The organism is Pseudomonas sp. SJZ077 (assembly GCF_007993905.1).
GTDB classification, from domain to species: Bacteria; Pseudomonadota; Gammaproteobacteria; order Pseudomonadales; family Pseudomonadaceae; genus Aquipseudomonas; species Aquipseudomonas mandelii.
The window spans coordinates 1-693,007 of the sequence record NZ_VIUJ01000002.1 but is presented as its reverse complement, the minus strand read 5'-3'; the positions used below and the strand labels follow the sequence as shown (position 1 = coordinate 693,007).

Sequence of the window (693,007 nt, the reverse complement as noted above, 5' to 3'; positions counted from 1 at the left end):
ATCTTGTTGACTATCAGTCTGACTCCACAAGCACCCACACGAATTGCTTGATTCAGTTGTTAAAGAGCGGTTGGTTAAGATCTTTCGTCTCAACCGAGGCGCGCATTCTACAGCAGCCTCTGTTGCTGTCAAGCGGTTATTTTCAGAAGTTTTCAAAGTTTCCTTTGCAACTTCAACCACTTGCGCTTCCGATCTCTCGTTAGCGGGAGGCGAATTCTACAGCGTTACTCGCTGCTGTCAACACCTCTTTTTCTCCGCTTTCGACCGAGAAGATCGAACCGTCAATCAAGCCAAACAACCCCGCCTGATCAACTCCTTCTGGGCTTCGATGACCTGAAGCAACTCGCTGTCGAAAACTGCGTAACTCTTTGTTTACCAAGGAGTTTTCCGTTTCGACTGCGCCGGAAGTGGGGCGAATTATAGACTTCCAGAATCTGCCGTCAACCCCTGATTTGGCTTTTCTATCAATAACTTGCAGAAAGCCGGAAAACAGACCGCTTCTTTCTATATAGGAGAGCAAAACCACCCCCTCTATATAGAAGGAATCTTCAGAGGACCCCCGCCACTTTGAAAGCGGCGACCGTTTCTGCATCCAGACCCAACACCCGCTGCAGAACCTCCAGCGTGTGCTCGCCCAATAACGGAGGCGCATTACGATACTCCACCGGCGTTTCCGACAGGCGAATGGGGCTAGCTACCTGCGGCACCATGCCTGCTAGCACATGGGGTAGCTCGATCGCCAAACCACGCGCCTTGACCTGAGGATCAGCAAACATCTGAGCCAAGTCATTAATAGGTCCGCATGGCACACCCGCCTGCTCCAGCTGTAACACCCACTCAGCGGTGGTCTTGAAGACAGTCGCCTGACGGATCAGCGGGATCAACACCGCGCGATTCGCCACCCGCAGCTTGTTGGTCGCGAAGCGTGGGTCATCCGCCCACTGAGGCTGCCCAGCCACCTCCGCAAACTTGCGGAACTGCCCGTCATTACCCACGGTGAGAATGAAGTCTCCATCCGCCGTAGGAAAATCCTGATAGGGCACGATGTTCGGATGTGCATTACCCAGGCGCTTGGGCGCATTACCCGTAGTCAGATAGTTCATCGCCTGGTTCGCCAGGCACGCAACCTGAACATCCAGCAACGCCATATCGATATGCTGACCACCACCGTCATGTTCCCTATGGGCCAACGCGGCAAGGATCGCTACCGTCGAATAGAGCCCCGTCAGGATGTCTGTCAGCGCCACACCGACTTTCACCGGCCCTGCACCCTCATCTCCCTCAGGTCGACCGGTCAGGCTCATCAGCCCGCCCAGCCCCTGGATCATGAAGTCATAACCCGCACGCTTGGCGTAAGGCCCGGTTTGGCCAAACCCGGTAATCGAGCAATAAATCAGATTCGGATTGATGGCTTTAAGCGACTCATAGTCCAACCCATAAGCCGCCAGGCCACCGACCTTGAAGTTCTCGATCAGGATGTCCGACTTGGCCGCCAGCTCACGCACCAGCTTTTGCCCTTCTGGACGCGTGAAATCGATGGTCACCGATTGCTTGTTGCGATTGGCCGACAAGTAATAGGCGGCCTCGCTGGTGTTCTCGCCATAGGCGTCTTTCAGGAAGGGCGGTCCCCAGGCACGCGTATCGTCGCCATTGCCCGGACGCTCAACCTTAATCACTTCGGCGCCAAGGTCGGCAAGGATCTGCCCGGCCCAAGGCCCGGCCAGCACCCGCGATAAATCCAGTACCCGTAGATGCGAAAGCGCGCCCATGGACGTTCTCCTATTAATAGAACGCCTGGATGCCGGTTTGCGCGCGACCAAGGATCAGTGCGTGGACGTCGTGCGTACCTTCATAGGTATTCACCACTTCCAGGTTGACCAGGTGGCGAGCAACACCGAATTCATCGGAAATGCCGTTACCGCCCAACATGTCACGCGCCATACGCGCGATGTCCAGGGACTTGCCGCAGGAGTTGCGCTTCATCATCGAGGTGATCTCGACTGCCGCCGTGCCTTCATCCTTCATACGACCCAGACGCAGGCAGCCTTGCAGTGCCAGGGTGATCTCGGTCTGCATGTCGGCAAGCTTCTTCTGGATCAGCTGAGTGGCGGCCAACGGGCGACCGAACTGCTGACGATCCAGGGTGTACTGGCGAGCGGTGTGCCAGCAGAACTCCGCAGCGCCCAAAGCGCCCCAGGAAATGCCGTAGCGCGCGGAGTTGAGGCAAGTAAAAGGGCCTTTCAAACCGCGGACGTCAGGAAAAATGTTCTCTTCAGGAACAAACACGTTGTCCATGACGATCTCGCCGGTGATTGATGCACGCAGGCCAACCTTGCCATGGATCGCTGGAGCACTCAGGCCTTTCCAGCCTTTTTCCAGAACAAAGCCACGGATGTCGCCCGCATCATCCTTACCCCAAACCACGAACACATCGGCAATCGGACTGTTGGTGATCCACATCTTGCTGCCAGTCAGGCTGTAGCCGCCTTCCACTTTGCGTGCACGAGTAATCATCGCGCCTGGATCGGAACCATGGTTAGGCTCTGTCAGACCGAAGCAGCCAATCCACTCGCCCGAGGCCAGTTTCGGCAGGTACTTCTGCTTTTGGGCTTCAGTGCCGAATTCATTGATCGGCACCATGACCAACGAGGACTGCACACTCATCATCGAGCGGTAGCCGGAGTCGACACGCTCAACCTCACGAGCAATCAGCCCGTAGCTGACGTAGTTCAGACCGCTGCCACCGTACTGCTCGGGAATGGTCGCACCCAACAGGCCCACTTCGCCCATCTCGCGGAAGATCGCCGGATCGGTCTTTTCATGACGGAAAGCTTCAAGCACGCGCGGTGCGAGCTTCTGCTGAGCGAATTGCTCGGCAGTGTCGCGGATCATGCGCTCTTCTTCGGTGAGCTGTTGATCCAGCAGCAGGGGATCGATCCAGTTGAAGCTAGCTTTACCGCCCATGAGTGTGTCCTCTCGAATCGGGTCAAATAACGTGGACTGATCCTAGGCCTGGTCCGGCATTACGGCAAACGAGGATTTTGCATACTGTTGTGCTAATTTCTCACTCCGTAACGTCGCGAAATAGCCTTTATGCGATGTATTAGTGAGGTTGGAGTACATGCGCCGGAAAATCCCTAGCACCACCGCCCTGATCAGCTTTGAAGCGGCAGCGCGCCACGAGAGCTTTACCAAAGCGGCGCAGGAGCTTTCGCTCACTCAAGGCGCCATTTGCCGACAGATCGCCAGCCTCGAGGAGTTCCTCAGCGTAGAACTTTTCCGACGCTCGCGGCGCGGAGTGAAGCTGACGGAAGCCGGACTTTCCTACAGCCGCCGCGTAGCAACCCAGCTTGACGCGGTCGAGCGGGACACCTTGTCCGTGATGGGGCAACAGGGCGCCAATGTGATCGAGCTGGCCGTCGTACCGACTTTTGGCACCCAATGGCTGCTGCCACGGCTCAAAGACTTCCAGCACAAACACCCGGAAGTGACGGTCAACCTCACCAACCGCACACGCCCCTTCCTGTTCGCCGATACCGACTTCGATGCCGCAATTTACTTTGGTGATGCGGATTGGTCGGGTACCGAATCCCACAGGCTAATGGGCGAAAATCCGATGCCGGTGTGCAGCCCTACGCTACTGGGCAAAAAAGCCAATCTGACACCCGATGAAATCGCCGAAATGCCCCTGCTGCAACAGACCACGCGCCCTTATGCCTGGCGTCAGTGGTTCAACTCTCAGCACCTGAATGTGCCACGGGACATGACAGGACCGCGCTACGAGCTATTCTCCATGCTTGCCCAAGCGGCGATGCACGACATGGGGATCGCGCTGATTCCGCCATTCCTGATTCAACGCGAACTGACGGAGAAGCGCCTGGTGATAGCCAACACTCAGGCGCTGTCGAGCATCAAGGCCTATTACCTGATGATTCCGGAGCGAAAGGTCGAATCGGCGTCTCTACGGGCATTTCGCGATTGGCTGGTCACCCAAGCACAGAGCTACAGCCTAGAAGGGTAAAGGCTTACCGGTTTTAGCTGACCCCGTAGTCAGCAAAACCAAAGCCCTACAGATATACGTTTTTGTCGCATATTCGCAGACTGTACCGACAAGCAGTACAAACGTCCCACAAGTGCCTGCCGACGTGGCTTTGAGCCTCCATTCACCAGCAATGACGCCTCATTCACCGTGCCGATGTGTAAATTCTTGAAATTCGGCCAAAATCCTTACAAGGCACGGCCTGCAAGGGATTGAGGCGGTCGGTTGCGACATTCGGTCACGGGGTGACTTGTAGTTAATTTTCCGTCACCCGTCATAATCCCTTGAAGGGCACAAAGTTCGCCTGCAAAATGCCGCGCCCCGCCCAGATTTGGCGGGATCGTGCTGATCGGCCGCCCCAGCCGCACCATCCGAAGTGCCTGGGTTTACTCAATAAGATCACGCAGGAGATTTGACGTGCACATTGGTGTTCCTCTCGAAACCCAGACGGGTGAAACGCGGGTTGCTGCAACCCCGGAAACCATCAAGAAGCTGATCGGCCAGGGTCATAAGGTCACTGTGCAAAGCGGCGCCGGCATTAACGCCAGCGTTGTCGACAGTGCTTATGAAGCGGCAGGCGCAACAATTGGCAGCGCCAACGACGCGTTTGGTGCCGAGCTGATTCTCAAGGTGGTCGCCCCCAGCGACAGCGAGCTGACGCTGATTAAAAGCGGCACCGTTGTGGTCGGCATGCTCAACCCGTTCAGCAATGAAACCATTGCCAAGCTGGCCGAGTGCGGCATTACCGCGTTCGCGCTGGAAGCGGCTCCGCGCACCTCCCGCGCTCAAAGCCTGGATGTGTTGTCCTCCCAAGCGAACATCGCCGGCTATAAAGCCGTGTTGCTGGCCGCTCACCACTACCCGCGCTTCATGCCGATGCTGATGACGGCTGCGGGCACCGTGAAAGCGGCGCGCGTGCTGATTCTGGGCGCCGGCGTTGCAGGTTTGCAGGCGATCGCCACGGCGAAACGCCTGGGGGCAGTGATCGAAGCGTCCGACGTGCGCCCTGCAGTTAAAGAGCAGATCGAATCCCTCGGCGCCAAGTTCGTCGACGTACCGTATGAAACCGATGAAGAGCGCGAATGCGCTGTCGGTGTCGGCGGTTACGCCCGGCCAATGCCCGCCAGCTGGATGCAGCGTCAGGCCCTGGCCGTGCACGAACGCGCCAAACAGGCTGACATCGTCATTACCACCGCACTGATCCCGGGCCGCAAGGCGCCGACGCTGTTGAGCGCGGAAACCGTGGCGCAGATGAAGCCAGGCTCGGTGGTCATCGACCTCGCCGCAGCCCAGGGCGGCAACTGCCCGCTCACCGTGGCCGACCAGGTCGTGGTCGAGAATGGCGTGACCATTTGCGGCCCGACCAATCTGGCGGGCGCGGTCGCGGCAGACGCTTCGGCCCTGTACGCACGCAACCTGCTGGACTTCCTGAAGCTGGTCTTCAACAAAGAAGGCCAGTTCGAGATCAACCTCGAAGACGACATCGTCGCCGCGTGCCTGATGTGCCGCGACGGCCAAGTCATCCGCAAAAACGCCTAAGCAGGGATTCAGACGATGGAAGAGCTTATCTCCCCCGGTATCTACAACCTGATCATCTTCGTGCTGGCGATTTATGTCGGTTATCACGTGGTCTGGAACGTTACACCTGCACTGCACACGCCATTGATGGCGGTGACCAACGCGATCTCGGCGATTGTCATCGTCGGCGCCATGCTGGCCGCCGCGTTGACCGTGACGCCACTGGGCAAAACCATGGGCACCCTCGCCGTGGCGCTGGCCGCGGTAAACGTGTTCGGTGGTTTCCTGGTCACCCGCAGAATGCTTGAGATGTTCAAGAAAAAAGCCCCGAAAGTAAAAGAAGAGGCGCCCAAGTAATGAGCATGAACCTCGTAACGACGCTGTACTTGATTGCGTCCATCTGCTTCATCCAGGCGCTCAAAGGCCTGTCGCACCCGACCACGTCGCGCCGTGGCAACCTGTTCGGCATGCTCGGCATGGGCCTGGCGATTCTCACTACCGTAGGCCTCATCTATAAGCTGGGCGCTGAGCTGGCCACCGCCGGTATCGGTTACGTCATCGTCGGATTGCTGGTCGGCGGCACTGCCGGCTCGATCATGGCCAAGCGCGTTGAAATGACCAAGATGCCGGAACTGGTCGCTTTCATGCACAGCATGATCGGTATGGCTGCGGTGTTTATTGCGATCGCGGCGGTCGTTGAGCCGCAATCGTTGGGCATCGTCAAACAGCTCGGTGATGCGATTCCGGCGGGCAACCGTCTGGAACTGTTCCTGGGCGCCGCCATCGGTGCAATCACCTTCTCCGGCTCTGTGATCGCTTTCGGAAAGCTGTCGGGCAAGTACAAGTTTCGCCTGTTTCAGGGCGCACCGGTACAGTTCGGTGGCCAGCACAAGCTGAACCTGTTGCTGGGCCTGGCCACTCTGGCGCTGGGCATCACCTTCATGCTGACCGGCAACCTCAGTGCCTTCGCGTTGATGCTGGCCCTGGCCTTCGTCCTGGGTGTGCTGATCATCATCCCGATCGGCGGGGCCGACATGCCGGTAGTGGTGTCGATGCTTAACAGCTACTCCGGCTGGGCAGCCGCGGGGATCGGCTTCTCGCTGAACAACTCGATGCTGATCATCGCCGGTTCGCTGGTGGGTTCGTCCGGTGCGATCCTCTCGTACATCATGTGCAAGGCGATGAACCGCTCCTTCTTTAATGTACTGCTCGGTGGTTTCGGCAATACGGCAGACGCGGCTGGCCCGGCCGGTTCGAAAGAAGCCCGCCCGGTTAAATCCGGTTCGGCTGACGACGCGACCTTCCTGCTGACCAACGCCGACACCGTGATCATCGTTCCGGGTTACGGCCTGGCGGTCGCTCGGGCGCAACATGCGCTTAAAGAGTTGACCGAGAAGCTGACCCATCGCGGTGTGACCGTGAAGTACGCGATCCACCCGGTTGCCGGTCGCATGCCTGGCCACATGAACGTGCTGCTGGCCGAGGCCGAAGTGCCTTACGACCAGGTGTTCGAGATGGAAGACATCAACTCCGAGTTCGGTCAGGCCGACGTGGTGCTGGTGCTCGGCGCCAACGACGTGGTCAACCCGGCCGCGAAGAACGACCCGAAATCGCCGATTGCCGGTATGCCGATTCTCGAGGCGTTCAAGGCCAAGACCATCATCGTCAACAAACGCTCGATGGCCAGCGGTTATGCCGGCCTGGACAACGAACTGTTCTACCTCGACAAAACCATGATGGTCTTCGGCGACGCCAAGAAAGTCATCGAAGACATGGTCAAAGCTGTCGAGTAAAACCTGCTCCAACACAATACCCAAAACCTCAGCCTTTAGTAGGCTGGGGTTTTTTTATTCCCCGTGAAACCCGACCAAAGGCTCTAAATCAGGCCTCTGCATTCGACCATGGTAGCGGGACGGATTTTTTTCAAATCACTAGACTGCACACCTTGCTTCCGTTGCCCGAGATAACCATCCATGTACCGTGATCGTATTCGCTTGCCTTCGTTGTTGGAAAAGGTGATGAGCGCCGCTGACGCTGCCGCTCTGATTCAGGACGGCATGACCGTCGGCATGAGTGGTTTCACTCGCGCTGGCGAAGCCAAAGCCGTCCCCCACGCATTGGCCGAGCGCGCCAAAATCACCCCGCTGAAAATCACGTTGATGACCGGCGCCAGTCTGGGCAATGACCTCGATAAACAGCTCACCGAAGCCGGCGTCCTGTCGCGACGCATGCCATTCCAGGTTGATAGCACTTTGCGCAAGGCGATTAACGCCGGCGAAGTGATGTTCATTGACCAGCATCTCTCGGAAACCGTGGAGCAATTGCGCAACCAGCAACTCACGCTGCCGGACATCGCCGTGATTGAGGCCGTGGCGATCACCGAGCAGGGCCATATCGTGCCGACCACCTCGGTTGGCAACTCGGCCAGCTTCGCGATTTTCGCCAAACAGGTGATCGTCGAGATCAACCTCGCGCACAACCCGAATCTCGAAGGTCTACACGACATCTATATCCCGACCTATCGCCCGACTCGCACGCCGATTCCGCTGGTAAAGGTTGACGATCGCATTGGCAGCACCGCCATCCCCATCCCGCCGGAAAAGATTGTCGCGATCGTGATCACCAACCAGTCCGACTCGCCCTCCACTGTCCTGCCGCCGGACGTCGACACCCAAGCCATTGCCGATCACCTGATCGACTTCTTCAAGCAAGAAGTGGCTGCCGGGCGCATGACCAACAAGCTCGGTCCGTTGCAGGCCGGGATCGGCACCATCGCCAACTCGGTAATGTGCGGCCTGATCGACTCGCCATTCGAAGACCTGACCATGTATTCCGAGGTGCTGCAGGACTCGACCTTCGACCTGATCGACGCCGGCAAGCTGAGTTTTGCGTCAGGCAGTTCGATCACCCTGTCAAGCCGGCGCAACGCCGACGTCTTTGGCAACCTCGAACGCTATAAGGACAAACTGGTCCTGCGGCCACAGGAAATCTCGAACCACCCGGAAGTCGTGCGGCGCCTGGGCATCATCGGCATCAACACCGCTCTGGAGTTCGACCTGTACGGCAACGTCAACTCTACCCATGTCTGCGGCACACGCATGATGAATGGCATCGGCGGTTCCGGGGACTTTGCGCGCAACGCGCACCTGGCAATCTTCGTGACCAAATCCATCGCCAAGGGTGGCGCGATCTCCAGCGTGGTGCCGATGGTCAGCCACGTCGACCATACCGAGCATGACGTCGACATCCTGGTGACGGAGATTGGCCTGGCCGACCTGCGTGGCCTGGCACCACGGGAGCGAGCACGGGTGATCATCGACAACTGTGTGCACCCGGACTATCGCCAGGTGCTGGATGACTACTTTACGTCGGCCTGCGCATTGGGCGGGCACACCCCACATATCCTGCGCGATGCCCTGCGCTGGCACATCAACCTGGAAGAAACCGGGCGAATGCTGGCGGTCTGATTCAGCAAAAAAACAGCTGACGCAAACACAGTTGCGTCAGCCGGCCTTGGCCACACTAGATTCTGTTTAAAACTGTACTGCTGTACTGGTCATTTCCTACCGTATTTGCCTACCCATTCAAGCGAAAACATCAAAATCGCACCAATATAGTGCTGATAGGTACAGTTGCCTCAATTTCGACCAGTACACCCCCTATTAACAGTTAACTGGTCCCTCACAATACAGGTGAACTGTATCTACAGAGACTAGCCAAACGAGAGGATCATTGGCATCAGTTAAACCACTACCTAATCCCGCCACAAGCGGAAGGATGTCAACCATGGAACGTACACTCAGTTCCGAACTGTTCTTCGAAGATACCGCTGCAAAAACCCAGGCTTCCATGCCTCTTCGCGTTATTGCCAACCTGATGCTGTGGCAGCGCCGCATCTCCAGCCGCCATCAACTGGCTCGTCTGGATTCGCGCCTGCTTGCTGATGCCGGGATTAGCGAAGCACAACGCTACGAAGAGCTGAGCAAGCCGTTCTGGCGCTAAGTTAGCGTCGCTGGCTCTGACCCACCGGGTCCACCGCCAGCACTCCAAATTGAAAAAACAAAGCCCGTCGTGGGAAACCACGACGGGCTTTGTCGTTTTCGGCCCTGGTCGGCGGCCGTACAAAAGGGTTAGCCGACAATGAGTACAGTTTTAATATTTATTATATTGCACCAGTACAATTTTACGACAGGTATCTGTAGGCCCAGTGTCGCTGCGCTCAACATGAAGTCCTGACTCTCCGGCAAAAGGACTTCGCGCCATGGATAACTTACTGAATGTTTCTGCCCCCGCCCTTCTAAAGAAGCCTCGACTCCACAGACTTAACGATTGCTGAAGTCGCTCGCCGCCGCCCTTGAGAGAGCCAGAACCCGGCGTTTGCTGGGCCAGCTCAATGATCAGCAACTCTCGGACCTGGGCATCAGCCACGCGGATCGGCTCAACGAATTGGATAAACCGTTCTGGCGCTAGGCCGCTGCTTTAACAGAAGGGACTGTTCGAACCGATAAAAGCAGGCCTAATATCAAGCCAGAACGTGGCGAGCGCTGTTCGACAGGCGTCTGACTCAACAGCTACCTCAACACCTCTCAATCGGTTATCCAAAGGAGTTACACCATGTCCCGTCTTCGTCTGCTCAGCGCTGCAGCCCTGCTTGCCGTGGCTGCCAATTCCCACGCGACCAGCTTTATCGTGACCACGGATGCCGTCGTAGGCGCACTTAAGTCCAGTTCCGATGCAACCTCCGATGTCACTTCCTCCTTTCGCGATGACAAGATCGTGCGCGCTGCCCGTGACGACGCCGCCAGCTTCGTCGCCAGCGAAGGCGCCATTCGTGGCGTGAAACTGGAAAGCGCACTTGACCACATCCGCCACCAGGCTCCTCAGCTGAACGCCACTGATGCACAGCTGGCACAGGCCATCCTGACGATCTAAGCAACGCTGTCACATGGGGCACGCCTGTCGTGTCCCAATGTTTCGGCACTGGCTCTAGCCCGGGGATTGCGCTAGCCTTTGGACTCGCTTTCGACAATCGAGTCTCATGCGTCTTCTTTCAAAGCAGCTTTTCATTTCAGTATTTCTCGCGGCCTGCTGGTCGGCCCCGACCTATGCCTTCGACGCGTTCAACTTGTCGACCCAAGGCATCGTCGTCACGGGTTACGCCACCAGCATGGTGACCGCCGCCCCCTTCGACCGTAAGCTGCTGATCGCGGCACACGATGACGCTGCGGCGTTCATTGCCAGTGACGGCCAACTACGCGGAGCGCAACTGGAATCCGCGTTGATTTACCTGCGCCGCAGCCAGCCAAAACTTCATGCAAGCGACCTTGAACTGGCGCAGGCAATTCTCGTCCAATAGTTATCCTTTGTCCTTGCGGAGTCGTTCCATGCGTAGCCCTCTGATTGCTGTTGCCCTTGGCCTGCTTTTATTGGCCGATGTGACCCAGGCGCACACCTTGGTTGCCACCAGCAACATCCTCATCAATGCCACCCAACGCACACTTGATTTCACTTCCGATACCACGACGTCCATTCGCGACTCGAAAATTATTCGCGAAGCCCACGATGATGCCGCGAGTTTCGTCGCCAGCGATGGTGATATTCGTGGTGCGCATCTGGAGGCCGCCTTCAGTACTTTGCGCACCCGTGTGCCGGAAGCCCGGGACGCCAGTGATCAGGTGCTCGCCGAAGCCATCCTCGCACTGTGAGGTCGCCAAACGCCTGGCTGCTGGCCGGGCTGATGTTGCTGCTGTGCAACACGGCCCAGGCTGGCTTGCAATTACGACTCAAGACCGAGGGTCTGAGCGCCGAACAACAGCAAGCCAGTCAGGCGTTGCTCGATGAAGCCATGCAGGCCTTGCCGCCACGTTTTATCGAAAAACTGGACCGGCGCATTGATGTTGGCTGGACCGACGACATGCCGAGCAATGCCTATGGCCAGGCTTCGCTGGTGTCCGAACTCGACCTGAACCGCAACCTGCTCGCCAGCCTCACGGACGGCAGCGCTGCCACCAAGAAAACCTATCGCCCCCACGGCACCGTCCGCCGCGAAATGCTCGCAACGGTGTTGCATGAACTCACCCATATTTACGACCGTTCGCGTCTGTGGCCGGACGCGGAACGCACGCTGATCCAGCGCTGTACCCGGCGCAACAACAGTTCCGGCCTGATCGGCATCCCGGATGAATGCCGTGGTCAATCCGACCGCCGCTTTACCCTGAGCGATGATCCGCGCTTGCTCGACCTGGCCGGCTGGCCGCAATACGTCGGTCGCCGTGGCGAGCGCGAGCAGCACAACCGGCAGATCGCCCGCAGCCCGGACATCTACGAAACGAGCAGTCCCAAAGAGTTTGTCGCGGTCAACATGGAGTATTTCCTCCTCGACCCGAGCTATGCCTGCCGTCGCCCCGCGCTGTATCGCTACTACAAAGAACATTTCGGCTGGGCTCCCGCCGCCAAGGACGCGTGCAGCAAATCCTTTGCCTTCCTCAATGCCGGCAACGACTTTGCTAAACAACCGCTGGGCCAAGTCGATCCGGAACGGGTGTACGCCGTCGACTATCTGCTGGCCGAAGCCAACCAGAACTGGGTCAGTCGCTGGGGGCACAGCATGTTGCGCCTGGTGATCTGCGCGCCGGGTCGGCCTCGCGGGCCAGATTGCCGACTGGATCTCGACCAGCACCTGGTCTTGTCCTACCGCGCCTTCGTCGGCGACGTGCAGCTTTCGAGCTGGGATGGGCTGGTGGGTAAATACCCCTCGCGCCTGTTTGTACTGCCGTTGGCCCAAGTGATCGACGAATACACCAAGACTGAACTGCGCAGCCTGGCCTCGGTACCGCTGAACTTGTCGCGCAACGAAATTGAAGACGTGGTGGAACACGCCGCCGAGATGCATTGGAGTTACGACGGCAATTATTATTTCCTCTCCAACAACTGCGCGGTGGAAGGCTTGAAGTTGCTGCGCAGCGGCAGCAACAACGCGAAACTGGTCGGGCTCGACAGCATCATGCCCAACGGCTTGCTGGAGGTGATGAAGGGCCGCGGACTGGCGAATACCAGCGTGCTGGATGACCCACGCGAAGCGTTGCGCCTGGGTTACCGCTTCGACTCCTTCCGTGATCGTTACCAAGCGATGTTCGAAGTGCTGAAAAAGCACTTGCCGATCAAGCAGGAAAAAGTCGAAGACTGGCTGGCATTAAAAGCTGACGAGCGCCGGCAATGGTTTGAGCAGGCTGACTTGCGCACCAGTGCGGCATTGCTGTTGCTGGAGCAGGCAAGCTTCCGTCAACAACTGGTGCTGGCCCAGGATGAAGTGAAGCAGCGTTATCTGGGCGCACGGGAATTGAAGAACGGCGGTATGGACAAGGCAAACGCGACCTTGCAGCAAATTCTCGCTAATAGCGGCTTCCTCAGTCGTCCCGCAGAGCTGCTCGGCACCGGCGGTTACGGATTGCCTCAACCGAATGAATGGCAGCGCCTGGAATCGGAAAGCAACCTGCGGCAGAAGCAGCTTCAGCTACTGACCGGCGATCTGGACAAGGAAGTCAGAGCGCTGCTCGAACCAGGCCGGGCAGCGGAGATGGCCGCCAATGAAGCCAACCTGAAACTGGTTGGCGAACATTTGCGCAAATTGCATAAAGCAGCAGGCGGGCTGGAGTTGCCATAAGCAAGAAGGCGTCGTGGATGATCCATGACGCCTTCTTTTTGCCTGCACGTTAAATCAAAGCACCCCTTCCAGAATTTCATAGACGATCCCGGTGCCCACGGCGATAAGCACAATGTCGCCCCCTGCACGGCGCCATTCGTAGCCCGGGTAATGCGGCAGCCGCCCCAAGGCACGATTATCCAGACGCTCACCGTAATAGCCGTGAGGCAATGGTCGACCACGCACCAGATGAACACCTGGAGGAGGGGGTGCCCCGCGTACAAAATAGCCGTGGTTATCGTGAATAGTCTGGCGCACCGGGCCGAAGTCCCGTGGCGGAGGGCCGCCGCGATGATTGTCCTGCGGGCCACGGTGGTCATCGCCATGGTTGTCACCACGGTTATCGTAATGGCCCTGCGGCGGGCCGCCGCGGTCGTGATCGTCGCGCTGATCGGCGCTCGCATGCAGCAGCGGCGTGGCACTGAGCATCAGCACGCCCAGGCCGGCAATCAGACGTTTCGGCATTTTCATCAGGTCTTTCCTCACTGCACACACAGCAAAAAGGGCTTCAGAACGTAGTCCTGAAGCCCTCGGTCTTGCTGTTTAGTCTGTGCCGCGAGGCTCTAATTCCTCTGTATCAGGAACTTTACCTTCAGCTGACGCGGGCCTTACGCACGCCTTCAGCCAACGCCGAGCAAAGGCTCAGCACGCCATCAACCGCCTGCGCCGGCGTTGAGGCGTTGGCGATGTGATCGATCAATGCCGAACCCACCACCACACCATCGGCCAGACGCGCGATGGACGCCGCTTGCTCCGGTGTACGAATGCCGAAACCGATACTGATCGGCAGGTCGGTGTGGCGACGCAGACGAGCAACCGCTTCTTCAACGTGTTCCAGCGTCGCCGCGCCCGCCCCGGTCACACCGGCAACCGACACGTAGTAGACGAAGCCAGAGCTGCCGTTCAGAACGGTCGGCAGGCGCACATCGTCGGTTGTCGGCGTGGTCAGGCGGATGAAATCCAGTCCGGCGGCCTGCGCCGGCTCGCACAGCTCACCGTTATGCTCCGGCGGCAGGTCGACCACGATCAAACCATCAACACCGGCCTCCTTGGCGTCGGCGATGAAGCGCGGCACGCCGTACATGTGGATCGGGTTGAAATACCCCATCAGCACCAGCGGCGTCTCGGTATTGCCTTCACGGAACTCGCGAACCATTTGCAGGGTTTTCGCCAGGTTCTGCTTGGCGCCAAGGGCGCGGATGTTGGCCAACTGGATGGCCGGGCCATCGGCCATTGGATCGGTGAAGGGCATGCCCAACTCGATCACATCGGCACCCGCACCGGGCAAGCCTTTGAGGATCGCCAGGGACGTGTCATAGCTCGGGTCGCCAGCGGTGACGAAGGTCACCAGGGCGGCGCGATTCTGTTCCTTGAGTTCGGCAAAGCGCGTTTGCAGGCGGCTCATCAGTGTTTCTCCTGCTTCGATTGTTCCATGTGGTGCATCACGGTTTGCATGTCTTTGTCGCCACGACCGGACAGGTTGACCACCATCAGGTGATCTTTGGGCAGGGTCGGTGCGCGCTTGAACACTTCGGCCAAGGCGTGGGCGCTTTCCAGTGCCGGAATAATCCCTTCCAGGCGGCAGCATTTGTGGAACGCATCGAGGGCTTCGTCGTCGGTCACCGAGGTGTACTGAACGCGGCCGATGTCATGCAACCAAGCGTGTTCCGGGCCGATGCCTGGATAGTCGAGGCCGGCCGAGATCGAGTGGGCGTCGATGATCTGGCCATCGTCGTCCTGCAACAGGAAAGTACGGTTGCCGTGCAGCACACCCGGAACACCGCCGTTCAGGCTGGCGGCATGCTTACCGGTTTCAATGCCGTAACCGGCGGCTTCCACGCCAATGATTTCGACGCTTTTGTCATCGAGGAACGGGTGAAACAGGCCCATGGCGTTGGAACCGCCACCGATGCACGCCACCAGGCTGTCCGGCAGACGACCTTCCTGGGCTTGCAGTTGAGTACGGGTTTCTTTGCCGATAACAGACTGGAAGTCGCGAACCATCGCTGGATAAGGGTGCGGGCCGGCCACGGTGCCGATGAGGTAGAAGGTGCTGTCGACATTGGTCACCCAGTCACGCAACGCTTCGTTCATCGCGTCTTTCAGGGTGCCAGTCCCGGCGACCACCGGGATCACTTCGGCACCCAGCAGCTTCATGCGGAACACGTTGGCCTGCTGACGCTCGATGTCGGTGGTGCCCATGTAGATCACGCAATCCAGGCCGAAACGTGCAGCCACGGTCGCCGTCGCCACGCCGTGCATGCCGGCGCCGGTCTCGGCAATGATGCGTTTCTTGCCCATGCGCCGAGCCAGCAGGATCTGGCCGATGCAGTTGTTGATCTTGTGCGCGCCGGTGTGGTTCAGCTCTTCGCGTTTCAGATAAATCTTTGCGCCGCCGCAGAATTCGGTCAGGCGTTCGGCGTAGTACAGCGGGCTTGGACGTCCGACGTAGTCCCGTTGGAAGTAGGCCAATTCTTCTTTGAATGCTGGATCTTCCTTGGCCAATTCGTATTCACGGGCCAGGTCGAGCACCAACGGCATCAAGGTTTCGGCGACGTAACGGCCGCCGAACGAGCCAAACAGGCCGTTGGCGTCGGGGCCGTTGCGCAGATTAGTCTGGGTCATGGGTCGCTCCAGTGGGATTCGTGAGATGACAATGACGGTCACTCTACCCCTGACGTCCCAGCCTGAAAACCGATAAGATCGCCACAACCTGTCAGGAAAACTCACAGATCCCATGAGCCACGACCTTCCCCCGCTCAACGCCCTTCGCGCCTTTGAAGCCACGGCACGGCTGAACAGCGTCAGTCAGGCTGCCGAACAGCTGCACGTCACTCATGGTGCGGTCAGCCGACAACTCAAGGTGCTCGAAGAACACCTCGGTGTGAGCCTGTTCATCAAGGATGGACGCGGCTTGAAACTCACAGATGCCGGCGTGCGTTTGCGCGATGCCAGCGGTGAGGCCTTTGAACGTCTACGCACCGTTTGCGCAGAGCTGACCCAAAGCACCGCTGACGCTCCATTTGTTTTGGGTTGCTCGGGCAGTTTGTTGGCGCGCTGGTTTATTCCACGCCTGGGACGACTGAATGCGGACTTGCCCGACCTGCGCCTGCACCTGTCGGCCGGGGAAGGCGATCTCGATCCGCGACGGCCGGGGCTCGATGCCTTGCTGGTGTTTGCCGAGCCGCCATGGCCGGCGGATATGCAAGTCTATGAGTTGGCCAGCGAACGAATCGGCCCGGTGATGAGCCCGCGTTTCGCGGGTTATGAAAGGCTGCAAGCTGCGCAGGTCACAGCGTTATTGAACGAACCCTTGCTGCACACCACCTCGCGGCCACAGGCTTGGCCGAGCTGGGCACAGCAAAGTGGCCTCGACGCCAAGGCGTTGAAGTACGGTCAAAGTTTCGAGCATTTGTATTATTTGCTGGAAGCAGCCGTAGCGGGGCTGGGGGTGGCGATTGCGCCTGAGCCACTGGTGGCTGAGGACTTGAAGGCCGGTCGCCTGGTTGCGCCTTGGGGATTCAGTGAAACCCCGGCGCAACTGGCCTTGTGGCTACCCAAGCGCGCCGCGGACGGGCGCGCTCGACAGTTGGCGCAGTGGCTCAAGGCCGAGCTGCACCAAACCGATCAGTCGCCGCGCTTGAACAGCAAATAAGCCGCAAGCAGACCCAGTGCGCCGACAGCGACGCCCGCAGTAGTCCAAGGGTGTTCCTGGGCGTAGTCCCGAGTGGCAATCCCGGTTTCGCGGGTTTTGACTTTGACTTCCTCATACGCATCGCTGAGCAGATGGCGCGAATGTTTCAGCGCGTTCTCGGCGTTGCCTTTCAGCGCTTTGAGGGTTTTACGCGACTCGTCCGAGGCGTCGTCTTTCAGATTTTCCAAAGATTTCAGCAGACTCTCGATCTCGGCTTCCATGCTTTGCAATGAGGCTTTACGTAAAGAGGTGTTGGCCATGGTGGCTCTCCTTCATTGATGATGAGTAGCGTGTGTTGGTTGGGACTTCAAGGGTTCGAGAAAGTGCAGTAAATCTGAACTTCTGCATGGTATTAGCCGACAGAAGTAATACGAAAAATCACTGCTAGGCTGTATTTCACACCCAAGGAGAACGCCATGACTGACCATCACACCTACAAGAAAGTCGAATTGGTTGGCTCGTCCACCAGCAGCATTGAGGACGCCATCAATAACGCGCTGGCCGAAGCCAATAAGAGCATCAAGCACCTGGAATGGTTTGAAGTGACCGAAACCCGCGGGCACATCAAGGATGGCAAGGCCGCTCACTTTCAGGTGACGCTCAAAGTCGGGTTCCGGATTGCCAGCAGCTGAGTTTGAGCTAGTCTCCTGAACTTGCGCGCTGGCCGAATGCCATAGGGAAATGGCAAAGCGCTACATGAGTGCCTCCGGCTGATGGCTGGATGCTCCCTTTGATCCGACCAGGGAATGCGACAGATGAAGTATTTTATTTTAGCGGTAGGTTTGTTGAGCCTTGCAGGAACAGCCTTTGCTGACGGCAAATCGTGCGAAGAGCTGAAAGCCGAAATCGCAGCAAAACTGGATGTCAAGGGCGTTGCCGGCTATTCACTGGAAATCGTCGATAAAGGCGCTGAGGCCGGCGGAACAGTCGTCGGTACCTGTGAAAAGGGCACCAAGGCAATCGTCTACAAGAAAGACTGATGTCCCTTACAAATCAAAAAGCCGACGCAATGCGTCGGCTTTTTTGTGTGGCGGCGTCGGCGCCTCAGCCCTTCATGACCTGCGCCAGCAGCTCGTAGGAATGCACCCGATCCGCATGTTCGTAAAGGTCGCAGGTGAAAATCAGCTCGTCCGCCTGAGTCTGCTCGATCAGCACTTCAAGCTTGGCGCGGATCTTCTGCGGGCTGCCCACCATCGCCAGCCCGAGGAAATCGCCGACGGCTTCTTTCTCATGGGGCAGCCACAGGCCATCCATGGTTTTCACCGGCGGACGCTGCACCAGGCTTTGGCCACGCATCAACGCCAGGATGCGCTGATAGACCGATGTCGCCAGGTAATCCGCCTGCTCGTCAGTGTCAGCGGCGACCAGCGGCACACCGAGCATCACATACGGCTTATCCAGCACCGCCGAAGGCTTGAAGTGATTACGGTAGACGCGAATCGCCTCGTGCATGAAGCGCGGTGCGAAATGCGAGGCGAAGGCGTAGGGCAAACCGCGCTCACCGGCCAATTGTGCACTGAACAGGCTGGAGCCCAGCAACCAGACAGGGACATTGGTGCCGGTGCCCGGCATGGCGATGATTCGCTGGTCAGGCGTGCGTGGGCCGAGATATCGCATCAGCTCCGTAACATCTTCCGGAAACTCGTCGGCGCTGCCGGAACGTTCGCGACGCAGGGCGCGTGCGGTCATTTGATCGGAACCGGGGGCGCGCCCCAAACCCAGATCTATCCGGCCTGGATACAGGCTTTCGAGTGTGCCGAATTGCTCCGCGATCACCAGCGGCGCGTGGTTGGGCAGCATCACGCCGCCGGAGCCAACACGAATGGTCGACGTGCCACCGGCGAGGTACCCGAGCAGTACCGAGGTCGCGGAACTGGCGATGCCGTCCATGTTGTGGTGTTCGGCGACCCAGAAGCGGGTATAGCCTAATTTTTCGACATGCTGCGCCAGGTCCAGGGAATTACGCAGCGACTGGGCCGCGCTGCCGTTCTCGCGCACGGGCACCAGATCAAGGGTCGAAAACTTGATATCGGACAGTCGTTTCATAAGCCTGCTTCTCCAATGGTGGGCGCAGGTTTTTCTTGCGAACGAAAACCTGCCGAATCTATAAGCGTGCTTCATGCAATGAGGGCATATACCCGAGATTCAATAGCCAGGCCAAAAAATCCTACGAAAGCAGTAGGACTTTATGAGATGAGGTGAACTTTGCACAACCGTCTACCCTCAGAACCCTAGCAACCGAAAACCACGAAGGTGCGACGCTCGCACCGGATCTTGAGGAGGCAGACATGGCTATTACGAAGAAAGCATCGGCTCATTGGGAAGGCGATCTGAAAACCGGCATCGGCTCGATCTCTACTGAAACCGGTGTACTCAGAGAAGCGCCCTACGGCTTCAAGGCTCGTTTCGAAGGCGGCAAAGGCACCAATCCGGAAGAGCTGATCGGCGCGGCGCATGCGGGATGTTTCTCGATGGCGTTTTCGATGATCCTGGGTGATGCCGGGCTCAAGGCTGACAGCATCGATACCAATGCTGAAGTGACCCTGGATCAAGTCGAGGGTGGTTTTGCGATCACTGCGGTGAAATTGATCCTCAAGGCGAAAATCCCCGGGGCGACTCAGGCGCAGTTCGAGGAGCTGAGCAATAAGGCCAAAGAAGGCTGCCCGGTGTCCAAAGTGCTGAATGCGAAAATCAGCCTGGATGCGACGTTGGTCAGCTGATGATCAGGCGCTGAATGTACTGACGCCTTCGCGACCCGACCCGCTCGCGAAGGCGAACTTGTAAACAACACAATTCCAACGATAAAGCTGCGCTTTGTGAGCGGTGTCAGAACTCGCTTTGCAAAACTGTGGTCGAATAAATGACAGCCGCTCAAGCGCAAAAACTGCGCGCGGCCTCAAGGGAGCTTCAACCATGAAACGTTTTGCCTTGGCGATTATCGGTTGCACGCTGGCCACTTCGGCCCTGGCGGCACCGAAATCCTGTGAAGAACTCAAGGCCGAGATCGAGGCCAAGATCCAGGCCAATAACGTCTCGTCCTACACCCTGGAAATCGTCACCAATGACGAAGTCCACGATCAGAACATGGTCGTCGGCAGCTGCGAAAACGGCACAAAGAAAATCATCTACCAGAAAAACGACCGCTGATTCACCTCACGGGACGCAATAGGTCTGCCGATCTTCAGCGACGATCTCCCGCTTTGCATTGAACAATCGGGCGCTTGGGGTGAAGGCGATCGAACGGCCTTCCAGCACATAACGCTGGCCGGCTTCGAAATGATCGTAGTTGACGGTCAGGTAGCACAGCCGTTCCGTAGGGGTGTTCATCATGTTCATGCCCCCACCACCGGGCACCTCAAAGTCGAACCTGACGACCAACTCATGGCTGCCGGGCGTCACCTGGAAAAAACGCCCGTCACGCAATCGCTGTTTGTCCAGTCGCTCTGCCATCAGCAACCTGTCGTTGGGGAATGGCGTCGAGAAGTCGATCCAGGCCATCTGCGGATTTACCGCCGGTAACGGACTCTGGCAGCCGGCAACCACGCCTGCCGCGAGCAACAGCATCAATCTGCGCATGATGAATGTCCCAAAGGATGGTCATTCAGCATAGCGCCGATCAGCTGCTTTGGCAGCCAGCCGGCGTGCCTTGGCCAATCACTTTTCGTTGCTGGTCATAGAGCTTTGCCCACGGCCGGAAGCCGATATTCCCCGCTTGCAGCTGATATCGCTCACCGGCATTGAAGTCGTTGAATTTCACGTTTAACTGGCAGTCACGCCACAGCGGCTCGGCGTCGGGGCCGATGTTGGTGGGCTGGACCGCAAACTGGTAGCGCACCGTCAGCTCATGACGGCCCGGATGCACCTCGAAATATCGCTTGTCGGTAGAGGCTTTGTCATCGACTTCCAGCGCTTGCAGGGCGGTGTCTTCTTGCTGTGAGTCCAGTTCGATCCATGCTTGCGACGGATCATGGTGAGGTAAACCGAAACCAGCACAGCCGGTCAGCATCAACAAGCCTCCCGTCAGCATCAATTTGCGCATAGCGGAGCTCCAGTCGGGCGGGATAGTCTTGCGGGCAGACTCTCCAGGGATGATTTTATTTTGATCAGGCCGCTTCCAAGCCTTGGGTTACTTGATCGCGTTTTGCGGATTTTGTTTCCGGGTATGTTGCTTTTATTCCTCAGCGGCTGCGCCAGCGTCAGCTATTACAGCCAGTTGGCCAGCGGTCAGCTGCAATTGCTGCGGGCCAGGGAGCCGGTGGCCCAGGTGCTTGCCGATCCGTCTCGCGATCCGATGCTGCGTGCGCACCTGACCCAGTCGCAAAAGGCCCGGACATTCGCCAGCCAACAGCTGCATCTGCCGGATAACCAGAGCTACCGTCTGTACGCCGACATTGGCCGGCCGTTCGTGGTCTGGAACGTCTTTGCCACGCCGGAATTTTCCCTGACAGCACAAAACCATTGCTTCCCTATCGCCGGTTGCGTCGCCTATCGCGGTTACTACAGCCAGAGTGCTGCCCGCGGCGAAGCGGCCTTGCAACGCCTGAAAGGTATGGACGTGTCCATTGGCGGCGTCGAGGCCTATTCGACGCTCGGCTGGTTCAACGATCCGATTCTCAGCTCAATGATGGGTTGGGGCGACGAGCGGCTGGCAACGCTGATCTTCCACGAGCTCGCGCACCAGCGCTTTTATGTGAAGGACGACACCGAGTTCAACGAGTCCTTCGCCACCTTCGTCGAGCAGGAAGGCACCCGGCAATGGCGGGCATCACGCGGTCTGGCAGCGGACAATGGCGCGCAGGCGCAGCATCGAGACCAATTTATTCAATTGGTACTGGATACGCGCAGGCGGCTTGAAAAGCTCTACGCCCTGCCACTGCCCGCCGACCAGATGCGCCAACGCAAAGCGGCGGAATTCGAACGTCTGCGCCATGACTATCGACAGCTGCGCGACAGCCAATGGGCCGGGGATAAACGCTATGACGCGTGGATCAAAGCGCCAATGAACAACGCCCGGTTGTTGCCGTTTGGGTTGTATGACCAATGGGTGCCGGCGTTTGCGGCGCTGTTCATGCAGGAGGGTGGGGACTGGCTGAAGTTTTATGCCGCCGTCGAGCAGCTTGGTGCGTTGCCAGTGGTTGAGCGCAAGGTAGCGCTGAAGGCATTGACGGGGTCATAAAATCTGGTGGCTGGGCGGGCCTCTTCGCGGGCAAGCCTCGCTCCTACAGGGGCTACGTTACTTTTGTAGGCGCGAGGCTTGCCCGCGAAGGCGTTTTCAACCTCACAACCAGATCGCGTCCCACAGCGGATAATCCCCTACCCTCTCGACCAAGCCAGCTCGCAACGGATTGGCGACGATGTAGCGAGCAACTGCCTGTAGATCTTCTTCCTTACGAATGGTGCGATCGTGATAACCATGTTGCCAAACCGGACCTTGGCGTCCTGCCGAGCGATTAAGCGTTACTGCGATGCGTGATTTGGTTCGAGCCATCAAACTGGGTAACTGAATATTCTGTAACTCGATCAGCCAATGGAAATGATCGGGCATGACGACCCAGGCCAGTGACGTCGCAAACCCTTCCTGCTCAGCAGTTTTCAGGGCATCGACTACCAGTCGCCCACTCTTGAAGTCATGGAATAACGGTTGCCGGTTCAAAACGACGGCTGTCAGGAGGTAAATCTGTCCGGGCTCCGAATATCGGCCGGTGCGCAATCGATGAGTATGTTTTAGCTCTGTCATTAATGATCCTCCTTGATCGTGACCTCAGACTTTGAGCCTAGGACGATTAGAAGGGACTTGGATGGTAACTGTTGCACAGGATGTATCTGGGCGGGCCTCTTCGCGGGCAAGCCTCGCTCCTACGGGGTCTATGTTGCTTTTGTAGGAGCGAGGCTTGCCCGCGAAGGCGTACTGATCAACGCCGCAAAAACGCCTGATGCATCTCTTCCAGCGTCTCAAAGTGATAGGCCGGTGCTTCTGCGCTCAATTCTTCCCGGCTGCCAAACCCATAACCGACCGCCACCGCATCCAGCCCGTTGCTGCGCGCGCCGATCAGGTCGTGTTTGCGGTCGCCGATCATCAGAGTGTTGGCCGGGTCCAGGCCTTCTTCGGCCATCAGGTGGGCAATCAACTCGACTTTGTTGGTGCGTGTCCCGTCCAGTTCGCTACCGTAAATCACCTTGAAGTGCCTGGCGAAGTCAAAGTGCCGGGCGATTTCCCGGGCGAACACCCACGGCTTTGAGGTTGCGATGAACAACTGTCGCCCTTGCCCGCCGAGGGTTTCCAGCAGCGGTGTGACGCCGTCGAACACACGGTTCTCGTACAGGCCTGTGACCTTGAAGCGTTCGCGGTAGAAATTCACCGCTTCCCAGGCCTTGGGCTCGTCGAAGTCGTAGAACTGCATGAACGCCTGCAACAACGGCGGGCCGATGAAGTGTTCGAGCTTGGTCAGGTCGGGTTCATCGATCCCCAGTTTGCTCAGGGCGAACTGGATCGAACGGGTGATGCCCTCGCGCGGGTCGGTCAGGGTCCCATCGAGATCAAACAAAACGGTTTGGTAATGCATGTTGAATCCTGAATAAGGGCGCGGGGTCAGAGCTGGTCGTAGCCTTCAGCCAGATGCAAATTCTTGAGCTTCACGTAGTTCGCCGCGCTGTAGGTGAAAAAGGCATTTTCCTTGTCCGTCAGCGGGCGGATTTGTTTCACCGGGCTGCCCACATACAGGAAGCCGCTTTCCAGACGCTTGCCCGGCGGCACCAGACTGCCAGCGCCGACAATCACATCGTCCTCGATCACCGCACCATCCATTACGATGCTGCCCATGCCGATCAGAATCCGGTTGCCGACACTGCAGCCATGCAGCATGACCTTATGGGCAATGGTCACGTCGTCTCCGATCAAGCAGGGAAAGCCATCGGGATTGAACGGCCCGGCATGCGTGATGTGCAGCACGCAGCCATCCTGAACGCTGGTGCGCGCACCGATACGGATGCGGTGCATGTCGCCACGGATCACCGTCAGCGGCCAGACAGAGCTGTCTTCGCCGATTTCAACGTCGCCGATCACCACCGCCGAGCCGTCGACAAAAGCGCCTTTACCCAGTAGCGGCGTGTGGTTCTGATACTTGCGAAGGGTCACGATAGGCTCTCTCTCTTTTGCTGATAGCTGCGGTGAGCGTCGATTGTAATTAAGATGGCCCCATGTTTCTTCCAGCCAAGGTGCCAACCGTGAGCGTGAACAACCCTCTTTTGCAGTCCTACGACCTGCCGCCCTTCTCGGCGATCCGGGCCGAACACGTACAACCGGCCATTGAACAGATCCTGGCTGACAACCGTGCCGCCATTATCGAGATCCTCAACAGCCAGGGCAAACAACCGACCTGGGCCGGCCTGGTGCTGGCGATGGACGAACTCAATGATCGTCTGGGCGCCGCCTGGAGCCCGGTCAGCCACCTCAATGCCGTGTGCAACAGCGCCGAATTGCGCGAAGCCTACGAGTCCTGCCTGCCGGCCTTGAGCGCCTACTCCACCGAGCTGGGCCAGAACCGTGAGCTGTTCGAGGCCTTCGAAGCCTTGGCCAACAGCCCGGAAGCCGCCGGTTTCGACGTGGCGCAGAAAACCATCCTGGAACACGCCCTGCGAGACTTCCGTCTGTCGGGTATCGATCTGCCGGACGCCGAGCAGAAGCGCTACGCCGAAGTGCAAAGCAAATTGTCGGAGCTGGGCAGCCGCTTCTCCAACCAGCTGCTCGACGCGACTCAAGCCTGGACCAAGCACGTGACCGATGAAGCCGCCCTCGCCGGCCTCACCGATTCGGCCAAGGCGCAAATGGCCGCCGCAGCCCAGGCCAAAGATCTGGATGGCTTTCTCATCACCCTGGAATTCCCGAGCTATTACGCGGTGATGACCTACGCCCAGGACCGTGCCTTGCGCGAAGAAGTCTACGCCGCCTATTGCACCCGTGCGTCGGACCAAGGCCCGAACGCCGGTCAGAACGATAACGGCCCGGTCATGGAAGAAATCCTCGACCTGCGTCAGGAACTGGCCAAGCTGCTCGGCTTCGCCAGCTTCTCGGAACTGAGCCTGGCCACCAAAATGGCTGAATCCAGCGATCAGGTCCTCAGCTTCCTGCGCGATCTGGCCAAACGCAGCAAACCGTTCGCCGCCCAGGACCTGGAACAGCTCAAGGCCTACGCCGCCGAACAAGGCTGCCCGGACCTGCAAAGCTGGGACAGCGGTTTCTACGGCGAAAAGCTTCGCGAACAACGTTACAGCGTTGCCCAGGAAGCACTGCGCGCCTACTTCCCGATCGACAAAGTACTGGGCGGCCTGTTCGCTATCGTCCAGCGCCTGTACGGCATCGAGATCGCCGAACTGAAAGGCTTCGACGCCTGGCACCCGGATGTTCGCCTGTTCGAAATCAAGGAAAACGGCCAGCACGTCGGCCGCTTCTTCTTCGACCTCTATGCCCGCGCCAACAAACGCGGCGGTGCCTGGATGGACGGCGCCCGTGACCGTCGCCGCACCATCAGCGGCGTGCTGCAAAGCCCGGTGGCCAATCTGGTGTGCAACTTCACCCCAGCCGACAGCGGCAAACCGGCCCTGCTGACCCACGATGAAGTGACCACCCTGTTCCACGAATTCGGTCACGGCCTGCATCACCTGCTGACCCGCGTAGAACACGCCGGCGTGTCCGGCATCAACGGCGTGGCCTGGGATGCGGTGGAGCTGCCAAGTCAGTTCATGGAAAACTGGTGCTGGGAGCCGGAAGGCCTGGCGCTGATCTCCGGTCACTACGAAACCGGCGAGCCGCTGCCTCAGGATCTTCTGGAGAAAATGCTCGCGGCGAAGAACTTCCAGTCCGGCCTGATGATGGTGCGCCAACTCGAGTTCTCGCTGTTCGACTTCGAACTGCACGCCACCCACGGCGACGGTCGCAGCGTGCTGCAAGTACTCGAAGGTGTGCGTGACGAGGTCTCGGTCATGCGTCCACCGGCCTACAACCGCTTCCCGAACAGCTTCGCCCACATCTTCGCCGGCGGTTACGCAGCGGGTTACTACAGCTACAAGTGGGCTGAAGTGCTGTCGGCCGACGCCTTCTCGAAGTTCGAAGAAGACGGCGTGCTCAATGCCGAAACAGGTCGTGCGTTCCGCGAAGCGATTCTGGCGCGTGGCGGTTCGCAGGAACCCATGGTGCTGTTCGTCGACTTCCGTGGCCGTGCGCCATCGATTGACGCACTCTTGCGCCATAGCGGCCTGAGTGAGGACGCGGCAGCATGAGCGAGGGGCCTGTGATCACGAAGAAACGCTTTATCGCCGGGGCGGTCTGCCCGGCCTGTAGCGAGCCGGACAAATTGATGATGTGGAACGAAGACGAGGTCCCGCATCGCGAATGCGTGGCCTGCGGTTATTCGGATACGCTCAATGAACAAGGTCTGTCGGTGCCCAAGGAATTGGGCACGCGGGTCAACACTTCGGCGCTCAAGGTGCCGGACGCCAAGGTTCAGGCGGTGCAGTTCTTCCCGAACCCGAAGCTGAAGAAGAAGCCTGACGAGCACCATTGAGTCAACATCACCTTCCACCCTTTGACCGGGTGGAAGGTGGTATCTATTTACCACCCTTCCCCCGCGCTTCCTCCTTAGGCTGAATCCTTCAGCCCTACTCAAGGAAGACGCCATGCCTGATAACAATCCGCTGCTACAACACTGGGACCTGCCGCCCTGGCCGGACATCCGCGCCGAGCACCTGGTGCATGCCATCGACACCCTTGTTGCCGACAACCGCAAGGCCATTGCCGGGATTATCGCGAGCCAATCCACGATCCCGAACTGGGATGATCTGGTATTGGCCGTTGATGAAACCGATGCGCGCCTGGATGAGGCCATGGGCGTCATCGAAACCCTTTCAATGGTGAAACATGAGGGTAAGGCCTGGGACGCAGCCAGCGGGACTTGCCGTGATGCCGCTGCGCAGTACAAATCTGAAAAGATGGGTAATCACGCACTGTTCCGGGCTTATCAGCGGCTGGCGCAAAGTCCCGCTGCGGCGAATTACGATGAACCGCGCAAAGCGGTTTTGAACAAAATTCTGCGCCGGTTTCGCTTGTCCGGCATCGACTTGCCCATCGAACAACAGCAGACGCTGGCCCGGCTGAATCGTGACATCGGGGTGCTGCAAAGCCTGTTCCTGACCAACCTGGAAGGCGCCAGCGCAGCCTGGAGCAAGCGCATCGATGACGTCTCGCAGTTGCGCGGTTTGTCTGCGGCGACACTGGAGCGTCTGGCAGTCAACGCGCAACAGGCAGGGCACGACGGCTGGCTGATGCGTCTGGACCAGGACACCTACACTCGTGTCATGGCCTATGCCGAAGACCGATCCCTGCGCGAAGAATACTTTGTCGCTTACTCCACCCGGGCTTCCGATCAAGGCCCCCACGACCGGCAATTCGATAATGGTCCGGTGCTGGAGCTGCTGTTGTCCATGCGTCATCAGAAAGCCAGGTTGCTGGGGTATGAGAACTTTGCGCAACTCAGCCTCGTAACGGAAATGGCCGAGTCCACCGAGCAAGTCACCGGTTTCCTGCGGCGGCAAATCGTGCAGGCAACACCGGAACTCGAGAAGGACGCACAAGAACTCAAGACGATTGCGCTTGAGCGCGGCATGACTGAAGTTGCCCCTTGGGACCACGAGTTTCTCGCCGAACAATTGCGCCAGCAACGTCTCGGCGGGGCGCTGAAAAACCTGCGAACGTACTTTCCACTGGACGGGACTTTGCAGCGGCTCTGCCTGTTCAGCGAGCGCATGTTTGGCATCCGGATCGTCGAACAGAAAGAGTGCAGTCGCTGGCATGACAACGTGCGTCTGTTTGAAATCAGCGAGCATGGCCAGGTCGTCGGGTACATTTACCTCGACCCTTTTCATCGGGACGAAGCGCCGGACTTTGCCTGGACCGCCACGCCACGTAATCGACGGGTGAACGCCGAAGGTCGATTGACGCTGCCGATCGCCGTGCTTCATGGCAACTTCACGCCCGGAATTGCCGAGCATCCTTGCCTTCTCGCTCATAAGGACCTGCGGGTTTTGTTCCATGAGTTCGGCCATTGCCTGCAGCACGTTCTGACCCGCTCGCCTCACCATCGCCTGTCCGGTATCACCCAGCTGGGACGCGACTCGGCAGAGTTCACCGGGCAATTGTTCGAGCTTTGGTGCCTGTCAGGGGAGTTTCTGCTGTGGCTGGCTGCTCACCACCAGACCGGCGAGCGCCTGGCCGAAGCGCGAGTCGACGCCGCATTGGCAGCCATCCAGACCCAGACCAGCCGGCAAACCGCAGAGCTGTTAATGTCCGCGTTGTTTGACTTCGAATTGCACCGCAGCCAAGGCGATGGCCGAAGCGTTGAACAGATCTTCGACGACGTGCAGCGCGAGATCCCTCACCTGCAACTGCCGCCTTACTGTCGGTTCGCCAACAGCTTCGATTACCTGGTGACCGGGTACGCAGCGTCGGTTTACGCCTACAAATGGTCGGGTGTACTGGCGACCGAGGTGTTCAAACGGTTTCAACGCGAGTGGGTATTCAACCCGCAAACCGGCAAGGCCTTTCGCGAAGCCTTTTTTTCGCCGGGGGATTCGCGATCGCTATTGGTCGCCCTGGAAGAATTCCTCGGACAACCGATCGCCGACAGCTTTTTCGCAACGCCGTCCAGCAGCCGCTGCCCACTGAACTGATGCTTATTCGACGTGGGCGGACTGGAACCAACTCTTCATGGAACAGGCCGCAAACGGACTGGTGCTGCAATCGCCGTTGGCGAGCGCGGTCCGAAGCTTGTCGGCATCGGCCTGCATCATGTAACGCACACCGTCCTTGAAATGGGTGCTGTCACCAAAGCCGCCTTGGGTCATCTCGTTCAGGGCGTCTTCCTTGCTCCAGCCTTGCACCACCACCCGATACATCGCCGCCATCAGGCCGGTGCGGTCCGAACCGTGTTTGCAATGCATGAGCACCGGGCCGTGGGATTCGGCGGTCTGGATGGCACGCAGGGCCTTGAGTACGTCCGCGTCATCCACGTGATTGGTGCGGTAGGGCAACTGCACCTGGGCAATGCCCGGCGTGGACAGCCAGCTTGAATCCGACTCGGGCAAAAAATTGATGACGGTCGCGACGTTGAGTTTCTTCAACAACGGTACGGCACCGCTGTCGGGCAAGGCGCTGCGGTAAAGCGTCGGGGTCATTTGGTAGAGGTTGTATTGCACCTCGACCGATTGAGCCCATTCCGCCGGGCGGGGTGGGGCGGTTTCATCTGCGCAGGCCAGTGTCAGATTAAAAAGGGTGGCCAGCGACAACAGGAATGTCGCAGGTAAAAGGCGCAATCGTGACATGCTCGGACGACCGTGTGGGGAAAGGTGGTTAGATGCCGCATAGTTTCGACACTGGGCAGTCAAAGTCCTGTGAGTCAGCTGTCAAAGAATCGTGAATTGAACCGTTCGCACCTGGCTTAGTCAGGGTAAGTAACGAGCAACAAAAAAGCGATACAGATTTCCGTATCGCTTTATTCAACCCTGGTTAACGTACACTCACACCCCAACTTATAAGTTGCAGGTACTCGATAGTAATCAAGGATTGATGATTTTCGAATACGCTTTCGCCAGCGCAATCAGAACAGCCTTGTCCTGCGCGTCGAAATCACCATCACCGTCCACATCAGGTGTGTTTCCCATGGTGAAGGTCACGCCGCCATCATTCGACACAGCCTCGCGGGAGGTCGAATCCAGCAGGGAGTATGTGGCGCTACGGTTTTCCGGGTCGTAACCTTCTTCTTTCAAAGCAAACTGCATGGACACCCGAACTTCTTTCGGACTAGAAGTGGACGGGGTCAGCAGTTGAAGAAAAACACCACGCTGATTGTAATTCGACATCAAACCAAATCCTTTTAATAGTGATAACACGACAACTTCGTGCGAAGCGCAATAATACCGACCGCTTTTAACTAAGCCACTTTCTATCTGTTTCTCATAATTACAAGAAACTCACTAATAAGAGACAACTAGTCAATTGAAAAATGTTCAGGCGCCGAACGGCACTGGCCTATTCGGCTGCGGTCATTTACTGTATGAATATACAGCTTAAGGATCATGTCGATGGCTACTCCTCTGCCACCTCGCGGTCGCGGCACCGCAACCAACCCGCACAACCGCTTCGCGCCGAATCGCTCGGTGGCCGAGGATGACGGCTGGTATCAGGAAGCGCCGATCACCCAGGGCACGGAAGTGCGCATCGAAACGGCGAAAACCATCATCACCCGCAACACTTCCCCGGACCTGCCTTTTGATCGCTCGATCAATCCCTATCGTGGCTGCGAGCACGGTTGCATCTACTGCTACGCGCGCCCCAGCCATGCCTATTGGGACATGTCACCCGGGCTCGATTTCGAAACCAAACTGATCGCCAAGACCAACGCCGCCGATGTGCTGGAAGAACAGCTGTCCAAGCGCGGCTATCAATGCGCGCCGATCAATCTGGGCTCCAACACCGATCCCTACCAGCCGATCGAGCGCGAACACAAAATCACCCGCAAGACCCTTGAAGTGCTACTGCGTTATCGGCATCCGGTGACCATCATTACAAAGGGCTCGCTGATTCTTCGGGACCTGGATCTGCTGGCCGAACTCGCCGAGCAACGGCTGGTGGCGGTGATGATCAGCCTCACCACCCTCGACGATGAACTCAAACGCATCCTCGAACCGCGCGCGGCTGCGCCCAAGGCCCGGCTACGTGCCATCCGGGTCATGCGCGAAGCCGGGATACCGGTGGGCGTGCTGTGTTCGCCGATGATTCCGATGATCAACGACAGCGAACTCGAAAGCCTGCTCAACGAAGCCCATGCTGCCGGTGCCCAGAGCGCCGCCTATATGATGTTGCGGCTGCCGCTGGAAGTGGCGCCGCTGTTCGAAGAATGGCTGGCCGCCCACTATCCGCAGCGTGCCGCTCATGTGTTGAGCCTGATCCGCCAGAGCCGTGGCGGGGAGCTCTACGACAGTCGGTTCGGAGCCCGAATGCGCGGAGAGGGGCCGTTTGCCGATCTGTTGGCGCAACGCTTTGCCAAATCGATCAAACGGTTGGGGCTCAATCATCGCGAAGGTTTTAACCTGGACTGCGACGCCTTCTGTCCGCCAGGTCGCCAGATGTCGTTGATTTGAGGACAATTGGCCTATGGTTGAGTAGGAGGAAAAGCACTTGGCCATTAGGCTGGTCACGTTTTTTGTGACCTGGAACACACGTTCTAGAGCGCTTGATTCAGTTTGAGTTAAGTTTCGACAGATACCTTGTTCATCGAGTGACTGACGGGTCGAGATCTTCGGCCTGGATGTTTTTTAAACAGCCACTGGCTTCACACCGGACAAAACGGGAAAATTCCCTGACTCCGCCAAAGAGGATGAATCATGAGTGACAAGGATAAACAGCCGTTGGCTGCGTCGGCTTCAGCCCAACCCGAGGCGGAAACCGCCGATGCAGCGCTGAAGCATATCGTTGACGGCTTTTTGCATTTTCATCACGAAGTTTTTCCCCAGCAGGAAGAACTCTTCAAAAAACTCGCCACGGCTCAGAGCCCTCGAGCGATGTTTATCGCCTGCGCCGATTCGCGCATCGTTCCTGAACTGATCACCCAAAGCGCCCCCGGCGACCTGTTCGTGACCCGTAACGTCGGCAACGTTGTGCCGCCTTATGGGCAGATGAACGGCGGTGTTTCCACGGCCATCGAATACGCGGTCCTGGCCCTCGGCGTACAGCACATCATCATTTGCGGGCACTCCGACTGTGGCGCGATGCGCGCCGTGCTCAACCCGCAAAGCCTGGAAAAAATGCCCACGGTCAAAGCCTGGCTGCGTCATGCCGAAGTGGCGAAATCGATGGTCCAGGAAAACTGCCATTGCGCTGACGAAAGCGAAAGCATGCATGTCCTCACCGAAGAAAACGTGATCGCCCAGCTTCAGCATTTGCGCACGCACCCTTCGGTCGCCTCGCGCATGGCTAACGGTCAGCTGTTTATCCATGGCTGGATCTACAACATCGAAACCAGCGAAATCAGAGCTTACGACGCGGACAAAGGGTGTTTCCTGCCGCTTGATGGCAGCCATCCGATCCCCGTGGCGACGCCCAAAGCGCGCTTCTAAATCCTCCCAGGTGTGGTTTAGCCGAGGTTGCTGATCAAGCAGCCTGGCTTTGCCACGCCTGAAGAAAACTTCGGGAGAGTCACCATGCGTGCTGCTCAACTCAAAGCTGTTCTGCCACGGGAGCTGCTGGCGTCCGTGGTTGTGTTTCTGGTCGCCCTGCCCTTGTGCATGGGCATCGCCATCGCCTCGGGCCTGCCGCCGGCCAAGGGTTTGATCACCGGGATCATCGGTGGACTGGTCGTCGGTTGGCTTGCAGGTTCGCCTCTGCAAGTCAGCGGCCCGGCGGCGGGTCTGGCGGTGCTGGTTTTTGAACTGGTGCGCCAGCATGGTGTTGCCATGCTCGGTCCCATCCTGCTGTTGGCGGGTTTTCTGCAACTGATGGCCGGGCGCTTCAAGCTGGGTTGCTGGTTTCGGGTTACGGCGCCAGCGGTGGTGTACGGCATGCTCGCCGGGATTGGCGTGCTGATCGTGTTGTCGCAAGTGCATGTGATGCTGGACGCCGTGCCCAAGCCTTCGGGGCTGGATAACCTCGCAGCCTTCCCGGCGGCCGTGATCCAGGCCTTGCCTTCCCTTGGCTGGCAGGCTGGGTTGCTTGGCCTGTCGACGATTGCGGTGATGTGGCTGTGGGAAAAATTCCGTCCGCACTCCCTTCGCTTCATACCCGGCGCGCTGCTTGGCGTAGGTCTGGCGACGGTGGCCAGCCTGATGCTCGCCTTGCAGGTCAAACGCGTGGAAGTCCCGGCCAACCTGGCAGAAGCCATCGACTGGCTGAAGCCTGCCGACTTGCTCAATCTGGCCGACCCGACGTTATTGATCGCCGCTTTCGCCGTGGCCTTCATCGCCAGCGCCGAGACCCTGCTCTCCGCAGCGGCGGTGGATCGCATGCACAGCGGCCAGCGCTCCGATTTCGATCGGGAGTTGTCGGCACAGGGCGTCGGCAACATGCTCTGCGGCCTGCTTGGCGCGCTGCCCATGACCGGCGTGATCGTGCGTAGCTCGGCCAACGTCCAGGCTGGCGCCACCACGCGAATGTCGGCGATCTTCCACGGTCTGTGGTTGCTGGCTTTCGTGTTGTTGCTGTCCAGCGTGCTGCAAAGCATTCCGGTGGCAAGCCTGGCGGGTGTGCTGGTGTACACCGGTTTCAAACTGGTCGACCTCAAGGCCTTTCGCGGTCTGGGCCGTTATGGCCGGATGCCGATGTTCACCTACGCGGCGACAGCGCTGGCAATCATCTTCACCGACCTGTTGACCGGCGTGCTGATCGGCTTCGGGTTGACCCTGGCCAAACTGGCCTGGAAGGCCTCGCGGTTGAAAATCAGCCTGATCGACCTGCCGGCCGACGGTGAGATGGAGTTACGACTGACGGGGGCCGCAACCTTTCTCAAGGTGCCGGCGTTGACCCAGGTGCTGGGGACCATTCCCCCAGGCGCGACGGTGCATGTGCCGCTCAATAACCTGAGCTACATCGATCACTCGTGTCTGGAGTTGCTTGAGGAATGGGGTCGGGCCAATGCGGCCAAGGGGTCGAAGCTGATTATTGAAGCGCGGGGGTTGAAGCGTCGGTTGGAGGGGCGTTTACGAACCACCTCCGGAGTGGGCTCTACGGCGTAGAAGTAACCAATGTGTGCGAGCCTGCTCGCGAAGGCGGTGTATCAATCGACATAAATGTTGAATGACATATCGCAATCGCGAGCAGGCTCGTTCCCACAGGGGACGGTGCTGATTCTAAAGAATCAAGCCGCCGGCTGATCCAGCTCCAGCCCTACGCCCAGCTGGCGCGACAGGCACGGCCAGCGCTTCCAGGCGGCGCCGGTGTCCGGGCTGTTGAGTTTTTCGCGGTAGGCCTCCACGGACTCCAGCGCGAAACTGTCTTCATTGAGCATCTCATCCACAGCGTGATGCACCGCCTCATCCAGTTGGTTGGCAAAATCCTCGCCGATCAGTTGGTGAGCAATCAGGTTGGCGACCGTCATGTCCAAGGGGATCAGTGGCTGGCCAAAATGCTTGATGTACAGGTCATTGACCTCTTCCACCAACCGATGCGCCAGATAGGCTTCATCCAGCAGGCTGTCCAGGCCGACATGACCGGCCATGATTGCCGGTGGCTGGAGGAAGAACTGCTCGGCGATCGTCAGCACCGGCTTGATCTGTGATTCGATACCCGCTTCCCTGGCGACTTCATTGGCTGCGTCCAGCAGGTCTGGCACTTGCTCTATATACGCGGCCACAAAACGCGTCATCACGCCGTTGGCGTCGGCATCCGGCAATTGGATGGCGGAGTGAAGGTGTGGCAATTGAGTTTCAAGCTGACGAGTCAGCAGGCCGGTCTCGGCCTCGTGTTGTTGGGCTTTTTGGATCTGCTCGCGCAATGCGGCGGTGTTCATGAAAACTCCAGGAAACAAAGGCAATGAAATAGGGAAGACATAACTTAGCTGGCTTATGAAAAATGCTAAGACGCATTTGTCATAATTGTTTCATCCTTGAGACGCCTCCGTTATATCGATTTGCCACCACTCGTCTGCATCCTTCTCCATTCGTGACCTTGAACGCAAGTCCCAGCTGTTTCAGATCATTTACGCCATCACGTTGCGAGGTAGCAGTCGCTGTCTATACTCGGGTGGGAATGGAGTTAGCTGATGACGCCCGACTGCACACGCAGCAAGGCTCGGCGATTCAAGTTTCGTAGTCTGAAAAAGCCGCTCCCTTGCCGCAGGTGAAAGCCGGCGGGATAACAAGAACGATAAGGGGAACCCGCAATGATGCGACATCCACACGTCTGGATGGGCCTCCTGTTGTGGTCGATTTTCAGCCAGGCGCAAGCCGCCTGGACTGTGAATATGGCGCCGGGAGCGACTGAAATCAGTCACGCAGTATTTGACCTGCACATGACCATTTTCTGGATCTGTGTAGTGATCGGCATCATCGTCTTCGGCGCCATGTTCTGGTCGATGATGGTCCACCGCCGCTCCACCGGGCAGGTGGCCGCAAAATTTCATGAAAGCACCACCGTCGAAATCCTCTGGACCATCGTGCCCTTCCTGATTCTGGTGGCCATGGCGGTTCCTGCGACGGCAACCCTGATCAAGATGTACGACGCCAGTGAGCCGGATATCGATATCCAGGTCACCGGCTATCAGTGGAAGTGGCACTACAAATACCTGGGCCAGGACGTCGAATTCTTCAGCAACCTGACGACCCCTGCCGACCAGATCCACAACAAGGAAACCAAGGGCGAGCATTACTTGCTTGAGGTCGACAAGCCTTTAGTGCTGCCGATTGGCGCCAAGGTGCGTTTCCTCGTGACGTCCGCCGATGTTATTCACTCCTGGTGGGTGCCGGCCTTTGCGGTCAAGCGCGATGCGATTCCCGGGTTCGTCAACGAAGCCTGGACCCGCGTCGACAAACCCGGCATCTACCGTGGCCAGTGCGCCGAACTGTGCGGCAAGGACCATGGCTTCATGCCGATCGTGGTCGAGGTCAAGGAAAAGGCCGATTACGAAAAATGGCTGGCCGAACGCAAGGCCGAATCCCTGCAGCTTAAAGAACTGACCAGCAAGGAATGGACCCTCGACGAGCTCAAGGAGCGCGGCGACAAGGTCTATCACACCGCCTGCGTCGCCTGTCACCAGGCCGAAGGTCAGGGCTTGCCGCCGATGTTCCCGGCGCTCAAAGGCTCGAAAATCGCCACCGGACCGAAGGAAGGTCACCTGAGCATTGTCTACCACGGCAAGCCGGGGACCGCGATGGCGGCGTTCGGCAAGCAGCTCTCGGAAGTCGATATCGCGGCGGTGGTGACCTACGAACGTAACGCCTGGGGCAACAACAAAGGCGACATGGTCACTCCTAAAGAAGTGCTGGAGCTGAAACAGGCGGAAAGCAAATGACCCGCTCTATTGCGCAACCAAGGAACCGGTCGGGGCAGCGCGCCCCGGCCTGCCCAGCCCATCTGTTTGCAGGAGACACGCCATGAGCGCCGTCATCGATGACCATGGTCATGCCGATCACGCCCACGGTCCCGCCAAAGGCCTGATGCGTTGGGTGCTGACCACCAACCACAAGGACATCGGCACGCTGTACCTGTGGTTTGCGTTTTCCATGTTCCTGTTGGGTGGCTCGTTCGCGATGGTGATTCGCGCCGAGCTGTTCCAGCCGGGACTGCAAATCGTCCAGCCGGAATTCTTCAACCAGATGACGACCATGCATGGTCTGGTCATGGTGTTCGGCGCGGTGATGCCGGCGTTCGTCGGCCTCGCCAACTGGATGATCCCGTTGATGATCGGCGCACCCGACATGGCCCTGCCACGGATGAACAACTTCAGCTTCTGGCTGTTGCCGGCGGCGTTCATCCTGCTGGTGTCGACCCTGTTCACCCCCGGTGGCGGACCGAACTTCGGCTGGACGTTCTACGCCCCGCTGTCGACGACCTATGCACCGGAAAGCGTGACGTTCTTCATCTTCGCCATCCACTTGATGGGGATCAGTTCGATCATGGGTGCGATCAACGTGATTGCCACCATCCTCAACCTGCGCGCCCCCGGCATGACGTTGATGAAGATGCCGCTGTTCGTCTGGACGTGGCTGATCACCGCTTTCCTGCTGATCGCGGTGATGCCGGTGCTGGCCGGGTGCGTGACGATGATGCTGATGGACATCCACTTCGGCACCAGCTTCTTCAGTGCCGCCGGTGGCGGGGACCCGGTGTTGTTCCAGCATGTGTTCTGGTTCTTCGGTCACCCCGAGGTGTACATCATGATCCTGCCGGCCTTCGGTGCCGTCAGCTCGATCATCCCGACCTTCTCGCGCAAGCCGCTGTTTGGCTACACCTCGATGGTCTACGCCACGGCGAGCATCGCGTTCCTGTCGTTCATCGTCTGGGCGCACCACATGTTCGTGGTCGGCATTCCGCTGGTGGGCGAGTTGTTCTTCATGTACGCCACACTGCTGATCGCGGTGCCAACCGGGGTGAAAGTGTTCAACTGGGCCAGCACCATGTGGCAAGGCTCGCTGACCTTCGAGACACCGATGCTGTTCGCGGTGGCGTTCGTGATCCTGTTCTCCATCGGCGGCTTCTCCGGGCTGATGCTTGCCATTGCCCCGGCGGACTTCCAGTACCAGGACACCTACTTCGTGGTCGCGCATTTCCACTATGTATTGGTGCCGGGGGCGATCTTCGGGATCTTCGCGTCGGCCTACTATTGGTTGCCGAAATGGACCGGCCACATGTACGACGAAACCCTCGGCAAGCTGCATTTCTGGCTCTCGTTCATCGGCATGAACATGGCGTTCTTCCCGATGCACTTCGTGGGCCTGGCGGGCATGCCGCGGCGGATTCCGGACTACAACCTGCAATTCGCCGACTTCAACATGGTGTCGTCGATTGGTGCGTTCATGTTCGGCGCCACGCAGATCTTCTTCCTGTTCATCGTAATCAAGACCATCCGCGGCGGCCCGCCAGCACCCGCCAAACCGTGGGATGGCGCGGAAGGCCTGGAGTGGAGCATTCCGTCACCAGCGCCGTATCACACCTTCACTACGCCGCCGGAAGTGAAATGAACACACAAACCTATGTGGGAGCGAGCCTGCTCGCGAAGAACGATGACGCGGTCTGCCTGTTAAACCGCGGTGTTTGCTTCGCGAGCAGGCTCGCTCCCACAGGGTTCGGCGAAGAGGTTGGAAACCATGGCTGACTCGATTTCGATGAAGAAGCTGGTCACTCGCCTGCTGCTGGTGGTGGTGGCGATGTTTATCTTCGGGTTTGCCCTGGTGCCGATCTATGACGTGATGTGCAAGGCGTTCGGCATCAATGGCAAGACCGCCGGGCAGTACGAGGGCGAGCAGACGGTCGACACTTCGCGGCAGGTGCGCGTGCAGTTCCTGTCGACCAATTCCGCCGACATGTCCTGGGATTTCTATCCCAAAAGTGACGAACTGACGGCCAACCCGGGGGCAGTGAACGAGATGATTTTTATCGCGCACAACCCGACCGACAAACCGATGAGCGCCCAGGCAGTGCCGAGCATCGCACCCAGCAACGCGGCAGCGTACTTCCACAAGACCGAATGTTTCTGCTTTACCCAGCAAGTGCTGCAGCCCGGTCAACGGATCGAGATGCCGGTACGTTTCATCGTTGACCGCGACATGCCCAAGGAAGTGAAGCACCTGACGCTGTCCTACACGCTGTTCGATATCACCGCCCGACATCCACCGGTAGCTGTAAACACTGGCGGCTGAGCGTGCCCGATAAGGAGAACAATAAATGGCAACTCATGAACACTATTACGTACCGGCCCAGAGCAAATGGCCGATCATCGCCACCGTCGGCATGTTCGTCACCGTGTTCGGCCTGGCCACCTGGTTCAACGACCTGAAGGCTGCGCGGCCGGAATCCCACGGCCCGCTGATCTTTTTCGTCGGCGGCCTGCTGTTGGCTTACATGCTGTTCGGCTGGTTCGGCACGGTAATCAAGGAAAGTCGCAGCGGGTTGTACAGCGCCCAGATGGATCGCTCGTTCCGCTGGGGCATGAGCTGGTTCATCTTTTCGGAGGTGATGTTCTTCATCGCCTTCTTCGGTGCACTGTTTTATGTGCGGCATGTGTCCGGTCCGGCGCTCGGCGGTGAAGGCGCGAAAGGCCTGGCGCACATGCTGTGGCCGAACTTCGAGTTCGTCTGGCCGTTGTTGAACAACCCGGATCCGAAACTCTTCCCGGCACCCAAGGACGTTATCAGCCCCTGGGGCCTGCCGCTGCTCAATACCGTGTTGCTCGTGAGCTCCAGCGTCACCGTGACCATCGCCCACCACGCTTTGAAAAAGGGCCATCGCGGTGCGCTGAAAATCTGGCTGGCGATCACTGTCTTGCTCGGCTGTGCGTTCCTCGGTTTTCAGGCCGAAGAATATATCCACGCCTATCGCGAACTGGGCCTGACCCTGGGTTCCGGCATCTACGGCGCGACGTTCTTCATGCTCACCGGGTTCCACGGCGCCCACGTGACCATCGGCACCATCATTCTGTTTGTGATGCTGATGCGGATCATGCGCGGGCACTTCGATAACGAGCACCAGTTCGCGTTTGAAGCGGCGAGTTGGTATTGGCACTTCGTGGACGTGGTGTGGATCGGGCTGTTCGTTTTCGTCTACGTGCTCTGAGGCTTTACCAAGGCGCACTAGAAACCAACTGGCCGCTGAAAAAACCCCAGGCAATCAAGCCGACGGTGATAGCGGCCAGGGCAACACGAACACTCAAGGCAATGACGAGGCGGTTCGAGCTGCTGTCGTCCTTGACCAGAAAAAACAGGCCGCTGAACAGGCTGACAACCGTGGCAATCAGCATCAGGACGATGGCTGCTTTGAGCATGGTGGGACTCCGGGGGAAAGGCGATGCACTTGAGTATAGCTATCGCAACCAGCGACTTTCTGGCGACGCCATGAAGCGCTTCCGGCCGGGCATCGTGCCGACCCTGGTGGTCGCACTTCTATTGCCCATGCTGGTGTCACTGGGGTTCTGGCAATTGAGCCGGGGCGCGGAGAAAAGCGCGCTGCTGCAAAGCTACGCCGAGCGCCGCACGGCTGAACCGATGGCCAGCACCGAGCTGCTACACACCGACGATCCAGCCTTTCGCCGGGTTCAAATTCACGGCCAGTTCGATGCCGCACACAGCCTGCTGCTGGATAACCGCCAGCGCGACGGCAAGGTCGGCGTCGAACTGCTGCAACCGTTTCAGGACCAGGCGACCGGGCTCTGGTTGCTGGTCAATCGCGGCTGGCTGCCGTGGCCGGATCGGCGAACCCCGCCGCAGTTCACGACACCGACTCAGGCCCTGAGCCTGGATGCCTGGGTCTACGTCTCCCCCGGCGCCACCTTCCAATTGCACGCCGACCCGAGCACCGCCACCTGGCCACAACTGATCACTGCCGTCGAACCCGCCAAGCTGTGGACGGCGCTCGACCGTGACGGTTTTGCCTATGAATTACGCGCAGAAGCCGGCCCCGCGTCCTACCAGGCCGATTGGCCGGTAGTGGCCATGGGGCCGGAAAAACATATCGCTTATGCCGTGCAGTGGTTCGCCATGTCGATCGCCCTGTTCGGCCTTTATCTCTATCTCGGCTGGCACAACGCAAAGGAGAAACACCATGGGAGCGGCCATGAATCCACCCAGCATGTCTGAGGCGAAAACGCCGGCGAGTCGGCGCAAGGGCCGGTTGCAGTTATTGCTGATCCTGCTGGGGGTGATCGGTCCGATGATCCTCGCCACGGGTATGTACAAGTTGCAGTTCTGGGTGCCGGAAGGCCGCAGTTATCACGGCGAGCTGATCGGCAACGGCCAGACTCGCGCCGACCTTGGCGTGCAAGCGCAGGAGGACCGTTGGCAATTGCTGGTCACGGCGCCCAAGGAGTGTTCGGTGGACTGCCAGCAGCTGGTTTATCTGGCGCGGCAGATCCAGATCGGCCTCGGTCGCGATGCCGGGCGTGCCAGTCACGCCCTGGCCGCGGCCCAACCGTTGGCGGCCGATTACGACGCCAAGCTGACCCGCGAATACCCGCAACTGCAACGCTACCCAATGGACCTGACCACTTTCACCAAAACAGCGGGAGGCAAAACCGCACCGCAACTGTGGATCATCGACCCGCACGGCAATCTGGTGCTGCGCTACGACCCGACGGTGAAGGGTAAGGACCTGCTCAACGACCTGCGTCATTTGCTGAAACTGTCGAACATCGGATAAGGGCATCGTCATGGCCAAACCTGGATTTCGCCTCGCGCTGTTTGCCACCTTGCTGGCACTGATTGTGGTGTTGCTCGGCGCCTACACCCGCCTGACCCACGCCGGCCTCGGCTGCCCGGACTGGCCGGGTTGCTACGGCTTTATCAGCGTGCCGAAAAGCGAAGCCCAACTGGCCCATGCCGAATTGCATTTTCCCGATGCACCCGTCGAAGCCCACAAAGGCTGGAACGAGATGATCCACCGCTATTTCGCCGGCACCCTCGGGTTGTTGATTTCAGTGCTGGCCGGTCGCGCCTGGGTGCATCGTCGTCATCCGGGGCAACCGGTGAAGCTGCCGCTGTTTCTGCTGGTGGTTGTCATCGCCCAAGCGGCGTTCGGCATGTGGACGGTGACGCTCAAGCTCTGGCCGCAGGTGGTGACCGGGCATTTGCTCGGCGGTTTTGCGACCTTGAGCCTGCTGTTTTTGCTGACCTTGCGCCTGTCCGGCGTACTGCCGGCGCTGACCGTGCCACGGCGTTTGCAGCATTGGGCGACGGCCGGGTTGCTGCTGGTAATCCTGCAAATCGCCCTCGGGGGCTGGGTCAGTTCCAACTATGCAGCCGTGGCTTGCATCGACTTCCCGACCTGCCATGGGCAATGGCTGCCACCGGCTGATTTCGCCAATGGTTTTCACCTGACCCAACACATCGGCCCCAATTACCTGGGCGGGCAACTGGACAGTGATGCCCGCACAGCGATCCATCTGACTCACCGCATCGGCGCGTTGCTGGTGACGCTCGTGCTGCTGGGGCTGGCCTGGCAACTGAAAGTGGTTGGCATGACGCGCTTGGCCGGAATGGTGCTGATCGCCCTTGCGGCCCAAATCACCCTCGGCATCAGCAACGTCTTGTTCCACCTGCCGCTGCCTGTTGCGGTCGCGCACAACGCGGGGGGCGCAGCGCTGTTGCTCACGATGGTGCTGGTCAATTATCACGCGCGAACCAGCCTGGTTCGGGTCAAACAGCAAAACCTTGCACGCTGGCGGTTCAGCCCGCGTAAACACTCAGCCGGGCCCATAACAATAAAAGGAGAGATGCCATGGCGACTCTGATCGGCGAACGTCACAGTCAGGCGATCTGGCGTGACTACCTGGAGCTGACCAAGCCGAAAGTGGTGGTGCTGATGCTCATCACCTCGCTGGTCGGCATGTTCCTCGCGACCCGCGCCGGGGTGCCGTGGACGGTGCTGGTGTTCGGCAACCTGGGGATCGCGTTGTGTGCCGGGGGTGCGGCGGCGGTGAATCATGTGGTGGACCGGCGTATCGATGCAGTGATGGCGCGTACCCACAAACGTCCCTTGGCTGAAGGGCGGGTTTCACCTGCGGCGGCGCTGACATTTGCCCTGGTATTGGCGGTGCTTGGGCAAGCCGTACTGCTGGCCTTCACCAATGCGCTGACGGCCTGGCTGACCCTCGCGTCCTTGCTCGGTTATGCGGTGATCTATACCGGTTTCCTGAAGCGCGCTACGCCGCAGAACATCGTTATCGGTGGCCTGGCCGGCGCTGCCCCGCCGTTGCTCGGCTGGACCGCGGCCACCGGTCATGTCAGCGCCGAACCCTTGTTGCTGGTGTTGATCATTTTCGCCTGGACTCCGCCTCACTTCTGGGCCCTGGCCATTCACCGCAAAGAGGAATATGCCAAGGCCAACATCCCGATGTTGCCGGTGACCCATGGCGAGCATTACACCAAGGTCCACATCCTGCTTTATACCTTCGCGCTGCTGGCGGTCAGCCTGATGCCCTACGTGATCCACATGAGCGGCATGCTTTACCTGATTTGCGCCCTGGGACTGGGCGCAAGGTTTCTGCAATGGGCCGTGGTGCTGTACCGTGGCACTCGGCCGCACGCGGCGATCAACACCTTCAAGTACTCTATCTACTACTTGTTCCTGCTGTTTATCGCGCTGCTCGTAGACCACTACTTACTGTTGAACCTATGACTCGAACTCAGAAAACCGTCTTTATCCTCGTCGCCCTGATCGCGCTGGTTCTGGGCCTGACCATCAACAAAGTGCTGTCCGGAAAAGGCCAGGGCGATCCGACGGCATTGATCGATGCCGGGATCATTTTGCTGCCGCAAAGCCGCAATCTGCCAAACGTGACGATGACCGATCAGGACGGCAAGCCGGTGATGGTCAACGAGCTGAAAGACAAATGGTCACTGTTGTTCTTCGGCTACACCTTCTGCCCCGACATCTGCCCGACCACCCTCGCCCAGCTGCGCCAGATCAAAAGTGAACTGCCGCCAGAGGCTGTGGCGAAGTTGCAGATCATCCTGGTCAGCGTCGACCCGAACCGCGACACGCCCAAGCAGCTCAAGCAGTACCTGGGCTACTTCGATCCGCAGTTCACAGGCCTGACGCCTTCGTCGATTGAAGACATTCAGAAACTGGCCAATGCGGTGAGCATTCCGTTCATTCCGGCAGACACCAGCAAGCCGAATTACACGGTTGATCACAGCGGCAACCTCGCGGTGATCGGGCCGGACGGGACACAGCGTGGCTTCATTCGTGCACCGCTGAATAACGCCAAGTTGGTGGCGCAGTTGCCGGTGATGCTCAACCGCAAATAAACACCACGCCCCCTGTAGGAGCCAGGCTTGCCGGCGAAAGCGCCCGTGAGATCGCCGTCGCCGGCAAGCCTGGCTCCTACAGGGGACGGTGTTTCAGGCATAAAAAAATGGGGCGCATTCGATGCGCCCCATTTTTTGTTAACGACTCAGATCAGAACGCCGGCAATACCGCGCCTTTGTACTTCTCGAGGATAAAGGCCTTCACTTCCGGGCTGTGCAGGGCAGCAATCAGTTTCTTCATGTCTTCGCTGTCCTTGTCGTCCGGGCGGGCTACGAGGATGTTCACGTAAGGCGAGTCGTTGCCTTCGATGACCAGTGCATCCTTGGACGGATCGAGCTTGGCTTCCAGCGCGTAGTTGGTGTTGATCAGCGCCAGGTCGACCTGGGTCAGCACGCGCGGGATGGTCGCGGCTTCCAGCTCACGGAATTTCAGGTCCTTGGTGTTCTCGGTGATGTCCTTGACCGTCGAGAGGATGTTGTTGGAATCCTTCAACTTGATCAGGCCGGCCTTGGCCAGCAGCAACAGTGCACGGCCGCCATTGGTGGCGTCGTTCGGGATCACCACGTTGGCGCCGCCTGGCAGTTCGGTCAGGGCCTTGTACTTGCTGGAGTAAGCGCCCAGCGGTTCCAGGTGTACGCCAGCAACGGCGACCAGGTTGGTGCCCTTGGCCTTGTTGAACTCATCGAGGTACGGCTGGTGCTGGAAGAAGTTGGCGTCCAGGCGTTTTTCGGCAACCTGCACGTTTGGCTGGATGTAGTCAGTGAACACTTTGACCTTCAGGTCCACGCCGTCTTTGGCCAGGGCCGGTTTGACGAATTCGAGGATTTCCGCGTGCGGCACCGGGGTGGCTGCAACGGTCAGAGTGTCAGCGTGAGCGGAAAACGCTGCAACGGCTGCGAACGCGACGAGTAGTTTTTTCATTCAGCTAACTCCTTGTGGGTACCCGCTTGCGGCGCCTGGATTTGGCGCCTGCCAGCGAATGGCCGGCTCATGTCTTGTTTACGAGAACTGTTTATTTTCTGGAGAAATGGACGACCAGTTTGTCACCAACCATTTGCAGAACCTGCACCAGCACCAGCAACAGCACCACGGTGACGATCATCACATCGGTCTGGAAACGCTGATAACCAAAACGGATCGCCAGGTCGCCCAACCCACCGGCACCGACCACACCGGCCATCGCCGTGTAGGACACCAGTGTAATAGCCGTCACCGTAATCGCCGCGTAAATGCCCGGGCGGGCTTCTGGCAGTAGGGCGTTGATGATGATCTGCCGGGTCGTCGCACCCATGGCCTGGGTGGCTTCGATGATGCCGCGATCCACTTCACGCAGGGCGGTTTCCACCAGTCGCCCGAAGAACGGCGTGGCACCCACTACCAGCGGCGGGATCGCACCGGCGACGCCGAGCGAGGTGCCGGTGATCAGCACGGTGAACGGGATCATCACGATCAGCAAAATGATGAACGGCAGCGAACGCAGGATGTTCACCACCAGCGACAGCACGGCGTATAGCGTTCTGGATTCCAGCAACTGACGCGGACTGCACAGGAACAACAACACGCCCAGCGGGAGGCCGAGCAACACGGTGAACAACAACGAACCGAAGAGCATCAGCAGGGTATCGCCGGTAGCCAGCCAGATTTCGAACCAGTCGATGTTGACGAAGAAACTTGTCAGGACTTCCATCAGCGCAGGACCTCCATGTGGACGTCAGCCGCGGTGAAGTGGGCGAACGCCGCCTCCATGTCGCCACCGGTAACAGCCAGGGTCAATTGCCCGTAAGGGACGTCTTTGATGCGGTCGATACGACCGGCCAGGATGCTGTAGTCCACGCCCGTTTCCCGAGCGACGGTCCCCAACAGTGGTGCGTAGGTCGCTTCGCCCTGGAAGGTCAGACGCACGATGCGGCCCGGCACATGGGAGAAGTCGTCACGCTGTTCGCTTTCATCGATCTGCTCGTCTTCTTGCACGAAACGTTTGGTGGTCGGGTGTTTCGGATGCAGGAACACCTGGGCCACCGAACCTTGCTCGACGATCACACCCGCGTCCATTACGGCGACCTGGTCGCAGACCCGGCGGATCACGTCCATCTCGTGGGTAATCAGGACGATGGTCAGTTTCAGCTCGCGATTGATCTCAGCCAGCAATTGCAGGACCGACGCCGTGGTCTGCGGGTCCAGGGCGCTGGTGGCTTCGTCGCACAGCAGGATTTTTGGCTTGGTCGCCAGGGCGCGGGCAATGCCGACGCGCTGCTTCTGGCCGCCGGACAGCTGCGCCGGGTACTTTTTGGCGTGGTCGGACAGACCGACCCGCGCCAGCAACTCGGCGACACGCTGGTCAATCTCGCTGCGCGACAGTTCACCGGCCAGGGTCAGCGGCAGCGCGACGTTGTCGGCCACGGTCTTGGACGCCAGCAGGTTGAAGTGCTGGAAAATCATCCCGACCTGCTGGCGGAAGCGGCGCAGGCTGTTGGCGTCGAGCGCGGTGACTTCTTCGCCGTCGACGAAGATCTTGCCGCCGCTGGACTCTTCCAGGCGATTGATCAGACGCAGCAGGGTACTTTTTCCCGCGCCGGAGTGACCGATCAGGCCGAAGACCTGACCGTTCTCAATCGTCAGACTGGTCGGGTGCAGGGCGGGAATATCCTTACCGGCGACGCGGTAGGTTTTGTGGACGTTTTGAAACTCGATCACGTAGCGAACCTTGTGGGGCGCGTTGGAAAAGGGTCAGCGGTTAGCCGGGCGCGCATTTTAGCCTGTCCGTATAGAGGTTATTAGCATTTATTCCGCATTCAACCTTCCATTTGGCAATAACGCGATCGAAGGTTAGAAAAAAGGAACGGCTAAAAAGCTCGCCAGTCACTAATAAGGCAACTCGAAAACGCCCCCGGTGCCGTGCCTGGGGAATGCACATAAGTCCTGGCTACGGGATCGCAACGAGGAGTTTACGACTGATGAGTACTAAAAAGCCTGCCGCACCTAAAAGCGCACTGGCCGGGACCGATACCCTGGACCGCGGCAACACCAATGCCAAGCTCGAGAGCCTGGAAAAGTTTCGCTCCGACGCCACCGAACAAGCCCTGCGCACCAATCAGGGCGTGAAGGTTTCGGACAACCAGAACACGTTGAAGGTCGGCGCGCGCGGGCCGTCGTTGCTGGAAGACTTCATCATGCGTGAAAAAATCACGCATTTTGACCATGAGCGCATTCCAGAGCGCATCGTCCATGCACGGGGCACTGGCGCTCATGGTTTTTTCCAGACCTATGAAAACCATTCCGTACTGACCAAAGCCGGTTTCCTACAAGATCCCGGCAAGAAAACCCCGGTCTTCGTGCGCTTTTCCACGGTGCAGGGCCCGCGTGGGTCAGGCGATACCGTGCGGGACGTGCGAGGTTTCGCCGTGAAGTTCTTCACCGACGAGGGCAACTTCGACCTGGTGGGCAATAACATGCCGGTGTTTTTCATTCAGGATGCAATCAAGTTCCCTGACTTCGTGCACGCGGTGAAACCGGAGCCACACAACGAGATCCCTACCGGCGGCTCGGCTCACGACACCTTCTGGGATTTCGTCTCGCTGGTGCCAGAGTCGGCGCACATGGTGATCTGGGCCATGTCCGACCGGGCGATCCCGAAAAGCCTGCGCAGCATGCAGGGCTTTGGCGTACACACGTTCCGCTTGATCAATGCCGAAGGAAAATCACGCTTCGTCAAATTCCACTGGCGCCCTACCGCCGGTACTTGCTCACTGGTGTGGGATGAAGCGCAGAAGCTCGCCGGTAAAGACACCGATTACCACCGCCGCGATCTGTGGGAGTCGATCGAGATGGGCGACTACCCGGAGTGGGAGTTGGGCGTGCAGGTCATCGAAGAAGAAAACGAACATAACTTCGACTTCGACATCCTCGACCCGACCAAACTGATCCCGGAAGAACTGGTGCCCATTACCCCGCTGGGCAAGATGGTGCTCAACCGCAACCCGGATAATTTCTTCGCCGAAACCGAGCAGGTTGCGTTCTGCCCGGGCCATATCGTGCCGGGCATCGACTTCTCCAATGATCCGCTGCTGCAAGGGCGGCTGTTTTCCTACACCGATACGCAGATCAGCCGACTCGGTGGGCCGAATTTTCACGAGATCCCGATCAACCGTCCCGTAGCACCCTTCCATAACGGCCAGCGGGATGCGCTGCATCGCACCACCATCGACAAGGGGCGCGCCTCCTACGAGCCGAATTCCATCGATGGCGGTTGGCCGAAAGAAACGCCGCCTGCCGCGCAGGACGGTGGATTCGAGACCTATCCAGAGCGCATCGACGCCAACAAGATTCGCCAGCGCAGCGAGTCGTTCGGCGATCATTTCTCCCAGGCGCGCCTGTTTTTCCACAGCATGAGCAAGCACGAGCAGGAACACATCATCTCGGCGTACAGCTTTGAGCTGGGCAAGGTTGAGCGTGAATTCATCCGTGCACGTCAGGTGAACGAGATCCTGGCCAATATCGATCTGGAACTGGCCAAACGTGTGGCGCAGAACCTTGGTTTGCCGGCGCCGAAGGCTGGCACCGTCGAAGTGCGTAAAACTTCACTCGATCGCTCACCGGCCTTGAGCCAGGCCAACCTGCTGCCGGGGGATATCAAAACGCGGAAAGTGGCGATTCTGGCGGCCAACGGTGTCGATGGTGCTGCGATTGATGCGATGAAGAAGGCGCTGAAGGCAGAAGGTGCGCACGCCAAGCTGCTTGGCCCGACTTCCGCGCCAGTGACCACCGTCGATGGCAAGACACTGCCGGTGGACGCTTCGATGGAAGGCTTGCCTTCGGTGGCATTCGATGCGGTGTTCGTACCCGGTGGCGCGGCGTCGATCAAGGCGTTGAGTGGCGATGGCGTAGCGCTGCATTACCTGTTGGAAGCATACAAACACTTGAAAGCGATTGCGCTGCATGGCGAGGCGAAGCAGTTGCTGGACGTGTTGAAGCTTGAGGTGGATGCGGGGCTGGTCGTGGGTGCGGATGCCCAGTTGATCAAACCGTTCTTTGCCGCCATCGGGCAGCATCGGGTTTGGGATCGGGAGCCGAAGGCCAAGGCGATTCCGGCTTAAGGTTTTGTATTGTTAGGGAGGGCGCCTTCGCGAGCAGGCTCGCTCCCACAGGGTTTGGGTTTGATCATAGAAAGTGTAATCAACCCCAATTCACTGTGAGAGCGAGCCTGCTCGCGACGCTTTCAGGGTTTACGCGGACTCAAGACGATCTGCGCCGGAACGTTGCGCAGGATCTGCTTCTGCAGATTCAGATCGAACTCCGAATCCAGCTTCTTCACCCGTTTAGTCAGCAACGTCGCCAACCATGGGTAATCCTGGGTACGCGGCGCCTGAATGCTGACATCGCACTGGTAATTCACCACATCGGCGGCAATCGCATCCAATTGACGGCGAAGTTTGCTCATATCCGTGAGGTTCAAGGCAATTGTGGTGCTCTCAGCCGTAGGATCAATGACTTTGGCCGGTGGCTTGGCCTCGGCTGCCATGAGCGCCGCTTCAGCCCTGTCCAGTTCAGCTTTACGGGCATTGACGATGGCGTTGTTGACCCCACCCGTCAGCGCCGGAGCCTTTGGCATTAATGCCCGGGCCCGGGCCAGCGCCGTAGCGGCCGCATTCACATCGCCTTTTTGCAGCACGATCTGGCTGCGACGCAGATAGGCTTCGGCCAATTGCCGCTGATAGTGCACGAGGGACGGATCGTCTGGCGACTGGGCCTGCAAGGTCGCCAACTGGTCTTCGGCGGTGGCCAGCTCGCTGCTGGCCAGGTTTTGTTCCAGCTGCGCGATGGCCGTGGCCCGGGCATCGGTCGCCGCAGTGGTGGCCGATGGCGTGCTTTGGCAAGCGCCCAGTAGCAGCGAAAATGCGACAAGGAGCAGATAACGGGAGGCTGACAGCTTCATTCCTGCGACTCTCTATTTGCGCAAAAAACGAGCAAGTCTACACCCCTCGACGGGGCAGGACAAAACTCAGCAGAAACAGTGCGGCGGCCGTCACAACAATCGACGGGCCCGCCGGGGTGTCTTTGAACCACGACAACGCCAGCCCGCCACAGACCGCGAGCATGCCCAGCAGGCTCGCGCCCAGCGCCATCTGTTCCGGCGAGCGAGCGTGACGTTGTGCCGCAGCCGCCGGGATGATCAACAGCGAAGTAATCAGCAACACACCGACGATTTTCATCGCCACAGCGATCACCACCGCGATCAGCAACATCAATGCCAGGCGCAGCGCCGGCACGGGCAAACCTTCCACCCGGGCCAGTTCTTCATGCACCGTGATCGCCAACAATGGCCGCCACAACGTCACCAGCAACGCAAGAACACCGGCGCTGCCACCGAGTATCCAGGCCAAGTCGGTCGGGCTGATCGCCAGCAAGTCGCCGAACAGATACGCCATCAGGTCGATCCGCACTTCGTGCATGAAGCTTAGTACGACCAGGCCCAGAGAGAGCGTGCTTGGTGCGAGAATTCCCAAAAGCGTGTCGGACGCCAGCGGCTGACGCTGTTGCAACGTCACCAGCAGCACCGCCAACAGCAAGCAACCGACGGTGACGGCAACGGTAGGGCTGACATCCAGCAGAAAGCCCAATGCCACGCCGAGCAAGGCCGCGTGGGACAAGGTGTCGCCGAAATAGGCCATGCGCCGCCAGACCACGAACGAACCCAGCGGTCCTGCGACCAGCGCCAAAGCCAGACCTGCAAGCAGGGCGTAGAGCAGAAAATCAGCCATGCTTGCAGCTATCTCCATGGACATGGGGTTGGGCCGTCGGGGCCGCGTTGACCACCGAACCATGCAGGTCATGGGCGTGGTCGTGGTGGTGGTGATAAATCGCCAGGCTTTGTGCGTTCTTGCCGAACAGCTCGACGAAAGCCGGATCGCCGCTGACTTGTTCCGGGTGCCCGGAGCAGCAGACATGACGATTCAGACAGACCACCTGGTCGGTGGTGCTCATGACCAGGTGCAAATCGTGGGAGACCATCAATACCCCGCAGCCGTGACGGTCGCGCAGCCGCGTGATCAGGCTGTAGAGCTCGGCTTGGCCGGCCACATCGACGCCTTGCACCGGTTCGTCGAGCACCAGCAGTTCCGGCTCACGCAGCAGGGCTCGAGCCAGCAGCACACGCTGCATTTCGCCACCGGAAACACTTTGCACCGGGCTGTCGATCACCTGCTCGGCGCCGACTTCCTTGAGTGCCGCCAAGGCCCTGGCACGGTCCACGCCAGGCACCAGACGCAAAAAGCGCAGTACCGACAACGGCAGCGTCGGATCGACGTGAAGTTTTTGCGGCATGTAACCGACCCGCAGTTTCGGCTTGCGCCAGACGCTGCCGCTGTCCGGCTTCAACAGACCGAGCACCGCGCGCACTAGCGTGGTCTTGCCCGCGCCGTTCGGGCCGATCAGCGTGACGATCTGCCCCGGCTCGACGCTCAGCTCGATGTTATCCAGCACGTTTTGCCCGGCAAAGGTGACGACAACCTGCTCGAGGCGAATCAGCGCATTGCTCATCAAGCCCCCTGGCAACCCGAGCAGAGGCCGACCACTTCAACGGTCTGGCCTTCGACGACGAAACCGACATCCTTGGCGCTGCTGATGATCGCGTCGCTGATGGATTTCTGTTCGAGCTCAATGGCGGCGTGACATTCGCGGCAGATCAGGAATTGACCCTGGTGGGCATGCTCCGGGTGATTGCAGCCGACGAAGGCGTTGAGCGAGGAGATGCGGTGGACGAGGCCGTTTTCCAACAGGAAATCCAGCGCACGGTACACGGTAGGCGGCGCAGCGCGGCGGCCATCCTGCTCACTGAGTACCGCAAGAATGTCGTAGGCACCCAACGGCTTGTGACTTTGCCACACCAGCTCCAGCACCCGCCGACGCAAGGCGGTCAGGCGCAGGCCTTGACGTGCGCACAAGGCATCGGCCTCAGTCAGTGCGCTATGTACGCAATGAGAGTGGTCGTGGGGACGGCTGGCAATCGGTGTTTTAGGCATGAGCGGCGACGAGTTTTGTGAGAGACGTTATTATGTTACCCGTTCTCGCCTCTTCGAGTGGTCATCGTGTCCCGACTTTTTTCTATCTTTGTCACATTTGCCGCAAGTTTTCTGTTCATTGGCTCAGCTCAAGCCGACGTCAAAGTCCTCACCAGCATCAAGCCGCTACAGCTGATTGCCGCTGCGGTGCAGGACGGCGTGGCAATCCCGGAAGTGCTGCTACCACCGGGCGCTTCACCGCATAACTATGCCTTGCGTCCTTCCGACGTACGGAAGGTGCAATCGGTGGATCTGGTTTACTGGATCGGTCCGGACATGGAAGGGTTCCTGCCTCGCGTGCTGAACGGTCGAACGCTGCCGAGCGTCGCTGTGCAGGATCTGCCGGGACTGAAACTTCGCCACTTCGGCGAAGACAACCATTCGCACGCGGAAGAAGCCGACGAGCATGACCACGATCATCGCCCCGGCAGTCTGGATGCGCATTTGTGGTTGTCTCCGGTAAACGCTCGCGTGATCGCCACAAAAATGGCTGCTGACTTGAGTGCAACCGATCCGGCCAACGCCACGCGTTATCAGAGCAACCTCAAGGCGTTCGATGAGCGTCTGGATGCAATGGATCTTCGCTTGAAAGCGCGTCTGGCCGGCATCGCAGGCAAACCGTACTTCGTATTCCACGAGGCCTTCGACTACTTTGAAGACGCCTACGGCCTCAAGCACGCCGGCGTATTCAGCGTCGCCGCCGAAGTCCAGCCGGGCGCCCAGCACGTCGCAGCGATGCGCACGCGGTTGCAGGAAGTCGGCAAGACCTGTGTGTTCAGTGAGCCGCCGTTGCGTCCGCGCCTGGCGGAAACCCTGGTGGCAGGCCTGCCGGTGAAATTGGCGGAGCTGGATGCGCTGGGCGGGTACACGCCGGCGACTGCGCAGGGGTATGAGCAGGTGCTGGAGAAGTTGGGGAATGATTTGGCGGGGTGTCTGGAGTCGTTGTAACAGCGGGATCTGCGACGCCCCATCCGCGGGCAAGCCTCGCTCCTACGGAATTTGTGCCGTTCACAGATAATGTGCACGACACAAACCTGTAGGAGCGAGGCTTGCCGCGAAGCTGTTAAAGGGCGAACGGTAGCGGCGTACTGACCTTCTGCCGCTGCGCCAACCGCTGCTGAAACTCCATCGGATCGTGAATCAACACGTCCTGCCCGGCAAACGACTCCGCGGCAATCAACCGTGACAACCAGAACCGCACACACGCCACGCGCAACATGGTCGGCCACAGTTCAGCCTCTGCGGCAGTGAACGGACGCAACGCAGCATAGGCCCCGAGCAACGCCCGCGCCCGCGGCCCGTCGATCAGCCCTTCGTCATCCGAACACCAGTCATTCAAGGCAATTGCAACGTCGTAGAGCATCGGCCCCGAGCACGCGTTGTAGAAGTCGATCAACCCGGTCAGGTGCGTGCCTTCGAACATCGCGTTGTCGCGGAACAGATCCGCGTGGATGTTGGCCCGTGGCAACGCCAGAATTTTCGTCTTCTGCTGAGTGATTTCGTCCAGCGCCCGCTGCAACAAATCACTCTGCTCGGCATTCAGGTGGGAGAGCAACTGCGTGCCCTCCTCCAGCATCCAGTCCAGGCCACGATCGGTTTTGCGCTTGATCATGTTGGCCTGGGTCGCCAGATGCAGATGGCCCAGCAACTCGCCGACTTGGGCGCAATGCTGCGCGTTGGCTTCCTTGATGTGCTTGCCGGCCAGGCGTGGTTGCAACAGCGCAGGCTTGCCGGCCAGTTCGCGCAAGGCCACGCCGTCAGTGGTGCGCAGTGCGTAAGGCACCGGCAAGTCGGCTTCGTGCAGCACATCGAGCAGTTCGATGAAGAACGGCATCTCCTGAACCGGACCGCGCTCGACCAGGGTCAGGACAAACTCGCCCTGCTCCAGGCTGATGAAGAAATTGGTGTTTTCACTACCGGCGGCAATTCCCTGGAAATCAAGCAGGCGGCCGAGCCCGTATGGGGCGAGAAAGGTTTCCAGCTCGGGCCGAGCCAGCGGGGTGAACACAGACATGTTTAAACTGCCAGTACGGGCGCCGCTGCATGAGCCAGCGCCGATTGAAATTAAGAAACTACTTCCATTCAAAAATCTTCCACGACGGAATCAGCATATCCGGCTGATCCGAGCGGATGAAGTTTGCATCTGTCCCATCCGCACGCACCAGGAAATACGGTGGTCCGACCTTCGGCGTGACCTTGATCGCGTACAGGAAACCGTTTTGGCGGTACTCCTGAATCGTTTTGTCCCCTTCCGTGCGGATCGTGACTTCCGGCTCCGGTGTCGGCGCATCATCCGCCGCCATGACGGCCAGGGGAACGGTTGCAAACAAGCCAGCCAGCAACAGGCGATTTAGTGTGCGCATGATAACCTTGTCCCTTTGTCGTCAACGGTCCCGCTATTCTAGCGCCGGACCCGCCGAAAAGGTTGATCCTGCTCATGAGCCAAGCCCCCCTCGTCCTGGTGGACGGTTCTTCTTACCTGTACCGCGCCTTTCACGCCCTGCCGCCGCTGACCACTTCCAAGGGTTTGCCGACTGGAGCGGTCAAAGGCGTGTTGAACATGCTCAAGAGTCTGCGCAAGCAGTACCCGGACAGTCCGTTCGCCGTGGTGTTCGACGCCAAGGGCGGGACATTCCGTGACGAAATGTTCGCCGAGTACAAAGCTAACCGTCCGAGCATGCCCGACGACATGCGCGTACAGATTGAGCCACTGCATCAGAGCGTGATCGCGCTGGGCTTCCCGTTATTGTGCGTCGAAGGCGTCGAGGCCGATGACGTGATCGGCACTTTGGCCCGCAGCAGCGCAGCAGCTGACCGACCAGTGGTGATCTCCACCGGCGACAAGGACATGGCGCAACTGGTCGACGGCCACATTACCTTGGTCAACACCATGACCGGTAGCGCGCTGGACGTGGAGGGCGTGAAGGAGAAATTCGGCGTCGCTCCCGAGCAGATCATCGATTATCTGGCACTGATGGGCGATTCTTCCGACAACATTCCGGGCGTTCCAGGCATTGGTCCTAAAACCGCTTCCGGCCTGTTGGTGGGCGTGAACGGCGGTCTGACCGAGCTGTACGCACAGCTCGACATCGTGCCGACCCTGCCGATTCGCGGCGCCAAGACCCTGCCGGCCAAGCTCGAAGAGCATAAGGAGATGGCATTCCTCTCCTATCAATTGGCAACCATCAAGATCGACGTGCCGCTGGACATCGGGCTCGACGACCTGCAAATGGGCGGGCCGGATCACGACAAACTCGCTGAGCTCTACACCCTGCTCGAATTCAAGAGCTGGTTCGAAGAGAACCAGCGCGATGCCAAGCGTTCCGGCCAGGAAGTTACCGTGCCGGTGGCTGAAGAAGCCGCTGTCGAGACCGAGCTCAAGTACACCACGATCCTCACCCAGGCCGATTTCGACCTGTGGCTGAAGAAGCTCAACGACGCCAAATTGATCGCCTTTGATACCGAAACCACCGGCATCGATGCGCAGCAGGCGCAGCTTGTCGGCCTGTCGTTTGCTGTACAGGCCAACGAAGCAGCCTACATCCCGCTGACCCATTCCTACATGGGTGTGCCGGATCAGCTTGATCGCGACACCGTGCTGCGCGCGCTGAAACCGATTCTGGAAGATCCGGACAAACTCAAGGTCGGCCAGCACGCCAAGTTCGACATGAACATCCTCGCCAACTGCGCCATCGGTGGCGACCAGAATTGCGGTATCACCGTGCAAGGCATCGCGTTCGACACCATGCTCGAATCTTACGTGCTGGATTCCACCGCGACCCGCCACGACATGGACAGCCTGGCGCTCAAGTACCTGAACCACACCACTACGAGCTTTCAGGACATCGCCGGCAAGGGTGCCAAGCAGCTGACGTTTGACCAGATCTCGCTGGAACTGGCCGGGCCTTACGCCGCCGAAGACGCCGACGTGACGCTGCGCCTGCACCAGACCTTGCAGGAAAAGCTCAATGCCATTCCGAGCCTGAGCAAAGTCCTGAGCGAAATCGAAATGCCGTTGGTGCCGGTACTGGCGCGAATCGAACGCCAGGGCGCGTTGGTCGATGCCAACCTGCTCGGCATCCAAAGCGTCGAGCTCGGCGACAAAATGGTCGCGCTGGAGCGTGAGGCATTCGCCATCGCCGGTGAAGAATTCAACTTGGGCTCGCCGAAGCAATTGGGCGTGATCCTGTACGAAAAGCTCGGGTTGCCGATCCTCAGCAAAACCGCCAAGGGCCAGGCGTCCACCGCCGAAGCCGTCCTGGCGGAACTGGCCGAGCAGGATTACCCGTTGCCCAAAGTGCTGATGCAGTACCGCTCGATGAGCAAGCTGAAAAGCACTTACACCGATCGCCTGCCGGAACAGATCAACCCGCGCACCGGGCGGATTCACACGTCCTATCATCAAGCTGTCGCGGCGACCGGGCGCTTGTCGTCCAGCGATCCGAACTTGCAGAACATTCCAATCCGCACGGCCGAAGGGCGGCGGATTCGTCAGGCGTTCGTCGCGCCAAAGGGCTACAAGCTGCTGGCGGCGGACTATTCGCAAATCGAGCTGCGGATCATGGCGCACCTGGCCAAGGACGAAGGTTTGCTGCACGCCTTCCGCAATGACCTGGACGTGCACAAGGCCACCGCCGCCGAAGTGTTCGGCGTGGAACTGGCCGACGTCACCACCGATCAACGTCGCAGCGCCAAGGCGATCAACTTCGGTTTGATCTACGGCATGAGCGCGTTTGGCCTGGCCAAGCAGATCGGCGTTGATCGCAAGCAATCCCAGGCATACATCGACCGTTATTTCGCCCGCTATCCGGGTGTTCTGGCGTACATGGAACGCACCCGCACCCAGGCGGCCGAGCAAGGTTTTGTCGAAACGATCTTCGGCCGACGCCTGTACCTGCCGGAAATCAACGCGAAAAACCCGGCCCTGCGCAAAGGCGCAGAACGCACGGCGATCAACGCCCCGATGCAGGGTACGGCGGCGGACATCATCAAAAAAGCCATGGTGGCGGTGGATAACTGGCTGACCTCCTCGGGCCTCGACGCCAAAGTCATCCTGCAGGTGCACGATGAATTGGTGCTTGAGGTGCGTGAAGATCTGGTCGACCAGGTCCGCGATGAAATTCGCGTGCACATGAGCGACGCCGTGAAGCTGGATGTACCGCTTCTGGTCGAGGTTGGCGTAGGCAATAACTGGGATGAGGCTCACTGAGCCGTCTGAAAGGGCGTTTTCTGCTGCGGCATAGTGCCGCGGCAGATGGGTCAAGAGCCCTTATTTCGGAAAGAAATCACACTTATTACAAATGGTTTCTGAAGCTCCGGAACTAAACCTGTGAACTGCCACTCAGAGTTACTGAATGGCTGGTGAAGCCCTTCGATGCTCCTATGTTGTGTTAAGTGTTGGCAGATATCTGGACCCCGCCCTAGCGGTCCGGAACTTGAACCCCGGAACTTCCCCCTCCCCATAAGAAGTCCGGGGTTTTTTTTGCCTGCGATTTATTGCTCCGCAACCTCGGAGCCTTTGTCCGCCAGCTCCATCCAGCCTGCCAATACAGTGTAGGCGTCTTCCAGACCCATGCGCTTTGGCGCCGAGAACAGCTGGATGCTAATCGCATCGCCCCATCCTTTGCGGATGTCTGCCTGAACCTTGAGCAGCACGTTTTTCGCCGCGCCATAGGTCAGCTTGTCAGCTTTAGTCAGCAAAATGTGCATCGGCATGCCACTGGCGACGGCCCAGTCAAGCATCAACAGGTCGAAATCGGTCATTGGATGACGGATGTCCATCATCAAAATCAGGCCTTTCAGACTTTCGCGACCACCCAGATAAGCTTCCAGGTGACGCTGCCAATGCAGCTTCAACGGGATAGGTACTTTCGCGTAACCGTAACCCGGAAGGTCGACCAGACGACGATCATCGTCTAGCTTGAAGAAGTTCAAGAGCTGCGTGCGACCCGGAGTTTTCGAGGTTCGCGCCAGGCTGGCGTGCGTCAGGGTGTTCAGCGCGCTGGATTTGCCGGCGTTGGAACGCCCGGCGAAGGCCACTTCAAAGCCTTCGTCGTCGGGACATTGATCGACTTTGGCAGCGCTGAGCATGAAGGTGGACTGTTGGCACAGGCCGAGGATGGGGTTCTTGAGTTGCATGGGATTTCCGATGTGGGCGGCGCCGGGAATGGACGCGGCAAGCGGTGTCGTTTCCGTTTCAGTGACGCCAGTATATAATGCCGCAGATTTTGTGTGCGCTTTGTCCCAGCGTAGGATGAAGTTCACGAGAGCGATTGACCTTGATTGCGCATTAGAACGCAGAACGCTCTCAACCCTGAAAAGGTCGTTTTATGACGAAATGGCTGCTAGCTGCCGGTGTCTTGATGCCGCTTTACAGCGCTCAGGCTACACAGGATCCGGAAGCTGTGTACAACCGTGTTTGTGGTGCCTGTCATTCCGGCCAACTACCCATGGCGCCCAAAAAGGGCGACCAGGAAGCTTGGACGCCGAGGTTGGCGAAAGGTATGGGGACGCTGGTGCAACACGTGACCCAGGGTTTCAAGGCGATGCCGCCGCGTGGTTTGTGCATGGACTGCAGTGCCGAGGATTACCAGGCAATCATCCAGTGGATGAGCGAGTGATCCCGGTCCATAACTCTTTAACCCTTAGCCGTAGTTGGATTAGCTGATGAACAAATTGATCGTGAGTCTGCTGTTGACCGTGGGGATCTCCGGCGTAGCCCATGCTGCAGGTGATGCAACTGCTGGTCAGGCGAAAGCCGCAGTATGTGGCGCCTGTCATGGCCCGGATGGCAACAGCATGGCGCCTAACTTTCCGAAACTGGCAGGCCAGGGCGAGCGTTATCTGAACAAGCAGCTGCACGACATCAAGTCCGGCAAACGCACCGTTCTGGAAATGACCGGCCTGCTGACCAACCTGAGCGATCAGGACCTGGCTGATATCGCCGCTTACTTCGCCAGCCAGAAAGGCAGCGTTGGCGCCGCCGACCCGAAAGTCGTGGCTCGCGGTGAGGCCTTGTTCCGCGGTGGCGACCTGGCCAAGGGCCTGCCAGCCTGCACCGGCTGCCACTCTCCGGATGGCAAGGGCAACGCGGCTGCCGGCTTCCCGCATCTGGGTGGTCAGCACGCTCAATACGTTGCCAAGCAATTGACCGACTTCCGCAAGGAAGAAGGCGGTCGTGCCAACGATGGCGATACCAAACCAATGCAAAGCATTGCCAAAAAGCTCAGCGACGAAGATATCGCTGCGGTGTCCAGCTACATTCAAGGCCTGCACTAAGACCGGCGAACAGGGCGTGCCGCGGGAAGTACATCTCCTGCAACGTTAACGCTCTATTAATCCGTCGCAGCAAGTATAAAAAGGGTGGCTCAGGCCGCCCTTTTTTGTGGCCGCTGCCGTTACACTACAGAACTCAAGCCCGCCAGGACCTGTCTGAAAACAGGTCGCGCGAGGCGACCCAAATTGTCCAGGAGTAAAGCATGCGTAATCTGATCATCAGCGCCGCACTCGTCGCTGCCAGCCTGTTCGGCATGACTGCCCAAGCCGCCGAAGCACCCGCCGCCCCTTATGTCGAACTGACCAATCCGGTTCCGGTCGCCGTGCCTGGCAAGATCGAAGTCGTGGAGCTGTTCTGGTACGGCTGCCCGCATTGCTACGCTTTTGAACCGGTGATCAACCCGTGGGTCGAGAAACTGCCTTCCGACGTGAACTTCGTCCGTATCCCTGCCATGTTCGGCGGCCCATGGGACGCACACGGCCAGATGTTCCTGACCCTTGAAGCGATGGGCGTAGAGAACAAGGTTCACGCTGCGGTATTCAACGCAATCCAGAAAGAACACAAGAAACTGACCGACAAAGACGACATGGCCGACTTCCTGGCCACTCAAGGCGTAGACAAGGACAAGTTCCTGGCCACCTTCGACTCCTTCGCCATCAAGGGCCAGATCAACAAAGCCAAAGAACTGGCCAAGAAATATGAAATCACCGGCGTGCCTACCATGATCGTCAACGGCAAGTATCGCTTTGACATCGGTTCTGCCGGCGGCGCCGAACAAGCGCTGAAACTGGCCGACCAACTGGTAGCCAAAGAGCGAGCGGCTAACAAGGCTGCTGCCAACTAAGCGCGGGGCCCGCCATGCGCCGCTGGGGAACTGAACGTGTCGTTGGCCTGCATGATCCGCGGGTCAACGAGCATCACCTGGAATCGACGGGATTGCCCGCAGACAGCCGTCTGCGCTTGCTCAGTTTCAATATCCAGGTCGGCATCAGTACCGAGCGCTATCGGCACTACCTGACCCGAGGCTGGCAGCATCTGCTGCCGCACACCGGGCGTGCCGACAATCTGCAAAAGATCGGCAATCTGCTGGGCGACTTCGATCTGGTCGCCTTGCAGGAAGCCGATGGCGGCAGCCTGCGATCAGGCTACGTCAATCAGGTTGAGCACCTGGCGCAGCTCGGCGCCTTTCCCTACTGGTATCAACAACTCAATCGCAATCTCGGTCGCCTCGGCCAGCACAGCAATGGCGTGCTCAGCCGCCTGCGCCCGTGGGCAATCGAAGATCATCCGCTGCCGGGGCCCAAGGGCCGCGGGGCGATTCTGGTGCGTTTCGGCGAAGGTCCGGAGGCGCTGGTGGTGGTGATGATGCACCTGGCGCTGGGCGCTCGGGCTCGCAGCATGCAACTGGCTTACATCCGCGAGTTGATCGGCGGTTACAAACACCAGGTGCTGATGGGCGACATGAACACCCACGCCAGTGATTTGCTGCAGAACTCCCCGTTGCGTGACCTCGGTCTGCTAGCACCGCAACTGGAAGCGACCTTCCCCAGCTGGCGCCCGCAGCGCTGCCTCGACCATATTCTGCTCAGCCCCACACTGACCCTTGAAAAGGTCGAAGTGCTGGCACAACCGATTTCAGATCACCTGCCCGTCGCGGTAGAGATTCGTCTGCCGGGTTCGCTCACGGCCGACGCTTTCCCCGCGTTGAGTCCTGCCCCTTCGCGGATCCCATGAATGAGCGACGAAACACAGCGCTGGAAAGAGAAATACCTTAAAAGCATCGAACAACAGGAAAAGCTCGAACGCCGATGGGATGCCCGGCTCGACTTGCTGCGCCGTGGGCTGGTGCGCAGCACCCTGGCCGCAGAAGGCACCGATCGCGCCGTTGACCAGTGCATGAAGGAAATGCGCGAAGTCGTGCGCACCGATGACATGGACGCCGGCCTGGCCGCCCTGCTTCCACGCCTGGAAAAAGCCGTACTCGACTCCGAGCAGCGCCGGGAAACCCGGGTCAATCAGACCAGCGCCGCATTGACTGCGCTGGTGACTCAGCTGCAAACACTGCCACTGCCTCGAGAAGTCAGCCGGACGCTGAAGAACTTTGCCAAACAACTGGATGGTCGAGTCAGTCAGGCCCGTGAGATTCCGTTGCTGCTCAGCGAACTGAGTGGCCTGCAAGGCAAAGCCTTACGTCAACTGGATAACCCGGCAGAACCTGATCGCCCCGGTTTTCTGCAGCGCCTTTTTGGTAACCGGGAAGCGGATGAGGCCACCCCGCAGGCCACCGTTCCTGCGGTGCAAGCGGCGCCCCTGCAAACTGTCGAACCGATTGCCGAGACCCCGCCGGCAACGGTTGATCTCGCCCCCGCGGTGGAGCATCCGCCAGTCGAACAGCCAACGGTCATCGACGTCCAACCTGCCGCTGCGATCCCTGAATCACTGGAAGTACAGGCAACGGAACCTGCTCCGGAATTGGTGGTGTTTGTCCCGCCTGTGCTTCAGTCAGAGACTGCATCTGCGCAAGCGGTAGAGCCACAGACCCAGCCGAACATCGAGCAACCGATAGATCCAACGCCAGCCGAGCAAGAGCCACAGGCAGTCAACCCGGATGAACTGACCCCGGTGACCATCGAGGCGGAGCACCTGGCGCCAGAGGAAGTTCTCTACGCCCTGCCCGACTCACCCGAGCCGTCCTATAGTTCAGTCGCCAAGCATATCGAAGACACGCTCCTTGGCCTGCTCGACGACCTGACGCTGCCCGAACGCCATCGACCACAAGCCGAAGCGATGCGTGATCGTCTGCAAAACGGGTTGAACTGGTACGAACTGATCCCGATCCTCGATGATCTGGCGACGTTGATGCTGGCGATCACCGACAGCGGCCAGCACGAATTCGAAGCGTACCTGCAACAACTCAACGAACGTCTCGAATCGTTCCAGAGCAACTTGCAAGCTGCCAGCGACGGCCACGCCGACAACCGCTCGGCTGCACGCGAGATGGATACGCAGATTCGCGAGCAAGTCGACGGCCTGCAGAGCAGCGTGCAAGAAGCGGCGGACCTGGAAGACCTCAAGCACGTCTTGGAGAACCGCCTCGAAGGCCTGCTCGGCACCATGGATCAACACCAGAAACAGCGCGACGAACGTGAGCAGGAAGTCGCGGCTCGGTTGCAAAGCCTGGCCGAACGCGTGGCGCACATGGAACAGGAAGCGCTGGGCTACCGCGAACACCTTGAAGAACAACGGCAGAAAGCGCTGCTCGATCCCCTCACCGGCCTGCCCAATCGCGCGGCCTGGAGTGAGCGGCTGGAACACGAAGTCCGCGAATGGCAGCAACACGGCAACATCCTGTTGCTGGCGATGCTCGACCTCGACCACTTCAAACGCATCAACGATAACTACGGTCACCTGGCAGGTGACAAAGTGCTGAAAATCATTGCCAGCGTGTTGCGCAAACGCCTGCGCGGGACGGATTTCATTGCGCGGTTCGGGGGTGAGGAGTTTGTCTTGCTGATGCCCGACACGTCACCGATAAATGGCGCACAACTGCTGGATACTTTGCGCGCATCGATTGAAGCCTGCCCTTTTCACTTCAAGGGCGAGCGGGTAACCATCACCATTTCCATAGGTTTTACGGCATTCAAACCCGGAGAACACAGCGACCTGGTGCTTAAAAGAGCCGATCAGGCGCTATACCGTGCGAAAAATGCTGGTCGCAATCGCGTCGAGGCTGGTTGACAGCCAATTGTTCCATTTTATTTAAAACAGCGCTTTTGCCCTCTGCGCGCAAGTCAGTACGTTACACTGTTGCATTACTGACTTGCGTGTACTGCCTACTGCCATGAAATGTCTTGCCCTCTTTACGTCGCTGCTCCTGTTGGCCGGTTGTGCCAGCGGCCCGCGGATCGACACCAGCCACCCTTCAGCCAATCACGACAGTCGTATTCAGTTCGTGGTGGTGCATTACACCTCCGCCTCCCTCGAGCGCTCCCTGCAATTGCTGACCCACGGCGAGGTCAGCAGTCACTACCTGATCGGTGACGACAAAGGCGCCACCATCTATAAGCTGATGGATGAAAATCTTCGATCCTGGCACGCAGGCGAAAGCGAATGGCAAGGCCGGACCTGGCTGAACTCCAGCTCCATCGGCATCGAGATCGTCAATCCTGGCTTCAAAGACACTCCGACGGGCCGCCTTTGGTATCCCTACAGTGAAGATCAGGTTCAGTCGCTGATCTTCCTGCTCAAAGACATCAGCAAGCGTTACAACATCAACCCTCGTTCCATCATCGGGCACAGCGACATCGCGCCGCTGCGCAAGCTCGATCCCGGCCCGCTGTTCCCCTGGAAGCGCCTGGCCGGCGAAGGCATAGGCGTCTGGCCAAACGAGCAGGCCGTCGCACGCCAGCAAACCCAGTTCGCAGCAGAACTGCCGAGCATCAGCTGGTATCAGGGACAGCTGGCCCGACTGGGTTATGCCACGCCACAAACGGGCGAGCTTGATGTCGCCACGCGCCATGTACTGGCGGCCTTTCAAATGCATTTCCGCCCCGCTCGATTCGATGGCACTCCTGACGCTCAGACGGCGGCGCTTCTACAAGTTTTGAATCAGACAAAATAATGACGGCCGCCCGACGGTAAGGGCTTTTTCTCAATCAGCAGCTATAACTCATTGGTAATTCTTCGGATATCCATAATGGCTGTAGCTCGAGAGACGCTCCGTAGCTGGTTCTATCGCCCTTGGTTTTTGGCGACGCTGGCTGCTGCCTTGAGTGCAACGCTATTGATGACCGCCAGCCTGTTTCTAGCGATGCATCAAGTTGAGCAGCGGGAAAGCCAGGAAATGAATGCCCAGGGCGAGCGTTTCCTCGCCCGGCTTGAACAGCTATTCGGGCAGCTACGCGAAAGCCTCGACGATCTGGAAGCCCAGCCCCTGCGTAGCTGCGATGATGAAATGATCGCAACCTTGCAACAGGTCAGCTTCAACTACCGATTTGTTTACGAAGCGGCCTACATGGACGCCTCGCGGATTTGCTCGAATCGACCTCGCCAGGTAGGGCTGTCATTAAGTCGACCACCGGACATCAAAGGCCCCACCTACAGCTACTGGCTGAACACCACCACCGAACCCGATGAAAACCGGGCTGCGCTGATGCTGGGACGCGGCAACTTTCGGGTCGCTACCTCTCGCGGCCATTTAACCGACATGGTCGATCTATCCCCGGGCAGTAGCCTGCTGGTGGTGCTCTCCCATGGCACTCGTGCGATTCCTGTCCTCGGTGCCGCACAGGCCTGGCCGCCCGCGGAATTCTGGCCACTGGAAAGCCGCGATGCGCTGCAGGTGACACAAACCCGCTTGATTTACCGCATGCCCACCAACAACCCCGAATACCAATTGGTGCTGATCACCCCACGCACGAACATGCATGTGCCAGCCGTGTGGTGGTGGCTGCTGCCGGCCAGTCTGGCGCTGAGCGCCTTGGTCGGTTTCATGGTGTTTCTGCTGGTGCGCCAGCGTCAGTCACTGGACGCTGAACTGAACGGCGCCATTCGACGGGGCGAATTGCAGGTGTTGTATCAGCCGATCTTCGATCTCGACAGCCGCAACTGTGTCGGGGCCGAAGCCTTGCTGCGCTGGCGAAGGCCGGACGGCACGCTGACCAGCCCCGACCTGTTTATCCCGATGGCGGAAAACACCGGCCAGATCCGCCAGATGACCGACTTCGTATTGCAGCGACTTCTCGAACAACTGGGGCAGCTGCTACGCGCCAATCCGCAGTTGTACATCTCCGTCAACCTTGCAGCTTGCGACGTCATGGTGCCGCGTATCGGCCAGGTGATGGCGCGCCTGCTGACCTTGCATCGTGTCGCGGCAAAGCAGATTGCCTTTGAGGTGACTGAGCGGGGCTTGATCGATGTAGTGGTGGCCAGGGAAAACCTGCAAGCCTTGCGCGATGTCGGGCATCAGGTCCTGATCGATGATTTCGGCACGGGCTATTGCAGCCTCGCCTACCTGCAAACCCTGCCGGTGGACTGCCTGAAAATCGACAAGGCGTTCATTGATGCGCTGGGCCATGATGCCGCCAGCAGCGGCGTGGCACCGCACATCATTCATATGGCCCAAGCCCTGCAACTCAGGGTGATTGCCGAGGGCATAGAACACGAAGCCCAAGCGGCGTTTCTGAGCAGCGAAGGCGTCAAGTATGGTCAGGGCTGGCTGTTCGCCCACGCACTGAGCGCCGTGCAGTTCATCGAACTGATTACCCGTGGGCGCCGATTGAGCAATCGACGCCTGGATGATGAAGCCTGAGCAGACTGCTGGGTCTACACCGCCAGCGCCATGTAGAACTGCGTGCCCTGTCCCGGCCGCGAATAAACGCCCATTCGCCCGCCATGCAACTGTACGATTTCCTTGCACAACGCCAAACCAAGCCCGGCACCGCCCTTCTTGCGTCCGACCTGGACGAAGGGCTCGAAGATCCGCCCCTGCTGACCGTAGGCAATGCCTTCACCGTTGTCTTCAACGCTGATAATCACTCGCTCACCATGGCGCCGCGCCTGCAAACGTATCAGTCCATCCTGGGCGGTATGACGCAAAGCGTTATCGATCAGGTTATCGAGCACCCGGTCCAATTGCGCCTGGTCGGCCTGCAATCGGGGTAACGGCCCCTGCACTTCCACCCGCAGCTCAATACCCTTCTGCGCCGCAGCCCCGGCAAAGCGTGCCTGAGCCTGTTCCAGTAACTCTTCAATGGAACAAGGCGCCAGCGTGAGTTTCTGCAACCCGTTTTGGTAGCGCGAGAAATTCAGCAGGTCGTTGATCAGCTGCATCAAGCGCTGCATTTCTTCGTTCACGGTGTCCAGTAAATCGGCTTCGCGAGAGTCTTCAGGAAATTTCGCCCGTTCGCGGAACAGCCCGAAGGCCATGTGCATCCCGGTCACCGGGGTGCGCAACTCATGGGAGGCGCGCAAGACGAACTCGCTGCGCACCCGTTCGAATGCACGCTGTTCTGTGACGTCATGCAGCACCATCACGGCGCCAAGAATGTGGCCCTGCGTATGGCTGACAGGGGTCAGGCTGTACGTCAGTAACCTCGACTCACCGTCGACCTCAATACTCAGGTCTTCCGGCGCCCGCTCCAAGGTCCCGCCGCGCAGCACCAATTGCAGCTGCTCATCCAGTTCTGGACGATCGAGCGCTGTGCCCAGCCCTTGACCGAGTCGGTCGGTGTCCCACCCCAACTGACGCTGGGCCACGGGGTTGAGGTGTTCCAGATGCCCTTCGCGGTCGATCATCAACAACCCATCGTCGATGCTGTCGAGTACCGCTTGCAAACGCTGCTGACCGGCGAGCAGCTCGTCGATGTTCATCGCCTGATGCTCACGCAGCGCCTCTGCCATGATGCCGAAGCGCTTGGTCAGCTGGTTCATTTCCTCGGCGGAGGAAACCGGCAGTGTCACCTCGAAATTACCCTGGCCGATGTCGTCGGCAGCCTGGACCAACGCTTCAATCGGAGCGCCAAACCGCCGGGCGATTGCATGGGCGGTCACGAACCCGATGATCAGCACGGCCAGCCCTATCAAACCGAGCAGCCCGGCAATCAGCAACGCGCGTTCCCGGGCCTGGCGTTCGATGTCATTGATGTTATCCAGGGAACGCTTTTGTTCGGAGACGAGACCGCTGCGCAGGGTATTGAATTTTTCCAACAGCGCCTCGTTGCCGGTCAATACGGGCACCGAGGCTTGTGTTTGATCGTAGGCCTGAAGAAAGTCGAGGTAGTCAGCCTTCGCCTGTGTGAAACCGTAGCCGCCATTGCCGGATTGCTGAAGGGAAGTGCCTTCGTCAAGCAGCTCGAGGTAGTGCTGCCTGGATGCCTGGAACGCTGCGGGATCGGGATTTTCGTCGATCATGATCATCAGTTGATCGCCCAAGGCCTGACGCAATTTCAAGCCCAGGTCCAGCGTGACAAAGTTTTTGCGAACCAGCACTTCCTGGGTACCAGCCATCTGCATCACGCTGACCAGCCCGAGCAAGAGCCCGAGCAGCGCCACGGTAATCAGCGCCGAAATACTCAGGAACAGCCGAGTACGCAGCTTCATCGCCAGTTTCATTGCCGGCTCACAGGTTGTACTGCTTGCGTTTGCGATACAGGGTCGAGGCATCGATGCCAAGTGTCTTGGCCGCCTGATCGAGGGTATCGGCGGTGGCGAGGACGGCACCGATGTGAGCTTTCTCCAATTCATCCAGGCTCAACGCCGCACCGATTCGAGGGGCGTTGTTGGTCGGGGTCTCGGCCATGCCCAAGTGGCTGATCTCGACACGTTCCTGAGGGCAGATAATGCTCGCCCGCTCCACCACGTTACGCAGTTCGCGGATGTTGCCGGGCCAGCGGTAACCCAGCAACGCTTCGCGAGCCTCGTCGCTAAAGCCACGTGCCGGACGTGCGTACTCCTTGACGAAACGCGCCAGGAAACGGTCGGCCAGGTTCAGAATGTCCTCCCGACGCTCGCGCAGTGGCGGCAAGTGCAAGGTAATGACGTTCAGGCGATAGAGCAGGTCTTCACGGAAACGACCGTCGCGCACCATGTCTTCGAGGTTCAGGTTGGTCGCGGCGAGGATGCGCACATCGGCGCGGCGGGTCACGGGGTCCCCCACGCGCTCGTATTCCTTGTCCTGAATGAATCGCAGCAACTTGGGTTGCAACGTCAGGGGAAAGTCGCCGATCTCGTCGAGAAACAAGGTACCGCCGTCCGCTTGATTGACCCGGCCCAAGGTGCTTTCGCTGGCACCGGTGAAGGCGCCGCGGCTGTGGCCGAAGAGTTCACTTTCCATCAATTCCGCCGTCAGCGACGGGCAGTTGATGGTGACGCAGGATTTCTTCTGGCGTTTGCTCCAACCATGGATGGCTTGGGACAGTTCACCTTTACCGGTACCGGACTCGCCGAGAATCAGAATGTTGGCGTCAGTGCTGGCGACCTGCCGTGCGGTTTCGAGAACCACTTTCATGGCCGGGCTATGGGAATCCAGTCCGTCCTTGGGTTTACGCACTTCGCCTTCAAGGGCTTCCAGCCGTGCCGAGAGCTGCCGAACTTCCAGCTGTTTGGCGGTGGCCAGACGCAACTGGTCGGGGCTGCAAGGTTTGACGAGGTAGTCGGCGGCACCGGCCTGGATCGCATCCACGGCGGTGTCGACAGCCGAGTGAGCGGTGACGATCACCACCCGCATCCAGGGTGCCTGAATGCGCATCTGGGCCAGCACATCCAGGCCATTGTCTTCACCCAGGCGCAGATCGAGGAAGCACAGATCAAAAACCTGACGTTGCAGCAACGCATCGGCCTGCGCTGCACTGTTCGCGGTGGCGACGCTATAGCCTTCATCTTCAAGGCAATAGCGGAAGGTTCGCAGAATGGCGGATTCGTCATCCACCAGCAGAATGCGGCCTTGATGCTCAGTGGCTGATTCCATGTTCCTGCGCTCCTTTAATGAATGATCTTGAGTTAGTCCCGGAAAAATCGGGCAAGTTGCATGGTTGATTCTGATCCATTCCAGCCATGGCAGGGTAGCTCTCTACTCATCCATTAGCTAATGGACTGATTTCTCTGGTTTTTTACACAAAAATCGCCGTTGAGGCGATTACCTGCGTTCCTTTCTGACATCCGCGCCCTCCTCTCAATTCAAAAATAATCAAAGTTGCCGGGATTCGATCGTGCAATACGCACGACCCTGCACGGCCCATCGTGCAGGATGCGTCCGTCGTGATTTATACGTAAGATCTAACATATTGATTTAAAACGATTTTTTTCTTTGAAAAAGCTGGCATGCAGGCTGCAATAGTCTAGATAACCAGGGCCATTTTGAATCGACGCCCACTAAACAAGATCACCACCAGAGTGGGAGGAGTTTCAGGATGAATCGCCAACGTGTCGCCCAATTGCGTATCTCGCCGTTGCATATCCAACAAGGACTGTTTGGCATTCTGGCGCTGCTGATCACGCTGATCGCAGGTCAGCAGTTTGTGCTTTGGGAACAGAGCCAGCAACCAGAGGCTCCGCACCTGTCGATTCAACGCGCTACCCAGACCCATTTCAGCGCCGTCAGCAGCAGCCAGGCTGACCTCGCACCGATGCGAATGATGGACGTCGACCAGGCGCAGCCTGTGGATGAGATGCCCCGTCAGGAACGTTGGGTGTTCTGAGCAACCGGACTTGGCGCGCTCAATGCGCCGGGAAAAGCAACACAAGCTGCACCTCTAATATAGAAGCGTAAGGAGAATCACCATGTTGAGCTGGGCAATTACATTCTTGATCATTGCCATCATTGCTGCAGTACTGGGCTTCGGTGGTATCGCGGGCACCGCCACGGGTATCGCCAAGATTCTCTTTGTCGTGTTCCTGGTGATGTTTATTGCTTCCTTCTTCTTTGGCCGTCGCGGTCGAGGCTGAACATGAGCGTTTTGTTAAAGACACTGGCAGCCGCCCTGCTTCTGGGCGGTAGTGCCATGGCGATGGCGGCCAATGACGGCCAGACGCGGGCCAGCGAATTATTGAATTCGGACCCGCAGTACCGTGAAACGTGGACTAAAGTCGTTAAAAAGGAAGAACGACTGCCGGAATGGGTGATGAACCTGTCTGGCGATGCCGAGCAAATGAATGCTGTTGAAGAGGATGGCGACAAGTACCTGGTCGGGCCGCTTTGCGAAACGCAACCGACGTGCCTGAACAAGCGCTTGATCGTGGCTTTCAGCTTCGACAAACAGGACGCCTACGCCATGCTGGTCGAAGTACCTGCAGGATTGCCGGCCGACAAGTCGCCAACGCGACATGCCGACTACCGCTTCCTCGGGAAACCGAACCAAGGCATGCAGGACATGTTGATGGAACAGCTCAAGAAAGATCCGAACTGGTACTGAGTTTGAAACACGAAAGGAGCAGCATCGCTTCTTTCCAGTGCGCTACCCGAGGAAGGTAGACGCATGACCAAGGGGTCGGGACGTTCTGACTGTTTCAGGGTCGGAGTGACCTACGGGCACATGGAGTGTCTGCGCAAGGGCCGGGTCAGGTAATAAAGCTGCGACGCAAGTTCGCCAGCCCAGAGTGGCTGGACGGACTTGCGAAGAGCTTCAACGTGCAAAGCGTTGATCTAGAGCACTGCACCCTATTCCCCCTGCTGCATATTCCCCACAAAACCGTTTCGCGGTGTTTCTTCACGACCGTATATCGAGAAACCTTCGACTTTCGGCAGAAGAGTTTTCGCTGCCAAACGTAGGCTTTTTCCGAAATTTCGTCATGAATTCAACTGTTTAAAAAACAACCAACCTCCTCTGAAATGGCCGGTTCACGGCACTTATGCCTGCCGAAATGTCGTATTCGAACCGGTTGGGACGCGAGTTTCAATTAAAAAAGCTCATGCCGATTCGGCATAGGGTAGGCGTTTACGGCATTAGACGTCGCATCCTTGCATCGGAATAGTTGCGCCTTTTTTCGCCTGCCAGAGAGCCGAAACAAAGCGCTCCGGGGCACCTTATACGGGGGCAGATGCGCAGACTTTTTCGCCACGAGCGTTCCAGTTCTTGCATTCGCCTGAGTCAAACGCAAGTAAGGGTAAAGATATGAAGAAGGCAAAGCTCAGCCTCGCCTGGCAGATCCTCATCGGTCTGGTTCTGGGGATAGCAATCGGTGCGCTGCTCAACCATTTCAGTGCCGAAAAAGCCTGGTGGATCAGCAACGTCCTGCAACCGGCAGGCGATATCTTTATCCGTCTGATCAAGATGATCGTGATCCCGATCGTCATCTCCTCGTTGATCGTCGGCATCGCTGGCGTAGGCGATGCGAAGAAACTCGGGCGTATCGGCCTCAAGACCATCATTTACTTCGAGATCGTCACCACCATCGCCATCGTGGTCGGTCTGGTGCTGGCCAACGTGTTCCATCCGGGCACCGGCATCGACATGAGCACCCTGGGTACGGTGGATATTTCCAAGTACCAGGCCACAGCTGCCGAGGTTCAGCATGAACACGCGTTCATCGAAACCATCCTCAACCTGATCCCGTCGAACATCTTCGCGGCCATGGCCCGCGGCGAAATGCTGCCGATCATCTTCTTCTCCGTATTGTTCGGCCTCGGTCTGTCGAGCCTGCAATCGGACCTGCGCGAGCCGCTGGTGAAGATGTTCCAGGGCGTATCCGAGAGCATGTTCAAAGTCACCCACATGATCATGAACTATGCCCCGATCGGCGTGTTCGCACTGATCGCGGTGACCGTGGCCAACTTCGGTTTCGCTTCTCTGATACCGCTGGCCAAACTGGTGATCCTGGTTTACGTCGCCATCGCCTTCTTCGCCTTTGTCATTCTCGGCCTGATTGCCAGGATGTTTGGCTTCTCGGTGATCAAGCTGATGCGCATCTTCAAGGATGAGCTGGTGCTGGCCTACTCCACCGCCAGTTCCGAAACCGTGCTGCCGCGCGTGATCGAGAAGATGGAAGCCTACGGCGCGCCGAAAGCCATTTGCAGCTTCGTGGTGCCGACCGGTTACTCGTTCAACCTCGACGGCTCGACCCTGTACCAGAGCATCGCGGCGATCTTCATTGCCCAGCTGTACGGCATCGACCTGTCGATCAGCCAGCAATTGCTGCTGGTGCTGACCCTGATGGTGACGTCCAAAGGCATCGCCGGCGTACCGGGCGTGTCCTTCGTAGTGCTGCTGGCCACCTTGGGCAGCGTGGGTATTCCGCTGGAAGGCCTGGCCTTCATCGCCGGTGTAGACCGCATCATGGACATGGCGCGTACTGCCTTGAACGTGATCGGCAATGCCTTGGCCGTGCTGGTCATCTCCCGCTGGGAAGGCATGTACGACGACGCCAAGGGCCAACGCTACTGGAACTCGCTGCCGCACTGGCGCAGCAAGGAAAAGCTGCCAGTTGGCGAGGTTTCCAAGAACTAACGCAAAACCTTGCAGGAGTGAGCCTGCTCGCGATAGCGGTGCATCAAACAACAGAGATGTTGGATGTGCCGCCCCCATCGCGAGCAGGCTCACTCCTACAAAGGTCCGGTGTAAGCCGAACAAACAAACCCCGGAGAAATCCGGGGTTTGTCGTTTCTGCACACCCCGCTATCATTCGCGGCATTCTTCGGGGGATTTAACTGTGCTCAATGGCCTGTGGCTTGGCTTTTTCATCGTGGCTGCCGTTTCGGCACTGGCGCAATGGCTGATCGGCGGTAACGCCGGGATCTTCGCGGCGATGGTGGAAAGCATTTTCGCCATGGCCAAGTTATCGGTCGAAGTCATGGTTCTGCTGTTCGGCACCCTGACCCTCTGGCTGGGCTTTCTGCGAATTGCCGAGAAGGCCGGGATCGTCGAATGGCTGGCCAAGGCGCTGGGCCCCTTGTTTTTGCGCCTGATGCCGGAAGTGCCGGCCGGTCACCCGGCCATCGGCCTGATCACGCTGAACTTTGCCGCCAACGGCCTGGGCCTGGACAACGCCGCCACGCCAATCGGCCTCAAAGCCATGAAGGCGCTGCAAGAACTCAACCCCAGCGCCACCATCGCCAGCAATGCGCAGATCCTGTTCCTGGTCCTCAACGCCTCCTCCCTGACCCTGCTGCCGGTGACGATCTTCATGTACCGCGCCCAGCAAGGTGCGCCCGATCCGACGCTGGTGTTCTTGCCGATTTTGCTGGCAACCAGCTGCTCGACACTGGTGGGCCTGCTGTCGGTGGCGTTCATGCAACGTCTGCGACTGTGGGACCCCGTGGTGCTCGCGTACCTGATTCCCGGTGCCTTGGCCCTCGGTGGCTTCATGGCGCTGCTGGCGACGCTCTCGGCGACCGCTCTGGCCGGCCTGTCATCGATCCTCGGCAACCTGACGCTGTTCGGGTTGATCATGCTGTTTCTGGTGGTTGGCGCATTGCGCAAAGTGAAGGTCTACGAAGCGTTCGTCGAAGGCGCCAAGGAGGGCTTCGACGTGGCCAAGAACCTGCTGCCGTATCTGGTGGCGATGCTTTGCGCCGTTGGCGTACTGCGGGCGTCCGGGGCGCTGGATTTTGGTCTGGACGGGATTCGGCATCTGGTGGAGTGGGCAGGTTGGGACACGCGCTTCGTCGACGCACTGCCGACAGCGATGGTCAAACCGTTCTCCGGCAGCGCCGCGCGGGCGATGCTGATCGAAACGATGAAGACCTCTGGCGTGGACAGCTTCCCGGCGCTGGTGGCGGCGACGGTCCAGGGCAGTACGGAAACGACATTCTATGTGCTGGCGGTGTACTTCGGCGCGGTGGGCATCCAGCGGGCGCGGCACGCGGTGGGGTGTGCGTTGCTGGCGGAGTTTGCTGGCGTACTGGGCGCCATCGGCGTTTGCTACTGGTTCTTCGGTTAACCAACGATCCCCTGTGGGATCAGCCTGCTCGCGATAGCGGTGTGACAGTCAACATTAGTGGTGACTGATTTACCGCTATCGCGAGCAGGCTCACGCCTACATGGGGCCCGTGTTGGCTTTAAGGGCGACTTTCTGGCCTTGCTCTACCGTCCAAGCCACCACCTGCGCCGTCAACTGATCACTCGCCTGGCCAAATCCGGCCACCACCGCCGGCACTTTCACATCGCTCAATGGCTGACGCACTTCAAAGCGGTGGCTGGCGAGGATGCGCTGGTCATACCCGCGCACCAGCAAGGCATCCAGCCGCACGACCACGCTCGCAGCGGTGCCTTGGTACTCAGTCTGAAATGCTTGCAGGCTCCCGCCCAACTCCAGATCTGCCTGGAAGTTGCTGTCATCCGTGCTCAGCAGCGGCACTCGACCGTCCCGCTGGAAACCATCCAGCAACCGATTACGCAGCAACACCGGCGCCGGATCACTCCAGCGCGAGGCGGTGTAGCTGCTGATCAGATCACCTTGCGGGATCACGGCGATTTTCGGGCTGTTCAACGCTTCGCTGGCCTGCGGCTTGGTCAGGCGCAGCGACCATCCTTGCGGCGTGCCGTGGCTGGCCGAAACGCTGCTCTGGGCCGACGGCAAGCGATAGACATCGGAGGGCTCGGACTTGGGCAGGATCGAGCAGGCGCTGACCAACGTGAAGCTGGCGAGGAGGGCGAAGGTCGCAAGCTTCATGGCGTGAACTCCTTGTTCTTGTCATTGCCCAGCAAATAACCGCTGGGGTTGGCTTCCAGGCGCTGGGAGATGGCTCGCAACGACGTCAGGGTGTCGCGCAGCTCGCGCACCGCTGGCGCCAGGCCATTGAGGCCCTGCAAGCCGCTGTTCAGGGAATCCTGGTTGGTCGTGAGCAACTTGTTGATGGTCGCGCTGCTTTGTTCCAGTGATTTCATCGCCTGCTCGGCGCTGCCGAACATCTGCTTGCCCTGATCGTTGAGCAAGCCGTTGGCGTTGCGCATCAGCGTCGACGTCTGTTCCAGCATGGCGCCTGCCTGCTTGCCGACGGAGGCCAGTTGCTGCATCGCCTGACGAATATCACCGCGCTGGTCGGCGATGGTCCCGGTGGTTTGTTCCAGATGTTCCAGCGTCTTGCTGATGCGCTCGACGTTCTCCGTGGAAAACATCAGGTTGGCGTTATGCATCAGTGTGTTCACACCGGCCATCAGGTCGCCGCTGTCATTGAGCAAGCGAGCGATAGGCGAGGGTGAAGCGACAATCACCGGGAGATGGCCGTCCTTGCCTTTGAGGGTCGGGCTTTGCGGCGTACCGCCACTGAGTTGAATGATCGATGTGCCGGTGATCCCGGTCAGCGCCAGGATGGCCCGGGTGTCTTCTTTGATCGGCGTATCGCCGCCCAGGCGAATCCGCGCCAGCACCCGGCGCGGGTCTTTCGGGTCCAGGCGCAACGTCACCACATCACCGACCTTGATCCCGCTGTACTGCACGGCGCTGCCCTTGGACAGACCGCTGACCGCCTCGTTGAAGACGACTTCGTAATCCTTGAACTCGGTGTCGACACTGGACTTGGCCAGCCACAGGCCGAAGAGCAGGGCGCCTGCCACCACAATCACGGTGAACAGGCCGATCAATACATGATGGGCTCGGGTTTCCATGTCAGACCTCTTTCAACTGTTGAGCGGCGGTCAGCGCCGCGCGGCCGCGAGGGCCATGGAAGTATTCGTGAATCCACGGGTCGTCGGTTTCCGAGACCTTGTCGATGGCGTCCGCCACCAGCACCTTTTTCTGCGCCAGCACCGCCACCCGGTCGGTAATGGTGTAGAGCGTGTCGAGGTCATGGGTCACCAGAAACACACTCAGGCCCAACGCATCGCGCAACGTCAGGATCAATTGATCAAAGGCTGCGGCGCCAATCGGGTCGAGGCCGGCGGTGGGTTCGTCGAGAAACAGAATGTCCGGGTCCAGCGCCAAAGCCCGGGCCAGCGCCGCGCGCTTGATCATGCCGCCAGACAGCGAGGCAGGGTATTTGTCCGCCGCGGACAGCGGCAACCCGGCCAACGCCAGTTTCACCGCCGCCAGATGCTCGGCGTCTTCACGGCTCAGGCCGGCGTGTTCGATCAGGGGCAGGGCGACGTTCTCGGTCACGGTCAGCGAAGAAAACAGGGCGCCTTTCTGGAACAGCACGCCGAAACGCCGTTCGACCATCGAGCGTTCATGTTCGGGCAGCGTCGGCAGGTTCTTGCCAAAGACCTTCACCACACCCTCGCTGGGCTGGCGCAAGCCGACGATGCTGCGCAGCAGCACCGATTTCCCACTGCCGGAACCGCCGACCACGGCAAGGATTTCACCTTTGTACAAATCGAGGTCAAGGTTTTCGTGCACGCTCTGGCTGCCGAAGCGATTGCACAGCCCACGGACTTCGATCACCGCCTCGGAGGGCGCTCGGGGTAAACGACTCACCAGCCCATCTCCATGAAAAACAGCGCGGCCACGGCATCGAGCACGATCACCACGAAAATCGACTGCACCACGCTCGACGTGGTGTGCGCGCCCACGGACTCAGCGCTGCCACTGACCTTGAAGCCTTCGAGGCAACCGATTGCAGCGATCAGGAACGCGAAGATCGGCGCTTTGACGATCCCCACCAGAAAGTGCTGAACGCCAATATCGGTTTGCAGCAGCGACAGGAACATCGCCGGCGAGATACCCAGCGATACGGCGCAGACCACGCCACCGCCGATGATCCCCGAGAGCATGGCTAGGAAGGTCAGCATCGGCAACGCCACCAGCAGCGCCAGCACCCGTGGCACCACGAGCAATTCCATCGGGTCGAGGCCCAGTGTGCGGATCGCGTCGATTTCTTCGTTAGCCTTCATCGAACCGATTTGCGCGGTGAACGCACTGGCGGTGCGGCCGGCCATCAGAATCGCGGTCAGCAACACACCGAACTCTCGCAGGAAGGAGAACGCCACCAGGTCCACGGTAAAAATACTCGCACCGAAGCTGGCCAGCACCGTCGCCCCGAGAAATGCCACCACCGCACCGACCAGAAAGGTCAGCAGGGCGACGATGGGCGCGGCGTCGAGGCCAGTCTGTTCGATGTGCGCGACCATGGGCGTGATGCGCCAGCGCTTGGGACGAAACAGATTGCGGGCAATGGTTTCGAGGATCAGGCCGACGAAGCCCAACAATTGCAGCGTGTCCTGCCAGACGGTGTCGACTGCGCGGCCAATGCGGGTCAGCAGTTGAATGCCGACACTGATCTCCGGTTCCTTGACCGGTACGCAGAAGTCGCTGAGCGAGCAATAAACCGTCTGCAACAAGGCACGGTCTGCAGAAGAGAGGGTGCAATCAGGGTGTTCGGCGGATCGGCCCAAGCGCTCGGACCCGAGCAATTCCACCAACAACGAAGCCCCGGCGGTATCGAGCGCACCGAGGCCATTGAGGTCGATGTGCGTGCTGTCGTCGTATTGGCCGCGGAGCTTTTCGCTCAGGTGCTTGAGATCGGCGTAGTGGGCGAGCGTCCAGTCGCCCGTGACCCGCAGTTGAGCAGGGGAGTGAGAGACATCTAGCTGGGCATTGCCGGCCATTGTGCTGCTGGTCATAAGCTCCGTGCTTGTTCGGCTATTAGCGCAGCGCTACTAATAGCACGAACCGGATTACTTTTCTTTGATCGGTGTGCTGTCCGTGATCTTGAAGCGCAGCACGCCGATGACCTGGCCATCCTCGGTCAGCACTCGCACCTGCCATTTACCGGCAGGATTGCCCGGGAAATTCTGCTTGTGGGTCCAGGCACGGTAGCCTTCCTTGCGTCCGCCGTGGATGTCCAGCGGGATACGGTCGACCTCTTTACCGTTGAACTGCCACACGTGATAAATCCGCTCATCGAGGCCGCGCGGGGCGTTGATGGCGGTGTAGGCGTACAACCCGTCCCCACGGATCTGCTCGGCGCTGACTTCGTCCAGACTCTTGCCGGGTGTGCGGTCCTGCATTTGCGTGCTGATCGCCACGTCGGTCATCCATAAAGTGGCCGGCGGCACCCACGAACGCAGCACCCAGCCGAGGGCACCGATGCCCAGCGTGATACTCAGGATCGCCAACGCGTTGCGCACCGTGCGGATCGGGAAGATCGAGGCCAGGCTCGGGAACGACAGTAAAACAGCGGTGCCCAGCGCCAGTTTGAAGCTTTGCGAAGTGGTCAGGTGCAAGATGACGGGCAGCGCGGTGAGCAGCGCGGCAAACAGCGTCAGCGTGTGCAACGCCAGGAACGCCCAGCGCCGGGGTGCCAGCCATTTGTAGTAGAGCGGGTCGATGATGGAAATCAACGCCGCCATGCTCAGCAAACCGGTGAAGAAAAACTGGCCACTGTTCCAGGTTGTGGTGATGAAAAAGAACGGCAGGACGAAGAACAGGCTTTCCTGGTGGATCATCTGCGTGGCGTAACGCAGCAAAGGCTGGGGGATTTCGCGCTTGAAGAGTTTGGTGAACAACTTGGTCAGGCTGTTTTCCAGCATCAGCCAGATCCAGCTGAGCACCATGATGATGGTGATCCAGGTCGCCAGGCCCTGTTGCCGATCCACCAGGATGAAGCTGCCGACTCCCGAGATAAAACCACCGAGCGCAATGACCCCTGGATAGCGCTTCATCAATTCCAGGATGCGCTGGACGTACAGGGTCAGAGTAGGCATTCGGCGGTTCGCAATAGTCGTGGGAAAAATCCTCGACAGAGTACCGCCCGGGCGGGGGCGTGGCGAGGGGATACGTCCGTTTTCCCTATACAACATTGTGGCGAGGGAGCTTGCTCCCGCTGGGGTGCAAAGCGCCCCCAAACCCGCACACTGCGTGTCATCAGGTAGAGCGCAAGCACCGGTTTTACGACTGCTGCGCAGCCGAGCGGGAGCAAGCTCCCTCGCCACAAAAGCCCTGCTGCCAGGGCGGCCAGTTACCGGCGGCGATGGACTCGCCAAGCCAATACCCCGAGGACAAGCAATCCAAACACCCCGGCCATCGCCCACATCAACTGGTCATAACTCATCAGCGGCTTCTCGATCCGTACATACCCCGGTTGCATGAGCAACTCGCGCATGGCCTTGTTCGCTTCTTCCAGCGTCACGCCTTGCAGTTCCCTGGCCGGGGCGGCGAAACGCCCGTCCTGGTAGTCGCCCAGCGCGCTCCAGTAGTAATCGGCCAGCGCGCTGTTGCCTTGCACGGCCCAAGCCTGGCGGGCGATGGCGGCCTGTTTGAGGCGGTTGAAGGTGTTTGCGTCGAGACCGTCCTTGAGCAAATCGGCCTTCAAATCCTCCAGCACCTGCTGGGCCTTAGGCACGTCATCGCGCTCAAGGTCGGCGTTCAGGCTCATGAAGCCCACCCCGCCAAACACCTCGCGCTCGGCCGAGGGGCCGTAGGACAAACCGTGGGACAGGCGCAATTGGCGGTAGAGCGCCCAGTCCAGATAGTCCTTGAGCAGGTCGAAGGTTTCGTCGTGCTGATCCTGCAGCACCGGTTCCGGCACCAGCCAATGCAACTTGGCGCCGCCGCCGACGAAACCATCGCTCAGCGTTCGTTCGTGGGCGGCACTGGCCTGGATTTCCGGCAAGGGCAGGTGATCGGTAGGCTCGACCGCTTCAAGTTCACCATAGGAGCGTTCCAGATACGCCGGCAACAACTTGTCGAGCTCGCCAACCACGATCAGCGTCATGTTATTGGGCGCGTACCAGGCCTTGCGTACCGTCTCCAGTTGCTCGCGAGTCAGGTTGTCGACTTCCGGGCGCTCGGGGCATTTAAGGCCCAGCTCCACTGCCAGCTGATTGCTCGCGGTGTGGCCCAGGTCCTGACGATCCAGCCAGCGCTGCAAGTGCGAGTAATGGCCGCCGTCCTCACGCTCGACCACTTGTTTGGCGGCGTTGATGGCGTTGTCGTCGATTCGGGTCTGCGTCAGCAGCGCCAGCAGCAGGTCGAGCACCTTGCGCTGGTTTTTCGCCGGGGCTTCAATGACGAACGTCGTGTCAGCGTTGCTGGTGAACGCGTTCCACTCACCGCCCAACGACTGCATGCGCTCTTCCAGGCCGCCTTCGCCGGTTGCATCGATGCCGCTGAACAACAAGTGTTCGAGCAGATGCGGCAGCTCCTTGTCGGCGCAGCTGAAATCATCCAGACCTACGCCGACCACCAGGCGAATCGCCACGTGCCCGCGCTCGGTGCCGGGTTTGAGCAGTAATTGCAAACCGTTGGGCAGCGTATAGCCCTCGACCTGGAAACGATCCAGGGCAAACGAAGGAAATGAGCCAAGCAACAGACAGGCGAACAGCAGACAACGCATAGCAAGCTTCCATACGGCTGATTGGAGATCCGTGTCGCTTTCCAGGCAGCCATCGCGAGCAGGCTCGCTCCCACATTGGTTTTGTGAACACCACAATTCAAATGTGGAAGCGAGCCTGCTCGCGATGATCTTGAACCGGAACCACTGTTACTGACTGACCACACCGCCAGACGTTCAAGGCGAATGCGTGATGTCAGCCATATCGTCGACCGCCAGTGCACCGGTGTCCGATGTTTCCAGCACCACATAAGCGCTGCTGCAGAACAGCGAGTTCAAGCGCTTCATGTCGGCGATCAGCTCCAGGTGCAGTGAACTGGTCTCGATACTTTGCACGATCTTACGTTGCAGACGGCTGACGTGAGCATGGGCCAGGCGGCGTTCCTGTGCGCGAAAGCGACGTTTCTCACGCAGAAGCTGGCGGGCACTTTCCTTGTCGGCACTGAGAAATACCGACAAGCCCAAACGCAGGTTGGAGATCAACTGGCTGTGCAACCCGGCCAGTTCTTCCAGACCAACCTCGGAAAAAGACCGGCGCTGCGAGGTTTTCTGCTGCTGCACCTTGCGCAGCATGCGTTCGATCAAATCGCTGGCCAGCTTGAGGTTGATCGCCAGTTCGATGATTTCCGCCCAACGCCGGCTGTCTTGGTCGCTCAAATCTTCTCGGGGCATTTGCGCCAGGTAAAGCTTGATGGCGCTGTAGAGCGCTTCGACATCATCCGTCAGTTTGCGCATTTCCTGGGTGATGGCGGATTGTTTACCACGCAGCACGTCGAGCATTGCTTCGAGCATGTTGTCGATCAGATCGCCCATGCGCAGGGTTTCTCGCGCGGCGTTGGCCAATGCCAGGCTGGGGGTGACCAGCGCGGTCGGATCAAGGTGGCGGGGTTTCGCCGTGCCGTTGAGCTCCGGCCGCTCCGGCAGCAGCCACGCGCAAAGCCTGGCCATCGGGCCGACGCTGGGCAACAGGATCAGGCAGCGCGCGGTGTTGTAGAGCAGGTGGAAGCCAATGACCATTTCCTGGGAGCTGAAGTCGAGGCTGTCGATCCAGTGCACCAGCGGGTCCAGCACCGGAATGATCAGCAGCAGCCCGATCAGTTTGTACAGCAGGCTGCCGAGCGCCACCTGACGGCCAGCGGCGTTTTGCATGCTGGTGCTGAGAAACGCGAGGATACCGCTGCCGATGTTGGCACCGATCACCAGGCCGATCGCCACCGGCAGGCTGATGACGCCGGCGCCAGCCAGGGTTGCGGTCAGCAGCACGGCGGCCAGGCTGGAATAGGAAACCATCGCGAACAACGCGCCGACCAGGGCATCCAGCAGGATATCGCCAGTCAACGAGGCGAAAATCACTTTCACGCCCTGCGCCTGGGTAATCGGCGCGGCGGATTCGACGATCAGTTGCAGCGCCAGGATGATCAGCCCGAGGCCGATGCTGACGCGACCCATCTGGCCCAGGCGAGTCTGCTTGCGGGACAGGAAGAAAATCACCCCGAGAAAAATCAGCAGCGGCGACAGCCACGACAAATCAAACGTCAGCACCCGCGCCATCAGCGCCGTACCGACATCCGCGCCGAGCATCGTTGCCAGGGCGGGCGTCAGCGCCATCAGGCCCTGACCGACGAAGGATGTGACGAGCATGGCCGTGGCGTTGCTGCTCTGGACCATCGCGGTAACGACGATCCCCGAGATGAACGCGAGCCAGCGTTTGGACATGTTCTGGCCGATCACATGGCGCAGATTGGAACCGTAGACCCGCAAGATGCCGGTTCGGACGATGTGCGTGCCCCAGATCAACAAGGCCACGGCCGATAACAAATTGAGCAGGGTGAGCATGCAGGCCCCCTGTGGTGGTAGCGCCCCAGAGGGGCAAGTTGACGGTGCCGCGCGACGTTCTACGTTCTGTACTTAAGCTGTAGTTGGCTAACGGTCTGGGCGCCAGCATCGCATAGCTAAAGAAGTGATTGAAACAAAACTGTCATGAAAACAGGTTGATGCAGAGAGTAAAAAAGGGACCCGAAGGTCTCAGCCGGACAGTTGAAAAGGTGCGCGACACAACCCCTGTGGCGAGGGAGCTTGCTCCCGCTGGGCTGCGCAGCTGCCCTAAGATCATTGGTAGTTCAATCGCTAAAGAAATCGTCGCCTAGCCCTACGTCGATCAAATATTTGGGAATGTCGAGTCTCGTGCGACTTCTCTGTATGACTTCCCGATATGAACGTTCAAAAAATCAACTGGGTGGTGAAAAGAAGTCAGACAAATGAACAGGGTAAAAAACGCTGCTCTTTGCAAACACCAACGCCGCCTTCTGAAGCGGCTCTTCATTCGCTGTAGTAATCCGAACCGACACTGACATCAATCAGATACTTCGCCGTTTTCGGGTCGCGCTCATCACAGCGGGCGTAGCATTTGACGTTTAGCGCAAGACTGTATTTGTGAGGTATAAGGAGCATCACGATGACTACCTGATCGAACAACTGCCTTTGCAAAGCGTTTTTTTCTACTTCGCTGCCGACGGCTAACCAAGAGTTATCTTGTGGGTTGCGCGGTACCCAGCCCGAGTCTTTTAGCTTCCCCTGCAACTGAGTGAGTAAGGGAATCAGCTGATTGAAAGGCAAGGTCTCCAACATTGGAGAAGTTGTCATGGTCGAGACTTTACCTTCATCAAAACCAACGGCGCCAAACTTGGTTGCTGGTAGCGTAAAACCATGCTCAGGATCATCAAAATGGATGATGACTGGCTCTGATATCCATGTAGAACTAGGATGCGGTGGCGTGCTTGGATAAAAAGCGGTATTCGCAGGCACCGAAAACGTTGAGTCCTCAACGGTATCCTTGTAAGACTTCCCTATGTGCGCACTCAAAACTTCCGTATTCCAATTGAAGTAGGCAATACACAGCCCAATAACAATTGCACTCATGCTTATCAGAGATAGCCTGGTGAGTGGTTTCATCAGCGGATCCCTCCACCTTGAGATATTTCTGTAATGGATTGCTTTAGTTGGGCTTTTGAAGTGGGGTTTTTTAATAAGGCATCGAATTGTGTTGCAGCACGAAGTACGAATTCCATTCGTTGATCCTTGTTTGCCAGATTGGCCAATGGATTACTGCCGAAGGCAACCTTTCGCCCGTCTGCCGCTTTGCATTGACTTGCCAGAGTCAACTGGATTTCTTCTGCGGCTCCGGACAGCATCCCTGTGACTACTGATACGACATCTCCAGCATGGGTGCCGCGCATTAGGTAAGCGAAGTGGGAATCGTCATACATCGCAGGTTGCAAAATGTTCAGCTGTTCATGACCGGCCATGAATTCGACGCTTTTGGTAATTCTTCCTTCATCTATGGCTTTGAAAGTATCGGTCACTTCTGCACGCGCTGCACCGAACTCTACTTTGTCAGCGATGGGCCACAGAACTTCATTTTTTAGTTGGTTGCGTTTGGAAAGACAGGCTTCCATTTCTTTGAAGCCCCGCACCATAAAAAACCGATGCAGCGGATAAACATCCAGAAACAGCGAGGTGTTACCAAGGGCCAGCATTTCATACACATAGTCCAACTGCTGCTGAACAGCGGAACGGGAGTTGTCGCCAAAGGTAATATCCTCAGTGGGAAGAGGATTGGCCGCTTTGGCGTTCGCTAATTCTTTCTCGATTTCCGGATCAGTCTTGCTGAGCTTGAACCCAAATCCTTCGAAAAGGGTTTCCGACTTCCCCGTCCTCAATTTCTCCTGCGCCGCCTTCTGCGCCGCAATAGCCGTTTGTAACTTGGTCGCATGGATCAACCCACACCCCACCTGCTTCGAAGCAAACGCCGCCAACCCCGCCCACTGAAACCGGTTATCCGCCAGCCACAATTGTGCATAGGCCGCGTTGATCTTGCGGTTACGGGCTTGCGGGTCGGCAATCAACACGCCGCCCGGTGCGACCCAATCTTCGGCTTCTTTTTGAAACCTGCGCCACAGGCAATTACAGGTCAGTAATGGCACTTCAACGCGGGTTTTCGGGTTAGGGCCGCCCTTAGTGGTTTAGCGTTTGCAAACGGGGAGTTCGCAGGTGCTGTCCCAGAGTTTCTTCATGTCCAGGTCGTCTGGGGCCATGCATTGTCCAGTCATTTCATTCTTCCTTGAGGCGTCAGACAGTCCAGCGGACGACGGCGAGGTCGGGCTGCAGGGTAGCGACGCTTTGGGTCATGCCCTCCGCGTTGGTCTGGCCTTTGACGATCCGGCCTTCAGCGGTTTCGATTTCGTAGTCCTGTTGGGCAATCGGTTCGCCATTGCCAGCGCTGACGGCTTTGAATTCGACCAAAGGCTGGCCAATGATCGGCAAGGGCGGGATGAAGGGCGCAGGGGAATGAGAGTTGCCGATGATGACGTTGCCGGAGCCGCCAATCACCACACCGCCATGGCTGGTGGTGCTATCGAGCGTATGGCATTCAGGCCGTTGATGAACACGGTTGAAGAGAATCCACCGTTCAGGGCCTGGCCGCAGGTGCATGTGTCGCTGACCCGAGCGGCCGCAAGACCGTTGAAAAAGACATCGGGTGAGCCGCTGGCAATCGGATTGGTGCCGTGGCCGGGAAGGGGACAGGTGGTCGGGTCCGTGAGGCGTGCAGCCGGTTTTCCAGACATATGCATTCCTTGTCATTGTCAGTTGAAGCGAGCGAGGGACGCTAACCACCAGAGCTCGGTGCGTCAACCTTTGAACACGCCATCGTGAAGTATCCGCAATCGAGTGTTGAATAACCTCGATCCGCCAGGCTAATCACAGAGCAAAAAAAGTGGGAGTGAGCCTGCTCGCGATGAGCCTTCACATTCAACGTCGATGTTGAATGACAGGCCGCTATCGCGAGCAGGCTCGCTCCCACAGGTTTTGTGCACTGACTGGCAGCAGCCAGTGCACAGGTTCGGGTTATTGCCCCGGAATGTCCTTGCGCAGTTTCACCGGATCCTGCTGTTTGCGCTTTTTAGCAATCGCGGTGCGCATCTTGATGTTGATCGCTTCCACCGCCAGCGAGAACGCCATGGCGAAGTAGACGTAGCCTTTTGGCACGTGAACGTCGAAGGATTCGGCAATCAGCACCGTACCGACGATCAGCAGGAACGACAGCGCCAGCATCTTCAGCGACGGGTGCTTGTCGATGAACTCGCTGATGGTGCCGGAAGCCAGCATCATCACCAGTACGGCAACGATGATCGCCGCGACCATGACCGGTACATGAGAGACCATGCCGACGGCGGTAATCACCGAGTCCAACGAGAACACGATGTCGATGATCGCGATCTGGATGATGGTGTAGAGGAAGTTGCCGCCCTTGCCACCCGGCTCTTCGTTCGTTTCGTCTTCACCTTCCAGCGCGTGGTACATCTCTTGCGAGCTCTTCCACAGCAGGAACAGGCCACCGAAGAACAGAATCAGGTCTCGCCCGGAAATGCCTTGGCCGAACACTTCGAACAAGTCGGCGGTGAGGCGCATGACCCAAGTGATCGACAGCAGCAACAGGATCCGCGTGACCATGGCCAGCGCCAGGCCGAAGATCCGGGTGCGCTGCTGCATGTGTTTGGGCATGCGGCTGACCAGGATCGAAATCATGATGATGTTATCGATACCCAGGACGATTTCCAGGGCGGTCAGGGTAAAGAAGGCAACCCAGATTTCAGGGTTGGTCAGCCATTCCATGTGTATTCCTTTGAGCGAGTGTTAAACCACAAAAGGCCCGGCTTCAAACAGCGAAGCCTGGACCCTTTGTGGTGAGTCTTGGGCTTATAGAGTGCTGAACAGCGGAAAAATCCCCATCAGCAATGCGGCTACCAGTATGCACATGCACACCAGCACTGCCCATTTCAGGGTAAAGCGCTGATGGTCACCAAAATCGATACCGGCCAGGGCCACCAACAAGTAGGTCGAGGGTACCAGCGGGCTCAACAGGTGGACGGGCTGACCGACGATCGAGGCACGTGCCATTTCAACCGCGGTTATACCGTAATGACTGGCGGCTTCGGCAAGTACTGGTAACACGCCGTAATAAAATGCGTCGTTCGACATAAAGAACGTGAACGGCATGCTCACCAGCGCGGTAATCACGGCCAGGTACGGGCCGAGGAAATCAGGAATCACCGCCAGCAGGCTTTTCGACATCGCATCGACCATGCCGGTGCCCGACAGGATACCGGTGAAAATGCCCGCCGCGAAGATCAAACCGACCACCGCAAGTACGCTGCCAGCGTGAGCCGCGACGCGATCCTTCTGCTGTTGCAGGCAAGGATAGTTGACGATCATGGCAATACTGAACGCCACCATGAACAACACCGGCATCGGCAACAGACCGGCAATCAGGGTGCACATCAGGCCCAGGGTCAGGGCGCCGTTGAACCAGATCAACTTCGGACGACGGGCATCCGGGAATTGCGAAACGCTGATTTCACTGTGGTCGACTTCATCGCCCACCAGGTGCAATTCACCCAGACGCGCACGCTCGCGTTTGCCGTAGAAGTAGGCAATCGCCAGGATTGCCACCACGCCGAACGCCATCGCTGGAATCATCGGAACGAAAATGTCGGACGGGTCCACATGCAGCGCACTGGCCGCACGGGCAGTCGGGCCGCCCCATGGCGTCATGTTCATCACGCCACCGGCGAGGATGATCAGGCCGGCCATGATCCGCGGGCTCATGCCGATGCGACTGTAGAGCGGCAGCATGGCGGCCACGCAGATCATATAAGTGGTTGCGCCGTCACCGTCGAGGGAAACGACGAGCGCCAGTACGGCGGTGCCGACCGACACTTTCAGCGGGTCGCCCTTGACCAGTTTGAGGATCTTGCGCACGGCCGGGTCGAACAGGCCGGAGTCGATCATCAGGGCGAAATACAGAATGGCAAACATCAGCATCACGCCGGTCGGCGCCAGCTTGGTGATGCCTTCGAGCATCATCGGGCCGATCTTCGGCGCGAAACCACCGAACAGGGCGAAGACGATAGGAATGATGATCAGGGCGATCAGCGCGGACAGGCGCTTGGTCATGATCAGGAACATGAACGTGATGACCATGGCGAAGCCAAGGAAAGTCAGCATGGGAATACTCCAGGCGTAGCGCGGCTAGGGAATGGGCGAACCGGGTGGGTCAGCGCAGAACGGGAAGCACGAGGCGTACGGGCGGAGTTGCAGCGAAGCGGCGGGTAGCAGAGGACATCAGAATCACCATTGTTGTTGTTAAATGGGCTGTGCGAGCGATAAAACACTGGCATTGGCCGACCGGTCTTTTGCCGGCAGTGGGGGCGATCCTAATCGGGGAAGCTTTCACCCAGCTTTCGCTGCTGAAAGCATTGACCGGATGTGCAACCGGTCGTCGGACTGGGGCAGAGAGGGCGACCGAGTTGCGGGCATCGCGAGCAGGCTCGCTCCCACACTGGATCTGTGTCGTATACAAAACCATGTGGGAGCGAGCCTGCTCGCGAAAGCGTCAGGAAATACGCATCAGGAGGTAAGGTCATGAGCGAATTTCACACCGGCGGCTGCCACTGCGGACAGCTGCGCTATCAATTCAGCGGACCTTTGCACGACATCGCCCACTGCCATTGTTCGATCTGCCGGCGCGTCAGCGGCGGGATCGTGACAACTTGGATCACGGTTCCCGTATCGGCCTTTAAATGGCTGAAAGGGACGCCGGCGCAGTACGAATCTTCAACTACCTGCGTGCGCTATTTCTGTCCGAACTGTGGGGCGCAAGTGGCGTTGATCACACATCTGAGCCCCGAGAGTATCGACGTGACCATCGCCACCCTCGATCACCCGGAGCAAGCCCCGGCCGAGCGTCACATCTGGACCCGCAGCCACTTACCCTGGCTGCACTTGGACGAACATTTGCCCGGCGAAGCCGAAGAAAACCTCTGATCAAAAAATAGACAGGTCCAGCGGTCGGATTGCGCCCATCCAGATCGCGTGCTCGGTGTGGTCCAGCAGATCGTCGCCGGTGTCCGGGTGCAGAAACACCACCAAACCCTTGCGGTTGAGCGCCAGCCACGGCAGCACTTCGCCGATCAGCTCCGGCCCGAACGCCAATTGGCAACTCCAGTCCGGGTGCGGACCCACGGGACGTTCATGCACGCGGCCCATTTTCAGCGGGAACACCTGCGCGGCGTGCTCACACAGCGCTCGCGCCTGATCAATGCTCGTGGCGTCGAAATAGACATGGGCGTGGTAACCCTTGATCTGTTGCATCTGAAACCCTCTGAAACCCAGTCGAACCCTCACCTATTCCCACAGGTCACACGCCATATACGTTGTGAACAAGGAACCTCAGCCATGAAAAATGCCGAAACCCCGGTGGTCAAAGTGGTGCTTTATGGTGCCATGAGTAGCCTGGGCAGTGCGCTGATGGCTGAAATGCTAAGGCGTCAACATGAAGTGATCGCGATTCTGGATGACCTGACGGCGCTCCCACCGCGCCCGGGATTGCGCACCAAGACCGGCGATCTGTTCGAGGCTGAGCGGGTCAAGCAAAGCGTGGCGGGCAGTTCGGTGGTTATTTGCCTGCTGGATGCCCCCGGATTGCCATTCAATAGCGAGACCGTTGAAAAAACCATCGTTCCAGGCCCGGTCGAACAGGTGTTGGCCGTGGACGCGCTGATCGAGGGCATGCAGGCGGCCGGTATTGCCCGGCTGTTCCTGGTGGGGGATTTTGCCGAACTCGACGACACAGAGGCTGAAGCGCTGGACCCCCTTCAGCGGCATGCCGCCGAGGAAATCCTTGATGCCCTGCAAAGCAGTGCCTTGCACTGGACCCTGGTCAATGCGCCTCGCGGAGTGCCGGGGCTGACGATTGAACATTTCAGCCACGTCAGCAGCAGCCTTGAACCGGGCCTGGCCGAACCGCTTGAACGGTTGAACCGCGTGGCCGTAGGGATTGCCGATGAGCTGCGGCTGAATCTTCACGTTCGCGAGCATGTGAACTTCGTTTCGACCGACCCTACACGGCGATAGACGGCAGCGGTAAACCATTCAGCGATTGGGCGCTGCTGGCCTGCTCCGCCATCAACCAGTCCACAAATTGTTGGATCAATACCCCACGCCGTTTTCGCTGGGGCAAAACCACGTAATAGCCGAGCCTGGAAATCACCGTGTCGGCTATCGGTCGACACAACAAACCTTGCGCCAGCAAGTTATCCACAAGGTGCCGCCAGCCGATTGCAACACCCTGACCACCAATCGCCGCTTGAATCAGCAACGTGTAATTGTCGAAGCGCAATTGCCCGGGGGCCGGGGCCGATGTAATCCCTAACTCGCGAAAGACGCCGCTCCAGTCAAACCAGTTGCTGCTGTTTTCGCCGCGCAGGTGCAGCAGTGGAAATTCCAGCAATGACTGGGCCGGCAAGGGCAGGGGACGATCCTTCAACAGCAGCGGGCTGCAGACCGGAAACACTTCTTCACTGAACAGCCAATGGCTTTCGCCCTGCTTGAAGCGGCCATCCCCAAACAACACCGCCACATCGATATCAGTGCGCAGCATGTTGTGATTGCGCTCGCTGGTGACCAGGCTGACGTCGACGTGGGGATTGGCTTTATGAAAGCGGTGCAATCGGGGCATCAGCCAATACGCGGCAAAAGCGAAATCCGTGGCTACCTGCAAGACTTCATGTTGATGCTGTGTGCTGATCGCGCTTAATCCGGCATCGATATTCTGCAAACCGAGCTGAACCTGCTCGAAAAGAATGGTCCCGGCCTCAGTCAACTCAATGCCACGGTAAATGCGATCAAACAACCGCGCGGTGAGTTGTTCTTCCAGGCGTTTGATCTGCTGGCTCACGGCGGGCTGCGTAGTGCCCAGCTCTACCGCTGCGGCGGTAAAACTGCGATGGCGGGCCGCCGCTTCAAACGCTCGCAGCAGGTCCAGCGACAAACTTCCAAGGGCGTCATACATAAGCGGTGCTTATCCTAGTCATTGCCGTGCATGGGCTTTACCACAAAGTGCATGGACTCCATGCTCGATCGCAGCACTCTCGCATAAATATTCACTATGGAATGCCGCGATCACATGAAGCGCAAGAATATTCTTTTCATCATGGCCGATCAGATGGCCGCGCCAATGTTGCCGTTCTACGGTTCCTCGCCCATCAAATTGCCCAATCTCAGCCGCCTCGCCGCCGAAGGCGTGGTGTTCGACGCCGCTTATTGCAACAGCCCACTATGCGCGCCGTCGCGTTTCACCCTGGTCAGCGGTCAATTGCCGAGCAAGATCGGCGCCTACGACAACGCGGCCGATTTCCCCGCCGATGTACCGACTTATGCCCACTACCTGCGTCGTCTCGGCTACCGCACCGCGCTGTCGGGCAAGATGCATTTCTGTGGCCCGGATCAACTCCACGGCTATGAAGAGCGCCTGACCAGCGACATCTACCCGGCCGACTACGGCTGGTCGGTGAACTGGGATGAACCGGACGTGCGTCCGACCTGGTACCACAACATGTCTTCGGTGCTGCAGGCCGGGCCGTGCGTGCGCACCAATCAGCTGGATTTCGACGAAGAGGTGGTATTCAAGGCCCAGCAATACCTGTTCGATCACATTCGCGAAGATGGCGACCAGCCGTTTTGCCTGACCGTGTCGATGACGCACCCACATGATCCGTACACCATTCCCAAGGCTTTTTGGGACATGTACGACGATGACGACATCCCGCTGCCGGAAACCCCGACGCAAACCGAACTTGACCCGCATTCACAGCGTTTGCTCAAGGTGTATGACCTGTGGGACAAGCCGCTGCCTGTGGATAAGATTCGCGATGCGCGTCGTGCTTATTTCGGAGCTTGCAGCTATATCGACAGCAACGTCGGCAAACTCCTGCAAACGCTGGAAGATACCGGGCTGATCGATGACACCATCATCGTCTTCTCCGGCGACCACGGCGATATGCTCGGCGAGCGCGGCCTCTGGTACAAAATGCATTGGTTCGAAATGGCCGCCCGCGTACCGCTGTTGATCAGCGCACCGGGACAATTCGGCGCCGGGCGCGTCAGTGCTGCGGTTTCCACCGCTGATTTGCTGCCAACCTTTGTAGAACTGGCCGGCGGTTCGCTGGAGCCGGGTTTGCCACTGGACGGTCGTTCGCTGGTCTCGCACCTGCAAGGGCAGGGCGGTCACGACGAAGTCTTCGGCGAATACATGGCCGAAGGCACCATCAGCCCTTTGATGATGATCCGCCGTGGCGCTTACAAATTCATCTACAGCGAAGATGACCCTTGCCTACTCTTCGACGTACACAACGACCCGCGCGAACAGGAAGAACTCAGCCAATCGCCGCAACATCGGCCGCTGTTCGAGGCGTTTCTGTCTGAAGCACGGGCCAAATGGGACATTCCGGCGATCCACCAACAGGTGCTCGCGAGCCAGCGTCGCCGGCGATTCGTCGCCGAGGCGCTGACCATCGGCAAGCTGAAGAGCTGGGATCACCAGCCGCTGGTAGACGCCAGTCAGCAATACATGCGCAACCACATCGACCTCGACGATCTGGAACGTAAAGCACGTTATCCACAACCCTGCCAAAACCAATAATGTTAAGGGGAAGTCCATGCAAAAGTTATCCACAGTACTGACGGTCGGGCTACTGGCTCTGGGCAGTGCATCGGCCTTTGCCGATCAGAGCTGCGACACGGTGAAAATGGCTGATCCGGGCTGGAGCGACATCGCTGCGACCAACGCCATCACCGGGTTTCTGCTGGACGGCATGGGCTACAAGGCCAAGGTCGACACCCTCGCGGTGCCGATCACCTTTGGCGGGCTGAAAGATGGCCAGGTCGACGTGTTCCTGGGGAACTGGATGCCGGCGCAGCAGGGCTTCTACGACAAATTCGTCGCCACGGGTGATGTCACCCAACTGGCGAAGAACCTCGACGGCACCGAATTCACCTTGGCCGTCCCGGATTACGTGTGGGACGCGGGTGTGCATAACTTTTCCGACCTGAATAAATACGCCGACAAGTTCGACAAGAAGATCTACGGCATCGGTTCCGGCGCCCCGGCGAACATCTCGCTGCAAGAGATCATCAAGAAGAACGACTTCGACATGGGCCAGTGGAAACTGGTCGAGTCCAGCGAGCAGGCCATGCTGGCCGAAGTGTCCCGCGCGGTGAAGAAACAGAAGTTCGTGACCTTCCTCGGCTGGACGCCGCACCCGATGAACGTGCAGTTGAAAATGCATTACCTGAAAGGCGGGGAGAAGTATTTCGGCGACACCGGCAGCGTTTATACGCTGACCCGTAAAGGTTATGCACAGGCCTGTCCGAACGTCGGCAAGCTGCTCACCAACCTGAGTTTCACCCAGGAGATGGAGAACAGCATCATGGCCGAGGTGGTGAACAAGAAAATCAGCAATGCCGAGGCGGCCAAGGCATGGATCAAGGCCAATCCTGCCGTGCTGGATAAATGGCTGGATGGCGTGAAGACCGTGGATGGGAAAGATGCGTTGCCGGCGGTAAAAGCGAAGTTGTAAGGGATACCTGTGACGAGGGAGCTTGCTCCCGCTGGGCAGCGAAGCAGCCCTAAAAATCTGCGGGCGCTTCGCTCCCGAGCGGGAACAAGCTCCCTCGCCACAATGTTCACCCCGTACTGATACCCTTGCGCAAAACTCCACCCGAGAGGACCCATGGCCTTCCCCAGCCGCCATTCACTCTTTCCCTTCCTTTCCTGGTTGCCCCGGCAAACCCGCGCCAGCGTCGGGCGTGACCTGATCGTTGGCCTCAGCGGCGCCATTCTTGCGCTGCCGCAATCCATTGCTTACGCCCTGATCGCCGGTCTCCCGCCGGAATACGGCCTGTACGCCGCGATCATTCCGGTGCTGATCGCTTGCCTCTGGGGTTCGTCGTGGCATTTGATCTGTGGTCCTACAGCGGCGATATCCATCGTCCTGTATGCCAGCGTCAGTCCTCTGGCCGTTCCCGCGTCAGAAGACTACGTCACCCTGATCCTGCTTCTGACACTGCTCGCCGGCATTTTCCAGTGGCTGCTCGGATTGTTGCGCTTTGGCGCCCTGGTGAATTTCGTTTCTCACTCGGTGGTGCTGGGCTTCACCCTCGGCGCGGCGGTGGTGATTGCCATCGGCCAGTTGCCGAACCTGCTGGGGCTGGACCTGCCCAATCAGTCCACGGCGCTGGACAGCTTTTTGATGGTGTTCAAACACCTCGGCGATGTGGATAAACCTTCGCTGGTGCTGGGGCTGGCCACCGTCGGGGTGGGCGTGATCCTGAAATTACTGCTGCCACGCTGGCCGACGCTTTTGATCACCTTGGCGCTGAGCGGACTGCTGGTGTGGTTCTGGCCATCGATGTTTGGCCATGTGAAGTTGGTCAGTGCGTTTGTCGGGCGGCTGCCGCCCTTCAGTCCGCTGCCGCTGGACCTGGATCTGATCCTGCGCCTGCTGCCCAGCGCCGTGGCGGTGGGGATGCTCGGGCTGGTGACAAGCCTGTCGATTGCCCGTTCCTTGTCGGCACGCTCCCAGCAATTGCTCGACGCCAATCAGGAAGTACGCGCCCAGGGTTTTTCGAACATGGTCGGTGCGTTTTTTTCCGGCTCGCTGTCAGCCGGTTCCTTCACCCGCTCGGGCCTGAGTTACGAGGCGGGTGCCTGCTCACCGCTGGCCGGGGTATTTTCAGCACTGTGGGTGGCGCTGTTCGCCATCTTCGGCGCGGCGTTGATCTCGCACATTCCGATCCCGGCCATGGCCGGGAGCATCCTGTTGATCGCCTGGGGATTGGTCGATCATCGCGGCATCCGCGCGCTGTTGCGGGTCAGCCGCGCCGAGTTCCTGGTTATGGCGCTGACCTGCGTGGCCACGCTACTGCTGGAGTTGCAGACCGCGATCTATGCCGGGGTGCTGGCTTCGCTGTTCTTTTACCTCAAGCGGACTTCACAACCGCGAGTCCAGCATTGGCGCGAAGGCGATGAAGATATTCTGCAGGTCGGCGGGTCGATCTTTTTCGGCGCCAGCCATTACCTGCAAGTGCGTTTGCAACGGATGCACGGCGCACGTGTGGTGATCGAGGCGCAGCAGATCAACTTCATCGACTATTCAGGGGTGGAAATGCTGCACCAGGAAGCGCGGCGGCTGCTCAAGCAGAATCGCAGCCTGACGCTGCGCAGCGCGCGGCCGCAGGTGGTGGAGGAGTTGAGGAAGCTTGAAGGGGCGGAGAAATGCCCGATCCGGTTTGAGGACTAACACACCACTCTGATGACGAACGCATAACTTGTGGCGAGGGCGCTTGCTCCCTCGCCACAAAGAACTACAGCGCCAGTTGGCGGCGTAGTTCGGCCAGCACTGGCGCTGTATCCGGTCGCACACCGCGCCACAGGAAAAACGCTTCTGCCGCTTGCTCAGCGAGCATCCCTAATCCATCCATCGACACCGCCGCACCGTGTTCAGTGGCCCAGCGGCAGAACGAGGTCGGCTCCTTGCCGTACATCATGTCGTAGCACACCGTCTTGCCCGGTTCGATCAGGCTGCTGGCAATCGGCGGTACATCGCCTGACAGACTCGCCGACGTCGCGTTGATGATCAGGTCCACCGACTCTTGCAGCCAGTCAAAACCGCTGGCCGACACCGGCCCCAGGTCCGCGAACAATTCCGCCAGCAACTCGGCTTTCTCGACGGTGCGGTTGGCGATAATTACCGAAGCGGGTTGCTCGGCCAGCAACGGCTCCAGCGCACCGCGCACCGCGCCGCCAGCGCCGAGCAGCAGGATGCGTTTGCCCTTGAGACTGAAACCGGCGTTGACCGTCAGGTCCCGCACCAGTCCGGCGCCGTCGGTGTTGTCACCCAACAACGTGCCATCGGCGAGTTTGCTCAGGGTGTTCACCGCGCCTGCCCGCTGCGCCCGTGCCGTCAGACTGTTGGCCAGGCGATAAGCCTCTTCCTTGAACGGCACCGTCACATTCGCCCCGCGACCTTCGAGGAAAAACGTCTTGGCGAAGTCGGAAAAGTCGTCGAGTGGCGCCAGCGAGGTGCTGTAGTCCAGTTGCTGAGCGGTCTGCTCGGCAAACAAGCGGTGGATCAGCGGCGACTTGCTGTGACCAATCGGGTTACCGAATACGACGTAACGGTCCATCAGAACTCCTCGTTCAGGCCTTGGCCAACCAATCGCGGTCTTGCAGGAAATAGTCGGTCAGGCGAGCTTCTTCGCTGCCCGGCTCGGCTTTCCAGTCGTAGCCCCAGCGGACTTGCGGGGGCAGGGACATGAGGATCGACTCGGTGCGCCCGCCCGATTGCAGGCCGAACAGCGTGCCACGGTCGTAGACCAGGTTGAACTCGACGTAGCGGCCACGGCGAAACTCCTGGAATTCACGCTGTTTGGCGGTGAACGCATCGTTCTTGCGGCGCTGCACAATCGGCAGGTAGGCCTCGATGAAGGCGTCACCGATGGCGCGCATGAAGGCGAAGCTGGTGTCGAAGTCCCACTCGTTCAAGTCATCAAAAAACAGACCGCCGATGCCCCGTGGCTCGTGGCGATGCTTGATGTGGAAATAGCTGTCGCACCAGGCCTTGTAGCGCGGATAGACGTCCGGGCCGAACGGCGCACAGGCCTGCTCGGCGACGCGGTGCCAGTGCACGCAGTCTTCTTCGTTACCGTAATAAGGGGTCAGGTCGAAACCGCCGCCGAACCACCAGACCGGTTCTTCACCTTCTTTTTCAGCAATGAAAAAGCGCACGTTGGCGTGGGAAGTCGGCACCTGCGGGTTGTGCGGGTGAATCACCAGCGACACGCCCAGGGCTTCGAAACCACGGCCGGCCAGTTCCGGGCGATGGGCGCTGGCGGAGGGTGGGAGCCCGCTGCCAAAGACGTGGGAAAAGTTGACGCCACCCTTTTCGATGACCGCGCCGTTTTCGATCACACGCGTGCGACCGCCACCGCCGGCAGGCCGGGTCCAGGCGTCTTCGACGAATGCCGTGCCGCCGTCTTCGGCTTCAAGGGCTGCGCAAATCCGGTCTTGCAGGTCGAGCAGGTAGGCTTTTACGGCCTCGGTGCGGGTCGTCATGTCATCACCTTGAATCGGGCAAAACTACGCGGCGCTCCATCGGAGCAGGGGCCGGCGCAAATGGGCGCGTAGCATAACATCGCAGATGGGCCTGCCGCAGTTGACGAAGGTCAAGCTTAGGAGTCCGATAGGGAGCTTCGCAAATGACCTAAGGAGAGTTCTGATGGCAAAGCGTATCCAGTTCCGCGCCCATGGCGGCCCCGAAGTGCTCGAGTATGTCGACTATCAACCCGCCGAGCCCGGCCCGCAGCAGGTTCGCGTGGTCAACAAGGCCATCGGCCTGAACTTCATCGACACTTACTACCGCAGTGGTCTCTATCCGCTGCCCGCCCTGCCATCGGGCCTGGGCTCGGAAGGTGCGGGCGTGGTCGAGGCGGTAGGCAGCGAAGTGACCCGGTTCAAGGTCGGCGATCGTGTGGCTTACGGCAGCGGCCCGTTGGGCGCCTACAGCGAGGTTCACGTTTTGCCGGAGGCCAACCTGGTGCACTTGCCGGACGCCATCAGTTTTGAACAGGCCGCCGGTGTGATGCTCAAGGGCCTGACCGTGCAATACCTGCTGCGTCAGACGTATGAACTCAAGGGTGGCGAAACCATCCTGTTCCATGCCGCCGCGGGCGGTGTCGGATCCCTGGCCTGCCAATGGGCGAGGGCCTTGGGAGTGAAGTTGATCGGCACGGTCAGCTCGCCGGAGAAAGCCGCACTGGCCAAAGCCAACGGCGCATGGGCGACTATCGATTACAGCCACGAAAACGTCGCACAACGAGTGCTGGAATTGACTGACGGCAAAAAAGTCCCGGTGGTGTACGACGGCGTCGGCAAGGACACCTGGCTAACGTCGCTCGATAGCGTGTCACCACGGGGCCTGGTGGTGAGCTTCGGCAATGCGTCCGGCGCAGTGGACGGGGTGAACCTGGGGATTTTGGCGGCGAAGGGCTCGTTGTACGTGACCCGGCCGACGCTGGCGACCTACGCCAATAACGCAGAAAACCTGCAGCGCATGGCCGATGAGCTGTTTGAGATGATCATCAGCGGCAAACTTAAGGTGGACGTCAGCCAGAAGTATCCGTTGGCTGAGGCGGCGAAGGCGCAGACCGAGTTGTCGGCGCGGCGGACGACTGGCTCGACTGTTCTGCTGCCTTAACATCAAACTGTGGCGAGGGAGCTTGCTCCCGCTGGGCCGCGAAGCGGCCCCTCATATCTTTAAAAGAACGGGACTGCTGCGCAGTCCAGCGGGAGCAAGCTCCCTCGCCACAGGTGTTACTGCGGGATTAATCCGGGCGAATGACGTTCCCGGTCGCGACATCGCGAATCACGCTCGGATTCTTGCGCCCACCCAGATTCCCGCCCAACACGTAGTCCACTTGCCCGCGGAAATACTGCTCGACGCGAATTCGCGTCCGCGCCGCTGGCCGGCCCTGAGGGTTAGCCGAGGTCGACACCAGCGGCCCGACCACCGCGCACAGATCCCGCACCAGCGGGTGGTCGCTGACGCGCAGCGCTACGGTTTCATGCACGCCGGTAATCCACTGCGGCAACAGATTCTGATGCGGCACCAGCCAGGTATTCGGCCCCGGCCAAGTGCTGGCCATGCGGTCCATCCACAGTTCCGGGAAGTCTTCGAACAGGAAGTCGAACTGACGAATATTGTCGGCTACCAGAATCAGGCCCTTTTCCACAGACCGGCCCTTGATCATCAACAGACGATAGACCGCTTCTTCATCCCACGGATCGCAACCCAGGCCCCAGACCGCTTCGGTTGGATAGGCAATTACTGCCCCTGCACGAACGGCTTGTGCGGCTTGTTGCACGCGCCAACTGTTGACCATGAAAAACTCTCCGGAATAAGGCTCTGCGCAGTTTACCGATCTTCCTTATAAAACCTAGCTCACCCGCGCAAACCAGCGCCCGCTTTCGCAAACCGCCCGACCGTCCATTTCCAGCTCCGTCAGCGCTGCCAGCACTTTGGACAAGGCCCAGCCACTGCTGACCGACAACGCTTCGCTGGTGTGGGGCGCGGCGTGAAGCAACAGGAGCAGTGGATGAGTGGGTGCTTGCAGCGTCTCTGTGGACAACGGCAACCGTTGCCAGCCGCGCAAGGCTTCGAGGATATGCTCGGTGGTTTCCACCAATACCGCACCGTCACGGATCAGCTGATGACAACCCTTGGCGCCAGGGTGGTGGATCGACCCCGGGATCGCGTACACCTCGCGTCCTTGCTCCGCCGCCAGCCTCGCCGTTATCAATGAACCGCTGGCGACACTCGCTTCGACCACCAGCACCCCGAGGGATAAACCGCTGATGATCCGGTTGCGCCGGGGGAAGTTTCCGGCGCTGGGGCCGGCATCCAGCGGGAACTCGGAAAGCACTGCGCTGCCCGAGGCGATCATGGCGTCCGCCAGCCGCCGATTGCGCTGTGGATAAAACTTTTCAAGTCCCGTGCCAAGGACCCCGACCGTTCGCCCGCCCACGTCCAGCGCGGCTTGATGCGCGGCGGCATCGATGCCTAGCGCCAGACCGCTGGTGATGACGAAACCGGCGCCGGCCAGGCTGCGCGAAAACGCCGCCGCAGTGTCCATGCCCGGTCGCGAGGCGCGCCGACTGCCGACCATCGCCAATTGCGGTTTTTCCAGAATGTCGGGATCGCCTGCCACAAATAACAGCGGCGGCGCATCGCTGATTTCCGCCAGCAGCGCCGGGTACTCAGGCTGGTCCCACATCAACAAATGCTGGCCCGAGCGCTCTAGCCAGGCCAATGCGTGGGCCGCGCCATCGCGTACTTCATTGACGCGCCGTGCCTCGGCGCACGCCAGCGGCAAGCCCAGCGAACGCCAGGCGCTGGCGGGCGCGCTGATGGCTTTGGACGCCGAGCCGAAGGCTTCGAGCAATTTCTTGAAACGCGCCGGGCCGAGTTCTGGCAATCGGTGCAGACGTAAACGAGCTTCCAGTTCCGCAGGGGAAACCGGTGTGACGGCAGACAGCGACATGGATCATCCTTGATCGTTATGAGCCCCGTTCAAACGGGAATAAGCTGTGGATAACTCTGTTGGTAACTTGTGGAGCCTGCTTACGGATTTCGCACCTTATCCATCACCGCCAGCGAGCGCGATGCGTTGAGTACCAGCCCGTAACTGAGCTTGTCGTAAGTGCGGAACACCATCAGCAAACCGGCACGCTCATCGGGGATTTTCAGTGGCTGGCCAGTGATCCGGTCGCGTACGGTTTCACCGGTTTTCATCACCACCAGCACGTTGCCTTCGGCCAGGCCATCACGCTGACCTTTGTTCAGGGTAACCACATCCAGCGCGCCAATCTGGGTAACCCCGCGCGGCACATCGATGATCAAGCCATTGATCTCGGTTTTTGGCGCACTGGGCATGAAGGTCGAGTTGATGGACCGTTCTTCGCCGCTGAACAAACGGTCGCCGAGACGCACTTCCTGAGTCGTGCGTTGCAGTGCCAGGGTGGCGACGTCGCCCTCGGTGGCCACAATCTCGCCACCGCCGATGTCATCAGCATTGATCCCCAAAAACTCTTTGCTATCGGGATCGGTGTAGACCTTGCCCTGGCGGAAGATGCCGTAGACCGGCTGGTTCGGGTCGAAATGGCCACGGGCGAAAATGCGGTCACCGGTGCCACTGAGCACGCGTTCGGCATCGCCGGCGACGATATAAGGCGCCTTGTCGAAGTCCTCGACCTTGTCGACGATGCGGTTGCTCAGCAAAAAGCTGTTGATCGATTGCAGCGGAATGCTCGGGATCGCATCGGCCACCGGCGAGCTGCGCACCCGAGGCGAGAGCTTGATGGTGCCGCGCGAAGCCCCGCGATTGAGGGTCAGGCGGGGCTGGCCGTTGACATAGACCAGCGACAGCGAGTCGCCGGGATAGATGAGATTAGGGTTTTCGATCTGAGGATTGGCTTGCCACAGTTCCGGCCACTTCCACGGCTCCCGGAGGAATTTTCCGGAAATGTCCCAGAGAGTGTCACCCGTCACCACGGTGTATTGCTGTGGAAAACCTTCCTTGAGTTGCACTTGCCCGTGCGCCAAACCGGCCGAGGCCAGAAGGAGCAAGGCGAGTAGTGATTTCCTCATGCGGTGAATCCCTTTATTATGTGCGTTCGCGTGAAACGCCAGAGCCCTCGTGGCTCGCTCCTGACTCTTTGATAAAAGAAAAGGAGCTACGCTTCACAACGGTAGCCTGCATCTTCGGACCTGCCAGGCCATCGACCCGACTTTACCTCACACGTGCAGCAATTAAGCTTATGGCCATTTTAGACATCCTCGAATTTCCCGACTCGCGCCTGCGCACTATCGCCAAACCTGTGGCCGTAGTGGACGACGAAGTGCGTCAGTTGGTCGATGACATGTTTGAAACAATGTATGAAGCGCCAGGCATCGGCCTCGCCGCGACCCAGGTCAACGTGCACAAACGTATCGTCGTGATGGACCTCTCCGAAGACCGCAGCGAACCACGGGTGTTCATCAACCCCGAGTTCGAACCGCTGACCGACGAGATGGAGCAATACCAGGAAGGCTGCCTCTCGGTTCCGGGCTTCTACGAAAACGTCGATCGCCCGCAGAAGGTCAAGGTCAAGGCCCTGGACCGCGACGGCAAGCCTTACGAACTGATTGCCGAAGGCCTGCTCGCCGTGTGCATCCAGCACGAATGCGACCACCTCAACGGCAAATTGTTCGTCGACTACCTGTCGAACCTCAAACGCGACCGAATCAAGAAGAAACTGGAAAAGCTCCATCGCCAGAACGCTTGATGCCCTTCTTTCAAAGGCTTGCTGCGGCAAGCCTTTTTCTTTTCAGAGATTGCTCCCATGACTGAGCCACTACGCATCGTCTTTGCCGGCACCCCGGAATTCGCCGCCGAACACCTCAAGGCCCTGCTCGCCAGTCCTTACGAAGTCGTCGCGGTTTACACCCAGCCGGACCGTCCGGCGGGCCGTGGGCAAAAGCTGATGCCAAGCCCGGTCAAGCAACTCGCGTTGGAAAACAACATCCCGGTGTTGCAACCGCCAACGCTGCGCAACGAAGACGCCCAGGCTGAACTGGCCGCACTCAAGCCGGACTTGCTGGTGGTGGTCGCCTATGGCTTGATCCTGCCGCAAGCGGTGCTGGATATTCCGCGCCTGGGTTGCATCAACAGCCACGCTTCATTGCTGCCACGCTGGCGCGGGGCGGCGCCGATCCAGCGTGCGGTCGAAGCAGGCGACAGTGAAAGCGGCGTGACCGTGATGCGCATGGAACTGGGCCTCGACACCGGGCCGATGCTGCTGAAAGTCACCACGCCGATCACCGCCGAAGACACGGGCGGCAGCCTCCACGACCGTCTCGCCGAAATGGGCCCACCGGCCGTGATCCAGGCGATTGCCGGCCTCGCCGCCGGAACGCTGGAAGGCGAAGTGCAGGATGACAGTCATGCAACGTATGCTCACAAATTGAACAAAGACGAAGCACGCATCGACTGGAGCCGTCCGGCGGTTGAGCTGGAACGCCTGGTCCGCGCGTTCAACCCGTGGCCGATCACCCACAGCACGCTGAACGGCGAAGCGTTGAAAGTGCTGGCCGCGAGCCTCGCCGAGGGGCAGGGCGCACCGGGGCAAATCCTCAGCGCCAGCAAGGACGGCTTGATCGTCGCCTGCGGTGAGCAAGCGCTGTGTCTGACCCGTCTGCAATTGCCCGGGGGCAAGGCGCTGAACTTCAGCGACTTGTTCAACAGCCGTCGTGAGAAATTCGCCGTCGGCACCGTGCTCGGTCAAGCGGCGGACGCTCAATGAATCCACGTCTGGCCGCCGCCAAGGCACTTGCCGCTGTTCTTAACGGAAAAGCCTCACTCAACAGTTCGCTGCCGACACAAATGGACAAGGTTGAAGACCGTGATCGCGGCTTCACCCAGGACCTGGCCTTCGGCACGGCGCGCTGGCAACCACGTTTGTCGGCGCTGGCGGCCAAGCTGCTGCAGAAGCCGTTCAAGGCAGCGGACGCCGATGTCGAAGCGCTGCTGCTGGTCGGCCTCTATCAGCTGCTCTACACCCGCGTCCCGGCCCACGCCGCCATCGGCGAAACCGTCGGTTGCGCCGACAAGCTGAAAAAGCCTTGGGCCAAGGCCTTGCTCAACGCCGTGTTGCGCCGCGCCCAGCGTGAAAGCGAAGCGTTGCTGGCCGAGCTGGAACACGACCCGGTGGTGCGCACCGCCCACCCGCGCTGGCTGCAAAAATCCCTCAAGGCATTCTGGCCTGAGCAATGGGAAGCCATTTGCGCGGCGAACAATGCGCATCCACCGATGATTCTGCGGGTCAACCGCCGCCATCACGCCCGCGATGCTTACCTTGCGCTGCTGACTGAGGCCGGCATCGCCGCTACGCCGTGCGTCTACAGTCAGGACGGCATCATTCTCGAAGCCGCCGCCGACGTGCGCAGCCTGCCAGGCTTCGCCGAAGGCTGGATCAGCGTGCAGGACGAAGCGGCGCAATTGGCCGCCGATCTGCTCGACCTCGCGCCGGGCCAACGGGTACTGGATGCCTGCTGCGCACCGGGCGGCAAGACCTGCCACATCCTCGAAGCCGAGCCAAAACTGGCGGGCGTCGTGGCCGTGGATCTGGAAGCCAAGCGTCTGGTGCGCGTGCGCGAGAACCTCGCACGCCTGGGCCTGAGCGCCGAGCTGATCGCCGCCGACGGCCGCGACACGGCGACCTGGTGGGACGGCAAACCCTTCCAGCGCATTTTGCTGGATGCGCCATGCTCGGCGACTGGCGTGATCCGACGTCACCCCGACATCAAGCTGACTCGCCAACCGGATGACATCGCTGCACTCGCGGTGCTTCAGGGCGAGCTGCTGGACGCCATGTGGATAACTCTGGAAGTCGGCGGGATTCTGCTTTACGCCACCTGCTCCACGCTGCCGACCGAGAACACTGAAGTCATCGAAGCCTTCCTCGCTCGCACGCCGGGTGCGCGTGAACTGGACCTCGCCACGGCGGCCGGTATCAAGCAACCTCACGGTCGCCAGTTGCTGGCCCAGGAAGGCGGCCACGACGGGTTCTACTACGCCAAGCTGATCAAGATCGCCGCCGCGCGCGGTTAACCGGTTTATAAGGGAGTGACTGGATGAAAATCATCATCCTCGGCGCAGGCCAGGTCGGCGGTTCGCTGGCAGAACATCTGGCCAGCGAGGCCAACGACATTACCGTGGTCGACACCGACGGCGAACGCCTGCGCGACCTCGGCGATCGGCTGGACATCCGTACCGTGCAGGGCCGCGGCTCGTTGCCGACGGTGCTGCGTCAGGCCGGCGCGGACGATGCCGACATGCTGGTGGCAGTAACCAACAGCGACGAAACCAACATGGTGGCCTGTCAGGTCGCCCACACCCTGTTCCATACCCCGACCAAGATCGCCCGGGTCCGCGAAGCCGCGTACCTGACGCGCTCCGAGCTGTTCGATAACGAAGCGATTCCGGTGGACGTGCTGATCAGCCCGGAACAGGTTGTCACCAATTACATCAAGCGCCTGATCCAGCATCCGGGCGCGTTGCAGGTGATCGACTTCGCCGAAGGCAAAGCGCAACTGGTGGCGGTGAAGGCCTACTACGGCGGACCGTTGGTGGGCCAGCAACTGCGCCAGTTGCGGGAACACATGCCCAATGTTGAAACCCGGGTTGCAGCGATTTTCCGCCGCGATCGGCCGATCCTGCCCCAGGGCGATACGGTGATCGAGGCGGATGACGAAGTGTTTTTCATTGCCGCCAAGGCAAATATCCGCGCGGTGATGAGTGAAATGCGCCGTCTGGATGAAACCTACAAGCGCATCGTCATTGCCGGTGGCGGGCAGATCGGTGAACGCCTGGCCGAGGCGATCGAAAGCCGCTACCAAGTGAAGATCATCGAGATGAACCCGGCCCGCTGCCGCCATCTCTCGGACACCCTCGACAGCACCGTGGTGTTGCAGGGCAGTGCTTCCGACCGCGACTTGCTGATGGAAGAGAACATTGCCGACGCAGACATCTTCCTGGCCCTGACCAACGATGACGAAGCCAACATCATGTCCTCGCTGCTGGCCAAGCGCCTCGGTGCGAAGAAGGTGATGACGATCATCAACAATCCGGCTTACGTGGACTTGATCCAGGGCGGCGATATCGACATCGCCATCAGCCCGCAACTGGCAACCATCGGCACGCTGCTGGCCCACGTGCGACGCGGCGATATCGTCAGCGTGCACTCATTGCGCCGCGGCGCGGCGGAGGCCATCGAGGCGATTGCCCATGGTGATGAAAAGTCGAGCAAGGTGATTGGCAAGGCGATCGAGAACATCGGTTTGCCGCCGGGGACGACGATTGGCGCGATCATTCGTGATGAGGAAGTGATCATTGCGCATGACAACACGGTGATCGCGGCGGGCGACCATGTGATTTTGTTCCTTGTGGATAAAAAACATATTCGGGATGTGGAGAAGCTGTTCCATGTGGGGCTCAGCTTCTTCTGATCAAGCATTTTTGGTGTCTGCGCGGGCCTCTTCGCGAGCAGGCTCGCTCCCACAGTGGGGTTTTCGCCGCACACCAAATTCGTGTTCACTGAAGATCAATTATGGGAGCGAGCCTGCTCGCGAAGGCGGCCTCACTAAAACAGATCAACTCCTGACACACCTCAACAAGGAACCCCCCATGCTCGAATCCCTGGAAAAAATGCTCGCCAAGGGTGTGGATAACTCATTGCTGCGCTTCGGCCTGGGCAAGGGTTATCTGGATCTTGGGGAAAACGCCAAGGCCGCCGAGCATTTTCAGCGTTGCGTCGAGTTCGATCCGAAATATTCGGCGGCCTGGAAGTTGTTAGGCAAGGCCCATCTGGCACTGGCCAACTTTCCAGCTGCACGTCAGGCGTGGGAGCAGGGCCTGGAAGCCGCCCGTGCGCATGGCGACAAGCAGGCAGAGAAGGAGATGACGGTGTTTCTGAAAAAGCTTGAGCGTCAGGCGCACTGATCAGAGGTAACGCAGGCCGATGCCATCGGCGTCGACCAGCACCACTTCCATGCGCACGCGTGGCGCACCGGTGGGCAAGCCCTGCACCTGTCCAAAAACCACCGCGCCTTTAGGCAACGACGACAAGCCGGGATGCTTGACGTAGACACCCGTGGCCGACAGGTTACGTGTCTGACCGAGGCATTCGCCGAAGCTTTCGTGAGTGATCTTGATGCGAAACGATTTGCGGTGCTCGGACATCTTTTGCGCCCTTGTATGAACCGTTGTGGATAACCTGCCCCCTGTGGGAGCGAGGCTTGCCCGCGAAGAGGTCATTACATTCAACATTGATGCTGGATGCTATATCGCTTTCGCGGGCAAGCCTTGCTCCTACAAGTTATCCACAGATCATGCCAATCAACTCAATACCAACGCTCTTCACCGGGTGGCCGCTTCTTGAAGCGCTTCATGCTCCACATGTACTGGCTCGGATAGGCCCGCACATACCGCTCGACCACCTGGCTCATGGCTGCGCACGACGTTTCGGTATCGGTGCTGTACATGGCTTCGGGCGCGGCTTCCAGGATCACTTTGTAACCTGAACCGTCCGGCAGGCGCAGGGCATGCAAGAACACGCCGACCGCTTTACCGCCGGCGAGCATGTTCGGTACGAACTTGCTGGTCAGCGCCTGGGTGGCGAAAAAAGGTACGAATATCCCAGCGGATTCGGCTGGTTCCGGGTCAGCGGGAATACCCACTGCACCACCTTTGCGCACTTCCTTGATGACGCTGAGGATGCCTTCCTTGGTGGAAGCGGCCACGCGGTTACCCAATTGCACCCGCTGTTTGCGCAGCAGATCATCCACCGCTTTCAGTTTCGGCGGTCGGTAGAAAATGATCGGTTTGCACTGGTTGCAATAGAAGTGGTTCAACACTTCCCAATTACCCAGGTGGCTGGTGATGCCGACCACGCCCTTGCCGGAGGCGAGGGCGTCCTTCAACACATCGAGCCCTTCGACTTCACGCACCAGGTCGATGGAACGCTGGGCCGGCCAGATCCAGGCGCAGGCGCTTTCGGTCAGTGACTTGCCGATGTCTTTCAGGCTCTGGCCCACCAAACGCTCGCGTTCAGCCGGGTCCATTTCGGGGAAACACTTGGCGAGGTTGATCCGCACCACATCGCGGGAACGGTTGGGGGTTTTCCACATGACCCAGCCAATGGCCGAGCCCACGGCTTGCACTGCCCGCCACGGGAGCAGTGCAAACAGCCGCAGAGCGCCTACCAGCAAGGCGCCTTTAAACTTATCCACAGGTCACTCCTGATCTTGTGCGGTGCGCGAGGCGGCTATTCTAACCGCCGTTGGCAAGCTGAGCGTAGCGGTCGCAGTCTTGCGTGTGGTCCATGACCATGCCCGAGGCCTGCATCAGTGCGTAGCAAATGGTCGGACCGACGAACGTGAAGCCGGCCTTTTTCAAGCCTTTGCTCATCTCCACCGCCGTCGGCGTGACCGCCGGCACTTCGGTGCGATCCTTGAAATGATTGATCACAGGCGTGCCGCCGACGAAGGACCAGAGAAACGTTACCGGGTCCTCCAGCGCCAGCCAGGCCTGGGCGTTGCGTCGGGCGGCGTTGAGTTTGAGGCGATTGCGAATAATGCCCGGATCGAGCATCAATTCATCGATTTCCGCGTCGCTCATCTGCGCCACCCGTTGTACGTCGAAGCCGAACAATACCTCGCGATATCGCTCACGTTTTCGCAGCACGGTGATCCAGGAAAGGCCGGCCTGGAACCCTTCGAGCAAAAGCAACTCGAACAAACCCTGCGCATCGCGTAGCGGCGTGCCCCACTCCTGATCGTGATAAGCCATGTACAGCGGATCTTCGGAACACCAAAAGCAGCGTGGCATAAGGCTCCAGGGGGCGTGCGCAGGACCGAATCGGGTATACTCCCGCTCTTTAAATCGCAGCCCAAGAAACAGGTGAATTTCGTGAGCCAGCCTACGCCAGCCGTGCGTACCTTCCAAGACTTGATCCTCGCCCTCCAGCAATACTGGGCCGAGCAAGGTTGTGTGGTACTTCAGCCCTACGATATGGAAGTAGGCGCCGGCACTTTCCACACCGCTACATTCCTGCGCGCCATTGGCCCGGAAACCTGGAACGCCGCTTATGTGCAGCCCAGTCGTCGCCCGACTGACGGCCGCTACGGCGAAAACCCGAATCGTCTGCAGCACTACTACCAGTTCCAGGTAGTCCTGAAGCCGAACCCGGACAACTTCCAGGAACTGTACCTGGGCTCCCTCAAGCACGTCGGCCTGGACCCGTTGGTCCACGACATCCGCTTCGTCGAAGACAACTGGGAATCGCCGACACTGGGCGCCTGGGGTCTGGGCTGGGAAGTCTGGCTCAACGGCATGGAAGTGACGCAATTCACTTACTTCCAGCAAGCGGGCGGCATCGAGTGCTACCCGGTGACCGGCGAGATCACTTACGGTCTGGAACGTCTGGCCATGTACCTGCAAGGCGTGGACTCGGTCTACGACCTGGTCTGGGCTGACGGTCCGTTCGGTAAAGTGACTTACGGCGACGTGTTCCACCAGAACGAAGTCGAGCAGTCGACCTACAACTTCGAACACGCCAACGTCGAGAAGCTGTTCGAACTGTTCGACTTCTACGAAAGCGAAGCCAAGCGCCTGATCGAACTCGACCAGCCGCTGCCATTGCCGAGCTACGAAATGGTGTTGAAGGCCTCCCATACCTTCAACCTGCTGGATGCGCGCCGGGCGATCTCGGTGACCGCGCGTCAGCAATACATCCTGCGTGTGCGCACCCTGGCGCGTTCCGTTGCGCAAGCCTACCTGCTGGCTCGCGCCAAGCTGGGCTTCCCGATGGCGACCCCGGACCTGCGTGACGAAGTACTGGCCAAGCTGGAGGCTGCACAATGAGTGCTCAAGATTTTCTGGTTGAACTGGGCACCGAAGAACTGCCACCCAAAGCCCTGAACACCCTGGCCGACGCGTTCCTGGCCGGTATCGACAAGGGCTTGCAAGCCGCGGGCCTGAACTACGAGACCAAAACCGTCTACGCCGCACCACGTCGTCTGGCTGTGCTGATCACCTCGCTGGCGACTCAGCAGCCGGATCGCAGCATCAACCTCGACGGCCCGCCACGTCAGGCCGCGTTCGATGCCGAAGGCAACCCGACTCAAGCAGCACTGGGCTTCGCCAAGAAATGCGGCGTCGACCTGAGCGAAATCGATCAAAGCGGCCCGAAACTGCGTTACAGCCAAAGCATCGCCGGCAAGCCGACTGCGAGCCTGCTGCCGACCATCGTTGAAGATTCGCTGAACGACCTGCCGATCCCCAAGCGCATGCGCTGGGGTGCTCGCAAGGAAGAATTCGTTCGTCCGACCCAATGGCTGGTGATGCTGCTCGGTGACCAGGTCATCGATTGCACGATCCTCGCCCAGAAGTCCGGTCGTGATTCCCGTGGTCACCGCTTCCATCACCCGGAAAGCGTGCGTATCACTTCGCCGGCCAATTACCTGAGCGACCTGCGTGCCGCCTACGTACTGGCCGATGCCAACGAGCGTCGCGAGCTGATCAGCAAACGCACCGAAGAGCTGGCGACGATGCAGGAAGGTACTGCCATCGTTCCTCCAGCCTTGCTCGACGAAGTGACCGCGCTGGTCGAATGGCCGGTGCCGCTGGTGTGCTCGTTCGAGGAACGTTTCCTCGACGTGCCACAAGAAGCCCTGATCACCACCATGCAGGACAACCAGAAGTACTTCTGCCTGCTGGATGCCGACGGCAAGCTGCTGCCACGTTTCATCACCGTGGCCAACATCGAAAGCAAAGACCCGCAGCAGATCATCGCCGGTAACGAGAAAGTGGTTCGTCCACGCCTGACCGACGCCGAGTTCTTCTTCAAGCAAGACAAGAAGCAGAAACTCGAAGACTTCAACTTGCGCCTGCAGAACGTGGTGTTCCAGGAAAAACTCGGCAGCGTCTACGACAAGGCCGAGCGCGTTTCCAAACTGGCCGCGTTCATCGCGCAACGCATTGGCGGCAACGCAGCCTGGGCTTCCCGTGCCGGCCTGCTGTCCAAGTGCGACCTGGCGACCGAGATGGTCGGTGAGTTCCCGGAGATGCAAGGCGTCGCCGGTTACTACTACGCCCTCAACGATGGCGAGCCGGAAGAAGTCGCACTGGCCCTGAATGAGCAGTACATGCCGCGCGGTGCCGGTGCTGAACTGCCGACCACCCTGACCGGTGCGGCCGTGGCCATCGCCGACAAGCTCGATACCCTGGTGGGTATCTTCGGCATCGGCATGCTGCCAACCGGCAGCAAAGACCCGTATGCCCTGCGTCGTGCTGCACTCGGCGTGTTGCGCATCCTGATCGACAAGAAGCTCGACCTCGACCTGAACGACGCCGTGGCATTCGCCGTGAATGCGTTCGGTACCAAGGTCAAGGCTGCCGGCCTGAACGATTCGGTGCTGGAGTTCATCTTCGACCGTCTGCGTGCCCGTTACGAAGACGAAGGCGTGGATGTCGGGACTTACCTGTCGGTCCGTGCCCTGAAACCGGGTTCTGCCCTGGACTTCGATCAGCGCGTACAAGCCGTGGAAGCGTTCCGCAAATTGCCGGAAGCCGCAGCCCTGGCCGCAGTGAACAAACGCGTTTCGAACTTGCTGAGCAAGGTCGAAGGCTCCATTCCTTCGGTCGTGGAAGCCAAGTACTTCGACAATGCCAACGAGTTCTCCCTGTACTCGGCGATCCAGCAGGCTGACCAGGCTGTACAGCCGATGGCCGCTGCCCGTCAGTACAGCGAATCGCTGGCCCGTCTGGCTGCCTTGCGCGAGCCGGTGGATGCGTTCTTCGAGGCCGTGATGGTCAACGCTGAAGACGCCAAGGTCCGCGCCAACCGTTACGCATTGCTGGCGCGTCTGCGTGGACTGTTCCTCGGCGTTGCCGACATTTCGATGCTGGGCTGAGGGACTGCTGTTGAAACTGCTGATTCTCGATCGGGACGGGGTGATCAATTACGACTCCGACGCTTACATCAAGTCGGTGGAGGAGTGGATTCCGCTCCCCGGTTCGATCGAAGCCATCGCGCAGTTGAGCAAGGCCGGCTGGACGGTGGCGGTGGCTACCAACCAGTCGGGCATCGCTCGCGGCTATTACGACATCGCAACCCTGGACGCTATGCACGAGCGCTTGCGCTCGTTGGTGGCGGAGCAGGGCGGCGAGGTCGGGCTGATTGTCTACTGCCCGCACGGGCCGGACGACGGCTGCGATTGCCGCAAGCCAAAACCCGGGATGTTGAAAACCATCGCCGCTCATTACAACGTATCGCTGACTCATCTATGGTTCGTCGGCGATACCCTTGGTGACCTGGAAGCCGCCAAAGCCGTCGACTCTCAGCCAGTTTTGGTAAAGACCGGGAAAGGCGAAAAGACTCTGGGCAAGACCCTGCCGGTGGGCACCTTGATTTTTGACGATCTTGCGGCGATTGCCGCAGAACTTATCCACAATTAGAGTGCTTCGATTGTTCCTGACCAAGGATTGATCGGGAGTGCGCTTGAATAGGCGGGCAGTGCCCGCAACGGTAAATGTCGCCATGTCGATACTGCAGGCCATCAGAACCTTCCTCTTTTACCTGCTGCTGGGCACCAGCTCCTTGCTTTGGTGCAGCCTGAGCTTTTTAATCGCGCCGTTTCTGCCGTTCAAGGCGCGGTATCGCTTCATCAATGTGTACTGGTGCCGTTGCGCCTTGTGGCTGAGCAAAGTCTTTCTGGGCATCAGCTACGAAGTAAGGGGCGCCGAGAACGTGCCTGACCAGCCCTGCGTGATTCAGTCGAACCACCAGAGCACCTGGGAGACCTTCTTTCTCTCTGCCTACTTCGAGCCATTGAGCCAAGTGCTCAAGCGCTCATTGCTGTTCGTGCCATTCTTCGGCTGGGCCATGGCCATGTTGCGACCGATCGCTATCGACCGCGACAATCCGAAAGCTGCGCTCAAGCATGTGGCGAAGAAGGGACATGAATTGCTGAAGGATGGCGTCTGGGTGCTGATCTTCCCCGAAGGGACTCGCGTTCCTTATGGCACCATCGGCAAGTTCTCACGCGGTGGCACCGCATTGGCGGTCAATGCCGCACTTCCAGTCCTGCCGATTGCGCACAATGCCGGCAAGTTCTGGCCGAAAACCGGTTGGGCGAAGAAGCAGGGCGTCATCACCGTGATCATTGGCGAGCCGATGTACGCCGTGGGCAGTGGGCCGCGCGCCATTGCCGATCTGAATGACCGTGTGCAGAGCTGGAACGAACAGATGCAGCGGGAAATGGGTTCGCTGCCAGCCGCCCCAGCTGCCCCCTCGGCCAACGATCAAGTGGCTGTCTGAGATTCTGTGGATAACCTGTGTACCGTTTTACCGAAAATTAACGTTTTGTGATCGTATCTTTATGATTTATATATATATTTCTTAAACTCATAAAACTCCGGAAATGGTGCATAAGTTTTTTTCGGGCGCAAAAAAACCGGCTGATATAGCCGGTTTTTTATGCCTGCGATTTGCGATGTGTTTGGCTCTGCGATCATCTTTGAAGGTATAAAAAAAGGCCAACGCTGAGCGTTGGCCTTTTTCAATTAGCAGTCAGCTGCCGGATTAGAAATCCAGGTTAGACACCGCCAAGGCGTTGCTTTCGATGAAGTCACGACGAGGTTCGACCGCATCACCCATCAGGGTGTTGAAGATCTGGTCTGCGCCAATGGCGTCTTCGATGGTCACTTTGAGCATCCGGCGCTGGCTTGGGTCCATGGTGGTTTCCCACAGCTGATCCGGGTTCATTTCGCCCAGACCTTTGTATCGCTGGATGGTGTGACGCTTGGTGCTTTCAGCCATCAGCCATTCAAGGGCTTCCTTGAACTCGGTGACCGGCTTTTTGCGCTCGCCACGCTGGATGTACGCACCGTCGTCCAGCAAGGTGCTCAGTTGAGCGCCCAGGGATACAACGGTTTTGTAATCGTTGCTGCCGAAGAAGTCGCGGTTGAAGGTGACGTAGTTCGACAGGCCGTGGGAGATCAGTTCGACCTCTGGCAGCCAGACGTTACGTTCACGGTCTTCACGCAGGCTGGCTTTGTAGACCAGGCCAGACTTCTCGACAGTGCGCAGACGGACTTCGTACTGGGCCATCCAATTCTGCATCGCTGCGTGATCAGACAATTGCTCCAGACTGACAGCCGGCAGATAGATGAAGTGCTCGGTCAGTTCCTGTGGGTACAGTCGCGACAGACGCTTGAGAGTCTTCATTACCAGACGGAAGTCGTTCACCAGACGCTCAAGGGCAGGTCCGGAAATACCCGGAGCATCCTCGTTCAGGTGCAGGCTCGCGTCTTCCAGGGCCGACTGCGTCATGTACTCTTCCATGGCGTCGTCGTCTTTGATGTATTGCTCTTGCTTGCCTTTCTTGACCTTGTACAGCGGCGGCTGAGCGATATAGATGTAGCCGCGCTCGATCAGTTCCGGCAACTGACGGAAGAAGAAGGTCAGCAGCAGGGTACGGATGTGCGAACCGTCGACGTCAGCATCGGTCATGATGATGATGTTGTGGTAACGCAGCTTGGCGATGTTGTACTCGTCGCGGCCGATGCCGCAGCCCAGCGCGGTGATCAAGGTGCCCACTTCTTGCGAAGATATCATCTTGTCGAAGCGCGCCTTCTCGACGTTCAGGATCTTGCCTTTCAACGGCAGGATGGCCTGGGTCCGGCGGTTGCGACCCTGCTTGGCGGAGCCGCCAGCAGAGTCACCTTCCACGAGGTACAGTTCTGACAGGGCAGGGTCTTTTTCCTGGCAGTCAGCCAGTTTGCCCGGCAGGCCGGCGATATCCAGCGCGCCTTTGCGACGGGTCATCTCGCGGGCTTTACGCGCCGCTTCACGAGCGCGAGCCGCGTCGATCATCTTGCCGACGACCAGTTTGGCCTCGTTCGGGTTTTCCAGCAGGAAGTCGGAGAAGTACTTGCCCATTTCCTGTTCGACCGCGGTCTTCACTTCGGAAGACACCAGCTTGTCTTTGGTCTGAGAGCTGAACTTCGGATCCGGGACTTTCACCGAAATGATTGCGGTCAGGCCTTCACGGGCATCGTCACCGGTGGTCGCGACCTTGTGCTTCTTCGCCAGGCCTTCCGCTTCGATGTAGGTGTTCAAGTTACGCGTCAGTGCGGAGCGGAAACCCACCAAGTGAGTACCGCCATCGCGCTGTGGAATGTTGTTGGTGAAGCACAACAGGTTCTCGTTGAAGCTGTCGTTCCACTGCAGGGCGATTTCCACGCCGATGCCGTCTTCGCGCTGGATGTTGAAGTGGAACACCTGGTTGACCGGAGTCTTGTTGGTGTTCAGGTATTCAACGAACGCACGCAGGCCACCTTCATACTTGAACAGCTCTTCCTTGCCGCTGCGCTCATCCTTGAGGACGATACCGACACCGGAGTTGAGGAAGGACAGTTCGCGAATCCGCTTGGCCAGGATGTCCCAGCTGAAGTGGATATTCTTGAAGGTCAGATCGGACGGTTTGAAGTGGATCTGGGTGCCGGTGGTTTCGCTCTCACCAACAATTTTCATCGGCTCTTTCGGAACGCCGTGAATGTACGTCTGTTCCCAGATCTTGCCGCTGCGGCGAACGGTCAGGACCAGCTCTTCGGACAGGGCGTTGACCACCGAAACACCTACACCGTGCAGACCGCCGGATACTTTGTAGGAGTTGTCGTCGAACTTCCCGCCGGCGTGCAGCACGGTCATGATGACCTCGGCTGCCGAAACGCCTTCTTCTTTGTGCACGTCTACCGGGATGCCACGACCGTTGTCGCGAACGGTGATGGATTCATCCGGGTGGATAATGATGCTGATGTCGTCACAGTGGCCAGCGAGCGCTTCATCGATGGAGTTGTCGACTACCTCGAAGACCATGTGGTGCAGACCGCTGCCATCGTCGGTGTCACCAATGTACATACCAGGACGTTTACGGACGGCATCCAGGCCTTTCAGCACCTTAATGCTCGTTGAGTCGTAGGTATTCGTATTTTCTTCGCTCAATGCCTTCACTCCCGATGGTCGTGGGTCTGGGTGATACGGCCCTGTTCCACGTGGAACAGAGCGACTGGCGTTTCCGTCTGCCAGCCGTCCCTCAATAATTCGTGATCTACACAGGTGATAAACACCTGGCAGCGTAAGTCTTCCAGCAAGCGGCAAAGCGCGCGACGGTGGTGCTCGTCCAGTTCGGACGGCAGGTCATCCACCAGATAAATACACTGGCCGCGTCGGGCCTGGCTTACCAGGTGCCCTTGGGCAATCCGCAATGCACAGACCACCAACTTCTGCTGACCACGGGACAAGATGTCCGCGGCGTTATGTGCACCCAACCTAAGGCGCAAATCAGCACGTTGTGGTCCGGCTTGGGTATGACCCATTTGCTGATCCCGCTGAAGGGACCCGGCGAGCACAGCACTCAACTCCCGGTCCTTGTCCCAACCGCGGTAATAGCTGAGCGTCAAACCCTCGAGCTCAACCAGTTCGCTCAAGGTCTGTTCAAAGACTGGTTTCAAGGCTTTGATGTAAGCGCGGCGGTATTCATCTATTTCAGCGCTGGCCTGGCACAGTTCCCTGTCCCAAACCGCTTGCGAAACGGCGTCAAGTGTACCATGCCGCAGCCAAGAGTTTCTCTGGCGCAGGGCCTTCTGCAAGCGCTGCCAGGTGGACATGAATCGCGGTTCCACGTGGAACACACCCCAGTCGAGAAACTGCCGACGAATCTTCGGTGCGCCTTCCAGCAAGCGGAAGCTGTCCGGGTTAATCAACTGAAGCGGCAGGATCTCCGCCAGTTGCGCCGCACTGCGAGCGTTCTGGCCGTCGATGCGAATCTGAAACTCGCCCTGCCTGTCTCGAGATATCCCCAACGCGCTATGGCCACCCTCGGCCAATTCAACCTGCCCAAATACCGTGCATGCCAATTGCTCGTACTGAATGACGGGCAACAATCGGGTGCTACGAAACGAACGGGCAAGCCCCAGCAGGTGAATGGCTTCCAGAACACTGGTTTTGCCGCTGCCGTTGGCGCCGTAAAGAATATTGATTCGGGGGGAGGGGGAGAAGGTCACCGGGTGCAGATTACGCACCGCGGTGACCGAGACGCGACTTAAAGACATCTAGCTTCTGCTGAGCATGATTACAGACGCATCGGCATGACAACGTAGGCCGAGTCATCGTTGTCGGACTCTTGCACCAGCGCACTGCTGTTCGAGTCGGACAGGATCAGGCGAACCTGCTCGGTGGTCATCACGCCCAGCACGTCGAGCAGGTAGCTCACGTTGAAGCCGATTTCCAGATTGCCGCCGTTGTACTCGACACCGACTTCTTCTTCAGCTTCTTCCTGCTCCGGGTTGTTCGCCTGAATTTTCAGCTGGCCGTTGGCCAATTGCAGTCGGATACCGCGGTACTTCTCGTTGGACAGGATCGCAGTGCGGCTGAATGCTTCACGCAGGGCTTGGCGATCACCGAGTACCAGCTTGTCGCCGCCTTTTGGCAGAACGCGCTCGTAATCAGGGAATTTACCGTCGACCAGTTTCGAAGTGAAGGTGAACTCGCCGGTGGTCGCGCGGATGTGGTGTTGACCCAGCACGATGCTGACGATGCCGTCCGGCTCGGTCAGCAAGCGCGCGAGTTCGAGGATACCTTTGCGCGGCACGATGACCTGATGGCGATCCGGCTGACCGATATCGGCCTTCATCGAGCACATCGCCAGACGGTGACCGTCGGTGGCCACGGCGCGGATGATGCCTTCGGACACTTCCAGCAGCATGCCGTTCAGGTAATAACGCACGTCCTGCTGGGCCATGGCGAAGCTGGTGCGTTCGATCAAACGACGCAGCTTGCTCTGCTCCAGGCTGCAAGTCAGCGAGCCAGGGCCTTCTTCGACCGTAGGGAAATCGTTGGCCGGCAGGGTCGACAGGGTGAAGCGGCTACGACCGGCCTTCACGACGAGCTTCTGCTCATCGACCTTAATGTCGATCAGCGCATCGTTCGGCAAGCTCTTGCAGATGTCCATCAGCTTGCGCGCAGGCACAGTGATGGAACCCGGGTCCGCAGGCTCTTCGAGTTGCACACGACCGACCAGCTCGACTTCCAGGTCGGTACCGGTCAGCGACAGTTGCTGGCCTTCGACAACCAGCAGCACGTTGGAGAGCACCGGCAAGGTCTGTCGGCGCTCGACGACGCCTGCGACCAGTTGCAGGGGTTTCAACAGGGCTTCGCGTTGAATGGTGAAATGCATGGTCTAGTCCCTTGCCTTAATAAGCTGCGCTGGTGTTCATCAAGTAGTCAGTGTACGCAGCAGGTTCTTGTAGTCCTCGCGGATGTCCGCGTCGGATTCCTTAAGTTCGTTGATCTTGCGGCAGGCGTGCAAAACGGTCGTATGGTCGCGGCCACCAAACACATCGCCGATTTCGGGCAGGCTGTGGTTAGTCAACTCTTTGGACAACGCCATTGCAACCTGACGCGGACGTGCGACCGAGCGAGAACGACGCTTGGACAGCAGATCGGAAATCTTGATCTTGTAGTACTCGGCGACCGTGCGCTGAATGTTATCCACAGAGACCAGTTTGTCTTGCAGCGCCAACAGGTCTTTCAGGGATTCGCGAATCAACTCGATGGTGATGTCGCGGCCCATGAAGTGCGAGTGTGCAATCACGCGTTTAAGCGCGCCTTCCAGCTCACGGACGTTGGAGCGGATACGCTGGGCAATAAAGAACGCCGCATCGTGTGGCAGATCGACTTTGGCCTGGTCAGCCTTTTTCATCAGGATCGCGACGCGGGTTTCCAGCTCCGGCGGCTCGACGGCAACCGTCAGGCCCCAGCCGAAGCGGGATTTAAGGCGCTCTTCAAGGCCTTCGATTTCTTTCGGATAGCGGTCACTGGTAAGAATGACCTGCTGACCACCTTCAAGCAGGGCGTTGAAGGTGTGGAAAAACTCTTCCTGGGACCGCTCTTTGCGAGCGAAGAACTGAATGTCATCGATCAGCAGCGCATCCACCGAACGGTAGAAGCGTTTGAACTCGTTGATCGCGTTCAGCTGCAGGGCCTTGACCATGTCGGCGACGAATCGCTCCGAGTGCAGGTACACGACCTTGGCATTCGGGTTCTTCTTTAATAGATGGTTACCCACAGCATGCATCAAGTGAGTCTTACCCAAGCCGACGCCGCCATAAAGGAAGAGCGGGTTGTAACCGTGCTTGGGGTTATCCGCGACCTGCCAGGCCGCAGCCCGGGCCAGCTGGTTGGACTTACCCTCGACGAAGTTTTCGAAGGTGAACGTGCGGTTCAGGTAACTGGTGTGCTTGAGCGCGCCTTCGACTTGCACCGTGCGCTGCTCGGACCGAATAGGAGCCTGTTGCGAGCTGGCGCCGGCCATCGGGTCGAAGCTGTCGCGAGACGGCTCTTCACTGACCTCCGCCACTTTTTGCGTCGCACGCTTGGTCGGTGCGGTCGCCGGGGCTGGCGCTGGAGCACTGACAGGCGCTTGAGCGGCCTGAGCCTGGGAAGCAGCGGCGGCCAACGGTGCATTTGGTGCCGCACGCGGTGTCGAACTGCGTTTGCTGCCTATTAATAAGGAGAGCGCGGGCGCGATGCCATTGCCATGCTCATCCAGCAGTTCAAGGACGCGGCCCAGGTACTTTTCGTTGACCCAGTCGAGAACAAAACGATTCGGTGCGTAGACACGCAACTCGTCGCCTTCGGCTTCGACCTGTAGTGGACGGATCCAAGTGTTGAATTGTTGGGCAGGCAGCTCATCGCGCAAAAGCTCCACGCACTGCTGCCAAAGTTCCACTGACACGGATATCCCCTAAGTTGAAAGCCGGTGAGGCAAAAACAAGCGGCCATTGTAGCGGCCAGACGCCCACTTATCCACATGCAGGTTGCGCACAGGCCATGAATTATCAACGCGTTAACCGCCAAAAAGGCGACCAATGGTATGTGCATAAGCTCTGTGGATAACCGCCCATGAGGGCACTGGACAAGTGGGGGTGAAACTCGGTGGATAACCCGCCTGTGGATAACTGGCCATTCCACCCACAGCTTATCCGACAGTGCAGCACAGGCTGCCCCCTGTTTTCCACCGTAGTTGTCATTCTCTGTACAGCACGGGATAGAAGGTCTGAAGGTAGTTATCCACAGATGATCGCCTCCTTAGCTTTTATAAGCTTTACAAAAAAGCTTTAAATAACTTCCTTCTTTATTTCTATATCTAGCGAAGGCGTGCGGACGAGAAAAGGCCAGGAGATCTATTTATAAGGAAACGCTGGTTGGAAATTGACCTAGAGGCTTGCTTTCTCTAGAATCCCCGGTCTCTTAAAACGGGGGCCATTCCGGCCCGTTGTGGACGAACCAGGTAACACGACAATGAAACGTACTTTCCAACCAAGCACTATCAAACGCGCTCGTACCCACGGTTTCCGTGCTCGCATGGCTACCAAGAACGGTCGTGCCGTCCTGTCGCGTCGTCGCGCCAAAGGTCGTGCGCGTCTGGCAGTTTGATAATCCGGCACTGGAGGTGAGTCAGGACTTCAGTCGGGAAAAGCGTCTGCTTACTCCCCGGCATTTCAAGGCAGTCTTTGACTCCCCTACCGGCAAGGTTCCGGGGAAAAATCTCCTGCTCCTTGCGCGCAACAACGATCTTGATCACCCCCGTCTCGGGTTGGTTATCGGGAAAAAGAGCGTAAAGCTCTCCGTCGAGCGCAATCGCCTCAAACGTCTGATGCGCGAATCGTTTCGCCTGAACCAGGATTCACTGGTCGGTTGGGACATCGTTATCGTCGCGCGCAAAGGTTTGGGTGACGTAGAAAACCCCGAATTGATTCAGCATTTCGGCAAGCTCTGGAAGCGTCTGGCACGTAGCAAGCCGGTACCAGCAGTCAAAACCGAAACTGTAGGGGTAGACAGTCCCGATGCGTAAACTGGCACTCGTTCCGATCCAGTTTTATCGCTATGCCATTAGTCCTCTGATGGCCAGTCACTGTCGTTTCTACCCCAGTTGTTCCTGCTACGCGTATGAAGCCATAGAAAATCATGGCCTTCTGCGCGGTGGCTGGCTGACCTTTCGTCGTTTAGGTCGCTGTCATCCGTGGAATCCCGGTGGTTATGACCCGGTTCCACCTATCCCTACCTCCCGTTCTTCTTCGATGGCCGAGTAATCATGGATATCAAACGCACGATCCTGATCGTCGCCCTGGCAATCGTGTCCTACGTTATGGTTCTTAAATGGAACCAGGACTATGGCCAGGCTGCCCTGCCGACTCAGAATGTTGCTTCCAGTACTACCGCACCGGGCCTACCGGACACGGCGACTGGCAATAATGCTTCTGTCAGTGACGACATTCCACGCGCACCAAGTGATACCAGTGCAACTGCACCTACTGAAACACCAGTGGCTGTAAGCAAAGACCTCATCCAGATCAAAACGGATGTGCTCAACCTGGCTATCGATCCACAAGGTGGTGATGTTGCCCAACTGACGTTGCCGCTGTATCCACGTCGCCAGGACCATCCGGAAATTCCATTCCAGTTGTTCGATAACGGCAACGAGCGGACTTATCTGGCCCAGAGCGGTCTGATCGGCACCGACGGTCCGGACGCAAGTCCAGCCGGTCGCCCGGTTTACTCCTCCGAGAAGAAGATCTACCAACTGGCTGACGGTCAGGACCAAATGGTCGTGGACCTCAAGTTCAGCAAGGACGGCGTCAACTACATCAAGCGTTTCACCGTAAAACGTGGCTTGTATGACGTAACCGTTTCCTACCTGATCGACAACGAAAGCGCCAAGCCTTGGTCGGGTGCGATGTTCGCCCAGCTGAAGCGTGACGCCAGCTCCGATCCTTCTTCCAGCACTGCCACCGGCACCGCGACTTACCTGGGCGCCGCCCTGTGGACAAGTAACGAGCCGTACAAGAAAGTGTCGATGAAGGACATGGACAAGGCTCAGCTGAAAGAAACCGTTAACGGTGGTTGGGTTGCCTGGTTGCAACACTACTTCGTGACCGCGTGGATTCCGGCGAAGGGCGAAAACAACCTCGTCCAGACCCGTAAAGACAGCAAAGGCAACTACATCATCGGCTACACCGCTCCGGCAGTGACCGTTGCACCAGGTGCAAAAGCCGAAGTCAGCGCTGTTCTGTACGCCGGTCCAAAAAGCCAGGCTGTGCTGAAAGAGTTGTCCCCAGGTCTGGAATTGACCGTCGATTACGGCATTCTGTGGTTCATTGCCCAGCCTATCTTCTGGCTGCTGCAACACATCCACGCGCTGATCGGTAACTGGGGCTGGTCGATCATCTTCCTGACCATGCTGATCAAGGGGATTTTCTTCCCGCTGTCGGCTGCCAGCTACAAATCCATGGCGCGCATGCGTGCAGTGGCACCGAAACTGGCTGCGCTGAAAGAGCAACATGGCGATGATCGGCAGAAAATGTCGCAAGCCATGATGGAGCTGTACAAGAAAGAGAAGATCAATCCGCTGGGTGGTTGCTTGCCAATCCTCGTGCAGATGCCGGTTTTCCTTTCGCTGTACTGGGTTCTGCTGGAAAGCGTTGAAATGCGCCAAGCGCCGTTCATGCTGTGGATTACTGACCTGTCGATCAAGGATCCGTTCTTCATTCTGCCGATCATCATGGGTGCAACCATGTTTATCCAGCAGCAGTTGAACCCGACTCCTCCGGATCCGATGCAGGCGAAGGTCATGAAGCTGATGCCAATCATCTTCACCTTCTTCTTCCTGTGGTTCCCGGCTGGTCTGGTGCTGTACTGGGTTGTGAACAACTGCCTGTCCATCGCCCAACAGTGGTACATCACTCGTAAAGTCGAAGCAGCTACCAAAGCAGCTGCCTGATTTACACTGTGGATAACCACTCAAAACGCCCCCTAGTGGGGCGTTTTGCTATCTGTCACTTTTGTCTGGGTACTGGTTTATGAGCGTTCCTCGGGAAACCATCGCAGCTGTCGCCACCGCTCAAGGTCGCGGTGGTGTGGGCATCGTCCGTATTTCCGGGCCGTTGGCGAGCATTGCTGCCAGGGCGATCAGCGGTCGGGAATTGAAACCTCGATTTGCCCACTACGGCCCGTTTCTCAACGAAAACGAAGAGGTGCTGGACGAAGGCATCGCGCTGTATTTCCCCGGACCGAACTCCTTCACCGGCGAAGATGTGCTTGAACTGCAGGGGCACGGCGGGCCGATTGTTCTCGATATGCTGCTCAAACGTTGTCTGGAACTGGGCTGTCGTCTGGCTCGGCCAGGAGAATTCAGTGAACGCGCCTTCCTCAACGACAAGCTCGACCTGGCCCAGGCGGAAGCCATCGCCGACCTGATCGAGGCCAGTTCTGCACAGGCTGCGCGAAATGCACTGCGTTCGTTGCAAGGCGCATTCTCCCTGCGTGTGCATAACCTCACCGAGCAGTTAATCGGCCTGCGCATCTACGTCGAGGCTGCGATCGATTTCCCGGAGGAAGAAATCGACTTCCTGGCCGACGGCCACGTACTGGCCAAGCTCGACAAAGTGCGCGATGAATTATCCACAGTGCTTCGTGAAGCCGGGCAAGGTGCTTTGCTTCGCGACGGGATGACCGTGGTCATTGCCGGCCGGCCCAATGCCGGCAAGTCCAGCCTGCTGAATGCCTTGGCCGGTCGAGAAGCCGCGATCGTGACCGAGATTGCCGGCACCACCCGGGATATTCTTCGCGAACATATCCACATCGATGGCATGCCGTTGCACGTGGTCGACACCGCCGGTCTGCGGGATACCGATGACCAGGTGGAAAAAATCGGCGTCGAGCGGGCGTTGAAAGCCATCGGCGAAGCAGATCGGGTGTTGCTGGTGGTCGATGCGACCGCTCCTGAGGCACTTGATCCGTTTGCGTTATGGCCGGAGTTCCTTGAAATCCGCCCGGATCCGACCAAAGTTACGCTGATCCGTAATAAGGCTGACCTGACGGGAGAAGCGATTGCCCTGGAAGTCAGTGACGATGGCCACGTCACCATCAGCCTTAGTGCCAAATCTGGCGGTATGGGGCTGGAATTGCTACGCGAACATCTCAAGGCCTGCATGGGTTACGAGCAGACTTCGGAAAGCAGCTTCAGTGCACGCAGGCGTCACCTTGATGCGTTGCGACACGCCAGCGCATCCCTTGAGCATGGCCGTGCGCAGTTGACTCTGGCGGGTGCTGGTGAGCTGCTGGCGGAAGATTTGCGCCAGGCTCAGCACTCTTTGGGTGAGATCACCGGCGCATTCAGCTCGGATGATCTGCTGGGACGTATTTTTTCCAGCTTCTGCATCGGTAAATAGTCCTTCCAATATTCACAGACAGGCCGTTCGCGCCTGTCTGTTCCCTCCCTTGCCTTAAATTTCCTCCAGTGCCGAGCAGATTCTTTCTGCTTGAGCGGATTTTCCGTGTCCGGAATTTGCTCGATCAGCATTTATCTGTGGATTAAGCCCTGTGAGTAAGTGCCACTAAGGGCAGTTGATAACAGGGCGTGAAAACTGAAGATAACCGCCCCTGTGGATAACCACCCCTTTCATCCACAGGCTTAAACCGGTTATCCAAGGGCCTCCTTGGCACATGACCACAGGGTTTTGAATCGCTGTACATATTGAATATAAAGGATTGTAGCGATCTATCCACAGAAATGTGGCTCAGTAGAAATAAACATAAAAACAAAGATTTAATAAATTTCTCTCTTTTTAATTTCTATAACCCCGACTTCTCCACAGCTGGTTAAATTTTGTGCAAAGGGTTCTTTAGGAAGGGCGAAGTCCCTATACTTGTCGACCAGGTCTAGAAACCTGAGCTCAAACTATTCCTGATTACCTAACTGAAGCAGGCACGAGGTGCGTGGTGGATTTCCCTTCCCGTTTTGAAGTGATCGTCATCGGCGGCGGTCATGCCGGTACCGAGGCAGCACTGGCCTCAGCACGTATGGGTGCAAAAACCCTGTTGTTGACGCATAACGTGGAAACCCTCGGTGCCATGAGTTGCAACCCCGCTATCGGTGGGATCGGTAAAAGCCATCTGGTGAAAGAAATCGATGCCCTCGGCGGCGCGATGGCCATGGCTACCGACAAAGGTGGTATTCAATTTCGCGTGTTGAACAGCCGCAAAGGCCCGGCCGTACGAGCGACTCGCGCTCAGGCAGACCGGGTTCTGTACAAGGCCGCTGTCCGCGAAGCTTTGGAAAACCAGCCGAACCTGTGGATATTTCAACAAGCTGCTGATGACCTGATCGTCGAGCAGGAACAAGTGCGCGGTGTTGTCACCCAGATGGGTCTGCGTTTCTTCGCCGATTCCGTGGTGTTGACCACTGGCACCTTCCTCGGTGGACTTATCCACATCGGCTTGCAGAATTACTCCGGTGGCCGTGCCGGCGATCCGCCATCGATCGCCCTGGCTCATCGTCTGCGTGAATTGCCGCTGCGAGTCGGTCGCCTGAAAACCGGTACGCCACCGCGGATCGACGGTCGTTCTGTGGATTTCTCGGTGATGACCGAGCAAGCAGGCGATACACCGATCCCGGTGATGTCGTTCATGGGTTCCAAAGAGCAACATCCGAAACAGGTGAGCTGCTGGATTACCCACACCAACGCTCGCACCCACGAAATCATTGCCGCCAACCTCGATCGTTCTCCGATGTATTCCGATGCAGGGCTTATCGAAGGCATTGGCCCGCGGTATTGCCCGTCGATCGAAGACAAGATCCACCGCTTTGCCGACAAGGAAAGCCACCAGGTCTTCATCGAGCCGGAAGGTTTGACTACGCACGAGCTGTACCCGAACGGGATATCCACATCCTTGCCGTTCGACGTGCAACTGCAGATCGTGCAATCGATCCGCGGCATGGAAAACGCGCACATTGTTCGTCCTGGCTATGCCATCGAGTACGACTACTTCGACCCGCGTGACCTGAAGTACAGCCTCGAAACCAAAGTCATCGGCGGTCTGTTTTTCGCCGGGCAAATCAACGGCACCACTGGTTACGAAGAAGCCGGCGCCCAGGGTTTGCTGGCTGGCGCCAACGCGGCTCTGCGTGCGCAGGGCAAAGATGCCTGGTGCCCGCGTCGCGACGAGGCGTACATCGGGGTGTTGGTCGACGACCTGATTACTCTCGGTACTCAAGAGCCGTACCGGATGTTCACGTCCCGTGCCGAGTACCGCCTGATCCTGCGCGAAGACAACGCCGACCTGCGTCTGACCGAAAAAGGTCGCGAGCTGGGTCTGGTGGATGACGCGCGTTGGGCGGCCTTCTGCAAGAAACGCGAAAGCATCGACCTTGAAGAACAGCGCCTGAAAAGTACCTGGGTCCGCCCGGGCACTGAGCAGGGCGATGCGATTTCCGAGAAGTTCGGTACGCCGCTGACTCACGAATACAATTTGCTCAACCTGCTGAGCCGTCCGGAAATCGACTACGCTGGTCTGATCGCCGTGACCGGTGGTGGCGCGGAAGATCCACAAGTCGCCGAGCAGGTCGAAATCAAGACCAAGTACGCCGGCTACATCGATCGCCAGCAGGATGAAATCGCTCGTCTGCGGGCCAGCGAAGATACAAAACTGCCTGTGGATATCGATTACACAAACATTTCCGGTCTCTCCAAAGAGATCCAGAGCAAGCTCGGCGCGACCCGTCCAGAGACTTTGGGCCAGGCGTCACGTATCCCGGGTGTCACGCCGGCAGCGATTTCGCTGTTGATGATTCATTTGAAAAAACGCGGCGCGGGCCGTCAGTTGGAGCAAAGCGCTTGAGTTCGTTGGTCACCTCGCAACATGCCGAAGAGTTATCCACAGGCGCTCGCCAGCTCGGTGTCACGCTGACAGAAGCCCAGCATGCGCAGCTGCTGGGCTACCTGGCCCTGTTGATCAAATGGAACAAGGCTTACAACCTGACTGCCGTGCGCGATCCGGACGAAATGGTCTCCCGTCATCTGCTCGATAGTTTGAGCGTGATGTCGTTTGTCGAGAATGGTCGCTGGCTGGACGTTGGCAGCGGCGGCGGCATGCCGGGTATTCCGTTGGCCATCCTGTTTCCAGAGTCGCAAGTGACCTGTTTGGACAGCAACGGCAAGAAAACCCGCTTCCTGACCCAGGTCAAACTCGAACTCAAACTGGATAACCTGCAAGTTATCCACAGTCGTGTCGAAGCTTTCCAGCCTGCCCAGCCATTCAACGGGATCATCTCCCGGGCGTTCAGCAGCATGGAAAACTTCAGCAACTGGACTCGCCACTTGGGCGATGCCGATACACGCTGGCTGGCAATGAAGGGCGTTCATCCGGCTGATGAGCTGGTAGCATTGCCGGCAGACTTCCACCTCGATAGCGAACACGCCCTGGCCGTACCTGGTTGCCAAGGCCAACGCCATCTGCTGATACTGCGCCGCACGGCATGATTGGGAACACAAGCAAGAATGGCTAAGGTATTCGCGATAGCGAACCAGAAAGGTGGTGTGGGTAAAACCACCACCTGCATCAACCTCGCAGCATCCCTGGTCGCTACCAAGCGCCGGGTGCTGTTGATCGATCTCGATCCACAGGGCAACGCCACCATGGGTAGCGGTGTGGATAAACACGGGCTGGAAAACTCGGTCTACGACCTGCTGATCGGCGAGTGCGACCTGGCTGAGGCCATGCACTACTCCGAGCACGGCGGATACCAGCTGTTGCCGGCCAACCGTGACCTGACTGCAGCCGAAGTGGTTCTGCTGGAAATGCAGATGAAGGAAAGTCGCCTGCGCAGTGCGTTGGCGCCGATCCGTGAAAACTACGATTACATTTTGATCGACTGCCCGCCGTCGTTGTCGATGCTGACGCTGAACGCGTTGGTTGCAGCTGACGGGGTAATTATCCCCATGCAGTGCGAGTACTTCGCGCTCGAAGGTTTGAGCGACCTTGTGGATAACATCAAGCGCATCGCTGAATTGCTCAACCCGAATCTGAAAGTCGAAGGCCTGTTGCGGACCATGTATGACCCGCGCCTGAGCCTGATGAACGATGTATCGGCGCAGCTCAAGGAGCACTTCGGCGAGCAGCTGTACGACACCGTCATCCCGCGCAACATCCGTCTGGCCGAAGCACCTAGCTATGGCATGCCGGCGCTGGCCTACGACAAAGCATCGCGTGGCGCTATCGCCTATCTGGCATTGGCCGGCGAGCTTGTTCGTCGTCAACGCAAAAACTCACGCACCGCCGCCGCTCAGGCAACTTAAGGAATCCCCATGGCCGTCAAGAAACGAGGTCTCGGACGTGGACTGGATGCACTGCTGAGTGGTCCGACTGTCAGCTCGCTGGAAGAACAAGCGGTCCAGGCCGATCAGCGTGAGCTGCAGCACCTGCCCCTGGACCTGATCCAGCGCGGCAAGTACCAGCCGCGACGGGACATGGATCCTCAGGCGCTGGAAGAACTGGCGCAGTCGATCAAGGCCCAGGGAGTGATGCAGCCGATTGTGGTGCGTCCGATTGGCAGCGGTCGCTTTGAAATCATCGCCGGTGAACGCCGCTGGCGCGCCAGCCAGCAGGCTGGCCAGGAAACCATCCCGGCGATGGTTCGCGATGTGCCGGATGAAACCGCGATCGCCATGGCGCTGATCGAGAACATCCAGCGCGAAGACCTCAATCCCATCGAAGAAGCCGTGGCCTTGCAGCGTTTGCAGCAGGAATTCCAGCTGACTCAGCAGCAAGTCGCCGAAGCTGTGGGCAAATCCCGCGTGACCGTGGCCAACCTGCTACGCTTGATCGCGTTGCCGGAAGTTATCAAAACCATGCTGTCGCACGGCGACCTGGAAATGGGTCATGCGCGTGCTTTGCTCGGTTTACCGGAGAATCAACAGGTTGAAGGGGCGCGACATGTTGTCGCACGAGGGCTGACGGTGCGCCAAACCGAGGCACTGGTTCGCCAGTGGTTGAGTGGCAAACAGGAGCCTGCTGAACCGGTTAAACAGGACCCTGATATCGCCCGACTCGAGCAGCGCCTGGCTGAACGCCTAGGCTCTGCGGTGCAGATCCGCCACGGAAAGAAGGGGAAAGGGCAGTTGGTTATTGGTTACAACTCCCTCGATGAGCTTCAAGGTGTGCTCGCGCACATTCGTTGAAACATTTCCTCATGTAGCGTGCAGTCGGAAATCACTACCTGACGGTTGAATAGGGGCAGAACCGCCCCTATACTCTGCGCGCATTTTGTCGGCACAAATTATGCCAAGTTATTGAATTCTGGCAGCCGACCATTGGGGAGTAATTGTGATGGAAAGCCGCACGCCAAACCGCTTGCCGTTCCATCGCCTGGCAGTTTTTCCGGTGTTAATGGCTCAGTTTGTCGTTTTGCTGATCGCCGCTTTGGCGCTCTGGCAATGGCACGGAGTCGTTGCCGGGTACTCAGGACTCTGCGGAGGCCTGATAGCTTTGCTGCCCAATGTTTATTTCGCTCACAGGGCATTTCGGTTTTCCGGCGCCCGAGCAGCCCAAGCCATCGTCCGGTCTTTTTATGCCGGTGAGGCGGGCAAACTGATTTTGACGGCAGTGCTTTTTGCATTGACGTTCGCAGGTGTGAAGCCATTGGCGCCGCTAGCTGTATTCGGCGTCTTCGTGTTGACCCAACTGGTCAGCTGGTTCGCGCCCCTGCTGATGAGAACAAGACTTTCGAGACCTTAGGGCGTTTGAGGCAACCATGGCAGAAACAACCGCTTCGGGCTATATCCAGCACCACTTGCAGAACCTGACCTTCGGTCAGCACCCAACTGGCGGGTGGGGTTTTGCCCACACCGCAGCAGAAGCCAAAGAAATGGGCTTCTGGGCTTTCCACGTCGATACTCTCGGCTGGTCGGTCGCGTTGGGTCTGATCTTCGTTCTTCTTTTCCGCATGGCGGCGAAGAAGGCGACTTCCGGTCAGCCTGGTGCTTTGCAGAACTTCGTTGAAGTATTGGTCGAATTCGTCGATGGCAGCGTGAAAGACAGCTTCCATGGCCGTAGCCCGGTGATTGCACCGTTGGCACTGACCATCTTCGTCTGGGTCTTCCTGATGAACGCCGTCGACCTGATTCCGGTCGACTGGATTCCTCAGTTGGCCATCCTGATCACTGGTGATGCGCACATTCCATTCCGTGCCGTATCCACCACTGACCCGAACGCTACCCTGGGCATGGCCCTGTCGGTGTTCGCGTTGATCATTTTCTACAGCATCAAGGTCAAGGGCATCGGCGGCTTTATCGGCGAACTGACCCTGCACCCGTTCGGCAGCAAGAACATCTTCGTTCAAGCCCTGCTGATTCCGGTGAACTTCCTGCTGGAGTTCGTGACACTGATCGCCAAGCCAATCTCGTTGGCACTGCGTCTGTTCGGCAACATGTACGCCGGCGAACTGGTCTTCATTCTGATTGCTGTGATGTTCGGCAGCGGTCTGCTCTGGCTTAGCGGCCTGGGCGTAGTTCTGCAGTGGGCGTGGGCTGTGTTCCACATCCTGATCATCACCCTGCAGGCGTTTATCTTCATGATGCTGACCATCGTCTACCTGTCGATGGCACACGAAGAGAACCATTAAGACCAGTCTCGACTAGTCTGATGTCCCATCCGGTCAAACGGGTGGGGGCCCGAACAGGGCTATGAAACGATTTGTTTTACCGCTTTAAAATCTAAAAAACCTAAACCATACGACGTAAAAGTCGGGAGGAAAGATGGAAACTGTAGTTGGTCTAACCGCTATCGCTGTTGCACTGTTGATCGGCCTGGGCGCACTGGGTACCGCAATTGGTTTCGGCCTGTTGGGCGGCAAGTTCCTGGAAGGCGCAGCGCGTCAGCCAGAAATGGTTCCAATGCTGCAAGTTAAAATGTTCATCGTTGCCGGTCTGCTCGACGCCGTAACCATGATCGGTGTTGGTATCGCTCTGTTCTTCACTTTCGCGAACCCATTCGTTGGTCAACTCGCTGGCTAATTACTCGAACCTTCGAGTAATTGGTGTGATGTGCAACGAACGAGCGAGGTGTTGGCGTGAACATTAATGCAACCCTGATTGGCCAGTCCGTTGCGTTCTTCATTTTTGTACTGTTTTGCATGAAGTTCGTGTGGCCTCCGGTCATCGCGGCTTTGCACGAACGTCAGAAGAAGATCGCGGATGGACTGGACGCTGCCGCCCGAGCAGCTCGCGACCTGGAGCTGGCCCAAGATAAAGCGGGTCAGCAACTGCGCGAAGCAAAAGCTCAGGCAGCCGAAATCATTGAGCAAGCCAAGAAACGCGGTAACCAGATCGTTGAAGAGGCTGTTGAAAAAGCCCGTATCGACGCTGACCGTGTGAAGGTTCAGGCTCAGGCCGAGATCGAGCAGGAACTGAACAGTGTCAAAGACGCGCTGCGTGCCCAATTGGGTAGCCTGGCAGTCTCTGGCGCCGAGAAGATCCTGGGTTCCACAATCGATCAAAACGCGCACGCGGAGCTGGTAAACAAACTGGCTGCTGAAATTTAAGCGAGGGCGATCATGGCAGAATTGACCACGTTGGCCCGACCTTACGCTAAGGCAGCCTTCGAGCACGCCCAGGCCCACCAGCAACTGGCCTCTTGGTCAGCCATGCTCGGCCTGGCTGCAGCAGTGTCGCAAGACGGCACTATGCAGCGCGTGCTCAAGGCCCCGCGACTGACGAGCGCAAACAAGGCCGCCACGTTTATTGACGTGTGCGGCGACAAGTTTGATGCCAAGGCACAGAACTTCATTCACGTCGTTGCCGAAAACGACCGTCTCCCGCTTTTGCCGGAGATATCCGCTCTGTTCGACCTGTACAAGGCTGAACAAGAGAAGTCGGTAGACGTTGAAGTGACCAGTGCTTTTGCATTGAACCAAGAACAGCAAGACAAACTCGCCAAGGTTCTCAGTGCACGACTCAACCGGGAAGTGCGCCTGCAAGTCGAGGAAGACAAATCCCTTATTGGGGGCATTGTCATCCGCGCCGGCGACCTGGTTATCGATGGCTCGGTTCGCGGCAAACTCGCGAGCCTTGCCGAAGCATTGAAATCTTGAGTTTGAAGGGGCAGCAGAGCAATGCAGCAACTCAATCCTTCCGAAATAAGTGAAATTATCAAGGGCCGCATCGACAAGCTCGATGTGACCTCCCAAGCCCGTAACGAAGGCACTGTCGTCAGCGTATCTGACGGTATCGTGCGGATTCACGGTCTGGCCGACGTCATGTACGGCGAGATGATCGAGTTTCCGGGCGGCGTCTTCGGTATGGCTCTCAACCTGGAGCAAGACTCCGTAGGTGCCGTTGTATTGGGCTCCTATCAGTCTCTGGCTGAAGGCATGAGCGCCAAGTGCACCGGCCGCATCCTCGAAGTTCCGGTTGGTAAGGAACTGCTGGGTCGCGTAGTCGACGCACTGGGTAACCCAGTTGACGGCAAAGGTCCGCTGAACAACACCGAGACCGATGCGGTCGAGAAAGTTGCTCCAGGCGTGATCTGGCGTAAGTCGGTAGACCAGCCTGTACAGACTGGCTACAAGGCTGTCGATGCCATGATTCCTGTCGGCCGTGGCCAGCGTGAGCTGATCATCGGTGACCGTCAGATCGGTAAAACCGCTCTGGCGATCGACGCGATCATCAACCAGAAAGACAGCGGCATTTTCTGCGTCTACGTCGCGATCGGTCAGAAGCAATCGACCATCGCCAACGTGGTTCGCAAGCTGGAAGAAAACGGCGCACTGGCTAACACCATCGTCGTGGCAGCGAGCGCTTCGGAATCTGCAGCACTGCAATTCCTGGCACCGTACTCCGGTTGCACCATGGGTGAATTCTTCCGCGACCGCGGTGAAGACGCGCTGATCGTTTATGACGATCTGTCCAAGCAAGCAGTGGCTTATCGCCAGATTTCCCTGCTGCTGCGCCGTCCACCAGGCCGTGAAGCTTACCCAGGCGACGTGTTCTATCTCCACTCCCGTCTGCTGGAGCGCGCATCCCGCGTTTCGGAAGAGTACGTAGAGAAGTTCACCAACGGCGCAGTGACCGGCAAAACCGGTTCCCTGACCGCACTGCCGATCATCGAAACCCAGGCTGGCGACGTTTCCGCGTTCGTTCCGACCAACGTGATTTCCATCACCGACGGTCAGATCTTCCTGGAATCGGCCATGTTCAACTCCGGGATCCGTCCTGCTGTGAACGCCGGTGTTTCGGTATCCCGTGTGGGTGGTGCCGCTCAGACCAAGATCATCAAGAAGCTCTCCGGTGGTATCCGTACCGCTCTGGCTCAGTACCGTGAGCTGGCGGCATTCGCCCAGTTCGCTTCTGACCTGGACGAAGCGACCCGTAAGCAACTTGAGCATGGTCAGCGCGTTACCGAGCTGATGAAGCAGAAGCAATACGCACCAATGTCGATCGCTGACATGGCGCTGTCGCTGTATGCCGCTGAGCGTGGGTTCCTGACTGACGTCGAAATCGCCAAGGTCGGCAGCTTTGAACAAGCGCTGATTGCTTTCTTCAACCGCGATCACGCCGATTTGATGGCGAAGATCAACGTGAAGGGTGACTTCAATGACGAAATCGACGCTGGCATGAAAGCCGGTATCGAGAAGTTCAAGGCCACCCAAACCTGGTAAGCCGCAGCGGGAGCCGCAAGGCTCCCGCTTGCTAACCTGATAGGTGTTACATGGCAGGCGCAAAAGAGATTCGCAGTAAGATTGCGAGCATCAAAAGCACGCAAAAGATTACCAGCGCCATGGAAAAAGTGGCGGTCAGTAAAATGCGCAAGGCACAAATGCGCATGGCTGCTAGCCGTCCTTATGCGGAGCGCATCCGCCAGGTTATTGGCCATCTGGCCAACGCCAACCCGGAATATCGCCACCCATTCATGCTCGACCGTGAAGTAAAGCGCGTCGGTTATGTCGTGGTGAGCAGTGACCGTGGTCTGTGTGGTGGCTTGAACACCAACCTGTTCAAGGCTTTGGTCAAGGACATGGCGGTAAACCGCGAAAACGGCGTCGAGATTGATCTGTGTGTTGTTGGTAGCAAGGGTGCGGCTTTCTTCCGCAACTTCGGCGGTAACGTCGTAGCAGCTATCAGCCACCTGGGTGAAGAGCCGTCGATCAATGACCTGATCGGCAGCGTCAAGGTGATGCTGGATGCCTACCTGGACGGCCGTATTGACCGCCTGTCCGTGGTGTCCAACAAATTCGTTAACACCATGACGCAATCGCCTACCGTGGAGCAGTTGATTCCGCTGGTGGCAACCCCGGATCAGGAACTCAAGCACCACTGGGATTATCTGTACGAACCGGACGCCAAAGAGCTGCTTGACGGCTTGATGGTCCGTTACGTGGAGTCGCAGGTCTACCAGGCGGTGGTCGAGAACAACGCGGCTGAACAAGCTGCGCGGATGATCGCGATGAAGAACGCTACCGACAACGCCGGTGATTTGATCAGCGATTTGCAGCTGGTCTACAACAAGGCGCGTCAGGCTGCGATCACCCAAGAGATCTCGGAAATCGTCGGCGGCGCTGCCGCGGTTTAACGGTTCAAATATTCAGAGGATCCAGCTATGAGTAGCGGACGTATCGTTCAAATCATCGGCGCCGTTATCGACGTGGAATTTCCACGCGACAGCGTACCGAGCATCTACAACGCGCTGAAAGTAGTGAGCGCGGCTGAAACCACCCTCGAAGTTCAGCAACAGCTGGGCGACGGCGTGGTTCGTACCATTGCGATGGGTTCCACCGAAGGCTTGAAGCGCGGTCTGGAAGTCACCGACTCTGGCGCAGCCATCTCCGTACCAGTCGGTAAAGCGACCCTGGGCCGGATCATGGACGTCCTCGGTAACCCGATCGACGAAGCTGGCCCGATCGACACCGAAGAGCGCTGGGGCATTCACCGTCCTGCGCCAACCTTCGCTGAACAAGCGGGCGGCAACGACCTGCTGGAAACCGGCATCAAGGTTATCGACCTGGTTTGCCCGTTCGCCAAGGGTGGTAAAGTCGGTCTGTTCGGTGGTGCCGGTGTAGGCAAAACCGTAAACATGATGGAACTGATCCGTAACATCGCCATCGAGCACAGCGGTTATTCCGTGTTCGCCGGTGTGGGTGAGCGTACTCGTGAGGGTAACGACTTCTACCACGAGATGAAGGATTCCAACGTTCTGGACAAAGTGGCACTGGTTTACGGTCAGATGAACGAGCCGCCGGGTAACCGTCTGCGCGTAGCACTGACCGGCCTGACCATGGCCGAGAAGTTCCGTGACGAAGGTAACGACGTTCTGCTGTTCGTCGACAACATCTATCGTTACACCCTGGCCGGTACTGAAGTATCCGCACTGCTGGGCCGTATGCCTTCCGCAGTAGGTTACCAGCCGACCCTGGCCGAAGAGATGGGTACTCTGCAAGAGCGTATCACTTCGACCAAGAACGGTTCGATCACCTCGATCCAAGCGGTATACGTACCTGCGGATGACTTGACTGACCCGTCGCCAGCGACCACCTTCGCCCACTTGGACGCCACCGTCGTTCTGTCCCGTGACATCGCTTCCCTGGGTATCTACCCAGCGGTCGATCCACTCGACTCGACTTCGCGCCAGCTGGACCCGAACGTAATCGGCCAGGACCACTACGACACCGCTCGCGGCGTACAGTATGTTCTGCAACGTTACAAAGAACTGAAGGACATCATTGCGATCCTGGGTATGGACGAGCTGTCGGAAGCCGACAAGCAGTTGGTAAACCGTGCTCGTAAGATCCAGCGTTTCTTGTCGCAGCCGTTCTTCGTGGCTGAAGTCTTCACCGGTGCTTCGGGTAAATACGTTTCCCTGAAAGACACCATTGCTGGCTTCAAAGGCATCCTCAACGGTGACTACGACCACCTGCCAGAACAAGCGTTCTACATGGTCGGCGGCATCGAAGAAGCGATCGAGAAAGCCAAGAAACTGTAATCCCGGCGCCCGGCAACGGGCGCTAATTTAGGTTGAGGCAATCAGATGGCTATGACAGTCCATTGCGATATCGTCAGCGCGGAAGGGGAAATCTTTTCCGGCCTGGTCGAGATGGTGGTTGCGCACGGTGCACTGGGTGATCTTGGTATCGCCTTGGGTCACGCGCCGCTGATCACTAATCTCAAGCCGGGTCCGATCCGCCTGATCAAGCAGGGCGGGGAAGAGGAGGTGTATTACATCTCCGGTGGTTTCCTCGAGGTTCAGCCGAACATGGTCAAGGTTCTTGCCGACACCGTGCAACGTGCTGCCGACCTGGACGAAGCCTCCGCTCAGGAAGCCGTTAAGGCTGCCGAGAAGGCCTTGCATGAGCGGGGCGCGGAATTCGATTACGGTTCTGCTGCCGCACGTCTGGCCGAGGCCGCAGCTCAGCTGCGCACCGTCCAGCAGATCCGCAAGAAGTTTGGCCACTAATAGGCCATTGCTTGTTGCGCGATTGATTAAAAAGGGTAGCCTCGGCTACCCTTTTTTCTTTTCCGATTTTCATAACCTGGTCGCAGCCGCTGACCACCCAGGATTGGTAGCCAGTCATGTCTCTTGAAATCGTTATTCTCGCTGCCGGCCAAGGCACTCGCATGCGTTCGGCGTTGCCTAAAGTTCTGCACCCGATCGCCGGCAACTCGATGCTTGGTCATGTTATCCACAGCGCCCGGCAACTTGATCCACAGCGCATCCACGTGGTGATTGGCCATGGCGCCGAAGCGGTGCGCGAGCGTCTGGCGGCGGATGATCTGAATTTCGTCCTGCAGGACCAACAGCTGGGTACCGGCCATGCGGTGGCTCAGGCCGTGCCGTTCATCGAGTCCGACACCGTACTGATCCTGTACGGTGACGTTCCGCTGATCGAGGTTGAAACCTTGCAACGTTTGCTCAAGAAAGTGGCCCCGCAGCAACTGGGCTTGCTCACCGTCGAGCTGGATGACCCGACCGGTTACGGCCGCATCGTCCGCGATGCCGCCGGCAAGGTCACAGCCATCGTTGAGCAGAAAGACGCCAACGAGTCCGAGCGCGCAATCACCGAAGGCAACACCGGCATTCTGGCCCTGCCTTTCGCACAGCTGGGTGGATGGATGAGCCGTCTCTCCAACAACAATGCCCAAGGCGAGTATTACCTGACGGACGTGATCGCAATGGCAGTCAGCGATGGTCTGGTGGTGGCCACTGAGCATCCCCATGACGCCATGGAAGTGCAGGGCGCCAACGACCGCAAGCAGCTCGCCGAACTCGAGCGTCATTATCAGTTGCGCGCCGGTCGCCGCTTGATGGCTCAAGGCGTGACCCTGCGTGACCCGGCCCGTTTCGATGTACGCGGTGAAGTCACCGTCGGCCGAGACGTGCTGATCGATATCAACGTGATCCTTGAAGGCAAGGTCGTCATTGAAGATGACGTGGTGATCGGCCCGAACTGTGTGATCAAGGACAGCACCCTGCGCAAAGGCGTGGTGATCAAAGCCAACAGCCATATCGAAGGTGCGATCCTGGGCGAAGGCAGCGATGCCGGTCCATTCGCACGTCTGCGTCCGGGTACGGTGCTTGAAGCTCGCGCGCATGTGGGTAACTTTGTCGAACTGAAAAACGCCCACCTGGGTGAAGGCGCCAAGGCCGGTCATTTGACCTACCTGGGCGATGCTGAGATCGGTGCGCGCACCAACATTGGCGCGGGCACCATCACGTGCAACTACGATGGCGCCAACAAGTGGAAAACCGTCTTGGGTGAAGACGTGTTCATCGGTTCCAACAACTCGTTGGTGGCGCCTGTGGATATCTCTTCCGGTGCGACGACGGCGGCCGGTTCAACCATCACGCAGAATGTGGATAACGCGCAGTTGGCGGTGGGTCGGGCACGTCAGAAAAACATCGATGGCTGGAAACGGCCGGTGAAGATCAAAAAGAGCTGAGTTATCCACAGCGCGTTGCGGCGGTTTTGAGATTGCCTTCGCGGGCAAGTCGGATCGCCGCCCACTCGCTCCTGAAGGATCCATGTCGTTAACAAATTTTGTGAATGACTCCGGCCCATAGGAGCGAGCGGGTGGCGATCCGACTTGCCCGCGAAGCTTTTATCCACAGATAATTTTTGTAGAGCAGACTTGACGAAGTTTCGCCAATAGGTTTTGATTGCTTCCGTTATCTTTCGAATCGAAACTTACTCGCTCATGTCGAAACGCAATACACCCCAACGCCGCCACAACATTCTCGCCTTGCTCAATGAACAGGGCGAAGTCAGTGTGGACGAGCTGGCCAAGCGCTTCGAAACTTCCGAAGTTACGGTTCGCAAGGATTTGGCCGCACTTGAAAGTAATGGTCTGCTGCTACGCCGTTACGGCGGAGCGATCACCATGCCTCAGGAGCTGGTAGCCGACATCGGTCAACCGGTTTCCAAATACAAGCAAGCCATCGCCCGCGCTGCTGTTACGCGGATTCGTGAGCATGCTCGGATCATCATCGACAGCGGCAGCACCACCGCCGCGATGATCCCGGAACTCGGCCAACAGCCGGGCCTGGTGGTGATGACCAACTCCTTGCACGTTGCCAATGCGTTGAGCGAACTCGAACACGAGCCGGTGCTGTTGATGACCGGTGGCACTTGGGACCCGCATTCCGAGTCCTTTCAAGGCCAGGTCGCCGAGCAAGTACTACGCTCTTACGACTTCGACCAGTTGTTCATCGGTGCCGATGGCATCGACCTGGTTCGCGGTACCACCACCTTCAATGAATTGCTGGGTCTGAGCCGGGTCATGGCTGACGTCGCCCGTGAAGTGATCGTGATGGTGGAGGCCGACAAGATCGGCCGCAAGATTCCTAATCTGGAGCTGCCCTGGAGCAGCGTCCATACCCTCATTACCGATGAACGCCTGCCACTAGCGGCACGCGATCAGATTCAGGCCCGCGGCATCAATTTGATTTGCGCGGCTGTCAGTCAGGAGAAATAGCATGTGTGGAATTGTCGGCGCAGTCGCAGAACGTAACATCACCGCCATCCTGCTCGAGGGCCTCAAGCGCCTGGAGTACCGTGGCTATGACAGCGCCGGTGTGGCGGTCTTCACCAACGACGAAAAGCTCGAGCGCATGCGTCGTCCGGGCAAGGTCAGCGAACTGGAAAACGCGTTGGAAGCCGAACCTCTGATCGGTCGCCTCGGCATCGCCCACACCCGCTGGGCCACTCACGGTGCGCCGTGCGAGCGCAACGCGCACCCGCATTTCTCCGGCGACCTGGCCGTGGTGCACAACGGCATCATCGAGAACCACGAAGCCCTGCGCGAACAGCTGAAAGCCTTGGGTTACGTGTTCACCTCGGACACCGACACCGAAGTCATCGCACACCTGCTGAACCACAAACTCAAGGACCTGCGCGATCTGACCGTGGCCCTCAAAGCCACCGTTAAAGAACTGCACGGTGCTTATGGTCTGGCCGTTATCAGCGCCGATCAACCAGATCGCCTGGTGGCAGCGCGCAGTGGCAGTCCGCTGGTGATCGGTCTGGGCCTGGGTGAAAACTTCCTCGCTTCCGACCAGTTGGCCCTGCGTCAGGTCACCGACCGTTTCATGTACCTGGAAGAAGGCGATATCGCCGAAATTCGCCGCGACAGCGTGCATATCTGGGACGTGAACGGCCAAACCGTCGAGCGCGAAAGCGTGCAGTACCGCGACGGCGCCGAAGCAGCCGACAAGGGCGAATTCCGCCACTTCATGCTCAAGGAAATCCACGAGCAACCGGCCGTGGTTCAACGTACACTCGAAGGTCGTCTGAGCCCGAACGGTGTCTTGGTGCAGGCGTTCGGTCCACAGGCTGCCGAGCTGTTCGCCAAAGTGCGCAACGTACAGATCGTCGCCTGCGGCACCAGCTACCACGCCGGTATGGTTGCCCGGTACTGGCTCGAAGAGCTGGCCGGTATCCCGTGCCAGGTCGAAGTCGCCAGTGAATTCCGCTACCGCAAAGTCGTGGTGCAACCGGATACCCTGTTTGTCACCATTTCTCAGTCCGGCGAAACCGCCGACACCCTGGCCGCCCTGCGCAACGCCAAGGAACTGGGCTTCCTCGCCAGCCTGGCGATCTGCAACGTCGGCATCAGCTCGCTGGTGCGTGAGTCCGACCTGACCCTGCTGACCCAGGCCGGTCGCGAAATCGGCGTGGCCTCCACCAAAGCCTTCACCACCCAATTGGTCGGCCTGCTGTTGCTGACCCTGTCCCTGGGTCAGGTTCGCGGCACCTTGGCCAAAGGCGTCGAAGCCACTCTGGTCGAAGAACTGCGTCGTCTGCCAACCCGTCTGGGCGAAGCCTTGGCCATGGACAGCACCGTAGAGAAAATCGCCGAGCTGTTCGCCGAGAAGAACCACACCCTGTTCCTCGGTCGTGGCGCGCAATTCCCGGTCGCAATGGAAGGGGCCCTGAAACTCAAGGAAATCTCCTACATCCACGCTGAAGCCTACCCGGCCGGCGAACTGAAGCACGGTCCGTTGGCGCTTGTGGATAACGACATGCCCGTGGTCACCGTGGCACCGAACAACGAACTGCTGGAGAAGTTGAAATCCAACCTCCAGGAAGTCCGCGCCCGTGGCGGCCAGTTGATCGTCTTCGCAGACGAGAAGGCTGGCATGACCAATGGCGAAGGCACCCACGTTGTCCACATGCCGCACATCCACGACATCCTGTCGCCAATCCTCTACACCATCCCGCTGCAGTTGCTGTCGTACTACGTGGCCGTGTTGAAAGGCACTGACGTTGACCAGCCGCGGAATCTGGCGAAGTCGGTGACGGTGGAATAAGTTATCCACAGCTGACTGAACACTAAAAATCGCAGCCTATGGTTGCGATTTTTTTTATCCGAATGAAGGACATTGCCCCATGGACAGATTCCAGGAAATGCAGGTCTTCGCCGCCGTCGCCCAGGACCAGGGCTTTTCTGCAGCGGCGCGTCGGTTGGGGATGTCGGCGGCCAGTGTCACCCGGGCGGTGGCGGCGCTGGAGACGCGCATTGGCACGCAGTTGCTCACCCGTACCACCCGCAGCGTGCATTTGAGCGAGGCGGGGCAGCGTTATCTGGAGGATTGTCGGAGGATTCTCACCGAGGTGCAGGAAGCGGAGGATTCGGCGGCGGGCAGTCACGCACAACCCCGTGGGCAATTGACGATTACCGCGCCGGTATTGTTCGGAGAGTTATTTGTCACGCCAGTGATGGTTGATTATCTGGCGCAGTTTCCTGAGGTCAGTATCAATGCGCTGTTGCTTGATCGAGTGGTCAGTGTTGTCGAAGAGGGAATCGATGTGGCGGTGCGCATCGGCGATTTGCCTGACAGTAATCAGCATGCGATTCGTGTCGGCGAAGTGCGGCGGGTGATTTGCGGTTCGCCAGCGCTGATCGCAGCCCATGGCCGGCCTTCTCATCCGCAGGATCTGGTGCAGGCGCCGATCATTGCGACATCGGCCACGGGCCAGTTACGAAATTGGCCATTCCTTGAAAATGGCGATCCGCTGACGGTGCGCACGGAGGCTCGGCTGGTGGTCACCGCCAATCAGGCTGCCATCACGGCCGCCTGCCTGGGTCTGGGATTCACCCGTGTGTTGTCTTATCAAGTCGCGAGAAAAGTCGCGGCGGGTGAGTTGCAAATCGTCCTGGCTGAATTCGAACTGGCGCCGTTGCCGATTCATGTGATTTATCAGGGCGGGCGCAAGGCGCCAGCGCGAGTACGCAGTTTTGTCGACTTCACGGTGAATGCCCTGCGCGAGCATCCCGCTTTGAAGAACGAGGCATTATTGCTCTAGTTGAAATAATGGATTGCGTTTGCTGGTTATTCTGTTGTTTCGGTAGCAGGTGGAAGATGACAACCCATCGGCGCCGACACTTTCCAATTGGCGCCTCCACCCAGCGGAGTCGACCATGCAAGCCATCAAACTCTACAACTTCCCACGCTCTGGCCATGCTCATCGTGTGGAGCTGATGCTGTCCCTGCTGCAACTGCCAACTGAACTGATCTTTGTCGATCTGGCCAAGGGCGCACACAAGCAGCCGGATTACCTGGCGCTCAATCGCTTTGGTCAGGTACCGGTGATTGATGATCAAGGCGTGGTGCTGGCCGACTCCAACGCGATCCTGGTCTATCTGGCGCAGAAATATGGCAACGGTCGTTGGCTGCCCACCGATCCCGTCGGTGCGGCCAAGGTGCAGCGCTGGTTATCGGTCGCCGCCGGGCCGATTGCCTTTGGCCCGGCAAGAGCAAGGCTGATCACCGTGTTTGGTGCGCCTTACAACGCTGAAGAGGTGATCGCTTACGCCCACACCGTGCTCAAAGTGATCGATCAGGAACTGGCCGTCAGCCCATACCTTGTCGGCAATGAGCCGACCATCGCCGACGTCGCGGCCTACAGCTACATCGCCCATGCGCCGGAAGGCAATGTGTCGCTGGACGATTACGCCAACATCCGCGCCTGGCTGGCGCGCGTCGAAGCCTTGCCAGGGTTTGTCGGCATGCCGCGCACCGTCGCCGGCCTGCAAAAAACAGCCTGATGCTCACGGCCCGATTCAGTCGGGCCGTTCTTGTTGCGCGATAAGCGCAGGGGAGAAGCCGTTATGGACCGTTCACCTTGGCACGCTGGCGAGAAACAGTTGCAGGCTCACGTAGGTGTAGCCGAGCGAATGGATACATTAGGTCGTAGGGTGATTCGCGGCGAGATGCCCGATCAGCACCGCCAGTTCTATCAGCAACTGCCGTTCATGCTGTACGGCGCGGTGGATGCTGACGGCAACCCTTGGGCCAGTGTTCTTGAAGGGCCGCCGGGTTTTGCTCATTCTCCAGCGCCTGCGCTGTTACAGTTCGACAGCCTGCCCGGCAGCGACGACCCCGCGCAATTGCAAGACGGCGCGGCGATCGGCCTGCTCGGTATCGAGCTGCACACCCGGCGTCGCAACCGTATGAATGGCCGGGTCGGTGCTGTGACTTCGAGCGGCTTCGGGGTGACGGTGGACCAATCGTTCGGCAATTGCCCGCAATACATTCAATTGCGCCAGTTTCGCTCGGTGCCCCTGGCGGACCCGTCGACCCGTGTCGCGCAGCATCTCAACGCGCTGGATGACGCGGCCCAAGCCATGATCGCCGGGGCCGATACCTTCTTTGTCGCCAGTTATGTGGACGTCGACGGCCAACGTTCGGTGGATGTTTCTCATCGCGGTGGTCAGGCCGGTTTCGTACAGGTGGAAGGTAATCGCCTGACCATCCCGGACTTCGCCGGCAACCTGTTCTTCAACACCTTGGGCAACCTGCTGATCAATCCTCGAGCCGGTTTGCTGTTCATCGATTTCAATACGGGCGATCTGCTGCACCTCAGCGGCCGCGCGGACGTCATCCTCGAAGGCCCGCAGGTCGAGGCTTTTCAGGGGGCCGAGCGGCTCTGGACCTTTGAGGTAGAGCGCGTGGTGCGCCGGCCTGCGGCGCTGGCCTTGCGCTGGCGCTTTGACGGCGTGTCGCCCACCAGTTTGCTGACTGGCACCTGGGCGCAGGCAAATGCACGCCTGCAAGCCAAGGCCCTGGGCGATCACTGGCGGCCGTTGCGGGTGGCGCGCATCGAACAGGAAAGCCACAACATCCGTTCGATCTATCTGGAGCCCGCTGATGACGCCGGGTTGCCGGTGTTCCAGGCCGGGCAGCATTTGCCGCTGCGCTTCAATATTGCCGGCGATGTGCACATCCGCACGTACAGCCTGTCGAGCGCGCCGTCCGATGATTTTTTCCGCATCAGCGTGAAGCGTGAAGGCCTGGTGTCGTCGCACCTGCATGAGCAGATCCGGGTCGGCGATGTGCTGGAAGCCCGCGCGCCCCAAGGGCATTTCACCGTGGCGCCCCATGAGCGTCGGCCGCTGGTGCTGTTGGCCGCAGGCGTCGGCATCACGCCGCTGCTGTCGATGGTGCGCGAGGTGGTGTATCAAGGCCTGCGCACGCGGCGTATTCGTCCTACATGGTTTTTCCAGAGTTCGCGGACCCTGGCCGATCAGCCGTTTCGCCCGGAACTGGACCGTTTGCTGGATGGCCTCGGTGACGCGGTGCGCGTGCAGCGGTTGCTCAGTCAGCCTGAGGCGGAGGCTCGCGAGGGTGAAGATTTCGACCTGACCGGGCGGATTGACGGCGACTTGCTCAAGACGATGCTTGAGGCGGAGGACTACGACCAAGTGGACTTTGTCCTCTGCGGCCCGGGCAGTTTTACCCAGGGGCTGTACGACACGCTGCGGGAACTGGACATTCGCGATTCGAGGATTCATGCCGAAACCTTTGGCCCGTCGACACTGCGTCGCACGCCAGACCCGGATGCGGTGGTCATCGAACAACCACCGGCCGCCACGGTTTCAGTGCCCGTTGTGTTCGAGCGCTCGGCCAAAGAAGCGCGCTGGCAGCCGGATGGCGGCAGTTTGCTGGAGTTGGCGGAAAGCCGCGGATTGCGCCCGGAATTCAGTTGCCGTGGGGGTTCCTGCGGGACCTGCAAGACGCGTCTGATCAGTGGCGCGGTGAATTATCCACAGCCTCCGGCGGAAGTGCCCGATGCGGGAGAGGTGCTGATTTGTTGCGCGGTGCCGGCGCAGGGGTCGCAGCCGTTGGTGCTGGACCTGTGACCCTTCGGGCTAACACAGAAAACCCCTGTGGGAGCGGGCCTGCTCGCGAGAGCGGTGTATCAGCCAGCTTCAATGTTGAATGTTAAACAGCCTTCGCGAGCAGGCTCGCTCCCACATTGGGCCGGGGTTGGCCTGAAAAATACTTCGAACGTCCTACAGACTTGAGTGTTCGGGAGGACGATTCCGACACGTTCTAGCGGTTGTCGTGTCGGAAGTCGGGGGGATAGGCTTTGGAGGTCGCTGCACATCAGCGATCGGGTCTGGAAAACCCGAAGATAATAGGCTTGTCCCCCGTGGCATACTGTGGCGCTTTTTTCTGGCTTCAGTTTGAGTTATGGCGGCTGTGCGTGGGAGACCTTCGGGTCTGCCGGGTTTTGACCTTTTATCTCGGTTTTTCCAGTCCGCGTACAGCTGCCACCTTTTCGTCTGGAAAACGAAACGTGGCGGTTCAACTTCCATAGCTCAAAAGGTCTTTTGCCATGATTAAAGAAACACCAAATCCCCCGGAAACCGACGACGTTTCCCCCTACGAATCCATCGATTCCAAAAAGCTCAACGAAGCCGCCGAGCGGGCGCTGGATCACTACCTCAACCCCTCCGCCCTCAAATCCCCCGCGACCCGCAAGCCCAGCACGATGTTCATGATCGCGCCGGACATCAAAGACGAAGACCTGCTGGCCCACACCTGTGAATCCTTGGCCCAGGCCAATGTGATGGCGAGTGATTTTGCGGGGTATCTGGAAGGACCGCACCGGCACACGGCGATGGCGATTCAGCAGATCGTCATGCTGGCGGAGCTGGCGGTGAACCGGATGCTGGATAACGTGGCCGTACCAAACGCTGCGCCACACCGCTAAACCCCTGTAGGAGCGAGGCTTGCCCGCGAAGGCGGCGTGTCATTCAACATTGATGTCGACTGACACACCGCCTTCGCGGGCAAGCCTCGCTCCTACAGATTTCAGGCGTAGGACAGGGATTTCTCTTCCAGCAGTTCTTCGTACAACGCCGTCCACTTGCGGCCCATTTCATCAGCGGTGAATAACTGCCGATAACGCGCCTCAGCCTTCACGCCCATTGCCGCTGCACGCACCGGGTCTTCCCACAACGTGCGCATTGCTTCTCGGAACGCCTGTGGATTACTCGGCGGCACCACCAGCCCGGTTTCGTTGTGGATGTTGATGTAGCTGGTGCCAGTGCCGATTTCACTGGAGATCATCGGCTTGCCGTACATCGCGCCTTCGAGCAGCGAGATGCCGAACGCTTCCGAGCGTAGGTGCGACGGAAACACCACTGCGTAACTCAGCTCCAGCAAAGCAACTTTGTCCTCGTCACCCAACCGCCCCAGAAAGTGCAGATTCTGTAACCCCAATACCTTCGCTTGGGCATGCAGTTCGGCCTCCAGCGGTCCGGCCCCGACGATCACCACCGGATAATTCAGCCCTTGCATCGCGTCGAGCAGAATATGCAGGCCCTTGTAGTAGCGCATCACGCCGACGAACAGGAAGAACCGGTCGCCGACTTGTTTGCGCCAGCGTTCGGTGCGTGCGGCGTCAGGCTGTGGATAACCTGACTTGTCCAGCCCGTAGGTGATGACTCGGGTTTTCTCGCGGTAGTCCTGAAGCACATCGCTGGTGTGAAAGTAGTTGGGGGAGGCCGCGACGATTCGGTCGGCGCTGTCCAGAAAACGACGCATCAATGGACGGTAGAGCTTGAGCAAATGGCGCTGGCGAATGATGTCCGAGTGGTAACTCACCACGCAGGGTTTTTTAGTGGCGCTGAAAAAATGCACCAGGTCCATGAAGGGCCAGGGGAAGTGGTAATTGACCACGTCCGCCTCAGCCGCCAGCTCACGAAATTGCTTGAAGACGCTATAGGAAAAACCGGTGGAGGCCATCTGAAAATCCATCCGGGCCTGATGAACCTGATGATGACGGATCTGTATCGCGCCAGGTGCCGGGTTGTTGCTCAACGTCAGTACCGTACTGTCGACCGAGTGGCGCGCACCGCTTTCGCAGAGTTGAAAAATGACTTGTTCGATGCCACCCATCGAGTCCGGCAGGTAGGTCTTGTAAAAGTGCAGTACGCGCATATCAGTCTCCCATAGCCTGGCGGTAAGCGCGGGCCGTGGCCTTCGCGCAACGCTCCCAGGAAAAAAGCTTCGCTTGTTGCAAACCGGCTTCGCGACAGACCTGCCAATGCAGCGGGTCGTCGATGAGTCGGATCATGGCATCGCGCAAGGTGTCTGGATCGTCCGGTGCTATGTAGTTGCCGGCGTCGCCCGCGACTTCCGGCATGGCCGAATGCTGGGTCAGAATCACCGGGGTGCCGCTGGCCATGGCTTCCAGGACGGGCAGGCCGAACCCTTCGTACAACGAGGGAAAGATCAATGCCCGGGCGCCGGCCAGCAGCTGTGCCAGTGCTTCATCGGGCAGATACCCGAGCAGGCACACATCCCCGGTGGCCAGGGCTGCGCGCAATTCATCACTGAATTGTTCGCCTTGCCAACCGGCCATGCCGGCGATCAGCAGTGGAAAACCCTGGCGCACGGCTTCCGGTAACAGGGCATGGGCGCGCAGGGCCAGCGTCAGGTTCTTGCGCGGCTCGAGGGTGCCAACACACAGGAAGTATTCCCGCGCCTCGACGCCGTGAGTCTTGAGCACCGCGTTAATGTCTTCAGGCTCCCGTGGGTGGAAACGTGCGGCCACGCCCAGCGGTGCGACGACAAAACGCTCGGCCGGCAGTGCGAAATACGCCTGGGCTTCGTCGGCAATGTACTGCGAGTCGGTAAGAATCAGACTCGCTCGCTGCACGCCGTCGGCCAGGCGCCGCTCGATTTCCCGCAGGCGCGAGGGGGGTTGCGTGTCGGGGTAGTGCAGGTGCGTCAGGTCATGCAGGGTGATTACTGTCGGGCCGTCGAACGACAGCGGCCACAGGCTCGGTTCGTGATAGAGGTCGATGGTTTTCGAGCGCCCTTGATCGAAGCGTTTCTGCTCCAGCCAGCGCCGGGCTTGATAAGCCCCCGGAATTTGTCGCAGCAACGGCGTCAGTCGCGAATAGCCGGGCATGGCGGCTTCTGGCAAGTCCGAACTCCAGCCCCAACCGTGGAACAGTGCGAGTTCGACATCGGGCTCATCAGCAAGCGCGTTCGCCAGTTCGGCGACGTAATGGCCGATGCCGGTGCGCGGGGCTTGAAGGATCCGGGCGTTAAGGGCAATTCGCATGTTGCCTCTCTTGCACGACCGGCGCGTCTACCAGATTGCGCAGGGTGCGTTCAGCCAGTTGCGCACTGGCTTCACGCCAGCCGATCCACTGCCAGTCCGCCACGCTGCGAGCGGCCGGGAATTTCCCGGAGCGTTCGAAACCGGTGACCAGGTCCGCCAGGCTTTGCGGTTCGGCGAGGTCAAAGTACGCCATGAACTCGCCACCGATTTCGCGAAAGATCGGAATGTCGCTGCCCATGGCCGGCAAACCGCGCTGCATGGCTTCCACCAGTGGCAAGCCGAAGCCTTCAACCCACGACGGAAACACCAGCGCGCTAGCGTGGGAATAGGCGTGTTCGAGGCTGGTGTCGCTCAGGTCGTTGAACATGAACAGGCGTTGGTTCAACTGTGGGTGGTTGCGCACGCGGGCGAGCAGGGCGTCGCACTTCCAGCCGATGCGCCCGGCGATGCACAGCCGGGCGTGCGAACCTGAGGCCCAGGCACGTTCGAACGCGTCGAGCAGGTAATCGTGGTTTTTACGCGGCTCGATGGTGCTGACCATCAAAAACACCGGCTCCGGTGTTTTGAATACGTGCGTCAGTCTCGGCTCGACGGCGGCGCAGTCTTCGCTCAGGTCCAGTTCGGAGCCGAGGTGAAAATAATCGAACCACAACGTATCGGCTTTGGCCGGGCCCAGCCGACGCTGCAATTCCTCGCGCACCTGATCGCGCACCGTGGCGGAGATCGCCACGTAGCCGTCGGCGGTCTGGGTGATCCAGTTGAACCACTCGTTGAAAATCTGCACCAGCCGCGTGTCGTAGAACTGTGGGTGAGTCAGCGGGATGAGGTCGTAGATCACCGAAACGATGCCCACGCCTTCACGCTTGAGCTGTTCGGCAAACGGGAAGAAATCGCTGTGCCAGGAAGAATCCAGCAACACCAGTTGATCACCCGGCTGATGCTGCAATGGCGAGCACCGTTTGGGCAGTTGATATTGGTTGATGGCGTCGATCAGGCGCAAAGGAATGCTGAAGCAGGTGATCGCCGTGAGGCGGTAGGCCACGTGCAGCAGGCGCTTGACCACTCGCGAGTGACTGCGATTGTGCAAGCGTTGATGCAACTGCCAGAAACGATGAGCCAGCCGCTCCAGTCGCCCACCGAATGTCATCAGCCCATCAAAAAACGGGATGTTCAACGCACCGAGTTTGAGCACCCGATAGAGTTTGCCCTTGAGCATCACCACTGGAATGCACTCAACACCGTCGACGCTAGCCGGCAATTGATTGATGACGTTACGCACCACCCGCTGAATGCCCGAATTGACTTTGGGGTGCAGGAACACGTGGGTGCATTCCACCAGAAGGCGCGTCATGGCGTGCGCTCCGAAACAATCGAGTCGGAGCGGGTAATGGTGGTTTGCGCCGCCAGCCACGAGCAGCCGACGAAGTCTTCATGCCGGTTGTTGATCACATGGAACACCAGCCCGTAATCGCGCCATTCGTAGTTGCGATCCAGATGCGAGTCCAGCCGCGACAAGCTCAGGGACACGGAATAGTTGCCCTTGCCCAGGCCCATGACAAAGGAAAAACGGTACGTGTAGCGCTCCCCGGCGTGCAGATCGGTCAGGGCCTTGTCCTGGCGATGGGTGTTGATGCCATACATCATCTGACCCAGGCGGTCCTTGAGGATGAAACCGAGCACCAATCGCTCGATGTCCTGGCGGACTTCGACCTGGACTTCCAGCACCACGCTCTGACCGACCTCGGCGGCGTCGATGGAACGTTCATTCTCGTCCAGCATCCGCACACTGAGGATGGCCGCTTCACCGGTGCCGGACACGGTCTGGACTTCGCCGCCGGCGAGCATTTCCTGACGGACCACCTGGCCTTCACGCTCGGCCATCAGGGCGTTGTAGTAATCCAGGACCGCTTCGGGTTTGCCGTACATGGCCATGCGGCCGTCTTTGAGCAGGATCGCCGAATCGCAAATCGACTGGATGGCCGAGCGATCATGGGAAACGATCAGCAGGGTGGTGCCGGCCTTGCGGAAGCTGCGGATGCGTTCGAAGCTCTTGTGCTGGAAGTAGGCGTCGCCCACGGAGAGGGCTTCGTCGACGATCAGGATGTCCGGACGCTGTGCGGTGGCCACGCTGAACGCCAGGCGCATCTGCATGCCGCTGGAATAGGTTCGCACCGGATGGTCGATGGCTTCGCCGATTTCCGCGAAACTTTCGATCTGTGGCATCAGCGCTTCGATGTCATCGACCTGCATGCCCAGCAATTGCCCGGCCATGATTGCATTCTGTCGGCCGGTAAAGTCCGGGTGAAAGCCCATGCCCAGTTCCAGCAGGGCCGCCACCCGGCCTTCGAGCTCGATCTTGCCGCACGTCGGTTGGGTGGTGCCGGTGATCATCTTCAGCAAGGTGCTTTTGCCTGCGCCGTTGACCCCGACGATGCCCACCGCCTCACCGGGGGCAATCTCGAATTCGACGTCTTGCAGCACCCAGTGCTGGTGGTGGCGCAGGGGCGAAAAAGGAATCAGCCACTCGGCCAGTCGGCTCCAGCGGGTCGGGTATTGCTTGTAGGCCTTGCCCAGGCCGGTGACGCGAATATGCCCCATCAGAGTTCATCCACCATTTCACCGACGCGCTGGCGAAACAGACGCAGCCCGATCAGACAGAACACTAAGCCCGTGACAAAAATCGGCAGCAGCGAACTCCAGACCGGCCATTGCCCATAAAGAAACATGTTTTGATAGCTGACGATCAGGTTGGTCAGGGGGTTGAGTTGCAGCAGGCGCTGCACCCAGTCCGGCAGGATGCTCATCGGGTAGACAATGGGCGTCAGCCAGAACCAGAATTGCAGGCAGATGCCGAAGAGTTGCCCGACATCCCGGAAGAAGACATTCAACACGCCGAGTATCATTCCCAGCCCGGCACAGAACATCATTTGCAACGCCATCAGCGGTATCAAGGCGAACAACGCCATACCCGGCCAACGCCCGGTGATCAGCAGGAAGCCCAGGAACAGGGCCATGATGATTGCGAAGTTGATGCCCGCGTTAAACAGCACAATCACCGGCAGGCAGATCCGTGGGAAGCTGATTTTCTTCAGCAGGTTGGCGTTTTCCAGAAACATGTTCTGGCTGCGCAGGGTGATTTCCGCAAAGAGTCCCCAGGCGAGCAGGCCGGCACAGAGGTAAACGCTGTAGGCCATGCTGTCATCCACGCCCGGCAGGCGCGCGCGCATGATGTGGGAAAAAATCACGGTGTAGACGATGATCATCGACAGGGGGTTAAGCACCGGCCACAGAGCACCAAACAGCGAATTGCGATAACGCGCCTGAAACTCACGCTGGACGCTACCGAAGATAAACCCTCGATAACTACGCAGCGTGCGGTATAGGGAAAGCAGCATTCAAACCGTCCTGCCGTATTGGTCTTCGAAGCGAACGATATCGTCCTCTCCCAGGTATTCGCCGCTTTGCACTTCGATGATCACCAGGTCGATCACGCCCGGGTTTTCCAGGCGATGCTTGTGACCGGCGGCAATGAAGGTTGATTCGTTCTTGGCCACCAGATGGGTGCCGGCGCCGTTGTTGGTGACCTTGGCCATGCCTTCGACGACCACCCAGTGTTCGTTGCGGTGGTGGTGCATTTGCAGCGATAGCTTGGCGCCTGGTTTGACCACGATGCGCTTGATCTTGAAGCGAGGGCCTTCCTCGAGCACGGTGTAGGTGCCCCAGGGCCGGCTGACCGTGCGGTGCAGGCGATAGGCCTCGTGCTTTTTGTCCTTGAGCTGCTTGGCCACCCGGCGCACATCCTGCGCGCGATCGGCGTGGGCCACCAACACCGCGTCGGCGGTGTCGATGATGATCAAGTTATCCACACCCACCGCGGCTACCAGCCGGTCTTCGCTCTGGACGAAGTTGTTGTGGCTGTCGACGAACACCGCGTCACCGCTGGCGCGGTTGTTTTGCGCATCCGCCGGCACCAGCGCGGCCACCGCGCCCCAGGAGCCGATGTCGCTCCAGTCAAAACCGGCGGGCACCACCACCACTTTGTCGGAGCGTTCCATCAAGGCGTAGTCGATGGAAATGTCAGTGATCTCGGCAAACAACGCCGGGGATAATTCCTGCTGCAGGCACCCGGCCGTTTCCACGGGGGCGCTTTGCGCCATGCAGATTTGCGTCTGCTCCAGCAGCTCGGGGGCATGGATCTGCAATTCGGCCAGCACGGTCGTCACGGAGAAACAGAACATCCCCGAGTTCCACAGGAACTTGCCGCTTTCCAGGTAATGGGTGGCGGTTTGCAGATCCGGTTTTTCGACGAAACGCTGCACTTTGGCGGCGCCTTTTTCGTCCAGTGCCGCGCCGGTCTCGATGTAGCCGAAACCGGTCTCCGGGGCCGTCGGCACCACGCCGAACGTCACCAGGAAACCATCCTTGGCCAGTGCCACGGCGTGTTCGACCGCAGACTTCAAGGCGTTTTCGTTGAGGATCAAATGGTCGGCGGGCATCACCACCATGATCGCGTCATCGCCATGCAGGGCTTGCAGTGACAGGGCGGCGGCGGCGATGGCCGGGGCCGTGTTGCGGCCTGTCGGCTCCAGCAGAAAGTGCCCGCGATGGCGACTGAGCTGCGCCTCCTGATAGTGATCCTTGCTCTGGAAGTAGTAGTCGCGGTTGGTCACTGTGACGATATCGCCCCAGCCATCAAGCAGACCGGCCGCTCGCCGATAGGTTTTGCCCAGCAGCGACTGACCGTCGGGCAGGGTCATGAACGGCTTGGGATGGCCCTCGCGGGACACCGGCCACAAGCGAGTACCGGCACCGCCGGAGAGAATCACAGGAATCAGCATGGCCTACTCCTTGGCGACGCGTTTCATGTCCGCATCCATCATCATGCGGATCAAGGTATCCAGGTCTGTTTTTGGCTTCCATCCCAATACGCGCTGAGCTTTGGCCGGGTTGCCGAGCAGCACTTCGACCTCGGCCGGGCGGAAGAACGCCGGGTCGATCTTCACGAAGTCGCGGTAGTTCAGGTCCACGTGCTCGAAGGCGATGCGGCACATCTCGCGCACGGTGGTGGTCACGCCGGTAGCGACCACAAAATCGTCAGGCTTGTCCTGTTGCAGCATCAGCCACATGGCTTCGACGTAATCACCGGCAAACCCCCAGTCGCGTTTGGCGTCGATGTTGCCCAGCAGCAGTTCCTGCTGTTTGCCCTGTTTGATGCGGGCGGCGGCGTCGGTCACTTTGCGGGTCACGAACTCGATGCCGCGCAGGGGCGATTCATGGTTGAACAGGATCCCGCTGCTGGCGTGCAGGTTGAAACTTTCGCGATAGTTCACGGTGATCCAGTGGCCATACAGCTTGGCCACGCCGTAAGGGCTGCGCGGGTAGAACGGCGTGTTCTCGTCCTGCTGCTCGGCCTGGATCAGGCCAAACATTTCGCTGGTAGACGCCTGGTAAAAACGCGTGTGCGGACTGAACTGGCGGATCGCTTCGAGCAGGTGAGTCACGCCCAGCCCGTCAACGATGCCGGTGGTGACCGGTTGATCCCAGGAGGCTGCGACAAAGCTTTGCGCCGCCAGGTTGTAGATTTCGTCTGGAGCGGATTTGATCACCGCGCGCTGCACCGAGCAGGCATCGGCCATGTCACCGTCCAGGTAAACGATGTCCCCCTCGACTCCCATTTCACGCAAACGCCAGCGTGCATCGCTGCTGCGACGCGCCACCAGGCCGTGGACTTTATAACCCTTGTCGAGCAGCAGTTTGGCAAGATAGGCGCCGTCCTGGCCCGTGATCCCTGTGATCAGTGCACTTTTAGTCATTCTTGTCGTACTCGCATCTCCCAGTCGGACAGGATCGCCCGCAGGGATTGTTGTGTTGTGATTTCAGGCGTCCATCCTGTGGTCTGGGCGAGCTTGGCAGAGCTGCCACAAACGCGACGCTGATCCGCGCGGCGAAAACGCGCAGGATCCTGAATCAATTGCATGTCGACCTGGGCGAGGTCCCCCAGTTGTTCGATCAGGCTGCGGATGCTCTGCTCGCGCCCCGAGCAAATGTTGTAGACCTGTCCCGGCGTACCCTTTTCCAGCAGCGCCAGATAGGCGGACACCACATCGCCCACGTCCAGGAAGTCGCGTGTGACGTCAATGTCCCCGACTTCCAGTTGCGGGGCTTGCAGGCCTTGTTTGATACGGTTGATCTGGCGGGCGGCGCTGGCGATGACGAAGCTGTCTTTCTGGCCGGTGCCGATATGGTTGAACGGGCGGGCGACCACGACCGGCCAGCCTTCGCTCAGGCCCCATTGCAGGCTGAGGAACTCGGCCGACAGTTTGCTGACGGCATAGGGATTGCGCGGGCAGGGTGGCTGGTGTTCGGTAATGGGCAGGTCTGACTCGGTCACTTGCCCGTAAACGTCGCCGGAGCTGACGTACAGGAAGGTCCCGTTGAAGCCACGGGCCTTGAGTGCCTGAAGCAGGTTCAAGGTGCCGAGCAGGTTGATCGTCAGCGTGCGTGCCGGATCGCGGAAGGCTTCGGGAACGAAGGTTTGGCCGGCCAGGTGAATGACCGCGTCGGGCATTTCCGGCCAGAGGCCGTCGAGGGAGCCTGGCTCGCCGAGATCGTAGCGGGCGGCGACAGGCAGAAGCTCCCATTCCGAGGCATCAGCCTTCAGGCGGGTTTGGATGTGTTGTCCTACGAATCCACTGAGACCCGTAACGAACAGACGCTTTTTCAAACAGCGGCCCCTTGGTCGTGCATTTCGTCCATTCCCCACAGGCTTTATGGAGATGTCTGACAGACCGGGTGGATTCCTTGGTCGAAAGACAGGCGAAACGTTTGTTGTAGTTGTTTGGTAGCCAATCTGTGCCAATTGCGCGGCAATTTCAACAGGTCCCACCGTGACCGGTCAGTTCTCGTCAGCGAAGCCCGATTTATTCTCGCCGGGCGGTTCACGAATCCTCAGCGGATGTGTTTAGAATGCCCCTCGTCACGATTACCCAGGGTTCGGCCGGGTGGTATTCACACCCCGCGAAGCTGACAATTAAAACAAGAACGTAGACGGGCAAGAAGGCGCTGGACGACGACTGGCAAACGCCGGGTCGATCCGTGGCTTTGCCGTCATAGAGTGGGGCTGCCGGGATGGCGGTTTCATCGTGGGATGCCATGAACTTCATTCTTTACTCGGACGTCAACGACAGCTCCATCAGTCAGAGCCTCGGTCGTCCCGAATACAGTTATTACTTCGTGCTCAAGGCTTATCGCCCGGTGCTCGAAAGCCTCGGGCGGGTGCATGTGGTGTCCTCCACCGCCGAGGTCGATCCTCTCTATCGACAATTGCTGGCCACCGGCGAAGACAGCCTGTTCCTGTCGTTCACCCCGCCGCAGAAAACCCCGAACGATCTTGAATGCCCGACGATCTGCGTGGTGGCCTGGGAGTTCGACTCCATTCCCGATGAGCAATGGGATAACGACCCACGTCAGGACTGGACGCAGATGCTGGCGCGCCAGGGCCGGGTCATCACGCTTTCCAGCCACACGGCCCGGGCGATTCGGCGGGCCATGGGCGAAGATTTCCCCGTGCTGGTGTTGCCCACGCCCTTGTGGGAGAACTTCGCGGCCATTCGCAGCCACCACGCCAGCGCGCCGGTGAATACCGGTTCGACACTGGAGATCAAGGGCTGCATCTTCGATACGCGCACGCTTGGGCTGTCTGCCGACGCGCTGATTCCCGTACCGCCGAGCGCCGAGGAACTGGCGGCGCTGGAGGCATTGAAGCCGCCGCCGTTGACGCTAAAACGTCGCTTCGTTATCGCTCGCCATTACCTGCACATGTGGCGTCGGGACATGGGCAAAACGCTGCCCGTCCCGGTGCATCGCACGCACTTTCTGAGCCAGTGGTATTGGGAAGGCATCCGCGATCTTCTTTCAGATACCGTTCATGCACGGCTTGCCGAGTATCTACCGGCTATCGCTGGCCCGCAGACGATGGCCGTGCCCGAGCCTGCACCGCGGGATTGGCCGGACACCACTTCCCGGGTTGAAACCCAGGTGGACGGCGTGGTGTACGTCACGGTGTTCAATCCCCGTGACGGTCGCAAGAACTGGCATCAATTGATCACCGCATTCTGCTGGGCCTTTCGCGAAACGGATGATGCCACGCTGGTGCTGAAGATTACCCAGAGCGACCTGTCGTCCTACTACGACGAGCTGATGACCTTGCTCGCGCAACTCTCGCCGTTCGCCTGTCGGGTGGTGGTGATGCACGGTTACCTGGATGATCCGCAATACGCCCGGTTGTACGAAGCCGCCAGTTATTACGTCAACGCGTCGCGCTGCGAGGGGTTGTGCCTGCCGCTGATGGAATTCATGGCCAGCGGTAAGCCGGTGATCGCCCCGGACCACACCGCCATGGAGGATTACATCGATGAGCGTGTGGCGTTTGTGGTCAAGTCCAGCGAAGAGCTGACCATCTGGCCACAAGACACCCGGATCATTTACCGGACCCTGCGTTATCGCCCGGACTGGGGCTCGCTGAAAACCGCCTACGAAAACAGCTACCGGACGGCCAAGGAGCAACCGCTGGAGTACCGGCGCATGTCGGGCGATGCGGTCGAGCGCATGCACGACTACTGCGCCTTCGCCCCGGTGCAGAAGCGCCTGGCGGATTTTTTCGGGCTGACGCCGCAGGCTTTGCCGGCAGCGGCCGTGACGGATAACGCCTCATGCTGATCATCATTCATTCGGAAACCAACCAGCACACCATCGCCCAGAACCTTGGCCGTTCGGAGTACAGCTATTACTTCGTGCTCAAGGAATACCGGCCGGTGCTGGAACGTCTGGGGCGTGTGGTGGAAGTCAGAGACCCGCAGACCGAAGTCGATGCCTTGTACCGCGACGCGCTGTCCCGAGGTGAAGACTGCGTGTTCCTGTCGTTCTCGCCGCCGCATTGCACGCCGGTGCACTTCGCCTGTCCGACCTTGCCGGTGTTTGCGTGGGAATTCAGCACCATTCCCAACGAACCCTTCGCGGGTGAACCGCGCAATGATTGGCGCACGGTATTGCGTGCTTCAGGCGCGGCGATTACCCATTCCAGCTACACGGTAAACGCCGTGCGCGAGGCGATGGGCGCCGACTATTCGATCGTCGCGGTGCCGGCGCCGGTGTGGGATCGATTCTCGGCACGCGGCGCCCAGTTGCAACGTCAGCCACTGGCGAGTCAGGTGCGCCTGAAGATCAAAGGCCTGGTGGCCGACAGCCGCACCCTGGACTTGCGAGCCTTTGGGCCGGCGTCGTTACGCGAAGGCGAAGGTATCGATTTCGAAGCACCGCCCCGTGAACAGGAACTGGTGCTCGACGGCGTGATTTACACCTCGGTGTTCAACCCGGGTGATGGGCGCAAGAATTGGGAAGACATGCTCAGTGCCTTCTGCGTGACGTTCCGCGAGGTGGATGACGCGACACTGGTGCTCAAACTGACCCACCACGATGCCGAAGAAGCGCTGACCGACATCCTTCACCATTTGTACAAAAACCAGTCCTATCGCTGCCGCATCGTGCTGATTTATGGCTACCTCGCGGATTCGGACTACGAGCACCTGGTGCAGGCAACCCGCTTTGTGGTCAACACCTCCTACGGCGAAGGCCAGTGCCTGCCGCTGATGGAGTTCATGTCCTGCGGCAAACCGGCGGTCGCGCCACGCACCACGGCGATGATCGATTACCTGGATGCCGATAATGCGTTTCTGATCGACTCCACCGACGAGCTGACGGCCTGGCCCCACGACCCGCGCAGGGCGTTCCGAACCCTGCGTTACGTGACGAACTGGGAATCGTTGTGCCGCGCTTATCGGGCCAGCTATGACGTCGCCAAAAACGACGCCAAGCGTTACGCGCAGATGTCCGCGCATTCGGTGGCCAGCCTCGAAAAATTCTGCAGCCAGGCCACCGCCGAGCAACGACTCAAAGCCTTCTTCGCGCAGCTCCTTGAAACCCGCGTCGCTCCGGATACCCGCGAAGCATGATCCGCGCAGTGTTGAATGGGGTGGAAAACAGGGCAACGTCCAGGAGGACGGCATGAATAACGACAGACGGATCATGGACATCGAGTTGTTGCGCGGCATTGCGGTGCTCGGTGTGTTGTTTCATCACCTGCAAGACAGCCTGTTTGCGGCCCCGGTGCCGCTGTTGCAATCCATCACCGCGTGGGGGCAGCCGTGGTGGGGCGTGGATCTGTTTTTCGCCATCTCCGGGTTTGTCATTGCGCGCAGCCTGATCCCGGCGTTGCAGGGTTGCAACACCCGTCAGGAGTACTGGCAGCAGACGCGTAACTTCTGGCTGCGCCGGGCCTTTCGATTGCTGCCGTCGGCGTGGTTGTGGCTGGCGCTGATGTTGCTGGGCTGCATTTTTCTCAATCGCTCCGGAGCGTTCGGCACGCTGCACGCCAACCTTCAGGCGACCCTGGCCGGGGTCGCGCAGTACGCGAACTTCCGCTTCGCCGACAGCTTCTATAACTATGAGTACGGCACCAGTTTCGTGTACTGGAGCCTGTCGCTGGAGGAGCAGTTCTACCTGTTGTTTCCGCTGCTGATTCTGATCTGTCGCAAGCACCTGGTCTGGGCCTTGCTGGCGCTGGTCGCGGTGCAGTTGTTCACGTTGCGCACACCGATCTTGATGGTGGTTCGCACCGATGCGCTGGCACTCGGCATCCTGTTGGCGATGTGGAGTGCGCAACCCTCGTATCTGCGCTGGGAGCCGACGTTCCTGCGCCGTCCATGGGCCGGGGTGACAGCATTGGTCGCGCTGTCGCTGGTGCTCAGTTTCATGGCGACGGATCGCTTCACGTTCACTCATTACCGCATCGGCACGATCGCGTTGTTGTGCGCGGTGCTGGTCTGGATCGCTTCCTACAATCGCGACTACCTGCTGCCACGGGGCGTGTTGAAGAACCTGATGACGTGGGTCGGCAGTCGCTCCTACGGGATCTATCTGATCCACATACCGGCTTATTTGCTGGTGCGCGAATTCACGTTCCGCTTGCAGGGCGCCGGTCTGCCCAATCCCGGCGGCCATCCGATCCTGACACTGATGATTGCTGGCGGTTTGATCGCTTTGTTGAGCGAACTCAACTACCGCTTCATCGAAATGCCCATGCGTAACCGCGGTGCCTCGCTGGTCAAACGCCTGGGCACGTCCCGAACAGCCGCCCAAACCTCTGGAGCTACCTCATGCTGAGCCTTTTGAAGAAACTCACGGCGGGTACGCCCGTTCCCGTGGCGCCTGTGGCGGACACGGTCGAGAAGGTCGATCCGTACATGCTCGGCCTGCACGACGCGATGCTCAGCGGCTGGTTCAATCAGCAAACCGGCGAGCTGTTCACCGGGTTCCCGGTGACCGCCGAAGACACGCTACTGGACGTCGGCTGCGGTGACGGCGGTAACGTGCATTTCTGCGGCATGCGCGGGGCGAAGATCATCATCGCCGACATCGACGCGGCCAAGGTCGAAGCCACCCGACAGCGCCTGAGCGACACACCGGCGCGTGACGTCGAATGCCACGTCACCGATTGCAACCCGCTGCCGATTGCCGATGCGACGGCCACTCGCGTGGTGTCCACCGAAGTCATCGAACACGTGGACGATCCGGCGCAGTTCCTTGCTGAACTGGTGCGTGTCGGCAAACCGGGCGCGTTGTATTTGCTCAGCGTCCCGCACCCAAGCTCCGAAGACCTGCAAAAAGACATCGCCGCGCCCGAGTATTTCCAGAAGCCCAACCACATTCGCATCATCAGCGAAGAGCAGTTCAAGGCGATGGTCAGCGACGCCGGCCTGGAAGTGCTCAGCCACAGCCAGTACGGGTTTTACTGGTCGATGTGGATGCTGTTGTTCTGGGAAGCCAAGGTCGATTTCAGCAATCCTGACCACCCGCTGCTCAACCACTGGGCCGACACGTGGCAGGCCATTCTGGCGTCGCCCCGTGGCGCGCAGATCAAACAGGCGCTGGACGCGGTCGTGGCGAAAAGTCAGGTGATCATTGCCCGCAAGCCCTTGGTGTAGCCACTCTCTGTAGCCGCTGCCTTGTGGTGAGAGGATAAATCCCCTCATCACAAAGGCTCGCTCCCACAGGTTTTGTGTACCCTGTAGCCCTGTGTTTCCAGGATCAGGGATTTCATGTTGTTAGTTCGTCTTTCTGTCCTCCTTGTTGCTCTGGCACTGCTCAACGGTTGCGAGCAAACAGACGCGCCGCCGCTCGATCAGCAACTCTACGTCTGGCAACGGCAATGGACGTCAGCCCATGACGCCGCCCTGCAAGACAGTCGCGCGGACTTTTCGACCTTGCGGGTGCTGGCCTTGCAGGCGTTTCCTCAGGCGGGCTGGAGCCGGGCGCGAGTCGATCCGGCGTTGCTCAAGCGCGATGGCCGACCGCTGATTGCGGTGATTCGCCTCGACGGCCAGCTCAAGTCGCTGGATCAGGACGACGTCACGACGCACATCCAGCAAGTGCTCAGCGAGTGGCAAGGGCAGGGGCTGACGCTCTCTGGCGTGGAAATCGACCACGACGCCGGTAGCGCCCGGCTACCGGCTTACCGCGAATTTCTTACTCACCTGCGCGCGGTTTTACCCGCCGCTTTGCCGTTAAGCATCACCGCATTGCCGGCCTGGCTCGACAACCCTGAATTGCCGGCACTCTTGGCGACCGTCGACAGCAGCGTGTTGCAGGTGCATGCGGTGAGTGATCCGCGTCGTGGTCTGTTTGATCCGGAACAAGCCAGGAAATGGGTAAACGCCTGGAGCCTCATCACCTCAAAACCCTTTTACCTGGCGCTGCCCGCCTATGGCGTGGCCCTGTTGCCGGGCGCCAGCGGTGCGCCGGTCGTGGAAAGCGAAGTGCCTGTCGGGCGAGCCGGCCAACGCCGGGAATTGCTGGCGGATCCCTTGCAACTGAGCGCACTCGCCGCCGAGTTGCGCGCCGATCCACCGGCGCATCTGGCCGGTCTGATCTGGTTTCGTCTGCCGCTGGCGGGTGATCGTCGGGCCTGGAGCCTGACCACGCTGAGGGCCGTTGCTCGCGGAGATTCGCTCGATAGTCGGTTAAGTTTGAAACTCATCGCGCAAGACGACCTCTATGACATCAGCGTCAGCAATCAAGGCAACCTCGACAACGCCTGGCCCGAACGCGTCACGCTGGCGGTTCGCGGCTGCGACGGTGCCGATGCGCTGGCCGGTTACGCATTGCAACAAAGCCCGGATCTGCTTACCTTCACCCGCCTGCGCGACGGCCGGATACCGGCCGGCGAGCAGCGCGCCATCGGTTGGGCTCGCTGCGCACACATTGATCAAGGAGGTTCGAATGTTCACCCGTAACTGGCCCCGCCATGTGCTTTGCCTGAGCCTCAGCCTGCCGCTGGGTTCGGCGTTGGCCTGCGGGCCGGACTTCCCGATGCGCTTGCTGGACAACCGCGCCCAATCGCTGGCGGAGCTGCCGGAAGGCAACTTCCAGTTCGAGATCAATCGCCTGGGGCATGTGATCGCAGGGCTCAAGAACGTCGAGTCGTCCCCTTACGGCCTGGAGGCAACCGACTACGCCGAGCAGCGGGACAAGGCCGAACAGGCCGGGTTGACGGCGGAGCAGCAAGCCCTGGTCAAACAGTTGCGCGCGCTGACCGAGGCCCGTCAAGTCGAGACCCAGGGCGCGAGCCTGCCGGCCGAGCTTCGTTTCTATCTGGCGGGTGCGGTGGCGTTTAACGCCGGTGATCATGCGCTGGCCGCCGAGTACTTCCAGAAAGTGCTGGCGCTGCCGGCGGATCAACGCGCCTTGCGCAGCACCTGGGCCGCTTATTCATTGGGCCGGACGCTGTTTGCCCAGAGCGCCGAAGCAGACGCAGCGCCTGACCTGTTGGCACAGTCGCGCAAAGCCTTCGAGCAGGCCCGTCAGCTGAGCATCGACGGCTTCAGCGATCCGCTGGAACTCGGTGTCGCCAGCCTCGGCGAGGAGGCCCGCGTGGCGCGCACCGCTGGCGACTGGAACAGCGCCATCAATCTGTACGCCACGCAAAATCGCCACGGTTCGGCGGTGGGTTACACCTCGCTGAAGCTGTTGATGGCGGATCTGCTGGCGATGCCTGAAGATCAGTTGACCGAGTTGCTCAAGGGCAAACCGGTGCAACAACTGGTGACGGCGTCGCTGATCAGTCGCCTGGGCTGGTCATTCGGTGATCAACCGCCGAATGAACTGAAGCTGATCAAACTCCTGCAAAGCAGCACCCGGGGCAGTCTGGACAACGCGGACCGACTGGCGGCGATGAATTATCAACAGGGCGATTACACCAGCGCCAAAGCGTTCCTTGAGCATGCCGGGGACGGCGGTCTGGCGTGGTGGTTGCGGGCGAAACTGGCGTTGCGTGAGGGTGACAAAAGCGCAGCGGCTGCGGCGTATGCCAAGGCGGCCCAGGCCTTCCCGCAGAACGAATCGTGGGGCGAGCGACGCACGCCTGACTATGATTTCGAAAGCCTGCAACCCAAGTGCCGGGTCGAGGGTGAAAGCGCGATCCTGGCGCTGCAACGCGGGGATTACCTGCAAGCGTTCGATCAGCTTTATCGCAGCCAAAGTATCTATTGGTTCGATGCCGCGACCGTTGCCGAGCGCGTGCTGACCGTCGATGAGCTCAAGCATTACGTTGACACCCAGGTGCCGGCGCCGCCAGCGCTCAGCCAGCAGGATCGCGACAACTACGTGCCGTTGCCGGTGGCGGCGCAACTGCGCAATCTGCTCGGGCGTCGATTACTGCGTGAAGAGCGCTACGACGAGGCGCTGGTGTATTTCGACAACCCCGATCTACAGAAAAAGGCCCGGTTGTATGCGCAACAGCGTCAGCTCGCTGATTCAGCGTGGTGGCCGACCAAGCGTGCGTCTGCGCTGTTCAACGCAGCCTGGACGGCACGCGAGTGGGGCATGGACATTCTGGGTTATGAAATGGCCCCGGACTACGCCACGTTTGGCGGCAATTACAGCCTGGAGACGACTGAACTGAAGGTCGGCCCCTTGGTGGCCGAAAGTGAAGTCCAACGCCAGCAAGCCAGTGCCGCGAAGCCCGACGAGCGCTACCACTATCGATTCGTCGCCACGGCCTTGGCCAACCGCGCCGCCGATAACCTGCCTCACACCAGCCAGGCTTTTGCTGCTGTGTTGTGCTCGGCGGCGGGGTGGAACAGCAGCCTTCAAGACCAAAGTGCGCTGTACCAGCGCTATGTCAAAGAAGGGCCCTATGTGGCTTGGGCGGTGGATTTCGGCCACCAGTGCCCGTATCCCGACTTCGAGAATGCCAGCAAACGATATGTAACCCAGGCGACTGACGCCGCCCGTTCGGCGCTGCGGCCGTACAAGTGGTCATTGCAGATCGGTGGTGTTATCGCGGTGACGGCCGCGGCGCTGGTATTGATCAACCGGCGGCGCCGTAAAGCGCAGTAAGGCTCATGCCTGTTGAACAAAGGTCAGCCGCACCGCGAAGCCGATCAACAGGCTGCCGAACACCCATTGTTGCAGGCGCTGGGCCGAGGGGCTGCGTTGCAGCCAGCGGCCCAGCGCGGCGCCGGTCAAGGCATAGGCGCTGTCGAACAGCAAACCGACGCCGACCAGCAGCATGCCCAATACCGCAAATTGCGCGAGCACCGGTCCGGCGTGAGGGTTGATGAACTGGGGCAATAACACTGAGCAGAACAGCAACGCCTTGGGGTTGAGCAGGTTGGTCAGCAAGCCGCGCTGGATGGAGGCCCGCCAGCATGGTTTTTCGCCGGTTGCGTCTGCGCCATTCAGGTTCGGCAACATCGTGGTTCGCAGGCACTGAATGCCGATCCACAACAGGTAGGCGGCTCCCGCCAGGCGCACCACGTCGAAGGTCCACGGCGCAGCCTTGAACAGCGCCGCCAGCCCCAGCGCGGCCAGCGCCACATGACATCCACGAGCAATGCCCAGACCCACCGCCGTTGCCAACGCCGCGCTTTTGCCCTGACGGGCGCCGGTTTGCAGCAGCAGAATCATGTCCGGGCCGGGCAACAGATACACCACTGCCAGCGCCATGAAAAACAGCCAGAGTCCTTCCACGTTGCACCCCATTCGTTGTTGATTCGGTAGCGCCAGTCTAGGGTTGAAGGGTGGGGCAGGTGCTTGCGAAGTCAGCTTCTAAATGCTGGGTAATTGGCATAACCTGCCACTTTGTGACGATAAAACCATCAGGATCTGCCAAGCCATGAAGCTGGATGCCTACGACCGCAAGATTCTCGCCGCCCTGCAACGGGACGGGCGCCTGAGCAATGTGCAATTGGCCGACGAGATCGGTTTGTCCGCTTCCCCCTGTTTGCGTCGGGTGCGGATGCTGGAGGAGGCCGGCGTGATTCGCGGCTATCAGGCCAACCTTGATCGTGACGAAGTGGGACTTGGGCTGACGGTGTTTGTCGGGGTCAAGGTTGAGCGCCACAACGATGAACAGGCCGAAGCCTTTCGCTTGGCCGTCACCGCACTGCCGGAGGTGATTTCGGCATTCCTGGTGTCAGGGGAATCGGATTTTCTGCTGCAAGTGGTGGTGCCGGATCTACGCGGGTATGACCGCTTTCTCACCGAGCGCCTGCTGAAATTGCCGGGTGTAAGTGATATCCGCAGCAACTTTGCGATTCACACGGTGAAGACGCCGGGGGCGTTGCCGTTGGGGCATTTGCCGCTTTAGACCGAGCAGGATCGATCCCACGCGGACGGTTCGACGCCTCGACGTGGGAACGATCATCTCGCAGGCGGGCTCACATCTGCGTCGCCATCCCCTCCACATTCATCGCCGCCTGACGCAACGCCTCGGACCGCGTCGGATGCGGATGGCACGTCAACGCGATGTCCTCCGCCGAAGCGCTGAACTCCATCGCCACGCAATACTCACCAATCATTTCGCTGACGCTCGGTCCGACCAGGTGCACGCCGAGAATTTCGTCGGTGCGCTCATCGGCCAGCACTTTGGCGAAGCCTTCGGTTTCGTGGTTGATCTTCGCCCGGCTGTTGGCGGTGAAGGGGAATTTGCCGACTTTGTACGCGCGACCTTCTGCCTTGAGCTGCTCTTCAGTCTTGCCGACGCTGGCCAGTTCAGGCTTGGTGTAAATGACATTGGGGATCAAGTCATAGTTGACCTCGCCCGCCTTGCCGACGATTTGCTCGATGCACACCATGCCTTCATCTTCGGCCTTGTGGGCGAGCATCGGCCCGGACGTGACATCGCCGATCACCCACACGCCCGCAGCGTCGGTGCGATGGCCCTTGTTCGCGAGCATGCCGCGTTTGTCGGTGGTGAGGCCGACGTTTTCCAGACCCAAACCCTCGGTGTAAGGCCGACGGCCGATGGACACCAGCACGTAATCGGCCTCAATCGTCTCGGCAGTGCCGCCCGCCGCCGGCTCCACGCTGAGCTGAACGCCGTTTGCGGACGGGGTGGCGCTGGTCACTTTCGAGCTCAACTTGAAGCTGATGCCCTGTTTGCTCAGCGAGCGCTGCAGGGTTTTGCCCGCCTCAGCATCCACACCGGGACAGATCCGGTCGAGAAATTCGATCACGGTCACCTGGGCGCCCAGGCGGCGCCACACTGAACCCAATTCCAGGCCGATCACGCCGGCGCCGATCACTACCAAGTGCTTCGGCACTTCGGCCAGCGACAGCGCGCCAGTGGAATCGAGGATGCGTTTGTTATCGATCTGGACGCCGGGCAGGGGAGTGGGCTCGGAGCCGGTGGCGATGACGATGTCCTTGGCACTCAGTTCGGTCTTGCCACCTTGGTTGTCGGTCACCGTCACTTTGCCCGGCCCGTCGATGTGGCCCCAACCTTTGATCCAATCGACTTTGTTTTTGCGAAACAGAAATTCGATGCCCTTGGTCAACCCGGTCACGCTTTCATCTTTCTGCTTCATCATCTGGGCGAGGTTGAGAGTGGGTTTGACCTCGATCCCCAGGTTGGCGAATTCCGTTCCCATGGCGGCGTCGTAGAGTTCCGAGGCATGCAGGAGTGCCTTGGAGGGCATGCAGCCGACATTCAGGCAGGTGCCGCCGAGGGTCGCCCGACCTTCCACGCACGCTACTTTCAGGCCCAGTTGGCCTGCGCGGATCGCTGCGTTGTAACCGCCGGGGCCACCGCCCAGTATCACGACGTCATAAGTGCTCATGGATGTACTCCTGGACTGAAAGGGAAATGGGCTGGGTAAACGTAGTCTTTGAATAAAATTATGAGCGTAATATGTGCGTTTGCGGCTATTTCGGTCAAGGCTTCAGCGTAGCGACAGGTTGGGCATCTTTAGATAGAGCGATTTAGTACAAAAATTTCACCACTTTCGTTATATCGTAACGAATTGCGATGTGGCCAATGATAAGCACTGGGGTGGTATGCAAGTCGATCTCGAAGTCGATGGAACGCAGGTAGCCGGGCTGCCGCGCTTTCAGCAGGCGGTTTTTCAAGGGCGGCGATTGCGTCAGTTCGCCATCGGCCTGAGCGCCTTGGCGGCGGTCGGGTTGGTGTTGGCGTTTTTTGTCGGGCTGTTTGCGCCGTTGTCGCTGTGGGCCCCGTTGCTGGTGAATCAGAGCGCAGGTTTGCTGGTGCTGATTGCCGGCCTGCAATCGGCATGGTGGGAGACTCAGTGGCGCGCGCAAGCGATGAATCCGCCGCTGCCAGAGGTTGTTTCGGATGAAACCGTTGCCCCCGATGGCTGGTATGAGCGACTGCTGGAGCGGCTCGGTCAGCGCTGGGTGCGCTTGCTCGGGCAGATCGGCGCACCGACCCTATGGCTCGCCGGTTGGGCACTGTTGGCGATCTACAGCATCAGCCAATTCTGGAACCTCGCGTTGGCGCCCGCAGCGTTGGGATTATCGGCAAGCGTCGGTGCCGTGCTGTCGTTGTTGCTGGCCTTCGGTTTGCTGGTGCTTGAGCGTCAGCTCGCCCAGGAAAACGTCGCCCAATGGCCAGAAGCGGGGCAGTTGGCGCAACTGAGCCGGGTGGCGATCATTTGCCTGGTGCTCAGCGCGTTGTGTTTGTTGTTTGGCAGCGAAACTTCGGTCTGGCCAGTACGCCTTGCCGTGTTGATCGGGTTGCTGCCGGGACTGGTCGCGGCCGAGTTGCTGCTACGCGCCATGTTGTCGTTGTTCAGTCCTCGCCGTGAACACTTTGAACCGACGTTGCTGGCACGAAGTGTTGTCGCCGACATGCTGCGCTGGCCGCCACAACCGTTCCTGGCGTTGCAGCACGAACTGCATAACCGCTTCGGTATCGACTTGCGGCAGATCTGGGCCTTCACCTATATGCGTCGGGCGTTTTTACCGGTGATGGCGGTGGTGGCGATTGTCGGGTGGTCGCTCACCGGTGTTCACGAAATACCCCTGCAAGGGCGGGGCATCTACGAACGTTTCGGCAAACCGGTGGAAGTGTTCGGTCCGGGTTTGCACGCCGGTTTGCCGTGGCCATTGGGCCGGGTACTGAGCGTTGAAAACGGCGTGGTTCACGAGTTGGCAACAAGCGTTGGCGAAACATCGGTGCCGGTCGTCCTGGAACCTGCAGAAGGCCCGGCGCCGGCGATTGCCAATCGCTTGTGGGACGCCAGCCATGTGAACGATAAATCCCAGGTGATCGCCAGCAGCCGTGCCGACAAGCAGAGCTTTCAGATCGTTAACATGGACGTGCGTTTTGTGTACCGCATCGGTCTGACCGATCAAGCGGCGTTGGCTGCGACGTACAACAGCGCCGATGTACCAACGCTGATTCGCAGCACTGCCAGCCGGATTCTGGTTCACGACTTTGCCTCGCGGACCCTCGACGGTTTGCTTGGCGAGGACAGGGTAGGGCTGGCCGAGGAGATCGGCCGCGCCGTGCAATCTGATCTGCAGAAGCTCGACAGCGGTGTGGAAATTCTCGCCACCGTGGTGGAGGCGATCCATCCGCCGGCCGGTGCAGCCAACGCTTATCACGGCGTTCAGGCGGCGCAGATTGGTGCCCAGGCATTGATCTCGCGTGAGCGCGGGGCAGCAGCGCAAGCGACCAATCAAGCGCAGTTGCAGGCCAGCATCGCTCGCGATCAGGCGAGCGCCAGCGCACATGAAATCAACTCCGCCGCGCAGGCGGCTGATCTGAAATTCACCGCCGAACAAAAAGCCTATGCCAGTGCCGGCCAAGCGTTCTTGCTGGAGCAGTATTTCAGCCAACTGACCCAGGGTCTGGCCAACGCCAAATTGCTGGTGCTCGATCATCGTCTGGGCGGCACCAGCAATGCACCGACCATCGACCTACGTACCTTCACGCTGCCGGCCGATCCTGCGTCGCCGCGCAACAGCGCTCAGCCAGGAGCTGCCCATTGAGCCAGTCGCACTCTCACGATCATGATGACCACGCCGGCCACGATCACGGACATGGCGGACATCACCATGGTCACCACCATCATCACGGTGATTCACAGGAAGCCGGTCCATTCCCGTGGCGGCGCATGGGGTGGGCGGCGTTGCTCGTGGCATTCGCCATCGCGGCAGCGAGTCTGGTGCAGGTTCGCTCGGGGGAGGCCACGGTGATTACTCGCTTCGGTAATCCGTCGCGGGTGTTGCTGGAGCCGGGTCTCGGCTGGCGCTGGCCGGCACCGTTTGAAGCGGCCATTCCGGTCGACTTACGGCTGCGCACCACCTCCAGCGGTTTGCAGGATGTGGGCACGCGCGACGGATTGCGCATCATTGTTCAGGCCTACGTGGCGTGGCAGGTTCAGGGCGACCCGGACAATGTGCAGCGCTTTATGCGCGCCGTTCAGAATCAGCCGGACGAAGCGGCGCGGCAGATTCGCACGTTTGTGGGGTCGGCACTGGAAACCACCGCGAGCAGTTTCGACCTGGCCAACCTGGTCAACACCGACGCCAATCAGGTGCACATTGCCGACTTCGAAGCGCAGTTGCGTAAACAGATCGATCAGCAGTTGCTGACCACGTATGGCGTTCGCGTGCTGCAAGTGGGCATCGAGCGTTTGACCCTGCCGTCGGTGACGCTCACCGCCACCGTCGATCGCATGCGCGCCGAGCGTGAAACAATTGCCACCGAGCGCACCGCCATCGGCAAGCGTGAAGCCGCGCAAATCCGGTCCGCGGCTGAACGAGATGCGCGCATCGTGCAAGCTGATGCGACGGTGAAAGCTGCCGATATCGAAGCCCAATCCCGCGTCGAAGCCGCGCAGATTTACGGCCGTGCCTACGCCGGTTCGCCACAGCTTTACAACTTGCTGCGATCCCTCGATACATTGGGCACGATCGTCACCCCGGACACCAAGCTGATATTGCGCACTGATGCTGCACCTTTCCGAGTGCTGGTTGACGGTCCACCGACCCTCGATAACAAGTCCGGGTCACAGCCATGAATTTAGTTCCACGTGGAACACATGAGTTAAGCAGCCCCTGGATTCAGGCTGGGCGATTGGCTTTTTTGGCGCTTTACGGCGTGACCGTTCTGGCTGCGTTAGCGTGGGCATTCTCCAATGTGCGGCAGATTGATCCTCAGAATCGGGCGGTGGTCCTGCACTTCGGCGCGCTGGATCGCATCCAGAATGCCGGTTTGCTATTGGCCTGGCCACGCCCCTTTGAGCAAGTGATTTTGTTGCCGGCAGCTGATCGGGTGATCGAACGTCGGGTGGAGAATCTGCTTCGTAGTGATGCTGCTTTGCAGGCCGATCGGGTGGCGTCTTTCGCGACACCGCTGAGCGATACGCTCGCTGGATCGGGCTATTTGCTGACCGGTGACGCGGGCGTGGTGCAGCTGGATGTGCGGGTTTTCTACAAGGTCACCGAACCTTATGCCTTCGTGCTTCAAGGTGAACATGTGTTGCCGGCACTCGATCGGCTGGTCACCCGCAGCGCCGTTGCCCTGATGGCCGCGCGAGACCTGGACACCATTTTGGTGGCGCGGCCGGAACTGATCGGTAGCGACAATCAGGCGGCAGAACGTCGCGAACGTCTGCGCGGTGATTTGGTGCAGGGCATCAATCAGCGTCTGGCCGAGCTGACCGCGACGGGACAGGGCCTGGGTATCGAAGTGGCGCGAGTCGACGTGCAATCGAGTCTGCCCGGCCCAGCGGTGAACGCTTTTAATGCGGTGCTGACCGCCAGCCAGCAAGCGGACAAAACCGTCGCCAATGCGCGCACCGAGGCCGAGAAACTGACACAGACCGCCAATGAACAAGGCGACCGGACACTGCAAGTCGCCCACGCCCAGGCGAGCGAACGGCTGGCCAAAGCTTCGGCTGATACGGCCACGGTGTTGAGCCTGGCCCAAGCGCAACAACAGGGCACTGACCCGCAAATGTTGCTGCGTATCTACCGCGAGCGGATGCCGAAGATTCTCGGCCAGGCCGGCTCAGTAACGACGGTCAATCCGAAAGATGATTCCCGCCTGATCATTCAGGGAGCAGTGCAATGACCACCCCAACCGCCGCCGCACCCAGCCTGTTGTCCTCGGCTGAACAACGCAGCGCTGCACGCCAATTGACCTTGGCCATGCTTGCCCTTGACTTGCTCAGCCTCGGGTTGATCTGGCGCTGGCTGTCACCGGAGCAGACGGGCGTCAGTCAATTGCTGTTGGGTTTTGCATCGTTGCTGGTGGCCGTGCCAGTGATGCGTTCGGCGTGGTACAGCCTGCGATATCCGAGCTTGCACGGGATCACCGATCAGCTGATTGCCCTCGCCATGCTCGGTGCCTGGGCGACGGGTGATCTGCTGACTGCTGCGTTGCTGCCGATCATCATGATCTTCGGCCACGTGCTGGAAGAGCGCAGCGTGATCGGTTCCCAGGAAGCGATTCGTGCGCTCGGCAAACTGACCCGCAGTCACGCTCGCAAGGTTCAGGCTGACGGAGCCATCGTCGAAGTCGACAACGGCACCCTTAAAACCGGCGACATTGTCGAGGTACGTGCGGGCGACCGAGTGCCGGCCGATGGTCGGGTGTTGTCCGGTCAGGCAAGCCTCGACACGGCATCGATCACCGGTGAGTCGGTGCCGATCGAGGCAGGTGTCGGCATGCAGGTCTTTGGCGGCGCGATCAATCTCGACGGTTTGCTGCGCCTCGAAGTGACGCGCACCGGCAACGAATCGACCCTCGGTAAAGTCATCGCCCTGATGCAAAGCGCCGAGCGTTCGAAGCCGCCGATCACCCGTTTGCTTGAACGTTACGCCGGCAGTTACATGGTGTTGGTATTGCTGTTGGCCGCAGTGACCTGGTTTGTCACCAATGATGCCCAGGCGATGCTCGCGGTGCTGGTGGCGGCGTGTCCTTGCGCGTTGGTGTTATCGGCGCCAGCCACGGCGATTGCCGGCGTGGCGGTGGCGGCGCGGCACGGGATTCTGATTCGCAGCTCGGCGTTCCTGGAAGAGTTGGCGGACCTCACGTCGCTGGTGGTCGACAAGACAGGAACCCTGACGTTTGGCACCTTGCGCTTGCAGTCCATCGACAGCCCGCTGGAGGACCGCAGTCACGTGCTTAAACTCGCTGCGAGCCTCGGCTCGGCCAGCAGTCATCCGGTGAGCCGTGCGCTCGCCGGGTTGGTCACTCAGGAACATTTTCTGCTGCTGTCGGACATCCACGAGCGCCAGGGCCTGGGCGTGGTCGCGATGACGGAGCAGGGCGAAGCAGCGCTCGGCCGTCCAGAGCTATTCGCGCAACTGGGCATCGCCACTTCGGCGGTTCCCGAACACGATGGCCCGATTGCCGGGCTGGCACTCAACGGTGAATTCCTGGCCTGGCTGTTGCTGGCAGACAGCGTCAAACCTGAGGCGCGTTTTGCCTTGAGTGAATTACGTGAACTGGGTTTGGGTCGCCAGTTGTTACTTACGGGCGATCGGCACAGCGTCGCGCACACGCTGGCACGGGATGTCGGCATCACCGATGTTGAAGCGCAGGCACTGCCTGAGGACAAACTCAACCGGGTGCTGACGGAAATCGGCAACGGCTTCCGGCCGATGGTGGTGGGAGATGGCATCAACGATTCGCTGGCACTCAAGGCCGGCGTCGTGGGGGTGGCCATGGGCGCGGGTGGCGCGGACATCGCGCTGGCGTCGGCGGACATTGTGTTGATCGGCAGCGACCTGCGCCGTCTCGGCACCTGTGTCCGGTTGAGTCGCCAATGTCGGCAGACCTTGCAGGTCAACGTGATCATCGGTCTGGGCTGGACCCTGGCGATTGTCGCGTTTGCGGCATTCGGCTGGCTCGGTGCTGCGGGGGCGATGATTGCAGCGTTGCTGCATAACCTCAGTACGTTGTTGGTGCTCGGTAATGCGGGGCGTCTGCTGCGCTTTCAGGAGCCTTTGCTGAAAATTAAAGACGAGGCTTGAACGCTTCTAAACCAGGGCTATGAGGGCAAAACCGAGTTTTTAGAACTGTGCATCAAATTTGTAGTCATCTAGGGTAAGGACCATCTGCTTTTGTGGACGCACGACGGCTGGTTTAAGCGCCGCGAGTTATAGAAAAACGCTATTAAATCGATAGCCAGCTATTTTTCTAGGATGGTCTACCCTCACATCAGACGTCTGAAACAAGGGGGACTTTCCATGCTCGCGCAACTTCCACCGGCCTTACAGAATCTGCAGTTACCGCTACGCCTGCGACTCTGGGACGGCCATGAATTCAATCTGGGGCCGACGCCCAGCGTCACTATTGTGGTCAAGGACCCACAAATGGTTACCCAGTTCACTCACCCCAGCCTGGACGCGCTCGGAGCGGCGTTTGTCGAAGGCAAGCTGGAACTCGAAGGCTCCATCAGCGACGTGATCCGCGTTTGTGATGAATGGAGTCAGGCGTTGTTGAGCGAGGACGACGACAGTCAGCCTGTGCGCACGTTCCACGACAAGGAAACCGACGCGAAGGCGATTTCCTACCACTACGACCTTTCCAATGCGTTTTATCAGCTGTGGCTCGACAGCGACATGGCGTATTCCTGCGCCTATTTCGAGACCGGCAGCGAAACGCTGGAGCAAGCCCAGCAAGCCAAGTTCCGCCACCTGTGCCGCAAGCTACGTCTGCAACCGGGTGAATACCTGCTGGATGTCGGTTGCGGTTGGGGAGGGCTGGCCCGTTTCGCGGCCCGCGAGTTTGGCGCGAAAGTGTTCGGGATTACCCTGAGTAAAGAGCAACTGGCCCTGGCCCGTGAAAGAGTGACCGCCGAAGGCCTGGACGATCTGGTTGAACTGCAACTGCTCGACTACCGCGATCTGCCTCAGGACGGGCGCTTCGATAAGGTGGTCAGCGTCGGCATGTTCGAACACGTCGGCCACGCCAACCTGGCCGAGTACTGCAAGACCTTGTTCGGCGCAGTGAAAGAGGGCGGCCTGGTAATGAACCACGGGATCACCGCCAAGCACACGGATGGCCGACCTGTGGGGCGCGGTGCCGGGGATTTCATCGAGAAATATGTGTTCCCCAACGGCGAGTTGCCGCACCTGTCGATGATCTCCGCCGAGATCAGCGAAGCGGGGCTGGAAATCGTCGATGTCGAGAGCCTGCGCCTGCACTACGCGCGCACCCTGGACCATTGGAGCGAACGCCTGGAGGACAATCTGGAAGCGGCTTCAAAACTGGTTCCGGAACAGGCGCTGCGGATCTGGCGGTTGTACCTGGCGGGATGCGCTTACGCGTTCGCCAGAGGCTGGATCAACCTGCACCAGATCCTCGCGGTGAAAGCCCACGCCGATGGCAGCCATGAACTGCCTTGGACGCGAGACGACATCTACCTTTAGAGAATCGGTGAAATAAGCCGGGCGATCCGCATGCCGACCTGTTGCAGGCGGCGGGTCTCCCGGCTTTCTTCTTTGGCGATCTCGTGGGCCTGGGCGAAGTCATCATTGAGCATCTGTTCCACCTCGGCGGCAAACGCGCTGTCGACGGTCAGTAACATCACTTCGAAATTGAGCCGGAATGAGCGGTTATCCAGGTTGGCGCTGCCTATGGCGCTGATTTCACTGTCGATCAACACCACCTTCTGATGCAGGAAACCCGGCGCGTACCGAAACACGCGCACGCCTGCGCGCACGGCTTCGAAAGCATAAAGGCTTGAGGCCGCGTAAACGATTCGGTGGTCCGGTCGTGAGGGCAGAAGCAGCCGCACATCCACGCCTCGAAGAGCGGCCAGTCTCAACGCAGCGAACACGGCTTCGTCGGGGATGAAGTAGGGGCTGGTGATCCACACCCTTTCTGTTGCCGCATGGATGGCTTCGACGAAGAACAATGAACAGGTTTCGTAGGAATCGGCCGGGCCGCTGGCGAGTAATTGGCAGAGCACACCGTCGTCCGGATACACGTCCGGCAGGATCAGTGGTGGCAATGATCGCGCCGCCCAGAACCAGTCTTCGGCAAACGATTCCTGCATGCAGGCCACCACCGGCCCGCATACCCGCACGTGGGTATCGCGCCAGGGCGCCAGCGGCGGTTTCTCGCCCATGTATTCGTCGCCAACGTTATGCCCGCCGACGAAGCCAAGAATCCCGTCGACCACGACGATCTTGCGGTGATTGCGGAAGTTGACCTGGAAGCGGTTAAGCCAGCCGCTGCGGGTGGCGAAGGCTTTGACCTCTACGCCGGCATCGCGCAACGGCTGCACGTAACTGTGGGGCAGGGAATGGCTGCCGATGCGGTCGTACAGCAAGTGTATGGCCACGCCTTCTGCGGCTTTCTTGAGCAGAAGGGTTTGCAGGCGCCGGCCGAGGCGGTCGTCGTGGATGATGAAGAATTGAATCAGCACCGCTTCCTTCGCGTTGTCGATGGCTTCGAAAATTGCGTCAAAGGTGGCTTGGCCGTTGATCAGCAAGCGCACTTCGTTGTTCGCCAGGCACGGCATGCGCCCCAGTTTCGGCATCGCCCGCAGGGACGCGTAGGCGTTGGAGGCGCGTGCGGTCAGCGCCTCTTCTACCCAGGGGCGCCAGTTGAGCTCTGAGATCGCCTTGCGCATTTCCTCGTTGGCCTGGCGCCGCGCCTTGATGTAGCCATCGAAGGTGCTGCGGCCAAAGACCAAGTACGGAATAAGCGTGAGGTAAGGCATGAAGATCAACGACAGGGCCCAGGCGATAGCGCCCTGGGCGGTCCGGACGGTGAGTACGGCGTGGATGGCTGCGATCAGGCCCAGCGTATGAAGCAGTGCAATCATGTAGCCGAAAATGTGCGGTCCAAAGTAATCCATGGGGCAGCCTTGCTCCTGAAGATTCAATGCTTAACAGACCATGTTCCGTGCAGAATGTCGCTATTTAATTGGCCCATGAACTGAAGCCTGTGGCTGACGTCTAACGGCCACTACTGATCAGGAGTTACTCGATGAACGTTCGTCTGCTGGGTTTGGCCGTGGCTTTAGGTTTAGCAGTTCCCCTGGCCGCTCAGGCGCAGATGCTGCAGCCAGGTTTGTGGGAGTTGACCACGAGCAACATGAAGGTCGATGACCAGAACCTGCCGGACTTGCAGCTGATCCTCGGCCAGTTGCAGGGCCAGATGACCCCGCAACAGCGTGCGCAGCTGGAGAAGCAGGGCATCACCATGGGCGGAAAGGGGATTCGGGCGTGCCTGACGCCGGAGCAAGTGAAGTCAGACAATATCCCGCTGACGGACCCGCAATCGGGCTGCAAACAGGAAATCACTGACCGCAGCGGTAATCAGTGGAAATTCCGTTTCAGCTGTCCGAAAGCGCAGGGCGCGGGGGTCGCCACTTTCCTCAGTGATCGTGAGTTCACCACCAAGGTCAACGGCACGTTTAATGCGACCGGCCTTCAACAGAAGGGTAGCCTCGATACTCGCGCCGTGTGGTTGGGTCAGGATTGCGGGACGGTCAAGCCGAGGGCTTAAAAGCTTCGCGGGCAAGCCTCGCTCCTACAGGGTCGATGCAGATCCTGTGGGAGCGAGGCTTGCCCGCGAAGGGGCCGGCTCAGACTCTCGCAATGCCAATTGACCTCAACCACTCACACACCGCATCAACCGCCATCCTGCCGAAATCCTCTCCGGTGCGGCTGCGCACACTGACAAACCCGCCGGCTTTTTCTTTCTCACCGATCACCACCAGATACGGCACTTGCTGACTGTGCTCGCGGATCTTGTGGCGGACTTTCTCGTTGCGCAGATCAGCACGAGCGCGCACGCCACCCCGGCGCAACGCCTCGGTCACCGACTGTGCGTAATCCGCCTGACGCTCGTCCATGCTGACAATGATCACGTGCGGCGGTGACCGCCAGTTATCCAGTTCCTGTTGGCTGGGCCAGCACGTTCCATAAACCCGTTGTGGCGCGGTGCCGCTGATGTGATCGAGCGCGAATGCCTGCAACACCCGGGTTGCGGGAACATGCGGCCCCACTGACAGACACTCGAAGTCCCCAAGGAGATAGGGCAATGACTTTTCCGGGGGCGTCGATCCGGGTGGCGGCTTTCTGCGCCGGATCGAGTGGTTGGTTGCAGCCAGGGTCCTCATGCGCGCTTCGATACCGGCAAGGTCGACCAGGTGTAACAGACGCTCAAACGCAAACTCGTAGAAGAAGCCATCACCCATCGCCGATCCGATCTGTAATTGCGCTTTTGGATAGAGTTGCTTGATGGCCACCGCCAGCATCAATGCGCAGGAGCGTCGCAAGATCTCCAACCCATCGGGCTCCTGAGGCGTGACGATGCCGACCCGGGCATCGGCCTCGATCATGAACTCACAGTCCACCAGAACACCGTCCACCCGACCAGCCACGGCCGCTCTGGCCAGCCCGGCACCGATGCTCGCGGCGAATTCATACACCGACAACGGCTGGTCGTATTCACGCAATGAACCATCGCTCAGGGTGATGTGAATCATGTCGGTGCTCTCGAGTGCAATTAACGCGCGTTAGCGCATAAACCGTAGGGGTAAACCCTGGCAGTTGTCATTAAGACGTTTGTCGTGCCAGGCGATTTGCCCCGATACGATCGTGGTGCTGACGCTGTGGCGAAAACGCTGGCGAGCGAAGGGTGTCCAGCCGCATTGCGACAAGATCGGCTGCCTGGAAACGGCCACGCCCTCTGGCTCGGCTTTGATCAGAACGAGGTCGGCCCAGTAGCCTTCGCGCAGATAGCCACGGTCGGGAATGGCAAACAGATCAGCCACGCGATGACTGGTCTTGGCCACGAGGGCAGTTATCGGCAGTACTTCGTCGATCACCAGTTCCATTAACGCGGGCAGGGCGTGTTGCACCAATGGCAATCCGGACGGGGCCTGGTGGTAGGGCCGTTGTTTTTCCGCCCAGGTGTGCGGCGCGTGATCGCTGCCGATGACGTCCAGCCGATTGCTCATCAGGGCTTGGCGCAGGGCATCACGATCGGCCTGAGTCTTGATCGCCGGATTGCATTTGATCAGGTTGCCGAGACTCGGGTAGTCGCGATCATCGAACAGCAAATGATGCAGGCAGACTTCGGCGCTAATGCGCTTATGTGTCAGCGGTTTGTCTTCGAACAATGCCAGTTCACGCGCGGTGGTCAAATGCAAAACGTGCAGGCGGGTGCCGTGTCGCCTGGCCAGGTCCACGGCCATTGAGGACGAACGAAAGCACGCTTCGGCATCGCGAATCTGCGGGTGTACCGCGGCGGGAATGTGCTCCCCAAAACGCTCGAGCACTTTTGCAGCATTGGCTTCGATGCTGGGTGTGTGTTCGCAATGGGCCAGCAGAAGGGTCGGCACCTCGGCGAACAATCGTTCGAGCGTCTGCGGATCGTCCACCAGCATGTTGCCGGTAGAGGCGCCCATGAACACTTTCACACCGGCTACTTCACAGGGATTGAGCGCCGCCACGGTGTCGAGGTTGTCGTTGCTCACGCCGAAGTGAAAGCCGTAGTTGGCGACGGAGTTGATCGCTGCTCGACGCTTCTTGTCATCGAGTGCCGCGAGGGTCAGGGTTGCCGGATTTGTATTGGGCATGTCCATGAAACTGGTGATGCCGCCCGCCACGGCCGCCCGCGATTCGGTGTAAAAGCTACCCTTGTCCGGTGCCCCGGGATCTCGGAAATGCACCTGGTCATCGATCATTCCAGGTACTAGCCACTGTCCTTGTGCATCGATTTCGACGTGGGCATTTTCTCCGTGGATACTGCCCGCGATCTTCACGATCCTGCCGTTGCTCACCAGCAGGTCGCCATCGAATTCACGACCTTCGTTCACCAATCTGGCATTGCGAATCAGCACGCTGCTCATGGTTAAAACTCGTTCTGCAGGGCTTTGTAGCCGCGCACCAGGTCGACGTTGGTGCGCGCCACGTCCTCGGAAAATTCCGAGGCACTGACGCTCACCGGTGGGAACTGCGACAGGTCGGTGTTGGGGCCGATTCGGGTGGTGGAGGGCACGTAGAAGTCTTCGGGCAAGTCACGACCGTCGACCACCGAGTTGTGCCGCACCACGCAGCCATCGCCGACCGCGCAGTTGAACAGTACGCTGTTGAAACCGATGAACACTCGATCGCCAACCGTGCAAGGGCCATGAACGATGGAGCGGTGAGCGATTGAACTGAACTCGCCAATGGTCACCGCCGCGCCGGACTTGGAGTGGATCACCACACCATCCTGAATGTTCGAGTTGGCGCCGATAGTGATGGGCTCCATCTCGCCTGACGCGTCCACTTCGTCAGCCCGAATGACGGCGTAGGGGCCGACGAAGACGTTTTCGCCAATCACCACCTTGCCGCAGATGATCGCAGTTTTATCCACATAGGCGGATTCCGCAATCAGTGGCAAATCGCCTGAGGGGTTCTTGCGGATCATGGCTTGCTCAACGCGTCGTAGAGGGTGTTGAGGTTGTATTCGAACAGGCCGGCAAAGGTACTCGCCGGACCGCTTGCGGCGAGCGCATCGGAGTACAACGTGCCACCGATGTGCGCGCCGCTTTCATCGGCAATCTGCTTGAGCAGACGGGCATCCTTGATGTTTTCCATGAACACCGCTTTGACCTTGGCCTGACGAATCTGGGTGATCAGTGCAGCGACTTCCGCGGCTGAAGGTTCGCGTTCCGTCGACAGGCCTTGCGGCGCCATGAAGTCGATGCCGTAGGCCTGACCCAGATAACCGAACGCATCGTGAGAAGTGACGATCTTGCGATTGCCCGGTGGTAGCGAACCGAGCTTGGCCTTGGCTTGGGCGAGCAGTGCGTAGATCTGTTTCAGGTAGGCCTGGCTGTTGCGTTGGTAGTCGGCTGTGTTCGCCGGGTCGGCGGCGATCAGCGCCTTGGTGATGTTGCTGATGTACAGCTCGGTGTTGGCCAGGTTGTGCCAGGCGTGAGGGTCGGGCACGGTCTCGCCGTCCTCATCCAGGGAGCGCGGGATGACGCCGTGGCTCGCACTGATGACGGGGGCCTTGGTCTCGGTGCTGGTCACCAGGCGGTCCAGCCATGGCTCGAAACCCAAACCGTTTTTGATGATGAGTCTGGCCTTGAGCAAGGCTTTGGCATCGTCCGGAGTCGGCTCGTAGGTGTGGGCATCGGCGTCAGGACCGACCATGTTGGTGATCTGGATATGGTCGCCGCCGACCTGATGGGTCATGTCGGCAAGGATGCTGAAACTGGTGACCACCTGAAGTTTTTCCGCCGCAGACAACGACATCGACAGCATCAGACTGAACAGCACGAGTAAAGCGCGCATCGGAAAGAACCTCATTGGGATGTGAGCAAAGGTGGGCGGCGCAACAAACCGTGCACCGGACCGAACACCACGGACAGCGCATACAAACCGCCCGCTACCAGCACGATCGCCGGGCCGCTGGGCAGCGAGTAATAGAACGACAGCAATAAGCCGAGCCATACCGAGAGGCAGCCGAGCAGGGCGGCAATCGCAATCAATATGGGTAAACGGCGACTCCAGAACCGCGACGCGGCGGCCGGCAACATCATTAAACCGACCACCATCAAGGCACCGATGGCCTGGAAGCCGATCACCAGGTTCAGCACCACCAGGGTCAGGAATACGCCGTGAGCCAGCGGGCCAAGACGGCTGACGGTTTGCAGGAAAAGCGGGTCGAGGGTGTCCAGCAGCAAGGGGCGGTAGATCAGCGCCATGGCGATCAGGCTGAACCCGGAGACCCACAGCATGCCGGTCAGCGTCGGCCCATCGACCGCCAGCGCGGAGCCGAACAGCAGGTGAAGCAGGTCCAGGCGTTTGCCGGCAATGCCGAGGATCAGCACGCCGCTGGCAAGGGAAATCGGATAGATCGCAGCGAGGCTCGCGTCTTCGCGCAACCCCGTTCGGCGGGTGATCCATGCGGCGAGTCCGGCCATGCTCAGGCCTGCACCAAGTCCGCCAATGGTCAGTGCCGGGAGGCTCAAACCGGCGAACCAGAAACCGAGCGCTGCACCCGGCAGGATGCCGTGAGCTACCGCGTCGCCGATCAGGCTCATCCGGCGAAGGATCAGAAACACACCCAACGGCGCGGTGCTGCAAGCCAAGACCAATCCGCCCAAGAGTGCACGGCGCATGAATACAAACTCGTGGAACGGTTGCCAAAGCTGAGCGGCAGCGAGCATCAGGCCACCTGCACTTGCTGTGGTTGGCGGATCAGTTCGGTACTGGGGCCGAGGATGCAGCCGCTGCTTTTGATCAGCAGGCTTTGAGGAATGTGTTGGCGAACGGCGGCGAGGTCATGACACACGACCACCAGGGTTCGACCTTCGGCGTGCCAGTTATGAAGGTGTTTCCAAAGCAGCGACTGGCCCAGCTCATCGAGCGCGGCGTGGGGTTCATCGAGTAACAGCAAAGGCGCTTCGGCAAGACTCAAGCGAGCGAGCAGGGCGCGCTGCAATTCGCCTCCGGAAAGGGCCATCAACGGGCGCTGTTCCAATCCCGTCAGGCACCAGTCTTCCAGCACGGCTTTGATACGTTGGTGGCGTATCTCTGGCGATTGCTTGCTGCCCCAGAAACCAGCGGCTACCAACTCCTGAAGGCTGATGGGGAATTGCCTGTCCAGGTGTTGCTGTTGAGGGAGGAAGGAAAGCGAGCCCTTGCGTGGAATAGCGAGGCTGACTTTTCCGGCCAAGGGTTTTTGCAGCCCCGCGATGACTTTCAGCAGACTGCTTTTACCCGAGCCATTGGCGCCGATCACGGCAGTCAGACTGCCTTCGGGCAATTCAAAATCCACAGGGGGCGTAAGCGGTTGACCGGGCGCCCCCCAGCGCAATGCCTGACAACGGATCATGCGGTTACCCAGTTCCATCGGCTTTCGGCAACGGCATCGTGGGCATGAAGGCTTTCGGCGTGGACGACGCGTATGTGGAAAGCGTTGATACAGGGAGAGCGTTTCAAGGCCAGATTCAGTCGGCGAGCGGCGTCCTCGCAGAACATCAGGTTTTGCCCATTGGCCAGGGCGAAGGCTTGTTCATCGGCACGCTTCACGGCGGTTTGTACGGCAGTGCCGAGTGCCGCTTCGGCGTCATTGATGAGTGCAATCAGCGGCAGGTCATCCAGGTAGTCGTCCAGCCGCAGCTGTAAACGTGCGTTGCTGCGTTGGCTGTGCGGTGTCGCAACGATGCCTTTGGTAGAACCAAGCCACGCCAATACATCAGCGTGTTGCAGCGACTTGTTGGCGAAGTCGTCGACGAATTGTTGCTGAATCAACTGCCGGGCAAGTGCGGCTGAACACGGACAGGTCGAGGAGTATGGAACATCGATTTTTAGTTCCACGTGGAACATCGCGTTTTTCAAACGCGCTTCGATGCTCACTGGATAGGTTTTCCAGCCGGCTAGCGGACTGATCAACGCCGGCCTTTTGAGCAGTAAATCCGCATCAATTTTTAAGTAAGCGCCGTGGGACAGCCCTTCATGACTGTCGAGAAAACGTTGAAGAACTCGCCGCAATAGGGCGGGCGTCAGGTTTTCCTGCTCAAGTGCTTCCAGCGCTAAATACAGCCGGGACATGTGAATACCGCGCGCTTCTCCATCATCGAGGCTCACGCCGGCGTCCACCTTTGCGCTAAGCCGTTGGCCATCGAACAACACAGGAAGAGCAATGCCGCACATGCCCACCCAGTCGAGTGGCAGGGCTTGGCGGGAAGCCTGCGCGGCGATATCCGGCAGAGTCAGCGCATTCATGAGCAGGTCCGTCGTAGGAGTGGGGTTTCATATGTTATGTTATTACATTGAAATCGACCATGCCTTTTTCACGAGCGGCTTCCAACATGCACCGACGTCACTTGCTCAACTGGATGCTGGCCTGCGCGGCCTTCGCGTTGCCCTTTGGTGTTTCGGCTACGCAGATTCGCAACGCGCGGCTTTGGCGATCGGATGACAAGCTGCGTCTGGTGTTCGATTTGAGCGGGCCGGTGCAGTACAAAACCTTCTCGCTAAGCACTCCCGAGCGGCTGATTGTTGACCTGCGTGGTGCCAGCCTCAGCGGTGACTTCAGCCAACTGGCGCTTGGCAATACGGTCATTCGTTCGATCCGGTCCGGGCGTTTTGGTCAGGGCGATACGCGGATCGTCCTCGACCTCAGCGGCCCGGTTCAGCTCAACAGCTTTCTGCTGCCGCCGCAGGATGGCCAAGGCGACCGGCTGGTCCTCGATCTGAAGCCATCAGCGCCGCTCAACATCGCCCAGGCGACCGAGGCGAGGGTCGACAAGGCTCACCCCAGGCGCGACATCATCGTGGTGGTCGACCCCGGTCACGGCGGCAAAGACCCCGGTGCAGTGGGCGCCAAAGGGGAGCGAGAGAAAGACGTCGTCCTGTCCATCGCCCAGCTATTGGCCAAGCGGTTGAAACGCGAGAAGGGCTTCGACGTGAAGTTGGTGCGCAACGACGACTTCTTCGTTCCGCTGCGTAAACGTGTCGAGATTGCCCGCAAGCACAACGCCGATATCTTCATCTCGGTGCATGCGGACGCGGCGCCGCGTCTCACCGCTTTAGGCGCGTCGGTGTATTGCTTGTCGGAGGGCGGCGCCACCTCGGCCACGGCGCGTTTCATGGCGCAGCGGGAGAACGGCGCGGACTTGTTGGGCGCCACCAGTCTGCTCAATCTCAAGGACAAGGACCCAATGCTCGCCGGGGTGATTCTCGACATGTCGATGAATGCCACTATCGCCGCGAGCTTGCAGCTGGGCAGCACCGTGCTCGGCAGTCTGGCGGCCATCACCTCGCTGCATCAGAAGCGTGTGGAACAAGCGGGATTCGCGGTGCTGAAGTCGCCGGACGTGCCATCGATCCTGGTGGAAACCGGCTTCATTTCCAACGCCCGCGACAGTCAGCGACTGGTAACCGCCCGCCATCAGCAGGCTGTGGCTGATGGATTATTCGAAGGATTGCAGCGCTATTTTCAGAAGAACCCGCCGCTCGACAGCTACATCGCCTGGCAACAGCAACAGAAAAAAGCGCAGGCCTAGCAGCCGCTGATCCTGCTACAGGTGAACCTGGCGCTACTGCCGCCTGAGCTGGAGAAACGGTTGATCGTAGTCCAGCCGACTCGCCGGTTGTAACCGACCCAGGCTTCGCCGTCGGAGGCGATGCCGGTGAAAAACGTGAGCTGACCGTAACGGCTGTTGGTCTGCGCCCAATAGCGTTTGCCTACCCTTTCGAAACCGCGCAAGTAGATCGTGCTGCCAACGGTGTTGACGCTATAGGTATTGCCATCGGCATCCACGCAGGCGAGCAGATTGGCGCTTCGGGTGCATGTGGCCAGGTTCGGGATCTGAGCCCGGGCGTCTATGGCGAGCAGCAGCGAAAAGGTAACCAGCGCTGATTTCAGGGCAATGCGCATGGGAATTCTCACGGCGTGGGCGGGTTTCAGCATCGTACCCTTTATCGTGAAGGGCAAGAGCAGACTGGCTTGATTGCATTGTTATACTATAACATTGAAATCAGCCCGACACTGCGATCGGGCATCTCTGTGAGGAAATCCTGATGCCCAATCGTCTCCCCGTGACCGTCCTGTCCGGCTTTCTCGGCGCCGGTAAAAGCACGCTGCTCAATTACGTGTTGCGTAATCGTGAGAACCTGCGAGTCGCGGTAATCGTCAACGATATGAGCGAGATCAACATCGATGGCAGCGAAGTCCAGCGCGATGTCAGCCTGAACCGCGCCGAAGAAAAACTCGTGGAGATGAGCAATGGCTGCATTTGCTGCACCTTGCGCGAAGACCTGCTCGAAGAAGTCAGCAAGCTCGCCAAGGAGGGGCGTTTCGATTACCTGTTGATCGAATCCACCGGTATCTCCGAGCCATTGCCCGTGGCCGAAACGTTCACTTTCCGTGATGAAGAGGGGCAGAGCCTGGCCGACATCGCGCGGCTCGACACCATGGTCACGGTGGTCGATGGCATGAACTTCCTGCTCGACTATCAGGCGGCCGAAAGCCTCGCTTCCCGTGGTGAAACATTGGGCGAGGAGGACGAGCGCTCGATCACCGACCTGCTGATCGAGCAGATCGAATTCGCCGACGTGATCCTCATCAGCAAGATCGATTTGATCAGCCGCCACGAACGTGAGGAGCTGATCGCGATTCTTGAACGCCTCAACGCTCAGGCGCACATCATCCCGATGGTCATGGGTGAAGTCCCCCTGAAGGAAATCCTCAACACCGGGCGTTTCGACTTTGAAAAGGCGGCTCAAGCGCCAGGCTGGCTGCAGGAGTTACGCGGCGAACACGTGCCGGAAACCGAGGAGTACGGCATCGCCTCGACGGCTTACCGAGCTCGCCGACCGTTTCATCCGCAACGTTTTTTCAGCTTCATCGATCGACCGTGGGTGAACGGCAAACTGTTGCGCTCCAAAGGCTTTTTCTGGCTGGCCAGCAAGCATATGGACGCGGGTAGCTGGTCCCAGGCCGGCGGCTTGATGCGCCATGGTTTCGCCGGGCGCTGGTGGCGCTTCGTGCCGAAAACCCAGTGGCCGCAGGACGAAGAAAGCACGGCCGGGATCATGGAAAACTGGACGGCAGCCACCGGCGATTGCCGTCAGGAGTTGGTGTTTATCGGTCAGAACATCGACTTTGCGCAACTCACCGCCGAACTCGACAATTGCCTGCTGAGCGATGATGAAATGTCCTTGGGTATCGAAGGCTGGCGTTTGCTGTCAGATCCGTTCGGCCCTTGGGACGAAGAGGTTGCCGCCTGATGCTGGCGCCCAGTCTGAAGCTGCGGCCGGTCGTTCATCAGGTTCAAGGGGAAACGCCGCAAACCCTGACCCGAATTCTTGAAGACGGGGTAAATCTGGCGATCTGGCAGCGCCAGCTCCCGGCGCACATCAGTGATTTCGGGTGCTTGTTGCTGTCCCTGAACGAGCCACTGGCCGAGTCGCTGGTCCTGGAGTTACCCAACGAAGACACCGAGCCCGATCTGCATGAATTGGCATCCGGTTTCCGCGATCTCGAAGGCTATGCCGGTTTCATTGCCGACGTGTCCTGGCTGGTCAGCGCATTCGCTTGTCTGTTGGGCGCCAAGCGCATCGGCCTGCGCGTGCGCGTTCTGGACAAGGCCATGTGCCCTCGTTTTCACGTCGATCATGTGCCGGTGCGGTTAATCACGACGTATTCCGGAGCGGGCAGTCAGTGGCTGAAAGAAGGGGTGATGGATCGCCGGCAACTGGGCCAGCCTGGTGCCGAGCCCACGAAGCATTCGCTGATCGAGCAGATCGTCAGCGGTGAAGTGGCACTGCTGAAAGGCGAGAAATGGCACGGCAACGAAGGATTCGGTCTGATCCACCGTTCGCCGCAACTCGCATCGGGCGAACGCCGTTTGATCCTGACCCTGGATTGGCTGGCCTAAGGCTTGAGCCAGTTGCCCTGGCTCTGGCCTTCGCAAAACGGCTTCAGATACGCCGCATCGGCGGCTACGCCGTAATAGTGAATATCCTGTCGGTAAGGCATATTGGCGACTTGGGCGTTGCTGCACACGCCGAACGCGCCCGTGGGACATTGGTCGACGTATTGCACGTCGACGTTCTGCCCGGGAAGGTTCGGCTGGCAGAATCCGTCGGCGAAAAGCTTTTGCGGGATGTTGCGGTTCTGCTGGCAGACTTTCACGTCAAGTCGCTCGGCTGTGCTATGTACCACGCAAGCCTGGGCCAGCGCCTCACCGGAACAGAGCGTCAACAGCAACGACAATTCCATCAACCGCATCCATTACCTCCTCAGAAAACATCGACCATGTTGCAGAACATTCCCACTCACGTCATTGCCGGCCCATTGGGCGCGGGCAAGACCAGTTTGATCAAGCACCTGCTGGCGCAGCGGCCAGCGAGCGAGCGCTGGGCGGTGCTGATCAATGAGTTCGGCCAGATCGGCCTCGATGCCGCGCTGCTGACCCGGGACGCCGATGGTATCGCACTGGGGGAAGTGGCCGGGGGCTGTTTGTGTTGCGTGAACGGTGCGCCGTTTCAGATCTGCCTCGGGCGGTTGCTGCGCAAGGCGCGGCCGGATCGGCTGTTCATCGAGCCATCAGGGTTGGGCCACCCGGCGCAGTTGCTCAAGCAATTGAGTGAAGCGCCGTGGCAAGGCGTACTGGCGGTACAACCTTGTGTACTGGTTTTGGATGCCCAGGCGCTCGCCGCTGGCAAACCATTGCCCGAGGCGCAACAGGAGGCGTTGAGCAGTGCCGGTTTGTTGGTGCTGAACAAGGCGGAAGGTCTCGACGTCAATGATCGCCAGCGAATCGCCGCGCAGCTGCCTGCTCGTCCTTTGTACTGGACGCAGCAAGCGCGCCTGCCGTTGAACGAATTACCGGGCCTTGGCGTTCAGGCGGAGGCGGGTGTGGATAACTTTATCGTGCCCAAGGGGTTGGCGCAGATGCCGGCCATCTGGACCGATCCTGCGCTGCCGATTTGCTTGAGTCAGGCGCAGGACGGGAGCTGGAGCGTCGGTTGGCGGTGGCATCCGACTCAGACCTTCGATGCGGCTCGCGTTGGCCAGTGGCTTGAAAGCTTTGCCTGGCGGCGGGCGAAGCTGGTCATCCACAGCGTCGACGGTTGGGTATCAGCGAATGCGCTGGATAACTCGCCGTTGGAATGGCAGCCGAGCGAATGGCGCCAGGATTCGAGGGTCGAATTGATTTTCGGTGAGCCGCAGGAAGTGGCTTCACTGCAAAAAGCGTTGGCCGACTGTCGGACCGGTTAAGGACGCCACTTGGTGTGTTCTTGCCGCCACTGGCTCAGCTCGATCACTTCCGCGCGAGGCTTCTCCACGTCGACCACAGCAGGCGTGTCGTCGAACGGCATTGGGTAAGGCGCCAGTTCGATCTGCGCGCTGTGGGCGCCGAACTGGGTGATGGTGCCGTTGTGGCGGGTTTCGCCGGTCACGGTGAACTCGAAGTTATACACACGAGCCAGGCGCCGCCGGTCGTTGGCGTCTTTGATGAACGCGATCTTTTTCAGCGCCACGTTACCGTCCAGCAACTCGATCCCGAGCTTGGTGCAATGCAGCTTGACCCTATCCAGCGCGCGCTCGCGCAAGCCGTGGTTGTGCCACAGCCATGCGCCGCCGGTGGCGAGCAGCATCAGCACGAAGATATTTCCGAGGGTCAGCATCAGCAAATTGCTCCAACAAGATAGTGCCAGCTTAACTGCGTCGCCGGTCTGTCGTACAGGCCGTGTTTCGTCGCATACTGCGCGGCTCGAATTTCAATCGTTTTACGGAACTCACCGCATGAAACGTACGCCCCATCTGCTCGCCATCCAGTCCCACGTGGTGTTCGGCCACGCTGGCAACAGCGCCGCGGTTTTCCCGATGCAGCGGGTCGGGGTGAATGTCTGGCCACTCAACACCGTGCAGTTCTCCAACCACACCCAATACGGCCAGTGGACCGGTGAGGTGCTGGCACCGCACCAGATCCCCGATCTGGTTGAAGGGATCGCGGCGATTGGCGAGCTGGGCAATTGCGATGCGGTGCTGTCCGGGTATCTCGGCAGTGCGGCTCAGGGCCGGGCGATCCTGACGGGTGTGGCGCGGATCAAGTCGATGAACCCCAAGGCGCTGTATTTGTGCGACCCGGTAATGGGCCATCCGGAGAAGGGCTGCAGCGTGCCGGCCGAAGTCAGCGATTTCCTGCTGGAAGAGGCGGCTTCGGTGGCGGACTTCATGTGCCCGAACCAATTGGAGCTGGACAGCTTCTCGGGGCGCAAGCCGCAGTCGCTGTTCGATTGCCTGGCGATGGCACGCGCCCTGTTGGCGCGCGGACCGAAGGCGGTGTTGGTCAAGCATCTGGACTATCCCGGCAAGCCGGCGGATGGCTTCGAGATGTTGTTGGTAACGGCGGAAGGCAGCTGGCACCTGCGTCGTCCGCTGCTGGCGTTTCCGCGTCAGCCGGTGGGTGTTGGTGACTTGACGTCGGGGCTGTTCCTGGCGCGTGTGCTGTTAGGCGACAGCCTGTTGGCGGCCTTCGAGTTCACGGCGGCGGCGGTGCATGAAGTGCTGCTGGAAACCCAGGCGTGTGCCAGCTATGAGCTGGAACTGGTGCGGGCGCAGGACCGGATTGCGCATCCGCGGGTGAAGTTCGAAGCAACCGCGATCAGCCTTTAAAAGCTTCGCGGGCAAGACTTGCCCGCGAAAGCGATCTAAAGCCTGAACACGTCAGGCATCGCCCTTGATTTCCTGATACCGCTTTTCCAGTTCCTGACGAATCTGCCGACGTTGCTGAGCCTGCATGAAGCGGCGCTTGTCTTCGCTGTTCTGCGGTTGCAGCGGCGGTACGGCAGCCGGTTTGCGGTCGTCATCCACTGCCACCATGGTGAAGAAGCAGCTGTTGGTGTGGCGAACCGAGCGCTCACGGATGTTTTCGGTCACCACCTTGATGCCCACTTCCATGGAAGTGTTGCCGGTGTAATTGACCGAGGCCAGGAAGGTCACCAGTTCACCGACATGAATCGGCTCGCGGAAAATCACCTGGTCCACCGACAAGGTCACCACGTAGCGGCCGGCGTAACGGCTGGCGCAGGCGTAGGCCACTTCGTCGAGGTATTTGAGCAGGGTACCGCCGTGAACATTGCCAGAGAAGTTGGCCATGTCAGGGGTCATCAATACCGTCATCGACAGCTGGGCGTTTCCGGGTTCCATAGCGTTCTCACGGGTCAAGGCAGAATGGCGGAAGGGCGGCACCTCTGCGGGTGCCTGGTCGGTTTTTTTCAAACCACAGTTATCGGGACGCCGGGCGGCTGCTCGCCGTCACGCCGGATCGATCTGTTTCCATATATTGCACCGCCTTTCTGGCGGAAGTCGCGGTGTTAACCTCCGGACGTCCACCTCAAGGAGCCCGACACCATGCATGCCATCAGTTTTATTCAGGATCTGGCAGTGATCATGTTGGTCGCAGGGGTGGTGACGGTGCTGTTCCACCGCTTCAAACAGCCGGTGGTGCTGGGTTATATCGTCGCCGGCTTCATCATCGGTCCGCACACGCCGCCGTTCGGCCTGATCCATGACGAAGAAACCATCAAGACCCTCGCGGAACTCGGGGTGATTTTCCTGATGTTCTGCCTGGGCCTGGAGTTCAGCCTGCGCAAGCTGTTCAAGGTCGGTGCCACGGCATTCATCGCGGCGTTCCTCGAAATCGTGCTGATGATCTGGATCGGCTACGAAATCGGCCAATGGTTTGACTGGAACACCATGGATTCGCTGTTCCTCGGCGCGATCCTGGCGATTTCCTCAACCACCATCATCGTCAAGGCGCTCAACGACCTGAAGATGAAGAACGAGCGCTTTGCCCAGCTGATCTTCGGTGTGCTGATTGTCGAGGACATCCTCGGTATCGGCATCATTGCCTTGCTGTCGAGCATCGCGGTCAGCGGCACGGTCAGTTCTGGCGAAGTGTTTTCCACGGTGGGCAAGCTCTCGCTGTTCATGATCGTGGCACTGGTCATTGGCATCTTGCTGGTGCCGCGATTACTGGCCTATGTGGCGAAGTTCGAAAGCAATGAAATGCTGCTGATCACTGTGCTGGGCCTGTGTTTCGGCTTCTGCCTGCTGGTGGTCAAGCTTGAATACAGCATGGTCCTGGGCGCGTTCCTGATTGGGGCGATCATGGCCGAGTCACGGCAGTTGCTGAAGATCGAGCGCTTGATCGAGCCGGTTCGCGACCTGTTCAGTGCAATCTTCTTTGTGGCGATCGGGTTGATGCTCGATCCGATGATCCTGCTGCAATACGCCTGGCCAATTGCAGTGATTACCGTGGCCGTTGTGCTCGGCAAAATGCTTTCCTGCGGCCTCGGGGCCTTTATCGCCGGCAATGACGGACGCACCTCACTGCGCGTGGGGATGGGGCTTTCGCAGATTGGCGAATTCTCCTTCATCATCGCTGCGCTGGGCATGACGCTGCAGGTCACCAGCAACTTCCTCTACCCGGTCGCCGTGGCAGTCTCGGTGATTACCACGTTGCTGACGCCGTATCTGATCCGCGCGGCTGATCCGCTGTCGATCAAGCTTGCCGCGGTGATGCCGCAGCGGCTGGCGCGAGTGTTGGGGATGTACGGCGAGTGGCTGCGCAGCATTCAGCCTCAGGGCGAGGGCGCGCTGCTGGCGTCGATGATCCGGCGGATTCTGTTGCAGGTCGGGGTCAATCTGGCGCTGGTGATTGCGATCTTTTTTTCCGGCGCGTATTTCGCCGAACGCATGTCCGTGTACCTGCAAGCGTGGATCAGCGATCCGAGCTGGCAGAAAGCGTTGATCTGGGGCGGGGCGTTGCTGTTGTCGCTGCCGTTTCTGATCGCCGCTTATCGTAAGCTCAAGGCGCTGTCGATGCTGTTGGCGGAGATGGGCGTGAAGCCGGGGATGGCAGGGCGCCACACGCAGCGAGTGCGCCGGGTAATCGCCGAAGTGATCCCGATCCTCTCGCTGCTGGTGATCTTCCTGCTGCTGGCAGCCTTGTCGGCCAGTATTTTGCCGACCAACAAGTTGCTGGTACTGATCGTCGTGGTGGCCGCCGGGGTGGCAGCACTGCTCTGGCGCTGGTTCATCCGCGTGCACACGCGGATGCAGGTGGCGTTGCTCGAAACACTGGACAACCACAAGGAGTCGTCCGGGCATTGACCACGCGGCGCGTCAGACGACTCAGCTTTCCAGCCAGACGTCCCGCGCCCAGTGCCAAACCGATTCCCAGGTTTCTTCGGCGACCAGCTCTTCTTCGGCCAACCACAGCACCACGGTGCCGTCTTCTTCGACCAAGTAGTAATTGTCGCCGTCCTGGCAGATCGGGATCATGCTGCGATCAACACCCGCATCCCAGGCGTTGGCAGCAACGTCTGGCAGGTAGGTGTGGGATTGCGGGTCGGTGACGGTCACCGGCTCCAGGCTGCCGTAGACAACGTCGCTGACAGTCAGCAAAAACTCTCTGAAGACGAAGGGAATGTCGATGAACAGTTGTTCCTCGATTTCCACGATCTGGTCTTCGTCAGGCAATTCCAAGGGGACCGGTACCGGTTCGTTGGCTTCACGCAGTTGTTCGATGATTTCTTCCACGTCCGGGATCCTCTTGCTTGATGGCGCGGTTTAGTTGGGGCGGTTTATACAGTAGCTCGCTACAGATGCAACTGCGAAATAGAAAACCCCGGCCGAGGCCGGGGTTTCTATTACAGCATGCGTAACGCGGAGGGGATCAGCCGTTCTGGCGGATACCGGCCACCAGCCAAGGCTGGTTTTCGCCCTGCGGACGTTCCATGTTCCAGCTTTCGCTGAACACTTCGCCCTGGTCGAAACGCGAAGTCTTCGACACACCGGTAAAGGTCAGGGTGGCGATGGTCTTGTCGGCACGATCATCCACGCCGTCCAGTTGAACATTGAGGTTATCAATGTAGGTGGACTGGAAACCTTCGCCGAGGTCGGCACGTTCACGCTTGAGGAACTCCAGCAATTGCGGGGTCACGAACTCGGCGATCTTGTCCATTTCGTTGGAGTCCCAGTGTTGCTGCAGGGACTGGAAGTGGTTGCGGGCCGCTTCAATGAAGTTCTGTTCATTGAACCAGGCTGGCGCGTTGATTACCGGACGAGCGGCAGCAGGTGCCGCCGAGCCGCCGAAGATCGAACCCATGCCGGCTGGCTTCTGCTCGAACACTTCACGTTGCATCGGCGCGCCAGCTGGAGCCAGATGCTCCTGTTGCTTGCGACGACGAGCGGCGATGAAGCGGAAGATCAGGAACGCAATGACAGCCATGATCAGGATGTCGAAGATCTGCATGCCCTGAAAGCCGTCGCCCATGAACATGGAGGCCAGCAGGCCACCGGCAGCGATGCCGGCCAGAGGGCCGAGCCAGCGCGAAGCTCCGCCGGCCTTGGCGGCAGCGCCAGCGGCACCGGCCGCGCCCGCAGTGGCAGCAGCACCACCGGCGGCAGAAGAAGGAGCCATTTGGCTGGTCTGGTGAGTCGGCGCAGCGCCGGAGCTCTTGCCGCCACCAAAGCGCTTGGCGTTGGCGTCGAGGCTCATCGTCAGGCCGATGCACAACGCCATGGCGATGCTAAGAAAACGTTTCATAAAGGGAATTCCCATTTGTGGATGGCACGCGCGCCATGTTGCACAGCTGAAGTGTTACTGGCTAGCGGCAGAGTGTTTCGGGCTTTTGCCTGACAGGTTGCGTTCAGCTTCGGTCAGCGCAATCGGGCCTGTTAACCTTGGTCTGTAGGACGAGGAGATAAGTTCTGTAGGAATGCCCGTAGCGGGTGCGGCGCAGATAGATCGTTCCCACGCTCTGGGTGGTAATGCCGCCATGGACGCTCTGCGTCCACTGTGACGCGGAGCGTCACGGGATGCATTCCCACGCCGAGCGTGGGAACGATCATGGGCGCCTAAATAGCTTCCAGCTTGGCGTAACCGAGCATCAGCCACTTGCTGCCTTCGCTGAAGTTCACCTGCACCCGGGCCTGGGCTCCGGCGCCCTCGAAGTTCAGGATCACGCCGTCGCCAAACACCGAATGCCGCACGGCCTGACCGAGGCTGAACCCGGTGTCCGGAATCTCGCTGCCGCCAAACAGGCTGCTGGAGCTCTGTTGCTGACCACCGCCGAACGGACGGCTGACGCTGTTGGACAGCCGCACCTCCTGGATCAGGCCTTTTGGCACTTCGCGCACGAAACGCGACACCTTGTTGTAGGTCTCGCTGCCGTACAGGCGTCGGGTTTCCGCGTAGGTCATCACCAGGTTCTGCATCGCCCGTGTAATGCCGACGTAAGCCAGACGGCGCTCCTCTTCAAGACGCCCCGGCTCTTCCAGGCTCATCTTGTGCGGGAACAGGCCTTCTTCCATGCCCACGAGGAACACGTAAGGGAATTCCAGGCCCTTGGCGCTGTGCAAGGTCATCAGCTGAATGCTGTCTTCGTGCTCGTCGGCCTGGGTATCACCGGCCTCCAGCGACGCGTGGCCGAGGAACGCCGCCAATGGCGTCAGGTCTTCATCTTCTTCAGCGTTTTCGAAGTTGCGCGCGGCGCTGACCAGTTCCTCAAGGTTCTCTACCCGGGCCTGGCCTTTCTCGCCTTTTTCCGCTTCGTGGTAGGCAATCAGCCCCGACTGTTCGATAACCGTCTGGGTCATCAGGTGCAGCGGCATTTCCATGCACTTGGCGGCAAGGTTCTCGATCAGCTCGATAAATGCGCCGAGCGCGCCAGCGGCACGCCCGGTCAGGCCTTTATTGGCGACCAGCAAGCGCATGGCTTCCCACATCGATACGTCACTGTGGCGCGCATGGTCGCGAATCGCTTCAACGGTTTTCTCGCCGATGCCACGGGCCGGAACGTTGATGACCCGCTCCAGCGCCGCATCGTTGCCGCGACCTTCCAGCAAACGCAGGTAGGCCATGGCGTTCTTGATTTCGGCGCGCTCGAAGAAGCGCTGCCCACCATAGATGCGGTACGGAATGCGCTCGCGCAGTAACGCTTCTTCCAAAACGCGCGATTGGGCGTTGGAGCGGTACAAAATCGCGATATCGCTACGGGCCAAGCCGGTTTTCAGCGCGCTTTCGATGGTTTCCACCACGTAGCGTGCTTCGTCGTGCTCGTTGAACGCGGCGTACAGATTGATCGCTTCGCCTTCGCCGCCATCGGTCCACAGTTCTTTACCCATGCGCCCGGTGTTGTTGGCGATCAGGGCGTTGGCAGCCTTGAGAATCCCGGCGGTGGAGCGGTAGTTTTGCTCCAGACGAATGGTCTCGGCATCCGGGAAATCGTCGGAATACTGATAAATGTTCTCGATTTTCGCGCCGCGCCAGCCGTAGATCGACTGATCGTCGTCGCCCACCACCATCAAACTGTCGCCGCCCTTGGCCAGCAGACGCAACCAGGCGTACTGAACGGCGTTGGTGTCCTGGAACTCGTCCACCAGAATGTGCCGGAAGCGCTTCTGGTAATGGGCCAGCAGGCCCGGGTGATCGCGCCACAGGTCGAGGGCACGCAGCAGCAATTCGGAGAAGTCGATAACACCGGCGCGCAGGCAAGCGGCCTCGTAGGCCTCATAAATGCTGCGCATGGTCGCCAGGAACAGGTCGCCGCTGGCTTGAATGTGTTGTGGGCGCAGACCTTCGTCTTTCTGCCCGTTGATAAACCACTGAGCCTGGCGGGCCGGCCAGCGTTGCTCGTCCAGCCCCAGCTCGCGGATCACCCGCTTGACCAGCCGTTGCTGGTCGTCGCTGTCGAGAATCTGGAAGGTCTGGCTCAGGCCGGCTTCCTGCCAGTGCGCCCGCAGCAAGCGGTGCGCCAGGCCGTGGAAGGTGCCGACCCACATGCCGGCCGGGTTGATACCCATCAGCTGCTCGATGCGATGACGCATCTCGGCAGCGGCCTTATTGGTGAAGGTCACCGACAGGATCGAGTGGGGCGAGGCGTTCTCGACCTGGATCAACCAGGCGATACGGTGCACTAGCACTCGGGTTTTACCGGAACCAGCACCGGCCAGGACCAACTGACGACCCACGGAGGCAGCTACGGCCTGGCGTTGGGCATCGTTGAGGGAGTTCAGCAGAAGGGAGAGATCATCGCGCATCGGGGCATTCTAGGGTGCGCCGTCACACCGGGCAAACCGAGCTTTGCATTAGCCGATGAAAGAAGCACGAATGACGACCGGTCAGTCACTGGCTGCAAGCGTTGGCGGGGCTCGCTCCAAGGGTTTTCAGGCGGCGGCGGGGGGCTGAAATTTTGTCGATTTTATGATCCGGGGCAGTTTGGTAAGGGCATCGGCTTGTGTATGCTCCGTCCACGTTTCGGGCTCATGCTCACCATTATAAGAACAAGAACATTGCCTATGACCCTCAGCTCCGACCTGTCGGGCCCTTCTGTGGAGCCCCGGGTTATCCGCAAACAGTACGCCATGGAAATGGCGGTCGAGCGCACGCGCCTGCTCTACCAGGGCTCGCTGCTGCCTACGCTGTTCATGCTGATCAACGGGCTGGTCTGTGCCGCACTGCTCTGGAGTCCGCAGCGCTACTTCATCGTCAGCGTCTGGCTGATCTGGCTTCTATCGCTGGTGGCCCTGCGGGTGATTCAAGTCGCGGCCTTCGATTCGGCCATTCCCAATCGCCAGGCTCATCCGGTCTGGCGTCGCATGTTCCTGCTGGGCTCCGCCATGACAGGCCTGACCCTGGCCGGTGCCGGCATCGCTCTGGTTCCCGCTGATAATTTCATGCAGCAAGCCTGGGTATTCGGCCTGATCGGCGCCGCCGCCCTGTCGGCCAGCGTTGCGTATGCGGTCAGCCTGCCGGCATTCCTGTCCTTTACCTTGCCCTGCCTGTTGCCGGCCATCGCCTATCTCTTCTGGGGGGGAGATGAACAAGGCCAGGGTTGGGGCTGGTTCGGGCTGATTTTATTGGGCGCGTTGAGCGTGGTGGCCTGGCAGGTCAACAGGTTGATCGACAGCGGCTTGCTACGGCGCTTTCAGAATCAGGCCCTGATCGAGCATCTGCAGCAGGCGCAGAGCTGCGGCGACCAGCTCAATCACGAGTTGGCCAAAGAGATTGATCATCGCCGGTGCGCCGAAGACAAGTTGCGCGAAGCCCAGGTCGAGCTGGAAAACCGGGTCGCCCAGCGCAGCCTCGAACTGGACGCGGCCAACCAGGCCCTGAGCAAGAGCGAAGCGCGACTGGCGCTGGCGTTGAAGGCCAGTGAACTCGGGCTGTGGGACTGGAACCTGCAAACTGACGAAGTCCATCACACCCAACTTCAAGAGTTGTTCGGCCTGGAACCGGAATTCGTCACCGCGATGCTCAGCCACCTCAAGCCTCGCCTTCATCCCGAAGACTTGCCGTCGCTGCGTCGTGCGCTGGTCGAGCATTTGAAAGGCCGCAGCGAGGATTACCAGATCGAATACCGGGTGCGGCACGGCGACGGTCACTGGGTCTGGATCGAGGACCGTGGACGAGCGGTCGAGCGCAGCGAAAATGGTCGGGTGATCCGCATGGTCGGCACCCGCCGCGACATCAGCGCGAGCAAGGGCCAGGAAGAACAGCGCCAACTGGCGGCGACGGTGTTTGAGGCGGCCAGCGAAGGCATCGTGATTTTCGACCCCAATTACGCGCTGATCGCGGTCAATCAGGCTTTCAGCCGGGTCACCGGCTACGACATCGACGACATGATCGGGCGCAACGTCGTCGAGTTGCCGTGCAGCCGCGATGCGCGCAGGCACTACGGCGCGATCCATCATGCGCTGGAACAGCACGGCACGTGGCAGGGCGAGCTGGTGGAAACCCGCAAAAACGGCGAGCTCTATCCACAGTGGCTGCAACTCAACGCTGTTCGGGATGCTCGGGGAAAGGTGAGCCATATTGTCGGCTTCTTCGCCGATCTATCCGCTCGACGGGAATCCGAAGAGCGCATGCGCTATCTGACCCATTACGATGAACTCACGGGCCTGGCCAACCGTTCGCTGTTCCGCGAACGGCTGCGCGAGGCTCATCAGCGGGTGCGTCAGGGTGGGCGTCGCAGCCTGGCACTGCTGCATATCAACCTGGATCGTTTCAAGCTGCTCAATGACAGCCTTGGCCATGAAGTCGCTGACCAGTTGCTGCAGAAAATGGCCCGACGGCTGGTCAACGCATTGCCCGAGGCGGACACCATCGCGCGGCTTTCCGGTGACGAATTTGCGGTGATATTCGATGCCTACGGCAACCTGTCGAGCCTGGCGCGCGTGGCGACCCGGTTGTCGACCAAACTGCGTTTGCCGATCACCGTCGATGGCCATGAACTGGTGGTCAGCGCCTCGATGGGCATCAGCATGTTGCCGGACACCGCCAGGGAAATTTCCGCGCTGGTCAGCCAGTCGAACATTGCCATGCAGCACGCCAAACACTTGGGCGGCAACAACTTCCAGTTCTACACCGAGAGCTTGCAGGCCAGCACCCTTGAGCGATTGCAGCTTGAAAATCAGCTGCGCAAAGCGATCGAAGAGAAGCAGCTGCAAGTCTATTACCAGCCGAAACTATGCCTCGCCACCGGGCGCCTGAACGCTGCCGAAGCGTTGGTGCGCTGGGATCATCCGACCATGGGGCGTGTGCCACCCGCTGAATTTATCGGTCTGGCGGAGGAAACCGGGCTGATCGGTCCGATCGGCGAGTTCGTGTTGCGCCAAGCCTGTTGGCAGGCCTGCGAATGGCAACGGCAGGGGCTTGAGCCGATTCGCGTGTCGGTCAATTTGTCGGTGCATCAATTGCGCCAGGGCAAGTTGGTCAGCCTGGTGCGGCAGGTACTGGAAGAAACCGGCCTGGCGCCGCACTACCTGGAGCTCGAACTCACCGAAAGCCAGTTGCTGGACAGCGTCGAGCACATCATCGCGACGTTCCAGCAGCTGCGGGATCTGGGCGTGAAACTGGCGATCGACGATTTCGGCACGGGCTATTCGTCTCTGAGTTATCTCAAGCGCATTCCCGTGGATTACGTGAAGATCGATCAGGCGTTTATCCGCGGTCTGGGGCAGGGCAGCGAGGACGCAGCGATCACCCGGGCGATCATCGCCATGGCGCATGGCTTGTCGCTGAAAGTGGTGGCTGAAGGTGTGGAGCGCGCAGAGCAGCTGGAATTCTTGAAAGCCGAGCGCTGCGATGAAGTGCAGGGTTACCTGATCAGCCGTCCAGTCGAGGCCGATGACCTGGCGGCGCTTTTAGGTGAGGACGCAAAACCCTTGTAAGTGCTACATCAAGCGTATGTGGCGTGGAATGGGGACATCGAGTTACGCATTGAGCAGGCAAAAAGCCGATTCATGTAGTATAACTACAAGCTTGCTACATCCCCGGCCCCTGCCAATAACAAAGAGTCCAGACCTTTGAATCTGCTGCAACACATCGCCCAGTCACGCCACCTCTTACGCAAGTCGGAGCTCAAGGTCGCCGACCACGTGCTGCTTGATCCGGCGGCGGTGATGCACAGCTCCATGGCCGACCTGGCCCATAGCGTGGGCATCAGTGAGCCGACCATCGTGCGCTTCTGCCGCGCCATCGGTTGTTCCGGTTTCCAGGACTTGAAACTCAAGCTCGCGCAGAGCCTTGCGGCAGGTGCGAGTTTTGGTCAGTTTGCGATCCATGAAGACGATTCGGTCGCGGACTACAGCCTGAAAATCTTCGACACCACCCTGCACACCTTGATGGAGGTTCGCGAGAAGCTCGATCCGGTGGAATTGCAGAGGGCTGTGTCGCTGATGTCCCAGGCCCAACGCGTCGAGTTCTACGGCTTTGGCGCGTCGGGCGCGGTGGCGGCGGATGCCCAGCACAAATTCTTCCGTTTGCTGCTGACTGCGGCGGCGTATTCCGATCCGCACATGCAGGCGATGTCTGCGGTCACCTTGAAACCGACCGATGTGGCGATCTGTATTTCCCAGTCCGGGCGTTCCAAGGATTTGTTGATCACCGCTAACCTGGTGCGCGAGAGCGGCGCCTCGTTGATCACGTTGTGCCCGAGCCAGACGCCGTTGGCCGAGCTGTCGACCGTCAACCTGGCGATTGATGTGCATGAAGACACTGAAATCTACACGCCGCTGACCTCGCGTATCGCTCACCTGGTGGTGATCGACGTATTGGCGATGGGCGTGGCCATGGCGCGCGGGCCGAGCCTGGTCAACCACCTCAAAAGCGTCAAACGCAGTCTGCGCAGCTTGCGGCTGTCGCCCAAATCAGTGAAAGCCCTCGACGACTGATAATGGCTGGAATTGTGGCGAGGGAGCTTGCTCCCGCTGGGCTGCGGAGCGGCCCGAAACCATTCACAGCGATGTTCTGACCAATCGCATCAGGCTCATTACGACGGCTGTGCAGCCGGGCGGTAGCAAGCTCCCTCGCCACCGGTTCGCGGTCAGTCTGCGAGTTTCATCGTTCTGTAACCCACCCGCCGCCAAACCGTCATCCCTCGCGCCTATCTTGAAACTCCCGTAATCGCCTTGGGAGACTCGAAATGGCCCAGCCCTACGAAGAACGCAACAGCGCCGTCAAAACCCGTCGCCAGCAAGAAGACCAGCGCCGCATGGAATTTCGCCGCGCCATCGAAGATCGCTGCGAGCGCCGCCAGTTGCTGGCCGAGATCGGCGATTTTTCTGATCTGGAACTCAACTACTGGCAGGCAGCTCCCGCAACTTCCCGTCGAAACGCTCAACCAGGGCGCTAATCTGCACCCGTTCGCTGCGGATAAACGCAAGGAATGCGTGGGCCACCGGCGACAGCCGTTTGGCCTTGGCCTGCACCAGGCACCAGCTGCGGTACAGCGGCAGTTCTTCGACCGGTAACTCGATCAATCCGCCGGTCGCCAACTCAAGGTTCAGGGCGTGGCGCGTCAACAGCGCGACGCCCAGACCCGCCAGCACACATTCACGCTGGGCTTCGGCCGATGAGACCTCCTGCGTCTGGTTGAAGTGCACGCGCTTCTCTTTGAAATACTCTTCGCACGCCATACGCGTTCCAGAGCCGGGCTCGCGCAGCAGCAGGGTGTAAGGCTCGAGGTCTTGCAAGCGCAGCGGCCCCATGTGGCACAGCGGATGGTCCGGCGGCGCGACGGCAACGATCGGGTTGTTGAGGAACGGCAGAAACTCCAGCCCCATGTCCTGCGGCACCATGGACATGATCACCAGGTCGTCGCGGTTATCAGACAGTCGACGGATCACCTGCCCTCGGTTGACCACCGTCAGTTGCAGATTCACTTCCGGATGCTGACGCTTGAACGCAGCAAACAAGTGCGGGACGAAATACTTGGCGCTGGATTCCACCGCCAGTTTCAGCTGTCCCTGCAACGATCCCTGCATGTCCGACAGCTGCATATCGAGGTTTTCCAGGCGCCCGAAAATGTCTCGACTGGCACGCTGTAGTGCTTCGGCGGCTTCCGTCATGTAGAGTTTTTTGCCGACGTAATCGAACAAAGGCTGACCAATCAGCTCCTCAAGCTGACGAATCTGCAAGCTGACGGCCGGTTGGGTGAGGGACATTTCATCGGCTGCCCGGCTGTACGACCTCAAATCACAGACCTCATTGAAGATCTGCAATTGACGCAATGTCATACGCATCAATGACTTACGCATTTTATAAGCACTCTCGCCACAAGCTGATGGATCAACTATAAGTCTTTACTTATGGCTAACCCAATTATTAATCATTTTTGTTAATCCCTTGTGGGGGCTAGTGTGGGGCTGCGACTAAGTCGAAACATTTAGTCACGCGTCGACCTGGTCTAGCAGGTCGTGGGTACCACCGGCTCAAGGGAACCTCCAAGTGATAAAAAAGATCCTGATCGCCAACCGTGGTGAGATTGCCGTACGAATCGTGCGTGCCTGCGCCGAGATGGGCATTCGCTCGGTCGCGATCTATTCCGACGCCGACCGCCATGCCTTGCATGTGAAGCGTGCGGATGAGGCCCACAGCATCGGTGCCGAGCCATTGGCCGGTTACCTGAATGCGCGCAAGCTGGTGAATCTGGCGGTCGAAACCGGTTGTGATGCCCTGCATCCCGGCTACGGTTTCCTGTCGGAAAACGCTGAACTGGCGGACATTTGCGCCGAGCGCGGCATCAAGTTCATCGGCCCATCGGCTGAAGTGATTCGCCGCATGGGCGACAAGACTGAAGCCCGTCGCAGCATGATCAAGGCAGGCGTACCCGTCACCCCGGGGACCGAAGGCAACGTCGCGGACATCGCCGAAGCCCTGGTCGAAGGCGACCGCATCGGTTATCCGGTCATGCTCAAGGCCACGTCCGGTGGTGGTGGCCGGGGTATTCGTCGTTGCGACAGCCGTGAAGAACTCGAACAAGCCTTCCCGCGCGTCATTTCCGAAGCCACCAAGGCCTTCGGTTCGGCGGAAGTGTTCCTGGAAAAATGCATCGTCAACCCGAAACACATCGAAGCGCAGATCCTCGGCGACAGCTTTGGCAACGTGGTGCACCTGTTCGAGCGTGATTGCTCGATCCAGCGCCGTAACCAGAAGCTCATCGAAATCGCGCCAAGCCCGCAATTGACCCCGGAACAGCGCGCCTACATCGGCGACCTGTCTGTGCGCGCAGCCAAGGCCGTGGGCTACGAGAACGCTGGCACCGTGGAGTTCCTGCTCGCCGAGGGCGAGGTGTACTTCATGGAGATGAACACCCGGGTGCAGGTGGAACACACCATCACCGAAGAAATCACCGGGATCGACATCGTCCGTGAGCAGATCCGCATTGCGTCCGGCCTGCCGCTGTCGGTGAAACAGGAAGACATCCAGCACCGCGGTTTCGCGCTGCAATTCCGGATCAACGCCGAAGACCCGAAAAACAACTTCCTGCCGAGCTTCGGCAAGATCACCCGTTACTACGCGCCCGGCGGCCCCGGCGTGCGCACCGACACGGCCATCTACACCGGCTACACCATTCCGCCGTTCTACGACTCCATGTGCCTGAAACTGGTGGTGTGGGCGTTGACTTGGGAAGAAGCAATGGACCGTGGCTTGCGCGCCCTCGACGACATGCGTCTGCAAGGGGTCAAGACCACCGCCGCGTACTACCAGGAAATCCTGCGTAACCCTGAATTCCGTAGCGGCCAGTTCAATACCAGCTTCGTTGATAGCCACCCTGAACTGACCAACTACTCGATCAAGCGCAAACCCGAAGAGCTGGCCCTGGCCATCGCCGCCGCCATCGCCGCCCACGCAGGCCTGTGAGGAATATAAGAATGAGCAAGAAGATCTTTGTAACCGACACCATCCTGCGCGACGCCCACCAATCGCTGCTCGCCACCCGCATGCGCACCGAAGACATGCTGCCGATCTGCGACAAGCTCGACAAAGTCGGCTACTGGTCGCTGGAATGCTGGGGCGGCGCGACTTTCGACGCTTGCGTACGCTTCCTCAAAGAAGACCCGTGGGAGCGTCTGCGCCAACTGCGCGCCGCGCTGCCTAACACGCGCCTGCAAATGCTCCTGCGTGGCCAGAACCTGCTGGGCTACCGCCATTACAGCGACGATGTGGTCCGGGCTTTCGTCGCCAAGGCTGCGGTCAACGGCATCGACGTATTCCGCATCTTCGATGCCATGAATGATGTGCGTAACCTGCGCGTCGCCATCGAAGCCGTAAAAGCGGCCGGCAAACATGCCCAAGGCACCATCGCGTACACCACCAGCCCGGTGCACACCATTGACGCGTTCGTGGCTCAAGCCAAGCAAATGGAAGCCATGGGTTGCGACTCGGTGGCGATCAAGGACATGGCCGGTTTGCTGACGCCATACGCCACCGGCGAACTGGTCAAGGCGTTGAAATCCGAGCAATCGCTGCCGGTGTTCATCCACTCCCACGACACCGCTGGCCTCGCCACGATGTGCCAACTCAAGGCCATCGAAAACGGTGCCGACCACATCGACACCGCGATCTCCAGCTTCGCTTCGGGCACCAGCCACCCAGGCACCGAGTCGATGGTCGCCGCCCTTAAAGGCAGCGAGTTCGACACCGGTTTGAACCTGGAGCTGCTGCAAGAGATCGGTCTGTATTTCTACGCCGTGCGCAAGAAATACCACCAGTTCGAAAGCGAGTTCACCGCAGTCGATACCCGTGTGCAAGTCAACCAGGTACCGGGCGGGATGATCTCCAACCTGGCCAACCAGCTGAAAGAGCAGGGGGCCCTGAACCGCATGGCCGAGGTGCTGGCCGAAATCCCGCGAGTTCGTGAAGACCTTGGTTTCCCGCCGCTGGTGACCCCGACCTCGCAAATCGTTGGCACCCAGGCGTTCTTCAACGTGCTGGCCGGCGAGCGCTACAAGACCATCACCAACGAAGTGAAGCTCTACCTGCAAGGCGGCTACGGCAAGGCGCCGGGCACTGTGAACGAGAAACTGCGTCGTCAGGCGATTGGTAGCGAAGACGTGATCGACGTGCGTCCGGCCGATTTGCTGAAGCCGGAAATGACCAAGCTGCGTGCCGAGATCGGTGCCGTGGCCAAGTCTGAAGAAGACGTGCTGACTTACGCCATGTTCCCGGACATCGGCCGCAAATTCCTCGAAGAACGCGCGGCCGGCACCCTGACGCCAGAAGTGCTGCTGCCGATTCCTGAAGCCGGCGGTGTGACCTCGGCCGGTGGTGAAGGCGTGCCGACCGAGTTCGTCATCGACGTCCACGGCGAAACCTACCGCGTCGACATTACCGGTGTTGGCGTCAAGGCTGAAGGCAAGCGTCATTTCTATCTGTCGATCGACGGCATGCCGGAAGAAGTGGTGTTCGAACCGCTCAACGAATTCGTCAGCGGCGGCAACAGCAAGCGCAAGCAAGCCACAGCTCCGGGCCACGTCAGCACCACCATGCCGGGCAACATCGTCGACGTGCTGGTCAAGGAAGGCGATACCGTGAAGGCCGGCCAGGCCGTGCTGATCACCGAAGCGATGAAGATGGAAACCGAAGTCCAGGCGGCCATCGCCGGTAAAGTCACCGCCATCCATGTGGCGAAGGGCGACCGGGTGAACCCGGGCGAAATCCTGATCGAGATCGAAGGCTGAGATAACAGCCTCGATACACCGTTTTAAACCTCGGGGGGGCATGTGCTCCCCTTTTTTTTGCCCGCAGTTTCGCGTTTGAACATGTGGGAGCGAGCCAGCTCGCTCCCACTGGGACTGGGTGAATCAATGGTTGATCAGAACGCCATCCGCCACTGGCCCATTACGCCGTGATTGCGGCTGTCAGTGCCGATCTCGCCGTTAAGGCCGACCCCCAACGTATGTTTCGCTGACAAGCCAAGGTCCAGACCTGTATCAACCAGCAAGCTGTCACGGTCCAGCGGCGCACCGGAAACGGTGAAGTTCTTTCCGCCCGTTGCCAGTCGCTGACGGGTGTCGATATCCCCGTAGGTGTGTTTCCAGCCGGCACTGAACCTCGGGGTCAGTTGCATGCCGTTATCCAGGGTGTTGATCTTCGCCAGTCGCAGGCCGAACGTGCTGTTGAGGTTGTTCTGGGTCTGGCCGTGGACTTTCAACGCTGCCGCGCCACCTTTTTCCGTGTAACCGTCGCGCTGATAGCGTTGGTAGCCAAGGCTGGCAAAGGGTTCGATGCTGACATTGGCTCGACCCAGGTTGTAACCCACTTCCGCGAAGGCCTGCTGGGTGCTGGCAGCATAACGGCCTTCGGGGCGGTCGCTGAAACCGTTGAAGGCAACCCGACGTTTAGTGCTGGCGTCGTGATTGCTGTAGGTCGCGCCCAGACGCAGCGACATGGGGCCGCTCTGGCGCAGGGCATAGGCGCCCAAGTGCCAGCTGTCGAGATCGCCGTCTAGTTCGCGGCTGTCCAGGCGAGTCTCAGACTTGCCGCCCATCACACCGACACGCCATTCCTCATCGACACCCCAATCTGCGCCCAGAACGAGGCCTTTGGTCGACGTTTGCAGAGCGTAGTGGTCGCGATCCAGCGTTCCACCGTGTCCCAAGGCTTGCAGCCAGACCCTGCCGTTTTCCGGGCTGCCGGCGGCGAGTCGTGGCGAGTTGGAACGGTTGCCGCGTGGGTTGTACGCGCTGGCGCGGTCCAGTTGGCGCATGGTCGAGAGCAAGGAGGCGCTGACAGGGCTGTCGCTGTTGAGGGTTGCCTTGGCGAGGTTGGCATTGCTGTCACCGGCCAGTTGCTCAAGAGCGTAGGTGGCAGTGGATTTGTCGGTGGTGAGCAGGGCGGTGACGGCCGCATTGGACGCGCTTGTTTTAGCCGTCGGCTCGGCCACGCTTTGGCCAAACGCTCGAGCATTGTCGTCTGCGGCGAAATCCTCTATCGGTACTTCATTGCGAGCGTAGTTGAGCACCACATCAGTCTTGGAGTAAGACAGCTTCGGCGTCATGTACGCCAGATTGCTCGTGACGCTACCGAATTTGCCTTCCACCAGGCCGGCTTTCAGCACTGTGTAATCACTGCTGTCGGGATAGTTGCCCGGCAGTGCAGCAACCTCCAGTGAGGCATTTTCAAGCGCTGCAATACCTTCGACGATGATGGTGGGAGGCTTGCCGGTAGCCGTTACGCCGTAGGAGAGCGTGGCACCCTCTGTGAATATCAGGTCTCCTTTGATGCGTGGAGCGCCAAGCCGCTCGCTGACCTGCAATGTACCGTCTACATAAAGATTGCGTACTTCACCTTGGCCACCGTAGCGCCCCCCTTCGCGAACAATGGCATCACCCGCGATGCTGCCCATGTTGAACAGCGTTGCGCCGTCCAATACCTCGGCTCCGCGGTCGAAGTCGTCTTTACCCGTCAAAGACCAAGCGCCTTGCGCGACTCGCAACCCGGAAAAGTTACTGGTTTTGTCGAGTACGCCGCCCTCGGGGGAGTCGAGCAGTATTGCGTTTTTCCCACCACCGCCCTGAATTTCTCCTGCAAAGCTGACACCGCTACCGATGATAAGAAGGTCATCTCCCATCCCCAGTGTCAGTGAGACGCCGTCGATGCTTTCGTACCGCCCTGCTGCAGTGGTGCGCTTGACGCCATCGGCATTTGAGAATTCGTCGAACGTCATCGGTAAATCGTTATCTACCGTTTCGAGCGGGACATCATTGTTCCCGGGTAACTCGTAAAGAGGCTCTGCTGGATCGATGGGTTCCGTGGTAGCGGCTACAGGTGGAGCAGGATTCGCTGGCACCTCAGCCGAAACCGGGCCGGGTTCGCCTTCCAGTGTTGCGGGCGATGGCGGTGGGAGCGAATCGTCGGCAGTTTCGGGAAAGTCGTAAAGGTGCGCTGCGAGATCTACAGGTTCCGGGGCAGCCGAATCAGTTGGCGGCTGAATTACCGGTTCTTGGGGCTTTAGTGAAGCGGGTTTGACGGCATGCTGCATCGGACCAATGAAGTTCCTGATCGCCAAAAGATCATCACTTTTTCGCCAAGCGGTTGTTCGAGCTTTTTTGTCGGGCGCTTCGACAGCCGCATCAATCTCTGGTTGCTGAGCCATCGATACATCGATGCAGCCAAGGGAGAGGGCGATCGCCAGGGCGAGTCGATGCGGGCGATAAGTGGACGGCGTGGGCATTGAATTTGACCTTGTTTTTGAGAAGGTCAAACTCTAGGAGGGAGCGCTGGTCCTTGAATGCCGGGCGTTTCCGGCATTTTTGAAGGGCCATGGAAATTCGGTTGTAGCAAAAATCCTACTCCGCAGATTACGTGTGCATTGGCCTTCACACGGCGGAGTATTTGCCTACAACCTTTCCGGACTGGTCTGTTTTTTACGGATCAGAAACTCATCTGCCACTGCCCAATCACCCCATGATTGCGGCTGTTGCTCCCCATCTCTCCGCTGTACCCAATCCCCACCGAATGCCGCGCCGAAATGCCCAGGTCCAGCCCGGCTTCCAGCACCAGACTGTCACGGTCCAGTGAACTGCCATCAACGCTGAACGCCGTTCCCCCGACCACAAAAGCCTGACGCGTCGAGTTACTGACATCGCCATAGGTGTGCTTCCAGCCTGCGGTCATACGGGGCGTCAGGCTCATGCCGTTCTCCAGCGAACTCAGGTGCGCCAGGCGCAGGCCGAAGGTGCTGCTGAAGTTGTCCTGGGTTTGTTTGTCGACTTGAAGTGCGGCGGCGCCGCCTTTTTCCTGGTAGCGGTCGCGGTGATAACGCTGGTAGCCGAGGTTGGCAAACGGCTCGGCACTGAGTCGACCGCTGCCCATTGCGTAGCCCAGTTCGGCGAAGGCCTGCTGGCTGTCGGCGTCGTAATCGCCTTTTGGGCGGTCGCTGAAGCCGTTGAAGGCCACCGTGCGTTTGCTTTCACCCTGATGACCGCTGTACGCGGCGCCGAGGCGCAAAGCGAAGGGACCGCTTTGGCGCAAGGCATAGACGCCGGCGTGCCAGCTCTCGACACTGCCATCGACTCCCGTGGCATCCAGATCTGTTTTCGAATAACCGCCCAGAACACCCAATCGCCATTGTGGATTGAGCGCCCAGTCGGCCCCGAGCACGCTGCCTTTGGTGCGCTGCTCCAGGCCGCTGCTGCCATGCTCGCCATCGAGCTTGCCGTAGCCGCCGATGGCTTGCAGCCATAGTCGGCCTTGGGCGTTCGGGTCATTGAGGTTGCGGGCTTCAGAGGGAACGCCAGCGGCGGCGAGTACTGGGGTGTCGCGCTGATCCAGGCCGACCAGCAATCCTGGCCCACCGCCCATTTGCTGCATCGCCGACAGCATGCTGCTGCCGATCTGGCTGCTGGCGCTGAGGGTGGCGCTGGTCAGGTTGGCATTGCTGGCGCCGGCGAGTTGCTCGATCGCCGCGCCGGCCGTGGCGCTGGTGGTGTTCAGCAGTGCGTTGTAGAGCGCGTTGTTTTTGCCCATCGAGGCCAGGCTGTTGGCGGCGTTGCTGCCGTTACCCGTGACCGCGAACTGGTTGAAGGCGACATCGTTGCGCGTGTAGGTCAGGTCGACTTGTGTCGGGGTGTAAGCGAGGGTCGGCGTGATGAACGCATAGTCGCTGGTGACCTTGCCGAAGGTGCCGTTGATGCTCGCGGCTTGCAGGACGGTGTAGTGGCTCTGCCACGGATAAGTGCCGCTGCCAGGGTTCACCGCCAGGGTTGAGCCGTTCAGGTTGGCTAAGCCTCCGACCTGGATCGACGCGCTGCTGCCATCGGCATTGACGCCGTAGGCAAGGGTCGCGCCGCTGCCCATGGTCAAGTCGTGGCTGATGGTTGCTGTGCCGAGTTGAGTGTTGGTCCGTAACGTCCCGTTGACCAGCAAGTTGCCGACCGAACCACCACCTGCATATACACCGCCCGCATCGACGGTCAAAGTGCCAGCGATGCCGCCTTGGTTGATCAGCGTTGCACCATTGCGCACCGCGCCGCCGTCGCTGAAATCACCGCTGCCGGTCAGCGTCCAGGCCCCGTGCTTGACCTCCAGCCATTCGAAGTTGCGACTCGCACCGAAATGGCCGCCCGCCGCGTCGTCCATCACCACGTGGTCGTCACCGCTGCCGCCGTCGACCATGCCGACGAAGCGGCTGCCATTGCGCACTGTCAGGTTGTCGTTGCCGCCACCCAAATCCAGCGCCAGGCCATTGCTGCCGCTGATCGTGCCGCCGTTGATCACGCTGTCATCGAACCCGCCGACGAACTTCACGCCGAATCCGTCGAGGCCCTGAATGGTGCCGAAGTTTTCCAGCGTGGTCGCGGCCACGCCCGAACCGCCGCTGCCGTCGTCCACCAAAATGGCGCTGTTGGCGCCGCTGATCAGCGCCCCGCTGGCGTTCAACACATAGCCGCCACCCAACGCGATGCCTTCGCTGCCGTTGGCGAACCCCCCCTTGTCGACACCGCCGGCACCGACACCTTGAATGGTGCCGTAGTTTTCGATGTGGGCGAGCTTGTCGATGTCCACGCCATCACCGTCGCCATTGGGTTGCAGGCCCGAATAAGCACCGGTAATCGTGCCGTGGTTGATGACGGTGCCGTCGCCATCGGAGCCGAAGCCCGAGCCATTGCGGCCGGTGATTTGACCGTAGTTGGTGAGTGTCGCGCCCAGGTCAGTGGTGATGCCATGGCGGCCACCGGAAATGCTGCCGTAGTTGGTCACCGTCACGCCGGTCGCGGTGTCGATGTCGATACCGTCGAATTTGTTGTCAGCGATTCGAGCGTCGCCGGTAGAGATCTCGCCATAGTTGGTGATTATCGCGTTGGCGCCGGTCTTCATGCCATCGCTGGCGTCCCCGCGAATCAACCCGCCTGCGCGGTTGATGATCGTCGTTTTGACCCCGGCACTGCGCAGCGCATCCAGGTCCAGCCCTTGGCCGGTGGTCGAGCGGATAATGCCGCTGTTGTCGATCAGCAAGCTGCCGCTGGCGAAGTTGCTGTCGATGCGCAACGCGTCGTTGAAACCGAGAATCTGCCCACCCGCGCGGTTATAAATGCTGTAGTTGCGTGCCTGGGTCAGGTCACCGCTGCTGTCGATCGCCCGGCCGCCGGTCGAGATGATCCTGCCCGAGTTATCGATCACCACACCCACGCCGCTGGTGCTGTCTTTCAGGCTCACTGCCTTGCCAGCGTTGGTGATGCTGCCCGGCGCTAAAATCGTCAGCGTGTCTGCGCCGCCCAGGGTTTGTGCAGCGGTGGTCGGCGTGTCGATCTGCACATTCTTGAAGGGTGCGGCGTGGGCGCCGGTGCTGATCAACAACGCGATGCTGAGTGCCAGGCGCTGGGGGGAGAAGGGCATGTGAGACGGCCTTTTTGTTATAAGCGGGCCGTCTTGTATAGCGGAGGGTTTTTACAGAATGATGTCTGCGCGCCCCCCTGTATCTGCATTATTTTGCGTTCTAAAACGGCTAATCGTGATCTATCTGCATTTTAATGCGTTTAAGCGTAGACCTGGGGCTTCACAAACGCACTATAGTGCACTCAAGGCTTAAGAAATCCTCAAGAAATGCATTTATGCAGGTGCTGATGGCATGTACGACCTGACTTTACAGATTTTCATTACAGGGAAATGGCACGACGCCATGGTCTTGAGCTTCGACAGCCCTGAAAAAGGATTCGAAAGTCGATGTAACTTCGGCTACGCAACACCTTATCTCATCGAAAATATTGAGGACATCGGAGCTCCATTTGCCAAGGCGGTGAGTGCCAGGTTTCCCCTTGAATGGGAGGGCAAGCGATCCAGTGCACCAGCATTTCTGCACGATATTGCACCTTCCGGTGCAGCCAAGAGATTTCTTCTGGCGCGCATAGGTCGCGACAAGCCTGCTGATATCAGTACTGATCTTTATTTAGTGGCCAGAAGCACTCCGGCACCGATTGGCAATATGCGCATAAAGGAATCCGTCGAGGCGGTAGATCAGCGTGAGGCTATAGGGTTTAAACGCCAAGAGGTCATTAGTCGTGATAACCGGTTTCTCGAATATGCCTATGAGCAAGGCGCCCCTATTGGTGGAGCAACGGGGGCGGGTGGCGAGGCGCCCAAACTTTTGTTAGTTCAGGGTAAGGATGGAAATTTATACCCGGACGCAGTATTGGACGACGCAGACGTTACCCAGCACTGGTTCGTGAAGTTCTCTCGCAACAAAGGAAACAGGAACGATCAAGATATCCTCAGAAGCGAATACCACTACTACAAAGCACTACAGAAACTAGACATCGAGACGGTGGCAGAACAGGGCTTGGCGTTGGAAGAGGCGACCAAACCTAGTTTGTGGATGCAGCGTTTTGACCGACAAGTAACCCCTCAGGGGGTCGAGCGTTTTGCCGTGGAGTCGATCTATTCTTTGGCGCAAATAACCACGCCCGGTAGCGCAATGGACCACATGGAGGTTATCCGGCTACTTGCGAGACTCTGGCGTGAAGCGGGGCAGACGGACCAAATCCCGAATCTTGTTGCTGACTACCTGCGTCGGGATCTGATCAATAAAATCCTCGGCAACTCAGATAACCATGGCCGCAACACCGCAATCCTTCGGGACACAGCTTCGTTTCGTTTAGCACCGATCTATGATCTGGCGCCTATGGTGATGGACGACGAAGGTGTGACACGCACTACCAAATGGCCAAAAGAGCTGGAGAGAGCGGGTGACGTTGATTGGCGTGGCGTATGTCGAGCATTGGCTGACATTGCCGATCCTAATGATCCATTAGCTGCGGTGAGTGACGCGTCGAATTCTTTCGAACGATTGCGCGAGGATGCCAAACATCTGGCAGCACTCCCCGACATTTTGACCGCCAGTGGCTTGCCCGACGCAACAATGAATCACCCGCGAATTGCCTTGAAAAATCTGGAGCAGCGTTTGAAAGAGTGGGACCTGAAATGAGCATGACCGTGGCCGAGCGTACTGTACTCATTGAAAGTATCCAGGAAGGGCTGGCTCAAGGCACTCTTGAGATAGGCGAGGCAGTTCGTCGATTACGAGTAGAGGCCACAGGGCTGCACCAGACCCAATTCGCAAAAATGTGCAAAATTTCGGTGCGCACGCTGGTACATATCGAGCATGGGGAAGGGAATCAAACGTTGAAATCGCTGAATGCCGTGTTCAAGCCGTTTGGACTGAAGATGGGTGTAGTGCGGATTCGGCGAGACTTGAACTAAGAAAACTCAAGCTCCGCTTTTGCTTAATGGGTGTAGCAACGGACTGAAGTTGCGGGTATGGGCATTTATTCATAAATGCGCCTGCATTTCGCCAATGTTGATTGAGGACGGTTGTGATACTTCAGGTTCGCTGGGCTGGAGGCGGGATTTAGCGAGGCGTTAATGAACATCAAAAACTTCGCGGGCGATCCGGCTCGCCCGCGAAGCCGTACGTCCAGACTCTGAAAGCTACCCGCGGCACTCGACCAGTGTTTTCACCTGCCCGGACTCCGTCTGGTTTTCATCGGATAGCCACTGCTCAAACCCCGCGCCAATCGCCGGCCATTCTGAATCCAGAATCGAATACCACGCCGTATCCCGGTTCTGTCCCTTGACCACCATGTGCTGACGGAACACGCCTTCAAAGCTGAACCCCAGCCGCTCGGCCGCGTACTTGGAGCGGGCGTTGCCGTTATTGCATTTCCACTCCAGGCGCCGGTAGCCCAGTGCAAAGGATTCCTTGGCCAGCAAGTAAACGGCCTCGGTGCTTTTCGGCGAACGCTGCATCGGCGCGCCGAAGGTGACGTGGCCGATTTCGATGCGACCTTGGGCCGGGACGATCGACATCAGACTCAGGAGGCCCTGTACATCACCGCTGGCACGGTCGATCACGCTGAAGAAATACGGGTCGCTGTTGGCCGCATGGTTGTTCAGCCAATCATTGAAAGCGCTGCGCTCCGGGAAAGGACCGTAAGGCAGATAGTCCCAGAGCTTCGGGTCTGATCCCGGGCCTTGCAGGGCTTTCCATAAACCCTCGGCGTGACGCGACGGGTCGAGTTTTTCCAGGCGGATGAAACGCCCTTCGATGGTTTGAACCGACGGCGCCGGGGCGCCTTTCCAGTCTGCGAGTGAAGTCGACATAGTGTTCTCCTTGAACCTTAAAGGGCTTTGCGAAACTGGATGAAACCGGGGCGTTCGGCGATGCGCTCGTAGAGCTGGATCGCGGTGGCGTTGGTTTCGTGGGTCAGCCAGTGGACCTTGCAGCAACCATCCGCTTTGGCGGTGGCGTACACAAATTCGATGAGCTTGCGGCCGATGCCGGTGCCCCGGGTTTGCGGCGTTACCAACAAGTCTTGAAGGTAGCAGGAGTTTTCGATACTCCAGTTCGAGCGATGGTAGATGAAGTTCACCATGCCGACCGCCTTGCCATCGACCCAGGCCAACGCCGAGTGAGTCGGTTCATTCGGGTCGAGCATGCGCTGCCAGGTGCTGTCCGTGACCGCCTCGGGCAATTCGGTGTTGTAGAAGCGCAGGTAGGCTTGCCACAGCGGCAGCCAGGCGGCGTGATCGTCTGCGCTGACCGGGCGAATTTCAATCTGACTCATGATCATTCCTTAACGCATCAAGTGGGCGAGGGCCTGGTCATGCACATCAGGGCTGGCGGCGAGCCCCTCGCGCACACCGGCGATGTCTGCAGCGCTGCGGTTCTGACTGAGCTTGCGCTTGCCTTCCAGGCGCTGGATCGGCAGGGCAAACCCGACGATGGCTTTGAGCATGCCGTCGATGTAGTCGGCGGGCGCGTCGGTGACTTTCCACGACTGCTGGCGACTTGCTTCGTGACGATCGGTCAGCGCACTCACCAGGTTGAGCAGGCGATCGGCCTCGGTGAACACGTCCGCGGTTCCGTAAGCGTGCACGGCGACGTAGTTCCAGGTCGGCACGACTTTGCCGTGCTCGGCTTTGCTCGGGTAAAACCCCGGGCTGACATAAGCGTCGGCACCGGCAAAAATCACCAGGGCTTCGGCGCCGTTCTGCAGTTCCTTCCACTGAGGATTGCCCCGGGCGAAGTGGCCGTAGAGGGTGCCATTCGGGCCCTGCTCAGGATTGAATAACAGCGGCAGATGACTGGCTTGCAAACCTTGCTCGCCGTGGGTGACCACCATGGCGAGACGCGTGTCGATTATCTGCTGCTGCAGTTCATGCAAATCTTTGATGGCAAAGCCGCTGGGGTTGTACATGGAAATATTCCTTGGCGAATGCATCCATCCTAGGCAGGCTATTGGTCTGTTGTAAGAGCCATTAATGACCAATTTCATAGGTCCATTGTCATGAGCGAGACGTCGCTTTCGTTGTCCTTCAACCCCGCGGGTATCGAACTCGACCGTCGCCAAGGTCTGAGTCGCCAGCTCTATCAGGCCTTGCGCCTGCGGGTGCTCGACGGACGACTGGCCAGTGGCACGCGATTGCCGGCCACCCGGGATCTGGCGGCGGCGTTGGCAATTTCCCGCAACAGTGTGGTGCGGGCCTACGACCAGCTCTATGCCGAGGGGTTTATTGAGGGGCGGGTGGGTGACGGGACTTACGTCGCGCAATTGCCTCAAACCGCGGCATCCGGGAAAAAATTATCCACAAAAGTATCCACAGGGTTGTCAACAGGGTTACCCACAGCCTTATCCACAAATTGGCTGGATTTACCTGTGATTTCATCCAGTAAAGTTATCCACAGTGGCGCGTTGGGGCGCGTAGAAAAGAACCATTTGGCCCTGCCGCCGAGCGGTCCGCCGCGGGCTTTTCGGGTGGGTGTTCCGGCGTTCGATCTGTTTCCTTTCGAGGTCTGGGCCAAGCTGAATGCCGCTTTCTGGCGTAAACCGGATTTACAGCAACTGTGTTATGGCGATCCGGCGGGGGACGAGCGTTTGCGCGGCATGATCGCCGCGTATTTGCGCAGTTCGCGAGGAATGCAGTGTTCGGCTGAACAAATAGTGATCACCAGCGGCGCGCAGCAGGGGATTAGCCTTTGTGCACAGCTGCTGGTGGAACCGGGCGATGGGGTGGCGATCGAGAATCCGGGGTATCGGGCGGCAGGTCATGCCTTCGCCGTGGCCGGTGCGCGATTGCATGGCGTGGCGGTGGACAGTGAGGGCATCGACTGCCACGAATTGAATGGCCTCAGCGATTGTCGACTGGCGTATGTCACGCCGTCGCATCAATACCCCACCGGGGTGGTAATGAGCCTGGCGCGACGTCTTGAGTTACTGGCCTGGGCCGAACGTACCCAAGGCTGGATCGTCGAGGACGACTACGATGGCGAATACCGCTACAGCGGCGCGCCACTGGCCCCGTTGGCCGCACTCGATCGGCAGGGCCGGGTTTTGTACGTCGGGACGTTTGGCAAAGTTGCCTTCCCGGCGCTGCGCCTGGGCTACCTGGTGTTGCCGCCAACGCTGGTGCAGGCGTTTTCGCAACGGCGAGCGGTGGACGTCCGGCACTCCGAGGTCAGTACCCAAGCGGTCATGGCCGAGTTCATGGCTGCCGGGCATTTCCAGCGGCATATCCGCCGCATGCGTCGCGCGGCCCTGAGCCGGCGCAATACCTTGCTGGCCGGTTGGCCGCGGAATATTCCCGGCGTCGGCAGCCTGCCGAGTGTCGCGGCAGGGCTGCATCTGACCGTGGCGGTCGACTCACAGGCCCGCGAGCGCGAGCTGGTGGAGCAGGCGGCGAGTGTCGACGTCGAGATCAATGCCCTGAGCGGTTATTGGTTGCCGGATTCGACAACACCTATGGACCAGCGCGCGGGGCTGGTCCTGGGTTTCGCGGCGGTGCCCGAGGTGGCCATCAGCGCCGCGCTCGGGCGACTGGAAAAGGTCTGGCGTCCTTAGGTGGCTGCTGCAGTGTTTGCCTGGGGCTCCAGGTCCAGGAAGAGTTTTCGCAGCGCAGGATCCTCTAACTTTCTGAACACCCCATCAATGGGTTCGAAGGTGGTCAACGCTTGTTGCTGGTCCAGCGGCAGTGTTTTCAGGTAGTCATCTGAAATTTTCAGATGGGCCGCGGTGGGCGCATTGGCCGGACTCGACAGCGTCTCGTAATGGAAATGTGCAACCCACAACGGCTGATTGCGGGTCTTGTCGACAATCCGGTACTCCTGGAAATAATCGCCGAGCCCTCGGGTCTGGATACGCCCTCGTCTGTCGCGGCCGAGGTCGAGCTGGCCGTTTTCATGCATCCATTTGAACGTGCTCTGGGTCGGTTTGCGCCGGGTGTAAAGATCGGCGCGAACGCTGACACCTTCTTTGCGCAGACGACTGGCCCCATCACGTAACTCGCGGCTCAGCGTGGCAACCGGAAAAGAGAATGTGTGGTCTTTCCTGCTCTTGATCACAGCTTGATCGACGCTGCTGGCCGCTTGCTCCAGTTTCAAGGCCTGTTGCTCGAACACATCCTGAAGATCGGCCGGCATGCGTCTCGGGCGCAACGCGTCCTTGCGGGTGCGTTCGATGAATTTGGCCGTGTCCAGGTTCAGCTCGATGCCGGCCTCGACTTTTCCAGCATCATCCAGCACTGGAGCGGGTTGCTGATAAACGGCGGGGGTAAACGACCTGATCGGATCTTCCGTGGTTTTTTCCGGTTCGGTTTTGTCGGGATCACGCGGTCGGGTCTTGCGTACCTTGATCAGTTGTCGGGAAGAAACCGCATGACTTCGTTCTACCGCAGCCTGCACGGGCAAGGGTTCCGGTTCTGGCAGCACCGCCTGTAACCGGCTTTGTGCGAGCTGCGCGAACTCGTCGATAAGCGATTGCACATGATCGAGCCTGGATTGCTTGACCAGGTCAGGGTAGGTGCCCGGCAACTCCTGAATGCGCTGGTCAGCGTCGGCAAAGGTCTCGACCAGGCTGTTCAATGCCTCGACATGCGCCTGCACATCGGAAACCGCGCCTTCACTTTTCATCAGGTCCGCCATTTGAATCGCAGCCTTCGCGGCGCTCACTGCAATATGCCCCACAGCGTCTCGAGCCTGCTGCATCAGGGGGCTGGCCTGTTCATTGAGGCACAGTTCCTGCGACATGCCGATCTCATTGGCCTTGATATCCAGCACAGTAAAGGCAGGCGCCAGTTTTCTGATTTGCATGGCGCGCTCAATGCCAGGGCGTCCGGCTACATGCATGTCCTCAAGTGTCGACGAAAACAGAGTCAGCTTTTCAATCAGCTCCTCACCGATGTCCGATGCCTTCTGCACATTGTCGACGAGCAATTGCCAGGCAACGGGTTCGTTTTCGTTGCCTTGGGTCAGGACACGGGTGGCCTGACTGTATTCGGATCGTTTCAGGACAAACCACAAAGACAGATTCTTCTCCAGCACCACGCTCATGCGAAGCAAGTCTTCCTGGTAGTTTTCCGTCCCGCCGAGGGTGCGCCATTCGCGTAGTTGTTCGAGCGCCTGGCGATATTCGTCGATCGTTTTATCCAGTTTTTCAATGTACACCGCCGTCCGCTGATCGTAGTTTCCAGCGTTGGCCTGCGCGATGCTGTCATGTAACGTTTTCAGCTCGGTTTCCTTGGTTTTTTCCTGGCTTTTGAAGGCGCTCAGGATCTCCCTCAACGTGTCTTTGCGCTGTTCGTCAGCCGCTTCCTGATGGCGGCTGACCGCATTTCCGGCCCCGCCTCGCAACCGCAGACGCAGGTCGAGCACCCATTGCCCGTGGCCGTCATCCCTGAGCATCGGACCGTTTCGCTCAGGCTGATCCGGGTAAACGATATGGATTTCATCGTCGCCTTTGACGTCGACGTAAAACCACCGATCACCCACCTGTGCGTAGTTTCGGAAGTTATGTTGGTAAAAATGCGGAGGGGCTTCTTTAACCTTCGTCACGTTGGCGCTGGCAATATCCGGAGCCGCGACTTTGAGCGAGTCCAGGTAAGCGCCCAGAGCGGTCGGTGTTCGGCGTGGAACCGAGCCGGCCATCTCCAGGAAGGAAAGGTGAGTGGGTGGAAGGTCCGGTGCCAGCGGAACGGGATTGAGCGTGACGGCCACCGCCTCTTGGGATTGTGGCGATTTTCGTTTCGGCACCTGTTCGATCCGGGGCTTGCTCGAAAGCCTTCTGCGTCGCATCACGGCGTGGTGGCTGAGGATAATGCCGATTGCCAGCAGAATGTCCGACACCGATGTCCATTCGATGAAGCGGTCATCCTGCTCATGAGCATCGAGTGCCTGTTGGATCTGATTGATGGTTTGCCAGACCCAGACGGCTGTGCCGACCGCGCCGCTGAGGACATTCGAGGCGACGTTGAACAGCGCCCAGCCACTGTCCCTCAACACACTCCAGCGCCGCTCGGCATTGGATCGCGACTGACGGTCGGCGAGGTCGACCAGCATCCACGCGTTGCTTTTGAACAGCGCAGACAGAATGTCGCCGGTGATCTCGACGCTTTCGAAAACCACGCGTCCGAACTTGTCTGCGTGCTGCAAGGGATTGACGATTTGTTCCGCGATCAGCCATGGAGAGGGCAGGCCGGTGGGAAAAACAGAATGGGCATATTCAACACTCAGGTTTTCGTCGGGCAACCAGGCCAGCACCGTGTCCCTGAGGTCGCCGGGCTGGTGCAGCGCATACAACAGGTTTTGTCTTGAGGGGTATTGAATAAGGGGCTCATCGAGCATCGGCCGGTAAAGCAGGCATGGCCCGCTGTGCGCGTCTCGAGGACTGATGATGAACATGTTGTCGACGGTATCGCTGCTGCTGATCAAGCGATGTTGCGGGGTCATGGTCAGCGGGTAGAGGGCTACCGTTTTGGGGCTGACATCGGGATCGAGCAGCTCGCAGATGTATCGGTATCCGCGTTCGTCCACACCGGTTTCAGGCTTGAATCTGGCTTCTAATGCCTGCAGTGGCAGCAAAAAACGCAATTGATCGCGATAGAAGTTTTCCTGACGGCGAGAGGCGATCGGGTCCTCCAGCAACTTGGGTTTAATCAGTTCGGGGTAAGCCTTGCCGACGTCCACTCGCGCTGACACGGCGGTGAGAAATTCAACGGTCAGCCAATCCGGAACGGTTTCCCCGCCCTTGAAAAATACGGTCGCCATGTAGGGCGCCTGGTTCTCCAGAGCGAAGTCGGCCAGCGTTTCAATGCGTTGGTCGAGGGGGTTGGGGAGGGTGAAATTGTCGGCGGTAAAACTGTGGATGATGTTGATCCGCAGATCGTCCAGCGCAAGGTTCGCGGCGCCGACCGCCCAAGGGTCCGCAATGATCGCTTCACGCATCCGCCGCTGGGCATAGTCGGTGACGGACGGGATCTCGGTGTTGGCCAATTGACTGTCCGGTTGACGGTACAACTTGCCCAGTGCGCTGATGTAGCGGCCGTAGTCTTGAATGTCCTGATAGGCGGCGTTGCGCAGCCAATCGGGAATTGCGTTGTTCAGTTGCAGGAATCGCGCTTTTTCGTCGGGGTCTAGTCCGGTTTCGGGTTCGGCCTCATCTGCCGGGGCTTCAATAAACTGCAATGAGCTGATGGCATCCAATTGTGACGAGACCAGCGCCCACGCCATGTGATCGAAGATGTTGCCTTCCGGCTCATAAAGCCGCCAGGACAGATCGCGTCCGAAGGGCTGTTCTGCCAGGCGTGGGGGAAGGGAGTCGCCCAGCTCTTCCATCGAACCGAACGACTCGTACCCGCGCTCGATGGTGTACATCACCAGCAATGGGCGCGTGCGAAATGTGGCCTTGAGCACCAGCGCACCGCCAATCAACAGATGTTGGGTGATGTCATTCTCGACGGTGTCGATATCGAGCAGGCACGCCTGAATGGCGGAAAACTCGCGATTTACATTTTTACGGGTGGTTTTGTCCGGGGCGCTGAACACTTCACGCGCCATCGCACATTCAGCGGCGTCCCAGCCTGTGACCTTCTGCACGTTCAACGCCTTTCGCAGCGTGTCGGACAGCTCATGCCAGCGGGGGATCGCATGCCCCTTGGCATTCCAGAACGCCAGTTGCCGAGCTTGAGCCTCAATGAACAGGATCGATGCCGAGTCGTTGAGTATCTTTGCAATGTCCTCGATGCAGACCGCGAGATGAACCGGGTTTTTGCTGCCCGGCTCAAGGGTGAGGAAATGTTCGCCTTCGAGGTAGTTGGCCGTCGTTCCATACAGGCCCTGGCGCATCAGTGCCACGGTCAGAGATTCGAACCCGGTCTGGCCCGCCTCGATGTGGTTGTCCACGATGAGCCATCGAGGGGTGCCGACGAAGGCGTTATCCGGGTCGATCTGCAAGTCTGGCGAGAGTTTTTTCAACGCCTGGTGCAGCAGCTGCGACGCCACTTCGCTGAGCGTCGGGCCGTGGCTGGTCAGGCTCACCAGGTCGCAGGTGTCCAGCAAGGGTGTCGAGTCATTCTGGGGCGGCGGGGTGTTGTTGCTCATGGCGGATACCTGGGGGCAATGACGAGGCCGGGAAAGCCTCTTGGTGCATCGACGGTAATCAGGCGTCGGCCACTGGAGGTGGTAGATAGATATCGCGGGTAAAAAAAGACCCGCGAATGCAGGTCTCGGGTTCAGCACGGTTTATGACCCTGAGGCCGAGGCCGGTACTTTTGCGAAGAACAGGGACGTCGCCAGTTGCGGGCTGATCTCGCTGCGGTAGATCGAGATCGCCTGGAGGTCGTCGTTGGCGTGGCGGGACTCGGATGCGCCACCCAGCAGTCGTTGTTGCACGGTTTTCAGGTGTGCCGCGGTGAAGGTTTGTGCAGGTGAAGCGGGCTCCGCATAGTGGAAGTGGGCATACCACAGAACACTTTGGTTGCTGTGATCGCGGACCTCATATTCCTCGAGATAGTCTCGTTTACGGCTTTTGAGCAAGCGTCGGCCTGGATTCTTGACGATGTCGACCTGACCTTCGCTTTGCAGCCAGCGGACGCGCTCCGCTGTCGGCGGCTGTAGTTTGGTCATGCTGATTCGCGTGACGCGTCCCTGGTTATACAGCTTGGTCGCCGCGTCGTTTAGCTGCTTGACCAAAACGACGACGGATCCCGGACCGCCCTCGGTGGCATTGGTCGCGACCAACGCTGCGTCGATTGCGCTGGCGGCGTCCTGCAGCCGGTGAGCCTGCTGATGAAACATCTCCTCGATTTCCACGGGGATTCGACGCATCCCTTTTGAATGGGCTTGCGTTCGACGGATGAACGCTTCCAATCCTTCCAGCAACGCCTGCCCTTGAGCGGTGCTTGCACTCAAGTCGGGTTGGAGAACGACGGCGGAAACCGGTGGCGGGGCCACTCTTTCAACCCAGACCCCCGGGGTTTTCTCATGAAAAGTCGAGATGACTTTACCGGTCAACGCCGAGGTCACGTCGATCAGTTCTGAACCGTGTGTCATGGAGTCGGCACGAGGCTGACCCACCACAGTACCTTTGTAGCGGGTCTTGATGATTCGCTTGGCGGGCGCGGTCGGTGGACGGGAAGGGCCGGGTAGCGGCTCGAGTGCCTTGCGCTCCCGCAGCAAGCTCGCCAGGTGTTTCACGGTGCGCTGTTGAAAACCGTCGAGACGTTGGCGCATCACGTCGAGGGGTGGTTGCAGGAACTGACCGGGAAACTCCGTGGGCAGATCGACGATGCGCTGGTCGGTGATCGTCAGTTGCTCCACCAGATCGCTGAGCCCGTCGATCCGATCCGGCAAGTGCAGCACTTCTTCGTCAGCGATCAGGTCCAGTGAGGCCTGAATCGCAAGGCCTGCATTTTCGACAACGCTCTCCAGTGCCTGGCGCGCTTCAGGTGCGGGCTCAACGCTGTTGTCGAGGCACAACTCCTGGCCGAGTGTGATCTGAAAAAGTTTGAGGTCCTTTAAATCGAACGACGGCATGTTGGCTTTAACGTCGCGGATCACTTCGATGGCTTCTTTGCCGAGCAGGTTCAGTTGCTCGAAGCACGCCTGTGCCGACTCGATTTTATTGATGTAGCTGGCGGTCAACTCGCCGGTGAGTTGATGGATTTGCCGGGTGGTCTGTGTATTTTCCGTTGACGGGTTGTCGAGAAGATCGAGGGAAAAGCGCATTTGATTGCCGAAAACCGACTGCTGTTGAACGAACCATCTTTGCAGCAGCGACAGCTGGAAATCCAGGCGACTGATCATTGCTTTTCGGTAATTGGGAATCGCCTCGCGAGCATTGAAGGCTTTCATCTGTTCCATGTTGGTGCTGAGGAGTGACATCTGCGCGTCGAGCATTTCAAGGTACACGCGGCGATGGGTGTCGGTGGCGGTCGTCGCCTGGGCGTTTTTTTGAGCTTCCTTGAGCTCTGTTTCGCGGCTTTGGGTCTGGCTTTCGAACGCGATCATTTGCTGTTTCAGTTCAGCCTGGCGTTGCCGGTTTTGTTGCTCCAGCCGTTGTTTCTCCTTGCCTCCGGCCTTGAGCCTCAGCCGCGTATCGATAAACCATTCACCCCTGGCGTTCTTGATCAGCAACGGCCCCGTGCGTGCGGGAGACCGGCGTGAATCAATGATCTGCACATCGTCATTGTCGTTGAGGGTGACCTCGAACCATCGCTGGCCAACCTTCGCATACCATTTTCCCTTGAGCGAACCGAGGTGTTGGCGAAGGCCGGGCTCGCTGGAGGCGGCGGCCATCCCTTTGGGTTCGGCGACGGCCAGTTCATCAAGCAAGACGCCCAGGGATGAAGGCGGCAGCGTGGCGATGGCGTGCATCGCTACCTCATGGGAGGGTGGAGGCTGATTGAGGTCGGGCAGATGACTCACCGTGATGGTGTGCGCTGGCTTGCTTTCGGGTATGACGCGTGGCGGCTCGACCTTCTCGGGCAACCGCGAGACGGGCTTGTTGCGAGTGGCGGCGCGATGAGCCAGCACCATGCCGAGGGTCAACAGCAGATCGGTCAGGGCGGACCAGGCGAGTGAGCTGTCATCGTTCTCAGCGGCCTCGGTAATGTCCTGCAAGTCGTCCATGATCTGCCAGATCCACGCAGCCACCCCGGCGGTGCGACCAAGAAAGGGCAGCGCGACATTGAACAGCATCCATGTGCCTTGCTTGAGTGTTGCCCAGCGGGCTTGCGCATTGGACACCGATTGTTGGTCCGCCAAGGTAATCATGGCGTTGGCGTTGGCCTTGAACAGGGCGGCCAGCGGCGTGTCATCAAGGGCTGCTGCACTGAGCGTCACCGTGCCCATCTTGCCCAGGGCTGACGTGGGATCGACCAGCAATTGGGTCAACGTCCAGACCGAAGGCAACTCACCCGAGAACACATACTGGGAATAGTTGAACCGAACATCGTCGGACAGCCAGGCCAGGATCGATTGGCGAAGTGATTTTTCGTGTTTGATGGCATACAGCAGATTGGCCTCGCTCGGGTATTGCATCAACGAGGGGGTGAGCAATGGTCGGTAGAGCAGGCACGGCCCTTGATCGGTGAGCCTGGGGCCGATGAGGAACATGTTGGCGACTTCATCGCTTTGGCTGCCGGCGCGATCACCGGTCATAAAGGCCAGCGGTCGAATGACAATCTCCTGCCCGTTTACCCTGCGGTCGGCAGCGTTTTCCAGCATGACGGCGTTAACGTACTGGTAACCACGTTCATCAATACCCGCCTCGCCGCGCATCTTCTGTTGCAGCGCCTGCAAGGGCAGCTGGATACGCAGATGGCGGGTGTAGAGCGTCTGTCGTCGTAACGTTTCTGCCGGGTCGTCAAGCAACTTGCGCTTGATCAGCGCCGGGTAAACCCCACCGATATTGACCTGTGTGACGAGCTTTTCAAGATAGGCAGGGGTCATCCAGATGGGCACTGCGTCGCCGTTTTTGCAGTTCACCGTCTTGTTTCCCAGCGGAACGGCAATCAGGTTTTGCAGCGCCAGCTCGATCAGCGACAGCGTGGTGGTCTGCGTCTTGCCGGGTATCACGACAGCGCCGAGCACCACGACGCTGGTGATGCTGATTTCAATGTCTTGCAGGTCCAGGTCCGCTGCTGCGGGATGATCCTTGATCATCTGCTCTCGCAGGGTCTGCAGCGCAAACGCCGGCAGTGACGCGATGTCCTCGTCGAAGGTTTTTCCAGCGTCCTGTTCCCGCAGCTGTGCCAGGTCCATCAAGTGTCGGCTGTAGCGGGAGAGGTCCGCCGACGAAGCGTTTTTCAGCCAGTCGGTCAGCAACCCCTGAACCCTGTTGAAGCGTGACGACGGCAGGGCTTCAAATTCAGTGAAGCTTTTTGCCGCCGCACTGATTTGTGGCGAAAGAGGTGTGGCAGACGTGCGCTGGACCGCACCGAATGCACCGATGGCTTCGACCTCGAGCGCAATCAGCGCGCAGGCCTGGTGGTGAAAAAAGTTGCCCTCGGGCTCATACAGACGCCATTGCAGGGTCTGCTCAAGGCTTGACGTTCCAGGGTGTTTGAACACGGCTTCACCCAGCGCGGCAACCGAGTCGTAACGCTTGAACCCTTCGGCTATCGAGTGCGTCAGCACCAAGGTGCGCGTGCCCGATGTGCCCACGAACACGGCGATATCCAGAACGCGCAGGTGTTCGCTGACGGCGTTCTCAAGCCGATCGGTGTCGATCAGGCAGGCCTTGGTCAGGTACTTGTCCTGTGTCCGAGTTGCGCGATCCGGATGATCGAAGATGGCCTGGGCCATGGCTTTTTCATCCGCATCCCAGTCCAAGGCGGGATCGGGGCTCCAGATGTCCTGCAGCGATTTCGCGAGCGAATGCCAGCGCGGCGTCGAAGGGCTTGTCTCCTGGTTCCAGTAATCAAGCTGCTGTTGCTGATAGGCGATAAACAACTGCGGTGCGAGCGCATTGAGCAGGCTGCCGATGGCATCGATTTTCACCGGCAGTTGAGCCTGCGGTTCCGCGCCCGGTTGCAGGGTCAGGAAGTGTTCTCCATCAATGAGCGTCACCGTCGATCCTGACAAACCGAGTCGTACCAACACATCGGTGAGCGATTCAAACACGTTAGGGCCGGGCACTACCTCGGTGCCGGTATCGACCCAGGTCGGGGTGACGACCGTGGCGAGTGTCGGGTCAATCCTCAACTGCGGATACAGCGCGTTGAGCGCAGGACTCAGCGCGGCCGCTGCGACTTCTCTGATCGAGGGGCCGGTGACCAGTTGGGTCAGTAGCTCTTCTGCACTCGGGGCAACGGTTTCGGACATGGTCGTCTCCTGACTGAGAGCGCGCCGCTGCTGATTGCGCAGCGCGGAATCGGGAGAAGGTATCGGGCGGCCACCCGTGTCGGGTGGTACATAAATATCGCAGGCAAAAAAAACCCGCGTCGCCGCGGGTCTTCGGTTTTCAGGCGGGTATCAGGTCCCGGACTTGATCTTGGTCCAGGCCCGGGTCCGCGCGCGTTCGGCATCGCGCGGCAACGGTTGCAGGGTGTACAGCGTCCCCATCGCGGTTTCGGTCGGGTACAGGTTCGGGTTGTTGCGGATCGCCGGGTCGACCAGTTCCGTGGCGTCCTTGTTCGGGTTCGGGTAGCCGACGAAATCGCTGACGGGTGCAATCACCTGGGGTTGCAGCAGATAGTTGATGAAGGTGTAGGCGTCTTCCGGGTTCTTCGCGCCTTTGGGGATTGCGAGCATGTCGAACCAGATCGGCGCGCCTTCCTTGGGCAGGCGCATGTCGACGACCACACCATTCTTGGCTTCCTTGGCGCGGTTGGCAGCCTGGGAGAAGCTGCCGGAATAACCGACCGCGACGCAGATGTCACCGTTGGCAATGTCCGCCATGTATTTGGAGGAGTGGAAGTAGGTGATGTACGGACGGATTTTCATCAACAGCGCTTCAGCCTTTTCGTAGTCCGCCGGCTTCTTGCTGTTAGGGTCCAGGCCGAGGTGTTGCAGGGCCAGGGGCAGGATTTCCGACGGCGAGTCGAGCAGGGCGACGCCGCACTGCTTGAGCTTGCTGATGTTCTCTTCCTTGAAGATCAGGTCCCAGCTGTCCACCGGCGCCTTGTCGCCCAGCGCGGCTTTGACTTTGTCCGGGTTGAAGCCGATCAGGATGGTCCCGTACATGTACGGCACGGCGAATTTGTTGCCCGGGTCGTTGCCTTCGAGCAGCTTCATCAGCTTCGGATCGAGGTGGTTCCAGTTCGGCAATTTGCTACGGTCCAGGGGCTGGAACACGCCGGCTTCGATCTGCTTGGCGAGGAACACGTTGGAGGGCACCACCACGTCGTAGCCGGAGTTACCGGTCAGCAGCTTGGCTTCGAGTGCTTCGTTGGTGTCGAAGATGTCGTAGACCAGTTTGGTCTGGGTGTTCTGCGCCTTGAAGTCTTCCAGCGCCTTGGGAGTGATGTAGTCGAACCAGTTGTAGACGCGCAACGTTCGCTCTTCAGCGTGGGCGGCGCCACCGAGTACCGTGGCGCACAGTACCGGTGCGATAAAACGCGTGAGTCTGTTCATTGTTCTAATTCCTCATTGGGCGCTTTCAAAACCTTCGAGAACGTTCACGGCATTGATGCCGATTTCTTCTACCGCGTAGCCGCCTTCCATCACGAACAGCGTCGGCTTGCCGAGTTTCGCGATGCGTGCGCCCATGGCCAGGTAATCGGGGCTGTCGAGCTTGAACTGGGAGATGGGATCGTCCTTGAACGTATCGACGCCCAGGGACACGACGACGATGTCGGCGCCGTATGTTTCGATCTCGTTGCAGGCTTGCTCCAGCGCTGCACTCCAACGGTCCCAGCCGCTGCCAGCCGGCAAAGGGTAGTTGAAGTTGAAGCCTTCACCGGCCCCTTCGCCGAGCTCGTCTTCATAGCCGAGGAAGAACGGGAACTCGGCTTCCGGATGGCCGTGGATCGAGGTGAACAGCACATCGCTGCGTTCGTAGAAAATCGATTGAGTGCCGTTGCCGTGGTGGTAGTCGACGTCGAGGATCGCGATCTTTTTGTGGCCTTGATCGAGGAACGCTTGAGCGGCGATGGCGGCGTTGTTGAGGTAGCAATAACCGCCCATCAAGTCGCTGGCGGCGTGGTGTCCCGGTGGACGGCACAGGGCAAAGGCACTGCGAGCGCCGCGCTGGATGGCGGCTTGCGCGGTGAGGGCCACTTGCGCTGCGCTGTATGCCGCTTGCCAAGTGCCGGCGGTGATCGGCGCACCGCCGTCGAAGCTGTAATAGCCGAGCTGGCCGTGCAGGCTGGTGGGGATGATCCGGCGCAAGGTGCGGGCTGGCCAGGTGTAGGGCAGCAAGTCGCCGTCGGTTTTGAATTCGGTCCAGCGTGCCCAGGCACCTTTGAAGAAGTCGAGGTAGTCGCGGCTGTGGATGCGCGCGATCGGGTCGAGGCCGAAATCCTTCGGCGCTTCGACAGGGCCGAGGTTCTGCGTTTGCACGCGTTGCAGCACATGGTCGGCACGCGAGGGCATTTCGAAGCAGGGCATCAGTTGCCCGTCCATCAATTCACAACGGCCGTGGTGCAGGTGGTGATCGTCCGAGTAGATCGTCAGCATTTCTTGTTCTCCGCAGGCTGATTCGGTTGAACACAGTCTTGCGGCGCAGCGCGATTCGGAGAACGGCAGGAAAGGCCAAAAGGGGATCGATATGGCCAAAAGATCTGACCGGAATTCGCCCTTTATTGGCGCGCAAGTGCCCCGGTGTTGGGCACCCACCTGTAGGCGCGAGACTTGCCCGCGAAGCGTTTGGCGTACTTGAAGACGCCTTCGCGGGCAAGCCTCGCTCCTACAGAGAGTTGTGGGTCAAGGGCGGAACTGACTCGGTGCCACACCACTCCAGCGCACAAACGCATGGCGGAAACTCGCGGTTTCGCTGAAGCCCAGCGCCTCGGCGATCCGGTAGATCGGCAGCTGATCCTCACAGAGCATCTGCTTGGCCTGCTCGAAGCGCAGTTCATCGAGCAATTCCTGATAGCTGCACCCCAGGTCCTTGAGATGCCGACGCAACGTTCGCGCCGAGCAATTCATCTGCAACGCCAAACCTTCCAGCCCCGGGGCTGCATTCAGTTGCGCACGAAGCAACTGCCGAATCCGCCCCAACCACGCCTGCCGCCCGGTGAATTCGGTGTTCTGCTTGCGGCAGCGGTCGACCATGGCCTGATGGGTGATGACATCGGCCAGCGGCAAGGGCTGGTCGAGCCAGCGCTTGTCGAATGCGAAGGCGTTATCTCGCGCGTCGAAGTGCAGCGGGCAGTCGAAGTGTTCGGCGTAGCTCGCCCGATAATCCGGCGCCATATGTTCCAGGCGAGCGGCGAGCAATGGCAGCGGGTGCCCGAGCAGGTCATCGCAAATGACTTTTAACGACACCAGGCAGAACTCGGCGTTGAACACGGCCAGCGCCGGATTTTCTCGATAATCGGCAGCGACGAACCACACACGCTCGCCGTCGACTTCCAGGCTCAACTCGAAAAGTGTTCCCAGCAGCGCCGGATAACGCATCGCCAGGCGCAAAGCGTCACCGAAGGTGGCAGAGGTGAGTAGCGCATAACCGAGTATGCCGTAGGACGAAACGTGCATCCGCCGCCCCAGTTCCAGGCCGATATCACGCTTGAGCGCGACGGCGTTGGCACACACCTGCATCTCCTGGTTGGTGGTGATTCGCGTGTCCGCCCGGCTCAGATCCGCCGCGCTGATGCCACTTCCCGCCAGCAGTGCTTCGCTGGACAAGCCTTCGGCCTTGAAGGTGTTGAGCACCAGGGAGACGGCGTTGAGGGTGGTGAGGTGGGAGTGGAGCATGGGAAGTTCCAGCGATTGGATGCTGGAATCGAGCAAGTTGTATGCCGCGAATGAATACTTGCAGGAGCGAGGCTTGCCCGCGAAGCTTTTGGCGCCTTCAAGGACGTCTTCGCGGGCTAGCCTCGCTCCTACAGGTCCTGCGGTGTATCAGACCAGTTCACCGCAAAGGTCGAGCTCGACCAGACGCCGGACTTCAGAGGTGTCCAGCCCGGCACCCAGCAACCCATGCAACTTGCCCAACGCCGCCTCACGGGTCATGCCGCCGCCCGAAAGCACACCCACGCCTCGCAACCGGCTACCGGCCTCGTAGACATCCAGCTCAACGCCACCTTCATGGCATTGGGTGACGGCGACGATAACCACACCATTGTCCCGTGCCCGCTCCAGAGCGGCGAGAAACTCAGGGTTATCGCTCGGCCCGGTGCCACTGCCGTAGCATTCCAGCACCAAGCCTTGGATGCCGCTGTTCAGCACGCCATCAAGCTGCTCGGCGCCGATTCCTGGGAACAACGGCAGCACCGCGACTTTCGCCAGTTGCTTGCTCTGGTTGTAATTCAATTGAGCCGGCAGCGACGTGGCCTTCACACCACCGCCCTGACGCTCCAGGCGCTTGAACGGATGGCGACCGAAACTACGAACCTTCGCGCAATGAGTCGGGTCCAGCAGTTCGCCGTGGAAATACAGATGAACGCCCGGCGCCAGGCCATGGCCCAGGGCAACCAGCGCACCGCTGAGGTTTTCCCAGGCATCGCTGTCGGTCACGCCGGCCGGCAGCATCGAGCCGGTGAACACCACGGGGGCATTCAGGCCGAGCAACTGAAAACTCATCGCGGCGGCGCTGTAGGCGAGGGTGTCGGTGCCGTGCAGGATCAGCACGCTGTCGCAGCCTTGGACATCAACGGCGTCGACCACCGCTTCACGCAGTTGCTGCCAGTACGTCGGGCTCATGTTGGCGCTGTCGATCAGCGGCGACATTTCGCGAAAGCGCCACTGCGGCACGACCACGTCGGGCTGGCTGTGCAGATATTCACGCATCCGCGCTTCGAAACCGGACGCCGGGGCCAGGCCATTGGCGCTGGCTTGCATGCCGATGGTGCCACCGGTGTAGAGCACCATGACGTGCTGGGCGGCTGGGTAGGAGTTGGGAACCATGGGAAAGTCTCCGCAAGAGATGACATGTGGGAGCGAGCCTGCCCGCTCCCACAAGTTGTGCACTTTAACTGACGGGCGCAGAGGATGCGCCCGTCGTTTACCCATCAGCGTTGCGCTGCGGGTACGCCTTGCAGTTCGGCTTCAGCCTTTGGAGCCGCGGCCGGCGGATTGGCTGGCCAGGCGTTCAAGTCCAGGTCCAGATCCGGGAATTTGCTCGAATCGAATACCGGCGTCTTGATCCCGGCGGCACGCTGGTCATCGTAGTCACGCAGGATGCGCATGCCGACCTTGAACAGCAGGAACAGCGCGATCAGGTTCACGAACGCGAGCATGGTCATGGTGATGTCGGCGAAGGCGAACACCGTGCCGAGGTTTTCGATGGCGCCCCAGAAAATCAACACCAGCACCAGCGCGCGGTAGCCAATCAGCGCCTTGCGGTTTTCACCGATCAGGAAGCGCAGGTTGCTCTCGCCCAGGTAGTAGTTGTAGAGGATCGAGGTGAACACGAACAACGACAACGCCACGGAAATGAAGCTACGGCCCCAGTCACCGACCACGGCGGCCAGCGAGTTCTGGGTCAGGGCAATGCCGTCGCCTTCGAAGCCTGGGGTGTAGAAACCCGAGAGCAGGATCAGCAATGCGGTGCAGGTGCAGATCACGAAAGTATCGAGGAACACGCTGAACGCCTGAACCACGCCTTGTGCCACCGGGTGCTCGACGGAAGCCACGGCCGCCACGTTCGGCGCACTGCCCAGGCCCGCTTCGTTGGCGAACACGCCACGTTTCACGCCCATGACGATTGCGCTGCCGATCAGGCCGCCGAAGGCCTGGTCCAGACCGAAAGCACTTTTGACGATGGTCATCAGCATGCCCGGAACCTGGTCGAACTGCAGCACGATCACATAGATGGTCACGCCGATGTACACCAGGGTTTTCACCGGCACCAGCAGGTCAGCGACCTTGGCGATGCGCTTGATCCCACCGATGAACACCAGGCCGAGCAGCACCGCCAGGGCCAGGCCTGTGTAGGTGGTGTCGAGGCCGAACGCGTTGTTCAGCGAGTGAGTCACGGCGTGGGATTGCAGGCCGTTGAAGGCAAACCCGAAGGTCACCAGCAACAGGAACGCCATGATCATGCCCAGCCAGCGTTTCTGCAGACCGTGCTGGATGTAATAGGACGGGCCGCCACGGTAGGTGCCGTCGGCATCGCAGCGCTTGTAGAGCTGGCCGAGGGAACATTCGAAGAAGCTGCTGGACATGCCGACCAGTGCGGTCACCCACATCCAGAACACCGCCCCCGGGCCACCCAGGGTAACGGCGATGCCGACACCGGCGATGTTACCCGCGCCGACACGGCCGGCGAGGCTGAGCATCAAGGCCTGGAACGAACTGAGTTGGCCGGCGCTGCTTTTCAGGCTGTCGCGGAACACCGCGAACATGTGGAAGAAATGGCGCAATTGAACGAAACGCGAGCGGATCGTGAAGTAGCTACCGAGCCCGACAATGAGCACGATCAGTACTTTCCCTGAGAGGAAGTCGTTAATGACTTCGAGCATGGATTATTCCTCGCTGTTTTTTGTGTAGGCAAATGTTGGGCAGGCAGAAACATCGCGTTACACCGGTGTGCACGTGGCACAACAGTGAGGCGAGTGTTCGTCCCGGGCCCATATCGCAGGTTTGTTATTAGTTCGGGTTTCGCATGGGTTTGGGCCTCGTTACCGACGACCGCTCACGCGAAGAGGGGCGGCACTATACCTAGGAGAGTGCCGTCCGTCTGCACGGTTGTGGTGCAAGCGACGAAACGAAGCCTTTGAAACACCTGACTTTTTGAGCCAGGCCTTTGTAGGAGTGAGCCTGCTCGCGATGCAGGCACCGCGGTATTTCAGTTACACCGCGTTATCGTTCATCGCGAGCAGGCTCACTCCTACAGAAGACGGTTTTCCTTACAAAAGTTAAAAAAAAGGGCTTGGGGAATAAATCCCCAAGCCCTCAAAAGGTGAGAGGTGTCTAGTCCCTCGACCTGGTGAGCGTGTGGCTCCTGGTGCTCTTCGTTAAAAGAGCAAGAGTCTGCGTTCGGTCAAGCCTTCAAAGGCACCAGACGCGGAGCAATCATGTTTTCCGGGCGCAGGATGTCGGCGAGCATTTCGTCGTCGAGCAAGCCTTCTTCGCGCACCAGTTCCAGCACGCCGCGGCCGCTTTCGAGGGCGATACGGGCGATGCGGGTGGCGTTTTCATAGCCGATGTACGGGTTCAGCGCGGTGACCAGGCCGATCGAGTGCTCGACCAGCTCACGGCAACGCTCTTCGTTGGCGGTGATGCCGACGATGCAGTGCTCGCGCAGCATGTCCATGGCGCGTTGCAGCAGGCGGATCGAGTCGAAAATCTTGAAGGCGATCAGCGGCTCCATCACGTTCAGTTGCAACTGGCCGCCTTCGGCGGCGATGGTCAGGGCCAGGTCGTTGCCGATGATCTGGAACGCTACCTGGTTAACCGCTTCCGGGATTACCGGGTTGACCTTGCCGGGCATGATCGAACTGCCTGGCTGACGCGCCGGCAGGTTGATTTCGTTGATGCCGGTGCGTGGGCCGCTGGACAGCAGGCGCAGGTCGTTGCAGATCTTCGACAGCTTGACCGCGGTGCGCTTGAGCATGCCGGAGAACAGCACGAAGGCGCCCATGTCGGAAGTGGCTTCGATCAGGTCGGCCGCCGGAACCAGCGGTTGACCGCTGATCAGGGCCAGGCGCTGAACGGCCAGGTGCTGGTAACGCGGGTCGGCGTTGATACCGGTACCGATCGCGGTGCCGCCCAGGTTCACTTCGGTCAGCAGTTCAGGGGCCAGTGTTTTCAGGCGTGCCAGGTCTTCGCTCAACGTGGTGGCGAAGGCGCGGAATTCTTGACCCAGGGTCATCGGCACGGCGTCTTGCAACTGGGTACGGCCCATCTTCAAGACGTGGCTGAACTCAACACCCTTGGCAGCGAACGCCTGGATCAGGCTGTCGAGGCTGGCCAGCAGCGCGTCGTGACCCAGCAGCAGACCCAGGCGGATCGCGGTCGGGTAGGCGTCGTTGGTCGACTGCGCCATGTTCACGTCGTTGTTCGGGTGCAGGTATTGGTATTCGCCCTTCTGGTGACCCATGGCCTCCAGCGCGATGTTGGCGATGACTTCGTTGGCATTCATGTTGGTCGAAGTGCCAGCGCCGCCTTGAATCATGTCCACCACGAACTCTTCGTGGAAATCGCCGCGGATCAGACGGGCACAGGCTTCGCTGATGGCCGCGTGCTTGGCTTCGCTCAGGTGACCCAGCTCGCGGTTGGCGTCAGCGGCGGCCTGTTTGACCATCGCCAGGCCGACAACCAGCTTCGGGTAATGCGAAATCGGAACGCCGGAGAGACGGAAGTTGTTCACCGCTCGCAGGGTCTGGATGCCGTAATACGCTTGAGCAGGTACTTCGAGTACGCCAAGCAGGTCTTTTTCTGTGCGGAAAGATGCAGCGGAGGACATGATAGAAATCATCTCGATAAGGACCCGGTCTGTGCCGGAACGCTGCAAATGCTAGGCTTGTAGAGAATTTTCGGCCAATGCTGTTAAACACTGGCCTATGCACATTCGGCATAATGCCGGTGTGACGCCGTGTGTGCGGCGAGCGTGTGACCTAAATTGGTGCGTGTCCGGGAGGACGTGATGAATCTGGAAAGTAAATGGCTCGAGGACTTCAGCGCCTTGGCCGCCACCCGCAGCTTCTCCCAGGCTGCGGAACGCCGCTTCGTGACGCAGCCTGCGTTCAGTCGCCGAATCCGCAGCCTGGAAGCCGCGCTGGGGCTGACGTTGGTCAACCGCTCACGCACGCCGGTCGAACTGACGGCGGCGGGACAGTTGTTTTTGGTGACCGCGCGGACCGTGGTTGAACAGCTCGGCGAAGTGCTGCGCCACCTTCATCACCTGGAAGGCGGACAGGGCGAAGTGATGCAAGTGGCTGCCGCTCACTCATTGGCCTTGGGTTTCTTTCCGCGCTGGATCGCGCAGTTGCGCAATGAAGGCCTGAACATTGCCACGCGGTTGGTGGCGACCAACGTCGGCGACGCGGTGCATGCGCTGCGCGAGGGCGGTTGCGACTTGATGCTGGCGTTCTATGACCCGGACGCGGCCTTGCAGATGGACCCGGAAATCTTCCCGTCGCTGCACCTTGGCCACACCGAGATGTTGCCGGTGTGCGCGGCGGATGCCGACGGCAAACCCTTGTTCGATCTGGAAGGCGAGGCCAGTGTGCCGCTGCTCGCTTACAGCGCCGGTGCGTTTCTCGGGCGTTCGGTCAATATGCTGCTGCGCCAGCGTGCGCTGCGCTTCACCACCATCTATGAGACCGCCATGGCCGACAGCCTGAAAAGCATGGCGCTCGAGGGGTTGGGGATTGCCTGGGTGCCGCAATTGAGCGTGCGTGCCGAACTGGCGCGCGGTGAACTGGTGGTCTGCGGCGGCCCGCAATGGCATGTGCCGCTGGAGATCCGACTGTATCGCTGCGCGCTGGTGCGCAAGGCGAACGTTCGTTTGCTGTGGCGCAAACTGGAAGGCGGCGCCGCCCAAGGCACGACGGGATCCTGAAACCACTGAAGATCAAAGGTGGGAGCGGAGCGGGCCTGCTCGCGAATGCGGTGGTTCAGTCAACAGTGTCGGCGACTGACACATTGCATTCGCGAGCAGGCTCGCTCCCACAGGGGATTTGTGGTGTTCTTTCGCTGACCTTCAAGTCAATAAAACCGGCACTTTGCGCCGTATGACAGATGGTCGTTTCAGGGGCTGTTTATCTGCTTCATTGAGGTATACTGCGCGGCCTTCGGCCGGCTTGACTGGCCATAATTCGTACAATCAAGCCACGCATTTTGCGTGGCTTGTTGTTTTTTGACGCGCCTGCGGGCGCCCAGAGAGAAGAGGCACGACGATGAGTGCACTGGTTGGCGTGATCATGGGCTCCAAGTCCGATTGGTCCACCCTTAGCCACACCGCCGATATGCTGGAAAAGCTCGGCATCCCTTACGAGGTGAAAGTGGTCTCTGCCCACCGCACCCCGGACCTGCTGTTCCAGTACGCCGAAGAGGCGGAGGCGCGTGGCATCGAGGTGATCATCGCCGGTGCCGGCGGCGCGGCCCACTTGCCTGGCATGTGTGCGGCCAAGACCCACCTGCCGGTGCTGGGCGTGCCGGTGCAGTCGTCGATGCTCTCGGGCGTCGATTCGCTGCTCTCGATCGTGCAGATGCCAGCGGGCATTCCGGTTGCCACCCTGGCCATCGGCAAGGCCGGCGCGATCAACGCAGCCCTGCTGTCGGCGAGTATCCTCGGCGCCAAGCACCCGCAGTTCCACGCGGTGCTGAAAAAATTCCGCGCTGAGCAGACAGACAGCGTCCTGGAAAATCCAGACCCACGCATCGCCTGAGGTTGTTGACGATGAAGATCGGTGTAATCGGTGGCGGCCAGTTGGGCCGCATGTTGGCGTTGGCGGGCACCCCGCTGGGCATGAACTTCGCTTTCCTGGACCCGGCACCGGATGCTTGCGCAGCCGCGTTGGGCGAACACCTGCGGGCCGATTATGGCGATCAGGACCACCTGCGTCAGCTGGCTGATGAAGTCGATCTGGTGACCTTCGAGTTCGAAAGTGTCCCGGCTGAAACCGTGGCTTTCCTGTCGCAATTCGTCCCGGTCTACCCGAGCGCCGAAGCCCTGCGCATTGCCCGCGATCGCTGGTTCGAGAAGAGCATGTTCAAGGACCTGGGGATTCCCACCCCTGCGTTCGCCGACATTCAATCGCAAGCCGATCTGGACGCTGCCGTGGCGTCGATCGGTCTGCCGGCCGTGCTGAAAACCCGCACCCTGGGTTACGACGGCAAGGGCCAGAAAGTCCTGCGCAAACCGGAAGACGTGGTCGGCACCTTCGCCGAACTGGGCAGCGTGGCCTGCCTGCTGGAAGGCTTCGTGCCGTTCACCGGCGAGGTCTCGCTGATCGCTGTGCGTGCTCGCGATGGGGAAACCAGATTCTATCCGCTGGTTCACAACACCCACGACAGCGGCATCCTCAAGCTGTCCGTGGCCAGCACCGACCATCCGCTGCAAGCCTTGGCGGAAGACTATTCCAGCCGCGTGCTCAAGCAGCTGAATTACGTCGGCGTGATGGCGTTCGAGTTCTTTGAAGTCGACGGTGGCCTCAAGGCCAACGAAATCGCCCCGCGCGTGCATAACTCGGGTCACTGGACCACTGAAGGCGCCGAGTGCAGCCAGTTCGAAAACCACCTGCGGGCTGTTGCTGGCCTGCCGCTGGGTTCGACGGCGAAGGTCGGCGAGAGCGCGATGCTCAACTTCATCGGCAAAGTCCCGGAGACTGAAAAGGTCCTGGCCATCGCCGATTGCCATCTGCATCACTATGGCAAAGCGTTCAAGGCTGGCCGCAAGGTTGGTCACGCCAACCTGCGTTGTGCAAACCGCGAAACACTGGCCGCGCAGATCCTCCAGGTCGAAGCGCTCATCGCCGAATAAACAGTTTCATGTGGCAGCGGCGGAACCATTCTAGGTCCGCCGTTCTCTCATGGCAGGATGCGAAAGTCTGACTAGGCTTCTGCATTGCCATTCAATCAGAGGGAAGTGCCATGGGAATTATCGGAACCATCTTTATAGGCTTGGTCGTCGGCCTGCTGGCTCGGTTCCTGAAACCGGGTGATGACAGCATGGGCTGGATCATGACCATCCTGCTCGGTATCGGCGGTTCGCTGGCGGCCACTTATGGCGGCCAGGCTCTGGGCATCTATCACGCAGGCGAAGGTGCAGGCTTCATCGGTGCGCTGGTCGGCGCGGTGGTGCTGCTGGTGATCTACGGTTTGATCAGAAAGAACTGATTCAAGCGACGAAGTCCTCTCCGCGCCGCACGCGGGGAGGGCTAGAATGCTCGGCGTTGCACAGACCTCTCCTTATGCCGAGCACCTTCATGCGCCGTTTTCTGCTGACTTTTCTTTTACTGGGTACGGGCCTTGCCCATGCCGGCGAACTGCCGGAAACCGACTGGCTCGAACTGATGCCCAAGTCGGACCAGAAAGCCCTCGAGGCCATGCCCGAAATCGACCACAACTCCCCCGAAGGCGATGGCACCTTTACTGAAAAAGGTGGCATGAAGCAGAGCAAGGGCTTGCCGGCGGTGATGTACTCGACCAAAACCGTGCCGTCGATGAACGACAAGAACATCCGCATCGGCGGTTATCCGGTACCGCTGGAGTCCGACGCCAAGGGACGCAGCACGCTGTTCTTCCTTGTCCCGTACCCGGGCGCCTGCATCCACGTGCCGCCACCGCCACCTAACCAATTGGTGTTGGTGCGTTATCCGAAGGGTTTGAAGCTGGACGATATCTACACACCGCTGTGGGTGACCGGCACGCTGAAGGTCGAGAAGGTCAACAATGATTTGGCTGACGCGGCGTATGCGCTGGATGCGGCGAAGGTGCGGGTGGTGCAGGAGTCGGATTTGTAACAGCGCCAACCAGACTGGCAAAGATCCACTGTGTGCGAGCCTGCTCGCGATAGCGGTGTAACAGCCAATATTGATGTTGGATGTTATGACGTCATCGCGAGCAGCCTCGCTCCCACATTGGTTTTGTGGTGTTGCTTATAAAGGGTTGCTGGCGATGCTGACTTCGAGAGTGTGGGTGGCGCCGGGTTTCAGCGTCACCACATCATCCATCACATTCGCCGTCTCGATGCACAGCATCTTCTGCCAGCCATCGTCGGCCATGTCGCTGAACGCCGTCGCGCGTTCGATCCACGGGTTCCAGATCACCGCCGAGCGCGAACCACTGCTGGTCAGCTCAATGCGCCGTTTCCAGGCCGGGTCGACAATGCTCAGCTTCGCCGGGGTATTGAGGTAGATACGGTCGGTTTCGCCGGTAAAGCGCAGATCGCCGGTCTGGGTCACGGTTTTCCAGTCGTCCAGCGTTTCGATATAGCTCAAGCCATTCAGCCCTTCGACATGCACCGTGCGCACATCGCTGACAGCGAAGTAACTGTGCAACGCCTGGCTGATGGTGACGGTATCGGTGCCCTGATTGTGGCTGGTCAAGCTGATGTGCAGTTGCTCATCCAGACGGATGCTCAACTTCAGATCCACCTGATGTGGCCAGCCAGGAAAGCCGCCTTCGGGGTAGGGCAGGACGAATTCCACCTTCAGGCTCTCGCCCTCGGTTTCTATGCCGCCCAATTCCCAATCCATCGCCCGGACAAAACCGTGGGCAGTCGGCGGTTCGTTGCTGACGCGCATCGCCTGGACGCTTTGCGGGTTGCGCTTGAAATTGCCGAACCACGGCCAGCACACCGGCACGCCGGCGCGGATGCTCTTGCCGGTCTTGAACACGGCCTCATCGTTAAGCCAGATCAGCGGCGGTTGGCCGGCCAATTGATAACTGAGGATGTGCGCGCCTTGCTGGGCAACCAGCAATTCGGCCTGACCGTGGCGGATGCGCCAGCAGTTCAGTTCATCCAGTTTCACGGCTTCAACGTTGGGCGTGCTCATGGGGCAACTCTCGATCAGGAACAATGACTGCAATGGACCGCAGAAAGGTCGCCGTGTTTAACGCGCGCGTGGAGGAACCGAACGAGTACGGCCGCTGCCATCGATCGCGACAAACACAAACACGGCTTCAGTCACTTTACGCCACTCGCTGGACAGCGGATCGTCGCTCCAGACTTCGACCATCATCTGAATCGAGCTGCGGCCGATTTCCAGCGCCTGGGTATAGAAGGAAAGCTGAGCGCCCACCGCCACCGGGACCAGGAACGCCATGCGATCAATCGCCACGGTTGCTACGCGCCCACCCGCAACTTTGCTGGCCATTGCGGTGCCGGCCAAATCCATCTGTGCCACCAGCCAGCCGCCGAAAATATCGCCAAAGCCGTTGGTTTCACGCGGAAGCGCGGTGATTTGCAGGGCAAGGTCGCCTTGCGGAATTGGATCTTCTTGTTCGAGCTCTATCATGCCGGGGGTGCCTCTGACCCGTGACTCTTCATTGGTACTTCAGGTGAATAGCCGTCTCAAGAAAAAACGATTCAGCCCCGAACATACTACGTTCGTCACGTTTTTCGAAAGGCGCCTAAAGGGAAACTCTGCGAAACCGACTGAGCCACGCAATGACCTTGCCAGTCATCCAGCGCGTTTTCGCACAGCAACCCCTTACAAATGCTGCAACGCAGCGAGTATATCGATCGGTAGACTCCGAGACGACCGTCCGGTTCTCATTTTGACCGTCAAATACGCACCTCTATGTGCTTTTTCGAACAATTTGCTATCGTGCCGGACCTGCCCAAGCCCTCGCCAGCGTTGTTGGGGTTGCAGATCCGACTATAAGAGAAGCCCTTGCCATGACCACAGCGCCCTCTAGCATCGCGCAGCCGACCCAGCCCGCACGCCCGTTAACCCGTAGCGACTACAAGACGTTATCGCTGTCTGCCCTGGGCGGCGCACTGGAGTTTTACGACTTCATCATCTTCGTGTTCTTCGCCACGGTGGTGGGCAAACTGTTCTTCCCGGCGGACATGCCCGAGTGGCTGCGCCTGATGCAGACGTTCGGCATTTTCGCCGCCGGCTACCTCGCTCGTCCGTTGGGCGGCATTGTGATGGCCCATTTCGGCGACCTGCTTGGCCGCAAAAAGATGTTCACCCTGAGCATTTTCATGATGGCGGTGCCGACCCTGATCATGGGTCTGCTGCCGACTTATGCGCAGATCGGCATGTGGGCGCCGATCCTGTTGCTGTTGATGCGGGTGATTCAAGGCGCGGCGATTGGCGGTGAAGTGCCGGGCGCGTGGGTATTCGTTTCCGAACACGTGCCGCAGCGACATATCGGTTATGCCTGCGGCACCCTGACGAGCGGTCTGACGGCTGGCATCCTCCTGGGTTCATTGGTCGCCACGGCGATCAACAGCATTTACACCCCACTGGAAGTGTCCGATTACGCCTGGCGGATCCCGTTCCTGCTGGGTGGCGTGTTCGGTCTGTTCTCGGTCTACCTGCGCCGCTGGTTGCACGAGACCCCGGTGTTTGCCGAACTGCAACTGCGCAAGGCCCTGGCCGAAGAAGTGCCGCTGCGCGCGGTGCTGCGTGACCATCGCGGTGCGATCCTGATTTCCATGTTGCTGACCTGGCTGCTGTCCGCCGGCATCATCGTGGTCATTCTGATGACGCCGACCGTGCTGCAGACCGTTTACCACTTCTCGCCAACTACCGCGTTGCAGGCCAACAGCCTGGCGATCGTGTTTCTGAGTGTAGGTTGCGTGGCTTCCGGTGCCCTGGCTGACCGTTTCGGCGCTGGCCGAGTGTTTGTGTTTGGCAGCGCCGCGCTGTTGATCAGCTCGTGGACGTTCTATCACAGCCTGTTCAACCACCCGGACTGGCTGTTCCCGATGTACGCCTTGACCGGTTTCCTGGTCGGGACCATCGGTGCAGTGCCCTACGTGATGGTCAAAGCCTTTCCAGCGGTGGTGCGCTTCAGCGGGTTGTCGTTCTCCTACAACCTGGCCTATGCGATTTTCGGTGGTTTGACGCCGATGGTGGTGACGCTGCTGCTCAAGGAAAGCCCGATGGGGCCTGCCTACTACGTGGCGATCATTTGCGGGGTCGGGATTCTGGTGGGTGCGTATCTTTGGAAGAAGGGTCGCTGATCCCCGAAACTGTCTGTAGCTGTACCGGCCCTATCGCTAGCAGGCTAGCGCCCACATTGAATTGCATTCCAATGTGGGGCTAGCCTGCTAGCGATTTGGGGCGCATGAATTATCCGGCAAAAAACTCGAATGCTGGCCTTTCATCCAATTGTCATATTTCAGCCATAGAGTGTTCACACGGCCTGCTGATACTTGGCCCCGACTAACACACCCTATCTGCTAGGAGTAAGGCATGAAACTGAAGCGTTTGATGGCGGCAATGACTTTTGTCGCTGCTGGCGTTGCGACTGCCAACGCGGTTGCCGCTGTTGACCCTGCTATCCCGAGCTACACCAAGACCACTGGTGTGTCGGGCAACCTGTCCAGCGTCGGCTCCGATACCCTGGCCAACCTCATGACCCTGTGGGCTGAGAACTACAAAAAAGAATACCCGAACGTCAACATCCAGATTCAGGCTGCCGGTTCTTCTACCGCGCCACCTGCGCTGACTGAAGGCACCGCTAACCTGGGCCCGATGAGCCGCAAGATGAAGGACAACGAGCTGCAAGCGTTCGAAACCAAATACGGCTACAAGCCAACCGCTATCCCGGTTGCCGTGGACGCCCTGGCTGTCTTCGTGCACAAAGACAACCCGATCCAGCACATGACCATGGAGCAAGTCGACGCGATCTTCTCCTCGACTCGTCTGTGCGGTGCTAAAACCGACGTGAAAACCTGGGGTGATCTGGGCGTGACGGGCGACCTGGCCAACAAGCCGGTTCAACTGTTCGGTCGTAACTCGGTATCCGGCACCTACGGCTACTTCAAAGAAGAAGCCCTGTGCAAAGGCGACTACAAGCCAAACGTCAACGAACAACCAGGTTCGGCTTCGGTTGTGCAGTCGATCAGCTCCTCGCTGAACGGCGTGGGTTACTCGGGCATCGGCTACAAGACCGCTAGCGTGAAGACAGTGGCTCTTGCCAAGAAAGGCAGCACTGAGTTCATCGAAGACACCGAAGAAAACACCCTGAACGGCAAGTACCCGCTGTCGCGTTTCCTCTACGTTTACGTCAACAAGGCCCCGAACAAGCCTCTGGCTCCGCTGGAAGCTGAGTTCGTGAAACTGGTTCTGTCCAAACAGGGTCAGGAAGTTGTAGTGAAAGACGGTTACATCCCACTGCCAGCCAAGGTTGCTGCAAAAGCACTGGCTGACCTGGGTCTGCAAGAAGGCGGCAACGTAGCAAAAAAGTAAAACCCTGAGCCCGGGGTAGTCCCGGGCTCTGCAGGAGCGAGGCTTGCCCGCGAAAGCGGTGGTTCAGTCAACGTGACGTTGAATGTAATGACGCCTTCGCGAGCAAGCTTCGATCCTGCAAATGCCGGTACGCCGGCCCCCAAATTTCCGGTCCACTGCCAGTTCCCGCTGGCGGCGGATTTGCTGCGTCACTGCATTGTCATCTTTCTGTCATACAGGATCGCTAGGGTGTGCGCATGAATGATCTGGCCAATTCCACCATGACTACAAATCCCCCCAAGCGAATTGATTTCAATACGCCTGAATTGCAACGCAAGCGCCGCATCCGCGCGCTCAAAGATCGCCTGACCCGCTGGTACGTCCTCGTGGGCGGCCTTGCCGTTCTCGGCGCGATCACGTTGATCTTCTTCTTCCTCGCCTACGTTGTCTTCCCCCTGTTTCAGGGTGCCGACCTGACCGCCAAGGAATCCATCACGCCTGCCTGGATGCAAGACGCCGGCAAGCCGCTGATGATCTCCCTGGAAGAGCAGAACCAGGTCGCCATGCGGGTTTCCGACAAAGGGCAGGCACTGTTCTTCGATATCGACAGTGGCGCCGAACTCAAGCGCGTCGATCTGCCGATCCCGGCCGGCACCACCGTGACTTCCATCGGCGAAGACCAACCGGGCCATCCCTTGGTGGCTGTAGGTTTGTCCAATGGCCAGGCGCTGGTGTTCCGCCACACGTATAAGGTCAGCTACCCGGACGGCAAGAAAACCATCTCGCCGGCGATCGAATACCCGTACGGCGAAACTCCGATTGCGCTGAACGAAGCGGGCGGTGCACTGGAGCACGTCAGCCTCAACGCCACGGATTCGACCCTGATGCTGGTCGGTTCCACCGGCTCACAACTCAATGTGCTCTCGCTGACCAGCGAAGAAAACATGATGACCGGCGAAGTGACCAACGAGCAGAAGCGTATCGAGCTGCCGCAGATGACCGAGCCGGTGAAGAACATCTTTGTCGACCCGCGTCAGCAGTGGCTGTATGTGATTAACGGTCGTGCGCAAGCCGACGTGTTCAGCCTGCGCGACAAGAGCCTCAACGGTCGCTACAAATTGCTGGAAAACGGTGACGCCGAAATCACTGCCAGTACTCAACTGGTGGGCGGTATCTCGCTGATCCTCGGCGACTCCAAAGGCGGCCTGGCCCAGTGGTTCATGGCCCGTGACCCGGATGGCGAGTTGCGCCTGAAGCAGATCCGCACTTTCCAGATGGGCACTACGCCGATCGTTGAAATCACCGCTGAAGAACGTCGCAAAGGCTTCGTGGCCCTCGACGCCTCCGGCAAGCTTGGCGTGTTCCACAGCACCGCCCACCGCACCTTGCTGGTGGACCAGGTGGTCGACGGCCAAGGCGTCTTCGGCCTGTCGCCACGGGCCAACCGTGTGATCGTCGAAGCGGGCGGCAAGATTCAGCCGCTGCTGCTCGACAACCCGCACCCGGAAGTGTCGTGGAGCGCGTTGTGGAGCAAGGTCTGGTACGAGAACTACGACGAGCCTAAATACGTCTGGCAATCGACCGCCGCCAACACCGACTTCGAACCCAAGCTCAGCCTGTCGCCGCTGACCTTCGGCACCCTGAAAGCCGCGTTCTACGCCATGCTGCTGGCCGCTCCTCTGGCCGTCGCTGCCGCGATCTACACCGCGTATTTCATGGCCCCGGGCATGCGTCGCAAGGTCAAGCCGGTGATCGAGCTGATGGAAGCGATGCCGACGGTGATCCTCGGCTTCTTCGCCGGCCTGTTCCTCGCGCCTTATGTGGAAGGGCATTTGCCGGGCATCTTCAGCCTGCTGATGCTCCTGCCGATCGGCATCCTGGTCGCCGGTTTCGTCTTCAGCCGCCTGCCTGAGTCCATCCGCCTGAAAGTGCCGGACGGCTGGGAAAGCGCGATCCTGATCCCGGTGATTCTGTTTGTGGGCTGGTTGTCGCTGTACATGAGCCCGTACATGGAAACCTGGTTCTTCGGCGGCGACATGCGCATGTGGATCTCCCACGACCTGGGTATTACCTACGACCAGCGCAATGCTCTGGTAGTCGGTCTGGCCATGGGCTTCGCGGTGATCCCGAACATTTACTCCATCGCCGAAGACGCCGTGTTCAGCGTGCCCCGCGGCCTGACCCTCGGTTCCCTGGCCCTCGGTGCCACGCCATGGCAGACCATGACCCGTGTGGTGATCCTCACCGCCAGCCCGGGCATCTTCTCGGCACTGATGATCGGCATGGGCCGTGCGGTCGGTGAAACCATGATCGTGCTGATGGCCACCGGTAACACCCCGGTCATGGAAATGAACCTGTTCGAAGGTCTGCGAACGCTGGCCGCCAACGTCGCGGTGGAAATGCCCGAGTCGGAAGTCGGCGGCAGTCACTATCGCGTGCTGTTCCTCTCGGCACTGGTGCTGCTGTTGTTCACCTTCGTCATGAACACCCTCGCGGAACTGATTCGTCAGCGTCTGCGCAAGAAATACTCGTCGCTTTAAGAAAGGTAGAAGTCTGTGAAACAGAACTCCCTGAAAGGATGGTTCAAGAGCGGCGCCCCAGGCGTCTGGATCAGCGGTGGCGCGGTGTCCATCGCGGTCATCATGACCATTGGCTTGCTGGCGGTGATTGCCGTGCGCGGTCTGGGCCACTTCTGGCCGGCAGACCTGGTGCACGCCAGTTATGACGTGCCGGGCCAGGCCAACCACCTCGTCATCGGCGAAGTGGTGCAGAAAGAAGAAGTGCCGCGCGAGCGCTTGAAAAGCGCTGGTCTGCCGGTGCCCGATCAGGGCCCGGAGTTCATGACCCGTGAGCTGATCAAGGTCGGCAACCGCGACCTGAACGGCAACGACTTCACCTGGATCGTCGGCGAGTGGCTGACCAACCAGAAGACGCCGCCGGAGCTGATGGCCGTCGAGCGTCGCGAGTGGGGCAACTTCTACGGCTACCTGGTCAACGTCAAGCAGGACGGCAAAGTCATTGCTGAGGGCGAAGCCGCATGGCCCGAGTTGCAGGCCCGTGTCGATCGCGTGAACAAGCTTGCAGCACAGCTCAAGACCCTGGAAAAAGCCGACATTGGCGCGATCAACGCCGGTCTGGAACGTGTGCGTCTGCACGGTCGCAAACTGGAACTGGCCGGCCAGCTCGACGCCGCCGCGCAAGCGGACATGGAATCCGAGCGCGCTGAGCTCAATGCTCGTTATCAGGACATCGAAGCCCGCCTGAATGACCTGCACGCCCAGTTCAACCGCGACAGCCTGACCGCCCGCGATGCCAACGGCAAAGAGATCGAGATCGGCATCGGCAAAGTGGTCCGCGCCTATCAGCCGAACGCCATGGGCACCTTCACCAAGATCGGCTTCTACGTCAGCAAGGTCTGGGAATTCCTCAGCGATGACCCGCGTGAAGCGAACACCGAGGGCGGGATCTTCCCGGCCATTTTCGGCACCGTCATGATGACCTTGATCATGGCGATGATCGTGACGCCGTTCGGCGTGTTGGCGGCGGTTTACCTGCGTGAATACGCCAAGCAGAACGCGTTGACCCGGATTATCCGCATCGCGGTGAACAACCTGGCGGGCGTTCCGGCAATTGTCTACGGCGTGTTCGGCCTGGGCTTCTTCGTCTACGTACTTGGCGGTTCGGTTGACCGGTTGTTCTTCCCGGAAGCGTTGCCGGCGCCGACCTTCGGTACACCGGGTTTGCTTTGGGCGTCCCTGACCCTGGCGCTGCTGGCGGTGCCGGTGGTGATCGTGGCCACGGAAGAAGGCCTGGCGCGGATTCCTCGCACCGTGCGTGAAGGCTCGTTGGCCCTCGGCGCGACCAAGGCTGAAACCTTGTGGAAGATCGTGCTGCCAATGGCCAGCCCGGCAATGATGACCGGCATGATCCTCGCCGTGGCGCGCGCCGCCGGTGAAGTGGCGCCGCTGATGCTGGTGGGTGTGGTGAAACTGGCACCGTCGCTGCCACTGGACGGCAACTACCCGTACCTCCACCTGGACCAGAAGATCATGCACTTGGGCTTCCATATCTATGACGTCGGCTTCCAAAGCCCGAACGTCGAGGCCGCGCGGCCGCTGGTGTACGCCACGGCGCTGCTGCTGGTGCTGGTGATCGCCACGTTGAACCTGTCTGCCGTTTATATCCGTAACCATCTGCGCGAAAAATACAAAGCTCTAGACAGCTAAAGCCATTAGCCACAAGCGGCAAGTTATAAGCCGCTTTTGCTCAAAACTTGCAGCTTGCAGCTAGAAGCTTGCAGCTACGAACGGAGTGAGACCCCATGCAGCACGAAGCACATACCCACGGCATCAACATGTCTGCCTTGGGCCGCGACAAACAGAGCTTGAGCCTTGAACAGGAAACCGTGGCCATCGAAGTGCCGGGCCTGAACCTGTTCTACGGCGACAAACAAGCGCTGTACGACGTCAGCCTGAACATTCCGAAACAGCGTGTGACCGCCTTCATCGGCCCGTCCGGCTGCGGCAAGTCCACGCTACTGCGTACCTTCAACCGCATGAACGACCTGGTCGACGGTTGCCGCGTAGAAGGTGAAATCAACCTGTACGGCCACAACATCTACCGTAAGGGCGAAGACGTGGCCGAACTGCGTCGTCGCGTCGGCATGGTGTTCCAGAAGCCGAACCCGTTCCCGAAAACCATCTACGAAAACGTGGTGTACGGCCTGCGCATCCAGGGCATCAACAAAAAGCGCGTTCTCGACGAAGCGGTCGAGTGGGCGTTGAAAGGCGCGGCGCTGTGGGACGAAGTCAAAGACCGTCTGCATGAATCGGCACTCGGCCTGTCCGGTGGTCAGCAGCAACGTCTGGTCATCGCGCGCACCATCGCTGTAGAGCCGGAAGTGCTGCTGCTCGACGAACCATGCTCGGCACTCGACCCGATCTCCACGCTGAAAGTCGAAGAACTGATCTACGAATTGAAATCGAAATTCACCATTGTCATCGTGACCCACAACATGCAACAGGCCGCGCGGGTTTCCGACTACACGGCGTTCATGTACATGGGCAAACTGGTGGAATTCGGCGACACCGATACGCTGTTCACCAATCCGGCGAAGAAGCAGACCGAAGACTACATCACTGGTCGCTACGGCTAGCCGTACAGCTGCAAGCCGCAAGTTTCAAGCGGCAAGTAGGAAGCGGTGCGATATCAGGACTTATACATAACTGCTTGAAGCTTGCAGCTTGAAGCTGGCAACTTTCGCGGAGCGAACCGAATGATTAGTAAAGAAGGCCTTACCCATCACATCTCCGCGCAGTTCAACGCTGAGCTGGAGGAAGTTCGCAGCCACCTCCTGGCCATGGGCGGTCTGGTGGAAAAGCAGGTCAATGACGCGGTGACCGCGCTGATCGAGGCCGACTCCGGCCTGGCCCAGCAGGTTCGCGAGATCGACGACCAGATCAACCAGATGGAACGCAACATCGACGAAGAATGCCTGCGCATTCTGGCCCGTCGTCAGCCGGCAGCATCCGACTTGCGTCTGATCATCAGCATCTCCAAATCGGTGATCGACCTGGAGCGCATCGGTGACGAAGCGACCAAGATCGCCCGCCGCGCCATTCAGTTGTGCGAAGAAGGCGAGGCCCCGCGCGGCTACGTCGAGGTTCGCCACATCGGCGACCAGGTGCGCAACATGGTGCGTGACGCGCTGGACGCCTTTGCCCGCTTCGACGCCGACCTGGCGTTGTCGGTGGCCCAGTACGACAAGATCATCGACCGCGAATACAAGACCGCACTGCGTGAGCTGGCGACCTACATGATGGAAGACCCGCGCTCTATCTCGCGGGTCTTGAGCATTATCTGGGTGCTGCGTTCGCTGGAGCGGATCGGCGACCACGCGCGCAATATCTCGGAACTGGTGATTTACCTGGTGCGCGGCACGGACGTGCGTCACCTGGGCCTCAAGCGCATGAAAGAAGAAGTTGAAGGCACAAGTGGCGAAACCGCTAATGTTCCGGGCAAAGCTGACGATAAGTAAGACTGCCCAAGAAAAACGCCCGGTCCTTTGGCCGGGCGTTTTTGTGTGTGGCTTTCGACTTCAAAAGCAGCACCCGCGAACGAAAAGTCCCGGCGTGACTGAAGGTTTTTGGCAATGTGCCATCAGCAAAACGGTATGCTTGCCGGGATTTTTTCGAGGGGTGATGGATGAGCAAGATCAGTGTGTTGGTGGTGGACGATGCAGCGTTCATTCGTGACCTGGTAAAGAAGTGCCTGCGTAACTACTTCCCGGGTATCCGGACCGAAGATGCCATCAACGGCAAAAAGGCTCAGGCCATGCTGGCCAAGGAAGCGTTCGACCTGGTGCTGTGCGACTGGGAAATGCCGGAAATGTCTGGCCTGGAACTGCTGACCTGGTGCCGCGAGCAGGACAATCTCAAGACCATGCCCTTCGTGATGGTGACCAGCCGTGGCGATAAAGAGAACGTGGTCCAGGCGATTCAGGCCGGCGTTTCCGGCTACGTCAGCAAGCCCTTCACCAACGAACAACTGCTGACCAAGGTCAAGCAAGCGCTGAACAAGGTCGGCAAGCTCGACGCCTTGATGAACGGTGCGCCGACCAAAATGAACTCGGCTTTCGGCAACGATTCCCTGAGCGCATTGACCGGCGGCAAGGCGGCCGTGGTCGCACCTGCAGCGGCGCCGGTCAACCCGTTCGCCAAACCTGCTGCCGCCGCGCCGACCCCTGCCCCGGCGGCGTCTCGCGGTTTGCTCAATAGCCCGCCGGTCAAGGCACCGGGCGCTGCTTCCGCTCCCGCCAGCGGTCGGGGTCAAGGCCAGCTGCGTTTGCCAAGCGGCATTCAGCAGTGCGTGATCAAAGCCTTGAGCATCAAGGAAGCGCTGCTGGTGGTAAAGCGCACCGACACGCTGCCGCAAGTCCTCGACAGCGCCGTGCTGGACCTGGAGCAGGGCGACAACGCTGAAGTCGCCCGCCTCAATGGCTACTTGCACGCCATTGTCGCGTTTGAGCCGAAACCTGACAGCGACTGGCTGCAACTGACCTTCCGCTTTGTGGATCAGGATGCGCAGAAGCTCGACTACATCTCCCGATTGATCGCACGTGGCACGGCGCAGAAGCATTTCGTACCTGGCGCGTAAACTTCACGTATGAAAGGTCGCCCCCGAGGTTGTTCCTGAACAACGCGGGAGGTGACTTTTCTCTCTTTATCGCACTCCCGGTCCGTCTCTTGATCTCACCGCGCTTCTGCGAGCCTCATTTGGTTTGGGCATGAAAATGCTCGAGTGCCGTTCGTCGAAACTGTCATTTATTACAGGTCAAGGATTCGCAGAGTCTCTGTAGCGTATGCCGGAATCACCACAAATCGTGGCGACTCTATGGAGCGGAATGCAAATGAGCAAGATCGTTACACTGCAAGAGCGAAACAAGGCCGTCGAGGCTATTGGAGCGCGTCAGGAACCTCTGCTCCCGGCTTCAATCGACGAAGCAGTGGATGGAAAAATCAGCTACTCCAGCATTGAAAATGGCATGACCGTTCGGTTTCCATTTGTTGATGGCATGAACAAGGGGAGTAGATATCTCCTCAATTTTAGTTCGAGTGACGGGCGCGCCCTTGCATTGTCGGGAACTATCCAAGAAGACAATCAGGATATTGTTGTTTCTCTTTCGGCTGAGCAAGCGCGGCTTTTTAGTGGAAAACTTGTCCTGCAGTACATTTATTTTGATTATCCACCCGACGACCTATTGTCACCCAGTACCTGTTATTGGGTGGAAGGGTGGTTGTATCAGCCAGTTGTCGATGAGGCGGTAGATGGGGTAATTCCCATTTCGGTAGTATCGCAAGGCGTAAACCTGCGAATAAAGTCTGCAATGTCATTGGAGGAAAATGCAGTTGTTTCCGTCTACTGGATCGGCTCCCACAGCAACGCATGTTTCGTGAAGTACCTGATTGTTCAACCAGGTCAAAGCGATGAAGATATTGTCATTTTCGTCGGCCGGGAGTTCCTGGAGCCTAACAAAAACGGGCATGTTCATTTTATTTACACGGTCCATTCTGATCGAGGCACTTGGACGTCACGGCTCATGAAGCTTGATGTGGCAGGCGATCTTGTAATGCCTACGGCACTCTATTGGGCACCGGAGGAAGTAATTTATGGCTCCCCCGCGACCTTATTGAAAATTGATGAAAGCGGCAAGATCCCGATGCGGGTTCCGACACTAGGGATGAGTCAAGGTGATTTAACTTCTTTCATTTTTGTTGGCGCGGAACTTGGGCGCGAATTTGTCTTTCGCCTTCCGGTAACAAGTGCAGATATTGCGCAAGGGTATCAATCGTTCAATCTGCCGATCCCGTTTTCAGTGTTGGCCGGAAACTTTGTAACATTCATGGCTGTTGTTGAGCGGCAGTCGGGTGACACCGTCGGCTCGCCGGTAAACAAACTGTATGTAGAGGAGGACTGGTGATATTGGCGTTCTTGCGCTCAGAGTCCCCGCGATTGCCTGTCGCGGGGACGATTCGCGAAATTGAGTTGGAATGTGGCGCTTGCTGATTTGAAACATCTGCCGACTACCCGGGTCCATTGCAGCTGCTAGGCTCCTTCCCAGGCCTTACTCGACAGACTCTTGCCCATGCTCGCGCGCCTGCTGTTTTTCTGTGGTCTTTTCATGGCCTCCACCTCGGCTGTGGCCATGACGATCTACAAGTCCAAAGACGCCAATGGCGTGGTCTCCTACAGCGACCGCCCCACGAAAGGCTCCCAGGTGTTCGTTTTTCGTGATCGCATGGTCGAGCACCTTGAGCGCCAGGTGTACCTGGAGATCAAGAAGCAGAAGGGCGTGGACAACGTGTACGTGCGCAACGACCTGTATGCGCCGGTCGAGATCGAGCTGAGTTTTGCCGGGTTGAGCAATGTCAGCGGCGCGCCGAGCCGACCGATCCGCCGGGTGATGCCGGCCCGCAGCAACATCCGTCTGGCGCTGCTCACGGCGACGAAGGCCGGAAGGCCGCTGGCGTACACCCCAAGGTTCGAATATTCCCTGGGCGACCCTTCAGGGGCTGCCATGGCCTATCGGTATCCGCTGCCCTGGCGTGGTGGGCCGTTTCGCTTGAGTCAGGGTGCCAACGGCCAATACAGCCATTTCGGCGCCAAAAACCGTTACGCCATGGACATCGCCATGCCCGAAGGCACGCCGATCATTGCGGCGCGGGGCGGGGTGGTGGTGAAAACTGAAAATGCCCAGACCGGACGTGGCACCGATCCTTCAGGCAATTTCGTGCGGGTGCTGCACGATGACGGGACGATGGGCGTGTACCTGCACCTCAAGCAAGGTTCGGTGGGCGTTCGCGAGGGGCAACGGGTAGCGGTGGGGAGTGCGCTGGCCCTGTCGGGCAACACCGGCAACAGCAGCGGGCCGCATTTGCACTTCGTGGTGCAGCGCAATACGGGGCTTGGGTTGGTGTCGATTCCGTATCAGTTCAATCAGCCGGTGGGCGCGTTGCCCAACTTTGCGTTGGGCAAGCAATAGCCGGATCAGCACGATTACTGTGGCGAGGGAGCTTGCTCCCGCTGGGCTGCGAAGCGGCCCCAACGCCTGCAACCGCACACCGCATTCATCGGTTTACGACTGCTACGCCCTGGCGCGGATCGGCCGGCGCGAGCAAGCTCTCTCGCCACAAGAGCTCGCTCGCCGCCGGTGTCGCGCTTAATCGAGCATCAACACCTTGGCCAGAATGATCTTCGGCCCTTTCATTTTCTTGATGATGATCCGCAAGCCTTCGACTTCCAGCACTTCTTCCTCTTCCGGCACCCGCTTCAGGGTTTCGTAAATCAGCCCGGCGAGGGTTTCGGCTTCGATGTGGTCCAGGTCGATGCCCAGCAGGCGTTCGACCTTGAACAACGGCGTATCACCGCGCACCAGCAGCTTGCCCGGCTGGTACGCGAGAATGCCGCGCTCAGCCTTGCGGTGTTCGTCCTGAATGTCGCCGACCAGCACCTCAAGCACGTCTTCCATGGTCAGGTAGCCGATGATGTTGCCATCGGCTTCTTCGACCAGGGCGAAGTGCGAGCCACCCTTGCGGAACTGCTCCAGCAACTGCGACAGCGGCATGTGCCGCGACACGCGTTCCAGCGGCCGGGTCAGTTCGGCGAGGTTGAATGACTCGGGAATGTGGTCCAGGGCCGCCAGTTCCAGCAGCAGATCCTTGATGTGCAGCAAGCCGACGAACTCTTGGCGATCGCTGTCGTACACCGGATAGCGGCTGAACTTGTGGCGACGGAACATCGCCAGGATTTCCTTGAGCGGCGCGTTGAACTCCAACGTCACCAGGTCTTCACGGGAGTTAGCCCAGTCGACCACCTCCAGCTCGCCCATTTCCACGGCGGAAGCCAACACACGCATGCCTTGGTCGCTCGGGTCCTGGCCACGGCTGGAGTGCAGGATCAGTTTCAGTTCTTCACGGCTGTAATGGTGTTCGTGATGCGGGCCGGGTTCACCCTGGCCGGCGATCCGCAGGATGGTGTTGGCGCTGGCGTTGAGCAGGTAGATCGCCGGGTACATGGCCCAGTAGAACAGGTACAGCGGCACTGCGGTCCAGAGCGACAGCAACTCGGGTTTGCGAATGGCCCAGGATTTCGGGGCCAGCTCACCGACCACAATGTGCAGGTACGAGATGACGAAGAACGCAGCGAAGAACGATACGCCTTTGACCACTTCGGGCGACTGCACGCCGACGGCTTCAAGCAGCGGCTCCAGAATGTGCGCGAACGCCGGTTCACCGACCCAGCCCAGGCCCAGGGAGGCGAGGGTGATACCCAATTGGCACGCTGAGAGGTACGCATCGAGCTGACTGTGAACGGTGCGCAGGATGTGTCCGCGCCAGCCGTTTTTCTCAGCGATGGCCTCGACCCGGGTCGAGCGCAATTTGACCATGGCGAATTCCGCCGCAACGAAAAAGCCGTTGAGCAAAACCAGGATCAGAGCAAAAAGAATCATGCCGAAATCGGCGAAGAGTGTCGCGAGGGTCAAGCCAGGGGAAGGGTCCATGATGGAGTTTTGCGGGTTCCGTGTATTCGAATAGGGGGTCAATGCGGTGCCTGAAGGGCAGGCACAAGTCAGCCAATGTAGCGGCTGACCGGGCGATTGCCTAGTGGCGAGTGCTGGCCGGTATCAGTCGGCGGTGCTGATGACCCGGGTTTTTGTGACCTGAGCGGGCGCGAAATGGCAGGTAAAGGTGCTGCCGTGGCCCGGCACGCTGCTGATTTCCATCCGTGCGCGGTGGCGCAGCAGCACGTGTTTGACGATTGCCAGGCCGAGGCCGGTGCCGCCGGTGTTGGAATTGCGGCTGGAGTCGACGCGGTAGAAACGTTCAGTCAGGCGCGGCAGGTGTTTGCTGTCGATGCCGATCCCGGAATCCTGCACGCTCAGGTGCGCGCCTTGCTCATCGCCCCACCAGCGAATGCGGATATTGCCTTCGGCCGGGGTGTATTTCACTGCGTTGAACACCAGGTTGGAAAACGCGCTACGCAACTCGGCTTCGCTGCCCTTGAGCAGGATCGTCGGATCAGCTTCCAGAGTGATGTGCTGGTTTTTCTGGCCGGACAACTGCCGGGCGTCGCTCGTGATCGATTGCAGCAAGCCGTCGATGGCCACGGGCTGGTTGTCCGAGGGGTAATCGGTGGCTTCCAGTTTGGCCAGCAGCAACAAGTCGTTGAGCAAGGTCTGCATGCGCCCGCCTTGCTGCTGCATTTGCTGCAAGGCACGGGTCCAGCGCGGGTTCACTTCCTCGGCGTTATCCAGCAAGGTTTCCAGGTAACCGCAGATGACCGTCAACGGTGTGCGCAGTTCATGGGAGACGTTGGCGATGAAGTCTTTGCGCATCTGTTCCAGCTGATGGATACGCGTCACATCGCGCACCAGCATCAAGTGTTCGTTGTTGCCGTAGCGGGTGATGTACAGCTGAATGCGCAGACGATCGTTGATCGGCGAAGGGATTTCCAGCGGTTCGGCGTAGCTGTCCTGCTCGAAATATTCCTTGAAGCGCGGATGGCGCACCAGGTTGGTGACCGGCTGGCCGCTGTCTTGCGGCGTCTTGAGGCCAAGCAGTGTTTCGGCGGCGCGGTTCCACCACTCAAGGTTGCCCTCGCTGTCGAGCATGATGACGGCGTCTTTCAGCGCGGCAGTGGATTCCTGGACCCGATCGATCACCGCTTGCAGGCGTCCGCGCACGCGTTGGTCGCGACGTTGCAAGTGGTAGATGCTGTCGAACACTTCGCCCCACAGGCCATAGCCGTCGGGTGGTGCCTCGTCGGGTTTGTGCAGCCGCAGCCATTCGTGCAGCCGCAGCAATTGCTTGAGGGTCCAGGCCAGGTAAAGGCCCAGGCCCGCGGCGAGGCTCCAGCCGTAGTAGCCGGTAATCAGGCCGATCACCAGACACCCGGTCACCAGCAACAGCATGTGGCGGATCAGGGTGCCATGCCAGTTTTGGTTCAATTGAACACGCGTCCTTGTCAGCTTGTCGGGCGGGAAAGCTCTTGGTCAGGCTTTGGTAGAAAAGCGGTAACCGGTGCCGCGCACGGTTTGTACCAGATTCTCATAGGCATCACCGAGGGCTTTGCGCAGACGGCGGATGTGCACGTCGACGGTGCGCTCTTCGACATACACGTTGCCGCCCCAGACCTGATCCAGCAACTGGCCACGGGTGTAGGCCCGTTCCTGGTGAGTCATGAAAAACTGCAGCAGACGATATTCGGTCGGGCCCATCTCGGCGGGTTTGCCGTCGATGGTCACACGGTGGCTGATCGGGTCCAGCAGCAGGCCGCCGACTTCGATCGGTGTCTCGCCATCGGTAGGACCGGCACGGCGCAGCACGGCTTTGAGGCGCGCCACCAGTTCACGGGGGGAAAACGGTTTGGTGATGTAATCATCAGCGCCGACTTCCAGCCCCTGGATCTTGTTGTCCTCTTCGCCCTTGGCGGTGAGCATGATGATCGGGATGTCCCCGGTCAGCTCATCGCGCTTGAGACGGCGAGCCAGCTCGATACCGGACGTGCCGGGTAGCATCCAGTCGAGCAGGATCAGGTCCGGTTTGCGGTCGACGATGATGGCATGGGCCTGTTGGGAGTTCTCGGCCTCCAGGCAGTCATAGCCGGCCATTTCCAACGCAACGGCGATCATTTCGCGAATGGGCGCTTCGTCGTCGACGATCAGAATGCTCCTGCCAACCATGCCTTAATCCTCTTGTCATTTAACTGTCTTGCGCCGCATTAGATAACGGAATTATTGCAGTCGTGTGACAGCAATTTAGCAGGTCGGCGGTGGTCATGATCCTGAACTAAGCTCTAAGTCCGAATCCTGACAACCACAAAAGGAAGGTTTCCATGAATCACATTGCTCAATCCTGGAAGGCATTGTTAGTGACTGCAGCTCTAACGCTGCCGACCATGGCCTTCGCCGCCGACCCGGCGATGATGAAGGACGGGATGATGGTCGACCACAAGGGCATGACCTTGTACACGTTTGACAAGGACAGCGGCGGCAAGTCGATGTGTAATGACGATTGCGCCAAAAACTGGCCACCCATGATGGCTCCGGCGGGTGCCACGGCCGCTGGCAAGTGGAGCGTCATCAAGCGCGATGACGGCACGAGCCAATATGCCTACGACGGTAAACCTCTTTACACGTTCGTGAAGGACAAAAAACCTGGCGACATGGTGGGCGACAAAATGAAAGACGTCTGGCACGTTGTTCACGAGTCGCAAAAGTAGACGACTCAACGCCTGTAGCCGTTGCCGACACATAGCGTCGGCAACGGCTTGGGCGGTCAGCGAGTGGCGTAATCCAGCACAATCCCGACAAAAATCGCCAACCCGGCCCAGTGGTTGTGCAAAAACGCCTTGAAGCAACGCATCCGGTCCTTGCCGCGGGTGTACCAGAATTCCCATGCGAAACAGCCCGCCGCCGCCAGCAATCCCAAGTGGAACCAGCCCCCGAGCTCGAATGTCGATCCTGCCAGCAACAGACACCCCAGCGCCAAGCCTTGCAACGTCAGAATGATCACCCGATCCGCATCGCCAAACAGAATGGCGGTGGATTTCACGCCAATCTTCAAGTCGTCGTCGCGGTCGGTCATCGCGTAGTAAGTGTCGTAGCCCACGGTCCACAGCAGGTTGGCGATCCACAGCAACCATGCCGCTGCCGGCAGCTCGCCGGTTTCGGCGGTGAACGCCATCGGCATGCCCCAAGAGAACGCCGCGCCCAGTACCACTTGCGGATAATAGGTGTAGCGCTTCATGAACGGGTAGCTGAAGGCCAGCGCCAAACCGCCGAACGACAACCAGACCGTGGCCGCATTGGTGCACAGCACCAGCAGGAAACTCACGCCCATCAGCACCGCGAAGAACACCAGGGCTTCTTTGGAGCTGATCTTGCCGCTGACCAAAGGGCGCTGCTCGGTGCGCTTCACGTGGCCGTCGACCTTGCGATCCGCCCAGTCGTTGATCACGCAACCGCCCGCACGGGTCAGGACCACGCCGAGGACGAAAATCACAATGTTGGCCAGGGATGGCGAGCCTTTGCCGGCAATCCACAGCGCCCACAGGGTCGGCCACAGCAGCAGATAGATGCCGATCGGCTTGTCCATGCGCGTCAGCTGAATGAAGTCCCAGGCCCGAGGGTTCAAGCGGTTCAGGGACTTGAGCAGGCTCTGGTACATCAGCAGTTCTCCGGGTGGGCGCGGGCGGCGAGCCACAAGGTCGGCAGGAAAATTTCAGCCACCAGCACGCTCAAGGCGCCACGGTCGAACCGCGAACGACGGCCCCACAGTTCGGGGGCCCGGGACGCCAGCGGCAGCCATTCCTGAGGATAGTGACAAACCTCGATGGCGCGACGCTGGAACGCCTGATCGCAAAACAGCAACTCACCCAACGAGCGGCTACCCAGTTCATCCATGTGCAAGCCGTCGCCCTGCAAGGCGCTGCGCGCCGCCACGCTACGGGCAAACACCCAGGCTTCGCCGTGCCCCCGCAAATACACCTCGCGCACCCAGCCTTCACTGCCTTCCTCCAACTCCAGCGCAGCACATTCGTCGGCGCGCAGCGTTTGCCAGCCTTCAAACAACGGCGTGACGCTGAAGCCGTCATTCGACAAGCGGATCAGGCGTCGGGTCAGGGAGCCTTCGTCGAACAGCCAGTCGAGGGTAGACGTGTCGGGGAGGGGCGTCAGTTGGCTTTGAGGGAGCCACAGCGGGGTAGCGGAGGGGAATTTTGAGTGCGGCACAGTGAGTCATTATTGGCAGCAAATGAGGCGGCGAGCTTAACATGTCAGCCAGCGATTTTGATTGATCGGGGCCGCCGTTGCGCGGAACGCGCTTGCATCTGCCGGGCCCGATCAGTACAAAACGCCCCTGAGCCGGACGGCAGCGCTCCAACCATCGACCGTTCGCGCCGGCAATAAGCCTGAATCCTGAGGAAGTACCTGAATGAAAAAGTGGCAATGTGTGGTCTGCGGCCTGATCTATAACGAGGCCGAGGGCTGGCCGGACGACGGCATTGCGGCGGGCACGCTGTGGCAGGACGTGCCGGAAGACTGGCTGTGCCCGGACTGCGGCGTCGGCAAGATGGATTTCGAAATGATCGAAATCAACTAACAAAACACCAGAGGAGTAAGGAATGAACGCACCTGTCGTGATCGTCGGCACCGGGCTGGCTGGTTACAACCTGGCCCGGGAGTTTCGCAAACTCGATAGCGAAACCCCGTTGCTGCTGATTACCGCCGATGACGGACGCTCCTACTCCAAACCGATGCTCTCCACCGGTTTTGGCAAAAACAAAGACGCTGACGGCCTGAGCATGGCCGAGCCGGGTGCCATGGCCGAGCAATTGAGGGCCGAAGTGCGCACCCACACGCGCATCAGCGGCATCGATCCGGGCCACAAGCGCCTGTGGATCGGTGAGGAAGCGGTCATTTATCGCGACTTGATCCTGGCCTGGGGCGCGGAAACCGTGCGGGTGCCCATCGAAGGCGATGCGGCGGATGTGGTGTTCCCGATCAACGACCTGGAAGATTACGCCCGCTTTCGCGCCGCAGCGGCAGGCAAACACCGGGTGTTGCTGCTAGGCGTCGGCCTGATCGGTTGCGAGTTTGCCAATGACCTGATCCTCGGCGGCTACGAGGTGCAACTGGTTGCACCGTGCGAGCAAGTCATGCCGACCCTGCTGCACCCGGCGGCGGCTGCTGCGGTGCAGGCCGGGCTGGAAAGCCTGGGGGCGCGTTTCCACCTGGGGCCGGTGCTCAACCGCTTGCAGCACGTCGCAGACGGCGTGGAAGCGCATCTGTCCGATGGTCAGGTGATTGCTTGCGACGTGGTGGTCTCGGCCATCGGCCTGCGTCCGCGTATCGATCTGGCGGCTGCGGCCGGTGTGCAGGTCAATCGCGGCGTGATGGTCGATCGCCACCTGAAAACCTCCCACGCCAATATCTACGCCTTGGGCGACTGCGCCGAGGTCGATGGGCTGAATCTGTTGTACGTCATGCCCCTGATGAGCTGTGCGAGAGCGCTGGCGCAAACCCTCGCCGGCAACCCCACCGCCGTGAGTTATGGCCCGATGCCAATCACCGTGAAAACCCCGGTCTGTCCGTTGGTGGTTTCGCCACCACCACGGGGCGCCGAGGGTGTCTGGACCGTTGAAGGGCAGGGCGCGGACATTAAAGCTTTATGCCGCGATGCCAGCGGAAAACTGCTCGGTTATGCCCTGACAGGCGCGGCGGTGATGGAAAAACTGGCCCTGAACAAAGAGCTTCCGGCACTGCTGGCGTAAATACCGGTCGTTCTGTCGGAATCACCCCGCTTTTGCCCCTACAAAGGTCGCGCCGAGACTGGCGCGGCTCTTCCGTGCGTGCCATTCTCACTCCCGTCTGCCGCAGAGTAGAGCATCTGCGGCGCTTTGGGCGCTGTTCCAACGAGAACAGCACGGACATAACAACAAAAAACCGTCAAAGGGGCTTCACTAATGCGTAAACCAGAACTCGCCGCTGCAATCGCTGAAAAAGCAGATCTCACCAAAGAGCAGGCCAACCGCGTTCTCAACGCCGTTCTCGAAGAAATCACCGGCGCTCTGCACCGCAAAGACAGCGTCACGCTGGTGGGCTTCGGTACCTTCCTGCAACGCCACCGCGGTGCCCGCACCGGCAAAAACCCGCAAACCGGTGAACCTGTCAAAATCAAGGCCAGCAATACTGTCGCGTTCAAGCCAGGCAAATCGTTGAAAGACAGCGTTAATCCGTAATTGCGGCGAACTCCCTGAATAATGGGGAGAACCGTATTGAAAAATGGGCATACCGATTAATTCGGATGCCCATTTTTTATAGGCGCTGTTCCAATGTGTATATATGCCGGGATGGACTGATTAATACACTCTGGAAAACTAATGCTCACTTGTTCGCTGTTTCAAGTCCTTCACTGATATCCCCCGATATATTAAGTGCCATCATGGCGATGGCACTTTTCTGCGTCTCCGTTGTCGCGCCTCATTCTTTTCCATGATGACCACAACCTTTCGGACGATTCCTACATTCATTGTCTTTTATTGTTGGCATGCTCTACGTCTATGAGGGGAAAATGTTGCCAACAAATCGGCGCATCCCTCTCGGGGCGCTCTGGCTCAGTGCTTTCAGGGGTTGCCGTAAGAGCGTGAATATTAAATCGGCATCGGGGAATCCCCTGTCTCATATAGGGAAACCTCTTACACGCAATAAAGCGCACTTCGTCTTGTTGTTTAATCGGATGCTTGCTAGTGGCCATCATCGTGAGTACGATGCGCGCACTTGAAAGAGCACGAACTCAATTGGATGAGACTCATCGCAGCTCTTTGATACTGTCCCGCGCCGCTGCAACTGCAATTGGCGTTCGACCGTAATCCTAATTAAAGGCCATGGATGTCCTACTCAAGCAAACTTTCCGCTCATTACCTCGAACTCGCAAAAGCCTCTGTTTCCAAAGAGAATTTCGCGGGCGAGGACGTTCGCTTTTCGAGCGAATATGAGGCACTGGAAAGCGAGCTGGCGAAAGCCTCGTCCATGCACGAAAGCGGTCAGATCGACTGGCTGAAAATCCGCGAAAACAGCGAAAACCTGCTGCGCACCCAGTCCAAGGATTTGCGGGTCGGCGCCTGGCTGACGTGGGCCTTGTACCAGCGCGAATCGTTCCAGGGCTTGCTGGCTGGCCTCGGGTTGCTGCACCACCTGTGCGAGAACCACTGGGCTGACCTTCACCCGAACAAGGCCCGCACTCGCTCCGCCGCAATCAGTTGGCTGGTGCCGCGCCTTGAGCAGGTGCTGACCGAGAACGTCGCGATCAAAGAGCAGTTGCCGATGTTCCGGCGGCTGGTCGAACATCTGGAAGGCCTCGATGCCGCCTGCACCGAGCATTTGGGTGACGATGCGCCGCTGCTGCTGCCGATCTCCCGCCGTCTGAAAAACATGGTGCAACGCGCCGCCGACAACCAGCCGGAACCCGGCGTGGTTGGCGCCGCAGTGGCCCAAGTCAAACAGGCCGCGACGCAGCTGTTCACCCCCGGCGCACCGATCGACAACGAAAAAGAAGCCCACAAGGCCCTGCGCGCCCAGCAGGAAAGTGCCCGTCCGTTGTGTGCCTGGTGGCTCAAGCAGAAAGCCACTGATCTGCGCGCCCTGCGCCTCAATCGCACGCTGCTGTGGCTGCCCATCGACGCAGTGCCCGAGCGTAACGCCGAGCAAATCACCGTGTTGCGCGGCTTGCCCGCCGACAAGCTCAAGGCCTATCAGGACCGCTACGATCAAGCCAAATACGCAGACTTGCTGGTGGAACTGGAGGCGAGCCTGGCGAAGGCGCCGTTCTGGTTCGATGGCCAGCGAATGGTCTGGGAGTGCCTCCAGGGCCTGAACGCCGAGATGGCAATGCGCGAAGTGGAAATCCACTTCGCGCTTTTGATTCAGCGCCTGCCCGGCATCATCGAATTGCGTTTCCACGACGGCGCGCCGTTCGCCGATCCGGCCACCCGCGCCTGGATCAGCGCCAACGTCATGCCGCACCTGCAAAGCGCCAGTGCGCCGCGCAAGGTTGAAGTCGCCGACAGCCAGCCAGCCTGGGAAGTGGCCCTCGAAGAAGTCCTGCCGATCCTGCGCAAGGACGGCCTCAAGGCCGCCGTGCAGATCCTCAAGCAGGGGCTGCAAAGCGCCCAGGGCGGACGCGTCCGGTTTTTCTGGCAGTTCGCCCTCGCGCGGCTGTGCTTCATGGCCAAGAAATACGAACTGGCCAAGACCCAACTCGAAACACTCGACCAAACATTACAGGACTCAGGCCTGAACGCCTGGGAGCCCGATCTTGCGCTGGAAGTGCTGCATTTACTGCATAGCTGCTGCGAGTTGTTGCCGCAGAACCATGCCGTACGTGAACGCAAGGAAGAGATTTATCGCAGGCTGTGCCACCTCGATCTCGAAGTGGTACTCGAATAGGCCCCAGGGCCACAACCGCAAGGAGAAAAGCCATGGCCAAAGAAGGCTCGGTAGCCCCCAAGGAACGCATCAACGTCACCTTCAAACCTGCCACCGGTGGTGCACAGGAAGAGATCGAACTGCCGTTGAAACTACTGGCAATCGGTGACTACACCCACCGCAAGGACGAACGCAAAGTCGAAGATCGCAAGCCGATCAGCATCGACAAGATGACGTTTGACGAAGTGCTGGCCAAGCAAGAGCTGAGCCTGACACTGAGCGTACCGAACCGTCTTCAGGAAGAAGGTGACACTGAAGAACTGGCCGTGAAACTGCGCGTCAATTCGATGAAGGACTTCAACCCGGCCTCGCTGGTCGAGCAAGTGCCTGAGCTGAAAAAACTGATGGAACTGCGCGACGCGCTGGTGGCCCTCAAAGGCCCACTGGGTAACGCGCCTGCGTTCCGCAAAGCCATCGAAGGCGTTCTCGCCGACGACGAATCCCGCGGTCGCGTACTGGGTGAGCTGGGCCTGAACGCCGCAGCCCAGGACGCCTGAGTCTCCATCAGCCTAAGGAAGCCAACACCATGAGCACTAGCGCAGCACAGCAAAAGAACAAAGAGAGTGGCGAATACAGCATTCTCGACAGCATCATCGCCGAAACCCGCCTGACGCCGGACGACGAAGCCTACGACATCGCCAAGCGCGGTGTGTCGGCCTTCATCGAAGAGCTGCTCAAGCCGCAGAACAACGGTGAGCCGGTCAAGAAAGCCATGGTTGACCGCATGATCGCCGAGATCGATGCCAAGCTCAGCCGTCAGATGGACGAAATCCTGCACCACCCTGACTTCCAGTCCCTGGAATCGTCGTGGCGTGGCCTGCAGTTGCTGGTCGACCGCACCAACTTCCGCGAAAACATCAAGATTGAAATCCTCAACGTCTCCAAAGAAGACCTGCTGGACGATTTCGACGATTCGCCGGAAGTGATGCAATCGGGCCTGTACAAGCACATCTACACCGCTGAATACGGTCAGTTCGGTGGTCAGCCTGTGGGCGCGATAATCGCCAACTACTTCATGTCCCCAAGCTCGCCGGACGTGAAACTGATGCAGTACGTTTCCAGCGTTGCCTGCATGTCCCACGCGCCGTTCATTGCGGCTGCCGGCCCGAAATTCTTCGGCCTGGAAAGCTTCACCGGCCTGCCGGACCTCAAGGATCTGAAAGATCACTTCGAAGGCCCGCAATTCGCCAAATGGCAGAGTTTCCGCCAGTCGGAAGACTCCCGTTACGTTGGCCTGACCGTGCCGCGTTTCCTGTTGCGTAACCCGTACGACCCGGAAGAAAACCCGGTTAAATCGTTCGTGTACAAAGAAACCGTCGCCAACAGCCACGAGCACTACCTGTGGGGCAACACCGCCTACGCGTTCGGCACCAAGCTGACCGACAGCTTCGCCAAATTCCGCTGGTGCCCGAACATCATCGGCCCACAGAGCGGTGGCGCGGTTGAAGACCTGCCGTTGCACCATTTCGAAAGCATGGGCGAAATCGAAACCAAGATTCCTACGGAAGTTCTGGTTAGCGACCGTCGTGAATACGAACTGGCCGAGGAAGGCTTCATTTCCCTGACCATGCGCAAAGGCTCCGACAACGCGGCGTTCTTCTCCGCGAGCTCGGTGCAGAAGCCGAAGTTCTTCGGCATCAGCGCAGAAGGCAAGGCCGCAGAGCTGAACTACAAGCTCGGCACCCAACTGCCGTACATGATGATCGTCAACCGCCTGGCTCACTACTTGAAAGTGCTGCAGCGCGAGCAACTCGGTTCGTGGAAAGAACGTACCGATCTCGAGCTGGAACTGAACAAGTGGATCCGCCAGTACGTGGCCGACCAGGAAAACCCAAGCGCCGAAGTCCGTGGCCGTCGTCCACTGCGCGCTGCCCAGATCATCGTCAGCGATGTCGAAGGCGAGCCTGGCTGGTACCGCGTCAGCCTGAACGTGCGTCCGCACTTCAAGTACATGGGTGCCGATTTCACCCTGTCGCTGGTTGGCAAGCTGGACAAAGAGTAAGAGGAGCCTGAGTCATGACTGGATACGGCAGCCTTTTCGAACGCCTGGGTGGCGACGCGGACAAACGCGTCGGCTGGAGCCGCGAGGTCTCCGCCATGGCGTCCGTGGCTGCCCATCTGGCCAAGATGCTCAGCACCCGTGCGGGCAGCGTGCAAACGCTGTCCGATTACGGGCTACCCGATCTCAATGACATGCGTCTGAGCCTGCACGACTCCCTGAGTCAGGCCCGTCTGGCCATCGAAAATTTCATCGAAGCCTACGAGCCACGCCTGAGCAATGTGCGTGTCATCTCCCTGCCGCGTGATCACGATCAGCTTCGCCTGTCCTTCAGCATCGAAGGCCTGCTGGAAGTTGATGGTTTCAAGCGCCAGGTCAGTTTCGCCGCGCGCCTGGATGGCAGCGGTCAAGTCAAGGTCAACTAAGGAGATTCGTATGTCCGGCAAACCCGCAGCACGTGTCACCGACCCCACCGCTTGCCCGCTCCCCGGCCACGGCACCAACCCGATCGCCGCCGGTTCCGGCGACGTCTTCTTCGACGGCCTCGCGGCCGCCCGCCAAGGCGATGCCTCGGCGTGTGGTGGTGCGATGTCGGGCGGATTGGCGACGACGGTTTTGATCAACGGCAAACCGGCTGCGACGGTGGATTCCGTCGGGACCCATGGCAACAAGGTTACAGCTGGGTCCGGGACGGTGATTATCGGGAATTCGCATTCGCCGGTGCCGTTTGTGGCGCCGTTGCCTTTGATTCTGCCTGGTTTTGATGAGCAATTTGTCCTGACTGACAAAAGCGGAGCGCCTATGGCAAACCGTCGATATCTCTTGGTCCGAGAAAATGGTCTTCAAGAAGAAGGCGTTACTAGTGATACAGGTTTGACTCATCGAGTGACGCGGCACGCGAGTGCGGAAAAAGTCGATATCTACGTTGCATCAGAGGATTGATGCAAATGACGACAGACGTGTTGGAAACATCAACAGGGATATTTAAAAAGGTTGCTTCGACCAGCAGTACTGCTACTGCGGACAGGACACCGAAACATATCGTTCTGGAAGAAGGTCTGACTGTTTATCTCGGTGGTGCTGGGATGGCCGGTGGGTATATTGATGACCAGATTAAGTCACTGCGTATGGTGGGTATTAGTGGCGCAGTAGTAGGGCGTAATACTGAGGGTCAATATGCTGATGCTGTTGCTGGCGTCAATAAGCACCGTTACAGGCTTAAGAAAATTAACGGCATGTCGGACACTGGACCGTATAGCGTTGAGGCGGACTGGAGTCTGAAGTCGTTAGGCGTTAGCCGATCTTTTCCAACCGGAGGGCAATTTAATCTTATTGGTTATTCCTTTGGATCGCTGGTAGCCGCCCAATCTGCTCTTTATTACGCAGATAAAGGGCAGGCCGTTGATTATCTTGTACTGATAGGTTCTCCAATTTCTGAAGAAATGCTTGGGGAAGTTAGGCAGCAATCCCTGATCGAGCATGTAGTCATTCTTGACTTGAAGGAGCATGGCGACCCTATTCATGCAGGCATGTCATTTTTTGACTTGGCTGAGCATGCTCCTTTGCTCGGCTCGCAGATGACCGAGTCCAGCGAGCGTAAAGAAGGTGTGGGACATTTTTACTACGGTATTGACGGTCCTTCAGGTGAGCAGCGCCGACTAGAGCTGGCAAAGTTCCTCTATGCACAGGGCTTGCGTTGATGGGTAGCGCAAAAACAGTCAGAGCAATGATCATCATCGCAAACGCTTTGATCGCACCGTTTGCATTGTTCGAAATTTATGCGGTTATCCGGTTCGGGTTTGCGGAGCCTTATAGTTATTTGCTTTCCGTTCCGCTGGGAATTATCTCGTTCTTGCTATTACAGTTCGCTATTGGTTATGGAGTGGTTAAAGGGTGGATGGCCTGCAGAATGCCCGGTAACTATTATTTGCTCGTGCTTTGGATAATCGGTTTGCTGGTGTTGTTCGTGCTTCCGAAGTTTTTTTCAGGTGGGCCGATGTCGTGATTAGTTATGAAACTAACCCCATTCCAAAGATTGCGCTTGAGCTGCTGCATTCGAAAGATTTGGTCGTGTCGAAAATTCTTAAAATGATCAACTATTTTTATTTTTTGACCTCCGCGGTTTTTCTGTTGATGTCGTGCACTGATCCGAAAACTAAGTGGTCAATAGCTGGGGTTGATGTCTACGGAGGCTTATTTGTTTTTTGTATGTTTTTTTATATTCCGATGATGGCGTTTTCTTTTTACTATTTTGTAAGAGCGCTAATGAGTTTCTTCAAATATAAACGCTCGCACGATGGCTTTTCGTTCTTGGTTTCCTCCGTTGTAGGTGTTGTTGCTCTTTACAGTTTCAATCACTGGGTGTTCAGTGAAATTTACTAACGATTCGGCGCAGAACATTCGAAAAAGCGAATGCTGCGCTAATCCAAATTTTTTCAGAGTAGCGCTCTGGTCTCCGCTCCTGGTGATGTTGGCTTTGACACTGGTCGAGCAGGGCGACGAATACGCGGCGGTTCTGGACTGGCAACAAATGCTGTTGATCTACGTTCTCTCATTCGGAATCCCGGCCTACATCGCATTTGCCCTGTGGGCAATGCGAGCACTGAACGGAAAAACCGAACAGCAGATTTTGAAAAGCGTGTGGCGCGCACCACTGACCTTCATCCCTTTTTACGCTGTCCCGTGGGTGATTTATGGGTTGGCCCATGTGCTTTTGGGGAGCCTTGCCGGGTTCCCGATGATGTTTGGCTGGCTGGCTGGCTTTTTTACCGTACCTCCTCATTGCGGGCTACGTGGTTTCCGGTCTGACAGTCGCGCTCTACAGGACAGTTTTTTCATGAGATCCACCACCAGGAAGGTACCCCGTGTCCTTTAACCACTACTACCAAAGCGAACTCACCGCACTTCGCCAGTTAGGTCGTCGATTCGCCGAGCGTAGCCCGGCGTTGGCGCCTTTCCTTGGCCAGGCCGGGCGAGATCCGGACGTGGAGCGGTTGCTTGAGGGCTTCGCTTTCCTGACCGGTCGCCTGCGGCAGAAGCTCGATGACGAGTTGCCGGAGCTGAGCCATTCGCTGATGCACTTGCTGTGGCCGAACTACATGCGGCCGTTGCCGGCGTTCAGCATTTTGCAGTTCGATCCGTTGAAGCGTTCGGGTCCTGCGTTGATGGTCGAGCGCGACACGCCAGTCGAGAGTGTGCCAATCGACGACGTGCGTTGCCGTTTCCGCACGTGCTACCCGACCGAAGTCTTGCCGCTGGATCTGGCTGCGCTGAATTACTCGGTGAAGGGCGACGGCTCGCTGTTGAGCCTGCGTCTGGAGATGAGCGCTGACGGTCATCTCGGTGAATTGGAGCTGAGCCGCCTGCGCCTGCACTTCGCCGGCGAGCGTTACATCAGCCAGATGCTCTACCTCAGCCTGCTGCGCAATCTGGAAGGCATCGAGCTGATTCCGCTGGACGGCGCCGGTAAACCCATCAATGGCGTCAACGGCCTGCCGATGGCATTCAAGATGCCTGGCGACCGTGTGCAGCCGGTGGGGTTTGCCGAAGAAGAAGCGTTGATCCCGTACCCGCTGAACACCTTCCGCGGCTATCGCTATCTGCAGGAATACTTCGCCTTCCAGGACAAATTCCTGTTCGTCGACGTCAACGGTCTCGACATGCTCAAGGCATTGCCGGAAGACACGCTCAAGCAAATGCGCGGCCTCGAATTGCGCTTCGACATTCGCAAGAGCGGCATCATGCGCATGCGTCCGACGCTGGACAACGTGAAGCTCTACTGCACGCCGATTGTGAATCTGTTCAAGCACGACGCCTTGCCGATTCGCCTCGACGGCAAGCAAGACGAATACCTGCTGCTGCCCGCCGAATTCGATTTGCAAAACTGCGGCGTGTTCTCGGTGGAAACGGTCACGGGATGGAAGCCCGGTGGCCTCGGGTATCAGGAATACGTGCCGTTCGAATCGTTCGAGCACGACCCGAGCTTCGACGTGCCCAACAGCCGTCCGCATTACAGCATCCGCCAGCGTTCGTCGCTGTTGCACGACGGCCTCGACACTTATTTGAGCTTCGGTATCCGCCACACCGAAGCCCACGAAACCCTGTCGATCGAGCTGATGTGCACCAACCAGAACCTGCCCAAAAAGCTCAAGCTCGGCGACATCAGCATGGCCTGCGAAGACACGCCGGAGTTCCTGAGCTTCCGCAACATCACCCCGGCCACACCCAGTTACGCGCCGCCGCTGAACCGCGACTTTCTCTGGAAGCTGATCAGCAACATGTCGCTCAACTATCTGTCGCTGGCCGACGTCAACGCGTTGAAGGTGATTCTGGAAACCTACGACCTGCCGCGCTACTACGACCAACACGCTGAAAAAGTCAGCAAACGCCTGCTCGGCGGGCTCAAGTCGATCAAGCACAAACACGTCGACCGGTTGCACCGAGGGTTACCGGTTCGCGGGTTGCGCACCGAACTGACCATCGACCCGGAAGGGTATATCGGCGAGGGCGACCTGTTCGTTTTCGCCTCGGTTCTTAACGAGTTTTTCGCGCTTTACGCCAGTCTCAATTCGTACCACGAGCTGCGAGTAAAAAGCACACAGGGAGAGGTGTACCAATGGACACCACGTATGGGCCTTCAGCCGCTTCTTTAAGCGGGCTGACCCGAGGAATACGCGAGTACTCGCTGTTTCAGGCCGTCCTGCTGGTGGTTGACCGGCTGCGCGAGGCCCACCCGCACCTGAGCCAGGACGATCTGTACGATCAGCTCGAATTCCAGGCCAACCCGAGCCTGGGTTTCCCTGGCAGCGACGTCGATCGCGTGGAGTTTTTCCACGAGCACGGGCAGATGCGCGCGCGCCTGCGTTTCAACCTGATCGGCCTGGTCGGTTCCGGCTCGCCACTGCCGGCGTTCTACGGTGAACAGGCCCTGGGCGACAGCGAAGACGGCAACCCGACCCGCAACTTCCTCGACCTGTTCCACCATCGCCTGCAACGGCTGATGCTGCCGATCTGGCGCAAGTACCGCTACCGCGCCAGTTTCGAGAGCGGCGCACTCGATCCGTTTTCCTCCCAGCTTTTTGCCCTGATCGGCCTTGGCGGCGAAGAGATCCGCAAGGCCCAGGAACTGAACTGGAAGCGTCTGCTGCCGTACCTCGGCCTGCTCAGTTTGCGGGCGCACTCGGCGGCGTTGATCGAGGCGGTGCTGCGTTACTACTTCAAGCACGCTGAACTGACCATCGAGCAGTGCATCGAGCGTCGCGTGGAGATTCTCGACGAGCAGCGCAATCGTCTGGGCCGCGCCAACAGCCTGCTTGGCGAAGACCTGGTGCTGGGCGAGCACGTGCGCGACCGCAGCGGAAAATTCCGCATCCACATCCGCGAGCTCGACTGGCAGCGCTTCCACGAATTCCTGCCGATCGGTTTCGGCTACCAGCCGCTGTGCGCGCTGGTGCGGTTCACCCTGCGTGACCCGCTCGATTACGACATTCGCCTGGTGCTGCGCCAGGAAGAAATCCGCGAACTGCGCATCGGTGAGCAAAACGCCTGTCGCCTGGGATGGACCAGTTGGCTGGGCCGCGAAAAAGCGGACGGCGTGGTTACCCTGGGCAGCAAAATTCATTAAGGACAGATGACCCATGATCAACGTAGACCTGCAACAACTTATCCAGGCGCTGGACGCCGAAACCCGTCGTGACCTGGAAAGTTCGGCCGAACGTTGCGTCGCCCGTGGCGGCAGCAAAATCCTCGTCGAAGACTTGCTGCTCGGCCTGCTGGAGCGCCCGCAAGGCCTGCTCGCACGCGCGCTGCAAGACGCCGAAGTGGATGCCGGCGAACTGAGCGCCGCGTTGCAATCGCGGGTCGAGCACAGCGCCTCGCGCAACCCGGTGTTCGCCCCTGAACTGGTGCAGTGGCTGCAAGACGCGTTGCTGGTGGCCAACCTTGAATTGGGTCAGAGCCAGGTCGAGCAAGCCGCATTGATCCTCGCGCTGCTGCGCAACCCGATGCGCTACGCCGGCAGCCGCTACCAGTCGTTGCTGGCCAAGCTGAACATCGAACGCCTGAAAGAATTCGCCCTGTCGCAGAAAGAACAACCGGCCACCGGCAAGCCTGCCGTGCCGGGCGAATCGCTGCTGGAGCGCTTCACGCACAACCTCACTCAACAAGCCCGCGACGGCAAACTCGACCCGGTGCTGTGCCGCGATGGCGCGATTCGCCAAATGGTCGACATCCTCGCCCGCCGCCGCAAAAACAACCCGATCGTGGTCGGTGAAGCCGGTGTCGGTAAAACCGCCATTGTCGAAGGCCTGGCCTCGCGCATCGCGGCTGGTGAAGTGCCGCAAGTGTTGAAAGGCGTGGAGTTGCTGTCGTTGGACATGGGCCTGTTGCAGGCCGGCGCCAGCGTCAAAGGTGAATTTGAACGTCGCCTCAAAGGCGTGATCGACGAAGTCAAAGCCTCGCCGAAACCGATCATTCTGTTCATCGACGAAGCGCACACGCTGATCGGCGCGGGCGGCAATGCCGGCGGTTCCGACGCAGCCAACCTGCTCAAGCCAGCCCTGGCCCGAGGCGAGTTGCGCACCATCGCCGCCACCACCTGGGCGGAGTACAAAAAATACTTCGAAAAAGACCCGGCCCTGGCCCGTCGCTTCCAGCCGGTGCAACTGCACGAACCGACCGTCAGCGAAGCGGTGACCATCCTCCGTGGCCTGGCTCAGGTGTACGAGAAGAGCCACGGCATCTACCTGCGCGATGACGCGGTGGTGGCGGCGGCGGAGTTGTCGGCACGTTACCTCGCGGGCCGTCAGCTGCCGGATAAAGCCGTCGACGTCCTCGACACCGCTTGCGCCCGTGTGCGCATCAGCCTCGCCGCCGCCCCGGAAAGCCTCGAACGCCTGCGTGGTGAACTGGCTGAAGGTGGCCGTCAGCGTCAGGCCCTGCGCCGTGATGCCGAGGCCGGTTTGCTGATCGATCACGAAGCGCTGGACGCGTTGGAAGATCGCCTGGCCGCCGCCGAAGAGGAAATGGTCGCACTGGAAACCCTGTGGACCGAACAGAAAGAATTGGCCGAACGCTTGCTGGATCTGCGTCAGCAACTGGCCAAGGCCCGCGAAGCAGCGGCCGTCGAACCGACCGTCACGGTTGAAGAAGACGCCGAAGGCACCGTGATCGAAACACTGCCGGTGGACGAAGCGCACAGCGTCGAAACCCTGGAAGCCGCGCTCAACGACACTCACAAAGCCCTGACCGAGCTGCAGGTCAAAGAACGTCTGGTGAGCTTCGAAGTGTGCCCGCGTCTGGTCGCCGAAGTGATCAGCGCCTGGACCGGCGTGCCATTGGCTCAACTGGCCCGCGAGCACAACGCCAAAGTCGCGAGCTTCGCCACCGATTTGCGCACCCGCATTCGTGGTCAGGAACAAGCCGTTCACGCGCTGGACCGCTCGATGCGCGCCACCGCTGCCGGCCTGAACAAACCGGATGCGCCGGTTGGCGTGTTCCTGCTGGTCGGCCCGAGCGGCGTCGGCAAGACCGAAACCGCGCTGGCCCTGGCCGACTTGCTGTACGGCGGTGATCGTTTCATCACCACCATCAACATGTCCGAGTTCCAGGAGAAACACACGGTCTCGCGCCTGATCGGCGCACCGCCGGGCTACGTCGGTTATGGCGAGGGCGGCATGCTCACCGAAGCCGTGCGCCAGAAACCGTACTCGGTCGTGTTGCTCGATGAAGTCGAGAAGGCCGACCCGGACGTGCTGAACCTGTTCTACCAAATCTTCGACAAAGGCGTGGCCAACGACGGCGAAGGGCGCGAGATCGACTTCCGCAACACGTTGATCCTGATGACCTCGAACCTGGGCAGCGACCGCATCAGCGAACTCTGCGAAAACGGCGCACGGCCGAGTGCCGAAGTGCTTGAAGAAACCATCCGCCCGGTGCTCAGCAAACACTTCAAGCCGGCGCTGCTGGCGCGGATGCGCGTGGTGCCTTACTACCCGGTCGGTGGCCCGGTGCTGCGCGAGCTGATCGAGATCAAACTCGATCGTCTGGGCGAGCGCCTGAACCGTCGCCAGCTGGATTTCACCTACTCGCAAGACCTCGTCGATCACTTGGCCGAACGTTGCACCCAAAGCGACAGCGGTGCGCGTTTGATCGACCACTTGCTCGACCTGCACGTGCTGCCGCTGGTGGCCGACCGTTTGCTTGATGCGATGGCCACCGGTGAAAGCCTCAAGCGTGTCCACGCGACGCTCGACGGTGGCGCCAGCGTGACGTGCGAGTTCGCCTGAGGTGGGTGTGATGTTCACTCAAGTGCCGCAACCGCTGGTGTATGCCGAAGCCTTGCTGGCGCAATTCGCCAGCCTGTCGCGCGCAGCGGACGGTGCTGCGCTGCTGGGTGACTTCGTGCGCGGGCTGGCCGAGCTCAGTGGTTGCGAATTGACGCAGCTGTACTTGCTGGACGCGACTCACACGTGCCTGGGGATGAACGCCGAGTGCCTCAACGGCATCCTGCAACCCCGGGAAGCGGCGAGCCTGCCGGCGGATTACAACGGTGAACAACTGCTGCAATTCGCCCTGTGCCAGAACCGCGTAGTGAGCCTCAGCGAGTTGAGCGGCAGCCTGCACGAAACCAGCTTTTTGCCGCCACAGGCCACGCCTTGGCAGTCGCTGTTGTGCGTGCCGCTGGTCAATCAGCAGAAAGCTGTCGAAGGCTTGCTGCTGTGCGCCAGTCGCCGGCACGTCGACCTGCAAGGCTTTGCCGATTCCCTCGCTCAACTGGGTTCGTTCGTGCTGGGCCAACTGCATCTGTTGCAGCGTTTGCGCCAGCCGGCGGGTGAGGCGAGACCGTTGAAGGCCAGCATTCCGAGCGCCAGCGGTTATGGCCTGATCGGCAAGAGCAAGGCCATGCGCGAGACGTATTCGCTGATCAGCAAAGTCCTGCACAGCCCGTACACCGTGCTGCTGCGCGGCGAAACCGGTACTGGCAAGGAAGTGGTCGCACGCGCCATCCACGACTGTGGCCCGCGCCGTTCCCAGGCGTTCATCGTGCAGAACTGCGCGGCGTTCCCCGAGAACCTGCTGGAAAGCGAACTGTTCGGCTACCGCAAAGGCGCGTTCACCGGCGCGGACCGCGACCGTGCCGGGCTGTTCGACGCGGCCAATGGCGGCACCTTGCTGCTCGATGAAATCGGCGACATGCCGTTGTCCCTGCAAGCCAAGCTGTTGCGGGTTTTGCAGGAAGGCGAGATTCGTCCGCTGGGTTCCAACGACACCCACAAGATCGACGTGCGCATCATTGCCGCGACGCACCGGGATTTGTCGGTGCTGGTCAGCGAAGGCAAATTCCGCGAGGACTTGTACTACCGCCTCGCGCAATTCCCGATCGAGCTCCCGGCCCTGCGCCAGCGCGAAGGCGACATCCTCGACCTGGCCCGGCATTTCGCCGACAAGGCGTGCTCGTTCTTGCAGCGCGATGCGGTGCGTTGGTCCGATGCGGCGCTGGATCACCTGTCCGGCTATGCGTTCCCCGGCAACGTGCGCGAACTCAAAGGCCTGGTCGAACGCGCGGTGTTGCTGTGCGAGGGCGGTGAGTTGCTGGCCGAGCATTTCTCCCTGCGCATGGAGGCCATGCCCGAAGACAACAGCCTGAACCTGCGCGAACGCCTGGAGCAGGTCGAACGCAGCCTGTTGCTCGATTGCCTGCGCAAAAACGACGGCAACCAGACCCTCGCCGCCCGCGAACTCGGCCTGCCACGCCGCACGCTGCTTTATCGCCTTGGGCGCCTGAATATCAACCTGGGGGATTTCGATGGTTAACGTATTTCGCGGCCAACAATTACCTGTGGCGAGGGAGCTTGCTCCCGCTGGGCTGCGCAGCAGCCCCAAAACCATGCGCCGCGGTGTCTCAGTCGAACCGCATTCGTTGATTTACGACTGCTGCGCAGCCGAGCGGGAGCAAGCTCCCTCGCCACAGGGGATCGGCTCTAACCACCGGATTAGAGCCCCACAACCCATTTCATTTGCTTTCGATAGCGCCGCCCACCCGGGTCGGCGCTTTGTGCTTTGTCTACCCATGGAGACCCTCTGATGCCTGTTCGTCACTGGCAAGCCGTCCTGCTGACCCTCGTCGTTCTATGCGGCCTCGGCGGCTGTAGCGGCAATTACAAATACAACGACAACACCTATCGCCCATTGGGTGATCCGCAGGCGGTCAATCGCGGCAAGTGACCGCAAGGAGTATCACCATGGAACTGGTTTTCGAAATGCTGAACACCAAGCAATTCGTGCCCACGGATTTGTGCCAGAAGACCTTCAAACAGGCTGGTGGCGTGATTGGCCGGGGCGAGGACTGCGACTGGATCATCCCTGACCGCAAGCGTCACCTGTCCAACCACCACGCGTTGATCAGCTACCGCGAAGGCACGTTTTTCCTGACCGATACCAGCAGCAACGGTATCCAGGACAGCGAGAGCGGCGCGCGCCTGCGCAAGGGCGAAGCGATGCGCATCGAGCATGGCAGCGTGTACGTGCTGGGTGATTTCGAGATCCGTGCGCGACTGGTCCGCGATCCGGCGACCTTCGACGTCGAAGTCGGCCGTCCGCAAGCGGCCGGCAGCATCATTCCGGACGATGCGTTCCTCGACCTCGACCCGCTGAACGCTCTCGATCAGCAAGAGCGCGTGTATTCGGAAATCGACGAACTGATCTCCCCGAGCACGACCATTGAGGACACCCGTCAGCGCGCCGACTACGCCCGCATCGACATGGAAAGCCTGATGGTCCCGGAGCTGATCAACGCCCCGGCAGAGCCAGCCCCTGCTCCACCGCCCAAAGCGGTCGAGCGTCAGAGCGAAGGTTTCTGGGAGCACTTCGGCGCGGCGCTGGGCGTGGACCTCAAAGGCCTCGACCACGACGCCCGCGAAGCCCTGGCGCTGAACGCTGCCCGCTTGCTCAAGCAGAGCGTCGGCGGGTTGCAGCAGAGCCTGCGCACCCGCAGCGAACTGAAAAACGAACTGCGCCTGGCCCAGACCACGGTGCAAGGCACTCACAAGAACCCGCTGAAATTCGCCGTCGATGCCGGCGAAGCGCTGGGCATTTTGTTGCAGCCGAACAAGCCGGGCCAGATGCCGCCCGAGCAAGCGATCTCCCGTGCGTTCCGTGATTTGCAGGCGCATCAGGTGGCATTGCTGACCGCCAGCCGCGCCGCCGTTCGCGGCACGCTGGAACACTTCTCGCCGCAGCAACTGACCCTGCGTTTCGAGCGCGACAACAAGCCGTTGCTGGCCACGTCCGGCAGCCGCTGGAGAGCCTACGGTCGTTATCACCAGGCCCTGCGCCAGGACGATGACTGGAGCGAGCGACTGTTGGCCCGAGATTTTGCCCAGGCCTACGAAGAACAGATCCGTCTGATTTCCACCCTTCACACCGACCACCAAGGATGATGCGCATGTCTCGCTGCTCGACCGCTTTTTTCAAGACGCTGACGGCGTTCGCGGCCCTGGTGCTGCTGGCTGGCTGCTCGTCGCTGTCGCCGTATTCCCACGTCACCAAGCTCAACTTGAAGCTCACCGCCAGCGATCAGTTGAACCCGGACCTCAACGGGCGTCCGTCGCCGATCGTCGTGCGCCTGTTCGAGCTCAAGCACCCGGTGACCTTCGAGAACGCTGACTTCTTCAGCCTGTACGAGCGCGCCAAGGAATCCCTGGCCCCGGACCTGGTGGCCAGCGAAGAACTCGAACTGCGCCCGGGCGAAACCGTCGAACTCAAGCTCAGCGTGGAGGAGGGCAGCCGCTACGTCGGCATCCTCGCAGCCTACCGCGACCTGCCGGAAACCAAATGGCGCTATACGGTGCAAATCACCCCGGTGGAAGTCACCGACACAGACCTGACCCTCGATCAGGCCGGTATTCGCAACAGCAACGAAACGCTCGCCAAGGCGGATGACTGAACATGAATTCCCATAAAGTCATTTGGCAGGAAGGCATGCTGCTGCGTCCGCAGCACTTCCAGCATAACGACCGTTATTACGAGCACCAGATGAAGACCCGCACCCAGTTGCTGGGCAGCTACACCTGGGGCTTCCTCAATCTGGAAATCGATTTGCAGTTCCTCAACATGGGCAAACTGGTGATCAGCCAGGCCTCGGGGATTCTGCCGGACGGCAGTCTGTTCGAGCTCGGCGGCAACACCGAGCCGTTGGCCCTCGACGTGCCGCCGAACACCGGCAACACGCCGATCTACCTGGCACTGCCGTTGGTCACCGGCAATCACATCGAGTCCCGCCGCCCGGAGCAATCCGACGTGCTGGCGCGCTATACCGCGTATGAAGCGGAAGTGGCGGACTCCAACGCCGGCGATGACTCCGCCAGCCAGGTCAGCTGTGGCCGCCCGGACTTCAAACTGTTGCTCGGTGAGCAACAGAGCGACCAGGCTTACGTGAAGCTGAAAATCTGCGACGTGCTCGACACCACGCCCGACGGCGTAATCAGCCTCGACCCGGATTTCGTGCCGACCTACATTCAGGCGCATGCCTCCAGCTACTTGCTGTCGTGCCTGAAAGAAGTGATCAGCATGCTCGGTCACCGTGGCGACACCATCGCCGAGCGCATCCGTTCCAACGGCAAGGTCGGTGGCGCGGAAGTCGGTGACTTCATGATGCTGCAACTGATCAACCGCACCGAACTGCTGCTGCGTCACTACCTAGGCCTGGAGCAGGTTCACCCGGAAGAGTTGTACCGCACGCTGCTGACCATGCTCGGCGACTTGGCAACCTTCTCCAGCGACAGCAAACGCCCGCGTCTGGACAGCCGTTACCAGCACAGCGACCAGGGCGCGAGCTTCCGCAAACTGATGGAAGCGATTCGTCAGGTGCTGTCGATGGTGCTCGAACAGCACGCCATCGAATTGGTGCTGCAAGCGCGTCAGTACGGGATCATTGTCTCGCCGTTGCACGACCATAAACTGCTGGGCTCGGCCTCGTTCGTGCTCGCCGCCAGTGCCAACTGCGACTCTGAAGAATTGCGCCACCGCTTGCCGGCGCACCTCAAGGTCGGCCCGGTGGAGCGCATCCGCCAACTGGTCAACCTGCACCTGCCGGGGATCAAGGTCAAACCGTTGCCGGTGGCACCACGGCAGATCGCGTTCCACTCCAACAAAACCTATTTCATTCTCGAACTCAGTTCCGAAGACCTGGCACAACTCGAGCGCTCCGGCGGCTTCGCGTTCCACGTGTCCGGCGAATTTGCCGAGCTTGAACTGAAATTCTGGGCCATCAGGAACTGACCGACATGATCAAGGACATGGAACATAACCAGGACGATAAAACCGTCCTGCTCGACCGCCAGGGCCACGGCCCTGCTTCGAGTCCGCTGACAGACTTCGCTGCACCGCCGCGCTTCGAACAGCTTGAAGAACGGATGATTTATGCCGCGCGCCTGCGCCCGGCGGAATCCTTCAACATCAGCCTCAATTCGCTGGTGGCCGCGGCGTCCGATCTGTTGTCGGAAGTGGTGCGCCTCAAGCACAGCGATACCCGCGAAGACATGTACGCGCTCAACGAGCGCCTGACTGCCGGGCTGAAACTGTTTGAAGTGCGCGCCCTGCACAACGGCGCCGAAAGCAGCCAGGTGATGGCCGCGCGTTACGTGCTCTGCACCGTGGTCGACGAAGCCGTCGTGACCACGCCGTGGGGCAACGAAAGCGAGTGGTCGCAGATGAGCCTGCTCAGCAGCTTCCACAACGAAACCTTCGGTGGCGAGAAGTTCTTCCAGCTGCTCGATCGCCTGTCGAAAAACCCGGTCAAGCACCTGCCGATGCTGGAGCTGATGTACCTGTGCCTGTCCCTCGGTTTCGAAGGCAAATACCGGGTGCAAGCCCGCGGCATGCTCGAGCTCGAAGGCATCCGCGACGCCTTGTATCGCCAGATCCGTCAGTTGCGCGGCGACGTGCCTCGTGAGTTGTCGCCGCATTGGGAAGGCTTGAACGATCAGCGCCGCAGCCTGGTGCGCATCGTGCCGGCGTGGATGGTGGTGCTGTTCACCGTGGTCTGCCTGGTGGTGATGTATTCGGGTTTCGCCTGGGTATTGGGCGAGCAACGCGAAACCGTTCTGCAACCTTTTCAGCAGCTAGATCCGGCCGCGGTCCAGCCGCAGTCGCAGCCGTAAACAGGGACGTGTGATGAAAAAGTTTTTCAAGAAAGTCGGCGCATTCTTGCGCAAGACCTGGGTCTGGACCTTGCTGGTGGTGCTGTTTGTCGCGCTGCTGGTGTGGTTTGTCGGGCCGCTGCTGGCCGTTGATGACTACAAGTTCTGGGAAGGTTCGACCTCCCGCCTGCTGACCATCAGTGTGCTGTTCCTGATCTGGGGCCTGACCATGGTCTTCGTCAGCTGGCGCGCTGGCGTACGCAAAAAGGCTATCGAAGACACCGAAGACGGCCAGGATCGTATCCGCCGTGAAGAGCTGATCGACGAAGAGCAGAAAGAACTTCGCGTGCGCTTCAAGGATGCGTTGAAAACCCTGAAGACCTCGAGTCTGTATCGCGGTCGCAGCGAACGCTGGCGCAGTGACTTGCCGTGGTACTTGCTGATCGGCCCGCAGGGCAGTGGCAAGACCAGCCTGCTGGACTTCTCGGGCCTTGAGTTTCCGATCAACAAGATCGACCGCAAGCTGACCCGCGACACCCTCGGCACCCGTCATTGCGACTGGTACTTCGCCGACCACGGTGTGCTGATCGACACCGCCGGGCGTTACCTGACCCAGCCGGATGCCGAAGTCGATGGCAGTGCCTGGAGCACCTTGCTCGACCTGCTGCGCAAGCGTCGCCGCAACCGTCCGTTGAACGGCGTGCTGGTGACCATCCCGGTTGAATTGCTGCTGGGCAACACCGAACAGGACCTCGACACCCTGGCTCGCCAGGTGCGTGCGCGTCTGCAAGACGTGCATCAAAAACTGCATGTCGATGTGCCGGTTTATCTGGTGCTGAGCAAGGCGGACAAGCTGCTCGGTTTCGACGAGTTCTTCGATCAACTGACCCGTGAAGAAAGCGATCAGGTGCTCGGCACCAGCTTCCGCAAAGAGCAGAGCGGCACCGACGTCGCCGTCCTGCGCGCCGAGTTCGAAGAGCTGCTGCGTCGCCTCAACAGCCAAGTGATCATGCGCATGCACCAGGAGCGCGACACCCAGCGCCGTGGCCGCATCCTCGACTTCCCGCATCAACTGGGGCAGATCGGCGAGCGCCTGTGCCTGTTCGTCGACATGGCGTTCACCGGCAACCGCTACCAGCGTGTCAGCCAGTTGCGTGGTTTCTACCTGACCAGCGCCCCGCACCTGACTCAAGAGATGGACCAGACCACGGCCGGCATCGGCGCCAGTCTGGGCATGAGCGCCGGCATGCTGCCGACCTTGCGCAGTGGCCGTTCGCGGTTCATTCACCATTTGCTCAGCCGGGTGATTTTCCCCGAGGCCGATCTGGCCGGTCTGGACAAGCGCGAACGCAGCCGCATCCATTGGGGGCAACGTGCCCTGTACGTGGGCGCACTGGCGGCACTGGCGCTGTTCGGTATGCTTTGGGCCGGCGGTTTCTCCGCTAACTACGAGCGTCTGGAAAACCTGCGCAACCTGGCCACCAACTGGACTCAGCAGCGCTCGGCCCTGACCGCGCGTGATGATTCCATGGCCGTGCTCAAGACCCTCGACACCAGCTATGCGGCGACCCAGGTCTTCCCGAAAAAAGGTGACGTGTCGTACCACGAGCGTGGCGGCCTGTACCAAGGTGAAGAGGTCAACCCGGTGGTCAAGGACGCCTACGAGCGTGAGCTCGAAGCGCAGTTGCTGCCGAAGGTTGCGACGCTGCTGGAAGGGCAGATCCGCGCCAACATGAAGGACCGCGAACGCTTGCTCAACAGCCTGCGCGCGTACCTGATGCTGAACATGAAGGATCGTCGCGATGCGGCATGGCTCAAGGATTGGGTCGCCACTGACTGGTCCCAGCGTTACGCCGGCAACACCGCGGTGCAGAACGGTTTGAACACGCACTTCGAGCGTCTGCTCAAGCAGCCGTTTATCTACCCGCTGAACGATCAACTGGTGGCCCAAGCGCGTCAGGTATTGCGCAGCGAGTCGCTGGCCAACGTGGTTTACCGGATGCTGCGCGAGCAGGCCCGCAACCTGCCGGAATACCGTCTGAGCCAACACATCGGTCCGCAGGCTTCGCTGTTTGTCGGCACCGATTACGTGATCCCGGGGTTCTACACCCAGCAGGGTTATCAGCAGTATTTCTCGGTTCAGGGCAGCGCGCTGGTCACCGATATCCTGCGTGACAACTGGGTACTGGGCGAAGGCGCGGGCATCAGCGGCATGGACTTGCGCCGCCTGATGGTTGAACTGGAGCAATTGTACTTCCGCGACTACGCCAACTTCTGGAGTGAAGCGGTCGGCCAGGTTGCCCTGCCACCGATCAATGATGCGGGCGAGGGCGCCGAGCAACTGGCGGGCCTGACGTCGGCCAATTCCCCGGTGCTGCAACTGCTGGTGGAAGTGCGCGAGAACACCCGGTTCCCGGCAGAAGCCGAACCGGCTGAGCAAGCGGCTGATGCCGCTGGAGCACTGGCCGATCAGAAAGGCAAATTGGGCAAGCTGGGCAAACTGGCGTCTGCCGCAGCGGACCAGGCTTCGGAGATGGCGGCGATCAAAAACCTGCCGGATACCGCGAAGAAATCCCTGCAACGCCGCTTCGAACCGTTGCACCGTCTGCTGGATGACAACAACGGCCCGGCCGCTGATTTGACCCCGGCACTGACGGCGCTCAACGACCTGCAACTGCAACTGGCGAGCCTGGCGCGTGCCAGTTCCCCGGATCAGGCCGCGTTCGAAATGGCCAAGACTCGCATGAGCGGCCAGCGTGATGCGCTGAGCAACTTGCGCAATGCCTCGAACCGTCTGCCGCGTCCCGTCAGCGTCTGGTTCAACGTGCTGGCCGAAGACACCTGGCGTCTGGTGCTGAACGATTCCTACCAGTACCTGAACCAGCGTTATCAGAGCGAGCTGTACAGCTTCTACGGCAAGGCGATCAACAAGCGTTACCCGTTCAGCGCCCACAGCACCAGCGACGTCGCGATCAGCGATTTCCGCGAGTTCTTCAAGGCGCAGGGCATCAACGATCGCTTCTTCGAGACCTACATGCGTCCGTTCGTCAGTGGCGATCCAGGCAATTACCGTCTGCGTTCCATCGACGGTCACAGCATGCCGATCTCCAAGGTCTACCTCGACCAGATGGCCGCGGCCCAAGTGATCCGCCAGAGCTTCTTCTCGGTCAACCCGGCCGAGCCGCAAGTGCAGTTCAAACTGGAGCCGTACACCCTCGACCCGGCCGTCAGCCGTTCCGAGTTCAAGTTTGGCGACAAGACCATCGAATACCGTCACGGCCCGATCGTGCCGGTGTCCTTCAAATGGCCGACCGACGCTGAAGACGGTCGCACCAGCCTGGTCCTCGACAAAATGGCTGGCCGCCCGATCGGCATCGAGAAGAACACCGGCCCGTGGTCGCTGTTCCGTCTGTTCGACCTGATGCAGACCGAGTACCTGAACGGTCGCGACGTGATGGTCCTGAAAGCTGACGTGGGTGGCCTGCGCGCCAATTACCTGCTCAGCAGCCAGCGCACGCCGAACCCGTTCGACATGGGCGTGCTGCGCACCTTCCGTATGCCGGTGCAGCTCTGATGCTGGTTGCCAGTCCCTGGCGCAGCGCTGCGCGTACCGATCCGGGCAAGGTTCGGGCGCGCAACGAAGATGCTTTCCTCGACTGTCCACAGCAGGGGCTGTGGGTGGTCGCGGACGGCATGGGCGGTCATCAGGGTGGCGACATCGCCAGCCAGTTGATCGTCGCCAGCCTGGCGGAATTGCCGGTGCAGGACGACTTCGACGAACGACTCAAAGGTATTCGCCAGTGCCTGCACTGGTTGAATCGCCGCTTGGGTCAGGAGTTGACCGTCACCGCCGGGCGCCATGACAGCATCATGGGCAGCACCGTGGTGGCGCTGCTGGTGGAAGGCAATCGAGCGGCCTGTATCTGGGCCGGCGACAGCCGTTGCTACCTGTGGCGCGGCCAGCGTTTGTATCAGCTGTCCAAGGACCATTCGCTGCAACAGCAACTGATCGACGAGCAAAACATGAGCGTCGAGGACGCCCGTGCGCATCCATCGGCCCATGCCCTGACCCGTGCGGTCGGGGCGGCTGATGTGCTGACGCTGGACGTGCTCGAACTCGAGGTCTACCCCGGCGATACGTTTCTGTTGTGCAGCGACGGTTTGTACCAAGGACTCAGCAGCGATGCCTTGGGCAACGCCCTGAGCCTGACCGCGCCGCACGTTGCGCTGGAGCGTCTGTTCGACGGCGCCTTGCGTGGCTCGGCCCGGGACAACCTGACTGCCGTGGTGATCCGACAATGACCCAACTCATGCCGCCGCTCGACGACCTGCTGGTGACCGACGAGGAAGCCAATAACCTGACTTACTTCGCGTTCGCCAAGTCGCATAAAGCCGAGCCCGCGCTGGCGCCAACCAAGGCCAGCATCGGCGAAATGCCCGACGTGCTCGCAGGCCGTTACCGCATCGAGCGTCTGCTCGGTGCCGGCGGCATGGGCGCGGTTTACCGCGCACGGGACTTGCTGAGCGAACAGTTCGGCGATCCCGACCCTTACATAGCGCTGAAGATCCTCAGCGAAGAATTTGCCGAATCGCCGGACGCCAGCGCCTTGCTCTACAGCGAGTTCGCCCTGATCCGACGCCTGCGCCACGACAACGTGCTGCGCTTGCACAGCTTTGAAGTGGACACCGATTGCCAGCGCGCCTTCATCACCATGGAACTCATGCGTGGGCTGACCCTGGATAAATTACTCTGCGAGCGCCCCTTGGGCCTGCCGTGGAAAGAACTGCGCGACATCGCGCTGCCGCTGCTCGACGCGCTGGCCTACGCCCACGCTCGCGGCGTGCTGCACGGTGACATGAAACCGAGCAACGTGATGCTCAGCGAAGAAGGCGTGCGCCTGTTCGACTTCGGCCTCGGCCAGGCTGAAGAGGGCATCCTGCCTGGCTTGCCACACCTGAGCCGCGACCGCTTCAACGCCTGGACCCCGGGCTACGCAGCCCCCGAACTGCTTGAAGGCCAACCGCTGTCGGCCAGTGCAGATGTCTACGGCGTGGCCTGCGTGCTCTACGAACTGGCGGGCGGCAAACACCCGTTCCGCCGCTTGCCGTCGACCGAAGCCCGCGACGGCCACCTCGAACGCGAACTGCACGCTCCACGGAATCTACCGAAACACTGCTGGCCAGCCCTGCGAACGGCGCTGGCTTTCGATGCGGCCAAGCGCACCATCACCGCCGCCCAACTGCGTGACGCCCTGGGCGCCACTTCGTCTTTGCTGCAACGCCTGCGACTGCGGGCGTAACGGATGACTACCGAACAGGGAGCAAGCAATGTTCAACTCAGCTAACGAAACCCACTTCAGCCTCACTGTTGAAGACTACGTGGGCGACCTGCAAGTGCTGTCGTTCACCGGCACTGAAGGCATCAGCCAGCCGTATCGCTTCGACCTGGAACTGGTCAGCGAAAACCCCGATCTGGACCTGGAAAAACTCCTGCACAAACAGGCGTTCCTGGCGTTCGATCCGCAGGGTTCCGGCATCCACGGCCAGATCTACCGCGTCGCCCAAGGCGATGCCGGCAAGCGCCTGACCCGCTACAAAATCTCCCTGGTGCCGCAACTGCAATACCTGCATCACCGCACCAACCAGCGCATCTACCAGCAGATGTCCGCGCCGAAAATCATCGCGCTGATCCTCGACGAGCACGGCATCAAGGGCAACGCCTACCGCTTCCAGCTCAGCCAGCCATTCCCGGACCGCGACTACTGCGTGCAGTACGACGAAACCGACCTGCACTTCGTCCAGCGCCTGTGCGAAGAGGAAGGCATTCACTACCACTTCCAGCACAGCGACAAAGGCCATCTGCTGGTGTTCGGCGACGACCAGACCGTATTTCCGAAGCTCGGCCAGCCAACCGCGTATGTGCAAGGCAGCGGCATGGTCGCCGACGAGCCCGTCATCAAAGGCTTCAAACTGCGCCTCGAAACCCGCACCGGCCGCGTCACGCGCCGCGACTACGATTTTGAAAAACCGCGCCTGCAACTCGAAGCCGCCTACAAACCCGACGGCGAAAGCACCGAACCGGATCTGGAAGATTACGACTACCCTGGCCGCTTCCTCGATCGCGCGCGCGGCAAATTTCTCAGCCAACGCGCCCTCGAACGCCACCGCGCCGACTACCAACAAGCCGAAGGTCACGGCGACCAGACCAGGCTGATCAGCGGCCACTTCCTGGAAATGTCCGACCACCCGCGCACCGAGTGGAACGACCTCTGGCTGCTCACCGAAATCGTCCACGAAGGCAAACAACCGCAAGTGCTCGAAGAGTCCGTGACCAGCGACACCACCGACAACAAAGATGACTTCCACCAGGGCTACCGCAACCGCTTCCTCGCCACCCCGTGGGCCGTGTTCTACCGCCCAGCCCTGGAACACCCGAAACCCCGCGTGCTCGGCAGCCAGACCGCCATGGTCACCGGCCCCAAAGGCGAAGAAATCCACTGCGACCAATACGGCCGCATCAAAGTGCAATTCCACTGGGACCGCGAAGGCCTGGCCGACGACAAAACCAGCTGCTGGATGCGCGTCTCTTCGAGTTGGGCCGGCGACCGTTATGGCGCCATCGCCATCCCGCGCATCGGCATGGAAGTGCTCGTCACGTTCCTTGAAGGGGATCCTGACCAACCGCTGGTGACCGGTTGCCTGTACCACAAGGAAAACCTCGTTCCCTACGACCTGCCGGCGAACAAGACTCGCACCGTGTTCAAAACCCTCAGCTCACCGGGGGGCGGTGGGTTCAATGAACTGCGGATTGAAGACAAGAAAGGGGCCGAGCAGATCTTCATCCATGCGCAGCGGGATTGGGATGAAAACATTGAGCATGATCAGAAGATTCGCGTGGGTAACGAACGCCACGACACGGTGGTGAAGAACACCTACACCGAACTGAAAGCCGAAGAACACCGCACCACCATCGCCGACCGCAAGGTTGAAGCGCGGCTGGATGATCACCTGACGATTGGGCAGAACCAGCACGTGAAGCTCGGGACTGCGCAGCTGACGAGTGTCGGGAAAGAGATTCATCTGAAGGCTGGGGCGAAGATTGTTATTGAAGCTGGCAGCGAACTCACCATTTTGGGGGGAGGGAGCTTTATCAAGCTGGATGCCGGTGGTGTGACCGTTGTTGGGCCGGTGGTGAAGATTAATGCGGGTGGTTCGGCAGGGAGCGGGACAGGGATTGGAATTAAGCCGCCGGTGTTGCCGGGGGCTGCGGATAAGGATAAGGCGGGGAGTTTGATGGATCAGGCGTTGGGGAATGCTGTGCCTGAGAAGGTTAAACCGAAGGCTTTTTTTGTGTTTTCTGAGTAAGAAAAAAAGGGTTAAGAAATGAAAGCTCAGCAACGTTTCTGTTTTTTTATGTTGGCCACGATGCTTGGTTTGTTCTCCATCAGTGTTCAGGCTGCCAGCAGTAGTGCAACTTTATGCCCCTCGAAGGAATTCACAAAGTTTTTAGTTGCATTTACTGAAAGCTCTTCTGTTCAGGAGGAGTTTACTAATTTGCCGCTTAAGAAAATTATCACAGTAGATGCGGAGCCAGAGCCCAAACAAGAAGCCATACTAATTGAAAAGATGAAAATTGTATTTCCTGTAATACCTGACAAGAAACGTCGGGAGGAGACAGGTCTTAAGTTGCAAGTTCTAGATAGTACAAGTGAAGAGGCCGCAGTAAAATTAGAAAAGCCTGATACAGACTACCAAGTTATTTACGTATTTAAGTTTAGCTCGTGTTGGTTTTTAGACGAAGTCAAAGATTATTCACTTTGATTGCCATTTGAAAAGGAAGTTTTATGTCTTTCGCTGAAGTGATGCTTCGTGTTTTACCGCCCGTGAATGGTCAGCAACCACATATTACGGGTCATTATGGCGAACAACGACCTAGTGGTCCCCATGGTGGTACAGACTTTAATTATATCGGCGGGCAGAACGGTATAAATTTGCAATACCCAAAGGTATATGCGCCGATAGCCGGTGTAGTCACATTTACAGGCGGATCATACGGCACGATTAAGATCAAAGATGCGGAGGGTAATAGCCACGAAATTCTGCATACAAGCAGCCACATCGTAAGCGTGGGCGCGACTGTTGCAGCGGGTGATGAAATTGGTGCGATGGGTGGGCAAGGGCCAAATGGCGCTGCACAGTATCCTCGTCACGTGCATTATCAAATGAAGGGACCCACTGGCACTTTAATCAGCCCCGAGACATGGTGGAACCAGCAGACGACGGCTCCCGCTAGTGCTCCGCCGGTGTCAGAGCCTGGAGTGGCTAGTACATCAGCTTTCCAATTCCCGATTCGCAAGACAGGCGGGACTCAGTTTAAAGACGCCGATGAACTGTTCGCTGCTCTTGAGCTAGAAACTTCAGGTCACTATCTCTTGGGGAACCACAAGTTTTGGCACGGCGGAATTCACATTAGCAATAAGAGTGCTCCACAATGCGTACGTGATGAACCTGTCCGTTGCATAGGCGATGGGGTAGTGGTGGCGTATAGGTTGAATAAGGATTATCTGACGTCGACATTCGAAGGCGCGAGCGACTCAGAAGCCCTGAAATACTCCAATTCCTTTTGCCTTGTTCGCCATGAATACAAGTCTCCAGCAAATACCGAAGTAACGCCAAATACGCACAATGAGCTGACGCTCTATAGTCTTTATATGCATCTGTTACCGTTTGACCGATACCCGGCACCGCCAGAGGAAATACCTACACCGAGAATTAAGATGGTTGCAGGTGGCTTCAAAGCGCGTAGCGATATAAAAGATGCAGTTGGCTGTATTGAGTACGGCGGGATTTCTTCGGGAACCGAGATAGAGATCCTTGAAGAACACGTGGACGGCATACACGCTAAAGGCAAACTTCTTAAAGGTACTGTTGTCGGCCGGGTTGATGGCCAGGAGTTTTGGTTTGCCTATAAAAAAGATGGCGTCGCTTACCCCAAAACAGGCGGAGGTGCCAGTTGGATTACTGTCCTGCTTCCTGAGCGTACGAAACCTGGTTACTGGCAAGGCAAAGTCAAAGCAGTGGTGACAGGAACGGGGTTAACACTTCGTAAGCCACCAGCGACTCTTGCTCACGGCGCCCCAGCCGGTGACCCAATGGGGACGGGGTTAGTTCTTTGCACTAACAGCACAATCGAGTTCGATAGTGGAAAAGTATTCAATCTGAAAGTGGGCAGTCAAACACTGCGGATGGCAGAATGCACATTCATTCCGAGCACTTCGGGTCCAGCCACTGGGCTTAAAAATCAAACGCTCTCAGTACCACCAAATTTCTGGGCTTGTGTCGAGGATATCGCTCCAAACCGCTTCGTCGATTGGCGTGAATTGACGCCGACCGCTTTTGATAAGGTCGTGCCTTTGGGTACGGCCATCAAGGCTGGCGACCCAATTGGATATTTGGGTATGAATGAAACGCTTCAAAGTCCAACTGGCGGGGTTGCGGGTAAATATCAGGTTCATTTGGAGGTTTTTTCTGCCGATCCGAGGATTGAAGATTTTCTAAAGAATACGGCAGGGATTAAGCAAGGCAAGCAGTACATTCACTTACCCGCTGCAACTGTACTAAGCAAAAAACCTCCTGAGATCGGAACTTTTGAGCTGGTCAAAGAGCATGTTGTTGAACTTGGTAAAGCTGTTCCATTTACGGACACTTTTGAGTGGTATGAGCTAACAGTCGTAGACAACGGTGAAACCAAGAATGGTTTACTCAAAAAAAGTGAAGTTACGCTACTCACGCAACATGATTGGGAAAAACTAGGCTTCCGCGTCATCAAAGAGTCTAATCCGAGCTCCGACGGCTTTTTAGATCCCGAAGACATGCCAGATTTTTTCAAGGATTTATACAGTGAGCTCGATGAATTAGGTGATGGTGACGGAAAAGTGACACCTCAAGACTTTCCTAAAGCGCTGAAAAATGTAGAACTCAGAGATCACTGGTCAAAACTCATCGCCTATCACCCAACTGAATGGAAAGATAAAGCTGATACACCGAAGTGGGCTCGTTTGGCACAGCTGCTCGAAGGAAGCCCAGAGGTACTTGAACATGAACAGGCTAGAATCAATAGTTTGGTTTTTTGGGACGATCCCGCTTTGCAGACGAAACAGCTTGGCAGCGGACTTATTTGGCATTTTCATCCAGTCGCATTTGTAGGTAATGCAATTAGTTCACGTGGGAAAATAAAGATAACCGTTGCGATGCTGAAAAAAGTTTTTGAAGGTTTAAAAAATACTGCTGAGAAGGATGATTTATTAGCTGAGGTTGCATCTCAAATAAATGAGAATAGTGAAAAGTACAAACTAGATACTGTTCTGAGGTTGAGTCACTTTTTCGCTCAAGTCAGGCAGGAAATCGGATCGAAATGTACGGTTGAAGAAGATTTCACGTATGGTGTGGAAGGGCTTAAGTCTACTTTTGGTTACTTCGCGAGCCACCCCGGCGAGGCTACAACCTATGGCTATCCAGGCCCTACGAAATATGTGTCCCCTCAAAATCAGATCGCTATTGCGAATCGAGCTTATGCCAGTAGGCTTGGTAATGGAAATGTCGCCTCTGGTATGGGATGGAAGTACCGCGGTAGAGGTCTAAAGCATCTAACAGGCAAGGCTAACTATGAAGCTTTCAAAACATATCACAAAACGTTTTGGGGGGAAGAGGTTGATTTTGTTGGAAGCCCGGACTTACTACATACAAAATATCAGTATTCGGTAAGATCTGGCGTCTACTTTTGGCTTAAAAACAGTATCTTTGCAGAAGCAGACAAAGGAGATACTAGAGAAAATGTCGATGCTGTAACTAAAATCATCAATAGAGATACCGACAGTTATCTTAAACGATGGAACAATTTTGAAAGGATATACAAAGTTGAAAAAATATTCGAAGGTATTTAAAACGTTCAAAACTTGTGCATTTGCTGTCGGCTTTATGATTTCAAATGCTTGGGCCGCTGAAGCGCCGTCTATTGGGGAGTTGCATCCTCCAGTTGTCGCTGCTGTAGGTCAACAAAAAATTGTAGTGTATTTTCTGAAGAATAATTTAAAGAATAAAATTAAAGACGTGCATGTGGCAGACGCGGAAATATTCTATTCTTCGATAAATTCCGATAAAGCTACCTTAAATTATGTCTGGAAGATCGAGGGTGAACAAATTACATCCGTATTTTTCTACGAATGGAAGTCGCCAGATAGATCGGGAAAAACAATGTATGTTTTGACAAAAAGCAAACTGTCCAATAGCGAATTCGACGGTGTTACGTATTCAACTTTGGAGTTGCCTCTAATAAAGGATGGTGACAGGTTATCCGTTTCCTTTTTTCCAGGCGATTCATCTGATTCCATACTGCAGAATTGCAGGGAAGGGCGTGAGTTAGCGACAGGAAAAAATGCAGTCTGCGCTTATAAAGATGCTGGCAGTATAAAAAAATATCTGACTGCACAGGATAAGTGAGGGAAGGGGGGCGGATTTATTTGATTGAACTTGCCATTTTGCGGGTTGGTCGTCGACAAATAAATCTGTCAGCTCTATATGGAAATTTCGATACGACGCTTTCGCATTTCTGAATCAAAACAAGGGAACGGTATTGAGGAAGTTATTTTTATCGGTGATGCTCTTGTGTCCTTTGGCAGTAGCCGCTGAACCGATCTTTCAGTCTCTGCAGTTATGCAAGCAAGACAGTGCCACGAGTAATTGCTCGGTGGTCATGGACAGTAATAGCTATTTGGTGGATGCCCATTCCGGCAAGAAGCTATCCGACACAGCTGAGTCGACTGGAGCGTTGAATTCGTTTCAGCTCTACCGGGATGGCGATCGATACATACTGGCCAATGAAAACTTCTCAAGGGCTCAGTCGCACCGCTGGGTGGTGTTTGGCTATGACGGTGGGAGGATTGTTCTGGAGAGGATTTATATTTTCTCGTTAGACACATCTGAACATTCAGGGCCTCACTGGCATGGTTACGACTGCCGGCCCGGCTCCAAACCATTCAGTCCTCCAAGCGGTGATTCTTTCAGCGAGTCAGCAATGCAGTCGCTGTGCGGCGACGTCGAAGGTGTGGTGATGTTGGTGCCGGAAGATTCATCTATATCCAAACCCTCAAAATCCTTGGCCGTCAGTGTTCCGGTGTATAGCGCCCGAACTCGTGTCGGTGCTGCTACATATGCTTTTGCTAAAAGCGAGGAGCCGGATCTGTCGACGATGGTTTGTCTGTCCAATTGCTTACCCATCGGGCCGGAAAAAACTGAGACATCGGTGAAAAGTGTTTCAGCTGCATCCCTTAACGCTAAGGAAACCTGCAACCCTGACAGCTTTACCAATCCCGATTTGATCATTTGCGGCCAGCAAAGCTTCGAAAAAGTCGACGCTGTGTTGAATGAGCAATACAAGAAAACCCTGGCCAGCTTGTCTCCCGCAGACAGGAAGCAACTCACCGATGTGCAAAGAAGATGGGTGCGCTTCAAGGAAGCGTATTGCGAGGATCTGTATCAAGCGGTTTTGCCGGGAGCGGAGGCGCCCATCGATAAGATTACGTGCTTGGCGCAGACAACCACCGCCCGGTTGGGCGAGCTCATTTATCTACAGACAGGTATGCCTAATGATGGTTTTTACAAAGCTGCTTCGTTGATGGCAGGGCAGGATCGCGAAAGCGGTCTGAAGGCCTCGATCAATCTGCTCGGAGGGGGAGACTTCGACGATCCGGTTTGGAAGCAATATGCGGATGGGCAGTGCGAGATGAGTTTCCGTCTGTTTCGTGAAGACCTCGCTTATTGCGCTGTGCGAATGCGCTTTCAGTTACCTATGAACCGCTAAAGGAATGATCGGTTTGAAATATTTTTCTTCGGTTTTTTTGGCCCTGCTACTCCTCTGTCCGATGACGGCTCACAGCGAAGTCACGACGGAGGTCTCTTGCTTCCGCTCGCAGGAAGGCAAGGACATCAATTTTGAGTTCAGAAGCTATTACGACTCGGTTTCCAAATGGAGCGGTGCAAGCGTTCAGTACAGTAAATCCAAGGAGGCCATTTCTCTCGTCTTTAAGGATTCGGAGGAAGAGGTACTCGATCCGAATCGGCCCTCTCAATTCACGACAAGATGGATTGAAGTGTCCGAAGGTCTGGTGACGGGAGATTATGCAATGGTCAGTCAAGGTGCTCTGATTTACGCAATGATCTATACGAACTACATATCCGGAAAAAGGTACGTATTCGAGAGCGATAGCGATATGAACCCACCTCCCCAGACAGGCTGTCAGTGGTGAGTCAGGGATAATCAAGAAAGGGGACTTAAGTCCCCTTTTTCTATCCGTGGTTCTGCTACAGCTTCGCCCGATGCTCCGCCGGATTGGGCGAATCAATATGATCCAGTGCTCGCTCCACCAACAACCGGACCCCATCCGCCAATCTGCTTAGCGCCAAGGCTAAGGAGCGCCGTGCTCCGTCCACGTCGTCGGCCAGGTTGGCGGCGATGGCGCTGATGGATAGCAGGTCTTCCGAGGCGTTGGCCAGGAGGGCTTCGGTGTCGATGTCGGGGGAGACGGTGAAGAGGTTGCCTTTGCGAGGCTTGGGTTTATCGCCGGGTGGTGGGGCGAAATGGTGGTTGAGCGCGCGTTCGGCGGCTTCGTGGAGTTTCTTCGAATCGAGGGATTCGTAGGGGGAGGTGGCTTCGTTTTGTGGTGGATTGGGTGTTGGCTTGATCATATGAGTAGTACCGATATTAGGAGCTAAACACCTTTTCGCTTGCGCTTCGAATGAGGTGGCAGCTGTGTATAGGTGTGCAAGACCGGAATCGGCAAACCGGCAGACCCGAAGGCCTCCCACACACAGCCGCCATAACAATTCGCGAGCATAAGAAAACGCTCGGTGAATAGCCATAACCGATTGTGTGCCGATCACGGACTTGCACGTCCGTGTCACCGATTTTGCGGCGACGAACAAAGCCTATCGACGAAGCCCAAGACTGCCTAGTTCACGAACAACACCACGTGTTGAAGGAAATATCCGAGGGAGTCGAGCGTAGAAAGCTCAAAATTTCCACGCTTTTAAACACCCTCGTTTCGTCAATGACTTGGTAGTCATCAGCGTCAAAAACCACGGCATCTTCTTCTATCGCTGCACAACAGTGGCGTTCTCGCTTGAAGCCGCTACACTGCGCCGGCCGTTCACTTTTCTCTTGAGGCTGTGCGCATGAAATTTCGTTTTCTACTGTGGATGCTGGGTTTGTTGATGGGTAAGGCCAGTCGGACTAATCCTGCTTTTCAGCAGCAGTTGGGTGACAAGGAATTGGTGTTTCAGCTACAGACCCAGGACGGGAAGGTGGCGCGGCATTTCTTTGTGAAGGATCAGCGCATTACCAGCAAGTCGGGCGTGTATGCCGAGCCGGCGTTTGCGATTGCCTTTAAAGACGCAACGTATGGCTTTGCCACGATGCAGGCGAAGAACAAGCAGTTGGCGTTTATGACGGGGATTCAGGACAAGTCGATTCAGATCAAGGGCAATCCGGCGTTGGTGATCTGGTTTCAGGGGTTGACCAAGTATTTGAAGCCGAAGAAGAAGCCTGCTGCTGTTCGTTGATAAATCCAGTGCTGGCTCACGCTGTCATCATTTAGGCTCAAGAGGACAATAGAACTGTCAGTTTTTACAGGCGCGATAGGGTGACTGTGAATGCTCTACTCGGGGAGGGAGGTCCATAGCGGACTCCACTCACCTTGATGGAGCAAGATCATGATCCAGCTGAAACCAGCCAACTCAGGAAGCCTCGATCCGACATTTAACGGTTCTGGTGTTTTGGACTTTCCGCTCTCTGAAGTGTACGGATTCCCCGATGCGGTTCTCCCATTGGATGACAACAAAACGCTTGTTGTCATGAGGCCTACAGCGTTCAACGTTCCGGTCATAGTTGCGCGGCTGAATGAAGACGGGACGCTGGATCGCTCATTTGGCACTGCGCAGCGTGGCTTTGTTGAAGTGCCTTTCGAAGATAGTGACATCTATGTATTCGGGCTCACGCCTCTGGCTAATGGTGGGTGGCTGATCGTTGGCCAATACATATCGTTCAGCGGTGGCGGTTTGCTCATCGTGCGGCAGTTTCAGGATGGCCGACTGGATACGTCCTTGAATGGCGATGGAAAACTCTTCATTCCTTATGATGATTTGGGTAGTCCCCAGCACAGTGGGGTGACGCTGGAGGTTGCTGGCCGCCATGGCGAAAAGACGTCGGCAGGACGCTCCCGGGTCTCTGGCCACAGCGGAGTCTCTGTGGTTGAGCAGTCGGATGGCAAGATCGTGCTGGTCAGTTCCGTTATCAACACTTCCGGAAAACCGAAGGGAATTGTGCTGCGGCGTAATTCAGACGGCTCGCCCGATCTGACGTTTGCCGGGACTGGCTTCGCGATTGTCGAACTCCCAGGTGTCGAGCATGAATGGAGCGGTGCCGAAGGTGTTGCGGTTCAGGCGGACGGCCAGATATTGGTGACTGGCATGTACGTGAAACAGGACGAATCCATGGGAGCCTTCGTAACTTGCTTCAACTCACTGGGACAAGTAGACCGCACGTTTAATGGCGGCCTTGCGGTGACCATTCCGAGTCCTCGCTGGATGATGTTGAGCGCCATCACGGTTAGAGAAAGTGACGGCAGGATTGTTGCGGTGGGGAATTCGCGAGAGAAGGACGTTCAAAACGGGGTGATCGTCGTTTTAAACAAGAGTGGGTCCTACAATCTTCCTTTTAACAACGGACGGGCCCTTTTTTCTGAGTTGGTGCCGCAGGGGCAGGATTGGGCGCGCTGTGCGTTGCACGCTAATGGATCAATCAGTGTCACCGGAAGCACCGGGCAAGGCTTCGTCTCTGAGGAGATGGCAGTGGTGACGGCGCGTTATCTTTCTGACGGCTCATTGGACATGACATTCAATGCCGGTAAAGGCTTTGCTGTTTTTGACGGTGAGAAAGGGTTTGAGCACGCTTTGGACATGGCATTAATGGCTGATGGACGCATTGTTATTTGCGGAAGCTTGTGGGGAGACGGTGAACCTTTGCCGACCTTCAAGGGCGGATGGATGTTGCGCTATCTGGCTTGATTCACTCAGATAGACCGAGTTGGATTCTTCGCGGGCAAGCCTCGCTCCTACAGGGATTGCGTGAATCCTGTGGGAGTGGGCTTGCCCGCGATGCTTTTAGGCTTGGCTGAATTGCGAAACATTGGCTCCGTGCGTCATAAGAGTGTCTCTCAAAGACAGCAATACTGTTATTTATGACAGGTGTTTGAGGGTGCCACTGACTGCTCTACTGATGTGAGAAGTCCATTAAGGACCTTCACTCAAATATTGGTAGGGCAAAATCATGAATCAGCGACAAGTAAAGAAAAGCGCGGGGAGTCTAGACCCGGAGTTTGGTGATCAAGGTTCAATAACTGTGCCGATTGGCACTACCGGGGCCATTTCGTCGGCCATTCTCGCACTACCTGAGGGCAAGTTGCTTATTGCCGTCGAACCATACATGGGAGAGCGCTCGTTTACAGTAGCGCGTCTAAATGAGAATGGAGCGCTTGACACTACATTTGGCGTTGAACAAAACGGCGTGGTGCGCGTGATCTTCGAGGATACCTATGTGTATCCCATATTCGGGCTCATTCCTTTATCTGATGGGGGATGGGTGACTTACGGCCAATACACCTCAAAAAATTCTGACGGATTGGCGTTTGTACGGCAGCGCCAGGATGGCACTCTGGAAGAGTCGTTCGGTGTTCGCGGTGGGCGTTTCATTCCCTACAATGAAATTGGCAATCCCGAGCAGTTGAGGGTGAAGGCGGATATTTTGCATCGGGATGGCGAGAAGGGGGCCGAAGTGGAACCTGAGCGGGCGGGCAATTCCGGCTACTCCGCAGTTGCACAGTCAAACGGTAAAATCTTCTTTACTGCTAGCATTTCGCCTGGCCCCGGTATTTCGAAAGGGCTTGTACTAAGACTTAATTCAGACGGCACTACCGATAAAACTTTTAATGGTGTTGGCTCTGCAATCGTTGAGCTTCCAGGCGTGGTGCATAATCGGAATCAGGTCGACGCTATTGCCGTGCAGGTAGATGGAAAAGTATTGGTCTCTGGTTATTACACCAATGATTCGGATAACTCCAGAGGCGGGTATGTCATGCGGTTCGACGCCGAGGGTCAGGTGGATGCCAGCTTTAATGAAGGTGTTCCGGTAACCATTTCTGATCCCGCTTATCGATTGTTTTTTATGAATGCAATCTCTGTTAGAGAAAGTGATGGCGGGATCGTTGCGGTTGGTGATGTGCGGCGTGGCAGTTTGCGATACGGGATGATCGTCGTCCTGAACTCCAGCGGATCTTTCAATCGGGTCTTTAACAGGGGAATGCCGTTATATTCGGACATGCTGCCTGAAGGTCTGGCTTGGAAGCGATGTTCCTGGCAGGCAAACGGAGCGATTGTAGTCGCCGGCAGCCGCGGTGATGGCTTTGTCGGGGAGCAATTGGTAGGGGTGACTGCGCGGTATCTCTCTGACGGCACCCTGGATCCGACGTTTAATCTTCGGGGCTGGGTCGTTTTCGACCTTGAGTATGTTTATGAATCCGTAAAGGACATGGCGATCATGGCGGATGGCCGAATCGTACTGTGTGGCCACCTCTGGCGCGACTCCACCCCATGGCATAAGCGTTTTGGCGGGTTTGTTGCGCGCTACTTGGTTTGAGAAGCTCAGATAGACCGAGTTGGATTCCTCGCGGGCAAGCCTCGCTCCTACAGGGATTGCGTGAATCCTGTGGGAGTGGGCTTGCCCGTGGTGCTTTTAGGCTTGGCTGAATTGCGAAGCGAGTTCGCGCAGCAGGACTTCGGCTTCGAGGACTTTGCTGACGACGTCGTTGGCTTTGTCGCGAGTCAGGCCTACGCGTTCCAGCAATGCGTCGGGGATGTCTTCGTCCGGACCGGAGCCGATGCCGCGGCTGCGCAGCAGGCGTACGGCCAGGCAGACGAGGTTCGGGTATTCAGCGTAGGCACCGTCGTAGCTTGGGTCGTGCTGGAAGCGCAACGCAGTGGCCAGTTCGTCGGGCATGTCCCAGTAGCGCATCAGCCACGAACCAATTTGTTCGCGGCTGATGCCGAGCAGGTGTTGCTCGACGTAGCTGTGGCACAGGTGCGGGTTAACTTCCAGGTGACGGCAGATCAGCGAGAAGTGCGGCGGGAAGACGTGGGCCAGCAGCAGGTAGCCGAAGTTGTGCAGCAGGCCGGCGAGGTAGGTCAGGCCGGCTTCCGGGCGCTGGGCGCGGGGCATGGCGCGGGTCAGGCCTTCGATGACGGCGGCGGTGTAGATCGATTGCTGCCAGTACGGCGTGGTGTGTTGCGGGTGGTCTTTGGGCAGGCTCAGGGTTTTGCCCAGGGCCAGGCCCAGCGCCAGGTTGATCACCAGGTCGAAACCCAGGACGCGCACGATCGCGTCTTCCACTGAACGAATTTTGCCCGGCGAGGCGTAGTACGGCGACGCGGCCCAGCTGACGACTTGGGCGGCCAGCGCCGGGTCGGTTTCGACCACGCCGGTGATGTCGTCGATGGTGGCGTTGGGGTCGACGCGCAGCTTGATGATTTTCTGCGCGGTCTCGGCCAGCGGCGGAATTTCGATGGTGGCTTCCAGGCGTTGCTGGATGCGTCGTGCGGTGAACGCCTGGACGGCCTGGGTGATTTCCTCGCGGTCATCGTCGGGGCGGTCGAGGTTGGGGCGGATGCTGGTCAGGTTCTCGCCGAAGTTGGCGGCGCTGGCCTTGGTCAGCATGCTTTTGAAATCTTCGCTGGTGATTTCCAGCAGCAGGCCCGGCTCGCCCGAGTTGATCAGCAACTTCGGTTCGCGCAGCAGGCTTTCTTCGTACAGGCACGGCGAACTGGTCAGCGCCGGCAGGCCAGGCAGCAGGCTCAGGTTGTGCTTGCCGAGCATTTTCACCAGGCGTTCGGTGGGCACGGCGGTGAGGCGGCGACCGGTCAATTCGGCGAGGCGATTGAGGTCAAGCAACTGGCTTTGCGGGAACAGCACCATCAAGGCACCGACGGCGTCGTCCACCAATACCGCCTGCACTTTGCGCGAGGCGTTGAGGCCGTGGTGATCGAGGACTTCTTCGTAGGCAATGCCCAATTTGCCCAGCAGCAACCGAATAACAGACGGAGCGTGCAGGGGTTCCGGGGCGAGGGCAGCTTCAGTCATGGTCTGTATCCGTATTCAAACAATTGCAGGAGTATAACCAGCTTGTTTAAAAGCATCGTCCACAAACTGCGACGGTGCTCACACTTGGCCGTATTGCTGCCCATGGCGCAGCCAGCGGTCGAGCAGCGGGCTGACGTGATCCGGCCAGCGCTCCAGCAATGCCTGGGCGGCGTCGCGCACGGCGGGCAATAGATCGGCGTCGCGCATCAGGTCGGCGACCTTGAATTGCAGCAGGCCGGTCTGACGAGTGCCGAGCATTTCGCCGGGGCCGCGCAGTTCGAGGTCCTTTTCGGCGATGACAAAACCGTCGTTGGTTTCACGCATGATGCCCAGGCGCTGACGGCCGATCTGCGACAGCGGCGGATGGTAGAGCAGCACGCAATGGCTGGCGGCGCTGCCTCGACCGACGCGGCCGCGCAATTGGTGCAACTGCGCGAGGCCGAGGCGCTCGGGGTTTTCAATGATCATCAGGCTGGCGTTCGGCACATCGACGCCGACTTCGATCACGGTGGTCGCAACCAGCAGCTGCAAATTGCCGGCCTTGAATTCGGCCATGACGGCGGCTTTTTCCGCGGGCTTCATGCGGCCGTGGATCAGGCCGACCTTCAGCTCGCCGAGCGCGGCGGTGAGGTCTTCGTAAGTGGTTTCGGCGGCCTGGCAGGTCAGCTCTTCGGATTCTTCAATCAGCGTGCACACCCAATAGGCCTGACGCCCTTCGGCGCAGGCGCCGCGCACGCGCTCAATGACTTCGACACGCCGGGTATCGGTGACCAATACCGTGTTGACCGGGGTTCGGCCGGGCGGCAGTTCGTCGAGGATCGAGGTGTCGAGGTCGGCGTAGGCGCTCATGGCCAGCGTTCGTGGAATCGGCGTGGCGGTCATGATCAGCTGATGCGGACACATCCGCCCGCCGACGCCTTTCTGCCGCAATGCCAGGCGCTGCTGCACGCCAAAGCGGTGCTGTTCGTCGATGATTGCCAGTGCAAGGTTCTTGAACTGCACTTCCTCCTGGAACAACGCGTGAGTGCCGACCACCATAGGTGCGCCATTGGCGATCTGCTCCAGCGCGGCCACGCGGTTTTTGCCCTTGAGCTTGCCGGCCAGCCACGCGACTTCAATGCCCAGCGGTTCGAGCCAGCGCTTGAAGGTGATGAAGTGCTGCTCGGCGAGGATTTCGGTGGGCGCCATCAAGGCGACCTGGTAACCGGCCTCCAACGCCTGAAGCGCGGCGAGGGCCGCGACCACGGTTTTACCCGCGCCGACGTCGCCCTGAATCAGCCGAAGCATCGGTTCGTGCTGGCTCAGGTCGTAGGCGATTTCGTTGCCGACTCGTTGCTGTGCGCCGGTTGGCGTAAAACCCAGATTGGCCAGGTATTGCGCCGGCAGTTTGGTGGCTTTCGGCATCGCCGGCGCGCGCAGGGAGCGCATGCTTTCGCGCAGACGTTGCTGGGATAGCTGATGGGTCAGCAGTTCTTCAAAGGCCAGACGGTGCTGAGCCCAGTGATGGCCGAGGGCAAGTTCGTCGACATCGGCATCGGCGGGCGGGTGATGCAGGTAGCGGATCGCATCGGCCAGCGGCGCGAGTTGATAGTCCCGGGCCAGTTCGGTCGGCAGCCAGTCGGGCAGGCTGGTCGGGCCGAGCATGGTCAGGGTTTGCATGCACAGTTGGCGCAAGCGCTGCTGGGTCAGGCCTTCGGTGAGCGGGTAGACCGGGGTCAGGGTTTCATCCACCGGCGGTGGCTCGTCGCCGGTGATGGCGCGGTATTCCGGGTGGTAGATTTCCAACCCCGACGCACCGGGCCGGGCTTCGCCGTAGCAGCGAATCCGCGTGCCGCGTTTGAGGCCTTCTTTCTGGGCGTTGCTGAAATGGTAGAAGCGCAGACTGAGCCCGCCGGTGCCGTCCTGCAGACGCACGACGAGGCTGCGGCGACGGCCCATGACCACGTCGGCGCCGCTGACGGTGCCTTCGATCACGGCGTCCTGGCCCGGTCGCAAATGGCTGATCGGGACCACGCGAGTGCGGTCCTGATAACGCAGCGGCAGGTGGAACAGCACGTCCTGGAGATTCTCCAGGCCGACCTTGGCCAGTTTCTCGGCCATGGCCTCGCCGACACCCTTGAGTGCCGTGACCGACACTTGCGACAACTCGGTCATGGCAGCGACTTAGGCCGCAACCACCGGTGCTTGCGGCTTGGCCACCGAGCACAGGCGAATGGAGTCAGCGAGGATCTCGATGGCTTTCGGACGCGGGAAGCTGGCGCGCCACGCAATGGCCACGGTGCGGAACGGTACCGGAGGCGTCAGTGGGCGCACTTCGATCACGCCGGGGGCGTAGTGATGGCTGTCGACGGCCGACAGCGGCAGGATCGAAATACCCAGGCCGGACGCGACCATGTGGCGGATGGTTTCCAGCGAGCTGGATTCCACCGTGGTGTGCTTGGCACCGTCGTTGCCTTTGGCCAGGGTCGGGCAGGCTTCCAGCACTTGATCGCGGAAGCAGTGGCCTTCGCCGAGCAGCAGCAGGCTCTTGTCGTTGAGCAGGCTGGCGTCGATGGATTCTTTTTGCGTCCACGGGTGCTGGGCCGGCATCAGCACGTAGAACGGCTCGTCGTAGAGCTGCAGGGTCAGCACGTCGGCTTCGTTGAACGGCAGGGCGATGATGATTGCGTCGAGCTCGCCGTTGCGCAGTTTGTCGCGCAGTACGTGGGTGAAGTTTTCTTCGATGTACAACGGCATCTGCGGGGCAACCCGGTGCAGTTGTGGAATCAGGTGCGGAAACAGGTACGGGCCGACGGTGTAGATCGCGCCGACTTTCAGCGGAGCGGTCAGCTGGTTTTTGCCTGCCTGGGCCAGTTCGCGAATGCCTTGGGCCTGTTCCAGGACTTTCTGCGCCTGGGCAACGATGCCTTCACCGACCGGAGTCAGGCGCACGGCACTCTTGCTGCGCTCGAAAATCAGCACACCGAGTTCGTCTTCAAGCTTTTTCACGCCCACCGACAGGGTCGGCTGGCTGACATGGCAACGCTCGGCCGCGTGGCCGAAATGCTGCTCTTGGGCGAGGGTAACGATGTAGCGTAATTCTGTGAGAGTCATAGCAAGCGTCCATGAAGTTGCGCGCCAAGCATAACGGCTGCAATCGATAGACGCACGTTATCAGAGTGAGTGTGCAGAGTGACACTGGGTAATGCCGGTTTGCCGCTGGCAGATACACAAAAGGCACCTTTGGGTGCCTTCTCTGCATGATCATGGACTTTCCTGCTGGAGGAGACCCCTGTAGGACTGAGCCTGCTCGCGATAGCGGTATTACATTCACCGAAAAGGTTGAATGTGGTGGCCTGATCGCGAGCGGGCTCACTCCTGCAATGGTTTTGTGTTGCGTTTAGCGGCGGCGTTTTTCCAGTGAGTAGAGGAACGGCGCCGTGATTTCGATGGTGCCATTGGTCAGCATGTCCGCCGGTGGCTTGGGCAGCGGTTGGGCGAGGCGGATCATTTCCAGGGTAGCGCGGTCCAGATCGGCGGTGCCTGAGCGGCTCACCAGTTCGTACGACAACACATTACCTTCGCCATCAACGATGAAGCGCAGACGGTTGGTGCCTTGCTTGCCCCGATTCTGTGCACTCACCGGGTACTTTTTGTACTTGCCCAAGTGCGCGAGCAAAGTGCCTTCCCAGCTGGCCTTGGCAGCCTGTTGTGCAGGCGATGGGCCCGGTGCTGGTTGCGCGGATTTCTCCGTCGGTGCCTGGGTCGGTTGTGCGTCGCTAGGCTTCTCCTCGGACGGTTTCTCCTTCGGCGGCTCCGGCTTTTTCTCCACAGGCTTGGGTGGTTGCGGCTTCGGCTTCGGCTTGGGTTTGACCGGCTTCGGCACAACGATCTCGGCCTTCGGCACTTCAGCCAGTTTCGGGATCGGCAGTTCTTCCACCGGGGCCGGTGGCTGTGGCGGCGTTATCACCTTCGGCGGTGCCGGCGGTGGTGGGGCCGGAACCGGCGCCAACTCGACCATCATCGCCTGCGGAGGCAGCTCGATGGGTGGGCGCGACGTCCAGTTCAGCGCCAGCGCAATAGCCAGTGCATGGACGCCCAGCACCACGGCCAGGCTCGCGCTGTAACGCGTCAGCTTATGGCGCGTCGTGATCATTTCTTGACTGCCGTCTCGAGCCCGACCAGACCTACCTTCAGGTAACCGGCGGAGCGCAGGTTGTCCATCACGCTCATCAGGTCGCCGTAATCCACGCCTTTATCGGCCTGGAAGAAGATCGTCGTGTCTTTCTTGCCCTGGGTCCTGGCGTCGAGGGTGGCGCCAAGTGCTTCGGCCTTCACTTCGTCTTCACCGAGGAACAGGCGCTGGTCAGCCTTGACGCTGAGGAACACCGGCTTCTCTGGCCGCGGCGCCGGTTTGGCGCTGGAGGCGGGCAGGTCGACCTTGATGTCCACGGTGGCCAACGGAGCGGCCACCATGAAGATGATCAACAGCACCAGCATCACGTCGATGAACGGCGTGACGTTGATTTCATGGTTCTCGGCCAGATCGTCGTCTGCGCCTTCTTTCAAATGCAAGCCCATGGCTGATTACCCTACTTTGACCATGTGGGGTTGCGCGGAGCGCTCGGCGGTCGGCAGGTGATCGAGGTCGCGGCTGACCAGCAGCAGGACTTCAGCCGAGGCATCGGACACTTGCGCCTTGTAGCCAGCGATGGAGCGGGCGAAGACGTTGTAGATCACAACAGCAGGAATCGCCGCAACCAGACCCAGCGCGGTGGCCAGCAGGGCTTCGGCGATGCCGGGGGCGACGACGGCGAGGTTGGTGGTCTGGGTTTTGGCGATGCCGATGAAGCTGTTCATGATGCCCCACACGGTGCCGAACAGGCCCACGAACGGCGCGGTGGAACCGATGGTGGCGAGCACGCCGGTGCCGCTGCTCATGTTGCGACCGCAGGCTGCAACCAGACGCTCGAGACGGAAGGCAACACGTTCCTTGATGCCTTCTTTCTCGCGGCTGTTGACAGACAATCGCATCTCTTCCAAGGCGTCATGCACCAGCAGGTTGGCGAGGGTGCCTTGCTTCGTGGCGGTGGCGCTGGCTTCTTTAAGGGTGGTGGCTTTTTTCAGGTGGACGATTTCAGTGCGCAGACGCCGCTTGGCGCCCATCAGCTCGAAGCCCTTGGCGATCCAGATGGTCCAGGTGATGATCGAGGCGATGGCCAGACCGATCATCACGATTTTTACGATAATGTCGGCGTTCTGGTACATGCCCCAAGGCGACAGGTCGTGGGCCATGCCCAGGGTGTTGTCGGCTTCGAGAACTTCAGGGACGTCTTCGGCATCTACTGCCTGAGCCGGGTCGGTTGCGGCGGGTGCAACGGCGGGGGCGGCATGATCAGCCGGGGCTGGAGCAGCGGCGGCGGCCGTAGTGGCCGGAGCTTGTACGTCAGCGAAAGCGGCGGTCGGTGCCAGCATCAGGCTGAGCAGCAGGGCGGCCACTGCGCTCCAGGCGCGAGGTCGTTTGGTTGGCGAAGCGGGGAATTGATTGCGTGTCATGCTGGCCGGACCTGAAATAGAAAAACGGTAAATGCTCTTCCAGGCCTCGTAAGGCCGAGAACAAAAGTGGCGTGCATTATTGCAAGTAATTCTTGTTAACAAAAGTAATAGAGTATCTTTTTTTCCTTCATTGCTAGCCGCTCGTCCATTGTCGGCGCTAGTCTTTGCCTTTCTGATGGGAGTTTTCTGATGTCTGCGCCTTCTGTGTTGATCGCCGGCTGTGGTGATGTCGGCGGTCGTTTGGCCACGCAATTGATGGCTTCCGGGTGGGAGGTTCATGGCCTGAGGCGGGACGTCTCGCGCCTGCCCGAGGGGGTCATTGGCGTTGCCGGCGACTTGTTCGATAAGGACTGTCCTGAGACGTGGCCAATCGGTGCCGTGGATTACCTCGTTTATTGTGCGGCCGCGACCAATCACGATGAAGCCGGTTATCGCGCCGCGTATGTCGAGGGGTTGGAGCATGTGCTGGAGTGGCTCGACGACTACGGGCAGGTACCGAATCGCCTGCTGTTTGTTTCCAGCAGCAGTGTGTATGGGCAGCAGGAGGGCGAGTGGGTCGACGAGACTTCGCCGACCCTTGTATCAGGCTACTCGGGTCGATTGATGCTGGAGGCCGAGAAAGTGGCGCTCCAGAGCGGCATCCCGGCAAGCATCGTGCGCTTGACTGGCATCTACGGCCCGGGCCGCGAATGGCTGCTGACTCAAGTGCGTCGTGGCTATCGCGTGGCGGTTGACCCGCCGCTGTATGGCAACCGCATCCACGCCGATGACGCGGCGGGCTTGATGGCGTTTCTGCTTGAAGCGGATCGACGCGGGATGGCGTTGGATGACGTCTACATCGGTGTCGACGACGCGCCAGCGCCGCTGGCCGAAGTGGTGGGCTGGTTGCGTGAATATCTGGGCGTGACCGAGTGGGCTGACGACGCGAGCGTACGGCGCACGGGCAGCAAGCAATGCAGCAATGCCAGGGCGAAGGCCCTAGGCTGGACGCCGAAGTACCCAAGCTATCGAGAAGGCTACGCCGCCATTCTCGAAGACCGCTGCTGACTTCCCATCACCACAAACCAAATGTGGGAGCGAGCCTGCTCGCGATGGTGGCATAACATTCAACATCATCGTTGGCTGTTATGGCCTCATCGCGAGCAGGCTCGCTCCCACATTGGTTTTGCGTTGGCTTCAGGGCCGGGTTACTGCTTTTCCAGCAACCACTTGCGATCACCCGGCGTGAACTGAGGCATTTCATCCGCCTGAGCCGTGTTCACTGCCTGCAGAATCTCCAGTTCCTTGCCCTTGCGCGCAAAGATCCAGGTATTGCCCTGGCCGTTCACTTGCAGCCACATGTTGTCATTGCCGCCGCTCATCGACGCGCAATCGCCCGCCAGGCAAAGGGCATATCGATCGGCACCCGGCAGTCCGGCAACCTGGCCATCGGCCTGGAATTGCACGGTATTGCCTTCGCCCGGACCGTTGACGATTTTCCAGCTGCCGCCCATGTAGGCGGTGTACAGCGCGCGTTCGAAGCTCGCGCCAATCGGTGCGCCATCCGGGACCGGAATCAACGCGCGGTCAAAGACCTGCTCCGGCTCGTTTTCGCTGGCGGCCTGGCTCAGTTGCTTGCCGTCACGCTTCAGTTCGCTGGCGGAGCTGCCATAAAAGTCGACTTTCCAGGCGCCGGACTCTTCGCCCAGCAGCTTGCCGTCGACGTTTTCAAAACCATTGGTGTAGCGGGCTTGAGCGGCCTTGGTGTTGACGTCCCATTCCAGGTTCGGGCCATAAGCCTGGAGCGCTTCACGCAGGGGGCCACCTTTGGACGCAGCGTCGATCGCCACCTGATTGATCCAGGTGCCGCTGATGTCACGATCGGCAGGGTTGCTGGCACAACCGCCCAAGAGTAGGGCGACCAGCGAGAGAGCTAGCGCATGGCGCATGGTGGAATCCTTTCAGAAACGAAGTCGACGCAACCTTGAAAAGGCTGCGCCGGATGTATTACTCGATGACCAGAATGGCATCCATTTCAACCTGCGAACCCTTTGGCAGGGCGGCTACGCCGATGGCGGCGCGGGCAGGGTATGGCTGGTCAAAGTACTTGCCCATGATCTCGTTGACCTTGGCGAAGTGGCTCAGGTCGGTGAGGAAGATGTTCAGTTTGACGATGTCCTTGAACGAACCGCCAGCGGCTTCGGCCACGGCTTTGAGGTTCTCGAACACCTGGACGGTCTGGGCTTCGAAGCCTTCAACCAGTTCCATGGTTTTTGGGTCCAGAGGAATCTGGCCCGACATGTAGACGGTGTTGCCAGCCTTGATCGCCTGGGAGTAAGTACCGATGGCGGCCGGGGCCTTGTCGCTGGTGATAACAGTCTTGGTCATGAATGACTCCTTGTAATAGTGGGCTTAGGCGCGCATGCGGGTGATGCGGATCACCCCGGTCAACGCACGCAGTTTCTTGATCACGCGGGCCAGGTGTACGCGGTCGTGCACGCTGACCACCAGTTGGACCACGCTGATGCGACCATCGCGTTCGTCCATGCTGATTTTCTCGATATTGCCGTCGGCCGCGTTGACGCTGCTGGCCAGCAGGGCGATCAGGCCGCGCTGATGTTCCAGTTCGACGCGCAGCTCGACGTTGAATTCGCCGGTGACATCCTTGGCCCACGAGAGCTGGATGCATTTTTCCGGGTTGTGACGGATTTCGCTGATGTTGCGGCAGTTGTCCAGGTGCACGACCATGCCTTTGCCGGCGGACAAGTGACCAACAATCGGGTCGCCCGGGATTGGTGTGCAGCACTTGGCGTAGCTGAGCACCAGGCCTTCGGTGCCGCGAATCGCCAGCGGGCCTTCCGGACTTGGCAGCTGTTCGCCTTCGCCAAGCAGGCGGCGGGCGACTACATAGGCCATTCGATTGCCCAGGCCGATGTCTTCCAGCAAGTCTTCGATCAGTTCGAGACGGTATTCGGCGAGCATCGCCTTGACGCGGTCGGCCGGTACTTTTTCCAGCGAGCTGTCGAAACCATTGAGCACTTTGTTCAGCAGGCGCTCGCCCAGGCTGATGGACTCGGAACGGCGTTGCAGTTTCAGCGCATGGCGGATGTGGGTCCGTGCCTTGCCCGTGACCACGAAGTTGAGCCACGCCGGGTTCGGCCGGGCACCGGGAGCACTGACGATCTCGACCGTGGAGCCGCTTTGCAGCGGTTCGGACAGCGGTGCGAGACGACGATTGATCCGGCAGGCGATGCAGCTGTTGCCCACGTCGGTGTGCACCGCGTAAGCGAAGTCGACCGCCGTGGAGCCTTTGGGCAGCTCCATGATCCGGCCTTTGGGCGTGAAGACGTAGACCTCGTCCGGGAACAGGTCGATCTTCACGCTCTCGATGAATTCCAGCGAGTTGCCGGCCCGTTGCTGCATTTCCAGCACGCCTTTGACCCACTGGCGAGCGCGGGCGTGAGTGCCTTTTGGCTGCTCGTCGCCGCTGGATTTGTACAGCCAATGGGCGGCGATGCCGTTGTTGGCCATCTCTTCCATTTCACGGGTGCGGATCTGGATCTCGATCGGAACACCGTGCATGCCGAACAGCGTGGTGTGCAGCGACTGGTAGCCGTTGGCCTTGGGGATCGCGATGTAATCCTTGAAGCGTCCCGGCAACGGTTTGTACAAATTATGCACAGCGCCTAGCACGCGGTAGCAGGTGTCGACCTTGTCGACGATGATCCGGAACGCATAGACGTCCATGATCTCGTTGAAGGCCCGACGCTTGCCGCGCATTTTCTTGTAGATGCCGTAGAGGTGTTTCTGACGACCGCTGACCTCGCCCTGGATGCCATCGATGGCCAGGCAGTGGCTGAGGGATTCTTCGATCTTGTTGACGATTTCCTTGCGGTTGCCCCGGGCGCGTTTGACGGCCTGGTTGATCCGTGCGGAACGCATCGGGTGCATGGCCTTGAAGCCGAGGTCTTCGAATTCTATGCGGATGGCGTGCATGCCCAGCCGGTTGGCGATGGGCGCATAGATTTCCAGGGTTTCCTTGGCGATCCGCCGACGCTTTTCACCGGACAGGACTTCCAGCGTGCGCATGTTGTGCAGGCGGTCGGCGAGCTTGACCAGGATCACGCGAATGTCGCGCGCCATGGCCATGGCCATTTTCTGGAAGTTTTCGGCTTGTGCTTCGGCCTTGGTCTCGAAGTTCATCTGGGTCAGTTTGCTGACCCCGTCTACCAGTTCGGCCACGGTTTCGCCGAACTGCGCTTGCAGCGCTTCCTTGGCAATACCGGTGTCTTCGATCACGTCATGCAGCATCGCCGCCATCAGGCTCTGATGGTCCATGTGCATGTCGGCAAGAATATTCGCCACCGCAAGAGGATGCGTGACGTACGCCTCACCGCTGCGGCGGCGTTGGCCGTCGTGGGCTTGTTCGGCGTAGAAGTACGCTCGGCGGACCAGGTTGACCTGGTCCTTGCCGAGGTAGGTCGATAAGCGATCGGCGAGGGCGTCTATGCTCGGCATGATGACTCCTGCCGTTCGCTGTGACCCCGCGCCGTGCTACGTCGACCAGGCATAGGCTTAGACGGCCTCGTTGGACTCGTCCTCGAACGCTGCGAACAGCGGTTCGTCTTCGACGATTTCAGCATTGGCGATGAACTCGTAGCTCATCAGGCCTTCGGCGATTTCACGCAAGGCTACAACGGTAGGCTTGTCGTTTTCCCACTGTACCAGTGGCTCTTTGCCGCCGGTGGCCAGTTGACGGGCACGCTTGGTGGACAGCATGACCAGTTCAAAACGGTTTTCCACGTGGTTCAGGCAGTCTTCAACGGTTACGCGGGCCATGGTATTCCTCGGAGCGAATGCAATATGCGCGCTGCCCGGGTGGGCGAGCGGACTGAACAGTTTAAAAAATCACCAGCGATTAGGGAAGCGCTGATTTTTTGACCAAGCCCTTCAACGCGCTGCAAGTGCCAATGTAAAGCCCTTGCAGCGGTTTTGGGAAGGGCTGTTTAGCCGAGCAATTCAGCCAAAAGTTTTCCGTTGCGCTGCTGCTGACGCTTCTGATGCAGCTGATTGGCACGGAAAATCGCCTGTAAATCGCGCAGCGCGTGGGCGAAATCGTCGTTGATGATCAGGTAGTCGTAGTCGACGTAGTGGCTCATTTCGCTGACGGCTTCGCGCATCCGGCCTTCAATGACCTCGTCACTGTCCTGGCCGCGATTGTTCAGGCGCTGATGCAAGGCCTGGAGAGAGGGCGGCAGAATGAAGATCGAGCGGGCCTGCGGCATCAACTTGCGCACTTGCTCGGCACCTTGCCAGTCGATTTCCAGAATCAGGTCGTGGCCTTCGTCCAGGGTCTGTTGCAGGTGGCTTTGCGAAGTGCCGTAGAGGTTGCCGAACACTTCGGCGCGCTCGAGGAAATCCCCGTGCTCGATCATCTTCACGAACTCGCCGCGTTCGACGAAGTGATAGTTCACGCCATTCACTTCACCGGGGCGCATGGCGCGGGTGGTGTGGGAGACCGAGACGCGGATCTCCTGGTCAGCGTCGGTCAGGGCCTTGACCAGGCTGCTCTTGCCCGCGCCCGAAGGGGCGGAAATGATGTACAGGGTGCCGGTGCTGTGGGTCATGTCGGGGTTGCCTTACTCAATATTCTGCACTTGTTCGCGCATCTGCTCGATCAACACTTTGAGGTTGACCGCCGCTTGGGTGCTGCGCGGGTCGAAGGCTTTGGAGCCCAGTGTATTGGCTTCGCGGTTGAGCTCCTGCATCAGGAAGTCCAGGCGCCGACCGGCAGCGCCGCCGGATTTGAGTACCCGGCGAACTTCAATGATGTGAGTGCTCAAGCGATCCAGTTCTTCGGCGACGTCGCTCTTTTGCGCGAGCATGACCATTTCCTGCTCGAGTCGCTGCGGGTCCATCTCGGCTTTCATGTCGGCAAAGCGGTCGAGGACTTTCTGGCGTTGGGTGGCGAGCATCTGCGGGACCAGTTCGCGCAGGGTCACCACATCTTCTTCGATGGAGGTCAGGCGATCGTTGATCAACCGGGCCAGCTCCGCGCCTTCGCGCTCGCGGCCGGCCTTGAGTTCTTTCAGACCTTCATTGAACAGCGCCAGTGCTTCGGCATTCAACGCTTGCGGGTCAGCGGCGTCGCCCACCAGAACGCCAGGCCAGGCCAGGACTTCCAGCGGATTCAATGCGGCGGGATTCTTGATCAGGCCGGCGATGGTCTCGGCGGCAGCGACCAATTGCGCGGCGCGCTCGCGGTCCACTTGCAGGGGTTTGTCGGTGTTTTCTTCGGTGAAGCGCAGAGTGCATTCGAGCTTGCCCCGGGATATCCCCTGGCGCAGCGCTTCGCGGACCGCACCTTCGAGGTCGCGAAACGACTCCGGCAGGCGCAAATGGGGTTCCAGGTAGCGGCTGTTGACCGAGCGCAATTCCCAGCTCAGGGTGCCTTGGGCGCCGGCTTTTTCAACGCGGGCGAAGGCGGTCATGCTGTGCACCATGGAGGTACCTCGCAATTCAGGTTTGCGTTACCAAAGGTTTCGCGAGACCCGATATCTGTGAATTAAAGCCGACAGGCAGCAAAGGCGCAGGATTGTAGCGCAGTGGGGCGGATGCGCCCAAACACACGGTGTGACAAAGGGCTGCAGGCCGTCGGTAAAGCGCTGTTCTAAGCTCTAGTCAGCGCCTTCAATCGTCGGACGGATTTTTTAGAAGTGCCCAGTCTTGGCGCGCGGCTCTATAATGCTCGGCAGTTTTCCGTCCTCCGTACAGGTATTCCCTATGAAACGTCCAAGTGGTCGCGCTGCCGATCAGCTCCGCTCGATCCGCATTACCCGCAACTACACCAAACACGCCGAGGGATCTGTACTGGTCGAATTCGGTGATACCAAAGTCATCTGCACGGTCAGCGTCGAGAACGGCGTACCGCGTTTCCTCAAGGGCCAGGGCCAAGGCTGGTTGACCGCGGAATACGGCATGCTGCCGCGCGCCACTGGCGAGCGTAACCAGCGTGAAGCGAGCCGTGGCAAGCAAGGCGGCCGCACCCTGGAAATCCAGCGTCTGATCGGTCGCTCGCTGCGTGCTTCGCTGGACATGTCCAAGCTGGGCGACGTCACCCTGTACGTCGACTGCGACGTGATCCAGGCCGACGGTGGCACCCGCACCGCATCCATCACCGGCGCCATGGTTGCGCTGGTCGATGCCTTGAAAGTGATCAAGAAGCGCGGCGGCCTGAAAGGTGGCGACCCGCTCAAGCAAATGATCGCGGCCGTTTCGGTGGGCATGTACCAGGGCGAGCCTGTGCTCGACCTCGACTACCTGGAAGACTCGGCTGCCGAGACTGACCTGAACGTGGTGATGACCAGCACTGGCGGCTTCATCGAAGTCCAGGGCACTGCCGAAGGCGCGCCGTTCCAGCCGGAAGAGCTGAACGCTATGCTTGAACTGGCGAAGAAAGGCATGACCGAGATCTTCGAACTGCAAAAGGCCGCACTGGCCGACTGATCGGATGTTCCACGCAAGGAGGACACCATGAGTGACGAGCAGCAACTACTTCCCATCCCGAGCAAAGAGGTTCGGCAGTGGGCGATGTTTTGTCACTTGTCCGCGTTGCTGGGGATCTGGATTCCGTTCGGTACGTTGATCGGCCCGCTGATCCTCTGGCAGATGAAGCGCGAGATGGACCCGTTTGTCGATGCCCAGGGCAAGGAGGCGCTGAACTTTCAGATCACCGTCGCCATTGCCTCTGCCATCTGCTTCCTGCTGATGGTGGTGATCATCGGGTTCTTCCTGTTCGGCCTGGTGGCGATTGGTGCGTTGGTACTGACGATCATCGGTGGTGTGAAAGCCAATGAAGGGGTGCCGTATCGGTATCCGTTCACCTGGCGGTTGATCAAGTAGCCACCGCTGTCCCGTAGGAGCGAGGCTTGCCCGCGAATTGAGGCGCCTCGGTCTGTCAGGAACAACGCGTTATCGTTCTTCGCGGGCAAGCCTCGCTCCTACAGGAATGAGGCGCGCACAAAAAAGCCGACGGCGATGTCGGCTTTTTTGCGTCTGCGAAAAGACGCTTAAATGGTCAGCGTCCAGTCGTAGTCCACGATCAGTGGTGCGTGTTGCGAGAACCGTGGCTGGCGTGGCAGGCGTGCGCTGCGAACAAAACGGCGCAGGCCAGGGGTCAGCAACTGGTAGTCGAAACGCCAACCGAGGTTGAGCATTTCCGCCTGTTCGTTGTCCGGCCACCAGCTGTACTGGTCGCCTTCACGGCTGACTTCACGCAGGGCATCAACATAGCCCATGTTGCCGACAATCTCGTCCATCCAGGCACGTTCAGGTGCCAGGAAGCCTGGGGATTGCTGGCTGTCGCGCCAGTTCTTGATATCCAGCTTCTGTTGCGCCACGTACAGCGAGCCACAATAAATGTACTCGCGACGTTTGCGTCGCTGTTTATCCAGATAACGGGCGAAATCGTCCATTAGCTTGAACTTCTGGTTCAAGTCTTCATCGCCGTTCTGCCCCGAAGGGAGCAGCAAGGTCGCGATGCTGACCTTGTCGAAATCGGCTTGCAGGTAGCGCCCGTAGCGGTCGGCTGTCTCGAAACCGAGACCGCTGATGACTGCCTTCGGTTGCAACCGCGAATACAAAGCCACGCCACCCTGGGCGGGAACTTCGGCTTCGCAGGCATAAAGGAAGTAGCCATCCAGTTGGAAGGCTGGATCGTCCAGTTCAAAGGCGGAGGCGCGGGTGTCCTGCAGGCAGATGACGTCGGCATTCTGTGCTTGCAGCCAACTGAGCAACCCTCGCTCCACTGCAGCCTGAATACCATTGACGTTCACACTGATGATCCGCATAAATGGCCCCAAAAATCGCGTGCGTGTATGATACACGGCGTCAACCTAATTAGCTAAATCCGTGGTATTTGGGGTTTTTTTCATGCAAGCGTATCAGCGCGATTTCATTCGTTTTGCCATCGATCGCGGCGTTTTGCGCTTCGGCGAGTTCACCCTGAAGTCCGGGCGCACCAGTCCTTACTTCTTCAATGCCGGCCTGTTCAATACCGGTTCGGCCCTTGCGCAGCTGGGTCGTTTCTACGCGGCAGCCATCGTCGAGAGCGGTATTTCGTTCGATGTATTGTTTGGCCCGGCGTACAAAGGCATCCCGCTGGCGGCGACCACTGCGGTGGCGCTGGCCGAACATCATGGCCGTGATTTGCCGTGGTGCTTCAACCGCAAAGAGGCCAAGGCCCACGGTGAAGGCGGCAGTCTCGTTGGCGCGCCGTTGACCGGTGACGTGCTGATCATCGACGACGTGATCACCGCCGGCACCGCGATCCGTGAAGTGATGCAAATCATCGCTTCCCAGGACGGCGCCAAGGCCAAGGGCGTGCTCATCGCCCTGAACCGTCAGGAGCGTGGCAACGGCGAGTTGTCGGCGATCCAGGAAGTGGAGCGTGATTTCGGCATTCCGGTGATCAGCATTGTGTCGCTGAACCAGGTGCTGGAGTTCCTGGCGGATGATCCGCAGCTCAAGCAGCACCTGCCAGCCGTAGAAGCGTACCGCGCCCAGTACGGCGTCTAACGCTGACCTGTAGGAGCGAGGCTTGCCCGCGAAGGCGTCGTCACATTCAGCAATGATGGGACTGTCAGATCGCTTTCGCGGGCAAGCCTCGCTCCTACAAGGGAGTGCGCAGGAAAAAAAGACCCCGCTCAGCCAAGCTGAGCGGGGTCTTTTTGTTTGTGTTGCTTAGTGACGCTTGCGATTGCTGATCAACGTACCCACACCGGTATCGGTGAAGATCTCAAGCAGAATCGCATTCGGCACCCGGCCATCGATGATCAGTGAGCTGCCCACGCCGCCCTGAACCGCTTCCAGCGCGCAACGGATCTTCGGCAGCATGCCGCCGTAGATCGTGCCGTCGGCGATCAGCTCGTCGACTTGCTGGGTGGTCAGGCCGGTGAGGACCGTGCCCGACTTGTCCATCAAGCCGGCGATGTTGGTCAGCAGCATCAGCTTTTCAGCTTTCAGCGCTTCGGCGACTTTGCCGGCCACCAGGTCAGCGTTGATGTTGTACGACTCGCCGTTGGCACCGACGCCGATTGGCGCGATGACCGGGATGAAATCACCTTTGACCAGCAGGTTCAGCAAGTCGGTGTTGATCCCGACCACTTCACCTACCTGGCCGATGTCGATGATTTCCGGCTGGGTCATCTCCGGCGTCTGGCGGGTCACGGTGAGCTTCTTCGCACGAATCAGCTCGGCGTCTTTACCGGTCAGGCCGATGGCGCTGCCGCCATGACGGTTGATCAGGTTGACGATGTCCTTGTTGACCTGGCCGCCGAGGACCATTTCCACCACGTCCATGGTCTGCGCGTCAGTCACGCGCATGCCATCGATGAAGTGGCTCTCGATCGACAGGCGCTTGAGCAGGTCGCCGATTTGCGGGCCGCCGCCGTGAACCACCACCGGGTTGATACCGACGGCTTTCATCAACACGATGTCGCGGGCGAAGCCGGTTTTCAGCTCCTCGCTTTCCATCGCGTTGCCGCCGTATTTGATCACCAGCGTCTTGCCGACATAGCGGCGAATGTAAGGCAACGCTTCGGACAGGACCTTGGCGGTGTTGGCGGCGGCTTCGCGTTCGAGGGTCATTCAGGGCTCCGGGTGCTTCAGAAGATCAAAACGGTAATTGGAGATCAGGTGCAACACGCTTCAGCTGGACTTTGAACACGTCCTTGATGCGCTGCAATTCAGCCTCGTCATCGGCCTCGAAGCGCAGCACCAGCACCGGTGTGGTGTTGGACGCGCGCACCAGGCCCCAGCCTTTGGCGTAGTCGACTCGCACGCCGTCAATGGTGGTCAGGTCGGCGCCTTCGCCCCACTTCGCGTCGTGCAATGCATCAATGATGCTGAATTTGCTCTCTTCGGTCACATGGATATTGATTTCCGGCGTAGAAATATCGTTCGGGAAGGTCGCAAACAGCTCTTCCGCGGTGGATTTTTCCTTGCTGAGGATCTCCAGCAGACGCGCGGCGCTGTAAATGCCGTCGTCAAAACCGAACCAGCGCTCCTTGAAGAAGATATGCCCGCTCATCTCGCCGGCCAACAGGGCGCCGGTTTGTTTCATTTTCTTTTTGATCAACGAGTGACCGGTCTTCCACATGAGCGGACGGCCACCGTATTCCTTGATCAGCGGTGTCAGGCGGCGGGTGCATTTGACGTCGAAGATGATCTCCGCGTCCGCGTTGCGCGCCAGTACGTCGCGGGCGAACAGCATCAGCAGGCGGTCCGGGTAAACGATACTGCCGGTGTTGGTCACCACACCGACGCGGTCGCCATCGCCGTCGAATGCCAGGCCGATATCGGCGTTGGTTTCCTTGACCTTGGCGATCAGGTCGACGAGGTTTTCAGGCTTGCCCGGGTCCGGGTGGTGGTTCGGGAAGTTACCGTCGACCTCGCAGAACAGCGGGATGACTTCGCAGTTCAACGCTTCGATCAATTGCGGAGCGATCACGCCGGCCGCGCCGTTGCCGCAGTCGACCACGACTTTCAGGCGACGAGCCAGTTTGATGTCCTGGACGATTTCGGTGTTGTAGCGGTCGAGGATCTCGACCTGGGTGACGCTGCCCTTGCCGCTGCTCAAGTTGTTGGTCTTGAGGCGGTCGTGCAGGGCCTGGATCTGTTCGTTGGCCAGGGTGTCGCCCGCGATCACGATCTTGAACCCGTTGTAGTTCGACGGGTTGTGGCTGCCGGTGAGCATGACGCCGGATTTGCCGGCCAGTACGTTGGCGGCGTAGTACAGCGCCGGGGTTGGCACCAGGCCCACGTCGCTGACGTGGCAACCGCTGTCGGCCAGGCCTTTGATCAATTGTTCGACCAGTTCCGGGCCGGACAGGCGGCCGTCGCGGCCAACGGAAACGTTCGGTTCGTCCTGGGCCAGGCTCTGGGCACCGATGGCGCGGCCGAGCCAGTAAGCGGTCTCAGCGTTCAGGAATTCCGGGACCGTGCCGCGAATGTCGTAGGCGCGGAAGATGCTGTCCGGGAACTTGGGTGCGACTGTGGCTGGGGTGCTCATCTGTGGGAATGCTCCATCTCGAAAGTGACTGGACCTGTCCGCGAAGATCTCGTCGGCGGGCTCAAACTGAAGGGTATGACGGCGTTTTCCACTGAGAGTTCGTGGTGCGAAAAGGCCATGCCACCTGCGTTTGCGGGGTAATGATCGGTCAATGCCTTGATTTTGGGCGGTAAACCTTCCAGATGAACGTTGTGCGAATTTTGGCGAGGAGGCTTGCTTGCGCTTGGGTGCGCGGCACTCACAAAATCTTGGGGCCGCTTCGCAGCCCAGCGGGAGCAAGCGCCCTCGCCACAGGATGCTTTATCGGATCAATGGCTGCCGGAGTGCCCGAAACCACCGGCACCACGCTCGGTTTCAACAAACTCTTCGACCATCTCGAAGTGCGCTTGAACCACCGGCACCAGAACCAGTTGAGCCAGGCGCTCACCGACCACCATGTTGAAGTCGGTCTGGCCACGGTTCCAGCACGAAACCATCAGCGGGCCCTGGTAATCGGAGTCGATCAAACCGACCAGATTGCCCAGCACGATGCCATGTTTATGGCCCAGGCCGGAGCGCGGCAGAATCAGCGCGGCCAAACCCGGATCGCCAATGTAGACGGACAGGCCGGTCGGGATCAGCAGGGTTTCGCCCGGCTTGATGACGGTGTCTTTTTCCAGCATGGCGCGCAGGTCGAGGCCGGCGGAGCCAGGCGTGGCGTACTGCGGCAGCGGGAATTCGGTACCGATGCGGGGGTCGAGGATCTTGGCTTGCAAAGCGTGCATGTAAATTAAACCTGGTTCAGACGTTCGGCGATAAAAGTGATCAGCTGGCGAGCAATTTTGCTCTTGCTGGTCTGGGCGAAAAGTGTGGCGTGCAGTTCACGATCGATCACGCTGCAGGCGTTTTCTTCGCTGTTGAAGCCAATGCTCGGGTTGGCGACGTCGTTGGCGACGATCAGATCGAGGTTCTTGTCTTTCAACTTGCGCGCAGCGTAATCGAGCAGGTGTTCGGTTTCGGCAGCGAAGCCGACACTGAACGGACGGTCGGGGCGAGTGGCGATGGTGGCCAGGATGTCCGGGTTGCGCACCATCTGTAGCAACAAGCCGTCGCCGTTCGTAGGGTCTTTCTTGAGTTTCTGTGGGGCGACGACTTCAGGACGGTAGTCCGCGACCGCTGCCGAGGCGATAAACAGGTCGCAAGGGATCGCGGCTTCGCAGGCGGCGAGCATGTCGCGAGCGCTGACCACGTCGATGCGGGTGACACGATCCGGAGTCGGCAGGTGCACCGGGCCGGTGATCAGCGTGACGCGGGCGCCGGCTTCCACCGCGGCTTCGGCCAGGGCAAAGCCCATTTTTCCGGAGCTGTGGTTGGTGATGTAGCGCACCGGATCGATGTTTTCCTGAGTCGGGCCGGCGGTGATCAGCACGTGTTTGCCGGTCAATGCCTGACGCTTGAAGCAGTCCGCCGCGCATTGGGCGAGTTCGACGGCTTCGAGCATGCGGCCCAGGCCGACGTCGCCGCAGGCCTGGCTACCGGAGGCCGGCCCGAAGGCTTTGATGTCGCGGCTTTCGAGGGTTTGCAGGTTGGCCTGGGTTGCCGGGTCGCGCCACATGGCCTGGTTCATCGCCGGGGCGATGGCGACCACCGCATCGGTGGCCAGCACCAGCGTGGTCAGCAGATCGTCAGCAATGCCTTGGGCCAGACGGGCAATCAGGTCCGCCGTAGCAGGGGCGATCAGCACCATATCGGCCCACTTGGCCAGCTCGATGTGGCCCATGGCAGCTTCTGCCGCGGGGTCCAGCAAGTCGAGATGAACCGGGTGCCCGGACAAGGCCTGCATGGTCAGCGGAGTGATGAACTCGCTGCCGCCACGGGTCATGACCACGCGCACTTCGGCACCCTGGTCGATCAGGCGGCGAACCAGGTCGGCGCTCTTGTAGGCAGCAATACCGCCGCCGACGCCCAGAACGATGCGTTTCCGATACAGCCGCTGCATAGGTCTGCCTTTCATTTCGTTGATGACAGCATGGCGAAACCCCCTCCCCAGGGATGAAATCGCCAGCAAAAAAGATGGGCTACGATATCACAGCGACCGCTATGGAACAGCGGCGCCCACAGACAGGGAAGGTGCTATGAGTATTCGTGATTGGCCGGCGGCGGAGCGGCCGCGGGAGAAGTTACTGGAGCAGGGATCGGCGAGTCTCTCGGACGCAGAGCTGCTGGCGATTTTTTTACGGACCGGTGTGTCCGGCAAAAGCGCGGTGGATTTGGCGCGACACCTGTTGCAGCAATTTGGCAGCCTGCGCACTTTGCTCGAAGCCGACCTTCGGACCTTCAGTGGTGAGCTCGGCCTTGGGCCGGCAAAGTTTGCGCAGTTGCAGGCGGTGCTGGAAATGGCCCGCCGGCATCTGGCAGAGCGGTTACGACGTGATTCAGTGATGGAAAGCCCCCTGGCGGTGCGCGACTACCTCAAGTCGATGCTGCGCCACGAGCCGCATGAGGTCTTCGGTAGCCTGTTCCTGGATTCAAAACACCGGGTGCTGGCGTTTGAGGTGCTGTTTCGCGGCTCCATCGACAACACCAGCGTGTACCCGCGACAGGTGGTCAAGCGCGCATTGGCTCATAACGCCGCCGCATTGATCCTTTGCCACAACCATCCGTCGGGCAATTCCGATCCCAGCCAGGCCGACCGCACGCTGACCAAACGCTTGCAAGAGGCGCTGGAATTGATTGATGTGCGAGTGCTTGACCATTTCATCATTGGTGACGGCGAGCCGCTTTCAATGGCCGAGTATGGGTGGATGTAGGGCTTGGGGACGGGCTTCTGTGGCGAGGGAGCTTGCTCCCGCTTGAGTGCGCAGCGCTCACAGGATCTTCAGGGCCGCTGCGCAGCCCGGCGGGAGCAAGCTCCCTCGCCACAGAGAAGCATTCGCGCAGCGTTTCCGAGCGTTACTTGAGGTTGACCTTGGAGTAATCCTGGCGACCAAACGGGCTGACCGAGTAACCCTCGACGTTCTTGCGCGTCAACGCGAATGCCGTCGGGTGGGCCAACGGCAGCCAAAGCGCCTGCTGCTGGATCTGCGCCTGGGCCTGTTCGTAAAGCTTGGTACGCACACCTTGCTCGCCGGTGGTCTTGCCGGCGCTGATCAGTTTGTCCAGGTCCTGGTTGCAGTAGCGGGCGAAGTTAGTGCCGGATTTGACCGCGGCGCAGGAAAACTGCGGCGTGAGGAAGTTGTCCGGGTCACCGTTGTCGCCAGCCCAACCCATGAACAGCAGGTCGTGCTCGCCGGCTTTGGCGCGGCGAATCAGCTCGCCCCATTCGATCACGCGGATTTCGGCCTGGATGCCGATTTCCGCGAGGTCCGATTGCAGCATTTGAGCGCTCAGGCTCGGGTTCGGGTTCAGCAGACTGCCGGAAGGTCGGGTCCAGATGGTGGTCTGGAAGCCGTCCTTGAGTCCGGCCTTGGCCATCAATGCCTTGGCCTTCTCGACGTCATGCGGATAACCGGGCAGGCCTTTGGCGTAGCTCCAGGTGTTCGGCGGGTACGGGCCGTTGGCAGGCTCGGCAGTGTCTTCGAACACGGCTTTGACATAGTTGGCCTTGTCGAAGGCGAGGTTGATCGCCTGGCGCACTTCAGGTTTGTCCAGCGGCGGATGTTGGCTGTTGATGCCGACGAACGCAGTCATGAAGGCGTCAGTCTTTTCCACTTTCAGGGTCGGTTCTTTCAGCGCGGCCTGTACGTCCAGAGGCTTGGGCGACAGGGCGATCTGGCACTCGTTGCGACGCAATTTCTGCAAGCGCACATTGGCGTCCGGGGTGATGGCGAAGATCAGCGGGTCCACCGAAGGCTTGCCACGAAAGTAATCCGGGTTGGCCTTGTAGCGAATCGAGGCATCTTTCTGGAAGCGCGTGAACACGAACGGACCGCTGCCGATCGGCTGGCTGTTGAGCTTCTCGGGCGTGCCGGCCTTCAGCAGTTTGTCGGCGTATTCCGCGGAATAGATCGAGGCGAAGCCCATACTCAGGGTCGCGAGGAAGGTTGAGTCCGGGTGATCAAGGGTGAAGCGCACAGTCAGCGGGTCGAGCGCGTCGATCTTCTTGATCAGCGCCGGTAGCTGCATCGATTGCGCGTGCGGGAAGCCGCTCTGTGCCACTTTGTGCCAAGGGTTGGCCGGGTCGAGCATGCGGTCGAAGCTGAATTTGACGTCTTCGGCGGTCAGGTCGCGCGTCGGGCTGAAGTATTCGGTGCGGTGGAATTTCACCTGTGGGTGCAACTTGAACACGTAGGTCAGGCCGTCGGGGCTGACTTCCCAGCTGTCCGCGAGGCTGGCGACCACTTTACCGCTGGCGGTGTCGAAGTCCACCAGACGGTTCATCAGCACATCGGCGGACGCGTTGGTGGTGGTCAGCGAGTTGTATTGCACCACGTCGAACCCTTCCGGACTCGCCTCGGTGCAGACGCTCAGGGCGGCGGCATGGGCCAGCGGGCTCAGCAGGAGCGGGGCGAACAACAGCGGTAGGGCAGCGAGGCGCATGGTCGGATTCCTTTACAGATCGAAGGCCCATCTGCAAGTGCAGTCTGGAAAAGGCTTACCCTAGTGGGCTCTTTTGCAAATGACTATCTCCTTTTTCATTTTAAGGAGAGTATGTGCGCTTGTTTTCGGTGATGCGGGCCGAGGAAAACCCGAAATCGGTCGGTTGACCGATTCTCTGCGACGAGCGGTCTTAATCGGCCACAGCCTTTATCCAAGGCGCTCGGCGCCCGAAAAATGGGGAATTTATAAAGTCCGCGCACACGGAATGTTGTTGCTCTCCAGTCTTTCTGGTATAAAGCAGCGCTCTTTTCTAGGGGCCCGGTTCCTTCACTGTAGGTGTAGCCGGTAAGACCTCTAAAGAAACGCGGCGCCTGGCGCCAAATGACTGAGAGATTAAGCGGCCAACCCATGCCGGGTTGGGCATGTGGTTTTAGAGGGCTGAGGCATGTCGAGAGTATGTCAAGTTACCGGTAAGGGTCCGGTGACTGGGAATAACATTTCCCACGCAAACAACAAAACCCGTCGTCGTTTCCTGCCGAACCTGCAGCATCACCGCTTCTGGGTTGAAGAAGAGAAACGTTTCGTGCGTCTGCGCGTATCTGCCAAAGGCATGCGTATTATCGACAAGCGTGGCATCACTGTCGTGCTGGCCGAAATCCGCAAAGCTGGCAAGATCTAAGGGAGCTAATCATGCGTGAATTGATTCGAATGATTTCTAGCGCCGGTACTGGTCACTTCTACACTACCGACAAGAACAAGCGTACTACTCCGGACAAGCTCGAAAAGCGCATGTTCGATCCGCGCGTTCGCAAGCACGTGATGTACAAAGAAGGCAAAATCAAGTAATTGATTTTTCCCTCTTACAAAAAAGGCCCGTATCGCGAGATACGGGCCTTTTTTGTTGCCTGCAGGTTATGGGTTGCCTGCGAAGAGGCCGGCCCAGCTAATACAAATCCTCAGGCCTTCTGTTCAAACGCCACATAAATCTTGCGGCACGGCTCCAGCACTTCCCAGGTGCCCCTGAACCCGGCCGGGATCACGAAGCGATCACCCGCACGCACGGTCTTGCTGTTGCCGTCGTTGTCACGCAGCACTGAAACGCCCTGAATGATTTCGCAGTACTCATGCTCGGTGAAGTTCACATGCCACTGGCCAACAGCGCCTTCCCACACGCCCGCATTCAACTGGCCGCAAGGGCTGTTGTAGTGGTTGTAGACCGCTTGCTCGGGGTCGCCCTTGAGGACTTTTGCCGGGTCCGGCCGATAGCGATCGGGTTGGGTGGTGGCCTGGCTGAAGTCGACGATGTCCTGGATGCTCATTGTTGTTATCCCCCGTGATTGCGGCGCGGTTGGTTGGAAAGCCCAAAGTCTATGTTTATTAAAATGAACATCGCAAGGCCGTTTGCCGGCCTTATGTCAAATATATTGAAACTTCACCTGTCGCTGGTTTAGGGTGGCGGTTGCCTTGGGCCGAAAAATCAGGCTGGCTGGGCAGAATTCCTGACAGCGTCCGCGACGATCGTTGGGCGCTCGTATTCAACAAGAGGAGGACACTCGTATGACCACCCTGACTCGTGCCGATTGGGAACAACGGGCTCGCGATCTGAAGATCGAAGGCCGTGCCTACATCAATGGCGAATACACCGATGCCGTCTCCAGCGAGACCTTCGAGTGCATCAGCCCGGTCGATGGCCGTCTGCTGGGCAAGATTGCCAGCTGTGACGCCGCCGACGCCCAGCGCGCCGTTGAAAATGCCCGCGCCACCTTCAATTCCGGCGTCTGGTCGCGCCTGGCACCGACCAAGCGCAAAGCCACCATGATCCGTTTCGCCGGCCTGCTCAAACAGCACGCCGAAGAGCTGGCGCTGCTTGAAACCCTGGACATGGGCAAGCCGATCAGCGATTCCCTGTACATCGACGTTCCCGGCGCGGCGCAAGCCCTGAGCTGGAGCGGTGAAGCCATCGACAAGATCTACGACGAAGTCGCCGCCACCCCGCACGATCAGCTGGGTCTGGTGACTCGCGAACCGGTCGGCGTGGTTGGCGCCATCGTGCCGTGGAACTTCCCGTTGATGATGGCCTGCTGGAAACTCGGGCCGGCGCTGTCCACCGGTAACTCGGTGATCCTCAAGCCATCGGAAAAATCCCCGCTGACCGCCATTCGCATTGCTGCGCTGGCCGTCGAAGCCGGTATTCCGAAAGGCGTGCTTAACGTTTTGCCAGGTTACGGTCACACCGTCGGCAAGGCCTTGGCCCTGCACAACGACGTCGATACGCTGGTGTTCACCGGATCGACCAAGATCGCCAAGCAATTGCTGATCTACTCCGGCGAATCGAACATGAAGCGCGTCTGGCTCGAAGCGGGCGGCAAGAGCCCGAACATCGTGTTTGCCGATGCCCCGGACCTGCAAGCCGCAGCTGAAGCGGCGGCCGGTGCCATTGCCTTCAACCAGGGCGAAGTCTGCACTGCTGGTTCGCGTCTGCTGGTCGAACGCTCGATCAAGGACACCTTCCTGCCGCTGGTGATCGAAGCACTGAAAACCTGGAAGCCGGGCAACCCACTGGACCCGGCGACCAACGTCGGCGCGCTGGTGGACACCCAGCAGATGAATACCGTGCTGTCCTACATCGAATCCGGCCACGCCGACGGCGCCAAACTGGTGGCTGGCGGCAAGCGTACGCTTCAGGAAAGCGGTGGCACTTACGTTGAGCCGACGATTTTCGACGGCGTAAACAATGCGATGAAAATCGCTCAGGAAGAAATCTTTGGCCCGGTATTGTCGGTGATCGCGTTCGACACCGCCGAGGAAGCCATCGCGATTGCCAACGACACGCCTTACGGCCTGGCTGCTGCGGTGTGGACCAAGGACATTTCCAAGGCGCACCTGACCGCTCGTGCGCTGCGTGCCGGTAGCGTGTGGGTCAACCAATACGACGGCGGCGACATGACCGCACCGTTTGGCGGCTTCAAGCAATCGGGCAATGGCCGCGACAAGTCGCTGCACGCGTTCGACAAATACACCGAGCTGAAGGCGACCTGGATCAAGTTGTAAGCACCACGCAACGAAGATCCCCTGTGGGGGCGAGCCTGCTCGCGATGGCGGTGTGACAGTCAACATCCAATGTTGAATGTTGTTCCGTTATCGCGAGCAGGCTCGCTCCCACATTGTTTTGTGCGGTGCCAAAACTATCCACAGGAGCGTGGAACATGCGTTGGGCGACTTATTTCGCCGTGTTGGCGTCTGTCTTGAGTGTTGGCCTGGCCCTGGGGGTCAGCATGCCGCTGGTGTCGTTTCGCCTGGAAAGCTGGGGCTACGGCTCGTTCGCCATTGGTGTGATGGCAGCGATGCCGGCCATTGGCGTGCTGCTGGGGGCGAAGATTTCCAGCCATCTGGCCTCGCGTCTGGGCACGGCCAACCTCATGCGCCTTTGCCTGTGGGCCGGGGCAGTGTCCATCGGCTTGCTGGCGCTGTTGCCGAGCTATCCGGTCTGGCTGGTGATGCGCCTGATGATCGGGGTGATCCTGACCCTGGTCTTCATCCTCGGCGAAAGCTGGATCAACCAACTGGTGATCGAACAATGGCGCGGACGATTGGTGGCGCTGTACGGCAGCAGTTACGCGCTGAGTCAGCTGGCCGGGCCGTTGCTGCTGGGCGTTCTGGGCACCGAACACGATTACGGCTTCTGGGTCGGCGTCGGCTTGCTCATAGCGGCGCCGCTCCTGTTGCTGGGCCGCAGCGGCGCACCGTCCAGTGAGGCTGCCAGCGTGACGTTTGGCGACTTGTGGGGCTTCTGCCGTGGCTTGCCGGCGATTGCCTGGGCGGTGTCGCTGTTCGCGGCGTTTGAAGCGATGATCCTGACCTTGTTGCCGGTGTATTGCCTGCGTCAGGGTTTCACCACGGAAATCGCCTTGGCGATGGTTAGCACCGTGGTGGTGGGTGATGCCCTGCTGCAACTGCCGATCGGCGCGCTGGCGGATCGCTTGTCACGCCGCACTTTGTTCACCGGGTGTGCGGTGGTGTTGCTGCTTTCGAGTCTGGCGATCCCGTTGCTCATCGATACGTTGTTGATCTGGCCGTTGTGGGTGCTGTTTGGCGCCAGCGCCGGAGGATTGTTCACCTTGTCGCTGATCCTGATCGGCGAACGCTATCGCGACGATGCACTGGTGCGAGCCAACGCGCACATTGCGCAGCTGTGGGGCATCGGTTGCCTGATCGGGCCTTTGGCGGCCGGTGCCGGCAGCCAATGGATCAGCGGGCATGCGTTGCCGCTGTTCATGGCCGCGGGGGCGTTCGGGTTGGTGATCTTACTGTCACGCCAAGGCGCGTTCGGTGGAGTTGCCGAACCGGCCTGAAACCCTGCACAAGCGTGTGGCGAGGGAGCTTGCTCCCGCTCGACTGCGCAGCAGTCGCCTATCGGAGCCCTCGTTCAGTCTGAATGAACGGGGGCTTCTGGTTTAGGGCCGCTTCGCGACCCAGTGGGAGCAAGCTCCCTCGCCACATTTGATTGATGGAAGCAACGCTACAACATCCGCTCAAGGCCGACCGCCGTGCTGAACCAGGAATTGAAGCGGCGCCATAGACTCCCTGGCTCCTTGGTCAGCGTGTGCATTTTGCCGTCATCCTCCGTCACCCAGACGATCCGGTCATTCTCCAGTTTCACCTGATAACTCAAGGGCGGCGCCATACCCTCCATGGCCGCTCTACGCACATGCGCGGCGAGTTCGGGGCTGTCCACCAGCACGCCGACTTCGGTGTTCCACAGCACCGAGCGTGGATCGAAGTTGAATGAGCCGATGAAGGATTTCTGCTGGTCGAAGATCATCGCCTTGCTGTGCAGGCTGGAATCGGAACCCCGGAAGGACTTGCTGTAGAAAATATGCGGCCCGCTGCCGCCGCCTTCGCCGGGCTGGCGGCGCAGCTCGTACAGCTTCACGCCATGTTCCAGCAGCGCCCGGCGATAAGGCGCGTAACCGCCGTGCACGGCCGGCACGTCCGTGGCTTCAAGCGAGTTGGTCAACAAACTCACCGACACCCCGGCGTCGGCCCGGCCGGTGAGGTAGACCAACCCCGGCTGCCCCGGTACGAAGTAAGCCGAGATCATGATCAGTTCTTTGCTGACGCCCGTAAGCTCCGGCGCCAGTTGCGTGGTCAGCAACAAATGGGGGTCAGGCTCGCCGTCCGACAAGACCTTGCTCGGTGCATCCCACAGCGCCTGGTTCCAGGCCCAGATCAGCTCCCGGCGCCAGATGTCCATGCGTGGCTTTGTGGTGTAAGTCATCAACTGCTGATACAGCGCATGATTCTGCTTGCGGGTCTCTTCCAGGGATTCTTCCAGGCGCGTGCGGGTATTTTGCAGGTCCTTTTGCGTCGGTCTGCTCGACAGGAACTCGTCGATCGGTTTGCTCAGCGCGCTGTTCCAGTACTGGTCGAAGCTGTGGCCAAGCTGTTCCGCCACCGGTCCGACGCCGAGCATGTCGATGTCGGTGAAATTCAGGTTGGGCTCGGCATCGAAGTATTCGTCTCCCAGGTTACGGCCGCCGACGATGGCCGCACTGTTGTCCGCCAGCCACAACTTGTTGTGCATGCGCCGATGTTGCAGCGACAGGTTGAACAAGCGGCCCATGGTGCGCGTCACGCCCGTGGCGCGGCCCAGGTGCAGCGGGTTGAACAGGCGGATCTGGATCTGCGGGTGTGCAGCGAGAGTCGCGATGATCCAGTCCAGGCCGTCGCTGGTGGTGTCATCGAGCAGGATTCTCACCCGCACGCCGCGATCCGCAGCCTTGAGTAATTCGTCCGCCAGCATCCGCGTGCTGATGCCGTCATGCACGATGTAGTACTGCAAGTCGAGGCTGCTTTGGGCATTGCGGATCAGCTCGGCACGGGCCATGAAGGCTTCGCTGCTGTTGGACAGCAAGCGAAAGCCGGACCTGCCCTCGTGGGGCGCGGCCTGGGCCTGGATCGAGCGACCGAACGCCGAATCGCTGGCGGGTAAAGCCTGGCTCGGTTCGCGTTGAACGTCGAAGCTGGCGCAACCGCCCAGAAACGAGGCGAGTAGCAGAAGAGCAAGTAGGGGCTGTCTGACTCTCACGTAGGAACGTTCCGATTGGCGGCAAAGGTCGGTATATGGACGCTGGATTCCTAAGAAAGGTCAGTCGGTGATGTGGTCCGTTTCTGCCAGCAGTTTGATCGCTGCGGCGCCGACCTTGCGCACGGCTTCTTCGATCAGCGGTGTTGGCTTGGCAGCGTAGTTCATCCGCAGGCAGTTGCGGTACTTGCCCGAGGCGGAAAAGATGCTGCCGACGGCAATCTGTACGCCTTGATCGTGCAGGGCGCGATTCAGTTTCAGGGTGTCAAAGCCGTCCGGCAGCTCAACCCACAACATGAAGCTGCCTTGCGGGCGACTGGCGCGGGTGCCGGCGGGGAAATAGCGCGTGACCCAGTCGATCATCAGGTCGCGACTGCGTTGGTATTGCGTGCGCATCCGCCGCAAATGCGGTTCGAAATGCCCGGCCTTGAGAAATTCGGCAATCGCAATCTGCGGTTGCGGCGCGGTAGAGCCGGTGCTGATGTATTTCATGTGCAGCACCCGTTCCAGATAGCGTCCGGGCGCGACCCAGCCAATGCGCAGCCCGGGTGCCAGGGTTTTGGAAAAGGAACTGCACAGCAACACGCGGCCGTCTTCGTCGAAGGATTTGATCGTGCGTGGGCGCGGGTAGCTGTAGGAGAGTTCGCCATACACATCGTCTTCGATAATCGCTACGTCGAAACGCTGTGCGAGCGTCAACAAGGCGCGTTTGCGCGATTCCGGCATGATGTAGCCCAGCGGGTTGTTGCAGTTGGGCGTCAACTGTATGGCCTTGATCGGCCATTGCTCCAACGCCAGTTCGAGCGCATCGAGGCTGATCCCGGTGATCGGGTCGGTGGGGATTTCCAGGGCTTTCATGCCCAGGCCCTTGAGGGTCTGCATGGCGCCGTGAAAGCTGGGCGAGTCCACCGCCACAATGTCCCCCGGCTCGCAAATCGCACGAATGCTGGTGGACAGCGCTTCATGGCAGCCGGTGGTCACCACCAGGTCGTGGGCGGTCAATTGGCACCCGGAATCGAGCATCAGGCGTGCGATCTGCTCGCGCAGTTCGAGGGTGCCGTAGATGTTGTCGTAATACAGACCGGGCATGTCCTGGCGACGGCTGATGCGCGCCAGGTTGCGCAGCAACGGTTTCATGGTCGGCGTGGTGATGTCCGGCATGCCGCGGCCCAGTTGCACGACGTCCTTGCGCGGGACGGCGCGGATCAATTCCAGCACCTGATCCCACTGCGAAATATCCACCGGACGCTGGGCCGGACGGCCGATGGCCGGCAGCTCCGGCAATTCGCGGCCCACCGGTACGAAATAGCCGGACTTGGGTTTGGGTGTCGCCAGCCCGCTGTCTTCCAGCACGCGATAGGCCTGCTGCACCGTGCTCAGGCTGACCCCGTGCTCGACACTCAACGCCCGCACCGACGGCAGCCGGTCACCGGGGCGATAGAAGCCCTGTTCGATACGGGTGCCGAGCAATTCGGCGAGGTTGACGTAAAGGGTCATGGCGCAGTCTCGATGCGGGTGATTCGGTTAACCAGTACAGATGGGGCTAAATTATCGGATTCAGACGCTGAATCGAAGAATCTGTATGGGGTTAATACAGTCTCGTTGAATCTGTAATGCTTTTTGCCGTCCGCGCATCATGAAAGCTCTGGCTACCCAAGTAAACAGGAGCAATCAAAATGAACGGCTTGAGCGATGTGCGGCTGACGTTACACAGTCAGGAACTGGCGGCAGGGCAGAAAAACGGTGCGCGCGAGGCAGTCATGCGCAATGCGCCGTCCGGCCTGAGTCGCTGGGGACTGTTCTGGCATCGTCTGCACACGCGCAAGGCGTTGCTGACGCTCACGCCCGAGCAACTCAGGGATGTGGGGTTGAGTCGGGAGCAGGCGCGGGAGGAGGGGCTTAAGCCTTTCTGGCGGATCTGAGTTTTGCGGTGTTCTGGAGGGCCTCTTCGCGGGCAAGCCTCGCTCCTACAGGTTATGCGTCGGTCGGAAGATCGACACTAACTCTGTAGGAGCGAGGCTTGCCCGCGAAGGCGTCCGCAAGAACGCTACAACTTCCTCAGACCAACTCTTTAAGCCGATGCCACAACATCCCCAGCGCCAACAGCGGCGAGCGTAAATGCTTCCCGCCGGGGAAGGTGATATGCGGGACGCGAGCGAACAGATCAAACCCGCCCCCTTGCTGCCCACTGATCGCCTCGGCCAACAACTTGCCCGCCAGGTGCGTGGCATTCACCCCATGTCCGGAATACGCCTGGGCGTAATACACATTTGGCTGATCCTTGAGCTGGCCAATCTGCGGCAGTCGGTTGGCGCCGATGCCGATCATCCCGCCCCATTGATAGTCGATCTTCACCCCGCCCAGTTGCGGGAAGACTTCCAGCATCTTCGGCCGCATGTACGCGCCAATGTCCTTCGGGTCGCGGCCCGAATAATGGCAGGCACCGCCAAACAGCAAGCGTCGATCCGCCGAAAGCCGGTAGTAATCCAGCGCCACCCGTTGATCGCAGACCGCCATGTTCTGCGGCAGGAGCGAGTGCGCCAGCTCTTCACTCAACGGCTCGGTGGCAATGATGTAGCTGCCAGCGGGCAGCACCTTACCGCTGAGCTGCGGGTTGAGTTGGTTGAGGTAGGCGTTGCAGCCCAGCACCAGCGTCTTGGCGCGAACCGAGCCTTGGGCGGTATGGACCTTTACTTCGGGGCCGTAATCGATGCGGGTCGCCGCCGAGTGTTCGAACAGCTTTGCGCCCAGCTGCTGTGCGGCGGCCGCTTCGCCCAGTGCCAGGTTAAGCGGGTGAAGATGGCCCGAACCCATGTCGATCAAGCCGCCGACGTAGCGGTCCGAACCCACCACCGAGTGCATTTCATTGGCTTGCAGCAGCCGGGTTTCATAGCGGTAGCCGAGGCTGCGCAGCTCTTCGGCATCTTCGGCGAAACCCTCGAGGTCGCGGGGTTTGTTCGCCAGGTCGCAGTAACCCCAGGTCAGGTCGCACGGAATCTGGAAACGCTCGACACGCTGGCGGACGATTTCCACCGCTTCCAGGCCCATGAGTTTCATCTGGCGCACGCCTTGCGCACCGATCACGTCGGTGAACTGATCGAGGCCATGACCGACGCCGCGAATCAATTGCCCGCCATTGCGTCCGCTGGCACCCCAGCCGATCTTGTGCGCTTCCAGCAAGATCACGCTGAGGCCGCGTTCGGCCAGCTCAAGCGCCGTGTTCAGCCCGGAAAACCCGCCGCCAACCACGCACACGTCCGCCACCAGATCGCCTTGCAGCACCGGATGATCGGGCTGCGGCAGGCTGCTGGCGGCGTAGTAAGAGGCAGTGTGCTGGGCACGGGCATTCATGTGAGCGTCCCTGATTCGTGTGTCTATAAAATTTGACGGAGCATAAGCCGGACGTTCCGGCGCGGGCAACATTGGTCGGTTCGTGCTGTCTGGATCGCGGCTTTTGCGTCAGAATCCCGGTCTATTCCGCTTTGGGTCACCGCTTCGATGAGCTGCAACAGCCAGAAAATCCGCACGCTTCGCCAGCAGATCCCCTCGTTCGAGTGCGTGCCCGGCTGCCATGACTGCTGTGGACCGGTGACTACCTCGCCGGAAGAAATGTCCCGCCTGCCGCGCAAGACCCGGGCCGAGCAGGATGCGGCGATGGATGAGCTCAACTGCGTGCACCTGGGCCCCAATGGCTGCACGGTGTATGACGAGCGGCCGCTGATCTGCCGGTTGTTTGGGACCACCAAGACCTTGCCGTGCCCGAATGGGCGGGGGCCCGTGGAGCTGATTCATCCGCGGGTGGAGAAGCAGATTCATGAGTACATGGCGTCGACCCGCCAAGTGCTCGTGTGATCGTTCCCACGCTTCGCGTGGGAACGCCTCAACGGACGCTCCGCGTTCGGCTCTGGATGGGACGCAGAGCGTCCCGGGCTGCATTCCCACGCAGAGCGTGGGAACGATCGGCAACAGACACCACAAAGTCTCAATCCGGAATCGGCAGGCACAAACTCTCTTTCACCTCTTCCATCACGATATAGCTCTTGGATTCGCGCACATGCGGCAGCTTGAGCAGGATGTCGCCCAGCAGCTTGCGGTAGGAAGCCATCTCGGAAATCCGCGCCTTCACCAGGTAGTCGAAATCCCCCGACACCAAATGGCATTCCAGCACATGGGGCAGTTTCAGCACCGCACGTCGGAACTCTTCGAAAGTGTCGCCGGATTTGTAGTCGAGGCTGATCTCGACGAACACCAGAAGACTACCCTTGAGGTGCTGCGGATTGAGCCGGGCGTTGTAGCCCATGATGATCCCTTCGCGCTCCAGGCGCCGGACCCGCTCGGTACACGGTGTGGTCGAGAGCCCGACCTTTTCCCCAAGCTCGGTGAAGGAGATGCGTCCGTCCGCTTGCAGGATCCGCAGGATGTTGCGGTCGATCTTGTCCAGCTCACGTTTGGTCTGAGTGTTGGTACGCATAGGGGATGCGCCTCCGTGAAAAGGGTTTTTGCCGAGAATTCTCGCCAAATATAGGCAGTTATATAGTGAAAAGCACTGCCTAATCTTTTTTACACTGCGCACATCAATGCTCTACAACTACGAACGTCAGCGGCAAGCCGCGATGAGGGATATGAAAATGCGCGTTATGGTCTTGGGTAGCGGCGTCATCGGTACCACCAGTGCTTATTATCTGGCGCGTGCCGGGTTCGAAGTGGTGGTGGTGGACCGTCAGCCGGCCGCTGCCATGGAGACCAGTTTCGCCAACGCCGGGCAGGTATCGCCGGGTTATGCCTCGCCGTGGGCAGCGCCGGGCGTGCCGCTCAAGGCCATCAAGTGGCTGTTGCAGCGCCACGCACCGCTGGCGATCAAGGCCACCGCCGACATCGACCAATACCTGTGGATGGCGCAGATGCTGCGCAACTGCACCGCCAGCCGTTATGCGGTGAACAAGGAACGCATGGTGCGTCTGTCCGAGTACAGCCGTGACTGCCTCGACGAACTGCGCGCTGAAACCGGCATTGCCTACGAAGGCCGCAGCCTCGGGACGACCCAACTGTTCCGCACCCAGGCTCAACTGGACGGCGCGGCGAAAGACATCGCTGTTCTGAAAGAGTCCGGCGTGCCGTTCGAACTGCTCGACCGCGCTGGCATTGCCCGCGTTGAGCCGGCCCTGGCCAGCGTCACTGATATCCTCGCCGGAGCCTTGCGCCTGCCGAACGACCAGACTGGCGACTGCCAGATGTTCACCACCCGTCTGGCCGAAATGGCCGTCAAATTGGGCGTGGAATTCCGTTTCGGCCAGGACATTCAGAAGCTCGACTTCGCCGGTGATCGCATCAACGGCGTATGGATCGACGGCAAGCTGGAAACCGCGGATCGCTACGTGCTGGCACTCGGCAGCTACTCGCCGCAACTGCTCAAGCCACTGGGCATCAAGGCCCCGGTGTATCCGCTCAAGGGTTACTCCCTGACCGTGCCGATCACCAACCCGGCGATGGCTCCGACCTCGACCATTCTCGACGAGACCTACAAGGTCGCGATCACCCGTTTCGACAACCGCATCCGCGTCGGCGGCATGGCTGAAATAGCCGGTTTTGACCTGTCGCTGAACCCGCGTCGGCGCGAAACCCTGGAGATGATCGTCAACGACCTTTATCCTCAGGGCGGCGATCTGGCCCAGGCGAGTTTCTGGACCGGTCTGCGTCCGACCACCCCGGACGGCACGCCAATCGTTGGTGCCACTCCGTTCAGCAACCTGTTCCTGAACACCGGTCACGGCACGCTCGGCTGGACCATGGCGTGCGGCTCCGGCCGTTTGCTGGCTGACCTGATGGCGAAGAAAACGCCGCAGATCAGCGCCGAAGGCCTCGATATTTCCCGTTACGGCACAAAACTTCAGGAGTCCGCAAAACATGTCAATCCAGCGCCAGCTCACCAATGAGCGCATGAGCCAGATCGTTGTCCACAGCGGCACCGTCTATCTGGCAGGGCAGGTCGGCGACGACATGAATGCCGGGATTGAACAGCAGACCCGTGAAACCCTCGCCAATATCGAGCGTTTGCTCGATCTGGCAGGCACCGACAAGAGCCGTTTGCTCTCGGTCACGATTTACCTGAAAGATATCGACGCGCATTTCGAAGGCATGAACGCGGTGTGGGACAAGTGGCTGCCAAAAGGCGTCGCCCCGGCCCGTGCGACCGTTGAGTCGAAGCTGTGCGAACCGCAAATCCTGATCGAGCTGTCGGTCGTCGCCGCTCTGCCGTAAGCCTGTCAGGACGTTAGAAAGATCCCTCTTCCGGTGCTGTTGGCGGTTCACGCCGTCAGCCAGCGCCGGTTTTTATTCCCATGACCGCCTAGAAGTCTGCCGCCATGCGTCCAGCCCGTGCCCTGATCGACCTTCAAGCCCTGCGTCACAACTACCGGATCGCCCGTGAAACCACGGGGGCCAAGGCCCTCGCCGTGATCAAGGCGGATGCCTACGGCCATGGCGCGGTGCGTTGCGCCCAGGCGCTGGAAGCCGAGGCGGACGGATTTGCCGTGGCTTGTATCGAAGAAGCGTTGGAGCTGCGCGCGGCTGGCATTCGGGCGCCGGTGTTGTTGCTGGAAGGTTTTTTCGAAGCCGATGAGCTGTCGCTGATCGTCGAGCATGATTTCTGGTGCGTGGTGCATTCGTTGTGGCAGCTCGAAGCCATCGAGAATGCCGTGTTGAGCAAACCCATCACGGTCTGGCTCAAGCTCGATTCCGGTATGCACCGGGTTGGCTTGCATCCAAAGGATTATCACGCGGCGTATCAACGGCTGCTGGCCAGCGGCAAGGTGGCGAAGATTGTCTTGATGAGCCACTTCGCCCGCGCCGATGAGCTGCACGAGCAGGCCAGCGCCGAGCAGGTCGCTGTGTTTGAAGCGGCACGTAAAGGTTTGTCGGCCGAGATCAGCTTGCGCAACTCGCCGGCGGTACTCGGTTGGCCGCAGATTCCGAGCGATTGGGTTCGCCCGGGCATCATGCTCTACGGCGCCACGCCGTTTGAAGAAGCCAACGCCGTGGCCTCCCGTTTGCAGCCGGTGATGACCCTGGAATCGAAAGTGATCTGCGTGCGTGAACTGCCGGCCGGCGAGCCGATCGGTTATGGCGCCAAATTCATCACCCCCAAGCCCATGCGCGTCGGGGTGGTGGCCATGGGTTATGCCGATGGTTACCCGCGTCAGGCACCGACCGGCACGCCAGTGTTGGTCGCCGGGCAGCGCAGCCAGTTGATTGGCCGGGTGTCGATGGACATGCTCTGCATCGATCTGACCGATGTGCCGCAGGCCGGCCTGGGTTCGACCGTTGAGTTGTGGGGTAAAAACATCCTCGCCAGCGACGTGGCCGCCGCCGCTGACACGATTCCCTATCAGATCTTCTGCAACCTGCGCCGGGTGCCAAAGCTCTATTCCGAGGGTTAGCGGTCAGCAGTCCGTACCGGAAGTCGCTTCGCTGAACAGGATTCAGGCCAAAGTGTTGTAAATACTGAACGCTGTCGCCATGATAACGCTCAATATTTCTACAACCTGAATCTTGGAGGCGCAAGCTTGGACGTCGGTGAACGACTGCAATCCATCCGTAAGCTCAAAGGTCTTTCCCAGCGTGAGCTCGCCAAGCGCGCGGGCGTCACCAACAGCACGATTTCCATGATCGAGAAGAACAGCGTCAGCCCCTCGATCAGTTCGCTGAGGAAGGTACTGGGCGGGATTCCCATGTCCATGGTCGAGTTCTTTTCCGAAGAAATCCTGCAGGAAAAACCGACGCAGATCGTCTACAAGGCCAACGAGCTGATCGATATTTCCGATGGTGCAGTGACCATGAAACTGGTCGGTCGGGCGCATCCGAGCCGGGCTATCGCCTTCCTCAATGAAATCTACCCGCCTGGCGCCGACACCGGTGACGAGATGCTCACCCATGAGGGCGAGGAAACCGGCATTCTGGTGGAAGGCCGACTGGAACTGGTGGTAGGGCTTGAAACTTTTGTGCTCGAAGCGGGGGATAGCTACTACTTTGAAAGTACCAAGCCACACCGTTTCCGTAATCCGTTCGATGCGCCGGCGCGACTAATCAGCGCAGCCACGCCCGCGAATTTCTAAGAGAAGAGGCGTCCTGCCAGCATGGCGGAGGCACCCGAACCGTTTTTCCATTGCGCAACAAGACCCCTTCGACTTTGGGGTTGTTTCAGTGTGACGGGGTTACCGTTATACTTGCGCCCGCCTGCGAACCGTGGCCGTAGGCGTGACTAGCCACCATTGAGGGTGAACGCGTGAATCTAATTATGAAAATGCTGGCCGTACCAGCAACCGTATTGGCCCTATGGGCAGTCAGCGCACAAGCAGCGACCAACGACGATATTGCTAAACGCCTTGAGCCAGTCGGCCAGGTTTGCGTCCAGGGTCAAGAGTGCAAGGGGATGGAAGTTGCTGCTGCTACTGGCGGTGGCGGTGCCAAGACGCCTAAAGATGTGATTGCAAAACATTGCAATGCTTGCCACGGAACCGGCCTGCTGGGTGCGCCGAAAATCGGCGACAAGGCTGCCTGGAAAGAGCGCGCCGATCACCAGGGCGGCCTAGACGGCATCCTGGCCAAAGCCATTACCGGTATCAATGCGATGCCGCCTAAAGGCACCTGCGCCGACTGCTCCGACGACGAGCTGAAGGGCGCCATCAAAGAAATGTCCGGCCTGTAACACGCCAGCATCTTCAGCGAAAAAGCCGCTTACGAGCGGCTTTTTTGTGCCTGCGATTTTCCTTGGGGACTATTCTTTGCAGTAAAGGCCCGGCAAGCTCGGTCCAACCCCAATTCACGGAATGTAAGGGAGGATCAGATGGTGCAGCTGTGTTCTATCGAGCAGGCGGTCGATGACGTATTGGCGCGGTTGCCAGCGCATATCCACATGGGCCTGCCCCTGGGCCTGGGCAAACCCAACCACTTCGTCAACGCGTTGTTCCAGCGCGTCGCGCAACTGCCCGACCGGCAGCTGACGATCTACACTGCCCTGTGCCTGGGCCGCCCGGCCTTGGGCGACGGTTTGCAAAAGCGCTTCCTCGAACCCTTCATCGAGCGGGTGTTTGGCGATTATCCGGAGCTGGATTTTCTCGCCGGACTGCACAAAGACAGCCTGCCGGCGAACATTCACGTCCATCAATTCTTTATGCAGCCCGGCAGCCTGCTGCATAGCGAATCGGCCCAGCAGGATTACGTCAGCAGCAACTACAGCCACGCCGCGCGGGACATCAACGCCGCCGGTTTGAACCTCGTGGCGCAACTGGTGGCCAGCCACGCCGAACACCCGGATCGTCTGAGCCTGAGCTGCAACCCTGACATCACCCTCGACCTGTTTCCGATGATCGCCAAACGCCGGGCGGCGGGAGAGACGATCCTGCTGGTGGGCCAGGTGCACAACGATTTGCCCTACATGCCCGGTGACGCCGAAATAGGTATCGACACCTTCGACCTGCTGATCGACGAGAAGGACAACACCACACTGTTCTCCACGCCGAACATGCCCGTGGGTTTCCAGGATCACTTCATCGGCTTGCACGCCAGTACGCTGGTGCGCGATGGCGGCACCTTGCAGATCGGCATCGGTGCCATGGGCGATGCCCTGACCGCAGCGTTGCTGGCGCGTCAGGCCGACAATGCCGGTTACAAGGCGTTGCTGGCGGATATCAATCTCAGCCAGTGGGCGCAGTTGATCGACCGCGAAGGCGGCGTCGATCCGTTCGCGAAGGGCCTTTACGGTTGCAGCGAAATGTTCGTCAACGGCTTGCTGGTGCTGGCCGATGCCGGAATCGTGCGGCGCAAGGTCTACCCGGACGTGCCGACCCAGCAACAAGCCAATGCCGGCACTCTCGACGAAGCCGCGCAAACCGATGGCATCTCGGTGCATGGCGGGTTCTTCCTCGGGCCGCGCAGTTTCTACGAGCGCCTGCGCGAGCTTCCGCAAAGCAAGCGACTCGAATTCAACATGACCCGCATCAGCTACATCAACGAGCTCTACGGTCAGGAAGAACTCAAACGCTTGCAGCGCCTGGACGCGCGCTTCATCAACACCGTGTTCACCATGACCCTGCTCGGCGCGGGCGTGGCCGATCAGCTCGAAAGCGGGCGAGTGCTGAGCGGCGTTGGCGGGCAATACAACTTTGTTGCTCAGGGCCATGCGCTGGAGGGCGCGCGGTCCGTGCTGCTGTTGCGCAGCTGGCGCGAGGCGGGCGGTGAGGTCAGTTCGAACATCGTCTGGGAATACGGCCACTGCACGATCCCACGGCATCTGCGGGACATCGTGGTCACCGAGTACGGCATCGCCGATCTGCGCGGCAAGACCGATGCGGCGGTGATCGAGGCATTGCTGAATATCAGCGACTCTCGCTTCCAGCCGGGGTTGATCGAGCAGGCGCAGAACGTTGGCAAATTGCCGAAGAATTTCCGCATCGATCCGCGTTTTGCCGACAACAGCCCGGAGCGTTTGCAGGCGATTCAGGCGTTGCATCCGAATTTGTTTCCGGAGTATCCGCTGGGGTGTGATTTCACTGCGGTGGAGAGGGATTTGTTGCGGTCGCTGAACTGGTTGAAGAGCAAGTTCAAGCTCTCGGAGATTCTGGAGTTGGGCAAGGCTGCGCTGGATGCGCCGGAGCCTGCGGCGTTTCCCGAGCATCTGGAGCGGATGCAGCTGACCAACCCGGAAGGGCTGAAAGAGGACCTGTTTCAGCGGCTGCTACTCGCCGGCCTCAAGGCCACCGCGCCATAACAGCCACTCCAAAACCACTGTGGGAGCGAGCCTGCTCGCGAATGCTGAGTATCAGTCGACATCATCGTTGACTGATCCAGCGCTTTCGCGAGCAGGCTCGCTCCCACAAGGGATATGCGCGGTGTGGCTTTATTCGATGAAGGTCACGACGCCGCCAGCCAGCGACTGCACACGAGCCAGCGACTCAACGCGATAACCTTGGGCATCCAGTTCCGCACGCCCACCCTGGAACGACTTCTCGATCACGATCCCCAAACCCGCCACGGTGGCGCCGGCCTGTTTGATGATCGAGATCAGCGCCTGGGACGCCTTACCGTTGGCCAGGAAGTCATCGATGATCAGCACGCGGTCGCTGCTGGTCAGGTGGCGCGGGGAGATGGCCACGGTGCTTTCGGTCTGCTTGGTGAACGAGTAAACGGTCGCCGACAGAAGGTTTTCAGTCAGGGTCAGTGACTGATGCTTGCGGGCAAAAATCACCGGCACGCCGAGGTTCAGGCCGGTCATGATCGCCGGGGCGATGCCCGAAGCTTCGATCGTGACGATCTTGGTGATGCCCGAGTCCTTGAACAGCGCAGCGAATTCATCGCCGATCAGCTTCATCAGGGCCGGGTCGATCTGGTGGTTCAAAAAGGCATCGACCTTCAAGACCTGATCGGAAAGCACGATGCCTTGTTCGCGGATTTTCTGGTGCAGTGCTTCCATGAAGCGTTCCTCTACTGGCGCCATGTGCGCCTAGCTTGTCAAAAATGCCTGGTTAAAAAGTGTTCGGTTAAAAAGTGCTCAATTCTAGCGCTTTAACATCGCCCGTATATCCGCCAATGCGGTATTGCCGCGAACGGCTTTGACTTCAACAGGTGTGTCGTCGTTGCCTTCCCACGCTAGGTCGTCTGGCGGCAGCTCATCCAGGAAGCGGCTCGGCGCGCAGTCGATGATCTCGCCGTATTGCTTGCGCTTGGCGGCGAAGGTGAAGGCCAGGGTCTGACGCGCGCGGGTAATGCCAACGTAGGCCAGGCGGCGTTCTTCTTCGATGGTGTCGGCTTCAATGCTGGAGCGGTGCGGGAGGATTTCCTCTTCCATGCCCATGATGAACACGTAAGGGAATTCCAGGCCCTTGGAAGCGTGCAAGGTCATCATCTGCACACCTTCAGCGCCGTCTTCCTCTTCCTGCTGACGTTCCAGCATGTCGCGCAGGACGAGTTTGCCGATGGCGTCTTCGACGGTCATCTCGCCTTCTTCGTCTTTCTCCAAGGTGTTTTTCAACGCCTCGATCAGGAACCAGACGTTACCCATGCGGTAATCGGCGGCCTTGTCGCTGGAGCTGTTGGTGCGCAGCCAGTTCTCGTAGTCGATGTCCATGACCATGCTGCGCAGCGCCGAGATCGGGTCTTCGCCGGCGCATTGCTCGCGGACCTTGTCCATGAAGCGCTTAAAGCGTGACAGACGATCAGTGAAACGCGCATCCAGGTGCTCGCCCAGGCCGATTTCGTCGGTGGCGGCATACATCGAGATTTTGCGCTCGGTGGCGTAGTTGCCCAGCTTCTCCAGCGTGGTCGAACCGATCTCCCGGCGCGGGACGTTGATCACCCGCAGGAAGGCGTTGTCGTCGTCCGGGTTCACGATCAGGCGGAAGTAGGCCATCAGGTCTTTCACTTCCTGGCGACCGAAGAAGCTGTTGCCGCCGGACAAACGATACGGAATCTGGTGGTGCTGCAGCTTCAGTTCGATCAGCTTGGCCTGGTAGTTACCGCGATACAGGATCGCGAAATCGCTGTAAGGCCGGTCCGTGCGCAAGTGCAGGGTCAGCAGTTCCACGGCCACGCGCTCGGCTTCGGCGTCTTCGTTGCGGCAGCGGATCACGCGGATCTCGTCGCCGTGGCCCATCTCGCTCCACAGCTGCTTTTCGAATTCGTGCGGGTTGTTCGAGATCAGCACGTTGGCGCAGCGCAGGATGCGGCTGGTGGAGCGGTAGTTTTGCTCGAGCATGACGACTTTCAGGGACGGGTAATCGTCCTTGAGCAGCATCAGGTTTTCCGGACGGGCGCCGCGCCAGGCGTAGATCGACTGGTCATCGTCGCCGACCACGGTGAACTGGTTGCGCGTGCCGATCAGCAGTTTCACCAGCAAATACTGGCTGGCGTTGGTGTCCTGGTATTCGTCCACCAGCAGGTAGCGGACTTTGTTCTGCCATTTTTCGAGGATGTCGGCGTGTTCCTGGAACAGCTTCACCGGCAGCAGGATCAAGTCGTCGAAGTCCACCGCGTTGAACGCCTTGAGCGTGCGCTGATAGTGGGTGTAGACGATGGCGGCGGTCTGTTCCTTGGGATTGCGCGCGTTTTCCAGGGCTTCGGGCGGCAGGATCAGGTCGTTTTTCCACGAGCCGATCATGTTCTTGATCTCGTCGACGCCGTCGTCGCCCGAGTATTCCTTCTGCATGATGTCGGTCATCAAGGCTTTGACGTCGGTTTCGTCAAAGATCGAGAAGCCCGGCTTGTAGCCCAGGCGAACATGTTCCTTGCGGATGATGTTCAAGCCCAGGTTGTGGAAGGTGCACACCGTCAGGCCACGGCCTTCGCCGCCCTTGAGCAGGGTGCCGACCCGTTCCTTCATCTCGCGCGCGGCCTTGTTGGTGAAGGTCATGGCGACGATGTACTGGGCGCGGATGCCGCAGTTCTGGATCAGATGCGCAATTTTGCGGGTGATCACGCTGGTCTTGCCGGAGCCGGCGCCGGCGAGCACCAAAAGAGGGCCGCCGACGTAGCTCACGGCTTCTTGCTGCCGGGGATTGAGTCGGGACATACGAAATCAGGGAGTCGTTAGTGAAATGGGCCGGCATTTTAACAGGCTCAGCGAATTGTGCTGCTCTCTCCGACTTGTGACGCACCACGCTATCTCTATTTGCCGGTTTTGATACTTTCAAGCAGGATGCGCGGTGAATTAGCGGCTAATGTTCGTATTCCAGACACAAACTCACGTTTGATAACTGATGTCATTTGGTCATTGGTTACAGGCGCGGCATAATGCCCGTCGCCTACATCTTTGCAGAGTCTAGGGAGCTAGCTTGTCTACGCCTGTCGAACCCTTGCGTTTGCTGCTACTGGCCGAAGAGCCGGTGTGGGCAGCGTTGTTGCGCGAGTGTCTGGCTCCGATGGGGAGCTCGGCCGTGCTTATCAGCGCGCCGAGCTGGGAGTCGGTCAGCAGTCTGTTCGATGACAACCGCAACGCGGTGTTGTTGACCATTCCAGCACTTCAGCCTCTGCCAGGCCGATGCAGCTTGCCGACAGTGTTGCTGCTCGAGCATGAGCCCCTGACGTCGCCCGATGGTGTGAGCGACTGGCTGGTGCGCGACCATCTCGATGCCGGCATGCTGCGCCGGTGCCTGCGGCATGTGCGCGAACGTGGCTTGCTGGAAAACACCCTGCAACGCCTGGCCGAGCAAGACCCGCTGACTGGCATCGCCAACCGTCAGGGCTTCCAGACCTTACTGGCCGCGCGTCTGGCGGAAAACGACGGCCGTGGCCTGGCCCTCGGTCACCTTGATCTCGACAACTTCCGTCACGCCAACGATGCCCTCGGCCACCAGGCCGGCGACCGGTTGATCCTGCAGGTGGTTGCGCGGCTGAAAAGCCAGCTTGAGGCCGGCGATCAACTGGCGCGGCTTGGCAGCGATGAATTCGCCTTGCTGATCGACACCCGCCGCGCGCCTCAGCGCGCCGAATGGATGGCCGAACGCATCACCGAAGCCCTGGCCGAACCTTACTGGGTCGACGGCGAAAGCCTGTTGATCGGTTCCAGTCTGGGCATCGCCCACGCCCGGGCCCAGGCCGGCGCCGACCCGCTGATGTGGCACGCGCACATCGCCATGCAGCAAGCCAAGAGCACTCAGGGCTGCACCTTTCATATCTTCAACGAACGCATCAACCGCAATGCCCGCAGCATGGCCGACCTCGAAAGCGAGCTGCGTAGGGCGTTGCGCCGTGACGAACTGGAGTTGCATTACCAGCCGCGCCTGAACCTTGAGGACGGCCAGATCGTCGGCCTCGAAGCCCTGGTGCGCTGGCGGCATGCCGAGCGCGGTTTGCTGGCGCCCAGCGAGTTCGTGCCGCTGGCGGAGCAAAGCGGTCTGATCGTACCGCTCGGTTACTGGGTGATTTCCCGGGCCCTGCGGGACATGCAGGCATTGCGCGAGCGTGGTTTGCCGGCGCTGCACATGGCGATCAACCTGTCGTTCCGGCAGTTTCAGGACAGCCAGTTGTTGTCGACCCTGAGCCGGCTGATCGCCGAGCGCGGCGTCGAGGCGCAATGGCTGGAATTCGAACTGACCGAAACTGCGGTCATGCGCCGCAGCGATCTTGTGAAACAGACCATGGACGCCCTCGGGCGCCTGGGCGTGCGCTTCTCGCTGGATGATTTCGGCACCGGGTTCTCGTCCTTCGTGCACCTCAACAGCCTGCCGATTGCCTTGCTCAAGGTCGACAAGAGCTTTGTCGGCGGCATGGAAGAGCGGGAAGAGAATCGCAAACTGGTCCACGCGATGATCAACCTGGCGCACAACCTCAACCTTGAAGTGGTGGCCGAAGGCGTGGAGACGGCGGAGCAGCTGGAGTTGTTGCGTGGGTTTGGTTGCGATCAGGTGCAGGGGTATCTGATCAGCAAGCCGCTGCCGTTGGCGGAGTTGGTTGAGTATCTGACGTTTGGCAGCAGCCAGCAGCCTGCCCTCGAAATCGTGAGCTAACCCCGAACCTGTAGGAGCGAGGCTTGCCCGCGAAGGCGTCGTGTCAGTTAACAAAGATGTCGACTGATGTGACGCCTTCGCGGGCAAGCCTCGCTCCTACAGGGGGTCTCAGTCTGTCTGAGGGACTTCGAAACGCTGTAATGACGGCTCGCGCCGAATCATCCCTTTCATCTTCCACTCAAACGCCAGCGTCAGGCTCACCGCCGCGCAAGCCAGGCCCAGCGCCAATCCCCACCAGACGCCTGTCGGCCCCCAGTTCAAGTTGAACGCCATCCACCACGCCGCCGGCGCACCGATCAGCCAATAGCAACCCAGTCCGACCAGGAACGTGGTCTTGGCATCCTTGAGCCCGCGGATGCAGCCCATGGCGATGGTTTGGGTGCCGTCGAACAGCTCGAACCATGCCGCCACCGCCAGCAGGCTCACAGCCAGGTTGAAGACGTCTCGAAAGGCCGGGTCGTTGTGGTCCAGGAACAAGCCGATCAACTGATTCGGCAGGAACCAGAAAACCATGGCAAAACCCAGCATCGCCGCCGCGCCAAAGGCGATCCCCACCCGGCCGGCCAGCCGCGCGTCCAGCAACTGCCCGGCACCGTAGTGCTGGCCGATGCGCATGGTGATCGCGTAAGAAAGCCCCGCCGGAATCATGAACGCCACCGAAACAATCTGCAGGGCGATCTGGTGCGCCGCCAGTTGCGTACTGCCCATGGTGCCCATGCACAGCGCAGCGAATGCAAACAACCCGACTTCCACGGCGTAGGTGCCGCCGATGGGCAGGCCGAGACGCCACAGCTCTTTCAGGTACTGGCGGTTAGGCCGCGACAGACCCTGGCGCAGCGGATACGCGTCGTAAGCCGGATGCCGACGGATGTGCAGCGCCAGCGCCACGGCCATCAGGTTGGCGACGATCGCCGTGACCAGCCCGATGCCCACCAGGCCCATTTTCGGCAAGCCGAACATCCCGGTGATCAACGCGTAGTTGAGCAGGAAGTTGGCCACGGTGCCGCCGAGGCTGATGACCATCACCGGGGTCGCCCGGCCGATGGCGCTGGTGAAACCGCGCAGGGCCATGAAGCTCAGGTAGCCGGGCAGGGCGAACGGCAGGATCAGCAGGAACTGCCCGGCAGCCTGGACGTTGGTTTCGGTCTGGCCAAACAGCAGCAGCACCGGTTTAAGATTCCACAGCAGCAGGCCGGCCACCAGCGCCATCAACCACGCCAGCCACAAGCCGGCCTGGGTCAGGCGCGCGGCACCGACGATATCGCCTGCGCCCTGACGGATCGCTACCAGGGTGCCGACCGCTGCGATCACGCCGATGCAGAAGATCGACACGAACGAATACGTTGCCGCGCCCAGGCCGCCACCGGCCAGCGCTTCGGGACTCAGGCGCGCCATCATCAAGGTGTCGGTGAGGACCATCAGCATGTGCGCCAACTGCGAGGCAATCAACGGCCCCGCCAGCCGCAGGATGGCCCGGAGTTCGGTACGTGCTGGATGCTGCATGGTCATCACGCCTCGGTTATCGGAGTAAACAGGAGAGAGCCGATTCTCGGCGCTCTGCGGGGTTTCCACAAAGGGATAAAAAGGATGGGTGGCATGAGTCAGACTCATGCTGGCAAGTTTCTGCTAACGTGGCGCAACCGCGCTATAGGAGCTTTCCCAATGTCCCGTCGTCTTCCTCCCTTGTATGCCCTGCGCGCATTCGAAGCGGCGGCGCGGCATAGCTCGTTTACCCGCGCCGCTGAAGAATTGTCGATCACCCAAAGTGCCGTCAGTCGACACATTCGTACCCTCGAAGATCATTTCGCCTGCCGGCTGTTTCACCGCAGCGGGCGCAACCTGCAACTGACCGAGTCGGCGCGGTTGATCCTGCCTGGCATCCGTGAAGGTTTCACCGCGCTCGAACGCGCCTGCAATACCTTGCGCGCCGAAGACGACATCTTGCGCATGAAAGCCCCGTCGACGTTGACCATGCGTTGGCTGCTGGCGCGCCTGAGTCGCTTCCGGCACCTGCAACCGGGCAACGAAGTGCAATTGACCAGTGCCTGGATGGACATCGACACCGTGGACTTCAACCACGAACCCTTCGACTGCGCCGTCATCCTCAGTAACGGGCGTTTCCCTCCGGACTGGGAGGCGACGTTGCTGTTCCCGGAAGAACTGATCCCGGTCGGCGCGCCGAACCTGCTGAAGGACCAGCCGTGGGACGTCGCACGCCTGGCCAGCGCAGAGTTGCTGCACCCAACGCCAGATCGTCGCGACTGGCGCAGTTGGCTGGAGCGCATGGGGCTGTCGGATCAGGTCTCGCTCAAGGGCGGGCAAGTTTTCGACACGCTGGAGTTGGGCATGATCGCGGCGGCCCGAGGCTATGGCGTGTCCATGGGGGATTTGCTGATGGTGGCGGAAGATGTCGCGCAGGGTCGTCTGAGTTTGCCGTGGCCGACGGCTGTCGCCAGCGGTGAGCATTATTACCTCGTCTGGCCGAAAACCCGTCCGGGAGGTGAACGTTTGCGCCGTCTCAGCGACTTTCTGCAAGGCGAGGTCAGGGCCATGGATTTACCGGATGTCGAGCGCTTGAGCTGAATCGATGAAGCCCCAGCAATAGAGGCCTTGAGCCATATCCCGGCTATTTACTCAAGTATTCAGGTTTGCCGCCGAAAATCTGCAGGTGGGACCTTCGTGCAGGTCCCCTGTAATTCCTCTAATTAGAATTTTGCTGAGTGTGCATCGTGATCAGGATGATCCGGTCACTTGGCCAGGAGCTGTCATGTCTCAACCTCGTGCTCGGATCGCCTCACAGCTTGGTCTTGCGCTTGCCGTGATACTGGCGATCGTCATCACTGGCAGTACCGTGTTCGCCCTGCGTTCGCTGGACTCCGCCAACCTCGCCACCCGCGAAGAGCACCTGGCCAGTGAAGCCCGGTTGCTGGCCGATCAGTTGAGTACCTTTCACGGCACGTTGCGTGAAAGCACTCAGCGTCTGGCCGGTCTGTTCGAGAAGCGCTTCAGCGCCGGCGTGAGCGTGCACCCGGACGAACCGGTGGCCGTGGCGGGTACGCAGACCCCGGGCCTGCACCTGGGCAGCGAAGTGTTGAACAACAACTTCAAGGAAGTCGACGAGTTCAAGCAGATGACCGCGGGCGTTGCGACGGTGTTTGTGCGCAGCGGTGAAGATTTCATCCGCGTCAGCACGTCCTTGACCAAGCAGGACGGCAACCGGGCCATCGGCACCCTGCTGGACCACGCTCACCCGGCCTATGCACGCTTGATGGCGGGGCAGAGTTATGTCGGCCGCGCCTTGCTGTTTGACCGTTCCTACATGACGCAGTACACGCCTGTACGCGACAGCAGCGGTAAAGTGATTGCCGTGCTGTTCGTAGGATTCGATTACACCGACGCGCAGAACGCACAGTTTGAGAACCTCAAACGCTTCCGCATCGGCCAGACCGGCTCGCTGGCGCTGCTCGATGAGCAGAAGAAGTGGTTGGTGCCGATTGCGGGTGTGCAAGCGCTGGATCAAGCAGTCCCGGCCATCGTCGATCTGGCGAAAACCCCGGGCAAGGGTGATTTCTGGAGCGACAAGTCCGAAGACTTCTACAGCGTGGCCGTGCCGTTTGAAGGCGGCCCATGGTCGGTGGTGGCAAGCATGCCGAAAGCCGAAATCAGCGCCGTGACCTGGAGCGTCGGCATTCAACTGGCGATCGGCAGTCTGCTGGCGACGTTAATCGCCGTCGGCTCGGCGGTCTGGCTGCTGCGCAGCAAACTCGCGCCGCTGGGTGATCTGGTGCGTCAGGCAGAAGCCTTGGGCGCCGGTGATTTGAGCGTGCGCCTGAGCGTGTCGAGCAACGACGAAATCGGTCAGCTGGCCCGTGCCTTCAACCAGATGAGCCAGGCCTTGTCGACCATGGTCGAGCACATTCGCAAGGCCTCGGTCGAGGTCAACAGCCGTGCCCAGGCGTTGTCCGGTCTGTCCGGCGGTGCCTATGAAGGGATGGAGCAGCAGTCGGGCGAAATCACCAGCATGGCCGGTGCCGTGGAAGAGTTCAGCGCAACCTCGCTGAACATTGCCGACAACATGGGCAGCACCCAGCGTCTGGCGCAGGAAAACGCACAGCAAACCCAGATCGGTCGTACCTCGATGGACGAGGCGTCCTCGTCGCTGGAGCAAATCGCTGGCGCGTTGAACAGCACCGCCATCGTGATCAATACCTTGGGGCAGCGCTCCCAGGAAATCGGCGGCATCGTCGGGGTGATTACCTCAATCGCCGATCAAACCAACCTGCTGGCGCTGAACGCGGCCATCGAAGCGGCCCGCGCCGGTGAGCAAGGTCGTGGTTTTGCGGTGGTGGCCGATGAGGTGCGCAACCTGGCTTCGCGTACACGTCAGGCCACTGACGAAATTTCCGGGATGATTCAAAGCATCCAGCAGGAAACCGGCAATGCGATCAGCACCATGGAACAAGGCAATGTGCTGATGCAGGAAGGTTTGTCACGCAACGCCAACGTGGCCTCGGCCCTGGCGCGGATCGATGAGCAAAGCCGCTCGGCTGGCCAGCAATTTGCGGCGATCACCACCGCGACCCAGGAGCAGAGCAGCACCGCGACCTTGCTCAGCAGCAACCTGCAAAGCATTGCGTTGGCAAACAGCGAGCAGAGGGAAGTGGTGTCGAACCTGGCCGTGACCGCCAAAGAGCTGGAGAAGCTGGCGGCGGACTTGCGCCAAGAGGTTGACCGGTTTCGTTGAGTCGTCGCTGAAATAGTCTTCGCGGGCAAGCCTCGCTCCTACAGGGGCATGTGGCGTTCCACTCTTGTGTGAACGGCATATCACCTGTGGGAGCGAGGCTTGCCCGCGAAGGGCTCACCTCAATGTTCAGATCAGACGATCAATCACACTTGGCATTGCTCGACACTTCCTTGCTCGCCAGTTTCAACTGCTTGCCCAGCTCCGCCGCATTGGTGCTGCTGTAAACCCGGCCGCCGGTGTTTTCAGCGATGCAACGTGACGGGCCGCCGGCACCGATTTTCACTACGTTGACCCGCAGCCGCGGTTGATCCCTGGCGATTTGGCGGGACACGGCGCACACGTCTTTCTGGCAACCGTCCTCACCGTCGACGAACATCACGATCACGGCGTCGTTATTGCGCCCGTCGACGGTGCTTGCCGCGTGGGCCAGGCTGTCGGCCAGCGGTGTGCCGTCGTTGGGCACCAGGCCTCGAATCCCGTTGATCAGCCGCTGACGGTCGCCGAACTTGAACACGCCCTGGTCCGGCGTTCTTTCGCAGCCGGCGAAGGTGATCAGGCGCGTGTCGATCTTCGGGTCCAGCCCGTTGATCATGCCGGCCAGCGAGTCCTTGGCGACGTCCATGCGGCTCGGTTTGGCGAAGATCTGCGTGGTGCGGTTCACATCCAGGTACTTGTTGAGCTCGTTGCCGAAGAACCAGTCCTCGTCGGCTTTCACAGACTTGATGTTCAAATCCATCGACCCCGAAGTGTCGAGCACCACCACAAATTGCGGGATCTCTGCGTTGGGCGCTTTTTTGCGGCAGGCGAAGTTGTCCAGCGTCGGGGCCGGTGGCGGGGCGGCCACGACCGGTTTTGGTGGCGGGACGGGCTTGGGTTCCGGCACCGGCACCGGCACAGGTTCTGGCACGGGTTCCGGTTCTGGAACCGGCTCGGGTTCCACGACAGGCTCGGGAACAGGCTCAACCGGTTTCTCGACCGGCGTCACCACTGGCGCTACAGGTGGAACCACGACAACGGGTTCACGGTGCAAGAACCACCAAAGCCACAGCGCCAGAAGCAGCAACAGCAGCGCCAGCAAGGCCGCCGCGATCCACCAGCCGCGACGCGACGGCGGCACTACCGGCACCACTGGAACAACCGGCGGCACGATCGGTTTGGGCGGGCGCTGGTTCCAGCGCACCACCAGCGGCTCGCCGTTGAGGCTGTAGAGTTTATCCAGCTCGGGCGTGCCGAGCAGGCTGCGCAGGTCATCCGCTACGGTGGGCTGACCGCGTTTTTGCAGTTCGTCCGCCAACTGTCCAAGGGACGTCTGACGCACTTCATAGGTTTCCAGCAAACGTCGTTGCGCGTCCTCGTTGAGGTCGGCATAGGGCGTGGGTTGGCCACCCAGTTCAGTCCACCATTCCAGCACGTCACCGCTGCCCATTCGCGGGATGGCGAAGAGGCTGGCGACGGTCGGCGGAAAGTGTTTCTGGATGAGGGCGACTTTGGCTTGCAGCGCACTCATCCCCTCTGGTGTGGCTTGCGCATCCCTGATGACCCGCTGCATGACGACGATTCCTGAAAAGGGTGCAGGCCGCCATCGGCAGGCCTGCGGGGTGAAAAGTTACTCTTCGTAACCGAGGCTGAATTGCAGCTGATTCACTTTCTTCTGCAAGGCCTTCAGTTGTTCCTGCTTGGCAGCCAGCGTCGCGGGTGAGGTCTTGGTCACGGGCGCTGCCTGGGAGGCCTTGAGCTGCTGCTCGAGCCCGGCAATCTGCTTCTGCACCTGGCTTTGGTTGCCATGCCGGGCCTTGAGCGAGGTCAGCAACTGGCCCAGCGACTGGTTCAGCGCCGCCTGGGACTTCTGCTGGCTGGCCAGGTCGGTCTTGGTGCTGAGCTGCTGGGCCTGAATGTTCTCGTACACCTGGCGGAACATCGCGTTTTCCTGGCGGGACGCGGTCAGGGCCAGTTCCTTCTGTTTGACCTGGTCGCTATAACCACCAGAGTAGTCGCAGTTCATCTTGGTCAGCATGCTGCTGTCGCGATTGGTCGCATCGCATTCGCCCGGCTTCGTCGCGCAACCGCTCAGGGCCAGGACGGCGGTGAGGACCGCCAGCTGTCGTAGAGTCATGTGCTTAGCCCAGGGTGATCGCGGAACGCTGGTTGTACAGACCGTCGACTTCCTTTTGCAGGGCGGCGACTTTCTGGTTCATTTTCAAAATGTTCATGTCCACCTGCTTGATCTCGGCACCGGCGCCTTGTGCACGCTCGGCATCCGCCACTTTGGTGTACTCGGTGACCTTGGTGCGCATGTTGCCGAGGTCTTTACGCAGGCGCGCGATGTTCGAATCGATCTCGGCGATTTGCACTTGGGCCTTGGCCTTGTCGACTTTCTTGTTGGCGATGTCTTTTTTGATCTGGGCGATTTGCGCCTGGTCATCATTGATGACTTGCTGAGCGGTCGCGGTACGGGCGATCACGTTCTGGGTGTCTTGCTCGACGTCGCTGTTCATCTTCGCCAGGCGGGTGGTGGTGTCGGAGTATTCGCTGCGACGTTGATCCAGGTAATAGTTCGCGCCCATGGCCACGCCACACGCGGTAATACCGGCGGCGATGGCGCAGACCGCCTTGTTGCTGCTATTGGACAGTGCGCAACCGAGGATGCCGACACCGGCGCCGACCGCACAGGCCTGGTAACCGGATTTGCTGAAAAACTCTGCGTCATTGCCTTGGGTCAGACGCGGGTCGGCCCCCTCGCTGCCACCGAGCATCGAGCTGCCGGTGTTGGCACAACCTGTCAGCAACAGGCTGCCAGTGATGACAAAAGCGATCTGTAGCTTGAAGCGAGTCCAGAGGCTGCGCGACATGGTGAAACTCCTTGGTGACGGTGTTGGCTGTTGTTGTTGAGTAAGTTATTGAGTGACGGTTTTGCAACTGGTCAGCCAGGCATCGGTGTCGATCTTCTGCTTTTGCAGGAAGGTCTTCTGATTGGCCCAGTGGGTGCGCAAATAGGGTTTGAGTTCTTGCAGCTGCTTGTTGCGGGTGATGATTTCTTCCATCACCGGCACCTGCGCTTCCAGCAGCGGCTGGCCATACAAGGTTGCCGATTCCACCAGGCTGCTGGCGTAGTAACGGCTGAGTTTGTGCAGGCGATCCTTCTGCTCGTCGAGCTTGCCTTTGCGCATGTCGCAACTGGCGTCTTTATCGGCAGATTCGCAGTTCAGCTTGTAGTTCTTCTGCAAGAAGTCCACGTACTGGCCGTCGTCGAGCATCTTGGTGCACAGGAACGCACCGAGGTTGAGGCTGGCGCGGATCGCCTGGTCGCGGGTTTCTTCTTGCTGCTGGTTGCTGGCGCGCAATTGGTTTTCCAGCGCCTGAAGCTTTTCCTTGAGCGCCTTGTCTTCGACGCCCGAGGCCAGGGTGTTCAGTGACTGAACGGTGCCTTTATCAGCCGACTCGGTTTCCTTGCTGCCGGTGCCGAGTTTCTTCCAGCTGCTTTCAATGCTGGCGACACGCTCGCGGGACGTCAGGGTCGGCGAGACCAGCACCAGTCGCATACCGGTGGTTTTGTTTTTCACCTGGCCTTCGGCGTTGTAGTACGGCTCTTCCTTGCGCAAGCCGGTGCGCAGGTCGGCCTGGGCGGTCAGGTAGTTGCCGCCACGAACCACATAGCCACCGGCCTGGCCGTGCTGGCGGTCGAGTTTGTTCAGGCGGAACGGCTCGAACATCATCTCGTCGACGTTGCCGAGCATGTCGTGCAAGCCCAATGGATTAGGCTTTTGCAGGCCGGACAATTGCAGTTTGCCGTTAGACGATTGCGCCCCGGCGAACCACTCGTAGGCGTTGATACCGTCGGGCATCGGGTAGCGCGTATCGCGAAATTCCGCTGCGCCGACTTCCAGGCCACCGCGCGCCGCGAACTCCCACTCGACTTCCGTCGGCAGGCGCAGGAAGCCCAGTGCGCCGTCTTCTTTCGGCAATTTGCCGGCCGCGTTTTTGCGCAGCCACAGGTTGTATTTGTCGGCCGCTTCGACCGCCTGCACCCAGCTCACGGACACTTGCGGCAGGCGCATTTTGGTGGCGGCGGTGGGGCAGGTTTCTTCGGTCAGCGCGGCGTATTGGAGCTGACTCATCTCGTACTTGGCCATCAGGTAGTAGCGGGATTTGTCATTCTTGGCGCCGGTGAAACTGCCGGCGATGAAGGTCGGCCGAGTCTGTTCGACGTAGCCGTATTCCGCGCCGTCCTGACCGATGTTGATCGGGTAGTCGTCAAGCGGTCCGGCGACCGGAATGAACACCTTGCGAAACACCATCGAGCCTTCGCACGGCATCGGCAGCACGACGTCGCTGGCCTCGGGCATCGGGTTGTAATACTTCTCTTCCCAGCCCGCCGCCGAAGCGTCAAGCAGGTAGCCGAGGCTCAGGGGCAACAGCAAGCCAAAACGTTTATAGCTCACGCAGACTCTCCGCAGGTTGGATGTTGATCGCTCGCACGGCGCCGATCACGGCCACCAGTGCAGCGACCAGAAAGGTCAGGAGCAGGGCGGCGAGGCCGTGCCAGAGTGTGATGTGGCAAACAAAAGTGCCGGTGGCCTGGCTGCTGCCGAGCAGGTAGTCGAACAAATGGCTGCCGACAGCGTAAAAGCCCAATCCACCGAGGTAGCCGGCCAGGCTCAGCACCAGCGCTTGCAAGACCACGAAACCGGCGACCGCCGTGCGTTTGAAACCCAGCAGGCGCAGCACCGCGAGGCTTTTGCGCTTGCGGTCGATGTTGGCCAGGAACGCCCCGACCATCGACGCCACACAGCCGATCAGCGCGGCGAGGGCGATAACCCCGAAGATCAGCCCCAGCACATGGTTGATGGCTTTGACGTTGTCGATGTCGGCCAGTCGGCTTGAAGTTTCGATGTGTTGTTCGTTGAGCCAGCGTTCCAGCGGCGCCACTTGATCGATGTCGCGGGCATAAAGGCGGGCGCGGGCATACAGCGGTTGCAGATCACCCAACGGCTTGCCGGTTTCGATGCCGAATGCGCTGACCTGATAACCGTCGCGAAAGCGCTCCAGGTCCAGCAACAACGGCGGGGCAACAAACCCGGCTGCGCGGCCGAAACGAGCGCCGTCGAGCACTGCCAGCACAGTCAGCGTCATCTCGCCGCGCTCGTTGACGCCTTCCAGTCGGCGCAACACGCGCAGTTGCACGCGGTCGCCGACCTTGGCCTGCAAGCGTTGCGCGGCGCGGGCGCTGAGGATCACTTGGTCGCCGGTCGGGTTGAGGTGTGGCAGGTTCAACTGCGGGTCGCCGGGTTCGGTGGCGATGATTTCCGCGCCTTCGACAAACCGTTGCATGCCCATCAGCAAGTCTGCCTGGGTGTTGAGCGAGCGGGTCTGGCCGAGGGCAAATCCGGTCTCGGGACGCTGGCGCACACGTTCGATCCAGGCGCTGTCGTAGTTGCCGTTGCTGAGCATCTTTACTTCAAGGTTGCGCGGGTCGCGCAGCAGTTCGTCCTGCAACTGGCTGACCACGCCGTGCTTGAGGCCGAACAGCAGCAACAGCGGCGCGATCACCGCCACCAGCGAGGCGGCGATGCACAACGACACCTTGCGGTCGTGCCAGAGGTCTTGCAGGGCCAGCGTTGCGAGCAGGCGCAAGCGGTCAGTCCATCGGTTCAAACAGAGTCTCTCCCTGACGGCTGATAGCGCCGAGTCGCGGCAAGCCGAAATCCTTCAGCAAGGCCCAGTCATGGGACACAACGAGCGCACTCAGGCCCATGCTCGACACCAGGCTCATCAACAATTCAAACAAGCGCCGGGCGCTGTGCGGATCGAGTGCCGCTGTCGGCTCGTCGGCCAACAGCAGCAGCGGCTCATGGGCAATCGCCCGCACGCAGGCCACGCGTTGGCGTTCACCGATCGACAACGCTTGAGGGTGTTTATCCAGCAAGCCTTGCAGGCGCAGCACCTCAACCGCGTGATCGATGTGCGCGCTCTTGACCGGCATGCCGAGCAAACGACGGGGCAGGCTGATGTTGTCGCGCACGCTCAAAAACGGCAGCAAACCGCCGCTCTGCAAAATGAATCCCAAGTGCCGCGAACGCACCGCCGCCAGGGCCGGCTGGTCATCGCTGGCCAGCAATTGTGCGATGTCTTGATCCTGCGTTGCGCCCAGCCGAAAACGCTCGAGCTCTATCGGCGCCAGCAACAGGCCGATGGCTTCGAGCAACGTGCTTTTGCCGCTGCCGCTCTCGCCGGTGATGGCGAGTATTTCCCCGGCACCGACGTGCAGGTGCGGCAGGCGCACATGATGAGCCAGCGCACCTTCTCCTCGGCGCACCAGCAGGTTCTTGATATCGAGCATCGGCGTCTCGTTAAGGCATCATTTCCAGTGGCACGGGGTACACGTTGTCCCGTGCATCGCTGTCCTTGGCTAAAGCCACCCAACGGTCGACGTCAGCGTTGTAACGCTGGTAGTGCCGCAGTTTGGTATTGAGCGTGCGAATGAATTTCTCCTGCGCCAGGCCATCCCAGCTCTTCCAGGTTTCTTCGTCCAGGTTCAGCACTTCGCTCTGATACGGCAGGTCTTCGAGGTACTCGCCGAGCACGCCCATGTCCGCCAGTTTGGTGTTGCCGTTCTGCTTGAGCTGATTGGGATCGGCGCCCATGGTGGCGGCCACCGAGCGCAGGCGCTCGAACATTTCCGTCGGCGAGATCAGGCCTTCGTTGGCCGCATCGAGGATCTGCTTCATCACGTCGCTCAAGTCGCTGAGCTGGGATTTGGTCAGCAGCACCCGCACGTCGGTGGTCGGGACGTTCTGCTTGATCAGGTCACGGTCAGTGATCCACGCCTTGAACACTGGCGGTGCCTTGCTGTTGGTCTTCTCGCCCAGATAGGCAAGTTGCATGGCGTGGCCGATCAGCGCCGCGTCTTCGAGCATTTTCTTCTCGGCCGGGTCCTGCTTGGCGTTCACCGCGCTGCCAATGGCGTCTTCGCCCATGTAGGCGGCTTTCACTTGCGAGGTGATCGCGGTGGCCAGCGAATCCACCTTGCGCCCGAACTCCTGAATATCGCCCGCGTTCACCGGGTAATACAGCGAGGTGTTGGTGCCCGGGTAGGTCGACAGATTCTGATACTGCGCCTCGGCCTTGGCGTGGTCCTTGATTCCGGCCGGGGTTTTCAGGTGCAGGGTGTAAATCGCCACGCCCGGGTTGGCGGCTTCGAGGCGAACCTGCGAGGCGCTCAAACCGGTTTTCGACAGCTTGTCGTCGCCTTCGATGGCGCCCGCGTCGGTGATCAACACCACGTAGCGCGCACCGAACTGGCTCCAGTCGACCTTGTCGATGCTCTCCATGACACCGGCAAAGGCGTCTTCGTCGAAACTGCTGCTCGATACTTTGGCTTGTTTGAGGTCGGCGACCTTGGCGAGGAAGTCGGAACTGTCCTTCACTTGAGTCGGGTCGGCATACATTTTGGTGGTGTATTCCAGGCCTGGCACCGCCTGGGTGTTGGAGCGGAACGCCACCAGGCCGAACTTGACCTGCTTGCCGAGGTTCTGCGATTCGATCTGCTGATAGACCTTGCGGATCGCCTCGCGGGTGCGGTCGATGTACGGGTCCATCGAGATCGTCGAGTCGATGACAAACACCACCGCTGCAGTGAATTCCTTCAGTTGGTTGGCCGCCTTGTCCTCGGCTTCCTTGCCACCGGCCGCGCTGTTGGCCGCACCACCCTTGGTGTTCTGGTCATCGGGCTTGCTGACCGATGCGACGTTCAACAACCGCGTGCGGAAACCGCCCTCGGTCATCACTTCTTCGCCGCTGAGGACCGGCAGCAGGTAGAACTGCTTTTGCAGGTCGACGAAATATTCAGGTTCTTCGGCGAGCACGCCCGGTGCTTGCTTGCCCTTTTTCAGCGTGGCCCGCAGCGGGGCGACTTTGCTCACCGGGTCCGGTGCATCAAGGATGCCCTCGACAGTGGCGCGGTCCTTGAAGAACAGCAGCCGGTCGCGGTTGGCCGGGTTGGTGAACGCCAGTGTCAGCTGCATTTTCCAGTCGGTGGTGCAGCTGGCGGGCAACCAGCCAATGGTTTTGCCGTAACTGTCGGGGCCGACTTTGAGCCACTCGGCGTTGGCCGCTTGAGCACGCTCATAAACGTAGAAGCGGCTGAACACTGGTTGCGCATCGCCTGCCGCGCCGCCTGCCGTCGGGCTGAGTTTGCAGCCCGGGGTGGTCAGTACGCGCTGGAACAAGGTCTTTTTACCGGCCTGGATCAGCGGTTTGTCTTCGGCCTGGGACAACGGGCTGATGCACAGTGCCAACAGCGCGGCGCCGCTCAGCAGGAAACGACTCAGGGGAGAACGCATCACTTCTGCAACTCCTCGAAACGCTGCTTGGCTTCGGCGTTGTTCGGGTCCTGGGTCAGGATCGTTTCATACCAGTAGGCGGCGGTGGCGTTGTCCGCGGCCGGGAAGCACTCGCTGGCTTTCAGGTATTTAGGGTCGTACTCGCGTGCATAGGCGTTGGCGATCAGCGCGTCACCGGCCTGGGCACGGTTGGCGTACAGACGCTGGGCAACACCGCAGTGTTTGCCGGCCTTGGCTTCGTTGATGATCTCCAGCAACTTGGCACTGTCGGGCGCGGCCTTGATGCAGGTCTGGACGAAGGTCAGCTCGGGCAGGCTGTTCATGCTGTCGAGGGTGCAGGCTTGCGCATCGGCACCGGCTGGTACGGCGGCAGCGATGGCCGGGGCGGGGACCGGAGTACGTTTGTAGAACCAGAACCCGGCCGCTGCGGCCACCAGCAACAGCACGACGAGCGCGAGGCCGATGAGGCCTTTTTTGCTTTTCTTTACCGGGGGTGGAGGCGGGGAGTAAGCGGGTTCGTTGGGCACCGATTCCAGTTCGATTTCTGGCTCGGCGGTGTTCAGGACCAATTCCGGCAGCTCTGGAATTTCGGGTTCCGGTGCAGCAGGTGCGCTCAAGTCTGCACCACCGTAAGTCGAACGCGTCTGGCCACCGGCCGTGGACGGCAGCAACCCGACGCCTGGACGGACCACGCCTTTGTCGGTGTGCCCCTGGCTCTGTTCGCGCAGCTCAATCATGAATTGCGAGTTGGTGCCGCCTTCGAGCAGCGGGTCGACTACTTCCGGGCCGACCTGGGCTTCAAGGGCTTCACCACTGGTCGCAACGCTGAAGCGCGAGACCTTGAACCAGAACGGATTGCTGCTCCAGGCTTTCTGATCCTGGAGGTAGAACCCGTCCTGATTACGCTGAATGGAGAACTCCAGCTGTTCTTCGCCACCCTGCCATTTCTTCACAGTGAGGCACGCCTGGCCAGGCACGTTGGGTTCTAAGGCGAGCAGGTCGACACGAATTGGCATTGCTTATCTCGCTGTGAAGGCTGTGAGCACATGGCCCAGCCGTTCATTCTGTTCAGGGGTGATTTCGCGACCGGCACCATGGCCGGCATTGTCCTGCGTGATGTAGGCCAGGCCCGAGAGCCAGTCACCCAGATACCGCTGCGCCTGGTTCGCCGGTTGCGGCGGCAACACCGGCACTTGTCCCGGACCGATGTCGGTATAGAACGAGAACAACGGCGCCTTGGCACCGGCACGGCTGTTCGGGCGCTCGTTGACCGGTTTCTGCAGGTAGCCGAACCAGGACACGAAATCGCGCAGCACGCGTTGCACTTCCAGCACTTGGCGTTCGACCAGTTGATCGCGCCGAGCGCCGCTTTGTGCACGCTTGAGCACCGCACGGCTCAGTTGGCCGGGCAAGTCCTGGCGGTAACCGGCGGTGATCAATTCGTCGACCACGGCTTCGATCAACGCCTTTTCCAGCCCTAGCAGGGTGAGCAGGCTTTGCCGGGTGGTCAGTTCGCGCAGGTGTGCAATCCAGGCCTTGAACGCGGCTTTGGCGAAGCGGTGTTCGTTGCTTTGCAGTTCCGGCGTCGGGGTGTTGGATTTACTGGCGGCCGGTGTGTCGTGACTCAGGTCGTCGCCGAAATCAAAATCGAACCCGGCGTCGTTGCCGTACAGGCTCTGGCTCGGTGTCGGCGCGGCCGGCTCATCGCTGGTGGCGGGCGCGTCATCGGTTTCGTATACACCGCTGAGGTACAGGTCGCGCACCGACTCGCTGGGCATGTCGAGTTCATCGATGAACTCGCCGAGCACGGCCGGACGACGGCCCAGGCCCGTCAGTATCATCTGCGCCTGGGCTTTTTTGGCGGCTGCGGCGCCGTCACCGTCGGCGTGATACCAGGTGCTCAGGCCGTGAGTGGTCAGGCCTTCGAGGCATTCGCTGAGCTGCTCGCGGATGCGCTGCAGTTTGAATTCAATGTTGGCCACGCCCTTGAAACTGCCGCTGAAATGGCTGATGCCACCGTCATCGTTGCGCAGCATTTCTTTCCAGGCGTTGGCGGGATTGTTGATGTGTTTGCACACCAGTTCGTTGCCGGCAAAGCTTGTGCCCAGGGCGTCGACGCGCTCCAGGTAGCTGGGATTGAGGCCGGTTTCGGCGCCGCTGGCGTCTTGCACGATGAATGCGGCATCCATGCGCGGTTTACGCACCAGGAAGGTGTTCTGGAACGGCGTGCCGGCCCAGTCGTTCATCCAGCTCAGGCTGCCGAAGCGTTCGAGCATGGTCAGCTTGACCATGCCGTTCCAACTCTCGTCGTACTGATCAGGCGTCAGGCTCAGGGAGTTGGTGATGCGCAGGTCGAGCATGGTCAGGGCCCAGATCAGACCGGTGTCGCGTTTACTGCGGGCGGCCGCGTCGGCGCCTTGAGTCTTTTCGATCCAGCGCGTCAGCACCGGGCCGACGTCGTTGACGTCGCTCTGTTTGGTCGAGCCGGTGCAGACCACCAGGGCGTTCATTTCCTGGTTGTCGGTGTAGCGTTCGAACAGGTAAGCGACCTTGCCACGCAGAATCAGCTGCGAGACGGAGTTGTCCTTGGTGGCGGATTCCGGGTCGTTGGAGTCGGCTATCTCGTGCAGCTTCTTGCGCCCGCGATAACCGGGGAAATCCAGCAAGTCGACCTGGTTGACGATGTCGTCCGCCGGGGCTTCGATCAACCCGAAAGTCATCTCGGCGGTCAGTGCAGCCAGTTGCGCGACCGGGATGCCCTGGCTGTTTTGCAGGCGTCCGCCGACCCGGGGCCGCACGTCGATCGGCAAGTCCCGCGGGCTGCCGAAGCGCTCGAGGATGTCGACGTTCATGATGCTGTCGCGCTGGCTGTAGGTGTCGTTTTCGAAACTTACCAAAGCCTTCAATGGCGCGAAGACGGTCTCGGGCAGGCCCAGCTTGTGCAGCGCGCCGGCCAATTGCTGGTACACGCGCGTCAGCTCGCTCTGCTCACCCCAGAGGATGGAGAACAACTCGGCACGTTCCTGGAAATTCAGCCGGGGTGCCAGTTGCAGCGCCGTCGGCCAATACAGGTGCTCAAGCTTCTTCACCGAATTGCGGAAGTTATCGCGCAGGTAATCCCACAGCGACACCAGATCGTCAGCGCTGACGCCCGGTTGCAGCGGCCCGGTCTCGCGCCCTTCAAACGGCTTCAGCACGCGCTGGATGCGCGCTTCGTCGATCTCGTAGGAGATCCGCTCAAGGTCGAAGTCCTTGAACCACGAGTTGGCGAGAATCTTCGCCAGCTCGATTTCCTTGAACAGCGTCAGTTCGACTGGGAACTGCGGATCCTGGCTCGGCGTGGCGCGGCGGCTGAAGCGCGTCACCAGGCCGGTGGCTTCCTTGCCGCCACCCACCGGGTTGATGTGCTTGATGAAGTCCAGGCGCTGGCCACCGAAATCGGTTTCCAGTTTGCCGTTCTGACCGGCCGCGAGGGCCGAAATCAAGTAGGACTTGCCGGCTTGGGACAAGCCGAAAAAGCCAATGGTCATCGGCGTGCAGGCCACGCGACCGAGGCTGTGGGCCAGGTTGCGGGCGCGGTGCAGGCGGATGTTCAGGTTGTCGGCTTCGCTGTCCAGCCGTGGTGCGTTGCCGCGTGTCTGGCCAATCCATTCCAGCGCCTGACCGGCACCTTCATAAACAGCGGCCCAGCGGGCTGAAAGCTGAGTTTGTTCGGGGGTCAGGTCATTCATTTGCGTTTCACACTTCCACTGTCGAGCCAGTACTTGGTCTCGCTCAGGCCGGCGTCGAGCATGGTGTTGAGTTCCAGCTCGAGGTCGCTGCGCGGGTTGAAGTTGACGTTGTTACTGTTGGATTCGATGTCGCGAACCGAAAGGCGATCGCTGACCAGATCCTGCTTGCGCGTGTACTTGTCGGCCGCCTTGACCTCGAAGCGCACTTTGAGCAGCGGTGCACTGCCGTTTTCTCCAATCGCCCGGGAGAACTTTTCCCGGCCGGCCTTGGTGAACCGCAGGGTGTACAGCGGCGAAGCCGCCCAGCGATCAGCGGCCAACTGCCGGAAACCGAGACGCAGGTCGCCGCGCATTTCCAGCTGCGGCGTGTCGGCGTCATCGCCCGTGCCGATTTCCGGCAACTTGATTTTGTAGTCTTCGGACTGGATGTCGCGGTACAGCACGTCGGCATCCTTGATCACGTTGTTCAGGTCGATGACGCCGATGTGCTTGACCGTCGAATACGGTTTGAGCGCCGAAGAGCGGAAGTAGAAGTTCGGCACGCTGTGGTTGGCGCACAACAGGCACAACATCGCGCCCACCGAAGCGGTGCTTTTCGGGTCGTCAATGCGGCCGTTCTTGTGGAACGGGTACCAGCCGCCGGTGCGATAGTTTTGCAGCGCCAGAATGCGCCCGGGTGGCAGCGGCAGAACCTTGCGAATGAACGCCTGGATGCCCGGCAGACGCGAAGGGCGGCCAGTCAGCAGCAGCACATCGCACGGATAGTGCGCGACCACTTCACAGAGTGCGCCGAGGATCTTGGTGATGTTGATCTGATCGTTGAGAAACGCGGCGTGGAGCTTTTGCAGGTCGAAGCCGATCAGCGATTCGTATAGGTCGAAACCGCTCTGACCCCCGACATCACGGCGCACGGCGGCGTTGACGTAGTCAAGGACGGTCTGGCTGATCGCGTTGTCGCCCAGCAACTGGCGGTAGCTTTGCGGGCTGACTTCCTGCGGGACTTGCGGGTCGTAATGCTCGTAGGCCTTAAGCAACGCAAGGCCCAGCGGTGCGAACACCTGCAGGTTCAGTTGCTGGCGCAGAATCATGTCCTGGGCGCTGACCGATTCGTCGCCGCACAACCGCGACATCAGCGAATCCGGGGCTTTCACGCCCGCGTTCTGCAAGGCTTTCTCGAAGCTCGGCAGGATGAAGTCCTGAATCACGTCCAGCAGGATGTCGTCGCCGGCCACTTTGAAGCCATCGCGAAAACGCTGCTCGGGCACGATGTGCACATTGCTGCCGCTGCCGGTGTTGCCGGCGCGGTCGAGGCGATAGTCGGTGATGACCAGGTCGGTGGTGCCACCGCCGATGTCGATGGTCGCCAGGGTGATGCGTTCACGGTCGGTCTTGTCTGGCCGGGCGATGGTGTCGAAAAACTCTTCCGGGTGACCGGCGAAGTTCTCGTTGACCTCGGTGTACAGGTACACCAACTGGCCGCAGGAGGCTTCGTCCCATTCCACACGGATGCTCGGGATCGGCGTGCGCGGGCTGACGGCCTGATCCTGATGCGGATCTTCCTCGCCGGCGTGCCAGCCAAGGCTTTTCCACACCAGGCCGATGGCCTGCTGCATGCGTTCATTGAGGATGCTGCGCTCGGCCTGGGGCATGCCCGGTGGCACGGTCAGGGTGATGCTGTTGAGCTGGCGCGGCACGCGGGTGTGACCCTGGCGCGAGCGTTGGGCCGGGCTGTTGATTTGCGACAGCGCCTGGGCCAGCACCTCGGCGAGCATGAAGGTCATCAGCGAGCTGCGCGAGTAGCGCGGCATGAACACCGGCAGACGATCGTCTTCTTCGAGGCTGTAAAGCGCCTCGCCGGTTTCGTTGATCAGGTGCGAGAACGGCGCGGCGGTGGCGTAGGGCTCGTTGTCGGTCTTGATGTACGAGCAGTTGAAACGCCAGCCGTGGCCGTAGGCGTTTTCATCCCACAGGTAACGTTTCGGGCTGGACAGGCCCGTCGAGCCTTCGGTGCCGCGACGGCGGCTGGCCAGACGGCTGGCCTCGTTGCCGACCCGGGCGATCGTCGCCCACTGGAACGCATCGTGACGGCCGCTCTTGACCGAGCAGTGGTCCTTGCCGAAATACGCCTGGGCAAACTCCACACGGCTTTCAAACGGCAGGTTGTAGGTGTGTTCGGGGGTGATCAGGTCGCGCAGTTCCAACACGTAATTCTGCTTCAGCCCGGAGCCGGCCTGACCGTGGTTCTCGATCAGGATGCCGCAGGTGCGTGAGTTGCCGACGTCCAGCACCAGGTCCACCGGAATCGGTTTGACCAGGCCATTGCTGTCGTTGGCCACCACTTTCAGCTCAGGGATTTCCACCTTCGGCCTGGCGGTCGACTGCGCTGCCGCAGACGGCGTGCTCAACAGGCTCAGCAGGTTGAGGTAGTGCGCCAGGTGATGGTTGGCGCGGATGTCGATGTCCAGCTCTTCGCGGGAACGATGGGCATTGCCTTCGTTGAACACTTCGAGCAGCCATTCGTTGACCCATGGCTGGGCCAGGAACCAACGGGTTTCGCTGGCCTTGGTCGCCAGTTTGAAGGACACGCCGGAGCTGATGTCTTCTTCGTTCGGCGCCAGGTAGGCGGTGCCGTCACGCTTGGGCATGACGCGGCTGTCGAACGCCATCGTCAGGCGATGGGTGTTGCCGTCGATGTCTGGCGTGGCCAGTTTCACCAGGCGCATCCGCGACCAGTTGGTCGGGCCTTCGTCAAAGCGGTGCGGCGGCATGAAACGGAAAAACGGCGTCGGCAGCCAGACACCGTCCAGCAGCTCGAGGCTGCTTTTCATGTCGACGCTGAACGCCGGCTTGGCCTTCTCGACCTTTTCCGGTTCGGGCTCGTAGAAGTAGAAGTCTTTCTCTTCGTTGTACATCAGCCGGCAGATCAGCCCGCTGATCATCGGCGCGAACTCGCCCGCCGGTTCCTTGCGAGGATCCAGGCGCAGGGCGAAATCCATGAACTGGATACCGGTGTCACTGACGAGCGTGACGGTGTCTTCGAATTGGGTGACTTCAGGCAACATGTCGGGTTATTCCAGTCTTATTCGCCCATTTGCCGCATGGACATGGGGAATTGATCTTTTCCGTAACCGCCGGTGCAGTCCGCGACCGTGGTCGCCCCTTTGCGGCAGTTGACCTTGGGCATGTCGTAAGTGCTGCCATCGCCACACACGGCCTGGCCCTGGCTGTCGATGGCGAGGCTGCCGCCTTTCATGGTAGCGCTCACCGGCCCGCTGCATTTCGTGCCGTCGGCCTGGTGTACGGTGACTTCGCCCTTACCGTCCTTGAGCTGGTATTCCAGGCGCAGCGGCTTGCCGGTCCGGCGATCCTGAATGCCGGCACCGGCGCGGTACTGACCGTCGAGGAACTTGGCGGCACCGTCGGCTGCGTCAGGCGGAATGCTCAAGGCCGGGCCCGGTTTTGTGGTTGCGGCTGCGGCGGCGGATTTTTGTGCGTCGGGCGGTGTGGTGACAGGTGCCTCGGTTTTGGCTTCGGCTTCCGGTGGCGCGGGTGGCGCGGGTGGCGCGGTTGGGGATTCGGCGGCCGGGTCTTGCGTGATGCCGGCAGTCGCGGCGTCAGCTTCGTTGCCTGCGAGCGCCGGGGCTTCCGCGCCTTGGGTGCCGGTCACGGCGGTGCCTGTGGTGGAACCGGCGACCGTGCCGGTCACGGGAACGCCATTCAGCGTTGTGACATTGCCGGTCAGTTGTGGCTCTTCCAGCTGATTTTCCACCGGCCCGATGCCCTCGGGCAGCAAGTCCACCGCCACCAATGGAATCGGTACGCAACCGCGCAGGCCGAGCAACAGCCACAACAGCAGCAACAGGAGCGGCAGCAGCAACAGCCACCACCAGCGACGCCACCACGGACGAGCTACCACGGGCACGACGGGCGCCACCACCGGTTCTTCAACCACGGGTGGCAGCGTGAAGACGGGCGGAACCTGATAAAGGCAGTGCAGGGGATCGCGATTACCGGTACCGGCGTGCTCGAAACCCCAGAAGGTCAGCACCGGCTTGCCTTGCACCAGGTAGACGAAGTTTTCGTCAGGGAAATGAATGACGCGCTTGAGCAGCTTGCCGAACACGGCTTTGTCGCCTTGCTGCTGTTCGGCCGGGTCCGTGCCCAGGAAACGCTGGCTCAACTCATCGAGCGCAGCCTTCAGGGCTTCAAGTTGGCGACGGGCCGGAGCGCGTTCTTCTTCGGTCGCACTGCTCCACGGGATCACATCGCCTTCGATACCGCTGTACCAATCGATCTGGTTGCCGAGTTCATCGCTTTGAGGAATGGCCAGGTGGTCGACCATGTCGGGGTTCTTGCGGCGAATGGCTTCGCGCAATTGCAGGGCAGCCCGATAGACCGGTTGACCTGTTTCGCCCAGGGCTGTGAATGACCCGCTCTTACCGCTGCGTAATAATGCCCCGCGCATTCAAACTCCATATGTTCCGTTGCGCAAAAATGACAGACAAAAGTGTCTGTTCCTGCTCCTGCATTTAGCTGGCGACCTTAATGTCATAATGATGTCGCCGTCAATCAGCAGAGGTCCAAAACCGTATGAGACTAGCGTAAGCGTGCGGAGGTTGCATGGGGGCAATGTGAATTGATTTGGGAAGACTCCGACGTCCGCTTTTTTAAGCTTGCTGAATCGTTTCATTAGCGCTATAAAAAATGCACAACTCCAAGAAAGGCTTCCCCATGACCCCTCTCAAATTAGTCGTTGCCCTTGGCGCGCTGTCCGCCTCCCACGCCATGGCTTGGGACTACGTCCTGCTCGACAGCGACAAGGCTGCCCAGAACTGGCAGATCACCAGCCAGCAACTCGGTGTCAAAACCGACAAACCCTTCTCCGTGACCCTGCGCACCTTGCACGGCGGCCGGCAAGAGGGCGTCAGCATCGTCGACATCGATAACGGCACAATGAAACTCTCGGTGGTGCCCACTCGCGGCATGAACGTGTTGCAAGCAACGGTCGGCGATGTACGCATGGGCTGGGACTCTCCGGTCAAGGACGTGGTCAATCCGTCCTTCATCGAACTCAACGGCCGCGGCGGACTGGGCTGGCTCGAAGGTTTCAACGAACTGGTGGCTCGCTGTGGCTACGAATGGGTCGGCCATCCCGGCATCGACAACGGCGAACTGCTGACCCTGCATGGCCGCGCCGCCAACATCCCGGCCAGCAAAGTCACCCTGCACATCGACGAAAAACCGCCTTATGCCATCAGCCTGCGCGGCGAGCTGAAAGAGCAGGCGTTCAAAAAAGTCGATTTCTCGGTGGTAACTGAGTTGGTCACTGAGCCCGGCAGCGTAGCGTTCGCCCTGAACGACACGTTGACCAACAACGGCGACTACCCGAAGGAATACCAGGCGCTGTACCACAGCAACTTCAGCACGCCATTCCTGGAGCAGGGCGCGCGTTTTGCAGCGCCGGTTAAACAGGTGTCGCCGTTCAACGAAAAGGCCAAAGGGGATTTGCCGGATTGGCAGACTTACCGTGCACCGACCAAGGATTACGACGAGACGGTTTACAACGTCGTGCCTTATGGCGATGCCAAGGGCGACACGCTGACCGTGTTGCATAACAAAGCCGGGAGCCTTGGGGTGTCGGTGGGGTTCAATACGCAGCAGTTGCCGGTGTTTTCGTTGTGGAAGAACACGGATACGCAAGGGCAGGGGTATGTGACCGGGTTGGAGCCGGGGACGAGTTTTTCTTACAACCGTCGGTATCAGCGGCCGATTGGTTTGGTGCCGATGATAGGGGTTAAAGAGCAGAGGCAGTTTCAGATCCATTACAGCTTGTTGGCGGATAAGGGGGCTGTGGATAAGGCGTTGAAGCGTGTGAGTGAGATTCAAGGTGGGCGGGAGACTGAGGTAAGGCAGACGCCGCTGGTGGATTTGACCAAAGAGTAAGCGGCCTTGCGAGATGAGCAGTGGAGGTCTGTGTTCACCGCTCATCAAAAGGCTAAAAAGGAAGTCTCATTTCTGACGCTTGTGCCGCATCAAACAGACGCCGGATGAAATCGAAGTCGTTCCAGGTTTGGTTGGTATAAAACCGATGCTCCTTATTTCCGATCTCATCGATGTAATAGATAACGTACTCCGCATATTTCTCGTCGGCGTTGAAGCTGTAACGCAATGAAAGAGAAAAGTCATTTTCCTTGAGTTTCACAAACGAGTTGTTGTCGTCATAACTCCAGGAGAATTCGCCTCTCTCCGTTCTCGCGGTGAGTGCTTTGATGAAATCGAGAAATCTAGGCGGTAGCATATTGACGCCCTCTGGCCGGGTTAACCTTTTCGAGGTTTTCTTTGATGTTTTCAAGATTGTGGTGAAGAAGGATTCTGATCGGCTTTTCGAGCGGAGCGTTTGCCGTCGCGAAAACCCCTTTTCTGATGGTGATTTCAGTTTCTCCAAGGATATTGTCAATCCTTTCGAACTCCTGACCTGTACCGGGTATTTTGGCAAACAGAATCCTGAAATGCTGATAGCACTTCAGCGCCAATGGATAGTTTTCGGTGTCCACATAACCTGCTGCTTCATTGAGCGTCGCAATGCATTCACTGATGGCCGAGGCGCCCTCTACAGCTTTTGCGTCCTTGAGTATTCTGTTGGCTTCTGCACTGATGCTGCGTGAGTAACGAACACTGTGCAGAACTTCGGATATTGAAATGATTAGCGCGACGATCGTAATGACTGTGCCAATGTAGGAAAAGTTGTTCAGGGTTGTCGGAGAGCCAACAACAATTTCCTGCTGCAATAGCGCCGCCCATACGATAGCAATGCTTATCAGGCAATAGACGAATCTCATCCAATGACTTCTTAGTAACTTCATGTATTACTGACGCTCTCTCTGAATAGTGATCTGAATGATTTGCTGGAATAGCCATCGGTTACGCTGAGGCTGGTCGGTATTGCAACGCTTCTGCCAAATGCTCGCGTGTAATTGCATTTACCTGTTCAAGGTCTGCCAGCGTGCGTGCGACCTTGAGCAGTCGATGAGCTGACCTGAGTGACAAGGTCAAACGCTCGCAAGCAGTTTCCAGCCAGGCTTCATCGGTTGCGGTTAACTTGCAGTGTCGACGCAGCCCTGGCAGATCAAGGAATGCGTTGGCACAGCCTTGGCGCTTGTTTTGACGCTCCCGGGCGTCGGCGACCAGTACCGCAGCAGTGGCGGTGTCATCACCGGGTTTGAGCGCAGGATTTAACGCCGTGGCTTCGCGCGCGACGGTCAGGTGCAGGTCGATCCGATCCAGCAGCGGCCCCGACAGTTTGTTGCGGTAGCGCTGGACCATGTCCGGTGTGCAACTGCATTTGCCGCTGGGTTCGCCAAGATATCCACAGGGGCACGGGTTCATCGCGGCGACTAACTGAAAGCGCGCCGGAAACCTCACGCGATCCTTGGCGCGGGAAATCACGATGTGGCCCGATTCCAGTGGCTCCCTTAAAACCTCCAACACCTTGCGATCGAATTCCGGAAGTTCATCGAGGAACAGTACGCCGTGGTGGGCGAGGGTGATTTCGCCGGGTTGCGGTTTCGAACCACCACCCACCAGCGCTGGGCCGGAGGCCGAGTGATGGGGCTGGCGGAAGGGTCTTTGCGGCCAGTGGCTCAGGGGCACGCAACTGGTGACGGATTGAATGGCTGCGACTTCCAGCGCCTCGTTTTCGGCGAGCGGTGGAAGCAAACCCGGCAACCGACTCGCCAGCAACGTTTTCCCGGTCCCCGGCGGTCCGCTGAACAGCAGGTTATGAGCCCCAGCCGCCGCAATCAGCAATGCGCGCTTGGCCGAGATTTGCCCCTGCACCTCATTCAAGTCCGGATAGGGTTTGCTGGCATAGAGCAAGCCATTGGAAACGTAGGGTTCGACCGGCGTATGTCCATTGAAGTGCGCAACGGCTTCCAGCAGGTGATCCACGGCAAACACCTTCAATCCCGACGCCAGGCAGGCTTCCTCGGCATTCGCCCGCGGCACCATCAGCGAGCGTCCGGCCTTGCGCGCAGCCAGCGCAGCCGGCAGCACGCCCCTCACGGCACGTACCGCGCCTGACAGCGCCAATTCTCCCAGGCATTCAATGTCATCCAGCGTCAACGTCGGCACCTGCACACTGGCGGACAGAATTCCCAGGGCAATCGCTAAGTCGAACCGTCCGCCGTCCTTCGGTAAGTCAGCGGGAGCGAGATTCAAGGTGATACGCCGTGCAGGAAATTGCAGCCCCGAGTTGATGATCGCGCTACGCACCCGGTCCTTGCTTTCCTTCACTGCCGCTTCGGGCAAACCGACCATCGTCAGGGACGGCAAGCCATTGGCCAGATGGACTTCGACGGTGACGGCGGGCGCATCCACGCCAATCTGGGCGCGGCTGTGGACGATGGAGAGGGACATGGTCGTTCCTTGAGCTTTACGGGAACCGCTTCCTGCGGTTTTTTGAAGGGTAGTCGGGGTGTTGTTCTTCGGCGTTACGAATGAGGCGACAAACTTTCACTGGATGTTGCGAGTGTCTTTCTGGTGATGAAGCGTAAGCGAGCGTGGGGTGCCGACGTAATGGGTCTCGGGATGAGGTTTTTGTAGGACCTTGCCTAGAACATTGACGGACGCCGGTGAAAGTGGGTGAGCGCTCTTGTCTGTCTGGCTGGGCTGCTTATGATCATTAATTGATCGCTGACTTCGGAGAGGATAATGAACAGTAATGGAATGCGGCCCGTTCATCCTGGCGAAATTCTTCAGGAGGAGTTTCTTGAACCGTTGGGCATTTCAGAGTCAGCTTTCGCCCATTCGTTGAACGAACCGTTAAATGTGGTCAACGATATCGTGATGCAACAGCGTTGTGTCAGTGCTGATCTAGCGGGGAAGCTATCTGACCACCTGAACACCACGCCCGAGTTCTGGCTGAACCTGCAAGCGACTTACGATTTGCGGGAAGCTGGAATCGAACGTGGTAGGGCTTTAAATACTTAAAGCGATTGCAAGATCCGCGAAGCACGCTTCCACCAAGGCGCATTGACCGTCCGTTGCGCCCGTTCACCCTCCGCAAGCATCTGCGGAACATCCTGCAACCGAATCCACGGCTGGTTATTCCAGTGCAGCAAACTCAGCGACATCTCCGGCCAGTTCAACAGACTCAGGACCGGGCGTTCGCTTGACGTCGGTTGTTGGGCGTCTCTGAGGGCTGGCACTACGTTGTGGGTCAGCCATTCGCGCAGGCCTCGGTATTCGGGGCAGTAGTGGTAGATAAGCAGGGCGTAGACGCCGGATTCGCTGATTAGCAGGGTGTTTTCGAGGGTGCCGTGGATGACGACTCGCGCGGATTGATGTTGATCGGGATCGAGTTTTCGGACGGCGCGTTCGTCGAGGAAAAGGCGAAGCAGACGGCCCAGGTCTCGGGCGCTGAACCAAGGCTGGTTTTCGATCAAAAGCGCGTGGAGGTGGAGTTTGTGGCGGGTGAAGACGTGAGGGACTAGATAAGCGTTATCGCAACTCATTAATACAGCTCCTTTTGCTAAAGAGGCTGCCGTCAATCGTCGCCAAACAATTGGGTGGCAGCTGTACGCGGGTTGGCGAACCGGAGCAAAAGGAACCCGGCAGACCCGAAGGTCTCCCACGCACAGCCGCCATGACTCGAGAGATGGTCGTCGTACGCCTTAAGCTTCCAGGTCGCCAAACCCAGTGCTGAATATTCAGCTGAGAATGAGCTTAGGAGCCTGGGCTTCACGGCGCTATCGGACGGCGGTGGTGATCTTTGTAGGACGTTGCCGAGAGGGTGGCGGGGCGGCAGATCAGGAGATTGCAGCCTTTGGCAGGTCCTACAGGGTTGGTCGGTCCAGTGTGGGAAGGCTGGTAGACCGAGGTGACTCTATTCGCGAGCAGGCTCGCTCCCACAGGGGGCTGCGTTGTCAGCAGGGTTATTCGGCAGGCGGACTCAGCTTCGCTTCCAGCTCCGCAACCTTCGCTTCGAGGCTTTCCAGCCGTGCCCGGGTCCGTGCCAGCACAACCATCTGGCTATCAAACTCTTCCCGGCTCACCAGGTCCAGCTTGCTGAAGCCGCTCTGCAACAACGCCTTGAACTGGCTTTCGATTTCGCTTTTCGGCAATGGGGTTTCGCCGCTGAAGAGGCGGGAGGCGGTGCCGCTCAGGGCGTCGAGGAAATCTTTGGGTGCGAGCATGGGAAATGTCCTGTCAACAATGGCGGGCAGTGTATCACGCAGTGTCTATAGTCAATTCCGTCAGCAGGAATGCACGCTTTTCGCGCATGTGGACAGACGGCTGCGCACTGTTGTTGTGCGTATCCGTGGGGCCGATTGAGGAAAGGGGCTGTTGGCAGCGGTCAAGGGGTTGAATTCAGTGGGTTTTGGCGAGATGGCAAGCTTTCTGCTTAGTCAGTCGTAACCCATGCACTGATGCAGTCGCTGTGACGAATGCAGTGCGCCAAGCGAAACGGGGAGTTGTTTCGTGAGGAGCGGTTAGCTGGCGTCGGACGGGCAGGTAAGGTCGACGATGCGTTACAAAGCCAGGCACTGCGCTTAGACTTGAGTCGGGTTTGTTTTCCTGGGGCAAGTCCACCAATTCGGGAGAGAGTTTTCATGAAGCTAGTCACTGCCATCATCAAGCCGTTCAAACTGGACGACGTGCGCGAGTCGCTGTCCGAGATCGGCGTGCAGGGCATTACCGTTACTGAAGTCAAAGGCTTCGGTCGGCAGAAGGGTCACACCGAGCTGTATCGCGGCGCGGAATACGTGGTCGATTTCCTGCCTAAGGTAAAGATCGATGTCGCCATTGACGACAAGGATCTGGACCGGGTTATCGAGGCGATAACCAAGGCCGCCAACACCGGCAAGATCGGTGACGGCAAGATCTTCGTGGTCAATCTGGAACAGGCGATTCGCATCCGTACCGGCGAAACCGATACCGACGCGATTTAAACGCCGCCACAAACCCAACGCCCCAGGAGAAAACAATATGACTCTGCGTAAATTCGCAGGGCTAGGAGCCCTGTTGTCCCTCGTAATGCCCAGCCTGGCTATGGCGGCAGACGAAGTGGCGGCCCCAGTCCTCAACTCCGGCGATACCGCCTGGATGATGACCTCGACAGCCCTCGTGCTGTTCATGACCATTCCCGGCCTCGCCCTGTTCTACGGCGGCATGGTTCGCTCCAAAAACATTCTTTCCGTGATGATGCAGTGCTTCGCCATTACCGGTCTGATCAGCATTCTGTGGGTCATTTATGGCTACAGCATCGCGTTCGACACCACCGGCATGGAGCAGGGCGTCGTCAACTTCAACTCGTTCTTCGGTGGCATGGGCAAGGCATTCCTCGCCGGTGTCACGCCGTCGAGCCTGACCGGTCCTGCGGCGCTGTTCCCTGAGGCGGTGTTCATCACCTTCCAGATGACCTTCGCCATCATCACCCCTGCGCTGATCGTCGGTGCCTTCGCCGAGCGGATGAAGTTCTCCGCCATGCTGATCTTCATGGGCGTGTGGTTCACCCTGGTTTATGCACCGATTGCGCACATGGTCTGGTCCGGCAACGGCGGCCTGATGTGGGATTGGGGTGTGCTCGACTTCGCGGGCGGCACCGTGGTGCACATCAACGCCGGTGTGGCCGGTCTGGTTGCGTGCATCGTGCTCGGCAAGCGCAAAGGCTTCCCGACCACCCCGATGGCACCGCACAACCTCGGTTACACCCTGATGGGCGCCGCGATGCTGTGGGTCGGCTGGTTCGGTTTCAACGCCGGTTCCGCCGCTGCGGCCAACGGCACGGCCGGTATGGCAATGCTGGTGACCCAGATCGCAACCGCCGCCGCTGCACTGGGCTGGATGTTCGCCGAGTGGATCACTCACGGCAAACCAAGTGCATTGGGTATCGCTTCGGGTGTTGTGGCCGGTCTGGTCGCCATCACCCCGGCCGCTGGCACCGTGGGCCCGATGGGCGCGCTGGTCATCGGCCTGGCAGCGGGCGTGGTGTGCTTCTTCTGCGCCACCACCCTGAAACGCAAACTCGGTTATGACGATTCCCTGGACGCCTTCGGTGTGCACGGCATCGGCGGTATCCTCGGCGCGATCCTGACCGGTGTGTTCGCCGCACCGTCCCTGGGTGGCTTCGGCACCGTCACCGACATCGCCGCTCAAGTCTGGATTCAGTGCAAAGGCGTGGGCTTCACGGTGATCTACACCGCGATCGTCACCTACATCATTCTCAAGGTACTGGACGCTGTCATGGGTCTGCGTATCACGGAAGAAGAAGAGGCCGTCGGCATCGACCTGGCACTCCACAACGAACGCGGCTACAACTTGTAAGCACGCGCATAAAAAACTTGCCCGGCTTGCCGGGCATTTTTTTGTCTGGCGTTTGTCAGTGAAGAGACTGCTGAAAGGTTTTTTCGTACACGTTTAGTGGCGTTTACGACGGGCGTTTTTCTGCGGCCAATGGCTTACATGATTGAAGGAATATTAGGGCCTTTGTTTTTTCCCAGAGCGCGCTAGAATGCGCCCCGAACGTGCGGAGAACTGTATGTGGCAACAGACTCTGATTACCCTGCGGGCACGGCCCCGGGGCTTTCATCTGGTAACGGACGAGTTACTCGCCGGCCTGCCTGAACTCAAGGCGTGCCGGGTCGGTCTGTTGCATTTGTGGCTGCAGCATACCTCGGCGTCGTTGACCATCAACGAGAACGCCGATCCGGCGGTACGTCGCGACTTCGAACGATTTTTCAATCGTCTGATCCCACAAGGAACAGACGGCTATGAGCATAACGACGAAGGCCTGGACGACCTCCCGGCGCACTTCAAGGCCAGCGTGCTTGGCTGTCAGCTCAGTTTGCCGATTTCGGCAGGCCGACTGGCGCTGGGGACCTGGCAAGGTGTTTATCTGGGCGAGCACCGTGATTTTGGCGGTGCCCGTAAAGTCCTCGCCACCGTGCACGGTGAAGAGGCATGAACCGCTGGTCACCAGCGGTTATTGAATTTTTCCGGCGGCTGTCGACAGACGGTGAAGCTGGGCTATAACTAATCTGCTTTTCGCAAGTCATGAGGTAGAACATGAGCGACGATGATCTGGAAAACGACGACCTCGAAGTAGGCGACGACGACGAAACCGAAGAAGGTCTGGAAGCAGCGGCCGAAGACGTCGCTGAAGACGACGGCGGTGAAACGCCCGTTCCGACCGCCAAAGGCAAAGCCAAGGCTGCGGTATCGGTTGACGAGCTGCCGAGCGTCGAAGCCAAGAACAAGGAACGCGACGCCCTGGCCAAGGCCATGGAAGAGTTTCTGGCACGGGGCGGCAAGGTGCAGGAAGTGGAGGCCAATGTGGTCGCCGATCCGCCCAAGAAGCCTGACAACAAGTACGGCAGCCGGCCTATCTAAGCGTCTGCTATTGGCTTGCTGAAAAGGCCCGCCGTCGCTGCGGGCTTTTTCATGGGCGGTAAAAAGCTCTGGGCCTGCGGCGATCCCCTGTAGGAGTGAGCCTGCTCGCGATTGCGGTGTGTCAGGCAACATAAATGCTGAATGTCACACCGCAATCGCGAGCAGGCTCACTCCTACAAGGGAATATCGGTGATCTCAGGATTGGTGCTGGGAATTCCACCGAGCCAGCAACGCCGGCAATTCGGTCAAACTGCGAATCTCGGCATCCGGTGCCTTCTCGGCTTCCCAGTCCTTGCGCGCCGGGTTAAACCAGATCGCCCGCAACCCCGCCTGCTGCGCCCCGGCAATGTCATCCCCCGGATGATCGCCGATATGCACCGCCGTCTCCGCCGTCGCACCGCCCCGTTGCAATGCCTCATGAAACAGGCGCGCATCGGGCTTGGCGATGCCGATGTCTTCGGCGCACAACGCAAACTTGAAGTAATCGGCCAGCCCCAGCCGGCGCACATCGGCGTTGCCATTTGTGACCACGCCCAGGGCGTAATGCTTGGCCAGGGTTTCCAGCGTCGGCTCGACGTCGGGAAACACTTCGATCTGGTGCCGGGCATGCAGGAACACTTCAAAACTCTTGTCGGCCAGGTCCGACGCCTCGCCGTGGTCGTATCCGGCCTCCTCCAGCGCATGGAACAACACCCGGCGCCGCAGCGCGCTGATACGGTGTTTGAGGCTCGGTTCGAGGGTCAGGACCCGTTCCCGAATAGCCCACAAATGGTCCACCGGCAGCGCGCTCAGGTTCGGTGCGTGCTCGGTCAGCCATTCACGCAGTATGGCTTCGGCGCTGACGATCACCGGGGCGGTGTCCCACAGGGTGTCGTCGAGGTCGAAGGTGATCAATTGGATGGTCATGAATCATCGCCTTTAATGCGTTTGGCCCGTGGATGGGCGCTGTCGTAGACCGTGGCCAGGTGCTGGAAGTCCAGGTGGGTGTAGATCTGGGTGGTCTTGATGTCCGAGTGGCCGAGCAATTCCTGTACGGCGCGCAGGTCCTGCGAGGATTCCAGCAAATGGCTGGCAAAGGAATGTCGCAACATGTGCGGGTGCAGGTTCTGCCCCAGCTCGCGCTCACCAGCAGCTTTGACCCGCAACTGAATCGCCCGGGGGCCAAGGCGCCGACCTTGCTGGCTGACGAACACCGCATCGTCTGCCGGGTTAGTCATGGCCCGCAACGGCAGCCACAGTTCCAGGGCTTCACGCGCTTTTTTGCCGACCGGCAGCAGGCGAGTCTTGCTGCCTTTGCCGAGCACCTGAACCATGCCGTCGGCCAGATCCAGCTGATCCATATTAAGCCCGGTCAGCTCCGAAAGGCGCAAACCCGAGGAATAGAACAGCTCCAGAATCGCCTGATCCCGACGTGCCAGGAAGTCATCCTCCACCGCGCCTTCAAGCAGTTGCAGCGCGCGGTCGGTATCGAGGGTTTTCGGCAGCCGTCTTTCGCCCTTGGGCGGTGCCAGGCCGTTGGCCGGGTCGTGATCGCAAAGACCTTCGCGGTTCAAATAATGATAGAGCCCACGGACGGCAGACAGCAGTCGCGCCAGGCTGCGCGAAGATTGACCCTGGGAATGCAGGCGCGCGATCAGGCTGCGCAGACGCTGAATGTCTAGCGCGGCCCAGCTGCTGATGTTCTGTTTGACGCACCAGCCCAGCACTTTGTCGAGATCGCGGCGGTAGGCGTGCAGCGTGTGGGGCGACACCTGCCGCTCACTGCGCAGGTGTTCGCAGTAAGCGTCCAGTTGCCGTTCCATGGTCAGCGTACCGAGCGCAGGGAACTGTTGACCCGAGGCAGCACGCGACCCATGACTTCGGCGATGTAGCTCAGGAACAGCGTACCGACCGAGCTTTTGTAGTGTTGCGGGTCGCGACTGGCGATGGCCAGGACGCCGTGGATGCCTTGATGGCTGATGGCGACAACGGCGGTGGAGCCGATCTGTTTGCGCTGTTCTTCGCCGAACAGGAAGTCCAGTTCGTGATCGCGCAGGCTGCCGCTGACGCTTTTGTCTTCCGAGAGCAAGCCGCCAATGGCCGTTTGCGCGTCGGCATGGGTGACCCAGCGGCCCACCGGCATCGGGTTGTCACCCAGCAGGATCAGGCTGACAAAAGGCACCTGGAAGTCCTGGCGCAGACTGTCTTCGACGCTGATCACCACGTCTTCCAGGCTGCTGGCATCCATCAGCGCCAGAATCAGGCGGCGGGTTTTGTCGAAGAGGCGGTCGTTGTCGCGGGCCACGTCCATCAAATGCGAGAGGCGATGACGCAACTCAATGTTGCGGTCGCGCAGGATCTTCATCTGGCGTTCGACCAGCGAGACGGTATCGCCGCGCTGGTGCGGAATGCGCAAGGCCGGGAGTAGTTCTTCGTGCTCGACGAAGAAATCCGGATGAGCCTCCAGGTACGCGGCAATCGCCGCCGCCTCAAGGCTTTCGGAAGGGGATTCGTCGGGCTGTGGGGCGGGAACCTGGGGCTTATCTTTCATGGATTCGACTCTCTCAAAGACGCACTTGTCCTTCATAAACGCGGACTGCCGGGCCGGTCATCATGACCGGATGGCCAGGGCCTGCCCATTCAATGGACAGACGCCCGCCGGGCAGGTCGATCAATAGCGGCGAATCCATCCACCCCTGGCTGATCGCGGCCACTGCAGCAGCGCAGGCGCCGGTGCCGCAGGCCTGGGTTTCCCCGGCGCCACGTTCCCAGACGCGCAACTGCGCACGGTTCCGGTCGATGACCTGGAGAAAACCGACGTTGACCCGCGCCGGGAAGCGCGGGTGGTGTTCGATTTTCGGTCCCAGTTCATGCACCGGTGCGTTGTTGATGTCGCTGACCCGCAACACGGCATGGGGGTTTCCCATGGACACGGCGGCCAGTTCGACGGTCGTACCCTCGACATCGAGCTTATAACTCAAGGCCTGTTCTGGCGCGTCGAATGGAATCTCGGTCGGTACCAGACGCGGTGCGCCCATGTTGACACCAATCTGGCCGTCGCTGCGGATATCCAGTTCGATGATGCCGCTTTTGGTCTCGACGCGAATCTGCCGCTTGGCGGTCAGGCGTTTGTCGAGCACGAAGCGGGCGAAACAGCGCGCACCGTTGCCGCACTGTTCCACTTCGGAACCATCGGAGTTGAAGATCCGGTAGCGGAAGTCCACGTCCGGGTTGCTCGGCGCTTCGACGATCAGCAACTGGTCGAAACCGATGCCGGTGTGCCGATCGCCCCATTGCTTGGCGTGCTTGGGCAGGATGTGCGCGTGCTGGCTGACCAGGTCGAGGACCATGAAGTCGTTGCCCAGGCCGTGCATCTTGGTAAAACGCAGCAGCATGGGATTACTCCGGCAGCAGGCTTTCGCCAGCAAACAACTCGGCTACCGTCTCACGGCGACGCACTTCAAATGCCTGATCACCGTCCACCAACACTTCAGCGGCGCGGCCGCGGGTGTTGTAGTTGGAGCTCATGACAAACCCATAGGCGCCGGCCGAATGCACGGCCAACAGATCGCCTTCTTCCAGGGCCAGTTCACGATCCTTGGCCAGGAAGTCGCCGGTCTCGCAGATCGGGCCGACGATGTCGTAGGCGCGCGCCGCTGCAGTGCGCGGGCGCACGGCGGTGACATCCATCCAGGCCTGGTACAGCGCCGGACGGATCAGGTCGTTCATGGCCGCGTCGACGATGGCGAAGTCTTTGTGTTCGGTGTGCTTGAGGTACTCGACCTGGGTCAGCAGCACGCCGGCGTTGGCGACGATGAAACGGCCCGGCTCGAACACCAGCGCCAGGTCGCGACCGTCGAGACGCTCGCGCACGGCTTTGATGTAGTCGGCAGCCAATGGCGGCTCTTCATCGCGATAACGCACGCCCAAACCGCCACCGAGATCGATGTGGCGCAGGTAGATGCCGCAATCGCCGAGGCGGTCGACCAGGCCCAGCAGGCGGTCGAGGGCGTCGATGAACGGCGGCAGGGTGGTCAGTTGCGAACCGATGTGGCAATCGACGCCGACCACTTCCAGGTTGGGCAACTGGGCGGCGCGGATGTACACGTCTTCGGCGTCGGCGATGGCGATGCCGAACTTGTTCTCTTTGAGACCGGTGGAAATGTACGGGTGCGTGCCGGCATCGACGTCCGGGTTCACACGTAGCGAGATCGGTGCGCGAACACCCAGCTCGGCGGCGACCACTTGCAGACGCTCCAGCTCATCGGTGGATTCGACGTTGAAGCAATGGACGCCAACTTCCAGGGCGCGACGCATGTCGTCACGGGTCTTGCCGACACCGGAGAAAACGATCTTGTCGGCGCTGCCGCCGGCGGCCAGTACGCGTTCCAGCTCGCCACGGGAGACGATGTCAAAACCGGCGCCAAGACGGGCCAGGACATTCAGTACACCCAGGTTGGAGTTGGCCTTGACCGCAAAGCAGACCAGGTGCGGCATGCCGACCAGCGCATCGGCGTATGCCAGGTACTGGGCTTCGATGTGCGCGCGGGAGTAGACGTAGGTCGGTGTGCCGAAACGTTCGGCGATGGCCGACAGGGCCACACCTTCGGCAAACAGCTCCCCGCCACGGTAATTAAAAGCGTCCATGGCGTTCCCTTATTGGTAGACGTCGTGCTTGTGTGCTTTGGACGGCTGCTTTTGCGAGGACTGAGCCTGCTCGGCGGGATCCTGGGAATCGTCGGGCAGATACAGCGGGCCTTTTTGACCACAGGCCGACACAAGGCAGGCAACCGCGACGAGCGCAGCAAGGGAAGAGATCAGGCGCTTCATGGCGAAATCCTTGAAAATGCATTAATTGCGCCGGAGTATACCGGCCACCCGTCAGCTTGCCTATGCGACGGGGCTCCCGTCCGGCGGGGCTTGGCACGATGCTGGTCAGCCGGGCGCAATCCCTGTGGGAGCGAGCCTGCTTGCGAAGGCGTAGTGTCAGTCAACATTGATGTTGAATATGATGGGCCCTTCTCGAGCAGGCTCGCTCCCACAGGTTTCGTGATCACCGTGGGTCGTTATCCTTTGCAATCACCGGGGCTCGCCCGTATCTTGCGGCGCTTGAGCGTGAACAGACACTTTTTGAGGTTGCCGTAATGAGTTTGACCGAAGCCCGTTTCCATGACCTGGTCGATGCCACCCAGCAGACGCTGGAGGATATTTTTGACGATAGTGGCCTGGATATCGATCTGGAGAGCTCGGCCGGTGTGCTCACCGTCAAGTTCGAAAACGGCAGCCAGTTGATCTTCAGCCGCCAGGAACCCCTGCGTCAGCTGTGGCTCGCGGCCGTGTCCGGTGGTTTCCACTTCGATTACGACGAAGAGAGCGAGCGCTGGATGTGCGACAAGAGTGAAGAACAGTTGGGCGAGATGCTTGAGCGCATCGTCAAGCAGCAAGCTGACGTCGAGCTCGATTTCGAAGGCCTGTGAGACCGTGACCCAGCCTGCGCCCGTTCGTCCGCCCAAACCGCTCTACAGCAATGTCAGCCCGGCCGTGCCTTCGCCGTGCAGCGGTGTGTGTCGGCTGGACGAACAGAAGGTCTGCCTCGGCTGTTTTCGCCATGTCGAAGACATCCGCGAATGGCGCTCGGCGGATGATGATCGTCGGCGTGTGATCTGCGCCCAGGCAGTCCAGCGCAAAGCCTTGGCATAAGAGCTTTTGTGGCGAGGGAGCTTGCTCCCGCTGGGCTGCGAAGCGGCCCCAAAAAGCTTACGACTGCTGCGCAGCCGAACGGGAGCAAGCTCCCTCGCCACAGGCAAGCCTCTCTCAAAAATGTCAGCGCAGGTGCGTGGTCGCCGCTCACTTGTATATTTATTGAGCTGTGATAGTGTCCAGAAACGCCTCAACCCATCGAGGCTCGTGAAAACCCCGCCTTTTTCTGGCGGGGTTTTGCTTTTTTTGTGCAGAAGAAAGGAGTCTGCCTCAATCATGACCACACCTTCCATCACCCTTACTCGTCTGGACGTGCAACGTCTGGAGCGCCTGATCGACAGCCTGGATGACACGCTGCCGGGCGTCATTGCGCTGCAAACCGAACTGGATCGCGCCGATACCGTGGTCGGTCACGAAGAAGTGCCCGCCGATGTCGTCACCATGAATTCCCGTGTGCATTGCCGCGAAGAAGGCAGTGGCAAGGACTATCACCTGACCCTGGTTTATCCCAAGGACGCCAACGCCGACGAAGGCAAGATTTCCATTCTGGCGCCGGTCGGCAGCGCGCTGCTCGGCCTTAAAGTTGGCCAGCACATCGACTGGCCAGCACCAGGCGGCAAAACCCTCAAACTGACCCTGCTGGAAGTTGAATCCCAGCCGGCCGAGGGCGGTCATTTTCCGGAATAAACCGCTTAGACCTGCTCGAGCGCCTCATTCAACGCGCGCTCCAGGTCGGCCTTGTAGCGCAAGTACAAATTGCTTGAGCCCTGACCATCACCGAGCAGGCCCGACAAGTCCAGGTCGGTGATGTAGCAGCGATAGCGCTCGATTTCCCGGCGCTGCTCGACGATCTCCTGGGCGACCACGCTAAACAAATGGTCGCCATACTCCAGCTCTGAAAATTCCCGCTGATTGCAATACAACGTGACCTGCACCTGTCCCGGCGCGGCTTTGCCGATGATCGCCTGCACGTCGTAGAACGGTTTATTGATCGGGGTTTGCGGCGCCGGCCGGGCTTCGACGCGACGCGCCCGGCCAGGACCTGACGGCAATAGCTGGTAATACAACGTGTCGAGGTTCAGGGGCTGGGCGGCGTTCATCGGCAGCAACGCGTCGCGTCGGTACTGGATTGATTGCAGGAACCGTTGCAGTGGCACCAGCAGGCTTTGTTCGTCGTGATAGGGCAAGCGCTGCTGCCACAGGGCATTGAATTCATCCAGTACGTACAGCTCCGCCTGCTGTTCGGTGATTCGGTAGAACACTTGAATGCATTCGGGCTGGCCCATGGGCAGGATCAGCGCCAGGTCGTGGTCTTCCAGTGCCATCGGGTCCAGGTGCAGCGGGCTGTAGCTCGCCAGTTCTTCGCCCAGGTAATCGAACAGCGCCGGCAGCGTGGCGAGGGCGACGTGATTGACCTGGCCGGGCACCAACTCCAGCACGTGGTAATGCTGCTGGACCTGTAGCAGGTAGCGATGATTGAGCTGGCTCAGCAGCAGGTTCTGCGCCGTATCGAGGACCTCTTCGACCCGCCGAGCAATGAATTGCGCCCGGTTGTGGCAGAAACAACGCACCCTCAAACGGGGTTGTTGTGGACCGTTCGGCAAGTTGTTGAGGTAATCGCGCAGGCAGTCGAGCAGGGCGTGGGGGCCGTCGTAGCGGTTGACCAGCACTTCGTTCCAGCTGTTGAGCGTGACCTGGTCCAGGGTCAGCACCAGGTTTTCCCGGACACCGGCGTAGCTCAGGGAGTCGGTGCGCTCGGTGGTCATCAGGATATTCAGGTCGCGATGGTGCTTGAGCGGATCGACGCCGACGTTTACCAGAATAAGCACTTCACTCGGCACACTGGCGCGCAGCAAGGGCTCTTCGGCAACCGTCGCCAACGGCAGGGCGATGCTTTGTTGCAGGCTGCCGAGCAGGTTGAACAGTTCGAACTCGCTCAAATCGCTGGTGCCTGGGTGCAAGGCGAGGCGGGTGCTGCTGTCGATCACACCGTTGCGGTGGCACCAGGTCAGCAGCTCCAGCAATAGGCGGCTGCGCTTGATCGGCGCGAAATGTTCCCACTCGTGGGCTGCCAGGCTGCCGTTGTACAAGCCCCACTGGGTTTGCCCGGGTTCTTTCTTGTTGGGCGCCTGCACCAGGGTCAGGGTGTCTTCGGCCAGGTCCGGGGCGATGCCGGGGTTGATGAACTCGACTTTGCCCGCTTTGCGCTCAAAGGCTGCATACAGCCGCCGACCCAGCACGTTGAGGTCGCGTTTGTTGATCAGGCTGGCGGTTTGCTCGTTGCGGGCGAACTGGGTCAGGAAGCGGTAGCTGTAGTTCAGTTCATTGACCAGGGCTCGGCGTTCGGTGCTGACCTGGCGGACTTTCCATTGGCTGCGGCTGTCGAGCAGCGCCAGCTGCCGCTGATCCCAGTGCCATTCGTGAGCCAGGCGCTCAAGCAGCGAACGTTGCCAGCTCTGGGTGCGACTGCTGCCGGTGAGCTTGCGGTTGACCTTCAGGTACAACGCGCGGCGTACCAGCTCCAGGCGCTCCGGCTCGCCCCGCGCGGTGAGGTATTCCTCGATGCGTCGGTAGACCACGATGTAGGGGTCGAGCTCGTCGAGGTCCAGTTGATTGGCGAATACCGCCTGCTTGAAGCGCAGGCTCAAGCAATGGACCTTGGGGTGTTCGCTGGCATACACCTCGATCAGCAGAAGTTTGAGCACGGATTTGTAGGGCGACTCGATGCCCTTGAATAACTGCCAGAGCCCGGCGCCGATGAATTCCCCCGGCGGGATATAGGCCAGATGCCCCAAATCCAGCGACTCGTCCGCACGGATGAAGCGCTTGGACAGCAGCGTGTGGGTGTAACGGTCGTAGGCGGCTTCTTCGTAGACCGGCACCAGCCACCAGATTGGCGTGCGGCCGGCCAGCCAGATTGCGGTGCGGTAGAACTCATCCAGCAGCAGGTAGTGCTGGGTCGTGCCGCAGTCTTCCGAACTCAATTGCGTATCGCGCTCGCCGAGCACGAAGCGGGCCGGATCGATCAGGAAGAAATGCGCCTCGGCGCCCTGGCTGGCGGCCCAGGCCTCGAGCAACTGGCACTTTTTGCGCAGCTCGGCGAGTTCGTTCTCGTTCAAGTCCGGGCTGTGACAGACCCACACGTCCATGTCGCTTTGATCGGCCTGGGCCAGGGTGCCCAGACTGCCCATCAGGAATAGTCCGTGGATCGGTCGCGGTGGATTGCTGCCGTGGCGTGGCTTATAGGAAAACGATCGGGTCAGGCGCTGGGCTTCGGCGAGGGCGTTGGCGTCAGGCTCGAAATTCGACAGCCCGGCCGGCGTGCTGCCCGACACATATCCTGGCAACAGCGGGTGATTCACGTGGAAAAACAGCGGCAGCAGCGTCAGCACCGTTTGTTGGCGGGGCGACAGCCCTTCCATGGCACGGGCCATGCGGCCTTCGTTGAGCTTCAGAAAGCGAGCGCGCAGCTGGCTGAGAACCTTGCGGTCGATTCCCTCGTCCAGATCGGGGCGGATTTCATGGGTGCGGGTCATGTCAGCTCAAACCGGCTCGCGAAGCTCGGACGTGGGGTCTGCGGATGGGGGCAGTTTAGCGCCTCGGACGCGGGACTTTTAAGCTGAATTTGTATTTTTGACGCCAGATTTCTACCGCGAGGCGACGGCAAGTCACAAAGTGTGCCCGCGGAAATCCCGTAGCAGGGGTTTCCGTGGGCGCTACGGTAATGCTCAGGCTGTTTCCTGGACGTTGAGAATGGTCAGAACGGTTTGCACATTTTGCGCGGCGTCACGACCCAGACTGGTCAGATAACCACCATCTGGCTGGGTGATCAGTTCTTTGTCGAACAGTCTTTGGGCGGCAGCAATGGCTTTCGGGGCAGCGGTCTGATGAATTTTCAAACCTTCCTGGGAACTGTCCAGGTTGAAGAGTGCGAGGATTTCCAGTTCGGCAACCAACTCAGGGGTAAGCGACATAAGGACTCCAGACTTTCTAGGAATTGGACGACAGCGCCCCTAAGGTGAGCCCACTCGTGCGGCATGTCCAGTGCTCGCGACAGGGTTTTTTCGCCTCGGGATGCATTCCCCGCAGGGTGGTGCGCCAGCGGGGTGCGTAGGAGCGAGGCTTGCCCGCCAAGAGCGATGACACGGTTTGTCTGGAAAAACTTCAGCGCACCCTTCGCGGGCTAGCCTCGCTCCTACGGAATCGGGGTTACTTCTTTTCCGGCGGCAACTCTGGCAATGCACGCAGGGCGGTTTCATACCATTCGGTGTTGAACGCGCGGTCTTCTTCGAGGATTGCGTCGATTTCTACCGCGAGCACATGGGCCATCAGGTTGAGGATTTCCTCGCGCTCGTAACCCACCAGGGTCAGCTTGTTGAACGTGGCCTTGGCCGCAGGCGGGTTGTCGCTTTCGATCTGGTTTTCGATGGCTTCGATCAGGGTGGTTTCGGTGAATTCTTCTTCGTCGCTATCGATATCAGTTGGCTCGCTCATGGCAGGCTCCTCAAGTTTAAGGCGGCCAGTTTACCTGCATTCAGCGCTGTGATGCTGCTGGCAGGAATCGCTTCGGCGTTCTATAAACAGGCACTGCCAACCCCGCACGGCCTGGAGGCTTTGTGATGCTCAAGCTTTATGGATTTTCCGTCAGTAACTACTACAACATGGTCAAGCTGGCGCTGCTGGAGAAGGGCGTGCCGTTTGAAGAAGTACCGTTTTATGCCGGCACAAGCCCGGACTCGCTGGCCATCAGTCCGCGCGGCAAGGTGCCGGTTTTGCGCACCGAGCAGGGTTTCATCAACGAAACCGCGGTAATCCTCGAGTTCATCGAGCAAAGTCAGAACGGTCTATCGCTCCTGCCGAGCGACCCGTTCGAGCGGGCGCAGGTGCTGGCAGTGGCCAAGGAAATCGAGTTGTACATCGAGTTGCCGGCTCGCGCCTGTTATCCCCAGGCATTTTTCGGCATGCAGGTGCCGGACGCGATCAAGGACAAGACCAAGACCGAGCTGCTGGCAGGCTTTGCCGCGTTGGGCAGGCACGGCAAGTTCGCCCCTTATGTGGCGGGGGACAGTCTGAGCATTGCGGATTTGTACTTCCTGTACAGCGTGCCACTGGCCTGTGCGGTGGCGCATAAGCTGTTCGATATCGATGTGCTGGCCGAGATGCCGGCGGCCAGGGCGCTGTTGGAGCGACTGGAGCAGAACCCGAACGTGCAGCGGATTGCGGCGGACAAGGAAGCGGCGATGCCGGCGTTTATGGCGATGGTCGCTTCCAAGAAGTAGGGTTTTGTAGCGTTCTTGAGTCAGTCTTCGCGGGCAAGCCTCGCTCCTGCGGGATCGGTGTCGTTCGCGCAATTGCGGGGCGACACAGATCCCGTAGGAGCGAGGCTTGCCCGCGAAGCTTTTAGCGGCTGGCGAGCAATGCCTGACCGCGCGCCACGGCCTTCTTCACCTGCGCCGGCGCAGTCCCGCCGATATGGTCGCGGGCGTTCACCGAGCCTTCCAGGGTCAGCACGGCGAATACGTCCTGATCGATCTGGTCGCTGAACTTGCGCAGCTCCTCCAGGCTCATTTCCGCCAGGTCCTTGCCGCTTTCCACGCCGTACTTCACGGCATGGCCAACGATTTCGTGGCAATCACGGAACGGCAGGCCGCGGCGTACCAGGTAGTCAGCCAGGTCAGTCGCAGTAGAGAAACCACGCAGCGCCGCTTCGCGCATCATCGCGTGCTTGGGCTTGATCGCCGGGATCATGTCGGCAAAGGCTCGCAGCGAATCGCGCAGCGTATCGGCCGCGTCGAACAGCGGTTCCTTGTCTTCCTGATTGTCTTTGTTGTAGGCCAGTGGCTGGCCCTTCATCAAGGTCAGCAGGCCCATCAGCGCGCCGAAGACACGGCCGGTCTTGCCACGCACCAGCTCTGGCACGTCCGGGTTTTTCTTTTGCGGCATGATCGAGCTGCCGGTGCAGAAACGGTCCGGCAGATCGATGAATTGGAACTGGGCGCTGGTCCACAGCACCAGCTCTTCGGAGAACCGCGACAAGTGCATCATCGCGATGCTCGCGGCCGAGCAGAACTCGATGGCGAAGTCGCGATCAGACACGTTGTCCAGCGAGTTGCCGCCCACGGCATCGAAGCCCAGCAACTGAGCCGTGAACTCGCGGTCGATCGGGTAAGTGGTGCCGGCCAGCGCGGCGCTGCCCAGCGGCATGCGGTTGGTGCGCTTGCGGCAGTCGACCAGGCGCTCATAGTCGCGGCTGAGCATTTCGAACCAGGCCAGCATGTGGTGCCCGAAAGTCACCGGCTGCGCGGTTTGCAGGTGGGTGAAGCCCGGCATGATGCTGCCGGCTTCGCGCTCGGCCTGCTCCAGCAAGCCTTTTTGCAGGCGGGTGATTTCGCTGAGGATCAGGTCGATCTCGTCACGCAGCCACAGGCGGATGTCGGTGGCGACCTGGTCGTTGCGGCTGCGCCCGGTGTGCAGTTTTTTACCCGTGACGCCGATGCGGTCGGTCAGGCGCGCCTCGATGTTCATGTGCACGTCTTCGAGGTCGATGCGCCAGTCGAACTGACCGGCCTCGATTTCACCCTGGATGGTCTTCAGGCCATCGGTGATGCTGTCGCGCTCGGCGTCTGTCAGCACGCCGACCTTGGCCAGCATGGTGGCGTGGGCGATCGAGCCCATGATGTCGTGGCGATACAGGCGCTGGTCGAAAGTGACGGAGGCGGTGAAGCGGGCGACGAAGGCGTCGACGGGTTCACTGAAGCGGCCGCCCCAGGACTGATTGGTCTTGTCAGTGCTCATGAATTCGCTCGTGTCGGCTGAAGAAAAAATGACGGTGGAAGCTGCCGCGGATAATAACAGGGTTGCCAATCCTGTCGCTGACGCTGGTCGACAGGTTTTTTTCACAAGGCGGGGTCCATACTCGGGACATGCCTTGTGGGAAATTGCGCAACGATATTTTCCGATTGAGCAATATCGTCCCTGCAACCGTCTACAGTTGGACAATAGGAACAGCGCACTTCTCGGCGCTGCGGCTGACTATAAGAAGAGGGGGTGTTCATATTGTGTATCGGCAAACCCTACGGCGATACCTCGCTTATGCGGGCCAGAGCCTCCAATCAATTGGCAGATAAAAATTTAGCCGCCGGTCTCGCGGCACTTTTTGGCCCTCGCGCTAGTCTTAGCGTGGATCGCGGTGACGGACGTCACTTCACCTGTCTACGCTATCCTTGTGCGAGACTCACGCAGGAATCCAGCGCAATATGAATGTCCTGATCGTTGATGACGAACCCCTAGCCCGCGAGCGCCTGAGCCGAATGGTTGGCGAACTCGAGGGATACACTGTCCTGGAGCCCAGCGCCACGAACGGCGAAGAGGCGTTAGCGCTGATCGACAGTCACAAGCCGGATATCGTGTTGCTCGATATCGGCATGCCAGGCCTTGATGGCCTGCAAGTGGCTGCCCGGTTGTGCGAACGCGAAACCCCGCCCGCCGTGGTGTTTTGCACCGGGCCCGATGAATTTGCCGTGGAAGCCCTGCAGGCCAGCGCCGTGGGCTATCTGGTGAAGCCTGTGCGAACCGAACATTTACATGATGCATTGAAAAAAGCCGAGCGGCCCAATCGCGTCCAGCTCGCCGCCCTGACCCGTCCAGCCGCCGAAAGCGGCAGCGGCCCCCGCAGCCACATCAGTGCCCGAACACGTAAAGGCATTGAGCTGATCCCGTTGGGTCAGGTGGTCTACTTCATTGCCGATCACAAATACGTGACCTTGCGCCATGAAGGCGGCGAAGTGCTGCTGGATGAACCGCTCAAGGCCCTGGAAGATGAATTCGGCGACCGTTTCGTGCGCATTCACCGCAACGCTCTGGTCGCCCGCGAACGCATCGAACGCTTGCAGCGCACGCCGCTGGGGCATTTTCAGCTGTTCCTCAAAGGCCTCAATGGCGATGCCCTGATCGTCAGCCGTCGCCACGTGGCCGGCGTGCGAAAAATGATGCAACAGCTTTGATTCGCTGATCAGAAGCGAACTTCACACCCGTTTGTTGGACGTCCGGGGCCAGGGAGGCCACGTAGTTTCTGATACAAGTCAAAGTGGATTTGGCTGAGCTGTTATTATCCGCCGTATCTATTCAGTACGGATTGATCCATGTCCTCTCGCGAAATCCGCATCGCCACCCGCAAAAGTGCTCTTGCCCTGTGGCAAGCCGAATACGTCAAGACACGTCTGGAACAGGCTCATCCGGGCTTGCTTGTGACGCTGGTGCCCATGGTCAGTCGTGGCGACAAGCTGCTCGACTCGCCCCTGTCGAAAATCGGTGGCAAGGGCCTGTTCGTCAAGGAGCTCGAAACCGCGTTGTTGGAAAACGAAGCCGACATCGCCGTGCACTCGATGAAAGACGTGCCGATGGATTTCCCCGAAGGCCTCGGTCTGTTCTGCATCTGCGAGCGTGAAGACCCGCGCGATGCGTTCGTTTCCAATACCTACGCCAGCCTGGATGAGTTGCCGCAAGGCAGCATCGTCGGCACCTCCAGCCTGCGCCGTCAGGCTCAGCTGCTGACTCGCCGCCCGGACCTTGAAATCCGCTTCCTGCGCGGCAACGTCAACACGCGCCTGGCCAAGCTTGATGCCGGCGAATACGACGCCATCATCCTCGCGGCTGCCGGCCTGATTCGTCTCGGCTTCGAAGATCGCATCACCTCGGCAATCAGTGTCGACGACAGCTTGCCGGCTGGTGGCCAAGGCGCGGTCGGCATCGAATGCCGTAGCGCCGACAGCGTAATTCACGCCCTGCTGGCGCCGTTGCATCACCAGGACACCGCCACCCGCGTGACCGCGGAACGTTCCCTCAACAAACATCTGAATGGCGGCTGCCAAGTGCCAATCGCCTGCTACGCCGTGCTTGAAGGCGAGCAGATCTGGTTGCGCGGTCTGGTGGGCGATCCGAGCGGCGGCCTGCTGCTCAACGCCGAGGCTCGTGCGCCACGGGCCGATGCAGAAGCCTTGGGTGTGCAAGTCGCTGAAGACTTGCTGAGCCAGGGCGCCGCTGACATTCTGAAAGCGGTCTATGGCGAGGCAGGTCACGAGTGACGGGCTGGCGCCTGCTGCTGACGCGCCCCGCAGACGAGTCGGCGGCGCTGGCCAGCGTTTTGTCGCAAGCGGGGATTTTCAGCAGCAGTTTGCCGCTTCTGGAGATCGAGCCGATTGCTGTCTCTGACACAATGCGCGAGGTGATTCAGGGGCTGGATCGTTACTGTGCGGTGATCGTGGTCAGTAAACCGGCCGCGAGAATGGGCGTTGACCTGCTCAATCAGTATTGGCCACAGCCACCGTCCCCGCGCTGGTTCAGCGTGGGCGCTGCGACTGCGCAGATCCTGGCGGATAACGGGCTGGACGTGAGTTTCCCCGCCGAGGGCGATGACAGCGAAGCCTTGCTTGAGTTGCCCTCGTTGCGCGAGGCGATTGCCCGACCCGATCCGCGGGTGCTGATCTTGCGCGGGGAGGGCGGGCGCGAGTTGCTGGCTGAGCGTTTGCGCGAGCTTGGTGCTAGTGTCGAGTATCTGGAGTTATACCGTCGTGGACTGCCTCACTACCCGTCGACGGTGCTGCCTGACCGGATCGAAGCGGAACGCTTGAACGGGCTGGTGGTCAGCAGTGGACAGGGTTTTGAGCACCTGCGCCAATTGGCAGGCAATGCCTGGACTGAAATGGCGCAGTTGCCGTTGTTTGTTCCAAGCCCCAGGGTCGCCGAGCTGGCACGTGCCGCCGGGGCCCAAACAGTTGTGGATTGTCGTGGCGCCAGTGCCACGGCTTTGCTGACGGCGTTACGGGAGCATCCCGAACCCGTTCTCTAATGCAAAGGATGGATACGTGAGCGAAACAGCCTTGCCTAAAGATGACGTGCTGCCGGTGCTTGAAGCGCCGGTTGAAACTCCACCACCTGCCACAGCGCAGCGCCGGGGCAATGGGCTGGCAATTGTCGCGCTGCTGTTGGGCGCCGCCGGTGTTGCCGTGGGCGGTTGGGGTGTCTGGCAGGTGCGTCACCTGCAAGCCAACACTCAGCAGCAGTTGAGCCAGGTCCAGGCGTTGAGCGATCAGGCGCAGAGCCTGAAACTCAATGAACAGCGTTTGAGCGCGCGCCTTGAACAAATGCCTGCAGCCGAAGAACTGGACGCTCGCAGCCGTTTGGTGGCGCAGTTGCAAGGCGATCAGCAACGCTTGAATCAGCGTCTGGAGACGGTCCTCGGTGCGAGTCGCAAGGATTGGCGTCTGGCCGAAGCCGAGCACTTGTTGCGTCTGGCCAGCCTGCGCCTTTCTGCGCTGCAGGACATCAGCAGCGCCCAGGCCCTGGTGCAGGGTGCCGATGAAATTCTGCGTGAACAGAACGATCCCGGTGCCTTCGCAGCTCGCGAGCAAGTGGCCAAAACCCTGGTGGCGCTGCGCAGCACAGAACAGCCGGATCGCACCGGGTTGTTCCTGCGATTGGGCGCACTGCGCGATCAGGTCATCAACCTCACCGAGCTGGCCCCCGAGTACAAGGATCGTGGCGAATCGCTGTTGGGCCTGACGGCCGATGGCGACGGAGCCAGTCGTTGGGCGCAGTGGTGGGATCAGATTTCGCGCTACATCCGCATCGACTTCAATGCTGACAAAAATGTTCGCCCATTGCTGGCAGGGCAGAGCCTGAGTCAGGTGCGTCTGGCGCTGAGCCTGGCGCTGGAGCAGGCGCAATGGGCCGCGCTCAATGGCCAGGCAGCGGTCTACACCCAGGCGCTGGCTGAGGCGCGTGATGTATTGACGGGCAACTTCAACCCGGACAACCCTCAAAGCAAAGTCATGCTTGAGCAGGTGGGCGAGTTGAGCAAGCAGCCGGTCACTGTGGTCACGCCGGACCTGACCGGGACATTGAGTGCGGTTCAGGGGTATCTGGAGCGGCGTAACGTCAACGCCGAAGACTCGATCAAACCGATGGCAAAACCGGCCGCGAACACTGCGCAGGAGGCCACGCCATGAAACGCCTCTATGTGATCGTGTTTCTGGTCATCGCCGCAGCCGCCGCACTGGGCCTGGCGATCGCCGAGCATTCCGGTTACGTGCTGATTGCCTACAAGACCTTCCGTTATGAAGCGAGTCTGTGGGCCACCCTGGCGTTGGTCGCGGTGCTCTGGCTGGTGTTCTGGGGCATCAAGGCGTTGGTTGAGCTGGTGATGACGTCCAGCGGCGTGGTCAATCCGTGGTCGCGGCGCAATCGCAGCCGTCGGGTGCAAGTGGCGATCGAACACGGTCAGCTGGACCTGGCGGAAGGTCGCTGGGCCAGTGCGCAGCGTCATTTGCATCGCGCCGCCGAAGCCGAGCGCCAGCCGCTGCTCTACTACCTTGGCGCCGCACGCGCCGCCAATGAACAAGGTCACTACGAGGAATGCGACAACTTGCTGGAGCGCGCCCTCGAACGCCAGCCCCAGGCGGAGTTGGCGATTGCCTTGAGTCATGCCCAGTTGCAGAACGACCGTGGCGACACCGAAGGCGCTCTGGTGACCCTGCAAGCCATGCACGAGCGTCATCCTCATAACGTCCAGACCTTGCGCCAGTTGCAGCGTCTGCATCAGCAGCGCGGCGACTGGTCGGCAGTGATTCGCCTGCTGCCGGAGCTGCGCAAGGATAAAGTCTTGCCTCCCGCCGAGCTGGCCGATCTGGAGCGACGGGCATGGGGTGAAAACCTTTCCCTGGCGGCGCATAAGGAAGCGGACGGCACGGTGGGTTTGCAATCGCTCAATCGCGCCTGGCAGCAACTCACCTCGGCTCAGCGCCAGGAGCCTCAGTTGGTGCTGGCCTATGCCGAGCAACTGCGGCAACTGGGAGCACAGGTCGAAGCGGAGGAGGTTCTGCGCACAGCGCTGAAGCGCAAGTACGACAGTCATCTGGCGCGTCTCTACGGTCTGGTGCGTGGTAGCGATCCGGCTCGTCAACTGCAAACGGCCGAGGGTTGGCTCAAGGATCATCCGGCCGACCCAAGCCTTCTGCTGACACTCGGCCGCCTGTGCCTGCAAAGCAGTCTGTGGGGCAAGGCGCGGGACTATCTGGAAAGCAGTTTGCGGGTCCAGCGCAACCCGGAAGCCTGTGCGGAACTGGCGCGGTTGCTCGCTCAGCTCGGCGACACAGAGCGCAGCAATCAGCTGTTTCAGGAAGGTCTGGGCCTGCTGGATGAGCGCCTGCTGGCGGCACCACTCCCAGCGCCCGTTTACGCCTGACGTATTCCTTCTGTAGCAGCTGGCGCAGCCTGCGTCCGGCTGCGAAGCAGTTGTAAAGCGAGCACCACGGTTTCATCAGGCCAATCGCGTTTAAATGTATGACGACTGCTCAGCAGCCGGATGCAGGCTGCGCCAGGGGCGGGAGTCGTTCCTGGGCGCGATCCGGCCGCTCGAATTTCGCTGAATGTTTAGCTTTGTAATCCCTGATCGGCTTTGTCCTACACGGGACTTCATCAAGTCCTCCCGACGCTGTCGGGAATTCCCTACACTTCTGGTGAAGTGTCCGTGCCGGCCTGCCTTGAAAGGCTGGCGCGCTTTCCTCTACCGTAACCGCCTGTCTCTACTGTTACGGATAAGCCATGTTTTTGGCCTGCTCACGCTCCTTGTTTTTCATGGCTTTTATTGCAGGTGCCTTGGCCTTGGGCGTTTCCTATTACCTGGAATACGCAATCGGCCTCAAGCCTTGCGGGTTATGCCTTTTGCAGCGAGTCTGCCTGGCGTTGTTCACCGGTGTCTGCCTGACAGCTTCGGTGCATGGCCCCGGCCGCTTCGGGACTTTTCTTTATTGGCTGCTCGGTTTGTCATGCAGTCTCGCCGGTATGGTCGCGGCGTGGCGGCAAGTCTTGTTGCAAAGCGATCCGGCGCATCAGCTATCGACCTGCTCTACCAATCCGCAGGCCTTATACGAGAACGTGCCCTGGCTGTGCAAAGTGACGCGGATGTTCAAAGGGGACGAAGATTGCGCAGAAATCTCCTGGACGCTGTTCGACCTGAGCATCCCGGAATGGAGTCTGCTGCTCTTCATGGCGGTGACAATTCTGAGTGTTTATCTGCTGCTGCGCGTTGTCTGGCTTGCCTGCAAGCGACCGCTCAGCGGCGTGTCGTCGCACCGGGGGCTGGCGGGTGATTAAACACTTGTATGAACTTTATCTCCTGCGTACCTTGAAGCCATTGTCGCGCGGGCATAATCTGGCCCGCACGTGTCATTGGAATTATGTTGCTCGATGGCGCTCTGCCTGGCCGATTCTTGATGATCAAGACTGCGACAGGTGTAGGGCAGCATGACCCACAAGGGAAGAGAGATCACCATGCTCGAAAGTTGTCAGAATGCTCAGGAACGTTGGGGTGGAGTGCATCTGCTGATCGATCGCTGGTTGCAGGAGCGTCACGAACTGGTTCGAGCCTACGATGCTCTCGGTGCCAAGCCAGAGGCTTTGGGCGAAAACCGAAAGCCGTTGCAGGAATTCTGCGGCGTGCTGGTCGACTACGTGTCTGCCGGGCACTTCGAAATCTACGAACAGCTGACCGGCGAAGCCAAGGCTTTTGGCGATACTCGCGGGCTGGAGCTGGCCGAGACGATTTACCCGCGCATCGACGTCATCACCGAGAAGCTGCTGGCGTTCAACGACCTGTGTGATGCAGGCAAGTGCGTGGCAGAGAAATTCAAGGAGCTGGGCGGGCTGTTGCACGAACGCTTCGAACTGGAAGATTGCCTGATCGAAGTGCTGCACACTGCTCACAAGGAAGAGGACTCGGTTCAGGCCTGAACCTCTCCTGCAAGACTAAAAAACGGTGCGCTATGCGCGCCGTTTTTCGTTCTCGGTTTTCAGCTTGTGGCACCGCGCAATTCGACTTCGAACACCAGCGGCGTAAACGGAGCGATCAGGTCGCCGGCACCGTCCGCGCCATAGGCTTGCGACGACGGAATCACCAGGCGCCATTTCGCACCGACCGGCATGTTTTGCAATGCGCTGCGCCAGCCGCTGATTACGCTATCCAGACTGAACCACTGCGGCTTGCTGTTCTGATCGAACACGGTCCCGTCGGGAAGGCGTCCGACATATAAAACTTCGACCTTGCCATCAGGGCCTGCCTTGGCCCCCGTGCCCGGTGCCAACTCGGTCAGCAAAATGCCATCCGCCAATTCACGAACACCCGGTTTGGCTTTTTCCTCGGTGAGAAAGCGCTGCTCTTTTTCCAGCGCGACTTCACTTTGTGGCAGGGCGGGTTGCTCGGCGACCTGGGCTTCGTGCTCGGCCAGAATCTGTTCGATCTGCTCGTCTTTCAATGCCAGTGGCTTGCCTTGATAGGCTTGTTGCAGACCGTCGAGCAATGCCTGGAGTTGCAGATCCGGCACCTCTTGGCGCAAGCGTTCACCCAGGCTCGCACCCAGGCTGTAAGCAAGATCGTGAGCCTCGTTCGGGGTGGTTTTTTCGGCGGCCTGGGCCACGGAAAAACACACACACAACGATAAAAAAAAGTAGCGCGACATGGGCACACTCCGATCTGAGATGCGGTGGATTATGCCAGTGTGAGTGCGCTCAAAGGTGAACTGGTTTTGCACCCGCGCAGAAGAATTTCAATCTGTTGCAACGCAGCGCTTTCGATACTGTCAACATGCCCTAGCGGCGGTGTCATCAGAGGTCTAGTATGAGCCGCACCCACGTCAGCCAGGAGGTAAACCATGTCGGCCACCAAGAAGCCTGTAAATACCCCGTTGCACTTACTCCAACAACTCTCGGGCAGCCTGCTCGAACATTTGGAAAACGCTTGTTCCCAAGCCTTGGCTGATGCTGAAAAACTGCTCGCCAAACTGGAAAAGCAGCGCGGAAAAGCGCAGGAGAAATTGCACAAATCCCGTACCAAGTTGCAGGACGCCGCAACTGCCGGTAAAGCCAAGGCACAAACCAAAGCGAAGGGTGCGGTGAAAGAACTTGAGGACTTGCTCGATGCCCTCAAGGATCGTCAATCCGAAACGCGCAGCTACATTCTGCAACTCAAGCGCGATGCTCAAGAAAGCCTGAAACTGGCCCAGGGTATCGGTCGTGTACAAGAGGCTGTCGGCAAGGCGTTGTCCCTGCGTTCGGCCAAGCCTGCTGCGGCACCTGCCAAGAAAGCTGCTGCCAAACCGGCGGCTGCAAAAGCACCGGCCAAGCCTGCTGCCAAACCTGTCGCCAAAGCGCCGGTGAAAGCCGCAGCAAAACCTGCGGCGAAAAAACCGGTTGCTGCCAGCGCTGCAAAACCAGCGGCTAAATCGACGGCTGCCAAAACTGCCGCCAAGCCAGCTGCTGCCAAAACGGCCGCTGCTAAACCTGCTGCAAGAACCGCTGCTGCGAAACCGGCTGTGGCGAAAACCGCAGCGGCAAAACCAGCTGCAAAATCGGCTGCTGCGAAGCCTGCTGCAAAACCTGCCGCTGCAAGAACTGCTACCGCCAAGCCAGCCGCAAAACCTGCCGCGGCTAAAACCGTTGCCGCAAAACCGGCTGCAAAAGCTGCGGCCAAACCCGCTGCTAAACCCGCTGCCAAAGCTGCCGCCGCGAAACCCGCTGCCGCCGCCAAGCCAGCTGCTGCAGCGAAACCAGCAGCCAAACCAGCTGCAGCAAAACCTGCTGCCGCGAAGCCAGCTGCAAAACCTGCCGCCAAACCGGCCGTGAAAAAGCCTGCCGCTGCTGCCAAGCCAGCTACTGCGCCAGTTACCAAACCAGCGACTCCAGCTGCATCGGCTTCGCCAGCGGCAGCAGCCACTCCCTCGACCCCATCGACTGCGCCAACGCCAGCCGCACCGTCGAGCACCAGCATCACCCCAGCCAGCGCTTCTTAAGTGCCGGTTGCCGCGACGCGCAGCTGATGCAGCGCGTCGCGGTTCAGGTGGGCGGCGCCTGCCGCCACACCTTCCAGCCAGGCCGTTGAATCGGTCACCTCATACTGCGGCCAACTCTGCGCCACACGTTCCAGTCGCAACAGCAGATGCCGTTCGGCTTCCATCTCCAGTGCTTTCACTTGTTCGCGCAGATCATCCAGTCCGGCATCCTCGCTGGCGGCGGCTTTCCATTGCATTCGCAAGGCGCGCAACGGTTGCACGACATCTGCGTCCCAAGGTCCGGCTATATCGCGAAGCAACTGCAAGCGTTGTTCGTTACAGGTGACGCCCCGTTCTCCCAGCCACAACGCGCATAGCAGCAAGCACACGTTCACACCCGCCGACTGCAACGTCAGGCACGCGTCTTCAATGCCGGGACGCGCGTAGGTGGTAAGGGAAAAGCTCCACAGGTCAGAGGACATAGTGCTACTCGCGCCAGTTGCGAGCGAAGCTGGTAGACTCCGCCGCCATTATGATTCGACTTCAGAACCTGACTTTACAGCGTGGCCCTCAACGTCTGCTAGAAGACGCTGAGCTGACCCTGCACGCCGGCCACAAAGCCGGCCTCATCGGTGCCAACGGCGCCGGCAAATCGAGCCTGTTCGCCTTGATTCGGGGCGAGCTGCACCCGGACTCGGGTGACTGCTTCCTGCCGGCCGACTGGCGCATCGCCCACATGCGTCAGGAAATCGAGACCCTCGAACGCCTGGCGGTCGACTACGTGCTCGATGGTGACCTGCGCCTGCGTGAGGTGCAACGCGACCTCGCCGCTGCCGAAGCATCGCATGACGGCGCCGCTCAGGCCCGTCTGCACGCGGAACTCGACAGTGCCGACGGTTACACCGCCGACGCCCGGGCTCGCAAGCTGCTGGCCGGTCTTGGGTTCACTAACGAGCAAATGGATCGTCCGGTAGGAGATTTCTCTGGTGGCTGGAGGATGCGTCTGAACCTGGCGCAGGCTTTGATGTGCCCCTCGGACCTGTTGCTGCTCGACGAACCGACCAACCACTTGGACCTCGACGCCATCATCTGGCTCGAAGAATGGCTGAAAAGCTATCCCGGCACCTTATTGCTGATTTCCCACGACCGGGATTTCCTCGATGCCGTGGTCGATCACGTCGCCCACGTCGATCAGCGCAAGATCACCTTGTACCGTGGTGGTTATAGCGCTTTCGAACGTGCCCGAGCCGAACGCCTGGCCCAGCAACAGCAGGCCTACGAGAAGCAGCAGGCGCAACGTGCGCACATGGAAAGCTACATCGCCCGCTTCAAGGCCCAGGCCACCAAGGCCCGTCAGGCCCAGAGCCGGATCAAGGCACTGGAGCGAATGGAAGAGCTGTCCGCCGCCCACGTCGATTCGCCGTTCGACTTCGTCTTCCGTGAATCGCAGAAAATCTCCAGCCCGTTGATCGATCTGTCGGACGCTCGCCTGGGTTATGGCGACAAAGCCGTGCTGGAGAAGGTCAAGCTGCAACTGACCCCCGGTGCGCGGATCGGTTTGCTTGGCCCGAACGGTGCCGGTAAGTCGACCCTGATCAAGAACCTCGCCGGTGAACTCTCGCCGTTGGCCGGGCGCCTGACCCGTGGTGAGAACACCGTCGTCGGCTACTTCGCCCAGCATCAGCTCGATTCCCTCGATTCCAAGGCCAGCCCGTTGCTGCACTTGCAGCGTCTGGCACCGACCGAACGCGAGCAGACCCTGCGCGACTTCCTCGGCGGTTTCGACTTCCGTGGCGCGCGTATCGACGAGCCGGTGCTGAATTTCTCCGGTGGCGAAAAGGCCCGTCTGGCCCTGGCATTGATTGCCTGGGATCGGCCGAACCTGTTGCTGCTCGACGAACCGACCAACCACCTGGACCTCGAAATGCGCCTGGCGCTGACCATGGCCCTGCAGGAATTCAGTGGCGCGGTGCTGGTGGTCTCTCACGATCGTCATCTGCTCAAAAGCACCACCGATAATTTCTATCTGGTGGCCGACGGCAAGGTCGAGGAGTTCGACGGCGATCTGGAAGACTACGCCCGCTGGCTGGTCGACTACCGTCAGCGCAATGCGCCGGTCAGCAACACCCCGGTCAACCCGGACAAGACCGACAAGAAGGCCCAGCGCCAGGCCGCTGCTGCGTTGCGTCAGCAACTGGCACCGCACAAGCGTGAGGCTGACAAGCTCGAAACCGAGTTGGGCAAGCTGCACGAGAAACTGGCGAAGATCGATACCAGCCTCGGCGACAGTGATATTTACGAACCGGCGCGCAAGAACGATTTGCGCGATCTGCTGGCTGAACAGGCCAAGTTGAAGGTGCGTGAAGCCGAACTCGAAGAAGCCTGGATGGAAGCCCTGGAACTGCTCGAAAGTATGCAGGCGGAGCTGGAGGCGCTGTCTTGATGGAAGCCTTCAAGCTGCCGCTGCCGGCGGGGTGGGGCGAGCCGATCTGGTTCGCTGCGCAAATCCTGCTGATTCTGTTGGCGGGTTACTTTGCCCAGCGCTTCGTTGCTAAATGCCTGACGCGCCTGGGCGAGCGCTACCCGTTTCCACCGCAACTGCTGATGCCGCTGCGCGGAGGTTTGCGCTGGCTGATCATGGGCAGTGCGCTGATTTTCGTACTCGAACGCCTCGGAGTCTCGGCCACCGTGCTCTGGACCGCGTTGTCCGGGTTTGTTGCGGTCGCGGCAGTGGCGTTCTTCGCCATGTGGAGCGTGCTGTCCAACCTGCTGTGCGCGATCCTGATCTTCACCGTCGGCCCGTTCCGCATCGGTGACGTCGTCGAGTTGGTGGACACCACCGACAAGCCCGGCGTCAAAGGCCGGGTGGTGGCGATCAATCTGCTTTACACCACGCTGATTGAAGCGGAAGAGCTCGGTACCGGTAGCGCCATGGTGCAAGTGCCCAACAGCCTGTTCTTCCAGCGTTCGGTTCGGCGCTGGCGCGGGAGTGATGTGTTTCCGTTGAGCGGGATCGAAAAGTAAACCTTCTGTTGCCGGACACACCGCTATCGCGAGCAGGCTCCTCCCACAGGGGAACGTATTTCAACTGTGGGCGTGAGCCGGCTCGCGATGGGGCAAAAAGTCATAAAACGTTGGTCGGCAGTCGCTCTATCCTTCAAAAAATCGGTAGTCATCAGCCCAAAGCCGCATTAGCTTAGACGTCTGTCACAAGTCTGAGTCGAGGTGTGCAATGGAGCTTCAAACATGGCTGGCGTTTTTTGCCGCCTGTTGGGTGATCAGTCTGTCTCCCGGTGCCGGCGCCATTGCGTCGATGTCCAGCGGTCTGCAATACGGTTTCTGGCGCGGTTACTGGAACGCCCTGGGCCTGCAATTGGGCCTGGCGGTACAGATCGCGATTGTCGGCGCCGGTGTGGGCGCGATTCTCACGGCATCAGCCACCGCTTTCTATGCGATCAAATGGTTCGGTGTGGCCTACCTCGTTTATCTCGCGGTCAAGCAATGGCGCGCGCTGCCCAGCGACATGAGTGACGACGCGGCCGTGCGTCAGATCGGCAAGCCGCTGGCCCTGGTGTTCCGCGGTTTCCTGGTCAATATCAGCAACCCCAAGGCCCTCGTGTTCATGCTGGCGGTGTTGCCGCAGTTCATTGATCCTCACGCACCGCTGCTCGCTCAGTACCTGATCATTGGTGTGACCATGGTCTGCGTCGACCTGATCGTCATGGCCGGGTACACCGGGTTGGCGTCGAAGGTGCTGCGCCTGTTGCGCACGCCCAAGCAGCAAAAACGCATGAACCGGACCTTTGCCGGGCTGTTCATCGGTGCGGCGGCGTTCATGGCGACATTGCGCAAAGCTGCGGTTTAAAGCACCAAGGAACACAAAAGGCGACCTCCGAGGTCGCCTTTTTCATGTCCGGAGCCCGTGCAGAAACGCCGGTACTTGCTAACAAAGCTTGAGTGAAAGTCATTGGAAGTGAACAATGTGTTACTTCGTATTTCCAATTGAGATTCATTCATGACTGCCCCGTCCCGTTTCCTGGCCTGGCTGGTGTTGCCGCTGTTTGCCTTGTGCAGTTTCAATCTGCTGGCGGACACCGTGGAAGGCGCGCCGCAAGCTCTGCATTTGCTCGATTACATCGGCGCGGATTACCCGCAGACGGTGCAAGCGGGCAAGGTCATCGACGAGTCCGAATACCGCGAGCAGCTGGAATTCATCAAGGTGCTGCAAGGCTTGATCGCGGCGATGCCGGCCAAGCCGGAAAAAGCCGGGCTGGAGCAGAACGTCAGCACGCTACGCAGCGCCATTACTGCCCGTCAGGACGGTGCGGACGTGGCCCGTCAGGCTCGGCAACTCGGCGCGAAACTGGCCGTGGCCTATGAAGTCAGTCAGGCGCCGATCATTACCCCGGATCCGACCCGTGGTGCACCGCTTTACGCCCAGCATTGCTCGGTCTGCCACGGCGATACGGGGGCCGGCGACGGCCCGGCCGGTGTCGGTCTGACGCCGCCGCCGGCCAATCTGCGTGACACGGCGCGCCTGGATCACCTGAGTCTGTACGCGATCTACACAACAGTGGGCCTGGGCGTCGAAGGCACGGACATGCCGGCCTTCGCCGATCAACTGGACGATCGCCAGCGTTGGGACCTGGCGACCTACATCGCCGGTTTCAGCGCCGATCCGGCCGCCGCCACATCCGAAAAGACCTACAACATCGCCGACCTCGCTCGTCAGACGCCAGCCGAAGTGCAGGCCGCCGATGGCCCGCAAGCCGCCGCGACGTTCCGTGCGCAGCGGGCGCAACCGCCGCAGGTCAAGCGTGGCCCGGCGCAGTTGCTCGACTACACCGCCGCCACCCTGGACAAGAGCCTCGCGGCCTACCGTGCCGGTGATCATGATCAAGCCTATGACTTGTCGGTAGCGGCGTATCTGGAAGGCTTCGAACTGGTCGAGAGCTCGCTGGACAACGTCGACGCCAACGTGCGCAAGGACACCGAAAAGTCCCTGATGGCGTACCGTCAATCGTTGCAGGACGGTTTGCCGGTGGCCCAGGCCCAGCAGCGTCTGGACGCGGCCAAGGCCAAGTTGAAGGAGTCCGCCGGGCTGCTGGGCAGCGACGGCTTGAGCTGGTCACTGAGCTACATCTCCGGTTTGCTGATTTTGCTGCGTGAAGGCCTCGAAGCGATTCTGGTGCTGGCGGCGATCCTGGCGTTCCTGCGCAATACCGGCCAGCAATCGGCGGTTCGCAGCGTCAACGTCGGTTGGGGCCTGGCGTTGTTGGCGGGTCTGGCGACCTGGGCACTGGCGGCCTATGTGATTGATGTCAGCGGTTCGCAGCGTGAATTGCTGGAAGGTGCGACGGCGTTGTTTGCCGCCGTCATGGTGCTCTGGCTGGGCGTGTGGATGCACGACCGTCGTCACGCGGCAGCCTGGCAGGATTACATCAAGAGCAGCCTGGTGGGCGGCGGCGGACGCTTCGGCTTTGCGACGCTGGCGTTTTTCTCGGTGTATCGCGAGCTGTTTGAAGTGATTCTGTTCTACGAAACCCTGTGGCTGCAGGCGGGGCCTGCGGGGCATAACGCAGTGTTGGCCGGTGGTGCAACGGCGCTGGTGTTGCTGGTCGGGCTGGCGTGGGTGATCCTGCGTGGCTCGCAGAAACTGCCGCTGTCGTTGTTCTTCAGCATCAACGCCGGTCTGCTGTGCGCGCTGTCGGTGGTGTTCGCAGGGCATGGCGTGAAGGCGTTGCAGGAAGCCGGAATCTTCGGCACCCGGCCGGTGCCATTCTTTGACTTCGACTGGCTGGGGATCCACGCGGATGCGTATTCGCTGAGTGCCCAGTGCGTGGCGATCGTTGCAATTGTGGTGCTGTATGGCCGTAGCTGGATGGCGGAGAAGCGGCGGGTGCAGGTTTCTTAAGAGCATTCGCTGCGCTCATATTCGGGGGCAAGCCTCGCTCCTACAGGTTGTACGCGGCCCCAAATAACGCGCGAATCCTGTAGGAGCGAGGCTTGCCCGCGAAGCTTTTAACGGAGGGAAACACAATGCGCGTATGGATCGATGCCGACGCCTGCCCACGGGCGGCGAAGGATCTGGTGGTGAAGTTCGCTCTCAAGCGCCAGTTCGAAGTGGTGCTGGTGGCGGGGCAGCCACAGATCAAACCTGGCCTGGCTCTGGTGAAGCTGATCGTGGTGCCCAGCGGCCCGGATGCCGCCGATGACTATCTGGTGGAACACGCGGTGCCAGGAGAGCTGGTGATTTGCAGCGATGTGCCGCTGGCCGATCGGCTGGTGAAAAACGGCGTTTCAGCGCTGGACCCACGGGGCAAGGAATTCGATGCGCAGAACATGGGCGATCGGTTGGCAGTGCGTAACCTGTTCACCGATCTGCGTGAACAAGGCCAGATGAGTGGCGGGCCGGCGCCGTTTGGTGAGCGCGAGAAGCAGGCGTTCGCCAATGCGCTTGACCGGATACTCACTCGGCTGACCCGTAAAGCCTGAGCCTTACTCAAATCAAAGGTGGGCGCGAGCAGGCTCACTCCCACAATTTGACCGCGTTAAACGTCGTTTTCGTGGGTCAGTTCGAGGACACGGTCGACCAGTTTGTTGATCCCCGAGGCGGCTTCGCTGATGCTCTGGGCCAGCATATAAGCCGGGGTGCAGACCAGTTTGCGCGCCTTGTCTTCGACGATGTCGCTCACTGCGCAATCCTGGTGAGTGGCGCCCATCTTGTTCATGGCGGCAGCGGTATCGGCGTCGCTGCCAATGGTGCAAGTCACGCCCGGCCCATAGATTTTCGCCGCCAGCGCCGGCGAAATGCACATCAACCCAACCGGTTTGCCCGCTTCGGCAAACGCTTCGGTCAGCGCCAGGACGTCCGGTTGGACGGTGCAACCGGCGCCTTCGATGGCGAAGTTCGACAGGTTCTTGGCCGCGCCAAACCCACCCGGCACGATCAGCGCGTCGAAGTCTTCGACGCTGGCCTCACGAATGTCCTTGATGTTGCCCCGGGCGATCCGCGCCGATTCCACCAGCACGTTGCGTGACTCGGGCATTTCGTCGCCGGTCAGGTGATTGATCACATGCAATTGCGAGATATTGGGGGCAAAGCACTGCACCTCGGCGCCACGCTGGTCCAGGCGCAGCAAGGTAATCACGCTTTCGTGGATCTCGGCGCCGTCGTACACGCCACAGCCGGAAAGGATCACTGCAATTTTTTTGCTCATGGGTTTTTCTCCAGATTCATGGCGTTAAATGTCCACTAATTTGTCACTCGTTGCCATAGGGTTAATTCGCGGCTACACCTAGCATCTGTCCTCAAGATTCCGATCAGGGCGCGTCAATGGACTTCATTCTGTATGCGGTGCCGTTTTTCTTTGTGCTGATTGCCGTCGAGCTGCTGGCGGACCGCTGGCGCGGGTTGAGCAATTATCGGCTGGCGGACGCGATCAACAGCATCAGCACCGGGGTGTTGTCGACCACTACCGGCCTGTTGACCAAAGGCGTCGGCCTGGTGACCTATGCGTTTGCCCTCAAGCACCTGGCGCTGTTCGAACTGTCGGCCGACAGCGTCTGGGTCTGGGTGTTTGCCTTCGTCCTCTATGACTTCTGCTACTACTGGCTGCACCGTATGGGCCATGAGCGCAACATCCTCTGGGCCGCGCACTCGGTGCATCACCAGAGTGAGGACTACAACCTCTCCACGGCCCTGCGCCAGACCAGTACCGGCTTTCTGCTGAGCTGGATTTTCTACCTGCCGATGGCGGTGCTCGGCGTGCCGTTGCTGGTGTTCATCAGCGTTGCCGCGCTCAACTTGCTCTATCAGTTCTGGGTGCATACCAAACACATTCCCAAGCTCGGCTGGTTCGAGTGGTTCTTTGTCACGCCGTCCAATCATCGGGCTCACCATGCACAGAACGCTCTCTACATGGATCGCAACTACGGCGGGGTGTTCATTATTTGGGACCGTCTATTTGGCTCGTTCCAGGAAGAGGACGACAACGAGCCGGTGATTTTCGGCGTGACCACGCCGTTGGCAAGCTGGAATCCGTTGTGGGCGAACGTGCAGTTTTACGCACAGCTTTGGGATGACGCGCGACGGGCTGAAAGCACGTGGGACAAGCTGCGGATCTGGTTCATGCGCACCGGCTGGCGGCCGGCGGATGTGGCGGCCAAGTACCCGATGAACAAACCGGACCTGAGTCAGTTCCGCAAATTCGATGTGCCGCTGGACGGGCGTCAGCAGGTGTATGTGGCGTTGCAGTTCTGCGTTTACATCGCGCTGGGCAGCTATTTGATGAACCTTGAGCCACGTTTGCCGACTGCCGCGCTGGTGTTGGGCTGGGGCGCAGTGGCGTTCGGCTTGTTTACGTTGGGCATGGCCCTGGAGAATCGCCCGCAGGCGTTGAAACTGGAGCTGTTGCGCCTGGCATCGAATGTGCCGCTGGTGTGGCTGGCGCCGGTAGTTGGGCTGTGGCCGGCCAGCGCGGTGGGCTGGATCGGCCTGTTCAGCTACAGCCTGCTCAGCGGCATCGGTCTCTACTGTTGCAGGGACCGCTTCACTCGGTTGGCGTCTTAGTCTCGGCGGCCTTGGCCAGCTCGGCTTGCTCGTCGGCGTAGATCTTCTTCGCCAGACGGGCATTCTTGAAACGCCGGCGCAGCCACAAGCCCAGGCCCAGTACCAGCAGGGCACCAAGCACCCACAGCTCGTACTTCTTGACGCTGCCCAGCATGCCCTCAAGCACCGCGCCGAAGTGATACGCCGCTGCGGCCAGTGCGGTCGCCCAGATCGCAGCACCAATCCCGTTGAGCAGCAGATAACGCCCCGGCGGATATCCCGACAGGCCGATCGCCACCGGCATGACCGTGCGCAATCCATAGACGAAGCGGAAACTCAGCACCCAGATGTCCGGGTGTTTGCGGATATGTTCCAGCGCCCGGTCACCCATCAGTTGCCAGCGTGGTTTGCGCGCCAGCAATTTGCGACCGTGTTTTCGCCCGAGGAAATACCACAGCTGATCGCCGGCATAACTGCCACAGAACGCCACGATCGTGACGATCTTGATGTCCATGTATCCGCGGAACGCGAGGAAGCCTGCGAGCACCAGAATGGTTTCGCCTTCGAAGAACGTGCCGAGAAAGAGGGCGAAGTAGCCGAATTCCTGAAGAAATTGTTGGAGCATTGTCTGGATGCTGGCGAAATGAACGCGCAGCCTAACCCTTCGTGCACATTCATGAAAGTGTCCAAATGTGTCTCGACGTGAACATTTCCTACAAGGACAATGGAATGCGACTACCTGCCGCAGGGGTGCACATAACTGTAATACCACGGTCATAATGGCCGCTTATAACTGTCACGCTCGCACGCCAGCGGGCTCAGGAGTCTGCCGTGAGCTTTACCCCCGCCAACCGTTTGTTTCCTGCAACCCGCCTGCGTCGCAATCGCCGTGATGATTTTTCGCGTCGACTGGTCCGTGAAAACGTTCTGACCGTCGACGATCTGATCCTGCCGGTGTTCGTGCTGGACGGTGAAAACCGTCGCGAAGCAGTCGCGTCGATGCCGGGGGTTGAGCGTCTGACCATCGATCTGTTGCTCGAAGAGGCGGCCAAGTGGGTCGAACTGGGGATTCCGGCAGTGGCGTTGTTCCCGGTCACGCCCCCGGAGCTCAAGTCCCTGGACGCCGCCGAAGCCTGGAACCCTAACGGCATCGCCCAACGCGCCACCCGCGCCTTGCGTGCGCAGTTCCCGGAACTGGGTGTGATCACTGACGTCGCTCTGGACCCGTTCACCACCCACGGCCAGGACGGCATTCTCGACGAAGAGGGCTACGTGCAGAACGACATTACCGTCGATGCCCTGGTCAAGCAGGCGCTATCCCACGCCGAGGCCGGCGCACAGGTAGTGGCCCCGTCGGACATGATGGACGGTCGCATCCAGGCCATCCGCGAAGCGCTGGAGCTGGCCGATCACGTCAACGTGCGGATCATGGCTTACTCTGCCAAGTACGCGAGCGCCTATTACGGCCCGTTCCGCGATGCGGTAGGTTCGGCGCTGAACCTGGGCAAGGCCAACAAGGCCTCCTATCAGATGGACCCGGCCAACAGCAACGAAGCCCTGCACGAAGTGGCGGCGGACTTGTCAGAAGGCGCGGACATGGTCATGGTCAAGCCAGGCATGCCGTATCTGGACATCCTTTACCGGGTCAAAGAAGAATTTAAAGTGCCGACCTTTGTTTATCAGGTCAGCGGTGAATACGCCATGCACATGGCGGCCATCCAGAATGGCTGGTTGAGCGAAGGGGTTATCCTCGAATCCCTGACCGCTTTCAAACGTGCAGGAGCTGATGGCATCCTGACTTACTTTGCCGTGCGCGCCGCTCAATTGTTACGAGAGCAGAAATAGCCCTCCCAGGAACATTCCATGAATACCGAAGGACTCACTGAAGTTGCCGTAAAAGAAGCTCAACCCGTGGTCGAGCAAATCGCCGAGACGCCGCCGGAGCTGGAACCCGCTCCACCCGCGGCGGTGACCGAAACCGCAACAGCGGCGCCAGCGATTGCGATTCCCGGTCTGGATGACAGCAGCCTGTATATCCATCGCGAGCTCTCGCAACTGCAGTTCAACATCCGCGTGCTGGAACAGGCGCTGGATGAGTCCTACCCGTTGCTGGAGCGGCTGAAGTTCCTGCTGATCTTCTCCAGCAACCTGGACGAGTTCTTCGAGATTCGCGTGGCTGGCCTGAAGAAGCAGATCACCTTCGCCCGTGAGCAGGCCGGTGCCGATGGTCTGCAACCGCATCAGGCCCTGGCCCGCATCAGCGAGCTGGTACACGGTCACGTCGACCGTCAGTACGCGATCCTCAATGACATTTTGTTGCCGGAACTGGAAAAACATCAGGTCCGCTTCATCCGTCGGCGTCACTGGACCACCAAGATCAAGACCTGGGTGCGCCGCTATTTCCGCGACGAGATCGCGCCGATCATCACCCCGATCGGCCTCGACCCGACGCACCCGTTCCCGTTGCTGGTGAACAAAAGCCTGAACTTCATCGTCGAGCTCGAAGGCATCGACGCCTTCGGTCGCGATTCCGGTCTGGCGATCATCCCCGCGCCACGATTGCTGCCGCGCGTGATCAAGTTGCCGGAAGAAGTGGGCGGCTCGGGCGACAACTATGTGTTCCTGTCGTCGATGATCCACGCGCACGCCGATGACCTGTTCCAGGGCATGAAGGTCAAGGGCTGCTACCAGTTCCGCCTGACCCGAAACGCTGACCTCGCGGTCGATACCGAAGACGTGGAAGACCTGGCCCGCGCCCTGCGCGGCGAGCTGTTCTCCCGTCGCTACGGTGACGCGGTGCGCCTGGAAGTGGCCGACACGTGCCCGAAACACCTGTCCGACTACTTGCTCAAGCAATTCAACCTGCACGAGACCGAGCTGTATCAGGTCAACGGTCCGGTCAACCTGACCCGCCTGTTCAGCATCACCGGCCTGGACAGTCAGCGAGCGCTGCAATACACGCCGTTCACCCCGCAGATCCCGAAACTGCTGCAGAACAGCGAGAACATCTTCAGCGTGATCAGCAAGCAGGACATCCTGCTGCTGCACCCGTTCGAGTCCTTTACTCCCGTGGTCGACCTGCTGCGCCAGGCCGCGAAGGACCCGCATGTATTGGCGGTCCGCCAGACTCTGTACCGCTCCGGCGCCAACTCGGAAATCGTCGATGCGCTGGTGGATGCCGCGCGTAACGGCAAGGAAGTCACCGCGGTGATCGAGTTGCGTGCGCGCTTCGACGAAGAGTCCAACCTGCAACTGGCCAGCCGTCTGCAAGCGGCCGGTGCGGTGGTGATTTACGGCGTGGTGGGCTTCAAGACCCACGCCAAGATGATGCTGATTCTGCGTCGCGAAGCCGGCGAGATCGTGCGTTACGCCCACTTGGGTACCGGCAACTACCATGCGGCCAACGCCCGTCTGTACACCGACTACAGCTTGCTGACCTCGGACGACGCCTTGTGCGAAGACGTCGGCAAACTGTTCAGCCAGCTCATCGGCATGGGGAAAACCCTGCGCATGAAGAAGCTGCTGCACGCGCCATTCACGTTGAAGAAGGGCATGCTCGACATGATTGCCCGGGAAACCCAGTTCGCCCTCGATGGCAAACCGGCGCACATCATCGCCAAATTCAACTCGCTGACCGATCCGAAGATCATCCGCGCGCTGTACAAGGCCAGTCAGTCCGGGGTGCGTATCGATCTGGTGGTGCGCGGCATGTGCTGCCTGCGTCCGGGTATCGCCGGGGTGTCGCACAACATCCATGTGCGCTCGATCATCGGGCGTTTCCTGGAACACACCCGGGTGTTCTACTTCCTCAATGGCGGTGAAGAGCAGATGTTCCTGTCCAGCGCCGACTGGATGGAGCGCAACCTCGACAAGCGCGTAGAGACTTGCTTCCCGGTCGAGGGCAAGAAGCTGATCATGAGGGTCAAGAAAGAGCTGGAGCTTTATCTGACCGACAACACCCACAGCTGGAGCCTGCAGGCGGACGGTCGCTACATCCGCAACACGCCGACCGGCAACCAGAACCCGCGCAGCGCGCAGGCGACCTTGCTGGAGCGGCTGGGCAGCCCGATTCTCGCCGTTCGCTGACGCAGATTCGGTTGGGCAAAAAAAGGGCGATCCACATGGATCGCCCTTTTTGGTTTCAGCTTCCTACCTGTGGCGAGGGAGCTTGCTCCCGCTGGATTGCGTAGCAGTCCCCTTCTTTTCAGGGATAGACGGGGGCGCTTCGCACCCCAGCGGGAGCAAGCTCCCTCGCCACAGGGAATGTGTTCGCTGCGGTTTTTAGCGCACGTTCAGCGTGAAGCTGACCCGCGTCAGCCATTCAGCCTCAAGGGCGAAGTCGGCCTGGGTCAGTTGGTTTTCGTCCAGCCAGTTTTCAGGGAACAACACATCGAGGCTGTCGCGTTTGGCGTGCAAGACGACCTGCGGCATTTCCTGGGTGCCACGGATGTGATGGAACAGGATCGCAAAGCGCAGCAGCACGCACAGACGAATCAGCTTGATCCCGTCCTCGCCGAAATCGGCAAACCGGTCCCGGGGAATGTTGCGTCGGTGACCGCGCACCAACAACGCGAGCATCAGTTGGTCTTCACGGGAGAACCCGGCCAGGTCCGAGTGCTCGATCAGGTAGGCGCCGTGCTTGTGGTATTGATAGTGAGCGATGTCCAGGCCCACTTCATGGACCTTGGCCGCCCAGCCGAGCAGTTCGCGCCAGACGCCGTCATCCAGTTCCCAATCCTTGGCCACCTGATCGAAGGCATGCAGGGCTTTGCGCTCGACCCGCGCCGCTTGTTCCAGATCGACGTGATAACGCTCCATCAGCGAGCTGAGCGTGCGCTCACGCACGTCTTCATGATGATGACGGCCCAGCAGGTCATAGAGCACGCCTTCGCGCAGGGCGCCTTCACAGTGGTCCATGCGTTGCAGTTCTAGGGCGTCGAAGATCGCTTCGAGAATCGCCAGGCCGGCGGGGAAAATCGCGCGGCGGTCAGGCTTGATGCCTTCGAAGTCGATTTTCTCGACATCGCCCAGCTTCATCAGTTTGCGCTTGAGCCAGGCCAGGCCTTCGGCGTTGACCTCGCCCGTGCCATGACCGCCCGCCTTCAGCGCCAGGCCAATGGCGCGGATGGTGCCCGAGGAGCCGATGGCTTCATCCCAGGTCAGGCGATGCAGCGCGTGCTCGATGCTCATGATCTCCAGCCGCGCTGCGGTGTACGCCTGGGCGTAGCGGGCCGGGGTGATCTTGCCATCCTTGAAATAACGCTGGGTATAACTGACGCAGCCCATCTGCAGGCTTTCGCGCAGCAGCGGTTCGAAGCGCTGGCCGATAATGAATTCGGTACTGCCGCCGCCAATGTCGGCCACCAGGCGTTTGCCCGGGGTGTCGGCGAGGGTGTGGGACACGCCGAGGTAGATCAGGCGGGCCTCTTCACGGCCGGAGATGACTTCCACCGAGTGGCCGAGGATTTCTTCGGCGCGGCGGATGAATTCACCGCGGTTGCGGGCTTCACGCAGGGCGTTGGTGCCGACGATCCGCACGGCACCGGGCGGCATACCGTTGATCAGTTGGGCAAAACGCTTCAGGCAATCGAGCCCGCGCTGCATGGATTCTTCGTTGAGCTGACGCTCTTCGTCGATGCCGGCGGCCAGCTGAACTTTCTCCCCGAGGCGCTCGAGAATACGGATTTCGCCGTTCTGGGCCTTGGCCACGACCATGTGAAAGCTGTTGGAGCCCAGGTCGATTGCGGCGATCAGGGACAGATTCTTGGCTTGGGATTGCGGCATGGTCATGGGGTCTCGGTCGATAACCTCGACATCCTGCCACGATCAAACGCTGCCGCCAACGCGCAGCGTTCAAAGCCTTGATCCAGAGCACGGACGGCATGAGTTCCTGTGGCGAGGGAGCTTGCTCCCGCTCGACTGCGCAGCAGTCGCAAAACCTGCACATGCGATCCAGTGAAAACGAGGTGATAATTTTTAGGGCCGCTGCGCAGCCCAGCGGGAGCAAGCTCCCTCGCCACAAAAGGGTTAGCCTGCTGCTTCAACTGTGCCGATGAAGTTCGCCAGCTCCGCCGTCTGCGGGTTCGCAAACAGAATCTTCGGATCCCCCACCTCATGCACCTTGCCCTGATGCATGAACACCAACTTATCCCCCACCTCCCGGGCAAAGCGCATTTCATGGGTGACCATGATCAGTGTCATGCCTTCCTTGGCCAGTTGCCGGACCACGCTCAGCACTTCATTGACCAATTCCGGGTCCAGCGCTGACGTGATTTCGTCGCACAGCAAGACTTTGGGAGACATTGCCAACGCCCGGGCAATCGCTACGCGCTGCTGCTGCCCGCCCGACAGCCGGTCCGGGAAGGCATCAAACTTCTCGCCCAGCCCGACCCGCTCCAGCATCTCCCGCGCCAGCTCGACCGCTTTGGCCTTCGGCACTTTTTGCACCACTTGCGGCGCGAGCATCACGTTCTCGCCCACGGTCAGGTGCGGGAACAGGTTGAACTGCTGGAACACCATCCCGACTTTCTGCCGCAAGGTGCGCAAATCGGCGCGAGCGGCATCGAGGTATTCGCCGTCGACCTCAATTACGCCGTCGTTGATCGACTCCAGGCCGTTGAGGGTGCGCAGCAAGGTGGATTTGCCCGAGCCGCTGCGGCCGATGATCGCCACCACCTGGCCTTCCTCGACGCTCAGGTCGATGCCCTTGAGCACATGGTGGTCGCCGTAATATTTATGCAGGGCGGAAATTCTAAGCAGAGGCATGCAGTCTCCTTTCCAGGTAGCGCGCACTGAGGGACAAGGGGTAGCAAAGCAGGAAGTAGCCGAGGGCGACGAGGCCGTAGACCATGAAGGGTTCGAATGTCGCGTTGGCGAGCATGCCGCCGGTCTTGGTCAGTTCGGTGAAACCGATGATCGAGGTCACGGCGGTGCCTTTGACCACTTGCACCGAGAAGCCCACGGTGGGTGCCACGGCGATCCGCAGCGCTTGCGGCAGAATCACGTAGCGCAGTTGCTCCAGCGGGTTGAGCGCCAGGCTTGACGAGGCTTCCCACTGACCATTGGGAATCGAATCGACGCAGCCGCGCCAGATCTCCGCCAGATAGGCGCTGGTAAACAGCGTCAGGGCGAGCGCCGCCGCCATCCACGGCGAAATCTCCACACCGGCCAGCGCCACGCCGAAAAACACCAGAAACAGCTGCATCAACAGCGGCGTACCCTGGAACAGCTCGATGTAAGTGCGGGCAATGTTACGCGGCAGAGGCTTTTTCGAGATGCGCATGACCATGATCAGCAAGCCGATCAGCCCGCCGCCGATAAACGCCACCAGCGATAACGCCAGGGTCCACTGCAGGCCGGTGAGCAGGTTGCGCACGACGTCCCAGAAGGTGAAATCGCTCATTGGCTGCTCCTTGATATGTAGCGACGGCCGATCCAGTTCAGCAGTTGGCGGATCAGCAGCGCCATGCACAGGTACAGCAGCGTGGTCAGGGCATAGGTTTCAAAGGCGCGGAAGTTGCGCGACTGAATGAAGTTGGCGGCAAAGCTCAATTCTTCGGTGGCGATTTGCGAACAGACCGCCGAGCCGAGCATGACGATGATGATCTGGCTGCTCAGGGCCGGCCAGACCTTGCCCAGCGCTGGCAGCAGCACCACGTGGCGGAACGCTTCGAATCGACTCATCGCCAAGGCCGCAGCGGCTTCCAGCTGTCCTCGGGGGATCGCCTGGATACCGGCGCGAATGATTTCGGTCGAATAGGCACCGAGGTTGATCACCATCGCCAGCACCGCCGCCTGCCATTCGGAAATCTGTACTCCCAGCGACGGCAAGCCGAAGAAAATGAAAAACAGCTGCACCAGAAACGGCGTATTGCGGATCAACTCGACGTAGACCCCGAAGATCCCCGAGAACGGGCGAATGTTCCACGCCCGCACCAGCGCCCCGACGATGCCAAACCCCACACCCAGCACCGCGCCGATGGCCGTCAGTTCAAGGGTGAACAAGGCGCCGCGCAGTAGCAGATCGGTGTTTTGCACCACCGGCAGAAAGTCGAACTGATAGGCCATATCAAATCTCCCGAGCGACGATCAGAGGTCGGCCGGCAATGGCTCTTTCAGCCAGGTCTGGGAGTTTTTCTCCAGTGCGCCGTCGGTTTTGGCGGTGGCGAGGATCTGATTGACCTTGCCCAACAGCGCCGGCTCGTTCTTGTTCACGCCGACATAGACCGGCGAGTCCTTGAGCTTCACTTTCAACGCTGGAATGCGTTTAGGGTTCTTCTCGCTGATCGCGACCATCACCACGTTGCCGCTGGCGATGAGGTCGACTTGCCCGGCGATGTAGGCGGCAATGGTCGAGTTGTTGTCTTCGAAGCGTTTGATGGTCACACCTTCGGGAGCGACTTTGGTCAGTTCGATGTCTTCGATGGCGCCCCGGGTGACGCTGACGGTTTTACCCTTGAGGTCGTCCAGGTCTTTGATGTCGGCATCTGGCGGACCGAACACGGCGAGATAGAACGGCGCATAGGCGCTGGAGAAGTCGATGACTTTCTCGCGCTCGGGGTTCTTGCCCAGGCTGGAGATCACCAGGTCGACCTTGCCGGTGGTCAGGAATGGAATGCGGTTGGTGCTGTTGACCGGGGTCAGTTCAAGTTTGACCTTGAGTTGCTCGGCCAGCAGTTTGGCGGTGTCGATGTCGAGGCCTCGGGGTTTCATGTCCGGGCCGACCGAGCCGAACGGCGGAAAGTCCTGAGGCACGGCGACCTTGAGGACGCCGCGTTTGACTACATCCTCCAGGCCGTCGGCGTGAGCGGGTGCCTGGCTCAACATCAGGCTGGCAAACAGGGCAGTGAGAAGGGCGCTGTAACGCAGGGTCATGGCGAATCTCCGAATCGACGAGGAATGAATTCTGCGGATCGACAGAGCACGGGCCATGCCAAGAAGCGGATTTGGGGGCCGCAGGCCACGGTTTTACTGGATTCTTTCGGTCTTACTGGTCTGAACAGTGGATAGGCGTTTCGCACCCTCATGGCGCATCCGTGAAACGTGCCGAACCCCCATGGGGCACGACTTGCCGAGGGCTGCGAATAGCTTTACAACTAGCCGCTCATTGTCCTGGTTCGTCTGAAAAAACCATGAATTCGATTTCCAGAGCCGTACCTGAAGTGGCGCTGCAAGCCATCCGTAAACTGATCACCGAACAGGGTTTCGCGCCGGGCGATGCCTTGCCTTCGCAGCGAGATCTGGCGGTGCAATTGGGGGTGAGTCGGGCGTCCCTGCGTGAGGCGCTGTCGTCGTTGAGTGCGTTGGGCGTGATCAGCATCCAGCCGGGCAAGGGCGTATTCGTGCAGTCGCCGGTGGATTTGCCGCGCGGCGATGCGGCACTGAGCTGGCCCTTCGCAGCGCAGGCGTCGCCGTTGGATATTTTCCAGTTGCGTTATGCCCTGGAAGGTTTTGCCGCCGGTTTGGCTGCGGTGACCCTGAGCACTCACGAGCTCGATACGCTGGAAGACAACGTGGCCGCCATGCGCAACGAATTGAAGGCAGGCGACTTCGAGGCGGCGGCACGACTGGATTTCGATTTTCACCGACGCATCCTGCTGGCCAGCGGTAATCAGGCGATGCTGAGCATCCTCACGGCCAGCGCCGACATCTTTCTGGAGAGCCAGAAGCTACCGTTCATCCGGGCCGAACGCGCCATGGAAACCTGGCAGGAACACCGCAAAATCCTCCGTGCGCTAGCCCGGCGTTCGTCCGGCGCGGCGCAGAAAGCCATGCAGGAACATGTACGCAATGCAGCCCTGCGTACCGGAATTGCCTTCGTCGCTCCCGCCACCCCGTGACTTGAGCTATACCCAAAGTCATGCGCCACCATAGCGAGACTCAATCAACTGCACCTTCCTGAACGAGGGAAGGGCGGCTATGATGGGCCACGTTTTTTTGCTTACAACCTGGAGACTTCCATGAGCAGCGATCTTATCAAACACGTCACCGACGCTAGCTTCGACGTCGACGTCCTCAAGGCCGAAGGCGCTGTACTGGTCGACTACTGGGCTGAATGGTGCGGCCCTTGCAAAATGATCGCTCCTGTCCTGGACGAAATTGCTGAAACCTACAAAGGCAAACTGACCGTTGCCAAGCTGAACATCGACGAGAACCAGGAAACCCCGGCCAAGCATGGCGTGCGTGGTATCCCGACTCTGATGCTGTTCAAGAACGGCAACGTTGAAGCGACCAAGGTCGGCGCACTGTCGAAGTCGCAACTGGCGGCCTTCCTCGACGCCAACATTTAAGCGTTGTTATAAAGCGTCAGGAAAAGGCCCCGCATATTGCGGGGCCTTTTCGTTATTGAGGGCTAGACGCTCCGAAACTCAGGTGGTACATTCGGCCCCGCACTGGTTTCTCCATTGCCCCCTGCTAGCCGTCGCCGACGCACTCCTTTTCGAATAAGTACGCGATCCTGTCGCCTTCTCTGCGGCGCGGCCTCATTAAGCCAAAAGCTTAATTTCCCCCCCTCCATAAATGATTACGTCATTCCTATATGAATCTGACTGAACTCAAGCAAAAGCCGATTACCGAACTGCTCGAATTGGCCGAACAGATGGGCATAGAAAATATGGCCCGTTCGCGCAAGCAGGACGTGATTTTCTCCCTGCTCAAAAAGCACGCGAAAAGCGGCGAGGAAATCTCCGGTGATGGCGTGCTGGAGATTCTCCAGGACGGCTTCGGCTTCCTGCGCTCCGCTGACGCTTCCTATCTCGCCGGCCCAGACGATATCTACGTCTCGCCGAGCCAGATCCGTCGCTTCAACTTGCGCACCGGTGACACCATCGTTGGCAAGATCCGCCCTCCGAAGGAAGGCGAGCGTTATTTCGCGCTGCTCAAGGTCGACACGATCAACTACGATCGTCCCGAGAACGCGAAAAACAAGATTCTCTTCGAGAACCTGACCCCGCTGTTCCCGACCGTGCGCATGAAGATGGAAGCCGGCAACGGTTCCACCGAAGACTTGACCGGTCGTGTCATCGACCTGTGCGCCCCGATCGGCAAAGGCCAGCGCGGTCTGATCGTTGCACCGCCGAAAGCCGGTAAAACGATCATGCTGCAGAACATCGCCGCCAACATCGCCCGTAACAACCCTGAAGTTCACCTGATCGTATTGCTGATCGATGAACGTCCGGAAGAAGTGACCGAAATGCAGCGCACCGTGCGCGGCGAAGTGGTTGCCTCGACGTTCGATGAGCCGCCAACCCGCCACGTGCAGGTTGCAGAAATGGTGATCGAGAAGGCCAAGCGCCTGGTCGAACACAAGAAAGACGTGGTGATCCTGCTCGATTCCATCACCCGTCTGGCTCGTGCCTACAACACCGTGATCCCGAGCTCCGGCAAAGTACTCACCGGTGGTGTCGATGCCCACGCACTGGAGAAACCGAAACGTTTCTTCGGCGCCGCGCGGAACATCGAGGAAGGCGGTTCGCTGACCATCATCGCCACCGCGCTGGTTGAAACCGGCTCGAAGATGGACGAAGTGATCTACGAAGAATTCAAAGGCACCGGCAACATGGAACTGCCTCTGGACCGTCGTATCGCTGAAAAACGCGTCTTCCCGGCCATCAATATCAACCGTTCCGGCACCCGCCGCGAAGAGTTGCTGACGGCCGACGACGAGTTGCAGCGCATGTGGATTCTGCGCAAGCTGCTGCACCCGATGGACGAAATTGCGGCCATCGAGTTCCTGGTCGACAAGCTGAAAACGACCAAGACCAACGACGAGTTCTTCTTGTCGATGAAGCGTAAGTAAGGCGGTTTTTACATCCGCTTAAAATGGCGTCCTTCGGGGCGCCATTTTTTTTGCCAGAAAAATGGGAGGTTTGTGATTAACTCCGGTCAGTTAGAAAACAAAAAAACGATCGTAAAAACAATCAACTGACTGGCCTTACTGTTTATGAGCACGCTTGCTTATCGAAGGGATATCGACGGTTTACGCGCAATCGCCGTGATTGCCGTGGTGCTGTTCCATTTTGGCGTTCCAGGGTTTACCGGCGGGTTCGTCGGCGTGGACATCTTCTTTGTGATTTCCGGCTACCTGATCACCTCGATCATCTGGAACCAGCGTCAGGCCGGGCGTTTCAGCTTTGTCGACTTCTGGGCCCGCCGTGCCCGGCGAATCCTCCCCGCGCTGTTTGCCATGATCATTGCCGTGCTGGCGGTGGGCTGGTTTCTGTTAGCGCCCAAGGACTATGAAGAACTGGGGCGCTCGGTGCGTTACCAGGTGATGTTTGTCTCCAACATCCTGTTCATGCGTCAGGACGGCTACTTTGACGTTGCTTCCGACCTCAAGCCGTTGCTGCATACCTGGTCGCTGGCGGTTGAAGAGCAGTTCTATATCGTTTTCCCGCTGTTGCTGACGCTGTTGTCGAGTCGCCTGAAAGCCTGGCGTCTGGCGCTGTTCGCCGTATTGCTGGTGTCTTTCGGGCTCAGTGTCTGGGCCGTTGCGCATCACCCTGAGAAAGCGTTTTTCCTGTTGCCGATGCGCGCCTGGGAGTTGTTGGCCGGCGCCATGCTGGCCGTGGCGCCCAGAAGCCAATGGCGCCTGACCACCGCCGGGGCTCAAGTGGTCAGCCTGGCCGGGTTCGGGTTGATTCTGCTGGCGATAGTGGGTTACGACAAAAGCACGCCATTTCCCGGTGTCGCGGCGTTGTTGCCGACCCTGGGCGTGGTTGCACTGATCTGGGCCAATGGACACCGGCAGACCCTGGTGGGTGGGCTGCTGGCCAGTCGCGTACTGGTCGGCGTCGGGCTGATTTCCTATTCCTGGTACCTGTGGCATTGGCCGGTGTTTGTCTTCGCCAGTTACGCCAGTGTCGAGGAGCCCGGCCCGTTTGATATTGCCGGCTTGATTCTGCTCACCCTGGTGCTGGGCTACTTGTCGTGGAAATTTGTCGAGACGCCGTTCCGTGAACGACGGCTGCTGGCGGGGCGTCGGCAGATGCTGCTGGCGGCGGGCGTCGGTGTACTGGTGCTGGGGCTGGCCGGGCAAACGTTGCGCTGGACCCATGGCTTGCCTTCGCGCCTGTCCGATCAAGCGTTGCAGTACGCCAAGGCGAAGGAATGGCGTCCGGAACTGATGCGCTGTTTGGCCGACGACAAAACCCCTGACGACAAGCTCTTCTGTCACTACGGGGCGCCGGCGTTGTCGTCACGGGTGCTGGTCTGGGGCGACAGTCACGCCACCGCGCTGATTCCGGTATTCGATGAGGGGGCGCAGAAGCATGGCGTCAGCGTGATTCTCGCCAGCTCCACGGGCTGCCTCCCGGTGGAAGGGCTTGAGCACGATCAACGGTGCGCCCGTTTCAATCGCCGGGTCGAGCAGGAGTTGAAGCCGCAGTCGGTGGGCGATGTGGTCCTTGTCGCGCGCTGGAGCCTGTATCTCTATGGTGATGCGAAAGGCGATCTCGGGCATGCACTGAAAGATGCCCATGGTCGTTACGAAAGGGCCAATGCCGAGCAGCAACTGGCGGAAGGGTTGCAGGCGACCATCCGGCAATTGCGCAATGGCGGGCATCGCGTCTGGCTGATCAAGGAAGCGCCGTTGCAACCCTTCAGCCCGCCTTACCGCCTCAGCCGCCTGGCCATGCTGCATCGTCCGACCGATGACGTCGGTTTAGCAGTGGCTGAGCACTTCAAGCGCCAGGCGTTCATCAGTCAACTGTTCGCGCAGATAGCGGCGGCGAACCCCGGCGTGACCGTGGTTGATCCGGCGCCATTGCTGTGCGATCACGCGGGCCTGTGCCGCGCCGAACTCGACGGTCATTCGCTGTATACCGACGACAATCACCTGTCGGAAGTCGGTGCGCGCTTTATCGCGCCGGTGCTTGAGCCGCTGTTCAAGCGCTTGCAAGCCCGCACGACACTGGGCAATGGCAACGCAAATGCGGCCAAGTAAGCAGCGATAAGCTGCCAGCGGGCGGCAGAGCAGGTAGGATGTACGCCTATTTTAGGGGTGCCATCGTCAATGAAATTCAAGGATCTTCGGGATTTCGTGCAGCAGCTTGAGCAGCGCGGAGAGTTGAAACGCATCCAGATCCCCGTCTCTCCAGTGCTGGAGATGACCGAAGTCTGTGATCGCACGCTTCGGGCAAAAGGCCCGGCGCTGCTGTTCGAAAACCCGACCGGCTACGACATTCCGGTGCTCGGCAACCTGTTCGGCACCCCCGAGCGGGTGGCGATGGGCATGGGCGCCGAGGCGGTCAGCGAGCTGCGCGAGATCGGCAAGCTGCTGGCCTTCCTCAAAGAGCCCGAACCGCCGAAGGGCTTGAAAGACGCCTGGTCCAAGCTGCCGATCTTCCGCAAGATCATTGCGATGGCGCCGAAAGTCGTGAAAGACGCGGTGTGCCAGGAAGTGGTCATCGAAGGCGACGACGTCGATCTGGCGATGCTGCCGGTGCAGACCTGCTGGCCCGGCGACGTCGGCCCGCTGATCACCTGGGGCCTGACCGTCACCAAAGGTCCGAACAAAGACCGCCAGAACCTCGGCATCTACCGTCAGCAAGTGATTGGCCGCAACAAGGTCATCATGCGCTGGCTGAGCCACCGGGGCGGCGCGCTGGATTACCGTGAGTGGTGCGAAAAGCATCCCGGCCAGCCGTTCCCGGTCTCCGTGGCCCTGGGCGCTGACCCGGCGACCATCCTTGGCGCCGTGACGCCGGTACCGGACAGCCTCTCCGAATACGCCTTCGCCGGTCTGCTGCGCGGCAACCGCACCGAACTGGTGAAGTGCCGCGGCAACGACCTGCAAGTGCCGGCCACCGCCGAGATCATCCTTGAAGGCGTGATCCATCCGGGCGAGATGGCCGACGAGGGCCCTTACGGCGATCACACTGGCTACTACAACGAAGTCGACAGCTTTCCGGTGTTCACCGTCGAGCGCATTACCCATCGGATCAAACCGATCTACCACAGCACCTACACCGGCCGTCCGCCGGATGAGCCGGCGATTCTCGGCGTGGCGCTGAACGAAGTGTTCGTGCCGATCCTGCAGAAGCAGTTCCCGGAAATCACCGACTTCTACTTGCCGCCGGAAGGTTGCTCGTACCGCATGGCCATCGTGACCATGAAGAAGTCGTATCCGGGCCACGCCAAGCGGGTAATGCTCGGTGTCTGGTCGTTTTTGCGACAGTTCATGTACACCAAGTTCGTTATCGTCACAGACGACGATATCAATGCGCGAGACTGGAACGACGTGATCTGGGCCATCACCACGCGCATGGACCCCAAGCGCGACACGGTGATGATCGACAACACGCCGATCGACTACCTCGACTTCGCCTCGCCGGTCTCCGGGCTGGGTTCGAAGATGGGGCTCGATGCCACGCATAAATGGCCGGGCGAAACCACTCGCGAGTGGGGCCGGGTGATCGTCAAGGACGACGCCGTGACCCAACGGATCGATGCCATCTGGAATCAGTTAGGAATAGATTGATGCGTGTAACCTTGCAGCCTTCCGGAGCAGTGCTAGAGATTCTGCCCGGCGAGCGTATTCTCGATGGCGCGCGGCGCCTGGGCTATGAATGCCCGCAAAGCTGTCGTAACGGCAATTGCCACGTGTGCGCGGCGTTGCTGGTGGAAGGCCGGGTCGAACAGGACGGCGGTGTGCGTGACCATGGCGAGTTCTACACTTGCATAGCAGAGCCGCTGGAAGACTGCATCGTGCTGTGGGATGGCGTGCTCGCGCTGGGAGAACTGCCTGTGCGCAGCTTTTCGTGTCAGGTCATTGAATGCAGGGACGTCGGCGGCGATACCTTTCGCGTGCATCTGCGGGCGCCAGCCGGCAAGCCACCGCGTTATCACGCGGGTCAGTATTTGATGATCGAACGTGAAAACGGCGAGAAATCCGCCTTCTCCCTGGCCTCGGCACCGCATTCCGGCCGCGACCTGGAAATTCATGTGTTGGCGCGCGAAAGCAGTGCGCAGAAGCTGATCGAACAACTGCAACGCAACCCGATGGTGCGGATCGAGATGCCGTTCGGCGATACCCATCTGGCGGAACTGCCGGACGGTCCGCTGGTGCTGATTGCCGCTGGCACCGGCATGGGCCAGATCCACAGCCTGATCGAACATTGCCGGGCCGCGGGTTTTAAACATCCGGTGCATCTGTATTGGGGTGTGCGTCGGCCTGAAGACTTTTATGAAATCGAACATTGGGATGAGTGGCTGAAACTGCCCAATCTGTTCGTGCATAAAGTCGTCAGCGATCAATGCGGCTGGCAGGGGCGTTGCGGCATGTTGCATGAGGCAGTGTGTGAGGACTTTCCTGATCTGAAAGCGCTGCACGTATATGCCAGCGGCTCACCGGCCATGGTCTACGGCACGCTGGATGCGTTGGTTGAAGCGGGGATGGATGCCCATCAAATGCGTGCCGACGTGTTTGCCTACGCGCCACGATCTTGATCCACGGTCTTGATCCGCGATTTTAATCGTTATAACTCCCCATATAGCCGATCGGTATTTATAGTTTTATATAAATGCCGGTAGGTTATATCCAAGCAAGGCAATTATTTAAGAACTGTGCCATGGCACTTAAATTGCCTGAAAACATATGTGCCTTATTGTTACAGCGGTGCGTTCTATTTAGTAATTCTTTATCTGCGGGGAGCTGAACGCTATTCGCCATGAGCGCCATTGAATCTTCATTTTTGAATCTGGCGTACCCTCCGCGGCTCGATCTGGGGCCTCAGCTTACGCACGAACAATTACTCAGCTCGATGCAGTCGACCATGGCTCGACACAAGGGCGGGCCCGTCTGGTTATTCGCTTATGGTTCGCTGATCTGGCGCCCTGAATGTGCGGCGGTGGAGCGAGTGCGCGGCCGAGTGCATGGCTACCATCGCGGGTTATACCTGTGGTCCCACGAACATCGCGGCACGCCGGAAGTCCCTGGTCTGGTCTTTGGCCTGGATCGCGGCGGTTCTTGCAGCGGCTTCGCTTACCGTTTGCCCGAAGAACAACTGGAAGCCTCGCTTTATGCGCTTTGGCAGCGCGAAATGCCGTTCCCGTCTTATCGGCCACACTGGCTCAACTGCCGTCTCGAAGACGGAAGCCAGGTTCAGGCCTTGGGATTTGTGTTGGAGCGGCACTTGCCCAGCTATGCCGGCAACTTGCCGGATCATGTGCTGAGCCATGTGTTCGAGAACGCTTGCGGGCGTTACGGCACCACTCGCGATTATGTCGAGCAGACCGCCAACGCCCTGCGTAGCCACGCCATGCCAGACCGGAATCTGGAGGCGCGGCTCAAGCGCTGCCAATCAAAAACCGATCAGGCGATCGCTTCTTCGCGGGTCTGACTGGCGATTTGCTTGTGCCCCAGCGTTGGCGCCAGGAACGCCATTGCCAGCAAGCAGGCGGCGACCAACAGGATGAAGCCGCCATCCCAGCCGAAGTAGTCCACGGTGTAGCCCATCAGCGCACTGGCCGCGACTGACCCGCCCAAGTAACCGAACAGACCGGTAAAGCCCGCGGCGGTACCGGCGGCCTTTTTCGGTACCAGTTCCAGCGCTTGCAAGCCCACCAGCATCACCGGGCCGTAGATCAGGAAGCCGATCGCGAACAGCGAGATCATGTCGACCATCGGGTTACCCGGCGGATTCAGCCAGTACACGATCGTCGCAACGGTCACCAACGCCATGAACACCATGCCGGTCAGGCCACGGTTGCCACGGAAAACCTTGTCCGACATCCAGCCGCACAGCAACGTGCCCGGAATGCCTGCCCACTCATAGAGGAAATACGCCCACGAACTCTTGTCGAAGTCGAAGTGCTTGACCTCTTTGAGGTAAGTCGGTGCCCAGTCCAGGATGCCGTAGCGCAGCAGGTAGACGAAGACGTTAGCCAGGGCAATGAACCAGAGCATTTTGTTGCGCAGCACGTATTTGACGAAGATTTCCTTGGCGCTGAATTCTTCTTCGTGGCTGGCGTCGTAGCCTTCCGGGTAATCGTTCTTGTACTTCTCGATCGGCGGCAGGCCTGTCGATTGCGGCGTGTCGCGCATCACAATGAACGCAAACACCGCAACCAGCAGCGCCACGGCGGCCGGGACGTAGAACTTGCTGTGCCAGTCGTTGAACCAGCCCATGCCGAGAATCGCCAGCGGGCCGATCAAGCCACCGCCGACGTTATGCGCGGTGTTCCAGATCGACACCACTTGGCCACGTTCTTTCTGCGACCACCAGTGCACCATGGTGCGGCCACTTGGCGGCCAGCCCATGCCTTGCGCCCAGCCGTTGATGAACAACAGGATGAACATCATGGTCACGCTGGACGTCGCCCACGGTGCGAAACCGAAAACGAACATCACCCCGGCGGAGACCACCAGGCCGAAGGGCAGGAAGTAACGCGGGTTGGAGCGGTCGGACACGATGCCCATCAAAAACTTGGACAGGCCGTAGGCGATGGCAATCGCCGACATGGCCACACCCAGTTGACCCTTCGTATAGCCTTGGGCGATCAGATCGGGGAACGCCAGGGTGAAGTTCTTGCGCAGCAGGTAGTAACCCGCATACCCGATGAAAATCCCGGCGAAGATCTGCCAGCGGAGGCGTTTATAGGTGTCGTCTATTTTTTCTTCAGGCAATGGAGCCTGATGTGCGGCAGGACGAAAGAAAGCAAACATTCAAGAGCTCCAGATTTCTTGTTTTGACTGCGGATGCGAATGTTACAGTTTCGTTACCGAAAATAGCACCGGTTCGCATCGACCAAACAGCGGAAATGTGGGCAGTTGCGTGTTCCTTTATGAACATGTCGCACAGGTATAAGTGAAGGGCGTTATGGGAATGGTCCTGGGCGGCGGTTGATGAGGCATTTCAAGCGTCCTGAAAAAGCGGCCCGGACAATCCGGCCCGCTTTTTAAGGTTCAGCGAACCTGTACCACCACTTTCCCGACCGCCTTGCGCTGGCCAAGATCATTGATCGCCTGCGCCGCATTGCTCAGCGGATACACCTGCGAAACCAACGGCCTCAGTTTGCCCTCGGCAAACCAGCCAAATAACTGCTGGAAGTTCGCCGCGTTGTCCTGCGGCTGGCGTTGGGCAAACGAACCCCAGAACACGCCGACTACGGCCGCGCCCTTGAGCAGCGCCAGGTTCACCGGTAGTTCTGGAATGCGTCCGCTGGCGAAACCGACCACCAGCAAGCGGCCATTCCAGGCGATGGCGCGGATGGCCTGGTCGAACAGATCGCCGCCGACCGGGTCGTAAATCACGTCGGCACCCTGGCCGTCGGTCAGGCGTTTGATTTCGTCCTTGAGGCTGGTTTCGCTGTAGTTGATCAGTTCATCGGCGCCGGCTGCCTTGGCCACCGCAAGTTTTTCGGCGCTGCTGGCGGCGGCAATCACGCGGGCGCCCATGGCTTTGCCGATTTCCACGGCGGCCAGGCCAACACCGCCGGAAGCGCCGAGCACCAGCAGGGTTTCACCCGGTTGCAGGTTGGCCCGTTGCTTGAGTGCGTGCACCGAGGTGCCGTAAGTCATGCTGAACGCGGCGGCGGTGTTGAACTCCATCGAGGGCGGGATCGGCAGCACGTTGTAGCCCGGCACGGCGACCTGCTCGGCGAAACTGCCCCAGCCGGTCAGGGCCATGACCCGGTCACCGACCTTGAGGTGGCTGATTTTTTCGCCCACTGCACTGACCACACCGGCCGCTTCGCCACCCGGGGAAAACGGGAAGGGCGGCTTGAACTGGTATTTGCCCTCGATGATCAGCGTGTCCGGGAAATTCACCCCGGCGGCATGCACGTCCAGCAGGATTTCATTCTTCTTCGCGACAGGGCTGGCGACGTCTTCCAGCACCAGCGATTCGGCAGGGCCGAAGGCTTTGCACAGCACGGCTTTCATCAGGGCTATTCCTTTGGGAGTGATGGCCGATAAGTGTAGGTGTGTGAGTCGATGGGTCAACGAGCATGCCCGACCCTGATAGTCAGCCATAAGCTTGTGCTTGAGCGGCGGGTCGTTATGCTAGGCCGCAAACCGGATAAGGAGCGAATTGTGAAAGCGTGGATCATGTTGTTGCTGGCCCTGTCTCTGCCTGTGGCAGCGATGGCCGAAGAAGCCAAAGAAGGTGAAGCTCCGAAGGTCAATTACATCACCCTGAGCCCGCCGTTCGTGGGCAACTATGGGCTGGACGGTACGCCGAAGCTCAAGGTCTACAAGGCCGATGTGGCATTGCGCGTGACCGGTGAGGAGGCGACCAAGGCAGTGAAGGCCAACGAGCCGTTGATCCGCAATCAGTTGGTGGCGTTGTTTGCCCAGCAGACGACCGAAGCGATGAGCAACGTTGAAGCCAAGGAAAAGCTGCGTCAGGAAGCCTTGAAGCAGACTCAGCAAGTGATGAACGATGAGACCGGCAAGCCGATGGTTGAGGATTTGTTGTTCAACAACCTCATCATTCAGTAAGTCTCTCGCTGCCCGGCCCGGCCCGGCCTCTTCGCGAGCAATCCCGCTCCCACAGGACCTGAGCAGAACCCTGTGGGCGCCGGCTTGCCCGCGATTCAGGACGCCAGGCTCTTGCGAAACCGCATCAGCGCCACGCTAAAAAACAGCAGGCCAATGGCGCTCAATGCCAGCAAGTCCGGCCACACCACATTGATCCCCGCGTCGCGAAACAGTATCGCGGCGCTGAGGCTGACGAAGTGGGTCGATGGCGAGCCCTGCATGACCCATTGCAGCCATTGCGGCATGCTGTCGAGCGGCGTACTGCCGCCGGAGAGCAGCAACATCGGGATGATCACCGGAATCGCCAGCAGGCCGAATTGCGGCGTCGAGCGGGCGAGGGTCGCAAGGAATATCCCCAGCGCTGTGCTGGCGAACAGATAAACGGCCGTCACCATCAGGAACAGGGTCATTGAACCGGCCAGCGGCACGCCGAGTGCACCTTTGACGATCACCTCCAGCGAGATCCAGGTGCACAGCACCACCACCAGCATGTTGCTCCAGATTTTCGCCAACATGATTTCAAGCGCCGTGAGGGGCAGCACCAGCAAATGGTCGAGGGTGCCGTGTTCGCGCTCACGCAACAACGCTGTGCCGGTCAGGATGATGGCGAGGATGGTGATGTTGTTGACGATTTGAATCACCGCCAGGAACCAGCCGCCCTCCAGATTGGTATTGAACAGCGCTCGGGTGGTCAGCAGCACGGGGGCTTTGCTCGCTGCATCGCCTTGTTCACTGTAGGTCTGCAGTTCGCGCTGGAAAATCCGTCCGATGTAGCCCGCCCCCATGAAAGCCTGGCTCATGGCCGTGGCGTCGACGTTGACCTGCACGGCTGGCTGGCGGCCAGCCAACAGATCTGCCTGGAAATTGGCCGGAATATTGATGACGAAGGTGAATCGACCGCTGTCCAGCACATCGTCCAGTTGTTCATAGGGCAGCGACACCGACGCCTGGAATTCCGGCGGCTGCAGGGCTTGCGCCAATTGTCGTGACAGGTGGCTGTGATCTTCATCGACCATGGCCACGCTGGCGTTGTGCACGCCAATCACCGAGCCCGCGGCCGGCATGTAGATCGCGACGGTGAAGGCATAGAACAGGAACAGCAGCAACACGCTGTCGTGTCGCAGGCTGGTGAGTTCCTTGAGGCCAAGTCGCAGGATGTGCGCAAGCTTGTGCATCAGGCCTCCTGCTTTTTCAGCATGGCCAGGCTAAGGCCGGTAAACCCCAGGAAGAACCCGAACAGTGCCAGGCATTGCGGCCACAACTGCCGGATATCCAGGGCCTTGGTAAACGTGCCAACGGCAATATCGAGGAAGTAACCCGCCGGGAACAGCATCCCCATGACAGCGGCCGCGCCATCGAGTGACGAGCGCGGCACGATCAAGCCGGAAAACTGAATGGTCGGCAGACTGGTAATGATCATGGTGCCGAGAATGGCGGCAATCTGGGTTCGGGTGAACGCCGAAATCAACAGGCCCATGCTGGTGGTCGCCAGCACGTAGAGCAGCCCGCCGAAGGCCAGGGTCAGGCCGCTGCCCTTGAAAGGCACGCCGAACAGCCAGCGATTCATGGCCGTCAGGACGGCGAGGTTGATCAAGCTGATGGCCAGATATGGCGCTTGTTTACCTAGCAGGAACTCCAGTCGCGTCAGCGGTGTGGCGTAGAAGTTGGTGATCGAACCCAGTTCTTTCTCCCGCACGATGCCCAGCGCCGTCAGCATGGCCGGGATGAACGCCAGGATCAGCGCCATCACCCCGGGACCGATGGCGTTGACGCTGACGACATCCTGGTTGTAGCGGAAGCGGGTTTCCAGTTGGGCTGCCGCTTGCCGGTTCAGAGCGGGGCTGGACTGCTCGGCCAATTGCACCAGGTTGCCCTGGTGTACCGCTTCCACGTAATTGCGGCTGGTTTCGGCGCGAAACGGCATGCCGCCATCGAGCCAGGCCGCGACAGCGGGTTGGCGACCGGCGAACAAGTCCCGGCCGAATCCCGGCGGGATTTCCAGCGCCAGTTTGATTTCCGAGCGCTGTAATCGTCGATGCAATTGCGCCGGATCGCTGATGGGCGGTTGTTCGTCGAAGTAACGGGAGCTGCGGAAAGCCTCCAGATACGCCCGGCTTTGTGGCGTCTGGTCCTGGTCGTAAACCGCGAAGGCGAGTTTTTCCACATCCAGGGAAATGCCGTAGCCGAAAATCACCATCATGAACATCGCCCCGAGCAGGGCAAAGGCCATGCGCACTTTATCGCGCAGCAACTCCTTGCTTTCACGACTCGCCAGTGCCCGCAACCGTCCAAAACTGAAGCGGCTGTCTTGCATCGGGGCGACGGGGGCGAGCGTCGTGTCGATGGGCGTTGGTGGCGCCGCCGTTACGATCGGGCCCTGGGCCTGCTCCAGGCAGGTGACGAACGCCGCCTCCAGTGTCTGGCCCTTGAACTGCAATTGCAGGGCTGCCGGGGTGTCGCAGGCCAGGACCTTGCCGGCGTGCATCAGCGAGATGCGGTCACAGCGCTGGGCTTCGTTCATGAAATGCGTGGAGAGGAAAATCGTCACGCCCTGTTCGCGGGACAATTCGATCAGCAGCCGCCAGAAATCATCCCGTGCGGCCGGGTCGACGCCGGACGTCGGTTCGTCGAGGATCAGCACTTCGGGGCGATGCAGCACTGCCACCGCCAGGGATAAGCGTTGGCGCAGGCCCAGTGGCAGTGCTCCGGACGGCTGATGAGCGACGCTGCCCAGGTTGAAGCGCTGGATCAGCTCATCGATGCGCTGTGCGCTCTCGGCCTTGGGCAAATCGAACAGCCGGGCGTGCAAGTCCAGATTCTGTCGCACGCTGAGCTCGCCATAGAGCGAGAAACTCTGGGACATGAAGCCGACGCGCTTGCGGGTAGCCAAATCCTTGGCATTCACTGGATTGCCCAGCAGCGTGGCGCGGCCTTCGCTGGCCGGGATCAGCCCGGTGAGGACTTTCATGGTGGTGGTTTTGCCGCAGCCATTGGAGCCCAGAAACCCGAAGATCTCGCCGCGGCCGATGGCGAAGCTGACCTTGTCCACCGCCGTGAAATCGCCGAAGCGCAGGGTCAGGTCATGGGCTTCGATGGCGATGTCGGCCGTGGCGTTGGTTCGGGCAGGGATCACCAGCGGCTGGTTGTCACGGCCGCTGTCGCCCTGAAAGTGAGTAAAGGCCTCATCGAGCTTGCCGCTGGGGGTCGCTGCCCCGAGTTCGCTGGTCAAGCCGGCGGCAATCAGTTTGCCGCCATCGAGCATCAGGCAGTGTTCGAATTGCTCGGCCTCTTCCATGTACGCGGTGGCAACCAACAGCGTCAATTGCGGACGTTGACGCCGGACGTCATCAATCAATTCCCAGAAGCGCCGCCGGGACAGCGGATCGACGCCGGTGGTCGGTTCATCGAGGATCAACAGGTCGGGTTCATGAATCAGCGCACAACAGAGGCCGAGCTTCTGTTTCATGCCGCCCGATAACTTGCCCGCCGGGCGCTCGGCAAACCGCTGCAGATCGGTGGCCAGCAACAGACTTTGCATGCGCTGATCGCATTCGGCTCCGGACAGGCCGAACAAAGTGGCGAAGAAGTGAATGTTTTCGCTGATCGACAGCTCGGGATACAGGTTGCCGCCCAGGCCTTGAGGCATGAACGCAATTCGCGAATAGAGGCTGATACGGTGACGCCGGTCCTGGATCGAGCCGCTGAGCACGTCCAGTTGGCCGTCTTGCAGCGTCTTCACACCGGCGATTAATCCCAACAGGCTGGATTTCCCGGCGCCATCCGGACCGATCAAGCCGCACCGGGTGCCGGCGGGCAGGCTGAACGTGATGTCGCTCAGCACCTGCTGTTGGCCGTATCGGTGCTGAAGGCCGGTGGCTTGCAGCGCCAGGCCGGTCATTGAAGATTGGCCGGCCAGCCAATGGGCGCGGTGCGCACGTAGCCGTTACCGGGCATCCCCGGTTTGGCCTGGGGCACGCTGCTGGGTTGGGTCAGGCGCAGCTTGACCCGAAACACCAGTTTCTGACGTTCGTCGCGGGTCTCGACTTCTTTGGGAGTGAATTGCGATTTGGCTGCCACGAAGCTGATTTTCGCCGGCAACGGCTGGCCGGGCAGGGCGTCCAGCAGGATCCGCGCTTCATCACCGACCGCCAGGCGTCCCACTACGGATGTGGCGAGATAGAGGTTCATGTACTGATCGTTCGGATCAATCAGCAACAACACTCGCCCACCGGCACCGAGGACTTCACCGGGTTCGGCCATGCGCAGCTGAATCACCCCGTCAATGGGCGCCCGCAGGCTGCTGTCGTCAATCTCGCTGGTCAGCTGAGCGACTTGTGCCTGCGCCGCGCCAATGGCGGCGCCGACGGCGGACACCTGCGCACGGGCCGCGGTGACGGCCGCGTTGCTCGTTTCGAAGCGAGATTGTTGCTGATCGATGGTCTGGCCACTGGAGAAGCCGCGCTTGAACAATTCCTGAGAACGGCTGAGCTCTTGGTGGGCAAGCCGTTGCTCGCTCTGGCGCAGTTGCACATTGGCCTGGGCGGCATTGAGGTTTTCCCGGGCGCGTATCACTTCGGCTTCGGCCTGGTTGCGCTGGGCTTCGAGGGTCCGGGTGTCCATGCGTGCCAGCAGTTGACCCTTGGTCACCTTGTCGCCTTCATCGACCAGGACTTCGGCCAGCCGGCCGGCTGTTTTGCTGGCGATCTGTACTTCAGTGGCTTCAAGTCGGCCATTACCGACATACAACCCTTCGGGCAGTCGGCTAAGGGTCGACTTCCAATAACCAAAACCCCCAGCGGCCAGTAACACTGCCCCCAGTAAAAAGGCGAAAAAAAGTGAAGAGCGGCGGTGAATCGACATGTCGGCATCCTGCGTCTGTAGCGTCGTAGTCTGACAGGCAAGCGGCGGGGCGACTTGATATCCGTCAACGGGGTGTCACGTCTGACCGATCCAGGCCAGAGCGTCGGGCGGTTCAGCTTGTTTAGCGCAGGCCGAGCACCGCTGTCCATTGCTCGGCGGTAACCGGCATCACCGACAACCTTGAGCCTTTCTGCACCAATGGCATCTCGGCCAACGCCGTCTGCTGCTTCAAGTAATCCAGCTTCAACACCTTGGAAAACGTCTCGACATGCGCAACATCAATCGCGCTCCAGGCGTTTTTCTCTGGCGTGGCCTTTGGATCGTAGTAATGACTGTCCGGCTCCAGCGCCGTTGGGTCCGGATACGCCGCTTGAATAATCTTTCCGATCCCGGCAATCCCGGGCTCCGGGCAGCTGGAGTGATAGAAGAAAAACTCGTCGCCCACCGCCATCGTCCGCAAAAAGTTACGCGCCTGATAGTTGCGAACCCCATCCCAGCGCGCTTTGCCAAGCTTCGCCAGGTCTTTGATCGAGAGTTCATCGGGCTCGGATTTCATCAGCCAATAGGCCATGGTTTTTGCTCCTTGCGAGGTGATTGGGCAAGTTGTCGGGCAATTTTATGACAAACCGACAGTCGGTTGACGCCAGCGTTTGCGTGTCAGTTCACGTTGCCGCAAAATGCCGGCCTTCTAAGCTTGACGCTGCTGCACGGCCTACACCTACAACGGAAACCGCTGCTGTCATCGTGTTGATGTGCCTTTGGGGGGCAATCGATGAAACGCAAACCGGATTTACTATGGATTTTGGTTATTTTGTTCGGCCTCGGCGTCGTGACCACCGGCTATGCCCAAAGCCTGTGGAACAACAAGACTGACGCGCCAATCGAAATCGCACAGCAACAACAGCCGTCGGCCTTCAAGCGCTGAGCCTGTTTTTCGGGCGCCGCTGATTCCAGTGGCGTCTAGCCTGCGAAATACCACGCCTTGTCGGTAACCGTTCCTTGCAACGGCACATCCCAGCTCGCCTGAGCCAATCGTTCTACCTTCTGACATTCATGGGCCAGGCCCAGCAGCGTCGGCTTGCGCCAGTTTTTTCGCCGCGCCAGGTAGGCGAGGCTTCGATCGTAGAAACCGCCGCCCATTCCCAGGCGGCCGCCGACGTCGTCAAATCCCACCAATGGCAACAGCACCAGGTCCAGGGCCCAGACTTTGCGCTGGCGGGCGAGGTTGTGCCGGGGTTCGAGAATACGAAAGCGGTTGGGTTTGAGTTTTTCACCGGGACGAATCCGCTGGAACACCATTTTGGTCCGCGGCCAGGCACTGAGTACCGGTAGATAAGTCGCCTTGCCCCGACGTTGCGCCGCGCGCAGCAACAGGCGCGGGTCGATTTCACCGTCGGTGGGCAGGTAGAGGGAGATGTGTTTGGCCCGGCGAAACAACGGCTGCTGAGCCAATTGCTTGTACAGCCCGCGAGCAGCCTGGCGTTGCTGACTGGGGGTCAGTGCGCGGCGGGCCTTGCGCAGCATGCGTCGAAGTTGCGGGCGGGGCAGCAGCGCAGGTTCGGTCATGGATTCAGGCTTCGACAGGACGGATACGTAAAGCGTACCCGTAAAAAAGCCGATGCCGGTATTTAAACCGGCATCGGACTGGAATCAGGCTCCCCGGATGAACCGCTGCTGACTTAGCCCTTGAACCCGAAAGTTCAAGGTGGAAGATGCAGTAGGCTTTAAGGCTTTCCGTCTAGCGGACATGCACACCAGCCCAACGTGCAGCCTCCAGGGTAGTGCGAATCGGCTCAGGGACGTGGTCAACTGGCAAGCACCCCAGGGAGTGATGCGAGTATACCCCAAGCGGTTTCGTGTTTCAGCCCTTGGTGACGTCCGGATCGGTGGCAAGCACCAGATCGACGCGATCCAGCAGGTCGCGAACCTGCTCGCGAGTCGAGCCACTGGCCTGCACATCCGGGCGTTCTTCCTTGTGCAGAAGATCGTGCGTGATGTTCAGCGCGGCCATCACGGCAATGCGGTCGGCGCCGATGACTTTGCCGCTGCTGCGGATTTCACGCATCTTCCCGTCCAGGTAACGGGCGGCGCTCACCAGGTTGCTGCGCTCTTCCTGGGGGCAGATGATCGAATATTCTTTATCGAGGATCTGCACGGTAACGCTATTGCTTGAACTCATGAGTCTTGCTCCAGGGCCTTGAGGCGCGAAATCATTGATTCGACCTTACGCCGGGCGATTTCGTTCTTTTCAATGAGGTGAGCGCGTTCCTCGCGCCAGGTTTTTTCCTGAGCTAATAGGAGTCCGTTTTGACTCTTAAGTTGCTCGACCCGATTAATTAGCAGTTCGAGTCTGGCCATCAGCGCTTGCAGGTCGGTGTCTTCCATTGTGTCCACTGAATAGTCTGATGGGGGTAACGGGCGGACAGCCTTTAATAGTCTTGGCGAGTCTGTCGATGTAGGATACAAGGCCTTCATTCTAGACATAGCGCCGTCTGGCGCCTAGCTGCCCATGCCCATTCAGAATTCCCCGTACCAAGCCTTCGCCACCCTGCTGACTTCCAGCGGTCATAACGTCTCGCCTGCCGAACTGCACGGCCTGCTGCTCGGCCGCAGCTGCGCCGGTGCCGGTTTCGATGCCGAAGGCTGGCTGGTCGATGCCGCCGAATTGCTCGAAACTGAGCCCCAGGATAATGTCCGCAATGCCTTGATCGGCTTGCAGGAGATGGTCAAGGGCGAGCTCACCGGCGACGACGTCACTGTAGTTCTGCTGCTGCCGACCGATGACGCGCCACTGGCTGACCGTGCCGCGGCACTGGGCCAATGGTGCCAGGGCTTTCTCAGCGGTTTCGGCCTGAACTGCCGTGACAGCAGCATGCTGAGCACCGAAGCCACCGAAGTGTTGCAGGATCTGGCGGCTATTTCCCAGGTGCAAGACGCCCTGGAAGAGTCCGAAGACGGCGAAAGCGACTACATGGAAGTGATGGAATACCTGCGCGTTGCGCCGCTGCTGCTGTTCTCCGAAACCAAAAAAGCGGAAGAGCCGGCTGCGGCCAAGCCGTCGCTGCATTAATTGTTGCCAGGGAACGCCATCTGCCCATGATTCATATCCCGAAATCGGAATACAGCCGTCGCCGCAAGGCCCTGATGGCGCAGATGGAACCCAACAGCATCGCCATCCTGCCCGCCGCCGCAGTAGCCATACGCAACCGCGACGTCGAGCACGTCTACCGGCAGGACAGCGACTTCCAGTACCTCAGCGGCTTCCCCGAGCCTCAGGCCGTCATCGTACTGATGCCCGGTCGCGAACATGGCGAGTACATTCTGTTCTGCCGTGAACGCAACGCCGAGCGAGAACTGTGGGACGGCCTGCGCGCCGGCCAGGAAGGCGCGATCCGCGACTTCGGCGCCGACGATGCGTTTCCCATCACCGACATCGACGACATCCTGCCGGGCCTGATCGAAGGGCGCGACCGGGTGTATTCGGCCATGGGCAGCAACCCGGAATTCGACCGGCACCTGATGGAGTGGATCAACGTGATCCGCTCTAAAGCGCACCTCGGCGCCCAGCCGCCGAACGAATACGTTGCCCTGGATCATCTGCTGCACGACATGCGCCTGTATAAATCGGCGGCAGAAGTGAAGGTGATGCGCGAAGCTGCACGGATTTCCGCCCAGGCGCATATCCGGGCGATGCAGGCCAGCCGGGCCGGGCTGCACGAGTTCAGCCTCGAAGCCGAACTCGATTACGAATTCCGCAAGGGCGGGGCGAAGATGCCGGCCTACGGTTCGATCGTCGCCGCCGGGCGCAACAGCTGCATCCTGCATTACCAGCAGAATGACGCCGTGCTCAAGGATGGCGACCTGGTGTTGATCGACGCCGGTTGCGAGATCGACTGCTACGCCAGCGACATCACCCGCACCTGGCCAGTCAACGGCAAATATTCAGCGGAGCAGAAAGCGATTTACGAGTTGGTGCTGGCGTCGCAAGAAGCCGCATTCGCCGAAATCGCCCCGAACAAACACTGGAATCAGGCGCACGAAGCCACGGTCCGGGTGATTACCTCCGGTCTGGTGAAGTTGGGCCTGTTGCAGGGCGACGTCGACGAGTTGATCGCCAGCGAAGCCTATAAAGCTTTTTACATGCATCGTGCCGGCCATTGGTTGGGCATGGATGTGCATGACGTCGGCGAATACAAGGTCGGCGGCGAATGGCGGGTGCTGGAAGTCGGCATGGCGCTCACTGTGGAACCGGGCATCTACATTGCCCCGGACAACCAGAACGTAGCGAAGAAATGGCGCGGCATTGGCGTGCGCATCGAGGACGACGTGGTGGTCACCAAAAACGGTTGTGAAATCCTGACCCAAGGCGTGCCGAAAACGGTCGCCGAGATCGAGGCCTTGATGGCTGCTGCGCGGACACAAGCGGCATGAGTCGAGTCAATCTGGCAATTATCGGTGGCGGCCTGGTGGGCGCCAGCCTTGCATTGGCGTTGCAGGCCGGAGCCAAGGCCCGCGGCTGGAAGATCGTGCTGATCGAGCCATTCGCCCCGGGCGACACCTATCAACCGAGCTATGACGCCCGTTCTTCGGCGCTGTCCTACGGGGCCAAACAGATTTATCAACGGTTGGGCGTGTGGCAGGAAATCTCCCGCCGCGCCGAGCCGATCAAGCAGATTCATGTCTCCGACCGTGGACGTTTTTCCACCGCCCGTTTGTCGGCGATGGAAGAGGGCGTGCCGGCGCTGGGTTATGTGGTGGAAAACGCCTGGCTCGGCCAATGCCTCTGGCAGGGCCTGGACAAGGATGTGGTCACTTGGCGTTGCCCGGCGGAAGTCACGCGCATGGAACCGCTGACCGATGGCTATCGCCTGACCCTCAACGATGAAACCACCCTGGAATGCGACCTTGCGGTGCTCGCTGATGGCGGCCGTTCGGGCCTGCGCGAGCAATTGGGCATCGGCATCAAAAAGCGTCCGTACAACCAGAGCGCACTGATTGCCAACGTCACCCCGAGCGAAGCGCATAACGGCGTGGCCTTCGAGCGCTTCACCGATGACGGCCCGATGGCGTTGTTGCCGCTGCCGGACAACCGCTGCGCCCTGGTCTGGACCCGCTTGGGGATGGACGCGCAACGACTGGCGGCGCTGGATGAGCGCAGTTTCCTCAGCGAGTTGCAGGGCGTGTTCGGTTATCGCCTTGGCACCCTGAAGCAGGTGGGCGCGCGGCATCTATACCCATTGACGCTGATCGAAGCCGAAGAGCAAGTGCGTCCGCATCTGGCCATCCTCGGCAACGCCGCCCACAGCCTGCACCCGATTGCCGGCCAGGGCTTCAACCTGTCCTTGCGTGATGCTCAAGCCCTGGCCGATGCGCTGCTGGCGAGCGACACGTCGCCCGGCGACTTCGCGACCTTGCAGGCTTATCGCGAGCGTCAGCGCATGGATCAGAACCTGACTGTGGGGTTCTCCGATCAGGTGACCCGTTTGTTCGGCAGCACCCAGCCACTGGTTTCGCTGGGCCGCAACATCGGCTTGCTCGGTCTCGATCTGCTGCCGCCGGCCAAGCGCTGGTTCGCCCGGCAAGCCATGGGCCTGGGTACGCGTCCCGATGCTTAAGTGGCTGACTGATACGTTGGGTAAAGCGCGGTTGATGCGGTGGTTCATGACCTTCTACCCGCCGTACCTCGGTGCCGGGGTGCGGGTGCAGCACATCAGCGATGACTTCCGGGACATTCAAGTGTCCATGGGACTGAGTTGGTACAACCGCAATTACGTCGGTACCCAGTTTGGCGGCAGCCTGTATTCGATGGTCGACCCGTTCTACATGCTGATGCTGATGGAAAACCTCGGTCGTCAGTTCATTGTCTGGGACAAGGCTGCCGACATCGATTTCATCGCGCCGGGCAAAGGCCCGGTGTTCGCCCGCTTCAGCATCGACGAGACCTTGCTCGACGAGATCCGTCGACAGACAGCGAACGGCGAAAAGTACCTGCCGCAGTTGCAGGTCGATATTCATGACGGTGCCGGCGCCCTGGTGGCGCGGGTGCAGAAAACCCTTTACGTGCGGCTCAAACCGCAAGCGAGACAGGCTTAAAGCATGGAAATGCGCGCAGATCTGCTGATTGTCGGGGCCGGAATGGTCGGCAGCGCCCTGGCGCTGGCGTTGCAGGACAGCGGGCTGGAAGTCCTGTTGCTGGACGGCAGCCCGATGAGCGTCAAGCCCTTTGATGCCCAGGCGCCGTTCGAACCGAGGGTGAGTGCCTTGTCGGCGGCCAGCCAGCGCATTCTCGAGCGCCTGGGCGTGTGGGACGGCATCGCCAATCGCCGCAGCAGCCCTTACACCGACATGCAGGTCTGGGATGGCAGCGGCACCGGGCAGATTCATTTCTCGGCCGCCAGTGTGCATGCCGACGTGCTGGGCCATATCGTCGAGAATCGCGTGGTTCAGGATGCCTTGCTGGATCGTCTGCACGACTGCGACCTCGGGATGCTGGCCAATGCGCGTCTGGAGCAGATGCGCCGCTCCGGCGATGACTGGCTGCTGACCCTGGCCGATGGTCGCACCTTGCGCGCGCCCCTGGTGATAGCGGCGGATGGCGCCAATTCGGCGGTGCGGCGCCTGACCGGCGTGGCCACGCGCGAGTGGGACTATCTGCACCATGCGATCGTCACCAGCGTGCGCAGCTCCAAACCTCATCAAATGACCGCGTGGCAGCGCTTCACCGATAACGGTCCATTGGCGTTTCTGCCGTTGGAGCGGGACGGTCAGCAGGATTGGTGTTCGATCGTCTGGTCGACCACGCCGAGCGAAGCCGAACGCCTGATGGCGCTGGACGACGGCGCTTTCTGTCTCGAATTGGAACGCGCCTTTGAAGGCCGGCTCGGCACGGTGCTCAGCGCCGACCCGCGTTTGTGCGTGCCGCTGCGTCAGCGGCATGCCAAGCGATATGTGGCTGAAGGTTTGGCGTTGATCGGTGATGCGGCGCATACCATTCACCCACTGGCCGGGCAGGGCGTCAACCTCGGTTTCCTCGACGCCGCTGTGCTGGCCGAAGTGCTGCTGCAAGCGGCAGGGCGCGGCGAGCGATTGGCGGATGTGAAGGTGCTCAGTCGTTACGAGCGTCGGCGCATGCCGCACAACCTGGCGTTGATGGCGGCGATGGAAGGCTTTGAACGCTTGTTCCAGGCGGATCCGTTGCCGGTTCGCTGGTTGCGTAATGCCGGGTTGAAGATGGTTGACCAGATGCCGGAAGCCAAGGCGTTGTTCGTGCGCGAAGCGCTGGGGTTGATCGGGGATTTGCCGGCGCTGGCCAAGGCCTGACATCTTCATTGCGGCAGACGGCCTCATCGGGAGCAGGCTCGCTCCCACAATTGAAATGCATTCCCCTGTGGGAGCGAGCCTGCTTGCGATGGCGTTGGTACATCACTCCCCATGTCGACCATGCAACATTTGGTAACGCCTCCGCGAACTGTTCGATTGAGAAGCTAAATGTGAGTCCTTATCATTTGCCCTCCATTTTCCAATCGAGAGATCGCTCCCATGTTGGCACCGAAGCGTCTACTGACTGCACTCGCCCTGACCCTGATCGGTAGCACCACTGCCCAGGCCGCCGACGAGGTGGTGGTTTACTCCTCGCGTATCGACGAGCTGATCAAGCCGGTCTTCGATGCCTACACCGCGAAAACCGGTGTGCAGGTGAAGTTCATCACCGACAAGGAAGCGCCGTTGATGCAGAGGATCAAGGCCGAGGGCGAGAACGCCACCGCCGACCTGCTGCTGACCGTCGATGCCGGCAACCTCTGGCAGGCGGAGCAGATGGGCATCCTGCAACCGTTCACCTCCAAGGTGATCGACGCCAACATCCCGCTGCAATACCGCTCCTCGGCTCACGCCTGGACTGGCTTGAGCCTGCGGGCCCGGACCATCGCCTACTCCACCGCGCGGGTGAAACCGGGCGAGCTGACCACTTACGAAGCGCTGGCCGATAAAAACTGGGAAGGTCGCCTGTGCCTGCGCACGGCGAAGAAGGTCTACAACCAGTCCTTGACCGCTACTATGATCGAAGTGCACGGCGCCGAAAAAACCGAGAAGATCCTCAAAGGTTGGGTCAACAACCTGTCCACGGATGTGTTCTCCGATGACATCGCGGTGCTGGAAGCGATCAACGCTGGCCAATGCGACGTCGGCATCGTCAACACTTATTACTATGGCCGCCTGCACAAACAGAAGCCTGACCTGGCCGTGAAGCTGTTCTGGCCGAACCAGGGCGATCGCGGCGTACACGTGAACCTGTCGGGCATCGGCCTGACCAAGCATGCACCGCATCCAGAAGCCGCCAAAGCCCTGGTTGAATGGATGACCACCCCTGAAGCGCAGAAGATCTTCGCTGACGTGAACCAGGAATTCCCGGCTAACCCTGCGGTTCAACCGTCTGCGGAAGTGGCGAGCTGGGGCAAGTTTGTGGCGGATACGCTACCGGTGGAAATTGCCGGCAAGCGTCAGGCTGAAGCGATTCGCATGATGGATCGGGCTGGCTGGAACTGACTTCACCGTTATTGTGGCGAGCGGCTACCTGTGGCGAGGGAGCTTGCTCCCGCTAAGCTGCGAAACGGCCCCGTTGGCGTCGACAGGTCAGGATCGAGATGATCTGATAACCTCCTGCGGCTGCTTCGCACCCGAGCGGGAGCAAGCTCCCTCGCCACAAAATGGAGCCGACTTCAGGTTAGAGTCGGCCCATATTTTCTAGAGAATCCCCTTGGCCCACCCCGCCCAACGCCGCTGGTATCCCCTGGTCTTCGCCATCGCCGCGCTGGTCCTGCTGCCCCTGAGCGTCCTGTTCTTCTCCTGGCAAACCATCGATCAGCAAATCTGGTCCCACCTCTGGGACACCCAGATGCCGCGCCTGCTGGGCAATACCCTGACCCTGGTGTTCGGCGTCGGTATCGGCGTCACGCTCCTGGGTGTGAGCCTCGCCTGGCTCACCAGCCTCTGCGAATTTCCCGGCCGGCGTTGGCTGGACTGGGCGCTGATGCTGCCATTTGCCATTCCTGCTTACGTGCTGGCCTTCGTCTTCGTCGGCCTGCTGGATTTCGCCGGCCCCGTGCAAACCTTGCTGCGCGAATGGTTCGGCACCGAGCTGCGATTGCCGAGAGTGCGTTCCACCGGCGGCGTCATCCTTGTTCTGGTGCTGGTTTTCTATCCCTATGTCTACCTGCTGGCGCGCACTGCGTTCCTGGCCCAAGGCAAAGGCCTGATGGAAGCGGCGCGGGTGCTGGGGCAATCACCGTGGCAGGCGTTCTGGCGAGTGGCCTTGCCCATGGCGCGGCCGGCGATTGGTGCCGGTGTGGCCTTGGCGCTGATGGAAACCCTGGCGGACTTCGGTGCGGTGTCGGTGTTCAACTTCGACACGTTCACCACGGCCATCTACAAAACCTGGTACGGATTTTTCAGCCTCTCCACCGCCGCGCAACTGGCCAGCCTGTTACTGCTGGTGGTGATGGTCGTGTTGTACGGCGAACGGCGTGCTCGCGGGGCCAACCGCACCAGCAATGAACGACCTCGCATCAAGGCGCTGTATCACCTGCGGGGTTTCAAGGCGTTGGCGGCCATGACTTGGTGTGGCCTGGTGTTCGCCTGTGCCTTCGTCATTCCGATGCTGCAACTGGTGGTGTGGTTCTGGCAGCGTGGACGCTTCGACCTGGATGAGCGTTACGCCGGTCTGATCGTCCACACCTTGTACCTGGGCGGCATGGCCGCGCTGATCACCGTCAGCGTTGCCCTGGTGCTGGCATTTGCCCGGCGCCTGGCACCGACCCGGGCGATCCGCTCCGGTATCAGCCTGGCCAACCTCGGCTACGCCCTGCCGGGTTCGGTGCTGGCGGTGTCGATCATGCTGGCGTTCAGTTATCTGGATCGCGAGCTGGTCATCCCGCTGTCGGGCTGGCTCGGTGGCGCGGGCAAGCCATTGCTGCTGGGCAGTCTGTCGGCGTTGTTGCTGGCCTATCTGGTGCGTTTCATCGCCGTGGCCTACGGACCGCTGGAAAGCAGCCTGGCGCGAATACGGCCATCTTTGCCCGAAGCGGCACGTAGCCTTGGGGTCAGTGGGCCACGACTGTTTTTCAAAGTGTATCTGCCGTTATTGCTGCCCGGCACGTTGAGCGCTGCGTTGCTGGTGTTCGTCGATGTGCTCAAGGAAATGCCCGCGACCCTGCTGATGCGCCCGTTTGGCTGGGACACGCTGGCGGTACGGATCTTTGAAATGACCAGCGAAGGGGAGTGGGCGAGAGCTTCGTTGCCGGCCTTGACTCTGGTTTTGGTCGGGCTGTTACCGGTCATCGGATTGATTCGACGTTCGGCGCATCGAAACGCCTAGGTGTCAGTCCTACACCTTGAGGCTACAATGCGCGGCATTCGGTGCGGTCCGTCCTACGGACCTGGTAGCTGACATCGGCTCAAAGCCTTCTATTTCAAGGCTTTCGCCCGTAAAGCACCGGCCCGCACCTTCGCCACGCCCGGAAGGAGAAACCCATGGGACAGCGCACGCCTCTGTATGACCTTCATCTCGCCCTTGGCGCGAAGATGGTCGATTTTGGCGGTTGGGATATGCCTCTGCATTACGGATCGCAGGTCGAGGAACACCATCAGGTGCGCCGCGATTGCGGGGTTTTCGATGTATCCCACATGACCGTGATTGATGTCACCGGCCCCCAGGCCAAGGCCTGGCTCCAGCATTTGCTGGCCAATGACGTCGAGCGCCTGCACAGCCCTGGCCGTGCCTTGTACAGCACCATGCTCAACGAGCGCGGCGGCATCGTCGACGACATGATCGTCTACCGTCTCGAGGACGGTTATCGGCTGGTGGTCAACGCCTCCACCCGCAATCAGGACCTCGCCTGGATGCAGGCCCACCTCGATGGTTTCGATGTGCAGCTCAACGAGCGCTCCGAACTGGCGATGCTGGCGATTCAAGGCCCCCATGCCCGGCACAAGATTTCCGAACTGGTCACCCAGTCCCGCGGCAACCTGATCCAGATGCTCAAGCCTTTTGAAGGTCAGCCTGACGGCGACTGGTTCATCGCGCGCACCGGATATACCGGTGAAGATGGCCTGGAGATCGTTCTACCCGCCAATCAGGCACCAGGGTTTTTCAACGACCTGGTGGGCGCGGGCATTTCTCCTATCGGCCTGGGTGCCCGGGATACCTTGCGTGTCGAAGCCGGCATGAACCTGTACGGCCAGGACATTCATCAAGACGTTTCACCGCTGGCCTCGAACATGGCCTGGAGCATTGCCTGGGAACCGGCCACTCGCCAGTTCATTGGTCGCAGCGCCCTGGAAGCCGAGCGGGCGGGTGGTGTGCAGCACAAACTGGTCGGTCTGGTCCTTGAGGAACGTGGGGTTTTGCGCGCTCATCAAGTGGTCCGTATCGCCAATGTTGGCGAAGGAGAGATCACCAGTGGTAGTTTCTCTCCTACGCTTAGCAAGTCGATAGCACTGGCGCGCGTGCCGATGGCAACTGCCGACCGCGCAGAAGTGGAAATCCGTGGCAAGTGGTACCCGGTCCGGGTGGTCAAACCGACCTTCGTCCGCCATGGCAAAACCTTGATCTAACCTTTTTGGCGGGCAACGACCGCTGACAATTCTCTTGAGGACACAGAACATGAGCGATATCCCTGCCGACCTGCGTTTTGCCGAAAGTCACGAATGGGCCCGTCTGGAAACCGATGGCACCGTTACCGTGGGCATCAGCGATCACGCTCAGGAAGCCTTGGGCGATGTGGTGTTCGTTGAGCTGACTGAAGTTGGAAAAGTTTTCGCTGCCGGCGATCAATCCGGTGTCGTTGAGTCGGTTAAAGCTGCGTCCGACATCTACTCCCCGGTATCTGGTGAAGTGATCGCGATCAACGAAGAATTGAGTGCTAACCCAGAACTGCTCAACTCCGAACCTTACAATGCCTGGATCTTCAAACTGAAGCCAAGCGACAAGGCTGAGCTGGACAAGCTGCTCGATGCAGCCGGCTACAAGGCCGCCATCGGCGACTAAGCCTTCAGCGTCATCCCAAAGCCCCGACGTGTCGGGGCTTTTTTTCGCCTGACGGATTTCCCTGTGGGAGCGGGCAAGCCTCGCTCCTGCACGGGTTCGCTGTTGGCAGCGGCTGCTATGCTGGTTTGACCGTGTTGCATCGACGTTGAGCGCCAGCCTAGAGAGAGCCCGTCATGTCCCAGTTGCCGTCCTTGAGCCAGTTACGCGATCCCAATGCCTTCCTTCGCCGCCACCTTGGCCCCGATGCTGCCGAGCAACAGGCGATGCTCGACAGCCTCGGCCTCGGCAGCCGGGTCGAACTGATCGAACAGACGGTACCGCCGGGAATCCGCCTGAACCGCGAGCTCGATTTGCCGCCGGCCCTCGACGAAGAGGCTGCGCTGGCCAAGCTGCGCGGGTACGCCGAGCAAAACCAGGTCTGGACCAGCCTGATCGGCATGGGTTACCACGGCACCCTCACGCCGGCCGTCATTCTGCGCAACGTGTTGGAAAATCCCGGTTGGTACACCGCCTACACCCCTTATCAGCCGGAGATTGCCCAGGGGCGGCTCGAAGCGCTGCTGAATTTCCAGCAATTGACCATCGACCTCACGGGCCTCGAACTGGCCAACGCTTCGCTGCTCGATGAAGCCACGGCGGCGGCGGAAGCCATGGCGCTGGCCAAGCGGGTCGCCAAGTCCCGGAGCAATCTGTTCTTCGTCGATGAGAACTGCCATCCGCAAACCATTTCCGTGGTGCAGACCCGGGCCGAAGGGTTCGGTTTCGAGCTGATCATCGACGCTGTGGATAACTTGAAACAGCACGAGGTGTTTGGCGCGTTGCTGCAATATCCCGACACCCACGGCGAGATCCGCGACCTGCGTCCGTTGATCGATCATCTGCATGCCCAACAGGCGCTGGCCTGTGTCGCGACGGATCTGCTGAGCCTGCTGTTGCTGACCCCGCCTGGGGAGTTGGGCGCCGACGTGGTGTTCGGCTCGTCCCAGCGCTTCGGTGTGCCGATGGGGTACGGCGGGCCGCACGCGGCGTTTTTTGCCAGTCGCGATGAGTACAAACGGGCGATTCCCGGGCGGATCATCGGCGTGTCGAAAGATGCTCGCGGCAATGTCGCGCTGCGCATGGCCCTGCAAACCCGTGAGCAACATATCCGCCGGGAGAAGGCCAACTCGAACATCTGCACCGCTCAGGTGCTGCTGGCCAACATCGCCAGTTTCTATGCGGTCTACCATGGTCCGGAAGGACTCAAACGCATTGCCCAGCGCGTCCATCGGCTGACTTGCATCCTCGCCGCAGGCCTGGAGCGTCACGGCATCACTCGCCTCAACACTCACTTTTTCGACACGCTGACGCTGGAGGTTGGTGGTACTCAGACCGCAATTATCGAAAGCGCCCAGGCTGCACAGATCAACTTGCGCATTCTCGGGCGCGGGCAGTTGGGGCTGAGCCTCGACGAAACCTCTGACGAATCCACGGTAGCGAAACTGTTTGATGTGTTCCTCGGTTCCGATCATGGGCTCAACGTCGACGAACTGGACGCTCAAACCCTTGCTTCCGGTATTCCGGCAGGTCTGCTGCGCACCTCGCCTTATCTGCGTCATCCGGTATTCAGCGCCCATCACAGCGAAACCGAGATGCTGCGTTACCTCAAGCAACTGGAAAACAAAGACCTGGCGCTCAACCAATCAATGATCCCGCTGGGCTCCTGCACCATGAAACTCAATGCCACCAGCGAGATGATCCCCATCACCTGGCCGCAATTCGCCAACCTGCATCCGTTTGTACCGAAAGAGCAGGCGGTGGGTTATTCGCTGATGATCGAAGAGCTGGAACGCTGGCTCTGCGCAATCACCGGTTTCGACGCGATCTGCATGCAACCCAATTCCGGCGCTCAAGGCGAGTACGCCGGGCTGCTGGCGATCCGCAAATATCACGAGAGCCGTCATCAGGGGGCGCGAGAGATTTGCCTGATTCCGTCCTCGGCCCACGGCACCAACCCCGCCTCGGCGCAGATGGCCGGGATGCGCGTGGTGATCGTCGAGTGCGACGAGGCCGGCAACGTCGATCTGGATGACCTGAAAGGCAAGGCCGCGGACGCAGGCGACAAACTCGCCTGCCTGATGGCGACGTATCCGTCGACCCATGGCGTGTACGAGGAAGGCATCAGCGAAATCTGTGAAGTTATCCACAGCCACGGCGGCCAGGTGTACATGGACGGCGCCAACCTCAACGCACAGGTGGGATTGGCGCGGCCGGCGGACATTGGCGCCGATGTCTCCCACATGAACTTGCACAAGACGTTCTGCATTCCCCATGGCGGCGGCGGGCCGGGCATGGGGCCGATAGGCGTGCGCGCGCATTTGGCGCCGTTCGTCGCCAATCACCCGGTGGTGCCGATTGAGGGACCGTTGGCGCAGAACGGTGCGGTCAGCGCAGCGCCCTGGGGCAGTGCGAGCATTTTGCCGATCAGCTGGATGTACATCGCCATGATGGGCCCGCAATTGGCGGATGCCAGCGAGGTGGCGATCCTCGCTGCGAATTACCTGGCGCAACATTTGTCCGGGGCGTTTCCAGTGCTCTTCACCGGGCGCAACGAACGGGTGGCGCACGAATGCATCCTCGATTTGCGTCCATTGAAGGCGCTGACCGGGATCAGTGAAGAGGACGTGGCCAAGCGTCTAATGGATTACGGCTTCCATGCGCCGACCATGTCGTTTCCGGTGCCAGGGACACTGATGGTCGAGCCGACCGAGAGCGAATCAAAGGCCGAACTGGATCGGTTTATCGGGGCGATGCTGAGCATTCGCGCGGAAATCACCGAGGTGCAGAACGGTAACTGGCCCGCCGAAGACAATCCGCTGAAGCGAGCGCCGCACACCCTGGCCGATATCACCGGGGTCTGGGAGCGGCCTTACAGCATTGAGCAAGCGGTGACGCCGGATGCGCACACCAAGGCGCACAAGTATTGGCCGGTGGTGAATCGGGTGGACAACGTCTATGGCGACAGGAATCTGTTCTGTGCCTGCGTGCCCGTCGATGATTACCGCTGATCTCCCGGACTACGCAAATCCAATGTAGGAGTGAACCTGCTCGCGATAGCGGTGCAACAGTCGCTGAAATGTTGACTGATCCACCGCTATCGCGAGCAGGCTCGCTCCTACAGGGTTTTGTGTTGGACATAAAAAATGCCGCTCACGGGAGCGGCATTTTTATTCAGCTGAACAGCTTATTCCGAAGCGACGGCATTCTTTGCCAGGATCGCGTTCGCCAGTTCCATATCCGTCGCCTGCAGGCCCGGATTGTCGGAGCGTACTTTCTGCATCGCGGCTTCCAGATAAGGACCGCGGATGCCGCCATCACTGGCGACGAAGCTGCCGGCATCGTCCTGCGCTGCAACGATCAGCTTGTGATCCTTGAAGGTCAGATAGGTCGAACCGGTGGTGGCACCGGACGAAATGACGTTACGCCAAAAGCTATCGGCCATCGCCGAACCGACTGGAAGGGACAACAACGCGATGGTAGCGACAGCAAGTTTGAGACGCATGATGGGGTGACTCCACTGGTTAACTACGGCGTTGGATGCCTTTCCCCCCATCCAGTTCCGTGACGGCCGTGCCTACTTTTGTTCGCTCTGCGGCGTCACGCGCAAGACTTCCTCGATGGTCGTCAGGCCGGCCGCCACTTTCTGCGCCCCCGACAGCCGCAGGCTGCGCATGCCTTCCTTGAACGCCTGGCGCCGTACCGCCAGCAGATCGGTGTCGGGATTGATCAGCGCCTTAACACCATCCGTCAGTTGCATGATTTCGTAGACCCCGGCGCGGCCGCGATAGCCGGTGTCGCGGCATTCCAGGCAGCCGATGGCGCGCTGGGCATTGGTGGGCAGTGGCGCTTGCCAGGGTTTGGTCAGGGTTTGCCAGTCTTCTTCACCCAACGTCAGCGGTGCCTTGCAGTGCGGGCACAAGGTTCGCACCAGGCGCTGTGCCATGACGCCGAGCACCGTGGCTTTGATCAGGTAATGCGGCACACCGAGTTCCAGCAGGCGGCTGATCGCGCTGGGCGCATCGTTAGTGTGCAGCGTCGACAATACCAAGTGACCCGTGAGCGCGGCCTGGATCGCCATTTCTGCGGTTTCGAGGTCGCGAATCTCGCCGATCATGATGATGTCCGGGTCTTGCCGCATCAGCGCGCGAACACCGGCGGCGAAGGTCAGGTCGATGTTGTGCTGGACCTGCATCTGATTGAAGGCCGGCTCGACCATTTCGATCGGGTCTTCGATGGTGCAGAGGTTGACCTCCGGCGTCGCCAGTTTCTTCAGTGTGGTGTAAAGCGTGGTGGTTTTGCCCGAACCCGTCGGCCCGGTCACCAGAATGATGCCGTTGGGCTGGCGGGTCATGTCCTGCCAGCGGCGCAGGTCTTCGGCGGAGAAGCCCAACTGATCGAAGTCCTTGAGCAGCACCTCCGGGTCGAAGATCCGCATGACCATTTTTTCGCCGAATGCCGTCGGCAAGGTCGACAGCCGCAGCTCGACCTCACCGCCGTCCGGGGTCTTGGTCTTCACCCGGCCGTCCTGGGGTTTGCGCTTTTCCGCCACGTTCATCCGCCCGAGGCTTTTCAGGCGGCTGACGATGGCCATGGTCACTTGCGGGGGGAATTGATAGACGTTGTGCAGCACGCCGTCGATGCGAAAGCGCACTGTGCCTTGCTCGCGTCGAGGTTCGATGTGGATATCACTGGCGCGCTGCTGGAAGGCGTACTGGAACAGCCAGTCGACGATGTTGACGATGTGCGCGTCGTTGGCGTCCGGTTCCTGGTCGCTGGCGCCGAGGTTGAGCAATTGTTCGAAATTGCCCAGGTTGCTGGCCTGCTGATCGTTGTTGGTCGCACCGCTGACCGATTTGGCCAGCCGGAAAAACTCGACGCTGAAGCGCTGGATGTCCACCGGGTTGGCCACTACGCGTTTGATCGGCAGTTTCAGCACATGAGTCAGGTCAGCTTCCCAGCCGTTGACGTAAGGCTGGGCGCTGGCCACGGTCACCGCGTCGCGGTCGATGGACACCGCCAGAATCTTGTGACGCTGGGCGAAGGCGTAGGACATCAGCGGCGTAATCGCCGCCACGTTGATTTTCAGCGGATCGATGCGCAAGTAAGGCTGGCCCGCCTGCTGCGACAGCCACAGGGTCAGGCTTTCCAGGTCGAGGTGTTTACCGGGACGGCTAAGGTCATCCAGGTGCTGGCTGGCAATGAATTCCAGGGGATGCATCTGGCCATGGGTGGCGTGGCGGCGGCGGGCATTGAGCGCGTGTTCGGCCGAGTCCTGGCTGATAAAGCCCTGGGCGACCAGTTCACGCAGCAAATCATTGAGATCCAGCCAGCGGTCCTGAATGGCAAGTTGAACGGACATGCGGGCTCCTCATGAACAACAGTTCGCAAAGGATAGTCGCGGACCCGCCGACCGTTGGGCCACTACCCGACGAAGCCGTGTCGAGGTTTGTCAGCCCGCCGCCTGAACAGGCGCTTCCCGCAGGGAATCAGCCGCTTGCAGCTCCACCGAACACACGTTGATCAGGTTACGTAATTTTTCCGCAATCACTTCGGCGCGATGCCAGCTCAACCCGTCCATGACGATGTCGATCGACATCAGATCGTCCATCCGCTGCGCGCTGACCTGTTGCGGCGTCAGAAACTGCAAAGCGAACAGGTTGAGCGCCCGGCACAGCAGGTCCGGCTCGGCTTCGGCCAGCAGTTGGTAATGAACGCGGCAGTGCGCGTTGCCGGCGTGCCAGACATCGGCGCGGATAGGCGAGGTGTTCACAGCTTCCAGGTGCGGCATGGTCGGTCTCCAAATCAATGGAGGAATTTTTACATTCGGTGCCGGGCATTTCTTATCTATGATGGAGCTTATTGGCTATTTTTCGAATTGTTTGATTCGGTCAGCTATCAATTACGGGTTTATTTATGCACAGCGAGCTGGATGGCTACGACCGCAAGATTCTCGCGTTGCTGCAAGAAGACGCTTCGCTCTCCAGCGCGCAGATTGCCGAGCAGGTGGGACTTTCTCAGTCGCCGTGCTGGCGGCGGATTCAGCGGATGAAGGAGGAGGGGATCATTCGCGGGCAGGTGACCTTGCTCGACCGGAAGAAGATCGGGCTTAACACGCAGATCTTTGCCGAGATCAAACTCAACGCGCATGGGCGTTCGAACTTCACTGAGTTTACCGAGGCGATTCGCGGCTTTCCCGAGGTGCTGGAGTGTTATGTGCTGATGGGGTCGGTGGATTTCTTGCTGCGGATCGTCACGGCGGACATCGAGGCGTATGAGCGGTTTTTCTTTGAAAAGCTGTCGATGGTGCCGGGGATTCAGGAAGTGAACTCGATTGTGGCGTTGTCGGAGATCAAGTCCACCACCAGTTTGCCTGTCTAGGGTATGCGGTGAATGTGCTGGCCTCTTCGCGGGCAAGCCTCGCTCCTACAGGTTTGAGTCGGCCGCCGAATTGGGGTCAACGAAAATACTGTAGGAGCGAGGCTTGCCCGCGAAGGCGGTGTTACATACGCAGCAGCATTTTCCAGGCACGATTCTGATAAACCGCAATGGCCTGCTGCTTGCGCGCATCCAGCGATTCATCGGTGATCGGCTCGTTCGCCAATTGGGCAAGCTGCTTCAGCTCGCCGTACAGGCGGTCCATTTCCGGAATGTCCAGCACGCCACGGGCATGGTGCAGCCAGGCCTGGATGCGCTCGATGCGCGGCAGTTGCTCGGCCAGGTCTTCCGGCTGTTGCTGATAACGCTGCAATTGCAGGGAGGTCGCTTCTTCACCCAGCAAACGCGGCAACCAGCTACCCAACTGCGCAGCACCCTGGCGATTGCCACGGACGTTGCGATCAGCTGCCCAGGTGCGGGCCAGCAACCAACGCGACGTGTTCAGCGAGAACAAGCCCCAGCGCGGGTCTTCCAGTTCTTCGAGGAATTGCTCCGGCGCGGCTTTGCGCACGTCTTCGTCGTCGATACCGGCTTGCACCAGCGGGCGCCAGTCTTCGAGCAAGGCATCCAGAGCAACGCGCAGATCGTGAGTCGACTGACGCGGTGCGGCCTGGCCCAGGCTGCTCAGCAAGGCACGCAATTCGGCCAGGTTCTCGACCCAGTCCTGCAACAAGCGCCAGTGGCCATTGAAGCGATACTGCTCGGCCAGACGCTGGCTGCTGCTCAGCAAATGCCAGCTCAGCGCGGCGAATGCATCGTCCAGCGGCGTTTCAGCGGTGATTTGCGGTGCCGGCAGGCTCAACGAATAGCTGTTGGCGTCGTACAAGCGATAACCGCGCTCGGCCTTGCTGATGTCACACGGCATCAGGGCCAGGGTCGCAGCCAGTTCGGCGGCCAGTTCCAGCAGGGCAGCCGGCTCGCCTTCGCGCAGTTCCAGTTCCAACTCGCAGATTTCTTCTTTCTGCTTGCCGACCACCACGTGGCCCAGGTCCAGTGCGGCTTCGATGACCACTTTGGTCTTGCCGCGGCCCCAAGCGATTTCAGCGCGTTCGCGAACGAAATCGGTGGTGAAGATCGGTTTCAGGGTTTTCTTGTCCAGTTCGGCAAGCTCTTCGGGCCAGCATTCACCGTCGAGTTTCTTGACGTCGAGTTTGGCTTTGGGCAGGTTCCAGTCGTATTCGTTACGCTCGGACAGACCGGCGACGCTCTGGCCTCGGGTCTTGAGCGTTTGAATCACTTCTTCGCCGTCCTTGCGCAGGCGCAGGGCAACCTTGGCGCGGGCCAGGTCGCGCTCAGGCGTGTCGAAGTATTGGTTCATCAACTCACGGCGTTCCCAGCCACTTTTGTTGCGTTTTTTCAGGAGCGGGTGCTCGCGCAGGGCTGCGAGGGTTTCGCGGCTGACGCGGAGTTTGATTTCGGTTTCTTTCTGCATGGCCGGAAAATCCAGGATCGGGAGCGCAGCCGGGGGAAATGTGTGGCTGCCAAGGCCGTGCAGTGTACAGGACTCCTCAGTCCTACGTGCCGCGGCGGTTTATTCCTGTCGCCAGATGGTTCTATGATGGTCTTCAATTCGCGAGTTGGAGTCAGCGATGCCTTTGCCGTCCATGAAAGATCAGTTCGCTGCGCTGATTGCTGCGCCGACGGTCAGCTGTACCCAGCCCAGCCTTGATCAATCCAACCGTCCGGTCATCGACTTGCTGGCGACGTGGCTCGGTGACCTGGGGTTCGCCTGCGACATCCAGCAGGTCAGCCCCGGCAAGTTCAACTTGCTGGCCAGTTTCGGCTCCGGCCCCGGTGGCCTGGTGCTGGCCGGGCATAGCGATACGGTGCCGTTCGATGGCGCACTGTGGCAGACCGATCCGCTGAAACTGACCGAAGTCGATGGCCGCTGGGTGGGCCTTGGCAGTTGCGACATGAAAGGCTTTTTCGCCCTGGCCATCGAGGCGGTGATTCCGCTGCTCGATCAGCCTTTCAAGCAACCGCTGCTGATTCTCGCCACGTGCGATGAAGAAAGCTCGATGTCCGGCGCTCGTGCCCTGGCCGAAGCCGGCCGTCCGCTGGGGCGTGCGGCGGTGATTGGCGAGCCGACCGGACTGAAGCCGATCCGCATGCACAAAGGCATCATGATGGAGCGCATCGACATCCTCGGGCAGAGCGGCCATTCCTCGGACCCGCGCCTGGGACATAGCGCCCTTGAGGCCATGCACGATGCCATCGGCGAGCTGCGTGGCCTGCGCCTGTTGTGGCAGCGTGAATTCCGCAATCCGCAATTCGGCGTGCCGACACCGACCATGAACTTCGGCTGTATCCATGGCGGCGACAATCCCAACCGCATCTGCGGCCAGTGTTCACTGGAATTCGACTTGCGGCCGTTGCCGGGCATGGACCCCAAAGCCCTGCGCGCGGCCATTCTGCAGCGGCTCAACCCGATTGCCGAACGCCATCAGGTGAAGATCAATTACGCGCCGCTGTTCCCCGAAGTGCCGCCGTTCGAGCAGGCCGAGGACGCCGAATTGGTCCGGGTCGCCGAAAAGCTCACCGGCCATCGCGCCGAAGCAGTGGCGTTCGGCACCGAAGCGCCTTATCTTCAGCGTCTTGGCTGCGAAACGCTGGTACTCGGCCCGGGTGATATCGCCTGTGCGCACCAACCGGGTGAATACCTCGAAATGTCACGTTTGCAGCCTACCGTGCATCTATTACGTCAATTGATTGAACATTACTGCCTGACACCGGCCCAAACGCCAATGTCAGGTGGTTGAACCTGTAGGAGCCGGCTTGCTGGCGATGAACGATGACGCGGTTCTCCTGATGAACCACGGCGCCTGCATCGCCAGCAATCCCGCTCCTACAGGTGTAAATTGCCAGTGTCCCAACCCGTATTCATGAGGAGAGCGCGCGTGTCGCCAAGCCTGTTCCGACGATAACCATCAGCCCGCTGTGCGTTTTCAGTTTCGCCCATTTTTTGGCTGCTATTTATTACAGGCCCAGGTTCATGCCCGAATACGTTAATTGGCTTCGTCACGCTTCGCCTTACATCAACGCTCACCGCGATTGCACCTTCGTCGTCATGCTGCCCGGCGACGGCGTTGAGCATCCGAATTTCGGCAACATCGTCCACGACCTGGTGCTGCTGCATAGCCTCGGCGTGCGCCTGGTGCTGGTTCACGGTTCCCGTCCGCAAATCGAAACCCGCCTCGCCGCACGCGGCCTGACCCCGCATTACCACCACGGGATGCGCATCACCGATGCCGCGACCCTGGAGTGTGTGATCGATGCGGTCGGCCAGTTGCGCATCGCCATCGAAGCGCGGCTGTCGATGGACATGGCCTCGTCGCCGATGCAGGGCTCGCGCCTGCGGGTGGCCAGCGGCAACCTGGTGACGGCACGGCCGATCGGCGTGCTGGAAGGCGTCGACTATCACCACACCGGCGAAGTGCGCCGGGTTGACCGCAAGGGCATCAATCGCCTGCTGGACGAGCGCTCCATCGTGCTGCTGTCGCCATTGGGCTACTCGCCGACCGGGGAGATTTTCAACCTCGCCTGCGAAGACGTTGCCACGCGCGCGGCCATCGACCTGGGTGCAGACAAACTGCTGCTGTTTGGTGCTGACCTTGGCTTGATCGATGAAAACGGTCGGCTGGTGCGTGAGCTGCGTCCGCAACAAGTCCCGGCGCATTTGCAGCGTCTGGGCAGCAACTATCAGGCGGAACTGCTGGATGCCGCGGCTGAAGCGTGCCGGGGCGGCGTTGCCCGCAGCCATATCGTCAGCTATGCCGAAGACGGTGCGCTGCTGACCGAGCTGTTCACCCGCGACGGTGGCGGCACGCTGGTAGCCCAGGAGCAATTCGAGATCGTGCGCGAAGCGGCCATCGAAGATGTCGGTGGTTTGCTGGACCTGATCAGCCCGCTGGAAGAGCAAGGGATTCTGGTGCGTCGTTCCCGCGAGGTGCTGGAGCGCGAGATTGAGCAGTTCAGCGTGGTTGAGCGCGAAGGCATGATCATCGCTTGTGCGGCGTTGTATCAGATTGCCGATTCGGACGCTGGCGAGTTGGCGTGTCTGGCGGTCAACCCGGAATACCGCCACGGCGGTCGCGGTGATGAGCTGTTGGAGCGCATCGAGACCCGCGCCCGGGCCCAGGGCTTGAAAACCCTGTTCGTGCTGACGACCCGGACCGCTCACTGGTTCCGCGAACGCGGGTTCGTGCCGAGCAGCGTCGAACGCCTGCCGTCGGCGCGAGCGTCGCTGTACAACTATCAGCGTAATTCGAAGATCTTCGAAAAATCCCTGTAACTGCGGGCTTTTGTGGCGAGGGAGCTTGCTCCCGCCGGAGGCCGAAGGACTCCCAAACCCGGCAACTCGGTCTATCAGACATAACGCGTTTACCGGGTTTGGGGGCGCTCCGCAGCCCAGCGGGAGCAAGCTCCCTCGCCACAGGGTTTGTGTTACTCCTGCACGAACTTCGCGCTGACATACGCCGAATAATCCGGCAGCACCGTCTCGACCCTTCCCTTGCTCCTTCAAGAACTTCGCCGTCTCGCCAATGGCCTTGGCCGTGCCGCCGTCCAGCAGCGCCACGCTTGCAGGCGGCAGCGATTTCCGCCGGTTGCCGTTCACCACTTTGACCTTCGAGGCATCCAGGCCCTGAAACGGCGCCAGTCGATTTTCCACCCATGGTCTTTTCGTAAACACCGTCCGCTTGGGGGGCTTTGCTGGGGTCGATACCGGTTTGATAACCGACCGTGAGGTTCGCCGTTTGAACGCTGAGTGAAAAATAATAGCGATACACAAACTGTAACAATTGGTCTGGATAGTGCGCGTTTGGTCGTCATGGCGTGGCCTTTCGGGAGGGGATTGTTTCCGAATGGCGTCAAAGCTGATCGATCTAAAAAACCGCTAAAAAATACCTTTTAGGAATTAATTTTCGAGCCAGCCGCTCTGGCCCGGGACGAGGAATGGAGCGGAGCTTCATTCCTAAAAGGTATTAAAAAGAACAGACCAATTCTTTTTGGGTTTGTGACGAACGCACGACCCTGCAAGGACCAAAAAAAACGGGGATTAGACCATGGTCGTAGACACACATAGTTACGATTGACTTGTGAGTCACGGTCTGGCGCTAATCGCGCATCTTAGGATCCCGGGCATTCGACTCAGGGCCAGGAATACAAGAATTAGAAACGAGAGGAGCTAAAACAATGAACAAGTCCACCTTGGCCTTGGCCGTGGCCGTAGGGGTTTTGGCGCAGCAGGCAGGCGCCGCGGGTTTTATCGAAGACAGCAAGGCATCCGTCAGTTCCCGCACCATGTATTACAACGCGGACACCCGCGAAGGGACTGCGAACGATCAAAGAGAGACCGCTGAAGGTCTCAAGTTCGATTACCAGTCTGGTTTCACTCAGGGTGTTGTTGGATTCGGTATCGATGCCCAGGCGGTCGTTGGCATTCATTTGGACGGTGGCCGTGGTCACCACCCGGATAACAACTCCTTCTTCCCAAGCGATTCCGACGGTTCGGCGTCGGACCCATGGAGTCGCGCAGCCGCCAACGTCAAGGCGCGTTTCTCGAAGACCGAGGCTCACCTGGGCGGCGCTCTGCAACCGAACATGCCGATTCTGGTCGCGAACGACAGTCGTCTGCTGCCACAGAGCTTTGAAGGTGGCACCATCACCTCGAAGGAAATCGACAACTTCACCTTTAACGTCGGCCAGTTTGAGCACGCAGCGGGTCGCGCCTCGTCGAACACCACCGGCCTGGCCGTGGCAGGCGGTACCGAGGAAAGCAACAAGTTCCGGTATGCCGGTGCGGACTGGAAGGTCACCAAAGACCTCACCCTGCAGTACTACTACGCGAACCTGGAAGACTACTACAAGCAGAACTTCCTCGGTCTGGTGCACGTCTACACGATCGCACCCAACCAGTCGTTCAAGACAGACCTGCGCTATTTCGACAGCAGCTCCGACGGCAAGAACGGCGATGCGGGCTATCGGTTCAATAACAACGGTGGTTTCGCCAAGAACCCGGGCGAGGTCGATAACAAGACCTGGAGCGCCATGTTCACCTACACCCTGGGTGCCAACGCCTTCCTGCTCGGCCATCAGCGTGTCAGCGATGACGGTGGCTTCGTTTACCTGAACCAGGGCAACGTGGTCGACAGCAACGGTCGCAACGAAGGCGCGGGAGGAACGAGCTTCTACCTGTTCACCGACGCCATGGTTAACGGCTTCGTCCGTGCTGGTGAGAACACCACTTTCGGTCAGTACACCTACGACTTCGCTTCTCTGGGTGTTCCTGGCCTGAAAGCCTCGGCCGCCTACCTGCGTGGCGATAACATCAAGGCTACCAACGGCGTGGGTAAAGACCAGACCGAGTGGGAACGCGACCTGCGTGTGGATTACGTGATCCAGACAGGCGCGCTTAAAGGCTTCGGCACGACGTTGCGTCACGGTACCTACCGCGGCGATACCAACATCTCTGCGCAAGACCAGACCCGTCTGATCTTCAACTACACCTACAGCTTCCTGTAACACCCACCAGAAATAGCCTCGCCTCAGGGCGGGGCTTTTTTTCGCGTTTTATTTGATATTCCAAATAGACCTTAAATAGTAATTTATTATTCTTTTTGGGTTTTTATCCGGGCGCCTAAAGTGGCAAGCCAAGGAGCCGATACCCTGTGTTCGGCGCGCATAGCTATATTCCGAAATGGCATTAAAAATAATGAAATAAATGTTTTTCGGTTTTACCATGCGCCCCCCAAAAAATCACAGCGGGTAGGCCGCGACCGTAGATGCGCGTTGTCACGATGACATGCGGTCTGGCGCTAACCGCGCTTTTCAGGATTCAGGGCATCCGACCCAGGGCCAGAAGCATAAAAAATTAGAAACGATAGGAGCGAAACAAATGAACAAGTCCACCTTGGCCCTGGCCGTGGCCGTAGGGGTTTTGGCGCAGCAGGCAAGCGCCGCCGGTTTCATCGAAGACAGCAAGGCCACTCTGGGTCTGCGTAACTTCTACATCAACACCGATAACCGTGATGGTTCGGGCGCGAACAAAAACGAAGAGTGGGGCCAAGGCTTCGACCTGCGTTTCATCTCCGGTTACACCCAAGGCACTGTCGGCTTCGGTATCGATGCGATCGGCCTGTTGGGCGTGCGTCTGGATTCGGGCGGTGGTACCAACGGTGCCAGCAATAACTCGTACGGCGGCACGGTATTCCCAAGCGAGTCCAACGGCGAAGCAGTTGATAACTTCTCCAGCCTGGGCCTGACTGCAAAAGCCAAGATCTCCCAGACCGAACTGAAGCTGGGCACGTTGCAGCCAAAGAACCCGGTTATCGTGACCAACGACGGTCGTCTGCTGCCACAAACCTGGCAGGGTGGTCAGATCACTTCCGGCGAGATCAAGGACCTGACGCTGGTTGGCGGTCAGATCGAAGCCGTGAAGGGACGTAACTCCAGCAACAATGAGCAGCTGAGCATCGGCGGCGCCAACGCTCGTACCGCCAGCGGCCGCGACAGCAACAAGTTCATCTATGCCGGTGGTGATTACAAAATCACCAAAGACCTGACTGCCCAGTACTACTACGGCAATCTGGAAGACTTCTACAAGCAGCACTTCCTGGGTCTGGTACACAACTGGGCTATCGGCCCTGGCGTGTTGAAGTCTGACTTGCGCTACTTCAACAGCTCGGATGACGGCGCAAACGGTCACGACCCGCTGTACTACAGCTCCGGCAACTACAGCAGCACCTCCAATGGCAAAGGCAAGGTCGACAACAATCTGTACAGCGGCTTGTTCCTGTACACCGTTGCCGGTCACACCTTCGGTGGTGGCTATCAGGTCAGCAACGGCAGCAGCGACTTCCCTTGGCTGAACCAGGGCGACGGTTCGTCGAACTACACCATCACCGACATGCAAATCCAGAAGTTCGGCCGTGCCGGCGAGCGCACCTGGCAAGCTCGCTACTCGTTTGACTTCGCCAAAGTCGGCGTGCCTGGCTTGACCGCTGGTATGGTTTATCTGCGTGGCGACGATATCGACACCAATCGCACCTCTACTGCTGCAGCCGGTAATAACAGCACCGAGTGGGAACGCGACCTGACTGTCGGTTACGTCGTACCGGAAGGCCCGTTGAAGAACGTTGGCTTGATGTGGAAAAACGCCACCTGGCGCACCAACATCCCGGGCGTTCGCTCCCAGGACGAAAACCGTCTGATCGTCAGCTACTCGATCCCGCTGTTGTAACAGCGCTCGCGTAACCGCTGAAAAAAAAGCCCCGCCCGGCATCTCGCCGGGCGGGGCTTTTGCGTTTTCAAGGCGGGGTCACCCCCGTAATCCCGCCGTGAAAACTCCCTCTTTGCAGCAACTCAAGGCCTTCTCGAACCTTGTCGGCGATGTTCGTCCTGATGTTCGTGGAGGTCCAGTGAATAGATATTTAATATTCATTTATGATCTAAATTCATCGATATTTATTCTTTTTAATCCATGAGGAACACAGGCAGAGTTGAGCCCGACAAGCACTCACCAGGAGCAGCACCATGAGCCTCAGACTGGGCGATATCGCCCCCGACTTCGAACAGGATTCCAGCGCCGGCACCCTCCGTTTCCACGAATGGCTGGGCGATAGCTGGGGCGTGCTGTTTTCCCATCCAGCGGACTTCACGCCGGTGTGCACCACCGAACTGGGCTTCACTGCCAAGCTCAAGGATGAGTTTTCCAATCGCGGCGTCAAAGCCATCGCCCTGTCCGTGGACCCGGTGGACTCGCATCACAAGTGGATCGAGGACATCAATGAAACCCAGAACACGGTCGTCAATTTCCCGATCCTGGCCGACGCGGACCGCAAGGTCTCCGACCTCTATGATCTGATCCACCCGAACGCCAATGACACCCTGACCGTGCGCTCGCTATTCGTGATCGACCCGAACAAAAAGATTCGGCTGACCATCACCTACCCGGCGAGTACCGGGCGCAATTTTCACGAGATCCTGCGGGTGATCGACTCGCTGCAACTTACCGACAACTACAAGGTGGCCACCCCGGCCAACTGGCAGGACGGTGATGAAGTGGTGATCGTGCCGTCGCTCAAGGACGAAGACGAAATCAAGAAGCGCTTTCCCAAGGGTTACCGCGCGGTAAAGCCGTACCTGCGTCTGACGCCGCAGCCCAACAGGTAAGCCATCAGCATTTTCGGTGTGGCTGGTATCGCCATCACGAGCAGGTAGAACGCTATCCACTGTGGGAGCGAGCCTGCTCGCGATGACGGAATTGCAGGCACCGCAGAAAGATTGAACCGTATCCATAAAGCAGGGGATTTCAGGCCGTTTCGACGGCCTTTTTTTCGCCCGCAGGAAGTGTCTTTTTATATATCCAATGTGTATAACCAAATGAATAAATATGATTTATAGATATAACAATCACCTGTTAAGGTCATCTCCATGACAGCGAGATCGCAAACCGCGAATCGCCAACACCGTGCAAGGAATCATTTGAATGCTGGTCGTCTCACTCGGTGGCAGTCCCAGCCAACGTTCCCGCTCCGGGGTGCTGCTGGAGCGCTCCCAACGCTGGTTGCAGGAGCAGGGTGTGGAAGTGGTGAGTTACCAGGTGCGGGACTTCCCGGCCGAAGACTTGCTTCATGCACGCTTCGACAGCCCTAAGGTGATCGACCTGCTGCAACAGATTGAAAATGCCGATGGCCTGTTGATCGCCACTCCGGTCTACAAGGCGTCGTTCTCCGGTGCACTGAAAACCGTGCTGGATTTGCTGCCCGAGCGCGCGTTGGACCACAAAGTGGTTTTGCCCATGGCGACCGGCGGCAGTATCGCCCACATGCTGGCGGTGGATTACGCGCTCAAGCCGGTGCTGTCGGCGTTGAAAGCCCAGGAAATGCTCCATGGGGTTTTCGCGGTAGACAGCCAGATCGCTTACGGCGAAGGCAGCGCCCAGGCGCAGTTGGCGCCAGAGCTGGAACAACGACTGAAGGAATCGCTGGAGTTGTTTTTCAGCGCCATGGCCCGACGGCCCAAGCCGATCGATCCGAAGCTGTTGAATGAACGTTTGTTGAGTGCTCGCTGGAGCATTTAAGTCAGCACTAAAGCCACACCTGAAATTGATGTACTGGCCTTACTCGCCCGCTAACGGGCAAGCAGGTGCAGCCAAAACCCAACTGCAAAAAGGAGAGCGCCATGCGCACTGTCATTTTGCGTCGTGGTCTGGTCGCTCTGTTTGCAGCGGCTGTCACCTTCGGCGCCATTACTCAAGCTCAAGCCGAGACGTTGCGAATCGGTTATCAAAAGTACGGCACCCTGGTGCTGCTCAAAGCCAAAGGCACGTTGGAAAAACGCCTCGCCGCCCAAGGCGTGGACGTGCAATGGACTGAATTCCCCGGCGGCCCGCAATTGCTTGAAGGCCTGAACGTCGGCTCGATCGACTTCGGCGTCACCGGCGAAACCCCACCAGTCTTTGCTCAAGCCGCCGGCGCCGATCTGCTCTACGTCGCCTACGAACCGCCAGCGCCACACAGCGAAGCGATCCTGGTGCCGAAGGATTCACCGATCAAATCGGTGCAGGACCTCAAGGGCAAGAAAGTCGTCCTGAACAAAGGCTCCAACGTCCACTACTTGCTGGTCCGCGCACTGGAAGACGCCGGCCTCAAATACACCGACATCCAGACCGTATTCCTGCCGCCGGCCGATGCCCGCGCTGCGTTCGAGCGTGGCAGCGTCGATGCGTGGGTGATCTGGGACCCGTACCAGGCTGCCGCCGAACAGCAACTGCAAGCGCGCACCCTGCGCGATGGCCAGGGCATCGTCGACAACCACCAGTTCTATCTGGCGACCAGGCCTTACGCACAGAAAAACCCTGAGGTGATCAAGACCCTCGTGGAAGAAGTGCGCGCCGTCGGCGAGTGGTCCAAGGCCAATCCAGTCGAGGTGACCCAACAGGTTTCGCCACTGCTCGGCTTGCCGGCGGACATCACCCTGACCTCGATGAAACGTCAGGGTTACGGCGCGTTGTTCCTCACGCCTGAAGTGGTCGCCGCCCAACAGAAAATCGCCGACAGCTTCTACCAGCTCAAGCTGATCCCGAAACCGTTGAGCATCAAAGACGTGATCTGGACGCCACCGGCAGCCGTTGCCAAAACGCAGTAATTCGATTCCCCAAGGAGACCACTCCATGAGCCTCAATATTTTCTGGTTCCTGCCTACCCACGGCGATGGCCATTACCTTGGCACCGCCGAAGGCGCCCGCGCCGTCGACCACGGTTACCTGCAACAAATCGCCCAGGCGGCGGATCGCCTGGGCTTCGGCGGGGTGTTGATTCCCACCGGTCGCTCCTGCGAAGACTCGTGGCTGGTGGCGGCGTCGCTGATTCCAGTGACTCAGCGTTTGAAATTCCTTGTCGCGCTGCGCCCCGGGATCATTTCCCCGACGGTGGCCGCGCGTCAGGCGGCGACCCTGGATCGCCTGTCCGGCGGCCGTGCGTTGTTCAACCTGGTCACCGGCGGTGATCCGGAAGAATTGGCCGGCGACGGTTTGTTCCTGACTCACGAAGAGCGCTATCAAGCCTCGGTGGAATTCACCCGCATCTGGCGTCGCGTACTGGAAGGCGAAACCGTTGATTACGACGGTCAGCACATCAGCGTGAAAGGCGCCAAGTTGCTCTATCCACCGATCCAGCAACCGCGTCCGCCGCTGTACTTCGGCGGTTCGTCGGAAGCGGCGCAAGACCTCGCGGCCGAGCAGGTGGAAATGGTCCTGACCTGGGGCGAGCCACCGGCCGCCGTCGCCGAGAAGATTGAACAAGTGCGAGCCAAAGCCGCGAAGCTGGGTCGCACCGTGCGTTTCGGCATTCGCTTGCACGTGATCGTCCGAGAAACCAATGCCGAAGCCTGGCAAGCGGCGGATCGGCTGATCTCCCATCTCGACGATGAAACCATCGCCCGAGCCCAGGCTTCTCTGGCCCGGTTCGATTCGGTCGGCCAGCAACGCATGGCCGCGCTGCATGGCGGCAGCCGCGACAACCTGGAAGTCAGCCCCAACCTGTGGGCCGGTGTCGGCCTGGTACGTGGCGGCGCCGGTACGGCGTTGGTGGGCGATGGTCCGACCGTGGCTGCCCGCGTGAAGGAATACGCGGACCTGGGCATCGATACCTTTATCTTCTCCGGTTATCCACATCTGGAAGAGTCGTACCGGGTTGCGGAATTGCTGTTCCCGCACCTCGACATCGAACGTCCGGAGCTGCCCCAAGGCGCCAATTACGTCAGCCCGTTCGGTGAGATGGTCGCCAACGACATTCTTCCCAAAGCCGCGTCCCAGAGCTGAGGCGCGCATGAAGAGACTTATCCACAACCTCGCACCCTGGGCGTTGCCGGTGTTGCTGCTCGCGGTGTGGCAGTTGTCAGTGTCGGCGGGCTGGTTGTCGACGCGGATTCTGCCAGCGCCGATCGCGGTCATCGAGGCCGGCGTGAGCCTGGTGCGCAGCGGCGAAATCTGGACGCACCTGGCGATCAGCGGCTGGCGTGCTGCGCTGGGCTTCACCATTGGCGGCGGCATCGGCCTGGCCTTGGGTTTCATCACCGGTCTGTCGAAGTGGGGCGAACGCCTGCTCGACAGTTCGGTGCAGATGATCCGCAACGTGCCGCACTTGGCGCTGATTCCGTTGGTGATTCTGTGGTTCGGCATCGACGAGTCGGCGAAGATTTTCCTGGTGGCGTTGGGCACGTTGTTCCCGATTTACCTCAACACCTATCACGGTATCCGCAACGTCGATCCGGCGTTGGTGGAAATGTCGCGTAGTTATGGCTTGTCCGGTTTCAGCCTGTTTCGCCAGGTGATTCTGCCGGGGGCGCTGCCTTCGATTCTGGTGGGTGTGCGCTTCGCGCTGGGCTTCATGTGGTTGACGCTGATCGTCGCGGAAACCATTTCCGCGAGCGCCGGCATTGGCTACCTGGCGATGAATGCCCGGGAGTTTTTGCAGACCGACGTGGTGGTGCTGGCGATTCTTCTGTACGCCGTGCTCGGCAAACTCGCCGACCTCGCGGCCCGCGGGCTTGAGCGCGTGTGGTTGCGCTGGCACCCAGCCTATCAAGTTGTTAAAGGAGGTGCGGCATGACGGCTCAACAACCTCCACGGTTGCAGCGCGGAATCCCGCTGGTGGTGCGTAAGCTGCAAAAGGCCTTTGGTTCTCGGCAGGTTTTGCGTGAGATTGACCTGCACATTCCGGCCGGTCAGTTCGTTGCCGTGGTGGGTCGTAGCGGTTGTGGCAAAAGTACCTTGCTACGGTTGCTCGCCGGTCTCGACAAACCCACCGGGGGTGAATTGCTCGCCGGCTCCGCGCCGCTGAACGATGCCCGGGAAGACACCCGATTGATGTTCCAGGAAGCGCGTCTGCTGCCGTGGAAAAAGGTTATCGACAACGTCGGCCTCGGGCTCAAGGGCAACTGGCGGCCACAAGCACTGGAAGCCTTGGAATCGGTCGGCCTGGCGGATCGCGCCAATGAATGGCCCGCCGCATTGTCCGGTGGCCAGAAACAACGGGTGGCCCTGGCCCGCGCGCTGATCCATCAACCGCGCTTGCTGTTGCTCGACGAACCCCTGGGTGCGCTGGACGCCCTGACCCGAATTGAAATGCAGCAGTTGATCGAACGGCTCTGGCAGACGCACGGCTTCACCGTGTTGCTGGTAACCCACGACGTCAGCGAAGCCGTGGCGATTGCCGATCGGGTGATCCTGATCGAAGAGGGCGAAGTCGGCCTCGACCTGCCCGTTGAATTGCCCCGCCCACGCGTGCGCGGCTCCCATCGGCTGGCGGCGCTGGAAACCGAAGTGCTCAATCGCGTGCTGGCGCTGCCCGGCCAACCGCCGGAACCGGAACCTGTTTCACCCTTGCCCACGCAATTGCGCTGGGCGCAATAGACGCAGCGGCGAGTTGCAAGCTTCAAGCTGCAAGAAGAAGCAGGGCGCTTTTACTTGCCACTTGTAGCTTGCCACCTGCAGCTCATTTCGACCTCAGGAGAAATCGTATGACTATCAAAGCCATCAACGTTCGCAACCAGTTCAAAGGCTCGATCAAGGAAATCGTATTGGGCGACGTGCTGTCGGAAATCGACGTACAGACCGCTTCCGGCATCGTCACTTCGGTGATCACCACGCGTTCAGTGAAGGAGCTGGAACTGGTGGTCGGCAGTGAAGTGATCGCGTTTGTGAAATCCACCGAGGTGTCGATCGCCAAGTTGTAAGGGCGTGCCGTGCGGACAACCCCGGAGGGTGTGAACCCTTCGGGGTTTTTTATGTGTTTGAATCAGTGAGTTTCGCGGTGCGGCCTTCGCGAGCAGGCTCGCTCCCACAGGGAGTTGTGCAGTACACAGACGCTATACCCGCTGAAGATCCAATGTGGGAGCGAGCCTGCTCGCGAAGAAGCCATCGCAGGCACCGCAGAAATCAGGCGTAAATAGGGCGCTTCGGCAGGTACGGCGGCAGATAAAGCCCCAGGTACGCATCAAACACCCGCATCCCTTCCTCTGCCATGCGCGGCGTGATCTGCCCATGCTGCTGCACTGAACGGGCGTAGACGCGGTCGCCGAGCTCCATCGCCAGGGCAAACACATCAACATCGGTCGGCAATCTCGGCAACTCGAAGTGATGATCGAACAGCTTGTGCATCAGGTCGCCGAGTTCGATGTCGTGCTGACGGTCGGCCTGGGTGACTTCGGTGAGTCCGTGCTGGGCGAGGATCAGTTGCCGGGCGGCAGCGTCTTCGTCGTAGATGTCGAGCATGCGCTGCTCGACGATTCGCGACAGGTCGCGCCAGCCGTTGAGGGCTTCGTGGTCGATGGGCGCTTGCAGGCAGGCGCGGAAGGCGGCGTGGACGTCAGCCGTCAAGGCTTCAAGCAGCGCCGGGACGCTGGCGAAGAAATGGTAGACGGAGGAGGGCGGGATCTCCGCGCGTTCGGCGACGCTGTAGATCGACAGACTGGCCACGCCTTCGGCTGCCAGCAGCGTGCGGGCGGCATCGAGTATCGAATCGATCCGGGCCTGGCTGCGGGCGCGGGGTTTGCGAACGGTGGCGGTGCGCGTCATTGGAGTCCTCCTGCGGGGCAGCGGGCATTGTACGCAGAGCGGGCACATGTTCCATATCCCCTGTGGCGAGGGAGCTTGCTCCCGTTGGAGGCCGAAGGACTCCCTGTAACAGCGATACGGTTCTGTCAGACACACCTCATTGACTGTTTTGGGGCCGCTTCGCAACCCAGCGGGAGCAAGCTCCCTCGCCACAGGTTTGATGTTGGCCATAAAAAAACGCCGCAGGCTTCAATAGCCGGCGGCGTTGTTTTTACTGTAACCGCTTACACGGTATGCAGGTACCAGTTGTACTCAAGGTCGGAGATGGAGTGTTCAAACTCCTCCAGCTCGCTCTCTTTGCACGCGACGAAGATATCGATGTATTTCGGATCGATGTACTTGGCCATGACTTCGCTGTCGTCCAGCTCGCGCAATGCATCGCGCAGGTTGTTCGGCAGGCTCTGCTCGTTCTGCTCGTAGGAGTTGCCTTCCACGGGGGCGCCCGGCTCGATCTTGTTGGTCAGGCCGTGATGCACGCCTGCCAGGACCGAAGCCATCAACAGATACGGGTTGGCGTCGGCACCGGCCACACGGTGTTCGATGCGCACGGCATCGGAGGAACCGGTCGGTACGCGGATCGCCACAGTACGGTTGTCCAGGCCCCAGCACGGCGAGTTCGGCACGTAGAACTGTGCGCCGAAACGACGGTAGGAGTTGACGTTCGGGCAGAGGAAAGCCATCTGCGCCGGTAGGGTCTCGAGCACACCGCCGATCGCGTGACGCAGTGCGGCGTTCTGCTCGGGATCCTCGCTGGCAAAAATGTTTTTGCCATCTTTATCAAGAATCGAGATGTGGACGTGCAGACCGTTACCCGCCTGGCCTGGATAAGGCTTGGCCATGAAGGTGGTGTCCATCTCATGGTCGTAGGCGATGTTCTTGATCAGACGCTTGAGCAGGACCGCATAGTCGCAGGCCTTGATCGGGTCAGCCACGTGGTGCAGGTTCACTTCGAACTGCGCCGGAGCACTTTCCTTGACGATCGCGTCGGCAGGGATGCCTTGCTCTTTCGCACCTTCCAGAATGTCCTGGAGGCAGTCGACGTATTCGTCGAGGTCGTCGATCAGGTAAACCTGGGTCGAATGCGGGCGTTTGCCGGAAATCGGCGAGCGCGGAGGTTGTGGACGACCGTTCACGTTCTCCTGGTCGATCAGGTAGAACTCAAGTTCGAAGGCGGCGCAGATGGTCAAACCCATCTCGTCAAACTTGGTAACAACTTGACGCAAGACTTCACGGGGATCCGCGAAGAAAGGTTCACCTTCGAGTTCGTGCATGGTCATTAACAGTTGCGCAGTAGGGCGCTTCTGCCAAGGTTCATTGCACAGGGTGTCGGGGATTGGATAGCAGATTCGGTCAGCATCACCGATGTCCAGGCCCAGGCCGGTGCTTTCCACCGTCGAGCCATTGATATCCAGAGCAAATAGAGAGGCCGGCAGGTTGATGCCTTTCTCGTAAACCTTGTGGAGACTGGTGCGTTCAATGCGCTTGCCGCGCACCACACCATTCATATCCGCAATCAGAAGGTCAACGTACAGAACCTCAGGATGTTCCTTAAGGAACGCGTTCGCTTCGTTAAGCTGAACGGCACGCGGGGGTACCGACATGATGCAACACCTTTGTTGTTAAAAATATCAATCATTGATCTCTTCGGGTTTCAGTCAACCCGAACGGCATGCCGAAGTCAAGCGAGGCCTTTTTTGCCCTAAAAAAGCGCTCGTAGGGCTTTTTTGAGGCAGTTTGGGGCGTTTTTATGCCTTTGAGCGCTTTAGCGCCCGCGAGCTTGAGCGGGCCGTGTTGTATTTTTTACGGGGGTGTTGTGTAAAAAAATGAACAAGGCTAAGCTCGATTCAAACCCATAACAGCAATAATACCGGGGTGCTTCATGTCTCGCCTGCCGTTAATCGGCGTCGCCATCTGCTCAAGGCAGATCGGTCTGTATGCTTATCACATCAGTGGCGATCGTAGCGTCCACGCCAAGGCAAGCGTTGCCCAAGGCGTGCCGTCGACTCTTACTTCCCCGGCGAACCTGCTGGCACCGTCCGATATTCTGGACGGTCTGCACGACATTCTCTTGACTGCCTCTCTATCCAATATAGTTCCGTTTCGTCCTGGCAGCCCGACCAACGCGTCGGCTTCTGCTCATGATTCTGCACGCTCCACTACGCTCTCACTGACCCACGCCATTACCCGTGTGGGTACTTGTGCGCGGCTATTGCAGTGGCAATCTGTATCACGCGACGCCCGTGCGTCAAACAACGCCTGACTTATAAGAGTCAGGAAACTCAGCCTAAGAGGCATTTATGAGTAACAACCTCGACCAGCTCACCGATTGGTTGAAAGACCACAAGATCACAGAAGTCGAATGCATGATCGCCGACTTGACCGGGATCACCCGGGGCAAGATTTCGCCGACCAACAAGTTCATTGCTGAAAAAGGCATGCGCCTGCCCGAGAGCGTTCTGCTGCAGACCGTGACGGGCGACTATGTCGAAGACGACATCTATTACGAACTGCTCGACCCGGCCGACATCGACATGATCTGCCGCCCCGATCAGAATGCGGTGTTCCTGGTGCCTTGGGCCGTCGAGCCCACCGCGCAGGTGATCCATGACACCTATGACAAGCAAGGCAACCCGATTGAGCTGTCGCCTCGTAACGTACTCAAGAAAGTGCTCAAACTCTATTCCGAGAAGGGCTGGCAGCCGATCGTTGCGCCAGAAATGGAGTTTTACCTGACCAAGCGCAGTGACGATCCGGACTACCCGTTGCAACCGCCTATCGGCCGTTCCGGGCGCCCGGAAATCGGTCGTCAGTCGTTCTCCATTGAAGCCGCGAACGAATTCGATCCGCTGTTCGAGGACGTCTACGACTGGTGCGAATTGCAGGAGCTGGACCTCGACACGCTGATCCACGAGGACGGCACGGCGCAGATGGAAATCAATTTCCGTCACGGCGATGCCCTGTCCCTGGCCGACCAGATCCTGGTGTTCAAACGCACCATGCGCGAAGCCGCGCTCAAGCACGACGTGGCGGCCACCTTCATGGCCAAACCCATGACCGGCGAGCCCGGCAGTGCCATGCACTTGCACCAAAGCATCATCGACCTCGAAACCGGCAAGAACGTCTTCTCTAATGAAGACGGGACCATGAGTCAGCTGTTCCTGCACCACATCGGTGGCTTGCAGAAGCTGATCCCCGAGCTGTTGCCGCTGTTCGCACCCAACGTCAATTCGTTCCGCCGCTTCCTGCCGGACACCTCGGCACCGGTGAACGTGGAGTGGGGCGAAGAGAACCGTACCGTGGGCCTGCGGGTTCCGGATGCCGGGCCGCAAAACCGTCGGGTGGAAAACCGCCTGCCGGGCGCCGACGCCAACCCGTACCTGGCGATTGCCGCGAGCCTGCTCTGCGGCTACATCGGCATGGTCGAAGGCTTGAACCCGAGTGCGCCGGTGGTGGGTCGTGGCTATGAACGCCGCAACCTGCGCCTGCCACTGACCATCGAAGACGCGCTGGAACGCATGGAAAACAGCGCGACTATCGAGAAATACCTGGGCAAGAAATTCATCACTGGCTACGTCGCGGTCAAGCGGGCCGAGCATGAAAACTTCAAGCGCGTGATCAGCTCATGGGAGCGGGAATTCCTGCTCTTCGCCGTCTGATACGCCGGGCGCCGTCGTTGTCGGGCGGCGCTTTCACCTGATTTTTTTTTGGAGATTGGTATGACTAGCAACAATCCGCAAACCCGTGAATGGCAAACCCTGAGCAACGATCACCACCTGGCCCCGTTCAGCGACTTCAAGCAGCTGAAAGAGAAAGGCCCGCGGATCATCACCAGCGCCAAAGGCGTTTACCTCTGGGACAGCGAAGGCAACAAGATCCTCGACGGCATGGCCGGCCTGTGGTGCGTTGCGATTGGCTACGGTCGCGATGAACTGGCCGATGCCGCCAGCAAACAGATGCGCGAACTGCCTTATTACAACCTGTTCTTCCAGACGGCCCACCCGCCGGTGCTGGAACTGGCCAAGGCCATCGCCGACATCGCACCGGAAGGCATGAACCACGTGTTCTTCACCGGTTCCGGGTCCGAAGGCAACGACACCATGCTGCGGATGGTCCGCCACTATTGGGCGATCAAGGGCCAGCCGAAGAAGAAAGTCATCATCAGCCGCAAGAATGGCTATCACGGTTCCACCGTGGCCGGCGCGAGCCTGGGCGGCATGACCTACATGCACGAACAAGGCGACTTGCCGATCCCGGGCATCGTCCACATCGCCCAGCCGTACTGGTTCGGCGAAGGAGGCGACATGACACCGGAAGAGTTCGGTGTGTGGGCGGCCAATCAGCTGGAAGAAAAGATTCTGGAACTCGGCGTGGACAATGTCGGCGCCTTTATTGCCGAGCCGATCCAGGGCGCTGGCGGCGTGATCATTCCGCCAGACACCTACTGGCCGCGTATCAAGGAAATCCTCGCCAAGTACGACATCCTGTTCGTGGCGGACGAAGTGATCTGTGGTTTCGGCCGCACCGGTGAGTGGTTCGGTACCGATTTCTACGACCTCAAGCCCGACATGATGACCATCGCCAAGGGCCTGACCTCCGGCTACATTCCGATGGGTGGCCTGATCGTGCGTGACGAAGTGGTCGCCGTGCTCAACGAAGGTGGCGATTTCAACCACGGTTTCACTTATTCCGGACACCCGGTGGCCGCGGCGGTGGCACTGGAAAACATCCGCATCCTGCGCGAAGAAAAAATTATCGAACGCGTTCATGCCGAAACGGCACCCTATTTGCAAAAGCGTCTACGGGAACTGAACGATCACCCGTTGGTGGGGGAAGTGCGTGGGGTCGGTCTGCTGGGGGCAATCGAGCTGGTGCAGGACAAGGCCACTCGCAAGCGTTACGAAGGCAAGGGCGTCGGCATGATCTGCCGCCAGTTCTGCTTCGACAACGGCCTGATCATGCGCGCCGTGGGGGACACCATGATCATTGCTCCGCCGCTGGTGATTACCAAGGCTGAAATCGATGAGCTGGTAACCAAGGCACGCAAGTGCCTGGACCTGACCCTGAGTGCGTTGCAGGGCTAAGTGCTAGGCTCTGGGCGGGAGTCATGAAACTTTCGCTCAGAGCAGTTCTAAGGGAGGCCTTTCCTTGAAAGACCGCCTCGGATCTTGCCAGACTAGCCGCGGTTCCAGTTGTCCGGGTTCGGCCGCTGAACAAAGTGGTTCAAAAAAGAAAAAATTTGGAGCATTACGCATGAAGGCATTAGGAAAAAAGCTTGCTGGCAAGACACTTCTCGCCATGTCCCTGATGGGCATAATGGCGGGTGCGGTTCAGGCGGACGACAAGGTGTTGCACGTCTATAACTGGTCCGACTACATCGCGCCGGACACCATCAAGAAGTTCGAAACCGAGTCCGGCATCAAGGTTGTCTACGACGTATTCGACAGTAACGAAACCCTGGAAGCCAAGTTGCTGGCAGGCAAGTCCGGTTACGACATTGTCGTACCGTCGAACAACTTCCTGGCCAAGCAGATCAAGGCCGGCGTTTACCAGAAGCTGGACAAGTCCAAGCTGCCTAACTGGAAAAACCTGAACACTGACCTGCTCAAGGCTGTGTCGGTGAGCGACCCGGGCAACGAACACGCGTTCCCGTACATGTGGGGTTCGATCGGCATTGGCTTCAACGCCGAGAAGGTCAAGGCTGCACTGGGTGCCGATGCACCAACCAATTCCTGGGACCTGTTGTTCAAACCTGAAAACGCCGCGAAGTTGAAGTCGTGCGGTATCAGTTTCCTCGATTCGCCAACCGAGATGATTCCGGTGGCGTTGCACTACCTGGGCTATCCAACCGACAGCCAGGACAAAAAACAACTGGCCGAAGCCGAAGCGCTGTTCCTGAAGATTCGTCCTTCGGTGGGCTACTTCCACTCGTCCAAGTACATCTCCGACCTGGCCAACGGCAACATCTGCGTGGCTGTGGGTTACTCGGGTGACATCTACCAGGCCAAGTCCCGCGCGGCTGAAGCCGGTGACAAGGTGAAAGTCAGCTACAACATTCCGAAAGAAGGTGCCGGCAGCTTCTACGACATGGTCGCCATCCCTAAAGATGCCGAAAACGTCGAAGGCGCCTACAAGTTCATGACCTTCCTGCAGAAGCCGGAAATCATGGCTGAAATCACCAACGCCGTGCGCTTCCCGAACGGTAACGCGGCCGCCACTGCCTTGGTTGATAAAGAAATCACCGCCGACCCGGGCATCTACCCGCCGGCAGAAGTGCTGGCCAAGTTGTACGCGATTGCCGACTTGCCGGCCGCGACCCAGCGGATCATGACGCGCAGCTGGACCAAGATCAAATCGGGTAAATAAGCCGTTTTGAGGCAACAACCTGTTGCCGTCGCCTGCGCGGTGACGGCAACAGGTGTAATTAAATGACAGAAAGTTTTGCTGGAACGGTTTTTCGAGGGTAAGTTGCGCGCCGGTTTTGTTGCTGGGCAGCCATGCCTGTCATGTAACGCGGGGCAACTTGGGCCCAACTAATTTTAGAGGACCTCCACTTGCCTATTTTTTCTTTGTTGCGCAATGCCATGCTGGTCGGCGCCGGGCTGACACTCGCTGTCAGTGTCCAGGCCGCCGGCACTGTGCATATTTATAACTGGTCGGACTACATCGGCCCGACGACGCTGGCCGACTTCCAGAAAGAGACCGGCATCAAACCGGTTTATGACGTCTTCGACTCCAACGAAACCCTGGAAGGCAAGTTGTTGGCAGGGCGCACCGGTTACGACGTGGTCGTACCGTCCAACCACTTCCTGGGCAAACAGATCAAGGCGGGCGCCTTCCAGAAGCTCGACAAGTCGAAGCTGCCTAACTATGCCAACCTCGATCCGGTACTGCTCAAGCGTCTTGAGCAAAACGATCCGGGCAACTTGTACGCCGTGCCTTACCTGTGGGGCACCAACGGCATCGGTTACAACGTCGACAAGATCAAGGCGGTACTGGGCGTCGACAAGATCGACTCCTGGAGCGCGGTATTCGAACCGCAGAACATCAAGAAGCTGCACGCTTGCGGCGTCGCGTTCCTCGATTCCGCCGATGAAATGATGCCCACCGTCCTCAACTACATGGGCCTCAACGCTAACAGCACCAACCCCGAAGACTACAAAAAGGCCGAAGCCAAGTTGCTGGCGGTGCGCCCTTACGTGACGTACTTCCACTCCTCCAAATACATCGCGGACCTCGCCAACGGCGACATCTGCATCGCCATCGGTTTCTCCGGTGACATGTTCCAGGCCAAGGCCCGCGCGGAAGAAGCCGGCAAGGGCATGAACATCGCCTACTCGATTCCGAAAGAGGGCGGCGCACTCTGGTTCGACATGCTGGCAATCCCCAAGGATGCGGCCAACGTCAAAGAAGCCCACGCCTTCATCAACTATTTGTTGAAACCCGAGGTGATCGCACAGGTCAGTGATTCTGTTGGCTATGCGAACCCCAACCCTGGCTCGGACAAGTTGATGGAACAGTCCATCCGCACCGACGAGTCGGTCTATCCACCGCAAGCCGTTCTCGACAAGACCTATGTGTCCGTCGAGTTACCACCAAACATTCAACGTTTGATGACCCGCAGCTGGACCAAGGTCAAGTCGGGTAAATAGCGACAAGGCTCAAACTATCCAAGGTTGGCTCACCTTGAGCGAACTGCACTCTTTTTTTCTGGGAGTTTCGTAAATGGCAGTTGCCTCCGGCGCCTATAAGAAAGCCCTCGAGGGCGACCAGACACCTAAACAGGTGCTGGTCAAAATCGACCGGGTCACGAAGAAGTTCGACGAGACGATTGCCGTGGACGATGTGTCCCTGGAAATCAAGAAAGGCGAGATTTTCGCCTTGCTCGGCGGTTCTGGATCGGGCAAATCCACGTTGCTGCGTATGCTCGCAGGCTTCGAACGGCCCACGGAGGGGCGCATTTACCTCGATGGTGTAGACATCACTGACATGCCGCCATACGAGCGGCCGATCAACATGATGTTCCAGTCCTACGCGTTGTTCCCGCACATGACCGTGGCGCAGAACATCGCCTTCGGCCTCAAACAGGACAAGCTGCCCTCCTCTGAAGTCGATGCCCGTGTCGCAGACATGCTCAAGCTGGTTCAGATGACCCAGTACGCCAAACGCAAGCCGCATCAGTTGTCCGGTGGTCAGCGTCAGCGTGTGGCCCTGGCGCGCTCGTTGGCCAAGCGGCCGAAGCTGTTGCTGCTCGACGAGCCGATGGGTGCGCTGGACAAGAAGCTACGTTCGCAAATGCAGCTGGAACTGGTCGAGATCATCGAGCGCGTCGGCGTGACCTGCGTCATGGTGACCCACGATCAGGAAGAGGCCATGACCATGGCCGAGCGCATTGCGATCATGCACCTGGGCTGGATCGCTCAGATCGGCAGCCCGATCGACATCTACGAAACCCCGACCAGCCGCCTGGTCTGCGAGTTCATCGGCAACGTCAACATCTTCGACGGCGAAGTGATCGATGACGCCGAGGGTCATGCGATCATCACCTGCAAGGACCTCGACCGGAAGATCTACGTGGGCCACGGCATCAGCACCTCGGTGCAGGACAAATCCGTGACCTACGCGATCCGTCCGGAAAAACTGCTGGTGACCCCGACCATGCCGACCTGCGAATACAACTGGTCCAGCGGCAAGGTGCACGACATCGCCTACCTCGGCGGTCACTCGGTGTTCTACGTCGAGCTGCCGAGCGGCAAGATCGTCCAGTCGTTCGTCGCCAACGCCGAGCGCCGTGGCCAGCGCCCAACCTGGGGTGACCAGGTCTACGTGTACTGGGAAGACGATAGCGGCGTGGTACTTCGCTCATGAACATGCGCAAATTCAAACGCCGCCTCAATCGAATAATTCCCGGTGGCCGCCAGCTGGTCATCGGGGTTCCGTTCATCTGGCTGTTCCTGTTCTTCATGCTGCCGTTCTTGATCGTCCTGAAGATCAGCTTCGCTGAAGCCGACGTAGCCATTCCTCCGTACACCGAGATCTACAGCTACATAGACCAGAAGGTGCAGTTGCTGCTTAACCTGAGCAACTACGCGATGCTGGCCGGCGACGAGTTGTACATCGCTGCTTACCTTGGCTCGCTGAAGATGGCGCTGATCAGCACCGTCCTCTGCCTGCTGATTGGCTACCCGATGGCCTATGCCATCGCCAGTGCCCGTAAAGAGCTGCAAACGGTGCTGGTGCTGCTGATCATGATGCCGACCTGGACGGCGATCCTGATCCGCGTGTATGCGTGGATGGGCATCCTCAGCAACAACGGCCTGCTCAACGGTTTCCTGATGACCATGGGCTGGATCAACGAACCGCTGCAGATCCTCAACACCAACCTCGCCGTGTACATCGGCATTGTCTATTCGTACCTGCCGTTCATGATCCTGCCGCTTTACGCCAACCTGGTGAAGCACGACAACAGTCTGCTGGAAGCCGCGTCGGACCTGGGTTCGAGCACGTTCAACAGCTTCTGGAAGATCACTATTCCGCTGTCGAAGAACGGCATCGTCGCCGGCTGCATGCTGGTGTTCATTCCGGTGGTGGGCGAGTTTGTGATCCCGGAACTGCTGGGCGGTCCGGAAACCCTGATGATCGGTAAAGTGCTCTGGCAAGAATTCTTCAACAACCGCGACTGGCCGGTGGCGTCTGCCCTGGCGGTGGTGATGCTGGCGATCCTGATTGTGCCGATTATTCTGTTCAACCGCAGTCAGGCCAAGGAAATGGAGGGTAAAGAATGAAGCGCTTCCGTTTCTCGAGTTTCATGCTGATCGCGGGCTTGCTGTTCATCTACGCGCCGATGCTGATCCTGGTGATCTACTCGTTCAACGCCTCGAAACTGGTGACGGTGTGGGGCGGCTGGTCGATCAAGTGGTACGTCGGTTTGATGGACAACACTCAATTGATGGGCTCGGTGGTGCGCTCGCTGGAAATCGCCTGCTACACGGCGGTGGCGGCGGTGGCACTGGGTACGTTGGCGGCATTTGTGCTGACCCGTATCACCCACTTCAAGGGTCGCACGCTGTTCGGTGGCCTGGTCACCGCGCCGCTGGTGATGCCCGAAGTGATCACCGGTCTGTCGCTGTTGCTGCTGTTTGTGGCCATGGCGCAGATGATCGGTTGGCCACAAGAACGCGGCATCGTCACCATCTGGATCGCTCACACCACGTTCTGTGCGGCGTATGTGGCGGTGGTGGTGTCGGCGCGCTTGCGTGAGCTGGACCTGTCCATCGAAGAGGCGGCCATGGACCTCGGTGCGCGGCCATGGAAGGTGTTCTTCTTGATCACCATCCCGATGATCGCGCCATCCCTGGGTGCCGGCGGCATGATGTCGTTCGCCCTGTCCCTGGATGACCTGGTGTTGGCGAGCTTCGTGTCGGGCCCGGGCTCCACGACCCTGCCGATGGAAGTGTTCTCGGCGGTGCGCCTTGGGGTTAAACCCGAGATCAACGCCGTGGCCAGCCTGATTCTGCTGGCGGTTTCGCTGATGACCTTCCTGGTCTGGTTCTTCAGCCGCCGTGCCGAAGAAGCGCGCAAGCGTGCGATCCAGCAGGCAATCGAAGAAAGCGCGGCCGACTCCTGGAAACAACCGGACGTGCGTCGCGCCCAGCAGGCGCCGGAAGCGGCTTGAAGGTTGGCCACGATTATGTGGCCAACCCCGATCCAGTGTGGGAGCGAGCGTGCTCGCGATGAGGTCGTGTCAGTTGATGGAGATGTCGACTGACACACCGCATTCGCGAGCAGGCTCGCTCCCACAGTTGTTTTAGGAAACCCAGGGAGACTTGCGGATGATCTCGACGAAGTTCATCGGCTTGAACCCCGGCTCGCTGTCCACCAGCACATCTGCGTTCACCGTGCCGAACGTGGTATCCGGCTTGTGTTTGAAGCCATTGGCGAACGCACACAGGATGCATTCCTTGAACCCCTCGCCCCGTGGGTGCGCATGCACCACTTCCTCACGCTGCACGGTGGGAAACGCGGCGTAATCGATACCCAGTACATCCATTTCCACACCGGCCGTGACCAATGCCACGTTAGGCCGCAAGTGTTGCGGTACGCCCGGCGTGGTGTGCAGGGCAATCGAAAGCCACACCTGCTCGATATCGCCATCCGACAACCCATACGGCTTGAGGAACGCTTTGGCGGCGTTGGCGCTATCGACTTCGAAGCGCTCGTTGTCCGTGCGATGACCGTCCACCAGGCCCAGGTCATGGAACATGGCGCCGACGTAGAGCATCTCTGGATCGTAGGCCAACTGCTTGCGCTCACCGCTCAAGGCGCCGAACAGAAACACCCGGCGCGAATGGTGGTAAAGCAAATCGGACTCGGCGTCGCGAATGTATTCGGTGGTGGCCTTGGCCAACGCGCTGTCGGGGATTTTGATACCGGCAATGATGCTGCTCATGGTGCTTTCCTCGTGGGGAACGCCGTGGCGGCGCTGATGGAACAAGTCTGTTCCGGCCTCCAAAACCGGACAATCGATCCATGGCTGCGATCCCGGCCAATGAGCATGCAAATCGCGCCAACCTCGCTTGTTGCGCCCGGGTTGGCTAAGTTTGGTACCGGCGAATACGCTTTTGTGGCGAGGGAGCTTGCTCCCGCTGGGCTGCGAAGCGGCCCAAAAACCTGCAACTCAATTACACCAGGCAAACAGTAGTGACAGGAATGGGAGTGCTGCGCATTCCAGCGCGAGCAAGCTCCCTCGCCACAGGTAAGTGTGACCCGTAGAGGCAGTTCAACCATGAGTAAAACCGTTGCCATCGTAGTGTTCGCTGGCGTCCAGTCGTTGGACGTCACCGGTCCCATGGATGTGTTTTGCGAAGCCAATCGCTTCCTCGAACCGCATGACCATTACCGGTTAGAGGTCATCGGCGTCGAACGCGGGATGATGGCGTGCTCCAACGGTTTGTCGCTCAATGCCCATCGGCATTTCAGCGAAGCGCTGGAGGCTTATGACTTGCTGCTGGTGGCCGGCGGGCCGCAATTGCCGTTCCTGGATTTTGGCCCGTCCTTCGATGGCTGGTTGCGCGATGCCTGTGCGCGGGCGATACGATTTGGTTCGATCTGCAACGGCGCGTTCATGCTGGCCCGGGCCGGATTGCTCGAAGGACGGACCGTCACCACCCATTGGGATGATGCCGCGGCGTTGGCGACAGCGTGCCCATCGACTCAGGTCGATGCCGATCGCCTCTACGTTCAGGACGGTGAGCTCTTCACCTCGGCCGGCGTCACGGCGGGGATTGATTTGTCGTTGTACCTGTTGGCCCGGGACCACGGACCGGAAGTGGCGTTGAGCGTGGCCAAGCGGCTGGTGGTGTTCACCCAACGCTCGGGCGGGCAATCACAGTTCAGCCCGTTCCTCACACCCCACGCCGAACCGACGTCGGCGGTGGCACTGGTGCAACTCTACGTCCTGGCCAACCTGACCGGCGACCTGACCATTGCCGATCTGGCGAACGCGGCCAACATGAGCGCCCGCAACTTTTCCCGGGTGTTCGCCAAGGAGGCGAAAATCACCCCGGCGGAATTCGTCGAGCGGGCGAGGGTGGACGCGGCGCGGGTGCTGCTTGAAAGCACCCATTCACCGCTCAAAACGGTGGCGTATCAATGCGGGTTTCGCGATGCCCAGCACATGCGCACGGTGTTCAGTCGCCGATTGGGAGTGACGCCGCAGCAGTTCAGGTTGAATTTTGCGGCGATGGTTTGAGCCATGAACAGGCGTTGTTCTTGCGGGCCTCATCGCCAGCAGGCTGGCTCCCACAATGGATCCGCGTGCACAGGATCACTGTGGGAGCCAGCCTGCTGGCGATGTGGCCAGTCCAGCCAATACAAAACTATTGAGCACTTCGCGCCGGCAACAGCTTCAACGTACTGCGCGTATTGGCCGTGACTTCTTCGTTATTGAAGTGCGCCTCGTAGTAAATCCCTTCGACATACGCTTCGGCCTGGTCTTCGTAGTGGCTGTCGAACGGCACGCCGCTCTGGCCGACCGGGTTGATGGTCAGGCTGTGGGACGGGTCGGCAAAGTCCACCAGGCGCCGCGTCGATGGGCCATACGTCACCGGCCACGGCGCCGGGCCGATCTTGGCCGAGAGGTTGTTCGGCACTTCATGGGTGCCGGGCGCCGCGAACGGGCCGACGTTGAAGATTCGGTCCAGCGGCTTCTGCACGCCCAAGGGGTGATCGTGGGTCAGGGTGTGCGCCTTGCCCCACTGCCAGTGCGCGACGTCAGGGCCAAGGGTGGTCTTGAGGTGGGCGATGCTCGCTTGCCAGGCCACTTTCACTGTATCGGCGCGGGTTTCCTTGCCGAGGGTGTTGCGGTTGTCCCACCACGGCGAATCGGCCGTCGCGGCCAGGCGGGGTAGCGCAGCGTCGATCACGCGAGTCGAGAGCAGGGTCTCGAAAAAATCATTCCCCAGCTCATCGTGCATCGTCGCGTCGGCCAGGTTGAACAGGAACTGGTTGAACAGCGTGGCGCTGGTGGAATCCAGCGGGTAATCGCCTTTCCATTGCGCCAGTTGCTCGACCAGTTTCAGTTCGGCGGGATCGCTCACCCCTTCACGCAGTACCGGCAACAGCGGCGCCAACAGACGCGGGCCGTAGGCGGTGGTGGTGCCCAGTTGCAGCTTCTGGTTGGCCTCGTTGTCCCATTTCACGCTCTTGTCGCTGAGCTGATGATTGAGTTGCTGGCCGCGATCGGCGAGGTTGTAGTAACCGGGAATCTCCATGCCGGTCGGCGAAACGGGCTGAAAGTTCGCCGAGACGATGTAGCCGCGCGCCGGATTTTCTTCCTGCGGGTTGGCGCTGAACGGGTAGAAACCCTCCTTGTCCGCCTGATTGGTGCTGCCGTCGAGGATAAAACCGGGCTTCACCCCGGCCGCACGCTTGGGCAGCAGCGCCGAGGCCCACCAACCGATGTCGCCCTTGGCGTTGGCGTAGACAATGTTCAATCCCGGTGCCTGAACCTTGGCCGCTGCGGCGCGGGCCTTGGCCAGGGTGTCGGCGCGGTTGAGCTGGTAGAAACCTTCGAGGATCGGGTTCGGCGTTTCAAGGAACGCCCACCACATGGACACCGGTGTCTTGCCGGCGGCGCTGCCCAGCACATCGTTGATGATCGGGCCGTGGGGCGACTGGCGCAGCCTCAGGGTGACCGGCGCCTGGCCTTTCACCGCGATCTGTTGCTCGGTGTTGACCATGTCGACCCATTTGCCGCGATACCAGACCTGGTTCGGGTTGTCCGGGTTGATCTTCTCGGCGATCAGGTCGAGGTCGTCGTTCTGGAACATCGTCAGGCTCCAGCCGAAGTCCAGGTTGTGGCCGAGAAAGGCAAACGGCACCAGCGCCTGATGATGACCGTAGAGCTCGAAGCCCGGCGCCGACAATTGCGCCTCGTACCATACCGACGGCACCGAGAAGCGAATGTGCGGGTCACCGGCCAGCAGCGGCTTGCCGCTTTTGCTGCGGTTGCCGGCAATCACCCAGGCGTTGCTGCCTTCGAACTGCGGCAGGCCGTTCTCGGCCAAGGCCTGTTCGCTCAGGCGGGCGAGGGCGTTCAGGTCTTTCCAGTCACCGGCAGCGAGGGCGGGGCCGGGTGTTGAGCGCGTCTTGGCCAATACGCCTTTGGGCTGCCAGTCGAGTTCGAAAACACTCAGGTACTCGACACCCAGTTGGTCGCGCACAAACGTCAGTAAAGGTTCGGTGCGAAACGCGGCGGCAAAACTGTACGCCATGTAACCGGCGACGCTGATGCTGTCTTCGGCGGTGAACGGGCGCTTGTGGATGCCCAGCACGTCGAACTCCATGGGCGCCGCGTGAGTGTCCTGATACTGGTTGATGCCATCCAGATAGGCTTCCAGCGCCTTCCATGCCGGTGACTGACGATCCAGTGCGGCCACATAACTCTCGGCGCGCTCCCGGATACGCAAGCTGCGGAACAGTTTGTCGGTGTCGATCAGTTTCGGTCCGAGGATTTCGGCCAGCTCACCCCGGGCGAGGCGGCGCATGGCTTCCATCTGGAACAACCGATCCTGAGCCTGCACGTAGCCGAGGGTGCGGTAGAGGTCGGTTTCGTTTTCGGCGCGGATATGCGGCACGCCGCGCTCGTCGTAACGCACGGTCACCGAGCCCTGAAGATGCTGCAACTCCACCTGGCCCTGGCGCGTCGGCTGCTTGATGTACACGTACCCGCCGACCCCGATGACGAGCGTGACGATCAGCAATACAAGTACGGTCAGGACGCGTTTCATGGTGACTCCTTGTTCTTCGGGATTGCCGCCCGTGCGGGCTGCAAACATGTAGCACAGACCTTCTGTGCCGGGCATCACGGTCCTGGAAAAGTCAGGATTGCCTTACTTCGCTTCCTCCGGCCAAGGGCAGTAGCAACCGACCGCCAGCGTATGGGTGGCGCCCACCGCACGACCTTCGCTGAGTGCTTGCAGGATGGGCTCGATAAAGCTGTTGTTCGAATTGCAGGTCAGGCCTTCGCTGTACGGGCCGAAGTAGGCCAGTTTGCCGCTGCGGTCCCAGATCGCCACCGCCGGGCTGGCGGGGATCTGTTCGGAACCCGGGAGAACGGTGATGGTTTTCAGGCGGCTCAAGGTGCTGGGCAACTGACCGTGGCTGCCGGGTTTTTGGACCGCGTAAAACTCCACGCCCTGCGGTACGTATTGATCGACCAGTTCAGTCAGGTGTTGCTGGTTGCCGACATTGCACGGGCAGGCCGGGTCCCAGAAGTGCACCAGGCGTATGGCGCCGGGGCCGGCGAGGTCGGCGGGCAGGCGCAGCGGATCACCGGAAAATAACGCGGTGTGTGAACTGAAGGCGCGCAGGTAGCGCCCCTGAAACCAGTCATAGGCCGCCCACAAGACGCCGGCACACACGAGGGCGAGCAGGCTGGCAAGCAGTGTGGTGCGGTAGGCCGGGCGCATGGGTTTCAATCCTCGAAGGTCGGCTAGCTTGCCATGCTTGCCGCGACAGATGAATATCGCAGGCCCATAAAGTCTGTTTAACGCTCTGGAAATAGCTCATGTCTGCCACTTTCGACCCCGATCATTTACGCGCCAGCCTGCGGCCATTGGCCGAATGGCAGCCGCTTTCGGTGGAGGCGCTGGCCTATCAGCGGTTTTACGGGCTGGATTTTCCGGGGCGAATGCTGCGCCGCGGATTGGGGCGTTTCGAGGTCGATGGCTATGAAGTGGTCAGCCAGGTCTGGTGGCCTGACCAGGCGAAGGCGACGCTGTTTATGTTCCATGGCTTCTACGACCACACCGGGCTCTACCGGCATGTGATCGAGTGGGCGCTGGATCAGGGCTTCGCAGTGATTGCCTGCGACTTGCCGGGGCATGGCCTGTCCAGTGGCGAGCGGGCGAGCATCAAGGATTTCGCCGAGTATCAGCACACCCTGGAAGGGTTGCTTGCCGAGGCGCAGTCGCTCGACCTCCCACAGCCGTGGCACCTGTGCGGGCAAAGTACTGGCGGGGCGATCGTGATCGATCATGTACTTAACCACGGTGCAGACAGTCCGGCCCAGGGTCAGGTGATTCTGCTGTCACCGCTGGTTCGGCCGCGCGCCTGGGGCTGGTCGCAGCTCAGTTATTACCTGCTCAAGCCTTTCGTGAACGGCATTGCCCGGCGCTTCAGCGAGAATTCCAACGACCCTGAGTTCCTGTCGTTCCTGCAAGCCGATCCGTTGCAAGCGCTGCGACTGCCAACGGCGTGGGTCGGTGCGTTGGCGCGGTGGATCAAGCGAATCGAGGCGGCACCGAACAGTCCACGGCGACCGCTGATTGTGCAGGGGCAGTCGGACATGACGGTGGATTGGGAGCATAACCTTGAGGTGTTGAAGGCCAAGTTTGATCGGCCGCAGGTATTGATGCTGCCGGAGGCGCGGCATCATCTGGCGAATGAGACGGTTGGGTTGCGGCAGGAGTATTTCGGGTTTTTGACCAAGCGGATCAAGGGTCGGAATCTTTAGCGCAAGTGAGGGCCTCATCGCGGGCAAGTCGGTGTATCAGGCGCTAAAGATTACTGACTGAGATTCGCCGGATCCTGCCCCACCGCCAACCCCGCCCGAATGGCTGCCAGCGCTGCCTGGTAATACGCCTTGCCCTCGGTGGACTCGGCAAACGTGGCGAACTCTTCCAGTTCTTCATCCGACAGATCGCGATACACATACAACAGCGTGTTGTTCAGATCAGCACCAATCTGTTCCATCAAACGCTGGCGCTGTCCGTTCAACACCCCTTGCGCCTGACCGCCACCGAGCAACCCCGGGATCATCGAACTCAGGCTGTCAGCCGCGACACCGGCGATCGCCAGGCTGACTTCCGCACCAGCCTCGCGAGCGGGCAGGGCCTGGGCCAGGTGGCCGATGATCAGCAGACGGCTGTCACTGGCCTGAATCTTCGGCAAACCCTTGGCGTTTTTCGCCAGTTGATCGCGACGGGTCGCCAGCAATTCGGCGGCGACGATTTTCTTGCCCAGCGGGGATTGAAAGAAGGTCAGCGCAGGTTGCGGATCGGCGAGGCTTTTGCGCAATTGAGCTTCGGCGCGCTGGTCCACGGCCTGGGAGGCGAAACGTTGATTGCTGTTGTTCACCAAGGCTTGAAACACCGCCGGTGGCAGGCTGTTCTGGTAGCGCTGCTGAGCGGCAGAGAGGGCGTCGTTAAAATGCGCGCGCTGATCTGGCCAACCGGCGACCTTGTACAACTGGTCGTGGCCGTCTGCCCAAGCGGGCAACACACAGAGCATCAGCAATGAAAAAAACAAACGGCGCATAGGGACTCCTGTCAGCAGGCGACTATTCTCCGTGCGGCTTTCGTACTTGTCGAGAATTCGTATCAGTAATCCGACAAATCCTCCGCCGCGCGGCTCTGTCGGATTTGCAGGCACAGGAATACTATGCGCGCCATGCAAATATCCTCTGATCACCCGCTGCTGTTACGTATCGTCGACGACCTGGCCGAGCGCGGCTGGTCGCAGCAGAATATTTTCCTGCCTCTGGGTCTGACCCGGGAACTGGCGGCTGAGTGCCGTAAACGTGCAGCCGAGGGCGAATTGGCCCCGGCGGCCGTGGGGCGAGGGCCGACGTCGGAGATTCGCGAGGGGATCCGCGGCGACCACATCCAGTGGATCGAGCCCGGCCAGGCGTTGGCGTGCGACAGTTACCTGAGCTTGATGGACAGCCTGCGCGAGGCGATGAATCGCGGGTTGTACCTGGGCCTGGAAGATTTCGAAAGCCATTTCGCCCTGTACCCGCCCGGTGCGTTTTACCTCAAGCATGTCGATCGTTTTCGGGATGACGACCGGCGCATGGTTTCGGCGGTGATCTACCTCAATGACGGCTGGCTGCCCGAGCACGGAGGCCAGTTGCGCATGTACCTGGAGGACGGCGTCGAACACGACGTTGTGCCCACTGGCGGATGCCTGGTGGTGTTTCTGTCAGGCGAGGTGCCTCACGAAGTCCTGCCCGCGACCCGGGATCGCCTGTCATTGACAGGCTGGTTCCGGCGCCGCGGTAACGAGCCGTTCTGATCATGCAGAAGATTCTGGTAAGCCGCTGCCTGCTGGGCCATCGCGTGCGTTACGACGGCGGGGCGAGCGGGCCGTTCGATCAGCTTCAACAGTGGCTCGATGAAGGTCGCGTGGTGCCGTTGTGCCCGGAGGTTGCCGGTGGTTTGCCAACACCCAGGGCTGCAGCGGAAATTCCGGGCGGGCAGGGCGGTGAAGTGCTGGATGGCCACGCCTCCGTCATCACTACCGAGGGTGAGGACGTCAGCGCCGAGTTTCTCTCGGGGGCTTACCAGGCGCTGGAGTTGGTGCGAAAGCACGACATCCGCATCGCCGTGCTCAAGGCCAACAGCCCGTCGTGCGGGAATTTGTTGACGTATGACGGGAGCTTCAGCGGTGTGAAGGTCAGCGGCGAGGGGGTGACGGCGGCGTTGCTCAAGCGCCATGGTGTGCAAGTCTTCAGTGAGTTGGAGCTGGCCGAAGCGTCCGCTGCATTGACCGCGCAAGACTAACCACGAGTGAGCCTGCTCGCGATGAGGCCATACCAGTCAACGGTGATGTTGAATGTTAGGCCGGCTATCGCGAGCAGGCTCACTCCTACAGGGTTGGTCGTCAGTCCGGGATCAGGGTTTGGGCGCCACACTCGCATCCGCCCCAAACCACTTCTGCTCCAGCGCCCCCAGTCGACCATCCGCCTTGATCCGCTTCAACGCAGCTTCCAGGCTGGCGTGAAACGCCGGGTTACCCTTCTGAAACGGAATCGCCAAATCCACAGCCGGGGCGGTTTTCGGCTTTTCTTCCGTCAGCGACTGCACCAACAGGATCGAACGCGGCTCTTCTTTCTGCGCGATCAATTGCGCATTGGTTTGAATGTAAGGCTCGGTGAAGTCGAAACGATCCTTGAGATCCGGGGTCATTGCTATGTGGTTGATGGCGATGTCGTACTTGCCGGTTTCAACGCCGGACAACAGGTCGCTGGAATCGGTCACGACGAAGTCGGCCCGCACGTCCAGTTCTTTGGCCAGCTGTTGGCCCAATTCCACTTCGAAGCCGGTGAGTTTGCCCTCGTCCTTGAAATTGAAGGGGGGTGTATTAGCCTCAAGGGCAATACGCAGTTCGCCCCGATCGTTTACATCGTCAATCAGTTCGGCATGGGCCAAAGGGCTCAAAAGGGGTAGCAGGCAGATCAGGCCAGGCAAAAAGCGCATGGTCACTCCTTTGAATACATTTATCGCGATGCTCTGATTCAGGCTCGCTTTGCTATGGTTGTCGAGGTCCTTCGACAACAAATGGCCGTGAAGTTGTCTCGGCCACGCGGATTTTACGGAAAAACTGGAGAAGAGAATGAAAACGTTTATGTCACGAGCAGCATTCGCTGGGCTGCTGCTGAGTGCTTCGATGCTGGCAACGGCTGCGACTCCGGCGCCCAAGGGTGCAGAAGTGTTTATCGTATCTCCCGCAGACGGCGCCACTGTCCCGGAAACCTTCACCGTCAAATTCGGCGTCAAGGACATCGCCCTGGCACCGGCCGGGGATGTCACCAAGAACACCGGTCACCACCACTTGCTGATCGATGTCGACAAACTGCCGGCCGCCGGCGCACCGATTCCGCTGGATGCTAACCACATGCACTTCGGCAAGGCGCAGACCCAGGCCGAAATCAAACTGGCCCCGGGCAAACACACCTTGCAGCTTGAGCTGGGCGACAGCGGACACATGCCGTTCGATCCGCCCATCGTGTCGAAGAAGATCACCGTCAACGTCAAATGACACGGTAGCGCATGAAAAAGGAGCCCCGAAGGGCTCCTTTTTTTGTCGCTCAAGTCACTGTCAGAACAACACGCGGCAACGAATAGTGCCGTTGATGTGCTGCAGTTTCTCCTGGGCGATTTCCGAGTAATCGGCGTCTACGTCGATGACCACGTAGCCGACTTTCTCGTTGGTCTGCAGGAACTGACCGGAGATGTTGATGCCGTTTTCGGCGAAGACCTTGTTGATCTCGCTCATCACACCCGGAATGTTCTGGTGGATGTGCAGCAGGCGGTGCTTGCCAGGGTGAGCCGGCAGGGCCACTTCCGGGAAGTTCACGGACGAAACCGAGGTGCCATTGTCGCTGTACTTGACCAGCTTTTCTGCCACTTCCAGGCCGATGTTGGCCTGCGCCTCGGCGGTGGAACCACCGATGTGCGGGGTCAGGATCACGTTGTCCAGGCCACGCAGCGGGCTTTCGAACTCTTCGTCGTTGGAGCGTGGCTCCACCGGGAACACGTCGATGGCCGCGCCGATCAGGTGCTTGTCCTTGATCGCGTCCGCCAGGGCGTCCAGTTCGACCACGGTGCCGCGTGCGGCGTTGATCAGAATTCCGCCCTTCTTGATGGCGCGGATTTCCTTCTCGCCGATCATCCACTGGGTCGCCGCGGTTTCCGGAACGTGCAGGGTAACGATGTCGGACATGCCCAGCAGCTCGGTCAGGTTACCGACCTGGGTTGCATTGCCCAATGGCAGCTTGGTCACGGTATCGTAGAAGTACACCTGCATGCCCAGGCCTTCCGCCAGGACCGACAATTGCGTGCCGATCGAGCCGTAACCGACGATGCCCAGCTTCTTGCCGCGGATCTCGAAGGAGTTGGCCGCGCTCTTGATCCAGCCGCCACGGTGGCAGGATGCGTTTTTCTCAGGAATGCCGCGCAGCAACAGGATCGCTTCGGCCAGCACCAGCTCGGCAACGGAGCGAGTGTTGGAGTACGGCGCGTTGAACACCGCGATGCCGCGTTCGCGCGCCGCGTTCAGGTCGACCTGGTTGGTGCCGATGCAGAAACACCCCACAGCCACGAGCTTCTTCGCGTGATCGAAGATCTCTTCGGTCAGTTGAGTGCGAGAGCGAATGCCGATGAAGTGCGCATCAGCGATCTTTTCCTTCAGCTGGGCTTCCGGCAGAGAACCAGTGAGGTACTCGATGCTGGTGTAGCCCGCCGACTTGAGGACGTCGACAGCCGATTGGTGGACGCCTTCGAGAAGAAGGAACTTGATCTTGCTCTTATCGAGAGAAGTCTTGCTCATCTGCGTAAACCTGTATCCCGGAGAAAAATGGCAGGAAATAGTCAGGGTGCCCTGTCTTATACGTACTGATCCTTTTTGACGGCGTCTGTTGCCGTCATGCTGCGTTGCCGCTCCTCGCCATAGCGGGCCATGACTCGTCGCGGCGCCTTGCCTGACGACAACAGCCACTCGCCAAAAGAGGATCGTACGTATAAAACAGGGCACATAACGCTGACCCGGACGGCAAGAATGCCGTCACCGCAGAATAGCCGTTGGGCACTACCCTGCGGGGTCGGTATGCTAGCATACGCACCCCGCTAAACACTCATTCCTGCGACGTGAAGCGTTCTCAGGATGACCATGAATTGTTCGAGAGTTCTGTCGATGACCAATCCTGCCCTGATTGATGAGCTGAAGACCCTGGTTGAGCCTGGCAAGGTGTTGACCGACGCCGACTCCCTGAATACTTATGGCAAGGATTGGACCAAGCATTTCGCCCCGGCCCCGACCGCCATCGTGTTCCCCAAGACCATCGAGCAGGTCCAGGCCATTGTCCGTTGGGCCAACACGCACAAGGTGGCGCTGGTGCCGTCCGGCGGTCGTACCGGTCTTTCCGCCGCTGCGGTGGCGGCCAATGGTGAAGTGGTCGTGTCGTTCGACTACATGAACCAGATTCTCGACGTGAACCTGACCGACCGCACGGCGGTGTGCCAGCCAGGCGTGGTCACCGAGCATCTGCAGAACGTGGCTGAAGAAAAAGGCCTGTATTACCCGGTGGATTTCGCGTCGGCGGGTTCGAGCCAGATTGGCGGCAATATCGGCACCAATGCCGGCGGAATCAAAGTGATTCGCTACGGCATGACCCGCAACTGGGTAGCCGGCATGAAAGTCGTCACCGGCAAGGGCGATCTGCTGGAACTGAACCGCGACCTGATCAAGAACGCCACCGGCTACGACCTGCGTCAGCTGTTCATCGGCGCCGAAGGCACCCTCGGTTTTGTCGTCGAAGCGACCATGCGCCTGGACCGTGCGCCGAAAAACCTCACCGCGATGGTCCTCGGCACCGCCGATTTCGACTCGATCATGCCGGTGCTGCACGCGTTCCAGAGCAAACTCGACCTGACCGCCTTCGAGTTCTTCTCCGACAAGGCCCTGGCCAAGGTCATGGCCCGCGGCGACGTGCCGGCGGCGTTTGAAACCGATTGCCCGTTCTACGCGCTGCTGGAATTCGAAGCGACCACCGAAGAAGTGGCCAACCACGCCCTGGAAACCTTTGAGCACTGCGTCGAGCAGGGCTGGGTGCTGGACGGCGTTATGAGCCAGAGCGAAACCCAGCTGCAGAACCTGTGGAAACTACGCGAATACATTTCCGAAACCATTTCCCACTGGACGCCATACAAGAACGACATTTCGGTCACCGTGTCGAAAGTCCCGGCATTCCTGAAGGAAATCGACGCGATTGTCGGCGAACACTACCCGGATTTCGAAATCGTCTGGTTCGGCCACATCGGCGACGGCAACCTGCACTTGAACATCCTCAAGCCGGAAAACCTGAGCAAGGACGAGTTCTTCGCCAAGTGCGCCACCGTCAACAAGCGGGTGTTCGAAACCGTCGAGAAGTACAACGGCTCGATTTCCGCCGAACACGGCGTGGGCATGACCAAGCGTGATTACTTGACCTACAGCCGCTCGCCGGTCGAGATCGAATACATGAAAGCCGTCAAGGCGGTGTTCGACCCGAACGGCATCATGAACCCGGGCAAAATCTTCGCTGTTTGAATCAACGGAACAGGAGTCGGTAATGAGCTATCAGCACCAGTATGTCGACGGTACGCGTATTCACTTCCCGCTGGGGAAAGTGGTGTGCATTGGCCGCAACTACGCCGAACACGCCAAGGAACTGGACAATCCGGTGCCTACCGAGCCGCTGCTGTTCATCAAGCCAGGCAGTTGCGTGGTGCCGCTGGAAGGCGGTTTCAGCATTCCGACCGAGCGCGGTTCGGTGCATTACGAAGCGGAAATCGCGGTGTTGATCGGCAAGCCGTTGTCGACCAAGCCAAGCCGTGAAGAAGTGCTGGATGCGATTTCCGGTTTCGCCCCGGCCCTGGACCTGACGTTGCGCGACAAGCAGGCCGAGCTGAAATCCAAGGGCCTGCCGTGGGAAATCGCCAAGTCCTTCGACGGCGCGGCGGTGATTGCGCCGTTCGTGTCCGGCAGCACCTTTGCCGACCTGACTGACATCGGCATCCGCCTGACCATCAATGGCGAAGTGCGCCAGGATGGCAACAGCAGCGCCATGCTCAACCCGATCGTGCCGATGATCCAGCACATGGCCGGTTGCTTCTCGCTGCAGGCCGGGGACGTGATCCTGACCGGCACGCCAGTGGGCGTTGGCCCGCTGAATGTCGGTGATGAACTGGTGATCGAACTGTCCGGCGCGAGCAGTTTCACCAGCAGCGTCCGTTAACCCAAACACCGCAAAACCCGGTAGGCGTGAGCCTGCTCGCGATACCGGCCTGTCATTCGATATCTCTGTTGACTGACACGCCCTCATCGCGAGCAGGCTCGCTCCGACATCGGTTTGTAGTGGCCCGCAGAAGGGCAATCCCGCCATTTCCCGTTTTTTTCACATCTTGTCTGGATAATTCCGCGGATTCCGGCGTCTGAGCCGGTCCCAATTGTGCTATTACCCGTAGCCTGAATTTCTGGAACGCATCCTGAATGGCCACCCGACCGCTGCCCACTGTCAAAACTGCCCGCCGCTCGCGCTTTGTCATGCGTTGGTATTCCTGGCTTTTGCTGGTGGCCGTCGCCGTTTATGGCCTCGCCTTTGCGATGCATTGGGACGATCGCGGTGTGCTCTGGCTGCATGAGCGTTTTGAAAGCCCGGCCGAGCGTCTGGAAAGTATCTGGCTACCGGATTACCGCGCAGTGATCGACGCCAAGCTGCTGCCGGGCATGGAGAAGGACGAAGCGTCGGACCTGGCCTACAACCCGCACACCAAAACCCTGTTTTCGGTCATGGGCAAAAACCCGTTCCTCGTTGAGCTGACCTTGCAAGGCGATGTCCTGCGCAAGATGCCGCTGGTGGGCTGGAGCAACCCTGAAGGCCTGACCATGATGGGCAATGGTCTGCTGGCCATCGTCGATGAGCGTGAGCATATGCTCTCCATCGTCAAGGTCGATGCCGACACGCGTGAACTGAACATCGCCAACTTCCCTAAATACGACCTCGGCCCTTCGAAAGACCAGAACAAGGCCTTCGAAGCCATCGTCTATGACCCGCGCAATCAGCAAATCCTCCTGGGTGAGGAGCGTCCGCCGGCGCTGTTCAGCTGGAAAAGCGACGGCAGCCAGACCCTCAAGGGCGACAAGCAGAAACTCGCCAATGACGAACTGGACATCCGCAACCTCTCGGGACTGGCCATCGACCCGCGCACAGGCCACACCCTGGTGCTGTCCGCCGATTCCCACTTGTTGCTGGAACTGGACGAGAAGGGCGAGCAGGTCAGCTTCATGACCTTGCTGGGCGGCTTCAACGGCTTGAAGAAGACCATTCCGCGCGCCGAAGGCGTGACCATGGACGAGGCGGGCACGCTGTACATGGTGAGTGAGCCGAACTTGTTCTACCGTTTCGAAAAGCAGAAATAGGCGCTCAGAATCCAGGCGTTGTGGTCAAAGGCAACTGGCCATTAAGCTTGAATTCATACAGGCGTGATATTTCATCCGCCTGTTTCTGTTTCCGAGCCCGCCTGAATGCGCCGACTTGCCCGTCCCAAACCCCTTATTTTGATCCTGACAGTCATTGCACTGGTCGCGCTGATTGCGGTTGGCCAATACATGCGTCTGTTCGAGCGCGCCTGGTTCAACCTGCACACCCTCTGGCAACCTTTAAGCAGCGAGTCCATCGGCCTGGATCAATACCGGGTGGAGATCGAAGCCCGGGTCATTGACGGGCTGAACGACGACGTGTCGGCGCTGACCTTCGATCCGGTGCGCAAAAGCCTGTTTACCGTCACCAACAAAAACGCCGAGCTGATCGAGCTGTCGCTGGACGGGCGGATCGTCCGACGCATTTCGCTGGTCGGCTTCGGTGATCCGGAGGCGGTGGAGTTCATCAGCGCCGACACATACGTGATCACCGATGAACGCCAGCAGCGGCTGATCAAGATTCATCTGGATAAGGACACGACGTTCCTCGACGCGGCGGACGCCGAGCAGATGACCCTCGGCGTGCACATGAGCGGCAACAAGGGTTTCGAAGGCCTGGCTTACGATTCGGTGGGCAAGCGCCTGTTCGTCGCCAAAGAGCGCGACCCGATGCTGATCTACGAAGTGCAGGGCTTCCCGCATTACAACCCGGAGAAATCCTACGCGGTGCACGTGGTCAACAACCCCAAGCGCGATGCCGGGATGTTCGTGCGAGACCTGTCGAGCCTGCAATACGACGAGCGCAGCGGCCATTTGCTGGCGCTGTCCGACGAGTCGCGGCTGATTCTGGAACTGGATGTGGACGGGCGACCGCTGAGCACCATGTCGCTGAGCAAGGGGCGACAGGGGTTGCAGAAGACCGTGCCGCAAGCGGAAGGCATCGCCATGGATGACGATGGCACGATGTACCTGGTGAGCGAGCCGAACCTGTTCTACGTCTTCAAAAAACCAGCGCAGAACTAACAAACACCGCAAACCAATTGTAGGAGCGAAGCTTGCTCGCGAAGAGGCCGTCACATTCAACATCGCTGTCGATTGTTACGGCCTCTTCGCGAGCAAGCTTCGCTCCTGCGGGGGAGTGCGGGGTCAGGCCTTGAGGGTTTTCACGCCTTCGCTAGTGCCCAGCAGCAGCAAATCCGCCGGACGCGCCGCGAACAAACCATTGGTGACCACGCCCACAATGGCGTTGATCTGCGCCTCCAGCTCCACCGGGTTGGTGATCTGCATGTTGAACACGTCGAGGATGATGTTGCCGTTGTCGGTCAACACGCCTTCACGGTAGACCGGGTCGCCGCCGAGCTTCACCAGCTCGCGGGCCACATGGCTGCGGGCCATCGGGATCACTTCGACCGGCAGCGGGAACGCGCCGAGCACCGGCACCAGTTTGCTGGCGTCGGCGATGCAGATGAAGGTCTTGGCCACGGCCGCGACAATTTTCTCGCGAGTCAGGGCCGCGCCGCCGCCCTTGATCAAGTTCAGGTGCTCGTCGCTTTCATCGGCGCCGTCGACATAAAACTCCAGGTCGCTGACGGTGTTCAGCTCATACACCGGAATGCCGTGGCCCTTGAGACGAGCGGCGGTGGCTTCGGAGCTGGCGACCGCGCCGTCAAACGCGCCTTTGTGCTTGGCCAGGGCGTCGATGAAGCAGTTGGCGGTGGAGCCGGTGCCGACCCCGACAATGCTCTTGTCGTCGAGTTTCGGGAGGATGAAGTCGACGGCGGCCTGAGCCACTGCCTGTTTGAGTTGATCCTGGGTCATGCGGGCTCCGAGGTGCCGAAGGAGGGAACGAAAGGCCAGCATTATAGGCTTCGGGGCAGGGAAGGTCATTGCCCGATTGGCGGGCCCCGACCTTTACCTGTAGGAGCGAGGCTTGCCCGCGAAAGCGATCGTACCGCCAACATTTATGTTGGATGTGACGGCCTCTTCGCGGGCAAGCCTCGCTCCCACAGGTTCATGATCCCTTCCATGGACGGTAAAACCACCTGTTTAGTGTGGTCGTCCGGCCGAAAGCCGGGTTAGACTCCTTGGCCCTGCCCAACCCGCTCAGTGATGCTTTCCGATGCTCGAACAGTACGTCAAAAAGATCCTCACCTCGCGCGTTTATGACGTTGCCGTAGAAACCCCGTTGCAGACTGCTCGCCAGCTCTCCGAGCGGCTGGGCAATTCCATTTGGCTCAAGCGTGAAGACTTGCAGCCGGTGTTCTCGTTCAAGATTCGCGGCGCCTACAACAAGTTGACGCAGTTGAGCGATGAAGAGCGCGCTCGCGGTGTGGTCACCGCCTCGGCGGGCAACCACGCGCAGGGCCTGGCCCTGGCGGCAAAAGTGCTGGGCGTGAAAGCCACCATCGTCATGCCCAAGACCACCCCGGAAATCAAGGTCGAAGGCGTGCGCTCCCGTGGCGGCAAAGTCGTGCTGCACGGCGATTCGTTCCCGGAAGCCCTGGCCTACTCGCTCAAACTGGTCGACGAAAAAGGCTACGTCTACATTCATCCTTACGACGATCCCCACACTATTGCCGGGCAGGGCACCGTGGCGATGGAGATTCTGCGCCAGCACCCCGGGCGTCTGGATGCGATCTTCGTTCCGGTGGGCGGCGGCGGGTTGATCGCCGGGATCGCGGCGTATGTGAAATACCTGCGCCCTGAAATCAAAATCATCGGCGTCGAACCGGACGATTCCAACTGCCTGCAAGCGGCCATGGCGGCCGGCGAGCGCGTGGTGCTGCCGACCGTGGGCCTGTTCGCCGATGGTGTCGCGGTGGCGCAGATCGGTCAGCACACCTTCGATATCTGCAAAGACTACGTCGATGAAGTGATCACCGTCAGCACCGACGAAATCTGCGCGGCGATCAAGGACATCTACGACGATACCCGCTCGATCACCGAACCTGCCGGCGCCCTGGGCGTGGCCGGGATCAAGAAGTACGTCGAGCAACGCGGTGTCACCGGGCACACCTTTGTCGCCATCGATTCCGGCGCCAACGTCAACTTCGACCGCTTGCGCCACGTTGCCGAGCGCGCCGAGCTGGGCGAGGGTCGCGAGGCGATCATCGCCGTGACCATCCCCGAGAAACCGGGCAGCTTCAAGGCGTTCTGCGAAGCCATCGGCAAGCGCCAGATCACCGAATTCAACTACCGCTACAACACTGGCAGCGAAGCGCATATCTTCGTCGGCGTGCAGACGCACCCGGAAACCGACCCGCGCAGTGCGCTGATCGCCAGCCTCAGCGAGCAGGGTTTCCCGGTGCTGGACCTGACCGATAACGAACTGGCCAAGTTGCACATACGTCACATGGTCGGTGGCCGCGCGGCCCAGGTCGTCGATGAAGTGGTGCTGCGCTTTGAATTCCCGGAACGTCCGGGTGCGCTGTTCAACTTCCTCAACAAGCTCGGCGGGCGCTGGAACATCTCGATGTTCCACTACCGCAACCACGGCGCGGCGGATGGCCGTGTGGTCGCGGGCTTGCAAGTGCCTCACGACGAACGTCATCTGGTTCCTGCGGCGCTTGAGGAAATCGGTTACCCGTACTGGGATGAAAGCGACAATCCGGCCTATCAGTTGTTTCTCGGCTGAGCGGCTACGCTGATGGGCAGTCTCTAAGGAAGTCGAACAATGGAAACGTTAACCGCCCTGAAAATGGCGCACACCGCGGCGACGGCAATATTGTTGGGCTGTGCGCTGGGCTTGGGGATATGGTTTTGGCAAACGCGGCGTCGTGGTGATGCGACTGCTGCAGCGCGCACGTTGCAACGGCCTCGGGTGTTCGTTTGGCTGTTGATGGGCCTGGCGCTGCTGAGCATGCCATTCACCGGCTGGTGGATGGTGCATCTGGTGGGCTGGCCGTTGGGGCAGACGTGGTTGCTCGCGTCGAGTGTGCTTTACACCCTGGCAGCGTTGGGGTGGTTCTGGTTGTTGGTGCGGCTGAACAAGCTGCGTACTGCGCCGGGCGGCAGCGGCAAGTTCACCGTTGCTCTCGCGCTGTTCAGCTTTGTCTGCTTTATCGCCATTGCGGGGTTGATGGGCGCCAAGCCGGTTTAAGGCTTGAAACCGAGGCGATCCCTTCGCGGGCAAGCCTCGCTCCTACAGGTGATGTGTCGAGTCTGTAGTCGGCTACCACCACAAATCCTGTAGGCGCGAGGCTTGCCCGCGAAAGCAATTTCAGTCGCGCAACGAAATTACCGGCCAGCCACGCTGCTCGGCCTCGGCGCGCAAATTCGGATCAGGATCGACCGCCACCGGATTCGCCACTTGCTCCAGCAACGCAAAATCATTCATCGAGTCGCTGTAGAAATAGCTGTCTTCCAGCGAATGCCCGGTCTCTTCCAGCCAACGATTCAACCGCGTGACCTTGCCTTCGCGGAAGCACGGAACATCGGTGCTGCGCCCGGTATAACGGCCATCAACCATCTCGCATTCCGTGGCGATCAGGGTTTCAACCCCCAGACGTTGGGCAATCGGCCCGGTGACGAAGCGGTTGGTCGCGGTGATGATCACCAATTTGTCGCCAGCCTCGCGGTGCTTGGCCAGCAAATCGATAGCCTTGGGCAGCACAATCGGCTCAATGCAATCGCGCATGTAATCCAGGTGCCATTGATCCAATGTGGCCATCTCGGTGCGGCCGAGGACTTCCAGGCAAAAGTTCAGATAAGCATCGTTATCCAGCTTGCCGGCCAGGTAATCCTGATAGAACTCGTCGTTGCGTGCCTTGTAGGCGACGGCATCGAGGAAGCCGCGCTCGCACAGGTAATCGCCCCAGGCGTGGTCACTGTCGCCGCCCAAAAGCGTGTTGTCCAAGTCGAATAAAGCCAGCCGCATTGCAGTTACTCGCTGAAAAGTCTGTAGAAAGGCGTCCAGAATACGGACTTTTCACAAGAGTGCACATAAGGTAGGTCGGCTCGTTGCTGCCTTCACAACCTTTGTGGAACAATGCGGCGACATGCGTTTGCGAGGTTGTTGCCGTGATCGACCCCGATGGTTTCCGCCCCAATGTCGGGATCATTCTCACGAATGATGCCGGACAGGTGCTATGGGCTCGCCGTATCAATCAAGATGCCTGGCAGTTTCCACAGGGCGGGATCAACCCCCAGGAGACGCCGGAAGACGCCTTGTACCGCGAGTTGAACGAAGAAGTGGGTCTTGAGCGCGAAGATGTTGAAATTCTCGCCTGCACCCGGGGCTGGTTGCGCTATCGTTTGCCGCAACGTCTGGTCAGAACACACAGCCAACCGCTGTGCATCGGCCAGAAACAGAAATGGTTTCTCCTGCGCCTGATCTCCAACGAGCAGCGGGTGCGGATGGATTTGACCGGTAAACCGGAGTTCGATGGCTGGCGCTGGGTCAGTTATTGGTATCCGTTGGGCCAGGTGGTGACATTCAAGCGCGAGGTGTATCGACGCGCTCTCAAAGAGCTTGCCCCGCGCCTTTTAACGCGCGACTGACGACGGAGTTCGACCCCGAGCCATGCTCAATACGCTGCGCAAGATCGTCCAGGAAGTTAACTCCGCCAAGGATCTCAAGGCGGCGTTGGGGATTATTGTGTTGCGCGTCAAAGAGGCCATGGGCAGCCAGGTCTGCTCGGTCTACCTGCTTGACCCCGAGACCAACCGCTTCGTGCTGATGGCGACCGAGGGCTTGAACAAGCGCTCGATCGGCAAAGTCAGCATGGCACCCAACGAAGGTCTGGTTGGCCTGGTCGGCACGCGTGAAGAACCCCTGAACCTCGAAAACGCCGCGGATCACCCGCGCTACCGCTACTTCGCCGAGACGGGCGAGGAGCGCTACGCCTCCTTCCTCGGGGCGCCGATCATTCACCACCGCCGCGTCGTCGGCGTGTTGGTCATTCAGCAAAAAGAACGCCGCCAGTTCGATGAAGGTGAAGAAGCCTTCCTCGTGACCATGAGCGCGCAGCTCGCCGGCGTTATCGCCCACGCCGAAGCCACCGGTTCGATCCGTGGCCTGGGCCGTCAGGGCAAAGGCATTCAGGAAGCCAAGTTCGTCGGTGTACCGGGTTCGCCGGGTGCGGCGGTCGGGACCGCGGTGGTCATGCTGCCGCCGGCCGACCTGGACGTGGTGCCCGACAAGACCATCTCCGATATCGCCGCCGAACTCGGGCTGTTCAAGACCGCCATCGAAGGCGTTCGCGCCGACATGCGTGCCTTGTCCGCCAAATTGGCCTCGCAGCTGCGCCCCGAAGAGCGGGCCTTGTTCGACGTCTACCTGATGATGCTCGCCGACGAAGCGCTGGGTAACGAAGTGACCACGGTGATCAAGACCGGTCAGTGGGCCCAGGGTGCGTTGCGTCAGGTGGTCACCGAGCACGTCAACCGTTTCGAATTGATGGACGACGCGTACCTGCGTGAGCGCGCCTCGGACGTCAAGGACCTTGGCCGCCGTTTGCTCGCCTACTTGCAGGAAGAGCGTCAGCAGAATCTGGTCTATCCGGAAAAAACCATTCTGGTCAGCGAAGAACTGACGCCGGCCATGCTCGGCGAGGTGCCGGAAGGCACGCTGGTCGGTCTGGTCTCGGTCCTCGGTTCGGGTAACTCCCACGTCGCGATCCTCGCCCGGGCGATGGGCATCCCGACGGTGATGGGCCTGGTCGACCTGCCCTATGCCAAGGTCGACGGCATCGAATTGATCGTCGATGGTAATCGCGGCGAGGTCTACACCAACCCCAGCGACGTGCTGCGCAAGCAGTTCGCCGAAGTGGTGGAAGAAGAGAAACAACTGGCGCTGGGTCTGGACTCTTTGCGCGACTTGCCGTGCGTGACCCTCGATGGCCACCGCATGCCGCTGTGGGTAAACACCGGTCTGCTGGCGGACGTGGCGCGAGCGCAGAAGCGTGGTGCCGAAGGGGTCGGTCTGTACCGCACCGAAGTGCCGTTCATGATCAACCAAAGGTTCCCGAGCGAAAAGGAGCAACTGGCGATCTACCGCGAGCAACTCGCCGCGTTCCATCCGCAACCGGTCACCATGCGTAGCCTGGACATCGGCGGCGACAAGTCGCTGTCGTACTTCCCGATCAAGGAAGACAACCCGTTCCTCGGCTGGCGCGGCATTCGCGTTACCCTCGACCACCCGGAAATCTTCCTGGTGCAGACCCGCGCCATGCTCAAGGCCAGCGAAGGCTTGAACAACCTGCGGATTCTGCTGCCGATGATCTCCGGCACCCATGAACTCGAAGAAGCCCTGCACCTGATTCACCGGGCATGGGGCGAAGTCCGCGACGAAGGCACCGACGTGCCAATGCCGCCGATTGGCGTGATGATCGAGATTCCGGCGGCGGTGTATCAGACCAAGGAACTGGCGCGGCAGGTGGACTTCCTGTCGGTCGGCTCCAACGACCTGACTCAATATCTGCTCGCGGTGGACCGGAACAACCCGCGTGTAGCCGACCTTTACGACTATCTGCACCCGGCGGTGCTGCAAGCGTTGCAGAACGTGGTGCGTGATGCCCACGCCGAAGGCAAGCCTGTGAGCATTTGCGGCGAGATGGCCGGTGACCCGGCGGCGGCGGTGCTGTTGATGGCGATGGGCTTCGACAGCCTGTCGATGAACGCCACCAACCTGCCGAAAGTGAAGTGGATGCTGCGTCAGATCAACCTGAGCAAGGCCCAGGAATTGCTGGCCGAACTGATGACCATCGACAACCCGCAAGTGATCCACAGCTCGCTGCAATTGGCGCTGAAAAACCTTGGGTTGGCGCGGATGGTCAATCCGGCTGTGGTCAAGGCTCTCTAAAAGGCTGATGGCCCCTTCGCGGGCAAGCCTCGCTCCTACAGGGATTACCTGACCCTTGTAGGAGCGAGGCTTGCCCGCGAAGACGTCCTCGAACACTCCAAAAATCTAAACCCAGATCTCCACTTCCCCCAAATGCCCCCCATACGGCCCGAAACTCCGTTCGACCATCCGCCGCGCCCCATCCGCCTGAACAATCAACGCCGTACTCGCACGCGTCCCATAAGTCGGACTGGCAATAAACACACTCGACAGCAACGTCTCAGTCGCCAACCCCACCCCGGTATCCGGCAACTCGGCGAAGGGTGCGGTCTGCGGATCTTTCAGCAACGCCAGTAACGCCTCTGGCTGCGGATCCTCCAGCACTTCCTCCAGTGCCGCCCGTGCCTTGAGCAATTTAGGCCACGGCGTATCCAGCCCGGCATTCGACAGCCCATAAATCCCAGGCGCCAGCATCACCGCCTCAGACTCCCGCACATTGAAGTGCCACAGCTCGTTGGCATTGCCGATCAGCAGATTAAATCCGGCATATTCCAGCGAACGTCCGACAACGTCGCTTAAGTAATCATCAATTGGCATATTGCCCAAGAGAAAACCCGCCACCAGCTCACCTCGGGATTTTCGCGATGGCGACTGATTCGGATCACGGATATTGGTCAGCGCAGCAAAGCGCCCATTGGCACCAATACCGAGCCAGGTGCCGCCGGCTTCGAGGTCGAGACCCGCGTAGACATGCGGTGCGTGCGGCCATTGCGCCAGGGGCTGGCTGGGCCGGGCATAGAACTCATCGCGGTTGGCCGCCACGATCAGCGGCTGGGCGTGACCCGGTCGCCAGGCAAAAACAATCAGGCACATAAGGTGGTCCTTGTGTGTTTTTTGCCCACTCTACGCAGTCGTCGCCTGTCGTTCCATTGCCATCCGCAGTGGAGCCCGAGGCCACGCATCCGTTACCATGCCGCTCCGGTTTTGCCTAAGCATTGAGATCGTCCATGGAATTTCTGCTCTATCTGGCGCTGGGCGCCTGCGCAGGCGTGCTGGCCGGGCTGTTCGGGGTAGGTGGCGGGATCATCATCGTCCCGGTGCTGGTGTTCAGTTTCACCTTGCAGGGCTTCGACGCGTCGATCCTGACCCACCTGGCGGTCGGCACGTCCCTGGCAACGATCATCTTTACGTCGGTCAATGCCGTCCGCGAACATCATCGTCGTGGCGCCGTGCGTTGGCCGATATTCGTGTGGATGACCGTCGGAATTCTGATGGGGGCCGGTTTCGGGGCGCTGACGGCCGAAGCGATCTCCGGCCCGAATCTGCAGAAAATCATCGGTGTGTTTGCGCTGATCATCGCCGCGCAACTGGCGCTGGACGTCAAACCCAAGGCCAGTCGAACGGTGCCCGGCAAACTCGGTCTCACCGTGGCCGGCAGTGTGATTGGCTGGGCCTCGGCGATTTTCGGCATTGGCGGCGGCTCGTTGACCGTGCCGTTCCTGACCTGGCGCAGCGTCCCGATGCAGCAAGCCGTGGCGACTTCGTCGGCTTGCGGCCTGCCCATCGCCTTGGCCAGTGCATCAAGTTTCATGATTCTGGGCTGGCACGATCCCTTGCTGCCGGCCCATAGTCTCGGTTTTATCTATTTGCCGGCGCTGCTGGGGATTGCCCTGACCAGCATGGTGTTCGCCCGTCTCGGTGCGCGACTGGCCCACAGGCTGTCGCCAAAGTTGCTGAAAAGGCTGTTCGCAGCTTTGCTGTTCTGCGTAGGCCTGAGCTTCCTGCTCTAGCTCGCAATGCTGGCTTAATCCTGAGGTGGCAGCGTCGCCCGGGAATTCTGGTTTCAACTTTCAACAAGGAGTCGCAATGCTGCCTTACCCGCAGATCGACCCGGTGGCCCTGGCCATCGGTCCGCTGAAAATCCACTGGTACGGTCTGATGTACCTGATCGGCATCGGCGGCGCCTGGCTGCTGGCATCGCGCCGGCTCAACCGTTTCGACCCGACCTGGACCAAGGAAAAGCTTTCCGACATGGTCTTCTGGATGTCGATGGGCGTTATCGTCGGCGGCCGCCTGGGCTATGTGCTGTTCTACGATCTGAACGCTTATCTGGCCAACCCGACACTGATTTTCGAAGTGTGGAAGGGCGGCATGTCGTTCCATGGCGGCTTCATCGGCGTGATGCTGGCGGCGTTGTGGTTCGGCAAGAAGAACAACAAGTCGTTCTTCCAGCTGATGGATTTCGTCGCGCCGATGGTGCCGATCGGCCTGGGTGCCGGGCGCATCGGTAACTTCATCAACGCCGAGTTGTGGGGTAAGGCGACCGACGTGCCGTGGGCGATGATCTTCCCGACCGATCCGGCGCAACTGGCGCGTCACCCGTCGCAGCTGTACCAGTTCGCGCTCGAAGGCGTGGCCCTGTTTGCCATTCTCTGGCTGTTCTCGCGCAAGCCGCGGCCGACCATGGCGGTGTCCGGGATGTTTGCCCTGTTCTACGGCATCTTCCGTTTCATCGTGGAGTTTGTCCGCGTACCGGACGCGCAACTGGGCTATCTGGCCTGGAACTGGCTGACTATGGGCCAAGTGCTCTGCGTACCGATGATCGTTGGCGGGCTGTTCCTGATCTGGCTGGCGTATCACCGCGCCCCGGCGACTCCAGCGGCTGCCGTATAAATTCGAATCCCGGGGTGACGGCCCCGGGTTCAAGGACACAGGTAATTCATGAAGCAATATCTCGAACTGGTCGCCCACGTCATCAAGAACGGCACCAAGCAAGCCAACCGCACCGGCGTGAACACCATCAGCTTTCCGGGCGCGATGCTGCGTTATGACCTGAAAGAAGGTTTCCCGGCGATCACCACGCGCAAGATGGCCTTCAAATCGGCCATCGGCGAGATGTGTGGTTTCCTGCGTGGCGTGAACAACGCCGCCGAATTCCGCGCGCTGGGCTGCAAGGTCTGGGATCAGAACGCCAACGAAAACGCGCAGTGGCTGGCCAATCCGTTCCGTCAGGGTGAAGACGACCTTGGCGAAATCTACGGCGTGCAATGGCGCAAATGGCCGGCGTACAAGCAGATTCCGGTCAGCAATCAGGCCGCTATCGAACAGACCCTGAGCCAGGGTTATCGTCAGATCGCCGAAGGCGAGGAAGACGGTCAGGCCTATGTCGTTCTGTACAAGGCGATCGACCAGATCCGCCAGTGCGTCGACACCATCATCAAGGACCCGGGCAGCCGCCGCATTCTGTTCCACGGCTGGAATGTCGCCCAGCTCGATGAAATGGCTTTGCCGCCGTGCCACCTGCTGTACCAGTTCCACCCGAATGTCGAGACCAGGGAAATCTCCCTGACGCTCTACATCCGCTCCAACGACCTGGGCCTGGGCACGCCGTTCAACCTCACTGAAGGCGCCGCGTTGCTGAGCCTGATCGGCCGACTGACCGGCTACACACCGCGCTGGTTCACCTATTTCATCGGTGATGCCCACGTTTACGAAAACCATTTGGACATGCTCAACGAACAGCTCAAGCGCGAGCCGTTCCCGATGCCGAAACTGGTGATCAGTGACCGTGTGCCGGAGTTTGCCAAGACCGGCTTGTATCAGCCGGAGTGGCTTGAGTTGATCGAGCCGAGCGATTTCTCGCTTGAGGGGTATCAGCATCACGCGCCGATGACGGCACCGATGGCCGTCTGATTGTTTGACGGGCAGGGCTGTTTTATTAGAAAAGGTTCTACCTGACTGTCATTTCTGCCAGTAGGCGAATAAATGAGAGGGTGTTTGACTGATCACGAGGCCATCAGGCCGTGGTCAGCAACACCCTCTTTTTATTTCAGGAGCCTTGTCATGAATAACACTGCGGCCGGTGGAACGGACGGCTTTTCGGAGCGACATTTCGGCACAAATCCTCTAAGGACCGGATTGACAGGAGCGCCGTTCATTGGCTGTGAAAGCCAGTCGGGGCTCTTTCATTTCATTCCGGGCCTCGATCCATGGGGATGCGTGGTGCCCATGGAGGTTTTCACCGGCGCACCGATCTTCGTCGATTCACTTCGAGTGGTCGTGGCGGTAAACGATAGAGAATTTCAGATCGGCGATCAGGTTCGAGTGCAATGGGCGGCGTTTGGCGGTTCGGGGGGCAATTATCAGTCGCAGCCGCAGTCCGTACAGAGTTTTATGCCGTTGCATTTTGTTGTGCCCGACGACACGGCAAGGCAGTTTGAAGGAGACCGGGTCGAGGTCATTTTTGTCATCGAAAGAGGCGGGGGCGCTATACCTTCTGCATCGTTGCTCATGACCTTCGCCCCGGCACTGATTCAAACCGGCCCGGTTTCTATTGAGGGCGTCTCTGAGGGCTTACTGGAGATTGACCCACATCCCGATGGCGTCGTTCTGACCATTCCGCGGATTGAAAACCTGCGAACAAACAACGCCATTGAAATGCTCTGGGTAAGTAGCGCGAATGGCGGGCAGGGCGGAGCCTGGAGAGACTATCAGCGCAAGTTGACGGTCAATCCCGATTCACCCCTCAAGTTTCGGATTGAGCCCTCTGTCTATCAAAAGCATCGCGGTGAGACCGTTCACCTGCGCTGCAGCCTTTTTCTGGGCTCGGGCATGGTCCCGGGCATCGGTTACGGCATGGGGCATCGAGGCATATTGGAATTCAAGTTGATCTAGTCGCTGATGTGGCGATGGGGCTAATGCCCATGACTCCTGCCGACATGGGAATGCTCAACTTCCGTCGCCACCACCCCGCCACTCACTTCAAGCCGCTGCAAAATCCCGCACTGATCAATGTCCGGGCCCTCGCCACAGCGTTGGCGCAGGTCGAGCAGTTGCGTCTGTAACGCCATCAATCCGTCGATCCGCGCTTTCACGTGATGAATGTGCTCGTCGATCAACGCGTTCACGCTTTCGCACTGATCCTGCGGACTGTCGCGCAGGGCCAGCAGGCTGCGGATCTCCTCCAGGGTCATGTCGAGCGTGCGGCAGTTGCGGATGAAGGTCAGGCGTTCGGCGTGGGCCTGAGTGTAGACGCGGTAGTTGCCGTCGCTGCGGGCGGGCTCCGGCAGCAGGTTTTCGCGCTCGTAGTAGCGGATGGTTTCGACGGCGCAGTCGGTGAGTTTCGCCAGTTCTCCAATCTTCATGACAGCAATCTCCAAAAGGGTGCTTGACCCTATAGTGGCTACAGGGTCTTTACTTGGCAACAGGCACCTTCATGGACGCAACCAATGAGCGATTCCCTTCACACCCACAAACCCGAGGCTGATCACGATCACGATCACAGCCACAAGCTGCAGCCTGTGCAGAAGCATGACCATGGCGGGCACGGCGATTCCTGCTGTTCCTCCAAGGCGGCAGCGCCTTCGCTGATCAAGTTGAGCGACACGCCGACCGACGGCGCGCGGCTGAGCAGCTTCCGCATCGACGCCATGGACTGCCCGACCGAGCAGACGCTGATCCAGAACAAACTGGGCAAGCTTGCGGGGGTCCAGCAACTGGAATTCAACCTGATCAATCGGGTCCTGGGCGTGACCCATGACCTGCCGAGCACTGCGCCGATCATCGAGGCGATCAAGTCGCTGGGCATGGTGGCTGAACCGATGGAACAGGGCACTGATGCGCCAGCGCCGACCCCCGAGAAAAAGCACTGGTGGCCTCTGGCACTGTCCGGCGTGGGTGCGCTGGCGGCAGAAGTGATCCACTTCACTAGCGCCGCGCCGGACTGGGTGGTGGCGATCATCGCGCTGATTTCGATCCTCAGTGGCGGCCTCACCACTTACAAGAAGGGCTGGATCGCGCTCAAGAACCTCAACCTGAACATCAACGCGTTGATGAGCATCGCAGTCACCGGCGCGATCCTGATCGGGCAATGGCCGGAAGCGGCGATGGTGATGTTCCTGTTCACCGTGGCCGAGTTGATCGAAGCCAAGTCGCTGGACCGGGCGCGTAACGCCATTGGCGGCTTGATGCAGATGACCCCGGAACAGGCGACGGTGCAGCAAGCCGACGGCAGCTGGGTCACACAAGAGGTCAAAACCATCGAACTCGGTGCGCGAGTGCGGGTGCGTCCCGGCGAGCGGATTGGCCTGGACGGCGAAGTCGTGTCGGGCAGTTCGACCATCGATCAGGCGCCGATCACCGGCGAAAGTCTGCCGATCGAGAAGACGGTGGGCGATAAGGTCTTCGCCGGCACCATCAACCAGGCAGGCTCGCTGGAGTATTCCGTCACTGCAGCGGCGAACAATTCCACACTGGCGCGGATCATCCACGCCGTGGAACAGGCCCAGGGCGCACGGGCGCCGACCCAGCGCTTCGTCGATCAGTTCTCGAAAATCTATACCCCGGCGGTGTTCCTGCTGGCCTTGGCCGTGGCGGTGATTCCGCCGCTGTTTATGGGCGCCGTCTGGTTCGACTGGATCTACCGCGCGTTGGTCTTGCTGGTGGTCGCTTGCCCATGCGCGTTGGTGATTTCCACTCCGGTGACCATCGTCAGTGGCCTCGCCGCGGCGGCACGCAAAGGCATCCTGGTGAAGGGCGGCGTTTATCTGGAAGGTGGCCACAAACTCGATTACCTGGCCCTGGACAAGACCGGCACCCTGACCCACGGCAAACCGGTGCAGACCGATTATGTGTCGCTTGATCCCACCGCAGACGCCACTGCCCCGGCGATTGCCGCAGCGCTGGCCGGTCGTTCGGACCACCCGGTGTCTTTGGCCATCGCCAATGCGGCTGTGGATAAACAATTCGCGCCGCTCGTTGTGGATAACTTCGAAGCCCTGGGCGGTCGCGGTGTACGCGGGGAAATCAACGGTCAGGTCTACCACTTGGGTAACCATCGCCTGGTGGAAGATTTGGGCCTGTGTTCACCTGCGCTGGAAGAGAAGCTGTTTGCCCTGGAAAAACAGGGCAAATCGGTGGTGCTGTTGCTCGACAAGTCCGGCCCGTTGGCGCTGTTTGCCGTGGCCGACACGGTGAAAGAGTCCAGCCGCGAAGCGATCCAGCAACTGCACGATCTGGGCATCAAAACCCTGATGCTGACCGGCGACAATGTCCACACCGCCCAGGCGATTGCCGTGCAAGTCGGCATCGACGAGGCCAAGGGCGATCTGCTGCCCAACGACAAGCTGCAAGCCATCGAGGCACTTTATGCACAGGGCCATCGTGTTGGCATGGTCGGCGACGGCATCAACGATGCGCCGGCGCTGGCCCGCGCACAGATTGGTTTCGCGATGGCCGCCGCCGGTACCGATACCGCCATCGAGACCGCCGATGTCGCCCTGATGGACGACGATCTGCGCAAGATCCCTGCGTTCATCCGCCTGTCGCGTCGAACCTCGACCATTCTCAAACAGAACATCGCCCTCGCTTTGGTCATCAAGGTGATCTTTCTTGGGGTAACCTTCGCCGGGATCGCCACCATGTGGATGGCGGTGTTCGCCGACATGGGCGTCAGCCTGTTGGTGGTGTTCAACGGTTTGCGCCTGCTGCGCAAGTAAGCGATGAGGGACGGGTGTGCTGAGTGCCGAGCTGAAGGCGTTTTACATGGTTGCCCGCCTGGGCAGCATTACCCTGGCGGCGAAAAAGCTCGGCCTGAGCCAACCCACGGTGACCACGCAGATCCGCCATCTGGAAAGCCAGTATTCGGTTGAGCTGTTCTACCGTGGCGGCCGCCGCCTCAGCGTCAGCGATGAAGGCGCGCGGCTGTTGCCGATGGTCAAGGCGCTGTTGCAGCAGGAAGCCGACATCGAGTTTTTCCTGCGCAACAGTGGCCAGGTCCAGGGCACATTGCGCATTGCTGCTACTGCGCCGTATTACATCCTCGACCTGGTGAAGACTTTCCGCGAGCGCTTGCCGCAAGTGGAAGTGTCGGTGGAAATCGGCAATTCCCAGCAGGTGCTGGAAGCGCTGGAGGATTACCGGGTGGATGTCGCGGCGTCGTCACAATTGCTCGACGATGCGCGGCTGATTCGGCGGGTGCTCGGCAGCGATCCGCTGGTGTTGGCGGTGCATCGCAACCATCCGCTGGCGGCGCACGATCATGTGCCGCTCAGCGCGTTGGCCGGGCATACCTTGTTGATGCGCGAATCAGGCTCGACCACTCGACGCCTGACCGAAGAATTACTGGCCAGCGCGGGGGTGAGTTTCGGGCCGTTGCTGGAAATTGGCAGCCGTGAATCGATTCGCGAGGCGGTGCTGCGCAACATCGGCATCAGCATCATTGCCCGACAGGAAGTGCCGCATGACCCGCAATTGCGCGTGCTGACGATTGAGAATGCGCCGCAGATTCCGGAGTATCTGTACTGCCTCAAGGAGCGCAAAGGCGCGCGGTTGCCGGCGGCGTTCCTGGGTTTGGCGCAGGAAATGGCCCCCGCGTGAGATTTGTGTTGAATGTGAGGGCCCCTTCGCGGGCAAGCCTCGCTCCTACAGGTGGTCGCATTCCCCTGTAGGAGCGAGGCTTGCCCGCGAAGGCGTCCGTCAGTGCACCAACGTATCCAACCCAAATTCTTGAATACCACTATCAGCCGTTTTTGCCTCACTGCCACATGACGGACGCATTACAAACCTAGGATGGGCTTCATCTGCTTGATGAGGCCTGTCCATGAACCACTCGATCGCAACTGCCCTGACCAACCCCGGCGCCCCGATGAAAGTGCGCGGTGTGCAGAAACGCTTTGGCGCCTTCACCGCGCTGGACAATGTTTCCCTCGACGTGGCGGCCGGTGAACTGGTGTGCCTGCTGGGCCCGTCCGGCTGTGGCAAAACCACGTTGCTGCGTTGCATCGCCGGCCTGGAGAAACAGGACAGCGGCGAGTTGTACCTCGGCGATCGCGACGTTTCCCACCTGGCACCCCAGGCCCGGGACTACGGCATTCTCTTTCAGTCCTACGCGCTGTTTCCCAACCTCACCGTCGAAGCGAACATTGCCTACGGCCTCGCCGGCAGTGGCCGTGATGAAGTGTGCAAACGTGTCGGCCAGATGCTGGAACTGGTCGGCCTGACCGGCAGCGAGAAAAAGTACCCCGGCCAGTTGTCCGGCGGCCAACAGCAACGTGTCGCGCTGGCTCGGGCATTGGCGCCGGCGCCATCGTTGTTGCTGCTGGACGAACCGATGTCGGCCCTCGACGCCCGGGTTCGCGAGCATTTGTGCACAGAACTGCGCCAACTGCAGCGCAACCTCGGCGTCACCACCCTGATGGTCACGCACAATCAGGACGAGGCCATGCTGATGGCCGACCGCATCGCCGTGATGAACAACGGCAAGGTCGAGCAGTACGCCACGCCGCAGGACATCTACGACCGCCCGGCCACGCCGTTTGTGGCGGAGTTTGTCGGCCAGGGCAACTGGCTGCCATTCAGCCGCAGCAGCGACAGCCATGCCCAGGTCGGCGGGATGAGCATGCGCCTGGCGGATGGCAGCGCTAAAACCACGTCGGGCCGTCTGTTTTGCCGACCGGAAGCGATCAACGTCAACCCGCCGGTGCATGAAGAAAACCTGTTCCCGGCCAAGGTTCGCGAGATCACCTTCCTCGGCAACCGCTGCCGCATGAGCTTCGAACTCGATCAACTGCCGGGCCACGCATTGTTGGCCGAACTGGCACCGGAAGCCATGCCGCGCCTCGGTGCGCAGCAGATCATGGTCGCCTTGCCCCCGCGCAGCCTGCAGGTGTTTGCCTGATGAGCGCGAACATCGCGCTGCCGATACCGCACAAGCAGGTTCGGCAGACCTCCCGTGCCGAGATCGGCGACCGGGTGTTCGTGGTCGGCGGCAAACTCCTTTTATTGGTGTTGCTCGGCCTCGCGGTGTTGATGCCGTTGTTGGCGATCTTCTGGCGCGGTTTCAGTTCGGAGGCCGGGCAGGGCGGTGGCCTGGTGGCTGCGCGCGAATTGGTGACCAGTGCGAACTTCCACTGGTTGCTCGGCAATAGCCTGAAAGTTTCCCTCAGCGTGGCGGCGATTGTCGTACCGCTGGCCTACCTGTTTGCCTACGCATTGCAACGCACGTTGATTCCCGGCAAAGGCATCTGGCGCGCAATTTCGTTGTTGCCGCTGATGGCGCCGTCGATGCTGCCGGGGATTGCGCTGGTTTATCTGTTCGGCAATCAGGGCATGTTGCGCGGCTTGCTCTCGGACAATATCTACGGTTTCTGGGGCATTGTTCTGGGCGAGGTCATTTACACCTTCCCACACGCGCTGATGATTCTTCTGTCGGCGCTTTCCCTGGCGGATGCGCGACTCTTCGATGCCGCCTCCAGCATGGGCGCCAGTCCGGCCAAAGCCTTTCGCAGCATCACCTGGCCAGCGACCCGTCAGGCCGTGTTCGCGGCGTTCTGCCTGGTGTTCACCTTGACCATCACTGACTTCGGCGTGCCCGTAGTGGTCGGTGGCGACTATCAAGTGCTGGCGCTGGAAGCCTACAAGGCCGTGGTCGGCCAGCAGCAATTCGGTCGCGGCGCGTTGATCGGCATGGTCCTGCTGCTGCCGGCACTCTTCAGTTTTGCAGTCGATGCCTGGTTGCGTCGACGTCACGGCGACGCCATGAGCGGCCGCGCCCAAGTCTTCAAACCCGCGCCGTCGAAGCGGCGGGACGGTTGTTATCTGGCCATCGTGCTGCTGATCTGCGCGGTGTTGCTGCTGGTGTTCGGCATGGCGGTGTTCTCCTCGCTGGTGAAATTCTGGCCGTACAACCTGTCGCTGTCGCTCAACCATTACCAGTTCAGCGACACCGCGGGCGGCGGCTGGCTGGCCTACGGCAACAGCGTAAAAATGGCTTTGAGCACGGCGTTGATCGGCAGCGTGCTGATCTTCACCGGCGCCTACCTGATGGAGAAAACCAAAGGCCAGCGCGGACTGAACCTGACCTTGCGCATGCTTAGTTTCGTGCCGATGGCGGTGCCGGGTCTGGTGCTGGGCCTGGGTTACGTTTTCTTCTTCAACCTCAGCGGCAACCCGCTGCATGTGCTCTACGGGACCATGACGCTGCTGGTGGTCTGCACCATTGCTCACTATTTGACCACCGCACAAATGACCGCGACCACGGCGCTACGCCAACTCGACGCCGAGTTCGAGGCCGCCGCGTTGTCACTCAAGGCGCCGCTGTATCGGCACTACCTGCGAGTCACCGTGCCGATCTGCCTGCCGGCGCTGCTGGACATCGTGCGCTACCTGTTCGTCTCGGCCATGACCACCGTTTCAGCCGCGATCTTCCTCTACAGCCCCGACACCATCCTCGCGGCGGTGGCGGTGCTGAACATGGACGACGCCGGCAACGTCGGCGGCGCGGCGGCGATGTCGACCCTGATTCTGTTCACTTCGGCAGGCGTGTCCCTGCTGCTGGCCTGGGCCTCGCGCGGCTTGCTGCGCCGTTCCCAGGCCTGGCGGCAGACCGCTCCTGGTAAATAAATCTGTCCCCATAAAAGACGTCCCCATAAAAGACCAACCCTCAACTCAAACAGGAAAAGATCATGTTCAAGCCTATGGCCCTGGCCGCTGCTGTCCTCACCGCTTTCAGCCTGAACGCCTTCGCGGCGCCAACCGAGTTGACGGTGTACACCGCCCTCGAAGCCGAGCAACTGAAGACTTACAAAGAAGCCTTCGAAAAGGCTAACCCGGACGTCGAGATCAAATGGGTACGCGATTCCACCGGGATTATCACTGCCAAACTGCTGGCCGAAAAAGCCCGCCCACAGGCTGATGCGGTCTGGGGCCTGGCGGCGTCGAGCCTGGCGATCCTCGATCAGCAAGGCATGCTGCAAAGCTACGCGCCGAAGGACCTGGGCAAGATCGGCGGCAACTACCGCGATGCCGCCAATCCACCCGCGTGGGTCGGCATGGACGTCTGGGCGGCGACCATTTGCTTCAACACCGTCGAAGCCGAAAAGCAGGGTTTGACCAAACCGGTTAGCTGGCAGGACCTGACCAAGCCTGAGTACAAAGGCAAGATCGTGATGCCCAACCCGGCCTCGTCCGGCACCGGTTTCCTCGACGTCAGCGCCTGGCTGCAAACCTTCGGCGAGAAGCAGGGCTGGCAGTACATGGACGACCTGCACCAGAACATCGGCCAGTACGTTCACTCCGGTTCCAAGCCTTGTAAGCTGGCGGCTTCGGGTGAATTCCCGATCGGCATTTCCTTTGAATACCCGGCGGTTCAGCTGAAGCGTCAGGGCGCACCGCTGGACATCATCCTGCCGAAGGAAGGCCTGGGCTGGGAGATCGAAGCGACCGCTGTGATCAAGGGCACACCACACGAAGAGGCGGCGAAGAAACTGGCTGACTTCTCGGCCAGCCCGGCGGCGATGGAGCTTTATAAAGAGAACTTCGCGGTGCTCGCGCAACCGGGGATTGCCAAGCCGCAGACCGAATTGCCGGCGGATTATGAGCAGCGTTTGATCAAGAACGACTTTGCCTGGGCGTCGAAGAATCGCGACGAAATCCTGACCGAGTGGCGCAAGCGGTATGACGGCAAGTCCGAGAAAGTGGCTGCCAAGTAAGATCTCTATCGGCTGAAGGGCCTCTTCGCGGGCAAGCCTCGCTCCTACAGGGTTGGTGTCGTTTGTGATAACGCGCAACCCTGCAGGAGCGAGGCTTGCCCGCGAAGGCGGCTTCAAATTCAGGACATCACTTGATGACACACCACAACGACATGCTGATCGTCGGCGCCGGCATTCTCGGCCTGTCCCACGCCTACGCCGCCGCCAGACGCGGTCTGAAGGTCACGGTTTTCGAACGCAGCGAAACCCCCTTGGGCGCCTCGGTCCGCAACTTCGGCCAGGCCCTCGTCACCGGCCAACCCCCGGGCCCGATGCTCGAACTGGCCAGGGCCAGCCGCGAGATCTGGGGCCAATGGGCACAACTGGCCGGGTTGCAACTCAAGCGCAACGGCTCGTATTTGTTCGCTCGCAGCGAAGCCGAAGAACACCTGCTCGAAGCCTTCTGCACCGGCCGCGCCGTGGAATACGGTTACCGCGTCGACCTGCTGCGCGGTGCTGCCTTGCGCGATCTCTACGGCGGTCAGTTCCGCCATCACCGCGCGGCGTTGCACGGCCTGGACGATCAGCAACTGTATTCCCGTGAAGCGATTCCGGCGTTGATCGACTACTTGCGCCGCGAGCTCGGCGTCGCGTTTCACTTCTCTACCCTGGTGCGCGATATCGAGCCGGGTCGCCTGCGCAGCACGGCCGGCACGTTCAGCGCCGATCAGATCATCGTCTGCTCCGGCCACGATTATCAGACCTTGCTGGCCGAGCCGATCGCCGCGCTCAACCCGCAAATCTGCCGCCTGCAAATGCTCCGCGCCCGGCCGCAGATCAACCTCAACCTGCAACACGCATTGCTCACCGGTTTGAGTTGCGTGCATTACGGCGCCTTCGCCGATCTGCCGGAAGCGGCAGCGGTGCAGGCGCAGATTCTGCGCGAGGAGCCACACTTGCATGAAAACGGCATCCACCTGCTGATCAGCCCGACGCCTTACGGTGAGTTGATCATCGGCGACTCCCACCATTACGGCCGCGATCCATCGCCGTTCAATGCCGAGCAGGTCGATGACTGGATGATCGGACTCGCTGAACAAACCCTGGGGTGCAAGGTGCAGGTGGTCGAGCGCTGGCAGGGCGTCTATGGTTCACGGGGGCCGGGGCCGTTCTCGTTCCTGCTCCCGATGCCGGGTGTGAGCGTGGCGCTGATGCACACCGGTGTCGGCATGAGCGTCGGCCCGGCGCTGGCCGAACGTAACGTCGCCACCTTATTGGGAGAGCATTGATGGACAGCAATGAGCAAGTGATCGCCGAGGTGTTTGGGCTGTACGAACGCTTTGGCGACAGCGATTACATCGGCGAGCCGGTGTCGCAGATCGAACACATGTCCCAGGCCGCCGAACTGGCCATGGCCGAGGGCTTTGATGACGAAGTGGTGCTGGCCGCGTTCTTCCATGACATCGGGCATATCTGTGGCGGGAGCGCCGAGAACATGGGTGGTTTTGGTGTGGTCAGCCACGAACGTCTGGGCGCCGATTACTTGCGTCGGGCCGGTTTCAGCGAGCGCCTGGCGCGGCTGGTGGAATACCACGTTCAGGCCAAGCGTTATCTGACGCTTAAAGAGCCCGGGTACTACGAGCGATTGAGCGAAGCCAGCCGCCGGACTCTGGAATACCAGGGTGGGGTGATGACCGCGGAAGAGGCGGAAGCCTTCGAGAAGGATCCGTTATGCAAGGCCAGTTTGCGGATGCGCCAGTGGGATGAACAGGCCAAGGACATGGGCGTGCCGGTGATGGATCTGGGGGTGTTGAAGGATAAGGCGTTGCGGCTGTTGGCTGCGTAATAGCTCGAAACCGGGTCGCTGCCATCGCGAGCAGGCTCGCTCCCACAGGGGAACGCATTCCAATGCGGGAGCGAGCCTGCTCGCGAAGGGTCAGCCCGGACACCGCAATTACCAAGGTTTACAACTGCTGCGCCAACACCTCAACCTGCTCTTGCCGCTCCGCCTGACTCAACTTCGCCTGCGGATTCAGCGACGACCACTGCGGATGCGCCCGGGCCTTGTTCAGGGCTTCGGGCAGTTTGCCTTCGCGCCAGGTCTTGTCCTGTGGCGTGGCCACCTGGATGCTGTCCATCGCCGCATGCCCACGGGCATTCAGCGCTTGCAGCAATTGGCGCTGACGCAAGGCCAACAGCCTCAACACGCTGTCGTCGACCGTCAATTCTCGCTGACCTCTGATCTTGCCCATTAACCGGCTGCCATAACTGCGGGCGGTTTGCAGGGCGCCGCCGGCAATGGCGCCGGCCAGTGCCGCCGCGCCGAGGGTCAGGCCGCCCACCAGTAAATCAACCCCGGCACCGGCCGCCGCGCCGGCCGCGATGCCACCGCCGACCCGCACGCCCAATTGCTTGAGGGTTTCCGGGTTGAACAAATCATCGCCCCAGCGGCCATCGAGCAGCGGCAGTTCACTGGCCGCCGCGTCCTGTGGGCGGAAGGCATAGAGTTTGAGCAAACCTTCGACGCAGCGCTGTTCCCGTTGGCGAACGGCTTTGCGCAGTTCGCTGATCGCCTGTTGTTCCTGCTCCGCGTCGCTGACCACGCTGCGCCGGCACGCGGCGCAATCGATCAGCAACTCGGCAATCAATCGCGCCGCACTCTGTTGGCGAGCCAGGCGTTGAGCCTGTTGATCGGCGATCAGGCGCTCCAATTGTTCGCGGGAGTTTTCCAGCAGCAAGGCGAGGCTTTCATAGAGTCGACGTTCGCCATCTTCGGGCGGTGCAACGCTGTCGAAACGCACCAGGGCATGCAGGCCCAAGCGTGCCAGGGCTTCACGCCAATCCGGCTCGCGATGGTTGGCGCTGCTGACGAAATTCAGCACCGGCAGCAGCGGTTTGCCGCAACTGGCCAACACTTCCAGTTCGTCGCGGTACTTGGCCAGGACCGGCTCCCGGGCGTCGATCACATAGAGGCCGGCGTCCGAGGCGAGCAATTGGCGCAGTACTTTGGCTTCCTGTTCAAAGCGCTGCCGGGCTTCGCTGCCCTCCAGGAATCGGGCCAACCGTGCCGGGCCGTCGAGGCGTTCGCCGGGACGTTCCAGGCGCTCGAGGTAGTCGAGCAGGGCGATGGCGTCTTCGAGGCCGGGCGTGTCGTAGAGATCGAGCAACGGCTCGCCGTCCACCGACAACCGCGCGCCTTCGACATGGCGGGTGGTGCTGGGGCGATGGGACACGTCACCGAAACCGACGTCCCGGGTGAGCGTGCGCAGCAACGAGGTTTTGCCGACATTGGTGTGGCCGACCACGGCCAGCTTCAAGGGCGCTTTCCAGGCATTAGTCATAGCCGGTCTCCAGCCAGTTCACGGGCGCGCAATCGGCGAACGGCAGGTCCAGCTGTTGCAGCGCTACGTGCCAGTCGCCGAGACGTTCGGCATCCAGTGCTTCGCCGGGCGGCGCTTGCAGCAGCCAGACACGGGTGGCAGCGGCATTGCGCGCCAGTTCGGCGATCAGGGCCAGGCTGCCACGGTCGGGCGAACGTCGCGGATCGCAGGCAATCGCCAGGCGTGCCGGAGGGAAACGACTCAACTGTTCGAGCAGTTTGTTGCGCGATTCGCGACTGTCGAGGATGCCGGCGTTGTTCACGGTTTTCGGCAGTTGCGGCGGCCACGGGCGTTGATCGTCCAGCTCGATGGCCACCAGCAACGCGCCGTCGCTTTGCTGCTCACTGACGCCGCTTTCGACACGATGCAGTTGCGCAGGCGCGGCATCACTGATGCCGAGGCGTTCGCTGGTGGGCATCAGCCGTTCGCGCAATTGGGCGTAACCGGGCAGGTTCAAATCCAGGCGCAAAGCGGCTTGGCCGGAGGTCCAGCGCCAGCGGCAGAACAGCATCAGCAACAAACGCGGCAACACCCCGTAGACCAGCAACACGCCCACCAGCCAAGCGGCCCAGGCCTGACGAGCGCTTTCGATGTTCAGCGCGGCATCGCCACTGGCGCGGATCATCTCCACGCTGGGCACGCTGAAACCGAGCAAGGCCGGCAGGGCGCCGAGAGCCTGGGTCATGGCGACGAAGGTGTCACCGCGCAAAATGGTGGTTTCCCAGACAAAGCCGTAGCGCCGGGTCGCCATCAGCATCAGCACGATCACCAGCGCACTGAGCAACGCCAGCAACCACAAGCCGTTGACCAGCACGCCGATCGCCCAGCGATTGAGTTTGCGTCGCTGCAATAACAGCAGCAGGGCGGGTGCCAGTTGCGCGGCTTTGGCATCACGAGCGAGTTTTTCGCTGAGCCACAGCCATAAACGTCCAAGGCTGGCACCGTGCTCACCGGCAAACACCAGGCCCAACGCCCAGCTCAGCAGCAGAATCAGATTGAGCCCAAGCAGACTGCCCAGGGCCCAGAACACATTTACCGGGGTCTGGCCATCACCCAGTGCGGCAAACGCCAGGCCAGCACCGCTGACGATGGCCAGCACCGCCATGACGATCAGCGCCAGTCGCGCGCCTTGCAGCCAATGCTTGAGGGCGTCGGACAAACCGTCGCGCTCGGCCAGCCACACGGCACGGCGCTGAATTCGCGTCGGCAAGTCGCCGCCGGCGCTGCGGGCCAGTCGGTTGGCTTCCAGATCCTCCAGGGGGCCGGCGTGTTCTTCACGCAGGCGCACCGTCTCGGTCAGCCAGAGGTTTTGCAGTGGAGTCAGTTCAGTCACGCGGCATCCCGTCGCTCAAATGAGCTGTGAGCATAACCGCTGTGGCGCTTATCGGGGTACGGGAGGCTCTGGTATCCTCGCCGGCATGACTAAATCACTCCCCCTCAGCCTGATCGCAGCCCTCGGTGAAAACCGTGTGATCGGCGTCGACAACAGCATGCCCTGGCACTTGCCGGGGGACTTCAAATACTTCAAGGCCACCACCCTCGGCAAACCGATCATCATGGGTCGCAAGACCTGGGATTCCCTCGGCCGGCCGCTGCCGGGCCGATTGAACATCGTGGTCAGCCGTCAGGCGGATCTGGTGTTGGAAGGCGCGGAGGTTTATCCGTCGCTGGAGGCGGCCGTGGTTCGCGCGCAGGAATGGGCGAACGAGCAGGGCGTCGATGAGGTGATGCTGATTGGCGGCGCGCAATTGTATGCGCAGGGGATGGCGCAGGCGGATCGGTTGTATCTGACCCGAGTGGCGTTGAGCCCGGAAGGGGATGCGTGGTTTCCGGAGTTTGATTTGGGGCAGTGGACATTGGTGTCCAACACCCAGAATCCGGCTGAAGGCGACAAACCAGCGTACGACTTTGAAGTCTGGGAGAAAGTCTAAAAACTTCGCGGGCAAGCCTCGCTCCTACAGGGTTTGTGTCGATCGCGAAAATTGCGTACGACACAAATCCTGGTAGGAGCGAGGCTTGCCCGCGAAGAGGCCAGCTCAGACGCTAAAAAACTTAAGCGTGCGCCAACTCCGCATGCTCATCGGCATCCAGCAGTGCTTTATCCGTCTGCTGCATGATCTGGCTGGTAATCGCCCCGGCCGTGATCGAACCACTCACGTTCAACGCCGTGCGGCCCATATCGATCAGCGGCTCAACCGAAATCAGCAACGCCACCAATGACACCGGCAAACCCATCGCCGGCAGCACGATCAGCGCGGCAAACGTCGCACCGCCGCCCACGCCCGCCACACCGGCCGAACTCAAGGTCACAATCGCCACCAGCGTCGCGATCCACAGCGGGTCCAGCGGGTTGATGCCGACCGTGGGCGCGACCATCACCGCCAACATCGCCGGGTACAGACCGGCACAGCCATTCTGGCCAATGGTCGCGCCGAACGACGCGGCGAAACTGGCGATGGATTGCGGGATGCCCAGGCGGCTGGTCTGCGCTTCGATGCTCAGTGGAATCGTCGCGGCGCTGGAGCGGCTAGTGAACGCGAACGTCAGCACCGGCCAGATCTTGCGGAAGAACCGCAGCGGGTTGATCCCGGCCGCCGACACCAACAGGCCATGGACCACAAACATCAGGCCCAGGCCGATGTAGGAAACCACCACGAAACTGCCGAGCTTGATGATGTCTTGCAGGTTGGAACCGGCGACCACTTTGGTCATCAGCGCCAATACGCCGTAGGGGGTCAGCTTCATCACCAGACGCACCAGACGCATCACCCAGGCTTGCAGGGTGTCGATGGCGTTGATCACTTTCTGACCTTTCTCGACGTCATCCTTGAGCAGTTGCAGCGCCGCGACACCGAGGAACGCGGCGAAGATCACCACGCTGATGATCGACGTCGGCTTGGCGCGAGCGAGGTCGGCGAACGGGTTTTGCGGAATGAACGACAGCAGCAGCTGCGGCACATTCAGGTCGGCAACCTTGCCGGCATAGTCGGTCTGGATGGTTTGCAGGCGAGCCATTTCCTGGGTGCCGGCGACCAGGCCTTCGGCGGTCAGGCCGAACAGGTTGGTCAAACCGATACCGATCAGCGCCGCAATGGCCGTGGTGAACAGCAGCGTGCCGATGGTCAGGAAGCTGATCTTGCCCAGCGACGAGGCGTTGTGCAGACGGGCCACGGCGCTGAGGATCGAGGCGAACACCAGCGGGATGACGATCATTTGCAGCAACTGCACGTACCCGTTGCCCACCAGATCGAACCAGCCGATCGAGGCTTTCAGCACCGGGTTGCCGGCACCGTAAATCGTGTGCAACGCGACACCGAACACCACGCCCAATACCAACGCGAGCAGGACTTTTTTCGCCAGGCTCCAGGTGGTGTGGCGGGTTTGCGCGAGGCCAAACAGTAACGCGAGGAACACCAGCAGATTGAGGATCAGCGGCAGATTCATGAGAACTCCGAAAGTGACTTGTGCCAGCCACCTTCCGGGGCAGCTGCGAACCGGCAAGCCTAACAGCTTGATTTACAAAGAATTAATATCAAAAAAGTCTGATAACTGTCGTTTTTGGAATAAGCCGGTGTCGCTGTCGGGGATGCACTTGACGCGAAAGGGACGTGTGCGGTCGCTAGTGGACGAGAGTTGTCACACTTATTTGTTAGCGTCGATATCTTTGGATCAGGGAGAAACCGCCGATGAAGCTCGCACCAAAATTTCTCGCAGCAGTACTCTGTCTTGGCCTCGCCGGCCAGGTCTTCGCCACGGATTTGAAGCACTGGCCAGCCGATCAGGCCAAGGCGCTGGACGCGATGATTGCAGCCAACGCGAACAAAGGTAACTACGCGGTGTTCGACATGGACAACACCAGTTACCGCTACGATCTCGAAGAGTCGTTGCTGCCGTACATGGAAAGCAAAGGCCTGATCACCCGCGAGAAACTCGACCCCTCCCTGAAACTGATCCCGTTCAAGGACACCGCCGACCATAAGGAAAGCCTGTTCAGCTACTACTATCGCCTCTGCGAACTCGACGACATGGTGTGCTATCCATGGGTCGCGCAAGTGTTCTCCGGTTTCACCCTCCAGGAACTCAAAGGCTACGTCGATGAGCTGATGGCCTTGGACAAGCCAGTGCCGGCGACCTATTACGAAGGCGATGTGGTCAAGAACCTCGACGTCAACCCGCCGAAAATCTTCACCGGTCAGAAAGAGCTCTACAACAAGCTGATGGAGAACGGCATCGAGGTCTACGTGATGACCGCCGCCTCGGAAGAGCTGGTGCGCATGGTCGCTTCCGATCCGAAGTACGGCTACAACGTCAAACCGCAAAACGTCATTGGCGTGAGCCTGCTGCTCAAGGACCCGAAGTCCGGCGAATTGACCACGGCGCGCAAGCAAATCACTGCGGGCAAGTATGACGAGAAGGCCAACCTTGGCCTCGAACTGACCCCGTACCTGTGGACCCCGGCGACCTGGATGGCGGGTAAGCAAGCGGCGATCCTGACTTACATCGATGAATGGAAAAAACCGGTGCTCGTCGGCGGCGACACCCCGACCAGCGACGGTTTCATGCTGTTCCACAGCGTCGACGTGGCCAAGGGCGGCATTCACTTGTGGATCAACCGCAAGGACAAATACATGACCCAGATTAACGGCATGATGGCCAAGCACGCGGCAGCACAGGCCAAGGAAGGGTTGCCGGTGACGGCGGACAAGAACTGGGTGATCGTGAAACCGGAGGAAATCCAGTAAGCACCAAAAATCCAATGTAGGAGTGAGCCTGTTCGCGATAGCGCAGTGTCAGACGACATCAATGGTGACAGACATACCGCTATCGCGAGCAGGCTCACTCCTACAGTTGATCTCCAGTGTTTGGGGGATCGTGGTTAAAAAAATGCCCCGCACTTGGCGGGGCATTTTTTGTTCGACGGTTAAGCCTTACAGCCCGTCGAGCATCGCCTTGTTACGCACGGCACCCTTGTCGGCGCTGGTCGCCAGCAGGGCGTAGGCCTTCAGTGCAGTGGTCACCTTGCGTGGACGTAATTCCACAGGCTTCCAGCCTTTCTGATCCTGCTCGGCACGACGGCCGGCCATTTCTTCGTCGCTGATCAACAGATTGATCGAGCGGTTCGGAATGTCGATCAGCACCTTGTCACCGTCCTGCACCAGACCAATCGCGCCGCCTGCAGCGGCTTCCGGCGAAGCATGACCGATGGACAGGCCCGATGTGCCGCCGGAGAAGCGGCCGTCGGTGAGCAGGGCGCAGGCTTTGCCCAGGCCTTTGGATTTCAGGTACGACGTCGGATAGAGCATTTCCTGCATGCCCGGGCCGCCTTTCGGACCTTCGTAACGGATGATCACGATGTCGCCGGCCTTCACTTCGTCGGCGAGGATGCCGCGAACGGCGCTGTCCTGGCTTTCGAAGATCTTCGCGTTGCCTTCGAAGACGTGGATCGATTCGTCGACGCCAGCGGTTTTCACCACACAGCCGTCCAGTGCGATGTTGCCGTAGAGAACGGCCAGGCCGCCTTCTTTCGAGTAGGCGTGCTCGACACTGCGGATGCAGCCGTTCTCGCGGTCATCGTCCAGGGTTTCCCAACGGGTCGACTGGCTGAATGCGGTTTGCGTCGGGATGCCCGCAGGACCGGCTTTGAAGAAGTGATGCACGGCTTCATCGTCGGTCTGGGTGATGTCCCACTTGGCGATGCCTTCGGCCAGGGTCTTGCTGTGCACGGTCGGCAGGTCGGTGTGCAGCAGGCCGCCACGGGCCAGCGAGCCGAGGATGCTGAAGATCCCGCCAGCGCGGTGCACGTCTTCCATATGGTATTTCTGGATATTCGGAGCGACTTTGCACAGTTGCGGCACGAATCGGGACAGGCGGTCGATGTCGCGCAGGTCGAACTCCATCTCGGCTTCCTGGGCGGCGGCCAGCAAGTGCAGGATGGTGTTGGTAGAGCCGCCCATGGCGATGTCCAAGGTCATGGCGTTTTCGAACGCCTTGAAGTTGGCGATGTTGCGCGGCAATACCGACTCATCGTTCTCGCCGTAGTAACGCTTGCACAGCTCGACGATGGTGCGGCCGGCCTGCAGGAACAGCTGTTCGCGATCGCTGTGGGTCGCCAGGGTCGAACCGTTGCCCGGCAATGCCAGGCCCAGGGCTTCGACCAGGCAGTTCATCGAGTTGGCGGTGAACATGCCGGAGCACGAGCCGCAGGTCGGGCAGGCGCTGCGCTCGTACTCGGCGACTTTCTCGTCAGAAGCGCTGGAGTCGGCGGCGATCACCATGGCGTCTACCAGGTCGAGGCCGTGGGAGGCGAGTTTGGTCTTGCCGGCTTCCATCGGGCCGCCGGAAACGAAGATCACCGGGATGTTCAGGCGCAGGGCGGCCATCAGCATGCCAGGGGTGATCTTGTCGCAGTTGGAGATGCAGACGATGGCGTCGGCGCAGTGGGCGTTGACCATGTATTCGACGGAGTCGGCGATGATCTCGCGGCTCGGCAGCGAATAGAGCATGCCGTCGTGGCCCATGGCGATGCCGTCATCCACGGCGATGGTGTTGAATTCTTTTGCCACACCGCCAGCGCGTTCGATTTCGCGGGCGACCAGCTGGCCCAGGTCCTTGAGGTGGACGTGGCCCGGTACGAACTGGGTGAACGAGTTGGCAATGGCGATGATCGGCTTTTTGAAGTCGTCATCTTTCATCCCCGTGGCGCGCCACAGTGCGCGGGCGCCGGCCATGTTGCGGCCGTGGGTGGATGTTTTCGAGCGGTAATCAGGCATGAAGCACTCCGGGCGGCTAATCAGGTATCAAAAGGGAAGTGAGCTTCTATTGACGTCTGGAACACCCAGAAATGGCCGTGTGTCCGGAAGTTGCCGATAACTTTGCGGGATCGCCGCGCGCTTCAGCTTGAGCTCATAAACCCGCCGGGGGATGACTGGCGATGAATGTCGCGATTCTACACGGCTGGCGTCAGGAGGGAATGCCGGGAAGCGTTGATCCGGCGCTGACACAACGTGCGGGATGACGACTGGCAGGTTTCAGCCCGCCTTCAGCGCCAGATGCCGTCGTGAAATCAAGACATTCAGGCCAAGGCCCGTAGCACTCAAGCTCAGAAAACACAGGGCTAGTGCTGTGGTCAGGTCTTCGGAGGCAAGGTTGATCACTACGCTGATCACACCGCCGCACATGAAAATCAGCACGCCGCCTACCGAGGTCGAGGTTCCGGCATTCCGGGGGTAGAGACTCATGGCTTTGGAGTTGGCGATGGGCCGGGCAATGGTGGTGCCTGCCGTACAAATCAACATGGGTATCAGCACCGCTGCCGCAGAGAGCCCGAACTGTTCCGCCAACCACAGCATGACCAGCCCTGACAAAGCGATCAGCCCCAGGCCAATGACTATTTGTGTGTTGGCCTGCAGGTACCGATGCAGCGCGCTGGCGACAATCCCGCCAAACACATAAGCCACGCCATACAGCAGCAACGCCCAGGCAAATGCGTAAGGCGACAGCGCCAGCCGCTCCATGAAAATGATCGGTGAAATGACGATGAACGAGAAATGGCAGGCAAAAGCCAAGGCTGAAATCAACCAATACCCCATGAAGCGCAAATCCGAACACAGCCGCCAATAGGCGCTGAAAAAACGTTCAGGTGCCGTGGTATGAAGGTGAGGGTTTTCCCTGAGCAGAAAGAAGGCTTTAAGCCAGACAATGACGGCCAGGCTGATAAACACATAAAAGCTGCCCTGCCAGCCTAGCTGCAATTGCAACCACGTCCCCAGCAGCGGCGAAATCGAAATGAATACCCCGCCGCCGGTCACCATCCAGATTCTGATTCGCTCCTGTTCCTTGCCGACGAACAGATCCTGAACCAACGCCTGTGACAGGACGAATGACCCGCTACCAACGGCCTGGATCACCCGGAAGAACAAAAACCAGCTGTATTCGCTGGACACCACACACCCTGTCGCTCCGACCACCGCAATTGCGATACCGGCCAGCAGTAGTTTCTTGCGTCCCCACAAATCCGACAATGGTCCGACCAGCACCACGGACAACGCCAGGCCAATGGCGAACACGCTCACCGACAGGGCGATGTCGGACGGTGAGGTCCGAAAGTAGTCAGAAAGATCGGGAAAGGAGGGGAGCACCACATCCAGGGGAAAGACGCCGAGCAGCGTCATGGTCATCAACAGAATGACCATGGCACGTTGTTCGCCCCGGGCTACCTGTTTTCCTTCATTCATCGAACAGCCCTGCCCTGGAGAAAAGTTGGCGATTGGCAGGTAGATCGAAGAACCCGGCTTTTTTCATTGCATTGAGCGTTGCACCAGCACTCGATCGGACGCGCAGGCGCTGTGCTTGCGAGCCGGTCAGATCCCCAAGGATCTGCGCGACAGACGCTTCACTCAGGCCGGCACTACGCAGGCTTTCCCCAAGCCAGCGTTCATCTATCTCAAAGAAAATCAGCAGGATTTCCGCGAGCGACCTGGCGGTGAACGTGCGTTGGCCGCAGTTCAATTGCACCCACAGATGGTGGAATACTTCGCAAAAGTAGCGACTGTGACGCGCTTCGTCGGCCAGGTGATCCCTGAGTATTTCCTGAACGCTGCTCACCAGCGTGTCACGGCAAACGTCGAGCAGTTCCTTGGCGATAATCGTTTCCGAGACGAAGCCGACGAGAAACCACGCCAGTGCCTTGTGCTTGTCCGGTGTGCGATCGAGCAGGGCGTTCAGCCGGGCTATCCGGTGGGGCACGACCGGGCGATCTGTCATGTCGTAAATATCGGCAATCTGCTCGGCGAGGCTGTTGGAAAACAGTGCGTGATAAGCCTCATCCGTATAGAGCTGCAGCGCGGCGGTTTTCATCCGTGGGGGGATGGATACCCCCAGTTCGTTGTGGACGATGGTTTCCACGGAACGGTTGACGATGCGGTGTTCCAGCAGGGTGGTGTAGTCGAGGAAATACACCAGATGGTTGGCGGACAGGCGATGAGTGATTGCTCTGCCTGCTGCTTTGATTGCCGGATGATTCAGGTAGGGCAGAAAGTCCGGCGCAAACCAGTGGCGGGTTTCCAGTTGCCGTTTCAGGTCCGGCGGCAATTGGTAGGTGTGTTCGCTGATCCGCACCGAGGCTCGGGTGTTCCAGTCTCCAAGGGTGAAGCGATGGGCCCATGAGGCAGAGGCTGACGCGGGGTCGATGAGGGGCTCGGTCATTGTTCCGCCCCCCGACTGCTCAGCAGTGCTTTCAATTCCTTGCACATCACTTGCCCGTCGCTCTGGCCGCAGCCGACAAAGAACAGCGGTTGCTCTGCGCTGTTCTCAAGTCCCAGCAGCGCTTCGACCTGGTCGTCCGTCAATGCACCGGTCAGCCAGGTGTTCAATCCCAGCGCGGTGGCCGCCAGTTGAAAGGTCTGGGAAATATGACCGGCCTCGACGTAGGCCATTCGGTAGGCCCGCGAGTGTTCATATTTCCACCACAGCTTGTCGAATCGGCTGGTGATGAACAGGCCTGCGGGCAGGTTATTGATGAAGTGTTGTCCGCACATCAGTTGCCCTAAAGGCTGGGGAGGCAGCGGATTAACCAGACTCAGCGCGTGCCCGGTGGGGTGATAGGCGTAGACACCGGGTGGCAGGCCGCTGACGTTTTGCACCAGCAGAAAGCCTTCGCAGGCATTCAGTCCGCCTCCGGACGGGCTGCTGCGCCGGGCGCCGAGACCTTCGACGATGCTTTCGTCGACGTCGTTTTCGCGCTCATGCAGATAGCCGAGGGACAGGTACAGCAATGTACTGACGGCTTCGAGGGAAACGGCTTCACCCGTGAAGGTGCGGCAGGTTTTCCGATTGACCAGGGCGTTTGCCAGGGAACCTTCCGGCAGGCAGGAAGGTTTTGGCAGGGTAATCAGCTCGCATCCCAGGCGTTCCGAGCGCCTGGCTTTCGGCGAGGGCGTGCTCAGGACGTCGCTGCAATGATCAAGGTATTGTTTTGACCATTCATTGATATTTTGCGGAACGTGTTCGCACGGAATGTTCTTGGTGCCGATATGGAATATCTTCGACAGTTCGTCCCAGCCCCAATCTGTAGTATCTGTTATTGCAGTTGTCAGTATTCCAGCGTCAAGTAGCTGGGTGTCAATTGTATTGCGTTCGTTGAACTTTTCGGGGTTGTCGATAAGCTCTGCCAGTCGGGTTGAATACTTCAGGTTCAGTTCAAACTGTTTGTGATTCTTGTAATCCCAGACTATTTGACCGGGCGTGCGTGGAAGTATGAATAAATGAGGACTGATCTGCATGATGGGCGGTTCGCTCTGGGCAATGCCATAGAAAACGCTGGGTAGCCGGCACTCCCCAGCGTCTCATTTACTTAGCGGGCTTTAGGGGCGACCAGGAAAGCCAGGTTGGCGATGCTGTTAGCTTCCAGAGTAATTGCTTTCATTTGGAACTCCTTGTAATTGAAAGTAAGAGTCACTTCATGGTGACGCTCTCAATCATAGAGTGTAATGAGCGCTTATCAAGGCGATATTGGGTAGGAAACTTCCAGTAATTTCGTCGGATCGATCTTGGGCATGAACAAGTTTTGTCAGTTGAATGCTGAATAGTGAAAGGCGCAGGGAAACGTCCTGCAAGTCCGTAGGATCGCAAGTGTAGGAAGTTTGAACGGAATTCAATAACAGATAATAAAACGGGGAGCCCTCTGGCTCCCCGTCAAACCGGTGTCATCAGCTGTTTGGCAGCAACCGGCAGGTGATGCTCTTGATGTAGCGGGTTTCGGCGATGGCCGGGTGGACCGGGTGGTCCGGGCCCTGACCGCCGCGCTCAAGCATCTGGATGTTGCGGTCCAGGTGGCGGGCGCTGGTCAGCAGGATGTTCTGCAGATCGTCTTCCGGCAGGTGCATCGAGCACGACGCGCTGACCAGGATGCCGTCCTTGCTGAGCAGGCGCATGGCTTGCTCGTTCAGGCGGCGGTAGGCGCCTTCACCGTTCTTCATGTCTTTCTTGCGCTTGATGAAGGCGGGTGGATCGGCAACGATCACGTCGAAGCGTTCTTCGCTGGCTTTCAGCTCTTTCAGGGCTTCGAACACGTCGCCTTCGATGCAGGTCATTTTTTCGGCGAAACCGTTCAGCGCGGCGTTGCGCTCGACGCCGTCGAGGGCGAAGGCCGACGCGTCGACGCAGAACACTTCACTGGCGCCGAACGCGGCCGCTTGCACACCCCAGCCGCCGATGTAGCTGTACAGGTCCAGCACGCGTTTGCCTTTGGCATAAGGAGCCAGGCGTGCGCGGTTCATGCGGTGGTCGTAGAACCAGCCGGTTTTCTGGCCCTGGATGACCGGTGCTTCGAACTTCACGCCGTTTTCTTCCAGCGCGACCCACTCCGGCACCAGGCCGAACACGGTTTCGACATAACGGTTGAGGCCTTCGGCGTCACGGGCAGCGGAGTCATTCTTGAACAGAATGCCGCTTGGCTTGAGCACTTGGGTCAGCGCCGCGATCACGTCTTCTTTATGGGCTTCCATGGTCGCCGAAGCGATCTGCACCACCAGGATGTCGCCGAAGCGGTCGACCACCAGGCCTGGCAGCAAATCGGAGTCGCCGTAGACCAGGCGATAGAACGGCTTGTCGAACAGGCGATCACGCAGGGACAAGGCAACGTTCAGGCGATGGACCAGTAGCGACTTGTCCAGCGGCAACTTGATGTCGCGCGACAGCAGACGGGCGCAGATCAGGTTGTTCGGGCTCATGGCCACGATGCCCAGCGTCTTGCCGCCGGCGGCTTCGAGGATCGCCTGGTCGCCGGCTTGAAAACCGTGCAAAGGGGTCGCCGCTACATCGATTTCGTTGCTATAGACCCACAAGTGGCCGTTTCGCAGGCGACGGTCGGCGTTGGCTTTGAGGCGCAGGCTAGGCAGGGACATGACGTCGCTCCGGAAAAAAGAGCGGGAGTATAGCGTGTTGAGGCTTGCGGCGGGCCGGGCGGGCGATGAAACGCTGATGGACTCCTCGCGGGCAAGCCTCGCTCCTGCTGGATCGTGTGAATCTGCAGGCGCGAGGCTTGCCGCGAAAGCGATTTCGATGGCTATGCAGAAATGAAACATTTCGCCAATGTGTCGGCCGGTGTGTCGGATCCAACTTTATAAAGGTTAGAATCGCCCCCTGGCCCAGAGTGTGTACTTATGTCCCAAGAGCTGACTTCCGAACAGATTCAACAGTCCCTGCAAGGCATCAGTGTGCCTGCCCAGCCGCAAATCATGGTGGACTTGCAGATGGAGCAGTACATGCCCGACCCGGACCTGGAAGTGATCGCGAAGCTGATCTCCCAGGACCCAGGGCTCTCTGGTGCCTTGCTGAAGATCGTCAACTCGCCGTATTACGGCTTGAGCAACAAGATCGCCTCGATCCAGCGTGCGGTGAACCTGCTGGGCAGCCGCTCGATCATCAACCTGATCAACGCGCAGTCGATCAAGGGCGAGATGAACGACGACACCATCGTCACCCTGAACCGGTTCTGGGATACGGCTCAGGACGTGGCGATGACCTGTCTGACGTTGGCCAAGCGCATCGGCGCCCAGGCCGGTGACGAAGCGTACGCGTTGGGTCTGTTCCACGACTGCGGCGTGCCGCTGATGCTGCAACGGTTCCCCAACTACATGACCGTTCTGGAAGAGGCCTACGCCAACGCCAGTGCCGAATGCCGGGTGGTCGACACCGAGAACCGGGTGTTCAACACCAACCACGCGGTGGTCGGTTATTACACGGCCAAGTCCTGGCGCCTGCCGGAGCATGTGACCGCCGCGATCGCCAATCACCACAACGCCCTGGCGATCTTCAGCGACGAATCTTCGCGCAACGCTCAGCTCAAGAACCTGCTGGCGATCCTGAAAATGGCCGAGCACATTTGTGCGTCCTACCGGGTGCTGGGTAATCAGACCGAAGACCATGAGTGGAACAGTATCGGGCATCTGGTGCTCGATTATGTCGGCCTCTCGGACTACGACTTCGAAACCCTCAAGCAAACGATTCGTGACCTCGGCGCCCACCGCTGAACATCGGCTGCTGCATTTATTCGAGCGCCCTGATTCGAGAACACCATGCCTGAACTGCCGGAAGTCGAAACCACCCGCCGCGGGATTGCGCCGCACCTGGAAGGCCAGCGCGTCAGCCGGGTGATCGTGCGTGACCGCCGATTGCGCTGGCCGATTCCTGAAGACCTCGATGTGCGCCTGTCCGGCCAGCGCATCGTGCTGGTGGAGCGCCGCGCCAAGTACCTGCTGATCAATGCTGAAGTGGGCACGCTGATCAGTCACTTGGGTATGTCGGGCAACCTGCGATTGGTTGAAGTCGGGATGCCGGCGGCGAAGCATGAGCATGTGGACATCGAACTCGAGTCCGGCCTGGCCCTGCGCTATACCGACCCGCGTCGGTTTGGTGCGATGCTCTGGAGTCTCGATCCGCTCAACCACGAACTGTTGATTCGCCTGGGGCCGGAGCCGTTGACCGACCTGTTTGATGGCGATCGCTTGTTTCAGCAGTCCCGCGGACGATCCATGGCGGTCAAGCCGTTCATCATGGATAACGCGGTGGTGGTCGGCGTCGGCAACATCTACGCGACCGAAGCCCTGTTCGCCGCCGGCGTCGACCCGCGTCGCGAGGCCAAGAGCATTTCCCGGGCGCGCTATTTGAAGCTGGCGATCGAGATCAAACGCATTCTGGCCGCAGCCATCGAACGGGGTGGTACCACGCTGCGGGACTTTATCGGCGGCGACGGTCAGCCGGGGTATTTCCAGCAGGAATTGTTTGTCTACGGCCGGGGCAGTGAGCCCTGCAAAGTCTGTGGCACTGAACTGCGCGAGGTGAAACTGGGGCAGCGCGCCAGCGTCTTTTGCCCACGCTGCCAGAGCTGATACGTGCGACGGTCTATAGTCAGTGCTCTCACTGCCTAGCCGAAGGACCGTGCCATGAATTCGTTTCGAACCCTTGTTGTTGCGCTGCTGCTGAGCGTCGGTGCGCCCGCGCTGGCGGCTAGCAGCGGCAGCGGTGATCCGCGTTACACCATCCAGAATCCCCCGGCCTACGCCATGCTCGGCGACTTGCTGATCGCCAGACCGTTGCTGGTGGTGGCGACGGTGATCGGTGCCGGGGCGTTTGTGGTGTCGTTGCCGTTCACGGCCTTGGGCGGCGGCATCGGCGATGCGGGACGGGCGCTGGTGGTTGATCCGGCGAAAGCCGCATTTGTGCGGTGCCTGGGGTGTATCGGGGAGGGGTTTGAGCAGCGGGAGTGAATCAGTTACATGTTCGGTGTACCTGATGGCTTCATCGCGAGCAGGCTCACTCCCACAGTTGATTTGTGTTGTGAATCAAATGATGTGAGCACCACAAACCCACTGTGGGAGCGGGCCTGCTCGCGATGAGGCCGGCACAGGCACTACAAAAATGCCTGCCTCAAGCCTTGCCGGTAAGCTGGCGATATTTCGCCATCAACTGCTCTTCAGTCTCCGGATGCGCTTCATCCAGCGGAATGCAATCCACCGGGCACACTTGCTGGCACTGAGGTTCGTCGTAGTGGCCGACGCACTGCGTGCACAGGTTCGGGTCGATCACGTAGATCTCTTCGCCTTGGGAAATAGCGGCGTTCGGGCACTCGGGTTCGCAGACGTCGCAGTTGATGCAATCGTCGGTGATGATCAGGGACATGCTAACTCCAGCCAGGGCGGACGGCCCGGGCGCAATAAACCAATGCGCGCAATTGTGCCGCATTGGCGCCCGCAGTGCACGCGGGCGCCGCTTGAGCGGTCGTTACTTCTTGAAGCGTTCGGTGAGGGCATCCGCCACCGCAGGGTGGACGAACTTGGTGATATCGCCGCCCAACGCTGCGATTTCACGGACCAGCGTCGAGGAAATGAACGAATAACGCTCGGACGGTGTGAGAAACAGACTTTCCACATCCGGCGCCAGTTGGCGGTTCATGTTGGCCAGCTGGAATTCGTATTCGAAGTCCGACACCGCGCGCAAACCACGCAGGAACACATTGGCGTTCTTCTCTTTGGCGAAATGCGCCAACAGCGTCGAGAAGCCGACGACTTCAACGTTGGGCAGATGTTTAGTGACCTCGCGGGCCAGCTCCACACGTTGTTCCAGGGGAAACAACGGGTTTTTCTTCGGGCTGGCAGCGACGGCGATGATCACATGATCGAACAGGCGCGCGGCGCGTTCGACCAAGTCGCCATGGCCCTTGGTAATAGGGTCGAAGGTACCTGGGTACAACACTCGGTTCATCGCGTCGTCCTGGCGGGAGTCCGTTGGGGAGTCGGATGGTATCGCAGCCTTCCCGGTCGGCCAAGTCGCCTGTTGGGTAAGAAAGCACTATAGACGATTGGAATATTCTCCGTTTTCATGGGTTTTTCAAACGTTCAGCCAGAGAAGTCGCCAGTTGCGCCGTCAATCCGTAGACCGACAATTGCGGGTTTGCGCCAATGCTGGTGGGGAACAGCGAGCCATCGTGGATCGACAGATTGCTGATCTGGTGATGCCGGCCAAGGCTGTCGGTCACGGCGTTTTTCGGGTCTTCACCCATGGCACAACCGCCCATCACATGAGCGCTGCCCAGGCGGGTGCGATACAACTCAAGGCTCAAACCGTCGATCAACGTGCGCGCTTCGGCCAGGGTTTTCACGTAGCGCGCGTCGGCGTGCATCGGCATGACCGCGTTGGCGCCGCCGGCGAACTGGATCTCGGCCATGCTGTGAAAGGCCCGGCGCAAGCCGTCCCAGGCGTAGGGTGAAACTTGATAGTCGAGCACCGGCGTGTTGTCGCCGCGCAATTCGACACTGCCGCCGGGGCTGTCCGGGTGGAAACCATCGCGCAACAGCGCCAGCATCGCGTGGGTGTGGGGCAGATTTTCCATATGCCCGGCGTTTTCCTTGCCAAAACCGCCGAGCAGGGTGGAGGCCAGCGCTGGGTGCAGTGGCGGCACCTCCAGTTTGTAGGACATCTTGCCGGTGGTGCCGTCCTGCCATTGGAAGTGGTCGGAATAGATCGACTGCGGCGCACCGTAGAACGGGTTGATCACCTCATCGAACAGCCCGGCGGACATGTTCACCAGGTGCAGGAATGTGCGTTTGCCCAACCGCTGGTGCGGATCGGGCGCCTCCGAGCGCAGGAGCAGCGCCGGGCTGTTGATCCCGCCGCCCGCCAGCACGTAATGCCGCGCCTTGACCGTGATTGTGCGTCCGGTAGGTGCGACGCAATGGTCGTCCATCGCCACACATTGCAGGCCCGTGACCTTGCTGTCCTTGATCGAGAGCGTTTCGGCGCGGGCCAGATACAGCAGCTCGCCGCCTTTTTCCAGGGTCGCGGGGATGGTCGTGACCATCATCGACTGCTTGGCGTTGGTCGGGCAGCCCATGCCGCAATAGCCAAGGTTCCAGCACCCGCGCACGTTGCGCGGGATCACATGCCAGGTGTAGCCGAGCTGCTCACAGCCTTTGCGGATCACGTCGTTGTTGGCGTTGGGCGGCACCATCCAGGGCGCAACGCCCAGGCGCTGTTCCATTTTCTCGAACCAGGGCGCCATCTCGGCCGGGCTGTGGCCTTTGACGTTGTGTTCCCTGGCCCAATGCTCAAGCGTCGGGTCGGGCGTGCGAAAGCTCGATGTCCAGTTGATCAGGGTGGTGCCGCCCACCGCTCGGCCCTGGAGGATGGTGATCGCGCCGTCTTTGCTCATGCGACCGATGCCCTCCTGATAGAGGCTGGTGTAGGCCTGGTCTTCGAGCATCTTGAAGTCGCTGCTGGTCTTGAGCGGGCCTTCTTCGATCAGCAACACCTTGTAGCCGGCGGCGCTGAGAATTTCCGCGGTGGTCCCGCCGCCCGCGCCGCTGCCGATGATCGCCACGTCCGCGTCCAAGGTCAGGTCCTGGGTCAGTTGCGAGCCGTTGTAGGTTTTCCAGCCACGGGCCATGCCTTCGCGGAACGGGTCGGGTACGGGCATCTTCGGGTTCTCTAGTTGTTATGGTTTTGGATGCAGTGGTGTTCATGAGGATGCCTTCGCGGGCAAGCCTCGCTCCTACAGAACCGCGTAAGCCCTTGTAGGAGCGAGGCTTGCCCGCGAAGGGGTCGACCCGGTCTTAAACGGCAGGCGGCCCCGGATACCCGCAATGCACCCACGATTCCGCGCGGCTGTACCACGCCATCATCACCAGTTGCAGCAACGAGCTGTGCCCCATGCGCAACAGGTTCAACGAGCTGTTTTCCCAGCGATCGAGAAAGTGCCGGATCTCATCGGCACTGGCGTTTTCCCAGCTGCCCCAGATCCCGGTCAGCGGCCCGCGGGTCACCGCCATCCCCAGCACGTCGAACAATTGCCGAGTGAGCTTGAGCATTTCCGGCGACAGGTGATTCAGGCCGTTATCCAGGGTTTTCAGGGTGCCATCGACGGCGGCCGGCATTTTTTCGGCGGCCACGGCGCCTTCGAGCATTACCGGGACCAGTGCCCGCAGAAACAACAGATCGCCGCTGCGCAGGGTCGCGAAACCGCTGGCCGGAATGCTCGATGAGCAGCCGCTGAGGCTCGCGCCCAATCCGGCCGTGGCCAGGAAAGCACTCGCGCCGAGGCTGAATTTAAGCAGGCCGCGCCGCGACAGCGCGGGTGTATCGGACAGGCTTGGGCTCATTATTGTTATTACCCGAGGGTGCGATTGTTAGCGGATAAACAGCTTCTGAATCAGTTTCTGAATGGATTTTCCATAAGGCGGGTAAATCAGTTTCGCCGCGTTGAAGCGCTGCTTGATCAGTACGCCTTTGGCCTTGCTGAAGGTCAGGAAACCTTCGTGGCCGTGGTAATGGCCCATGCCCGAGGCGCCGATACCACCGAACGGCATATCGTCCTGCGCCACGTGCAGCAAGGTGTCGTTGAGGCAAACACCGCCGGAATGGGTTTCGTGGAGTACACGATTTTGTTCGTGCTTGTCGTAGCCGAAGTAATACAGCGCCAGCGGACGAGGTCGTTGATTGATGTAGGCAAACGCCTGATCAAGCGTCTTGTACGGCACGATCGGCAGCAGCGGGCCGAAGATTTCATCCTGCATCACGGTCATGTCGTCGCTGACGTTGAGCAGCACGCTATGACCCATGCGCCGGCCCTGGCCCTGATCAAACAGCGGAATCAGCAGCGCGCCCTTGCTGGTGGCGTCGCTGACGTAGTTATTGAGTCGCGCCAGTTGCCGGTCATTGATGATTGCCGTGTAGTCCGGGTTGTCGGCCAGTGTCGGATAAAACCCGCGAACCGCGTGGCGATAGGCTTCGACGAAAGCGCCGATACGATCTTCCGGCACCAGCACGTAGTCCGGGGCCACGCAGGTTTGCCCGGCATTGAGCGTCTTGCCGAATGCGATGCGTTCGGCGGCGTCCTTGAGCGGCACGTCGAGGGAAACAATGGCCGGGGACTTGCCACCCAGCTCAAGGGTCACCGGCGTCAGGTTCTCGGCTGCCGCGCGCATCACGTGCTTGCCGATGCTGGTGGCGCCGGTAAACAGCAGGTGATCGAAACGCAGTCGGGAGAACGCGACACCGATATCAGCTTCGCCCAGCACCACGCAGACCAGGTCTTGCGGGAAGATCCGGCCCAGCAGTTCCTTGAGCAGCAAGCCGGTGGCGGGGGTCGACTCACTGAGTTTGAGCATCACCCGATTGCCCGCCGACAACGCGCCCACCAGCGGCCCGATAGCCAGATAAAGCGGGTAGTTCCACGGCACGATCACGCCGATCACGCCCAGCGGCTGGTAAACCACTTTCGCCGAAGCCGGCTGAAACGCGATACCGACCTTGCGCCGCGAGTGCTTCATCCAGCCTTTGAGGTGCTGACTGGCGTAGTGAATGCCGTGCAGGCTCGGCATCAGTTCGGCGAGCAGGGTTTCATCGGCGCTGCGGTGGCTGAAATCCTGGCTGATCGCATCGATCAAGGACTGGCGTTCGTTGCTCAGCAGATCACGCAGGGCTTTGAGCCATTGCTGGCGCTGGGCGGCCGGTGGCATCGGGTTGGCCGCATACGCCGCACGCTGCGCATCGAACAGCGCCTGAAGCTCGTCCAGCGGCTGTTGCAGGTTCTGCAGATAAGCGATGTCGGCGGTCATGATCGGCTCCGGTTTTTGTTGTAATGAGGCACTTTTTAGAGTCTAAGCTCTATAAAGTCAAATGGCATCCTGGCGCAGCATTGTTTTATCCACTCGCCGATAGGTCGTAAGATGCCTGCCAACGCACTCTGAATTAAAGCTCAAGCCATGGCCCCTCGGATCAAAACCAGCGAGCGCATCGTGCAGAACAGCCTGGAGCTGTTTAATCAACAGGGCGAGCGCAGCATCAGCACCAACCACATTGCTGCCCACATGGAGATTTCTCCGGGCAACCTGTACTACCACTTCCCCAACAAGCAGGCGATCATCGCCGTGCTGTTCAGTGAGTACGAAAGCCTGGTGGACAGCTTCCTGCGCCCGCCCCAGGGCCGAGCGTCCACGGTGGAAGACAAGCGCTTCTACCTTCAGGAACTGCTGGCGGCGATGTGGCGCTACCGGTTTTTGCATCGCGATCTTGAGCATTTGCTCGACAGCGATCCCGAACTGGCTGCCCGTTATCGGCGTTTCTCCCAGCGCTGCCTGATCCATGGCACCCACATCTACGCTGCCTTCGTCGACGCCGGCATCCTCAAAATGGATAAAGTCCAGATCGAATCCCTGACGCTCAATGCCTGGATCATCCTGACGTCCTGGGTGCGTTTTCTGTGCACCACGCGGGAAAACTCCAATCACTTGAGTGAGCAGGCGATTAAACGTGGGGTGTATCAGGTGCTGGTGCTTGAGGCCGGTTTCGTCACGGAACAGTCTCGCGACGCAGTCAACGCGCTGTACGAAGAGTTTTACGTGCCACTGGCCCAGGCGCTGGAAGAAGTGCAGTAGGATTCAAGACCGACTTAATCACAGGAGCCCGTTATGCCCATTGCGCAACTGATCAGCCCGCAAGCGTTGGACCTGAAAAAGGATGCACCTGGGCTGGTGATTCTGGATTGTCGTTTTGCCCTTGAAGACCCGGATTACGGCCAGCGTAGTTATGCCGAAGGGCATATCGCCGGGTCGAGTTTTGCCGATCTTGAGCGTGATTTGAGCGGGACAGTGGTCAAGGGTGTGACCGGGCGCCATCCGTTGCCTGAACCTGAAGAGTTGATCGAGCGTCTGCAAGCCTGGGGCATCAACGCCGACAGCGAAGTGGTTTTGTACGATGACGGCCCCGGTGCCTACGCGGCGCGGGCCTGGTGGTTGCTGGTCTGGCTGGGCAAGCGTGACGGCGTGTTTATTCTCGATGGCGGGCTCAAGGCCTGGCACGCCGCCGGGTTGCCGCTGAGCCTGGATGCGTGCGACACCCCGCGCGGCACCTTTACCGGGACGCCGGACGACGCGCTGATCTTGAGTGCCGAACAGCTTCAAAAACGTCTCGGCCAACCCGCGCTGACCTTGCTCGATGCTCGCGCCTTGCCGCGCTTCAAGGGCGAAGTCGAACCGATCGACCCGGTTGCCGGGCACATCCCCGGTGCGCAATGCGCAGCCTTCACCGAGAACCTGGGCAGTGACGGACGTTTCCTGCCGGCCGATCAGCTCAAGCAGCGCTTTGCCGCGAAACTCGGCGATCGTGCGCCGACCGATCTGGTGGCGTATTGCGGATCCGGCGTGACGGCGTGCCATAACCTGTTCGCGCTGTGCCTGGCGGGTTATCCGTTGGGCTCGTTGTATGCCGGGTCGTGGAGCGAGTGGATCAACGATCCTGCGCACGGCATCGCCATCGGCGAATAAACGCTGCTCCCCTGTAGGAGTGAGCCTGCTCGCGATGGCGGCGGGTCAGTCAACATCATTGCTGACTGACCCGCCGCCATCGCGAGCAGGCTCGCTCCCACTTTTGGACCTGTGTCGAGCTCAACTTCCTGATAATTGCCGGGCGCTGCGATACGCCCCCGGCCCAACCCCGTAAACCTGCTTGAACTGCCGACTCAGATGACTCTGGTCGGCAAACCCCAATTGCATCGCGACCTCCAGCGGCAAACATCCGTTCTGTAACAGCGCCCTTGCCTGCGCGATGCGTTGCTGCATCAGCCAGGTATGCGGCGGCATGCCCGTGGCGCGGCGAAAGACCCGGGCGAAGTGGAACGGTGAAAGGTTGACCAGTGCCGCCAGTTCTTCCAGCGAAGGCGGCGCCGCCAATTGTGCATGCAGCACATCCTTGGCCAGCGTCACCGCCCGGTGCTCCTTGCCGGGTTTGCCGGCGATCGGCACGGCGGCGTGACGTTGTAGTAGCAACAGCATCATCTCGCGCCAGACCATTTGCTGTTGCAAGGCGGTGGACGGACTTTCCAGCAAGCGATGCAGTTGGCAGAAACCCTTCACCAGGTCCGGGTCGCGATACAACGTCGCGCCAAACCCCGGCAGGTTGTTGGTCGGCAGCTCCAGTTCGTCCAGCAGCGAGAGAATCTGCCCGCTGTCCGGATAAAACGCCCGGTACAACCAGCCATCCTCCGTCCCTTTGTGGCCGGTGTGCAGTTCATCAGGATTGATCAACACCAGCGTGCCGCTGCCGGCCAGGTGCTCGGCGCCGCGATAACGGTAGCGCTGGGCGCCGGCCATGATCATGCCGATCACATAACCGTCATGCACGTGGGGCGCGAAGCGATGTTCGATGTAGCGCGCGGACAATAACTCGACGCCGGCCAATGGCGCCGTTTGCCAGAATCGGATCGACTCGCCTTGGTCGGCATCCATGGCTTACCCGCGACCCACGGCGCTCAGCCATTGCGGAATGCGGCGTTCCAGGTAATAACCTGGCTGGCGGAACGAGCCATCGACAAAACCGACATGCCCGCCCTTGGCTTGCAACTCGAATTGAGTGGAGGCGGACAGCTCCATCGCCTGCGGCAGACTATGGGGGAACACGAAGGGGTCGTCGGCCGCCTGAATGATCAGGGTCGGTGTGCGAATTTCTCCAAGGAAATACCGGCTCGAAGCGCGGCGATAGTAATCCTCGGCATCGACGAAACCGTTCAGCGGCGCCGTGACCCGGCCGTCGAAATCCCAGAAGGTGCGCATGTTCTCCAGCGAGCCCAGTGCCGCCAACGCCGCCAGTCCATCCTCGCGCCCGTCATGTTGAAACTGGCGCTGCTTGTTTTTGATGTAGGCCACCATCTCGCGCATGAAATGCGCCTGATAGACCTTCGAGAAACCTTGCCCGATGCGATCAGCGCATTGATCGAGACGAAACGGCACCGACACCGCCACCGCGCCTGACACGCCGCTGTCACTGCCGGTCTCGCCCAAATGCTTGAGCAAGACATTGCCGCCCAGGGAATAGCCGACCGCATACAGCGGTGCGAGAGGGCGCTTGGCCCGCAGGTGCCTGATGGCTTCGGCCAGGTCTTCACTGGCACCGGAATGGTAGCTGCGTGGCAACAGATTCGGCTCGCCGGAGCAACCGCGCCAGTTCAGCGCGACGCTGGCCCAACCCTGGGCAGCGAACGCCTTTTGCACACCGGCCACGTAGGGCGAATTCGAAGAGCCGGTCAGTCCGTGCAGCACCAGCACCAGCGGCGCATCGGCAGTGTGCGGGCCGTGCCAGTCCATATCGAGAAAGTCGCCATCCTCAAGCCACAAGCGTTCGCGCTCGCGTTCGATGTGCGTGGTTTTGCGCCACAGCGGTCCCCACAAGGTTTGCAGGTGCGGGTTGCCGAGGCCGAAGGCGGGGGTGAAGCGTTCTGACGGAAAGGACACGATTGCTCTCGATGCAGCGGTGCGCAACCGGTGCGCACCTTTTTCAGGCCGGTCGGTTAACCGGCGATCTCTGCCATACGTTGCCACAACGCGTAATACACCTGCCCGGATTTCTGCTTTCCGATGCGGTGCAGGTTTCCTGACAGTTTGAGCGATTACCTGGAAGGTTTGCCAGTAGGCTCCGGCAATGGCTTTTGCGGGACGGTCGGTCCTGTGCTGATGATGACTAATTTGTCCATGCTCAGGTGTTTGTTCAATGCGCTTTTGACTTGCTCTACGGTTAGACGCTGGGACTGCTGCATGAAGTCGTCCAAGTGATTCAACGGCAGGTTATAAAAGCCGATGGACGCCAGTTTCGAGACGATTTGTGCGTTGCTGGCAGTGGACTGCGGGAAGCTGCCAGCCAACTCGCGCTTGGCATCATCAAGTTCTTTTTCGGTCGGGCCGGTTTTAAGGTAGTCGGCGAGCACGTCCTGTACCAGTTTCAGAGTGCCTTCGCTCATTTCGGAGCGGGTCTGCAACTTGATCATGAACGGACCGCGCGCCTGCATCGGGGTGAAGGTCGAAACCACGCCGTAAGTCAGGCCACGTTTCTCGCGCACTTCGCTCATCAGTCGAGTGCCAAAGCCGCCGCCAAGGATCTGATTGCCCATGGACAGTGCCGCGTAGTCTGGATTGTCACGGTCGATGCCCAGTTGCGCGAGCATCAGAATGGTCTGTTTCGATGGGAATTCGATGTGGCTGATGCTGGCGTTGGGTTCGATCGGTTGCGGGATTTTCGCCAGGGCCGGGCCTTGGGGCAGGGTAGCGGATACCTGCGCGGCAATGGCTTCAGCTTCGGCACGGGACAAGTCGCCCACCAACGCGATCACCACGTTGCCGGCCGCGTAGGCTTTTTCGTGGAACGCGCGCAGTTGTGTCGGGGTGACGGACTGAATGGCTTGCGCCATGCCATCGCTGGCGTGCGCGTAAGGATGATCGCCATACAGACGGTTCATCAACTCAAGGCTCGCCAGTTTGCTCGGGTCATGCTGCTTATCTACGAAAGCGGCGAGGGTCTGATTGCGAAGGCGGGCATACGAATCGCCAGGGAAGGTCGGCTTGCCTGCGACTTCGGCGAAGAGTGTCAATGCCGGATCGCGTTTATCCTTGGCGCTGAGGCAGCGCAGGGAGACCTGCGCCGTATCCAGACCAGTGCTGGGGGCATACTGTGCGCCCAGGCTTTCGAAATCTTGGGCAATAGCGTTGGTATCCCTGCCGGCAACACCTTCGTTGAGCATCAAGTTTGTCAGCATGGCCAGACCCGGAGTGCCTCCATCCTGGCTGCTGCCGGCTGCGAAGGTCAGGCGCATGTCGAACATCGGTAACCCTCGGGCTTCGGCGAACAACACTTTGGCGCCTTCGGCAGTATTCCAAGCCTGAATATCAAGCGTGCGGGGACTTGGCGCCTGACCGTCGAGCTCAGCCAGCGATTGCAGCCCTTGGTCGGAGTTTTCCTTGTCTGGTACTTTGCCGGCGCCGGACTCATCCCAATCCTCTTTATTCACCTCCACCGGCAGTACATGGGCGACGCTGAGCCGCTCGCGGGTGAAATACAGCTTGGCGGCTTTCTGAATGTCTTCTGGCGTTACGCTTTCCAGTTCGGCCAGTTCGGTGTCCATCAGTTTCCACGACAGGCCGAAGGTTTCCAGTCGACCGATAGCGGTGGCCTGGCGGGTGATTGAGTCGCGCTCGTAAACCAGCCCGGCGATGACCTGCGCGCGTACGCGTCCCAGTTCTTCAGTGGACGGCGCAGTGATTTTCAGCTGTTCGAGCAGCCTCCACAAACCGGCTTCGGCCTGGGCGATGGTTTTGTTTTTACGGCTGTTGGGTGTTGCCGACAGGAGGAACAGGCTGTCACCCCGGGTGTAAGCGCTATAACTCGACGAACCGTCGGACACCAGCTCTTCAACGCGTTGCAGTTGCATTGGGATGCGTGAGCTATGGCCGTTGCCGAGCAGGGCCGAAATCATACGCAAGGCATTCACTGAGCGTTTATCTTCGGCGGTGGCGATGCTCGGCACGTTGAAGGCCAGCATCAAGCTGGGCAGTGGGGTCTTCACGTGCAGAGTGATTTGGCGTTGGCCGGGCTTGGCCAGTTCCAGCGGTCTTTTCGCGGCCGGCACATCGCGTCTGGCGATCGCGCCGAAGTAGCGCTGGGCCTGGGCTTTGACTTCGTGCGGGGTCACGTCGCCGACCACCACCAGCGTGGCGTTGTTCGGCGCATACCAGGATTGATACCAGTGGCGCAGCTCTTCGATCTTCATCCGGTCGAGGTCCGCCATCCAGCCGATGGTCGGCGTGTGATAACCGCTGGACGGGTAGGCCATCGCTTTGAAGCGTTCGTAGGCATTGTCCATTGGTTTGTCATCAGTGGTCAGGCGACGTTCTTCTTTAATGACTTCAATCTCCCGGACGAACTCGTCGACCGGCAGGAGCAGATTGGCCATGCGGTCCGCTTCCAGTTCGAAGGCCACGCTCAGACGATCTCGAGCCAGCGTCTGGTAGTACGCGGTGGAGTCGCTGCTGGTGAAGGCGTTGAATTGGATACCGAGCTGGCGCAGGAGCGGCAAGATTTTGCCTGGGCCGACTTTTTTGCTGCCCATGAACATCATGTGTTCCAGAGCGTGGGACAAGCCGGTCTGACCCGGAGGCTCGTAGCTGGCGCCGACCTTGTACCAGACCTGGGAAGCTACCACCGGTGCCCGATGATCCTCGCGCACGATGACCTTGAGGCCATTGTCGAGTGTGAACTCGGTAGTTGAACTGGAAGTTGTCTCGTTAGCTGATGCTTTCATTCCGTTAACAGTCCTTTGCGTCCATGCGAGTTGTTTCGCAGGTTCACAGTGAACGAAAGGAAAAGAGCTAAGCAAACTGGTTATGTTGCTGTTTGAAAAAACGGGAGGGCACCCTGGACAGGCGGTTCACCTGTCCAGGTTACTCTTTTAAGAAGATATTTCAGTGCTTCGCTGCCACAACGAATAGTAGACGCGCCCGGATTTCTGCTCACGGTGCAGGCGCCAGTTGGCCGGCAGGCCGAGCGTCGAGGGTGCTGTTTCGCTTTCGGTGTACACCCACGCATCGTCCGCCAGCCATTGGCGCTCTTCCAGCAGCGTGCAAACGGCCGGCAACAGGTTCTGATTGAACGGTGGGTCGAGGAACACCACGTCGTAGGCGGTCGCGGTCTGGGTCTCCAGATAGCGCAAGGCATCGGCCGTCTGAATCTGGCCGGTGGTGCAGCGCAGGGTGCCCAGATGTTCCTTGATGCTTGAGACCGCGATGTTGCTGGCGTCCAGTGCCTGGCCCATCGCCGCGCCACGGGACAGCGCCTCAAGGAACAACGCGCCGCTGCCGGCGAATGGATCAAGTACCTTGGCGCCCGCGATGTAAGGCGCGAGCCAGTTGAACAGGGTTTCACGCACCCGGTCCGGGGTTGGGCGCAGGCCCGGGGCGTCGGGGAAGCTCAGCTTCCGGCTGCCCCATTCGCCGCCGATAATGCGCAATTGGTTCACGCCGTTGTGGACGTTGTGAACAGGTTTCTTAGGACGAGTGGCCATCAATGCTCCGGAACCCCGAGCGGCTGCTCGGCAGGTTTATCAGTAGGGGCCGGTAACGGCTTTTGCGGCACGGTCGGGCCAGCGCTGACGATGACCATTTTGTCCGTGCTCAAGTGTTTGTTCAGTGCGGCTTTGACCTGTTCGACAGTCAGGCTCTGCGACTCACGCATGAAGTCATTCAGATAACTCAGCGGCAGGTTGTAGAAACCCATGGCGCCGAGCTGGCCGACGATGTCGGCGTTGCTGGCCGTGGACAGCGGGAAGCTGCCGGCCAGTTCACGCTTGGCGTCGTCGAGTTCTTTCTGGGTCGGGCCGGTTTTAAGGTAGTCGGCGAGTACGTCCTGCACCAGTTTCAACGTGCCTTCACTCATCTCGGCGCGGGTTTGCAAGTTGATCATGAACGGGCCGCGTGCCTGCATCGGGGTGAAGCCCGAATAGACGCCGTAGGCCAGGCCACGTTTCTCGCGCACTTCACTCATCAATCGGGTGCCGAAACCACCGCCGCCGAGGATCTGGTTGCCCAGGGACAGTGCGGCGTAGTCCGGATCGTCACGGTCGATGCCCAGTTGCGCAAGCATCAGGTTGGTCTGCTTGGACGGGAACTCGATGTGGCCGATGCTGGCTTTCGGTTCTTCAGGCTGCGCAATTTTCGCCAGTGCCGGGCCTTTCGGCAACGCGCTGGAGACTTGCGCGGCAATCGCCTCGGCTTCGGCGCGGGACAAATCACCCACCAGCGCAATCACCACGTTGCCGGCCGCGTAGGCTTTCTCGTGGAACGCCTTGACTTGCGCCACGGTAATCGCCGGGACGGTTGTCGCCGTGCCATCGCTGGAATGCGCGTAGGGGTGATCGCCGTACAAGCGGTTCATCAGCTCCAGGCTCGCCAGTTTGCCCGGGTTCTGCTTCTGGTATTCGAAACCGGCAAGCATCTGGTTCTTGATGCGCGCAAAGGAGTCGGCAGGGAAGGTTGGTTTGCCGACGACGTCGGAGAACAGTTTCAGCGCCGGTTCGCGCTTGTCTGCGGCGCTGAGGCTGCGCAGGGAAGCCAGTGCCATGTCTTTAAAGGCGCCGTTGCCAAAGTCTGCGCCCAGGCCTTCGAAGCCTTGAGCGATGGCGCCGACATCTTTTCCGGCCACACCTTCGTTGAGCATCGCGTTGGTCAGCAGTGCCAGACCGGGCGCGTTGCCGTCCTGGCTGCTGCCGGCGGCGAAAATCAGGCGCAGGTCGAACATCGGCAGCTCGCGGGCTTCGACGAACATCACCTTGGCGCCCTCGGCGGTGTTCCAGGTCTGTACGTCGAGCGAACGGTGGCTCGGCGCCTTGCCGTCGAGTTCACTCAGCGATTGCAGCTTCTGGCTGGACTTGGCCTTGTCGAGGGCTTCGCTGGCCGTGGAGTCTTCGCTTTTCGACAAATAGAACGCAGCAGAGCCGATCAGGGCGACAGCGATCAGGCCGATCAGGACCAGACGGGATTTTTTACGCTCACTCATGAGTCGTCTCCAGTGGCAGTACATGGGCGACGCTGAGACGTTCGCGGGTGAAATACAGCTTGGCGGCTTTCTGGATGTCTTGCGGTGTCACGCTTTCCAGGTCGGCGAGTTCGGTGTCCATGAGTTTCCAGGACAGGCCGACGGTTTCCAATTGGCCGATGGAGGTGGCCTGACTGGTGATCGAATCACGCTCGTAGACCAGGCCGGCGATGACCTGGGCGCGGACGCGTTCCAGTTCTTCGGCGGACGGCGCAGTGGTTTTCAGCTGATCGAGCAGCTTCCACAGGCCCGCTTCGACCTGGGCCATGGTTTTCTTTTTCTGGGTGTTCGGCGTTGCCGACAGGGTAAACAGACTGTCGCCGCGAGTGTAAGCGTCGTAACTCGACGAGCCACCGGACACCAGTTCTTCGCCGCGCTCCAGTTGCGTCGGGATGCGTCCGCTGTAGCCGCCGTCGAGCAGGGCCGAGATCAGGCGCAAGGCATTCACCGAGCGCTTGTCTTCGGCGGTGGCGATGCTCGGCACGTTGAAGCCCAGCATCAGGCTCGGCAACTGGGTCTGTACGTGAAGGGTGATCTGGCGTTCGCCAGGCTCGGCCAGTTCCAGCGGGATTTTCGCCGCTGGCACATCGCGTTTGGCGATCGGGCCGAAATAGCGCTGGGCCAGGGTTTTGACTTCGTCCGGGGTCACGTCGCCGACCACCACCAGCGTGGCGTTGTTCGGCACGTACCAGGATTGGTACCAGTGGCGCAGCTCTTCGACTTTCATGCGGTCCAGGTCAGCCATCCAGCCGATGGTCGGCGTGTGGTAACCGCTGGCCGGGAAAGCCATGGCCTTGAAGCGTTCGTAGGCCTTGGACATCGGTTTATCGTCGGTGCGCAGGCGACGTTCTTCCTTGATGACTTCGATCTCGCGGGCGAACTCGTCGGCCGGCAGGCGCAGGGTGGCCATGCGGTCGGCTTCCAGTTCGAAGGCCACGCCCAGGCGGTCGCGGGCCAGCACTTGGTAATACGCGGTGAAGTCATCGCTGGTGAACGCGTTCTCTTCGGCACCGAGGTCGCGCAGGATCAGCGACGCTTCGCCGGGGCCGACTTTCTCGCTGCCCTTGAACATCATGTGCTCGAGGGCGTGGGACAAACCGGTCTGGCCCGGCGTCTCGTAACTCGAGCCGACCTTGTACCAGACTTGGGAAACCACCACTGGCGCACGATGGTCTTCGCGCACAACGACCTTCAGGCCGTTATCCAGAGTGAATTCGTGGGTGGGTTGTGGATCGGCAGCCAGGGCCGAGAGGGGCAGACAAACTGTGCTGAGCAGCAGGCCTGCAGCGCGGCGGGCTAAAGCATTCATTCGTTTTTAAACCTGTTGAGCTGCCCGCTTGGCTTAGCGTCGGCGGGCGAGAGGGTGCTAGGATACTGGTCCGTTTTACTGGCGGCCACGTCTATCAGGCCTTTGATCGGCCGGACGGTTGCATGGGTTACCTGCGGAACCTTGGTTTTGTCAGCTAAACTCTGCGTTTTCGCAGAAGATGCCGTACCAGTCCTTCGTATTAGTCAACCTTTGAGGTGCTGTTTGCACCTCGACAAAATGTTGCGCGTGAACAAGCTGGGTCAATCGCAGTCTGTTCTGCATCGAATATTTATTTGCCGGGGCGCCCTTTGGCGCGTCGCTACCGTGAGATAGCCGTCCTCCATGTTTGGTTCCAACGACGACAAGAAGACCCCAGCTGCGGCTGGCGAGAAGAAAAGCCTGTTCGGATGGCTGCGCAAAAAGCCGCAGGAACCCGTCGTCGAACAGCCACAGCCAATTCCTGAGCCAACACCCGCGCCGGTAATAGAAGAAGCACCGGCGCCGGTTGTCTTGCCGATGGCCGAGCCGGTGCTGCAGCCGGTCGCCGAGGCTGAACCCGAAGTCATTGCCGAGCATCCGCTGGCACCCGCTCCAGAGCCGTGGCTGACGTTGCCAGTGGCGGAAGAGCCGGTGGCCTTGGTCGAAGATGAGCTGGCGCCGCATGTGACGCCGACGATTCCTGCACCGACTGCTTTTGCACCTGAGCCTGTTCAAACGCCGGTCATTGAGCCTGTCGTTGCGCCGGTTATCGTGACTGAGCCTGAGCCGGTTGTTCCGGAGCCTGTGATTCCTGCGTTCGTCGCTCCTGTGGTTGAAGCACCTGCGCCTGCGCCTGCTCCTGTCATTGCTCCGGTAGTCGCCGCGCCCGCAGTTCCCGCCGAAGTCCCGGCCGAGCCGCCGCGTAGCGAAGAAACCAAAGCCGGTTTCTTCGCCCGCCTCAAGCAAGGCCTGTCCAAGACCAGCGCCAGCATTGGCGAAGGCATGGCCAGCCTGTTCCTGGGCAAGAAAATCATCGATGACGAACTGCTCGAAGACATCGAAACCCGTCTGCTGACCGCCGACGTCGGGGTCGAGGCGACCTCGGTCATCATCCAGCGCCTGACCCAAAAGGTTGCGCGCAAGGAGCTGGCCGATGCCGACGCGCTGTACAAATCCCTGCAGGCTGAACTCGCCGCGATGCTCAAGCCTGTCGAGCAGCCGCTGAAAATCACCTCGCAGAACAAGCCTTTCGTGATTCTGGTGGTCGGCGTCAACGGTGCCGGCAAAACCACCACCATTGGCAAACTCGCGAAGAAGCTGCAACTCGAAGGCAAGAAAGTCATGCTCGCGGCCGGTGACACCTTCCGCGCCGCCGCCGTTGAGCAATTGCAGGTCTGGGGCGAGCGCAACAAGATCCCGGTCATCGCCCAGCACACCGGTGCCGACTCCGCTTCGGTTATCTTCGACGCCGTACAGGCCGCCAAGGCCCGTGGCATTGATGTGCTGATCGCCGACACCGCCGGTCGCCTGCACACCAAAGACAATTTGATGGAAGAGCTGAAAAAGGTTCGCCGGGTTATCAGCAAACTCGACGCCGACGCGCCGCACGAAGTGCTCCTGGTGCTCGACGCCGGTACTGGCCAGAACGCAATCAGCCAAGCCAAGCAATTCAACCAGACCGTCGAACTGACCGGCCTGGCGCTGACCAAGCTCGACGGCACCGCCAAGGGCGGGGTGATTTTCGCCCTGGCCAAGCAATTTGGTTTGCCGATTCGCTACATCGGCGTCGGTGAAGGCATCGATGACTTGCGTACTTTTGAAGCAGAACCCTTTGTCCAGGCACTGTTTGCCGAGCGGGAGCGTTCATGATTCGTTTCGAACAGGTCGGTAAACGCTACCCGAACGGTCACGTCGGCTTGCATGAGCTGAGCTTTCGAGTCCGTCGGGGCGAATTCTTGTTTGTAACCGGCCATTCCGGCGCCGGTAAAAGCACCTTGTTGCGGCTGCTGCTGGCGATGGAGCGTCCGACCACCGGCAAATTGCTGCTGGCCGGCCAGGACCTCGCCACCATCAGCAATGCGCAGATTCCGTACTTGCGCCGGCAGATTGGCGTGGTGTTCCAGAACCACCAACTGCTATTTGATCGCACGGTGTTCAACAACGTCGCTCTGCCGTTACAGATTCTTGGGCTGTCCAAGGCCGAGATCGTCAAGCGCGTGGATTCGGCGCTTGAGCGTGTCGCGCTGTCGGATAAAACCGATCTGTACCCCGGCGACCTGTCCACCGGGCAGCAACAGCGCGTCGGCATCGCTCGCGCCATCGTCCACCGTCCGGCCTTGCTGCTGGCGGACGAACCCACCGGTAACCTCGATCCGCGTCTGGCGGCCGAGATCATGGGCGTGTTCGAAGACATCAACCGCCTGGGCACCAGCGTGCTGATCGCCAGTCACGACCTGGCCTTGATCGCCCGCATGCGTCATCGGATGCTGACCCTGCAACGCGGCCGATTGATCGGCGACGGGGAGGCGGGCGTATGAGTGCGACACGCAGCCCCAAGGTTTCCGAGCGCGTGGCGCCGAAAGCCGCCGATCCGCAACCGCAGAAGAAAAAGCGCAACGATGACGACGGCCCGGATTTCGCCACGTTGTTTCGTGCCTGGGTTGAAAGCCATCGCGCCAGTCTGCTGGACAGCTTGCGTCGGTTGGGTAAACAGCCAATCGGGAGCTTTTTCACCTGCATGGTGATGGCGGTCGCCCTGAGCTTGCCGATGGGCCTGTCACTTTTGCTGAGTAACGTCGAGCGTCTCGGCGGTTCCTGGCAGCGAGCGGCGCAGATTTCCCTGTACCTGCAACTCGAGGCCGGCCCGGCTGAAGGCGAGTCGTTGCGCGAGCAGATCAAAGGCATGCCTGGCGTAGCTGATGCTGAATATATCGGCCGAGATCAGGCGCTGGAAGAGTTCCAGCAGCAGTCCGGACTGGGCGAGGCGCTTAAGGAACTGCCGGAAAACCCGCTGCCAGGCGTGGTGCTGGTGACCCCGAACGAAGTCGACAAGCCCGCTCTTGAAGCATTACGACAAAAACTTTCCGAGCTGCCCAAGGTACAACAGGCTCAACTTGATCTAGTCTGGGTCGAGCGTCTGGCAGCGATCCTCAAGCTGGGTGACCGTTTTGTCTTCGGTCTGACCGTGCTTCTGGTTTCTGCATTACTTTTGGTGATAGGCAATACCATTCGTCTTCATATTGAAAACCGCCGCACAGAGATAGAAGTGATTAAACTCGTCGGCGGCACGGACAGCTATGTGCGCAGGCCCTTTCTGTACATGGGGGCGCTTTATGGCTTCGGTGCGGGGATTCTTTCCTGGGGTGTATTGGCGTTTGGCCTTGATTGGCTGAACGACGCAGTTGTCGGGCTGGCCGGTTTGTATGGCAGTGATTTTGCGCTGGCCGGAGTGCCAGTTGCCGACGGTCTGTCTCTCTTGCTTGGCGCGGTGCTGTTGGGGTATATCGGTGCATGGATTGCAGTCGCACGCCACCTGAGGGAGCTTGCGCCTAAGTAGTATCATTTTGCTCGTATTGACCTTTCAGCGTTTATGGGAACTTGTCTTTCGGTTTCCGGTCAATTTTCGCAGTGCTGAACTGCACGAGTTATGTAAGTCGGAGGTTTTTTCGTATGACCAATTCTTTGCAACCTGCATATGCTCTGGTCCCGGGTGCGAACCTGGAGGCCTATGTGCACACCGTGAACAGCATTCCATTGCTGACTCCGGAGCAGGAGCGTGAACTGGCCGAGAGTCTCTATTATGAGCAGGATTTGGGGGCGGCTCGGCAGATGGTGCTCGCCCACCTGCGTTTTGTTGTACATATCGCCCGTAGCTATTCCGGCTACGGCCTGGCTCAGGCTGACCTGATCCAGGAAGGTAACGTCGGTCTGATGAAGGCGGTGAAGCGCTTCAACCCGGAAATGGGTGTGCGTCTGGTTTCGTTCGCAGTGCACTGGATCAAGGCGGAAATTCACGAGTTCATCCTGCGCAACTGGCGCATTGTGAAAGTCGCGACCACCAAGGCCCAGCGCAAGCTGTTCTTCAACCTGCGCAGCCAGAAGAAACGTCTGGCGTGGCTGAACAACGAGGAAGTCCACCGTGTGGCGGAAAGCCTCGGCGTAGAGCCGCGGGAAGTGCGCGAGATGGAAAGTCGCCTGACCGGCCATGACATGGCCTTCGACCCGGCCGCGGAAGCGGACGACGACAGCGCTTTCCAGTCGCCGGCCAACTACCTGGAAGACCACCGGTACGACCCGGCGCGTCAACTGGAAGATGCCGACTGGAGCGACAACTCCAACCACAACCTGCACGAAGCGCTCGAAGTGCTGGACGACCGCAGCCGTGACATCCTCTACCAGCGCTGGCTGGCGGAAGAAAAAGCTACGCTGCACGACCTGGCGCAGAAGTACAACGTGTCGGCCGAGCGTATTCGTCAGCTTGAAAAGAGCGCGATGAACAAGCTCAAGTTGTCGATCGCCGCCTGACCTGCGAAGCGGCAATAAAAAACGCCCCGATCAGTGATGATCGGGGCGTTTTTGTGTGTGCCTACTAGTCACAAGCCGCCTCCTGTAGGAGCGAGCCTTGCTCGCGAAGGCGGTGTATCAGTCGATGAAGGGGTTGGCTGACATACCGCCTTCGCGGGCAAGCCTCGCTCCTACGGGTTATTTGCGTCGTCTCGGACTCGTTATTGGGACCAAGGTGCCCGGCGTGAATCATTAATGCCAACCAGATAGCTATCGCCACCCAACTGGCTCATCTGCTGCCGAATCCACCCGGCCCGACGCGCAACATAGTTGGTCGGATGGCTTGCACTCCACACCCGCGGGTTTGGCAGCACCGCCGCGAGCAAGCTCGATTGCTGGCGACTAAGACCTTTAGCGCTCACACCAAAGTGATGCCGGGCTGCCGCTTCCGCGCCAAACACCCCGTCATCCCACTCGACGCTGTTCAGGTATACCTCAAGAATCCGCTGCTTGGGCCAGAGCACCTCGATCAAGCCGGTGAACCACGCCTCCAGGCCTTTACGCAGCCAACTGCGGCCGGACCACAAAAACAGATTCTTCGAGACTTGCTGGCTCAGGGTGCTGGCACCGCGAATCGAACCGCCGAGCTCGTTATGGGCCAGGGCTTTCTGGATCGCCCCAAAGTCAAAACCCCAATGCTCCGGGAATTTCTGATCCTCGCCCGCGATCACGGCGACTTTCAGGTCGTCAGAGATTTCATCCCAGGGCTTCCAGGTGCGTTGCAAGTCAATGGGCTCGCCGTCGAACCAGGATTCGACCTTGCGCTCGACCATCAATGCCGTTCCCGGTGGCGGGACTACGCGAAAGATCAGCACCAGCAGCACGCTGCCGCCCGCGAACCAGAGCACGGCCTTGGTAAATCGTCTTAAAAATAAACGCAGCATAGAGATGACTTGGCCGAACCCGTTGAGCGGGCCATTATACAGACCCTGTGGATCGAGTCTGACTGGAGTTCTTCATGCTGCGTGGCTTTCTGATGCTGGCCGCTTTCTTCGGCTTCACCGGCGTTGCCCTTGGCGCGTTCGCCGCCCACGGCCTGAAAAACCGTCTGACTCCCGAGTACCTGGCGATTTTCCATACCGGCGTCACCTACCAACTGGTGCACACCCTGGCGTTGCTGGGTGTGGCGCTGCTGGCCACGCAGATTCCGGGACGCTTGATCACTTGGGCCGGCGCCTCGTTTGCCATCGGCATCCTGCTGTTTTCCGGCAGCCTGTACTTGCTGACCCTGACCGGCGTCAGCAAGCTGGGGATCGTCACCCCCTTCGGCGGCCTGGCATTCCTGGTCGGCTGGTTCTGCCTGGGGCTTGCCGCCTGGCGGTTGAGCTGACCGGGCAGTCCATTTCATGACGAATGGCTTGGGTCGCCAAGACTGATCGGGCTAGAATGCCAGCCCCTAAAAATGATGGCGGCATTCGGTATGCGCATTCAGTTGAACGGCGAATCCCTTGAACTGCCCGACGGTGAAACCGTTGCGGCCCTGCTGACCCGTCTGGAACTGACCGGACGCCGGGTGGCGGTCGAACTCAATCTGGATATCGTCCCGCGCAGCCAACATGCAGAAACCACGCTCAACGATGGCGATTCCGTCGAAGTGGTCCACGCCATCGGCGGCGGCTAGTCGCCCGGCCCGCAAGGGCACAGAATTCTGCAAGAACCTCACCCCTACAGAGGATTTCCCATGAGCATCGTTCGTAGCGACAAGCCCTTCGTCCTGGCCGGTCGTACTTACCAGTCGCGTTTGCTGGTAGGCACCGGCAAGTACCGCGACATGGAAGAAACCCGCCTGGCCATCGAAGCTTCGGGTGCCGAGATCGTCACCTTCGCCGTGCGCCGTACCAATCTGGGCCAGATCGAAGGCGAGCCGAACCTGCTCGAAGTGCTGTCGCCGGATCGCTACACCTTCCTGCCGAACACCGCGGGCTGCTACGACGCCATTGAAGCCGTGCGCACCTGCCGCCTGGCCCGTGAGCTGCTCGATGGGCACAATCTGGTGAAGCTGGAAGTGCTGGCCGACCAGAAAACCCTGTTCCCCAACGTGATCGAAACCCTCAAGGCCGCCGAAACGCTGGTCAAGGAAGGCTTCGACGTGATGGTCTATACCAGCGATGACCCGATCATCGCCCGTCAATTGGCGGAAATCGGCTGCATCGCGGTCATGCCGCTCGCCGGTCTGATCGGTTCGGGCCTGGGGATCTGCAACCCGTACAACCTGCAGATCATCCTCGAAGAAGCCAAGATTCCCGTGCTGGTGGATGCCGGTGTCGGTACCGCTTCCGACGCCACCATCGCCATGGAACTGGGTTGCGAAGCCGTGCTGATGAACTCGGCCATCGCCCACGCCCAGCAGCCGATCATGATGGCTGAAGCCATGAAACACGCCATCGTCGCGGGCCGCCTGGCCTACCTCGCCGGTCGCATGCCGAAAAAACTCTATGCCAGCGCCTCCTCGCCGCTGGATGGTCTGATCAAGTAAGAGCCATTGATGACTGAATCAAACGACACGCCAATCCAGACGGAAGAAGGCGACGAGCGCCAACACCGCCGCATCAAGAGTTTCGTGATGCGCGCCGGGCGCATGACCGAAGGCCAGCAACGCGGTCTGGACCAGGGCACGCCGCTGTTCGTGCTGCCATTGGCCGACGCACCGGTAGACTTCGACCAAGTGTTCGGTCGCTCGGCGCCGCGCTCGCTGGAAATCGGTTTCGGCATGGGCCATTCGCTGCTGGAAATGGCCGCGGCCTCGCCAGAACAGGATTTCATTGGCGTGGAAGTGCACCGTCCGGGTGTCGGCGCGCTGCTCAATGGCGTTCTGACGCAGGGCTTGACCAACCTGCGGGTCTACGATTGCGATGCAATCGAAGTGCTCAACCGTTGCGTGGCCGACAACAGCCTCGATCGCCTGATGCTGTTTTTCCCGGATCCATGGCACAAGAGTCGTCACCACAAGCGTCGTATCGTTCAGGCGTCGTTCGCTGAGCTGGTGCGCAGCAAGTTGAAGGTCGGTGGCATTCTGCACATGGCCACCGACTGGGAACCCTACGCCGAGTACATGCTGGAAGTGATGAACGTCGCGCCGGGTTATCGCAACCTGGCCGAAGACGGCAAATGCGTACCGCGCCCGACCGAACGCCCGATCACCAAGTTCGAACGCCGCGGCGAGCGACTTGGGCATGGCGTTTGGGACCTGAAGTTCGAAAAACAGTCCTGAGCCGTAACGCTGTAAAAACGGTGGGAGCGAGCCTGCTCGCGATGGCGGTCTGACAGTCAACGAAGATGTTGAATGTTATGACGCCATCGCGAGCAGGCTCGCTCCCACATTTGCTTTATGCCGTGTTCAAGATCGGCGTCTGGCCGCCGAAAGCTCTATGCCCCCAATTGTAAAGGAAGACAAGGTTTTGAAATTCATCCTCGTCTGCATCCTGTTGTTCATCGCCCTGCCTTCAATGGCTCACGGACAGACGCTGACGATCGACGACTACTTTCAACGTGCCCAGGATGCAGCTGATCAAATCAAACGTAACGCGGATGAGTTGGTCAGGCTGGAAGCAAGCGGGGAGCTGGATTTCAAGAACAAGCCCGAGCAAATAGGCAACATGGAAGGTGATCTGGAGGCCTTCAAATACAATTTGAAGATGGCGTCTGACGGTGGGCATCCCATCGCGAGCTATTTGCTGGCTAATACCCTGAGCAAACCGGGCCCTACCGAACAACAGCGCAGGGAAACCTGTGAGCTTTATGAAAAAGCCATGGATCAAGGCTTTTTGGCGGCAGCCGTCGCCTACTTCCATCGGTGCGATCAGGACTCGATGAAGTCTGACCGACGCGATGCCGGTCACTTGAAATATCTGCAGACGCTTGAGGAGCTGCTTCAGGAGCCAGATATTTTTGCTGATTTTTATCCGATGCCGGCCAAGCGCGCCCTGTGCTTTCAGGACTTGCAGCCAGGCTTGTCAAAAGAACGAGTGATAGGGTCCTTGCAGGCGCGTGCTGTCGCATTGATGCTGGCCGAAGATCAGTACCGGGCCGAGGCCAATTACATTCTGGCAATGAGCCGAGTCAATGAGAGTGGCAGGCTCGACCGTCAGAATGTTGTGTATCTGGACAAGGCCGAAGCGCTGGGCTGCCACGACTTTATGGGGATCAGTGCCAGGATCCGAAGCGAAGCCAAGTCCGTGGGCAAGCCATAAAGGGCATTCGCAATACAAAAAATGTGGGAGCGGGTTTGCCAGCGATGGCGGTCTGACAGTCAACGAAGATGTTGAATGTTATGACGTCATCGCGAGCAGGCTCGCTCCCACAGTTGTTTTGGGTGTAGTCAAAGGTCAGCGGCGGTCGGCGACGACGCCGATCAGCACCAGCACCACCAACAACACCGGCGCCAGGCTGTAGTTGTTGAACTGGCTCAGGCCTTTGATGATCCACGGGGTGGCGTAGATCAACGCGACGCCGCTGCCGACCATGCACACCAATGCCATCAGCGGGACGCGCAAGGCGCCGGCGATGCTGCCCAGGCGCTGGTCGACCCAGACTTTGATATCGGCGCCAAACAACACCAGCAGACAGCCCACCAGCGCCAGAGAGATTTCCGACAGGTTGCTGCGGCTCCAGCGGGAGACGGTGGCGAGCAGGTCGAGTATCAAATCCATTCGTTTTCCCCTAAGGCTGAAATCAGCTCAGAAATGTTTGCAGCAAGTCATTGAGAAACAGCTGTCCGCGATCAGTCGCCGCCAGACGTGACGGTTCGACCCGCAACAGGCCGCTTTGTTCGGCTTCCCGCCGGCCTTCGGCGAGGCTTTCCAGCGGCAGTCCGGTGCGCTCCGGATACAGGCGCGATTCCACGCCTTCCGTCAGGCGCAGGGCGTTCATCAGGAAGTCGAACGGCAGCTCGTCGTTGGTCAGCGCTTTCTCTCCGGCCTTGAAGCTTTTCGCCGGGTTCAGGTAATCCTTCGGCAGGCGCGTTTTCCAGGTGCGCACGATGCGCCCGTCCGGATGGCTGAGCTTGCCGTGGGCACCGGCACCGATGCCGATGAAGTCGCCGAAACTCCAGTAATTGAGGTTATGCCGCGCCGGGCGACCAGGCTGAGCATAAGCCGAGACTTCGTATTGCGCGTAACCGTGTTCGGCAAGCAGCGCCTGACCGGCTTCCTGAATGTCCCACAGCGTGTCGTCTTCCGGCAGCGTCGGCGGCTGGTTCCAGAACACCGTGTTCGGCTCCAGCGTCAGTTGATACCAGGACAAATGCGTCGGCTTCAGGGCGATGGCCTGGCGCAGGTCGTTTAACGCATCGTCCAGCGACTGATCCGGCAAGCCGTGCATCAAGTCCAGGTTGAAGTTATCGAACCCGGCCTGACGCGCCATGCCGGCAGCACGCACCGCTTCGTCGCCGTTGTGAATCCGCCCCAGGGCCTTGAGCTTCTCTTCCTGAAAACTCTGGATGCCGATCGACAGGCGATTGATGCCCAGCGCGCGGTAGGCGACGAATTTCTCTTGCTCGAACGTTCCCGGATTGGCTTCCAGGGTGATTTCGATGTCGCTGGCGAACGCAATCCGCTGCTCGACGCCTTTGAGCAAACGACCCAGGGCTTCGGCGCTGAACAGGCTCGGCGTGCCGCCACCGAAGAAAATCGAGCTCAGCTCACGACCGTAAACCGCATGCAGGTCCTGATCGAGGTCGGCCAGCAACGCGTCGACGTACTCTTCTTCCGGCAGCACCGGGCTGGCAGTGTGGGAGTTGAAGTCGCAATAAGGGCATTTGCGCACACACCACGGAATGTGGATGTACAACGCAAGGGGCGGCAGCACGGGGAGCGCGGCCCGAGGCGAGGGGGCGGCACCGCCGAAAATCAGCGGTGACGCGGATGAGTCGTGGGTCATATCAGGCCTAGACGCTGGCGCAGCAGATCCATTGCACGGGCGCGGTGGCTGATGAGGTTCTTCTCGCTCGGGCTCAGTTCGGCGCTGGAGCAATCGCGCGACGGCACCCAGAACAGCGGGTCGTAGCCAAACCCGTGTTCACCGCTGGCCGCCGTCAAGATGCGCCCGTGCCACAGGCCTTCGCAGAGGATCGGCAGCGGATCGTCGGCATGTCGCACCAGCGCCAGCACGCAGACGAACTGTGCGCCGCGCTCAGATTCCGGCACATCCTTCAACGCATCGAGCAGTTTGGCGTTGTTCGCCGCATCACCCTGGCCATCCGCGTAACGAGCCGAATAGATACCCGGCGCACCGCCAAGGAAATCCACCGCTAGCCCGGAATCGTCGGCCAGCGCCGGCAAACCGGAGATGCGCGCGGCGTTGCGGGCCTTGAGGATGGCATTCTCGACGAACGACAGTCCGGTTTCTTCAGGCTCGACGCTGCTGAACTCGCCGATCGAGCGCAGTTGCACCGACTCGCCGAGCATGGCCTGGAGTTCCTTGAGTTTGCCGGCGTTATGGCTGGCCAGTACGAGTTGCGTGAAGTTCATCATTCGCCGGGGAAAAGCTCTTGGTTGAAATTGATGGTGTTGATTTTATCGCCGTTCTGCACCTTGATCTCGAAGGTGCGGACTTCCTGCTGATCCACCGGGAACTGGGCGATGTAGTAGATCGCGCCCTGTTCGGTGATCTGTTTGAATTTCAGCGGCACACTTTGGCTGGTCAGGTCTTTGACCGTCCCGCTGACCTGAGCCATCTGGGGTTTGCCTTCCTTGATTACCGAAACGTTGATCACGCCTTGATTCTTGCTACGGGTGAGCTCCGCGGCTTTAGCGATATCAGGGGTCAGAAAGGTCGAGTTGAAGGTGTTGTAATGCACCGTCACATCACCAAACTTCTCCTGACGATCACCTTTGATGACGTCGGCGGCCATGGCCGTGACGCTCAGGCAGGCAGTAAGTACAAACAGCGCTAGACGACCCATGATCGTTCTCCTTGGAATGTCGTGGTTCAGACCGCGATTTTGTGATCCTGCAACCCTGGGCTGCTGACGCGGTAAATACCGATTTCACCTAATAGATTAGGCCATAGCTTACTGGCCCACCCGTGGCGGTGTTGTTGATCCACGGCCAGCCGATCAATGACCTTGGCTTCACGTTCGCGACACAACGCTTCAAAGTCTTCGAAGGTGCAGAAGTGGATGTTCGGCGTGTTGTACCAGGTGTATGGCAGAAACTCCGACACCGGCATCCGGCCCTTGCTCGCCAGGTACCAGCGGCAGCGCCAGTGACCGAAGTTGGGGAAGGTGATGATGCACTGGCGGCCGACCCGCAGCATTTCGTCGAGGATCCTGTCCGGGTAATGCACGGCTTGCAGCGCCTGGGTCATGACCACGACGTCGAAGCTGTTGCTGGCGAAGTTGCCGAGGCCCTTGTCCAGGTCCTGCTCGATCACGTTGATGCCCTTGGCCACGCATTCGGCGATGTTGTCCGGATCGTTTTCCAGGCCATAGCCCGTCACTTGTTTGTTATCGCGCAGCCAGGTCAGCAGTTCGCCGTCACCGCAACCGAGGTCGAGCACGCGGCTGCCAGCGGGGATCCATTCCTGGATGATTTCCAGATCAGCTCTCATGGCTTTCTCACAACGTAATGCGGTTCATGTAATTGCTGAAGGCCTGCAAGTATCGCGGGATCGGAATCAGGAAGGCGTCGTGGCCTTGCGGAGCGTCGATCTCGAGGTAGCAAACGTCCTTCTTGGCCGCCATTAGCGCATTCACCAGTTCCCGCGAGCGGGCAGGGGAGAAGCGCCAGTCGGTGGTGAAAGACATCACGCAGAACTTGGCCTGGGCATTGGCGAAGGTTTTCGCCAGGTCATCGTCGAAGTTGGCTGCCGGGTCGAAGTAGTCCAGCGCCTTGGTCATCAGCAGGTACGTGTTGGCGTCGAAACGCCCGGAGAACTCTTCGCCCTGATAACGCAGGTAGCTTTCAACCTGGAATTCGACGCTGTGGAAGTCGTAGTTGAGCTTTTCGCTCTTGAGGCCACGACCGAATTTCTCACCCATCGAGTCATCCGACAGGTAGGTGATGTGCCCGACCATCCGCGCCAGCATCAAACCGCGCTTGGGGATCACGCCCGCCTCTTGGAACGAGCCGCCGTGGAAATCGGGGTCGGTGAGGATCGCCTGGCGCGCCACTTCGTTGAAGGCGATGTTCTGCGCCGACAACTTGGGGGCCGAGGCGATGGCCAGACAATGACGAATGCGGTCGGGGTAGGTGATGCTCCACTGCATCGCCTGCATGCCGCCGAGGCTGCCGCCGATTACGGCGGCCCATTGGCGAATGCCGAGCAGGTCGGCCAGGCGCGCCTGGCTGTGCACCCAGTCTTCCACGGTCAGGACCGGGAAGTCAGCGCCAAACGGCTTGCCGGTCTCCGGATTGATGCTGCTGGGGCCGGTGGAGCCGTTGCAGCCGCCGAGGTTGTTCAGGCTGACCACGAAGAATTTGTTGGTGTCGATCGGCTTGCCGGGGCCGATGCAACTGTCCCACCAACCGGGTTTGCGGTCGTCGGGGCTGTGGAAGCCGGCAGCGTGATGGTGACCCGACAAGGCGTGGCAGATCAGCACGGCGTTGCTCGCCGTGGCGTTCAGCGTGCCGTAGGTTTCGTAAATGAGGTCATAAGCTGGGAGCGAACGGCCACAGGCCAGGGCCAGGGGTTCACTGAAGTGCGCCACTTGCGGCGTCACCAGACCAACAGAATCGGCGGGAAAGGCAGTTGGCATCGACCCTGCTCTCGTTGAAATGAGGCGTAAGTCTAAAGACCGGTGGGGTCAGCGGCAAGCAAAGGGCGGGCCTGATTTTATTCAGCTGGACCGAGACGCGGCATTCGCGGGCAAGCCTCGCTCCTACAGGGATTGCGTCATCTTGCAGGCGCGAGGCTTGCCCGCGAAGAACGATGACGCGGTTAACCTGGCGGACGCAGCAGATCCGGCAAATCCGGCAGCTTCTTCGGCGAACAGATCCGCACCCGCTTCTGCCGGTTCAACTCCCCGCTGATCAAACTGACCTGACTCTTGGACACCCCAAACGCCTTGGCCAGAAACGCCATCAGATACGCGTTGGCCTTGCCTTCGACCGGCGGTGCGGTCAGGCGAATCTTCAGCCGATCCCCGTGCAGCCCGCAGAAGTCATCGCTGCGGGCTGCCGGTTGCAGGTGACATTCCAGAATCAGATCATCACCGTCCCAGCGAAAGTAGCTCATCAGATCAGGCCGAGCAGCCCCATCGGCATCAGGGCGAAGTTCGCAAGGCGCGGGATCAGCCAGCTTTGCAGCAACTGGATCACGATAAACGCGAAGATCGGCGAGATGTCGAGGCCACCCAGGTTGGGAATGATCCGACGAAACGGGGCGAGTACCGGTTCAGTGATCTGCGCGACCAGTTCTGCACCTGGGTTGTGGCTGCCTGGGGCGACCCAGGACAGAATCACGCTGATGATCATCGCCCAGAAAATAATGTTCAAGAACAGAGAGAAGAGGGCGATCAGGGCCCATGGCACCAGGAACAGCCAGTCGACCATGAAGCCTTTGAGCAGCAGGATCACCGCGATCAGCAGCATTTGAATGATCAGCGCCAATACCAGTGACGACATGTCCAGCCCGAACATGCTCGGGATGACCCGGCGCAGCGGCTTGAGCAGCGGTTGGGTGGCCTTAACGATGAACTGGCAGAGCGGGTTGTAGAAGTTCGCCCGAACCAGTTGCAGGATGAAGCGCATCAGTACGATCAGCAGGTACAGGCTGCCCAGGGTTTTAATTATGAAAATGGCAGCGTCATTGAGTCCAAGCATCATTAATTCCTTTGTAAGAGCTGATTAGCGGCCAAGTTGCTCAGCCATCTCGGCCGAACGGTGAGCAGCGGCGCCGAGTGCTTTTTCGACCAGCGCTTCAAAGCCGCCGGCCTGGAACGATTTGATTGCTGCTTCCGTGGTGCCCGCAGGGGACGTCACGCGACGGCGTAATTCAGCAGCGTCGACATCACTGGCAACCGCCATGTGTGCGGCACCCAACGCGGTTTGTACCGTCAATTGTGCGGCGATGTCCGCTGGCAGGCCGAGTTTCACGCCAGCGGCGGTCATGGCTTCAATCAGCAGGAAGAAGTACGCCGGACCCGAGCCGGAAACGGCGGTGACCGCGTCCAGTTGCTGCTCTTCGTTCAGCCACAGGGCAATGCCGACGGCCGACAACAGCTCTTCGGCTTGCTGACGTTGCTCAGCGTTTACTTCGGCGGTGGCAAACAAACCGCTTACGCCCTGACGCAGCAGCGCCGGGGTGTTGGGCATGCAGCGCACGATCGGCTGGGCGCCGAGCCAGTTGTTCATGCTGGCGCAGGTGATGCCGGCCGCAATCGAAACCACCAGTTGATTCGGTTTCAGGCTTGGGCGAATCGCTTCGCACACGGCTTTCATGGCCTGCGGCTTGACCGCCAGCACTACCACGTCAGCGTCTTGAATGGCATCGGCATTGTCGGCGAATACTTCAACGCCATGTTCAGCCTGCACCTTGGCGCGGGTTTCGGCGCCCGGATCGCTGGCGCGGATCTGTGCGGCGTCCAGGCCTTTGGCGCGAAGACCGCCGATGAGGCTGGCGGCCATGTTTCCGGCACCGATAAAGGCAATACGAGTCTTGCTCATGTCAGGTCCTTATCAAGAGAGGCGTCAGCCATTGTCATGGTTGACCGTAGTCGCGGGCGCCAAACAGGGCCGTACCGATGCGGACCCAAGTGGCACCCTGGGCGATGGCCGACTCGAGGTCGTGGCTCATGCCCATGGAAAGTGTGTCGAGCGGCAGATTCAGGCTGGTTTGCAGGCTTTGCACGGCAGCAAAAGCGGCATCCTGGGCGGCGCGATCTTCAGTCGGCTCAGGGATCGCCATCAACCCTCGCAACTTGATGCGCGGCAATTCGCTGATGGACTTGGCCAGGGCCGGCAGGTCGGCCGGGGTGCAGCCGGATTTGCTGGCTTCACCGCTGACATTGACCTGTATACAGATGTTCAAGGGCGGCAGATCGGCAGGGCGTTGTTCGGACAGGCGTTGTGCGATTTTCAAGCGATCCACGGAATGCACCCAGGCGAAGTGCTCGGCGATAGCGCGAGTCTTGTTCGATTGAATGGGGCCGATGAAGTGCCAGATCAAGGGCAGGTCGGCCAATTCGAGCTGTTTGCCCAAGGCTTCCTGCAAGTAATTCTCGCCAAAATCGCTCACGCCTGCGGCATACGCCTCGCGCACGGCCTCGGCAGGCTTGGTCTTGCTCACCGCCAGCAGTTGAACGCTGTGCTCGTCGCGGTGGGCGGCAAGGGCGGCGGCGCGGATGCGCGAACTAACCTGAAGAATGTTGTCTGCTATCGTGGACATCAAAGAGGCGCCGGCGGTTTGAAGGTTGGCGGCATTCTACTGGAATTGAGGAGCGCTATGGATATCACTGAGCTGCTGGCCTTCAGCGCTAAACAGGGCGCGTCCGACCTGCACCTGTCTGCCGGCCTGCCACCGATGATTCGCGTCGACGGCGACGTGCGGCGCATCAACCTGCCGGCCCTGGACCACAAACAGGTGCATGAGCTGATCTACGACATCATGAACGACACCCAGCGGGTGGACTTCGAGAAACACCTGGAGACTGATTTTTCCTTCGAAGTGCCCGGCGTGGCGCGTTTCCGGGTCAACGCCTTCAACCAGAACCGGGGGGCGGGTGCGGTATTCCGGACCATCCCGTCGAAAGTCCTGAGCATGGACGACCTCGGCATGGGCGAGGTGTTTCGCAAGATCACCGAGGCCCCGCGGGGCCTGGTGCTGGTGACCGGCCCCACCGGTTCCGGCAAGTCCACCACCCTGGCGGCGATGATCGATTACCTGAACAACCATCGCCATCACCACATCCTCACCATCGAAGACCCCATCGAATTCGTCCATGAATCGCGTAAATGTCTGATCAACCAGCGCGAAGTCCACCGTGATACCCGTAGCTTCGCCACGGCCCTGCGCTCGGCGCTGCGGGAAGACCCCGACGTGATTCTGGTGGGGGAGATGCGTGACCTGGAGACCATTCGCCTGGCATTGACCGCCGCCGAGACCGGTCACCTGGTGTTCGGCACGCTGCACACCACGTCAGCGGCGAAGACCATCGACCGGGTGGTGGACGTGTTTCCGGGGGACGAGAAATCGATGGTGCGGTCGATGCTGTCCGAGTCGTTACTGGCGGTGGTGTCGCAGACCCTGATCAAGAAGATCGGCGGTGGGCGCATTGCGGCGCACGAAATCATGCTCGGCACGTCGGCGATCCGTAACCTGATCCGCGAAGACAAGGTGGCGCAGATGTACTCGTCGATTCAGACCGGGGGTAGCCTGGGGATGCAGACGCTGGACATGTGTTTAAAGGACTTGGTGACCAAGGGCTTGATCAGCCGGGAGCATGCCCGGGAGAAGGCGCGGACGCCGGATAACTTCTGAGGAGGCCAGAAACGCCTTCGCGGGCAAGCCTCGCTCCTACAGGTCAGGCATGTGCCGCAAAAAATGGCACGTAACCTGTAGGAGCGAGGCTTGCCCGCGAAGAGGGCGTCATGACCGAAGCAAGTGCCGGGTCTGACCCCGGGACTTCAGATCAGCGCTGAACAACCTGAAGTGTGTTCTTCTCTTTCGGCAAAACCCGCTTGGCAACCACGTAGTGGCTTTCCCAGTACGGTTTCTTCAAGGTGTCGATGGTCACCGACTTGCCACGGCGCGGTGCGTGGATAAAACGGTCGTTGCCCAGGTAGATGGCAACGTGATTGACCCGACGGCTCTTGATGTTGAAGAAAATCAGGTCGCCCGGCTTCAGATCCTTGCGATCGACTTTCTCGCCATGACCGCTGGCCATGGCATTGGACGTGCGTGGCAGGTCGAACGTGGCGTCGTTGAACGCGTATTTCACCAGGCCGCTGCAATCGAACCCTTTACTTGGGCTGCTGCCGCCCCAACGGTAAGGTGTACCGAGGACGTTGACGGCGCGACTCAGCACGTTGCTGCTTTCCTTGGTCGCCATCGGCGGAACAAGGCTGCTTTTACTAGCCAGCTGTGGAGCACGTTTTTCGGTTTTCTTGTTTTTGCTCGAAGGAGCAGAAACATGGGATTTTTGGGTGTAACCATTAACGTTTGGAAGACGTTGCTCACGATTGGTGGCGTGGGCGGCCAGTGGCATCAAAAGGCAAATGGTTAGCCATGTCTTGAAAAATGGACGCATTAGGCAAGGCTCATATAGGTTAGCGCGCAACTTTATAACAGCTTTTTTTGCCCTTCCGAGGCCGTTGGTCGATTCAACTTGTGGTCAATGGAACCAAATAAGCGGCAAATGGACGCAATTGTCGGACAGAAGTCAGGTGGTATAAGGCTTTGACGCAACCGAAGGTAGCATGTGCCATACGTCGGCAACCTGTAAAAAAGTCACAAAGAATTCAAGAATATTTATCTATCGTGTGAATCGAGGTCCTTCATGAACACCTATCAACAGGCTGGCCAGCAGCAAGATACACACAGCAAAGTGATCGGCTACCTGCTGTGGATTTTTGGTTTTACCGGGGCTCACCGCTTCTATTACGGCAAGCCGGTGACCGGGACGATCTGGTTTTTCACCTTCGGTTTGCTGGGTATTGGCTGGCTGATCGACATCTTCCTGATCCCGGCCATGGACCGTGAAGCGGACCTGCGTTTTACCGCCGGACCCATCGAGTACAACGTGGCGTGGATTCTGCTGACGTTTCTCGGTGTCTTCGGCGTACACCGGATGTATCAGGGGAAGTGGATCAGCGGATTGCTGTACCTGGTGACGGGCGGGTTGTTCTTTCTGGGGGTGCTGTATGACTTCTGGACGCTGAATGACCAGGTGTCCGTGCGTAACGCGCAGAATCGCGGCACTTTCCAGTAAGCCATCGCCAGCAGGCTAGCTCCCACAGGGGATTTGTGTTGTTCACAGATCCTGCGTGGGAGCTAGCCCTGCTAGCGATTGGGACAGCTCAGTCTCAAGACTGGTGGCTGATCCGCCCATCCACCAGGGTGTAGCGCACGACGCCGGGCAGGCTATGCCCAATGAACGGGCAGTTCTCACCCTTGGACAGCCAGGTCTCACCGGCCACGGTCGAAGCCGCCGGATCAAACAGCACGATGTCCGCCGGCCCGCCTACGGCTAACTTGCCCGCCGGCAAGCGCAACGCCTCGGCAGGCCCGGTGCTGAGGCGCGCCAACAACGTTGGCAGATCCAGCAACCCATCCTCCACCAGCGTCATCGCCAGCGGCAGCAGCAGTTCAACGCTGCTGATGCCCGGCTCGGTCGCGCCAAACGGTGCCAGTTTGGCATCCCGTTCGTGGGGCTGGTGATGGCTGGAGATGGCCGAAACCACGCCCGACTTCACCGCTGCACGCAAGCCATCGCGGTCGGCGCGGGTGCGCAGCGGCGGCTGGACGTGATAGAGGCTGCTGAAGTCGATCAGCGCTTCGTCGGTCAGGATCAGTTGATACAACGCCACATCGGCGGTCACCGGCAGGCCACGGGCCTGGGCCTGAGCGATCAGCGCCACGCCGCGAGCGCTGGTGAGCTGGCTGAAGTGCGCACGCACGCCGCTTTGCTCGACCAGCAGCAGGTCCCGGGCCAGGGCGACGGTCTCGGCGGTTTCCGGAATGCCCGGCAAGCCGAGGAAACTGGCGGTCGGGCCTTCGTGGGCCAAACCACCTTCGGCCAGATCATGATCCTGAGAGTTGAAAATCACCGTCAGGTCGAAGGTCGCCGCGTATTCCAGCGCCCGGCACAACGTGCGGGTGTTGCGGAAGCTCTCCAGACCGTTGCCGAAGGCCACGCAGCCGGCATCGCGCAAGGCGACCAGTTCGGCCAGCTGTTCGCCGTCCAGGCCTTTGCTCAGGGCGCCGATAGGGAAGACTTTGGTGTTGCCGGCCTCGCGGGCGCGGTCGAGGATCAGTTCGGCCACGGCCGAAGTATCGAGCACCGGTTTGGTTTTCGGCGGGCAGCACAGGCTGGTGACGCCACCGGCCGCGGCGGCGCGGGTTTCGCTGATGATCGAGCCTTTGCGGCTGTAGCCCGGCTCGCGCAGGGCGACGTTCAGGTCAACCAGGCCAGGGGCGGCCACCAGGCCTTTGGCGTCAATGGTGTCGACGGGCACAAAACCGGCGGGTACGGCGCCCAGGGCAACGACTTTGCAGGCTTCAATATGAATATCGGTAACTTGATCCAGGCCTGTGGCCGGATCGATGACACGTGCGCCGAGAATGCTGAGCTTCACTGGGCGTTCTCCTGCTCGAATTGACGTTGCGCAGTCTGCCCGCTCATGGCCATGGACAACACGGCCATACGAATCGCGATGCCGTAGGTGACCTGGTTGAGGATCACCGAGTGCGGACCGTCGGCCACCGCCGACTCAATCTCCACCCCACGGTTGATCGGCCCCGGGTGCATGACGATGCAGTCCGGCTTGGCCCCGGCCAGGCGCGCGGTGGTCAGGCCGAACAGGCGGTAGAACTCGCCCTCGCTCGGTAGCAGGCCGCCGGTCATGCGTTCGCGTTGCAGGCGCAGCATGATCACTACATCGACGTCTTTCAGGCCTTCGGTCATGTCGGTGTACACCTTCACGCCGTATTGCTCGATGCCGATCGGCAGCAGGGTTTTCGGCGCGATCACACGGATGTCCGGGCAGCCGAGGGTTTTCAGCGCCAGCATGTTCGAGCGCGCCACCCGCGAGTGCAGGATGTCGCCGACGATGGCCACGGAGAGGTTTTCGAAGCCGCCCTTGTGCCGGCGGATCGTCAGCATGTCGAGCATGCCCTGGGTCGGGTGCGCATGACGGCCGTCGCCGCCGTTGATGATCGCCACTTGCGGGCAGACATGTTCGGCAATGAAGTGCGCCGCACCGGAATCACCGTGACGCACGACGAACATGTCGGCGGCCATGGCTTCCAGGTTGCGCAGGGTGTCGAGCAGGGTTTCGCCCTTGCTCGCCGACGAGGTCGACACGTTCAGCGTGATGACGTCGGCCGATAGCCGTTGGGCCGCCAGCTCGAAGGTGGTGCGGGTGCGGGTGGAGTTCTCGAAGAACACGTTGCACACGGTCTTGCCGCGCAGCAACGGGACTTTCTTCACCGCCCGGGCGCCGACTTCGAGGAACGAGTCGGCGGTGTCGAGGATTTCCGTCAGCAACTCGCGGCGCAAACCGTCGAGCGAGAGGAAGTGGCGCAGCTGGCCCTGATCATTGAGCTGCAGCGGGCGCTTGGTTTCTAGAGGCGTCATCGCGAGGGGGACTCTCAATAGGGCGGATTAAAGGGCGAGGTCTTGCAGTTCGAGCTTGAGCTCCGGGCCGGACAGCTTCACCCGCTCGTGGGCCGCAAGCGTCAGCGTCGCACCGACCACGTTCGGGCGGATCGGCAACTCGCCGGCGTCCAGGTCCAGCAGGCACACCAGCGTCACGCTGGCCGGGCGGCCGTAGTCGAACAGTTCATTCATGGCGGCGCGGATGGTTCGACCGCTCATCAACACGTCGTCGATCAGCACCAGATGCTGGCCTTCGATTTCGAACGGCAGGGCGGACGGGCGCACTTGCGGGTGCAGGCCGTTCTGGCTGAAATCGTCGCGGTAGAAGGACACGTCCAGGGTGCCGAGGGGCGCATCACTGCCCAGTTCATCGAGCAACGCCTGGGCGACCCAGACGCCGCCGGTACGAATGCCGATGTAACGCGGTTCGCTGATGCCACGGTGTTCCAGATGTGCCTTGAGACGGATCGCCATCTGGCTGATCAGTTCGGCGGGATTGGGCAGGCTCATGGTTGCTCCTTCTTGGGCCCGAGCCGGTGCGTGCGGGGTTTGGCTCGGGTTCTAGCTAAGAGAGACGCTGTGACGGCGCTTCAGGATTCGAACAGTGCGGTGTTTTCGTCGAGCCAGCCTTGCAACAGCAGGGCGGCGGCGATGGCGTCGACCGGGTTGTCGCGGTAACTGCCTTTTTGCCCGCCGCGATCACGCCGCTCGCCTTTGGCTTCGAAGGTGGTCAGGCGTTCGTCGTGCGTATAGAAGGGCAGGTTGTAGCGGCCATTGAGGCGCCGGGCGAATTTCTCCGCGCGCAGGCACATGTCGCTCGGCGTGCCGTCCATGTTCAGGGGCAGGCCGACGACCACGGCGTCGGGCTTCCACTCTTTAATGAGGGCTTCGACCTGGTTCCAGTCGGGAATACCGTTTTGCGCCTTCAAGGTGCACAGCTCGCGGGCCTGACCGGTAATCACCTGGCCGACCGCAACGCCGATCTGTTTGGTGCCGTAGTCAAAACCCAGAATCAGTCGCAGGGCCATCAGGCGTGGCCCGCCTGGCTGGTCAGCAGGCTGAGATTGACCCCGAGGTGCTTGGCCGCTGCATCCAGGCGCAGTTCGCTGCTGGTGTTGAACAGGATGTTGGCGTCAAACGGACAGGTCAGCCAGGCGTTCTGCGCCAGTTCGGCTTCAAGCTGTCCGGCTTCCCAGCCAGCGTAACCGAGGGCAATGACGCTTTTGGCCGGGCCGACGCCGTCAGCGATGGCGAACAGCACGTCCTGGGAGGTGGACAAGGAAAGGTCGCCTTCCAGATCAACGGTCGCCTGAAAGGTCTTGCCCGAAGGGTGCAAGACAAAACCACGGTCGGTCTGCACCGGGCCGCCGATGAAGATCGGCACATGCTGGCAGAGCACCGGCGGTTCGATGTCGGGGCGCAATTGCTCGAGGATATCGGCCAGATTCAGGTCTTGCGGGCGGTTGACCACCAGCCCCATGGCACCATTGGCCGTGTGCTCGACGATGTAGGTCAAGGTGTGCGCAAAGTTCGGGTCGGCCATGTGAGGCATGGCGATCAGGAAGTGATGCTTGAGGTAGCTGGGGCTGACGTTCTTCATGAGCGCTAGTGTGGCGTTGGAGGGGCGAACTGACAAGCTGGGGATGCACAGGAAATGCTTGGGCGGGCGTCTTTTGATCCGGGTTTTGCTTGAGGGCCTCTTCGCGGGCAAGCCTCGCTCCTACAGGTTCGGTATGTACCGCAAAAGTGGCGCATGACCTGTAGACGCGAGGCTTGCACGCGAAGGCGCCGGCTCAATCACCCAAATCAATTGATCAATTACTGGACAACCGGTCCCCACGGGCGAATTTCCACGTGCGGATGATCTCCAGCCGATCAATGTCCGACAAATCCCCGGTAAACGGTGAAAACGGTGCCGCCAGCCGCACAATCCGCTGCGCCGCCTGATCCAGCAGCGGTTGCCCGGAGGATTCCAGCACCAGCACTTCATACAGCGAGCCATCGCGGTTGATCGAGACCATCAGGCGCAAATTGCCGTAGATCTGCTTGCGTCGCGCTTCGTCGGGGTAATTCAAGTTGCCGATGCGCTCGACCTTCTTGCGCCATTCGTCCTTATACCAGGCGCCCTTGTCTTTCATGGTCGAAGCAGCGCTCAGGCGGTGGATTCGCGGGCGCTTGGCGTACAGCTGTTGTTCGTTGGCCAGTTCCGCTTCCAGGCTGGCGATGTCGCTGGACAGCTGTTCAGTGTCGAACGTCGGCGCCGCCACCGCAGGCTTGGTTATCGGCTTGATCTCTTCGTTCTTGGCCGGGGCTTTTTTCGGCTTCGGCGCGACCGTGGTCACGGCAGCCTTGGGCGCGGCTTCCGGCACTGGCGGCTTGGCGGCCGGCGGTGGCGTGACTTTCTGCACCTTGTTGTCCTGGAAGGGCGCGACCTCGGTGGTCTTGGGAATCGCCTTTTTATCCAGGGTGCCGCTGCCTTCCTGATTTTCCTGGGCAAGGAAATCAGCTTTCGCAGGCTTCTTTTCGCTTTTGAAGGTGGCGAGGGTGATTTCCAGGGTTTTACTGATCTGCTTGGGTTCGACCATCGTGAACCCGACGCCCAACAGCAAGGCCAGGTGAATCAGCGCCGCTAGAAACAGGGTAAATCCGAGGCGATCGGCCGGGCGCACGCCACGATGGGCGAGTTCAGGGGGCAGATCGGACGGAAGTGTCATGACAAAAAAACCAACATCGCGTTTTTACGGGCTCGGCATGATAACGCAATGTTGGTTTTTAGCTTCAAGCTACAAGTATCAAGCGACAAGCTGTAGGGCGTCAGCTTCAAGCTTGCAGCTTGCGGCTTGAAGCTTGCAGCTGCTTCTCTATGGCATCCATCAGCATGCCGCCGATGTCGGTGCCAAACGCATTATCAATCTCGCGAATGCAGGTCGGGCTGGTGACGTTGATTTCGGTGAGGTGCTCACCAATCACGTCCAGACCCACGAACAGCAGGCCTTTCTCACGCAGGGTCGGGCCGACCTGAGCAGCGATCCAGCGATCCTTGTCGGTCAACGGGCGGGCTTCGCCACGACCGCCGGCCGCCAGGTTGCCACGGGTTTCACCGGCGGCCGGGATCCGTGCCAGGCAGTAATCCACGGGTTCGCCGTCGATCATCAGGATGCGTTTGTCGCCATCGATGATTGCCGGCAAGTAACCCTGGATCATGATCTGCTGCTTGCCATGCAAGGTCAGGGTTTCGAGGATCACCGACAGGTTCGGGTGGCCGACGGTGTGACGGAAGATCGACGAGCCGCCCATGCCGTCCAGCGGCTTGAGGATCACATCGCCGTGGTGATCGGCGAACTCGCGCAGCACGTCCGGGCGACGGCTGACGATGGTCGGCGGCGTGCACTGCGGGAACAGCGTGGCGAACAGCTTTTCGTTGCAATCGCGCAGGCTTTGCGGCTTGTTGACCACCAGCACGCCAGCGCGCTCGGCTTGCTCCAGCAGGTACGTGGAGTAGACGAACTCCATGTCGAATGGCGGATCCTTGCGCATCAGGATCACGTCAAGATCGCTCAGCAGCGCGTCGGTCTCGGCTTCCAGTTCGAACCATTTTTCCGGGTTGGCGAAGACTTTCAGCGGACGCATCCGCGCTCGGGCTTCACCTTCTGCCTGGTATAAATCGCTCTGTTCCATATAGAACAGTTCCCAGCCGCGCTTCTGTGCGGCCAGCAGCATGGCCAGCGAGCTATCCTTTTTATAGGAGATGCTGGCAATAGGGTCCATGACAATCCCGACGCGAACGCTCATGGGTTTTTCCTCGAATTGGGGTGGTCCGGATGGACACGAAAAAGTGGCGTCAGATTGGCGCCCAGTGTGTTCCCGGTCAAGGAAAAACCACCGTGTCAGTCGCCCGATAGATTGGTGTTGGAGACTGTGCTAAAAAGGCTGCCATGTCGTGCTGGCCCTTGAACATCAAGGGTTTCGAGCCACCGAAGGTCCGTAAACGGACAATTTGATTCGCAAAGGCGACGGTAGAGCATTTATGGAACAGCATTCCAGCGCCTTGAAGGTCATGGTGATCGACGATTCGAAGACGATTCGTCGTACCGCCGAAACGCTGTTGAAAAACGTGGGTTGTGAAGTCATCACGGCCATCGATGGTTTCGATGCCCTGGCCAAGATTGCCGATAACCATCCCGGCATCATCTTTGTCGACATCATGATGCCGCGCCTGGATGGCTATCAGACCTGCGCGTTGATCAAGAACCACAGTGCGTTCAAGTCCACGCCAGTGATTATGCTGTCGTCCAAGGACGGGCTGTTCGACAAGGCCAAGGGGCGCATCGTCGGCTCCGACCAGTTTTTGACCAAGCCTTTCAGCAAGGAAGAACTGCTGAACGCGATCCAGGCCCATGTACCGGGCTTCGCCGCCGTTTTGCCGCAGTAGGACACGCACAGTGACGCTCGGCCAGCGGGCCCGGCGTTGACAAGAATGGGGAAGACCATGGCACGTATTCTGATCGTCGATGATTCGCCGACCGAAATGTACAAACTGACCGGCATGCTGGAAAAGCACGGTCATGAAGTGTTGAAAGCCGAAAACGGCGCCGACGGCGTGGCCCTGGCCCGTCAGGAAAAACCCGACGCGGTGCTCATGGACATCGTCATGCCCGGCCTCAACGGTTTCCAGGCGACCCGCCAGTTGACCAAAGACCCGGAAACCGGGCGCATCCCGGTGATCATCATCACCACCAAGGATCAGGAAACCGACAAAGTCTGGGGCACACGCCAGGGCGCCAAGGATTACCTGACCAAACCGGTCGACGAAGAGACCCTGATCAAAACCCTGAACAACGTGCTGGCCGGTTGATCGTCCGGCCATGACCGAGTCGCTGACGGCTTTCGAACTGCTGCTGCAGATTGACCAGCGCTGTCGTCTGCTGGCGGCGGATCTGCCATCCCAGCCAACCCGACAGGACCGCTGGAGCGGCATCGGCTTTCGCTTGGGCGAAAACTGGTACGTCGCGCCCATGGGCGAAGTCAGCGAGGTCCTGCACGAACCGCGTTTCACCCAATTGCCGGGCGTCAAACCCTGGGTCAAGGGTGTGGCCAACTTGCGCGGACGATTGCTGCCGATCATGGATTTGTGCAGCTTCTTCGGACATGAGCAGTCGACCCTGCGCAAACAGCGGCGGGTGTTAGTGGTGGAACACGGTGAAGTGTTTGCCGGGTTGATGGTCGACGAAGTCTTCGGCTTGCAGCACTTTGCCCAGGACAGTCTGGAACCGGTGTCGATGGCCGATCTGCACGGGCCGATTGCCGCGTTCGTCCAGGGCCGGTTTCAGCGTGAGCAGACGTGGCAAATATTCAGTCCGTTTACGCTGGCGCAGTCGCAAAGCTTTATGCATGTAGCGCTGTAATCAAGGCGACGCCCCAATCCTGCAGGAGCGAGGCTTGCCCGCGAAGAACGAAAACGCGGTGTTCCCGTAAGACCGTAGCGCCTGCTTCGCGGGCAAGCCTCGCTCTTGCAAGGGCGTCGTTGAATCAGGCAGTACAGGCGAGGACCGATGATAAAAACAAAAACAGGCAAGCCAGAAGGATCGCGCAGCCGCTCGCAGATCATCGTGCTGTTCATCGCGCTGATCATCTTCATCATGCTGCTGTTTGCCAACTTCGCTTACCTCAACACGCAAGCCACGTATGACAAACAGTACATCGGCCACGCCGGCGAACTGCGCGTGCTGTCCCAACGCATCGCCAAAAACGCCACCGAAGCCGCTGCCGGCAAGGCGGCGGCGTTCAAGCTGCTGAGCGATGCACGCAACGACTTCGCCCAACGCTGGGGTTACTTGAAGAAGGGCGACCCGGCCACCGGCCTGCCGCCAGCGCCGTCCGCCGTGCGCCCGGAAATGCGCGCCGTTCAGCTGGACTGGGAACGGCTGCTGAAAAACACTGACGCCATCCTCTCCAGCGAGCAGACCGTACTCTCGCTGCATCAGGTCGCCGCGACGCTGGCCGAAACCGTGCCGCAGTTGCAGGTCGAATACGAAAAAGTCGTCGAAATCCTCTTGCAGCGCGGCGCGCCGGCCGCTCAGGTGGCCATGGCCCAGCGTCAGTCGCTGCTGGCCGAACGCATCCTGGGCGCGGTGAACACCGTGCTGTCCGGCGATGAAAATTCACAACAGGCCGCCGACGCGTTCGGTCGCGACGCTGCCCGATTCGGCCAGGTACTCAATGGCATGCTCCAGGGCAATACGTCGCTGCGGGTCAGCCAGGTCGAAGACCGCGATGCGCGGGCCCGCTTGACCGAGATTTCCGAGCTGTTCGAATTCGTTTCCGGCTCTGTGGATGAAATCCTCGAAACCTCGCCGGAGCTGTTCAAGGTTCGCGAATCGGCGACCAACATCTTCACCTTGTCGCAGACCCTGCTCGACGAAGCCTCGCACCTGGCCAGCGGGTTCGAAAACCTTGCCGGCGGGCGCGACACCGACACCATTGGCGGCTACGTGTTGGGCCTGTTGGCGCTGATGTCGATCATCCTTATCGGCCTGGTGATGGTGCGCGAAACCAACCGCCAGCTGCGCGAAACCGCCGAGAAGAACGAGCGCAACCAGACCGCGATCATGCGCCTGCTCGACGAGATCGAAGACCTCGCCGACGGCGACCTCACCGTGACGGCCTCGGTGACCGAAGACTTCACCGGCACCATCGCCGACTCGATCAACTATTCCGTCGATCAACTGCGCGACCTGGTGGCGACCATCAACCTCACCGCCGGCCAGGTCGCCGCCGCCGTGCAGGAAACCCAGGCCACCGCCATGCACCTGGCCCAGGCGTCGGAACATCAGGCGCAACAGATCAGCGAAGCCTCCACCGCGATCAACGACATGGCCCAGTCCATCGACCAGGTCTCCGCCAACGCTGCCGAGTCCTCGGCGGTGGCGGAACGTTCGGTGGAAATCGCCAACAAGGGCAACGAGGTGGTGCACAACACCATCCACGGCATGGACAACATTCGCGAGCAGATCCAGGACACTGCCAAGCGCATCAAGCGTCTGGGCGAGTCCTCTCAGGAAATCGGCGACATTGTCAGCCTGATCGATGACATTGCCGATCAGACCAACATCCTTGCGCTCAACGCGGCGATCCAGGCCTCGATGGCCGGTGATGCCGGGCGCGGTTTTGCAGTGGTAGCCGACGAAGTGCAGCGTCTGGCCGAGCGTTCGTCCGCCGCTACCCGGCAGATCGAAACCCTGGTGCGAGCGATCCAGACCGACACCAACGAAGCCGTGATTTCCATGGAACAGACCACCACCGAAGTGGTGCGCGGCGCGCGTCTGGCGCAGGATGCCGGTGTGGCCCTGGAAGAAATCGAAGGCGTGTCGAAGACCCTGGCGGCGTTGATCCAGAGTATTTCCAACGCTGCGCAGCAGCAGACGTCTTCAGCCGGTCAGATTTCCCTGACCATGAACGTGATCCAGCAGATCACCACGCAGACTTCGTCGGGCTCGACCGCCACCGCCGAAAGCATTGGCAACCTGGCGAAAATGGCCAGTCAGCTGCGGCGCTCGGTGTCCGGTTTTACCTTGCCGGCGGCCAAGGCGCAGGCGGCGGATAGAGTGTGAAGCGCCCGCAGGCGTTCGGGTTTTTTTGAGTAGAGCAGTGATTTGGAGTGGTTATGGGTGATCGGCACGACTATGTGGCCCTCGAGTGGGTCAAAGGCGAGATTGCCGAAACGCTGAAAGTGGCTCATCAAGCGATCGAAACCCTGCTTGATGATCCCCAGGCGACGCACGCCCTGAGCGATTGCCTGGCGTGCATCCATCAGGTCCACGGCAGTTTGCAGATGGTCGAATTCTACGGCGCGGCCCTGCTCGCCGAAGAAATGGAACACCTGGCCACCGCCTTGCAGCAAGACCGCATCAACCATCGCGACGAGGCGCTTCATCTGCTGTTGCAAGCCCTCGGGCAACTGCCGATCTACCTCGACCGGGTGCAAGGCGCGCGCCGTGACCTGCCCTTGGTGGTGCTGCCGCTGATCAACGATTTACGCAGTGCCCGGGGCGAAAGCCTGTTGTCGGAAACCAGCCTGTTCAGCCCGCAATTGCTCGACCTGCCGGTGTTGGACGAAGAATCGCTGGCCCTGCTGGAACCGGCGGATTTTGCCAATGTGCTGCGCAAGTTGCGGCAGATGCTGCAAATGGCGTTGGTCGGGTTGCTGCGCGAGCAGGATGACGAGACTAACCTTGGTTATCTGACCAAGGTTTTTTCACGCCTGGAAGGACTGTGCGGCAACGCGCCTTTGAGCCCGTTGTGGCAAGTCGCCTCGGCGCTGGTCGAAGGCATGCGCGGCGGCTCGATTGCCAACAGCCCGGCGCTGCGCAGCCTGTTCAAGGACGCCGACAAAGAACTCAAGCGCTTGCTCGAACAGGGCATACGCGGCATCAATCAGCCGGCGCCGCCGGAGTTGCTCAAGAGTTTGCTGTTCTACATTGCCAAGGCCGAACATCCCACCGGGCAGATGCTGACCATGAAAGATCGTTACTCACTGGACGACGCGCTGCCTGACAGCGCAATGGTCGACGAAGAACGCGCCCGCCTGGCCGGACCGGACCGTGACGCCATGCGCTCGGTGCTGGCCGCGCTGTGTGAAGAGCTGGTGCGGGTCAAGGAACGCCTGGACCTGTTTGTGCGCAGCGACCGCCAGCACACCTCGGACCTCGAAACCCTGCTGGCGCCGTTGCGGCAAATCGCCGACACCCTGGCGGTGTTGGGTTTCGGCCAGCCGCGCAAAGTCATCATCGATCAACTGGCGGTGGTGCTGAGCCTCGCCCAAGGCCAGCGCGAACCCAACGACGCCATTCTCATGGACGTTGCCGGGGCCTTGCTCTACGTCGAAGCGACGCTGGCCGGCATGGTCGGCACCGTAGAGCCGGAGAGCCGGGAAGAAAGCCACCTGCCGACCACCGATCTGACGCAGATCCACCAGATCGTGATCAAGGAAGCGCGCATCTGCCTGCAACAGGCCAAGGACATGATCGTCGACTACATCGACGCCGACTGGGATCGCCAGCATTTGCAGGCCTTGCCGGCGTTGCTGACCCAGGTACGCGGTGCGCTGTCGATGATTCCGTTGGGTCGTGCGGCGAGCCTGATCGAAGCCTGCAACCACTTCATTCGCGAGCATCTGCTGCTGGACCCGGGCCAGCCCGGCTGGCAGGAACTGGACAGCCTGGCCGACGTCATCACCAGCATCGAGTATTACCTGGAGCGTCTCAGCGACGACCCCGAGGCACCCGGTGAACAACTGCTCGACGTGGCGGAAAAGAGCCTGGCGTCCCTTGGGTTTTTCCCCAGTGAACAACAGGTGCCGATGCTTGAGGATGTGCTGAGCCCGAGTGAAGCCCAGGTGATGCAGGACCTGCAAGAACTCGATGACCCCGATACCGTGCAGTCGCTGGCCGATGTCCTGGCCAGCCCGGTGTCTTCGGTCAATCCGCCGGCGCTGACCATTCCGGGCAGCCTGCTGCCACCGCCCGCCGGCGAAGAACCGGTGGATGAAGAGCTGCGGGAAGTCTTCCTCGAAGAAACCGATGAAGTCCTGGAAATCCTCCGAGAGTACTTGCCGCGCTGGACGGCCAACCCGGACGATAACGCCGCGTTGAGTGAATTGCGCCGGGCTTTCCACACCTTGAAAGGCAGTGGCCGGATGGTCCGTGCGCTGGTGCTGGGCGAGCTGGCGTGGGCGGTGGAAAACCTGCTCAACCGCGTGCTGGAGCGCAGCGTTGCGCCTGGGGCGGCAGTGCAACAATTGCTCCTCGATGCACTGGAACTGCTGCCGCAACTGGTGGCCGAGTTTGCCGCCAATGCCCAGCGCCAGTGCAACCAGGTCGACCAACTGGCCGCTCGCGCCCATGCCCTCGCCAAGGGCGATACGCCCGCCAGCGATGAGGACACCCAGGACGTCGCGGCCCTCGATCCGCTGTTGCTGGAGATCTTCCGCAAGGAAGCCGAGACCCATCTCGCCAGCCTCAACCGTTTCCTTGATCAAGCCGCCGAGCACGTGCCGCTGCAAGCCAGCGACGAGTTGCAGCGGGCGTTGCATACCTTGAAGGGCAGCGCCTCGATGGCCGGCGTATTGCCGATCGCCGAGCTGGCGACGCCGCTGGATCAACTGGCCCGCGAATACAAAGCGCACCTGATCGCCCTCGACCTCGACGAAGTCGAACTGCTGCTGGAAGCCGAAGGTCTGTTCCGTCTCGGGCTGCGGCAACTCAAGACTGATCCGCTGGCCGAAATACCGGATGCCGATTTACTGATCGAGCGCACCAAGGCGCTGCTCGCTGAGCGTCTGGATGCGCTGTTGAAAGCGCCGAACACCGCGCTGCGAATCAAACGTGATCCGCAACTGATCAACAACTTCCTGGCCCAGGGCATGGACATCCTGCTGGACGCCGAAAGCCTGTTGCAGCGCTGGCAGCAGCACCCCGGCGAGCGCCAGGAACTCAGCGCGTTGCTGGACGAATTGACCACCTTGGGCGAAGGCGCGCACCTCGCCGATCTGCACCCGGTGGATGAATTGTGCGAAGCGTTGCTCGACCTGTACGGCGCGGTGGAAGAGAGCAGCCTGGCAGTCAGCGACCGGTTTTTCCACGAGGCGCAAAGTGCCCACGAAGCGCTGATCAATATGCTCGACGAACTGGCCGCCGGCCAGGAAGTCAGCCCGCAACCGGAACGCATCCGGGCCTTGCGCGGCCTGCTCGATGAAAGCCTTGATCCATCGTCCATGGGCCTGATCCGCAGCGATGGCAGCCGCACCCTGAGCATCCGCGAACTGGGCAGCGCCACCGCAGAACTGGAACAGACTGCGACTCAGGTCGAGCTGGACGATGAGATCGTTTCGATCTTTCTCGAAGAAGCGGTGGATATTCTCGAGAGTGCTGGCCAGGCCTTGCAGCGCTGGCTGAACGACCCGGATAACGCCGCGCCGCTGTCGTCCTTGCAGCGGGACTTGCATACTCTCAAGGGCGGCGCGCGGATGGCCGAGGTCGAGCCGGTCGGCGACCTGGCCCATGAATTGGAAAGTCTTTACGAAGGCCTGGTGGACCACCGTTACAGCTACAGCGAAACCCTTGCGCAGTTGCTGCAACAGAGCCATGACCGGCTCGCGGTGTTGCTCGAACAGCTGAAAAACCAGCATACCCTGGGTGCCCCGAGCGAGCTGATCGAGGCGATTCGCGAGTTCCGTCAAGGCAATGCCAACACCGCCGAAGTGGCGGAACCTGCGCCGGCCAATGACTCGCCGGGGCATGACCCCGAGCTGCTGGAGATCTTCCTTGAGGAAGGTTTCGACATCATCGAAAACTCCGGCACGGCGCTGGTGCGCTGGCAAGCCGAACCGTCGAACCGTCAGGAAGTGGAAACCCTGCTGCGCGACCTGCACACGCTCAAGGGTGGTGCGCGGATGGTGGAAATTGCCCCCATCGGCGACCTCGCCCATGAGCTGGAATTTCTCTACGAAGGTCTGTCCGCTGGCGTGCTGCAACCGACCCCGGCGCTGTTCGCCCTGCTGCAAAGCAGTCATGACCGACTGGCGCAAATGCTCGACGCCGCCCGCGCCGGCCAGCCCTTGCCGCCGGCTGATCGGTTGATCGACGCGATCAAGAACTTCAGCCATCCCGCTGTTCTTGATACGCCGGTGATCGTGCCCGCCACGCCGAAACCCGACGCCCCGGTGGCGCAAGCCGAAGTGGGCGTCGACATGGTCAAGGTCTCGGCAGAACTGCTCGACGATCTGGTCAACCTGGCCGGTGAAACCTCGATCTTCCGTGGCCGTATCGAGCAACAGGTCAACGATGCGCGGGTGGCCCTGAGCGAGATGGAAACCACCATCGAGCGGATGCGCGATCAGTTGCGACGGCTCGACACCGAAACCCAGGGACGGATTCTCAGCCGCCAGCAAGTCGAAGCGGAACGTCTGGGCTACGAGGAGTTTGATCCGCTGGAAATGGACCGTCACTCGCAGTTGCAGCAGTTGTCGCGGGCGCTGTTCGAATCCGCCTCCGACCTGCTCGACCTCAAGGAAACCCTCGATCGACGCAATCAGGATGCGGAAAACCTGCTGCAACAGCAGGGCCGCATCAACACCGAATTGCAGGAAGGACTGATGCGCACGCGCATGGTGCCGTTCGAGCGCATGCTGCCGCGCTTGAGGCGCATCGTCCGCCAGGTCTCCAGTGAACTGGGCAAAGACGTCGAGTTCGTGGTCGGCAACGCCGAAGGCGAGATGGATCGCAACGTGCTTGAGCGCATGGCGGCGCCGCTGGAACACATGCTGCGCAACGCCGTGGACCACGGCCTGGAATCGGCCGAGGTGCGTATTGCGGCCGGCAAACCGGCCCAGGGACGAATCACTCTCGACCTGTCCCGCGAGGGCGGCGACATGATTTTCGACATCCGCGACGACGGCGCAGGCGTGCCGCTGGACGCGGTGCGGCGCAAGGCGATCAAGCGCGGCTTGCTGGCCCCGGACGCCGAGGTCAGCGACCGCGATGTGCTGCAATTCATCCTGCAACCGGGGTTCTCCACCGCCGAGAAAATCACTCAGATTTCCGGGCGTGGCGTGGGCATGGACGTGGTTCACGAAGAAGTCCGGCAGCTCGGTGGCACCATGGTCATCGACTCGACACCGGGGCAGGGCGTGCACTTTCGGATTCGCCTCCCGTTCACCGTGTCGGTCAACCGCGCGCTGATGGTGCAGTGTCTGGAGGATCAATACGCGATCCCGCTGAACACCATCGACGGCATCGTTCGCGTGCTGCCCAACGAGCTCGAAGGGCATTACCGGCTCGATCCGCCGACTTATGAATACGCCGGGCAGCGTTATGAACTGTGTTATCTGGGCGAGCTGCTGAAAACCAGCACCCGCCCGAAACTGTTGGGCCAGAGCCTGCCGCTGCCAGTGTTGCTGGTGCAATGCAACGAGCGGCACATCGCCGTGCAGGTGGATTCCACGGCCGGCACGCGGGAGATCGTGGTCAAAAGCCTCGGCCCGCAATTTGCGTCGGTGCAGGGGTTATCCGGGGCGACGATTCTGGGCGATGGCCGGGTGGTGCTGATTCTCGATTTGCTGGCGCCGATCCGCGCCATGCAGGCCCGAGTGCCGCAACAGTCGGCGACACAGGACGTTGAGGTCGAGCCGCATAAACCGCTGCTGGTGCTGGTGGTCGACGATTCGGTCACCGTGCGCAAGGTCACCAGCCGCCTGCTCGAACGTCACGGCATGAACGTGCTGACTGCCAAGGATGGGGTCGACGCCATGCTGCTGCTCGAAGAACATATGCCCGACGTTATGCTGCTCGACATCGAGATGCCGCGCATGGACGGCTTCGAAGTGGCGACCCAGGTGCGCAGCGACGAACGTTTGCAGCATTTACCGATCATCATGATCACCTCCCGCACCGGCCAGAAACACCGCGACCGCGCCATGGCCATCGGCGTCAACGACTACCTCGGCAAGCCGTACCAGGAATCGGTGCTGCTCGACAGCATCGCGTTGTGGAGCAAAACCCATGCTTGAACATCGCACCAGCAATCTCACCGGCCTGCTGCTGCCCCTGGCTGACCGCAACCTGATTCTGCCCAACGTGGCGGTGGCGGAGTTGATTGACTATCAACCGGGGGCGTTCGATCTGGACACACCGCCGTGGTACCTGGGGTTGGTGACGTGGCGGGACCGGCAGATTCCGTTGCTGAGTTTCGAGTCGGCGTGCGGCAATAAAACCGTCATCGGCGAGCGCGCGCGCATCGTGATTCTCAATGCCCTCGGTGGGCGGCCGGAGCTGAAGTTCATTGCGCTGTTGGTTCAGGGGATTCCGCGGTCGTACAAACTGGACAGTCAGTTGAGTTACGTCGATGTGCCGTTGTGTCCGCTGGAGCAGGCGGCGGTGCAGGTGGGGGAGCAAGTGGCCAAGGTGCCTGATTTGCTGGCGCTGGAGGAGTTGTTGGTGAGTGTCGGGCTAGTCTGACGGGCCCCTTCGCGGGCAAGCCTCGCTCCTACAAGGACTGCGCCAAACCTGTAGGAGCGAGGCTTGCCCGCGAAGGCGGCCTTCACCTTACGGAATACTTCACGGCTAAACCCCGGCCCGAGCCTTCCACATCGTCTGCCAGATCGGCCGCAATGGCGCTGATGGACAGCAAGTCTTCGGAGGCATTGGCCAGCAAGGCTTCGATGTCGGGGCATACAGTGAAGAGCCGGGACTTATTACGGCGCCTCGACGTTTTTTCGTGAGCAGGGGAAAAGTAATAGGAGAAGACGCGGTCGGCAGCTTCTTTAAGTTTCTCGGCTTCAAGGGACGCTTGGGAATCGATGTCAGTGTTATCTGCTGGGTTGGTCTTTACCTTGGACATAATGAGTTTCCGATTACAGATTGGCGTTGGTCCATTCGAAATGAATGGCGCTTTTTCTCCGTCTTTTCGGGGGTTCCAGACCCGATCGCTGATTGGCAGCGACCCATAAACAATAACGATCAGCGCAAAACCCCACCAGTCATCGGCTTCCGGCATTGCTGTAGGCGGCGACGCCAGACTGTGTAGCCTCGCACCGTTCCTGCGGACAAATGTTTAAACACAAATCCCTATTCGGCTCGCGACAGGTTGAAGATTCCCAAAAAGGGACCTATCGTTCCCTTTTTGGGACTCATCGGTTGCCACTGTGAAAAACCTTTCCCTCAGCGAAGCCTTGTTCACCACCACCCAGCAAAAAGTGCTGGGCTTGTTGTTCGGCAAACCCGATCGAAGTTTTTACGCCAACGAAATCGCCCGCTGGGCTCAAGTGGGTAAAGGCAGCCTCATGCGAGAGCTGGATCGGTTGCAACAGGCAGGCGTGTTGACCTTGAGCCGCCAAGGCAACCAGACCCACTATCAGGCCAATCCGCAGTGCCCGATTTATGCTGAGCTGTTGGGCATCGCCCGCAAGACTTTTGGCATTGCCGAGCCTCTGCGTCAGGCGCTTCAACCCTTTGCCGAACAGATCACCTGGGCATTTGTGTACGGTTCAATCGCCAAGGACTCGGCAAACGCATCCAGTGACATTGATCTCATGCTGATCGGTGAAGGCCTGCACTACAGTGAAGTGATGGAGCGGCTTATGCCTCTGGAGGAGCAATTAGGCCGCGTCCTTAATCCGACGCTCTACACCCCCGAAGACTGGGCCGCAAAACTGGCGGCTGAAAACAGCTTCGTCGTGCGGGTAGCGCAGCAGGACAAGATCAACCTGATGGGGGAAAACCCTTTGGAGTCCAAGGATGGGCAGCAACGAGAATCTGGAAAACCTGTTACGTAGCGGTGGGCTGAAAGCCATTCGTGTGCAGCAGCAGATGGCTGGGCTGTAATTATTACTCGTTGAAAACTGCGGTGATCGTTCTGGCCTCTTCGCGAACAGGCTCGCTCCCACATTGAAATGCGCTCTCCTGTGGGAGCGAGCCTGCTCGCGATGGCGTCGGCATGGTCAACCATTACCCTGACCGTAACGATCCGTCTCTGTGCTTGATTGATGCTCCCCACCCAAGCCTCCTAAGGTGACTCCCACGACAGCGAACCCGTGGAGTGGTCATGACAACAACAATATCCCCCGACTCGCGATGGACGCGGCGGCGCAGCGAAAAGCAGCGGCGTCTCGAACTGGTGCGGGGTCTGGCCGACGGTGTGGTCCTGCCCACCGACAACATCGTCGCGGCACTGGAAGCTCTGATCCTGCCCGGCGACCGCGTGGTGCTGGAAGGCAATAACCAGAAGCAGGCGGATTTCCTGTCTCGCTCCCTGGCCAAGGCCAATCCCGCCAAGCTGCATGATTTGCACATGATCATGCCCAGCGTCGGCCGCTCCGAGCACCTGGACCTGTTTGAACGCGGCATCGCCCGCAAGCTCGACTTCTCCTTCGCCGGCACCCAGAGCCTGCGCATCAGCCAATTGCTGGAAGACGGCCTGCTGGAAATCGGTGCGATCCACACCTACATCGAGCTCTATGCGCGGCTGGTGGTCGACCTGATTCCCAACGTCGTGCTCTCGGCCGGTTTCATGGCCGACCGCGCCGGCAACATCTACACCGGCCCAAGCACCGAAGACACCCCCGCCTTGATCGAGCCGGCCGCCTTCAGCGATGGCATTGTCATCGTCCAGGTCAACCAACTGGTGGACGATGTCAGCGACCTGCCACGCGTCGACATTCCCGCGTCGTGGGTCGATTTCGTGGTGGTGGCGGACAAGCCGTTCTATATCGAACCGCTGTTCACCCGCGACCCACGGCACATCAAGCCTGTGCACGTGCTGATGGCGATGATGGCGATCCGTGGGATCTACGAAAAACACAACGTTCAGTCGCTGAACCACGGCATCGGTTTCAACACCGCCGCTATCGAATTGATCCTGCCGACCTACGGCGAATCCCTAGGCCTGAAGGGCAAGATCTGCCGCAACTGGACGCTCAATCCGCACCCGACGCTGATCCCGGCGATTGAAAGCGGCTGGGTCGAAAGTGTGCATTGCTTCGGCACTGAATTGGGCATGGAAAACTACATCGCTGCGCGGCCGGACGTGTTCTTCACCGGGCGCGACGGCTCTCTGCGCTCCAACCGGATGTTCTGCCAGCTCGCCGGGCAATACGCGGTGGACCTGTTCATCGGTGCAACCCTGCAAGTCGATGGCGACGGCCATTCTTCCACCGTGACCCGTGGGCGCCTGGCCGGTTTCGGCGGCGCGCCGAACATGGGCCACGACCCGCGCGGTCGCCGTCATAGCACGCCGGCCTGGCTCGACATGCGCCATGACGACGCGCCCGAAGCGTTGCTCGAACGCGGTAAAAAACTTGTGGTGCAAATGGTCGAGACCTTCCAGGAGGGCGGCAAACCGACCTTCGTCGAAACCCTCGATGCAATAGAAGTGGCGAAGAAAAGCGGCATGCCGCTGGCGCCGATCATGGTCTACGGCGACGACGTCACCCACCTGCTGACCGAAGAAGGCATCGCCTATTTGTACAAGGCCCGTTCCCTTGAAGAGCGCCAGGCGATGATCGCCGCCGTCGCCGGAGTGACCGCCATCGGCCTGCGCCACAACCCGAAAGACACCGCACGCATGCGCCGTGAAGGCTTGATCGCCTTGCCCGAAGACCTCGGCATCCGCCGCACCGACGCCACCCGCGAATTGCTCGCGGCCAAGAGCGTGGCTGATCTGGTCGAGTGGTCCGGTGGCCTCTACAACCCGCCCGCCAAGTTCAGGAGCTGGTAATGCACGCATTCAACCTGCAACCGAAAACGCTTTCCCTGGCTGAACGGCTGGCGGACCTGGCGGTGGACGCATTGATCGACGAAGCGGACCTGTCGCCGAAACCGGCGTTGGTCGACCGTCGTGGCAATGGCGCTCATACCGATTTGCACCTCGGGCTGATGCACGCCTCGGCGCTGTCGCTGTGGCCTGCATTCAAGGAAATGGCGCAAGCGGCCATTGAATCTGGCGAAGTCGGTGTGCCGCTGCGTGAAGCCGTTGGACGGATCGGTCGGGAAGGGGAGCAAGCGATGCTCGCCACGACGGCTGGCGTGAACACCCATCGCGGGGCGATCTGGGCCTTGGGTCTTTTGGTCACCGCCTGCGCGCTTGAGCCTGAATCCAGTGCCGCAGGCCCGATTGCTTTGCGTGCTGCCCGACTCGCGTTAATCGACGACCGTTACGCACCACGTCCACTCAGCCATGGCGCCCAGGTTGCCCAACGCTACGGCGCTCGCGGTGCCCGTGAAGAAGCCCAACTCGGCTTTCCTTCGGTTCTGCAACGCGCACTGCCACAACTCAAACGCAGCCGCGCCTTGGGCCATGGCGAGCAGAACGCCCGGCTCGACGCCTTGCTCGCAATCATGACGAACCTGGCCGACACCTGCGTGCTCTACCGCGCCGGCGAACACGGCCTGCAAACCATGCAGCTTGGTGCCCAAGCGGTACTCGATGCGGGCGGCAGCGCCAGCCTCGCCGGTCGCCGCCGTCTGCACGAATTGGACGAACAATTAATCGCATTGAATGCGTCGCCCGGCGGTGCCGCGGATTTGCTCGCCGCCTGCCTGTTTATCGACCGCATCGAGTCGGGAGCTTTCTGATGGAAACCTTATCCTTTGAATTCCCCGCCGGGCAGCCGCCACGGGGCCGCACGCTGGTGGGCTGTGTCGGTTCGGGCGATCTGGAAGTGCTGATCGAACCGGGTCAGGCCGGCAAATTGACGATCAAGGTGCAGACCTCGGTCAATGGCGCCGAACAACGCTGGCAGCACCTGTTTGCACGGATGTTCGACGGCCAGACACCGCCAGCGATGGCCATTGATATCCACGATTTCGGCGCTACCCCCGGCGTGGTGCGCTTGCGTCTGGAACAAGGCTTTGAGGAGATCGGTCATGACTGACAGTAAAGAACTCCTACACAAGCACAGCTTCGTCGAACTCGGCGCCCGGCAACGGGCGAAAGCCTTGCTCGACCCTGGCACCTTCCGCGAATTGCTCGACCCGTTTCAGCGCGTCATGTCGCCATGGCTGTCGTGCCAGGGCGTGGTGCCGCAAGCCGATGACGGCGTGGTGATCGCCAAGGGCAGCATCGGTGGATTGCCGGTGGTGATCGCCGCCATCGAAGGTGCATTTCAGGGCGGCAGCCTCGGTGAGGTCGGCGGGGCGAAGATTGCCGGTGCGCTGGAACTCGCCGCCGAAGACAACCGCAATGGCATTCCCACTCGCGCCGTGTTGCTGCTGGAAACCGGCGGCGTGCGTTTGCAGGAAGCCAATCTTGGGCTGGCGGCGATTGCCGATATTCATGCGGCGATTGTCGACCTGCGCCAGTACCAGCCGGTTATCGGTGTGGTCGCCGGCAGCGTGGGTTGCTTTGGCGGGATGTCGATTGCCGCCGGGTTGTGCAGCTATTTGCTGGTGACTCAGGAAGCGCGGCTTGGCCTCAACGGTCCGCAAGTGATCGAACAGGAAGCCGGGCTTGAGGAATACGACTCCCGCGACCGTCCTTTCATCTGGAGCCTGACCGGTGGCGAGCAGCGTTTTGCCAGCGGTTTGGTGGACCGTTATGTCGCCGACGACGTGGCGCAGATTCAGCAGCAGGTCGGTGAGTTACTCAAGCAAGGTTTGCCGGCACAACAACGCAGCCGTCAGGCCGATCTGTTCCTGCAGCGGCTGGCCCGTCTGGACGCCGAACCGCAAATCGAGCCGTCAGTGGTTCGCGATCTGTATCAAGGAGAGCGCTCATGAGTTCGTATTCCCTGAGAGGTTTGAACTGGTTCAACGCCTTGAGTGCGGGCGCGAAACCGGTCGAAGGTTTGCCCGCTTCGTTGAGGGTCGCCGACGGTGTATTGGGTGATCAGTCTGTACGGTTTATCGCGGTGGTGGCTGATCCCGACAACCGTTTCGTCCGCGCCCGCAATGGCGAGGTCGGTCTGCTGGAAGGTTGGGGCCTGGCCAAGGCGGTGGATGACGTCATCGCCGAAGACACGGATAAACCGCACAAACGCGCCTTGGTCGCCATCGTCGATGTGCCGAGCCAGGCTTACGGTCGGCGCGAAGAAGCGCTCGGCATTCATCAGGCCCTGGCGGGTGCGGCAGACAGTTATGCCCGCGCCCGGTTGGCCGGTCATGCGGTGATTGGCTTGCTGGTGGGCAAGGCGATGTCCGGGGCGTTTCTGGCCCATGGGTATCAGGCCAATCGCTTGATTGCCTTGCGTGATCCGGGCGTGATGGTCCATGCGATGGGCAAGGCATCGGCAGCGCGGGTGACGTTGCGCAGCGTCGAAGAACTCGAAGCCCTGGCTTCCAGCGTGCCGCCGATGGCTTATGACATCGACAGCTATGCGAGTCTGGGATTGCTTTGGGAAACCTTGTCGGTAGAGCAGATCGAGCAGCCGACAGCGGCGGATCTGGCGCGGGTGACTGAATGCCTGAACCTTGCCATTGGCGATGTCGCCACCAGCGGACGTGATCTGAGCAGCCGCTTGGGCGCGACCAACCGTGCGGCATCAAGCACCGTTCGCCAATTGCTGAGAGCGCAGTGGTGAATACGTTTCTGGCCCACGACCTGCTTTGGGGGATGACCCCGGAGCAGCTGCCGGTGGACGCGCCTGCATGGGCGATCGAGTCGGTCAGCGCAGGTCAGCCGGTGGTGGTTCGGCGTGCGTTGAGTGCGCCGGATCACGTCGCGGTCGGGGTGCGTGGGCGGTTGCGTGAGCAGCGGTTTGCAGCGGTGATGTCGATCGCTGCGATTGCTCGTCGCGTCAGACCGGAAGAGCTTTGTCATGCCTTGATCGAGCGGGATTTGCCAGCAGTACGCGCCCTCAATGATTTGCGGCCGATGCTCGATGACTTCGGTTGGGCGTGGGGCGTCAGCGGCAGCGCCGGGTTTGAATTGGCCAGCGGTGTTCAGGCGTTGCACGAGGGCAGTGATCTCGACTTGATCCTGCGCACCCCGCAACCGTTGGATCGATTGAAAGCGCAGGCGCTGGTGAAGATTCTGGACACGGCTGCGTGCCAGGTAGACATGCAGTTGCAGACGCCTTTCGGCGCCGTCGCCCTGCGCGAATGGGCCAGTCCTGCCCGCCGGGTTTTGCTGAAAAACGCCCGTGAAGCCTGCCTGGTGATTGATCCGTGGGAGCAAGCAGCGTGAGCAGTTTGCTGGTGTTCCCAGGCCAGGGCGCGCAGCAACCGGGCATGCTCCACCGTTTGCCTCTCGAAACGGTGAATGAGGCCAGTGAAGTGCTGGGCGAAGACGTGTTGCGGCTGGATTGCGCCGAGGCGTTGAAATCGACAAGGGCCGTTCAACTTTGCCTGTTGATTGCCGGCGTCGCGGCTTCACGCCAGTTATCAATGGCAGCGGATTACGTGGCGGGATTGTCCATCGGCGCCTACCCGGCAGCGGTGGTGGCGGGCGCCCTGAGCTTCAGCGATGCGCTGCATCTGGTCAGCCTGCGTGGTGAGCTGATGCAGCAGGCTTATCCTCAGGGCTACGGCATGACCGCGATCATCGGTCTGGATCTGGCGACAGTGGAAGAGTTGCTCGCGCAGGTTCACCGCGTCGATATGCCGGTTTACCTGGCCAATATCAATGCCGATAACCAAGTGGTCATTGCCGGCAGCGATGCGGCGATGAAAGCTGTCGCCGAACTGGCCCGAGGTCGCGGTGCAGGTCTGGCAAAACGACTGGCCGTCAGCGTGCCTTCCCATTGCCCGCTGCTGGAAGCTCCGGCGAAAACCCTGGCCGAAGCCTTCGCCAATGTGCAACTGAAAACACCGACATTGAGTTACCTGAGCGGCAGTCGCGCCCGGCCCGTCATCAACACCGAAGCCTTGCGCGATGACCTGGCTTTCAACATGTGCCGCGTGGTGGATTGGCGCGGCACGGTGCAAAGCGCTTACGAGCGTGGCGTACGTCTACAGATCGAACTGCCGCCCGGTGCGGTGCTGACCGGGCTGGCGCGCCGGGTGTTCGAGCAGGGCACCGTCATTGCCTTCGACGGTGCTCGCCTCGATACCTTGCAGGCGCTGTTGCGTGAGGAGGGAAGCCGCCAACCCTAGACCACCGACTCAAGCCTTCGAACAACAAAAACAACATTCGACGATGCACTTTGAGGACAACAACAATGATTATTTATGGTGTGGCGTTTCTCGCCTTTTGTACCCTGGTGGGTATTTTTGTCGGTGAACTGCTCGGCAAGCTGATTGGCGTACCGGCCAACGTTGGCGGTGTAGGTATTGCGATGCTTCTGTTGATCGGCCTCGGCAGTTACCTGAATAAAAGTGGTTGGTTCAAAGGCAAGACAGAGCAGGGCGTGGAGTTCTGGAGCGCAATTTATATCCCGATCGTCGTCGCCATGGCGGCGCAACAAAACGTCTATGGCGCACTCAAGGGTGGGCCGATGGCGATTCTGGCGGGGACGGCAGCGGTGGTTATCGCCTTTGCCTTGGTGCCGGTGCTGGTACGCATCGGCAACAAGGAACCCGCCTCTGTCATTCCTCCGAAGACGGTAGGGTGATCGCCATGTACGAATCGATGATGAAGGTAATTACCGGTTACAGCCTGATCAGTGGCTTTCTGATTGTCGGCGTGACCATGTGGGTGTCCTACTGGATTTCCAATACGTTCACTAAAGGCCGCTTGCACGGCTCGGCCATCGCCATTTTGCTCGGCCTGTTGTTGTCGTATGTCGGTGGTGCGTTGACCGGTGGCCAGAAAGGCGTGGTGGACATCCCGTTGCTGTCCGGGATCGGCCTGCTGGGCGGTGCCATGTTGCGCGATTTCGCCATTGTGGCCACGGCGTTTGGCGTCAGTGTCGATGAGCTCAAACGTGCCGGTTTTGTCGGAGTACTGGCGTTGTTCGTCGGCGTCGGGACGTCGTTTATTGCCGGTGTCGCCGTGGCCATGGCCTTCGGATACACCGATGCGGTCAGCCTGACCACCATTGGTGCCGGGGCTGTGACGTATATCGTCGGTCCGGTGACCGGGGCTGCCATCGGTGCCAGTTCCGAGGTCATGGCGCTGTCGATTGCCGCAGGGTTGATCAAAGCCATTCTGGTGATGGTCATGACGCCGTTCGTGGCGCCGATGATTGGTCTGAACAACCCACGCAGTGCGGTGATCTTCGGGGGCTTGATGGGGACATCCAGCGGTGTGGCGGGCGGGTTGGCGGCCACGGATCCGAAACTGCTGCCTTATGGTTGCCTGACCGCCGCGTTCTACACGGCATTGGGCTGTTTACTCGGGCCTTCGTTACTGTTTCTGATCATGCGCGGATTAATGGGCTGATGCGCTAGAGGGTAAGCCACGCGCCCACAGGATCTGCGCAATGCCTGTAGGAGCGAGGCTTGCCCGCGAAGGGCGCGACAGGGTCTCAGGCCTGGCGATTGGCATACATCCGACACTCTGCCAACAACGCCAGCAGATTCGGATCGCGCTCCTTGGCTTTCAAAAACACCACGCCAATGTGCTGCTGCAACCGATACTTTTCCTGCAACGGAATCAGCTTCACACGGTTCTCATACACCGCCGCAATCCGCCCCGGCAGCAACGCATAACCCACCCCCGAGCTGACCATGCTCAGCAGGGTGAAGATGTCGTTGACCTGCATCGCCACCTTCGGCTCGAACCCCGCCTGCTTGAACACCCGGTTGCCGTCCTGATGCGTGGCAAACCCCTGAGTGAGTGTGATGAAAGTTTCGTCGCGCACTTCGGCCAGGTCGACTTCCGCCCGTTGGGCAAACTTCGAATCCGCTGGCGTGGCCAGGAAGATGTCATCGGAGAACAGTGGAATCTGCTCGCAGTCCGGGTCGTTGACGCTGTCGTCGAGGGACACCAGGATCGCGTCGACTTCCATGTTCTTGAGCTTGTACAGCAGGTCGAAATTCGAGCCGAGGATCAAATCGATGTTGAGCTCGCTGCGACGGATTTTCAGGCCCATGATCAGCTGCGGCACCGTCTTCACCGTCAGCGAATACAACGAGCCGAGCTTGAAGCGTTCGGCGGAGAACCCGGCCGCTTCGCGGGTCAGGCGCACGGTTTCGACCACGTCCTGAATCAGCTTCTGGGCGCGTTCTTCCAGCACATAAGCGCTTTCCAGCGGTGTCAGGTTGCGGCCTTCGTGTTTGAACAGCGGGCAGCGCAAGGCGCTTTCCAGCGAGTGAATGGCGCGGTGCACGCTGACGTTGCTGGTCTGCAACTCGGCCGCGGCCCGGGCCAGGTTGCCGGTGCGCATGAAGGCGAGGAACACCTCGAGTTTTTTCAGGGTCAACTCTTCGTCGATCAGCATGGGCGTGACTCTTGGTCGAATGGCTCGATTGTGCACGTATGCGCGGATTTGTGATCTGAAACATTGCGCTTTTAGGCTCAAGGGCTGAGCCTTGCGCCATGTTGTAACGAATGTTGAGGTGGGCGACACATGTATCACGGGGAACGATTGAACGCCTGGACGCATTTGGTCGGTGCGGTGGCAGCGATGGTCGGGGTGGTGTGGATGCTGGTGATTGCCAGCATGGACGGCAGCCCGTGGAAGATTGTCAGCGTGGCGATTTACGGATTTACCTTGATGGTGCTTTACAGCGCATCGACCGTTTACCACAGCGTGCGCGGGCGCAAGAAAGCGATCATGCAGAAGGTCGATCACTTTTCGATCTACCTGCTGATTGCGGGCAGTTACACGCCATTCTGTCTTGTGACGCTACGCGGGCCGTGGGGCTGGACCTTGTTCGGAATTGTCTGGGGATTGGCGCTGATCGGCATCCTGCAAGAGATCAAACCGCGTTCGGAAGCGCGGATTCTGTCGATCGTGATCTACGCGGTGATGGGCTGGATCGTGCTGGTGGCGGTCAAGCCGCTACTGGCGGCGCTGGGCAGCACAGGTTTTGCCTGGCTGGCATCGGGCGGCGTGTTGTACACCGTGGGCATTGTCTTTTTTGCGCTGGACAGTCGTTTGCGTCATGCCCACGGGATCTGGCATCTGTTCGTGATCGCCGGGAGTCTGCTGCACTTCGTGGCGATTATGTTTTATGTCTTGTAGATCGCACCGCAGCTATATGAAAAACCTGTGGGAGCGAGCCTGCTCGCGAAAGCGCCAGGTCAGTCGACATCATCGCTGACTGATCCACCGCATTCGCGAGCAGGCATGCTCCCTCAGGAACACAGGCGATCCAGTTGTGCCTGCGCCCGTCGGCTGAACACCTGCAACAAGTCGCTCAAGGTATGGGGCGGCGGTTCGTCGGCGCGGGTGACCGCATACAACGTGATCGGTAACGCTGGCGCCAGAGGTCGAATCGCCGTGGTGGCGGGGGATGCGCCAAGCGCAGTAAACGGGTCGATCACCGCCAGCCCGGCACCGGATTCAACCATCGCCCGCGCCAGCGAATAGGTCTGCACGGCGATGCGAACCCGTGGTGGCGGCTCGACCGCCTCAAGGTAGCTGTCGAGCCTGGCCGCCAGCGGATCGGCGCTGGACAGGCCGATCAGCGGCGCGCCGGCCAGTTCGATCAAGGGTAATGGCTGGCCCAAGGCGTCGTCGGTCCAATAGCCCAACGGCGCCAGCGCCACCAACACCCCGCAGGCCAGGGGCTGCGCCTTCAGGCCCGGATGATCCGGCGGTTGCAAGGTCAGCGCGACATCCACTTCGCGCATCAACAAATTCTGCATCAACTCACGGCTGTGGGCGCTGGACAGCTCGCAGACAATGTCCGGGTAGCGTTGCGTCCACTCGTTGATGGCCGGCGGCAGCAGCGACAAGGCCAGCGCCGGGATCGCGCCGATCCTTACGCTGTGACCCGGCTCGCGGCGCAGGCTCTGAGCCAGACGTCGCACGCCTTGCAGGCTTTCGGTGACCTTGTCGACTTCGCGCTCAAGCTCCAGCGCTTCGGGCGTGGCCTGCAATTTACCGCGCACCCGCAGAAATAACGGGAAGCCCAGTTGCTGCTCGGCGTGTTGCAGCACTTTGCTCACCGCCGGCTGCGACACGTGCAGCAACTGCGCGGCGCCACTGACCGAACCGGTCTGGCGGATGGCCTGGAAAATCTCGATGTGTCGCAGTCGCATGGCAAGTCCATAACCTTTGTTTATGGGTCAGGCATCTTTATGCATTGTTCAAGGTCTGTCACCTGGTCCTAACCTGAAGCCTGTTTCAACAACGGTTAAGGACAGACATGGCTCAGCGGGTTTGCATCATCGGTGGCGGCGTCATCGGCCTGACGACGGCTTACGCACTGGTTCGCGACGGCATCGACGTGACGCTGATCGAGGCCCGGGATTCGCTGGGTAGCGAGACCAGTTTCGCCAACGGCGGCCAGTTGTCCTACCGTTACGTCGCGCCTCTGGCCGATGCCGGCGTGCCGTTGCAGGCGCTTGGCTGGATGCTGCGCGGTGACTCTCCGCTGAAGTTGCGTCCGCGCCTGGACCCGGCGCAATGGCGCTGGATGGGGTCCTTCCTGGCGGCGTGCCGTCGTTCTGTGAATCAGCGCAACGGCGCGCACCTGCTGCGTCTGGCGCTGCTGAGCCAGTCCACGCTGCAAGGCTGGCGGGACGAAGACCGTCTCGACGGCTTCGCTTGGCGGCGCAACGGCAAACTGGTGACGTTTCGTGAAGCCGCAAGTTTTGAGCATGCGCGCCATGGCCTGGCCGATCCGCAACAGCAGCACGTGCTGTCGCGTGCCGAATGCGCACAGTTGGAGCCTGCGCTTGCCGAGGCGCCGTTTGTGGGCGCGATTTATACGCCTGATGAAGAAGTCGCCGATTGCCATGCTTTCTGCCAGCAACTGCTGGCTCGGCTCCAGGCGTCGGGGCGTTGCGAGTTTTTGCTGGGACGCAAGGTCACCGGCATTCGCCACGCGGATGGCGCGGTGCAGGCTGTAGAAATGGGTTCGCACGTGCTGCCGGTCGAGCAACTGGTGATCGCCGCCGGTCATCGCAGTCCGGCGCTGGCGCTGCCCGGCATGCACCTGCCGCTGTATCCGCTCAAGGGCTACAGCCTGACCTTGCCCGTGCGCACCGAACATCGCGCGCCGGAGCTGAGCATCACCGATTACAACCGCAAGATCGTTTATGCCCGCATCGGTGATCAACTGCGCGTGGCGGCGATGGTCGACATCGTCGGTTTCGACCCGGCACTCGACCCCAAACGTCTGGCGCTGATCAAGCGCCAGGCGCAGGAAACCTTACCCAATGCCGGCGATTACACCGCCGCCATCGAATGGGCCGGCATGCGCCCGGCCACCCCCAGCGGCGTGCCGTTGATCGGGGCCACGGCGTACCGCAACCTGTGGCTCAACCTGGGCCATGGCGCCCTGGGTTTTACCCTGGCTTGCGGCAGCGCCCGGTTGCTCAGCGAGTTGATCGCCCGGCGCGCACCCTCGATTGAAATGCAGGGCCTCGCCCCCCGCGTCGCCTGACTTGAAAAGGAAAAACCGATGAGCATCAACCGTATCAACAGCAACAGCCGGCTCTCTGGCGCGGTGACCTTTGGCGATCTGGTGTTTCTCTCGGGACAGGTTCCGGGTGACAGCCTCGACGTCACCGGCCAAACCGCCGAGGTGCTGGCGAAGATCGATGCGTTGCTGGCCGAAGCTGACAGCGACAAGGATCATCTGCTCAACGCGACCATTTACCTGAACGACATTGGCCGCGATTTTGCCGCCATGAATGAGGTCTGGTCGCAGTGGCTGTCACCGGGCAAAGCGCCAACCCGCACTACTTTGCAGGCGCAACTGGCCCGTCCCGAGGTCCTGGTGGAAATCACCGTGATCGCAGCGCGCCGCTAATCGCTCAACCCACAACGGAGAATAACAATGCAAAAAATCACGTTGATCGGCTGCACCCTCGGTCTGCTGCTCGCCAGTCAGGTCCAGGCCAACGAAACGCCACTGACCGGTACGCTGAACAAGGTTGCCAATGCCAAGAGCATCACGCTGGGCTATCGCGACGCGTCGGTGCCGTTCTCCTACGTGGGTGATCACACGGGGCAGCCGATGGGGTATTCGGTGGACCTGGCGAGCAAGATTGTCGAGCGCATCAAGCAAAAGCTTGAACTGCCGGATCTGCAGGTGAAGTACAACCTGGTGACCTCGCAAACGCGCATTCCGCTAGTGCAGAACGGCACGGTCGACCTTGAGTGCGGCTCCACCGGCGTGACCGCCGAGCGCATGCAGCAAGTGGCGTTTTCCTACGGGTTTATCTACGTGAAGGGTCAGTTGCTCACGGCGAAGGACAGCGGCATCAAGAGTTTCGCTGACCTGCGCGGCAAGAACGTCGTGACCACCGCGGGCACAACGAATGAACGGTTTCTGAAGAGTTACAACGTCGATCACAAGATCGATATGTTCGTGATCAGCGCCAAGGACCATGGCGAGGCTTTCCAGATGCTGCAGTCGGGTCGGGCGGCGGCGTTCTATATGGACGACGCGCTGCTCTATGGTGAACGAGCGAAGGCCCGCGATCCGCATAAGTGGGTGGTGGTGGGTGAGGAGCAGTCGCGGGAAATCTACAGCTGCATGGTGCGCAAGGATGATCCGCAGTTCCTGGCACTGGTCAACTCCACGCTGGCCGACCTGTACAGCTCGGGAGAAATCAACGGCATCTATAACCGCTGGTTCCAACAGCCGATCCCGCCCAAAGGCTTGAACCTGGAATTCCCGATGACCAGCGAGCTGAAAGCCATCATCGCCAAACCGGTGAGTGATCCGGTGCAGTAGTTGCGGACAGATCGTTCCCACGCTCTGCGTGGGAATGCCTCTAGGGACGCTCTGCGTCCAGTGACGCGGAGCGTCACGGGCTGCATTCCCACGCGGAGCGTGGGAACGATCAGAACCTAGAAGTCGCCCCACAGTTGTTGCGCCACCGCTAATGCCACGACGGGTGCGGTTTCGGTGCGCAATACGCGAGGACCGAGGCGGGCGGCATGAAAACCGCCAGCCTTGGCCTGCTCGACTTCAGCATCGGACAACCCGCCCTCAGGCCCGATCAGAAACGCCAAGGTTGTCGGTTTGGCATGACTCACCAACGGCTCAGCCACCGGATGCAGCACCAGTTTCAACTCAGCCTCGGTCTGCTTCAACCAGTCCGCCAGCAACAGCGGCGGATGAATCACCGGCACCCGTGAACGCCCGCATTGCTCGCACGCGCTGATCGCCACCTGGCGCCAGTGCATCAGGCGTTTGTCGGCGCGTTCATCCTTCAGGCGGACTTCACAGCGGTCGCTGAAGATCGGGGTGATTTCGGTGACGCCCAGTTCAGTGGCTTTCTGAATCGCCCAATCCATGCGCTCGCCTCGGGACAAGCCCTGGCCGAGGTGGATCTGCAAGGGCGACTCGATTTGCCCGGCGAAGCTTTCATCGATCTGCACGACGACGCGCTTCTTGCCGACCTCCACCAGCGTGGCCCGAAACTCATGGCCTGAGCCGTCGAACAATTGCAGCGCATCACCCTCGGCCATCCGCAGCACGCGGCTGATGTAATGGGCCTGGGCCTCGGGCAATTCGTGTTCGCCGGTGCTCAAGGGGGCGTCGATAAAGAAGCGGGACAGTCTCATCTTGGATCTCTGTAAAAGTCGAATATAGCAGCGTGCTCAATCAGCTTTTGTGGCGAGGGAGCTTGCTCCCGCTGGGTTGCGAAGCCGCCCCAAACCCGGCGACCGCGATTTGTCAGTTAAAACGCGCAAGCCGGAGTACGACTGCTTCGCAGCCGAGCGTGAGCAAGCTCCCTCGCCACAGGGTTTTTCGGTGACTCAGCCCGGATCGCGGAAGCCGGGGTGGAAGTCCTTCGGCACCGACACGCTGATGCCTTCACGGGTCGCGATGTCGATCCCTTCACTGGCCACTTCGGCCAGAAAATCGATCTGCTCCGGTGTAATCACATACGGCGGCAGGAAATACACCACGCTGCCCAACGGTCGAAGTAAAGCACCGCGCTCCAGCGCGTGCTGGAACACCTTCAAACCGCGACGCTCTTGCCACGGATAAGCTTCTTTTGTTGCCTTGTCCTTGACCATCTCGATGGCCAGCACCATGCCGGTCTGGCGCACTTCCGAAACGTTCGGGTGATCGGCCAGGTGCGCGGTCGCGCTGGCCATGCGCTGCGCCAATGCCTTGTTGTTCTCGATGACGTTGTCTTCTTCGAAGATATCCAGCGTCGCCAAAGCCGCCGCGCACGCCAGCGGGTTGCCGGTGTAGCTGTGCGAATGCAGGAAGGCGCGCAGGGTCGGGTAGTCGTCGTAGAACGCGCTGTAGACATCCTCGGTCGTCACGCAGGCCGCCAGCGGCAGGTAGCCGCCGGTCAGGGCCTTGGACAGGCAGAGGAAGTCCGGGCGGATGCCGGCCTGTTCACAGGCGAACATCGTCCCGGTGCGGCCGAAGCCGACGGCGATTTCGTCGTGGATCAGGTGTACGCCATAGCGATCACAGGCTTCGCGCAGCAGTTTGAGGTACACCGGGTGATACATGCGCATGCCGCCGGCGCCCTGGATCAACGGCTCGACAATCACCGCCGCGACAGTGTCGTGGTTCTCGGCCAACGTCTGTTCCATGGCCGCGAACATGTTCCGCGAGTGTTCTTCCCAGCTCATGCCTTCGGGGCGCAAGTAGCAATCGGGGCTCGGCACCTTGATGGTGTCCAGCAGCAACGCCTTGTAGGTTTCGGTGAACAGCGGTACATCGCCCACCGACATCGCCGCCATGGTTTCGCCGTGGTAGCTGTTGGTCAGGGTGACAAAGCGCTTCTTGTTCGGCTGGCCGCGGTTGAGCCAGTAGTGAAAGCTCATTTTCAGCGCGACTTCGATGCAGGACGAACCGTTATCGGCGTAGAAGCACCGCGTCAGGCCTTCCGGCGTCATCTTCACCAGACGCTCCGACAGCTCGATCACCGGCTGATGGCTGAAACCGGCCAGAATCACGTGCTCCAGCTGATCGACCTGATCCTTGATGCGCTGGTTGATGCGCGGGTTGGCGTGGCCAAACACGTTGACCCACCAGGAGCTGACGGCGTCGAGGTAGCGTTTGCCTTCGAAGTCTTCCAGCCATACGCCTTCACCGCGCTTGATCGGGATCAGTGGCAGCTGTTCGTGGTCTTTCATCTGGGTGCAGGGATGCCACAACACCGCAAGATCGCGTTGCATCCACTGATTATTCAGGCCCATGTTCAGTCTCCTCGAGGCGGCTCGCTGGTTTCGCGGGCAAACAATCGCGCAAGCCTATGCAATGCATCGCACGGGGACAACCCATTGTGTCGATTGAGCTACTTTGTATAGGTCGATAGACGTCGCTGGCGGCCTTTTGATGGCTGACGTATTCTTCGCGGTTCTTTGAGTCGTCTGACTCGTAAAACCGCTATTTCCTCGTGTATTTCCGGAGTTCGCTGAATGTCTGCTGGTTGGCTGCGCGCCTGTGCGCTGGTGATGTTGGGGCTGTTCAGCGTGTCTGCGCTGGCCAAGGATAAAACGGCGATCGTGATCGGCGGCGGGCTCTCGGGCCTTACTGCCGCTTATGAACTGCAGAACAAAGGCTGGCAGGTGACCCTGCTGGAAGCCAAGCCGAGCCTGGGCGGTCGCTCCGGTATGGCCACCAGTGAGTGGATCGGCAACGACAAGACCCAACCGGTGCTGAACAAATACGTATCGACCTTCAAGCTGAGCACCACGCCAGCCCCTGAATTCGTGCGGACCCCGAGCTACCTGATCGATGGCGTGTATTACACCGCCGCCGACCTGGCCACCAAGGAACCGGCCACCGCCGAAGCCCTCAAGCGCTACGAAAAGACCTTGGACGATCTGGCGCGTTCGATCGAAGATCCACAGAACCCGGCGGCCAACAGTACGCTGCACGCTCTGGATCAGATCAACGTTTCCAACTGGCTCGACCGTCTGAGCCTGCCAGCCACGGCACGTCAGTTGGTGAACCAGCAGATTCGTACCCGTTACGACGAACCTTCGCGCCTGTCGTTGCTGTATTTCGCACAGCAGAGCCGTGTTTACCGTGGCGTCTCCGACCGTGACCTGCGCGCTTCGCGCCTGCTCGGCGGCAGCCCGGTACTGGCCCAGGCCTTCGTCAAACAGCTGAAAACCATCAAGACCAGCTCTCCGGTGTCGTCCATCAACCAGGACAAGGACGGTGTGACCGTCAAAGTCGGCAGCGTCGGCTATCAGGCTGACTATGTGGTGGTGGCCGTGCCGTTGCGCGCCCTGAACAAGATTCAGATGATCCCGGCGCTGGACGCCCAGCACCTTGGTGCCATCAAGGGCACCAACTACGGCTGGCGTGACCAGATCATGCTGAAGTTCAAGACGCCAGTGTGGGAAAGCAAGGCGCGCATGTCCGGCGAGATCTACAGCAACACCGGCCTGGGCATGTTGTGGGTCGAGCCGGCGCTGAAGGGTGGCGCCAACGTGGTGATCAACCTGTCCGGCGACAACGCACGGGTGATGCAGGCGTTCGGCGACAAGCAGATGGTCGACCAGGTGCTGATTCGTCTGCACGCGTTTTATCCACAGGCACGCGGTTCTTTCACCGGTTATGAAATCCGCCGCTACAGCACCGACCCGTCGATGGGCGGCGCTTACCTGGCCTTCGGCCCGGGCCAGATCAGCAAATACTGGCGCCTGTGGGAACGTCCGCTGCAACGCGTAGCGTTCGCTGGCGAACACACCGACACCTTGTACCCAGGCACGCTGGAAGGCGCATTGCGCACCGGTCAACGTGCAGCCAGTCAGGTTGAAGACCTGGCGGCGGGCAAGTCGTTTGAGCCTGCGAAGGTTGTGCCGGCAGCGACCGCTGTAGCGGCCGGCGCGGTGGCGGCGAAGAAAGGCAACTTCTTCACTAACCTGTTCGGTGGTTCGTCCGATGACGACAAGAAGCCGGAACCGGTCAAGGCACCAGAGCCAGTGGCGCCGACACCTGCTCCAACGCCGGCACCGACTCCAGCACCTGCACCGGTTGAAGCGCCGAAGCCTGTGGCCCCGGTGAAAGCCGAGCCGGCCAAGAAAGCCCCGGTGAAAAAGCCTGCTGCCAAGACCGAAGCCAAAAAAGCGCCGGCCAAAGCCCCGGCGAAGAAGGCTGAAACCGCGAAGAAACCAGCGGCAAAAACTTCTACGACCCCGGCGACGGAAACCAAAGCGCAGTAAGCTTTTGGCACTCAAAGAAACGCGGCAGACATGCCGCGTTTTTTTATGCCTGAAAGAAACCAATCACAAGAATCGAATAAATCTTGTGGCGCAGGTGTTCCATGGCTGGACTTCATTTTTTATTACACATTGGTCTTTAATCTTTCCTTAACGACTCTATTTCAGACTCTTGATCGTATTTCTCGATATTTCAAAGCGAAATTTTCCGCTTTAATTCGATAGATAACTCGATAGTCTTGGTCGCAGTTCTCACAGGATTTGGGCAATGCAGCTACGTAACTCTTCTTCCCGCTACGGTTGGGTCAGCGTCTTTATGCACTGGGGCGTGGCGCTGGCGGTCTTCGGTTTGTTCGCGCTGGGCTTGTGGATGGTCGGTCTCGACTACTACAGCACCTGGCGCAAAGACGCGCCGGAATTGCACAAGAGCATTGGCCTGGTGTTGTTGGCTGTCATGGTCCTGCGGGTGTTGTGGCGCTTTATCAGCCCGCCACCGCCGACACTGGAGACATATAGCCGCATGACGCGTCTCGGCGCCAAGTTCGGTCATTCGTTCCTGTACTTCAGCCTGTTTGCTGTGATGATTGCCGGATACCTGATTTCCACCGCAGACGGTGTCGGGATTTCGGTGTTTGGCCTGTTTGAAATTCCTGCGCTGGTTTCCGGACTACCGGACCAGGCAGACACCGCCGGTGTGATTCATCTGTATCTGGCGTGGGCGCTGGTAATTTTTTCCGGTCTCCACGCGTTGGCAGCATTGAAGCACCACTTTATCGATCGTGATGCGACCCTCAATCGAATGCTGGGCCGCAAAGCCTGAAGTTCAACCTCGACTCCAAAGGAATAGAAAGCATGTTGAAAAAAACACTCGCTGCTCTGGCAATCGGTTCGGCTCTGCTGTCCGCTAACGTGATGGCGGCTGACTACGTCGTCGACAAAGAAGGCCAGCACGCCTTCGTTGACTTCAAGATCAGCCACTTGGGATACAGCTACATCACCGGTACCTTCAAGGACATCGACGGCAAGTTCAGCTTCGATGCGGCCAAGCCGGAAGCGAGCAAGATCGAGTTCAACGTCAACACCGCCAGTGTGTTCACCAACCATGCCGAGCGCGACAAGCACATCGCCAGCAAAGACTTCCTGGACGGGTCTAAAGCCAAGTTCGTCTCCACCAGCGTTAAATCCACCGGCAAAAACGCCGCTGGCAAAGACACTGCCGACGTGACCGGCGACCTGACCATCCTTGGCGTGACCAAGCCAGTCGTGGTCAAGGCTACCTTCCTGGGCGAAGGCAAGGATCCATGGGGCGGCTACCGTGCCGGCTTCGAAGGCACCACTAGCATCAAGCGTTCCGACTTCGGCAAGCAGAAAGACCTGGGCCCAGCGTCCGATGCCGTCGAGTTGTACGTTTCGTTTGAAGGTGTGAAGGCGAAGTAATTTTCGCCCCTGACACGAAAACGCCCCCGATCTCGCGATCGGGGGCGTTTTTTATGGCCGAACATAATCTGCGTCGCACCCAAAATCCTGTAGGAGCGAGGCTTGCCCGCGAAAGCGCCAGCGGCCTCTCCACAGAAATCCGGTTGACCCCTTCGCGGGCAAGCCTCGCTCCTACAGGGGGTTGCGTCAGGCCAAAAAAATGCCCCGGGTCGTGAGAGCCGGGGCATTTTTTATGGCAGTGCTAAATCAGCGATTGCGGGTCAGCAACGCTGGCTTCTCACCGCGTGGACGGCCTGGGAGTTGATCAAGTTGCTCTGGAGTCGGGAAACGATCGGTTTTCGACTCCTTGTGAATGATCTTCGGTGCCGGGCCGCGCGGGTTTTGCACGGCCGGTTCCGAACGCGGCTGGTCGTCGGTGCGAGCCGGACGACGGTTGCGCGACTCTTCACGACGGGCCTGGCCGTCACGTGGAGCACCGTTACGTGGGCCACTGCGCTTGGCCGGCGGCGTGCCGGTGGTGGCGCCGTCGCTGCTGCGCGGACCGCTTTGGCGACCCTGAGGCTTGCCGCCGGTGCGTGGAGCACCTGCGCCGGCTGCCGCGCCTGGTGCCGGAGCACCCGGACGGCGGCCACGGCCCTGAGCCGGTTTGGCTTGAGGCACGTAGTCAACGCGGTTACCGAAGTTATCCACATCGTCGTCCAGGAACTCATCCGGAGCACGATCAACGGCGGCACGAGGAGCCGGACGCTGTTGCTCGCGAGCCGGGGTGCCTTCGCGTGGCTTGTGTTCACGGGCCGGGCGATCGCCACGGCCAGTGGCAGGCGCTTTTTCTTTGCCGCCCTTGTCCTTGCCCTTGTCTTTACGACCGCCGCCACCGCCGGTGCCGTTCGGGCCGTCGCCGCGCGGGCCACGTGGGTTGCGTGGGTTACGCACATCCGGACGCTCGCGAACTTCCGGTTTCTCGGCTTCTACAGCGCTGGAGTCGAAGCCCATCAGGTTGCCATCGGCAATCTTCTGCTTGGTCATGCGCTCGATGCTTTTCAGCAACTTTTCTTCGTCCGGGGCGACCAGCGAGATCGCCTCGCCCGAACGACCGGCACGGCCGGTACGGCCGATACGGTGAACGTAATCTTCGTCGACGTTCGGCAGCTCGAAGTTGACCACGTGTGGCAACTGGTCGATGTCGAGGCCGCGAGCGGCGATGTCGGTGGCGACCAGAATGCGCACTTCACCGGCCTTGAAGTCGGCCAGGGCTTTGGTGCGGGCGTTCTGGCTCTTGTTGCCGTGGATCGCGACGGCGCTGAGGCCGTGTTTGTCCAGGTACTCGGCCAGACGGTTGGCGCCGTGCTTGGTGCGGGTGAACACCAGGACCTGTTCCCAGGCGCCAGCGGTGATCAGGTGCGCCAACAGCGAACGCTTGTGGTTGGCTGGCAGGCGGAAGACGCGTTGCTCGATACGCTCGACCGTGGTGTTCGGCGGCGTAACTTCGATGCGTTCCGGGTTGTGCAGCAGCTTGCCGGCAAGGTCGGTGATGTCTTTGGAGAAGGTCGCCGAGAACAGCAGGTTCTGACGTTTGCTCGGCAGGCGAGCCAGGACCTTCTTCACGTCATGGACAAAGCCCATGTCGAGCATGCGGTCGGCTTCGTCCAGCACGAGGATTTCCACGTGGGACAGATCGACGCTGCCTTGGCCGGCGAGGTCGAGCAGGCGGCCAGGGCAGGCCACCAGCACGTCGACACCACGGGACATGGCCTGAACCTGCGGGTTCATGCCGACGCCGCCGAAGATGCAGGCGCTGACGAACTTCAGGTCACGGGCATACACCTTGAAGCTCTCGTGGACTTGAGCCGCGAGTTCGCGGGTAGGGGTCAGGACCAGTACGCGCGGTTGGCGCGGGCCGTGACGCTGGGATTTGTCCGGGTGACCGTTGGGGAACAACCGCTCCAGAATCGGAAGGGCGAAGCCGCCGGTTTTACCAGTACCTGTCTGAGCCGCGACCATCAGGTCGCGACCTTGCAACACGGCGGGGATAGCCCGCTGTTGCACCGGAGTAGGCTCGGTATAGCCCGCTGCCTCGATGGCGCGGACTAAAGCCTCGGAGAGACCGAGGGAAGCAAAGGACATGAGTAATCCTGTTTTAGTTAGGGCTTGGCCCAATGGGAGTCTTGCCTGGCGCGAATGGCGTTTAAGAGGAACGCAATCCCGTCCGGTCCTGCTGGGTCTTGAAAGCTCGTCTGGAGCGCTCGCGCGGGCTGAAAAGCTGCGCTGTAGCGGATCGAGATGCCTTGAACAAGTCCGAGCGTCCGGGCGTGAGCCTGGCGGGAAGGCCGGAGTATAACAGAGCAATCACTGCGCGCCGCTTTCCTGCTGCTCAACGGTTTTTTCGGTGGTGGTGGCGGCGGCTTGCACCCCCGGGCCTGCACCATAACGGGCGCTGAGCTCAGCGTAGGCGGGCTCGCGCTTGAAGCGCTTGAGTTCGGCACCGAAACGCTGCACCAGCAAATCCATGCCGGCGTTACGGCGTACCGCCAAAAACTGGCTCTGGCGGCTGATGACGGTGGGGTTTTCGGTGATCTTGTCGCGGATGCCCAATTCGTCGAGCAAGTGCTGCCCGACCCGGCGATCAGTGATCAGCAGGTCGATCCGCCCGCGCACCAGTTTGCCGAAGTTGGCTTCATGGGTTGGCGCCGGCTCCCGGGTGAACAAAGTCGACTCGCTGAAATCCTTGCTATAGAGGTAGCCCGGCGAGGTGCCGACGGTCAGGCCTTTCAGGTCGTCGAGGGTGCGGAACGGATGGGGCCGCTCATTAGCGTAGAACATCACGAACTCGACTTCCGACAGCGGTTCGCTGGGGTAGAGCAAGGTAGCGTCGCGTTCATCGCTGTGAAAAATGTCCAGCGCTCCATCCGCCTGGCCTGTTTCAAGCATCGACAGGCAGCGTTTCCATGGCAGGAACTGCCAGTCCACTTCGATCCCCAGGCGTTTGAACACGATCGCCGTGGTTTCGTAATCCAGGCCCAGGGATTTGCCGTTTTCCTCATAGACATAAGGCGCCCACGGCTCGGTGACAATGCGCAACTTCTCGCCCCGGGCGGCAAAGCTCAGGCAAGAGAATAGAAACACGGTGAGTAACTGTGCGATCAGAGGCATGGCTTGAGATTACGACGAGAAGTCATAAAGAGCCAGAAATCGGATCCAGAAGCTCTGGCCCGAGGCGCAATCCATAAAAAAGGCCCTGGATTGCGCCAGAGCCTTCATTGGAGTGCTGCACTGTTTCAGCGCGGCAGCTTCAGGTTGTTCCACACCGCCAGGCTCGCTTCAGCCTGGTTCAGTGTGTAGAAGTGCAGCCCCGGTGCGCCACCTTGCAGCAGGCGTTCGCACATTTCGGTGATGACTTGCTCACCAAAGCCTTGAATGCTCTGGGTGTCGTCGCCGTAGGCTTCCAGCTGTTTGCGGATCCAGCGCGGGATTTCCGCACCGCAAGCGTCGGAGAAACGCGCGAGCTTGCTGTAGTTGGTGATCGGCATGATCCCCGGCACGATCGGGATGTTCACGCCCATCGCCCGTACACGCTCGACGAAGTAGAAGTAGCTGTCGGCGTTGAAGAAGTACTGGGTGATCGCACTGTCGGCGCCAGCGTTAGCCTTGCGCACGAAGTTGTTCAGATCGTCTTCGAAATTGCGCGCTTGCGGATGCATCTCCGGGTAGGCGGCGACTTCGATGTGGAAGTGATCGCCGGTTTCTTCACGAATGAACTCAACCAGGTCGTTGGCGTGGCGCATTTCGCCGCTGGCCATGCCCATGCCGGATGGCAGGTCACCGCGCAGGGCAACGATACGCTTGATGCCGGCTGCCTTGTATTGAGCCAGCAGGCCGCGCAGGTCGTCCTTGCTGTCGCCAACGCAAGACAGATGCGGCGCGGCCGGGACTTTGACTTCGCTTTCGAGCTGCAATACGGTGTTGAGCGTGCGATCACGGGTCGAACCGCCAGCGCCATAAGTGCAGGAGAAGAAATCGGGGTTGTACGTGGCCAGCTGACGGGCAGTGGCGAGTAGCTTTTCATGCCCAGCGTCGGTCTTCGTAGGGAAGAACTCGAAGCTGTAGCGACGGTCTTGGGACATGGAGGGAACCTCCAGCTACAAGCTGCAAGCTGCGAGCTGCAAGAGAAGCGGAGGTGCGCTGATCTCTTGTGCCTGGAGCCTGCTGCCTGAAACTGTTTTGGAATAGGGGCAGAGCTCTCGAGCTTCGCGCGGCAAGTTCGGCTTTTGACCTTGCTTGCCGCTTGAAGCTTAAAGCTCGCAGCTGCTTTGTCTTAGTAGCGGTAAGCGTGCGGCTTGAACGGACCTTCGACGGTCACGCCGATGTAGTCGGCCTGGGTCTTGGTCAGTTGAGTCACAACGCCGCCGAAACCTCGGACCATTTCCAGGGCCACTTCTTCGTCGAGTTTCTTCGGCAGTACTTCAACGGTCAGGCGCTCGGCTTTCTGGGCTGGCGACAGGTCGGCGTACTTCTGGCCGAACAGGAAGATCTGCGCCAGAACCTGGTTGGCGAACGAACCGTCCATGATGCGGCTTGGGTGACCGGTAGCGTTACCCAGGTTAACCAGACGGCCTTCGGCCAGCAGGATCAGGTAGTCGTCGTTCTGGGCATCGAATGCGCCAGGGCCGGTACGGTGAATTTTGTGAACCTGCGGCTTCACTTCTTCCCATGCCCAGTTCTTGCGCATGAAAGCGGTGTCGATTTCGTTGTCGAAGTGGCCGATGTTGCAGACAACAGCGCGCTTCTTCAGGGCTTTGAGCATGTTTGCATCGCAAACATTGACGTTGCCGGTGGTGGTCACGATCAGGTCGATCTTGCCCAGCAGGGCTTTGTCGATGCTGGCTTCAGTACCGTTGTTGATACCGTCGATGAACGGCGAAACCAGCTCGTAGCCGTCCATGCAGGCTTGCATGGCGCAGATCGGGTCGACTTCGGAGACCTTGACGATCATGCCTTCCTGACGCAGGGACTGAGCCGAGCCCTTGCCCACGTCACCGTAACCGATGACCAGCGCTTGCTTGCCGGACAGCAGGTGGTCAGTACCACGCTTGATCGCATCGTTCAGGCTGTGACGGCAGCCGTACTTGTTGTCGTTCTTGCTCTTGGTCACCGAGTCGTTGACGTTGATGGCCGGGATTTTCAGCTCGCCCTTGGCCAGCATGTCCAGCAGGCGGTGAACGCCAGTGGTGGTTTCTTCGGTGACGCCGTGGACGCGGTCCAGGATCGCCGGGTATTTCTTGTGCAGCAGCTCGGTCAGGTCGCCGCCGTCGTCGAGGATCATGTTGGCATCCCAAGGCGCGCCATCTTTGAGGATGGTTTGCTCCAGGCACCACTCGTACTCTTCTTCGGTTTCGCCTTTCCAGGCATAAACCGCGATACCGGCAGCTGCGATAGCGGCAGCGGCCTGGTCTTGAGTCGAGAAAATGTTGCAGGACGACCAACGCACTTCGGCACCCAGGGCAACCAGGGTTTCGATCAGCACGGCAGTCTGAATGGTCATGTGGATGCAGCCAAGGATCTTGGCGCCTTTGAGTGGCTGCTCACCGGCGTACTTGCGGCGCAGACCCATCAGGGCTGGCATTTCGGATTCGGCGATGATGGTTTCGCGACGGCCCCAGGCAGCCAGGGACATGTCGGCCACTTTGTAATCGTTAAAATCTGCAGGCGTGATAACAGCGCTCATGATGAGCCTCCATTCGTAATGTATGCGAATGGGCGCCGTTGTGCGTTTAGTGTCCGGCCGATCATGGCCAGTCAACGCCCCATCCGAGCCTGACAGGTCGAACCTGCTGCAGCGCCCCTCGGACAGGTGGCGGGAAAACGGTAGTAGCCGTTTTAAATCGGTGGCGATTATAGCTTCCTTTGTCCGGCTAGTGGCAAGTGACAAGCTACAAGCGGCAAGCAACAGCGAATCTGCATTTACTTGCAGCTTGGCGCTTAAAACTTGAAGCTGGGGGCAGAACCCTATCGCTCAAACGTCTCAATCCTGGAGCCCCCTATGAATTTCCACACCCGCAAATGGGTAAAACCCGAAGACCTCAACCCCAACGGCACACTGTTCGGCGGTAGCCTGTTGCGCTGGCTCGACGAAGAAGCGGCGATCTACGCCATCGTCCAGCTGGGCAATCAGCGAGTGGTCACCAAGTACATTTCCGAGATCAACTTCGTCAGCGCCTCGCGCCAGGGCGACATCATCGAACTGGGCATCACTGCCACCGAGTTCGGTCGTACCTCGATAACCCTGAAATGCGAAGTACGCAACAAGATCACCCGCAAAAGCATCCTGACGGTGGATAAGATTGTCTTCGTCAACCTGGGTGAAGACGGCTTGCCCGCGCCGCACGGCCAGACCGAGATCAAGTACGTCAAAGACCAGTTCAAGGACGACGTCGCCAGCGAGTAATGCGAGCCCCGTAGGAGCGAAGCTTGCTCGCGAAGGCGTCATTTGTGTCACCAGCAATACCGAGGTGAACCCTTCGCTGGAAAGCCTCGCTCCTACAGAGCCAGTTTCGTTGGACGGTCAGTGAACAGCTCCGGGCCGCGCGTGTCGTACCTACATGACACATCACCTGTTCCGGAGCGCTATGGACATCAAGCAAGACGGCAAGACCCCAAACCTGTCGCCGGAAGAACAGCACGACGTCGACAAAAACCAGCCACCGCGGGCTGCGGTGCTGCATGAAATCATCCGCACCCAGGGCGATCAGGAGCTCGAACGCAGCGTCGCCGCCTTGTGGTGGTCGGCACTCGCCGCCGGCCTGACCATGGGCCTGTCGCTGATGGCCATGGGACTGCTCAATTCTCGACTGCCGGACGGTGAAGGCTTCAAGGTGATCGCCAGTTTCGGCTATTGCGCTGGCTTTCTTGCGGTAATCCTCGCCCGTCAGCAGTTGTTCACCGAGAACACCCTGACGGCCGTGCTGCCGATCATGACCAAACCCACACTGAACAATTTCGGGCGATTGCTACGCCTGTGGTCGGTGGTGCTGGTCGGCAACCTTTGCGGCACGCTGCTCGTGGCCTACGTGATGCTCCATCTGCCGATTTTCGACAGCAAGACCGACCTGGCCTTCCTCGATATCGGGCGCAAGATCATGGAAAACGACGCCAGCCAGATGTTCGCCAAAGGCATCGTGTCGGGCTGGATGATTGCCACCATGGTCTGGATGATCCCGTCCATGGAGAGCGCCAAGATGTGGATCATCATCCTCATCACTTACCTGATGGCGCTGGGGGATTTCACCCATATCGTGGTCGGTTCGGCCGAGGTCTCGTACCTGGTGTTTGCCGGCGAGTTGCCGTGGAAGGATTTCTGGCTGGTGTTCGCCGGGCCGACGCTGGCTGGGAACATCATCGGCGGCAGCTTCATCTTCGCGCTGATCAGCCACGCGCAGATCCGTAGCGAGAGCGGTCCGCCGAAGAAGACGGCGGATCAGGCGTCGGAGCCTGATCCGCAGAAGAGCAAAAAGTAATCAGTGATGCTCGGCCTGTGCCGCTGGCGCAGGCTCATCCCGGGTCACGTGCTTGACCAGTTTGCCGATGCTCAAACCCTGCAGCAGGATCGACGACAGCACCACGATGTAGGTGATGCTCAGCAGCAAGTCGCGCTCCGGGCCCAGCGGCAGGGCCAGGGCCAGGGCCACCGAAACACCGCCGCGCAAACCACCCCAGGTCAGAATCCGGATTGTCCCGCGCGGCACGGTGCGCCAGCGCCGCAGCAGCACGATGGCCGGCGCGACCGTCAGCAGGCGCGAAAGCAGAATCGCCAGTGCCAGCAAACTCGCCGCCAGCACGTGCAGCCAATTGAACGGTAGCAGCAACAGCTCCATGCCGATCAGAGCGAACAGCAGGGCGTTGAGCATGTCATCGAGCAATTCCCAGAAGCCGTCCAGGTACTTGCGCGTCATGTCGTTCATCGCCAGGTTGCGGCCCAGGTTACCGATGATCAGACCCGCGACGACCATCGCGATGGGGGCGGACACATGCAGCTCCGACGCCATGGCCGAGCCGCCGATCACCAGCGCCAGGGTCAGCATGACCTCGATCTGATGCTGCTCGATGCTCTTGATCATCAGGTACACCAGATAACCGATCAGCCCACCGAACAGCACGCCGCCAATCGCCTCATGGGCGAACAGCATCGCTGTGGCGCCGACGGTCGGGGTTTCACCGAGTTGTGCGATGCCCAGCAACACGGTGAACACCACCACGGCCGTGCCGTCGTTGAACAGCGACTCGCCGACGATGGTGGTTTTCAGAGGCTTGGACGCATTGGCAGTCCGTAGCACGCCGAGGACCGCGATCGGGTCGGTGGGGGAAATCAGCGCGCCGAACAGCAGGCAATAAAGGAAGCTCACGTGCCAGCCGAACAGGGCAAAAATGTAATAGGCGAGGCTGCCGATCACCGCCGTGGCGATCAATACGCCGAAGGTCGCCAGCAGCCCGATAGGCCAGCGGTAGCTGCGCAGGTCATTGAGGTTGACGTGCAGGGCGCCGGCGAACAGCAGGAAGGAAAGCATCCAGTTCATCAGCAGATCGCCAAAATCGATCTGGCTGATCAGCTGCTGAATGCGCTCTTCGAGGCCGGGGTAGCCGAGCAAGCTCAGGCCTTGCAGCAGCAGGGAAAACATCAGCGCGGTGACCATGACCCCGATGGTCGGAGGCAGGCCGATGAAGCGGAAATTCACGTAGGTGAGGAGTATGGTCAGGCAGATAAAGGCAGCGACAAGTTCGAGCATCCGGGGTCCTTGGATGGGGGGGTGGGGTTTAAGGCAGTTGCACCGAGTCAGTTTCTTCGCGAGCAGGCTCGCTCCCACATGGAGTTCGGTCGTACACAGAATCTGAGTGCACTGGAGATCCACTGTGGGAGCGAGCCTGCTCGCGATAGCGGTGTCAGCAGCGACGCAATGATTCAGCCGGACACATTGACCGCAGTCGCACCGCGGCGTTGCAGATAGATGTAGAACAGCGCGGTCAGCACCGTCAGGCCACTGACCAGCGCACCGGTCCACGGCAGATCCGCCAGATCCGCACCGCTGGCAACCACCAGCCCGCCGATCCACGCACCGGCCGCATTACCGAGATTGAAGGCGCTCTGGTTCAGCGTCGAGCCAAGATTCGGCGCTTCATGCGCCTGATCGATGATCAGCAGTTGCAGAATCGGGCACAGGGCAAACGCGAAAATCCCCCACAGCACCAGTGTGATCGCCGCCGGAATCACCGAGTGACTGGTCTGGCTAAAGGCAGCCAATACGACCGCCACGGCCAGCGCCATGCCCACCAATGAAGGCAGCAATCGGCTGTCCGCCAGGCGACCGCCCAGCATGCTGCCCGCCGTCAGGCCGACGCCAAACAACAACAGCATGATTGTCACGCCATGGGGGCTGACACCGGTGATGTCCTGCAGAATCGGCGCGATGTAGGTGAACACGCTGAACAGACTGGTCGACGCCAGCACGCTCATGCCCAATGCCAACAACACATTGACCTTGCCCAGCACTTTGAACTCGCTGGCGAGGTTGGCTTTGTCCATCGCGATGTCCTTCGGCAGCCAGAGCCACTGCGCGAGCGCTGCAATCACCCCGATCACCGAGACCGCCCAGAACGTCGAACGCCAACCGGCGTATTGCCCAAGCGCGGTGCCCAACGGCACGCCGAGCACGTTGGCCAGCGTCAGGCCGGTGAACATCATGGCAATGGCCTGCGCCCTTTTGTTCGGTGCAACCAGGCCCGCCGCGACTACCGAGCCAATGCCGAAGAACGCACCGTGGCACAGCGCGGTGACCACTCGCGCGGCCATCAACGTGGCATAGTTCGGTGCCAATGCGCACAGCACGTTGCCGAGGATGAACATCAGCGTCATGCCCAGCAGCGTGGCTTTGCGCGGCATGTTGGCGGTGCCGATCGCAAGAATCGGCGCGCCGAACACCACGCCCAGGGCGTAGCCGGTGATCAGCAGGCCGGCGTGGGGAATGCTCACGGCGAGGTCGCGGGCGACGTCGGGCAGCAAACCCATGATGACGAATTCAGTGGTGCCGATGCCGAACGCGGCAACAGCGAGGGCGAGCAAGGCGAGTGGCATGCGCAAGGTCTCTGTCGGTAGTCTTGACGCTTTGATCAGGCATACGCATGCCGATGACCGTTCTCGAAGAGAGCGGGCAGGGGCAGAAATTATTGGAATTAGTCTGTGCGCAACTGAGTGCGGCGTGGTCGCTTGCAGTATAAACAGCTGCTGACATATGGCGAATCAATTATCCACGCGCGTCCTGTAGGAGCCAGGCTTGCCGGCGAAGGCGTCCTTGAGATTGCCTTCGCCGGCAAGCCTGGCTCCTACAGGGGGGCGCGGCGGTCAATAAAAGGAGCGTGCCGTGCTTGCGACGGCTTTGGTGTTGGTGGCGGCGCTGTTGCACGCGGCGTGGAATACCCTGATCAAATTCAGTGCCGAACGGCTGCTGGTGGTGGCCTGCATGGATAGCGTCGCGATGCTGTTTGTCGCTCTGATGCTGCCGTTCGTGGCGCTGCCACCGATTGAAATCTGGCCATGGATTCTGGCGTCGGCGGCGTTCGAACTGCTCTATCGCTATCTGCTGATCCAGGCGTATCGGGTCGGCGACCTCGGGTTGGTCTATCCGTTGATGCGTGGGCTGTCGCCGCTGGTGGTGCTGGCACTGACGCTGATCTTCGCTGGCGAAGTCCTGACAAATCAGCAGATTTTCGGAATCCTGTTGATTCCGTTTGGCATGCTGTGCCTGCTCTGGCAGGGCGGTGGTGGTGCGCGTCTGCCGTGGTCGATGTTGCCGGTGGTGGCGCTGATCGGCCTGTGCATCGGCTGCTACACCTTCATCGATGGCCAGGCGTTACGGCGCTGGTCGCACCCTCTGGACTATCTGGTCTGGGTCACGTTGCTCAGCGCTTGGCCGTTCCCGTTGCTGGCGCTGGTAAGCAAGCGCACGGCGTTCATGCTGTTCTGGCGTGAACAGTGGCGACTGGGGCTGGCGGTCGGGTTCTGCGTGTTGTTCAGCTACGCTTTGGTGCTGTGGGCAATGCAACTGGGGTCGATTGCCGAAGCGGCGGCGTTGCGCGAGATCAGCGTGATTCTGGTGGTGCTGTTCGGCATGCGTTACCTGAAAGAACCTTTCGGCAGGCCAAGGCTCTTAGCCTGTGGGCTCGTACTGATCGGTATTTTGGTCATGAAGTTCTAACGGGCACTCAACATTCCAAAACTGAAGAAAGGACTGCTTTATGACGGTTGCTCTGTGGTGCGTTTTGATCGCGATTTTCCTGCCCTATCTCTGCACGGTCATCGCCAAGGTCAGTGGCAGGTTCAGGCTGCAAGACAACCATGACCCCCGGGACTTTCTCGAGTCGCTCAATGGTCTGGGCAGGCGCGCGCATGCGGCGCAACTGAACAGCTTTGAAGTGACCCCGGCGTTTGCGATCGCGGTGATTGTTGCGCATCTGGTGGGCACGGCGCAGTTGGTGACGGTTAACGTGCTGGCGGTGCTGTTTATCACCAGTCGGCTGCTGTACATCATTTGCTACCTGGCGGACTGGGCGATATTGCGGTCGCTGGTGTGGTTTGTGGGGATGGGGTTGATTGCCAGTTTCTTTGTGGTGTCGGTCTGAAAGTATTGCGGTGATTTGTCTGGCCTCATCGCGAGCAGGCTCGCTTCCACAGTTGATCTTCAGTGAACACAAACGCTGTGTACAACCGAGATCCACCGTGGGAACGAGCCTGCTCGCGATGACTATCTAACTGCAAATACAAGGCTTACGGGTTGGCCTTCGCCGCATCGGCAACCTGCGGCACTTGCGGCAACGCCGCGCCTTTAGGCCAGAGCATCCAGATCTGCCCTTGCTGTTTCATGTCCCCGGCCAATTGCCCGGCCGCCTCGCCAGTGCCCCAGAACAGATCCGCACGCACTTCGCCGGCAATCGCGCCGCCAGTGTCTTGCGCCGCCACGGGCCGTACCAGTGCCGTACCGTCCGGTTTTGTCGTGGATAACCACAACAGGCTGCCCAGCGGAATGACTTTGCGGTCCACTGCCGCGCTGTAACCGGCCGTCAGCGGAACGTTCAGCGAGCCGCGTGGCCCTTCGTTGCTGTCCGGGTTGCGAGTGAAGAACACGTAACTGGGGTTGCTGCCCAGCAGTTCCGGAATGCGCGACGGATTGGCTTTTGCCCACGTGCTGATGGCGCCCATGGTCACGTCTTCTTTCTTCAGCTCGCCTTGCTCCACCAGCCAGCGCCCGATGGGGCGATAGGGATGGCCGTTCTGGTCAGCATAGGCAATGCGCAGTTGGCGGCCGTCGTCGAGCTGGATGCGACCCGAACCCTGGATTTGCAGGAATTGCAGGTTCATCGGGTCGGTCAGCCACGCAACCACTGGCGCCTTTACTCCATTGGTCTCAATCGTTGCCGCATCGTCGTAAGGCTTGAGCACGCGACCTTCGAGGCGTCCGCGCAGGCGTTTGCCTTTGAGTTCCGGGTAGATGCTGTCCAGCGAGACAATGATCATGTCCTCGGGCACGCCGTACACCGGAATGTTCGCCACTTCGCTCTGGGTCAGGCTGCCCGGGTAGACCGGCTCGTAATAGCCGGTGATCAAACCGTTGGGATTGTCATTGGCGGCGCGCAGGCCGTAGACGTCGAGGTTCTGCTTGAGGAAGCCGCGAATGTCGCTGGCGGTCTGCGGCACATTGGCGGAAGCCGCGCAGGTCGATCCCCAGACCGGGTCGGCCTTGAGTCGGGTGCAGGCGCTGCGCCACGAGCCGAAGCCGGCGACCAGGTCATTGTCGGACACCGCCGGCAATGCTTCCCAGCTGGTACTGGAGTAGGTCGCCAGGGCGTGGGTTTTAGGGGTGTCTTTATCGCCGCCGGTGCAGCCGGCGAGCACGGCCACCATTGGAAGAGTCCACACGAGGTGGTGACGCCATGCCTTGAAACGGCTGTTCATGGAGTAATTCCTTTGTCGGTTGCCTGAGTGCTCCATGCGCTCAAACAACCCGTATTGATAATAGGGCTATTGGTCTTTGCCGATGACACGAGGATACTGGCCGCCGTTTCCCGTGACCTGAAGCCACCATGACTCTTAAAAGACTTTCTGTTGTATTGCTGGCCTGCCTGACCTTGTCTGCCTGCGGTGGCGTTGATCCGAATTCGCCGCTGGGACAACGCAAGGCGATCTTCAAACAGATGCTCAAGACCGGTGAAGACCTGGGCGGTATGTTGCGTGGTCGTATCCCGTTCGACGGTCCGAAATTTGCCGAAGGCGCCGTGAAACTTGACACCTTGTCCCGTGAGCCTTGGAAACATTTCCCGCAAGTGCGTGAAGAAGATCACAGCAGCGCCAAGGACAATGTGTGGCAGCAGCAGGCACGCTTCCAGGACATGGCCCGCACCCTTGAAGCCGCCACCGGTGAATTGGTGATTGCCAGCAAGGTTCAGCCTTACAAGGCCAGTAACCTGGGCCCGGCGGTGCAGAAAGTCGAAGATGCCTGTAGTGCCTGCCATAAAGAGTTTCGGGATCATTGATAGGCAATGCATTCCTGTCGCGAGGGGGCGTTCCGACAAGCCCCTCGTCACAAAAGCGCCCTCGCTCAATTCGGGGGTTACTTGTCCAACTCGTCGAGCGCGTTCTGCAATTCCTTTCGGGACTCGGCAAGTTTGTCTTTGCGCTTGTTGATCTTGTCCGGATCGCCTTTCTTCATGGCCTTGTCCAGATCGGCCTGGCGCTGGCTGACTTCATGCTTGGCATCGAGCACCTTGTTTTCCCGTTCTTTCTTCAGCGAGGCGTCGGTGCAATGGGTGGTGACTTCGCTCAGGGCCGTTTCGAGGCCAGCCTGCTGTTCAGCATTGCCGTGGGATTTGGCCAGTTCGATCTGATTGATGATCCCCTGTTTCTTGGCGGCGCAGCCGGTCAGCCCCGGGGCTTCTTCGGCGGCCATCAGGGGAGCGGCCATCACGCTGCAAAGGGTCAGCAAGGCGAGTGGTGAAAGAAATTTCATAAAAGCTCCAAGTGCGAAGACAATCGGGTCGATGTGGCGATGGGCGTTTGAGCCCGTCGGCCCCTTTGGGTTCCCGGGCTGCCGGGGGCTCGGTGTTTAAAAGCCGTCAATCCCGGCCATACGTAATGTTTGACTCAGTGCCAGGACGTGCGGGTCGCGGAAAAAGGCGCTCAATTGCGCTGCGCGTCCCGGGCCGATACCTGCTTCTGCCTGCCATTGTTCGGTGTTTCTATTCGCCAGTTCCTGCCATGAATCGGCAAGCCGTGCCTGGCCGGTCGGCGGCAACCCCAAGGCTTTGAGCCAGCGAGCGAAAGGGCGTTGCCGGGCACTGTTGAAGCTGTTTAGAAGACGAGCCGCGCTGCGTTCGCCGAAGCCATCAATGTTAGCAAGCTCTTGAGCATCGAGGGTCAACCAATCCAACAGGCTGTCGAGGCGGCCTGTTTCGAAAAGTTTCTCCCAGGTGCCAGGGCCGAGATGGGGCAAAGCCAGTCCTTGCTTGCCGCTGAGCCAGGTCAGGCGCGCTAGGAATTGGCTCTCGCAGCCTGATGTCGGTTGCCAGCAACTCAAATGGTGAAAGTCTGCTGCCGATGGCGCGTTTAATTCAGTGCGTTCGGTACTGCGCAGCACGACGCCATCGAGCCTTGGAATGGTCAGTCCCGCCAGGCTGATGGACACCTGATCCCCAGGGCGGACATCCAGCTCTTCCCAGCGTCGCAGGGAGCTGACGCTTACCCGTTTGATCTGTCGGTCATCCAGCTTCACCGGCGTCAGGTCCAGCACCGGAGTAATCCGCCCCGTGCGACCAATCTTGAAGTGGACCTTGCGCACTTCGGCCAGTGCCTGGGCGAACGGATATTTCCAGGCAACGCTCCAGAAGGAGGGGCGCGCCTGCCAGCGTTCTGCCGGTGGTCGCTGGCTCTGACGCAAAACGACGCCGTCACTGGCGAAGGGCAGTGGCGTGCGATACCAGTGATCGCGCCATCGTTCAGCGTCGGCGAACACCTTGATCGGCTGACTGTAGGGCGCCGTGCCCGGAAAACCCATTTCATCGAGAGCCGCCACGCGCGCCGGCAGGCTTGCCGGACCTTGCGGCCAATCCCAGACAAACAACCCGATACCACCTGCCTGCTCGGCGGTCAGCTCTTTGCGGGCCATCAACCCGGCCACCGTGGAGCGGGCGTTGAGGCTGCCTGCCTTGGCTTGCACATGGTCGTTCAGGCGCCAGTAGAGTTCGCCTTGCACCAGCACATCCAATGGTTGCGGCAGATGCCGGGGAATGGCCGCAATCTGTCGGGCCGAGGCGGTCCAGTCCTGGCCATTGACGCCGTTACCGCGGCTGATCGCCTGATGCAGCGAGCCGTTGCGATAGATCAGCGTCACGGCCACGCCGTCGACCTTGGGTTGTATCCAGATGTCATTGCGCTCGCGTAGCCAATGCTCGACTGCTCCGCCATCACGCAGTTTTTCCAGGCCGGTGTGAGCGATGGGGTGGGCCATCTTGCCGCCCGCCGTGCGCAAGGGGTCGGGCGCCAGACTCAAATCAAAGCACTCACGCCATTCGCTCAATCGCGCGCGGGATTGATCATAGATTTCATCGGCGACCAGCGAGCGTCCGTGGCGGTGATAGTTGTCGTCCCAGAAATCGATCTGTTTTTGCAGGGCAGTGATTTCGTCCAGGGCGCGGGCGGGTGACCAGTCGGGGCAGTCGGCAGCTTTCGAACTCAGGCAAAGCAGGGTCAGGAACAAAGCGGAAAACAGGCGCAGAAGCATCGTGAGCGTCCTTGCTCAGGGGGGATGCTTGAAGGTTAGTCAGTATTTTTTTTAGGAAGGAGTGGGTGTTTTGCCTGGTGTTTCCGGGCTGGATCTTCAGTGAGGGCAAAGCTGGCGCATGACAGGACTAATGTGGGAGCGAGCCTGCTCGCGATGGGGGCGATCCGGTGTAAAGCGAAACCAATAAAAAGCCCCGCACGGCGAACCGTGCGGGGCTTTTGGTACCGCCAGGAAAGTCTTACAGGCCGGCTGCAGTACGCAGGTCGTCGGCGCGGTCGGTCTTTTCCCAGGTGAACGTGGTGAAGGTGTCTTCGCCCACAGTCTTGGTTGCCGGGGTGCGACCGAAGTGGCCGTACGCAGCGGTTTCCTGGTACATCGGGTGCAGCAGGTCGAGCATGGTGGTGATCGCGTATGGACGCAGGTCGAAGATTTCGCGAACCAGTTTGACGATCTTGTCGTCGCTGATCTTGCCGGTGCCGAAGGTGTTCAACGAGATCGAAGTCGGCTGGGCAACACCGATCGCGTAGGAAACCTGAATCTCGCAACGCTCGGCCAGGCCGGCCGCAACGATGTTCTTGGCCACGTAACGACCGGCGTAGGCTGCCGAACGGTCAACCTTCGATGGATCCTTGCCGGAGAACGCGCCGCCGCCGTGACGGGCCATGCCGCCGTAGCTGTCGACGATGATTTTGCGACCGGTCAGGCCGCAGTCACCCACCGGGCCGCCAATGATGAACTGGCCAGTCGGGTTGATGTGGAACTGGGTGTCTTTGGTCAGCAGTTCGGCAGGCAACACATGCTTGACGATCAGCTCCATCACGCCTTCGCGCAGGTCTTTGTACGACACTTCAGGGTTGTGCTGGGTCGACAGTACAACGGCGTCGATACCGACGACCTTGCCGCCTTCGTAACGGCAAGTCACTTGCGACTTGGCGTCCGGGCGCAGCCAAGGCAGCAGGCCGGATTTACGGGCTTCGGCCTGGCGCTGCACAAGCTGGTGCGAGAAGGTGATCGGTGCTGGCATCAGCACGTCGGTTTCGTTGCTGGCGTAGCCGAACATCAGGCCCTGGTCGCCAGCGCCCTGATCTTCAGGCTTGGCGCGGTCGACACCCTGGTTGATGTCAGGGGACTGCTTGCCGATGATGTTCATCACGCCGCAAGTGGCACCGTCGAAGCCGACATCGGAGCTGTTGTAGCCGATGTCCAGAATGACGTTACGCACGATCTCTTCCAGGTCGACCCAGGCCGACGTGGTGACTTCACCTGCGATGATTGCCACGCCGGTTTTAACCAGGGTTTCGCACGCTACGCGGGCGAACTTGTCTTCAGCAATGATGGCGTCCAGCACCGCATCGGAAATCTGGTCGGCGATTTTGTCCGGGTGCCCTTCGGACACGGACTCGGAGGTGAAGAGGGAGTATTCGCTCATCTCGATTTTTTCCTGAATTTACCGATGGTGAGTGTCGCCAGCCGGTCGCTGAAAATGGCGGACCTGGATCTGGAAACCATTACGTAAGCCTACATAGAGGCTTTCCCCGGGAACGAGTCCCGCAGCGGTGGCCCAACGGGCCAAATCGTCCTGTTCAAACCCCAACCACAGATCACCGCAGGCCTCCCTGGCCCAACTCTGGTTGTGGCTACATAACTCTGTCACGAGCAGGCTACCGCCCGGTTGCAGCAAGTCGGCCATGTGCTTGAGCGCTTCGGCCGGCGCGGCGAAATGGTGCAGCACCATGTTCAGTACAACGCAATCGGCCTTGAGGCTCACGCCATTCAATGCATCGGCCAGTTGCAGGCTGACGTTAGCCAGCGTTTCACGTTCGCAGACCTGGCGCGCCAGTTCGAGCATCGCCGGGCTGTTGTCCAGCGCCGTGACCTCGGTGAAGCGGCGCGCCAGTTCCGGCAAAAATTCACCGTCGCCGGGGCCGACTTCAATGGCCGTCGCTCCGTCTCTGAAACTCAGCTTGTCGAGCAGCGCCACCACGCTTTCGCGGTATTGCGGCAGGCCGGCGATCAAGTCTTGCTGGGCACGAAACTTCTCCGCCACCCGTGAGAAAAAGTCCTGGCTGGCCGCCGCTCGTTGTCCATGGACCTGAGCGATCCGCGACTGCACATCGGCGGGCAACGTCAGGTTGTCCACTTCTTCGAGCAAGGCGGCGTGCAGCTTGCCGCCCAGCAGGTCGGTGTGGGGCAGGGCGCGACGGTAGAAAATCGCGTTGCCTTCACGGCGAGTCGCCACCAGGTCGGCTTGGGCCAGGACCTTGAGGTGGTGGCTCATGCCGGACTGACCGATACCGAAGATCTGCGCCAGTTCCAGTACGCCAAACGAATCGTTGGCCAGCGCACGCAATACATTCAGCCGCAGAGGATCACCGCCGGCCTTGCACAGGGCCGCCAGCTCATCGCAATCGTCATGTTGAATGGAAGGCACGCGTAAATTCATAAGGCCAGCAGTCTAGTGACGCTCAGAAATCACCGCAAGGGCAATATCAAAAAGTTTTGATATTGGTCGATAGATGGCACTTCCAGACGTTAGGTTCAGTCAACAAACGAACTGCAGAAAGGTTTCATCAGTCGAAACCGCTGTTAACAATTGGAAAAACGCCTCCAGATGACTATCTGTCATTGCCCCGAGGCGGGTGGGTGAGGGAAAATGCTCGCCTTTTTTCCGTTTCGTTTTATTCACTCTCGATACAGAACCCGCAGGAGAACAGCGATGCCCAGCCGTCGTGAGCGTGCCAACGCCATTCGTGCCCTCAGCATGGATGCCGTGCAAAAAGCCAACAGCGGCCATCCCGGTGCCCCGATGGGTATGGCGGATATCGCCGAAGTACTTTGGCGTGACTACCTGAAGCACAACCCGAGCAATCCATCGTTCGCCGACCGTGACCGCTTCGTGCTGTCCAACGGTCACGGCTCGATGTTGATCTACTCGCTGCTGCACCTGACCGGCTACGACCTGTCGATCGATGACCTGAAAAATTTCCGCCAACTGCACAGCCGCACCCCGGGTCACCCGGAATTCGGCTACACCCCGGGCGTTGAAACCACCACCGGTCCTCTGGGCCAAGGCCTGGCCAACGCCGTCGGTTTCGCCCTGGCTGAAAAAGTCCTGGCGGCGCAGTTCAACCGTCCTGGCCACAATGTTGTCGATCACCACACCTACGTTTTCCTGGGTGATGGTTGCATGATGGAAGGCATTTCCCACGAAGTTGGCTCCCTGGCCGGTACATTGGGCCTGGGCAAGCTGATCGCTTTCTACGACGACAACGGCATCTCCATCGATGGCGAAGTCGAAGGCTGGTTCACCGACGACACGCCTAAGCGTTTCGAAGCCTACAACTGGCAGGTGATCCGCAACGTCGACGGTCATGATCCGGAAGAGATCAAGACCGCGATCGAAACCGCGCGTAAAAGCGATCAGCCAACCCTGATCTGCTGCAAGACCACCATCGGTTTCGGTTCGCCGAACAAACAAGGTAAAGAAGACTGCCACGGCGCCCCATTGGGTGACGCGGAAATCGCCTTGACCCGTGCCGCGCTGAAATGGAGCCACGGTCCGTTCGAAATCCCGGCTGACATCTATGCCGAGTGGGACGCCAAGGAAGCTGGCCGCGCGGCCGAAGCCGAGTGGGATCAGCGTTTCGCTGCCTACTCTGCGGCTTTCCCTGAGCTGGCCAACGAACTGGTCCGTCGCCTGGGCGGCGATCTGCCAGAAGACTTCGCGGAAAAAGCCTCGGCTTACATCGCTGAAGTTGCGGCCAAGGGCGAGACCATCGCCAGCCGTAAAGCCAGCCAGAACGCACTGAATGCCTACGGCCCGCTGTTGCCTGAACTGCTCGGCGGCTCCGCTGACCTGGCCGGTTCCAACCTGACCCTGTGGAAAGGTTGCAAAGGTGTTTCGGCTGAAGACGCCAGCGGTAACTACATGTACTACGGCGTTCGCGAATTCGGCATGAGCGCGATCATGAACGGCGTGGCCCTGCACGGCGGTCTGGTGCCTTACGGCGCCACCTTCCTGATGTTCATGGAATACGCCCGCAACGCCGTGCGCATGGCTTCGCTGATGAAGAAGCGCGTGGTGTTCGTCTACACCCACGACTCCATCGGCCTGGGCGAAGACGGCCCGACTCACCAGCCGATCGAGCAACTGACCAGCCTGCGCAGCACACCGAACCTCGACACCTGGCGTCCAGCCGATGCCGTTGAATCGGCCGTTTGCTGGAAACAGGCCATCGAGCGCAAGGACGGCCCTTCGGCGCTGATCTTCTCGCGTCAGAACCTGCAGCATCAGGAACGCAGCGCGCTGCAGATCGCTGATATCGCCCGTGGCGGTTACGTGTTGAAGGACTGTGCAGGCGAGCCTGAGCTGATCCTGATCTCCACCGGTTCGGAAGTCGGTCTGGCGGTTCAGGCTTACGACAAGCTGACCGAGCAAGGTCGCAAGGTGCGTGTTGTTTCGATGCCGTGCACCAGCGTGTTCGATGCCCAGGACGCCGGCTACAAGCAAGCGGTTCTGCCGTTGCAAGTCAGCGCCCGAATCGCCATCGAAGCCGCGCACGCGGACTACTGGTACAAGTACGTGGGCCTGGAAGGCCGCGTGATCGGCATGACCACCTACGGCGAGTCGGCGCCTGCGCCTGCCTTGTTCGAAGAGTTCGGCTTTACCCTGGAAAACATCCTGGGTCAGGCTGAAGAGCTGCTGGAAGACTGATCCAGAAGTAGCGTTATCGGGGCTGAAGTCTTCGCGGGCAAGCCTCGCTCCTACAAGGGGTCGCGTTGTTTTCAAGACAACTGAAGACCTGTAGGAGCGGGCTTGCCCGCGAAGGCGGCAGTCCTGGCAACCTCATTCCCAAGCGTCATCGAGAACCCCATGCCTCAACCGCGTCCTTACAAAGTTGCACTCAACGGCTACGGCCGGATTGGTCGTTGCGTCTTGCGTGCGTTGTTTGAGCGAGGCTCGGCGGCCGGGTTTGAAATTGTTGCGATCAACGATCTGGCTGACATGGCCAGCATCGAATACCTGACACGCTTCGACTCCACTCACGGGCGCTTTCCCGGCGAAGTGCGAGTAGAGGGCGATTGTCTGCATATTAATGGTGACTGCGTGAAAGTCCTGCGCAGTGCCACCCCCGAAGGCATCGATTGGGCGTCCCTGGGCGTCGATCTGGTGCTGGAGTGCTCCGGCGCTTACCACACGCGTGCCGATGGCCAGCGTTTCCTCGACGCCGGCGCACCCCGCGTACTGTTTTCCCAGCCGATGGCCAGTGAGGCGGATGTCGACGCCACCATCGTCTACGGCGTAAACCAGGATTGCCTGACCGGCGATGAGCTGCTGGTGTCCAACGCGTCCTGCACCACCAACTGCGGCGTTCCGCTGTTGCGCCTGCTGGATCAGGCCATTGGTCTGGAATACGTGTCGATCACCACCATTCACTCGGCAATGAACGATCAGCCGGTCATCGACGCCTATCATCACGAAGACCTGCGCCGCACGCGTTCGGCGTTCCAGTCGGTGATTCCGGTGTCCACTGGTCTGGCACGTGGCATCGAACGCCTGCTGCCGGAACTTGCCGGGCGAATTCAGGCCAAAGCCGTGCGGGTGCCGACGGTTAACGTGTCTTGCCTCGACATAACGATGCAGACCGTCAGCGACACAGACGCCACCGAGGTCAACCGGATTCTGCGCGAGGCTGCCACCAGCGGCCCGCTCAAAGGCCTTCTGGCCTACACCGAGCTTCCCCATGCAAGCTGTGATTTCAACCATGACCCACATTCGGCCATCGTCGATGCCAGTCAGACCCGAGTTTCCGGCCCACGGCTGGTGAACATCCTGGCCTGGTTCGACAACGAATGGGGTTTTGCCAACCGAATGCTGGACGTTGCAGAACACTATCTGCAAACAGCTATTTCCAAAAAACAGTAACCCAGGAATTGCGACCCATGACCGTGTTGAAGATGACCGACCTCGATCTGCAAGGTAAGCGCGTACTGATCCGCGAAGACCTCAACGTCCCAGTCAAGGACGGTGTTGTCACCAGCGATGCGCGAATCCTGGCTTCGCTGCCGACCATCAAGCTGGCCCTGGAAAAAGGCGCGGCCGTGATGGTCTGCTCGCACCTTGGTCGTCCGACCGAAGGCGAATTCTCAGCCGAGAACAGCCTCAAGCCAGTCGCTGACTACCTGAGCAAGGCCCTGGGCCGCGAAGTGCCGCTGGTCGCCGATTACCTGGGCGGCGTTGACGTGAAAGCGGGCGACATCGTGCTGTTCGAAAACGTGCGCTTCAACAAAGGCGAGAAAAAGAACGCTGACGAACTGGCCCAGCAATACGCCGCCCTGTGCGATGTGTTCGTGATGGACGCCTTCGGCACCGCTCACCGCGCCGAGGGTTCGACCCACGGCGTAGCCAAGTTCGCCAAAGTCGCGGCCGCTGGCCCTCTGCTGGCTGCTGAGCTGGACGCACTGGGCAAAGCCCTTGGCGCCCCGGCCCAGCCGATGGCTGCCATCGTTGCCGGTTCCAAGGTCTCGACCAAACTCGACGTCCTGAACAGCCTGAGCCAGATCTGCAACCAGCTGATTGTCGGCGGCGGTATCGCCAACACCTTCCTGGCCGCTGCCGGTCACCCGGTCGGCAAGTCGCTGTACGAGCCGGACCTGCTGGACACCGCTCGCGCCATCGCCGCCAAGGTCAGCGTGCCGCTGCCGGTCGATGTCGTGGTGGCCAAGGAATTCGCTGAAAGCGCGACCGCCACCGTCAAGCTGATTGCTGACGTAGCCGCCGACGACATGATCCTGGACATCGGCCCGCAGACCGCGGCGAATTTCGCCGAGCTGCTGAAGTCGTCCAAGACCATCCTGTGGAACGGCCCGGTGGGCGTGTTCGAATTTGACCAGTTCGGTAACGGCACCAAAGTGCTGGCCCAGGCCATCGCAGAAAGCTCGGCATTCTCCATCGCTGGCGGCGGCGACACCCTGGCTGCCATCGATAAATATGGCGTTGCCGACCAGATCTCCTACATTTCTACCGGCGGCGGCGCGTTCCTCGAGTTCGTGGAAGGCAAGGTCTTGCCTGCCGTTGAAGTCCTGGAAAGCCGGGCCAAGGGCTGAGGTCATTCATTTGGCCACGCAAAGGAGTGTTCTCATGGTCAAGCCATTAGCGCTGTTGATCGCCGCGGGTATGCTGGTGGCTTGCGGGAGTAACCCGAAAGCCAAGCCGGAACCTGCGCCGCAGTCAGTGGAAAAAGGTTGCTACCAGGCCGACTGGCAAGCGGAAACCAACCCGGTGATCAACAAGCGTTCCGGGCCTGATGGCCTGGAGAAATACGAGACCCAGACCCCGGCCAAGGAACATGGTTGCCCTTGACGGGTCAGACACTTTACTCAGGGCTGGCGGCGTGCGCCATCAGTCGAGGAACATGGATGAAAGGTTTTATCGCCGTTACGGCGTTGGCATTGCTGGCCGGTTGCTCGAATTTCAACCTGTTCAAGCCTGCCGAATCGACGGACAACTGGACCACCTGGACCTGCGACAGCCAGGCCAAAGTGCTCTGGCGCTACACCGACGACAGCCGCAAGGAAGTCGACGCGCGCCTCGGCGGGGCCGATCAGGTCTACCGCTTGAAGCTTGAACCGGGCGCCGAAGGTTCGCTGTACAGCAACGACATGCTGGCGTTTCACGTAAAAGGTGAGGAAGGCCTGGTGTACTGGGTCGCCACCAATGATTTGATTGGCCGCGGTTGTAAAGCGCAGTAATTGAAGGCCTGTGAGAAACCTGTAGGAGCGAAGCTTGCTCGCGAAGACGTCATCACATTCAACACATGGGGTGCCAGTTAAACTGCTTTCGCGAGCAAGCTTCGCTCCTACGGGAATTCGATGGCTTGTAGAGATTCAGGCAACACCGAATTCGCAGCCCGGGCCAACCCCCGATCTGCAATAACTTGAATAGCCGCCGCCGCTCCGGCAGGCTGGCACGATTAACGACCCAAACCGGGAGAGACACACACAATGGCACTTATCAGCATGCGCCAGATGCTGGACCACGCAGCCGAGTTCGGCTACGGCGTTCCAGCCTTCAACGTCAACAACCTTGAGCAGATGCGCGCCATCATGGAAGCCGCTGACAAGACTGACTCCCCGGTGATCGTCCAGGCCTCGGCCGGTGCTCGCAAATACGCCGGCGCACCGTTCCTGCGTCACCTGATCCTGGCCGCCATCGAAGAATTCCCGCACATCCCGGTGTGCATGCACCAGGACCACGGCACCAGCCCTGACGTCTGCCAGCGCTCCATCCAGCTGGGCTTCAGCTCGGTCATGATGGACGGTTCCCTGGGCGAAGACGGCAAAACCCCGACCGACTACGACTACAACGTCCGTGTCACCCAACAAACCGTGGCCATGGCTCACGCCTGCGGCGTCTCGGTAGAAGGCGAGCTGGGCTGCCTGGGTTCGCTGGAAACCGGCATGGCCGGTGAAGAAGACGGCATCGGCGCTGAAGGCGTTCTGGATCACAGCCAGATGCTGACCGACCCGGAAGAAGCCGCTGACTTCGTCAAGCGCACCCAGGTCGACGCCCTGGCCATCGCCATCGGCACCAGCCACGGCGCGTACAAATTCACCAAGCCACCTACCGGCGACGTGCTGGCCATCGACCGCATCAAAGAGATCCACAAGCGCATCCCGAACACCCACTTGGTGATGCACGGTTCTTCTTCGGTTCCGCAAGAGTGGCTGGCGATCATCAACCAGTACGGCGGCGACATCAAAGAAACCTACGGCGTGCCGGTTGAAGAGATCGTTGAAGGCATCAAGCACGGCGTGCGTAAGGTCAATATCGATACTGACCTGCGTCTGGCTTCGACCGGTGCGATGCGTCGGTTGATGGCGACCAACCCGAGCGAGTTCGATCCGCGCAAGTTCTTCGGCGCGACTGTGACTGCCATGCGTGATGTGTGTATCGCTCGTTACGAAGCATTCGGTACCGCTGGCAACGCTTCGAAGATCAAGCCGATCTCGCTGGAAGCGATGTACCAGCGTTATTTGAAGGGTGAGTTGAACGCTAAGGTTAACTAAGTTTTTAGCGTTTGAGTCGCATAAGAAACCCGCCGAGAGGCGGGTTTTTTGCTTGTAAGGAAGTCGTAGTTGATTCGATTTTTCTGTCTCGATAATGTTTATCTTGTACGACCTTGATTTTTGGAATAGTTCCTAAGTGGTCGCGTTGTCTTGGTATTGTTGCGATAGCATGTGTTTCGCGCTTTTTGTTATTTCGAAATTGTATAAATAACTGTAATTTGTTACAGGTGATCCGCAAGTTATTTTGACATATCGTTCATATGCCGTATCCAAGGGGCAAGCGATGTGAATGAACTCATTTCGCTAGCTCTGTTGATTTGCAATTATGGAGATTAATATAATGTTGAATGGAGCATATGAAGGCGGAGATGGTGACAGCAAAGCTATTCTGAAGATCACAGACTCAGATGCTAGTCGCGATATTATAAATGGCGGAACATATGAGTATGCGGGGAAGGTCTATGATGTAAGGGGTAATTTTTATTATATGAGTCAGCCCAATACAAAGGTTGTTATTAATCTGGTATTGGCATCTCGTGACGACTCTCCGAGTTATGAGATGAAATTAATGTCGCCTGATAAAACTTATTCACTGCTGCAAGGTACTGTTTCGTATTTTGGCGGCGGTGCCACGGTGTTTAGTGCAAGTCTTGGAAAGACAGCATAAATGAAGATCTGAAAAAAAGGGGGCGGATCTATTTGACCGTCCCTTTGTTTGCTCTCTGAAAGTCGTTTTCTTTAACTTAAAGGGGACAGATTTATTTAGTAATCGTCCCCGGCGTTCTTCTGTTCGAGTCGTTTTGCAGGTCTGCCTTGAACTCGATGTGAGATTCGCAAACCGGTGATTTTTTCAATCTCATCTGTGAATCGGGGATTGCCCGTCAGCTGTCCGCGCTGAAGGGCGCCTCTGATCAACTGCAACTCTGTGGAAGGAATCGTTTGTTCCATAAATGAGGTATAGCGGGCAAGGCGCTCGGCGTGAGTGTTGCCCGGTTCGGTAAAGCAAAGATCTTCATCAAGCCAATGATTTCCGGCTGCTTCGTTGAGGCGAAGGTGCAGACTCGACCAAGGGTAATCCTGTGCACGCTGTACCATTTGCGCTCGCACCGGATTTAGCTCGATGTATCGACTACAAGCCAGCAAATAGGTGTCGGTCTGAACCACGCTGGATTTGTATCGGCTCTCCCACAAGGTTCCGGAGCGTCCTTCCAGCTTGTTGCGATAGCGCGTCATGCGGCCTGCCAGGCCTTTCATCAATTGTCCGAGACTCGCAACGGAGTTACCTGGTGCGAGTAGTAGATGGACATGATTGGTCATCAAGCAGAAGGCATAGACTTTAACGTCGTATAGCGTTTTGAGCTCTCGCAGATCTTCGAGGTAGCGCTGGAAGTCGCCTGGCTCGGCGAACACGACCTGCCTATTGTGGCCTCGTTGCACGACATGATGCGGATAATTGGGTAAAACAACTCGTCCCATTCTGGGCATATAGCCTCCTACGTCCTTGTAGTGATGGGTGAAGCATAGCAGCAAATAATCGATTAAATAAATCTGTCCCCTTTGTTTGCTTCGAGTTGTCGCTTGCTTTTTAGTTAACTCCGTTATCGCAAAAATGTATAAAAAACTGTCATTTATTACAGGTGATTTAATGCTGGCTGCCGCCTATTGTTTAATGCGTAACCGAGAGAAAAGGAAGGGAAGTGTTAAATAAATCTGCCCCCTTTCTTTGAAACATAAGGCTGGTCGGTTTCTTTTTACTATTATTGAAGGAGAGCAGGGTCATGGAAAATAGTAAATTTGGCGGGAGTAATACTCAACTTTCTATTCCGGCTCGATTGAGTTTGCTGAATGGCGGGGAGCGGATTGATGTAACTCTGAAAGATGGCACCACATTGTCAGGTCTTTTTGTTTCGTATGAAGATAATAAGCTGAAGTTGACGTTGGTTGGCACTGGTCATGATAAAGAGATCTTAGGAGGAACTATAAAGGACCTGCGTGTTCCGCAGATAACAGCAAAAGCAAGATGAAAGTCAGGGCGCGCTGCGGGTCGGCTGTGAGTATTTCGGTCCGCCATGATTTTTATCTTGATTTAAGTAAAAACCCGCAGTGGTGCGGGTTTTTATTGCCTGATTTTTACTGCTGCTTAGGTGTATCAAATCCGCGCTGTTCAATGACCCCAAAAACGTCGGCGACGTCCTGAACCATGATCCGGGCAATGTTGGTGACGGTGTTGATGTTGTTCTCGGCGTAGTCCGGCAGGCTGGTGCACGCCATCAGATTCAAATATTTGAGGACGGCGTTGAGGCGTTCGCTGACGCAGTTGTGGAGTTCGCGTAATGGGGCGTCGTTGTCGATGAGCAGCACGGGGTAGTCGGGTTCGCAGACCGAGGATACGAGGAACCCGGCAGACCCGAAGGTCTCCCACACAAAGCCACCATAACAAAGGAGGGCGAGCGTTTACGTGCCCCTTTTTTCGAGGCGCTAGGTTACTACACGTATCGTCAGGGCTGCGAAACCCTATCGCTAACAATGTCAGCGACAGGCCAACTTTAGAAGACAGCGATTCGGGTAGCCGCAACCGGGCTGTAGGACGTGTATGCGGTCATTGTGGCAAGGGCACTCGTTCCCATTCGGCGACGCGGGCGCCGTGAATCGGTGGCGTGGTGTGTCTGTGGGAATCAGGTGGCAGGATTTGGGGCTACTTCGTAGCCCAGCGGGAGCAAGCTCCCTCGCCACAGTCAGAGGCGTCCTACGCGTTTTTCGGACGATGTAGCAGCTGTCGAGATTGAGAGGACTTCATCCTCGAACGCAGCCTCGCGTTGCTCGACAACTGCTACAGGGGCAGAGGTGTTCTTACTTATCGTGATCAATATCCAACTTGCTGAACGTCACTTTCCCGCCCTCGCTGGTGTACCCGGTGTGGTCCTGCACATAGACCCCGGCCTTGAAATACAGCGGCTTGTCGCGCCAGGTCTTGCTGATGTCGGTGTCCCACTGATACCCCGCCGCACTGATGCCCAGCGCGCCGCCCGGGCTCAGGTGGATGAGGTAGGAGAACTCCCGGTCAAGTTTCACCCCGGTGGCGATGGTGATGATCCGGCCTTCGTCGTCATCCGGGCGCATGCGCACCTTGGCGACGATGTTGCCCGATTGCGTGCTGGTCTTGTACTGATACTCGAGCTTCACCATGGGTTTCTGGCTTTCATAGGCGTGGATCTGGCCGATGACGATTTTGCCCGTGCTCGGTACCTGGTTGACTGCGAGGGTGGCGCGCAGGGAGTTGTCGGCGTCCGGGTAGAGCCAGTTTTTCAGGGTGCCGTTGCTGTAGGTTTCGCGCAGTTCGGTGCGGGGGTATTTTGCATTTGCGGTTTTGGAGCCGGTGACCGGGGACCAGAAAAACAGGGTGCCGGTGTCGGAGTGGAAGTATTGATCCTTGAAGCCGTTCACCAGTTTGGGGGTGTCAACGGTGTACGGCGGACTGCCGACAGGAACACTAAGGTTCCAGGTTGCGAGATCGATCATAGTCAAAAGCTTCCACGATTTTTTTTGCTGCACGCCCGTGCCAGAAGCTCTGGCGCGCGCCTTGGGGGCCATCCTTATAAGCGTAGAAGTTCAATTTGTTAATGCGAAAATGACAGATGGATGGCGTCAAAATCCTGTCAAAAGGCCATCTTCCCCGGTTTCAGGGGGCTGTAGAAGCGACCGTTAGTCGGCAAATGTACGTGATGGTTAAATGATGGCGCACTGGCAGCTTCTGCTTTTGCGGATCCCGGTCTAGAGTGAAGGCTCAGTATTTGGCCGGTTTTCACGAGAGACTGGCCTGACGCCCCGAAATAAGAGAAGCAGCATGGAATGCGCGCACCCCACGCCAGCTGAAGGCAGCTCGATCCTTTTAATCGTCGATGATTACCCTGAAAACCTGATCAGCTTGCGCGCGTTGCTCCAGCGCCAGGATTGGCAGGTCATTACCGCAGCTTCCGGTTTCGAAGCGCTCAGTCTGCTGCTCGAACACGATGTCGACCTGGTGCTGCTGGATGTGCAGATGCCGGGCATGGATGGTTTTGAAGTGGCGCGCCTGATGCGCGGCAGTCAGCGAACCCGTCTCACACCGATTATTTTCCTGACCGCTAACGAACAGTCCCAGGACGCCGTGATCAAGGGCTATGCCAGTGGTGCGGTGGATTACCTGTTCAAGCCGTTCGACCCGCAAATTCTCAAGCCCAAAGTTCAGGCGTTGCTCGAGCATCAACGCAATCGCCGTGCCTTGCAGCGCCTGAGCCACGATCTGGAGGTCGCTCGCGCGTTTAATGCCTCGGTGCTGGACAACGCCGCCGAAGGCATCCTGGTGGTGGGTGAGGACGGTGTGATCCGCTTTGCCAACCCGGCGATGTCCCGGTTGCTCAATGCCACGGTGCAAGACCTGCAAGGCAAAGAGTTTCTGGATTTCCTGCAAAAGCCGCACATCCCGGTCTGGGCGGACTCTGACTTTTATACCGGTTACCGGCGCGGCGAAACCCTGCGCCTGCACGACGCGTTGCTGCGAACGGCGCCCGGCCAGCAAGTGCCGGTGGCGCTGTCTTGTGCGCCATTGCCTAGCGAACAACATGCGATGGTGGTGACGGTGCTGGATATGTCGGTGGTGCGCCATCTGCATCAGCAACTGGAATTCCAGGCGGTGACGGATCCGCTGACCGGGCTGCTCAATCGTCGCGGTTTCTACCAGACGGTGGAGAATCTGCTGTTGCGCGGTGAACGGTCCGACAGCGCCTGGGTACTGCTGTACCTGGATCTCGACGGCTTCAAGCGCGTCAACGATTCCCTCGGACACGATGCCGGCGACCGGGTGCTGCGCTGGGTGTCCGAGCAATTGAAAGCCTGTCTGCGGCCCTTTGACATTCTGGCGCGCATGGGCGGCGATGAGTTCACGGCGCTGCTGGATCTGGAGTTCCCGGAGCAAGCGGCGAAGATCGCCGAGAAGCTCATTGAGCGGGTGTCGATCTGTCAGCAGATTGATGGTCTGGATATCGCCTTGGGCGCCAGCATCGGCATCGCCACGTACCCGGATTGCGGTTCGAACCTCGACGGCTTGCTGCGTGCGTCGGACATTGCCATGTACGAAGCCAAACGGGCCGGCCGTCAGCAATACCGTTTCTACGATCACGACATGAATGGCCGGGCGCGCTCGCGGCTGATGCTCGAAGATAGCGTGCGCACCGCCATTGAGAACCGTGATTTCAACCTCGTGTATCAGCCGCAGGTGGCGATAGACAGCGGGCAGATTCGTGGTTTCGAAGCGCTGCTGCGTTGGCAGCACCCGAGCGTCGGTGACGTGCCGCCGGGGCTGTTTTTGCCGTTGCTGGAAGAGGCGCGGCTGATCAGTCGTCTGGGCAGCTGGATTTACCATCGCGGGGCCGGCCAGCGCAAAGCGTGGGAAACCTTGTTTGCCGAAGACCTGGTGCTGGGCGTCAGTTTGAGCAGCACCCAGTTCGGCATGCCCAACCTGGTCACTGAATTGCGCCAGGTGCTGGAGCGTCACGGCTTGCAGCCGCGTTATCTGGAAGTCGAAGTGACGGAAGAAGCGTTGATGCAAAACCCCGAAGAAACCCGCAAGACCCTGCGCTTGCTGCGCAATCTTGGAGTGCGGGTGGCGCTGGATGACTTCGGCTCCGGACCGTGCTCGCTGGCGCATCTGCGCGATCTGGAACTGGACACGCTCAAGTTTGACCGGCATTTGATCGCCCGATTGCCGGCGTCAGAACGGGATGCGGCGCTGGTGCGCAATGTGATCGACCTGTGCAAGCAATACGGGATGCTGGTGATTGCCGAAGGGGTGGAAACCATCGCGCAATATGAATGGCTGCAAGCCAACGGCTGCCAGTACGTGCAAGGTTTTCTGGTGGGGCGGCCGATGATGGCCGAGGATGCCGGCGACTTTGTGACGCCGTTTGACTGGAGCGCGCTGATCCGCTGAATTCGCTACACTGGCGACCTTTTCGTGATTCGTGTTGCCGACCCTGATGACCGCGTTGAAATACCTCCAGGCCTATCCCGCTGCGTTGCAGGACCAGGTGCGCCAGCTGATCACCGAAGGTCGGCTGGGCGACTACCTGAGCAAGCGCTACCCGGAAAAACACGCGGTGCAGAGCGACAAGGCGCTGTACACCTTCGCGCTGGACCTCAAGCAGGAATACCTGCGCAACGCGCCGGCCATCGACAAGGTGCTGTTCGACAACCGCCTCGACCTGACCCATCGCGCCCTTGGCCTGCACACGACAATCTCGCGGGTGCAGGGCGGCAAGCTCAAGTCCAAGAAGGAAATCCGGGTGGCCTCGTTGTTCAAGGAAGCACCCTCCGAGTTTCTGAAAATGATCGTCGTGCATGAGCTGGCGCACTTTAAAGAGTCGGATCACAACAAGGCGTTCTACAAGCTCTGCGAACACATGTTGCCGGGGTATCACCAGGTGGAATTTGATCTGCGGGTGTACCTGACGTGGCGGGATATGCAGTAAAGGGAGTGTTTGAATGGATGTAAGCAAGACCAAGAGCAGCTTTTATCGCCGGTTGTACGTGGCCTACCTGATCGACAGCGGGTTGGCCAGCAGCGTCCCGGCGCTGACCGAAGCAACCGGCATGCCCCGGCGCACGGCGCAGGACACAATTGCCGCATTGGCGGACCTGGACATCATTTGCGAGTTCGAGCAGGAAGAGGGCGCGCGCAACCATGCGGGGCGCTATCGGATTCGCGAGTGGGGGGCGATTGATCGGGGGTGGATCGAGCGGAATCTGCGGCAGATTAAAGCGGTGCTGGAATACCCGTGATTTGTGGCGTTGCCAATGACGCCTTCGCGGGCAAGCCTCGCTCCTGCAGGTGCGGTGAAATCCCTGCAGGAGCGAGGCTTGCCCGCGAAGAGCCCCTCAGGGGCGACGCATCCCGATATGCGGAATGTCATCCTCCAGAAACTCCTCACCCGACACCACAAACCCGTACCGCCCGTAATACCCCTGCAAATGCGCTTGGGCCGAAAGATAGATCGGCACCTCAGGCCAGCGTTTCGCGGCCTGCTTCAACGCCTGGGCCATCAACTCGTGCCCCAGCCCGGTGCCACGGGCGCCAGGCGCGATAATCACCCGCCCGATCACCACGTCGCCGCCCTGCGTTTCCGGGTCGAGCAAGCGCAGATAGGCCACCAGCCGATCCCCATCCCACGCCATCAAATGGCAGGTGTCCCCTTCCAGATCCTGGCCATCGACATCCTGATAAGCGCATTTCTGTTCGACGACGAACACTTCTGCGCGCAACTGGAGAATGGCGTACAGCTGCTCTTTCCCCAGATCGCTGTGGTGTTTGCAGACCCAATCGATTGTCATCTTCACTTTCCTTGAGCAACGTCCTTCGGATACTAAGCGTCCCGGCGAGATATGTCTTTATGACGGAGCAATCTGTGACGAAGGCCAAAATGCCATCATTCATTTCTCGCGGCACTGTCTTCTTTGTGTAATCTGCGATTGAGCGCAGTGCAGTGGCTTCAATGAGCTAATGTTGAGTACTTGGGTGCTGATACATGTGTCTTGGAGTTTTGGCAGAAAAATGCGTCGGGCAGCCCGCCCGCTAAGGATTTTCTAGCATGCCGCGATTGCATCGAGCGTTTGCTTTGATCGTTCTGCTGTTGCTGACACAGAGCGCGGCAGCGGAGAAGCTGCGTCTGGTCGCCGACGCCTGGCCACCGTTTACCGACGCCACGCTGGTCAACGGTGGCTTGGCCACTGACATTGTCAGCACTGCGCTGGCACGGGCCGGTTACGCCAGTGATTTCGAGCAGGTGCCCTGGGCGCGAGCGTTGCTCGGCGTCGGTGAAGGCCGTTACGACGTGCTGGTCAACGCCTGGTACACCGACGAGCGCACCAAGCTGGGCCAATTTTCCGGCGAATACCTGCTCAACCGCGTGCGTTTTCTCAAGCGCAAAGACGCGCCCATCGAATACAACAACTTGCAGCAATTGCACACTTACCCGATTGCAGTGGTGCGCGGTTATGCCTATTCACCGGAATTCGATGAGGACGTGTCGTTGCAGAAAGTCCCCGTGCATAACTTCGCCATGGCCGTGCGCATGGTCGCGGCAGACCGGGTCAAGTTGACGCTGGAAGACGAATACGTCGCCCGTTATTACCTGGCTCGGGAATCATCCAAGGTGCGCAATGCCGTGGAGTTCCTGCCCAAGGCATTGAGCGAGAACAGCTTGCACATATTGGTCAGCCTGAAAAATCCGCAGCATGAACAGATCGTCGCCGGTTTCGATCGCGAGATTGCGGAGATGAAGGCTGATGGCAGTTATGAGCGGTTGATGAAGCAGCATGGGATGTAAGCTTCGGTGTGGCTGATGGCCCTATTGCGAGCAGGCTCGCTCCCACAGGATTTGCACCGAATCTGTGGGAGCGAGCCTGCTCGCGATGGGCCCCGGCCTGTCACTACAGATCTCAGGCTTCACTGGTGTCCTTGATCAGATGCGCCGCCAACGTCCGCAACGGCCCCAACTGCCGGCAGATCAACGCCAACTGCGTCTGTACCAGCCGCTGCCCTTCATCGATCTCGTCCGGCATTTGCTCCAACTCATTGGCCAGCGCCTCTTCGGCATCGCTCTGAATCGCAATTGGCTGTTTGCTCGCCAACCCTTGGGCGATCTCGTCGATGCTGGCCGCCAGGCTCACGCCCGCGCCGTCGATCAAATGCTCGCGAACATCCGCCGGTAACTGGGTTTCACGGTGCGCACCCAATCCCGACAAGTAGCTGAGCAACGTGTGCGACAGCACCAGGAAGCGAAACCCGACATCCGCTTCCTTACGGAAATGCCCTGGCTCCATGAGCATGTTGGCCAGTGTCGTCGACAATGCCGCATCAGCGTTGTGCGCATTGCGTCGGGCCAGGCGATAGGCCAGGTCGTCGCTTTTGCCGGCGGCGTATTGCTGCATGATCTGGCGCAGGTAAATGCTGTTGCAGGTCAGGGTATTGGCCAGCACTTTGTTCAGGCGTCGGCCCTGCCAGTCCGGCAGGAACAGGAACACCGCGAGCCCGGCGATCAAGCTGCCGAGCAAGGTGTCGAACAGCCGCGGCAGGAACAGCCCGTAACCATCACCGACCTGATTGAAGCAGAACAGCACCATCAACGTAATCGCGGCGGTTGCCAACGTGTAGCGCGTGGTGCGGTTGATAAAGAACACCACTCCGGCTGCGATCGCGAAGCACGACTGGACCAGCGGATTGGGGAACAGATCGAACAGCGCCCAGGCCACCGTCAGGCCAATCGCGGTGCCGATGATCCGTTGGCCCAGTTTGCGTCGAGTGGCGCCGTAGTTTGGCTGGCAGACAAACAGCGTGGTGAGGATGATCCAGTAACCTTGCGAGGGGTGAATCAAGTGCACCATGCCGTAGCCGATGCTCAAGGCCAGGGGCAGGCGCAGTGCATGGCGGAACAGCAGCGAGGTCGGCGTCAGCTGCGTGCGCAAGCGAATCCATACATCCTTGAGGTTGCGCGGCGAGCGGTCGAGCAGGCTGCTGTCGGTGGCGTCGGCCAGGGCGTCGGGGTTGCTGGCATCGCTGAGCAAACGGTCGAGGGTGCCGAGGTTGGCGGCCAATGCCCGCAAAGAGCGCAACAGACCGCGCCAGGCCGGGTTGCTCTGGATGCGCAGGTGTTCGATGGAGGCGTGCAGGTCGCTCAACGCTTCGGCGAAGCTGGCGTCATAGATGAACGGCTGGCGCATCTGGATCGATTCCGCCAGCGCCCGGCAGGCTTTGCCTTGCTGGCGTAGCAGACGCTGGCAACGGAACAGCACGTCGCTGTGAAAGAACGCCTCGGCCAGCGCGTTGTAAGGGTAGTGCGAAGAACTGGCGCGCTCGTGGATGTCCTGAGCGAGGAAGTACAGCTTGAGGTAGCGGCTGACTTTCGAACCCGGTCGTCCATTGCCGACCCGGTGCAGGATAATTTCCTTGGCAGCGTTGAGTGCCGCGACAACTCGACCGTTTTGCTGCGCCAGTTCCAGTCGGCGTGCTTCCACGTCCATCTGCCGAATCGGCTCGAACAGCGACGATTTCAGCTTCAAGTAAAAACCCAGTTCACGGAACAACCGAGCCAGGCTCTGCTGCGCCGGCTGGTTGGAAAACATCGCCTGCCACAGCACCGAGAGCAAGCCGTACCAAGCGGCGCCGGCCACCAGCAGCACCGGTTCGTGCCAGAAATCGGTGACCGCGCCGCCGCGCTGATCCACGCCGATCATGGTGTAGACCGATAGAATCAACGTCGCCGAGGCAATCGCGCCATAGCGTTCGCCGAGGGCGCCGAGCATGGTCAGGCCGAAACTGGCGAGGGCCAGGGCGATGACAAAAACGATGGGGTAGGGGAACAGCAATTCGACGGAGAGGGCGGCGACGCTGAAGCACACCAGCGTCACGGCCAGCGCGTTGAGGCGGCCCTGCCAACTGTCGTCGGTCTCGGCCAGGGCGCTGGCGATGATCCCCAGGAACAACGGGATCAGCAGCCCCATTTCATCCTGATACCAACAGACGGCCATGCTGCCGGTCAGGGCGATGAACACCCGCACGCTGTAGCTGAATTTATCCAGCGCCCAGAGACGGCGCAGCGACTGACGAAATGAGGTCGATGACATGAAGTGCGAAGGCCTTCCGAGGCAATGCCGCTAAATTGAGCCAGTAATGACGCCGACGCAATGGCGCCGATCACATCTGACAGCAAAATCTGTTCCTTGATTGTTCAGTGTTGTCTGTTCGGACGCCTTCGCGATCCGACTTGCCCGCGAAGAACGATGACGCGGTATATCAGACGTACTGCGCAGCGGCATAACCCGAGGCCCAGGCCCATTGGAAGTTGAAGCCGCCCAGGTGTCCGGTGACGTCGAGCACTTCACCGATGAAATACAGGCCAGGGCTTTTCAGCGATTCCATGGTCTTGGATGACACTTCATGAGTGTCGACACCGCCCAAAGTCACTTCCGCAGTGCGATAGCCCTCGGTGCCGGCAGGAACCACTTTCCAGCTCGCCAGTTTTTCGGCGATGTCGGCGATTTCCGCGTGGGTGTATTGCTTCATCGGTTTGGAGACGAACCAGTTGTCCGCCAGCAAGTTGGCCATCTTCTTGGTGAAGATTTCACCGAGAAGGGTTTTCAGTTCGCTGTTCGGGCGTTCGGCTTGCTGCTGTTGCAGCCAGCTCGGCACGTCGTGGTCCGGCATCAAGTTGATCTCGACCGTGTCGCCGGATTCCCAGAACGAGGAAATCTGCAAAATCGCCGGGCCACTGAGGCCGCGATGGGTGAACAGGATGTTCTCGCGAAAGCTCTGGTCGTTGCAGCTCACCAGGCAATCCACCGATGTGCCGGACAGCTCGGTGCACAGTTCCTTGAGCTGATCGGTGATGGTGAACGGCACCAGGCCGGCACGGGTCGGAAGCAGTTCGTGACCGAACTGCTTGGCGACCTGATAACCGAAACCGGTGGCGCCCAGGGTCGGAATCGACAGACCACCCGTGGCGATGACCAGGGATTCACAGGTCAGTTGACCGAGCGTCGTGTCCAGCAAGTAACCGCTTTCGAGCTTCTCGATGGTCTGGATCGAGGTGTCCAGGTGCAGGCTGACGCCGACCTGATCGCATTCGGTGAGCAGCATCTCAAGGATGTCGCTGGATTTGTTATCGCAGAACAGTTGGCCGAGTTTCTTCTCGTGATACGGCACGCCGTGCTTGGCGACCATACCGATGAAATCCCACTGGGTGTAGCGCGCCAATGCGGATTTGCAGAAGTGTTCGTTTTGCGAGAGGAAATTGCCCGGTTCGGTGTACATGTTGGTGAAATTGCAGCGGCCACCGCCCGACATCAGGATTTTCTTGCCGGCCTTGTTCGCATGGTCGAGCAACATCACCTTGCGCCCACGCCCGGCGGCGGTCAGCGCACACATCAACCCTGCGGCGCCAGCGCCAATGATCACGACTTCGGTAGAGCGCAAAACGGTGTCCTCACACAGGAGCTTATATTGATCGTTCCCACGCTCTGCGTGGGAATGCCGCCATGGACGCTCTGCGTCCGCTCTGTGACGCGGAGCGTCACGGGATGCATTCCCACGCGGAGCGTGGGAACGATCAGGCAGGGGGGGAGTTGCGGCGTTCTTAGAGGATACGAACGCGCAACGAACGGCCTTTGATCTTGCCGTCGTTCAGACGCTGCAAGGCTTGCTTGGCGATCCCGCGTTCAACAGCCACATATGCCTGGAAGTCGAAAATCGCGATCTTGCCGACCTGAGCGCCCGGAATACCGGCATCGCCCGTCAGTGCACCCAGAATGTCGCCCGGACGCACTTTGTCTTTACGGCCTGCGCCGATGACCAGCGTGCTCATCACTGGCAGCAGCGGTGCGCCGCCCTGGGATTTGAGGTTGTCCAGCTGATCCCAGCTCAACGGCGACTTCTGCAGGAGCTCGATGGCCTGGGCGCGGTGCGCTTCGGACGGCGCGACCAGGCTGATCGCAATGCCTTTCTCGCCAGCACGACCGGTACGGCCGACACGGTGAATGTGGATTTCCGAGTCACGGGCCAGCTCGACGTTGATCACCATGTCCAGCGCATCGATGTCCAGGCCACGAGCGGCAACGTCGGTGGCGACCAGTACCGAAGTACTGCGGTTGGCGAACATGGCCAGCACCTGGTCACGGTCACGCTGTTCCAGATCGCCGTGCAGGCCGACGGCGGAAATGCCTTTGGAGGTCAGGTGATCGACGGTTTCCTGAACCTGCTGCTTGGTGAAGCAGAAGGCGACGCAGGACGCCGGACGGTGATGCGCGAGGACTTTGACCACCGCGTCCATGCGCTCTTCCGGGGAGATTTCGTAGAAACGCTGCTCAATCTGCGTGTCGTCGTGGAACGCTTCGGCCTTCACGATCTGCGGGTTACGCATGAATTTCGCCGCCAATTGCTTGATGCCCGTCGGATAGGTGGCGGAGAACAGCAGGGTCTGGCGACGTTCAGGGCTCTGGGCGATGATTTCTTCGATGGAATCGTAGAAACCCATGTCGAGCATGCGGTCGGCTTCATCGAGGATCAGCGTGTTCAGGCCATGGAGAATCAGCGAACCCTTGCGCAGGTGCTGCTGAATCCGACCAGGAGTGCCGACGATGATGTGCGCACCGTGCTCCAGCGAGCCGATCTGTGGGCCGAAAGCCACGCCGCCGCACAGGGTCAGGACCTTGATGTTGTCTTCGGCGCGGGCCAGGCGACGGATTTCCTTGGCGACCTGGTCGGCCAACTCGCGAGTCGGGCAGATGACCAGCGCCTGGCAACCGAAGAAGCGCGGATTGATCGGGTTCAGCAGGCCGACACCGAAGGCGGCGGTCTTGCCGCTACCGGTCTTGGCCTGGGCGATCAGGTCCATCCCCTTGAGGATCACCGGCAAGCTTTGCGCCTGGATCGGCGTCATCTCGGCATAACCCAAAGAGTCGAGGTTAGCCAGCATGGCGGCGGATAGCGGCAAAGTATTAAAAGCGGTGGCAATGGTGGTCACGGGACTGGCCTGCAAAACAAAATGTCGCGCAGTGTATCAGTCCCATGGCCATTCGCCCGTAGTTTCCAGACGAGAAGTCGCCGAGCGCAGGCACTTATCGTCTGGAAACTAAGGCTCTATGTGTTCTTCCGGGCTTCTGACGCGCCGTCCGTCTTCCTTTGAGAGCTGGGAGAAGATCGTCGCGGCCAGCATCGCCATGATTCCGACCGTCACAAACGTCAGCTGGAACGCACCCAGCACCGTGTCCACGCCATCGTTACCGATCTCTGCGGTAAAGCCGCCGAGCAACGCGCCGGCACAGGCAACGCCAAGGCTCAGGGACAATTGCGCGACCACCGACAGCAGGCTGTTGCCGCTGCTGGCGCTGGCGTCGTCGAGGTCGATCAGGGTCACGGTGTTCATGGCGGTGAACTGCAAGGAGTTGATCGCGCCGAGAATCGCCAGCATCCCCAGCAGCAGCCAGTACGGCGTCTGCTCGCTGACCAGGCCCATGCTCGCCAGCATCAGCCCCAGCGCCAGGGTGTTGCCGGTGAGCACGATGCGATAGCCCAGGCGCTCAATCAGCGGACGCGCCACCGATTTGGCGACCATCGCCGCAGCGGCCAGCGGCAACATGCTCATCCCGGCTTGTGACGGCGAATAACCCAGCGCCACTTGCAGCAACAACGGCACGAGGAACGGCAGGGCGCCGCTGCCCAGGCGGGCGAACAGGTTGCCGAGGATGCCCACGGCAAACGTCCGGGTCTTGAACAGCGACGGCGCGAACAGCGGATTATCGATGTGCCCGGCGCGCAGCCAATACGCCGCCAGACACGCCATGCCGCCGAACAGCAGCAACATCACCCGCAAGTGCGGCAGGTGCAGTTCACCGAGGCCTTCCATGGCGATGGTGATCAGAATCATCGCCGCGCCGAACAGCAAAAAGCCCAGGCTGTCGAAGCGCGTGCGTTCAGTGCCGCGCAGGTCGGGAATGAACTTCCACACGGCGTAGCAGCCGATGGCGCCCACCGGCAGGTTGATCAGGAAGATCCAGTGCCAGGTCAGGTATTCGACCATCCAGCCGCCCATGGTCGGGCCGATCAACGGGCCGAGCAGGCCGGGAATGGTGATGAAGCCCATGATCCGCACCAGCTCCGAGCGCGGATAGGCGCGCAGCACCACCAGCCGCCCGACCGGCAGCATCAACGCACCGCCCAGGCCTTGTATCACTCGGGCACCGATCAGCATGCTCAGGGTGCTCGACAAGGCGCAGAGCAATGAGCCGAGGCTGAACAGCAGGATTGCGCCGAAGAAGATTTTCTTGGTGCCGAAGCGGTCGGCGATCCAGCCTGAGGCAGGAATCAGCAGCGCGACGGTGAGCATGTAGGCAATGATCACGCCCTGCATGCGCAGCGGATCTTCGGCCAGATCCCGGGCCATGGCAGGCAGGGCGGTGTTGAGGATGGTCCCGTCGAGGGACTGCATGAAGAAGGCGATGGCGACGACCCACGGCACCCAGCGGGCGGTGACAGCGTCGAGAGGCGGGCGGTTGGGCATGGGACCTCGTGTGAGTCGGAGTTAATGATCGTTCCCACGCTCCGCGTGGGAATGCAGCCCGGGACGGTCCGCGTCCCTGCCGAAGCGGACGCGGAGCGTCCATTGAGGCATTCCCACGCAGAGCGTGGGCACGATCGGTGTCAGAGGGTCAAGGTCAGCTTGCTGATCAGCGCCCCCGGCAACAACGCCGAGGCTGTGGCCCGCTGGCTGTAGGTGCTGGCCGACAACATAAGCTCACGCTCCTCGGTCAACGCTTCCAGTTGGGAACCAAGCAGACTGTAAGCACTGTCATCAAAGCGCATGGTGCTCACCGGCGCCTGAATCTCGCCGTTCTCGACCCAGAACGTCGCGAATCGCGTCATGCCGGTCAGGCGTGCCGCCGGTTGGTCCGAGTAGTTCAGGTACCAGAGGTTGCTGATGTACAGACCGGTGCCCAGTTGCTTGAGAATCTCTGCATCGGGCAGCGTACCGGCGGCCATGTTCACAGCACTCGGCATTTCACCGCCGCTGGCGCCATTGGCGGTCAGGCCGTATTCGGCGGCACTGCGTGAACTGACCATCTGCGCGCCCGCCTTGCCTTCGACGATCAAGCCAAGATCGCTGCGCGGATAACCTTCGCCCGAGAACGCCGGGCTCAACGAACCGCTGACCTTTTCATCAACCGACACCAACGGGCTGAACGCACTGTCGCCCGCATACAGCTTCTGCAACGGGCTGCTTTTGGTGGCAATCGACTGTGCCGAGAAACCGCCCCAGCCCAGCATGTCCATTATTTCTCCCAGGGCTGCCGGTGCCAGATAGGCGCGGTACTGACCGGGCGCCAGGGTGCGTTGCGGTCTGCCGAGGAATGCCAACTGCTCACGCGCCTGCGCAAAGCGCTTGGCAAAACCCTCGCTGTTCCAGTCGTGCCCGGCGTAACTGGCTTTCACCGCTTGGCCGTTTTCATGGACCAGACTGAAATCAAAGTTGAAGCTGTTGGCCTGATGCCAGCCAAGCGCCCCCGAAGAACTGGCGAAACCACGACTGATCGGGCCGGCGGCGTAGAAGCCGACCAGATCCAGCCCCTCGGCGGCCTGGGTGATTTCGGCCACGACCTGCTCGGTGTCCGGCAGCGGATGCTCCTGCACGTTCTTGCTCTGCCAACCGTTGTGGTTGAGCAGCAGGTAGGGATCCTGCGGCAGCAGCGGCAAGGTTTCGCGCAACTGTTGCAGACCTTCGGCCAGGCGCTGAAGGTCGACTTCCTGATCGCCGGCCAGCGTGATGTTGAGGTCAGCATGCCGACCCTCGTTGATCAGCTTGAAACCGACGCTCGCCTGCTGCACCTGGCCGGCCTGACGCACCTTGGCGTGGTTGAAGCGCACGAAGGCCGAGGATTCGGCGGCGTAACTTAGAGTGAACTGTTCCGGCTCGCGAATCGCATCACGCAGCCAATTGACCAAGGCCTTGAACGCATCGGCCTGACTTTTTGAAGTACTCATCAGGCATCCCCCCCAAACACATCAACGTTGCTGAACACACAGGCCGGCGAGGCATGGCCGACGCGGATCACCTGGTTCGGTTCGCCCTTGCCGCAGTTCGGCGTGCCCAGGACCTTGACGGAGTTGGCATCGCCAACGGCGCTGAGGTTTTTCCAGAACTGCGCGGAAATCGCCCGGTAGTTCGGGTTCTTGACCACGCCTTTGAGTTCGCCGTTTTCGATCAGTTGGCCCCATTCACAGCCGAACTGGAATTTGTTGCGGGCATCGTCGATGGACCAGGACCGGTTGGTGCTCATCAAGATGCCGTGCTCGATGTTGCCGATCATTTGCTCCAGCGGTTGATCGCCGGCCTCGATGTTCAGGTTGGCCATGCGATCGATCGGCGGACGGTTCCAGCTGCAGGCGCGGCTGTTGGCCACGCCATCCATGCCCGCGCGAAACTGCGACAGCGCGCCGCCCAATGGGCGCAGCAGCAAGCCTTCTTTAATCAGGAATTGTTTGCTGGCAGCAGTGCCGTCGTCGTCATGGCCATAGCTGGCGAGCTGTTCGGGAATCTCCGGGTCGAAGGTCACGTTCAGCAGTTTCGAGCCGTACTGCAGGCTGCCGAAGTCTTCTGCCTTGACGAAACTGGTGCCGGCGTAATTGCGCTCGTCACCGAGGATGCGGTCCAGTTCCAATGGGTGGCCAATCGATTCGTGGATTTGCAGCATCATCTGGTCCGGCATCAGCAGCAGGTCACGCGGGCCTTTCGGGGTGTTAGGCGCCAGCAGCAATTGCAGCGACTGATCGGCGATTTTCGGACCGGCACCGACCAGGCCGCAGCGGCTGATCACATCAAAACCGCCCTGTTGACCGAAGTTCTCGCGGCCCAGGGTTCGGGTCTGGCTGTCGTTGCCGTCGTAGGCCGTGACTTCCAGGCTCGGGTAGACGAACCGCTGGGCCTGGCGCAGTTCGGCACCGGCGTTGCTGAGGTAGATCTGTTCGACATGGGTGATGCCGATGCTCACTTCCCAGTTCACCAGTCGCTCGTCCTTGGGTACGGATGCGGATTCGGCGCCGAGCAGTTGGTAGCAATCGCTCAGGGAAGGGAAGGGCTGGTCGAGGTTCGGCGAAAAGTAGTCGGCGCGGTCGCTGGAGACCACCTGTGCGCTCAGGTCGAGCAGGGCGTGGGGCTTGAGTCGGCGCGCTTGTTGCTCGGCCTTCTCCAGTGCGGCTTGCAGGCCTTGTTGCGACAGGTCGTTGGTCGCGGCGTAGGCTTCGACGCCGTTGACACGCACGGTCAGCATCGCGCCTTCGTCACGGCTCAGGCTCGGAGGTTCGGCGACATTCTTGCGCACCGACAGGTACTGGCCGGACTCGCGTACATAACGCAGCGAAAAGAATTCAGCGCCCGTGCGCAAGGCAGCGAAGCGCTGCTTGAGCTGGGGGTGGAAATCGAACATTCGGGAACCTCCTTGGTCTGGAGTGGCGGTGCAGCGGTGTTGCGAAGGGGGGGTGAAACGTTTGCGTGGCGCTAGATTAGGCCTGGGCGGGGGGTAGGATCAAGGGTGGAGCGGTGTAGGAAGGGATTACCGGTATGTGTCAGTTAGAGATGTGTTGCTTGGTCGGGCGCCTTCGCGGGCAAGCCTCGCTCCTACAAGTAATCGCGTTCCCTTGTAGGAGCGAGCGGTGCGACGACTCGATTTGCCCGCGAAGGGCGCACCTCGGTATTAAGTCTTACTGAGCGGTAAGGCTCACTTCCCGCAACGGCTTGCCACGCACCGGCGCATCGCCGGCCACGTAGTAATCGGCCTTGCTGCGCGGCAACGGCTGGCGACCACGGATCTTGTCGGCGATTTTCTCGGCGATCATGATCGTTGGTGCGTTCAGGTTGCCGGTGGTGATGATCGGCATGATCGAGGCATCGACCACACGCAGGGCTTGCAGACCATGCACTCGACCTTCGCCATCGACCACGGCCATCTCGTCGGTGCCCATCTTGCACGAGCAGGAAGGATGGAACGCGGTTTCGGCGTGTTCGCGGATGAACTTGTCGAGCTGCTCATCGGTTTGCACGTCGATGCCCGGGCTGATTTCGCGACCACGGAAAGCGTCCAGTGCGGGCTGTTGCATGATTTCACGGGTCAGGCGAATGCCGTCGCGGAATTCCTGCCAGTCCTGCTCGGTGGCCATGTAGTTGAACAGGATGCTCGGGTACTCGCGCGGATCCTTGGACTTGGCCTGGATGCGACCACGACTCGGCGAACGCATGGAACCCATGTGCGCCTGGAAACCGTGCTCTTTCACACCGTTGCTGCCGTTGTAGTTAATCGCGACCGGCAGGAAGTGGTACTGGATGTTCGGCCAATCGAATTCTTCGCGGGTACGGATGAAACCGCCCGCTTCGAACTGGTTGCTGGCGCCGATGCCGGTGCCGTTGAACAGCCATTCGGCACCGATGGCCGGCTGGTTGTACCAGAGCAGCGACGGGTACAGCGAGACCGGTTGGGTGCAGGCGTATTGCAGGTACAACTCGAGGTGATCCTGCAGGTTTTCGCCGACGCCGGGCAGGTCATGGACCACAGGGATGTCGAGCTTGTTCAGCAGTTCAGCCGGGCCGACGCCGGAGCGTTGCAGAATCTGCGGCGACGCGATGGCGCCGGAGCACAGCAGCACTTCTTTGCGGGCACGGGCTTCAACGCGCTCTTCAGCGGCACCGATCAGGTAACGCACGCCAACGGCACGCTTGCCTTCGAACAGGATCTTGTCGGTCAGGGCGTGGGTGACGATGGTCAGGGTCGAACGCTTCTTGGCGATGTCCAGGTAACCGCGAGCGGTGCTGGCGCGGCGGCCGTTCGGCGTCACGGTGCGGTCCATCGGGCCGAAGCCTTCTTGCTGGTAACCGTTGAGATCTTCGGTGCGCGGGTAACCGGCCTGTACGCCTGCTTCAACCATCGCGTGGAACAGCGGGTTGTTGCCGGCTTTCGGCGTGGTCACGCTGACCGGACCGTCGCCACCGTGGTAGTCGTTCGGGCCGATGTCGCGGGTTTCAGCCTTGCGGAAGTACGGCAGGCAGTTCAGGTAGTCCCAGTCTTCAAGACCTGGAAGCTTGGCCCAGTTGTCGTAGTCCATCGCGTTGCCGCGGATGTAGCACATGCCGTTGATCAGCGAGGAACCGCCGAGGCCCTTGCCGCGACCGCATTCCATCTTGCGACCGTCCATGTGTGGCTCTGGATCGGTTTCGTAGGCCCAGTTGTAGCGACGGCCTTGCAGCGGGAACGCCAGGGCGGCCGGCATTTGCGTGCGGAAGTCCAGACGGTAGTCCGGGCCGCCTGCTTCGAGCAGCAGGACGGTGACGCCTTCGTCTTCAGTCAGACGGGTCGCCAGGGTGTTACCGGCCGAGCCGGCACCGATGATGATGTAATCGAATTCTTGGGACATAGGCCCTCCGGGAGTTTCAAGCTTCAAGCTTCAAGCTGCAAGAGAGCAGCGAGCGGTGTTGAGATGGAGCGGCAAACCAAACTGCTTTTACTTGCAGCTTGAAGCTTGCCGCTGGATCAGCTAATCAAAATACCGAAACGTACTCACCCAGTTCGACCTGCACGGACTTGATGCGCGTGAAGTTATTGAGAGAGCTGATCCCGTTTTCACGACCAACACCGGACTGCTTGTAGCCGCCGACCGGCATCTTCGCGTCGGACTCGCCCCAGGCGTTGATCCAGCAGATACCGGCTTCCAGTTGATGAATCACGCGGTGAGCGCGGTTCAGGTCCTTGGTGACGATGCCGGCGGCCAGGCCGAAGTCGGTGTCGTTGGCACGACGGATCACTTCTTCTTCGGTGTCGTAGGTCAGGATCGCCATCACCGGGCCGAAGATTTCTTCGCGAACGATGGTCATCTCGTCGGTGCAGTCGGTGAACACGGTCGGGGCCACGAACGCGCCTTTGGCGAATTCGCCTTCGGTCAGACGATTGCCGCCGCACAGCACGCGAGCACCTTCTTCCTTACCTTTGGCGATGTAACCCAGCACGCTTTCCATGTGGGCGAAGCTGACCAGCGGGCCGAAGTTGGTGTTCTCGTCTTCCGGGTTGCCGATGCGGATGCGCGCAACGCGCTCAGCGATCTTGGCTTCGAAAGCGGCTTTCAGCTGAGTCGGCACGAACACGCGAGTGCCGTTGGTGCAGACCTGACCGGAGCTGTAGAAGTTGGCCATCATCGCGGTGTCGGCGGCGCGATCGAGGTCGGCGTCGTCGAAGATGATCAGCGGGGATTTGCCGCCCAGTTCCATGGTCACGTCTTTCAGCGACGAAGCGGAAGCGCTGGCCATGACCTTCTTGCCGGTGTCGGTGCCGCCGGTGAAGGAGATTTTTTCGATGCGTGGGTGCTCGGTCAACCAGGTGCCGACTTCACGGCCGCTGCCGGTCAACACGTTGAACACGCCGGCTGGCAGGCCTGCCTCGGTGTAGATCTCGGCCAGTTTCAGCGTGGTCAGGGAAGTGACTTCGCTTGGCTTGAAGATCATCGCGTTACCGGCCGCCAGGGCTGGCGCGGATTTCCACAGGGCGATCTGGATCGGGTAGTTCCACGCGCCGATACCGGCCACGACGCCCAGCGGCTCGCGACGGGTGTAGACGAACGACGTGGTACGCAGCGGGATCTGCTCGCCTTCGATGGCGGGCACCAGGCCTGCGTAGTACTCCAGCACGTCGGCACCGGTGACGATGTCGACATACTTGGTTTCGGAGAACGACTTGCCGGTGTCCAGGGTTTCCAGGGCGGCCAGCTCATCGTTGCGCTCGCGCAGGATGTCAACGGCACGACGCAGGATGCGCGAACGCTCCATGGCGGTCATTGCGGCCCAGATTTTCTGGCCCTTTTCGGCGCTGACTACCGCGCGCTCAACGTCTTCCTTGGTCGCACGCTGTACGGTTGCGAGGACTTCACCGTTAGCCGGGTTGATGGCTTCGAAGGTGGCGTCGCTGCTGGCGTCGGAGTAACCGCCATCGATGTAAAGTTTTTGCAGTTCGAAACGGGCCATAGTGTCCTCGCAAATGCATAAGTGGTTGGCGTAGGCCACTGGAGTGAAGCCATAGGGTTGTGGCAACACCGATCAGCAGCAGTTCAGGGGTTGAGCGATTTATGTGTGCTCTAACTCACCTGCTTGGCCAGTTGAAAGTCCATGTATTCGTAAGCGATCCGGTGCGCCTGCTCGGTGTCGAAAGCATCTCCCGACAGCGCGCCGCGCAACCACAAACCGTCAATGAGGGCTGCCAGGCCCCGGGCTGCACTGCGCGCGTCATCGAGCGGCAATACGCGGCGGAACTGGCAGCACAGGTTGGAATACAGGCGGTGATCGTTGATCCGCTGCAACCTGTGCAAAGACGGGTGGTGCATGCTGGTGGCCCAGAAGGCCAGCCAGGTTTTCATTGCCGGGCCATTGACCTGGCTGGCGTCGAAGTTGCCTTCGATGATCACCTGGAGGTGCGCCCGCGGGCTGCTGTCCTCCAGCGCCTGACGGCGCGCGGTGACGTTCTCGCTCAGGACACTCATCAGGTACTGCGCCGTGGCAGCAATCAGGCCGTTCTTGTCCTGAAAATAGTGACTGATGATGCCATTCGAGACACCGGCCAAACGGGCGATCAGCGCAATGCTGGCGTCCCCCATTCCGACCTGATCAACCGCCTGCAATGTGGCTTCGATCAATTGCTGGCGGCGGATGGGTTGCATACCGACCTTGGGCATCTTGCACATCTCCTTAGGCCTTCCGGCGGACGTAAAACGTCTATCGGATTGAGGGCCAGTCTATTTTGTTTTGATTGAACGTTCAATCAACAAAGAATAAGATCTGCGACAATTCGTCGCTGCTTACAGATTTTTCCTACGTGTAAATGACGATAAACCGACATCCAAAACGGCTCGAAACCCCTACGCACTGGCGTTCCGGGCTTCGGGCTTTTTTCGGGGTGTCTTTATATCACCCGTCGGTCGGCTGCCAACTAACCGATTGGTCGGGTACCGCGTTGCCTTGTGTTCTTCTCTCGCACTGCCTGGAGCATCTGTGCCATGAGTTCTGCCTCTCTAATAAAGACCCCGCCCGAGAAGGTGACGGTCAACGGTTGGGTGTTCTACACCTCTACCGCGCTGATTCTGTTGTTGACCGCCATTCTGATCATCGCCCCGCAAGAGGCCGGCAGATTGCTCGGCATCGCCCAGGCCTGGTTGTCCCGCAGCTTCGGCTGGTACTACATGGTGGTGATCGCCGCCTACCTGGTATTTGTCGTCGGCCTGGCGTTTTCGTCCTACGGCAAGCTCAAGTTGGGCAGCAAGGATGACACCCCGGACTTCAGCTACGGCGCGTGGGCGGGGATGCTGTTCTCGTCGGGTATCGGCATTTCGCTGCTGTACTTCGGTGCTTCCGAGCCGCTGGACCATTACTTCAACCCGCCGGAAGGCGTGGCTGCCAGCAACATGGCCGCCCGTCAGGCTGTGCAGCTGACATTCCTGCATTGGGGCCTGCATGGCTGGGCGATCTACGCCTTGGTCGGCCTGGCCGTGGCGTACTTTGCCTACCGTCATAACCAGCCGCTGGCGTTGCGTTCGGCGTTGTATCCGCTGGTGGGCGAGCGTTGGGTCAAAGGCGCGGCCGGCCATGCGGTGGATGGTTTCGGCATGTTCGTGACCCTGCTGGGGCTGGTGACGAACCTGGGGATTGGTTCGCTGCAAGTGTCGTCGGGCCTTGAAAACCTGTTCGGCATGGAACACAGCAACACCAACCTGCTGATCGTGATCATCGTGATGAGCACCGTGGCGACCATCGCGGCTGTGTCGGGTGTGGAAAACGGCATTCGCCGTCTGTCGAACCTGAACATCGTACTGTTCAGCGGTCTGCTGATTTTCGTGCTGCTGTTCGGCCCGACCTTGCACCTGTTGAACGGCTTCGTGCAGAACGTCGGCGACTACCTGAACGGCGTGGTCCTGAAGACTTTCGACCTCTACGTTTACGAAGGCGACAGTGAGAAGTCCGACCGCTGGCTGGGCCTGTGGACCCTGTTCTACTGGGCCTGGTGGATTTCCTGGGCCCCATTCGTCGGCATGTTCATCGCGCGTATTTCCCGCGGTCGCACGGTGCGTGAACTGGTGGCCGGCGTGCTGCTGATCCCGTTGGGGTTCACCCTGGCGTGGCTGTCGATCTTCGGTAACTCGGCCCTGGACCTGGTGATGAACCATGGGGCGGTGGAGCTCGGAAAGACGGCGCTCGAACAGCCGTCGATGGCGATCTACCAATTGCTTGAGCATTACCCGGCATCGAAGATTGTGATCGGCGTGTCGATCTTCGTCGGTTTCGTGCTGTTCCTGACCCCGGCGGATTCCGGCGCGGTGATGATGGCCAACCTTTCCTGCAAGGGCGGCAACGTCGATGAAGATGCGCCGCACTGGTTGCGGATCTTCTGGTCGGCGGTGATCACCCTGGTGACCATCGGCCTGCTGTTCGCCGGTAACTTCGAAGCGATGCAAACCATGGTGGTGTTGGCCGGTCTGCCGTTCTCGGTGGTGCTGGTGTTCTTCATGTTTGGCCTGCACAAGGCGATGCGCCAGGACGTGCAGATCGAACAGGAGCAAGCGGAGCTCGCAGCACGCGGTCGCCGTGGTTTCAGCGAGCGTTTGACGCAGCTGGACCTGCAACCGAATCAGTCGATCGTTCAGCGTTTCATGGACAAGCAAGTCAGCCCGGCGCTGGAAGATGCGGCCGTGCAATTGCGTGCCCAGGGTCTGGACGTGCAAACGTTGCTGGGCAAGTCCAAGCGTTGCATGGGTGTGCGCATCGAGATGGAAGAGGGCAACCCTTTTGTCTACGAAGTGAGCCTGGATGGCTATCTGGCGGCGGCGAGTGAAACGGTGTCGGCCGAAAGCGCTGACGAACCGCGTGCGCGCTATTACCGCGCCGAGGTTTACTTGCACAACGGCAGCCAGGATTACGACTTGATGGGCTTCACTCAGGATCAGATCACCCGTGACGTGCTCGATCAGTTCGAAAGCCATCGGCAGCTCCTTGGCCGTGTCTATAGCTGAAACTTGAGGTCATGCGGTGCAAGTTGCTGCACCGCAGATCCATTGTGGCGAGGGAGCTTGCTCCCGCTCGACTGCGTAGCAGTCGCATTTAACGATAACGCGGTCTTTCTGAATGACCGTGGTGTCTGGTTTTGGGGTTGCTGCGCAACCCAGCGGGAGCAAGCTCCCTCGCCACAGTTATCAGCATTCCAAGCCAAATATCTGCACTAACAAAAACGCCGCGATCCTCTCGCGGCGTTTTTGTGTCTGTTGCCTTAACCCAGGTTCTTGCCGAGCAGTGCGTGATACAGCTCGCTGTCGCCCAGAATCCCGACCACTTTGTTGTTGTCGTGCAGCACCAGTTTGTTGCCGGTCTGATAACGAATCTGCAGCGCATCGCGCATGCCGATGTTCGAGTCCACCAGCGTTGGCCGACGACCCAGGCCTTCAACCGCTTGCCCTGGAATCCAGTTCTGCAGATCCAGGCTCGCGCCGTTCTGGCGGGCGCCTTTGATGGTGTTGCCTTCGGCCAGGTCCAGCCATGAATCGCCGCCCGGATCGAGGCACACCGAACCGTTGATGCGTTTGCAGTTGTCCAGGGTGCGCATCAGGCTGCGACCGCACAGCACGTTCAGCGGGTTAGTGTGCGCGACGAAGGTCCGCACGTAGTCGTCCGCCGGGTTGAGCACGATCTCTTCCGGCACGCTGTACTGGATGATTCGGCCGTCTTTCATGATTGCGATACGGCTGCCGAGCTTCAGGGCTTCATCGAGGTCGTGGCTCACGAACACAATGGTTTTGCTCAGCTTGCTTTGCAGTTCCAGCAATTCGTCCTGCAGGCCTTGGCGGATCAGCGGGTCGAGCGCTGAGAACGGTTCGTCCATCAGCAGAATGTCCGCATCCATCGCCAGCGCACGGGCCAGGCCCACGCGTTGCTGCATACCGCCGGAGAGTTCGTCAGGCTTCTTGTTGCGCCACTGGGTCAGGCCCACCAGCTCAAGCTTGTCGTCCACCAGTTTGCGGCGTTCTTTCTCCGGGCGACCCTGCATTTCCAGACCGAAACTGATGTTCTCGCGCACCGTCAGCCACGGCATCAGCGCGAATTTCTGGAACACCATCGCGATGCGCTTGGTGCGCATCATTTTCAGTTCTGCCGGGGTACAGGAAGCGATATCGATCTGCTTGCCTTCGTGCTCGACGAACAACTTGCCACGGCTCACGGTGTTGAGGCCGTTGATGCAACGCAGCAGGCTGGATTTGCCGGAGCCCGACAGGCCCATCAGCACGCAGATTTCGCCTTTTTCCACGTCCAGGCTGGCTTTTTCAACGCCGACGATCTGCCCGGTTTTTTTCAGGATCTGGTCGCGGGTCATGCCTTGGTCGAGGAGCTTGAGCGCCTCGCGTGGATCTTTGGAGAAGATTACGTCGACGTCTTCGAAGCGAATAATGCTCATGCGTCACCCCCTGCTTTAGCGTCGGGTTGTTTGCAGATACGGTCGAGCATGATCGCCAGCAGTACGATCGCCAGGCCGGCTTCGAAGCCCAGGGCGATATCAGCAGTGTTCAGTGCGTTGACCACAGGTTTGCCCAAGCCGTCGGCGCCCACCAGAGCCGCAATCACCACCATCGACAATGACAGCATGATGCACTGGGTGATACCGGCCGCGATGCTTGGCATGGCGTAAGGCAGTTCGATGCGTGCGAGTAACTGGCGGCGCGAGCAGCCGAAGGCTTTGCCGGCGTCCATCAGTTCTGCGGGAACATCACGGATGCCCAGGTAGGTCAGGCGGATAGGCGCGGCAATCGCGAACACTACCGTGGAGATCAGACCCGGGACCACGCCCAGCCCGAAGAGGGTCAGGGTAGGAATGAGGTACACAAACGTCGGTACGGTCTGCATCAGATCGAGCACCGGCCGCATCAGTGTGTAGAACATCGGTTTGTGCGCGGCGACGATACCCAACGGTACGCCGATGACCACGCAGACCAGGGTCGCGAAGAGCACCTGGGCGAGGGTTTCCATGGTTTCCTGCCAGTACCCCAGGTTGAGGATCAGCAGAAAGGAGGCAATGACGAAAACGGTCAGCCCCCACTTTCGTTGAATGAAATGAGCCAGTAGTGCGATGAGGCCGATCAATGCCAGCGGGTTGAACCAGGTCAGCGCGAAAGTCACGCCGTGGATCATCGTTTCCAGTGACACGGCGATGGCGTCGAAGGTGTTGGCGCCGTGTTGCGTCAACCATTCAACGAAGCCCGCGATGTACTGGCCTAGAGGTATTTTCTGATCAATCAGCATGGTAGTGAACGTCCGCATGCAAGGAAATAAACAGCCCGGGCGAGCGAACCCGCCCGGCGTAAGCGATGCTTCCTAAATCAAGGCTGCGCGAGCTTGGCTTTCACGGCTTCCAGGCCAGGTTTACCGTCAATGGTGGTTACGCCAGCGAGCCAGGTATCGAGCACCTGTGGATTCTTTTTCAGCCAGGCCTTGGCGGCCGCGTCAGGCTTCATTTTGTCGTCCAGGACGTTGCCCATCAGCGTGCTTTCCATGTCGAGGGTGAACACCAGGTTTTTCAGCAACTGACCGACGTTGCTGCATTCCTGCGCGTAGCCCTTGCGGGTGTTGGTGAAGATGGTCGCCTGACCGAAGTTCGGGCCGAAGAAGTCGTCGCCGCCGGTCAGGTACTTCATCTTGAAACGTGTGTTCATCGGGTGTGGTTCCCAGCCCAGGAACACCACGGCGGTGTTGCGGCGCTGGGCGCGATCGACTTGCGAGAGCATGCCTGCCTCGCTGGACTCGACCACCTTGAAGCCGGCGTCTTTCAGGCCGAAGGCGTTCTTGTCGATCATGCTCTGAATCAGGCGGTTGCCGTCGTTGCCCGGTTCGATGCCGTAGATCTTGCCGTCGAGTTCTTTCTTGAACTTGGCGATGTCGGCAAAATCTTTCAGACCCTTGTTATACAACTCTTCGGGCACGGCGAGGGTGTATTTTGCGTTCTCGAGGTTGGCGCGCAGGGTCTCCACGGTACCGGCATCACGGTAAGCCTTGATGTCGTTTTCCATGGTCGGCATCCAGTTGCCCAGGAACACGTCCATGTTCTTGCCGTCGGCCAGGGACTTGTAGGTCACCGGAACGGAAATCATCGTGGTTTTGGTCTTGTAGCCCAGGGCATCGAGAACGACGCTGGTGGTGGCGGTGGTGACGGTAATGTCAGTCCAGCCGACATCGGAGAAGTTTACGGTGCTGCACTGAGCGGGTTCTGCAGCTTGAGCCAGTAACGGCAGACTCAGCATGGCGGCCAACAACAACGACGGGGAACCTTTCATGGATGGACTCCTTGGTGTTTTTTTTGGCAGTGTTCCGACTGGACCACCGCACTTATAGGTTGCGGTTGGATGGCGTTTTGGAGACAGCTCTACCACGGCGCCTTGCAATCGAGTCGATACGATCATGTACCAGTGAAAATCTGACGCCTACAGGGTGCGTCGTAACCAGTACAGGGATGGTCGCATCCAGTGTCGGTGACGTCGTTTACAGCTTTTTTCAGCCCCCTTTGCCTCCCTGATCCGCAAAAAAACGGCGAAAACGAAGCGTAAAACGCCTGCGGCGTTAGTGAGCATGAGTGCGTCGGTGTGAGACGTCGAACGACACGGAAAAAGCCTGATGATGCGGCCAATCTCGGCGGATTGCAGCTTGAGCGTAGCAGCTCCGTCACTGGGCGCTTTTGCGTCTGGAGTTGGCACATCCAGGAGTTCGGCAGTAATGGCTATCAGTGTTTTCGACCTGTTCAAAATCGGCATCGGCCCTTCCAGTTCGCACACCGTGGGACCTATGCGGGCCGCCGCGCTGTTCGTGCAAGGTTTGCGTGAGCAGGGTCTTTTGGAACAAGTGCGGCGCGTTGAAGTTCAGCTTTATGGTTCGTTATCGGCCACCGGAATCGGTCACGGCAGCGACAATGCTGTGATCATGGGCCTGATGGGCGAGTGGCCGGACGCGATTGATCCGTCGCAAATCGGCATCCGTATCGAAACCTTGCGCGAGACCCACACTCTGTTGCTCGACGGTCGCTTGTCGGTGCCGTTTATCTGGGCCCGCGACATGCGCCTGATCGACGAAAACCTGCCGTTCCACCCTAACGCCATGACCCTGATCGTCGAAGGCGAACACGGTGAGTTGCATCGCGACACCTACTATTCCATCGGCGGTGGTTTTGTCGTGGATGAAGCGCAGGCTTCCAGCGGCGTGGTCGATCTGGATCGCACCGTGTTGCCCTACGATTTCTCCAGCGCTGTCGAACTGCTCAGCCTGTGCCAGAAGCACAACCTGCGCGTCGCCGAATTGATGATGGCTAACGAGAAGGTCTGGCGCAGCGAGGAAGAGATTCGCAGCGGTCTGATGAAGCTCTGGCGCGCCATGCAGGATTGCGTCGATCAGGGCCTCAAGCACGAAGGCATCTTGCCTGGCGGCCTGAATGTGCGCCGTCGTGCGGCCAAGTTGCATCGCAGCCTGCAAGAGCTGGGCAAACCCAACGTCATCGGCTCGACCTTGAGCGCCATGGAATGGGTCAACCTGTTCGCCCTGGCGGTCAACGAAGAGAACGCTGCCGGTGGGCGCATGGTGACGGCACCGACTAACGGTGCGGCGGGAATCATTCCGGCGGTGTTGCACTACTTTATGAAGTTCAGCGAGGCGGTGACGGACGCCAACGTGGTCGACTATTTCCTCAGTGCTGCGGCAGTGGGAATTCTGTGCAAGAAGAACGCTTCGATATCCGGCGCCGAGGTCGGTTGTCAGGGCGAAGTCGGTTCAGCCTGCGCGATGGCTGCGGCCGGGTTGGCAGAGATCCTTGGCGCGACCCCGGAGCAGTTGTGCAACGCGGCGGAAATCGGCCTGGAACACAACCTCGGCCTGACCTGCGACCCGGTGGGCGGGCTGGTTCAAGTGCCGTGCATCGAGCGCAATGCGATTGCCGCGGTGAAAGCCATCAACGCGGCGCAGATGGCGCTGCGCGGGGATGGTCAGCACTTTATCTCGCTGGATCGGGTGATCCGCACCATGCGTGATACCGGCGCCGATATGCATGACAAATACAAAGAGACTTCGCGGGGAGGGTTGGCGGTGAGCGCGGTTGAGTGCTGATAACGCTTAACTCTCTGGTGAAATGAGTATCTGTGGCGAGGGAGCGTGCTCCCGCTCGGCTGCGCAGCAGCCGAATAGCCCGCGACCGGGTATATCTGAAAGTTCGCGTTTGCAGTTTTCAGGGCCGCTTCGCGCCCCAGCGGGAGCAAGCTCCCTCTCCACAGAAAAGTCATCTGCGAGAGAAGACCAGTCAAAACTGCGCGCTAAGTGAACACCGGAATTAAAACGCGCCACGTTTTGGCGCGTCGCTTACAGATAAGCGGCTTCACCCAGGACAGGGATCCAACCTGGCCATTACCGCCTGTCACCTGTGCTTGTGGTGACACTCTCCAATAAGTCGCCGTAGCCCTGTTCCCACAAGTGCTACCGATTTGCTCAAGCCCAACGGGGCAGAGCGCCTCCCGCCGATAATGGCACTTATAACCCCCACTCGCGGCAAGGCTTATTTAGACACACCGCGACGTCGTTTTCAGGAGTTATTGAATGACCATTCAACTTTAGGCATGGCAATTGCTCTGTCATTACAAAGCCCGTCTCCCACGCGAGAACGATGGCAATAACAAGAGCCTCCGCCTGAGGCCATCACCCGCTTTGTGTGAGGAGATACCGCGATGACGACGTTCAACTCCGGGGCTCAACCCCAGAACCGTGCGCCTCAATCCATCGGCTTTCTGCTGCTGGACAATTTCACGCTTATTTCTCTGGCCTCCGCAGTAGAACCTCTGCGCATGGCCAACCAATTGTCCGGCCGCGAGCTGTATCGCTGGACCACGCTCACCGTCGACGGTGGTCAGGTCTGGGCCAGTGACGGTCTGCAGATCACCCCCGACTGCTCCATGCACAAAGCGCCCCCACTGGACACCATCATTGTCTGCGGCGGCATCGGCATCCAGCGCACCGTTACCCGCGAGCACGTGTCGTGGCTGCAAAGCCAGGCGCGTCAGTCCCGCCGTCTCGGTGCGGTCTGCACCGGCAGCTGGGCCTTGGCGTGCGCCGGCCTGCTGGACGGTTTTGATTGCAGCGTGCACTGGGAATGCCTGGCCGCGATGCAGGAAGCGTTCCCCCGTGTAGCCATGAGCACACGCCTGTTCACCCTCGACCGTAACCGTTTCACCAGCTCCGGCGGCACCGCGCCGCTGGACATGATGCTGCACCTGATCAGCCGCGATCACGGTCGTGAACTGTCGGCCGCGATCTCGGAAATGTTCGTCTACGAACGCATCCGCAACGAGCAGGATCACCAGCGCGTGCCGCTCAAGCACATGCTCGGCACCAACCAGCCGAAGTTGCAGGAAATCGTCGCGCTGATGGAAGCCAACCTGGAAGAGCCGATCGACCTCGACGAACTGGCGGTGTATGTCGCTGTTTCCCGTCGTCAGCTGGAGCGCCTGTTCCAGAAATACCTGCACTGCTCGCCGTCGCGTTACTACCTCAAACTGCGCCTGATCCGTGCCCGGCAGCTGCTCAAGCAAACGCCGATGTCGATCATCGAAGTGGCGTCGGTCTGCGGCTTCGTGTCCACGCCGCACTTCTCCAAGTGCTACCGCGAATACTTCGGCATTCCGCCGCGTGACGAACGCGTAGGTTCCAACACCACGCAACAGGTGGCGATGATGCCGTTGCCGCAAGCACTGGTGCTGTCACCGCTGTCCGGGCCGTTGTCGGCGCTGAGTCAGGCGCGTAATGAGTCGACGTTTGCCAGCGTAAGGCTCTAATGCTCTGATCGTTCCCATGTGCTGCGTGGGAATGCCTCAATGGACGCTCTGCGTCCGCTTCGGCAGGGACGCGGAGCGTCCCGGGCTGCATTCCCACGCGGAGCGTGGGAACGATCATGGTGAGGCGCTACTCAGGCGCTACGGCTTTGTTGATACTCCGCCAGCGCCGGCAGCAATTGCTTGTCGATCGCCTGGCGCACGGCCGGCAGGATGGTCGCACTGCTGGTGTACATCTGCTTGACCATAGTTCGCAGATCCGTTGCCCGTTCGTTGTTCAAACCCCGTACCGCGCACTCGCAGGCCTGCTCGGCGTTAGCGCCAGGGGGCACTGCAAATCCTAACGCCTTGAGCTGGCCCAACAGGTCTTCCTGGTCAATCAAATCGGCGTACATCATGACGCAATCCTTCTTCAGGGAACGGTGTCGTGATTCGATTCTCATCGGGGCAAGAGGTGGCGGCAAGGACGTTTTGTCGCAATGGCCGCGATACCTATGAACAGGTCGTTTTCGGCTAACTTGCGAAAGGGGAGAGTGGGCACACTGGATTCAGCTGGCAACACGAAGGTTTGGTCACCCTCGCGCGAAGGCTCCTCAACAGTACCCTCCTCAGCTCCGATCCTGTCACGGCTTGATCGGGGTTTTTTTTGCCTGTGAATCAGGGCGGGATGGGGTGTCCGGGCTGACGACATCGCGAGCAGGCTCACTCCCACGGGGATATGCGATCCCCTGTAGGAGCGAGGCTTGCCCGCGAAGAACGATGACGCGGTCTAGCGTTGCAACACAAGGATCCGCGACAACAATTCATCCCGATCAACATAGCACCCTTGAAAATGACGGGCGCCACTGGCGGGATCAAACGCATTGCGGGCATGAAGGGTGCGGCGGTTGTCGAAGCACCACAGCTCACCGGGATTGAGCCGCGTCATCACCCGGAATCGCGCTTCGCGGGTCATCGCAATAAACCGCCGATAAGCGCGGTACAGCTTGGGCATGTCCTCGATCGAGGCATCAAACGGTCCGCGTAGAAAGTTCGCCATGCGGATTTCCGACACCTGCCCAAAGGCATCCAGCGCGATGATCGGCGCGAGACGGCGGTAGTCGCTGTGGCGATCTTTGTTGCGGAACTCCACCGGGATTTCGCAGAGGCTTTTAAACGACTCGGGATCTTCCTCGCGCAACGCTTGGGCTATGGCAAAGCCGTCGACAAAAATACTCTCGCCACCGTCCGCGTCATTCACCAGGCAATGCAGAAATTGCAGCCCCGGTTGCAACTCTCGAGTCGGCAAATCGCTATGCAGCGGCAGGTTGAAGGCGGTGTAGGCGTTGCTATCGGCATCGGCCTTGGATTGCACGTTGAACAGCACGCCGAAATTGCTCTCGCGGATGAAGGAAATCCGCTGGGCGATCAGTTTAAGTGAGCCGGGTTCGGTGGGTACGCCGCGCACTTGAGTCAGGCCGATATCGCGCACCGCCAGCAGCCATTGCAGCAAGGCGTCGTTGTCGTTCATCAGCGCCTGGTATTCGAACGCCGGCAGCTGCAAGTCGCTTTTCCACAGCCTGGATTTTGGTTTGCCGGCACGGCGTTCGGCACGGGACGCGTCGTCATAGGCGTGAGCGCGCAGCCAGCCCGGGTCGAAGCGGCTTAGGTGGCCGTCCTGCCATTCGACGCTGAGGCAACCTTCGGCGTCGACGTTTGCCGCTGTCGGCACCAGGTCCTCTGCGACGTCGACGATTTCCAGCACTTGCTCGCGGGTCACGGTGTAGACGCACTGCGGGCACGGGCAGTTATCTCGAAGCCATTGATGATGAAAGGGGCTGACCCGGCCGTCAGCCCACTGCACTTGAATTCGATCCGCCAGGGTTTGCACGGCGGACAACGCGCTGATCAACGGGTAGGTACGGAAGTCGGCAAAAGCGGCGGTGTTCAATGGCGATCTCCTTGTTATTTTTTAGGGGGTAATGCGATCACTCGGCCAATGTAGGCGGGGGTTGGCAGGTCGGTTTGCTCGGCGACGATGGCTTGCAGCTTGCTCAGGGTGTCTTCGCTGAACGGTGCGGAGCGAGGTCCGGCGAGGTCCACGTGCAGCAGCATTTGTTCGTTGCCCGCCAGTTCCTTGTCGTCGCCGACCAGATGCAGGCTGTGATAGAGGTGCAGGCGTTTGCTGTCGTGGCCGATGATTTGGGTACGCACTTCGACGTCAGCGTCGAGCTTTACTTCATGCAGGTAATTGAGGTGCAGTTCGAGGGTGAACAGCGAATTGCCGCTGGCTTCGCGGTTGTTGCTGTCCATGCCCAGGCGATCCATCAGGGCGTCGGTGGCGTAGCTGAAAATCAGCAGGTAGAAGGCATCGCGCAGGTGGCCGTTGTAGTCGACCCAGTCGGGGATGATTTTGGTTTGGTAGGTGGTGAGTGCGGGCATGTCGTCACATCCGAAATGGTTGAGGCCTGCAGGAGCGAGGCTTGCCCGCGAAGAGGCCGGTACATTCGACGGATCTCTTGCGGCAGGGAAATTGCCTTCGCGGGCAAGCCTCGCTCCTACAGGTGGGGTGTTTAGTCAGCGAACGCCATCCCATGCTTCTCTTTGGTGGTCTTCACCGCTTCCAGCACCGCCAGCAAGCAATCATCACGATAGCGCTCCAGCGCGGAAATGCTGTGCGTGCCCAACTGATCGCTGGTGCCATCCACCACATCATCAATCAACTTGTCGGTCAGTTCCGGTGCTGGCAGATACGTCCACGGTAACTGCAACGCCGGTCCGAATTGCGCCATGAAGTGCCTCATACCCGCATCGCCACCCGCCAGGGTGTACGTCAAGAACGTGCCCATGAATGACCAGCGCAGACCCGCGCCAAAGCGAATCGCATCATCGATTTCTCCGGTGGTCGCCACACCGTCGTTGACCAGGTGCAGCGCCTCCCGCCACAGCGCTTCGAGCAAGCGGTCGGCGATGAACCCCGGCACTTCCTTGCGCACGTGCAGCGGACGCATGCCCAGGGATTCGTAGACTTTCATCGCCGCTTGAACGGCTTGCGGTGCGGTGTTTTTGCCGCCGACCACTTCCACCAGCGGCAGCAGGTAAACCGGGTTGAAGGGGTGCCCGACCACGCAGCGTTCCGGGTGCGTCGAACTCTCGTAGAACTCGCTCGGCAACAGGCCGGAAGTACTGGAACCGATCAAGGCATTGGGCTTGGCCGCCGCGCTGATTTTACTGTGCAGTTCCAGTTTCAGATCGAGGCGCTCAGGGGCACTTTCCTGAATGAAGTCCGCGTCGCGAACGCATTCCTCAATGGTTGCGACAAAGCGCAGCCGATCCTGTGAAGCACCCGGTGCCAAGCCTTGTTTCTCCAGCGCACCCCAGGCATTGGCGACGCGTTTGCGCAACGCGGCTTCGGCGCCAGGCGCCGGGTCCCAGGCGACAACGTCGAGGCCGTGGGCGAGGGCGCGGGATACCCAACCGCTGCCGATGACACCGCTGCCCAGGGCTGCGAAGGTTTTGATTTCGGTGATAAAGCTCATGGCGTCGTCCTAAAAGAATTCGGTGATCTCTGTAGGAGAGAGGCTTGCCCGCGAAGAGGCCGGTACATCCGACGGATCTCTTCCGGCAGGAATGCCGCCTTCGCGGGCAAGCCTCGCTCCTACAGGTTATGTGCGTGGGGGATTAGCCGCGCTTGGTCAGGCCCATTTTTGCCCGTCCTTCCGCCGGAGTCAGGACGCGGGCACCGAGGCGGCTGAGGATTTCCGAGGCGCGTTCGACCAGTTGGCCGTTGGTCGCCAGCACACCCTTGTCCAGCCAGATGTTGTCTTCCAGGCCAACCCGCACGTTGCCGCCGAGCAGCACCGCTTGCGCCGCCATCGGCATTTGCATGCGACCGATGCCGAAGCCGGCCCACACCGCGTTCGCGGGCAGGTTGTCGACCATGGCTTTCATAGTGGTGGTGTCGGCCGGCGCGCCCCACGGAATGCCCAGGCACAGCTGGAACAGCGGATCGTCGAGCAGGCCTTCCTTGATCAACTGCTTGGCGAACCACAGGTGACCGGTGTCGAAAATTTCCAGCTCGGCCTTCACGCCCAGCTCTTGAATGCGTTTGGCGCCTGCGCGCAGTTGCGCCGGGGTGGACACGTAAATGGTGTCACCGTCGCCGAAGTTCAGGGTGCCGCAGTCGAGGGTGCAGATTTCCGGCAACAGTGCTTCAACGTGGGCCAGACGGGTCAACGGGCCCACCAGGTCGGTGTTCGGACCGAACTCCATCGGGGTCTCGCCCGCGCCGATTTCCAGGTCGCCGCCCATGCCGGCGGTGAGGTTGACGATGATGTCGACGTCCGCCTCGCGGATACGCTCCATCACTTCGCGGTACAAGGCCACGTCACGGCTGAATTTGCCGGTTTCGGGGTTGCGCACGTGGCAGTGAACGACCGTGGCACCGGCCTTGGCGGCTTCCACGGCGGCAGCGGCGATTTGTTTCGGGGTGACCGGCACGTGTGGGCTCTTGCTGGTCGTGTCGCCAGCACCGGTGAGTGCGCAGGTGATGATGACGTCGTGGTTCATGAGGCGGGTTCCTTGCAGGCGTGATGATTCCGTTCGCAGCCCCGCAGGGCTGCGATCCGGTGGTTCAATCGGGGTTTATTTGCTGGTCAGTTTCAAATTGTCAGCGGCCGGTTTGCCATCGAAGGTGGTCACGCCTTCGAGCCAGCGTTGCTTGTCTTGCGGGTGATCTTTCAGCCATTGTTTGGCCGATTCGAAGGCGTCCTTGTGATCCAGCAGCGGCTGCATCATCCGGCTCTCGTCTTCGGCGGTGTAGGTCAGGTTGCTCAGCAATTTGCCGATGTTCGGGCACTGCTGCGCATAGTTCGGCGAAGTGACGGTCCAGACCGTGGCCATGCCTTCGTTCGGGCCGAGAGCGTCTTCGCTGCCGGTGAGGTAAGTCATCTGCACGTTGACGTTCATCGGGTGCGGCGCCCAGCCGAAGAACACCACGGCTTCTTTGCGGCGCACGGCGCGATCCACCGCCGCGAGCATGCCGGCTTCGCTGGACTCGACGAGCTGGAATTTGCCGAGGCCAAACCGGTTCTTGGCGATCATTGCCTTGATCTGAGTGTTAGCGCCCGAGCCAGGCTCGATGCCGTAGATCTTGCCGCCCAGTTCTTTTTCGAACTTGGCGATGTCGGCGAAGGTTTTCAGACCCTTGTCGGCGAGGTAAGTCGGAACGGCGAGGGTGGCGCGGGCGTCTTTCAGGCTAGGCGCTTCAAGCACCTTGACCTGATTGGCGTCGACGAACGGCGTGATGGTCTGGGTCATCAGCGGGTTCCAGTAACCCAGGAACAGGTCCAGGCGCTGGTCGCGGATCCCGGCGAAGATGATTTGCTGGGAGGCGCTGGTTTGTTTGGTGTTGTAGCCGAGGCCATCGAGCAGGACCTGGGTCATGGCACTGGTGGCGATCACGTCGGTCCAGTTCACGACGCCCATGCGCACGTTCTGGCATGAAGCAGGTTCGGCCGCCATGACGCTGGCGCTCAAGAAGGCGGTACCGCTGAGTGCAAGAACACAGCTGCTGATCAGTCGTTTCATGTCGGGGTTCCTCGGCAGACGTTATTGTGGGTTCCGGCATCTTTGTGCGCCGGTGATGCCAAGTTACGCAGCTAAGGCCCCGTGAAAGCGCACTGCGGCGACCAGCTCTTGCACTGCAGCGACCTGCGCTCTTGAAAGCCTGTTGCAAGTGGCGTATCAACGTCCACACGCTACCCGCCCTCTCGTTACCTGCCAGTCGAGTGCGCTCCATGTCCCAGGACTTCTACTTCATGTTGATGCCGGGTTTCTCGGCCATCGGTTTTATCTCGGCCATCGAGCCGCTGCGGGTCGCCAATCGCTTTCGCGGCGAGTTGTATCGCTGGCACGTGCTGAGTGCCGATGGCGGGGCGGTATTGGCCAGCAATGGCATGTCGGTCAACGCCGATGCGGCGCTGGAGCCGCTGAAGAAAGGTGCAACCCTGTTGGTGGTCGCCGGCTTCGAACCGCTGAAATTCGCCACGCCCGTGCTGGAGCACTGGCTGCGCCGTCTGGACAACGAGGGCGTGACCCTCGGCGCCATCGACACCGGCAGCTTCGTCCTCGCCGAAGCCGGCCTGCTCGACGGCCATCGCCTGACCCTGCACTGGGAAGCCATCGACGCGTTCAAGGAGTCTTATCCACAGCTCAGCGTCACCCAGGAGCTGTTCGAGATCGATCGCCGCCGTATCACCTCTGCCGGCGGTACAGCCTCCATCGACCTGATGCTCGACCTGATCGCCCAGGCCCACGGCCCGGAACTGGCGATCCAGGTCAGCGAACAATTCGTGCTCGGGCGCATCCGCCCGCGCAAAGACCACCAGCGCATGGAAGTCGCCACGCGCTATGGCATCAGCAACAAGAAGCTCGTTCACGTTATTGGTGAGATGGAGCAGCACAGTGAACCACCGCTGAGTACGCTTGAGTTAGCCGAATCGATCAAGGTGACGCGGCGCCAGTTGGAGCGCCTGTTTCGGTTGCACCTGAACGACACGCCGAGCAATTTCTACCTGCGCTTGCGGCTGGAGAAGGCCCGGCAGTTGCTGCGACAGACGGACATGAGTGTGCTGGAGGTGAGCATTGCGTGCGGTTTTGAATCGCCGTCGTATTTCACCCGCAGCTATCGGGCGAAGTTTGCGCGGTGCCCGCGCGAGGATCGCCGACGGCTAGGTGATGGGCGAGAGCTGGTCTGAGCACAGATTCCAACAACACCCAAAAACCCTGTGGGAGCGAGGCTGCTCGCGAATGCAATCTGTCAGCCGCCATTGATGTCGACTGACCCACCGCTTTCGCGAGCAGGCTCGCTCCCACAGTTATGATTTGGTGTGGATCTTATTTCTTCATTAAGGCCGAGCAGGCTGCTTTGTAGGCTTCATGCTGATACTTGTTCAGCGTCGCTGGCAGTTCCACGTTGTGCTTCTTGCTCTGCGCATTGATCGTTTGCGGCGACAGCAGCGTCACCTCGCAATTTTCCAGCAGCTGAAACACACCCTCGATCTTGAACGTGGTCGGTCCACCGGCGAACTCGCCTTTCTTGCTGCGCTTCTTGATCGCGATCCGGTCGATGGAGTTCTCGCGTACAAACGACGCCACCTGAGCGGCGAAGACTTTGACGTTCGCGGCTTCGTCGTCATCGTCGAGGGCGATTTTCTTGGTGGGCAGGGCTGCGTGACTCAGCGTCTGACCGTCCAGGGACGCGACGGCAATGATCGCTTCGCTGCCTTTGATTTCGATGCCGCAGATTTTCATTTCGATCCCTTTCACAAATGGTTGTGTGCAGCCTACAGCTCAAGTTGATTAGCCGTGATGCCAAACGCCGCGGCAATTTTCTCGCGGGTGGCCTTGCGAGGCTTCGCTACAGTCTCTTGCTGGGCAAAAGCAGGTTGAGAAATGCCCATGCGTTTGGCCACCTCATCCTGTGTAAGGTTCAGGTGTTCGCGCCAGGCCCTGACCGGTAACGCGCCATCAACGATAAGGCTGACTACTTCGTGAGGGATCAAATCATTCTCCATATTTATGTTTTCACTCCTGCCCAATCGACTCCAAAAACTCCGACCGCTCATCACTCATCCGCGCCACGCAATCGTTCTGCGCAATGGTGAACGCCTTGCTGCCACTGGTCGCCGGAAACGCTTCCACCGCGCAATCCGCATCCCGGGTTTTCAGCCACTGCTGCTGCGCGGCCTTGAGCTTGGCGGTGATGTCGCTCAGTTGCGCCGGGTTCTTGCCGTAGGCCGTTTGCATGCGCTCGGTCAGGCTTTGGTAATTGTCCTTGAGCAGGTCTTCGGCGGTGGTTCTGCTGAAGGCGGAGCATTCCAGGGTCTGGACGTCGTTTTCGACCTTGTCGCAGGGGTTGTCGTCGGCCTCTTCAGCTGCGTGTACGCCGGTCGCTATCAGTGCCAAAGCCAGGAAGATCGTTCTCATTGCGACGCAGCCCCTATTTTTCAGTGCCTATTCAGTAATGCAGCGGATTCTGGCCCAAGCAGCGGCCCTTGAACAGGTGGGCGATTGCGTCGATCAACGACCCTTTGTCGCGGATTGACGCTTTCGGCAAACCCCCTGTCGTTTTTGCACCCGGCTGCCCCGGTCCTCAGGCATATGCTGGCCCCAAAGCGCCGGCACACGATTCGGCGCATGAATCGCTAATAGGGGACAGCCTGATGAGCCCAGCCGAATTGCACGCCGACAGCATCGTTATCGACGGGCTGATTATTGCCAAGTGGAACCGTGAGCTGTTCGAAGACATGCGCAAGGGCGGTCTGACCGCGGCTAACTGCACCGTGTCGGTGTGGGAGGGCTTCCAGGCCACCGTCAACAACATCGCCGCCAGCCAGAAGCTGATCCGCGAGAACAGCGACCTGGTGATTCCGGTTCGCACTACCGCCGACATCCGTAAAGCGAAGGAGCAGGGCAAGACCGGCATCCTGTTCGGCTTCCAGAATGCTCACGCGTTTGAAGACCAGATCGGCTACGTCGAGGTCTTCAAGCAGCTCGGCGTCGGTATCGTGCAGATGTGCTACAACACCCAGAACCTGGTAGGGACTGGCTGCTACGAGCGCGATGGCGGCCTGTCGGGATTCGGTCGTGAAATCGTTGCCGAGATGAACCGCGTCGGGGTCATGTGCGACCTGTCCCACGTCGGCTCCAAGACGTCTGAAGAAGTCATTCTCGAATCGAAGAAACCGGTGTGCTACTCCCACTGCCTGCCGTCGGGCCTGAAAGTCCATCCGCGCAACAAGTCCGATGAAGAACTGAAGTTCATCGCCGATCACGGCGGTTTTGTCGGCGTGACCATGTTCGCGCCGTTCCTGGCCAAGGGCATCGATTCGACCATCGACGACTACGCCGAGGCCATCGAATACACCATGAACATCGTTGGTGAAGACGCCATCGGTATCGGCACCGACTTCACCCAGGGCCATGGCCAGGACTTCTTTGAATACCTGACCCATGACAAGGGCTACGCCCGCCGCCTGACCAGCTTCGGCAAGATCATCAACCCGCTGGGCATCCGCACCGTCGGCGAGTTCCCGAACCTGACCGAAACCCTGCTCAAGCGCGGCCACTCCGAGCGTGTGGTGCGCAAGATCATGGGCGAGAACTGGGTCAACGTCTTGAAAGACGTTTGGGGCGAATAAGCCGCCGCATCTGAAGAATTCTTTCCCCCGGCCGTCCGCGCCGGGGGCAACACCCAAAATTTTCTGGAGTTAAGTTTCCATGGCCAAGATCGCCCCGCAATTGCCAATCGAAGTCGACAGCGAAACCGGTGTCTGGACCTCCGACGCCCTGCCAATGCTGTATGTACCGCGTCACTTCTTCGTCAACAACCACATGGGCATCGAGGAAGTGCTGGGCGCCGACGCCTACGCCGAAATCCTCTACAAGGCCGGCTACAAATCCGCCTGGCACTGGTGTGAAAAAGAAGCCGAATGCCACGGCCTGGAAGGCGTCGCGGTGTTCGAGCACTACATGAAGCGCCTGTCGCAACGCGGCTGGGGCCTGTTCAAGATCCAGGACATCGACCTCGACAAGGGCACCGCCAGCGTCAAGCTCGAACACTCGGCGTTCGTCTACGTGTACGGCAAGGTCGGGCGCAAGGTCGACTACATGTTCACCGGTTGGTTTGCCGGGGCCATGGACCAGATTCTGCAAGCCCGTGGCAGCAAGATCCGCACTGTTGCCGAACAGGTTTACGGTGGCTCCGAAGAAGGTCACGACGACGGTTTGTTCACCGTCAAGCCGTTGTAAGTCGAGGAACCCGCCATGGCTTTCGAAGCAATGTTCCAGCCGATCCAGATCGGCAAACTGACCATCCGCAACCGCGTGCTCAGTACCGCGCACGCCGAGGTCTACGCGACCGACGGCGGCATGACCACCGACCGGTACGTCAAGTATTACGAAGAGAAAGCCAAGGGCGGGATCGGCCTGGCGATTTGCGGCGGTTCCTCCAGCGTGGCCATCGACAGCCCGCAAGGCTGGTGGAAGTCGGTCAACCTGGCCGACGACCGGATCATTCCGCACTTCCAGAACCTGGCCGATGCCATGCACAAGCATGGCGCCAAGATCATGATCCAGATTACCCACATGGGCCGTCGATCCCGCTGGGATGGCGAGCATTGGCCAACTCTGCTGTCGCCGTCGGGCATCCGCGAGCCGGTGCACCGTGCGACTTGCAAAACCATCGAGCCGGAAGAAATCTGGCGGGTGATCGGCAACTACGCCAGCGCTGCGGCACGGGCCAAGGCCGGTGGCCTGGATGGCGTCGAGCTGTCCGCCGTGCACCAGCACATGATCGACCAGTTCTGGAGCCCGCGGGTCAACAAGCGTACCGACGAATGGGGCGGCAGCTTCGAGAACCGCATGCGTTTCGGCCTGGAAGTGATCAAGGCTGTGCGGGCTGAAGTCGGCCCGGATTTCTGCGTCGGCATCCGTCTGTGCGGTGATGAGTTCCACCCGGACGGCTTGTCCCACGAGGACATGAAGCAGATCGCCAAGTACTACGACGACACCGGCATGATCGACTTCATCGGCGTGGTGGGTTCGGGTTGCGACACCCACAACACCCTGGCCAACGTTATCCCGAACATGAGTTATCCACCGGAGCCGTTCCTGCATTTGGCGGCCGGTATCAAGGAAGTGGTCAAGGCCCCGGTCCTGCATGCGCAGAACATCAAGGACCCGAACCAGGCGACCCGTATTCTGGAAGGTGGCTACGTGGACATGGTCGGCATGACCCGCGCCCACATCGCCGACCCGCACCTGATCGCCAAGATCAAAATGGGTCAGGTTGACCAGATCAAGCAATGCGTCGGCGCCAACTACTGCATCGACCGTCAGTATCAGGGCCTGGACGTGTTGTGCATCCAGAACGCCGCGACTTCCCGTGAATACATGGGCGTGCCGCACATCATCGAGAAATCGACCGGTGTGAAGCGCAAGGTTGTGGTGGTCGGTGCCGGTCCTGCCGGGATGGAAGCGGCGCGTGTGTCGGCCGAACGTGGCCACGACGTGACCCTGTTCGAGAAGAAAGAATTCATTGGCGGGCAGATCACTACCGCTTCGAAAGCCCCGCAACGGGACCAGATCGCCGGTATCACTCGCTGGTTCCAGCTGGAATTGGCGCGTCTGAAAGTCGACCTGCGCCTGGGCGTGGCGGCCGATGCGGCAACCATTCTCGACCTGCGTCCGGACGTGGTGGTGCTCGCCGTTGGCGGTCATCCGTTCCTGGAACAAAACGAACACTGGGGCGCGGCTGAAGGCTTGGTGGTCAGCAGCTGGGACATCCTCGACGGCAAGGTCGCGCCGGGCAAGAACGTGTTGGTCTACGACACCATTTGCGAATTCACCGGCATGTCGACCGCCGACTTCCTCGCTGACAAAGGCAGCCAGGTCGAGATCGTTACTGACGACATCAAGCCGGGCGTGGCGATTGGCGGTACGTCGTTCCCGACGTACTACCGCAGCATGTACCCCAAAGAAGTGATCATGACCGGCGACATGATGCTGGAAAAGGTCTACCGCGAAGGCGACAAGCTGGTGGCGGTGCTGGAAAACGAATACACCGGCGCCAAAGAGGAGCGAGTGGTGGACCAGGTCGTCGTTGAAAACGGCGTGCGTCCGGACGAAGAGATCTACTACGCCATGAAGGAAGGCTCGCGCAACAAAGGCCAGATGGACATCGAAGCCCTGTTCGCGATCAAGCCGCAACCTTCGCTGAGCCAGGCGGGCGACGGCTACTTGCTGTTCCGCATCGGCGACTGCGTGGCGCAGCGCAATACACACGCCGCCATTTATGACGCACTCCGGCTCTGTAAGGATTTTTGACGGCTTAGCTGCAAGCCTTAAGCTGCAAGCTACAAGTAAAAGCTCATCCTCACCGCCGCTTTTTCTTGCAGCTTGTAGCTTGTAGCTTGCACCTCGCCAGAGGTGACTCTGATGTTGAACACCCTTCTTCCAATCCTGTTGTTCGCTGCCCTGGGCCTTGCCGTCCTCGGCGCGTTGCGGCGGGTGGCTATGTGGCGCCGGGGCCGTGCCTCCAAGGTCGACCTGATCGGCGGCCTGTTCGCCATGCCCAAGCGCTACATGGTCGATTTGCACCACGTCGTGGCGCGGGACAAATACATCGCCAACACCCACGTGGCCACGGCCGGTGGTGCGGTGGCGTCCATCGTGCTGGCGATTCTGGTGCACGGTTTCGGCCTGCATAACCGCATCCTCGGTTACGCGCTGCTGTTGATGACGGTAGTGATGTTCGTCGGTGCGATCTTCGTGTACCTGCGTCGTCGCAACCCACCGGCGCGCCTGTCCAAAGGGCCATGGATGCGCCTGCCGAAAAGCCTGTTGGCGTTCTCGGCGAGCTTCTTCCTGTTGACCCTGCCGGTGGCCGGCATTCTTCCGGAAAACTTCGGCGGTTGGGTGGTGGCAGCGATCCTCGGCCTCGGTGTTTTGTGGGGTGTGAGTGAACTGTTCTTCGGCATGACCTGGGGCGGGCCGATGAAGCACGCCTTTGCCGGGGCCCTGCACCTGGCTTGGCACCGTCGCGCCGAACGCTTTGGCGGCGGCCGTTCCACCGGTTTGAAACCGCTGGACCTGAACGACCCGAGCGCACCGTTGGGCGTGGAAAAACCCAAGGATTTCACCTGGAACCAACTACTCGGCTTCGACGCCTGCGTGCAGTGCGGTAAATGCGAGGCCGCGTGCCCCGCATTCGCCGCCGGCCAGCCGCTGAACCCGAAAAAACTGATACAGGACATGGTCGTCGGCCTGGCCGGTGGCACCGACGCCAAGTTCGCTGGCAGCCCGTATCCGGGCAAGGCCATCGGCGAGCACGCCGGCAACCCGCATCAACCGATCGTCAACGGTTTGGTGGACGCCGAGACCCTGTGGTCCTGCACCACGTGCCGGGCTTGTGTCGAGGAATGTCCGATGATGATCGAGCACGTCGACGCCATCGTCGACATGCGCCGCCATCTGACCCTGGAAAAAGGCGCCACTCCGAACAAGGGCGCCGAAGTCCTGGAAAACCTGATCGCCACCGATAACCCGGGCGGTTTCACGCCGGGCGGGCGGATGAACTGGGCGGCGGATTTGAACCTCAACCTGATGAGCGAGAAGAAGTCCGTCGACGTGCTGTTCTGGGTTGGCGACGGCGCCTTCGACATGCGCAACCAGCGCACCCTGCGCGCTTTCGTCAAAGTGTTGAAAGCAGCCAAGGTCGACTTCGCGGTGCTGGGGCTCGAAGAGCGCGACAGCGGTGACGTGGCCCGACGCCTGGGCGACGAAGCGACGTTCCAGTTGTTGGCCAAACGCAACATCCAGACCCTGGCCAAGTACAGCTTCAACCGCATCGTCACCTGCGATCCACACAGCTTCCACGTGCTGAAAAACGAGTACGGCGCCTTCGACGGCAACTACCTGGTGCAGCACCACAGCACCTACATGGCCGAAATCATCGGCGCTGGCGCCTTGAACCTTGGCCAGCACAAAGGCAGCAGCGTGACGTATCACGACCCGTGCTACCTCGGCCGCTACAACGGCGAATACGAGGCGCCGCGTGAAGTGCTGCGCGCCCTCGGCATTGAAGTCAAAGAGATGCAACGCTCCGGTTTCCGCTCGCGCTGCTGCGGCGGCGGTGGCGGGGCGCCGATCACCGACATTCCGGGCAAGCAACGGATCCCTGACATGCGCATGGACGACATCCGCGAAACCGGCGCCGAACTGGTGGCCGTGGGTTGCCCGCAATGCACCGCGATGCTCGAAGGCGTGGTCGAACCGCGTCCGCTGATCAAGGACATCGCCGAATTGGTGGCGGACGCGCTGCTCGAAGACGCGGCGCCGAGCAAGCCGACCAAACCGGCCCAACGTGAACCTGCGGAGGCCCACTGATGAGCGACATTATCCGCCGCGACCCCCGCGCCGAATGGATTGCCCGTAACCGCCTGCACCCGCTGCACGCGGCCATGCAACCGGCGCAACACAGCTGGATGGGCCCTAACGGCGTCATCCGCAAGAACCTGCACGGCATCGGTTTTATCGGTCCCAACGGCATCAAGCGCATTGACCGCAGCGGCGCTCAGCAGGGCGGCGCGACCAAACGCTCGGCGGCCGTGGAAGTGCAATTGCCACTGCATCAAGTGCCTGCACCTGCGTTTTACATCAGCGTGGTGCCGGACATGGTCGGCGGCCGCTTGAGCAGCCACGACCGCGACTTGCTCGGTCTGGCTCATCAACTGGCCGGCAAGGAAGGCGCGGTGTTGGCCGTGGTTTTCGGCGAACACAAAGAAAACGCTTTCACTACCGCAGGCGTCGATCGCTTGCTGGTATTGGACGGCGATGAATTCAGCGGTTATGCACCGGAGCAACGGGTCCAGGGCCTGCGGGCTGTGGATAACCAGTTCAGTCCGCGTCACTGGCTGCTGCCGGACAGCCGCAGCGGTGGCGGTGAACTCGGTCGGCGCTTTGCCGCCGCACTGGGCGAACGCCCGGCCACGCGGGTCTGGCAGGTCAAGGATCAGGAATGCATCGGCCGCGCCGGTGCCGGTTTACAGGACCTTGCGCGTCCGGTCGCACGCTTGATTCTGGCCGCTGTCGAGTGCGCAGAACCGGTCAGCGAAACCCGTCACGAAGCGTTGCCCGTGGAGTTATCCACAGCCGTCGCACGCAGCTTGTCGCGCATTGAAGATTTGGGCGCGGTGGCGGTGGATCCGGCGGCGATTCCGATGGCCGAAGCCGAATTCATCTTCTCCGGCGGCAACGGAGTCAAGGACTGGGGACTTTTCCACAGGACCGCTGAAGCCCTTGGCGCCACCGAAGGCGCGTCGCGGGTGGCGGTGGACGATGGCTTCATGGCGCGCGATCGCCAAGTCGGCGCGTCCGGTACCTGGGTCACCGCGCGGGTTTACGTGGCGGTGGGGATATCCGGGGCGATCCAGCACCTGCAAGGCATTGGTGCCTGCGACAAGGTGGTGGCAATCAACCTCGACCCTGGCTGCGACATGATCAAACGAGCCGACCTGTCGGTGATCGGTGAGAGCGCCGAAATTCTTCAAGCCTTGATCGCGGCGGTAGAGGCTTACCGCAACGAAGCCAAGCGCGATGCGGCTTAAGGAAAGGAAAGGGTTATGAGCACGAAAATCATCAGCCTGGTGTCCATCGGCGCCCACCCGACCTCCGGCCGGCCACGTCGCGCGGAGCAGGATGCGCGGGCGGTGGAACTGGGTCTGCAACTGGCTGGGGATAACTTGCACGTGCTGCATGCCGGCGATGTCGCAGAGCCGGCGTTGCGCGCTTATCTGGGCATGGGCCTGGAACAACTGCATGTGCTCGAACAACCGCAAGGCGCCGATGCACTGCCGGCATTGACTGCGTACCTGCGCGACGCCGGGGCGCAAGTGGTGCTGACCGGCAGTCAGGCGGAAACCGGCGAAGGCTCGGGCATGCTCCCGTTCCTGCTGGCGGAAAGCCTCGGCTGGCCGCTGGTGGTGGGGCTGGCTCAGGTGGAATCCATCGACGGTAATTCAGCGCTGGTGCTGCAAGCCTTGCCTCGCGGTCAACGCCGTCGGTTGAAAGTGCGGCTGCCGTTTCTCGCAACTGTGGATAACGCTGCACCGAAACCTCGGCAGAGCGCCTACGGTCCGGCGCGGCGTGGTGTGCTGCAGGCCGATGAAGTCGAAGTGATCGACGATGAATTGTTGGCCGTCGCCACGCTGCAACCGGCCAAGCCACGCCCAAAACGTTTGAAGGTGATCAAGGCCAAGAGCGGCGCGGACCGGATGAAAGCTGCGACGGCCAAGGCCAGTGGCGGCGGTGGGCAAGTGCTCAAAGGCGTGACCGCACAGGCCGGGGCTGAGGCGATTCTCAAGTTGCTGATCGAAGAAGGCGTCGTCCGCTAACCGAAAATCAGCACAGAACCCATGTGGGAGCGAGCCTGCTCGCGAAAGCGGTGGGTCATTCAACATCCCTGCGACTGATCAACCGCTTCGCGAGCAGGCTCGCTCCTACAGGGTGTCCGTGTCACCGACATTATGGGAAAACAATGGCAGTAGAATTTCGTTCGGCAGTGCGCGCCGATGCGCGTGAGATTGCGCGTCTGTTTCAAATCACATCGGAGGGGGCTGCCGATTACATTTGGAGCCAACTCGCCCGGCCCGGTCAGGATCTGCTGGACGTCGGCGCCATTCGTTACGCCCGCGACGACGTGGATTTCTCCTGGCAGAACTGCCTTATCGCAGAGTCGGAGGGCCAGGTCATCGGCATGCTGCACAGTTACGTGATGCGTCACGATCCGCTGGCAGAGCCGACGACCGATCCGGTCCTGGCGCCCTACGCGAAGATGGAAATCCCCGACACCCTCTACATCTCCAGCCTGGCGTTGCATGAAGGCTGGCGCAACCTGGGCCTGGGCAAGCAATTCCTTGCCTACGCCTACGACCGTGCCAACCGGCTCGGGCTCAACGGCTTGAGCCTGATCGACTACGCCGCCAACACTGGCGCGCGTCGGTTCTATGAGCGTCATGGCTTCCGCATCGTCGACAGCTGCCAGATCACGCCCCATCCAATGATTCGGGTCACGGGGGAGGCCTACCTGATGTATCGGCCATGAACATTCACCCGATGTTGCGCCAGATTCAGGCTGGCGTTTCCATCCCATAGGAAACCCATGGTTACCCACAATCCCTGTTAGCGCTTCTGTGGATAACATGTTCGCCCTTCGCTACACACCATACAAAACAAGCCCTGCAAACCTTCGTACAAAAAACAACCAGGCTAACTTGCGGTTTTTACAGGCTTTTTCCAGAGGATAAGTTTGTCCGCTAGCCAATACTTGCCCCCAATCTCTGTTAGCGCATCTGTGGATAAGATGTTCGCTGTCCGCTACAGGCCTTATAAAACGGGCTTGTCAGGTAGATGGTTAAAAAACGATCAAATCAGCGGTTTTGCGCGACTAATCACCCGCAAAGCCCGATATATTGCGGTTTTCAGAGGTTTTCCACAGATCGGCGGAAGTTGCCCCCAAAGTCTGTTGGCGCTTCTGTGGATAAGGTGTTCGCCATCCGCCGCAAGCCACGTATAACGTGCCCTGCAAGCTTTAGATCAAAAAACAACCAATCGCTGTGGAAAACCGGGCTTCTGGATAAGTCACGGTTTTTCTTCGGTTTCTATGGAGAAAGTTTCCCGCCTATCCACACTTGTCCCCATTAGCTGTGGGTGGAGGTGTGGATAACTTGTTCGCCAAACCCTGAAAGCCACGTCCCGTATAGGCTTGAATGGAATAGATCAGATTTCATACAGTTCTAAGCCGCTGGCTTGACTTCGATCGGTCGCCTGTCTTCACTCACAGGTCACAAGGACCGCCGTCATTTATCCACATCTGGTTCAGGGAGAACGCGTGATGGATAGCCAGCCCGCCCCCATTTTCTTCGCAACGTGCGTGCCCCTCCCGGCGGTCTTGTTGCGCAAACGCATTCACCGCCGCGCCGCCAATCAGCGCGCTCGCCTATAGCGCCCGACCTTTCGTAGTGACACCCGCGTGCTGCCGTTGAGTTCACTCAGTGGCCAGGTACTCGTTCGCCCATCGATTGCAGGCAACCGCAGAGTTGCCCTATCTGCCTGATAGAGGAAAGTCCCATGACACGGATCGCAACGCCCATCAGCGACATCAAGGAACATTACGACGTGATCGTCATCGGCTCGGGTTACGGCGGCGGGATCGCGGCGTCGCGCCTGTCCCGCGCCGGCAAGCGGGTCTGCCTGCTGGAACGGGGCCGGGAGATACAACCCGGCGAATACCCGAACACGATGCTGGCAGCCACCGAGGAATTGCAGGTGCACGACCCGGACGGCCACATCGGTTCGCGCACCGGGTTGTTCGATCTGCACGTCAACGCCCAGCAGAACGTGGTGGTCGGTTGCGGCCTGGGCGGTACGTCGCTGATCAACGCCAACGTCGCCCTCGAACCGGAGCCCGGTGTCTTCGACGATCCGCGCTGGCCATTGGCGGTGCGCGAACATCGCGACACCTTGCTCAAGGACGGTTACGCCCGGGCGCGGGAAATGCTCAAGCCCAATCCGTATCCCAGCACTTCACCGGTGTTGCCGAAACTCGAAGCCAACAAGAAGTCGGCGGACTACCTCAAGCAAGGCGCGCATTTTTACCGGCCGCCGATCAACGTGACCTTCGACAAACTGCCGAACAACCTCAACCATGTCGGTGTTGAACAACTGCCTTGCAACCATTGCGGCGACTGCGTCTCGGGCTGTAACAACAAGGCCAAGAACACCACGCTGATGAATTATCTGCCGGACGCCTGGAACCACGGCGCGGAGATTTTCTGCCAGGCGCAAGTGCGGCATCTGGAACGCGACGGCGATGGCTGGATCGTGCACTTCCAGTACCTGGACAGTGGCCGCGAGAAGTTCTCGGCGCCGACGCTGTTCGTCAAAGCCGACATCGTCGTGGTGTCTGCCGGCACCCTCGGCTCCACCGAAATCCTCCTGCGCTCCCGGGACAAAGGCCTGTCGATGTCCGGCCAGCTCGGCGAGAACATGAGTGGCAACGGCGACATTCTCGGCTTCGGTCACAATTGCGCACAACCGATCAATGGCATCGGTTTCGGCGCGCATCCGGCGAAGGAATTGCAGCCGGTCGGCCCGTGCATCACCTCGGTCATCGACATGCGCACCGAAGGCGACTGGCGTAGCCGCATGGTCATCGAAGAAGGATCGATCCCCGGTGCCCTCGGTCGGCCGATGGTGCCGAGCATGGCCGGGTTCGCCGAGCTGATCGGTCAGCCCACCGACGACAGTTTTACCGGCAAGTTGAAGTACAAGGAACGCGAAGCCGAAAGCTTCCTCCGTGGCCCGTATTACGGCGCGCTGCACAACATGCAGACGTACCTGATCATGAGCCACGACGACGGCAAGGGCCGGATGGTGCTGGACAGCAAGGATCAGCTGCGCATCGATTGGCCGGGCGTTGGCGAGCAGGAAAACGTCAAGATCGGCAATGAACGGCTGCACCTGAGCACCAAGGCACTGGGCGGCATCTGGGTCGAGAACCCGATCTGGACCAAATTGCTCAAACACAGCATCGTCTCGGTACACCCCCTGGGCGGTTGCGTCATGGGCGAGGACGCGGGGCAGGGCGTGGTCAACCACAAGGGCCAGGTGTTCAGCGGCGCCAGCGGGACTGACGTGTATGTCGGTTTGTACGTGACCGACGGCGCGGTAATTCCGACGTCCCTGGCGGTCAATCCGCTGCTGACGATTTCGGCGGTGAGCGAGCGCAACATGGGCCTGCTGGCTGCCGATCGCGGCTGGCAGATCGACTACACGCTGCCTTCGGCACCACGCAAACAAGTGGCGCCGCCAACGCTCGGCGTGCAATTCACCGAAACCATGAAAGGCTACTTTTCCCGGGCCTTCACCGCAGCCCAAAGTACTGACCTGAAGGTCTACGAAGCGGCGGCCAAACGCGGCGAGGCAGATAACTCGCCCATCGATTTCACCCTGACCATCACCGCCAACGACCTCAATCGCATGATCAAGGAGCCGGAGCACGCCGCGACGCTGGTCGGTACGGTCAACGCCCCGAGCCTGTCGCCGCAGCCGCTGACCGCCAGCAACGGCGTGTTCAACCTGTTCGAGCAGTATCAGCAGCAGGTCGGCGTGCGCCACATGAAGTACGACATGAAACTGACCGCCGAGGACGGCAGCGACTTTTACTTCAGCGCCTTCAAAACCGTGCCCGAGGACAACGGCGTGCTGAACATCTGGCACGACACCAGCACCCTCTACGTGACGCTGTATCGCGGGCCGGACAAGACCGGCGAGGTGATCGGCAGCGGGGTGATGCACATCCATCCGACCGACTTTGCCAAGCAAATGACCACCATGAAGGTGCTCAACGCCCGCAACGAACGCGAACGCATCGAAGGCCTGGCGCGGTTCGGCAAGTTCTTCGCCGGGATTCTCTGGGAGAGCTATGGCGGCGTGTTCGCCGGCGACATCTACTTCAATCCCGACGCACCGCCACGGCTCAAACGACCCCTGGATGCGCCGTCGCCGGTGGTGCATTTCTTCCAGACCGAAGACAACGTCGAATTGCGCCTGACCCGTTATCAGGGCGGCAGCAAAGGGCCGGTGATGCTGGTTCATGGGTTGGGAGTAGGCTCGAATATTTTCTCCACCGACACCATCCAGACCAACCTGCTGGAGTACATGTGCAAGCACGAGTACGACGTCTGGCTCCTGGATTTGCGGGTGAGCATCCTGCTGCCGGCGAGCAAGAAGGAATGGAACGGCGACCAGATCGCCCAGTACGACTTCAAGGCGGCCATCGCGCAGATCCGCCAGGCAACCGAGGCGGCGGACGTGCAGTGCGTGGTGCATTGCTACGGCGCGACGACCTTCTTCATGTCGTTGCTGGCCGGGCTGCAGGGCGTGCGCTCGGTGGTCTGCTCGCAGATCGCGGCGGATACGGTGGTCGCCACGGCAACCGGGCTCAAGGCCGGTTTGCACCTGCCGGGCATGCTCGACGCCATCGGCATCAAATCCCTCACGGCGTATGCCGACAACAAGGAGAACTGGTTCAACAAGCTCTACGACAAGGCGCTCAACGGCTACGCCCGGATCGAGGCCCAAGGCTACTGCACCAACCCGGTGTGCCATCGCATCACCTTCATGTACGCGTCGTTGTATCGCCACGACACCCTCAACGAAACCTTGCACGACAACCTGCACGAATTGTTTGGCGAGTCGAACATGCACACCTTCGAGCACCTGGCGCTGATCGTGCGTAAAGGCCATCTGGTGGACTTCAAGGGTGACGACGTCTACATGCCGCACTTCGACCGGCTGAGCATGCCGATCTGCTTTATCAGCGGCGCGGACAACCAGTGCTACCTGCCGGAAAGCACGCTCAAGACTTATGACCGCGTGTGCAAGGTCCATGGGCCGGAGCGTTACAGCCGGCATGTGGTGCCGGGGTACGGTCATATCGATTGCATGTTCGGCAAGGACGCGGTGGTCGATGTGTACCCGATCATCCTGCAACACCTCGAGAAAACCGCCCTCGGCTAATACCGCCGGTGGCTGGAGATTTGTCGCACAACCTGTGGGAGCGAGCCTGCTCGCGAAAGCGGCGGCACAGTCAACATTGACGTTGCCTGATACACCGCTTTCGCGAGCAGGCTCGCTCCCACAGTGGACGGTGTTCAGGATTAGAAGGAAATGGATGATATGGACAGTTACATCCGCTGGTTCCAACGCTTCATCTGGCTAGGCATCGTGATGAACATGGTCTTCGCGATCCCGGCGCTTTTCGCTCCGGCGCTGCTGACCTCGATGCTCGGCATGCCACCGCAACTCTCCGATCCATGGCTGGAAAACGCCGGCATGCTGCTGGTGGGTATCAGCGTGTTCTACATGCCGTCGGGCTTCAATGCACCGCGATTTGTGGTGCATTCCTGGTTATGTGTGTTGTCGCGACTGATCGCCGTGGCGTTCTGGATCTACCTGATCAACACCAGCAGCCAGGCATCAGTGTTCGTGCCGATGCTGATGGGCGATCTGAGCATGTTCCTGATCCTCGGCATCCTGCTGTACCTGGGCAGCACGCCGGCCAATCGTCCGTTGGCGTTGCTCTGTGACGGCTGGCGGGAATGGCGTGCCGGCTGGGCGCTGCGCTGGCAGCGGCACAGTTTCAAGGTCGGCACGCTGATCGTGGTCCTGGTGCTGGGATTTATCGGTTACGAGACTTGGTACCAGATGCTGCGGGTGGTGCCAGCTGAGAAGTACGCCTCCGACGAAGACCACTACAAGTACGCCGCCATCGGCCTCGGCATCGAAGCACGCATCCCGTATTACCTGTTCGCCGTGCTGCCGCAGATGTGCCCCGAGAAACTGCCGAAACCCGGCGGCTATGAAGTCTTCGGTTTCCTCTTTGAGAACGGCAAGGACCTGCCCATCGGCATGGCCAAGCGGCAAATCGGCTACCCGACCGTGGAGCCGAACTGCGCCCTGTGTCACACCGGTTCCTACCGGGCCAATGCCAGCGACGTTGCCACCCCGGTGGCCACCGCCCCGGCCAATACCCTTCAACTGCAAGCCTTTCAGTGGTTCGCCTACGATTGCGCCAGCGATCCGACATTCACCACCGACGCGGTGATGACTGCGATCAACGGCAAGTTCCAACTCGGGTTTTTCGAGCGCTTGTACAACCGCTACCTGATCATTCCGATGGCCAAGAGCGCGTTGCTCAAACAGAAACAGGCCTACGCCTGGCAGAAGCTGCGCCCGCAACAGGGGCCGGGGCGCACCGACACCTTTAACCCGACGAAAATGGTGGTGTTCGGCTTCCCGGATGACTCGACCATCGGCACCGTCGACCTGCCGCAAGTGTGGAACCAGAAACCCCGGGAGTCGCTGTACTTGCACTGGGACGGCAACAACAACGATATCCATGAGCGCAACTACGCAGCGGCGATGGCCGTGGGCGCGACGCCGGAATCGGTGCTGCCGGAAAGCTTCAACCGCGTGACCAACTGGCTGCTCGGCACCAAGCCACCCGCCTGGCCGTTCGCGCTGGACCAGGCCAAGGTCGCCCAGGGCAAACCGCTCTGGGATCAGAACTGCGCCGGTTGTCACGACTTCGGTCGCACCGACACCGGCCAGGTCACCACCCACATCGACGAACTGGGCACCGATCCCCATCGCCTGAACTCGTTCACCACGGGGTTGGTGGAGGCCTTCCACACCTTCAAGAAACCGCCATTCGACTTCAACGCCTATCGCAAGACCCAGAGCTACAGCAACACGCCGACCGATGGTGTCTGGCTGCGGGCGCCCTACCTGCATAACGGTTCGGTGCCCACGTTGTGGGATTTGCTGCAGACGCCGGAACAGCGGCCGTCGGTGTTCTACACCGGCTCCGATGTGTACGACCAGGAAAAGGTCGGCTTCGTCACGAGCGGGGCGCAGGCCAAGGCCTCGGCGGACTTCAAATACGACACGCGCCTGGAGGGTAACCACAACAGCGGCCACCTGTACGGCACGCAACTGTCGGACATCGATAAACGGGCGCTCATCGAGTTCATGAAAACCCTGTGATCCCACTACGGATGGAGGAATGCCAACATGTCATTAGTTACTCATTGGGAACATGAATACGACAAGGTCAAAGTTCGCGTGCATGGGCTGTTCACGCGATTGGAAATGTCCTGGAAAAAGCTCATCAGCGAGCTTGAGCCCGAGGAGTTCCAGGCCATCGTCGCCCTGTTGCAGCGTGGCCACGATCAGGCGCAATACGTGCTCAAACACGGCGATCTGCCGGTCGATCAGCCAAGCGTGCCGTGGGAGTTGTCCCACGGTTTGTCGATCCTGCACATCGGCAACGCCACGCCTTTACCGCAATCGGTCGACCAGTTGCAGACCCGGGTGCTCAAGGACGGCAGTCTGCTGGGCTGTCGCAAGTGGGAACTGCTGGATCTGTTGTGGAGCGAAGCGCTGCTCAAGTGGATCGAAAACCTGCGCCATCACGCGCCGTTCGCCACTAACCCGGCATTGATGAAGATGGACAGTGACGTGGTGCTGGCGATCGCCGGCGACTGGGGCACCGGTCCGTTCGACAGCCACGCCCCGGCAGTGGCGGTGGCCAACCAGATGCAACTGGCTCAGGCCGATTTCACTATTCACCTGGGGGATGTGTATTACGCCGGTACCCATTCCCAGGAAGACGTCGACATGGTCGGCTGGCCCATGGGCAAGCACGGCTCGTTCACCCTCAATTCCAATCACGAGATGTACAGCGGCGCCCACGGTTATTTCAAGGAGCTGGCCAAGCGTTTTCCGGCGCAGCAGGGCACCAGTTATTTCGCGTTGTACAACGACGACTGGCTGGTGGTCGGGCTCGACACGGCCTATGCGTCAGACGCCATCAATCTGTACATGGACGGCACGCTGAACAAGGAGCAGATCGCCTGGATGAAAGAACTGCCCCAGCGCAAGAAGATCATGGTGCTCAGCCACCATCAGGGGTTCGATATTTCCGGGCACAACAAGACGGCGTTGTATCAGCCGGTCTGTGATGCGTTGGGTCGGGAGCCTGATTACTGGTATTGGGGGCATTTGCACAATGGCATTTGCTATGCGGCCCAGGGTGGACTGCATGCGCGTTGCGCCGGGCATGGGGCGATTCCGTATGGCAATGCCAGCGAGCTGGACGGGCATACACGGGTGTTGTGGTCGGAAACCGAGAATGCGCGGGATGAGGCGTACCCGGATCGGGTGTTGAATGGGTATGTGAAGGTGCGGTTGGTGGGGGAGCACATCGAAGAGACGTTTTTCGGGGAGGATGGCAGCGTGCGGTGGTCTTCAAGTTGATCGGGTGAATGTGAGGCCGTCATCGCGAGCAGGCTCGCTCCCACATTCGATCTTCAGCGCACCAAAGATCCCCTGTGGGAGCGAGCCTGCTCGCGATGCTTTTGCTGTTAGCCCTGAACCGGAACGCCCTTGAGGTAAGGCGCAGGCTCGGCCCCGAGGTTGCTCAACAGACGCTCGCTGTACCAGTCCACAAAGTTCACCACACCAAACTCATAGGTCTTGGAGTAAGGCCCTGGCTGGTACGCCGTGGAGTTGATCCCGCGCTGGTTCTCTTCGGCCAGGCGGCGGTCCTGGTCGTTGGTGGCGTCCCAGACCTGGCGCATGCGCTCCACGTCGTAGTCCACGCCTTCAACCGCGTCCTTGTGGACGATCCACTTGGTGGTGACCATGGTTTCCTGAGCGCTGATCGGCCACACGGTGAAGACGATGATGTGATCGCCCATGCAGTGGTTCCACGAGTGCGGCAGGTGCAGGATGCGCATCGAGCCCAGGTCCGGGTTCTTGATGCGGCCCATGAGTTTGGCGCAGCCCTGTTTGCCGTCCAGGGTCATCGACACGGTGCCCTTGAGCAGCGGCATGCGCACGATGCGGTTACGCAGGCCGAAACTGGCGTGGGCGTAAGGGATCTTCTCGGCTTCCCAGGCAGCGGCGGAGGCCGCGACGTGGTCCTTGAAGGCCTGGTCGGCACGCGGGTCGGTGACGTCGTCCCATTCCAGCAGGGTTTTCAGCAGTTCCGGGTGCGACGCGTTGCAGTGGTAGCACTCGCGGTTGTTTTCCAGCACCAGCTTCCAGTTGGCCTTTTCCATCAAGGTGGTGGTAATCGCCACCTTGGTGTTTTCCATGTCATACGGTTCCATGTAATGGTTCAGCGTCGACAGGAAGTCATCAATGGCTGGCGGGTTCTCCGACAGGCTGATGAAGATGTAGCCGCCGGCGGTCTTCACGTTCACCGGTTTGAGGCCGTACTGCTTCATGTCGAAGTCGGCGCCCATTTCGGTGCCGGCGAACAGCAGGCGACCGTCCAGTTCGTAAGTCCACTGGTGGTAATGGCAGACCAGTTTGGCAACCTTGCCCTTTTCACTGGTGCACAGACGCGAGCCGCGGTGACGACAGACGTTGTGGAACGCATGGATCACGCCTTCGGCGCCGCGAATCACGATGATCGGATTCTTGCCGACTTGCAGGGTCAGGTAGTTGCCCTTGGTCGGGATTTCGCAAGCCATGCCGGCGATCAACCACTCTTTCTGGAAGATTTCCTGCATGTCGATATCAAACAGCCGCTCGTCAGAGTAAAACGGCTGCGGCAGCGAGAAAGTGCGCTCGCGCTCTTGCAGCATCTGCGCGGTGGCCTTGCGTGCGGGTTCCAGCGGATCGCCCAGGCTGATTTTTGCGGTGACGTCCATCGATTTGATCCTCAAGGCCATTCTGTGTGGCCGGCGAAAGTGGCTATGTGGCCTGTGTAACGGGGTTGGGCGGGCAGGTCCGGCGCATGAAGTTCTGATCCTGCGTTGCCGCTCCTCCCCATAGCGCGCTATGAGTCGTCGCGGCGCCTTGGCTCAGAATTTCATGCATCCGGACCTGCTCCACCCAACCCCGTTACACCGGCCACCGGTTTGCTACGCAAGGTGTAAAGCAAGGTGTAAAGATTGTGTCTTGGTATGGAGCGAGTGTGGGGCCGGCGCTGGGCAGAACCTTATCCATGGGCGACATGGCCCAATCTGTTCCCGACGCGCAACCCCCGGTAGTTGGGGGCTGGTCGCGATAAGTATGTGAATGTCGCAGATAGGTAAATGGGTGGCTCGCGCTATACGCAGAATCGCCAACATAAGGCCGACCATCGGCGGTGGAGAACAGCATGTCCAACAGCTTCCTGAATCCGGTAACCACCCAGACCTGGGCCAACGGTCGACACATCGTCCGTTGCGTCAAAGTCATCCAGGAAACCTGGGATGTGCGCACCTTCTGCTTTATGGCCGACCAGCCGATCCTGTTCTTCTTCAAGCCGGGGCAGTTCGTCACCCTGGAGCTGGAAATCGAAGGCGTGCCGATCATGCGCTCCTACACCATTTCCAGCTCGCCATCGGTGCCGTACAGCTTTTCGGTGACGATCAAGCGCGTACCGGGCGGCAAAGTCTCGAACTGGTTGCACGACACGCTGCATGAAGGTCAGGAGCTGGCGGTGCACGGGCCGGTCGGGCTGTTCAACGCCATGGACTTCACCGCGCCGAAGGTGTTGTACCTCAGCGGCGGCGTCGGCATCACGCCGGTCATGTCGATGGCGCGCTGGTTCTACGACACCAACGGCAACGTCGACATGGTGTTTATCCACAGCGCCCGCTCGCCCAAAGACATCATTTATCACCGCGAGCTGGAACACATGGCGTCGCGGATCGATAACTTCAGCCTTCACCTGATCTGCGAGAAGCATGGTCTGGGTGAGCCGTGGGCGGGTTATCGCGGTTACCTGAACCACAAGATGCTCGAACTGATGGCCCCGGACTTCATGGAGCGCGAAGTGTTCTGCTGCGGCCCGACGCCGTACATGAACGCGGTCAAGCGCATGCTCGAGACCGCCGGTTTCGACATGTCGCGTTACCACGAGGAATCCTTCGGTGCCACGCCGCCGGAAGCCCGTGCCGATGCGGTGGAACAGGCCGAAATTGCTGCCGACGCGCCGGAAGTTGATCTGGCGGACCTGCATCAAGTCGAATTTATCTCCTCCGGCAAGAGCATTCGCGTGGCGCCGGGTGAAACCGTGCATGCGGCGGCGGCCAAGCTGGGCTTGCTGATTCCGAAGGCCTGCGGCATGGGCATTTGCGGCACGTGCAAGGTATTGAAGCTGGGCGGCGAGGTCGAAATGGATCACAACGGCGGGATTACCGAGGAAGACGAAGCCGAAGGCTACATCCTGTCGTGCTGCAGCGTGCCGAAGGGTGACGTGCGCATCGAGTTCTAAGCAACGCCAATCCCTTGTGGGAGCGAGCCTGCTCGCGAAGGCATACGGACATTCAACATCGTTGTTGACTGATCCGGCGCTTTCGCGAGCAGGCTCGCTCCCACAGGTTTTGTATCTTTTCTGACCGGTTGTTTTCTTCAGTCGACAAACAGGTCCGGCATCAGCGGGTCAGTGGTGTCGGGCGCGAACCGATACCGTTCAAAATCCGTCACCCCGTGCTCACTCAGAATCTCTTCATCAATCAGCAACCGCCCGGTAATGCTGCGACTGCTGCTGTCCAGAATTGCGTAAGCAGCATCGGCCATGATCGCCGGCGTTCGTGCGTGTTTGAAGGATTCCCTCGAGCCAAGCTGAAACTCGATGGCCGCCGTCGCAATCATCGTCTGCGGCCACAACGAATTGACGCTGATGCCATAACTGGCAAATTCCTCACTCATGCCCAGGGTCAGCATGCTCATGCCGTATTTGGTCACCGTGTAGGGGCTGTATTGGGCGAACCATTTCGTCGCCAGGTTCAACGGTGGCGACAGGTTAAGAATGTGACCCTTGGTTTTTTTCAGATAGGGCAGGGCAGCCTGGCTGCACAGCAACACGGCGCGGGTGTTGATCTGGTGCATCAGGTCGAAGCGCTTGAGCTCGATGTGTTGAACGCCGGTCAGCTTGATCGCCCCGGCATTGTTGATCAGCGCATCAATGCCGCCGAAATGTTCGTGGGCCTGGGCCAGCGCCTCGCGTACCGCGAGTTCATCGCGAACATCCACCTGCAAGGCCAGCGCCTTGCCGCCCGCGTCTTCAACTTCCTTGGCCACGCTGAAAATCGTGCCGGGCAGTTTGGGGTGGGGGTCGGCGCTTTTGGCGGCAATCACAATGTTGGCCCCATCCCGCGCAGCTCGCAGCGCGATCTCACGACCAATCCCACGGCTGGCACCGGTAATGAACAGGGTTTTGCCTTGTAAGGACATGCGTACGCTCCTGATTATTATTGTCTGAGCGGATAGAAGCGGCTCGCCAATCAATGTAGACCAAGAGTTTCAGGGTGAGTGATCAGGGGAGGGGGAAAGGGGTTTTGTGGCGAGGGAGCTTGCTCCCGCTGGGCTGCGAAGCGGCCCCGAATACTGAGAATGCGGTCTGTCTGGCAGACCGCATTGGCTGGTTCTACGACGGCTGCGCCGCCGAGCGGGAGCAAGCTCCCTCGCCACAGGGGATCGGGTTGCTGTTTGAAGGAATCAGTGGGACATGACTTCGCGAATATCCGCCGCCAATTCACGTACGCGTTCTTCTTCGGTATCCCACGAGCACATGAAGCGTGCGCCGCCGTTGCCGATGAAGGTGTAGAAACGCCAGCCCTTGGCCGTCAGTGCAGCGATGGCCGGCTCCGACAGTTGCAGGAACACGCCGTTGGCCTGTACCGGGAACATCAGTTCCACGCCGGGAATATCGCTGACCAGTTCTGCCAGGAGCTGCGCACAATGGTTGGCGTGGCGGGCGTATTTGAGCCAGGCGTCGTTTTCCAGAATCCCGACCCACGGTGCCGACAGGAAACGCATTTTCGAGGCCAGTTGCCCCGCCTGTTTGCAGCGGTAGTCGAAGTCTTCGGCCAGTTTGTGGTTGAAGAACAGAATCGCTTCACCCACCGCCATGCCGTTTTTCGTGCCGCCGAAGCACAACACATCGACGCCGGCTTTCCAGGTCAGGTCGGCCGGGGAGCAGCCGAGGAATGCGCAGGCGTTGGAGAAGCGCGCGCCGTCCATGTGCAGGTTCAGGCCCAGCTCTTTGCAGGTGGCGCTGATGGCACGGATTTCTTCCGGGGTGTAGACGCTGCCGACTTCGGTGGCCTGGGTCAGGGTCACGACGCGGGGTTTCGGGTAGTGGATGTCCTGGCGCTTGAGGGCGACTTCGCGGATCGATTCCGGGGTCAGCTTGCCGTTTTCGGTGCGGGCAATGAGCAACTTGGAACCGTTGGAGAAGAATTCCGGCGCGCCGCACTCGTCGGTTTCGACGTGGGCGGTTTCCGAGCAGATCACGCTGTGGTAACTCTGGCACAGCGACGACAGGGCCAGCGAGTTGGCCGCGGTGCCGTTGAAGGCGAAAAACACTTCGCAGTCGGTTTCGAACAGTTTGCGGAAATCATCGGACGCGCGTGCGGTCCATTCATCGTCGCCGTAAGCGCGTTGGTGGCCGTGGTTGGCCTGTTCCATGGCAGCCCAGGCTTCAGGGCAGATACCGGAATAGTTGTCGCTGGCGAATTGTTGGCTCTTATCGGTCATGGCCCTGCTTTCCGTGGTCGAGACGCTTATGGTGAAGCGCCTCGTGGTCAATGATGGTGCGCACTTTACCGAAGATCATCCGGCGAGCACACGGGATGCGTCTGACAGAACACTACAAAGACGACGGGCAATTATGCACATGACGCAAAGGGATGGGGCACTGGATCTGCTCAAGTGGCTGGCGCTATTGAGCATGGTGCTCGATCACCTGCGATATGTCGGTTACTCCGTCGATCTGCTGTATGTGCCGGGACGGCTGGCGTTTCCGTGGTTCTGCCTGGCGATGGCGGCCAACCTTGCGCGCACTGGTGCCACGACGACCGACGGCCAGTGGCGTTACCTGGGCTGGTTGCTGTTGTTCAGCGCCCTGAGCGAAATTCCCTACCGGATGTACATTCCCGATCCCGACACCTTGAACGTGTTGCCTACGCTGGCGCTGGGATTGCTGGTGGCCCGCGGCTGGCAGGATCAACGCCTGCAATCACGACTGCTCGCGGTGGTCGCGCTGGCGCTGGCGGCGCTGTTCCCGCAGTGGCTGATGTTTGGATTCTTCGGTGTGCTGCTGCCGCTGGCGACGTTGCTGGTGATCCGCCGGCCCTGGTATTTCAGCCTGTTGCCGGGGTTGGTGTGCCTGGCGGCGAATCAATGGGAGGTGCTGTTTTACTCCGCGCGGATCGGCAACCGAGCAGCCTTCCTCGGCATTGCCGCTTGTCTGATTGCGCCATTGCTCGGGTTGTTCCTGTTGCGACATACCCGGCATTTCCAGCCGCCGCCAATGCGGCGTTGGGCGTATGCCTTGTATCCGCTGCATTTTCTGCTGTTGCTCGCAATGCGCCAGGCAATCGCCTGACCCCTGTAGGAGTGAGCCTGCTCACGATGAGGCCGTCACCGCCAGCATTGATGTTGCCTGACCCACCGCTATCGCGAGCAGGCTCACTCCTACAGGGGTTCCTTGGTGATTTGAGGAGTGTGTTCGGCATGCCATTTCCCGCCATGTCGTAAACGCACCTTTGCGTGGCGTCCGTAGGCATTTGGCCTGTCTGCGCCGGTCATACCATCGCATCAAAGGGCACTGTCGAAACACCGGTGCCTTACCGAGACGAATGGCGCATAGATGCCGCTGGGAGAGACGCGATGTTCAGCAAGCAAGACCAGATCCAGGGTTACGACGATGCACTGCTGGCGGCGATGAATGCCGAGGAGCAACGCCAGGAAGATCACATCGAGCTGATCGCGTCAGAGAACTACACCAGCAAACGCGTCATGGAAGCGCAAGGCAGCGGCCTGACCAACAAATACGCCGAAGGCTATCCGGGCAAGCGCTACTACGGTGGCTGCGAGCACGTCGATAAAGTTGAAGCGCTGGCCATCGAACGCGCCAAGCAACTGTTCGGTGCCGACTACGCCAACGTCCAGCCGCACTCCGGCTCTTCGGCCAACAGTGCTGTGTACCTGGCCCTGATCCAGCCGGGCGACACCATCCTCGGCATGAGCCTGGCCCACGGTGGTCACCTGACCCACGGCGCCAAAGTGTCGTCCTCGGGCAAGCTGTACAACGCCGTGCAGTACGGCATCGACACCAAAACCGGGCTGATCGATTACGACGAAGTCGAGCGCCTGGCGGTCGAATGCCAGCCGAAGATGATCGTTGCCGGCTTCTCGGCTTACTCCAAGACCCTCGACTTCCCACGTTTCCGTCAGATCGCCGACAAGGTCGGTGCGCTGCTGTTCGTCGACATGGCCCACGTGGCCGGTCTGGTCGCCGCTGGCCTGTATCCGAACCCGCTGCCGTACGCCGACGTGGTCACCACCACCACCCACAAGACCCTGCGCGGTCCGCGTGGCGGCCTGATCCTGTGCAAGTCCAACGAAGAAATCGAGAAAAAGCTCAACGCTGCGGTATTCCCCGGCGCACAGGGCGGCCCGCTGATGCACGTCATCGCCGGTAAAGCCGTGTGCTTCAAGGAAGCGCTGGAGCCTGGTTTCAAGGTTTACCAGCAACAAGTGATCGACAACGCCCAGGCCATGGCCGGCGTGTTTATCAAACGCGGCTACGATGTAGTGTCCGGCGGCACCGATAACCACCTGTTCCTGGTCAGCCTGATCCGTCAGGGCCTCACCGGCAAAGAGGCGGATGCAGCACTCGGTCGCGCCCACATCACCGTCAACAAGAACGCTGTCCCGAACGATCCACAGTCGCCGTTCGTGACCTCCGGCCTGCGCATCGGCACCCCGGCGGTGACCACGCGCGGCTTCAAGGTGACCCAGTGCGTGGAACTGGCCGGCTGGATCTGCGACATCCTCGACAACCTCGGCGACGCCGACGTGGAAGCGAATGTTGCCCAGCAAGTGTCGGCCCTGTGCGCGGACTTCCCGGTTTATCGCTGAGCGCGGTTTTGGAGTAAATGACTATGCAACGCTACTCGGGCTTCGGCCTCTTCAAACACTCCCTCAGCCATCACGAAAACTGGCAGAAAATGTGGCGCACGCCGACCCCTAAAAAGGTCTACGACGTGGTCATCGTCGGCGGTGGCGGGCATGGTCTCGCCACGGCTTACTACCTGGCCAAAGAGCACGGCATCACCAACGTGGCCGTGGTCGAGAAAGGCTGGCTGGGCGGCGGTAACACCGCGCGCAACACCACCATCGTTCGCTCCAACTACCTGTGGGACGAGTCGGCGCACCTGTACGAACACGCGATGAAATTGTGGGAAGGTTTGTCCCAGGATCTGAACTACAACGTCATGTTCTCCCAGCGCGGCGTTTACAACCTGTGCCACACCCTGCAAGACATCCGTGATTCCGAGCGTCGGGTCAGCGCCAACCGCCTCAACGGCGTCGACGGCGAACTGCTCGATGCCAAGCAAGTGGCCGACGAAATTCCGTACCTCGACTGCTCGAAGAACACCCGCTACCCGGTGATGGGCGCAACCGTTCAGCGCCGCGGCGGCGTGGCCCGTCACGATGCCGTGGCGTGGGGCTTTGCCCGTGCCGCCGACGCCCTGGGCGTGGACCTGATCCAGCAGACCGAAGTGATCGGCTTCCGCAAGGAAAACGGCGTGTGCATCGGCGTTGAAACCAACAAAGGCTTCATCGGCGCCAAGCGCGTCGGCGTGGTGACCGCCGGTAACTCCGGGCACATGGCCAAGCTGGCCGGTTTCCGCCTGCCGATCGAATCCCACCCGCTGCAAGCGCTGGTGTCCGAGCCGATCAAACCGATTATCGACAGTGTGATCATGTCCAACGCCGTACACGGTTATATCAGCCAGTCCGACAAGGGCGACCTGGTGATCGGCGCCGGTATCGACGGCTACAACGGCTACGGCCAGCGTGGTTCGTACCCGGTGATCGAACACACCATCCAGGCCATCGTCGAGATGTTCCCGGTGTTGTCCCGCGTGCGCATGAACCGGCAGTGGGGCGGCATCGTCGACACCACACCGGATGCGTGCCCGATCATTTCGAAAACCCCGGTCCCGAACATGTTCTTCAACTGCGGTTGGGGCACCGGCGGCTTCAAGGCCACACCTGGCTCGGGCAACGTGTTTGCCGCGAGTCTGGCCAAGGGTGAAATGCACCCATTGGCCGCACCTTTCTCCATCGACCGTTTCCACAACGGTGCGTTGATCGATGAACACGGCGCTGCTGCGGTTGCCCACTAACAGGAGAAATCCCCATGTTGCATATCTTCTGTCCTCACTGCGGCGAGTTGCGCTCCGAAGAGGAATTCCACGCATCCGGCCAGGCGCACATTCCGCGCCCACTGGATCCGAACACCTGCACCGACGAGGAGTGGGGCGACTACATGTTCTTCCGCGATAACCCTCGCGGTCTGCACCACGAGCTGTGGGATCACGTCGCCGGTTGCCGTCAGTATTTCAACGCGACCCGCGACACCGTGACCTACGAGATTCTCGAGACCTACAAGATCGGCGCCAAGCCGCAGTTCACCGACAAGACCGATAGCCCGAAAGCGGCCACGACGGCTCTGGGAGAGAAGGTATGAGCCAGATCAATCGCCTGTCCAACGGCGGACGGATCGACCGCAACAAAGTGCTGAGCTTCACCTTCAACGGTCAGGTCTACAAAGGCTTTGAAGGCGATTCGCTGGCCGCTGCCCTGCTGGCCAATGGTGTCGACATCATCGGTCGCAGCTTCAAGTATTCCCGTCCGCGCGGCATCTTCGCTGCCGGCGCTGAAGAGCCGAACGCCGTGCTGCAGATCGGCGCGACCGAAGCCACGCAGATCCCGAACGTACGTGCCACGCAACAAGCGCTGTATCAAGGTCTGGTCGCCACCAGCACCAACGGCTGGCCAAGCGTGAACAACGACATGATGGGGATTCTCGGCAAGGTCGGCGGCAAGCTGATGCCGCCGGGCTTCTACTACAAAACTTTCATGTACCCGCAATCGTTCTGGATGACTTACGAGAAGTACATCCGTAAGGCCGCCGGCCTTGGCCGCTCGCCGACCGAGAACGATCCGGACACCTACGACTACATGAACCAGCACTGCGACGTGCTGATCGTCGGCGGTGGCCCCGCAGGTCTGGCCGCTGCACTGGCGGCTGCGCGCAGCGGTGCTCGTGTCATCCTCGCCGATGAACAGGAAGAGTTCGGCGGCAGCCTGCTCGACTCCCGCGAAAGCCTCGACGGCAAGCCAGCGGCCGAGTGGGTCGCCAGCGTCATCGCCGAACTGAAAGACACCCCGGACGTGCTGCTGTTGCCGCGCGCCACGGTCAACGGTTACCACGACCATAACTTCCTGACCATTCACGAGCGCCTGACCGATCACCTCGGCGACCGCGCTCCGATTGGCCAGGTGCGCCAGCGCATCCATCGGGTTCGAGCTAAACGTGTGGTGCTGGCAACCGGCGCTCACGAGCGCCCACTGGTCTACGGCAACAACGACGTGCCGGGCAACATGCTCGCCGGCGCTGTCTCGACTTACGTTCGCCGTTACGGCGTGGCACCGGGCAAGAAACTGGTGCTGTCGACCAACAACGATCACGCCTACCGCGTTGCCCTGGATTGGCTCGATGCCAGCCTGCAAGTGGTGGCCATCGCCGACGCCCGCAGCAATCCGCGCGGTGCACTGGTTGAAGAGGCGCGCGCCAAAGGCATTCGCATCCTGACCGGCAGCGCCGTGATCGAGGCCCGTGGCAGCAAGCATGTGACCGCCGCTCGCGTTGCCGCGATCGATGTCAAAGCACACGCGGTGACCAGCCCTGGCGAGTGGCTTGATTGCGATTTGATCGCCAGTTCCGGCGGTTACAGCCCGGTGGTTCACTTGGCTTCGCACTTGGGTGGCAAACCGATCTGGCGTGAAGACATCCTCGGTTTCGTACCGGGCGAAGCACCGCAGAAACGCGTGTGCGTCGGTGGCATCAACGGCGTCTATGGCCTCGGCGATTCGTTGGCCGATGGTTTTGAAGGCGGCGCTCGCGCAGCCAGCGAAGCCGGTTTCAGTGTGGTCGAAGGCACGTTGCCGAAAGCCCTGAGCCGTCTCGAAGAGCCCACCCTGGCGCTGTTCCAGGTGCCGCACGAAAAAGGCACCTCACGCGGACCGAAGCAATTCGTCGACCTGCAAAACGACGTCACCGCCGCCGCCATCGAACTGGCGACCCGCGAAGGCTTCGAGTCGGTCGAGCACGTCAAACGCTACACCGCACTGGGCTTCGGCACTGACCAGGGCAAGCTCGGCAACGTCAACGGCCTGGCCATCGCCGCCCGTTCGCTGAACGTGACCATCCCGCAGATGGGCACCACCATGTTCCGCCCGAACTACACGCCGGTAACCTTCGGCGCCGTGGCCGGTCGTCACTGTGGGCACATCTTCGAACCGGTGCGTCACACCGCGCTGCATCACTGGCACGTGAAAAACGGCGCCGAGTTTGAAGACGTCGGTCAGTGGAAGCGTCCTTGGTACTTCCCGAAAAACGGTGAAGACATTCACGCTGCCGTTAAACGCGAATGCAAAGCCGTGCGCGACAGCGTCGGCCTGCTGGACGCTTCGACCCTGGGCAAGATCGACATCCAGGGCCCGGACACCCGCGAGTTCCTGAACCGCATCTACACCAACGCCTGGACCAAGCTCGACGTGGGCAAGGCCCGCTACGGCCTGATGTGCAAAGAAGACGGCATGGTGTTCGACGACGGCGTGACCGCCTGCCTGGCCGATAACCACTTCGTGATGACCACCACCACCGGCGGCGCTGCACGCGTGCTGCAATGGCTGGAAATCTACCACCAGACCGAATGGCCAGACCTGAAGGTGTACTTCACGTCCGTGACGGATCACTGGGCAACCATGACCCTGTCCGGGCCGAACAGCCGCAAGCTGCTCAGCGAAGTGACCGACGCCGACCTGAGCAACGAAGCCTTCCCGTTCATGACCTGGAAAGAAGCGTTGGTCGGCGGTGTGCCGGCGCGGATTTTCCGGATTTCGTTTACCGGTGAGCTGTCGTACGAAGTCAACGTGCAAGCCGACTATGCGATGGGCGTGCTCGAGAAAATCGTCGAGGCTGGCAAGCAGTACAACCTGACCCCGTATGGCACCGAAACCATGCACATCCTGCGGGCCGAGAAAGGCTTCATCATCGTGGGTCAGGACACCGACGGCTCGATGACCCCGGACGACCTGAACATGGGCTGGTGTGTCGGTCGCACCAAACCGTTCTCGTGGATTGGCCAGCGTGGCATGAACCGCGAAGACTGCGTGCGTGATCAACGCAAACAGCTGGTGGGCCTGAAACCGATCGACCCGACCAAATGGCTGCCGGAAGGTGCGCAACTGGTGTTCAACACCAAGCAGACGATCCCGATGACGATGGTCGGTCACGTCACTTCCAGCTACCTGCACAACTCCCTGGGCTATTCGTTTGCCATGGGCGTGGTGAAGGGCGGTTTGAAGCGCATCGGTGAGCGCGTGTTCGCACCGCTGGCCGATGGCAGCGTGATCGAGGCGGAAATCGTTTCTTCGGTGTTCTTCGATCCAAAGGGTGATCGCCAGAACATCTAATGGCTTCGGGTCCTGTGGGGTGCCTGCGACCGCCTTCGCGAGCAGGCTCGCTCCCACAGGAGATCGCGGTCAAATGTGGGAGCTAGCCTGCTGGCGATGACGGCAGTGCAGCCACCACAGGAACCAACAGAATTCAGGAAAGGTGCTTTATGACCGCAGCCAATGTTTACCAACAACGCCCAACCACCGGGGCCAAGGCCGAGTCGTCGCTGCATCATGCCGACCTCGCCAGTCTGGTGGGCAAGGGCCGTAAAAGCGCCGGCGTGATCGTGCGTGAGAAAAAACTCCTCGGCCACCTGACTATTCGTGGTGATGGCCACGATGCGGCGTTCGCCGCTGGCGTGCACAAGGCCCTCGGGATCGAACTGCCGGCCGCGCTGACCGTCGTCGTCAAAGGCGAAACCAGCCTGCAATGGATGGGGCCGGATGAATGGCTGCTGATCGTGCCGACCGGTGAAGAATTCGCCGCCGAGCAAAAACTGCGTGAAGCGCTGGGCGACCTGCACATCGCGATCACCAACGTCAGCGGCGGCCAGCAGATCCTCGAACTGAGCGGCCCGAACGTGCGCCAGGTGCTGATGAAATCCACCAGCTACGACGTGCACCCCAACAGCTTCCCGGTGGGCAAGGCTGTCGGCACCGTGTTTGCCAAGTCGCAACTGGTGATCCGCCACACCGCCGAAGACACCTGGGAACTGCTGATCCGTCGCAGCTTCTCGGATTACTGGTGGTTGTGGTTGCAGGATGCGGCGGCGGAATACGGCCTGAGCGTCCAGGCTTAATGATCGTTCCCCTGTGGCGAGGGAGCTTGCTCCCGCTCGGCTGCGCAGCAGTCGTAAAACCTGAGCCCGCATTCCTCCTGAGTGAATGCGGTCGCTGATTTTGGGGTCGCTTCGCAACCCAGCGGGAGCAAGCTCCCTCGCCACAGAGTTATCTCTGATCACAGTTGTAGCAGCAGGAGTCACCGCACTATGAGCCGCGCCCCAGACACATGGATTCTGACCGCCGACTGCCCAAGCGTCCTCGGCACCGTGGACGCGGTGACCCGCTTTCTGTTCGAGCAGGGCTGCTACGTCACCGAGCACCATTCCTTCGATGATCGGCTCTCGGGCCGTTTCTTCATTCGCGTGGAATTCCGCCAGCCCGATGGCTTCGACGAGCAAGCCTTCCGCGCCGGACTGGAAGAGCGTGGCAAAGCCTTCGGCATGGTCTTCGAGCTGACACCGCCGAACTACCGGCCAAAAGTGGTGATCATGGTCTCCAAGGCCGATCACTGCCTCAACGATTTGCTCTACCGCCAACGCATTGGCCAATTGTCGATGGACGTGGCCGCCGTGGTGTCCAACCACCCGGACCTCAAACCGTTGGCCGACTGGCATCAGATTCCGTATTACCACTTCCCGCTGGACCCGAACGACAAGCCGTCGCAAGAGCGTCAGGTGTGGCAGGTGATCGAAGAGTCCGGCGCTGAACTGGTGATCCTTGCCCGCTACATGCAAGTCCTGTCGCCAGAGTTGTGCCGCAAACTCGACGGCAAGGCGATCAACATCCATCACTCGTTGCTGCCGGGTTTCAAGGGCGCCAAGCCTTATCACCAAGCCTACAACAAGGGCGTGAAACTGGTCGGCGCCACAGCGCACTACATCAACAACGACCTGGACGAAGGCCCGATCATCGCCCAGGGCGTGGAGGCGGTGGACCACAGTCATTACCCGGAAGACTTGATCGCCAAAGGTCGGGATATCGAAGGGCTGACCCTGGCGCGGGCCGTCGGGTATCACATTGAACGACGAGTGTTTCTCAACGCCAATCGCACGGTCGTTCTCTAATTCGCTTTCGCGAGCAGGCTCGCTCCCACAGGTTTTGTGTTGGTCACAGACGTGTGTACACCCCCGATCAAATGTGGGAGCGAGCCTGCTCGCGAAGAGGCCCTATCAGGCAACACAAGACACACAGGCAACAACCAGAGCAATCAACGCGCCGCCGCTTCATGGCGACGCGACCGCTACATAAAAACAACAGCGAGGTGAAAGCATGTCTGGCAATCGTGGTGTGGTGTATCTCGGCAATGGCAAGGTCGAGGTGCAAAAAATCGACTATCCGAAAATGCAGGACCCGCGCGGCAGGAAGATTAACCACGCCGTCATCCTGCGTGTGGTTTCCACCAACATCTGTGGTTCCGATCAGCACATGGTGCGCGGCCGCACCACTGCTCAGACCGGTCTGGTGCTGGGCCACGAAATCACTGGCGAAGTGATCGAGAAGGGCAGCGACGTCGAAAACCTGCAGATCGGCGATTTGGTCTCCGTGCCGTTCAACGTGGCTTGCGGGCGCTGCCGTTCCTGCAAGGAAATGCATACCGGTGTTTGCCTGAGCGTTAACCCGGCGCGTCCGGGCGGTGCTTACGGTTATGTCGACATGGGCGACTGGACCGGCGGCCAGGCTGAATACGCGATGGTGCCGTATGCCGACTTCAACCTGCTGAAACTGCCTGATCGTGATCGCGCGATGGAAAAAATCCGCGACCTGACCTGCCTCTCCGACATCCTGCCGACCGGTTACCACGGCGCAGTCACCGCTGGCGTTGGCCCAGGCAGCACCGTGTACATCGCCGGCGCCGGCCCTGTCGGTCTGGCCGCTGCCGCGTCCGCCCGCCTGCTGGGCGCGGCGGTGGTGATTGTTGGTGACGTCAACACCGTCCGCCTGGCACACGCCAAGGCCCAGGGTTTCGAAATCGCCGACCTGTCCCTGGACACCCCGCTGCATGAACAAATCGCTGCGCTGCTGGGCGAACCAGAAGTGGATTGCGCCGTCGACGCCGTAGGCTTCGAAGCGCGCGGCCACGGCCATGACGGCGTGAAACACGAGGCCCCGGCCACCGTGCTCAACTCGCTGATGGGCGTGGTACGGGTTGCCGGCAAAATCGGTATCCCGGGCCTGTACGTGACCGAAGATCCAGGTGCCGTCGATGCCGCCGCAAAAATGGGCAGCCTCAGCATCCGCTTCGGCCTGGGCTGGGCCAAATCCCACAGCTTCCACACCGGCCAGACGCCCGTGATGAAGTACAACCGCCAGCTGATGCAGGCGATCATGTGGGACCGCATTCACATTGCCGACATCGTTGGCGTGGAAGTCATCAGCCTTGATGACGCGCCACGCGGTTATGGCGAGTTCGATGCGGGCGTGCCGAAGAAGTTTGTGATTGATCCGCATAAGTTGTTCAGTGCGGCGTAAGCGTTACGCAAGACGGGAGAAGGGCGACAGTGATGTCGCCCTTTTTTATGGCTGTCCGGTGACACCTAATTGCTCAAAGAGAATGAGCAGTCATTGTTGGGTTTAGAATAACAGCGATTCGATTCGTCCCAATTCGCAGGCGCCCCGGCTTTCCAGTTGACTACATTGTCTAGAAACAAGGCCAGATTTTGGTAGCGGCAACTCAACTGACTGACTTTCACTGGCCCGTTTTCGGTTTCGTCTTCAGTGATATACGCCGCATCTTCAAAAACCAGAGTCTTAATATCGACCGGTTGTCCCGGATCTTCTCCTTTCCAGATATGGCCGGATCTGTCCTTGGCTTCAAAGCCACTCATTGTTTTGTAAATAGATGAGGGTTCAGGGCAAGTATCTGCGTAGGTATAGTTACTCACGGTCAGGATTGCTAAAACGCTGGCAATAATCTTTGTCTGCATGGTGTCTAACCCCCGTTTGTTTGTCCGTAATAAACACTCGCGTTGATACCTATTGCCAGCTAATTGCCGTAAGTGAAGAAAAACAATAGCTTCAGTTGGTATGTACGCACAAGAGAAGCTGGACTTACGGTCAAAGCCAAATAGATTTAATGAGGCTTTTTGTCGCTTCCCACTATGATGTTCTTTGCGTACCACTGTCCGTTATCGCCTTGGACTAGGTCATACGTCACCTTATCGCCGACCTTTGGATGACGGTCGCCCGGGTTGATGCAAAAGATAATTGGTTGAGTCTCCAGTTCTATATGTTCCAAACTTTTCGATGGCGACGAAGTAGGTTCGTTAATGACTGTAGTATCGAACTTTTCTGTTTTTCGCCTCATCGCCGTGTCTCCGATAAGAATGGCCTGCCCTAACCACTAGGTGGAAGCAGGCCTGGTCGAGTCTTCAACGACTTTGGTCATTGTTTATTTATTCGGTGCGAACCTGCGCAGCCTGTTGACCTTTTTGCCCTTTTTCTGAAACGTAAGATACTGCTTGTCCCTCTTTCAAACTTTTAAAGCCGTCTGATTCAATTGCTTTGAAGTGTACGAAAAGTTCCGCTCCTCCACTATCTGGAGTGATAAATCCAAAGCCCTTTTCATCGTTAAACCATTTAACTATACCTGTTTCTCTGCCAGCCATATTAATGCTTCCTACCAGATCGAAAACGAAGAGGTGCGAGCTGCTATTTAATAACTCACTCCCGATTGCTGTTGTTACAAACTCAGCTTAGTTTGTGCTGCGAAACGGTCGCAACTGTCAGATATGACAGATTTTTATACCAGTTTGATGTAGTCAGGTTGTTTCTTATAGCAGTCAATTAACTGGTCTATCTCATGCTATGCACTTCCAAAGGCAAAAAATGCCTGCGCCAGCAAGGAACAACACCCCCCAAACCCCGGTCAAATCGGCAGTTTTCCCGCCCACACACGGGTGGCTCTCACGGCGCAAGAGGATGTCTGGATGAAGATTTCACGCGGTTTAGCACTGGCTTCGCTGATGACCCTCGCGGCCAGCCCGGTCTTCGCCGGTTTCAGCCTGGACGATGTGACCAAAGCGGCTTCGAGCATGCAGGGGGGTAATGCTGCCGCAGCGGCTGCGCCAACGTCAGAAACGGCCGGATTGTTGAGCGCGCTCAGCGAATTGAACGTGACACCTCAACAGGCCGTCGGCGGGACTGGGGCGATGCTGGGGCTGGCGAAGAATCAGTTGAGCTCGACCGATTACTCGGAACTGGCCAAAAGCGTTCCGGGCATCGACAAGTTGTCCGGCGGCGGTGAGCTGGGTGCGCTGGCCGGCCTGCTTGGGTCTTCCGGCAAGGCGGCCGGTCTGGACAATGCCTTGGGTGCCGTGAAGAACACCAACGATCTGAACAACGCGTTTAGCGCGTTGGGCATGGACAGCGGCATGATCGGCCAGTTTGCCCCGGTGCTGTTGCAATACCTCGGTCAGCAGGGCGTTGGTGGCTCGTTGCTGGAAAGCCTGGACGGGATCTGGGGCGCCGGCACCGGCAGTTGATTCAACGGCGCTCGGCGCGCAACGCGTCGATGCGTTGATCCTTCTCTATCCAGAGCTGGTTGACCCAATTCTGGACCGTTTCGCGAAACACCGGATCGTTTTCGTAATCGCCTTGCCACAATGCCGGGTCGAGCTCTCGGGTCTTGATGTCGATGATGACCCTCGGCACGTTGCCGCTGAGCAAGTCCCAAAACCCCGGAATCTGCTGCTGCGGATACACCACCGTCACATCAAGCACGGCATCCAGCTGTTCGCCCATTGCCGCCAGGACAAACGCCACTCCGCCGGCCTTGGGCTTGAGCAGGTGAGTGAAGGGTGACTGCTGCTGAGTGCTTTTCGCTGCGGTGTATCGGGTGCCTTCCAGGTAATTGACCACGGTCACCGGCTGACGCTTGTACAACTCGCACGCCGCTTTAGTGATCTCCAGATCCTTGCCGGCCAACTCAGGGTGCTTGGCCAGGAATGCCTTGGTGTAGCGCTTCATGAACGGATAATCCAGGGCCCACCACGCCAGCCCCAGGAACGGCACCCAGATCAGTTCCTTCTTGAGGAAGAACTTGAAGAATGGCGTGCGGCGGTTCAGGGCCTGGATCAACGCCGGGATATCGACCCAGGATTGATGGTTGCTGATCACCAGGTATGAGGTATCGACGCGCAGACCCTCGCCACCACGAATGTCCCACTGGGTCGGGATGCACCACTTGAAGATCAGCTTGTCGATCTCGGCCCAGGTTTCGGCGATCCACATCACCGCCCATGAGGCGTAGTCGCGATGGCGACCAGGCAAGACCAGTTTGAGCAGCGCAAACACCATCAGCGGCCCGATCAGGACCAGGGTGTTGAGCAACAGCAGCAGGGTAACGAAACAGCCGGTGAGCAGGCGGCGCATAAGTAACTCTTGAAAGCGTTTGGGCGCGTCATGATATTCAGCTTCGGGCCGCAGGCCAAATCGGCGGTGACGAATGTTTCACCTTTACATCGTTATGCTTGCCGCCTGATGAGATCACCTGTGGCGAGGGAGCTTGCTCCCGCCGGGCTGCGAAGCGGCCCCAAAAACTAATGTGACGCAGCGTGTCAGGAACACCGAGTTGAATGGATTTACGGCGGCTTCGCCGCCCAACGGGAGCAAGCTCCCTCGCCACAAAGCTAGGTGGCCGTCCAACTATCTTTGTTGTTTGCGGTCTAGAATTTGGCCACTGCGCCCCCATTCCCAAAGGATGCCCATTACGTGAAATCCCTCCTTGCACTGCTTTCTCTCGTGGCCCTGCCGGTCCTGGCCGCCGAGCCGACGCTGTACGGGCGTTACGAATACATTGCGCTGCCGGAAATCGGCGGCGAAGTCCTCAAGGCCAAAATGGACACCGGCGCCCTGACGGCCTCGCTGTCGGCCAAGGACATCGAAACCTTCACCCGCGACGGCGACGAGTGGGTCCGTTTCCGCCTCGCCACCAAAGATGCGAGCAACAAGGTCTACGAGCACAAGGTTGCGCGGATCAGCAAGATCAAGACCCGCTCCGAAGAGGATGACGATGACAAGGAAGCTGTCGAGCCGACCAAGCGCCCGGTAGTCGATCTGGAACTGTGCCTGGGCAACGTCAAGCGCACCGTCGAGGTCAACCTTACCGACCGCAGCAGCTTCAACTATCCGCTGTTGATCGGTGCCAAGGCCTTGCGTGAATTCGGTGCGGCGGTGAACCCGGCGCGGCGTTTCACGGCCGACAAACCCGACTGCTGATTGACGGAACGAGAGGCTTGGGGCACCGTTCGCCCACTTAACTGCCGGGCTCGGACGCCATGCCTCATATCCTGATTGTCGAAGACGAAGCGGCGATTGCCGACACCCTGATATTCGCGTTGCAGGGAGAGGGGTTCACCACGACCTGGTTGAGCCTCGGCGCGGCGGCGCTGGAGCATCAGCGCCAGACCCCGGCCGACCTGATCATTCTCGACATCGGCCTGCCGGACATCAGCGGCTTTGAGACCTGCAAGCAACTGCGGCGTTTCAGCGAAGTGCCGGTAATCTTCCTCAGCGCCCGTGACGCGGAAATCGACCGCGTCGTGGGCCTGGAAATCGGCGCCGACGACTACGTGGTCAAGCCGTTCAGTCCCCGGGAAGTCGCGGCGCGGGTCCGGGCGATTCTCAAGCGCATGGCGCCGCGACCGGTGGCCGAAGTCTCATCGGCGTTGTTTCGGGTCGACTGCCAACGCGTGCAGATCAGCTATCGCAATCAACCATTGAATCTCACCCGGCACGAATTCCGTCTGCTGCAATGCCTGCTGGAACAACCCGAACGCGTCTTCAGTCGCGAGCAATTGCTCGATGCGCTGGGCGTGGCCGCCGATGCCGGTTACGAGCGCAGCATCGACAGCCATATCAAAAGCGTGCGCGCCAAATTGCGTCTGGTGAAGGCTGACGCCGAACCGATCCAGACCCATCGCGGCCTCGGTTACAGCTACAGCCCGGGGCACAGCTGATGCCGTTGGGGATCCGGATTTTCCTGGTCTACGTGCTGTTTATCGGCCTGACCGGTTACTTCGTGCTCAACACCGTGATGGAAGAAATCCGCCCAGGGGTGCGCCAGTCCACGGAAGAAACCCTGGTCGACACCGCCAATCTGATGGCCGAGATCCTGCGCGACGATTTCAAGGCCGGCACCCTCAACCAGAACCGCTGGCCCGAGCTGCTCAGGGCCTATGGCGAACGGCAGCCGAAGGCAAGCATCTGGGGCTTGCCGAAGAACCAGGTCAACCACCGGATTTACGTCACCGACGCCAAAGGCCTCGTGGTGCTGGACTCCAGTGGCGCAGCGGTGGGGCAGGACTATTCACGATGGAACGACGTCTACCTGACGTTGCGCGGTGAATACGGCGCACGTTCCACCCGCAGCGATCCGAACGATGCGACCTCTTCGGTGATGCACGTCGGCGCGCCGATTCGCGACAACGGCCAGATCATCGGCGTGGTCACTGTGGCCAAGCCCAACAGTTCGTTGCAGCCTTACGTGGATCGCACCGAACGTCGATTGCTTGCTTATGGTGCCGGGTTGATCGGCCTGGGCCTGCTGTTCGGCGCGCTGTTGTCATGGTGGCTGAGCGCGGCGCTGCGGCGGTTGACCGCCTATGCCCAAGCGGTGAGTGAGGGCCGGCGCGTCGAGGTGCCGCATTATCGCGGCGGGGAGTTGGAGCAACTGGCGACGGCGGTGGAACAGATGCGAACCCAGCTGGAAGGCAAAGCCTACGTCGAGCGTTATGTGCACACCCTGACCCATGAATTGAAAAGCCCATTGGCGGCGATTCGCGGTGCAGCTGAGTTGCTGCAAGGTGAAATGCCGTTGGCTCAGCAGCAGCGTTTCGTCAGCAACATCGACAGTGAAAGTGTGCGGATGCAGCAGTTGATTGAGCGGTTGCTGAACCTGGCCCAGGTCGAACAGCGTCAAGGGCTGGAAGAGCGGGTGGCGGTGCCGTTGGCGGGTTTGGTGGATGAGTTGCTCAACGCCCAGGCCGCGCGGATCGAAGGGAAAAAGTTGCGCGTGGAACAGAGGATCGCGCCGGATATGACCCTGCATGGCGAGCCGTTTCTGTTGCGGCAGGCGCTGGGGAATCTGCTGGAGAATGCTTTGGATTTCACCCCGCCTCAGGGGCTGCTGCGGTTCAGCGCCGAGAGGGTCGGCGAGCAGATCGAGTTCAGGTTGTTCAATCAGGCCGAGGCGATTCCCGACTATGCGTTACCGCGTTTGAGCGAGCGTTTCTACTCGCTGCCGCGCCCGGACAGTGGGCGCAAGAGCACCGGGTTGGGGCTTAACTTTGTGGAAGAAGTGGTGAAGCTGCATGGTGGGGCATTGAGCATCGGCAATGTCGAGGGTGGGGTGGAAGTCCTATTGCACCTGGCCTAGGACCGAGTCGCGGCCAATCGCGAGCAGGCTCACTCCCACAGTTGATGTGTGGGGGACTCAGAATTTGTGTCCAGCGCAGAACCCATGTAGGAGCGAGCCTGCTCGCGAAGAGGCCAGTCCGTTCTCCACATAATCTCCATATTCCCCCCACAAAGCCTCCACACACCCATCCCAGACTCTCCCCATCCAAACAGGGAGAGTCCCATGAACCGCAGCCTGACCCTAAAACTCGGGGCAATCGCCCTTCTGATTCTGCTATTGCTGATCCCGTTGCTGATGATCAACGGCGTCATCCAGGACCGCCAGCAATTGCGCGACGGTGTGCTTGAAGACATTGCCCGCAGCTCCAGCTACAGCCAGCAACTGAACGGGCCGCTGATGGTGGTGCCGTATCGCAAAGTGGTGCGCACCTGGAAGCTCAACGAAAAAACCAACCAGCGTTATCAGGAAGTCGGTGAGGAGCGCGGTCGTCTGTATTTCCTCCCGGAACGCTTCGAACTCGATGGCCAGGTGCAGACCGAACTGCGCTCCCGAGGCATTTACGAGGCGCGACTGTTCCACGCCGACAACCGCATCAGCGGGCATTTCTCGGTCCCGGCGCAACTGGGCATCAAGGAAGATTTTGCCGATTACCAGTTCGACCAGCCGTTTCTGGCGGTCGGGATCAGCGACATTCGCGGCATCGAAAACGCCCTGAAACTCGAACTCAATGACCAGCGGCTGGACTTTGTTCCGGGGACCCAGGTGGGCTGGTTAGGCGAAGGTGTACACGTGACATTGCCAGCGCTGGATACCAGGCAAGCCACGGAATTGACCTTCGGTTTCGACCTGCGGCTGCAAGGCACCGGTCAGTTGCAGATCCTTCCTGTGGGCAAGACCAGCAAGGTGTCGCTGAGCGCCAACTGGCCGCACCCAAGCTTCATCGGCAACTACCTGCCGGCCCAGCGTGAAGTCACCGATCAGGGGTTTACCGCCAACTGGCAGACCTCGTTTTTCTCCACGAACCTGCAGGAAGCGCTGAGCAGTTGTGTGTCCGGCGGTGGGTGCGAGGCGTACAGCGGCCGCAGCTTTGGCGTGAGTTTCATTGATCCGGTGGACCAATACCTCAAGAGCGATCGGGCGATCAAATACGCACTGCTGTTCATCGTGCTGACCTTCGCCGGATTCTTCCTCTTCGAAGTGCTGAAAAGCCTGGCGGTGCACCCGGTGCAATATGCATTGGTGGGCGTGGCGCTGGCGTTCTTCTACCTGTTGCTGCTGTCGTTGTCGGAGCACATCGGCTTTGCCCTGGCCTATCTGTTGTCGGCCGGCGGCTGCGTGTTGCTGATCGGGTTCTATGTCTGCCATGTGCTGCGCAGCGTGCGTCACGGCTTGAGCTTTTCGGCGGGGTTGGCGGCGTTGTATGGCTTGCTCTACGGCTTGTTGAGTGCCGAGGATTACGCTCTGTTGATGGGCTCGTTGTTACTGTTCGGCTTGCTCGGCGTGTTCATGGTGTTGACCCGCAAGCTGGATTGGTACGGGATCGGGCAGAAGCCTGCCAAGCCGTTGGCGTTTGATCTGGGGGCGGTGGAATGAGCCGGTCGGTGGGGTTGCGCGAGGATCAGCGGGAGGGGGAAGAGTTAGCGAAGCAGATATTCGGTTTGTTTCCTGTTGACCCGATGTGGTGCCATCGTGAGCAGGCTCGGTCCCACAAGGGATCTGCAGTGAACACAAGGTTCGTGCATACCACCGATCAACTGTGGGAGATTCTATGTTTGGGGGGAACACCCAAACATAGAATTTGGCTTGTATTCGGTTTGGTTTTTCATCAGGGCAAACATCACTCTGGCCAGCTTGCGTGCCAGGATAACCAAGGCCTGAGTGCCTTTTAGACCTCTGGCCAGATAGCGTTCGTAGTACGGCTTCCAGGTCGGCGAACGGCTGGCAGCCATAGCGCTATTGTGAAACAAGCGCCGGAACTCCGAGTCCCCTCG

Annotated in this window: 623 protein-coding genes, 1 other RNA gene, 8 pseudogenes and 1 riboswitch; of the genes and pseudogenes, 355 read left to right on the top strand and 277 right to left on the bottom strand. The window is 59.8% G+C overall.

Features of this window, described 5'->3' with window-relative positions:
• Positions 1–199: 199 nt before the first annotated feature.
• The 3 genes from FBY01_RS31515 to FBY01_RS06915 are packed head-to-tail and all read right to left on the bottom strand — an operon-like array spanning position 200 to position 2,964.
• Positions 200–520, bottom strand: coding sequence for a hypothetical protein (locus FBY01_RS31515; RefSeq protein ID WP_178113210.1), 321 nt, complete (start codon positions 518–520; stop codon positions 200–202).
• A 28-nt stretch (positions 521–548) separates the two neighbouring features.
• Entirely contained in the window at positions 549–1,769 is a 1,221-nt protein-coding gene (locus FBY01_RS06920) for a CaiB/BaiF CoA-transferase family protein (RefSeq protein WP_010465742.1), read from the bottom strand.
• A 13-nt stretch (positions 1,770–1,782) separates the two neighbouring features.
• Positions 1,783–2,964, bottom strand: coding sequence for an acyl-CoA dehydrogenase (locus tag FBY01_RS06915; RefSeq protein WP_010465741.1), 1,182 nt, complete (start codon positions 2,962–2,964; stop codon positions 1,783–1,785).
• Between the two features lie 157 nt (positions 2,965–3,121).
• On the opposite strand from FBY01_RS06915, the gene FBY01_RS06910 reads away from it, so the two are divergent.
• The 11 genes and pseudogenes from FBY01_RS06910 to FBY01_RS06860 all read left to right on the top strand — a co-directional run bounded on the left by FBY01_RS06910 (position 3,122) and on the right by FBY01_RS06860 (position 13,220).
• Positions 3,122–4,021: a LysR family transcriptional regulator gene (locus FBY01_RS06910; RefSeq protein ID WP_010465740.1), complete on the top strand. Its 900-nt coding sequence runs from the start codon at positions 3,122–3,124 to the stop codon at positions 4,019–4,021.
• A gap of 435 nt (positions 4,022–4,456) precedes the next feature.
• The gene (locus FBY01_RS06905; RefSeq protein ID WP_010465739.1) at positions 4,457–5,578 is read left to right on the top strand and encodes a Re/Si-specific NAD(P)(+) transhydrogenase subunit alpha; all 1,122 of its coding nucleotides are present in this window, start codon (positions 4,457–4,459) and stop codon (positions 5,576–5,578) included.
• 15 nt (positions 5,579–5,593) lie between these two features.
• Positions 5,594–5,914, top strand: coding sequence for an NAD(P) transhydrogenase subunit alpha (locus tag FBY01_RS06900; protein WP_003187417.1), 321 nt, complete (start codon positions 5,594–5,596; stop codon positions 5,912–5,914).
• Positions 5,914–7,350 carry an NAD(P)(+) transhydrogenase (Re/Si-specific) subunit beta gene (locus FBY01_RS06895; RefSeq protein WP_010465736.1) on the top strand — a complete coding sequence of 479 codons (1,437 nt, stop codon included), beginning with the start codon at positions 5,914–5,916 and terminating at the stop codon, positions 7,348–7,350. Before FBY01_RS06900 ends, FBY01_RS06895 begins: the two co-directional genes overlap by 1 nt.
• 180 nt (positions 7,351–7,530) lie before the next feature.
• Positions 7,531–9,024: an acetyl-CoA hydrolase/transferase family protein gene (locus tag FBY01_RS06890; RefSeq protein WP_145306369.1), complete on the top strand. Its 1,494-nt coding sequence runs from the start codon at positions 7,531–7,533 to the stop codon at positions 9,022–9,024.
• Positions 9,025–9,343: 319 nt separating this feature from the next.
• Positions 9,344–9,559: a DUF1127 domain-containing protein gene (locus FBY01_RS06885; protein ID WP_007902752.1), complete on the top strand. Its 216-nt coding sequence runs from the start codon at positions 9,344–9,346 to the stop codon at positions 9,557–9,559.
• A gap of 259 nt (positions 9,560–9,818) precedes the next feature.
• A pseudogene (locus FBY01_RS06880) lies at positions 9,819–10,027 on the top strand (DUF1127 domain-containing protein).
• 144 nt (positions 10,028–10,171) lie between these two features.
• Positions 10,172–10,489: a DUF2388 domain-containing protein gene (locus FBY01_RS06875; RefSeq protein ID WP_010465729.1), complete on the top strand. Its 318-nt coding sequence runs from the start codon at positions 10,172–10,174 to the stop codon at positions 10,487–10,489.
• 106 nt (positions 10,490–10,595) lie between these two features.
• The gene (locus FBY01_RS06870; protein ID WP_010465727.1) at positions 10,596–10,913 is read left to right on the top strand and encodes a DUF2388 domain-containing protein; all 318 of its coding nucleotides are present in this window, start codon (positions 10,596–10,598) and stop codon (positions 10,911–10,913) included.
• Positions 10,914–10,941: 28 nt separating this feature from the next.
• Positions 10,942–11,262: a DUF2388 domain-containing protein gene (locus FBY01_RS06865; RefSeq protein ID WP_010465724.1), complete on the top strand. Its 321-nt coding sequence runs from the start codon at positions 10,942–10,944 to the stop codon at positions 11,260–11,262.
• On the top strand, positions 11,259–13,220 hold the full coding sequence (locus FBY01_RS06860; RefSeq protein WP_145306374.1) for a DUF4105 domain-containing protein: 1,962 nt from the start codon (positions 11,259–11,261) through the stop codon (positions 13,218–13,220). Before FBY01_RS06865 ends, FBY01_RS06860 begins: the two co-directional genes overlap by 4 nt.
• A 54-nt stretch (positions 13,221–13,274) precedes the next feature.
• On the opposite strand, the gene FBY01_RS06855 is transcribed toward FBY01_RS06860, so the two are convergent.
• From FBY01_RS06855 to trpB, 3 genes are all read right to left on the bottom strand, one after another.
• Positions 13,275–13,730, bottom strand: a complete 456-nt coding sequence (locus tag FBY01_RS06855) for an anti-virulence regulator CigR family protein (RefSeq protein ID WP_077748816.1) — start codon at positions 13,728–13,730, stop codon at positions 13,275–13,277.
• A gap of 121 nt (positions 13,731–13,851) precedes the next feature.
• A complete protein-coding gene (gene trpA / locus FBY01_RS06850) occupies positions 13,852–14,664 on the bottom strand; it encodes a tryptophan synthase subunit alpha (protein ID WP_010465718.1) in 813 nt (270 codons plus the stop codon).
• On the bottom strand, positions 14,664–15,884 hold the full coding sequence (gene trpB / locus FBY01_RS06845) for a tryptophan synthase subunit beta (RefSeq protein ID WP_010465716.1): 1,221 nt from the start codon (positions 15,882–15,884) through the stop codon (positions 14,664–14,666). The genes trpA and trpB overlap by 1 nt, the downstream gene beginning before the upstream one ends.
• Before the next feature lie 112 nt (positions 15,885–15,996).
• On the opposite strand from trpB, the gene FBY01_RS06840 reads away from it, so the two are divergent.
• Complete coding sequence (locus FBY01_RS06840) at positions 15,997–16,914, top strand: LysR family transcriptional regulator (protein ID WP_145306376.1); 918 nt, start codon at positions 15,997–15,999, stop codon at positions 16,912–16,914.
• Here the strand turns inward: FBY01_RS06840 and FBY01_RS06835 are convergent.
• Complete coding sequence (locus tag FBY01_RS06835; RefSeq protein WP_010465712.1) at positions 16,887–17,213, bottom strand: YqjD family protein; 327 nt, start codon at positions 17,211–17,213, stop codon at positions 16,887–16,889. The genes FBY01_RS06840 and FBY01_RS06835 overlap by 28 nt on opposite strands.
• A 156-nt stretch (positions 17,214–17,369) precedes the next feature.
• Here FBY01_RS06835 and FBY01_RS06830 point away from each other — a divergent pair, with 156 nt between their 5' ends.
• Both FBY01_RS06830 and FBY01_RS06825 read left to right on the top strand, forming a co-directional pair.
• Positions 17,370–17,585: a dodecin gene (locus FBY01_RS06830; RefSeq protein ID WP_010465710.1), complete on the top strand. Its 216-nt coding sequence runs from the start codon at positions 17,370–17,372 to the stop codon at positions 17,583–17,585.
• Between the two features lie 123 nt (positions 17,586–17,708).
• The gene (locus tag FBY01_RS06825; protein WP_010465708.1) at positions 17,709–17,933 is read left to right on the top strand and encodes a DUF1161 domain-containing protein; all 225 of its coding nucleotides are present in this window, start codon (positions 17,709–17,711) and stop codon (positions 17,931–17,933) included.
• Positions 17,934–17,997: 64 nt separating this feature from the next.
• Here FBY01_RS06825 and FBY01_RS06820 read toward each other — a convergent pair whose 3' ends face one another.
• Positions 17,998–18,999, bottom strand: coding sequence for an LLM class flavin-dependent oxidoreductase (locus FBY01_RS06820; protein ID WP_010465706.1), 1,002 nt, complete (start codon positions 18,997–18,999; stop codon positions 17,998–18,000).
• A 242-nt stretch (positions 19,000–19,241) separates the two neighbouring features.
• On the opposite strand from FBY01_RS06820, the gene FBY01_RS06815 reads away from it, so the two are divergent.
• Both FBY01_RS06815 and FBY01_RS06810 read left to right on the top strand, forming a co-directional pair.
• Positions 19,242–19,673, top strand: a complete 432-nt coding sequence (locus tag FBY01_RS06815) for an OsmC family protein (protein WP_064675278.1) — start codon at positions 19,242–19,244, stop codon at positions 19,671–19,673.
• 193 nt (positions 19,674–19,866) lie between these two features.
• Positions 19,867–20,100 (top strand): DUF1161 domain-containing protein, encoded by a 234-nt coding sequence (locus FBY01_RS06810; RefSeq protein ID WP_010465702.1) that lies wholly within the window; start codon positions 19,867–19,869, stop codon positions 20,098–20,100.
• A gap of 6 nt (positions 20,101–20,106) precedes the next feature.
• Here the strand turns inward: FBY01_RS06810 and FBY01_RS06805 are convergent, their stop codons facing one another.
• Together FBY01_RS06805 and FBY01_RS06800 are read right to left on the bottom strand one after the other, a co-directional pair.
• Positions 20,107–20,529 (bottom strand): hypothetical protein, encoded by a 423-nt coding sequence (locus FBY01_RS06805; protein ID WP_145306378.1) that lies wholly within the window; start codon positions 20,527–20,529, stop codon positions 20,107–20,109.
• 40 nt (positions 20,530–20,569) lie between these two features.
• Positions 20,570–20,992, bottom strand: a complete 423-nt coding sequence (locus tag FBY01_RS06800; protein WP_077748817.1) for a hypothetical protein — start codon at positions 20,990–20,992, stop codon at positions 20,570–20,572.
• A gap of 60 nt (positions 20,993–21,052) precedes the next feature.
• On the opposite strand from FBY01_RS06800, the gene FBY01_RS06795 reads away from it, so the two are divergent.
• Positions 21,053–22,129: an aminopeptidase gene (locus FBY01_RS06795; RefSeq protein ID WP_145306380.1), complete on the top strand. Its 1,077-nt coding sequence runs from the start codon at positions 21,053–21,055 to the stop codon at positions 22,127–22,129.
• A 102-nt stretch (positions 22,130–22,231) separates the two neighbouring features.
• Here the strand turns inward: FBY01_RS06795 and FBY01_RS06790 are convergent, their stop codons facing one another.
• From FBY01_RS06790 to FBY01_RS06780, 3 genes are all read right to left on the bottom strand, one after another.
• Positions 22,232–22,690 (bottom strand): transposase, encoded by a 459-nt coding sequence (locus FBY01_RS06790; protein WP_145306382.1) that lies wholly within the window; start codon positions 22,688–22,690, stop codon positions 22,232–22,234.
• A 175-nt stretch (positions 22,691–22,865) separates the two neighbouring features.
• Complete coding sequence (locus tag FBY01_RS06785) at positions 22,866–23,516, bottom strand: HAD family hydrolase (RefSeq protein ID WP_145306384.1); 651 nt, start codon at positions 23,514–23,516, stop codon at positions 22,866–22,868.
• 26 nt (positions 23,517–23,542) lie between these two features.
• Entirely contained in the window at positions 23,543–24,088 is a 546-nt protein-coding gene (locus FBY01_RS06780; protein WP_010465689.1) for a gamma carbonic anhydrase family protein, read from the bottom strand.
• 62 nt (positions 24,089–24,150) lie between these two features.
• Here FBY01_RS06780 and prlC point away from each other — a divergent pair, with 62 nt between their 5' ends.
• From prlC to FBY01_RS06765, 3 genes are all read left to right on the top strand, one after another.
• Positions 24,151–26,229 (top strand): oligopeptidase A, encoded by a 2,079-nt coding sequence (gene prlC, locus FBY01_RS06775; RefSeq protein WP_172962171.1) that lies wholly within the window; start codon positions 24,151–24,153, stop codon positions 26,227–26,229.
• The gene (locus tag FBY01_RS06770) at positions 26,226–26,513 is read left to right on the top strand and encodes a YheV family putative zinc ribbon protein (protein WP_010465685.1); all 288 of its coding nucleotides are present in this window, start codon (positions 26,226–26,228) and stop codon (positions 26,511–26,513) included. Before prlC ends, FBY01_RS06770 begins: the two co-directional genes overlap by 4 nt.
• Positions 26,514–26,625: 112 nt before the next feature.
• Entirely contained in the window at positions 26,626–28,674 is a 2,049-nt protein-coding gene (locus FBY01_RS06765) for a M3 family metallopeptidase (protein ID WP_145306386.1), read from the top strand.
• Between the two features lie 3 nt (positions 28,675–28,677).
• Here FBY01_RS06765 and FBY01_RS06760 read toward each other — a convergent pair whose 3' ends face one another.
• Together FBY01_RS06760 and FBY01_RS06755 are read right to left on the bottom strand one after the other, a co-directional pair.
• On the bottom strand, positions 28,678–29,325 hold the full coding sequence (locus tag FBY01_RS06760) for a dual specificity protein phosphatase family protein (RefSeq protein ID WP_145306388.1): 648 nt from the start codon (positions 29,323–29,325) through the stop codon (positions 28,678–28,680).
• A 234-nt stretch (positions 29,326–29,559) separates the two neighbouring features.
• The gene (locus tag FBY01_RS06755; RefSeq protein WP_145306390.1) at positions 29,560–29,862 is read right to left on the bottom strand and encodes a hypothetical protein; all 303 of its coding nucleotides are present in this window, start codon (positions 29,860–29,862) and stop codon (positions 29,560–29,562) included.
• 222 nt (positions 29,863–30,084) lie between these two features.
• Here FBY01_RS06755 and FBY01_RS06750 point away from each other — a divergent pair, with 222 nt between their 5' ends.
• The 3 genes from FBY01_RS06750 (at position 30,085) to FBY01_RS06740 (ending at position 33,729) form a co-directional block, all read left to right on the top strand.
• Positions 30,085–31,143, top strand: a complete 1,059-nt coding sequence (locus FBY01_RS06750; RefSeq protein WP_145306392.1) for a PA0069 family radical SAM protein — start codon at positions 30,085–30,087, stop codon at positions 31,141–31,143.
• 243 nt (positions 31,144–31,386) lie between these two features.
• Complete coding sequence (locus FBY01_RS06745; protein WP_010465672.1) at positions 31,387–32,118, top strand: carbonic anhydrase; 732 nt, start codon at positions 31,387–31,389, stop codon at positions 32,116–32,118.
• Between the two features lie 84 nt (positions 32,119–32,202).
• Positions 32,203–33,729, top strand: coding sequence for a SulP family inorganic anion transporter (locus tag FBY01_RS06740; RefSeq protein WP_010465670.1), 1,527 nt, complete (start codon positions 32,203–32,205; stop codon positions 33,727–33,729).
• 122 nt (positions 33,730–33,851) lie between these two features.
• Here the strand turns inward: FBY01_RS06740 and FBY01_RS06735 are convergent, their stop codons facing one another.
• The gene (locus tag FBY01_RS06735; protein WP_010465667.1) at positions 33,852–34,502 is read right to left on the bottom strand and encodes a hypothetical protein; all 651 of its coding nucleotides are present in this window, start codon (positions 34,500–34,502) and stop codon (positions 33,852–33,854) included.
• A 372-nt stretch (positions 34,503–34,874) separates the two neighbouring features.
• On the opposite strand from FBY01_RS06735, the gene coxB reads away from it, so the two are divergent.
• The 4 genes from coxB (at position 34,875) to FBY01_RS06715 (ending at position 39,262) form a co-directional block, all read left to right on the top strand.
• The gene (gene coxB / locus FBY01_RS06730) at positions 34,875–36,002 is read left to right on the top strand and encodes a cytochrome c oxidase subunit II (protein ID WP_010465665.1); all 1,128 of its coding nucleotides are present in this window, start codon (positions 34,875–34,877) and stop codon (positions 36,000–36,002) included.
• A gap of 82 nt (positions 36,003–36,084) precedes the next feature.
• The gene (ctaD, locus tag FBY01_RS06725) at positions 36,085–37,671 is read left to right on the top strand and encodes a cytochrome c oxidase subunit I (protein WP_010465663.1); all 1,587 of its coding nucleotides are present in this window, start codon (positions 36,085–36,087) and stop codon (positions 37,669–37,671) included.
• A 126-nt stretch (positions 37,672–37,797) separates the two neighbouring features.
• Positions 37,798–38,349 (top strand): cytochrome c oxidase assembly protein, encoded by a 552-nt coding sequence (locus tag FBY01_RS06720; RefSeq protein ID WP_010465661.1) that lies wholly within the window; start codon positions 37,798–37,800, stop codon positions 38,347–38,349.
• 25 nt (positions 38,350–38,374) lie between these two features.
• Positions 38,375–39,262, top strand: coding sequence for a cytochrome c oxidase subunit 3 (locus FBY01_RS06715; RefSeq protein WP_010465659.1), 888 nt, complete (start codon positions 38,375–38,377; stop codon positions 39,260–39,262).
• 4 nt (positions 39,263–39,266) lie between these two features.
• On the opposite strand, the gene FBY01_RS06710 is transcribed toward FBY01_RS06715, so the two are convergent.
• Positions 39,267–39,470, bottom strand: a complete 204-nt coding sequence (locus FBY01_RS06710) for a twin transmembrane helix small protein (RefSeq protein WP_010465658.1) — start codon at positions 39,468–39,470, stop codon at positions 39,267–39,269.
• Between the two features lie 70 nt (positions 39,471–39,540).
• Between FBY01_RS06710 and FBY01_RS06705 the strand changes: the two genes are divergently transcribed.
• From FBY01_RS06705 to FBY01_RS06685, 5 genes are read left to right on the top strand one after another with little or no spacing between them, the layout of a single operon-like run.
• The gene (locus tag FBY01_RS06705) at positions 39,541–40,281 is read left to right on the top strand and encodes an SURF1 family protein (RefSeq protein WP_077748826.1); all 741 of its coding nucleotides are present in this window, start codon (positions 39,541–39,543) and stop codon (positions 40,279–40,281) included.
• Complete coding sequence (locus FBY01_RS06700; RefSeq protein WP_042932974.1) at positions 40,247–40,840, top strand: hypothetical protein; 594 nt, start codon at positions 40,247–40,249, stop codon at positions 40,838–40,840. The genes FBY01_RS06705 and FBY01_RS06700 overlap by 35 nt, the downstream gene beginning before the upstream one ends.
• A 10-nt stretch (positions 40,841–40,850) precedes the next feature.
• Entirely contained in the window at positions 40,851–41,930 is a 1,080-nt protein-coding gene (locus tag FBY01_RS06695; RefSeq protein ID WP_145306394.1) for a heme A synthase, read from the top strand.
• Positions 41,918–42,817 (top strand): heme o synthase, encoded by a 900-nt coding sequence (cyoE, locus tag FBY01_RS06690; protein WP_083375341.1) that lies wholly within the window; start codon positions 41,918–41,920, stop codon positions 42,815–42,817. Before FBY01_RS06695 ends, cyoE begins: the two co-directional genes overlap by 13 nt.
• The gene (locus FBY01_RS06685) at positions 42,814–43,449 is read left to right on the top strand and encodes an SCO family protein (protein ID WP_010465646.1); all 636 of its coding nucleotides are present in this window, start codon (positions 42,814–42,816) and stop codon (positions 43,447–43,449) included. The genes cyoE and FBY01_RS06685 overlap by 4 nt, the downstream gene beginning before the upstream one ends.
• 151 nt (positions 43,450–43,600) lie before the next feature.
• On the opposite strand, the gene FBY01_RS06680 is transcribed toward FBY01_RS06685, so the two are convergent.
• The 3 genes from FBY01_RS06680 to FBY01_RS06670 all read right to left on the bottom strand — a co-directional run bounded on the left by FBY01_RS06680 (position 43,601) and on the right by FBY01_RS06670 (position 46,144).
• On the bottom strand, positions 43,601–44,371 hold the full coding sequence (locus tag FBY01_RS06680) for a MetQ/NlpA family ABC transporter substrate-binding protein (protein WP_145306396.1): 771 nt from the start codon (positions 44,369–44,371) through the stop codon (positions 43,601–43,603).
• 91 nt (positions 44,372–44,462) lie between these two features.
• Complete coding sequence (locus FBY01_RS06675; RefSeq protein ID WP_010465643.1) at positions 44,463–45,137, bottom strand: methionine ABC transporter permease; 675 nt, start codon at positions 45,135–45,137, stop codon at positions 44,463–44,465.
• Positions 45,137–46,144, bottom strand: coding sequence for a methionine ABC transporter ATP-binding protein (locus FBY01_RS06670; protein WP_010465641.1), 1,008 nt, complete (start codon positions 46,142–46,144; stop codon positions 45,137–45,139). Before FBY01_RS06670 ends, FBY01_RS06675 begins: the two co-directional genes overlap by 1 nt.
• Before the next feature lie 260 nt (positions 46,145–46,404).
• On the opposite strand from FBY01_RS06670, the gene katE reads away from it, so the two are divergent.
• Positions 46,405–48,543, top strand: coding sequence for a catalase HPII (gene katE, locus FBY01_RS06665; protein ID WP_145306398.1), 2,139 nt, complete (start codon positions 46,405–46,407; stop codon positions 48,541–48,543).
• 122 nt (positions 48,544–48,665) lie between these two features.
• On the opposite strand, the gene FBY01_RS06660 is transcribed toward katE, so the two are convergent.
• From FBY01_RS06660 to zur, 4 genes are read right to left on the bottom strand one after another with little or no spacing between them, the layout of a single operon-like run.
• The gene (locus FBY01_RS06660) at positions 48,666–49,382 is read right to left on the bottom strand and encodes a PA5502 family lipoprotein (protein ID WP_102594700.1); all 717 of its coding nucleotides are present in this window, start codon (positions 49,380–49,382) and stop codon (positions 48,666–48,668) included.
• 37 nt (positions 49,383–49,419) lie between these two features.
• Positions 49,420–50,208 carry a zinc ABC transporter permease subunit ZnuB gene (znuB, locus tag FBY01_RS06655; protein ID WP_010465635.1) on the bottom strand — a complete coding sequence of 263 codons (789 nt, stop codon included), beginning with the start codon at positions 50,206–50,208 and terminating at the stop codon, positions 49,420–49,422.
• Positions 50,201–50,986 carry a zinc ABC transporter ATP-binding protein ZnuC gene (gene znuC, locus FBY01_RS06650; protein ID WP_010465634.1) on the bottom strand — a complete coding sequence of 262 codons (786 nt, stop codon included), beginning with the start codon at positions 50,984–50,986 and terminating at the stop codon, positions 50,201–50,203. Before znuC ends, znuB begins: the two co-directional genes overlap by 8 nt.
• Entirely contained in the window at positions 50,986–51,468 is a 483-nt protein-coding gene (gene zur, locus FBY01_RS06645) for a zinc uptake transcriptional repressor Zur (protein WP_010465632.1), read from the bottom strand. The genes znuC and zur overlap by 1 nt, the downstream gene beginning before the upstream one ends.
• A 66-nt stretch (positions 51,469–51,534) precedes the next feature.
• On the opposite strand from zur, the gene FBY01_RS06640 reads away from it, so the two are divergent.
• On the top strand, positions 51,535–52,455 hold the full coding sequence (locus FBY01_RS06640) for a zinc ABC transporter substrate-binding protein ZnuA (protein WP_010465630.1): 921 nt from the start codon (positions 51,535–51,537) through the stop codon (positions 52,453–52,455).
• Positions 52,456–52,570: 115 nt separating this feature from the next.
• Here the strand turns inward: FBY01_RS06640 and FBY01_RS06635 are convergent, their stop codons facing one another.
• Both FBY01_RS06635 and FBY01_RS06630 read right to left on the bottom strand, forming a co-directional pair.
• The gene (locus FBY01_RS06635) at positions 52,571–53,521 is read right to left on the bottom strand and encodes a homoserine kinase (protein WP_145306400.1); all 951 of its coding nucleotides are present in this window, start codon (positions 53,519–53,521) and stop codon (positions 52,571–52,573) included.
• 58 nt (positions 53,522–53,579) lie between these two features.
• On the bottom strand, positions 53,580–53,870 hold the full coding sequence (locus tag FBY01_RS06630) for a DUF2782 domain-containing protein (protein ID WP_010465626.1): 291 nt from the start codon (positions 53,868–53,870) through the stop codon (positions 53,580–53,582).
• Positions 53,871–53,944: 74 nt separating this feature from the next.
• Between FBY01_RS06630 and polA the strand changes: the two genes are divergently transcribed.
• Positions 53,945–56,716, top strand: coding sequence for a DNA polymerase I (gene polA, locus FBY01_RS06625; RefSeq protein ID WP_145306402.1), 2,772 nt, complete (start codon positions 53,945–53,947; stop codon positions 56,714–56,716).
• A gap of 284 nt (positions 56,717–57,000) precedes the next feature.
• Here the strand turns inward: polA and yihA are convergent, their stop codons facing one another.
• Positions 57,001–57,645 (bottom strand): ribosome biogenesis GTP-binding protein YihA/YsxC, encoded by a 645-nt coding sequence (gene yihA, locus FBY01_RS06620; protein WP_010465622.1) that lies wholly within the window; start codon positions 57,643–57,645, stop codon positions 57,001–57,003.
• Positions 57,646–57,836: 191 nt separating this feature from the next.
• Here yihA and FBY01_RS06615 point away from each other — a divergent pair, with 191 nt between their 5' ends.
• From FBY01_RS06615 to FBY01_RS06585, 7 genes are all read left to right on the top strand, one after another.
• Positions 57,837–58,127, top strand: coding sequence for a cytochrome c5 family protein (locus FBY01_RS06615; protein WP_010465620.1), 291 nt, complete (start codon positions 57,837–57,839; stop codon positions 58,125–58,127).
• Between the two features lie 46 nt (positions 58,128–58,173).
• Complete coding sequence (locus FBY01_RS06610) at positions 58,174–58,785, top strand: cytochrome c4 (protein WP_010465618.1); 612 nt, start codon at positions 58,174–58,176, stop codon at positions 58,783–58,785.
• Between the two features lie 200 nt (positions 58,786–58,985).
• Positions 58,986–59,627 carry a thiol:disulfide interchange protein DsbA/DsbL gene (locus FBY01_RS06605; RefSeq protein ID WP_145306404.1) on the top strand — a complete coding sequence of 214 codons (642 nt, stop codon included), beginning with the start codon at positions 58,986–58,988 and terminating at the stop codon, positions 59,625–59,627.
• Positions 59,628–59,641: 14 nt separating this feature from the next.
• Positions 59,642–60,517: an endonuclease/exonuclease/phosphatase family protein gene (locus tag FBY01_RS06600; protein WP_010465613.1), complete on the top strand. Its 876-nt coding sequence runs from the start codon at positions 59,642–59,644 to the stop codon at positions 60,515–60,517.
• A complete protein-coding gene (locus FBY01_RS06595) occupies positions 60,518–62,521 on the top strand; it encodes a GGDEF domain-containing protein (RefSeq protein ID WP_145306406.1) in 2,004 nt (667 codons plus the stop codon).
• A gap of 103 nt (positions 62,522–62,624) precedes the next feature.
• Positions 62,625–63,404 carry an N-acetylmuramoyl-L-alanine amidase gene (locus tag FBY01_RS06590; protein ID WP_077748832.1) on the top strand — a complete coding sequence of 260 codons (780 nt, stop codon included), beginning with the start codon at positions 62,625–62,627 and terminating at the stop codon, positions 63,402–63,404.
• 75 nt (positions 63,405–63,479) lie between these two features.
• Entirely contained in the window at positions 63,480–65,093 is a 1,614-nt protein-coding gene (locus FBY01_RS06585; protein WP_145306408.1) for an EAL domain-containing protein, read from the top strand.
• 14 nt (positions 65,094–65,107) lie between these two features.
• Here the strand turns inward: FBY01_RS06585 and FBY01_RS06580 are convergent, their stop codons facing one another.
• Both FBY01_RS06580 and algB read right to left on the bottom strand, forming a co-directional pair.
• The gene (locus FBY01_RS06580) at positions 65,108–66,895 is read right to left on the bottom strand and encodes an ATP-binding protein (protein WP_145306410.1); all 1,788 of its coding nucleotides are present in this window, start codon (positions 66,893–66,895) and stop codon (positions 65,108–65,110) included.
• Between the two features lie 7 nt (positions 66,896–66,902).
• On the bottom strand, positions 66,903–68,249 hold the full coding sequence (algB, locus tag FBY01_RS06575; RefSeq protein WP_010465602.1) for a sigma-54-dependent response regulator transcription factor AlgB: 1,347 nt from the start codon (positions 68,247–68,249) through the stop codon (positions 66,903–66,905).
• 442 nt (positions 68,250–68,691) lie between these two features.
• Between algB and FBY01_RS06570 the strand changes: the two genes are divergently transcribed.
• The 5 genes from FBY01_RS06570 (at position 68,692) to FBY01_RS06550 (ending at position 73,156) form a co-directional block, all read left to right on the top strand.
• On the top strand, positions 68,692–68,979 hold the full coding sequence (locus FBY01_RS06570) for a hypothetical protein (RefSeq protein WP_145306412.1): 288 nt from the start codon (positions 68,692–68,694) through the stop codon (positions 68,977–68,979).
• Positions 68,980–69,061: 82 nt separating this feature from the next.
• Positions 69,062–69,226, top strand: a complete 165-nt coding sequence (locus FBY01_RS06565) for a DUF1328 domain-containing protein (RefSeq protein ID WP_003177151.1) — start codon at positions 69,062–69,064, stop codon at positions 69,224–69,226.
• A gap of 2 nt (positions 69,227–69,228) precedes the next feature.
• Entirely contained in the window at positions 69,229–69,693 is a 465-nt protein-coding gene (locus tag FBY01_RS06560; protein WP_010465576.1) for an inhibitor of vertebrate lysozyme family protein, read from the top strand.
• A 699-nt stretch (positions 69,694–70,392) separates the two neighbouring features.
• Positions 70,393–71,724, top strand: coding sequence for a glutamate/aspartate:proton symporter GltP (gltP, locus tag FBY01_RS06555; RefSeq protein ID WP_010465575.1), 1,332 nt, complete (start codon positions 70,393–70,395; stop codon positions 71,722–71,724).
• Between the two features lie 202 nt (positions 71,725–71,926).
• Positions 71,927–73,156, top strand: a complete 1,230-nt coding sequence (locus FBY01_RS06550; RefSeq protein ID WP_010465573.1) for a nucleoside recognition domain-containing protein — start codon at positions 71,927–71,929, stop codon at positions 73,154–73,156.
• A gap of 96 nt (positions 73,157–73,252) precedes the next feature.
• On the opposite strand, the gene FBY01_RS06545 is transcribed toward FBY01_RS06550, so the two are convergent.
• The 12 genes and pseudogenes from FBY01_RS06545 to FBY01_RS06490 form a co-directional block, all read right to left on the bottom strand.
• Positions 73,253–73,888, bottom strand: a complete 636-nt coding sequence (locus tag FBY01_RS06545) for an ABC-type transport auxiliary lipoprotein family protein (RefSeq protein ID WP_145306414.1) — start codon at positions 73,886–73,888, stop codon at positions 73,253–73,255.
• Positions 73,885–74,823, bottom strand: a complete 939-nt coding sequence (locus FBY01_RS06540; protein WP_010465569.1) for an MlaD family protein — start codon at positions 74,821–74,823, stop codon at positions 73,885–73,887. Before FBY01_RS06540 ends, FBY01_RS06545 begins: the two co-directional genes overlap by 4 nt.
• A 1-nt stretch (position 74,824) precedes the next feature.
• Positions 74,825–75,628: an ABC transporter ATP-binding protein gene (locus tag FBY01_RS06535; RefSeq protein ID WP_010465567.1), complete on the bottom strand. Its 804-nt coding sequence runs from the start codon at positions 75,626–75,628 to the stop codon at positions 74,825–74,827.
• Complete coding sequence (locus FBY01_RS06530) at positions 75,625–76,773, bottom strand: ABC transporter permease (RefSeq protein ID WP_010465565.1); 1,149 nt, start codon at positions 76,771–76,773, stop codon at positions 75,625–75,627. The genes FBY01_RS06535 and FBY01_RS06530 overlap by 4 nt, the downstream gene beginning before the upstream one ends.
• 54 nt (positions 76,774–76,827) lie before the next feature.
• Positions 76,828–77,856 carry a DUF5924 family protein gene (locus FBY01_RS06525; protein ID WP_010465563.1) on the bottom strand — a complete coding sequence of 343 codons (1,029 nt, stop codon included), beginning with the start codon at positions 77,854–77,856 and terminating at the stop codon, positions 76,828–76,830.
• A gap of 254 nt (positions 77,857–78,110) precedes the next feature.
• The gene (locus FBY01_RS06520; protein ID WP_145306416.1) at positions 78,111–79,487 is read right to left on the bottom strand and encodes a pitrilysin family protein; all 1,377 of its coding nucleotides are present in this window, start codon (positions 79,485–79,487) and stop codon (positions 78,111–78,113) included.
• A 174-nt stretch (positions 79,488–79,661) separates the two neighbouring features.
• A complete protein-coding gene (locus FBY01_RS06515) occupies positions 79,662–81,320 on the bottom strand; it encodes a Na/Pi cotransporter family protein (RefSeq protein ID WP_145306418.1) in 1,659 nt (552 codons plus the stop codon).
• Positions 81,321–81,803: 483 nt separating this feature from the next.
• A complete protein-coding gene (locus FBY01_RS06510; RefSeq protein WP_083375355.1) occupies positions 81,804–82,436 on the bottom strand; it encodes a hypothetical protein in 633 nt (210 codons plus the stop codon).
• The gene (locus FBY01_RS06505) at positions 82,436–83,467 is read right to left on the bottom strand and encodes a DUF2515 family protein (RefSeq protein ID WP_306092897.1); all 1,032 of its coding nucleotides are present in this window, start codon (positions 83,465–83,467) and stop codon (positions 82,436–82,438) included. The genes FBY01_RS06510 and FBY01_RS06505 overlap by 1 nt, the downstream gene beginning before the upstream one ends.
• 145 nt (positions 83,468–83,612) lie before the next feature.
• Positions 83,613–84,109: pseudogene (locus FBY01_RS06500) on the bottom strand (PAAR domain-containing protein).
• Positions 84,110–84,389: 280 nt separating this feature from the next.
• Positions 84,390–85,157, bottom strand: a complete 768-nt coding sequence (locus tag FBY01_RS06495) for a TerC family protein (protein ID WP_145306420.1) — start codon at positions 85,155–85,157, stop codon at positions 84,390–84,392.
• Positions 85,158–85,241: 84 nt separating this feature from the next.
• Positions 85,242–86,549, bottom strand: coding sequence for a CitMHS family transporter (locus tag FBY01_RS06490; protein ID WP_010465548.1), 1,308 nt, complete (start codon positions 86,547–86,549; stop codon positions 85,242–85,244).
• Positions 86,550–86,966: 417 nt separating this feature from the next.
• Here FBY01_RS06490 and FBY01_RS06485 point away from each other — a divergent pair, with 417 nt between their 5' ends.
• A complete protein-coding gene (locus FBY01_RS06485) occupies positions 86,967–87,368 on the top strand; it encodes a GFA family protein (protein ID WP_145306422.1) in 402 nt (133 codons plus the stop codon).
• Here the strand turns inward: FBY01_RS06485 and FBY01_RS06480 are convergent, their stop codons facing one another.
• Positions 87,369–87,695, bottom strand: a complete 327-nt coding sequence (locus FBY01_RS06480) for a DOPA 4,5-dioxygenase family protein (RefSeq protein WP_010465544.1) — start codon at positions 87,693–87,695, stop codon at positions 87,369–87,371.
• A gap of 84 nt (positions 87,696–87,779) precedes the next feature.
• Here FBY01_RS06480 and FBY01_RS06475 point away from each other — a divergent pair, with 84 nt between their 5' ends.
• Entirely contained in the window at positions 87,780–88,457 is a 678-nt protein-coding gene (locus tag FBY01_RS06475; RefSeq protein WP_010465542.1) for an NAD(P)-dependent oxidoreductase, read from the top strand.
• On the opposite strand, the gene FBY01_RS06470 is transcribed toward FBY01_RS06475, so the two are convergent.
• Positions 88,444–89,394, bottom strand: coding sequence for a LysR family transcriptional regulator (locus tag FBY01_RS06470; protein WP_077748841.1), 951 nt, complete (start codon positions 89,392–89,394; stop codon positions 88,444–88,446). The genes FBY01_RS06475 and FBY01_RS06470 overlap by 14 nt on opposite strands.
• A gap of 114 nt (positions 89,395–89,508) precedes the next feature.
• Between FBY01_RS06470 and betC the strand changes: the two genes are divergently transcribed.
• The 3 genes from betC (at position 89,509) to FBY01_RS06455 (ending at position 93,682) form a co-directional block, all read left to right on the top strand.
• Positions 89,509–91,023, top strand: coding sequence for a choline-sulfatase (betC, locus tag FBY01_RS06465; protein ID WP_145306424.1), 1,515 nt, complete (start codon positions 89,509–89,511; stop codon positions 91,021–91,023).
• Positions 91,024–91,039: 16 nt separating this feature from the next.
• Positions 91,040–91,960, top strand: coding sequence for a choline ABC transporter substrate-binding protein (gene choX, locus FBY01_RS06460; protein ID WP_010465535.1), 921 nt, complete (start codon positions 91,040–91,042; stop codon positions 91,958–91,960).
• A 153-nt stretch (positions 91,961–92,113) separates the two neighbouring features.
• A complete protein-coding gene (locus FBY01_RS06455) occupies positions 92,114–93,682 on the top strand; it encodes a SulP family inorganic anion transporter (protein ID WP_010465533.1) in 1,569 nt (522 codons plus the stop codon).
• A 64-nt stretch (positions 93,683–93,746) separates the two neighbouring features.
• Here FBY01_RS06455 and aroE read toward each other — a convergent pair whose 3' ends face one another.
• Complete coding sequence (gene aroE / locus FBY01_RS06450) at positions 93,747–94,568, bottom strand: shikimate dehydrogenase (RefSeq protein ID WP_010465531.1); 822 nt, start codon at positions 94,566–94,568, stop codon at positions 93,747–93,749.
• A 13-nt stretch (positions 94,569–94,581) separates the two neighbouring features.
• Positions 94,582–95,496: an oxygen-dependent coproporphyrinogen oxidase gene (hemF, locus tag FBY01_RS06445; RefSeq protein WP_010465529.1), complete on the bottom strand. Its 915-nt coding sequence runs from the start codon at positions 95,494–95,496 to the stop codon at positions 94,582–94,584.
• 163 nt (positions 95,497–95,659) lie between these two features.
• On the opposite strand from hemF, the gene FBY01_RS06440 reads away from it, so the two are divergent.
• Positions 95,660–96,637 carry an NADPH:quinone reductase gene (locus FBY01_RS06440; protein WP_145306426.1) on the top strand — a complete coding sequence of 326 codons (978 nt, stop codon included), beginning with the start codon at positions 95,660–95,662 and terminating at the stop codon, positions 96,635–96,637.
• 127 nt (positions 96,638–96,764) lie between these two features.
• Here the strand turns inward: FBY01_RS06440 and FBY01_RS06435 are convergent, their stop codons facing one another.
• The 3 genes from FBY01_RS06435 to FBY01_RS06425 form a co-directional block, all read right to left on the bottom strand.
• Positions 96,765–97,322 carry an L-threonylcarbamoyladenylate synthase gene (locus tag FBY01_RS06435; RefSeq protein WP_010465525.1) on the bottom strand — a complete coding sequence of 186 codons (558 nt, stop codon included), beginning with the start codon at positions 97,320–97,322 and terminating at the stop codon, positions 96,765–96,767.
• Between the two features lie 54 nt (positions 97,323–97,376).
• Entirely contained in the window at positions 97,377–98,480 is a 1,104-nt protein-coding gene (gene dprA / locus FBY01_RS06430) for a DNA-processing protein DprA (protein WP_010465523.1), read from the bottom strand.
• Positions 98,481–98,560: 80 nt separating this feature from the next.
• Positions 98,561–99,586: a LysM peptidoglycan-binding domain-containing protein gene (locus FBY01_RS06425; protein ID WP_010465521.1), complete on the bottom strand. Its 1,026-nt coding sequence runs from the start codon at positions 99,584–99,586 to the stop codon at positions 98,561–98,563.
• Positions 99,587–99,756: 170 nt separating this feature from the next.
• Between FBY01_RS06425 and def the strand changes: the two genes are divergently transcribed.
• From def to FBY01_RS06400, 5 genes are all read left to right on the top strand, one after another.
• Positions 99,757–100,263 carry a peptide deformylase gene (gene def, locus FBY01_RS06420; protein ID WP_010465519.1) on the top strand — a complete coding sequence of 169 codons (507 nt, stop codon included), beginning with the start codon at positions 99,757–99,759 and terminating at the stop codon, positions 100,261–100,263.
• A 57-nt stretch (positions 100,264–100,320) separates the two neighbouring features.
• Positions 100,321–101,280 carry a methionyl-tRNA formyltransferase gene (gene fmt, locus FBY01_RS06415; RefSeq protein ID WP_083375361.1) on the top strand — a complete coding sequence of 320 codons (960 nt, stop codon included), beginning with the start codon at positions 100,321–100,323 and terminating at the stop codon, positions 101,278–101,280.
• On the top strand, positions 101,277–102,587 hold the full coding sequence (gene rsmB / locus FBY01_RS06410; RefSeq protein WP_145306428.1) for a 16S rRNA (cytosine(967)-C(5))-methyltransferase RsmB: 1,311 nt from the start codon (positions 101,277–101,279) through the stop codon (positions 102,585–102,587). Before fmt ends, rsmB begins: the two co-directional genes overlap by 4 nt.
• Before the next feature lie 23 nt (positions 102,588–102,610).
• Positions 102,611–103,984 carry a Trk system potassium transporter TrkA gene (gene trkA / locus FBY01_RS06405; protein ID WP_028620343.1) on the top strand — a complete coding sequence of 458 codons (1,374 nt, stop codon included), beginning with the start codon at positions 102,611–102,613 and terminating at the stop codon, positions 103,982–103,984.
• A 178-nt stretch (positions 103,985–104,162) separates the two neighbouring features.
• Positions 104,163–104,477: a tetratricopeptide repeat protein gene (locus tag FBY01_RS06400; RefSeq protein WP_145306430.1), complete on the top strand. Its 315-nt coding sequence runs from the start codon at positions 104,163–104,165 to the stop codon at positions 104,475–104,477.
• On the opposite strand, the gene FBY01_RS06395 is transcribed toward FBY01_RS06400, so the two are convergent.
• The 3 genes from FBY01_RS06395 to tag form a co-directional block, all read right to left on the bottom strand.
• Positions 104,478–104,717: a PilZ domain-containing protein gene (locus tag FBY01_RS06395; RefSeq protein ID WP_010465510.1), complete on the bottom strand. Its 240-nt coding sequence runs from the start codon at positions 104,715–104,717 to the stop codon at positions 104,478–104,480. It lies immediately after the preceding gene.
• 161 nt (positions 104,718–104,878) lie between these two features.
• Positions 104,879–105,766, bottom strand: coding sequence for a lysophospholipid acyltransferase (locus FBY01_RS06390; RefSeq protein ID WP_010465508.1), 888 nt, complete (start codon positions 105,764–105,766; stop codon positions 104,879–104,881).
• 40 nt (positions 105,767–105,806) lie between these two features.
• On the bottom strand, positions 105,807–106,364 hold the full coding sequence (gene tag / locus FBY01_RS06385) for a DNA-3-methyladenine glycosylase I (protein WP_010465505.1): 558 nt from the start codon (positions 106,362–106,364) through the stop codon (positions 105,807–105,809).
• An 81-nt stretch (positions 106,365–106,445) separates the two neighbouring features.
• On the opposite strand from tag, the gene glyQ reads away from it, so the two are divergent.
• From glyQ to FBY01_RS06365, 4 genes are all read left to right on the top strand, one after another.
• Positions 106,446–107,399 (top strand): glycine--tRNA ligase subunit alpha, encoded by a 954-nt coding sequence (glyQ, locus tag FBY01_RS06380; RefSeq protein ID WP_003213601.1) that lies wholly within the window; start codon positions 106,446–106,448, stop codon positions 107,397–107,399.
• A complete protein-coding gene (gene glyS, locus FBY01_RS06375) occupies positions 107,396–109,450 on the top strand; it encodes a glycine--tRNA ligase subunit beta (RefSeq protein ID WP_010465502.1) in 2,055 nt (684 codons plus the stop codon). The genes glyQ and glyS overlap by 4 nt, the downstream gene beginning before the upstream one ends.
• Positions 109,451–109,454: 4 nt before the next feature.
• Positions 109,455–109,994: a D-glycero-beta-D-manno-heptose 1,7-bisphosphate 7-phosphatase gene (gmhB, locus tag FBY01_RS06370; protein WP_167362290.1), complete on the top strand. Its 540-nt coding sequence runs from the start codon at positions 109,455–109,457 to the stop codon at positions 109,992–109,994.
• A gap of 82 nt (positions 109,995–110,076) precedes the next feature.
• A complete protein-coding gene (locus FBY01_RS06365) occupies positions 110,077–110,856 on the top strand; it encodes a 1-acyl-sn-glycerol-3-phosphate acyltransferase (RefSeq protein WP_010465499.1) in 780 nt (259 codons plus the stop codon).
• Positions 110,857–111,120: 264 nt separating this feature from the next.
• Here FBY01_RS06365 and gyrB read toward each other — a convergent pair whose 3' ends face one another.
• From gyrB to dnaA, 4 genes are read right to left on the bottom strand one after another with little or no spacing between them, the layout of a single operon-like run.
• The gene (gyrB, locus tag FBY01_RS06360) at positions 111,121–113,544 is read right to left on the bottom strand and encodes a DNA topoisomerase (ATP-hydrolyzing) subunit B (protein ID WP_010465497.1); all 2,424 of its coding nucleotides are present in this window, start codon (positions 113,542–113,544) and stop codon (positions 111,121–111,123) included.
• 5 nt (positions 113,545–113,549) lie between these two features.
• On the bottom strand, positions 113,550–114,653 hold the full coding sequence (gene recF / locus FBY01_RS06355) for a DNA replication/repair protein RecF (protein ID WP_010465495.1): 1,104 nt from the start codon (positions 114,651–114,653) through the stop codon (positions 113,550–113,552).
• Between the two features lie 20 nt (positions 114,654–114,673).
• Positions 114,674–115,777, bottom strand: coding sequence for a DNA polymerase III subunit beta (gene dnaN, locus FBY01_RS06350; RefSeq protein WP_008155702.1), 1,104 nt, complete (start codon positions 115,775–115,777; stop codon positions 114,674–114,676).
• A 39-nt stretch (positions 115,778–115,816) separates the two neighbouring features.
• Positions 115,817–117,337, bottom strand: a complete 1,521-nt coding sequence (dnaA, locus tag FBY01_RS06345; protein WP_145306432.1) for a chromosomal replication initiator protein DnaA — start codon at positions 117,335–117,337, stop codon at positions 115,817–115,819.
• Positions 117,338–117,903: 566 nt separating this feature from the next.
• On the opposite strand from dnaA, the gene rpmH reads away from it, so the two are divergent.
• From rpmH to FBY01_RS06215, 25 genes are all read left to right on the top strand, one after another.
• Positions 117,904–118,038, top strand: a complete 135-nt coding sequence (gene rpmH, locus FBY01_RS06340; RefSeq protein ID WP_003213577.1) for a 50S ribosomal protein L34 — start codon at positions 117,904–117,906, stop codon at positions 118,036–118,038.
• A gap of 16 nt (positions 118,039–118,054) precedes the next feature.
• Positions 118,055–118,456: a ribonuclease P protein component gene (gene rnpA, locus FBY01_RS06335; protein WP_010465490.1), complete on the top strand. Its 402-nt coding sequence runs from the start codon at positions 118,055–118,057 to the stop codon at positions 118,454–118,456.
• The gene (gene yidD, locus FBY01_RS06330) at positions 118,449–118,694 is read left to right on the top strand and encodes a membrane protein insertion efficiency factor YidD (RefSeq protein WP_010465488.1); all 246 of its coding nucleotides are present in this window, start codon (positions 118,449–118,451) and stop codon (positions 118,692–118,694) included. Before rnpA ends, yidD begins: the two co-directional genes overlap by 8 nt.
• 2 nt (positions 118,695–118,696) lie before the next feature.
• A complete protein-coding gene (gene yidC, locus FBY01_RS06325) occupies positions 118,697–120,382 on the top strand; it encodes a membrane protein insertase YidC (protein WP_042932461.1) in 1,686 nt (561 codons plus the stop codon).
• A gap of 79 nt (positions 120,383–120,461) precedes the next feature.
• On the top strand, positions 120,462–121,832 hold the full coding sequence (mnmE, locus tag FBY01_RS06320) for a tRNA uridine-5-carboxymethylaminomethyl(34) synthesis GTPase MnmE (RefSeq protein ID WP_145306434.1): 1,371 nt from the start codon (positions 120,462–120,464) through the stop codon (positions 121,830–121,832).
• 550 nt (positions 121,833–122,382) lie between these two features.
• Positions 122,383–124,281 (top strand): tRNA uridine-5-carboxymethylaminomethyl(34) synthesis enzyme MnmG, encoded by a 1,899-nt coding sequence (mnmG, locus tag FBY01_RS06310; protein ID WP_077748851.1) that lies wholly within the window; start codon positions 122,383–122,385, stop codon positions 124,279–124,281.
• Positions 124,278–124,922, top strand: a complete 645-nt coding sequence (gene rsmG, locus FBY01_RS06305) for a 16S rRNA (guanine(527)-N(7))-methyltransferase RsmG (protein ID WP_102594524.1) — start codon at positions 124,278–124,280, stop codon at positions 124,920–124,922. The genes mnmG and rsmG overlap by 4 nt, the downstream gene beginning before the upstream one ends.
• Before the next feature lie 18 nt (positions 124,923–124,940).
• Positions 124,941–125,738 carry a ParA family protein gene (locus tag FBY01_RS06300; protein WP_010465477.1) on the top strand — a complete coding sequence of 266 codons (798 nt, stop codon included), beginning with the start codon at positions 124,941–124,943 and terminating at the stop codon, positions 125,736–125,738.
• Between the two features lie 9 nt (positions 125,739–125,747).
• On the top strand, positions 125,748–126,620 hold the full coding sequence (locus FBY01_RS06295) for a ParB/RepB/Spo0J family partition protein (RefSeq protein ID WP_077748853.1): 873 nt from the start codon (positions 125,748–125,750) through the stop codon (positions 126,618–126,620).
• A gap of 148 nt (positions 126,621–126,768) precedes the next feature.
• On the top strand, positions 126,769–127,176 hold the full coding sequence (locus FBY01_RS06290; RefSeq protein WP_010465473.1) for a F0F1 ATP synthase subunit I: 408 nt from the start codon (positions 126,769–126,771) through the stop codon (positions 127,174–127,176).
• A 16-nt stretch (positions 127,177–127,192) separates the two neighbouring features.
• Positions 127,193–128,062, top strand: a complete 870-nt coding sequence (gene atpB, locus FBY01_RS06285) for a F0F1 ATP synthase subunit A (protein ID WP_010465471.1) — start codon at positions 127,193–127,195, stop codon at positions 128,060–128,062.
• A 133-nt stretch (positions 128,063–128,195) separates the two neighbouring features.
• Complete coding sequence (gene atpE / locus FBY01_RS06280) at positions 128,196–128,453, top strand: F0F1 ATP synthase subunit C (RefSeq protein WP_002555987.1); 258 nt, start codon at positions 128,196–128,198, stop codon at positions 128,451–128,453.
• Between the two features lie 56 nt (positions 128,454–128,509).
• On the top strand, positions 128,510–128,980 hold the full coding sequence (locus FBY01_RS06275; protein ID WP_007948090.1) for a F0F1 ATP synthase subunit B: 471 nt from the start codon (positions 128,510–128,512) through the stop codon (positions 128,978–128,980).
• Between the two features lie 12 nt (positions 128,981–128,992).
• Positions 128,993–129,529 (top strand): F0F1 ATP synthase subunit delta, encoded by a 537-nt coding sequence (locus FBY01_RS06270; protein WP_010465467.1) that lies wholly within the window; start codon positions 128,993–128,995, stop codon positions 129,527–129,529.
• 21 nt (positions 129,530–129,550) lie between these two features.
• Positions 129,551–131,095, top strand: coding sequence for a F0F1 ATP synthase subunit alpha (gene atpA, locus FBY01_RS06265; RefSeq protein ID WP_010465465.1), 1,545 nt, complete (start codon positions 129,551–129,553; stop codon positions 131,093–131,095).
• Between the two features lie 50 nt (positions 131,096–131,145).
• Positions 131,146–132,006, top strand: a complete 861-nt coding sequence (gene atpG / locus FBY01_RS06260) for a F0F1 ATP synthase subunit gamma (protein WP_010465463.1) — start codon at positions 131,146–131,148, stop codon at positions 132,004–132,006.
• Positions 132,007–132,033: 27 nt separating this feature from the next.
• Positions 132,034–133,413: a F0F1 ATP synthase subunit beta gene (gene atpD / locus FBY01_RS06255; protein WP_008155715.1), complete on the top strand. Its 1,380-nt coding sequence runs from the start codon at positions 132,034–132,036 to the stop codon at positions 133,411–133,413.
• A 45-nt stretch (positions 133,414–133,458) separates the two neighbouring features.
• Positions 133,459–133,884 carry a F0F1 ATP synthase subunit epsilon gene (locus FBY01_RS06250; RefSeq protein WP_010465460.1) on the top strand — a complete coding sequence of 142 codons (426 nt, stop codon included), beginning with the start codon at positions 133,459–133,461 and terminating at the stop codon, positions 133,882–133,884.
• Between the two features lie 116 nt (positions 133,885–134,000).
• A complete protein-coding gene (gene glmU, locus FBY01_RS06245) occupies positions 134,001–135,368 on the top strand; it encodes a bifunctional UDP-N-acetylglucosamine diphosphorylase/glucosamine-1-phosphate N-acetyltransferase GlmU (RefSeq protein WP_010465458.1) in 1,368 nt (455 codons plus the stop codon).
• Between the two features lie 255 nt (positions 135,369–135,623).
• Positions 135,624–136,400, top strand: coding sequence for a DeoR/GlpR family DNA-binding transcription regulator (locus FBY01_RS06240; RefSeq protein ID WP_010465456.1), 777 nt, complete (start codon positions 135,624–135,626; stop codon positions 136,398–136,400).
• Between the two features lies 1 nt (position 136,401).
• Positions 136,402–138,234: a glutamine--fructose-6-phosphate transaminase (isomerizing) gene (glmS, locus tag FBY01_RS06235; protein WP_010465454.1), complete on the top strand. Its 1,833-nt coding sequence runs from the start codon at positions 136,402–136,404 to the stop codon at positions 138,232–138,234.
• Between the two features lie 79 nt (positions 138,235–138,313).
• Positions 138,314–139,231 (top strand): LysR family transcriptional regulator, encoded by a 918-nt coding sequence (locus FBY01_RS06230; RefSeq protein WP_010465452.1) that lies wholly within the window; start codon positions 138,314–138,316, stop codon positions 139,229–139,231.
• Positions 139,232–139,346: 115 nt separating this feature from the next.
• Entirely contained in the window at positions 139,347–139,973 is a 627-nt protein-coding gene (locus tag FBY01_RS06225) for a glutathione S-transferase family protein (RefSeq protein WP_145306436.1), read from the top strand.
• Positions 139,974–140,036: 63 nt separating this feature from the next.
• Positions 140,037–142,067 carry a pyridoxamine 5'-phosphate oxidase family protein gene (locus tag FBY01_RS06220; RefSeq protein ID WP_145306438.1) on the top strand — a complete coding sequence of 677 codons (2,031 nt, stop codon included), beginning with the start codon at positions 140,037–140,039 and terminating at the stop codon, positions 142,065–142,067.
• A gap of 479 nt (positions 142,068–142,546) precedes the next feature.
• Entirely contained in the window at positions 142,547–142,924 is a 378-nt protein-coding gene (locus FBY01_RS06215; RefSeq protein ID WP_145306440.1) for a DUF6124 family protein, read from the top strand.
• A gap of 101 nt (positions 142,925–143,025) precedes the next feature.
• Here the strand turns inward: FBY01_RS06215 and FBY01_RS06210 are convergent, their stop codons facing one another.
• The 8 genes from FBY01_RS06210 to FBY01_RS06175 are packed head-to-tail and all read right to left on the bottom strand — an operon-like array spanning position 143,026 to position 152,012.
• Complete coding sequence (locus FBY01_RS06210) at positions 143,026–144,156, bottom strand: glycosyltransferase family 4 protein (protein WP_145306442.1); 1,131 nt, start codon at positions 144,154–144,156, stop codon at positions 143,026–143,028.
• A 1-nt stretch (position 144,157) separates the two neighbouring features.
• Positions 144,158–145,288, bottom strand: coding sequence for a glycosyltransferase family 1 protein (locus FBY01_RS06205; protein WP_145306444.1), 1,131 nt, complete (start codon positions 145,286–145,288; stop codon positions 144,158–144,160).
• Positions 145,272–146,639, bottom strand: a complete 1,368-nt coding sequence (locus FBY01_RS06200) for a glycosyltransferase family 1 protein (protein ID WP_145306446.1) — start codon at positions 146,637–146,639, stop codon at positions 145,272–145,274. The genes FBY01_RS06205 and FBY01_RS06200 overlap by 17 nt, the downstream gene beginning before the upstream one ends.
• Positions 146,636–147,886 (bottom strand): ABC transporter ATP-binding protein, encoded by a 1,251-nt coding sequence (locus FBY01_RS06195; protein WP_010465439.1) that lies wholly within the window; start codon positions 147,884–147,886, stop codon positions 146,636–146,638. Before FBY01_RS06195 ends, FBY01_RS06200 begins: the two co-directional genes overlap by 4 nt.
• The gene (locus tag FBY01_RS06190) at positions 147,886–148,683 is read right to left on the bottom strand and encodes an ABC transporter permease (protein WP_083375406.1); all 798 of its coding nucleotides are present in this window, start codon (positions 148,681–148,683) and stop codon (positions 147,886–147,888) included. The genes FBY01_RS06195 and FBY01_RS06190 overlap by 1 nt, the downstream gene beginning before the upstream one ends.
• Positions 148,684–150,126 (bottom strand): mannose-1-phosphate guanylyltransferase/mannose-6-phosphate isomerase, encoded by a 1,443-nt coding sequence (locus FBY01_RS06185; RefSeq protein WP_145306448.1) that lies wholly within the window; start codon positions 150,124–150,126, stop codon positions 148,684–148,686.
• A 3-nt stretch (positions 150,127–150,129) separates the two neighbouring features.
• A complete protein-coding gene (gmd, locus tag FBY01_RS06180; protein ID WP_145306450.1) occupies positions 150,130–151,101 on the bottom strand; it encodes a GDP-mannose 4,6-dehydratase in 972 nt (323 codons plus the stop codon).
• The gene (locus FBY01_RS06175; protein ID WP_145306452.1) at positions 151,098–152,012 is read right to left on the bottom strand and encodes a GDP-mannose 4,6-dehydratase; all 915 of its coding nucleotides are present in this window, start codon (positions 152,010–152,012) and stop codon (positions 151,098–151,100) included. Before FBY01_RS06175 ends, gmd begins: the two co-directional genes overlap by 4 nt.
• 428 nt (positions 152,013–152,440) lie before the next feature.
• On the opposite strand from FBY01_RS06175, the gene FBY01_RS06170 reads away from it, so the two are divergent.
• From FBY01_RS06170 to FBY01_RS06145, 6 genes are all read left to right on the top strand, one after another.
• Positions 152,441–154,006, top strand: a complete 1,566-nt coding sequence (locus FBY01_RS06170; protein WP_229801711.1) for a glycosyltransferase — start codon at positions 152,441–152,443, stop codon at positions 154,004–154,006.
• Positions 154,000–155,298: a glycosyltransferase gene (locus FBY01_RS06165; protein WP_145306456.1), complete on the top strand. Its 1,299-nt coding sequence runs from the start codon at positions 154,000–154,002 to the stop codon at positions 155,296–155,298. The genes FBY01_RS06170 and FBY01_RS06165 overlap by 7 nt, the downstream gene beginning before the upstream one ends.
• A gap of 52 nt (positions 155,299–155,350) precedes the next feature.
• Positions 155,351–156,508, top strand: coding sequence for an acyltransferase (locus FBY01_RS06160; RefSeq protein WP_145306458.1), 1,158 nt, complete (start codon positions 155,351–155,353; stop codon positions 156,506–156,508).
• Positions 156,502–157,329: a class I SAM-dependent methyltransferase gene (locus FBY01_RS06155; protein WP_010465420.1), complete on the top strand. Its 828-nt coding sequence runs from the start codon at positions 156,502–156,504 to the stop codon at positions 157,327–157,329. The genes FBY01_RS06160 and FBY01_RS06155 overlap by 7 nt, the downstream gene beginning before the upstream one ends.
• 114 nt (positions 157,330–157,443) lie before the next feature.
• The gene (locus FBY01_RS06150) at positions 157,444–158,637 is read left to right on the top strand and encodes a DUF3142 domain-containing protein (RefSeq protein WP_145306460.1); all 1,194 of its coding nucleotides are present in this window, start codon (positions 157,444–157,446) and stop codon (positions 158,635–158,637) included.
• The gene (locus FBY01_RS06145; RefSeq protein ID WP_145306462.1) at positions 158,624–160,741 is read left to right on the top strand and encodes a hypothetical protein; all 2,118 of its coding nucleotides are present in this window, start codon (positions 158,624–158,626) and stop codon (positions 160,739–160,741) included. The genes FBY01_RS06150 and FBY01_RS06145 overlap by 14 nt, the downstream gene beginning before the upstream one ends.
• Before the next feature lie 3 nt (positions 160,742–160,744).
• Here FBY01_RS06145 and FBY01_RS06140 read toward each other — a convergent pair whose 3' ends face one another.
• Complete coding sequence (locus FBY01_RS06140; RefSeq protein WP_145306464.1) at positions 160,745–161,374, bottom strand: LysE family translocator; 630 nt, start codon at positions 161,372–161,374, stop codon at positions 160,745–160,747.
• A gap of 145 nt (positions 161,375–161,519) precedes the next feature.
• Between FBY01_RS06140 and FBY01_RS06135 the strand changes: the two genes are divergently transcribed.
• Positions 161,520–161,993 carry an Lrp/AsnC family transcriptional regulator gene (locus tag FBY01_RS06135; RefSeq protein WP_010465412.1) on the top strand — a complete coding sequence of 158 codons (474 nt, stop codon included), beginning with the start codon at positions 161,520–161,522 and terminating at the stop codon, positions 161,991–161,993.
• Between the two features lie 70 nt (positions 161,994–162,063).
• On the opposite strand, the gene lpdA is transcribed toward FBY01_RS06135, so the two are convergent.
• Positions 162,064–163,464, bottom strand: coding sequence for a dihydrolipoyl dehydrogenase (gene lpdA / locus FBY01_RS06130; protein WP_083375413.1), 1,401 nt, complete (start codon positions 163,462–163,464; stop codon positions 162,064–162,066).
• A gap of 217 nt (positions 163,465–163,681) precedes the next feature.
• On the opposite strand from lpdA, the gene hflK (FBY01_RS06125) reads away from it, so the two are divergent.
• From hflK (FBY01_RS06125) to cfaB, 5 genes are all read left to right on the top strand, one after another.
• The gene (hflK, locus tag FBY01_RS06125; RefSeq protein ID WP_145306466.1) at positions 163,682–165,640 is read left to right on the top strand and encodes a protease modulator HflK; all 1,959 of its coding nucleotides are present in this window, start codon (positions 163,682–163,684) and stop codon (positions 165,638–165,640) included.
• A complete protein-coding gene (hflC, locus tag FBY01_RS06120) occupies positions 165,637–166,674 on the top strand; it encodes a protease modulator HflC (RefSeq protein ID WP_010465405.1) in 1,038 nt (345 codons plus the stop codon). Before hflK (FBY01_RS06125) ends, hflC begins: the two co-directional genes overlap by 4 nt.
• Complete coding sequence (hflK, locus tag FBY01_RS06115; RefSeq protein ID WP_145306468.1) at positions 166,671–167,729, top strand: protease modulator HflK; 1,059 nt, start codon at positions 166,671–166,673, stop codon at positions 167,727–167,729. The genes hflC and hflK (FBY01_RS06115) overlap by 4 nt, the downstream gene beginning before the upstream one ends.
• The gene (locus FBY01_RS06110) at positions 167,726–169,636 is read left to right on the top strand and encodes a cation-translocating P-type ATPase (protein WP_145306470.1); all 1,911 of its coding nucleotides are present in this window, start codon (positions 167,726–167,728) and stop codon (positions 169,634–169,636) included. The genes hflK (FBY01_RS06115) and FBY01_RS06110 overlap by 4 nt, the downstream gene beginning before the upstream one ends.
• A gap of 216 nt (positions 169,637–169,852) precedes the next feature.
• Positions 169,853–171,037: a C17 cyclopropane fatty acid synthase CfaB gene (gene cfaB / locus FBY01_RS06105; RefSeq protein WP_010465400.1), complete on the top strand. Its 1,185-nt coding sequence runs from the start codon at positions 169,853–169,855 to the stop codon at positions 171,035–171,037.
• Here the strand turns inward: cfaB and cls are convergent.
• Entirely contained in the window at positions 171,034–172,473 is a 1,440-nt protein-coding gene (gene cls, locus FBY01_RS06100; RefSeq protein WP_145306471.1) for a cardiolipin synthase, read from the bottom strand. The genes cfaB and cls overlap by 4 nt on opposite strands.
• Before the next feature lie 131 nt (positions 172,474–172,604).
• Between cls and FBY01_RS06095 the strand changes: the two genes are divergently transcribed.
• On the top strand, positions 172,605–173,126 hold the full coding sequence (locus tag FBY01_RS06095) for a DUF3617 domain-containing protein (RefSeq protein ID WP_010465397.1): 522 nt from the start codon (positions 172,605–172,607) through the stop codon (positions 173,124–173,126).
• 79 nt (positions 173,127–173,205) lie between these two features.
• Here FBY01_RS06095 and FBY01_RS06085 read toward each other — a convergent pair whose 3' ends face one another.
• Genes FBY01_RS06085 through folE2 form a run of 7 tightly spaced genes read right to left on the bottom strand, consistent with a single transcriptional unit; the run spans position 173,206 to position 179,353 of the window.
• On the bottom strand, positions 173,206–174,111 hold the full coding sequence (locus tag FBY01_RS06085; RefSeq protein WP_010465396.1) for a His/Gly/Thr/Pro-type tRNA ligase C-terminal domain-containing protein: 906 nt from the start codon (positions 174,109–174,111) through the stop codon (positions 173,206–173,208).
• 30 nt (positions 174,112–174,141) lie between these two features.
• Positions 174,142–175,479, bottom strand: coding sequence for a dihydroorotase (locus FBY01_RS06080; protein WP_145306475.1), 1,338 nt, complete (start codon positions 175,477–175,479; stop codon positions 174,142–174,144).
• A gap of 2 nt (positions 175,480–175,481) precedes the next feature.
• Positions 175,482–176,042 carry a DapH/DapD/GlmU-related protein gene (locus tag FBY01_RS06075; RefSeq protein WP_077748526.1) on the bottom strand — a complete coding sequence of 187 codons (561 nt, stop codon included), beginning with the start codon at positions 176,040–176,042 and terminating at the stop codon, positions 175,482–175,484.
• Positions 176,039–176,914 carry a metal ABC transporter substrate-binding protein gene (locus FBY01_RS06070; RefSeq protein WP_010465393.1) on the bottom strand — a complete coding sequence of 292 codons (876 nt, stop codon included), beginning with the start codon at positions 176,912–176,914 and terminating at the stop codon, positions 176,039–176,041. Before FBY01_RS06070 ends, FBY01_RS06075 begins: the two co-directional genes overlap by 4 nt.
• A gap of 11 nt (positions 176,915–176,925) precedes the next feature.
• Entirely contained in the window at positions 176,926–177,792 is an 867-nt protein-coding gene (locus FBY01_RS06065) for a metal ABC transporter permease (protein ID WP_145306477.1), read from the bottom strand.
• On the bottom strand, positions 177,792–178,460 hold the full coding sequence (locus FBY01_RS06060) for a metal ABC transporter ATP-binding protein (protein WP_083375422.1): 669 nt from the start codon (positions 178,458–178,460) through the stop codon (positions 177,792–177,794). Before FBY01_RS06060 ends, FBY01_RS06065 begins: the two co-directional genes overlap by 1 nt.
• Entirely contained in the window at positions 178,457–179,353 is an 897-nt protein-coding gene (gene folE2, locus FBY01_RS06055; protein ID WP_145306479.1) for a GTP cyclohydrolase FolE2, read from the bottom strand. The genes FBY01_RS06060 and folE2 overlap by 4 nt, the downstream gene beginning before the upstream one ends.
• Positions 179,354–179,439: 86 nt before the next feature.
• Between folE2 and FBY01_RS06050 the strand changes: the two genes are divergently transcribed.
• A complete protein-coding gene (locus FBY01_RS06050; protein ID WP_145306481.1) occupies positions 179,440–180,636 on the top strand; it encodes an N-acetylmuramoyl-L-alanine amidase in 1,197 nt (398 codons plus the stop codon).
• Here FBY01_RS06050 and FBY01_RS06045 read toward each other — a convergent pair.
• Positions 180,633–181,010 (bottom strand): glutamine synthetase, encoded by a 378-nt coding sequence (locus FBY01_RS06045; RefSeq protein ID WP_077748530.1) that lies wholly within the window; start codon positions 181,008–181,010, stop codon positions 180,633–180,635. The two genes, FBY01_RS06050 and FBY01_RS06045, sit on opposite strands and share 4 nt — an antisense overlap.
• Positions 181,011–181,153: 143 nt before the next feature.
• Here FBY01_RS06045 and zigA point away from each other — a divergent pair, with 143 nt between their 5' ends.
• Positions 181,154–182,362, top strand: coding sequence for a zinc metallochaperone GTPase ZigA (gene zigA, locus FBY01_RS06040; RefSeq protein WP_145306483.1), 1,209 nt, complete (start codon positions 181,154–181,156; stop codon positions 182,360–182,362).
• The gene (locus tag FBY01_RS06035; RefSeq protein ID WP_145306485.1) at positions 182,362–183,012 is read left to right on the top strand and encodes a DUF1826 domain-containing protein; all 651 of its coding nucleotides are present in this window, start codon (positions 182,362–182,364) and stop codon (positions 183,010–183,012) included. The genes zigA and FBY01_RS06035 overlap by 1 nt, the downstream gene beginning before the upstream one ends.
• Here FBY01_RS06035 and FBY01_RS06030 read toward each other — a convergent pair.
• Positions 183,009–183,365, bottom strand: coding sequence for an NADH:ubiquinone oxidoreductase (locus tag FBY01_RS06030; RefSeq protein WP_145306487.1), 357 nt, complete (start codon positions 183,363–183,365; stop codon positions 183,009–183,011). The two genes, FBY01_RS06035 and FBY01_RS06030, sit on opposite strands and share 4 nt — an antisense overlap.
• 27 nt (positions 183,366–183,392) lie before the next feature.
• Between FBY01_RS06030 and FBY01_RS06025 the strand changes: the two genes are divergently transcribed.
• Positions 183,393–184,358: a GTP-binding protein gene (locus FBY01_RS06025; RefSeq protein WP_145306490.1), complete on the top strand. Its 966-nt coding sequence runs from the start codon at positions 183,393–183,395 to the stop codon at positions 184,356–184,358.
• Here the strand turns inward: FBY01_RS06025 and FBY01_RS06020 are convergent.
• Positions 184,355–184,768, bottom strand: a complete 414-nt coding sequence (locus tag FBY01_RS06020) for a DUF3301 domain-containing protein (protein ID WP_145306492.1) — start codon at positions 184,766–184,768, stop codon at positions 184,355–184,357. The two genes, FBY01_RS06025 and FBY01_RS06020, sit on opposite strands and share 4 nt — an antisense overlap.
• A gap of 118 nt (positions 184,769–184,886) precedes the next feature.
• Between FBY01_RS06020 and pdxY the strand changes: the two genes are divergently transcribed.
• Entirely contained in the window at positions 184,887–185,759 is an 873-nt protein-coding gene (gene pdxY / locus FBY01_RS06015) for a pyridoxal kinase PdxY (RefSeq protein ID WP_010465382.1), read from the top strand.
• A 51-nt stretch (positions 185,760–185,810) separates the two neighbouring features.
• On the opposite strand, the gene FBY01_RS06010 is transcribed toward pdxY, so the two are convergent.
• Complete coding sequence (locus FBY01_RS06010; RefSeq protein ID WP_010465381.1) at positions 185,811–186,293, bottom strand: acyl-CoA thioesterase; 483 nt, start codon at positions 186,291–186,293, stop codon at positions 185,811–185,813.
• 204 nt (positions 186,294–186,497) lie between these two features.
• Here FBY01_RS06010 and FBY01_RS06005 point away from each other — a divergent pair, with 204 nt between their 5' ends.
• On the top strand, positions 186,498–188,261 hold the full coding sequence (locus tag FBY01_RS06005; protein ID WP_145306494.1) for a cation:proton antiporter: 1,764 nt from the start codon (positions 186,498–186,500) through the stop codon (positions 188,259–188,261).
• Between the two features lie 21 nt (positions 188,262–188,282).
• Here the strand turns inward: FBY01_RS06005 and FBY01_RS06000 are convergent, their stop codons facing one another.
• From FBY01_RS06000 to uvrD, 3 genes are all read right to left on the bottom strand, one after another.
• Entirely contained in the window at positions 188,283–188,690 is a 408-nt protein-coding gene (locus FBY01_RS06000; protein WP_010465379.1) for an SMI1/KNR4 family protein, read from the bottom strand.
• A 136-nt stretch (positions 188,691–188,826) separates the two neighbouring features.
• Positions 188,827–189,699: a Tim44 domain-containing protein gene (locus tag FBY01_RS05995; protein ID WP_010465378.1), complete on the bottom strand. Its 873-nt coding sequence runs from the start codon at positions 189,697–189,699 to the stop codon at positions 188,827–188,829.
• A gap of 311 nt (positions 189,700–190,010) precedes the next feature.
• Positions 190,011–192,194 (bottom strand): DNA helicase II, encoded by a 2,184-nt coding sequence (gene uvrD / locus FBY01_RS05990; RefSeq protein ID WP_010465377.1) that lies wholly within the window; start codon positions 192,192–192,194, stop codon positions 190,011–190,013.
• A gap of 258 nt (positions 192,195–192,452) precedes the next feature.
• Between uvrD and FBY01_RS05985 the strand changes: the two genes are divergently transcribed.
• The 3 genes from FBY01_RS05985 to FBY01_RS05975 all read left to right on the top strand — a co-directional run bounded on the left by FBY01_RS05985 (position 192,453) and on the right by FBY01_RS05975 (position 196,789).
• Entirely contained in the window at positions 192,453–195,326 is a 2,874-nt protein-coding gene (locus FBY01_RS05985) for an EAL domain-containing protein (protein WP_010465376.1), read from the top strand.
• 135 nt (positions 195,327–195,461) lie between these two features.
• Positions 195,462–196,328 (top strand): transcriptional regulator HexR, encoded by an 867-nt coding sequence (hexR, locus tag FBY01_RS05980; RefSeq protein WP_008027445.1) that lies wholly within the window; start codon positions 195,462–195,464, stop codon positions 196,326–196,328.
• Positions 196,329–196,579: 251 nt separating this feature from the next.
• A complete protein-coding gene (locus tag FBY01_RS05975; RefSeq protein ID WP_010465375.1) occupies positions 196,580–196,789 on the top strand; it encodes a PA3496 family putative envelope integrity protein in 210 nt (69 codons plus the stop codon).
• Here FBY01_RS05975 and FBY01_RS05970 read toward each other — a convergent pair.
• Positions 196,731–197,693 carry a LysR family transcriptional regulator gene (locus tag FBY01_RS05970; protein WP_010465374.1) on the bottom strand — a complete coding sequence of 321 codons (963 nt, stop codon included), beginning with the start codon at positions 197,691–197,693 and terminating at the stop codon, positions 196,731–196,733. The genes FBY01_RS05975 and FBY01_RS05970 overlap by 59 nt on opposite strands.
• 190 nt (positions 197,694–197,883) lie before the next feature.
• Here FBY01_RS05970 and FBY01_RS05965 point away from each other — a divergent pair, with 190 nt between their 5' ends.
• Both FBY01_RS05965 and oadA read left to right on the top strand, forming a co-directional pair.
• Positions 197,884–199,299, top strand: a complete 1,416-nt coding sequence (locus tag FBY01_RS05965; RefSeq protein WP_010465373.1) for an acetyl-CoA carboxylase biotin carboxylase subunit — start codon at positions 197,884–197,886, stop codon at positions 199,297–199,299.
• A gap of 11 nt (positions 199,300–199,310) precedes the next feature.
• A complete protein-coding gene (oadA, locus tag FBY01_RS05960; protein WP_010465372.1) occupies positions 199,311–201,119 on the top strand; it encodes a sodium-extruding oxaloacetate decarboxylase subunit alpha in 1,809 nt (602 codons plus the stop codon).
• 134 nt (positions 201,120–201,253) lie between these two features.
• Here the strand turns inward: oadA and FBY01_RS05955 are convergent, their stop codons facing one another.
• Positions 201,254–203,614 carry an autotransporter domain-containing protein gene (locus FBY01_RS05955; protein WP_372241862.1) on the bottom strand — a complete coding sequence of 787 codons (2,361 nt, stop codon included), beginning with the start codon at positions 203,612–203,614 and terminating at the stop codon, positions 201,254–201,256.
• Positions 203,615–203,814: 200 nt separating this feature from the next.
• Entirely contained in the window at positions 203,815–206,778 is a 2,964-nt protein-coding gene (locus FBY01_RS05950; RefSeq protein WP_145306498.1) for an autotransporter domain-containing protein, read from the bottom strand.
• A 232-nt stretch (positions 206,779–207,010) separates the two neighbouring features.
• On the opposite strand from FBY01_RS05950, the gene FBY01_RS05945 reads away from it, so the two are divergent.
• The gene (locus FBY01_RS05945; protein WP_145306500.1) at positions 207,011–208,363 is read left to right on the top strand and encodes a HipA domain-containing protein; all 1,353 of its coding nucleotides are present in this window, start codon (positions 207,011–207,013) and stop codon (positions 208,361–208,363) included.
• Positions 208,360–208,638, top strand: coding sequence for a helix-turn-helix domain-containing protein (locus FBY01_RS05940; protein ID WP_083375432.1), 279 nt, complete (start codon positions 208,360–208,362; stop codon positions 208,636–208,638). Before FBY01_RS05945 ends, FBY01_RS05940 begins: the two co-directional genes overlap by 4 nt.
• 228 nt (positions 208,639–208,866) lie before the next feature.
• Here FBY01_RS05940 and FBY01_RS05935 read toward each other — a convergent pair whose 3' ends face one another.
• From FBY01_RS05935 to FBY01_RS05925, 3 genes are read right to left on the bottom strand one after another with little or no spacing between them, the layout of a single operon-like run.
• A complete protein-coding gene (locus FBY01_RS05935) occupies positions 208,867–209,538 on the bottom strand; it encodes a GNAT family N-acetyltransferase (RefSeq protein ID WP_083375433.1) in 672 nt (223 codons plus the stop codon).
• 17 nt (positions 209,539–209,555) lie between these two features.
• Positions 209,556–210,002 carry a GNAT family N-acetyltransferase gene (locus FBY01_RS05930; RefSeq protein ID WP_083375434.1) on the bottom strand — a complete coding sequence of 149 codons (447 nt, stop codon included), beginning with the start codon at positions 210,000–210,002 and terminating at the stop codon, positions 209,556–209,558.
• A gap of 9 nt (positions 210,003–210,011) precedes the next feature.
• Positions 210,012–210,635 (bottom strand): FMN-binding negative transcriptional regulator, encoded by a 624-nt coding sequence (locus FBY01_RS05925; protein ID WP_102594424.1) that lies wholly within the window; start codon positions 210,633–210,635, stop codon positions 210,012–210,014.
• Between the two features lie 90 nt (positions 210,636–210,725).
• On the opposite strand from FBY01_RS05925, the gene FBY01_RS05920 reads away from it, so the two are divergent.
• Positions 210,726–212,276 (top strand): PLP-dependent aminotransferase family protein, encoded by a 1,551-nt coding sequence (locus FBY01_RS05920; protein ID WP_145306502.1) that lies wholly within the window; start codon positions 210,726–210,728, stop codon positions 212,274–212,276.
• Here FBY01_RS05920 and FBY01_RS05915 read toward each other — a convergent pair.
• The 8 genes from FBY01_RS05915 to aspA all read right to left on the bottom strand — a co-directional run bounded on the left by FBY01_RS05915 (position 212,273) and on the right by aspA (position 229,721).
• Positions 212,273–216,808 (bottom strand): dermonecrotic toxin domain-containing protein, encoded by a 4,536-nt coding sequence (locus tag FBY01_RS05915; RefSeq protein ID WP_145306504.1) that lies wholly within the window; start codon positions 216,806–216,808, stop codon positions 212,273–212,275. The genes FBY01_RS05920 and FBY01_RS05915 overlap by 4 nt on opposite strands.
• A gap of 141 nt (positions 216,809–216,949) precedes the next feature.
• Entirely contained in the window at positions 216,950–221,533 is a 4,584-nt protein-coding gene (locus tag FBY01_RS05910) for a dermonecrotic toxin domain-containing protein (protein WP_145306506.1), read from the bottom strand.
• 150 nt (positions 221,534–221,683) lie between these two features.
• Entirely contained in the window at positions 221,684–222,784 is a 1,101-nt protein-coding gene (locus tag FBY01_RS05905) for a polyamine ABC transporter substrate-binding protein (protein ID WP_010465352.1), read from the bottom strand.
• Positions 222,785–222,796: 12 nt separating this feature from the next.
• Positions 222,797–223,828: a histone deacetylase family protein gene (locus FBY01_RS05900; RefSeq protein ID WP_083375438.1), complete on the bottom strand. Its 1,032-nt coding sequence runs from the start codon at positions 223,826–223,828 to the stop codon at positions 222,797–222,799.
• A 246-nt stretch (positions 223,829–224,074) separates the two neighbouring features.
• A complete protein-coding gene (locus FBY01_RS05895) occupies positions 224,075–225,067 on the bottom strand; it encodes an AraC family transcriptional regulator (RefSeq protein ID WP_010465347.1) in 993 nt (330 codons plus the stop codon).
• Between the two features lie 147 nt (positions 225,068–225,214).
• Positions 225,215–226,219 carry an asparaginase gene (locus FBY01_RS05890; RefSeq protein WP_010465345.1) on the bottom strand — a complete coding sequence of 335 codons (1,005 nt, stop codon included), beginning with the start codon at positions 226,217–226,219 and terminating at the stop codon, positions 225,215–225,217.
• Positions 226,220–226,323: 104 nt separating this feature from the next.
• Positions 226,324–227,775, bottom strand: coding sequence for a sodium:alanine symporter family protein (locus FBY01_RS05885; RefSeq protein ID WP_010465343.1), 1,452 nt, complete (start codon positions 227,773–227,775; stop codon positions 226,324–226,326).
• A 521-nt stretch (positions 227,776–228,296) separates the two neighbouring features.
• Positions 228,297–229,721: an aspartate ammonia-lyase gene (gene aspA / locus FBY01_RS05880; RefSeq protein WP_010465341.1), complete on the bottom strand. Its 1,425-nt coding sequence runs from the start codon at positions 229,719–229,721 to the stop codon at positions 228,297–228,299.
• Between the two features lie 180 nt (positions 229,722–229,901).
• Between aspA and FBY01_RS05875 the strand changes: the two genes are divergently transcribed.
• From FBY01_RS05875 to FBY01_RS05855, 5 genes are all read left to right on the top strand, one after another.
• Entirely contained in the window at positions 229,902–230,819 is a 918-nt protein-coding gene (locus tag FBY01_RS05875) for a LysR substrate-binding domain-containing protein (RefSeq protein ID WP_145306508.1), read from the top strand.
• Positions 230,820–231,156: 337 nt separating this feature from the next.
• Positions 231,157–231,648 (top strand): 5-(carboxyamino)imidazole ribonucleotide mutase, encoded by a 492-nt coding sequence (gene purE, locus FBY01_RS05870; RefSeq protein WP_008150032.1) that lies wholly within the window; start codon positions 231,157–231,159, stop codon positions 231,646–231,648.
• Positions 231,649–231,659: 11 nt separating this feature from the next.
• Entirely contained in the window at positions 231,660–232,742 is a 1,083-nt protein-coding gene (locus FBY01_RS05865; RefSeq protein ID WP_145306510.1) for a 5-(carboxyamino)imidazole ribonucleotide synthase, read from the top strand.
• A gap of 110 nt (positions 232,743–232,852) precedes the next feature.
• Positions 232,853–233,098, top strand: coding sequence for a GlsB/YeaQ/YmgE family stress response membrane protein (locus FBY01_RS05860; RefSeq protein ID WP_145306512.1), 246 nt, complete (start codon positions 232,853–232,855; stop codon positions 233,096–233,098).
• Positions 233,099–233,187: 89 nt separating this feature from the next.
• A complete protein-coding gene (locus tag FBY01_RS05855; RefSeq protein WP_102594569.1) occupies positions 233,188–233,724 on the top strand; it encodes a DUF3299 domain-containing protein in 537 nt (178 codons plus the stop codon).
• A gap of 135 nt (positions 233,725–233,859) precedes the next feature.
• On the opposite strand, the gene FBY01_RS05850 is transcribed toward FBY01_RS05855, so the two are convergent.
• Together FBY01_RS05850 and FBY01_RS05845 are read right to left on the bottom strand one after the other, a co-directional pair.
• Positions 233,860–234,759 carry a D-hexose-6-phosphate mutarotase gene (locus FBY01_RS05850; RefSeq protein WP_145306514.1) on the bottom strand — a complete coding sequence of 300 codons (900 nt, stop codon included), beginning with the start codon at positions 234,757–234,759 and terminating at the stop codon, positions 233,860–233,862.
• A 57-nt stretch (positions 234,760–234,816) separates the two neighbouring features.
• The gene (locus tag FBY01_RS05845; RefSeq protein ID WP_007896491.1) at positions 234,817–235,221 is read right to left on the bottom strand and encodes an acyl-CoA thioesterase; all 405 of its coding nucleotides are present in this window, start codon (positions 235,219–235,221) and stop codon (positions 234,817–234,819) included.
• 383 nt (positions 235,222–235,604) lie between these two features.
• Here FBY01_RS05845 and FBY01_RS05840 point away from each other — a divergent pair, with 383 nt between their 5' ends.
• The 9 genes from FBY01_RS05840 to FBY01_RS05800 all read left to right on the top strand — a co-directional run bounded on the left by FBY01_RS05840 (position 235,605) and on the right by FBY01_RS05800 (position 247,654).
• Positions 235,605–236,903: an MFS transporter gene (locus tag FBY01_RS05840; protein WP_010465323.1), complete on the top strand. Its 1,299-nt coding sequence runs from the start codon at positions 235,605–235,607 to the stop codon at positions 236,901–236,903.
• A 232-nt stretch (positions 236,904–237,135) separates the two neighbouring features.
• Entirely contained in the window at positions 237,136–238,134 is a 999-nt protein-coding gene (locus FBY01_RS05835; RefSeq protein WP_145306516.1) for a phosphate ABC transporter substrate-binding protein PstS family protein, read from the top strand.
• Positions 238,135–238,619: 485 nt separating this feature from the next.
• A complete protein-coding gene (locus FBY01_RS05830; RefSeq protein ID WP_178113216.1) occupies positions 238,620–240,653 on the top strand; it encodes an ABC transporter permease subunit in 2,034 nt (677 codons plus the stop codon).
• 15 nt (positions 240,654–240,668) lie between these two features.
• The gene (gene pstA / locus FBY01_RS05825; RefSeq protein WP_077748552.1) at positions 240,669–242,339 is read left to right on the top strand and encodes a phosphate ABC transporter permease PstA; all 1,671 of its coding nucleotides are present in this window, start codon (positions 240,669–240,671) and stop codon (positions 242,337–242,339) included.
• Between the two features lie 95 nt (positions 242,340–242,434).
• Positions 242,435–243,268: a phosphate ABC transporter ATP-binding protein PstB gene (pstB, locus tag FBY01_RS05820; protein ID WP_010465315.1), complete on the top strand. Its 834-nt coding sequence runs from the start codon at positions 242,435–242,437 to the stop codon at positions 243,266–243,268.
• Positions 243,269–243,388: 120 nt separating this feature from the next.
• On the top strand, positions 243,389–244,150 hold the full coding sequence (gene phoU / locus FBY01_RS05815; protein ID WP_008150055.1) for a phosphate signaling complex protein PhoU: 762 nt from the start codon (positions 243,389–243,391) through the stop codon (positions 244,148–244,150).
• Positions 244,151–244,317: 167 nt separating this feature from the next.
• Positions 244,318–245,268 carry a response regulator gene (locus FBY01_RS05810; protein ID WP_010465313.1) on the top strand — a complete coding sequence of 317 codons (951 nt, stop codon included), beginning with the start codon at positions 244,318–244,320 and terminating at the stop codon, positions 245,266–245,268.
• Positions 245,269–245,521: 253 nt separating this feature from the next.
• Positions 245,522–246,592 carry a hypothetical protein gene (locus FBY01_RS05805; protein WP_145306520.1) on the top strand — a complete coding sequence of 357 codons (1,071 nt, stop codon included), beginning with the start codon at positions 245,522–245,524 and terminating at the stop codon, positions 246,590–246,592.
• A 165-nt stretch (positions 246,593–246,757) separates the two neighbouring features.
• A complete protein-coding gene (locus tag FBY01_RS05800; RefSeq protein WP_077748554.1) occupies positions 246,758–247,654 on the top strand; it encodes a peptidoglycan DD-metalloendopeptidase family protein in 897 nt (298 codons plus the stop codon).
• 177 nt (positions 247,655–247,831) lie between these two features.
• Here FBY01_RS05800 and FBY01_RS05790 read toward each other — a convergent pair whose 3' ends face one another.
• The 3 genes from FBY01_RS05790 to phoB all read right to left on the bottom strand — a co-directional run bounded on the left by FBY01_RS05790 (position 247,832) and on the right by phoB (position 251,353).
• Entirely contained in the window at positions 247,832–249,172 is a 1,341-nt protein-coding gene (locus FBY01_RS05790) for a hemolysin family protein (protein WP_010465310.1), read from the bottom strand.
• Positions 249,173–249,295: 123 nt separating this feature from the next.
• Positions 249,296–250,582, bottom strand: coding sequence for a phosphate regulon sensor histidine kinase PhoR (gene phoR, locus FBY01_RS05785; RefSeq protein ID WP_256664398.1), 1,287 nt, complete (start codon positions 250,580–250,582; stop codon positions 249,296–249,298).
• A gap of 81 nt (positions 250,583–250,663) precedes the next feature.
• Positions 250,664–251,353, bottom strand: coding sequence for a phosphate regulon transcriptional regulator PhoB (gene phoB, locus FBY01_RS05780; RefSeq protein WP_008150066.1), 690 nt, complete (start codon positions 251,351–251,353; stop codon positions 250,664–250,666).
• A 152-nt stretch (positions 251,354–251,505) separates the two neighbouring features.
• Between phoB and FBY01_RS05775 the strand changes: the two genes are divergently transcribed.
• Complete coding sequence (locus tag FBY01_RS05775; RefSeq protein ID WP_145306524.1) at positions 251,506–251,892, top strand: hypothetical protein; 387 nt, start codon at positions 251,506–251,508, stop codon at positions 251,890–251,892.
• 56 nt (positions 251,893–251,948) lie between these two features.
• On the opposite strand, the gene ubiA is transcribed toward FBY01_RS05775, so the two are convergent.
• Positions 251,949–252,839, bottom strand: a complete 891-nt coding sequence (ubiA, locus tag FBY01_RS05770) for a 4-hydroxybenzoate octaprenyltransferase (protein ID WP_145306526.1) — start codon at positions 252,837–252,839, stop codon at positions 251,949–251,951.
• Positions 252,839–253,402 carry a chorismate lyase gene (locus FBY01_RS05765; protein WP_145306528.1) on the bottom strand — a complete coding sequence of 188 codons (564 nt, stop codon included), beginning with the start codon at positions 253,400–253,402 and terminating at the stop codon, positions 252,839–252,841. Before FBY01_RS05765 ends, ubiA begins: the two co-directional genes overlap by 1 nt.
• A 202-nt stretch (positions 253,403–253,604) precedes the next feature.
• On the opposite strand from FBY01_RS05765, the gene FBY01_RS05760 reads away from it, so the two are divergent.
• From FBY01_RS05760 to FBY01_RS05620, 29 genes are all read left to right on the top strand, one after another.
• Entirely contained in the window at positions 253,605–253,772 is a 168-nt protein-coding gene (locus FBY01_RS05760) for a rubredoxin (protein WP_010465298.1), read from the top strand.
• A gap of 22 nt (positions 253,773–253,794) precedes the next feature.
• Positions 253,795–254,943, top strand: coding sequence for an NAD(P)/FAD-dependent oxidoreductase (locus FBY01_RS05755; protein ID WP_010465297.1), 1,149 nt, complete (start codon positions 253,795–253,797; stop codon positions 254,941–254,943).
• A 192-nt stretch (positions 254,944–255,135) separates the two neighbouring features.
• On the top strand, positions 255,136–255,411 hold the full coding sequence (locus tag FBY01_RS05750) for an HU family DNA-binding protein (protein WP_003213368.1): 276 nt from the start codon (positions 255,136–255,138) through the stop codon (positions 255,409–255,411).
• A gap of 649 nt (positions 255,412–256,060) precedes the next feature.
• Complete coding sequence (gene tssA / locus FBY01_RS05745) at positions 256,061–257,617, top strand: type VI secretion system protein TssA (protein WP_102594561.1); 1,557 nt, start codon at positions 256,061–256,063, stop codon at positions 257,615–257,617.
• A gap of 32 nt (positions 257,618–257,649) precedes the next feature.
• The gene (gene tssB / locus FBY01_RS05740; RefSeq protein WP_010465292.1) at positions 257,650–258,153 is read left to right on the top strand and encodes a type VI secretion system contractile sheath small subunit; all 504 of its coding nucleotides are present in this window, start codon (positions 257,650–257,652) and stop codon (positions 258,151–258,153) included.
• 29 nt (positions 258,154–258,182) lie between these two features.
• Complete coding sequence (gene tssC, locus FBY01_RS05735) at positions 258,183–259,658, top strand: type VI secretion system contractile sheath large subunit (protein ID WP_010465290.1); 1,476 nt, start codon at positions 258,183–258,185, stop codon at positions 259,656–259,658.
• Between the two features lie 14 nt (positions 259,659–259,672).
• Positions 259,673–260,080 (top strand): type VI secretion system baseplate subunit TssE, encoded by a 408-nt coding sequence (gene tssE, locus FBY01_RS05730; protein ID WP_008150080.1) that lies wholly within the window; start codon positions 259,673–259,675, stop codon positions 260,078–260,080.
• A gap of 10 nt (positions 260,081–260,090) precedes the next feature.
• Positions 260,091–260,597, top strand: a complete 507-nt coding sequence (locus FBY01_RS05725; protein ID WP_077748559.1) for a PAAR domain-containing protein — start codon at positions 260,091–260,093, stop codon at positions 260,595–260,597.
• Between the two features lie 5 nt (positions 260,598–260,602).
• Positions 260,603–261,355: an alpha/beta hydrolase gene (locus FBY01_RS05720; protein ID WP_145306530.1), complete on the top strand. Its 753-nt coding sequence runs from the start codon at positions 260,603–260,605 to the stop codon at positions 261,353–261,355.
• Positions 261,356–261,381: 26 nt separating this feature from the next.
• A complete protein-coding gene (locus FBY01_RS05715; protein WP_256664396.1) occupies positions 261,382–261,660 on the top strand; it encodes a hypothetical protein in 279 nt (92 codons plus the stop codon).
• A gap of 363 nt (positions 261,661–262,023) precedes the next feature.
• Positions 262,024–262,530, top strand: coding sequence for a hypothetical protein (locus FBY01_RS05710; RefSeq protein ID WP_256664397.1), 507 nt, complete (start codon positions 262,024–262,026; stop codon positions 262,528–262,530).
• Positions 262,520–264,307 (top strand): type VI secretion system baseplate subunit TssF, encoded by a 1,788-nt coding sequence (gene tssF / locus FBY01_RS05705; protein ID WP_145306534.1) that lies wholly within the window; start codon positions 262,520–262,522, stop codon positions 264,305–264,307. Before FBY01_RS05710 ends, tssF begins: the two co-directional genes overlap by 11 nt.
• Positions 264,271–265,278, top strand: coding sequence for a type VI secretion system baseplate subunit TssG (gene tssG / locus FBY01_RS05700; RefSeq protein ID WP_010465275.1), 1,008 nt, complete (start codon positions 264,271–264,273; stop codon positions 265,276–265,278). Before tssF ends, tssG begins: the two co-directional genes overlap by 37 nt.
• Positions 265,279–265,291: 13 nt before the next feature.
• Positions 265,292–267,940, top strand: coding sequence for a type VI secretion system ATPase TssH (gene tssH, locus FBY01_RS05695; protein WP_010465273.1), 2,649 nt, complete (start codon positions 265,292–265,294; stop codon positions 267,938–267,940).
• Between the two features lie 10 nt (positions 267,941–267,950).
• On the top strand, positions 267,951–269,468 hold the full coding sequence (locus tag FBY01_RS05690; RefSeq protein ID WP_010465271.1) for a sigma-54-dependent Fis family transcriptional regulator: 1,518 nt from the start codon (positions 267,951–267,953) through the stop codon (positions 269,466–269,468).
• A 270-nt stretch (positions 269,469–269,738) separates the two neighbouring features.
• Positions 269,739–269,879, top strand: coding sequence for a hypothetical protein (locus FBY01_RS05685; RefSeq protein ID WP_007894589.1), 141 nt, complete (start codon positions 269,739–269,741; stop codon positions 269,877–269,879).
• Positions 269,880–269,896: 17 nt separating this feature from the next.
• Positions 269,897–271,093 carry a type VI secretion system-associated FHA domain protein TagH gene (tagH, locus tag FBY01_RS05680; RefSeq protein ID WP_010465268.1) on the top strand — a complete coding sequence of 399 codons (1,197 nt, stop codon included), beginning with the start codon at positions 269,897–269,899 and terminating at the stop codon, positions 271,091–271,093.
• 5 nt (positions 271,094–271,098) lie between these two features.
• Entirely contained in the window at positions 271,099–271,599 is a 501-nt protein-coding gene (gene tssJ / locus FBY01_RS05675) for a type VI secretion system lipoprotein TssJ (RefSeq protein ID WP_145306536.1), read from the top strand.
• 2 nt (positions 271,600–271,601) lie between these two features.
• Complete coding sequence (tssK, locus tag FBY01_RS05670; RefSeq protein WP_077748563.1) at positions 271,602–272,933, top strand: type VI secretion system baseplate subunit TssK; 1,332 nt, start codon at positions 271,602–271,604, stop codon at positions 272,931–272,933.
• Between the two features lie 5 nt (positions 272,934–272,938).
• Positions 272,939–273,814, top strand: a complete 876-nt coding sequence (icmH, locus tag FBY01_RS05665; protein ID WP_010465262.1) for a type IVB secretion system protein IcmH/DotU — start codon at positions 272,939–272,941, stop codon at positions 273,812–273,814.
• Positions 273,815–273,827: 13 nt separating this feature from the next.
• Positions 273,828–277,367: a type VI secretion system membrane subunit TssM gene (tssM, locus tag FBY01_RS05660; RefSeq protein ID WP_145306538.1), complete on the top strand. Its 3,540-nt coding sequence runs from the start codon at positions 273,828–273,830 to the stop codon at positions 277,365–277,367.
• A complete protein-coding gene (locus FBY01_RS05655) occupies positions 277,367–278,095 on the top strand; it encodes a PP2C family serine/threonine-protein phosphatase (RefSeq protein WP_010465258.1) in 729 nt (242 codons plus the stop codon). The genes tssM and FBY01_RS05655 overlap by 1 nt, the downstream gene beginning before the upstream one ends.
• Positions 278,092–279,093 carry a serine/threonine-protein kinase gene (locus FBY01_RS05650; protein WP_077748566.1) on the top strand — a complete coding sequence of 334 codons (1,002 nt, stop codon included), beginning with the start codon at positions 278,092–278,094 and terminating at the stop codon, positions 279,091–279,093. Before FBY01_RS05655 ends, FBY01_RS05650 begins: the two co-directional genes overlap by 4 nt.
• Positions 279,094–279,121: 28 nt before the next feature.
• Positions 279,122–281,158 (top strand): type VI secretion system tip protein VgrG, encoded by a 2,037-nt coding sequence (locus FBY01_RS05645; RefSeq protein WP_145306540.1) that lies wholly within the window; start codon positions 279,122–279,124, stop codon positions 281,156–281,158.
• An 18-nt stretch (positions 281,159–281,176) separates the two neighbouring features.
• A complete protein-coding gene (locus tag FBY01_RS05640; protein ID WP_145306542.1) occupies positions 281,177–281,614 on the top strand; it encodes a hypothetical protein in 438 nt (145 codons plus the stop codon).
• 23 nt (positions 281,615–281,637) lie between these two features.
• A complete protein-coding gene (locus FBY01_RS05635; RefSeq protein WP_145306544.1) occupies positions 281,638–284,736 on the top strand; it encodes a peptidoglycan DD-metalloendopeptidase family protein in 3,099 nt (1,032 codons plus the stop codon).
• The gene (locus FBY01_RS05630) at positions 284,711–285,292 is read left to right on the top strand and encodes a hypothetical protein (protein ID WP_145306546.1); all 582 of its coding nucleotides are present in this window, start codon (positions 284,711–284,713) and stop codon (positions 285,290–285,292) included. Before FBY01_RS05635 ends, FBY01_RS05630 begins: the two co-directional genes overlap by 26 nt.
• Positions 285,293–285,545: 253 nt before the next feature.
• On the top strand, positions 285,546–286,652 hold the full coding sequence (locus FBY01_RS31795; protein ID WP_229801709.1) for a lysozyme inhibitor LprI family protein: 1,107 nt from the start codon (positions 285,546–285,548) through the stop codon (positions 286,650–286,652).
• A 13-nt stretch (positions 286,653–286,665) separates the two neighbouring features.
• The gene (locus FBY01_RS05620; RefSeq protein ID WP_256672286.1) at positions 286,666–287,097 is read left to right on the top strand and encodes a hypothetical protein; all 432 of its coding nucleotides are present in this window, start codon (positions 286,666–286,668) and stop codon (positions 287,095–287,097) included.
• Positions 287,098–287,152: 55 nt separating this feature from the next.
• On the opposite strand, the gene FBY01_RS05615 is transcribed toward FBY01_RS05620, so the two are convergent.
• On the bottom strand, positions 287,153–287,536 hold the full coding sequence (locus FBY01_RS05615; RefSeq protein ID WP_145306550.1) for a DUF6124 family protein: 384 nt from the start codon (positions 287,534–287,536) through the stop codon (positions 287,153–287,155).
• 486 nt (positions 287,537–288,022) lie between these two features.
• On the opposite strand from FBY01_RS05615, the gene FBY01_RS05610 reads away from it, so the two are divergent.
• The 3 genes from FBY01_RS05610 to FBY01_RS05600 all read left to right on the top strand — a co-directional run bounded on the left by FBY01_RS05610 (position 288,023) and on the right by FBY01_RS05600 (position 291,539).
• Complete coding sequence (locus tag FBY01_RS05610) at positions 288,023–288,409, top strand: helicase (protein WP_145306552.1); 387 nt, start codon at positions 288,023–288,025, stop codon at positions 288,407–288,409.
• A 150-nt stretch (positions 288,410–288,559) separates the two neighbouring features.
• The gene (locus FBY01_RS05605) at positions 288,560–289,912 is read left to right on the top strand and encodes a hypothetical protein (RefSeq protein WP_145306554.1); all 1,353 of its coding nucleotides are present in this window, start codon (positions 288,560–288,562) and stop codon (positions 289,910–289,912) included.
• Positions 289,913–290,174: 262 nt separating this feature from the next.
• Positions 290,175–291,539: a hypothetical protein gene (locus FBY01_RS05600; RefSeq protein WP_145306556.1), complete on the top strand. Its 1,365-nt coding sequence runs from the start codon at positions 290,175–290,177 to the stop codon at positions 291,537–291,539.
• A 96-nt stretch (positions 291,540–291,635) separates the two neighbouring features.
• On the opposite strand, the gene FBY01_RS05595 is transcribed toward FBY01_RS05600, so the two are convergent.
• The 6 genes from FBY01_RS05595 to exbB form a co-directional block, all read right to left on the bottom strand.
• Complete coding sequence (locus FBY01_RS05595) at positions 291,636–293,036, bottom strand: aminoacyl-tRNA deacylase and HDOD domain-containing protein (protein ID WP_077748573.1); 1,401 nt, start codon at positions 293,034–293,036, stop codon at positions 291,636–291,638.
• A gap of 78 nt (positions 293,037–293,114) precedes the next feature.
• The gene (gene recG, locus FBY01_RS05590; protein ID WP_145306558.1) at positions 293,115–295,190 is read right to left on the bottom strand and encodes an ATP-dependent DNA helicase RecG; all 2,076 of its coding nucleotides are present in this window, start codon (positions 295,188–295,190) and stop codon (positions 293,115–293,117) included.
• 9 nt (positions 295,191–295,199) lie between these two features.
• Positions 295,200–296,129 (bottom strand): hydrogen peroxide-inducible genes activator, encoded by a 930-nt coding sequence (locus tag FBY01_RS05585; RefSeq protein WP_010465236.1) that lies wholly within the window; start codon positions 296,127–296,129, stop codon positions 295,200–295,202.
• Positions 296,130–296,415: 286 nt separating this feature from the next.
• The gene (locus FBY01_RS05580; RefSeq protein ID WP_010465234.1) at positions 296,416–297,171 is read right to left on the bottom strand and encodes an energy transducer TonB; all 756 of its coding nucleotides are present in this window, start codon (positions 297,169–297,171) and stop codon (positions 296,416–296,418) included.
• Entirely contained in the window at positions 297,168–297,596 is a 429-nt protein-coding gene (gene exbD / locus FBY01_RS05575) for a TonB system transport protein ExbD (RefSeq protein WP_010465232.1), read from the bottom strand. The genes FBY01_RS05580 and exbD overlap by 4 nt, the downstream gene beginning before the upstream one ends.
• A 6-nt stretch (positions 297,597–297,602) precedes the next feature.
• Positions 297,603–298,571: a tonB-system energizer ExbB gene (gene exbB / locus FBY01_RS05570; RefSeq protein WP_102594929.1), complete on the bottom strand. Its 969-nt coding sequence runs from the start codon at positions 298,569–298,571 to the stop codon at positions 297,603–297,605.
• A 189-nt stretch (positions 298,572–298,760) separates the two neighbouring features.
• On the opposite strand from exbB, the gene FBY01_RS05565 reads away from it, so the two are divergent.
• A complete protein-coding gene (locus FBY01_RS05565; protein ID WP_145306560.1) occupies positions 298,761–299,618 on the top strand; it encodes an SDR family oxidoreductase in 858 nt (285 codons plus the stop codon).
• Positions 299,619–299,758: 140 nt separating this feature from the next.
• Here FBY01_RS05565 and FBY01_RS05555 read toward each other — a convergent pair whose 3' ends face one another.
• The 6 genes from FBY01_RS05555 to FBY01_RS05530 all read right to left on the bottom strand — a co-directional run bounded on the left by FBY01_RS05555 (position 299,759) and on the right by FBY01_RS05530 (position 305,053).
• On the bottom strand, positions 299,759–300,499 hold the full coding sequence (locus tag FBY01_RS05555) for a hypothetical protein (RefSeq protein WP_010465226.1): 741 nt from the start codon (positions 300,497–300,499) through the stop codon (positions 299,759–299,761).
• Positions 300,500–300,557: 58 nt separating this feature from the next.
• Positions 300,558–300,938 (bottom strand): RidA family protein, encoded by a 381-nt coding sequence (locus FBY01_RS05550; protein WP_003229509.1) that lies wholly within the window; start codon positions 300,936–300,938, stop codon positions 300,558–300,560.
• 24 nt (positions 300,939–300,962) lie between these two features.
• Positions 300,963–303,068 carry a bifunctional GTP diphosphokinase/guanosine-3',5'-bis pyrophosphate 3'-pyrophosphohydrolase gene (gene spoT, locus FBY01_RS05545; RefSeq protein ID WP_010465218.1) on the bottom strand — a complete coding sequence of 702 codons (2,106 nt, stop codon included), beginning with the start codon at positions 303,066–303,068 and terminating at the stop codon, positions 300,963–300,965.
• A 57-nt stretch (positions 303,069–303,125) separates the two neighbouring features.
• Positions 303,126–303,389, bottom strand: coding sequence for a DNA-directed RNA polymerase subunit omega (gene rpoZ, locus FBY01_RS05540; RefSeq protein ID WP_007894670.1), 264 nt, complete (start codon positions 303,387–303,389; stop codon positions 303,126–303,128).
• A 167-nt stretch (positions 303,390–303,556) separates the two neighbouring features.
• Positions 303,557–304,177: a guanylate kinase gene (gene gmk / locus FBY01_RS05535; protein WP_145306562.1), complete on the bottom strand. Its 621-nt coding sequence runs from the start codon at positions 304,175–304,177 to the stop codon at positions 303,557–303,559.
• 12 nt (positions 304,178–304,189) lie between these two features.
• Positions 304,190–305,053, bottom strand: a complete 864-nt coding sequence (locus FBY01_RS05530) for a YicC/YloC family endoribonuclease (protein WP_077748577.1) — start codon at positions 305,051–305,053, stop codon at positions 304,190–304,192.
• Between the two features lie 280 nt (positions 305,054–305,333).
• Between FBY01_RS05530 and rph the strand changes: the two genes are divergently transcribed.
• Together rph and FBY01_RS05520 are read left to right on the top strand one after the other, a co-directional pair.
• Positions 305,334–306,056, top strand: coding sequence for a ribonuclease PH (gene rph / locus FBY01_RS05525; RefSeq protein WP_010465211.1), 723 nt, complete (start codon positions 305,334–305,336; stop codon positions 306,054–306,056).
• A gap of 27 nt (positions 306,057–306,083) precedes the next feature.
• Positions 306,084–306,452, top strand: a complete 369-nt coding sequence (locus FBY01_RS05520) for a DUF4870 domain-containing protein (protein WP_102594927.1) — start codon at positions 306,084–306,086, stop codon at positions 306,450–306,452.
• A 167-nt stretch (positions 306,453–306,619) separates the two neighbouring features.
• On the opposite strand, the gene FBY01_RS05515 is transcribed toward FBY01_RS05520, so the two are convergent.
• Positions 306,620–307,399, bottom strand: a complete 780-nt coding sequence (locus FBY01_RS05515; RefSeq protein ID WP_007934608.1) for an exodeoxyribonuclease III — start codon at positions 307,397–307,399, stop codon at positions 306,620–306,622.
• Positions 307,400–307,481: 82 nt separating this feature from the next.
• Between FBY01_RS05515 and pyrE the strand changes: the two genes are divergently transcribed.
• Positions 307,482–308,126, top strand: a complete 645-nt coding sequence (gene pyrE, locus FBY01_RS05510; protein ID WP_010465206.1) for an orotate phosphoribosyltransferase — start codon at positions 307,482–307,484, stop codon at positions 308,124–308,126.
• 165 nt (positions 308,127–308,291) lie between these two features.
• Here the strand turns inward: pyrE and argB are convergent, their stop codons facing one another.
• The 4 genes and pseudogenes from argB to coaBC form a co-directional block, all read right to left on the bottom strand.
• Positions 308,292–309,197 carry an acetylglutamate kinase gene (gene argB, locus FBY01_RS05505; protein ID WP_010465204.1) on the bottom strand — a complete coding sequence of 302 codons (906 nt, stop codon included), beginning with the start codon at positions 309,195–309,197 and terminating at the stop codon, positions 308,292–308,294.
• A 25-nt stretch (positions 309,198–309,222) separates the two neighbouring features.
• A pseudogene (locus FBY01_RS05500) lies at positions 309,223–310,626 on the bottom strand (phosphomannomutase/phosphoglucomutase); the annotation flags it as partial.
• A gap of 302 nt (positions 310,627–310,928) precedes the next feature.
• Complete coding sequence (gene dut, locus FBY01_RS05490; RefSeq protein WP_010465200.1) at positions 310,929–311,384, bottom strand: dUTP diphosphatase; 456 nt, start codon at positions 311,382–311,384, stop codon at positions 310,929–310,931.
• Positions 311,385–311,389: 5 nt separating this feature from the next.
• Positions 311,390–312,598 carry a bifunctional phosphopantothenoylcysteine decarboxylase/phosphopantothenate--cysteine ligase CoaBC gene (gene coaBC / locus FBY01_RS05485; RefSeq protein WP_010465198.1) on the bottom strand — a complete coding sequence of 403 codons (1,209 nt, stop codon included), beginning with the start codon at positions 312,596–312,598 and terminating at the stop codon, positions 311,390–311,392.
• Between the two features lie 136 nt (positions 312,599–312,734).
• Here coaBC and radC point away from each other — a divergent pair, with 136 nt between their 5' ends.
• Positions 312,735–313,409 carry a DNA repair protein RadC gene (gene radC / locus FBY01_RS05480; RefSeq protein ID WP_010465196.1) on the top strand — a complete coding sequence of 225 codons (675 nt, stop codon included), beginning with the start codon at positions 312,735–312,737 and terminating at the stop codon, positions 313,407–313,409.
• Between the two features lie 142 nt (positions 313,410–313,551).
• Here the strand turns inward: radC and FBY01_RS05475 are convergent, their stop codons facing one another.
• Positions 313,552–315,138: an ABC transporter substrate-binding protein gene (locus tag FBY01_RS05475; RefSeq protein WP_145306566.1), complete on the bottom strand. Its 1,587-nt coding sequence runs from the start codon at positions 315,136–315,138 to the stop codon at positions 313,552–313,554.
• A 445-nt stretch (positions 315,139–315,583) separates the two neighbouring features.
• On the opposite strand from FBY01_RS05475, the gene rpmB reads away from it, so the two are divergent.
• Together rpmB and rpmG are read left to right on the top strand one after the other, a co-directional pair.
• Positions 315,584–315,817: a 50S ribosomal protein L28 gene (gene rpmB / locus FBY01_RS05470; RefSeq protein WP_007894701.1), complete on the top strand. Its 234-nt coding sequence runs from the start codon at positions 315,584–315,586 to the stop codon at positions 315,815–315,817.
• 11 nt (positions 315,818–315,828) lie between these two features.
• Complete coding sequence (rpmG, locus tag FBY01_RS05465) at positions 315,829–315,984, top strand: 50S ribosomal protein L33 (RefSeq protein ID WP_008150173.1); 156 nt, start codon at positions 315,829–315,831, stop codon at positions 315,982–315,984.
• A 110-nt stretch (positions 315,985–316,094) separates the two neighbouring features.
• Here the strand turns inward: rpmG and FBY01_RS05460 are convergent, their stop codons facing one another.
• The gene (locus FBY01_RS05460) at positions 316,095–316,457 is read right to left on the bottom strand and encodes a cupin domain-containing protein (protein WP_010465187.1); all 363 of its coding nucleotides are present in this window, start codon (positions 316,455–316,457) and stop codon (positions 316,095–316,097) included.
• Positions 316,458–316,695: 238 nt separating this feature from the next.
• On the opposite strand from FBY01_RS05460, the gene FBY01_RS05455 reads away from it, so the two are divergent.
• A complete protein-coding gene (locus FBY01_RS05455; protein ID WP_077748583.1) occupies positions 316,696–318,189 on the top strand; it encodes an aldehyde dehydrogenase in 1,494 nt (497 codons plus the stop codon).
• Between the two features lie 155 nt (positions 318,190–318,344).
• The gene (locus FBY01_RS05450) at positions 318,345–319,490 is read left to right on the top strand and encodes an MFS transporter (protein WP_010465183.1); all 1,146 of its coding nucleotides are present in this window, start codon (positions 318,345–318,347) and stop codon (positions 319,488–319,490) included.
• A gap of 167 nt (positions 319,491–319,657) precedes the next feature.
• Here the strand turns inward: FBY01_RS05450 and FBY01_RS05445 are convergent, their stop codons facing one another.
• Together FBY01_RS05445 and FBY01_RS05440 are read right to left on the bottom strand one after the other, a co-directional pair.
• A complete protein-coding gene (locus tag FBY01_RS05445; RefSeq protein WP_042932478.1) occupies positions 319,658–321,226 on the bottom strand; it encodes a phospholipase D family protein in 1,569 nt (522 codons plus the stop codon).
• A gap of 60 nt (positions 321,227–321,286) precedes the next feature.
• On the bottom strand, positions 321,287–322,720 hold the full coding sequence (locus tag FBY01_RS05440; RefSeq protein ID WP_010465180.1) for a PLP-dependent aminotransferase family protein: 1,434 nt from the start codon (positions 322,718–322,720) through the stop codon (positions 321,287–321,289).
• Positions 322,721–322,899: 179 nt separating this feature from the next.
• Here FBY01_RS05440 and FBY01_RS05435 point away from each other — a divergent pair, with 179 nt between their 5' ends.
• Complete coding sequence (locus FBY01_RS05435; RefSeq protein ID WP_010465178.1) at positions 322,900–323,145, top strand: DUF1127 domain-containing protein; 246 nt, start codon at positions 322,900–322,902, stop codon at positions 323,143–323,145.
• A gap of 136 nt (positions 323,146–323,281) precedes the next feature.
• Here the strand turns inward: FBY01_RS05435 and FBY01_RS05430 are convergent, their stop codons facing one another.
• Positions 323,282–324,574 carry an FAD-binding oxidoreductase gene (locus FBY01_RS05430; RefSeq protein WP_102594924.1) on the bottom strand — a complete coding sequence of 431 codons (1,293 nt, stop codon included), beginning with the start codon at positions 324,572–324,574 and terminating at the stop codon, positions 323,282–323,284.
• A gap of 147 nt (positions 324,575–324,721) precedes the next feature.
• On the opposite strand from FBY01_RS05430, the gene FBY01_RS05425 reads away from it, so the two are divergent.
• Positions 324,722–325,075, top strand: a complete 354-nt coding sequence (locus FBY01_RS05425) for a YkgJ family cysteine cluster protein (RefSeq protein ID WP_007947437.1) — start codon at positions 324,722–324,724, stop codon at positions 325,073–325,075.
• 130 nt (positions 325,076–325,205) lie between these two features.
• Here the strand turns inward: FBY01_RS05425 and FBY01_RS05420 are convergent, their stop codons facing one another.
• Entirely contained in the window at positions 325,206–325,694 is a 489-nt protein-coding gene (locus FBY01_RS05420) for an Lrp/AsnC ligand binding domain-containing protein (RefSeq protein WP_010465173.1), read from the bottom strand.
• 157 nt (positions 325,695–325,851) lie between these two features.
• Between FBY01_RS05420 and dadA the strand changes: the two genes are divergently transcribed.
• The 6 genes from dadA (at position 325,852) to FBY01_RS05390 (ending at position 331,988) form a co-directional block, all read left to right on the top strand.
• Entirely contained in the window at positions 325,852–327,156 is a 1,305-nt protein-coding gene (dadA, locus tag FBY01_RS05415; protein WP_010465171.1) for a D-amino acid dehydrogenase, read from the top strand.
• Positions 327,128–327,481, top strand: coding sequence for a RidA family protein (locus FBY01_RS05410; RefSeq protein ID WP_010465169.1), 354 nt, complete (start codon positions 327,128–327,130; stop codon positions 327,479–327,481). The genes dadA and FBY01_RS05410 overlap by 29 nt, the downstream gene beginning before the upstream one ends.
• 104 nt (positions 327,482–327,585) lie before the next feature.
• Positions 327,586–328,659, top strand: a complete 1,074-nt coding sequence (gene alr / locus FBY01_RS05405) for an alanine racemase (protein ID WP_102594922.1) — start codon at positions 327,586–327,588, stop codon at positions 328,657–328,659.
• A 126-nt stretch (positions 328,660–328,785) separates the two neighbouring features.
• The gene (locus FBY01_RS05400) at positions 328,786–329,334 is read left to right on the top strand and encodes a cupin domain-containing protein (protein WP_007947433.1); all 549 of its coding nucleotides are present in this window, start codon (positions 328,786–328,788) and stop codon (positions 329,332–329,334) included.
• Positions 329,335–329,516: 182 nt separating this feature from the next.
• Entirely contained in the window at positions 329,517–329,927 is a 411-nt protein-coding gene (locus FBY01_RS05395; RefSeq protein WP_077748586.1) for a cytochrome c5 family protein, read from the top strand.
• A 138-nt stretch (positions 329,928–330,065) separates the two neighbouring features.
• Entirely contained in the window at positions 330,066–331,988 is a 1,923-nt protein-coding gene (locus tag FBY01_RS05390) for an acetyl-CoA hydrolase/transferase C-terminal domain-containing protein (protein ID WP_145306568.1), read from the top strand.
• Positions 331,989–332,117: 129 nt separating this feature from the next.
• Here the strand turns inward: FBY01_RS05390 and FBY01_RS05385 are convergent, their stop codons facing one another.
• The gene (locus FBY01_RS05385) at positions 332,118–332,690 is read right to left on the bottom strand and encodes a xanthine phosphoribosyltransferase (protein ID WP_010465159.1); all 573 of its coding nucleotides are present in this window, start codon (positions 332,688–332,690) and stop codon (positions 332,118–332,120) included.
• An 84-nt stretch (positions 332,691–332,774) separates the two neighbouring features.
• Positions 332,775–334,784: a DNA helicase Rep gene (gene rep, locus FBY01_RS05380; protein WP_010465157.1), complete on the bottom strand. Its 2,010-nt coding sequence runs from the start codon at positions 334,782–334,784 to the stop codon at positions 332,775–332,777.
• A gap of 262 nt (positions 334,785–335,046) precedes the next feature.
• On the opposite strand from rep, the gene FBY01_RS05375 reads away from it, so the two are divergent.
• Positions 335,047–336,720: a bifunctional diguanylate cyclase/phosphodiesterase gene (locus FBY01_RS05375; protein WP_010465155.1), complete on the top strand. Its 1,674-nt coding sequence runs from the start codon at positions 335,047–335,049 to the stop codon at positions 336,718–336,720.
• 108 nt (positions 336,721–336,828) lie between these two features.
• Here FBY01_RS05375 and FBY01_RS05370 read toward each other — a convergent pair whose 3' ends face one another.
• The gene (locus FBY01_RS05370) at positions 336,829–338,223 is read right to left on the bottom strand and encodes a NorM family multidrug efflux MATE transporter (RefSeq protein WP_145306816.1); all 1,395 of its coding nucleotides are present in this window, start codon (positions 338,221–338,223) and stop codon (positions 336,829–336,831) included.
• Positions 338,224–338,382: 159 nt separating this feature from the next.
• On the opposite strand from FBY01_RS05370, the gene FBY01_RS05365 reads away from it, so the two are divergent.
• Positions 338,383–339,303 (top strand): LysR substrate-binding domain-containing protein, encoded by a 921-nt coding sequence (locus FBY01_RS05365; RefSeq protein WP_010465151.1) that lies wholly within the window; start codon positions 338,383–338,385, stop codon positions 339,301–339,303.
• A gap of 184 nt (positions 339,304–339,487) precedes the next feature.
• A complete protein-coding gene (locus FBY01_RS05355; protein ID WP_145306570.1) occupies positions 339,488–341,464 on the top strand; it encodes a methyl-accepting chemotaxis protein in 1,977 nt (658 codons plus the stop codon).
• Positions 341,465–341,603: 139 nt separating this feature from the next.
• Here FBY01_RS05355 and FBY01_RS05350 read toward each other — a convergent pair whose 3' ends face one another.
• The 11 genes from FBY01_RS05350 to FBY01_RS05300 are packed head-to-tail and all read right to left on the bottom strand — an operon-like array spanning position 341,604 to position 357,999.
• Positions 341,604–343,013 carry a VWA domain-containing protein gene (locus FBY01_RS05350; protein ID WP_077748588.1) on the bottom strand — a complete coding sequence of 470 codons (1,410 nt, stop codon included), beginning with the start codon at positions 343,011–343,013 and terminating at the stop codon, positions 341,604–341,606.
• Between the two features lie 57 nt (positions 343,014–343,070).
• Positions 343,071–343,577: a hypothetical protein gene (locus tag FBY01_RS05345; RefSeq protein ID WP_010465145.1), complete on the bottom strand. Its 507-nt coding sequence runs from the start codon at positions 343,575–343,577 to the stop codon at positions 343,071–343,073.
• 4 nt (positions 343,578–343,581) lie between these two features.
• Entirely contained in the window at positions 343,582–344,313 is a 732-nt protein-coding gene (locus FBY01_RS05340) for a hypothetical protein (RefSeq protein WP_010465143.1), read from the bottom strand.
• Positions 344,314–344,358: 45 nt separating this feature from the next.
• Positions 344,359–345,903 carry an SUMF1/EgtB/PvdO family nonheme iron enzyme gene (locus FBY01_RS05335; RefSeq protein WP_077748589.1) on the bottom strand — a complete coding sequence of 515 codons (1,545 nt, stop codon included), beginning with the start codon at positions 345,901–345,903 and terminating at the stop codon, positions 344,359–344,361.
• Positions 345,893–347,116 (bottom strand): ABC transporter permease, encoded by a 1,224-nt coding sequence (locus tag FBY01_RS05330; RefSeq protein WP_145306572.1) that lies wholly within the window; start codon positions 347,114–347,116, stop codon positions 345,893–345,895. Before FBY01_RS05330 ends, FBY01_RS05335 begins: the two co-directional genes overlap by 11 nt.
• On the bottom strand, positions 347,100–347,801 hold the full coding sequence (locus FBY01_RS05325) for an ABC transporter ATP-binding protein (protein WP_010465137.1): 702 nt from the start codon (positions 347,799–347,801) through the stop codon (positions 347,100–347,102). The genes FBY01_RS05330 and FBY01_RS05325 overlap by 17 nt, the downstream gene beginning before the upstream one ends.
• Positions 347,802–347,811: 10 nt before the next feature.
• Positions 347,812–349,803, bottom strand: a complete 1,992-nt coding sequence (locus FBY01_RS05320; RefSeq protein ID WP_145306574.1) for a vWA domain-containing protein — start codon at positions 349,801–349,803, stop codon at positions 347,812–347,814.
• The gene (locus FBY01_RS05315) at positions 349,803–350,819 is read right to left on the bottom strand and encodes a hypothetical protein (protein ID WP_145306576.1); all 1,017 of its coding nucleotides are present in this window, start codon (positions 350,817–350,819) and stop codon (positions 349,803–349,805) included. The genes FBY01_RS05320 and FBY01_RS05315 overlap by 1 nt, the downstream gene beginning before the upstream one ends.
• Before the next feature lie 3 nt (positions 350,820–350,822).
• Positions 350,823–353,534 (bottom strand): putative virulence factor, encoded by a 2,712-nt coding sequence (locus FBY01_RS05310; RefSeq protein WP_145306578.1) that lies wholly within the window; start codon positions 353,532–353,534, stop codon positions 350,823–350,825.
• Positions 353,531–356,596, bottom strand: a complete 3,066-nt coding sequence (locus FBY01_RS05305; RefSeq protein ID WP_010465128.1) for a virulence factor SrfB — start codon at positions 356,594–356,596, stop codon at positions 353,531–353,533. Before FBY01_RS05305 ends, FBY01_RS05310 begins: the two co-directional genes overlap by 4 nt.
• Positions 356,597–356,613: 17 nt before the next feature.
• Complete coding sequence (locus FBY01_RS05300; RefSeq protein WP_145306580.1) at positions 356,614–357,999, bottom strand: SrfA family protein; 1,386 nt, start codon at positions 357,997–357,999, stop codon at positions 356,614–356,616.
• Positions 358,000–358,265: 266 nt separating this feature from the next.
• On the opposite strand from FBY01_RS05300, the gene FBY01_RS05295 reads away from it, so the two are divergent.
• Positions 358,266–359,477: an aldose 1-epimerase family protein gene (locus FBY01_RS05295; protein ID WP_145306582.1), complete on the top strand. Its 1,212-nt coding sequence runs from the start codon at positions 358,266–358,268 to the stop codon at positions 359,475–359,477.
• 52 nt (positions 359,478–359,529) lie between these two features.
• On the opposite strand, the gene FBY01_RS05290 is transcribed toward FBY01_RS05295, so the two are convergent.
• The 3 genes from FBY01_RS05290 to FBY01_RS05280 form a co-directional block, all read right to left on the bottom strand.
• Positions 359,530–359,832, bottom strand: coding sequence for a hypothetical protein (locus FBY01_RS05290; protein ID WP_090178112.1), 303 nt, complete (start codon positions 359,830–359,832; stop codon positions 359,530–359,532).
• Positions 359,819–360,373, bottom strand: a complete 555-nt coding sequence (locus FBY01_RS05285; RefSeq protein ID WP_145306584.1) for a hypothetical protein — start codon at positions 360,371–360,373, stop codon at positions 359,819–359,821. Before FBY01_RS05285 ends, FBY01_RS05290 begins: the two co-directional genes overlap by 14 nt.
• Before the next feature lie 82 nt (positions 360,374–360,455).
• Positions 360,456–361,949, bottom strand: coding sequence for a YifB family Mg chelatase-like AAA ATPase (locus FBY01_RS05280; protein ID WP_145306586.1), 1,494 nt, complete (start codon positions 361,947–361,949; stop codon positions 360,456–360,458).
• 294 nt (positions 361,950–362,243) lie between these two features.
• Here FBY01_RS05280 and FBY01_RS05275 point away from each other — a divergent pair, with 294 nt between their 5' ends.
• Entirely contained in the window at positions 362,244–362,522 is a 279-nt protein-coding gene (locus FBY01_RS05275; RefSeq protein ID WP_077747144.1) for a HigA family addiction module antitoxin, read from the top strand.
• Here the strand turns inward: FBY01_RS05275 and FBY01_RS05270 are convergent.
• Both FBY01_RS05270 and FBY01_RS05265 read right to left on the bottom strand, forming a co-directional pair.
• Positions 362,519–363,046, bottom strand: coding sequence for a Bro-N domain-containing protein (locus tag FBY01_RS05270; protein WP_145306588.1), 528 nt, complete (start codon positions 363,044–363,046; stop codon positions 362,519–362,521). The two genes, FBY01_RS05275 and FBY01_RS05270, sit on opposite strands and share 4 nt — an antisense overlap.
• Positions 363,047–363,466: 420 nt before the next feature.
• Positions 363,467–363,727, bottom strand: a complete 261-nt coding sequence (locus FBY01_RS05265) for an accessory factor UbiK family protein (RefSeq protein ID WP_145306590.1) — start codon at positions 363,725–363,727, stop codon at positions 363,467–363,469.
• A 417-nt stretch (positions 363,728–364,144) separates the two neighbouring features.
• On the opposite strand from FBY01_RS05265, the gene glnK reads away from it, so the two are divergent.
• The 4 genes from glnK to sutA all read left to right on the top strand — a co-directional run bounded on the left by glnK (position 364,145) and on the right by sutA (position 366,923).
• Positions 364,145–364,483 carry a P-II family nitrogen regulator gene (gene glnK, locus FBY01_RS05260; RefSeq protein ID WP_002555808.1) on the top strand — a complete coding sequence of 113 codons (339 nt, stop codon included), beginning with the start codon at positions 364,145–364,147 and terminating at the stop codon, positions 364,481–364,483.
• Between the two features lie 37 nt (positions 364,484–364,520).
• The gene (locus FBY01_RS05255) at positions 364,521–365,858 is read left to right on the top strand and encodes an ammonium transporter (protein ID WP_010465110.1); all 1,338 of its coding nucleotides are present in this window, start codon (positions 364,521–364,523) and stop codon (positions 365,856–365,858) included.
• Between the two features lie 214 nt (positions 365,859–366,072).
• Positions 366,073–366,498 (top strand): secondary thiamine-phosphate synthase enzyme YjbQ, encoded by a 426-nt coding sequence (locus FBY01_RS05250; RefSeq protein ID WP_008030499.1) that lies wholly within the window; start codon positions 366,073–366,075, stop codon positions 366,496–366,498.
• A gap of 101 nt (positions 366,499–366,599) precedes the next feature.
• On the top strand, positions 366,600–366,923 hold the full coding sequence (sutA, locus tag FBY01_RS05245) for a transcriptional regulator SutA (protein WP_010465107.1): 324 nt from the start codon (positions 366,600–366,602) through the stop codon (positions 366,921–366,923).
• Between the two features lie 195 nt (positions 366,924–367,118).
• Here sutA and FBY01_RS05240 read toward each other — a convergent pair whose 3' ends face one another.
• From FBY01_RS05240 to FBY01_RS05215, 6 genes are read right to left on the bottom strand one after another with little or no spacing between them, the layout of a single operon-like run.
• Entirely contained in the window at positions 367,119–367,829 is a 711-nt protein-coding gene (locus tag FBY01_RS05240; RefSeq protein WP_145306592.1) for an HAD family hydrolase, read from the bottom strand.
• A complete protein-coding gene (gene xerC / locus FBY01_RS05235) occupies positions 367,826–368,725 on the bottom strand; it encodes a tyrosine recombinase XerC (RefSeq protein ID WP_010465103.1) in 900 nt (299 codons plus the stop codon). Before xerC ends, FBY01_RS05240 begins: the two co-directional genes overlap by 4 nt.
• 2 nt (positions 368,726–368,727) lie before the next feature.
• The gene (locus tag FBY01_RS05230; RefSeq protein ID WP_010465101.1) at positions 368,728–369,453 is read right to left on the bottom strand and encodes a DUF484 family protein; all 726 of its coding nucleotides are present in this window, start codon (positions 369,451–369,453) and stop codon (positions 368,728–368,730) included.
• A gap of 13 nt (positions 369,454–369,466) precedes the next feature.
• A complete protein-coding gene (gene dapF / locus FBY01_RS05225) occupies positions 369,467–370,297 on the bottom strand; it encodes a diaminopimelate epimerase (protein ID WP_010465099.1) in 831 nt (276 codons plus the stop codon).
• 4 nt (positions 370,298–370,301) lie between these two features.
• Positions 370,302–371,549 (bottom strand): diaminopimelate decarboxylase, encoded by a 1,248-nt coding sequence (gene lysA / locus FBY01_RS05220; RefSeq protein WP_010465097.1) that lies wholly within the window; start codon positions 371,547–371,549, stop codon positions 370,302–370,304.
• 9 nt (positions 371,550–371,558) lie between these two features.
• A complete protein-coding gene (locus FBY01_RS05215; protein ID WP_010465096.1) occupies positions 371,559–371,732 on the bottom strand; it encodes a lipoprotein in 174 nt (57 codons plus the stop codon).
• 314 nt (positions 371,733–372,046) lie between these two features.
• Between FBY01_RS05215 and cyaY the strand changes: the two genes are divergently transcribed.
• The 3 genes from cyaY (at position 372,047) to rnk (ending at position 373,289) form a co-directional block, all read left to right on the top strand.
• Positions 372,047–372,379 carry an iron donor protein CyaY gene (gene cyaY, locus FBY01_RS05205; protein WP_010465094.1) on the top strand — a complete coding sequence of 111 codons (333 nt, stop codon included), beginning with the start codon at positions 372,047–372,049 and terminating at the stop codon, positions 372,377–372,379.
• A gap of 4 nt (positions 372,380–372,383) precedes the next feature.
• A complete protein-coding gene (locus FBY01_RS05200; RefSeq protein WP_010465092.1) occupies positions 372,384–372,602 on the top strand; it encodes a DUF1289 domain-containing protein in 219 nt (72 codons plus the stop codon).
• Between the two features lie 276 nt (positions 372,603–372,878).
• Entirely contained in the window at positions 372,879–373,289 is a 411-nt protein-coding gene (rnk, locus tag FBY01_RS05195; RefSeq protein WP_145306594.1) for a nucleoside diphosphate kinase regulator, read from the top strand.
• Between the two features lie 5 nt (positions 373,290–373,294).
• On the opposite strand, the gene FBY01_RS05190 is transcribed toward rnk, so the two are convergent.
• The 3 genes from FBY01_RS05190 to FBY01_RS05180 all read right to left on the bottom strand — a co-directional run bounded on the left by FBY01_RS05190 (position 373,295) and on the right by FBY01_RS05180 (position 377,096).
• The gene (locus FBY01_RS05190; protein WP_145306596.1) at positions 373,295–376,138 is read right to left on the bottom strand and encodes a class I adenylate cyclase; all 2,844 of its coding nucleotides are present in this window, start codon (positions 376,136–376,138) and stop codon (positions 373,295–373,297) included.
• Between the two features lie 192 nt (positions 376,139–376,330).
• The gene (locus tag FBY01_RS05185) at positions 376,331–376,576 is read right to left on the bottom strand and encodes a TIGR02647 family protein (protein ID WP_010465085.1); all 246 of its coding nucleotides are present in this window, start codon (positions 376,574–376,576) and stop codon (positions 376,331–376,333) included.
• A 235-nt stretch (positions 376,577–376,811) separates the two neighbouring features.
• Positions 376,812–377,096: a hypothetical protein gene (locus FBY01_RS05180; RefSeq protein ID WP_010465083.1), complete on the bottom strand. Its 285-nt coding sequence runs from the start codon at positions 377,094–377,096 to the stop codon at positions 376,812–376,814.
• Positions 377,097–377,221: 125 nt separating this feature from the next.
• On the opposite strand from FBY01_RS05180, the gene FBY01_RS05175 reads away from it, so the two are divergent.
• On the top strand, positions 377,222–377,881 hold the full coding sequence (locus tag FBY01_RS05175) for a glutathione S-transferase family protein (protein ID WP_145306598.1): 660 nt from the start codon (positions 377,222–377,224) through the stop codon (positions 377,879–377,881).
• A gap of 121 nt (positions 377,882–378,002) precedes the next feature.
• Here the strand turns inward: FBY01_RS05175 and argH are convergent, their stop codons facing one another.
• Positions 378,003–379,397, bottom strand: coding sequence for an argininosuccinate lyase (argH, locus tag FBY01_RS05170; RefSeq protein ID WP_010465079.1), 1,395 nt, complete (start codon positions 379,395–379,397; stop codon positions 378,003–378,005).
• A gap of 461 nt (positions 379,398–379,858) precedes the next feature.
• Between argH and FBY01_RS05165 the strand changes: the two genes are divergently transcribed.
• The 7 genes from FBY01_RS05165 to FBY01_RS05135 all read left to right on the top strand — a co-directional run bounded on the left by FBY01_RS05165 (position 379,859) and on the right by FBY01_RS05135 (position 386,390).
• On the top strand, positions 379,859–380,605 hold the full coding sequence (locus FBY01_RS05165) for a LytTR family DNA-binding domain-containing protein (protein WP_010465077.1): 747 nt from the start codon (positions 379,859–379,861) through the stop codon (positions 380,603–380,605).
• 138 nt (positions 380,606–380,743) lie between these two features.
• Positions 380,744–381,685: a hydroxymethylbilane synthase gene (gene hemC / locus FBY01_RS05160; RefSeq protein ID WP_010465075.1), complete on the top strand. Its 942-nt coding sequence runs from the start codon at positions 380,744–380,746 to the stop codon at positions 381,683–381,685.
• A complete protein-coding gene (locus tag FBY01_RS05155) occupies positions 381,682–382,449 on the top strand; it encodes a uroporphyrinogen-III synthase (protein WP_010465073.1) in 768 nt (255 codons plus the stop codon). Before hemC ends, FBY01_RS05155 begins: the two co-directional genes overlap by 4 nt.
• A gap of 16 nt (positions 382,450–382,465) precedes the next feature.
• Positions 382,466–383,608, top strand: coding sequence for a uroporphyrinogen-III C-methyltransferase (locus FBY01_RS05150; protein WP_145306600.1), 1,143 nt, complete (start codon positions 382,466–382,468; stop codon positions 383,606–383,608).
• Positions 383,605–384,843, top strand: coding sequence for a heme biosynthesis protein HemY (locus FBY01_RS05145; RefSeq protein ID WP_145306602.1), 1,239 nt, complete (start codon positions 383,605–383,607; stop codon positions 384,841–384,843). The genes FBY01_RS05150 and FBY01_RS05145 overlap by 4 nt, the downstream gene beginning before the upstream one ends.
• A 359-nt stretch (positions 384,844–385,202) precedes the next feature.
• Complete coding sequence (locus FBY01_RS05140) at positions 385,203–385,754, top strand: disulfide bond formation protein B (protein ID WP_077747152.1); 552 nt, start codon at positions 385,203–385,205, stop codon at positions 385,752–385,754.
• Positions 385,755–385,931: 177 nt separating this feature from the next.
• The gene (locus tag FBY01_RS05135) at positions 385,932–386,390 is read left to right on the top strand and encodes an Rsd/AlgQ family anti-sigma factor (protein WP_007899333.1); all 459 of its coding nucleotides are present in this window, start codon (positions 385,932–385,934) and stop codon (positions 386,388–386,390) included.
• A 59-nt stretch (positions 386,391–386,449) separates the two neighbouring features.
• Here the strand turns inward: FBY01_RS05135 and FBY01_RS05130 are convergent, their stop codons facing one another.
• The gene (locus FBY01_RS05130; protein WP_010465064.1) at positions 386,450–387,115 is read right to left on the bottom strand and encodes an FKBP-type peptidyl-prolyl cis-trans isomerase; all 666 of its coding nucleotides are present in this window, start codon (positions 387,113–387,115) and stop codon (positions 386,450–386,452) included.
• 192 nt (positions 387,116–387,307) lie between these two features.
• Between FBY01_RS05130 and FBY01_RS31670 the strand changes: the two genes are divergently transcribed.
• On the top strand, positions 387,308–388,444 hold the full coding sequence (locus FBY01_RS31670; RefSeq protein ID WP_145306605.1) for an AlgP family protein: 1,137 nt from the start codon (positions 387,308–387,310) through the stop codon (positions 388,442–388,444).
• Here the strand turns inward: FBY01_RS31670 and FBY01_RS05120 are convergent.
• Positions 388,441–388,905 (bottom strand): TIGR02444 family protein, encoded by a 465-nt coding sequence (locus FBY01_RS05120; protein WP_010465061.1) that lies wholly within the window; start codon positions 388,903–388,905, stop codon positions 388,441–388,443. The two genes, FBY01_RS31670 and FBY01_RS05120, sit on opposite strands and share 4 nt — an antisense overlap.
• A gap of 50 nt (positions 388,906–388,955) precedes the next feature.
• On the opposite strand from FBY01_RS05120, the gene FBY01_RS05115 reads away from it, so the two are divergent.
• The 5 genes from FBY01_RS05115 (at position 388,956) to FBY01_RS05095 (ending at position 394,918) form a co-directional block, all read left to right on the top strand.
• Positions 388,956–390,866: an ATP-binding cassette domain-containing protein gene (locus FBY01_RS05115; protein ID WP_077747154.1), complete on the top strand. Its 1,911-nt coding sequence runs from the start codon at positions 388,956–388,958 to the stop codon at positions 390,864–390,866.
• Entirely contained in the window at positions 390,866–391,447 is a 582-nt protein-coding gene (locus FBY01_RS05110; protein ID WP_077747155.1) for a mechanosensitive ion channel family protein, read from the top strand. Before FBY01_RS05115 ends, FBY01_RS05110 begins: the two co-directional genes overlap by 1 nt.
• 208 nt (positions 391,448–391,655) lie before the next feature.
• Positions 391,656–392,288, top strand: coding sequence for a homoserine/homoserine lactone efflux protein (gene rhtB / locus FBY01_RS05105; RefSeq protein ID WP_010465055.1), 633 nt, complete (start codon positions 391,656–391,658; stop codon positions 392,286–392,288).
• A gap of 150 nt (positions 392,289–392,438) precedes the next feature.
• On the top strand, positions 392,439–394,337 hold the full coding sequence (locus FBY01_RS05100) for an FTR1 family protein (RefSeq protein WP_145306607.1): 1,899 nt from the start codon (positions 392,439–392,441) through the stop codon (positions 394,335–394,337).
• Between the two features lie 125 nt (positions 394,338–394,462).
• Positions 394,463–394,918, top strand: coding sequence for a YaiI/YqxD family protein (locus FBY01_RS05095; RefSeq protein ID WP_010465051.1), 456 nt, complete (start codon positions 394,463–394,465; stop codon positions 394,916–394,918).
• Between the two features lie 56 nt (positions 394,919–394,974).
• Here the strand turns inward: FBY01_RS05095 and elbB are convergent, their stop codons facing one another.
• Positions 394,975–395,643, bottom strand: coding sequence for an isoprenoid biosynthesis glyoxalase ElbB (elbB, locus tag FBY01_RS05090; protein ID WP_010465049.1), 669 nt, complete (start codon positions 395,641–395,643; stop codon positions 394,975–394,977).
• 116 nt (positions 395,644–395,759) lie between these two features.
• Between elbB and FBY01_RS05085 the strand changes: the two genes are divergently transcribed.
• Positions 395,760–396,995, top strand: a complete 1,236-nt coding sequence (locus tag FBY01_RS05085) for a sterol desaturase family protein (RefSeq protein WP_145306609.1) — start codon at positions 395,760–395,762, stop codon at positions 396,993–396,995.
• Here FBY01_RS05085 and FBY01_RS05080 read toward each other — a convergent pair.
• Complete coding sequence (locus FBY01_RS05080) at positions 396,976–397,599, bottom strand: DedA family protein (protein ID WP_077747159.1); 624 nt, start codon at positions 397,597–397,599, stop codon at positions 396,976–396,978. The two genes, FBY01_RS05085 and FBY01_RS05080, sit on opposite strands and share 20 nt — an antisense overlap.
• Positions 397,600–397,805: 206 nt before the next feature.
• Between FBY01_RS05080 and hemB the strand changes: the two genes are divergently transcribed.
• Complete coding sequence (hemB, locus tag FBY01_RS05075; protein WP_010465043.1) at positions 397,806–398,819, top strand: porphobilinogen synthase; 1,014 nt, start codon at positions 397,806–397,808, stop codon at positions 398,817–398,819.
• 18 nt (positions 398,820–398,837) lie between these two features.
• The gene (ppk1, locus tag FBY01_RS05070) at positions 398,838–401,060 is read left to right on the top strand and encodes a polyphosphate kinase 1 (RefSeq protein ID WP_010465040.1); all 2,223 of its coding nucleotides are present in this window, start codon (positions 398,838–398,840) and stop codon (positions 401,058–401,060) included.
• Positions 401,061–401,255: 195 nt separating this feature from the next.
• On the opposite strand, the gene ppx is transcribed toward ppk1, so the two are convergent.
• The 5 genes from ppx to FBY01_RS05045 all read right to left on the bottom strand — a co-directional run bounded on the left by ppx (position 401,256) and on the right by FBY01_RS05045 (position 405,848).
• Positions 401,256–402,758, bottom strand: a complete 1,503-nt coding sequence (ppx, locus tag FBY01_RS05065) for an exopolyphosphatase (protein WP_010465038.1) — start codon at positions 402,756–402,758, stop codon at positions 401,256–401,258.
• 243 nt (positions 402,759–403,001) lie between these two features.
• Entirely contained in the window at positions 403,002–403,739 is a 738-nt protein-coding gene (locus FBY01_RS05060; RefSeq protein ID WP_010465037.1) for an amino acid ABC transporter ATP-binding protein, read from the bottom strand.
• The gene (locus FBY01_RS05055; protein WP_010465035.1) at positions 403,726–404,376 is read right to left on the bottom strand and encodes an amino acid ABC transporter permease; all 651 of its coding nucleotides are present in this window, start codon (positions 404,374–404,376) and stop codon (positions 403,726–403,728) included. Before FBY01_RS05055 ends, FBY01_RS05060 begins: the two co-directional genes overlap by 14 nt.
• Positions 404,373–405,041 (bottom strand): amino acid ABC transporter permease, encoded by a 669-nt coding sequence (locus tag FBY01_RS05050; RefSeq protein ID WP_145306611.1) that lies wholly within the window; start codon positions 405,039–405,041, stop codon positions 404,373–404,375. Before FBY01_RS05050 ends, FBY01_RS05055 begins: the two co-directional genes overlap by 4 nt.
• A 21-nt stretch (positions 405,042–405,062) precedes the next feature.
• Complete coding sequence (locus tag FBY01_RS05045; RefSeq protein ID WP_145306613.1) at positions 405,063–405,848, bottom strand: transporter substrate-binding domain-containing protein; 786 nt, start codon at positions 405,846–405,848, stop codon at positions 405,063–405,065.
• Positions 405,849–406,105: 257 nt separating this feature from the next.
• Between FBY01_RS05045 and FBY01_RS05040 the strand changes: the two genes are divergently transcribed.
• The 7 genes from FBY01_RS05040 to FBY01_RS05010 all read left to right on the top strand — a co-directional run bounded on the left by FBY01_RS05040 (position 406,106) and on the right by FBY01_RS05010 (position 414,313).
• Positions 406,106–406,813, top strand: a complete 708-nt coding sequence (locus FBY01_RS05040; RefSeq protein ID WP_010465028.1) for a FadR/GntR family transcriptional regulator — start codon at positions 406,106–406,108, stop codon at positions 406,811–406,813.
• Positions 406,814–406,933: 120 nt separating this feature from the next.
• Positions 406,934–407,263, top strand: a complete 330-nt coding sequence (gene trxA / locus FBY01_RS05035) for a thioredoxin TrxA (RefSeq protein ID WP_008150340.1) — start codon at positions 406,934–406,936, stop codon at positions 407,261–407,263.
• Positions 407,264–407,511: 248 nt separating this feature from the next.
• Positions 407,512–408,771: a transcription termination factor Rho gene (gene rho, locus FBY01_RS05030; RefSeq protein ID WP_007942421.1), complete on the top strand. Its 1,260-nt coding sequence runs from the start codon at positions 407,512–407,514 to the stop codon at positions 408,769–408,771.
• A gap of 144 nt (positions 408,772–408,915) precedes the next feature.
• Positions 408,916–410,916 carry an acyltransferase family protein gene (locus FBY01_RS05025; protein WP_145306615.1) on the top strand — a complete coding sequence of 667 codons (2,001 nt, stop codon included), beginning with the start codon at positions 408,916–408,918 and terminating at the stop codon, positions 410,914–410,916.
• Positions 410,917–410,985: 69 nt separating this feature from the next.
• Positions 410,986–412,452 (top strand): 4-hydroxy-3-polyprenylbenzoate decarboxylase, encoded by a 1,467-nt coding sequence (gene ubiD, locus FBY01_RS05020; RefSeq protein WP_007942423.1) that lies wholly within the window; start codon positions 410,986–410,988, stop codon positions 412,450–412,452.
• Positions 412,452–413,420 (top strand): CDP-6-deoxy-delta-3,4-glucoseen reductase, encoded by a 969-nt coding sequence (locus FBY01_RS05015; RefSeq protein WP_145306617.1) that lies wholly within the window; start codon positions 412,452–412,454, stop codon positions 413,418–413,420. Before ubiD ends, FBY01_RS05015 begins: the two co-directional genes overlap by 1 nt.
• A 221-nt stretch (positions 413,421–413,641) precedes the next feature.
• On the top strand, positions 413,642–414,313 hold the full coding sequence (locus FBY01_RS05010; RefSeq protein WP_145306619.1) for a gamma-glutamylcyclotransferase: 672 nt from the start codon (positions 413,642–413,644) through the stop codon (positions 414,311–414,313).
• Here FBY01_RS05010 and glpT read toward each other — a convergent pair.
• Both glpT and FBY01_RS05000 read right to left on the bottom strand, forming a co-directional pair.
• Positions 414,286–415,638 carry a glycerol-3-phosphate transporter gene (gene glpT / locus FBY01_RS05005; protein WP_145306621.1) on the bottom strand — a complete coding sequence of 451 codons (1,353 nt, stop codon included), beginning with the start codon at positions 415,636–415,638 and terminating at the stop codon, positions 414,286–414,288. The genes FBY01_RS05010 and glpT overlap by 28 nt on opposite strands.
• A 240-nt stretch (positions 415,639–415,878) precedes the next feature.
• Entirely contained in the window at positions 415,879–416,856 is a 978-nt protein-coding gene (locus FBY01_RS05000) for an NADPH:quinone oxidoreductase family protein (protein ID WP_145306623.1), read from the bottom strand.
• 150 nt (positions 416,857–417,006) lie between these two features.
• Here FBY01_RS05000 and FBY01_RS04995 point away from each other — a divergent pair, with 150 nt between their 5' ends.
• The gene (locus FBY01_RS04995; RefSeq protein ID WP_010465012.1) at positions 417,007–417,414 is read left to right on the top strand and encodes a flagellar basal body-associated protein FliL; all 408 of its coding nucleotides are present in this window, start codon (positions 417,007–417,009) and stop codon (positions 417,412–417,414) included.
• 95 nt (positions 417,415–417,509) lie between these two features.
• On the opposite strand, the gene FBY01_RS04990 is transcribed toward FBY01_RS04995, so the two are convergent.
• From FBY01_RS04990 to FBY01_RS04975, 4 genes are all read right to left on the bottom strand, one after another.
• Positions 417,510–418,628, bottom strand: coding sequence for an ABC transporter permease (locus FBY01_RS04990; RefSeq protein WP_145306625.1), 1,119 nt, complete (start codon positions 418,626–418,628; stop codon positions 417,510–417,512).
• Positions 418,628–421,351 carry a ribosome-associated ATPase/putative transporter RbbA gene (gene rbbA / locus FBY01_RS04985; protein ID WP_145306627.1) on the bottom strand — a complete coding sequence of 908 codons (2,724 nt, stop codon included), beginning with the start codon at positions 421,349–421,351 and terminating at the stop codon, positions 418,628–418,630. The genes FBY01_RS04990 and rbbA overlap by 1 nt, the downstream gene beginning before the upstream one ends.
• Positions 421,348–422,313 (bottom strand): HlyD family secretion protein, encoded by a 966-nt coding sequence (locus tag FBY01_RS04980; RefSeq protein WP_077747167.1) that lies wholly within the window; start codon positions 422,311–422,313, stop codon positions 421,348–421,350. The genes rbbA and FBY01_RS04980 overlap by 4 nt, the downstream gene beginning before the upstream one ends.
• Before the next feature lie 121 nt (positions 422,314–422,434).
• On the bottom strand, positions 422,435–422,884 hold the full coding sequence (locus tag FBY01_RS04975) for an EVE domain-containing protein (RefSeq protein ID WP_145306629.1): 450 nt from the start codon (positions 422,882–422,884) through the stop codon (positions 422,435–422,437).
• 201 nt (positions 422,885–423,085) lie between these two features.
• Here FBY01_RS04975 and FBY01_RS04970 point away from each other — a divergent pair, with 201 nt between their 5' ends.
• Positions 423,086–423,238 (top strand): hypothetical protein, encoded by a 153-nt coding sequence (locus tag FBY01_RS04970; RefSeq protein WP_007942433.1) that lies wholly within the window; start codon positions 423,086–423,088, stop codon positions 423,236–423,238.
• Positions 423,239–423,273: 35 nt separating this feature from the next.
• On the opposite strand, the gene FBY01_RS04965 is transcribed toward FBY01_RS04970, so the two are convergent.
• The 4 genes from FBY01_RS04965 to FBY01_RS04950 all read right to left on the bottom strand — a co-directional run bounded on the left by FBY01_RS04965 (position 423,274) and on the right by FBY01_RS04950 (position 424,698).
• Complete coding sequence (locus FBY01_RS04965) at positions 423,274–423,879, bottom strand: 5-formyltetrahydrofolate cyclo-ligase (protein ID WP_010465002.1); 606 nt, start codon at positions 423,877–423,879, stop codon at positions 423,274–423,276.
• Positions 423,880–423,965: 86 nt separating this feature from the next.
• A non-coding RNA gene (gene ssrS, locus FBY01_RS04960) (6S RNA) lies at positions 423,966–424,144 on the bottom strand.
• 30 nt (positions 424,145–424,174) lie between these two features.
• A complete protein-coding gene (locus tag FBY01_RS04955) occupies positions 424,175–424,492 on the bottom strand; it encodes a cell division protein ZapA (protein WP_007942435.1) in 318 nt (105 codons plus the stop codon).
• On the bottom strand, positions 424,489–424,698 hold the full coding sequence (locus FBY01_RS04950; protein WP_003213954.1) for a TIGR02449 family protein: 210 nt from the start codon (positions 424,696–424,698) through the stop codon (positions 424,489–424,491). Before FBY01_RS04950 ends, FBY01_RS04955 begins: the two co-directional genes overlap by 4 nt.
• 124 nt (positions 424,699–424,822) lie before the next feature.
• On the opposite strand from FBY01_RS04950, the gene FBY01_RS04945 reads away from it, so the two are divergent.
• From FBY01_RS04945 to gcvP, 10 genes are all read left to right on the top strand, one after another.
• A complete protein-coding gene (locus tag FBY01_RS04945) occupies positions 424,823–425,383 on the top strand; it encodes a YecA family protein (RefSeq protein ID WP_010464994.1) in 561 nt (186 codons plus the stop codon).
• A gap of 26 nt (positions 425,384–425,409) precedes the next feature.
• Positions 425,410–426,744 (top strand): Xaa-Pro aminopeptidase, encoded by a 1,335-nt coding sequence (gene pepP, locus FBY01_RS04940; protein ID WP_077747170.1) that lies wholly within the window; start codon positions 425,410–425,412, stop codon positions 426,742–426,744.
• Positions 426,741–427,928, top strand: a complete 1,188-nt coding sequence (gene ubiH, locus FBY01_RS04935; protein WP_010464989.1) for a 2-octaprenyl-6-methoxyphenyl hydroxylase — start codon at positions 426,741–426,743, stop codon at positions 427,926–427,928. The genes pepP and ubiH overlap by 4 nt, the downstream gene beginning before the upstream one ends.
• Positions 427,921–428,406 (top strand): DUF4442 domain-containing protein, encoded by a 486-nt coding sequence (locus FBY01_RS04930; RefSeq protein ID WP_145306631.1) that lies wholly within the window; start codon positions 427,921–427,923, stop codon positions 428,404–428,406. The genes ubiH and FBY01_RS04930 overlap by 8 nt, the downstream gene beginning before the upstream one ends.
• 9 nt (positions 428,407–428,415) lie before the next feature.
• Positions 428,416–429,633, top strand: a complete 1,218-nt coding sequence (locus tag FBY01_RS04925) for a 2-octaprenyl-3-methyl-6-methoxy-1,4-benzoquinol hydroxylase (RefSeq protein WP_177346218.1) — start codon at positions 428,416–428,418, stop codon at positions 429,631–429,633.
• 219 nt (positions 429,634–429,852) lie between these two features.
• Complete coding sequence (locus tag FBY01_RS04920) at positions 429,853–430,857, top strand: extracellular solute-binding protein (protein ID WP_083375503.1); 1,005 nt, start codon at positions 429,853–429,855, stop codon at positions 430,855–430,857.
• 211 nt (positions 430,858–431,068) lie between these two features.
• On the top strand, positions 431,069–432,685 hold the full coding sequence (locus FBY01_RS04915; RefSeq protein WP_102594811.1) for an iron ABC transporter permease: 1,617 nt from the start codon (positions 431,069–431,071) through the stop codon (positions 432,683–432,685).
• A 155-nt stretch (positions 432,686–432,840) separates the two neighbouring features.
• A complete protein-coding gene (gene gcvT / locus FBY01_RS04910) occupies positions 432,841–433,923 on the top strand; it encodes a glycine cleavage system aminomethyltransferase GcvT (protein WP_010464981.1) in 1,083 nt (360 codons plus the stop codon).
• 49 nt (positions 433,924–433,972) lie between these two features.
• Positions 433,973–434,356, top strand: coding sequence for a glycine cleavage system protein GcvH (gene gcvH / locus FBY01_RS04905; protein ID WP_145306634.1), 384 nt, complete (start codon positions 433,973–433,975; stop codon positions 434,354–434,356).
• 173 nt (positions 434,357–434,529) lie between these two features.
• Positions 434,530–437,403 carry an aminomethyl-transferring glycine dehydrogenase gene (gene gcvP, locus FBY01_RS04900; protein WP_010464977.1) on the top strand — a complete coding sequence of 958 codons (2,874 nt, stop codon included), beginning with the start codon at positions 434,530–434,532 and terminating at the stop codon, positions 437,401–437,403.
• 176 nt (positions 437,404–437,579) lie between these two features.
• Here gcvP and FBY01_RS04895 read toward each other — a convergent pair whose 3' ends face one another.
• The 3 genes from FBY01_RS04895 to FBY01_RS04885 form a co-directional block, all read right to left on the bottom strand.
• On the bottom strand, positions 437,580–437,900 hold the full coding sequence (locus tag FBY01_RS04895; RefSeq protein ID WP_178113218.1) for a DUF2388 domain-containing protein: 321 nt from the start codon (positions 437,898–437,900) through the stop codon (positions 437,580–437,582).
• Between the two features lie 69 nt (positions 437,901–437,969).
• Entirely contained in the window at positions 437,970–439,754 is a 1,785-nt protein-coding gene (locus FBY01_RS04890; RefSeq protein ID WP_145306638.1) for a GspE/PulE family protein, read from the bottom strand.
• Positions 439,755–439,844: 90 nt separating this feature from the next.
• Positions 439,845–440,183 (bottom strand): hypothetical protein, encoded by a 339-nt coding sequence (locus FBY01_RS04885; RefSeq protein ID WP_010466649.1) that lies wholly within the window; start codon positions 440,181–440,183, stop codon positions 439,845–439,847.
• Positions 440,184–440,308: 125 nt separating this feature from the next.
• On the opposite strand from FBY01_RS04885, the gene FBY01_RS04880 reads away from it, so the two are divergent.
• Entirely contained in the window at positions 440,309–440,773 is a 465-nt protein-coding gene (locus tag FBY01_RS04880) for an Lrp/AsnC family transcriptional regulator (protein WP_046045137.1), read from the top strand.
• A 121-nt stretch (positions 440,774–440,894) separates the two neighbouring features.
• Here FBY01_RS04880 and FBY01_RS04875 read toward each other — a convergent pair whose 3' ends face one another.
• Positions 440,895–442,262 (bottom strand): inorganic triphosphatase, encoded by a 1,368-nt coding sequence (locus FBY01_RS04875; RefSeq protein WP_077747177.1) that lies wholly within the window; start codon positions 442,260–442,262, stop codon positions 440,895–440,897.
• Positions 442,263–442,419: 157 nt separating this feature from the next.
• On the opposite strand from FBY01_RS04875, the gene argE reads away from it, so the two are divergent.
• Both argE and argA read left to right on the top strand, forming a co-directional pair.
• Complete coding sequence (gene argE, locus FBY01_RS04870) at positions 442,420–443,589, top strand: acetylornithine deacetylase (RefSeq protein WP_010466655.1); 1,170 nt, start codon at positions 442,420–442,422, stop codon at positions 443,587–443,589.
• A 233-nt stretch (positions 443,590–443,822) separates the two neighbouring features.
• A complete protein-coding gene (gene argA / locus FBY01_RS04865; RefSeq protein ID WP_083375508.1) occupies positions 443,823–445,121 on the top strand; it encodes an amino-acid N-acetyltransferase in 1,299 nt (432 codons plus the stop codon).
• Between the two features lie 347 nt (positions 445,122–445,468).
• Here the strand turns inward: argA and tauA are convergent.
• Positions 445,469–445,660, bottom strand: a pseudogene (gene tauA / locus FBY01_RS32200) (taurine ABC transporter substrate-binding protein); the annotation flags it as partial.
• A 363-nt stretch (positions 445,661–446,023) separates the two neighbouring features.
• Between tauA and FBY01_RS04855 the strand changes: the two are divergent.
• The 9 genes from FBY01_RS04855 (at position 446,024) to FBY01_RS04815 (ending at position 455,068) form a co-directional block, all read left to right on the top strand.
• Positions 446,024–447,352 carry an OprD family porin gene (locus FBY01_RS04855; protein WP_010466659.1) on the top strand — a complete coding sequence of 443 codons (1,329 nt, stop codon included), beginning with the start codon at positions 446,024–446,026 and terminating at the stop codon, positions 447,350–447,352.
• 373 nt (positions 447,353–447,725) lie between these two features.
• Complete coding sequence (locus FBY01_RS04850) at positions 447,726–449,069, top strand: OprD family porin (RefSeq protein WP_010466661.1); 1,344 nt, start codon at positions 447,726–447,728, stop codon at positions 449,067–449,069.
• A 293-nt stretch (positions 449,070–449,362) separates the two neighbouring features.
• Positions 449,363–450,001 carry a peroxiredoxin gene (locus tag FBY01_RS04845; RefSeq protein ID WP_145306640.1) on the top strand — a complete coding sequence of 213 codons (639 nt, stop codon included), beginning with the start codon at positions 449,363–449,365 and terminating at the stop codon, positions 449,999–450,001.
• 316 nt (positions 450,002–450,317) lie between these two features.
• A complete protein-coding gene (ssuE, locus tag FBY01_RS04840) occupies positions 450,318–450,911 on the top strand; it encodes an NADPH-dependent FMN reductase (RefSeq protein ID WP_010466665.1) in 594 nt (197 codons plus the stop codon).
• 101 nt (positions 450,912–451,012) lie between these two features.
• Positions 451,013–451,978: a sulfonate ABC transporter substrate-binding protein gene (locus FBY01_RS04835; protein WP_145306642.1), complete on the top strand. Its 966-nt coding sequence runs from the start codon at positions 451,013–451,015 to the stop codon at positions 451,976–451,978.
• Positions 451,979–452,003: 25 nt separating this feature from the next.
• Entirely contained in the window at positions 452,004–453,152 is a 1,149-nt protein-coding gene (ssuD, locus tag FBY01_RS04830) for an FMNH2-dependent alkanesulfonate monooxygenase (protein ID WP_010466669.1), read from the top strand.
• A 7-nt stretch (positions 453,153–453,159) separates the two neighbouring features.
• Positions 453,160–453,942 carry an aliphatic sulfonate ABC transporter permease SsuC gene (gene ssuC, locus FBY01_RS04825; protein WP_145306644.1) on the top strand — a complete coding sequence of 261 codons (783 nt, stop codon included), beginning with the start codon at positions 453,160–453,162 and terminating at the stop codon, positions 453,940–453,942.
• Positions 453,939–454,745 (top strand): aliphatic sulfonates ABC transporter ATP-binding protein, encoded by an 807-nt coding sequence (ssuB, locus tag FBY01_RS04820; RefSeq protein WP_145306645.1) that lies wholly within the window; start codon positions 453,939–453,941, stop codon positions 454,743–454,745. Before ssuC ends, ssuB begins: the two co-directional genes overlap by 4 nt.
• A 107-nt stretch (positions 454,746–454,852) precedes the next feature.
• Positions 454,853–455,068, top strand: a complete 216-nt coding sequence (locus tag FBY01_RS04815) for a molybdopterin-binding protein (protein ID WP_003229256.1) — start codon at positions 454,853–454,855, stop codon at positions 455,066–455,068.
• A gap of 202 nt (positions 455,069–455,270) precedes the next feature.
• On the opposite strand, the gene FBY01_RS04810 is transcribed toward FBY01_RS04815, so the two are convergent.
• Together FBY01_RS04810 and FBY01_RS04805 are read right to left on the bottom strand one after the other, a co-directional pair.
• Positions 455,271–455,909 (bottom strand): TetR/AcrR family transcriptional regulator, encoded by a 639-nt coding sequence (locus FBY01_RS04810; RefSeq protein ID WP_145306647.1) that lies wholly within the window; start codon positions 455,907–455,909, stop codon positions 455,271–455,273.
• Positions 455,910–456,172: 263 nt separating this feature from the next.
• Entirely contained in the window at positions 456,173–457,549 is a 1,377-nt protein-coding gene (locus FBY01_RS04805) for a glutamine synthetase family protein (RefSeq protein WP_010466681.1), read from the bottom strand.
• A gap of 696 nt (positions 457,550–458,245) precedes the next feature.
• On the opposite strand from FBY01_RS04805, the gene FBY01_RS04795 reads away from it, so the two are divergent.
• The 7 genes from FBY01_RS04795 to FBY01_RS04765 all read left to right on the top strand — a co-directional run bounded on the left by FBY01_RS04795 (position 458,246) and on the right by FBY01_RS04765 (position 466,620).
• On the top strand, positions 458,246–459,604 hold the full coding sequence (locus tag FBY01_RS04795; protein WP_010466683.1) for a glutamine synthetase family protein: 1,359 nt from the start codon (positions 458,246–458,248) through the stop codon (positions 459,602–459,604).
• A 60-nt stretch (positions 459,605–459,664) separates the two neighbouring features.
• Positions 459,665–461,029 (top strand): aspartate aminotransferase family protein, encoded by a 1,365-nt coding sequence (locus FBY01_RS04790; RefSeq protein ID WP_010466685.1) that lies wholly within the window; start codon positions 459,665–459,667, stop codon positions 461,027–461,029.
• A gap of 169 nt (positions 461,030–461,198) precedes the next feature.
• Entirely contained in the window at positions 461,199–462,311 is a 1,113-nt protein-coding gene (locus FBY01_RS04785; protein ID WP_010466686.1) for a polyamine ABC transporter substrate-binding protein, read from the top strand.
• A 188-nt stretch (positions 462,312–462,499) separates the two neighbouring features.
• Positions 462,500–463,597 (top strand): polyamine ABC transporter substrate-binding protein, encoded by a 1,098-nt coding sequence (locus tag FBY01_RS04780; protein ID WP_042932490.1) that lies wholly within the window; start codon positions 462,500–462,502, stop codon positions 463,595–463,597.
• 73 nt (positions 463,598–463,670) lie between these two features.
• Positions 463,671–464,813, top strand: a complete 1,143-nt coding sequence (locus FBY01_RS04775; protein ID WP_145306649.1) for an ABC transporter ATP-binding protein — start codon at positions 463,671–463,673, stop codon at positions 464,811–464,813.
• Positions 464,814–464,848: 35 nt separating this feature from the next.
• On the top strand, positions 464,849–465,730 hold the full coding sequence (locus tag FBY01_RS04770) for an ABC transporter permease subunit (RefSeq protein WP_178113220.1): 882 nt from the start codon (positions 464,849–464,851) through the stop codon (positions 465,728–465,730).
• Positions 465,727–466,620 carry an ABC transporter permease subunit gene (locus tag FBY01_RS04765; RefSeq protein WP_010466694.1) on the top strand — a complete coding sequence of 298 codons (894 nt, stop codon included), beginning with the start codon at positions 465,727–465,729 and terminating at the stop codon, positions 466,618–466,620. The genes FBY01_RS04770 and FBY01_RS04765 overlap by 4 nt, the downstream gene beginning before the upstream one ends.
• A 132-nt stretch (positions 466,621–466,752) precedes the next feature.
• On the opposite strand, the gene FBY01_RS04755 is transcribed toward FBY01_RS04765, so the two are convergent.
• The gene (locus FBY01_RS04755) at positions 466,753–467,394 is read right to left on the bottom strand and encodes an HD domain-containing protein (RefSeq protein WP_145306654.1); all 642 of its coding nucleotides are present in this window, start codon (positions 467,392–467,394) and stop codon (positions 466,753–466,755) included.
• Between the two features lie 336 nt (positions 467,395–467,730).
• Between FBY01_RS04755 and FBY01_RS04750 the strand changes: the two genes are divergently transcribed.
• Positions 467,731–468,696: a GlxA family transcriptional regulator gene (locus FBY01_RS04750; protein WP_145306656.1), complete on the top strand. Its 966-nt coding sequence runs from the start codon at positions 467,731–467,733 to the stop codon at positions 468,694–468,696.
• Between the two features lie 127 nt (positions 468,697–468,823).
• Here the strand turns inward: FBY01_RS04750 and FBY01_RS04745 are convergent, their stop codons facing one another.
• Positions 468,824–471,235 carry a penicillin acylase family protein gene (locus FBY01_RS04745; RefSeq protein WP_145306658.1) on the bottom strand — a complete coding sequence of 804 codons (2,412 nt, stop codon included), beginning with the start codon at positions 471,233–471,235 and terminating at the stop codon, positions 468,824–468,826.
• Between the two features lie 102 nt (positions 471,236–471,337).
• Positions 471,338–471,916: a DUF6436 domain-containing protein gene (locus tag FBY01_RS04740; RefSeq protein WP_083375517.1), complete on the bottom strand. Its 579-nt coding sequence runs from the start codon at positions 471,914–471,916 to the stop codon at positions 471,338–471,340.
• A gap of 98 nt (positions 471,917–472,014) precedes the next feature.
• Between FBY01_RS04740 and FBY01_RS04735 the strand changes: the two genes are divergently transcribed.
• Positions 472,015–472,962: an alpha/beta hydrolase gene (locus tag FBY01_RS04735; RefSeq protein WP_145306660.1), complete on the top strand. Its 948-nt coding sequence runs from the start codon at positions 472,015–472,017 to the stop codon at positions 472,960–472,962.
• A 50-nt stretch (positions 472,963–473,012) separates the two neighbouring features.
• Here the strand turns inward: FBY01_RS04735 and FBY01_RS04730 are convergent, their stop codons facing one another.
• Positions 473,013–473,765, bottom strand: a complete 753-nt coding sequence (locus tag FBY01_RS04730; RefSeq protein ID WP_010466707.1) for a DUF2059 domain-containing protein — start codon at positions 473,763–473,765, stop codon at positions 473,013–473,015.
• Between the two features lie 123 nt (positions 473,766–473,888).
• Between FBY01_RS04730 and FBY01_RS04725 the strand changes: the two genes are divergently transcribed.
• The gene (locus FBY01_RS04725) at positions 473,889–474,521 is read left to right on the top strand and encodes a 2OG-Fe(II) oxygenase (RefSeq protein WP_042932493.1); all 633 of its coding nucleotides are present in this window, start codon (positions 473,889–473,891) and stop codon (positions 474,519–474,521) included.
• Between the two features lie 2 nt (positions 474,522–474,523).
• Entirely contained in the window at positions 474,524–475,009 is a 486-nt protein-coding gene (locus FBY01_RS04720) for a DUF523 domain-containing protein (RefSeq protein ID WP_010466711.1), read from the top strand.
• A 111-nt stretch (positions 475,010–475,120) separates the two neighbouring features.
• On the opposite strand, the gene FBY01_RS04715 is transcribed toward FBY01_RS04720, so the two are convergent.
• Entirely contained in the window at positions 475,121–475,705 is a 585-nt protein-coding gene (locus FBY01_RS04715) for a transporter substrate-binding domain-containing protein (protein WP_145306662.1), read from the bottom strand.
• A gap of 136 nt (positions 475,706–475,841) precedes the next feature.
• Here FBY01_RS04715 and FBY01_RS04710 point away from each other — a divergent pair, with 136 nt between their 5' ends.
• Positions 475,842–476,267: a DUF4399 domain-containing protein gene (locus FBY01_RS04710; RefSeq protein ID WP_010466714.1), complete on the top strand. Its 426-nt coding sequence runs from the start codon at positions 475,842–475,844 to the stop codon at positions 476,265–476,267.
• A 60-nt stretch (positions 476,268–476,327) separates the two neighbouring features.
• Here the strand turns inward: FBY01_RS04710 and serA are convergent, their stop codons facing one another.
• Complete coding sequence (gene serA / locus FBY01_RS04705) at positions 476,328–477,557, bottom strand: phosphoglycerate dehydrogenase (protein ID WP_010466716.1); 1,230 nt, start codon at positions 477,555–477,557, stop codon at positions 476,328–476,330.
• 363 nt (positions 477,558–477,920) lie between these two features.
• Between serA and FBY01_RS04695 the strand changes: the two genes are divergently transcribed.
• From FBY01_RS04695 to FBY01_RS04680, 4 genes are all read left to right on the top strand, one after another.
• On the top strand, positions 477,921–479,315 hold the full coding sequence (locus FBY01_RS04695; protein WP_145306664.1) for an FAD-binding oxidoreductase: 1,395 nt from the start codon (positions 477,921–477,923) through the stop codon (positions 479,313–479,315).
• A 22-nt stretch (positions 479,316–479,337) separates the two neighbouring features.
• Positions 479,338–480,003, top strand: a complete 666-nt coding sequence (locus FBY01_RS04690) for a fumarylacetoacetate hydrolase family protein (RefSeq protein WP_010466720.1) — start codon at positions 479,338–479,340, stop codon at positions 480,001–480,003.
• Positions 480,004–480,257: 254 nt separating this feature from the next.
• Complete coding sequence (locus FBY01_RS04685; RefSeq protein WP_145306666.1) at positions 480,258–481,187, top strand: SdiA-regulated domain-containing protein; 930 nt, start codon at positions 480,258–480,260, stop codon at positions 481,185–481,187.
• A 105-nt stretch (positions 481,188–481,292) separates the two neighbouring features.
• Positions 481,293–482,210 carry an SdiA-regulated domain-containing protein gene (locus tag FBY01_RS04680; RefSeq protein ID WP_010466724.1) on the top strand — a complete coding sequence of 306 codons (918 nt, stop codon included), beginning with the start codon at positions 481,293–481,295 and terminating at the stop codon, positions 482,208–482,210.
• Positions 482,211–482,333: 123 nt separating this feature from the next.
• Here FBY01_RS04680 and rpiA read toward each other — a convergent pair whose 3' ends face one another.
• Positions 482,334–483,005 (bottom strand): ribose-5-phosphate isomerase RpiA, encoded by a 672-nt coding sequence (gene rpiA / locus FBY01_RS04675; RefSeq protein ID WP_010466726.1) that lies wholly within the window; start codon positions 483,003–483,005, stop codon positions 482,334–482,336.
• 301 nt (positions 483,006–483,306) lie between these two features.
• Here rpiA and ilvA point away from each other — a divergent pair, with 301 nt between their 5' ends.
• Complete coding sequence (gene ilvA / locus FBY01_RS04670) at positions 483,307–484,821, top strand: threonine ammonia-lyase, biosynthetic (protein ID WP_010466728.1); 1,515 nt, start codon at positions 483,307–483,309, stop codon at positions 484,819–484,821.
• 39 nt (positions 484,822–484,860) lie between these two features.
• A complete protein-coding gene (locus tag FBY01_RS04665; protein ID WP_145306670.1) occupies positions 484,861–485,286 on the top strand; it encodes a DUF2269 domain-containing protein in 426 nt (141 codons plus the stop codon).
• A gap of 120 nt (positions 485,287–485,406) precedes the next feature.
• On the opposite strand, the gene FBY01_RS04660 is transcribed toward FBY01_RS04665, so the two are convergent.
• Positions 485,407–486,063, bottom strand: a complete 657-nt coding sequence (locus FBY01_RS04660; protein WP_010466731.1) for an HAD family phosphatase — start codon at positions 486,061–486,063, stop codon at positions 485,407–485,409.
• A gap of 143 nt (positions 486,064–486,206) precedes the next feature.
• Between FBY01_RS04660 and FBY01_RS04655 the strand changes: the two genes are divergently transcribed.
• Complete coding sequence (locus tag FBY01_RS04655; protein WP_007945562.1) at positions 486,207–486,686, top strand: RNA pyrophosphohydrolase; 480 nt, start codon at positions 486,207–486,209, stop codon at positions 486,684–486,686.
• A gap of 22 nt (positions 486,687–486,708) precedes the next feature.
• Positions 486,709–488,988 (top strand): phosphoenolpyruvate--protein phosphotransferase, encoded by a 2,280-nt coding sequence (gene ptsP / locus FBY01_RS04650; protein WP_010466735.1) that lies wholly within the window; start codon positions 486,709–486,711, stop codon positions 488,986–488,988.
• Positions 488,989–489,093: 105 nt separating this feature from the next.
• On the opposite strand, the gene FBY01_RS04645 is transcribed toward ptsP, so the two are convergent.
• Positions 489,094–489,840: an NRDE family protein gene (locus FBY01_RS04645; RefSeq protein WP_145306672.1), complete on the bottom strand. Its 747-nt coding sequence runs from the start codon at positions 489,838–489,840 to the stop codon at positions 489,094–489,096.
• A gap of 134 nt (positions 489,841–489,974) precedes the next feature.
• Here FBY01_RS04645 and FBY01_RS04640 point away from each other — a divergent pair, with 134 nt between their 5' ends.
• The 4 genes from FBY01_RS04640 to FBY01_RS04625 all read left to right on the top strand — a co-directional run bounded on the left by FBY01_RS04640 (position 489,975) and on the right by FBY01_RS04625 (position 493,641).
• The gene (locus FBY01_RS04640) at positions 489,975–490,757 is read left to right on the top strand and encodes a sulfite exporter TauE/SafE family protein (protein WP_077747197.1); all 783 of its coding nucleotides are present in this window, start codon (positions 489,975–489,977) and stop codon (positions 490,755–490,757) included.
• Between the two features lie 76 nt (positions 490,758–490,833).
• On the top strand, positions 490,834–491,640 hold the full coding sequence (gene lgt / locus FBY01_RS04635; protein ID WP_010466741.1) for a prolipoprotein diacylglyceryl transferase: 807 nt from the start codon (positions 490,834–490,836) through the stop codon (positions 491,638–491,640).
• Positions 491,641–491,688: 48 nt separating this feature from the next.
• Entirely contained in the window at positions 491,689–492,660 is a 972-nt protein-coding gene (locus FBY01_RS04630) for a thymidylate synthase (RefSeq protein ID WP_077747198.1), read from the top strand.
• 150 nt (positions 492,661–492,810) lie between these two features.
• Complete coding sequence (locus FBY01_RS04625; protein ID WP_145306674.1) at positions 492,811–493,641, top strand: hypothetical protein; 831 nt, start codon at positions 492,811–492,813, stop codon at positions 493,639–493,641.
• A gap of 20 nt (positions 493,642–493,661) precedes the next feature.
• On the opposite strand, the gene cadR is transcribed toward FBY01_RS04625, so the two are convergent.
• Positions 493,662–494,111, bottom strand: coding sequence for a Cd(II)/Pb(II)-responsive transcriptional regulator (gene cadR / locus FBY01_RS04620; RefSeq protein WP_010466748.1), 450 nt, complete (start codon positions 494,109–494,111; stop codon positions 493,662–493,664).
• An 84-nt stretch (positions 494,112–494,195) separates the two neighbouring features.
• Here cadR and FBY01_RS04615 point away from each other — a divergent pair, with 84 nt between their 5' ends.
• The 7 genes from FBY01_RS04615 (at position 494,196) to FBY01_RS04580 (ending at position 503,280) form a co-directional block, all read left to right on the top strand.
• Positions 494,196–496,463 (top strand): heavy metal translocating P-type ATPase, encoded by a 2,268-nt coding sequence (locus FBY01_RS04615; protein ID WP_145306675.1) that lies wholly within the window; start codon positions 494,196–494,198, stop codon positions 496,461–496,463.
• Positions 496,464–496,479: 16 nt separating this feature from the next.
• Positions 496,480–497,343, top strand: a complete 864-nt coding sequence (locus tag FBY01_RS04610) for a LysR family transcriptional regulator (RefSeq protein ID WP_010466752.1) — start codon at positions 496,480–496,482, stop codon at positions 497,341–497,343.
• 223 nt (positions 497,344–497,566) lie between these two features.
• Positions 497,567–498,643, top strand: a complete 1,077-nt coding sequence (locus tag FBY01_RS04600) for a putative 2-aminoethylphosphonate ABC transporter ATP-binding protein (protein ID WP_145306677.1) — start codon at positions 497,567–497,569, stop codon at positions 498,641–498,643.
• Positions 498,643–500,367: a putative 2-aminoethylphosphonate ABC transporter permease subunit gene (locus tag FBY01_RS04595; protein WP_145306679.1), complete on the top strand. Its 1,725-nt coding sequence runs from the start codon at positions 498,643–498,645 to the stop codon at positions 500,365–500,367. Before FBY01_RS04600 ends, FBY01_RS04595 begins: the two co-directional genes overlap by 1 nt.
• A 62-nt stretch (positions 500,368–500,429) precedes the next feature.
• Positions 500,430–501,455 (top strand): putative 2-aminoethylphosphonate ABC transporter substrate-binding protein, encoded by a 1,026-nt coding sequence (locus FBY01_RS04590; RefSeq protein ID WP_077747202.1) that lies wholly within the window; start codon positions 500,430–500,432, stop codon positions 501,453–501,455.
• Between the two features lie 134 nt (positions 501,456–501,589).
• A complete protein-coding gene (locus tag FBY01_RS04585) occupies positions 501,590–502,723 on the top strand; it encodes a TIGR03364 family FAD-dependent oxidoreductase (RefSeq protein ID WP_145306681.1) in 1,134 nt (377 codons plus the stop codon).
• A complete protein-coding gene (locus FBY01_RS04580; RefSeq protein WP_010466760.1) occupies positions 502,723–503,280 on the top strand; it encodes a phosphonate degradation HD-domain oxygenase in 558 nt (185 codons plus the stop codon). Before FBY01_RS04585 ends, FBY01_RS04580 begins: the two co-directional genes overlap by 1 nt.
• 118 nt (positions 503,281–503,398) lie before the next feature.
• Here FBY01_RS04580 and FBY01_RS04575 read toward each other — a convergent pair whose 3' ends face one another.
• Both FBY01_RS04575 and FBY01_RS04570 read right to left on the bottom strand, forming a co-directional pair.
• A complete protein-coding gene (locus tag FBY01_RS04575; RefSeq protein ID WP_145306683.1) occupies positions 503,399–504,775 on the bottom strand; it encodes a GTPase/DUF3482 domain-containing protein in 1,377 nt (458 codons plus the stop codon).
• Positions 504,768–506,147, bottom strand: coding sequence for a DUF2868 domain-containing protein (locus tag FBY01_RS04570; protein ID WP_145306685.1), 1,380 nt, complete (start codon positions 506,145–506,147; stop codon positions 504,768–504,770). Before FBY01_RS04570 ends, FBY01_RS04575 begins: the two co-directional genes overlap by 8 nt.
• A gap of 85 nt (positions 506,148–506,232) precedes the next feature.
• On the opposite strand from FBY01_RS04570, the gene FBY01_RS04565 reads away from it, so the two are divergent.
• Entirely contained in the window at positions 506,233–506,745 is a 513-nt protein-coding gene (locus tag FBY01_RS04565) for a dihydrofolate reductase (protein ID WP_102595082.1), read from the top strand.
• Between the two features lie 121 nt (positions 506,746–506,866).
• Here the strand turns inward: FBY01_RS04565 and FBY01_RS04560 are convergent, their stop codons facing one another.
• Positions 506,867–508,258, bottom strand: a complete 1,392-nt coding sequence (locus FBY01_RS04560; RefSeq protein WP_145306687.1) for an L-cystine transporter — start codon at positions 508,256–508,258, stop codon at positions 506,867–506,869.
• Between the two features lie 242 nt (positions 508,259–508,500).
• Between FBY01_RS04560 and FBY01_RS04555 the strand changes: the two genes are divergently transcribed.
• Positions 508,501–509,556: a phosphorylcholine phosphatase gene (locus FBY01_RS04555; protein WP_010466771.1), complete on the top strand. Its 1,056-nt coding sequence runs from the start codon at positions 508,501–508,503 to the stop codon at positions 509,554–509,556.
• Positions 509,557–509,742: 186 nt separating this feature from the next.
• Here the strand turns inward: FBY01_RS04555 and ilvD are convergent, their stop codons facing one another.
• From ilvD to FBY01_RS04530, 5 genes are all read right to left on the bottom strand, one after another.
• Complete coding sequence (gene ilvD / locus FBY01_RS04550) at positions 509,743–511,584, bottom strand: dihydroxy-acid dehydratase (RefSeq protein ID WP_145306689.1); 1,842 nt, start codon at positions 511,582–511,584, stop codon at positions 509,743–509,745.
• A gap of 258 nt (positions 511,585–511,842) precedes the next feature.
• Positions 511,843–513,048 carry an MFS transporter gene (locus FBY01_RS04545; protein WP_145306691.1) on the bottom strand — a complete coding sequence of 402 codons (1,206 nt, stop codon included), beginning with the start codon at positions 513,046–513,048 and terminating at the stop codon, positions 511,843–511,845.
• Entirely contained in the window at positions 513,041–514,018 is a 978-nt protein-coding gene (locus tag FBY01_RS04540) for a diiron oxygenase (RefSeq protein WP_145306693.1), read from the bottom strand. The genes FBY01_RS04545 and FBY01_RS04540 overlap by 8 nt, the downstream gene beginning before the upstream one ends.
• Positions 514,015–515,094, bottom strand: a complete 1,080-nt coding sequence (locus FBY01_RS04535; RefSeq protein WP_145306695.1) for a SagB family peptide dehydrogenase — start codon at positions 515,092–515,094, stop codon at positions 514,015–514,017. Before FBY01_RS04535 ends, FBY01_RS04540 begins: the two co-directional genes overlap by 4 nt.
• A gap of 426 nt (positions 515,095–515,520) precedes the next feature.
• A complete protein-coding gene (locus FBY01_RS04530) occupies positions 515,521–516,717 on the bottom strand; it encodes a class I SAM-dependent rRNA methyltransferase (RefSeq protein ID WP_003195152.1) in 1,197 nt (398 codons plus the stop codon).
• Between the two features lie 312 nt (positions 516,718–517,029).
• Here FBY01_RS04530 and FBY01_RS04525 point away from each other — a divergent pair, with 312 nt between their 5' ends.
• Genes FBY01_RS04525 through FBY01_RS04515 form a run of 3 tightly spaced genes read left to right on the top strand, consistent with a single transcriptional unit; the run spans position 517,030 to position 519,081 of the window.
• On the top strand, positions 517,030–517,845 hold the full coding sequence (locus tag FBY01_RS04525; RefSeq protein ID WP_169857237.1) for an HDOD domain-containing protein: 816 nt from the start codon (positions 517,030–517,032) through the stop codon (positions 517,843–517,845).
• A gap of 45 nt (positions 517,846–517,890) precedes the next feature.
• Positions 517,891–518,703, top strand: a complete 813-nt coding sequence (gene mutM / locus FBY01_RS04520; protein WP_145306698.1) for a bifunctional DNA-formamidopyrimidine glycosylase/DNA-(apurinic or apyrimidinic site) lyase — start codon at positions 517,891–517,893, stop codon at positions 518,701–518,703.
• 54 nt (positions 518,704–518,757) lie between these two features.
• Positions 518,758–519,081 (top strand): multidrug transporter, encoded by a 324-nt coding sequence (locus FBY01_RS04515; RefSeq protein WP_145306700.1) that lies wholly within the window; start codon positions 518,758–518,760, stop codon positions 519,079–519,081.
• 160 nt (positions 519,082–519,241) lie between these two features.
• Here FBY01_RS04515 and FBY01_RS04510 read toward each other — a convergent pair whose 3' ends face one another.
• The 5 genes from FBY01_RS04510 to FBY01_RS04490 all read right to left on the bottom strand — a co-directional run bounded on the left by FBY01_RS04510 (position 519,242) and on the right by FBY01_RS04490 (position 523,926).
• Entirely contained in the window at positions 519,242–519,493 is a 252-nt protein-coding gene (locus FBY01_RS04510; protein WP_145306703.1) for a YfhL family 4Fe-4S dicluster ferredoxin, read from the bottom strand.
• Positions 519,494–519,595: 102 nt separating this feature from the next.
• Positions 519,596–520,075: a pantetheine-phosphate adenylyltransferase gene (gene coaD / locus FBY01_RS04505; protein ID WP_007945531.1), complete on the bottom strand. Its 480-nt coding sequence runs from the start codon at positions 520,073–520,075 to the stop codon at positions 519,596–519,598.
• 115 nt (positions 520,076–520,190) lie between these two features.
• Positions 520,191–521,786: a GMC family oxidoreductase gene (locus FBY01_RS04500; protein ID WP_145306705.1), complete on the bottom strand. Its 1,596-nt coding sequence runs from the start codon at positions 521,784–521,786 to the stop codon at positions 520,191–520,193.
• Between the two features lie 136 nt (positions 521,787–521,922).
• Positions 521,923–522,468, bottom strand: a complete 546-nt coding sequence (locus tag FBY01_RS04495) for a twin-arginine translocation pathway signal protein (protein ID WP_145306707.1) — start codon at positions 522,466–522,468, stop codon at positions 521,923–521,925.
• A 27-nt stretch (positions 522,469–522,495) separates the two neighbouring features.
• Positions 522,496–523,926, bottom strand: coding sequence for a coniferyl aldehyde dehydrogenase (locus tag FBY01_RS04490; protein ID WP_077747215.1), 1,431 nt, complete (start codon positions 523,924–523,926; stop codon positions 522,496–522,498).
• A 147-nt stretch (positions 523,927–524,073) separates the two neighbouring features.
• Here FBY01_RS04490 and FBY01_RS04485 point away from each other — a divergent pair, with 147 nt between their 5' ends.
• Together FBY01_RS04485 and FBY01_RS04480 are read left to right on the top strand one after the other, a co-directional pair.
• Positions 524,074–524,745 carry a TetR/AcrR family transcriptional regulator gene (locus FBY01_RS04485; protein ID WP_010466800.1) on the top strand — a complete coding sequence of 224 codons (672 nt, stop codon included), beginning with the start codon at positions 524,074–524,076 and terminating at the stop codon, positions 524,743–524,745.
• A gap of 33 nt (positions 524,746–524,778) precedes the next feature.
• Positions 524,779–525,633, top strand: coding sequence for a sulfurtransferase (locus FBY01_RS04480; protein ID WP_083375536.1), 855 nt, complete (start codon positions 524,779–524,781; stop codon positions 525,631–525,633).
• A 120-nt stretch (positions 525,634–525,753) separates the two neighbouring features.
• Here the strand turns inward: FBY01_RS04480 and FBY01_RS04470 are convergent, their stop codons facing one another.
• The 7 genes and pseudogenes from FBY01_RS04470 to FBY01_RS04435 all read right to left on the bottom strand — a co-directional run bounded on the left by FBY01_RS04470 (position 525,754) and on the right by FBY01_RS04435 (position 534,029).
• The gene (locus FBY01_RS04470) at positions 525,754–526,593 is read right to left on the bottom strand and encodes an AraC family transcriptional regulator (protein ID WP_077747217.1); all 840 of its coding nucleotides are present in this window, start codon (positions 526,591–526,593) and stop codon (positions 525,754–525,756) included.
• 3 nt (positions 526,594–526,596) lie between these two features.
• The gene (locus FBY01_RS04465; RefSeq protein WP_077747218.1) at positions 526,597–527,595 is read right to left on the bottom strand and encodes a hydrolase; all 999 of its coding nucleotides are present in this window, start codon (positions 527,593–527,595) and stop codon (positions 526,597–526,599) included.
• 155 nt (positions 527,596–527,750) lie between these two features.
• Positions 527,751–529,097 (bottom strand): annotated as a pseudogene (locus tag FBY01_RS31665) (M16 family metallopeptidase); the annotation flags it as partial.
• A gap of 33 nt (positions 529,098–529,130) precedes the next feature.
• Positions 529,131–530,432 (bottom strand): annotated as a pseudogene (locus tag FBY01_RS31785) (M16 family metallopeptidase); the annotation flags it as partial.
• Between the two features lie 147 nt (positions 530,433–530,579).
• Positions 530,580–531,191: a 16S rRNA (guanine(966)-N(2))-methyltransferase RsmD gene (rsmD, locus tag FBY01_RS04445; protein ID WP_010466805.1), complete on the bottom strand. Its 612-nt coding sequence runs from the start codon at positions 531,189–531,191 to the stop codon at positions 530,580–530,582.
• Positions 531,191–532,681, bottom strand: a complete 1,491-nt coding sequence (locus FBY01_RS04440) for a pitrilysin family protein (protein ID WP_010466806.1) — start codon at positions 532,679–532,681, stop codon at positions 531,191–531,193. The genes rsmD and FBY01_RS04440 overlap by 1 nt, the downstream gene beginning before the upstream one ends.
• Positions 532,674–534,029 (bottom strand): pitrilysin family protein, encoded by a 1,356-nt coding sequence (locus FBY01_RS04435; RefSeq protein WP_010466807.1) that lies wholly within the window; start codon positions 534,027–534,029, stop codon positions 532,674–532,676. The genes FBY01_RS04440 and FBY01_RS04435 overlap by 8 nt, the downstream gene beginning before the upstream one ends.
• Before the next feature lie 342 nt (positions 534,030–534,371).
• Between FBY01_RS04435 and ftsY the strand changes: the two genes are divergently transcribed.
• The 4 genes from ftsY (at position 534,372) to rpoH (ending at position 538,532) form a co-directional block, all read left to right on the top strand.
• Positions 534,372–535,877, top strand: a complete 1,506-nt coding sequence (ftsY, locus tag FBY01_RS04425) for a signal recognition particle-docking protein FtsY (RefSeq protein ID WP_145306711.1) — start codon at positions 534,372–534,374, stop codon at positions 535,875–535,877.
• Positions 535,874–536,545: a cell division ATP-binding protein FtsE gene (gene ftsE, locus FBY01_RS04420; protein ID WP_010466809.1), complete on the top strand. Its 672-nt coding sequence runs from the start codon at positions 535,874–535,876 to the stop codon at positions 536,543–536,545. Before ftsY ends, ftsE begins: the two co-directional genes overlap by 4 nt.
• The gene (gene ftsX, locus FBY01_RS04415) at positions 536,542–537,564 is read left to right on the top strand and encodes a permease-like cell division protein FtsX (protein WP_145306713.1); all 1,023 of its coding nucleotides are present in this window, start codon (positions 536,542–536,544) and stop codon (positions 537,562–537,564) included. The genes ftsE and ftsX overlap by 4 nt, the downstream gene beginning before the upstream one ends.
• A 113-nt stretch (positions 537,565–537,677) precedes the next feature.
• Positions 537,678–538,532, top strand: coding sequence for an RNA polymerase sigma factor RpoH (gene rpoH, locus FBY01_RS04410; RefSeq protein ID WP_007897890.1), 855 nt, complete (start codon positions 537,678–537,680; stop codon positions 538,530–538,532).
• A gap of 200 nt (positions 538,533–538,732) precedes the next feature.
• Here the strand turns inward: rpoH and mtgA are convergent, their stop codons facing one another.
• Complete coding sequence (mtgA, locus tag FBY01_RS04405; RefSeq protein ID WP_083375540.1) at positions 538,733–539,455, bottom strand: monofunctional biosynthetic peptidoglycan transglycosylase; 723 nt, start codon at positions 539,453–539,455, stop codon at positions 538,733–538,735.
• A gap of 74 nt (positions 539,456–539,529) precedes the next feature.
• Between mtgA and FBY01_RS04400 the strand changes: the two genes are divergently transcribed.
• From FBY01_RS04400 to FBY01_RS04375, 5 genes are all read left to right on the top strand, one after another.
• Positions 539,530–539,901: a DUF423 domain-containing protein gene (locus FBY01_RS04400; RefSeq protein WP_010466813.1), complete on the top strand. Its 372-nt coding sequence runs from the start codon at positions 539,530–539,532 to the stop codon at positions 539,899–539,901.
• 90 nt (positions 539,902–539,991) lie between these two features.
• Positions 539,992–540,192: a sulfur carrier protein ThiS gene (thiS, locus tag FBY01_RS04395; RefSeq protein WP_007897898.1), complete on the top strand. Its 201-nt coding sequence runs from the start codon at positions 539,992–539,994 to the stop codon at positions 540,190–540,192.
• A gap of 60 nt (positions 540,193–540,252) precedes the next feature.
• A complete protein-coding gene (locus FBY01_RS04390; protein ID WP_010466815.1) occupies positions 540,253–541,047 on the top strand; it encodes a thiazole synthase in 795 nt (264 codons plus the stop codon).
• Between the two features lie 9 nt (positions 541,048–541,056).
• Entirely contained in the window at positions 541,057–541,782 is a 726-nt protein-coding gene (gene trmB / locus FBY01_RS04385; RefSeq protein ID WP_083375541.1) for a tRNA (guanosine(46)-N7)-methyltransferase TrmB, read from the top strand.
• Positions 541,783–541,969: 187 nt separating this feature from the next.
• Positions 541,970–542,761 (top strand): hypothetical protein, encoded by a 792-nt coding sequence (locus tag FBY01_RS04375; RefSeq protein ID WP_145306714.1) that lies wholly within the window; start codon positions 541,970–541,972, stop codon positions 542,759–542,761.
• A 135-nt stretch (positions 542,762–542,896) separates the two neighbouring features.
• Here FBY01_RS04375 and FBY01_RS04365 read toward each other — a convergent pair whose 3' ends face one another.
• The 10 genes from FBY01_RS04365 to FBY01_RS04320 all read right to left on the bottom strand — a co-directional run bounded on the left by FBY01_RS04365 (position 542,897) and on the right by FBY01_RS04320 (position 549,896).
• Positions 542,897–543,220 (bottom strand): DUF3392 domain-containing protein, encoded by a 324-nt coding sequence (locus tag FBY01_RS04365; RefSeq protein ID WP_145306718.1) that lies wholly within the window; start codon positions 543,218–543,220, stop codon positions 542,897–542,899.
• A gap of 22 nt (positions 543,221–543,242) precedes the next feature.
• Positions 543,243–544,448, bottom strand: a complete 1,206-nt coding sequence (hemW, locus tag FBY01_RS04360) for a radical SAM family heme chaperone HemW (protein ID WP_145306720.1) — start codon at positions 544,446–544,448, stop codon at positions 543,243–543,245.
• A complete protein-coding gene (rdgB, locus tag FBY01_RS04355; protein ID WP_077747222.1) occupies positions 544,445–545,041 on the bottom strand; it encodes an RdgB/HAM1 family non-canonical purine NTP pyrophosphatase in 597 nt (198 codons plus the stop codon). Before rdgB ends, hemW begins: the two co-directional genes overlap by 4 nt.
• Entirely contained in the window at positions 545,038–545,472 is a 435-nt protein-coding gene (locus tag FBY01_RS04350; RefSeq protein ID WP_077747223.1) for a DUF4426 domain-containing protein, read from the bottom strand. The genes rdgB and FBY01_RS04350 overlap by 4 nt, the downstream gene beginning before the upstream one ends.
• A gap of 26 nt (positions 545,473–545,498) precedes the next feature.
• A complete protein-coding gene (metW, locus tag FBY01_RS04345; RefSeq protein ID WP_010466828.1) occupies positions 545,499–546,119 on the bottom strand; it encodes a methionine biosynthesis protein MetW in 621 nt (206 codons plus the stop codon).
• A gap of 7 nt (positions 546,120–546,126) precedes the next feature.
• The gene (locus tag FBY01_RS04340; protein ID WP_010466830.1) at positions 546,127–547,266 is read right to left on the bottom strand and encodes a homoserine O-acetyltransferase; all 1,140 of its coding nucleotides are present in this window, start codon (positions 547,264–547,266) and stop codon (positions 546,127–546,129) included.
• A gap of 182 nt (positions 547,267–547,448) precedes the next feature.
• Complete coding sequence (locus FBY01_RS04335; RefSeq protein WP_010466832.1) at positions 547,449–547,745, bottom strand: DUF167 domain-containing protein; 297 nt, start codon at positions 547,743–547,745, stop codon at positions 547,449–547,451.
• Positions 547,745–548,332, bottom strand: a complete 588-nt coding sequence (locus FBY01_RS04330) for a YggT family protein (protein ID WP_010466835.1) — start codon at positions 548,330–548,332, stop codon at positions 547,745–547,747. The genes FBY01_RS04335 and FBY01_RS04330 overlap by 1 nt, the downstream gene beginning before the upstream one ends.
• Before the next feature lie 24 nt (positions 548,333–548,356).
• Positions 548,357–549,175 (bottom strand): pyrroline-5-carboxylate reductase, encoded by an 819-nt coding sequence (proC, locus tag FBY01_RS04325; RefSeq protein WP_010466837.1) that lies wholly within the window; start codon positions 549,173–549,175, stop codon positions 548,357–548,359.
• Between the two features lie 34 nt (positions 549,176–549,209).
• Complete coding sequence (locus FBY01_RS04320; protein ID WP_145306722.1) at positions 549,210–549,896, bottom strand: YggS family pyridoxal phosphate-dependent enzyme; 687 nt, start codon at positions 549,894–549,896, stop codon at positions 549,210–549,212.
• Between the two features lie 57 nt (positions 549,897–549,953).
• Between FBY01_RS04320 and FBY01_RS04315 the strand changes: the two genes are divergently transcribed.
• Entirely contained in the window at positions 549,954–550,988 is a 1,035-nt protein-coding gene (locus FBY01_RS04315; protein WP_010466841.1) for a type IV pilus twitching motility protein PilT, read from the top strand.
• A 151-nt stretch (positions 550,989–551,139) separates the two neighbouring features.
• Here the strand turns inward: FBY01_RS04315 and FBY01_RS04310 are convergent, their stop codons facing one another.
• A complete protein-coding gene (locus FBY01_RS04310; protein ID WP_077747226.1) occupies positions 551,140–551,757 on the bottom strand; it encodes a C40 family peptidase in 618 nt (205 codons plus the stop codon).
• Positions 551,758–552,006: 249 nt separating this feature from the next.
• Between FBY01_RS04310 and FBY01_RS04305 the strand changes: the two genes are divergently transcribed.
• The gene (locus FBY01_RS04305) at positions 552,007–552,438 is read left to right on the top strand and encodes an NINE protein (protein WP_077747227.1); all 432 of its coding nucleotides are present in this window, start codon (positions 552,007–552,009) and stop codon (positions 552,436–552,438) included.
• Positions 552,439–552,532: 94 nt separating this feature from the next.
• On the opposite strand, the gene FBY01_RS04300 is transcribed toward FBY01_RS04305, so the two are convergent.
• The 7 genes from FBY01_RS04300 to gshB form a co-directional block, all read right to left on the bottom strand.
• On the bottom strand, positions 552,533–553,804 hold the full coding sequence (locus tag FBY01_RS04300; protein ID WP_145306724.1) for a dihydroorotase: 1,272 nt from the start codon (positions 553,802–553,804) through the stop codon (positions 552,533–552,535).
• On the bottom strand, positions 553,801–554,805 hold the full coding sequence (locus FBY01_RS04295; RefSeq protein WP_007897943.1) for an aspartate carbamoyltransferase catalytic subunit: 1,005 nt from the start codon (positions 554,803–554,805) through the stop codon (positions 553,801–553,803). Before FBY01_RS04295 ends, FBY01_RS04300 begins: the two co-directional genes overlap by 4 nt.
• Before the next feature lie 27 nt (positions 554,806–554,832).
• Entirely contained in the window at positions 554,833–555,336 is a 504-nt protein-coding gene (gene pyrR / locus FBY01_RS04290; protein WP_010466851.1) for a bifunctional pyr operon transcriptional regulator/uracil phosphoribosyltransferase PyrR, read from the bottom strand.
• An 80-nt stretch (positions 555,337–555,416) separates the two neighbouring features.
• On the bottom strand, positions 555,417–555,854 hold the full coding sequence (gene ruvX, locus FBY01_RS04285) for a Holliday junction resolvase RuvX (protein WP_005792259.1): 438 nt from the start codon (positions 555,852–555,854) through the stop codon (positions 555,417–555,419).
• The gene (locus FBY01_RS04280) at positions 555,854–556,426 is read right to left on the bottom strand and encodes a YqgE/AlgH family protein (RefSeq protein ID WP_145306726.1); all 573 of its coding nucleotides are present in this window, start codon (positions 556,424–556,426) and stop codon (positions 555,854–555,856) included. Before FBY01_RS04280 ends, ruvX begins: the two co-directional genes overlap by 1 nt.
• 214 nt (positions 556,427–556,640) lie before the next feature.
• A complete protein-coding gene (locus FBY01_RS04275) occupies positions 556,641–557,540 on the bottom strand; it encodes an energy transducer TonB (protein ID WP_083375545.1) in 900 nt (299 codons plus the stop codon).
• Between the two features lie 106 nt (positions 557,541–557,646).
• Entirely contained in the window at positions 557,647–558,618 is a 972-nt protein-coding gene (gshB, locus tag FBY01_RS04270) for a glutathione synthase (RefSeq protein WP_077747230.1), read from the bottom strand.
• 235 nt (positions 558,619–558,853) lie between these two features.
• Here gshB and pilG point away from each other — a divergent pair, with 235 nt between their 5' ends.
• The 6 genes from pilG to FBY01_RS04235 all read left to right on the top strand — a co-directional run bounded on the left by pilG (position 558,854) and on the right by FBY01_RS04235 (position 568,838).
• Entirely contained in the window at positions 558,854–559,258 is a 405-nt protein-coding gene (pilG, locus tag FBY01_RS04265) for a twitching motility response regulator PilG (RefSeq protein ID WP_010466861.1), read from the top strand.
• 57 nt (positions 559,259–559,315) lie between these two features.
• Complete coding sequence (pilH, locus tag FBY01_RS04260; protein ID WP_145306728.1) at positions 559,316–559,681, top strand: twitching motility response regulator PilH; 366 nt, start codon at positions 559,316–559,318, stop codon at positions 559,679–559,681.
• Between the two features lie 10 nt (positions 559,682–559,691).
• Complete coding sequence (locus tag FBY01_RS04255; RefSeq protein WP_010466863.1) at positions 559,692–560,231, top strand: chemotaxis protein CheW; 540 nt, start codon at positions 559,692–559,694, stop codon at positions 560,229–560,231.
• A 147-nt stretch (positions 560,232–560,378) separates the two neighbouring features.
• Positions 560,379–562,436, top strand: a complete 2,058-nt coding sequence (locus tag FBY01_RS04245; RefSeq protein ID WP_145306730.1) for a methyl-accepting chemotaxis protein — start codon at positions 560,379–560,381, stop codon at positions 562,434–562,436.
• A 53-nt stretch (positions 562,437–562,489) separates the two neighbouring features.
• Entirely contained in the window at positions 562,490–568,390 is a 5,901-nt protein-coding gene (locus FBY01_RS04240) for an Hpt domain-containing protein (protein ID WP_145306732.1), read from the top strand.
• A complete protein-coding gene (locus tag FBY01_RS04235; protein ID WP_145306734.1) occupies positions 568,383–568,838 on the top strand; it encodes a chemotaxis protein CheW in 456 nt (151 codons plus the stop codon). Before FBY01_RS04240 ends, FBY01_RS04235 begins: the two co-directional genes overlap by 8 nt.
• A gap of 82 nt (positions 568,839–568,920) precedes the next feature.
• On the opposite strand, the gene FBY01_RS32195 is transcribed toward FBY01_RS04235, so the two are convergent.
• A complete protein-coding gene (locus tag FBY01_RS32195; RefSeq protein WP_372241861.1) occupies positions 568,921–569,376 on the bottom strand; it encodes a DUF6124 family protein in 456 nt (151 codons plus the stop codon).
• Between the two features lie 148 nt (positions 569,377–569,524).
• Here FBY01_RS32195 and FBY01_RS04225 point away from each other — a divergent pair, with 148 nt between their 5' ends.
• The 10 genes from FBY01_RS04225 (at position 569,525) to madM (ending at position 577,635) form a co-directional block, all read left to right on the top strand.
• On the top strand, positions 569,525–570,154 hold the full coding sequence (locus tag FBY01_RS04225; protein WP_083375550.1) for a nucleotidyltransferase domain-containing protein: 630 nt from the start codon (positions 569,525–569,527) through the stop codon (positions 570,152–570,154).
• A 269-nt stretch (positions 570,155–570,423) separates the two neighbouring features.
• Positions 570,424–572,094 carry a malonate decarboxylase subunit alpha gene (mdcA, locus tag FBY01_RS04220; protein WP_145306736.1) on the top strand — a complete coding sequence of 557 codons (1,671 nt, stop codon included), beginning with the start codon at positions 570,424–570,426 and terminating at the stop codon, positions 572,092–572,094.
• Positions 572,094–572,951 carry a triphosphoribosyl-dephospho-CoA synthase gene (locus FBY01_RS04215; RefSeq protein WP_010466883.1) on the top strand — a complete coding sequence of 286 codons (858 nt, stop codon included), beginning with the start codon at positions 572,094–572,096 and terminating at the stop codon, positions 572,949–572,951. The genes mdcA and FBY01_RS04215 overlap by 1 nt, the downstream gene beginning before the upstream one ends.
• Positions 572,951–573,250: a malonate decarboxylase subunit delta gene (locus tag FBY01_RS04210; protein ID WP_008026217.1), complete on the top strand. Its 300-nt coding sequence runs from the start codon at positions 572,951–572,953 to the stop codon at positions 573,248–573,250. Before FBY01_RS04215 ends, FBY01_RS04210 begins: the two co-directional genes overlap by 1 nt.
• Positions 573,243–574,094 (top strand): biotin-independent malonate decarboxylase subunit beta, encoded by an 852-nt coding sequence (locus tag FBY01_RS04205; protein ID WP_145306738.1) that lies wholly within the window; start codon positions 573,243–573,245, stop codon positions 574,092–574,094. The genes FBY01_RS04210 and FBY01_RS04205 overlap by 8 nt, the downstream gene beginning before the upstream one ends.
• Positions 574,091–574,894 (top strand): biotin-independent malonate decarboxylase subunit gamma, encoded by an 804-nt coding sequence (mdcE, locus tag FBY01_RS04200; protein WP_145306740.1) that lies wholly within the window; start codon positions 574,091–574,093, stop codon positions 574,892–574,894. The genes FBY01_RS04205 and mdcE overlap by 4 nt, the downstream gene beginning before the upstream one ends.
• A complete protein-coding gene (locus FBY01_RS04195; protein WP_145306743.1) occupies positions 574,888–575,499 on the top strand; it encodes a malonate decarboxylase holo-ACP synthase in 612 nt (203 codons plus the stop codon). The genes mdcE and FBY01_RS04195 overlap by 7 nt, the downstream gene beginning before the upstream one ends.
• Positions 575,496–576,407 (top strand): malonate decarboxylase subunit epsilon, encoded by a 912-nt coding sequence (gene mdcH, locus FBY01_RS04190; protein ID WP_145306745.1) that lies wholly within the window; start codon positions 575,496–575,498, stop codon positions 576,405–576,407. Before FBY01_RS04195 ends, mdcH begins: the two co-directional genes overlap by 4 nt.
• Positions 576,408–576,472: 65 nt before the next feature.
• The gene (gene madL / locus FBY01_RS04185; RefSeq protein ID WP_010466888.1) at positions 576,473–576,865 is read left to right on the top strand and encodes a malonate transporter subunit MadL; all 393 of its coding nucleotides are present in this window, start codon (positions 576,473–576,475) and stop codon (positions 576,863–576,865) included.
• Positions 576,866–576,870: 5 nt separating this feature from the next.
• The gene (madM, locus tag FBY01_RS04180; protein WP_145306747.1) at positions 576,871–577,635 is read left to right on the top strand and encodes a malonate transporter subunit MadM; all 765 of its coding nucleotides are present in this window, start codon (positions 576,871–576,873) and stop codon (positions 577,633–577,635) included.
• A gap of 85 nt (positions 577,636–577,720) precedes the next feature.
• Here the strand turns inward: madM and FBY01_RS04175 are convergent, their stop codons facing one another.
• The gene (locus FBY01_RS04175; protein WP_077747236.1) at positions 577,721–578,635 is read right to left on the bottom strand and encodes a LysR substrate-binding domain-containing protein; all 915 of its coding nucleotides are present in this window, start codon (positions 578,633–578,635) and stop codon (positions 577,721–577,723) included.
• Between the two features lie 129 nt (positions 578,636–578,764).
• On the opposite strand from FBY01_RS04175, the gene FBY01_RS04170 reads away from it, so the two are divergent.
• Positions 578,765–579,382: a hemolysin III family protein gene (locus FBY01_RS04170; RefSeq protein WP_010466891.1), complete on the top strand. Its 618-nt coding sequence runs from the start codon at positions 578,765–578,767 to the stop codon at positions 579,380–579,382.
• 113 nt (positions 579,383–579,495) lie between these two features.
• Here the strand turns inward: FBY01_RS04170 and FBY01_RS04160 are convergent, their stop codons facing one another.
• Positions 579,496–580,404 carry a LysR family transcriptional regulator gene (locus FBY01_RS04160; RefSeq protein ID WP_077747237.1) on the bottom strand — a complete coding sequence of 303 codons (909 nt, stop codon included), beginning with the start codon at positions 580,402–580,404 and terminating at the stop codon, positions 579,496–579,498.
• 107 nt (positions 580,405–580,511) lie between these two features.
• Between FBY01_RS04160 and FBY01_RS04155 the strand changes: the two genes are divergently transcribed.
• Genes FBY01_RS04155 through FBY01_RS04145 form a run of 3 tightly spaced genes read left to right on the top strand, consistent with a single transcriptional unit; the run spans position 580,512 to position 583,052 of the window.
• The gene (locus tag FBY01_RS04155) at positions 580,512–581,753 is read left to right on the top strand and encodes a D-amino acid dehydrogenase (RefSeq protein ID WP_145306749.1); all 1,242 of its coding nucleotides are present in this window, start codon (positions 580,512–580,514) and stop codon (positions 581,751–581,753) included.
• Positions 581,754–581,771: 18 nt separating this feature from the next.
• A complete protein-coding gene (locus tag FBY01_RS04150; RefSeq protein WP_010466895.1) occupies positions 581,772–582,122 on the top strand; it encodes a RidA family protein in 351 nt (116 codons plus the stop codon).
• Positions 582,123–582,149: 27 nt separating this feature from the next.
• Positions 582,150–583,052 carry a transporter substrate-binding domain-containing protein gene (locus tag FBY01_RS04145; RefSeq protein WP_017341248.1) on the top strand — a complete coding sequence of 301 codons (903 nt, stop codon included), beginning with the start codon at positions 582,150–582,152 and terminating at the stop codon, positions 583,050–583,052.
• A 116-nt stretch (positions 583,053–583,168) separates the two neighbouring features.
• Here the strand turns inward: FBY01_RS04145 and FBY01_RS04140 are convergent, their stop codons facing one another.
• Together FBY01_RS04140 and FBY01_RS04135 are read right to left on the bottom strand one after the other, a co-directional pair.
• Positions 583,169–583,888: a 16S rRNA (uracil(1498)-N(3))-methyltransferase gene (locus tag FBY01_RS04140; RefSeq protein ID WP_010466899.1), complete on the bottom strand. Its 720-nt coding sequence runs from the start codon at positions 583,886–583,888 to the stop codon at positions 583,169–583,171.
• Between the two features lie 195 nt (positions 583,889–584,083).
• On the bottom strand, positions 584,084–585,490 hold the full coding sequence (locus FBY01_RS04135; RefSeq protein ID WP_077747239.1) for an adenosylmethionine--8-amino-7-oxononanoate transaminase: 1,407 nt from the start codon (positions 585,488–585,490) through the stop codon (positions 584,084–584,086).
• Positions 585,491–585,712: 222 nt separating this feature from the next.
• Here FBY01_RS04135 and FBY01_RS04130 point away from each other — a divergent pair, with 222 nt between their 5' ends.
• From FBY01_RS04130 to FBY01_RS04120, 3 genes are all read left to right on the top strand, one after another.
• A complete protein-coding gene (locus FBY01_RS04130) occupies positions 585,713–587,470 on the top strand; it encodes a flavin monoamine oxidase family protein (protein ID WP_145306751.1) in 1,758 nt (585 codons plus the stop codon).
• A gap of 265 nt (positions 587,471–587,735) precedes the next feature.
• Positions 587,736–588,287 (top strand): cytochrome b, encoded by a 552-nt coding sequence (locus FBY01_RS04125; RefSeq protein WP_010466911.1) that lies wholly within the window; start codon positions 587,736–587,738, stop codon positions 588,285–588,287.
• A 32-nt stretch (positions 588,288–588,319) separates the two neighbouring features.
• A complete protein-coding gene (locus tag FBY01_RS04120; RefSeq protein ID WP_077747241.1) occupies positions 588,320–588,904 on the top strand; it encodes a YceI family protein in 585 nt (194 codons plus the stop codon).
• Between the two features lie 246 nt (positions 588,905–589,150).
• Here FBY01_RS04120 and FBY01_RS04115 read toward each other — a convergent pair whose 3' ends face one another.
• The 4 genes from FBY01_RS04115 to ahcY form a co-directional block, all read right to left on the bottom strand.
• Positions 589,151–591,028 (bottom strand): DEAD/DEAH box helicase, encoded by a 1,878-nt coding sequence (locus FBY01_RS04115; protein ID WP_010466915.1) that lies wholly within the window; start codon positions 591,026–591,028, stop codon positions 589,151–589,153.
• Positions 591,029–591,250: 222 nt separating this feature from the next.
• Positions 591,251–592,054: an ABC transporter substrate-binding protein gene (locus FBY01_RS04110; protein ID WP_010466917.1), complete on the bottom strand. Its 804-nt coding sequence runs from the start codon at positions 592,052–592,054 to the stop codon at positions 591,251–591,253.
• A gap of 125 nt (positions 592,055–592,179) precedes the next feature.
• Positions 592,180–593,025 (bottom strand): methylenetetrahydrofolate reductase [NAD(P)H], encoded by an 846-nt coding sequence (gene metF, locus FBY01_RS04105; protein WP_010466919.1) that lies wholly within the window; start codon positions 593,023–593,025, stop codon positions 592,180–592,182.
• A 191-nt stretch (positions 593,026–593,216) separates the two neighbouring features.
• On the bottom strand, positions 593,217–594,626 hold the full coding sequence (ahcY, locus tag FBY01_RS04100) for an adenosylhomocysteinase (RefSeq protein WP_077747242.1): 1,410 nt from the start codon (positions 594,624–594,626) through the stop codon (positions 593,217–593,219).
• A 23-nt stretch (positions 594,627–594,649) separates the two neighbouring features.
• A riboswitch (S-adenosyl-L-homocysteine riboswitch) is annotated at positions 594,650–594,752 on the bottom strand.
• 189 nt (positions 594,753–594,941) lie between these two features.
• Between ahcY and FBY01_RS04095 the strand changes: the two genes are divergently transcribed.
• Complete coding sequence (locus FBY01_RS04095) at positions 594,942–595,346, top strand: acyl-CoA thioesterase (protein WP_010466921.1); 405 nt, start codon at positions 594,942–594,944, stop codon at positions 595,344–595,346.
• A 181-nt stretch (positions 595,347–595,527) separates the two neighbouring features.
• Positions 595,528–596,415 carry a formate/nitrite transporter family protein gene (locus tag FBY01_RS04090; protein ID WP_077747243.1) on the top strand — a complete coding sequence of 296 codons (888 nt, stop codon included), beginning with the start codon at positions 595,528–595,530 and terminating at the stop codon, positions 596,413–596,415.
• On the opposite strand, the gene FBY01_RS04085 is transcribed toward FBY01_RS04090, so the two are convergent.
• Both FBY01_RS04085 and FBY01_RS04080 read right to left on the bottom strand, forming a co-directional pair.
• Positions 596,416–597,681: a sodium:proton antiporter gene (locus tag FBY01_RS04085; protein ID WP_145306753.1), complete on the bottom strand. Its 1,266-nt coding sequence runs from the start codon at positions 597,679–597,681 to the stop codon at positions 596,416–596,418.
• A 173-nt stretch (positions 597,682–597,854) separates the two neighbouring features.
• Positions 597,855–599,024 (bottom strand): MFS transporter, encoded by a 1,170-nt coding sequence (locus tag FBY01_RS04080; RefSeq protein WP_077747245.1) that lies wholly within the window; start codon positions 599,022–599,024, stop codon positions 597,855–597,857.
• Between the two features lie 286 nt (positions 599,025–599,310).
• Here FBY01_RS04080 and FBY01_RS04075 point away from each other — a divergent pair, with 286 nt between their 5' ends.
• Positions 599,311–600,144, top strand: coding sequence for an EamA family transporter (locus FBY01_RS04075; protein WP_010466925.1), 834 nt, complete (start codon positions 599,311–599,313; stop codon positions 600,142–600,144).
• A 40-nt stretch (positions 600,145–600,184) separates the two neighbouring features.
• Entirely contained in the window at positions 600,185–600,568 is a 384-nt protein-coding gene (locus FBY01_RS04070; RefSeq protein WP_010466926.1) for an MAPEG family protein, read from the top strand.
• Between the two features lie 145 nt (positions 600,569–600,713).
• On the opposite strand, the gene FBY01_RS04065 is transcribed toward FBY01_RS04070, so the two are convergent.
• On the bottom strand, positions 600,714–601,898 hold the full coding sequence (locus FBY01_RS04065) for a murein transglycosylase A (protein WP_145306755.1): 1,185 nt from the start codon (positions 601,896–601,898) through the stop codon (positions 600,714–600,716).
• A 128-nt stretch (positions 601,899–602,026) separates the two neighbouring features.
• Here FBY01_RS04065 and FBY01_RS04060 point away from each other — a divergent pair, with 128 nt between their 5' ends.
• Positions 602,027–602,476: a cytochrome c gene (locus tag FBY01_RS04060; RefSeq protein ID WP_042932506.1), complete on the top strand. Its 450-nt coding sequence runs from the start codon at positions 602,027–602,029 to the stop codon at positions 602,474–602,476.
• A gap of 77 nt (positions 602,477–602,553) precedes the next feature.
• Here FBY01_RS04060 and FBY01_RS04055 read toward each other — a convergent pair whose 3' ends face one another.
• The 4 genes from FBY01_RS04055 to FBY01_RS04040 all read right to left on the bottom strand — a co-directional run bounded on the left by FBY01_RS04055 (position 602,554) and on the right by FBY01_RS04040 (position 607,162).
• Positions 602,554–602,949, bottom strand: a complete 396-nt coding sequence (locus tag FBY01_RS04055) for a DUF1090 domain-containing protein (RefSeq protein ID WP_010466929.1) — start codon at positions 602,947–602,949, stop codon at positions 602,554–602,556.
• Positions 602,950–603,045: 96 nt separating this feature from the next.
• Positions 603,046–604,719: an NAD-dependent DNA ligase LigB gene (ligB, locus tag FBY01_RS04050; protein WP_145306757.1), complete on the bottom strand. Its 1,674-nt coding sequence runs from the start codon at positions 604,717–604,719 to the stop codon at positions 603,046–603,048.
• 238 nt (positions 604,720–604,957) lie between these two features.
• The gene (gene metK, locus FBY01_RS04045) at positions 604,958–606,148 is read right to left on the bottom strand and encodes a methionine adenosyltransferase (RefSeq protein WP_010466931.1); all 1,191 of its coding nucleotides are present in this window, start codon (positions 606,146–606,148) and stop codon (positions 604,958–604,960) included.
• Positions 606,149–606,166: 18 nt separating this feature from the next.
• Positions 606,167–607,162, bottom strand: coding sequence for a metalloregulator ArsR/SmtB family transcription factor (locus tag FBY01_RS04040; protein WP_010466932.1), 996 nt, complete (start codon positions 607,160–607,162; stop codon positions 606,167–606,169).
• A 273-nt stretch (positions 607,163–607,435) separates the two neighbouring features.
• On the opposite strand from FBY01_RS04040, the gene tkt reads away from it, so the two are divergent.
• From tkt to FBY01_RS04005, 7 genes are all read left to right on the top strand, one after another.
• Positions 607,436–609,433 (top strand): transketolase, encoded by a 1,998-nt coding sequence (gene tkt, locus FBY01_RS04035; RefSeq protein WP_145306759.1) that lies wholly within the window; start codon positions 607,436–607,438, stop codon positions 609,431–609,433.
• A 159-nt stretch (positions 609,434–609,592) separates the two neighbouring features.
• Complete coding sequence (gene epd, locus FBY01_RS04030; protein ID WP_010466935.1) at positions 609,593–610,645, top strand: erythrose-4-phosphate dehydrogenase; 1,053 nt, start codon at positions 609,593–609,595, stop codon at positions 610,643–610,645.
• A gap of 17 nt (positions 610,646–610,662) precedes the next feature.
• Entirely contained in the window at positions 610,663–611,826 is a 1,164-nt protein-coding gene (locus FBY01_RS04025; RefSeq protein WP_077747250.1) for a phosphoglycerate kinase, read from the top strand.
• A 34-nt stretch (positions 611,827–611,860) separates the two neighbouring features.
• Positions 611,861–612,082 (top strand): hypothetical protein, encoded by a 222-nt coding sequence (locus tag FBY01_RS04020; protein WP_010466937.1) that lies wholly within the window; start codon positions 611,861–611,863, stop codon positions 612,080–612,082.
• A gap of 56 nt (positions 612,083–612,138) precedes the next feature.
• On the top strand, positions 612,139–612,471 hold the full coding sequence (locus FBY01_RS04015; RefSeq protein WP_010466938.1) for an MliC family protein: 333 nt from the start codon (positions 612,139–612,141) through the stop codon (positions 612,469–612,471).
• 252 nt (positions 612,472–612,723) lie between these two features.
• Positions 612,724–613,788, top strand: coding sequence for a class II fructose-bisphosphate aldolase (gene fba / locus FBY01_RS04010; RefSeq protein ID WP_008081027.1), 1,065 nt, complete (start codon positions 612,724–612,726; stop codon positions 613,786–613,788).
• Positions 613,789–614,128: 340 nt separating this feature from the next.
• Complete coding sequence (locus tag FBY01_RS04005) at positions 614,129–614,455, top strand: hypothetical protein (protein ID WP_010466945.1); 327 nt, start codon at positions 614,129–614,131, stop codon at positions 614,453–614,455.
• A gap of 95 nt (positions 614,456–614,550) precedes the next feature.
• Here the strand turns inward: FBY01_RS04005 and FBY01_RS04000 are convergent, their stop codons facing one another.
• On the bottom strand, positions 614,551–615,273 hold the full coding sequence (locus tag FBY01_RS04000; RefSeq protein WP_145306761.1) for a transposase: 723 nt from the start codon (positions 615,271–615,273) through the stop codon (positions 614,551–614,553).
• Positions 615,274–615,566: 293 nt separating this feature from the next.
• Between FBY01_RS04000 and FBY01_RS03995 the strand changes: the two genes are divergently transcribed.
• The gene (locus tag FBY01_RS03995; protein ID WP_102593721.1) at positions 615,567–615,812 is read left to right on the top strand and encodes a hypothetical protein; all 246 of its coding nucleotides are present in this window, start codon (positions 615,567–615,569) and stop codon (positions 615,810–615,812) included.
• A gap of 106 nt (positions 615,813–615,918) precedes the next feature.
• Here FBY01_RS03995 and FBY01_RS03990 read toward each other — a convergent pair whose 3' ends face one another.
• On the bottom strand, positions 615,919–616,212 hold the full coding sequence (locus tag FBY01_RS03990) for a fructose-bisphosphate aldolase (protein WP_145306763.1): 294 nt from the start codon (positions 616,210–616,212) through the stop codon (positions 615,919–615,921).
• Between the two features lie 426 nt (positions 616,213–616,638).
• Positions 616,639–617,307 (bottom strand): polysaccharide lyase family 7 protein, encoded by a 669-nt coding sequence (locus tag FBY01_RS03985; protein ID WP_145306765.1) that lies wholly within the window; start codon positions 617,305–617,307, stop codon positions 616,639–616,641.
• Positions 617,308–617,632: 325 nt separating this feature from the next.
• Between FBY01_RS03985 and FBY01_RS03980 the strand changes: the two genes are divergently transcribed.
• Genes FBY01_RS03980 through FBY01_RS03970 form a run of 3 tightly spaced genes read left to right on the top strand, consistent with a single transcriptional unit; the run spans position 617,633 to position 620,604 of the window.
• Positions 617,633–619,756 carry a bifunctional diguanylate cyclase/phosphodiesterase gene (locus tag FBY01_RS03980; RefSeq protein WP_077747257.1) on the top strand — a complete coding sequence of 708 codons (2,124 nt, stop codon included), beginning with the start codon at positions 617,633–617,635 and terminating at the stop codon, positions 619,754–619,756.
• Positions 619,757–619,802: 46 nt separating this feature from the next.
• Positions 619,803–620,294 (top strand): M48 family metallopeptidase, encoded by a 492-nt coding sequence (locus FBY01_RS03975; protein WP_010466956.1) that lies wholly within the window; start codon positions 619,803–619,805, stop codon positions 620,292–620,294.
• A 13-nt stretch (positions 620,295–620,307) separates the two neighbouring features.
• Complete coding sequence (locus tag FBY01_RS03970) at positions 620,308–620,604, top strand: helix-turn-helix domain-containing protein (RefSeq protein WP_010466964.1); 297 nt, start codon at positions 620,308–620,310, stop codon at positions 620,602–620,604.
• A 96-nt stretch (positions 620,605–620,700) separates the two neighbouring features.
• Here the strand turns inward: FBY01_RS03970 and FBY01_RS03960 are convergent, their stop codons facing one another.
• A complete protein-coding gene (locus tag FBY01_RS03960; RefSeq protein WP_010466969.1) occupies positions 620,701–621,153 on the bottom strand; it encodes a GNAT family N-acetyltransferase in 453 nt (150 codons plus the stop codon).
• Between the two features lie 257 nt (positions 621,154–621,410).
• Here FBY01_RS03960 and FBY01_RS03955 point away from each other — a divergent pair, with 257 nt between their 5' ends.
• Positions 621,411–622,148 carry an ABC transporter substrate-binding protein gene (locus tag FBY01_RS03955; protein WP_010466971.1) on the top strand — a complete coding sequence of 246 codons (738 nt, stop codon included), beginning with the start codon at positions 621,411–621,413 and terminating at the stop codon, positions 622,146–622,148.
• 112 nt (positions 622,149–622,260) lie between these two features.
• Here the strand turns inward: FBY01_RS03955 and yccS are convergent, their stop codons facing one another.
• The 9 genes from yccS to betI form a co-directional block, all read right to left on the bottom strand.
• A complete protein-coding gene (gene yccS, locus FBY01_RS03950) occupies positions 622,261–624,444 on the bottom strand; it encodes a YccS family putative transporter (protein WP_145306769.1) in 2,184 nt (727 codons plus the stop codon).
• A 169-nt stretch (positions 624,445–624,613) separates the two neighbouring features.
• The gene (locus FBY01_RS03945) at positions 624,614–625,792 is read right to left on the bottom strand and encodes an NAD(P)/FAD-dependent oxidoreductase (RefSeq protein ID WP_010466977.1); all 1,179 of its coding nucleotides are present in this window, start codon (positions 625,790–625,792) and stop codon (positions 624,614–624,616) included.
• Positions 625,793–625,952: 160 nt separating this feature from the next.
• Positions 625,953–627,290: an ATP-dependent RNA helicase DbpA gene (gene dbpA, locus FBY01_RS03940; protein WP_229801809.1), complete on the bottom strand. Its 1,338-nt coding sequence runs from the start codon at positions 627,288–627,290 to the stop codon at positions 625,953–625,955.
• A gap of 156 nt (positions 627,291–627,446) precedes the next feature.
• Positions 627,447–628,874, bottom strand: coding sequence for a multidrug transporter subunit MdtD (gene mdtD / locus FBY01_RS03935; RefSeq protein WP_010466979.1), 1,428 nt, complete (start codon positions 628,872–628,874; stop codon positions 627,447–627,449).
• Positions 628,875–629,014: 140 nt separating this feature from the next.
• Complete coding sequence (locus tag FBY01_RS03930; protein WP_102593728.1) at positions 629,015–630,352, bottom strand: TldD/PmbA family protein; 1,338 nt, start codon at positions 630,350–630,352, stop codon at positions 629,015–629,017.
• Complete coding sequence (locus FBY01_RS03925; RefSeq protein ID WP_145306771.1) at positions 630,352–631,794, bottom strand: TldD/PmbA family protein; 1,443 nt, start codon at positions 631,792–631,794, stop codon at positions 630,352–630,354. The genes FBY01_RS03930 and FBY01_RS03925 overlap by 1 nt, the downstream gene beginning before the upstream one ends.
• 274 nt (positions 631,795–632,068) lie before the next feature.
• Positions 632,069–633,772, bottom strand: a complete 1,704-nt coding sequence (betA, locus tag FBY01_RS03920) for a choline dehydrogenase (protein ID WP_077747261.1) — start codon at positions 633,770–633,772, stop codon at positions 632,069–632,071.
• A 124-nt stretch (positions 633,773–633,896) separates the two neighbouring features.
• Entirely contained in the window at positions 633,897–635,369 is a 1,473-nt protein-coding gene (gene betB, locus FBY01_RS03915) for a betaine-aldehyde dehydrogenase (protein ID WP_145306773.1), read from the bottom strand.
• Between the two features lie 110 nt (positions 635,370–635,479).
• Entirely contained in the window at positions 635,480–636,073 is a 594-nt protein-coding gene (betI, locus tag FBY01_RS03910) for a transcriptional regulator BetI (RefSeq protein WP_010466984.1), read from the bottom strand.
• Positions 636,074–636,451: 378 nt separating this feature from the next.
• On the opposite strand from betI, the gene FBY01_RS03905 reads away from it, so the two are divergent.
• Positions 636,452–638,401 carry a BCCT family transporter gene (locus FBY01_RS03905; protein WP_224795543.1) on the top strand — a complete coding sequence of 650 codons (1,950 nt, stop codon included), beginning with the start codon at positions 636,452–636,454 and terminating at the stop codon, positions 638,399–638,401.
• 254 nt (positions 638,402–638,655) lie between these two features.
• On the opposite strand, the gene choV is transcribed toward FBY01_RS03905, so the two are convergent.
• From choV to FBY01_RS03890, 3 genes are all read right to left on the bottom strand, one after another.
• On the bottom strand, positions 638,656–639,834 hold the full coding sequence (gene choV, locus FBY01_RS03900; RefSeq protein WP_010466986.1) for a choline ABC transporter ATP-binding protein: 1,179 nt from the start codon (positions 639,832–639,834) through the stop codon (positions 638,656–638,658).
• Positions 639,831–640,676: a choline ABC transporter permease subunit gene (gene choW / locus FBY01_RS03895; protein WP_010466987.1), complete on the bottom strand. Its 846-nt coding sequence runs from the start codon at positions 640,674–640,676 to the stop codon at positions 639,831–639,833. The genes choV and choW overlap by 4 nt, the downstream gene beginning before the upstream one ends.
• A 77-nt stretch (positions 640,677–640,753) precedes the next feature.
• Positions 640,754–641,704 carry a choline ABC transporter substrate-binding protein gene (locus FBY01_RS03890; protein ID WP_010466989.1) on the bottom strand — a complete coding sequence of 317 codons (951 nt, stop codon included), beginning with the start codon at positions 641,702–641,704 and terminating at the stop codon, positions 640,754–640,756.
• A gap of 436 nt (positions 641,705–642,140) precedes the next feature.
• Here FBY01_RS03890 and FBY01_RS03885 point away from each other — a divergent pair, with 436 nt between their 5' ends.
• Positions 642,141–643,517: an L-serine ammonia-lyase gene (locus FBY01_RS03885; protein ID WP_010466990.1), complete on the top strand. Its 1,377-nt coding sequence runs from the start codon at positions 642,141–642,143 to the stop codon at positions 643,515–643,517.
• Between the two features lie 611 nt (positions 643,518–644,128).
• Positions 644,129–645,232 (top strand): GlxA family transcriptional regulator, encoded by a 1,104-nt coding sequence (locus FBY01_RS03875; RefSeq protein WP_010466992.1) that lies wholly within the window; start codon positions 644,129–644,131, stop codon positions 645,230–645,232.
• Between the two features lie 131 nt (positions 645,233–645,363).
• On the opposite strand, the gene FBY01_RS03870 is transcribed toward FBY01_RS03875, so the two are convergent.
• The 6 genes from FBY01_RS03870 to choX (FBY01_RS03840) all read right to left on the bottom strand — a co-directional run bounded on the left by FBY01_RS03870 (position 645,364) and on the right by choX (FBY01_RS03840) (position 650,797).
• Positions 645,364–645,627 carry a hypothetical protein gene (locus tag FBY01_RS03870; RefSeq protein WP_010466994.1) on the bottom strand — a complete coding sequence of 88 codons (264 nt, stop codon included), beginning with the start codon at positions 645,625–645,627 and terminating at the stop codon, positions 645,364–645,366.
• A 371-nt stretch (positions 645,628–645,998) separates the two neighbouring features.
• The gene (locus FBY01_RS03860) at positions 645,999–647,159 is read right to left on the bottom strand and encodes a gamma-butyrobetaine dioxygenase (RefSeq protein WP_145306775.1); all 1,161 of its coding nucleotides are present in this window, start codon (positions 647,157–647,159) and stop codon (positions 645,999–646,001) included.
• Positions 647,160–647,173: 14 nt separating this feature from the next.
• On the bottom strand, positions 647,174–647,650 hold the full coding sequence (locus tag FBY01_RS03855) for a thioesterase family protein (protein WP_010466998.1): 477 nt from the start codon (positions 647,648–647,650) through the stop codon (positions 647,174–647,176).
• A 131-nt stretch (positions 647,651–647,781) separates the two neighbouring features.
• Positions 647,782–648,747, bottom strand: a complete 966-nt coding sequence (locus FBY01_RS03850) for an L-carnitine dehydrogenase (RefSeq protein ID WP_010466999.1) — start codon at positions 648,745–648,747, stop codon at positions 647,782–647,784.
• A 142-nt stretch (positions 648,748–648,889) separates the two neighbouring features.
• Positions 648,890–649,777: a 3-keto-5-aminohexanoate cleavage protein gene (locus FBY01_RS03845; protein ID WP_145306777.1), complete on the bottom strand. Its 888-nt coding sequence runs from the start codon at positions 649,775–649,777 to the stop codon at positions 648,890–648,892.
• A 75-nt stretch (positions 649,778–649,852) separates the two neighbouring features.
• A complete protein-coding gene (gene choX / locus FBY01_RS03840; protein WP_145306779.1) occupies positions 649,853–650,797 on the bottom strand; it encodes a choline ABC transporter substrate-binding protein in 945 nt (314 codons plus the stop codon).
• A 209-nt stretch (positions 650,798–651,006) separates the two neighbouring features.
• Here choX (FBY01_RS03840) and FBY01_RS03835 point away from each other — a divergent pair, with 209 nt between their 5' ends.
• Positions 651,007–651,966, top strand: coding sequence for a GlxA family transcriptional regulator (locus tag FBY01_RS03835; RefSeq protein WP_145306781.1), 960 nt, complete (start codon positions 651,007–651,009; stop codon positions 651,964–651,966).
• A 139-nt stretch (positions 651,967–652,105) separates the two neighbouring features.
• Here FBY01_RS03835 and FBY01_RS03825 read toward each other — a convergent pair whose 3' ends face one another.
• From FBY01_RS03825 to FBY01_RS03815, 3 genes and pseudogenes are all read right to left on the bottom strand, one after another.
• Positions 652,106–652,522: a DUF3010 family protein gene (locus FBY01_RS03825; RefSeq protein WP_010467002.1), complete on the bottom strand. Its 417-nt coding sequence runs from the start codon at positions 652,520–652,522 to the stop codon at positions 652,106–652,108.
• Positions 652,523–652,554: 32 nt separating this feature from the next.
• Positions 652,555–652,785 (bottom strand): annotated as a pseudogene (locus tag FBY01_RS03820) (helix-turn-helix domain-containing protein); the annotation flags it as partial.
• 10 nt (positions 652,786–652,795) lie between these two features.
• The gene (locus tag FBY01_RS03815; RefSeq protein WP_010467005.1) at positions 652,796–653,197 is read right to left on the bottom strand and encodes a lysozyme inhibitor LprI family protein; all 402 of its coding nucleotides are present in this window, start codon (positions 653,195–653,197) and stop codon (positions 652,796–652,798) included.
• A gap of 236 nt (positions 653,198–653,433) precedes the next feature.
• On the opposite strand from FBY01_RS03815, the gene FBY01_RS03805 reads away from it, so the two are divergent.
• The 10 genes from FBY01_RS03805 (at position 653,434) to FBY01_RS03755 (ending at position 669,652) form a co-directional block, all read left to right on the top strand.
• The gene (locus tag FBY01_RS03805; protein ID WP_007907542.1) at positions 653,434–654,411 is read left to right on the top strand and encodes a dipeptidase; all 978 of its coding nucleotides are present in this window, start codon (positions 653,434–653,436) and stop codon (positions 654,409–654,411) included.
• A gap of 79 nt (positions 654,412–654,490) precedes the next feature.
• Complete coding sequence (locus tag FBY01_RS03800) at positions 654,491–655,021, top strand: DUF5943 domain-containing protein (RefSeq protein WP_008033249.1); 531 nt, start codon at positions 654,491–654,493, stop codon at positions 655,019–655,021.
• 15 nt (positions 655,022–655,036) lie between these two features.
• A complete protein-coding gene (dgcA, locus tag FBY01_RS03795; protein WP_008151900.1) occupies positions 655,037–657,097 on the top strand; it encodes a dimethylglycine demethylation protein DgcA in 2,061 nt (686 codons plus the stop codon).
• A 111-nt stretch (positions 657,098–657,208) separates the two neighbouring features.
• Positions 657,209–659,158 carry a dimethylglycine demethylation protein DgcB gene (gene dgcB, locus FBY01_RS03790; RefSeq protein WP_145306786.1) on the top strand — a complete coding sequence of 650 codons (1,950 nt, stop codon included), beginning with the start codon at positions 657,209–657,211 and terminating at the stop codon, positions 659,156–659,158.
• A complete protein-coding gene (locus FBY01_RS03785) occupies positions 659,158–660,378 on the top strand; it encodes an electron transfer flavoprotein subunit alpha/FixB family protein (protein WP_010467007.1) in 1,221 nt (406 codons plus the stop codon). Before dgcB ends, FBY01_RS03785 begins: the two co-directional genes overlap by 1 nt.
• A 15-nt stretch (positions 660,379–660,393) precedes the next feature.
• Entirely contained in the window at positions 660,394–661,164 is a 771-nt protein-coding gene (locus tag FBY01_RS03780) for an electron transfer flavoprotein subunit beta (protein WP_010467008.1), read from the top strand.
• Positions 661,165–661,307: 143 nt separating this feature from the next.
• Positions 661,308–661,874, top strand: a complete 567-nt coding sequence (locus FBY01_RS03775) for a GNAT family N-acetyltransferase (RefSeq protein ID WP_145306788.1) — start codon at positions 661,308–661,310, stop codon at positions 661,872–661,874.
• Between the two features lie 1,025 nt (positions 661,875–662,899).
• On the top strand, positions 662,900–666,352 hold the full coding sequence (locus FBY01_RS03770; protein ID WP_145306790.1) for a GMC family oxidoreductase N-terminal domain-containing protein: 3,453 nt from the start codon (positions 662,900–662,902) through the stop codon (positions 666,350–666,352).
• A 159-nt stretch (positions 666,353–666,511) separates the two neighbouring features.
• Positions 666,512–668,380, top strand: coding sequence for a hypothetical protein (locus tag FBY01_RS03760; RefSeq protein WP_145306792.1), 1,869 nt, complete (start codon positions 666,512–666,514; stop codon positions 668,378–668,380).
• A 27-nt stretch (positions 668,381–668,407) separates the two neighbouring features.
• Complete coding sequence (locus FBY01_RS03755) at positions 668,408–669,652, top strand: metallophosphoesterase (RefSeq protein ID WP_145306794.1); 1,245 nt, start codon at positions 668,408–668,410, stop codon at positions 669,650–669,652.
• A 107-nt stretch (positions 669,653–669,759) separates the two neighbouring features.
• On the opposite strand, the gene gbcA is transcribed toward FBY01_RS03755, so the two are convergent.
• Positions 669,760–671,055, bottom strand: coding sequence for a glycine-betaine demethylase subunit GbcA (gene gbcA / locus FBY01_RS03750; protein ID WP_010467026.1), 1,296 nt, complete (start codon positions 671,053–671,055; stop codon positions 669,760–669,762).
• 452 nt (positions 671,056–671,507) lie between these two features.
• Here gbcA and gbcB point away from each other — a divergent pair, with 452 nt between their 5' ends.
• On the top strand, positions 671,508–672,608 hold the full coding sequence (gbcB, locus tag FBY01_RS03740) for a glycine-betaine demethylase subunit GbcB (RefSeq protein ID WP_010467027.1): 1,101 nt from the start codon (positions 671,508–671,510) through the stop codon (positions 672,606–672,608).
• Positions 672,609–672,745: 137 nt separating this feature from the next.
• On the opposite strand, the gene FBY01_RS03735 is transcribed toward gbcB, so the two are convergent.
• The gene (locus FBY01_RS03735; RefSeq protein WP_145306796.1) at positions 672,746–673,570 is read right to left on the bottom strand and encodes an NAD(P)-dependent oxidoreductase; all 825 of its coding nucleotides are present in this window, start codon (positions 673,568–673,570) and stop codon (positions 672,746–672,748) included.
• Positions 673,571–673,834: 264 nt separating this feature from the next.
• On the bottom strand, positions 673,835–674,875 hold the full coding sequence (locus tag FBY01_RS03730) for a low specificity L-threonine aldolase (RefSeq protein ID WP_010467030.1): 1,041 nt from the start codon (positions 674,873–674,875) through the stop codon (positions 673,835–673,837).
• Positions 674,876–675,008: 133 nt separating this feature from the next.
• Here FBY01_RS03730 and FBY01_RS03725 point away from each other — a divergent pair, with 133 nt between their 5' ends.
• The 8 genes from FBY01_RS03725 to fdhA all read left to right on the top strand — a co-directional run bounded on the left by FBY01_RS03725 (position 675,009) and on the right by fdhA (position 685,129).
• Positions 675,009–675,725, top strand: coding sequence for a TraX family protein (locus FBY01_RS03725; protein WP_083375608.1), 717 nt, complete (start codon positions 675,009–675,011; stop codon positions 675,723–675,725).
• 284 nt (positions 675,726–676,009) lie between these two features.
• Positions 676,010–677,263, top strand: coding sequence for a serine hydroxymethyltransferase (gene glyA / locus FBY01_RS03720; RefSeq protein WP_145306798.1), 1,254 nt, complete (start codon positions 676,010–676,012; stop codon positions 677,261–677,263).
• Positions 677,264–677,286: 23 nt separating this feature from the next.
• Complete coding sequence (locus tag FBY01_RS03715) at positions 677,287–678,537, top strand: sarcosine oxidase subunit beta (protein ID WP_007947735.1); 1,251 nt, start codon at positions 677,287–677,289, stop codon at positions 678,535–678,537.
• 14 nt (positions 678,538–678,551) lie between these two features.
• Positions 678,552–678,881, top strand: coding sequence for a sarcosine oxidase subunit delta (locus FBY01_RS03710; protein ID WP_010467039.1), 330 nt, complete (start codon positions 678,552–678,554; stop codon positions 678,879–678,881).
• Entirely contained in the window at positions 678,878–681,895 is a 3,018-nt protein-coding gene (locus FBY01_RS03705) for a sarcosine oxidase subunit alpha (protein WP_077747275.1), read from the top strand. Before FBY01_RS03710 ends, FBY01_RS03705 begins: the two co-directional genes overlap by 4 nt.
• 149 nt (positions 681,896–682,044) lie before the next feature.
• Positions 682,045–682,677 (top strand): sarcosine oxidase subunit gamma, encoded by a 633-nt coding sequence (locus tag FBY01_RS03700; RefSeq protein WP_010467044.1) that lies wholly within the window; start codon positions 682,045–682,047, stop codon positions 682,675–682,677.
• Positions 682,678–682,866: 189 nt separating this feature from the next.
• On the top strand, positions 682,867–683,724 hold the full coding sequence (purU, locus tag FBY01_RS03690) for a formyltetrahydrofolate deformylase (RefSeq protein WP_010467046.1): 858 nt from the start codon (positions 682,867–682,869) through the stop codon (positions 683,722–683,724).
• 205 nt (positions 683,725–683,929) lie between these two features.
• On the top strand, positions 683,930–685,129 hold the full coding sequence (gene fdhA, locus FBY01_RS03685; protein ID WP_077747277.1) for a formaldehyde dehydrogenase, glutathione-independent: 1,200 nt from the start codon (positions 683,930–683,932) through the stop codon (positions 685,127–685,129).
• 65 nt (positions 685,130–685,194) lie between these two features.
• Here the strand turns inward: fdhA and FBY01_RS03680 are convergent, their stop codons facing one another.
• Together FBY01_RS03680 and FBY01_RS03670 are read right to left on the bottom strand one after the other, a co-directional pair.
• On the bottom strand, positions 685,195–685,584 hold the full coding sequence (locus FBY01_RS03680) for a DUF3757 domain-containing protein (protein ID WP_145306800.1): 390 nt from the start codon (positions 685,582–685,584) through the stop codon (positions 685,195–685,197).
• Between the two features lie 468 nt (positions 685,585–686,052).
• On the bottom strand, positions 686,053–686,265 hold the full coding sequence (locus tag FBY01_RS03670) for a cold-shock protein (RefSeq protein ID WP_145306804.1): 213 nt from the start codon (positions 686,263–686,265) through the stop codon (positions 686,053–686,055).
• A 321-nt stretch (positions 686,266–686,586) separates the two neighbouring features.
• Between FBY01_RS03670 and FBY01_RS03665 the strand changes: the two genes are divergently transcribed.
• Positions 686,587–687,141 carry a DUF2780 domain-containing protein gene (locus tag FBY01_RS03665; protein ID WP_145306806.1) on the top strand — a complete coding sequence of 185 codons (555 nt, stop codon included), beginning with the start codon at positions 686,587–686,589 and terminating at the stop codon, positions 687,139–687,141.
• Position 687,142: 1 nt separating this feature from the next.
• Here FBY01_RS03665 and FBY01_RS03660 read toward each other — a convergent pair whose 3' ends face one another.
• The gene (locus tag FBY01_RS03660) at positions 687,143–688,030 is read right to left on the bottom strand and encodes an acyltransferase (protein ID WP_145306808.1); all 888 of its coding nucleotides are present in this window, start codon (positions 688,028–688,030) and stop codon (positions 687,143–687,145) included.
• A 339-nt stretch (positions 688,031–688,369) separates the two neighbouring features.
• On the opposite strand from FBY01_RS03660, the gene FBY01_RS03650 reads away from it, so the two are divergent.
• From FBY01_RS03650 to creD, 4 genes are all read left to right on the top strand, one after another.
• Positions 688,370–688,876 carry an ATP-dependent zinc protease gene (locus tag FBY01_RS03650; protein WP_010467060.1) on the top strand — a complete coding sequence of 169 codons (507 nt, stop codon included), beginning with the start codon at positions 688,370–688,372 and terminating at the stop codon, positions 688,874–688,876.
• A gap of 59 nt (positions 688,877–688,935) precedes the next feature.
• Complete coding sequence (creB, locus tag FBY01_RS03645; RefSeq protein WP_077747281.1) at positions 688,936–689,616, top strand: two-component system response regulator CreB; 681 nt, start codon at positions 688,936–688,938, stop codon at positions 689,614–689,616.
• Positions 689,616–691,034 carry a two-component system sensor histidine kinase CreC gene (gene creC / locus FBY01_RS03640; RefSeq protein ID WP_145306812.1) on the top strand — a complete coding sequence of 473 codons (1,419 nt, stop codon included), beginning with the start codon at positions 689,616–689,618 and terminating at the stop codon, positions 691,032–691,034. The genes creB and creC overlap by 1 nt, the downstream gene beginning before the upstream one ends.
• 204 nt (positions 691,035–691,238) lie before the next feature.
• Positions 691,239–692,609 carry a cell envelope integrity protein CreD gene (gene creD, locus FBY01_RS03635; RefSeq protein WP_077747283.1) on the top strand — a complete coding sequence of 457 codons (1,371 nt, stop codon included), beginning with the start codon at positions 691,239–691,241 and terminating at the stop codon, positions 692,607–692,609.
• A 173-nt stretch (positions 692,610–692,782) separates the two neighbouring features.
• On the opposite strand, the pseudogene FBY01_RS31660 reads toward creD, so the two are convergent.
• Positions 692,783–693,007 (bottom strand): annotated as a pseudogene (locus FBY01_RS31660) (IS110 family transposase); the annotation flags it as partial.

Bases quoted from the DNA above. Each gene is read 5' to 3' on its own strand.
- FBY01_RS06920 (WP_010465742.1), bottom strand. From the start codon at position 1,769: ATGGGCGCGCTTTCGCATCTACGGGTACTGGATTTATCGCGGGTGCTG.
- FBY01_RS06915 (WP_010465741.1), bottom strand. From the start codon at position 2,964: ATGGGCGGTAAAGCTAGCTTCAACTGGATCGATCCCCTGCTGCTGGAT.
- FBY01_RS06910 (WP_010465740.1), top strand. From the start codon at position 3,122: ATGCGCCGGAAAATCCCTAGCACCACCGCCCTGATCAGCTTTGAAGCG.
- FBY01_RS06900 (WP_003187417.1), top strand. From the start codon at position 5,594: ATGGAAGAGCTTATCTCCCCCGGTATCTACAACCTGATCATCTTCGTG.
- FBY01_RS06895 (WP_010465736.1), top strand. From the start codon at position 5,914: ATGAGCATGAACCTCGTAACGACGCTGTACTTGATTGCGTCCATCTGC.
- FBY01_RS06890 (WP_145306369.1), top strand. From the start codon at position 7,531: ATGTACCGTGATCGTATTCGCTTGCCTTCGTTGTTGGAAAAGGTGATG.
- FBY01_RS06885 (WP_007902752.1), top strand. From the start codon at position 9,344: ATGGAACGTACACTCAGTTCCGAACTGTTCTTCGAAGATACCGCTGCA.
- FBY01_RS06875 (WP_010465729.1), top strand. From the start codon at position 10,172: ATGTCCCGTCTTCGTCTGCTCAGCGCTGCAGCCCTGCTTGCCGTGGCT.
- FBY01_RS06870 (WP_010465727.1), top strand. From the start codon at position 10,596: ATGCGTCTTCTTTCAAAGCAGCTTTTCATTTCAGTATTTCTCGCGGCC.
- FBY01_RS06865 (WP_010465724.1), top strand. From the start codon at position 10,942: ATGCGTAGCCCTCTGATTGCTGTTGCCCTTGGCCTGCTTTTATTGGCC.
- FBY01_RS06855 (WP_077748816.1), bottom strand. From the start codon at position 13,730: ATGAAAATGCCGAAACGTCTGATTGCCGGCCTGGGCGTGCTGATGCTC.
- trpA (WP_010465718.1), bottom strand. From the start codon at position 14,664: ATGAGCCGCCTGCAAACGCGCTTTGCCGAACTCAAGGAACAGAATCGC.
- trpB (WP_010465716.1), bottom strand. From the start codon at position 15,884: ATGACCCAGACTAATCTGCGCAACGGCCCCGACGCCAACGGCCTGTTT.
- FBY01_RS06840 (WP_145306376.1), top strand. From the start codon at position 15,997: ATGAGCCACGACCTTCCCCCGCTCAACGCCCTTCGCGCCTTTGAAGCC.
- FBY01_RS06835 (WP_010465712.1), bottom strand. From the start codon at position 17,213: ATGGCCAACACCTCTTTACGTAAAGCCTCATTGCAAAGCATGGAAGCC.
- FBY01_RS06830 (WP_010465710.1), top strand. From the start codon at position 17,370: ATGACTGACCATCACACCTACAAGAAAGTCGAATTGGTTGGCTCGTCC.
- FBY01_RS06825 (WP_010465708.1), top strand. From the start codon at position 17,709: ATGAAGTATTTTATTTTAGCGGTAGGTTTGTTGAGCCTTGCAGGAACA.
- FBY01_RS06820 (WP_010465706.1), bottom strand. From the start codon at position 18,999: ATGAAACGACTGTCCGATATCAAGTTTTCGACCCTTGATCTGGTGCCC.
- FBY01_RS06815 (WP_064675278.1), top strand. From the start codon at position 19,242: ATGGCTATTACGAAGAAAGCATCGGCTCATTGGGAAGGCGATCTGAAA.
- FBY01_RS06810 (WP_010465702.1), top strand. From the start codon at position 19,867: ATGAAACGTTTTGCCTTGGCGATTATCGGTTGCACGCTGGCCACTTCG.
- FBY01_RS06805 (WP_145306378.1), bottom strand. From the start codon at position 20,529: ATGCGCAGATTGATGCTGTTGCTCGCGGCAGGCGTGGTTGCCGGCTGC.
- FBY01_RS06800 (WP_077748817.1), bottom strand. From the start codon at position 20,992: ATGCGCAAATTGATGCTGACGGGAGGCTTGTTGATGCTGACCGGCTGT.
- FBY01_RS06790 (WP_145306382.1), bottom strand. From the start codon at position 22,690: ATGACAGAGCTAAAACATACTCATCGATTGCGCACCGGCCGATATTCG.
- FBY01_RS06785 (WP_145306384.1), bottom strand. From the start codon at position 23,516: ATGCATTACCAAACCGTTTTGTTTGATCTCGATGGGACCCTGACCGAC.
- prlC (WP_172962171.1), top strand. From the start codon at position 24,151: ATGTTTCTTCCAGCCAAGGTGCCAACCGTGAGCGTGAACAACCCTCTT.
- FBY01_RS06770 (WP_010465685.1), top strand. From the start codon at position 26,226: ATGAGCGAGGGGCCTGTGATCACGAAGAAACGCTTTATCGCCGGGGCG.
- FBY01_RS06765 (WP_145306386.1), top strand. From the start codon at position 26,626: ATGCCTGATAACAATCCGCTGCTACAACACTGGGACCTGCCGCCCTGG.
- FBY01_RS06760 (WP_145306388.1), bottom strand. From the start codon at position 29,325: ATGTCACGATTGCGCCTTTTACCTGCGACATTCCTGTTGTCGCTGGCC.
- FBY01_RS06755 (WP_145306390.1), bottom strand. From the start codon at position 29,862: ATGTCGAATTACAATCAGCGTGGTGTTTTTCTTCAACTGCTGACCCCG.
- FBY01_RS06750 (WP_145306392.1), top strand. From the start codon at position 30,085: ATGGCTACTCCTCTGCCACCTCGCGGTCGCGGCACCGCAACCAACCCG.
- FBY01_RS06745 (WP_010465672.1), top strand. From the start codon at position 31,387: ATGAGTGACAAGGATAAACAGCCGTTGGCTGCGTCGGCTTCAGCCCAA.
- FBY01_RS06740 (WP_010465670.1), top strand. From the start codon at position 32,203: ATGCGTGCTGCTCAACTCAAAGCTGTTCTGCCACGGGAGCTGCTGGCG.
- FBY01_RS06735 (WP_010465667.1), bottom strand. From the start codon at position 34,502: ATGAACACCGCCGCATTGCGCGAGCAGATCCAAAAAGCCCAACAACAC.
- coxB (WP_010465665.1), top strand. From the start codon at position 34,875: ATGATGCGACATCCACACGTCTGGATGGGCCTCCTGTTGTGGTCGATT.
- ctaD (WP_010465663.1), top strand. From the start codon at position 36,085: ATGAGCGCCGTCATCGATGACCATGGTCATGCCGATCACGCCCACGGT.
- FBY01_RS06720 (WP_010465661.1), top strand. From the start codon at position 37,798: ATGGCTGACTCGATTTCGATGAAGAAGCTGGTCACTCGCCTGCTGCTG.
- FBY01_RS06715 (WP_010465659.1), top strand. From the start codon at position 38,375: ATGGCAACTCATGAACACTATTACGTACCGGCCCAGAGCAAATGGCCG.
- FBY01_RS06710 (WP_010465658.1), bottom strand. From the start codon at position 39,470: ATGCTCAAAGCAGCCATCGTCCTGATGCTGATTGCCACGGTTGTCAGC.
- FBY01_RS06705 (WP_077748826.1), top strand. From the start codon at position 39,541: ATGAAGCGCTTCCGGCCGGGCATCGTGCCGACCCTGGTGGTCGCACTT.
- FBY01_RS06700 (WP_042932974.1), top strand. From the start codon at position 40,247: ATGGGAGCGGCCATGAATCCACCCAGCATGTCTGAGGCGAAAACGCCG.
- FBY01_RS06695 (WP_145306394.1), top strand. From the start codon at position 40,851: ATGGCCAAACCTGGATTTCGCCTCGCGCTGTTTGCCACCTTGCTGGCA.
- cyoE (WP_083375341.1), top strand. From the start codon at position 41,918: ATGGCGACTCTGATCGGCGAACGTCACAGTCAGGCGATCTGGCGTGAC.
- FBY01_RS06685 (WP_010465646.1), top strand. From the start codon at position 42,814: ATGACTCGAACTCAGAAAACCGTCTTTATCCTCGTCGCCCTGATCGCG.
- FBY01_RS06680 (WP_145306396.1), bottom strand. From the start codon at position 44,371: ATGAAAAAACTACTCGTCGCGTTCGCAGCCGTTGCAGCGTTTTCCGCT.
- FBY01_RS06675 (WP_010465643.1), bottom strand. From the start codon at position 45,137: ATGGAAGTCCTGACAAGTTTCTTCGTCAACATCGACTGGTTCGAAATC.
- katE (WP_145306398.1), top strand. From the start codon at position 46,405: ATGAGTACTAAAAAGCCTGCCGCACCTAAAAGCGCACTGGCCGGGACC.
- FBY01_RS06660 (WP_102594700.1), bottom strand. From the start codon at position 49,382: ATGAAGCTGTCAGCCTCCCGTTATCTGCTCCTTGTCGCATTTTCGCTG.
- znuB (WP_010465635.1), bottom strand. From the start codon at position 50,208: ATGGCTGATTTTCTGCTCTACGCCCTGCTTGCAGGTCTGGCTTTGGCG.
- znuC (WP_010465634.1), bottom strand. From the start codon at position 50,986: ATGAGCAATGCGCTGATTCGCCTCGAGCAGGTTGTCGTCACCTTTGCC.
- zur (WP_010465632.1), bottom strand. From the start codon at position 51,468: ATGCCTAAAACACCGATTGCCAGCCGTCCCCACGACCACTCTCATTGC.
- FBY01_RS06635 (WP_145306400.1), bottom strand. From the start codon at position 53,521: ATGTCTGTGTTCACCCCGCTGGCTCGGCCCGAGCTGGAAACCTTTCTC.
- FBY01_RS06630 (WP_010465626.1), bottom strand. From the start codon at position 53,870: ATGCGCACACTAAATCGCCTGTTGCTGGCTGGCTTGTTTGCAACCGTT.
- polA (WP_145306402.1), top strand. From the start codon at position 53,945: ATGAGCCAAGCCCCCCTCGTCCTGGTGGACGGTTCTTCTTACCTGTAC.
- yihA (WP_010465622.1), bottom strand. From the start codon at position 57,645: ATGCAACTCAAGAACCCCATCCTCGGCCTGTGCCAACAGTCCACCTTC.
- FBY01_RS06615 (WP_010465620.1), top strand. From the start codon at position 57,837: ATGACGAAATGGCTGCTAGCTGCCGGTGTCTTGATGCCGCTTTACAGC.
- FBY01_RS06610 (WP_010465618.1), top strand. From the start codon at position 58,174: ATGAACAAATTGATCGTGAGTCTGCTGTTGACCGTGGGGATCTCCGGC.
- FBY01_RS06605 (WP_145306404.1), top strand. From the start codon at position 58,986: ATGCGTAATCTGATCATCAGCGCCGCACTCGTCGCTGCCAGCCTGTTC.
- FBY01_RS06600 (WP_010465613.1), top strand. From the start codon at position 59,642: ATGCGCCGCTGGGGAACTGAACGTGTCGTTGGCCTGCATGATCCGCGG.
- FBY01_RS06595 (WP_145306406.1), top strand. From the start codon at position 60,518: ATGAGCGACGAAACACAGCGCTGGAAAGAGAAATACCTTAAAAGCATC.
- FBY01_RS06590 (WP_077748832.1), top strand. From the start codon at position 62,625: ATGAAATGTCTTGCCCTCTTTACGTCGCTGCTCCTGTTGGCCGGTTGT.
- FBY01_RS06585 (WP_145306408.1), top strand. From the start codon at position 63,480: ATGGCTGTAGCTCGAGAGACGCTCCGTAGCTGGTTCTATCGCCCTTGG.
- FBY01_RS06580 (WP_145306410.1), bottom strand. From the start codon at position 66,895: ATGAAACTGGCGATGAAGCTGCGTACTCGGCTGTTCCTGAGTATTTCG.
- algB (WP_010465602.1), bottom strand. From the start codon at position 68,249: ATGGAATCAGCCACTGAGCATCAAGGCCGCATTCTGCTGGTGGATGAC.
- FBY01_RS06570 (WP_145306412.1), top strand. From the start codon at position 68,692: ATGAATCGCCAACGTGTCGCCCAATTGCGTATCTCGCCGTTGCATATC.
- FBY01_RS06565 (WP_003177151.1), top strand. From the start codon at position 69,062: ATGTTGAGCTGGGCAATTACATTCTTGATCATTGCCATCATTGCTGCA.
- FBY01_RS06560 (WP_010465576.1), top strand. From the start codon at position 69,229: ATGAGCGTTTTGTTAAAGACACTGGCAGCCGCCCTGCTTCTGGGCGGT.
- gltP (WP_010465575.1), top strand. From the start codon at position 70,393: ATGAAGAAGGCAAAGCTCAGCCTCGCCTGGCAGATCCTCATCGGTCTG.
- FBY01_RS06545 (WP_145306414.1), bottom strand. From the start codon at position 73,888: ATGAAGCTTGCGACCTTCGCCCTCCTCGCCAGCTTCACGTTGGTCAGC.
- FBY01_RS06540 (WP_010465569.1), bottom strand. From the start codon at position 74,823: ATGGAAACCCGAGCCCATCATGTATTGATCGGCCTGTTCACCGTGATT.
- FBY01_RS06530 (WP_010465565.1), bottom strand. From the start codon at position 76,773: ATGACCAGCAGCACAATGGCCGGCAATGCCCAGCTAGATGTCTCTCAC.
- FBY01_RS06525 (WP_010465563.1), bottom strand. From the start codon at position 77,856: ATGCCTACTCTGACCCTGTACGTCCAGCGCATCCTGGAATTGATGAAG.
- FBY01_RS06520 (WP_145306416.1), bottom strand. From the start codon at position 79,487: ATGCGTTGTCTGCTGTTCGCCTGTCTGTTGCTTGGCTCATTTCCTTCG.
- FBY01_RS06515 (WP_145306418.1), bottom strand. From the start codon at position 81,320: ATGCTCACCCTGCTCAATTTGTTATCGGCCGTGGCCTTGTTGATCTGG.
- FBY01_RS06510 (WP_083375355.1), bottom strand. From the start codon at position 82,436: ATGAAACCACTCACCAGGCTATCTCTGATAAGCATGAGTGCAATTGTT.
- FBY01_RS06495 (WP_145306420.1), bottom strand. From the start codon at position 85,157: ATGGAATGGCTGACCAACCCTGAAATCTGGGTTGCCTTCTTTACCCTG.
- FBY01_RS06490 (WP_010465548.1), bottom strand. From the start codon at position 86,549: ATGCTGACTTTCCTTGGCTTCGCCATGGTCATCACGTTCATGTTCCTG.
- FBY01_RS06485 (WP_145306422.1), top strand. From the start codon at position 86,967: ATGAGCGAATTTCACACCGGCGGCTGCCACTGCGGACAGCTGCGCTAT.
- FBY01_RS06480 (WP_010465544.1), bottom strand. From the start codon at position 87,695: ATGCAACAGATCAAGGGTTACCACGCCCATGTCTATTTCGACGCCACG.
- FBY01_RS06475 (WP_010465542.1), top strand. From the start codon at position 87,780: ATGAAAAATGCCGAAACCCCGGTGGTCAAAGTGGTGCTTTATGGTGCC.
- FBY01_RS06470 (WP_077748841.1), bottom strand. From the start codon at position 89,394: ATGTATGACGCCCTTGGAAGTTTGTCGCTGGACCTGCTGCGAGCGTTT.
- betC (WP_145306424.1), top strand. From the start codon at position 89,509: ATGAAGCGCAAGAATATTCTTTTCATCATGGCCGATCAGATGGCCGCG.
- choX (WP_010465535.1), top strand. From the start codon at position 91,040: ATGCAAAAGTTATCCACAGTACTGACGGTCGGGCTACTGGCTCTGGGC.
- FBY01_RS06455 (WP_010465533.1), top strand. From the start codon at position 92,114: ATGGCCTTCCCCAGCCGCCATTCACTCTTTCCCTTCCTTTCCTGGTTG.
- aroE (WP_010465531.1), bottom strand. From the start codon at position 94,568: ATGGACCGTTACGTCGTATTCGGTAACCCGATTGGTCACAGCAAGTCG.
- hemF (WP_010465529.1), bottom strand. From the start codon at position 95,496: ATGACGACCCGCACCGAGGCCGTAAAAGCCTACCTGCTCGACCTGCAA.
- FBY01_RS06440 (WP_145306426.1), top strand. From the start codon at position 95,660: ATGGCAAAGCGTATCCAGTTCCGCGCCCATGGCGGCCCCGAAGTGCTC.
- FBY01_RS06435 (WP_010465525.1), bottom strand. From the start codon at position 97,322: ATGGTCAACAGTTGGCGCGTGCAACAAGCCGCACAAGCCGTTCGTGCA.
- dprA (WP_010465523.1), bottom strand. From the start codon at position 98,480: ATGTCGCTGTCTGCCGTCACACCGGTTTCCCCTGCGGAACTGGAAGCT.
- FBY01_RS06425 (WP_010465521.1), bottom strand. From the start codon at position 99,586: ATGAGGAAATCACTACTCGCCTTGCTCCTTCTGGCCTCGGCCGGTTTG.
- def (WP_010465519.1), top strand. From the start codon at position 99,757: ATGGCCATTTTAGACATCCTCGAATTTCCCGACTCGCGCCTGCGCACT.
- fmt (WP_083375361.1), top strand. From the start codon at position 100,321: ATGACTGAGCCACTACGCATCGTCTTTGCCGGCACCCCGGAATTCGCC.
- rsmB (WP_145306428.1), top strand. From the start codon at position 101,277: ATGAATCCACGTCTGGCCGCCGCCAAGGCACTTGCCGCTGTTCTTAAC.
- trkA (WP_028620343.1), top strand. From the start codon at position 102,611: ATGAAAATCATCATCCTCGGCGCAGGCCAGGTCGGCGGTTCGCTGGCA.
- FBY01_RS06400 (WP_145306430.1), top strand. From the start codon at position 104,163: ATGCTCGAATCCCTGGAAAAAATGCTCGCCAAGGGTGTGGATAACTCA.
- FBY01_RS06395 (WP_010465510.1), bottom strand. From the start codon at position 104,717: ATGTCCGAGCACCGCAAATCGTTTCGCATCAAGATCACTCACGAAAGC.
- tag (WP_010465505.1), bottom strand. From the start codon at position 106,364: ATGCCACGCTGCTTTTGGTGTTCCGAAGATCCGCTGTACATGGCTTAT.
- glyS (WP_010465502.1), top strand. From the start codon at position 107,396: ATGAGTGCTCAAGATTTTCTGGTTGAACTGGGCACCGAAGAACTGCCA.
- FBY01_RS06365 (WP_010465499.1), top strand. From the start codon at position 110,077: ATGTCGATACTGCAGGCCATCAGAACCTTCCTCTTTTACCTGCTGCTG.
- recF (WP_010465495.1), bottom strand. From the start codon at position 114,653: ATGTCTTTAAGTCGCGTCTCGGTCACCGCGGTGCGTAATCTGCACCCG.
- dnaN (WP_008155702.1), bottom strand. From the start codon at position 115,777: ATGCATTTCACCATTCAACGCGAAGCCCTGTTGAAACCCCTGCAACTG.
- rpmH (WP_003213577.1), top strand. From the start codon at position 117,904: ATGAAACGTACTTTCCAACCAAGCACTATCAAACGCGCTCGTACCCAC.
- yidD (WP_010465488.1), top strand. From the start codon at position 118,449: ATGCGTAAACTGGCACTCGTTCCGATCCAGTTTTATCGCTATGCCATT.
- yidC (WP_042932461.1), top strand. From the start codon at position 118,697: ATGGATATCAAACGCACGATCCTGATCGTCGCCCTGGCAATCGTGTCC.
- mnmE (WP_145306434.1), top strand. From the start codon at position 120,462: ATGAGCGTTCCTCGGGAAACCATCGCAGCTGTCGCCACCGCTCAAGGT.
- FBY01_RS06300 (WP_010465477.1), top strand. From the start codon at position 124,941: ATGGCTAAGGTATTCGCGATAGCGAACCAGAAAGGTGGTGTGGGTAAA.
- FBY01_RS06295 (WP_077748853.1), top strand. From the start codon at position 125,748: ATGGCCGTCAAGAAACGAGGTCTCGGACGTGGACTGGATGCACTGCTG.
- FBY01_RS06290 (WP_010465473.1), top strand. From the start codon at position 126,769: ATGGAAAGCCGCACGCCAAACCGCTTGCCGTTCCATCGCCTGGCAGTT.
- atpB (WP_010465471.1), top strand. From the start codon at position 127,193: ATGGCAGAAACAACCGCTTCGGGCTATATCCAGCACCACTTGCAGAAC.
- atpE (WP_002555987.1), top strand. From the start codon at position 128,196: ATGGAAACTGTAGTTGGTCTAACCGCTATCGCTGTTGCACTGTTGATC.
- FBY01_RS06270 (WP_010465467.1), top strand. From the start codon at position 128,993: ATGGCAGAATTGACCACGTTGGCCCGACCTTACGCTAAGGCAGCCTTC.
- atpA (WP_010465465.1), top strand. From the start codon at position 129,551: ATGCAGCAACTCAATCCTTCCGAAATAAGTGAAATTATCAAGGGCCGC.
- atpG (WP_010465463.1), top strand. From the start codon at position 131,146: ATGGCAGGCGCAAAAGAGATTCGCAGTAAGATTGCGAGCATCAAAAGC.
- atpD (WP_008155715.1), top strand. From the start codon at position 132,034: ATGAGTAGCGGACGTATCGTTCAAATCATCGGCGCCGTTATCGACGTG.
- FBY01_RS06250 (WP_010465460.1), top strand. From the start codon at position 133,459: ATGGCTATGACAGTCCATTGCGATATCGTCAGCGCGGAAGGGGAAATC.
- glmU (WP_010465458.1), top strand. From the start codon at position 134,001: ATGTCTCTTGAAATCGTTATTCTCGCTGCCGGCCAAGGCACTCGCATG.
- FBY01_RS06240 (WP_010465456.1), top strand. From the start codon at position 135,624: ATGTCGAAACGCAATACACCCCAACGCCGCCACAACATTCTCGCCTTG.
- glmS (WP_010465454.1), top strand. From the start codon at position 136,402: ATGTGTGGAATTGTCGGCGCAGTCGCAGAACGTAACATCACCGCCATC.
- FBY01_RS06230 (WP_010465452.1), top strand. From the start codon at position 138,314: ATGGACAGATTCCAGGAAATGCAGGTCTTCGCCGCCGTCGCCCAGGAC.
- FBY01_RS06225 (WP_145306436.1), top strand. From the start codon at position 139,347: ATGCAAGCCATCAAACTCTACAACTTCCCACGCTCTGGCCATGCTCAT.
- FBY01_RS06220 (WP_145306438.1), top strand. From the start codon at position 140,037: ATGGACCGTTCACCTTGGCACGCTGGCGAGAAACAGTTGCAGGCTCAC.
- FBY01_RS06215 (WP_145306440.1), top strand. From the start codon at position 142,547: ATGATTAAAGAAACACCAAATCCCCCGGAAACCGACGACGTTTCCCCC.
- FBY01_RS06210 (WP_145306442.1), bottom strand. From the start codon at position 144,156: ATGCGCGTACTGCACTTTTACAAGACCTACCTGCCGGACTCGATGGGT.
- FBY01_RS06205 (WP_145306444.1), bottom strand. From the start codon at position 145,288: ATGCGAATTGCCCTTAACGCCCGGATCCTTCAAGCCCCGCGCACCGGC.
- FBY01_RS06200 (WP_145306446.1), bottom strand. From the start codon at position 146,639: ATGACGCGCCTTCTGGTGGAATGCACCCACGTGTTCCTGCACCCCAAA.
- FBY01_RS06195 (WP_010465439.1), bottom strand. From the start codon at position 147,886: ATGGGGCATATTCGCGTCACCGGCCTGGGCAAGGCCTACAAGCAATAC.
- FBY01_RS06190 (WP_083375406.1), bottom strand. From the start codon at position 148,683: ATGCTGCTTTCCCTATACCGCACGCTGCGTAGTTATCGAGGGTTTATC.
- FBY01_RS06185 (WP_145306448.1), bottom strand. From the start codon at position 150,126: ATGCTGATTCCTGTGATTCTCTCCGGCGGTGCCGGTACTCGCTTGTGG.
- gmd (WP_145306450.1), bottom strand. From the start codon at position 151,101: ATGACTAAAAGTGCACTGATCACAGGGATCACGGGCCAGGACGGCGCC.
- FBY01_RS06170 (WP_229801711.1), top strand. From the start codon at position 152,441: ATGAACTTCATTCTTTACTCGGACGTCAACGACAGCTCCATCAGTCAG.
- FBY01_RS06165 (WP_145306456.1), top strand. From the start codon at position 154,000: ATGCTGATCATCATTCATTCGGAAACCAACCAGCACACCATCGCCCAG.
- FBY01_RS06160 (WP_145306458.1), top strand. From the start codon at position 155,351: ATGAATAACGACAGACGGATCATGGACATCGAGTTGTTGCGCGGCATT.
- FBY01_RS06155 (WP_010465420.1), top strand. From the start codon at position 156,502: ATGCTGAGCCTTTTGAAGAAACTCACGGCGGGTACGCCCGTTCCCGTG.
- FBY01_RS06150 (WP_145306460.1), top strand. From the start codon at position 157,444: ATGTTGTTAGTTCGTCTTTCTGTCCTCCTTGTTGCTCTGGCACTGCTC.
- FBY01_RS06145 (WP_145306462.1), top strand. From the start codon at position 158,624: ATGTTCACCCGTAACTGGCCCCGCCATGTGCTTTGCCTGAGCCTCAGC.
- FBY01_RS06135 (WP_010465412.1), top strand. From the start codon at position 161,520: ATGAAGCTGGATGCCTACGACCGCAAGATTCTCGCCGCCCTGCAACGG.
- lpdA (WP_083375413.1), bottom strand. From the start codon at position 163,464: ATGAGCACTTATGACGTCGTGATACTGGGCGGTGGCCCCGGCGGTTAC.
- hflK (WP_145306466.1), top strand. From the start codon at position 163,682: ATGCAAGTCGATCTCGAAGTCGATGGAACGCAGGTAGCCGGGCTGCCG.
- hflK (WP_145306468.1), top strand. From the start codon at position 166,671: ATGAATTTAGTTCCACGTGGAACACATGAGTTAAGCAGCCCCTGGATT.
- FBY01_RS06110 (WP_145306470.1), top strand. From the start codon at position 167,726: ATGACCACCCCAACCGCCGCCGCACCCAGCCTGTTGTCCTCGGCTGAA.
- cfaB (WP_010465400.1), top strand. From the start codon at position 169,853: ATGCTCGCGCAACTTCCACCGGCCTTACAGAATCTGCAGTTACCGCTA.
- cls (WP_145306471.1), bottom strand. From the start codon at position 172,473: ATGGATTACTTTGGACCGCACATTTTCGGCTACATGATTGCACTGCTT.
- FBY01_RS06095 (WP_010465397.1), top strand. From the start codon at position 172,605: ATGAACGTTCGTCTGCTGGGTTTGGCCGTGGCTTTAGGTTTAGCAGTT.
- FBY01_RS06085 (WP_010465396.1), bottom strand. From the start codon at position 174,111: ATGATTCACATCACCCTGAGCGATGGTTCATTGCGTGAATACGACCAG.
- FBY01_RS06080 (WP_145306475.1), bottom strand. From the start codon at position 175,479: ATGAGCAGCGTGCTGATTCGCAATGCCAGATTGGTGAACGAAGGTCGT.
- FBY01_RS06075 (WP_077748526.1), bottom strand. From the start codon at position 176,042: ATGATCCGCAAGAACCCCTCAGGCGATTTGCCACTGATTGCGGAATCC.
- FBY01_RS06070 (WP_010465393.1), bottom strand. From the start codon at position 176,914: ATGCGCGCTTTACTCGTGCTGTTCAGTCTGATGCTGTCGATGTCGTTG.
- FBY01_RS06065 (WP_145306477.1), bottom strand. From the start codon at position 177,792: ATGCTCGCTGCCGCTCAGCTTTGGCAACCGTTCCACGAGTTTGTATTC.
- FBY01_RS06060 (WP_083375422.1), bottom strand. From the start codon at position 178,460: ATGATCCGTTGTCAGGCATTGCGCTGGGGGGCGCCCGGTCAACCGCTT.
- folE2 (WP_145306479.1), bottom strand. From the start codon at position 179,353: ATGAATGCGCTGACTCTGCCGGATATCGCCGCGCAGGCTTCCCGCCAA.
- FBY01_RS06050 (WP_145306481.1), top strand. From the start codon at position 179,440: ATGCACCGACGTCACTTGCTCAACTGGATGCTGGCCTGCGCGGCCTTC.
- FBY01_RS06045 (WP_077748530.1), bottom strand. From the start codon at position 181,010: ATGCGCATTGCCCTGAAATCAGCGCTGGTTACCTTTTCGCTGCTGCTC.
- zigA (WP_145306483.1), top strand. From the start codon at position 181,154: ATGCCCAATCGTCTCCCCGTGACCGTCCTGTCCGGCTTTCTCGGCGCC.
- FBY01_RS06035 (WP_145306485.1), top strand. From the start codon at position 182,362: ATGCTGGCGCCCAGTCTGAAGCTGCGGCCGGTCGTTCATCAGGTTCAA.
- FBY01_RS06030 (WP_145306487.1), bottom strand. From the start codon at position 183,365: ATGCGGTTGATGGAATTGTCGTTGCTGTTGACGCTCTGTTCCGGTGAG.
- FBY01_RS06025 (WP_145306490.1), top strand. From the start codon at position 183,393: ATGTTGCAGAACATTCCCACTCACGTCATTGCCGGCCCATTGGGCGCG.
- FBY01_RS06020 (WP_145306492.1), bottom strand. From the start codon at position 184,768: ATGCTGACCCTCGGAAATATCTTCGTGCTGATGCTGCTCGCCACCGGC.
- pdxY (WP_010465382.1), top strand. From the start codon at position 184,887: ATGAAACGTACGCCCCATCTGCTCGCCATCCAGTCCCACGTGGTGTTC.
- FBY01_RS06010 (WP_010465381.1), bottom strand. From the start codon at position 186,293: ATGGAACCCGGAAACGCCCAGCTGTCGATGACGGTATTGATGACCCCT.
- FBY01_RS06005 (WP_145306494.1), top strand. From the start codon at position 186,498: ATGCATGCCATCAGTTTTATTCAGGATCTGGCAGTGATCATGTTGGTC.
- FBY01_RS05995 (WP_010465378.1), bottom strand. From the start codon at position 189,699: ATGAAACGTTTTCTTAGCATCGCCATGGCGTTGTGCATCGGCCTGACG.
- uvrD (WP_010465377.1), bottom strand. From the start codon at position 192,194: ATGCGCGATGATCTCTCCCTTCTGCTGAACTCCCTCAACGATGCCCAA.
- FBY01_RS05985 (WP_010465376.1), top strand. From the start codon at position 192,453: ATGACCCTCAGCTCCGACCTGTCGGGCCCTTCTGTGGAGCCCCGGGTT.
- FBY01_RS05975 (WP_010465375.1), top strand. From the start codon at position 196,580: ATGGCCCAGCCCTACGAAGAACGCAACAGCGCCGTCAAAACCCGTCGC.
- FBY01_RS05970 (WP_010465374.1), bottom strand. From the start codon at position 197,693: ATGCGTAAGTCATTGATGCGTATGACATTGCGTCAATTGCAGATCTTC.
- oadA (WP_010465372.1), top strand. From the start codon at position 199,311: ATGAGCAAGAAGATCTTTGTAACCGACACCATCCTGCGCGACGCCCAC.
- FBY01_RS05955 (WP_372241862.1), bottom strand. From the start codon at position 203,614: ATGCCCACGCCGTCCACTTATCGCCCGCATCGACTCGCCCTGGCGATC.
- FBY01_RS05950 (WP_145306498.1), bottom strand. From the start codon at position 206,778: ATGCCCTTCTCCCCCCAGCGCCTGGCACTCAGCATCGCGTTGTTGATC.
- FBY01_RS05945 (WP_145306500.1), top strand. From the start codon at position 207,011: ATGTACGACCTGACTTTACAGATTTTCATTACAGGGAAATGGCACGAC.
- FBY01_RS05940 (WP_083375432.1), top strand. From the start codon at position 208,360: ATGAGCATGACCGTGGCCGAGCGTACTGTACTCATTGAAAGTATCCAG.
- FBY01_RS05935 (WP_083375433.1), bottom strand. From the start codon at position 209,538: ATGTCGACTTCACTCGCAGACTGGAAAGGCGCCCCGGCGCCGTCGGTT.
- FBY01_RS05930 (WP_083375434.1), bottom strand. From the start codon at position 210,002: ATGAGTCAGATTGAAATTCGCCCGGTCAGCGCAGACGATCACGCCGCC.
- FBY01_RS05925 (WP_102594424.1), bottom strand. From the start codon at position 210,635: ATGTACAACCCCAGCGGCTTTGCCATCAAAGATTTGCATGAACTGCAG.
- FBY01_RS05920 (WP_145306502.1), top strand. From the start codon at position 210,726: ATGAGCGAGACGTCGCTTTCGTTGTCCTTCAACCCCGCGGGTATCGAA.
- FBY01_RS05915 (WP_145306504.1), bottom strand. From the start codon at position 216,808: ATGAGCAACAACACCCCGCCGCCCCAGAATGACTCGACACCCTTGCTG.
- FBY01_RS05910 (WP_145306506.1), bottom strand. From the start codon at position 221,533: ATGTCCGAAACCGTTGCCCCGAGTGCAGAAGAGCTACTGACCCAACTG.
- FBY01_RS05905 (WP_010465352.1), bottom strand. From the start codon at position 222,784: ATGAACAGACTCACGCGTTTTATCGCACCGGTACTGTGCGCCACGGTA.
- FBY01_RS05900 (WP_083375438.1), bottom strand. From the start codon at position 223,828: ATGCTGACGATCTACTCGGACGATCACCACCTGCACCACGGCCGTTGT.
- FBY01_RS05895 (WP_010465347.1), bottom strand. From the start codon at position 225,067: ATGCTCCACTCCCACCTCACCACCCTCAACGCCGTCTCCCTGGTGCTC.
- FBY01_RS05890 (WP_010465345.1), bottom strand. From the start codon at position 226,219: ATGGTTCCCAACTCCTACCCAGCCGCCCAGCACGTCATGGTGCTCTAC.
- FBY01_RS05885 (WP_010465343.1), bottom strand. From the start codon at position 227,775: ATGCTCGAAGTCATTAACGACTTCCTCTCAGGGAAAGTACTGATCGTG.
- aspA (WP_010465341.1), bottom strand. From the start codon at position 229,721: ATGTCCTCCGCTGCATCTTTCCGCACAGAAAAAGACCTGCTTGGCGTA.
- FBY01_RS05875 (WP_145306508.1), top strand. From the start codon at position 229,902: ATGAATCTGGAAAGTAAATGGCTCGAGGACTTCAGCGCCTTGGCCGCC.
- purE (WP_008150032.1), top strand. From the start codon at position 231,157: ATGAGTGCACTGGTTGGCGTGATCATGGGCTCCAAGTCCGATTGGTCC.
- FBY01_RS05865 (WP_145306510.1), top strand. From the start codon at position 231,660: ATGAAGATCGGTGTAATCGGTGGCGGCCAGTTGGGCCGCATGTTGGCG.
- FBY01_RS05860 (WP_145306512.1), top strand. From the start codon at position 232,853: ATGGGAATTATCGGAACCATCTTTATAGGCTTGGTCGTCGGCCTGCTG.
- FBY01_RS05855 (WP_102594569.1), top strand. From the start codon at position 233,188: ATGCGCCGTTTTCTGCTGACTTTTCTTTTACTGGGTACGGGCCTTGCC.
- FBY01_RS05850 (WP_145306514.1), bottom strand. From the start codon at position 234,759: ATGAGCACGCCCAACGTTGAAGCCGTGAAACTGGATGAACTGAACTGC.
- FBY01_RS05845 (WP_007896491.1), bottom strand. From the start codon at position 235,221: ATGATAGAGCTCGAACAAGAAGATCCAATTCCGCAAGGCGACCTTGCC.
- FBY01_RS05840 (WP_010465323.1), top strand. From the start codon at position 235,605: ATGACCACAGCGCCCTCTAGCATCGCGCAGCCGACCCAGCCCGCACGC.
- FBY01_RS05835 (WP_145306516.1), top strand. From the start codon at position 237,136: ATGAAACTGAAGCGTTTGATGGCGGCAATGACTTTTGTCGCTGCTGGC.
- FBY01_RS05830 (WP_178113216.1), top strand. From the start codon at position 238,620: ATGCAAGACGCCGGCAAGCCGCTGATGATCTCCCTGGAAGAGCAGAAC.
- pstB (WP_010465315.1), top strand. From the start codon at position 242,435: ATGCAGCACGAAGCACATACCCACGGCATCAACATGTCTGCCTTGGGC.
- phoU (WP_008150055.1), top strand. From the start codon at position 243,389: ATGATTAGTAAAGAAGGCCTTACCCATCACATCTCCGCGCAGTTCAAC.
- FBY01_RS05810 (WP_010465313.1), top strand. From the start codon at position 244,318: ATGAGCAAGATCAGTGTGTTGGTGGTGGACGATGCAGCGTTCATTCGT.
- FBY01_RS05805 (WP_145306520.1), top strand. From the start codon at position 245,522: ATGAGCAAGATCGTTACACTGCAAGAGCGAAACAAGGCCGTCGAGGCT.
- FBY01_RS05800 (WP_077748554.1), top strand. From the start codon at position 246,758: ATGCTCGCGCGCCTGCTGTTTTTCTGTGGTCTTTTCATGGCCTCCACC.
- FBY01_RS05790 (WP_010465310.1), bottom strand. From the start codon at position 249,172: ATGGACCCTTCCCCTGGCTTGACCCTCGCGACACTCTTCGCCGATTTC.
- phoR (WP_256664398.1), bottom strand. From the start codon at position 250,582: ATGCTGTTGCTGGTGACCGGGTGTCTGGTGATCGGCCTGATTACCGGC.
- phoB (WP_008150066.1), bottom strand. From the start codon at position 251,353: ATGGTTGGCAGGAGCATTCTGATCGTCGACGACGAAGCGCCCATTCGC.
- FBY01_RS05775 (WP_145306524.1), top strand. From the start codon at position 251,506: ATGAATCACATTGCTCAATCCTGGAAGGCATTGTTAGTGACTGCAGCT.
- ubiA (WP_145306526.1), bottom strand. From the start codon at position 252,839: ATGTACCAGAGCCTGCTCAAGTCCCTGAACCGCTTGAACCCTCGGGCC.
- FBY01_RS05760 (WP_010465298.1), top strand. From the start codon at position 253,605: ATGAAAAAGTGGCAATGTGTGGTCTGCGGCCTGATCTATAACGAGGCC.
- FBY01_RS05755 (WP_010465297.1), top strand. From the start codon at position 253,795: ATGAACGCACCTGTCGTGATCGTCGGCACCGGGCTGGCTGGTTACAAC.
- FBY01_RS05750 (WP_003213368.1), top strand. From the start codon at position 255,136: ATGCGTAAACCAGAACTCGCCGCTGCAATCGCTGAAAAAGCAGATCTC.
- tssA (WP_102594561.1), top strand. From the start codon at position 256,061: ATGTCCTACTCAAGCAAACTTTCCGCTCATTACCTCGAACTCGCAAAA.
- tssB (WP_010465292.1), top strand. From the start codon at position 257,650: ATGGCCAAAGAAGGCTCGGTAGCCCCCAAGGAACGCATCAACGTCACC.
- tssC (WP_010465290.1), top strand. From the start codon at position 258,183: ATGAGCACTAGCGCAGCACAGCAAAAGAACAAAGAGAGTGGCGAATAC.
- tssE (WP_008150080.1), top strand. From the start codon at position 259,673: ATGACTGGATACGGCAGCCTTTTCGAACGCCTGGGTGGCGACGCGGAC.
- FBY01_RS05725 (WP_077748559.1), top strand. From the start codon at position 260,091: ATGTCCGGCAAACCCGCAGCACGTGTCACCGACCCCACCGCTTGCCCG.
- FBY01_RS05720 (WP_145306530.1), top strand. From the start codon at position 260,603: ATGACGACAGACGTGTTGGAAACATCAACAGGGATATTTAAAAAGGTT.
- FBY01_RS05715 (WP_256664396.1), top strand. From the start codon at position 261,382: ATGATCATCATCGCAAACGCTTTGATCGCACCGTTTGCATTGTTCGAA.
- tssG (WP_010465275.1), top strand. From the start codon at position 264,271: ATGGACACCACGTATGGGCCTTCAGCCGCTTCTTTAAGCGGGCTGACC.
- tssH (WP_010465273.1), top strand. From the start codon at position 265,292: ATGATCAACGTAGACCTGCAACAACTTATCCAGGCGCTGGACGCCGAA.
- FBY01_RS05690 (WP_010465271.1), top strand. From the start codon at position 267,951: ATGTTCACTCAAGTGCCGCAACCGCTGGTGTATGCCGAAGCCTTGCTG.
- FBY01_RS05685 (WP_007894589.1), top strand. From the start codon at position 269,739: ATGCCTGTTCGTCACTGGCAAGCCGTCCTGCTGACCCTCGTCGTTCTA.
- tagH (WP_010465268.1), top strand. From the start codon at position 269,897: ATGGAACTGGTTTTCGAAATGCTGAACACCAAGCAATTCGTGCCCACG.
- tssJ (WP_145306536.1), top strand. From the start codon at position 271,099: ATGTCTCGCTGCTCGACCGCTTTTTTCAAGACGCTGACGGCGTTCGCG.
- tssK (WP_077748563.1), top strand. From the start codon at position 271,602: ATGAATTCCCATAAAGTCATTTGGCAGGAAGGCATGCTGCTGCGTCCG.
- icmH (WP_010465262.1), top strand. From the start codon at position 272,939: ATGATCAAGGACATGGAACATAACCAGGACGATAAAACCGTCCTGCTC.
- tssM (WP_145306538.1), top strand. From the start codon at position 273,828: ATGAAAAAGTTTTTCAAGAAAGTCGGCGCATTCTTGCGCAAGACCTGG.
- FBY01_RS05655 (WP_010465258.1), top strand. From the start codon at position 277,367: ATGCTGGTTGCCAGTCCCTGGCGCAGCGCTGCGCGTACCGATCCGGGC.
- FBY01_RS05650 (WP_077748566.1), top strand. From the start codon at position 278,092: ATGACCCAACTCATGCCGCCGCTCGACGACCTGCTGGTGACCGACGAG.
- FBY01_RS05645 (WP_145306540.1), top strand. From the start codon at position 279,122: ATGTTCAACTCAGCTAACGAAACCCACTTCAGCCTCACTGTTGAAGAC.
- FBY01_RS05640 (WP_145306542.1), top strand. From the start codon at position 281,177: ATGAAAGCTCAGCAACGTTTCTGTTTTTTTATGTTGGCCACGATGCTT.
- FBY01_RS05635 (WP_145306544.1), top strand. From the start codon at position 281,638: ATGTCTTTCGCTGAAGTGATGCTTCGTGTTTTACCGCCCGTGAATGGT.
- FBY01_RS31795 (WP_229801709.1), top strand. From the start codon at position 285,546: ATGGACAGTAATAGCTATTTGGTGGATGCCCATTCCGGCAAGAAGCTA.
- FBY01_RS05615 (WP_145306550.1), bottom strand. From the start codon at position 287,536: ATGATCAAGCCAACACCCAATCCACCACAAAACGAAGCCACCTCCCCC.
- FBY01_RS05610 (WP_145306552.1), top strand. From the start codon at position 288,023: ATGAAATTTCGTTTTCTACTGTGGATGCTGGGTTTGTTGATGGGTAAG.
- FBY01_RS05605 (WP_145306554.1), top strand. From the start codon at position 288,560: ATGATCCAGCTGAAACCAGCCAACTCAGGAAGCCTCGATCCGACATTT.
- FBY01_RS05600 (WP_145306556.1), top strand. From the start codon at position 290,175: ATGAATCAGCGACAAGTAAAGAAAAGCGCGGGGAGTCTAGACCCGGAG.
- FBY01_RS05595 (WP_077748573.1), bottom strand. From the start codon at position 293,036: ATGACTGAAGCTGCCCTCGCCCCGGAACCCCTGCACGCTCCGTCTGTT.
- recG (WP_145306558.1), bottom strand. From the start codon at position 295,190: ATGACCGAGTTGTCGCAAGTGTCGGTCACGGCACTCAAGGGTGTCGGC.
- FBY01_RS05585 (WP_010465236.1), bottom strand. From the start codon at position 296,129: ATGACTCTCACAGAATTACGCTACATCGTTACCCTCGCCCAAGAGCAG.
- FBY01_RS05580 (WP_010465234.1), bottom strand. From the start codon at position 297,171: ATGATCACGACGCGCCATAAGCTGACGCGTTACAGCGCGAGCCTGGCC.
- exbD (WP_010465232.1), bottom strand. From the start codon at position 297,596: ATGGGCTTGCATTTGAAAGAAGGCGCAGACGACGATCTGGCCGAGAAC.
- exbB (WP_102594929.1), bottom strand. From the start codon at position 298,571: ATGACACGCAATCAATTCCCCGCTTCGCCAACCAAACGACCTCGCGCC.
- FBY01_RS05565 (WP_145306560.1), top strand. From the start codon at position 298,761: ATGTCTGCGCCTTCTGTGTTGATCGCCGGCTGTGGTGATGTCGGCGGT.
- FBY01_RS05555 (WP_010465226.1), bottom strand. From the start codon at position 300,499: ATGCGCCATGCGCTAGCTCTCTCGCTGGTCGCCCTACTCTTGGGCGGT.
- FBY01_RS05550 (WP_003229509.1), bottom strand. From the start codon at position 300,938: ATGACCAAGACTGTTATCACCAGCGACAAGGCCCCGGCCGCCATCGGT.
- spoT (WP_010465218.1), bottom strand. From the start codon at position 303,068: ATGCCGAGCATAGACGCCCTCGCCGATCGCTTATCGACCTACCTCGGC.
- rpoZ (WP_007894670.1), bottom strand. From the start codon at position 303,389: ATGGCCCGCGTAACCGTTGAAGACTGCCTGAACCACGTGGAAAACCGT.
- gmk (WP_145306562.1), bottom strand. From the start codon at position 304,177: ATGACCCACAGCACCGGCACCCTGTACATCATTTCCGCCCCTTCGGGC.
- FBY01_RS05530 (WP_077748577.1), bottom strand. From the start codon at position 305,053: ATGGTGCACAGCATGACCGCCTTCGCCCGCGTTGAAAAAGCCGGCGCC.
- rph (WP_010465211.1), top strand. From the start codon at position 305,334: ATGAAACGTCCAAGTGGTCGCGCTGCCGATCAGCTCCGCTCGATCCGC.
- FBY01_RS05520 (WP_102594927.1), top strand. From the start codon at position 306,084: ATGAGTGACGAGCAGCAACTACTTCCCATCCCGAGCAAAGAGGTTCGG.
- FBY01_RS05515 (WP_007934608.1), bottom strand. From the start codon at position 307,399: ATGCGGATCATCAGTGTGAACGTCAATGGTATTCAGGCTGCAGTGGAG.
- pyrE (WP_010465206.1), top strand. From the start codon at position 307,482: ATGCAAGCGTATCAGCGCGATTTCATTCGTTTTGCCATCGATCGCGGC.
- argB (WP_010465204.1), bottom strand. From the start codon at position 309,197: ATGACCCTCGAACGCGAAGCCGCCGCCAACACCGCCAAGGTCCTGTCC.
- dut (WP_010465200.1), bottom strand. From the start codon at position 311,384: ATGCACGCTTTGCAAGCCAAGATCCTCGACCCCCGCATCGGTACCGAA.
- coaBC (WP_010465198.1), bottom strand. From the start codon at position 312,598: ATGCAGCGGCTGTATCGGAAACGCATCGTTCTGGGCGTCGGCGGCGGT.
- radC (WP_010465196.1), top strand. From the start codon at position 312,735: ATGAGTATTCGTGATTGGCCGGCGGCGGAGCGGCCGCGGGAGAAGTTA.
- FBY01_RS05475 (WP_145306566.1), bottom strand. From the start codon at position 315,138: ATGCGCCTCGCTGCCCTACCGCTGTTGTTCGCCCCGCTCCTGCTGAGC.
- rpmB (WP_007894701.1), top strand. From the start codon at position 315,584: ATGTCGAGAGTATGTCAAGTTACCGGTAAGGGTCCGGTGACTGGGAAT.
- rpmG (WP_008150173.1), top strand. From the start codon at position 315,829: ATGCGTGAATTGATTCGAATGATTTCTAGCGCCGGTACTGGTCACTTC.
- FBY01_RS05460 (WP_010465187.1), bottom strand. From the start codon at position 316,457: ATGAGCATCCAGGACATCGTCGACTTCAGCCAGGCCACCACCCAACCC.
- FBY01_RS05455 (WP_077748583.1), top strand. From the start codon at position 316,696: ATGACCACCCTGACTCGTGCCGATTGGGAACAACGGGCTCGCGATCTG.
- FBY01_RS05450 (WP_010465183.1), top strand. From the start codon at position 318,345: ATGCGTTGGGCGACTTATTTCGCCGTGTTGGCGTCTGTCTTGAGTGTT.
- FBY01_RS05440 (WP_010465180.1), bottom strand. From the start codon at position 322,720: ATGACCCTTTACGTCAACCTCGCCGAATTGCTCGGCACCCGTATCGAA.
- FBY01_RS05435 (WP_010465178.1), top strand. From the start codon at position 322,900: ATGAACGGCTTGAGCGATGTGCGGCTGACGTTACACAGTCAGGAACTG.
- FBY01_RS05430 (WP_102594924.1), bottom strand. From the start codon at position 324,574: ATGAATGCCCGTGCCCAGCACACTGCCTCTTACTACGCCGCCAGCAGC.
- FBY01_RS05425 (WP_007947437.1), top strand. From the start codon at position 324,722: ATGAGCTGCAACAGCCAGAAAATCCGCACGCTTCGCCAGCAGATCCCC.
- FBY01_RS05420 (WP_010465173.1), bottom strand. From the start codon at position 325,694: ATGCGTACCAACACTCAGACCAAACGTGAGCTGGACAAGATCGACCGC.
- dadA (WP_010465171.1), top strand. From the start codon at position 325,852: ATGCGCGTTATGGTCTTGGGTAGCGGCGTCATCGGTACCACCAGTGCT.
- FBY01_RS05410 (WP_010465169.1), top strand. From the start codon at position 327,128: ATGTCAATCCAGCGCCAGCTCACCAATGAGCGCATGAGCCAGATCGTT.
- alr (WP_102594922.1), top strand. From the start codon at position 327,586: ATGCGTCCAGCCCGTGCCCTGATCGACCTTCAAGCCCTGCGTCACAAC.
- FBY01_RS05395 (WP_077748586.1), top strand. From the start codon at position 329,517: ATGAAAATGCTGGCCGTACCAGCAACCGTATTGGCCCTATGGGCAGTC.
- FBY01_RS05390 (WP_145306568.1), top strand. From the start codon at position 330,066: ATGGTGCAGCTGTGTTCTATCGAGCAGGCGGTCGATGACGTATTGGCG.
- FBY01_RS05385 (WP_010465159.1), bottom strand. From the start codon at position 332,690: ATGGAAGCACTGCACCAGAAAATCCGCGAACAAGGCATCGTGCTTTCC.
- rep (WP_010465157.1), bottom strand. From the start codon at position 334,784: ATGTCCCGACTCAATCCCCGGCAGCAAGAAGCCGTGAGCTACGTCGGC.
- FBY01_RS05370 (WP_145306816.1), bottom strand. From the start codon at position 338,223: ATGCAGCATCCAGCACGTACCGAACTCCGGGCCATCCTGCGGCTGGCG.
- FBY01_RS05365 (WP_010465151.1), top strand. From the start codon at position 338,383: ATGTCCCGTCGTCTTCCTCCCTTGTATGCCCTGCGCGCATTCGAAGCG.
- FBY01_RS05355 (WP_145306570.1), top strand. From the start codon at position 339,488: ATGTCTCAACCTCGTGCTCGGATCGCCTCACAGCTTGGTCTTGCGCTT.
- FBY01_RS05350 (WP_077748588.1), bottom strand. From the start codon at position 343,013: ATGCAGCGGGTCATCAGGGATGCGCAAGCCACACCAGAGGGGATGAGT.
- FBY01_RS05345 (WP_010465145.1), bottom strand. From the start codon at position 343,577: ATGACTCTACGACAGCTGGCGGTCCTCACCGCCGTCCTGGCCCTGAGC.
- FBY01_RS05340 (WP_010465143.1), bottom strand. From the start codon at position 344,313: ATGTCGCGCAGCCTCTGGACTCGCTTCAAGCTACAGATCGCTTTTGTC.
- FBY01_RS05325 (WP_010465137.1), bottom strand. From the start codon at position 347,801: ATGCTCGATATCAAGAACCTGCTGGTGCGCCGAGGAGAAGGTGCGCTG.
- FBY01_RS05320 (WP_145306574.1), bottom strand. From the start codon at position 349,803: ATGCGTTCTCCCCTGAGTCGTTTCCTGCTGAGCGGCGCCGCGCTGTTG.
- FBY01_RS05315 (WP_145306576.1), bottom strand. From the start codon at position 350,819: ATGCCAATTCGTGTCGACCTGCTCGCCTTAGAACCCAACGTGCCTGGC.
- FBY01_RS05310 (WP_145306578.1), bottom strand. From the start codon at position 353,534: ATGAATGACCTGACCCCCGAACAAACTCAGCTTTCAGCCCGCTGGGCC.
- FBY01_RS05305 (WP_010465128.1), bottom strand. From the start codon at position 356,596: ATGTTGCCTGAAGTCACCCAATTCGAAGACACCGTCACGCTCGTCAGT.
- FBY01_RS05300 (WP_145306580.1), bottom strand. From the start codon at position 357,999: ATGCGCGGGGCATTATTACGCAGCGGTAAGAGCGGGTCATTCACAGCC.
- FBY01_RS05295 (WP_145306582.1), top strand. From the start codon at position 358,266: ATGACCCCTCTCAAATTAGTCGTTGCCCTTGGCGCGCTGTCCGCCTCC.
- FBY01_RS05290 (WP_090178112.1), bottom strand. From the start codon at position 359,832: ATGCTACCGCCTAGATTTCTCGATTTCATCAAAGCACTCACCGCGAGA.
- FBY01_RS05285 (WP_145306584.1), bottom strand. From the start codon at position 360,373: ATGAGATTCGTCTATTGCCTGATAAGCATTGCTATCGTATGGGCGGCG.
- FBY01_RS05280 (WP_145306586.1), bottom strand. From the start codon at position 361,949: ATGTCCCTCTCCATCGTCCACAGCCGCGCCCAGATTGGCGTGGATGCG.
- FBY01_RS05275 (WP_077747144.1), top strand. From the start codon at position 362,244: ATGAACAGTAATGGAATGCGGCCCGTTCATCCTGGCGAAATTCTTCAG.
- FBY01_RS05270 (WP_145306588.1), bottom strand. From the start codon at position 363,046: ATGAGTTGCGATAACGCTTATCTAGTCCCTCACGTCTTCACCCGCCAC.
- FBY01_RS05265 (WP_145306590.1), bottom strand. From the start codon at position 363,727: ATGCTCGCACCCAAAGATTTCCTCGACGCCCTGAGCGGCACCGCCTCC.
- glnK (WP_002555808.1), top strand. From the start codon at position 364,145: ATGAAGCTAGTCACTGCCATCATCAAGCCGTTCAAACTGGACGACGTG.
- FBY01_RS05255 (WP_010465110.1), top strand. From the start codon at position 364,521: ATGACTCTGCGTAAATTCGCAGGGCTAGGAGCCCTGTTGTCCCTCGTA.
- FBY01_RS05250 (WP_008030499.1), top strand. From the start codon at position 366,073: ATGTGGCAACAGACTCTGATTACCCTGCGGGCACGGCCCCGGGGCTTT.
- sutA (WP_010465107.1), top strand. From the start codon at position 366,600: ATGAGCGACGATGATCTGGAAAACGACGACCTCGAAGTAGGCGACGAC.
- FBY01_RS05240 (WP_145306592.1), bottom strand. From the start codon at position 367,829: ATGACCATCCAATTGATCACCTTCGACCTCGACGACACCCTGTGGGAC.
- xerC (WP_010465103.1), bottom strand. From the start codon at position 368,725: ATGGAACGGCAACTGGACGCTTACTGCGAACACCTGCGCAGTGAGCGG.
- FBY01_RS05230 (WP_010465101.1), bottom strand. From the start codon at position 369,453: ATGAAAGATAAGCCCCAGGTTCCCGCCCCACAGCCCGACGAATCCCCT.
- dapF (WP_010465099.1), bottom strand. From the start codon at position 370,297: ATGCTGCTGCGTTTTACCAAGATGCACGGCCTGGGCAACGACTTCATG.
- lysA (WP_010465097.1), bottom strand. From the start codon at position 371,549: ATGGACGCTTTTAATTACCGTGGCGGGGAGCTGTTTGCCGAAGGTGTG.
- FBY01_RS05215 (WP_010465096.1), bottom strand. From the start codon at position 371,732: ATGAAGCGCCTGATCTCTTCCCTTGCTGCGCTCGTCGCGGTTGCCTGC.
- cyaY (WP_010465094.1), top strand. From the start codon at position 372,047: ATGAGTTTGACCGAAGCCCGTTTCCATGACCTGGTCGATGCCACCCAG.
- rnk (WP_145306594.1), top strand. From the start codon at position 372,879: ATGACCACACCTTCCATCACCCTTACTCGTCTGGACGTGCAACGTCTG.
- FBY01_RS05190 (WP_145306596.1), bottom strand. From the start codon at position 376,138: ATGACCCGCACCCATGAAATCCGCCCCGATCTGGACGAGGGAATCGAC.
- FBY01_RS05185 (WP_010465085.1), bottom strand. From the start codon at position 376,576: ATGTCGCTTACCCCTGAGTTGGTTGCCGAACTGGAAATCCTCGCACTC.
- FBY01_RS05180 (WP_010465083.1), bottom strand. From the start codon at position 377,096: ATGAGCGAGCCAACTGATATCGATAGCGACGAAGAAGAATTCACCGAA.
- FBY01_RS05175 (WP_145306598.1), top strand. From the start codon at position 377,222: ATGCTCAAGCTTTATGGATTTTCCGTCAGTAACTACTACAACATGGTC.
- argH (WP_010465079.1), bottom strand. From the start codon at position 379,397: ATGAGCACTGACAAGACCAATCAGTCCTGGGGCGGCCGCTTCAGTGAA.
- FBY01_RS05165 (WP_010465077.1), top strand. From the start codon at position 379,859: ATGAATGTCCTGATCGTTGATGACGAACCCCTAGCCCGCGAGCGCCTG.
- hemC (WP_010465075.1), top strand. From the start codon at position 380,744: ATGTCCTCTCGCGAAATCCGCATCGCCACCCGCAAAAGTGCTCTTGCC.
- FBY01_RS05145 (WP_145306602.1), top strand. From the start codon at position 383,605: ATGAAACGCCTCTATGTGATCGTGTTTCTGGTCATCGCCGCAGCCGCC.
- FBY01_RS05140 (WP_077747152.1), top strand. From the start codon at position 385,203: ATGTTTTTGGCCTGCTCACGCTCCTTGTTTTTCATGGCTTTTATTGCA.
- FBY01_RS05135 (WP_007899333.1), top strand. From the start codon at position 385,932: ATGCTCGAAAGTTGTCAGAATGCTCAGGAACGTTGGGGTGGAGTGCAT.
- FBY01_RS05130 (WP_010465064.1), bottom strand. From the start codon at position 387,115: ATGTCGCGCTACTTTTTTTTATCGTTGTGTGTGTGTTTTTCCGTGGCC.
- FBY01_RS31670 (WP_145306605.1), top strand. From the start codon at position 387,308: ATGTCGGCCACCAAGAAGCCTGTAAATACCCCGTTGCACTTACTCCAA.
- FBY01_RS05120 (WP_010465061.1), bottom strand. From the start codon at position 388,905: ATGTCCTCTGACCTGTGGAGCTTTTCCCTTACCACCTACGCGCGTCCC.
- FBY01_RS05115 (WP_077747154.1), top strand. From the start codon at position 388,956: ATGATTCGACTTCAGAACCTGACTTTACAGCGTGGCCCTCAACGTCTG.
- FBY01_RS05110 (WP_077747155.1), top strand. From the start codon at position 390,866: ATGGAAGCCTTCAAGCTGCCGCTGCCGGCGGGGTGGGGCGAGCCGATC.
- rhtB (WP_010465055.1), top strand. From the start codon at position 391,656: ATGGAGCTTCAAACATGGCTGGCGTTTTTTGCCGCCTGTTGGGTGATC.
- FBY01_RS05100 (WP_145306607.1), top strand. From the start codon at position 392,439: ATGACTGCCCCGTCCCGTTTCCTGGCCTGGCTGGTGTTGCCGCTGTTT.
- FBY01_RS05095 (WP_010465051.1), top strand. From the start codon at position 394,463: ATGCGCGTATGGATCGATGCCGACGCCTGCCCACGGGCGGCGAAGGAT.
- elbB (WP_010465049.1), bottom strand. From the start codon at position 395,643: ATGAGCAAAAAAATTGCAGTGATCCTTTCCGGCTGTGGCGTGTACGAC.
- FBY01_RS05085 (WP_145306609.1), top strand. From the start codon at position 395,760: ATGGACTTCATTCTGTATGCGGTGCCGTTTTTCTTTGTGCTGATTGCC.
- FBY01_RS05080 (WP_077747159.1), bottom strand. From the start codon at position 397,599: ATGCTCCAACAATTTCTTCAGGAATTCGGCTACTTCGCCCTCTTTCTC.
- ppk1 (WP_010465040.1), top strand. From the start codon at position 398,838: ATGAATACCGAAGGACTCACTGAAGTTGCCGTAAAAGAAGCTCAACCC.
- ppx (WP_010465038.1), bottom strand. From the start codon at position 402,758: ATGCCGCAATCCCAAGCCAAGAATCTGTCCCTGATCGCCGCAATCGAC.
- FBY01_RS05060 (WP_010465037.1), bottom strand. From the start codon at position 403,739: ATGCCTCTGCTTAGAATTTCCGCCCTGCATAAATATTACGGCGACCAC.
- FBY01_RS05055 (WP_010465035.1), bottom strand. From the start codon at position 404,376: ATGAGCGATTTCACCTTCTGGGACGTCGTGCGCAACCTGCTCACCGGC.
- FBY01_RS05050 (WP_145306611.1), bottom strand. From the start codon at position 405,041: ATGGCCTATCAGTTCGACTTTCTGCCGGTGGTGCAAAACACCGATCTG.
- FBY01_RS05045 (WP_145306613.1), bottom strand. From the start codon at position 405,848: ATGACCCTGCGTTACAGCGCCCTTCTCACTGCCCTGTTTGCCAGCCTG.
- FBY01_RS05040 (WP_010465028.1), top strand. From the start codon at position 406,106: ATGAATTCGATTTCCAGAGCCGTACCTGAAGTGGCGCTGCAAGCCATC.
- trxA (WP_008150340.1), top strand. From the start codon at position 406,934: ATGAGCAGCGATCTTATCAAACACGTCACCGACGCTAGCTTCGACGTC.
- rho (WP_007942421.1), top strand. From the start codon at position 407,512: ATGAATCTGACTGAACTCAAGCAAAAGCCGATTACCGAACTGCTCGAA.
- FBY01_RS05025 (WP_145306615.1), top strand. From the start codon at position 408,916: ATGAGCACGCTTGCTTATCGAAGGGATATCGACGGTTTACGCGCAATC.
- ubiD (WP_007942423.1), top strand. From the start codon at position 410,986: ATGAAATTCAAGGATCTTCGGGATTTCGTGCAGCAGCTTGAGCAGCGC.
- FBY01_RS05015 (WP_145306617.1), top strand. From the start codon at position 412,452: ATGCGTGTAACCTTGCAGCCTTCCGGAGCAGTGCTAGAGATTCTGCCC.
- FBY01_RS05010 (WP_145306619.1), top strand. From the start codon at position 413,642: ATGAGCGCCATTGAATCTTCATTTTTGAATCTGGCGTACCCTCCGCGG.
- glpT (WP_145306621.1), bottom strand. From the start codon at position 415,638: ATGTTTGCTTTCTTTCGTCCTGCCGCACATCAGGCTCCATTGCCTGAA.
- FBY01_RS05000 (WP_145306623.1), bottom strand. From the start codon at position 416,856: ATGAAAGCCGTGCTGTGCAAAGCCTTCGGCCCTGCCGAATCGCTGGTG.
- FBY01_RS04990 (WP_145306625.1), bottom strand. From the start codon at position 418,628: ATGCACAAGCTTGCGCACATCCTGCGACTTGGCCTCAAGGAACTCACC.
- rbbA (WP_145306627.1), bottom strand. From the start codon at position 421,351: ATGACCGGCCTGGCGCTGCAAGCCACCGGCCTTCAGCACCGATACGGC.
- FBY01_RS04980 (WP_077747167.1), bottom strand. From the start codon at position 422,313: ATGTCGATTCACCGCCGCTCTTCACTTTTTTTCGCCTTTTTACTGGGG.
- FBY01_RS04975 (WP_145306629.1), bottom strand. From the start codon at position 422,884: ATGGCCTATTGGCTGATGAAATCCGAGCCCGATGAACTCTCGATCAAA.
- FBY01_RS04970 (WP_007942433.1), top strand. From the start codon at position 423,086: ATGAAACGCAAACCGGATTTACTATGGATTTTGGTTATTTTGTTCGGC.
- FBY01_RS04965 (WP_010465002.1), bottom strand. From the start codon at position 423,879: ATGACCGAACCTGCGCTGCTGCCCCGCCCGCAACTTCGACGCATGCTG.
- FBY01_RS04955 (WP_007942435.1), bottom strand. From the start codon at position 424,492: ATGAGTTCAAGCAATAGCGTTACCGTGCAGATCCTCGATAAAGAATAT.
- FBY01_RS04950 (WP_003213954.1), bottom strand. From the start codon at position 424,698: ATGGAAGACACCGACCTGCAAGCGCTGATGGCCAGACTCGAACTGCTA.
- FBY01_RS04945 (WP_010464994.1), top strand. From the start codon at position 424,823: ATGCCCATTCAGAATTCCCCGTACCAAGCCTTCGCCACCCTGCTGACT.
- pepP (WP_077747170.1), top strand. From the start codon at position 425,410: ATGATTCATATCCCGAAATCGGAATACAGCCGTCGCCGCAAGGCCCTG.
- ubiH (WP_010464989.1), top strand. From the start codon at position 426,741: ATGAGTCGAGTCAATCTGGCAATTATCGGTGGCGGCCTGGTGGGCGCC.
- FBY01_RS04930 (WP_145306631.1), top strand. From the start codon at position 427,921: ATGCTTAAGTGGCTGACTGATACGTTGGGTAAAGCGCGGTTGATGCGG.
- FBY01_RS04925 (WP_177346218.1), top strand. From the start codon at position 428,416: ATGCGCGCAGATCTGCTGATTGTCGGGGCCGGAATGGTCGGCAGCGCC.
- FBY01_RS04920 (WP_083375503.1), top strand. From the start codon at position 429,853: ATGTTGGCACCGAAGCGTCTACTGACTGCACTCGCCCTGACCCTGATC.
- gcvT (WP_010464981.1), top strand. From the start codon at position 432,841: ATGGGACAGCGCACGCCTCTGTATGACCTTCATCTCGCCCTTGGCGCG.
- gcvH (WP_145306634.1), top strand. From the start codon at position 433,973: ATGAGCGATATCCCTGCCGACCTGCGTTTTGCCGAAAGTCACGAATGG.
- gcvP (WP_010464977.1), top strand. From the start codon at position 434,530: ATGTCCCAGTTGCCGTCCTTGAGCCAGTTACGCGATCCCAATGCCTTC.
- FBY01_RS04890 (WP_145306638.1), bottom strand. From the start codon at position 439,754: ATGTCCGTTCAACTTGCCATTCAGGACCGCTGGCTGGATCTCAATGAT.
- FBY01_RS04885 (WP_010466649.1), bottom strand. From the start codon at position 440,183: ATGCCGCACCTGGAAGCTGTGAACACCTCGCCTATCCGCGCCGATGTC.
- FBY01_RS04880 (WP_046045137.1), top strand. From the start codon at position 440,309: ATGCACAGCGAGCTGGATGGCTACGACCGCAAGATTCTCGCGTTGCTG.
- FBY01_RS04875 (WP_077747177.1), bottom strand. From the start codon at position 442,262: ATGCAGAAAGAAACCGAAATCAAACTCCGCGTCAGCCGCGAAACCCTC.
- argE (WP_010466655.1), top strand. From the start codon at position 442,420: ATGCCTTTGCCGTCCATGAAAGATCAGTTCGCTGCGCTGATTGCTGCG.
- argA (WP_083375508.1), top strand. From the start codon at position 443,823: ATGCCCGAATACGTTAATTGGCTTCGTCACGCTTCGCCTTACATCAAC.
- FBY01_RS04855 (WP_010466659.1), top strand. From the start codon at position 446,024: ATGAACAAGTCCACCTTGGCCTTGGCCGTGGCCGTAGGGGTTTTGGCG.
- FBY01_RS04850 (WP_010466661.1), top strand. From the start codon at position 447,726: ATGAACAAGTCCACCTTGGCCCTGGCCGTGGCCGTAGGGGTTTTGGCG.
- FBY01_RS04845 (WP_145306640.1), top strand. From the start codon at position 449,363: ATGAGCCTCAGACTGGGCGATATCGCCCCCGACTTCGAACAGGATTCC.
- ssuE (WP_010466665.1), top strand. From the start codon at position 450,318: ATGCTGGTCGTCTCACTCGGTGGCAGTCCCAGCCAACGTTCCCGCTCC.
- FBY01_RS04835 (WP_145306642.1), top strand. From the start codon at position 451,013: ATGCGCACTGTCATTTTGCGTCGTGGTCTGGTCGCTCTGTTTGCAGCG.
- ssuD (WP_010466669.1), top strand. From the start codon at position 452,004: ATGAGCCTCAATATTTTCTGGTTCCTGCCTACCCACGGCGATGGCCAT.
- ssuC (WP_145306644.1), top strand. From the start codon at position 453,160: ATGAAGAGACTTATCCACAACCTCGCACCCTGGGCGTTGCCGGTGTTG.
- ssuB (WP_145306645.1), top strand. From the start codon at position 453,939: ATGACGGCTCAACAACCTCCACGGTTGCAGCGCGGAATCCCGCTGGTG.
- FBY01_RS04815 (WP_003229256.1), top strand. From the start codon at position 454,853: ATGACTATCAAAGCCATCAACGTTCGCAACCAGTTCAAAGGCTCGATC.
- FBY01_RS04810 (WP_145306647.1), bottom strand. From the start codon at position 455,909: ATGACGCGCACCGCCACCGTTCGCAAACCCCGCGCCCGCAGCCAGGCC.
- FBY01_RS04805 (WP_010466681.1), bottom strand. From the start codon at position 457,549: ATGTCGGTACCCCCGCGTGCCGTTCAGCTTAACGAAGCGAACGCGTTC.
- FBY01_RS04795 (WP_010466683.1), top strand. From the start codon at position 458,246: ATGAGTAACAACCTCGACCAGCTCACCGATTGGTTGAAAGACCACAAG.
- FBY01_RS04790 (WP_010466685.1), top strand. From the start codon at position 459,665: ATGACTAGCAACAATCCGCAAACCCGTGAATGGCAAACCCTGAGCAAC.
- FBY01_RS04785 (WP_010466686.1), top strand. From the start codon at position 461,199: ATGAAGGCATTAGGAAAAAAGCTTGCTGGCAAGACACTTCTCGCCATG.
- FBY01_RS04775 (WP_145306649.1), top strand. From the start codon at position 463,671: ATGGCAGTTGCCTCCGGCGCCTATAAGAAAGCCCTCGAGGGCGACCAG.
- FBY01_RS04765 (WP_010466694.1), top strand. From the start codon at position 465,727: ATGAAGCGCTTCCGTTTCTCGAGTTTCATGCTGATCGCGGGCTTGCTG.
- FBY01_RS04755 (WP_145306654.1), bottom strand. From the start codon at position 467,394: ATGAGCAGCATCATTGCCGGTATCAAAATCCCCGACAGCGCGTTGGCC.
- FBY01_RS04750 (WP_145306656.1), top strand. From the start codon at position 467,731: ATGAGTAAAACCGTTGCCATCGTAGTGTTCGCTGGCGTCCAGTCGTTG.
- FBY01_RS04745 (WP_145306658.1), bottom strand. From the start codon at position 471,235: ATGAAACGCGTCCTGACCGTACTTGTATTGCTGATCGTCACGCTCGTC.
- FBY01_RS04740 (WP_083375517.1), bottom strand. From the start codon at position 471,916: ATGCGCCCGGCCTACCGCACCACACTGCTTGCCAGCCTGCTCGCCCTC.
- FBY01_RS04735 (WP_145306660.1), top strand. From the start codon at position 472,015: ATGTCTGCCACTTTCGACCCCGATCATTTACGCGCCAGCCTGCGGCCA.
- FBY01_RS04730 (WP_010466707.1), bottom strand. From the start codon at position 473,765: ATGCGCCGTTTGTTTTTTTCATTGCTGATGCTCTGTGTGTTGCCCGCT.
- FBY01_RS04725 (WP_042932493.1), top strand. From the start codon at position 473,889: ATGCGCGCCATGCAAATATCCTCTGATCACCCGCTGCTGTTACGTATC.
- FBY01_RS04720 (WP_010466711.1), top strand. From the start codon at position 474,524: ATGCAGAAGATTCTGGTAAGCCGCTGCCTGCTGGGCCATCGCGTGCGT.
- FBY01_RS04715 (WP_145306662.1), bottom strand. From the start codon at position 475,705: ATGCGCTTTTTGCCTGGCCTGATCTGCCTGCTACCCCTTTTGAGCCCT.
- FBY01_RS04710 (WP_010466714.1), top strand. From the start codon at position 475,842: ATGAAAACGTTTATGTCACGAGCAGCATTCGCTGGGCTGCTGCTGAGT.
- serA (WP_010466716.1), bottom strand. From the start codon at position 477,557: ATGAGCAAGACTTCTCTCGATAAGAGCAAGATCAAGTTCCTTCTTCTC.
- FBY01_RS04695 (WP_145306664.1), top strand. From the start codon at position 477,921: ATGACCAATCCTGCCCTGATTGATGAGCTGAAGACCCTGGTTGAGCCT.
- FBY01_RS04690 (WP_010466720.1), top strand. From the start codon at position 479,338: ATGAGCTATCAGCACCAGTATGTCGACGGTACGCGTATTCACTTCCCG.
- FBY01_RS04685 (WP_145306666.1), top strand. From the start codon at position 480,258: ATGGCCACCCGACCGCTGCCCACTGTCAAAACTGCCCGCCGCTCGCGC.
- FBY01_RS04680 (WP_010466724.1), top strand. From the start codon at position 481,293: ATGCGCCGACTTGCCCGTCCCAAACCCCTTATTTTGATCCTGACAGTC.
- rpiA (WP_010466726.1), bottom strand. From the start codon at position 483,005: ATGACCCAGGATCAACTCAAACAGGCAGTGGCTCAGGCCGCCGTCGAC.
- ilvA (WP_010466728.1), top strand. From the start codon at position 483,307: ATGCTCGAACAGTACGTCAAAAAGATCCTCACCTCGCGCGTTTATGAC.
- FBY01_RS04665 (WP_145306670.1), top strand. From the start codon at position 484,861: ATGGAAACGTTAACCGCCCTGAAAATGGCGCACACCGCGGCGACGGCA.
- FBY01_RS04660 (WP_010466731.1), bottom strand. From the start codon at position 486,063: ATGCGGCTGGCTTTATTCGACTTGGACAACACGCTTTTGGGCGGCGAC.
- ptsP (WP_010466735.1), top strand. From the start codon at position 486,709: ATGCTCAATACGCTGCGCAAGATCGTCCAGGAAGTTAACTCCGCCAAG.
- FBY01_RS04645 (WP_145306672.1), bottom strand. From the start codon at position 489,840: ATGTGCCTGATTGTTTTTGCCTGGCGACCGGGTCACGCCCAGCCGCTG.
- FBY01_RS04640 (WP_077747197.1), top strand. From the start codon at position 489,975: ATGGAATTTCTGCTCTATCTGGCGCTGGGCGCCTGCGCAGGCGTGCTG.
- lgt (WP_010466741.1), top strand. From the start codon at position 490,834: ATGCTGCCTTACCCGCAGATCGACCCGGTGGCCCTGGCCATCGGTCCG.
- FBY01_RS04630 (WP_077747198.1), top strand. From the start codon at position 491,689: ATGAAGCAATATCTCGAACTGGTCGCCCACGTCATCAAGAACGGCACC.
- FBY01_RS04625 (WP_145306674.1), top strand. From the start codon at position 492,811: ATGAATAACACTGCGGCCGGTGGAACGGACGGCTTTTCGGAGCGACAT.
- cadR (WP_010466748.1), bottom strand. From the start codon at position 494,111: ATGAAGATTGGAGAACTGGCGAAACTCACCGACTGCGCCGTCGAAACC.
- FBY01_RS04615 (WP_145306675.1), top strand. From the start codon at position 494,196: ATGAGCGATTCCCTTCACACCCACAAACCCGAGGCTGATCACGATCAC.
- FBY01_RS04600 (WP_145306677.1), top strand. From the start codon at position 497,567: ATGAACCACTCGATCGCAACTGCCCTGACCAACCCCGGCGCCCCGATG.
- FBY01_RS04595 (WP_145306679.1), top strand. From the start codon at position 498,643: ATGAGCGCGAACATCGCGCTGCCGATACCGCACAAGCAGGTTCGGCAG.
- FBY01_RS04590 (WP_077747202.1), top strand. From the start codon at position 500,430: ATGTTCAAGCCTATGGCCCTGGCCGCTGCTGTCCTCACCGCTTTCAGC.
- FBY01_RS04585 (WP_145306681.1), top strand. From the start codon at position 501,590: ATGACACACCACAACGACATGCTGATCGTCGGCGCCGGCATTCTCGGC.
- FBY01_RS04580 (WP_010466760.1), top strand. From the start codon at position 502,723: ATGGACAGCAATGAGCAAGTGATCGCCGAGGTGTTTGGGCTGTACGAA.
- FBY01_RS04575 (WP_145306683.1), bottom strand. From the start codon at position 504,775: ATGACTAATGCCTGGAAAGCGCCCTTGAAGCTGGCCGTGGTCGGCCAC.
- FBY01_RS04565 (WP_102595082.1), top strand. From the start codon at position 506,233: ATGACTAAATCACTCCCCCTCAGCCTGATCGCAGCCCTCGGTGAAAAC.
- FBY01_RS04560 (WP_145306687.1), bottom strand. From the start codon at position 508,258: ATGAATCTGCCGCTGATCCTCAATCTGCTGGTGTTCCTCGCGTTACTG.
- FBY01_RS04555 (WP_010466771.1), top strand. From the start codon at position 508,501: ATGAAGCTCGCACCAAAATTTCTCGCAGCAGTACTCTGTCTTGGCCTC.
- ilvD (WP_145306689.1), bottom strand. From the start codon at position 511,584: ATGCCTGATTACCGCTCGAAAACATCCACCCACGGCCGCAACATGGCC.
- FBY01_RS04545 (WP_145306691.1), bottom strand. From the start codon at position 513,048: ATGAATGAAGGAAAACAGGTAGCCCGGGGCGAACAACGTGCCATGGTC.
- FBY01_RS04540 (WP_145306693.1), bottom strand. From the start codon at position 514,018: ATGACCGAGCCCCTCATCGACCCCGCGTCAGCCTCTGCCTCATGGGCC.
- FBY01_RS04535 (WP_145306695.1), bottom strand. From the start codon at position 515,094: ATGCAGATCAGTCCTCATTTATTCATACTTCCACGCACGCCCGGTCAA.
- FBY01_RS04530 (WP_003195152.1), bottom strand. From the start codon at position 516,717: ATGTCCCTGCCTAGCCTGCGCCTCAAAGCCAACGCCGACCGTCGCCTG.
- mutM (WP_145306698.1), top strand. From the start codon at position 517,891: ATGCCTGAACTGCCGGAAGTCGAAACCACCCGCCGCGGGATTGCGCCG.
- FBY01_RS04515 (WP_145306700.1), top strand. From the start codon at position 518,758: ATGAATTCGTTTCGAACCCTTGTTGTTGCGCTGCTGCTGAGCGTCGGT.
- FBY01_RS04510 (WP_145306703.1), bottom strand. From the start codon at position 519,493: ATGTCCCTGATCATCACCGACGATTGCATCAACTGCGACGTCTGCGAA.
- coaD (WP_007945531.1), bottom strand. From the start codon at position 520,075: ATGAACCGAGTGTTGTACCCAGGTACCTTCGACCCTATTACCAAGGGC.
- FBY01_RS04500 (WP_145306705.1), bottom strand. From the start codon at position 521,786: ATGCCCGTACCCGACCCGTTCCGCGAAGGCATGGCCCGTGGCTGGAAA.
- FBY01_RS04495 (WP_145306707.1), bottom strand. From the start codon at position 522,468: ATGAGCCCAAGCCTGTCCGATACACCCGCGCTGTCGCGGCGCGGCCTG.
- FBY01_RS04490 (WP_077747215.1), bottom strand. From the start codon at position 523,926: ATGACCGCCGACATCGCTTATCTGCAGAACCTGCAACAGCCGCTGGAC.
- FBY01_RS04485 (WP_010466800.1), top strand. From the start codon at position 524,074: ATGGCCCCTCGGATCAAAACCAGCGAGCGCATCGTGCAGAACAGCCTG.
- FBY01_RS04480 (WP_083375536.1), top strand. From the start codon at position 524,779: ATGCCCATTGCGCAACTGATCAGCCCGCAAGCGTTGGACCTGAAAAAG.
- FBY01_RS04470 (WP_077747217.1), bottom strand. From the start codon at position 526,593: ATGGATGCCGACCAAGGCGAGTCGATCCGATTCTGGCAAACGGCGCCA.
- rsmD (WP_010466805.1), bottom strand. From the start codon at position 531,191: ATGGCCACTCGTCCTAAGAAACCTGTTCACAACGTCCACAACGGCGTG.
- FBY01_RS04440 (WP_010466806.1), bottom strand. From the start codon at position 532,681: ATGAGTGAGCGTAAAAAATCCCGTCTGGTCCTGATCGGCCTGATCGCT.
- FBY01_RS04435 (WP_010466807.1), bottom strand. From the start codon at position 534,029: ATGAATGCTTTAGCCCGCCGCGCTGCAGGCCTGCTGCTCAGCACAGTT.
- ftsY (WP_145306711.1), top strand. From the start codon at position 534,372: ATGTTTGGTTCCAACGACGACAAGAAGACCCCAGCTGCGGCTGGCGAG.
- ftsE (WP_010466809.1), top strand. From the start codon at position 535,874: ATGATTCGTTTCGAACAGGTCGGTAAACGCTACCCGAACGGTCACGTC.
- ftsX (WP_145306713.1), top strand. From the start codon at position 536,542: ATGAGTGCGACACGCAGCCCCAAGGTTTCCGAGCGCGTGGCGCCGAAA.
- rpoH (WP_007897890.1), top strand. From the start codon at position 537,678: ATGACCAATTCTTTGCAACCTGCATATGCTCTGGTCCCGGGTGCGAAC.
- mtgA (WP_083375540.1), bottom strand. From the start codon at position 539,455: ATGCTGCGTTTATTTTTAAGACGATTTACCAAGGCCGTGCTCTGGTTC.
- FBY01_RS04400 (WP_010466813.1), top strand. From the start codon at position 539,530: ATGCTGCGTGGCTTTCTGATGCTGGCCGCTTTCTTCGGCTTCACCGGC.
- thiS (WP_007897898.1), top strand. From the start codon at position 539,992: ATGCGCATTCAGTTGAACGGCGAATCCCTTGAACTGCCCGACGGTGAA.
- FBY01_RS04390 (WP_010466815.1), top strand. From the start codon at position 540,253: ATGAGCATCGTTCGTAGCGACAAGCCCTTCGTCCTGGCCGGTCGTACT.
- trmB (WP_083375541.1), top strand. From the start codon at position 541,057: ATGACTGAATCAAACGACACGCCAATCCAGACGGAAGAAGGCGACGAG.
- FBY01_RS04365 (WP_145306718.1), bottom strand. From the start codon at position 543,220: ATGGATTTGATACTCGACCTGCTCGCCACCGTCTCCCGCTGGAGCCGC.
- hemW (WP_145306720.1), bottom strand. From the start codon at position 544,448: ATGACCCACGACTCATCCGCGTCACCGCTGATTTTCGGCGGTGCCGCC.
- rdgB (WP_077747222.1), bottom strand. From the start codon at position 545,041: ATGATGAACTTCACGCAACTCGTACTGGCCAGCCATAACGCCGGCAAA.
- FBY01_RS04350 (WP_077747223.1), bottom strand. From the start codon at position 545,472: ATGGGTCGTCTAGCGCTGTTTGTACTTACTGCCTGCCTGAGCGTCACG.
- metW (WP_010466828.1), bottom strand. From the start codon at position 546,119: ATGAGAGCTGATCTGGAAATCATCCAGGAATGGATCCCCGCTGGCAGC.
- FBY01_RS04340 (WP_010466830.1), bottom strand. From the start codon at position 547,266: ATGCCAACTGCCTTTCCCGCCGATTCTGTTGGTCTGGTGACGCCGCAA.
- FBY01_RS04335 (WP_010466832.1), bottom strand. From the start codon at position 547,745: ATGAGCTACTTTCGCTGGGACGGTGATGATCTGATTCTGGAATGTCAC.
- FBY01_RS04330 (WP_010466835.1), bottom strand. From the start codon at position 548,332: ATGCTTGGACTCAATGACGCTGCCATTTTCATAATTAAAACCCTGGGC.
- proC (WP_010466837.1), bottom strand. From the start codon at position 549,175: ATGAGCAAGACTCGTATTGCCTTTATCGGTGCCGGAAACATGGCCGCC.
- FBY01_RS04320 (WP_145306722.1), bottom strand. From the start codon at position 549,896: ATGTCCACGATAGCAGACAACATTCTTCAGGTTAGTTCGCGCATCCGC.
- FBY01_RS04315 (WP_010466841.1), top strand. From the start codon at position 549,954: ATGGATATCACTGAGCTGCTGGCCTTCAGCGCTAAACAGGGCGCGTCC.
- FBY01_RS04310 (WP_077747226.1), bottom strand. From the start codon at position 551,757: ATGCGTCCATTTTTCAAGACATGGCTAACCATTTGCCTTTTGATGCCA.
- FBY01_RS04305 (WP_077747227.1), top strand. From the start codon at position 552,007: ATGAACACCTATCAACAGGCTGGCCAGCAGCAAGATACACACAGCAAA.
- FBY01_RS04295 (WP_007897943.1), bottom strand. From the start codon at position 554,805: ATGACGCCTCTAGAAACCAAGCGCCCGCTGCAGCTCAATGATCAGGGC.
- pyrR (WP_010466851.1), bottom strand. From the start codon at position 555,336: ATGAGCCTGCCCAATCCCGCCGAACTGATCAGCCAGATGGCGATCCGT.
- ruvX (WP_005792259.1), bottom strand. From the start codon at position 555,854: ATGGCCCTGCGACTGATTCTGGGTTTTGACTACGGCACCAAACAGATC.
- FBY01_RS04280 (WP_145306726.1), bottom strand. From the start codon at position 556,426: ATGAAGAACGTCAGCCCCAGCTACCTCAAGCATCACTTCCTGATCGCC.
- FBY01_RS04275 (WP_083375545.1), bottom strand. From the start codon at position 557,540: ATGACACTTCCGTCCGATCTGCCCCCTGAACTCGCCCATCGTGGCGTG.
- gshB (WP_077747230.1), bottom strand. From the start codon at position 558,618: ATGAGCGTTCGCGTCGGGATTGTCATGGACCCTATTGCCAGCATCTCC.
- pilG (WP_010466861.1), top strand. From the start codon at position 558,854: ATGGAACAGCATTCCAGCGCCTTGAAGGTCATGGTGATCGACGATTCG.
- pilH (WP_145306728.1), top strand. From the start codon at position 559,316: ATGGCACGTATTCTGATCGTCGATGATTCGCCGACCGAAATGTACAAA.
- FBY01_RS04255 (WP_010466863.1), top strand. From the start codon at position 559,692: ATGACCGAGTCGCTGACGGCTTTCGAACTGCTGCTGCAGATTGACCAG.
- FBY01_RS04245 (WP_145306730.1), top strand. From the start codon at position 560,379: ATGATAAAAACAAAAACAGGCAAGCCAGAAGGATCGCGCAGCCGCTCG.
- FBY01_RS04240 (WP_145306732.1), top strand. From the start codon at position 562,490: ATGGGTGATCGGCACGACTATGTGGCCCTCGAGTGGGTCAAAGGCGAG.
- FBY01_RS04235 (WP_145306734.1), top strand. From the start codon at position 568,383: ATGCTTGAACATCGCACCAGCAATCTCACCGGCCTGCTGCTGCCCCTG.
- FBY01_RS32195 (WP_372241861.1), bottom strand. From the start codon at position 569,376: ATGCCGGAAGCCGATGACTGGTGGGGTTTTGCGCTGATCGTTATTGTT.
- mdcA (WP_145306736.1), top strand. From the start codon at position 570,424: ATGACAACAACAATATCCCCCGACTCGCGATGGACGCGGCGGCGCAGC.
- FBY01_RS04215 (WP_010466883.1), top strand. From the start codon at position 572,094: ATGCACGCATTCAACCTGCAACCGAAAACGCTTTCCCTGGCTGAACGG.
- FBY01_RS04210 (WP_008026217.1), top strand. From the start codon at position 572,951: ATGGAAACCTTATCCTTTGAATTCCCCGCCGGGCAGCCGCCACGGGGC.
- FBY01_RS04205 (WP_145306738.1), top strand. From the start codon at position 573,243: ATGACTGACAGTAAAGAACTCCTACACAAGCACAGCTTCGTCGAACTC.
- mdcE (WP_145306740.1), top strand. From the start codon at position 574,091: ATGAGTTCGTATTCCCTGAGAGGTTTGAACTGGTTCAACGCCTTGAGT.
- madL (WP_010466888.1), top strand. From the start codon at position 576,473: ATGATTATTTATGGTGTGGCGTTTCTCGCCTTTTGTACCCTGGTGGGT.
- madM (WP_145306747.1), top strand. From the start codon at position 576,871: ATGTACGAATCGATGATGAAGGTAATTACCGGTTACAGCCTGATCAGT.
- FBY01_RS04175 (WP_077747236.1), bottom strand. From the start codon at position 578,635: ATGCTGATCGACGAAGAGTTGACCCTGAAAAAACTCGAGGTGTTCCTC.
- FBY01_RS04170 (WP_010466891.1), top strand. From the start codon at position 578,765: ATGTATCACGGGGAACGATTGAACGCCTGGACGCATTTGGTCGGTGCG.
- FBY01_RS04160 (WP_077747237.1), bottom strand. From the start codon at position 580,404: ATGCGACTGCGACACATCGAGATTTTCCAGGCCATCCGCCAGACCGGT.
- FBY01_RS04155 (WP_145306749.1), top strand. From the start codon at position 580,512: ATGGCTCAGCGGGTTTGCATCATCGGTGGCGGCGTCATCGGCCTGACG.
- FBY01_RS04150 (WP_010466895.1), top strand. From the start codon at position 581,772: ATGAGCATCAACCGTATCAACAGCAACAGCCGGCTCTCTGGCGCGGTG.
- FBY01_RS04145 (WP_017341248.1), top strand. From the start codon at position 582,150: ATGCAAAAAATCACGTTGATCGGCTGCACCCTCGGTCTGCTGCTCGCC.
- FBY01_RS04140 (WP_010466899.1), bottom strand. From the start codon at position 583,888: ATGAGACTGTCCCGCTTCTTTATCGACGCCCCCTTGAGCACCGGCGAA.
- FBY01_RS04135 (WP_077747239.1), bottom strand. From the start codon at position 585,490: ATGGGCCTGAATAATCAGTGGATGCAACGCGATCTTGCGGTGTTGTGG.
- FBY01_RS04130 (WP_145306751.1), top strand. From the start codon at position 585,713: ATGTCTGCTGGTTGGCTGCGCGCCTGTGCGCTGGTGATGTTGGGGCTG.
- FBY01_RS04125 (WP_010466911.1), top strand. From the start codon at position 587,736: ATGCAGCTACGTAACTCTTCTTCCCGCTACGGTTGGGTCAGCGTCTTT.
- FBY01_RS04120 (WP_077747241.1), top strand. From the start codon at position 588,320: ATGTTGAAAAAAACACTCGCTGCTCTGGCAATCGGTTCGGCTCTGCTG.
- FBY01_RS04115 (WP_010466915.1), bottom strand. From the start codon at position 591,028: ATGTCCTTTGCTTCCCTCGGTCTCTCCGAGGCTTTAGTCCGCGCCATC.
- FBY01_RS04110 (WP_010466917.1), bottom strand. From the start codon at position 592,054: ATGCCTCTGATCGCACAGTTACTCACCGTGTTTCTATTCTCTTGCCTG.
- metF (WP_010466919.1), bottom strand. From the start codon at position 593,025: ATGTCCCAAGACCGTCGCTACAGCTTCGAGTTCTTCCCTACGAAGACC.
- ahcY (WP_077747242.1), bottom strand. From the start codon at position 594,626: ATGAGCGCTGTTATCACGCCTGCAGATTTTAACGATTACAAAGTGGCC.
- FBY01_RS04095 (WP_010466921.1), top strand. From the start codon at position 594,942: ATGAATTTCCACACCCGCAAATGGGTAAAACCCGAAGACCTCAACCCC.
- FBY01_RS04090 (WP_077747243.1), top strand. From the start codon at position 595,528: ATGGACATCAAGCAAGACGGCAAGACCCCAAACCTGTCGCCGGAAGAA.
- FBY01_RS04085 (WP_145306753.1), bottom strand. From the start codon at position 597,681: ATGCTCGAACTTGTCGCTGCCTTTATCTGCCTGACCATACTCCTCACC.
- FBY01_RS04080 (WP_077747245.1), bottom strand. From the start codon at position 599,024: ATGCCACTCGCCTTGCTCGCCCTCGCTGTTGCCGCGTTCGGCATCGGC.
- FBY01_RS04070 (WP_010466926.1), top strand. From the start codon at position 600,185: ATGACGGTTGCTCTGTGGTGCGTTTTGATCGCGATTTTCCTGCCCTAT.
- FBY01_RS04065 (WP_145306755.1), bottom strand. From the start codon at position 601,898: ATGAACAGCCGTTTCAAGGCATGGCGTCACCACCTCGTGTGGACTCTT.
- FBY01_RS04060 (WP_042932506.1), top strand. From the start codon at position 602,027: ATGACTCTTAAAAGACTTTCTGTTGTATTGCTGGCCTGCCTGACCTTG.
- FBY01_RS04055 (WP_010466929.1), bottom strand. From the start codon at position 602,949: ATGAAATTTCTTTCACCACTCGCCTTGCTGACCCTTTGCAGCGTGATG.
- ligB (WP_145306757.1), bottom strand. From the start codon at position 604,719: ATGCTTCTGCGCCTGTTTTCCGCTTTGTTCCTGACCCTGCTTTGCCTG.
- metK (WP_010466931.1), bottom strand. From the start codon at position 606,148: ATGAGCGAATACTCCCTCTTCACCTCCGAGTCCGTGTCCGAAGGGCAC.
- FBY01_RS04040 (WP_010466932.1), bottom strand. From the start codon at position 607,162: ATGAATTTACGCGTGCCTTCCATTCAACATGACGATTGCGATGAGCTG.
- tkt (WP_145306759.1), top strand. From the start codon at position 607,436: ATGCCCAGCCGTCGTGAGCGTGCCAACGCCATTCGTGCCCTCAGCATG.
- epd (WP_010466935.1), top strand. From the start codon at position 609,593: ATGCCTCAACCGCGTCCTTACAAAGTTGCACTCAACGGCTACGGCCGG.
- FBY01_RS04025 (WP_077747250.1), top strand. From the start codon at position 610,663: ATGACCGTGTTGAAGATGACCGACCTCGATCTGCAAGGTAAGCGCGTA.
- FBY01_RS04020 (WP_010466937.1), top strand. From the start codon at position 611,861: ATGGTCAAGCCATTAGCGCTGTTGATCGCCGCGGGTATGCTGGTGGCT.
- FBY01_RS04015 (WP_010466938.1), top strand. From the start codon at position 612,139: ATGAAAGGTTTTATCGCCGTTACGGCGTTGGCATTGCTGGCCGGTTGC.
- fba (WP_008081027.1), top strand. From the start codon at position 612,724: ATGGCACTTATCAGCATGCGCCAGATGCTGGACCACGCAGCCGAGTTC.
- FBY01_RS04005 (WP_010466945.1), top strand. From the start codon at position 614,129: ATGTTGAATGGAGCATATGAAGGCGGAGATGGTGACAGCAAAGCTATT.
- FBY01_RS04000 (WP_145306761.1), bottom strand. From the start codon at position 615,273: ATGCCCAGAATGGGACGAGTTGTTTTACCCAATTATCCGCATCATGTC.
- FBY01_RS03995 (WP_102593721.1), top strand. From the start codon at position 615,567: ATGGAAAATAGTAAATTTGGCGGGAGTAATACTCAACTTTCTATTCCG.
- FBY01_RS03985 (WP_145306765.1), bottom strand. From the start codon at position 617,307: ATGATCGATCTCGCAACCTGGAACCTTAGTGTTCCTGTCGGCAGTCCG.
- FBY01_RS03980 (WP_077747257.1), top strand. From the start codon at position 617,633: ATGGAATGCGCGCACCCCACGCCAGCTGAAGGCAGCTCGATCCTTTTA.
- FBY01_RS03975 (WP_010466956.1), top strand. From the start codon at position 619,803: ATGACCGCGTTGAAATACCTCCAGGCCTATCCCGCTGCGTTGCAGGAC.
- FBY01_RS03970 (WP_010466964.1), top strand. From the start codon at position 620,308: ATGGATGTAAGCAAGACCAAGAGCAGCTTTTATCGCCGGTTGTACGTG.
- FBY01_RS03960 (WP_010466969.1), bottom strand. From the start codon at position 621,153: ATGACAATCGATTGGGTCTGCAAACACCACAGCGATCTGGGGAAAGAG.
- FBY01_RS03955 (WP_010466971.1), top strand. From the start codon at position 621,411: ATGCCGCGATTGCATCGAGCGTTTGCTTTGATCGTTCTGCTGTTGCTG.
- yccS (WP_145306769.1), bottom strand. From the start codon at position 624,444: ATGTCATCGACCTCATTTCGTCAGTCGCTGCGCCGTCTCTGGGCGCTG.
- dbpA (WP_229801809.1), bottom strand. From the start codon at position 627,290: ATGCTGGCTAACCTCGACTCTTTGGGTTATGCCGAGATGACGCCGATC.
- mdtD (WP_010466979.1), bottom strand. From the start codon at position 628,874: ATGCCCAACCGCCCGCCTCTCGACGCTGTCACCGCCCGCTGGGTGCCG.
- FBY01_RS03930 (WP_102593728.1), bottom strand. From the start codon at position 630,352: ATGAGTACTTCAAAAAGTCAGGCCGATGCGTTCAAGGCCTTGGTCAAT.
- FBY01_RS03925 (WP_145306771.1), bottom strand. From the start codon at position 631,794: ATGTTCGATTTCCACCCCCAGCTCAAGCAGCGCTTCGCTGCCTTGCGC.
- betA (WP_077747261.1), bottom strand. From the start codon at position 633,772: ATGTCCCAAGAATTCGATTACATCATCATCGGTGCCGGCTCGGCCGGT.
- betB (WP_145306773.1), bottom strand. From the start codon at position 635,369: ATGGCCCGTTTCGAACTGCAAAAACTTTACATCGATGGCGGTTACTCC.
- betI (WP_010466984.1), bottom strand. From the start codon at position 636,073: ATGCCCAAGGTCGGTATGCAACCCATCCGCCGCCAGCAATTGATCGAA.
- choV (WP_010466986.1), bottom strand. From the start codon at position 639,834: ATGAGCATTATTCGCTTCGAAGACGTCGACGTAATCTTCTCCAAAGAT.
- choW (WP_010466987.1), bottom strand. From the start codon at position 640,676: ATGCTGATTGATCAGAAAATACCTCTAGGCCAGTACATCGCGGGCTTC.
- FBY01_RS03890 (WP_010466989.1), bottom strand. From the start codon at position 641,704: ATGAAAGGTTCCCCGTCGTTGTTGTTGGCCGCCATGCTGAGTCTGCCG.
- FBY01_RS03885 (WP_010466990.1), top strand. From the start codon at position 642,141: ATGGCTATCAGTGTTTTCGACCTGTTCAAAATCGGCATCGGCCCTTCC.
- FBY01_RS03875 (WP_010466992.1), top strand. From the start codon at position 644,129: ATGACGACGTTCAACTCCGGGGCTCAACCCCAGAACCGTGCGCCTCAA.
- FBY01_RS03870 (WP_010466994.1), bottom strand. From the start codon at position 645,627: ATGATGTACGCCGATTTGATTGACCAGGAAGACCTGTTGGGCCAGCTC.
- FBY01_RS03855 (WP_010466998.1), bottom strand. From the start codon at position 647,650: ATGCCCGCACTCACCACCTACCAAACCAAAATCATCCCCGACTGGGTC.
- FBY01_RS03850 (WP_010466999.1), bottom strand. From the start codon at position 648,747: ATGAGCTTTATCACCGAAATCAAAACCTTCGCAGCCCTGGGCAGCGGT.
- FBY01_RS03845 (WP_145306777.1), bottom strand. From the start codon at position 649,777: ATGAACCACGACGTCATCATCACCTGCGCACTCACCGGTGCTGGCGAC.
- choX (WP_145306779.1), bottom strand. From the start codon at position 650,797: ATGAAACGACTGATCAGCAGCTGTGTTCTTGCACTCAGCGGTACCGCC.
- FBY01_RS03835 (WP_145306781.1), top strand. From the start codon at position 651,007: ATGTCCCAGGACTTCTACTTCATGTTGATGCCGGGTTTCTCGGCCATC.
- FBY01_RS03825 (WP_010467002.1), bottom strand. From the start codon at position 652,522: ATGAAAATCTGCGGCATCGAAATCAAAGGCAGCGAAGCGATCATTGCC.
- FBY01_RS03815 (WP_010467005.1), bottom strand. From the start codon at position 653,197: ATGAGAACGATCTTCCTGGCTTTGGCACTGATAGCGACCGGCGTACAC.
- FBY01_RS03805 (WP_007907542.1), top strand. From the start codon at position 653,434: ATGAGCCCAGCCGAATTGCACGCCGACAGCATCGTTATCGACGGGCTG.
- FBY01_RS03800 (WP_008033249.1), top strand. From the start codon at position 654,491: ATGGCCAAGATCGCCCCGCAATTGCCAATCGAAGTCGACAGCGAAACC.
- dgcA (WP_008151900.1), top strand. From the start codon at position 655,037: ATGGCTTTCGAAGCAATGTTCCAGCCGATCCAGATCGGCAAACTGACC.
- dgcB (WP_145306786.1), top strand. From the start codon at position 657,209: ATGTTGAACACCCTTCTTCCAATCCTGTTGTTCGCTGCCCTGGGCCTT.
- FBY01_RS03785 (WP_010467007.1), top strand. From the start codon at position 659,158: ATGAGCGACATTATCCGCCGCGACCCCCGCGCCGAATGGATTGCCCGT.
- FBY01_RS03780 (WP_010467008.1), top strand. From the start codon at position 660,394: ATGAGCACGAAAATCATCAGCCTGGTGTCCATCGGCGCCCACCCGACC.
- FBY01_RS03775 (WP_145306788.1), top strand. From the start codon at position 661,308: ATGGCAGTAGAATTTCGTTCGGCAGTGCGCGCCGATGCGCGTGAGATT.
- FBY01_RS03770 (WP_145306790.1), top strand. From the start codon at position 662,900: ATGACACGGATCGCAACGCCCATCAGCGACATCAAGGAACATTACGAC.
- FBY01_RS03760 (WP_145306792.1), top strand. From the start codon at position 666,512: ATGGACAGTTACATCCGCTGGTTCCAACGCTTCATCTGGCTAGGCATC.
- FBY01_RS03755 (WP_145306794.1), top strand. From the start codon at position 668,408: ATGTCATTAGTTACTCATTGGGAACATGAATACGACAAGGTCAAAGTT.
- gbcA (WP_010467026.1), bottom strand. From the start codon at position 671,055: ATGGACGTCACCGCAAAAATCAGCCTGGGCGATCCGCTGGAACCCGCA.
- gbcB (WP_010467027.1), top strand. From the start codon at position 671,508: ATGTCCAACAGCTTCCTGAATCCGGTAACCACCCAGACCTGGGCCAAC.
- FBY01_RS03735 (WP_145306796.1), bottom strand. From the start codon at position 673,570: ATGTCCTTACAAGGCAAAACCCTGTTCATTACCGGTGCCAGCCGTGGG.
- FBY01_RS03730 (WP_010467030.1), bottom strand. From the start codon at position 674,875: ATGACCGATAAGAGCCAACAATTCGCCAGCGACAACTATTCCGGTATC.
- FBY01_RS03725 (WP_083375608.1), top strand. From the start codon at position 675,009: ATGCACATGACGCAAAGGGATGGGGCACTGGATCTGCTCAAGTGGCTG.
- glyA (WP_145306798.1), top strand. From the start codon at position 676,010: ATGTTCAGCAAGCAAGACCAGATCCAGGGTTACGACGATGCACTGCTG.
- FBY01_RS03715 (WP_007947735.1), top strand. From the start codon at position 677,287: ATGCAACGCTACTCGGGCTTCGGCCTCTTCAAACACTCCCTCAGCCAT.
- FBY01_RS03710 (WP_010467039.1), top strand. From the start codon at position 678,552: ATGTTGCATATCTTCTGTCCTCACTGCGGCGAGTTGCGCTCCGAAGAG.
- FBY01_RS03705 (WP_077747275.1), top strand. From the start codon at position 678,878: ATGAGCCAGATCAATCGCCTGTCCAACGGCGGACGGATCGACCGCAAC.
- FBY01_RS03700 (WP_010467044.1), top strand. From the start codon at position 682,045: ATGACCGCAGCCAATGTTTACCAACAACGCCCAACCACCGGGGCCAAG.
- purU (WP_010467046.1), top strand. From the start codon at position 682,867: ATGAGCCGCGCCCCAGACACATGGATTCTGACCGCCGACTGCCCAAGC.
- fdhA (WP_077747277.1), top strand. From the start codon at position 683,930: ATGTCTGGCAATCGTGGTGTGGTGTATCTCGGCAATGGCAAGGTCGAG.
- FBY01_RS03680 (WP_145306800.1), bottom strand. From the start codon at position 685,584: ATGCAGACAAAGATTATTGCCAGCGTTTTAGCAATCCTGACCGTGAGT.
- FBY01_RS03670 (WP_145306804.1), bottom strand. From the start codon at position 686,265: ATGGCTGGCAGAGAAACAGGTATAGTTAAATGGTTTAACGATGAAAAG.
- FBY01_RS03665 (WP_145306806.1), top strand. From the start codon at position 686,587: ATGAAGATTTCACGCGGTTTAGCACTGGCTTCGCTGATGACCCTCGCG.
- FBY01_RS03660 (WP_145306808.1), bottom strand. From the start codon at position 688,030: ATGCGCCGCCTGCTCACCGGCTGTTTCGTTACCCTGCTGCTGTTGCTC.
- creB (WP_077747281.1), top strand. From the start codon at position 688,936: ATGCCTCATATCCTGATTGTCGAAGACGAAGCGGCGATTGCCGACACC.
- creC (WP_145306812.1), top strand. From the start codon at position 689,616: ATGCCGTTGGGGATCCGGATTTTCCTGGTCTACGTGCTGTTTATCGGC.
- creD (WP_077747283.1), top strand. From the start codon at position 691,239: ATGAACCGCAGCCTGACCCTAAAACTCGGGGCAATCGCCCTTCTGATT.